The organism is Phenylobacterium sp. LH3H17, from assembly GCF_024298925.1.
Classification (GTDB): domain Bacteria; phylum Pseudomonadota; class Alphaproteobacteria; order Caulobacterales; family Caulobacteraceae; genus Phenylobacterium.
The window spans coordinates 891098-1550000 of record NZ_CP101283.1 but is presented as its reverse complement, the minus strand read 5'-3'; the positions used below and the strand labels follow the sequence as shown (position 1 = coordinate 1550000).

At 68.2% G+C, this 658903-nt stretch carries 620 protein-coding genes, 3 tRNA genes, 1 other RNA gene, 4 pseudogenes and 1 riboswitch (1 of these 629 only partly in view); of the genes and pseudogenes, 327 read left to right on the top strand and 301 right to left on the bottom strand.

The features are described from left to right. Positions 1 to 47, top strand: partial view of an Rrf2 family transcriptional regulator gene (locus tag M9M90_RS07485; protein WP_254836541.1) — the final stretch only. Its footprint begins 403 nt before the window's first position; 47 of the gene's 450 nt are visible here — the last part of the coding sequence; the start codon falls outside the window, past its left edge; it ends in the stop codon at positions 45 to 47. On the opposite strand, the gene M9M90_RS07480 is transcribed toward M9M90_RS07485, so the two are convergent. Together M9M90_RS07480 and M9M90_RS07475 are read right to left on the bottom strand one after the other, a co-directional pair. Next, positions 44 to 472 (bottom strand): CBS domain-containing protein, encoded by a 429-nt coding sequence (locus M9M90_RS07480; RefSeq protein WP_254836540.1) that lies wholly within the window; start codon positions 470 to 472, stop codon positions 44 to 46. The two genes, M9M90_RS07485 and M9M90_RS07480, sit on opposite strands and share 4 nt — an antisense overlap. 59 nt (positions 473 to 531) lie before the next feature. Then, positions 532 to 1179 carry a rhomboid family intramembrane serine protease gene (locus M9M90_RS07475; RefSeq protein WP_254836539.1) on the bottom strand — a complete coding sequence of 216 codons (648 nt, stop codon included), beginning with the start codon at positions 1177 to 1179 and terminating at the stop codon, positions 532 to 534. Positions 1180 to 1340: 161 nt separating this feature from the next. Here M9M90_RS07475 and hfaA point away from each other — a divergent pair, with 161 nt between their 5' ends. The 5 genes from hfaA to lysM all read left to right on the top strand — a co-directional run bounded on the left by hfaA (position 1341) and on the right by lysM (position 7526). Further along, the gene (gene hfaA / locus M9M90_RS07470; RefSeq protein ID WP_254836538.1) at positions 1341 to 1787 is read left to right on the top strand and encodes a holdfast anchoring protein HfaA; all 447 of its coding nucleotides are present in this window, start codon (positions 1341 to 1343) and stop codon (positions 1785 to 1787) included. Between the two features lie 10 nt (positions 1788 to 1797). After that, positions 1798 to 2784, top strand: a complete 987-nt coding sequence (gene hfaB, locus M9M90_RS07465) for a holdfast anchoring protein HfaB (RefSeq protein WP_371876907.1) — start codon at positions 1798 to 1800, stop codon at positions 2782 to 2784. Continuing rightward, the gene (gene hfaD / locus M9M90_RS07460) at positions 2714 to 3952 is read left to right on the top strand and encodes a holdfast anchor protein HfaD (RefSeq protein ID WP_254836536.1); all 1239 of its coding nucleotides are present in this window, start codon (positions 2714 to 2716) and stop codon (positions 3950 to 3952) included. Before hfaB ends, hfaD begins: the two co-directional genes overlap by 71 nt. A gap of 81 nt (positions 3953 to 4033) precedes the next feature. Next, entirely contained in the window at positions 4034 to 6916 is a 2883-nt protein-coding gene (locus M9M90_RS07455; protein ID WP_254836535.1) for a pitrilysin family protein, read from the top strand. 127 nt (positions 6917 to 7043) lie between these two features. Then, positions 7044 to 7526 (top strand): peptidoglycan-binding protein LysM, encoded by a 483-nt coding sequence (gene lysM / locus M9M90_RS07450; protein ID WP_254836534.1) that lies wholly within the window; start codon positions 7044 to 7046, stop codon positions 7524 to 7526. Positions 7527 to 7571: 45 nt separating this feature from the next. On the opposite strand, the gene M9M90_RS07445 is transcribed toward lysM, so the two are convergent. Continuing rightward, positions 7572 to 8438: a hypothetical protein gene (locus M9M90_RS07445; RefSeq protein ID WP_254836533.1), complete on the bottom strand. Its 867-nt coding sequence runs from the start codon at positions 8436 to 8438 to the stop codon at positions 7572 to 7574. A gap of 193 nt (positions 8439 to 8631) precedes the next feature. Here M9M90_RS07445 and M9M90_RS07440 point away from each other — a divergent pair, with 193 nt between their 5' ends. Next, the gene (locus M9M90_RS07440; protein WP_254836532.1) at positions 8632 to 9177 is read left to right on the top strand and encodes a PAS domain-containing protein; all 546 of its coding nucleotides are present in this window, start codon (positions 8632 to 8634) and stop codon (positions 9175 to 9177) included. On the opposite strand, the gene M9M90_RS07435 is transcribed toward M9M90_RS07440, so the two are convergent. From M9M90_RS07435 to M9M90_RS07425, 3 genes are all read right to left on the bottom strand, one after another. Then, complete coding sequence (locus M9M90_RS07435; protein WP_254836531.1) at positions 9174 to 10136, bottom strand: aldo/keto reductase; 963 nt, start codon at positions 10134 to 10136, stop codon at positions 9174 to 9176. The genes M9M90_RS07440 and M9M90_RS07435 overlap by 4 nt on opposite strands. Before the next feature lie 12 nt (positions 10137 to 10148). Further along, a complete protein-coding gene (locus M9M90_RS07430) occupies positions 10149 to 11801 on the bottom strand; it encodes a choline dehydrogenase (RefSeq protein WP_254836530.1) in 1653 nt (550 codons plus the stop codon). Between the two features lie 99 nt (positions 11802 to 11900). Beyond that, positions 11901 to 12473, bottom strand: a complete 573-nt coding sequence (locus M9M90_RS07425) for a DUF1579 domain-containing protein (RefSeq protein ID WP_254836529.1) — start codon at positions 12471 to 12473, stop codon at positions 11901 to 11903. A gap of 88 nt (positions 12474 to 12561) precedes the next feature. Here M9M90_RS07425 and M9M90_RS07420 point away from each other — a divergent pair, with 88 nt between their 5' ends. Further along, positions 12562 to 13521, top strand: coding sequence for a YafY family protein (locus M9M90_RS07420; RefSeq protein ID WP_254836528.1), 960 nt, complete (start codon positions 12562 to 12564; stop codon positions 13519 to 13521). Between the two features lie 4 nt (positions 13522 to 13525). Here M9M90_RS07420 and M9M90_RS07415 read toward each other — a convergent pair whose 3' ends face one another. From M9M90_RS07415 to M9M90_RS07405, 3 genes are read right to left on the bottom strand one after another with little or no spacing between them, the layout of a single operon-like run. After that, on the bottom strand, positions 13526 to 14308 hold the full coding sequence (locus M9M90_RS07415) for an enoyl-CoA hydratase-related protein (RefSeq protein WP_254836527.1): 783 nt from the start codon (positions 14306 to 14308) through the stop codon (positions 13526 to 13528). Positions 14309 to 14362: 54 nt separating this feature from the next. Then, a complete protein-coding gene (locus tag M9M90_RS07410) occupies positions 14363 to 14575 on the bottom strand; it encodes a hypothetical protein (protein ID WP_254836526.1) in 213 nt (70 codons plus the stop codon). A 2-nt stretch (positions 14576 to 14577) separates the two neighbouring features. Continuing rightward, entirely contained in the window at positions 14578 to 15108 is a 531-nt protein-coding gene (locus tag M9M90_RS07405) for a gamma carbonic anhydrase family protein (protein WP_254836525.1), read from the bottom strand. 306 nt (positions 15109 to 15414) lie between these two features. On the opposite strand from M9M90_RS07405, the gene M9M90_RS07400 reads away from it, so the two are divergent. Next, positions 15415 to 16203 carry a PhoH family protein gene (locus tag M9M90_RS07400; RefSeq protein WP_254836524.1) on the top strand — a complete coding sequence of 263 codons (789 nt, stop codon included), beginning with the start codon at positions 15415 to 15417 and terminating at the stop codon, positions 16201 to 16203. Between the two features lie 71 nt (positions 16204 to 16274). Here M9M90_RS07400 and M9M90_RS07395 read toward each other — a convergent pair whose 3' ends face one another. Beyond that, positions 16275 to 16481: a DUF3126 family protein gene (locus M9M90_RS07395; RefSeq protein ID WP_254837089.1), complete on the bottom strand. Its 207-nt coding sequence runs from the start codon at positions 16479 to 16481 to the stop codon at positions 16275 to 16277. A gap of 139 nt (positions 16482 to 16620) precedes the next feature. Between M9M90_RS07395 and M9M90_RS07390 the strand changes: the two genes are divergently transcribed. Then, a complete protein-coding gene (locus M9M90_RS07390; protein WP_254836523.1) occupies positions 16621 to 17691 on the top strand; it encodes a beta-N-acetylglucosaminidase domain-containing protein in 1071 nt (356 codons plus the stop codon). Positions 17692 to 17856: 165 nt separating this feature from the next. Next, positions 17857 to 19017, top strand: a complete 1161-nt coding sequence (locus M9M90_RS07385) for an MFS transporter (protein ID WP_254836522.1) — start codon at positions 17857 to 17859, stop codon at positions 19015 to 19017. On the opposite strand, the gene cysE is transcribed toward M9M90_RS07385, so the two are convergent. Then, complete coding sequence (cysE, locus tag M9M90_RS07380; protein ID WP_371876906.1) at positions 19005 to 19835, bottom strand: serine O-acetyltransferase; 831 nt, start codon at positions 19833 to 19835, stop codon at positions 19005 to 19007. The genes M9M90_RS07385 and cysE overlap by 13 nt on opposite strands. A gap of 27 nt (positions 19836 to 19862) precedes the next feature. Beyond that, positions 19863 to 20477 carry an NUDIX hydrolase gene (locus M9M90_RS07375; RefSeq protein ID WP_254836520.1) on the bottom strand — a complete coding sequence of 205 codons (615 nt, stop codon included), beginning with the start codon at positions 20475 to 20477 and terminating at the stop codon, positions 19863 to 19865. A gap of 83 nt (positions 20478 to 20560) precedes the next feature. Here M9M90_RS07375 and M9M90_RS07370 point away from each other — a divergent pair, with 83 nt between their 5' ends. After that, positions 20561 to 21172, top strand: coding sequence for a nitroreductase (locus tag M9M90_RS07370; protein ID WP_254836519.1), 612 nt, complete (start codon positions 20561 to 20563; stop codon positions 21170 to 21172). A gap of 289 nt (positions 21173 to 21461) precedes the next feature. Here the strand turns inward: M9M90_RS07370 and queF are convergent, their stop codons facing one another. Next, entirely contained in the window at positions 21462 to 21917 is a 456-nt protein-coding gene (gene queF / locus M9M90_RS07365; RefSeq protein ID WP_254837088.1) for a preQ(1) synthase, read from the bottom strand. Between the two features lie 95 nt (positions 21918 to 22012). On the opposite strand from queF, the gene M9M90_RS07360 reads away from it, so the two are divergent. From M9M90_RS07360 to M9M90_RS07345, 4 genes are all read left to right on the top strand, one after another. Then, positions 22013 to 22816 (top strand): SDR family NAD(P)-dependent oxidoreductase, encoded by an 804-nt coding sequence (locus M9M90_RS07360; RefSeq protein WP_254836518.1) that lies wholly within the window; start codon positions 22013 to 22015, stop codon positions 22814 to 22816. 207 nt (positions 22817 to 23023) lie between these two features. Next, positions 23024 to 23722: a TorF family putative porin gene (locus M9M90_RS07355; protein WP_254836517.1), complete on the top strand. Its 699-nt coding sequence runs from the start codon at positions 23024 to 23026 to the stop codon at positions 23720 to 23722. Positions 23723 to 24015: 293 nt separating this feature from the next. Next, positions 24016 to 25956 (top strand): nucleoside-diphosphate sugar epimerase/dehydratase, encoded by a 1941-nt coding sequence (locus M9M90_RS07350; RefSeq protein WP_254836516.1) that lies wholly within the window; start codon positions 24016 to 24018, stop codon positions 25954 to 25956. 31 nt (positions 25957 to 25987) lie between these two features. Next, positions 25988 to 27010 (top strand): NAD-dependent epimerase, encoded by a 1023-nt coding sequence (locus M9M90_RS07345; protein ID WP_254836515.1) that lies wholly within the window; start codon positions 25988 to 25990, stop codon positions 27008 to 27010. Here M9M90_RS07345 and M9M90_RS07340 read toward each other — a convergent pair. Beyond that, positions 27007 to 27708 (bottom strand): hypothetical protein, encoded by a 702-nt coding sequence (locus M9M90_RS07340; RefSeq protein WP_254836514.1) that lies wholly within the window; start codon positions 27706 to 27708, stop codon positions 27007 to 27009. The genes M9M90_RS07345 and M9M90_RS07340 overlap by 4 nt on opposite strands. Before the next feature lie 182 nt (positions 27709 to 27890). On the opposite strand from M9M90_RS07340, the gene M9M90_RS07335 reads away from it, so the two are divergent. Next, entirely contained in the window at positions 27891 to 28931 is a 1041-nt protein-coding gene (locus tag M9M90_RS07335) for an AraC family transcriptional regulator (protein WP_254836513.1), read from the top strand. A gap of 3 nt (positions 28932 to 28934) precedes the next feature. Here the strand turns inward: M9M90_RS07335 and M9M90_RS07330 are convergent, their stop codons facing one another. From M9M90_RS07330 to M9M90_RS07290, 9 genes are all read right to left on the bottom strand, one after another. Then, positions 28935 to 30224 (bottom strand): nucleotide sugar dehydrogenase, encoded by a 1290-nt coding sequence (locus M9M90_RS07330; protein WP_254836512.1) that lies wholly within the window; start codon positions 30222 to 30224, stop codon positions 28935 to 28937. Continuing rightward, positions 30225 to 31286, bottom strand: coding sequence for an AGE family epimerase/isomerase (locus M9M90_RS07325; RefSeq protein ID WP_254836511.1), 1062 nt, complete (start codon positions 31284 to 31286; stop codon positions 30225 to 30227). Between the two features lie 232 nt (positions 31287 to 31518). After that, positions 31519 to 32220 carry an exosortase-associated protein EpsI, V-type gene (epsI, locus tag M9M90_RS07320; protein ID WP_254836510.1) on the bottom strand — a complete coding sequence of 234 codons (702 nt, stop codon included), beginning with the start codon at positions 32218 to 32220 and terminating at the stop codon, positions 31519 to 31521. Further along, positions 32217 to 33032, bottom strand: a complete 816-nt coding sequence (gene xrtV / locus M9M90_RS07315; protein WP_254836509.1) for an exosortase V — start codon at positions 33030 to 33032, stop codon at positions 32217 to 32219. The genes epsI and xrtV overlap by 4 nt, the downstream gene beginning before the upstream one ends. A 63-nt stretch (positions 33033 to 33095) precedes the next feature. Beyond that, the gene (locus M9M90_RS07310; protein WP_254836508.1) at positions 33096 to 33824 is read right to left on the bottom strand and encodes a CpsD/CapB family tyrosine-protein kinase; all 729 of its coding nucleotides are present in this window, start codon (positions 33822 to 33824) and stop codon (positions 33096 to 33098) included. Next, positions 33821 to 35194: a hypothetical protein gene (locus tag M9M90_RS07305; protein ID WP_254836507.1), complete on the bottom strand. Its 1374-nt coding sequence runs from the start codon at positions 35192 to 35194 to the stop codon at positions 33821 to 33823. The genes M9M90_RS07310 and M9M90_RS07305 overlap by 4 nt, the downstream gene beginning before the upstream one ends. A 27-nt stretch (positions 35195 to 35221) precedes the next feature. Next, the gene (locus M9M90_RS07300) at positions 35222 to 36061 is read right to left on the bottom strand and encodes a polysaccharide biosynthesis/export family protein (protein WP_254836506.1); all 840 of its coding nucleotides are present in this window, start codon (positions 36059 to 36061) and stop codon (positions 35222 to 35224) included. 18 nt (positions 36062 to 36079) lie between these two features. Then, complete coding sequence (locus M9M90_RS07295) at positions 36080 to 37270, bottom strand: hypothetical protein (protein WP_254836505.1); 1191 nt, start codon at positions 37268 to 37270, stop codon at positions 36080 to 36082. Between the two features lie 281 nt (positions 37271 to 37551). Further along, entirely contained in the window at positions 37552 to 39567 is a 2016-nt protein-coding gene (locus M9M90_RS07290; RefSeq protein WP_254836504.1) for a right-handed parallel beta-helix repeat-containing protein, read from the bottom strand. A gap of 758 nt (positions 39568 to 40325) precedes the next feature. Here M9M90_RS07290 and M9M90_RS07285 point away from each other — a divergent pair. Then, positions 40326 to 41825 (top strand): O-antigen ligase, encoded by a 1500-nt coding sequence (locus M9M90_RS07285; protein ID WP_254836503.1) that lies wholly within the window; start codon positions 40326 to 40328, stop codon positions 41823 to 41825. Between the two features lie 77 nt (positions 41826 to 41902). Continuing rightward, a complete protein-coding gene (locus tag M9M90_RS07280) occupies positions 41903 to 42856 on the top strand; it encodes a glycosyltransferase family 2 protein (protein ID WP_254836502.1) in 954 nt (317 codons plus the stop codon). Positions 42857 to 42884: 28 nt separating this feature from the next. On the opposite strand, the gene M9M90_RS07275 is transcribed toward M9M90_RS07280, so the two are convergent. After that, entirely contained in the window at positions 42885 to 44003 is a 1119-nt protein-coding gene (locus tag M9M90_RS07275) for a glycosyltransferase family A protein (RefSeq protein WP_254836501.1), read from the bottom strand. Positions 44004 to 44153: 150 nt separating this feature from the next. Here M9M90_RS07275 and M9M90_RS07270 point away from each other — a divergent pair, with 150 nt between their 5' ends. Next, positions 44154 to 44993 (top strand): class I SAM-dependent methyltransferase, encoded by an 840-nt coding sequence (locus M9M90_RS07270; RefSeq protein WP_254836500.1) that lies wholly within the window; start codon positions 44154 to 44156, stop codon positions 44991 to 44993. Between the two features lie 188 nt (positions 44994 to 45181). Here the strand turns inward: M9M90_RS07270 and M9M90_RS07265 are convergent, their stop codons facing one another. Beyond that, positions 45182 to 46891, bottom strand: a complete 1710-nt coding sequence (locus tag M9M90_RS07265; protein WP_254836499.1) for an ABC transporter ATP-binding protein — start codon at positions 46889 to 46891, stop codon at positions 45182 to 45184. A gap of 424 nt (positions 46892 to 47315) precedes the next feature. Here M9M90_RS07265 and M9M90_RS07260 point away from each other — a divergent pair, with 424 nt between their 5' ends. Beyond that, positions 47316 to 48191: a glycosyltransferase family 2 protein gene (locus M9M90_RS07260; RefSeq protein WP_254836498.1), complete on the top strand. Its 876-nt coding sequence runs from the start codon at positions 47316 to 47318 to the stop codon at positions 48189 to 48191. A 2-nt stretch (positions 48192 to 48193) separates the two neighbouring features. Further along, a complete protein-coding gene (locus M9M90_RS07255) occupies positions 48194 to 49114 on the top strand; it encodes a glycosyltransferase family 2 protein (protein ID WP_254836497.1) in 921 nt (306 codons plus the stop codon). Here M9M90_RS07255 and welK read toward each other — a convergent pair. Then, positions 49109 to 50191, bottom strand: coding sequence for a beta-1,4-glucuronosyltransferase WelK (welK, locus tag M9M90_RS07250; RefSeq protein ID WP_254836496.1), 1083 nt, complete (start codon positions 50189 to 50191; stop codon positions 49109 to 49111). The two genes, M9M90_RS07255 and welK, sit on opposite strands and share 6 nt — an antisense overlap. A 198-nt stretch (positions 50192 to 50389) precedes the next feature. On the opposite strand from welK, the gene M9M90_RS07245 reads away from it, so the two are divergent. Beyond that, on the top strand, positions 50390 to 50740 hold the full coding sequence (locus M9M90_RS07245; protein ID WP_254836495.1) for a hypothetical protein: 351 nt from the start codon (positions 50390 to 50392) through the stop codon (positions 50738 to 50740). A gap of 49 nt (positions 50741 to 50789) precedes the next feature. Here the strand turns inward: M9M90_RS07245 and M9M90_RS07240 are convergent, their stop codons facing one another. The 3 genes from M9M90_RS07240 to M9M90_RS07230 all read right to left on the bottom strand — a co-directional run bounded on the left by M9M90_RS07240 (position 50790) and on the right by M9M90_RS07230 (position 53200). After that, a complete protein-coding gene (locus M9M90_RS07240; RefSeq protein WP_254836494.1) occupies positions 50790 to 51734 on the bottom strand; it encodes a glycosyltransferase family 2 protein in 945 nt (314 codons plus the stop codon). A 222-nt stretch (positions 51735 to 51956) separates the two neighbouring features. Next, the gene (locus M9M90_RS07235; RefSeq protein WP_254836493.1) at positions 51957 to 52460 is read right to left on the bottom strand and encodes a PEPxxWA-CTERM sorting domain-containing protein; all 504 of its coding nucleotides are present in this window, start codon (positions 52458 to 52460) and stop codon (positions 51957 to 51959) included. 344 nt (positions 52461 to 52804) lie between these two features. Beyond that, entirely contained in the window at positions 52805 to 53200 is a 396-nt protein-coding gene (locus tag M9M90_RS07230) for a GtrA family protein (RefSeq protein ID WP_254836492.1), read from the bottom strand. 341 nt (positions 53201 to 53541) lie between these two features. Here M9M90_RS07230 and M9M90_RS07225 point away from each other — a divergent pair, with 341 nt between their 5' ends. After that, positions 53542 to 55020 carry a hypothetical protein gene (locus M9M90_RS07225; RefSeq protein WP_254836491.1) on the top strand — a complete coding sequence of 493 codons (1479 nt, stop codon included), beginning with the start codon at positions 53542 to 53544 and terminating at the stop codon, positions 55018 to 55020. A gap of 132 nt (positions 55021 to 55152) precedes the next feature. Further along, positions 55153 to 56199, top strand: coding sequence for a glycosyltransferase family 2 protein (locus M9M90_RS07220; protein ID WP_254836490.1), 1047 nt, complete (start codon positions 55153 to 55155; stop codon positions 56197 to 56199). Here M9M90_RS07220 and M9M90_RS07215 read toward each other — a convergent pair. The 6 genes from M9M90_RS07215 to M9M90_RS21135 all read right to left on the bottom strand — a co-directional run bounded on the left by M9M90_RS07215 (position 56163) and on the right by M9M90_RS21135 (position 61504). Beyond that, positions 56163 to 56984, bottom strand: a complete 822-nt coding sequence (locus M9M90_RS07215) for a hypothetical protein (protein ID WP_254836489.1) — start codon at positions 56982 to 56984, stop codon at positions 56163 to 56165. The genes M9M90_RS07220 and M9M90_RS07215 overlap by 37 nt on opposite strands. A 92-nt stretch (positions 56985 to 57076) precedes the next feature. After that, a complete protein-coding gene (gene rfbA / locus M9M90_RS07210; protein ID WP_254836488.1) occupies positions 57077 to 57970 on the bottom strand; it encodes a glucose-1-phosphate thymidylyltransferase RfbA in 894 nt (297 codons plus the stop codon). A gap of 55 nt (positions 57971 to 58025) precedes the next feature. Next, positions 58026 to 59084 carry a dTDP-glucose 4,6-dehydratase gene (gene rfbB, locus M9M90_RS07205; RefSeq protein WP_254836487.1) on the bottom strand — a complete coding sequence of 353 codons (1059 nt, stop codon included), beginning with the start codon at positions 59082 to 59084 and terminating at the stop codon, positions 58026 to 58028. A gap of 43 nt (positions 59085 to 59127) precedes the next feature. Then, the gene (locus M9M90_RS07200; protein WP_254836486.1) at positions 59128 to 60639 is read right to left on the bottom strand and encodes an ATP-binding protein; all 1512 of its coding nucleotides are present in this window, start codon (positions 60637 to 60639) and stop codon (positions 59128 to 59130) included. A 214-nt stretch (positions 60640 to 60853) separates the two neighbouring features. After that, entirely contained in the window at positions 60854 to 61099 is a 246-nt protein-coding gene (locus M9M90_RS07195) for an XrtV sorting system accessory protein (protein ID WP_254836485.1), read from the bottom strand. A 279-nt stretch (positions 61100 to 61378) separates the two neighbouring features. Beyond that, a complete protein-coding gene (locus M9M90_RS21135; RefSeq protein ID WP_256549238.1) occupies positions 61379 to 61504 on the bottom strand; it encodes a hypothetical protein in 126 nt (41 codons plus the stop codon). Positions 61505 to 61695: 191 nt separating this feature from the next. Between M9M90_RS21135 and M9M90_RS07190 the strand changes: the two genes are divergently transcribed. The 3 genes from M9M90_RS07190 (at position 61696) to M9M90_RS07180 (ending at position 63843) form a co-directional block, all read left to right on the top strand. Beyond that, positions 61696 to 62427 (top strand): sugar transferase, encoded by a 732-nt coding sequence (locus tag M9M90_RS07190; RefSeq protein ID WP_305885140.1) that lies wholly within the window; start codon positions 61696 to 61698, stop codon positions 62425 to 62427. Between the two features lie 126 nt (positions 62428 to 62553). Next, positions 62554 to 63450, top strand: a complete 897-nt coding sequence (locus M9M90_RS07185; protein WP_254836484.1) for a WecB/TagA/CpsF family glycosyltransferase — start codon at positions 62554 to 62556, stop codon at positions 63448 to 63450. 42 nt (positions 63451 to 63492) lie between these two features. Further along, complete coding sequence (locus M9M90_RS07180; RefSeq protein WP_254836483.1) at positions 63493 to 63843, top strand: hypothetical protein; 351 nt, start codon at positions 63493 to 63495, stop codon at positions 63841 to 63843. On the opposite strand, the gene M9M90_RS07175 is transcribed toward M9M90_RS07180, so the two are convergent. Next, a complete protein-coding gene (locus tag M9M90_RS07175) occupies positions 63840 to 64613 on the bottom strand; it encodes a molybdopterin-binding protein (protein WP_254836482.1) in 774 nt (257 codons plus the stop codon). The genes M9M90_RS07180 and M9M90_RS07175 overlap by 4 nt on opposite strands. A gap of 165 nt (positions 64614 to 64778) precedes the next feature. On the opposite strand from M9M90_RS07175, the gene M9M90_RS07170 reads away from it, so the two are divergent. Together M9M90_RS07170 and M9M90_RS07165 are read left to right on the top strand one after the other, a co-directional pair. After that, entirely contained in the window at positions 64779 to 65249 is a 471-nt protein-coding gene (locus M9M90_RS07170) for a surface-adhesin E family protein (protein WP_254836481.1), read from the top strand. A 445-nt stretch (positions 65250 to 65694) separates the two neighbouring features. Beyond that, positions 65695 to 66915, top strand: a complete 1221-nt coding sequence (locus M9M90_RS07165; protein ID WP_254836480.1) for a right-handed parallel beta-helix repeat-containing protein — start codon at positions 65695 to 65697, stop codon at positions 66913 to 66915. On the opposite strand, the gene M9M90_RS07160 is transcribed toward M9M90_RS07165, so the two are convergent. Next, on the bottom strand, positions 66891 to 67073 hold the full coding sequence (locus tag M9M90_RS07160; protein WP_254836479.1) for a hypothetical protein: 183 nt from the start codon (positions 67071 to 67073) through the stop codon (positions 66891 to 66893). The two genes, M9M90_RS07165 and M9M90_RS07160, sit on opposite strands and share 25 nt — an antisense overlap. A gap of 225 nt (positions 67074 to 67298) precedes the next feature. On the opposite strand from M9M90_RS07160, the gene sfsA reads away from it, so the two are divergent. Then, on the top strand, positions 67299 to 68000 hold the full coding sequence (sfsA, locus tag M9M90_RS07155) for a DNA/RNA nuclease SfsA (protein WP_254836478.1): 702 nt from the start codon (positions 67299 to 67301) through the stop codon (positions 67998 to 68000). Between the two features lie 67 nt (positions 68001 to 68067). Here sfsA and M9M90_RS07150 read toward each other — a convergent pair whose 3' ends face one another. Continuing rightward, complete coding sequence (locus tag M9M90_RS07150) at positions 68068 to 69108, bottom strand: calcium-binding protein (RefSeq protein ID WP_254836477.1); 1041 nt, start codon at positions 69106 to 69108, stop codon at positions 68068 to 68070. A gap of 213 nt (positions 69109 to 69321) precedes the next feature. Here M9M90_RS07150 and map point away from each other — a divergent pair, with 213 nt between their 5' ends. The 3 genes from map (at position 69322) to M9M90_RS07135 (ending at position 72324) form a co-directional block, all read left to right on the top strand. Then, a complete protein-coding gene (map, locus tag M9M90_RS07145) occupies positions 69322 to 70137 on the top strand; it encodes a type I methionyl aminopeptidase (protein WP_254836476.1) in 816 nt (271 codons plus the stop codon). A gap of 70 nt (positions 70138 to 70207) precedes the next feature. Then, positions 70208 to 70963: a DNA repair protein RadC gene (gene radC, locus M9M90_RS07140; RefSeq protein ID WP_254836475.1), complete on the top strand. Its 756-nt coding sequence runs from the start codon at positions 70208 to 70210 to the stop codon at positions 70961 to 70963. 23 nt (positions 70964 to 70986) lie between these two features. Beyond that, complete coding sequence (locus M9M90_RS07135; RefSeq protein ID WP_254836474.1) at positions 70987 to 72324, top strand: tetratricopeptide repeat protein; 1338 nt, start codon at positions 70987 to 70989, stop codon at positions 72322 to 72324. Between the two features lie 31 nt (positions 72325 to 72355). On the opposite strand, the gene M9M90_RS07130 is transcribed toward M9M90_RS07135, so the two are convergent. Continuing rightward, on the bottom strand, positions 72356 to 72856 hold the full coding sequence (locus tag M9M90_RS07130; protein WP_254836473.1) for a DUF937 domain-containing protein: 501 nt from the start codon (positions 72854 to 72856) through the stop codon (positions 72356 to 72358). Positions 72857 to 73180: 324 nt separating this feature from the next. Here M9M90_RS07130 and M9M90_RS07125 point away from each other — a divergent pair, with 324 nt between their 5' ends. Next, positions 73181 to 74278 carry a DUF2853 family protein gene (locus M9M90_RS07125; RefSeq protein WP_254836472.1) on the top strand — a complete coding sequence of 366 codons (1098 nt, stop codon included), beginning with the start codon at positions 73181 to 73183 and terminating at the stop codon, positions 74276 to 74278. Here the strand turns inward: M9M90_RS07125 and M9M90_RS07120 are convergent. Then, positions 74275 to 74979 (bottom strand): lysoplasmalogenase, encoded by a 705-nt coding sequence (locus M9M90_RS07120; RefSeq protein ID WP_254836471.1) that lies wholly within the window; start codon positions 74977 to 74979, stop codon positions 74275 to 74277. The two genes, M9M90_RS07125 and M9M90_RS07120, sit on opposite strands and share 4 nt — an antisense overlap. A 504-nt stretch (positions 74980 to 75483) precedes the next feature. On the opposite strand from M9M90_RS07120, the gene M9M90_RS07115 reads away from it, so the two are divergent. Both M9M90_RS07115 and M9M90_RS07110 read left to right on the top strand, forming a co-directional pair. After that, complete coding sequence (locus M9M90_RS07115) at positions 75484 to 75708, top strand: hypothetical protein (protein WP_254836470.1); 225 nt, start codon at positions 75484 to 75486, stop codon at positions 75706 to 75708. 72 nt (positions 75709 to 75780) lie between these two features. Further along, the gene (locus tag M9M90_RS07110; protein WP_254836469.1) at positions 75781 to 76188 is read left to right on the top strand and encodes a ribonucleotide reductase subunit alpha; all 408 of its coding nucleotides are present in this window, start codon (positions 75781 to 75783) and stop codon (positions 76186 to 76188) included. A 343-nt stretch (positions 76189 to 76531) separates the two neighbouring features. Here the strand turns inward: M9M90_RS07110 and M9M90_RS07105 are convergent, their stop codons facing one another. Next, the gene (locus M9M90_RS07105; RefSeq protein ID WP_254836468.1) at positions 76532 to 78622 is read right to left on the bottom strand and encodes a PAS domain-containing hybrid sensor histidine kinase/response regulator; all 2091 of its coding nucleotides are present in this window, start codon (positions 78620 to 78622) and stop codon (positions 76532 to 76534) included. 528 nt (positions 78623 to 79150) lie between these two features. Continuing rightward, on the bottom strand, positions 79151 to 80047 hold the full coding sequence (locus tag M9M90_RS07100; RefSeq protein ID WP_254836467.1) for a LysR family transcriptional regulator: 897 nt from the start codon (positions 80045 to 80047) through the stop codon (positions 79151 to 79153). 122 nt (positions 80048 to 80169) lie between these two features. Between M9M90_RS07100 and M9M90_RS07095 the strand changes: the two genes are divergently transcribed. The 3 genes from M9M90_RS07095 to M9M90_RS07085 all read left to right on the top strand — a co-directional run bounded on the left by M9M90_RS07095 (position 80170) and on the right by M9M90_RS07085 (position 83381). After that, entirely contained in the window at positions 80170 to 80715 is a 546-nt protein-coding gene (locus M9M90_RS07095) for a hypothetical protein (protein ID WP_254836466.1), read from the top strand. Then, complete coding sequence (locus M9M90_RS07090) at positions 80712 to 82079, top strand: MFS transporter (RefSeq protein WP_254836465.1); 1368 nt, start codon at positions 80712 to 80714, stop codon at positions 82077 to 82079. The genes M9M90_RS07095 and M9M90_RS07090 overlap by 4 nt, the downstream gene beginning before the upstream one ends. A 591-nt stretch (positions 82080 to 82670) precedes the next feature. Next, positions 82671 to 83381, top strand: coding sequence for a dienelactone hydrolase (locus M9M90_RS07085; RefSeq protein ID WP_254836464.1), 711 nt, complete (start codon positions 82671 to 82673; stop codon positions 83379 to 83381). Here the strand turns inward: M9M90_RS07085 and M9M90_RS07080 are convergent. The 7 genes from M9M90_RS07080 to traA form a co-directional block, all read right to left on the bottom strand. Further along, positions 83357 to 84430: a CPBP family intramembrane glutamic endopeptidase gene (locus M9M90_RS07080; RefSeq protein WP_254836463.1), complete on the bottom strand. Its 1074-nt coding sequence runs from the start codon at positions 84428 to 84430 to the stop codon at positions 83357 to 83359. The two genes, M9M90_RS07085 and M9M90_RS07080, sit on opposite strands and share 25 nt — an antisense overlap. A gap of 341 nt (positions 84431 to 84771) precedes the next feature. After that, a complete protein-coding gene (locus M9M90_RS07075; protein WP_254836462.1) occupies positions 84772 to 86364 on the bottom strand; it encodes a tannase/feruloyl esterase family alpha/beta hydrolase in 1593 nt (530 codons plus the stop codon). 62 nt (positions 86365 to 86426) lie between these two features. Continuing rightward, positions 86427 to 88613: a TonB-dependent receptor gene (locus M9M90_RS07070; protein ID WP_254836461.1), complete on the bottom strand. Its 2187-nt coding sequence runs from the start codon at positions 88611 to 88613 to the stop codon at positions 86427 to 86429. A gap of 112 nt (positions 88614 to 88725) precedes the next feature. Further along, positions 88726 to 89784, bottom strand: a complete 1059-nt coding sequence (locus M9M90_RS07065) for an AraC family transcriptional regulator (protein ID WP_254836460.1) — start codon at positions 89782 to 89784, stop codon at positions 88726 to 88728. A 215-nt stretch (positions 89785 to 89999) separates the two neighbouring features. Further along, on the bottom strand, positions 90000 to 90284 hold the full coding sequence (locus M9M90_RS07060) for a hypothetical protein (protein WP_254836459.1): 285 nt from the start codon (positions 90282 to 90284) through the stop codon (positions 90000 to 90002). Between the two features lie 166 nt (positions 90285 to 90450). After that, a complete protein-coding gene (locus M9M90_RS07055; RefSeq protein ID WP_254836458.1) occupies positions 90451 to 91119 on the bottom strand; it encodes a DUF6118 family protein in 669 nt (222 codons plus the stop codon). Continuing rightward, positions 91116 to 93788: a Ti-type conjugative transfer relaxase TraA gene (gene traA, locus M9M90_RS07050; RefSeq protein WP_254836457.1), complete on the bottom strand. Its 2673-nt coding sequence runs from the start codon at positions 93786 to 93788 to the stop codon at positions 91116 to 91118. The genes M9M90_RS07055 and traA overlap by 4 nt, the downstream gene beginning before the upstream one ends. 166 nt (positions 93789 to 93954) lie before the next feature. Here traA and M9M90_RS07045 point away from each other — a divergent pair, with 166 nt between their 5' ends. The 8 genes from M9M90_RS07045 (at position 93955) to M9M90_RS07010 (ending at position 101881) form a co-directional block, all read left to right on the top strand. Next, a complete protein-coding gene (locus M9M90_RS07045) occupies positions 93955 to 94209 on the top strand; it encodes a conjugal transfer protein TraD (protein ID WP_254836456.1) in 255 nt (84 codons plus the stop codon). Between the two features lie 88 nt (positions 94210 to 94297). Then, entirely contained in the window at positions 94298 to 94549 is a 252-nt protein-coding gene (locus tag M9M90_RS07040) for a conjugal transfer protein TraD (RefSeq protein WP_254836455.1), read from the top strand. Beyond that, positions 94546 to 96108: a type IV secretory system conjugative DNA transfer family protein gene (locus M9M90_RS07035; protein ID WP_254836454.1), complete on the top strand. Its 1563-nt coding sequence runs from the start codon at positions 94546 to 94548 to the stop codon at positions 96106 to 96108. The genes M9M90_RS07040 and M9M90_RS07035 overlap by 4 nt, the downstream gene beginning before the upstream one ends. 66 nt (positions 96109 to 96174) lie before the next feature. Beyond that, positions 96175 to 97089, top strand: a complete 915-nt coding sequence (locus M9M90_RS07030; protein ID WP_371876905.1) for a HEPN domain-containing protein — start codon at positions 96175 to 96177, stop codon at positions 97087 to 97089. A gap of 778 nt (positions 97090 to 97867) precedes the next feature. Continuing rightward, positions 97868 to 99391 (top strand): adenylate/guanylate cyclase domain-containing protein, encoded by a 1524-nt coding sequence (locus M9M90_RS07025; protein WP_254836453.1) that lies wholly within the window; start codon positions 97868 to 97870, stop codon positions 99389 to 99391. Beyond that, positions 99375 to 100307 (top strand): E2 domain-containing protein, encoded by a 933-nt coding sequence (locus M9M90_RS07020; protein ID WP_254836452.1) that lies wholly within the window; start codon positions 99375 to 99377, stop codon positions 100305 to 100307. The genes M9M90_RS07025 and M9M90_RS07020 overlap by 17 nt, the downstream gene beginning before the upstream one ends. Before the next feature lie 27 nt (positions 100308 to 100334). Then, the gene (locus M9M90_RS07015) at positions 100335 to 101249 is read left to right on the top strand and encodes a TIR domain-containing protein (RefSeq protein ID WP_254836451.1); all 915 of its coding nucleotides are present in this window, start codon (positions 100335 to 100337) and stop codon (positions 101247 to 101249) included. A 470-nt stretch (positions 101250 to 101719) separates the two neighbouring features. Continuing rightward, positions 101720 to 101881, top strand: coding sequence for a hypothetical protein (locus M9M90_RS07010; RefSeq protein WP_254836450.1), 162 nt, complete (start codon positions 101720 to 101722; stop codon positions 101879 to 101881). Position 101882: 1 nt separating this feature from the next. Here M9M90_RS07010 and M9M90_RS07005 read toward each other — a convergent pair whose 3' ends face one another. Beyond that, positions 101883 to 103745 carry a hypothetical protein gene (locus tag M9M90_RS07005; protein WP_254836449.1) on the bottom strand — a complete coding sequence of 621 codons (1863 nt, stop codon included), beginning with the start codon at positions 103743 to 103745 and terminating at the stop codon, positions 101883 to 101885. Between the two features lie 1184 nt (positions 103746 to 104929). On the opposite strand from M9M90_RS07005, the gene M9M90_RS07000 reads away from it, so the two are divergent. Both M9M90_RS07000 and M9M90_RS06995 read left to right on the top strand, forming a co-directional pair. Further along, on the top strand, positions 104930 to 105517 hold the full coding sequence (locus M9M90_RS07000) for a Spy/CpxP family protein refolding chaperone (protein WP_254836448.1): 588 nt from the start codon (positions 104930 to 104932) through the stop codon (positions 105515 to 105517). 115 nt (positions 105518 to 105632) lie between these two features. After that, positions 105633 to 106307, top strand: a complete 675-nt coding sequence (locus M9M90_RS06995) for a DsbA family protein (RefSeq protein ID WP_254836447.1) — start codon at positions 105633 to 105635, stop codon at positions 106305 to 106307. A gap of 284 nt (positions 106308 to 106591) precedes the next feature. Here M9M90_RS06995 and M9M90_RS06990 read toward each other — a convergent pair whose 3' ends face one another. Both M9M90_RS06990 and M9M90_RS06985 read right to left on the bottom strand, forming a co-directional pair. Next, positions 106592 to 106990, bottom strand: a complete 399-nt coding sequence (locus M9M90_RS06990) for a response regulator (RefSeq protein ID WP_254836446.1) — start codon at positions 106988 to 106990, stop codon at positions 106592 to 106594. Between the two features lie 532 nt (positions 106991 to 107522). Further along, complete coding sequence (locus M9M90_RS06985) at positions 107523 to 108059, bottom strand: peroxiredoxin (protein WP_254836445.1); 537 nt, start codon at positions 108057 to 108059, stop codon at positions 107523 to 107525. Between the two features lie 239 nt (positions 108060 to 108298). Between M9M90_RS06985 and M9M90_RS06980 the strand changes: the two genes are divergently transcribed. The 4 genes from M9M90_RS06980 (at position 108299) to M9M90_RS06965 (ending at position 111575) form a co-directional block, all read left to right on the top strand. Beyond that, a complete protein-coding gene (locus tag M9M90_RS06980; protein WP_254836444.1) occupies positions 108299 to 108730 on the top strand; it encodes a hypothetical protein in 432 nt (143 codons plus the stop codon). Between the two features lie 217 nt (positions 108731 to 108947). After that, positions 108948 to 109133 (top strand): hypothetical protein, encoded by a 186-nt coding sequence (locus tag M9M90_RS06975; RefSeq protein ID WP_254836443.1) that lies wholly within the window; start codon positions 108948 to 108950, stop codon positions 109131 to 109133. Positions 109134 to 109405: 272 nt separating this feature from the next. Continuing rightward, the gene (locus M9M90_RS06970) at positions 109406 to 110476 is read left to right on the top strand and encodes a hypothetical protein (RefSeq protein WP_254836442.1); all 1071 of its coding nucleotides are present in this window, start codon (positions 109406 to 109408) and stop codon (positions 110474 to 110476) included. A gap of 712 nt (positions 110477 to 111188) precedes the next feature. Further along, a complete protein-coding gene (locus tag M9M90_RS06965) occupies positions 111189 to 111575 on the top strand; it encodes a response regulator (RefSeq protein WP_254836441.1) in 387 nt (128 codons plus the stop codon). A gap of 463 nt (positions 111576 to 112038) precedes the next feature. Here the strand turns inward: M9M90_RS06965 and M9M90_RS06960 are convergent, their stop codons facing one another. Continuing rightward, entirely contained in the window at positions 112039 to 112341 is a 303-nt protein-coding gene (locus M9M90_RS06960; protein ID WP_254836440.1) for a hypothetical protein, read from the bottom strand. A 99-nt stretch (positions 112342 to 112440) separates the two neighbouring features. Here M9M90_RS06960 and M9M90_RS06955 point away from each other — a divergent pair, with 99 nt between their 5' ends. After that, positions 112441 to 112830 (top strand): hypothetical protein, encoded by a 390-nt coding sequence (locus M9M90_RS06955; RefSeq protein WP_254836439.1) that lies wholly within the window; start codon positions 112441 to 112443, stop codon positions 112828 to 112830. Continuing rightward, complete coding sequence (locus M9M90_RS06950) at positions 112827 to 113063, top strand: hypothetical protein (protein WP_254836438.1); 237 nt, start codon at positions 112827 to 112829, stop codon at positions 113061 to 113063. Before M9M90_RS06955 ends, M9M90_RS06950 begins: the two co-directional genes overlap by 4 nt. A 168-nt stretch (positions 113064 to 113231) precedes the next feature. Here the strand turns inward: M9M90_RS06950 and M9M90_RS06945 are convergent, their stop codons facing one another. Together M9M90_RS06945 and M9M90_RS06940 are read right to left on the bottom strand one after the other, a co-directional pair. Further along, positions 113232 to 114131 (bottom strand): ArdC family protein, encoded by a 900-nt coding sequence (locus tag M9M90_RS06945; RefSeq protein WP_254836437.1) that lies wholly within the window; start codon positions 114129 to 114131, stop codon positions 113232 to 113234. Between the two features lie 68 nt (positions 114132 to 114199). Beyond that, positions 114200 to 114508 carry a DUF736 domain-containing protein gene (locus M9M90_RS06940; protein ID WP_254836436.1) on the bottom strand — a complete coding sequence of 103 codons (309 nt, stop codon included), beginning with the start codon at positions 114506 to 114508 and terminating at the stop codon, positions 114200 to 114202. 955 nt (positions 114509 to 115463) lie between these two features. On the opposite strand from M9M90_RS06940, the gene M9M90_RS21275 reads away from it, so the two are divergent. Then, entirely contained in the window at positions 115464 to 115871 is a 408-nt protein-coding gene (locus M9M90_RS21275; protein ID WP_371876924.1) for an excalibur calcium-binding domain-containing protein, read from the top strand. On the opposite strand, the gene M9M90_RS06935 is transcribed toward M9M90_RS21275, so the two are convergent. Then, positions 115868 to 116119, bottom strand: a complete 252-nt coding sequence (locus M9M90_RS06935) for a hypothetical protein (RefSeq protein WP_254836435.1) — start codon at positions 116117 to 116119, stop codon at positions 115868 to 115870. The two genes, M9M90_RS21275 and M9M90_RS06935, sit on opposite strands and share 4 nt — an antisense overlap. 166 nt (positions 116120 to 116285) lie before the next feature. Then, positions 116286 to 118319: a ParB/RepB/Spo0J family partition protein gene (locus tag M9M90_RS06930; RefSeq protein WP_254836434.1), complete on the bottom strand. Its 2034-nt coding sequence runs from the start codon at positions 118317 to 118319 to the stop codon at positions 116286 to 116288. A 471-nt stretch (positions 118320 to 118790) separates the two neighbouring features. On the opposite strand from M9M90_RS06930, the gene M9M90_RS06925 reads away from it, so the two are divergent. After that, complete coding sequence (locus M9M90_RS06925) at positions 118791 to 118973, top strand: hypothetical protein (protein ID WP_254836433.1); 183 nt, start codon at positions 118791 to 118793, stop codon at positions 118971 to 118973. A gap of 123 nt (positions 118974 to 119096) precedes the next feature. Here M9M90_RS06925 and M9M90_RS06920 read toward each other — a convergent pair whose 3' ends face one another. After that, positions 119097 to 119549, bottom strand: coding sequence for a MucR family transcriptional regulator (locus tag M9M90_RS06920; RefSeq protein ID WP_254836432.1), 453 nt, complete (start codon positions 119547 to 119549; stop codon positions 119097 to 119099). A 749-nt stretch (positions 119550 to 120298) separates the two neighbouring features. Here M9M90_RS06920 and M9M90_RS06915 point away from each other — a divergent pair. After that, a complete protein-coding gene (locus tag M9M90_RS06915; RefSeq protein ID WP_254836431.1) occupies positions 120299 to 120817 on the top strand; it encodes an RNA polymerase sigma factor in 519 nt (172 codons plus the stop codon). A gap of 83 nt (positions 120818 to 120900) precedes the next feature. Continuing rightward, on the top strand, positions 120901 to 121302 hold the full coding sequence (locus M9M90_RS06910) for a helix-turn-helix domain-containing protein (protein WP_254836430.1): 402 nt from the start codon (positions 120901 to 120903) through the stop codon (positions 121300 to 121302). A 518-nt stretch (positions 121303 to 121820) separates the two neighbouring features. On the opposite strand, the gene M9M90_RS06905 is transcribed toward M9M90_RS06910, so the two are convergent. Next, positions 121821 to 122435 carry a TetR/AcrR family transcriptional regulator gene (locus M9M90_RS06905; protein ID WP_254836429.1) on the bottom strand — a complete coding sequence of 205 codons (615 nt, stop codon included), beginning with the start codon at positions 122433 to 122435 and terminating at the stop codon, positions 121821 to 121823. Between the two features lie 72 nt (positions 122436 to 122507). On the opposite strand from M9M90_RS06905, the gene M9M90_RS06900 reads away from it, so the two are divergent. Continuing rightward, a complete protein-coding gene (locus M9M90_RS06900) occupies positions 122508 to 123374 on the top strand; it encodes an acyl-CoA thioester hydrolase/BAAT C-terminal domain-containing protein (protein ID WP_254836428.1) in 867 nt (288 codons plus the stop codon). Positions 123375 to 123787: 413 nt separating this feature from the next. Here the strand turns inward: M9M90_RS06900 and M9M90_RS06895 are convergent, their stop codons facing one another. Together M9M90_RS06895 and M9M90_RS06890 are read right to left on the bottom strand one after the other, a co-directional pair. Next, positions 123788 to 124816 (bottom strand): carboxynorspermidine decarboxylase, encoded by a 1029-nt coding sequence (locus M9M90_RS06895; protein WP_254836427.1) that lies wholly within the window; start codon positions 124814 to 124816, stop codon positions 123788 to 123790. A gap of 155 nt (positions 124817 to 124971) precedes the next feature. Next, positions 124972 to 126177, bottom strand: a complete 1206-nt coding sequence (locus M9M90_RS06890; RefSeq protein WP_254836426.1) for a saccharopine dehydrogenase family protein — start codon at positions 126175 to 126177, stop codon at positions 124972 to 124974. A gap of 312 nt (positions 126178 to 126489) precedes the next feature. Here M9M90_RS06890 and M9M90_RS06885 point away from each other — a divergent pair, with 312 nt between their 5' ends. Next, positions 126490 to 126747 carry a hypothetical protein gene (locus tag M9M90_RS06885; RefSeq protein ID WP_254836425.1) on the top strand — a complete coding sequence of 86 codons (258 nt, stop codon included), beginning with the start codon at positions 126490 to 126492 and terminating at the stop codon, positions 126745 to 126747. Between the two features lie 190 nt (positions 126748 to 126937). After that, positions 126938 to 127921, top strand: coding sequence for an NADP-dependent oxidoreductase (locus M9M90_RS06880; RefSeq protein ID WP_254836424.1), 984 nt, complete (start codon positions 126938 to 126940; stop codon positions 127919 to 127921). A 220-nt stretch (positions 127922 to 128141) separates the two neighbouring features. Here the strand turns inward: M9M90_RS06880 and M9M90_RS06875 are convergent, their stop codons facing one another. The 5 genes from M9M90_RS06875 to M9M90_RS06855 all read right to left on the bottom strand — a co-directional run bounded on the left by M9M90_RS06875 (position 128142) and on the right by M9M90_RS06855 (position 134575). Further along, a complete protein-coding gene (locus M9M90_RS06875) occupies positions 128142 to 128723 on the bottom strand; it encodes a chemotaxis protein CheB (protein WP_254836423.1) in 582 nt (193 codons plus the stop codon). Between the two features lie 122 nt (positions 128724 to 128845). Beyond that, a complete protein-coding gene (locus M9M90_RS06870) occupies positions 128846 to 129202 on the bottom strand; it encodes a response regulator (RefSeq protein ID WP_254836422.1) in 357 nt (118 codons plus the stop codon). Between the two features lie 11 nt (positions 129203 to 129213). After that, positions 129214 to 131046 carry a PAS domain S-box protein gene (locus tag M9M90_RS06865; protein WP_254836421.1) on the bottom strand — a complete coding sequence of 611 codons (1833 nt, stop codon included), beginning with the start codon at positions 131044 to 131046 and terminating at the stop codon, positions 129214 to 129216. Continuing rightward, positions 131047 to 132756, bottom strand: coding sequence for a CheR family methyltransferase (locus M9M90_RS06860; RefSeq protein WP_254836420.1), 1710 nt, complete (start codon positions 132754 to 132756; stop codon positions 131047 to 131049). Between the two features lie 550 nt (positions 132757 to 133306). Continuing rightward, entirely contained in the window at positions 133307 to 134575 is a 1269-nt protein-coding gene (locus M9M90_RS06855) for a site-specific integrase (RefSeq protein ID WP_254836419.1), read from the bottom strand. A 523-nt stretch (positions 134576 to 135098) separates the two neighbouring features. Here M9M90_RS06855 and M9M90_RS06850 point away from each other — a divergent pair. Continuing rightward, entirely contained in the window at positions 135099 to 135287 is a 189-nt protein-coding gene (locus M9M90_RS06850; protein WP_254836418.1) for a hypothetical protein, read from the top strand. On the opposite strand, the gene M9M90_RS06845 is transcribed toward M9M90_RS06850, so the two are convergent. The 4 genes from M9M90_RS06845 to M9M90_RS06830 all read right to left on the bottom strand — a co-directional run bounded on the left by M9M90_RS06845 (position 135284) and on the right by M9M90_RS06830 (position 138313). Continuing rightward, on the bottom strand, positions 135284 to 135982 hold the full coding sequence (locus M9M90_RS06845; RefSeq protein WP_254836417.1) for a glutathione S-transferase family protein: 699 nt from the start codon (positions 135980 to 135982) through the stop codon (positions 135284 to 135286). The genes M9M90_RS06850 and M9M90_RS06845 overlap by 4 nt on opposite strands. A 32-nt stretch (positions 135983 to 136014) precedes the next feature. Beyond that, a complete protein-coding gene (locus M9M90_RS06840; protein WP_254836416.1) occupies positions 136015 to 136809 on the bottom strand; it encodes an SDR family oxidoreductase in 795 nt (264 codons plus the stop codon). A 92-nt stretch (positions 136810 to 136901) separates the two neighbouring features. Continuing rightward, a complete protein-coding gene (locus M9M90_RS06835) occupies positions 136902 to 137681 on the bottom strand; it encodes a M48 family metallopeptidase (protein WP_254836415.1) in 780 nt (259 codons plus the stop codon). Continuing rightward, on the bottom strand, positions 137678 to 138313 hold the full coding sequence (locus M9M90_RS06830; RefSeq protein ID WP_254836414.1) for a glutathione S-transferase family protein: 636 nt from the start codon (positions 138311 to 138313) through the stop codon (positions 137678 to 137680). Before M9M90_RS06830 ends, M9M90_RS06835 begins: the two co-directional genes overlap by 4 nt. 109 nt (positions 138314 to 138422) lie before the next feature. Here M9M90_RS06830 and M9M90_RS06825 point away from each other — a divergent pair, with 109 nt between their 5' ends. Further along, the gene (locus tag M9M90_RS06825; RefSeq protein WP_254836413.1) at positions 138423 to 139790 is read left to right on the top strand and encodes an MFS transporter; all 1368 of its coding nucleotides are present in this window, start codon (positions 138423 to 138425) and stop codon (positions 139788 to 139790) included. A 33-nt stretch (positions 139791 to 139823) separates the two neighbouring features. Here M9M90_RS06825 and M9M90_RS06820 read toward each other — a convergent pair whose 3' ends face one another. Together M9M90_RS06820 and M9M90_RS06815 are read right to left on the bottom strand one after the other, a co-directional pair. Continuing rightward, positions 139824 to 140084: a hypothetical protein gene (locus M9M90_RS06820; protein WP_254836412.1), complete on the bottom strand. Its 261-nt coding sequence runs from the start codon at positions 140082 to 140084 to the stop codon at positions 139824 to 139826. Between the two features lie 118 nt (positions 140085 to 140202). Continuing rightward, positions 140203 to 141012: a PEPxxWA-CTERM sorting domain-containing protein gene (locus M9M90_RS06815; protein ID WP_254836411.1), complete on the bottom strand. Its 810-nt coding sequence runs from the start codon at positions 141010 to 141012 to the stop codon at positions 140203 to 140205. Positions 141013 to 141721: 709 nt separating this feature from the next. On the opposite strand from M9M90_RS06815, the gene M9M90_RS06810 reads away from it, so the two are divergent. The 12 genes and pseudogenes from M9M90_RS06810 to M9M90_RS06760 all read left to right on the top strand — a co-directional run bounded on the left by M9M90_RS06810 (position 141722) and on the right by M9M90_RS06760 (position 157007). Next, a complete protein-coding gene (locus tag M9M90_RS06810; protein WP_254836410.1) occupies positions 141722 to 143269 on the top strand; it encodes a DUF4153 domain-containing protein in 1548 nt (515 codons plus the stop codon). Between the two features lie 11 nt (positions 143270 to 143280). Continuing rightward, positions 143281 to 143985, top strand: a complete 705-nt coding sequence (locus M9M90_RS06805) for a response regulator transcription factor (protein ID WP_254836409.1) — start codon at positions 143281 to 143283, stop codon at positions 143983 to 143985. After that, complete coding sequence (locus M9M90_RS06800) at positions 143982 to 145556, top strand: HAMP domain-containing sensor histidine kinase (RefSeq protein ID WP_254836408.1); 1575 nt, start codon at positions 143982 to 143984, stop codon at positions 145554 to 145556. Before M9M90_RS06805 ends, M9M90_RS06800 begins: the two co-directional genes overlap by 4 nt. 65 nt (positions 145557 to 145621) lie before the next feature. Then, the gene (locus tag M9M90_RS06795) at positions 145622 to 145813 is read left to right on the top strand and encodes a hypothetical protein (protein ID WP_254836407.1); all 192 of its coding nucleotides are present in this window, start codon (positions 145622 to 145624) and stop codon (positions 145811 to 145813) included. A gap of 224 nt (positions 145814 to 146037) precedes the next feature. Beyond that, positions 146038 to 146676 (top strand): peptidylprolyl isomerase, encoded by a 639-nt coding sequence (locus M9M90_RS06790; RefSeq protein ID WP_254836406.1) that lies wholly within the window; start codon positions 146038 to 146040, stop codon positions 146674 to 146676. Between the two features lie 58 nt (positions 146677 to 146734). After that, positions 146735 to 148246 (top strand): S10 family peptidase, encoded by a 1512-nt coding sequence (locus M9M90_RS06785; protein WP_254836405.1) that lies wholly within the window; start codon positions 146735 to 146737, stop codon positions 148244 to 148246. A 36-nt stretch (positions 148247 to 148282) separates the two neighbouring features. Then, a pseudogene (locus M9M90_RS21270) lies at positions 148283 to 148387 on the top strand (putative RNA methyltransferase); the annotation flags it as partial. Positions 148388 to 148420: 33 nt separating this feature from the next. Then, positions 148421 to 149065: a methyltransferase domain-containing protein gene (locus M9M90_RS06780; protein WP_371876923.1), complete on the top strand. Its 645-nt coding sequence runs from the start codon at positions 148421 to 148423 to the stop codon at positions 149063 to 149065. 256 nt (positions 149066 to 149321) lie between these two features. Further along, complete coding sequence (locus tag M9M90_RS06775; RefSeq protein ID WP_254836403.1) at positions 149322 to 150107, top strand: pseudouridine synthase; 786 nt, start codon at positions 149322 to 149324, stop codon at positions 150105 to 150107. A gap of 121 nt (positions 150108 to 150228) precedes the next feature. Continuing rightward, positions 150229 to 153717, top strand: a complete 3489-nt coding sequence (locus tag M9M90_RS06770; RefSeq protein ID WP_254836402.1) for a PAS domain S-box protein — start codon at positions 150229 to 150231, stop codon at positions 153715 to 153717. Positions 153718 to 153829: 112 nt separating this feature from the next. Further along, positions 153830 to 156583 (top strand): PAS domain S-box protein, encoded by a 2754-nt coding sequence (locus M9M90_RS06765; RefSeq protein ID WP_254836401.1) that lies wholly within the window; start codon positions 153830 to 153832, stop codon positions 156581 to 156583. Next, a complete protein-coding gene (locus tag M9M90_RS06760; RefSeq protein WP_254836400.1) occupies positions 156567 to 157007 on the top strand; it encodes a response regulator transcription factor in 441 nt (146 codons plus the stop codon). The genes M9M90_RS06765 and M9M90_RS06760 overlap by 17 nt, the downstream gene beginning before the upstream one ends. 79 nt (positions 157008 to 157086) lie before the next feature. Here the strand turns inward: M9M90_RS06760 and M9M90_RS06755 are convergent, their stop codons facing one another. Together M9M90_RS06755 and M9M90_RS06750 are read right to left on the bottom strand one after the other, a co-directional pair. Continuing rightward, the gene (locus M9M90_RS06755) at positions 157087 to 157587 is read right to left on the bottom strand and encodes a RidA family protein (protein WP_254836399.1); all 501 of its coding nucleotides are present in this window, start codon (positions 157585 to 157587) and stop codon (positions 157087 to 157089) included. Between the two features lie 20 nt (positions 157588 to 157607). Beyond that, the gene (locus tag M9M90_RS06750; RefSeq protein ID WP_305885139.1) at positions 157608 to 159200 is read right to left on the bottom strand and encodes an FAD-dependent oxidoreductase; all 1593 of its coding nucleotides are present in this window, start codon (positions 159198 to 159200) and stop codon (positions 157608 to 157610) included. Positions 159201 to 159763: 563 nt separating this feature from the next. On the opposite strand from M9M90_RS06750, the gene M9M90_RS06745 reads away from it, so the two are divergent. Beyond that, on the top strand, positions 159764 to 162244 hold the full coding sequence (locus M9M90_RS06745; protein ID WP_254836398.1) for a TonB-dependent siderophore receptor: 2481 nt from the start codon (positions 159764 to 159766) through the stop codon (positions 162242 to 162244). A 220-nt stretch (positions 162245 to 162464) separates the two neighbouring features. Here the strand turns inward: M9M90_RS06745 and M9M90_RS06740 are convergent, their stop codons facing one another. Genes M9M90_RS06740 through M9M90_RS06730 form a run of 3 tightly spaced genes read right to left on the bottom strand, consistent with a single transcriptional unit; the run spans position 162465 to position 165123 of the window. Beyond that, positions 162465 to 163544 (bottom strand): ecdysteroid 22-kinase family protein, encoded by a 1080-nt coding sequence (locus M9M90_RS06740; protein ID WP_254836397.1) that lies wholly within the window; start codon positions 163542 to 163544, stop codon positions 162465 to 162467. Continuing rightward, positions 163541 to 163885 carry a nuclear transport factor 2 family protein gene (locus M9M90_RS06735; RefSeq protein ID WP_254836396.1) on the bottom strand — a complete coding sequence of 115 codons (345 nt, stop codon included), beginning with the start codon at positions 163883 to 163885 and terminating at the stop codon, positions 163541 to 163543. Before M9M90_RS06735 ends, M9M90_RS06740 begins: the two co-directional genes overlap by 4 nt. A 2-nt stretch (positions 163886 to 163887) precedes the next feature. Further along, complete coding sequence (locus M9M90_RS06730; protein ID WP_254836395.1) at positions 163888 to 165123, bottom strand: NAD(P)/FAD-dependent oxidoreductase; 1236 nt, start codon at positions 165121 to 165123, stop codon at positions 163888 to 163890. Between the two features lie 637 nt (positions 165124 to 165760). On the opposite strand from M9M90_RS06730, the gene M9M90_RS06725 reads away from it, so the two are divergent. Both M9M90_RS06725 and M9M90_RS06720 read left to right on the top strand, forming a co-directional pair. Then, positions 165761 to 166963, top strand: a complete 1203-nt coding sequence (locus tag M9M90_RS06725) for a hypothetical protein (protein ID WP_254836394.1) — start codon at positions 165761 to 165763, stop codon at positions 166961 to 166963. A 113-nt stretch (positions 166964 to 167076) separates the two neighbouring features. After that, complete coding sequence (locus M9M90_RS06720) at positions 167077 to 168420, top strand: PEPxxWA-CTERM sorting domain-containing protein (RefSeq protein WP_254836393.1); 1344 nt, start codon at positions 167077 to 167079, stop codon at positions 168418 to 168420. Between the two features lie 209 nt (positions 168421 to 168629). Here the strand turns inward: M9M90_RS06720 and M9M90_RS06715 are convergent, their stop codons facing one another. Together M9M90_RS06715 and M9M90_RS06710 are read right to left on the bottom strand one after the other, a co-directional pair. Continuing rightward, a complete protein-coding gene (locus M9M90_RS06715) occupies positions 168630 to 169196 on the bottom strand; it encodes a response regulator transcription factor (protein ID WP_254836392.1) in 567 nt (188 codons plus the stop codon). Then, positions 169184 to 170521, bottom strand: coding sequence for a sensor histidine kinase KdpD (locus M9M90_RS06710; protein WP_254836391.1), 1338 nt, complete (start codon positions 170519 to 170521; stop codon positions 169184 to 169186). The genes M9M90_RS06715 and M9M90_RS06710 overlap by 13 nt, the downstream gene beginning before the upstream one ends. Before the next feature lie 331 nt (positions 170522 to 170852). Between M9M90_RS06710 and M9M90_RS06705 the strand changes: the two genes are divergently transcribed. Further along, positions 170853 to 171512 carry a hypothetical protein gene (locus M9M90_RS06705; RefSeq protein ID WP_254836390.1) on the top strand — a complete coding sequence of 220 codons (660 nt, stop codon included), beginning with the start codon at positions 170853 to 170855 and terminating at the stop codon, positions 171510 to 171512. Between the two features lie 66 nt (positions 171513 to 171578). On the opposite strand, the gene M9M90_RS06700 is transcribed toward M9M90_RS06705, so the two are convergent. Both M9M90_RS06700 and M9M90_RS06695 read right to left on the bottom strand, forming a co-directional pair. Continuing rightward, positions 171579 to 172106: a hemerythrin domain-containing protein gene (locus M9M90_RS06700; protein ID WP_254836389.1), complete on the bottom strand. Its 528-nt coding sequence runs from the start codon at positions 172104 to 172106 to the stop codon at positions 171579 to 171581. 160 nt (positions 172107 to 172266) lie between these two features. Further along, on the bottom strand, positions 172267 to 172689 hold the full coding sequence (locus tag M9M90_RS06695) for a hypothetical protein (protein ID WP_254836388.1): 423 nt from the start codon (positions 172687 to 172689) through the stop codon (positions 172267 to 172269). A gap of 267 nt (positions 172690 to 172956) precedes the next feature. Between M9M90_RS06695 and M9M90_RS06690 the strand changes: the two genes are divergently transcribed. From M9M90_RS06690 to M9M90_RS06670, 5 genes are all read left to right on the top strand, one after another. Then, positions 172957 to 173622 (top strand): PEPxxWA-CTERM sorting domain-containing protein, encoded by a 666-nt coding sequence (locus M9M90_RS06690; protein ID WP_254836387.1) that lies wholly within the window; start codon positions 172957 to 172959, stop codon positions 173620 to 173622. Between the two features lie 429 nt (positions 173623 to 174051). Beyond that, positions 174052 to 175572, top strand: a complete 1521-nt coding sequence (locus tag M9M90_RS06685; protein ID WP_254836386.1) for an MFS transporter — start codon at positions 174052 to 174054, stop codon at positions 175570 to 175572. 64 nt (positions 175573 to 175636) lie between these two features. Continuing rightward, a complete protein-coding gene (gene purB / locus M9M90_RS06680; protein ID WP_254836385.1) occupies positions 175637 to 176959 on the top strand; it encodes an adenylosuccinate lyase in 1323 nt (440 codons plus the stop codon). Positions 176960 to 177017: 58 nt separating this feature from the next. Next, positions 177018 to 177383 (top strand): RcnB family protein, encoded by a 366-nt coding sequence (locus M9M90_RS06675; protein ID WP_254836384.1) that lies wholly within the window; start codon positions 177018 to 177020, stop codon positions 177381 to 177383. Positions 177384 to 177466: 83 nt separating this feature from the next. Beyond that, complete coding sequence (locus M9M90_RS06670; protein ID WP_254836383.1) at positions 177467 to 177934, top strand: nuclear transport factor 2 family protein; 468 nt, start codon at positions 177467 to 177469, stop codon at positions 177932 to 177934. A 20-nt stretch (positions 177935 to 177954) separates the two neighbouring features. Here the strand turns inward: M9M90_RS06670 and M9M90_RS06665 are convergent, their stop codons facing one another. Continuing rightward, a complete protein-coding gene (locus M9M90_RS06665) occupies positions 177955 to 178125 on the bottom strand; it encodes a hypothetical protein (RefSeq protein ID WP_254836382.1) in 171 nt (56 codons plus the stop codon). A gap of 76 nt (positions 178126 to 178201) precedes the next feature. Next, the gene (locus tag M9M90_RS06660) at positions 178202 to 178939 is read right to left on the bottom strand and encodes a PEPxxWA-CTERM sorting domain-containing protein (protein ID WP_254836381.1); all 738 of its coding nucleotides are present in this window, start codon (positions 178937 to 178939) and stop codon (positions 178202 to 178204) included. Positions 178940 to 179393: 454 nt separating this feature from the next. Between M9M90_RS06660 and M9M90_RS06655 the strand changes: the two genes are divergently transcribed. Then, the gene (locus tag M9M90_RS06655; RefSeq protein ID WP_254836380.1) at positions 179394 to 180818 is read left to right on the top strand and encodes a coniferyl aldehyde dehydrogenase; all 1425 of its coding nucleotides are present in this window, start codon (positions 179394 to 179396) and stop codon (positions 180816 to 180818) included. 98 nt (positions 180819 to 180916) lie between these two features. Here the strand turns inward: M9M90_RS06655 and M9M90_RS06650 are convergent, their stop codons facing one another. The 4 genes from M9M90_RS06650 to M9M90_RS06635 all read right to left on the bottom strand — a co-directional run bounded on the left by M9M90_RS06650 (position 180917) and on the right by M9M90_RS06635 (position 184437). Beyond that, positions 180917 to 181855, bottom strand: coding sequence for a DUF808 domain-containing protein (locus M9M90_RS06650; RefSeq protein WP_254836379.1), 939 nt, complete (start codon positions 181853 to 181855; stop codon positions 180917 to 180919). Beyond that, complete coding sequence (locus tag M9M90_RS06645; RefSeq protein ID WP_254836378.1) at positions 181855 to 183051, bottom strand: glutathionylspermidine synthase family protein; 1197 nt, start codon at positions 183049 to 183051, stop codon at positions 181855 to 181857. Before M9M90_RS06645 ends, M9M90_RS06650 begins: the two co-directional genes overlap by 1 nt. A 150-nt stretch (positions 183052 to 183201) precedes the next feature. Beyond that, positions 183202 to 183963, bottom strand: a complete 762-nt coding sequence (locus tag M9M90_RS06640) for a PspA/IM30 family protein (RefSeq protein ID WP_254836377.1) — start codon at positions 183961 to 183963, stop codon at positions 183202 to 183204. A 15-nt stretch (positions 183964 to 183978) separates the two neighbouring features. Then, the gene (locus M9M90_RS06635; RefSeq protein WP_254836376.1) at positions 183979 to 184437 is read right to left on the bottom strand and encodes a YjfI family protein; all 459 of its coding nucleotides are present in this window, start codon (positions 184435 to 184437) and stop codon (positions 183979 to 183981) included. Positions 184438 to 184732: 295 nt separating this feature from the next. On the opposite strand from M9M90_RS06635, the gene M9M90_RS06630 reads away from it, so the two are divergent. The 5 genes from M9M90_RS06630 to M9M90_RS06610 all read left to right on the top strand — a co-directional run bounded on the left by M9M90_RS06630 (position 184733) and on the right by M9M90_RS06610 (position 188353). Then, a complete protein-coding gene (locus M9M90_RS06630; RefSeq protein WP_254836375.1) occupies positions 184733 to 185377 on the top strand; it encodes a YjfK family protein in 645 nt (214 codons plus the stop codon). A 10-nt stretch (positions 185378 to 185387) separates the two neighbouring features. Next, positions 185388 to 185801 carry a DUF350 domain-containing protein gene (locus M9M90_RS06625; RefSeq protein ID WP_254836374.1) on the top strand — a complete coding sequence of 138 codons (414 nt, stop codon included), beginning with the start codon at positions 185388 to 185390 and terminating at the stop codon, positions 185799 to 185801. 8 nt (positions 185802 to 185809) lie between these two features. Beyond that, on the top strand, positions 185810 to 186409 hold the full coding sequence (locus M9M90_RS06620) for a DUF1190 domain-containing protein (protein WP_254836373.1): 600 nt from the start codon (positions 185810 to 185812) through the stop codon (positions 186407 to 186409). A gap of 201 nt (positions 186410 to 186610) precedes the next feature. Next, entirely contained in the window at positions 186611 to 187231 is a 621-nt protein-coding gene (locus M9M90_RS06615) for a PEPxxWA-CTERM sorting domain-containing protein (RefSeq protein ID WP_254836372.1), read from the top strand. 48 nt (positions 187232 to 187279) lie between these two features. After that, complete coding sequence (locus tag M9M90_RS06610; protein WP_254836371.1) at positions 187280 to 188353, top strand: class I SAM-dependent methyltransferase; 1074 nt, start codon at positions 187280 to 187282, stop codon at positions 188351 to 188353. A 2-nt stretch (positions 188354 to 188355) separates the two neighbouring features. Here the strand turns inward: M9M90_RS06610 and M9M90_RS06605 are convergent, their stop codons facing one another. Next, complete coding sequence (locus M9M90_RS06605) at positions 188356 to 189960, bottom strand: ATP-binding protein (RefSeq protein ID WP_254836370.1); 1605 nt, start codon at positions 189958 to 189960, stop codon at positions 188356 to 188358. A 188-nt stretch (positions 189961 to 190148) separates the two neighbouring features. Here M9M90_RS06605 and M9M90_RS06600 point away from each other — a divergent pair, with 188 nt between their 5' ends. Both M9M90_RS06600 and M9M90_RS06595 read left to right on the top strand, forming a co-directional pair. Further along, positions 190149 to 190871: a PEPxxWA-CTERM sorting domain-containing protein gene (locus M9M90_RS06600; RefSeq protein ID WP_254836369.1), complete on the top strand. Its 723-nt coding sequence runs from the start codon at positions 190149 to 190151 to the stop codon at positions 190869 to 190871. A gap of 52 nt (positions 190872 to 190923) precedes the next feature. Then, positions 190924 to 191580: an AAA family ATPase gene (locus M9M90_RS06595; protein WP_305885138.1), complete on the top strand. Its 657-nt coding sequence runs from the start codon at positions 190924 to 190926 to the stop codon at positions 191578 to 191580. Positions 191581 to 191597: 17 nt separating this feature from the next. On the opposite strand, the gene M9M90_RS06590 is transcribed toward M9M90_RS06595, so the two are convergent. Next, positions 191598 to 192275 carry a hypothetical protein gene (locus M9M90_RS06590; protein ID WP_254836368.1) on the bottom strand — a complete coding sequence of 226 codons (678 nt, stop codon included), beginning with the start codon at positions 192273 to 192275 and terminating at the stop codon, positions 191598 to 191600. 273 nt (positions 192276 to 192548) lie between these two features. Then, positions 192549 to 192839 (bottom strand): DUF1330 domain-containing protein, encoded by a 291-nt coding sequence (locus M9M90_RS06585; protein WP_254836367.1) that lies wholly within the window; start codon positions 192837 to 192839, stop codon positions 192549 to 192551. A gap of 151 nt (positions 192840 to 192990) precedes the next feature. Between M9M90_RS06585 and M9M90_RS06580 the strand changes: the two genes are divergently transcribed. Further along, the gene (locus M9M90_RS06580) at positions 192991 to 193740 is read left to right on the top strand and encodes a hypothetical protein (RefSeq protein WP_254836366.1); all 750 of its coding nucleotides are present in this window, start codon (positions 192991 to 192993) and stop codon (positions 193738 to 193740) included. 9 nt (positions 193741 to 193749) lie between these two features. On the opposite strand, the gene M9M90_RS06575 is transcribed toward M9M90_RS06580, so the two are convergent. Further along, positions 193750 to 194538, bottom strand: a complete 789-nt coding sequence (locus M9M90_RS06575; protein WP_254836365.1) for a methyltransferase domain-containing protein — start codon at positions 194536 to 194538, stop codon at positions 193750 to 193752. A 262-nt stretch (positions 194539 to 194800) separates the two neighbouring features. Beyond that, positions 194801 to 196327: a winged helix-turn-helix domain-containing protein gene (locus M9M90_RS06570; protein WP_254836364.1), complete on the bottom strand. Its 1527-nt coding sequence runs from the start codon at positions 196325 to 196327 to the stop codon at positions 194801 to 194803. 132 nt (positions 196328 to 196459) lie between these two features. Here M9M90_RS06570 and M9M90_RS06565 point away from each other — a divergent pair, with 132 nt between their 5' ends. The 3 genes from M9M90_RS06565 (at position 196460) to M9M90_RS06555 (ending at position 199136) form a co-directional block, all read left to right on the top strand. Continuing rightward, on the top strand, positions 196460 to 197149 hold the full coding sequence (locus M9M90_RS06565; protein ID WP_254836363.1) for a PEPxxWA-CTERM sorting domain-containing protein: 690 nt from the start codon (positions 196460 to 196462) through the stop codon (positions 197147 to 197149). Between the two features lie 535 nt (positions 197150 to 197684). Then, a complete protein-coding gene (locus M9M90_RS06560; protein ID WP_254836362.1) occupies positions 197685 to 198122 on the top strand; it encodes an RcnB family protein in 438 nt (145 codons plus the stop codon). Between the two features lie 249 nt (positions 198123 to 198371). After that, on the top strand, positions 198372 to 199136 hold the full coding sequence (locus M9M90_RS06555; RefSeq protein WP_254836361.1) for a DUF2189 domain-containing protein: 765 nt from the start codon (positions 198372 to 198374) through the stop codon (positions 199134 to 199136). A gap of 156 nt (positions 199137 to 199292) precedes the next feature. Here M9M90_RS06555 and M9M90_RS06550 read toward each other — a convergent pair whose 3' ends face one another. Next, positions 199293 to 199868 (bottom strand): metalloregulator ArsR/SmtB family transcription factor, encoded by a 576-nt coding sequence (locus tag M9M90_RS06550; RefSeq protein ID WP_254836360.1) that lies wholly within the window; start codon positions 199866 to 199868, stop codon positions 199293 to 199295. 128 nt (positions 199869 to 199996) lie between these two features. Next, complete coding sequence (locus tag M9M90_RS06545) at positions 199997 to 200317, bottom strand: DUF1476 domain-containing protein (RefSeq protein ID WP_254836359.1); 321 nt, start codon at positions 200315 to 200317, stop codon at positions 199997 to 199999. A 197-nt stretch (positions 200318 to 200514) separates the two neighbouring features. Here M9M90_RS06545 and purC point away from each other — a divergent pair, with 197 nt between their 5' ends. The 4 genes from purC to purQ all read left to right on the top strand — a co-directional run bounded on the left by purC (position 200515) and on the right by purQ (position 202633). After that, positions 200515 to 201273, top strand: coding sequence for a phosphoribosylaminoimidazolesuccinocarboxamide synthase (purC, locus tag M9M90_RS06540; RefSeq protein WP_254836358.1), 759 nt, complete (start codon positions 200515 to 200517; stop codon positions 201271 to 201273). After that, complete coding sequence (gene purS / locus M9M90_RS06535; RefSeq protein ID WP_254836357.1) at positions 201273 to 201512, top strand: phosphoribosylformylglycinamidine synthase subunit PurS; 240 nt, start codon at positions 201273 to 201275, stop codon at positions 201510 to 201512. The genes purC and purS overlap by 1 nt, the downstream gene beginning before the upstream one ends. Next, positions 201509 to 201889 (top strand): hypothetical protein, encoded by a 381-nt coding sequence (locus M9M90_RS06530; protein ID WP_254836356.1) that lies wholly within the window; start codon positions 201509 to 201511, stop codon positions 201887 to 201889. The genes purS and M9M90_RS06530 overlap by 4 nt, the downstream gene beginning before the upstream one ends. Before the next feature lie 81 nt (positions 201890 to 201970). Further along, a complete protein-coding gene (gene purQ / locus M9M90_RS06525) occupies positions 201971 to 202633 on the top strand; it encodes a phosphoribosylformylglycinamidine synthase subunit PurQ (protein WP_254836355.1) in 663 nt (220 codons plus the stop codon). A 2-nt stretch (positions 202634 to 202635) separates the two neighbouring features. On the opposite strand, the gene M9M90_RS06520 is transcribed toward purQ, so the two are convergent. The 3 genes from M9M90_RS06520 to M9M90_RS06510 are packed head-to-tail and all read right to left on the bottom strand — an operon-like array spanning position 202636 to position 204264. Further along, a complete protein-coding gene (locus M9M90_RS06520) occupies positions 202636 to 203028 on the bottom strand; it encodes an SRPBCC family protein (protein ID WP_254836354.1) in 393 nt (130 codons plus the stop codon). After that, a complete protein-coding gene (locus tag M9M90_RS06515) occupies positions 203028 to 203390 on the bottom strand; it encodes a VOC family protein (RefSeq protein WP_254836353.1) in 363 nt (120 codons plus the stop codon). Before M9M90_RS06515 ends, M9M90_RS06520 begins: the two co-directional genes overlap by 1 nt. Positions 203391 to 203415: 25 nt before the next feature. Further along, a complete protein-coding gene (locus M9M90_RS06510; RefSeq protein WP_254836352.1) occupies positions 203416 to 204264 on the bottom strand; it encodes an AraC family transcriptional regulator in 849 nt (282 codons plus the stop codon). Between the two features lie 91 nt (positions 204265 to 204355). Between M9M90_RS06510 and M9M90_RS06505 the strand changes: the two genes are divergently transcribed. Further along, on the top strand, positions 204356 to 204550 hold the full coding sequence (locus tag M9M90_RS06505; RefSeq protein WP_254836351.1) for a BlaI/MecI/CopY family transcriptional regulator: 195 nt from the start codon (positions 204356 to 204358) through the stop codon (positions 204548 to 204550). Positions 204551 to 204703: 153 nt separating this feature from the next. On the opposite strand, the gene M9M90_RS06500 is transcribed toward M9M90_RS06505, so the two are convergent. Further along, entirely contained in the window at positions 204704 to 204925 is a 222-nt protein-coding gene (locus M9M90_RS06500) for a hypothetical protein (protein ID WP_254836350.1), read from the bottom strand. A 369-nt stretch (positions 204926 to 205294) separates the two neighbouring features. On the opposite strand from M9M90_RS06500, the gene purL reads away from it, so the two are divergent. After that, positions 205295 to 207493 (top strand): phosphoribosylformylglycinamidine synthase subunit PurL, encoded by a 2199-nt coding sequence (gene purL / locus M9M90_RS06495; protein ID WP_254836349.1) that lies wholly within the window; start codon positions 205295 to 205297, stop codon positions 207491 to 207493. A 12-nt stretch (positions 207494 to 207505) separates the two neighbouring features. Here purL and M9M90_RS06490 read toward each other — a convergent pair whose 3' ends face one another. Both M9M90_RS06490 and M9M90_RS06485 read right to left on the bottom strand, forming a co-directional pair. After that, a complete protein-coding gene (locus M9M90_RS06490; protein ID WP_254836348.1) occupies positions 207506 to 207808 on the bottom strand; it encodes a hypothetical protein in 303 nt (100 codons plus the stop codon). 106 nt (positions 207809 to 207914) lie between these two features. After that, positions 207915 to 208397 (bottom strand): CinA family protein, encoded by a 483-nt coding sequence (locus tag M9M90_RS06485; protein ID WP_254836347.1) that lies wholly within the window; start codon positions 208395 to 208397, stop codon positions 207915 to 207917. A gap of 121 nt (positions 208398 to 208518) precedes the next feature. Between M9M90_RS06485 and M9M90_RS06480 the strand changes: the two genes are divergently transcribed. The 7 genes from M9M90_RS06480 (at position 208519) to M9M90_RS06450 (ending at position 214504) form a co-directional block, all read left to right on the top strand. Then, positions 208519 to 209751, top strand: a complete 1233-nt coding sequence (locus M9M90_RS06480; RefSeq protein WP_254836346.1) for a serine hydrolase — start codon at positions 208519 to 208521, stop codon at positions 209749 to 209751. 24 nt (positions 209752 to 209775) lie between these two features. Further along, positions 209776 to 210180 (top strand): VOC family protein, encoded by a 405-nt coding sequence (locus M9M90_RS06475; RefSeq protein ID WP_254836345.1) that lies wholly within the window; start codon positions 209776 to 209778, stop codon positions 210178 to 210180. Positions 210181 to 210284: 104 nt separating this feature from the next. Then, a complete protein-coding gene (locus tag M9M90_RS06470; RefSeq protein ID WP_254836344.1) occupies positions 210285 to 210518 on the top strand; it encodes a BolA family protein in 234 nt (77 codons plus the stop codon). Positions 210519 to 210527: 9 nt separating this feature from the next. Then, positions 210528 to 211418 carry an aldo/keto reductase gene (locus tag M9M90_RS06465; RefSeq protein ID WP_254836343.1) on the top strand — a complete coding sequence of 297 codons (891 nt, stop codon included), beginning with the start codon at positions 210528 to 210530 and terminating at the stop codon, positions 211416 to 211418. A gap of 80 nt (positions 211419 to 211498) precedes the next feature. Beyond that, entirely contained in the window at positions 211499 to 211843 is a 345-nt protein-coding gene (grxD, locus tag M9M90_RS06460; RefSeq protein WP_254836342.1) for a Grx4 family monothiol glutaredoxin, read from the top strand. Continuing rightward, on the top strand, positions 211840 to 212259 hold the full coding sequence (locus tag M9M90_RS06455) for a thioesterase family protein (protein ID WP_254836341.1): 420 nt from the start codon (positions 211840 to 211842) through the stop codon (positions 212257 to 212259). The genes grxD and M9M90_RS06455 overlap by 4 nt, the downstream gene beginning before the upstream one ends. Before the next feature lie 136 nt (positions 212260 to 212395). Continuing rightward, on the top strand, positions 212396 to 214504 hold the full coding sequence (locus M9M90_RS06450) for a catalase (RefSeq protein WP_254836340.1): 2109 nt from the start codon (positions 212396 to 212398) through the stop codon (positions 214502 to 214504). Positions 214505 to 214506: 2 nt separating this feature from the next. On the opposite strand, the gene M9M90_RS06445 is transcribed toward M9M90_RS06450, so the two are convergent. Together M9M90_RS06445 and rpsD are read right to left on the bottom strand one after the other, a co-directional pair. Further along, entirely contained in the window at positions 214507 to 214884 is a 378-nt protein-coding gene (locus tag M9M90_RS06445) for a hypothetical protein (protein WP_254836339.1), read from the bottom strand. 88 nt (positions 214885 to 214972) lie between these two features. Next, the gene (gene rpsD, locus M9M90_RS06440; RefSeq protein ID WP_254836338.1) at positions 214973 to 215590 is read right to left on the bottom strand and encodes a 30S ribosomal protein S4; all 618 of its coding nucleotides are present in this window, start codon (positions 215588 to 215590) and stop codon (positions 214973 to 214975) included. A gap of 256 nt (positions 215591 to 215846) precedes the next feature. On the opposite strand from rpsD, the gene M9M90_RS06435 reads away from it, so the two are divergent. Both M9M90_RS06435 and M9M90_RS06430 read left to right on the top strand, forming a co-directional pair. After that, the gene (locus M9M90_RS06435; RefSeq protein WP_254836337.1) at positions 215847 to 216308 is read left to right on the top strand and encodes a hypothetical protein; all 462 of its coding nucleotides are present in this window, start codon (positions 215847 to 215849) and stop codon (positions 216306 to 216308) included. A gap of 90 nt (positions 216309 to 216398) precedes the next feature. Beyond that, positions 216399 to 218132 carry a tetratricopeptide repeat protein gene (locus M9M90_RS06430; protein WP_254836336.1) on the top strand — a complete coding sequence of 578 codons (1734 nt, stop codon included), beginning with the start codon at positions 216399 to 216401 and terminating at the stop codon, positions 218130 to 218132. Here M9M90_RS06430 and M9M90_RS06425 read toward each other — a convergent pair. After that, on the bottom strand, positions 218129 to 218905 hold the full coding sequence (locus M9M90_RS06425) for an RNA methyltransferase (RefSeq protein ID WP_254836335.1): 777 nt from the start codon (positions 218903 to 218905) through the stop codon (positions 218129 to 218131). The two genes, M9M90_RS06430 and M9M90_RS06425, sit on opposite strands and share 4 nt — an antisense overlap. A 118-nt stretch (positions 218906 to 219023) precedes the next feature. Between M9M90_RS06425 and M9M90_RS06420 the strand changes: the two genes are divergently transcribed. The 3 genes from M9M90_RS06420 to M9M90_RS06410 all read left to right on the top strand — a co-directional run bounded on the left by M9M90_RS06420 (position 219024) and on the right by M9M90_RS06410 (position 221245). Then, positions 219024 to 220250: an NADP-dependent isocitrate dehydrogenase gene (locus M9M90_RS06420; protein WP_254836334.1), complete on the top strand. Its 1227-nt coding sequence runs from the start codon at positions 219024 to 219026 to the stop codon at positions 220248 to 220250. Between the two features lie 4 nt (positions 220251 to 220254). Beyond that, positions 220255 to 220800 carry a DUF2939 domain-containing protein gene (locus tag M9M90_RS06415; protein WP_254836333.1) on the top strand — a complete coding sequence of 182 codons (546 nt, stop codon included), beginning with the start codon at positions 220255 to 220257 and terminating at the stop codon, positions 220798 to 220800. Positions 220801 to 220867: 67 nt separating this feature from the next. After that, positions 220868 to 221245: a VOC family protein gene (locus tag M9M90_RS06410; protein WP_254836332.1), complete on the top strand. Its 378-nt coding sequence runs from the start codon at positions 220868 to 220870 to the stop codon at positions 221243 to 221245. Positions 221246 to 221324: 79 nt separating this feature from the next. On the opposite strand, the gene M9M90_RS06405 is transcribed toward M9M90_RS06410, so the two are convergent. The 4 genes from M9M90_RS06405 to M9M90_RS06390 all read right to left on the bottom strand — a co-directional run bounded on the left by M9M90_RS06405 (position 221325) and on the right by M9M90_RS06390 (position 229298). After that, on the bottom strand, positions 221325 to 221966 hold the full coding sequence (locus tag M9M90_RS06405) for a PEPxxWA-CTERM sorting domain-containing protein (RefSeq protein WP_254836331.1): 642 nt from the start codon (positions 221964 to 221966) through the stop codon (positions 221325 to 221327). Positions 221967 to 222234: 268 nt separating this feature from the next. After that, positions 222235 to 224877, bottom strand: a complete 2643-nt coding sequence (gene alaS, locus M9M90_RS06400) for an alanine--tRNA ligase (protein WP_254836330.1) — start codon at positions 224875 to 224877, stop codon at positions 222235 to 222237. A 229-nt stretch (positions 224878 to 225106) separates the two neighbouring features. Further along, on the bottom strand, positions 225107 to 226186 hold the full coding sequence (recA, locus tag M9M90_RS06395; RefSeq protein ID WP_254836329.1) for a recombinase RecA: 1080 nt from the start codon (positions 226184 to 226186) through the stop codon (positions 225107 to 225109). A 280-nt stretch (positions 226187 to 226466) separates the two neighbouring features. After that, positions 226467 to 229298, bottom strand: a complete 2832-nt coding sequence (locus M9M90_RS06390; protein WP_254836328.1) for a choice-of-anchor L domain-containing protein — start codon at positions 229296 to 229298, stop codon at positions 226467 to 226469. 187 nt (positions 229299 to 229485) lie between these two features. Between M9M90_RS06390 and M9M90_RS06385 the strand changes: the two genes are divergently transcribed. From M9M90_RS06385 to M9M90_RS06370, 4 genes are all read left to right on the top strand, one after another. Continuing rightward, positions 229486 to 230181, top strand: a complete 696-nt coding sequence (locus M9M90_RS06385; RefSeq protein ID WP_254836327.1) for a response regulator transcription factor — start codon at positions 229486 to 229488, stop codon at positions 230179 to 230181. Further along, positions 230174 to 231559 (top strand): cell wall metabolism sensor histidine kinase WalK, encoded by a 1386-nt coding sequence (locus M9M90_RS06380; protein ID WP_254836326.1) that lies wholly within the window; start codon positions 230174 to 230176, stop codon positions 231557 to 231559. Before M9M90_RS06385 ends, M9M90_RS06380 begins: the two co-directional genes overlap by 8 nt. Before the next feature lie 208 nt (positions 231560 to 231767). Then, entirely contained in the window at positions 231768 to 232295 is a 528-nt protein-coding gene (locus M9M90_RS06375; protein WP_254836325.1) for a VOC family protein, read from the top strand. A gap of 130 nt (positions 232296 to 232425) precedes the next feature. Further along, positions 232426 to 233598: a PHB depolymerase family esterase gene (locus M9M90_RS06370; protein ID WP_254836324.1), complete on the top strand. Its 1173-nt coding sequence runs from the start codon at positions 232426 to 232428 to the stop codon at positions 233596 to 233598. Between the two features lie 6 nt (positions 233599 to 233604). Here M9M90_RS06370 and M9M90_RS06365 read toward each other — a convergent pair whose 3' ends face one another. Then, a complete protein-coding gene (locus tag M9M90_RS06365) occupies positions 233605 to 234252 on the bottom strand; it encodes a ParA family protein (protein ID WP_254836323.1) in 648 nt (215 codons plus the stop codon). A gap of 721 nt (positions 234253 to 234973) precedes the next feature. On the opposite strand from M9M90_RS06365, the pseudogene M9M90_RS21265 reads away from it, so the two are divergent. Both M9M90_RS21265 and M9M90_RS06355 read left to right on the top strand, forming a co-directional pair. Beyond that, positions 234974 to 235087: pseudogene (locus tag M9M90_RS21265) on the top strand (PEPxxWA-CTERM sorting domain-containing protein); the annotation flags it as partial. A gap of 143 nt (positions 235088 to 235230) precedes the next feature. After that, the gene (locus tag M9M90_RS06355; RefSeq protein WP_254836321.1) at positions 235231 to 235632 is read left to right on the top strand and encodes a GFA family protein; all 402 of its coding nucleotides are present in this window, start codon (positions 235231 to 235233) and stop codon (positions 235630 to 235632) included. A 101-nt stretch (positions 235633 to 235733) separates the two neighbouring features. On the opposite strand, the gene M9M90_RS06350 is transcribed toward M9M90_RS06355, so the two are convergent. Together M9M90_RS06350 and M9M90_RS06345 are read right to left on the bottom strand one after the other, a co-directional pair. Beyond that, the gene (locus tag M9M90_RS06350; RefSeq protein ID WP_254836320.1) at positions 235734 to 236738 is read right to left on the bottom strand and encodes a phosphatidylinositol-specific phospholipase C1-like protein; all 1005 of its coding nucleotides are present in this window, start codon (positions 236736 to 236738) and stop codon (positions 235734 to 235736) included. Between the two features lie 46 nt (positions 236739 to 236784). Further along, positions 236785 to 237279 carry an NUDIX hydrolase gene (locus tag M9M90_RS06345; RefSeq protein ID WP_254836319.1) on the bottom strand — a complete coding sequence of 165 codons (495 nt, stop codon included), beginning with the start codon at positions 237277 to 237279 and terminating at the stop codon, positions 236785 to 236787. A 116-nt stretch (positions 237280 to 237395) separates the two neighbouring features. On the opposite strand from M9M90_RS06345, the gene M9M90_RS06340 reads away from it, so the two are divergent. Both M9M90_RS06340 and M9M90_RS06335 read left to right on the top strand, forming a co-directional pair. Next, entirely contained in the window at positions 237396 to 239030 is a 1635-nt protein-coding gene (locus M9M90_RS06340; protein ID WP_254836318.1) for an EAL domain-containing protein, read from the top strand. A 147-nt stretch (positions 239031 to 239177) separates the two neighbouring features. Next, the gene (locus tag M9M90_RS06335) at positions 239178 to 239516 is read left to right on the top strand and encodes an MmcQ/YjbR family DNA-binding protein (protein ID WP_254836317.1); all 339 of its coding nucleotides are present in this window, start codon (positions 239178 to 239180) and stop codon (positions 239514 to 239516) included. A 382-nt stretch (positions 239517 to 239898) separates the two neighbouring features. Here the strand turns inward: M9M90_RS06335 and M9M90_RS06330 are convergent, their stop codons facing one another. Continuing rightward, complete coding sequence (locus M9M90_RS06330; RefSeq protein WP_254836316.1) at positions 239899 to 241719, bottom strand: DUF885 family protein; 1821 nt, start codon at positions 241717 to 241719, stop codon at positions 239899 to 239901. A gap of 189 nt (positions 241720 to 241908) precedes the next feature. On the opposite strand from M9M90_RS06330, the gene M9M90_RS06325 reads away from it, so the two are divergent. From M9M90_RS06325 to M9M90_RS06315, 3 genes are all read left to right on the top strand, one after another. Beyond that, positions 241909 to 242922, top strand: coding sequence for a fatty acid desaturase (locus M9M90_RS06325; RefSeq protein WP_254836315.1), 1014 nt, complete (start codon positions 241909 to 241911; stop codon positions 242920 to 242922). 258 nt (positions 242923 to 243180) lie between these two features. Then, positions 243181 to 244803: an acyl-CoA synthetase gene (locus tag M9M90_RS06320; protein ID WP_254836314.1), complete on the top strand. Its 1623-nt coding sequence runs from the start codon at positions 243181 to 243183 to the stop codon at positions 244801 to 244803. 225 nt (positions 244804 to 245028) lie between these two features. Then, the gene (locus tag M9M90_RS06315; RefSeq protein ID WP_254836313.1) at positions 245029 to 245220 is read left to right on the top strand and encodes a hypothetical protein; all 192 of its coding nucleotides are present in this window, start codon (positions 245029 to 245031) and stop codon (positions 245218 to 245220) included. Positions 245221 to 245229: 9 nt separating this feature from the next. Here the strand turns inward: M9M90_RS06315 and M9M90_RS06310 are convergent, their stop codons facing one another. Beyond that, positions 245230 to 245943: a TVP38/TMEM64 family protein gene (locus M9M90_RS06310; protein WP_254836312.1), complete on the bottom strand. Its 714-nt coding sequence runs from the start codon at positions 245941 to 245943 to the stop codon at positions 245230 to 245232. Between the two features lie 121 nt (positions 245944 to 246064). Beyond that, on the bottom strand, positions 246065 to 247924 hold the full coding sequence (locus tag M9M90_RS06305; protein ID WP_371876904.1) for a DEAD/DEAH box helicase: 1860 nt from the start codon (positions 247922 to 247924) through the stop codon (positions 246065 to 246067). A 215-nt stretch (positions 247925 to 248139) separates the two neighbouring features. Between M9M90_RS06305 and M9M90_RS06300 the strand changes: the two genes are divergently transcribed. Next, on the top strand, positions 248140 to 248574 hold the full coding sequence (locus M9M90_RS06300) for a hypothetical protein (protein ID WP_254836311.1): 435 nt from the start codon (positions 248140 to 248142) through the stop codon (positions 248572 to 248574). A 92-nt stretch (positions 248575 to 248666) separates the two neighbouring features. Here the strand turns inward: M9M90_RS06300 and M9M90_RS06295 are convergent, their stop codons facing one another. Further along, positions 248667 to 250985 carry a TonB-dependent receptor gene (locus M9M90_RS06295; RefSeq protein ID WP_254836310.1) on the bottom strand — a complete coding sequence of 773 codons (2319 nt, stop codon included), beginning with the start codon at positions 250983 to 250985 and terminating at the stop codon, positions 248667 to 248669. Between the two features lie 169 nt (positions 250986 to 251154). On the opposite strand from M9M90_RS06295, the gene M9M90_RS06290 reads away from it, so the two are divergent. Further along, positions 251155 to 251322, top strand: coding sequence for a hypothetical protein (locus M9M90_RS06290; protein ID WP_254836309.1), 168 nt, complete (start codon positions 251155 to 251157; stop codon positions 251320 to 251322). 3 nt (positions 251323 to 251325) lie between these two features. Here M9M90_RS06290 and M9M90_RS06285 read toward each other — a convergent pair whose 3' ends face one another. The 9 genes from M9M90_RS06285 to fliQ form a co-directional block, all read right to left on the bottom strand. Then, complete coding sequence (locus M9M90_RS06285) at positions 251326 to 251691, bottom strand: VOC family protein (RefSeq protein ID WP_254836308.1); 366 nt, start codon at positions 251689 to 251691, stop codon at positions 251326 to 251328. Between the two features lie 46 nt (positions 251692 to 251737). Then, entirely contained in the window at positions 251738 to 252094 is a 357-nt protein-coding gene (locus M9M90_RS06280) for a hypothetical protein (protein ID WP_254836307.1), read from the bottom strand. Then, a complete protein-coding gene (locus tag M9M90_RS06275) occupies positions 252091 to 252591 on the bottom strand; it encodes an SRPBCC domain-containing protein (protein WP_254836306.1) in 501 nt (166 codons plus the stop codon). Before M9M90_RS06275 ends, M9M90_RS06280 begins: the two co-directional genes overlap by 4 nt. Further along, positions 252575 to 252928: a helix-turn-helix transcriptional regulator gene (locus M9M90_RS06270; protein WP_254836305.1), complete on the bottom strand. Its 354-nt coding sequence runs from the start codon at positions 252926 to 252928 to the stop codon at positions 252575 to 252577. The genes M9M90_RS06275 and M9M90_RS06270 overlap by 17 nt, the downstream gene beginning before the upstream one ends. A gap of 338 nt (positions 252929 to 253266) precedes the next feature. Next, positions 253267 to 254181, bottom strand: coding sequence for a mechanosensitive ion channel family protein (locus M9M90_RS06265; RefSeq protein WP_254836304.1), 915 nt, complete (start codon positions 254179 to 254181; stop codon positions 253267 to 253269). Positions 254182 to 254203: 22 nt separating this feature from the next. Next, on the bottom strand, positions 254204 to 256276 hold the full coding sequence (gene cckA / locus M9M90_RS06260; RefSeq protein WP_254836303.1) for a cell cycle histidine kinase CckA: 2073 nt from the start codon (positions 256274 to 256276) through the stop codon (positions 254204 to 254206). A gap of 88 nt (positions 256277 to 256364) precedes the next feature. Further along, positions 256365 to 257444, bottom strand: a complete 1080-nt coding sequence (gene flhB / locus M9M90_RS06255) for a flagellar biosynthesis protein FlhB (protein ID WP_254836302.1) — start codon at positions 257442 to 257444, stop codon at positions 256365 to 256367. A 1-nt stretch (position 257445) separates the two neighbouring features. Next, positions 257446 to 258204: a flagellar biosynthetic protein FliR gene (gene fliR, locus M9M90_RS06250; RefSeq protein ID WP_254836301.1), complete on the bottom strand. Its 759-nt coding sequence runs from the start codon at positions 258202 to 258204 to the stop codon at positions 257446 to 257448. A gap of 8 nt (positions 258205 to 258212) precedes the next feature. Beyond that, positions 258213 to 258476, bottom strand: coding sequence for a flagellar biosynthesis protein FliQ (gene fliQ, locus M9M90_RS06245; RefSeq protein ID WP_254836300.1), 264 nt, complete (start codon positions 258474 to 258476; stop codon positions 258213 to 258215). Between the two features lie 171 nt (positions 258477 to 258647). On the opposite strand from fliQ, the gene M9M90_RS06240 reads away from it, so the two are divergent. Further along, a complete protein-coding gene (locus tag M9M90_RS06240; protein ID WP_254836299.1) occupies positions 258648 to 259709 on the top strand; it encodes a S41 family peptidase in 1062 nt (353 codons plus the stop codon). Positions 259710 to 259715: 6 nt separating this feature from the next. On the opposite strand, the gene M9M90_RS06235 is transcribed toward M9M90_RS06240, so the two are convergent. From M9M90_RS06235 to M9M90_RS06215, 5 genes are read right to left on the bottom strand one after another with little or no spacing between them, the layout of a single operon-like run. After that, on the bottom strand, positions 259716 to 261287 hold the full coding sequence (locus M9M90_RS06235; RefSeq protein ID WP_254836298.1) for a glycine betaine ABC transporter substrate-binding protein: 1572 nt from the start codon (positions 261285 to 261287) through the stop codon (positions 259716 to 259718). Next, the gene (locus tag M9M90_RS06230) at positions 261284 to 262057 is read right to left on the bottom strand and encodes an ABC transporter ATP-binding protein (protein ID WP_254836297.1); all 774 of its coding nucleotides are present in this window, start codon (positions 262055 to 262057) and stop codon (positions 261284 to 261286) included. The genes M9M90_RS06235 and M9M90_RS06230 overlap by 4 nt, the downstream gene beginning before the upstream one ends. Positions 262058 to 262080: 23 nt before the next feature. Next, complete coding sequence (locus M9M90_RS06225; protein ID WP_254836296.1) at positions 262081 to 262386, bottom strand: flagellar hook-basal body complex protein FliE; 306 nt, start codon at positions 262384 to 262386, stop codon at positions 262081 to 262083. 11 nt (positions 262387 to 262397) lie between these two features. Further along, the gene (gene flgC / locus M9M90_RS06220) at positions 262398 to 262817 is read right to left on the bottom strand and encodes a flagellar basal body rod protein FlgC (RefSeq protein ID WP_254836295.1); all 420 of its coding nucleotides are present in this window, start codon (positions 262815 to 262817) and stop codon (positions 262398 to 262400) included. Between the two features lie 10 nt (positions 262818 to 262827). Further along, complete coding sequence (locus M9M90_RS06215; RefSeq protein ID WP_254836294.1) at positions 262828 to 263247, bottom strand: flagellar basal body protein; 420 nt, start codon at positions 263245 to 263247, stop codon at positions 262828 to 262830. 101 nt (positions 263248 to 263348) lie between these two features. Here M9M90_RS06215 and M9M90_RS06210 point away from each other — a divergent pair, with 101 nt between their 5' ends. Together M9M90_RS06210 and fliP are read left to right on the top strand one after the other, a co-directional pair. Further along, complete coding sequence (locus M9M90_RS06210; protein ID WP_254836293.1) at positions 263349 to 263633, top strand: flagellar biosynthetic protein FliO; 285 nt, start codon at positions 263349 to 263351, stop codon at positions 263631 to 263633. Then, complete coding sequence (gene fliP, locus M9M90_RS06205) at positions 263633 to 264430, top strand: flagellar type III secretion system pore protein FliP (protein ID WP_371876922.1); 798 nt, start codon at positions 263633 to 263635, stop codon at positions 264428 to 264430. Before M9M90_RS06210 ends, fliP begins: the two co-directional genes overlap by 1 nt. Positions 264431 to 264536: 106 nt before the next feature. Here the strand turns inward: fliP and M9M90_RS06200 are convergent, their stop codons facing one another. The 5 genes from M9M90_RS06200 to M9M90_RS06180 are packed head-to-tail and all read right to left on the bottom strand — an operon-like array spanning position 264537 to position 270598. Next, a complete protein-coding gene (locus tag M9M90_RS06200) occupies positions 264537 to 267476 on the bottom strand; it encodes a tetratricopeptide repeat protein (protein ID WP_254836291.1) in 2940 nt (979 codons plus the stop codon). 4 nt (positions 267477 to 267480) lie between these two features. After that, the gene (locus M9M90_RS06195; protein ID WP_254836290.1) at positions 267481 to 268377 is read right to left on the bottom strand and encodes a MotE family protein; all 897 of its coding nucleotides are present in this window, start codon (positions 268375 to 268377) and stop codon (positions 267481 to 267483) included. After that, positions 268374 to 268892: a DUF6468 domain-containing protein gene (locus tag M9M90_RS06190; RefSeq protein WP_254836289.1), complete on the bottom strand. Its 519-nt coding sequence runs from the start codon at positions 268890 to 268892 to the stop codon at positions 268374 to 268376. The genes M9M90_RS06195 and M9M90_RS06190 overlap by 4 nt, the downstream gene beginning before the upstream one ends. After that, positions 268889 to 269977: a flagellar motor switch protein FliM gene (gene fliM / locus M9M90_RS06185; RefSeq protein WP_371876903.1), complete on the bottom strand. Its 1089-nt coding sequence runs from the start codon at positions 269975 to 269977 to the stop codon at positions 268889 to 268891. The genes M9M90_RS06190 and fliM overlap by 4 nt, the downstream gene beginning before the upstream one ends. A 30-nt stretch (positions 269978 to 270007) precedes the next feature. After that, on the bottom strand, positions 270008 to 270598 hold the full coding sequence (locus M9M90_RS06180) for a flagellar basal body-associated FliL family protein (protein WP_254836288.1): 591 nt from the start codon (positions 270596 to 270598) through the stop codon (positions 270008 to 270010). 220 nt (positions 270599 to 270818) lie between these two features. Here M9M90_RS06180 and flgF point away from each other — a divergent pair, with 220 nt between their 5' ends. Genes flgF through M9M90_RS06150 form a run of 6 tightly spaced genes read left to right on the top strand, consistent with a single transcriptional unit; the run spans position 270819 to position 274872 of the window. Continuing rightward, positions 270819 to 271553: a flagellar basal-body rod protein FlgF gene (gene flgF / locus M9M90_RS06175; RefSeq protein ID WP_254836287.1), complete on the top strand. Its 735-nt coding sequence runs from the start codon at positions 270819 to 270821 to the stop codon at positions 271551 to 271553. A 14-nt stretch (positions 271554 to 271567) separates the two neighbouring features. Further along, positions 271568 to 272356, top strand: a complete 789-nt coding sequence (flgG, locus tag M9M90_RS06170) for a flagellar basal-body rod protein FlgG (protein WP_254836286.1) — start codon at positions 271568 to 271570, stop codon at positions 272354 to 272356. 2 nt (positions 272357 to 272358) lie between these two features. After that, complete coding sequence (flgA, locus tag M9M90_RS06165; RefSeq protein ID WP_254836285.1) at positions 272359 to 273102, top strand: flagellar basal body P-ring formation chaperone FlgA; 744 nt, start codon at positions 272359 to 272361, stop codon at positions 273100 to 273102. Between the two features lie 14 nt (positions 273103 to 273116). After that, a complete protein-coding gene (flgH, locus tag M9M90_RS06160; RefSeq protein ID WP_254836284.1) occupies positions 273117 to 273848 on the top strand; it encodes a flagellar basal body L-ring protein FlgH in 732 nt (243 codons plus the stop codon). Positions 273849 to 273906: 58 nt separating this feature from the next. Further along, complete coding sequence (locus tag M9M90_RS06155; protein WP_254836283.1) at positions 273907 to 274386, top strand: hypothetical protein; 480 nt, start codon at positions 273907 to 273909, stop codon at positions 274384 to 274386. 33 nt (positions 274387 to 274419) lie between these two features. Continuing rightward, positions 274420 to 274872, top strand: coding sequence for a hypothetical protein (locus M9M90_RS06150; protein ID WP_254836282.1), 453 nt, complete (start codon positions 274420 to 274422; stop codon positions 274870 to 274872). Here the strand turns inward: M9M90_RS06150 and dxs are convergent, their stop codons facing one another. The 5 genes from dxs to M9M90_RS06125 all read right to left on the bottom strand — a co-directional run bounded on the left by dxs (position 274873) and on the right by M9M90_RS06125 (position 279595). Next, positions 274873 to 276789 carry a 1-deoxy-D-xylulose-5-phosphate synthase gene (gene dxs / locus M9M90_RS06145; protein WP_254836281.1) on the bottom strand — a complete coding sequence of 639 codons (1917 nt, stop codon included), beginning with the start codon at positions 276787 to 276789 and terminating at the stop codon, positions 274873 to 274875. It lies immediately after the preceding gene. 26 nt (positions 276790 to 276815) lie between these two features. Continuing rightward, complete coding sequence (locus tag M9M90_RS06140; protein ID WP_254836280.1) at positions 276816 to 277694, bottom strand: polyprenyl synthetase family protein; 879 nt, start codon at positions 277692 to 277694, stop codon at positions 276816 to 276818. 1 nt (position 277695) lies between these two features. After that, complete coding sequence (locus tag M9M90_RS06135; RefSeq protein ID WP_254836279.1) at positions 277696 to 277938, bottom strand: exodeoxyribonuclease VII small subunit; 243 nt, start codon at positions 277936 to 277938, stop codon at positions 277696 to 277698. A gap of 64 nt (positions 277939 to 278002) precedes the next feature. Then, complete coding sequence (locus M9M90_RS06130) at positions 278003 to 278620, bottom strand: phosphoglycerate mutase family protein (RefSeq protein ID WP_254836278.1); 618 nt, start codon at positions 278618 to 278620, stop codon at positions 278003 to 278005. Positions 278621 to 278668: 48 nt separating this feature from the next. Further along, positions 278669 to 279595: a histone deacetylase family protein gene (locus M9M90_RS06125; protein ID WP_254836277.1), complete on the bottom strand. Its 927-nt coding sequence runs from the start codon at positions 279593 to 279595 to the stop codon at positions 278669 to 278671. Between the two features lie 38 nt (positions 279596 to 279633). Here M9M90_RS06125 and M9M90_RS06120 point away from each other — a divergent pair, with 38 nt between their 5' ends. From M9M90_RS06120 to M9M90_RS06100, 5 genes are all read left to right on the top strand, one after another. Further along, a complete protein-coding gene (locus tag M9M90_RS06120; protein ID WP_254836276.1) occupies positions 279634 to 280167 on the top strand; it encodes a GNAT family N-acetyltransferase in 534 nt (177 codons plus the stop codon). 155 nt (positions 280168 to 280322) lie between these two features. Continuing rightward, positions 280323 to 280817: a recombinase family protein gene (locus tag M9M90_RS06115; protein WP_254836275.1), complete on the top strand. Its 495-nt coding sequence runs from the start codon at positions 280323 to 280325 to the stop codon at positions 280815 to 280817. A gap of 181 nt (positions 280818 to 280998) precedes the next feature. Beyond that, entirely contained in the window at positions 280999 to 282189 is a 1191-nt protein-coding gene (locus tag M9M90_RS06110; RefSeq protein ID WP_254836274.1) for a VWA domain-containing protein, read from the top strand. A gap of 133 nt (positions 282190 to 282322) precedes the next feature. Then, complete coding sequence (locus tag M9M90_RS06105) at positions 282323 to 282991, top strand: TetR/AcrR family transcriptional regulator (protein WP_305885137.1); 669 nt, start codon at positions 282323 to 282325, stop codon at positions 282989 to 282991. Positions 282992 to 282995: 4 nt separating this feature from the next. Further along, positions 282996 to 284159, top strand: a complete 1164-nt coding sequence (locus M9M90_RS06100; protein ID WP_254836273.1) for an MFS transporter — start codon at positions 282996 to 282998, stop codon at positions 284157 to 284159. Here the strand turns inward: M9M90_RS06100 and M9M90_RS06095 are convergent. Further along, positions 284156 to 285586 (bottom strand): UdgX family uracil-DNA binding protein, encoded by a 1431-nt coding sequence (locus M9M90_RS06095; RefSeq protein WP_254836272.1) that lies wholly within the window; start codon positions 285584 to 285586, stop codon positions 284156 to 284158. The two genes, M9M90_RS06100 and M9M90_RS06095, sit on opposite strands and share 4 nt — an antisense overlap. After that, positions 285586 to 286809 carry a putative DNA modification/repair radical SAM protein gene (locus M9M90_RS06090; protein ID WP_254836271.1) on the bottom strand — a complete coding sequence of 408 codons (1224 nt, stop codon included), beginning with the start codon at positions 286807 to 286809 and terminating at the stop codon, positions 285586 to 285588. The genes M9M90_RS06095 and M9M90_RS06090 overlap by 1 nt, the downstream gene beginning before the upstream one ends. 94 nt (positions 286810 to 286903) lie before the next feature. Here M9M90_RS06090 and M9M90_RS06085 point away from each other — a divergent pair, with 94 nt between their 5' ends. Both M9M90_RS06085 and M9M90_RS06080 read left to right on the top strand, forming a co-directional pair. Beyond that, entirely contained in the window at positions 286904 to 287782 is an 879-nt protein-coding gene (locus M9M90_RS06085) for a transglutaminase family protein (protein ID WP_254836270.1), read from the top strand. A gap of 34 nt (positions 287783 to 287816) precedes the next feature. Continuing rightward, entirely contained in the window at positions 287817 to 287963 is a 147-nt protein-coding gene (locus M9M90_RS06080; RefSeq protein ID WP_254836269.1) for a hypothetical protein, read from the top strand. 159 nt (positions 287964 to 288122) lie between these two features. Here M9M90_RS06080 and M9M90_RS06075 read toward each other — a convergent pair whose 3' ends face one another. Next, positions 288123 to 289889 carry an alpha/beta hydrolase gene (locus M9M90_RS06075; protein ID WP_254836268.1) on the bottom strand — a complete coding sequence of 589 codons (1767 nt, stop codon included), beginning with the start codon at positions 289887 to 289889 and terminating at the stop codon, positions 288123 to 288125. A gap of 180 nt (positions 289890 to 290069) precedes the next feature. Here M9M90_RS06075 and M9M90_RS06070 point away from each other — a divergent pair, with 180 nt between their 5' ends. The 3 genes from M9M90_RS06070 to M9M90_RS06060 all read left to right on the top strand — a co-directional run bounded on the left by M9M90_RS06070 (position 290070) and on the right by M9M90_RS06060 (position 294307). Beyond that, a complete protein-coding gene (locus tag M9M90_RS06070; RefSeq protein ID WP_254836267.1) occupies positions 290070 to 290831 on the top strand; it encodes a hypothetical protein in 762 nt (253 codons plus the stop codon). Between the two features lie 189 nt (positions 290832 to 291020). Then, complete coding sequence (locus M9M90_RS06065) at positions 291021 to 292352, top strand: MFS transporter (RefSeq protein ID WP_254836266.1); 1332 nt, start codon at positions 291021 to 291023, stop codon at positions 292350 to 292352. A gap of 83 nt (positions 292353 to 292435) precedes the next feature. Then, positions 292436 to 294307: a sensor histidine kinase gene (locus M9M90_RS06060; RefSeq protein WP_254836265.1), complete on the top strand. Its 1872-nt coding sequence runs from the start codon at positions 292436 to 292438 to the stop codon at positions 294305 to 294307. Between the two features lie 131 nt (positions 294308 to 294438). On the opposite strand, the gene M9M90_RS06055 is transcribed toward M9M90_RS06060, so the two are convergent. From M9M90_RS06055 to pcaF, 8 genes are all read right to left on the bottom strand, one after another. After that, positions 294439 to 295515: a Glu/Leu/Phe/Val dehydrogenase dimerization domain-containing protein gene (locus M9M90_RS06055; protein WP_254836264.1), complete on the bottom strand. Its 1077-nt coding sequence runs from the start codon at positions 295513 to 295515 to the stop codon at positions 294439 to 294441. A gap of 61 nt (positions 295516 to 295576) precedes the next feature. Continuing rightward, positions 295577 to 296614 (bottom strand): alpha/beta hydrolase, encoded by a 1038-nt coding sequence (locus M9M90_RS06050; RefSeq protein WP_254836263.1) that lies wholly within the window; start codon positions 296612 to 296614, stop codon positions 295577 to 295579. Then, positions 296611 to 297195, bottom strand: a complete 585-nt coding sequence (locus M9M90_RS06045) for a uracil-DNA glycosylase family protein (protein ID WP_254836262.1) — start codon at positions 297193 to 297195, stop codon at positions 296611 to 296613. Before M9M90_RS06045 ends, M9M90_RS06050 begins: the two co-directional genes overlap by 4 nt. Before the next feature lie 48 nt (positions 297196 to 297243). Further along, positions 297244 to 297882 carry a glutathione S-transferase family protein gene (locus M9M90_RS06040; RefSeq protein ID WP_254836261.1) on the bottom strand — a complete coding sequence of 213 codons (639 nt, stop codon included), beginning with the start codon at positions 297880 to 297882 and terminating at the stop codon, positions 297244 to 297246. Continuing rightward, positions 297879 to 298157, bottom strand: a complete 279-nt coding sequence (locus M9M90_RS06035; protein ID WP_254836260.1) for a DUF3253 domain-containing protein — start codon at positions 298155 to 298157, stop codon at positions 297879 to 297881. The genes M9M90_RS06040 and M9M90_RS06035 overlap by 4 nt, the downstream gene beginning before the upstream one ends. A 2-nt stretch (positions 298158 to 298159) precedes the next feature. After that, entirely contained in the window at positions 298160 to 299308 is a 1149-nt protein-coding gene (locus M9M90_RS06030) for an acyl-CoA dehydrogenase family protein (RefSeq protein WP_254836259.1), read from the bottom strand. 12 nt (positions 299309 to 299320) lie between these two features. Beyond that, positions 299321 to 300010 (bottom strand): hypothetical protein, encoded by a 690-nt coding sequence (locus M9M90_RS06025; RefSeq protein WP_254836258.1) that lies wholly within the window; start codon positions 300008 to 300010, stop codon positions 299321 to 299323. A gap of 2 nt (positions 300011 to 300012) precedes the next feature. Continuing rightward, positions 300013 to 301221, bottom strand: coding sequence for a 3-oxoadipyl-CoA thiolase (pcaF, locus tag M9M90_RS06020; protein ID WP_254836257.1), 1209 nt, complete (start codon positions 301219 to 301221; stop codon positions 300013 to 300015). An 86-nt stretch (positions 301222 to 301307) separates the two neighbouring features. Here pcaF and M9M90_RS06015 point away from each other — a divergent pair, with 86 nt between their 5' ends. The 3 genes from M9M90_RS06015 (at position 301308) to M9M90_RS06005 (ending at position 303108) form a co-directional block, all read left to right on the top strand. Further along, positions 301308 to 301781: a PaaI family thioesterase gene (locus tag M9M90_RS06015; protein WP_371876902.1), complete on the top strand. Its 474-nt coding sequence runs from the start codon at positions 301308 to 301310 to the stop codon at positions 301779 to 301781. Between the two features lie 83 nt (positions 301782 to 301864). Beyond that, positions 301865 to 302113, top strand: a complete 249-nt coding sequence (locus tag M9M90_RS06010; protein WP_254836256.1) for a hypothetical protein — start codon at positions 301865 to 301867, stop codon at positions 302111 to 302113. Further along, positions 302110 to 303108, top strand: coding sequence for an MsnO8 family LLM class oxidoreductase (locus M9M90_RS06005; protein ID WP_254836255.1), 999 nt, complete (start codon positions 302110 to 302112; stop codon positions 303106 to 303108). Before M9M90_RS06010 ends, M9M90_RS06005 begins: the two co-directional genes overlap by 4 nt. Here M9M90_RS06005 and M9M90_RS06000 read toward each other — a convergent pair. Beyond that, complete coding sequence (locus M9M90_RS06000; RefSeq protein WP_254836254.1) at positions 303105 to 303620, bottom strand: molybdopterin-dependent oxidoreductase; 516 nt, start codon at positions 303618 to 303620, stop codon at positions 303105 to 303107. The two genes, M9M90_RS06005 and M9M90_RS06000, sit on opposite strands and share 4 nt — an antisense overlap. 1 nt (position 303621) lies before the next feature. After that, positions 303622 to 304899 carry a NupC/NupG family nucleoside CNT transporter gene (locus tag M9M90_RS05995; protein WP_254836253.1) on the bottom strand — a complete coding sequence of 426 codons (1278 nt, stop codon included), beginning with the start codon at positions 304897 to 304899 and terminating at the stop codon, positions 303622 to 303624. Positions 304900 to 305049: 150 nt separating this feature from the next. Here M9M90_RS05995 and M9M90_RS05990 point away from each other — a divergent pair, with 150 nt between their 5' ends. Together M9M90_RS05990 and M9M90_RS05985 are read left to right on the top strand one after the other, a co-directional pair. Next, positions 305050 to 305469 carry an organic hydroperoxide resistance protein gene (locus M9M90_RS05990; RefSeq protein ID WP_254836252.1) on the top strand — a complete coding sequence of 140 codons (420 nt, stop codon included), beginning with the start codon at positions 305050 to 305052 and terminating at the stop codon, positions 305467 to 305469. Next, positions 305466 to 305945, top strand: coding sequence for a MarR family winged helix-turn-helix transcriptional regulator (locus tag M9M90_RS05985; RefSeq protein ID WP_254836251.1), 480 nt, complete (start codon positions 305466 to 305468; stop codon positions 305943 to 305945). The genes M9M90_RS05990 and M9M90_RS05985 overlap by 4 nt, the downstream gene beginning before the upstream one ends. On the opposite strand, the gene M9M90_RS05980 is transcribed toward M9M90_RS05985, so the two are convergent. Next, positions 305942 to 306259 (bottom strand): DUF6665 family protein, encoded by a 318-nt coding sequence (locus tag M9M90_RS05980; RefSeq protein ID WP_254836250.1) that lies wholly within the window; start codon positions 306257 to 306259, stop codon positions 305942 to 305944. The genes M9M90_RS05985 and M9M90_RS05980 overlap by 4 nt on opposite strands. 74 nt (positions 306260 to 306333) lie before the next feature. Beyond that, the gene (locus tag M9M90_RS05975) at positions 306334 to 308433 is read right to left on the bottom strand and encodes a S46 family peptidase (RefSeq protein ID WP_254836249.1); all 2100 of its coding nucleotides are present in this window, start codon (positions 308431 to 308433) and stop codon (positions 306334 to 306336) included. A 165-nt stretch (positions 308434 to 308598) separates the two neighbouring features. Between M9M90_RS05975 and M9M90_RS05970 the strand changes: the two genes are divergently transcribed. The 6 genes from M9M90_RS05970 to M9M90_RS05945 all read left to right on the top strand — a co-directional run bounded on the left by M9M90_RS05970 (position 308599) and on the right by M9M90_RS05945 (position 315585). Then, the gene (locus tag M9M90_RS05970; protein ID WP_254836248.1) at positions 308599 to 309741 is read left to right on the top strand and encodes an ABC transporter permease; all 1143 of its coding nucleotides are present in this window, start codon (positions 308599 to 308601) and stop codon (positions 309739 to 309741) included. Further along, entirely contained in the window at positions 309738 to 310487 is a 750-nt protein-coding gene (locus M9M90_RS05965) for an ABC transporter ATP-binding protein (RefSeq protein ID WP_254836247.1), read from the top strand. The genes M9M90_RS05970 and M9M90_RS05965 overlap by 4 nt, the downstream gene beginning before the upstream one ends. Before the next feature lie 8 nt (positions 310488 to 310495). Further along, entirely contained in the window at positions 310496 to 311461 is a 966-nt protein-coding gene (locus M9M90_RS05960; RefSeq protein WP_254836246.1) for an HlyD family secretion protein, read from the top strand. A gap of 84 nt (positions 311462 to 311545) precedes the next feature. Beyond that, positions 311546 to 312451 carry an SDR family NAD(P)-dependent oxidoreductase gene (locus tag M9M90_RS05955; RefSeq protein WP_254836245.1) on the top strand — a complete coding sequence of 302 codons (906 nt, stop codon included), beginning with the start codon at positions 311546 to 311548 and terminating at the stop codon, positions 312449 to 312451. A 164-nt stretch (positions 312452 to 312615) separates the two neighbouring features. Continuing rightward, positions 312616 to 314040, top strand: a complete 1425-nt coding sequence (locus M9M90_RS05950; protein ID WP_254836244.1) for an MFS transporter — start codon at positions 312616 to 312618, stop codon at positions 314038 to 314040. 126 nt (positions 314041 to 314166) lie between these two features. After that, entirely contained in the window at positions 314167 to 315585 is a 1419-nt protein-coding gene (locus M9M90_RS05945; protein ID WP_254836243.1) for an MFS transporter, read from the top strand. Here the strand turns inward: M9M90_RS05945 and M9M90_RS05940 are convergent. Further along, positions 315582 to 315971, bottom strand: a complete 390-nt coding sequence (locus M9M90_RS05940) for a putative quinol monooxygenase (RefSeq protein ID WP_371876901.1) — start codon at positions 315969 to 315971, stop codon at positions 315582 to 315584. The genes M9M90_RS05945 and M9M90_RS05940 overlap by 4 nt on opposite strands. A 27-nt stretch (positions 315972 to 315998) precedes the next feature. Beyond that, the gene (locus M9M90_RS05935; protein WP_254836242.1) at positions 315999 to 317114 is read right to left on the bottom strand and encodes an Mrp/NBP35 family ATP-binding protein; all 1116 of its coding nucleotides are present in this window, start codon (positions 317112 to 317114) and stop codon (positions 315999 to 316001) included. A 123-nt stretch (positions 317115 to 317237) separates the two neighbouring features. On the opposite strand from M9M90_RS05935, the gene hflK reads away from it, so the two are divergent. From hflK to M9M90_RS05915, 4 genes are read left to right on the top strand one after another with little or no spacing between them, the layout of a single operon-like run. Continuing rightward, complete coding sequence (gene hflK, locus M9M90_RS05930) at positions 317238 to 318422, top strand: FtsH protease activity modulator HflK (protein WP_254836241.1); 1185 nt, start codon at positions 317238 to 317240, stop codon at positions 318420 to 318422. Next, positions 318419 to 319309 (top strand): protease modulator HflC, encoded by an 891-nt coding sequence (gene hflC / locus M9M90_RS05925; RefSeq protein ID WP_254836240.1) that lies wholly within the window; start codon positions 318419 to 318421, stop codon positions 319307 to 319309. The genes hflK and hflC overlap by 4 nt, the downstream gene beginning before the upstream one ends. Further along, the gene (locus tag M9M90_RS05920) at positions 319290 to 319868 is read left to right on the top strand and encodes a GNAT family N-acetyltransferase (protein ID WP_254836239.1); all 579 of its coding nucleotides are present in this window, start codon (positions 319290 to 319292) and stop codon (positions 319866 to 319868) included. The genes hflC and M9M90_RS05920 overlap by 20 nt, the downstream gene beginning before the upstream one ends. 38 nt (positions 319869 to 319906) lie before the next feature. Then, positions 319907 to 320707 carry a S1C family serine protease gene (locus M9M90_RS05915; RefSeq protein WP_254836238.1) on the top strand — a complete coding sequence of 267 codons (801 nt, stop codon included), beginning with the start codon at positions 319907 to 319909 and terminating at the stop codon, positions 320705 to 320707. A 2-nt stretch (positions 320708 to 320709) separates the two neighbouring features. Here the strand turns inward: M9M90_RS05915 and M9M90_RS05910 are convergent, their stop codons facing one another. Next, a complete protein-coding gene (locus tag M9M90_RS05910) occupies positions 320710 to 321372 on the bottom strand; it encodes an HAD family phosphatase (RefSeq protein WP_254836237.1) in 663 nt (220 codons plus the stop codon). A 50-nt stretch (positions 321373 to 321422) separates the two neighbouring features. Next, on the bottom strand, positions 321423 to 322316 hold the full coding sequence (gene serB / locus M9M90_RS05905; RefSeq protein WP_254836236.1) for a phosphoserine phosphatase SerB: 894 nt from the start codon (positions 322314 to 322316) through the stop codon (positions 321423 to 321425). On the opposite strand from serB, the gene miaA reads away from it, so the two are divergent. The 4 genes from miaA (at position 322315) to M9M90_RS05885 (ending at position 327403) form a co-directional block, all read left to right on the top strand. Further along, positions 322315 to 323244 carry a tRNA (adenosine(37)-N6)-dimethylallyltransferase MiaA gene (miaA, locus tag M9M90_RS05900; RefSeq protein ID WP_254836235.1) on the top strand — a complete coding sequence of 310 codons (930 nt, stop codon included), beginning with the start codon at positions 322315 to 322317 and terminating at the stop codon, positions 323242 to 323244. The genes serB and miaA overlap by 2 nt on opposite strands. Before the next feature lie 171 nt (positions 323245 to 323415). After that, positions 323416 to 325212 carry an acetolactate synthase 3 large subunit gene (locus tag M9M90_RS05895; RefSeq protein WP_254836234.1) on the top strand — a complete coding sequence of 599 codons (1797 nt, stop codon included), beginning with the start codon at positions 323416 to 323418 and terminating at the stop codon, positions 325210 to 325212. 73 nt (positions 325213 to 325285) lie between these two features. Further along, entirely contained in the window at positions 325286 to 325768 is a 483-nt protein-coding gene (locus M9M90_RS05890; RefSeq protein WP_254836233.1) for a DUF4262 domain-containing protein, read from the top strand. A 99-nt stretch (positions 325769 to 325867) separates the two neighbouring features. Continuing rightward, entirely contained in the window at positions 325868 to 327403 is a 1536-nt protein-coding gene (locus tag M9M90_RS05885; protein WP_254836232.1) for a M20/M25/M40 family metallo-hydrolase, read from the top strand. A gap of 7 nt (positions 327404 to 327410) precedes the next feature. Here the strand turns inward: M9M90_RS05885 and M9M90_RS05880 are convergent, their stop codons facing one another. Both M9M90_RS05880 and M9M90_RS05875 read right to left on the bottom strand, forming a co-directional pair. Continuing rightward, positions 327411 to 327932 carry a DUF1993 family protein gene (locus M9M90_RS05880; protein WP_254836231.1) on the bottom strand — a complete coding sequence of 174 codons (522 nt, stop codon included), beginning with the start codon at positions 327930 to 327932 and terminating at the stop codon, positions 327411 to 327413. A gap of 92 nt (positions 327933 to 328024) precedes the next feature. Further along, the gene (locus M9M90_RS05875; RefSeq protein WP_254836230.1) at positions 328025 to 328378 is read right to left on the bottom strand and encodes a nuclear transport factor 2 family protein; all 354 of its coding nucleotides are present in this window, start codon (positions 328376 to 328378) and stop codon (positions 328025 to 328027) included. Positions 328379 to 328612: 234 nt separating this feature from the next. On the opposite strand from M9M90_RS05875, the gene M9M90_RS05870 reads away from it, so the two are divergent. Continuing rightward, positions 328613 to 328957 (top strand): hypothetical protein, encoded by a 345-nt coding sequence (locus M9M90_RS05870; RefSeq protein WP_254836229.1) that lies wholly within the window; start codon positions 328613 to 328615, stop codon positions 328955 to 328957. Here M9M90_RS05870 and M9M90_RS05865 read toward each other — a convergent pair. Beyond that, positions 328938 to 330800 (bottom strand): hypothetical protein, encoded by a 1863-nt coding sequence (locus M9M90_RS05865; RefSeq protein ID WP_254836228.1) that lies wholly within the window; start codon positions 330798 to 330800, stop codon positions 328938 to 328940. The two genes, M9M90_RS05870 and M9M90_RS05865, sit on opposite strands and share 20 nt — an antisense overlap. Before the next feature lie 135 nt (positions 330801 to 330935). Between M9M90_RS05865 and ilvN the strand changes: the two genes are divergently transcribed. Together ilvN and M9M90_RS05855 are read left to right on the top strand one after the other, a co-directional pair. Continuing rightward, complete coding sequence (gene ilvN, locus M9M90_RS05860; RefSeq protein ID WP_254836227.1) at positions 330936 to 331487, top strand: acetolactate synthase small subunit; 552 nt, start codon at positions 330936 to 330938, stop codon at positions 331485 to 331487. Positions 331488 to 331497: 10 nt separating this feature from the next. Further along, on the top strand, positions 331498 to 332361 hold the full coding sequence (locus M9M90_RS05855) for a hypothetical protein (protein ID WP_254836226.1): 864 nt from the start codon (positions 331498 to 331500) through the stop codon (positions 332359 to 332361). Here M9M90_RS05855 and M9M90_RS05850 read toward each other — a convergent pair. After that, complete coding sequence (locus tag M9M90_RS05850; RefSeq protein ID WP_254836225.1) at positions 332351 to 332932, bottom strand: inner membrane-spanning protein YciB; 582 nt, start codon at positions 332930 to 332932, stop codon at positions 332351 to 332353. The two genes, M9M90_RS05855 and M9M90_RS05850, sit on opposite strands and share 11 nt — an antisense overlap. A gap of 144 nt (positions 332933 to 333076) precedes the next feature. On the opposite strand from M9M90_RS05850, the gene ssrA reads away from it, so the two are divergent. From ssrA to flhA, 11 genes are all read left to right on the top strand, one after another. Then, positions 333077 to 333441: a transfer-messenger RNA gene (ssrA, locus tag M9M90_RS05845) on the top strand. A gap of 100 nt (positions 333442 to 333541) precedes the next feature. Then, positions 333542 to 334042 carry an SspB family protein gene (locus tag M9M90_RS05840; RefSeq protein ID WP_254836224.1) on the top strand — a complete coding sequence of 167 codons (501 nt, stop codon included), beginning with the start codon at positions 333542 to 333544 and terminating at the stop codon, positions 334040 to 334042. A gap of 5 nt (positions 334043 to 334047) precedes the next feature. Further along, positions 334048 to 334515 carry a PaaI family thioesterase gene (locus M9M90_RS05835; protein WP_254836223.1) on the top strand — a complete coding sequence of 156 codons (468 nt, stop codon included), beginning with the start codon at positions 334048 to 334050 and terminating at the stop codon, positions 334513 to 334515. Between the two features lies 1 nt (position 334516). Further along, positions 334517 to 335287 carry a C13 family peptidase gene (locus tag M9M90_RS05830; protein WP_254836222.1) on the top strand — a complete coding sequence of 257 codons (771 nt, stop codon included), beginning with the start codon at positions 334517 to 334519 and terminating at the stop codon, positions 335285 to 335287. A gap of 65 nt (positions 335288 to 335352) precedes the next feature. After that, the gene (locus M9M90_RS05825) at positions 335353 to 337536 is read left to right on the top strand and encodes a serine hydrolase (RefSeq protein ID WP_254836221.1); all 2184 of its coding nucleotides are present in this window, start codon (positions 335353 to 335355) and stop codon (positions 337534 to 337536) included. Positions 337537 to 337737: 201 nt separating this feature from the next. Continuing rightward, complete coding sequence (gene fliF / locus M9M90_RS05820) at positions 337738 to 339399, top strand: flagellar basal-body MS-ring/collar protein FliF (protein WP_254836220.1); 1662 nt, start codon at positions 337738 to 337740, stop codon at positions 339397 to 339399. Next, a complete protein-coding gene (gene fliG / locus M9M90_RS05815) occupies positions 339396 to 340421 on the top strand; it encodes a flagellar motor switch protein FliG (protein ID WP_254836219.1) in 1026 nt (341 codons plus the stop codon). Before fliF ends, fliG begins: the two co-directional genes overlap by 4 nt. Continuing rightward, positions 340421 to 341071: a flagellar assembly protein FliH gene (locus tag M9M90_RS05810; RefSeq protein ID WP_254836218.1), complete on the top strand. Its 651-nt coding sequence runs from the start codon at positions 340421 to 340423 to the stop codon at positions 341069 to 341071. The genes fliG and M9M90_RS05810 overlap by 1 nt, the downstream gene beginning before the upstream one ends. 5 nt (positions 341072 to 341076) lie before the next feature. After that, complete coding sequence (fliN, locus tag M9M90_RS05805; protein WP_254836217.1) at positions 341077 to 341415, top strand: flagellar motor switch protein FliN; 339 nt, start codon at positions 341077 to 341079, stop codon at positions 341413 to 341415. Positions 341416 to 341443: 28 nt separating this feature from the next. Next, positions 341444 to 342811, top strand: coding sequence for a sigma-54 dependent transcriptional regulator (locus M9M90_RS05800; RefSeq protein WP_254836216.1), 1368 nt, complete (start codon positions 341444 to 341446; stop codon positions 342809 to 342811). 3 nt (positions 342812 to 342814) lie between these two features. Then, on the top strand, positions 342815 to 344914 hold the full coding sequence (gene flhA / locus M9M90_RS05795) for a flagellar biosynthesis protein FlhA (protein WP_254836215.1): 2100 nt from the start codon (positions 342815 to 342817) through the stop codon (positions 344912 to 344914). 13 nt (positions 344915 to 344927) lie between these two features. Here flhA and M9M90_RS05790 read toward each other — a convergent pair whose 3' ends face one another. Next, positions 344928 to 345467, bottom strand: a complete 540-nt coding sequence (locus M9M90_RS05790; RefSeq protein ID WP_256549236.1) for a GNAT family N-acetyltransferase — start codon at positions 345465 to 345467, stop codon at positions 344928 to 344930. A 115-nt stretch (positions 345468 to 345582) separates the two neighbouring features. Between M9M90_RS05790 and M9M90_RS05785 the strand changes: the two genes are divergently transcribed. Then, entirely contained in the window at positions 345583 to 345957 is a 375-nt protein-coding gene (locus tag M9M90_RS05785; RefSeq protein WP_254836213.1) for a DUF4282 domain-containing protein, read from the top strand. On the opposite strand, the gene M9M90_RS05780 is transcribed toward M9M90_RS05785, so the two are convergent. Genes M9M90_RS05780 through fliI form a run of 3 tightly spaced genes read right to left on the bottom strand, consistent with a single transcriptional unit; the run spans position 345947 to position 348758 of the window. Next, on the bottom strand, positions 345947 to 347011 hold the full coding sequence (locus tag M9M90_RS05780; RefSeq protein ID WP_254836212.1) for an endo-1,4-beta-xylanase: 1065 nt from the start codon (positions 347009 to 347011) through the stop codon (positions 345947 to 345949). The two genes, M9M90_RS05785 and M9M90_RS05780, sit on opposite strands and share 11 nt — an antisense overlap. Further along, on the bottom strand, positions 347008 to 347424 hold the full coding sequence (locus M9M90_RS05775) for a flagellar export protein FliJ (RefSeq protein WP_254836211.1): 417 nt from the start codon (positions 347422 to 347424) through the stop codon (positions 347008 to 347010). Before M9M90_RS05775 ends, M9M90_RS05780 begins: the two co-directional genes overlap by 4 nt. Further along, positions 347421 to 348758, bottom strand: coding sequence for a flagellar protein export ATPase FliI (fliI, locus tag M9M90_RS05770; RefSeq protein WP_254836210.1), 1338 nt, complete (start codon positions 348756 to 348758; stop codon positions 347421 to 347423). The genes M9M90_RS05775 and fliI overlap by 4 nt, the downstream gene beginning before the upstream one ends. 354 nt (positions 348759 to 349112) lie before the next feature. Here fliI and ctrA point away from each other — a divergent pair, with 354 nt between their 5' ends. The 5 genes from ctrA (at position 349113) to M9M90_RS05745 (ending at position 355946) form a co-directional block, all read left to right on the top strand. Next, positions 349113 to 349808, top strand: a complete 696-nt coding sequence (gene ctrA / locus M9M90_RS05765; RefSeq protein ID WP_254836209.1) for a response regulator transcription factor CtrA — start codon at positions 349113 to 349115, stop codon at positions 349806 to 349808. Positions 349809 to 350251: 443 nt separating this feature from the next. Continuing rightward, complete coding sequence (locus M9M90_RS05760; protein ID WP_254836208.1) at positions 350252 to 352648, top strand: M20/M25/M40 family metallo-hydrolase; 2397 nt, start codon at positions 350252 to 350254, stop codon at positions 352646 to 352648. A 23-nt stretch (positions 352649 to 352671) separates the two neighbouring features. Continuing rightward, positions 352672 to 353022, top strand: coding sequence for an arsenate reductase (glutaredoxin) (gene arsC, locus M9M90_RS05755; RefSeq protein ID WP_254836207.1), 351 nt, complete (start codon positions 352672 to 352674; stop codon positions 353020 to 353022). A 186-nt stretch (positions 353023 to 353208) separates the two neighbouring features. After that, entirely contained in the window at positions 353209 to 354564 is a 1356-nt protein-coding gene (locus M9M90_RS05750) for a M23 family metallopeptidase (protein WP_254836206.1), read from the top strand. A 149-nt stretch (positions 354565 to 354713) separates the two neighbouring features. Then, positions 354714 to 355946, top strand: a complete 1233-nt coding sequence (locus tag M9M90_RS05745; protein WP_254836205.1) for a TetR/AcrR family transcriptional regulator — start codon at positions 354714 to 354716, stop codon at positions 355944 to 355946. A 2-nt stretch (positions 355947 to 355948) separates the two neighbouring features. On the opposite strand, the gene M9M90_RS05740 is transcribed toward M9M90_RS05745, so the two are convergent. From M9M90_RS05740 to ubiG, 7 genes are all read right to left on the bottom strand, one after another. Continuing rightward, the gene (locus M9M90_RS05740; RefSeq protein WP_254836204.1) at positions 355949 to 356086 is read right to left on the bottom strand and encodes a hypothetical protein; all 138 of its coding nucleotides are present in this window, start codon (positions 356084 to 356086) and stop codon (positions 355949 to 355951) included. A gap of 196 nt (positions 356087 to 356282) precedes the next feature. Then, complete coding sequence (locus M9M90_RS05735; protein WP_254836203.1) at positions 356283 to 357365, bottom strand: Zn-dependent alcohol dehydrogenase; 1083 nt, start codon at positions 357363 to 357365, stop codon at positions 356283 to 356285. A 199-nt stretch (positions 357366 to 357564) separates the two neighbouring features. Then, the gene (locus M9M90_RS05730; protein ID WP_254836202.1) at positions 357565 to 358008 is read right to left on the bottom strand and encodes a hypothetical protein; all 444 of its coding nucleotides are present in this window, start codon (positions 358006 to 358008) and stop codon (positions 357565 to 357567) included. A 66-nt stretch (positions 358009 to 358074) separates the two neighbouring features. Next, entirely contained in the window at positions 358075 to 359013 is a 939-nt protein-coding gene (locus M9M90_RS05725; RefSeq protein ID WP_254836201.1) for an alpha/beta fold hydrolase, read from the bottom strand. An 85-nt stretch (positions 359014 to 359098) separates the two neighbouring features. Continuing rightward, positions 359099 to 360715, bottom strand: a complete 1617-nt coding sequence (locus M9M90_RS05720; RefSeq protein ID WP_254836200.1) for a long-chain fatty acid--CoA ligase — start codon at positions 360713 to 360715, stop codon at positions 359099 to 359101. 65 nt (positions 360716 to 360780) lie between these two features. Beyond that, positions 360781 to 361584, bottom strand: coding sequence for an FkbM family methyltransferase (locus tag M9M90_RS05715; RefSeq protein ID WP_254836199.1), 804 nt, complete (start codon positions 361582 to 361584; stop codon positions 360781 to 360783). Positions 361585 to 361609: 25 nt separating this feature from the next. After that, positions 361610 to 362359, bottom strand: a complete 750-nt coding sequence (gene ubiG / locus M9M90_RS05710; RefSeq protein ID WP_254836198.1) for a bifunctional 2-polyprenyl-6-hydroxyphenol methylase/3-demethylubiquinol 3-O-methyltransferase UbiG — start codon at positions 362357 to 362359, stop codon at positions 361610 to 361612. A 176-nt stretch (positions 362360 to 362535) separates the two neighbouring features. Here ubiG and M9M90_RS05705 point away from each other — a divergent pair, with 176 nt between their 5' ends. Next, positions 362536 to 363786: an aspartate kinase gene (locus M9M90_RS05705; RefSeq protein ID WP_254837081.1), complete on the top strand. Its 1251-nt coding sequence runs from the start codon at positions 362536 to 362538 to the stop codon at positions 363784 to 363786. Here the strand turns inward: M9M90_RS05705 and M9M90_RS05700 are convergent. Then, complete coding sequence (locus tag M9M90_RS05700; RefSeq protein ID WP_254836197.1) at positions 363783 to 365177, bottom strand: MFS transporter; 1395 nt, start codon at positions 365175 to 365177, stop codon at positions 363783 to 363785. The two genes, M9M90_RS05705 and M9M90_RS05700, sit on opposite strands and share 4 nt — an antisense overlap. A gap of 70 nt (positions 365178 to 365247) precedes the next feature. Between M9M90_RS05700 and M9M90_RS05695 the strand changes: the two genes are divergently transcribed. Further along, complete coding sequence (locus tag M9M90_RS05695; RefSeq protein ID WP_254836196.1) at positions 365248 to 365889, top strand: metalloregulator ArsR/SmtB family transcription factor; 642 nt, start codon at positions 365248 to 365250, stop codon at positions 365887 to 365889. Then, complete coding sequence (locus M9M90_RS05690; RefSeq protein WP_254836195.1) at positions 365862 to 366407, top strand: N-acetyltransferase; 546 nt, start codon at positions 365862 to 365864, stop codon at positions 366405 to 366407. The genes M9M90_RS05695 and M9M90_RS05690 overlap by 28 nt, the downstream gene beginning before the upstream one ends. On the opposite strand, the gene M9M90_RS05685 is transcribed toward M9M90_RS05690, so the two are convergent. Together M9M90_RS05685 and M9M90_RS05680 are read right to left on the bottom strand one after the other, a co-directional pair. Continuing rightward, positions 366404 to 368128, bottom strand: a complete 1725-nt coding sequence (locus M9M90_RS05685) for an alpha/beta hydrolase (RefSeq protein ID WP_254836194.1) — start codon at positions 368126 to 368128, stop codon at positions 366404 to 366406. The genes M9M90_RS05690 and M9M90_RS05685 overlap by 4 nt on opposite strands. A gap of 63 nt (positions 368129 to 368191) precedes the next feature. Then, on the bottom strand, positions 368192 to 370513 hold the full coding sequence (locus tag M9M90_RS05680) for a heavy metal translocating P-type ATPase (protein WP_256549235.1): 2322 nt from the start codon (positions 370511 to 370513) through the stop codon (positions 368192 to 368194). A gap of 108 nt (positions 370514 to 370621) precedes the next feature. Here M9M90_RS05680 and M9M90_RS05675 point away from each other — a divergent pair, with 108 nt between their 5' ends. The 3 genes from M9M90_RS05675 (at position 370622) to M9M90_RS05665 (ending at position 374481) form a co-directional block, all read left to right on the top strand. Continuing rightward, positions 370622 to 370897 carry a metal-sensitive transcriptional regulator gene (locus M9M90_RS05675; RefSeq protein WP_254836193.1) on the top strand — a complete coding sequence of 92 codons (276 nt, stop codon included), beginning with the start codon at positions 370622 to 370624 and terminating at the stop codon, positions 370895 to 370897. Positions 370898 to 370975: 78 nt separating this feature from the next. Further along, positions 370976 to 373243 carry a phosphoenolpyruvate--protein phosphotransferase gene (gene ptsP / locus M9M90_RS05670; RefSeq protein ID WP_254836192.1) on the top strand — a complete coding sequence of 756 codons (2268 nt, stop codon included), beginning with the start codon at positions 370976 to 370978 and terminating at the stop codon, positions 373241 to 373243. 317 nt (positions 373244 to 373560) lie between these two features. Then, a complete protein-coding gene (locus tag M9M90_RS05665) occupies positions 373561 to 374481 on the top strand; it encodes a helix-turn-helix domain-containing protein (RefSeq protein ID WP_254836191.1) in 921 nt (306 codons plus the stop codon). Positions 374482 to 374519: 38 nt separating this feature from the next. Here M9M90_RS05665 and M9M90_RS05660 read toward each other — a convergent pair whose 3' ends face one another. Then, complete coding sequence (locus M9M90_RS05660) at positions 374520 to 374951, bottom strand: nuclear transport factor 2 family protein (protein WP_254836190.1); 432 nt, start codon at positions 374949 to 374951, stop codon at positions 374520 to 374522. 164 nt (positions 374952 to 375115) lie between these two features. Here M9M90_RS05660 and ispG point away from each other — a divergent pair, with 164 nt between their 5' ends. The 3 genes from ispG (at position 375116) to prfA (ending at position 377859) form a co-directional block, all read left to right on the top strand. Continuing rightward, entirely contained in the window at positions 375116 to 376255 is a 1140-nt protein-coding gene (ispG, locus tag M9M90_RS05655) for a flavodoxin-dependent (E)-4-hydroxy-3-methylbut-2-enyl-diphosphate synthase (protein ID WP_254836189.1), read from the top strand. A 111-nt stretch (positions 376256 to 376366) separates the two neighbouring features. After that, positions 376367 to 376660 carry a hypothetical protein gene (locus M9M90_RS05650; protein ID WP_254836188.1) on the top strand — a complete coding sequence of 98 codons (294 nt, stop codon included), beginning with the start codon at positions 376367 to 376369 and terminating at the stop codon, positions 376658 to 376660. A gap of 122 nt (positions 376661 to 376782) precedes the next feature. Further along, positions 376783 to 377859 (top strand): peptide chain release factor 1, encoded by a 1077-nt coding sequence (prfA, locus tag M9M90_RS05645; RefSeq protein ID WP_254836187.1) that lies wholly within the window; start codon positions 376783 to 376785, stop codon positions 377857 to 377859. Here the strand turns inward: prfA and M9M90_RS05640 are convergent. Next, the gene (locus tag M9M90_RS05640) at positions 377817 to 379058 is read right to left on the bottom strand and encodes a YihY/virulence factor BrkB family protein (RefSeq protein WP_254836186.1); all 1242 of its coding nucleotides are present in this window, start codon (positions 379056 to 379058) and stop codon (positions 377817 to 377819) included. The genes prfA and M9M90_RS05640 overlap by 43 nt on opposite strands. Positions 379059 to 379200: 142 nt before the next feature. Between M9M90_RS05640 and M9M90_RS05635 the strand changes: the two genes are divergently transcribed. The 3 genes from M9M90_RS05635 (at position 379201) to M9M90_RS05625 (ending at position 382149) form a co-directional block, all read left to right on the top strand. Beyond that, complete coding sequence (locus M9M90_RS05635; protein ID WP_254837079.1) at positions 379201 to 379971, top strand: MOSC domain-containing protein; 771 nt, start codon at positions 379201 to 379203, stop codon at positions 379969 to 379971. Beyond that, positions 379968 to 380837 carry a peptide chain release factor N(5)-glutamine methyltransferase gene (gene prmC, locus M9M90_RS05630; protein WP_254836185.1) on the top strand — a complete coding sequence of 290 codons (870 nt, stop codon included), beginning with the start codon at positions 379968 to 379970 and terminating at the stop codon, positions 380835 to 380837. Before M9M90_RS05635 ends, prmC begins: the two co-directional genes overlap by 4 nt. 241 nt (positions 380838 to 381078) lie before the next feature. Then, a complete protein-coding gene (locus M9M90_RS05625) occupies positions 381079 to 382149 on the top strand; it encodes a DUF4167 domain-containing protein (RefSeq protein WP_254836184.1) in 1071 nt (356 codons plus the stop codon). Positions 382150 to 382221: 72 nt separating this feature from the next. Here M9M90_RS05625 and M9M90_RS05620 read toward each other — a convergent pair whose 3' ends face one another. Then, positions 382222 to 382758 (bottom strand): GNAT family N-acetyltransferase, encoded by a 537-nt coding sequence (locus M9M90_RS05620; RefSeq protein ID WP_254836183.1) that lies wholly within the window; start codon positions 382756 to 382758, stop codon positions 382222 to 382224. Between the two features lie 20 nt (positions 382759 to 382778). Beyond that, positions 382779 to 384794 carry a TonB-dependent receptor gene (locus tag M9M90_RS05615; RefSeq protein WP_254836182.1) on the bottom strand — a complete coding sequence of 672 codons (2016 nt, stop codon included), beginning with the start codon at positions 384792 to 384794 and terminating at the stop codon, positions 382779 to 382781. A 132-nt stretch (positions 384795 to 384926) separates the two neighbouring features. Between M9M90_RS05615 and M9M90_RS05610 the strand changes: the two genes are divergently transcribed. Further along, positions 384927 to 385409, top strand: coding sequence for a Fur family transcriptional regulator (locus M9M90_RS05610; RefSeq protein ID WP_254837078.1), 483 nt, complete (start codon positions 384927 to 384929; stop codon positions 385407 to 385409). Here the strand turns inward: M9M90_RS05610 and M9M90_RS05605 are convergent. Continuing rightward, positions 385406 to 385897 (bottom strand): GNAT family N-acetyltransferase, encoded by a 492-nt coding sequence (locus M9M90_RS05605; protein ID WP_254836181.1) that lies wholly within the window; start codon positions 385895 to 385897, stop codon positions 385406 to 385408. The genes M9M90_RS05610 and M9M90_RS05605 overlap by 4 nt on opposite strands. 201 nt (positions 385898 to 386098) lie before the next feature. On the opposite strand from M9M90_RS05605, the gene arfB reads away from it, so the two are divergent. The 3 genes from arfB (at position 386099) to M9M90_RS05590 (ending at position 387565) form a co-directional block, all read left to right on the top strand. Then, a complete protein-coding gene (arfB, locus tag M9M90_RS05600) occupies positions 386099 to 386524 on the top strand; it encodes an alternative ribosome rescue aminoacyl-tRNA hydrolase ArfB (protein ID WP_254836180.1) in 426 nt (141 codons plus the stop codon). Between the two features lie 51 nt (positions 386525 to 386575). After that, a complete protein-coding gene (locus M9M90_RS05595; RefSeq protein WP_254836179.1) occupies positions 386576 to 387115 on the top strand; it encodes a hypothetical protein in 540 nt (179 codons plus the stop codon). Positions 387116 to 387187: 72 nt separating this feature from the next. Then, on the top strand, positions 387188 to 387565 hold the full coding sequence (locus tag M9M90_RS05590; RefSeq protein ID WP_254836178.1) for a hypothetical protein: 378 nt from the start codon (positions 387188 to 387190) through the stop codon (positions 387563 to 387565). 59 nt (positions 387566 to 387624) lie between these two features. Here the strand turns inward: M9M90_RS05590 and clpB are convergent, their stop codons facing one another. From clpB to M9M90_RS05545, 9 genes are all read right to left on the bottom strand, one after another. Beyond that, entirely contained in the window at positions 387625 to 390207 is a 2583-nt protein-coding gene (gene clpB, locus M9M90_RS05585) for an ATP-dependent chaperone ClpB (RefSeq protein WP_254836177.1), read from the bottom strand. Positions 390208 to 390315: 108 nt separating this feature from the next. Next, positions 390316 to 392226, bottom strand: coding sequence for a S9 family peptidase (locus tag M9M90_RS05580; RefSeq protein ID WP_254836176.1), 1911 nt, complete (start codon positions 392224 to 392226; stop codon positions 390316 to 390318). A gap of 66 nt (positions 392227 to 392292) precedes the next feature. After that, positions 392293 to 394518 carry a sulfatase-like hydrolase/transferase gene (locus M9M90_RS05575; RefSeq protein ID WP_254836175.1) on the bottom strand — a complete coding sequence of 742 codons (2226 nt, stop codon included), beginning with the start codon at positions 394516 to 394518 and terminating at the stop codon, positions 392293 to 392295. A gap of 11 nt (positions 394519 to 394529) precedes the next feature. Then, positions 394530 to 395939, bottom strand: coding sequence for a M20/M25/M40 family metallo-hydrolase (locus M9M90_RS05570; RefSeq protein WP_254836174.1), 1410 nt, complete (start codon positions 395937 to 395939; stop codon positions 394530 to 394532). A gap of 107 nt (positions 395940 to 396046) precedes the next feature. Further along, entirely contained in the window at positions 396047 to 396499 is a 453-nt protein-coding gene (locus M9M90_RS05565; protein ID WP_254836173.1) for a CHRD domain-containing protein, read from the bottom strand. 96 nt (positions 396500 to 396595) lie between these two features. After that, entirely contained in the window at positions 396596 to 397024 is a 429-nt protein-coding gene (locus tag M9M90_RS05560; RefSeq protein WP_254836172.1) for a DUF1178 family protein, read from the bottom strand. After that, entirely contained in the window at positions 397021 to 397854 is an 834-nt protein-coding gene (locus M9M90_RS05555) for a carbon-nitrogen hydrolase family protein (protein WP_254836171.1), read from the bottom strand. Before M9M90_RS05555 ends, M9M90_RS05560 begins: the two co-directional genes overlap by 4 nt. A gap of 38 nt (positions 397855 to 397892) precedes the next feature. Beyond that, complete coding sequence (grxC, locus tag M9M90_RS05550; protein ID WP_254836170.1) at positions 397893 to 398150, bottom strand: glutaredoxin 3; 258 nt, start codon at positions 398148 to 398150, stop codon at positions 397893 to 397895. 32 nt (positions 398151 to 398182) lie between these two features. Beyond that, positions 398183 to 398962, bottom strand: a complete 780-nt coding sequence (locus M9M90_RS05545) for a ComF family protein (protein ID WP_254836169.1) — start codon at positions 398960 to 398962, stop codon at positions 398183 to 398185. Between M9M90_RS05545 and M9M90_RS05540 the strand changes: the two genes are divergently transcribed. Further along, positions 398962 to 399873 (top strand): methyltransferase domain-containing protein, encoded by a 912-nt coding sequence (locus M9M90_RS05540; protein ID WP_254836168.1) that lies wholly within the window; start codon positions 398962 to 398964, stop codon positions 399871 to 399873. The genes M9M90_RS05545 and M9M90_RS05540 overlap by 1 nt on opposite strands. Here the strand turns inward: M9M90_RS05540 and M9M90_RS05535 are convergent. Further along, a complete protein-coding gene (locus tag M9M90_RS05535) occupies positions 399870 to 400481 on the bottom strand; it encodes a TetR/AcrR family transcriptional regulator (RefSeq protein ID WP_254836167.1) in 612 nt (203 codons plus the stop codon). The two genes, M9M90_RS05540 and M9M90_RS05535, sit on opposite strands and share 4 nt — an antisense overlap. An 82-nt stretch (positions 400482 to 400563) precedes the next feature. On the opposite strand from M9M90_RS05535, the gene M9M90_RS05530 reads away from it, so the two are divergent. Both M9M90_RS05530 and M9M90_RS05525 read left to right on the top strand, forming a co-directional pair. Continuing rightward, positions 400564 to 401802: a serine hydrolase gene (locus M9M90_RS05530; protein ID WP_254836166.1), complete on the top strand. Its 1239-nt coding sequence runs from the start codon at positions 400564 to 400566 to the stop codon at positions 401800 to 401802. Positions 401803 to 401934: 132 nt separating this feature from the next. After that, on the top strand, positions 401935 to 402309 hold the full coding sequence (locus M9M90_RS05525) for a DUF4168 domain-containing protein (protein ID WP_254836165.1): 375 nt from the start codon (positions 401935 to 401937) through the stop codon (positions 402307 to 402309). On the opposite strand, the gene M9M90_RS05520 is transcribed toward M9M90_RS05525, so the two are convergent. Both M9M90_RS05520 and M9M90_RS05515 read right to left on the bottom strand, forming a co-directional pair. Continuing rightward, a complete protein-coding gene (locus M9M90_RS05520; RefSeq protein ID WP_254836164.1) occupies positions 402306 to 403181 on the bottom strand; it encodes a kinase in 876 nt (291 codons plus the stop codon). The genes M9M90_RS05525 and M9M90_RS05520 overlap by 4 nt on opposite strands. Further along, entirely contained in the window at positions 403178 to 404047 is an 870-nt protein-coding gene (locus M9M90_RS05515) for a hydrogen peroxide-inducible genes activator (protein WP_254836163.1), read from the bottom strand. The genes M9M90_RS05520 and M9M90_RS05515 overlap by 4 nt, the downstream gene beginning before the upstream one ends. Positions 404048 to 404140: 93 nt before the next feature. On the opposite strand from M9M90_RS05515, the gene M9M90_RS05510 reads away from it, so the two are divergent. Beyond that, positions 404141 to 405595: a catalase gene (locus M9M90_RS05510; RefSeq protein ID WP_254836162.1), complete on the top strand. Its 1455-nt coding sequence runs from the start codon at positions 404141 to 404143 to the stop codon at positions 405593 to 405595. Positions 405596 to 405699: 104 nt separating this feature from the next. Here M9M90_RS05510 and rsgA read toward each other — a convergent pair whose 3' ends face one another. From rsgA to mutT, 3 genes are all read right to left on the bottom strand, one after another. Next, positions 405700 to 406779, bottom strand: a complete 1080-nt coding sequence (gene rsgA / locus M9M90_RS05505) for a ribosome small subunit-dependent GTPase A (protein ID WP_254836161.1) — start codon at positions 406777 to 406779, stop codon at positions 405700 to 405702. Between the two features lie 193 nt (positions 406780 to 406972). Further along, on the bottom strand, positions 406973 to 407101 hold the full coding sequence (locus tag M9M90_RS21130) for a hypothetical protein (RefSeq protein ID WP_256549234.1): 129 nt from the start codon (positions 407099 to 407101) through the stop codon (positions 406973 to 406975). A 35-nt stretch (positions 407102 to 407136) separates the two neighbouring features. Then, complete coding sequence (mutT, locus tag M9M90_RS05500) at positions 407137 to 407541, bottom strand: 8-oxo-dGTP diphosphatase MutT (protein WP_254836160.1); 405 nt, start codon at positions 407539 to 407541, stop codon at positions 407137 to 407139. Between the two features lie 326 nt (positions 407542 to 407867). On the opposite strand from mutT, the gene M9M90_RS21185 reads away from it, so the two are divergent. The 3 genes from M9M90_RS21185 to M9M90_RS05480 all read left to right on the top strand — a co-directional run bounded on the left by M9M90_RS21185 (position 407868) and on the right by M9M90_RS05480 (position 412985). Next, the gene (locus M9M90_RS21185) at positions 407868 to 409400 is read left to right on the top strand and encodes a M10 family metallopeptidase C-terminal domain-containing protein (RefSeq protein WP_305885136.1); all 1533 of its coding nucleotides are present in this window, start codon (positions 407868 to 407870) and stop codon (positions 409398 to 409400) included. A gap of 295 nt (positions 409401 to 409695) precedes the next feature. Further along, on the top strand, positions 409696 to 411156 hold the full coding sequence (locus tag M9M90_RS05485) for a DEAD/DEAH box helicase (RefSeq protein WP_254836159.1): 1461 nt from the start codon (positions 409696 to 409698) through the stop codon (positions 411154 to 411156). Between the two features lie 227 nt (positions 411157 to 411383). Next, a complete protein-coding gene (locus tag M9M90_RS05480; RefSeq protein ID WP_254836158.1) occupies positions 411384 to 412985 on the top strand; it encodes a hypothetical protein in 1602 nt (533 codons plus the stop codon). 76 nt (positions 412986 to 413061) lie between these two features. Here M9M90_RS05480 and argJ read toward each other — a convergent pair whose 3' ends face one another. Both argJ and M9M90_RS05470 read right to left on the bottom strand, forming a co-directional pair. Continuing rightward, positions 413062 to 414528: a bifunctional glutamate N-acetyltransferase/amino-acid acetyltransferase ArgJ gene (gene argJ / locus M9M90_RS05475; RefSeq protein WP_254836157.1), complete on the bottom strand. Its 1467-nt coding sequence runs from the start codon at positions 414526 to 414528 to the stop codon at positions 413062 to 413064. Then, positions 414525 to 415508, bottom strand: a complete 984-nt coding sequence (locus tag M9M90_RS05470; RefSeq protein ID WP_254836156.1) for a peptidyl-prolyl cis-trans isomerase — start codon at positions 415506 to 415508, stop codon at positions 414525 to 414527. The genes argJ and M9M90_RS05470 overlap by 4 nt, the downstream gene beginning before the upstream one ends. Before the next feature lie 153 nt (positions 415509 to 415661). Here M9M90_RS05470 and M9M90_RS05465 point away from each other — a divergent pair, with 153 nt between their 5' ends. The 3 genes from M9M90_RS05465 (at position 415662) to M9M90_RS05455 (ending at position 420596) form a co-directional block, all read left to right on the top strand. Beyond that, entirely contained in the window at positions 415662 to 416837 is a 1176-nt protein-coding gene (locus M9M90_RS05465; RefSeq protein WP_254836155.1) for an acetyl-CoA C-acyltransferase, read from the top strand. Positions 416838 to 417038: 201 nt separating this feature from the next. Then, positions 417039 to 419798, top strand: a complete 2760-nt coding sequence (gene secA / locus M9M90_RS05460; RefSeq protein WP_256549233.1) for a preprotein translocase subunit SecA — start codon at positions 417039 to 417041, stop codon at positions 419796 to 419798. Beyond that, complete coding sequence (locus tag M9M90_RS05455; protein WP_254836154.1) at positions 419799 to 420596, top strand: class I SAM-dependent methyltransferase; 798 nt, start codon at positions 419799 to 419801, stop codon at positions 420594 to 420596. It abuts the gene before it with no gap. Between the two features lie 37 nt (positions 420597 to 420633). On the opposite strand, the gene M9M90_RS05450 is transcribed toward M9M90_RS05455, so the two are convergent. The 4 genes from M9M90_RS05450 to M9M90_RS05435 are packed head-to-tail and all read right to left on the bottom strand — an operon-like array spanning position 420634 to position 424485. After that, positions 420634 to 421008, bottom strand: a complete 375-nt coding sequence (locus M9M90_RS05450; RefSeq protein WP_254836153.1) for a DUF4440 domain-containing protein — start codon at positions 421006 to 421008, stop codon at positions 420634 to 420636. Next, positions 421005 to 421985 (bottom strand): NADPH:quinone reductase, encoded by a 981-nt coding sequence (locus tag M9M90_RS05445; RefSeq protein ID WP_254836152.1) that lies wholly within the window; start codon positions 421983 to 421985, stop codon positions 421005 to 421007. Before M9M90_RS05445 ends, M9M90_RS05450 begins: the two co-directional genes overlap by 4 nt. A gap of 36 nt (positions 421986 to 422021) precedes the next feature. Then, the gene (locus M9M90_RS05440; protein ID WP_254836151.1) at positions 422022 to 423410 is read right to left on the bottom strand and encodes a carotenoid oxygenase family protein; all 1389 of its coding nucleotides are present in this window, start codon (positions 423408 to 423410) and stop codon (positions 422022 to 422024) included. Between the two features lie 25 nt (positions 423411 to 423435). Beyond that, on the bottom strand, positions 423436 to 424485 hold the full coding sequence (locus M9M90_RS05435; RefSeq protein WP_254836150.1) for a DUF2855 family protein: 1050 nt from the start codon (positions 424483 to 424485) through the stop codon (positions 423436 to 423438). Between the two features lie 90 nt (positions 424486 to 424575). On the opposite strand from M9M90_RS05435, the gene M9M90_RS05430 reads away from it, so the two are divergent. Together M9M90_RS05430 and M9M90_RS05425 are read left to right on the top strand one after the other, a co-directional pair. After that, positions 424576 to 425175 carry a TetR/AcrR family transcriptional regulator gene (locus M9M90_RS05430; protein ID WP_254836149.1) on the top strand — a complete coding sequence of 200 codons (600 nt, stop codon included), beginning with the start codon at positions 424576 to 424578 and terminating at the stop codon, positions 425173 to 425175. Between the two features lie 49 nt (positions 425176 to 425224). Next, positions 425225 to 426373, top strand: coding sequence for an epoxide hydrolase family protein (locus M9M90_RS05425; RefSeq protein ID WP_254836148.1), 1149 nt, complete (start codon positions 425225 to 425227; stop codon positions 426371 to 426373). Positions 426374 to 426421: 48 nt separating this feature from the next. Here the strand turns inward: M9M90_RS05425 and M9M90_RS05420 are convergent, their stop codons facing one another. After that, positions 426422 to 428701, bottom strand: a complete 2280-nt coding sequence (locus M9M90_RS05420; protein ID WP_254836147.1) for an ATP-binding protein — start codon at positions 428699 to 428701, stop codon at positions 426422 to 426424. A 178-nt stretch (positions 428702 to 428879) separates the two neighbouring features. Between M9M90_RS05420 and M9M90_RS05415 the strand changes: the two genes are divergently transcribed. From M9M90_RS05415 to M9M90_RS05405, 3 genes are all read left to right on the top strand, one after another. Further along, positions 428880 to 429887 (top strand): beta-eliminating lyase-related protein, encoded by a 1008-nt coding sequence (locus M9M90_RS05415; protein ID WP_254836146.1) that lies wholly within the window; start codon positions 428880 to 428882, stop codon positions 429885 to 429887. A 382-nt stretch (positions 429888 to 430269) separates the two neighbouring features. Further along, positions 430270 to 433233, top strand: coding sequence for a TonB-dependent siderophore receptor (locus tag M9M90_RS05410; RefSeq protein WP_254836145.1), 2964 nt, complete (start codon positions 430270 to 430272; stop codon positions 433231 to 433233). Positions 433234 to 433645: 412 nt separating this feature from the next. Further along, positions 433646 to 436756: a TonB-dependent receptor domain-containing protein gene (locus M9M90_RS05405; protein ID WP_254836144.1), complete on the top strand. Its 3111-nt coding sequence runs from the start codon at positions 433646 to 433648 to the stop codon at positions 436754 to 436756. Between the two features lie 89 nt (positions 436757 to 436845). Here M9M90_RS05405 and M9M90_RS05400 read toward each other — a convergent pair whose 3' ends face one another. The 3 genes from M9M90_RS05400 to M9M90_RS05390 all read right to left on the bottom strand — a co-directional run bounded on the left by M9M90_RS05400 (position 436846) and on the right by M9M90_RS05390 (position 440590). After that, entirely contained in the window at positions 436846 to 438543 is a 1698-nt protein-coding gene (locus tag M9M90_RS05400; protein ID WP_254836143.1) for an alpha/beta fold hydrolase, read from the bottom strand. 8 nt (positions 438544 to 438551) lie between these two features. Beyond that, positions 438552 to 439547: a nitronate monooxygenase family protein gene (locus M9M90_RS05395; RefSeq protein ID WP_254836142.1), complete on the bottom strand. Its 996-nt coding sequence runs from the start codon at positions 439545 to 439547 to the stop codon at positions 438552 to 438554. Between the two features lie 80 nt (positions 439548 to 439627). Continuing rightward, positions 439628 to 440590 (bottom strand): acetyl-CoA carboxylase carboxyltransferase subunit alpha, encoded by a 963-nt coding sequence (locus tag M9M90_RS05390; RefSeq protein ID WP_254836141.1) that lies wholly within the window; start codon positions 440588 to 440590, stop codon positions 439628 to 439630. A 251-nt stretch (positions 440591 to 440841) separates the two neighbouring features. On the opposite strand from M9M90_RS05390, the gene M9M90_RS05385 reads away from it, so the two are divergent. Continuing rightward, positions 440842 to 441735 (top strand): glycine zipper 2TM domain-containing protein, encoded by an 894-nt coding sequence (locus tag M9M90_RS05385; protein WP_254836140.1) that lies wholly within the window; start codon positions 440842 to 440844, stop codon positions 441733 to 441735. Positions 441736 to 441791: 56 nt separating this feature from the next. On the opposite strand, the gene M9M90_RS05380 is transcribed toward M9M90_RS05385, so the two are convergent. Continuing rightward, the gene (locus tag M9M90_RS05380) at positions 441792 to 442703 is read right to left on the bottom strand and encodes a site-specific tyrosine recombinase XerD (protein ID WP_254836139.1); all 912 of its coding nucleotides are present in this window, start codon (positions 442701 to 442703) and stop codon (positions 441792 to 441794) included. Beyond that, positions 442700 to 443884: a hypothetical protein gene (locus tag M9M90_RS05375; protein WP_254836138.1), complete on the bottom strand. Its 1185-nt coding sequence runs from the start codon at positions 443882 to 443884 to the stop codon at positions 442700 to 442702. The genes M9M90_RS05380 and M9M90_RS05375 overlap by 4 nt, the downstream gene beginning before the upstream one ends. Positions 443885 to 443954: 70 nt before the next feature. Here M9M90_RS05375 and M9M90_RS05370 point away from each other — a divergent pair, with 70 nt between their 5' ends. The 7 genes from M9M90_RS05370 to M9M90_RS05340 all read left to right on the top strand — a co-directional run bounded on the left by M9M90_RS05370 (position 443955) and on the right by M9M90_RS05340 (position 449739). Then, on the top strand, positions 443955 to 444503 hold the full coding sequence (locus M9M90_RS05370; RefSeq protein WP_254836137.1) for a shikimate kinase: 549 nt from the start codon (positions 443955 to 443957) through the stop codon (positions 444501 to 444503). Beyond that, the gene (gene aroB, locus M9M90_RS05365) at positions 444500 to 445612 is read left to right on the top strand and encodes a 3-dehydroquinate synthase (RefSeq protein WP_254836136.1); all 1113 of its coding nucleotides are present in this window, start codon (positions 444500 to 444502) and stop codon (positions 445610 to 445612) included. The genes M9M90_RS05370 and aroB overlap by 4 nt, the downstream gene beginning before the upstream one ends. Then, positions 445609 to 446898: an HlyC/CorC family transporter gene (locus M9M90_RS05360; protein WP_256549232.1), complete on the top strand. Its 1290-nt coding sequence runs from the start codon at positions 445609 to 445611 to the stop codon at positions 446896 to 446898. The genes aroB and M9M90_RS05360 overlap by 4 nt, the downstream gene beginning before the upstream one ends. 200 nt (positions 446899 to 447098) lie before the next feature. After that, a complete protein-coding gene (locus M9M90_RS05355; RefSeq protein WP_371876900.1) occupies positions 447099 to 447476 on the top strand; it encodes a response regulator in 378 nt (125 codons plus the stop codon). A gap of 247 nt (positions 447477 to 447723) precedes the next feature. Next, on the top strand, positions 447724 to 448923 hold the full coding sequence (locus M9M90_RS05350) for a pilus assembly protein TadG-related protein (protein ID WP_254836135.1): 1200 nt from the start codon (positions 447724 to 447726) through the stop codon (positions 448921 to 448923). Next, positions 448920 to 449336, top strand: coding sequence for a TadE/TadG family type IV pilus assembly protein (locus tag M9M90_RS05345; protein WP_254836134.1), 417 nt, complete (start codon positions 448920 to 448922; stop codon positions 449334 to 449336). The genes M9M90_RS05350 and M9M90_RS05345 overlap by 4 nt, the downstream gene beginning before the upstream one ends. Continuing rightward, entirely contained in the window at positions 449326 to 449739 is a 414-nt protein-coding gene (locus tag M9M90_RS05340; protein ID WP_254836133.1) for a TadE/TadG family type IV pilus assembly protein, read from the top strand. The genes M9M90_RS05345 and M9M90_RS05340 overlap by 11 nt, the downstream gene beginning before the upstream one ends. Before the next feature lie 5 nt (positions 449740 to 449744). Here M9M90_RS05340 and M9M90_RS05335 read toward each other — a convergent pair whose 3' ends face one another. After that, positions 449745 to 450203 carry a nuclear transport factor 2 family protein gene (locus M9M90_RS05335; protein ID WP_254836132.1) on the bottom strand — a complete coding sequence of 153 codons (459 nt, stop codon included), beginning with the start codon at positions 450201 to 450203 and terminating at the stop codon, positions 449745 to 449747. A 130-nt stretch (positions 450204 to 450333) separates the two neighbouring features. On the opposite strand from M9M90_RS05335, the gene M9M90_RS05330 reads away from it, so the two are divergent. Continuing rightward, complete coding sequence (locus M9M90_RS05330; protein ID WP_254836131.1) at positions 450334 to 450900, top strand: hypothetical protein; 567 nt, start codon at positions 450334 to 450336, stop codon at positions 450898 to 450900. After that, complete coding sequence (locus M9M90_RS05325) at positions 450867 to 451169, top strand: helix-turn-helix domain-containing protein (protein WP_254836130.1); 303 nt, start codon at positions 450867 to 450869, stop codon at positions 451167 to 451169. The genes M9M90_RS05330 and M9M90_RS05325 overlap by 34 nt, the downstream gene beginning before the upstream one ends. Here M9M90_RS05325 and M9M90_RS05320 read toward each other — a convergent pair. The 4 genes from M9M90_RS05320 to M9M90_RS05305 are packed head-to-tail and all read right to left on the bottom strand — an operon-like array spanning position 451166 to position 455200. Then, complete coding sequence (locus M9M90_RS05320) at positions 451166 to 453430, bottom strand: xanthine dehydrogenase family protein molybdopterin-binding subunit (RefSeq protein ID WP_254836129.1); 2265 nt, start codon at positions 453428 to 453430, stop codon at positions 451166 to 451168. The two genes, M9M90_RS05325 and M9M90_RS05320, sit on opposite strands and share 4 nt — an antisense overlap. Continuing rightward, a complete protein-coding gene (locus tag M9M90_RS05315) occupies positions 453427 to 454371 on the bottom strand; it encodes a xanthine dehydrogenase family protein subunit M (RefSeq protein WP_254836128.1) in 945 nt (314 codons plus the stop codon). The genes M9M90_RS05320 and M9M90_RS05315 overlap by 4 nt, the downstream gene beginning before the upstream one ends. Beyond that, positions 454368 to 454874, bottom strand: coding sequence for a 2Fe-2S iron-sulfur cluster-binding protein (locus M9M90_RS05310; RefSeq protein WP_254836127.1), 507 nt, complete (start codon positions 454872 to 454874; stop codon positions 454368 to 454370). The genes M9M90_RS05315 and M9M90_RS05310 overlap by 4 nt, the downstream gene beginning before the upstream one ends. Positions 454875 to 454924: 50 nt before the next feature. Then, positions 454925 to 455200: a BolA family transcriptional regulator gene (locus M9M90_RS05305; protein ID WP_254837074.1), complete on the bottom strand. Its 276-nt coding sequence runs from the start codon at positions 455198 to 455200 to the stop codon at positions 454925 to 454927. A gap of 52 nt (positions 455201 to 455252) precedes the next feature. On the opposite strand from M9M90_RS05305, the gene M9M90_RS05300 reads away from it, so the two are divergent. Continuing rightward, a complete protein-coding gene (locus tag M9M90_RS05300; protein ID WP_254836126.1) occupies positions 455253 to 455906 on the top strand; it encodes a J domain-containing protein in 654 nt (217 codons plus the stop codon). On the opposite strand, the gene M9M90_RS05295 is transcribed toward M9M90_RS05300, so the two are convergent. Then, positions 455903 to 456541 carry a 1-acyl-sn-glycerol-3-phosphate acyltransferase gene (locus M9M90_RS05295; protein ID WP_254836125.1) on the bottom strand — a complete coding sequence of 213 codons (639 nt, stop codon included), beginning with the start codon at positions 456539 to 456541 and terminating at the stop codon, positions 455903 to 455905. The genes M9M90_RS05300 and M9M90_RS05295 overlap by 4 nt on opposite strands. Next, complete coding sequence (locus M9M90_RS05290; RefSeq protein WP_254836124.1) at positions 456541 to 457548, bottom strand: phosphatidate cytidylyltransferase; 1008 nt, start codon at positions 457546 to 457548, stop codon at positions 456541 to 456543. The genes M9M90_RS05295 and M9M90_RS05290 overlap by 1 nt, the downstream gene beginning before the upstream one ends. Before the next feature lie 77 nt (positions 457549 to 457625). Between M9M90_RS05290 and M9M90_RS05285 the strand changes: the two genes are divergently transcribed. The 3 genes from M9M90_RS05285 to M9M90_RS05275 all read left to right on the top strand — a co-directional run bounded on the left by M9M90_RS05285 (position 457626) and on the right by M9M90_RS05275 (position 460324). Further along, complete coding sequence (locus tag M9M90_RS05285; RefSeq protein WP_254836123.1) at positions 457626 to 458024, top strand: hypothetical protein; 399 nt, start codon at positions 457626 to 457628, stop codon at positions 458022 to 458024. Further along, positions 458021 to 458689 (top strand): CDP-alcohol phosphatidyltransferase family protein, encoded by a 669-nt coding sequence (locus M9M90_RS05280; RefSeq protein WP_254836122.1) that lies wholly within the window; start codon positions 458021 to 458023, stop codon positions 458687 to 458689. Before M9M90_RS05285 ends, M9M90_RS05280 begins: the two co-directional genes overlap by 4 nt. Positions 458690 to 458773: 84 nt before the next feature. Continuing rightward, positions 458774 to 460324, top strand: a complete 1551-nt coding sequence (locus M9M90_RS05275) for an AbgT family transporter (RefSeq protein WP_254836121.1) — start codon at positions 458774 to 458776, stop codon at positions 460322 to 460324. A gap of 22 nt (positions 460325 to 460346) precedes the next feature. Here M9M90_RS05275 and M9M90_RS05270 read toward each other — a convergent pair whose 3' ends face one another. Then, complete coding sequence (locus M9M90_RS05270) at positions 460347 to 461204, bottom strand: TauD/TfdA family dioxygenase (protein WP_254836120.1); 858 nt, start codon at positions 461202 to 461204, stop codon at positions 460347 to 460349. A 218-nt stretch (positions 461205 to 461422) separates the two neighbouring features. On the opposite strand from M9M90_RS05270, the gene cobS reads away from it, so the two are divergent. Both cobS and M9M90_RS05260 read left to right on the top strand, forming a co-directional pair. After that, entirely contained in the window at positions 461423 to 462427 is a 1005-nt protein-coding gene (gene cobS, locus M9M90_RS05265; RefSeq protein ID WP_254836119.1) for a cobaltochelatase subunit CobS, read from the top strand. Positions 462428 to 462502: 75 nt separating this feature from the next. Next, on the top strand, positions 462503 to 463669 hold the full coding sequence (locus tag M9M90_RS05260) for a DUF3089 domain-containing protein (RefSeq protein WP_254836118.1): 1167 nt from the start codon (positions 462503 to 462505) through the stop codon (positions 463667 to 463669). Positions 463670 to 463691: 22 nt separating this feature from the next. Here M9M90_RS05260 and M9M90_RS05255 read toward each other — a convergent pair whose 3' ends face one another. Continuing rightward, positions 463692 to 463871, bottom strand: coding sequence for a DUF1328 family protein (locus M9M90_RS05255; RefSeq protein WP_254836117.1), 180 nt, complete (start codon positions 463869 to 463871; stop codon positions 463692 to 463694). A 64-nt stretch (positions 463872 to 463935) separates the two neighbouring features. After that, positions 463936 to 465195 carry a hypothetical protein gene (locus M9M90_RS05250; RefSeq protein ID WP_254836116.1) on the bottom strand — a complete coding sequence of 420 codons (1260 nt, stop codon included), beginning with the start codon at positions 465193 to 465195 and terminating at the stop codon, positions 463936 to 463938. Between the two features lie 143 nt (positions 465196 to 465338). On the opposite strand from M9M90_RS05250, the gene cobT reads away from it, so the two are divergent. Continuing rightward, the gene (gene cobT, locus M9M90_RS05245; protein ID WP_254836115.1) at positions 465339 to 467288 is read left to right on the top strand and encodes a cobaltochelatase subunit CobT; all 1950 of its coding nucleotides are present in this window, start codon (positions 465339 to 465341) and stop codon (positions 467286 to 467288) included. Continuing rightward, positions 467285 to 468238 carry an esterase-like activity of phytase family protein gene (locus M9M90_RS05240; RefSeq protein WP_254836114.1) on the top strand — a complete coding sequence of 318 codons (954 nt, stop codon included), beginning with the start codon at positions 467285 to 467287 and terminating at the stop codon, positions 468236 to 468238. The genes cobT and M9M90_RS05240 overlap by 4 nt, the downstream gene beginning before the upstream one ends. Positions 468239 to 468247: 9 nt before the next feature. Here the strand turns inward: M9M90_RS05240 and M9M90_RS05235 are convergent, their stop codons facing one another. The 3 genes from M9M90_RS05235 to M9M90_RS05225 all read right to left on the bottom strand — a co-directional run bounded on the left by M9M90_RS05235 (position 468248) and on the right by M9M90_RS05225 (position 470501). After that, positions 468248 to 469168 carry an MBL fold metallo-hydrolase gene (locus M9M90_RS05235; RefSeq protein WP_254836113.1) on the bottom strand — a complete coding sequence of 307 codons (921 nt, stop codon included), beginning with the start codon at positions 469166 to 469168 and terminating at the stop codon, positions 468248 to 468250. Positions 469169 to 469292: 124 nt separating this feature from the next. Further along, a complete protein-coding gene (rpmB, locus tag M9M90_RS05230; RefSeq protein WP_254836112.1) occupies positions 469293 to 469592 on the bottom strand; it encodes a 50S ribosomal protein L28 in 300 nt (99 codons plus the stop codon). A gap of 339 nt (positions 469593 to 469931) precedes the next feature. Then, positions 469932 to 470501: an OmpA family protein gene (locus M9M90_RS05225; protein ID WP_254836111.1), complete on the bottom strand. Its 570-nt coding sequence runs from the start codon at positions 470499 to 470501 to the stop codon at positions 469932 to 469934. A 222-nt stretch (positions 470502 to 470723) separates the two neighbouring features. Between M9M90_RS05225 and M9M90_RS05220 the strand changes: the two genes are divergently transcribed. From M9M90_RS05220 to M9M90_RS05165, 12 genes are all read left to right on the top strand, one after another. Further along, positions 470724 to 471368 carry a TetR/AcrR family transcriptional regulator gene (locus M9M90_RS05220; protein WP_254836110.1) on the top strand — a complete coding sequence of 215 codons (645 nt, stop codon included), beginning with the start codon at positions 470724 to 470726 and terminating at the stop codon, positions 471366 to 471368. Continuing rightward, positions 471365 to 472339: an HlyD family secretion protein gene (locus M9M90_RS05215; protein ID WP_254836109.1), complete on the top strand. Its 975-nt coding sequence runs from the start codon at positions 471365 to 471367 to the stop codon at positions 472337 to 472339. Before M9M90_RS05220 ends, M9M90_RS05215 begins: the two co-directional genes overlap by 4 nt. Then, positions 472336 to 473253 carry an ABC transporter ATP-binding protein gene (locus M9M90_RS05210; RefSeq protein ID WP_254836108.1) on the top strand — a complete coding sequence of 306 codons (918 nt, stop codon included), beginning with the start codon at positions 472336 to 472338 and terminating at the stop codon, positions 473251 to 473253. The genes M9M90_RS05215 and M9M90_RS05210 overlap by 4 nt, the downstream gene beginning before the upstream one ends. Beyond that, a complete protein-coding gene (locus tag M9M90_RS05205) occupies positions 473250 to 474383 on the top strand; it encodes an ABC transporter permease (RefSeq protein ID WP_254836107.1) in 1134 nt (377 codons plus the stop codon). The genes M9M90_RS05210 and M9M90_RS05205 overlap by 4 nt, the downstream gene beginning before the upstream one ends. A 101-nt stretch (positions 474384 to 474484) precedes the next feature. After that, positions 474485 to 476314 carry a DUF885 family protein gene (locus tag M9M90_RS05200; protein WP_254836106.1) on the top strand — a complete coding sequence of 610 codons (1830 nt, stop codon included), beginning with the start codon at positions 474485 to 474487 and terminating at the stop codon, positions 476312 to 476314. Positions 476315 to 476545: 231 nt separating this feature from the next. Next, on the top strand, positions 476546 to 479083 hold the full coding sequence (locus M9M90_RS05195) for a helicase-related protein (RefSeq protein ID WP_254836105.1): 2538 nt from the start codon (positions 476546 to 476548) through the stop codon (positions 479081 to 479083). Continuing rightward, on the top strand, positions 479080 to 479358 hold the full coding sequence (locus tag M9M90_RS05190; RefSeq protein ID WP_254836104.1) for an RNA-binding S4 domain-containing protein: 279 nt from the start codon (positions 479080 to 479082) through the stop codon (positions 479356 to 479358). Before M9M90_RS05195 ends, M9M90_RS05190 begins: the two co-directional genes overlap by 4 nt. A gap of 46 nt (positions 479359 to 479404) precedes the next feature. Continuing rightward, positions 479405 to 480796 (top strand): amidase family protein, encoded by a 1392-nt coding sequence (locus tag M9M90_RS05185; protein WP_254836103.1) that lies wholly within the window; start codon positions 479405 to 479407, stop codon positions 480794 to 480796. 3 nt (positions 480797 to 480799) lie between these two features. Beyond that, entirely contained in the window at positions 480800 to 483148 is a 2349-nt protein-coding gene (locus M9M90_RS05180) for a penicillin acylase family protein (protein WP_254836102.1), read from the top strand. Positions 483149 to 483260: 112 nt separating this feature from the next. Beyond that, positions 483261 to 483602, top strand: a complete 342-nt coding sequence (gene fdxA, locus M9M90_RS05175) for a ferredoxin FdxA (protein ID WP_254836101.1) — start codon at positions 483261 to 483263, stop codon at positions 483600 to 483602. A gap of 288 nt (positions 483603 to 483890) precedes the next feature. Then, positions 483891 to 484400: a CarD family transcriptional regulator gene (locus M9M90_RS05170; protein ID WP_254836100.1), complete on the top strand. Its 510-nt coding sequence runs from the start codon at positions 483891 to 483893 to the stop codon at positions 484398 to 484400. A gap of 413 nt (positions 484401 to 484813) precedes the next feature. After that, positions 484814 to 485647 carry a S9 family peptidase gene (locus M9M90_RS05165; RefSeq protein WP_254836099.1) on the top strand — a complete coding sequence of 278 codons (834 nt, stop codon included), beginning with the start codon at positions 484814 to 484816 and terminating at the stop codon, positions 485645 to 485647. Position 485648: 1 nt separating this feature from the next. On the opposite strand, the gene M9M90_RS05160 is transcribed toward M9M90_RS05165, so the two are convergent. The 3 genes from M9M90_RS05160 to M9M90_RS05155 all read right to left on the bottom strand — a co-directional run bounded on the left by M9M90_RS05160 (position 485649) and on the right by M9M90_RS05155 (position 488122). Continuing rightward, a complete protein-coding gene (locus M9M90_RS05160; protein WP_254836098.1) occupies positions 485649 to 486428 on the bottom strand; it encodes a CAP domain-containing protein in 780 nt (259 codons plus the stop codon). 141 nt (positions 486429 to 486569) lie between these two features. Next, entirely contained in the window at positions 486570 to 486704 is a 135-nt protein-coding gene (locus M9M90_RS21125; RefSeq protein ID WP_256549231.1) for a hypothetical protein, read from the bottom strand. 110 nt (positions 486705 to 486814) lie between these two features. Then, positions 486815 to 488122, bottom strand: a complete 1308-nt coding sequence (locus M9M90_RS05155; RefSeq protein ID WP_254836097.1) for a dicarboxylate/amino acid:cation symporter — start codon at positions 488120 to 488122, stop codon at positions 486815 to 486817. A gap of 140 nt (positions 488123 to 488262) precedes the next feature. On the opposite strand from M9M90_RS05155, the gene M9M90_RS05150 reads away from it, so the two are divergent. Next, positions 488263 to 488610 (top strand): PilZ domain-containing protein, encoded by a 348-nt coding sequence (locus M9M90_RS05150; protein WP_254836096.1) that lies wholly within the window; start codon positions 488263 to 488265, stop codon positions 488608 to 488610. 3 nt (positions 488611 to 488613) lie between these two features. Here M9M90_RS05150 and M9M90_RS05145 read toward each other — a convergent pair whose 3' ends face one another. Next, positions 488614 to 488958, bottom strand: a complete 345-nt coding sequence (locus M9M90_RS05145) for a PilZ domain-containing protein (RefSeq protein ID WP_254836095.1) — start codon at positions 488956 to 488958, stop codon at positions 488614 to 488616. Positions 488959 to 489316: 358 nt separating this feature from the next. Here M9M90_RS05145 and M9M90_RS05140 point away from each other — a divergent pair. After that, positions 489317 to 489393: transfer RNA gene (locus M9M90_RS05140), tRNA-Arg, on the top strand. A 133-nt stretch (positions 489394 to 489526) separates the two neighbouring features. On the opposite strand, the gene M9M90_RS05135 is transcribed toward M9M90_RS05140, so the two are convergent. The 10 genes from M9M90_RS05135 to M9M90_RS05090 form a co-directional block, all read right to left on the bottom strand. Further along, on the bottom strand, positions 489527 to 490597 hold the full coding sequence (locus tag M9M90_RS05135; protein ID WP_254836094.1) for a DUF3363 domain-containing protein: 1071 nt from the start codon (positions 490595 to 490597) through the stop codon (positions 489527 to 489529). A 441-nt stretch (positions 490598 to 491038) separates the two neighbouring features. After that, positions 491039 to 492907 (bottom strand): hypothetical protein, encoded by a 1869-nt coding sequence (locus M9M90_RS05130; protein WP_254836093.1) that lies wholly within the window; start codon positions 492905 to 492907, stop codon positions 491039 to 491041. A gap of 662 nt (positions 492908 to 493569) precedes the next feature. Then, entirely contained in the window at positions 493570 to 494481 is a 912-nt protein-coding gene (locus tag M9M90_RS05125; protein WP_254836092.1) for a phytanoyl-CoA dioxygenase family protein, read from the bottom strand. Between the two features lie 98 nt (positions 494482 to 494579). Continuing rightward, complete coding sequence (locus tag M9M90_RS05120) at positions 494580 to 495248, bottom strand: hemolysin III family protein (RefSeq protein WP_254836091.1); 669 nt, start codon at positions 495246 to 495248, stop codon at positions 494580 to 494582. Between the two features lie 504 nt (positions 495249 to 495752). After that, entirely contained in the window at positions 495753 to 496061 is a 309-nt protein-coding gene (locus M9M90_RS05115; protein ID WP_254836090.1) for a DUF736 domain-containing protein, read from the bottom strand. Positions 496062 to 496493: 432 nt separating this feature from the next. Next, positions 496494 to 497291 (bottom strand): SDR family oxidoreductase, encoded by a 798-nt coding sequence (locus M9M90_RS05110; protein WP_254836089.1) that lies wholly within the window; start codon positions 497289 to 497291, stop codon positions 496494 to 496496. 25 nt (positions 497292 to 497316) lie between these two features. Then, positions 497317 to 498231 carry a hypothetical protein gene (locus tag M9M90_RS05105; protein WP_254836088.1) on the bottom strand — a complete coding sequence of 305 codons (915 nt, stop codon included), beginning with the start codon at positions 498229 to 498231 and terminating at the stop codon, positions 497317 to 497319. Positions 498232 to 498383: 152 nt separating this feature from the next. Beyond that, positions 498384 to 499493 carry a Fic family protein gene (locus tag M9M90_RS05100; RefSeq protein WP_254836087.1) on the bottom strand — a complete coding sequence of 370 codons (1110 nt, stop codon included), beginning with the start codon at positions 499491 to 499493 and terminating at the stop codon, positions 498384 to 498386. 423 nt (positions 499494 to 499916) lie between these two features. Continuing rightward, a complete protein-coding gene (locus M9M90_RS05095; protein ID WP_256549230.1) occupies positions 499917 to 500351 on the bottom strand; it encodes a very short patch repair endonuclease in 435 nt (144 codons plus the stop codon). Continuing rightward, complete coding sequence (locus M9M90_RS05090) at positions 500348 to 501769, bottom strand: DNA cytosine methyltransferase (RefSeq protein ID WP_254836086.1); 1422 nt, start codon at positions 501767 to 501769, stop codon at positions 500348 to 500350. Before M9M90_RS05090 ends, M9M90_RS05095 begins: the two co-directional genes overlap by 4 nt. Positions 501770 to 502087: 318 nt before the next feature. Here M9M90_RS05090 and M9M90_RS05085 point away from each other — a divergent pair, with 318 nt between their 5' ends. From M9M90_RS05085 to M9M90_RS05070, 4 genes are read left to right on the top strand one after another with little or no spacing between them, the layout of a single operon-like run. Beyond that, a complete protein-coding gene (locus M9M90_RS05085) occupies positions 502088 to 503926 on the top strand; it encodes a hypothetical protein (protein ID WP_254836085.1) in 1839 nt (612 codons plus the stop codon). A gap of 3 nt (positions 503927 to 503929) precedes the next feature. Beyond that, complete coding sequence (locus tag M9M90_RS05080; RefSeq protein ID WP_254836084.1) at positions 503930 to 505207, top strand: hypothetical protein; 1278 nt, start codon at positions 503930 to 503932, stop codon at positions 505205 to 505207. Continuing rightward, complete coding sequence (locus M9M90_RS05075) at positions 505204 to 510297, top strand: FtsK/SpoIIIE domain-containing protein (RefSeq protein ID WP_254836083.1); 5094 nt, start codon at positions 505204 to 505206, stop codon at positions 510295 to 510297. The genes M9M90_RS05080 and M9M90_RS05075 overlap by 4 nt, the downstream gene beginning before the upstream one ends. Before the next feature lie 31 nt (positions 510298 to 510328). Then, positions 510329 to 510502, top strand: a complete 174-nt coding sequence (locus M9M90_RS05070) for a hypothetical protein (protein WP_254836082.1) — start codon at positions 510329 to 510331, stop codon at positions 510500 to 510502. A gap of 114 nt (positions 510503 to 510616) precedes the next feature. Here the strand turns inward: M9M90_RS05070 and M9M90_RS05065 are convergent, their stop codons facing one another. Further along, on the bottom strand, positions 510617 to 511516 hold the full coding sequence (locus M9M90_RS05065; protein ID WP_254836081.1) for a BglII/BstYI family type II restriction endonuclease: 900 nt from the start codon (positions 511514 to 511516) through the stop codon (positions 510617 to 510619). Between the two features lie 19 nt (positions 511517 to 511535). Here M9M90_RS05065 and M9M90_RS05060 point away from each other — a divergent pair, with 19 nt between their 5' ends. Beyond that, positions 511536 to 512153: a BglII/BstYI family type II restriction endonuclease gene (locus M9M90_RS05060; protein WP_254836080.1), complete on the top strand. Its 618-nt coding sequence runs from the start codon at positions 511536 to 511538 to the stop codon at positions 512151 to 512153. Here the strand turns inward: M9M90_RS05060 and M9M90_RS05055 are convergent, their stop codons facing one another. Both M9M90_RS05055 and M9M90_RS05050 read right to left on the bottom strand, forming a co-directional pair. Further along, entirely contained in the window at positions 512154 to 513788 is a 1635-nt protein-coding gene (locus M9M90_RS05055) for a DNA cytosine methyltransferase (RefSeq protein ID WP_254836079.1), read from the bottom strand. An 86-nt stretch (positions 513789 to 513874) separates the two neighbouring features. After that, on the bottom strand, positions 513875 to 514312 hold the full coding sequence (locus tag M9M90_RS05050) for a very short patch repair endonuclease (protein WP_254836078.1): 438 nt from the start codon (positions 514310 to 514312) through the stop codon (positions 513875 to 513877). Positions 514313 to 514487: 175 nt separating this feature from the next. Between M9M90_RS05050 and M9M90_RS05045 the strand changes: the two genes are divergently transcribed. The 4 genes from M9M90_RS05045 (at position 514488) to M9M90_RS05030 (ending at position 523458) form a co-directional block, all read left to right on the top strand. Beyond that, on the top strand, positions 514488 to 515612 hold the full coding sequence (locus M9M90_RS05045) for a hypothetical protein (protein ID WP_254836077.1): 1125 nt from the start codon (positions 514488 to 514490) through the stop codon (positions 515610 to 515612). Next, the gene (locus M9M90_RS05040) at positions 515609 to 516793 is read left to right on the top strand and encodes a caspase family protein (RefSeq protein WP_254836076.1); all 1185 of its coding nucleotides are present in this window, start codon (positions 515609 to 515611) and stop codon (positions 516791 to 516793) included. The genes M9M90_RS05045 and M9M90_RS05040 overlap by 4 nt, the downstream gene beginning before the upstream one ends. Beyond that, positions 516790 to 518697: a pYEATS domain-containing protein gene (locus tag M9M90_RS05035; RefSeq protein WP_254836075.1), complete on the top strand. Its 1908-nt coding sequence runs from the start codon at positions 516790 to 516792 to the stop codon at positions 518695 to 518697. Before M9M90_RS05040 ends, M9M90_RS05035 begins: the two co-directional genes overlap by 4 nt. A 354-nt stretch (positions 518698 to 519051) precedes the next feature. After that, positions 519052 to 523458, top strand: a complete 4407-nt coding sequence (locus M9M90_RS05030) for an AAA family ATPase (protein WP_254836074.1) — start codon at positions 519052 to 519054, stop codon at positions 523456 to 523458. A 198-nt stretch (positions 523459 to 523656) separates the two neighbouring features. Here the strand turns inward: M9M90_RS05030 and M9M90_RS05025 are convergent. Both M9M90_RS05025 and M9M90_RS05020 read right to left on the bottom strand, forming a co-directional pair. Beyond that, positions 523657 to 524052 (bottom strand): annotated as a pseudogene (locus tag M9M90_RS05025) (transposase); the annotation flags it as partial. 124 nt (positions 524053 to 524176) lie between these two features. Continuing rightward, the gene (locus tag M9M90_RS05020) at positions 524177 to 524419 is read right to left on the bottom strand and encodes a helix-turn-helix domain-containing protein (RefSeq protein WP_254836073.1); all 243 of its coding nucleotides are present in this window, start codon (positions 524417 to 524419) and stop codon (positions 524177 to 524179) included. 244 nt (positions 524420 to 524663) lie between these two features. Here M9M90_RS05020 and M9M90_RS05015 point away from each other — a divergent pair, with 244 nt between their 5' ends. Further along, positions 524664 to 525158, top strand: coding sequence for an RNA polymerase sigma factor (locus M9M90_RS05015; protein WP_371876899.1), 495 nt, complete (start codon positions 524664 to 524666; stop codon positions 525156 to 525158). Between the two features lie 94 nt (positions 525159 to 525252). Further along, positions 525253 to 525633 carry a hypothetical protein gene (locus M9M90_RS05010; protein WP_254836072.1) on the top strand — a complete coding sequence of 127 codons (381 nt, stop codon included), beginning with the start codon at positions 525253 to 525255 and terminating at the stop codon, positions 525631 to 525633. A gap of 170 nt (positions 525634 to 525803) precedes the next feature. Here the strand turns inward: M9M90_RS05010 and M9M90_RS05005 are convergent, their stop codons facing one another. From M9M90_RS05005 to M9M90_RS04980, 6 genes are all read right to left on the bottom strand, one after another. Beyond that, positions 525804 to 526427, bottom strand: coding sequence for a 2-dehydro-3-deoxy-6-phosphogalactonate aldolase (locus tag M9M90_RS05005; protein ID WP_254836071.1), 624 nt, complete (start codon positions 526425 to 526427; stop codon positions 525804 to 525806). Beyond that, the gene (locus M9M90_RS05000; RefSeq protein WP_254836070.1) at positions 526424 to 527341 is read right to left on the bottom strand and encodes a 2-dehydro-3-deoxygalactonokinase; all 918 of its coding nucleotides are present in this window, start codon (positions 527339 to 527341) and stop codon (positions 526424 to 526426) included. The genes M9M90_RS05005 and M9M90_RS05000 overlap by 4 nt, the downstream gene beginning before the upstream one ends. Beyond that, complete coding sequence (locus tag M9M90_RS04995) at positions 527338 to 528087, bottom strand: SDR family NAD(P)-dependent oxidoreductase (RefSeq protein WP_254836069.1); 750 nt, start codon at positions 528085 to 528087, stop codon at positions 527338 to 527340. The genes M9M90_RS05000 and M9M90_RS04995 overlap by 4 nt, the downstream gene beginning before the upstream one ends. Beyond that, positions 528087 to 529811 (bottom strand): IlvD/Edd family dehydratase, encoded by a 1725-nt coding sequence (locus M9M90_RS04990; RefSeq protein ID WP_254836068.1) that lies wholly within the window; start codon positions 529809 to 529811, stop codon positions 528087 to 528089. The genes M9M90_RS04995 and M9M90_RS04990 overlap by 1 nt, the downstream gene beginning before the upstream one ends. After that, positions 529801 to 530670, bottom strand: coding sequence for an SMP-30/gluconolactonase/LRE family protein (locus tag M9M90_RS04985; protein WP_254836067.1), 870 nt, complete (start codon positions 530668 to 530670; stop codon positions 529801 to 529803). Before M9M90_RS04985 ends, M9M90_RS04990 begins: the two co-directional genes overlap by 11 nt. A gap of 133 nt (positions 530671 to 530803) precedes the next feature. Continuing rightward, entirely contained in the window at positions 530804 to 533143 is a 2340-nt protein-coding gene (locus M9M90_RS04980) for a TonB-dependent receptor (protein ID WP_254836066.1), read from the bottom strand. Positions 533144 to 533295: 152 nt separating this feature from the next. On the opposite strand from M9M90_RS04980, the gene M9M90_RS04975 reads away from it, so the two are divergent. The 4 genes from M9M90_RS04975 (at position 533296) to M9M90_RS04960 (ending at position 537639) form a co-directional block, all read left to right on the top strand. Further along, positions 533296 to 534780, top strand: coding sequence for an MFS transporter (locus tag M9M90_RS04975; RefSeq protein WP_254836065.1), 1485 nt, complete (start codon positions 533296 to 533298; stop codon positions 534778 to 534780). A gap of 77 nt (positions 534781 to 534857) precedes the next feature. Then, the gene (locus M9M90_RS04970; protein WP_254836064.1) at positions 534858 to 535811 is read left to right on the top strand and encodes a phytanoyl-CoA dioxygenase family protein; all 954 of its coding nucleotides are present in this window, start codon (positions 534858 to 534860) and stop codon (positions 535809 to 535811) included. A 22-nt stretch (positions 535812 to 535833) separates the two neighbouring features. Then, complete coding sequence (locus tag M9M90_RS04965; protein ID WP_254836063.1) at positions 535834 to 536799, top strand: aldo/keto reductase; 966 nt, start codon at positions 535834 to 535836, stop codon at positions 536797 to 536799. A gap of 24 nt (positions 536800 to 536823) precedes the next feature. Then, positions 536824 to 537639 (top strand): alpha/beta fold hydrolase, encoded by an 816-nt coding sequence (locus tag M9M90_RS04960; protein ID WP_254836062.1) that lies wholly within the window; start codon positions 536824 to 536826, stop codon positions 537637 to 537639. Here the strand turns inward: M9M90_RS04960 and M9M90_RS04955 are convergent. Genes M9M90_RS04955 through M9M90_RS04935 form a run of 5 tightly spaced genes read right to left on the bottom strand, consistent with a single transcriptional unit; the run spans position 537636 to position 543536 of the window. Next, on the bottom strand, positions 537636 to 538253 hold the full coding sequence (locus tag M9M90_RS04955) for a TetR/AcrR family transcriptional regulator (RefSeq protein ID WP_254836061.1): 618 nt from the start codon (positions 538251 to 538253) through the stop codon (positions 537636 to 537638). The two genes, M9M90_RS04960 and M9M90_RS04955, sit on opposite strands and share 4 nt — an antisense overlap. Further along, positions 538250 to 540199, bottom strand: a complete 1950-nt coding sequence (locus M9M90_RS04950; protein WP_254836060.1) for a beta-galactosidase — start codon at positions 540197 to 540199, stop codon at positions 538250 to 538252. Before M9M90_RS04950 ends, M9M90_RS04955 begins: the two co-directional genes overlap by 4 nt. After that, positions 540196 to 542316 (bottom strand): alpha-galactosidase, encoded by a 2121-nt coding sequence (locus tag M9M90_RS04945; protein WP_254836059.1) that lies wholly within the window; start codon positions 542314 to 542316, stop codon positions 540196 to 540198. The genes M9M90_RS04950 and M9M90_RS04945 overlap by 4 nt, the downstream gene beginning before the upstream one ends. Further along, positions 542317 to 542601 (bottom strand): hypothetical protein, encoded by a 285-nt coding sequence (locus M9M90_RS04940; RefSeq protein WP_254836058.1) that lies wholly within the window; start codon positions 542599 to 542601, stop codon positions 542317 to 542319. 59 nt (positions 542602 to 542660) lie between these two features. After that, on the bottom strand, positions 542661 to 543536 hold the full coding sequence (locus tag M9M90_RS04935; RefSeq protein ID WP_254836057.1) for a hypothetical protein: 876 nt from the start codon (positions 543534 to 543536) through the stop codon (positions 542661 to 542663). 75 nt (positions 543537 to 543611) lie between these two features. On the opposite strand from M9M90_RS04935, the gene M9M90_RS04930 reads away from it, so the two are divergent. After that, positions 543612 to 544790, top strand: coding sequence for an acyl-CoA dehydrogenase family protein (locus tag M9M90_RS04930; protein ID WP_254836056.1), 1179 nt, complete (start codon positions 543612 to 543614; stop codon positions 544788 to 544790). An 86-nt stretch (positions 544791 to 544876) separates the two neighbouring features. Here M9M90_RS04930 and M9M90_RS04925 read toward each other — a convergent pair whose 3' ends face one another. Beyond that, positions 544877 to 545068 carry a hypothetical protein gene (locus M9M90_RS04925; RefSeq protein ID WP_254836055.1) on the bottom strand — a complete coding sequence of 64 codons (192 nt, stop codon included), beginning with the start codon at positions 545066 to 545068 and terminating at the stop codon, positions 544877 to 544879. Positions 545069 to 545456: 388 nt separating this feature from the next. Between M9M90_RS04925 and M9M90_RS04920 the strand changes: the two genes are divergently transcribed. The 6 genes from M9M90_RS04920 to M9M90_RS21260 all read left to right on the top strand — a co-directional run bounded on the left by M9M90_RS04920 (position 545457) and on the right by M9M90_RS21260 (position 549797). Next, complete coding sequence (locus M9M90_RS04920; RefSeq protein ID WP_371876898.1) at positions 545457 to 546077, top strand: heme-binding protein; 621 nt, start codon at positions 545457 to 545459, stop codon at positions 546075 to 546077. Between the two features lie 125 nt (positions 546078 to 546202). Continuing rightward, complete coding sequence (locus M9M90_RS04915; protein ID WP_254836053.1) at positions 546203 to 547168, top strand: LysR substrate-binding domain-containing protein; 966 nt, start codon at positions 546203 to 546205, stop codon at positions 547166 to 547168. A gap of 282 nt (positions 547169 to 547450) precedes the next feature. Then, positions 547451 to 547672, top strand: a complete 222-nt coding sequence (locus M9M90_RS04910) for a hypothetical protein (protein ID WP_254836052.1) — start codon at positions 547451 to 547453, stop codon at positions 547670 to 547672. Positions 547673 to 547722: 50 nt separating this feature from the next. Next, on the top strand, positions 547723 to 548193 hold the full coding sequence (locus tag M9M90_RS04905; RefSeq protein ID WP_254836051.1) for a tellurite resistance TerB family protein: 471 nt from the start codon (positions 547723 to 547725) through the stop codon (positions 548191 to 548193). A 208-nt stretch (positions 548194 to 548401) separates the two neighbouring features. Beyond that, complete coding sequence (locus M9M90_RS04900; protein ID WP_254836050.1) at positions 548402 to 549406, top strand: TerC family protein; 1005 nt, start codon at positions 548402 to 548404, stop codon at positions 549404 to 549406. Between the two features lie 205 nt (positions 549407 to 549611). Further along, positions 549612 to 549797 (top strand): RNA polymerase sigma factor, encoded by a 186-nt coding sequence (locus M9M90_RS21260; protein WP_371876897.1) that lies wholly within the window; start codon positions 549612 to 549614, stop codon positions 549795 to 549797. Positions 549798 to 549828: 31 nt separating this feature from the next. On the opposite strand, the gene M9M90_RS04895 is transcribed toward M9M90_RS21260, so the two are convergent. From M9M90_RS04895 to M9M90_RS04880, 4 genes are all read right to left on the bottom strand, one after another. Further along, positions 549829 to 551460 (bottom strand): hypothetical protein, encoded by a 1632-nt coding sequence (locus M9M90_RS04895; protein ID WP_254836049.1) that lies wholly within the window; start codon positions 551458 to 551460, stop codon positions 549829 to 549831. Between the two features lie 114 nt (positions 551461 to 551574). Then, positions 551575 to 551645: transfer RNA gene (locus tag M9M90_RS04890), tRNA-OTHER, on the bottom strand. A 34-nt stretch (positions 551646 to 551679) separates the two neighbouring features. Then, positions 551680 to 553071, bottom strand: coding sequence for a site-specific integrase (locus M9M90_RS04885; protein WP_256549229.1), 1392 nt, complete (start codon positions 553069 to 553071; stop codon positions 551680 to 551682). 780 nt (positions 553072 to 553851) lie between these two features. Beyond that, positions 553852 to 555531, bottom strand: a complete 1680-nt coding sequence (locus M9M90_RS04880; protein ID WP_254836047.1) for a patatin-like phospholipase family protein — start codon at positions 555529 to 555531, stop codon at positions 553852 to 553854. A gap of 459 nt (positions 555532 to 555990) precedes the next feature. On the opposite strand from M9M90_RS04880, the gene M9M90_RS04875 reads away from it, so the two are divergent. The 3 genes from M9M90_RS04875 (at position 555991) to M9M90_RS04870 (ending at position 557538) form a co-directional block, all read left to right on the top strand. Further along, a complete protein-coding gene (locus M9M90_RS04875; protein ID WP_254836046.1) occupies positions 555991 to 556857 on the top strand; it encodes an SDR family oxidoreductase in 867 nt (288 codons plus the stop codon). A 54-nt stretch (positions 556858 to 556911) separates the two neighbouring features. Next, positions 556912 to 557169, top strand: a complete 258-nt coding sequence (locus tag M9M90_RS21255) for a DDE-type integrase/transposase/recombinase (protein WP_371876896.1) — start codon at positions 556912 to 556914, stop codon at positions 557167 to 557169. Positions 557170 to 557376: 207 nt separating this feature from the next. After that, complete coding sequence (locus M9M90_RS04870; RefSeq protein ID WP_254836045.1) at positions 557377 to 557538, top strand: hypothetical protein; 162 nt, start codon at positions 557377 to 557379, stop codon at positions 557536 to 557538. Between the two features lie 102 nt (positions 557539 to 557640). Here M9M90_RS04870 and M9M90_RS04865 read toward each other — a convergent pair whose 3' ends face one another. Further along, on the bottom strand, positions 557641 to 558261 hold the full coding sequence (locus tag M9M90_RS04865) for a TIGR02281 family clan AA aspartic protease (protein WP_254836044.1): 621 nt from the start codon (positions 558259 to 558261) through the stop codon (positions 557641 to 557643). A gap of 92 nt (positions 558262 to 558353) precedes the next feature. Beyond that, positions 558354 to 559349, bottom strand: a complete 996-nt coding sequence (locus tag M9M90_RS04860) for a sensor histidine kinase (protein WP_254836043.1) — start codon at positions 559347 to 559349, stop codon at positions 558354 to 558356. Between the two features lie 250 nt (positions 559350 to 559599). On the opposite strand from M9M90_RS04860, the gene M9M90_RS04855 reads away from it, so the two are divergent. The 4 genes from M9M90_RS04855 (at position 559600) to M9M90_RS04840 (ending at position 565017) form a co-directional block, all read left to right on the top strand. Next, positions 559600 to 561687: a PAS domain-containing sensor histidine kinase gene (locus tag M9M90_RS04855; protein WP_254836042.1), complete on the top strand. Its 2088-nt coding sequence runs from the start codon at positions 559600 to 559602 to the stop codon at positions 561685 to 561687. Between the two features lie 321 nt (positions 561688 to 562008). Next, positions 562009 to 563253 carry a serine hydrolase gene (locus tag M9M90_RS04850; RefSeq protein WP_254836041.1) on the top strand — a complete coding sequence of 415 codons (1245 nt, stop codon included), beginning with the start codon at positions 562009 to 562011 and terminating at the stop codon, positions 563251 to 563253. An 864-nt stretch (positions 563254 to 564117) separates the two neighbouring features. Beyond that, positions 564118 to 564432, top strand: coding sequence for a helix-turn-helix domain-containing protein (locus M9M90_RS04845; RefSeq protein ID WP_254836040.1), 315 nt, complete (start codon positions 564118 to 564120; stop codon positions 564430 to 564432). A 156-nt stretch (positions 564433 to 564588) separates the two neighbouring features. Beyond that, on the top strand, positions 564589 to 565017 hold the full coding sequence (locus tag M9M90_RS04840; protein WP_254836039.1) for a helix-turn-helix domain-containing protein: 429 nt from the start codon (positions 564589 to 564591) through the stop codon (positions 565015 to 565017). Here M9M90_RS04840 and M9M90_RS04835 read toward each other — a convergent pair. The 3 genes from M9M90_RS04835 to M9M90_RS04825 form a co-directional block, all read right to left on the bottom strand. After that, positions 565014 to 566891 (bottom strand): PAS domain-containing hybrid sensor histidine kinase/response regulator, encoded by a 1878-nt coding sequence (locus tag M9M90_RS04835; protein WP_254836038.1) that lies wholly within the window; start codon positions 566889 to 566891, stop codon positions 565014 to 565016. The genes M9M90_RS04840 and M9M90_RS04835 overlap by 4 nt on opposite strands. A gap of 204 nt (positions 566892 to 567095) precedes the next feature. Then, positions 567096 to 567299: a cold-shock protein gene (locus M9M90_RS04830; RefSeq protein WP_254836037.1), complete on the bottom strand. Its 204-nt coding sequence runs from the start codon at positions 567297 to 567299 to the stop codon at positions 567096 to 567098. 203 nt (positions 567300 to 567502) lie between these two features. Further along, positions 567503 to 568129 (bottom strand): TlpA disulfide reductase family protein, encoded by a 627-nt coding sequence (locus M9M90_RS04825; protein ID WP_254836036.1) that lies wholly within the window; start codon positions 568127 to 568129, stop codon positions 567503 to 567505. Between M9M90_RS04825 and argH the strand changes: the two genes are divergently transcribed. The 4 genes from argH to M9M90_RS04805 all read left to right on the top strand — a co-directional run bounded on the left by argH (position 568130) and on the right by M9M90_RS04805 (position 572452). Next, positions 568130 to 569563, top strand: coding sequence for an argininosuccinate lyase (argH, locus tag M9M90_RS04820; RefSeq protein ID WP_254836035.1), 1434 nt, complete (start codon positions 568130 to 568132; stop codon positions 569561 to 569563). Then, positions 569560 to 569838 (top strand): hypothetical protein, encoded by a 279-nt coding sequence (locus M9M90_RS04815; RefSeq protein WP_254836034.1) that lies wholly within the window; start codon positions 569560 to 569562, stop codon positions 569836 to 569838. Before argH ends, M9M90_RS04815 begins: the two co-directional genes overlap by 4 nt. Next, a complete protein-coding gene (gene lysA / locus M9M90_RS04810) occupies positions 569835 to 571118 on the top strand; it encodes a diaminopimelate decarboxylase (RefSeq protein ID WP_254836033.1) in 1284 nt (427 codons plus the stop codon). The genes M9M90_RS04815 and lysA overlap by 4 nt, the downstream gene beginning before the upstream one ends. Before the next feature lie 92 nt (positions 571119 to 571210). Beyond that, positions 571211 to 572452: an LLM class flavin-dependent oxidoreductase gene (locus M9M90_RS04805; RefSeq protein WP_254836032.1), complete on the top strand. Its 1242-nt coding sequence runs from the start codon at positions 571211 to 571213 to the stop codon at positions 572450 to 572452. An 8-nt stretch (positions 572453 to 572460) separates the two neighbouring features. Here the strand turns inward: M9M90_RS04805 and M9M90_RS04800 are convergent, their stop codons facing one another. Next, positions 572461 to 573006 carry a phosphoribosyltransferase gene (locus M9M90_RS04800; protein WP_254836031.1) on the bottom strand — a complete coding sequence of 182 codons (546 nt, stop codon included), beginning with the start codon at positions 573004 to 573006 and terminating at the stop codon, positions 572461 to 572463. Next, complete coding sequence (locus M9M90_RS04795) at positions 572999 to 573889, bottom strand: DUF3426 domain-containing protein (RefSeq protein WP_254836030.1); 891 nt, start codon at positions 573887 to 573889, stop codon at positions 572999 to 573001. The genes M9M90_RS04800 and M9M90_RS04795 overlap by 8 nt, the downstream gene beginning before the upstream one ends. A gap of 56 nt (positions 573890 to 573945) precedes the next feature. Here M9M90_RS04795 and ftsE point away from each other — a divergent pair, with 56 nt between their 5' ends. From ftsE to M9M90_RS04775, 4 genes are read left to right on the top strand one after another with little or no spacing between them, the layout of a single operon-like run. Further along, the gene (gene ftsE / locus M9M90_RS04790; RefSeq protein ID WP_254836029.1) at positions 573946 to 574668 is read left to right on the top strand and encodes a cell division ATP-binding protein FtsE; all 723 of its coding nucleotides are present in this window, start codon (positions 573946 to 573948) and stop codon (positions 574666 to 574668) included. After that, positions 574665 to 575555 carry an ABC transporter permease gene (locus M9M90_RS04785; protein ID WP_254836028.1) on the top strand — a complete coding sequence of 297 codons (891 nt, stop codon included), beginning with the start codon at positions 574665 to 574667 and terminating at the stop codon, positions 575553 to 575555. Before ftsE ends, M9M90_RS04785 begins: the two co-directional genes overlap by 4 nt. After that, complete coding sequence (locus M9M90_RS04780) at positions 575552 to 576166, top strand: YdcF family protein (RefSeq protein ID WP_254836027.1); 615 nt, start codon at positions 575552 to 575554, stop codon at positions 576164 to 576166. Before M9M90_RS04785 ends, M9M90_RS04780 begins: the two co-directional genes overlap by 4 nt. A gap of 6 nt (positions 576167 to 576172) precedes the next feature. Continuing rightward, positions 576173 to 576880: a 1-acyl-sn-glycerol-3-phosphate acyltransferase gene (locus M9M90_RS04775; RefSeq protein WP_254836026.1), complete on the top strand. Its 708-nt coding sequence runs from the start codon at positions 576173 to 576175 to the stop codon at positions 576878 to 576880. Here M9M90_RS04775 and M9M90_RS04770 read toward each other — a convergent pair. Continuing rightward, the gene (locus tag M9M90_RS04770) at positions 576877 to 577413 is read right to left on the bottom strand and encodes a gamma-glutamylcyclotransferase (protein WP_254836025.1); all 537 of its coding nucleotides are present in this window, start codon (positions 577411 to 577413) and stop codon (positions 576877 to 576879) included. The two genes, M9M90_RS04775 and M9M90_RS04770, sit on opposite strands and share 4 nt — an antisense overlap. Positions 577414 to 577486: 73 nt before the next feature. Here M9M90_RS04770 and M9M90_RS04765 point away from each other — a divergent pair, with 73 nt between their 5' ends. Beyond that, positions 577487 to 578479: a DUF2125 domain-containing protein gene (locus tag M9M90_RS04765; protein ID WP_254836024.1), complete on the top strand. Its 993-nt coding sequence runs from the start codon at positions 577487 to 577489 to the stop codon at positions 578477 to 578479. Positions 578480 to 578484: 5 nt separating this feature from the next. Here the strand turns inward: M9M90_RS04765 and M9M90_RS04760 are convergent, their stop codons facing one another. Then, positions 578485 to 579726 (bottom strand): Xaa-Pro peptidase family protein, encoded by a 1242-nt coding sequence (locus M9M90_RS04760; RefSeq protein WP_254836023.1) that lies wholly within the window; start codon positions 579724 to 579726, stop codon positions 578485 to 578487. Between the two features lie 194 nt (positions 579727 to 579920). On the opposite strand from M9M90_RS04760, the gene M9M90_RS04755 reads away from it, so the two are divergent. The 4 genes from M9M90_RS04755 (at position 579921) to M9M90_RS04740 (ending at position 584150) form a co-directional block, all read left to right on the top strand. Next, entirely contained in the window at positions 579921 to 580727 is an 807-nt protein-coding gene (locus M9M90_RS04755; protein WP_254836022.1) for a chorismate mutase, read from the top strand. Between the two features lie 36 nt (positions 580728 to 580763). Continuing rightward, the gene (gene hisC / locus M9M90_RS04750; RefSeq protein WP_254836021.1) at positions 580764 to 581885 is read left to right on the top strand and encodes a histidinol-phosphate transaminase; all 1122 of its coding nucleotides are present in this window, start codon (positions 580764 to 580766) and stop codon (positions 581883 to 581885) included. A gap of 5 nt (positions 581886 to 581890) precedes the next feature. Then, positions 581891 to 582823: a prephenate/arogenate dehydrogenase family protein gene (locus tag M9M90_RS04745; RefSeq protein ID WP_254836020.1), complete on the top strand. Its 933-nt coding sequence runs from the start codon at positions 581891 to 581893 to the stop codon at positions 582821 to 582823. 199 nt (positions 582824 to 583022) lie between these two features. Then, a complete protein-coding gene (locus M9M90_RS04740) occupies positions 583023 to 584150 on the top strand; it encodes a serine hydrolase (protein WP_254836019.1) in 1128 nt (375 codons plus the stop codon). Here M9M90_RS04740 and M9M90_RS04735 read toward each other — a convergent pair. Next, a complete protein-coding gene (locus tag M9M90_RS04735; RefSeq protein ID WP_254836018.1) occupies positions 584147 to 586171 on the bottom strand; it encodes an elongation factor G in 2025 nt (674 codons plus the stop codon). The two genes, M9M90_RS04740 and M9M90_RS04735, sit on opposite strands and share 4 nt — an antisense overlap. 170 nt (positions 586172 to 586341) lie before the next feature. Beyond that, on the bottom strand, positions 586342 to 587652 hold the full coding sequence (locus tag M9M90_RS04730; protein ID WP_254836017.1) for an NRAMP family divalent metal transporter: 1311 nt from the start codon (positions 587650 to 587652) through the stop codon (positions 586342 to 586344). A gap of 251 nt (positions 587653 to 587903) precedes the next feature. Between M9M90_RS04730 and M9M90_RS04725 the strand changes: the two genes are divergently transcribed. Beyond that, positions 587904 to 588860: a Coq4 family protein gene (locus tag M9M90_RS04725; protein WP_254836016.1), complete on the top strand. Its 957-nt coding sequence runs from the start codon at positions 587904 to 587906 to the stop codon at positions 588858 to 588860. A 159-nt stretch (positions 588861 to 589019) separates the two neighbouring features. On the opposite strand, the gene M9M90_RS04720 is transcribed toward M9M90_RS04725, so the two are convergent. The 4 genes from M9M90_RS04720 to M9M90_RS04705 form a co-directional block, all read right to left on the bottom strand. Further along, positions 589020 to 591728 (bottom strand): ATP-dependent DNA helicase, encoded by a 2709-nt coding sequence (locus M9M90_RS04720; RefSeq protein ID WP_371876921.1) that lies wholly within the window; start codon positions 591726 to 591728, stop codon positions 589020 to 589022. Positions 591729 to 591830: 102 nt separating this feature from the next. Next, positions 591831 to 592904, bottom strand: a complete 1074-nt coding sequence (locus M9M90_RS04715; protein WP_254836014.1) for a Cj0069 family protein — start codon at positions 592902 to 592904, stop codon at positions 591831 to 591833. A gap of 120 nt (positions 592905 to 593024) precedes the next feature. Next, positions 593025 to 593768 carry a DoxX family membrane protein gene (locus M9M90_RS04710; RefSeq protein ID WP_254836013.1) on the bottom strand — a complete coding sequence of 248 codons (744 nt, stop codon included), beginning with the start codon at positions 593766 to 593768 and terminating at the stop codon, positions 593025 to 593027. A 92-nt stretch (positions 593769 to 593860) separates the two neighbouring features. Then, positions 593861 to 594289 (bottom strand): CBS domain-containing protein, encoded by a 429-nt coding sequence (locus M9M90_RS04705; protein WP_254836012.1) that lies wholly within the window; start codon positions 594287 to 594289, stop codon positions 593861 to 593863. A gap of 261 nt (positions 594290 to 594550) precedes the next feature. Here M9M90_RS04705 and M9M90_RS04700 point away from each other — a divergent pair, with 261 nt between their 5' ends. Beyond that, positions 594551 to 594853 (top strand): DUF1971 domain-containing protein, encoded by a 303-nt coding sequence (locus M9M90_RS04700; RefSeq protein WP_254836011.1) that lies wholly within the window; start codon positions 594551 to 594553, stop codon positions 594851 to 594853. Here M9M90_RS04700 and M9M90_RS04695 read toward each other — a convergent pair. Beyond that, positions 594850 to 595293 (bottom strand): hypothetical protein, encoded by a 444-nt coding sequence (locus tag M9M90_RS04695; RefSeq protein WP_254836010.1) that lies wholly within the window; start codon positions 595291 to 595293, stop codon positions 594850 to 594852. The two genes, M9M90_RS04700 and M9M90_RS04695, sit on opposite strands and share 4 nt — an antisense overlap. Before the next feature lie 29 nt (positions 595294 to 595322). Continuing rightward, positions 595323 to 595745: a GFA family protein gene (locus M9M90_RS04690; protein WP_254836009.1), complete on the bottom strand. Its 423-nt coding sequence runs from the start codon at positions 595743 to 595745 to the stop codon at positions 595323 to 595325. A gap of 108 nt (positions 595746 to 595853) precedes the next feature. Here M9M90_RS04690 and M9M90_RS04685 point away from each other — a divergent pair, with 108 nt between their 5' ends. Together M9M90_RS04685 and pdeM are read left to right on the top strand one after the other, a co-directional pair. After that, positions 595854 to 598466 (top strand): ligase-associated DNA damage response DEXH box helicase, encoded by a 2613-nt coding sequence (locus M9M90_RS04685; RefSeq protein ID WP_254836008.1) that lies wholly within the window; start codon positions 595854 to 595856, stop codon positions 598464 to 598466. Continuing rightward, entirely contained in the window at positions 598463 to 599194 is a 732-nt protein-coding gene (pdeM, locus tag M9M90_RS04680) for a ligase-associated DNA damage response endonuclease PdeM (protein ID WP_254836007.1), read from the top strand. The genes M9M90_RS04685 and pdeM overlap by 4 nt, the downstream gene beginning before the upstream one ends. Here pdeM and M9M90_RS04675 read toward each other — a convergent pair. The 4 genes from M9M90_RS04675 to M9M90_RS04660 are packed head-to-tail and all read right to left on the bottom strand — an operon-like array spanning position 599191 to position 604568. Then, positions 599191 to 599661 carry a DUF3429 domain-containing protein gene (locus M9M90_RS04675; RefSeq protein WP_254836006.1) on the bottom strand — a complete coding sequence of 157 codons (471 nt, stop codon included), beginning with the start codon at positions 599659 to 599661 and terminating at the stop codon, positions 599191 to 599193. The genes pdeM and M9M90_RS04675 overlap by 4 nt on opposite strands. A gap of 4 nt (positions 599662 to 599665) precedes the next feature. Then, the gene (locus M9M90_RS04670; RefSeq protein ID WP_254836005.1) at positions 599666 to 600439 is read right to left on the bottom strand and encodes a TIGR02186 family protein; all 774 of its coding nucleotides are present in this window, start codon (positions 600437 to 600439) and stop codon (positions 599666 to 599668) included. After that, positions 600439 to 601359, bottom strand: a complete 921-nt coding sequence (locus M9M90_RS04665; protein ID WP_254836004.1) for a sulfite exporter TauE/SafE family protein — start codon at positions 601357 to 601359, stop codon at positions 600439 to 600441. Before M9M90_RS04665 ends, M9M90_RS04670 begins: the two co-directional genes overlap by 1 nt. Positions 601360 to 601415: 56 nt before the next feature. After that, positions 601416 to 604568 carry a peptidoglycan-binding protein gene (locus tag M9M90_RS04660; protein WP_254836003.1) on the bottom strand — a complete coding sequence of 1051 codons (3153 nt, stop codon included), beginning with the start codon at positions 604566 to 604568 and terminating at the stop codon, positions 601416 to 601418. Positions 604569 to 604787: 219 nt separating this feature from the next. Between M9M90_RS04660 and M9M90_RS04655 the strand changes: the two genes are divergently transcribed. Continuing rightward, positions 604788 to 604991, top strand: a complete 204-nt coding sequence (locus tag M9M90_RS04655; protein WP_254836002.1) for a hypothetical protein — start codon at positions 604788 to 604790, stop codon at positions 604989 to 604991. Here M9M90_RS04655 and M9M90_RS04650 read toward each other — a convergent pair. Then, positions 604988 to 606652, bottom strand: a complete 1665-nt coding sequence (locus tag M9M90_RS04650) for a bifunctional lysylphosphatidylglycerol flippase/synthetase MprF (protein WP_254836001.1) — start codon at positions 606650 to 606652, stop codon at positions 604988 to 604990. The genes M9M90_RS04655 and M9M90_RS04650 overlap by 4 nt on opposite strands. A gap of 147 nt (positions 606653 to 606799) precedes the next feature. On the opposite strand from M9M90_RS04650, the gene M9M90_RS04645 reads away from it, so the two are divergent. The 6 genes from M9M90_RS04645 to M9M90_RS04620 all read left to right on the top strand — a co-directional run bounded on the left by M9M90_RS04645 (position 606800) and on the right by M9M90_RS04620 (position 613638). Beyond that, positions 606800 to 608023, top strand: a complete 1224-nt coding sequence (locus M9M90_RS04645) for an acyl-CoA dehydrogenase family protein (RefSeq protein WP_254836000.1) — start codon at positions 606800 to 606802, stop codon at positions 608021 to 608023. Positions 608024 to 608094: 71 nt separating this feature from the next. Then, positions 608095 to 609306 (top strand): acyl-CoA dehydrogenase family protein, encoded by a 1212-nt coding sequence (locus tag M9M90_RS04640; protein ID WP_254835999.1) that lies wholly within the window; start codon positions 608095 to 608097, stop codon positions 609304 to 609306. A gap of 74 nt (positions 609307 to 609380) precedes the next feature. Continuing rightward, positions 609381 to 610592 carry an acyl-CoA dehydrogenase family protein gene (locus tag M9M90_RS04635; protein ID WP_254835998.1) on the top strand — a complete coding sequence of 404 codons (1212 nt, stop codon included), beginning with the start codon at positions 609381 to 609383 and terminating at the stop codon, positions 610590 to 610592. Positions 610593 to 610641: 49 nt separating this feature from the next. Then, positions 610642 to 611850 (top strand): acyl-CoA dehydrogenase family protein, encoded by a 1209-nt coding sequence (locus M9M90_RS04630; RefSeq protein ID WP_254835997.1) that lies wholly within the window; start codon positions 610642 to 610644, stop codon positions 611848 to 611850. 54 nt (positions 611851 to 611904) lie between these two features. Next, positions 611905 to 613032 (top strand): acyl-CoA dehydrogenase family protein, encoded by a 1128-nt coding sequence (locus M9M90_RS04625; protein WP_254835996.1) that lies wholly within the window; start codon positions 611905 to 611907, stop codon positions 613030 to 613032. A 201-nt stretch (positions 613033 to 613233) separates the two neighbouring features. Next, positions 613234 to 613638, top strand: coding sequence for a PEGA domain-containing protein (locus M9M90_RS04620; RefSeq protein WP_254835995.1), 405 nt, complete (start codon positions 613234 to 613236; stop codon positions 613636 to 613638). A gap of 61 nt (positions 613639 to 613699) precedes the next feature. On the opposite strand, the gene M9M90_RS04615 is transcribed toward M9M90_RS04620, so the two are convergent. After that, positions 613700 to 614239: a hypothetical protein gene (locus M9M90_RS04615; RefSeq protein ID WP_254835994.1), complete on the bottom strand. Its 540-nt coding sequence runs from the start codon at positions 614237 to 614239 to the stop codon at positions 613700 to 613702. 142 nt (positions 614240 to 614381) lie between these two features. Here M9M90_RS04615 and M9M90_RS04610 point away from each other — a divergent pair, with 142 nt between their 5' ends. Both M9M90_RS04610 and tcmP read left to right on the top strand, forming a co-directional pair. Beyond that, a complete protein-coding gene (locus tag M9M90_RS04610) occupies positions 614382 to 614813 on the top strand; it encodes an excalibur calcium-binding domain-containing protein (protein ID WP_254835993.1) in 432 nt (143 codons plus the stop codon). Between the two features lie 298 nt (positions 614814 to 615111). After that, positions 615112 to 616035 carry a three-Cys-motif partner protein TcmP gene (tcmP, locus tag M9M90_RS04605; protein WP_254835992.1) on the top strand — a complete coding sequence of 308 codons (924 nt, stop codon included), beginning with the start codon at positions 615112 to 615114 and terminating at the stop codon, positions 616033 to 616035. Here tcmP and M9M90_RS04600 read toward each other — a convergent pair. The 3 genes from M9M90_RS04600 to M9M90_RS04590 form a co-directional block, all read right to left on the bottom strand. Next, positions 615989 to 616738 (bottom strand): DUF5131 family protein, encoded by a 750-nt coding sequence (locus M9M90_RS04600; protein WP_254835991.1) that lies wholly within the window; start codon positions 616736 to 616738, stop codon positions 615989 to 615991. The genes tcmP and M9M90_RS04600 overlap by 47 nt on opposite strands. A gap of 93 nt (positions 616739 to 616831) precedes the next feature. Continuing rightward, on the bottom strand, positions 616832 to 617494 hold the full coding sequence (locus M9M90_RS04595) for a Type 1 glutamine amidotransferase-like domain-containing protein (RefSeq protein ID WP_254835990.1): 663 nt from the start codon (positions 617492 to 617494) through the stop codon (positions 616832 to 616834). An 11-nt stretch (positions 617495 to 617505) separates the two neighbouring features. After that, a complete protein-coding gene (locus M9M90_RS04590) occupies positions 617506 to 618063 on the bottom strand; it encodes a hypothetical protein (protein ID WP_254835989.1) in 558 nt (185 codons plus the stop codon). A 122-nt stretch (positions 618064 to 618185) separates the two neighbouring features. Between M9M90_RS04590 and M9M90_RS04585 the strand changes: the two genes are divergently transcribed. Beyond that, a complete protein-coding gene (locus M9M90_RS04585) occupies positions 618186 to 618863 on the top strand; it encodes a hypothetical protein (RefSeq protein WP_254835988.1) in 678 nt (225 codons plus the stop codon). Between the two features lie 33 nt (positions 618864 to 618896). On the opposite strand, the gene M9M90_RS04580 is transcribed toward M9M90_RS04585, so the two are convergent. Continuing rightward, positions 618897 to 620390, bottom strand: coding sequence for a globin-coupled sensor protein (locus M9M90_RS04580; protein WP_254835987.1), 1494 nt, complete (start codon positions 620388 to 620390; stop codon positions 618897 to 618899). Positions 620391 to 620757: 367 nt separating this feature from the next. Here M9M90_RS04580 and M9M90_RS04575 point away from each other — a divergent pair, with 367 nt between their 5' ends. From M9M90_RS04575 to M9M90_RS04555, 5 genes and pseudogenes are all read left to right on the top strand, one after another. Further along, positions 620758 to 621708, top strand: coding sequence for an amidohydrolase family protein (locus tag M9M90_RS04575; RefSeq protein WP_254835986.1), 951 nt, complete (start codon positions 620758 to 620760; stop codon positions 621706 to 621708). 81 nt (positions 621709 to 621789) lie between these two features. After that, a complete protein-coding gene (locus tag M9M90_RS04570) occupies positions 621790 to 622101 on the top strand; it encodes a hypothetical protein (protein WP_254835985.1) in 312 nt (103 codons plus the stop codon). Positions 622102 to 623012: 911 nt separating this feature from the next. Next, positions 623013 to 623120 (top strand): annotated as a pseudogene (locus M9M90_RS21250) (PEPxxWA-CTERM sorting domain-containing protein); the annotation flags it as partial. A gap of 166 nt (positions 623121 to 623286) precedes the next feature. Continuing rightward, positions 623287 to 623499, top strand: coding sequence for an alkylphosphonate utilization protein (locus tag M9M90_RS04560; RefSeq protein ID WP_254835983.1), 213 nt, complete (start codon positions 623287 to 623289; stop codon positions 623497 to 623499). Between the two features lie 83 nt (positions 623500 to 623582). Then, complete coding sequence (locus M9M90_RS04555; protein ID WP_254835982.1) at positions 623583 to 624002, top strand: PaaI family thioesterase; 420 nt, start codon at positions 623583 to 623585, stop codon at positions 624000 to 624002. Between the two features lie 61 nt (positions 624003 to 624063). On the opposite strand, the gene M9M90_RS04550 is transcribed toward M9M90_RS04555, so the two are convergent. Next, the gene (locus M9M90_RS04550) at positions 624064 to 624828 is read right to left on the bottom strand and encodes a hypothetical protein (RefSeq protein WP_254835981.1); all 765 of its coding nucleotides are present in this window, start codon (positions 624826 to 624828) and stop codon (positions 624064 to 624066) included. A gap of 92 nt (positions 624829 to 624920) precedes the next feature. Then, positions 624921 to 625781, bottom strand: a complete 861-nt coding sequence (bla, locus tag M9M90_RS04545) for a class A beta-lactamase (RefSeq protein WP_254835980.1) — start codon at positions 625779 to 625781, stop codon at positions 624921 to 624923. Between the two features lie 105 nt (positions 625782 to 625886). Here bla and M9M90_RS04540 point away from each other — a divergent pair, with 105 nt between their 5' ends. The 4 genes from M9M90_RS04540 (at position 625887) to M9M90_RS04525 (ending at position 629466) form a co-directional block, all read left to right on the top strand. Then, entirely contained in the window at positions 625887 to 626852 is a 966-nt protein-coding gene (locus M9M90_RS04540) for a LysR family transcriptional regulator (protein ID WP_254835979.1), read from the top strand. A 34-nt stretch (positions 626853 to 626886) separates the two neighbouring features. After that, positions 626887 to 627852: an SH3 domain-containing protein gene (locus tag M9M90_RS04535; protein WP_254835978.1), complete on the top strand. Its 966-nt coding sequence runs from the start codon at positions 626887 to 626889 to the stop codon at positions 627850 to 627852. A 73-nt stretch (positions 627853 to 627925) separates the two neighbouring features. Then, positions 627926 to 628423, top strand: a complete 498-nt coding sequence (locus M9M90_RS04530) for a pyridoxamine 5'-phosphate oxidase family protein (protein WP_254835977.1) — start codon at positions 627926 to 627928, stop codon at positions 628421 to 628423. A gap of 311 nt (positions 628424 to 628734) precedes the next feature. Then, positions 628735 to 629466, top strand: a complete 732-nt coding sequence (locus M9M90_RS04525; protein WP_254835976.1) for a Crp/Fnr family transcriptional regulator — start codon at positions 628735 to 628737, stop codon at positions 629464 to 629466. Here the strand turns inward: M9M90_RS04525 and M9M90_RS04520 are convergent. The 9 genes from M9M90_RS04520 to M9M90_RS04480 all read right to left on the bottom strand — a co-directional run bounded on the left by M9M90_RS04520 (position 629463) and on the right by M9M90_RS04480 (position 639745). Further along, entirely contained in the window at positions 629463 to 630059 is a 597-nt protein-coding gene (locus tag M9M90_RS04520) for a sensor histidine kinase (protein WP_254835975.1), read from the bottom strand. The two genes, M9M90_RS04525 and M9M90_RS04520, sit on opposite strands and share 4 nt — an antisense overlap. Before the next feature lie 204 nt (positions 630060 to 630263). After that, positions 630264 to 631730 (bottom strand): cobyric acid synthase, encoded by a 1467-nt coding sequence (locus M9M90_RS04515; RefSeq protein ID WP_254835974.1) that lies wholly within the window; start codon positions 631728 to 631730, stop codon positions 630264 to 630266. Then, positions 631730 to 632506 (bottom strand): ABC transporter ATP-binding protein, encoded by a 777-nt coding sequence (locus M9M90_RS04510; RefSeq protein WP_254835973.1) that lies wholly within the window; start codon positions 632504 to 632506, stop codon positions 631730 to 631732. Before M9M90_RS04510 ends, M9M90_RS04515 begins: the two co-directional genes overlap by 1 nt. After that, positions 632503 to 633480, bottom strand: coding sequence for an iron ABC transporter permease (locus M9M90_RS04505; protein WP_254835972.1), 978 nt, complete (start codon positions 633478 to 633480; stop codon positions 632503 to 632505). Before M9M90_RS04505 ends, M9M90_RS04510 begins: the two co-directional genes overlap by 4 nt. Further along, positions 633477 to 634334, bottom strand: coding sequence for an ABC transporter substrate-binding protein (locus tag M9M90_RS04500; protein ID WP_254837071.1), 858 nt, complete (start codon positions 634332 to 634334; stop codon positions 633477 to 633479). The genes M9M90_RS04505 and M9M90_RS04500 overlap by 4 nt, the downstream gene beginning before the upstream one ends. A gap of 84 nt (positions 634335 to 634418) precedes the next feature. Then, complete coding sequence (locus M9M90_RS04495; protein WP_254835971.1) at positions 634419 to 636353, bottom strand: TonB-dependent siderophore receptor; 1935 nt, start codon at positions 636351 to 636353, stop codon at positions 634419 to 634421. Between the two features lie 103 nt (positions 636354 to 636456). After that, a riboswitch (cobalamin riboswitch) is annotated at positions 636457 to 636645 on the bottom strand. A 106-nt stretch (positions 636646 to 636751) separates the two neighbouring features. Continuing rightward, entirely contained in the window at positions 636752 to 637690 is a 939-nt protein-coding gene (locus M9M90_RS04490) for a sensor histidine kinase (protein WP_254835970.1), read from the bottom strand. 108 nt (positions 637691 to 637798) lie between these two features. Next, a complete protein-coding gene (locus M9M90_RS04485) occupies positions 637799 to 638278 on the bottom strand; it encodes a hypothetical protein (RefSeq protein ID WP_254835969.1) in 480 nt (159 codons plus the stop codon). A 336-nt stretch (positions 638279 to 638614) separates the two neighbouring features. After that, entirely contained in the window at positions 638615 to 639745 is a 1131-nt protein-coding gene (locus tag M9M90_RS04480; RefSeq protein WP_254835968.1) for a zinc-binding dehydrogenase, read from the bottom strand. A 449-nt stretch (positions 639746 to 640194) separates the two neighbouring features. Between M9M90_RS04480 and M9M90_RS04475 the strand changes: the two genes are divergently transcribed. The 4 genes from M9M90_RS04475 to M9M90_RS04460 are packed head-to-tail and all read left to right on the top strand — an operon-like array spanning position 640195 to position 643613. Further along, positions 640195 to 641316: an efflux RND transporter periplasmic adaptor subunit gene (locus M9M90_RS04475; protein WP_254835967.1), complete on the top strand. Its 1122-nt coding sequence runs from the start codon at positions 640195 to 640197 to the stop codon at positions 641314 to 641316. Further along, positions 641313 to 642023 (top strand): ABC transporter ATP-binding protein, encoded by a 711-nt coding sequence (locus M9M90_RS04470; protein ID WP_254835966.1) that lies wholly within the window; start codon positions 641313 to 641315, stop codon positions 642021 to 642023. Before M9M90_RS04475 ends, M9M90_RS04470 begins: the two co-directional genes overlap by 4 nt. Then, positions 642023 to 643231: an ABC transporter permease gene (locus tag M9M90_RS04465; RefSeq protein WP_254835965.1), complete on the top strand. Its 1209-nt coding sequence runs from the start codon at positions 642023 to 642025 to the stop codon at positions 643229 to 643231. Before M9M90_RS04470 ends, M9M90_RS04465 begins: the two co-directional genes overlap by 1 nt. 31 nt (positions 643232 to 643262) lie before the next feature. Continuing rightward, on the top strand, positions 643263 to 643613 hold the full coding sequence (locus tag M9M90_RS04460; protein ID WP_254835964.1) for a DUF2200 domain-containing protein: 351 nt from the start codon (positions 643263 to 643265) through the stop codon (positions 643611 to 643613). Positions 643614 to 643635: 22 nt separating this feature from the next. On the opposite strand, the gene M9M90_RS04455 is transcribed toward M9M90_RS04460, so the two are convergent. Beyond that, a tRNA-Gly gene (locus tag M9M90_RS04455) sits at positions 643636 to 643710 on the bottom strand. A gap of 137 nt (positions 643711 to 643847) precedes the next feature. Here M9M90_RS04455 and M9M90_RS04450 point away from each other — a divergent pair. Further along, complete coding sequence (locus M9M90_RS04450) at positions 643848 to 644438, top strand: HD domain-containing protein (protein ID WP_254835963.1); 591 nt, start codon at positions 643848 to 643850, stop codon at positions 644436 to 644438. Between the two features lie 37 nt (positions 644439 to 644475). Here M9M90_RS04450 and M9M90_RS04445 read toward each other — a convergent pair whose 3' ends face one another. After that, positions 644476 to 645513: a 2'-deoxycytidine 5'-triphosphate deaminase gene (locus M9M90_RS04445; RefSeq protein WP_254835962.1), complete on the bottom strand. Its 1038-nt coding sequence runs from the start codon at positions 645511 to 645513 to the stop codon at positions 644476 to 644478. A gap of 139 nt (positions 645514 to 645652) precedes the next feature. Between M9M90_RS04445 and metZ the strand changes: the two genes are divergently transcribed. Next, positions 645653 to 646837, top strand: coding sequence for an O-succinylhomoserine sulfhydrylase (gene metZ / locus M9M90_RS04440; RefSeq protein WP_254835961.1), 1185 nt, complete (start codon positions 645653 to 645655; stop codon positions 646835 to 646837). On the opposite strand, the gene M9M90_RS04435 is transcribed toward metZ, so the two are convergent. Beyond that, positions 646812 to 647891, bottom strand: a complete 1080-nt coding sequence (locus tag M9M90_RS04435) for a hypothetical protein (protein WP_254835960.1) — start codon at positions 647889 to 647891, stop codon at positions 646812 to 646814. The two genes, metZ and M9M90_RS04435, sit on opposite strands and share 26 nt — an antisense overlap. Before the next feature lie 198 nt (positions 647892 to 648089). Here M9M90_RS04435 and M9M90_RS04430 point away from each other — a divergent pair, with 198 nt between their 5' ends. Beyond that, positions 648090 to 648512, top strand: a complete 423-nt coding sequence (locus tag M9M90_RS04430; RefSeq protein WP_254835959.1) for a YciI family protein — start codon at positions 648090 to 648092, stop codon at positions 648510 to 648512. A 12-nt stretch (positions 648513 to 648524) separates the two neighbouring features. On the opposite strand, the gene M9M90_RS04425 is transcribed toward M9M90_RS04430, so the two are convergent. From M9M90_RS04425 to M9M90_RS04410, 4 genes are all read right to left on the bottom strand, one after another. After that, on the bottom strand, positions 648525 to 649439 hold the full coding sequence (locus M9M90_RS04425; protein ID WP_254835958.1) for an Hsp33 family molecular chaperone: 915 nt from the start codon (positions 649437 to 649439) through the stop codon (positions 648525 to 648527). A gap of 71 nt (positions 649440 to 649510) precedes the next feature. Next, entirely contained in the window at positions 649511 to 650449 is a 939-nt protein-coding gene (argF, locus tag M9M90_RS04420; protein ID WP_254835957.1) for an ornithine carbamoyltransferase, read from the bottom strand. 156 nt (positions 650450 to 650605) lie between these two features. Further along, positions 650606 to 651784 carry an aspartate aminotransferase family protein gene (locus M9M90_RS04415; protein ID WP_254837217.1) on the bottom strand — a complete coding sequence of 393 codons (1179 nt, stop codon included), beginning with the start codon at positions 651782 to 651784 and terminating at the stop codon, positions 650606 to 650608. 177 nt (positions 651785 to 651961) lie between these two features. Further along, positions 651962 to 652657, bottom strand: a complete 696-nt coding sequence (locus M9M90_RS04410) for a hemerythrin domain-containing protein (RefSeq protein ID WP_254835956.1) — start codon at positions 652655 to 652657, stop codon at positions 651962 to 651964. Between the two features lie 178 nt (positions 652658 to 652835). Here M9M90_RS04410 and M9M90_RS04405 point away from each other — a divergent pair, with 178 nt between their 5' ends. Both M9M90_RS04405 and M9M90_RS04400 read left to right on the top strand, forming a co-directional pair. Next, a complete protein-coding gene (locus M9M90_RS04405; protein ID WP_254835955.1) occupies positions 652836 to 653309 on the top strand; it encodes a hypothetical protein in 474 nt (157 codons plus the stop codon). Beyond that, positions 653306 to 654661: a GAF domain-containing protein gene (locus M9M90_RS04400; RefSeq protein WP_254835954.1), complete on the top strand. Its 1356-nt coding sequence runs from the start codon at positions 653306 to 653308 to the stop codon at positions 654659 to 654661. Before M9M90_RS04405 ends, M9M90_RS04400 begins: the two co-directional genes overlap by 4 nt. 12 nt (positions 654662 to 654673) lie before the next feature. Here the strand turns inward: M9M90_RS04400 and M9M90_RS04395 are convergent, their stop codons facing one another. Further along, a complete protein-coding gene (locus M9M90_RS04395; RefSeq protein ID WP_254835953.1) occupies positions 654674 to 655495 on the bottom strand; it encodes an ABC transporter permease in 822 nt (273 codons plus the stop codon). A gap of 225 nt (positions 655496 to 655720) precedes the next feature. Between M9M90_RS04395 and M9M90_RS04390 the strand changes: the two genes are divergently transcribed. The 3 genes from M9M90_RS04390 to M9M90_RS04380 all read left to right on the top strand — a co-directional run bounded on the left by M9M90_RS04390 (position 655721) and on the right by M9M90_RS04380 (position 658766). Beyond that, the gene (locus M9M90_RS04390; RefSeq protein WP_254835952.1) at positions 655721 to 656224 is read left to right on the top strand and encodes a GcrA family cell cycle regulator; all 504 of its coding nucleotides are present in this window, start codon (positions 655721 to 655723) and stop codon (positions 656222 to 656224) included. Positions 656225 to 656372: 148 nt separating this feature from the next. After that, positions 656373 to 657947, top strand: coding sequence for an exodeoxyribonuclease VII large subunit (gene xseA / locus M9M90_RS04385; RefSeq protein WP_254835951.1), 1575 nt, complete (start codon positions 656373 to 656375; stop codon positions 657945 to 657947). 594 nt (positions 657948 to 658541) lie between these two features. Beyond that, positions 658542 to 658766 (top strand): DUF2093 domain-containing protein, encoded by a 225-nt coding sequence (locus M9M90_RS04380; protein WP_254835950.1) that lies wholly within the window; start codon positions 658542 to 658544, stop codon positions 658764 to 658766. The last annotated feature ends 137 nt before the right edge of the window (positions 658767 to 658903 follow it).

The following is a 658903-nucleotide window of genomic DNA, read 5'->3' as shown; positions in this document are numbered from 1 at the left end:
ACTGCGAGGGCGCCGAGGTGTTCGACCTCTCGGTCCGGCCGGCCTAGCCCGCCGCTATATAGGCCTTCAGACCGTCGGCCTCGGCCTCGACCTCGGTGATTTTCCATTTCACCAGGTCGCCGATGGAGACGATGCCCACCAGCCGCTCGCCCTCGCAGACGGGAAGATGGCGGATCCGCCGATCGGTCATACGGCCCAGCAGGGCGTTCACCGTTTCGCTCGGCTCGGCGAAATGCACGTCGCGGGTCATGCAGCTGGAAACCGGTTTGGTGAGCGCGCCCGCCCCCTCCTCGGCCAGGGCCCGGACCAGATCGCGCTCGGAGACGATGCCGACGACCCGGTCGCTGTCCATCACCACCATGGCCCCCACTTTGCGCGAGTGCAGGAGGGCGCAGATCGCCCCGACCGTCTCGCCAGGCGTGGCCGTGAAGACCAGATCACCCTTGGTCTTAAGGATCTGAGACACCAGCATCGGCGCGTACTCCCTATTCCCGAAGGTCAGGGTCGCTCAGGACGCAGGCGAAATCAATGTTATCCGAGAGCTTCCTGAGTTGCGCGAGGCCCGCGCGCCAGCCGGCCGAACAGATCGATGAGGAACAGGCCGGCGAAATAGCCGAAGATGTGCGCCTCCCAGCCGACCTGGGCCGACCCCATACCCGGGGCGAAGTCGATGAAGCCGAGGATCAGGTTCAGCGCCACCCAGCTAAGGGTCATGCTGACCACCGGAGAGCTGGTGAAGGGGCCCGGCGTCCCCCGCCCGCCCAACAGCCGGGTCGCCCCGCCCACCAGGCCGGCTACTCCGCCTGACGCGCCTATGAGAAAGGTGCCCGGGCTCAGCCAGGCGTAGCCCAGGCACCCGATGGCGCCCGTCAGCAGATAGAAGAGCAGGAAGACCAGCACCCCGCGCGGCCGCACGCCAAAGTAGCGCGCCACCGGTGTCCCGAAGGCCAGGGCGAAGCCGGCGTTCATCAGGGCGTGGGCCCAGTTGCCGTGCAACAGCATGGAGGTGAACATCGTCTCCCAGCGGCCGCCCGCGAGCGCCATGGACGAGAAGGCGAAATAGCGGACCCCCAGGTCGCTCAGCAGCACCGACTGCAGCCCGTAGCTCACCACGATCGACACCGTGACCAGCACGGCCGGCCAGGGTGCGTTGAGAATCGGCTGGCGCGGCTCGTTCAATACGGATGCTCCCAACTCAGAATGGTGGCCGACACCAGTTTCCCTCATTGTTCTTAACCAAATCGCGAGGGTCTTGGCTTCTAGATGGCGGGTGGCTGGATATGGCGCGCCCGCTTGCGCACCGTCCGGCGCAGGTCTGTCGGTGCGGAGTCACTAGGTCAATGATCGATGTTTTCCTCGCGGCTCGGCGTGGCGCATGGATCGCCGCGGGCCTCGCCCTCGGCCTGGCCGCGGCTCCGGCCTGCGCCCAATACATGTCCACCAATGCCGCGGACTTCAACGCCGGCTACGGCCGTGTCGCTGGATCGGAAAACCATCCGGTCGAATATGCGACCCGTGACGCCAACGGCAACCGGGTCATCGTCGACGGCATCATCATGACGGGCGAGGACCAGTCGAGCTTCGCCTTCGGTTCGGGCTCGGGCGCCGGCGGGTCCTTTTCGGGCGTCGGTTCGCTGGGGGGCGGCTCCACGGCCATCGGCAACAACCTGGTGGTCGTCACCCAGGGCAACAACAACACGGTCATCGTCAATTCGAGCCAGACCAACAACGGCAATGTGACCGCGGGAACGCGCGTCAGCGGGGGCGTCGGCGACGATGATCAGTAAGAGCAACCTCATGCGTACGGTGGCGCTGCTCAGCGCCGCGGCGCTCGGCCTATCGGCCTGCGCCACGCCGATCGCCGGCCCCAGCGGCAACTACGCCCGCACAATCGGCACGGCCCCGGTGACGGTCAACCCGACCCCCTACTCCGCCGCCCTGGTCTGCATGGCCGGTTACGCGCGCAACGCCCGCATCGTCGCCCCGCGGATCGCCATCGGCCGCATCGCCGACTACACGGGCAAGTCGGAGTCCGACGGCTCGGGCCGCAAGATCACCCAGGGCGCCTCTCTGATGGCCATGTCGGCCTTCGCCAAGGCGGGCATGCCGCTGGTCGAACGCTTCGACACCTCGGTCTCGGAGCTGGAGCTGAAGTACGCCAACAACAAGCTGATCTCCGACGCGCCCAACCCGGCGCCGAACCAGGCGGCCGAGTATCGCCGGATCGTCGCCGGCCAGGTGCCGGGCTCCGACTTCTATGTGGCCGGCGGCGTCACCGAGCTGAACTACAACATCCGCTCGTCCGGCTTCGACGTGGCCGGCGGCGATGTGGACGCCACCGACGCCAAGGGCTCGTTCCGCGGCCGCCTGTTCATCATGAACATCGGTCTCGACCTGCGGTTGATCAACACCCGCACGCTCGAGGTGGTCGACGTCATCTCCTATCAGAAGCAGGTCGTGGGCCGCGAGGTCGGCGTCGGCTTCTTCGACTTCCTCAACGGCAACGTCTTCGACATCTCGGCCGGCGCGGGCGCGCTGGAGCCGATGCAACTGGCCGTCCGCAGCCTGGTGGAACGCGCGGTGGTCGAGATGACCGCCAACCTCTACGGCATGCCCGGTCCGCAGGGCTGCCTGACCTCCGACCCGCTGGAAGGCTCCACCGTCGGCCTGACCGGCGGTTATGTGCCGGCGTACAACAACCTCGGGACCAACAATGGCCAGACTCGCGAAGACCCTTCTCGCTGGAGCTCTCGTCGCGATTCTGCCGTGCGGGGCCGCTACTAGTCAGACCCCGCCCAGCAGCGCCCTGAACAATCAGGTCCAGTTCGGCGACGTCTTCTCTCAGCAGACCATGAACGTCGTCGAGGTCACCGACTTCACGACGGCCGACACCAATGCGGTGGGTAACGCCTTCGAGGCGACCGCCGACGGCCAGGCCCTGGATGTCCGCTCCGACCAGGCCGCCAACGGTGACGTGGCCGCCGACACCCGGCTGAATGTCAGCGGCTATTCGGGCGACACGGTCGCCGTGACCAACACCGCGACAGGCAACAGCGGCTTCGTCGGCTCCTATTACGGGACCGTGACCGCGGTCACCAACCAGAACACCGCCACCACCGCGGCGATCTCCGGGAACAGCCGGATCAACGCCACGGGCGGCTCGGCCGACGACGTGGATTCCATGAACCAGGCCACCGGCAACAGCCAGTCCCTCGGCCTCGAATACGCCTCGGCCGGCATTCGCGCCAACCAGACCAACGGGGCGATCGTCTCCACCGACGGCGGCGGCGAATACGCCTATGTCTCGGGCACGGCAAACATCGCCGCCACAAGCACCGGCAACGACATCACCCTGGACGGCCAGGGCTCGGCCGCGGCCGTCATCGCCGGCCAGCTCAACGAGACCAACCGCGTCCAGGCCAGCGCCTTCACCGGCTATGGCAGCGTCCAGACCGCCGCCACCCGCGCCACCGCCGCCGGCAACAACATCAACGCCGTCAACGAGGGGCCGCTGCTCGAGGTCTATGCCGACCAGCGCAACCAGGCCTATGTCCGCGCCGAGGCCCGCAGCGCCGCCTCGGCCTACGGGACCGGCGGCGTCAACGCCTATGGCGTCGGCAACGCTCTAACCGCCGGCGACATCGGCGGCGAGATCATCCTCGACACTGTTCAGCTCAACGAGGGCGGCGGCATCGAGGCGGTGGCCAACTTCATCGGGACCGACGGCTACGACGCCACGGCCACCTCGACGGCCATGGGCAACTCGGTCACCGGCTACGCCTGTTCGGAATGCGAGGGCCGGATGAGCATCACCAACAGCCAGGTGAACCGCTCCGACGTGGGCGCCCAAAGCATCGTAAATGTAAGCGGCGGCGGTCGCTCGGCCAGCGGCGTCTCCACCGCCGTCGGCAACACCGCCACCTATTATGTGAGCCGCCCATCGGGCCAATGACGCCCTTATCGCGCCTTGCGAACGCCATACGGGGCGGCGCATGGTGAGCTTACCTTGCCCAAGCCGGATTCCCTGAACTTGATGATACGACCCACTGCGGTGACCGCGCTCGTCCTGGTTCTGGCCGCGCCCGGCTACGCTTCGAGCCTCCCCTTCCCCAAGTTCGGCCTCGGCAAGGACCGCCCGGCGGCCACCGCCTCGAGCGCCAGGCCCAAGGCCGGTGAATGGGCCCAGGCCCGCTCCGACGTCGCCCCCGATCCGGACATCGCCTTCGGCGCCCTGCCCAACGGCATGCGTTACGCGATCCGCAAGCAGCAGATCCCGCCCGGCCAGGCCGCCCTGCGTCTGCGCTTCGACGCCGGCTCCCTGATGGAAAGCGACAAGCAGCAGGGCTTGGCCCACTTCCTGGAACACATGGCCTTCAACGGCTCCAAGGCCGTGCCCGAAGGCGAGATGATCAAGATCCTGGAGCGCCTCGGTCTGGCTTTCGGCGCCGACACCAACGCCTCCACCGACTTCGACGAGACCACCTACAAGCTCGACCTGCCGCGCACCGACGACGAGACGGTCGACACCTCGCTGATGCTGTTGCGCGAAGCCGCCGGCAACCTGACCCTCGATCCCGCCGCCATCGACCGCGAGCGTGGCGTGGTGCTCTCGGAGGAGCGCGCCCGCGATACGCCGTCCTATCGGGTCTACAAGTCGCGCCTGGAATTCCTGTTGAAGGACCAACGCCCGCCGACCCGCTATCCGATCGGCAAGGTCGAGGTGCTGCAGACCGCCCCGGCCGCCGAGTTCTCGGACTTCTACAACCGCTACTACCGCCCCGAACGCGCGGTGCTGGTGGCGGTCGGCGACTTCGATGTCGCGGCCATGGAGGCCAAGATCAAGGCCAGGTTCGGCGACTGGGCCCCGGTGGGCCCGGCCGGCGCCGATCCCGACCTGGGCGCGCTCAAGTCGCGCAAGACCGAGGCGAAGCTGCTGGTCGAACCCGGCGCGCCGCTCCAACTGCAGATGGCGTGGATGCGCCCCGACGATCGCGAAACCGACACCACCGCCAAGCGCAAGCGCGACCTCGTGCAGCAACTTGGCTTCTCGGTGCTGAACCGCCGCCTGCAGCGCCTGGCGCGCGGCGCCCAGCCGCCGTTCCTCGGCGCCGGCGCCTTCGAGAGCGATGAATACGACGCCGCCGAGATTACCATGGTGACGGTCAACGCCGAACCGACCCGCTGGCGCGAGGCGCTCACCGCCATCGAACAGGAGCAGCGCCGCGCCGTGCAGTACGGCGTGCGCCAGGACGAGCTCGGCCGCGAGATCGACGAATACCGCGCGGCGCTGAAGGCTGACGCCGCCGGCGCCGCCACCCGCACCCCCGGCTCCCTGGCCGGCGAGATCGTGGGTTCCCTGTCCGACGACGAGGTGGTGACCAATCCCGCCCAGGACCTGGCCCTCTTCGAGGCCACGGTGAAGGAGTTGAAGGCCGACGAGGTCTCCGCCGCGCTGAAGCGCGCCTTCAAGGGCGACGGTCCGCTGCTGTTCATGTCCTCGCCCAAGCCCGTCCAGGGCGGCGACGGCGCCCTGGTGGCCGCGCTGGAGACCTCCCGCAAGGTGGCGGTGGCCGAGCCCTCGACACCGACCCAGGTCGCCTGGCCCTACGACAACTTCGGAACCCCGGGCAAGGTCGCCGAGACCCGCGAGGCCGCCGATCTGGACACGGTCTTCGTGCGATTCGAGAACGGCGTGCGCCTGACGATCAAGCCGACCCGTTTCAGGGACGACGAGGTGCTTGTCCGCGTCAATGTCGGCCGCGGCCGGATCGACCTGCCCAAGGACCGCCAGAACGTCGCCTGGGCCTCGGGAGCCTATGTGGAGGGCGGCCTCAAGCAGATCAGCGCCGAGGACATGGAGCGGGTGCTGGCCACCCGGGTCTATGGCGCCCAGTTCGGCATCGGCGACGACGCCTTCATCTTTTCCGGCGCTACCCGGCCCGACGACCTCGATGTCCAGCTCCAGGTCCTGGCGGCCTACGCCGCCGAGCCCGGCTGGCGCGAACAGGCCTTCCAGCGGTTGAAGAGCAGCGGCAAGACCATCCACGACCAGTACGAAGCCACCGTCTCCGGCGTCGTCTCCCGCGACCTGGCCGGCCTGCTGCATGGCGGCGACGAGCGCTGGGTGTTCCCATCCCGCCAGGAGATGGCCGACGCCAAGCTGGAGAGCTTCAAGGCCGAGGTCGCCCCGGCCCTGGCCAACGGCCAGATCGAGGTGGTGATCGTCGGCGACACCACCGTGGAGAAGGCGACGGAGGCCGTGGCCCGCACCTTCGGCGCCATGCCCGCGCGCCCGCAGGTCGCCCCGCCGCCGAAGGCCGAGATCGAGGTCGGCTTCCCGGCCGCCGTCGCCCAACCGGTGATCCGCACCCACAAGGGTCGCCCCGACCAGGCCGTCGGCTATATCGCTTGGCGGACCAACGACTTCTTCGCCAATCCCCAGCGCGCCCGCGACACCGCGGTGCTGGGCGAGGTGCTGGAGTTGCGGCTGATCGAAGAGCTGCGCGAGGCCCAGGGCGCCACCTATTCACCCAACGCCGCCTACAGCCACAGCTTCGTCTGGCCGGGCTGGGGCTATATCTCGGCCAGCGTCGAGGTGCCGCCCGACAAGCTGCCGGCCTTCTTCGCCGACGTGAAGAAGATCGCCACCGACCTTCGCACCAAGGAAATCAGCCCCGACGAACTGGCCCGGGCCAAGAAGCCGCGCCTGGAACAGATCGACAAGGCCCGCGAGACCAACGGCTACTGGCTGCAGGAACTCTCCGGCGCCCAGGCCGATCCCCGGCGCCTCGACGCCACGCGCGCCATGATCCCCGGCACCGAGCGGGTCACCTCCGCCGACGTCAAGCGCGCCGCCGAGGCCGTCCTCAAGGACGAGACGATGTGGATGTTCGAGGTTAAGCCGGCGGGCGCCTAACGCCCCGGACCGCCGATCTGCGCCCACTATCCGGCGGCCGCCAGATATTCGCAGGCCCACGCTGAAACCTCATGACTCCGGCCGCGTTCGGCTCTCAGGGGACCCATCTTCCCAGGAGCACAGCACCATGAGCCTTTTCGACTTTGCGCGTGAGGCGGGGGAAACCCTGCGCGAGAAGCTGTCCGGCAAGCCGGATGTCGACGCCCGGGAGCTGGCCAAGGCCCTCCAGGAACACGGCGTCACCCTCAAGGACGGCCGCATAACCGTGGCGGACGACACCGTCACCGTCACCGGCGAGGCCAGCAACCAGCAGGAACGCGAACTCGCCGTCCTGGTGCTGGGCAACACAAAGGGCGTCGCCCGCGTCGACGACCAGATCACACTGGCCGCTCAACCTGCCGCCGCAGCCACGGCCGGCGCCGCTCCGCCCGCCCAGGCGACCTTCTATACGGTGAAGTCGGGCGACACCCTGTCGAAGATCGCCAAGGAGCACTACGGCGACGCCAACCGCTATGGCGAGATCTTCGACGCCAACCGGCCGATGCTGAAGGATCCGGACAAGATCTATCCGGGCCAGGCCCTGCGCATCCCGGGGACGACGCGGCACTAAGCCGATGCGCGCCGGAGCGTTATCGCGCTCCGGCGGCAGGCTTGCCTAATAGACCGTCCCGCCGACCCCGCCGTCGAGGCTCATGGTGGTGGCGACGGAGGATTCGACGCGCTCTTCTTCCTCGCGATAGGCGGTGTAGCGCTCGATCTCGACGATGGTCAGGATTTTGATCCCGGCGCCGAAGCGGCGCAGCAGCGACCGCTCGTTGCAGTCGCGCGCGGGGGTCTGCCTGCGGCATTCCAGCTTGCCGTCGCGGCCGTGATAGAGGGCGTCGCCCTTGCGGCAGGCGAGGGTCTTGCCGCCCGAGAAATCGATCTTCTCGTTATAGTCGGCGATGGTGGCCTGCAGCCAGGTGCCGGCCATGCAGCGATAAAGCTCGCCCTCGAAGTTCTGGTCGATCTCACGATCGGCGCGGACCTGGGACGCGGCGTGCGGGATCTGGCGCGCGTCGATGCAGACGGCCTGGATCACGACGCGGCGGATGCGGGTGCGGCTGGCCTCGTAGGCCACGCGCTTCATTCGCTTGCCCTGCTCGACATTGAGCTGGACCATGCCCGTAGCCATAGGCGGCGCATAGCCGCCGCCTCCACCACCGCCGCCATAGTAGACGGCCGCGCCGGCCAGCGCCCCGGCGCCGGCGCCGGCGCGTGAGCTCGCATTGGCCACTGCCACGTTCACGCTGGAGACATGGACATTGATATTGGGCGTGCGGGGAGTGTCGCAGCATGGGGTTACGGGCGGCGGCGGCGGCGGCGGCACGCAGCAGGGCGGCTGAGGCGGCGGGGTGCAGCACACCGGCGGAGGCGGCGGCGGCGCGCAGCACTGCGCCAGGGCGGTTTCCGGGACGGCGCCGGTGAGCATGAGCAGGCCGAAACCGAGCAGGAAGCCGAGAAGGGTCGTACGCGTCTTCATGGACGGCCCCTCCAAAGGCCCGCCGGAATCCCATCGTTGCGACGATTAGATCAGGCGCGGCTTAAGAATCTCTGAGTCCGTCAACCATGCCGCAGTCACCGCGGCCAAGGTCTCGTTACGGCACAGGCGGCCATCTGGCGCCGGTCTTCCTGCAAACCCCATGCGGTCAATCCCGACCCCTTGGAGGCGCGTGATGTTCCATTCCAACACGCAGACCCTGATCGACTACTGGCGCGGCCAGGGCGGCTATCGCGGCCTGCCGACCCGCGCCCAGATCGATCCGGCCGCCTTCCCCAAGCTCCTGCCCCAGATATTCATCCTGGGCCGCGTCAACACGGGTTTCTATCCGATCCGCTTGGCCGGCGGATTCGTGGCCGACCTGCACAAGCGCAACCTCAAGGGATTGAACGGCCTGTCGCTGTTCTCCGAGCGCAACCGCCTGACCCTGCACACCGCGCTCGAGACCGCGCGCCGCCGCCCCGAGCCTGTGGTCGCCACGGTCGAGGCCTTCACCGACCAGGCCAGCCTGCCGATGGAGGTACTGTTCGCGCCCCTGGCGGGGGCCGATGGCTCGCCGGAGCGGTTCCTGGGCCTGTACCAGCCCCTGGCCCTGGTCACGCGCCTGGATGGCCGGCCCGTGCGCGAAATCGTCGCCCACAGCGTGCGCGGCGTTGGCCCTGCCAACGAGGAGACCCCGCGCCTGCGCCTGGCCACGCTCGACGGGCGGCGAGTGGCTTAGGCGGCCTGCGTCGCGGGCGCGGACGCCGCGTCCAGCGCCGCCAGGTCCGACGCGTCCAGTTTCAGCCGCGCCGATCCCATCAGTTCCTCGAGCTGCGTGACGCTGGTCGCAGAGGCGATCGGCCCGGTCAGACCCGGCTGGGCCATGACCCAGGCCAGCGCCACCTGGGCCGGGGTCGCTCCCTTGCCCGCGGCCACCTTGTCGAGGGCGGCCAGGATCCTCAGGCCGCGCTCGTCCAGATAGCGCTTCACGCCGCGGCCGCGAGGGCTCTTGGCCAGATCTTCCTCACTGCGGTACTTGCCGGTCAGGAAGCCAGAGGCCAGGCCATAATAGGGGATCACCCCCACCTCGTTATCGATGCAGACCTGCTGCAGCCCGCTCTCGAAGCCCGACCGGTCATAGAGGTTGTACAGCGGCTGCTCGCTTTGATAGCGGGCCACGCCCAGCTTCTCGCTGATCTCCAGGGCGGATTTCAGCCGCGCCGGCTCGAAGTTGGAAGAGCCGATGGCGCGGACCTTGCCGGCCTTGACCAGGCGCTCGAAGGCCTCGGCCGTTTCTTCCTGCGGGGTGTCGGGATCGTCGCGGTGGCTCTGGTAGAGGTCGATCACATCGGTCTGCAGCCGCTGCAGCGAGGCTTCGACGGCCTGCACCATGTACGCGGCCGACAGCCCCTTCATCCCCTCGCCCATTTCCGAGCCGAGCTTGGTGGCCAGCACCACCTTGTCGCGCTTGCCGCTGGCCTTGAACCAGGCGCCGATCACCTTTTCCGAAGCCCCGCCGCCGGCCGGCGCCCATCGGGAATAGACGTCGGCGGTGTCGACCATGTTGAAGCCGCCGTCGACGAAGGCGTCGAGGATGGCGAAGGAGGTCTTCTCGTCGGCCGTCCAGCCGAACACGTTGCCGCCCAGCACCAGCGGCGCGACCTTCAGCTCGGACTTGCCCAGTCTGCGCAGTTCCATGGCGGTTTCTCCCTAAGCGGCCTTCTGGCCGTCCTCGTAGACCGGCGCGTCGTCGGCCGGCAGGGCGGCCTTGCCCCGGATCATGTCGGCGGCCTTCTCGGCGATCATGATGGTGGGCGCATTGGTGTTGCCCCCCACCAGGCTCGGCATGACCGAGGCGTCGATCACCCGCAACCCCGCGATCCCACGCACCTTCAGCTCGGCGTCGACCACCGCCATCTCGTCGGTCCCCATCTTACAGGTCCCCACCGGGTGATAGATGGTCTCGGCGCTCTTGCGGATCCAGGCGTCGATCTCGTCGTCGGTCTGCACGTGCTTGCCGGGGAACAGTTCCTCGGTGCGGTAAGCATCGAGCGCCGACTGCTCGGCCACCTTGCGCATCATCTTGACCCCCTCGCGCAGGGCGCGGCGGTCCTCGTCGGCGGCCAGGTAGTTGGCGAAGATCGCCGGATCGGCGAACGGATCAGCCGAATTCAGCCCCACCCGTCCGCGGCTCTCGGGGCGAAGCTGGCAGACGTGGAAGGTGAAGCCGTCCTTCTCCACCACGGTGTTGCCGTGGTTCTGCATCACCGCCAGCACCGTGTGGATCTGCAGGTCAGGCCGGTCCAGGTCGGGCCGTGACTTCAGGAAGGCGCCGGACTCCAGGAACTGCTGGCGGCCCAGGCCCTTGCCGAAGAAGGCGTAGTTCATCCCGATCAGCAGGGTCTTCACCAGCCCCTTGCGCAGGGAAAAGGCGGTGATCGGCTGCGGGCATTCCCAGGACATGGTGACGTCCAGGTGGTCCTGCAGGTTGGCGCCGACGCCCTTCAGCGGGTGCACCACCGCAATACCGTGCTTGCTCAGTTCCTCCGGATCGCCGATCCCCGAAAGCTGCAGTATGTGCGGCGACTGGACCGCGCCGGCCGACAGCAGCACCTCCTTGTCGGCGTGGACCACGGTCTTCTGTTGGGTCTTGGCGTCCACATATTCGACGCCGACAGCGCGGCCGTTCTCGACCACGATCCGGGTGGTCCGCGCGCCGGTCAGGCAGGTGAGGTTCGGACGGCTCATCGCCGGGTGAAGGTATGCCCGGGCGGCGCTCCAGCGCTGGCCGTCATGGATTGTCATTTGATACGGCCCCCAACCTTCCTGTTGGAAGCCGTTGAAATCGTTGGTGACGGGGTGCCCGGCCTGGCGTCCAGCCTCGACCGTGGCCTTGTAGATCGGGTTGGGCGAGGAGGCCTTGGAGACCTTCAGCGGGCCCTCGCCACCATGCCAGGCGTCGCCGCCGCCCTCCAGGCTCTCCGAGCGTTTGAAGTAGGGCAACACGTCCCGATACGACCAGCCCGTCAGGCCCATCTGGCGCCAGTTGTCATAGTCCCGCGCGTGGCCGCGAATATAGATCATGCCGTTGATCGATGACGAGCCGCCCCAGCCCTTGCCGCGCGGCCACCACAGTTTGCGGTTCTCGAGCTGCGGCTCCTCTTCGGTCCAGAACCCCCAGTTATAGGTCCCGGCCTTGCCGATCAGGGCGCCCACCCCGGCCGGCATCTTGACCAGGAGGGAGTTGTCCTTGCCGCCGGCCTCCAGCAGCAGCACCCGCACGCTCGCGTCTTCGCTCAGCCGGTTGGCCAGGACGCACCCAGCCGAGCCGGCGCCGATGATCACGTAGTCGTAGCGGTCCATGGGCGGTCCGTCCCTAAACACTGTTAAGTTTGGCGCACACTTACCCAGACGCGCCGCCGAAACAAGGCCGGGAGGGACCGCATTTTGGGTGTCGCAACGTCAAGCCGGGCGGCGGAAATCCATGATCCAGTTGGTCTCCCAGGTCTTGCCGCCGTCATAGGAGAAGGCCTGGCTCCAGCGCGGCGCGTTCGGGTCGGTGATGGTCCAGTCGAACAGCACCTTGATTGGTTTGCCCTCGTCGATGTCGTCGCCGGCGAACACGCCCTTGCCGCCCTTGAAACGGCCGTAGACCGGCGGCTGCAGCAGGCCGTCCTTGGAATTGATCCAATAGATCGCCCATTGGTCCTTCGCCGGGTCGTAGAGCCGCAACGTCATCCCCTTGAAACCCTTGGTCGGGAAATCGGCTTCGTCGATCGACACCATTCCGCCCATCAGGACCTGGGCCTTCTCGTGCGAGGGGAAGACATCCCAGTCCTGGGAACCGACGCCGCGTTGCTTGAGCCGCCGGTTGGTCACGTCCCATTCGCCGTGATTGAAATCGAAGTCGTGCGCGGCCTTGCCGGTCATGGTCCCTGTCCTCTGCGGTTGAATCTGCGCGAGCGCCTGTCCGCCCGCGCCGAGCGTCAGGCCGAGCGCCAGCAGCACCCGGCGATCAAGGTCTTGGTTCTGCATGGAGGGCTCCCTCGTCCAAACGCGGGGACAGCTTTAGTCGTCATATCCTGACACGACGCGTCAGCTATTCCCGGCTAGGCTCGTTTTCATGCGTGCGAGCCGCCTTCTCTCCATCCTGCTGATCCTGCAGCTGCGCGGCCGCCAGACCGCACAGGCCCTGGCCGAGGAGTTCGAGGTCTCGGTCAGGACCATCTACCGCGACATCGACCACCTGAGCGCCGCGGGCGTGCCGGTCTATGCCGACCGCGGCCGCAATGGCGGCTTCGACCTGCTGGACGGCTACAGGACCAAGCTGACCGGCTTCACCTCCAGCGAGGCTGAGAGCCTGTTCCTGGCCGGGCTGCCAGGCGCAGCCCAGGACCTGGGCTTCAGCGAGGCCCTGATCGGGGCGAAGCTGAAACTTCTGGCCGCCCTGCCCCCGGAATCCCGCGAGAGCGCCGAGCGGGTGGCCGCCCGCTTCCACCTCGATCCCGTTGGGTGGTACCGCAGCTCGGAGGCCGCCGACCTGCTGCCGGCCGTGGCCGACGCCGTCTGGACCGCCCGGAAGATCGCCGTGCGCTATGAGCGCTGGGACGGCGAGGTCGAGCGGGTGCTGGAGCCGCTCGGCCTCGTGATGAAGGCGGGCGTCTGGTACCTGGTCGCCGCCGTGGCCGGGAAGCCCCGCATCTACCGGCTGTCCAACATCAAGTCGCTGGCCCCCGGCGAGCCCTTCGAACGCGACAAGGCTTTCGATCTCGCCGCCTATTGGGCGGAGCAGCGCGACCGCTTCGAGGAGGGCCTGATCCAGGGCGAGGCGACCCTGCGCGTCACGTCCCAGGGCTTGGATCAGCTGGCGACCCTGAGCGCCGCGGTCGGCGAGGCCGCCAGGGCCTCGGCCGAATCGACCGACGCCGACGGCCGGCGCCGCGTCGTCATCCCGATCGAAACCGTGGAGAACGCGGCGACGCAGCTCTTCAAGCTGGGCCCGGACGTGGAGGTGCTGGCGCCGCCGGAGCTACGCGAGGGCATGAAGGAAAGAGCGCGGAGGCTGGCCGCGCTCTACGCCTAAGCCTCTAACGACCCTTCCAGGCCGGCGCGCGCTTTTGCGCAAAGGCCATGGGCCCCTCGACGAAGTCCTCGGACTTGAACAGGGCCGCGGCGGCCGGATAGCGCATCTGGCCCTTGATCGCGGCTTCCAGGCTGGGTTCGTCCAGGCCCTTGAACACCGCCTCCTTCGAGGCGCGGATGGACATGGGCGACAGCTCGCAGATCTCCGCCGCCCATTTCCGCGCCGTAGCCATCAACTCCTGCGGCGGGGTCACCTCGTTGACGAAGCCCAGTTCGTAGCCGTGCGCCGCCGAGACCCGCCGGCCGGTGAGGATCATCCCCAGCGCCCGCTTGGTCCCGATGGCGCGCGGCAGGCGGTGCAGGCCGCCGGCCAGGGCCGCCAGGCCCACCCGCGGCTCCGGCAGGGCGAAGGTCGCGGTCTCCGAGGCGATGATCAGGTCGCAGGCCAGCGCGATCTCGAACCCGCCGCCCATGGCCACCCCGTTCACCGCCGCAATCAGCGGCTTGGTGAGGTCGAACCGCGAGGTCAGGCCCGCGAACCCCGACGGCGGGCTCTTCATGTCGCCGCCCATGGCCTGGTGCTTAAGGTCATTGCCCGCCGAGAAGGCCCGCGCCCCGGCGCCGGTGACGATGCCGACCCACTGGTCGGGATCGGCCGCGAAGGCGTCGAAGGCCTCGTGCAGCTCGAAATGGGCCGGCGAATGCAGGGCGTTCATGACGTCCGGCCGGTTCAGGGTGAAGACCGTCACCGGACCTTCGCGGTCCACGCGGATGAACTCATAGGCCATGGGGCGTCCTCCTCGATTGATTGGCGCGACCGTCGACAGGCGCCGCTACGTCCGTCAAGCGCGCCAGCCCTGTTGCGAGCCGGTGACGATGTCGGTCGCGGGCCCGCCGTCGCGGACGGTCTTGTTTCGGTAGATGACCGCCCCGATCAGGTTGGGCCGCTGACGGATGGCCGAGCAGAACTCGGGCCAGGCCTCGGACGGAACCCACAGGCAGGGCGCCCGCGGGTCCTCTTCGATGGCGATGTCCACCAGGGTGCGGATGTCCATGTTCAAGCCACGGGCGTGAGCCCGGCGTGATAGCGCTTCCAGTTGTGCACATAGTGCATTGCGCCGCCGGCGATCACGCGGGCCTGTTCGTCGCTGATCTCACGGACAACCTTACCCGGCGCGCCCATGACCAGCGAATTGTCGGGAATCTCCTTTCCCTCGGTGATCAGGCAATTGGCGCCGATGAGACAATTGCGCCCGATCCGCGCGCCGTTCAGCACGATGGAGCCGATGCCGACCAGTGAGTTGTCGCCGATCGTGCAGCCGTGAAGCATGACCATATGGCCAACCGTCACATTGCTTCCGATGGTCAGGGGCGAGCCGGTGTCGGTGTGCAGGACGCTGCCGTCCTGGACGTTGGAGTTCTCTCCAATGATGATCGGGTCGTTGTCGCCGCGAATTGTCGCACCAAACCACACGGAAGCGTTTTTCTTGAGAATCACCCGACCCATCACCGCGGCGGTCGGCGCAATCCAGTATTCGCCTTCGTTGGGCAACTCCGGACCAACGTCGCCCAAGTTGTAGACACTCATCCGCATACCCCATTTCTTGAAATCGAAGCCTGTTTAACCATTCGTAAACCAAGCTAGCATCATATTGGTCGTGCGATTCGAGAGGGTGAAACGCCTTCCCGCATCCCGCCGCGAGTCGGCCTTCGGCTCCCGGCCTTGCGTTTGGACGGAGTAAAGGGTGTCGCGTCTGCTTCGGCGGGTTCTCCCGCCCGGATCACAAATCGGAAGCGAGCCGCCAGGCCGCAGCGCACGACGCCGCCGTTCCAATTCCAATCTGCCGATGACCAAGGGCGAGCCATTCCGGCTTCGCCCTTTTTTCTTGCCCCAATGGAGGCCTTGATGACCAAGCGAGCTCTCAAGCGACAACTGCGCGAAGGCGCGTTCGACGCCGGCCAGTTCGAGGATGACGGCAAAATTCGCCGCCTTCCCGTGGATCGGGCCTGGTCTCCGCTGGCGCATCACAACGATGACCGCGATCAAGGCCGCGACCAGGGTTATGTGAAGACCATCAAGGCCAAGTCCGCCGGCCAGCAGGCGTTGATCGACGCCATCGACGCCAAGAACCTGGTCATGGCCCTTGGCCCGGCCGGCACCGGCAAGACCTATCTGGCCATAGCCAAGGCGGTCGAGGCCCTGGAGGCCGGCAAGGTCGGCCGTATCGTGCTCTCCAGACCCGCGGTGGAGGCTGGCGAATCCATCGGCTATCTGCCCGGGGACGCCGAGGACAAGCTCGCGCCCTACCTGCGCCCGCTCTACGACGCCTTGTCGGACCGACTCTCCATGAAGCGCGTCCGGGCCCTGATGGCCGAGGGCGCCATCGAGATCGCCCCGGTCGGCTTCATGCGCGGGCGCACCCTGAACAACGCTTTCGTGGTGATCGACGAAGCGCAGAACTGCACCTACGGCCAGCTCAAGATGCTGCTGACCCGGCTGGGCTGGCATTCGACCATGGTGGTCACCGGCGACCCGAACCAGTCCGACCTGCTGCCGGAGCTCTCCGGCCTGGGGCCGGTGGCCGACAAGTTCGACGCGCTCGCCAACATCGCCGTCGTGCGGCTGAAGGATGTCGACATCGTCCGCCACCCGCTGGTGGCCGAGATGCTGGGCGTGCTCTGAAGCTCTAGAGTCCTGTCGAAACTCAGCCGGTCCCGGAAACCGCCCCGGGGCCGGCATTTTCGTGGGCGGGGCTAGGGAAGGTCTTCCGCCAGGATCGCCATCTCGAACATGAACGAGCCATCGCCGTCTTCGTCCTCGAACACCACGCCGATGAATTCCTCGCCGACATAGACCTCGGCGGAGTCCTTCTGCTTGGGACGGGGCGTCAGGGTGATCCGCGCATTGGCGAAGGTGCCGCGCAGGTGGCCTTCGATCTTGCGGATAGTCTTTTCGTCCAGCACGCCGTGCTCCTGCGTCAATTTCGGCGGGAACCTAGCGCGCTTTGCTCCTGGCGTGAAAGCGTCTGGGCGGGAAAAAGCTGGGGACGCGGCGGCGGACGCGTCTAGTCTCCCTGCAAATCAAGGCGGGGAGACAGGCGTGGCGGGCGTCGAACTGGGGCTGATCGAAGGCTATTACGGCAAGCCCTGGTCCTGGGCGGCGCGGCGGGACGTGATCTCGAAGCTCTCGGCGCACGGCTATGGCTTCCACATCTACGCGCCCAAGGCCGATCCCTTCCTCCGGCGCCGCTGGCAGGAGCTCCACCCCCCCGAGGCGGCCGATCAGCTCGCCGCCTTCTCGGCCCACTGCCGCGACCTGGGCGTCCGGTTCGGGGTCGGCCTCAGCCCCTACGAGATCTACCGGGACTTCGGGACCGAGGCGCAGAGCGCCCTCGCCGCCAAGCTTGAGCATCTGGAGAGCCTGGGCCTCGACGACCTGGCCATCCTGTTCGACGACATGCGCGGCGACCTGCCCGACCTGGCGCAGAACCAGATCCGCATCGTCCATTGGATCGCCGAGCGGACCACCGCGACCCGGCTCATCGTCTGTCCGTCCTACTATACCGACGACCCGATCCTGGACCGGGTGTTCGGGCGGCGGCCGGAAAACTACCTGGAGGACCTGGGCGCGGGGCTCGATCCGGCGATCGAGGTGTTCTGGACGGGCGAGGAGGTCTGCTCCCGGGAGTACAGCGTGGGCCATCTGGAGCGCGTGGGCCGCCAGCTGCGCCGCAAGCCCTTCTTGTGGGACAACTATCCGGTCAATGATGGGCCGCTGATGTCGCCCTTCCTGCATGTCCGCGCCTTCACCGGCCGGCCGGCGGAGATCGGGGGCCGCCTCTCGGCCCATGCGGTCAACCCGGCCCTGCAGCCGGTGCTGTCGCAGGTGCCCGCGATCACCCTGGCCGAAAGCTATCTCGAGGGTCCCGCCTACGAATACGCCGCCGCCTTCCAGCGCGCCGCCGCCGAGGTGCTGGGCGAGGGCCTTGCCGCGGCCCTGCACCTCAACCTCACCCAGGTCCAGGGCTTCGGCCTCGATCGGCTGACCGAGGAGAACGTGCGGCGCATGCGGGCGCGCTACGAGGGCTTCGACCATCCGGGCGCGCGCGAGGTCCTGGCCTGGCTCGACGGCGCCTATCGTGTCACCCAGGCCGAGATGGACGCCTCTTGAGGTTTCGCCACCCCCGGGCCTAAGCTGCTCGTGGCGAAACACCTGAACCACGGAAGAACCCACTCAGTGGCCGGCTGATCAACAACATGGACTGGTCGTTCGCAGGCCGAGGCCCGCGACGGCGCCCTTCGTTGATCTTTTCCTGGATATTCGGGGCCGAGCCACATGGCGTTCTTCCGCAACACCACCGTCAATCTCCTGAACCTGCACTACGGCGTTCACGCCCTGGCGCTCAGCGGCGGCGGCGCGTTCTTCGCCGTCTTCCTGTTGCGCGCGGGCGTGCCCGCGCCGGGCGTGCTCACCGCCCTGGCCGCCATCCTGATCGGTCGGTTCTGCATCCGGCCCTTCGTCCTGCCGCTCGGCAAGCGGTTCGGCCTGAAGCCGCTGGTGATCGCCGGCACGATCCTGACGGCCCTGCAGTACCCTCTGCTGGCGGAGGTCGACGGTGTCGGCTGGGCGCTTGTCGCGCTCTGCGTGGTCTCGTCGGTGGGCGACACCTTCTACTGGACCTCCTACCACGCCTATTTCGCGTCCCTGGGCGACGCCGAGCATCGCGGTCACCAGATCGGGGCCCGGGAGGCGATCGCCGCCCTGGTGGGGATCGCCGCCCCGTTGCTGACCGGCTGGGCCCTGGTGACGCTCGGGCCTCGCATCGCCTTCGGCGCCACCGCAGTGGTGCTAATGCTGTCGGCCCTGCCCCTGCTGCGGACCCCGAACATCCTGGTCCCAGACCAGGCGCCCGGCGCCCTGCGCGCCGCCGTGCCCGGCGTGCTGGTGTTCATCGCCGATGGATGGATCGCCTCGGGCTATTTTTTCGTGTGGCAGATCGCGCTCTTCATCTCGCTGGGTGAGAGCTTCACGGCGTTCGGCGGGGCCATGGCGCTGGCCGCGGTCGCCGGCGCGGTGAGCGGACTGCTGCTGGGCCGGTTCATCGACGCCGGTCACGGCCGCTGGGCCGTCTGGCTGGGATCGGGCTCGATGGCCCTGACCCTGCTGGCGCGGGCGGCCGGCTATGGCGATCCGGCCCTGGCCGTGGCGGCGAACGCGGCCGGCGCCCTGGTGGTGGCCCTCTACGTCCCGACCGTGATGACGGCGGTCTACAACCAGGCCCAGGTCTCGCCCTGCGCCCTGCGCTTCCACATCGCCACGGAGGGGGGCTGGGACGCCGGCGGGGCCGGCGGCTGCCTGCTGGCGGCCGGCCTGCTCGCCACGGGCGCGTCCATGGCCGTGGCGATCCTGATATCTATGGCCGGGACCGTGGCGGCGTTCTTCCTGCTGCGGCGCTATTACCGGCCGAGCGCGGTCGCCGTGGCTCAGATCACGTAGTCGTAGACCGCCTCGGCGAGGGTATGGTCCATGCTGCGCGCCGGCTCCTCGCAGGTCGGGCAGTTGACCAGGCGCGCGGGCACGCCGGCGGCCGTGCAGCCGGGCGGCACGGGCTTTAGAACCACAGACCCCGAGGCGATCTTGGCGTAGTCGCCGATGACGATATTGCCCAGCACCTTTGCGCCGGCGCCCAGCAGGACGCCCTTGCCGATCTTGGGATGGCGGTCGCCCTGCTCGGCGCCGGTGCCGCCCAGGGTCACGCCCTGCAGCAGCGAAACATCGTCGCCGATCACTGCGGTTTCGCCGATGACGATGCCGGTGCCGTGGTCGATGAACACGCCGGAGCCGATCTTGGTCGCCGGGTGGATGTCCACCTGGAACACCTCCGACATTCGGCTCTGCAGATAGAGAGCGATGGTCTCGCGGCCCTGATGCCAGAGCCAATGGGCCACGCGCTGGGTCTGCAGCGCTTGGAAGCCCTTGAAGAAGAGGAACGGCTGGACGTAGCCCTTGCAGGCCGGATCGCGCTCGAACACGGCGCGGAGATCGGCCTCGGCCGTGTCCACCAGTTCCGGCTGGTTGCGGTAGGCCGCGTCGGCCAACTCGCGCAGGCTCATGGCTCGCAGCTCCTGGTCGCCCAGCTTGCGCGCGAGCTGATAGGACAGGGCAGCGCCCAGGTCCTCATGGCTCAGCACCACGGCGTTCAGCAGCGAGGCGAGCGCCGGCTCGGCCTTGGCGGCCCGCTCGGCCTCCATCCGCAGCGACGGCCAGACCGGCGGCGGCGCACCGAACTCGATGACTTCCAGACGTTGGCTCAAAGGCTCCTCCCGTCCCATGGCGGCTTCCTATCCTATCATGGCGCGCGCGAGCGCGTCCGGCAAAAGCCCTTCCCGGGCCATATGGTAACCCCGAAGCAGCATCGCCACCGTCAAGGCGTCCTGAATGTGTCCGGCGGTTGCGGCGTCGAGGACTTCGCGGAACGGCGCGCGGGTGCGGGCGATATCCTCGGTGGCGTCGCCCTGCGGCTCGGCCGCCAGCTGGGTCAGGCCGGTGGCCAGGTAGCCGATGGCCAGTTCGTCTGTGACCGAGTTGGAAAGCTGCATCCGAAGCACTTCGGTCCAATGGGCGGCGGCCAGACCCGTCTCCTCCAGCAGCTCGCGCTTGGCGCCTTCCAGCGGCGCCTCATCGAGCGGCCCGCCCCCTTCCGGGATCTCCCAGCTGTAGTCGGCGAATGGGAACCGGTTCTGGCCGACCAGGGTCACCGTCCCATCCTCGTGCACCGGCAGGATGGCCAAGGCGCGGTTCTTGAACGCGACCAGCCCATACAGCGCCGGCCGGCCGGTGGGCGCGATCGCCGTCTGCTCGGTGACGCTGATCCAGGGATTGTCGTAGACCCGCTTGGGCTCGCCCTTCTTCCAGGGCGTTCCGTGGGCGACCAGCCAGTCGGGTTTTTGCGACATATTCTCAACTAGCCTTGCGGGACGAGCGCCCAAAGCCCAATAAGGGATATCCCATCTCGGTTTTGCTAACGAGGCGCCCGGACGTGACCGTCGCTCTGCCCCCCACGCCCCTCTTCGGGACGCCCGTTGAACAGCCTCCCCATCCGCAGGTTCTGGACTTCCTGGCGCGCCGCAGATCGTCCTCGGCCGTGACTCTGGCCGAGCCCGGCCCGGGTCCCGATGAGATCGCCGCCCTGATCGGTTTGGCCTGCCGGGTGCCCGATCACGGGAAGTTGTCGCCCTGGCGGTTCATTATCCTCGATTCAGACGGCAAGGCGGCCTTTGCGGCCAAGCTGGAAGCCTTGGCCGAGGCCCGCGACGACCCGCGCGCCGCGGCCAAGCTGGCCAAGCTCAAGCTCCCGCCGTCAGGAATCGCGGTGGTCTCACGAGCCGTCGAACACGAGATTCCGATGTGGGAGCAGGAGCTCTCAGCCGGTGCGGCCTGCACCACCTTGCTCTATGCCGCCCAGGCGCTGGGCTACGGGGCCAACTGGATCACCGACTGGTATGCCTATGACCCCCAAGCCAAGGCTCTGCTTGGCCTTGCGGAGGGCGAGCGGGTGGCCGGCTTCATCCTGCTGGGCACGCCCAAGGAGCCGCCGCTGGAGCGCGAGCGCCCCGATCCTGCGGCCCTGACCACCGTCTGGCGGCCCTGATCGCGCCCAGATACACGACGGCCGGACGGCGATGGCGCGCCGCCCGGCCTGAAGTGTGACACGCCCGAGGAGAGATGGGCGATGTCCTAATAGCACACCGCACCCCTGTCGGCTAGTCGACGCCGACTCCGCCACAGCCAAGCTCGCCGCCTTCGCGAACGGCCCGCCTAGGTGGAAAGTGATCGAAGGTTGTATTGAGAAATACGAATACTTCCGAACACGCGAATTTCGGGGTCGAACTAACCGTTCGATCTCAAAACATTAACTCTTCCAAACGTCGAATTCTGACTCAGCCGCGTCCACGATAGGGCGCGACCCCTTGATCGGGGATCCACAACCCGTCCGGCGCCGGTCCGGTCTGCCAGAAGACATCGATGGGGATGCCGCCGCGCGGGAACCAGTAGCCGCCGATCCGCAGCCACCGCGGCGCCGCCACCTCCACGATCCGCCGTCCGATCGCCACGGTGCAGTCCTCGTGAAACGCCCCGTGATCACGGAAGGCGCCCAGATAGAGCTTCAGCGACTTCGATTCGATCAGCCAGTCGCCGGGCGCGTAGTCGATCACCAGGTGGGCGAAGTCGGGCTGCCCGGTCACTGGACACAGCGAGGTGAACTCCGGCGCGGTGAACCGCGCCAGGTACAGCACATCGGCCTGGGGGTTGGGCACGCGCTCCAGCACCGCGGCTTCGGGACTGTCGAAACCACGAACCTCGCGGCCCAGTTGGGTCAGGTGCGTCTCGTCCATGGCGGCGATGTAGCCCTTGGGCTTGCGCCCGGCAACCAAGGCGGCCGACAGTGGGATCAAGACAGATACCGATAGCTCAAGTTGGAGAAGCCGCGATGGCCGGCCAGGATTTCGAGAACTTCGTCGTGGTGGTGACCGGAGCCTCCACCGGGCTCGGCCGGGCCATCGCCGTGGAGACCGCCGGCCGCGGCGCCGCGGCCGTGGTCATCAACTACGCAAGCAGCCTCGAGGAGGCGCAGGAGACCGCCCGGCTGGTGGAGGCGCAGGGCGCCAAGGCGGTGCTGGTCCAGGGCGATGTGGCGCTTGACGCCGACTGCCGCAGGATCGCCGCGGCCGCCGAACCCTTCGGCCGGATCGATGCGCTGTTCAACAATGCCGGGGTGACGAAGTTCGCCCCCAACCACGCCGATCTCGAGGCGGTCTCGGCCGACGACTTCCTGCGCCTCTACGGGGTCAATGTGGTGGGCGCCTTCCAGATGGTGCGCGCATGCCGAAGCCTGCTGGAGGCCGGGCCGCAGCCAGGCGCGGTGGTCAACACCTCGTCCATCGCCGGCGTCGCCGGGATCGGGTCGTCGGTGCCCTACGCCGCGTCCAAGGGCGCCATGAACACCATGACCCTGTCTCTGGCCCGCGCCCTGGCGCCGAAGATCCGGGTCAACGCCATCTGCCCGGGGTTCATCGACACCCCGTGGTTCGGCAAGGGCGTCGGGGCCGAGCAGGCCGCCAAGGTGCGCGCCGGCGCCGCGGCCAACACGCCGCTGAAGGCCGCCTCCACGGCCGAGGACGTCGCCGCCGCCGCGGTGTTCCTGGCCTCGACCGCCTCGCGCCACGTCACCGGAGAGACCCTGCTGGTCGATGCCGGGACTCACCTGAACTACTCGCCGCTCTCCATGCGCTAAACGGTGATGCGTGAGCGACCTGTGTCGGGCAGGTCACACTATTTCGCCTAAAAGCGCGGCGCCACGCTCCATTAACGCTCAAAAATCGAACACGGCATAGGTAGAGCCATTCATCGGCTCCCCTCGCGTTGATCTGGAACTCGCTCGCATGGCGATCTCCCTCGACGATTGAGCGGAGCTCGATCGAAAAATAAGGGGATAAACGAAATGAAACTCTTCAAGACCACGCTTCTCGCCGCCGTGGCCTCCGTCGCCATGGGCGGCGCGGCCCTCGCGCAAGACGACGCGAGCCCGTTCGACTTCTCGTTCAACGTCGGCGCGAACACCGACTATGTGTTCCGCGGCGTTAGCCAGACCGACGAGAACTATTCCATCTTCGCGGGCGTCGACACCACCCTCTGGGGCATCGGCTACGCCGGCGCCTGGGTCACGAATGTCGACTTCGGCAACGGCACCGACGGTGAATTCGACCTCTATTCCGGCGTGAAGCCGGTGGTCGGCCCGGTCACCCTGGACGTCGGCGTCGTCTATTACGGCTACATGAACCAGCCCGACGGTTCGAACGAGGACTACGTCGAGTACAAGCTCGCCGGCTCCGGCGCCGTCGGCCCGGCCACCATCGGCGCGGCCTTCTACTATTCGGACGACTTCTTCGGCGGCACCGGCGAGGCGACCTATTATGAAGTGAACGGCTCGTTCCCGGTGGCCGAGAAGGTCACCATCTCCGGCGCCGTGGGTCATCAGAACGTCGAAGGTCCCTTTGACTACACGACCTGGAACCTGGGCGCCGGCTTCGCTCTGAACGACACGGTCGGCTTCGACCTGCGCTACCACGACACCGACGAGCACGGCTTCGGCGACATCTACGACAGCCGGGTCGTTCTCGGCGTCAAGGCCGTGTTCTAGGGCATGACCGTGGGTCGTGGTCGCCGCCGGCGGCCACGACGCTCCGGCCCCGGAGTGCTCCGACATGCTCGATTCGAAGATGTCGTGGGCTTTTCAGTTATTTAGGCCTATGAGAAGCCGCCCCGGCGCCGGGGCGGCTTTTTTGTCTCGGTGCGCACGCACCAGGCGAAGAATGGTTCCCCTGGTGCGCGAAAAATGCTCCCACTGTGGGAGCTAAACCTCAGTCCCCGAGTTTCATTGGACGGTCGCGTTCGCGCGTCTATGTTGCGGTTAAGGCGAGCGGAGCGCGACTCATGGAGCAGATGGCCAATCGGGCCCAGACCATTGTCGCGGACACACTTATCGCTGCCGGCGCTTTCTTCCTGGCCTACATCCTCTCCTCCGCGCGAATTCTCGAACTGGGCGTTGCTGGCCTTCCCACGCTGAAAGTTCTTCAGCTGGTCGGCATCTATGCGGCGCTGGCCGCGGTGTTCTCGACCATCTTCCGGCGTGAGCTGTCGCCGTGGCGCTATGTGTCGATTCCCGACGCCCTGGTGCTCACCCGCACGGCCTTCCTGACGGCCGGCGTCTTCCTGCTCACCGTATTCGTGATGGACCGCGCCGACGGCCTCCCCCGCTCGGCCCTGGCCATGGCGGTGATCTTCCAGATGGTCGGCTGCATGGGCGCGCGAATCGTTCGCCGCGCCCTGCACGAACACGCCCTGGACTCCTTCGCCCCGCTAAAGACCGTCAAGGACCGCGCGCCCCAGGCCCCGTCCTTGCTGCTGATCGGCCCGCCGTCCCTGGCCGACAGCTATCTGCGTGATGTGGCCCGCCGCCACGACCACGCCTGGACCCCGGTCGGCATCGTCGGCCCCGACGCCCGCGACGTTGGCCAGCAGGTCCGCGGCGTCTGCGTCATCGAGAGTCTGGACAATCTCGATGCGGCCATGACCGACCTGCGCCGCTGGAACCGCTATCCGCGCGCCATCCTGTTCCTGGACGAGCCCGGCCGCCTTCGCGGCCTGACCGCGGACCAGCTGGGACAGCTCAAGAACGACGGCATCCGCCTGCTGCGCCTGCCGTCCATCGTCGAGCTCGCCCACCAGGACGGCATGGCCCTGTTGCCCATGCGCGAGATCAGCGTCGAGGAGCTGCTGGCCCGCGACCCCATCGAGCTGGACCGCGCCGCGGTCGGAGCCCTGATCCAAGGTCGCCGCGTGCTGATCACCGGCGCCGGCGGCTCCATCGGCGCCGAACTGTGCCGCCAGGTGGCCGCCTTCCAGGCCGCCCATGTCACCATGATGGACTTCTCGGAAACCTCGCTGTTCGAGATCGATCGCGAGATGACCGAGACCTGGCCGGCCCTGTCGCACAGCGCCGTGCTCTGCGACGTGCGCAATGCGCGCCGCCTGGAGCAGGCCTTCAAGAAGGAAAAGCCGCACCTGGTCTTCCATGCCGCGGCGCTCAAGCACGTCTCCATGGTCGAGCGCCACCCCTGCGAAGGCGTGCTCACCAACGTGGTCGGCACCTGGAACGTGGCCGAGGCGGCCAAGTCCTGCGGCGCGGCCCAGATGGTGCTGATCTCCACCGACAAGGCCGTCGATCCGTCCAATGTCATGGGCGCCACTAAGCGCCTCGCCGAGGCGGTGATCCAGGCTCAGCAGGCCGGCCAGGGCACGCGGTTCTCCGCCGTGCGGTTCGGCAACGTCCTGGGCTCGGCGGGGTCTGTTGTGCCCATCTTCAAGTCGCAGATCGATCGCGGCGGGCCAGTGACGGTCACCCACGAGGAGATCGAACGCTTCTTCATGACCATTCCGGAGGCCGCCCAACTCGTCCTCCACGCCACGGCGACCTGCGCCGAGGACGAAGAGAGCGCCCACGCCCGCCTGTTCCTGCTGGAAATGGGCGAGCCGGTCCGGATCATGGACCTTGCCCGCCAGATGATCGCGCTCTCCGGCCGCATTCCCGGCAAGGACATCGAGATCGAGATCACCGGCCTGCGCCCGGGCGAGAAGCTCACCGAGGCCCTGCTGGACGAGACCGAACGCTCCCTGCCCTGCGCGCCCAAGGTGATGGAGGTGGTCTCCTCCTCGGCCCTGCGGATCACCAGCAGCCACCTCGTGGAGATCGAGAGCCTGGCCGAGATGGGCGATGTCGAGGACGTCCGTCGCGCCCTGTTCGACCTGGTCGGCCAGATCCGTGGCGAGAAGGCCGGCGCCGCCCCCACCCTGCGGGTCGTCGCCAACGCGTGACGCCCGCGCCAAGACGGTCTAAGCGGGCTGCATGGCGCTTATCCTGGTCACCGGCACGGCCGGCTTCATCGGCTCCCACGTCGCCCACCGGCTGCTCGATCGCGGCGATACCGTGGTCGGAATGGACAACCTCAACACCTATTACGATCCGGTCCTGAAGCAGGCGCGGCTGGCCCGCCTGGAGGCGCGCGAGGGCTATCGCCACGCCGCCGTCGATCTGGTGGACCGCGAGGCCGTCGCCGCCCTGTTCGCCGAGACCCGGCCGGAGGGCGTCATCAACCTCGCCGCCCAGGCCGGCGTCCGCTACAGTCTGGAAAAGCCCCAGGCCTATGTGGACTCAAACCTGGTGGGCTTCGGGAACATCCTGGAGGGCTGCCGCGCCGTGCAGCCCCGCCACCTGGTCTTCGCCTCCACCAGCTCGGTCTACGGCGCCAATGGCAAGCTACCGTTCTCGGTGCACGATCCGGTGCACCACCCGATCACCCTCTACGCGGCCACCAAGCTCGCCAACGAGTCCATGGCCCACTCCTACGCCCACCTGTTCGGCGTCCCCGCCACGGGCTTCCGGTTCTTCACCGTCTACGGTCCCTGGGGCCGGCCCGACATGGCGCTGTTCAAGTTCACCGAGGCGATCCTGGCCAACCGCCCCATAGAGGTGTTCGGCCAAGGCCAGATGCAGCGCGACTTCACCTATATCGACGACATCGTCTCGGGCGTCGTCGCCGCCCTGGACCGCCCGCCGGCCCCCGATCCCCACTGGGACCCGCAGAGCCCGGATCCCGCCACCAGCGGCGTCGCCCCCTGGCGGATCCTCAACCTCGGGAATAGCACTCGCGTGGAACTGATGCGCTATATCGAGGTCCTGGAGGAGAAGCTCGGCCGCAAGGCGCAGATCGACTTCCTGCCCATGCAGCCCGGCGACGTGGCCCGCACCGAGGCCGACGTCACTGAGACCAGGGCGGTTCTCGACTATGCGCCCAAGACCCCCATCGAAGTCGGGGTCTCCAACTTCGTGGACTGGTATCGCGACTACTACCGGGTGGGCGCGAACTAGCCGGCCGCCTCCAGGGTCTGAGGCCGCGCGGTGGGCGCGAACGCCTTGCTGAACCTCACGCGGAACAGCCAGAACACCATCAGCACGAGCACCGTCAGGGTCGGGATGAACAGAACCGGCGAGCCGTGCAGCGCCTCCGGCAGAACCTTCTGCTGGCCGAAGAAGAACGAAGTGGTGGCGATCAGCAGGGCCACGCACATCCGCCAGAGATGCCGCGCGATGCGCGGAGGGCCGGAAACGCCACCTCGCCGGATCACCCGGAGGTCCGTGATCGCGGCCAGGGTCGCGACGCCGGCGAAGACGAAGATCATCTGATACGGTATCTGGTCCATGGCCCCTCTGGGGCTTCGAAGCGCCACCCAGCCGGCGACGAAGTCCAGCGCCGCCACGACCGCGACGACGGTCAGGGCGGCGACCTCGAAACGGCCGACGCGGCCCTCCTCGCGCCGGACCGTCATCCATGCCGTGGCCACGAGGTAGAAGGTGAGCACGCCCACGAGGATGGTGGGCCGGTTCGGCAGGAACGCCGCCATGACCGCCCCGATGCCGGACATGAACAGCATGGCGACGAAGAAGGCCGTCCCCGCGATCCGGTGCAGGTGCTCGCCCTTGCGGAAGGCCAGGGCGGCGAAGCCGGAGGCGAGGCCGACGCCGCCCGCTGCGATATGGAGCATCATGGCCGGAGGCATGGCGGTCACCCTGGAAGCGCCAGCGGCGCAGCGGAAAGAATGCGAAGCGAGACGAGGTCGGCGACGGCGAACCTGTCTCGTTTGTCACTTGGTCTCGATTCCATTGGGCGTAGCCTCGTCCACGACGGACGTGATGGACATGGCGGCGCGCATCAAAAGCATGACCCGAGGTAACAGGGCCGGCGGCGGCCATGTCTGAACCCACGGTCTCGGCCGGTTTCGCGCGGGGTCTGATGGAGCTCGCCCTTAAGAAGGGTGCGCGCCGGGCCGCGCTCGCCGAGCGCGCCGGGATTCGTCTCGAGGACCTGGACGATCAGGACAGCCGCCTGCCCTTCGCGAGCTATGTGGCGCTCATGCGGGCGGCCAAGGATCTTACCGGCGATCCGGCCCTGGCGCTCCACTACGGCGAGATGGTCGACATCGCCAAGGTCTCGATCCTGGGCCTGATCGGCCAGGCCTCCGAGAACATGGCCGAGGCCTTCGCCCAGCTGAACCGCTACGTGCCCCTGGTGGTCGAAACCGACAACGCGGACGGCGGCGACCGCTTCCGCATGGTGGCCGACCGCGACGGGTTCTGGATGGTCGACGCCCGGCGGAACCCCAACGACTTTCCCGAACTCACGGAGTCCGCCTTCGCCCAACTGATCTGCGGGCCGCGCCGGTTCGACGCCATGCCTGTCGCCAAGGCGGTCCATGTCACGCACACCGACCCCGGCTATCGCGCCGAGTATGAACGGATCTTCCGCGCCCCTGTTGTATTCGGGAGCAACAAGAATGGGATCATGGTCCACGATTCCTTGCTGCAGCGCCGGGTCGCCAACCTGCCGCGGTACGCCTTCGGCATCCTCAGCGAGCGAGGCGACGCGCTCCTGCAGAGCCTGGAAGCCTCCAGATCCACCCGCGGCCGGGTGGAGAGCGTCCTGATGCCCATCCTGCACACCGGCGACGCGAGCATGGACCGCGTTGCGCGCCAGATGGCCGTCAGCCGCCAGACCCTGTTCCGCAGGCTGAAGGCCGAGGGCGTCACTTTCGCCGGCGTGCTGGACGAGCTCCGCCACCGCCTGGCGCTGCACTATCTGACCGGAAGGAAGGTCTCGGTGAACGAGACGGCCTATCTGGTCGGCTTTTCCGACCCGGCTGCCTTCTCCCGCGCCTTCAAGCGTTGGACCGGATGCAGCCCGCGCCAGATGCGCGCCTCGAAGCTCGTGGAAGACCGAGTCGCGGCGTCCTAGGCCCTAGAGCCGAAGATCGGCCGAGCCCTTCGGGAACATGCCCTTGACGTCGTAGAGGATCGCGTTCGGCTTGCCCAAGCTTCGGATCGCCGCCAACCCCATCTCGCGGAACTGGGAATGGGCAACGGCCAGGACGACGGCGTCATAGGCGCCGGCCTGCAGCTCCGCCACCGGCGCGACCCCGTACTCTTGCTCGGCCTCGGCCGGGTCGGCCCAGGGCTCGTACACGTCGACGGCCACCTCGTAGTCGGCCAGCTCGCGGACGATGTCGATCACCCGGGTGTTGCGCAGGTCCGGGCAGTTCTCCTTGAAAGTCAGGCCCATCACCAGAACCCGCGCGCCGCGCACCTGGATCTCGCGCCGGATCATGGTCTTGATCAACTCCTGGGCGATGTAGCCGCCCATGCCGTCATTGATCCGCCGCCCGGCCAGAATCACCTGGGGGTGGTAGCCCGCATCCTCGGCTCGGTGAGTCAGGTAGTAGGGATCGACCCCGATGCAGTGGCCGCCCACCAGGCCCGGCCGGAAAGGCAGGAAATTCCACTTGGTCCCGGCGGCGTCCAGCACCTCCTGGGTGTCGATGCCCAACCGATTGAAGATCAGGGCGAACTCGTTGATCAGCGCGATATTCAGGTCGCGCTGGGTGTTCTCGATCACCTTGGCGGCCTCCGCCACCTTGATGGAGCTGGCCCGGTGAGTGCCTGCGGGCACCACGGCGCTGTAGAGGGCGTCGACGAAGTCGGCGGCCTCCGCGGTCGAGCCGGCCGTGACCTTGATGATGCTGGAAAGGCGGTGTTCCCGGTCGCCCGGATTGGCCCGCTCGGGGCTGTAGCCGGCGAAGAAGTCACGGTTGAAGGTGAGGCCCGACAGCGCCTCGATCACCGGCACACAGTCTTCCTCGGTGGCGCCCGGATAGACGGTGGATTCGAATATCGCCACGCCGCCCTTGGCGATGTTGCGCCCGACCGTCGCGCTGGCCGCCAGCAGCGCCCGCAGGTCGGGCCGCTTGTGGCGGTCGATCGGCGTCGGCACGGTGACGATGAACACGTTGCAGCCGGTCAGACCGGCCTCGTCGTCGGTGAAGCCCAGGCCGTTCGCGGCGGCGAGCTCCTCGGCGGTCACCTCCAGGGTCCGGTCGATTCCCGCCCGCAGCTCGGCGATTCGCTCGGTCCCGATGTCGAAGCCCACGACCTCGAACTTGGCCGCCAGCGCCACGGCCAGCGGCAGGCCCACATAGCCCAGGCCGATCACGCAGATCCTGGCGGGCGTCCGGGTGAAGGGATTCTGCGGCATCTAGCGTCCCGTGACCTTGAACAGCTCAAGGCAGGCGCCGAGGATATGGTAGAACGAGGTGGCCGGCGCGGGCTCTTCGACGAAGGTCCCGTCAGCCCGCAACTTGTCGCGCCAGGCGCCGGGCGTCGGCGTGTCCAGGTAGCGCCGCAAGGCCTGGGCGGCCGCGAGGGATGCGGCCTCCCCGTCGAAAAGCAGGGTCGCCTTCAGGTGCTCGGTCTGCGGCCACAGGCGCGCGGTGGCGTCGCGGGGGCTGAAGTCGTCCCACAGCTCGTTGACAGCCACGCCGCGCGCGGGATCGACGCCCCGTCGGCCGGCCGCATAGAGCCCCAAGGCCGCCTTCGCGGCCCGCGGGTCGCCGCGCCGCTTTGCGTGACGGTCCATCAGCCAGGCCCACTCGAACTGGTGGCCGGGCTCGACCAGCCGGCCGTCATCGCCGTCGGCCAGCCGCCACTCGGCGTCGAAGAACTCCCGCAGGAAGCCGCCCTTTGGATCGATGAAGACGCTGAGCGCCATCTCGACGATCTCGTCGACCATGGCCTCCCAGTCGCCGCCTACCAGTTCGGCCCAGGCCATCGCGCCTTCCAACAGATGCATGTGGGCGTTGGCCTGGAAGGGATGGGCGATGTTCTCGCGATAGCCGCCAGCGGGATGGCGCATGGCCTCGAGACCCTCGCGAACGTCGCGCGCCACCTGCGCCAGTTCGCCGCCCCGGGGATCGGCCTGGTGCAGGGTGGCCGTGCCAAGCAGCGCGAAGGCCTGGTCGTACAGCATGGCCGTGTCGTCGAGCACCTCGCCGTCCGGCCCCACCAGGGTGCGGAACAGGCCGTCGGGCCGGGCGAACCGGTCGAGGAAGAAGTCCATCCCGTGCCAGGCGGCCTCACGCCACGGCCCGTCCCAACCCAGCAGGCCGGCGGTGGCGTATACGAAGGCCTGGCGGCCCTGGACCCGGGCGCGCCGCGGCGCCGGGCGTGGCTGGCCCTCGATGCTCAAGCCTTCGAAGAAGCCGCCCCGCTGGCGGTCCGCGCCGGCCTCCCACCACAGCGGAAAGGCCTGTGTCCGCAACCAGCGATCATACCAATCGGCCGCATGGACCAGGCTCGCGAACCCGTCGCCCCCCGCTCGCGAACCCGTCTCCGCGCGCCTGATCGCCGAATCGATAGCCAAAACGCCTAACCTCGCCACTAGAGCGTTCCTCGATAGCGCCCTCGAGACCGCGCGTCACACAACTTCCGCCACCCGCGCCGCGCGTTTTATCGCAGGCCGAGCCGTCGGTTTGGACTGTGGCGTCGAGCGCCTAGACCCCGGCCAGGCGCATCACCTTGGCGGGATTGGAGCCGATCAGGGCGCGGCGGCTGTCGGCCGCGACGGCGGACAGCATGGTGGGGATGAAGCGGTCGAGAACCGCGAAGGCCTCATCGGCGTCATCGTGCACGATCGAGCTGCGGACCAGCACGCCGTCGGGGATCAGCCCCTTGAACGACGTCTCCAGGATGATCTCTCTTTGGTCGGCGTTGTTGGTCGGCAGGGCCTCGCCGACCCGGGTCCAATACACCACGTTCTCCTGGCGATCGCCCGCGACCGCGACGAGGCGCACCACGGGCAGGGCCGTGCCGCCTGGCAGCCGGACAGTGGAGGCCTTCTTCGAACGGATGGCGAAGCCCAGAGCCGGGTAGCAGACCTCGGGCCTGTGGAGTTGCAGGAGGTCGCTCTGCATCCCGCCATAGGCGATGAGCAGCATGACGTCGGCGCCGTCCGTATCGCCCTTGTAGGTGCGCTGGACGACCTCGTCATAAAGCTCGGCGGCCAGGCCTTCGGTCTTCGGCTTGACCATGCCTTCCGAGAGCTCGGCCGACCATCCGGGGATGGTCACCGGCACGATAGCCTCCATCTTCGCCGAGCCCAGCAGCGAGAGTCGCTTGCGCGGCTTCAGCCCGTAAGAGAGCGCACCTGCCCCGAAACAGGCCCCGGCGATCAACAGATTCCTACGCGTGCTCATGCCGGCTGTCCCTTAGCGCGCGGCCAGAAGCGCGAAGCCAGGTTGTCGATGACGAACACCAGGCTGAGCGACGTGGCGAAGAGCACCAGGCCGGCCGCCTGGTGGAGGAAGCCCTGGGCCACCGCATCGCCGAAGAAATAGGTAAGCAGCACCAGGATCACGATCCGCACGATATTGGCCGCCACGGCTATCGGAATGACGAAGCAGGCCAGGAACAGCGAGTAGCGCCAGGAGGCGTTCCGAAGAAGATAGATATAGAACAGGCTGATGGCCACCAGGCCGGTGAGGGAGTTCATTCCCGAACACGCATCCTCGACCAGCAACTGATAGTGACCGACGATCAGGGTGACGCCCTCGCGGGAGATCGGCAGGCCGAAGAACTGCAGGCCGTCGGTGGCCACCCACGAGGCGAACAGCTTCAGCGGCGCGGTGAGGTCGTCCATCAGCCAGCCGGGCGGCGGGATGAGGAAGGCCAGGTAGAAGATCGGGAACCAGTTCTTGAACAGGGCCTTGAGGCCGAACTCGGCGTGCAGCATCGAGACGAAGACGCCGTATAGACCCGCCACCTCGAGGCTGATGAAGCCATAGGCCCGCCCGAACACGTACATGGGCAGCGCCAGCAGGAAGCCGAGCGTCGTCAGCCAGCGCGCGCCCTCAGTCGCAGCATCCCGGAACTCGCCCCGCGCGCGCCAGAAGAGCCAGGCGGCGGTGCCGAGCACCAGCGGGCCATGGGCGCCGGAATCACGCGACCACTCCTGGTTTCCCAAGGTGATGATCGTCGGAATGGCGAGCACCGCCAGTCCCAGGGCCAAGGCCCAGAACGTCCAATGAGGGAGTGCGCCTGGACCGGACGTACTGGAAACTGCCGTCACCGATCAGACCTCTCTTAGGACCGTTCCGACGACCTTTGCTCCGTCCTGTTGGAGCTGGGCGATCAAGGTGCCGATATCGGTGATCCGGCTCTGGTGCTGTCGGGCGACAACCACACTGTAGCCGACGACGCTGCTTACGCGGCGGGAGTCGGCGCAGCTCATGGCCGGCGGCGTATCGATGATGGTCATCTGGAAGTCGCGCAGGCACTGGTCCATCAGGGTCTTGAACCGGTCGCCGGCCAATAACTCCTGCGGATTGGGCGGGACGCCTCCCGAATACATGACCGAGAGGTCAGGCAGAACGTCCTGCTGGATGAACGCGCTGAAGTCGCCGTCCTCCGCACTCAGGCACTGCTGCAATCCAGCGACCGGGCGGCTCGGCCTGATGAGGCCCTCGATGCCCGGATTGCGCAGGTCGCCGTCGATCAGCAGCGTCTTCACGCCGATCTGCGACAACGCGACCGCTAGGTTGGCCGCCACCAGCGTGCAACCCGCGTCTGGGTTGACCGCGCAGATCGACAAGGCGCGTCGCCCCTGGTCGACGTGTTGGGCCATGACATGGGTGCGGAGGACGCGGATCGACTCCGCCTGCTCCTTGCTCGGCTCCGAAATCGTCGCCAATGCGCTCGATAGGGCAAAGGTCAGGGGCGCGGCGGCTTGCGGCTCGGCTTCGGCCATGGTGACCCCGGCGGACGCGATCGCGTTCTGCTGTTTGAGAACAGACTGGTTCACGCTCGTACCGCTCTCTTTCCGGTTAGCATTCTGGCGCTTTCAGCCAGAGAGCGTCGATCGGTGGTCGGCCGGCGCGGCGCCCCCGGCGCGGTGGCCTTCACGACTGCCAGCAAGGGCACGTCGAACGCGGCTCGCATGTCTTCAACGCTCCGAATCCGGCGGCCGAAGAGCTCCAGCAGCAGCGCCACCATCAGGCCCATGACAAATCCCAACGCGGTGGCGCCGCCCAGGATCAGAGGAATGTTCGGGAAGGTCGGCGTGCGCGGCGTCACCGCATTGCCCATGGGCGCCATGCCCGGATCGGTCACCGCCGCCTCTTGGCGGTACTCCGCTGCGCGTGCCGCGGCCCGGTTGTGCTGTTCGCGGCGCATGTTCACTTCCGTCTGAAGCTGCGTCAGCCGCTGGATCTTGTCGCGCTTTGCGATGACGCGAGAGGTCTGGGTCTGCACCGCTCGGTCGATCGCCGCGGCGGTCTGCGATGCGCCGCTGGAGGCGGCGGCGGCGGCCGACTGCTGGGCCGCCCGTTCCCGCGCCGCTAACTTCATAAGCGTGGAGCGCCGGTTGTTAAGCTCGGCCATCTGTGGATGGTTTGGGCCCAGGATCGCGGAGAGTTGGGACGCCTGCGCGTCAAGCTGCGTCAGGGCCATTTCGGAAGGGGTCGCCGTGACGGCGGCGACCGGCGCGGCCATGCTGATTCCCGCGCCTTGGCCAGCCAGGGCGCGAAGCCGCGCCGTGTCTACGTCGGTGTTGTCCGACTGCATGATGATGCCATTTGCGCGTTCGTACTCGGTCTTCGCCTGATCGGCGGCCAGCACCTGCTCCTGGAGCTTCGCCGCCTGTTGCGTGAACCATTCCGCGTTGCGGTTGGCGTCCTCCCGGCGCGATTCCAGGACCGATTCCAGGTAGGCGGCCCGCAGTGCGTCCGACGTCACCCGCGCCTGTTCCGGGCTCGCTGAGCGAAAGCCGATCTCCAGGAAGTTCGTCCCCGCGACCTGCTTGACGGTGGTCGCATCGATGATGCGTTGGGCGAGCCAGCGTCGCATGTCGAACGTCGTGCCGGAGGCCTGGTATTGCGCCATCAAGCCGGGATCGTTCATCCAGCCAAGCTTGTCGACGACCTTGCCGGCGACGCCGTAGTCCTTGATGAGCTCCATCTGGGTGCGGACGTAGATGTCAGCCGTGCGGTTTCCGATGACCTCGCCGGTCACGGGGTCAGGCTTCAGGAGATTGAGCATGACTCGGGAATTGGCTTCATAGCTGGGGGCGACGATCATCACGACGATCAGGGCGCCCAGGAGGGACGAACCGGTCGTAATGAAAGGCAGCCACCTGTGCGCCCAGAAGATCCGCAGGAATTGGGTAATCGACATGTTACACCTTTGGAGGAGCTGCCGCCGTTAGAACAGCCGTTCCTTAATAACGAGCACATCTTCCGCCTGCACCTTGGCGTTTTCATCCAATTTGATCTTCTTGCCGGCACGCATGACGTTGACTTTCTTCCCATTGCCGGACTCTGTCAGTCCGCCGCTCTTGGCGATCGCCTGGGCGACGGTCATGCCGGAGCTGATTGGATAAGAACCGGGCGCGCGCACCTGGCCTGAGATGTAGAAGACGTCGGCGATGGGCGCGAAGATCTTGTCACCGGCCTGAACAAAAGGATCCTTGGTGGCGTCCCCCGTGGCCAACTCCTTGACCGAGTAGCGGGCCTCAGGTCCATTTTCCGGCCGGACGACCAGATAGTCCGCTGCCGTGCCGGCCATGCCGCCAACCCGGGCCAGGATCTCCGAGAGGCGATAAGCCCGATTCATCGGAACAAGGCCCGGCGCCGAGACCGCGCCCAGCACGGTGACATACCGGCTGGCGAACGAGACTACCTCGACGTTGATGGTCGGATTGGCGTAGTAACCGCCGGCCTTCAGCAGATTGGCGAGTTGACCGCCGACCTGCCGGGGAGTCTGCCCGGCGACCTGGACCTTGCCCAGTAGGTTGAGTTGGATGGTGCCGTCCGTATAGACCTTCGTACGGGTGCGATCCGGCAGGCCGACCACCTCCACCTCGATGACGTCTTCCGGTCCGATGAGATATTCGTCGGTCGCCGACGGCGCTTGAGCCTCCTTGGCCCCAGTCAAGGGGAGCACCGCGGGGACGTTTGCCGACGGCTGTTGCGCCAGCGCGGGGGCCGCGATCAGCAGAGAGAGCGCGACCGCAAGCTTAATCAGTGTCGTACGAATATACATGGCCAGTTCTCGTCAATCTCAGAAGTTCAGGCTCGTCGTCAGCCCAACACGCGTGGCGGAATAGTCAAACATGGGATCGTTAGCGTCGTATTTAGTGTGGGAGGCGTCCAGCATGAAAGAGAGCCGTTCGCTTTGCTGGAACCGCAGCCCCGTCCGCAACTCGTCGGAGCGCGACTCCGTGAGCGTGGGTACCGCTGCGATCAACACCCCTTTCGCCTCATTGTCGCGACGGCTTACTGCCAGCGAGTAGGTCAGGCGTGTGCCGATCTGGTAGGAGCCGTTGGCCTCGATGGTCTGGTAGATGCCGTAGAGACCTCCCGCCTGGACCGAAGGATTGACTTCGCGGTTCAGCAGCAGATTGAGTTCCAGCCGCGATGACGCCCGGTATTGGAGTTCCACGGCGTAGCTCACGCCGGAATAGTCGCTAGAAAGTCCCGGGACAGCGCTCTTCGCCTCGACGTTGGACTGCGAGACCGCCACCGTACCGGTGATCCGCGAGCCCACCTTGCGAGTGTAGCGAAGTCCGACGCTATCTTGCTCGTAGCCGCTCGCAGCCGCGGGCAGGAGGGCGTTCGTATAGTCCGTCTCGCTGTGCGAGTAGAAGATCGACGCCTCGCCGAGGGTCGAACTACGGAAGACCATGCCCACATTGACCGTCTTGGTGTCGTAGTCGACATCGTCGATGGCGCCACTGGACTCGCCCCAGGTCTGCCCGACGCCCACCTGGACCCCGAAATTGCTCGTCAGGCCGCAGGACTCGTCGAGTTGAATCGCTCGGGTGTCCTGCTGAACTCTGGGATCGGGAATCCCGAGGTCTTGGATATCGCGCTGTCGCCGGCTGAACGACCCCAGCAGCGTGCCCTGGCACGGTCCGATCCGGGTGCCTACGCCACCCTGGAGGTCGACCACATCGTCGCTCAGCTCGGTGTTCTTCTCGTAGATCTGGTAGCCGACTTGGCCGCGCAGGAACACGGAGTTGCGCCCGACCGGCTGCGTCCAGTCGATAGTGGCGCTGGGGGTCAGAATGGTGTCCCGCTGTTCGATACCCCGCAGCGCCGCGACCGCGTCGCTGGTGCGCGCGACGTTGGAGTCAGTCACGACGCCAAGCCCGAGGCTTCCACTCAGATTTCTGGTGACCTGCGCGGCCGCCGGAAAGGCCAGCGTGCTGGAACCGATTAGTAAAGCGAAGGCAAGGGCCCTCTTCGCCATGTGAAACGCCCCCAATGAACCCGCATGCATGATGGCGGACCGAAGCTAACTGACAGATAACGCCAATCCAGGGAAGGCGCATTGGAGACGGACGATACTGGCCGCCGGGAGGCGGTTTGCATTTTACGTGCCAATGAACCGGATCGCCGGCGCACGATCCATGAATTGCGAATGCGGCGTGTTGAAGGCCCCACAACCGCCAAGAGCCCGCCGGTTGTAACCGGCGGGCTCTCAGGTGTTCGAATGGCTGGGTCTCGGCGATGGCGCCGATCTCGGCCCGATCAGCGGCTGGCGAAGTAGGTCCCGCCGTTGGTCAGGTCGGAGGCGTCCACGCCGGTGAGCGTGATGGAGTTCCCGGCGTCGAACTTGATCAGGAGGTCGTTGCCGAGATCGACGAGGGTCGGGGCGATGCCGGCCTTCGTATAGGCGGAGATGTCCAGGAAATCGCGACCGCCGGCGCCGAAGTCGGTCACAACGTCATTGCCGCTGCCGCGACCGAAGACGAAAATTTCCGATCCCTTGCCGCCGGTCAGCACGTCGTTCCCGGCGTCGCCGGCGATGGTGTCGTTGCCCGCGTCGCCGTTCATCGTGTCGTTTCCGGCGCCGCCCTTGAGCCAGTTGGTGCCGACGTTGCCCGTGATCTGATTGTTCAGCGCGTTGCCGGTGGCCGGCGCGCCCCCCTTGTTGATCAGGACCGCGTTCTCGACATTGTCCGACAGGGTGATGCCGTACATCGACTTGACCGTGTCGACGCCGCCGCCGGCCGCTTCGACCACCGTCCACTTGTCGCCGCCGACGATATACGTGTCGTCGCCAGCGCCGCCTTCCATGCGGTCCGCGCCCTGGCCGCCATCGAGGGTGTCGTTACCCGCGCCGCCGACCAGGTTGTTCGCCCCGCCATTACCCTTGAGGTAGTTGGCCAGGTCGTTGCCGAACCCGTTGATGTGGCCGGAGCCGGTCAGCTCCAGGTTCTCGACGTTCGCCGAAAGGGTGAAGGTCACCGAGGATTTCACGGTGTCGATGCCGCCGTCGGCGAGTTCGGACACGACCGTCGCCGAATTCGAGATCATGTAGACGTCGTTGCCTGTCCTGCCGGCCAGGGTGGTGGTGCCGCCGGAGTCTCCGATCATGGTGTCGGCGCCGCTGGTGCCGCTGACCACCGTCAGGGTCGGGGTCGGGGTCGGGGTCGGCGTCGGCGTCGGCGTCGGGGTCGGCGTCGGGGTGGGCTCCGGCGTCGGGGTCGGGGTCGGGGTCGGGGTAGGCTCCGGCGTCGGGGTCGGGGTTGGGGCTGGCGCGCTGGCGGAGTGCGTCTTCAGCCATTCGGCGAGGAGGGCGTCGCCGCCGGCCTTGGTGACGACGGCGATGGTCGTGTTGCCGGTGTCGATATCGAACTCCATGGCGCCCTGACGGACGTAGTCGGTGGCCTGGTTGTTGGTCAGGGTGACGTTGATGTCGTCGGCCAGGGTGATCCGGGCTTTGATGTCGGCGTAGCCGGCGACGATGTTGTTGGCGAGCAGGACGTTGTCGCCCTCGCCGACGGTGATGCCGTGCCAGCTGGAGCCGATCACCAGGTTGTCGGTGATCTTGACGTTCAGCCAGCGCAAGGCGAGGTCGCCGCCCAGGAAGATGCCCTGGTAGGTGCCGCCGTCGCCGCGCTCGATGACGTTGCCGCTGATGAGGATGTCATGCGCCGAGGTGGTGGTGTTGGCGGTCCAGAACTGGATCGCGTCGGGGTGGTCGAGCGCCGCCGGGAAGAAGTTGCTGAAGTGGTTGTTGCTGATGGTGATGTTCGAGGTGCCGCCCCCGCGCACGCCATCTTCCTTGATGTCATGGATGCGGTTGCCCGAGATCGTGACGTTGTTGCTGTCCAGGTGGGTGACACCGTTGGTGAACTGCTGGAACTCGGAGTTGGTGACGCTGACGTCCGAGCTATTGCGGATCAACATCGCCCCGCCGTCGTTCTGCGGGTTGCCGTCCAGCGAGCCGTGGACGTTCAGCCTGTCGAAATGGATGTCGCGGCTGTCGTAGACGTTTAAGCTTGGGCTGGCCTTGGCGACGTCCAGGGCGAACTCCAGATTGCTGAAGTTCAAACCGCTGCTGTTGCGGATCTCCAGGCCCGTCACCACCGCTGGCGCGCCGGGATCTTTCGACATGATGTACACGTCGCCGGCAATATTCACGTTCGCGATCTTCATGTTCGCGTACGTGCCCGACTCCAGCAGGATGGTGTCGCCAGCCTTGGCGACAGTCAGGGCCTGCAGAAGTTGGGTCGGGCTCGCAGCAGTAATGGTGGACATATGACCTCTCCGCAGGTCAAGCAATCCTGAAGGGATCGGCCCTTCAGACACGCTCGACACTAATCTGTTGAGAGATTGATAGATGGCCGCGTTTACATTGCCCTTAAGCGATCTGGTTAATTTTTGTTCAGTTAATAAAGAGTATACTCGCGTGATTGACATGCATTTACTAGATTCTCCACGCAAGTCACTGGCGACTTTCTGCCGCAGGCAGATCTCCCCGCCTCCCCCGACGCGGAATCCGGCCAGAATGAGCACCACAGCAGGGATTAGGACGGCCAGCGCCAGCCACGCGAACAGCTTGGAAGGGTGTCGAGGCGTCATGCTGGTCCCCTGGTTGTCGCCTGCATGCGGCGAGCCATCGCACCCCCCACACTTGGACGAATGCGCCCGCCGCTGGAAGACCCGCCGCGGGGCCGACGCGGCGCGACCCTATGCATAGGCCCCTGGACACGCCAGAACGATTTCACGCGCCAGGCGCGACGAACGCTGGGCGGCCCGTACCGGGGGCGGGAACAATCGGCCGCCCGACAAGCACGAGCCAGACTGGAGGTTTCGCCTCCCTCGCGCCGCCTTCAACCGCTAATAAGGGATTGAGCGCATAGTTAGGGTCGACACGACCTCTCGGCCCTGTGCGGGTGCGGGCGTATGAACAGGAGTCGCAAGGGATGACGGGCGCGCCGAGGCCAAGGACGACGAATCCACCCGTCGTGATAAAGCCCTACGCGGCGCCGGCCTGGGGATGGCGCCGGTGGATCATGCCGGCCGCCATGATCCCGCTGGCCTTATTCTTTTTGGTCTACGGCTTTTTCTACGCACTCACGACGCCCTACCTGATCATGCTCTTCCTAACGCCGGTGTTCATGCTGGCGCTCATCGTGATCTGGGCGTTGCCCGACCTGGAGCGAGCGCCGACCGCAACGATGCAACGGCTATATGGTGCGTTCTTCGTCTGCCTGATCCTCTGGCCCAACTACCTGGCCATCGCGCTTCCCGGACTGCCCTGGATCACCCTGCTCCGGCTGACCGGCATTCCGATGACCTTGCTGCTGATGATTTCGCTGTCGACGTCCAAGGCGTTCCGGCAGGACCTCGGCGACGTCCTCAATGTCGCGCCGGCAGTGTGGAAGATGCTCGCCGTCTTCGTAGCGATCCAGTTCCTCACGATCGCCCTATCGAAGGACGTGGCCGCGTCCATTCAGAAGTTCATCGTCGCGCAAACCAACTGGACCGCGATCTTCCTGGTGAGTTGCTACGTCTTCGTCCGGCCAGGCAGCGTCACGCGCTATATCGCCCTGCTCTGGGTCATGGCGATGATCATCTGCGGCATGGGCCTTTGGGAAGGCGCCATCCAGAAGGTGCTGTGGCAGGGCCACATTCCCAGCTTCCTCAAAATCGCCGACGCAGAGGGCATGCTCCAAGGCAGCTACCGCACCGCCTCGGGCATGTACCGCGTGAAGACGACGTTCACGACGTCCCTGGGCTTGGCCGAGTATCTGGCGCTCATGACGCCGTTCCTGCTTCATTATGTGTTCGGAAACTATCGACTGATCGTTCGCCTCGCCGCCATCGTGTCCTTGCCGATCTTCTTCCGGGTCATCGACTCGACGGACGCCAGGCTGGGCATGGTCGGGATGCTGATTTCGGTCCTCCTCTACGTCGGGATCTGGGGCATGCTGCGCTGGCGCCGGCTGAGGGCTGACCTGGTGGGGCCGGCCATCGTCCTCGCCTACCCTGCGTTCTTTGTGTTGCTGGTCAGCGCGACCTTCTTCGTCCGTCGCATCGAGATACTCGTCTGGGGCGATGGCTCACAGCAGAGCAGCAACGATGCGCGGGCCGATCAGATCTCGATGGGCATTCCCAAGATACTGGCCAACCCCATTGGCTATGGGCCGGGACAAGGGAGCGACACGCTAGGTTATTTCAGCGGCGCCTTCGGCACCATCGACAACTACTATCTCCTGATCGCCCTGGAGTATGGCGTTATCGGATTCATTCTCTACTACGGCTTGATCCTCTACATGGGCTGGCTGGCGGCGCAGAAGATTCTCTTGCAGGAGGAGGACGTGGATTCGGAGGCTCAATACCTCGTGCCGCTCAGCATCTCGCTGGGGGTCTTCTTCGTGATCAAGTCGGTGTTCAGCCAGCAGGATAACCATCCGCTCATCTACTTGATGATGGGGATGATCATGGCGCTGGTCTATCGGCTGACCAAGGCGTCCGCCTCGAAGGCCGCGGCCGCCAAGCCGACGGGCTAGGGCCAAACCCTGGATCGACCCCACTTCGACCCGGTCTGGCCGCTAACCGCGCCATGAGCCCGCCTAGGAAACCACCCATGGAACGCCCACCCGAAACCGAAGGCTTGGTCAGCGTCGTTCTGCCCACCTACAACCGCGCCCGTACACTGGTGCGCGCGGTCAACAGCGTCCTTCATCAGAGCTACAGCCGCATCGAACTCATCATCGTTGACGACGCCTCGACCGACGATACCGAGACCTTGGTCGCGACGATCGCCGATCCTCGCGTCCGCTATGTCCGTCTTGCCAAGAACGGCGGCGCCAGCCGGGCCCGCAATGAAGGCATGAGGATAGCGAAGGGCGACTACATCGCCTTCCAGGACAGCGACGACGAATGGCTCGCCGACAAACTGGAGCGCACTCTGGGGGCCGCAAGGGCGGTTGGCGACCCCGAGGATCCCGTGACCGTCTTCCACACCAAGGTGATGTACATCAGCGGCGGCGTCGGCGAGTTCAAGACGAACAGGATCGTCTGCATCCCCGAACTGCCGCATGCGGCGTCGCGTGAGATCCTGATCCACGAAATTCACCGCGGGAACCTGGTAAGCCCCCAGACCCTGCTCATCTCGCGAGGAGCCTTGAACGCCGTCGGGTTCTTTGATGAGAACCTCGTGAACTGCGAGGACTGGGACTACGGGATATCGCTGATCTACAAGACCAAGACTGTCTTCCTGGATGAGCCGCTGGTCATGACCTATCTGCAGTCTGACAGCATCTCCCTGCTGGGGCGGCGCGGCGCCCGCTCGCAGCTTCGGCTCGCTTTGAAATTGATGCGTAACTACGAGGTGGAGAGCCAGGTGATCGGGGCCCGCCTGAGCAAGGTCGGTTGGTGGATCAGCAAGCTGGGCAATCCCCGACTTGGGCGCCGGGTCCTGCGGCGATCAATACGAATGGCGCCCGGCGACTGGCGCACCTGGGCGCGGCTAGCGGCGTCTCAGGCTCTCGGCCTTCGCAACAGGTTTCGGCCGAGGCCGGCGAAGATCGCGATGTAGGGTCGAGCGCTTCAGGCCCTTCGGCACCCTATGACGCCGCGCGCCAGATCCTGCGCGCGACCTTCCACGGCCCGGGCGCCGCCATGCGAAGCCGGATCTTGAGATAATCCAACCGCCAGGCGCTCGCCTTCGGATACGCTTCGATCAGCCAGGCCGCCTTCGCGGCGTCTCCGCGCTCGAGTTGCGCGAAGGCCGCGCGGAGAGCGTGGCGCGCGAGCCAGAGTTCGAGCACGTTGCGGAACTCCGGCGGACAGGCGGCGCGTACCTTTTCGGGGTCGGTTAGAACCGGCTCCAGCGGCACCGACCCCTTGCGGGCGCTCAGGCCCAACTCCGAGTCCTCCATGTGGTAGTGCGCCAGCGGCTGCATGTGCCGGTAGAAGGCGTGGTTCAACAGGATCTGGATCCAGAAGTAGACATCTTCGCCGAAGGTGCAGCGATTTTCGTAGAAGCCGCCATGGGCGGCGACGACCTCGCTTCGATAGACCGCGCTGCAAGAGTGAAACGCAGCGAGACAGTGATCCAGCTCGTGCTGCGACATGGCCGAACTCGCCCGCCAAGCCCCCTCCGTGTAGCCGGCCGTCCGAAGTTCCACCCAGCGATCAACATGCGCCGGCTCCAGGTAGAACGCCGACGTGAACACCGCGCACTCGGGGTGGGCCTCCAGGGCGGCCACCGCACGTTCGAGCAACTCCGGGCGCCATTCATCGTCGCTGTCCAGGAACGTCATGAACTTTGCGCGGGCCAGCCTCCCGCCTTGGTTGCGCGCGGCGCCGGGTCCGGCGTTCGTCTGGCGATGCACCCGCACTCTCGGATCGCGGTATTTCGCCTCGACCAGCTCCGCGCCGCCGTCGGTCGACCCGTCATCGACAACAATCAACTCGAAGTCCGCATAGGTCTGCGCCAGTACGGAGTCGATCGTGCGCTCGACAGTCGAACGCTTGTTATAGAGCGGCACGACGACCGAGACGGTAGGAATTTCAGACACGTTGCTGAAGTGCTTTCCAGTGAGACAAAGGCAGATTGAAAGCGTTAGCATAACCGGCAATGGTAGCCGCATGCTTATGATCTGCGGCGCGGTCGCCTTGCATGTCCAGCCTCTGCCCAGGCCGGCTTGGTGGGCCGGAGCCTGATGGATCGCCTCGGACATGACGGCCGCTGCATTCCATTCCGCACTGCCGACCGCTGGCGACCGTGCCGATTTCACTCCAAATTCGTCAATTGGCGCTACCGAAGTCGCCAAATAACAGCCTGAACCCGGCGATCCACGCCACGCTCCTGTCATCTAGGGAACCGCTAAATGGAAGTTGATGCTTCGGCCAGTCGGGTGAACTGGTGGTCCAGCGACAAGTGCTTGGCGTATTATAACGTCGCGGTGTCGGGCGTTCCCGCGACGCTCAATTCCCAGGGCTGTCGCATCAGGCTGGCTAAGGAGTTCCCCGGAAGGATCTTCGACCGAGCGGTCTCTATCGGATGCGCAACGGGCAGCAAGGAAATGGCCCTCATCACCGACGGCCTAGTGAAGCACTTCGATCTCTGGGAAATCAACCAGGCTAGCATTGACAAGGGCGAGCAATGCGCCGCTGAACTCGGCCTCGCCGATCAGGTGACGTTCCGGAAGGGCGACGTGTTCGCCGACCGATCCCCGCGCTATGATCTGGTCTATTGGGATCACAGCCTGCACCACATGAGCGATGTGGACGACGCCCTGGCTTGGAGCGTATCTGTCCTGCGCCCCGGCGGCGTGATCCTGATGAACGACTATGTCGGCCCCAACCGCCTGCAGTGGCGGAAAGACGAGGTTCGCCGCGCCAACTCGTTCATCAGGCGCGCCATGCACGACCGGGGCATCGCATCGCGCGAGGTGCCCTACTCCACCCTCTTCAGCAAGCTCCGCCAGCGATACCGCGACCCCAGCGAAGCCCCGCAGAGCGAGAACATCCTGCAAGCCTGCGCCAAGAACCTGCCGAGCGTCAGCGTCGAGCCTCTCGGCGGGACGTTCATCAACATTCTGGGGCCGATCGTAATACCGGCGGTCGCGGACGACAGCCCGGTGATCGACGAACTGTTGTCGGAGGACGCCGCCCTGCGCGATGAGGGTTCCTCGCACTTCGTCTTCGCGCTGTGGTCTCGGCCCTGATGCCTGGGCGGCTAGGACAGGTACGTCCGAGGCAAAATATCAGTCGACCGTGAGGAAATGGTCGACAGCTTCCGGACCCTGCTGACCCACCCATCCGAATATGGAAAAGTGACCGAAGCCTTCACCGGGAAGGGCCTTCCAGACGGCGTCTGCGAAGGCGCGCTCGACGAACGACGCGGGCGCCAAGCCTAGGCCGTGCGCGACGCCTTGGCCCCGGCCGGCAGCTTCGCGTGCTGGCGGTCGATGAACGTGATCCGCCCGCCCTCCAGCTGTACCAGCGTGTCGCAGCTCTCGATGGTGGTCAGCCGGTGGGCGACGATGATGATCGTCAGGCTTTGGTCGAGCTGCTCCAACGATTCGATGATCGCCGCCTCGGTGGCGTTGTCGAGCGCGCTGGTGGCCTCGTCCAGGATCAGAACCGAGGCGTTCTTGTAGAGCGCCCGAGCGATGCCGATGCGTTGGCGTTGGCCGCCGGACAACCACACCCCGCGCTCGCCCACGCGGGTGTCGTAGCCGTCGGGCAAGCTCTCGACGAAGGCGCTGACCTGGGCCTGCCGGGCGGCGTCACGAACCCGTTCCTTGTCGATCTCATCGTCGGGGCAGCCGAACGCGATGTTCCGCTCGATGGAGGAGTCCGCCAGAAAGATCGATTGCGGCACATGGGCGATCTGTTCGTGCCAGGCCCTCATGTTGCCCGGCGTCAGGGCGACGCCATCGACCTTGATCGCGCCGCCCGAGGGGGCGAGCAGACCCATGATCAGGTCCGTGATCGTGCTCTTGCCGCTGCCTGTCGTGCCAACGATGCCGACGCGCGAGCCCTTGGGGATGCGCAGCGACACGCCGGCGAGGACCGGGGGCATGTCGGCCATGTAGCGGAAGGTCACGTCGTCGAGGAGCAGTTCACGTTCGAACGTAAACGCCGGGCTGGGCGCCGCCTGCAACTCGCGGCGCGGCGTGGCCATCTCCAGAAGATCGAGCAGGTTGCTGAGCCGGCGCCAATTTCCGGTGAGCTGAATCACGGCCGAATATCCCTGCTGCATGAGCGGCAGAAGTCGTAGGGCCCCGAGCGCCAGCGCCGCCAAGGTCGGCAATGCGCTCATCAGACCGCCGGGCTGAGAGTTGAAATACAGCGAGATGAGCGCGATCAGGACCATCCCCAGCGACTCGAGGATGTAGCGCGGGGCGGTGGACGAGAACGTCACCATGGACAGCGCATTGGCGGCCTTGCGATCGACGTTTCGGAAGGTCTCGAGGAAGAAAGGCTGGGTGTTGTCGAGGAGCACTTCGCGGATGCCGCCCAGGCTTTCCTGGACCGCGCGGATCTTCTCGGCATTCATCAAGGCAAGGACCGCGCCATTTTCCCGGAGCTTTTTGCGCAGCACCAGGCTGATGATCACGTAGCAGCCGCCAAACCCGAACAGCGCCACGCCGGCGACGACCGGATTGATGTAGATCAGCGCGCTGACGATGCACAGGCCGATGACCACCGAACTCGTCGCCTGGATCAGGGGGATCAGGACGCCGTTCGTGAGCTGCTGGAGCTCATGCACATTGGTAATAAGGGTGCTGCTGTTGTGCCGAATGTGGAAGGCGTAGTCCTGATAGATGAGCTTGCCGAACAATTCGCCCGACAGGTGGCGTGCGACGGCGAAGGCGAACCTGTTCATGATCCAGGCAAGCATCAGCCGCACCGCGCCGGCCGAGACGGCGATGATGATGAAGCCGAGCGCCATCAGGCCTCGGATGTCGTCTCCGCGCTGCATGCCGAAGGCGTGCTGCAGGTTGACCGCCGCAAGATACTCCCAGGCCCGGTCTGGATTGCTGAGCACGGACAGGAACGGCAGCACCGCGCCCAGCGTCGCAACGTCGAGAAGCGCGCCCAGCAACATGGCCGCCATGACGCCAAATAGGTACCTACGCAGACCAGGAGGGAGCTGAAGGTAGATTCGCCTAATGAGAGCTACCAAGCCCGCGCCCATACAACTTTACTCCGACCCTTGACCGGCGCCGTCGGGCGTCGAGTCCACACGCGAGGTTGCACGCTAATAACTATGAAAGGCCTAATCGAGACCCACGAAATCGTCGCCAGGAGGGGGGCGTCGCCCGACGACCTGCCTGGGACCCTGCAGAAACACAAGACGCCAAGCCAGTGATTCATGGCCCAATAGGTTCTCGTTCGCACGAGAACGGTGACGCCCTTAGCAGTCGCGCAACCGGAATCGGTGGATGACGATTGGACAGTGCGATTTTGTCGGGAGGTGACGCTTTGAACTGGTCGAAGACATATCGTCCCTCGAAGGGCGCATGCTCGGGAGCCCGCTGTTGAACGCCGCCCCCAAGGTCAGCGTCGTCATCCCACACTATCGGGACCTGGCCGGTCTCGACCTCTGCCTGCGCGCGCTGGCGGCACAGACCTATCCCGCGGCCGACTTCGAGATCATCGTCGCCGACAATAATTCGCCCGAGGGCGAGGCCGCGGTCGCCGAGGTCATCGCCGGCCGCGCGCGGCTGGTCGTGGTGACGGAAAAGGGCGCCGGACCCGCGCGCAACGGCGGCGTGGCCCTGGCGCGCGGCGAGATCCTGGCCTTCACCGATTCCGACTGCGTGCCGGAACCCGCCTGGCTCGCCGAGGGCCTGGCCGCCCTCCCCGCCTACGACTTCATCGGCGGCCGGGTCACCGTCCTGGTCGACGACCTCACCGCCATGTCCGGCGCCGAGGCCTTCGAGCGAGTCTTCGCCTTCGACTTCAAGACCTATATCGAGAAGAAGGGCTTCACCGGGGCCGGCAACCTGTTCTGCTCGCGCGCGGTCTTCGACGAGGTCGGCGGCTTTCGCGCCGCCGTCTCTGAGGATGTCGAGTGGTCCTTCCGCGCCCGGGGCCTGGGCCTGCGGCTCGGCTACGCCCCGCGCGCCGTGGTCGGCCATCCTGCGCGACGCACCTGGGACGAGCTGTGGGCCAAGTGGCGGCGCGTGAACGCCGAGACCTACCGCCTCTATCGCGAGCGGCCGGCCGGTCGGCTGATCTGGGTCGCGCGCAGCCTGGCCCTACCGCTGTCGGCCATGGCGCACACGCCGAAGGTGTTCGCCAGCGACCAGCTCACGACGTCCGGCCAGCGCCTGGCGGCCCTGCGCACCCTCTACAAGCTGCGTGCCTGGCGGTTGGGCCACGCCTTCCGGCTGCTGGGCGGGGCCGCCTGACCATGCACGTCACCGTCTGCATCGTCGGCTTCCGGAACGTCGGGGATATCCAGGGCTGCCTTGAGGCGCTCGCCGGCTCCACCCACACCGATTTCGATGTCGTCATCTGCGAGAACGGCGGCCCCGAGGCCTTCGAGACCCTCCGCGCCGGCATCCCGGCGACCCTGGGCGAGGGCCGGTCCGTCCGTGCGATCCTGGCGCCTGGCAATCTGGGCTATGCCGGTGGGGTCAACGCCTGCATCGCGCTCGCGCCGGACTCCGACGCCTGGTGGGTGCTCAATCCCGACACCCATCCCGAGCCGCAGGCCATGGCGCTGCAGGTCGCGCGGCTGGCCGTGGGCGACTGCGAGGCCGTGGGCTCGACGATCTATCTCGGCGACGGGCGAGTCCAGTCGCATGGCGGCCGCTGGCGGCCCTGGCTGGCGCGGGCGGAATCCATCGGCCACGGCAGCGCCCTGGACCTGGTCCCCGATCCCGCCGATATCGAGCGGACGCAGAACTACCTGAACGGCGCCTCGATGATGATGAGCCGCCGCTTCCTGCAGACCGTCGGCCCTATGCGCGAGGAGTATTTCCTCTATTGCGAGGAGGTCGAGTGGTGCCTGCGCGGCGGCAAGCTGGGCATGCGCCTGGGCTTCGCGCCGGGCGCGCGGGTGCTGCACTACGCGGGCACCACCACCGGGTCCTATGACGACATGCGCCGCCGGCCGCGCGGCCCGATCTATCTCAATGAGCGCAACAAGATGCTCACCACGCGGGACATCTTCCCGGCGCGCCTGCCCATTGCGGCCCTTGCCTCCCTCGTCCTGATCTTCCTGCGCTTCGGGCGGCGAGGCGCCTGGCGCCAGGTGGGCTATGGCCTGTCGGGGTGGTGGGCCGGAATCCTCAACCGCCGCGGGGCGCCGGCCTGGTTCGGCTCATAGGGCCAGGCGCGGCGCGGCCCGGGGCCGGCGACGGTCGTCCACTTGCGCCATGACGTCGTGGAGGTAGGCGATCAACTCGGCCGGGTCGGTGGTCGCCAGCACCGGCGGCCGGGCCCGTACGTCCTTCAGGGCTTGGGCCAGTTCGTCGGGGGTGTTGGCCACGGCGATCAACCCGCGGGCCGCGAATGCGCTGGTTATCTCGGCCTGATGATTGTCATAGTGCTCGCCCTTCTCCATCAGACGCGGCATGGCGATCACCCTGCAGCCTTGGCGCAAGGCGGTGATCAGCGAACCGGTGCCGCCATGGCAGATGACGATGGAGGCGTCGCGCAGCAACTCCTGGATCTTGTCGAACGGCAGGGTCTCGAACACCTCCAGGCCGGCGGGTGCGTGTCCCCGTAGACCGGTCTGGATGATCACCTCCTCGGGAATGTCGCCCCGGGCCTTCAGCTCGGCCACCGTGTCGACCAGGCGATCGAACGGCAGGGTCGCCCCCACCGTCGCAAAGAGCAGCGGCTTCTTCGGCGGCGGATCGCCTTCCAAAAGGCGCAGGGGATCGAACACCTTGGCCTTCGGATAGTAGGCGGCCAAAGCCTTCGACTGCACGATCACGTCGTGGGCCAGGGGGGCGGCGACCCGGGAGAAGATCGACGGGCGGTCGAACCGCGCGAAGGACTCGACCACGACCGTGCGCGCGCCGAACAGCCTGGCCCAGGCGACGGCGAAGAACACCGCGCCCGCGCCGGTCGAGATGACAACGTCGGGACGCTCTTTCAGGATGATTCCCGCCGAGATGAAGATGCTGCGCAGGGCGTTGACGACCATCTTGACCGGCGCGCCGAGTCGGGCCTGGCCCACCGCCACATGCGGGATGAAATAGGTCCGGTGCTCGCCGGCGAGGCTCGCGCCCAGCGCCGTCTCCTCCGTCAGGAAGAAGTAGTCGTAGGCCGACCAGACTGGGGCGAGGTCTAGCAGCTGCCGGACGTGCCCGCCGCCGGACGCCGCCAGGCAGACCTTCAGCGGCCGCGCCAACGCCAGTTCGGCCTCGTCCGACAGTTCTGGGGCCGACGTCGCCAAGGGTGCTCTCATCGATTTATCAAGCCACGATTGATCCGCGAATCTAGCGGCCCGGCCTCAAGAACTCGTTACATAGGCGCATGCTAGTAAGTTGTGGCCTGCGAATGAAGGTCCACCTAGGAGGCTTCAAACAATGCGCGGCTCGGCGCGGGTGACGATCCCTCGTCGCAAGCCGGGTCGGAGGAGTTCGAAATCGAGATGAACGTTCGTTGGACCATCATGGCGCTCGGTCTGGCGCTTGCCAGTTGCTCTAAGGCCGATCTTCAGAACCTCGCGACCGCGACGCGCGACCGAGCGGAGAGCATCGGGGCGGAGTCACGTCGACTGGCGAGCCTTGAGGGAGCGGATGGCAACAACGAATATCTGATCAGTCGCAAGCCCTCGCTCGACGCGCCGCCGGCGAAGGACGCTCCGCCGCCGGAACGGCCGGGGGATTCGCTGGCCTCCGACCCGACATCGCCCTTCGCGCCGCAGGTCGAGCCGTCGCCTGAGAGCGCGCCGAAATCGGCCTTCGGCTTGCTGTCCGAACCGGCGCCGCCCAAGCGATAACCCGACCTGTTCGCGCACCGCGCGTCCAGGCCGCCTGCGCCGAGGCTCGTCACCCGACGCTCCGCCACGCCCGCTGCATTCGGCGCACGCTGGCGGGACAATCGCCAAACCGGCGCATCATGTAGTCGGCAAGGCCGCGCAGCTGCGCGCGCAGCTGCGGGTCGGTCGTGGTTAGAAGGGTGATCGGCCACCAACGGCCCTTCGCCGCCTGCGCGTCCAGTCGTAGCCGACCCAGGATAACCCGCGCCAGGGCCAGGTGTTCGGCGAACGTCCTGTGCCGCTCCACGAACAACAGGCTGTTGCGAGTCAGGAAGTAGGTCACCAGCGGGGAATGCGATCCCCCGGTTGACGCGGCCCCGACGTGACGAAGCACCGCCCGCTCGGCGACGAAGTTCGGGTGACCGACCGCGGCGGCCCGCGCGCACCAGTCGGTCTCGTCGTAGTAGAGATAGAAATCGTCGTCGAACGCGCCGACCGCTTCGAAGACTTCGCGATGTGCGAACAGCGCACCGCCGATCACCGACGATGTGTGGAGCAGCCCGTTTCGGGAGGGTTCAAGCTCGGCCAGTGACAACCATTGCGGAACCCCCGTCCGAGGATGCGGCCGGCAACCGGCCTGGTCCAGGCAAAGACCGTCTTCCGTCATCAGCACGCCGCCGATGATGGCCCTGGGCTCATGGACGTGGGCGGCCAGGAACTCGGCGAGAGTGTCCGGCTCCACGAAGGCGTCGTTGTTGAGCAGCAGCAGATGTTCGTAGCCCGACCTCAGCGCGTAGGCGACGCCGAGATTATTGCCGCCAGTCCAGCCGCCGTTGGTCGTCGCCAGAATCGTCGTCACATCGTCGCCCAGGTCGGAGAGCCGCGACGGCGACTCGTCCGTTGAGCCATTGTCGACAATGATCAGATGCCAGGCGACGCCGCGAGTCCGCCGAAGCGCCGCAAGGCAATTCAGGGTGTGCTGCCAGCCGTTCCAATTGACGGTGACTACCGCCACGCCCTCTGCGGGGCCGTCGCGCCGGGGCGCCGTCGGGCTCAGATCGAAGGGCGCAGGCGGCCGCATCAGCCCCGACGCCCAGGTTGATAATGGAAAATGGCCATGTGGGGGCCCACCATCCGAATGGTCATCCATACCTGAAGCAAGTCTACAGTTGAATACTCAATGATGATGACTCGGGGCGCAGGGGCGCCTCGGGCGCCGAGTCCGGCCGGTAGTCGCCTAGACGTGAGCGAGGGCGCGGGACCGGGCGCGAGCCTGTGTCCGCAACGCGTGGCCCACAAACAGGAAGCCGCCGATCAACAGCATCCAGGTCGAGGGTTCCGGCACCGGCGAGAGGCCGCCGGTCAAGTGGGTTTGACCCTGGCTGGGCGGCGGGAACAGGGGAAACACGGTGCGGAAACTAGGCAGGCTCACGGGCGTTACCGGCGCGAGCAACTCGTCGGACGGCAGCGCCAGCGTCTCCGCCGAAATGATCGGCGCCGCTTCGGGCTCAACCCAGCCTAGCAGCGCCGGTTCGGGATGCACATTCCCCAGCAGGGTGGGCGCGCTGGAGGTCGGGTAGCGCCAGACACCGACCTGGAGCGGAAGCCTTGCCCCCTCGGCCACGGCGGCCATCAGGCCAAGCTTTCCGGAAAGCAAAGCCGGTGTCATCGCCGGCGCCGGCAAGGCGGCCGCCAGCAGCAGAAATGCAAAGAGAGCGCGGTTGGTCTTGTGCCCGAACATATCCAGCTGAGTCCCGTTTTGGGATCACCCCAAGGGTATACGCCTGTTTTTGGCGCACATGGGGGCTGATTCCCCCATTGCGGGACTAGCTGCAAGTTTCGGTCCAGCTTGGTGACGCCTGCGTCACAGGTCGCGAGGGCTCATCCACGCCCGCGGTCCACGATGTCGAGCAAATAGCAGCCAGAGGCGGTCTTGACGAACATCTCCCCGCACACTTCGGCGCGCCGGCCTTCGTGTTCCACGCCACGCAGTTCTGTTGTCAAAGTGTGGCGCCTGAAGCGCTGAAGAGGGATGTCTTCTCGATGCTCTGGAGAACGTGACCAGGTCCGGCCGACCGGACACGGTCAGTGACGAAACACCAGTCGCTTCGAGGCCAGGAAGTTGACGCACAGGCCGGAGATCGACCCCAGCGCGACGCCGAGATAGGGAATCACCCACGCCAGCGTGGGTTCCAGAGGGAGCATGGGGCCCAGGCGCCGGACCACCATGACGTAGGTCGTGAAGTTGATCGCGCCCCCCATGGTGTTCACCGCCAGGAACGTGAGCCATTGCCTGAACACCCCGCCGGAACCGGCCCTGACGAATGTGAACGTCCTGTTGCATGCCCAGGTGAAGGTGGCCGCCGTCAGATAGGAGACGACGCGGCCCCAGTACAGGTTCAGATCGAGAAGATTGACGGCGACCGCCAGGGCGGCCATGTCGACGAACAGCCCGAACGTTCCGATCACGGCGAACCGCATGAACTCACCGAGGGCCGGCCGCCAATGCGCCACGACTTCGAGGATCTTCCGAGCACTCATCTTCGAACTGTCACTTCTACCTGCTCCAGTGGCGTGCGGAGAAACACCACAACTAACCCGGCGTCGAGCCACACAGTCTCGGATCACTATGCGCAGTTGATGGAGATTGGGTGGAGATCGTCGTATCTGGACAGACGTGCGTCTCATGGTTTGGGGCAGGACGGCTCCGCAATGGACTTACCAATGTTTTACGAGTCACGCGCTAGACTTCGATTTCGCGCCCGTCCGCATTGAAACGCGCTCCCCCGGTCAATTGAATGTCGAACTCAGAGCAAGTACAGATGAGCGAATTGCCTGTTCAACTTGGATACAAAACCAAGACACAGGAGGCAATTGTTAGCGCCGCGGTACTAATCGCCATCGCTTTCATGTTCATCTGGCCAGCTCTCATCAACAAATTCCCGCTAGTCTTCTATGACACTAGCACGTATCTCGTTCGCGCGAAGGTCGCCCTCGATTCACTGGTCGCGCATGATGTCAGCGTCATTCAGAATGCTGCGGCCCATTCCACCGAGACCGGCGAACCCGGCTATGTCAGCTCGGACAATCCCTTTTTCCTGCGCCCGTTCACCTACAGTCTGTTTCTGATGCCGTTCGCGTCGGGGGCGACCTTCTATCTGGCGCCGATCGCCCAGGGCCTGCTTTGCGCCTACCTCCTCAAGCGCCTGTTCGCGCTCTTCGGCGTTAAGCGAAACGCGACGCTCCTCATGTTGGGCGCGACGATCGCGCTGTTCTCGAGCTTGCCGATCCACGCCTCGTATCTCATGCCGGACGTCTTCACCGGCGCGCTCGTCGTCGCCTCCTTCGTAACCGTTGCGTCGTGGGCGCATCGCTCGACCCTGGCTAGGCTGTTCGACATTGGCCTCATGTCATTCCTGGTCGCGGTCCACCTCAGCCACATCCCCATCGCGCTCGCCTTGATCGTAATGCACGCGGCGATCTGCCTGGTGTTCCGCGATCAGTTCAACCTCAAGGCTGTGGGCGCCGGCCTGGTCGCGCCGCTGGCGATCGCGATCGCCGCCCTCGTCGGCTCGAACTTCGTGGTGGCCAATAAGCCGGTCATTTCTGAAAGTTCGTCGCTGTTCCTGCTTGCCCGGCTAATCGGCGACGGTCCGGCCTTGGAACACCTCAAGGCCGCATGCCCCACCAAGCAGTACGTCCTGTGCACGCGTCTCGACGAGCTCAATGCGCGCGATCAGAACGGCTCCATCTCGGACTTCTTCCTATGGGCCCCTGAGGGCGCGGTGAAGCAGCTCGGTAGTGCGCGGATGGTCGCGGAAGCCGACGAGATCACCACCGACACGCTGCAGGCCTATCCCATGGAGATCGCTCAGCACGCCACATGGAACTTCATACGCCAGCTCGCGACGTTTCAGGTGGACGACGATGCAAACAATCCCCCAGCGGATTTCGTGACCAGCGTGCTGCGCCGAGTGGACGAACCGCTGGCCGCGCAATATCTCGCCTCCGAGCAATCGCAAGGACGTTTCCCCTTGCGCGCCGCACGTGTTCTGACCGTTCTCGGGATCATCGCGGGGGTGATCGCGATCGCCTATATGACCCTTGCCCGGCGACGAAACGTGACGCTGCCGGCTTGGCTCTTCCTCCTGATCGCCGCGACCGGCGCGGGCGCCAACGCCTTGGCCATCGGCGCTCTGTCCGAAGTGCACGATCGCTACCAGAATCGGGTCATCTGGCTCGTACCGGTGGCCGCCCTCATCCTGATCCTTTCAGCCCTACCGAAGCAGCGCGCGCCGTAGTGACTCGAAGGAAACAATCGGGTCGGCGCCAAACTTGGCCTGCTACGTTCGGTGCGAGCGTCAGCGGAATTCGGCGTCATTGTAGCGCTTGAGGATATGCGAATGTCAGCGAACGGCGACGGAGTCCGCCCCATGCTCAAGGTTGAGGCGCCCATCAACGCCCCGGTCGCGGAGCATTCCAATACCCTCAGCAGCGCCTTACGCGACGGTCACATCTGGATCGTCATCCCCTGTTACAAGGTGCGCAATCACATCTTGCGGGTCATCGAGAAGATACCGGCCTGGATCGAGGGGATTGTCTGCGTCGACGACGCCTGCCCCGAGAACACTGCGGACTTCCTCGAAGCCGAGAACCCGGACAGCCGCCTGGTTGTCGTGCGGCTGCCACAGAACCTGGGCGTCGGCGGGGCGGTTCTGGCAGGTTACGTAGAGGCCGAGCGCCGCGGCGGCCGGATCCTGGTCAAGGTCGACGGCGACGACCAGATGGACCTGACCTTCCTGGCCCAGCTCGTCGCTCCCATTCTGCTGGGCGAAGCCGATTACACCAAAGGCAACCGCTTCTCATCGATCAGCCACCTGACCGACATGCCACGCGTGCGGCTTTTCGGGAACGCGGCCTTGAGTTTCGCCGCCAAGGTCTCCACCGGGTACTGGAACGTTTTCGACCCGACCAACGGCTTCACCGCCATTGAAGCGAGCATGATCAAGCTGCTTAGCGGTCGTCGTATATCGCAACGCTTCTTCTTCGAGACCGATCTTCTGTACCACCTCGGCACGCTGCGCGCGGTCGTCCGCGACATTCCCATCCCGGCGCGCTACGGCGACGAAGTCAGCAACCTTCGGGTCGGCGCCATCATCGGCCCCTTCGCGCTGAAGCACCTGAAGAACTTCGTCCAGCGCATTATCGGCCAGTACTTCGTCCGTGACTTCAACGTGGCGACCATGGAGATGATGTTCGGCGTGGGCTTCCTGGGCTTTGGGAGCATCTACGCCCTGCGTTGGTTCGCGGTCCGCATGCCCGGCGAAGACGCCGACGCCGGTCTCGTCATGACCGCCGCCCTGCCCGTTATCGTCGGGGTTCAACTGTTGCTGCAGGTGATGAACTTTGACGTCGTCAACGTGCCGAACCGGCCGATCCACCCCTATCTGCGCACCTTGATGAAACTCGAAGGCGACTGATGGGAATTCTGCTCGGATCCCATCGCGGCGGGCCTCAAGGCGTCTGAGTGGCGCGCCTCGGCGGCACGCGCCTTCAGGGCGTCATATGGGACCTTGAAGACCCTCTCGTAGAATAGGGGCCCCGCGTGAGGACGCTGGTCCACGCGAGCCGGGTTCAGGTGCTGATAGCCGAAGCCCTGGCGCAGAAACGTCAGGAACATCATCGGCCAGAGACCCAGCCAGCTTCGCCACTGGGACGGATAGAACCGAACCGCCGCAAGGAAACTCAGCCATTCACTGACGGTCAGGCCGACCGTCTGCACGGCGCCGTTCTCCGGTAGCGGGCGGCCGGCGTGAAATAGGCGGCCCGGCAGGCCGCGACCGCTGTAGAGCGCAAACTGGTCGACGGGGAGCCCGCCGTGGACCTGCGATAATGCGATAGCCATGAGGGCGCAGGCATCGTGGTCGGGGTGACCGCCTTCCCATGCCGTGACGACCAGGCGGTCGATCGATCCGATCCGCGCGGCCTCGGCGCGCAACGCCTCCAGGGCGATATCCTGATGGACGTATATGGAGCCGTCGATCAGGCCCTTCCCTGCTCCCACATGCACGATGCTGCTGGCCGGAACCCCGAACTGCGCCAGAAATCGCTCCGATTCCAGCCGTCGGCGGACTGTCTCCCCTTCGCTGGGGTAGTCCGCAATATAGAAAAACCGTTGATCCGCGCCGGCTTTCACGCCTTGGGCGATGATCGGCCACGCGAAGTACTCGTCGTCAAAATGCGCGAGGATATAGAGGATGATCATCTCAGCAGAGGCCCTTGCTGGCGCAAGTGGAGGCTGAATTCCCCCATTGCGGGACGAGTTGCAAGTTCCGGTCCAGCCCGGCGGCCTGAGCCTCACAAATCGCGGGGGCTCATCACATGGCCGCGCTCGACGATATCGAGCAGGTATCGTCCATAGGCGGTCTTGGCGAACAACTCTCCGCGGACCTTCAGTTGGGCCAGGTCGATGAAGCCGTGGGCGAAGGCGATCTCCTCCAGGCAGGCCACCTGGACCCCCTGGCGCTTCTGCACGGCGCGGACGAACTCCGAGGCCTCCACCAGGCTCTCGTGGGTGCCGGTGTCCAGCCAGGCGTAGCCGCGCGACAGCTGTTCGACGTAAAGCTCGCCCATTTCCATGTACATGCGGTTGAGGTCGGTGATCTCCAACTCGCCGCGGGCGGACGGGCGCACCTGCTTGGCCAGTTCCACCACCCGGTTGTCGTAGAAATAGAGACCGGTCACCGCCTGGCGGGACTTCGGCTCGGCTGGCTTCTCCTCCAGGCTGATGGCGCGGCCGTCGTCGTCCAGTTCCACCACGCCATAAGCCTGGGGCTGGTCGACCTGGTAGGAGAACACCGTCGCCCCGTGCTCGCGCGCCGCGGCCTTCTGCAGTAGCTGGCTCATGCCGGCGCCGAAGAAGATGTTGTCGCCCAGCACCAGGGCGCAGCGGTCGTCGCCGATGAACTCCTCGCCGATCAGGAAAGCCTGGGCCAGGCCGTCCGGACTGGGCTGGATCGCGTACGAGAAGTTGAGCCCAAGCGCCGAGCCGTCCTCGAACAGCCGGCGATAGTTGTCGATATATTCGGGCGAGGAGATGATCAGGATGTCGCGGATCCCCGCCTGCATCAGCACCGACAGCGGATAATAGATCATCGGCTTGTCGTAGATCGGCAGCAGTTGCTTGTTCACCGCGAGGGTCGCCGGGTGCAGCCGCGTTCCCGAGCCCCCGGCCAGGATGATGCCCTTCATCGATCTCTCCAGTTGACGGTGCAGGGGACGGCGATAGTCCGCAAGCGAGGCCGGCTCAAGACGCCTTGAGGCCCAGCCGGCGCCCGGCGTCGCTGCGCGCCAGGATCGGTCCCCACCAGGCTTCGTTATCCAGATACCAGGCGATGGTCTTGCCGATGCCGCTCTCGAAGCTCTCCTGGGCGGTCCAGCCCAGCTCGCGCTGCAGCTTGCCGGGATCGATGGCGTAGCGGTGGTCGTGTCCCGGCCGGTCGGCGACGTAGGCGATCTGGTCGCGATAGGACCTGCCGTCCTGCCGCGGCCGCAGCCGGTCCAGGGCGTCGCAGATGGCGTGCACGACCTGCAGGTTGGTGCGCTCCGAGCGCCCGCCGATGATGTAGCTCTCGCCCGGCGCGCCCTTCTCGAACACCCGGGTGAGCGCGCGCGCGTGATCGTCCACATAGAGCCAGTCGCGGACGTTGGATCCCTGGCCGTAGACCGGCAGCGGATCGCCGGCCAGGCACTTGACGATCATCAGCGGGATCAGCTTCTCCGGGAAGTGATAGGGCCCGTAGTTGTTCGAGCAGTTGGTCACCATGACCGGCAGGCCGTAGGTGTGGTGCCAGGCGCGCACCAGATGGTCGGACGAGGCCTTGGACGCCGAATAGGGCGAGCGCGGATCATAGGCCGTGGTCTCGGTGAAATAGCCGTCGTCGCCCAGCGAGCCGAACACCTCGTCGGTGGAGATGTGGTGGAACCGGAAGTCGGCCTTGGCCTGGCCTTCCAGCCCGCGCCAGTACTCGAGGGTCTCCGACAGCAGGACGAAGGTGCCGACGATATTGGTCTGGATGAAGTCCGCCGGCCCGTCGATCGAGCGGTCCACGTGCGACTCGGCGGCCAGGTGGGTCACGACCTGGGGCTGGAACTCGCGCAGGGCCGCCCGGATCGCCGCGGCGTCGCCAATATCGGCTTGGCGGAAGCCATAGCGGTTGCTGTCGGCGACGCTCTCCAGGGAGCGCAGGTCGCCGGCATACGTCAGCTTATCGAGGTTCAGCACCTCATGGTCGGTATCGGCGATCAGGTGCCGGATCAGGGCCGAGCCGATGAAACCGGCGCCGCCGGTGACGAGTATGCGCAAGCGCCTTCCCCTTCAGTCGTGACAGTCGCGACGCGCCGTCGGTCTAGCCCTGCCGGGCGGCCGCGCGGGGCGCCGGAGCGGCGGGCTCGTCCTTGGCCGCGGCCTTGTCGGAGGTCTTCTCCGCAATCTTGTCGGCCGCCTTGTCGGCGACCTTCTCTGCGGCGGGTTTCTCGGCGGCGGCCGCGGGCGCGGGCTTGCGGCTCTCCAGGAACCGCTTCTGGGCGGCCAGGATCCACAGATAGGGCAGCACGCTCTCCTCGGAGAACCGGTAACCCTTGCCGAACTCGTCCTCGCTGAACTCAAGCAGGATGCGCTTGGTCGCCAGTTCCTCGACGGTGCTCTTGAAGTTCGCGGCGGTGGCGGCGCTGGGATAGAGGGCGTCCACGTCGCGGCCGTCGAAACGGCCGTTGTTGAACAGGGCCGCGCCGGCCATCACGCCCAGCACATGGCGTACGCCGCTCTTGGCGGCCTGGTCGATCTGGGCCTGCGAATGCTTGGAGATCCGGCCGCGGAACTCGGCCAGGGCTTGATCGACGGCCAGGGAGACGTCCTCGACCGAGACCTTGGTTCGCGCCTTGTCCAGGGCCGCGAGACCGGCATGGTGACTGAGCAGGCTGGCCAGGTAGGGCGAGCCGTTGGCGACGAAGACGATGAAGTCCAGCGCGGCGCGATCGAAGGCCACGCCGCTGATCTCCTCGCCGTTCTCGACCAGGTGGCTGATCTCCGCGGCCGTCATCTTCGGCACCTGCAGGGCGAAGATGTTGCGGCGGATCGAGGGGATGTGCTCGACCAACTGGGTCAGGTCGGCGGCCACGCCGGCGATGACCAGTTGGGTGCGGATCGAGCGGTCCGACAGGTTCTTGATCAGCTCGGCGATGTTGCGCCGGAACTCCGGCGACTCGCACACGTCGAACTCGTCCAGCACCACCAGCACCCGGGTGCCCGTCAGCTTGGCGAACAGGTCGGCCACCAGTCGCGGCGAAAGCGGTCCCGCGGGCAGCAGGTCGGCCAGCGAGCCGCCGCGCTCAGCCTGCTCGGCGGTGGGCGCGAAGCCCGAATGGAACAGCAGCGGAATGTCGGCGGCGACCGCGCGGAAGATCTCGTCGAAGTTCGAGCCCGCGCCGCATGAGCAGTAGACCACGATGTAGCGGGCGTCCTGGGCGGCCTGGGTCAGCACGTGGACCAGCGAGGTCTTACCGATTCCGCGCTCGCCATAGATGATCACGTGCACGCGCTGGTCTTCCAGCGAGCGGATCAGGGTGGTCAGGACATCGATGCGTCCAGCGAACATGCGCCGGTCGGTGATCGGCTGGGAGGGCGTGAAGGCGCTGCGCAGCTTGATACGCGTCGCCGCGAAGCGGTCGGTCAGGCGCGTGGAGAGCTGGTCGCCGGCCGTCGACTGGAAGCGCGGGAACTGCGACGCGGCGCCGGCCTTCTTGCCGCCGGTCTCGTCACGGCTGGGTGCGGCGAGCGGCGCCACGGAGAACACCGGGCCGGACTGCGCCCCTTGGGCAGCCCTCGGCCGGCGTCCCAACAACCTGTTGATCCAACTCACGGAGCCTCCAAGCACCCTATGCGGCGATGCGCTAGCAGCACCGCTCGGTCTAGATCAGAGAATTCTGACCGACCATCCTAAACACGGCGAATGTGGCGAAATCTTAAACCGCCCGCAGTTGAGTCAACGTTAATTGCCCAGTTTCGCCAGTTAAAGCGGACAAGCTCACTGACCGACGCCCGACCTCAAGCACGTCGCTCCGCTTCCGGGGAGCTCAGAATTTCAGGTTGAAGGGCTTCAGCACCCAGGCGACATAGGCCAGGACCACGAGGATGATCAGGAAGGCGAGACCGCCCTGCCCCTCGTTGCCGACATAGTTGGCCGCCGCGCAGCCGATGCAGGCCGGCAGGTACTGGAAGACGTTGTCCTTCGGCTCTTCCTGCGCCGTGGAGCGGTGCAGGAACAGCACGACCAGTCCCGCGAAGATGGCGACCGTCACCCAATCGTAGATCGTCTGCACGCCATCAACCCCCAAGCGCCGTACTGCGTGTCGGGCAAGCCCGAAGCCTGTCCCTTAGATCAGACCCGCCGGCCGTGCAAAGGTCAAACCTCTGTACGGCACGGATGGAACGCCCATTTGGACGCCCCCGGAACAGCCGGCCCGCGGACGCCTTGCGGCGTGCGGTCCGAGCCGTCAACCTAGAGTGAAATTCTTAAGGTAAACTTGGCGGCGATCACTGAAACGTGCGGCGGCGGCGGCTTTAAGCTCGACCTTACTCGCGAAAGCTGACCACCGGGATCAGGAGATCAGGCCGCGGACCCCGACGATGATGGCCGCCCAGAGGCCCAGCGACGCGAAGGCGCCGACCGCGAGCCCAACGCCCACAGGCAGACGCGCCGTTCGGGCCTGCGCGGTGCGCGGCATCGAAGCAATGACAGCTTTCGCGCCCATCGACCTCAAGTTCCCAAGACGACGGCCGCTTCTCGACCGTGCTCAATAAGAACGCAGCCGCGGTTAAAAATTCGTGCCCGACGTGCGGAAAGTTGATCGTGGCTAAAAAACCGTTACCAGTTTCCGCGATAGTCACGAGCGTGGACTGTCTAGCGGGCATTAGGATGTTTGACGCGGCGCATTCGGATCGGCAGGCGGCGGCGCAGCACGCGACGCTGCAGCATGCTGTCACGCCGCTTCGCCGGGGCCGGCCGCCCGAGGACCGCGATGTCCCCGACGAGCGCCTGCTGCCGCCGCTCCCGGTGGCCACCAGCATCGCCAAGCGGCTGTTCGATATCCTCGTGGCCTCGAGCGCCCTGCTCGTCTTCCTGCCGTTGCTGGTGATGCTCGCCATGCTGATCCGGCTGGACTCCCCCGGCGCGGCCCTGTTCCGCCAGCGCCGCACGGGCCTTCGCGGCCAAGTGTTCACCATCTACAAGCTGCGCACCATGACCGTGGTCGAGGACGCCGACAACGTACGGCAAGCCACCAAGAACGATGCGCGGGTCACTCAGATCGGCGCGGTCCTGCGCAAGCTGAGCCTCGACGAGCTGCCCCAGCTCTTCAATGTCCTGGTGGGCGACATGTCGATCGTCGGTCCGCGCCCGCACGCCATCGCCCACGACCAGTTCTATAGCGAGCGGATCCCCACCTATGGCGACCGCTTCCGCGCCCGTCCCGGCCTGACCGGCTTCGCACAGATCAGCGGCTACCGAGGCGAGATCCGCGAACTGAAGCAGATGGCCGACCGCATCGGCGCCGACAACGCCTATATCGACCGCTGGTCGCTCGGCCTCGACCTGATGATCGCGGTCAAGACCCTGCCGCTCATGCTGCGCGATCCCAACGCCTACTAGGCGACGACCGCCCGCCGAGCGCCGCGACAACCCCTGCGTGTCCGCGGAAGCCGAATTCCCGTTCGGAAAAGAATCTTAACCGGCCAAGCCTAGTCTCGCCTTCGACCTGTCGCAGGCAAGCCAAGGATGAGGACGGCTTTGATCGCGGTCTCTGAGCGCAGACGCAAGGGCCGGACCCCGTTCCGGCAGCGCCGGCGCTCGGCTGAACGGATCGCCGCCCTTGGTGTCGAGATGGACCTGGTGCGGCCCGAGGAGGTCATGCACCACGTCACCGAGGCCGTGCAGGACGGTCGCTCCTGGTGTATCGCCAACCACAACGCCCACAGCGTCTATTTGAGCCAGAAGGACCCCGAGTTCGCGGCGTTCTTCGACACCGCCGACGTGATCGAGCTCGACTCCACCCCGATCATTTTCTTCACGCAGCTCCTGGGCCTGCACTCGCGGCCCTTCCACCGTTGCACCTACCTGGACTGGCGCGAGCATTTCTGGAGCCTGGCCGAGCGCAACGGGTGGCGGGTCTTCTATCTGGGCGGTGAGCCCGGCGTGGCCGAGGCCGCCGCCGGCAAGCTGACCGAACGCTATCCGGGCGCCCAGATCTCCAGCCGCCACGGCTATTTCGACATGTCCCCGGGCTGCGCCGAGAACGAGGCCGTGCTGGCCGAGATCAGCGCCGCGCGGCCGCAGATCCTGTTCGTCGGCATGGGCATGCCGCGCCAGGAGGTCTGGCTGTTGCGCAATCGACACCTGCTGCCGCCCTGCGTGGTGTTCTCGGTGGGCGCGGCCTTCGACTATGAGGCTGGGGTCCAGGTGGCCGCCCCCCGCTGGGTCGGCCGCATCGGCTTCGAGTGGCTGTTCCGCCTGGCGATCGATCCGCGCCGGCTATTCCACCGCTATTGCGTTGAGTGCTGGTTCCTGCTGCTCCCGGCCGCCCGCGACATCGCCACCGCGGCCCGCGCAGGCCGCCTGTTCAAGGGGCGTCGGGTCGCGCCGCTCGCACCCCGCGAGGACGGGGCGACGGCCTGACGGCGCCTTCCCCTCCGGCGACAGAGACGGTATCGACCGCCCATGCCGAGCGTCATCCTCTGGTCGGCCAGGCTGGCCCTGGTCGCCCTCCTCGCCTTCGCCCTGCACGGGGCCTTCGATCCCCGCCACAACGCCCAGGCCTTTCCACTGGGACCCGACGAGATCGAGCACCTGGTCCTGGCCTACGGCCTGACGATCCTGCTCGCGGTCTCGTTTCCGAGGATCAGCCCCTTCGCCTTCGCCGCGGCGATCGTGGCCGCCGGCGTCGGCCTGGAAGTCTCCCAGGCCCTGAAATGGATCAGCGGCGGCTATGAACTGCGCGACGCCTTGGCCAATGCCGGCGGGGCGGCGGCGGCGGTGCTGCCGCTGATGCTCAGGCGAAAGCGCCGCTAGGCCGCCTCCACCTCCCGGACGCTGCCGATCCCGGCCTCTGTGAGGGCCGCGGTCAGCTCCGCCACCGCGGCGGCGAGTTCGTCGGCGTCGCGGCCGCGCAGCACCAGGTTCGAGCCATAGAGGCCCTGGTCGAAGAACGGATAGCTGCCCAGCGACATGGCCGGGTGGGCCTTGGCCACGGTCTCGAGCGGCGCCGCGATCGCGCCCTCCCCCGAGCCCTCGACACGGACCGTGCGGCTCAGCACCACCGCCCCGCCCCGCAGGCGGGGGCCGACATCCTCCAGCATGCCGCGCATGATCACGGGCACCCCGGCCAGGACGAAGACGTTGCCGATCGTAAAGCCGGGCGGCCCCTGCACCGGGTTTTTCACCAGGTCCCCGCCCACCGGCACCCGGGCCATGCGCCGCCGCGCGGCGTTCACCTCGCCCGACCAGCGGGCGGCCATCATGGCGATGATGTCGGGGTGCTCGTACAGCTCCACGCCGAAGGCCGCGGCCACCGCGTCGGCGGTGATGTCGTCATGGGTCGGCCCGATCCCGCCCGTGGTGATCACGTAGTCGTAGCGGGTGCGCAGGGCGTCCAGCGCCGCGATGATCTCTTCATGGACGTCCGGCACGGTGCGGGCCTCGGCCAAGTCCACACCATGGACGCCCAGATAGCGGGCGATATCACGCAGGTTCGTATCCTGGGTGCGGCCCGACAGAATCTCGTCGCCGATGATCAGCACCGCGGCCGTCACCCGATCGCTCGCTTCGCCCGCCGCAACCATCGCACCACCTCACCGTTTCCCGCGGACTGCACGGGCTCATCCTGACTACCTCCCTGACGCCAGGGGCGGCAATCGCTGGTTTCCGGCCCTAGCCGCGATCTTGCATTTGGGATTGCCAGGCGTCCCATCAAGGGATTTCGTATCCGGGCCAGAGAGGATCAAGAAATGATCAAGGCGACCATCTTGGGTCTGGCGATTACGGTTCTGGGCGCGAGCGCCGCGCAGGCCGGCCCCTTCGCCACCGTCGCCTTCCGCAAGGGCGACAGCGCGCTGATCTACGACGCCGGCAGCGTTAACGGCGACAACGCCCGCCCCAGCGCCTGGGTCTACCAGATCCTGTATCAGCCGATGGACGGCGCCACGCTCATCGCCACCTATCGCGAGTTCGACTGCATCTTCGGCCGCACCCGCGACATCGCCCGCCGGTTCGCCTCGCAGCAAGGCGAGACCCTGCGGGCCGTCGAACAGCCCGACCAGTGGCAGGTGGTCGAGGCCGGCAGCGACCGCGCCGAACTCCTGCGCCAGGTCTGCACCGGCAAACCCGGCCGAATCGCTGGCGATGGCCTGTCGGTCTTCGCGTTCCAGGACGTGGTGCTGGCGGCCCTGAGGAGTCCCGGCAAATCGGGCGCCAAATAGCCGTAATCAGGCCGCCGAATCGCCGCGAAAACTTCACTTGCGACAGTGGCTTGCGGGGATCCGACCCGCCTCACGAGCTTCGTGAGCGCGGCAGACGGTCGCAGTGTTGAGGCCCAGTTCGCGATCCCAGACTCCGGCGCCTTGACCAGGGCGCGCAGCCAGTGTGCGCACCCACGCCGAAAGTGACGCAACCCATTGCGGGACAACCAAGCCATGGTCCTGGCTGTTGCACGCTAGCGAGCGTTCGGATGCGTGCCTCGCCCTACCGAATCTAAGCAGCTTCGGGGAGGATTTCGCCCCCGGCGCGAGGTCGTGCGGTGGTCCGAAACCGGCGTCCGTTATTTTGTCGCCCTTTCAATCGCCGGCCGAATAGGGACCTCTTAACCATCCCAGCCCCTTATGGCGGTCGGCTCTGTCGCCCCGTCACTTACCTCGGAGAAGTCGCTTGGCGATTACAACTGTCTCGGATCGCGAGGCGCTGCTGCGTGAGATCAAGTTCGCCAAGGCTGGCGACACCATCCTGCTGGAGTCGGGCACGTACGCGAACATGAAGATCGCGAACGTGAATATTGCCGGCGACGTGTACATCATGTCGAAAGATCCCGGCGCGCCAGCGGTGGTGACGGGCCTGGAGATCCGCAACAGCAGCGGTTTGAACTTCAGCAATCTGGAGTTCGCCCTGGACGTCGCCAAGGCCAGCCCAAGCTTAAACGTCTACGACAGCCGCGACATCCATTTCGACAGGCTGAACGTCCACGGCTCGCTGGACGGCAACCCGCAGAACGACGGCGGGGCGATGTTGATCCGCAATAGCTCGGACGTCAGCGTCACCAACTCCGAGTTCCAGCAGTTCACCAACGGTGTCACCCACCTGGACAGCAACAACGTCACGATCTCGGGCAACCGCATCCATGACATCAAGGAAGATGGCGTGCGCGGGGGCGGCACCTCGAACATCACCATCAGCAACAACCACTTCAGCAACTTCTTCCCGGCGGCGCTCGACCACCCCGACGCGATCCAGTTCTGGACCGCCAACACCACCACCTCGGCGCATGACATCCTCATCAGCGGCAACGTCATCGAGCGCGGCGACGGCGGCACCTACCAGGGCATCTTCCTGGGCGGCGACCTCGCCTTGCGCTGGCTGAACGTCAAGATCACCGACAACCTGGTGATCGGCTCCAGCTGGCACGGCATCACCGTCGGCGAGGGCGACAACGTCCTGCTCGCCAACAACATCGTCGCCGGCTACGCCGACATCAAAGCCCGGATCACCCTGGCCGACGACATCAACGTCACCCTGACCAACAACCAGGCCACCGACTACGTCCGTCAGGGCGCCATGGAGTTCGATATCGACACCGGCAACACGACCATCGCCGTCGTCACCAAGGCCGGCGGCGACGCCCTCCTCGCCGAATGGCTGAAAACGCACTCCGCCAGCGCGCCGGCCCCAACCGACGGCGGTCTCAGCCTGCCGGAGCAGTGGTCCTTCGAGCCCGACGCCGTGCCGGGCGGGCTACCGGCGCTTATCGCGACCAGCCTCGACACCCTCAACCCCCCGTTCTCGCCGAACCCGCCGACGACCGAGCTTCCGGGCGGCCCGGAGGCGCCGATCAGCTTGTCATTCGATTTCGGTCAGTTTGGCTTCAGCTTCTTCTGAGCCAACGCCCCGCGCGCCATCGCCCCGCCCTGCAGGACCACATAGGCGCCGGCCGCCACCGGCAGGACCAGCAGCCAGACGACCCCGATCAGGGCGAGGGCGGCGGCGGCTCGCAGCTGATGGGGACATTCGGCGGAGGCGTCGGGAAGATCGGCCATGGGGCTCCAGGTCGCTGTCGCTCAGATCTCGCCCGTGTCGCCTGGACGACATTCCCCGCGGCAAGCCTCTCTCCCGGTCCCGGCCTTCATGCAAGCGTGGCCATTGGCATTCTCCACAGCCGCGCCCGGCCTGTGAAATGCGGCCCATTTTCAGGAACTTCTGGCCCTCGCGCCGCCACATTCCTAAGTGAGGCGACCTGCCCGCCTCCGCACCTGGAATCCGACATGGACTTCGCCCAACCGCTCGCCCGCGGCGCCCTGGTCAGCCGCTACAAGCGGTTCTTCGCCGACGTGGTGCTGGACGACGGGACCCCGGTCACCGCCCACTGCCCCAATCCCGGCGCCATGCTCGGCCTCAACATTCCGGGCCTGCCGGTCTGGGTCTCCAGGTCCGACGACCCCAAGCGCAAGCTCGCCCATACCCTGGAACTGGTGGACGTCGACGGCGGCCTGGTGGGCATCAACACCATGCACCCCAACCGGCTGGTCGCCGAGGCCCTGGCCCGCGACGCCATCCCGGAACTCACCGGCTACGCCAGCCATCGCCGGGAGGTGAAATATGGTCAAAACTCCCGGGTCGACTTCCTGCTGGAGCAGGTGGGCCGCCCGCCCTGCTGGCTCGAGATCAAGAACTGCCACCTGCGCCGCTCGGGAACCCTGGCCGAATTCCCCGACTGCGTCGCCGCCCGCTCGCTGAAGCACCTGCGCGAGCTCGAGGCCATGGTGGCGGCAGGCGAGCGCGCCGTGGTCCTGTTCGTCGTGCAGCGGACCGATTGCGAGGCGTTTTCCGCCTGCGCCGATCTCGATCCAGCCTTCGCGCACGGCCTTGAGCAGGCCGCGAAAGTCGGCGTCGAGGTGCTGATCTATGGTTGCGAGATCTCGGTGGACGCGATCACCGTCTCGCGCCGCCTTGCCTGGCGGCGCTGAAGGGGACCAGATTCAAATAGTCGGCCGGAAGCCCGTCCGGCCTACCGTGGACCCGATCTGGGGACCGTCAGCCTTCGAAGATCCAGCCATCCTGCAGGCTGGCCAGCGTCACGCCGACCAGAACCATCTGGGCGCCGCCGGCGAGCGAGATCACCGTGTCGGCTCCGGATTGCGCCACGCTGTAGGACGCGCCCGGCTCGAGTTGCACCCGGTCGCCCTGGGCCCGGTTGAAGTCGGTCACGCGATCGAGGCCGGCGTCTCCGAAGCTGTAGAAGGTGTCGGCCCCCGTCCCGCCCGTGAGCGTGTCGCTGCCCCGGTCGCCCGACAGCCAGTCGTCGCCCGATCCACCGTCGAGGATGTCGTCGTGCTGGCCACCGCGGATCACGTCATTCCCGCCGCCGCCGTCCAGTGTGTCGTTGCCGAGATTGCCGAAGACGATGTCGGAGCCTTCCGCGTCGTAGTCCCAGGGCGTGCTGTCTCCGTAGAGCTCGTCATTGTCCTTTCCACCCACGACCCAGTCGTCGCCGGAGCCGCCAAAGGCGATGTCGTCGCCGGCATTGCCGTTGATGTCGTCGAAACCGTCGCCGCCGCTGATGGTGTCGCGCCCCTCGTCGCCGCGCAGGTAGTCCTGCCCAGCGCCGCCGCCCACGGCGTCGTCGCCCTGACCTCCGAAGATGCTGTCGTCGCCGGCGACGCCGGACAGGCTGTCGGCGCCCGCTCCGCCCTCAAGCCGGTTCGCGACGGCGCTGCCGACCATATCGTCCGCATAGGCCGTGCCGACCACGTTCTCGATGTCGTACAGCACGTCGACACCGCCGACGGCGAACTCATCGGTAAGCCCGCCGCCGTCGCCGCGCGGGAACCAGGGGCGGCCGTCCACGTCGTCGCCGAGCAGGACTTCCACGCCCCACGGGTCCGGCCTGCTTAGGAAGATGACCGTGTCCAGGCCCGCGCCGCCGTGGAGGATGTCGCCGCCCGAACCGCCCTCCAGCGTGTCGTCGCCGTCGCCGCCGTTCAGCGTGTCGGCTCCAGGCCCGCCGAAGAGACTGTCGGCGCCGGGGGTTCCGGTCAGGACGTCCATCCCGGATGTGCCGAGAAGAGCACTCATGTCCCTGCTCCTTGGGACGCGTTGCGAGCAGACAGTATTTGTCTCTTTTGCTCAAAAAAGCACGCCTCAATCGCAATCAGGACCGGCGCGACCGAGGCCACGCCCTCTGCGGCGAAGGCGGGTGTTGAAGTCCTGTGCTATGATTGCGACATAACCCCTTCAGCAACCCGCATCGCGCGTCCCATCCCGTGGCGCGACGCGGGCGTGAGGTAGATGATGAACGACGTCCTGGAAGCCGAACACCGCACCGGCCAGATCCGCGTCCACGGCCCGCAGGGCTTCGAGGGCATGCGCGCCGCCGGCAAGCTGGCCGCCGAATGCCTGGACATGCTCGCCCCCCACGTCGTGCCCGGCGCGGTCACCGACGACCTGGACCGCATGGCCCGCGAGTTCGTCCTGGACCGCGGGGCGCTGCCCGCCTGCCTATTCTACCGCGGCTACGGCAAGACGGTCTGCATCTCGCCCAACCACGTGGTCTGCCACGGCATCCCCGGCGAGCGGGCCCTGCGCGAGGGCGACATCGTCAATATCGACGTCACCGTCATCCTCGACGGGTGGCACGGGGACACCAGCCGGATGTACGGGGTCGGCCCGGTCGCCCCGCGCGCCAAGCGGCTGATCGACGTGACCTATGAGGCCCTCCAGAAGGGCCTGGACGAGGTCAAGCCGGGCGCCAGGACCGGCGACATCGGCCACGCCATCCAGTCCTATGTGGAATCCATGCGCTGTTCGGTGGTCCGCGACTTCTGCGGCCACGGCCTGGGCAAGGTGTTCCATGACGCCCCCAACATCCTGCACTTCGGCCAGAAGGGAACGGGCGACATCCTGCGCCCTGGCATGTTCTTCACCATCGAGCCCATGGTGAACCTGGGCAAGCATCAGGTGAAGCTGCTCTCCGACGGCTGGACGGCGGTGACCCGCGATAAGTCCCTCTCGGCCCAGTGCGAACACTCCATCGGGGTCACCGAGACCGGCTATGAGATCTTCACCGGCTCGCCCCACTTCAAGCCGGCGGTCCAGAGCGCCTAGCCCCAGGTTCGCATCTCGGGGTTGAAAAACACTATTGCCAAGTCGGAACATATAAAGAACGATACGCGGCATGGTGGCGCCGCGCGAACTGGGTGAAGGACCTCAGCCCGACCTCTGGTCGGCCGCCACGCGCACGACGGGACCGGCCAAAGCCCCCAGACCCCACTATCACGGCCACCGCGACCGGCTGCGCGACCGCGCCGCCGCGACCCTGGACGCCCTGCCCGACTACGAGCTCCTGGAGCTGCACCTGTTCCGCGCCATCCCGCGCGGCGACGTCAAGCCGCTGGCCAAGGCCCTGATCGCCCGCTTTGGGTCGCTGGCGGCCGTGCTGGCCGCCTCACCGGCCGAACTGAAGACCGTCGCCGGCGTCGGCGAGGCCGTAGCCCGCGACCTCAAGCTGCTGCACCAGACCTCGCTGCGGGTGGGGCGCGAGGCGGTAGGCAGGCGCACGGTGATCACATCGTGGTCCCAGCTCCTGGCCTATGTGAAGCTCGCCCTGGCCCATGAGCCGCGCGAGCAGTTCCGCGTGCTGTTCCTGGACAAGAAAAACCAGCTGATCGCCGACGAGCTGATGAACCGCGGCACGGTAGATCATGCCCCGGTCTATCCGCGCGAGGTGGTGCGCCGGGCGCTGGAACTGTCGTCCAGCGCCGTCATCCTGGTCCACAACCACCCTTCGGGCGACCCCACACCCTCGGCCGCCGACATCCAGATGACCCGCGAGGTGGTCGACGCCGGCCGGCCTCTCCGCGTCGCCGTCCACGACCACCTGGTGGTGGGCCGCGACGGCGTGGCCAGCTTCCGCGCCCTCGGCCTCTTCTGATCCCCCAATCCGGAGCTCGAACCATGCGTTTCCTTCTCGCGGCCGTCCTGTGCGCCGCCGCCCTCGGGGGACCCGCCGCGGCCGCCGAGCCCAGCAAGGCCGACCTGGACGCCTGTCGGGTCGAGGACCAGCCCGACCACAAGGCGGCGGTCGCCGCCTGCACCAGGCTCATCAAGGCCGGCGCCGACACGCCGGACTTCCAGAGCATGGCCCTGGCGATCCGGGCCTCGAACAGGATGAGCCTGGGGGAGGACCGGCTGGCGGCCGCCGATTTCGCCGCGGCGATCGCCGCGGACCCCGCCAGCACCTATCCCCTGATCCTGCAGGGCGACTCGGCCACGGCGCGCGGCGACTTCCCCGCCGCCCTCGCCAGCTTTGGCGCCGCGATCAAGCTCGACCCCGACAGTCCGACGCTCTTGGGCCGCCGTGGTTTGATCCTCGTCATTTCGGGCAGCCCGGCGACGGGCGTCGCCGATCTGGACAGGGCGATCGCCGCCAGGCCCGACGACGCCGACCTGTTCCGTGATCGCGGCCGGGGGCGCACCCTGACCAAGGACTATGAGGGCGCGATCACTGACTTCGACAGGGCGGAAAAGCTGGCGGGGCCGAATCCCGACATCCTGGAGGGACGAGCCCACGCACTCTTTAGACTGGGGCGTCCTGAACCCGCCCTGGCTGACCTTGACCGGGCCATCGGCATCGATCCAGACGCATTTGACGCCTACGCGTTGCGCGCCGAGATCCACCAGCAGAATAGGGATCCGATCCGGGCGCTGGCCGACATCGATCGCGGATTGAACCTGAGACCCGATGATGTCGGCCTGCTGCAGCGTCGCGCCGACGTCCTCCTCGACCGAGGGGATTACCAGCGCGCCCTGGCCGACGCCGAGCGCGGCCTCAGGCTGGAGCCGGGAAACACCTGGCTGCTGCTCACCCGCGGCGCCGCGCAGCTCAATCTGGGCCGCACGGCCAAGGGGCTTGGCGACTTCGACCGGGCCGCGGTCCTCGCTCCGAACGAGCCCTACGTGTTCGTCCACACCTGCATCTATCGGTCGGTCTTCGATGCGAATTCGGCCCGGGCGGTGAACGACTGCGACCGCGCCCTCGCCTTGTCCGAGCCGGCCGCGGCCCTGCTGGCCAGCCGCAGCGTCGGCCACGCCAAGGGCGGCGCCTATGCAGCGGCTCTGGCTGACGCCGAGGCGGCCTATAGGCTCGACGCGACCTATGTCGACGCCCTCTATCTTCGCGGCGTCGCCAAGCGCGGCCTGGGCCGCCAGGCCGAGAGCGACGTGGACCTGGCGATCGCAAGAGGCATCGATCCCGATCTCGACCGGAGCTACGGCGCCCTGCTCCCGCGATGATCTGGTCCCTGGGACCAGGAACCCGGGGCCCTTAGCGGCGAAGTAGCTTACCGGCCATGCCCATGATGTCGTCCAAGGGGTCGCCGTCCCCGTCCTGGTCGAGCATGCCAACGAGACCGGCCAGGCCGCCCTGGCCCTGAAGGCCCCCAGACCTAGAGGCCAAGGCGCCGGCGCTAAGGGAGGCAAGAAGCGGCAACAGGGCCTTGAGTTGGTCGACCCCGATGCCGGTGCTGGCCGCGGCGTTCGCCGCGACCGTGCGGCTGACATCCTTTGAACCGAAAATCTGGCCGAGGATCAGGTTGCCCATCGAGGCGGTCTCGTTGGTGGGCGCCGCGCCTGGGGCGAGGCCCGACTGCTGCAACAAGCCGCCAAGATCGCTATTCCCGGATTGGCGTTTCAGGCCCCCGGCAAGGGCGGGAAGCAGCGCGGCCGCGGCGCTTTGCGTCTGCGCCGGGGTGAGGCCGACGCGAGCGCCGATCTGCTCGATGGCGGCGGAACCACCAAGCTGGGTGATGATGTCCAGAAGAGCCATGCCGTGCGTTCCCTAGGTGCCACTGAGAGCCAACAGGACGGCAAATCTACATCCTTACCGACAAGGATCATCACGATATTCGTGCTGGCGACGAAGCTATTCGCCCGAAACAAGCTTTGCTTTAGCGAGTTTGTCGAGACGCAAGATCCCGCCCGCAATCGAGAACTGGTCTGCCGTCTGGGAACACTTGATGCATGTCAGGTCCGCCCCCAGAAGAACACTGGTATGCTGCTCTAAGGACCGTTGCTGAGCAGAAACGCCTTCGCCGAGTCCTGAACGACCCCGAGGCTGAACCGGGGTGTGTGGCCATAGCTGGAGAATCCCATGGCTGAAGACTGGGCTGCCGACGTCAAGAAGTTCGCCCCGAACGCCGATGACACAGTCATCGCGGGGATCGTGCGCTATTGCGGGATCGCCCTGCAGAGTCGCGATTCCTCCCTGGTCTCCTTCGGCGACCCGGCGGAAACCGCGAGAGTGCGGGACAATTACCTCAAGAAGAAGCTCGGCCTCACCCAGGCCGACGACGTGCTCGAGCAAGCGATCACCGCGGTCGGAGACCGCATGAAGAGCGTCAACTTCAAGAACCGCGTCACGGTCTACTACCTGCTCGCGGAACACTTCGGCGCGCTCGACCTGTTCGGCAAGGCCGGAGCCGGCGCGTCGGCGGCCGCGGGCGCTGCGGCGCTCGGCGCGGCAGGCCCCGGAGCCGCGGGGCTCATGTCGGCCCAGGACAGCGCGAACGACAGGGCGGCTGTCGCCGTGGAGCCGACCGTGGCGCCGGCGCCTCGGCCCACTGCGCCGGTCGCTTCGCAAACCCTGACCGGCGGGTATGGCGCGGCTGCCAAGAGCGGGGGCAAGTCCGGCCTGGGCTGGTGGCCCTGGCTGCTACTGGGCCTTCTCTTGCTGGGACTTGTCTGGTGGCTGTTCCTACGCAACCCCAGCGCCCCGGAATCGACCGAGACCCCCGCTCCGGCGGAGGTGGTGTCGAGCGCTCCTGTGGCAGAGCCGCCCGTCGCCGCGGGTGTTGGCACGCTTGCCGCCGCTCCGCTCGAAGGGACCGTCGCCATTCCGACCGGCGCCGGAGTCACGGCCGAGACCCGCGACGGCAAGCCCGTGGTGAAGGTCTATTTCGACACCGGCAAGACCGACCTCGCGCCGGCGTTCACCGACGCCGCCACCGGGCTGAAGGACTATCTGGCCGGCCATGCCGGCAGTTCGCTCGTCGTGTCGGGCTTCAACGACAAGTCGGGCGACGTCGCCGCGAACGCAGAGCTGTCGAAGAACCGCGCGCAGGCGGTCAAGGCCGCCCTGGTCGCGGCCGGGGTTGCGGAGGCCTCGATCGAACTGGTCAAGCCGGTCGAGACCACCGACACATCCACCTCCAACGCCGCCGCGCGCCGGGTCGAAGTGGTCGTGCGCTAAGGTTTGGGCGTCTCTGGCGGAACACGGTCGTCGAGGCGATCGTGTTCCGCTGCGTCACGCGCCAATGTCCGGGTCACCCCCAGGCAGATCAGCACCTGGCCGGCGAAATAGAGCCCCCAGATCCCGAAGCCGACCCAGGCCTGGCCGGCCAGCGGCCCCTCGCGGGCGAAGATCAGCAGGTCGGAGACCACGAACATCACGGCCCCGATCCCGGTCATCCGCCGCGGGAAGCGGCTGATCCAGGCCGTGGCCGCCATCAGCGCCAGGCCGAGCGCGTAGAGCGCCACCCCCGGCGCCCCGGCCCGGTCGCTCGGCAACAGGAAGGCGAGAGCCACGGTCGCGGGAACCAGGACGGCGGCGAAAAGCCACCGGCTGGGCGCGACCTCGCTCGGCCGGTTGCGCATATAGAGCCAGATGGCGATCAGGTGCCCGACCAGGAAGGCCACCGCGCCGGTCACCAGGCCCGCCGCGCCCAGCAGCACGTCGCCGGCCGCGCCGAAGGCCATGACCGCGCAGATCAACCAGCCGTCCGGCCCGCGCGCCCGCAGGGCCGCATGGACCGCCAGCAAGGCGACCCCCGCACCCTTCCAGGTCAGGCTGGCGGTCTGGGACAGCGGCAGGTCCCAGGAAGCCATGTAGCTGACCCCGGCGACCACCGCGGCGATCAGCGCCACCCGCGCCGGCAAGCTTGTCTGCTGCATGGTTCCCCCGGCGCTCCGCCCTTGCGTGCAGCAGACACCGGTTCGCCCGACCGCGCAAAGCGCGGCTTAGCGTCCAGGCGCGGCCACAGCGCTTGCCTTGCATGGCCGGATCGGCGAGACGACCCCCATGGCCCTTCAGAAGCGAAGAATTGACCGAGCCCAGCGCGTGCGCTCGCAACGAGTCTGGTGGGAACGCCACGGCGCCTTCGTCCGCGGCCTGCTGACCGGCCTGGTGGTCTCGGGCCTCGGGACCTGGATCTGGAGCGCCTTCGCCGCCTGATCGACGAGGGGGCCCGCCGCCGGCCACGATCCGATCGACGCGCGTCATACAAGCAGCAATCCAATCCAGCCGCCCGGCGACCTGAGCGCATAGAAGCTGCCCCGAGCGAACTTTCCGACTCTTTGGAGACCAAGTGCGAAGCCGCGCCTGCTGCGGAACGCAATTCGTGTCCGGTGGTTGGAACAGCGGAGGCTGATCAGGCGCGCCTCTCGGGAGGCCACGACATGACCCACGATGCCCAGCGCGATCTCCCGGAGGCCCCCGCGGATATGCCGCCCGCTCGTCCCGCCCCCACAAATGCTGACGCGACGCCCGACGGCCCCCCCGTCCGCTCCGGCGAGCAGTTCGATGGCGGCACGGACGAGGACGAAAAGGCCGGCGCCGGCTTTGGTGAAGGCGACGACGCCAGGCGTGTGCGCCAGCAACACGGACTGCCCGAGCCCGATTGAGCGCGCCTCCGTCCGGACGGAACCCTGTTGCGGCGGGAGACTTGAGCCCGATTTTGCGCCACCCTGCGGACGATGACCCAGGCTTCGCACTTCCAGCAGCTGATTGACGCCGCGCTCGACCAGCCCGAACCTCAGCGCCTCCTCTTCGTCTTCGCCGCCGCCGAGCTCCCCAAAGACGCCTCGCCGGCGCAGCGCGAGCGATTCCTGCGCGGCCAGGGCGGCGCCCTCGCGCCTTTGATGTGCGTGGACAAGGCGCCTGAGGACTTGCGCGATTTCGCCGTCCTGACAGATGAATCCCGGCTCGTGGGACAGACGTGGAGCGTGGTGTTCGCCGCCGCGCTTTCTGGACGGAATGGACGTCCGCCCGACACGGCCGAAGTCGACCGGGCGCTCGAGATCATGGTCGAGGCGGTCCGAAACGGCGGCTTCGGACGCTTCGCGGCCTATGACGCCGCTGGGGATCCGGTCATTTTCCAGTGATGGAAAATGCGCGTTGTCCCTCGCGGCATCGTTTCCGTGGCCCGGACAACACGACCACTCTTGGGGTCTGCCTCTAGGCCGCGCCGCGTTTCCATCCCCGCGAGCCCGAAGCCACCGAAATTCTCCAGCGGCGGCTCTCGGCGATAAGCTGGTGCGGGCGGCCGGACTCGAACCGGCACGGGCCTTGCGGCCCTACGGATTTTAAGTCCGGTGCGTCTACCATAACTAATTGATTTTATACGTACTTTTACGACGTATTTTCAAAATGTTTAAGAGAGTGTGTAAGTGTGTAAGACATGTGTAAGTGCATGTCCGATGCGTCTAGGAGACCCGTCGCAAAAATTTAGCCTTCAGAGGCGTGCCGATGACCATCTTGCGCGAACGCCTCATGCGGCGGCCTGTCGACGTCCGAGGGTTGGGCGCCCAGGGCGCCGCTCAGCGCCGCGTAGAGGGCGGCGATTTCAATGGGCTTGGCGACGTGCCCATCCATGCCGACCGCGAGGTACTGTTCCACCTGGTGCGCCATGGCGTTGGCGGTGAGCGCGATGATCGGCGTGCGGGCGCGGCCGGTTTCGCGTTCCCGCTGGCGAATGCGCGCCGTGGCGGCGATGCCGTCCATAACCGGCATCTGCACGTCCATAAGGATCAGGTCCCAAGCGCCAGTTTCCCACGCGGCGACGGCGGCTTGGCCGTCCTCCACCACATGGGGACTCACGCCCAGCTGATGCAGCAAGGTCTTCAGCACGAGTTGATTGACCGCATTGTCTTCCGCCGCCAGCACGCGCAGATCGACTGCCGCGTGGTCTTCTGGCGATGGGGGCGCCGGCGAGGCGGCGCGCGCGTCGCCCAGCCGCTCGAGCGGGATTCGCAGTTCGAACCGTGAGCCACGCCCGGTCTCGCTTTCAACGCTCACCTGCCCGCCCATGAGCGCTGCCAGGTCTCGGCAAATTGCCAAGCCCAGGCCCGTGCCGCCAAAACGGCGCGTGGTCGAGGAGTCGAGCTGGTCGAACTTCTCGAACAGGCGGGCCAGCCCCTCGGGCGCGATCCCCGGGCCGGTATCGCGCACCGAGACGGAGAGCTCGCCGTCGGCGTGGCAGGCCGTAACGCGAACCTCGCCGGTTTCGGTGAACTTCAATGCGTTGGAGATCAGATTGTTGAGGATCTGCCGCAACCGGCTGGGGTCGCCTCGATACCGTCCCTGGGCGGCCTGGACGTCGAGCGCGAAGCTCAAACCCTTCTTGTTGGCGATGGCGGTGAAAGCCGAATAGGCGCCTCGCGCCACGTCGCCGAGGTCGAAGTCGACGATCTCCAGTTCGAGCTTGCCGGCCTCGATCTTCGAGAGGTCCAGGATGTCGTTGAGGATCGCCAGGAGGGCCTCTCCCGATTGCTGGATCACCCCCAGACGTTCCCGTTGCGACGGCGTCAAGGGATCGACGGCCATCGCTTGGGCCATGCCCAGCACGCCGTTCAACGGCGTGCGGATTTCGTGACTCATGGTGGCGAGGAAGGCGCTCTTGGCGCGGCTGCCGGCCTCGGCGTGGTCTCGGGCTTCGACGAGGGCCACTTCGTCGCGCTTCTGCGCTGTGAGGTCGCGCATCACGCCAACCAGCCGGGTCGCCCGGCCAACTTCGTCACGGAGCAGCTCTGCGCCGGCGAACGCCCAGATCTCGCGCCCGTCCTTACGCAGGAGCCGGTACTCGGTGCGATACGGAGCCCGGCCCTCCATATAGTCGGACCACGCAGCCTCGACCCTCGGCCGGTCTCGCGGGTCGACCAGGTAGAAGCCATCGGCGACCATGGCTGCGAAGCTCATTGGCTCCTCGAGGAAGGTGGCTGCGGCGCCGTCGCAGGACAGGGCGCCGCCGACGAGATCCATCTCATAGATGTGTAGGTCGGAGATCTCGGCCGCGAGGTGGAGACGGCGCTCCGCGGCTGCGGAGCGCGCCAGGACGTCCTGGGCGGTGTGAAGCGCGGCGCGCGTTTCGCGCTCAGCGGCGGCCGAACGTCCGGTCGCGATGATCAGATGGCCCACGAACACCAGGGCGGCGAGCGTGACGCAGATGGCGCCGATCGGGTCCGGGCGCGCCTCGAGGATGAGCCAAGGGAGGGCAAGCAGCGGCAAGAGGTGTCCGGCCCAGGCGATCAGGACGAGGCGCGGGGCGCGATGGCTGACCATGGCGAGGTTCAGCAGCGCCCCCGCGTTGACCAGGAGCGCGAAGACCGCGGCATGCGCATCCCCCCGCTGAAGGACCAGCAGGCCGACCGAACTGAACACGAAAGATGTCAGAAAGATGCTGGAAGCGTAGGTCGCTCGCCATGCGATCGATGGCGGCGCCTGGCTGTCGCGCGCGCAGACCTCGAGCACCTTCCCGTCGACAAACTGTGTCGTGACCACCGCGGCCAGCCAGACCCAGAGTTCGACGCCCCCGGTCAACGAGTACCCCAGGACTGCGGTGGCGATCGCCAGCAGAAGCCGGAGGCGCGTCTCGCGGCCCCGAAGCTCAGACCACGCCGCGTAGGGATTTGCGCCCGTCATCTGGTCAGACTGACCTTGAGACCTTGAAGAAGTCATTTCCAGGCCAACGCCGCCGCGCGCCAGTTGTGCGCCTGCGTCATCCCGCCACGGCATTGGTGCCGCGGCCTGCGGATCAAAGCCTGATCGAGAGCAGGCAGCTCAATGGTTTCGACCCCAAAGCGCCAGCAGCGGACGTTGGGTTCCTGACCTAGAGCTGACGTTGCAAGCGTGCTTGATTTGCCCGGTCCCTATGCCGGGCGCCAAGCAAGTCGGCTGCGCCGGAGGGGATCGCACACCCGGAATACATGGCCAGCCGTGTATAGTGCAGCCAGGCTAGCCGCCCGCGTCCGGCATGGCGTGAGTCTGGCGCCCCTTCCCCGCCACCGCCCCGTCCATGTTCAGGCGCGCGGACGCTGAGTCCGGACGGCAGTCCGACGTTCGCCAGGCCTAAAGTGCGCTGGCGCAGACCTCGCGGACGCAACCGCGAAGCCAGCGATGCGCGGGATCGCCATCTGATCGGGGATGCCAGAGCAGCGAAACGGTGAATTCGGGCAAGGGAACCGGCAGCCGAAAGCTCGCCATACCGGCCCTCAGGACCCGGGTGTGGCGCTCTGGGACAGTGGCGACCAGGTCCGAACCCCGCGCCAAGGCCAGCGCGGCCGCAAACCCGCTCACGTCGCTGACGATATTCCTACGGATTCCGGCCGGCGCGAACCAGTCGTCGATCGGCGCCTGCTCCGAACCCTGCAGCAAGACGCGGACATGAGTGCTCGCAGCATATGCCGCCATGCTCACCGGTGCTCCGGCAAGCGGATGCCCCGCCCGCACCACGCCCACATACCGATCATCGAACAGTCGCTGGGTGCGGATCTCGGGTCCGATGACGCTTTCGACGACGCCGGTCTCTAGATCTACGCTGCCGTACCGCAACGGCCCGCTGTCCTTGTCGGCCTTGGCGACGAAGCGCAGCCGCACCTTGGGCGCGACGGCCATTACTCGCGACACCAGTTCAGCGCCGAAGTTCTCCACGAAGCCTTCCCGAGCCCGCATTGTGAAGGTCCGCTCGAGACGCGAGAGGTCGAGCCCCTCCACGGGACGCAACATCGCCTCGGCCTCGCGCACCAGAACGCCCACCGTCTCCCCGAGCGCCAAGGCGCGCGGCGTAGGGACAAGTCCGCGGCCTGCCCGGACCAGCAGCGCATCGCCAGTGGCCTCCCGCAGCCTCGCCAGGGTCCGGCTCATTGCGGAGGGACTGAGCTGCAGGCGCTTAGCCGCCTTGGCGACGCTACCCTCGGCGAGCAGCACATCCAGAGCAGTGAGAAGGTTCAGATCAGCGGAGAACATGCCCCCCAGTACCACGCTTCCAGTCATATGTGGCGTCTGACGCACGAATTGAATGCAAATAGTGCGCGTTCCGCCGCATCGACCTTAGCGATATCTCCTGATCGAACCGAAGGAGATCCGCCATGGCCAAGAGCGCCCTGGACAAATTCGTCGAAGCCGTTCGCTCGGATTGGGGCCCGCTTAACAGAGGGGTCACGGCCGCCTGCAGCCGCCATCTAGCAAACCTGCTTGCGGCTGACGGCTCCGAACCCTGGCTGGCCGACCTCCACCATCAGCAGCCGCTGGCCCGAGAGCTATATCGGGATACCGACCACGGTTTCGTGCTCTTGGCCCATACCGAGCCGGCGGGCCTATACCGACCGCCGCATGATCACGGGCGCGCCTGGGTGATCTACGGCGTCCAGAGGGGCGAAAGCGAGATGGGGACCTACGACCGCCTTGAGGGCGCCGACGCGCAGCCCCGCCTGGTCAGGCGCAACGCCACCCGGGTCGCTCCCGGGCAAGTGCAGGTCTACCTGCCGGGCGATATCCACGACACACGCTGCACGGCCGGCCCAGCCCTGCTTTTCCGCTTCACCGAGCGGGACCTGAAGGTTGAGGACAAGGTCGAGCGACGGATCACCCGCTACGTCGAGCGCGAGGGCGTCTGGACGGTGGGCGTGGCATGAGCGGCCGTCCGTTACACGCCATCGCCGCGGTCCTGGCCGCCACCGTCCTGGTTGTTCTGGACGCCTCGATCGTCAATGTGGCGCTTCCGACGCTCGCGCGGGCGCTTGACGTAACACCGGGCGCTTCGGTCCTCGTCGTGACCGCCTACCAGCTCGCCCTTGTCACGGCCCTGCTGCCTTGCGCCGCCCTCGGCGAGAGCCTGGGGTTCCGCAAGGTCTTCATCGCCGGCGTGTCAGTGTTCACCGCGGCGTCCGCCCTCTGCGCCCTCTCCCCATCCCTGCCCTGGCTGGTCGCGGCCCGGTTCGTCCAGGGCCTCGGCGGCGCGGCGGTCATGTCGTTGGGGGTGGCGTTGCTGCGGCAGGTCGTACCCGACAAGTCTTTGGGCGCCGCCATCGGCTGGAATGCGACGGCGGTCGCGCTGGCCTCAGCGGCCGGCCCCTCGATCGGTGCCCTGATCCTGTCCGAATGGGGATGGCCCTGCTTGTTCGCGGTTAACCTACCCGTGGGCGCCGCGGTCCTGCTGGCTGGCCGGGGCCTGCCTCGCCGCCAGGGCACTCGTCGTCGCCTCGATCTCGTCAGCGCCGCCCTCAATGCGACCGTCTTCGCCGGCCTGGTGGCCGGGGCCGACCTGCTGCTAACCCAGGCGGGCGTCTCGATCGTCCTGTTCGCGGCCGCGGCCCTCGCCCTGCTGCTCCTCCTCCGCCGGGAAGGGCCGAAGGCCGCGCCCCTCGTCCCCCTGGATCTTCTGCGCGGCGCCTCCTTCAGGATCTCAGTGATCACCTCGGTCTGCTGCTTCGTCGGCCAGGCGGCCGCCCTCCTGGCGCTGCCCTTCCTCCTGCATCACGATCTCGGTCAGACCACGCTGATGACCGGCCTCTACATGACGCCTTGGCCGCTCACTGTCGCTGTGACGGCCCAGGCGGCAGGTTGGCTCTCCGATCGTGTTCCGACAGCCTGGCTCTGCGGCCTGGGCGGCGTTGTCATGGCGCTCGGCCTGGCCGGCGCCGCCGCCAGCCCAGCTACACTCGGCCCCGTGGCCCTGGCGCCATTCGTCGTCGTTTGCGGCCTGGGGTTTGGCCTCTTCCAGACGCCCAACAACCGAAGCATGTTCCTCATCGCTCCGCCCGAGCGCAGCGGCGCCGCCGGCGGACTGCAGGGCACGGCCCGCCTGACGGGCCAAATCGCAGGCGCGGTCCTGATGACCCTGATCTTCACGACTTTCCCGCTCGCCGCCGCGCCTCGAGTCGGCCTAGGCATCGCCGCAGCGTTCGCCCTGGCGGGCGGTCTCATCAGTTTGCTGCGCTCCACATCGCCTCCGAGACCGCTCGGACCTACGAGGAAGAACGGCTTTGCCTCGCGTTGAGGTCTTCCGCGTGGGATCCGGATGTCAGCTTACCAGCCTCAGCTGAATTCGGCCGGTCCGGTGGCTTCGGGTCCGCCTTGCGCCAGGAGCGGAGATCGGGCCCCAGCCCGGGAGCAGACACTCCCTGCCTTGCCAGCTGATGGCTGCGTCCCCTTTCGGAACCTCGGAGCGTTCGCTCCAAGGATGGGGATCCAGCTCCCAACCGCCAGGACCAAGGGCCGGGTTGCTTGTACGGACGCAAATACCGGTCAGATCCGCCATCTCTTTTGTGAGCGGCCCGCCTTGACACCACGCGGCGCCCGATAGATGTCTTAGATAGGTGGGAGCGAATTAATGAAGATTTTGGGGTGCTGGGTATTGGCCTGTTACTTGGCGCTGTCATGCGCCGCACAGGCTGGAACTGTAGGATTCCAGACGATATCGGTCCCAGTTCCTGGCGACACCTCGATGGTGGGGGCGATTTGGTACCCTGCGGACGCGCTTGAGAAGGATGTCCCACTCGGCCTCTTCCGGCAGTCTGTGTCGCCTGACGCGCCCGTGGCAGGCCGAGGCCACCCCTTGGTGGTGATCTCGCACGGGACCGGAGGATCGTTGATCGACCACTATGATACCGCGCGCGCCCTGGCCCAGGCAGGCTTCGTTGTGGCCTCCATCACCCACACTGGTGACACGCGCGGCGACCGCAGCCGCGCAATGCGGATCACGGAGCGGCCGGGCCAACTCATCCGCCTGATCGACTACATGACCACGGGCTGGTCAGGCCACGGGGCCGTCGATCCCAAGCGCATCGGTGCGTTCGGCTTCTCCTCCGGCGGCTTTACCGTTCTTGGCGCAATAGGTGGCGAGCCGGATCTCACCTTGTTCGCGCGCCACTGCGCTGAGCATCCGCACTTCTTCGACTGCGCGCAGCAGCGTGGTCCCGGAGCCAGCGCGGCCCCGGCCACCTTCGCTCCCGTCGCCCACGACGCGCGTATCCGCTCGGCTGTCGTGGTCGCGCCCGCGCTCGGCTTTGCGTTTGAGCCCTCCGGCCTGAAGTCGGTGTCCATTCCGGTTCAGCTTTGGCGCGCGGAATGGGACACGGTCTTGCCCCAGCCCTATTATGCGGAGGTCGTCCACCGCCTGCTGCCCAAGGCCGAATACCGCGTGGTTCCCGGCGCCGACCACTTCGACTTCATGGCTCCCTGCAGCGACGCCCTGGCGAAGGTGGCCCCGTCGATCTGCACAAAGACCATCGACAGAACGGCTCTCCACAGGCGTTTCAACGCCGCCATCGTGCGCTACTTCAAAAAGACGCTGCACTGAGGGAGATCGATCCTGAGGGGTTGAACAGCGACGTCCGCCTTCACCCATTTCGGACGGCAAGCGCAGCGGCGATCGGGATGGTCCGCGGTGCGCCATGAAGAGACATTGGGACCAGTGCGGGAAGTGGGCTTTCGCAGATCAGCGATGAAGGTCGGCTTTCTGCGCGGTGACCGATGCGGGATTTCGACCCTAACCGGAGGTTCCGAGAGGCCGCTTGGCGGGGGCCGCCCCTGGCGCTGCTGGTTGTACCTGCTGGCCTGGTCGGGTGGATCCGGGGTCCTGCCGGACAGCCGGTTCCGCACCCGGAACGCCACAAGGGCCGCGAGGGCCAGCACCGGAAACACCAGCCCGCCCGGGGCCGGAAACAGCATCCATCCCGCACCGAGCCCAAAACCGCCCAGGCCCGCCGCCATCAGCCCGGCCAGCAGAATGTTCGGCGCCGCATGGCCAGCGGCGGCGGCCAGCCAGGTCCCGGCCCGTTCCTGCAGGGTGGTGAGGAGTTCGCGGTAGATCAGGCAAGAGACGACGAAGGCTGCGATCATCGCCGGCGGCCCGGCTTCCAGGTCCGGGAACAGGCCGACCCGGAACCACACCGGGATGAGGTGCCACGCGGCCCAGACGAGACCCAGCAGCAAGACGCCCCACCGGCGGCCATGCGCGCGGGTCGCCAGGGCGACGCCAGCGGCCGCCCAGCCCAGTTCTTCCAGCAGGCTGGTCAGCGCCGAGATCACCGCAGCCAGCGCCACCGCCCCGGGGGTCGTTGCAGCCGCCTGGAACTGGGCGGCGCCGAAAACCAGGGCGACGGCCACTGCCCCGGTCGCCACCAGCACCGTCACCGCGGCCGCGACTCCGACGCGGCCCCAGTTCGCGGCACCCCGGCCCCGGTCGTCTACGCCCATGTTGAGCGCAAGGCCGAATGCCGCCGGTCCAAGTATCAGGGCCAGCTTTCCAAGGTCGGTCGCGTGCGGGTCTCCGGCGGCCATCAGCAGCGCGGGCGCGCCCAGCACCAAGACCACGAACACCCAGAACCTGATCCCCGCCCACCCCATGGCGCCAAGCTCCACCTTCCGCGCCGGCCGTCAAGCGGAAGGCCTTAGGCAGTGCGGCGGCGACGGGATCGGTATCGCCCGCCCGACCGCATGACGTCTCTACATGCGCGTCGGCGGCCGCCGCCTGGCGGAGCGGGTGGGCCTCGTCCGGACACCGCTCCACCCCGGGCCAAGGTCTTCTACCCACCCGACTCCGCGTTCCGACGTCTGCTAGTCGGCTCAGATGCTAGCTTGACCGTCGAACGGCTGCTCGGCGCCACTTCCGGACATCGCCGCAGCGCCGGCAAGCAGACCTTGCGTGTGACGGCGCCCCAGATCCTCAGACCCATGAGCGGGACGGCCTACATCCCCACGACACACCGGAAGCTGCTGGCCAGCATCGGATCACCCCGCCCATCGTAGCGCGGCCATGTTCCATATTCGCAGAGCGGCCGGCTTCGGGCCTTGGGGCCGACATCGGCGATGGTCTGGGGACCCGGCGAGACCCCCTCCTCGACCCACGCCTCAAGCACGCCTATCGCGTCCCAGGCGGGGTTGAACGCACTCAGGCCTGCCGGGCCGTGCCCATAACCAGGAATGACGTAGAACCTCGCGAACCCTCCGACAGCGTCGGTCCCCATGACCGTCTGAAGCCGGTTCCAATAGGCCGCCGTAGACCGGGGACTGACGATGGGATCGGCCAGGCCATGATAGAGGATCAGCCTCCCACCCCGGGCCTTGAACCGGGTGAGATCCACGGAATCGGCGTCCAGGAGATCGACCACCTGGTTGATCCGGCCAACGCGCCGTCCGGGATGCTCTGGATCGAGCGCCAAGGGATTGAAACCGGCATCCCGGGCGATGACGAAGCGTGCGAATTGATCCCAGAAATGGGCGATGACCGGCATGGTGGCGACGGCGGGGTGAGCGGGCAGCGTCGAGGCCATCTGCTGGTCACCGCGCAGATCCGCCCCGGCGAACACCGGAAACCCTGGATAGGACCTCTCCCGCCCCCGCGTCCGATACGGGTAGCTGATCTTCGCGTCGTACCTGCGCAGGGCCAAGATTTGTGGATCCGACAGGCAGGTGTCTTTCGCCGGTCCAGCACATCTGAGCACGGAAGGGTCGAAGTCGCAGGCGTCGACATTGGCGATCAGGCCGTCTTTGAGCCCATCGAGGCCGTCGCACCTGGCCATGACCGCGTCGAACAGGAGGGCCTGCCCGGCCGGCGGCAGATAGGCGCCGGGCGCGGCGAAGCCGTTCATCACGGCCCCGAACGTCAGGGCCGTCGTACCGGCGTTCCAGAAGGGAAAGGCGACGATGACGCCATCGAAGTCATCGGGCCAACGCTGGGCCACCAGCAACCCCTCACGACCACCGTTGGAGCCGCCCGCAAAATAGGTGCGGTCCGGGGTCTGGCCGTAGGCCCGCGCCATAAGCTTGATGGCGACATCGCGGGTCTTCTTCAGGGCCGCCCCGCCGAAATTGGCCAGGGCCTCGTCATTCACCGCAAAGGCGGCGTCGACGGCGGGAATAGGTGCGGCGCCGGGAACCGCCTGGTGTCCGGAGTCGCTGGCGAAGACCGCGTAGCCCCGCAGCAATGGCGGAACCACGTGGTCGAACGGCTCGCCCAGCATTGGACCGCCGGTGTCAGGGATCACCCCGTCGAAGCCGCCGCCGCCCATCATTAGGGCCTTGTGGTTCCAGGCCACGGGAAGGTCGAGCGCGAAGCGGATCTGCGGCGCGGCGTCATCCACCGGATCAATGGCGCCGCGCACCTCGCAGTACGCCGGCGTCGCCCGACCACGCGCGCCGCGGGCCCTGACCATCCTGGCCGAGATCACGCGGGCGCCCCTGGTGGGCAGGCCGATCTGGTCGGCCGCAACGGTTTGCCCCAGCAGAGCCTCGCAGATTGCCGGTGGCGAGGCCGCCGACGTACCCGCAGCTAGGAACATGCCCAGACCGAAGGCTGCAAATCCCAACCAAGCGCGGCCTGAAGGCCCTCTAGCGGGCGCCATCAGAATTGCGCCCGCAGCTCGACGCCCACCTGACGCGGGGTCCCGAACGACCCTGCGCGAGCTCCAAACCCATCAACGGCGAGCATCGAGGTCCAGTAGCCCTTGTCGAACAGATTATTGGCAAACACCCTCACCCGGTAGGCTTGGTCTGGGCTGTCCCAGATTAGGTTGGCGTTGACGATCGCATAGGCGGCTTGGGATTCTTCCGAACGATTGAACTCTCGGAAGTAGATCTTGGATCGCGCCGTGATGTCCGCGCGCGCTGTAAGGCGGCCAGACTCGGTTTCGTCGGTCCGATAGGCGACGCCGATGTTTCCGGAGACCTTCGGCGAGTTGGCGAGATAGCGACCCTTGAGGTTCTGAGGGCCCAAGGTCGCGTTCAGGGAATCGGTATTGCTGAAGGAGCCGAACGTCGCCTCGAGCAGCGCAAGGCTGCCGTTGAGCGACCAGTGATCGTCCGGGCTCCAGACAGTTTCCAGTTCAAGCCCCTTGACCCGGGCGGAGGCCGCGTTGGTGATCCTCCCGGAGATCCCCACCACCTGGGTGAGCTGGAAGTCGGAATAGTCGTACCAGAACGCCGAGGCGTTCAGGGTCAGCCGATTGTCGAGGAACCGTCCCTTGAAGCCGCCCTCGTAGGAGGTGATGTCCTCCGGATTGAAGGCGTTGTTGCAGCCCGAGAAGTTGACGCCGCCCGATTTGAAGCCCGTTGAGGTGGTCGCATAGATGTTCTTGTTGTCGGACAGCTCGTACTGGCCGCCCAGACGATAGGTCAGGGAGTCCCATTCCAGCTCGTCGCGCTGGATCGGACAGGTCTCCAAAAGCGCCGCCCCCGTGAGCATGTTGCCGACATAGTTGCGGTGGATGACCGTCGTCTTGTCACTCGAGTAGCGCAGTCCCCCGATCAGGCGGAGCCGATCGCTGAGCCGCCAGGTGACGTCGCCGAAACCGGCATAGGCCTCGGTATGATACCTGGGCATGTTCTGGACCAGGTAGAAGTTCGGGGGCAGGGGGGTGAAGCCCAGCTTGAAGGCGTAGTAGGTCGTCTGAGCATGCTTGTCGTTCATGTAGTAGAGCCCGCCCACCCAATCGAATGGGCCGGTCGTGCCGGAGATGTCGACCTCCTGGGAAAAGGTGCTGGAGTTCTCGTCGGCGTGGGCGTCGACCACCGCGAGATCCACACCATCCCGGTCCATGTCCCACTTGTTGTCCATCCGCTGGTAGGCGGTAATCGACTTCACATCGAAGCCGTCGAGCCGCCAGTTCAGGGTGGCGCTGAGGGAGGAGAAATCCCTCTCGCTGTCTGTGGGCCCCTTGGCGCTGGTCCGCCAGTACTGAAGCGGCACATTGGCGTTGACGATATAGGGATTGAGCGCCACGCCGGCCGCGCTCGGCGGGCTGGTAAGCACATAATAGTCGCCCGCCCCGCCTCCGCGGAAGGCGTTGAAGTTCAGGTCCAGATCGAGGTGGTCGGTCAAATCGACGCCCACCCGCAGACGCCCAGCCAGGGTGTCGACTGTGTCGAGATCGGCTCCGCCGGCGACATTCTTCACGAAGCCGGTTTCACGCCGATTGTAGTCGATAGCCAAGCGCGTGCGGACCCGATTGTTGATCGGTAGGTTGAGGGCGCTTTGGAGGCGATACTCGTCATAGGTGGCGTAGCTGGCTTGGACGTAACCGCCGAACTCGGCGGTGGGGGCCTGGGTGATGAAGTTCACCGCTCCGCCATTGGCATTGCGGCCATAGAGGGTTCCCTGCGGCCCTCGGAGCACCTCGACCCTGTCGAGGTCGGACTGGCCGACCACCATGGGGGTGTTCCGCGGCTGGTAGACCCCGTCGATGTTGATGGCGACACCCGGCTGGCCGACGCTGCGCCCCACGCCGCGGATGGCGATCTGAGTGACCCCGAGGCTTCTGCCCAGGGTTAGGCTCGGAACCGCGAACTGCAGCGTGCCGACATCGGTGATGCCGCGTTGCTGCATGATCGCCTGATTGACGGCGGTGATGGCGGCCGGAACCTGCTGCACGGACTCCGAGCGACGCTGCGCGGTGACGATCACCTCGTCGAGCGCAGAGGGCGCCTCCTGCGCGACGGCCACGCCGGCCAGGCAGCTCGAGGCCAGCAGCGCCGACAGGTGAAGATGCGGGCGCCAAGCGCCCTGCGGAATTAGTGTGGACTTGGTTTGCACGACGACGTTTCCCCCAGTTTTATCGTTGGGGGGACCTAACCGTCGCGACCGGCCGACTAGAAGGTCAGGACAAGACGCCCTGGGGGGACCAATTCGGACATCGGCGCCGGGCCTAGAGCTCCATCTTGCGGGTCAGGGCGTGAATGCGCGATCTCACCGCCTCATCCGAGGTGCGCGGAGCCCGGGCCCCGGCTCGGCGAATCTGAGCGGGCGTTCGACCCACACGATTGCGCAGGAAACGCCGGAAACTGCGTTCCTCCGCATAGCCAAGCTGGGCTCCGATCTCATCAATCGGCACGTCAGTCGTCTGCAGCAGCCGCGTGGCGACGTCGACCAGCGCATCGGCCCGAAGATCGCGAAAGGTCGCACCGTACTCGGCCTTGATGCGGCGGCTCATTTGGCGTTCGCCGACACCCTGATCGAAGGCGTCGTCCAACCTCAGTCCAGCGGGCGTCTCGAACCGGCTGAAGACGGAGCGAAGGCCCGTCTGAGCATGCGGCCGGACATCGTCGTCCATCCAGAAGCGAAGGGCCTCCCACACCGGCTCCTCGACGTCCTCCACCTGTCGCCGCCACTGGAGGCAGGCGCGGGGCAACAGGAGCGAGCTGACCTCTCCCCGGGTAAGCGGCGCGCCGGCGGCCCAGTGTACCCGGTGCGCCGAAGGATGGTCGAGCCGAGCCACGGTGGCCGCCACCACCGGCAGCCGCCGCCCCACGAACCAGCTCATGAAGGCGTAGAGCGCGTTGAACCAAATCTCCTCAAGCACCTCGCAGCGCGCCTCGTCGCGACCTTCCGCACGAAGGGAGACTTCCACGAAATCGCCGCGAGACTCGATGCGCATGCGGAGCACCGAAGAACAGGTCGTGAAGTAGCGGGTGAGCACCCCGAGAGCGGACCCCAGAGTCGAGGTGCTGAGCATGGTCCGAAGGCCCAGGGAGGCGAAACCGTGGTTCAGACGCCCGGCCCCAAGGGCGTGAGCCTCGTCCCCGGTCATATCGATGCTGTTGAGCATCAGCAGGGTGTGTTGGTCGGAGGTGACAAAGGTCGCGTCAGGCGCCACGAGCGACCGGCTGAGCAGGGTGTCCAGATCCAGCCCGCCGAGCACAAGCGCACCTGCGCCCCGGGCGCCCGCGAGCAGAGGTATCCTGGCCCTTGTCGGACTGGCGTCCACGTGTCTCCCCCAGAGGCGCAGCCTGTGCTCTCGCCCGCGGGAAAACATTTCAGGCTTGGCGATTGCCGTCAAACACGGGAACATGACCACCTTCCCTGCCCTCCAACGTCAGATGCCATCCAAACAGTTCCGACGCCGGCCGAGATAGCCGCTGTGCCCCATCAATGGACATGGGCCCGGAGCGTCAGCCTATCGAGCGCTCGGGAATGGCGCTGCTAGCGAAGCCCCAGACGATCGGCCAAGCCGATGCGCTGCAGCTTGCCCGTAGGACCCTTGGGAAGCTCATCTAAGAACATGATGCGGCCGGGAACCTTGAACGCCGCCAAGCGCCGCGCCACAAATGCAACGATTTCGCGCTCGGTGACCATGGCCCCGGTCTGGAGAACCACAAGGGCAGCGACCGTCTCGCCAAGCAAGTCATGCGGCAGAGCAAAGGTCAGCGCCTCCGCTACAGCTGGATGGTCAAGCAATGCCTCGTCCACCTCGCGGGGCGAGATCATGATGAGGTTGGCCCCGGCATCCTGAGCGCCCCTGCGTCAGGGCCACGCCCCTAATAGTTTGAGTTCCCGATCACTTCAAACAGCATGGTTCTTCAGGGGGTCGGAAGCGGACATTCTCAAGGGCTGCGAAGCGCCCTAAGCAGAAGTCGAGCGTTCAAACCCTTCACTAGCCGCCAATTCGAACTTCGCACGCGATGGGTCGCCCAAGCCGCTCGGCACGTTTCCAGCAAGCGTCCAGGACGCGGCGGTTCTGAACCACGATGTCCTCGCCCAGACGCAGGCGTCGCCAGCTGGCGTCATCGGCCCCGCGCATCAACCGGGCCCCCGCGGCCCATCGATCCTGCCCCAGCGCCGCGGCCGCGACGCGTTCCGGAACCTTCCACCTCGCTGGAAGCGCTCGCGAGATGGGCCCGGACAGGGCCACCCACGCGAGGAGCCCGACGGCGCTCCCCGCAAGGGCGGCTTGAACCAGCCGGCGCCGTTGAGCTTCACCAGTCCGCACCAGTCCGGCAGTCTTTGTCATCAAGCTTGTAGCCTGGATCAATCCGCTAAGGGCCTGGGCCAGCTCAAGGCGCACTTCGGCGCGCGCTTCGGCCGCGTGGCTTAGAAGCTGCGACGCGACAGTCTCCGGCGTGAGAGCAAGCGCCGGGCTCTCCGCCAACTGCCCGACGTGCTCCTCAAGGCCTCCCATGGCCCTCTGGAGTTTGGCCAGGGTTGGGCCATAATCCGGCGTCGGCTCGGGCTGTTGGGCCGACAGCCCCTCGATGGCCCGTCGCAGTAACGCCACCTCGGAGCGGAGATGCTCGAAGGCGACGGTGGCGGGGTCATCGTTCATCGCTCCCATCCCCGGCCGAGTCCGCGTCCCCTCGTCGGCGGTGGTAGCTCGTGACCCAGGGCCCGCTCCCGTTCAGGTCCCTGCTTGAGCCCTATCTGGCCTTGGATCGCGGCGCCCAAGCGGTCGTGCTCGGCGCTTCGCAGCAGCGCGTGCGTTTCACCGCGGCGAGCCTGGTCAACCATCTTGGGATCGCCCCGAAGGCTGCGATCCACCGCGTCAGCCAGCCCAGGTCGGACCTCCTCCAGCATCCGGCCCGCCTGCTCGAGCGCGACGCTCTGGTGTTCGAGGACCGAGAGGCCCAGCCCCCTCATTCGCTCGGCGTCGCTCCAGGCCCGGGCGTAAGCCTGGGCTGCGGTACCGAGGTCTGAGCCAGCCTCCGGACCCGGTGCGCGCGGGCTCGGTCGGAAAGCCGCGAACAAGCCTGACCGGGGCGCCGACACGCCGCCCTCGGCGCCCGCATCCGGTGGCGCTGGCGCCTGTGCCCCATAGTCCAGCGTCGTATCCTTCGCCCGATCCCGCGACAGCGCCCGGACCAGGTCGCGGTCCTGCGCGAAGGTCTCACGGTCGTAGTGCAGGTCCGCACGCGCCCGATGCCGCGATAGCGCTACATAGGCTGCATGCCGGTCCAAATGCCCGCTGGCCAGCACGTGGGCACGATCGACGGTGACGCCCTGCGACTTGTGGATGGTCGAGGCGTAGCCGTAGTCCAGATCGGCGTAGTCCTTCAGGTCGAACGCCACGGCGCGCCCATCGTCCAGCCGCACGCTCATGTCTGTCGCCGAAACGGCGACAATCTCGCCCAAGGTGCCGTTCTTGACGCCCAGGGAGCGCTCGTTGCGCAGGAACATGACGCGGTCGCCGGCGGCGAAGTCCCGCGCGCCGCGCATGGTCGTCACGGCCTGGTCCTCGCCGAGCTGGCCGGCCTCGCGCATGCGATCGCGCGCCATGCGATTGAGCTCGGCGACATCGGCGCGCAGGTAGGCCAGCATCACCTGTGAGCTACGAGGCTCAGCGCCGCGGGCGTCGGCCCAACGCGCAACAACCGCGGCGCGCGCGGCATCCAAGTCTTCGTGCACATGCACCATGCCGGCCTGCCGATAGGCGCCCAGCGCCTCGGCCGTGCGGCCCGTGGCCAGTTGCCGGGTGGCGTCGCGTTGCCACCCCTCGCCCTGCCGCCGCACTTCGGTGAGTTCCACCGCACCGTGGCGCTCGCTGAGCGCTCGGAACGCGGCCCCCGCCTCGATCGCCTGCAGCTGTTCCGGATCGCCCACGAGCACCACCTTGGCGCCGGCGGCCTCCGCCTTGCCAAGCACACGCTCGAGCTGTCGGGATCCAACCAATCCTGCCTCGTCGATCACCAGCACATCGCGCGATGTCAGCTGGTCGCGACCGCGCTCCCAGGCATGCTCGTAGCTGGCCAGGGTGCGCGACGGGATCGCCGAGCCGCCCTCAAGACTCTCCGCGGCAATGCCGGAGAGCGCCGCGCCCTGCACCCTGAAGCCCTGCCCTTCCCAGGCCTCCCGGGCGACACCCAGCAGGGCGCTCTTGCCGGTGCCGGCATAGCCGATGACCAGGGCCAGATCCGATCCGCCGGTGACGTGGCGGACAGCCCGGGTTTGTTCGTCCGAGAGGACGAGGCCACGCCTCGCGGCAGCGAAATGGGCGAGATTTTCGCCCAAGGCCGAGACGCGATGATCCGTGCGCCGCGATAGACGATCCGCGGCCGCCGCCAGGCGCTGTTCGGTCGACAGCATCTCGCGGCTGGTGAAGCGTTCCCGGCCCTTGCCGTCGCGTCCCAGGCTGATGATCTCGGGCGCGCTTCGCACAGCCGCCAGGGCTCGATCGAACTGTTCCTTCCCATCTGTGTGCCGATGGACGAAGCGCGCCAGGTCGTGGTCGGTGAAGGTCGCCTGCTGGCGGGTGATGGCGTTCAGCGCGACGGTCGGCTCGGCGATGATCCGTTCGCCGTTGCGCAGCGCGATCTGTCGATGTTGCTCGGCGCGGGCGGAATACTCCTGGCGCCCCTCCTTCGCCGCCGCGGCGGGCCCGATCTTGCCCTGCGGCTCCAGGTCGATGCCCTGGTCCTTGAAGGATCGATGATCGACCCGGACCTCGATGCCGAGTTGCGCCAGCCTGCGGTTGACGTCGCGGCTCCAGTCGCGGCGCCACTGGCCCAGCGCATTCACACGGTTCCAGTCGCGCACCTTGGCGCCGAAGCCGTTGGGCGTGGCTTCGCGCAAGGTGAGCATGACGTGGGCATGCGGCTTGGGCTCGCCGTCCTTGCCGATGTCCCAGTGCACATTGAGGTCTGCGACCATGCCCTTGGATACGAACTCGCGCTGCACGAAGGCGCGCGCCAGCGCCAGGCCGTCCTTCTGCGAGAGCTCCTTGGGGATCGCGAATTCCACCTCGCGGGCGAGTTGGGCGTCACGCCGGTTCTCCGCCGCCTCGACCTCGTTCCACAGCGTCTGCCGGTCGGCCCATCGCTCCGGCGCGCCCTCCGGAAGCAGCACCTCGGAATGCTCGACGCCGGCCTTGTTGGAGAAGTTGTGCGAGCGGGCGATCCGCTCGTCGAACAGCTTCGAAGCCGAGCGATAGGCCGCTGCGGCCACCGCGCTTGAGCCCCGGCCGCGGCCGATGACTTTGGCCGAGAAATGGTAGATCGCCACGGTCGCCCTCCAAGCGACGCGCAACGTCGACACGACGTATAAGCGCGCACTCCGACTTTTAGGTCGTCGTGACTGGTTCCACCCATCCGTAAGTTTACGGAGTGGCCCACACACCCATAGCGGGTCAGGCTGACCGCTCCATCCACCTAAAAAAGGAGGCGTCCCGATGCGACGTCCGCGCGATCTCGACGCCGAACTCCGCGGGCTCGCGGAGAAGGCCAAGGGCCTGAAAGACCGAAAGACCCGCCAGCTCGGCGAGCTGGTGGAAGCCACCGGCGCCGACCAGGTCCCGGTCGAGGTGCTGGCCGGGGCGCTGCTGGAGGCTGCCCGCAGCGACAACGCCCAGGCCAAGGCCGCCTGGCGCGCCAGGGGCGAGGCGTTTTTTCGCCAAGGCGGCAAGGGCGTGGCGCAGGGCTCATGACCAGACGCAGCAAGGCTTTCGCGCGGCGCGCGCGGCGCTCCACCGCGCCGAACGGGTCCGCGCGCGCCATGACCACCGGAGCTGGGTGATGGAGCGCCGGGAGCGGACCCGACAGCTGATCGGGCTTGGCGGGCTGGTGCAGAAGGCGGGGCTTGTCGAGCTCACCGGCGACGATCGCGCCGCGATCTACGGGGCGTTACTGAGCCTGACCGACGGGGTGGAGCCCTTTGAGTACGCCGCGGTCACCAATCTCTGGCGACGGCGGGGCAAGCGGGCGTTCGAAGCCGAGCAGGCCGATCGGACGGCGCAGGAGGCGGCGAGAACGTCGCCCGAACCATGAGCCGCACGCTGGACCTCATGAAGTCGCTGGCTGGCGGCTTCTTCGCCGGCGTCCTGCTCGGCACGGGCTGCGTCATCGCCGTCGACGTCAGCGACGCCGTGGTCGACGAGACCCTGCGCACCATCCTGCCCAACGCCACGGGTTGGCTGGGCGCGGTTGTCGGCTTCGGCGGCTGGTGGGCGCGGGGCGAGACGCGACCGTCCGACGTGCACGGCTCGGCCAGGTTCGGGCAGGAGGCCGCCAGCACATTGACCGACCCCAACGGCTTGATCGTGGCCCGCTCTAGCCAGGGCCGGCTCATGCGCTACGGGGGCCCGGCCCACCTGCTGACCATCGCGCCCACCCGCTCGGGCAAGGGCGTGGGCGCGATCATCCCCAACCTGCTGACCGCCAACCGCTCGGTGATCTGCATCGACCCCAAGGGCGAGAACACAAGGGCCGCCTTCCGCGCGCGGGCCGCCTTCGGACCCGTCCACGTGCTCGACCCGTTCGGGCTCACCGCGCGGCGGAGCGCGGCGTTCAATCCCCTGGCCCATCTCGACCCGTGGTCGCAGGACCTGGCGGAGGACGCCGCGCTGATCGCCGAGACCTTGGTCTATGACCCGCCTGGCCAGGTGGGTGAGGCGCACTGGAACGAGGAGGCCAAGGCGCTGATCGCCGGGCTGATCCTGCACGTGGTCGCCACCGAACCACCCGCCTCTCGCTCGCTCGCCAAGGTGCGCGAGATCCTGACCACCGCGCCGAAGGACTTCGAGGCGCGGCTGGAGGCCATGCAAACAAGCGGCGCGGCGGGCGGACTTGTCGCCCGCGCCGCCAACCGCCATCTGGGCAAGAGCGACCGCGAGGCGACCGGGGTGCTCTCCTCGGCCCAGCGCCACACCCACTTCCTGGACAGTCCGCGGATGGTCTCCGTGCTCGGCCGTTCGGACTTCGGCTTCGCCGACCTCAAGGCCCGCGCGACGACGATCTTTCTGGTGCTGCCGCCCGACCGGCTGGCCACCCATGCGCGCTGGCTGCGGCTGATGGTGGGCCAGGCGATCAACGCCCTGGCGCGCCAGCCCACGCCTCAGGCCGCGACGCCGGTGCTGTTCCTGCTGGACGAGTTCGCCGCGCTGGGACGGCTGGAAGCCATCGAGCGCGGCTTCGGACTGATGGCGGGCTACGGCCTGCAGCTCTGGGCGATCCTGCAGGACATCCACCAGCTCAGGAGTCTCTATGGGCAGAGCGCCGGCACCTTCCTCTCCAACGCCGGCCTGATCCAGATCTTCAACGTCGCCGACATCGACACCGCGAGCTGGGTCTCACGCACGCTCGGCACGGCGACTGAGAGCTATGAGACCACCTCGACCAGCGTCTCGACCTCGCCGACCCAGCCGGGCTCGACCCATGGGTCGTCGACCAGCCCGCACCATGTGGCGCGGCCGCTGATGACGCCCGACGAGGTGATGCGGGTCAACCATGACCGGCTGTTGCTGCTGCGGCCCGGCCAAGAGCCCCTGGCCCCCTGGAAGGTGCGCTATTACCGCGACCCGGAATTCCAGGGGCTGTTCGATGCCTGACCGCACCAGCCCGGCCGCCCTCACGGCGACGCTCTTGTCAGACACCCCGACGCGGGCGACACAAAGATGATGCGGACCGATCTCGATCACCTGCCCGACGCCAAGCGACGCGAGCTCGTGCGCGTGGTGCAGATCCTGTTCGAGGAATTCGAGGCGGCCACCGAGACCAAGAGCCACGCCCACCGCCGCAACGGCCAGATCCTCAAGATCATTCTCTACGGATCGCACGCCCGCGGCGACTGGGTGGCCGACCCGGTGGGCGGCTACTTCTCCGACTACGACCTGCTGGTGGTGGTCGACCACGAGGACCTCACCGACGTCCAGGACTACTGGGCCAAGGCCGACGAGCGCCTCACCCGCGAAGTCACCATCGCCAGGCGCGTCTCCGCCCCGGTCAACTTCATCGTCCACAGCCTGGCCGACGTGAACAAGAAGCTCCGACTCGGCCGCTACTTCTTCATCGACATCCTGCGCGACGGCATCGCCCTCTACGAGAGCCAGGGCCACCCCTTCGACACGCCCGAAAAGCTCTCACCGGAAGCCGCATTGGCTGAGGCGCAGGGGTACTTTGATGAGTGGTGTTCAAGCGCAGAGGCCTTCGCGCGTGGTGCTGATTTCTACATCTCGAACGGTCGTCCTAAAGAGGCCGCCTTTAGCCTCCACCAAGCGACTGAGCGGCTCTACGCGTGCCTACTATTGGTCCTCACGCTCTACAGTCCCAAATCCCACAAGCTCAATTTCCTGCGGTCGCAGGCTGAGCAGCTTGCGCCGACACTGGCTGCTGCTTGGCCGAGGGCTACAAAGTTCGAACAGCGGTGTTTTGAGCTTCTTCGGCGCGCCTATGTCGATGCGCGATACTCGCCTCACTACAAGATCACGGCCGAGGAATTGGCTTGGATAAGCGGGCGTGTGGCCGCTCTGCAGAGTTTGGTGCTAGCGGCCTCCCAGGAACGTCTGGCGGCGTTGCACGCGGCGGCTTGAGGTCCGCTCTAAGCGGTCGTGCGGAACGTCCGCTTCAAATGGGCAGGCGTGGCCGTGCAGGCCGGGCGGAACGGCCGGAGCGGGATCGCCCAACCTGCACAAGCTCAGGGGCCTTGCTTCCGCGTCACCATGGCGAGCGCGGAAGGCTGGGGAGACCAGTCGCCCAGCGCCGGAAGGCGGCACGCACCCAGACGGCCGCGAGGCGCGGCCCCCTTACGGACGGGACCTGGGCGGAACCGAGAGCGAAGCGATCACGTCAGAGCCTATCCTTGCAAAGACTTGGGCGAATGCGAGATGGTTGTGGACGACCTGCAAGTCAACGCACGCGGCCGGGATGGGCCGCACGGTGCTTTCCATCCGCATCTGGTGCGGCCGCCGGTCGGCGACCACCACATCTAGCAACTATGGTTACCCACAGAGGCGAATCGTGTAAGCTGGGTGATAGGTTAATTTTTGCTTTGCGGCGAGCTCCGACTCGGCCGATACCTGCCGTGTCGGGGTCGGCGGGCAAACCTAACCTGCTCCCTAGAAATCAAAATCGCGCGAGTCAAATGGCTGTGCGCGTCGACCAAGCATTCGCGGGCCGTAGTGCGCGTAACAGCCGAATGGCTGCTGATCGAAGAGGCGACCGCGCAGACTTGCCGGTACCGGCGGCCGCCTCCCCACTTCAACCGACTCGCTGAGCCGGTCGAACGATCCTTAGGCGGCGTGCGTCCGACGCACAACCGTCAGAACGGTCGATCGACCGCCGTTGGCGAGCCTGCCCAAGAGGCGAGCCATGAGCCACAACTGGAACCATGAGCGGGCGACCGCTCACATCTCGAAAAAGTTGAAGGAAGTGAGCGCGGTCGAGATCCTCGACTACAAGCGCGACACCTCGCTTGAGAACATCCCGGTCAATCGGGCCTATCGCGTGATGGCGGCGCATCTCTACGCCGACATCCTCAATCTAGACGAGATGCTGAACGTCACCGATGTGGAGGGGGTGACCTGCCATAGGCGGACCCTGCGCTTCCTCAACCTTCACTATCGCGCGGCGGCGCGCATCTTGGCGCAAAGCGATATTCGCCGCGTCGACTTCCATAACCAGCGCCTGCACGGCCTAGTCGCCAAGCCCTATGGGGATGAGCAGGAAGCCACTCGAGTTCACCGGGCCGTGGCCACGGCGCAGCTGCTCATCGACGTCCTGGCCGAAACCGGGGACGACGACGAGCAGATCCCGAACGCCCTCGTTCGGGTTGGCATCGACACGGGCGAGGCGCTCGCCGTCAACAATGGCCGGCGGGGCGGACGGGAGCCCCTCTTCCTCGGCGAACCGGCGAACATGGCGGCGAAGTTCGCGGCGGGCGGCACGAAGGGCATCTTCCTCACCGCGGCGGCGCGTGCAGCCATCGGCCTCAAGGCGGTGAGCGATCCGAAGTCCACGGCGCTGACGACCGCCGACGTGGCGGCTTCCCAGGAGGCTGCGCAGCTCAGCTGCGACAAGGATCAGATTGTCCGCCAGTGGCGCGACGACCTTGCGGCCAACCCGATCGGGGCCTTCGAATTTTCCGGCCACACCCCGCCGCTCAGCGGCCTCGACATCTCGGCGCTGACGCCGAAGAACTCGCGACGGCAGGACGCGCTGTCGCTCTATGCGGACCTGGACGGGTTCACTGCGTTCGTCAATCGCCATGTCGCCGACCGCCCCGGTGACGTGATCAAGACCCTGCACGTCATTCGCGCTGAGATGGACCGGGTGCTCACCACGGACTTCGGCGGCCGTAAGGTGCGGTTCATTGGCGACTGCGCCCATGGTCTGCTCTGCGAGGGCACAGCCCAGACCACCGACGCCGCGGAGACCGTCAGCACTGGCATCCTTTGCGCCGGCGCGCTGCGCTCCAGCTTCGAGCTTTCTCTTGAGGCGTTGGAGGAGGCTGACATCGACATCGAAGGCCTGGGACTGCAGATCGGCATGGACTACGGGCCGGTGACGATCACCCGGCTCGGCTTGCACGGGGATCGGGTGCGCTGTTCCGTGAGCCGTGCCGTCCGAAGCTCCGAGGCCGAGCAGCTCCGCTGCGGCGCAGAGGAGACGGCCCTCGGCCAGGAAGCATTCGACAACGGCCGGCAGGCGGTCCGCGACCTCTTCGGCGACACCCGAAAGGTCGCCAACCTCGACTACAACGAGGCCGTGGAGGGATTGGCCGAACGCGAGGACGCCACCGCCAGCGCGGCGAAGGCGGCGGCGTTCAGCGTGGCGGCGCCGGCCGTGGCGCGGTCTACGCGCGTTGAGGTCAAGCCCTATGCCCAGGCGAAATGATGCGCGCCTGGGCGCCGCAGAGCTGATCGCGGCCGAGGCCGAGGCGCACGAGGCCTCGGTGCTGGCCTGCGCTGACGGCCAGTTGCTGCTTGGCCTTCGGCTTCGGCGCGTCGATGGGTTCATTGCGCGGTACACGCTGAAGGTCGACGCCCGCGCGCCGCAGGTTTCCGCGCGCGAGGAGGCGCCAGATCGCCTCCCGGCGTTCTGCCCCGAGCGCCACATCAATGACGATGGCTCCTTCTGCATGACCTGGCAGGCGGCCGAACAGCTGCTGGTCACCGATACGGAGAGCGCCGTCCGCTGGTGGGGCACGTTGCTGCAGTATCTTCGCCTGCAGGAACGCGCCACGCGGCTCGGGCGATGGCCAAACCACTCCGCCTGGGCGCACGGCGACGCCGCCCGGCATCAATTGATCGCCGAGGCCTCCGCTCGCGGACTAACGGCGTCCTTTGAAGAGGCTCTCAAACGGCGCGCGCTCACCGCCATCACCTCGCGCAGAGGCTCCGGTCGCTTCCTGGAGCTGCGCCGCGAGGGTCGCCGAATTCTGTCGGTGTGGGTCGAGGGCCAACGCATCGCGACGCGGCGACAGGCCTGCCTCTGCGGCTCAGGGCGCCCGATGGGCTGGTGCGGCGCTCACGCGAGAGAGGCCGCGGCTCTAACGAAGGCCCTGTGGGATTGGCAGAAGGCCGAGGAGGCGTTCTGGCGAACCTTCAAGGACCGCACCTGCTGCGGCTCGGTAGCCGGCTGCCCCCTGGCGGGAAGGGCGGCCCCGGCTCTCGTCCGGCGAAGAAGCGCCCCTGCCCCACGGCTACGCGCTGACCCGCCGGAGCGGCGCCCCACGGCCGCGGCGAGACGTCGCCAGATGAACCGGACCACCCCATCCCTGCGGCCCTCGGCGGAGGCTGGCGGCCTCTAAGAGGCCGACGACTTATCGGAGAAGATCATGATCGAACGTTTTCAAGGCGGCCAAGGGAGCCGGCGCCTACTTGAGGTCCTCGCGGGCCAGAAGCTGCTGGGGGCGGAGAAGACCCTGGTGAGCGAAGTCGCCGAACGAGGCGAGCTGGTCGAGTATCCCGCAGGCTCGGTCATCATCGAACAGGGAGATGTGACGAACGACGTCTTCCTGCTTGTGGCGGGAACCTGCAACGTAGTCGTCAATGGCCGCCAGGTGGCTGTCCGCGGGCCTGGCGACCACGTCGGCGAGATGGCCGCCATCCAGTCGGCGCAACCCCGGGCGGCGACCGTGATCGCCAACGAAACGGTTGTCGTCGTCAAGCTCTCAGAGGAGGCCTTCGCCGATATCGGCGGTCGCCACCCCTTCGTCTACAAGGCGATCGCCCAGGAGCTCGCCCGACGCCTCCTCCATCGGAACACCACCATCGGGGCGTTCCGCGAGAAGGTGCGGGTGTTCATCATCAGCTCGGTGGAGGCGCTGCCAATCGCGCGAATCCTAGAAAACGCGTTCGAACATGACGCCTTCAGCGTCGAACTCTGGAACGAGGGCTGCTTCAAGGTCGCCAACTACACCCTCGACGACCTCGAGGCCGCGGTCGACAATTCCGACTTCGCGATCGCCATCGCCCATGCCGACGACGTGACCGAGAGTCGATCCGAGAACTGGCCAGCCCCGCGCGACAACGTCATCTTCGAACTCGGCCTGTTCATGGGCCGACTTGGCCGGACCCGCGCGATCCTCATGGAGCCGCGGGAAAAGGACCTGAAGTTGCCCAGCGACCTCGCTGGGGTCACGACAATCGCCTACCAGTTCGAGAAGGGCGGCGAGAACGCCCGACTGATGGGACCGGCCTGCAACAAGCTCCGGGAGCACATCAAGCGGCATGGCGCCAACAACGGTTAGCCGAGGGAGCCCACCTCGAGGCGCCTTGGCGCTGACCCCGACCGGAAACCTTAGTCGCCACGGGTTTCCACCCCGCCATGGCGCTCCGGCAGCGCCTCTACCCGGGCGCACGCCGTCTCCAAGAGCTGGCGGTCGTCCGCGAACGACGCCGCAGCGGTGACCGGCGCCCGGGTAAGCGTGGCTCCTGCTCAGTCCCTCGCCTCCCGCGCCTGGTTGGCAGGCGCCGAGCATCCGTTTCGCCGTACGGCGCGCCGGCTGTAGCGTTGGCAGCGTCTCGTGATTGGGTTGAACCTAGCCTTGCGTTGGTGGGTTTTGGCCGGGTTGCGGCACTCGTCAGCAGTTTGTTTAGCGACGAGCCCCATATGATGATGCTCAACGTGCCGTGGCTTCGAGGCTTGATGTGCCTGAGGCGAGGTCTTAGGTTTGCGCTATCAAGGGCGGGACTCTTAGACGCTCTGGAAGGACCGGGTATGCTGGAATACGGACGGAGCTATCTTGAGGAGAACAAGCGCTCCTACGACGCTCTGGCGCGCACGCTCGATCCAGAAGCTGTTCAGGTCGCGCTGACTATCTTCCCCATGCAGTCAGACGAGGACGAACGCCAGGCGGAACCGAACCTGGTCGCGGCCTGACTTAGTCGGACCATCCCTCGGCTGGCCATCGGCCGCCTAGAACCACGCTCGCTTCATAGCTGGACGTGTCGATGCTGACCGGACTTAGCCCCGTCAGCCGCCAAGACTGCGCTACGTTCCGGTCCGAGCGCCCGTCGAGGGTATGCTCGGTCAAAGGGGTGGGCTGTAAGGTCAGACACATGGCCTGTGCGTCCACCGGCATATCGATCTCGACGGTCCTTCCAGAGTCGTCCCGCCAAAGACCTACCTTTCGTGACTTCGGGAACTGACCCGTATCGTTGGCCCGCTCTATGAGCCCCAGCGACGTGAACGTCAGCACCGAGGATCCAGGATCATCCGCAAGAACCGTGGCGTACCGACCGGACCAGCGATCTTTGAGCTGCGCGCTGTCCATTAGAAGGGCAAACAGCAGGTTAGGGCCGATCCCGCGAACCAGTTCCTGGCAGGGGTCATGGCGCGCCAGGTCTTCACAAATGAGAGTTGTCACAGTGGCCTCGCCCCGGATGGTGAAGATGTCCAAACTGCGGCTCAGAATATCGATCTTTTCCCACCATCCCCGGTTAGCGTCTAAGGACGCGCCGAGGGCATAGGTCTCAATCTGACTGCGGTCTAGCCGCCAGCGGTGATGCTTCTCCCGGACTGAGGTTGTGTAGGTCTTGTCTTGTCCGCCATTGGGAGCGAACTGCGCCATCGCGGCGAAATTGCCTTCGCGCGGCGTCTCGCCATCAACTGCCGCATCGAATAGCCCCGAAACCAGGAGTTCAAACCCATCCCTGCGCGATAAGTGGCCTGCAATGCTCAGGAAAGCCCTATGGCTCAACGCGAGCTCGGGGAAGACGAGACAGTGAACCTCGCCCACATCGCGGGCCGCGCGGTCTAGGACCGCGTCCAGAAATCGCAAGAAGGCCGGCATTCCTTCATCGACAGATTTCTCGTCACTCCCCGGACACCAGTGAGGAGTGACACGAAACCAACCCCAGTTCGGTTGATCGGCTTCTGAGCCGCCGAACGCCGTAGCGCGGATCCGGAAAGGCAACGGAACCGTCACAACGTTGAAAGCGGCTGGCGACGCACTCTCGGCCGGCCCTTCCAGGGAAAGGGCCGCTGATGGCACCCAGTAGGCCTTTGCCAGGCCTCGCGGCGGCAAGAGCGAGAGGTGATGCGACAGGGATCGTAAGGTGCATCCAACGCGAGGTGTTCGGCTCTTGGGCAAAACGCAGACGTGATCCGGGTCCGCCGCAGAGAGTGTCTGCACCTTATGACCACGACTGATCAGACCGCGCATCGCGAGCTCGGCCGATGCGGCCTGGGCTGACTTCGCTGTGCCGATGTCGAAGCCAATGTTGAGGGCGGCCTCGTCGGCCATCGCCATCAGCGCGAGGGCCGGTCGCCACCAGGCGGGAGGCTCCCCTGACAGGGGGATCGACTTATATACGGGAGCGAGCGGATTGGCCCACAGCTCCTTCCATGCGTCCAGAAGCGGTTTTGGGTGCGGCAACAGCGTGCGCTCACCATCTCCGCGCCAGTCGCCACCAGCAATGATCCACCGGTCACGTTCGACCTCGCTTACAGTGATCGTTCGCGCGCCCGGTACGCCACCGATCTCTGGTGAAATGTGATGATAGGCTCCACTCCTCAGGAGCAATGACGCCGCAATAGCGAATAGGTCGGCAGCAAGTATGGGCGGTTGGCGAAGGTCAAGCCGTCTGGATGGCATTTGGGGCGAGCGCCCCTGTCGCGCCGCATCGATCGCGCGTCTGTACTGGGGATAGGTGATGTAGCCGCGAGGAAAGATCGTCCGGGCGAGCTGCGAAATGTCCATTGACGCACCTAAATCCGGTTTGTGAGCCAGCGCAACTTGCACGAGAAGGCCTCCGTGCTGGCATCAACTTCCACTCGCCGCAGGGCGGCTTGAACTCCTCACCCAAGGGGACCTTGCGCGTCCGGCGGGAGTCACCCGTAGTGCCGAGCCCCTCGGTTCCAGTCCCTCTCATCGACGGGACTCGAAAGCCGCCAATCGCTTGTGGGCCACGCTCCGCGCTCTGACGCAGAGCGGACCCTTTGAAGATCGCCTACCCGCCCAAGGCTAACCGTCCGACTCCCTCCGCCCCAAAGGATTGGAACATTCGACACCGACGTCTACGGGGCGTTGCGGGGTGTCCCCGCAGAAGGGGTCGGCCGGGACCCTGGCCCGGCCGCAGGGGAAGGCCTTCCCCTCACTGGCTGACGGCGTCAGCTGCCATGGCCTAAGCGGCGCGGGCTCCCACCAAATCGTCTTGACCTGCAAGGCTTGTGACGCGGATTCCACCACGGCTTTCCCATATTCCTGCGCTGCCATTGGAACGTCGCCCCTGCAAACTCATTGGATGGCGATGACTCATGCGGGATCACTCCAAGACCCTTGCCCCGAGCCGCTGGAAGTGACGGCGGTTCCCGGCGCCGTCGTTCTGACAGGTCCGGACGGAATCTGCATCGCCCTCACCGTGGAAGCCGCTGAGGCCTCGGTTGGCCTTCTTCAGGCGGCCGCCGATGCGGCAAGGAAAGGCTCCGCATTTGACGACGCGACGTCCGGTTCGTCGGAGTTTCTGTAACTCGCGTCCGAAACGGGGAGCGCCGCGCCTGAGTGTGTAGAGTCGCGACAGATCAGCCGCGGTCGGCCTGGAGCCGTCAGCGAGCCGCGGACGGAAGCCGCCGCCCCCTGCATCACCCCGACCTGAACGTGTAGCGCACCGCGAGCGCCGCTTGCGCGCCGCCAATCGCGATCGGCCTCGGACCTCGCATCTGCTCCCCGGGGCGTTGCGGGGTGTCCCTGCAGAAGGGGTCGGCCGGGACGTTGGCCCGGCCGTAGGGGAAGGCCTTGTATGGGGAATTCTCCGTCAAGCCCCTGCGAGCAGACATTCCGGAGTTCCGAGAAGGGTGGGGAGCGGACAATCGGACGGGACCGGAACCTAAGAAGGGGCGACGTGTTTGTGGCAGATCAAGGATGCCGGGGACAGGTCGGTGAATACTGCGCTGATCGGATCTGCCTGATCCAGAAAGCCAAACGCCATGCCCATGTCCTTCAAGTCCCTGCTGCTCGCCGCCGCCCTCGGGTTGGGCGCCCCGGCCTACGCCGCCGAACAGCCCGCGCCACCCCACGACCACAGCCACGCGCCTGACCAGGCCGCCGCGCCCGCCACGCCCGCCGCGAAGGGCGGCATGATGGCCAAAGGCGGGATGAAGGGGGGCATGATGGAGATGGCGCCTATGCATTGCATGGGCCTGTCCGAGGCGCGTCTGTCAGGTCTGAAGGCCGAGCTCAACATCACCGACCGGCAGCTCACAGCGTGGAACACCTTTGCGGAGGCCGCGAAGGCCGATCCCCGCCCAATGCCCGCCGGCATGACCATGCCGATGGCCAAGAAGCCCGGCGACATGCCGATGCCTATGAAGTCCGACGCCAAGCCGGGCGGCGACGGCATGATGGCGATGATGATGGCCAAGCCGCTCCCCGAACGCCTCGCACACCACGAAACGATGATGAAGGCGCACCTCGAGGCGCTCCACAACTCTCGGACGGCGGTCCTGGGCCTCTACGGCGTCCTGACTCCCGAGCAGCGCCTCATGGCCGACAAAAGCCTTTGCGGTATGCCGTGACCGGCGAAGCCTCGGCCTGATTCAGCCACAGCTCCGTCGGGCAGCTGTTCATGGGATATTCCACCGCGCAACCGTCTTGCGGATCATTGAGGAGTTGGCGGCTGGGAGATCGAGCGTGAAACGGGTGCCGATTGTCTATTTCTCCGATCTGCTGTGCCTTTGGGCGCATATTTCGGAGCTGCGCGTGGACGCGGCCAGGGCGACCTACGGCGAACAGGTCCGGTTCGAATACCGGTTCTGCTCGGTGTTCGGCGACACCGCCCGCAAGATCGCCGACGGCTGGGGCGACAGGGGCGGATACGCGGGCTTCAATGAACATCTGCGGCGCGCCGCCTCAGACTATCCCGAGGTTCAGGTGAACCCGGACATCTGGCTGACCGTGCGGCCCGCCTCCTCCACAGGCGCACATCTGCTCCTCAAGGCGGTTCATCTGGACGAGGCCGCCGGGGGCTGTGCGCCGCAAACCTATGAGAGAACCGTCCGCGGACTGCGTAGGGCATTTTTCGAGTCGGCGCAGGATATCGCGCGCTGGGAGGTCCAGTGCGCGGTCGGCCGGAGCTGCGGCGTCGACGTCGGCCGTATCGAGGCGTTGATTGACGATGGAGCCGCCTTCGCGGCCCTAGCCTCGGACTATAAGGACGCCGCCGCCATGGGCATCCAGGGCAGCCCAAGCTTCGTGCTCAACGAGGGTCGGCAGAAGCTGTTTGGCAACGTCGGCTTCAGGATCCTCGACGCCAACATCCAGGAACTTCTGCGCGCGCGCCAGACGGAACAGGCCAGCTGGTGCTGACCGCTACGACGGGCCGTATTGAAGGTCCGCATGGTCGGCATGGGTCGGACTCGATCATTGCTGCCCTGCTCAAAAGCAGCTGCTCTTCAGAGTCCGCTTGTGGGCGAGTGCCTAACTTCCGGAAATGGCGCCAACCGGACATTTCTGACCGTTAGGCATAAAGGTCGGAAATCGGACCCCATTCAGAGCCTCTGCGGCGTCAAACGCTTCGATTTGGTCGGCGTGGCGTGCATCGTACACGTGCGACCGAATGGTGAAGAGAGCCGACGGTTCGACGCCATCGCTCACCCAGAGAAATCGCTCCGATTCGCCAGGTTCGCGAGCGCCACCACGACCTGGGCCGCCGCGAACGGCTTGCTGATCATCACACTCCCGGGGACGCCGTGGGCCGGCCAATCCGCCGAGCTATCAGCGCTCACATAGACGATGGCGACGGCTGAGTTGAGTTCCCGTGCGCGGGTGGCTACAGCCCAACCGTCAGGGCCGACCCCGAGCCGTATGTCGGTCACCACGCCCGACAGCTGACCACTCAGAGGACCGTCGATCTGAGCGATCGCCTCAGCGCCGTCGTTGGCGATGATCGTCTGGAAGCCGCCCTCCTGAAGCGCATCGACGAGGAGGTCCTGGATCAACACCTCGTCCTCGACGACGAGAACCAGCGCGCTCTGTGGTTCCATGGTCATGACTTCCCCCTTACGCGTAACGGTCGACAGCCCGACATAAACCCGCGCCGCATAATCACCGTTCCGCGAGGGCGAGATTTGCATTGGCGCCGGCTCCGCGGCCGCCGCGGATCTGCTGACGACGCGCCTCTGGCGTCGGCAGACTGAGAGCGAGAATTTGATGCTCGCGCTCATGGTGACTGGAGCCGTTACATTTTGGCGTGACTGACGCCGAGCCAGCAAAACGTGACGTGAGCGATCCTAGCCGGGACTCTCCCCGGGCCGAAAGATTCTGCGATGATAGCGGCGACGTCTGCTTTCGGCGGGGTTCTCAATGTCTGCAGGTGGCGCTAGCCTGACGCGTCCAGCCTCTCCACAAGCTGGCAGGTAGATGTTGGCGGCTGGTCTTCTCGTGCTCGGTAGCACTAGCGCGGCCAGTTTCCCGGAATTGCGACCTCATTCGAACTCTCAATCCATGAGGGTGGCCAGCGGGAAGCGGGGAAGTCGGCCTTCCGGCTCGTAGAGCGGATGTCCGAGGCCTCGAGTACGTGGCTCAGGGTCGATTGTGCTTCAGATAGGCGATGGCGACCTCCGCGGTCGTTTCGAGGTAGGGGTCATCATCCGAGCCATCGTCGTTGATCCCGGGCTCCTGCCACCACTTCTCGATGACGCCGTCGTTCACAATCATCATGTACCGCCAACTGCGGTAGCCGAAGCCCAGGTGGTCCTTGTTGATGAGCATGCCCATGCGACGGGTGAAATGACCCGAGCCGTCTGGCAGAAGCCTGACCCTCGAGACGCCCAAGTGCTTGCCCCACTGGTACATGACAAAGGCGTCGTTCACGCCAATGCAGACCACCTCGTCGATCCCGTAGCGCAGAACCTCTTCGTAGGAACGCTCGAACGCCGGACACTGCTCGTTTGAGCAGGTCGGGGTGAACGCGCCGGGGAGGGAAAAGACCAGCACCCGTCGGCCCCCGAACAGCTCCTGGCTGGTCAGGTCCTGCCAGCGGAATGGATTGTCGCCGCCGATGCTTTGATCTCTGACGCGCGTCCTGAAGACGACGTCGGGCACATGGCGTCCTTCCATGTCGTGGGTCTCCCGTTGAGTGTCTGTGGCTCCCCAACGGGGCCAACAAGGGACGGTTCCTGAAACAGCACGACACAGGGCGGCCAGCCTGGCTGGCGGCGTAAGGCGGCTATGCATTCCGAGGTTCACTTCCCTCCGGCGCACACGGAATGAATATTCGAACTGCGCCATTGATCAGCCGGACAAGCCGCAGGGGACTCCCCGGACGGCCGTTCGCGACAACCGTGCTAAAGACGCCCATGGCTGCGGCTTACCTAACGGGACTAATCTATTTCGCGCTGGTCTTTAGCCTGGCCTTCGCGACCGGGGCTGCCCGCGTGCTTGTCGTCGCCCCGCGGGTTGGTCCGACCGCTGCGGTGCTGCTGGAAGTCCCGTTAATCATTCTGGCAAGCTGGGCCATCGCTCGCCGTCTGCTGCGCGACCGAGACTTCACCGCCCCCCAGCGTGTCGCGATTGGAGGGACGGCTTTCACCTTGACCATGGCCGCTGAAGCGGGGCTGGCGGGGATCATGCAAGGTCAAAGTCTAGAGGATTGGGCGATGACCGTCGCCACCCCGATCGGGCTGGTGGGACTGGCTGGACAGACCGCCTTCGCCGCGATGCCGCTCTTGGTCGGTCATGATCGAAGGCGGCCACGCGCTCAAGGTGATCGAGATCCTACCGCCGGCTGACGTTGGGTGTTAGATCGCCTAGTCACTCTGAAACCCGCCCTGGCGTCGCCGCAGCAATCCCGCCCGAAGCTCAGCCCTAACCGTTGAGGAACTCCCTACGCACGACCACAGAGTCTCTGCAGGGTGACCCTGCGGCATAGCGCCCGCCAGCCCGATAGTCCGACGCATTAGTACGAATAAGCGTATCTTCCTTTTCTGGCCTAGGAGGGCCGTCGCATTGACGCCCACCGAGCTGCGGAAATCCAACATCGAACTCTTTCGGGCGCTCCTTGAACGGACGTGCGACCCCAGTGAGCGCTTGCGGATCGAACGGCTGCGCGACGAGGAGCGGCTGAAACCGGACGACGCCTATCCGCTGTCGACAGATAAACGAAGTCCGCGCCCGCCCGTTGTCGGAAATTGATGCGGCCGAGCCTCGCGCGGTCCAGCCTGCGCGATGCATGGCCAGGCCGGGGACAATGGCGCCGACCTTTATCTGCTACCGTCATGACAGGCGTTCGGCCGGCTCGGCGCTGTCCCTCAAGCGCACCGGATACTCATCCCGCACCTCCCAGAACCTATTGATTTTGCGCCGCGCCCGTCAGGACGCTATCCCTGGCAACCTCTTTGGGCGTGCGCAGTTCTAAAGCCCAAGCAGTTGCCTGAAAGGCCCGATCTATGATCACGGTAAGAGCTATGGTCGCCTTGGCCTCGGTCGGCCTGGCGTGGTCAGTCACAGGTGCGGCCTCCGCACAAACGCCGCGCACCTATGGGCAAGCCCCGTCCTATGGCGGCGTGCCGGCCTCCTGCCGCAACGCGCAGACCCTGCCGGACGGGTCAATCTCAGCAGATTGCCAAGGCAGCGCTGGTTATCGCACAAGCACGATCCGCGCCGCCGATTGCCGTAGCACCCTGGTCAACCGCGATGGCGTCCTCAGCTGCGTCGGGGCGACGGCGACGGTTGGCGTCCCCAGCCGGGCGGACATCGTGGGAACGTTGCTCGGCGCTCTGTTCGGCGCGCCCACGACCGCGGCGCAGACACTGGAAAACGACTGGAGCGGCGGCCGCAGGCCGCTGAGCGAGCGCCGCGTCGCGCTCGACGCCCGGATCGACGCAGGTGTTCGCAACGGTTCCCTCACCCGGCGTGAGGCGGAACGGCTTCGCGACGAATATGACGAGTTGGTTGAAGCCGAGGCTCGGTACGCGGCGGACGGTCGCCTGACGAGCCAGGAACGCGCCGATCTTCGCACCCGATTTGACGACTTGTCGGAGCGTGTCCGCGAGGAGCGACGTGACGACGATCAGCGCTGGCGACCCTTGTCGGAACGCCGCGCAGAGTTCGAAGCCCAGGTCGAGGCCGCGCTACGAGACCGCACTCTGAACCGCATGCAATCGACTCGCCTGCGCTCCGACTTCCAAGTCCTGGTGCAGTTGGAGGCGGGCTATGCCCGCAACGGCATCGATGCGCGGGAAGAAGCCGACCTCACGGCTCGATACGACGACCTTCGCCAACGTCTGGGCGACGATGCGGACGATTACGATGACCGTCCGCAGGATCGCTGGCCCGGCATCGAACGTCGCATCGCCGCCGGCGAGCGGTCTGGCGCCATCGACACCCTTGAGGCGGCAAGGCTGAGGACCGAGCTCGGTGATCTCACGCGCCTGGATGCCGCCTACAACGCCAATGGCCTCAACGCCGAGGAACGCGACTATCTCACGCGTCGCTTCGGTGAACTGAGCGCGCGGGTGCGAACCACGCGCAGGTAGGACATGGGAGGCCCGAACAAGGCGGCAAGGAGCAGCGGCCCGCGCGCGGGATCGGCTATCGCGACTCGCCACTTGTCAGGCCTCAAAAGTCAAGCCGCTGGCCAAGTTGGAAATCTGCACACCCTGCAGGATCCTGCATCCGGCCCACAAACGCTGATGACCGTGTAGAGTCCGACCCGGGCCACGTTTTGGAGTTGGCGGATGGAGGCCGGTTCAGCCGAGGGCGAGATACCGGCCTCGCCATGGATGAGCTTGGTGAGTGTAGGGCCGCGCAGGTTGCCGAGCTGATCGATCAGAAGCAGACGCTCCCCTACCCAAAGAGCCCAGAGCCGCCGATTCGACTCCCCTCCACCAACAGGGTTCGGACGTCCGACGCCGACATCTCCCCGGGGCGTTGCGGGGCGTCCCCGCAGACGGGTCGGCCGCGACTTCCGGCGCGCCGCAGGGGAAACCCTTCCCCCACAAGCACTCCCAAGCCACACCCCTCACTCAAAGCTTTCGAACTCGAGTCCGAGCTCAACCCAGCCGCCGCGCGATCGATGTCAGGTCAGCATCAGCCCCCGGACCGCGCAATCCGGCTCTCTACGTAGCGCTACCTATGTAGCGCCCCTGAGTTGCTGCTGGCCCCGGCTCCCGCCTAAGGTGAAACTGCGGCGGGGGATCGGCTCACGCTGCGCGAGCGGACGGGTCGAGTATGCCAGAGCCTCTTCGAGTGCTGATCGCCGACGACCACCCGATCAACCGCCTGGTCTTCCAAGAGATGTTTCGACACCTCGGCTGCACGGTGGACGTCGTGGAGGACGGGGAGCAGGCGCTTCTGGTGGCGGCGACCGCCTGCTTCGACCTTATCTGCCTGGACCGGCACATGCCGGGCTTCTCGGGCGACGAGGTCGCGGCCCTGCTGCCCAGCGAGCAGTTTGTCGTCGCCTGGTCGACGGACCTCATGGACCTGCCCGCCCGGTTCAACAGTGTTCTTTCCAAGCCGCTCACGGCCGAGTCCGCAGTCAGAGTCATTTCAATGGCGCGCGCGTGGCGCGACGAGGCGCTTGGCCTCGTACCGCCGCCGGCTTACCCGCGGCTGCGCCGTCAGGCACGCTAGGCGCGGGCGGCCCTTCGCCAATGGCCAGAGTGGTTGCGAGGAGCGCCGCCCTCCACGCCGGGCTTATGCGCGCACCGTGAACATGTGGGTCCCCAGTCGGCGCACCTCGATGGAAATAAGTTTGCGTTCTTCAAGAATGAGACGGACGTGCGTGAACAGGTCGGCGTCAGGCGGGCACGTAAGGGCCTCAAACCGAGGCGGCTCCACGCCATCACTCAGGTACAGCTCGTAGGTCTCGTGCAGAGGTTTCGTCATCACGATTCAACAACGGGCGCGCCGGGGGCGGCGAGCGTAGCCGTAGTGGATAGCCAGCAGCGATGCGGTCCACACCTTGTGGAAGATACGTAGTCCGCTCGGAGCGTCCCGTCGGCTAGGCGCGCCCCACCCTTATCAGAAACGCCACTCTCCCCGCTGCGGCGCTTTTCAACGCAGCCGGAGGCGTATTCGGCCTGGGTTGAGCGCCTTAACCCGTCTCGACCACCACCCGAGCCTTGGAGTGATGCGCCACGAGGTCGTCATGCTCGGCTTCGCGGGTCGCCCGGGCCACATTGAGCCGGGTGTAGACGCGCTCGCCGCCTTTGGCGCCGGCCGCCGACCGGGCCTGGGAGAGGTCGCCTGTCACACCGATCACCAGGACATTCACCGGGAACCTGGTCTCCCCAATCACCACGAAGTTGCCGGCGACCGGCACATGGCTCCGGCTGTCCGGCCAGGCCCGGAAACGGTAGGTCGCGCCTGAAGCTCCAGAAACATCGATGAAATCCATGGGAGAGACTCATGCGTTAGGAGGCGAGGGCTGTCGCTTGATCGAGCGGGTCGAGGCGATAGCAATAACCACAGCGAAAAGCCAAGGAGACCGCGGTTCATGCCGCATATCGACCGGTTCCTGAACCACCGCCCGTCCATCCAGGTTCACCGGCCGCTCGGGCTGGGCTACAGTCTGGTGCGCGAGACCTGGGCCATCACCGCCGATCCCAAGAGCGTCCCGCCCCGCGTGGAGGTGATCGCCAGCCGCCGCAGCGCCTCCGACGCCGCCGACCTCGGGAGGACCTCGGCCAAGGCTTTTGAACGACACGGTTTCCACAAAGCCTCCGGGGCCTGGTGGGCCGCGGAGGAGGGTCTATTCCATCGTTTCGCCGTTCGGCCGCGACACCGGCCCCGCGCCGTGCTCGCGCTCGGTCTGGGCGTGGCTGGTCTAGCGGCTCTGGGCTTGGCGAAGGCGACCCGCCGGCCCGGAGCATCAAAATCCCCATGAACGCAGAACACACCGCCGCCATCGCGAAGGCCAAGGCCATGACCCGCACCTTAGCGAGCGCGCCTGATCCGCGCGGCCGGGCCCGCTCTGTCTATACGGACCTGGCCCGCCTTGGGGGCTGGTCGAAGGCGCATGAGGCCGCCATGACGGCCTTCGGAGCGTGGCTTGCGACACGGCCGCCGCCCGGCGAGCTCAAGGCTCGCTGCCAAGCGCTATTGAAGCAGCTGGACTGACGCGACCCCTGCGAGACGGACGCCTGCCGTTCGTGCGCGGGTTGTTATCGCTGGACCGCCGTCCTCGCGCCGGATTCTCTTGTAGAGCGGACGAGCCCACTCTCCGCTGCGCCGCGATTGGCGCTCGAGAGCCCTGGACGTCCTCGAAACCGCCCGGGGCTTGCTCGCCTAGCTGTGAGGCTGCAGCCCGACCAGATAATCCGCCGCCTTCTGCGCGTGCGACGCGGCGCTGAAGATCGCCCGCTTGTCGGCCTTCAGGACCTGTAGCCAGCCCGCCAGATAGGCCGCATGGTCCTCACGGGGGCTAAGCTCCAGCCCCAGGTCGGCGCAAACGAAGGCTGCGCCGAGTTCGGCCACCAGCTCCTCGCGGGCATAGCCCGCGTCGCTCCAGCGCTTGCGGCCGAGGTCACGGTCCAGCCGGGAGGGATGCCGCGTCCAATGGGTGCATTCATGGGCGAGCGTCGCATAGTAGCTCTGCGGATCCACGAAGCTCTCGAAGAGCGGCATCTGCACCCGGTCCTCGCCGATCATATAGTAGGCCTGACCGCCGCCATGGCGGATGTCGGCCTTGAGGCTTGAGAAGAAGGCTTCGGCCGCTTCGATGCGGCGGGCCGGCAGCAACGCCGACGCCACCGTGGCGTAGAAGGGCTCGGGCAGGCCCTCCACCTGGTCGACATTGAACACCGTATAGGCCTTGAGGAACGGGATCTGACGCTCGACATCCTGGCCGTTCTCATCGGCCTCCGACCGGACAATCTGGTTGGCGTAGACCACCGTCGATCCGTGCTCGCCCTTCCGGACATGGCCACCCAGCTCAAGGGCTTGGCGAAAGGTCATCCAGATCGGGGCGGAGTACCCGCTGGCGCAGGCCTGCGCCCAGAGCAGCAGGACATTGATCCCGCTGTAGGGCTGCAGGTTGTGACGCAGCGGCCGGCTGACGGCGCCGGCCAGGTGCTCGGCGGACCAGGGTTTGGTCCAAGGGCGGACCCCGCGTTCGAGGTCGGCGAGGATGGCGTCGGTGACGCGGGCGTAGAGATCGGGACGTGTTTCGGCGGTGGGGCGCGACATGGCCGCCTCCTGTGCTTTTGGATTTTCGGGAGAGAGGGGCCCCGCCGGCGGCGGGGCGCTTGGCGGGCTCAGTCGCCGTTGCGGCGCGACCAGATCAGGCTGTAGCCGTCCTCGGCCTCGACCAGGGAGGCGTAGATCGGGGCCGGGAAGCTCGGGTCGTCGAGCTTGACCGAGAGGTAGTCGCGCTCCTCGCGGCTCTTCTTGCTCCAGGCGGCCCCGAACTCGACGGCGGCGTAGAAGATGCGGAAGTCGGGAGCCTGGTCGTTGGACTTCTCGCTGGGACGGATCACCGCGGACTTGACGTTGAGGGTGAGGGTCTTGATCGACCCGGCGTAGGAGCCGTCGGCCTGCTTGTGAAAGGCGCCGATGGTGGCCATGGGGAAGTCTCCTGTTGCTGCTCGGCCGCGCCTGCCGCGGCCTCGATGGCGATCAGGACGCAGGGGCGGTCGGACCCGCAGCTTTCAGCCCGCAGCGTGAGCGGAGGACGCCGGACCAGGGGTCTTTGCCTCGCGATGGAATGGCCGAAGGCCAGGGGAAAGACGCCGCTGGCCGGCGTTGCGGAGGACGGGCGGGGCGCAAGCCCGCACCCCTGCGAGGGGTCAGGCCAGGAGAGGCCGCGCGGCGGCGGCGATCAGCTCAGGATCGAAGATCACCTCTGGCGACCGAGCCCGCCTCACAGCAGACCGATGTCGCCGGTCCAAGAGTTTCAGACTCCACAGACGTCAAATGTTCTGCCTATGTTCCGGTTCGCTTGAGGTCCCGACCAATGCCCGACATCTTCATCTCCGGCGTGCCGTTCATCGCGCTCGGGCACCGGGACGGAGGTTTCGCGCGCGCGCCCGGCCTCTTCGCGTTTAGCCGCCGCGATCTCAACGGCGTCCACACCGTCCTGCACTTCGAGATGGCTGCCCTGATCAGCCAGCGGGCCGCTCCAAGCCACCCGCGCTGGGCCTGGGCGCTCGGAGAGGGCATGGACAGTCTGCTCATCCATATGTTCGGCCGGCCGCCGCTCCCGAGCGCCAGGAAGCCTTCGACACCGTTCTCTGGAGCCCGGAGGCGGAGATCGTGTTCCTGGACGCCGACCTCGCAGATCCGGGCCCGGAGATCGATGTGGCGAGTTCGATCACCTGCGCCCTGGAAGCGCGGCGGGGACGCTAGTCCGTTGGCCTTGATCGTGAAGACACCGGGCGTGGCCAGCCACCCGAAGGTCTGGCGCGATCCCCTTTGAGCCAGCGTCAGGCGAGGTTCCAGAATACGAGGGCCGCATTGCGAGAGGCGAACACCCTTTCCTCGGCCACCCCAGGATGCAAGCCTGCGCCGGTGGGCTCGGATATGAACTCGGATTGTGGTCTTGTGGAGCTAGGCGCTAGGCCCTCATTTCGTCCTTGGGGGCGAGAGACGCTGCTACTCCTGGCGCTCGTCGCTGGCCTATCCGCGCCATCGCTCGCCACAGCTCACGGCGGCGGCCTCAACGCCGAGGGCTGCCACAACAATCGCAAGACCGGGGATTACCATTGCCACCGGGCGCGAGGCGCAGCATCCGGCGCGCAGGCGCCGTCCCGGCCGTCTTCGTCTCAGCCCCTCGGCTTCAGTTCTCGGCCTGTTGGCGGCGCCTACGCCAATTGCACAGCCGCGCGTGCAGCGGGGGCGGCGCCCATTCGTCGCGGCGAGCCCGGCTATGGCCCTCATCTCGACCGCGACAATGATGGCGTGGCTTGCGAGCCCTACCGGGGGCGCTAGGCCTCGGCGCCGAAGTATCTGAATGTCGCCACGAGGGTCTGTGCTCGGTCGTGGATCAGGACCTGGGCGTCCTGGCCGGCGTCGGCGAACCGTTTGCCGAGCGCCTTGGCTTCGGCCTCCGCCTTCGCGCCCGACAGGAACATCAGCGGCGCGCCCGAAAGCGCGGTGCGGATACTCCAGCCGCCTTCGACCGGAATAACGGCGATGCGATTGTCGGGAATTGCGTCCCAGGTCTGGTGAGCCGTCATCGTAGCCGAGCTCCTTGTCCGACCGATATATGGCGCTCCAATCTTGTCGCTCGCCACGCACAGTGAGTTGATGACGCAAGACGCAGGGCAGACAGCAATTCGCCCGCGCGGGCGGACGCGCGGGCGAAGGGACTTTGGGATGTAAAGGCGACCGCCTACGCGCCGTTTATTCCGTCGCCGGGGGCCACGACCCTTTATCACCAGCGCCGCTGGACGCGGGCTCTGTCCGCAGCAGAGGCGGCAGCCACCCCGTCCCGGCGAGCGCCTCTTCGGCGGCGGCGACCATCTCGGGCTTCTTCAAGCCCTCCAGGCGCTGGGCCGCTTCCACCGAAACGCCTTCAGCGACCGCCGCCACGATCCGCGCCTTGGTGACGCGGCTCAGATAGCTCGTGGCGTTGGCCCGCCAATAGGCGGTCATGTCGAGCCCCGCTGCATGGGCCAGGGCCTCGGCCTGGGCGAGCGCCATCGGCCTGCGGTCGAAGGGGCTGCGGACAGCGTTGAGGCTCAAGGCCGCGCAATGGGCCAGGAGCGCCAGCAGCTCATCCCCGTCCAGCGTCTCCACGAACGACCACAGGGCTGCGACGTCGCGCGGAATCCGCTGGCCCCAGGCGGTGTGGCGCGCGGCGAGCGCCAACCCCGCCGGGCTGTCCTCAACCCCCGGCGCATGCCCCGAAAGCGGGGCCGAGGTCGCCTTGATCTCCAGGCAGCTCGCCCGCTCATAGGGCGGGTAGAAGGCGCCGAGCGCCAGGGCATGAGTGACCGCGCTCAGCGCCAGGGTCGGATGCTCGCCCAGCACCACCCGCAGGGCGCAGGTCTTGTGCGCCGTCAGGTCCTGGACAAGGCGATCAGGGAGGGGAGCGCCCGCATCCTCGGCGGGTTCGTCGTCCTCCCGGTCCGAGTCCGCCGCACCGCCGCCGCCGTTGTCGGCTTCATCGCCTTCACCGTCCCGGCCGTGCTCCACCTCTGCGGCCTCGTCTTCCGGCTGCCGCGCCTGATCCTCGGGCCGGATGAGACCGCGCTCGATGCGGGGCGCTCCGTCATGTCCCAGGACCACGAACACCCCGCCGCGCGCCAGATCGTCAGGGTCGTAGGCGAAGCTGTCGCCCGCCGCCTTCAAGGCCGCGTCGATCTCGGCGAAGCGCGCCTCGATCTCGGGCGGAAGCTCCTCGACGCTGTCCAATTGGTCGACCAGGGCGTCGTACTCTTCGGAGAGCGCGGCGAGCCGCGCCTTGTCTTCGTCGGAGCGTGCGACGGCGTAGGCGTAGACGCGGGAGAAGCCGTGGGCGTGGGGATAGTCCAGGTGCCCTTCCGCCCATTTCCATCCCTCGTGGTTGCGGATGTCGATGGCGAGACCGGCGAGCTTCTCGGCGACCAGCCGGTCGAGCAGACCCACATCCTCCAGCCAGCCGCCGCCATCCTCGGTGAAGAGGTCGCGAAGGATCGTCCCGCCCGCCTGCGCATAGGCCTCGAGCCCCACGAACCGGGCGCGCCGGTCGCGAGCCTCCACCTTGGTCTCCGTCATCGCCGAGCGAATGAAGTGAGCCGAGCGGTTGTAGGAGAGGCATTCGAAGACCTGCTCCTGGCGCACGTGGTCCTCGCTGACCGCGAAGGCCATCAACTGGTCTAGGGTCAGGCCGTCTTCGCGGTAGATGGCCAGCAGCCTGGGGCTCACCGCCCCCAGCCGCAGGCGCTGGCGCACCACATGGGCGCTGACCCCGAACCGGGCGGCGATCTCCTCGGCGCCCAGGCCCCTCCGCTCGGCTTGATCGCGGAAGGCCTCGAACTGATCGGCGGGATGCATGGCCGAGCGGGTGATGTTCTCATCCAGGCTGATCTCCTGGGCATCGAGGTCGACCTCGATCATGCAGCTGACCGGATAGCTCTTCTTGATGACCTTGCGCTTGGCGAGCAGCTTGAGCGCCTGACGCCGCCCCTCGCCGATAGTGACCAGCCAATAGCCGGTCATAGCGCCCTCGGCGTCGCGCTCGGGCTCCACCACCGGCTTTTGCAGCATCCGCTTGGCGGCGATGCTGGCGGCGAGCGCCTCAATGGCCTCGGACGTGTGGGGGACCTTGCGCGCATTGCGCGGCGAGGCCTTGAGCCGGTCCAGCGGGATGTCGATCTCCGCGCCGCTGGCGATCTCGGTCGCGGTCTGCGCCGCCGCGCGCGCGGCCGCGTCGAACCTGGTGTGGGCGTTCATGTCTTGCCTCCTTTTGGGCCTGGCTGTCAGGCGCAATGCGCGCCTGCAGCCCTGCCCGTCGGCGAGACCGGGTGTGCAAGCGGAGGCGGCGCCTTCGCGGGGACCCGGCTGGCAGGGCCCCTTTGCGCGCCCTGCCGGTCCTGCTCCCATGACAAGGGGCCCGAAGCTGGGCGGAAGGCGCTCCGAAGCGCGCCGAGGGCGGGACGCCCTAAGCCACGCCGCCGCGTTCCGCGGCGGCCAAGAGACATGAAGGCTGCACAGGAGCCGCGCGATCCGCGCGGCGGGCGGCGCCGTCGAGCGGCCGGCGGCGGCCCAAGGCCGCCTCTTCGGGCGCGCCCGAGGGAGCCGCGGCACGCGGCGGGACCGAGCGCGACCGCCGGGCGCTTTCGAAACCTCTGGTTGGCGCCGTCTTGCCAATTTCCGGGATTGGCCGAAAGTCGAGGCGAGGGACGTCGAGACCGGACGGAGGTCATGAACACCGAGCAGGCGCCGACGCCACCGCCGGGCAGCGTCGTCATCCCCTTCCGCCATGGCGAGCCGGACGGGCCCACGGCCGTGGTGATCGGCGCCGGCCACGCGCCGTACTATCTGTTCCGGGATGGCCGGACCCAGTCGACCTCCTCAGCTGAGAGCGCGCCGGAGTCCACGAACTAGCCTGCCGGCATCCCTACTCCACTTGCGGGCGCGGCCAGGCTGGCGATCTGTCGGCGAAGGCTTGGCGGACGTTTCAGCGAAGGCCGCCGGTCTGCGTCAAAGGACGAGAGGCTACCGGGGCACTCAGCCCTTGGCGCGACCGCGCTTGGCGGCCGACGCGACTTTGCGGCCGAGACCGATCGACTTGGCCATCTGCGAGCGCGCCGCGCTGTAGCTCGGCGAGACCATCGGGTAGTCCCGGGGGAGGCCCCACTTCTCGCGGTACTGCTCCGGCGTCAGGCCCTTCACCGACAGATGGCGGCGCAGTGTCTTGTAACCGCGGCCGTCCTCGAAACTCAGCAGAGCCTCCGGGGTGATCGACTTGCGGATCTGGGCCGGCGTGAGCTTGGGCTGGGGCTCGGCCGGGGCCTCGGCCGGCTGGCGTGAGGGTTCAACGTCGGCGCGCACGGCCTGCAGGCTCGAGGCGATCTGCGAGATGACGTTGGGAATATCGGCGGCGACCACGTGTGTATTGGAGAAATAGGCCGCGGCGACATCAGCCACGAGTTCGCGAAGGTTATTGTTGTGGTCAGCCACAAGATCTCTCCGCGTGAATGTGCCGCATCGATAGAAATTTCAGACTGTGTTGGCAAGGCGACGTGACTGGACGCCGTGCGAAGTCTCGGGTGGGGCTGAATGGTCCAGGGAGCTGATCATCCGCAATGGGCGGCAATGATGCTCCGCCGATTGACCGAGTCACGGGGGGTGTGACTGTCGGAACTTGTCGCGCGCTGCGGAGTTAGTTCGATGAAACGGCCGTCAGAGGTTTTGGCGGCTGCAGCGGTCTGTAGAGATCGCTCTTCGGCGGGTAGGCTAGGTCCCCACGGGCTCACTCACCGATCCAAAGAGCCCGACCTTGCCACAGCAAGGCCGGGCTCTTGTCTATTGGGGGTTTGACGGATTCCCCCAGCCTTGTGGTCTCCAATGTCGCCGCCTATCAAGGCGGTGGCGGATGCCGCGTAATACAGCCCGGTCAAGAGCCAGGGGAGGCGCTTCGGCGGCTCGGCGGCGACCCGGTCGAATAGGCGGGCTCACACTGCTGAGATTCCAACATCCGCCCCCTTCATTTCTCAGCCGAGGGTTGCATTTTCCCGCCGGTTGATTCAGCCTCCGACTGCCGACGGCGCACCGTCGGCAGGGGCGTGGAATCCCCTCGGCAGTGATGAAGTCCGTTGGTGTCCCTGGAGACGCCGCGATCTCCTTCGATCACCCCGCGATCAACGGCGCGCCGGGCCGGTGCTTGCCGTCGCGTGAGGATTCCGCGTCTCCCGGAGAGGGAGAACGCGATGACCCGGGACCAACCAGCACGCGGCGCAGCAGCCGCGGGACGCATGGATATCGGCGCGCTCTACCGCCGGTACGCCGGATGGCTGAGGGCCACCCTGAGCAGGAGGTTCGGCCCGGACAAGGCCGACGACCTCGTCCAGGAGACCTATCTGCGCCTGCAGCGCTACGAGGGCCAGGTGATCGCCCATCCCACGGCCCTGCTGGGACGGGTGGCGCACAACCTCGCCGTCTCCGACCATCGCCGAGACCGGGCGCGCGGCGGCCTGCCGTTTCGACTGGAGGTGGTTGAGGACGGCCCGGAGATCGCGATCCCTCCCGACCAGGCCGAGCTCGTTCTCCTCAAGCAGATCATCCTCTCGATGCCGCAGACCTATCGCGACGTCTTCGTCCTCAACCGCTTCACCGGTCTCAGCTACCTTCAGATCGCCAAGGGCCTGGGGCTCTCGGTCAAGACGGTGGAGTGGCGGATGTCGAGGGCGCTCGCCCACTGCGCGGTGGAGTTGACCGGGGACGCCTAGGGCTCGGCTAGGATGCATCGGGTTGCGTCTTCGCAAGGAGGCGCCGCATTTGACGGAGCCGCTCCACGACAGAGGCGATTCACGTGGCTCCATCCAAGAAGACCGCGACCGGCCCCGACCCCATAGATATCCAGGTCGGGATGCAGATCCGCGCGCGGCGCAATTCCATCGGCTCCAGCCAGTCGGCCCTGGCCGAGGCGATCGGCGTCAGCTTCCAGCAGGTCCAGAAGTACGAGCGCGGCGCCAACCGGGTCTCGGCCTCGATGATGTCGCGGATCGCCGCGCACCTGGGCTGCAGGCCGGCAGATCTGCTGCCGTCCGGAGATGGGGGCGACGCCGTCCCGTTGGACTCGGAGTTCCTGAGCCAGGCCGGGGGCCCAGAACTCGCCAAGGCCTTCATGAGCCTCTCGCCCAGGCTCCGGCGCGCGATCGTAGACCTCGCCCTCTCGATGGCCGCCGCCCAGGCTCCTGAGGGCCATTCCTAGGCGACGATCTAAAGCGTTAGTGCGAGAGGGGGATGTCGGCTGAGACGCCGTCGCTACCAGACCTTGTTGCTGAACATCAGGGCGGGCCCCCGCCGGAGCTCTGGCCGACGCGCGCACCAGGGCTCACGCTTAGCTTTGAACCTGGGTTGCTTCAGCAAGCATCGAGCCAGAAAAGTCGGCGGGCCGACCTTGGCGAATAGCCGCATGCCGGACGCTCGCCGACGCTCCGTTCAGGCCTGGTGACCCGTTCCTGATCCGAGACCAGACGCTTCCTTCCACTCCATTGCCGCGTCCGGCTAGGTCGGCTTTGATGTAACCTTGCGCAGCTTGGCAGTCGAAGGAACGGTAGTGACGCCTCCCCCAAACCCTCTCGGCTTACCGCCTGTCGGTGTCTGGCGACTGTGGCGAGCGGAAATAGCCCTGGCGTGCCTCGCTTCGCTCACCTGGGTGTCGGCCGCCGCGATCGCGCACTGGCCCGCTCTTGATGGCTCAGCTCAGCGGCAGCGGCAGCGGCACAATCAGGAACGGCCGCTTTTCCGGATTGCAAAAGCCTCAAACGCCGCAACGAAAACGTCTTCTGGATATTCCTCGGGATCGGCAAAGTAGGCGGCCATGAGCCCTTCACCTAAGGCAGACAGCGCCTTGATCAGAGGCGTCGCTGGCATCGGCAATTCCTCCCCCGGATAGAGCCTCAACAACTCCTTGGCAGTATTCTCGACAATCTCCCGGCCTTGGATTGCAAGTCGCCGCCGGAGGGCCTCGTGACGGCGAACCTGCAGCTGGAATGACGCCGAATGCGCGGCCACCGGCGCGCGCGCTCGCGCGGCAGATGCGTAGGCACGCCCCAGTCGCCGCATGTGTTCGAGAAAGCTGGTCTCGGGCACATGCTCTGGCATCACTGGACTCCAACGGTCGAGCACTACCTCAGCAAACAGATCGTCGCGATTGGCGAAGTTGCCGTAGATCGCACCACGGGTCATTCCGGCTTTTGCGGCAATCGCCTCTAGCGTGGCCGCCTCGTACCCCTGATCTCGGATCAAATCGCCAGCAGCGGCAATGAGTGCTGCGCGCGTCCTCTCGCGCTTAGCGCCTCGCCGGCGGCGCACCGCCTTTTCGGAAACGATTCCGTCCATTGCTCAAAAGTACACATCATGCATTTTATGCACAGCGCATATTTTATTGGAACGAGAGCGGAGCTTCTGGGAATGACCTCCACCGAACACCTACCGAGCGGCGATGTACAAGGCGCGTTGATCCGTCCGGATACGTCCAATGGTCTGGGAGTGATGGTTCTCACAGGCTCAAGCGGCCGGGTGGATGCGGAGCGAGCCAAACGCTTCGCGAGTCTCGGCGCGACCTCTCTCGCTCTGCGTTGGTGGGGCGGCGAAGATCAGCCGCCAGGTATCAATCTCGTGCCGCTGGAAACCTTCGTGCGCGGCGTTGACCTCCTGCAAGCTGAAGGTTGCGACCGCATCGCTATCCTCGGCACATCGTTTGGAGCAACGGCGGCCCTGCTGGCGGCTGCGCGAGACCCCCGAGTCGACCACGTGATCGCGATCAGTCCCTCGGCCGTGGTCTGGCAGAATAATGGGCCGGGACAGGACGGCTCGGCCTGGCCGCCCCGCTCGTCCTTTACCTGGGGCGGCTCACCCCTTCCGTTCGTCGTCTGGGATCCTCGCGTCTGGCCGCCGTTCGGCACGCAGAATCCTGTCTTTCGGCCTATGTACGAACTCAGCCTGAGGACCTTTGAGGAAGATGTGCCAGCCGCATCGATTCCGGTGGAGCAAATCCAAGCCGAGATCATCCTGGTAGCGGGCAAGGCCGACGCTCTTTGGCCCTCCGACACCGCAGCGCGCAGGATCATAGAGCGCCTAGAACAGCATGGACGATCCGCCACGCTCGTTGAGCATCCCGACGCCGGTCATAGTCCCGCATTCCCTGGTGAAACCCAACTCGCAGCACCTGCCGAACGCGCCTGGGGCGGCGCTCCCGCCGCTGACCGCGAACTGGGTGCAGTCGCTTGGGATGTGATCGTCCGCCGCTTGCAGTCGGATGACAGACTCTCCGTCTAACGTGGAAGCACATTTCTCGTGCAGCTATCATGACGTGGGACGCAATGTCCGCTCGCCACCCGCATCGGCAGTTCGCCACGTCGGCTTTCGGGAGCTGAAGCCCTCAAGCCCTTCAATGGCCGCCTGGCGCCAACTGCAGAAGTTGGTGACCTGGCGGAGAGCGGACCTTCGTTGTCCGGTGGTGCATCGGCCGCGCTCTGCGGGTCGACAACCGAACCTCATCTTCGTGCCACGAGCTGAACTTGGGGACGGCGCCAGAAGCATCCTGTAGGGAACGCGCCTCGCCCAGGCCAAACGATCCGACTTGCCCTCCAAATCCGAGTTACCTGGCCTGCGCGACCGGCCCGCGGCTCGGTGGATTGGAACGTTGGCGAGTTTCTCAACTGGTCCAACGGCGACCGAGCTCGAGACCGTCAGGAGAGGCGATCGCGGAAGTCGCTGTAGTCGAATTGCTTCACCAACCTTAGGGCGTCGGTCTCGCTGTTCCAGAGCGCGATGGCCGGCAGTGGAACGCCGTTGAAGGTATTGGTCTTGACCATTGAGTAGTGCGCCTGATCCAGGAAGGCGATACGCGCGCCGATCTCGGGCGGCGCACGGAACACGTAGTCGCCGATGATGTCTCCGGCCAAGCAGGAGGGGCCGCCGAGCCTGACCGCGACGCCGCCTTCGCTCTCGTTCAGCATCGCGGGCCGATAGGGCGCCTCGATGACATCGGGCATATGGCAGGTCGCTGAGATATCCGTGATGGCCACGGTGAGCGAATTCTCGAAGGTGTCGAGAATCTCGCCGACCAGAATGCCGGCGTCGAGGGCGATGGCTTCCCCGGGTTCGAGATAGACTTGTAGTCCGTGGCGGCCCGAGATGTCCCGAAGCAGCGCGACCAGCTCGTCCGTGTGATAGTCGGCCCGCGTGATGTGGTGGCCGCCGCCGAGGTTCAGCCATTTCAGCCGCGGCAGGACATCGGCGATCTTCGGGCTAAGCGCGTCCCAGGTTCGGCGGAGCGGTTCGAAGCCCTGCTCGCACAGGACGTGGATGTGCAGACCGTCGACACCTTCCAGGTGTTCGGGCCGCAGCTGCGAAACCGGAAAGCCGAGCCGGGAACCGCCTTGGCATGGGTCGTACTTGGCCACCGCGCACTCGCTCTGCTCAGGGTTCAGACGCAGTCCGATCTGAAACCTCTCGCCCTGATCTCGCGCTCTTGAGATGACGTCGCTGAACCTGGCAAGTTGGGCGGGTGAGTTGAAGATCACCGTGTCGGACACCCGCAACAGTTCGGGCAGGTCGGCGGGCCGATACGCCGGAGAATAGGTCGTCAGCTCGCCCGTGTAGTGTTCTCGCGCCAGCCTCGCCTCCCAGAGGCCGGAGGCGCAGACGCCGTCGAGGTGCTCCCCGACGAGGCCGGCCAGCGACCACATGGAAAAGGCCTTGAGCGCGAGCAGCACCTTGGCCTCGCCCCTATCGCCCACATCCCTCAGGATGGCGAGGTTTCGCCGCACCATGACCTCATCGACCACAAAACAGGGCGACGGCACGCGGCGGAGGTCAAAATTCGCGAAGGCGCCTGGGCCGGCCGCGTGGGTTTCCATGTTCGGTTCCGTCAGAAGTCGAGCGGGGACGCCAGTTCCTGGACCTGCCAGGGGAGCCCGCGCTGGTTGAGCCTGTCCATGAACGGATCAGGATCGAGCTGTTCCATGTTGAACACGCCGGCCCCGTGCCATCGGCCGCTCAGCATCAGCGCCGCGCCGATCATGGCCGGGACGCCCGTCGTGTAGCTGACGGCCTGGGAACCGGTCTCCGCATAGGCGGCCTCGTGATCGCAGATGTTGCGCACATAGAAGGTCTTCGGCTCGCCGTTCTTCTCGCCGGACGCGATGACCCCGATATTGGTCTTGCCGCGCGTCACCGCGCCCAGGGACGATGGCTCGGGAAGCAAGGCCTTCAGGAACTGTAGCGGGACGATCTGGCGGCCCTCGAACATAATCGGCTCGATCCTGGTCAGGCCGACATTGCCGAGCACCTCCAGGTGCTTGAGGTAGGAGTCGCCGAACGTCATCCAGAAGCGGATGCGCTTGATTTCAGGATAGTACCTGACAAGGGATTCGAGCTCCTCATGGTACATGAGGTAGATATTGCGCGGCCCGACCTGCTCGAAGTCGAAGACCTGCTTGCGCCCCAGCGCCGGCCCCTCCACCCACGCGCCATCTTCCCAGTGTCGCGACGGCGCCGTCACCTCTCGGATGTTGATCTCGGGATTGAAATTGGTGGCGAACGGAAGACCGTTGTCGCCGCCGTTGCAATCCAGGATGTCCAGGCGATCAATGCGGTCGAGGAGGTGCTTGCGGATGTGGCCGGTGAACACCGACGTCACCCCCGGATCGAACCCGCAGCCGAGCAAGGCCATCAACCCGGCCGCTTCGAACCGTTCGTGGAACGCCCACTGCCACCCATATTCGAACTTGGCCTGATCGCGCGGCTCGTAGTTCGCCGTGTCGAGATAGCTCGCGCCGGCCTCGAGGCAGGCCTCCATGATGGACAGGTCCTGATAGGGCAGCGCGAGATTGACCACGACCCGGGGCTGCACCGCGGCGATGAGCGCCGTAGTAGCCCGGACGTCGTCGGCGTCGACCTCAGCGGTGGCGATGGTCACACCGGTTCGCTGCCTGACCGAAGCGGCGACGGCCTCGCACTTCTCGATCCTCCGGCTCGCCAGCGTGATGTGGGAGAACACCGCCGCATCCATCGCCATCTTGTGGACCGCGACCGAGCCCACGCCGCCGGCTCCGATGACCAGAACCCTACTCATTCGTGCCTCTCCTGACGCCTGACAAGCTCTGCAAGATGGCCGCCTGCACGTGGACGGGGGGTCCTATCACGCGCGCGACCGGCCCGCGAACCACCCCGTGGGAGCATCGGCGGACGACCTCGAGGAGGCATGACGTCGCGGCGACGACAGAGCCGATCGCGCTTCGCCTGAACACGACCAGGGCGCGTCGAAAGACTGGAACAGGTATGCAAGCTTGCCCTTGCAGGCTGGGGGTGACCGATCGTGGGCTTTTGCCCTGGGCGTCAGCGATTGAGAGATGTGAGTGCTCCCGCCTGACGTTGGAGCACCTCCATGGCGAAATACATTTTCGATATCACGGACGGCAAGATCGTCGTCGATATCAGCGGGCTCGACCTGCCGGATATCAATGCTGTCACCAGCCATGCCATCGGCCTCAGCAGCGCCCCTCCTCAGCTCCAACAGCCCGCCTTCTGGCGGGGTGAAGAGTGGCCGATCGAGGCGAAGGATATCGGCGTGGTGCTGTACACCCTGGCCTTCCGCGCCAGTGACAAACCCGTAGTCCGGCAGGAAGCCCGCGTGACGGTATAGGGGAAGCCCCCCTGGGCTCGACGCCCTCGGTCGCCTTGGACGGTGGCGGTGAGATTCGGGCGGGCGCCGAGCGCCGACACGGCCCTTCCGCGGGCGCGCCAAGACCCCAACCCATCGCGCGGGGCGGCGCATCCCTGGAACGATCCGGCGATGCTATAGCCGACCAGCTCAACACCAAAGAGGTCCGTCCATGCCTACAACCGAAGAAATCCACCTGGTCCGCCGTCCAAACGGCGTTCCCGCGCCGGCGGACTTCGCGCTCGTGGAGGCGCCGCTGGCCGACACCGAAGACGGGCAGGTCCTAGTTGAAGCCCTCTGGATGTCGGTTGATCCCTACATGCGCCCCCGGCTCGACGCCGATCAGCCCCTCAATGGGCCCCTGCTCGGCGGCGGCATCGGACGGGTGGTCCAATCGCGCAATACCAAGTTTCCGGAGGGCGCTCTCGTTCGTCACGGGGCGGGCTTTCGCAAACGCTTCGTCTCCAGCGGCAAGGGTCTTGCCGTCCTCACTCCTGACCCGGACCTGTCGCTCAGCGTCTATCTCCATGCCCTGGGCGGCACTGGCCTGACGGCCTACGGCGGCCTGCTCGAGACGGGCGCCCTGAAGGACGGCGAGCAGGTGTTCATCTCGACGGCCGCAGGCGCGGTCGGATCGGTGGCGGCGCAGATCGCCAAGATCAAGGGCTGCTATGTGGTCGGTTCCACCGGCTCGGCGGAGAAAGCGGCCTGGCTCCGGGACGAACTGAACCTGGACGCGGTGATAAACTACAAAACCGAGCCGCTCGCGGAGCGCCTGGCGCAGGTCACGCCCAACGGCATAGATCTCTATTTCGAGAATGTCGGCGGCGGCCATCTCGACGCGGCCCTGCCACGCATGAATGTCCGCGGCCGCATCCCAGTCTGCGGCATGATCTCCACCTACAACGGCGGCGGTGAAGGCGTGCGCAACCTCTTCGCCTTGATCTATGGCCGCATCCGCATGGAGGGGTTTGTCGCGAGCGACTTCGGCCATCTGAGCGCCGACTTCCTCCGCGAGATGACCGGCTGGGTGAAGTCGGGCCAGCTCAAGTACCAGGAGACCGTCCTGCAGGGTTTTGGGCGCGCGCCCGAGGGCCTGATCGGTCTCTTCAAAGGCGACAACCTCGGCAAGATGCTGATCCAGATCTCTGATTAGCGCCCTGGACGCGAGCCCGTATCGTCCCGCCGGGGGGCCGTTGACCGGGCTGCGGGTTTGCCGCACCACCGACCAATAACCGGGCTCTAAGCCCGCCCTATGAACTGCGCTAGAACCTGCCCTTCTTTCTGCCCGGTATGCGGACCTCGGGCTCCTTGAAAGGAGGACGACCGTGTGGAGGAACGGTCGTGACTTTCCCATGGTCGGGTGGAGCGAGGTCTTAAGGGATCGACGGGTCGCGGGCCGCTATCCGCCTTACTTCCTGTGCGATCTCTTCAGGCGAAAGAATGAAGTCGACGCAACCGGAGGCGATGGCGCTCTGCGGCATGTCAGGCTGAATAGCCGTCTCGAGCTTCTGGGCGATCGTGATGCCCCCAACGTCCCTTATACCGCACAACGCCGCCGCCCCGTCTCCATCATATCCAGAGACGATGACCGCGATCAGCTGGCCGGACCAGTTCTCAGTCAGTGAGCGCAGAAAGACTGTGATGACGTCAGGCCAACCCCTTGGCTTTGAGATCGGCTCAAGTCGAAACTCGCCGTCGAGGACATGGAGATCACGTTTTTCCGGAATGATGAAAACGCAATTCGGCCGGACGACCAGCCTGTCCGAAATCAACTCCACCGGCATGGGCGTGTAGTTCGGAAGAATATGGTGCAACCGCGTCGCGACGGTCCGGAGGTGATTTACGATGACGATCGCCACGCCTAGGTCGGCGGGCAAGTTTTTCAGGAGGCGTGTGTAAGCGTCGAGACCGCCAGCGGAGCCACCTACACAAACGATGGGGAAGTCTTTAGCCATGGCTGAGCCCATCTCTTAACCGGCAAGATAACCTTGCCGCGACCGCAATGGCTACGACAGATTATCTCGCTTCAAGGAACTGCCCGCGAGGCGTCCATCGATTTCGTAGCTCAATCAGCCTTCTACTGACTGCAGCTTATGGCCCGGGTGCATAAGTCCCGTATTTCCTTCTCGAGCTGTGCGGAGGTGAAGGGCTTGGGGAGGCGGGCTTCTTTGTGCAGTCGCTCTGGCAGGGAATGCTCGCCATAGCTACTCAATAGCAGCATCGGCAAGCCGCGTTTCCGGAGCATATCGGCCACCGGATAGGCATGGCCGCCACGGATGTTGATATCGAGGATCGCGCACTCCAGCGCCGCGTTCGACGCGATATCCAGAGCCTCATCGAGTTCGGCGATCGGGCCGACGACTTCATGACCCATCTCTTCGATTGCGTCCTCGATATCCATTCCAATCAGTGGCTCGTCTTCGACGACAAGCACTCTAAATTTCGTCACGTCGTTGCAAATCCTGAAGCGTCTCCGGATTTAGCGACAAGACGAATGCGACCAATGGTGTCGGTGAGCGGCACGGAAATCTCACATCGAACCCCTGTTTCCAGGAATTCACGGTTCACCTTAGCATTCAGTCCACGAACCAAGCTCAGCTCGATCAGCTTTGTCCCGAAGCCTCGGCGCGAGGGCGGCGCTACAGGCGGGCCGCCGGTTTCCAACCACATGACCTCAAGCTCCGATTCTGCGTCCGTTCCCCTAACGCACCAGGTGACTTCGAGATGCCCCTCCTCGGTCGAGAGGGAGCCATACTTGGCGGAATTGGTCGCTAACTCGTGGACGGCCAAAGCCATGCTCAAGTTGGCGTTTGATGAGAGAATGACATCGTCGCCCGACATCGTGACGTTCGCGCGATGCTCATAAGGGCGTAGCTCCGTCGCGACCAGTTCGCGCAAGGAACCTTCGACGCCGCCGAGTTCGGTCAAGAGCGCATGCGCGCGCGAAATTGCCTGAATCCGCCCCTCGATCTCGGCCCGAGCCGTCTCGACTGTCCCGCCCGCCTTGAGCGTTTGGGTCACCACTGACGAGACCACGGCCAGGATGTTTTTCACCCGGTGATCGAGTTCGGCCATCAGCATCTTGGCCCGCTCTTCCGCGAGTTTTCGCATGGCGATGTCGCGCGCGACGGCCGAGGCTCCAATGATGACGCCTTGCGCATCGCGCATCGGTGAAATGTTCAGGGAGACGTAGATCACCCGGTCGCCCTTAGTGACCCGGCTGATGTCGATGTCGGTGATCGGCTCCCCCTGCCGCAGGCGGGCCAGATTTTCCGGCCATTCGTCGATCTGCACGTCATCCAGCAGGGTCGACATCGGCTGCCCGATCATTTCGCTCGCCGTATAGCCGTAGATCTTCTCCGCGCCGGCGTTCCAGCTTGTGATCGTACCCTCAAGATCGTGGCTGACGATCGCGTCCTCGGACGAAGCGACAATGGCGGCAAGGTGGGCTTGGTCGCGCTCCAGCGTCTTGCGTTCCGAAATGTCGATCAGCGTGATGACGACGCCGTCGATCACATTGTTGAGGTCGCGGTATGGCTTCACACGGACCAGATAGGTCGCGGCGCCATCCTCGGACTCCGCTTCGCGTTCGATCGAACCCAAGTCACGCAGCACCGTGGCGATGTCCTGAGTCAGGGCCGAGCCGGCAAGGCGGGATGAGAAATCGCTGATGAGGCGACCTTCATCCCCTTCACGAACGTTGAAAATCTCGGTGATCGCCGGGGTAAATCTCCGAATATGTGATCCGTTGTCGAGAAATAGTGTCGCGATGGACGTACTGTCGAAGAGGTTGGTGAGGTCGCTATTGGACCGTACAAGACTATCCGCCCGATTATTCAGCTCAGCGTTGACGGTTTGGAGCTCTTCATTGATAGAAGACAGCTCTTCCTTCGAAGTCTCAAGCTCCTCAACCGTCGAGTGCAGTTCCTCGTTGACGGATTGAAACTCCTCGTTGGAGCTCTGCAATTCCTCGTTTGCCGTCTCGAGTTCCTCGGTGATGGTCTGAAGCTTCTCGCGCGCCGCGAGCAGTTCGCCGTGATCGGGATCTACAGAAGCGATGGTGTGATCAGGCTTTTCGAGAACGACTGATGAGGCGGTTGAGTGCAGCTCCTGAAACGCAAGCAGTAGACAGCGCTGCCCCCCAACCGGCTCCGCCATCGGTTCGGCGATGAGGTTTATGGTGTGCGCTTGGCCGGCGACCTGAAAGGTGACGAGCTCCCGGGCCGGCTGTCCCTGCTCAAGGGCTTTGCGAACGAGGTTACGTACGGGCGACCGCAACTAGGCGTGCAGCATCCGAAAGAGGTTCAGGCTGGCGCTACCGCTTACTGGCTGCATGAATTTCTCGACCGGTCCCGAGAACCTCTGAATCTCGTGCTGGCCGTCGAAAACGATATAGGCCGGCGCGTACTGCGCCATCATCCGTGTGGCTTGGGCATCGATGCTGTCGGCATCAGCGCTTCGCGGGGCGGCAGAGGCCGCGATCATTCGGCTGCTTGACCTGGGCCGCGGGATTCCTGCGGCGACGTCGAGCCGCCTGAAAATCCTGCTACTCTTGTCAAACGCTTTAAACAGGCGCCCACTTGCGGCGATTGTCTCAGATGGACCGAGCCAAAGTAGACCATTGGCTTTGAGCCCATAGTGGAAGGTTGACATAACCCGTTGTTGCAGTGGGGATTCAAAATAGATTAGCAAGTTTCGACACGACACCATGTCAAGTCTCGAGAAGGGCGGATCTTTGATGAGATCGTGGGCTGAGAAAACACACATGTCGCGAATGTGTTTAGCGACCCGATATCGTTGACCCTCTTTGCAGAAGTGCTGCTCTAGCCGGACGGCCGTGGTATCCGCCTCAATTGTATCGGTGTAGAGGCCGGCTCGGGCGAACGTGATTGCACGATCATCAATATCGGTGGCGAAGATCGTGACCTTCCGAGGGGATTCCGCTTGCGACAGCGCTTCTCGGAACAGGATGGCGAGGGAATAGGCCTCCTCGCCCGTCGCGCAGCCGGCAACCCACACGCGGATTGGTTCGTCGGCCCCGCCCTTGGCGATCAAATCCGGCAAGACGGTCGCGGCCAAGGCATCAAACATGGCGGGGTCGCGGAAAAAACGGGTCACGCCGATTAGGATTTCCCGGAACAGGAGGTCAGGTTCATTCGGTAGACTGCGTAGCTGGGCGATATATTCCGCGGGGTCCTCGATATGGAGCACCTGCATTCGCCGACGAACGCGACGCATCAGCGTGCTGGACTTGTATTGCGCAAAATCGCGGCCCAGGCGGCTATTCAGCACCGCGCAAATGTTCAACAGGTGATTGACCCGGCCTGGCTCGGCGGTTTCCGCCAAGCCTTGGATCGAATTTTTGGCTTTGAAGTCACGGTACTCCAACAGCCGTGCCGGCATCTCCCGGGGCTGGAGGACGTAGTCGACGAAGCCGCCGGCGGTGGCGCTCTGCGGCATGCCGAACTTTGCGCGGTGGTCGAACGTGGCTTCGCTGAGCGTTAGCCCTCCGCCTTCCTTAATTGCTTCGATCCCGAGCGTCCCGTCGTTCCCAAAGCCCGACAGGATGATCCCGACGGCGTTTTCACCCTGATCTTCGGCCAGCGACACAAGAAAGGTGTCGATGGATAATCGCCGTGCCGTCGGCGTCTCCGGGAGAGCGACACGCAACACGCCCCCCTCGATCTTCAGGATGGCGTTTTGAGGAATGACGGCGACGGTGTTCGGAGCGGCGATGGTTCCGTCGGTGGCCTTCACCACGGGCATCGCAGTGCATTCGCCAATGATTTCGGCCAGGGCGCTTTTGTAGTCCGGGTCCAGATGCTGGACCAACACGAAGGCCATACCGCTATCAGTCGGCATCTCAGAAAAGAACGACCGGAAGGCGTCGAGGCCGCCGGCCGAGGCGCCGATTCCTACGATCAGATGGCGAACACGTCCTGGGTCGCTATCGATCCGACCGCCGCCCGACGGGGCCTTTGCGGCCAACGGGCGAGCCCCCGCAGCTTGGCCGCGTGAAGTTGATCGTGGCTTGGCCATGGCTATCAATCGGCCCGTATTGTTCTCAGCGCAATGACCTCGTTCAGACTGCTCTGAAACGCCCGATCTTTAACAAGGGCTGTCGACTGGAAGCGGACGTCCGCAAGGTCCCACTTGAGCCGAAATCAGTCGTTGAACACATGGTGCGGGCGGCCGGGGTCGAACCGGCACGAGCCTCTCGGCCCTACGGATTTTCGTACCACTTCGGCTTTGGCCGCCGGCTCCGTCGTGAGAAGCCGTTCGTGGTCTGGACTATCCCTTCGCCATAGCCTGAGAAGCCTTAGGCGCCGCCCGTCTAGTCTCTACACCTTCCCCGGGATGGGGCTTGGCTCGGGATCGCCATCTGACAGGGTTCCCCGAATTTGAGCGGTTCTACATCCGGGATTTCCCCCGGCGCACTCAATCGTCGGCTTAAGTCCGTTGCGTCTACCAGTTCCGCCACGCCCGCATTGCCGTGCCGGCTGTATAGCCATCCCGGCTCCGATCTCCAAGGCGCGGGTCAGGCGGCGTGCGCCGCCCTGCCCTCGCGCGCCGGCCGTTTGGCCGGCTTGGGTTTGCGCACGTTGATCGCCGCCGCGTCGAGGCGGTTCTTGATATGCGCGGCGTAGAACCGCTCGATCATCTCGACGCTGGTCCGGCAGTTCTTGGCGATCTGGTAGATGTCGGCGCCTTCCATCAGTCGCATGCAGATGTAGGTGTGCCGAAGGCTGTAGGCGGTGCGCAGAGCGCCATCCCGATCGTGTTTGAGGCCAAGTTCGCCGAGCACGGCATTGAGCAATTCCCGCTGCACTCGGCCAAAGACCAGATCGGTGGGTTGTCCCGCGTTACGCTTCATCACGCGCTGGAACGGCAGCACCGCGCCGGTCATGCTCTTGCAATAGCCGACGCCCCGCTTCCCGCGGACCTCGATCTCCAGGATCCGTTGGCCAGTCGCCTCGTCGACCACGACGGAAACGTCGCGAAATTGAAGCCGCGAAGCTTCATCTGGTCGCAGACCGGTGTTGACCATGAAGAGCACATAGTCGTGGAAGGTCTCGCATTCGCCGCGCCAGCGCTCGCTCTTCGGCGACTTGGCGCGGGCGCGCGTGGCTTCGTAGAGTAGCTTGTACTCCTCCGGCGAGAACCAGGCCCGATGGGTGACTTTCCCGGATGTCATGTAGGGCGTCGACATGTCGGGAAGCGCTTCGATCCAGCCCTTGCGATTGGCCGTCTTCAACACCTGCCGCAGGACGACGATCTCCTTGTGCAGCGTACTTCTTGAGGGCCGCATCGGTTTGCCGTCCCGGTCCAGCCGGGAGGTCATCCGGTGGACGCGGTACTCTTGAATGAGCCCGGCCGTCACACGTTTGATCGGCTTGTCGCCAAAGAAGGGCAGCAGATGCACCCGAAGCTGCAGCGCCTTGCCATCCACATATTTCTCATTGCGTTCGCCAAGCGTCATCACCGGGAATTCTGCGAGGAACACTTCGGCGGCTTGCCGGAAGGTCGGCCCTGAAACCCGACTGGGCGGCGACACCTTCGCGCCGACCACCGCATCCTCGCCGCCGCCGGCCTCGGCCGCGGCACCCCGTCGTCTAAGTCGGTCCTCAGCGTAGAGATCCATGTACCAGTCGCGAGCGAAGGCTTGGGCGAGATGCAGATTTTCGTGCTTCGTCGAGACGCGGTGGTTGTACCCGCTCAGGTATGTGGCGCACTGCCAGAAGCGGCTGTTCGCTCGCCGATAGACGTGAACCTTGCCGTCCACGAGGGTGATTTTCTGGTCAGCCATGCTCTCAACGCCACCTGCGTCGGCCGGATTCTGACCGCGAAAATCTCAACCCTCACGTGAAATTTAACCAACCCACACGTTATGGTCGGCTAGGCGCTGGCTGAACGTTAATCGTCGCGAAAAAGCCTCGCTTTCAAGGCAGTGTGCATCAAAATGTGCAAGGACAATTTAGGTCTAACCTACTGATCTATCAAAAGAATAATCAGACATTTCGTCCGATTTTCCAGCGAAAAGTCCGATTTTGGAGGGCCTTTCCTTGCCTCGACGGCCTCCGCCGGGAATCCAGCCGAATTGTGCTAGCAGTGTGTAAAGGCCAGAATTCCATTACGTTATTGATTTTATTGGACTTTTTTGGCGGCTTTTCGCTTTTAAGTCCGGTGCGTCTACCAGTTCCGCCACGCCCGCTGACCGCCTTGGCTCTATAGCCGCCCGGCGCCGCCAAGGCGACCCGGCCCGGTGTTTGCTCGCTTCAGCCTTCGCGGTCCCGTTCTGATACGGGCCGACGGGGTGACCGGAGGGGAATATGGGCGACCCGATGCTGGCCTACGCCATCGACCAGGCCGACACCGACTGGCGCTGGCGGGTGTTCGACGCCGACGGCGAACTGGTGGCCGGCGGCTTCGCCCCCTCCCGTCCCGAGGCCGAGTCCGCCGCCATCCATGTTTTCGCGGTGGCCCCCCGCCAGCGGCGGGGAACCGCCGGCACGGCCTAGGCCGTCTCGGACGCCTTGGTCTCGGCGGCCTGGGCCTTGGCCGCCATCTTGGCGATCAGGGCGCGGCGCTCCTCCAGCCCGCGATGCAGCTCCACCAGGGTGCGGGCGGCGTGCTCGTTCTTCGAGATCGCGGCCCAGTAGGCCGCAACCTTGGGCGAGCCGGGGATCGGGTTCTCCACCCCCACCGTCGGGATCACGTTCTCCACCAGGAACAGGGCCGGGACCAGGGTGCAGTCGGCCAGGGTCAGCCGCCCCGAGACCGCGAAGCCGTCGGTCCCGATATAGTGCTCCAGCGCCTTGATCCCGCGGAGCACCTGGCCGCTCAGCAGGTCGACGACCCCCTGGTCGCGGGTGGACTTGCGGCCCTGCCCGGCCAGCATGAACATGTTGTTCATCAGGTAGATGTCGGCGATCCGCGAGACCGTGCGGATGGCCGCCGTCTCCCGCGGGGTGGCGCCCAGCAGCCGCGGCGTCGGGTGGGTCTCCTCGATATATTCGCTGATGACCTCCGATTCCGGGATCACGTCCCCGCCCAGGTCCAGCACCGGGATACGCGCCAGCGGCGAGACCTTGTGGAACTCCCCGGTCAGGAAACCTGGCGGCAGTTCGATCTCGATGTCGGAGATCCCCTTGGCGTAGATCTGCATCCGCACCTTGGCGGAATACGGGCTCAAGTCTCCGGAATAGAGCTTCATTTCAAATGCTTCCCTGAAAAACCTTCAGCGCCTCAGGCGTAATTCGCCAGCGCGTTGCCCGAAGCATCGCCCACCCCGCTGCCCCCGTCCACCGGCACGATGGCGCCGTTGACGTAGCGGGCCTGGTCCGACGACAGGAACAGCGCCATGTCGGCGATCTCGTCCTTGGTGCCGTAGCGGCGCATCGGGTTGCGCTCCTTCACCCGCGCCTCGGCCTCCGGCGTGGAGGCCAGCCGCGCCATGCCCTCGGTGTCGGCGATGGGCCCGGGCGAGATGGCGTTCACCCGCACCCCGGCCGGTCCCCACTCCAGGGCCAGGCACTTGGTCAGCATGTTGATCCCGGCCTTGGCGGCGCAGACATGGGCCTGGAACAGGCTGGCGCGCTCGGCCTGTCCCGCGGTGATCGAGATCAGCGAGGCGCCGGGCCGGCGCAGGAACTCGAACGAGGCGCGCAGCACGTTGAAGGTGCCGATCAGGTCGATGTCGACCACGGTCTTGAAGCCGTTGGCGCTCATGCCCAGCGCCGGGGCGACGAAATTCCCCGCCGCGCCCGACAGCACGATGTCGATGGGGCCGAACTCGTCGAAGGTGCGCTTCAGCGCGGCCTCGACGGCGGCGTAGTCGCGCACGTCGGCGGCGATGCCGATGGCGGGCTTGCCGAAGGTGGAGACCTCCTTGGCGGCGGCCTCGATTTTTTCCGGGCTGCGGCTGATCAGCACCACATTGGCCCCGGCCGCGGCGAACCGCTTGGCGATCCCCAGATTGATCCCGCTGGAGCCGCCGGCGACGAAGGCGGTCTTGCCCGCCAGTTGGGTGTCCTGAGCCATGGTGTTCCTCTCCCTTGTTGGAGAGGACCCTAGTCCCCGTGACCCCGGGAGAGGAAGGCTGACGCCACGTCGCCCGGCCTTTCGGCCAATTCCTATCCCTTGGGCAGGGCCGCCACGGCCTCGCGCAGGGCCTTCAGCCGCGCGGCGTCGGCCGGATGGGTCGACAGCACCTCGGGCGGCTGCGGCCGGCTGGCGCTGGTCTCCGCCATCCGCCCGAAGAACCGCAGCGCGCCACCGGGATCCATCCCCGCCTGCTGCATGAGGTCCAGCCCGACGCGGTCGGCCTCCAGCTCGTGCTTGCGCGAATAGGGCAGGATCACCCCGTACATGGCCCCCATGCCCAGGGCGCCGGCGATATCCCCCGCATGCTCGGCGTAGTCGCCGTTGGCCAGCACCGCCTGGACCAGCCCGACCCCCACCTCGACCGCCAATTGCTGGCTGACCCGCTCGGCGGGGTGTCGGGCGATGACATGGCCGATCTCGTGGCCGATCACCGCGCCCAGCTCGTCATCGTCCCTGGTGAACTCCATCAGGCCGCGGAAGGTCCCCACCTTGCCGTTGGGCAGGACGAAGGCGTTGACCTCCGGCCGGTCGAACACCGTGAATTCCCAGGCCAGGTCGGCGCGGCGGCTGGCCTTGGCGAGCTTGGTTCCCACCCGCGCCAGGCGCGCCTGGGACGCCGCGTCGGCCAGCACCGGCGCCTCGGCGCGCACCTGCGCCCAGGCCTGGTCGGCCATCAGGGAGAGCTGGTCGTCGGGCACCGGCGCGAACTGGCGGCGCCCGGTGGCCGCGTTCTCCGAACAGCCGGCGACCAGCACCCCGCAGGTCAGCCCCGCGAGCAGGCCGCGCCGGGTGGCGCAGGCGCAGGTCATTCGCCCGCCTTGGCCGCGGCTTCCCATTCCAGGAACTCCGGGGTGGCCAGCAGCCGGGTCATGTAGGTCCCGCAGCGCCCGTCGTCGCCATAGTCGCTCAGGTGCACGCCATAGGTCCGGAATCGGGTCGCCACCGGGGCGTAGAAGGCGTCGGCTATGCTCCACTCGCCGGCCAGGAACGGTCCGCCCGAGCGGGTCAGCAGCTCCGACCACAGGGCGACGATCCGCCGGATATTCTTCTGGGTGGCCTCCGACAGGGTCGCCACCTTCGGCGCCGTCTCCAGCGCCATCGGGCATTCGCCGCGCAGGGACTGGAATCCCGAATGCATCTCGCTCGCCGCCGCCCGCGCCAGCGCGCGCAAGGCCGGATCGGCCGGCCACAGCCGCGCCGCCGGGAATTTCTCGCCCAGGTATTCGCAGATCGCCAGCGAGTCCCAGACCAGCAGGTCGCCGTCCTTAAGCGCTGGCACCATGCCCGAAGGCGAGTGCGGCAGGATGGCCGCCTCGGTCTGGTGGTCGGCCTGGCGCAGGGCGATCAGGGTCTCGGTGAACGGCGCCCCGGTCCTCTTCAGCGCCAGCCACGGGCGCAGCGACCAGGTCGACCACCGCTTGGTTCCAATCACGAGTTCCATGGCCGCTCCATTTCCTAAGGGTCAGCCTATTGCCCAATGAGGGGGGCGATCGGCTACAGTGGCTTCAACAATAAGAATTCCAGTTCGTCATTTCCGAGGAAACGCTTTCATGACCGAGACCGCCGCACCGTCGGCCGAACCGATTGTTCCCCCCGCCACGTCCACGGTCACCTCCTCTCCGTTTTCGCCTGCCTATACGCGCTACGCGATGTTCCTGCTGCTGGGCATCTACACCATCAATTTCCTCGATCGCGCCGTGATCAATATTCTGGCCGAGCCGATCAAGAACGAACTTCACCTCGCCGATTGGCAGCTCGGCCTGATGAGCGGCCTGGCCTTCGCGATCTTCTACACCGTGCTGGGTATCCCCATCGCCCGCATGGCGGAGCGCAAGAACCGCCCGATGATCATCGGCACCGCGGTGGCGGTCTGGTCGGGCTTCACCGCCCTTTCGGGCGCCGCCAACAGCTTCGTGACCCTGGTCCTCTGCCGCATCGGCGTGGGCGTGGGCGAGGCCGGCTGCACGCCGCCCGCCCACTCGCTCATCGCCGACTACGTGCCCAAGGAAAAGCGCGCCTCGGCGCTGGCCTTCTATTCCATGGGCACGCCTCTGGGCGGCCTCTTGGGCCTTGTCATGGGCGGCCTCGTCGCCGACGCCTACGGCTGGCGCGCCGCCTTCCTGGTGGCGGGGGTCCCCGGCATCCTGTTCGCCTTCCTGTGCTGGTTCACGCTGAAAGAACCTCGCAAGATCATGGCCGCCCACAGCGCCTCGATCGTCGCATCCCAGGCCACCTTCGGTGAGACCCTGAAGTACCTCACCAAGAAGAAGACCTTCTGGCTGATCGCCTTCGGCGCCGCCATCAAGGCCTTCATCGGTTACGGCCATGCCCCCTTCACCGCTTCGTTCTTCATGCGTGTCCACGCCGAGGAAGTCGCCGGGCTGGCGTCGATGTTCAATCTGCAATCGCTGGGCTTCCTCGGCTTGGCGCTGGGCCTCATGGGCGGCACGGCCGGCGCGATCTCGTCGTGGATGGGCGGCCAGATCGCCGACAAGTACGCCAAGAGCGACCTGCGCGGCTATGTGGTGGTCCCCGCCTTCGCCTCGCTGCTCGCGGTTCCGATCTACATCATCGCCGTCAGCGTGCCGTCGGCCAGCGTCGCCCTCTGCATCCTGGTGATCAACGGCCTGCTCGGCTCGCTATGGTACGGCCCGGTCTACGCCATCGGCCAATCCATCGTGCCGCCCCACATGCGAGCCACCACCTCGGCCATCCTGCTCTTCACCATCAACCTGATCGGCCTGGGCCTCGGCCCGCTCGCCGTGGGCATCCTCTCCGACATCATGGCCAACGGCTTCGGCATGGGCTCCGCCCAGGGCGTGCGGTGGGCGCTGATGATCTCGACCTGCTTCGGCGTCCTGGCCTTCGCCCTCTTCTGGATCGCCCGCAAGACGATCCGCGAGGAGATGGTGTCCTAGGACCCTGTGACGGCGGGCCTTCGGGCCCGCCGGCTAGGCCCGCGTCCCGAGCCAGGCGGCCAGGGCGATGAACACGACCGCCCAGAACAGGTGCCGGCGGTTCGGTCGCTCGGTGACGGCGCGATAGAGGTAGATCGCGGCCAGCCACAGGCCGCCTCCCACCGCCAGCCAGCGGCCCGGGCCCTCGTCCACGAACACCGCGCCCAGGATCGCCGCCAGGCCGAGCGCGCGCAGCACAAGCTCCACGCTGGCCGGCATGCGGCGCTGTAGCGGGGTCGGTTGGTCGGGATTCATCGGGAACTCCGGCGGGGGCTGCTGTCGGGCGCAGCATCGCACAGGCGCGGCGTTCGGGCATAAAAACGCCGCCGGTGGGGGCCGGCGGCGCCTCAACGCTTACTGTTCATCGTGCGTGTCAGGCGGCCATCAAAGCCGCGGGACGACGACGACGGAGGGCGGAGCCCGCCAGGCCGAAGCCGGCGATCATCATGGCCCAGGTCGAGGGTTCCGGAATGCCGCCGCCGGTGGGCGGAGGCGTCACCGAGCCGAAGCCGTCGAGATAGACATAGCCCCAGTGGCCGGTCGGCTGACAGTCGGACCCGATCACGGAGAGCAGGAGATCGTGCCCGAGCGCCCCGCCGATCGCCAACTGTTCGATCTGCCAGTCCTTCGTGTAGTAGTTGCCACTGCCGTCGAGCGTGAACCGTGCGTCAACGCCACCGCCGCCAGAGGCCGCATTGTATTCGCGGCGGAGCAGCTCGGTGTTGGCCGTCAGGTCCTTCAGCACGATGATCATCGTCGCGGCGTCGTCGACACCGTGAGCGCCGAGCAGCACCGACTTCCAGGCGAAGAAGATGTTGGCGTCGGTGTAGTTGTTGACCTGTTGTTCGATCAACGAAGCGTAGCCGCCATAGGTGGTGTCTTCCACGCGGTAGCTGTAGTTGCCGCTGTAGACCGTGGAGCCGAGAGCGGCGCCGACGTTCGGGTCGATCGTGCCAGCGCTGATGATCGACGAATGCATACCGCTGCCGGTATTCGCCTTCACGAAGGCCGTCGTCAGGTTCGCGTTGTCGACGCTAGCGCGATAGGTGCTGGAGGATTCAGTCCATCCGGCGGCGGTGCCGGTCTCGAAAGCGCCGTTGACGAAGCCGGCGGCCGAAGCCGATCCAGCAATGCTGACGACGCCTAGCAGCGCCGCGGCGCCACATAGCAGTCTAGTCTTCATGTTAAGCCCCTTACCAAGTTCGCCCTCCACGCAGGTTTCCCCATCGTGGCAGGAATGCGGCAATTGGTCACTGGCCTTAACCTCTTGTCAACACTTTCAACGATTCGCGTTCTCTGATTCCCCGATTCCGAGACTAATTCCCCAGTTGTCCTGCGTCACAAACATGTCATCGCAACACGGGGTTGCCCCCAAGGCGACCGACGATTGACCGCTCATCTGACATTTATCAAGCATCCATAGTCCGTATGCACTACGGCAAGCTCCTACCAGCCACGCTTACTGGCAGATGTAGCTTGCCGGGGTGGTCGCGACTTGGGCGGCGGCGACGGTCTGGGTCGCAGAGCGCAATCCGTTAACCAGCAAGGGTTTCAAGCTTAACCATCTGGGGCGGTCCTTCACAGCAAAGCGCGCTCGCCGCCGCCGCATACTCAACGTGATCTGCTCGCGCCGGGAGACTTGGCTCGGCCGTTAACCATACCGTCGACGGGAACCCGAGTTGCTTCATTCGAGCCCAAGTCGACTCGATCGTTACTCTTGAAGCTCCACCAATTGGAATGGTGGAATTGGTCGCCTGCCGGCGCCGCCGCGCCGCTGGCGTGGACCTGCACCAGATCTGCACGGGGTCGGGTCGCCGCCTGCACGCAGAGCCCCCGCCCGCCTGGACCCGGCGCGGGCAGAACCGGGTCTCCATTCGCCGGGGACCCACCACATGCCGCGCCGCTTGAGCTTCCACATCAAGCTGATCCTCGCCGCCGCCTTGGTGGCGCTGGCCGACCTGCTGTTCCTGGACCGGGGAAAGAGCCTCGGGGGCGCCGTCGGGGCCTTCGCCCTGGCCTGGCTCGCCGCGGCCCTCGTCGCCCATCCCGCCCTGCGGCGCGACGCCCGCGCCCGCACCGCAGCCGCCGTGGCCGCCGCCTTCGGCCTGCTGCTCATCGAGACCTTCACCCTCCTCGGCTGGCTGCTCTACTGCACGGCGCTCGGGGTGGCGGTGCTCTCCCCCCGGGCGGGGCGCCTCGACGACGCCTGGCGCTGGTTCCAGCGGCTGGCCTTCCAAGGCCTGGCCGGCCTGGTAGGGCCTGCCGCCGATTGGCTGGCCCTGCGCAAGGTCCGCCGCCGCTCGCCGCCGCGGCGGCTCACCGCCGGCCTCGGCCTGGTCGCCATGCCCATCCTGGGCGGTCTCGTCTTCTTCGGGCTGTTCGCCTTCGCCAACCCGGTGATCTCCCAGGCTCTGGCGCGCCTCAGCATCCCGCCGCCAAACTTCGGCCGGGGCGTCTTCTGGCTGTTCGTCGCGGTCCCCGTCTGGGGCGCCCTGCGGCCTCGCTTCCTGCGCCGGCCCCTGGCCCTCCCTCGACTCGGGACGACCGAGGCGCCCGGCCTAAGCGCCGCCTCGACCATCCTCTCCCTGGCGGTGTTCAACCTGCTTTTCGCCGGCCAGAACGCCCTGGACCTCGCCTTCCTGTGGAGTGGCGCGCCCCTCCCCGAGGGCGTGACCCTGGCCGAATACGCCCACCGCGGCGCCTACCCGCTGATCGTCACCGCCCTGCTGGCCGGCCTCTTCGTCCTGGTCGCGCTGCGCCCGGGCAGCAGGACCGCCGAGCGTCCCCTGGTCCGCTGGCTGGTGATCGCCTGGATCGCCCAGAACCTGTTCCTGGTCGCCTCGACGATGCTGCGCACCCTGGACTATGTGGAGGCCTATTCCCTGACGCGCCTGCGGATCGCCGCCCTGGCCTGGATGGTGCTGGTGGCCGTCGGGCTGGTCCTGATCTGCTGGCGGATGCTGAAGAACCGGGGCGCGGCCTGGCTGATCAACGCCAATGTCCTCTGCGCCGGCCTGGTCCTGACTCTGGCCAGCATTGTCGACGAGGGCGCCTTGGCCGCTGCCTGGAACGTCCGCCACGCCCGGGAGGTCGGGGGCCGCGGCGCGGAACTCGACCTCTGCTACCTGCGCGGCCTGCAAGGCGCCTCGCTGATCCCGCTCACCGAACTCGCTCAGGCGAAAGCCCTCCCCCCGGCCTTCCGTGATCGCGTCGCCTTCGTGCGCGGCGAACTTGCCGGTGAACTGGACGACCGCCAGTCCCAATGGCGATCCTGGACCTGGCGCGGCCAGCGCCGCCTGGACCGCGCCGAGCGCCTGCTGGCCGCCCGGCCAATCCCCCCCGCCCTGCCCGGCGCGCGCGACGATTGCGGCGTCCTCCAGCCTCCGCCCAAGCCGGTCCAGACGGGGGCTACGCCATTGACCGCGCCTCCGGCAGACTGAACATGCGCCCCATGGACCGCACGATCCTGATCGTCGACGACGACCCGCACATCCGCCAGCTCCTGGCCTTCGCCTTCGCCAAGGCGGGCCTGGCGACCCGCGAGGCGCCGGACGGCGAGGCCGCGCTCGCCGCCGTCGCCGCCGATCCTCCCGACCTGGTGGTGCTCGACATCAACATGCCCCGCCTCAACGGCCTGGACGTCTGCCGCCGCCTGCGCGCCCAGGGCGACCTGCCGATCCTCTTCCTGTCCTCCCGCGACGACGAGATCGACCGGGTGCTGGGCATCGAGCTCGGCGCCGACGACTATGTGGTCAAGCCCTTCAGCCCCCGCGAGGTGGTGGCCCGGGTCCAGGCCATCCTGCGGCGCGCCGGCGCGCCGCGTCCGCCGGCCGAGCCCGACGCCGGCCTCTCCCGCGGCCGCCTGCGGCTTGATCCCGAGAGCTGGAGCGCGTGGTGGGGCGAGGCCGAGGCCCCGCTCACCGTCACCGAGTTCGGCATCCTGCGCGCCCTGGCCTCGGCGCCCACCAAGGTCTTCACCCGCGACGCCATCATCGACCGCCTGCACGGCCCCGGCTTCGCCATCACCGACCGCACCATCGACAGCCACATCCGCAACCTGCGCGCCAAGTTCGCGGGCCTGGGCGGCCATGACGTGATCGAGACCCGCCCCGGCGTCGGCTACCGCCTGGGACCTTGCCGCGGCCCGGCGGCGTGATCGGCGCGCTGAAGGATTTCGCCAAGCGCCATTGGCCCGCCCTGCGCCTGCGCACCATCCTGCTCTCGGTGCTGCTGTTCGCCGCCGCCCTGCCCGGGCTCGGGGCCATCGGCCTGCGGGTCTATGAGAACGCCCTGGTGCGCCAGACCGAGGCCGAGCTGGTGGCCCAGGGCGCGGCCCTGGCCGCGGTGGCCGGCGCCGGCTGGCCGGGCGCACGGCCGCCCACGGCCAACGCCCTTCCCGGCGACCATCACCGGCCCGAGCCCACCAGCATCGACCTCTACGCCTCGCCGATCCTGGCCGAGCGCCCCGCCCCGGCCCCTGGCGCCGCGCCCGACCTCCGCGCCGTGGCCATCGCCGCACGGCTCGCCCCGGTGATCGCCGAGACCACCCGCACGACCCTGGCCTCGGTCATCCTGCTGGACGGCCGGGGCGCCATCGCCGACGCCCGTCCCGGCGGCGGAAGCCTCGCGGCCCTGCCTGAGGTCCAGGCCGCCCTGGCCGGCGCCGCGCGCACCGTCATCCGCCGCAACGGCGACTACCACCCGGTCTATTCCTTCGAATGGCTGAGCCGCGCCTCCGCCGTGCGCCTGCACCACGCCCGCCCGGTGGTCGCGAACGGCCAGGTGGTGGGCGTCATGCTGCTCTCGCGCTCGCCTCGCGCCTTGTTCCGCGGCCTCTACGAGGACCGGGGCAAGATCGCCGTCGGGGTCGCCGGCATCTTCGGCATGCTGATCGTGCTGTCGGGCCTGGTCTCGCGCGGCGTCACCCGGCCGATCGAGGCGCTCAGCGCCGCCTCCCGCGAGGTCGCCGCCGGGCGCGGCGGCATGCCCGCCACGCCGACCACCGCCGCCATCGAGATCCGCGCCCTCTACGAGGACTTCCGCGCCATGAGCGAGGCCATCGACCGCCGGTCGGGCTATCTGCGCGACTTCGCCGCCGCCGTCAGCCATGAGTTCAAGACCCCCCTGGCCGGCATCGGCGGGGCCGTCGAGCTGCTGCAGGACCACGCCGAGACCATGAGCCCGGAGGAGCGTCGCGGCTTCCTGGACAATATCGCCGCCGACAACGCCCGGCTCTCGCGCCTGGTCACCCGCCTGCTGGACCTGGCCCGCGCCGACATGGCCCAGCCCCCGGCCGACGCCGCCCTCGACCTCGCCGCCCCGGTCCGCCGTGTCGCCGACGGCTTCGCGAACGAGGCCTTCGCCGTCCGGATCGACCTGCCGCCCGCCCTGCCCCGGGTGGCCGTCCCAGAGGCGACGCTGGAGACCGTGCTCGCCGCCCTGCTTCAGAACAGCCGCCAGGCCGGCGCCCGCCAGGCGACCCTCGCCGCCACGGTCACCGAGCACTTCGTCACGGTCACCCTCGCCGACGACGGACCCGGCGTCCCCGCCGCCGACCGCGAGCGCCTGTTCGAGCCCTTCTTCACCAGCCGCAGGGCCGAGGGCGGCACGGGCCTGGGCCTGCCCATCGCCCGCTCCCTGCTCGCCGCCAGCCACGGCCGCCTGGAACTCGTCCCCTCACCCGCCGGCGCCCGGTTCGAGATCGTCCTGCCCCGGGTCCAGGCCTGAGCACCTGCACCGCATCTCCACATCGCCGCCGTCACCGCTCCACGCGGCGGCCCCATGCTGTCCCCATGCAAGACGTCCCCGAAGGCTATGAGATCCTGCTGACCGTCCAGGGCCGAACCTGGACCTGGACCCTGCGCCGCCCGGCCGGGATCGCCGCCAGCGGTCAAGCCCCCGACCCCGAGGCCGCCCGCCGCAGCGGCCTCTTCGCCGCCTTCGCGCTCAGCGCCCTGGCCCGCGTCGGCGCGCGGCGGTTCTAGTCGGCCAGCGCGGACCAGATGCTCCCCCTCTGGGGGAGCTGTCGGCGAAGCCGACTGAGGGGGACGTTGACTCGCCTTCGCGCGCTTCAACCCCCTCCGTCTCGTCGCCAAGAGGCGACGATCCACCTCCCCCAAACCGCGCTGCGCGCTTGGGGAGGACCCTGTGTTCAACTCCCAGGGATCGCGGCCATTGCCACCCCGCCCCCCCGCTGTAATCTCCCGCCATGTCGCACCGATCCCTCCGCCGCCTGGCCCTGCGCGCCTTCGCCGCCGCGGCCCTGCTCGCCGCCACCCCGGCCCTCGCCCAGACCCCCCCCGCGCCGCCGCCGGCCGCCACCGTCAAGGTGACCCTCACCACCTCCGAGGGCCCCATCGTCCTGGAACTGCAGAAGGACAAGGCCCCGATCACCACGGCCAACTTCCTCCGCTACGTCGACCAGAAGCGCTATGACGGCGTGACCTTCTACCGGGCGTCCAAGACCCCCAACGCCCCGGAGTTCGGCCTCATCCAGGGCGGCGCACAGAACGATCCGGCCCGGGTGCTGAAGCCTATCGCCCACGAGCCCACCACCAAGACCGGCCTCTCCCACACCGACGGCGCCATCTCCATGGGCCGCTTCGATCCGGGCAGCGCCACCTCCGACTTCTTCATCGTGGTGGGCGACATGACCTATATGGACGCCAACCCCGCCCTGCCCGGCGACAACCTCGGCTTCGCGGTGTTCGGCAAGGTCGTCGACGGCATGGACACCGTCCGCAAGATCCTCGCCGCCCCCACCTCCCCCACCAAGGGCGAGGGCGTCATGAAGGGCGAGATCCTCGCCAAGCCCGTCAAGATCATCACGGCGCGCCGGGCGGGCTAGGCCCGCAATCCTGGAACGTGCCAGATACCGCTCAAGCTTGACCCGAGGGACGCTCGCCTTGAAATCCGTCTGCATCGCCGCCGCGCTCGCGGCCCTGTTCCTCGCGCCCGCCGCCCTGGCCCAGGACGCGCCCAAGCCGGAGACCAAGGCCGAGGCCCCGATCCCGCCGCCCAACGTCTCGGTCACCAGCCACTCAGGCCGGTTCGGCGGCGTCGCCATCGATTATGTGGCCACCACCGGCGAGACCTACCTCACCGACAAGGACGGCAAGCCCACCGCGGCGATCTTCTCGACCTCCTACGTCAAGGCCGGCAAGCCTGACCCAAACCGCCCCGTCACCTTCCTGTTCAACGGCGGCCCCGGCTCCGGCTCGGTGTGGCTGCACATGGGCGCCTTCGGGCCCAAGCGCGTGGTGGTGCCCTCCGACGCCAAGGACGACGCGGCCCCGCCCTATCCCATCGTCGACAATCCGATGAGCCTGCTCGACGTCACCGACATCGTCTTCATCGATCCGGTCGGCACCGGCTTCTCCAAGGCGCTCGGCAAGACCGACCCGAAGGAGTTCTGGGGCCTCACCGCCGACGCCCGCTCGGTGGCCCAGTTCATCCGCATCTGGCTGCGCGAGAACGGCCGCTGGAATTCGCCCAAATACCTGGGCGGAGAGAGCTACGGCACCACTCGGTCGGCCGCCGTGGTCGACCAGTTGGAGGGCGCCTACAACGACGTCTCGCTGAACGGAATCCTCCTGATCTCGACCATCCTCGACTTCGGCGCCCAGGCCGAGTCCCCCGGCAACGAGATGGCCTACGTGGTGACCCTGCCCTCGATGGCGGCCACCGCCTGGTATCACGGCAAGCTGGCCGACAAGCCCCCCGGCGTAGAGGCCTTCGTCGAGGAGGCCCGCGCCTTCGCCGTCGGCGAGTACGCCGGCGCCCTGCTCAAGGGCAATCGCCTGAAGGACCCGGAGCGCGCCGCCGTCAGAGCCAAGCTCTCGCGCTTCACCGGCCTGTCGGAGGCCTATCTCGACCGCGCCGAGCTGCGCGTGACGGCCGGGCGCTTCTACAAGGAGCTGCTGCGCGACCGCGGCCTGACCGTGGGTCGGCTCGATAGCCGCTACACCGGCGTCGACTACGACAGCGCCGGCGAGGAGCCCGACAACGATCCCAGCTTCTACGGCATCGACGGCGCCTATACCGCGGCCATCAACGACTATGTCCGCCGCGACCTGAAGCTGAAGATGGACCGGGAATACGTCACCATCGGCCCGGTCGGCCCCTGGGACTGGCGGATGGGCGGCGACCGAGACCTGGACGCCTATCTCAACGTCACGCCCTACATCGCCAAGGCCATGCGCGAGAACAGCAGCCTGCGCGTCTTCGTCGGCCAGGGGTGGTACGACTTTGCCACCCCCTTCTTCGGCGCGGAATACGCCCTGTCGCGCACCGGCGTTCCCGCCGACCGCGTCTCGTTCCGCTACTACGACGCCGGCCACATGATGTACGTGCGCGAGGCAGACCTGGCCAAGCTCTCCACCGACATCCGCGCCTTCATCCGCGCCGGCGCTAAGTAGGGGCCGCACACGGCGCCGCTCCTCGCCTGCCCCGTCTGCGCCCAGCCGCTCGCGCGGGAGGGGGCCGCCTTCCGCTGCGAGGCGGGCCACGCCTATGACGTCGCGCGCTCGGGCTATGTGAACCTGCTGCTGGCCAACCAGCGCCGCTCGAAGGACCCCGGCGACGACAAGGCCATGATGGCCGCGCGCGCCGCTTTCCTCGACGCCGGCTGGTACGCCCCGGTGGCCGACGCCCTGGCCGACGCCGTCCTCGCCGACCCGACCGCCCGGCGCATCGTCGATGTGGGCTGCGGCGAGGGCCACTACCTGCGCCGCCTGGCCGAGCGGGCCGACCGGCCCCTCGACCGCCACGGCCTCGACATCTCCCGCCACGCCGTCGAGGCGGCCGCCAGGCGCGATCCGGCCGGCCTCTACGCCGTGGCCGGCGCTCACCGCCTACCGCTCATCACCGGCGCCGTCGACGCGCTCGTCTCCCACTTCGCGCCGCTGGAGATCGCCGAGGCCCACCGGGCCCTGCGCCCCGCCGGCCGGCTGATCGTCGGCGCCGCCGGGCCGCGCCACCTCTTCGGCCTGCGGACCCTGATCTACGAGACCCCCACCGAGCATCCGGGCGTCCCGCCGCTCACCGAGGGCTTCGCGCTCATCGCCGAGGCCCGCGTCCGCTACGACCTCGAACTCCGCGACGCCGCGGCCATCGCCGCCCTGATCGGCATGACCCCCTACGCCTGGGCCGCCGACGCCCGCGAGCGCCTCGCCGGCCTCGACCACCTCGAAACCGAGGTCGACGTCATCATCCGCACCTATGAAAGACTCCCCTAGATGCTCCCCCACTGGGGGAGCTCCCGGCCGCATGGCCGGGTGAGGGGGACTTTGACCAATGACGGTGCGCTTCAACCCCCTCCGGCTCTCCGCTTCGCTCCGATCCACCTCCCCCAGACCGCGCTTCGCGCTGGGGGAGGATCTGGTCACCACCAACCTAGATGCCCACTGGGGGAGCTGGCGGCGAAGCCGACTGAGGGGGACTTTGACTCCTTGCTGCATTAGAAGGTCGGTCCGCCCACCGACCTGAGATCCCATGGCCTGGACCCGCCTCTATGACGAACCCGAGCCCCAGCGCGTAAACCGCTGGCTCGCGCAGAACGGCGTCTGCTCGCGCCGTGAGGCCGAGGGCCTGATCGCACAGGGCCTGGTCTCCATCGACGGCCAGCGGGTCGACGACGTCGGCCGCAAGATCGAGCCCGGCCAGACCCTCACCCTGGCCGACGTCGCCCAGGCGGCGCTGGAATCCTCGATGACGGTGATCGTCCACAAGCCTGTGGGGGTGGTCTCCTCCCAGCCCGACCCGGGCCAGGTCCCCGCCGTGCGCCTGCTGACCCGCGAGGCGCTCTACGGCCCGGCGGCGACCATCCCCGACTGGGATTCCCGCCTCGCCCCCGTGGGCCGCCTGGACATGGACTCGCGCGGCCTGCTGATCCTCTCCGAGGACGGGGTGGTGGCCAAGGCGGTCATCGGCCCCGACTCCAACCTGGAGAAGGAATACATGGTCCGGGTCACCGGCCAGATCACCGAGAAGAAGCTGACCATGCTGCGCCACGGCCTGCAGCTCGACGGCCGCCAGCTCCGCTACGCCAAGGTCAAGGTGGTGGAGGGCCAGCTCCTGCGCTTCGTGCTCAAGGAAGGCCGCAACCGCCAGATCCGCCGGATGTGCGAGATGGTCGAGCTCAATGTCGTCGACCTGTTCCGCGTCCGCATCGGGACCCTGCGCCTGGCCGACCTTCCCGAGGGCCGCTGGCGACACATCACCCCGGCCGAGCGCACCGCCTTGATCAGCCCGCCCCAGCGCGCGCCCGCCACAACCTGAGCTGGCCTGCAGCCTGTGGGTGCGGCAGCGGGCCGCAGGCCCGTTCATCATTTCAGAAGCCCCTGGAGTCACCCTCGACATCCGGCGCGCAGCGTCCCGGATTTGAGCGCAGGACAGTACCTTGACGACGACCTCGGAACCCGCGGATGGCCTGATCGCCTCGCCCGGGCTTTGCCAGACCCTGATCCAGTCCAGCCCCGACGCCATCACCACCCTCACCCTCTGCGGCGCGCTGGAGTCCATGAACGACAGCGGGCTGCGTCTGTTGGAGATCGCCGATCTGTCGCGCGTGGCGGGCTGCGAATGGGCCGCCCTCTGGCCCGCCGACATGCGGGCGCGGATCCGCGCCGCGGTCGCCCGGGCCCGCACTGGCCCCACCGCCCGTTTCCGGGCCAGCCGCCCGGCCGCCGACGGCGGGCTCCGCTGGTGGGACGTCATCATGTCCGCGGTTCACGACGCATCCGGCGCGCCCTGCCGCCTCGCCGCGGTCTGCCGCGACATCACCGAGTTCCAGGCCGCCTTCGAGGCTGTCGCCGCCGACGAGGCGCGCTTCCGGCTGATGGCGGAGAACACCACCGACATCATCGTCCGCACCGACACCACCGGCATCGTGCGGTACGTCTCGCCGTCCTGCCGGGCCTACGGCTACGAGCCTGGCGAGTTGATCGGCCATGCGCCCTTCGAGTATGTTCATCCCGAGGACCTCACACGCTTCACGGCCAACAGCGCGCCGCTGCTCGCCGGCGGCGTCATCGACCAGAACGCCGATCGGGTGCATCGTTTCCGCACCAAGGCCGGCGAGTGGGTCTGGCTGGAGGGCCGGCCGCGGATCATCCGCGACGCCGAGGGCGACGCCGTCGAGATCCTCAATGTGTTCCGTGACGTCACCGAGCGTAAGGCCCAGGAGGCGCTGTTCGAGAACGCCTTCCGCCACGCGGCGATCGGCATGGCCCTGGTCGGCCTCGACGGAAGCTTCCTGAAGATCAACAGCGCCTTCTGCGACATCGTCGGTTACGCCGAGCCGGCGATGCTGGGGCTCGACTTCCAGACCATCACCCATCCGGACGATCTCGAGGCCGACCTCGACCTGCTGGAACGCCTGCTGGCCGGCGAGATCCCCGGCTACCAGATGGACAAGCGCTACCTGCGGGCCGACGGCGGTATCGTCTGGGTGCGGCTCTCTGTGTCGCTGGTGCTGGAGACCGACGGCCGGCCGAAGTATTTCGTCGCCCAGGTCCAGGACCAGACCGCCTACCGCCAGGCCGAGGACCGCTACAGGTTGCTCGCCGAGGCGGCCACCGACGTGGTGGTGAAGATCGACCTCGCCAACGTCATCCAGTACGTCTCGCCCTCGGTCCGCCGCTACGGCCACGCGCCCGACAAGATGGTCGGCCAGTCGGGCGCGCTCTTCATCCACCCGGACGACGTCCCGAAGGTTGCGGCCAATATCGGCCTCATGGTGGCCGGCTCCCCGGTCGAGGCTGCGGCCGACCGCAGCTACCGCATCCGCACCGCCGATGGTGACTACGCATGGGTCGAGGGGAGTTCCAGCCTCATCCGGGATGACGCCGGGGCGCCCATGGCCGTGGTGTCCCAGCTGCGCGACATCTCCGAACGGCGGGCGGCGATGGCGACGCTCGAGCAGAAGACGCTGGACCTGGAGGCCGTCCAGTCCGTCGCCCTGACGGCCAACAAGCTGATGAGGGCGGCCGAGGCGATCGCCAAGCTGGGCTACTGGACCTGGGACCTCGCCACCGGGGAGACCGTCTGGTCCGACGAGATCTGGCGCGTTCTCGACATCGAGCCCGGCGACGAGGCGCTCAGCTTCGAGCGAATCCAGGAGCTGCGGCATCCGGACGACCGCGACCGCGCCACCGAGATATTCCACGCGGCCATGGTCAGCGGCGAGGAGTTCAACGACGACTACCGCATCGTCCTGCCGAGCGGCGAGATCCGCCACATCCTGTCGCGTGGACGCTTCACCCTGGAGAATGGCCGGACGCGGAGCGCCTTCGGCGTTCTGATGGACATCACCCATCTGAAGCGGGCGGAGGCGGCGGTCCACGAAAGCACCGCGCGCTATCGCCTGATCGCCGAAAACAGCACCGACATGATCGTCACCACCGACGTCACCGGCAGGATGACCTTCGTCACCCCTTCATGCCTCGAGGTCACCGGCCACCCGCCCGAGGAATTGCTCGGCAGACGGACGGTCGACTTCACCCACCCCGACGACATGGCGCAGGTGACCCAGACCTTCACCGATCTGGCCAATGGCGTCACCGGCCAGCGCGTGCGCTGGCGGGGCAAGCACAAGTCGGACGGCCGCTGGGTCTGGCTGGAGTCCAACCCCGCCCTGCTCGGCTCCGGGCTGGACTCCGAATACGGCTTCTTCGTCGACGTGATCCGCGACGTCACCGCCCAGGTCGCTCAGGAAGAGGCCCTGGCCCAGGCCACCGTCGCCGCCGAGGCGGCCACGGCGGTGAAGTCGGAATTCCTCGCCAATATGAGCCACGAGATCCGCACGCCGCTCACCGCGGTGATCGGCTTCACGGGCCTGCTCGCCGAGCGCCAGGACCTGGACGACGACGCGCGCACCCAGGTCCAGCGGGTGGTCTCGGCCAGCCGCGCCCTGCTCTCCATCGTCAACGACATCCTGGACTTCTCCAAGCTGGAGGCGGGCCAGTACGAGATCGTGCCCAGGCCGACCTCCCCGATCGAATGCGCCCGCGCCGCCCTGCTGATGTTCGAGCCCCAGGCCGACGCCAAGGGCCTGGTCCTGGAGTTCGTCGCCGAGGGCGAACCCCCGGCCGCCGTCGCCCTCGATCCCGACCGCTTCCGGCAGATCCTGCTCAACCTGGTGGGCAACGCCATCAAGTTCACCGAGCGCGGCTCGGTCCGCCTGCGCCTCCGCTACGAGGCCGCCCGTCTTCATGTCAGCGTCGAGGACACCGGCGCCGGCCTCACCGTCGGCCAGCGCCGCCACCTCTTCCAGCGCTTCTCCCAGGTCGACGCCTCGTCCACTCGCCGCCATGGGGGCACCGGCCTGGGCCTGGCCATCTGCAAGGGCCTCGTGGAGGCCATGGGCGGCGAGATCGGCGTCCGCTCGCGGCCCGGCCGCGGTTCGACCTTCTTCTTCAGCATCGACGCCCCCGAGGCCGTGGCCGCTATCGAGCCCGGCGAGGCCGATACCGAGGCCTTCTCGCTCGACGGCGTCCGCGTCCTGGTGGTCGATGACAACGCGCTCAACCGCGAACTGGCCCGCGCCATCCTGCAGCACCTGAACGCCGAGGTCTCCGACGCCGCCGACGGCCTGGCCGGCCTCCAGGCGGCCCAGGCCCTGCCCTACGACGTCATCCTGCTGGACATCCGCATGCCCGGGCTCGACGGCCCGGCGACGCTGGCCCGCATCCGCGCCGAGCCGGGGCCGAACCAGGATGTCCCCGTCCTCGCCTTCTCCGCCGACGCCGAACTGGAACGCTTCACGCGGCTCGGCTTCGACGGCGTCGTCGCCAAGCCGATCGACCCGATGACCCTGATCACCGCCATCGCCGCGGCGCTCCGGTGGGATGGCGAGGCCGGGCAAAACGACGATACGCGGGTCGCCTGAGGCGTCGCGCCGTCGCATCCCGCCGCGCTCCGGTTCACGTATTTTGAAGGTCTGCGGGCGAAACTGAGGCCTGGGCGCCCACCATCCATGGGCTCACGCGAGAGACCAGGCCTTGCCGAACGCCACCGACCGTGCCCATCCGGCGAACAGCGCAGAAGCGCTGTATTGGCTCCTGGCGGAACACACCACCGACATCATCGTACGCGCGGGCATGGACGGTGCGCTGCTCTATGTCTCGCCATCATGTCGCGCCCTGGGCTACAGCCCCGAGGACCTGATCGGCCGTCCCTTCGCTCCGCTGGTGCACCCCGACGATCAGGCCCGCTTCGCGGCGAACAACGCAGCGCTCTTCAGCGGTGAGCCCATCGACCGCGCCGGCGACAGGGTGATCCGCTATCGCGCCAAGGACGGCCAATGGATCTGGCTGGAGGGCAATCCGCAGCTCATCCGCGACGAGGTCGGCCGACCCATCGAGATCCTCAACGCCTTGCGCAATGTGACCGAGCGCAAGCGCGCCGAACTGGCCCTCGAACAGGCCCATGCCCGCGAGCGGCGCCAGGCCGATCGGATGGCCCTGGCCATCGACGCCGCCGAGGTCGGCATCTGGGAATGGGACATGGTCGCCGGCGCCCTGGTGTGGGACGCCCGGATGTACGAACTCTACGGTTGGCCCGCGGACGAAGCCCCTCCATCCTACGCCCTGTTCGAGGCCGCGCTGCACCCGGACGACCGCGAGCGCGTGCTGAGCGAGCGCCGCGCGGCGTTGGCCGGCGAGGCCGACTTCGACACCGATTTCCGCATCATCGCCCGTGGCGGCGCCATTCGCCACCTGCGCGCGCGCGCCAGAATGGTCCGCGGCCCCGACGGCGCGCCCGTCTCCGTGGTGGGCGTCAACTGGGACATCACCGCCACCCGCACACTGGAAGCCTCGCTGCGAGCCAGCAAGACGCGGATGCGCAATGTCATCGACAACGCCAACGAGGCGATCGTGTCGTTCGACCAGACCGGCCTGGTCATCGGCTGGAACCGTCACGCGGAGATCATCTTCGGCTGGACGGCCGCCGAGGCGCTCGGCAACTCCATCGCAGCCCTAATCATTCCGCCCCGCGACCATCCCGCGCTCCGGGAGCGGCTGGCGGGCTTTCTCGGCCGCAGCGACGGCACGATCCTCGATCAGCGTCTCGAACTGACCGCCCTGCGCAAGACCGGCGAGGAATTCTCCATCGAACTGGCGGCCAGCGCCATCGCCGGCCAGGCGGGGTGGGAGATCACCGCCCTGATGCACGACATCAGCGCCCGCCGGGCGGGCGAATCCGCCCTCGCCGAGGCCGAGGCCCGCTATCGCCTGCTCGCCGAAAACGCCAGCGACATGATCAGTTTGCAGGGCGCTGACGGACGCTGCCTCTACATGTCGCCGTCGTCGCTCCAGATGCTGGGTTATCCCGCCGACGAGCTGATCGGCACGACCATGCTCGACCTCACGCCGCCCGAGGAACATGCCGCCCTGCTGCATACGCGCGCGCGCTTGATCGCGGCGCCCGAGGGCGTTCCCGTCGAGCTGCTCACGCGGATGCGGCGCAAGGACGGGAGCTACGTCTGGGTCGAGGTTCACGCCCGGCTCGCCGAGATCGAGGGCGGGCGGGTCGTGGTGGCGGTGACCCGCGACGTCAGCGCCCGCGTGCTCCAGGACGCCGAACTGCGCGCCGCCCGCGACGCCGCCGAGGCCGGGGCCGCGGCGAAGTCCGACTTCATGGCCAATATGAGCCACGAGATCCGGACGCCGCTCACCGCCATCCTTGGCTTCACCAAGCTTCTTTCCAGCCGCGACGACCTCGAGGCCGCCGCCGCCACGCACGTTCAGCGGATCGCCGGCGCGAGCCAGGCCCTGCTCTCCATCGTCAACGACATCCTCGACTTCTCCAAGCTGGAGGCCGGGCAGGTCGAGATCGCTTCGCGTCCCGTGGATCCGGCCGAGGTGCTTCGCCAATCCCTGCTGCTGTTCTCGCCCCAGGCCGACGCCAAGGGCCTTGCGCTGCGGTTCGCGGAAGGCAACCTGCCCGACTGCGTTCAGATCGACCCCGACCGCTTGCGCCAGGTCCTGCTGAACCTGATCGGCAACGCCGTCAAATTCACCGAGACCGGCGGCGTGCGGCTGGCCGCCGCCTACGACGACGACGCCCAGCAGCTCTCGGTCCGCATCGAGGACACCGGGCCGGGCCTAGGCGACGCCGAGCAGCACAAGCTCTTCCAGCGCTTTTCCCAGGTCGACGCCTCCTCGACCCGCCGCCACGGCGGCACCGGCCTTGGCCTGGCGATCTGCAAGGGTCTGGTCGAGGCCATGGGCGGCGAAATCGGCGTCAGCTCCATCCCGGGAGAGGGATCGTGCTTCTTCTTCAGCCTCCACGCCCCGCGCGCGGCGGCCGTCGGACGGCCGGACCGTGACACCGCCGCCGCGACATCGCTCGACGGGGTGCGGGTCCTGGTCGTCGACGACAATCCGATGAACCGCGAACTCGCCCGCGCGATCCTCGGACAGATGGGCGCCGAGGTGTCTGAGGCGGCCGACGGCCTCGCCGCCGTCGAGGCGGCCCAGGCCCTGCCCTACGACGTCATCCTGCTGGATATCCGCATGCCCGGCCTCGACGGTCCGGCCACCCTGGCGCGCATCCGCGAGGAGCCGGGTCCCAATCAGGACGTGCCGATCCTCGCCTTCTCCGCCGACGCCGGCCTGGAGCATTTCGCGGCCCATGGCTTCGACGATGTGGTGTCCAAACCGCTGGAGGCCGGCGCCCTAGTGGCGGCCGTCGCCCGCGCCGTCCACTGGGACCACGAAGACCTGGAGGTCGCCGATGCAAGGGTCGCCTGACCCCTCGCGCCACCGCATCCTGGTGGTCGAGGACGAGCCCATGGTGCTGGAGCTGATCACCACCCGTCTGCAGCTCGCCGGTTACCAGACCTTCTACGCTCGGGACGGCTACGAGGGCTTGGCCCGGCTCAACGAGGTGCGGCCCAACGCCATGATCCTCGACATCAACATGCCCCGCCTCGATGGCTTCGACGTGCTGCGCAAGATGAGGGAAAACGGCCAGATTCTCCGCGTGCCGGTCATGGTTCTGACCGCCCGCAACCAGGCCGACGACGTGCAGACCGCCATCAGGCTGGGCGCCCGCGACTTCCTCTCCAAGCCGTTCAACGACGACCAGGTCCTGGCCCGCGTCGCCCGCCTGGTCCGCCGCGCCCCCGCCCGCCCGAAGCCCCCGGCCAAGCCCCCATCGGTGCTGGAGCTTTAGACAGGGTCGCTCGCCCTTCCGAATCGAAAGGGCGGCCCCGCCCCCCCGGACCGGACCGCCCCGCTCAGGCGCTCGCGGCCTACTTCTTCGCGCGCGCCGCCTGGACCTCGATCTCGGCCAGCATGCCCGGCGCCACCAGGCCGGAGATCTGCATGGTGATCCGCGCCGGCCTGTTCGGCTGGGTCGCCGTGCCGAAGGACTCCTTGTAGGATTCCATCATCCCCGCGAAATCCATCTTGCCGCCCTTGGCCGGGTCGCCGACCAGGAACACCCGCATCATCACCACGTCGCCGAACGAGTAGCCCTGGGCCTTCAGGATGCCGTCGATGCGCTTCAGGATGCCGGCCACCTGGGTCTTGGTGTCGCCGAACTCCGGCGGCGTGCCGGCGGGCGCGCCCTCGTTGAGCACCGGCGGGGTGATGCCGCTGACATAGAGGGTCTCGGAACCGGCCGGGACCAGCACGGCCGAGGAGATCGCCGAGGTCGGCGCCCCGATGTGGGTGTTCTGCGCCAGGGCCGGGGCGGCGAGGCCCGCCAGGGCGAGGCCGGCGATCAGGGCCGGGATGAAGGTCTTGCGCATGGATGTCTCCGGTCGATGGGTCAGGCCGCGGCCGCGGCGGGCGTCTTGGACTTGGGCGTCACGGCTATGCTTTGTCCCACCCGGTTGGCGATGAAGCCGATGGTCCGGTGGGCGGAAAGCACGGCGCCCTCCTGCCAGCCAGGCATCTGGCTGAGATGGGCGCCGGAAAAATAGACGCGGCCCTTGGGCTCCTTGTTGAGGAGGACATAGGCGGGGTCTTCGTTACGCCCCTCCTGCCCCCCGCGGCCGCCATATGCCGGCCACGGTCCCAGATTGAACGGTATCTTGCTCCAGTTGACCACCACCGGTTTCTCCAGCTCCGCCTCGTGGCCGGGATGCAGCCCGGCGATCACGCCCTTGGCCACGGCGATCTGGTCGCTCAGCGGCTTGGTGGCGAAGGCCTTGGCTCGGGGACCCGAGCCGTAGCAGGCCAGCAGCATGCCGCGCTCGGTATGCAGGCCGTTGGACGGATACCAGACCAGGTTGGTCTCCCCGCCAACGAAGGAGATGCCGCCGTAGATCTGCTCCTTCTCCCAGAACCGGGGGGCCTCGAAGCCGATCTTGTTGGAATAGTCGCCGGGCACGCTGGCGATCGCCGCCTTGATGTCGGGCGCGAAATTGGTGTCGATCCTGGCCAGCACGTTCAGCGGGATGGTGACGATGGCGAAGTCGGCCGACACCACCTGCCGCGTCCCGCTCAACCGGTCGCGATAGGCCACCGCCACCCCGCCACGCGTGTCGCGGATCTCCAGCACCTCGGCGTTCTTGATCACCGGGCTCTTGATCGCCCGCTCGAACCCGACGGCGATCTGGTCCATGCCCCCCACCGGCTGGAACATGGTGGCCTGCATGTAGATCTGGTCCTCGAACAGCGTCGAGCGGAGCTGCTCGTTGGACAGCAGGTCCGACAGCGGCAGGGGCGCGCCGTGCGTGCCGTACTGGGCGTCGGCGCCTGGGACCTGCACGAAGCCCGAGCGCTCGGTTCCCTTGAAGGTCATTCCCTCGTCCAGGTCGCCATAGGTCTTCAGGAACGGTAGCAGCTTTTCCTTGTCGGCGAGGCTCAGCTCCTGGTCCAGCGCGCCCTTGCTGACCGCCTTGGCCAGCAGTTCGGCGATGTGGCCGCGGGTGTCGTTCACCCCCTGACGCATGCGGATCGGCTTGGCGTCGGAGCCCTGGGGCCAGAAATAGGCGCTGCGGCTCGAATTGACCTCGACCTCCAGTTCGACGCCCAGCTTGCGGCAGTAGCCCAGCACCCCCTCGTGGTGGCTGGGCAGACGGGCGGGGCCGGCGTTCATGTAGACGCCCTCGGAGAAGCTCACCGTCTGGTCGGGCTCGCCCACCATCTCGATCTTCGAGCCGTTGCGCAGGGTCCAGTTGCGGCCGCCCAGGCGGTCGCGCGCCTCCAGCAGCGTCACCGCGAACCCCGCCCGCTCCAGCTCATAGGCGTTGACCAGGCCGGCGATGCCGCCGCCGAGGATCACCACGCTCTTGCCCGCTCCCAGGTCGGCCGCCATCACCGGGACCTGGCTGGCCGCGGCGGTGGGCAGCAGGCCCAGGGCCATCATCGCCGTATAGGCCGCGCCATAGCCTCCTGTGGCGCCGACCCGATGCAAGAAACTCCGGCGGCTGATCCCCATTTCACGCTCCGCTGACTGCCCGCGCCGCTGGACGTGCGGCGGGCTCAGAAGCGGGCGGCTCGCCCGCCCTTGGCAAGCGAGGCGCCGGGATTCCGCACAGGAACGCCGCCTCCAGTGCAAATAACGAGCGTACCTGATCAATTATCTGACAAACTGACACTGCTGTCAGTTTAGTATACACCTGCCAAATCGTGCAACTCCCGATTGTCGCAAGCTGTTTCCGAACATCTTTGCTTCTAAAATCTACACGATCTTCGTCGATTGTCCGATTTCCGCGCATGGCGGAGTCCTGACCACTAATACCGTTGACACCGATGGGCCGGGGCGTGGTCCTGTTACTCACATAGGGCGCGGCGGGCGCAGACGCCGAGATTCGATATCTCGGTGCGGCCGGTCACGCGGGGGCGTCGCACTTCGAAATACTGGAGAGCGAGAGCGTATGGCGACGCCTCGCAAAGAGAAGACGGGCCTGTGTGCCCGCGACTACGGGTGGAGGAAGCGTTCCGAAGGGCCTGACAACAGAACAAGAGGGGTCCTAAATGAAATCTGTATTTGCCGGGGTCAGCGCGCTTGCGCTCGCTTGTGGAATGGCCGGCGCCGCCGTGGCGCAGACGACCGACGAGGCGGCGGACGAACTCGACGTCCTCATCGTCACCGGCACGCGCATGACCGGCCTGCGGGCGGTCGATAGTCCGGCCCCGATCCAGGTGCTGGACGAGACGGCCCTGGCCCGCGTCGCCCAGAACGACCTCATCCAGGCCATCGCCCAGAACGTGCCGTCCTTCAACGCCCAGGCGTTCGGCGGCGACACGGCCAACCTGACGCTTTCGGCCAAGCTCCGCGGCCTCAGCCCCAACCACGCCCTGGTGCTGATCAACGGCAAGCGCCGGCACGGCACCTCCAACCTGGCGGTCCTGGGCGGTCCGTTCCAGGGCGGCGCCACCGCCGACCTCAACTTCATCCCCCTGGGCTCGGTCAGCCACATCGAGGTGCTGCAGGACGGGGCCGCGGCCCAGTACGGCACCGACGCCATCGCCGGGGTCATCAACATCATCCTGAAGGACCAGACCGAGGGCGGTTCGGTGGTGATCTCGGGCGGCAAGTATTTCGACGGCGGCGGCCTGACCGGCGACATCACCGCCAATATCGGCCTCTCGCCCATCGAGGGCGCCTATCTGAACATGACCCTCGAGAGCCGTTGGCACGATCACACCTTCCGCGGCGACGTCGACCCGCGGACCATCGACACCCCCTACAACACCGCCTCCAGCTCGCGCCTGTCGCGCTACCCGCAGATCGCGGGCCACCCGGACTACCCGTACATGAACCGCATCACCGGCGACGCGGAGTATCGACTGAACGTCTTTTCCTACAATTCCGGCTACGAGATCGGCCCCGACACCGAGGTCTACAGCTTCGGCACTTACGGCACGAAGTACGGCGCGGCCTATGAGAACTACCGCGTCCCCGGCCTGATCGTCGGCAAGGATGGGACCGTGGCCCGTCCATTCGGCTTCAGCCCCAAGGAAGCGATCCGCGAGACCGACTACGCCGCCAGCCTCGGGATCAAGGGCAAGGTCGCCGACTGGAACTGGGATCTGTCGACCACCTACGGCCGCGACGAGGCGGCCATCGACGTGCTCAACTCGCTGAACCGCTCGCTCTACATCGACACCTCGACGCTCACGACCAAGGGCTTCTCGCCCACCGACTTCCACGCCGGCGACTTCATGGCCAGCCAGTGGACCACCACCCTGGACGTGGCGCGTGGGTACGAGGTCGGGATGGCCACGCCGCTCAACGTCGCCCTCGGCGGCGAGTACCGGAAGGACAAGTACCAGATCAAGCCGGGCGACGAGGCCTCGCGCTACAAGGAAGGCTCCCAGTCCTATCCCGGCTTCGCGCTCACCGACGCCGGCTCGTACGAGCGCGAGAACTGGGCGGTCTACGCCAACCTCGCGGTCTCCCCGATCGAGGCGCTGAAGCTCGACGGCGCCGTCCGCTACGAGCATTTCAGCGACTTCGGCGACACCACCGTGGTCAAGGCCACCGCTCGCTACGACTTCAACGAGATGTTCGCCCTTCGCGGCACGGCCAGCACCGGCTTCCGCGCGCCCACCCTGGCGGAGTCCTTCTATTCGGCCACCAACGTCTCGCCGACCGCCGCCTTCGTCCAGCTCCCGCCCAATTCGCCGGCCGCCAAGCTGGTGGGGATCGACGGGCTGGACCCGGAGAAATCGACCAACTTCAGCATCGGCTTCGTCGCCCATCCCGGCGCCGGCGTCACCGCCACCTTCGACGCCTACCAGATCGAGGTGGAGGACCGCATCGTCGGCTCCGGCTCGCTGTTCGGCTCCGGCGGGGCCAAGAACATCCCGGCGGTCCTGGCCGCCATCCTGGCCAACGGCAATGTGCTGGATCCCACCGTCACCCAGACCGGGATCACCATCTTCACCAACGGCCTGGACACCCGCACCCGCGGCGCCGAACTGGTGGTCACCTACACCTCCGACCTGGCGGACTACGGGGCCATCAACTGGTCGCTGACCGCCAACTACAACGAGACCAAGGTCACCAAGATCGCCGCGCCGCCCGCCCAGCTCGCCGGCGCCTCGCTGTTCGACGCGGCCGCGCTCTCCGACCTGGAGGACTCCTCGCCCAAGTACCGCTTCGTGCTGGGCGGCCTGTGGACGTGGGACAAGCTCACCGTGAACCTGCGCGAGGCTCTCTACGGCCCCTCGTCCAACCTGCGTTCGCGGACCGGGGCGGTCTATTACAAGACCGAGATCGACGCGACCTTCATCACCGACCTGGAAGTCTCCTACAAGTTCACCGACTCGGTGAAGCTGGCGGTCGGCGCCAACAACCTGTTCAACACCTATCCGGACATGGTCAACGCCCAGCTGCGGGACGACTATTTCCGCAACAACAGCAACGCCTACGTCACCAAGTACCCGACCTTCTCGCCCTTCGGCATCAACGGCGGCTACTACTACTCGAAACTCAGCTTCACCTTCTGATCCGAAGCTGACAAACGGGCCGCGGCGGGACCTCTCACCGCCGCGGCCCAACTTGTTTGGGACCTCCAATCCTCCCCCAGCGCGCAGCGCGATTTGGGGGAGGTGGCTCGTCGCCTCTTCGCGACGAGACGGAGGGGGTTGAAGCCCACGAAAGCGAGTCAAAGTCCCCCTCAGTCACCTACGGTGACAGCTCCCCCAGAGGGGGAGCATCTAGGGTGCCTCACCCCAATCCCTCCAGCGCCCGGTGGTCGAGGATGTGGTCGGCCGCCCCGCCGAGCATGCGCATGAACATCTCGTCGCCGCGCGGGGTCTGCTCCACCACCATGGCCGCGAAGAAGGCGGTGAAGAAAAGCAGGAAGGCGCCGCTCCCATAGTGCCGCTTCAGGTCGGCGAAGGCGTAGTCCCGGACCCCCAGCGCGGCCAGCCGGGCGTGATAGAGCCGCAGCAGCTCGTCCTCGTGGTCGCGTCGCACGTCGGCCGGCAGGGCGCCGGCCAGGAAGTAGGCCACGTCCGTCGCACCCGCCCCATAGGCGAAGGACTGCCAGTCCAGCGTGGTCACCAGATAGCCGCCGGCCGCCGTACCGAACATCATGTTGTCTGGTCGGAAGTCGTTGTGGGTCAGGCAGCGCGGCCCATCGTGCAGCGCGCCCACCGCCCCGAAGCTGCCCGCCAGCATCTCGCCCACCTCCACCCAGTGCGGCTGGAGCCGCGCGTCATAGCGCGCCTTGAACCCCTGCCACATGGCCTGGACCAGTTCCGGCGTCGCCGCGCTGGGCGGCGCGGCCTTCGAGCCCGAGACCCAGGGCAACTCGTCCAGCCCGTCGTCGCCCCAGTGGCTGGCGTGCAGCTTGGCCGCCTCGCCGATCACCAGCCGCGCCTGGTCCAGGGTCACGCCCGCCAGCTGGTCGCCCTGCTCGGCCGGCGCCAAGTCCTCCATGATCAGCACGAACTCGCCGCCGTCGGCGTTGGTCTCCGCCATATAGGCCTTGGGCGTGTGGATCAGCGCCTTGGCCGCCAGGGTCCGGTAGAAGTTCACCTCGCGCAGGTAGTTGCCCAGCATGATCCCGGTCGCCCGGCTGGTGTCGTCGGCCGCCGGGAACTTGCCCACCACTGAGCGCGGGGCCTCCTCGCCGCCGCGCTCATAGTCCAGCACGAACCTCACGCTGTCGCCGATCTGCCCGGTGCCGACTCCCTTGGAGGTCAGGCCCCGCACCACCGCGTCGATCCCCGCCTGCTGCAGCATGGCGGTCATCCAGGCCGCGTCGATCTCGCCCGGCCGGCGGATGTCGGGCACGCTCACGCGCTCACCGTGTGCGTATAGACCTCGTTGAGCGCGATCAGCCCGTCCCTCAGGATCACCAGGTCGAAGCCGCGCAGCCGCGCTCCGCCTTCGATGTCGCAGTACCAGCGCCCGCAGAAGCCGCCGGGGATCGGCCACACCTCGTCGGGCGTGTAGGTCATGGCCGGGGTCGCCCCGAACAGCCCGGTCAGATAGCCGCCCAGGGCGTCGCGCCCGACCAGGCCGTCGGCCGTCTGCGGGTCCTTGTAGACGCAGTCGGCGGCGTAGAACTCCACCAGGCCCGGCACGTCCTTGGCGGTCCAGGCCGCCAGCCAGCGGGCGTTGAACAGTTCGATATCCAAGCTCACGCCTCCCCTAGGACCCGCGCCCGGTGCTCGGGCGTGAACATCTCGGCCGGAACCGCCTCCGGCCCGGCCATCACCGCCACCGCATGCAGCTTCAGGCTGGGATCGGCGGCCGCCCGCTCGAACAGGCTCAGCCGCCGCGCCGCCGCGGTCTCGCCGAACTCCATGTCGATCGTCGCCTGCAGGCTCGCGGTGAAGCGCAGCCGCCGCATCCGCTCGGCCCGCTCCTCGCCGTAGCTGGCGAAGGCCGCCGGGCTCCAGTCGTCGCCGGCCTTGAGGATGTCGCTGACGATCCGCACGTCGCGATAGGTGATCGACAGCCCCAGCCCGAGGATGGGGTCGTTCCAGCCCGCCGCGTCGCCCACCAGCACCACGCCCTCCGCATAGGGCGCGTCGGTCCAGGCGTCGGCGTTGAAATAGGAATAGAGCGGTCCCGCCGGCCGTCCGGCGACCAGATGCCGGTTCTCCGGGCTGCAGGTCATGGCGAAGGCGTCCAGGAAGCGCCGCGGCCCACCGGGACCCTTGAACCTCTGCGCCTGGTCCAGCGGATAGCCGCCATAGACCCGCACCTTGCCGCCCCCCTGCGGGAAGGCCAGGAAGCCGAATTCGCCCTCCGTGCCGATGGCCTGCATCTCCGGCCGCCAGCCGTCCGCCCCCTCGATCAGCAGCCCGGCGAACCAGTGGTGCGGCTTGTCCTGGTGCAGCACGATCCCGGCCGCCTCGCGCACCTGCGAGGTCCGGCCGTCGGCCCCGACGATCAGCCGCGCTGAGACATCCTCCCGCGTCCCGTCCTGCTCGAACGCCACCCGGGGCGCCTCCCCCGTCGTGACCTCGATCACCCGCACCCCGCGCCGGGTCTCCGCGCCCGCCGCGCCCGCCGCGTCGAACAGGGTCTGGCAGTGGTGAGGATGGCCCAGGCACAGCGGTCCCGGCACACCCTCGCGGAAGATCGACAGCGGCAGGGGCTCGGCCTCGGCCGCCACGGGGTCGCGCGTCTCGTCATAGGTGACGTGGTGGGTGATGTGGTGCCCGCCGGCCCCGACCAGCAGGTCGTAGATCCCCAGGCGCTTGACCTCGTCCACACCCCAGGGCGCGATCCACTCGCCGCGCACCTTGTCCTCATAGACCTCGGTCTGCTCCAGCAGCAGCACCGAGCGTCCGACCCGCGCCATGGTCAGCGCCAGGGCCGACCCGCCGATCCCGCCGCCCACGATCACCAGATCGAACGCCCGCATGGTCCCTCTCCTGCCGGCGGCGCTGTCCCCGCGCCGTCCGTCGACGGAAAGAAGTTCATCCCCGCCCTAGGGTCAGTCCAGGGGAAAAAGCGGTGGCGCGGCGCCCAGGGCTCGCGGACCCGGCGTCGTCGGCGCCGGCGACATTGCGCCGCCTAGGGCACGCCCATGGCGACCAGCGCAAGAGACATCAGAGTGAACCCGCTGGTCACCAGCAGCAGGCCCAAGGCCCAGACGGACGGTCGCCGCCGAGGCGTTGCAGTCGTCATGGCGCTTCCTCCTCTACGCCCTTGATCCGGGCCAGGCTGGAGTGCCGCCCTTGAACGACCGGTGAACGCCCCTGTCAGCTTGTTTGCCGAGCTCTTAACCGTGCCTGGAGCCCCGTCCGGGCGGTCCGTTGCCGCGCACTCCTCAAGAACCCTGGCCCGCCATCGCGCCGCCCGCCGAAAAATCGACGCCTCGTCCATGATGTTTCCGCAGTCGAACGCACTTATTACTGCAACGGTTCAGCAGATATCGTCGAACAAGCTCTAATGTTAAGATGTTTTCTTAACACCGCACGACGCCCTACCGAGAATGGTGCGATTGCCGATCTTCCTGTACTTTGGTGACGCCAAGCTAAACGCGGGTGGCGTCGATCATGACAGTTGCCGCCGAACGGTCCGAGGGGTCCGCCGCCCTCTCCCGGCTCCAATGCTGGGGCGCCTTCGCTCTCAGCGATGTGGCGAGCGGCGAGGATGTGCGGCCGAGCGGTCGCAAGGCGCGCGCCCTGCTGGCCTATATGGCGATGCACCCGGGCCGGTCGATCGGCCGCGAGCGCCTGACGGGGCTGCTCTGGGGCGACCGCGCCGAGGAACAGGCCCGCGCCAGCCTGCGCCAGGCGATCTTCGAGCTGAAAGCCTTCACCCATGGCGCGCGCGGGCTGCTGAGCGTCGAGCGCGACCACCTGGTGCTCAATCCTGCCGCCCTGGTCACCGACATCGATGAGCTGCACGATCGCGTGCGGAGCGGTGATCTGGCCGGATTCTTGGCCGCCCTGCCCGACCACGACGATCAGGTCTTCGCAGGCCTCGACGGCGTCGATCCCGACTTCGACGACTGGCTGAGGATTGAGCGCGCGCGCCAGCGGGAGGCCCTTATGGCCTTGATGGCGGAGGCTGCGGCCGCCGGCTTCGCCCGAGGCGACCATCGCCAGGCCCGCGCGCTCCTCGCGCGCCTGCATGAGTTCGATCCGCAGGACCTGACGCCGGACCTTTCCGTTCGCGACGCCCCGCCCGTCCGGCTGCCGGACGACGCCGCCGGGCCTGAGCAGAAGGCGCGGTGGCGTCCGCCGCGGCGCGCGCTGCTGGTGGGCCTGGCGGTCGGCGCCCTGGCGGCCACTGGCGCGACCCTGCGAGACCGGGGAGCCGACGCGCCCGTCTCCATCGCCGTCCTGCCGTTCGCCAATCTGTCGACCCACGGCGACGGCCACTTCGCCACGGGACTGTCGGAGGAGATCCTTGGGCGGCTGGCGCGCAACCCTCACTTCCGGGTCGTGGGCCCGCCCTCCACCGACCGCTACGCGACCCGCCAAGACGACGCCCAGACCATCGGCCGCAAGCTCGGCGTGGCCTATCTGCTGGACGGAAGCGTCCGCACCGCCGGCGACGAGCTCCGCGTCAATGTCGGCCTCATCCGCACCCGCGACGGCGTCCAGATCTGGGTCCAGAGGCATGATGGTCGCCTCGAGGATGTCCTGGTCGTCCAGGATCAGATCGCGCGCGCGGTCGAGGCCCGCCTCCGCGCCGACTTTGCCCCCAGAGCCAGCGCGGCGGGCTCCGCCACGCCAGATCAGACGATTTAACGATTCGTTGACCCTGTTTTCACGCTTCACCTAACGGCGTTCTCCCAAGGCTTGAGAGCACGCGGCGGGCTCGACGGCTCGCAGGCGGTTCAAGCGTTTCCAGGGAGGCTGAGTTGAGGTCCATTCTGCATGCGGCCGCTGCGGTCGCGGTCATCGGTTCCGGTCTTGGGTTTGGCGGCCCCGCCTCTGCGACGGTGCCGGTCACCGGCGATCCCGTCCTGTTCTGGAACGAGGTTCTGATCACCGGTCTCGCCGGCTCGCCCACGGTCACCTCGCGCGGCTACGCAATGGTCGACGTGGCCCTCCACGACGCCGTCAACGCCACGGTCGGCAAGCCGAACTTCAGCTACCTCGGCAATATCCCCACCTCAGGCGGTGACACCCGCGCGGCCGCCTCCGTCGCCGCGCGCGACGTCCTGGCCTATCTGAGCCCCGCCAAGGTCGCCGACTTCGACGCCGCCCTGGCCGCCAGCCTGGCCCTGATTCCCGACGGCCCGGCCAAGACCGCGGGCATGGCCACCGGCGCCGCGATCGCGCTCGCCACCATCGCCAACCGCGCCACCGACGGCTCCTCGGCCGTGGTGCCCTACACGCCCACCGGCCTGCCCGGCGACTACGCCCTGACCGGAGGCCCAGCCGCCGTGCCGCAATGGGCCTATGTCGACCCCTGGCACCTGACCTCCGTCGACCAGTACCGGCCCCCTGCTCCGCCCGCCCTGGACAGCGCGGAGTACGCCGCGGCTTTCAACCTGGTGAAGGACATCGGCGCCGCGGGCAGCCTCACGCGCACCGCCGACCAGACCGCCAGCGCTCAGTTCTGGGCCGGGGCGGCGGGCACCGGGACCTGGCTCCGCGCCGCCATCGACGCGGCCGAGGCCAAGGGCCTCTCGTCCCTGGAGAACGCCTCCATCATGGCGCTCCTCAGCACCAGCGTGGCCGACGCCGTGATCTCCGTCTGGGACGCGAAATACTATTACGACTTCTGGCGCCCGATCACCGGGATCCAGAACGGCGGCCTCGACGGCAATGGGGCCACCATAGCCGATCCGACCTGGACCTCGCTCATCGGCGCGCCGCCGCACCCGTCCTACATGTCGGGACACAGCGCCGTGGCCGGCGCCGCGGCGGGCATCCTCAAGGCGTCGTTCGGCGCGGGCGCGCCGTTCTGCCTCACGGCCAGCGGCGCCACCCGGTGCTGGAGCAACTATGACGACGCGGCCACCGACGCCGCCAACAGCCGCCTCTGGGGCGGCATCCACTGGGGCTTCGACAACGATGCGGGCCTGGCCGCGGGCTACGCCATCGCCCAGTACGCCACCAATGTGGACGCCTTCACCGCCGTCCCCGAGCCGGCGACCTGGACGATGATGATCACAGGCTTCGGCCTGGCCGGCGCCTTCCTGCGCCGCCGCCCGCGCCGTGCGTCCTGGGGTCAGGCCGGGGAAGGTCGCGCCTAGGCGCGCGGTCCCCGCGACCAGATGCTGACGGAGAACAGGACGAGCGCGAACAAACCGAAGGCGGCCACCACCATGGCCAAGTAGAGGTCTTCCCCAGACATTTCAGGCTCCCTTACGCTGGAGCTCCAAACATGCCGCGCGGCCCGGGGGCCAAAAAATTCCGGAATGTCCCCTAGGTATTTCTACCTAGGTCGCGGCCCGCAAGCCGCTCAGATCATGCGCGCCGTCTTGGCGCGAACCACGGCGTCCGTCCGATTGACGGCGCCCAGCCAGCGGGTCAGCCGGGCCATGTGGATCTTCACCGTCGCCGGAGAGATACCCAGGCGCAGCGCGATCTCCTTGTTGGTCAGGCCCTCGGCGAGCAGGGCCAGCACCTGGCCCTGGCGCGGCGGGAGACGCCTGGCCTCCAGCGCCTGCAGCCCGGGCGCCCCGGCGCGGATGGACTCCATCAGCAGCTCCGGATCGGCGTTCTTCGAGTGGATCCCCGCGACGCCGCAGGCCCGAACCGCTTCGAGCACGGCCGGGTCCTCGATCCCGGTGACGACGAAGATGACCGCGCCCGGAGCCCGGACCCTCACGCCCTCCAGACCGACGATCGGTTCGGCGCCGGGCATGGACAGATCGACCAGGCAGAAGTCCGGCTGCGACTCGGCCTCCGCCCAGGCGCTGGGATAATCGCCGCACACGGTGAGCGAGACGTCGGGCCACCGGTCGCGCATCGCCGCGGCCAGGGCCTCGCGCATCAGCGGATGGTCGTCGCAGATCAGGCCGCGCATTTCACCTCGTCGGCGACGGGTCGCGCCGGCAGCCGGATGTAGAAGGCCGCGCCCCGGGTCAGGCCGGGCCGAACGCCGCAGGTCCCCGAGATCAGCCCCACCAGCCCCAGGGTGGAGGCCAGGCCCATCCCGAAGCCGCCGGCGGCGCCCACGCGCCCGCCCTGCTCGAAGGGCCGGAAGATGCGCGCCTCGTCCCCGGGCGCGAGGCCATGGCCGTCGTCGACGACCCAGATGGTCACGTGATCGCCCCTCGCGCGGGCGCCGATCACCACCCGTCGGCCGCCGGAATGGCGGATGGCGTTGGCGACCAGGTTCTCCACCGCCCGGGCCAGCAGCCGGGGATCTGTGTGGAGCAGGACGCCGCGGCCGGCGAACGACAGGCGGATCTGTTCGGCCGCCGCCGCCGGGCCCTGGGTCAGCATGATCCGGTCGAACAGCTCCCCCGCCGGAAAGCGCAGCAGGTCGGGCTTCATCGCCCCGCTCTCCAGCTTCAGATGGTGCAGCATCGCGTCGACCAGGTTGCGCGCCACGCCGAGCGAGCGCCTCACTCCGCCCAGGGACGAGACCTGGTCGGCGGCCCGCCCCCCGGGCTTCAGCCGGTCCAGGAACAGGGCCGCGGCCTGCAGCGGCTGTTGCAGGTCGTGCGAGGCGGCGCGGATGAACTGGGTCTTGGCGTCGCGTTCGCGCTCCAGGCTGACCAGCGCCGCGGCCAGGTCGCGGCGCGAGGCGTCCGCCGCCGCCTGCGCCAGGGTCGCCTGAACCACCGCCTGGCGCACGAAGCGCCGGATGGCGATCAGGGTCGCCCCGAACAGCACCAGGAACAGGGCCAGGGTCAGGGCGTGCGGCGGCCGCGCCACCAGCAGCCAGCCGATCAGCGACCCCAGGACCATGACCACCGCCCGGCCCAGCACCTGGGTCGCCTCCGTGGCCGCGGCGAACTCGACGATCAGGAACCAGGCGTAGAGCACCACCAGCAGCGCCCGCATCTCGGGCTCGGCGGCCGGCATGAACACCCAGACGCTGCCGGCGGTCACCGCGTTGCACAGGGTCATGCCAACCTTGGCGCCCGGGATCCACCGCGTCAGGATCTGGCGGTCGTCGGGCGGCCGCAGGGTGAACCTCACCCAGGCCACGAGCCACCCCGCAAGAAACGCGCAAATCCCGCCCAACCACAGGTGATAGCCCAGCGGCTCGGCCCGCCCTGCGAACTCGAAGGCCAGGAACCCCGTCCCGATGGCTAGGGCGATCCAGGCGACGATACTGCCCTTCAGCTCGGTCCGCGTCTCGTTGATCAGCACCTGGTCCCGATACGCCGGATCCAACACGCAAGCGCCCCCGCCATTCCCACGACAGTCCGTGGGCTCTCCTTACTATCAAGGGTAGGCCATCTGGTCTAATGGCCCGCCGCCCGCGCGCGCCCTAGCTTCCCGAACGGGGGTCGGGCTTCGTCGCCCGCAAGACGCCGGGGGTGTTTCATGGAGTTCGCGGCAGGTCTCGTCGGCGCGGGGGCGCCGCCGCGTCCGCGACCGCGTACAGACGCCGGGGCCGACCCCCACGGTCGGCCCCCGGCCCTTCATCCAGACACGCCTCACCTTCCGCGGCCGCCCGCCGGGCGCGCCGCCGCCTTAGTTCAATGACAATCGGGGAAACCAGAACATGAAGACGTCCATCGCCACCCTCGCCGTCGCCTGCGCGATGGCCTCGACCAGCGCGGCAGCCCAGAACATGGCGCTCGGCGTCAACCTCGGCACGCCCGGCCTCGGGGTCCAGGCCACGGCCCAGATCAGCGACCTGGTGGTCCTGCGCGGCGCCCTGGACGGCATGAGCATCAGCCGCAACCAGGACTATTCCGACATCGCCTACGACGGTAAGGCCAAGCTGACCACCGGCGGCCTGTTCGCCGACCTGCATCCCGGCGGCGGCGCCTTCTTCGTCTCCGGCGGCGCCTATTTCGGCAAGCGCGAGATCGAGCTTTCGGCCCAGCCCAGCGCCAATGTCGAGATCGGCGGGGTGACCTACACCCCCGCCCAGGTCGGCCGCATCGACGGCGAGGCCAAGCTGTCCAAGTTCCAGCCCTTCCTGGGAGTCGGCTTCGACAACACCTATGTCGGCGATCGCGCCTGGGGCTTCCGCGCCCTGGCCGGCGTCTCGTTCAGCAAGGCGCCCAAGGTCAACCTGGCGGCCACCGGCGGCGCGCTCGCCAGCGACCCCACCTTCCTGGCGCAGCTGCGCATCGAGGAGGCCCAGGCCCGCGAGGACGCCAAGGACTTCAAGTACTTCCCCGTGGTCCAGGTCGGCCTGACCCGGCGCTTCTAGGACCTTCGTCCCGGCTCGCCCCGCCCGCGCGGACTCCAGGGTCCGTGCGGGCGGCGGCAGGAACCGCTAGTGGGCGGCGGGCTGCCCGATGGTGGTGGACTTCAGCGTCGAGGCCTGCGGCGTCGCCAGGCCGCCTGCCTTGTAGCGGGCCAACAGCTGCGCCTTCTCGGCGGCCATCTGCTCGCCCAGGGCGTCCATGTCGAGGCCGGCCTTCCGGGCCTGGGCGAACATCCCCTCGACCCGCTGCTCTTCTTCCTTCACGTGGTGTTCGATCTGCTCGGACAGCACCTTGACCTTGGCCTCGTAGAACTCGTCGTCCGGGCCACCGGCCTCGATCTCGGCGATCAGCACCTTGGCGCCGTCGTGCTCGACATAGGCCTCCTTCAGCAGGTCCTCCTCCACCTTGCCCTCGCAGGCCGGATAGAAGATGTCCTCCTCGATCTTGGCGTGGATGGTCAGCTCCATGCAGATCTGCTCGGCGATGGACTTCTTCTTCCCGTCGCCCTTGGCGGCTTCGAACTGGGCGAACAGGTCTTCGACCTTGCGGTGATCGGCTTTCAGCAGGGCGACGGCGTCGAGAGCGGGCGTGGGCATGGGTGCCTCCATTTGGGGTTTGGAGGGGCAATTCCCCGGCCGGGCCCCGGTTCCACCCGGCGCCCCTCTTGCGAATCGTTCGCGCCAACCGGCGGAAAATGAGCGGAAATTCGCGCACCCAACGTCGGGCGCCCGACACTTCGCGGCCCGCGAGCCGGGCTCACCAGGGCCCCGGCCCAAACTCCGCCGCCACCGCCGCCTGCGCCCGCTCGGACGCCAGGCTGTCGCAGCCGATCCGCCCCTCCGCCAGCAGCGCCGCCTTCTCCACCGCATAGCGTTCGCGGAACGCCGCGGCGCGGGCCTCCCGCTGCGCCCTCACCTCCGGCGTCAGCTCGGTATGCACCTCGCGCCCCTGGCGATCGAACGACTGCAGCAGCACGGTGAAGCTCTTGCCCCCGTCCTCCCGCGCGCCGACGAAGCGCTCGCGGAAGTCCGGCTCCAGCCGCAGCCAGCGCTGCACCACCGTCCAGGCCGCCATCTCGGGATCGCCGCAGATCGACCTGACGCTCCCGCCCGCCGCCAGCCGCTCCTGGAACGGGACCGCCGCCGTAGCTCGCTGGCACTGAATAGCGCCAGTCTTCAAGTCGGTCGCCCGCCCGTAATGTTCCCGACAAGTTGTTGCCTGAGGATGCGGTGACTTGGAGACGCCGAGTGCGGCCTTGTCCACAATTGTACTCGCCTACAACTCACGCTTGGGCCGCCCTCACGTTGCTCGATACGGTCCCACATCACGCGATGCCCATCGTCGCCCATCCGTGGTGCCTGAAGGAAGAGCGCTTGGACGCGGCTCGTACTCCCCCGTTGAGTGTGGTAGTTTGACGGGCCAAAAACCTCGTGGAAGGCGCACGTCATGTCGCTCGCCCGGTTCCTTGTCGCCGCCGCCGCAATGGCCTTTGCCGGCGCCGCCAGCGCAGCGACGCATACGTTCGACACAGATCCTTTCGCGGGAACGACCGCTTTGACCACGCCCGGCCGACAGATCGTGGGCGGCGAGCCGTTTCTGGTCTTCGATCCGGCCGTCGACAACATCGTGATCGATCCTGCGGTGTTCGACGTGACGCCGCCGATCCTGCCCTTCAACGGGCTGGCGGCCGACATCCCGAACGGCTTCAACTTGGTCGTCTTGCGCGACCTGGACGCAGACCCCGTGACGGCGGGCGACCAGATGGCCGCGGGTCTCGCGGCGAACCTGATTGCAGGCGCCGTGACCGAGGATGGGGCGGGGTTTTTCTTCTACTTCAACTCCGGGCTGGATCTGGTGCGGCTCGTCTACTCCACCAATCTCAGCGACAATACAGCCGACCTGAAGGTGCTCGCGCGGTTCACCAATCTCTCTGGCTCCGCCGGCGCCGCGGCGATGTCGCAAATCGGACCACAGGTCGGCGCGATTAGCGCGATCCCGGAGCCTGGAGTCTGGGCGCTCATGGTGGTGGGCTTCGGCCTTGCGGGAACAGCCCTGCGACGCCGCGCTGTCGCTTCGCCGAACAACGGCGGATCAGCGCGGGCGGATCTCTAGCGGCTACGTAGGACGCAGGGACACACACCGCCTTTCCACCTACAGCGACAAAACGGCCCTGCGTCAGCCGAAATAGTGTGCGCCCCTCCTTTGCGAGGAGAACTGGGATCTTCGTTGCACGGCCCCGCGTTCGAGAAGGTGGGTAGGGTGACTTATCTTCAGCGCGTCAGTGCGAGCGCAAAAACAAGCAGGACCACGAACGCGACGTTCACGCCAACGCGGCAAAGTCGACCCAGACGCGCAGCGCCCGCAGAAATTGCTCATCAGCGCTAGAGACCTTGCGCGACGGCTTCTAGGCCGAGGTCAAATGTCTGCTTCTGGCGCAGAACGGCTGTAACGAACCGGAACCTCGACACCCCCTTCCCCTCCCCCTTCCGCGCACGTAACCTCCCCGCAACAAGACCAAGAACCACCTCGGGGGAAACACACATGGCCGCCACCGACGCCACGGCGCCCGCCGCCAAGCCCGTCTTCTCCGAGAGCTACAAGACCACGGTCCTGGGCCTGCTGGTCGTCGCCTACACCTTCAACTTCATCGACCGCACGATCATCGCCACCATCGGGCAGGCGATCAAAGTCGACCTGAAGGTCTCCGACACCCAGTTGGGCCTCTTGGGCGGCATCTATTTCGCCCTGCTCTACACCCTGCTGGGCATCCCGATCGCGCGGCTGGCCGAGCGGTTCAACCGGGTCAACATCATCTCCGGCGCCATCCTGATCTGGTCGGCCTTCACCGCGCTCTGCGGCACGGCCACCAGCTTCGCCCAGCTGGCCGCCTACCGGTTCGGGGTCGGGTTCGGCGAGGCCGGCCTCTCCCCGCCGGCCCACTCGCTGATCAGCGACTATTACGAGCCCAAGAAGCGCGCCTCGGCCCTGGCGGTCTATTCCTTCGGCATCCCGCTCGGCACCATGTTCGGCGCCGTGGCCGGGGGCTGGCTGGCCCAGGAGTTCTCCTGGCGGGTGGCCTTCATGATGGTCGGCCTGCCCGGCGTGCTGATCGCCATCGCGCTGAAGGTCATGGTCAAGGAGCCGCCCCGCGGCCATTCCGAGCCCCATGCCCCCGTGGCCGAACAGGTCATCGACCCGGCCCCCGCCATTCCCGCCAAGCAGCCCTTCACCTGGGCCGGGGAGTTCAGGGAGCTGGGCGCCGTCATCGCCATCCTGTTCGGCAAGTGGCCGGTGCTGCACATGGTGCTGGGGGTGACCGTCGCCTCCTTCGCCGGCTACGGCGCGGGCCAGTTCGCCCCGCCCTATTTCTCCCGCGCCTTCGGCCTGGACTATGCGCAGGTGGGGCTGATCACCGGCCTGGTGGGCGGGTTCTCGGCCGGGCTCGGCACCCTGCTGGGCGGCTTCCTCACCGACCGTTTGGCCAAGCGCTCGCCGGCCTGGTACGCGCTCACCCCGGCCATCGGCCTGACCATCGCCGCGCCCATCTACATCGTCGCCTATATGGCGCCGACCTGGCAGACCGCGGCCCTGATCCTGCTGGTCCCCGGCATCTTCCACTACACCTACCTCGGCCCCACCTTCGGGGTGGTGCAGAACATGGTCGACACGCGGCGGCGCGCCACGGCCACGGCCCTGCTGTTCTTCTTCCTCAACCTGATCGCGCTCGGCGGCGGCCCGGTGTTCACCGGCTTCATCATCGACAAGTTCGCGGCCTTCCACTTCGCCGTGCCGGGGGCGAACAGCCTGCTGGCCAGCGTCGGCTCGCTGTTCGGCGGCGGCGCGGCGGACTTCCAGTCCGTCTGCCCCGGCGGCTCGGCGCCCGTGGGGTCCGGCGCCGAGGTGGTGGCCCAGTGCCAGGGCGCCCTGGTCTCCGGCACGCGGGAGGGGATCATCCTCACCCTGCTCTTCTATGTCTGGGCCGGGTTCCACTACCTGCTGGGCGCCATCGGCCTGACCAAGGCGCTGGCCAAGGCCCGGGCCGACCGGGGCGAGGCCGACTAAGCTCCCTCCTGGCGTTGCGATTCCGGGCGCGCGGGGCTAATCACCCCGCGTAAGGAGCGCCCGCATGATCCCCCGCTACGCCAGGCCCGAGGCCGCCAAGATCTGGGACGCCCAGACCCGCTTCAAGATCATGTTCGAGATCGAAGCCCACGCCGCCGACAAGATGGCCGAGCTGGGGGTGATCCCGAAGCTGGCCGCCCAGACCATCTGGGAAAAGGGCCGCGACGTGGTGTTCGACGTCGAGCGCATCGACGAGATCGAGCGCGAGGTGAAGCACGACGTCATCGCCTTCCTCACCCACGTGACCGAGCTGGTGGGCCCCGAGGCCCGCTTCCTGCACCAGGGGATGACCAGTTCCGACGTCAACGACACGGCGCTCGCCGTCCAGCTCTGCCGCGCCACCGACCTGCTGATCGAGGACGTCGACCTGGTGCTGGCGGCGCTGAAGAAGCGGGCCTTCGAGCACCGCCTGACCCCGACCGTCGGGCGCAGCCACGGCATCCACGCCGAGCCCACCACCTTCGGCCTCAAGCTCGCCGGCCACTATGCGGAGTTCCAGCGGGCGAAGGAGCGCCTGGCGATGGCCAGGTTCGAGATCGCCACCTGCGCCATCTCCGGCGCCGTCGGCACCTTCGCCAATGTCGCCCCCGAGGTCGAAGCCTACGTCGCCGAGAAGATGGGCCTGGCCGTCGAGCCGGTCTCCACCCAGGTCATCCCGCGCGACCGTCACGCCGCCTATTTCGCGACGCTGGGCGTCGTGGCCTCCTCGATCGAGCGCCTCGCCGTCGAGATCCGCCACCTGCAGCGCACCGAAGTCCTTGAAGCCGAAGAGTATTTCGACAAGGGCCAAAAGGGCAGCTCGGCGATGCCACACAAGAAGAATCCCATTCTCACCGAGAACCTGACCGGCCTGGCCCGTCTGATCCGCTCGGCCGTGACGCCCGCCATGGAGAACGTCGCCCTCTGGCACGAGCGCGACATCAGCCACTCCTCGGTGGAGCGCGCCATCGCCCCGGACACCACCATCCACCTGGACTTCGCCCTGCGCCGCCTGGCGGGCGTGGTCGACAAGCTGATGATCTATCCGGAAAACATGGCGAAGAACCTCGACCGGCTGGGCGGCCTGGTCCACTCGCAGCGCGTCCTGCTGGCCCTGACCCAGAAGGGCGTCGCCCGCGAGGTCGCCTATTCCGCGGTCCAGCGCAACGCCATGAAGGTCTGGCGCGGCGAGGGCAAATTTCTCGACCTGCTGCTGGCCGACGGCGACGTCACCCTGACCAAGGCCGAGCTCGAGGAGCTGTTCGACCTCGCCTATCACTTCAAGGCGGTCGACACCGTCTTCGCCCGGGTGTTCGGGGTCGAGGCCATGGCCAAGGCGGCGGAATAGTCGGGTCTGAACCGCGCCGGCCGCCAAGCGTTACGGTGGTCCAATTCGGAGACCGACCATGAAGCGCCTGATCCTGTTCGCCGCCGCCGCGGCCCTGCTGTCCGCCCCGGCCGCCTTGGCCGACCCCGGCCAGGGCAAGGGCCACGACAAGCATCACGGCTCGGGACCGCCCGGCCTCGCGAACAAGCCCCACGGCATGCCGCCGGGCCAGGCCAAGAAGATGTGGCGCCAAGGCGAACGCCTGCCGCGCGCCTATTATTCCGAGACCCGCTACGTGATCGTCCAGCCCCAGCGCTACCGCCTGGCGCCCCCGCCCGTCGGCTATCGCTGGGTGCTCATCGAGGATGACGCCTATCTGGTGCGCCGCGACAACGGCCTGGTCGCCGAGGTGATCGCCAACGCCATCGCCAACCTGATCCGGTAAGCCTCGGGGACAGTCAGCTCATCTTGGACTATCGTATTCCGGCTCGCCTCCAACCCTGGCGAGGCGAGCCGGGAAACCTTGCCATGCTCAAGCCAGCCGTCCTCGCCCTAGTCCTGGCCGTAGCCGGCCCCGTGGCGGCGCAGGTCCCCGCCGCGGCGCCGCGCACCGCCGACGAGACCGCCGTGCTCGAGGCCGACGCTCGCCAGCGCGACGCCGTGGCCAAGTCCGATCTCGCGGCGATCGCCCAGATCGCCCATCCGAACCTGCGGGTGAACGCGCCCAATAATCGGATACTCACCCGCCAGGACCTGATCCGCATGGTCGGCTCGGGCGACATCCGCAACGACGTGTTCGAGCGCACCCCCGAGACCGTGGTCATCACCGGCGATGTCGGCGTGGTCATGGGTCGCGAGGTGGTCTATCCGGGCGCGGCCAGCGAACAGGCCAGGATGTACGGCCAGAAGACCCTCAACCGCCGCTACACCAACATCTATCTGCGCGAAGGCGGCGCCTGGCGCCACCTGGCGCGCCACGCCAACGTCATCCCGTAGGGCCTACCCCGCGGGCGCGCCTAGCTCTTTGGCTTGAGGTCCGGCCTCGAGGCCAGGAACGCCGCCCGCTCGGCCGGCGTCAGCACCTTGGCGCGCTTCTGGCGCGAGACCTTCGGCGTCGGCGGCGCATAGGTGCCGGTCGCGGGCGAGCCGCCCCGCAGGTCGGAGAGCCGCTTGGCGGGGGGTTTCATCGGCGTCTCATGGCTGAACGACCGGCGCAGATCCGCCGGCCGCCGCCATTGTCGCAGATTTCGCCGCTCGCCGCCCCTAGGCTGTGACGAACGCCGAACGTTCGGCGCGCTGTTTGCGCCGGATCATCGCGCCGACACCGCCGAAGCCGATCACCATCATCGCCCAGGTGGTCGGCTCGGGTATGGCCCCGCCGGTGGTGAACCGAAGATCGTCGATGGCGAAGGCGTCATTGGAGCTGGCGCCTGGACCCACGCCGATCCCGAAAATGTTGTTCGTGGCGCTGGTGTAGCCCACGAAGATCCCAGGCAGGGGCGAGGTCCCCGGGGGCGGGAGCTGGCCGCCCGAATAGCCGGGAGGCAGCAACGAGGCCGTGGCCAGGTTGAACGACGCTAACACCGCGCCCCCCGCGCCATAGATGGTGATCGGATAGTTGATGCTAAGCGGCGCCGTATCGCTGAAGAACAATTCGACGCCGTTATGGCCCGACGAGAAGGTGGCGGTCATGCCGGCGATGGTCGGAAACTGGACACCGCCCTCTGTGCTGCCGGTCAACACGCCGCTGCCCGACGAGGCGCCGTAGCCGAAGAGCCACGGATAGTTATCGATCTGCGGCCGCCCGCTTGGCGCCTGGCTGAAGGTGACGCCCGCATACTGGGTGTCGATCAGCGTGCCTCCCGCCATGCCCTCGAAGTCGATCAGCGATCCACCGGACAGGACGGAGGTATAGGACGTATAGCTCGCCGCCGTGGCCGAGTGGGCGCACAGGACGATCGCCGCGACGGACGCGGTCGCGAGAAGCGATTTCAGCTTCATGGTCTTTCCTTACGGGTTGAGCGGCCCCCCAAAGGACCGGCTATGGATGCGACGGTCATCGGCCCCACGCCACTCGCGACGACCCAACTGGGTATCGTGGTTAACCCTAGGATCGAAACCCAACAACGCCAGCAGATTCTCGCGGCTGGAGAGACCGAAAGCGAACATCTCCGAATATGACGACAGCAGGATGACGCCGACCCACCAGTCATCCCATTCCCACAATCTCCAGATCCACGCCCGACACTGAAATCAGGCCGCATGATAACTCATTCAAAATCAGGAGATTGGTCGATGACGCATCCGTCAACATTAATACGGCCAAGCTTGAATGCGATCGTGCGGGCAAGCCGGGAACCGGGCCCGTTCACATTCGCGGGAGATCGCACGGGCGCTTCCGTTCCCCCACGTAACCATCCGAACATCGCCCGGATTCCAGCTTCCGGAGCCCGCCATGACCCCCGCCGCCATGAACGCCCTGCTCGCCAGGCAGAAGGCCGCCCATCTGCGCGACGGCGCGCCAACGGCCGCCCAGCGCATCGCCAGCCTCGACCGCTGCATCAAGCTGCTGATCGACAATCGCGCCGCCATCGAAGACGCGCTCAACACCGACTTCGGCTCGCGCTCGCGTGAGGCCACCGCCTTCACCGACATCGCCGGGTCCATCGGCCCGCTGAAGCACGCCCGCGATCACCTGGCCAAATGGATGCGGCCCGAGAAGCGCAAGCCCACCCCGGCCATCCTTGGCCTGTTCGGCGCCAAGGCCGAGGTCCGTTACCAGCCCAAGGGCGTGGTGGGCGTGATCAGCCCCTGGAACTTCCCGGTGAACCTCACCTTCGCCCCCCTGGCCGGCATACTGGCGGCCGGCAACCGGGCGATGATCAAGCCCTCGGAGTTCACCCCCGCCACCTCCGACCTGATGAAGACCATGTTCGCTTCCGCCTTCTCCGAGGAGGAGATCGCCGTGGTGGTCGGCGGGCCCGAGGTCGGCCAGGCCTTCGCGGGGCTGGCCTTCGACCACATGATCTTCACCGGCGCCACCAACATCGCCCGCCACGTCATGCGCGCGGCGGCCGAGAACCTGGTGCCCCTCACCCTCGAACTGGGCGGCAAGAGCCCGGTGATCCTCGGCAAGTCGGCCGACATCGCCACGGCGAGCACCCGGATCATGAACGGCAAGACGCTGAACGCCGGCCAGATCTGCCTGGCGCCCGACTATGTGCTCACCCCGCGCGACAGCCTCGAGCCCTTCATCGCCGGGGCCCAGGCCGCGGTGGCCAGGATGTTCCCGACGATCCGCGACAACCCCGACTACACCGCCATCGTCGCCCAGCGGCACTACGACCGCATCATGGGCTATGTGAAGGACGCCCGGGCCAAGGGCGCCCGCATCGTCGAACTGAAACCCGAGGGCGAAGACCTGTCGCAGCAGGAGCACCGCAAGATCGCCCCCACCCTGATCATCGACCCCACCGACGACATGACCGTAATGCAGGAGGAGATCTTCGGCCCGCTCCTGCCGGTGAAGACCTATGCCGGCATCGACGAGGCCATCGCCTATGTGAACAAGGGCGAGCGCCCGCTCGGCCTCTACTATTTCGGCTCCGACGACGCCGAGCGCGAGAAGGTGCTCGCCGCCACCACCGCCGGCGGGGTGACCGTCAACGACGTGATCTTCCACGTGGCCCAGGAGAACCTGCCCTTCGGCGGCGTCGGCCCCTCGGGCATGGGCAGCTACCACGGCCAGGACGGCTTCAAGGAGTTCAGCCACAAGAAGGCGATCTACACCCAGATCAAAATGGACGCCCCCCTGGCCCAGATGCGCCCGCCCTTCGGCCCGGCGATCCGCAAGTACCTGGACGGCCAGATGAAGGCGTGAGGCCAGCCCTCCAGACCCCTCTGAGGGAGCGGTCGGCGAAGGCGACTGAGGGGGACTTTGACTCTTCCTGCCCCACCCCACGCCGTTTGAAGAAGGACCTAGTGGGCGGCCTTCTTGCCAGGCCAGAAGTGCATCACCGCCACGATCGGGGCGCCGATCAGCAGGCCGACGACCGCCGAGCCCATCGCCATGGCCACCCAGCCGGTCACCGCGCCGATCCCCGGAACCGCCGAGGCCCAGTGCGACACGCCCTCGACCAGGTGCGGCACGGTCTCGAGGTGGAAGTGCTCCAGGCCATGAACGATGATCCCGCCGCCGACCCACAGCATGGCCGCGGTGCCCACCACCGTCAGCAGTTCCATGACCTTCGGCATTCCGTGGACCAGGCCCCGTCCCAGGCCCGCCATCAGCCGGCTCCTGCGCTCGGCGAGGTGCAGGCCGATATCGTCCATCTTCACGATCAGCCCGACCACGCCATAGACGCCGATGGTGATCGCCAGGCCCACCAGGGCCAGGGCGCCCGCCTGGACCGCCAGCGGCCGGTCAGCCACGTCGGCCAGGGCGATGGCCATGATCTCGCCGGACAGGATCAGGTCGGTGCGGATCGCCCCGGACACCTTCTCCTTCTCCAGGTCGGCGGAGCTCAGGGCCAGCTCCTCGGGCTCGTCCACCGGATCGTGGTGGGTGAAGGCCTCGATGATCTTCTCGGTGGCCTCGAAGCAGAGATAGGCCCCGCCCATCATCAGCAGCGGCGTCACCCCCCAGGGCGCGAAGGCGCTCAGCAGCAGGGCGCCGGGCAGCAGGAAGAAGAACTTGTTGCGCAGCGACCCCATGGCGATCTTGAAGACGATCGGCAGTTCGCGGTCGGGGGTGAAGCCCATGGCGTAGCCGGGCGTCACCGCCGCGTCGTCCACCACCACCCCCACGGCCTTCGACCCGGCCTTGCCGGCGGCGGCCGACATGTCGTCGATGGACGCCGCGGCGATCTTGGCGATGCCCGCCACATCGTCCAGCAGGGCTACGAGACCGGAAGCCATCAGGAACCTCTACGGATAGGGATGACCTCGGCGGTCTCCAGGATCACATGCGGCACGAACCGCGAGCGGTCGCGGGTGACCCGCCCCCGATCCTCGCGGATGCCCATGCCGGCCGGATCGTCGCCGATCATCCACGAACCCACCACCGGATAATTGGCTCCGAACCGCGGCGGCGGCTGCAGGGCCTGGCGGATCCAGCCCTCCGCGCCATAGCCCTGGTCCAGCACCTTGCCCCGCCGGCCCTTGTCGTAGAGCTCGACATTGGCCCCCTCGCGGGAGAACAGCGGCTTGCGCACGAATGAGCGGCCCAGGCCGTCGGCCCGCGGGTCGTCGTCGAAATAGGTCTCCAGCAGGTTCGGATGCCCGGCGTGCCGTTCCCACAGCAGGGGCAGCAGACCCTTGTTGGACAGCACCGCCTTCCAGGCCGGCTCGATGAACTGGGTCCGGCTGGCGGCGATCTTCTCCGCATAGGTGTCGCGGAACATCTCTTCCCACGGATAGAGCTTGAAGATCGCCCCGATCAGGAAATTCTCGGCGTCCACGAAACGCCCATCGGCGTCCAGGCCGATCTGGTCCAGGGCCACGAACTTCGGCTCGATCCCCGCCTGGCCGGCCACGTCCTCCAGGAACCGCACGGTCTGGCGGTCCTCGACGAAGTTGGCGTCGCTGGCGAAGTGGACGAAGCCGCCCTTGGGGAAGATCGCCGCGAACCGCTCGCGCAGCTTGTCGTAAAGGCTGTTGAATTGGTCGGCGCCCTTGGGCACGCCGCCGTCGGCGATCCGGTCCTCCAGCCACAGCCACTGGAACACCGCCGCCTCATAGATGCTGGTGGGCGTGTCGGCGTTGTACTCATAGAGCTTCGGCGGCCCGGCCCCATCATAGAAGAAGTCGAACCGGCCGTAGAGCGACGGGTCCCTGGCCTTCCACGAAGCGGCGACCACCGCCTGGGCGGCCGGCGGGATCGCCAGCCGGGTCATCAGGGCGGGGCTCTCGACCACCTCGGCGACCAGCTCCAGGCAGAGCCTGTGCAGCTCGGCGCTGGCCGCCTCGATGTGGTCCTCCACCTGGCTGAGCGTGAAGGCGTAATAGGCCCGCTCGTCCCAGTAGCGGCGGCCGTCGGCGTGGTGCCAGGTGAACCCGACCGCCTCGGCCCTGGCCTTCCAGTCGCGGCGGGGTTTCAGCGCTATGCGGCGCATGGGTGGGTGATCCTCAAACACCGCTCATCCCGGCGAAGGCCGGGACTCAGATCCGTCCGCCGAGATGGCGGGCCGATCTGCGGCTCACAGCTTTTCGACCTGGGCCCCGGCCTTCGCCGGGGTGAGCGGATGGGGCTGCCGATGCCGAGCCTAACTTTCGGACCCGTCCCGGCGCGCCGGAACCTTGTCCTCGATCTGCAGGCGCGGAGCCTCCAGTTGCAGCGAGGGCGCGGTGGCCTGCAGCCGCGCCAGCACGTCGTCGGCGCCCACATGGCCGGGCAGGATGCCGGCGGCCTGCAGCTTGGCGTCGAGGTCGGCGCCGGTGCGGCGGTCCTCGAGCTCGCCGTGCGCCCGGAACTGCTCCTCGCGCACCGCCTGGCGTTCCTTGATCCGCTTGAGGCTGTCGGCCGCCGAGCCCAGGGTCGAGCCCGTGGCGCCGGCCCGGGAGACCACCGCCGACTGGGCGCGCTGGACGCTCTCATTGACCTTCACCACCTCGATCTCGCGGCGCAGGGCCTCGATCTTGGTGTCGGTCTGGGCCACGATCTGGCGCAACCGGTCCTCGGCGGTGCGCAACTCGCCAGTCTGGGTCGCCTTCTGGGCGGAGTCGCGCTCCAGGTCGGCGATCCGAGTGGCCACCTCGCGGGCCAGGGCCTCGTCGCCCTTGGCCAGCGCCGCGCGGGCCGAGGATTCGTACTTCCGCGCCTGCTCGGCCAACTGCTTGGACTCGTTCTCCAGCATCCGGCGGCGGGCCACCAGGGCGGCCATCTCGTCGCGCGCCTTGCCCTGGGCGGTGTCGGCGTCACGAATCTCCTGGTCCAGGATCTTCAGGGCGTTGGCGTCCACCAGGGTCTGGGCGCCTTCGTGGGCGGTGCCGCGCAGCAGGGCGGAGATCTTGCTCCAGATCGACATGGGTCTCTCTCCGGTCTAGGCGGCGGCGCCGCTGAAGGACTCAAACGACTCGCGCAGGTCGCCGGCGGCGTCGATCGCATTGCCCGCCAGGGTCCGCAGCTCGATCAGCACCGTCTGCAGCGAGGTCTTGGCGGCGATCTCGCCGAACAGCTCGTAGTAGTCGCGCTCGTCGACCGTGCTGATCCCGAAGTTCGACAGAGGCACGATCTTCTGGGCCTTCAGCAGGAAGACGTTGAACTCGGCCTGGTCCTTCTGCTCGTCCACCGGCCACAGGATCACCGAGACCACCATCTGCACCGGCCCGATGCTGACATAGACCGGCAGGTCGCCGAATTCGTGCATGGTGACCAGCAGGACCGGCTCGGCCCCCTCGATCACCCGGGCCGTAAGTTCGCCCTCCCGGACCAGCGTGCTCTCCACGAGCGCGTCTCGAAGACCCGGAACGGTCCAGGAGGTGTCTATGACGGAGTCCATGTTTGTGACGCCTTGTGCGTGTGGGAATTTGGATAACAAAGCCGGCCCGCGCGTCGACTCTATGACGATGGCCTGTACTGCGGCCTGGATGTCGGCCTTGCACGCGGCCGGCGCCCAGACCTCTATCTTCACGAACCCCGCCGCCCGCCTGGCCAGACGCCAGGCGCGGGTGCGCTCGGCGGCCTGTTCGGAACGGGGGCGTCGCTCAGCCATGGATACATGTACGCATACCATGAACGCTTGACAAGCCGTCGCCGCGGTTCATTCTGCGGCCGGTTAGGAAGGCCGACCACCGATGTTCCGCAAGCTCTTCGGCAAGAACACCCCGAAGCTGGCCGCGCCGGTCCTGCCGATCGTGCGTAACGTCACCATTGGGCGGACCGTCATCCTCGATCCCCTCACCTGGCGGCGGTTCGGCGACCAGACCAGGTTCGAACTCGACCGCGACACCCTGGAGATCACCGCCCAGGGCGTGGTCTCCCTGGACGACGGCGCCTTCGTGCATCGGTTCTACACCGACGACCACGTGATGTTCCAGGCGGTCTCCGACGACCGCGAAGGGCAGAGCGCCAACGACTTCACCCTCTTCGTCCCCTGGCGCAGCGCCTATCCGGGCAGTTCGGCCCAGAGGCGCCTCTGGGCCGACAAGCTGCGCTCTCCGACCTTCATGGAGGACGACCTGCCGGTCTATCGCCGGTTCTGGTTCGACGAGGAGACCATCGACCAGGCCCCGGTGACCTTCTGGGAGAACGTCTTCACGGACCGGGCCGCCGATCAGCCCTATTCGCGGCTCTTCCAGACCTGCATGCTGTTCCACCGCGACCTTCCCGACGAGGGCCGCGAACTACTGCTGGCCATCACCCTCGAACCCGCCGAGGGCGACGTCACCCACGAGATCATGATCGGCCTGCCCCTGGCGGTCGGCGAGTTCAAAGCCTGAGAGGCAAGCCATGTTCGACGTCACCGCGTTCCAGACCGGCGCCCTGGCCTTCCTGCTGGCCTTCGTCACCGCCGGCGTCTTCACCCTGGCCTTCAAGGTCATCTACCAGTGGATCACCCCCTATAAGGAGCGTGACCTCATCCGGGCCGGCAACAGCGCCGCGGCCATCGCGCTCGCCGGTGCCCTGATCGGCTACGTCCTGCCCCTGGCCTCGGCGTTGAGCCACACGGTCAGCCTGCTGGAGTTCGCCGCCTGGGCGACGCTCGCCGGCGTCATCCAGATCGTCGCCTTCACCGCCGTGCGGATGATCGCCCTGCGCGACGTCAAGGCGCGCATCGAGGCCGGGGAGGTCTCCATCGGCATCTACATGGCCGGGATTTCGATCAGCGTCGGCCTGATCAACGCCGCCTGCATGACCGCCTGAGGTTCGTCATGAAACGCTCCAGTTCGCTCACCCTCACCACCATGCTGGCCGGCGCCAGCCTGAGCGTCGCCGCCTGCGACGACCCGCCCGCCGCCGCCCGCTGGGACCAGAACTCGGTCGCCCAGGGCGAGCAGGTCGAGACCTTCCAGTACGCCGACCTGGACTCCTGCAAGACCGCCAACCAGATCCCCGACGCCGAGTGCGACACGGCCTATGCCAAGGCGCTCGAGGACAACGACAAGTCTGCCCCTCGCTTCGAGGCCAAGGCCACCTGCGAGGAAACCTATGGCGAGGGCAACTGCGTGCCCCGCGGCTCGGGCGGCGGCAGCTTCTTCACCCCCCTGCTGGCGGGCTTCGTCATCGGCCAGATGTTCGACGGCGGCGGCAACCGCTACTACCGCGGCACCGGCCTCTATCGCGGACGGGACGGCTACACGACCGGCTGGGGCGGCAAGCTCGGCCGCGACTACGCCACCGGGCGCACCACCATCGGCAAGTACGGCATCGACCCGCCCGACTCCGTGCGCCAGGCCCCGCCCCGCATGCAGACCCGCACCTCGGTCGTCTCGCGCGGCGGCTTCGGCGGCGGCCGCGGCTACGGGGGGTGAGGCGCGGATCCGAACGATATTGAGTGTTATTCGCCAATATTGGAGATCTTGTTAACGTCACACAATCCCCCAAAGGGGAACCTTCGTATTGAAGTGGGTTCTTGGCGAATTTTTGCTTGATCTGTCCCTGAAAATTGATCGCAATACTGGTAGAAGACCAATCAAGGTCCCGGTGAGTTCGATCTCGTTTTGGGGGTTTCAATGTACACTCGTTTTGCGCGCCTCGCCGCTGGCCTCGCCGCGGGTCTTAGCGCCCTGAGCCTGTCGGTCGCGGCCCATGCGACGATCATCGATATCAGCGCCACCGGCGCGCCGACGATCACCACGTTCGACGCGGGGTCCTACCGCATAAGCTGGATCGGGATCGCCGACGGCGGCGCTTTCGACGCCTGGCATCCCAGTTGCCCCGACGATACCTGTGTGGGTGCTTGGCGCAGCGCCTTCGCTGCGACGACGGATGCCGGTATCAATCCCGACTTCACGGTCTTCGCCCTGCCGGGCCCGACCTTCGCATCGCCTGCGGCGTCTCTCGCCGCGTTCAAGGCGGCGCCGACCATCCTCAGCACCGATTTGAACTGGAACGGGGCCAGCTATGTCCCGGACTCGCCGGAGTTCATCGCCACGCCCTGGATCGTCAATTTCTCGTCCTCGACAACGGTGGGCTTCTTCATCCCGGAGGGGAGCAAGTCCGACAACTTCGGCGGCGTCTCCATTCGGTTCACCGCCGTTCCGGAACCGCAGACCTGGGCGCTCATGATCGTGGGCTTCGGCGCGGCCGGCGCCATGCTGCGTCGGCGCGGACAGGCGCTCGCTCGCACCTAGGCTCTCGGCCATCGCGCCAGCCTGGCCCATCCGGGCTAGGCTGCGCGCATGCCCGACTCCCAGCCCACCCAGGACCAGCAGCTCGCCATCGGCGTCTCCCGCCTGCGCGAGCACATGTTGAACCATGCCGAGCTGATCTTCCGCCGGATCCTCGCCGCGGCCCCCGACCATGCCCAGGCGCGGCGCTATCTGGGCGTCACCCTGTGCAAGCTCGGCCGGCGCGACGAGGGCCTGGCCCTGCTCCAGGCGCCTGACGCCCAGGCCGACCTCGAGGCCGCCCTGCACGGCGGCCCCTTCTCCACCGACCAGGCCGAGCATGGCTTCAAGGTGATCGACTATCCCTACCGCTCCAGCGTGCGCTACGGCTCGGGCCGCCCGTCCCATCCCGAGCTCGCCGGCCTGATCGGGGCCGGCGCGGCCCGCTACCGCGACCTGCTCGACGACCTCGCCGCGATCGCCGCCGACTTCGACGACATCCCGCTCGGCGGCGCCTACGACACGCCCACGCCCTTCTGGCTCAACGCCTGGTTCCCGCCGCTCGACGGCATGGTCCTGACCCAGATGCTGCGCGCCCACGATCCGGCCCGCTTCGTGGAGATCGGCTCGGGGACCTCCACCAAGTTCGCCCGCCGCGCGGTCGCCCGCTACGGGCTGCGAACCCGGCTGACCTCCATTGATCCCCAGCCCCGAAGCGAAATCGACGCCCTCTGCGACGAGGTGATCCGCCGCCCGCTGGAGGACTGCGGGACGGCGATGTTCGAGGCCCTGGCCCCTGGCGACATCCTGTTCCTCGATTCCTCGCACCGCTCGTTCCAGGGTTCGGACGTCACCGCCTTCTTCCTCGACATCCTGCCGCGCCTCAGGCCCGGGGTGATCGTCCAGGTCCACGACGTCTACCTGCCCGACGACTACATCTCGGGCCATGTGGGCCGCCTCTGGAACGAGCAGTACCTGCTGGCCACGGCCCTGCTGTTCGGCCGCGAGGCCTTCGAGATCCTGTTCCCCTGCTGGTACGTCCACCGGGACTCGGACCTCGCCGCCCACGCCAGGGCCCGGCTCGCCCAGGGCCCGCGGCGGACCCTCAACCTCTACGGCGCCTCGTTCTGGTTTCGAAAAACCTAGCCCTAGCCCAGCGCCGCCACCACCGCCTCGACCAGGGTCGTGGCGGTGACCGGCTTGGCCACGTGCAGGTCGGCGCCGGCCGCCTGCGCGTCCTGCCGGTGCTGGGCCATGGCGTTGGCGCTCAGCATCACGATCGGGGTGCGCCTGCGCTCGGGCGCCAGGCCTTCCTCGCCGCGGATGGCCCGGGTGGCGGCCAGGCCGTCCATCACCGGCATCTGCATGTCCATCAGCACCAGGTCGAAGCTCGCCGCGCCGAAGGCCTCCAGCGCCTGGGCCCCGTCCCCCACCGTGGTCAGCTCCACCCCGAACGGCCCCAGGATCAGTTCGACCACCCGCTGGTTGATGGGATGGTCCTCGGCCAGCAGCACCCGAAGTCCGGCCAGCCGCGCCAGCACGCCCTCGTCCTCGGCGACCGGGGCGGCCTGCGCGGCGTCGCGGTCGGCGTCATAGTCGGCCAGGGCCCGGCAGCGGGCCAGCGGCAGCACCACGCGGAACAGGCTTCCCCGCCCGGGCTCCGAGCGCGCCGAGATCCCGCCGCCCATCATCTCCACCAGCGCCCGCGTGATGGAGAGGCCAAGCCCCGTCCCGCCGAACCGCCGCGTTATCGTGCCGTCGGCCTGGTTGAAGCGCTGGAACAGGGCGCCGGCGAAGACGGCGTCGAACCCCACCCCGGTGTCCTCGATCTCCAGCACCAGGGTCGCAGGCTGGCCGGCAATCCCGCCGCCCTCCACGCCGATCGCCACCCGCACCTGCCCCTGGGCGGTGAACTTGACGGCGTTGGAGAGCAGGTTGGCCGCCACCTGACGGATCCGCAGGCTGTCGCCCAGGAACTCGCCCCGGGCCTCGGGGCTCCAGTCCACCGGAAAGCACAGACCCTTCTCCTGGGCGCGCAGCGCGAACATCTGCAGCACCCCGTCCAGCTCGGCGCGCAGGTCGAACACCGCCTCCTCGATCTCCAGCCGCCCGGCCTCGATCTTGGAGAAGTCCAGCACGTCGGAGACCAGCCTCTCCAGGGTCACGCCGGAACTCTCGATCAGCCCCACCATCTCCCGTTGCTCGGGGTCGAGGTCCGTCTTCGCCAGCGCCGCCACCACCCCGATCACCCCGTTCAGCGGCGTGCGGATCTCGTGGCTCATATTGGCCAGGAAGTCGCTCTTGGCGCGGTTGGCGGCCTCGGCGGCCTCCTTGGCCGCGGCCATCTCGGCCTCGATGGCCAGCCGCTCGGTGACGTCGCGCGCCACCCCATAGACCAGGTCGCCCACCCGCCGCGCCCGCCACTCCAGGTGGCGATAGGTTCCGTCGCGGCGGCGATAGCGGTTGATGAAGCCGCGGACCTCCTCCTCGACCACCAGCCGCTGCATGTGCCCATGGCTGGCGGCGGCGTCGTCGGGATGGATGAAGTCGAGCATGAGCGCGCCTTCCAGCTCCACCCTCGAATAGCCCAGCGCCGCCTCCCAGGCCGGGTTCACCTTCACGAACCGGAAGTCGCTGTCACGGATGCACAGCATGTCCAGGGACACTTCGAAGAAGGTCGCCAGCTCCGCGTCCACCGCGCTCCGGCGCCCGGCGTCGGGCGTCGAAGCATCGTGGGATGCAGGCATGAACATGGGGACGCAACGCTCCGGTGAACTGGGCTCACCCTGCGCCGCCGGGTGGTATCAGAGCGTTAACGCAAGGCGCTCCGCCGGGTGACCGATCGCCACGGCCGGGCCGGGTGGCCGGTAATTCCGCTCAATTGACTCCGCCGCCGTCCGGATCGACCCTCTCGGCCGTCGGGGCGACATGGGAGGGACTTATGAAGCGGTTCGCCGCCTGCCTGTTCGCCGCCGCCGGCCTGGCCCTCGCGCCGCTGGACGCAGCCTCCGCCATAACCGTCGGCCAGGTCGACGACTTCGAGGACGGCACGACCCAGGGCTGGACCGTCGCGCTGGGGCCGTTCGGCGCGGTCCACCCCGCCCCGCCCGCCAATGTCGCCAGCGGCGGCCCCGCCGGCGCGGGCGACAACTTCCTGATGCTGACCTCACTGGGCGGTGTCGGCCCGGGCTCGCGCATGACCGCCATGAACGGCGCCCAATGGTCGGGCGACTATCTGTCGGCCAATGTCGGCGCCATCGGCATGTGGGTGAACAATTTCGGCCAGAGCGACCTCAACCTGCAGCTCTTCGTCGAGGACCCCAGCGGCGGCCCGCCCGCCAACGGCGCCTACTCCACAGACTCGATCTTCGTCGCCGCCGGCGGCGGCTGGACCCCGATCAGGTTCTCCCTGGACCCCGACGACCTCACCGCGGCTTTCGGCAGCGTTCAGGCCGCGCTCAGCGGCGCCACCATCCTGCGCCTGTTCCACGGCCCGATCCCCGGCGGCCAGGGCCAGGGCGTGGCCGCCCAGCTCGGCGTCGACAATATCGAGGCCATTCCGGTCCCCGAGCCCGCGACCTGGGCCATGATGATCCTGGGCTTCGGCGCGGTCGGGCTGGCGATGCGGCGCGGCCGGCGCGGCCGGCGCCTCCGCCCCGCCTAAATTGGAGGCCAGAAACGCCCCGCTCCGCATGGCGCGGAATGGCGAGGCGAGCTTGAAGACATTGGCGGTCATCGCCCTCAAGGGGGGCTCGGGCAAGACCACTGTGGCCACCCACCTGGCCCTGGCCGCCCATCTGCGCGGCCTCGACACCCTGGTGGTCGACATCGACCCCCAGCTTTCGGCCCGCGACATCCTGGGCGCCCGCGAAGACCCAGGCCCCGCCTGCGTCACCTGTTCGGGCCGCAATGTCCTGGCCGCCCAGTTCGGCGCCCTCTCCCAGCGCCGGGACCTGCTGATCGTCGACACCGCCGCCGGCGCCGTCGAGGAGGTGGGCGAGGCCATCGTCGTCGCCGACTACGCCGTCCTGGTCGTGCGCCCCACCCTGATCGACCTCTCGGGCCTGGCCCGCTCGCTGACCATCGTGCGCAAGCTGGGCAAGCCCTACACCGTGGTGATCAACCAGGCCCCCGTCCCGCGCGGAGCCGTCGAGGCGCCCCTGGTCAAGCGCGCCATGAAGGGCCTCGACTACATGCAGGCCCCCGTCGCCCCGGTCATCCTGCGCGCCCGGTCGGTCTACCAGACGGCGCTTGAGCGGGGCCGCTCGGCCGAGGAGACCCCCGACCGCGCCGCCGCCCGGGAGATCGCCGCCCTCTGGGACCACGTCCACGCTGGCCTGGCGGCGGGCAAGGACAGCGCCGAGGTGGCCTGAACGCGACGGACCTGACCTCAGCGCGCCGCCTCCGCGGCCGCCGCCTTCTCGGCCGCCTCGATCGCCACGTCGTCGCTGAACCGCCGGATGATCACGTTGAGCTGCGGACGCCCGCCGTCCGCCTCCCCCTCGCCGCCCTTCGCCCGCTCCAGCCGCTCGCCGTACTTGGTCGGCGCCAGCCGCGCGGCCTGCCAGCGCGCCGCGTCGATCCGCACCTTGGCGAGAAAGGCGGTCTCCGCCGTGGCCGCCTCGGCGATCTCCCACACCTGGTCGAAGCGCCGGTGCGCCTGAACCATCCGCGCCAGGCCGTAGGCCTCGCGGAATTCCGGATAGCGCTTCACCCAGTTATAGACCGTGGCCTCGCAGGGCAGGCCCGGCAGGTCGCAGGCCTGGCCCACCGTCATCCCCGCCGCCACCCGCTCGCAGATCAGCCGCGCCATGTGCCGGCAATAGACCGCGCGGCGCCCGCCCTGGGGCCCATGCCGCCCCGCCGCCATCGCCTGCGCCAGCCGCGCCCGGAACGCGGGACGAGCCTTGGCCCAGCCCTTCACCCCCGCCCGGCTCGGCATGTCCGGCTCCCGGGACACGGCCATCAGCGGCTCCCCGCCCGCCAGCCGCGCGCAGATCACCGAGGCCAGCCCCTCGCAATAGGCCCGCCAAGGCCGCACGGCGCGGCCCGTATCGTCAGCACTCATGGGAATGTCTCGCCAGGCGATGGTGGTCAGATGCTCCCCCTCTGGGGGAGCTCCCGGCCGCATGGCCGGGTGAGGGGGACTAAGATGTCCTTCGACGGCAGTTCGACGGGCCTGAGCAAGGGTCAGAGTCCCCCTCAGGCCCTTCGGGCCAGCTCCCCGAGAGGGGGAGCATCTCCAGGCCCGGCGCCAAGTCCGCCAGACGAGCCAAATCCTCTCACATTTCCGCGGAAATGGCAAGAACATTTCAAGAACAAACAGCCCAGCCGACCAACCTCAGTCGCACCCGTCGACCAGCACCAGCTTGCTGAGCGTCGTCCCATGGCGCACGGCGTACAACGCCTGGGCCTCGGGATCCTCCAGGAACGCCGCGGCGTCGGCCCGCGATGGAAACTCGAGAATGACCATCCGTTCCGGCGCCCAGTCGCCTTCCATCACGGTCGGCTGCGTTCCCCGGACGATGTAGCGTCCCCCGTGCTTTTCGATGAACGCCGGGATCGCCTCCACATAGGGCAGGAAGCCCGCAAGGTCGCGGACCGAGAAGTCGAGCACCAGATAGGCCTTCATCTACTTCTCCGGACGGCGGTCAAATCGCGAACGCCCCAGCTCACGCCCGCTGCACAGGGACATGATACCTATTTCCCCAGCGCGAACTTGGCGACCAGCACGGCCGGGAAATAGGTATCGTGTCCCCCCATTTCCCCGTCTGATGAGCGTCATGATCACAACCCTCGCGATCGCCGTCGGCCTCGGCCTCCTCACCTCCGCCGCCCACGCCGAGCCGACCCGTGTGATGGTCCGCGCCCAGTCCCTCGACGCCAAGTTCATCGGCGACGCCATGGGCGGAGTCAGGATCACGCTGACCGACGCCAGGACCGGCCGGCGACTGGCTACGGGCCTGACCAAAGGCGGCACGGGCGACACGGCAAAGCTCATGAAGACGCCACGCGTCCGCGGCAGCCAGGTCTCCGACGCCGGAGCGGCGGGCTTCGACGCGGTCCTCGACCTCACCGAGCCCACCCTGGTGCGAGCCGACGCCGAGGGCCCGGTGGGCAAGCCGGCGTCCAGCATCCTCGTCTCTTCCACGCTCTGGGTCATACCCGGCCGGGACGTGACGGGCGACGGGTGGGTCCTGACCTTCCCGGGTCTGGTCATCGAACCGAAGGCGACATCGACAGGTCCGGGCGCGCTCCAGGTCGACGCCAAGGTGAGCCTGATGTGCGGCTGCCCGATCGACCCCGGCGGCCTGTGGGACGCCAACACCTATTCGATCCAGGCCTCGCTCCTGCGCGCGGGCCGGGTGGCGGCGCAGAAGTCGCTCACCTATGCGGGGCGGCCCAGCCAGTTCACCGGCGCATTTGTGGACGTGCCGGCGGGGCGCTACACGCTGCGCATCGTGGCGACAGACGCAAAAACCCCAAACGCCGGCGTCTGGGAACAGGCCGTAAGGATCGGGGCCAAACGCTAGGTTCGAACCTCAGCGCGTCGCCAGGAAGGCGTATCGGTTGACGCTGAAGAAGAAGGCGTCGGCGGCCATCAGGGATTCCTGGTCGGACCACCACGCCGCCTGTTCGGCAGGCTCCAGGCCGTGCTTCTCGCCGTTGGTCCTCACGAAGTTCCGGATCGATTTCACCATCCCGCCCGCATAGCTGAAGGGCTGCCAACGGGGTGAGAACATCGGCACGATCTCCGTCCGACGCACCTCGAAGCCGGCGCCCCGTAGCAATGGCCCTAGCTTCGCGGGCAGGTGGGGATCGGCGAGGTGGTCATCCCAGCACGCCAGCATCCGGTCCATCCGGGCCGTGTCTGAAGAATGCCAGACAAGGCTTCGCCAGTCCGTGTCCAGGATGACGGCGCGGCCCCCGGGCCGAAGCACGCGGTGGAGCTCGGCCAGGGCGCGCGGTATGTCGTCGACATATTCATAGACCTGCGTCGACACCGCCGCGTCGAAGGCCCCATCGGGCAGGTCCAGGTCTGCGGCGTCCCCGATCCTGACCTCCGCGTGGCTGACACCTGCCAGCCGGTCGGCGGCCGCGGCGACCATGGCCGGGGCCAGGTCCAGGCCCACCATCCGACCGGACTCCCCCACGAGCCGCGCCAGGTCCAGCGCCAGCAGGCCCGGTCCGACGCCCACGTCCAGGAGGCGCTCGCCGGGCGTCGGCGCCAGCAGATCGATGACGCGGGCGCGCTGCGCGACCACGTCCGGCGTCATGTAGATCGCCTCGACGGCCTTGGCCGAAGCCGCATCGAAGGTCAACTGGCTCAAGAAAGGTCTCCGTTAAACGCTACAGGCGCCATCGGCGCCGCGGGATCGGCGGCCCATTCCGTCATCGACCCATCGTAGACGGCGACCGACGGGTGGCCCAACCGCGTGAGGGCCCGCCCCGGGGACATGATGCCTATTTCCCGGCGTAAGCCTGCCGATCGCCCAATCGGGCAATAGGTGTCGTGTTCCCTATTCCCCCACCCCCCTGGGTCGCAGTCAAGAACCCGGTCGCAGGGCGCCAGTGTCGCAGGGCTCGCGGCCCTCAGCCGTTGCGATAGTCGGGCGCAATGCCCCTGCCCCGCCAATAGGCCGCCAGACCTATGCGTTCCGTGAGGTTCTCGAAGCGGGAGTCCGCGCGCAGGCCCGACGTCGCGGGGACGAACAGCATGTGGGTCTTGCGGCGGCGCTGGTCGCTTACCGAGAACTGACCTGGCCGCCAACGCACGCTGGCCATGAGCGGCCCTTCTTCCAGGAAGTAGGCTGTGGCGACCTTGAATGCCCGGTCGACCTCGCCCAACCCTCCGAGCAGAAGGATGGCGTTGACCGAGAGCGGAGGTCCGAGGGAGACCTGGGCCATCAGTTGCGCCGCGGCGGCCCGAATATCAGCCCGGCGTCCGGAGTCCAAGGCGCGGAGCGCGGTCCCGAGGCTGTCGATGATGAAGTCCGGCAGGTCAGGACGCAGGCTGGCGTCGGCGAGGTGGGCAAGCGCGCGGTCGGCCCGTCCGGTGAAGGCGAGCGTCCAGAGCCTGGCGAACCACGCGCCCGGGTGGCGTGGCCAGAGCTGCAGCGCCTTGTCGGCCACCCGGTCGGCCGCATCCACCTCGCCTGCGATCCAGTGAGCATAGATGAGACGATAGAGCAGATTGGCGCTGAGCGAATCTTCCTTCGCCATCGCGAGGCGTTCGGCGAGGTTCTCCCGGACGCGCCCGACAGACGTGAGCAGGAACGCCCGCGCGTCGCGGGTGGTCAGGTGGTCGGGCGCGACGCCGAGCACCCTGTGCATGCGCTGCTCGGCGGCGGCCCAGTCGCCGAAGTACGGCGGCAGGATCGCCAGGGCCGAGAGCGCATCCGGCTGGCGCGACGAAAGGGTCAAGGCGCGGCGCGCGGCGTCCTGGACGCCCGCCACGAGGGCGGTGGCCTGTTCCGGCGGGCTTTCTTCCGAGAGCGCGTAGCGCGCCAGCGCCAGCCGGCCCCAGGCGAGCGGATCGTCGGACGCCAGGTCTGCGGCGCGGTCCAGCGCACGAACGGCGCGGCCGTGGCCCTCCGGGGAGCCGGCGCGCATCTCCTGCTCGCTCTCCCCGATGAGCGCCCCGGCCTGGGCCCGAGCGCGGTCGCGCCGCACCCGCCACAGTCCTGCGCCGAAGGCGCCCGCCACGCCCAGACCGGCCAGGGCGAACATGGCGCGGCGGGCGATTGGCCGCACAGATTCCGGCGGGAAAGCGGCCTCAATGAGCAGGCGATAGCCCGCGCGAGGCACGGTCTGGATGCGGAAGCCCGCGTCGCCCACCGTGCGGGCGAGCCGGCGGACATCAGCCACGGCGCGGTTCAGGCTGTCGTCGCCGACGACCGCGGCGCCCCAGCAACGTCGGAAGAGCTCCTCGCGCGTGACCACGCGGCCGGCGGCGTCCGCCAGGACGACGAGGACCTGCATGGCCCGGGGCTCGAGCGAGCCTTCGCCGCCCGGGCCCGAGAGCTTGCGGGTCGACGGACTGACCTGGACGGCGCCCAGGGTGAAATCGTCACGTCGGACGAGCTCGGCCGTGGTCAGGAGATCGCTTGCCCCGTTCACAAAGCCACCTCCCCCCGGAGCCGTCGTTCCTCGGCAAATCCTCAGGTCTTCATCATGGCTTGAACCCTCATCCGCCGACAAGGTCTCGCCTCCGGGCGGCCGCGGCGCCGCCGACAACGCATGGAGGCTTGGATGCTCAAGGCTTGTTTCATCGGCTGCGCGGCGCTGTTGGCGCTGGCGGGGCCTTCGCTCGCGTCGCCCCTGGCCGACGCGCCCGGCGACTTCCTCGCCAGCTACACCGGACCGCAGAACGGCGACCTCGACATTCTGAGCGCCAGCGTTCGATTCGACGGAAGCCACTTCCACCTGAGCTCCACGGTCAATGGGGCCGTGGGGTCGACTCCCGGCGCGCTCTACGTGTGGGGTATCAATCGAGGCGCGGGCCTCCCCCGTCTGACCTTCGGCACGCCCAGCGTCGGCGGAACGGCGCCGTTCGACGCCGTGGCGGTGTTGTTTCCGGACGGCCTCGGCCGCGCGGTGACCTTCCCGCTCGCGGGACCGCCCTCCATCACCCCTCTGCCGGGCCTGGTCTCTGTCGACGGATCGACTATCAGCGCCTCGTTCCAGGCCAGCCTGTTTCCAACGAGCGGCCTCGCGCCCCAGGACTACACCTTCACCCTCTGGTCGCGGGCGCGCGTAAGCCCCCTGATGGACGGGACGAACGCCGAGATCGCCGACTTCGCGCCCGATGTGGGCGGGATGACCTCGACGGTGCCCGAGCCTGGCGCTTGGGCGCTGATGATCGTGGGCTTCGGTGCGATGGGCGCGATGCTGCGCCGCCGCGACCGCCTGGCGCCAGCCGCTCCCGGAGCGCAGGCCTGACCTTGGCTCAGCCCTTCACCCCCGCGCGGCTCGGCATGTCCGGCTCCCGGCAGACTGCCATCAGCGGCTCCCCGCCTGGGGGAGCTCCCGGCGGCATGGCCGGAGCGGCACGAGAGTCAGATGCTCCCCCAGAGGGCGAGCAACTTCAGGCCCGGAGCCAAGTCCGCCAGACGACCCAAATCCTCCCACAATTGCGCGGAAACGCCTAGAACATTCGGAGAACATCCACGCCTGCCGGGAAGTGCCCGTCACTCAGCCGGGGCGCAGATGGTCGCGGCGGGCACGACGGCTGTTTCGCGGCCTAGGCCTGCGGATCGCCCAATCGGGAAATAGGGTCGCGGCCCCTTCAATCGCGCCGGCGACCGGCCGCATGCGGCCGCCAGCATCTCGATTCAATAATGATTGATGAATTAACTTAGATAACTCTAGTAAACTATGTATCAATACACATCGTCAAAGTATTCATCCTGAGTTCATGCGCATCTTCTACGTTATGAGTGACAACCAAATCTCATAGGGATTCAGGAGCGCGACCATGAAGCTAATTTCCATCGCGACCGCTATCGCCGTCATCTGTTCAGCGCCGGCGGCCATGGCGAAGCCCGGCGAAGGTCATGGCAAGGGGCATCACCACGCCCACGCCATCGAGGGCCCGCACGCGGCCCAAACGACCGGCAAGTCCAAAGGCTGGAGCACGGCCAACGGGGTGGTGACCAATCGGGCCGGGCGGACGCACCCGCACGGCATGCCGCCCGGCCAGGCGAAGAAGTGGGTCGCGCAGAACGGCGGGCTCCGCGTCGGCGGGGTGCTTCCGGCCAGCTATCCGGGGTACCAGACCCTCTCCGCCACGCGCGCCCAAACCCTTCCCATCGCTCCGGTCGGGACAGAGTATGTACGGGTGGGCGACGACGTCTATCTACGCCAGACCAACACGGGGGTGATCGCCAGCGTCCTCCAGGGCCTGTTGCGCTAACACGGGCCCGGCGAGGAGGGGTGAGCCTTGGGAGGCCCCTTCTTCGCCGCGCTTGTTGTCCGACTTGCCGCCGTCCGGGCACGGGGGCGGGATATCGGGGAACACGACCCAAGGCCCGCCACTTCGTCGCCCCGCATCCTTCGGATGCTGGATCGCGCTCAGGAGCGTCCGCTACCAACCTCGACCTTGCCAGCCGTGCGGATCGGCGACAACATTCCCCAGTAATCGGCGCGTTATCGGGGAGGGCTTATGGACGCGACCCTAGGCCTTCCGGCCATCCGGACGGTCGCCCTCACGGAGCCCTTCGGCTGGCTGGCCGACGGCTGGCGGGATCTGATGAAGGCGCCGGGTCCTCTACTTTTCTACGGCCTCTGCATTGCGATCGCCAGTCTTGCGCTCTGCTACGGCGTCTATGTCACGAACGGAGCCTTCTGGGTGATGGCCCTGACCGCCGGGTTCGTCATCATTGCGCCTGTGCTTGCGATGGGCCCCTATGAGGCCGGCCGGAGATTGGACCAGGGAGAACGCCCCAGGCTTGGCCAGATCCTGTTCGTGCGTTCGGCCTTCCGGCAGGACGTGGCCTATCTCAGCCTGCTTCTTGTGCTCATCTACTTCTTCTGGGGTCGTGTGGCGCAGATCGTCTACGGCCTGTCGACGTATCAGATTCACCGCGACGTCGACTCACTCATCGCCTTCGCCATCGGATCGAGCGATGGGCGCTCCATGCTGCTGGCCGGAACGGTGACGGGCGGTATCCTCGCCTTCGCCGCCTATTCCCTGGTGGTGGTGTCTGCCCCCATGCTTCTCAACCCGAATTCCAATGTGTTCGCCGCGGTGGCGACCAGCGTCCGCGCCGTCAATGCGAACTTCTTTCCACTGCTCCTCTGGGCGGTGATCATTACGGCCCTGCTGCTGCTTTCGGCTGCGACCGGATTCCTCGCCCTCGTCGTCATATTCCCGTGGCTGGGTCTCGCCAGTTGGCGCGCCTACCGCAGTCTGACGGACGACTTCTGACGGCCTGCCGACGGCTTTTCTGAGTCAGGAGCGCCGGTTGGCGAGATCGATCCGCCGGTCGCCGCGAAGCCGACCTTCCGGCGGACTTTCGAGGTTGGTCGAGGGCGCTGCAAACTCCCCATGAATCGCGCGCCGACATTTCTTGAGCGGTCCGTCCTATCCCACCCGCCAGTCGGCCTGCGGCAGCCGCCAGTAGACATTGTCGTGCCGCGCCATCATCCCGGCGCCGATCAGCTCGCGGCGCAGGGTGGCGCTGTCCCAGTGATGGCGTTGGATCAGGGCGTTGACCTCCGCCTCGGGGTAGCGCCGGCCATCCTCGAACTTGGCTGTCAGCCATTTCAGGATCACCGTGCGTTTGCGGCGGCTGGCGGGGATGAGCTTGAGCGTCCCGTCCGGCTCGACGAAGGCGGCCAGCACCTTGTCCTCCCAACTTTCGGCGGCGGGGGGCGCCAGGGCCGCGGCGGGCTCCAGCAGGGTGCGGTTCATAGCCTCCAGGGCCTGCGCGTTGAGCGCGTGCCAGCGGGTGGTGCCGGCCGCGCGCACGCTGACCAGGCCCAGGTCCTTGAGCACCGCCAGGTGGTGGGAGACGGTGGGCTCCTTGAGGTCCAGCAGCTCGGCCAGCTCCTGGACGCTGCGCTCGCGCTCGCTCAGCAGGCCGACGATACGCAGCCGGCTCTCGTTGGACATGGCCTTGAAGAAGGCCAGCAGGACCTGGAGGTGGGATTCGGGCATGGCGCCGCTCCATCGACAGTGGTCTAATTAGACACTCATCGATGTAATTGGGCAAGCCCGGCCGGCCGCGCAAACAGAAACGCCGCCCTTGCGGACGGCGTTCTTAGGCTCGACAGGCGCCTGGGCGGTCAGCCGCCGCGGATCTGCTCGCGGGCCTGGGCCAGCAACTCGTCCATCTTCATGCGCACCTCACCCTCGGTGATGGCGACGCCGGACCCCTTCAGGTCCTCGAACACCTTGCGCAGCACGTCCTCGTCGCCGGGCAGCTCGAAGTCGGACTTCACCACCGCCTTGGCGTATTCGGCGATGCTGTCGTCTCCCAGGCCCATCAGGGCCGCGGCCCATTCGCCCAGCATGCGGTTGCGCCGCGCGCCGGCCTTGAATTCCTGCTCCTGGTCGAGCTCGTACTTCTTCTCGAAGCCGCGCTCTCGATCGTTGAAGGTGGTCATGTGTTCCCCAGTGGGTCGTCCGTCGCGCGTTGCATATCTCTTGAGCCGCGCGCTCGCAACGTAAACGCGCCGCATCGCGACATGGCGCCTGCGCCGTTTGCGCGCGCCCTGCCGTTCCGCTAATCCTCATCAGGCCTCATATGGGCGAGAGGTCGAGTCGACGGCTCGGCTAACCCTCGCCCTCGGAGAAGGCGTTTATGACCACCCGCCGCAAGAAGATTTACGAGGGCAAGGCCAAGATCCTCTATGAGGGTCCGGAGCCCGGCACCTTGATCCAGTACTTCAAAGATGACGCTACCGCCTTCAATTCGCAGAAGAAAGCGATCCTTGAGGGCAAGGGCGTCATCAACAACAGGATCAGCGAGTATGTGATGATCAAGCTGAACTCGATCGGGGTTCAGAACCACCTCATCAAGCGGCTGAACCTGCGCGAGCAGCTGATCCGCGAGGTGGAGATCATTCCGCTGGAGGTGGTCTGCCGAAACGTGGCGGCCGGCTCGCTGTCGCAGCGCTTCGGCCTGCCCGAGGGCCAGGCCCTGCCCCGCTCGATCATCGAGTTCTACCTGAAGGACGACAAGCTCAACGATCCCATGGTCGCCGAGGAGCACATCACCGCCTTCAACTGGGCGTCGACCCAGGAGATCGACGACATGATGGCCCTGACCCTGCGGGTGAACGACTTCCTGACCGGCCTGTTCGCCGGGGTCGGCATCACTCTGGTCGACTTCAAGGTGGAGTTCGGCCGGGTCTATGAAAACGACTTCTCCCGCGTCCTGCTGGCCGACGAGATCAGCCCCGATTCCTGCCGGCTCTGGGACACCCAGACCAACGAGAAGCTGGACAAGGACCGCTTCCGCCGCGACATGGGCGACGTCATCGAGGGCTACACCGAAGTCGCCCGCCGGCTGGGCATCATGAAAGAGATGCCCACCGTGATCCAAGGAGGTCTGCACTAGTGCGCGCGAAAGTTCATGTGTTCCTGAAACCCGGCGTCCTGGACGTCCAGGGCAAGGCGGTCGAGAACGCCCTGCACGGCCTGGGCTGGCCCGAGGTGGACGGGGTTCGCGTCGGCAAGACCATCGAGTTCGACCTGAAGGCCTCCGACGCCGCGGCGGCCGAGGCCGAGGTCAAGCAGATGTGCGAGAAGCTGCTCGCCAACACGGTCATCGAAAGCTACCGCGTCGAGGTGGCGTGAGGGCCCAAGCCCTCATCGCCATCCTTCTGACGGCCCAGGCCTGCGCGCCGGCCGCCACGCCCGCGCCGCCGCCATCGGCCTTCAGGCTCGACTGCAGTCGGACCTATGAAGCCCTGTCGGCCGACGTCCTGGCCCTGCCCGATATCAAGCCTGCCCCGCGAAGCCCGGGCGAGCCTTATCGCTACTATGCGACGCCGGATGGGACCCTGGCCTTCGTGTTCACCGAACCCGGCGCGCCGGGTCATCCAGCGATCATCCGGCAGGTGGCGGCCCGCAAGGGCGGGGCCACTGTCATGGAGAACACCGGCTGCCCGTATGGCGACCGGAAGGGCTTCGACCAGCTGATGTCCTATCTCGGGGGACTGGACACACGATGAGCGCCTGCCACCTCTTCCCCGCCCCGGATCCCGTGGAACCAGCCCTCCCAATCCTCGACGAATGCGCCTAGAGAACCGCCCATGAAAGCCGCCGTCATCGTCTTCCCCGGTTCCAACTGCGACCGCGACTGCAAGGTCGCCATCGAGCGCTCCACCGGCGCCTCGGTGGAGATGGTCTGGCACGCGGAGACCGCACTGCCCGCGGGCCTCGACCTGATCGTCCTGCCAGGCGGATTCTCCTACGGCGACTACCTGCGCTGCGCGGCCATCGCGGCCCTGTCGCCGGTGATGTCCGAGGTCAAGGCGGCGGCCGAGCGCGGCGTGGCGACGGTGGGGATCTGCAACGGCTTCCAGGTGCTGACGGAGGCCCGGATGCTGCCCGGCGCGCTGCTGCGCAACGAGGGCCTGAAATACGTGTGCAAGCCGGTCGGCCTGGAGGTCACCAACGCCCAGACCCGCTTCACCGCCGCCTATGGCGGCCGTCGGGAGGTGGAGATGACCGTCGGCAACGGGGAGGGTAACTTTTTCGCCGACGAGGAGACCCTCGACCGTCTCGAGGGCGAGGGCCAGGTGGTGTTCCGCTATCTCGACAACCCGAACGGCTCGTCGCGCGACATCGCCGGGATCGTCAACTCGAAGGGCAATGTCCTGGGCCTCATGCCCCATCCCGACCGGGCCTTCGAGGCCGAGCTCGGCTCGGCCGACGGCGCGCTGCTCTTCCAGAGCGCGCTCGCCAGCGCCTAGGCCTAAAGCGCCTCCAGGTTCCGCTTCAAGGCCGCGTTGCCGGCATCGGTCAGGGGACCTGCGACCTCCAAGAAGCTGTGCGGCAGGACGTCGGTGATCCAGACGATCCGGCAACGTCCGTCGCCCTCGGCGAAGACCTCGAAGGAGGCGTTGTGGTGGACGGGCGCGCCGTCCACCACCGCATAGACCACCCGCTTGGCTGCGTCGTCGATGTCGACGATCAACTCCTTGGCCACCATGCCGCTGGCGAAGGTGACGATGCGGGCGTCGCCCTCCATTCGGCAGTCGGTGAGCACGGGGGCGAAGGCCTTGTGGGCCTGGTCCATCTGGCGCAACATCGACCAGGCGAGGTCGGCTCCGACCTCGACGGTGATCTCCTTGCGGATCGAGGCCACTATTCGGTCCCCCAGACGGCTTCGATATTGTTGCCGTCGGGATCGATCAGGAAGGCGGCGTAGTAGGTCGGGCTGTAGTCCAGGCGCAGGCCCGCCTCGCCGTTGTCCTTGCCGCCGGCCGCCAGGCCCGCCGTATGGAAGACCGCGACCGCCTCGCGGCTCGGGGCGCGGAAGGCTAAATGGGCGCCCTGTGACCCGTCTCCGCCGGCATAGAGCCACAGGGCCGGACTGCCGGGCGGGCCGAAGCCGGCGCCCTCGGCGTCCTCATAGCTCTTGACGCAGCCCAGCGGGGCCAGCGCCGCGGCGTAGAACCGGGCGCTCGCCGCCACGTCTTTCACTCTCAAGCCGATATGGTCGTACATGGGGGAACCTCCGTTGGATCGGAGGTCACCCTAGGGTGGAGGTCGCCAGCCGTTCTTGGAGGATCTTGCGATCGCCTTTGGCCGCCTTGCGGAAGGCGCGCGGCGAGACGCCCGCCGCCCGGCTGAAGGTCCGCACGAAGTTCGACAGATCGCCGAACCCGACATCATAGGCCACGTCGGTGATCGAGCCCTGGTCCTGGGCCAGCATCCGCGCGGCGCGGCGCAGCCGGGAGCGGACCAGGTACTGGTGCGGCGTGACACCCAGGACCTTGGCGAACAGGCGCAGGAAGTGGAACGGGCTCAGCCCCGCCTCGCGAGCCGCCCCGTCGAGGTCCACGGCCTGATGGGCGTTAGCGTCGATCCAAAGGGCCGCATCGACCGCCCGGCGGCGGTCGCGGCCCACGGCCTGCGGCGGGGCGCGGCGCTGGCCGGTCACCGTCGAGACGAAGCGGGCGGCGTAGAGCATGCCGGCCTCGTCCATGCCGACATCGCTGCGGCCCTCGGCCGCCGATTGCGCCAGTTCGCCCAGGACCACCAACTCCGGCAGCGGCGCGACCCCGCCGGTGCGCCAGACTTCCGGATTGCCGCCCAGGGCCTCGAGCAGGGCCGGCGACAGCTGGAAGGCCAGGCACTCGTCACCGCACTGGTGGTCGTGGGTGCAGACATAGTCATCGCCAGCGCGGCCGATGACGGTCGAGCCCGCCACCATCTCAAAGGTCTTGCCGCCCAGCCGGTAGCCGAAACTGCCCCTTCGCACATAGGAGACGCAGGTGGCGTCATGGTGCTCGGCAAAAGGCGCCGCCGAGGGGCCCGCCTCGCACCGATAGTCGACCACCTCGATCGACCCAGACGACAAGACCGTGCGAACCGACATTCCGTCCCAAGCTGCTGTTTCAGCGCCCCATACTAGCATAGAGGGGGTTGCGGACTTGGCGATTCTTGCGGCCGCATGACAGCCCGAGCGGGTGGACGGCCGCCACCAGTACCGGCCGCTGGTCGCGCGAGAGAACTATGTCCAGGCCGAGAGCCAGGACCTGCTGGACCGGCTGTTCGACGGCCAGCTCGCGCCGATGGTGGTCCATTTCGCCAAGCGGCGAGCGCTGAAGCCCGCCGAGATCGCCCAGCTGAAGAAGCTTATCGAGGAGCTAAGCGATGACTGAGCTGTTGGCCTGTCTCCTCCGGGCCAATCTGGCGGCGAGCCTGGGGCAGCGGGGGTTCACCGTCTGAGGCCGATCAACGAAAGGGCCGGCGCCTGGTGGCGTCGGCCCTCTCTCTGCGTTTCGAGTGACGAGTCTCGCCGCTCAAGACGTCCGTCAGCGGTCCATGTCGTCCCTGCCGGCCTGATCGCCTTGCTGATCGGGACGGCCCGATTGACCGGCCTGGCCTTGCTGGCCCTGTCCGCCCTGTTGCCCGCCCTGTTGACCTTGCTGGCCTTGGCGATCGCGGTCCTCGCCCTGCTGTTGTTGCTGGCCGGGATTTTGCCGTTGCGGGTCGTTCTGCTGCTGTTGCGGATCGCGATTCTGTTCGTTGCCCATGTCGTTTCCCATCATCCTCATCTGTGCGCCGCTGCGGCGCGGTACGACGTAAGCAACTGTTCTTTTTGGAGAACGTTCCGTGGTCAAGCTTATCACCCTCGCGTGATTCCGGCTCAGCTTCTTGAACTACTCTTGTAAGTCAGCCAGCCATCTTTGAACGTAAGTGACGGGCGCGAGCGGGCGGCCGCAGAAGAGAACAGGCTGCGTCCGGTCACGGTCGGAACGCTGCCCGCGCCGCCACTGGCGGTGGCCGGCGCCGGCTGGGAGATCGGCGACACCGGCCCGACCGGGCGCCGTGCGACGGATCAACGCGCTGACCGACTGATCGCCCTATCGCGCGGGCGGGCGAGTCCGGGTAGAAGGCCCGGCATGAGCGCACAGCCTGCCAAGACCCTCCGCGAGACCGCCGCCGAGTACGGCCTGAAGTCGGAGGAATACGACGTCATCCTCCAGCGCCTGAACCGCGAGCCCAGCGCCGTGGAACTCGGCGTGTTCTCGGTTATGTGGAGCGAGCACTGCTCCTACAAGTCCAGCAAGATCCACCTGGGCAAGTTCCCGACCACGGGCCCTCGCGTGATCTGCGGGCCAGGCGAGAACGCCGGGGTGGTGGATATCGGCGACGGCCAGGCCTGCATCTTCAAGATGGAGAGCCACAACCACCCCTCCTATATCGAGCCTTACCAGGGCGCGGCCACGGGCGTCGGCGGCATCATGCGCGACGTCTTCACCATGGGCGCGCGCCCCATCGCCCTGCTGAACGCCCTTCGGTTCGGCGATCCCAGCCATCCCAAGACCAAGCGGCTGGTGGCCGGCGTGGTCAGCGGTATCGGCGGCTACGGCAACTGTGTCGGCGTGCCCACCGTGGCCGGTGAGACTAATTTCCATAAGGGCTATGACGGCAACATCCTGGTCAACGCCATGTGCGTGGGCCTGGCCGACGCCGACAAGATCTTCTATTCGGCCGCCCCCTCGCCCGGCCTGCCGGTGGTGTATTTCGGCTCCAAGACCGGCCGCGACGGCATCCACGGCGCGACCATGGCCTCGGCCGAGTTCGACGACGCCTCCGACGAGAAGCGCCCCACCGTCCAGGTCGGCGACCCCTTCGCCGAGAAGCTGCTGATCGAGGCGACCCTGGAGCTGATGGCCTCGGGCGCCGTCGCCGCCATCCAGGACATGGGCGCGGCGGGCCTCACCTCCTCCTCGGTGGAGATGGCCGGCAAGGGCGGGGTGGGCATCGAGCTCGACCTCGACATGGTGCCGCAGCGCGAGGAGGGCATGAGCGCCTACGAGATGATGCTGTCGGAGAGCCAGGAGCGGATGCTGGCGATCCTAAAGCCCGGCCGCGAGCACGACGGCGAGCGCATCTTCAAGAAGTGGGGCCTGGACGCCGCCACCATCGGCTGGACCACGGACACCGGCCACATGGTGCTGAAACACAAGGGCGAGGTGGTCTGCGACGTGCCGCTGGCGCCGCTGTTCGACGACGCGCCCCTCTATGACCGCCCCTGGATCGCGCCGGACCTGCAGCCCCGGCTGTCGCCCGCCGACGTGCCCCAGCCGGCCGACTACGCCCAGGCGGTGCTCAAGCTGCTCAGCGCGCCGGACATGGCCTCGAAGCGCTGGCTCTGGGAGCAGTACGATCGCCACGTCATGGCCGACACCCTGGAGGACAGCGCCACCGGCGCCGACGCGGGGATCGTGCGCGTGCACGGCACGAGGAAGGCGCTGGCCGTCACCTCCGACTGCACCCCGCGCTATGTGCAGAACGACCCCTATTGCGGCGGCAAGCAGGCGGTGGCGGAGGCCTGGCGCAACCTGACCGCCGTGGGCGCCGATCCCATCGCGATCACCGACAACCTGAACTTCGGCAATCCCGAGCGTCCCGAGATCATGGGCCAGATCGTCCGCGCCATCGACGGCATGGCCGAGGCCTGCCGCGTGCTCGATTTTCCGGTCGTGAGCGGCAATGTCAGTCTCTACAACGAGACCAACGGCGCAGCCATTCCGCCGACCCCGACGGTGGGCGCGGTGGGCCTGCTGAAAGACTCCAGCCTGCGCGCCGACTTCGCGGGCATGAAGGCCGGGGACGCGCTGGTGCTGATCGGCGAGACCCGCGGCGAGCTGGGCGCCAGCATGTACCTGCGCGAGATCCTCGGCCGCGAGGACGGCGCCCCGCCGCCGGTGGATCTGGCTCTCGAGCGCAAGACCGGTGACTTCATCCGGAATCTGATTCTATCGCGTCAAGCCATTGTCGTGCATGATCTTTCCGATGGCGGCCTAATCGCCGCAGCCGGCGAGATGGCCCTGGCCTCCAAGGTGGGCGCGCGCCTGACCATCTCCGCGGATCTGCCGGCCCACGCGGCCCTGTTCGGCGAGGACCAGGCCCGCTACCTGCTCGCCGTGCCCAATGGCTACGAGCTGCTCGCCGCGGCCAAGGCCGCAGGCCTTCCGGCCGCTATCGTCGGCCAGGCCGGCGGCGAGGACCTGGCGGTCGACGGCGTCTTCACCCTGCCCTTGGCCAAGCTGCGCGAGGCCCACGAGGGTTGGATGCCGGCCTATATGGGCTGAGGGCCCCGCGGATCAGTTGAATGGCTGGGGCTCCCCGTCGCCCCAGCGGTCGAGCCGTTCCAGGGCCTTGCGGATATCGGCCAAGGGGACCGGCTCGGGCGTGCCCAGCAACCACCTCAAGGTGGGTTGGTCCTGGACGGACGAGGCGTCCGAAGCCCAGGACGACAACACCGCGCGCTTCTCGGCGGGGTCCAGCAGTGGGTCCTTCAGCACGTCCCGCGGATGTCCGAACCCGACCGCCGGGCGCAGCCATCGTTCGAGGGCCGCCCCGAGACCTTGGTGTTGGATAAGCTGTTCCGATGTCGCCAGGCGCATGGCCGTATCTCCTGAATCCGATCCTTTCCCTGGTCCGCTCCGGCCCTGTCGACCGGGCGGTCGCGGAAAATTTGAGGTCGAAATCGGGATGTTTCAAGGGGCCAAATCAGTCCTGCGTCGCCGCCTCCAGCATACGCAGGCAGGCGGCGGCGAAGGCCTCCATGTTGGCGGCGCGGTCGTCGGATCCGGTCTCGATGGTGACCGCCATCTCCATCGGTCCGGAGATGGCCACGCAGGTATGGCCGGCGGCGTCGCCATAGGGATTGCCGGTCGGCCCCGCCGCCCCGGTCTCGGAGATGCCCCAGGTGGCGCCGTAGCGTTCGCGGGCGTTGCGCGCCAGGAGCAGGGCATAGGGCTCGCTGGACGAGCGGACGCCGGCGAGGGCCTCGCGCGGAATGTCGGTCAACAGAACGCGCGCCTTGGGGGTGTAGACCACCGCGCCGCCCATGAAATAGGCCGAGGCTCCCGGCACCGACAGCAGCGCCGCCGAGACTAGGCCGCCCGACGAGCTCTCATTGACCGCCACGGTCTCCTTGCGGTCTTTCAGGCGCTGTCCCAGCACCGCGGCCTGCGCCATCAAAGCCTGCATTCCGGTCGTTCTCCATCCACCCAAGGGTCGTAGCGGTCGCGTGTTTTTCTTGGCATCCGTATGCCGCCGCGCCCATGATGCCCGCCAATTAGAACGACCGCCATTCTAGGGAGGATATTTTATGGACGCCCAATCTCAGTGGACCGGGCTCGACGCCGGCCGCCTTGAACGCATTACCGAACACCTCGAGCGCAACTACATCGGTCCGAAGAAGATCATGGGCTGTCAGGTGGCGGTCGCCCGCCACGGCCATGTGGCCTATCAGAAGTCGTTCGGCTCCATGGACCTGGAGCGGGCCAAGCCGATGGCCGACGACGCCATCTTCCGCATCTATTCGATGACCAAGCCGATCACCTCGATCGCGCTGATGACCCTCTATGAGAAGGGCTATTTCCAGCTCAACGACCCGGTCAGCCGCTATGTCCCGTCCTGGAAGAACCACCGTGTGTGGATCTCGGGCGAGGGTGCGGACATGGTCACCGAGGCCCCGACGCGCCCCGTCACGTTCCGCGACGTGCTCGGCCACACCGGCGGCTTCACCTACGGCGGCGGCCTGCCGGGCGTCGGCATCCAGCACCCGGTGGACAAGATCTATCGCGAGCTGAAGATCCGCAGCGCCGGATCCACCGACACCATGGCGGAGTTCCTCGACAAGCTGGCCCAGGTCCCCCTGCTCTATCAGCCCGGCGAGCGCTGGATGTACTCGCTCGCCACCGACATCTGCGGCGCCCTGGTGGAGGTGATCTCGGGAAAGCCCTTCGCCCAGTACCTGCAGGATGAGATCTTCGGCCCTCTCGGGATGGTCGACACGGCGTTCTACGTAGCCCCCGACAAGGTCGACCGCTTCTGCGCCAACTACCAGCGCGGACCCGACAAGCAGCTGAAGCTGATCGACGACCCGGCGACCAGCGCCTTCATCAGCGAGCCGGGCTTCAAGTCCGGCGGCGGCGGCCTGACCGGCACCACGGCCGACTATCTGCGCTTCTGCGAGATGTTGCGCCGGGGCGGGGAGCTGGACGGCCATCGGGTCATCGGGCCGCGCACGCTGGAATTGATGCACATGAACCACCTGGCGGGCGGCAAGGACCTCTCGACCATGGCGCTCGGGACCTTCTCGGAGACCGCCAATGACGGGGTGGGCTTTGGCCTGGGCTTCGCCTCCACCATGGGACAGGTGGAGACCGGGTCGCTGGGGACCGGCGACTATTATTGGGGCGGCGCGGCCTCGACCATCTTCTGGGTCGATCCCAAGGAAGACCTCTCTGTGGTGTTCATGACCCAGCTCATGCCGTCGGGGACGTTCAATTTCCGCGGCCAGTTGAAGAGCCTGATCTACTCGGCCATCGTCGACTGACGGGAATCTGGCGCGGGGACGTCGATGGATCTGCTGGTCAATATCGACGTCCCCGACCTGCCGCGCGCCGTCGCCTTCTATACCGACGCCTTCGGCCTAAAGGTGACCCGCCGCTTCGGCGATGGGGGCGTGGAGCTCTCCGGCTGGCCCGCCAAGATCTATCTGCTTGAAAAACCGGAAGGCTCGGTCGGCGCTGGCCAGGACCTCCGCCGCTACGCGCGCCACTGGACCCCGGTCCATCTGGACGTGGTGGTCGCCGACATCGAGGCCGCCTTCGTCCAGGCCGTGGCCGCCGGCGCCCGCCCGGAGAGCGAAATCCGCACCGAGACCTGGGGCAAGATCGTGGTCATGGCCGATCCTTTCGGCCATGGAATCTGCCTCATCGAGTTCCTCAACCGGGGCTACGACGAGATCGCGCCCCATCTCTGAATTTGCGGCGCCCGGAAACGCCCGTGGAAGCCAGCGAACCGTCTGGGAATCCAAGGGTTGTTAAGCTTTATGGCACACAAAGTTTCTTCGATCGGAGCAATCCCATGCCCATGCCCATCGCCGAACTGGAGCGTAGCCTCCGCGAGGCGTTTCCAGACGCCCAGATCCAGGTGGACGACCTGGCCGGCGACGGGGACCACTACAAGGCGCGGATCGTGTCCAAGGCCTTCGCCGGCCTGAACAGGGTCAAGCAGCACCAACTGGTCTACAGCGCCCTGAAGGGCCGCATGGGCGGCGAACTGCACGCGCTGGCCCTCGAAACTTCATCCCCGACCTAGAGGAGCGCCATGCGCTATCGACCCTTCGGCGTGACAGGCAAGGCGGTCTCAGCCGTCAGCCTGTTGCTGCGCGAAGCGCCGAACATGAGTTCGCCCCAGGCCTGGCGGGCCTTGGTCTTCTCGGCGATGGAAAGCGGGATCAACTGTTTCGAGGTGGCCGCCGGCCTGGACGTCGCCGCGCTCGGGCTCGGTGAGGCGCTGAAGTCGGTGGAACGGCGGCTGCTGTTCCTGAGCTGGCGTCTGCGCGGCGATCCGCGCGGCGTCCTGACCGCCCAGGCGATCTCCCACAGCATTCGCGGCGGACTGCAGAAGACCGGCGCCGGCTATTTCGACCTCGTGATGATGGATGAGACCGCCTATGAGACCCTGGCGCCCGACGCCCTTGAGCATCTGGGCCAGCTGCGTTCCGCGGGACTGTGCCTGCAGGTGGGCGTGGCCGGCGACGGCGCGGCGGTCGATGAAGGCATCCGCAGCGCCGCCTTCGATGTGGCGACGACACCCTTCAGCATCACCTCGGACTGGCAGGCGCGCCGCCGGATCCGCGAGGCCTCCGACTCCAACATGACCCTGGTGGGTTGCGAGCCGTTTCCCGGCGCCCTCGGCCGCACCAGCCAGGCCGCGCCGGCGCGCAGCGGCCTGCTTGGGCGCGGCCGGGTGGAACCCCTGGCGGGCGCCGGCACCTACGCCTTCCTGAACGACACTCCCGGCTGGACCCCCGACGAGATCTGCCTGGCCTATTCCCTAACCGAGCCGTCCTTCGCCACGATCCAACTCGAGATTTTCCGCACCGAAGCCATCGCGCGGATGGCCGAAGTCACCGACAGGGACATGCCCACGGGGGTCGCCGCTCAGATCGAGATGGCCCGCTTTGGCGAGGTCGCCGATCGTCGCAGGGCCTAGGGTCAGGCCTCGCGCGTCTTGACCGGAGGGCCGGCCGTCCTTAGCTCTCTTGCGACCTATTCGCCTGAAGGCCCGACGCCATGACCGAAACCTCCACCGCCAACCCCGCCCACGATTTCATCGCCAAGACCGTGGCGGAAAACCCGGTGGTGCTGTTCATGAAGGGCGTGCCCGAACAGCCGCGCTGCGGTTTCTCGGCCCTGGTCGTCCAGATCCTCGACCACCTGGGCGCCGATTTCATCGGCGTCGACGTCCTGCAGGACGACAGCCTGCGCGACGGGATCAAGACCTTCACCGACTGGCCGACCATCCCGCAGCTCTACGTGAAGGGCGAGTTCGTCGGCGGCGCCGACATCGTCCGCGAGATGTTCCAATCGGGCGAACTGAAGCCCCTGATGATCGAACAGGGCGTCCTGGCTGCGTGAGCAGACTCCTCGAGCCGCCGCCCGGCCGACAGGTCTTCACCCGAACATTCACGCCGACCGCGTCGGACATCGACGAGAACGGCCACGTGAACAATGTGGTCTATGTCCGCTGGATTCAGGACATGGCCACCTCGCATTGGCGCGCCCTGCAGCCGGATGACCAGCAGACTCTCTGGGCCTGGATCGTCCTGCGCCATGAGATCGACTATCGCCGCGCCCTGATGCCCGGCGAGACCGCCACCGCCATCACCTGGGTCGCCGAGGCGCCGGAAGGCCCACGCTTCGACCGCTTCGTGCGTATCGACGGCCCGGACGGCGGCATGTGCGCCCAGGCCCGTACGGTCTGGTGCCTGGTCGACGCCCAGACCGGCCGTCCCAAGCGAGTCACGCCGGACATCGTGGCGCGGTTCACCTGAGAACGACGAAGCTCGGCTTGTCCCTGACCACCACGTCGGGGCTGCGCGCGATTCACCAAAAATTCGGCTCCAAGCTCGGCCTTTGCATCCCAATTGCCATTCGCACGCTCTCCCGCCTGCAATGGAGGGACACCCAATGGCCAAGGCCGCTTCGACCAGCACCAATAAGCTACCGGCGCCGGACCTCGGCGCCTCAAATGGAGGCGAAACCCATCAGACCGCCGCCAAGGGCGGCGCGGTCCTGACCACCAACCAGGGCATTCCGATCTCGGACAACCAGAATTCCCTCAAGGCCGGGGCGCGGGGTCCGACCTTGCTGGAGGACTTTGTCCTCCGCGAAAAGATCATGCACTTCGACCACGAGCGCATACCTGAGCGCATCGTGCATGCACGCGGGTCGGCCGCGCACGGCTTCTTCGAGGTCTACGAGGGGCTCGCGGACATCACCGCCGCCGATTTCCTGCAGCGGCCCGGAGAAAAGACCCCGGTCTTCGTGCGCTTCTCCACCGTGGCCGGGAACAAGGGCTCCTTCGACCTGGCCCGGGACGTCCGGGGCTTCGCGGTGAAGTTCTACACTCAGCAAGGCAATTTCGATCTCGTCGGCAACAACATGCCGGTGTTCTTCATCCAGGACGCCATCAAGTTCCCCGACCTGGTCCACGCGGCGAAGCCTGAGCCTGACCGGGAGTTCCCCCAGGCCGCGACCGCCCACGACACGTTCTGGGACTTCATCTCCCTGACCCCCGAGAGCACCCACATGATCATGTGGACCATGTCCGATCGCGCGATCCCGCGCAGCTATCGGATGATGGAGGGCTTTGGGGTTCACACCTTCCGGCTGGTGAACGCCGCCGGCGAGGCGACCTTCGCCAAGTTCCACTGGCGCCCCAAGCTCGGAATGCAATCGGTCGTCTGGGACGAGGCGGTGAAGATCAACGGCGCCGATCCCGACTTCCATCGTCGCGACCTGTGGGAGACCATCGACCAGGGCGATGTTGTCGAGTTCGAGCTCAGTCTACAGCTCTTCAGCGCCGAGGATGCGGCCAGCTTCGACTTCGACGTCCTCGACGCGACCAAGATCATCCCCGAAGAGGTGGTCCCGCTGCGGCCGGTCGGGCGGCTGGTCCTCGACCGCAACCCGGACAACTTCTTCGCTGAGACCGAGCAGGTCGCCTTCTGCATCGGCAACATCGTTCCCGGCGTCGACTTCACCGACGACCCGCTGTTGCAGGGCCGCCTGTTCTCCTACCTCGACACCCAGTTGAAGCGCCTGGGCGGACCCAATTTCCACCAGATCCCCATCAACCAGCCCAAGTGCCCGTTCGCCAACTACCAGCGCGACGGCCACATGCAGATGGCGGTGCCCACAGGCCGCGTGAACTACGAACCCAACAGCCTTGCCCCGAATGGCCCGCGTGAGACGCCGAACGGCTTCCGCACCTTCCCGCGCAACGAGGAGGGCGGCCCAGCCATCCGAATTCGGCCAGAGTCCTTCGCCGACCACTACACGCAGGCGCGGCTGTTCTTCCGCAGCCAAACCCCGGTCGAACAGGATCACATCGTCGCCGCCCTGGTCTTCGAACTGTCGCGCGTCGAGACGCCGGCCATCCGCGAGCGGATGGTCGCCAACCTGCTGAATGTCGACAACGACCTGGGCGCCCGCGTCGCAGACGGCCTGGGAATGAAGCCGCCCAAGGCCGCTCCGGCAGCCGTGGCGCCGCGCGACATGGAGCTGTCGCCCGCGCTCAGCATCCTGGAAAAGGCGATCCCGACCTTCAAGGGTCGCAAGCTCGGCCTGCTAGTCGGCGACGGAGGCGACGCCAAGCTGGTGAAGGCGCTGCAGACCGCCGTGGAGGCCGACGGTGGCGTGGTGCGCATCGTCGCGGAGAAGATCGGCGGAGTGACCCTGTCCGACGGTTCGGTGATGGCGGTCGACTTCAAGGTCGATGGCGGCCCTTCCTGCCTGTTCGACGCCGTGGCGATCGTGGTCGACGAGGCCGGCGGCGCCCGACTCGCAGGGATGGCTGCCGCCCAGGCCTTCGTGAAGGACGCCTATGGTCACCTGAAGGTTATCGCCGCGACCGAACCGGCCATGCCCCTGTTCGGCAAGGCTGGCCTCAGCGACGCCGACATGGATGAAGGCTGCCTGATGCTCGCTTCTCCCGATGACGCCAAGGTCTTCGTGGCCAAGGCGGCCGCGGGACGGATCTGGCCGCGGGAGCCGACATTGCGCCCGACGCCCTGATCTCAGCTCCCGGGCCCAGTCCAGGCGGCGAAGGGGTTCAGCAGGAACAGGGGCGGCCGCTGGGCCACCCCGAGTTCCTCATAGGTGAAGGTGAGGTCGGTGTGGCTCATGGCGAAGGAGCGGCAGGGGTCCAGGCGCTTGCGGCCGAAGGCCAGGGTCACCGCCTCGCCCTTCCGCTCCACGAAGAACGAGAAATCTTCCTTCTTGGTGCAGCCGTTTGAGGACACCCGGATGGTCAGGGCCTCGCGCCCGGCGCTGGCCGAGTAGAGCGGCTCCAGCTCTGAGAGCGACGAGCCCGCCGGCGCGATGATCGGCGGGGCGGCGGTTGCGCAGCCCGAGACCAGGGCCAGGCCCGCGACGAAGAACAGTCGGCGATTCATCACGCCACTCCGCCACAAACGCCGACAAAGCAAAAGGCCCCGGATCGCTCCGGGGCCTTCGCGAATATTGGTCGGGTTCGGCGGCCGGTTAGGACGCGTAGAACTCGATGACCAGGTTCGGCTCCATCTTCACCGGGTACGGGACCTCGGAGAATTCCGGCGCGCGGATGAACTTGGCGGTCATGGCCTTGGCGTCGACCTCGACATAGTCGGGGGTGTCGCGTTCGCCCGACTGCAGGGCTTCCAGCACCAGGGCCATGTTCTTCGACCGCTCCCGGACGGAGACGATGTCGCCGGCCTTCACGCGGTAGGAGGCGATGTTCACCCGGTTGCCGTTCACCAGGACGTGGCCGTGGTTCACGAACTGACGGGCGGCGAACACGGTCGGCACGAACTTGGCGCGGTAGACCACCGCGTCCAGACGGCTTTCCAGCAGGCCGATCAGGTTCTCGGAGGTGTTGCCCTTGCGGCGGGCGGCCTCGGTGTAGGTGCGCGAGAACTGCTTTTCGGTCAGGTTGCCGTAATAGCCCTTCAGCTTCTGCTTGGCGCGGAGCTGCAGGCCGAAATCGGAGACCTTTTGCTTACGGCGTTGACCATGCTGGCCAGGGCCGTAGGAGCGTTGATTGACGGGGGACTTCGGGCGACCCCAGATGTTCTCGCCCATCCGCCGGTCGATCTTGTACTTCGCCGAGTGGCGCTTCGACATACGTCGTCTCTCTTCATAGTCGACCCGGGCCGGCGCCCCCGATAGTGGAGGCGCGATCTCAACGGCGGCGATCAGGTCACCCGTCATAGGTTCGCGGACCCGCACGGTTTCCCGGCGGCGCGAAGGGGCGGTGTATGACGGCCGAGCGGGTGAAAGTCAATCTCGCGCCCGACGCAGGCCCTGAAGCACGCCAGACGGGAGCGCGCTTTACGGCCCAGCCGGTCGGCGGGATAGTCGGCGCGGTTTGGAGTTTCCCATGACCGGCGCCTTTCGTCTCGCAACCCTCTCCGCCCTGCTTCTGGCCCTGGCCGCACCCGCGGCCCGGGCCGCCAGTACACGCTCCGGCCTGGCGCCCGGCGTGGAGGTGGAAGACGCCTGCATGGCCGAGGCCTTGCTGGAGACCGGTTTCCAGGGCGCCATCCGGGTCTCCACGCCGGCGGCGCGCGACCATTCGCTGGAGGCCTGCGATCTGGAGTCCGAGGCCCTGCTTGTCGCCGAGTACCGCGCGGTGGCCGGCCCCTGCACGGCCGAGGCGCTGCGCGACCAGGGCTTCCTGGGGCGTTTCCGCGCCCCGCGCCAGGGGCCGGGTCGAGACGACCTCGCCTGCGTCATAGTCGAGGCGCCCTCCGTCCCGCTCCCAGCGGAGGATCTCGTGACCTTTCGTGGCGCGGACGGGCGCGAGATCACTACAATGCGTCCGATCCCCAACCCGGATTAAGCAGTATTCAGACCAAACTGCACCACGAGTGCGGTAGTCTGCCCCGGTTAGTCCGCGTAGCCCTGTGCGCCTTGCCAACTGGGGGTCTCCATGCGCGCGTTCCTGTTTTCAACCGTCTTCGCCATCGGCGTCATCGCCCTGCCCGCGGCGGCGCAGGACCATTCAGGTCACGCCACGGCCGAGGCTCCTCCTCCGGCCATGAACCACGGCGCCATGCCGATGCCCGGGGCTATGCCCGCCATCTATATGGGCCAGGCCGACAAGCCGGGCGCCCCGGTGTTCACCGGCCTGGGGGACCACCGCCACCCGATCACGACCCGCAACGCCCAGACCCAGAAGCTGTTCGATCAGGGGGTAAACCTGTTGTTCGGCTTCAACCACGCCGAGGCGATCCGCTCGTTCCGCGAGGCGGCGCGGCTCGATCCGGACTGCGCCATGTGCTGGTGGGGCGTGGCCATCGCGCTTGGCCCCAACATCAACCTGCCCATGCAGGCCGACGCCGTCGCCCCGGCCTGGGAGGCGCTGTCGCGCGCCAAGGCCCTGCGGTCCAAAGCCTCGCCGCGGGAACAGGCCTGGATCGACGCGCTCGCCACCCGCTACGCAGCAACGGCTCCAGCCGACCGCAAGCCCCTGGACCTGGCCTACGCCAAGGCCATGGGGGACCTTGCCCGCGCCGACCCCTCCGACCTGGACGCGGCGACCTTCTACGCCGAGGCCATGATGGACACCCAGCCGTGGGACTACTGGGAGGCCGACGCCGTCACCTCCAAGGGCCACGGCGCGGAGATCGTCGCCACCCTTGAGCGCGTGCTCGCCAAGGCGCCGAACCATCCGGGCGCCCTGCACCTCTATATCCACGCCGTGGAGGCCTCGACGACACCCGAACGGGCCGAGGCCGCGGCTGACCGCCTGCTGCCTCTGATGCCCAAGGCCGGGCACATCGTACACATGCCCAGCCACATCTATTACCGCGTGGGCCGCTACGCCGACGCGGCCAGGGCCAACGAACTCGCCGCCCTTACCGATGAGGAATACATCGCCGCCTGCCGCGCCCAGGGCTTCTATCCGGCCGGCTACTACGGCCACAACATCCACTTCCTGTGGACCTCGGCCGAGATGGAAGGGCGGTCCAAGACCTCACACGACGCCGCCCGGAGGCTGGTGAAGGCGGTCAAGGCGGAGGAGACGGCGGCGAACCTGCCCCTGGCCGAGCTGTTCGTCTATACGCCGGTGGTGAACCTGCTGCGGTTCGGCAAATGGGACGCCGTCCTGGCCGAACCGCCGCCTCCGCCCGGCCTGAAACTCGACACCGCCATCTGGCTCTACGCCCACGGGATCGCCGCGGCCAATACGGGCGACCGGACCACGGCGCTCGCCGACCGCGCCAGGCTGGATGCGCTGACCCGCGCCGACCTGTCGGCCTTCGACGCCTTCGCCATCCCCGCCAAGCCTATGACCGAACTGGCGCTTGCCCTGCTGGACGGGGAGATCGCCCGCAAGGACGGGGTGCTGGACGCCGCCATCGTGCGCTTCCGCGCGGCCTCGAACCTCGAGCGAGCCCTGCCCTATACCGAGCCCGCTTACTGGCACGCTCCGGTCAGTCACTATCTGGGCGCGGCCCTGCTGGACGCCGGGCGAGCCCCGGAGGCCGAGGCGGTCTATCGCGAAAGCCTGAAGCACTACCGCCGCGACGGCTGGGCGCTCTTCGGCCTGGCCCAGGCCCTCGACCGCCAGGGCAAGAACGATGAGGCGGCCAAGGTTCGTGTGGCCTTCGACGAGGCCTGGAAGATGGCGGACGTGAAGCTCTCCGCCTCGCGGTTCTAGTCCTTCCGCGCGGCCTTCTCGCGGGCCAGGCGATCCAACACCCGGCCCCGGCCCTGGGAGAGGGCGGTGACGACCCCGCGGAAGGTGCGCACCTCCTGGTCGGAGAACCGCGCCCGGGCCAGGGCCGAGCGCAGGTTCTGGACCATGGAGGGTCGCTTCTCCGGCGGGTGGAAGAAGCCCGCGTCCTCCAGCTCGCGCTCGAAATGCTCGTAGAGGCCGAGCATGGCCGCGGCGTCGGCGGCCGGCGGCCCCTCGCGGAAGGCCGGCGGCGCTCCGGCCTCAGTGGTCATCCGCCACTCATAGGCGTTGATCGCCACGGCCTGCGCGAGGTTCAGCGAGCGGAATCGCGGATCGATGGGCAGGGTCACCACCGCCGAGCAGAGCGCGATGTCGGCGGTCTCCAACCCGGCCCGCTCGCCGCCGAATAGCAGGCCGACCGCGTGACCCGCCGCTACCTCGCCAGCCAGGTTCGCCGCGGCGGCGCGCGGGGTGAGGATCGGAAGCTGCAGCTCGCGCGGTCGCGCGGTGGTCGCATAGACCAGGTGCAGGTCGGCGATGGCCGCCTCGACGCTCTCATAGATCCGCGCCGCGTTCAGCGGCCACTCCGCCCCGGAAGCCGCCGCCCAGGCGTGCTCCTGCGGCCAGCCGTCGCGCGGATTGACCAGCCGCAGGTCGGCCAGGCCGAAATTGGCCATCACGCGGGCCACCGCGCCGATGTTCTGGGCCATTTGCGGCTTGTCGAGGATGATGCAGGGCGGGGCCGATGAACTCATGTCGCGTTTTCATTCCGATGAGGCCGCCGATGCAAGCCCCCAAGCCCTTTGCGTCCTGGCGCGGGCCTAGTATACGGCCCCCAACCCTGCCGTTACGCCCTCGGAGCGCTTCGCCCTCATGGCCAAGAAGATCAAAGTCGCCAACCCTGTCGTCGACCTCGACGGGGACGAGATGACCCGCATCATCTGGAAGTGGATCAAGGACAAGCTGATCTTCCCCTATCTCGACATCGAGCTCGACTATTACGACCTCGGGATGGAGCATCGCGACGCCACCGACGACAAGGTGACGATCGAGGCGGCAGAGGCGATCAAGCGACACGGCGTCGGCGTCAAGTGCGCCACCATCACCCCGGACGAAGCCCGGGTGGAAGAGTTCAAGCTCAAGAAGATGTGGAAGTCGCCGAACGGCACTATCCGCAACATTCTGGGCGGCGTGGTCTTCCGTGAGCCGATCATCTGCAAGAACGTGCCGCGCCTGATCCCCGGCTGGACCCAGCCGATCATCATCGGCCGCCACGCCTTCGGCGATCAATACCGGGCCACCGACTTCCTGGTTCCCGGTCCCGGCACCATGACCATCAAGTGGGTGGGCGACGATGGCCAGACCATCGAACATGAGGTGTTCAAGTATCCCGGCTCCGGCGTCGCCATGGCCATGTACAACCTCGACGACTCGATCCGCGAGTTCGCCCACGCCAGCTTCGCCTACGCGGTGAAGCGCAAGTACCCGCTGTACCTGTCGACCAAGAACACCATCCTCAAGGCCTATGACGGGCGCTTCAAGGACATCTTCGCCGAGGTCTACAAAGAGTACGAAGCCCAGTTCAAGGAAGCGGGCATCGTCTACGAGCACCGCCTGATCGACGACATGGTGGCCTCGGCCCTGAAGTGGTCCGGCGGCTTCATCTGGGCCTGCAAGAACTACGACGGCGACGTGCAGTCCGACGAAGTGGCCCAGGGCTTCGGCTCGCTCGGCCTGATGACCTCGGTGCTGATCACCCCGGACGGCAAGACCATGGAGGCCGAGGCCGCCCATGGCACCGTCACCCGCCACTTCCGCCAGCACCAGCGCGGCGAGAGCACCTCCACCAACTCCATCGCCTCGATCTTCGCCTGGACCCAGGGGCTGAAGCATCGCGCCAAGCTGGATGGCAACCCCGAGCTCGACCACTTCGCCGACACCCTGGAGAAGGTCTGCGTCTCCACCGTCGAAAGCGGTTCGATGACCAAGGACCTGGCCCTGCTGGTCGGCGACACCCAGGGATGGCTGACCACCGAGGGCTTCATCGACAAGGTCGCGGCCAACCTGGAGAAGGCGCTGGCCGAGTCGCCCGCCGCCTAGGCCCATGGACCCGCGCGCACCCGATGGCTGGAGCCTGGGACGCGCGGTCTTCCGGCTGCTCCTCGCCCTGATCGTGGGAACGGCGCTGGTCTTCGCGGCCGCGCCGTTCTTCGCGTTCCGGGCCCTGAAGGCCGCCGCCCGCGATGGGGACGCCCAGGCCCTGGCCGAACTCGTCGACTATCGCGCCGTCCGTGAGGGCCTGCGTCCCCAGGTGGCCGCAAGGCCCGTCGCCGCCCCCGCCCCGCCCGACATCTGGTCAGACCCTATCGGGGCCATGCGCCGGGCCATAGAGCCCCTGACTCCAGCCCCGCCGGCGGTCGAGCCCTATCTGGACACCCGCGGCCTCTACGACCTGACGCGCGGCTATGCACCGGGCAAGGCGCCCGCCGGCGCCAAGGGCGCCTTGCCCAGACTGCGATACTGGGGTCCCAACCGCGCGCGCTTCGCCGTTGCGCATGCGGGCGCCGAGACCCCCGTCATATTCAGCTTCCAGCGACGCGACCTGTTCGCCTGGAAGCTGGTCCAGATCCGCGTGCCGCCGCCGGTCTAGGTATCTGTGTTCTTGCTTTGTTCCAGTCGTCGCGCTAGCTTGCGGCCACTGCGAGGGAGCAAGACCAATGATCGGATATGTCACTATCGGCGCCTTGGACGTGGAAGCGGCGACGCCGTTCTACGACGCCGTGTTGGGCGCCATCGGCTATGAGCGCAAGTTCCTCGACGGCGGCTGGGCGGGCTATGGCCCCAGGGAGGCCGACGCCAACACCTTCATCTGTCCGCCCTTCGACGGGAAGCCGGCGCGGAGCGGCAACGGTATCATGATCGCCTTCAAGGGCCCTGACATCGGCTCGGTGGACGCCGCCTACGCTGCGGCGCTGGCCAATGGTGGGGCGGACGAAGGCGGGCCCGGCCCCCGGCCGCCGGAGTCCACCAGCTTCTACGCGGCCTATATGCGCGACCCGACCGGCAACAAGTTCGCGGTTTTCGCCAAGTCCTGAAGCCTGGCGCGGCTGGACGGCGGACAACAAAAAGGCCGAGGCGAACCTCGGCCTTTTCGGTATCTGAAACCGCGATCGCCTAGGCGAACACGGCGGTCTCGCGGCGGCGGCGCAGGACCGAGCCGGCCAGGCCGAAGCCGGCGATCATCATCGCCCAGGTGGCGGGCTCGGGGACAGCGGAGGGCAGTTGCGTGAGGGTGAAGTCAGCCTTGATCTTGGCGGCCGACCCCTTGCCGGGATGCAGGTCGCCGTAAAGCTCCCAGAACGTCGCTTCGTTGAAGACCGCATCGTCCAGATCGACCAGCAGCTTACCGCCGTTGCCGAAGTTGAAGGTCTGGCTGCCACCGTTGGCCCAGCTCACGACACCCTTGTCCAGAACGCCGTAGAAGTAGTCGCCCACGGTCGTGCCGCCGATCGACCCGCCGAAGACTTCCGGCAGGGTGAAGGTGAAGCCTACGGTAATCGGCTTGGGCGCCAGATCGTCGGGGTTCACCGAGCCTTCGAGCGTGTAGAGTTTGAACAGGCTGATGGTCTCGGTCTCGCCGAGATCCAGCGCGAAATTGAGCGTGGCGGCCATTTCCTGCGTCTGCAGCACCAGTCCGGGCTCGGCCTGGTTCACCGTGACGCTGTGGTCGCCAGAGAAGATGATGGCCGCCTGGGCCGGAGCGCCGATGGTGGCGAGGGTCGCAGCGGCGGCTGCGACGGTCAGGAATTTACGCATTCGGACTACCCCCAAGAATCAAAAGGTCCGCGACGCCAGTGTCGCGGAGCAGCGAATCATCGAACGGGACAGAGCCTGGATTCGATTTCGATGCGGGTACCTGACCGCCATCTTGGGTTTAGTATACTAATTTCCCTTAACAGGCGAAAACCCCTTGTCGGATATGCGACATAGCTTGGCCGCAGGTCAGTGAGCACCCTCGCCACGTGTATTATTCCCGCTCCGTCACGCCCCAGCTGCGCAATGGCCGGGTGTTCTGCGAGACGCCCTAGCCGCCGAGCAGGGCCTTGATCGCCGCCAGGCCCTCGGCCGCCTTGCCACCGTCCGGGGCGCCGCCCTGGGCGAAATCGGGACGTCCGCCCGCGCCCTGGCCGCCCATGGCCAGCACCGCGGCCTTGGTCAGGTCCACGGCGTTGAACTTCGAGCCCGCCTCGCCGGTCACCGCCACGGCCACGGCGCCCTTGCCGTCGGCCGAGCCGATCAGGGCGATGACGCCGTTGGGGACCTGCTTGCGGAACTCCTCGACCATCGGCCGCAGATCCTTGCCGCCGACGCCGTCCATGACCCGGGCGATCACCTGAATCCCGCCGATCTCCTCGGGACCCGCGGGCGCGCCGCCGGAACCGCCGCCGCCCATGGCGAGCTGGCGCTTGGCCTCGGAGAGCTCTTTCTCCAGCTTGCGGCGCTGGGCGTCCAGGGCGTCGACGCGGGCCAGGACCTCGGAGACCGGGGTCTTGAACTGGTCGGCGAGCGCCTTGGCGACGCCGGCCTGCTCCACCAGCCAGCGGCGCGCCGCCTCGCCGGTCAGGGCCTCGATCCGCCGTACGCCGGCGGCCACGCCGCCCTCGCTGATGATCTTGAAGATCGCGATGTCGCCGGTGCGGGCCACATGGGTGCCGCCGCACAGTTCCACCGAATAGTCGCCGTCGCCCGCGAGCGCGTGGCCGAGCGCCAGGACGCGGACCTTGTCACCGTACTTCTCGCCGAACAGGGCCACGGCGCCGGCGGCGATCGCCTCGTCGGGCGCCATCTCCTTGGTGACGGCGGGCAGGTTCTGGCGGATCACCGCGTTCACCTCGGCCTCGATCTTCTCGATCTCGACAGCGGTCACCGGGCCGCCATGGCTGAAGTCGAAGCGCATGCGCTCGCCGTCGACCATCTGGCCCTTCTGCGAGACGTGCGGGCCCAGGACGTGATGCAGGGCGGCGTGCAGCAGGTGCGCGGCGGAGTGGTTCGAGCGGGTGGTGGTGCGGATATCCGGATCGACGGCCAGGCGCGCATCGGTCCCGGGCCTCAGCACGCCCTCGAGGATCTCGATCTCGTGGACGAAGAGGTCGCCGGCCTGCTTCTGGGTGTCGAGCACCCGGGCCTTGCCGCCGGACCACTCGACCTCGCCGACATCGCCGGCCTGACCGCCGCTCTCTGCGTAGAAGGGGGTACGGTCGAACACCGCCAGCACGGTCTGACCGGGTTCGCCTTCTGGGACTTCACTCCCGGACGCCACGAGGGCCAGCAGTTTGCCGGTGGCCTCGGTGGTTTCGTAGCCGAGGAACTCGGTGGCGCCGAGGCGCTCGCGGATGGCGAACCATTCGGCGCCCTGGCTGGACTGGCCCGAGCCGGTCCAGGCCTCGCGGGCCTGGTCCTTCTGGCGCTTCATGGCGGCGTCGAAGCCCTCCAGGTCGACGGTCAGGCCCTTGGCGCGCACGGCGTCCTGCGTCAGGTCGAGGGGGAAGCCGTAGGTGTCGTAGAGCTTGAAGGCGGTTTCGCCCGACAGCACGCCGCCCTCGGTCATCTTGGCGGTGGCCTCGTCCAGCAGCGTCATGCCGCGGCCGAGCGTGCGGCGGAAGCGCTCCTCCTCCTGGCGCAGGGTCTCGACGATCACCGGTTCGGCGCGGCGCAGCTCTGGATAGGCCTGGCCCATCTCGGCCACCAGGACCGGCGCCAGGCGGTGCATCAACGGCTCCTCGGCGCCCAGCAGGTGGGCGTGGCGCATGGCCCGGCGCATGATCCGGCGCAGGACGTAGCCGCGGCCCTCGTTGGACGGCGAGACCCCGTCGGCGATCAGGAAGCTCACCGAGCGCAGGTGGTCGGCGATCACCCGGTGCGAGGGTCCGTTGGAGCCCCCGGCCACCATCTCCTTCGACGCCGCGATCAGGGTGCGGAAGAGGTCGATATCGTAGTTGTCGTGCACGCCCTGCAGCACCGCGGCGATGCGCTCCAGGCCCATGCCGGTGTCGATCTGCGGCTTTGGCAGGTCGCGGCGGGTGCCGTCGGCGAACTGCTCGAACTGCATGAAAACCAGGTTCCAGATCTCCACGAACCGGTCGCCGTCCTCGTCCGGGCTGCCGGGCGGGCCGCCGGGGATGTGGGCGCCGTGGTCGTAGAAGATCTCCGAGCACGGGCCGCAGGGGCCGGTGTCGCCCATCGACCAGAAATTATCGCTGGTCGCGATGCGGATGATCTTGTGATCGGGCAGGCCCGCGATCTTCTTCCAAAGCTCGGCCGCCTCGTCGTCCGTATGGTAGACGGTGACGCAGAGCTTTTCGGCCGGGATGCCCATGTCGCGGGTCAGCAGGGTCCAGGCGTGCTCGATGGCGCCGGCCTTGAAGTAGTCGCCGAACGAGAAATTGCCCAGCATCTCGAAGAAGGTGTGGTGGCGGGCGGTGTAGCCGACATTGTCCAGGTCGTTGTGCTTACCCCCGGCGCGCACCGACTTCTGCGACGAGGCCGCGCGCGGGGCCGGCGGGGTCTCGGCGCCCGTGAAGTAGTTCTTGAACGGCACCATGCCGGCGTTGACGAACAACAGGGTCGGGTCGTTCTGCGGCACGAGCGGAGCCGACGGAATGATCAGGTGATCATTCTTCTCGAAATAGCCCAGGAACTGGCTGCGGATCTCGTTGAGGCTCGGCATGGCTTTAGACACTTGATCAAGTCGTAGGGGGACGGGGGTCGTTCCCCGCCCCTAGATGGAACCGGCGACCGTTTACGCAAACTTCGCTGCGCCGCAAAGGAAAAGGACGCCCAGGCGAAACTCGCCTGAACGTCCTCCCATGAACGGCCGCGCGGGGCCGGGCTCTCGGCGAGCTCGGGCGTCGGGTTGGCGGACCCAGGCTCACGGAGCCCAGGCGGCCGTCCGATCCCTATTCCTCGTCGGCGCCGTCTTCGTCGCCGGTCGGGCCGACCAGCAGCTCTTCCTCGATGACTTCCTTGGCGCCGCGGACCTGCTTCTCGATCTGGGCGGCGATGTCGGGGTTGTTCTTGAGGAACTCCCGGGCGTTATCGCGGCCCTGGCCGATGCGCTGGCTGTTCCAGGAGAACCAGGAGCCGGACTTCTCGATGACGTTGGCCTTGACGCCCAGGTCGATGATCTCGCCCAGCTTGGAGATGCCCTCGCCGTACATGATGTCGAACTCGACCTCGCGGAACGGCGGGGCCACCTTATTCTTCACCACCTTGACGCGGACATTGTTGCCGACGATCTCGTCGCGCACCTTGACCGAGCCGGTGCGGCGGATGTCCAGGCGCACCGAGGCGTAGAACTTCAGCGCGTTGCCGCCGGTGGTCGTCTCCGGCGAGCCGTACATGACGCCGATCTTCATGCGGATCTGGTTGATGAAGATCACCAGGGTGCCGGCCTTGGAGATCGAGGCGGTGAGCTTGCGCAGGGCCTGGCTCATCAGCCGGGCCTGCAGGCCGGGCAGGCTGTCGCCCATCTCGCCTTCGATTTCCGCCCGCGGCGTCAGGGCCGCGACCGAGTCGATGACGATGATGTCGACGGCGCCGGAGCGCACCAGGGTGTCGGTGATCTCGAGCGCCTGCTCGCCGGTGTCGGGCTGGGAGACCAGCAGGTCGTCCAGGTTGACGCCCAGCTTGCGGGCATAGGCGGGGTCGAGCGCATGCTCGGCGTCCACGAAGGCCGCGGTGCCGCCGTTCTTCTGGACCTCGGCCACCACGTGCAGGGCCAGAGTGGTCTTGCCGGAGCTTTCCGGGCCGTAGATCTCGACCACCCGGCCCTTGGGCAGGCCGCCGATGCCCAGCGCGATGTCGAGCCCGAGGGAGCCGGTGGACACCGCCTCGACCTCGATCTGGCTCTTGGAGCCAAGCTTCATCACCGAGCCCTTACCGAAGGCCCGGTCGATCTGCGCCAACGCCGCTTCCAGCGCGCGCGCCTTATCGCCTTCGTCTCTGCCCACGAGTTTCAACGCCGATTGCCCAGTCACCTTGGACGCTCCTTGTTTCATGATTCCGTCAACCCAACCCGACCGGCCCAACAATTCGCAACCCGTCGTCGCAACAAGGTGTGCCCCGTTTGTTCTCTGTTCGCAAGATGTTCTTTTTTGCGTGGCGGCGCGGGTGCGACCGGTTTTGACGCAGCGAGGTTAGGAGGGAATTTACATGTTGCGCCGCGCTCCCAGGACCCGCGTTCGGAAAGCCGACCCAAGCGCGCCGCCAAGGCTGAGCCGGGCAGGCCGACCCCTCTCGGGGCCGGCCCCGGCAGGCTCACAGCAGAAAGTCGCCGGAGACCAGCGGCGCGTCAGCGAAGACGTTGATCGCAAAGTCCGCGATCCCGTCGCCGTTCACGTCGCCCTGCACGACATAGTGGTCCACAGAGTAGAGGGAGACGAGTTCGCCGGCCTTGTGGGTGAAGCCGCTCACCAGGGTAAAGGCGTCGTTCTTCCCGTTCACGATCGCGTCGATGCCGGACAGGTCGATGCGGTCACCATCGGCATGGCTGAAGTCATAGACCGTATCGCGCGCACTCACCGCGGAGTCGGTCAGACCCTGGAACACAAACCGGTCACCGCCCGCCCCGCCCCAGAGGCCGTCGCCGCCGCCGCCGCCGGTCAGGACGTCACCGCCGCCACCGCCGCTGAGGCCGTTGGCGGCCGCATTGCCGGTCAGGGTGTCGCCATAGGACGAACCTTGCAGGTTCTCGAGGTTGACGAGCGTGTCCTTGCCCGCGCCGCCGGTGTCCTGAGCCTTGGAGAGCGCAAGGCCGACCTTCACCGCCGCCGTCGCGCTGGCATAGGAGGCCGTGTCGGAGCCGGCGCCACCGTCAAGGCGGTCCGCACCGGCGCCGCCGTCCAGGACGTCGTCCCCGGCCAAACCGGCGAGGGTGTCGGCGCCAGCGAGGCCGGAAAGCTGGTCGTCGCCAGCGCCGCCCGCGAGGGAGTCACCACCCGACGTCCCGGTGAGGATCAAGTTCGCCAGCGGCTCGGGGGCCACTGTCAGCGTGAAAACGTCCGAGACCGAGAGGCCGCCGGGGTCGTTCGCGCTCACCCGGATGTCCAGGGTTCTCGCGGTCGAGGGCGTGCCCGCGAAAGCGCCAGTCGCGGGATTGAACGCCAGCCAGGCCGGCAGCGCCGATCCGTCGGCCAGCGTCGCCTTCAGGGCCAGGACGTCGCCGTCCACGTCCGCGAAGGTCCCGGCGGCCACCTGGTACGACAGGGCGGAGCCCGCCGTCGCCGTCGTGTCGGCCAGGGGCGCGGCCAGGGTCGGCGCGTCATCGACGCCCGTGACCGTGAACACGGCCTGGGCCGGCGTCACGGCCAGACCGTCGGTGACGCCGTAGTCGATCGTCAGCGTCGTCTGCAGGCCTGCCGCCAGGGCCTGGAAGGCTGCGTTGGCGGGGTCGAGCACGAAGGCGGCGGTCTGGGCGTCGAAGCTGACGCCCGCAGGCAGCTGCGCCGGCAGGCCGGTCACGCTGAGCGTCGTCCCGACGTCCGCGTCGGTCGCCTGGGCGAGCGCCGAGAGGGTCACGCTCGCGCCGTCTTCGGCGGCCGAGGCGGTCACCGGGCCAGTGACCACGGGCGCGATGTTGGTCGTGCCGCTCGTGCCGGGCGCCACGGTCTTGTCGCTGAACGCCAGCATCTCGATGTTGGCGATCTGGGTCACGCCGTCGGGCGAGCCCGCGCGCAGGTCGGTCACCCGCCAGCCGTCGCCGCCGGCGATGACCGAATAGTCGGCGAAAGCCCCCGAGAGGACCACGGTGTCGACCCCGGCGCCGCCGTCGAGTTCGTCGCTGCCGCCTTCGACATGTATCGTGTCGTCACCCGCGCCGGCGAAGACCTTATCGTTGTCCGCGCCGTCGTGGATCTGGTCGTCGCCGTCACCGGCCGTGATCATGTCGTCGCCCGCGCCGCCCCAGATGGTGTCGGCCTCGTTGGTGGCGAGCGGCTGCAGGACGGGCGCCTGGGTCAGCGAGATCGCGTCGTCCCTGGCCGTACCGAAGATCGCGGTCCCGCCACTGACCAGCCCGCCTGGCGCGAAGGTCCCGTCGGCGAACTTGAGGGTCTCGACGTGGTGGACCGTGTCCGTCCCGTCGGGCGCGCCGTCGCGCAGGTCACGGACCTCGTAGCCCCCGTCGGCCAGCAGGCTGAGGTGATAGGCGCCCGCCGCGCCGGAGAAGACCGCCTCGTTCTGGCCTTCGCCGCCATCGAGGTAGTCGTCGCCGCCGCCGCCGATGATCGTGTCGTCGCCCGCGTCGCCGGCGATGACGTCGTTGCCGCCCGCGCCGTCGAGGCTGTCGGCGCCCGTCAGCCCGGCGAAGTTCTCGGCCGCGATGGTGCCCAGCTTGACGTCGTCGCCCGTGGTGCAGGGGACGTCCAGGCTGACGCCGGTGACCGGCGCGGTGGTCCCGGTCAGGCCCGAGATGAACAGGCCGCTGTCCAGGATGTGGTCGCCGGTGTCGGCGATGGCGATCTTCAGGGTGTTGAGCCCCAGGCTCACGGGGGCGAACGCCGACAGGACATTGCTGACCCCGTCGTACTCGATCGGCAGGTGGCCATCGCCGTTGTCGACGAAGTAGCCGGCCGCCAGGTTGGACCCGATGACGCTCAGCGGCGCGTTCGGATCGTTGCCGAAGTAGGCGACGTTCTGACCGTTGACCATCACCACGGCGATGTCGACGAACTGGTCGACCCACTCCGGATACTCGTCGGTGCCGAACAACAGCTTGAAGGTGATGCCCGTGATCGAGGGGTCGGTCACCGTGAAGCTGAACGAGATGCTCGTGGCGTCGTAGGAGACGGTCGAGAAGACGCGGTTGACCTCCGCGTCCAGGTTGATGTCGCCGGCCAGGTTGTTGTCGAACCCGAAGTCCATGACGGTGTTGGTCACGTTCGGGACGCCGCCCGAGGTGATCAGCAGCCCCGGTCCCATGCCGAGCGGCGTCAGGCCGCCGTCATAGGTGCTGATGGAGTCCGGGGCGTGGACGATGATCAGGCTCGCGGGGTCGACCGTTATCCCACCGCTGGTGGGGAAGAAGCTGCCGATGACCGAAGCCGGGTTGGCGTCGATCTCGGTCTGGCTGATGGGCGTGAACACAGGCATGCCAATTCCTCTGGGGGGAGTGCGTTGGCGAGACCCTGTCAGCGCGACCTGACAAGAACCTGACGGCAGCGTCATCTTTTGCGGACGCGGGCGCGTCAGGTCGCCGCAGCCCATCTGATCCTGATCAAGGCGGGCGGCGCCTGGCCGCGCTTGGATGGCGGCCTGATGCGTCGGGAGAGGCTTCACCATGCGACTGCTGCTCGTCGAAGATAATCGCCGCCTCGGCGCCCTCATCGTCGAGGGACTGGTCCGAGAGGGCTTCGCCGTGGACTGGCGCGCGAGCCTCGAGGCGGGCCTCGAGGCCCGGGCCCTGGCGGCCTACGACGTGATCCTGCTGGACCTCGGCCTGCCCGACGGCGATGGCCTGGACCTGCTGCGGCGCGTGCGGGAGGACGGCGACCCCACGCCGATCCTGGTCCTGACGGCCCGCGGCGAGCTCGGCGACCGGGTCGCGGGCCTCGACCTCGGCGCGGACGACTACCTGGTGAAGCCCTTCGAGGTGGCCGAGGTCGCGGCGCGTTGCCGGGCCCTGCTGCGGCGGCCCGGCGCGTGTCTGAGCGTGGTGTTGAGCTATGGCAACATCGCCCTCGACACCTCGACCCGCGCGGTGACTGTCGCCGGCGCGCCGGTCCAGGCCTCGCCGCGGGAAGCGGCCCTGCTTGAGCAACTGCTGAGGCACGCGGGACAGGTCGTCCGCCGCTCGAGGCTCGACGACCACCTCTATGCGATGGACGCCGAGGTCACGCCCAACGCCTTGGAGGTCGCGGTCTCACGGCTGCGCAAGCGCTTGGGCGCGGCCGGCGCGGACGTGGCGCTCCGCACGGTCCACGGCGTTGGCTACGCCCTGATCGCGCGCAATCCCGCGCAGGCCGCCTGTGCGTAAGCCCACCGCTCCCCGGCGGCCGACGCTGTTCGCGCAGATCGCGCGGCGGCTGGCGCTCATGACCCTCGTCTTCGCCCTCGTCGACGTCGGCATCGTCGTCGCGGACTATTTCGGCGACCGCCAGGTCATGGCGGAGGATTTCGTCGGCCAGCAGGCGGAACGGGTCGAGCGCGCCTGGCGGCGCGGCGAGGCCCTGTCGCGCCCAGCCGGGGTCTCCCGGTGGGCCTACGCCGTGCTGGATCCCGCCTCAGGCCCAGCGGTGGTCATCCAGGACCCAGGCCTCGGCTTCGCGCCGGCCCAGCCGGCTCCCGGCACGCTGGACTGGACACGGCGGGACGCGACCCCCTCCGGTCTGCGCATCACCGGGCTGCGCCGCTTCGAGGACGGCGGCGTCCACTGGGTCATGGTCGTGGCCGATCAGCGCGACTGGCGCATCTACGCGCCGGTCATGGCCGAGGAGCTGGTGGACCACGTGGTCATGCCCCTGGCGCCGCTGGTGGTTCTGCTGCTCGCCTTCAACATCATCGTCGTGCGCCGGATGCTGGCCCCGCTGGCGATGGCCGCCGCCGAGGTCGACGCCCTGGACCTCACGCGCCTCGACACCCGCCTGACCGAGCCGGCCGCGTCTCGCGAGGTCGCGGCCCTGGTGGCGACGCTGAACCGGGCGCTGGCCCGGGTCCAAAACGCCGTGGGCGTGCTGAAGGCGTTCACCGCCGACGCCGCGCACGAGCTGCGCACGCCGCTTTCGGTGCTGCAGTTGCGTATCGAGGCCCTGCCGGACGGAGAGCCGAAGCAGCGGCTCCACGAAGACGTGCAGGCGATGACGCGGCTGGTGAATCAGATGCTCGACATGTCGCGGGCCGACGCGCTCGGCATGGAGCAGAGCCGCGACGTCGATCTCCGCGCGGTCGCCCAGGACATCGTGGCCCAGACCGCGCCGCTGGCCTTCGCCGCGGGGCACGACCTGCGCCTCCTCGACCACGGGCCGGCGGCGGTGCGAGGCCACCCGGACGCCATTGGCCGCGCCCTCAGGAACCTGGTCGAGAATGCGATCGTCCACGGGGGAGGCGACGGTCCGATCGAGGTCGCCGTCGGCCCGGGCGCGCAGCTATGCGTGCGGGACCACGGCGCGGGTCTGGGCGGCGTCGACGCGGACATGATCTTCCGCCGTTTCTGGCGCAAGGACCGCAACGGCGCCGGAGCCGGGTTGGGCCTGGGGATCGCGCGGAGCATCGTCGAGGCTCACGGCGGCGTCCTCACGGCGCAGAACGCGCCGGGCGGCGGCGCGATCTTCGTCTGCAAATTCCCGAGCGGCGCGCCGTCTTCAACCACGCCGCCGTCGCCGGACGGGGCGCGGGACGGCAAGATCCCTGCGTAGGCGCCAGCCTACGCCGCTCGACTAATCCTGCCGCAAGGCTCAGCCGCCGCGGGTGACTTCGGGAAATGGAGGGACACGATTCCTATTCCCCATGAGGGGCTTGGCCCAGGCCGGGGTCGGGGAATAGGTATCATGTCCCCTGCCCCAGCCGCCGCTGATGCGAGGACCAGGGCCGATCGTTTAACCTCACCCGACCACAGGAGCCCGCATGAGCCGCATCTTCGGCGCCGTCTGCCAGAACGGGTATGTCGTGCGCGATATTCGCGCGGCGATGGACCACTGGATCAACGTCATGGGCGTAGGGCCGTGGTTCTTCATCGAGGAGGTGAAGACCGACTATTTCCGGCACCGCGGGGCGGCGTCCGACGTCAAGATGAGCATCGCGCTGGCCAATTCCGGGGACCTGCAGATTGAGCTGATCCAGCAGACCAACGACGCGCCCTCGATGTACAAGGAGTTCCTGGACGCCGGCCATGAGGGGCTGCAGCACATGTCGTATTGGACCCGCGACTATCAGGGGCTCTACGACCGGGCGCTGGGGCTGGGCTACCTCGTCGGGCACGAGGGCCAGATCGGCGGGGAGCTGGGGCGGTTCGCCTATTTCGACACCCAGGCCCATCCCGGCACGGTGGTCGAGATCTCCGACATCAGCGGCAACAAGGGCCGGTTCTTCGAGCACATCAAGCGCGCGGCGGCCGACTGGGACGGCGCCGAGCCGATCCGCGCGGTGCGGTAGGATCGGGCGGCGACACCCGGTTCCGACCCCGCCGCGAAAAAAGAAATCCCCGCCCGGCCGTCACCAATGCTGCACTGCAGCATTATCTCTGCCCGGGGGACGTCCCCGTGTGATGTGAGGTTGAGTTTCGATGCCGGGTCTTGGAGAGACGACCGCCATGCTGGCGCGGCTGCGGCGCAGCGCCAAGGCGCCTATGGGCGGCGTGGTGTCCGGGCGAATGGTCGAGACGGCCGCGTTCGGGGACAATCCCGGGGCTTTGCGGATGTTCAGCCATGCGCCGGAGGGCCTGGCGCGCGGCGCGCCGCTGGTGGTGGTGCTGCACGGCTGCACACAGGGCGCGCAGGCCTATGCGGCGGGAGCCGGCTGGCTGACCCTGGCCGATCGCCACGGTTTCGTGGTGGTGGCGGCCGAGCAGACGGCGGCGAACAACCCCAACCGCTGCTTCAACTGGTTCTCCCCTGGCGACACGCGCCGGGGCGAGGGCGAGGCGGCCTCCATCGCCGCCATGGCCGCCCATGCGATCGCCGAGCACGGCCTGGACCCCGAGCGGGTGTTCGTGACCGGGCTGTCGGCCGGCGGCGCCATGACCTCGGTGATGCTGGCGGCCTATCCCGACCTGTTCGCGGGCGGGGCGATCATCGCGGGCCTGCCCTATGGGGTGGCCGACAGCGTACCGGAGGCGCTGCGGGCGATGAACCGGGCAGATGGCCGGGCCGCGCCGGAACTGGGCGCCCTGGTGCGGGGCGCGGCGCCGATCGGTGGCCGGATCCCGCGGGTGGCGATCTGGCACGGAGGCGCCGACACGGTGGTGCACGCGTCGAACGCCGACGACATCGCCAGCCAGTGGGCCTGGGCGCACGGCCTGGCGGTCGAGCCGCACGAGACCGTGTCCCAGCCAGGACGCACGCACTCGACCTGGCGTTCGCCCGCGACCGGCGAGGTGCTGATCGAGAGCCACCGGCTGGCGCGGCTGGGCCATGGGACCCCGCTGGCGAGCCAGGGGCCCGAGGGGGTGGGCGCGGCCGCGCCCTTCATGCTGGAGGCCGGGGTGTCGTCCTCGGAGGAGATCCTGGCCTTCTGGGGCCTGGAACCGCGCCCGGCGAGCGAGTGGCCCAAGGCGCGGCCGGAGACCGCCACCCGCCCGGCCGCCGCGCGGCCGCCGGCGGCGCGGGGCAGGCGCGTCGCGCCGGAGACGCCGGACAGCCTGGGGTCCCAGGTCATGGCCAGCATCGCCCCGCATGTGCCCAGCGGCGTGCAGGAGGTGATCGCCAGGGCGCTGAAGAGCGCGGGCCTGATGCGATAGGCGCCCCTACCCCGCCGCGCGTTGCGGCAGGGCGAAGTGGCGGATGTAGGCCCAGAGCTCGGCGATCTCCAGGGCTGCGGCGGGGTCTCCCGCCTCCTCGGCCGAGCGGCCGGTCTCCAGCGCTCGCTGATAGACCATGCGCGAGCGGATGATGGTGGGGGCGATCGGCTGGGAGAGCAGCGCCAGGGCGCGCAGGGCGCGGCGGACGGCGGGGGACTCGACCCCTTCGCGGGGGGCGGGCGCCTGGTTGACCACCAACAGCAGAGGCTTCTTCAGGCGCCGGACGATGTCCACCGACTCGATGGCGGCGGCCAGGTCCAGGAAGGCGGGGCGGACCACCAGGAGGCAGAGGTCGGAGAGCACGATGGCGCTGACCTGCTCCTCGGCGACCCCGGCGGCGGTGTCGATGACCATGACATCGGTCCCGCGGCGCACGGCGCTCATCTGCAGATCGTAGAGCTTGCTCCCGGCGATGGCGACGCGGTCGGGACCCAGGCCGTGGCGCGCGCGCAGGGCCTCGATGGCGGAACGTTGCGGATCAACGTCGGCCAGCAGGGTGCGCGCGCCGCGCAACCAGGCCGCCAGGGCCAGGTGGACGGCGAGCGTGGTCTTGCCCGAGCCGCCCTTGCGGGCGACCAGCGCGATGGTGAACATCGGGCTCTCCCCTCCTTGGGAGAGACTTGGTTAACGGGCGGCGGCGGGCAAGCGTTGCATTGGGCTGACCGCTCCTGCCGCACGAGGACGGCCAAAAGAGCACGGTGCAAACAACTCACGGTCGGCGTGGAACCAATGTGGCAACTTCTTGTTCAGCATGCCGAGGGACATTTTTGGGAAGGCTTTCCACCACATGAGTAAGTTGCTTATCGCCGGCTTCGCGGCCGCCGCCTTGACGGTTGCGGCTCCGGCCAGCGCCGCCGTTATCTTCACCTTCACGCCGGGCGCGCCGTCGCCGGGTCCCGGTTACACGGTGATCAACGACTTCAGCGACGCGACCGGCATCGTCGGCGCGAACTTCGAGATCAAGACTCCGCCGGCCGACGCCAACGGGGCGCCTCCGGCCAATTCGGTTCCGTCGGGCACGTCCTATCTGTCCGTCCTGGGCGGGGGTTCGGCGACGATCACCTTCCTGTCGGCGGTCTCGGGCTTCCAGTTCGATTGGGGTTCGATCGACGACTACAACATCCTGACCATCAACTCGACCGGCGCCGATCCCGTCATCATCCCCGGCCTGAACTTCACCAATCCGGCGAACGGCAACCAGGTGTCGCCGGGCACCAACGGCCTGTTCAGCGTCTACGGGACCGCGGGTGAGAAGTTCAACAGCATCACCCTGACGTCGCAGACCAACTCGTTCGAGATCGACAACCTCGCGACGCCGAGCTCGGCGATCCCCGAGCCGGCGACCTGGGCCATGATGATCGTGGGCTTCGGTGCGGTGGGCGGTGTGCTGCGCTCAAGCCGCCGTCGTCAGACCCTGGCCTACGCGTAAAGACGAAAGGCGCCGTTTCGGCGCCATAGGTTAAGCCTTTCTGGCCCGGTTCCCGCCTGTCGGGAGCCGGGCCTTGGTTTGTCTGGCGGACGGTTTCGTGGCAGCAGGACGCTCCCCGTCCCGCTCAGCCGCGAGAGCCCGCCATGCACACCGGATCCTGCCTCTGCCGCGCCGTCCGTTTCGAGGTGACGGGGGACCTCGCGCCCGTCCAGGTCTGCCACTGCGGGGACTGCCGCAAGGCGCAGGGCTCGGCCTTCGGCGCCAATATTCCGGTGGCCACGGCGGACTTCACCCTGTTGAGCGGCGAGGGCGAGCTTCGCGCCTACGAATCCTCGCCGGGCAAGGAGCGGGTGTTCTGCAGCCGCTGCGGGAGCCCGGTCTTCAGCCGCCTGACGGGCAAGCCTGGGGTGGTGCGCCTGCGCGCCGGCAGCCTGGACGAGCCGGTGGCGACGGAGATCGGCTTCCATTTCTACGTGGCCTCGAAGGCCAGCTGGTGGCCGATCGCCGGCGAGGCGACCAGCTACGACGGCGAGCGCCCGGCCTAGAGCAGATCCCCCAGGGTCTATTTCGCCGCTGGATTGAGCCGCGCGGCGCCCCCGCCCGGCAGCTGGGCCTCATACGGGCCGAGGCGCGGATCGGCGCGCATTTAGTCGGTGGAGACGTACTGGGCGCCCGCGGCGAAGGCGGCGTCCTGGCGGCTGCGGTCATTGGTCCGGGCCTCGGCGGTGTCGGCGTCGGCGCGGGTGCGGACGATGAGGCCGGCCCTGACCGCCGCGGCGATGCGATCGGCCTGTTCCTTGGGCTCGTTGAGGGTGATGTAGGCCGCGGCCGGCGAGGTCTCGTCGATATTGACGAACATCACCCGGCCCTCCAGCGACCTGCGCGCGCCGCGATAGATCTCGACCTGCTCGATGGGCGCGTCGAGGGCGAACATCACCTTGCCACGGGCGGTCTTAAGCTTTGGCCAGGCGTGGGCGAAGGCGGCCTCGCGCAGGGTGGCGCGGCGGCCCTGGACTTTGTCCGGGGTGATCAGCTCGCCCGGCCGGAAGACGGAGCGGATCTCAGCGTCGACGGCGTCCATGGCCACGGCGTCGAAGGGCTGGGCGAGCACGGCGCCGGGCAGGTCCAGCTTGCCCTCCTTGAGGTTCAACAGGATCAGCAGCGGCACATGGTCGGGGTGGGCCTTCGACCAGGCGCGGATCTCCGCCAGGCAGCCGGTGAACAGCGGGCAGCTGGAGCGGTAGTCCAGATCCTGGACGTGCATCACCTTGAAGCCCGGGCCCTTCAGGGGCGTGAGGTCATAGGGCAGGTCGTCGGCGAACTTCTTGACCAGGGGGTCGGCGTAGCGGCCGCCCTGCGGGTCGTAGAGGATGTCCAGCTCCAGTTGCCGGGCGCCGGCGGCGAGCTGGTCGGTCAGGGGCGGATGGGCGTAGTCGAGGCCGGCGGCCTCCTTGGGATTGGACCCCCGCAGCAGCTTCATCTGGGCCGGCGAAATCGCCTGCTTGTAGGAATTGTGGGTGCCGATCGCCTGGATCTGGTTGATCCTGAGCGCATCGACCCGGGCGCGCGTGCAGCCGGCTGCTCCGGAGGGCGCCTCCACGTCGCAGTTGGCGGCGATGGCCAGGGCGGCGGCGAACAGCGATGCGATCATGGAGACTCCCTAGCGCCTCTGCGTGGCGCTTGAACGACAGTCTCGCCTAGGATGTCAGCCGCGTCACGGTGATCTCCAGCGGCGGATCGGGATAGACGCCCGCGGCGATGCCGGGGAACAGCTCGAGGAAGCGCTCGGGATAGATGCGCTCGGTCAGGCCCGCGAGCTCGAGCGGGGTCCACCAGCGGATGTCGTCGATCAGGTCGGTCTCGTAGTCGGCCCAGCCCGCGCGGGAGGGCTCGCCGCCGGGGCAGAGGCCGACGAAGTAGTGCTCCTTGAACAGCACCTGCTCGCCGGTGACCAGGACCCCCGCCCCGGACCGGGTCCAGACCACGGGGCCAAGGTCGACCTCGGTGAAGCCGCTCTCCTCGGCGACCTCGCGGCGCGCCGCCTCGATCAGGGTCTCGCCGGGATCGACGCCGCCGCCGACCGTATGCCAGGCCGAGCTGCTGGCCGGATGGCCCGGCATACGCCCGCGCAGCAGCAGGATGGCGCCGGCGGGATCGAACAGCAGCACTCGGGCGGTCAGGCGGTCGCGCATGGGACGGATATAGCGCCATTGGGTCGCGGCTGGCGACAGGGGGCCGCCCGGGCGTCTCAACGCCAAATTAAGCCCAGTCGTTACAAGATGTTGGTCGCATCCAAGGGAGAGCCGCCTTGCAGCTCAGTCCGCAACGTCTGCTCGGCTTCGCCTTCGCCAGCGCGGACCTTCTCCTCGAGATCACCGCCGAAGGCAGGATCGGTTTCGCCATCGGCGCCAGCGAGGCGCTGTCGGGCTCCGCCGAGACGGCTCTGGTCGGCCGCGCCTGGCGCGACTTCATCGATCCCCGCGACCGTCCGATGGTCGAGGCCCTGCTGGGCGGCCTGAACGAAGGCGGGCGCGGCGGGCCGGTGGTGGTGACCCTGGCGGGTTCGGCCGGCGCCAGCGAGCGCGCAGCCTCGTTCACCGCCTTCCGCATGCCGGGCAATGAGGGGGCGATCTCCTGCGCCTTCAGCCGCGCCGCGGCCAAGGTGATGCACGGCCTGCACGACAAGAGCTCCTTCGAGACCGCCACCGCGGCGCTCATCGAGACCGCCAAGGCCACCGGCCAGGAGCTGGAGATGGCCCTGATCGAGCTGGGCGGCCTGGGCGCCCTGCGCAAGCTGCTGGGACCCGAGGCCTCCAAGGACCTGGACGACCGCCTGGCAGGGGCCCTGCGCGCCCAGTCGCACGGCGGCGGCGCCGCGGCCGACCTGGGATCGGACCGCTTCGCCCTGGTGCGCCCGAAGGGCGACAGCGTTGACGCCCTGGTCCAGCGGCTGATCCAACTGGTGGCCATCGATCCCAAGCACGGCGTCAAGCCGGACGCGCGGTCCATGAGCCTGATGGGGGACGCCTCCCCCGGCCAGATTCTGCGCGCGCTGCGTTTCTCGCTCGACAACTTCATCAAGGACGGGATGGACGGCAAACCGTCCACGACCCTCAACGAGGCGGTCAGCCGCTCAGTGCAGCGCACCCTGGTCGAGGTCGGCGCCCTGGGAGAAGCGGTCAACGAGAAGCGCTTCCGGCTGGTCTACCAGCCGGTGGTGAACCTCAAGGCCAACGCCGCCCTGCACCACTACGAGGTCCTGGTCCGCTTCGGCGACAACGCCAGCCCCTTCCCGATGATCCGCATGGCCGAGGAGCTCGACCTGATCGAGGCCCTGGATATCGCCGTGGTCGAACAGACCATCGCCAAACTGGCCTCCGATCCGGGGCTGAAGCTGGCGGCCAACATCTCCGGCCGCACCATCGGCAGCCCGGCCTTCGTCCAGGCGGTCAAGACGATGCTGGCCGGGACTCCCGAGGCCTGCGGCCGGCTGCTGTTCGAGATCACCGAGAGCGCGGCCATCGACGACCTGGCCGTCGCCGACCGCCATCTGAAGGCCCTGCGCTCCGAGGGCTGCATGATCTGCCTCGACGACTTCGGCGCCGGCGCCGCCTCCCTGGCCTATCTGCAGCAACTGACCCTGGACATCGTCAAGATCGACGGCCGCTACATCCGCGAGCTGCAGCACGGCGGCCGCGAGAGCACCTTCATCCGCCACCTGGTGACCATGTGCTCGGAACTCGGGGTCAAGACCCTGGCCGAGATGGTGGAGAACGCCAACGCCGAGGAAGCCGTGCGCCGGGCCGGGGTCGACTTCGCCCAGGGCTGGCTCTACGGCGCGCCCGCCGACACCCCCGAGCAGCCGGCCGGCGCCCATGTCGACACCATGGCCCACGTGAAGCCCGCCGCGCGGCGGATGGGGTCTGTCGAGGGTTGGGGCTAGGGCCTAGGCGCCTCGAGCACGCCGCCGAGGCCGACAACGGACAGGCTGATCGTCCGCTGAGGGTGGGCAGCGGACCTTGACTCTAGTCGGCCACATTGCGTGCGTGACACGAGTTTGGGAGATTGCGGCACACCAACGAGGTTAGCCATGACGCCTGACTCTTTCCTTGCCGTCGCGCTCGCTCTTCCCGAAACCTCACTCGGTCATCACCAAAGCGGCGCGGACATTCGCGTCGTTGGAAAGATATTTGCGTCGCCAGCAGATCGGCCCGGGGGGACCGCGGTGATCAAGCTGACGCTTGATCAGCGAGAGTTGCTTTGCGCGGCTGAGCCGACAGTCTTCCATCCGGTGGAAGGGATGGGAGCCTCGCGCGGCTGGACGCGCATGGTCGTGGCGAACACTGATGAGGCGACCGCACTGAGCGCGCTTTGGATGGCTTGGCGCAACGTCGCGCCGCCACGGCTAGCCCGGGCGCATCCGACCTAGGAAAGGTCCGCTAAGGGTCGAAAGCGGTCGCCGACGCCGCACCCGGAAGCCGACGCTCGGCCTGGTTCCCGAGAGCTGACGTCGCGAACGTCTGCGATGGATCGAAAACCGCCGAGGCCGTCGGCGTAGCCGAGATCGTGTTCCTGAAATAGGCGCCGGGGACGGTGCAGGCGGCAGATGCTCCCCTATGGGGGAGCTCCCGGCCGAATGGCCGGGTGAGGGGGACTTTGACTCTTGCTTGTGGGCGGCAACCCCCTCCGTCACCTCGCCGAAGGGGGCGACGCGCCACCTCCCCCAGATCGCGCTTCGCGCTGGGGGAGGATCCGGGGTCTTGCATGCGATGCCTAATGCGCCGACGACGCACAGGCGGGGCGTTGGCCCCCTAGACCCGCGCCACCCACTCGCCCAGGTTCCGCTCCAGCACGGTAAGCGGCATGGAGCCCGAGAGCAGGGCCGCGTCGTGCCAGGCTTTCAGGTCGAACTTCGCACCCAGCTTGGCCTTGGCCTCCTCGCGCAGGCGGGCCCAGACGGTGTGGCCGACCTTGTAGCTGGTGGCCTGGCCGGGTGAGCAGCAGTAGCGATCAATCTCGCGCAGGGCGCGCGAGCGCGGATAGCCGGTGACGCTGACCATGTAATCGGTGGCCTGATCGCGGGTCCAACGCTTGTGGTGCAGGCCGGTGTCGACCACCAGGCGCGAGGCGCGGAACAGGAAGGACTGCAGGTAGCCGGCCTCTCCCCAGGGGTCGCCCTTGTAGACGCCCATCTCGTTGGCGAGCTGCTCGGCATAGAGCGCCCAGCCCTCGGTGAAGGCCGAGAAGCCGCCGCCGGTGCGCCGGATGATCGGGATCTTCGTGCTCTCCTGGCTGAGCGCGATCTGCAGGTGATGGCCCGGCGTGGCCTCGTGATAGACCAGGGTCGGCAAATTGTACTTCGGCCACTCGTGGGTGTTCTTCAGGTTGATGAAGAAGGCCGCCGGGCGCGAGCCGTCGAGCGCCGCGCTCTGGTAGTAGCCGTTGGAGGCGCCGTCCTGGATGAAGGCCGGCACGCGCTTGACCGTCACCTCGGCCTTGGGAAGCGTGGCGAAGGCCTGGGGCAGGCGCGCGGCGATGGCGGCCACCTGGACGTTGAGGTCGGCGATCAGGGCCGCGCGACCCTCGTCGGTGTTGGGGTAGAGTTGCTTGGGATCGGCGTTGAGGGCGGTCAGCCGCTCGGCCACCGTGCCCTTGGTCATGCCCTGGCCCTTGAGGATCACGTCCAGGCGCGCGGTGATGTCGGCCACCTGGTCGAGGCCCAGCTTGTGGATCTCTTCAGCCGAGAGGTCGGTGGTCGTGGAGGTTTTCAGGCCGCCCGCGTAATAGGCCGCCCCGTCCTTCAGCTTCCAGACCCCGGCGTCGGCGGTGGCGATTGCGCGCGCGGCGGTCATGGCCACGATCTGGCGGTCCAGGGCCGGGAAGATCTCGCCCGCCACGATCCTGGCAGCCGGACCGGCATAGTCGCCCGCCAGGTTGGCGGTCTTGGCCTTGCCGACGATGGAGGTGACCATGATGGTCGTCTCGGGCGGCTGGTCGCGCAGGGCCTTCATCTGGCCCAGGGCCAGGTCGCAGATAAAGTCCGGCGGCACGACGCCGGCGGCCACGTCGGTCTTCATCCGGTCGAGGTCCTGGTCCAGGGCCACGGCGAAGGCCTTGAGCCGGGCCATGTAGGCGTCGGCGTCGGCCGCGGTCTCCACCCGGTGCTGGTTGTCGAGGAAGTCGGGAATGTCTTGATAGACGCCGGTCTGCTGGCTGATCACATAGGGGCTGAAGCGGCCGCCCACCGAACCGAACCTGAACCGCTCGCCGGCCGCGAGCCCGTTCTCCTGGCCGTAGAGCACCGTGTCGAGGTCGACCTTGGAGGCGGGCGACAGGGCCGCCCGGTCGATGGCCTTCAGCTTGGCCACCCGGTCGCGGGTCTTGCCCAGGCGCTTGAGCCGGCCGGCCTCGGAATAGTCGTCGAGCTGGCTCTTGAGGGCGGCGCGGGGGCCCTTGTCGAGGCCCAGGCCCGTGGCGCGTTCGGGGCTGTCGTCGACCATCTCCTCGAACATGGCGTCGAGCAGGGTCTTCAGGCGGGCGTCTTCCGAGCCCTGGGCCAGGACGGGGGTGGCGGCGACGAGAGCGCCGGCGGCGGTGGTCGCGAGGAAGGCGCGACGGTCGAGCGTGGTCATGGACAGGCCCCGGAGTTACAATGTGACGGGACCCTATTGGGCCGCATGCAAGCGCGGCAAGACGAGGGCGTGGCGCGCCGGATTAATTCGCCGTAATGCAGCGAAGCCGCTTTTATGGCGTTGTCGTAGAAGCACCCTAATCTGCGCGTAACCAGCACCGCGACCTCATATCCTGGAAGTTACTCCGACGTGACCGAGACCAAACCCGCCGACTGGAATCGCAAACTCGCAGCCTACAAGCGCCCTGACTGGCGCCGCAGCCTGTTCGAGCTGGTGCTGACCGCCACCGCGCTCGGCGGCCTCTGGACCCTGGGCTGGGTGGCCATGCATTTCGGCCTGTGGTGGCTGGCCTTGCTGCTCACCGTGCCGGCCGCGGCCTTCCTGGTGCGGCTGTTCATGATCCAGCACGATTGCGGCCACGGATCGTTCTTCGAGGCCAAGGCGGCCAATGACTGGGTGGGCCGCGCCATCGGCCTGCTGACGCTCACGCCTTACGAATACTGGCGCCACACCCATGCCATCCATCACGCCACCTCAGGCAATCTCGACCGCCGGAGCCTCGGCGTGATCGAGATGCTGACCGTCGATGAATATCTGGCCCTGAGCCCGGGCCGCCGGCTGGCCTACCGGCTCTACCGCAATCCGGCGGTGATGTTCGGGCTGGGACCGAGCTTCGTGTTCTTCCTGCAACAGCGCCTGCCCTTCGGCCTTATGAAGGCCGGCTGGAAGCCTTGGCTTTCGACCCTGGGCAACACGGCCATCATCGCCGCCGGCGTCGGCGTGATGATATGGCTGCTGGGCCCGGCGCCGGTGCTGCTGGTCAACTTCACCACCATGGTGATCGCCGCCACCATCGGGGTCTGGCTGTTCTTCGTGCAGCACCAGTACGAGGGCGTGTCCTGGTCGCGGAACAAGGAGTGGAAGCGCGACGAGGCGGCGCTGATGGGCTCGTCGCACTACGACCTGCCCCAGCCCCTGCGTTGGCTGACCGCCAATATCGGCATCCACCACGTTCATCACCTGTCCAGCCGCATCCCCTTCTACCGCCTGCCCCAGGTGCTGAAGGACCATCCCGAGCTGAAGGACATGAGCCGGATCGGCCTGGTGGAGAGTTTCAAGAACGCCCGCCTGGCGCTCTGGGACGAGGCCGCCCAGCGGCTGGTCTCGTTCCGCGAGATCCGCGGCCGGGTGGCGGCGGCCTAGCACCACCTGAGATGCTCCCCCGCGGGGGAGCTGTCAGCGAAGCTGGCTGAGGGGGACCTCGACTCTGTCCGCCGTGGGTGGAGCCCCCTCCGTCTCGTCGCGAAGAGGCGACGATCCACCTCCCCCAAATCGCGCTGCGCGCTGGGGGAGGACCTATGACCTTACCTTTACGTCAACTGCCCTTGCGTCAGGGTTGACCGAGGCGCGGGCCTGACCGCCAACTGGCTCCCACAAAACAAGAAATGTGGGAGGAAGCCGGTGACCGCTTGGATCTTCGCCGACGTCTGGGAGGCGATCGCCGCCGCGCAGCCGGAGCGCCCGGCCCTGATCCAGGGCGAGCGCGTGGTGAGCTGGGGCCAGTTCGACGCCCGCGCCGACGCCCTGGCCGCACACCTGGTCGAGAGCGGGCTCAGCCCCAAGGCCAAGGTGGCGGCCTATCTCTACAACGGCCCGGAATACCTGGAGACCTACTACGCGGCCTTCAAGGCCGGGCTGGCGCCGTTCAACACCAACTACCGCTATGGCGGCGACGAGCTGACCTATCTGTTCGACAACGCCGACGCCGAGGCGGTGGTGTTCCACGCCAGCTTCGCGGGCATGATCGAAGCGATCCGCGACCACCTGCCGACGGTGAAGCGCTGGATCGCCGTGGCCGAGCCCGGCCATCCGGCTCCGGCCTGGGCCGACGACTATGAGGGCGTGGTCGCCAAGGTCCCCGGGAAGCGGCCGTTCAAGGCGCCATGGGGCCGCTCGCCCGACGACCTGATCCTGCTCTATACCGGCGGCACCACCGGGATGCCCAAGGGCGTCATGTGGCGGCAGGACGACCTGTTCAACGTCATCGGGGCCGGCGGCAACGCCCTGCAGGGCGTCCCGCCCCTGACGAGCCCGCAGGAGGCCGCCGAGCGCCTCACCGGCGAGCAGCGGCGGACTCTGGTCTGCTGCCCGCTGATGCACGGCACCGGCCAGTTCTCGGCCTTCATCACGCTGAATGTCGGCGGCACGGTCGCCACCCTGCCCTCGCGCCAGTTCAACGCCATGGAGCTGTGGGACGAGGCGGTGCGGCTGAAAGCCGACGGCATCGTCATCGTCGGCCTGGCCTTCTCCACCCCCATGCTGGAGGCGCTGGAGGCCAATCCCGGCCGCTGGAACCTCGACCACGTGAAGACCATGAGCTCCTCGGGCTCCATGTGGAGCCAGGAGAACAAGCGCGGCCTGCTGTCCTTCGCCAAGAACGCCATGATCATGGACAGCTTCGGGTCGTCGGAGGCGGTCGGCCTGGGGGCCTCGGCCTCCGCGCCGGGGGCGGAGGCGGCGACGGCGGCCTTCATGCTGGGCCCTAACTGCGCGGTGTTCGCCGAGGACGGCCGCCGGGTGGAGCCGGGCTCGGGCGAGCGCGGCCTGGTGGCGGTGACCGGCTTCCTGCCCGTGGGCTACTACAAGGACCCGGAGAAGAGCGCCAAGACCTTCCAGACCATGGAGGGCCAGCGCTGGAGCGTCCCGGGCGACTGGGCCGAGGTCAATGCCGACGGCACGTTGAAACTGCTGGGCCGCGGAAGCCAGTGCATCAACACCGGCGGCGAGAAGGTCTTCCCCGAGGAGGTCGAGGAAGCGCTGAAGACCCATCCCGGGGTCCGCGACGCGGTGGTGGTCGGCGTGCCCGACGCGCGCTTCGGCGAGCGCATCTGTGCGGTGGTCGAGGGCGATGCGGCCGCCCTGACGCTGGAGGCGATGGCGGCCCATGTGAAGTCGCGACTGGCCGCCTACAAGGCGCCGCGCGAGCTGGTGGTGGTCGACTCGATCGGCCGGGCCCCCAACGGCAAGGTCGACTACAAGTCCTCCCGGGACCTGGCCCTGGCGGCGTTGGGGGTCAGCGCCTAGGCAGCATCAGGCCGTCCCAATTGCTCCCCTACTGGGAGCTGTCGGCGAAGCCGACTGAGGGGGACTTTGACTCGCTTCGGCGCGCTTCAACCCCCTCCGTCTCTCCGCTTCGCTCCGAGCCACCTCCCCCAAATCGCGCTGCGCGCTGTGGGAGGATCTGGGAGGCCTCGACCAATTCCTTCATGCCGTTGGGCGCAGGTTCTTCGCCGAACGAGGAACCATCCCATGGCCGACACGCCCCAGACACCGGAAGCGGTGGCCTATCAGCTCATGCGCGACGTCATGGCGATCGAGGGCGCCTCGGCGGCCCTGCGCGAGAGCGGCGGACCCGATCGGGCCTGGCTGCTCAGCACCTATGCGGAATGCCTGAAGGTCGTGCGGCCGGACGCCAAGACGGCCCAGATGCGCAGCTTCTAGGCCGCCTGCTCAGGCGGTTCGGCGACGACGCGCGCCCAGCCCGCCGCTGATCAGCGAGACCGCGGCCAGGGCCAACAGCGGGATGGCAACTTCCGGACGCGCCAGGACCGTGAGTTCCGCGGCCCTCCCGGTCACGACCGCCTTGCCCAGGCCGGCGCCCAGATAGCTGTAGATCAGGGAATGAGGCACCGCCCCCACCGCCGTGGCCGCCACGTACTTCCGCACCGGGGCGCGGGCGAGGCCGGCGGCCACATTGACCAGGCCGAAGGGACTGAGCGGCAGCAGGCGCAGGGTCAGCAGATAGGAGAAGGGGCTCTGCTCGAACCCGGCCATGATCTTGCCCATCCGCCCCTTGGCCAGGCGGGCGCGGATGGTCTCCCCGGCGGCGAAGCGGGCGGCGAGATAGGCCATCACCGCACCCAGGGTGGAGCCGACGATGGTCGCCGCCGTGCCCACCAGCGGCCCGAACAGGAAGCCGCCGGCCAGCATCAGCACCAGGCCGACGGGCACGAAGGCGGCGGTGGCGATGGCGTAGAGTCCGGTGAAAGCCACCAGGGCGGCCAGCGGGGCGGCGAGGATCTCGGCGCGCAGGCTGATCTCGTTGGCCTGCAGATTGCCCACCGAGATGTCGGTCGCCAAGCCGCTGCCGTAGAGGGCCACGGTAGCGGCGACCAGCAGCGCGGCCGGCGCCGCCCGACCGAGCAGCTTCAGACTTTTCCGCAAGGACCCGTCGACTCCGCCAGTCATCGCTCCGACTTCCCACGACGCGTGCGACCTGGAACGCTCCAGCGGGCGTCGTGCCGGAGGCTAGCTCCGCAATCGCGACGTCGGCAAGGCCCGGCGGCTACTTGGCGCGCTGGTCGTTGGACTTTTTCTTCCAGGGGGGCTTGCCGGCCTTGGGGCCGGGCGCGCCTGGAGCCTTGGGCGCAAAGGGCTTGGTCGGCGGGCCCTTGCGGTGCGGCGGCTTGCCGTCGTTGGGCGCGCCCTTGCCGTAGGCCGGCTTGAACTTCGGCCGCGGCGGCGAGGTCGGGCCGCCGGGGGGCGAGGAGGGCTCGATCTTGATCTCCTCATCCGCCGTGGCCTTCACGGCCTGGGAGAACTTGCCGGCCGCGGCGTTGGAGATCTCGAACTTGGTCTCGCGGTCGAAAATCTTGATGGCCCCGATATCGGGCTTGGTGACGTGGCCCAGCCGGCAGATCAGCGGGATCAGCCACTTGGGGTCGGCGTTCTTCGAGCGGCCCACCGTCACCCGGAACCAGGTGACCTCGTTGGGGTCCAGCCGCTCGGGCTTGCCGAACGCGCCTTCGGCCCGTTCGGGACGGTCGCCGCGATCGGAGGGATCGTAGGTGCGCTTCGGCCGGCCCAGTTCGCGCGCCTGGCTGTCGCGCATGCGGGCGTCGTCATAAAGCTCTTCCGGCGAGGGCAGCCGGGCGCGGTGGATGCGGATCAGGGCCGCGGCCACTTCCTCGGCGGTGCGGTTCTCCAGCACCAGCTTGGCGAGCGCCAGGTCTTCCTCGGCCATGGGCTCGGTGAGGATGGGGTCCTCGAGCAGGCGGACCTGGTCCTTGGCGCGGATCTCGTCGGCGGTGGGCGGACCCTGCCAGATGGCCTCGATCCCGGCGGAGGCCAGGAGCTGCTCGGCCTTGCGGCGGCGGGTGTGGGAGACCAGCAGGACCGAGGTCCCCTTGCGGCCCGCCCGGCCGGTCCGGCCGGAGCGGTGCAGCAGGCCGGCCTTGTTCACCGGAATGTCCGCATGGATGACCAGGCCCAGCTCCGGCAGGTCCAGGCCGCGGGCGGCCACGTCGGTGGCGACGCAGACCCGGGCATGGCCGTCGCGCAGGGCCTGCAGGGCGTCGGTGCGCGCCTTCTGGTCCAGCTCGCCCGACAGGCCGACCACGGCGAAGCCGCGCTCGCGCAGGGCCGCGTGCATGTGGCGCACGCCCTCTCGGGTGTTGCAGAACACCAGGGCGCCGGGGGACTCGAAGAACCGCAGCACATTGACCACGGCCAGTTCGATCTCGTTGGGGGCCACGCGGATGGCGCGGTACTCGATGTCGCCGTGCGGCTCGTCGCGACGGCTGGTGTCGATGCGGAGCGCGTCGCGCTGGTAGCGCTTGGCGAGCGCCACGATCTCGCGGGCCAGGGTGGCCGAGAACAGCAGGGTGCGGCGGCCGACCGGGGCGGAGTCGAGGATCTCCTCCAGGTCTTCGCGGAAGCCCATGTCCAGCATCTCGTCGGCCTCGTCGAGGACGACAACCTGCAGGGCCGACAGGTCGAGATTGCCGCGCTCCAGGTGGTCCTTCAGGCGGCCGGGGGTGCCGACCACGATGTGGGCGCCGACATTGAGCGCCCGCTGCTCGCGGCGCGGGTCCATGCCGCCGACGCAGGTCTCCACCCGCGCGCCGGCGGGGGCGTAGAGCCAGGTGAGCTCCTTGGCCACCTGGATGGCCAGTTCGCGGGTCGGCGCGATGACCAGGGCCAGGGGCGAGCCCGGCTGGCCGAACTTCTCGGCCTCGCCCAGCAGGGTCGGCCCGGCCGCCAGGCCGAAGGCGACGGTCTTGCCCGAGCCGGTCTGGGCGGAGACCAGCAGGTCTCGTCCGGCGGCGTCGGGGGCCAGGACGGCGGCCTGGACGGGGGTGGGTTCGGCATAGCCTTGGCTCGCGAGCGCGCGCGCCAGGGCGGGGTGGATTTCGGGGAAGGCCATTTCAGTCCGTTTCGCAAGCCGCAACGAAAAGAAAACGCGCGGTTGCGCCTTAGAGGGCAAGCGGGCCGCCGCCGCAAGCCTTGCGACGTCGATTTTATCCACAGCGCACAAGCGCCGCAGTCGCTCAAGAGGCGAATGGGGCGAAATTCGTGGGTTCTTGAGCGCCAAATGCACGACGGCTGGCGAAATTGCGAGGGGCCCGCTAGCGTCCGCCCATGGATAAGTCCCTCACCCTTCGCCGCCTGCGCGACCTGCCGGGCATCGCCGAGCTGGAGCGCAAGGCGCTCATGAAGCCGCGCTACGCCGATGTCGACGCCGCCTACGAGTTTCCGGAGATCAACGAGACCTCGCGGGCGATATTCGGCCTGACCGCCGAGGAGGCCGACGACGTGGTCCGGCCGGACGGCTGGGACCATGTCGACCGCAAACCCGAGCGCGACCAGGTCATGGCCTTCGAGGCCGAGGGCTGGGACGTGACCGGCGAGAACCGCCGGCCGCTGCGGATGCTGGGCCATTTCAGCCAGCAGCTCTGGCTGGCCCTGCGCGGGGTGGCCGGCGAGCTGCCTTTCCTCCCCGAGGACGACGAGCCCGATCCGATGAAGTCGTCGCTGGCCAAGGAGGCCGCGGCGTTTCGGAGGGACCGGCGGTAGAGGGACTTTGACTGTTGCTTGTGGGCTGCAGCCCACTCCCCCAAAAAAAGAGAGCCGGGCGTCGCGGCCCGGCTCCCAAGGCGGGGGATAAACTAGAAGGTCTTGCGCAGGCTGACGAAGACCTGGCGGGGCGCGCCCGCCAGCAGGGTCTGGCTGTCGCCGCGCAGGGGGAAGCCGTTGGAATTGATCGTCGAGATGTAGTCCTCGTCGAACAGGTTGGTGACGTTAAGCTGCAGCTCCAGCCCCTCCAGCAGAGGCGTGCCTGAGAACCGATAGCCGACGGCGAGCTCGGCGAGGGTCTGGGACGGCACGCTCTTGTCGTTCTCGTAGGTGAAGAAGCGGCTGCTCAGATACGAGAGCGAGGCGCGGCCGAACAGGGCGCCGTTGTCGTAGGAGACCTCGGCCTTGAGCAGGTTCTCCGGCGTGTCGACCGTGGTCTTGCCCGCGGTCCGCGCCACGATCAGCCCGGCGCCGTCCAACGTGTCGTCGTCATAGGTGGAGTCGTTGTAGGCGTAGGAGGCGAACAGCGACCAGTCGGGGGCGAAGTCCCAGGATCCCGCGGCTTCGAAACCCTGGGCGGTCACGCCGCCCACATTGGACAGGGCCGAAGGGTTGCCGACGATCCCGGAGCCAACCGGCACGCCGAACAGCCGATCCTTGAACTTGACGTGGTAGACGGCGAGCACGCCCTGGAAGTCCGGGGTCTTATAGCGCCAGCCGGCCTCGAAGGTGTCGGAGATCTCCGGCTTCAGCTTGCCCTTGATGGCGTCGAAGCCGGCCTGCGAGGCCGAGAACGGCCCCGAGGTTCCGGAGCTCGGGAAGGCGCGCATGCTGCGGGCGAAGGATGCGAACAGCTGGCTGTCCTCGCTGAGGTCGAAGCGGACCCCGGCCTGGGGCAGGAACTCTTCCTTGGCCTCGATCTTGCCGGACTTGTTGGCGCCGATCAGGGTCGTGGCCTCGTTCTCCACCGACAGCGACTTGAAGCCGAAATTGACCGCCAGGACGTCGCTGACCGTCCAGGTGTCCTGGACGTGGAACTGCCAGGTGGTGGTTGTGAAGTCGTATTCCCACTGGGTGAAGAAGGCGCCCGACTGCATCTTCAGGCTGTCGCGCTGCGGGGCGGCGCGGTTCAGGCCATAGAAGCGGCGGGCCTGGTTGAAGCTGTTGTCCTCGTACCAGACCCCGGCATTGATCTTGTGGCCACCGAGGGTGAGCGTGCCGCCAGCCACCACGCCGTAGCGCTGCAGGTCATACTCCGTCGTGCGGATGGAGATCGGCGCGTCGTTGCTGGTCGCGCCGGCCACCCCGTAGTTCGGCGAGGGCACATAGGGCGTGTACCAAAGGCCCTGGCCCTTGTTGTCGTGGCCGTAGACCGTGGCCTTGATATCGAAAGCCTCGCCCACCGGCAGGGCCAGGGTGATCGCCCCGATCAGGTCGTCGCGCAGCCCCGAGGCGTTGAAATAGGTGTCGTCGACCGAGGTGATCGGCGCCGGATAGGTCGTGCCGAACGACGGGAAGCGCGGTGGGACCCCGGTGTCGCCGCGGTTGTTGCCGATCTCGGCGATCTGCACGGCCTGGGCCCAATTGCCGGAATTGTTGTCCCAGTCCGAGCCCAGGCGCTGGATCATCCCCAGCGACAGGTCCTGGTAGTCGTTCTCGCGACGCTTGGACCAGTTGGCCCAGCCAGTCAGCGAGCCCTCGCCGATCGGTTGGACGACCTTGAAATTGATCTGCTGCTGACGTTGCTCGCCCACGCCCTTCCACTTGTCGGCGGTGTTGTAGGAATAGCTGAGATAGCCCCGCGCCCCGCTGGGAAGGGCGCCGCTCTCGAGCCGCAGGAAGCCGCGATAGGTGCTGTCGGAACCGGCGGTGGCCGCCGCGAGGCCGCCGAACTCGGCCAGCGGTTCGCGTGAGATGAACTTCAGCGTGCCGCCCAGATTGTTGGCGGAGGCAGTCTCCAGGGCGCCCGCCCCTTGGGCCAGCTCCACCTGGCCGACATTCTCCCCGGCGATGGCGCGTGAGATGTGCAGGCCGTTGTGGTTCCCGTAGGTCATGTCGCCGAGCGGCACGTCGTCGAGGGTGAAGCCGAGCTGGTTCTGGTTGAAGCTGCGAATGGTGATCCGCGCGGACCACTCATAGGCGCCGAAAGGGTCGGCGGACTGCAGGTTCACATTAGGCAGTTTCTCAACCAGCTTCAGCGGGCTGGCGCCGGCCACCTCCAGTTGCAGCTCCTCGCCGCCCACGGTCTGGACCTGGCGGGTCTCGCCGCGCCCGAACACCACGAGCTCGTCGACCGACGAGGCGTCGGCCAGGGCCGCCGATCCGGCCGCAGCCGTCTGCGCTCCTGCCGAGCTCGCCGAAGCTAGGGCCAGCACGCCAAGCGCCACGCCGGTGAATAGATGGAATTTCATGATTTCGCCCCTGCGTCCGGCACCGCCCCTCGCGATCGCCCGACCGGGGCGTGGGGTAACAGCGCTACTTGAAGGGACGGCCAAGCTTTGATGACGACTTGCCGACATAGCGTGTGGACGAGGCGGCGATTTACCTGCGGCTCATAAAGGTCGGCTAGAAAACCTGGCCATGGACCGCCGCACAGAACTCCCGCCCGCCGAACAACTGGCCGAACTCGACCGCCAGATCGCCGAAGGCCGCGACACTACCGGCCTGCTGGCGCGGCTTCGGCGCGTCACCGAGGCGCAGGTGGAGACCATGAAGATCGTCGGCCGCCGCGCCGAGGATAAGGCCTGACCCCTATCTGGCCGGGGGCTCGAACAGCTCGATCGGATTGCCTGAGGGATCCTCGACGAGGATCTGCCTGCCGCCATTGCCCTGCACGATCTCGTTGCGGAAACGGCCGCCCGCGGCCCTGAGCCGTTCGACCTCGGCTCCGAGATCCCCGACTTGCAGTTGGATGCGGTTCCAGCCGCCCGGCGCCGGCGCCTCGCCGCTCGGCATGCTCTGGCCCGCGCCGCCGGCGCCGGGGCGGTTCAGCAACAGCCGCAGCGGCCCCCGGCGCAGCATCGCGAAGCCCGGCGCCGCACTGAAGTCGACCTCGAACCCCAGCAGGTCGCGATAGAAGGCGATCGCCGCGTCGACGTCGTTCACGATGTAACGCACGCTTACGGTATCCATCGGAATCTCCCATTGAACTGCGGATCCGGCCTTACTTCCCGGCGAGGGCGCTGGCGCCGGCCTTGGCGAGCGCCTTCTCATTGCAGTCGGCGAGCTTGGCGTCGTCCAGGGCCTTGCGGCCGCTGAAGGCGACGACCGCCCCGACCCTGTCGGCGATGGCCTTGCAGGTTGCGGTGGCGAAGGTCCGGGAGGTGGGCGTCAGGGCGACGCAGGTGTCGCCTTCGCAGTAAAACATGGCGCCGCCAGCGATGAACCTGGTCTTTTCCCCGACGGGCGCGGCCAGCTTGGCGGTGATCCCGTCGTCGGCGAAGGCCTGGCCCGCGGACAGGGTGGCGAGGGCGGCGCAGGCCGCGAGAATTCGGAGCTTCATCGAGGCGACGGCGATCATGGGGCTTCTCCCTGGGCGATGGACTGGACGTAGGCCTGCTGGCGGTCGAACAGCAGACTCAAGGTGACCACGTGGTCGTCGCGCCGCTCGACGGTGGCGAAGGGGGTCTGGTGGAAGGTCTGGATCGTCGCGCCCTTGCGCTCGGCGAGGGTGACGACCACCAGGGTCTCCGCCTCGCCGGCAGGGGCGGAATCCCAGGCGAAGGTGAAGACGATCCGCTTGTCGCGTTCGATCTCGCGATAGACGCCGCCCTGCCACTGTTCGCCATGCTGGGCCGACTTGATGCAGGCGCGCCAGGCGCCGCCCTCGCGGAATTCATGGGCGAAATGGGTGCAGGTGGACGCCCCCGGGCCCCACCACGGGGCGCGGTGGGCCGGGTCCTCCCAGAGACGGAAGACCAGGGCGACGGGGGCGGCGAAGGCGCGGACGATGTAGATCTCGTCGTCGGGCAGCGGGGCGGCGTGCGCCGGGCGGCCGATCTCAGTGCTTGCGGCCATCGGACTTTTCCTTGGTGAGCTTGGCCAGGTAGGCGTCCATCTTGTTGAAACTGCCTTCCCAGAAGCGGCGGTAGTGTTCGAGCCAGCTGGCGACGTCCTTCATGGGGCCTGCCTCCAGCCTGGCGGGCCGCCATTGGGCCTCGCGGCCGCGCGAGATCAGGCCCGCGGTCTGCAGGACCTTCAGGTGTTGCGACACCGCCGGCAGGCTGATGTCGAACGGCTCGGCGAGTTCGCCCACCGTGGCCTGGCCTTCCGCCAGCCGCGCCAGGATCGCCCGGCGGGTGGGATCCGCCAGCGCCGACAGCGTCGCGCTCAAGGGGTCCATCGCCGCCCGCATTTAATGATATCCTTAATTAAGTCATCGCTTAAATACGCCCGAGCGCGAGGCCCGTCAAGACTGGGCGCCGACTCTCGGCAGGGGGCTATCGCGCATGGCGGGGCTAGGCGGACTTTGGCTCTTGTGGGCTTCAGCCCCCTCCGTCACGTCGCCGAAGAAGGCGACGCGCCACCTCCCCCAAACCGCGCTTCGCGCTGGGGGAAGATCTTGGAGCTAGATGCTCCCCTCCTGGGGGAGCTGTCACCGCAGGTGACTGAGGGGGACTTTGACTCTTGTTCGGAGGCTTCAACCCCCTCGGTCACATCGCCGAATCCGCGCTGCGCGCTGGGGGCGGATCTCTAGCCCCGCAGGCGGCGAACCAGGTTCCGCCGCGGCTTGCGGGCCGGGGCGGCGGGCTTGAGCTTCGCCTTCGGGGTGGGCGGAAGCGGGGTGTCGGCGCCGTCGGCCAACAGGCGGGCGGCCAGCAACAGGTCGGCCTTGACCACCCCATAGTCCTCGCGCTCGACCCAGGCGCGGACCACGGCCTCGACGAAGGCCTCGGACATGCCCAGCACTTCGGCCATGGGGGCGGGGTCGGGCAGAACCAGGGGATTGGCCTCGGCGCGGGCCTTGAGGCCCGCCAACAGGGCCGGCACGTCGCGCTTGGTGTCGACGCGGAAGATCGCGTCCACGCGGCGCCTGGAATGGTGGCTGGTGTTGACGATCACGTCGCCGAACACCTTGGCGTTGGGCATCACCACCTTGATGTTGTCGGGGGTCGCGAGTTCCGTGACGAACAGATCCAGCGCCTTGACCGTGCCGGTGCGTCCGGCGATCTCCACGACGTCGCCGACCCGGTAGGGCCGGAACAGCAGCAGCATGACGCCCGCCGCCACGTTGCTGAGCGTGCCCTGCAGCGCCAGGCCCACGGCCAGAGAGGCCGCCCCCACCACCGCCAGGATCGAGGTGGTTTGGACCCCGACCTGCTGCAGCACCGCGATCAGCCCGACGATGACGATCACATAGCGGGCCGCCGAGCCGCCGAAGCTCTGCAGGGTGACATCGGGAGGGCCGTCGCGGTGGACCCTTCCGATCAGGCGGCGCACCAGGCGCGAGGCCCAGCCGGCCGCCCAGAAGGTGACCACCAGGATGAGGGCGGCCACCACCAGGTTCACGGCCAGGTCGCCGGCGGCGTCGATGAACTTGTGGATCACGTCCTCGTCGGCGGCGATGGTGTCGCTCAGCCGGCGTACCTCGCGTTCAAATCCCTGCATGCGCTCCATTGCAGGCAGACCCTCAGGCCGCCTTCTGCAATTCCTGCTTCACCCGTTCGGCGAGCATCTTGATATCGATGGGTTTGGGCAGGAATGAGATGTTCTCCTCGCCCTCGAGCAGGTTCGAGAACTCCGCCTCGGCATAGCCCGAGATGAACATGACCGGCGCGCCGCACAGGAAGACGCGGGCCTGTTTCAGGAGATCGGGGCCCTGCATGCCCGGCATGACGACGTCGGAGATCATCAGGTCGATGGAACCCGCGTGCTGCTCGGCCAGCTCCAGGGCTTCCTCGCCGGAGGCCGCCTCGATCACCTCATAGCCGCGGGCGCGCAGCAGCTTGGCGGCCACCCCGCGCACGGCGTCCTCGTCCTCGACGAACAGGATACGCCCGGCGCCCGAGAGGTCGCGGGCCTTGGGCGGGGCCTTGACCACCGGCGTCAGCGCCGGAGCGGCGGCCGAGGGCACGTGGACCGGCAGGAAGATGCGGAAGGCCGCGCCCTCCCCCGGCTTGGAGTCTACGCTGATCCAGCCGTCCGACTGCTTGACGATGCCGTAGACGGTGGCGAGGCCCAGCCCCGTCCCCTCGCCCACCGGCTTGGTGGTGAAGAAGGGGTCGAAGATCTTGTCCATCACGTCGGGCGGGATGCCGGGGCCGTCGTCAGAAACCTCGATCAGGGCCTGGTCGCCCTCGGCGGCGGGATAGCCGAGGCCGGCGGCCTCCTCCTGCGTCACCCGGGCCAGCCGGATGGTGACCACGCCGCCGCCATGGGCCCGCACGGCGTCGCGGGCATTGACGGCCAGGTTCATGACCGCGGTCTCGATCTGGCTGCGGTCGGCGCGGACGTGCGGCAGGTTGCGGCCGTACTCGGTCTCGAGCTTCACGTCCTCGTAGAGCACCCGGCGCAGCAGCACCTCGGACTCGCTGATCAGCTCGCCCAGGTCCAGGGTCTCGCGCTGGACGGTCTGCTTGCGCGAGAAGGCCAGCAGCTTGCGCACCAGGTCGGCGGCGCGCGCCGAGGTCGATTTGATCTCGTTCAGGCCTTCATAGGACGGGTCGCCCACCGGATGGCGGGCGGCCAGCACGTCGAGCTGCATGAAGATGGCGGTCAGCAGGTTGTTGAAGTCATGGGCCACGCCGCCGGCCAGCTGGCCGATGGCCTGCATCTTCTGGCTCTGGGAGAGCTGCAGCTCGATCTGCTTCTGCTCGGAGACGTCGACCAGATAGGCCACCCAGCGGCCGTCGCTCTTGGAGAGATAGAGATGGGCGATCTTGGCCGGGTCGCGGGCCAGCCGGACCTCCAGGGCGCCCACATGGCCGTCCTTCAGCTTCTGGGCCGCGTCGATCCGCGACGACGGCTCGATCAGCTCGCCGAACACTTCGCCGGCCCGTCCGTCGCCGGCCACGGCCGCCAGACTGTGATTGGCCTCGACGATGGTGGCGGCGAAGGGATCCTCGCCCTCAAGCAGGGCCGCGCCGAACGGCGAGGCGGCGGCGAAGGCGTCCAGCACCTTGGGCGGCGGCGGCTTGGCGGTGTTGAAGGCGGTCAGCACCTCCATGGCGCCGGCCGGCAGGGCCAGGGTCTCGGGCGGCCGGTCGTCCAGGCGCACCAGGAATCGGCGCTCGCCCAGAGGCGAGACGGTGGCGGCATGTTCCGAGCCGTTGGTGCGGATGGCCGCCCGGCCGGTCTCGCCCCGCCGCGCGGCGGTGAGCGCCGAGAACAGGCTGGCCGCGGAGGGCCCGCCCTTGGGCAGGCGCTGGGCCGCGCCCAGGGCCGCGCGCCAGGGGGCGTTCGCCGCGTGGATGCGGCCGTCGGCCGCGGCGATGGCGGCGGGTTCGGGCAAGGCGTCGATCAGGGTGTCGACGCCGGGTTCGCTCTCCGGGTTCGCCTCGACGGCGTTGCGCAGCGCGAACAGACCCAGGCACGCCACGCCGAAGAGGCCGACCAGCAGCATCACGCCGGCCCGGGTGGAAGCCCCGGCGTTGAAGGCCGGCACCGCGGCGAAGCCCACGGCCGCGAGGAAGCACACGGCCGCGAACCCCATCAAGGGGTCGAAGCGGCGCCGCGCACCTTCGCGGGTCGTTGACTTGGCCATGGGGCGGCCCCGGTTGACTGAGGAGGCCACGGCCCCCGACGAATCACTCACAGCGATACTCTCACGAATCCGTAGTGTTTTTTCGGGGTTAGGCCGCGCCGGCGGCGCGTCGTCCCGTCTGCATGATGAAGCCGATCAGCTTGGCCACGGCTTCGTAGTGGGTGGCGGGGATGAAGTCGTCGAGCTCGACGGCGGCGTAGAGGGCGCGCGCCAGGGGCGCGTCCTCGATGACCGGCACGCCGGCCTCCTCGGCCAGGGCGCGGATCTTGAGCGCCACGGCGTCCATGCCCTTGGCGACGCACTGGGGGGCGGCGGTCTCGCCGGGCTCGTACTTGAGGGCCACCGCGTAGTGGGTCGGGTTCATGATCACCATGGTGGCGGTCGGCACCGCGGCCATCATCCGGCGGCGCGAGCGCTGGATCTGAATCTGGCGTCGCTTGGCCTTGATGTGGGGATCGCCCTCGGTGTTCTTGAACTCCTCCTTCAACTCCTCCTTGGTCATCATCATCTTCTTCATGAAGCGCTGGCGCTGCCAGAACCAGTCGAAGCCCGCGATGACCAGCATCAGCCCGGCCACGGCGAAGACCAGCTTGCGGAGGATCTCGATGACGAGGGGCAGGATCGACGTCGGGTCCAAGGCCGACAGCTCCTGCATCGGGTGGACGTAGGGCTTGACCACCACATAGCCGACCCAGGCCACCATCAGGATCTTCACCAGCGACTTGAAGAACTGCATCAGCCCGTCGGGGCCCAGCATCCGCTTCAGTCCGCCCATCGGCGAGACCTTCTTCCAGTCGGGCTTGAGCTTTTCGGGGCTGTACATGAAGCCCGTCTGGACCAGGTTCCCGCCGGCCCCCAGCAGGGCCGCCACCACCAGCACGGCCAGCAGGATCGGGGCGGCGGCCATCATGCTATGGCGGGCGATCTCGACCCCGCCGCCGCCTTCAAGCCTCATGTCATGCGGATGGGCGATGAAGGGCAGCAGCTCGTTGGCCAGGTTGTTCGACATCCAGCCGCCGGCGACGGCCAGCACGCCGGCGGCCCCCGCGAACGAGGCCAGCATGGCGAGATCCGGCGTCTTGACGACATCGCCCTTCTCGCGGGCCTTCTGAAGCTTGCCGGGTGTCGGCTCTTCTGTTTTCGAGGCTGCGTCGTTCTCTTCGGCCATGTCAGCCCGCCGCGAACAGGCTGATCAGCTCGCGATAGCGGCTGACCCAGACCATGCCGATGGTGCCCAGGCTAAGGGCGAAGAGCGAGAGGCCGAACAGCACCATCAGGGGCGTGGCCACGAAGAACACCTGGAACTGCGGCATCACCCGGCCGACCAGGCCCGCGGCGATGTTGAAGATCAGCGAGAACACCACCACCGGGGCGGCAAGCTGCAGGCCGAGCTTGAAGGAGCCCGCCACCGTCTGGATGGCGAGCTGGGCGGCGTCGGCCACCGGCACGTCGCGGGAGAACGGGAACAGAGTGTAGGAGCGCACGATCCCGGCCAGGAACATGTGGTGCAGGTCGGTGGTCATGATCAGGGTGATCCCGATCAGGCCGAGGAAGGTGCCGAGCGTCGTCGACGGCGCGGCCTGGCCCGGCGCGGCGGTCTGGGCGAAGGCGAGCGTGGTCTGGATCGAGATGATCTCGCCGGCCGCCGCCAGGGACGACATGAAGAGCCGCAGGATGGCGCCGATCATCAGCCCGATCAGCACCTCCTTGATCACCGCCGTGCCGACCCCCGAGACCGTGCCCGGAACCGGCAGGCCCTTGGCGATCACCGGCATCAGCATGAGGGCCATCAGGAAGGCGAAGGCCAGCCGGATACGCGGCGGCACGGTGGCGTCGCCGAACCCGGGCAGCAGCATGATCATCGCGCCGATGCGGGCGAAGATCAGGCCTCCGGCATAGACCTGAGAGGCGGCCGCGTAGTGCTCCATGCGCCGCGCTACATCGCCGCGATGCGGGCGGCGATCTGGCGCATGAAGCCGCTCATCAGGGCTCCCATCAGCGGCAGGAAGACCAGCAGCGAGATGAAGATCGCCACGATCTTCGGCGCATAGACCAGGGTGGCTTCCTGGATCTGGGTGAGCGCCTGCATCAGGCCGATGCCGACGCCGACCACCAGGCCGACGATGAGCACGGGGGCGGACAGCTGGATGGTGAGCCAGATGGCGTCGCGGCCGACGTCCAGAACTTCGGCGCCGTTCATCGGGGGCCTCTTGGGTACGCGTGGAGCTAGGTTGGAAGCTAGGTCAATTTTGCCCAGCTATGGTTAACGAAGGGAGAATCCGGGACTCCGGACCCACCGTGGCCTTACCGCATCTTAATTTGCGCGGGGCCGCCCGAGGTCGCATCACTCGACGGCTCGAAGGGAGTTTCCATGCGACATTCGTTGTTGGCCGCCTGCTCGGCCCTGGCCCTGTTCGCCAGCCCGTCCATCGTCGCGGCCGCACCGCCTGCCCCCACGGCGACGCCTGCGCCGGTCATGCCCATGTCGGCCGCCGAGCGAGGTGTTGTCATCGAGGACCTGGCCAAGGCCCTCGAAGCCGACTTTCTGTTCCCGGATGTCGGCGCCCGGTACGCGGCCATGCTGCGGGCCAACCTCAAGAGCGGCGCCTATGATGGTCTGACCGACCCCGCCGCGTTCGGCGAACGGGTCACAGCCGACCTGCAGGCGGTGGCCAAGGATGGTCACCTGCGGCTCGCCACGCAAAAGGCGTTCGAACAGCCGCGTCCCCCCGCCGCCGACGTCCCCGCCAGCGCGCGCAGCAGCGGCCCGCCGGGCCTGGAGGCTGCGCAGATGATGGGCGACGTCGCCTATCTGCGATTCAACCAGTTTCTGGACGACCCGGCGGCGACCGAGGCGGCACGAAGCTTCCTGCTGGCCCACGCCGACGCCAAGGCGGTGATCATCGACGCGCGGCCCCACCGCGGCGGCGGCCTGGGCATCATGGACGCGATCCTGCCGCTGCTCTACGCGCGGACCACCCACCTGGTGCGGATGGACACCCGCGCCTCCGTCGCCGACTTCGGACCGATACGCGACGGCCAGACCCTGCTGCGCCAGCCGTCGCCGCCCACCATCGTCAGCCACGATCACGTCGTGAGCCCCGACGCCGAAACCCGCTTGCAGCGCGTGCCGGTCTACTACCTGACCTCGCGACGCACGGCCTCGGCCGGCGAGCACCTGGCCCTGGCTTTCAAGCGCACCCGCCGGGCGACGCTGATCGGCGAATCCACTCGCGGCGCGGGTCACTATGGCGGCCTGCAGACCATCGGCGAGCGGTTCGCGGCCTTCGTCCCGGTCGGACGCACCTACGATCCCGACACCGGTTGGGACTGGGAGGGCAAGGGCGTCGCCCCCGACGTCGCCGTCCATACCGACGAGGCGCTGAAGGAAGCCCTCAAACTGGCGGCCGCCGCAGGGGCCCACCCGAACTGAACTTGTTCAGGGCGCCGCGTTGGCCGACTGCGCCGCAAGCCCCCGCTCAAGCCCGCGCGCCGCCTCGGCGGGCGTGGCCTTCCCTGTGTCGCGGTCGACGCTGTAGTTGGCGGCGCGCATGGCCTCGACGCTGATCGAGCCGACCAGGGGCCGCAGGGCCTCGATCAGCTTGGCGTCCCCTGCCCGCTTGGGCGAGATCAGGATCACCGCGTCATAGGGCGGCAGGGCGCCCTTCGGATCGGTCAGCACGATCAGCTTGTCGGCGGCGATGCGGCCGTCGGACGAGAAGGCCGAGATCACGTCGGCCTCGCCGCCCGACAGGGCCCGGTACATGAAGGTGGGCTGGAAGGACCGCTCGGCCTTGAAATTGAAGCCATAGGCGGCGTCGACGCCCTTCCACTCCGGCCGCGACAGGAACTCCAGGTCCGAACCCAGGGTCAGGCGCGGCGCCTCGCGGGCAAGGTCGGCCAGGCTGGTGACGCCCAGCGTCCGGGCGCGGTCGGCGCGCATGGCGAAGGCGTAGGCGTTCTCGAAGCCCAGGGAACCGAGGACCACCACCCCGTCGCGGCGCTTCAGCTCGGTGGTCAGCTCGGCCAGGACCGCCGCGCGGCCGGGATTGTCCTGCCGCTTCAGGACGTTGGTCCAGAGGGTGCCGGAATAGTCGACATAGACATCGAGCTCGCCGGCGGCGAGCGCGCGGTAGGCCACCGCCGAGCCCAGGTCCTCCTTGCGCGAGACCTGACCGCCTGCGCCCTCCAGCCGCCCGGCCATCAGCTCGGCCAGGATGTACTGCTCGGAGAAGTTCTTGGCGCCGACCACGTAGCTGGCCGGCTTGCCGAAGCTGGCGAGCGGCAGCAGGGCCGCGGCCACGCCCACCGCCAGCAGCGCGGCGCCGGCCAAGATCAGGACGCGCCGACGCCGCGCAGCTCCCGTCTCGATCAGGCCCAGGAGCTGGTCGGCGACCAGGGCCAGCCCCGCCGAGGCCGCGCAGCCGAACAGGACGAAGACCCAGTTCTCGGTCTGCAGCCCCGCGAAGATGTAGTTGCCCAGGCTGGTCTGGCCGACCGGGGTGGAGAGGGTCGCGGCCCCGATGGTCCAGACCGCGGCCGTGCGCACCCCTGCCATGATCACCGGCATGGCCAGCGGCAGCTCGACCTGCAGCAGGCGCTGGCGGGCGGTCATGCCGACGCCGTCGGCGGCCTCGCGCACCGCGGGATCGACGCCGAGGATACCGGCCGTGGCGGTGCGCAGGATCGGCAGCATCGAATAGAGGGTGAGCGCCAGCAGCGAGGGGAGGAAGCCCAGCGCCGAGAAGCCCTGGCCGAAGGTCGCCAAGCTGAGGGCCGAGAGGGCGAGCAGCAGCGGGTAGAACAGGGCCAGCAGGGCCAGGCTCGGAATGGTCTGGATCAGGCCCGCCAGCGCCAGGACCGGCCAGCGTAGACGCTGGCTGCGGCTGGCGGCCACCGCCAGCGGCAGGCTGATCAGCAGGCCGAGCGCCAGCGCGCTGGCGCTGAGCAGCACGTGCCAGCCGAGATATTCCGGCAGCAGGGCGAAGGCGTCCGCCACCCGAGGGTTCACGAGGCGGCCTCCAGCCGGGCGCGCAGCCGCTCGGCCTGGCGGCGCGGGGCCTCCAGCAGGGACAGGACGTCAGGGTCGCGGCTGGTGGCGAGCAGGTGGCCCGGGGTCCCGTCGGCGACGATGCGCCCGGCTTTCAGCACCACGATCCGGTCGGCCAGCAGAACGGCCTCGGTCATGTCGTGGGTGACCATGACGGTGGTGAGCGAGAGCTTTTCATGCAGGGCGCGGTAGTCGGAGCCGAGCTCCTCGCGGGTGACCGGGTCCAGCGCGCCGAAGGGCTCGTCCATCAGCAGGATGGCCGGCTGGGCGGCGAGCGCCCGAGCCACGCCGACCCTCTGCCTCTGGCCGCCGGAGAGGGCGGACGGCAGCCGAGCGGCCACCTCGCGCGGCAGGGCGACGAGGTCCAGTAGCTCGTCGACGCGGGCGGCCATCCTGGCCTTGTCCCAGCCGAGCAATTTCGGGGTGATGGCGATGTTCTCGCCCACGGTCAGGTGCGGGAAGAGGCCGATCTCCTGGAACACATAGCCGATCCGCCGGCGCAGCTCATGCGGCGCGCGGCTGGCGGTCAGGTCCCCGGTGACGCGCACGGTCCCGGCGTCAGGCCAGGCCAGGCCGTTGATGGTCTTGAGCAGGGTGGTCTTGCCCGAGCCAGAGGCGCCCACCAGGGCAACGAACTCCCCCGGGGCGACCGACAGGCTGACCCCGTCCAGCGCCGCATGGGCGCCGTAGCGCTTTTCGATGTCGATGAGCTCGATCGCAGGTTGGGCCATGGACCAACCTTAGACAGGATCGGTCAGATCGGCATCCGCATGATTTCCTGGTAGGCGTTGATCACCTGGTCGCGGACCGCCATGACGGTCTCCAGGCTGGCCTCTGCGGCCGAGATGGCCGTGACCACGTCGATCAGCTCGGCCTTGCCGGCCACGTTGGCGGCGATCTGGGTCTCGGCGGTCTTGGTCGCCGTCATGGCGTCCTGGATGGCCGACTTGACCATGGCGCCGAAGTCGAGGCCGCCGTCTTCCTGGGCGCCGGTGGGCGCCTTGATCCCGCTGTTCTGGGTGGCGGCGTAGGCCTTGGCGGCGGCGAGGGCGGTCATCATCGGTCAGCGCCCTATTTCTTGAGCATGTCGAGGGTGCGCATTTCCATGGCGCGCGCCGTCTCGATCACGTTGAGGTTGGCTTCGTAGGCCCGCTGGGCCTCCTTCATGTCGAGCGCCTCGATCAGGGTGTCGACATTGGGCAGCTTCACATAGCCCTTGGTGTCCGCCGAGGGATGGCTGGGGTCGTAGACGTTGCGGAAGTCCTTCGGGTCGGGGGCGACCCTGGACATGCGCACGCCTTGGCCGGCTTCGGTCTTCACCGGTTCGAACACCGGCACCTGGCGGCGGTAAGGATCGCCGCCGGCCTGGCGCGCCACGGAGTTCGCATTGGCCATGTTCTCGGCGATGATCCGCATCCGCGCCTGCTGGGCGCGAAGGGCGGTGGTGGCGATGGCCTGCGGCGCGCCGGAGACCGGCTTGATGTTGGGCATCTAGGCCTCTCTAACCGCGGCCGGGCGCGCGGCTGGCCATGCGCAGCAGGCCCAGCGATTTCTGGTAGAAGCCGATGGCCGCGTCATAGCTCATGCGCGCGTCGGCCATTTTCATCATCTCTTCTTCCAGGACCACCGAATTGCCGTCGAGGGTGGTCTCGGAGTCGCGGGCCTTCACCGACTTGAACTGACTGCCCAGCCCCTTGCGGACCCCCGGCGCGGTCATGTGGCCGGGCTGGGTCGGGGTCTGCACCGGAGTCAGGACCACGCCCTTCACCTGGGCCTCGAAGCTGTAGGGTTTCACGTCCGAGGGCGTGTAGCCGGGCGTGTCGGAATTGGCCACGTTCTGAGAGACCACCCTTTGGCGCTCGCTCAGGTGGCCCAGCCGGCCGCGCAGCATGGAGAACAGCGGGATTTCGGCGAGATTCATGGCGGTTATGGTGAACAAACAGGGTTAACCGGCCCTTAAGGAGCCTTGGGGCAAACCCTTGAGCCGACACGCTCTCCTCGTCTTCGGACCCGCCCTCCCCGATGGAATTCGCCGACTTCGTCCGCGCGGTCTTCGCGCTCGCCCTGACCCTGGGGCTGGTGGGCATGGCCGCCGTGGCGCTGCGCCGCTTCGGACCCGACGCGCTCGCGCGGTTCTCGCCCACCCGCAAGGAACGGCGGCTGGCCATCGTGGAGAGCCTGGTGCTCGACCCCTCCCGGCGGCTGGTGGTGGTCTCCTTCGACGGCCAGGAGCGCCTGCTGCTGCTGGGCGAGGGCCAGGTGCTGACCCAGCCCCCCGCCCAGCGCAAACCCAAGACGGCGGCGTGATGCGCAAGCTCTTCTCCGCCCTGTTTCATCTCGAGGCCGCCGACTGGCGCCGCGCCGCGGGCCTGTCGGTCCTGGCCACCCTGGCTGCCCTGATCTTCCCGGTCGCGGCCGCCGCCCAGGCGGTGAACATCGACCTCGGCACCGGGGCCGGCCTCACCGAGCGGGTGGTCCAGCTCATGGGCCTGCTGACGGTGCTGTCGCTGGCGCCGTCGATCGTCATCATGACCACATCCTTCGTGCGGATCGTGGTGGTGCTGGGCCTGCTGCGCACGGCGCTCGGCCTGCAGCAGAGCCCGCCCAACGCCGTGCTGATCAGCCTGGCCCTGTTCCTGACGGCAATCGTCATGGGCCCGACCCTGCAGCGGTCCTATGACGAGGGGATCAAGCCGCTGATGGACCAGCAGATGGAGATCCCGGCGGCTTTCGACGCGGCCAGCGCGCCGGTGAAGACCTTCATGCTGAGCCAGGTGGACCGCGAGGACCTGGCCCTGTTCATCCGCCTGTCCAAGATCGAGCGCCCGGCCACCATCGCCGAGACCCCGCTGCAGGTGGTGACGCCGGCCTTCATGATCTCGGAGCTGAAGCGCGCCTTCGAGATCGGCTTCCTGCTGTTCATCCCCTTCCTGGTCATCGACCTGGTGGTGGCCAGTGTGCTGATGAGCATGGGCATGATGATGCTGCCCCCGGTGGTGGTGTCGCTGCCCTTCAAGCTGATCTTCTTCGTCCTGGTGGACGGCTGGCGGCTGGTGGCGGGCAGCCTGGTCGAGAGCTTCCAGCGCGGGGGCGGCGGGGGATAGGGCGTACCCCCGCTCATCCCGGCGAAGGCCGGGACCCAGGTGAAACTCACTAGGCGCCCTGGATGAATCTGGGTCCCGGCCTTCGCCGGGATGAGCGGCTATTGGGTCAGCCCTTGGCCGCCGGAGCCGCACCGGTCGCCGCCTGCTTGGCGGGAGCAGCGGCGGGCTTGGCGCCGCCCGTCGGTCCCGGCTTCTGCCGGAAGCGGACCTTCATCTTGTCGACCCAGCCGGAGAAGGCCTCGTTGTCGGCGGTCACCCGGCCGAAGTCGGCGACGTTCAGGCGGCCCGACTGCACGCCGGTCAGGGCCACGCGCAGGGCCTCGGGATTGCGGGCCTGGTCGTAGAAGCCGCCGTAGCGCTGGTTGAGGCGGTCGAGAGCGGGCTCGTCGCCGGCCAGGCTGAAGGCGACGCCGGCGCGCAGCAGCTTGCCCTCCTCCTCGCTGGTGAGGGCGCCGGGCTGCTTCCAGCGGTCGCCCAGGCTCTTCTCGAACTGGCCGCCGGCCGCGGGCCAGTCCTTCTGTTTCCAGATCACCTCGGCTCGCAGGTCGTTGGCCTCGCGGGAGGCGTCGCGGTCGATCACCTCCAGGGCGTGGTCGAGACGGCCCAGGCCCATCAGGGCGCGGGCCTCCACCAGGCGGCGTTCGTTGTTGAGCGAGGTCGGCAGGATGGTGGTGCGCGAGCCGTTGATGGCCTGCATGGCCTTCTCGGGCTTGCGGTCCATCAGGTAGATGAGGGCGAGGTCGGTGGCCACCTGGGCGCGGGGCACCCCGTCCAGGCGGTTTTCGGCCTGGTAGCTCAAGAGCTGGGCGGCCTGGTCCAGCAGGTCGACGTCGACCAGCCGGCGGACCAGCTTACGGACCATCAGGTCGCCGTCGGCGCCCAGCGGGGTCAGCTCCTTGAAGTCGAAGAACAGGGCCAGCGCCTGGATCGGCTCCAGGCCGTCGGCGGCGCCGTCCAGGAACAGGGCGCGGAAGGCCGCGGCCAGGTCCGTCTGGAGTTGCAGGGCGGCCGGCAGGTCGGGCAGCCGCTGGCCGGCCGAGCGCAGGGCCTCCAGGGCCTCGCGATAGCGGCCCTGGTTCAGATAGAGCTGGCCCAGCGCGCGGATAGTCTCCAGCTCGGTGGAGTCGCCGCGCCAACGGTAGCGCAGGCCGTCGAACACGTTGGCCGCCTGCAGCGGGGTGATCTTTCCGGTGTCGAGGCGGATCTGGGTGGCGTGCAGCAGGGCCGGCGCCGACAGGCTCTCGATCGGCGCGCCGGCGACGGCCGCATAGATCCGCAAGGCGCGGTCGGTATGGCCCAGCGCCTCGACCACCTGGGCCTGGACCAGCCGGGTGGCCAGCTCCTCCAGCGGCTCGGTCTTGTCCATCAGGGCCAGGCGGATGCGGCCCTCGGCGCCGTTGAGGTCGCCGAGTTGCAGCGCGGCCTGGGCGTCGGAGCGGGCGAAGCGCGCCTTCCACTTGGGCGAGAACTGGTTGAAGGCCTCGGCGCCGGAGGAGAACTGGGCGCGCGCCTCCGGCCACTGGGCGAGCTGGACGGCGATGTAGGAGCGCCAGAGCGCGCTGGAGGGATCGTCGGAGAGGATCGGGGCGGAGAAGTCGGCCTGGGCCTCCTTGTATCGCCGCGCCATCACTCGGGCGATGCCGCGCAGGCCGCGGAACTCGGGATCGTCGGCCAGGGCCGGATGGCGGCGCACGGCGTCGTTGAGCACCCCGATGGCCTCGAACGACAGCTCCGAACCGACCAGGAACCGGGCGAGCGCCATGCGCGCGGCCAACGGCGCGTCCGCGCCCTTGGCGGCCTCCTCGTTGGAGGCCGAGAGCAGGGCGTTGTAGCGGGCCAGGAAGCCGCCGGACCCGGTCTTGCTCCAGGTGGCGTCAATCAGGCCGGGCATGCTGGCCTGCTGCGGGGCGCCCATCACCGACTGGACCCGCTCGGCCCCGGCCGCGGCTGGCGAGAGGGCCAGGCCCTGGGGACGACCGATATGGATCAGGTCGCCCTCGCGGCTGACCGAGAGGTCCTCGACGTAGGACTCCACCGCCAGGCCCTGGGCCGAGGGCAGCAGTGCCATCTGCACGAACTCGCGGCGCGAGGGCAGGCCCTTGGCGGGGCCGAGCGCGGTCACGACCTGCAGGCTGTCGCCGACCACGGGATCGGCCACCACCAGCGTCCCGGTGATCCCGGCCACCGCGGCCTTCAGGCCTGCCGGGCCGCCGGCCTGGTCGCGAGCGATGCGCACCAGACTGGCCTGCTGGCCCTGGGCGCCGGGCCCGAGCGTGACGGTCCAGACCGCCCCCTGGCTGGCGGCGAAGAACGGGGTCGAGGCCGGGGTGGCGATGCGCACCGCCGAATAGCTGGTCCCGGTCATGGCCTGCATGCCGGTGAAATGGCGCAGGCCCCGCGGGGCGGTGGAGACGTCCAGCTTGGCCGGGGCGTCGAACACCACCCAGATGGCGTCGCCGCGACGGAACACCGCCGCCCCGTTGGGATTTGCCCAGGGGAAGCTGAAGCTCACCTGGCCGTTGGCGACCCTGGCCTCCATGCGGACCACGCCGCCGGCCGGGACCGGATTGGCGCGAGGGGGCTCGGGCGGCGCCTCCGCCTCGGCGACCTCCGCCGGCGCGGCCTCGGCCACCGGAGCGGGCGGCTTCTCGAACAGGTTCACATAGGTGGCGCCCCCGTCGACGCCGACCTTGGCGTCGGCGTCGTCGGCCAGGGTCAGCACCAGTTCCAGGCCGCCGCCGGCCGAGCGCCTGGCCTCCGCGGTCTTCAGCCAGCGCGGCGGGTCGACCCGCAGGCGAGCGATGTCCGGACTGGCGTCGCGGTTGAACTTGAGGATCAGCTTCTGGCCGTCACGGCGGCTGACCGCGCGAGCGCCGCCCGACCAATGGAACTCGATGCGCGAGAAGTCCCGCGCCTGGGCCACGCGCACGTCCAGCGGCCCGCGCGGGGCCACGGCCTTGGCCGGCGCCGCCAGGCCCGGAGGCGCGACGACGCCCGCGATGGCGATCGCCGCCACCGTCGAGCGAAGGGCGTGGCGCAGACCCACGGCCCTATCCGGCCTTGGGCGCCGGCGCGGCGGCCGGATCGGCGAGCGGGGCAGCCTTGGGCGGCGCGGCCGCGGCCTGGGCCGCAGGCTTGGGCTTGGCTTTGGGCGGGGCCTTCGCCGCGGCCTTGACCGGAGCCTTGGCCGGCGCGGCGGGCGCGCCGACCCCGGCCGCGGCCGCGTCGGCCGTGGCGTTGGCGGCCTCGGCCACCTTCTTCACGTCGCTGAAGCGGCGGGCCAGCAGTTCGGTCAGCTTGCGCGCCTCGGCCGGCGGCATGGCGGCCAGGATGGGCGCCAGCGAGCGCTCCTTCATCTTGGCGGCGATGGGCACGCGCACGGCGTCGTCCAGGCCCACCAGGCGCGGCGCGGCGTCCTTGGCCTTCATGGTCTCGAACACCTTCACCAGGCGGTCGATCTCGGCCTGCTCCTTGCCGTTGGCCTGGACCATCAGGCCCTGGATGTCGCCCTTCAGCCCGGTCAGGGCCTTCATCTTGGCGTCGAGCTTGGCCTCGGCGGCGGCCATCAGGGCCAGCTGCACGTCGAACTCCTGCTCGCGCTTGTCGAGCTGGCCGCGGCGGGCGCCCAGGCTTTGCAGCACCTGGAGTTCGGCGGGCGAGAGGCCTGCCTCCTTGGCCAACTCCGCGGCGGTGGGCGCGCAGACGGCCGGAGGCCTGGCGGCGGACGGCAGGGCCACCTTGGCCGCGGCGTCCTTGGCCAGGCCGGTCTCGGCCTTCATCTCGTCCTTGGACGGCTTTTCCTTGGGACCCTTGGCGGCTTCTTCCGCGAACGCACGCGCGCCGGACACCAGGTCCGGCAGCGACTGGGCGCCCGCCAGGGCGTTCAGGCCCATGACCCCGGCGATGGTGACGCCGATCAGGGGCAGGATGCGGGGCATGTTCCTCATCGACGGCCTCCGGCGCGCATCGGCTCGTCGTCGATGTCGAACAGGTCGTCGTCGAAGCGGGGACGCTCGCGCACCGGCGCCAGTTCGCGGCGGACGGTGCGGTCGGGGCGGGGATCGCGGGCGGCGGAGAGCAGCGAGCCCAGCCGGTGGGTGACGCGCTCCACGTCGCCCAGCTCCAGGTCCTCGCGTTCGCGCTCGCGGCCGCGCATGGGCTCGACCCGGGCCGAGACCTGCGGGGCGCCCTGCAGCTGGCGATCCAGCTTGGCGGTCAGCTCGCGGGCCTTGGCGATGCGGTCGGCCAGGGCGTCGTGCGCCTCGTCCGTAGCGGCGCGCAGGTCCGCCAGGCCCTGTTCGGCGCGGGCGGCGGCGGCGTCCAGTTCCCCGACGGCCTTGGCGAAGCCCTCATGGCTGTCGCGCAGGGCCTTCAGGCGGGCGTTCAGCCGGTAACCCATCAGCAGGGCCGCGGTCAGCAGACCGGCCAGCATCAGGTTCATGCCGATGGCGATGATGCTCATTTGACCCTCTGGATGGCTTTCTTGGCGTGGGGCGACAGCGGACTGTCGACGCGGACGGCGATGTGATGGTTGCGGCGGCCCATGCGGCCGCGGGTCAGCGGGATCGAACCCGCGCGCAGCTCGATCTGGCTGTCGGGGGTGGCGTTCAGCATGAGGGTGTCGCCAACCTTGAAATCGAGCACTTCCCGCAGGCTGAGCTGTTGTTCGTCGAGCACGGCGCGGACCTCCATCTGGGTGGTCCAGAGCTCGGTGGCCAAGTGGCCTTCCCAGATGTTGTCGCGGCCGAACTTCTCGCCCATGAACTGCTGCAGCAGCATCTTCCGGATCGGCTCGAGGGTGGCGTAGGGCAGCAGCAGCTCGATGCGCCCGCCGCGGTCTTCCATGTCGATCCGCAGCTTCACCAGGATCGCCGCATTGGCCGGCCGCGCGATGGCGGCGAAGCGGGGATTGGTCTCGAGCCGGTCGAGGGTGAAGGTCACCGGGGTCAGGGGCTCGAAGGCCTGCTTGGCGTCGGCCAGCACGACCTCGACCATCCGCTGGACCAGCACGCGTTCGATGGTGGTGTAGGGACGGCCCTCGATGCGCATGGCCGCGGTGCCGCGCCGGCCGCCCAGCAGCACGTCGACGATCGAGTAGATCAGGTTGGAGTCGACCGTCAGCAGGCCGTAGTTCTCCAGCTCCTCGGCCTTGAACACCGAGAGGATGGCCGGCAAGGGGATCGAGTTCAGGTAGTCGCCGAACCGGATCGACGAGATGTTGTCGAGGCTGACCTCGACGTTGTCGGACGTGAAGTTCCGCAAGGAGGTGGTCATCAACCGCACCAGGCGGTCGAAGACGATCTCCAGCATCGGCAGGCGCTCGTAGGAGACCAGGGCCGAATTGATGATCGCCCGGATGCCCGAACGCTCGGCCGCCTCCTCGTCCGAGAGGTCGAAGCCCAGGAGGCTGTCGATCTCGTCCTGGTTCAGGATCCGCTCGGCGCCGATCAGGCCTTCGACCTGGGCGTCGGGGTTCTCCCACGTCGAGGGATCGTCGGGGTTTATCCCGCCCTGCATGCCCCCGATGATCTGCGGTTCTTCGTCCATGGGTTACGCGTCGACCAGGCCCTGGCGGGCCTAGTTGATCAGCATCTCCTCGATCAGGACCGCATTCACCTTCGACGGCGCGATGACCAGGTTCACCCGGCGCTGGATCTCCATGCGCAGCTGGTAGGAACCCTGCGACCCCTGCAGGTCCTCGGGACGCAGCTCGCGCAGGAAGGTCTGGAACATGTCCTGCAGCCTGGGCATGTTCGGCTCGAGCAGGTCGACCGTCTCCTGGTCGGGCACTTCCAGGGTGAGCTTCAGCTTCAGGAAGGTGGCGCGGCCGTCGGCGGTCTGCATGTTCACCACCACATTGGGCATGGTGTAGAACAGGATGCCGTCGGGTCCTTCGCGGACCTCGCCCGCGAGCTTCTCGCCTTCCTTCTTCTCGCCCTTCTTTTCCTTCTTCTTGTCCTTCTCCTTGCCCGCGTGCGCCTCGTCCGGCTTGGGCTTGAGCAGCATGAAGCCGGCGGTCCCGCCGCCCCCCAGGACCAGCACAGCGGCCACGCCGCCGATGATCAGGAATTTGAGCGGGATTTTCTTCTTGGCAGGCGCGCCTTCGCCTTCTTCGCCTTCGGCGGCGTCCGCCTCCGGCGGGGCTTCCTTGACCTTGTCCTTGGCCACGCGTGCGCGCTCCTTAGAATCTTATCCCCGTCTCATCGCCCGACCATGGTTAAGGATCGGTTTTTAACCGGTGTTAACGCGCCACGAATCCTGCCCGGCAGAATCCGCCGATCGGCCGGCGTTAACTTTGTTTCTCATTGAAATTGCTGCGCTTTCGCTTTGGCCCGAAGTTTGCAGCGAGACGGCTGGGAAAAGTGACGCAGGTTAAGGCCCGCTTTCGATGGATAACGCCCTCTACGTCGGACTTTCGCGGCAGATGACGCTGCGCCGCGAAATGGACATCGTGGCCAACAACATCGCCAACGCCGACACCACCGGTTTCAAGGTCGAGAGCCTGCTGGTGGAGACCGAACCCATGTCGCCGGCGGTGACCGCCCAGGGGCCCCGCCCCGTGAAGTTCGTGTTGGATCGCGGCGTCGGCCGCGACTTCCGCCAGGGGACCCTGCGGATGACCGGCGGGACCTTCGACCTCGGCGTCGAGGGCGACGGGTTCTTCAAGGTCTCCACGGCCGAGGGCGAGCAGTACACCCGCGATGGCCGCTTCCGCCTGGACGACGCCGGCAAGCTGGTCACCCAGGACGGCCTGCCCGTACTGGGCGACGGCGGCGAGCTTGTCATCGATCCGAAGAAGGGCCCCGTCACCATCGCTCCGGACGGCACGGTCAGCCAGGGCGAGGAGATCGTCGGCAAGGTGGGCGTGGCCCGCTTCGACCAGCTCTCGGTGCTCGAGAAGGTCGGCGACAACCTCTACCGCAACACTTCCAACGACCAGCCCCAGGCCGCCCCCGACGCCCGCGTCAAACAGGGGATGCTGGAGGGCTCGAACGTCAAGCCGATCACCGAGATCACCCGGATGATCGAGGTCACCCGGGCCTATGAGTCGATGGCCAAGATGATGGACGCCAACGCTGAACTCTCCCGCCGCTCGATCGAGCGGATGGGCAAGCTGAACTAAAGAAAGTCTAGTCGATGCAAGCGCTTCGCACCGCCGCCACCGGCATGGCCGCCCAACAGCTGAATGTTGAGGTCATCTCCAACAACATCGCCAACATGAACACCGTGGGCTTCAAGAAGCAGCGCGCGGAGTTCCAGGACCTGCTCTACCAGACCCTGGAACGGGCCGGCGCCCAGTCCTCCGACCAGGGCAACGTCGTTCCGACCGGCGTGCAGGTCGGCGGCGGCGTGAAGGCCGGCTCCGTCTACCGGATCACCGAACAGGGCACGATGACCGCGACGGGCAACAAGCTGGACATCGCCATTTCCGGCCGCGGCTATTTCCAGGTGCTGATGCCGGCAGGCGAGACCGCCTACACCCGGGCCGGCAACCTCTCGACCAACGACCAGGGCCAGCTGGTGACCGAGGACGGCTACCTGATCCAGCCGGCCATCACCATTCCCGGCGACGCCACAGACATCTCGATCTCCAAGAGCGGCCAGGTCCAGGCGATCCGCGCCGGCCAGACCTCGCCCGAGGTGATCGGCAATATCGAGCTCGCCACCTTCGTCAACGAAGGCGGCCTGGACGCCATCGGCGACAACCTGCTGCTGGAGACCGCCGCCTCGGGCGCGGCCACCACCGGCACGCCGGGCAATGACGGCATCGGCACGCTCAGCCAGGGCTACACCGAGGCCTCGAATGTCGACGCGGTGAGCGAGATCACCGCCCTGATCGTCGCCCAGCGCGCCTATGAGATGAACTCCAAGGTCATCACCTCGGCCGACGAAATGCTGCGCACCGCCAGCAACATCCGGTCCTGATCATGACCCGCGCCCTGCTCGTCGCCGTCTCCGCCGCCTGGCTGATCGCCGGCCCGGCGCTGTCCGCCACCAACGTCACGCTGAAGGCCGAGGTCCTCGACGACGACGGCATGGTCACCCTGTCGGACCTGTTCGAAGGCGCCGGCGCGGCAGGCAGGGTCCAGGTCGCGGCCAAGCCCGGCGCCTCAACGGTGCTGGACGCCGGGGCCGTGCAAGGGCTCGCGCGGCGCAATGGCCTGGCCTGGGCGAACGCCGAGGGCATCCGCCGCATCGTGGTCCGCGGCGGCTCGCCCGGCGCGACCGCGGCGGCTGTTCGCGGCAATGTCGAGGTCCTGACCTATGCCCGCAGCCTCTCGGCCGGCGAGATCGTCCAGCCGCAGGATCTGGTCTGGGGCAAGGCCGCCGCCGCGCCTCATGACGCGCCCGGCGACGCCGAGGCGATCATCGGCCTGGCCGCCAAACGCCCCTTGAGGGCCGGCGCGAGCGTTTCCGCCCGGGACGTGTCCGCACCTCAGGTGATCAAGGCCGGCGAGCTGATCACGGTCCTCTACGAGAACGACGGCGTCTCGTTGGCCCTGCAGGGCAAGGCGATGACCGCCGCCAGCCAGGGCGAGGCCCTGAGCGTCCAGAACACCACCTCCAAGAAGATGATCCAGGCCGTGGCCAGCGGGCCCGGCCAGGCCCTCGTCGGGCCCGCCGCCGACCAGCTTCGCTCCGCCCGCCGCACCCAAATCGCGCTTCGCTAGTGAGCCTTCATCCCATGCGCCTTCCCGTCCTCGCCCTCATCGCCCTGGCCCCGCTGGCCGCCTGCTCCACCGTGACGGAGGCCGTGAAGGGTCCTGAGCTGGCCCCGGTCGGCTATCCGTCGCAACTGGTCGGGCGCGAACAGCCGACCTTCGCCTCGGCCACCCAGCCCATGCCCCAGGCGGCCTCGGCGAACTCCCTGTGGCGCACGGGCGCGCGGGCCTTCTTCATCGACCAGCGGGCCAACCGCGTGGGCGATATCCTCACCGTCCAGATCGACATTAACGACTCGGCCCAGACCTCCAACGCCAGCAACAGCTCGCGGACCTCGGGCATGAGCGCCGGGGTGGACAACTTCCTGGGCCTGGAATCCAGCCTGGGCAAGATCCTGCCGGGCGGCTTCGATCCGGCCAACGCCATCAACACCAACTCCAGCACCAACAACCAGGGAACCGGGGCGGTGACCCGCTCGGAGAAGATCTCCCTGACCATCGCCGCGGTGGTGACCAATGTCCTGCCCAACGGCAACATGGTGATCCAGGGCAACCAGGAGGTGCGCACCAACGCCGAGCTGCGCCAGCTCACCGTCGCCGGAATCGTGCGGCCCGAGGACATCACCTCGGCCAACACCATCCGCCATACGCAGATCGCCGAGGCCCGCATCAGCTACGGCGGCCGCGGCGACATCAGCCGGGTCCAGAAGACCCCGGCGGGGCAGTCCCTGATCGAGCGCTTCACCCCGTTCTGACCCTGAAACGGATCGTTTCCGTCCGGGGCGGCGTTCTCCATGCGAAGGGAGCGTCGTCATGCGTCGCCGTACGATCGCCGGACTGGGACTTTTCTGCCTACTGGCCGCCTGCGCTCAGCAGGCCAGGTCGCCGACAGCGCCCGGCATGGCCTGGTCGCTGAACCACGCCGAGGGCGAGGGCGCGAAGCTGGCCTTCGGCGAGCCCCATAGCGACAACCTGCTGCTGATGATGACCTGCCAGGCGCGCTCGGGCGAGGTCATGGTCACGGTGGCCGCGCCGGAGAACCGTCCGGCCCACGCCATCGAGCTCAGGTCGAACGAACGCACCACCCGCCTGCCCGGCCAGATCGTTCCGGCCATGGCCGAGGGCGAGGCGCTGATCGAGGCTCAGACCCCAGCCACCAACCCGACCCTGACCAATTTCGCCCGAACCGGCGACCTCTCGATCGGCGGCGATGGCTCCAGCGCCAAGCTGCCGGTCCGCGCGGGTGAACGCGAGGTGGTCCGCAGCTTCCTCGCCACCTGCCGCGCCGCCTAGATGCGCCCCCGGACGTGGTGCTAGCTTCGCTGCATGAAGCTCGCGACGATCCTGATCTACGCTGTCACGGCCACCGCCGCCCAGGCCCAGGACACCCGTGTCTGGATGGTGCAGACGCCCAAGGACAATGACGCCTGGCTGCGCTACGCCACGCCCGACACCGACGACCAGCCGGTGGCTTTCCGCTGCACGCCCAAGTCCGGGCAGGTCCAGGTGATGGCCGAGATGGGCAGGCCGCTAGGCACGCGCATTCCGACCAGCGTGACGGTGGCGTCGGCTCCGGCCTCGGTGACCCTGCGCGGTTTGGCCGATCCGGACCAGATCACCGAGGGCGCCCTGGTCACGGCGGAGTTCTCAACCCGGGCGCCCCTGGTCGCGGCTTTCAGGAAGACGGGCGTGGTAAGTGTCACCGCCCTGGGCGAGACGCTCGCCCTGCCCCCGGCCCCAAAGGGCGCGGTGCGGAAGTTCTTCGGCGCCTGTAAGTAGCTAGGCCCGCCGACCCGCGGCGTTGACGTTGTCGACGCCCAGGGCCGCCAGGGCTCCACGCACGATGCCCTCGGCGTCGAGGCCGGCCTCGACGTACATGGCGTCGGGCTTGTCATGCTCCTGGAAGGTGTCGGGCAGGTTCAGGGTGCGGACCTTGAGGCCGCGGTCCAGGGCGCCGTGCTCGGCCAGCGCCTGCAGCACGAAGGCGCCGAAGCCGCCCATGGCGCCTTCCTCGACCGTGATCAGGGCCTCGTGCTCGCGGGCCAGGCGCAGGATCAGCTCGATATCCAGGGGCTTGGCGAAGCGTGCGTCGCAGACCGTGGCCGACAGGCCGCGCGCGGCCAGCAGGTCGGCGGCCTTCAGGCTCTCGGACAGCCGCGTGCCGAAGGACAGGATGGCGACCGCCGTACCCTCGCGGACGATGCGGCCCTTGCCGATCTCCAGCGGCTCGGCGATGTCGGGCAGGGTCAGGCCCAGGCCCTCCCCGCGCGGATAGCGGAAGGCGCTCGGCCGATCGTCGATGACCGCGGCGGTGGCCACCATGCGGGCCAGCTCGACCTCGTCGGCGGCGGCCATGAGGATCATGCCCGGCAGGGCGCCCATGAAGCCGATGTCGAAGGAGCCGGCATGGGTCGCTCCGTCGGCGCCGACAAGGCCCGCGCGGTCCATGGCGAAGCGCACCGGCAGGCGCTGGATGGCCACGTCGTGCACCACCTGGTCGTAGCCGCGCTGCAGGAAGGTCGAGTAGATGGCGCAGAACGGCTTCATGCCGTCGGCGGCCAGGCCCGCGGCGAAGGTCACCGCATGCTGCTCGGCGATACCCACGTCGAAGGTGCGCTCGGGGAAGCGCTTGGCGAACAGGTCGAGCCCGGTGCCGGAATCCATGGCCGCGGTGATGGCCACGATCGTGTTGTCGCGCTCGGCCTGCTTGATCAGCTCCTGGGCGAAGACCTTGGTGTAGGTCGGCGCAACCGGGACGGCCTTGGCCTGCTGGCCGGTGACCACGTCGAACTTGACCACGGCGTGCAGCTTGTCGGCGGCGCTCTCGGCGGGGGCGTATCCCTTGCCCTTCTGGGTCACCACGTGGACCAGGACCGGCTTGTCCTTGATCTCCCGAACGTTCCTGAGGATCGGGACCAGGGCGTCCAGGTCGTGCCCGTCGATGGGGCCGACATAGTAGAAGCCGAGCTCCTCGAACAGGGTGCCGCCGGTGACCATGCCGCGGGCGTATTCCTCGGCCTTGCGGGCGGCCTCGCGCATCGGTCGCGGCAGCACCTTGGCCACCGACTTGCCGAGGTTGCGCAGCGACTGGTAGCCGCCGCCGGAGACCACGCGGGCCAGATAGGCGCTCATCCCGCCCACCGGCGGGGCGATGGACATGTCATTGTCGTTGAGGATGACGGTGAGCTGGCCCGTGGTCTCGCAGGCGTTGTTCATGGCCTCGTAGGCCATGCCCGCGCTCATCGAGCCGTCGCCGATCACGGCCACGACGCTGTGATGCTTGCCGTGCGCGTCCCGGGCGGCGGCGAAACCCAGCGCCGCGGAGATCGAGGTTGCGGCGTGGGCCGCGCCGAACGGGTCGTACTCGCTTTCGCTGCGCCGGGTGAAGCCCGACAGGCCGCCCCCCTGGCGCAGGGTGCGGATGCGGTCGCGGCGGCCGGTGAGGATCTTGTGCGGATAGGCCTGGTGGCCGACATCCCAGATCAGAATGTCTTGCGGGGTCTCATAAACGTGGTGCAGGGCGACGGTCAGCTCGACCACGCCCAGACCCGCGCCGAAGTGGCCGCCGGTTTGGGAAACGGCGTCGATCATCTCGGCGCGCACCTCGTCGGCGAGCTGCCGAAGCTCGGCCCCGTTGAACCCGCGGGTGTCCTTGGGGAACGAGACCTTGTCGAGCAGAGGCGTGACTGGCGGCATGTTTTACAGGAGACGCTGCAATGAAATCAGTTCCGGCGCTCTAGCACGAAATCGACGCTCGCCCGCAGGAATTCGGCCCGCGGACCGAAGGGGTCCAGGTGCGCCTTGGTCTGTTCCGCCAGCAGGGTCAGACGCTCGCGGGCGGCCTCGGCGCCCAGCAGGGTCACGTAGTTGGCCTTGCCCATGGCCGCGTCCTTGCCGGCCTTCTTGCCCAGGGTGGCGCTCTCGCCCTCGGCGTCCAGCAGGTCGTCGACGATCTGATAGGCCAGGCCCAGGTCCTGGGCGAAGGCCATCAGGGCGTGGCGTTCGCCGTCTCCGGAATGGGCCATGATCAGGGGCAGCTCGAAGGCCACGGCGATCAGGGCGCCGGTCTTCAGCCGCTGCATGCGGGCCACGGCGCCCAGGTCGTCGCGAACGCCCAGCATGTCGATCATCTGGCCGCCGCACATGCCGCGCGCACCGGCCGCCTGGGCGAGCTTCAGCACCATCTCGGCGCGGACATTGCCGTCCTTGTGGGTGTCGGGATGGGCCAGGATCTCGAAGGCCACGGTCTGGAGGGCGTCGCCGGCCAGGATGGCGGTGGCCTCGTCATAGGCCTTGTGCACGGTCGGACGGCCACGGCGCATGTCGTCGTCGTCCATGGCCGGCAGGTCGTCATGGATCAGGCTGTAGGCCTGGACGCATTCCAGGGCGCAGGCCGCGCGCAGCACCGGCCGATCGGCCAGGTCGAACATCTTGCCGGTCTCGATGGCGAAATAGGTGCGCAGCCGCTTGCCGGGCCCCAGAGCCGCATAGCGCATCGCCTCGGTCAGCCGCGACTCAGGCCCCTCGGCGCGGGGCAGCAGCTCGTCCAACGCCACGGTGACGAGATCCGCCGCCTCGGCCACGCGTTGGGCCAGGGACATCCTAGTTGAACTCGGCCGGTTCGACGCTCGCCTGTCCGCCCGCGCCCACCACGATCTTCTCGACCTGCAGCCGCGCCGCCTCCAGCCGCTTCTCGCAATGGGCCTTCAGCGCCGCGCCGCGCTCGTAGAGCTTCACCGACTCATCGAGCGGCGCCTGGCCGGACTCCAACTGGCCGACAATCCGTTCCAGCTCGGCCAGCGCCTGCTCGAACGATAGCCCATCGATGTCGGCGGCTTCGGCCATTCCAAATCCCCTGAGGAACTGTGCAACCTAGTAAGGGCGGAGGAACCCCGCAACGGCGATGATCTCAGGGGCGCTCGTATCGCCGGGTCGACCAGTACTTCCAGCCCTGGTTGGCGGTCATCTTCCAGCCCCGCCGGCGCAGGGCGCGGCCGATCATGAAATTGAAGAAGCCGTGGGCCAACACCACCACGTCACCGCCGTCGGCGGCCAGGGCCTCGATTCGCGAGGCGGCCTGATCGGCGCGGGCCTCGGCCTGGCGGCGGGTCTCGCCGCCCTCATGGTGATCGAAGAACCACCACCAGAAGCGCGCGAGGAAGCCCCAGGTCCGGGGGGCGAGCTTGACGAATCCCGGCCAGTTGGGCGGCGGCAGGGGAGCCTCGACGAACATTTCTTCGCGGGCGAACTCGCGCCCCCGGCAGAGGGCGACCGCGCTCTCGATCGAGCGGGGGCGCACCGAGGAGATCACCGCCCCGGCCGAGGCGATCTGGTCCATCAGCGCCGTCGGCGGCGTCTGACCCGGCCGCAGGCCCATTTCTTCGTACTTGGCCCAGAAGTCCCGGTAGCCGCCGGCCGTCAGGATGACGTCGCGCGACAGGGCGGGTTCGCCGTGGCGGGCCAGGATGATGGCGCCGGGACGTTTCGCGGACTGGGATCGGGGGTCGGCGGTCAAAGCGTCGGCCATGTCATCTGAAAGCCCTTGTCCGCGCAATGCGCGACCCGGCTCCGCCCTTCACCCCAAAGACAGGGCCCGAACATGCGCAAGCGCAGAGCGACCCAGAGCCTCAAGGTCGTAACCGCCCTCGAGCGAGGACACAACCCGACCTTTCGCGTGGGCGTTGGCGACCGAGACGATGGCCCTTGTGGCCCAATCGAAATCCTCGGCTTCCAGGTTCTGGGTCGAATCGCCGATCGGGTCGCGGGCGTGGGCGTCGAAGCCGGCGGAGACCAGAATCAGGTCCGGCGCGAAGGCGTCGACATGGCTCATCAGTCCCTCGAACTGCCGGCGCCAGGCCTCCCGCGCGGCGCCGGGCGGGACCACCGCGTTGCGGATATTGTCCGGAACGCTCTCCGCCGGGTGACCGGTGCCGGGCCACATGGGCCACTGCTGCACCGAGACGAAGAAGGTGTCCGCAACCCCGCCGAGCGCGGCCTGGGTGCCGTTGCCGTGATGGACGTCGAAATCGACCACCGCCACCCGCTGCAACCCCGCGGCCTGGGCCACGCGGGCGGCCACCGCGACGTTGGAGAAGATGCAGAACCCCATCGGCAAGTGCGGCTCGGCGTGGTGGCCCGGCGGGCGCACGGCGCAGAAGGCGCGCTGCAGGTCGCCGGCGGCCACGTCGCGCACGGCGCTCACCACCGCGCCCGCCGCCCGTCGCGCCGCCGCCAGGCTGCCGGGGGACATGAAGGTGTCGCCGTCCAGCATCAGCCGCCCGGTGGTCGGGGCCGAGGCGACGATGGCGTCCACATAGTCGGCCAGGTGCACCCGGGCGAGGTCGGCGACCTCCACCAGCGGCGCCTCGCGGCGGTCCAGGCGAAGGTCGCTGGCGTCGTCCAGGGCTTCGACCACCGCGCTCAGCCGTTCCGGCCGCTCGTAATGGCCTTCGCCCGGACGGTGGTCGAGCATGTCGAGATGGGTGTAGAGCCCGACGGTCATTGGCGACTCATCCTTCCCCGCAGATCGCAGCGAGCAGCATGCAGGAACCCATAATCCGCCGCGCCCGTCCCGACGAGGCCGAGATTGTCGCGGCCATCGGCGTCCGCACCTTCAGCGAAACCTTCGGCCACCTCTATCCCGCCCACGAACTGGCCGCCTTCCTGGCCGAGGCCTACGACGTGGATCAGGCCCGCGCCGATCTGGCCGATCCCGCCAAGGCCACCTGGCTGGTGGAGGCCGGCGGTGAGGTGGTGGGCCATGCCCTGGCCGGGCCCTGCGCCCTGCCCCACCCGGAGGTGACGCCCGCCTGCGGCGAACTGAAGCGCCTCTATCTGCTGAAGCCATGGCAGAACGGCGGGACCGGCCGCCGGCTGTTCGCCGAGGCCATCGACTGGCTGCTGGCCGCCGGACCGCGCGACCTGTGGATCGGGGTCTGGTCGGAAAACCACGGCGCGCAGCGATTCTATGAGCGGCACGGCTTCGTCCGGGCGGGCGAATACGGCTTCCAGGTGGGTTCGACCACGGATCGGGAATTCATCCTGCGCCGGCCCGCCCGCGGTTCGGCCTCCTAGGCACGCGGCGATGCTTCGGGCTTGCCAGAATTTCTAAGTAAACCTTGGCGGCCAAAGAAATATTGCTTCGATTTAACATAGCTGTCTTTGACGGCGGAGACCGGGTTTGCGACCTTCAGCTCAATCATCGCAGAGCTGACACGGGCGACGGTGGGATGTTGAAAATCGGGTATGTGCGGCTGCGCGACGCGCGGTCGTCGGACGACACGGCGATACTAAAGGAACTGGGGTGCCACGTGGTCCGGGCCGAGGAGCCCACGGGCCCGGCGGCCGACGACTCCGCGGTGCTGGCGTCGATCCTCGATTTCATCGGCGCGGGCGACCAGTTGGTGGTCACCCGCCTGAACCACCTGGCCCATTCCAGCCGCGCACTGCTGGACGCCCTGAGCCGGCTCGAGGCGCGCGGCGCCCACCTGTTCGTGGTCGAGTCCGGCATCTCCTCGGAGGGCGAGGGGGGCCGTGCCCTGCGCGCGGCGCTTCAGGCCGTGGCCTCGGTGGAGCCGCCCTGGATCGATCGCCGCCGCCGCGGCGCGCCGGCTGACGACATCCGCGCCCTGCAGGCCGCCGGGGTCGGACCGGTGGAGATCGCGCGGCGCCTGGGCGTCTCGCGCATGACCGTCTGGCGCAAGCTGCGCGAGATGCCGGCCTAGCCGCCGACTCATCGACGCCTTCAGCCAGCGATGTTGGCTGTCAAACCCGCGCGGGAGAGCTAAGCGTGCGCCGGTAGCGTCAGGCCGCCCTGCGCCGCACGGCGTGCTGGACATCGGCCTCCGGGGGCCCCATCTTCCGGAGTCAAACGATTGTTCGTCCCCCTATTCGGGAAGCCTGCCCATGTTCATGCGTTTCTTCACCGAGCTCCGCGAGGCCAAGGTGCCCGTGACGCTCAAAGAGTACCTCATGCTGATGGAAGCGCTCGACAAGGTGGTCATCGAACGCAATGTCGACGACTTCTACTACCTGTCACGCTCGGCCCTGGTGAAGGACGAGAAGAACCTCGACAAGTTCGACCAGGTGTTCAGCCACGTGTTCAAGGGCCTGGAGAAGGTCGACGGGATCGGCGTGGCCGACATCCCCGCCGAGTGGCTGAAGCGGATCTCCGACAAGTTCCTCACCGACGAGGAGAAGGCCCAGATCGAGGCCATGGGCGGCTTCGACAAGCTGATGGAAGCCCTGGCCGAGCAGATGCGCAAGCAGCGCGAAGAAGGCGACGGGGACGGCGAAGGCAAGGGTCAGAACGGCCAGAAGGGCGACGGCAGCTCGCCGTTCGGCGCCAACGGCTATCACCCCGAAGGCATCCGCATCGGCCAGGACAAGGGCCGCCACGGCAAGGCCGTCAAGGTCTGGGACAAGCGCGAATACAAGAACCTCGACGACTCCGTCGAGCTCGGCACCCGCAACATCAAGGTCGCCCTGCGCCGCCTGCGCAAATGGGTCCGCGAGGGCGCCGCCGAAGAGCTGGACATGAACGCCACGATCAAGGGGACGGCCGAGAAGGGCTACCTTGATATCAACATGCGTCCCGAGCGCCGCAACAAGATCAGCGTGCTGATCTTCTTTGACATCGGCGGCTCGATGGACAGCCACATCCGCATCTGTGAGGAGCTGTTCTCGGCGGCGCGGAGCGAGTTCAAGAACATGGAGTTCTACTACTTCCACAACTGCCTCTATGAGAGCGTGTGGAAGGACAACCGGCGGCGTCATGCCGAGAAGCTGAACACCTGGGACGTGCTCCACAAGTTCTCCAGCGATTACAAGGTGATCTTCGTCGGTGACGCCACGATGAGCCCCTATGAGATCACCTATCCGGGCGGCTCGGTGGAGCACTGGAACGAGGAGGCCGGGGCCATCTGGATGGACCGCGTGGCCAATATCTACGAGAGCATGATCTGGCTGAACCCGACCGCCGAGCGGCACTGGGATTACACCCCGTCGATCGAGGTGATGAAGCAGCTGGTCGGCGACCGGATGTTCCCGCTCACCATCGAGGGGCTGGACAAGGCCATGCGGGAGCTGGCGCGCTAATCACCAGGTCGCTTTTCGCGACCATTCCATCCAACCGGGCCAGTTCCTTGCCGAAGATCGCGTCGTTGCAGCCAAAAGCTGTCGAGAAGGTCGCATCGCCCTTCACGTCTCACCTGCTAAGGTGGAGTTGCACGTGAAGGATTCGCCCGTGGACGCCGCCCCGGCCAACGACATCGCCGAGCCCAACGAGGCCGCCACCAAGGCGGCGGTCTTCTGCGCCGCGGAGCGATTGTTCGCCCTGCACGGCTTCCAGAACGTCTCGGTGCGCGACATCACCGCCGACGCCGGCGTCAATCTCGCCTCGGTGAACTACCATTTCGGGTCCAAGGACGCCCTGCTGTTCGAGATCTTCCGCCGGCGCACGGCGGAGCTGAACCGCGAGCGGGCCCGGATGCTGCACGAGGCTACCGACCGCAACCAGGGCAAGCCGCCGGTCCGCGACATCCTCGAGGCCCTGTTCGCCCCGCCGCTGCGCTGGGCCTCGCCGGAGAACGACCGGCGCATCTCGGTGCAGTTCATCATCCGCTCGCGCAGCGAGGGCACCGAGGAGATGCGCGAGGCCCTGACCAAGGACGTCAGCCACCTAGCCCGCTTCGCCGACGCCCTGATCGCCGCCTGCCCAGACCTGCCGCGCGAGAGCGTCTACTGGCGGCTGCACTTCTGCCTGGGCATGGTCCACAACAACCGCTTCGCCGAGTTCGACCGCCTGCACGTCCTGTCGGACGGCGCCACGCGGGAGGGCGACATCGAGGGGCTGTTGAAGCGGATGCTCGACTTCGCCGAGGCCGGCTTCCTGGCCTAGGGCCGTGGCCCCGCTCCAGCGCCTCCTCGCCGCGGCCTGCACGTTCAAGTTCTTCGACGGCTTTCTGCTGATCTATCCGCTCTATGCGGTGATGTTCGTCGACCACGGCCTGACCCCCTGGCAGGTCTCCGTCACCCTGATCGCCTGGTCGACCACGGCCTTCGTCCTGCAGATGCCCTCGGGCCTGCTCGCCGACCGGTTCTCCCGCCGCTGGCTGCTCTGCGGCGCCCAGCTCGTCCGCGGCCTGGGCTTCCTCGTCTGGCTGCTGTTCCCGGGCTTCGCCGGCTTCCTGGTCGGCCTGATGCTTTGGGGGGCCAAGAGCGCCTTCACCAACGGCACCTTCGAGGCCCTGGTCTATGACGAACTGCGCGAGGTCGGGCGCGCCGAGGATTATGCCCGGGTGATAGGCAGCGCCCAGGGCTTCCTCTTCGCCGCCATCCTGCTGTCCTCCCTGGCTGCGGCCTATGCGGTGCGCTTCGGCTATTCCGCGGCCCTGATCGCCAGCATCGCCGCCTCTGCGGCCGCGGCCGGGGCCGCCTTGGCCCTGCCCCGGGCGACGCGGACCCTGGCGCTCGGCAAGGCGGACTATCTCGGCCACCTGAAGCGGGGATTCGCCTATGCCGCCGCCCACCCTGTGATACCCGGTGTCATCCTCCTGCTGGCGCTGAGCCAGGCGTTCGGCGGCGGGCTGGAGGGCTTCTGGCCCGTCTTCGGGCGCGGCGTCGGGCTTGACGCCGCCCAGGCGGCGCTGCTCGCCGCGGCGGTCGGGGCGGCCCAGGGCGCCGGGGCGGCGACCGCCCACCGATTCCGGCGCATGCCCGAGCCCGGCTTCCTCGCCCTGTTCGCCGGCATCGGGGCGCTGCTGGTCGTGGCCGCGGCCGTCTTCCAGGTCTGGACCGTCGCCCTGGTCGCGATCCTCGCGGGACTGTTCAAGGTGATCGACATCAATTTCGACGCCCGCCTGCACGACGCCATCCCGACCGAGATGCGGGCCACCCTGGCGGCGACCCGCAACTTCGCGGGCCTGACGGCGCTCACCGTCATGCTGCTTGGCTTCGGCCCGCTGGCCGACACGACCTCGTACCGCGTCGCGTTCCTGGGCGCGGGCGGGGCCATGGTCGTCATCGGCCTGGCGCTGCTGGCCTGGCGGGGCGCCCGGCGTGCCTAGCTCGCCAGCTTCCAGGCGAACCGCAGGTCGTCGACGAAGGCCGCATGGGCCGTGGCCTTCGCGGCCGCATCCGGCACGCGCAGCAGGTAGGACGGGTGGTAGGTGACCACGCCCTGGGCCTGATCGGTCAGCTGCAGGGCCTTGCCGCGGTTGGCGGCGATGGGAGTGGCCTTGCCGAACACCGCCTGGGCCGCCGTGCCGCCCAGGGCGACGATCACGCGGGGGCGCACGATCCGGCGCTCGGCGTCCAGCCACCAGCGGCAGGCTTCCACATGGCGCGTGGTGGGCGTCTGGTGGATGCGCCGCTTGCCGCGCTGTTCGTGCCGGAAGTGCTTCACCGCGTTGGTGACATAGGTCTCGGCGCGCGGCACGCCGGCTTCGGCGAGCGCCCGGTCCAGCATCTGGCCCGCGGGGCCGACGAAAGGCCGGCCCGCCAGATCCTCCAGGTCTCCCGGCTGCTCGCCCACGAACATCAGCCGCGCGGTGGCCAGTCCCTCCCCGGCCACGCCCTGGGTCGCATCGCGCCACAACTCACAGCGGCGGCAAACGTCGACGCCTGCGGCCACCGCGTCCAGGGTGCCCGGCGCGCCCTCTTCGAACGAACCGTCCCGAGACAGTCGCTGGGCCTGACGCACAATGCGGCGGGAGGGTTCTGACGGCGTTTGCGCGACCATGGCGGAGGTTCGTCCCTCGGCGGCTTCGATCAGTTCCGGAATGAGGCCGGCCTCGGGCAGGTTCCGCCAGTAGCGCTTGGGCATTTCCTTCTGCATGGCGGCGACCTTCAGCCGGGCCGGATTGAAGGTCGAGGCGTAGTAGGTCCGCCAATAGTCCTCCAGCGCGTCGCCGTCCGGTGCGTCCGCCTTGTCGGCGCCCGGCGTGAAGTGGAGCTTCCGGCGATCCCAATGGGCGCAGGCGTCCGGGGTCAGGATCGACCATGCCATGTTGGCGTAGCGCCGCGCGAAGAAGGGCGCGGTCGCCTCGGTCACCCGGTGGGCGGGCTCGAACCAGGCGACGTAGGTCTCCTCCGGCGCGTCCTCGATCTTCCGAAACCGCACGAAGGCCTTCATCTTGTGGGCCGCCTTCGAGACCGCACCCGCCATGTCCCGTGCCGCGGCCACATCAGGATCGGAGGCGATGTGCAGCAAGTTGGGCTCCGACTGCAGCCGCCACAGCAGCCGGTACAGCAGGGCGAACCGCTCCGGCGAACGGTGCAGGATCACCGGCTCGGCGAGTTCCATGAACCCCTTGGGCACCGTGAACCCGCCCTCCGTGGTCGCAGGAAGCGGAACCACCTCATCGAACAAGTCGCCCTCGCCGTCCACGGTCCAGACGGCCGCCTCCGGCGACACGCCCGCCCCGCGCAAGGACCGCGCCGCCGCGCGCCAGCCGGCGAAGTCGGTCTGCGAGGCAAGCCGCGCGACACGCATCAGAACAGGCTCGGCTGTTGCGGCGGCGTGAGGGTCGCGCGCAGATCGGCCTGGTCGGTAAGCGCGCCCGGCCGCCAATCCTGCGTGACGATGAAGGGCTTCACCTTGGCCAGGCCCCGGGCCAGGCGCTTTACGTCCTCCAGCACCAGCCGTTTGTAGCGGCGCACCTCGATCATCTTGTCGACGCTCTTCACGCCCAGACCCGGCACCCGCAGCATCCGCTCGCGGTCGGCGCGGTTGAGGTCCACGGGGAACTGGCCGCGGTTCTTCAGGGCCCAGGCCAACTTGGGGTCGATGGCCAGATCCAGGTCCTCGTTGTCGGCGGCGATCTCGATCCTCTCGAAGCCGTAGAACCGCATCAGCCAGTCGGCCTGGTATAGGCGATGCTCGCGCATCAGCGGCGGACGCATCGGCGGCAGGCGCGAGGTGGTGTCCGGGATCGGGCTGTAGGCGGAGTAATAGACCCGTCTCAGGCCATAGGCGCCGTAGAGCCGGTCGCTGCGGCCCAGGATCTCACCGTCGGTCGCGGCGTCGGCGCCGACGATCATCTGGGTGGACTGGCCGGCCGGGGCGAAGCTCGGCGGCCTGGCCTTGGCGGCCGTGTCGGCAGCCTGGTCGATGCCCAGCCGCACAGAGCCCATGGCCTTGCGGATGCCTTGGGCGCTCTTCTCCGGGGCCAGGGCCGTCAGGCTTTCGTCGCGGGGCAGCTCGATATTGATCGAGACCCGATCGGCGTAGAGCGCGGCCTTGTTGACCAGGTCCGGCGCCGCCTCCGGGATAACCTTGAGGTGGATATAGCCCCGGAAGTCGTGGTCCAGCCGCAGGGACTGCGCCACCCGGACCATCTCCTCCATGGTGTAGTCCGGGCTCCGGATGATGCCCGACGAGAGGAACAGACCCTCAATATAGTTGCGCTTGTAGAAGCCCAGGGTGAGGTCGACGACCTCCTGCACGGTGAACCGGGCGCGGGGGGTGTTGGAGGTCACCCGGTTCACGCAATAGGCGCAGTCGTAGACGCAGAAATTGGTCAGCAGGATCTTCAGCAGGCTGATGCAGCGCCCGTCCGGCGCATAGGCGTGGCAGATGCCCATCCCCTCGGTTGAACCCACGCCCCTGCCGTTCGAGGAGTCCCGTTTCGAGGTCCCCGAGGAGGCGCACGAGGCGTCGTACTTCGCCGCGTCCGAGAGGATGGCGAGCTTCTGCTTCAAGGTCAGGACGGTCATGCAGGCAAGTTATTGTTCTTGCTTTGTTCTGTCCAGCCGCCATATTCGGTTCCCCGGGGAACCGGCGGAACCGTGGGACTGTTCCGACCTTGCCATGACCCGCCTGACCATCCGCCACGAGACCCGGTACGACTACGAGAAGCCCGTGGGCTTCGGGCCGCACCGGCTGCTGGTCCGGCCGCGCGACAGTCACGCCACCCGCATCGTGCACGCCTCGCTCAGCTTCTCCCCCGCGGGCGAAACCCGCTGGCAGTACGACGCCCTGGGCAACTGCGTGTGCCTGCTGACCCCGCATGGGCAGGCGACCGCGCTGTCCATCGTCAGCGAGTTGGTGATCGAGCGATTCCCGGCCCCGCTCTCGCCGCTGCGGATCGACGATCCCCAGACCGCCATGCCCATCGTCTATGACCGTTGCGACCGCCTGGTCCTGGACCCGTTCATCGACCCGGCCACCGAGGATCCGGACGGTCTGCTGCTCAAGTGGGTGCGCCGTCACGTCCCGCGGCCCGACGAGACGGCGCTCGACCTGGTGCTGCGGATCAACGCCAGCATCCATGACGAGTTCGACTACGCCCAGCGGCTGGAGGGCGACGCCCGCAGCCCCGCCCACACCGTCGCCATGGGCTCGGGCGCCTGCCGCGACCTCGCCTGGCTGATGGTCGAGAGCCTGCGGCGGCTGGGCTACGCCGCCCGGTTCGTCACGGGATATCTCTGCTCGCCGGCCCGGTCGGGCATTCGCGGCGCCGGCGCGACCCACGCCTGGTGCGAGGTCTTCCTGCCCGAGTTCGGCTGGACGGAGTTCGATCCCACCAACGGCCTGGCGGAGTCCTCCGCCCTGATCCCCGTGGCGGTCAGCCGGATTCCCGAGGAAGCCTCACCGGTCAGCGGGTCCATCCTGGGCGATCCCGGCGCCTCGACCCTGACCGTCCGCGTGGATGTGCGCCCCACCGAGCCCGTCAAGGCCGCCGCATGAGCAGCCGGACAAGGAAATCGTCGGAGGAAAACCCATGCCCCTGAGGTTCCAGCAACAGGACACGATGGCGAACTTCAGCCCGCCCAAGTCGGCGGCCACGCCGCAGCACGGTCAGAAGGCCGACAAGCCGGAGGGCAAGGTCAAGCAGCCCCGCTCCTTCCAGCCGCGCCCAGGCCACTGACCCACTGTCGCCCTTGAGCCACACCCCCAAAAGGGGGCGGCGCGGCGCGCGGAACGGCGCCTAGACTTCCGGGGGTCCCCGTCGATGGGGCCTGTTGTCGTGACCGCGCTTCGACTGGCGCACTTGGCGACTGGGCCGCTGCTTGGGGGAGTGGCGGCCCTAGTCGTTCCGGGGCAGGCACGCCGCCAGCGCGTCGGCATGGGTGAACTGCACCAGCACGCCCGCCTCCGCAATGACATGGAAGCTGACGCCCGGCAGCTTCGACCAGGTGGCCCGCGGCGGCTCCTCGCCAAGTCCCTCACAGTGGGCGATCGCCCAGGGACCCGTCTCGGGCGGCAGGGTCGGCGGGCTCCAGCCGCGGGCGTAGAGGGCGTGCTCGGCGACGAAGCCGGCGCTGGAATGGGCGAACTGGGCCTGGACGTCGCGCACCAGCTGACGGCGGACCGCATCGTCCTCCACCGCCGCGCGATCCCCTGCCACCGCCGTCAGGCCGCGCCGCAGAATGGCCTCGACCGCCTCGGTGCGGGTCTGGCGGCGAAGCAGGTCGCCCAGCGCCCCGATCACCTGGGGCTTGTTCAGCAGGCCGCGGGTGAAGGTCGCGACCGGCGAGCGATAGCTCTTGGGCAGACCCCTCGGCTGGCGGGGATTCAGCAGCAGGCCGCCCCCGACCCGCGCCGGATGGCGCGCGGCGAAACCCAGGGCGACGGCCACGCCACCGTCCCGCGCCAGGATAAGGGTCTGGTCGATCCGCAGGGTCCTCAGCAGGGTCGCCAGGTCCTCGATCGCCTGGTCCAGATAGGTCTCGTCCGGCGCCGGCGTGGTCAGGCCGAAGCCCGGCCGCTGAAGCACCAGCGGGCGCAGGCCCCGCCGCTGCAGGGCGCGAACCTGAGCCGGCGGCAGGCTGCGGCCGGCCATGAAGCCATGGAAGACGCAGATCGGCGCGCCGCTTTGCGGCCCGTAGTCCAGGAAGGCCAGCCGCCGCCCGCGCTCCGTCGGGATCAGCCGCAGCCGGGCTGGCGAGGCGTCGGAGGTGAAGATCGGTTCGGCCACGGCGACCAGCCGCGACAGAGCCTGGATCTCGGTCACCAACCGCGCCAGGTCCTTGGCGCGGGCGACGCCCACCTTGGCGAGCGCGGCCTTGGCGTAGCCGCGGACGGTTTCCAGCTTCAGGCCCAGGTCGTCGGCCGCCTCCCGGTGCGAGCGGCCGGCGGCGATGCGCAGGGCGACCCCCGCCTCCGCCGGCGTCAGGCCCAGGGTCTCGACCAGCGCGTCGGAGGCGGCCGGCGTCTCGTCCGGCGCGGCGCACATAAGTTCGGTCAGGCGCCGCACGATGTCGGTCGAGCGCCGCACGCCGGTCTTGGCCATGATGCGGTCCAGGGCGTCGCGCGCCGTCTCACGCCCCACCCCAACCTGGGCGGCGGCGATCTCCAGGGTCGGCGCCGAGAGAAAGGCTTCGGCCAGCCGCGCCTCCAAGGGCGAGAGGCCGAAGGCGTCCGCGGCGCTGGCGGCCAGCTCGCTGGACCGGGTGGGGGCGAAGATCACCACCAGGACCCGGCCCGGGGCATCCAGCGCCTGCCTGGCCTGAGGCGTCAGGGGCCATCGCTCGGCGGCGGGCCCGGCGCCGGCCCAGGCGGCGACCACGACGCCGTCGGCGGTCTCGATCAGTCCCATCCGCGGCTCACCCCGCCGCGCCAGGGCCGCCAGCCGTCGCAGCTCGATCACCGAGGCGGGACGCGGGAACCAGCGTTCGAACACCTCGTCGGCGAAGGCGGCCTCGTCGCCGGCGGTCAGGACCGCCAGGGACACCGCCTGCTGCGGCGCCAGGGCCGCGGCGCCAGCCAGGGACGCGCCGGTAGCGAACAGAGTGTCCACGGCCGGGCCGCCGACGTCGGCGCCGGTCCCCGGCGTGGCCCAGACAGCGCGCAACAGGGCGCGCGGCCCTTCCCAGGCGCGGTCGTCAAGGATGGGGGGCGAGGGGGAACCCGTCAAAAGCTACTCAAACACGACTCGAAATGAATGCAGTTGGCTACATGCCGCAGAGACTATCGAAGGAATCTTGAAAGCGTCGTAATGGCTTGGCGACGTCTCGACCGTCGGGTCGCCGACATGGAAAACGCGATGGACCTGATGGACCCTTTCGCCTTGGCGACGCCGCGGTTCGCCACCCGTCTGAAATCGGGGGCGCCGCATCAGGTGTTTTCGGGCTTCCTCTACCATCTGGGCGGCGACCGCTACCTTGTCCTGACCGCACTTCACTGCCTGCTGAAACCCAACACCTTCTACTTCCAGAACCGGGGGACCGAGGCGACCTGGAGCGAGCTCTACGGCCACACCCTGACCTGCGAGGCGCTTGGGCTGGATATCCCGCTCTATGACGGGACCCGGCCCCTGTTCGCCTGGCACGGCGACCCGGACGACGCCGCCCTCGACATCGCCGCCGTGCCCGTCCGGCTGAAGCACGAACCCCAGGCGATCAACATGCTGGGTCGGTTCGGCGACTACCAGGTGACGCCCCAGGGGCTGGCGCTCACCGCCGGCTCGCAGGGCCTGATCTACGGCTATCCCGGCGGGGCCGCCATCCTGCGCGACGCGCCGATCGCCCGGGGCTTCACCCTGGCCTCGGACTACCGGATCAACCCCTACAGCTTCCACGTCGACGGGATCGGCGGGGCCGGCTGTTCGGGCGGTCCCGTGGCCCTGCGGGCCGAGGCCGGCGAGTCCACCCTGCTGCAATGGATCGGCATCTATGTCGCCACCCACGAGGCCGAGCGCCTGGGTCGCTGCATCCCCCTGGAGCGGGTGATGGAGGTGGTGGCCGAGTTCGAGGACGCCCTGGACGACGACGGGCGCTGGGACTCCGTGGCTTAGGGCGCGACGCGCCCGCGCCACATCGAGGCGGCCGGCTCCCCTAGTTCTTGCGCCGGGTATGACGCCCGCGGACCTTTGGGGCTTTCCCCTTTTGGGGAGTCTGCTAGACCGGGGTCATTGAATTAAGTCGATAAGCATTAGGGAGAGCCGGCGCGGCTTTCATTCCCTGCACGCGCGGGCGCGACGCTGTTGGAATCAAGATTTGAGGAAGAGGGCGAGGCCGCGGCCACGCCCGAGGTGACGACGACGGAACCCAGCCTGGCGGAGAAGGAAACCGCCTACGAGAAGTTCGTCTGGGACAATCTGAAGCGCAACTATGTCGCCCACTACCTGCACGGCATGCTGGGCATGACGGGCTTTCGGCTCATCAACGCGCCGACTTTCCTGCCAGCCTATCTGTACATGCTGTCGGGCTCCAACCTGGTGGTCGGCCTGGGCCTGGGCCTGCAACAGCTCGGCGGCGTGATCAGCCCGATCATCGGCGCCAACCAGATCGAGCACCGCACCAAGGTCATGCCCGCGGCCATCTGGATGGGCGGGCTGGCGCGGCTGCAGATCATCGGCATGGCTCTGGCCGGCTGGTTCCTGTCGGGCCAGTCGCAAGTCGTCGCCATCATCGGCTTCATGTTCCTGTTCGGCCTGTTCATGGGCACCCAGCGGGTGGTGTTTTCCATGCTGCTGGCCAAGGTGATCCCGATCAGCCGACGCGGCCGATTGCAGGCCTGGCGCAACGCCACCGGCGGGGTCATCGCCGCGGGCCTGGCCTATCTCGCCGGGCGCTACTTCATCGACGCCAACCTGTTCGGTAACGGCTACTCGACCACATTCCTGTTCGCGTTCGCCCTCACCAGCCTCGGTCTCACCGCCCTGCGACTGCTGATGATCGAGCCGGAGCCACCCACCGTGCGGGCCCAGTCGCGGCTGCGCGACCGGTTCAAGGACTTCCCGGCCCTGCTGGCCGAACGCGGCTTCATGTTCTTCATGGTCGTGCAGATGCTGACCATCTCCGCGCGCATGGCCGTGCCGTTCTACGTAATCTTCGCCTCATCGACGATCGAGATGAACGGCAAGAATCTCGGCCTGCTGTCCCTGGCCTTCCTCGGCGCCGACACGCTGTCGAACCTGGTCTGGGGCTATCTGGGCGATAAGACCGGCTTCCGGCTGATCATGCTGCTTTCGCTGGTTCTCTGGATCGGTTCGACCGTGGTGCTGATGACCGGCCACGACTTCCTCGCCATCTTCATCGCCTTCTTCGGCCTGGGCGCGGCGCAGTCCGGCTACATGATGAGCGCGGGCACCATGATCCTGGAGTTCGGCGAGCGCGACGAGATGCCCATGCGGATCGCCTTCTCGGCCACGGCGGAGGGGATCATGGGGTCGTTGGGCCCGCTGCTCGGCGGGTTGATCTCGTCGACCCTCGGCTACGGCCTGATGTTCTCGATCTCCATCGCCTTCCTGATCGCCGCCCTCATGGTGCTGGTCTTCCGGGTCAAGGAGCCGCGCACCTCCCGGCTCGCCTAGGTCCGTTCAACTCTTCCGAGTGTGTCTTGGCGGCCCGGCGGCGATCTCCTAAGCATGGGACCAGCGTCCGCGTAGAGATGGCCATGTCCAACCAGCGCCCAGATGGGGCGGCGAATTTTCTCGAGGGCGGCGGCGACATGGGCGCCCGGATCCGCGCTCACGACTGGTCGGCTACGCCGCTGGGGCCGCCGGCGACCTGGCCCCTGCCCCTGAAGTTCGCGGTGCGGACAATGCTGGCCGCCCGCCAGCCCATGCTGGTCCTCTGGGGCGGCGAGCTCATCCAGTTCTACAACGACCCCTGCAGCGCGGCCCTGGGTCCGGAACGACACCCCAGCTATCTGGGACAGCCCGCCCGGCTCTGCTGGAACGACAATTGGGAGGTCTTCCGGCCCCAACTTGAGCAGGTGATGGCCGGTGGCGCCGGGACATGGCGCCAGGACGAGCGCATGACCATCGTGCGCGAGGGCCAGCTCCAGGACGTCTACTGGACCTACAGCTTCACCCCGGTGCATGACGATGACCAGCCCAGCGGAATAGGCGGGGTGCTGGCCCTGTTCAACAAGGTCACCGCCCAGCACGTGGCCGCTCAGATCGACAACGCCCGGGCGGCGCGGATTCTGGGCGCCATGAGCGAGGGGTTCATGATCCTCGATCCGAAGTTCCGGGTCGTGGAGGTCAATGCCGAGGGCCTGAGGCTGGCGGCCCTGGCCAAGGAGGCGATGCTCGGATTCACCCCCTGGGAGATCTGGCCGCAAATGCTGGGCGGGCGGATCGAAGCGGCCTATCGCCAGGCGATGAGCGAGCGTGGCCCGCTCGCCCTGCAGCATCGATACAACGACCTTTGGCTGGACCTGCGGCTCTATCCGATGGAGGACGGCCTGGCCGCCTTCTATCGCGACATCACAGCCGCCAAGGAGGCTGAAGTGGCGCTGCGGGGGAACGAGTCGCGGCTACGGATCGCCCAGCAGGCCGGCGGCATCGGGACCTACGAGTGGGATCTGGCCACCGGCGAACTCTATGCGTCCGACGTCGCCCGCAGCCTGTGGGGCGTCGATCCGGAAACGGAGTTCACCATGGCCATGGCCGTGCAGATGATCCATCCCGAGGATCGCCCCTATGCCCTTCCAGTTTCCGACCAGCCGATGGAGGATCTGGTCGGCGGCAGCGAATACCGCATCCTCCGCGCGGACACCGGCGAGGTCCGCTGGATGGCCCGCCACGTGGAGATCGTCCGCGGCCCGACCGGCGCGCCCAGCCGGGTGATCGGCGCGTTCCGCGACATCACCCAGAGCAAGCGTTTCGAGGAGCACCAGCAGCTCCTGATCAACGAGCTGAACCACCGGGTGAAGAACACCCTGGCCACCGTCCAGTACATCTCGGCCCAGACCCTGCGGGTCTCCTCCTCCATCGAGGAGGCGGGCCTCGCCTTCGAGGATCGGCTGCTGTCGCTGTCGCGGGCCCACAATGTCCTGACCCGCGCCAACTGGGAGAGCGCGGGGCTGCGCGAGATCGTCGCCGAGGCCATGGCGCCCTATCGCTCGATCACCGGGCAGCGCCTGGGCATGGCCGGCCCCGACGTGCGCCTGGCGCCGCATACGGCGCTCGCCATCGCCATGGCCCTGCAGGAACTGGCCACCAACGCCACCAAGTACGGCAGCCTGTCCACCGAGGCCGGGCGCATCGATATCGACTGGACGATCGTCGCGGCCGCCGGCGGCGCCCTGCTTCGCCTGATCTGGGCGGAGTCCGGCGGACCGATAGTGGCGCCGCCGACCCGCCGCGGCTTTGGCAGCCGTCTTCTGGAACGGGGCCTGGCCCGCGAGATCGGCGGCGACGTGCGCCTGGCGTTCGCGCCGGGCGGCGTGGTCTGCACGATGGAAGGTCCCGTCGATTCCGCCCCGGAAGTCGGCGGCCGCATGTCACGCCACGAGGCGCCGACCCGTCCTACGCCTTAGAAGCCGCATTTCAGCGAGGCTGAGATGGTCAGGCTGACCCTGCTGATCGGCGCGATCAACGCCTGGAACCGCATGGCCGGGGGCTTCCGCTCCCAACACCCGAAGCCTTGGAAGCCCATGGCCGCGGCGGCCTAGGCGGCCAGGCGTTCGGCCGCCGCCTGGGCGATGCGGGCCTTGGCCATGTCGCCGGCGACTTCGTGGGTCGGGCGGCCTTCGGCCAGCGCTCGGTCGAGCACCTCCTCCAGGGTGACCATCAGCCGGTCGAGCTTGGCCGCGACCCAGGTCGGGTCGAAGGCCTCGCCGCGTTCCAGGCCGCGGATCTCGGCGGCTACGTTGATGATGCCGCCGCCGTTGATCACATAGTCGGGGGCGTAGAGCATGCCGCGCTCGAACAGCTCGCGACCGATCTCGGGATCGGCGAGCTGGTTGTTGGCGCCGCCGGCGATGATCTTGGCCTTCAGCCGCGGCAGGGTGGAGGCGTTGATCGCCCCGCCCAAGGCGCACGGCGCGAAGACGTCGGCCTCGGCGTCGAAGATGGCGCCCGGCGCCACGACCTTGGCGTTGGTACGGGCGGCGACCTCGGCCAGGGCCTGCTCGTTGACGTCGGTGAGGATCAGCTTCGCGCCCGCCGCGTGCAGCTTCTCGGCCAGGTAGGCGCCCACATGGCCCACGCCCTGGACAGCGACCGTGACCCCGTCGAGGTCGCGCTTCAGCGCCCGCCGCACCACCAGCCGCACCCCACGAAACACGCCCTCGGCGGTGACGGGCGAGGGATCGCCCGAGGCCGCGGCGTGGCCTTCCAGACCGGCCACATAGCGGGTGGCCTTGCGGGCGCTCATCAGGTCGGCCGGCGAGACGCCGACGTCCTCGGCGGTCCAGTACTTGCCGCCCAGGCTGTCGACGGCGCGGCCGAAGGCCTCGAACAGGGCCGGGGTCTTCTGGGTGCGGGAATCACCGATGATCACGGCCTTGCCGCCGCCCAGCTCCAGGTCGGCCATGGCATTCTTGTAGGACATGGCCCGCGACAGCCGCAGGGCGTCCTCCAGGGCTGCCTCGGCGCTGGCATAGGGCCACATGCGGCAGCCGCCGGCGGCGGGGCCCCGGGCCGTGGAGTGCACGGCGATGATGCTTTTAAGACCGGTTTTTTCGTCGAAGAACGAATGGACGCCTTCATGTCCCTCGAATGAAGGAGAATCGAACAAGGTCATGCCGGGCCGTCGCCTGTACGTGGAAGGTATTGCCGCAGCCCATACGCCGATGGCCAGGGGTTCACAACCCCGCCCGGGCCGTTGTCGCGGAGTCCGTCACCAACGATCGGTTCGGATGGGTCGGCGCCCCTGGAATCGGCGGCGCGCCCGAAGGCAACGGCGCCGCGGGATCCTTGATGAAGGCGAGCAGGTCGGCGATGACCGTCGGCCCCTGGCGGTCGCGGGTCATCAGGTGCCAGCCCTTGTCGTAGAACGCCGAGCGATCGGTGGGCTTGAGCTTCCGGGCCGCCTGCAGCGAGGGCTTGCGGGGAATGATCTCGTCATTGGCGCCGTAGACGTAGAGCACCGGCACCTTGACCATCGCCACCTGCCGCCAGGCCCGCTCCATCAGGGCCACCAGTCCGTAGATCGTGTCGGACCGCGCGCCCCAGACCATCAGCGGATCACGGCCCATGGCGATCAGCTCCGCGCGATTGTCGGTCGGCTGGACGCGCTCGGCGAGCCAGCGCGGCGGCGTGTAGATCTTGCCGGGCGTCACCCGCGCGGCGAGCCACAGGGTGGTCTTGTAGGGTAAGGGCTGGTTCGACCAGCCCCAGACCGCCGGCGCCATCAGGATCAGCCGGTCGGCCGGCGGCGGGCGATCCGAGGCGAAGGCCTGGATGGCCACCGCCCCGCCCATGCTCTCGCCGGCCACGATCACCGGGACGCCCGGACGCTCGGCCCGGACCAGGGCGACCATGGTCCGCAGGTCCTCGACCATCAGTTGGTCACCGCCCCAGACCCCGCGATTGGGCGACCGGCCGAAACCGCGCTGGTCGTAGGCGTAGGTGGTCACGCCGTCGGCCGCCCACTGGGGCGCCGCCAAATGGAAGGCGTTGGCGTAGTCGTTCATGCCGTGGACGGCGACCACCACCGCCTTGGGCTCGCCTACGGCCTCCCAGCGGGTCAGGCCCAGGCGCGAGCCGTCGAAGCTGACGAAGGCGGCGCCTTCCAGCCGCGGGCCCTGGAAGCCCACCGGCGGCTGAGCGGCCTGCTGCACGCTCATGGTGGCGCAGGCGCTGAGCAGCAGGGCGGCCAGGAGGACGGCGAACAGTCTCATGGCGTCAGAATGCCTTGCACCCTTTGGCGAAGATAGGGCGCCACCTCGGCCTCGAACCAGGGGTTACGCTTCAGCCAGCCGGTGTTGCGCCAGGACGGATGGGGCATGGGCAGATAGCGCGGCAGGTACTCGCGCCAGGCCCGCACGGTCTCGGTCATATTGGCCTTGGCCCGGTCGCCAAGCGCCCAGGCCTGGGCGTGGCCGCCGACCAGCAGGGTCAGCTCCATCTCCGGCAGGGCGGCCAGCAGGCGCGGGCGCCAGAGTTGGGCGCAGCGCTTGGGCGGCGGATAGTCCCCGCCCTTGGGATCGGTTCCGGGGAAGCAGAAGGCCATGGCCGCCACGCCGATCTCAGGCCGGCCGTAGAAGGTCTCCGCGTCGATCCCCATCCAGCCGCGCAGCCGCTCCCCGGACGGATCGGTGAAGGGCATGCCGCTCTCGTGCACGCGACGACCGGGCGCCTGACCGCAGATCAGCAGGCGAGTCTTGGGCGTCACCATGACCACCGGCCGTGGCTCGTGGGCAAGTTCCCCCGCGCACGCCCGGCAGGCGGCGATCTCGGCGAGGACGACGGGCAGGCTCATGGAGCGGATATAGCTTTTCCGCCCAACGAGTTGCAGGCCCGTGCGCGATTAGGCCGCGAACATCGCCTTTTCCGCCTCGACCCACTTGGCGTAGGACGGCCGGGCCAGGACCTTCTGGACATAGGCCGTGGCCCGGGGATGGCGTTCCTCGTTCGGCTTCCACTGCAGGTGGCTGAGGTTCACGAACACGCTGGCCACCGCGATGTCGGCCAGGGTGATGCGGTCCTCGACCAGCCAGCCGGACGCCGGCAACACCTGTTCCAGGTAGTCGAGGATCGGCGGCAGGGTCTCGGTCTCGGCCTTGGCGGCGGCGGCCTCGTCGCCCGGCTTGCCCAGGAACTTGGGCGAGACGATGCGGTTGAAGAACATCGTCCCCGCGGCGGCGATCAGGATGGTGTCGGCGAACTCCTCGAACCAGATCGTCCTGGCCCGGGCCTTGGGCTCGGTGGGGATCAGGTTCGGCTCGGGCTGGATCGCGTCCAGATAGGTGATGATCGCCGTGGAGTCGCACAGCAGGAAGTCGCCGTCCTTGAAGCCGGGCATCTTGCCGAACGGACTGGCCAGCTTGAACTCCGGCGGGCCGCCGCCCATGCCGGCGGGCTGCAATTCCAGCTCCATGCCCTTCTCGGCCGCGAAGGCCAGGGTCTTGCGCACGAAGGGCGAGAGAGACGAGCCATAGAGGATCATTGGTCAGCTCCTTGCGGTGTGGCGGTCTCGCCGGGCAGCGGCAGGCGCAGCCGGTAGACGCCCTTGAAGGTCTCGGGATCGGCGGGCTTGCCATGCCGGGTGACGACGATCCTACCCTGACGGGCCAGGCCCCGGGCGGTGTTTCGCACGTGGCCGGTCAGCTTGCGCCAGTTCTCGTTGTCGGCGGCGCGGGCTACCTCCTCCGAGGAAGCCGACTTGCCGGCCGGCAGCTTGCCGAGGATCTCGAGGATCACGGCCTCCATATCGACGCTCATGTTCAGCCGCCCCGCTTCAGGGTCTCGCGGGCGATGACCACCTGCTGCACCTGGCTGGTGCCCTCATAGATGCGGAAGATGCGCACGTCGCGATAGAACCGCTCGATCCCGTGGTCGGCGACATAGCCGGCCCCGCCGAAGATCTGCACCGCGCGGTCGGCCACCTTCCCGACCATCTCGGAGGCGAAGTACTTGGCCGCGGCGGCCTCCATGGTCACGCTCTGACCGGCGTCGCGCTTGCGGGCGGTCTCCATGGTGAGCGCCTTGGCCGCCAGGCTCTCGGTCTTGGAGTCGGCGATCATCCCCTGGATGAGCTGGAAGTTGGAGATCGCCTGGCCGAACTGCTTGCGCTCGGTGGCGTAGGCGACGCTGCCGGCGATCAGGCGCTCGGCCACGCCGATACAGACCGCCGAGATGTGCAGACGGCCGCGGTCCAGCACCTGCATGGCGACCTTGAACCCCTCGCCCTCCCGGCCCAGGCGGTTGGCCACCGGCACACGGACATTGTCGAAGTTCACGTCGCAGATATGGGCGCCCTGCTGACCCATCTTCTTCTCGGGCTTGCCCACCGACAGGCCCGGCAGGTCGCGCTCCACGAGGAAGGCCGAGACCCCGCCGCCGCCAGGCTTAGCGGGATCGGTGCGAGCCATCACCGTAAACAGGTGGGCCTTGTTGGCGTTGGTGATGTAACGCTTGGTCCCGTTGAGGACGTAGGCGTCCCCGTCCAGCACGGCCTTGGTCTGCACATTGGCGCTGTCGGACCCCGCCTCCGGCTCGGTGAGCGCGAAGGAGGTGATGATCTCCCCCGATGCGATGCCGGGAAGGTACTTGGCCTTCTGTTCGTCGGTGCCGAACATCACCAGGCCCTGGCTGCCGATGCCGACATTGGTGCCGAAGGCCGAGCGGAAGGCCGGGCTGGTGCGGCCGAGCTCCACGGCCACCAGGCACTCGTCCTCCATGGAGAGGTCCAGACCGCCGAACGCCTCGGGGATCGACAGGCCGTAGAGGCCCAGCTCGCGCATCTCGGCCAGCACCTCGTCAGGGATGGCGTCGTCTTCCGAGACCTTGGCCTCCAGCGGCCGCAGCCGCTCGGTGACGAACCGGCGCACCGTGTCGATGAGCTGTTCGCGGGTTTCGAGGTCGAGGGCCATGGGTGTTTCTCGTTAGCTGCAGGGTGTCGCGCCACGGGCCGCCAGGGCGACCTTGGACACGGTGACGGCGATGATCGGATCTGGCCAGGCCTGGCTGTGGACGCCGCCGGCCGTGACGGCGCAGCCCTCGACCTTGCGGCGCATGAGCTGGCCCTTGCGGATCGCCGCCAGTTCCAGTTCGAACGTAACCGGGGCGGCAAGCCCGTTCCAGACCTTCATGTAGGATTGCTTCTTCGCGGGCGAGGCGTCGAGCGCCAGGCCGATGCGGCCGGCGCCGGAGCCCCTGTAGGTCTCCGCCTGGCCCTCCGGAAGCGCGGCGCCCAGCTTGCCCGTCTCGATACCGTCAAGCACCGGACCGGCCTTGGCGTCCAGGTGGAACAGGGCCCGTTGGCCTTGCACGACCTGCACGCTTGCGCCCTCGACCTTGGTCTTGGGGTCGAAGCCCGCGGCGGTCAGGGCCTCGATCAGGGTCTTGGGCTTCGGCGACTCGGGCGGCGGCGTCTCGACGGCCGGCGCCTCGGCGGGCAAGGCCTCCACGGGCGGGAAATCCGCCGGCGCGGTCTCTGTCGGCACGGCCTCCTCGGGAGGCGCTTCGGCGGACGGCTCCGGCTTGAGGAAGTCGTCCAGGGTCATCGGCCGCGCCGGCTCCTGGGCCTGGGCGACGCCGGCCAGCAGCAGGCTCAACAACAGTCCGGCGCGCATGTTCAGGCCTTGGCGAGCGCCAGGGCCGAGCCCTGTCCGACGCCCACGCACATGGTGGCGAGCGCCCGCTCCCCGCCGCGTTCGTTCAGCGCCCGAGCCGCCGTGAGCGCCAGACGCGCTCCGGACGCGCCCAGCGGGTGGCCGATGGCGATGGCGCCGCCGTTCGGATTCACGTGCTCGGCGTCGTCCTCCAGCCCCCAGGCGCGGGTGCAGGCGAGCGCCTGGGCGGCGAAGGCCTCGTTCAGCTCGATGACGTCGAAGTCTCGCGCGGTGATCCCCAGGCGAGCGACCAGCTTGGCCACCGCCGGCACCGGGCCGACACCCATGACCCGGGGCGCGACGCCGCCCGAGGCGCCGCCCTCGATGCGGGCCAGGGGCTCCAGGCCCAGCTTCTGGACCATCTCGGCCGAGGCCAGCAGCAGGGCGCAGGCGCCGTCATTGACCCCCGAGGCGTTGCCCGCGGTCACCGTGCCGTCCTCGCGGACGATGGGCCGCAGCGCGCTCAGCGCCTCCAGCGTGGTGTCGGGCCGCGGGTGCTCGTCCTGGCTGACCACCATGTCGCCCTTGCGGTCCTTGATGGTCAGGGCCGCGATCTCGCCGTCGAAGAAGCCCCGCGCGCGGGCCGCGCCGACGCGGGCCTGGCTGCGCTGGGCGAAGGCGTCCTGGTCGGCGCGGTTGATCTGGTAGTCGGTCGCCACGTTCTCGGCCGTCTCGGGCATGGCGTCGACGCCGTACTGCTTCTTGAGCGCCGGATTGACGAACCGCCAGCCGATGGTGGTGTCGTACATCTCCGGGGTGCGCGAGAAGGCGGTGTCGGGCTTGGCCATGACGAACGGGGCGCGGCTCATGCTCTCCACCCCGCCGGCGATGATCAGGTCGGCCTCGCCCGCGGCGATGGTGCGGGCCCCGGCGATCACCGCGTCCAGGCCCGAGGCGCAGAGGCGATTGACCGTCAATCCCGGCGTGGTCTGCGGTAGGCCGGCCAGCAGCAGGGCCATGCGCGCCACATTGCGGTTGTCCTCGCCGGCCTGGTTGACGTTTCCGTAGATGACCTCGTCGACCAGTTCCCAGTCCAGGTTCGGATAGGCGGCCATCAGGGCCTTCAGCGGATGGGCCGCCAGGTCGTCGGCCCGCACCTTGGAAAGCGCGCCCGCATAGCGGCCGATGGGGCTGCGAAGTCCGCCGCAGAGATAGACAGTCCGGCCTTGCATGTGGGGTCCCCGCCGCCTAGGTCGCTTGTGATTGTTGGCGGCAAACTAGTGTTTGAACACGCGGCGGGCAAACCTCGCGTGGAGGCTTGGCGAGGAATTTCATGGACGGCGGCGAACAGCAGACCACGGCCTGGCGGCACGAACTCATCGAGACGGGCGAGTGGGCCGGCTGGTACGCCTATGGCAACGACCCGTTTGAGGACCTGGCCGGTCCCTTCTACTACCGCAAGGGCGAGGACGGCCGGCCGATCTGCGCCGTGCGGGCCGAGCCCCGGCACATGAACGGCGGCGGCTTCATGCACGGCGGGGCGCTGATGACCTTCGCCGACTACTGCCTGTTCGTGATCGCCCGCGAGGCGCTCGCCGAGAGCCGCAGCGTGACGGCCACCTTCAACAGCGAGTTCGTCGGCGCGGTGCCCCTGGGCTCGATGGTGGAATGCACCGGCGAGGTGGTGAAGGCCGGCCGCAGCATGATCTTCGTCCGCGGCCTGATGACCGCCGGCGGCGAGGCGGTGATGAGCTTCTCGGGGGTGCTCAAGAAGACCAGCGTCAGGACCTGATCCGTGCCGGCCGATCCGGAAGACGAGAATGCCGAGACCATGATCCTCACCCGCGAGCGGCGGGCGCAACGAAAGGCCGCCACATGAAGCGCTTGGACCCCGCGAAGCTGAAGAAGGCCGCGCCCGGCGCGGCCCTGGTGCTGCTGGCCGGACCGGTCTTCCTGTTCCTGGCCATGGACCTGCTGCTGTTCGTCGTCCTTTCCGGCGGCAAGGCCATGCGACCGGAGCAGGTCGGGACCCTGGCGAGCGAGTTGGTCTTCGGCCTGTTCGCCGGCCTCCTGGCGGCCTACGGCGTGCGCATGGTCCGCCGGGCCCTGAAGGACGAAGCGTGAGCGTCACGCTCTCCGTCCTCGACCTGTCGCCGGTCAGCGGAGATGGGAGCCAGGCCCAGGCGGTCCGCGACACCATAGAGGTGGCCAAGGCCGCCGAGCGGCTCGGCTATCACCGGTTCTGGGTGGCCGAGCACCACAATATCGGTACGCTCTCTTCCCCGGCGCCGGAGATCCTGATCGCGGCCCTGACCCAGGCCACCCGGACCATCCGCCTGGGGTCGGGCGGGGTGATGCTGGTGAACTACTCGCCGCTGAAGGTGGCCGAGGTGTTCATGGAGCTGGAGGCCCTGGCTCCCGGTCGCATCGACCTCGGGGTCGGGCGCGCCCTGGGTACGGACGGCCGCACCGGCGGGGCCCTGCGCACGGCGGGCTCGGAGGCCTTCCCGCAGTATTTCGCCCTGCTGAACGCCTGGCTGCTGGACGCCTCGGGCCGCGAGCCGATCACCGAAGCCCACCCCGCCCACGACATCCACGCCAACCCGTCGGGGCCGAGTCATCCCGATCTCTTCATGCTGACCTCCTCGCCCGAAAGCGCCGACTTCGCCGGCCGCGCCGGGGTGGGCATGGTGTTCGCCGAGTTCATCGCCCGGACCGACGGGACGCCCTCGGTGGAAGCCTACCGGGGCGCCTTCGAGCCCTCGGTGTTTCGCGAGGCGCCCTGGGCCGCGATCGCCACTGTCGCGCTCGCCGCCGAGACCGACGAGGAAGCCCAGCGCCTGGCGGCGCCCATGCGCGCGTCCAACCTCGCCACCCTGTTCAACCAGCGCCGCCGCTTTCGCTCCATTCCCGAGGCCCAAGCCTTCCTCGCCGAGCACGCGGGCGACCCGCGGCTGGCGGGCGTGATGGCGCGCGGGATCGTGGGTGACGCGGCGACCGTGCGCGCCGGGCTCGCGGCGAAGGCCGAGAGCACGGGCGCCGACGAACTCTTCGTCATGGCGGTCGGCCCGACCCTTGAGACCCGCATCCGGTCGCTGGAGCTGATCAAACCCGACTAGTGGGCGTGGTCCATGGCCGAGGCCGCCTTCGCGGCCGGCGCGTCTGAAAGCCGCGCCTCGATGCGGGTGACGCCATGGACGCTGCGCCAACGCTTCTTGTCCCCCGAGACCGCCAGCCGCCAGGGCCCCTCCTTGGCGGACAGAGTCTGGCCGTCGACCTTGTCGCCCAGCACCACCGTCCCGTCGTGATAGTCCTTGTCGAGCTCGGCCAGCGAGAACACCGCCTGGAAGCCGTCGGCGCCGCTGACGATCACGAAGGCCCGCAGGGGATCGCCGTGCAGCCTGGGGCCGACCGGCAGGCCGCCGGCGCGCAGCACATAGGCCAGGATCGGGCCTTCATAGGTCTTGAACCCCTTGTCCTGCGCGACGGCCACCTCGGCGCGCGGGAAGCCCGCGAGGTCGGCGGCCCGCAGCACCTTGGCCTTGCCGTCGAGACCTACGATGGTCAGTTCCTGCGCGGCGGCCGGAAGGGCCAGGGCCAAGGTCGCGATGAGGGCGAGGATCCTGATCATCCTAGTGTCCGAACAGTTCGTGCGGCATGGCGCCGACCAGGGCCGCGGTCATGCAGGTGGCCAGGAAGCCCGCGACCAGCGCCTTCCAGACCATGCCGATGATCTCGTTGCGCCGCTCGGGCATCAGGACGCCTATCCCCGAGACCGTGATCCCCACCGACCCCACATTGGCGAAGCCGCACAGCGCGTAGGTCATGATCATCCGCGTGCGCTCGCTCATCTCGCCGGCCGGGACGGCGCCTAGCTGGATGAAGGCGATGAACTCGGTGAGCATCAGCTTGACGCCCAGCAGGTAGCCGGCCTTGAGCGCCTCGTCCCAGTGGACCCCCATGGCCCAGGCCAGCGGCGCGAAGAACAGGCCCAGCACCCGCTCGATGGTGATCGGCTCGCCATAGACCGGTGGAAAGACCGAGAGCAGGCCGTTGCCGATGGCCACCAGGGCCACGAAGACGATCAGGATGGCCGAGATGTTCAGCACCACCGACAGCCCGTCCATGGTGCCCTTGCTGATGGCGTCGATGGCGGAGTCGTATTTCAGCAGCGAGGTGTAGTCGGCATAGGCGCCGCCCAGGCCCTGCTTCTCCGGCACCACGATCCGCGCCAGCAGCACCCCGGCCGGGGCGGAGATGATCGAGGCGACCAGCACATGGGCCGCCGCGTTGGGCAGGCTGGCCTTCAGGATGGTCGCATAGGCCACCATGGTCGAGCCGGCGACGGTGGCCAGGCCCACCACCATCATCAGGAACAGCTCCGAACGCGTCAGGCGGTCCAGATAGGCGCGGATGACGATGGGGCTTTCGATCATGCCCAGGAAGATGTTGGCCGCGACCGCCAGCGCCGAGGCGCCGCCCAGCCCCATGGTGCGCTGGAACAGGATGCCGAACACCCGGATCACCCACTTCAGCACGTGCCAGTGCCACAGCAGGGCCGAGAGCGCCGAGATGACGAGGATCAGCGGCAGGACCTGGAAGGCGAAGGTGAACAGGGCTCCGCTATTGGTCACCTGGTAGGGCTGGTCGCCGCCGCCCATGTAGCCGAACACGAACCGGGTGCCCTGGGCGGTGGCCGCGCTCAGGCCGTCGACCCCATTGTTGATCGTCTGGATCACCGCCTGCGAGCCCGGCAGGCCGAACAGCAGCAGGATCAGGACGATCTGGACGAAGATGGCGCCCGCCGCCAGCTTCCACGGGAAGGTCCTGCGGTTCTCGGAAATCGCCCAGCAGACGACCAGGATGAAGGCCAGGCCGGCGAGGCTCTGCGCGTTTTCAGGACGAAACATGGACGGCCCCCGGGTTCGCCAGACTCGCGCACCCCTCCCGCCCAATTGACTACGGAGGCCCTGGCCTAGCAAGCGCACGTCGCGCCGCGCCCTTGACGTTTGGCTGGATCGGTTTATTTGATTGTGTACAATTTAATTGGAGACTATCAAATGTCAGCCCTTTACGCCACCCAAGCCCGCGCCGTCGGCGGCCGCGCCGGTCATGTCGAAACCCCGGACGGCGTGCTCAGCGTCGATCTCGCCCTGCCGAAGGAAATGGGCGGCCGTGGCGGCGCGACCAATCCGGAGCAGTTGTTCGCGGCCGGCTACGCGGCCTGTTTCGAGAACGCGGTGCGCTTCATCGCCGGCCAGAAGAAGATCCCGCTGACGGGCGCGGCGGTCACCGCGCACGTGGAACTGCACCCCCGCGCCGAGGGCGGCTTCAAGCTGGCGGTGGCGCTGGACGCCGAGACCCAAGGCCTGGATCAGGCCGCCGCCGAAGCCCTGGTGGACGCGGCCCACCAGGTCTGTCCCTATTCCAACGCCATTCGCGGCAACGTCGATGTTGCGATAACCGTTCGGGCGGAATGACCAAGAGCGCGACCAAGGCGACGAGAACCGGACCGGCCGCCCGCGGGGCGGCCGGCGAGGCCCTGCGCCTCGACAACCAGCTCTGCTTCGCCCTCTACGCGGCGAGCGGCCTGGTCACCCGCGCCTATCGGCCCCTGCTGGAGCCGCTGGGCCTGACCTATCCGCAGTACCTGGTGATGATGGCGCTCTGGGAACGCGCGCCGCGCACGGTGAAGGAGATCGGCCAGGCGCTGGACCTCGATTCCGGCACCCTGACCCCGCTGCTCAAGCGCCTGGAGACCGCCGGTTTCGTCACGCGTCGGCGCGATTCAGAGGACGAACGCCGGGTGCAGATCGAACTCACCGGCAGGGGCGACGCGCTGCGCGAGCGCGCCGCCGAGGTGCCGGCGGCCCTGGCCTGTCAGCTCCACCTGCCGCTGGACGAGATCGTCGGCTTGCGCGCCACCCTGCATGACCTGGCCCGCAAACTGCGCTAGCGCGCGCCCAGCCGCATCAACACCTCGCGCGGGATGCCGTAGTGGGCGATGGCCGGCTTCTGGTCGCGTATGCCGCAGGCTTCGCGCTGTATGAAGTAGTACCAGACCGCCGTGGCCGCGGCCTTCACCAGGGCGGCGCGATCGCCCGCGCCGCCATTGGCGTCGAAGGCCTTCAGGTCGGCGAGCGTGGTCTCGACCTTGTGACCGGCGCGGCCGAGGGACGCGCCCTTCTCGGCCATGATCTCGGCTTCGATGGCGTCGGCGCCGGTCTCGAACGACAACCGATGGCCCAGCGGAAGGCGGATGTTCGACATGCCGCCCAATATGGCGCGGCGGGTCCGCAGGGCAAGCTTGGCTTCCCGCGCCGAACGCGGGAGGCCGCGGCCGGCTATCTTCCGGTCAGTTCCTTCACCAGGTTGGTCTGGCCGTAGACCTTGGACAGGGCCTCGGTAGCCGCCGAAGTGGCCACGACCACGGTGCGGTTGATGGCCCCGTCATAGCCATAGGCGCCCCCTAGGGAGTGGATGTTGCCGTCGAAGGCCGCGCCCAGCACCTCGCCCTTGGCGCTCACAACCGGCGAGCCGGAATTGCCGCCGATGACATCGTTGGTGGTGACGAAGTTGTAGACCGTGTCCGGATTGACCCTGTCCCTGGCCTCGATCCAGCGCGGCGCCAATTCATAGGGCTCGGCCCCCGAGGCCCGCTCATAGAGGCCGGCGAAGTTGGTCGTGGCCGGGAAGGTGACCCCGCGGCGCGTCCAGCCCGCGACCTTCCCGTAGGAGAGCCGCAGGGTGAAGGTGGCGTCGGGATAGACCGCGTCGCCATAGGCGGCGAACCTGGCCCGGGCGATGCGCTCGGCGGCGCGGTCGGTGGGCGCGGCGACCTCAGTCTCCCAGACCCTGCGCACGGCGCGCGCGGCTGGATCGTTGCGCAGGACCAGCTGGATGATCGGGTCCTCCGAGGCTTCGATCGCCGCCAGTCCGCCATCCCACAAGGCCTTGCGCACGGCCGGATCGGCCAGCATGGAGCCCTTCACGGCGCGGGCCGCCAGGCCCTCCGGGCTTTCCTTGCCGAGCAGGGCCGTCACCGCGTCGTCGTCGGCGGTCAGGTACTCCCGGGTCTTGGACAGCCAGAAGCCGAGATAGAGCTCCTCCAGCTCCGGATTGATCGGCTTGTGATCCAGAAGCTGCTTCTCGATCAGCGGCAGGCGGACGTCGGCGTACTCGGCCAGGCGCTCGGCCGTGGGCTTACCCCGGTCCTGGGCGGCGCGAACCAGGGTCTCGGCGTAGTCGTAGAGGTTGGAGTAGATCGGCCCGCCCTCGATCTGGCGATGGCGCAAATAGTTGTTCGCATAAGCCTCCTGGGCCTTGGCGATCTCGCTCCAGGGGTCGCCGATGTCGGCCGCCAGGGCCGGGTCGGCGGCGACCTTGGACTTCAACTCGGCCTCCTGGGCGCGCTTGGCGTCCATGAAGGCCCTGTCGTTCAGCACGAACTGCCGACCGAAGAACACCTTGAAGGCGTTCTCGACCTCGAACAGCGGGTCGGTGGCGATGCGCTTGTGCTCAGCCCCCTCCTCCGAGAAGCGGGCCAGCCGTCCGCGGATCTCGGAGCGCTGCAACTGGCCAACCGGGATGGCGAGGTCTCGCAGGGTTTCGAGCTGGGCCACGGTCAGCAGGCGTTCGGTGGAGCCGGGGTTGCCGGAGACGAAGGTCGGCTCGCCTTCCTTCGGCGCGCGCGTCGCCCAGGTCAGGTGCTGGGGCGTCACCACCGGCCTGTTGTCCTGGTAGAGCCGCAGGAAGCCGATATCGAGATTGTAGCGGGGGAAGTTGAAATTGTCGGGGTCGCCGCCGAAGAAGGCCGCGGCGAACTCGGGCGCGAAGACCAGGCGCACGTCGGCGTACTTGCGGAACTTGTAGAGCTTGAACTGGCCGCCGCGATAGAGGCTGACCACCTGGCAGCGGAACAGCGGGTCGGACCCGCAGCCTGCCTGCTCGGCGTCCGCCATGGCCGCGTCGCGGGCCCTGACGAAGTCCTGGCCGGTCTTGCCGGCGGTCGCGGCCTGGACGTCCTTGGTGAGGTCGGTGATCGTGGTCAGGATCTCGGCCTGCATGCCGGGGCACTTTCGCTCCTCGGCCTGGTTCACCGCGGCGAAGCCATCCTTCACATGGTCGGTCTTCTCCGAGGACAGGTCCTGCACGCACGCGACCACGCAGTGGTGGTTGGTGAGCACCAGGCCCGACTTCGAGACCAGCGATGCCGAGCAGCCGGAGGTCAGCCGCACCGAGGCCGCCTGCACCCGGTTCAGCCACTTCTGGTCGAGTTTCAGGCCGTAGGCGGCGTTGACCTTGGCGGTCGGGAACCTGTCGAACGTCCACATGCCCTCGTCGGCGAGCGCCGGCGACGTGGCGGCGAGGAGGCCGACACAGGCCAGCAGGCCGGTGGTTGCACGCAGGCCACCGGTGATTACACCGAATTTAGGTAGGGTCATTCGTATCGTACCCGGGGGAGGCGGGGCCTGATTGGGCCTGGGATTGGGCGGGCTCTGTAACAACGGCGACGGCATGTGACCAGCCTCCGGACGCCCGCCTTACCGTGATTTAACTTGGTTCGACCCCTACGCGACGTCACACCCTCAGGCCACTGGGAGGGACCCATGTCGCTGGCTCTGGCCACCTTGATATATGAATGGCGCCGTTACCTCGCCGCCGTGATCGCGCTCGCCTTTTCGGGCCTGCTGATCCTGGCCCAGGTGGGGATGTTCACCGGCATCGTGCAGGCCGCGACGGCCACCATCGACCGCTCGCGCGCCGACCTGATGATCATGCCGGCCAAGTCCGAGAGCCTCATCAATTCGGGACCCTCCAGCCTGCCACGCCGTATCGGTCCCCAGCTCTACCTCAACCCCCAGGTGGCGGAGGTCGCCAGCTTCGACGGCGGCGGCGGCCGCTGGATCAACCAGCCCTCCGGCCAGCAGAAGCAGATCACCACCTTCGTGCAGGTGAACATGGTCGACACCGAGGTGGGCGCGCTCACCCTGCCGGTCGACTATCCCGAAAGCGTGCGGGTCGCCCTGATGGAGCCCAACGCCATCGCCATAGACCGTTCGGCGCTCGGCCGCCTGGGCGTGAAGCTGGGCGACTCCGCCTCGCTGAACGGCAAGACGGTGCATGTCCGCGCCCTGCTCGATGGCTATCCCGACATCAACCAGGCCTCGGTGGTGGTCTCCCGCGACACCCTGCGGCGCCTCGGCATGATGGAGAAGGGCGAGAAGACTGGCCCGCTGATGGTCCGCATCAAGAACCCCGCCCAGGCCGAACTTGTCCGCGACCAGCTCAACGCCGACTCCAAGGGCGCCTATCGCGCCTGGACCCGCGCCGAACTCGCTCAGGCCAACGAGGGCGCGCTGATGAAGGAGCAGATCATCGGCATCTTCCTTGGCTTCTCGGTCTTCCTGGGCTTCCTGATCGGCGTCGGCATCACCTCCCAGACCCTGCGCGGGGCGATCCTGGCCAATATCAAGGAATTCGCGTCCCTGCGGGCGCTGGGCGTCTCCATGGGCTCGCTGCGGCTGATCGTGCTGGAGCTGTCGTTCTGGGTCGGCTGCGTCGGCCTGGCCGCCACCGGGCTCTTCACCTTCCTGGTCGCGCTGCTGGCCAAGAACGGCGGCCTGCCCATGGGCTTCCCCCTGCCCTGGGTGATCGGCGTCGGCGTCCTGTTGATGACCATCTCGCTCGCCTCCGGTCTGATGGCCCTGGGCATCCTGAAAAAGAGCCAACCCGCGGACCTGCTGCGATGAACGCCCCCCACTCCGTCGCCATCCAGGGGACCGGCCTGGTCAAGCGCTTCAAGACCGGCCGGTCCCATATCGAGGTGCTCAAGTCGGTCGACTTCGAGGCCCGCCACGGCGAGATGACCATGGTCATGGGCCCCTCGGGCTCGGGCAAGTCGACCCTGGTCGCCGCCCTCTCCGGCCTGCTGAAGCCCGACGCCGGCCAGGTGAGCGCCATGGGCGAGGACCTCTGGTCCCTGCGTCCCGGCAAGATCGACAAGTTCCGCCTCGACCACTGCGGCTTCATCTTCCAGGGCTTCAACCTGTTCGGGGCGCTCTCGGCCCTGCAGCAGGTGACGACCATCCTGAAGTACAAGGGCTTCTCCCCCGAGGAGGCCCGCGACCGCGCCGCCGTGGCGCTCACCGAGGTGGGCCTGGGCGCACGCCTCAACCAGCGGCCGGCCGAGCTTTCCGGCGGCGAGAAGCAGCGGGTGGCCATCGCCCGGGCGCTCGCCAAGGAGCCGCGCCTGTTGTTCGCCGACGAGCCCACCAGCGCGCTGGACGGCGAGAACGGCCAGATCGTCATCAAGCTTCTGCAGCGGGCGGCGAAAGAGCACGGCGCGGCCGTGATCTGCGTGACCCACGACCCGCGGCTGGAGGCCTATGCCGACCGCATCATCCATATCGAGGACGGCCTGATCCTGGACGACCGGCGTACCGACCACGCGCCCGCCCAAGCCATCGACCGCCAACCCGAGCTCATCGGAGCCTGAGACCCAAGATGTTCGCCTTCCTGAAATCCCACCGCATCAAGCTGACCTCCCTCCTCCTCCTGGTGGTGCTGGGCGGCGGCGGGTTCGTCTATTCCAGCCAGGCCAAGGCCAAGCAGGAGGCGGCCGCCAAGGTCGCCGCGGCCAAGGCGCCCAAGAGCCCCTATGTGGCCATCGCCAACGGCAAGGCCGACGTGGAAGGCGGCATCATCCAGGTCGCCGCCCGCCGCGCCGGCATCGTGCGCGAGGTGCTTGTCCAGGAGGGCGACCGCGTCGTGAAAGGCCAGATACTCGCCCGCCAGGAAGACGACGAACCGCGCCTGGCCGCCGCCCGAGCCGCCGCCGCGGTCCACCAGGCCCGCGCCCAGATCTCCATGCTCAACGTCCAGCTCACCTCCGCCCAGCGTGAGCACGCCCGCCTGCAGGGCCTGGTCTCCACCAACTTCGTGGCCGGCCAGCGCATGGACCAGGCCGCCGACAAGATCCGTGAGGCCCAGGCCAATCTCGAAGCCCAGCGCGCCGCCGTGCTGACCGCCCAGGCCGCGCTGGAAGAGGCGCGCTACAATCAGGAACTGACCATCATCCGCGCCCCGGCCGATGGCCGCATCGCGCGGCGCTACGCCAATCCCGGCGCCGGCGCCTCGACGCTGAACGTCTCCAACATGTTCGACCTGGAGCCCTCGGCCCCGCGCATCGTCCGCGCCGAGATCGCCGAGAGCTCGCTCGCCCACGTTTCCATCGGCCAGGCCGTGCAGATCTCGCCGGAATCCGACCCCAAGAAGGTCTTCTCCGGCCAGGTGATGCGCCGCGCCGCCGTCTTCGGCGCCCGCAAGCTGCAGTCCGACGACCCTAGCGAACGCACCGACGACCGCGTGGTCGAGGTGGTGGTCAGCGCCGATTCGGCGCCCTTCCTGATCGGCCAGCGCGTGCTGGTGAAGTTCATGCGACCGGGCGCGACGACGCTGGCCGCGCGGTAGTTCGAAGGGCGGCGCTTGACGTCCCCATCGCCGCGCCGCACAACCCGGCCGATTTTCAAACCCCTGTTCGGACGGGAGACTTCGATGGCGGACATCCGCTTTGACGGCAAGGTGGCGATCGTCACGGGCGCGGGCGGCGGTCTCGGCCGTCAGCACGCCCTGGAGCTGGCGCGGCGCGGCGCCAAGGTGGTGGTCAACGACCTGGGCGGTTCGATGGACGGCTCGGGCGGCTCCTCGGCCGCGGCCGACGCGGTCGTCGCCGAGATCAAGGCCTTCGGCGGCGAGGCCATCTCCAACGGCTCCTCGGTCACCGACGACGCCGGCGTCGCCCTGATGGTCAAGCAGGCCATGGACGCCTGGGGCCGCATCGACATCCTGATCGCCAACGCCGGCATCCTGCGCGACAAGTCGTTCGCCAAGATGGAGATCGCCGACTTCGAGCTGGTGCTGAACGTCCACCTGATGGGCACCGTGAAGCCGACCAAGGCCGTCTGGGAGATCATGCGCGAGCAGAACTACGGCCGCATCGTGGTGACCACCTCGTCCAGCGGCATGTACGGCAACTTCGGTCAGGCCAACTACGGCGCGGCCAAGCTCGGCATCATCGGCTTCATGAACACCATCAAGCTCGAGGGCCAGAAGAACAACATCCACATCAACGCCATCAGCCCCGTGGCCGCGACCCGGATGACCGAGAACCTGATGCCGCCCGCGGTGCTGGAAAAGCTGAAGCCGGAATATGTCACCCCCGGCGTGGTCTACCTGGCCTCCGAGGAGGCCCCCACGGGCGCCATCCTGACCGCCGGCGCCGGCGCCTTCGCCATGACCCGGCTCTACGAGACCGAGGGCGTCTATCTCGGCGAGGGCGGCCTGTCGGTGGAAGAGGTCCGCGACAACTGGGCCAAGATCTCCGATCCCGCCGGCCAGCAGGCCTATGTCAACGGCGGCGAGCAGAGCGGCAAGTTCTTCCGCAAGATGCAGGGCGGCTAAGCCCGGCTCCAGATTGCGCTTTCGGCGGGCGGCGGCTTCGAATGAGGGCGCCGCCCGTTTTGTTTCAACGAATTCACTTGCGACGTCCTAGGTTATCGCGCGTAACCTGACCCTCCGAACGCGCCCGCCAGAGGCGTGGCAGACCTCATGGGAGAAGCTCTACCTTGACCCAGGCCTCCAAGGCACGAACCGGCCTCCTACCGCTGTCCACCGCCCTGGCCTTCGCGGCCACGAGCCTGCCGATTTCGGCCGTGGCCATCGCGGTCTCGGTCTATCTCCCCCGTCACTACGCCAGCCATCTTGGCGTCGACCTGGCCCTGGTCGGGGCGGCCTTCTTCATCGTGCGGATGATCGACATTCCCATCGATGGCCTGCTGGGCTGGACGATGGACAAGACGCGCACGGCCTGGGGCCGCTACCGGGTCTGGACGATCCTGGGGGTCCCGGTCCTGATGGCCGGCATCTACTTCCTGTTCATGCCGCCCGAGGGGGTCGGCCGCGGCTATCTGATCTTCTGGCTCCTGGTCATGTACCTGGGCAACTCGATCCTGACCCTGTCCCACGTGGCCTGGGCCGCGACGCTCGCCCCGCACTACAACGACCGTTCCCGCCTGTTCGGGATCATGACCGCCATCGGCGTGCTGGGCGCCGCCTCGGTGCTGGCCATCCCGATCATCAACGAAGCCATCGGGGCGTCGGACGCCGGCAACATCTCGACCATGGGCTGGTTCATCTTCCTGCTGACCCCCATCGCCGCGGCCCTGGTGGTCTGGCGCACGCCCGAGAAGATCGCCCCTGAGATCGAGGGCCACTCGTTCCGGCTTCGGGACTACGGCGCCCTGATCGTGCGGCCGTCCTTCGCGCGGATCCTGCTGGCCGACCTCTGCCTGTCGCTCGGTCCCGGCTGGATGAGCGCGCTCTACCTGTTCTTCTTCACCGACAGCCGCGGCTTCACCACCGGCCAGGCCAGCATCCTGCTGGCAGTCTACATCCTGGCGGGCTTCGTCGGCGCGCCGCTGATGGGCCGGCTGGCCACTATGGTCTCCAAGCACTGCGCGACCATGGTCGCCACCACCGGCTACTCGCTGACCCTGGTCTCCCTGATGGCCATCCCGCAGGGCAACATGGCCATCGGCATGATCCCGATGTTCGTCGCGGGTTTCTTCGCCGCCGGCTTCAACGTCCTGACCCGCGCCATGACCGCCGACGTGGCGGACGAGGTTCGGCTGGAACAGGGCAAGGAGCGGGCGGGCCTGCTCTACGCCATGACCGTCATGACCACGAAGATCGCCGGCGCCTTCTCGATCGGCCTGACCTTCTTCGTGCTCGACAAGGTGGGCTACATCGCCAAGGAGGGCGCGGTGAACACGCCCGTGGCGATCCACAACCTGGAACTCGCCTACCTGATCGGTCCGGTGGTCTTCGTCATGCTCGGAGGCGCCTGCATGATCGGCTACAAGCTGGGCGCCGTGCGTCATGCCGACATCCGCCGCCAGCTCGACGAACGTGACGCCCTCTATGACGAGGCCCCGATCATCGAGAGCGTCACCGGCGAGGCCGCCACCGTGACTCCCGCTGGACGAACCTGACTATTTTCTTTTCCCCGGTCCCAGGGAAACCTGGGACCGATATTGACGACTCGGCGCGGTGTCGCCGCCCGAGAATTTGATCTCCGGCCCGGACCATTTTTCCCGGGCGAACCATTTGAGGCGCTTATGGCAATTTCCGCCGACAGCCGCCGGCTGTCCCTACCCGTGGTCATGGCATTCGCCTCGACCGCCCTCCCGATCGCCGCCATCGGCCTGGTGATGGGAGTCTACCTGCCCCGCTTCTTCGCCGGCCAGATCGGCCTGTCCCTGGCCGCGGTGGGCGGCGCGTTCACCATCGTGCGGCTGCTGGACATGGCCCTGGACCCCCTGCTCGGCATGGCCATGGACCGAACCCGCTCGCGACTTGGCCGCTACCGACCCTGGCTCATCCTGGGCGCGCCCATCGTCATGCTGGCCGTCTACATGCTGTTCATGGCCCAGCCGGGCATCACCGAGCTCTATCTGATCGGCTGGCTGCTGGTGCTCTATATCGGCATCTCGATCCTGACCCTGGCGCAGGCGGCCTGGGCCGCATCGCTGGCCACCGACTATCACGACCGCTCCCGGGTCTATGGGGTGATCCAGGCCGTGGGCGTCATCGGCGCCATTCTCATCCTGTTGCTGCCGCTGGCCATGGGCCCGAAGGCGGCGGGCGCGAGCGGCGTCCACGCCATGGGCTGGTTCTGCATCATCGCCCTGCCGCTCAGCCTGGCCCTCTGCACGCTGATCACGCCCGAGAGGGTCAATCCCGAGACCGCCAGGGACCGGGTGACGCTGGCCGACTACTGGGCGCTGGTGAAGCGCCCGGAGATGGCGCGGCTGATCTTCGCCGACCTGTTCATGGCCCTTGGGCCGGGCACCACCGCGGCGCTCTATCTGTTCTTCTTCCACGATGCGCGGGGTTACAGCGCCCAACAGACTGGCGTCCTGCTGGTGTTCTTCATCACCGCGGGCCTGCTCGGCGCAGCCTTCTGGGGTTGGCTGGCGCAAAAGATCGGCAAGCACAGGGCGCTGATCGCCTCCGCCTTGGCCTACGCCGTCACCCAGTCGGCCCTGATGCTGATCCCGCCGGCCACCATGGCGCTGGCCATACCCGGAATGATGTCGGTGGGCTTCGTCTCCTCGGCCTTCATCCTGATCGTGCGGGCCATGGTCGCCGACGTGGCCGACGAGGTCCGGCTGGAAACCGGCAAGGAGCGGGTCGGCCTGCTCTACGCGCTGGTCACCACCACCCAGAAGATCGGCACGGCGATCACGGTGGGCATCAGCTTCACGGTCCTCGATCTGGTCGGCTACAACGCCGCCGAGGGCGCGGTGAACACGCCCGAGGCCATTCGAGGCCTTGAGCTCTGCTACGTCTTTGCGCCGGTGATCTTCGTCTTCTTCGGCGGGGCCGCCTTCGTCGGCTGGAAGCTGGACGCCAAGCGCCACGCCGAGGTTCGCCGCCAGCTCGACGAACGCGACGCCCTCTATGACGAGGCGCCCATCATCGAGAGCCTGACGAACAACCCGGCGACGGTCGTTCCGGGTGGCCGCGGCGATTAGGGTCGGCTGACCCCGGCCACCGGCGTCGTCTCGAACCGGTGGCCGAAGCCGGCGATGATCGGCCGCGCCTTTCCGATGGCGGCCTGGACGGCAGGCAGCTTCAACGAGGCGGCGTGGCTCTCCTTGCCGTCCCAGACCTCGGTGATCCAGATCGCGTCGGGGTTCTCGCCATCGTTGGCGACGACGTAGCTTAGGCAGCCCGGCATGGCGTCCGTGCCTTCGGCAAGGATCGCGACCAGGGCGTCGCGGTTACCCGGCGTGGCCATCATCTGGCCGATCAGTCCGTACATGGGGGCGGTTTCCTTTGCCGCGAGAGGGAGCGGAACCGTCGCGAGCGCCAGAGCCGCGCCCGTCAGGTTCACGATGTCGCGGCGATTGGGGGTCATGGGTTTCATCACAACGATTGGAGTCGCCTAGGCTGACAATGCCTTGGCGGCCGCCAGGAAGGCCTGAGCCGCGGCGCTGCCGGGCGCCGTCGCCACCAGGGGTTTGCCCTCGTCGCAGGCCTGGCGCAGGGCGATCTCCAGGGGGATCTCCGCCAGCAGCGGCACGCCCAGCCGGCCTGCCTCCGCCCGCGCCCCGCCCGTCCCGAAGATCGGGATCGGCGCCCCGCCGGCCGGATCGGCGAACCAGGCCATGTTCTCGATCACGCCCAGGATCGGGGTGGCGGTCTTCTGGAACATCGCCGCGGCGCGGCGCGCGTCGATCAGCGCGATCTCCTGCGGGGTGGAAACGATCACCACGCCGTCGGTCTTCAGCTTCTGGATCATGGTCAGCTGGATGTCGCCGGTGCCGGGCGGCAGGTCGACCACCAGCACGTCCAGGGGCTCGGCCTCGGACCCCCAGGCCACGTCGTGCATCATCTGGCGCACCGCCGAGGAGGCCATCGGCCCGCGCCAGATCATCGGCGCCCCCTCGTCCACCAGGAAGCCGATCGACATGACCTTCATGCCCCAGGCCTCCAGGGGCTGCAGCTTGCCGTCCATGAAGGCCGGCTCGCCGTCGATCCCCAGCATGCGCGGCGCCGAGGGCCCGTAGACATCGGCGTCCAGAAGGCCGACGCGCAGGCCCTGGGCGACGAAGGCCGCGGCCAGGTTGACCGCGATGGTCGACTTGCCCACCCCGCCCTTGCCGCTGGCCACGGCGATCACTTTGCGGACATGGGCTGGGCGCACCGCGTCCGCCGGCGGCCCGGGGGCGGCCTGCGGGTCGTTGGAGAGCCGGGCGCCCTTGCGCACACGGGTGACCCCCGCGGCGGGCGGCGCCGACGCCTCGGCCTCGGCGGTCAGCACCACCTGGGCCTTCAGCACGCCGGGCACGGCCGATAGCGCGGCCTGGGCGGCGTCGCGCACCGGGGCGTAGAGCGCCGTGTCGGAAACCGGCACCTCGAGCATGAAGCCCGCGCGGTCGGGGCCGATGGACAGTCCCCGCACCAGGCCCGCGGCCGCCAAGCCCTTGCCGGACTTCGGATCGATGATCCGATCGAGTGCGGCCAGCACGGCGCCACGTTCCGGAGCTTGCGGCTTCATATCGCCCTTTGGCTTGCTTTAACCTGCGTTGGGCCACATATCCGGCTGACAGCGCCGGTTTACAAGCCCGAGCACGGGCGAGACGACGCGGCCGCGCCGAGACGAAAGCAAGACGACGCGACCATGCCTTGGAATGACAACGCCAACCCCGGTCCCTGGGGCGCTCCGCCGCCCAACGACGGCGACGGCAAGAAGCCACCAGGGCCGCGCAGACCGCTCGGCGGCGGCGGCGGCCCGCGCGGACCGCGGAGGCCCGACGGTCCCGAGCTGAACGCCGCCCTCGAGCGCATCCAGCGCCAGATCCGCGACTTCTTCAGCGGTCCCGGCGGCCAGGGCATTCGTCCCAGCGCCCTGGCGGCCGTGGCCGGCGTCGGCTTCGGCCTCTGGGCGCTTTCGGGCGTCTATATCGTCCAGCCCAACGAACAGGCGGTGGTCACCACCTTCGGCGCCTATTCCCGTTCGGAAGGCCCCGGCATCCGCTACCACCTGCCCGCGCCGATCGAACAGGCCGAGAAGGTCGCCGTGACCTCGCTCAACCGGCTCGACATCGGCGGTGTCGGCGAGAACGACATGCCCGAGGAGAGCCTGATGCTCACGGGCGACGAGAACATCGTCGATCTGGACTTCAGCGTCACCTGGCGGGTGGCCGACGCCAGCAAGTATGTCTTCACCCTGCGCGATCCCGAGGTGTCGGTGAAGGCCGCCGCCGAGAGCGCCATGCGGGAGGTCATCGGCAAGTCGCAACTGCAGCCGATCCTGACCACCGGCCGCGGCCGGGTGCAGGCCCAGACCGCCGAACTCATGCAGCGGACCCTGGACTCCTGGGGCGCCGGCATCAGCGTCGTCGAGGTCCAGATCCGATCCGCCAATCCCCCCAAGGAAGTGGCCGCCGCGTTCCGGGACGTGAACAGCGCCGGCCAGGACCAGGAATCGGCCCGCAACGAGGCCAACACCTACCGCAACCGGGTGATCAACGAGGCCAAGGGCGACGCCGCCCGGCTCATCCAGTCGGCCCAGGGCTATCGGGAGCAGTCCGTGCGCGAGGCCACCGGCGACGTGGCTCGCTTCGACCAGATCTATACCGAGTATCGCCGCGCCCCGGGCGTGACCAAGGAGCGCCTGTACATCGAGACCATGCAGCGCGTGCTCGCCAATTCGAACAAGGTGGTGATCGACGGCAAGGGCGCCAGCGCCCCCATCATCCTGCCGCCCGACGTCTTCCGTCCGCGCAGCAGCACGGCGCGGGCGGCTCCCGTGGAAGCCGCGGCCCCGCCCGTGGCCGCCCCCGTCCCGGGAGCGACCCGATGAACCGCAGCCTCACCGTCCTCGGCGCGATCGCCTTCGCCGCCTTGATCACCCTGTCCCAGACCTTCTTCATCGTCGATCAGCGCAAGCAGGCGGTGATCGTCCGCCTGGGGGAGCCGGTACGGGTCATCAACGCCCCCGGATCGCCCGCCCCCGGCCTGAAGATCAAGGTCCCGTTCGCCGAGAACGTGGTGCTGTTCGAGAAGCGCAACCTCGCCATCGAGGCCGCCCAGGAAGAGATCACCGCCTCCGACCAGAACCGCCTGGTGGTGGACGCCTTCGTCCGCTACCGGATCTCCAATCCGCTGCTCTACTACCGCACCCTTCGCGACGAGCAGACCGCCAGCGACCGCATCGAGCGGCTGGTGAACTCGTCCCTGCGCCAGGTTCTGGGTTCGGCGACCTCCAACGAGATCATCTCGGGCCGCCGCGGCGCCCTGATGGCCCAGACCAAGGCCGACGTGACCACCCGCGCGAAGTCGTCGGGCCTGGGCATCGAGATCATCGACGTGCGGATCAAGCGCGCCGACCTGCCGCCGCAGATCCAGGAGTCCGTCTACCGGCGGATGCAGACCAGCCGCCAGCAGGAAGCCGCCCGCATCCGCTCGCAAGGCGAGCAGGAGAAGCGCGAGATCATCGCCGGCGCCGACAAGGAAGTGGCCATCACGCTGGCCACCGCCCGCCAGGAGGCCGAGACCACCCGAGGCGAGGGCGACGCCCTGCGCACCCGGCTCTTCGCCCAGAGCTATGGCCGGGACCCCGCGTTCGCGGCCTTCTATCGCTCCATGCAGGCCTATGAGGCCTCGCTCGGCCAGGGCGACACCACGATGGTGCTCTCCCCCGGCAGCGCCTTCTTCAAGTACTTCGAGCGTGGCCCCAACGCTCGCTAAGGCGACCCTCGTCGCCCCCGCGCTCGCCTACATGCCCTCGTTCATCGATGCGATGCGCGAGGGCTTTTCCCGCGACACCTTGCGGCCTGAGACGCCGGAGACCATCGCCGCCGTGGCGGCGGACCCCGGCGCCTATGTGGCCAGCTTCGACAATCCGCCCAGCCACATCACCCTGCCCGACGGCAGTCAGGGCGAGATGGTTCCGGCCACCACCCTCTGGTGCGTCGAGGGCGAGACCTTCCTGGGCTCGGTCGGAATCCGGCACCGGCTGAACGCCAATCTCGAGCAGGTGGGCGGACATGTGGGCTACGCCGTGCGCCCCTCGGCCCGCGGACAGGGCCTGGCCAGCGCCATGCTCGCCGAAACCCTGGTCTGGATCGCCGCCAACCTGCCGTTGAAGCGCGTCCTGCTGACGGTCAGCGCTCAGAACCTCGCTTCCATCCGGGTGATCGAGAAGAACGGCGGCGTGCTGAGCGGCTCCGTCCCGCACCTCTGGCATGGCGGCGAGACCGCCCTGCACTACTGGATCGACATCCAGGGGAACCAAGCTGCAGCTTGAGGCGCTTTGGCGGGAGCCAAATCGTCCGGAGCAAGCCGATGCGCACCCAACAGCTTCTTCTCGCCGCCGCGGGGGCCATCGGCCTGATCATCCTCATCCTGCTGATCGTGGCGTTCTCGCGCGGCGGCGACGATGACGGCGGCGGCCGTGTGAAGCCTGGCGTCGGTTTCGTCAGCGCCGTCGAGAAGGCCCAGGCGGCCACCGTGATGCTGAGCGTCTCGAGTGACGGCGAAGCCATGCCCATGGGGTCGGGTTTCGTGGTCACCACCGATGGCCTGATCGTCACCGCCGCCCATGTCACCGGCGGCATGCCGGTGGTCAACGCCGTGTTCGCCGACGGCAGCGTCGCCCGCGCCGAACTGGTGGGAGTGGACGAAACCGTCGACGTGGCGGTGTTCCGCACCACCCCAGGGAAGCCGATGAAGGCGCTCTCGTTCGCCGACAGCAACCTGGTCCGCGCCGGCCAGCCGGTGGTGCTGATGGGCGCCCCCTTCGGCCTCGCGGGCACCGCCACGTCGGGGATCGTCTCGGCGGTCAACCGCCAGATCGGACGTCCGGCCAGTCCGATGGGCGAGGCTCGGTTCGCCGACGGCGCGCTGCGCGGACCCGTGGTGGCCTATATCCAGACGGACGCGGCCCTGACCACCGGCGGCTCGGGCGGCCCGCTGCTCAACGCCGGGGGCGAGGTGATCGGCCTGGCGTCCTCCCGCGAGAGCCGGGGCGACCCGGGCGCGGGCCTCTCCTTCGCCATTCCGTCGAACGTCGTGAAGGCGGTGGTCGAGCGCTTCAAGGCTGCGCCTGGACCCGGCGGCCAGGCCAGCTCCAATCCGGCGCCCTAGCCTTAGTGGCGCGCCAGCAGGTCGCGGACCTCATGCAGGTCGCGGGCGATGCGGATGCAGAGGCCCTCGATCTCCAAGGTGGGGTCGAGCAGGTCCGGGACCATGATGGTCATCATTCCCGCCGAGGACGCCGCGCGCACGCCGTTGTGGCTGTCCTCCAGGGCCAGGCAATGCTCGGGCGCGACGCCAAGCCGCCCGGCGGCGGTGAGGAACGGGTCGGGGTGCGGCTTGCCTCGCGCGTAGTCGCCACGGGCGACGATGGTGTCGAATCGCGGGATTACGCCGCTGTGGCCCAGATGGGCCTCGACCGACCGGTGGCTGGATGAGGTGGCGATGGCCCGGGGCAGGCCGATCTCATCGAGATGGTCCAGCAATTCGAGCGCCCCGGCCTTGAGCGCGATCCCGGTCGCGCAGGCGGCGTCGACCAATTCCGTCACGCGGCTATTGAACTTGAGGATCGGGAAGTCGGCGCCGAAGTGGTCGAGCACCTTCTGGTCGCCGGACGGCCCCGGCAGGCCGATCATGCTCTGGAACAGGCTGAGCGGCATGTCATGGCCGTGCTCCGCGGCCACCGCCATCATGGCGTCGCGATAGACCACTTCGGTGTCGCAGAGCAGGCCGTCCATGTCGAACACGACGGCCTTAGGTGTGCGGGGCAAGCTCATGGGCCCTCCCCTAACGGACTTCGAGCGTCGCGGTGAAATCAAACCCGGCTTCAGTCCGTAACGAACTCGGACGCCGCATAGCCCTGGAAGTGCAGTACGGCCGTCAGGTCGGCATGGTCGACCTTGGCGTCGGCCTGGGCCGCCACGATCGGCTTGGCGCGATAGGCCACGCCGAGGCCTGCGGCCTCGATCATCGCCAGGTCGTTGGCGCCGTCGCCGATGGCCAGGGTCGCGGCCATGTCGAGGCCCAGCGTCGAAGCCTCCTCCCGCAGCGCCGCCAGCTTGGCCTCGCGTCCCAGGATCGGCTCGCCCACCGTGCCCGCCAGGAGATCGCCGGCCTCGACCAGGGTGTTGGCGCGGTTGGCCTGGAAGCCCGCCGCCTGCGCCACCCGCGAGGTGAAGAAGTTGAACCCGCCCGAGACCAGGAAGGCCTTTGCCCCGTTCGCCGTCATGGTCCGCACCAGGGTCCGCGCCCCAGGATTGAGCCGCACGCGCTCGTCATAGGCCCGCTGCAGGTCGGCGAGGGGCAGGCCCTTCAGCATCGCGACCCGCTCGCGCAGGGCCGCCTCGAAGTCCAGCTCGCCGCGCATGGCCCGCTCGGTGATGGCCGAGACCTGATCCTTCACACCGGCGAAGTCGGCCAGTTCGTCGATGCACTCGCAGCCGATGATGGTCGAATCCATGTCGGCGATCAGCAGGCGCTTCTTCCGCCCGTTCCAGGGCTGGACGCAGATGTCGATGGGCCGGTCGGCGAGGGCGGCCTCGGCGGCGGCGCGCACCGAGGCGACAGCGTCGGCCTCCACCAGCAGGTCCACGGCGCCCGGGCCCAGGATCCTGGGCTCCTTGACGCGAGCGTGCGCGCCTGCGAGCGCTGGGGTCAATGTGGCGACGGCGAGCGAGGCCGCGTCTGGGTCGGGACTGACGAGGGTAAGGGCGATCTGCATGGAGCCCCGCATCTGGCTGATCGCCGGGCCCACGGCAAGCGGCAAGTCGGCGCTCGCCCTGCGCCTGGCGCGGACGATCGGGGCTGAGATCGTCAACGCCGACGCCCTGCAGCTCTACGCCGACCTGCGGGTCCTGAGCGCCCGCCCGTCGCCGGAGGAGGAGGCCCAGGCGCCCCACCACCTGTTCGGGATCGCCGACGCCGCCGACGGCTGGTCGGTCGGTCGCTGGGTCCGCGCGGCGACCGGGGTGCTGGACGAGATCGCCGCGCGCGGCCGCCCCGCCGTGGTTGTCGGCGGCACCGGGCTCTACTTCACGGCCCTGACCGATGGTCTTGCCGACATCCCCACGATCCCCGCCGCGGCTCGAGAACAGGCCCAGGCCGAGTTCGACACCCTGGGCGAGGACGCCTTCCGCGCCCGGCTGGGGGAAGCCGATCCGGCCGCCGCCGGTCGTATCGCTCTCGGCGACCGCCAGCGCCTGGTCCGCGCCTGGGAGGTGTTCGCCGCCACCGGGACGGCGCTGAGCGACTGGCAAGCTCGGACCTCGCCGATCCTGGCGGCCGACGCCTGGAATGCGGTCGCCCTGGAGCCGCCGCGCGAGGCCCTCTATGCCCGCTGCGACGCGCGGCTAGAGGCCATGATCGGCCAGGGCGCGCTTCCGGAGGTCGCCGCCCTCGCCGCCCGCGACCTCTCCCCCGACCTGCCCGCCATGAAGGCCGTGGGCTACCGCGAACTGGCCGCCCACCTGCGCGGCGAGACCAGCCTTGAGACGGCGATCGACGCCGCCCAGCGCGAAACCCGACGCTACGCCAAGCGCCAATCGACCTGGCTGCGGGGCCAGATGGCCGGCTGGCCGCGCATCGACTCCATGGCGGCTCAGGACCAATGGGGGCAGTTTCTTGCGCTCCACCCTGTCTTGACGGCCTGACGGGGGCATGTCATGACGCCGTCCAATCCTTTCGGAGAACGCGCGTGCGCGAGATTCTTGTACTCCCCGAGCGACCCGTAGCGGCCTGACCTCGTCGTCAGCCCGTAAAAGGTCGCTTGCACCAGGCCCCTCGCGGGCCTTTTTTAATGGCCCAACCAAGGTCCCGCCGAAATGACCGCCCACCAGACCATCGAAGCCGAAGCCACCGTCGAAACCCTGACCGGCGCGGAGATCGTCGTCCGCTCGCTCATCGATCAGGGCGTGGAGGTGCTGTTCGGCTATCCGGGCGGGGCGGTCCTGCCGATCTATGACGCCCTGTTCTCCGAGCCGCGCCTGCAGCACGTCCTGGTCCGCCATGAGCAGGGCGCGACCCATGCCGCCGAGGGCTATGCCCGCTCCACCGGCAAGCCCGGGGTGGTCCTGGTCACCTCCGGCCCCGGCGCGACAAACGCGGTCACCGGCATCGTCGACGCCCTGATGGACTCGATCCCGCTGATCGTCATCACCGGCCAGGTCGCCACCCACCTGATCGGCACCGACGCCTTCCAGGAATGCGACACCATCGGCATCACCCGGTCGATCACCAAGCACAACTACCTGGTCAAGGACGTGGCCGACCTGCCGCGGATCATGCACGAGGCCTTCCACATCGCCACCTCGGGCCGTCCGGGGCCGGTGGTCATCGACATTCCCAAGGACGTCCAGTTCTCGAGGGGCGTCTATCAGGGCCCCAAGGACGTGGTCCACGCCCACGACTATCGCCCGCGCACCAAGGGCGATCCGGCCAGGATCGCCGAGGCCGCGGCCATGATCGCCGGCGCCCGGCGGCCGATCCTCTACACCGGCGGCGGCGTCATCAACGCTGGCCCCCGCGCAGCCGAGCTGCTGGCCGAGTTCGCCAAGCTGACCGGCGCGCCGGTCACCTCCACCCTGATGGGCCTGGGCGCCTTCCCGGCGTCCGATCCGGCCTGGCTGGGCATGCTGGGCATGCACGGCTCGTTCGAGGCCAACAACGCCATGCACGACTGCGACGTCATGATCGCCGTCGGCGCGCGGTTCGACGACCGGGTGACCGGCCGCCTGGACGCCTTCGCGCCCACCTCGAAGAAGATCCACATCGACATCGACGCCTCGTCGATCTCCAAGAACGTTCGCGCCGATATCGGCATCGTCGGCGACGCCGGGAGCGTGCTGGAGGACCTGATCGCCGCCTGGAAGAGCCGCAACCTCTCCACCGACAAGAGCGCCATGGACGACTGGTGGCGGCAGATCGAGGCCTGGCGCGCGCGCCAGTCGTTCCGCTACAAGCCCGACGCAAACCTGATCAAGCCGCAGCACGCCGTCGAGCGACTGTACGAGCTGACCAAGCACCGCGAGACCTTCATCACCACCGAGGTCGGCCAGCACCAGATGTGGGCGGCCCAGTACTACCACTTCGACAAGCCCAACCACTGGATGACGTCCGGGGGCCTGGGAACCATGGGCTACGGCCTGCCGGCCGCGGTCGGCGTGCAGATGGCCCACCGCGACGCCCTGGTCATCGACATCGCCGGCGACGCCAGCGTCCAGATGACCATGCAGGAGATGTCGACGGCGGTTCAGTACGGCCTGCCGATCAAGATCTTCATCCTGAACAACGAGTGGATGGGCATGGTCCGCCAATGGCAGCAGCTGCTGCACGGCGAGCGCTACAGCCACTCCTATTCGTCCAGCCTGCCCGACTTCGTGAAGATGGCCGAGGCCTTCGGCTGCCTGGGCCTGCGCGCCGAGCACCCCGACGAGCTGGACGCCAAGATCGTCGAGATGGTCGAGTATGACGGCCCCGTCCTGTTCGACTGCCGGGTGACCAAGGAAGAGAACTGCTTCCCGATGATCCCCTCGGGCAAGGCCCACAACGAGATGATCATGGCCGAGGAAGCCCGCGACCTGGGCTCGATCATCGACGACGCGGGCAGGCGCCTGGTCTAAGCGGCCGCACTGCCTATGTTGACGTTTTGTTCTCTCAACAGCAAGTTGAAGCTATGCTGTTGGGAGAACTTGAATGTTCAAGTGGTTTGGCTTGTGGTCATACCGGCGGAGGCTTCTTAGCGCCGTAGCCAAGCGCGGTTGGGTCGTGATTCCGGTCGAGGGGCCCGAATCCTGGAGCTACTCCGTCGGCTTGATGCCTACGCTGGGCTCTCCCGAAATTGTCGTGTCGGGCGTTCCAGCGGATCTTGCCGATCGCTTGATGGCCGAGGCGTTTCGTCAGATTCAAAACGGAGAGCTCGCCCTTGCGGACAGGGAGACTTGGCGGGTGGACGACTGCAAGATGACATGGCGGGAAATCGATCCGTATTGGATTGGCCACGGACGTCTGCACTTCGCGCTTTGGCATCGCCGGAAGACCACCGGCCAGAACAGTGACGTGAGGGCCTTCCAACTGGTGTTTCGCGACGTGGAGACCGGCCTCTACCCCTGGGAAGCCGGCTTCCCGGAAAAGTGGTGGGACCAGCAGGTGAACTTCTACGGTCCCGCGCCCTCCTGATCAGGCCATCGTTCAGAGAACTTCGATCCGCCGGTCTTGCTTGCCGTGCGGCGAATCCGGACGTCCTAATCCTTGCGCTCAAATCGCCGAGGGACTGGGATGTCGAACGAACGCATGGCCGCTGGCCCGATCCACAACCGCCGCGCTCTGCTGGCCGGCGGAACCGCCGCGGCGCTGTTCGCACCCGGCCTGACCTTCGCCGCCAGCGGCGACCTCGCCGCGATCCGCAAGGCGGCCGAGGCCGGGTACGACGCCTCGGTCAAGCGCATCCAGGACTGGATCGCCCTGCCCTCCATCGCCGCGGAGAACCGCGACATGGACAAGGGCGCCGACTACATGATGGCCCTGGCCAAGGACGCCGGCTTCCAGCACATCGAGAAGGTCCCCACCGACGGCCACCCCGGCGTCTTCGCCACCCTGGACGCGGGCGCCAAGCGCACCATCGGCATCTACTTCATGTACGACGTGAAGCAGTTCGACCCGGCGGAGTGGAGCTCCCCGCCGCTTGAGGCGCGGGTCGTCGACAAGCCGGGCTTCGGCAAGGTGATCGTCGGCCGCGGGGCGGTGAACCAGAAGGGGCCGGAGGCCACCTTCCTGGCCGGGCTGCACGCCATCCGCGCCGCGGGCAAGAAGCCGCCGGTCAACATCGTCCTGGTCTGCGAAGGCGAGGAGGAGATCGGCAGCCCGAACTTCCGCCAGATCGTCACCAAGCCCAACGTCCTGGCCGCGCTGAAGACGTGCGAGGGCGTGGTCATCCCGGCCGGTTGGCAGAGCCCCAGCAATGGCGGGGTCAGCGTCAATCTGGGCGCCAAGGGCATAGCCGAGCTCGAACTGGTCGCCAGCGGGGCGAAGTGGGGCCGCGGGCCCAAGACCGACATCCACTCCAGCGAGAAGGCCCGGGTGGACAGCCCGGCCTGGCGGCTGGTCCAGGCCCTGCAGACCCTGGTCACGCCCGACGGGAATACTCCGGCGGTGGACGGCTATTTCGAGAGGGTCCGGCCGCTCACCGCGCGCGAGAAGGAGCTGCTGGCCATGGCGGCCCAGCAGCTCAACGAGGCCGACGCAAAGAAGGCGCTGGGGGTCGACCACTGGATCGACGACCTGGCCTGGGACAAGACCCTGGAGCGCCTGGCCTCCCAGCCGACCATCAATATCGAGGGGCTGGTCTCCGGCTATACGGGCCCCGGCGGCAAGACCATCCTGCCCGGCCGGGCGGTGGCCAAGATCGACACCCGCCTGGTGCCGAACCAGACCATGGCCGACTCCGTGGCCAAGATCCGCGCCCACCTGGACAAGCGCGGCTTCCAGGACATCGAGGTCAATGTCACGGGCGGCTACGACCCCACCGAGACCGACGAGAACAGCCGCCTGATCAAGGCCGAGATCGCCACCTACAAGCGCCTGGGCGCGGCGGTGACCGTCTATCCGCGGCTGGCGGGCTCCTGGCCGGGGGCGGTCTTCACCTCACCGCCCGTCAGCCTTCCCGCCGGCCAGTTCGGCCTGGGCCACGGCAGCGGCGCACACGCGCCCAACGAGTACTACGTGATCGAGTCCAGCAATCCCAAGGTCGAGGGCCTGGTCGGCGCGACCATGAGCTATGTGGACTTCCTCTACGAGATCGCGGCGATCAGGTAGCTGCGGCTCAGGCCTTGAGCCGCAGCTTGCCCATATAGTCGCGCTTGCCGATCGGCACGCCCTTCGTCCGCAGGATGTCGTAGGCCGTGGTGGCGTGGAAGTGCAGGTTGGGCATGGAGAACGACAGCAGGAAGCCCTCCACCGTGAACGGCATCCGTCGCTCGCCGAACTGGAAGGCCATGTCGCGGCCTTCCAGGGCGTCGACCTCCGCCGGCGTCAGCGCCGTAAGCGCGGCGATCGCGTCGGCGACCAGCTTTTGCAGATCGGCGTAGCTCAAGGGCGTGGTCGGCGCGGCCGGCGAGAACACACCGGCCTTCACGGCTTCCATGGCGCCTCGCGAATGGTGGGCGACGGAAAAGACCTGGAACGCAAACGGCGCCATGTCCGGGAACAGGCGAGCGTCGACGATCTCCTGCGGATCGATCCCGTTGTCCTGGCAGTGGGCCAGCCCGCGCTCGAGGAAGCCGGAAACCCCGCCCAGGGTCTGCAGGAATGAGACGACGGTCGCGTCGTAGAGTGAAATCGCCATGGGGTCCCCGGTCTTATGGTTCAGCTAGCCGGAAACGGACATAGGGCCCCGGCAGGCGAATACAAGCGACGTCGAGCCTCTGGCGCCCGCCCTCAGTAGAAGAACCGCTCCTCGACGATCTTGCCGTCGGCGACAGTGTAGACCCCGACCTCGTCCATGGTCATGCGTTCGCCGCTGGCCTTCTGGGTCAGGTCCATCCTGAAGCGGACCGCGAACTGGTCGCCGTTGACGTATGGCCCCTCGACCTCCGAGGAATGCACCTCGTGGTTGGCGGTCCACCACTCGCCCTTGCCGCGCACGCCGTCCTTGCCGCGGACCTCGGCCATGTCCCCGGGCATCGCCTCGTAGCTCACCACGTCGTCGGCCCAGTACTTCTCGCCGGCCGCGTCGAACTCGCCGTCCTTGCAGAGCGCGACCAGGTCGTTGGCGATGTCTTGGGTGCTCATCTCAGGCTCCTTTAGGTGGGTTGAAAGGGTCGGCGGTCAGGGCCAGCCGGAGACCAGTGTTCATCCCAACTTCCCGTCAAGGCAAGTTAAATGTTGCCTTTTTGTTCCTGCAAAGTGACGCCGAACTTACTATGGCGAAGCCCAACAACCGAGTTGCAGCTTGACTGTGCCCGTGGTGGGGGGCCAGCGTTAACCAGGGTCGATCGACTTCGGCTGCCGCCGGCAGGAGATTCCATGCGCCATCGTTTGATCTTCAGCACGCTCGCCGTGTCTCTTGTGTTGTTCACGGGCGAAACCTCGGCTCAGACTCGTGGGCCGCCGAGGACCATGGCTGGAACCGTGCAGACCACCACCACCGCCACGACCGATACGTCGGTCGCCGCGTCCGCTGAGGTCCTGCTGGACCTAAGCCGGCGCCTCGAAACCCTGGAAGGCGCCCTGAGCAACCAGACCGGCGAAGCCGCCGCCCGGAAGCTGATATGGGTCAACGCCCTGCAGACCGAGCTGTTCGCCGACCCGCCGCCCTCGGCGACCCGGGCCGCCGAAATCGAGCGCGAGATCATCTCCCTGGAGGGCTAGCCTCCGCGCACGCCCCCGTCGCCCGGGGTCTCGGCCTCCAATTCGGCGCCAGGGCGGTGGCGGTCGCGAAGTCACGGCGCGCGTCGGCACACCGGCCCAGCCTCTGGTGCGCCTCGGCCGACACGGCCGCCGCGTCCGCCCATCGCGGTGCGACTTCCCGGGCGCGCTTGGCCAGGGTCGTGGCCTGCCTGGGATCGCCGGACAGGAGGGCGAGCCGCGCACGCTCGACATAGGCGAACGGAAGCGACGGCGCACTGCTGATCGCCCGATCCAGCCAGACCTGCGCGGCGCGCCGGTCGCCGCCGGCGGCTTCTACCAGCCCTCGCGCCCTCAGGCAGGGATAGCAGTCGCCGGGGGTGGCCGCCGCCAGCGCCCTGGCCTCCGCCAGCCGACCGCTCCGCGCCAGGGCGTATGCGCGCCAGGGGTGGACCTGGGTCGCCCAGATGGACGGACTATAGGCGTCCGGCCCGCGCCCCTGGGCCGTGCGCTCGATGGCCTCGAGCGCCGTCACCGTGCCGGCCCAGTCGTCAGTCACCGTGGCGCGAGCGATTTCGGCCTTGGCCCTCAGGAGCGGGCCATAGGCGGTAGGATCAGCCAGATCCCATCTCTTCGCGTCGTCCAGTTCCGCCAGGTCGTGATTGAAGGCCAGGTCGATAGCCTCCCGCGCGCCGGCCTCGGCGCTGATCGCCCGGTTGCCCGCTTGCAGGGCCGCGTCCGACCAGGCGCGGCTGGCGCGTGCGAAGTCCCCGACGGCCTCGGCCTGAGCCGCCTCGACACGCAGCCGGCCCTGGGCCGCGGCGACGGGCGAGGTGCCGCCTGCGCCCCGGAGGGCGAGAAGGTCGCCAGCCTTTCGCAGGGCGGCGAGGGCGGCCTCGTCGTGACCGAGGTTGCCTTCCTCTTCGGCGAGCGCCGTCCATCCGGGCGCGAGACGCGGATTGAGCGCAAGTCCCCGCCGAAGCAGGGTCAGGCGTTCCTGTGGATCGGCCGCGAGGGAGCCCAGGCCGATATAGGCCCAGGCTCGCTCTGTCGGCGGACCTCGCCGCGAGAGCGTGTCCAGAACATCGCTGGCCTCGTCGGTTCGACCGTTGCGGGCCAGGTAGACCCCGTAGCGGTAGGGCTGGGCCTGGGCGTAGACGGCCGCGGCCGCTGTTCGGATGAGGTCGCCCAAGGCGGCCTCGTCGCCCGTGACGGTGACGGCCGGCGATCCGTTCACGCGGCTCGTAACGGTCAGCCCCGCCGGCCCCTTCACCACGTCTCCGGAAATCCGCGTCTCATGTCCGAGCCATTTTCGAAGGACCTGCAGCAGTTCGCCGAGCGAGACGCCGGTCTGGGGGATCTCCACCTTGATCTCGTCATCCAAGGCGCTGCGGAAGGTGTTGGCTGCGCGGGCGGAGTCGGTCTGCGACTGCAGCGCCGCCAGTTCGTCCAACAGGCGGTTGGCCAGCACCTCGCCGGACAGGCCGCGGGCGACCAAGTCCGGCGGGGCGGAGAATGGCGCGATCACCACGCCCCTGGCGTTGCTTGCCTGCCAGAGCAGGAGGCCGAAGGTCGCAACCAAGCCGACCCCGACCAGGACGGTCAGGCCACGAAGCCCCAGGCTGAACCAGGAGATCCAGCGGCGCAGGCGAAGGTGGGAGATCTGGAGCTGCCGCTGCTCATGCATGTCCTCCATCTGGAGGTCGAGCATCTGGCTCTGCTTGACCAGCAGTTCGGAGGCTCGCTTGGCGATTTCGCGATCGCCGGACCCGCGCAGGCCGAGTCCCAGCGCGATCTGGGCCGCAGCCAAGACGGGCGCGCCGGCCTCCTGCGCCGCGTCATCGCCGGACGAAGGTCCCTCGATCATGGGCTAGCTCCCCGGCAAAGCTTACGCCCGACGGGAGCGCCTGGCTATGGGCGAGCCGTGCGGCGCGCGCACGCCGACTTGCCCCGGCCGCGCGCATGTGAGACCTGCTCGGCGACCCGAACGAGACGCACAGCCATGACCACCGACACCCAGCCCGCCTCCGTCTACGATCTCGCCCACGAGGAAGAGGCCGAGAACCTCGCCACCTTCGCCATCCTGGTGGACAACGAACCGGGCGTCCTGCACCGGCTGGTCGGGCTGTTCGCCGCGCGCGGCTACAATATCGAGAGCCTGACGGTGGCCGAGACCGACCGCCGCGCCCACACCAGCCGCGTCACCATCGTCACCCGCGGCGCGCCGCATGTGCTGGCTCAGATCGAGGCCCAGCTCGAGAAGATGGTCGCCACCCGCCACGTCCAGGACGTGACCCGCGACCCCAACGGCCTGGAGCGCGAACTGGCCCTGGTGAAGGTCAAGGGCTCCGGCGCCGAGCGCGTGGAGGCCCTGCGGGTCTCCGACATCTTCCGGGCCAAGGTGATCGACACCACCCATGAGAGCTTCGTCTTCGAACTCACCGGGGCGCCCTCGAAGATCGACAGCTTCGTGGACCTGATGCGGCCGCTGGGCCTGGTGGAACTCTCGCGCACCGGCGTGCTTTCCATCACCAGGGGCGCGAAAGCCATGTGAGGAGGGCTGGATGGTCCGACCGGCCGCACTGCTCCCCTTCCTCCTGATGCTCCTGGCTTCACCCGCCCTTGCTCAGGAGGCGGCCCAGCCCGGCGCCGACTGGCCCTATCCTCCCCCCGACCCCAAGACCTGGTGGGACGACAAGCGGCCGAAGCTCTCCGAGGCCGCAGACCCCCTGGCTGGCCGCCGGCTCGGTCGCGGCGACCGCTTGGTCGCGATCGACAACGGCTATGACCCCCTGCTCTACCGCCTCTGGGGCCTGCAACCCCTGCAGAACCAGATTCTGTTCGGGGGCGAGATGATCCTGGAGGTGGCGGTGCGCCCCGCCTCCTCCACCCGCCAGACCCTGATCCGCGTCACCGTGCGCCGGACGGGCGACGTCTTCGTCCAGGGCCGGGCCGGACTGGGCTGCTGCGAGGCGGGGATCGCGCGGCGGGTCGGTTTCGACGCCCAGGCGCCGGGCGACTCGGCATCGCGGCTCCTGGCCCTGCGCGAACATCCTATCTGGAACGCGCCGCGCGAGGTGCGGGTCGACGACGGCTCGGGCGCGGCCGACGCCCTTTGCGTCGACGGCACCTCCTACGACCTGACCCTGATGGTCCCGGGACGCTCGCGCGCCGTCCGCCGGGCCTGTGACAGCGCGGAGGTGGGTGAGGCCGCCGACATCCTGGAGGCCGCGTTCAGCCTGGCCCTCGGCCATGAGCCGCGCTTCGACGTGATCTGGCCCGGCGGGGCGGACTTCTCCGCCGCGCGCCGGGCCTATCAGGGGCTGATCGCCGACGGGGGGCGCCTGAAGCCAGCGCCCAACGCCCGACCTCAGGCCCCGGCCTTCGAACCGCCGCCGGCCGAGGGGGAGACGCCGCCTACGCCGTGATCTCGGCAGGCTGGGCGCCGCCGCGGATGTGTCGCACGGCGATGTGGCGGAACAGCAGATACTGGCCGGCGAACAGCACGATCTTCGAGACCGGCGACCACGCCGCCATGACGCCGGCGGCGGTCTTGGCGTCGACGGTGAGGGCCAGGGCCAGGTTGAGCGCGGCGCTCAGGAACATCAGTCCGGCCCAGGCATAGCCGGCGCCCACGATCAGGCCGGCCGGGATCCGGCCGGCGGAGATCGGCGGCATGTAGCGGCTCATCCAGCCCCGCTGCAGCATGGCCGCGCCGATCACCGCATAGATGATGGTCGGCTTGATCAGGATGAAGCGCGCGTCCTTCGTCAGCAGGGTGGCTCCGCCCATCACCACGACCAGGCCCAGGCTCGCCCACTGCATGCCGCTGATGGGCATCCCGCGCAGCTTGAGGGCCGCCACCTGGGCGATCCCCAGGGCCACGCCCAGGGCGGTGGCCAGCGTGACGTTCCCGGTGGCGGCGAGCACGCCGTAGAAGAGGAAGGTGGCGGCCAGGTCGATCAGGATGGGACGGGCGGCGTGCAGAAGCGGGCTCATGTCAGGGTCCTCTTGGGGTGCGAAAACGTTGCCCAGAGGCTAGCGGAAGGCCTTGCCCAGCCCCGAATCCGTTGGCGAAGGCCGCGCGGCGACTGGCGAAATCGCCGCGTCCGTCCGCGCTTCGCGAACGGCGGATTTCCATATGGTCTTCAAAACCCGACCCATCGCCCCTATATTGGGGGTGTCGGGCTTCGGCCCGACTATGGAGATAAACGCGCACGTAATAAGCGGACTGGACCCGGGTGCGATTCCCGGCGGCTCCACCAATCTTCCCCCGGGGTTATCGCCGGAAAGTGCGGGGCCGATCAGCATCGACAGACGTGTAAAGGTGTTGCTTTCTCTCGGCGTGGCTCACCGTTTCGGGCCTTTAAACTAAATGCGAACGATAACTTCGCTGAAGAAGTCCGTTTGGCCGCGTAAGCGGTTCGATAGATTTCGACATAAACTCCTAGCGTCTTAGCAGCGTTAGGCGGGGCTCGGAGGGGGCCTTGCAACAGAACCCCTCCACTTCCTTTTCGGCGAATTCAATGCGCACCTCCGGCGCGAGCCGCCTTGCGCCCCAGCGCCGAAGCGCTACCCTCCGCGCCACAAGTGATTTCCGGAGATCCCATGGCTCAGGAGCCGCCGGCCCAAGACCAGATGCACTACGAGGCCATGGCCCAGGAGGCCCTGCGCGGCGTGGTGAAGACGGCGCTGCGCCGCGCCGCGGCGCCGGACGGCCTGCCGGGCGCGCACCATTTCTACATCACCTTCAAGACCGAGGCCCCGGGCGTCTCCGGCCCCAACGACCTGCTCGGCAAGTACCCCGATGAAATGACCATCGTCCTGCAGCACCAGTACTGGGACCTGGCGCCGGGCGAGACCTTCTTCTCCGTCACCCTGAAGTTCGGCGGCCAGCCCAAGCGGCTGTCGGTGCCCTATGCGGCGGTGACGCGTTTCTACGATCCCAGCGTCCAGTTCCTGCTGCAGTTCGAAGCGCCCGCGGGGGTCGCGTCGAGCGAGGCTCCGGCGGCCGCGCGCGGGGCCGAAAAGACTGCCGATGCATCCAATGTCGAAGTCGACCCCGACGCGCCCAATGTCGTCTCCCTCGACACCTTCCGGAAAAAGTAGGCCGCATGACCGACGTCGCCGCCGAGCCCGAAGCCCTAACCGACGAGGCCATCCTCGCGCGCTTCCAACGCACGAAGAACCAGCCCACCGGCTCCCAGACCCTGGGGTTCCGGCTAGTGGCGGTGAGCCAGGCCGAGCGCTCGGTTGAGGTGGAGTTCGACGCCAAGGCCGAGCTCCTGCTCAACCCCATGCGCCAGATCCAGGGCGGCTATATGTGCGCCATGCTGGACGAGGCCATGTCCGTGGCCTGCATGGTCGCCTCGGGCATGACCCACGTGGCGCCCACCGCCGAGATGAAGACGACCTTCTTCCGCCCCGGCGCGCCCGGAAAGCTGACAGGGATCGGCCGTGTCGCCAAGTGGGGCCGGACCATCGCCTTCACCGAGGGCGAGCTCTACGACGCCGAGGGCCGGCTGCTGGCCAAGGCCACGGGGACCGCGGTGCCCACCCCCTTCCAGCAGTACAAGAAATAGGATGGCGCCGCGCGCGGGCCTGGCCGGCGCGTTTGCAGCCCTGCTGCTGGGCTGGGCCGCGCCGGCGCTCGCCAATCCCTTCGCCGACTGGGCCGCCGTGGTGGTGGCCGGCGACTATCACGGCAGCGCCGGCGGCCCCACCGAGGCCTTCGACAACGCGCGCCGCGACGTCTCCCGGGAACTGCGGCGGATCGGGTTCGCCCAGGGCAACCTGCGCACCTTCTCGGTGCGGCCGGACCGCTACAAGGACAGCCCCCAGAAGTCCGATCCGCGGGCGATCTACAAGGCGCTGGAAGAGCTTTCGGGCAAGGCCAGGTCCGGCTGCCTGATCTACTTCACCTCGCACGGGGCGCCGCAGGGCGTGGTCATCGACAAGCAGATCCTCAGCCCCGGAATTCTCAACGCCATGCTGGACGCCACCTGCGCCCAGCGGCCGACCATCGTGGTGATGTCGGCCTGTTTCTCCGGGGTCTTCGTGCGGCCCTTGGCCGCGCCCAACCGCATGATCCTGACCGCCGCGCGACCCGACCGGACCTCGTTCGGCTGCGGCGAGGACAGCGTCTATCCGTTCTTCGACGACTGCGTGCTGAAGACCAGCCCCCTCTCCAAGGACTTCGCGGCCCTGGCCTCGTCGGTGAAGAGCTGCGTGGCCCTGCGCGAAATCCAGGAGGGCATGAAGCCGCCCTCCGAACCACAGCTGTCGATCGGGGCGGAACTGCGGCCGATGCTGCCGCTCTATTCCTTCCCCAGCGGACCGCCGGACGCCGACTAGCGCTGTCCCAAGAGGGCGCCTACAAGGGGACTTACCTGCATGAACCGGTGGGCGGAAATTCTTACATGCGTTTGACGATCAAGGCCGTTTTGGCGGCCGCCCTCACCCTGTGCGCTGGCTCCGCCGCCCTGGCGCAGGACCAGGCCGCGCCCGCGGCGCCCATCCCCGCCGCGCCCATCCCCGCGGCGCCCATCCCAGCAGCGCCGGCGCCCTATACCAGCCTGCAGCGCCCTGCCCGCCCTGCCGCGCCACGCCCGGCGGCGACCCGGCCGGCGCCCGCCGCCACGGCGGCGGCGGCGACGCCCACGGCCCCGATCGGCGTGGTCCCCGCCTTGCCGGTCACCCCCAGCGGCGCGCGCCTGGCCCCCGCCGAGACCCTGCCCCCGGCCGAACTCGAGGCCTTCGTCGACGGCGTGGTGCGCAGCGCCATGGCCCGCGACCACATCGCCGGCGTCACCGTTTCGGTGGTGCAGAACGGCCAGGTGGTCCTCAAGAAGGGCTACGGCTTCGCGAGCCTCAACCCCGCCCGCAAGGTCGATCCGGACGCCACCCTGTTCCGCGTGGGTTCGATCTCCAAGACCTTCACCTGGATCGCCCTGATGAAGGAGATCGAGGCCGGCCGCATCCGCAAGGACGCCCCGGTCAATCTCTACCTGCCCGAACGCCTGCAGATCCGCGACCAGGGCTTCCGCACACCCGTGCGGATCGTCAACCTCATGGACCATTCGCCGGGCTTCGAGGACCGTGCGCTGGGCCACCTGTTCGAGCGCAACTTCGCCCGCGAGCGGTCGATGGACGAGTATCTGCGCCAGGAACGGCCGCGGCGCGTCCGCGCTCCGGGCGAGGTCGCCAGCTATTCCAACTACGGCGCGGCCCTGGCCGGCGAGGCGGTGTCCTATGTCTCGGGCAAACCCTTCGAGCGGCTGATCGAGGAGTCGATCCTCATGCCCGCCGGCATGCGCAACACCAGTTTCCGCGAGCCGCACGAGCCGAAGTCGGGCATCGCGGGCGCCATCCCCCGCCGCCTGGCGGGCAATATCTCCGAGGGCTATCGCTGGACCCCGAGCGGCTTCGAGGCGCGGCCGTTCGAACATATCGGCCACATCGCCCCCGCCGGCTCGGCCTCGTCCACCGCGGCCGACATGGCCCGCTACATGCAGCTCCTGCTGAACGGCGGCGTGATCGACGGCGCGACCATCTACGGCCCCGGCGCGGCCCAGGCCTTCCGCACCCCGCTGCGCAAGACCCCGGCCGGGATCAGCGGCTGGCGCCACGGCTTCATCGAATACAGCCTGCCCGGCGGGCGCACCGGCTTCGGCCACGCCGGCGGCACCCTGTCCTTCCTGTCGAACATGGTGGTCGTGCCGAATCTCGGCCTGGGCGTCTTCGTCAGCACCAACACCGAGACCGGCGGCGATCTGGCCATGGGTCTGGCCGGCCAGGTGGTGGGCCAGTTCTACGCCCCACCGCAGGCCTATCCGCGTCCCGGTTCGGAGGCGTTGAAGGACCAGGCTCGCGCCTTTGAGGGTTACTATCTGGGCACCCGCCGCGCCTATCGCGGCCTGGAGTCGATCGTCGGCCTGGCCACGGGCGGGACCACCGTCAAGGTCGACGGCCGGGGCCGTCTGGTCACGACGAACTTCCTCGGCGCCAAGACCTGGGTCCCCGAGGGCGATCTCGCCGAGGGCCGCTTCATCTCCACCACCGGCTCCGAACACCTGGCCTTCAAGATGGGCGACGACCGCGCCAAGAGCTTCCAGGGCGCCTTCGGCGACCAGACCTTCGAGCGGGCCGGCTTCTGGAAAAATCCCTCCACGGCCATGACCTTGGCGATCCTGACCGGCGCCGCCGCCGCCGCGACCCTGGCCGGCATCTTCCTGCGCAACCGCCGGGAGTTCCGCGAGACACCGGTGCAGAGCCGCGCCAGCCTGATCCAGAACATCCAGGCCGCCCTGTGGCTGACCATGCTGGTCCTGTTCGGGCTGTGGGCCTCGCGCACCGGCGACATCGCCAATGTGATGTACGGCTGGCCGGGACCCTTCCTGTTCATCGCCTCCGCCTGCGCCCTGGTGGCCGCGGCGCTCACCCTGGCGACCCTGCTCCTGCTGCCGGCCATCTGGCGCGGCGGCCGGCGGGTGGATTCCTGGACGCCGCTGCGCAAGCTCGCCTTCTCGGTGACGGTGCTGCTCTATTCCGCCTTCGCCGTGGTGCTGTGGTTCTGGGGCGTCCTCAGCCCCTGGAGCGGCTGATTCGGCGCCTGGGCGGGAATTCATGAACACGGGCCCGCGCCGCCCGAGGCGGAAATAAAGGTTACTGAATAAATTCAGTACGATTTGCCGCCGCCTTCACCACGGCTTTAAACGCGTCGTTTACCAAGCACTGGGTAAATCCTGCCTAGCGGCGGGCGGCTTTCTGCGTTCGTCCCGCGTATCTCGGGAAGGACGCCCGCGTTGAATAGCTTCGTCGCCGCCCTGCAGAAGTTCGGAATCGGACGGCTGGCGGCCATCCTGGGGATCGGAGCGGGCGTCGCCGCGGCGCTGTTCGCCCTGACCATGGGATTGGGCGAACCCAAGGCGCTGCTCTATTCGAACCTCGACCTGAAGGAAGCCGGCTCGATCACCGCGGCCCTCGACCAGGGCGGCGTCAAGTACGAGGTCAAGGGCGACGGCTCCACCATCATGGTCCCGCGCGACGAGGTCGCCTCAACGCGCCTGATGCTGTCGGGCAAGGGCCTGCCGACCTCGGGCTCGGTGGGCTACGAGATCTTCGACGGCGGCAACACCATGGGCCAGACGGACTTCGTCCAGCAGCTCAACCGCCAGCGCGCCCTGGAAGGGGAACTGGCCCGCACCATCCAGAGCCTGGACGGCGTGGCCTCGGCCCGCGTCCACCTGGTCCTGCCCAAGCGCCAGCTCTTCGAGGAAGAGGCCGAGCAGCCCTCGGCCTCGGTGAGCATCGGGGTCGGCGGGCGCGAGCCCAGCCAGGACCAGGTCCAGGCCATCCAGAACCTGATCGCCAGCGCCGTGCCGAACCTGAAGCCCGGCCGCGTCACCGTGGTCGACCAGCACGCCAAACAGCTCTCGGCTGGCGAGGACGGCTTCGCCGGCCAGGCCGCCGACGGCCGCCGCAGCGAGGTCGAGCAGCGCATCGCCAAGACCGTCAAGGGTCTGGTCGAGGGCGTGGTCGGCGCCGGCAAGGCGCGGGTCAATGTCACCGCCGATCTCGACCTCGCCCGGGTCACCGTCCAGCAGGAGACCTTCGACCCGGACGGTCAGGTGATCCGCTCGGAATCGACCAACGAGGAGAGCGCCAAGGAGAACGCGGCCGACGCCAACGGCGGGGTCTCGGCCAGCGCCAACATCCCCACCGGCGCCGGCGCCAATGACGAGGGCCTGACGGGCTCCACCAGCGCCACCACCACCTCGACCACCAACTATGAGATCTCCAAGACCACGCGGACCGAAGTCAACGAGCCCGGCCAGGTGAAGCGCCTGTCGGTCGCCGTGGCCATCGACGGCGCCACCGCGCTCGGCGCCGACGGCAAGCCCGGCGCCTACACCCCGCGTTCGGCCCAGGAGATGGCCCGCATCGAGCAGCTGGTGCGCACCGCCGTCGGCTACAACGCCGACCGCGGCGACCAGGTGACCGTGGTCAATGTCCGTTTCCCTACCGTCGCCGACGCGGGCGGCACCGAGGCGGCCAATCCGCTGATGGGCTTCGACAAGAACGACATCATGCGCGCCGTGGAGCTGGCGATCCTGGCCCTGGTCGCCATCCTGATGATGCTGTTCGTGGTCCGCCCGCTGCTGCGCAACAGCGGTGGGGGCGGTGGCGGCGGCCGCTCCCTGTCCCACCTGACCGCGGCCGGCCCGGGCATGACCCGGGTGGTGACCACCAATGACGGCCAGCAGATGCAGGTCCAGGTCGATCCCGCCACCGGCCAGGCCCTGGCCCTTCCCGGCCCGGGCAACGAGCTGGAGCAGCGCATCGACATCGCGCGCATCGAGGGCCAGGTGAAGGCCTCCTCGGTCAAGCGGGTCGCCGAGTTCGTCGACAACCATCCCGAGGAGTCGGTCTCGCTCCTGCGCACCTGGCTGCATGAGACCACATGAACGCCAGGCTCAAGACCATCAGCGATCCAGCCCGATTGAGCGGCCCCGAAAAGGCCGCGGTGATCCTGCTCGCGCTCGGCGAGGATCACGGCACGATCTGGCAGCAGCTCGACGAGGAGGAGATCAAGGAGATTTCCCAGGCCATGGCGGGCCTCGGGAATGTCTCAGCCTCGGTGGTCGAGCAGCTCCTGGTGGACTTCATCTCCGGCATGTCCGGCGCCGGCGCGATCATGGGGTCGTTCGAACAGACCCAGCGCCTGCTGGCCGCCTTCCTGCCGGCCGACAAGGTCGACACCCTCATGGAGGAGATCCGCGGTCCGGCGGGCCGCACCATGTGGGACAAGCTCGGCAACGTGAACGAGGCCGTGCTCGCCAACTACCTGAAGAACGAATACCCCCAGACCGTCGCCGTCGTGCTGAGCAAGGTGAAGTCCGAGCACGCCGCCCGCGTCCTGGCCGCCCTGCCCGAGGATTTCGCGCTGGAATGCGTCACCCGCATGCTCCGCATGGAGCCGGTGCAGCGCGAGATCCTGGACAAGATCGAACAGACCCTGCGGACCGAGTTCATGTCGAACCTGGCGCGCACCTCCAAGCGCGACAGCCACGAGATGATGGCCGACATCTTCAACGCCTTCGACCGCCAGACCGAGGCGCGCTTCATCGCCGCCCTGGAGGAGCGCAACCGCGAGAGCGCCGAGCGCATCCGCGCCCTGATGTTCGTCTTCGAGGACCTCAGCAAGCTCGATCCCGGCGGCGTCCAGACGCTGCTGCGCGGCTGCGAGAAGGACCAGCTGGCCCTGGCGCTCAAGGGCGCCTCGGACGGCCTGCGCGAAATGTTCTTCTCCAACATGTCCGAACGGGCCGCCAAGATCATGCGCGAGGACATGGAGAGCATGGGCCCCGTGCGCCTGCGCGACGTCGACCAGGCCCAGATGGCCATGGTCCAGGTCGCCAAGGACCTCGCCGCCAAGGGTGAGATCATGCTGGCCGGCTCCGGCGGCGACGATGAGCTGATCTACTGATGGCCGACGCACCCCACCAGAGGTTCGGCTTCGACACCGTCTTCGACGGCGCCGGCGACGTCGCCTACGCCCCGCCGCGGCCCAAGCGCCTGTTCACGATCGAAGAGGTCGAGCAGGTCCGCGCCATGGCCTTCGGCGAGGGCGAGGCCCAGGCCCTGGCCTCCATGGCCGCGCTCCAGGCCCAGGCGCTCTCCAGCGTCGCCGCCTCGGTCGTCGCCGCCTTCCCCAAGCTGGCGGGCGTAGCCCACGACCACCGGGTGGCCTCGGCCGAGCTGGCGCTGGCCTGCGGCAAGGCCATCGCCGACGCGGCGCTCGCCAGGTTCCCCGAGGCCCCGATCCGGGCCGCCATGGAGAACCTCGCCCGCGAGATCGAGGCCGCGCCGCGCCTGATGGTCGCCGCCGCCCCCGACCTGGCCGAGAACCTCCAGGCCGTGCTCGAAGAGGCCGCCCAGGCCATCGGCTACGGCGGCGCGATCCAGGTGCGCTCGATGCCCGGCATGGCGCCCGCCGCCTTCACCCTCGATTTCGGCGACGGGGCGGCGGCGTTCGACCCCGCCGCGGCCGCCGTCCGCGTCGCCGCCGCCCTCGACGCAGCCCTCGCGGCCGAAGGCCTGCACGCCGAACCCCTCATTCCCGGAAGCGAGAGCTGACAGCCATGTCCGACACCGAACTCAAGCTCGACGAATTCGCGCCTTCCGAAAACCCGATGGCCGAGATGTCCATCGAGATGGAGGAGAAGACCGGCACCGATCTGCAGGCGGTATACGACGTCCCGGTCTCGATCTCCGCCGTGCTCGGCCGCGCCAGCATGTCGGTGGCCCAGCTCCTCCAGCTCCAGTCCGGCAGCGTGCTCGACCTGGACCGCAAGGTCGGCGAGGCCATCGACATCTACGTCAACAACCGCCTGGTCGCCCGGGGCGAGGTCGTCATCGTCGACGACCGCCTGGGCGTGACCATGACGGAAATCATCAAGGACGGCGACGCCCAGGTCTGAAGCCTAAGCGTCGAAGGGAGATACGAGTATGCGGCTTCTGGTCGTCGGTAAATTGAACGGACAGCTCTCCACCGCCGTGAAGATGGCGATGGCGGCGGGCGCCAAGGTGAGTCACGTCGAGACCATCGCCGCGGCCACCCACGCCCTGCGCGCCGGTCAAGGCGCCGACCTGCTGCTGGTCGACTACGAACTGGACATCGCCGCCCTGATCGAGGCCAACGAGGCCGAGCGCATCCGGGTGCCGGTGGTGGCCTGCGGCGTCGACGCCGACGCCAAGAAGGCCGGCGACGCGATCCGCGCCGGCGCCAAGGAGTTCATTCCCCTCCCGCCGGACGCCGAGATGATCGCCGCCGTCCTGGCCGCGGTCTCCGACGACGACAAGCCGATGATCGTGCGGGATCCGGCCATGACCGCCATCCTCGCCGTCGCCGACCAGGTCGCCCCGTCCGAGGCCTCCATCCTGATCACCGGCGAGAGCGGGTCGGGCAAGGAAGTCGTCGCCCGCTACGTCCACCAGAAGTCCCGGCGCGCCAGCCGGCCGTTCATCTCGGTCAACTGCGCCGCCATCCCCGAGAACCTCCTGGAGAGCGAACTCTTCGGCCACGAGAAAGGCGCCTTCACCGGCGCCGTGGCCCGCCGGATCGGCAAGTTCGAGGAGGCCTCGGGGGGGACCCTGCTGCTGGACGAAATCTCGGAGATGGACGCACGCCTGCAGGCCAAGCTGCTGCGCGCCATCCAGGAGCGCGAGATCGACCGCGTGGGCGGCTCACGGCCGGTCAAGGTCGACATCCGCATCCTGGCCACCTCCAACCGCGACCTGGCCCAGGCCGTGAAGGACGGGACGTTCCGGGAAGACCTGCTCTATCGCCTGAACGTCGTGAACCTGCGCCTGCCGCCCCTGCGCGAGCGCCCCGGCGACGTGGTCGCCCTGGCCGAGTTCTTCGTGAAGAAGTACGCCAAGGCCAACGCCGCCCCCGAGCGGCCGCTCTCGGCCGAAGCCAAGCGCCGCCTGGCCGGCCATCGCTGGCCCGGCAACGTCCGCGAGCTGGAGAACGCCATGCACCGCGCGGTGCTGATGGCCTCGGGTCCGGAGATCGAGGAAACCGCCATCCGCCTGCCCGACGGCCAGCCCCTGGCCCCGCCGGACATGGCCAGCCGCGCGGCGTCCCACGCCGCGGTCGCCGCCGAGGCTGTCACCCGCTCCTTCGTCGGCCAGACGGTGGCGCAGATGGAGCAGCAGCTGATCATCGACACCCTCAGCCACTGCCTTGGCAACCGCACGCACGCGGCCAACATCCTGGGGATCTCGATCCGCACCCTGCGCAACAAGCTGAAGGAATACACCGAGGCCGGGGTCTCCGTGCCCGCCCCGCAGATGGGCGCGAGCGCGGCCTAACCCATGGCCAACGCAGGATCATACGTCGCCGAGCGGCCCTCCCCGCGCCAGATGCTGGGTTGGCTGATGAAGGGCGAGGTGGCGATGGCCGTCGGCGTCATCGGCATCGTCATCCTGCTGATCCTGCCGATCCCGCCGTTCCTGCTCGACATGCTGCTGGCCATCTCGATCATCACCTCGGTGCTGATCCTGATGACCTCCCTGCTCATCAAGAAGCCCCTGGAGTTCACCGCCTTCCCGACGGTGCTGCTGGTCACCACCCTCTACCGGCTGGGGCTGAACATCGCCTCGACCCGGCTGATCCTCGGCCATGGCCACGAGGGCGCCCACGGGGCCGGCAAGATCATCGAGGGCTTCGGCAATCTGATGATGGGGGGCAACTTCGTCATCGGGGTGATCGTCTTCGCCATCCTGGTGATCGTGAACTTCGTGGTCATCACCAAGGGTTCGGGCCGGATCGCCGAAGTCGCCGCCCGCTTCACCCTCGACTCCATGCCCGGCAAGCAGATGGCCATCGACGCCGACCTGTCGGCGGGGCTGATCGAGGAAGACGAAGCCAAGACGCGCCGCAAGGAGTTGGAGCAGGAATCGACCTTCTTCGGCGCCATGGACGGCGCTTCGAAGTTCGTGCGCGGCGACGCCGTCGCCGGCCTGATCATCGTGGCCATCAACATCATCGGCGGCATCCTGATCGGGGTGGTGCAGCACAAGGTGCCGCTCGGCCAGGCCGCGGCCACCTACACCCTGATGACCATCGGCGACGGCCTGGTCAGCCAGATCCCGGCCCTGATCATCTCGATCGCCGCGGGCTTCCTGGTCTCCAAGGCCGGCGTCGACGGCTCGGCCGACAAGGCCCTGGTCACCCAGCTGGCCATGAACCCCATCGCGCTGGGCATGGTCGCCGCCTCGGCGGGGGTCATCGCCTTTATCCCGGGCATGCCGATCATCCCCTTCGCGGCGCTGGCCGCCGGCGCGGGCTACCTCTCCTGGCGCCGGTCGCAGGACGCCCAGGAGGCGGCCTACAACGCCGTCGAGCTGGTGCCGACCACCGCCCCGGTTGCGCCCGAGGACGAGCCGATCAGCTCGTCCCTGGCCATCGACGAGATCAAGATCGAGCTGGGCTACGGCCTGCTGCCGCTGATCAACGACATGGAGGGCCGCCGGCTCACCGACCAGATCAAGGCCCTGCGCCGCACCCTGGCCGCGGACTTCGGCTTCGTCATGCCCGCGGTGCGCATCCTCGACAACATGCGCCTGCCCTCCCAGGGCTACATGATCCGCATCAAGGAGATGGAGGGCGGCCAGGGTGAGGTGCGCCTGGGCGCGCTCATGGCCATGGACCCCTCGGGCGGCCAGGTGGAGCTGCCGGGCGAACACATGCGCGAGCCGGCCTTCGGCCTGCCCGCCACCTGGATCGACGACAACCTGCGCGAGGAGGCCACCTTCCGCGGCTACACCATCGTCGACCCGGCCACGGTGCTCACGACCCACCTGACCGAGATCCTCAAGGAGAACATGCCCGACCTGCTCTCCTACGCCGAGGTGCAGAAGCTGCTGAAGGAGCTGCCGGGCGAACAGAAGAAGCTGGTCGAGGACCTGATCCCCAGCGTGGTCACCGCCACCACCCTGCAGCGCGTCCTGCAGGCCCTGTTGCGCGAGCGGGTCTCCATCCGCGACCTCCCGGCCATCCTGGAAGGGGTCGGCGAAGCCGCCCCGCACACCCAGTCGATCGTGCTGCTTGTGGAGCAGGTCCGCTCGCGCCTGGCCCGCCAGATCTCCTTCGCCCACCGCGGCGACGACGGCGCCCTGCCGATCATCACCATGTCGGCCGAGTGGGAGAACGCCTTCGCCGACGCCCTGATCGGGACCGGCGACGAGAAGCAGCTGGCTCTCGCCCCCTCACGCCTGCAGGACTTCATCCGCGGCGTCCGCGAGAGCTTCGAGCGCGCGGCCCTGGCCGGCGAGAGCGCGGTGCTGCTGACCAGCCCGCAGATCCGGCCCTATGTCCGCTCGATCATCGAGCGCTTCCGCGGCCAGACCCCGGTGCTCAGCCAGAACGAGATCCATCCCAAGGCCCGGCTGAAGACCGTGGGTTCGATCTAGGCCCCAGTCCTTGTCAGGCCATCGGCTTGACGAAGACGAACTGGTCGCCGGCGCCCTCGTCATGGCGGCGGCCGGTGTCGACGAAGCCGATCTTCCGGTAGGCGGCGATGGCGGCGGTGTTGCGCTCGTTGACCGCCAGCATGAGCTGCGGCTGAATCGGCCGCTCGCGGGCGAACCAGTCCTCCAGCAGGGCGATGCAGCGGCGCCCGACGCCCTGGCCCTGCATGCCGGGCCGGACCCGGAAGTTGTGCAGGCTGACCGTGCCGGGCGGCGCCCAGGGCGGCCGGCGCAGGCCCTCGCGCAGGACGAAGAATCCCACCACGCCGCGGTCGTCGGGGGCGATCACCGCGAAGCCCTGCTCCAGGCCCACCGCGTCGGGCTCGTTCAGCCGGCCGAACACCTCGTCCAGGGTGCCAGCGAACTCTTCCTGTTCAGGCGGCAGGCTGATCTGCTCCACGAGCTCGCGATCCGCGCCGGAGATGGGCTCCAGACGCCATTCGGCGATGTCTTTGGTTGTTGTTTCCTCTCCCATGGGGCGGAGGCTAACACGCATTGGGCGACAAATGTCAGGCGCCCCGCGACGTCTGCCCCGTTGCAGGTCGGCTTGGCGGCTGGTAGCGGTTTGGCCCCAGGGTGACGATTGTCCGTCGCCGAGCGTTGGATGACGAATGCGGCCACCTGCTTTCAAGACCCGGAACGGCGTGGGCGGGACCATCTTCTGGGACCTGCTGACCTTCGAGAAGCTGATGACCAACCAGGTCATCCACCTGATCTATTGGGCGGGCCTGGGCGTCATCGCCCTGGTGGCCTTCGGCATGGTGGGCGCCGCGGTCGGCGTGGCCCTGCGCGAGGAAAGCTGGATCGGCGTGATCCTGGCCATCCCGGTCCTGGTGGCCGGCGTGCTGGTGGTGGCGGCCCTGGTGCTGCTGTGGCGCTCGTTCTGCGAGCTCTATGTGGCCCTGTTCCGTCTCAGCGACGATCTGCACGCCATCCGCCAGGCCACCGACGCCGATCAGGCGCGCGGCACGACGCCTAGGCCCTGAGCCCGCCGATCCAGGCGGCCGCGGCCGCCTTGGGCCGGCCCGCGTCGTCGAACAGCAGCGGCGCGTCGGCCGGGTTCTCCCGCTTCAGCCACGAATCCTTGTCGCGCAGCCCCCAGTGGGTGAAGGCGAAGCGCTGGGCCGCGGGCAGGCTGGAGAAGGCCTCCGCGGCCTCGGCATAGAGCCGCGACTGGCCGGCCGGCAGCTTGTTGCGATCCTTCAGCACGCCCCGCGAGCGGGTCAGCGAGACGTCCATCTCCGAGACGTGGACGGCCAGGCCCAGGCTCGCCAGGTCCTTCAGCGCCCTGGTGATCTCGCCGGGCGCCAGGTCGGCGGCCAGGTGGGTCTGGGTGCCCACCCCGCCGATCGGGGCGCCCGCCTTCAGCAGCGCCTCCACCAACTTCATGAAGGTGGCGCGCTTCTTCGGCAGATTTTCGAGATTGTAGTCGTTGAGGAACAGCACCGCGTCCGGGTCGGCCTCGCGGGCGTGCTGGAACGCCAGCACCATGTGCCGCAGCTTGCCGAGCTTCTTCGACCACAGGCTGTCGCGCCAGCCGTTCCCGTCCTCGGCCACCGCCTCGTTGACCACGTCCCAGCCCACCGCCTGGCCGCGATAGCGTCCGGCGACCGCCAGGATGTAGTTGCGATAGGCGTCGGCGAATTTCGCGCGCTTCTCGTCCAGCCGCTCGAAGGCGCCGGGAACCTGGGCGTACCAGATCAGCGTATGGCCGAAGAGCCGCATGCCGTTGGCCTTGGCGAAGGCCGCGATGCGGTCGGGCGCCTCGAAGCGGAAGGAGCCGTCGTCCTTGACGATGTACTCCATCTTCATCTCCCACTCGGGCGTCACCTGGGAGATCTGGGAGGCGATCAGCGGCACGAGGCTGGGATCACCCAGCTGCTCCTCCTGCACGCAGACCCCCACCGGGAAAGCCGCGGCGCTACGCAGGGGCGGAATGGCGACCGGGGTCTGCCCGCCTGGAATTTGGGCGTCGGCTCGGCGGTCGCAGGCGGCGAGCGCCAGCCCGCCGCCCAGCACGATCCGCCGATCGAGGGTCACCGCCCGCCTGCCGCGGCCCGGCGCAGGCCGAGCTCGTCCATGGCGGCGGTCTCCAGCCGGGCGCGTTCCTTGAGGTCGGCCAGGCGCATGCGCTCGGCCACCTGCTCGTATTTCTTCTGTTCCTCGAAGGCGAGCGCCAGCGCGTCGCGGGCCCCCTCCTCCTCGACGGCGATCCGGTCGATCTCCGCCTGGGCCAGCCCCTTGCGGGTGCGCAGCCCCTCCAGGAAGCCCAGCTGGTACCAGCCGTGTTCGGCGTCCTGGCGGCCCTTCTCGGCCTCAGCCTCGCCCTCGGCCTCCAGCAGGACAAGCTTCATCTCCGCCTGCATCCGCCGGTCGGCGATCTCCGCCAGGCGCTTCTGCAGCACCTCGACCTCATAGGTCGAAAGCTTGATCAGGGATTGGGCCCAGCTCATGTCGCTTCACTCATCAGGATCTGCGACAGGGCCTCGAAGCTCTCGTCGATGGTCGAGCTCTCGTCCTTGTCCTGGGCCAGGAAGGCTTCCAGCGCCGGATTGAGCTGGATGGCGCGGTCCACCTGCGGGTCGGCGCCGGCGCGATAGGCGCCGATGCGGATCAGTTCTTCCATGTTGGCGTAGGCCGATAGCGACTGGCGGGCCAGCTTCACGACCTCGCGCTCATGCGGCTCGTGGCAGCCCGGCATGGTCCGGCTGATGGACTTCAGGACATTGATGGCCGGGAAGCGGCCGCGCTCGGCGATGGCCCGCTCCATGACGATGTGGCCGTCGAGGATACCGCGCACGGCGTCGGCGATGGGCTCGTTGTGGTCGTCCCCGTCCACCAGCACGGTGAAGAGGCCGGTGATCGGCGCGGCCGTGGTGCCGTCGGGCCGCACCGGCCCCGGGCCGGCCCGCTCCAACAGCTTGGGCAGCTCGGTGAAGACGGTCGGCGTATAGCCCTTGGTGGTCGGCGGCTCGCCGGCGGCCAGGCCGATCTCGCGCTGGGCCATGGCGAAGCGGGTGACGGAGTCCATCAGGCAGAGGACCTCCAGGTCCTGGTCGCGCAGGAACTCGGCGATGGCGAGCGTCATATAGGCGGCCTGGCGGCGCTTCAGCGCGGGCTCGTCGGAGGTGGCGACCACCACGATGGCGCGCTTCAGGCCCTCCTCGCCCAGGGTCTCCTCGATGAACTCGCGGACCTCGCGGCCCCGCTCGCCGATCAGGCCCACCACGACGGCGTCGCAGTCGGCCTCCTTGGCCAGCATCGACAGCAGCACCGACTTGCCGACCCCGGAGCCGGCGAACACCCCTAGGCGCTGGCCGCGGCAGCAGGTGGTGAAGACGTTCATCGAGCGCACGCCCAGGTCCAGGCGCGCGCCCACCCGGCCGCGTGCGTGGGCGGCCGGCGGCGCGGCGCGCAGGGCGTAGGGGACGATGCCCTGCGGCAGGGGGCCCTTGCCGTCAATGGGCTCGCCGAAGGCGTCTATGATGCGGCCGAGCCATGCGGTGGTCGGACGCACGGCCGAACCCATGGGCTCGATGCGGATCTCGGCGCCCGGCGCCACGCCCTCCACCGGGCCGAAGGGCATCAGCAGGGCGCGGGTCTCGCGAAAGCCCACCACCTCGGCGGCCAGGGGCTTGTCGGCGCGGCGTTCGATCTCGGCGCGGGCGCCCACGGCCAGGCGGGTCAGTCCGCCGCGGGCCTCGATCAGCAGGCCGTTCACGGCCGCGACGCGGCCGGAGACGGTCAGGGGATCGATCCGCTCGACGGCGGCGACGAGGCTACGCAAAGGCTGGAATCCCAGGGCGGAGTTGAGCAGGCCGAGAATCCGCCCAACGCCGTTAACCCGTGATGAAGATTCAACCGCGACTGTGCCGCGCAACGTCTGGGACGCGTTAAAATCGCAAGCTTGGCCGGAAGAGCCATTCGTTAACGATGTCTAATCACAAAAGATTCAACGCCCCTGCGACTCCCTGTCCAACGCCCGCCCTTGCTGGCGATTCCCAAAACGCGTTAACGATTCTCGCAGAGGCCTTTCACTATTAACCGGTCTTAAATTAACTCGCTGGCAAGTTAACGGCGAGGGTCGAGGCGGATTCCCAGATTCCCGGGGAAACTAGCGCTACCGTTCGAGGAGGAACAGATGCGCGTACTATTGATTGAGGACGACAGCGCCACGGCGCAGAGCATCGAATTAATGCTCAAGTCCGAAGGCTTCAATGTTTACACAACGGACTTGGGTGAAGAGGGCGTGGATCTCGGAAAGATCTACGACTACGACCTGATCCTTCTAGACCTTAACCTGCCCGACATGAGCGGCATGGACGTGCTGCGCACCCTGCGGGTGGCGAAGATCAACACCCCCATCATGATCCTGTCAGGCACCGCCGAGATCGACACCAAGGTGAAGACCTTCGGCGCCGGCGGCGACGACTACATGACCAAGCCGTTCCACAAGGATGAGCTGGTCGCCCGGATCCATGCGGTGGTCCGTCGCTCCAAGGGCCACGCCCAATCGGTCATCAAGACCGGCGACATCACCGTCAACCTCGACGCCAAGACCGTCGAGGTGAACAACAGCCGCGTCCACCTGACCGGCAAGGAATACCAGATGCTGGAGCTGCTCTCGCTCCGCAAGGGCACGACGCTCACCAAGGAAATGTTCCTGAACCACCTCTATGGCGGCATGGACGAGCCCGAGCTGAAGATTATCGACGTGTTCATCTGCAAGCTGCGCAAGAAGCTGGCCGCGGCCGCCGACGGCAAGCACCACATCGAAACCGTCTGGGGCCGCGGCTACGTGCTGCGCGACCCGCAAGAGGGCCAGGTCGCGGCCTGAGAGCCCCGCCCACACCTCTGAAAGACCCGAACGCCCGCCGCTCCTTCCGGCGGGCGTTTTCTTTTTGGCTTCCCCGTCCCCGGGCGCCGCGATCACGTCCCCTCCCCGCTCGGGGCAGGGTGATCGCGTGTGAGGGACTTGAAGATGCTCCCCCTCTGGGGGAGCTGGCCCGAAGGGTCTGAGGGGGACTTTGACTCCTGCTGAGACCAGTCGAACCTCCGTAGAAGCGCATTCTAGTCCCCCTCACCCGGCCATTCGGCCGGGAGCTCCCCCAGAGGGGGAGCATCTGACCACCGTGCCGCTCCGACCCTCGGCCATAGGCCTGCAATTCGAGGAAGCAGACGAAGCCGAGCCGTATGAGGCTCTCTTCTCCGCCCTCGCTTCGCTTACGGGGAAGGAACCGCTAGGTTGCCGCCCAATGACATCGCTGGGGAGGCGAGGCCGTGGGAAGACTGATCGCGCTGGCCATCTGCCTGGCCGTCGCCCTGGGCCTGGCCTGGCGTTCCGAGCAGACGCCGTCGCCCGCCCCGGCCACCGCGCCCCAGGCCGAGTTCTCCGCCTCCCGCGCCCTGCCCGACGTGGTCGCCATCGCCGCGACGCCGCACCCCATCGGCTCGCCGGCGAACGCCAAGGTGCGCGACCACCTGCTCCGCCGCATGTCCGCGCTCGGCCTGGAGACTGAGGTCCAGGTCGCGGACGCCGCGGCCCGCCACCAGTTCGGCGAGGAGGTCTATGTCATCGGCGGCCGGGTGGAGAACCTGATCGGCGTCCTGCCAGGCGCCGACCGCACCGCCCCGGCCCTGGCGATCATGGCCCACTATGACAGCGTCCCGGGCTCTCCCGGCGCGGCCGACGACGCCACCGGCGTGGCCACGGCCCTGGAGGTCGTCCGGGCCCTGAAGACCATGGGCCGGCCCGCCCGCGACGTGGTCCTGCTGATCACCGACGGTGAGGAGGCGGGCCTGCTGGGCGCCGAGGCCTTCTTCGCCGACCACCCGCTGGCCAGGCGCATCGGCTTCGTCATCAACATGGAGGCGCGCGGCGGCGGCGGCCGGGCGCAGATGTTCCAGACCGGCGCTCAGAACGGCCAGGTGATCGACCTCTTCCGCAGGACGGCGGTCTCGCCCGCCTCCTCGTCGCTGACGGTGTTCCTGTATGAGCAGATGCCCAACGACACCGATTTCACGGTCTCCAAGGCCGCCGGCGTGTCCGGCCTGAACTACGCCTTCATCGGCCGCCAGTTCGACTACCACTCGCCGACCTCGACACCCGAGAACCTGGACAAGGGCTCGCTGCAGCACATGGGCGTCCAGGTGCTCTCGGCGGCCCGGGAGCTGGCCTTCGCCGAGGCCCTGCCCGGCAAGGCGGCCGACCTGGTCTACGCCAACACCTTCGGCGACCACATCCTGGCCTATCCCCAGCCCGTCGGCTGGGCGATCCTGGGCCTCGCCGCCCTCCTGCTCGGCCTGGGCGTTTGGCAGGCCCGGCGCGCCGGCGCGCTGCCCTGGCTGGACGTGGCCAAGGGCTTTGGCGCCGCCCTCTACCTGATCGCGGTGTCGGGCGCGCTGCTGCGCCTCGGACGCCGGGCGACCGGCGCCGATTTCGGCTTCATGGAACAACGGGTGCTGCTGGCCCAGGTCAGCCGCTGGGAGGTCGCCGTGCTGATCCTGGGCGCCGGCGCCCTGATCACCGCCGCCGCGGCGGCTGGACGCGGGCGCATGCGGCTGGCCGCCGCGGTCCTGGCCCTCGCCGCGGGCGTGGGATGCTCGATCTTCGCGGGCTGGGACCCGATCGGCGCGGGCCTGGGCGCCGCGGGCGCCGTGCTGGCCCTGGCGAGCTTCGGCCGACCGACCGGGGTGGCCGGCGCCTGGACCGGCCTGCTGGTCAGCGGCCTGCTCGTCGCCATCGGGCTGCAGGTGGTCGCCGCCCCGGCCGGCTTCCTGGTCGCCTGGCCCTTGACGGTCGGCGCCCTGGCCGGGGCCGTGAGCGCGCTCGGCGTGCGGCGGTCGGGGGCCAGCTTGACGCTCATGGCGGCGCTCGGGGCCTTCGCGCTGAGCTGGCTGCTGGGCTTCGGCCACGGCATTTTCCAAGGCCTGGACCTGCCCGAGCTACTGGCCTTGATCGTCTGGCTGGCGGCCATGGTGATCTGGCCCCTGGTCCAGCCGCTGGAGAATGAGAAGAACGCCCGCACCCTGGGCCTGGCCGTCCTGCTGCTGGGCTTCGTGGTGGTCGCCGTGGCGCGTCACGACCCACCGTGGAGCGCGCGCCATCCACGGGCGAGCCAGGTGCTCTACTATGTGGACCTCGACGCCAAACGCGCGCTGCGGGTCAGCCGTACGCCCGACATCACGCCCTGGGCGGCTCAGGTCCTGGCCGCCGACGGCGGCGAGATCAGCCGTGAGAAGCTGCCGCTCATCTATCGGCGCGAGCTGCGGGTCGCGCCGGCCAGGCTGGTCGAAGTGGCCAGCCCCACCCTGGCCTTCACGGGCGGGGCCGACGGCGGCAAGACGCTCAGCCTGACCCTGCCTCCCGGCGCGCGCGTTGCATCCCTGGACCTGAAACCCTCCACGGCGCTGACCGGGGTGAGCGTGAACGGCCGGCCGGTCAAGGCGATGGAGAAGGCCGGTCAGTGGACCCGGATTCGCTGGCAGAACGCGCCGCAGGGCGTGAGCATCGGCTTCCGCGCCGCCGGCCCGGGCGGGGTGGAGGTCCGCTACGCCACGATCACCGAGACCTGGCCGGCGGACGCTAAGCCGCCGCCGCCCAGGCCGGCGGACGTGATGGCCTTCGACATGGACGGCGCCACGGTCGCGGCGGCCTCTCGGCGGTTCACCTGGTAGGCCGGGCGGGCTAGAAGGGGCGGATGAGCGACATCGTCATCTATCACAACCCCGACTGCGGGACCTCGCTCAACACCTTGGCCCTGCTACGCGACAAGGGCCTGGAGCCCACTGTCGTCGAGTACCTGACCGCCGGCTGGAGCCGCCAGCAGTTGGAGGCCCTGACCCGGAGGATGGGGGTCAGCGCCCGCGAAATCCTGCGGGAACGCGGCACACGGGCCGTGGAGATGGGTCTGACCGACCCCTCGACCTCCGACGAGGCGATCATCGCGGCGATGATCATGGACCCGATCCTGGTGAACCGCCCGATCGTCACCACGCCCAAGGGTGCGGCGCTGTGCCGTCCTGCGGAACTGGTCCTGAGTCTGCTCTAAATGGTCCGCGCGAATCCGTCGCGCCGGTCACGAAAAAGACTTACCGGGAATTAACCAAACCCGTTGACGATGTGGAGGCCCGGGACACGCTACCCTGCCGCCGGACACATCGTTTTCGACACCCGTCTTGAAGGCCCCGCATTCGTATTCGGGCCTTGGGCGTCGTCAGTATTGTGGGGGCTTAGATTGCAAGAGTTCGATCCGCGACGTCCGACCCTTCGGGTCACGCCTCGCCTGATGATCGGCGTGGCCGGCCTGGCCGCGTTGGCCCTGGGCTGGCGCCTGACCGCCACGGAATCCCTGGCCCCCGCCAAGCCGCCGCTCGATCCCGCCGCGATCGTGGCCTTGCAGCACGCCGCCTTCACCCAGGCCGAGGCCCAGCCGGGCTTCACCCGGCCCGAGAGCATCCCGGTCAAGATCCAGAGTGGCGAGACCTTCGAGGACGCCGTCCAGCGCGCCGGGGTCGCCCCCGACGAAGCCCGTCAGGCTGTCGAGGCCCTCGGCGAGGCCATGGACACCGTCCACATCAAGGCCGGCATGGCCTTTGACGCCGCCGTCGCCCATCCGAGGGGCCAGCGCGGCCCCGCCCGTCTGGTCGGCCTTTCCCTGCGGACTGGTCCCGCCAACTCCATCACCCTTTCTCGCACCTTCGACGGCGCCATGCGCCTGCGCGAGATGGAGGAGAAAATCCGCGACGAGCAAACCGTGGCCCGCGGCGAGATCACCGGCTCGCTCTATGAGAGCGCCTCGCGGCTGGGCGCCAACCCCTCCATGGTCGGCAGCATGGTCAAGCTGTTCGCCCACAAGGTGGACTTCGACCGGGACCTGAAACCCGGCGATGACTTCACCCTGGTCTTCGACCGCACGGTCACCGAGAGCGGCCGCACCATCGGCACGGGCGACCTGGAATATGCCTCGATCAAGGGCATCGAATTCTACCGCTTCGAGCGGGCCGGCGGCGAGGCCCAGTACTTCGACGCGACCGGCAAGAACATCAAAGGCTTCCTCCTGCGCACCCCGGTCGACGGGGCGCGGATGACCAGCCGCTTCGGCATGCGCCGCCACCCGATCCTGGGCTTCAACCGCATGCACCAGGGCATCGACTTCGGGGCCGGCTCCGGCACGCCCATCGTCGCCTCCGGCGACGGGGTGGTGATCGAGGCGCGCCGCTGGGGCGGCTACGGCAACTGGCTGCGCATCCGTCACTCGGGCGGCTGGGAGACCGGCTACGCCCACCTCTCGCGCTACGGCAAGGGCGTGCGGCCCGGCACGCGGGTCCGTCAGGGCCAGGTCGTGGCCTATGTGGGATCCACGGGCGCCTCCACCGGCCCGCACCTGCACTATGAGATCTGGAAAGGCGGCAAGCGGGTGAACCCCGTCGGCGCCAAGGTGCCCCAGGGGACGGTCCTGGCCGGCTCCGAACTGGCCGCCTTCCGCGCCCAGAAGAACCGCATCGACCGCATGGTCCGCGGCGAGGAAGCCGAGGCCGAAAACCAGGAGCTCGCCCTGGCCGAGACCGACCGCGTGGGCCTGCGCCGCTAGCGCGCTCCGCCCACCCACGGTAGGGCCGCCACAACAGGCTGTTGCGAAGCCCGTAACCCGGGAGCCACATCCCCCTGCGGCAGCTTTCAACCCGGACCGCGCCGAACTAAGGTCGCGCTTCTGGTGCTGTTTCCGGCGGAGAATCGAACTTGACCGCAGCCGTCCAACCCAAGGCTCGCGCGCGCTACGCGGCCAAGCGGGACGCGATCATGGCCGCCGCCACCACGGTCTTCAACGACCACGGGGTCAGCGGCTTCACCCTGGCGGCCGTGGCCAAGCGGATGGACCTCCACCCGGTCAGCCTGACCTACTATTTCAAGCGCAAGGAAGACCTGGCCGCCGCGGTGCTGCACGAGACCATGGCGCGCTTCAACGCCATGCTGGAGCAGGCCGAGGTCCACGCCACGCCGGCCGCGCGCCTGCGGGCCTTCGTCGCCGCCTATTACGAGACCCGCCGCCGGGCGGCGCTCGGCCAGGAGATTCCCCTGGCGCCGTTCAGCGAGATATCCCTGATCGAGGGCGAGCAGCACCAGCCGCTGATCGACGCCTTCACCGGCCTCTATATCCGCATCGGCCGGCTGATGAAGAGCCCCGACATGCCGTGGATCACCCCGGCCCGGCGCCAGGCCCTCTCGCGGTTGGTGGTCTTCCAGCTCACCTGGTCCGACACCTGGCTCGAGAGCTATGAGCCCGAGGACTACGGCCGCGTCGCCGCCCGCATCGCCGATGTGATGATCGACGGCCTGGCGGGCGAGGGCCAGGTCTGGCCCGACCTGCCGCTGCTGCCCCTGGGCTCGCCCGTGGCGCAGAACGACGAGGTGACCCGCGACCGTTTCCTGGTGGCGGCGACCAAGCTGATCAACCGCGAGGGCTATCGGGGCGCCTCGGTGGACAAGATCTCCGCCGAGCTCAAGGTCACCAAGGGCTCGTTCTACCACCACAACGCCGACAAGGATGAGCTGGCCGCCGCCTGCTTCGCCCGCACCTTCGAACTGGTCGACGACGCCAAGCGCCGCGCCCTGGCCGCCGGGTCGACGGGCTGGGAGCGCCTGTGGCTGGCCACCGTGTCCCTCGCCATGCACCAGGCCTCGGCCGAGGGCGGGCGGATGCTCCGCCACCCCGCCCTGGCCGCCGTGCCCCACGCCATGCGCCGCAGGGTGCTGATCCGCTTCCAGCAGATCGGCCATTCCTTCGCGGGCATGATCTCCGACGGCGTGGCCGACGGCTCGGTGCGCCCCGTGGATCCGCTGCTGGCCGCCCAGCTGGTGCTGGTGGTGTTCAACGCCTCCCTGGCCCTGGACTGGCGCAACCAGCCCGGCGATGTCACCGGGCTGATGGAAGCCTATGTGCGACCGGCCCTGCTGGGCTTCTTCGTCGAGTAGTCCTAGGCCGCTTCGTTGTACGTCCCGTCCATCACCGAGCGCATCAGTTCCGGATCGGTGAGGATGGGCGGCGGTTCGCCGAACCGCTCCTCCCACAGGCGTGCGAGCGCCAGTATTTCTTCGTCGTGGTCCCGTGACATATTCTGGGAAGTCCCCTTCGAGCGCCGCCACCGCGCATGGGGAACCCTCGGCGGGCTCGAGGGTTTCACCCCCTCACAGGTTTTTCTAGGGTTAACAATGGCTTAACCCTGAGGACCGCGCCAATTCGACAGTAATCAAACAAAAAACCCCCCGCCGAAGCGGAGGGCTTTTCCATATTCTTTCTATCGAATTCGATCAGTCGAAGACGATGACCGACCGGGCCAGTTCGCCCTTCTTCATGTCGGCGAAGCCCTCATTGACCTGGTCCAGCCGAATGCGCTGCGAGACCATCTCGTCCAGCTTCAGCTTGCCCGACATGTAGAAGTCGACCAGCCGGGGCATGTCGACCGGGAAGCGGTTGGAGCCCATCAGCGATCCCTGGATGCGCTTCTCGCCCAGGAAGGCGGCGCCCATCAGGGTGATGGTCTGGCCGACCGGGATCATGCCGATCACGTTGGCGGTGCCGCCGCGGCGCAGCATGTTGAAGGCCTGCTCGGCGGTCTTGGAAAGTCCGATGGCCTCGAAGGAGTGGTGCACCCCGCCCTTGGTCATCTCGATCACTTCCTTGACCGCGTCGGTCTGGGAGGCGTCGATGAAGTCGGTGGCGCCGAACTCCCTGGCCAGGTTGCCCTTGGAGCCGACCATGTCGATGGCGATGACCCGGCCCGCGCCGGCGATGGCCGCGCCGTTGATGGCGGCCAGGCCGACCCCGCCGCAGCCGATGACCGCCACGGTCTCGCCGGGACGGACGTTGGAGGTGTGGATCGCGGCCCCTACCCCGGTCATCACCGAACAGCCGATCAGGGCCGCCCGGTCCAGCGGCATGTCCTTGCGGATCGCCACGCAGGCATGCTCGTGGATCAGCATCTGCTCGGCGAAGGACGACAGGTTCAGGTATTGGATCATCGGGCCGTTGGCCGTCGACAGCCGCGGCTCGTCGTCGGCGCCGCGCTTGGTCTCGGGCGAGACGCACAGCGAAAGGTGGCCCGTCAGGCAGGATTCGCAGTGGCCGCAATAGGCCGACAGGCAGGTGATGACGTGGTCGCCCACCTTCACCGTGCGGACTTCCGACCCGATCGCCTCGACCACCCCGGCGCTCTCATGGCCCAGCACCGCCGGCAGCGGGTGCGGATAGGAGCCCTCCATGAAGTGCAGGTCGGAATGGCACAGGCCGGCGGCCTTGGTGCGGATCAGCACCTCGTGCGGGCCGGGCTTGTTGATCTGGACGTCTTCGATCTGAAGCGGCTTACCCACTTCGCGCAGCACTGCGGCCTTCATGACGGCGTTTCCCCTTACCGGCGCCCCCAGGGGGCTGATTTCTCGAAGTCGCGGTATGGCCGCAGCTTTCGCGAGCCGACCTTATCGCCGTTCAGATGGCGGGGTCCAAGAGATTTTCCGTGGCGCGCGCAGGATTCGGCCAAAACCAAAAAGGCCCTGGCGCGAGCCAGGGCCTTGGATTTCGTTAGCCGGCTGGGATTTACTTCGGACCCCAAATTTCGGCCTTGGACGCGCTCGAGACCAGGGCGCCGCCCGAGACGGAGAGACTGGAGGCCGGGACCGAGATGGTCTTGCCGCTGGCGCTCAGGGTGACCTGGGCCGCGCCGTCGGCCTTCTTGGTGACCTTGGAGATCTTGCCGATTTCCGCGCCCGTCGAGTCGGTGACGGTGGCGCCGGTCTTCAGATCGGCCTCGGTGGCCGAAATGTTGGCGGCCGTGCCGGTCTCAGCCTGGGCGGACATGCTCGCCGAGTTCGAGGTGGCGCCGGCGGTCGGGTCCGGACTGACCAGCGGCGTGGCGGCCGGCGGCAGGGCGCTCGTGGCCGAGGTTGCTCCGGTGAGGGGCGCAACCGCCGGAGTTTGAGCCATGGCCGGGAAGGCGAGCACGGCGAAAGCCGCGCCGGCCAGAAGAAGCTTGGTCGTCATTGAGATATTCCCTCGGTTACCCCGCCAACCGGGGGCACAACGAGAGGGTGAGGCCGGATGTTCCTCTCAGGCGGGTGCGGCCGTCTGACGCTGGCGCGGCGCGCGGGGCTTGAACCAGCCGAACGACGGCAGTTTCGGCAGACCGATCTTGGGCAATTTCAGAACCGGCGGCGGGATGCAGGCCTCAATGCAGGCCAGGAGTTGCTCGGTCGGCCCGTCGTTCATGAAGTGGTTCGCGCCGGCCACCCGCTCGAAGCGCATGGGCCGCCGCGTACGGGTCTCCGAAACCAGGCGTTCGGCGATTTCGATGGGCGCGAAGTCATCCTTGTCCCCATGGATCACGTGGACCGGAACCCGCAGGCGCCCGAGGGCGGCGCGCATGCTGTCGAGCTGGGCCGACTGATTGCTGACCTCGATCACCGCGTGACGCAGGTCGCGGGGGATCACCTTGAGCAGGCGGGATCCAACATCGAGCAGCCAACGGGCGGTCGGCCCGGACTCGCCGAAATAGCCCGACAGCAGGACCAGACCCGCCACCTTGCGCGGGTTCTCGGCCGCCATCAGCGAGGCGATGGCCGCCCCGTAGGATTGGCCGACCAGCAGCACCTTCTGGCCGAACTTGGCGTCCAGCAGCGGGGCCAGGGCCCGGGCCTGGACACGGATGTCGCCGACATATTCCACCGGCTCGGAGCCGGCATAGCCCGGACGGTCCACCACGGTCATCTCGCGGTCCAGCGGCAGGGCGGCCAGGGCCGGCGCCCAGTACTCGGCCCAGGACGGCGCGCCGGTCACCACCACGATCTTCCAGGGCGCGGTCTTGGCGCGCGGAGTGGTGATGGCCGAGATCTTCCAGCCAAGACCCGCGCCGGCGTGGAAATGCAAACGCCGCACCACGGTTTCCGGATAGTCGGCGGAGGTCGGCACGTGTTCCGTCCGGCCGGCCGCGGCCGCTTCGATCACGGCCCAGCCCATGGAAAGCACGCCCTTGGGTCTCTTACGCGCCACGGTCCGTAACTCCCAGATCCTGCCCTCTAGACGTGGGAGTTGAACGCGGCATCGCAAGCCGGGTTCGCTCCCAGCCAAGATTGTTTCAGGACAGGGTGGCGATCTGGTTACGCAATTCCCGTTTCAGCACTTTTCCGGTGGGTCCGATGGGCAGTTCGTCGACGATCCGCACCTCATCGGGAGTCCACCACTTGGCCACGCGTTCGGCCACATGGGCCTTCAGCACCTCGGGATCGACGCTCTGGCCGGGACGCAAGGTGACCAGCAGCAGCGGTCGCTCGTCCCACTTGGGATCCGGCACCCCAATGGCGGCGGCCAGCGCCACGGCCGGGTGGGAGGAGACCGCATCCTCAAGGTCGAGCGTGGAAATCCACTCTCCGCCCGACTTGATCACATCCTTGGCCCGGTCGGTGAGCCGTAGATAGCCTTCGGGATCGATCGTGGCGATGTCGCCGGTGTCGAACCAGCCGTCCTCCAGGAACACCTCGGCGCCGTCGTTCTTGTAGTAGGCCGAGGAGACCCACGGACCGCGCACCTGCAAGGCCCCCACGCTGACCCCGTCGCGGGGCTGGATCGTCCCGTCGTCCCCCATGATCCTGAGCTCGACCCCGAACATGCCGCGGCCCTGCTTCAATTTGCGGGCGTAACCGGCGTCCGCATCCTCGGCGGCGTGCCGAGGCAGAGGAGTGTTGATCACCCCCATGGGACTGGTCTCGGTCATCCCCCAGATCTGACGCACCGTGGCGCCGAGCTGATCTTCCACCCGCCGCATCAGGGTGGCGGTGGGCGCCGACCCGCCGATGGCGACATTGCGAACGGTGGTGAGCTTCTGGCCGGTCTTATCCAGGTGATCCAGCACGCCCACCCAGATGGTCGGAACTCCCAGCAGGAAGCTCGCCTGCTCGGCCACCGCCAGCTCGCAGACCGACGGGCCGTCCAGGTGGCGGCCGGGAAGGATCAGCTTGGCCCCCACCAGCGGGGCCGCGTAGGGCGTGCACCAGGCGTTGGCATGATACATCTGGGCGCAGGGCAGGACCGCGTCGCGGGCCGAAAGGTCGAAGGCGTCGGGCGCCACCAGGGCCATGGCGTGCAGCACCGTAGAGCGATGGCCGTAGAGCACGCCTTTCGGGTTGCCCGTGGTTCCCGAGGTGTAGCAGAGGCCCGAGGCCTGCCGCTCGTCCAGCTCGGGCCAGTCGAAGTCCGGTGAATGCGCCTCGATCAGCTCCTCATAGACCAGGGTCCCGGCCGGGGATTCCGGCTGCAGGTGATCGCGATCGGTCATGGCCACGAAGGTCTTCACCGTTGCGAGCTTGGGGGCCAGCTCGCCCACCAGCTCGCCGAAGCCGATGTCGAACAGCAGGACGGAATCCTCGGCGTGGTTGGCCACCCAGGCCACTTGGTCGGGATGCAGCCGCGGATTGATGGTGTGCAGGATCGCCCCGATGCCCGAGACGGCGTAGTAGAGCTCGAAATGGCGATAGGTGCTCCAGGCCAGGGTCGCCACCCGGTCGCCGGGCTTCACCCCCAGCGCCGTGAGCGCATTGGCCATCCGCTTGGCGCGGACCAGGGCGCCTGAATAGGTGTAGCGGTGGATCGGCCCCTCAAGAGTGCGGGTCACCACCTCGCGGTCGCCATGATAGGTCGCGGCGTATTCCAGGATCGACGGCAGGCTCAGCGCCCGGTCCATCATCAGAGCCAGCATCGGCGACCTTCTCGCTTATCGTTGTTCAGGTGAGGGTAGGACGCAGGCCTCGGCGGCGCTAGGGTTCAGGCCGCCATCCGGGCCTTGAAGACGCCGTCCGGGAGGTTGGGCGCGCGCGAGGGGTGGACGAAGAAATAGTCCTTCCACGGCACGTCGGGGGCCACGGTCGTGCGCTCCTCCAGCCGGTCGCCGTTCAGCGCGAACATCCGATAGCCGCGCGATCGGAACAGATCGACCACCGCGTCGGCCGAACCGCCGAAACGGCTCTCCAGCATGATCGGGTGGATCTCCAGCAGCACGTGGGGAAGGTCCCGGTCGATGACCTGCTGGGCGCCCTTCAGCGCCTTCTGCTCGGCGCCCTCGATATCCATGCGGATGAAATCGACCCGGGTCACCCCATGGCGGCGGCAATATTCGTCAAGGGTCACCACCGGTGTTGGCTGGATCTCGACGCCGGTGTCCTCGAGGTCGGGACGCACCTTGCCCTCGGGCGGCGCCTCGGCGACGAAGGCGTAGGCTCGGCCCATTCGGCCTGAGGTCTTCTTCGGCGTCACCAGCAGCAGTTCGCCCGGCATGTCGGAGACCGCGGCATGGATCGGCGTCACCTGGTCGGCGATGCCATGCCATTTCAGGCAGAGCTTCAGCACTTCGAAGGTGAAGGCCGAAGGCTCGAAGGCGTAGATGCGCGCATCGGGCGCGACCTGGGTCATCACATAGGAATGGCGCCCGTCGCTGGCGCCCACGTGCAGACAAACCGGCGATCCGGACAGCAGGTCGGCGAGGTAAGGCGTTTCGGGCTCGTGCTTGGCCCATTTCATATTGCGCCGCCAGGCGCGGAATGCGTGGCTGAGCACGCGTATCGAAGGCATGGATACTTCCCCTTGAGGGCGCTCTTTACGCCACGTCGCGGGTGACCGTCATCATGTAGTTGATGTCGCAGTCGGACGACCGGGACCAACGCCCGCCCAGAGGATCATAGGCGACGCCGAACGGCCCCTGCACCGCCACCGGCTCGCCCTCCAGGAAGCCGCGCAGCTCTTCGGGCTTGAGGAACTTGTTCCAGTCATGGGTGCCGGCAGGAAGCCAGCGCAGCACATATTCGGCCCCCACCTTGGCGAGGGCGAAGGCCTTCAGCGTGCGGTTCAGCGTGGCCACGATCATCAGGCCGCCCGGCGCCAGCAGCCGCGCGCAGTCGCGCAGATACGCCCCCGGATCGGCCACGTGCTCGATCACCTCCATGTTGAGGATCACGTCGAAGGCCGGCTCACCGGCCGCCAGCAGGTCCTCGGCGGTCGAGGCGCGGTAGTCGATAGAGAGCCCCTGCTCGTCGGCGTGGGCGGCGGCGGTGCCGATATTGCGCGGCGAGGCGTCGACGCCGGTCACCGCGAAACCCAGCCGGGTCATGGGTTCGCTGAGCAGGCCGCCGCCGCAGCCGATATCCAGCAGGCGCAGGCCCTCGAAAGGTCGTCGGGCGGCGGCGTCGCGGCCGAAACGGACCAGGGCCTGCTCGCGGATGAATGTCAGGCGCACGGGATTGAACTTGTGCAGAGGTGCGAACTTGCCCCGCGGATCCCACCATTCGGCGGCGATGCGGGAGAAGCGCTCGACCTCGTCCGGGTCGATGGAGGTGGCGGCGGCGGTCATGACCGCCCTTTTCCACCCGCGCGGCGCCGCGCGCTAGTCCCCAAGCGACGAAGGCTCGCGGGCGGGCGCCATCTTGCCGGAAAGCTCGGTTATCACCTGGGTGAAAGGCAGACATTGCCCCCTGCGGCCCGCGCCGCTATGAGGCGCAGCCCTTTCCCTCACGCGGAGCTCTCGCCCTGTCCCGGCTGGTGATGAAATTCGGCGGCACGTCCGTGGCCGACCTGGAGCGCATCCGGCGCGTCGGCCGCCTGGTCGCCGCCGAGGTCGAGGCCGGGCACCAGGTCGCCGTGGTGGTCTCGGCGATGTCCGGCAAGACCAACGAACTGGTCGCCTGGACCGACGGCGCCGGCGCCGCGGCCCAGGGCCTGAAGCCCTCCGACGACGAATACGACACCGTGGTCGCCTCGGGCGAACAGGTGACGGCGGGCCTGCTGGCCATGACCCTGCGCAACATGGGCCTGCCGGCCCGTTCGTGGATGGGCTGGCAGATCCCGATCATCGCCGACGACGCCCACGGTCGCGCCCGCATCGACGACATTCCCTCGGAGAACCTCGACAAGGCGCTGGACGCCGGGGAGATCGCGGTGATCGCGGGCTTCCAGGGCGTGACCCGCGACGGCCGCATCGCCACACTCGGCCGCGGCGGCTCCGACACCAGCGCCGTGGCCATAGCCGCGGCCGTGAAGGCCATCCGCTGCGACATCTACACAGACGTCGACGGGGTCTACACCACCGACCCGCGCATCGAGAGCAAGGCCCGCAAGCTCAACAAGATCTCCTATGAGGAGATGCTGGAGATGGCGTCCCTGGGGGCCAAGGTGCTGCAGACCCGCTCCGTCGAACTCGCCATGGCCCAGAACGTGCCGGTGCGGGTGTTGTCCAGTTTTGTCGAGCCCGGCGAAGCGCCCGGCCAAGGCACCATCGTGTGCGACGAGGAAGAGATCATGGAAAAGCGGATCGTGAGCGGCGTCGCCTATAGCCGCGACGAGGCGAAGATCAGCCTCTTCGGCCTGCCCGACCATCCGGGCGTGTCGTCGGAGATCTTCGGCGCGCTGGCCGACGCCAATGTGAACGTGGACATGATCGTCCAGAGCCACGCGCGCACCGCCGACACCGCCAATATGGAATTCACCGTCGGCAAGCGCGACGCGCAGCGCGCGGTGGAAATCGTCCGCGCCGCCCAGCCGAAGATCGGCTTCGACGACGTGCAGGTGAACGAGGACGTGGCCAAGGTCTCGGTGATCGGGGTGGGCATGCGCAGCCACACCGGCGTCGCCAAGACCATGTTCAAGGCCTTGGCCGACAAGGGCGTGAACATCCAGGTGATCTCCACCAGCGAGATCAAGATCAGCGTGCTGATCGACGCGGCCTATACCGAGCTGGCCGTCCGCGCCCTGCACGCCGGGTTCGGCCTGGACCAGCTCTAGGGACGGTCCGCGCTGAGCCGCCAGGCGGCCCAGACGCCCAGGATCGAGACGGGCGCGACGGTCACGAACACCCAGTAGCCGGCCGCCTGCGCCGTGACGTCGCTCAGCCCCGCCGAGAACCCGACCAGGTTGGCCACCGCCGCGGAGGCCGCCGCCCCCACCGCCGAGCCGGTCAGGCGCACTGTGGTCATGGCCGCGGCGCCGATGGCACGCTCGTCGCCCTCGGGCAGGCTGGCCAGCAGCCGCTGGCTCATGAACGCCCAGGACAGGCCGAACCCGCCGCCCAGGAACACGCCGGCCAGCACGACCCCGGGAACCGAGGCCCCAGGAAAGACCAGGGCGCTGCCGATGACGCCCAGGGTCGCCATGACCGCGCCGGCCCGGATCATCCGCCGGGGCCAGGGTCCGGTCAGGTGGGCCACGGCGAGGCCCAGCACCGTCCAGGCCAGGGCCTCGATGGCGATGATGTAGCCGGCGCCCAGGGCCGATAGCCCCGCCAGGGTCTGCAGGATCGCGGGGCCGTAGATCGAGAACCCCATGGAGGCCGCCGTCAGCAGGAACATGGCGGCGAAACCCGACCCGGCGATGGTCCGCAAGTCACCCGATCCCTTGGGCAGCAGGCGCACGGCCGCCCGGCCGTCCAGGGCGACCATGGCGATCAGCAGGCCGACGCCCAGGGCCGTCAGGCCGATGGACCGGGCGAAGTCGTGGACGATGTCGGCCAGGCCGATGGCGACCACCCCGGCGGCGATCAGGCCAAGCTGCGGCCAGGCCACGCGGCTGTCGCCCGCCTTGCCGTCAACCGGCAGCAGGGCCCAGGCGGCCCAGGCCACGCCCAGGGCCTGGAGCGCGAACAGCCAGAACACCCAGCGCCAGGCGTCCAGGTCGGCGAATAGCCCCCCGATAAGCGGGCCGAGCAGGCTGGCGATCCCCCAGATGCCTGTGACGGCGGCGTAGACCCGCGGCAGCAGGCGGTCGGGGAACATCAGGCCGATGGCGACGGAACAGAAGCCCACCACCCAGCCGCCGCCCAGCCCTTGCAGCACCCGGCCGAACAGGAAGCTGGCGATGTCGGGTCCCGCCGCGCTCAGGGCGCAGCCCACCGCGTAGAGCAGGGCCGCGGCGGCCGTGGCCCTGCGCAGGCCGAAGCGCAGGGCCAGCAGGCCGGAACTGGCGCCGGCCAGCACCGAGCCCAGCAGGAAGCCCGCGGTCGCCCAGCCGAAATAGGCATAGCCGCCCAGGTCGGCGCCGACGCTGGGCATGATGGTGGCGGTGACCAGGGAGTCGGCGGCGCTGATCCAGACGCCCAGGCAGATCAGGACGAAGCGCGGCAGACGGCCGTCGCCCAGCACATCGGCCCAGCTTCCGTCCGTCCGCGCCCCTCCCGTCATTTGACAAGCTCCGAGTTTACAAATCCGAGGTAGACCCGACCCGCAAATTTTGCAATGTATTGATTGTCAAATGCACACGACATCCGACCAGATCCTGTTGCAGCTCAAGACCAAGGGGCCTGTCCAGACCAAGGACGTGGCGTCGGCCGTCGCCGTGACACGCCAGGCCGCGCGCCAGCAGCTGGAACGCCTGGCCGCCGAAGGCCTGGTGGAGCATGTCACCGAGCGCATGGGGGTGGGCCGGCCCCGCCGCTCCTGGTCATTGACGGCACTGGGAAACCAGCGCTTCCCGGACACCCACGCCCAGATGACCGTCGAGCTGATCGAGGCGGTACGCGGCGAATTCGGCGACGCGGGCCTGGACCGGCTTATCAAGCGCCGAGAGGCGGCCACCGAGGTGGACTATCGCAAGGCTCTGGGCGGCGCGGTCGCCCTCGAAGACCGCCTGGATCGCCTGGCAGAGATCCGCGCGGCGGAGGGCTACATGGCCGAATGGAGCCGGCGCGAGGACGGCGCCTACCTGCTGATCGAGAACCATTGTCCGATCTGCGCGGCGGCCAGCGCCTGCCAGGGTTTCTGCCGCTCGGAGCTGGCCCTGTTCCAGACGATGCTGGCTCCGGCCAAGGTCGAACGGGCCGAGCACATCCTGGCGGGGGCGCGGCGCTGCGCCTGTGTCGTGACCCCATGGACATCGTCGACTTCGCAACCCTGACCGACGACCAGCGCGCGCAGGCGGCGGGGGTGATGCGCGCGGGCTTCGCTCCGATCGGGGCCTACCAGGGCCAAGCCGCCGAGACGGAGGTGACCACCTTCTTCGAGGACCCCGACCGCTTCGCGCTTGCGGCTCTGGAGGACGGCGCAGTCGTCGGCTTCGTCGGCGGCGTGGACGGCTATCCGAAGGCCCTGGAACTGCACCCGCTGGTGGTTGATCCGGCGCATCAGGGCCGGGGCGTGGGATCTGCCCTGCTGACCGCGCTGGAGGCCCGCGCCGCCGCCATGGGCAAGCTCACGGTCTATCTGGGCTCGGACGACGAGATCGGGGGCACGAACCTGTTCGGCGCCGAGGTCTATCCCGATCCCCTGGCCGCCCTGGCGGCCATCGCGCCCACCTCCGGCCATCCGTTCTTTTTCTATCGCAGGCACGGCTATGTCGCCGTCGGGCTGATCCCCGACGCCAACGGCTACGGCAAGCCCGACCTCCTGCTGGCCAAGCGGGTCGCCGGGCCCTAGCCGCGCCCCGGGATCGGCAGCTGGAAGTCCGGCGACCAGTGGGTGGCCGTGCCCGAGACCACGTACCAGGTAATGAACAGGGCGCAGATCAGGGCGCCGGGCACGTAGGAATTGGTCCGCCGGTAGGTGAAGACCGCGATCACCCCGACTATGGCCAGCAGCGGCACGAACTGGATGCCGATGATGGTGTTCAGCGGTTCGGCCATGGCCAGGACGCCGGTGGCGAGCAGGCTGGCGTACTGGATGCTCAGCAGGACGACGAAGCCCAGGCACATGGCGAGCGCGGCGAACAGGTACTGGCCCCGCCCCTCGCCCTTCCGCCCCAGGTTGGCGTGCAAGGACCGCGTAGCGACCAGGAAGAAGGCGGTCCACAGCGGCAGATAGGCGAGCGCATAGCTGAGGTGCAGTCCGTCCAGCGGCTTCAGGCCCAGCACCCAGAACCGGAAGTCGACGTGCCAGAGCAGGTCGACCAGGGCCAAGGAGGCGTAGCCGACCGCCACCGTCGCCACGGCGATGGCGGCGCTCTTCAGCCAATGTGTGGTGAAGGAGGGCTTGGGGGCCTTGAACACCAGGCCGACCAGCAGGGTGATCGCGGCGTTGGCCAGGGCCCAGACCAGCAGCTGGTTGGTGATCCACTGCGGGAAGCCAGCCATCGGGAAGAACAGCTGGCCGAGCTTCATCAACGGGAAGAAGGTGATCGCCGGGATCGCCGCGGTCAGCACGAAGGCCAGCCACCAGCGGCGGTCGCGGCCTTCGCTGGCCGGCGCGGCCGGACGAGCGAGGCTCGAGAGCCACGGGGCGGCCAGCAGCACCTGGAACGTCCCCAGCATCAGGACCACGAGGCCCGCGAAGGCGACCAGGGTGCCGACCTCCTTCCAGATCCAGATCTGCTGGGTCGGCGGCAGGGGATTGGCCTCGCCGTCGAGGGTCTGCTGGAACCAGTCGACCGCCGGCGCCACGCCCGCGATGGAGAAATGCTCCCAGGGATGGGTGATGGCCGGATTGTGCAGCACCCTGGCCGTGCCCGCGCCGAGATCGCCATAGATCCTGCCCTCGACCACCGGAGCCGTGGCTCCGAACAAGGCCTGCAGGGCCTTGGAATTCTCAACGTCGGAGCCCTTCTCGACCTGCCACATCAGCTGGGCGAACTCGTCATAGCCGCCGAACACCAGGGCGAGGTTGCGCAGGTCGACCTTGGCCTGGCCGCCGAACACCGCCCCGATCGCCGGAGTCGAGCCCTCCAGGACGGCCGACCTATAGCCGTCGGGGTCCGAGGCCGCCGCGCCGACCACTGGGCCGCCGCCCAGGCTGTGGCCCTCCAGGCCGATATTAGCCTTGTCCACCTGGGGCAGGCTCTTGAGGTAGCGCAGGGCCGCGGGGCCGCCGAAGTCGTTGGTCCCCACGATGCCGGTGGAATAACCGTGGCCGGACTGGTCCATGGCCAGGACCACGAAGCCGCGCCGGGCCAGCTCGATGGCGAACGCCGACTGCATCTCGCGGGTGTTGATATAGCCGTGGCCGACCAGCACGGCCGGCGCCGGCCTGGCCGCGCTGGCGCCCGGCGGGGTGTAGACCAGGGCCGAGAGGGTCGTGCCCTTGTCGCCCGGGAAGCGGACGTCCTCCACGGTCACGCCGCCGGAGGTCTGGATCGTGTGGGCGAGCAGCGATCCGGCCAGGATCAGCAAAACGCCCACCGCGAACGGCAGCCAGGTCTTCCGCATCGTCGCCTCCCCAGACGCTTCCTGTCTTTGGGGCGCGACTATGGGTGGGCGCGGACCGCGGCGCTAGAGCTTCAGGGCGCGCAGCCGCAGGGCGTTGCCCACCACGCTCACCGAGGACAGCGACATGGCCAGGGCCGCGATGGCCGGCGAGAGCAGCAGGCCGAAGGTCGGGTAGAGCAGGCCCGCCGCCACGGGCACGCCCGCCAGGTTGTAGGCGAAGGCGAAGACCAGGTTCTGGCGGATATTGCCCATGGTCGCGCGCGACAACCGGATGGCGCGGTCCAGGCCGGCGAGGTCGCCGCTCAGCAGGGTGACCCCGGCGCTCTCCTTGGCCACGTCGGCCCCGGCGCCCATGGCCACTCCCACGTCGGCGACGGCGAGCGCCGGGGCGTCGTTCACCCCGTCGCCGGCCATGGCGACCACGCGGCCCTCGGCCTTCAGCTTCCGAACCGCTTCGGCCTTGTCCCCGGGCGAGACCTCGGCCTGTACGTCGTCGATGCCGAGCTTGGCGGCCACGGCGCGGGCGGTGACGGCGTTGTCACCCGTCAGCATGACAATCCGCACGCCCCGCGCGTGCAGGGCGGCGATAGCCGCCGCCGCCGAACTCTTGATCGGATCGGCGATCGCGATCAGCCCGGCGAAACGCCCATCGACGCCCACGAGAACCACGGTGGCGCCTTCGGCCCGCAGGGCGTCGGCGTGCGGCGCGGCGGCGACGATGCCCCGTTCGCCCAGGAAGGCCGCGCTGCCGATGAGCACCTCACGCCCGTCGACGCGCCCGAGCACGCCCTTGCCGACGGGCGAGTCGAACGCGCTTGCCTCCGACAATTGGACCCCCTCCGCCGCGGCGACGATGGCCCGGGCCAGCGGGTGTTCGCTGGAGCGCTCCAGGCTGGCGGCCAGCCGTAGCAGTTCGGCCTCTTCGAAGCCCGGCTCGGGCCGGATGGCGGTGACCTTGGGCCGCCCCTCGGTGAGGGTGCCGGTCTTGTCCACCACCAGGGTGTCGACCTTTTCCAGCCGTTCCAGGGCCTCGGCGTCCTTGATCAGCACGCCCGAGCGCGCGCCGCGCCCGACACCCACCATGATCGAGATCGGCGTCGCCAGGCCGAGCGCGCAGGGACAGGCGATGATCAGCACCGAGACGGCGGCGACCAGGGCGTAGGCGAGGCGCGGCTCCGGCCCGATCATGGCCCAGGCGGCGAAGGCAAGCGCCGCCACGGCGACGACGACGGGCACGAACCACCCGGAGACCCGGTCGGCCAGACGCTGGATCGGCGCGCGGCTACGCTGGGCGGCGGCCACCATCTGGACGATCTGGGCCAGCACGGTCTCGGCGCCGACCCGCTCGGCGCGCATGACGAAGCCGCCGGTGGTGTTGACGGCGCCGGCGGTGACGGGATCGCCTGACGCCTTGGTCACCGGCATGGATTCGCCCGTTATCAGGCTCTCGTCGACCGCCGCGCGGCCCTCGACCACCACGCCGTCCACCGGGATCTTTTCGCCCGGACGGACCCGCAGCAGGTCGCCGGGATGGATGTCGCCCACCTCGACCTCCTCGTCCCGTCCGTCGCGGACGCGGAGAGCGGTCCTGGGCGCCAGGTCCATCAGGGCGCGCAGGGCGTCCGATGTCCGCTCGCGGGCCCGCAGCTCCAGCAGCTGACCCATCAGCACCAGGACCACGATCACCGCGGCGGCCTCGAAATAGAGCGGCGGCGTCCCATGAGCGTCGCGGAAGGCGGCCGGGACCAGGCCCGGCGCAAGCAGGGCCAGGGTGCTGAACGACCAGGCGACCCCGGTTCCAAGCGCGATCAGGGTGAACATGTTGAGGTTGCGGCTGAGCACGGAGGCCCAGCCGCGGGCGAAGAACGGCGCCCCGGCCCACAACACGACGGGCGTACCGAGCAGGAACTGCAGCCATGGGCCCCAGTCATGCGGGATCGGCAGGGAAAGACCCAGGTGGCCTGCCATCTCCAGCGCGAACAGCGGCGCGGTCAGCGCCAGGCCCACCCAGAACCGGCGGCTGAAGTCGACGATCTCCGGATTGGGCCCGGCCTCGGCCGAGAACACCTCGGGCTCCAGGGCCATGCCGCAGATCGGGCAGGCGCCCGGCCCCTCCTGGCGGATCTCGGGATGCATGGGGCAGGTGTAGATGGTCCCGGGAGGCGCCGGCGGATCGGGCTCGCGCGGCGACAGGTAGCGATCAGGATCGGCGGTGAACTTGGTCCTGCACCCGGTGGAGCAGAAGTGGAAGGTGGCGCCGTCGTGCTCGGCGGACGGCTTGCCGGCCGTGGTGTCGACGCTCATGCCGCAGACCGGATCGATGGCCAGGTGCGCGGCATGACCGCCGGCATCGTGGTCGTGGCCGTGATGATGATGATGCGACATGGCGCAACCTCCGCTCAGTCTCGATTTCGATTAGACACATATACCCCCATGGGGCATATTGCAATTACCCCGTGAGGGTATAATTTCCCAGGGCGAGAGGACATTCGGATGAAGCGCGACGACAAGCCCAAACTGCTCAACCGGCTGAGCCGGGTCGAGGGCCAGGTGCGCGGGATCGCGCGCATGGTCGAGGAGGATCGCTACTGCATCGACATCCTCACCCAGCTGCAGGCGGTGCGGGCCGCCCTGTCGCGGGTGGAGGCCGAAATGCTGAAGGACCACCTCAATCACTGCATCGAAGGGGCCATCATCAGCGGCGATGTCCAGGAACAGCGCAAAAAGGCCGGTGAGCTGATCGAACTGCTCGGTCGCGTCTCACGTTGACGCCAGGACCGCTTTTCCATCTCCGTTCCGACATCCAAAGCTGCTAGGAGCGGACTGAACGAGGGAGAGAAACGGTCGATGGCCTTGCAGGGCGTCGCCATACGGGGGCAGCGGAGCCTGCTGCGTCAGATCCGCGAGGCTCTGGCGTCGGGCGGGCCCGCGCAGGTGCGCCTCGACATGGTCGTGCGGATCATCGCCCGCTCAATGGTGGCCGAGGTCTGCTCGCTCTACATGCGCCGCGCGGCCGGCGACATCGAGCTGTTCGCCACCGAAGGCCTGGATCCGGAGGCCGTCCACGTCACGCGCCTGAAGACCGGCGAGGGCCTGGTCGGCGAGATCATGCGCCTGGGCCGGCCACTCAACCTGTCTGACGCCCCGAACCATCCGGCCTTCTCATACCGTCCGGAGACCGGCGAGGACCCGTTCCACGCCTTCCTGGGCGTGCCGCTGCTGCGCGGCGGCCGAGCCATCGGCGTGCTGGTGGTCCAGAACCGCACCGAGCGGGTCTATGTCGACGACGAGGTCGAGGACCTGCAGATCGTCGCCATGGTCCTGGCCGAGATGGTGGCCGGCGGGGAGCTGATCTCCGAGGGCGAGCTGAAGGGCGTCGAACTCGCCCCGCACAAGCCCGAGCGGCTGAAAGGCGCCAAGTTCGCCGACGGCCTGGCGCTGGGCGTGGCGGTCCTGCACGAGCCGCCGGTGGCGCCTTCGCAATTGCTGGCCGACGACGTGGTCGCCGAGGAGGCGCGGCTCAACACCGCCATCGCCAGCCTGCAGGCCCAGATCGACGAGATGCTGGACGGCCAGCACGGCCTGCTGGCCGACGTCTCATATGAGGTGCTCGACACCTACCGGATGTTCGCCCACGACCGCGGCTGGAACCGCGGCCTGGAGGACGCAGTGCGCAACGGCCTAACCGCCGAGGCGGCGGTGGAGCGGGTGCGTTCCGAGCACCGCGCGCGCCTCGGCCAGGCCCGCGACCCTTATCTGCGCGAACGGCTGCACGATTTCGAGGATCTGGCCGACCGGCTGCTGCGCCACCTGTCAGGCGACGCCCACTCGGCCCGGGAGCTGCCTGAGAACGCCATCCTGATCGCCCGAAACCTCGGCCCTGCCGACCTGCTGGAATACGATCGCACCAAGCTGAAGGGCTTGCTGCTGGAGGAAGGTTCCTCCGCCAGCCACGCGGCCATCGTCGCCCGCGCCCTGGACATCCCCTGCGTCGGCCGGCTCTCGGGCCTGCGCGACCGGGTTTCGGAGGGCGACGCGGTGATCGTCGACGCCGAGACCGGCGAGGCCTATCTGCGTCCGCGCCTCGACGTGGTGAAGGCCTTCAAGGCCCGGCTCGAAGTGCGCCTCCAGCGGCGGGCCGAATTCGCCAAGCTGCGCGACACACCCGCCTTCACCCGGGACGGGGCCAAGATCACCCTGCTGATGAACGCCGGCCTCGACGTCGATCTCGACATCCTCGCCGAAACGGGGGCGGAAGGCATTGGCCTGTTCCGCACCGAATTCCAGTTCATGGTCGCCGAGGAGATGCCGCGCTTCAACGCCCAGACAGCGCTCTATGGCCGGGTGATGGACGCGGCCGGCGACATGCCGGTGACCTTCCGCACGCTCGACCTCGGCGGCGACAAGATCCTCCCCTACATGGAGGCCGAGCGTGAAGAGAACCCCGCCCTGGGATGGCGGGCCATCCGCATGGGGCTGGACCGGCCCGGCCTGCTGCGCCTGCAGCTCCGCGCCCTGATCGCCGCCTCGCGCGGCCGGCCGCTGCGGATCATGTTCCCCCTGGTGGCCAGCGTCGACGAGTTCCGCGCCGCCCGCGCCCTGGTGGACCACGAGGTGGCCTGGGCCCAGCGCCGCGGCCGCCCTGCCCCCTCGCGCCTGGATGTGGGCGCCATGATCGAGGCCCCCGCCCTGATCTGGCACCTGGACGCCCTGCTGCCGATGACCGACTTCGTCAGCGTCGGCACCAACGACCTGATGCAGTACCTGTTCGCCGCCGACCGGGGGAACCCACGGGTGGCCGACCGCTACGACTTCCTGTCGCCGCCGGCCCTGCGCGCCCTGGAGGCTATCCAGCGAGCCTGCGCCGAAACCGGCACACCAGTCTCGGTTTGCGGCGAGATGGCCGGCCGGCCGCTGGAGGCTTTCGTGCTCGTGGCGCTGGGCTTCGAGCGGCTTTCCATGCCGCCCGCGGGGATAGGGCCGGTGAAGCAGATGGTGCTCTCCTGCGACCGCGAGGCCGCCCGCCGGGGGGTCTCGACCCTCATCAAGGGCTCGGCCGGATCGATCCGCAACGAGATCGAGACCCTCGCGCGGAAATTGTACCTCGCCATCTGACCGGGCGGCCGGTCGAGCTTGGCCATTGGTCACATTTCAATCCCGATTCACCGCCAGTACTCGGATGCTGATGCGCTGGGGAAGGCCGCCTCGCGGCCATGCCGCGGCGCAATAGCACATTGAATTTTGGGGCCAAAACTGGTATTCGCAACAGACTGTTAAATACTGTGTGCCATCAGATCGGGCTGTCTTCGCGCGCCTCTGGCCGCGGATGAGAGAAGGGGCTTCGGGTAGCCATGGCGCTCGATACTGGCCGGGTTACAGATCTGCATTTTCGGAACGACGGGTCCGTCGATCCCGGTCCGGTTGAATCCTATATGCCCACCTTGACCAGCGGCCCGAATATCGGCGCTGCCCTGAAGGCGGTTCGCGACTCCCGCGGGCTGAGCCTGGAGGCGCTGGCCGATATCACCCGCATCCGGCGCGCCTATCTGGCCGCCATCGAGGAAATGCGGCTGGAGCAGCTTCCCTCGCGCCCCTTCACCATCGGCTATGTCCGCGCCTACGCAAATGCACTTGGGCTGGACGGCGAGGCCGCGGTCGACCGCTTCAAATTGGACGAACCCACGCCCGACACCGCCCTGCGCGAACCGGTGGGCGTCAGCAACGAGAAAGACCCGCGCCTGACCCTGGTCCTGGTGGTCGGGACCCTGATGATCGGCGCCATCGTCCTGTGGAACGTCGCCCAGCGGGCGATGAGCGACCAGCAGGCGCCCCCTGCCGCCGCCGCCCCGCAAACGGCCACGGTCAGCCCGGCCGCCGCCGCTCCGACCGGCCCCGTCTCTCTCGGCGCGCCTCTGCCGGCGCCTGTGGAATCCACCACGCCCGCGCCCTATGAAACCCCCGGCTTGGCCGACGCCACCGCCGCCGGCGGCTCCTCCGACGCCGTGATCGCGGCCAAGAAGGCGGCCAAGGCCAATCCAGACGCCCAGCCCATCGTCCCTGCCGAGCCCCTGCCGCCGACCTTCATCGCCAGCGGAACGGTCTACGGCGCCGAGCCCGGCCTCTCCGTGGTCACCCTCCAGGCCCGCAAATCGGCTTCCCTGATCGTGCGCGGCGCCGACGGCGCGGTGTATTTCGCCCGCCAGCTCGCGGCCGGCGAGGCCTATCGCGCACCAGCGCTCAAGGGGCTGACGGTGGAGGTCTCCGACCCGGCCGTGGTGCAGGTCTTCGTCGGCGGCCAGTCCAAGGGCCTGATGCCGGCGCCCACCGCGGCGCTGGAAAAGCTGGCGCTCTAGAGCAGCTATTTCGCCGGGCGGGGTCCGGAGTCTTTTCCCTAGGGTTTCAGGTCCGTCGCGGCCTTGTAGCTGCCGTCCATGTAGAACTGCGTCGAGTTGTGCTCATGCACGATCCGCCACGCGCCGCCGATGCGTCGCAGGCAGACGGTGGAGCGAAACCAAAGATCGATCTCCTCGCCATCGGTCTTGGTCCCGGCGAGGTGGATCAGGCCGAAAGCGAAGGCCAAGTCGCCTGAGACCGCGACCTGGAGATCGCACGCCTCGCTGCCGATTGGGGTTAGCCAGGTCGCGAACCATTGATCGAGGCTGGCGCGTGCCTGCACGGGGCCGCCGACGTGGGCCAGCGGCGGATTGAGGTCGTAGGTTATGATCTCGTCGGCGAGGAAGGCCGCCACGGCTGCTGCGTCACGGGCGTGGAGGGCGTCGGCGCGGGCCTGCAGCAGGGCGCGGATCTGCTCGGCGTCGGTCATGGATGGCTCCTGGTTCGATGGGCGGGGCGCCCAGGGGGATCGCCCCAAGGACGGCCGCTGCGAGCCCGGCCCCGACATTTCGCATCGGCGATTTCTTCTCAGCGGCCGGAGCATGGCGTCCCGGGCTTGGGGTTTCCCGCGAAAGGCCCTATTTTCCGCCCGCCATGACCACCCAAGATCACACCCACCTCCGCCCCTGGCGCGCCATTGCGCGCCGTCCCTCGCGCAAGATCCGGGTGGGCAATGTCGAGGTGGGCGGCGACGCCCCGATCACCGTCCAGTCGATGACCAACACACTGACGGCCGACGCCGCGGCGACCATCGACCAGATCCGTCAGCTGGAAGAGGCCGGGGCCGACATCGTCCGCGTCTCCTGCCCCGACGAGGCCTCCACCGCGGCCCTGAGCACCATCGTCAAGGCCTCCAAGGTCCCGATCGTCGCCGACATCCACTTCCACTACAAACGCGGCATCGAGGCGGCCAAGGCCGGCGCGGCCTGCCTGCGGATCAATCCGGGCAATATCGGTAATCCCGATCGGGTGCGGGAAGTCATCCAGGCGGCCCGCGACCAGGGCTGCTCCATGCGCATCGGGGTCAACGCCGGCAGCCTCGAGCCGCACCTGCTGGAGCGCTACGGCGAACCCTGCCCCGAGGCCATGGTGCAGAGCGCCCTCGACCACGCCAAGATCCTGCAGGACCACGACTTCCACGAGTTCAAGATCAGCGTGAAGGCGTCGGACGTCTTCATGACCGTGGCCGCCTACCAGCAGCTCTCCGAGGCCATCGACTGCCCGTTGCACGTCGGCGTCACCGAAGCCGGCGCGCTGCGCAACGGCACGGTCAAGTCGGCCATCGGCATGGGCAGCCTGCTGTGGGCCGGCATCGGCGACACCATCCGGGTCAGCCTCGCCGCCGACCCGGTGGAGGAGATCAAGGTCGGCTTCGACATCCTGAAGTCGCTGGGCCTCCGCCACCGCGGCGTCAACATCATCGCCTGCCCGTCCTGCGCGCGGCAGGGCTTCAACGTCATCAAGACGGTCGAGACCCTCGAAACGCGGCTGGCGCATATCTCCCAGCCCATGAGCCTGTCGATCATCGGCTGCGTCGTGAACGGTCCCGGTGAGGCCCTGATGACCGACATCGGCTTCACCGGCGGCGGCAAGGGGGCCGGCATGGTCTACATGGCCGGCAAGGCGCACCATAAGATGGACAACGAGGCGATGGTCGAACACATCGTCGAACTGGTCGAGGCCAAGGCCGCCGAACTCAAGGCGCAGGAACAGGCGCTCGAAGCCGCCGAATAGCCGCGTCAATCCGAACATTGCACGGATGACATGAAAATGACGCCCCCGTCACTCTTGCGCCCGACGCAAGGGCTTGATTAGGTGGCGTCCGCCAAATCAGGGAGAGACACCATGTCCGCGGACGGCAACTGGAAGATCACCATCAACTCGCCCATGGGCGCGCAGGAAGTCGAGGCGGCCATCACCACCAGCGGCGACACCTTCACCGGCACCACCAAGGGCCGCATGGGTGAGCAGACCATCGAAGGCAAGGTCGCCGGCGATACGCTGACCTGGTCCACCTCGATCACCCAACCCATGCCCATGACGCTGGAATTCTCGGCCACCGTGGCCGGCGACAGCATGACCGGCAACGTGAAGCTGGGCGCCTTCGGCAACGCCCCGCTGACCGGCGTCCGCGCCTAGCACTATCCGCGCAAGCGGCGTTGAGGGCCCCTGCCTCGCGGCGGGGGCCTTTTCGTTTGTTTGGCTTCTGGCCGCGAGGGCGCTAGAGGAAGCCTCCCATTTTCATCCGGTGAACCAAACCCGTGCGACTTCCCCAGGCCAGACTGGACCAGGTGCTCGATCGCTTCCGCGAGATCGAGGCGCGGATGGAAGCCGCCACCGACGGAACGGAGATCGTCAAGCTCTCCAAGGAACACGCGGAGCTGAAGCCGGTGGTCGAGGCGGTCAAGGCCGTGGCCCGCGCCCGCGACGAACTGCCTGAGCTTGAGGAGATGGCCAGGGCCGGCGACCCGGAGATGGCGGGCCTGGCCCAGGAAGAGCTCCAGAAGCTGAACGACAGCCTGCCCGAGCTGGAGCGCCAGGTGGCCCTGCTCCTGGCCCCCAAGGACAAGGACGAGAACGCCTCGGCCATCCTGGAAGTCCGCGCCGGCACCGGCGGCGACGAGGCGGCCCTGTTCGCCGGCGACCTGTTCCGCATGTATCAGCGCTACGCCCAGGCCCAGGGCTGGAAGGTGGAGATCGACTCGGTCTCCGAGGGCGAGGTCGGCGGCTACAAGGAGATCATCGCCTCGATCAACGGCGACGGCGTGTTCGGCAAGCTGAAGTTCGAGAGCGGCGTCCACCGGGTGCAGCGCGTGCCCGACACCGAGGCCGGCGGGCGGATCCACACCTCGGCCGCCACCGTGGCGGTCCTGCCCGAGGTCGAGGATGTGGAGATCGACATACGGGACGCCGACCTGCGCATCGACACCTACCGCTCGTCCGGCGCCGGCGGCCAGCACGTCAACAAGACCGACTCGGCCGTGCGCATCACCCACCTGCCCACCGGCATCGTGGTGACCTCGTCGGAGAAGTCACAGCACCAGAACCGGGCCCGGGCCATGAAGGTGCTGCAGGCGCGGCTCTACGATCAGCAGCGCGAGGCGCTCGACTCCGCCCGCGCCGACGCGCGCAAGAGCCAGGTGGGCTCGGGAGACCGCTCGGAGCGCATCCGCACCTACAATTTCCCGCAGGGCCGGGTCACCGACCACCGCATCAACCTGACCCTCTACAACCTGGCCAAGGTGATGGAGGGTGAGGGCCTCGCCGACGTGATCAATCCGCTGATCGCCGAGGATCAAGCCGCCCGGTTGGCCGCCTTGGAAGACGAGTTCGGCTGACGCCGAAGCGCCTTGCGCACCCGCTCGGCCTGGCGCTGGCCGTCGGTCCAGGCGCGGCTGGCGATCTTGCTGGCGTTGAAGTGGAAGGCCAGGCCCACCGTGTCGGCCATGGCCGCGCCCCGGGCCCCCATGGGCTGCTCGGGCCCGGTGGTGGAATCCCGCGCGGTCTGATGCTCGATCTCGGCGTTCAGCTCGGCCCCGATCAGCACGACCATCACCGAGAACCAGATCCACATCATGAATCCGATCGCCGCGCCCAGCGATCCGTAAGTGGCGTCGAAATGGGCGATATTGTTGACGTACCAGGAAAAGCCCAGCGACCCGCCCAGCCACAGGCAGGCCGCCAAAATCCCGCCAAGAGACACCCATCTCCAGCGCGCGCGCGCGCGACAAGGCGCGTACCGGTAGACGATGGAAAACGCGGCGCCCGCGATGGTCAACAGCGCGAGCCACCGCAAGGGGATCCAGACAGTGGCCACGCCGCCCAGTCCAAGTCGCTCGAACGCCAGCGGAACGGCCACGAGGATCGCGGTCATCACCACCAGGAAGACGAGGGCCGCGAAGGTGAAGCCGTAGGTGAGCAGCGTCAGCCGGATCACGTTGCGGTTCTCGACCTCGTCATAGGCGATGTTGAGACCATGGAAGAGCGCCTTCATGCCGGCGTTCGCCGTCCATACGGAGAACAGCAAGCTCACAACGAAGGCGACGGACAGTGAGGCAGGAGGGCGGAGAGCCAAGCGGACCATCTGGTCGCCGACGATACTCACCACCTCTCGGGGAAAAACCGTCGCCATCTCGTTCAGCTGCTGCTGCACCGCGCCGAGGTCTGCGAAAATGCCGTAGAGCGACACGAACACCCCTATGGCCGGGAACAGCGCGAGCAGGGTGTAGAAGGTCACCCCGCCCGCCACGGCCGGCAGGCGATCGCGGCCGATCTCCTGGTAGGTGCGCCAGGCGATGTCCTTCCAGCCGCGGGGCGGGATGTGGTGCGGACCGTGAGCGAGCCGGCCGCGACCGGGCTCCGCGGCGTCGAAAGCATGCGGCGCGGCGGTGGCTTCCACGCTCATGCCCGGCAAGCGCGGGGCCCCGCGCCGCCGCCAGAGCTCCGTCATGGCGGCCAGGGCGATCCAGGGCGCGACCTTGAAGGCCAGCGACCCGACGCGCTTTCCGACCCGACCCAAGGCGGTTCTGCTGTCCAAGCATGGGCTCCCATTGCGACGCCACAGCCTGAACACCCAAGGCCCCGCGCCGTTCCTGAAGCTCGACGATCAGGGTTTGCAGAACCTGCCCGCCACGCAGCTTGAACTTGTGGATCAGCCGTGGTTGCGGCTACCAGGGGCCATGACCGGTCATATCGCCGCCCTCTATCGCCATCCCGTGAAGGGGTTCACCCCGGAGCGGCTGGCCCACGCCGACCTGACCCTGGGCGGGCCGTTCCCCTGCGACCGGCTCTATGCGGTGGAGAACGGGCCGTCGGGCTTCGACCCGGCGGCGCCGGGCCATATCTCCAAGCAGAAGTTCACCGTCCTGGCGGCCATACCGGAGGTCGCCAAGGCGCGGACCGTCTATGATGAGGCCACCCACACCCTACGCGCCGCCGCCCCGGGGCAGCCGGATTTTGCCGGCGCCATGTCCGACGCGGCCGGTCAGGCCGCCTTCGCCGTCTGGTTGGGCGGCCTGCTGGGCGAGGAGGCCCAGGGGCCGCTTCGCGTCATCCAGGCGCCGGGCCACCGTTTCATGGACCACCCGCTGGGGCATGTCTCGATCATCAACCTGGCGACCGTGCGCGACCTGGAGGCCAGGATCGGCCGGCCGGTCGATCCGCTGCGTTTCCGCGGCAATGTCTATGTCGAGGGCTGGCCCGCCTGGGTGGAGAACGACTGGGCCGGCCGCGAGTTGATGGTCGGCTTCGCGCGCGTGAAGGTGTTCAAGCCCATCGTCCGCTGCGCGGCGACCCATGTGGACCCCACCACCGCCGAACGCGACATGGACGTGGTCAAGGCCCTGTTCGACAATTACGGCCACATGAACCTGGGCATCTATGTCCACGTGGCCGACGGCGGCCGCCTCACCGTGGGCGACGCCTGCACCGAACCGGAGCGCGCGGCATGAGCCTGACCCTCCTCCAGGCCTGGCAGAGCGCCAAGGCGCGGCTTGAGGCCGCCGGCCTGCCCGGTCCGGTGATCGACGCGCGCCTGATGGTCGAGGCCGCCGCCGACGCCACCCGGGCCGACATCGTCTCCGATCCCTATCGGCCGCTCACCGACGAGCAGGAGGCGACGCTTGCCGACTACCTGGCCCGCCGCGAACGGCGCGAGCCGGTCAGCCACATCCTGGGCCGTAAGGGATTCTGGAAGATCATGCTGGCGGTGACGCCGGACGTGCTCACCCCGCGCCCCGACACTGAGGTGATCGTCGACTATGTGCTGAAGGGTTGGCCCGAACAGATGGCCTTCAGCATCCTGGACCTGGGCGTGGGCTCGGGCGCCATCATCCTGTCGATCCTGGCCGAGCGGCCGGCCGCAAAGGGCCTGGGGGTCGATGTCTCGGCCGAGGCCCTGGCCGTGGCGCGGGAGAACGCCGCCAATCTGGGCATGGCCTCGCGCCTGGCGCTGCTGCGCGGCGACTGGACCTCGGGCCTGGGCGACGCCAGCTTCGACGTGGTGGTCTCCAACCCGCCCTATATCGCCACCGATGTCCTTGAGACGCTCGAGCCCGAGGTGAAGGACCATGAGCCGCGCGTCGCCCTGGACGGGGGGCCGGACGGCCTGGACCACTATCGCCGCCTCGCCCCAGAGATTCTGCGGGTGCTGAAGCCCGGTGGAATGTTCGCCGTGGAGATCGGCTACGACCAGAAAGACGCCGTCGAAGCCCTGTTCACCGAGGCCGGTGGACATGACGTCTGGACCATCAAAGACCTCTCCCTGCATGACCGCGTGGTGGTCGGCACGAAAAACCCCTTGGAAACTCGCGTTTGAATCGCTAAGTCTTTGTCCTGTCTCCACCCAATTCGCCGGGTTTCGGACGTTCTGAAAGCCAGGACGGACAAACGCTTCGGCAGGCGCGCGAATTGCGTGTCACGCGCCTAGATGACAGGGCGGACGACGGGGAACACACACGTCTTCAACACGGATTTCGGACGATGGCGTCCGACCCAAGGCGAGAGGATAGACCGCGCGCCGCCGGCATAGCCGGGGCGCAGCGGGATGATCACAAAGAATGAGAGATTTCAAGGGTATGAAGCGCCAGCGCGGCCGCAATCGCGGCGGCGGCGGTGGTGGTGGCGGTAAGCCACAGCAACAGAACGCCAACCGCGCCTTCGATTCGAACGGCCCGGAAGGTGCGAAGGTGCGCGGAAACGCCCAACACGTTTTCGAGAAGTACCAGCAGCTCGCGCGCGATGCGTCGTCAGCCGGCGACCGGGTGTTGGCGGAAAACTACCTGCAGCACGCCGAGCACTATTTCCGGGTGGTGCGGGCCATGCAGCCCACGCGTCCGGCCAGCGATATCCTGGGGCGCGACAGCATCACCTCCGGCTTCGACATCGATTTCGAGGATGAGAGCGGCGCCCAGGCCGCCGCCGCCGCGGACGCGGCGGCCGCCGAAGCCGAAGGCGACAACCCCGAAGGCGGCGAAGGCGAGAGCCAACAGCCCCGCGGCGAACGCTGGCGCGACGAGCGCCCGCGCGATGACCGGCAGCGCGACGACCGGCCCCGGGAAGACCGCCAGCGTGACGATCGGCCGCGCGCCGACCGTTTCGAAGGTCAGGGTCAGGGCCAAGGCCAGAACCGCGGCCGCGACCGTTGGCGCGACCGCGACGATCGTCCTCGCGGCGAAGGCCAACCGCAACAACGCGACGATCGCCCGGCCCGTGCCGACGACCGCCCCCGCGACGACCGGCCTCGGGATGATCGGCCTCGGGATGATCGCCCACGCGACGAGCGTCCCCGCGAGGATCGCGCCGCCCAGGATGACCGTCCGCCGCGCCGCGAGCGGTTCGACCGCGACCGCGACCGTGCGGACCGCGATCCCCTGGCGGTGGTCGAGCCCAAGGCTTCGCCCCTGGTCGCCCGCGAGGAACAGGCCTCTCCGGTCCTGCGCGACGACGATGGCGGCGAGAGCCACGCCCCCGCCTTCCTGAAGCCCCCAAAGACGTCGCGCGCCGCCGCGCCCAAGGCGCCGGTCGAGGAGGCCGCCGCCGAGGACAAGCCCAAGGCTCGCCGCCGCCGCGCTCCGCGCAGCTTCGAGGGCGGCGAAGGCGCCGCCTCCAGCGAGACCGAGGAAGCCTAAGCTTCCGCCAAGGCCCAGACGATCAGACCCCTTCCTCGCGGAAGGGGTTTTTTCGTTTCGTCGTTCCGGGTGTTACTCGGCGAGCGGCGGGGGCGAAGGCCGGCGCATGATCCTGTGCGGGATTGCGTGGGGAGTGGCCGCGTTTGGGTCGATCTCGAACCCGAACCTTCGGTAGAAGGCGATCGCGCGTTCGTTGTAGCTGATGACGTTGAGCCAGAGCGGCCTGTCGGCGCCGAGCCAGTCGATGCCCGACTGCATGAGGGCGGCTCCCACTCCGGCGCCATGATAGCGCGGCTCCACCATCAACCAGTCAAGTTCCAGGTCGTCGTCGTCGTGCCTTGTCGCGATGACGTACCCGGCCAGGCGCGCGCCGACGAAGGCGGCGGCGAGGTGCTGATGCTCGTTCTGGGCGGCGGCGACGCAGCTGGAGTGACTGATTTCGACGATCCTGCGGTTCGCCGCGAGCTGGGCTGGGGTCAGGTCCTCGCGATGGAAGGTCGTCGCCGTCGCCTTCTCGGTCAAATCCGTGACGGCCGCCGGATTCACCCGTTGCAAGGCGTCGGCGTCAACGCAGATGACGAGTCGCTCAGGCGTTGCGTCTCTGTGCATGAATGCTCCCGAGTGGCCGTCTAGAACGTGTAGCCGGCGCCGATCCGGAAGCTGCGGCCCGGAAGGGGCGCGAGGTCCTTGAGGAACGAGGCGTGTTCCCGCGCCTCGGCGTCATTGAGGTTGCGGACGTCAGCGAAGATCTTGAGGCCCTTGTCGTCGAAAGGCCGCATGATCAGCGAGGCGTTGAGAATCCGATAGCCGTCTGTGGCGGTCTCGGCCTCAGCGACCCGGTCCTGATCGCCCACTTGGCGGAGTTCCAGCTTGCCGGTCCACCAGCCGCCCTCGAACACCGCGCGTCCGGTGACAGACCAGGGCGGGATCCGCGCCGGGGCGCCGAGATCGGTGTCTCCGCGCACATAGTCGGCGGCGCCTTCCAGGCTGAAACTGCGATCACCGTCCTCCCAGAGGCGGTAGCCGAGCTCGACCTCAGCGCCGTAGAATTCCGCGTCGGTCTGGACATAGTCGAAGAGCGCCAGGCCGCTGTCGGGGTCGTCGAGGCCGGTCGGCCGCAGGTCGACGAAGCCATCGTAGCGAACGCCGAAGACATGCATGTCCATGTCCCAGGGTCCCCCGCCATAGTGCAGGGTGGCGTCGAGCGAGTACGAGATCTCGGAGCCCAGATCCAGGTCGCCCTGCTCGAACCCGCGGGTCGCAGCGTGCGGCCCGTTTGCGAACAGCTCGACCTCGGTCGGCGCCCGGGAGGTGCGCGCGCCCGACAGCCCGAGGAACCAGCCGGCGGCCGGACGCACGAAGGCGCCCAGGCTCGCGGAGACATTGGTGAAGTCGCGCGATCCGAACGCGCTCTTCAACTCGCGGCGATCCAGGCGCAGCCCGCCCTCAACACCCCAGCCGTCGCGGTCGAGGCGTTGCAGGGTGAAGGCCCCCACTTCCTTGATCTCGGTGGACGGGATGAAGGCCTCGTCGCCAATGGCCTCAATGGTTCGAGACAGGCCCTGGACGCCCACCGCGCCCTGCCAGCCATCGCGCTCGACCTGCACCAGTTCGGCCCTCGCTTCCCAGCCGTCGGACAGGAAGAGGGTGCCGACCGCGCCGCCTTCGATCTCGGCGTGCTCGTAGTCGGCATAGCCCGCCGACACCTTGAGCTGGTTGAAGAGGCCGAGGTCCAGGTTCAGCCCGCCGCGCAAGTCATAGCGGGTCTGCTCCAGGTCGATCAGGACGCCGCCTTCGTCCCCGGGCGCTCCGCCATCCTCGTGCGCGTGACCCGGGACGCCGTAGGTGGTTTCGGTGCGCTTCACCGCGAGCCCCAGGAAGCCGCCATCGCCGACATAGGAGGCGCCGCCCCCATAGGCGTAGAGGTCGACGGCGGTGTTCTCGACCGTGGAATTGACCGGACCGGGGAACGCCTCGCCGTCCGCAGCGAGCTGGCGACGCGATTCCGCCGGAACCGGAATCTTGTAGTCCGAACTCTCGCGGTGCGTGCCGTCGACTCCGAACACCCACTTGCCGACGCCCAGCTTGAAGGCCGCCGAGGCCGTCGTACCGTCATCGACGCTGGTCGTGGCCGCGGTCAGCCGACCATGGAAACCGTCCACGACCTTCTCGGAAATCCGGTCGTCGATGATGTTGACCACGCCGCCGATGGCCGAGCCGCCATAGGCCAGGGCCGAAGGTCCTCGCAGGACCTCGATACGTTCGGCCTCCTGTGGATCGGTGGCCACCTGGTGGTCGGGCGACAGGGCTGAGGCGTCGATCATGCCCACGCCGTTGGTCAGAACCAGGACACGGGGGCCGGACAGGCCGCGGATCACGGGCCGGCTGGCCCCGGGACCGAAGAAGGTCGACCGCACCCCCGGCAGGCCCGACAGGACATCGCCCAGGCCGCCGGACGCGGCGGTGTCCAGCTCATCGCGCCTGACCACGTTGACGGCGGTGGTCGTGGAATCCATCGAGACCACATAGGGCGCGCCTGTGACCACCACCTCGGAGACCTCGCGAGGCGGCGCGTCGTCCGCCAGGGCCGGGCCCGCGATGAGGGCGATGACGCTGGCGGCGGCGAACAGGGCGGTCTTGGTCATGCGGCGATCCTGCAACCCAGGGCGGCGCGCAGCGGCCCTGTTACGAAATAACATCGCCTGTTATGAGATAACATAACCTGCCGTCAAGCGGCCCTGGTTGCGAACCGGCCAAGAGGTGGTTAGCTGATGGACATGGGAGCAGAGTGTCACCATGCGGACGGGGCGCATCCAGGCCTGAAGGGCCATGCGCTGAGCCACGCCTTGGGTGCGGCCGAGAATCGCTGCGCCGCCACCCAGGAGCGCCTGACCGCCCCGCGTCGCCGGGTGCTGGAACTGCTGCTGGAATCCAACGCGCCGCAGAAGGCTTATGACCTGATCGCCGCCTTCGGGGCCCACGGCGAGCCTGCCAAGCCGCCCACGGTCTATCGGGCGCTGGAGTTCCTGGAGCGCCTGGGCTTCGCCCACCGGATCGAGAGCCTGAACGCCTATGTGCCCTGCCGCATCGATGGCGAAAGCCACCGCGCCGCCTTCCTGATCTGCGACTGCTGCGGGGCCGCCGAAGAGTTCGAGCCGGACTTCACCGCCCAGCTCGCCGCCGCCCGGACCGCCGGCTACGAGGTGGCCAGCATCACCCTGGAAGCCCGCGGCCGCTGCGCCGCCTGCCGGGTGGCCTAGCGCAGCCGCGCCATCCAAAGGGCGTCGATATACTCGCCGTCCCGCCAGGCGTAGCGCCGCAGCACCCCTTCCCGCTCGAAGCCGAACCGCTCGTAGAGAGCGATCGCGCGGGCGTTGTCGGTCCAGACCGACAGTTCGATCCGCTGGAGATTCAGCCACCTGTCGGCCTGATCGATCGCCGCGGCCATCAAGGCTGTCCCGACCCCTCGCCCGGCATAGGCGTCGTGAACGGCCATGCCGATCGTGCCCACATGCGCCCGCCGTCCCTCCAACCGGTTCATCCCCAGGGTTCCCACGACCTTGCCCTCGATCACACCTACGAAGTTGGTGTGGCCGGCCGGCAGGGCCGCCATCCGTCGTCGTCGCTCATCCACGCTGGTGAACGGGGTCTGGAGCCTGCCCCAGACCGCTTTCGGCTGGTTCAGCAGTTCGGCGACATCGGCGGCGTCCTCGGGCTCGCGGGCGCGGACCTCTATGTCCTGGTTCATCTGGTCTCTCCGTCGTGCCGGAGGACGGCCAAAGAAAAAGCCCCGTCCGTCGCCGGCGGGGCTGGTGTTCGAAGGCGACGCTGATCCTCAGCGCACGACGTCTCCCACCGGCCCGGCCTGGGCGGTGCAAAGCGTTACGTGCATGAAGATCGCGGCGCGCATGGGCTAAGCTTAGGTCGGAAAAGGGAATCGGAAAAGCCGGTGATCGAAGTCACCCCCACCATCAGCCTCTCGGACGACGAGGTCAGCGAGCGGTTCATCCGCGCGGCGGGTCCGGGCGGCCAGAACGTCAACAAGGTTTCCACCGCCGTGGAGCTGCGCTTCGACGTGCGCGGCTCGCCGTCCCTGCCCAACGACGTGGCCATCCGGCTGATGAAGCTGGGCGGGCGCAGGGTGACCCAGGACGGGGTGCTGGTCCTGGTCGCCATGACCCACCGCACCCAGGAGCGCAATCGCGCCGACGCCTTGGCCCGCCTGCTGGAGCTGATTCGCAAGGCGGCCGAACCCCCGCCGCCGCCCCGCAAGAAGACCAAGCCGACCAAGGCCTCCAAGATCCGCCGGGTGGACGCCAAGGTGCGGCGCGGCGGCATCAAGTCGAACCGCGGCCGGGTGACCGGCGAGGATTGATCGAGGAAGGCCTTGGCGCGCGCCCCTCCGCTTGCCTATGGTGCGCCCGCCATGCTCCGCCCCATCGCCTCCGCCTTCGCCGCCCTCATCCTGGTCGCCGCCTGCGCGCCCACCCTGGGTCCCCCGCCGCCCCCGCCTCCGCCGCGGGAAGGGCCGCCGTCCTCCACGGCCTTCAGGGCCGGCGACTTTTCCTGGTCCGCCGTTCCAGGCAGGGGCCGGGTCGACGGCCGGCTGCTCTACCGGGCCGGACCGGTGAGATATTCGTGCGCGGGCGCGGGCGTCGTGCTGACGCCGGAGACCCTCTGGACCCGCCGGCGCATGACCATTCTCTATCTGTCGCCGGAGCGCGCGGCCCTGCCGGCCGCCGACGTGCGGGCCCGCACACCTTCGGCGCCCAGCGGCGACTATTCGGCCTTCGTCAAGCGGACGGTCTGCGACGCTAACAGCCACTTCTCGTTTTCCGGCCTGGCCAACGGCGCCTGGTTCGTGATCACGGTCGCCAAGCCGGTGGCGCCCGGCAAAGGGCCCGACATCGCCGTCATGCGCCGCATCGAGATTCGCGGCGGAAAGCCTGTGAGCGTCGATCTGTAGTTTCGCGGAACCTCCACCGCGGGCTCGCGCGTTAACCTCTCGAGGGACGCGCAAATCCGCACGGAGGCGAAGATGCGCAAGACAATCGCCGCCGGCCTGGCGGCCCTGACTTTCGCCGGCGCCCTTGCAACGGGCGCGGACGCCGCCGACCGCCGCCGCTATCACCGGGACAATGACGACGGCGCGGCCATAGCCGCCGGCATCGCCGGCCTGGCCATCGGCGCGGCCCTGGCGTCCGGCAGCCGCGACCGCGGCTACTATCGCAACGACTACTATCGGGACGGCTATTACGACCGGGGCTACTACCCGCGCGGCTATCATGAGCGGCGCTACTACAGCCCGCCGGTCTACGGCTACTACGCTCCGCGCCACCGGCGCTCGAGCTGCCGCACCTACTCGCAGTGGGATCCCTACTATGGCGGCTACGTGCGGGTGAGGCGCTGCTGGTAGCCGACAGCAAAACGCCCCGGGAGTGATCCCGGGGCGTTCGGTATTTTAAGGGCGCGCGCCTAGTGCACCTTGGCCTTGCCGATATCGAGGCCCTCGGCGGACGCTCCGACCTGGATCACCGATCCGTCCTCCAGCTCGCCGGCCAGCAGTTTGCGGGCGATGGGGTCCACGAGGTCCTTCTGGATCACTCGCTTCAGCGGACGCGCGCCATAGACCGGGTCGTAACCCTTCTCGGCCAGCCAATGGGTGGCGGCGCTGTCCAGCGCGATGGACATCCGCCGGTCGGCCAGCAACTTTTCCACCCGCGTGAGCTGGATCTTGACGATGTCGTCCATGGCCCCGCGGCCCAGGCGCTTGAACAGGATGATCTCGTCGATCCGGTTCAGGAACTCCGGCCGGAAGTGCCGGCGGACCACGTCCATGACCATCGGCCGGGCCTCGTCGACATCCTCTCCCTCGGCCTGGTTGGCCAGGAATTCGGAGCCGAGGTTCGAGGTCATGATCAAGATGGTGTTGCGGAAGTCGACCGTACGGCCCTGGCCGTCGGTCAGGCGACCGTCGTCCAGCACCTGCAGCAGGATGTTGAACACGTCGGGGTGGGCCTTCTCCACCTCGTCGAACAGCACCACCTGGTAGGGCCGGCGGCGCACCGCCTCCGTCAGCGCCCCGCCCTCGTCGTAGCCGACATAGCCGGGGGGCGCGCCGATCATCCGGCTGACCGAGTGCTTCTCCATGTACTCGCTCATGTCCATGCGGGTGATGGCCGCCTCGTCGTCGAACATGAAGTCGGCCAGCGTCTTGGTGAGCTCGGTCTTGCCCACACCGGTCGGACCCAGGAACAGGAACGAGCCGATAGGTCGGTTGGGGTCCTGCAGGCCGGCGCGGGCGCGGCGCACGGCGTCGGAGACGGCGACCAGCGCCTCCTCCTGGCCGATGACCCGGCCGCGCAGAGCGTCCTCCATCTGCAGCAGCTTCTCGCGCTCGCCCTCCAGCATCTTCTCGACCGGGATGCCGGTCCAGCGTGAGACGACGGCGGCGATCTGCTCGGCGTCGACCACCTCGGGGCTGATCGGGTCCTCGGCGGCGGCGGCCTCCTCGGTCTCGAGACGGCGCTCCAGGGCGGGGATCTCGCCATAGGCGATCTCCGACGCGCGCTGCAGGTCGCCGCGGCGCTGGACGGTCACCAGTTCGGCGCGCAGCCGGTCGAGGGCCTCGCGGGCCTGGGCGGCGGAGGAGACCTTCTCTTTTTCCGAGCGCCAGCGGGCGGTCATCTCGGCCGATTGGCCTTCCAGGTCGTCGAGCTCTTCTTCCAGCTTCTCCAGCCGGGCCTTGGAGGCCGCGTCGGTCTCCCGCGCCAAGGCCTCGCGCTCGATCTTCAGCTGCACGATGCGCCGGTCGATCTCGTCCAGATCCTCGGGCTTGGAATCCACGGCCATGCGCACCCGGCTGCCGGCCTCGTCGATCAGGTCGATGGCCTTGTCGGGCAAGAAGCGGTCGGCGATGTAGCGGTGCGAGAGGGTCGCGGCGGCCACGATGGCGGCGTCGGAGATGCGCACCCCGTGGTGGACCTCGTACTTCTCCTTCAGGCCACGGAGGATCGAGACAGTGTCCTCCACCGTCGGCTCCGAGACGAACACCGGCTGGAACCGGCGCGCCAGGGCGGCGTCCTTCTCGACGTGCTTGCGGTACTCGTCCAGCGTGGTGGCGCCGACGCAGTGCAGCTCGCCCCGCGCCAGGGCGGGCTTCAGCAGGTTCGAGGCGTCCATCGCCCCGTCCGACTTGCCCGCGCCGACCAGGGTGTGCATCTCGTCGATGAACAGGATGATCGAGCCCTCGGCGGCGGTGACCTCGTTCAGCACCGCCTTCAACCGCTCCTCGAACTCGCCGCGGTACTTCGCGCCCGCGATCAGCGAGCCCATGTCCAGGGAGTGGAGTTGCTTTTCCTTCAGGCTCTCGGGCACGTCGCCATTGACGATACGCAGGGCCAGACCCTCGACGATGGCGGTCTTGCCGACCCCGGGTTCGCCGATGAGGACGGGATTGTTCTTGGTGCGGCGGCTCAGCACCTGGATGGTGCGGCGGATCTCCTCGTCGCGGCCGATGACCGGGTCCAGCTTGCCGTCGCGGGCGGCCTGGGTCAGGTCGCGCGCATAGCGCTTGAGCGCGTCATAGCCTTCCTCGGCCGAGGCGGAATCGGCGGTCTTGCCCTTGCGCATGGCCGTGGCGGCCTCTTCCAGGGCCTTGGCGTTGACGCCGGACTCGCTCAGCACCTTGGCGGCGTCGCCGCCTTCCTTGGCGATGGCGATCAGCAGCCGCTCAGTGGTGACGAAGGCGTCGCCGGCGGTCTTCGCCCCGGCCTCGGCGTCGGCGAAGATGCGCGCCACCTCGGGCGTCATGTAGAGCTGGCCCGAGCCGCCCTCGACCTTGGGCCGCTTGCCCAGCAGGGTGTCGGCGGCCGTGTCGGCGGCTTCGGGGCGGCCGCCGGCGCTCTGGATCAGGGCGCGGCTCAGCCCGTCCTTTTCCTCAAGCAGCACCTTCAGCAGATGCTCGGGCGCGAGTTGCTGGTGGCGCCGCGCAAGCGCGAGGCTTTGGGCCGACTGGATCGCCTGCTTGGCGCGATCGGAATAGAGATCGATGTTCATGACGTCCCCTGGATAGGCGGATTTGCAGGCGTCGCCTTGATCAAGCGCAACGCCGGCATGACCCGATGTAGTGTGGCTTCAACGCCACACAAGGGATCGCGATCCCGCCTAGTCCGGCGGATTATGCTTCTCCAGGAAGGCGACGACCGAGGTCAGCATCTGGAGCCGCGTCTCGCCGCGCGACAGCCAGTGATCCTCCCCCGCCAGGCTCACGAACTCGTGCGACTTTCCGGCCTTCTTCAGTCCATCGGCCATGATCACCGACTGTGCGTAAGGCACCACGGTGTCGTCGCGCCCATGGATCAGCAGGATCGGCGCCTTGATCTTGTCGAGGTGGTCGAGGGGTGAGATCTCCGACAGCTTCGGATCTGACGGCCCCTCCGCGCCCATGAAATTGTTCCAGTACCGCTGCGCGCTCACGCCTCGCTGGGTCCTTGACCAGGCTATGAACTTGCCCAGGTCCGACAATCCCGCGACCGAGGCGGCGCACCTGTAGACGTCAGAATCCAGGGTGGCCCCGGCCAGGGCTGCGTAGCCGCCATAGCTGGCGCCGACGATGCAGACACGCTTCGGATCGATGGTTCCCAGGCCCGCCAGATGCCTCACCCCGTCCGACAGATCGGTCTGCATCTTGCGGCCCCACTGGCCGAAGCCAGCGGACATGAAGTCATGTCCAAAACCGTCCGAACCGCGGAAGTTGACCTGAAGCACCGCATATCCGCGCGACGCCAGCGCCTGCGACCACCAGTCGAATCCCGCCATATCGCGCGCCGCCGGGCCGCCATGCGGTAGGACCACCAGGGGCAGGTCCTTGGCGGCCTTGCCCTTGGGCAGGGTCAGGTAGCCCGACATCCCCAGCCCATCGGCTGCCTTGTAGCTGACCGGACGCACCGGCGAGACCCCGTTCTCCCCCACGCCGGCGTGCTTCGGACCGATCCAGTTGGCCTTCTTGGTTCCCAGGTCGACAAGGGCATAGTCCTGGCCATGGGTCGGCGAGTCCACCAGGACCACCAGCTTGCGCCGGTCATCGGACCAGGAGACGAGACTCACACGTTCTCCCGGATAGGCCGCCTTCACCGCCTTCCAGGCGACCGTGTCCCGCGGCTCGTAAAAGACATAGTCGGTCGTGTCCCCGACCGTGCGCTGATACCCGATCAGCCGGTGGTCCGCGGGATCGCGGAGCGGCATGTCCCCGGACTCCAGGACCTCGTCGCCCAGGACGCCGTCCAGGCGCATCTCGCGCGTGGCATAGTCGCCGTCCTTGATCTCCGAGATCAGGATCGTGTCGGGCGTCCGGCCCAGGCCCATGATGGTCCCCGGGTACTGCAAGGCCGTGCCGCCACGGGCCTCCACCCAGCCCGTGGGCTGCTTGATCTTGACGACCCAACGACCGCTGACCGGATCCCATTCGCTCTCGGCCAGGGCCTCGCCGTCCTTGCCGACCAGCCAGTCGCGGGTGTGGGGATAGCCGGCGTGGATCAGGCGCGATGAGCCGCGTTCCAGCTCCAGCCTGTACAGGGCGATGCGCCCGCGACGCCCTTCGTCGAACTTGACGCCCTCGACGAAGACGAACCGCTCGCCGCCGATGGTCCGGACGGTTGGGTAGCCCACCACGACGTTCATCGCGTCCTTGGCGTCCCGCATGAGCTTGTGGAGCTTCATCTTCTCCAGATCGTAGGCGAACAACATCAGCCACTCGCCGCGCGGCGCCAGCAGGTCCATGACCCTGGCGGTGGTGGAGGTGGTGATCAGAAGGCGCTGGGAGTCCGCCCACCTGAGGTCGCGGACCTTGGCCTCGCCCACCACGACACGCGTGCTCTTGCCGGTCGCGATATCCCGGCTGACGATGACGCGGTTCTCGCCGTCGGTCGCGACCACAGCCAGGCTGGCGCCGTCGGGCGAGATGCTGACGTCCTCGATTGCGGGCAATTTTCCGTACGCTTCAAGGGGCGGCGGCGCCGCCAGCGACGGTCCAGCAAACAGGGCCACGCACAGGGCGGCCAGCAATCGCACGATCATGAACTTCCCCCGAAGGCCACCATCTTGGCCCGAAGCAGGCGCGGCGATCAACCACAAGTCGCGGGGCTATTGCCGGGCCATCTCCGCCTGGCCGACCGCCTCGCCGTCGAGATCCTGCTCTCCGTCCATGGTCACGCTCACCTTCCGCAGCTTGCCGGTGAAGCTGAAGGGCGCCGGATAGTCCCCGACCGCGCTGCCGCGGTCGCGGCCGATATCCAGGCCCGACCAGGAGATCAGGGTGGCGAAGCCCAGATAGGTATGGATCTGGCCGGCCGGCTCGTCGTCGACGGTCAGGGTGAAGGTTCGCCCATCGCCCTGCTTGCAGGTCACGCCCAGCCTGCGCCAGCCGGCCGCGAGGGGCGCCTCGGAACTGACCGTGGCCCGGCTCCCGCCGATATTGATCGTGTGGTGCAGCCGCCCGTCGCGGACGAACAGGCAATAGCCGCAGGTGGCGTCGCCGTGGGCGATCAGCACGCCCTCGCAGCCGGGCTCGATCCTGGCCTCGGCGATGATCCGGTAGTCGCGCGAGCGCACGTCGGGGGCGCAGTCGGTGGGCAGGTGGCCCATGCCCTGGTGGAAAACGAAGCGCTTGCGCGGACCAGAATAGCGCGCGGCGTTCTCGGCGAAGCGGGCGGCGAAACGATCGTCCAGGGGCAGGACTTTGCAGGCCTCCGCCTCCTTCCACCACAGGGCCTGCAGCTCGGCGAGCTTCTCCGGCCGCGCCTGGGCCAGGTCGTCGGTCTCGGAGAAGTCGGCGTCCAGATGGAACAGCTCCCACCGGTCGTCGTCGAACGACAGGCCGGGCGGGTGATAGGCCACCGCCTTCCAACCGTCCTTCCAGAGGCCGCGATGGCCGAACATCTCGAAGTACTGGGCCCGGCCGCGCGCCGGGGCGGCGGGATCGGCCAGGGACGGCGCGAAACTCACCCCCTCCATCGGCATCTGGGCTACGCCGGCGATGCTGTCCGGCGGGGTCAGGCCCAGCAGCTCGAGCAGGGTGGGCGTGAAGTCGCTGGCATGGGCGAACTGGCCCCGCAGCTCGCCGCGCGCCGCGATCCCCCTGGGCCAGGAGATCACCAGCGGATCGCGGATGCCGCCGCCGTGAGTGTTCTGCTTGTAGCGCCGCAGCGGGGTGTTGGACGCCATGGCCCAGCCGTGGGGAAAGTTCGAGTGGCTGTCGGGCCCGCCGATCAGGTCGATCCGCGCCAGCTTTTCCGCCACCGGCTCGGGCTTCATATTGTAGGGGCCCATGGCGTTGACGAAGCCGAACGGGCCGCCCTCCTGGCTCGCCCCATTGTCCGACAGCACCAGGATCAGGGTGTCGTCGCGCAGCTTTGCCTCATCGAGAAACGCGACCAGTCGCGCCAGATGGCGGTCGGCATGGTCGAGCATCCCGGCGAAGGCGCTTTGCAGCCGGGTGAAGATCCGCTGTTCGTCGGGGCTGTGATCGGCCCAGGCCTTCACCCCGTCGTTGCGGTCCGGAAGCCGCGTATCGGGTGGCACGATCCCCAGCGCCTTCTGCCGCGCCAGGCGGCGTTCGCGCTCCACATCCCAGCCGGCCCCGAAGACCGCATCGTAGCTCTCGATGATCTCCTTGGGCGCCTGGTGCGGGGCGTGACAGGCCCCGAAAGCCAGCCACAGCAGCCAGGGCTTGTCCGGCGCATCGGCCACGTGGTCGGCCACATAGCGGATCGACTGGTCCACCAGGTCGGCGGTCAGGTGGTAGCCCTCCGGGTAGGTCGCCGGCGGATCGATCGGCGTGTTGTCGCGCACCAGCTCGGGCGAATACTGGTCCGTCTCGGCGTCCATGAAGCCGTAATAGCGGTCGAAGCCCCGCCCCAGCGGCCAGCCGTCGAACGGGCCCGCCGACCCGGTCTCCGTCAGGGGCGTCGCATGCCACTTGCCGACCATGTAGGTGGAATAGCCGTTGGCGCGAAGCATCTCCGGCAGGGTCCCGGCCTCCCTGGCGATCTTGCCGCGATAGCCGGGGAAGCCGGAGTCGAAATTGGCCAGGCACCCCATCCCCACCGAGTGATGGTTGCGCCCGGTCAGCAGGGCCGCCCGCGTGGTGGAGCACATGGCCGTGGTGTGGAAGCCGGTATAGCGCAGCCCCTGCCCGGCGATGGCGTCGATGGTCGGGGTCCTGATCGGCGAGCCGTAGCAGCCGAAGTCGGAGAAGCCGACATCGTCGAACAGCACCACCAGGATGTTCGGCGCGCCCTTTGGCGGCGCGCGCCGCTCGGGCCAATGCGGAGTCGAGTCCGCCAGCGTCCGACCGATCTTCGCCGCCATCTCAGCGTCCCCTACTTCTGGTTGGCGTAGAGCTTGACGACCTCGTGCAGGAAGTCGCGGCCCTCGTAGAGGGAGCGAACCCGCATCTTCTCGTTCAGTCCGTGGGCGCCGTTGCCCTCCGGCTCGCCGAACAGGCCCGACAGGCCGTAGGTCGGGATGCCGACCGCGTTCAGGAACCGGCCGTCGGTGGCCCCGGTGGCCATGACCGGCACCAAGGGCACGCCGGGCCACATCTTCTTCGACACCTGCTCCACCGGGCCGGTGATGTTCTTGCCCAGCGAGGGCGGCGGCGAGACCGGGCTAGGGACGCCGACCGTGGTCACCTTGATGGCGTCGTCGGCGAGAACCTTGACCAGGGCCTGGCGCACCTCTTCCACGCCCTCGCCCGGGAGGATGCGGCAGTTCACATTGGCCCGCGCCCGCTGCGGCAGGGCGTTGGGCGCGTGGCCGGCGCTGGCCATGGTGGCCACGCAGGTGGTGCGCATCATCGAGTTGCGTCCCGGGTCCTGGGCCACCTTGGCCACCGCCTCGGCGTCGGCCGGGTTCTTGGCGACCGCGGCCATGGCCGCGCCGGACTCCCCGCCCTCGATCACCGCCATGCGCTCGAAATTGCCGCGCACGGCGTCGTTCAGCTTCACCGGGAAGTCGTGCACCCCCAGCCGCGCCAGACCGGAGGCCAAGTGGTAGATGGCGTTGTCGCGGACAGGAACGGACGAGTGGCCGCCCTTGTTGGTCACTTCCAGGGTGTAGTCCTGATAGACCTTCTCCCCAGCCTGAATGCCCAGCGAGACCCGCTTGCCGTCCTTGTCGAGCCGCCCGCCGGCGCCCTCGTTCAGCACGAACTCGGCGTCCATCAGGTCCTTGTGGTTGGCGATCAGGTACTGGACCCCGTTGAAGGTGTCGGGGGTCTCCTCACCGCAGGTGAGCGCCATCTTGAGCGTCCGGCGGGGCTTGAAGCCCTCCTTCTTGTAGCGTGCCAGACTGTCGGTCCAGATGGCGGCCTGGGCTTTGTCGTCGCTGGCGCCGCGGGCGTAGAAGAAGCCGTCCTCTTCCACCAGCTTGAACGGGTCGCGCTCCCAGTCGGCGCGGTTGGCCTCGACCACATCGATATGGGCCAGCAGCAGGATCGGCCTGGCCTTGGGGTTCGAACCCTTCAGCGTGGCGATCAGGGCGCCGTCCTTGGGCCGCTCGGGCGAGGCGATGATCTTCAGGTCCTCGTCGGCGAAGCCGGCGGCCTTCAGCCGGCCAGCCATGGCTTCGGCGGCGGCGGTGCAGCTCCCCGACGAGAGCGTCGTATTGATCTCGATCAGCTCCTTGTAGAGTTCGCGGAAGGCGAGTTGGTCGGGGCGGGGGGTTTGGGCCGCGGCAGGGCCGGCCAGCGCCAACGCCGCGAGCGCCGCGGCGGAAAACAGACGGATCATGGAACACTCCAAGCGAGGTGGAGCGACCCTATGGGGCGGCGATGCGCCAGGCAACGGCCATGCTTGGCGAGGCTCTCCGACCTGTTCCGCCGCCCTCCAGTCCGGGCTTACTTCGAGAGCTGACCCCGCACGGCGCCGCCAGGGAATGCGGCATTGTGAACGTTCACATAGTAGTCCGCCGGGGTCTTCAGGATCTCGAGCGCCAGTTGCCGGGTGACCTCGGCGCAGCCCTTCGACGAGCCCGGCGTCGGAGCCGTCAGTGCGACCACAACCGGTCCGGCCGCGCCAACCGGGGCTTTATGAATGTGGGCCGCCGTGGCCGCCGCGATCCCGGTGACGCTGAGCTCGTAGCAGACCTGCTGCTGGCCGGGATTGATCCGCAGGGTGGCCGTGCCCGAACCGTCCGGATCGCCGGGTGTCGGAGCTTCCGCCGCACCGGTCAGCGCGACGCTGATGGGACGGCCCCCCTCCTGTGCAAAGGCGGAGGGGCCTCCGACGATTGCAAGCGCGGCGCCGATGGTCAGGGCGGGCAGAACATTCGAGAGTCGTGAAGCACGCATAGTAAACCTCCCAGGCTGGACGCTCGTGGCGTCTGGATTGTCGTGCTGTCGACAACGTTCCGCGGCCCGCCTCGTTCATCGGGAGCAGCCGCGACCTCAGTTCATCTCGGATTTCTTCGGAGCTGCGGGCGGCAGGGGGGCGATCCTCACACCGTCCTCGGTGAGCGCCTTGACCTCGGCGGGCGTGGCCTCGCCGTAGATGCCGCGGTCCTCCGAGCGCCCCTCGTGGATGGCGCGGGCCTCCCCGGCGAAGGCGTCGCCCATATAGTCGAAGTTCTCCTCCACGTGGCGGCGCACCTGGCCCATGGCCTCCATCACCATGGAGCGCATCGGCGCCGGCAGGTCGGGCGTGTTGCGCTTCGTGCCGGCCAGGTTGGGGGCCATGATCTGCTTGACCACCGCCTTGGAGTCGCAGACCGGGCAGGCCACCAAGCCGCGGGCCAGCTGATCGTCGAAGGCCTCCGACGACCCGAACCAGCCCTCGAACTCATGGGCGGCCGCGCAGGCCAGGGCGTAGCGGATCATGGAATAGATATGGGGGCTTCGAAGGCCATCGCATTGGCGAGCGCCGGGATCGCCGCACGGGCCTTGCCCACGGCGGCCAGGTCCAGGTCGACCACCAGGACTCCGGGCTCGTCGTGATCCAGCTTGCCGTGCACCTCGCCCCACGGGCCGATGGCGATGGTCCGGCCGTAGGTGCCGCGGCCGTCCTCGTGGAAGCCGCCCTGAGCCGGGGCCAGGACGAAGCTGCCGGTCTCGATGGCCCGGGCGCGCAGCAGGATCTCCCAGTGGGCCTCGCCGGTCGGCCGGGTGAAGGCCGCCGGGGTGACGATCACCTCGGCGCCGGCCAGGGCCAGGGCCCGGTAGAGGGCCGGGAAGCGGACATCGTAGCAGATGGTCAGACCGAGCTTCATCTCGGCGGCCTGCACCGCCACCGCCCGGTCGCCGGGCTCGTAGACCGCGCTCTCCCGCGCCGTCTCGCCGGTGGGCAAATCAACATCAAACATATGGATTTTGTCATATGTCGCAGTGATTTCACCGCGCGGTGAAATCAGCGCCGATCGGTTGGCCGCCTTGCCGTCCTCGCGTTTGACCAGGGCCGAACCGATCAACACACCTATCGAAAGTTCGTTTGCAAGAGCCTGCAGGCCCCGCACCACGGGATCGTCTTCCAACGCGGTGAGCTGGGGCAGCAGGGCCGCCTTGTCCCGCTGGAGAATATTCGTCCCCTCGGGGGTGGCGACGAAGGTCGCGCCCTGGGCGGCGGCCTCGCGCACAAGAGGCGCCACATGGGCCAGCGCCGCGGCGTGGGTGGCGGGTGTGCGGGTCTGGATCAGTCCGACGCGAAGGCTCATGCCGTGAGCGTTAGGTCAGACGCGCGCCCGGCTCAAGCTCAGGCGGCGAGGAGCGCGTCCAGCTTACCGTCGTATTCGAGGGCCATCATGTCGTCGCAGCCGCCGATGTGACGCTCATTGATGAAGATCTGCGGGAAGGTCGCCCGACCACCCGAACGCTGGATCATCTCCTGGCGCTTGGCGGGATCGAAGGCGGCCTCGATCTCCGTGAAGGGCGCGCCCTTCTTCTCCAGCAGCGAAACCGCGCGGATGCAGTAGGGGCAGTAGGGCTTCGTGTAGATGGTGATCTGGGCCATGGCTCAATGAACGCAGCAGAATCCTAAGAGCTTCATATGGGGCGGTTCGCGGATTCTTTCACCCTCGCGATGACCGTCACATCGACGCAGGCGGCTCCCGCGGCCAGCAGGGCGCGCGAACAGCCTTCCAAAGTGGCGCCCGTGGTCATGACGTCATCAATGAGCAGGATGCGCTTGCCCGCCACCTGGGCCGCGCGGCGCGCCGGCACACCGAAGGCCGCGGCCACGTTGCGCCGCCGGCCGGAACCGGACTTGCCGCCCTGGGTCCCCGTGGCCCGCAGCCGCACCAGGGCGTCGGGGAGATAGGCCACGCCCGCAAGGCGGCTGAGCGGTCGGGCGACTTCGGCGGCCTGGTTGTAGCGCCGGCCCAGCAGGCGGCTTGGATGCAGCGGCACCGGGGCGATGGCGTCGGCCTCGGCGAGCAGGTCGCGGGCCGCCCGCGACAGCCAGCGGGCGAACAGCGGCGCGAGGTCCGTGCGGTCGGCGTGCTTCAGCTGCAGGATCGGGCCGCGTGAGGCGTCGTCATATAGGCAAGCGGCGCGGGCCCGACCGAAGGCCCTGGGCTTGGCCTGGCAGTCCGCGCAGCGCACACCCTCCCCCTGGTCGTACTCGAACGGCGTGCCGCAGCCGTCACACAGCGGCCCGTCGATGAAACTGATCCGGCTCCAGGCCTCGGCCGAAAAGCCCGGCGACTGCGGCAGAGGACCGGCGTCGAGGGATTGCGGTGGGAAAATGAGGTCCAGCGCGGTACGAACCGCGGCCTCCAGGCCCGGTTTCCATCGGCCCACCGCGTCATCATCTTTCGGAAACAATGTCCGTTCCGCCCCGCCTCTTCGACCGCGCCCTGCTGCGCACCCGCCTCGATCGCGCCGCTGCGGTTTATCGCGGCGCCGACTTCCTGAAGCGCCGGGCCGCCGAGGACGCCGTGGTCCGTCTCGAGGCGATCATGCGCGAGTTCCCGCGCGCCGTCGACCTAGGGTCGAGGACAGGCGCCTTCCGCGAGGCCCTAGCGCAGAGCGACGCCCAGGCGCGCGTGGGTCTGCTGATCGAGGCCGACCTGTCGGCGAAGATGCTGGCCGGCCGCCCAGGCCTCCGGCTGGTGGCGGACGAGGAGCGCCTGCCCTTCGCCTTCGGCAGTCTCGACCTGGTGGTCTCGACGCTCGCCCTGCACTGGACCAATGACGTGGTCGGCGCCCTGATCCAGATCCGCCGGGCGCTGAAGCCGGACGGCCTGTTCATCGGCTCGATGCTGGGCGGGGCGACGCTCACCGAGCTGCGGCGCTCGCTGCTCGACGCCGAGGCTGAGCTGACCGGCGGGGCCGGCCCCCGCGTCTCGCCCTTCGCCGACGCCTATGACGCCGCGGGTCTCCTGCAGCGCGCCGGCTTCGCCCTGCCGGTGGCCGATGTCGACCGGGTCATCGTCCGCTACGCCCATCCGCTGAAGCTGCTGGCCGATCTGCGGGCCATGGGCGAGACCAGCGTGCTGGCCGAACGCCATCCCAAGCCGCTGACCCGAGGGGTGCTGGCGCGGGCCTTCGAGCTCTATGTGGCGCGCTTCGCCGAGCCGGACGGCCGGATCCCGGCCACCTTCGAGATACTCACCCTGACAGGCTGGTCGCCCGATCCCAGCCAGCAGAAGCCGCTGAAGCCCGGCTCGGCCAAGATGCGCCTGGCCGACGCCCTGGGCGTGGTTGAGAACCCCCTGCCCCGCGACGACGACTAGGCGGTCCGCTCGCCCGCCAGCGCGGAGAAGGCGGCGTGGATCACCTCGTCAGGGACGAGCTCCGGGGTCAGGAACCGCTGGAACAGCAGGCCCTCGGTCATGGCGTTGATCACCCGGACCAGGGTGTCCGCCGGCATCGGCAGCTCGGTTTCGTCGAATACGGTCCTCAGCCAGCCGGCGCCGGAGTCGTAGCCCTTGGCCATGGCGTCGCGGAACTGGACCCGGACCTCCTCATGGTTCAGGGCGTAGGCCCGGAACCGCAGCGCCCCAGGCGCCGCCACTCGCCGCTCGGGAAGGGCCGCTATGACCGCCTCGGCCATGGCGGCCATCAGTTCGGCGAAACTGAAGCCGGGCCTGTAGGCCGGCCGGATGGGCGCCCACTGCCGCTCGGCCGTGGCCATGAACAGCTCATCGCGGTTCTTGAAGTTGCCGTAGATCGCCCCGGTGGTCATGCCGGCCCGCAGCGCCACATCCTCCAGGGTCGTGCGCTCGAAGCCTTTTTCCCGGGTCAGGTCGCGGGCGGCGTCGATGAGCTTGGCGCGGGTGCGGGCGCGCTTGTCGCCCTTGGGCCGTCCCCGGGCCGTCTCGCCTGTGGCGTCGGTGGTCATCGAATCGAAAACTAGGCCATTGCCAATTTTATAGGAAGGCTATTTTATAATTCACCTATCTTCTGGGATATGTGGGGCCGAGATGAGTGCGAAAGACCCGATCGCGGCCGCCCTCGAGGCCTATGTGGACGCCGACCAGCTGGCCGGGGCCGCGACGCTGGTGTGGCGCGGCGGCAAGGTGGTCCAGACCGCCGCGGTCGGCTGGCGGGACATGGAGGCGGCGGAGCTGCTCGAACGCGACGCGATCTTCCGCATCGCCTCGATGACCAAGCCGATCACCTCGACGGCGGCGATGATGCTGTTCGAGGAAGGCGCCTTCGACCTGGACGACCCCATCTCCCGCTGGGCGCCGGAGTTCGCCGCGATGCGCGTCCTGCGCGCGCCCGACGGACCGCTGGACGAGACCGATCCGGCGGAACGCGAGATCACCTTCGAAGACCTGCTGACCCATCGCTCGGGCGTGACCTATGGCGACTTCCACGCCGGCCCGATCGCCAAGGCCTACTTCGCCGCGCTCGGCAGCGACATCGACAGCCATCTGGCGCCCGACGACTGGATCGCCGCCCTGGCCGCCCTGCCTCTGATCGACCAGCCCGGCGCGGGCTTCCACTATGGCCACTCCACCCACCTGCTCGGCCTGCTGATCGCCCGCATCGAGGGCGCGCCGCTGAACGAGGTGCTCCAGCGCCGGATCTTCACGCCCCTGGGCATGAAGGACACTGGCTTCACCGTCCCGGCCGAGAAGCGCCAGCGGCGCGCACAGATGTACGGCTTCGACGCGGCCGGGCGCCTGTTCCCTCGCCCGCTGGGGACCAAGGACGCCGGCGCCTTGCTGGCCGAGCGCCCCGTCGACATGGCGAATGTCTCCGGCGGCGGGGGCCTTTGGTCGACCCTGGACGACTATCTCGCCTTCGCGCGGATGTTCGTCGGCCAGGGCGCGGTGGACGGGGTGCGGCTGGTGGCGCCGGAGACCCTGGCCCTGATGACCGCCAACCGCCTGACCGAGCAGCAGCGCGCCAGGGCCGAGAACTTCGGCCTGCCGCTCTTCACCGCCCACGGGTTCGGGCTGGGGGGCGTGGCCGTCGTTATGGACCCCGACAACGCAGCGGTGACCCGCTGCAAGGGCGGCGTCGGCACGGTGGGCTGGCCCGGCGCCTATGGCGGCTGGTGGCAGGCCGATCCCACCGACGGCTCGGTGATGATCTTCCTGGCGCACAACATCTTCGAACTGGAGCAGCTCGCCCAGGGGATCGGGCTCGGGGTCTATGGCGCGATCACGGAGTTCCACGCCCTGGCGTCGGGGATGTCCCTCGAAGCTTGAGGTTCGGCCCCGGCGCCCTGCCTAAGAGCTGGGCTATTCGCCGCACTGTCACGGATCGGGACCACATTCGGGTCGCATTTTGACCGCGGCCGGGTTTTATCCACGCCGACCCCAACCCAGGAGCATTGATCGATGCGGACTTCCATCATGGCCGCCGGCCTCTTCGCGGCGCTGGCCTGCGCTTCCGTCGCCCAGGCCCAGACGCCCGCCCCGGCGCCCGCCGCCGCCCCCGCCGCCGGCGGCTTCACGGACGACGAGCTGAAGGCGTTCGGCGGAGCCATGACCGAGGTCTCCAAGATCAATGCCGAGTTCAGCCCCAAGATGACGGGCGCCGACGGCCCCACCAAGATCTCCGTCCAGCGCGAAATGATCGCCAAGATGAGCGCCGCGGTGCAGGCCAGCGGCCTGACGCCGGCGAAGTACAATGAGATCTCCGCCGCGGTTCAGAAGGATCCGGCCCTGCGCCAGCACCTGACCGAAGTGCTGAACGCCCAGCCGGCGGCCTAGGACTTCGGGGCGGACGGACGCCGCGCGGCGTCCAGTTCGATGACGATGTCCGCCCGCCCCGGCATTTCTTCCAGGATCCAGCGGGTCAGCCGCTCATAGTGGGCGATGAAATCGGCGACCTGGTCGTCGCTCATCGTCCGGGCGGCGTCTCCGCCCTCGCGGGCCAGGCGCGCGCGTAGCCTGCGCTCCTGCTCGCGGCGCCACTCCAGCACCACCTCGAATCCTGGCGCTCGCAGCAGGACCTGCAGGCCGATGCGGCCGAAGAGGTTCTGGTAGGGACCCGCCAGGGCGGCGTTGGCGAAGCCCCGCCACGTCCCGTCCGGGTCACGCGTCCGCTCCAGGTCATTGACCGGCGTGGCCAGGGCCCCGACGTTCTGCGGCCGCGCGCCGACGCACCAGCCTTCGAACAGGATCACGTCGGCCGGGCCTTCGAAGCGCGGCCAGTCGGCACGGGGCCGCCGGTCGTCGCGGGCCTTGTCGAAGGCCGGCAGCGCGACCTCGCCGGGACGCCGCAGGGCCTCGATCAGGGCGAGGCCCAGGGCCATGTCGTGGGTGCCGGGAACGCCGCGCGTGGCGAGCAGCGGATGGACGTCGCGGGCCAGGGCCTGCCGCTCAGCATGGGTCAGGTAGAGGTCGTCCAGCGAAAACAGGGCGACCTTCAGGCCGCTATCCTCCAGCAGGCGCCGGGTCACCGCGGCCAGGGCCGACTTGCCGATGGCCTGGGCGCCGCAGATCCCGACGACCAAGCCTGGCTCCACCCGGGCTCGGGCGGCGATCGCCTCGGCCAGTGGGATGCAGATGGCCCGCGCTGTCGGGGCGAACTCCGAGGGCAGGGATTCCGCCGCGATGAAATCGGCCAGCCAGTCGCTCACCTGGCGGCCTGCTCGGCGATGCGGGCGGCCAGGTCCTTGAGCTGGCGCCTGCGCGGCGAGGCGGTGCGCCAGGCGAGCGCGATGGTGCGGCTGGGCTGCGGATCGGAGAACCGCGCCAGGACGATGCGCGGATCGGCCAGGGCGTCGGCCGCCATGGCCGGCAGCAGGGTCACCCCCTGGCCGTGGGCCACCAGCTGAACCAAGGTGGTGAGCGACGTGGCCCCGAAGGTCGACAGGTCGCTGATCTCGCAGGCGCCCAGGGCCTGGTCACGCAGGCAGTGGCCTTCCTCCAGCAGCAGCAGGCGATCGGGCGGCAGGTCGCGTGGCGATGCCGCCGCGACCGGATCGTCGGCGGGGCTGGCCAACAGGAAGGCGTCCTCGAACAGGGCCACGGCCTCGATCCCGTCGCCGGCCAGCGGCAGGGCGGCGATCACCGCGTCCAGTTCGCCGCCCGCCAGCTCGGCCATCAGCACAGCCGTCTGGGTCTCGCGGACCTTGAGGTCCAGGCCAGGCATGGCGGCCTGCAGGAGCGGCAGCAGGCGCGGCAGCAGATAGGGCGCCACGGAGGGGATGATCCCCAGCGCCAGGCGCTGGGCGCGGTCGCCGCGCCGTTCGCGGGCGAAGTCCTCCAAGTCCTTGACCCCGGCGTTGAGCGCCCGGGCCCGCTGCGCCAGTTCGACCCCTTCCTCCGTGAGGACGGCGCCGGTCCGACCCCGCTCGACCAGGGGCAGGTCGAGCTCGGCCTCCAATTCCTTGATCTGCATGGAAAGCGCCGGCTGGGTCACGTGGCAGGCGGCGGCGGCCCGCCCGAAGTGGCCGTGTTCGGCCAGGGCGGCGAGGTAGCGGAGCTGTCTCAAGGTCGGCATGGCGATAAGCTAACCTGATCACTGGCGTCTGTGAACTGATTGGACCTGATGACGCGCGAGGCAGACCCTGGCCTCCACTTCAGGAGGAAAACCATGACTGAGCGACTGACCACCACCGCGGGGGCCCCGGTTCCCGACAACCAGAACTCGCTCAGCGCCGGGCCGCGCGGCCCGCTCCTGATGCAGGACTACCAGCTGATGGAAAAGCTGGCGCACCAGAACCGCGAGCGCATTCCCGAACGGGTGGTCCACGCCAAGGGCTCGGCCGCCTACGGGACCTTCCGGGTCACGCAGGACATCAGCCACTTTTCCAAGGCCAGGCTGTTCGGCGCGGTCGGCAAGGAGACCGAGGTGCTGCTGCGCTTCTCCACCGTGGCCGGCGAGCGCGGCGCGGCCGACGCCGAGCGCGACGTGCGCGGCTTCGCGCTGAAGTTCTACTCCGAGGAGGGCAACTGGGACCTGGTGGGCAACAACACGCCGGTCTTCTTCATCCGCGACCCGATGAAGTTCCCCGACTTCATTCGCACCCAGAAGCGCCATCCGGTCTCGAACCTGCGCTCGCCGACCGCCATGTGGGACTTCTGGAGCCTGTCGCCGGAGAGCCTGCACCAGGTCACGATCCTGTTCTCCGATCGCGGACAGCCGGACGGCTACCGGTTCATGCACGGCTTCGGCAGCCACACCTATTCGTTCCTCAATGCCGCCGGTGAGCGCCACTGGGTGAAGTTCCACTTCAAGAACCTGGCCGGAATCCGCAACCTGGCCAACGACCAGGCCGCCGCCACCATCGCCGCCGACCGCGAGAGCGCCCAGCGCGACCTGTTCGAGGCCATCGAGGCCGGCGACTTCCCGCGCTGGCGGGTCTGCGTGCAGATCATGACCGAGGCGGAGGCCGAGCTCACCCCCTACGACCCGTTCGACCTGACCAAGGTCTGGCCGCACGCGGACTTCCCGCTGATCGAGGTCGGGGTCCTGGAGCTGAACCGCAATCCGGACAACTATTTCGCCGAGGTGGAGCAGGCCTCGTTCAGTCCGTCCAACATCGTGCCGGGCATCGGCTTCTCGCCGGACAAGGTGCTGCAGGGCCGTCTTTTCGCCTATGCCGACGCCCACCGCTACCGGATCGGCACCCACTACGAAGCCCTGCCGGTGAACCGCCCGAAGTCGCCGGTGGCCCACTACCACATGGACGGCGCCATGCGCTTCGACGCCCCGCCCCGCACCGACGCCTACTACGAGCCCAACTCGTTCGGCGGGCCGAAGGAGGACCCGAGCGTGGCCGAGCCGCCGCTGCGGATCGCGGGCGACGCCGACCGGTTCAACCATCGGACCGGCAATGACGACTACACCCAGCCCGGGAACCTGTTCCGCCTGATGAACCCGGAACAGCAGGCGCTGCTGATGGACAATATCGCCGGCGCCATGGCTCCGGTCCCCGAGGCGATCCAGCGCCGCCAGGTCGAGCACTTCCGCCGCGCCGATCCCGCATATGGGGCGGGCGTCGCCCAGCGGCTGGGGCTGTCGGAAGGCGCCATCGCCGCGGAATAGCCCGGCGGGAGGGGCCCGCGGCGTACTCCCAACGCCGCGGGCCTTCTGCTATTCGCCGATCAGGTGCAGCAGGGCCTGACGCATCGCACTAGGCCGCCGGGAGTCTATTCGTCCGTCTCCCGGTGTTTCGCCCGCTGGCGCATCGCCTTCTCGCGCTGGATCCAGACCTTGCGGGCCTGGGAGGCGGCGGCCGGGCTCTCCTTGCGGTCCAGGTGGGCGAGTTCGCGCTGCAGCTTGCCGTAGGCCTCCCAGCGCTCCGCGTCGAGTTCACCGCTTTCCAGGGCCGCGCGGACGGCGCAGCCCGGCTCGGCGCCGTGCCCGCAGTCGCGGAACCTGCAGTGCGCCGCGAGCGCCTCGACCTCCGTTTCAAGGTCTCCGAAGGTGGCCGCCAGTCCCGTGTCGGCGTTCCAGAGGCCCAGCTCGCGCATGCCGGGCGTGTCCAGCACCAGGGCCCCGCTGGGCAACAGGACCAGTTCGCGATGGGTGGTGGTGTGGCGGCCGCGCGCGTCGTCCTCCCGGATCTCCCTGGTGTGCATCAGCTCCCGGCCCGCCAGCGCATTGACCAGGGTCGACTTGCCGACCCCGGAAGAGCCCAGCAGCACGGCGGTCTCGCCCGGCTTCAGCAGCGCGGCCAGGTCGGCCATGCCCTCCCCGGTCACCGCCGAGACAACGTGGACCTCGACCCCGTGGGCGATGGCCTTGATTTCCTCGATCAGCGGCGCGGGATCCTCGCAGGTGTCGGCCTTGGTGAGAACCACCACCGGCCGGGCGCCGCTCTCCCAAGCGGTGGCGAGATAGCGCTCGATCCGCCGCGGATTGAGGTCGGCGTTGAGCGAGGCGACCAGCAGGGCCAGGTCGATATTGGCGGCCACCACCTGGGCCCGCCCGCCATTGGCTTCCCGGCGGACGAAGCTGGTGGAGCGCGGCAGCAGTGCCTGGATCATCACCGGGCCCTCGTCGGCTGGCGGGGTGACGGCCACCCAGTCGCCCGCCACGGGATAGCCCGTCGCCTCCGCCTCGAAGTGGAAGCGGCCGGACAGTTCGCCGACGACTTCGCCGGTTTCGATGACGAGACCGTAGTGGCCGCGCTGTTGGACGGTGACGCGGGCCGGGATCAGTCCCCGGGCGGCGTGTTCATGAAAGAGTCGCTGGAGGGCGTCGCTCCAGCCGTAAGTGTCGAGCAATGCTGGACATCCTTGGATCGGAAAGCCTGGTCAGGCGACCGCCGGCGGAGCCCGAAATGTCAGGCAGGCCTCTGGGCGGCGCGGCGAGGGGCGCGGACGAAGACACTCATGTCGAAACCCCTCCTTTCCGGTCATTTGGACGGATGGAGGCTAGGCGCGGTCGGCGCGGGCGTCAAGGAAACGCCCGGTCGGCCTAGCCGCCGAAGAAGGCGCGCGCCGCGTCCGAGACGGTGAGCGCCACGTCGGCGATCTCGCCCTCATAGGACCCGAAAGCGCTGAGCGCGCCCATGGAGACCAGGCCCGCCACCACCGCATAGATCACCAGGGTGGCGCCGCCGGTGTCGCTGAGCAGGGACTTCAGATCAGGTCGCGCAACCAGGCCACCAGGGGCGCGTCGGCCGGCGGCATCGGATAGTCGGCGAGTTTCGCGGGTTTCACCCATGCGACGGCCTCGTGTTCCTTGGCCGTCACAAAGCCTTCCCAGCGACGGACGAGGTAGAGTGGCATCATCAGGTGAAAGCTTTCGTAACCGTGGCTGGCGAATACGAAGGGCGCCAGGCAGGCGTGGGTGACCTTGATGCCCAGTTCCTCGTCCAGCTCGCGGATCAGGCATTCCTCGGGGGTCTCGCCGGGCTCGACCTTGCCGCCCGGAAACTCCCAAAGGCCGGCAAGCTGCTTGCCCTGCGGCCTCTGACAGATCAGCACCCGGCCCTCGGAGTCCACGAGGGCGGCGGCGGCGACGAACAGCATGGGTTTGGCCATGCCGTTTCCTCGCCGCCTCGCGCGCGAAATGCAACCGACGAGGCCGAATCCGGGCGGCCGAAGGGCTCCACGGTCGAGGTGAGCCTCCCCCGAAAACCCCCGGCCGACGCAATCTCGGATCACCTTCCGAAAAATTAGGCGAACGATCTTGCCGGAATTTAATAGCCGTGCGCTGATGAATCACCGACGGTCTGCAACCGCGAGCGGTTTAGCTTAACTATGGGGCGATGAACCTAACAGTTCGTAACAATACAACTTGCATGCACTGTAAGAACTTGCCCCTCGATTGCTGATCGGTCTCCAAGAGTTATAATGGGACAGTAAAAATGGCAAAACCAACGCCCGATGTTGCGCTTACCCTGGAACGGGGACACCCGGCCGAAACCGACCTGCGCTATGAAGCCTCCGCCGATCCGCTGGCTGGAGGCACTCTCCGCGACCTGCCGATCTTCACACCCCAACAGGTCGCCGACCAGATCACCCGTTCTGGGTTCGATTGGTCCGTCAAGGAGACCGCCGACGGCGTCCTGACCTATGGGTTCTACAAAGGCCCGACGACGATCGGCCAGTACAACAATCCCCACGGCGCGGCCGAGAAGTACGAATACTCGCCGATGACCGCGGCCCAGCAGGAAGGCACCCGCGAGGCGCTGAACTATTGGGACGACCTGATCCCGCTGCGGTTCGAAGAACAGGCCAAGGGTCAGGGCAACTGGGACATGGCCTTCGCCTCGACCACCAGCGGCCCGGGACAGGCCTGGGCCTATCTGCCCCACGGGACCAACTACGGCGCCCAGTACCAGCACCTCCAGGGCGACGTCTGGATCAATCCCGGTCCGGTCAGCGGCTTCCAGCTGCTGGATGGCTGGTACGGCATGCAGACCCTGACCCACGAGATCGGCCACGCGCTCGGCCTGTCCCATCCGGGCGATTACGACGCCGGCGACGGCGTGCCGCTGAGCTACGAGCTGGCCGACTATTACCAGGACAGCCGCCAGTACTCGGTCATGTCCTACTGGGACGCCTACGAGACCGGCGCCCAGCACATCGACTGGTCGCTGATGCGGTTCACCTATTCCGCCACGCCCGGCGTCCACGACATCCTGGCCATCCAGAAGCTCTACGGCGTCGACACCACCACGCGGACCGGCGACACGACCTACGGCTTCAACTGGAGCGACGACCTAGACAACCGCACGGCTTTCCAGATCAATCCGAACGAGATCGCTCCGGTGTTCACAATCTGGGACGCCGGCGGCAACGACACGCTCGACCTGTCGGGCTACGACACCCCGTCCTATATCGACCTGAATCCCGGCTCCTTCAGCAGCGCCGGCGGCTCGGATCGTTTCCTGACCTTGGACGAGATCAACGCCAACAACGAGGCTGCGGGCCTCCCCGCCCGCACCCAGCGGCTCTTCGACATCTACAACAACGGGGTCGAGGGCGTGAACGGCGGCGAGAGCTGGATCAAGATCTCCGGCATGGATCCCACCAAGCCCCCGCTAATGCACGACAACATCAGCATCGCCTATGGCGCCACCATCGAGAACGCCAAGGGCGGCGGCGGAACCGACACCATTGTCGGCAACTCGGCCGACAACGTCCTGACCGGCAATGGCGGGAACGACGTCTTCGTGCTTTCGTCGAACGGCGGCGATGACACGATCGCCGACTTCGAAGGCGGCCCAGGCGCGGGCGACCGCATCGACCTGAGCTCGGTGGCCGGCCTGACCTTCGCCACCCTGTCCATCAGCGAGGTGGGCGGCGAAGCCGTCATCGCGCTTGGGACCGGATCGGTGACCCTGACCGGGGTCTCGGCGGCCAGCCTGGACGCCGACGACTTCATCTTCGCCTAGACGAACCGGCTGGCGGGAGCGGCTTCGACGCCGCTCCCGCCAAAGCCCCAATTCGCGGTTTAGCTTGACTTTTCGGTCGCCAGCCGCCATCTCCCCGCTGCACCGCAACATTCGCGGCGCTATCGGCGCTCCAGTCGCGTGATGGGTTCTAAGTCGAACCTAGCCTGTCGAGCACCCTGAAGAGATCGCATAGATCGCCCCGCCACGCGGGGGCTTTCCCCAAACTGACCCGCGACCCCGCGACCCTTGGCAAAGCCGAGAGGCCGCGATTGGCGCATACGTGAAAGATATCGTTTTGACCAAGTTCACCGACCTCGGCCTGGACAAATCCCTCCTGAAGGCCCTGGCCGACGAAGGCTATACGGTTCCCACCCCGATCCAGGCGCAAGCCATCCCGGGCGTGATGAGCGGCCGTGACCTGCTGGGCATCGCCCAGACCGGCACCGGCAAGACCGCCGCCTTCGCCCTTCCCATCCTGCATCGCCTCGCCGCCGACCGTAAGCCCGCGCCCCGCCGCGGCTGCCGCGTGCTGGTGCTCTCCCCCACCCGCGAACTCGCCACCCAGATCGGCGAGAGCTTCAAGACCTACGGCAAGCACATGGGCGTCTCCGTCGCCGTGGTGTTCGGCGGCGTGAAGTACGGCGGCCAGATGCGCGCGCTGGCCGGCGGCGTCGACGTGCTGGTGGCTACCCCCGGCCGCCTGATCGACCACCTCGGCGAGAAGACCATCACGCTCGGCGGCGTGGAGATCTTCGTCCTCGACGAGGCCGACCAGATGCTGGACATGGGCTTCATCCTGCCCATCCGCCGCATCGTGAAGTACCTGCCGAAGGACCGGCAGAACCTGTTCTTCTCCGCCACCATGCCCACCGAGATCGGCAAGCTGGCCGGCGAACTGCTGAACCCCAACCCGCACAAGGTCGCCGTGGCGCCGGAATCGACCACGGTCGAGCGCGTGAAGCAGAAGGTGATCTTCGTGGAGACGGCGCGGAAGCGCGCCCTGCTCTGCGAACTGTTCGCCGAGCCCAAGTTCAAGCGCGTCATCGTCTTCACCCGCACCAAGCGCGGCGCCGACCGGGTGGCCAAGTCCCTGGAAGCCGCCGGCGTCGAGGCCGCGGCCATTCACGGCGACAAGAGCCAGGGCCAGCGCGAACGCTCGCTGGCCTCGTTCAAGGCCGGTGAGGTCCGCGCCCTGGTGGCCACCGACATCGCCGCCCGCGGCATCGACATCGACGCGGTCAGCCACGTGGTCCAGTACGAGCTGCCCAACGTGCCGGAGTCCTACGTCCACCGGATCGGGCGGACGGCCCGGGCCGGCGCCGACGGCACGGCCGTGGCCTTCTGCGCCGACGACGAACGCAACCTGCTGCGCGACATCCAGAAGGTCACGCGCCAGACCATCCCCGCCGAGGACCGCCGCAACGACCGCGGCCTGCACGTCATGACCCAGGCCATGCCGGAGGTCGCCGCCGAGCGCGCCGAGGCCGGCCGCAAGAACAACGGCGACCGCGGCCAGCGCAAGCCGCAGGGCCGCAGCGACCTGCCGGGCGGCCTGCGCGCCCAGCGCAATCGCCCCAGCAACGGCGGCGGCCAGCGCCAGGGTCAGGGCGGCGGCGGCAATGGCGACCGCCATCCGCACAATGTCCGCAAGACCGGCGAGCGGGCCTCCACCACGCCCATCAGCCAAGCCGCCTTCAAGGGCCCCAAGCGCGACGGCGGCTCCGCCCCGGCCAAGCGCTGGACCCCGCTGGACTAAGACGAGTCAGATCCTCCCCCAGCGCGCAGCGCGATCTGGGGGAGGTGGCGCGTCGCCCTCCTCGGCAACGTGACGGAGGGGGTGGAGGCCCGCAAGCGAGGGTCAATGTCCCCTTCAGTCAGCTTCGCTGACAGCTCCCCCAGGGGGGGAGCATCGGGCGGCCGTACTTGCTCCGCCCAGCGCTGAGGGCCAAGCTCGATCCCAACGATAAGGCGGGGGCGAGACGGATGGGCTTTCTCAAAGGCGTGGTGCTGCTGGCCGGCTTTGCCATGGCGACCGCCGCCTCGGCGCAGGACGCCAAGGTGACCCGGCTGGTTCCGGGCTCCGACTTCCACGGGGTGCATGGGCTGCGCTTCAGCCCCAAGGGCGAGCTCTATGCCGGCAGCGTCGCCGGCCAGAGCCTCTACAGCGTCGATCTCGCCACGGGTAAGGCCAAGGTCCTGGTGGGACCGCCGCAGGGCATGGCCGACGACATGGCCTTCGGGCCGGGCGACCAGGTTGTCTGGACCGCGATCTCCGACAATATCGTCTACAGCCGGCGCGGTTCGGGCCCGATCGAGGTCCTGGCCAAGGACCTGGTCAGCGTCAACTCCATCACCTTCAGCCGCGACGGCAAGCGGCTGTTCGCCGCCCAGGTGTTCGGCGGCGACGCCCTGTGGGAGCTCGATCCCGCCGGCAAGGCGCCGCGGCGGATGATCCGGGAAGGCATGGGCGGCTTCAACAGCTTCGCCGCCGGCTCCGACGGCTGGCTCTACGGGCCGCTATGGTTCAAGGGCCAGGTGGTGAAGATCAATCCCGACACCGGCGACATGGTCGTGGTGGCCGACGGTCTCGACACTCCGGCCGCGGCCAAGTTCGACTCCAAGGACAATCTCTACGCCATCGACACCCATCTGGGAGAGCTGATCCGGATCGACATCAAGACCGGGGCCAAGACCAAGGTCGCCCAGCTTTCCACCGCCCTCGACAACTTCGCCATCGACGCGAACGACCAGATCGTCGTCTCGAACATGGCCGACAACGGCCTGCAGATCGTCGACCCGACCACCGGCGCGGTGCGCCAGGTCATGAAGGGCGCCCTGGCCTTCCCCGCCGACATCGCCGTGGCGACCGACGGCGGCAGGGAGAGCCTGTTCGTCGCCGACGTCTTCTCCTACCGCGGAGTCGACGGCGTGAGCGGGGCGGTGCGCGACATCGCCCGGGTGCACACCAAGGGCAGCAAGCTGGAATATCCCACCGGGGTCAGTGTCGGCGTCGAGCGCGTGGTGCTGGCCAGCGCGCCCACGGGCGCGGTGCTGGTCTATGACCGCCGCACCGGCGAGGCGCTCTCGGTGCTGCACGGTTTCAAGTCGCCCTCCGACGCCCTGGAACTGGCCGACGGCTCGATCCTGGTGGCCGAACTGGCCAGCGGCGATCTGATCAAGGTCAGGGGCGACCAGCGCACGATCCTGGCGGGCGGTCTGGCAGCGCCGGCCAGCCTGGCCCTGGGGTCGGACGGCGGGGTCTATGTGGCCGAGGTCGCCGGCGGCCGCATCGCCCGCGTCGACCTGGCGACCGGCGCCAAGACCTTGGTGGCCAAGGACCTGAACCTGCCCAAGGCCGTGGCCCTGGGACCGGATGGGCGCCTGGCGGTGCTGGAGGTCGGCGCCCGCCGGGTGGTCTCGATCGATCCCAGGACCGGCGCCGTAAAGGTGGTCGCGAAGGACCTTCCGCTTGGCCTGGTCACCAAGCCCTTCCCCCTGGCGGGTGGGATCGCCGTCGGGCCATCCGGGGCGATCTATGTGACTTCCGACCTCGAGAACGCGATCTACAAGATCACCGAGAAATAGAGACGAGCCAACTCATCCTTCTCCGGCAGGGGGGGAGGCGGGTCAGGGCTCACTCCACACTGGCCAACGCGGCCGGTCAGGAGCGGTAATCACCGTTGATGGCCACGTACTGCTTGGTCAGGTCGCAGGTCCAGACGGTGGCCGAGCCCTTGCCGACGCCGACGTCGACGGCGACCTCCAGCTCCTGGTTCTTCATGTAGGCGCTCATCTTGGCCTCGTCATAGGTGGGCGAGATGAGCCCGTCCTGGGCGGCGACCATGGGTCCGAACTTCACGCTGACCCGGTCGCGGTCGATGGGCTCGTCGGCCCGGCCCACGGCCATGACGATGCGGCCCCAGTTGGCGTCCTCGCCGGCGAAGGCGGTCTTGACGAGCGGGCTCTCGGCGATGGTGCGGGCGATCTTGCGGGCCGAGGCCGGGCTCTCAGCGCCGGTCACGGTGATCTTGACGAACTTGGAGGCCCCTTCCCCGTCGCGGACCAGCTGCAGGGCCAGGTCAAGCAGAACGGCCTCCAGCTTGTCGCGGAAGTCGGCCAGGCGCTTGTCGCCCGCGCGGGCGATGTTCGGGGCGCCGGACTGGCCGGTGGCGAACAGCAGCAAGGTGTCGTTGGTCGAACGGTCGCCGTCCACGGTCACGCAGTTGAAGGTGGTCCGCGTGTAGAGGCTGGCAAGGTTCTGCAGCGCCGTGGGCGAGATGGCCGCGTCCGTGGCCACGAAGGCCAGCATGGTCGCCATGTCCGGCGCGATCATGCCTGATCCCTTACAGATCCCCGCGATGCGCACCTTCTCGCCGTCGATCGTCGCCTCGGCGTAGGCGCCCTTGGGGAAGGTGTCGGTGGTCATGATGGCGTTGGCCGCCCCGGCCCAGCCGTCGTCGATCAGCCGGCTTTCCACCTCGGGCAGGCGATGGGTGATCTTGCCGTCGTCCAGCAGCACGCCGATCACGCCGGTGGAGGCCACCATCACGTCGCGCTGGCGGCAGTCGAAGCGCTTGGCCACGGCCGAGGCCACCCGGCGCACGGCGTCGGCGCCCGGCTTGCCGGTGAAGGAGTTGGCGCAGCCGGCGTTGACCACCAGGGCGCGGACATCGGCGCCCTTGGTCATCTCCAGATGCTTCTTGCACCAGTCGACCGGCGCCGAGCCGATGCCGTGGCGGGTGAAGACCCCGGCCGCCGACGTGCCCTTCGCGAACCTCATGACCAGCAGGTCCTCGCGGTCGTGCTTGTAGAACCCCGCCCGGCCGGTGGCGAGCTGGACCCCCGGGATCGGCGGGATCTTGGGGAACGGCACGGCAAGCGGCGAGACCGGCAGGGCGCCTTTGGCGACCGGGGGCTCGACCGTCGGCTTCTTCTCGGTGAACTGGCTGGCCTGCCTGTCGGACCGCTTCAGCGCCGCGCGCTTCAGGGCGCTGGTCAGCGGATCCAGGGCGCGTTCGATGGACTCGACCACCTCGGCGGGGATGGACGCGCCGTCCCGCGCCTTGCCGGCGGGGGGCTTCTTGGCCGTCTTGGCGGCGGCGGGCTTGCTCACGGGCTTGCGGGTCATTTCGCGGCGGCCTTGGCGGGAGGAGCCTTGGGGGCGGGCGTCGCGGCAGCCGGGGCGGCGGGCGCGGCCTTGGGCGCGTCGGCGGGCTCCTTGGGCTGGCCGGGCACGTCCTGCGGCGCGCGGATCAGGGTCTGGATCTTGGCGCGGCTGCGCAGTTTCTCGAGCAGGTCACGCACCTGGTCATAGGTCAGGAAGCGGACGATCTGCGGCCGGGCGGACTCAAGCGTGATCGGCTGCTCCAACCGCCGGTCCTCGACCTTGACCACCGCGAAGCCGCCGTCGACCGCGAAGGGGCCGACCACCTCGCCGGTCTTGGCGGTCTTGAGATTGGCCTCATAGGCCTCGGGCATGACGTCGGTGGTGAAATAGCCGAGATCGCCGCCGTTGAAGCGGGTGGCCGCGTCGGTCGAGCGCTCCATGGCCAGAGCCTCGAAGGAGGCGCCGGTGGTCAGCAGCTTCTTGATCGCCTCGGCGTCCACCTGGGTCGCCACCACGATCTGGCGGGCGCGGATCTCCTCCGACTGCTTTGCCAGCTTCAGCTGCTCCTGGTAGAGCCCGCGGATGGCGTTGTCGTTGACGGCGTCGGAGACCACGCTCTCCACCAGCATGTCGCCCAGGATGCGCTCGCGCGCCGCGGCCAGCCGCTTCTGGGCGATCGGATCCTTGTCCAGCTTGCGCTTCAGCGCCTCGGTGGCCAGCAGCTTCTGGTCGACAACCTCGTCCAGCACGCGGCGGAACAGGTCGGAGGAGGCGTCCAGGGGCTCGCCCTCGCCGATCAGGCCCTGGGCGACCGCCTCGCGCTTGACGTCGGAGGTCCACACGGTCTTGCCGTCGACCTTTGCCACCGCCGCGTCGCCGGGCTCCGGCGGTCGCTCGGCCCCGGTCTGGCTGGTGCAGGCCGCCAGCATGATGCTGGCGACCAGCATGACCGCGACGGCGCCAAGGGCGTGCGGGACACGACGGAAGGCCGGGTGCGCCATGGGGACCATACCTCGAATGCAAAAACCGGACTGGAGGGCCCGCCCGTCCCTAGCCATTTCGCGCCCGGGATGCAAAGGTCGCCGCCGATCAAGATTGGCGCCAAACCCCATGACGAACGTCGGGGGCTCTATATTTTCAGGGAGGATATTTCCATGACGCGTGAAGCCGTAATCGTTTCTTATGCCCGTACGGGCTTGGCCAAGTCCGGCCGTGGCGGGTTCAACATGACGCCGACCATGTCGATGGGCGCGCATGCGGTGAAGCACGCGGTCGAGCGCTCCGGCCTCGACAAGGCGAGGGTCGAAGACGTGGTCATGGGCAACGTCTCGCACGGCGCGGGCAACCTGGGCCGTCAGGTGGGCCTGCTGGCCGGCCTGCCGATCACCACCTCCGGCGTCACCATCAATCGCTTCTGCTCGTCGGGCCTGAACACGATCTCGACTGCGGCCAACTACATCCGCAACGACGGCGCCGACGTGGTCGTGGCCGGCGGGGTTGAGTCGATCAGCATTCCCGGCGGCGGCGCCGGCAAGGACAATGTCGATCCCCGCCTGGTCTCGGAATATCCGGCCATCTTCATGCCGATGATCGATACCGCCGACATCGTGGCCGAACGCTACAAGGTCAGCCGCGAGGCCCAGGACGAGTACAGCCTGGAAAGCCAGCGCCGCATGGCCGCGGCCCAGCAGGGCGGCAAGTTCGCCAACGAAATCGTCCCGATGAAGTCCAAGATGAAGGTCGTCAACAAAGAGACGAAGGAAGAAAGCGTCGTCGACTACGTGGTCGATCGCGACGAGTGCAACCGCGTCGACACCACCCTGGAAGGCCTGCAGAAGCTCCAGCCCGTGCGCGGCGAAGGCAAGTTCATCACCGCGGGCAACGCCAGCCAGCTCTCCGACGGCGCCGCCGCCGTGGTGCTGATGGACTCCAAGGCCGCCGAGAAGGCCGGTCTCTCACCCCTCGGCGCCTTCAAGGGCTGGGCCGTCGCCGGTTGCGCGCCCGACGAAATGGGCATCGGCCCGGTCTTCGCCATTCCGCGCCTGTTGGAGCGCCACGGCCTGAAGATCTCCGACATCGACCTGTGGGAGCTGAACGAGGCCTTCGCCAGCCAGTGCGTCTACGCCCGCGACTTCCTGGGCATCGACCCGGAGAAGTACAACGTCAACGGCGGCTCCATCGCCATCGGCCACCCCTTCGGCATGACCGGCGCGCGTCTGGCGGGCCACGTCCTGCAGGAAGGCCAGCGCCGCAAGGCCAAGTGGGCCGTGGTCTCGATGTGCATCGGCGGCGGCATGGGCGGCGCGGGCCTGTTCGAGGTCTATAACTAAGCAACCGACATTGTCGGACCGGATCGGCCCTCCCCTCGCGGGGAGGGCCTTTTCGTATTCGCGTGTGAGCAGTCGCCGCGTTGACACTTGGGGGGCGCCTGCTTAAGTCTCGCGCGCCCTGAAAAGAGCGGAATCTCCGGGCAGGCGAAGGGCTTAAAGAGCCGCGCCGGGCCCCTCCCGCATTATCCGGAATATTTTCCCTTGAGCATCTTCCAACGGTTCTTCGGCTCCAGCAACGACCGCAAGGTCAAGGCGATGGCTGCGCGCGTCGCCAAGATCAACGCCCTGGAACCCGCGATCCACGCCCTTTCCGACGAGCAGCTGCGCGGCAAGACCCAGGAATTCCGCGACCGCCTGGGCAAGGGCGAGACCCTGGACCAACTGCTGGAAGAGTCCTTCGCCGTGGTGCGCGAGGCGGCCCAGCGGGTGCTGGGCCAGCGTCACTTCGACGTCCAGCTGGTCGGCGGCATCGTCCTGCACGAAGGCGGCATCTCGGAAATGCGCACCGGCGAGGGCAAGACCCTGGTCGCCACCGCGCCGGTCTATCTGAACGCCCTACCCGGCAAGGGCGTACACGTCATCACCGTCAACGACTACCTGGCCCAGCTGCACGGGGACTGGATGGGCCAGGTCTACCGGTTCCTGGGCCTCTCGGTGGGCACCATCGTCCACGGCCTGAGCCAGGGGCAGCGCAAGGCCGCCTACGAATCCGACATCACCTACGGCACCAACAACGAGTTCGGCTTCGACTACCTGCGCGACAACCTGGTCTACGAGGCCGACGAGATGGTCCAGCGCGGCCATAACTTCGTGATCGTCGACGAGGTGGACTCCATCCTGATCGACGAGGCGCGCACGCCCCTGATCATCTCGGGTCCCACCGAGGACCGCTCGGAATTCTACAAGACCATCGACGTCCTGGTGAAGGAGCTCATCAAGGACCCGACCACCTTCGACTTCGACGAGAAGCAGCGCCAGGTCATCCTCACCGAGGACGGCGCCGAGAAGATCGAGGAGATCCTCCTGGCCGGCGGCCATCTGGAGGAAGAGACCACGGGCCTCTACGACGCCGCCAACGTCTCGGTGGTGCACCACGTCAACCAGGCCCTGCGCGCCAACGTGATCTACAGCCGCGAGAAGGACTACATCGTCCGCGACGGCGAGGTGATCCTGATCGACGAGTTCACCGGCCGCATGATGCAGGGCCGCCGCCTGTCCGAAGGCCTGCACCAGGCCATCGAGGCCAAGGAAGGCGCCCACATCCAGCCCGAGAACCAGACCCTGGCCTCGGTCACCATCCAGAACTACTTCCGCCTCTACGCCAAGCTGTCGGGCATGACCGGCACGGCGTCGACCGAGGCGCAGGAATTCGGCGACATCTACAAGATGGACGTCATGGAAATTCCGACCAACCGCCCCGTGGCGCGGAAGGACGACGACGACGAGGTCTATCGCACCGCGCGCGAGAAGAACGACGCCATCCTCAAGCAGATCGAGGATTGCCACACCCGCGGTCAGCCGATCCTGGTCGGCACCGTCTCCATCGAGAAGTCGGAACAGCTCTCCGAACTGCTGAAGGCCCACAAGTTCGAGCACAACGGCAAGACCATCAAGGGCATCCCGCACAACGTGCTGAACGCCCGCTATCACGAACAGGAAGCCCTGATCGTGGCCGACGCCGGCATCCCGGGCGCGGTGACCATCGCCACCAACATGGCCGGGCGCGGCACCGACATCCAGCTCGGCGGCAATATCGATATGCGCGTCCTGAAGTGGCAGGAGGAGCAGCGCGGCCTCGGCATCGAGGTGAGCCCCGAAGCCGCCATCGCCCGCAAGGCTGAGATCGAGGCCGAGATCGCGGGCCTGAAGGAACAGGCGCTGGCGGCCGGCGGGCTGTTCGTGCTGGGCACCGAGCGCCACGAAAGCCGGCGGATCGACAACCAGCTCCGCGGCCGGACCGGCCGTCAGGGCGACCCGGGCCACTCCAAGTTCTTCCTCTCCTGCGAGGACGACCTGCTGCGTATCTTCGCCGGCGACCGGCTGGACTCGATTATGCGCACCTTCGGCGTCCAGGAAGGCGAGGCGATCACCCACAAGTGGCTGAACGGCGCCATCGCCACGGCCCAGAAGCGTGTCGAGCAGCGCAACTATGAGATCCGGAAGAACCTGCTGAAGTACGACGACGTCGTGAATGACCAGCGCAAGGCGGTGTTCGAGCAGCGCGCCGAGTTCATGACCGCGGTCGACCTCTCCGAGATCATCGGCGAAATGCGGCAGGACACCATCGAGGACCTGGTCGAACGCCACCTGCCGCCCAAGGCCTATGCCGAACAGTGGGACGTGGTGGGCCTGGAGGAGCGAGCCCGCGAACTGCTGGGCCTGGACCTGCCGATCGCCGCCTGGGCGGCCGAGGACGGCATCGCCAACGAGGAGATCCAGGAGCGCCTGACCAAGGCGGCCGACGCCCGCGCCGCCGAGCGCGAACAGATGCTCGGCCCTGACCAGATGCGCACCATCGAGAAGAGCTTCCTGCTGCAGATGATCGACATGCAGTGGCGCGAGCACCTCATGCACCTGGACCACCTGCGCAACGTCATCGGCCTGCGCGGCTACGGCCAGCGCGATCCGCTGAACGAGTACAAGACCGAGGCCTTCTCGCTGTTCGAGAAGCTGCTGGTCGACCTGCGCCAGAACGTCACCCGCTGGCTGATGACCGTGGAGTTCCAGTTCGCCGAGCCGGAGCCCATGCCGCTAACCGGCCTGACCGAGGTGCACCTGGACCCGCTGACCGGCGAGAACGCGGCCATGATGGGCGCCCTGCCCGACGGGCTGTCGACCGACCAGCGCCAGGCCCTGCCCGTCTCGGCCCTGCCGGACGGCTGGGAGCAGACCGGCCGCAACCAGCCCTGTCCCTGCGGCTCGGGCAAGAAGTTCAAGCACTGCCACGGCGCGCTGATCTAGATGCCGGACAGGGACGGCTACGTCCTGAAGGTCGAGGGTTTCTGCCCGGTCTGCGAGCAGGCCTCGACCTTCGCCTCGAAGGACGAATGGCTGCGCGACCACTATCTCTGCCTGACCTGCAACGCCCAGCCGCGTGAGCGGGCGCTGTTCTCCGTCCTGAGCCAGCTGCGGCCGAACTGGCGGGGGCTGAAGATCCACGAGAGCTCGCCCGGCACCGCGGCCAGCCGCCGCCTGGCCGACCAGGCGCCTGGCTACCTGTCCAGCCAGTACGATCCGTCGATCCCCTGGGGCTCGACGCACAAGACAGGCGGCTGGCGTTCCGAGGACCTGGAGGCGCAGACCTTCGCCGACGAGAGCTTCGACCTGGTGGTCACCCAGGACGTGATGGAGCACGTCTTCGCCCCCGACCGCGCCCTGGCCGAGATCGCCCGCACCTTGAAGCCGGGCGGCCTGCACATCTGCACCGTGCCGATCGTGAACAAGGAAAAGCCCTCGGTCCGCCGCGCGCGGCGCAGGGCCGACGGCAGCGTCGAGCACCTGCTGGAGCCCGTGTTCCACGGCAATCCCATGGATCCCAACGGATCGCTGGTCACCGTCGACTGGGGCTACGACATCGCCGCGTACTGGGACCGCCACAGCGGGCTCTCGACCACCATCTGGACCATCGACGACCCGGGTCGCGGCATCCAGGCGGAGTACATTGAGGTGCTGGTCTCACGGAAGCTCGGCGTTCCCGACCTGTCGGGCGATGTCCCGCCCGCGCGGCGCGGCGGCCTGCTGGCCAAGCTCTTCGGCTAGGGCTCAAGGCCATGCGATGCGTGCGTGACAGGCCACTCTAGGCGAGCGTAACGAAGGTCTCGCTCTCGATCACCCACTGGCCGACGGTCTTCTTCCATACGGCCAGGTAGGTCCCCGACGACATGGCGTCCTTCCAGGTGGCGGTCCAGTCGCCGGCCTCGGCGGCGCGCGCACCGTCTGCATCCAGCATGATGTCGCGGGGCGTCCGCACATAGGTGACGAAGCTGGCATCCTTGAACTGGGCGGCGAAGGCCTGCAGCACCGCCTCGGCGCCGACCAGCAGGCCGCCCTCGCCGGAAATCAGGTTCATGTCGGGCGCCAGGAATGGGCGCAGGCGCGCCGCGTCGTGCGCTGCGATCAGCTTGTTGGTCAACCTGCGGCGGGCGCGGATCGCGTCCTGGGGCGTGGTCACGGCTCGACCACGCAGGTGCCGACCTTGCCACCAGCCTCGACCAGTTCGTGCGCCGCGGCGCACTCGGCCAGGGGGAAACGTCCTGCCACCGACAGGATGCGCTCGCCGGTTCCGATCCAGCGGGTGATGTCGGCCTGGGCGCGGCGCCTGGCCTCGTGCGGCGAGGTTGGCAACAACACGCCGTGGACGCCGAGGTTCAGCCGCATCAGGACGCCCGCCGGGACCTGCGGCGTCGCCTCGCCGCGGGTGGCGTAGTAGGCGATGGCGCCGTTCACCTGCACGCAGGCCAGGGTGGCCGCTAGGTTGCCGCCGAAATCGACGTCGACCACATGGTGCACGCCTTCCCCGGCGGTGAGGTCGCGCACGCGTTCGGCCACGTCCTCGGTGCGGTAGTCGATCACGTGGTCCGCGCCGCCGGCCTTGGCCCGCTGGGCCTTCTCCGCCGAGCTGACCGTGGCGATCACGCTCGCCCCGGCCCATTTGGCGAGTTGGACGGCGTAGTGGCCGACGGCGCCGGCGCCGCCCGTGACCAGCACAGTCCGCCCCTGGATCGGGCCGGCCACGAACAGGCTGCGGTGCGCGGTCATGCAGGGGATGCCCAGGGTCGCGCCCTCGGCAAACGACACTTGATCTGGCAGCACGCTCAGCAGGTCGGTGTCGAGTTCGATGTATTCGGCCGCCGAGCCGAAGGCCCGGCCGTTGCGCTGGCCGTTGTAGAACCAGACCCGCTTGCCGATCCAGTCTTGCGAGACGCCCGGCCCCACCGCCTCGACGACGCCCGCGCCATCGCTGTTTGGTGTTATGCGGCGGTAGGCCATGGGCCCGGCGCCGCCCCGCATGCCGACGTCCGAAGGATTGACGCCAGACGCCCTGACGCGGATCAGCGCCTGCCCCTGTCCCGCGACGGGCGTGGGCAGGTCGCCATATTGCAGCACCTCGCGGGCTGGACCCGTGCGGTCGTACCAGACAGCCTTCATCGTGCTCTGCTCACCCCGTGGGATTGAGCGGCAGTCCTACCCCGCGACCCAGTTGCCATGGAAGCCGAACGGTACGCGGCGCGGCAGCTTCGCGATCGCTATGGGGCCCTTGGCGATGTCCTGGGCCTCGAACACCAGGAAGTCGCTGCGGTTCTCGGCCGCTCTCCAGACCACCGCGGTCACCCACCCGTCGCCCTCGGCGGCGTCGGCCGACCGGGGCGTGAACACGGGCTCGGAGGTCATGTCGCCGCCGTTCAGCTCATAGACCTGGCGCTTGCCGGTCTTGAGGTCCAGATGGGCGATGGCGGTCTGCTTGATCGTCTTGGCGCCGCCGGGATCGGCCGCATACCAGCCGTGGCGGTAGCCCAGCCCCGACTGCCGCTCGTCGAAACGCGGGAACTCCCCGTCGAGGTCATCCAGGGGCTCCTCCTTGATGGCGTCGCTGCCGCCGTCGAGGTCCAGGGTCCAGCGCACCAGTCGGGCGGCGGTCTTCTGGCCTGGCGAGCCGTCGGCGTTGGGAAACAGCGGCGCGGCGTCGTAGCGCATCACGTCGGCGATGATCTTGCCGTCCTGCTCGAAGGCGTTCATCGGGTGGAAGACGTAGCAGGCCTCGACATTGAACCAGCGGATCGAGGCGACGTCGCCGTCGCGGCGCATGACGCCCATCCGGCCGCCTTTTTCCGGCTCCCAGGCGAAGGCCGGCTTGCCGCTCATGGCCCGCTCCAGGCTGGCGGTAAGCGGCAGGATCGGGAACAGGACGTGGTTCTCCGTCACCATGAAGTCGTGGACCATGGCGGCGAAGGGCGCCTGGAAGTCGTCACGTCGGACCACCTTGCCCGCGGCGTCGGTGACGCCGTAGCTCATCCCGGCCGACAGCGGCATCTCGCCGACGCCATAGCCGAACCAGAACATTTCGCCGGTCTTGGGATCGACCTTCGGGTGGGCGGTGACCTTGCCACGGTAGTCGGCGACATAGCCCCTGGACTCGAGGGTGCGCTCGGCCACCTCAAAGGGCATGTGCCCCTCCTCCAGGGCGAGCAGCCGGCCGGCGTGATGGACGATATTGGTGTTGGCCACGCCGCTGTCCTTGCCCATGGCGATGGGATCGGTGGTCATCGGGTTGCCGAACGAGCCGAACAGCGACCGGCCCTGGCTCTTCTCCAATTCCCACTTGGGCGTGCGGACATAGCGGTTGCGATAGGTCACCTTGCCGTCCTCGACGTGGAAGGCATGGATCATCCCGTCGCCGCTGAACCAGTGATAGTCGCCCCGCGGGTCGAACTGCGGATTGGGCCCGGTGCGGTAAAGAGTGCCCTTGAGGCCGGCGGGGATCTCGCCCACCACCTCCAGGTCGAAGTCGTCCTCGCTGCGGACCGGGGCGAAATTTCCCGACAGATAGGGATTTATGCGAACGTCGCCGTCCATGGTGCGTCTCCCGTGGTTGGCCGGCTTAGACCGGTCGAATGATGTGGCCCTCGTCGGGCCGCGCGCGGCCCTCGAGGACGTCGGCATAGGTCGCCATCAAGGCGTCCGGGCCGGTGTGATGGTTGAGTTTCAGCCAGTCGGCCTCGGCCACGAAGCCGCGCAGGGCGGTGTCGAACCGGGCGTCAAGTTCGCCGGCGCCCCACTCGGCGGCACGCTTGCGGATCTGGTCGGGCGCGAAGAACAGGGTGGGCGTCGGGCCCGGCAGGTCGCCCGCCGCACCGCCGTCCTGCCAGTGGGTGACCCCGACGATCAGGCTGCGGGTCAGGCTATCGCCCAACGCGGTGTGCACGGCGCGGGTCACCTGCGGATTTCCGGCGAAGTCGACATAGGCGGCCGGGGCCTTGGCCGACAGGCTGCCGAGCTGGTCATAGGTCACCACCCGGTCGTAGAGACCGAATTGCGCGAGCTTGTCGGCATTGCCCGGCGAGGTCAGGCCGATGACCTCCACCCCGCGCTTCCGCGCCAGGCTGGCTAGGCCCAGGGCGGTCTTGCTGGAGGCGCTGGAGAGCACCAGCGAGGCCATGGACGTGTCCTCCGACAGCAGGTCGTCCAGCAGCCATGACGTCATGAACAGCGGCCGCAGCAGAGCCCGATGGTCGTCCAGCGCGTCTGCGGGCGCCTCGGAATAAGCGTTGTAGGTGGGCGGCAGCTCGGCGCGGTGGCCCGCGGCGTCGACATAGCCGTGGCGTCCCTTGGTCAGCCGGGCCGTGAAGTGGGTCGACATGGGCAGATAGCCGAACAGGCGCAGCCCGACGGGCGCCTCGGCGGCCTTGGACTCCACGACCTTGGCGAAGCCCCAGACCGGGATGCGGCCCAGGCCGTCCGCCGCCGGGAAGAACTTCCAGTAGCCGAAGCTGTCGCCGATGACGGCGTATGTGATGTTGTTGGCGGTGAGGGCGAACCGCTCGATCTCCAGCCGCGCCTCGCCATCGGCAAGCGGCGAGGGATCGGGCGCTGGGCGCTTTTCGATGCGGCGAAGGTCCTTGCGATCGACCAGGATGTCCCAGGCAGCCATCGTGTCGCGCTCCATGTCGCCTTTTTACGTTGTAAATTTATTACGTAAGAGCTAGGCCTGGGCAAGCGATTTCTTTGCCTGAGTCCATGAATGCCCCGCGTCCTGTCCGAGTCCGATGTCGCCGACTTCCGCGAACGCCTTTGCGAGGTGGCCGAGAAGCTGTTCGCGGAGAAGGGTCCGGACGCCGTGACCATGCGCCAGCTGGCCGCCGAGCTGGGGGTCAGCCCCATGACCCCGTACCGGTATTTCGCGGACAAGGAAGATATCCTGGCCGCCGTGCGGACCAATGGGTTCAACCGTTTCGCCGACGCCCTGGAGGGCGCCTACGCCTCGGCCAGGGGCGTCCGGGCCAAGGGCGCGGCGGTGGGCGAGGCCTATGTGACCTTCGCCTTCGAGCATCCCCAGACCTACAAGGCCATGTTCGATCTGAACCAGCCGCACGAGGAGAACTATCCCGACCTGGTGGCCGCCGCCCTGCGCGCGCGGGCGACCCAGACATCCTACGTCAAGGACCTGATCGCCGAGGGCATCCTGGCCGGCGACCCGGAGGAGATCGGCCGCATGTTCTGGGCCGCCGCCCATGGCGCGGTCGGGCTGGAGCTGGCCGGAAAGTTGCCGGCGGGGACCGCGCGCGGCCTGCATCGCCACATGAACGGCGCGCTCGCCAAGGGTCTGCGCCCCGGCGCTTGACGACCCCGACGGCAAGTCGCCCAACTGCCCCGCAAATTCGGGGAACGCCATGAGCAAGATCACGCCCTTCGAAGTCCGTTGGGGCGAGCCCGAGGTCCAGACCGTGCTGGACCAGGTTCGCGCCTATCCCTGGCCGCCGATTCCGCAGGTCGCGGACGGCTGGGCCTATGGCTGCGACGGGGCCTATCTGAAGGACCTCTGCGCCCACTGGACCGACCGCTACGACTGGCGCGCGGCGGTAGCCGATCTCAACCGCTATCCGCAGTTCACCGCCCGGGTCGAGGATTACGACCTGCACTTCCTGCACGTGGTCGGCGAGGCCGGCGGCAAACGGCCGCTGCTCCTGACCCACGGCTGGCCGGGCTCGCACTACGAGTTCTGGGGCGCGATCGAGAAGCTGGCCTTCCCGTCGCGCCACGGCGGCCGGGCGGAAGACGCGTTCGATCTGGTGATCCCGTCCCTGCCGGGCTTCGGCTTCTCCTCGAAGCCCAACCGCCCGATCGGACAGAAGACCACGGCGCGGTTGTTCAACACCCTGATGACGGAGGTGCTGGGCTATCAGCGCTACCGCGCGCAGGGGGGCGACTGGGGCGCCATGGTCACCTCCTGGCTCGGCCGCGAACACGGCGACCACGTGACCGCCATCCACCTGAACATGATGGCCTTCCGCCCCTTCGGCGGGCCGAAGGACGAGGCCGAGATCGCCTGGATCACCCGCCAGGGCGCGATGATGGACCTGATGGGCGCCTATTTCCGCCTGCAGGCCTCCAAGCCCCAGTCCCTGGCCTGGATGGGCGCGGGCAACCCGGTGGGCCAGGCCGCCTGGATCGCCGAGCGCTTCCACGACTGGTCCGACCTGCGCGAGAAGTCCTTCGACCAGGTCCATCCCAAGGACCGGCTACTGACCAACATCATGACCTATGTGATGACCGACAGCTTCGCGACCGGCGCCTGGTACTACCGTGGCTTCCTGGAAGAGGGCGGCGTGGCGCTGGCGGAAGGCGAGCGCTGCGAGACCCCGACCGCCTTCGCCAACTTCCCTGGCGAGCCGCTCTACACCGCCCCGCCGCGGGCCTGGGCCGAGCGGGCGTACAATATCGTGCGCTGGACCGACCAGCCGCGCGGCGGCCACTTCGCGGCCATGGAGGAGCCCGACCTCTTCGTCACCGACGTGCGCGAGTGGGGACGCGAGGCCTGATCGAACCGATCATCCCGGCCAAGGCCGGGAAGATCGGATCATCGGCGTTTAGGCCCCATCCTCCAGCACCCTCTGGATCGCGGCGAGCAGGCGCTCGAGTTCGAGGGGCTTGGGCACCAGAACGTCCATGCCGGCGGCCAGGTATTCGGCCTGGTGGTGGGCCATGGCGTTGGCGGTCAGCGCGATGATCGGCATGCGCTTCAGCCCCTGTTCCAGCTCCCGCTGACGGATCAGCCGCGTGGCGGTGGGTCCGTCCATCACCGGCATCTGGACGTCCATCAGGATCACGTCCCAGGCCTCGGCGGCGCTGGCGGCGACGGCGGCCTGGCCGTCGTCCACGCAGCTGACCTCGACGCCGAGCTGCGCCATCAGGGTCTTCAGCACCAGCTGGTTCATCGGATTGTCCTCGGCGGCGAGGATTCTCAGCTCGCCCATCTCGGCGGCGGGCTCGGCCTCGTAGGGCGGGAGCGTCAGCGCCTGACCCTCGGCGCGGGCCAGCGGCAGGCGCGCGGTGAACACCGAGCCTTCGCCCACGGTGGAGCGCACGGAGATGTCGCCGCCCATCAGTCCGGCCAACTCTCGGCAGATGGCCAGGCCCAGGCCCGACCCGCCGAAGCGCCGGGTGGTCGAGGCGTCTTCCTGGACGAACTTCTGGAACAGAGCTCCCAGACGGTCGGCGGCGATGCCGGGCCCGGTGTCGGCGACCTCGACCACCACGTTCGCCCCGTCGTGGGCGACCGAGACGGCCACCTCGCCGCGGGCGGTGAATTTCACGGCGTTGGAGACCAGGTTGTAGACGATCTGGCGGACCCGGGTGGGATCGCCGCGCCAGACGCCGGCCGCGTCGGGCGCGACGTTCAGGGCGAAGGAGACGTCCTTCTCGGTGGCCAGGGTGGTGAAGGTGGCCCGGGCGCCCTGCATCAGGCTCCCCACGTCGATCAGGCCGTCCTCCAGCTCCAGGCGCCCGGCCTCGATGCGCGACAGGTCCAGCAGGTCGTTGAGCAGCGCCAGCAGGGTTTCGCCGGCCTGGCGGATCACGGACAGCCGGTCGCGCTGGCGCTCGGGCAGCTCATCGCGGGCCATGGCCTGGGCCATGCCCAGCACCCCGTTCAGCGGCGTGCGGATCTCGTGGCTCATGGTGGCCAGGAAGGCCGACTTGGCGGCGTTGGCGGCGTTGGCCTCGTCGCGGGCGCGCTTGAGCCGGGCGTTCACCACCTTCAGCCGCCGTTCCGAGCGTTTGATGTCCTCGATCGACTGGGTGATCACCACGCAGCGCACCGGCCCCGCGCCCGCGAAGCGCGCCGCGGTCATCCGGAACCATTCGCCCGCCTGGGTGGAATAGACGCGCGAGAAGCTTTCCTTGCGGCCGTCCAGCACGGCGCGAACCCCGCGCTCCAGCGCCCGGCCGTGGCCGCCCGGCAGGCGCGCCAGGACCGCGAACAGGTTGCGGCCCATGGGGTAGACGTCGTTCTGGACGATTTCGGAGCCCAGCTTCCTGAAGGCGGAATTGGCCGCGATGATCGCACCGGACTCGTCGATCACCGTCAGCAGGGCCGCCAGGCCGTCGATCACGCCACGCCCGAAGCGCTCTGCCTCGGCGAGTTCCGCCATCGCCGCGCGCTGGGCGGTGACGTCCTGGCTGGCGCCGTGCAGGGCCACGCACTTGCCGTCGACCATCTCGGGTTCGCCGATGACCCGCAGCCAGATCTGCTCGCCCGCCCCGGTGGTGGCCCGAGATTCGAAATCGACGCGCTGGCCGGTACGGACGGCCTCCAGAAGATGCTCGCGCACCCGGTCGCGGTCCGTGGCGTCATAGAGATCCAGGGAGTCGAGGTGGGATTCCACCAGGCTTGGCCGGCCGAGCAGTCGGGCCAGCTCCGGGCTCCAGCGCACCACGCGCGCCTTCAGGTCGACTTCCCAGCCGCCCAGGCGAGCCAGGGCGCCGGCCTGGCGCAGCGCCTCGGTCGTGGCGTGCAATCGGGCCTGCAGCTCGTAGGCCGCGGTGATCTCGGTCTGCACCGAGGCCGTGCCGATCCGCACCCCATGGGTGTCGAAGCTCGGCTGGACATGGAGGTCGATCCAGTAGGTGCGGCCGTTCTTGGCGCGATTCAGGATCTCGACCCGGAAACCCTCCCCCGCCGCCAGAGCCGCGGACATCTGGGCGATGGTCTGGGGGTCTGTCTCCTGGCACTGCAGGAAGTCCGCCGGCCGGCGGCCCACCACCTCGTCCAGGCAGTATCCGCTGAGCGCGACGAAGCCGTCATTCACCCATTCGATCCGCCCGTCGCGGTCGCAGAGAATGATCCCGCGCGAATTCGCGCGCGCCATGTCCGCAAGCCGTGAACTGAGATCCGGTACTCGTGCGACGTCCATCCAGCGCTCCCCCGCGAACGATGCCGCGAGTCCCGTGAAGAAAGCAGAAATTCACCGCTGTTTGGTGAACGCCGCCCGGGCCGCGCGAAACCGGTTCCCTCCTTGCGGCCAAGCCCGTTAGAACCCTGGTCCAATGGCCCGCTACGATTTCGCCTCCGACAACACCGCGCCCGCCGCCCCCGAGGCCCTGGCGGCGCTGGTCGCCGCCAATTCCGGCTTCACCCCCGGCTACGGCTCCGATCCGATCAGCGCACGCGGGGCCGATGCGGTGCGCAGGCTGCTCGACGCCGACGCCGAGGTGCGGTTCGTCGCCTCCGGCACGGCGGCCAATTCCCTGGCGCTCGCGGCCCTGTGCCGGCCGTTCGAGGCGGTGCTGGCCCATGAACACGCCCATGTCTGCACTGACGAGACCGGCGCGCCCGGCTTCTTCGGCCAGGGCCTGGGCCTGGTCGGCGTCGCCGGCGCCTCCGGGCGCATCGACCCCGCGGCCCTGGCCGCGCCGCTCGGCGAGCGCGACGTCGCCCACCGACAGTCGCCGGCCGCGCTGTCGCTGACCAACGCCACCGAGTACGGCACGGTCTACTCGCATGACGCCCTGGCCGCCCTGATCGCCCCGGCCAAGGCCAAGGGCCTGGGCGTCCATCTGGACGGCGCGCGGCTGGCGAACGCCGCGGCGGCGGGCTTCGACCTGACCCGGATCAAGGATCTTCCCGTCGACATCCTGGTGGTCGGCGGGACCAAGGCGGGGATGACCCCCACCGAGGCGGTGGTGATCTTCGACCGCGGACTCGCCCACCGGTTCGACGCGCGCCTGAAGCAGGCGGGCCAGCTTCCCTCGAAGGGCCGGTTCTACGCCGCGCCGTTCATCGGCATGCTGGAGGGCGGCGCCTTCGTCGAGCGGGCGGCCCACGCCAACGCCATGGCGAGGCGCCTGGCCGGCCTCATGCCCTTCCCCCTGCGCCATCCCGTCGAGGCCAACGCGGTCTTCGTCGAGATGGACGAAGCCACCCTGCGGCGCCTGCACGCGGGCGGCTGGTTCGTCTACCGGTTCCTGGACGGCTCCGTCCGCTTCATGTGCTCCTGGGCCACCACCCCCGAGGCCGTCGACGAGCTCGGCGCGGCGCTCACAGCCCTAGCCTGACCCATCCACCGATCGACCCCCTCGATCGCAGCGCCGCACGGCGCGGCGCTGCGCGGCGCGGCATGCCCGCGCCACGGTCACGAACGCGAGTCGCGGGGGTAAATTATGTCACTCCTGAGTTACTTCAGTGATTAAATTGCCGCATATTGCCGACGAAAAGCAATCCACGTGCACACATCTTCTAATTTCCGTGAATTTATATTTGTTTGCCCTTTTGCCTCGTGACAGGGGATCGGGGTCGCCTGAACGGCAGCGCAGTCGCTTCGACCCGGAACCGGCGAAGGCGCGCCGGCGCCGCGGCGTCACAGCAACTGGGCGCCGGCGAACCCGGCCAGCGCCACGTCTCGATCACACAGGGGCCGGGGGGCCCGGATTGTAGAGAATGATGAGAAACGCTTTCCGCGCCTTGCTGCTCGGTTCAGGCGCCGCGGCCGCCATGGCCCTGCCGAATTTCGCCTTCGCTCAGGCCACCGACGATGAAACCATCGAGGAAGTCGTCGTCACCGGCTCGCGCATCCGGCGCGACACCTTCAACGCCCCGGTGCCGGTCTCGGTGATCAGCGCCGAACAGATCGTGGAATCCGGCGCCCTGTCGATCGGCGACATGTTGATGGAAACCCCGATCATCAACGCCGCCGCCAACGCCCAGAACACCTCGGGCACTCTGTTCCTGGCCGGTCAGGCCCGGGCCGACATCCGCGGCCTCGGCGCGACCCGCACCCTGGTGCTGGCCGACGGCCGACGGATCGTGTTCTCCGACGCCTCCTCGCCCGCCGTCGACCTGAACCTGATCCCATCCATGATGGTTGAGCGCATCGAGACGGTCGCCGGCGGCGCCTCGGCGGTCTATGGCTCGGAGGCCATCTCCGGCGTCGTCAACCTGATCATGAAGAAGCAATTCGACGGCTTCCAGATCGAGGGCCAGATCGGCGCTTCGCAGGAGGGCGACGGCGAGCAATTCCGGATCTCGGCGCTCTACGGCCGCAAGCTGATGGACGACCGCCTGAACATCCTGATCGGCGGCGAGGTCTCTCGCGAAGAGCCGGTCATGCAGCGCGACCGCGACTGGGCCTATCCCGGCATTCGCCGCAATCTGCTGGCGAACCCCCAGACCGTCATTCCGCAGAGCCGGTCGAACGTCGCACCCACCGCGACGTTTCAATTGCTTGGCGGCGCCGTGGGGACCGCGCGCGCGGTGACCCTCGACTATCGCGACCCCACCAAGGTGGTACGGCTCAGCGGACCCTGCTCGACGCCGACCGTGCAGCCGACCTGCCAGGACGAGGCCCTGTACTATAACAGCGTCTTCAGCGCCCTGCAGGCCAAGTCCCAACGGGGCACCATTCGCGGCTATGCCGATTATGACCTGACCGACAACATCAAGGCGTTCCTCGACGTCACGTATTCAAGGGTCGATGGCTACGGCATCTTCGGTCCGGCGTTTTCCAACGCGGTGGGCGGCGGCACCATGCCGACGGTCCTGAAGGGCAACAACGCCTACCTGAACGGAGCAGGCGCCACCGCCGCCGCCCTGCGCGCGGAATGGCTCGCCGCGGGCAAGACCCTGACCTCGACCTCGACCGCCCAGATCGGCAAGACCTGGGTCGAGTTCGGCGGCCGGGACGTGAAGACCGAGCGAGAGACCATTCGCGTCGTGTTCGGAATGGAGGGCGACTTCGAGTTCATCGACCGCAACGTCAACTGGGACTGGTACGCCCAGCTCGGCAAGACCAGCGGTTCGACCACGTCGTTCAACGTCCCCTATGTCGAACGCGTCCAGTTCGCCACCGACGCGATCCTCTCCGGCGGTCAAATCATCTGCGCCGCCACGATCGACCCCGATCCAGCCAAGCGCGCCCGTGCCGCCGGTTGCGTGCCATGGGACCTGATCAACGGACCGAGCCAGGAGGCCGTGGCCTGGGCCAACGGCCAGTCGAGCTCCGAACAGGAGGTCAAACAGACCGTGATCTCCGGCAATATCGCCACGGATCTGTTTGATCTTCCGGCCGGCCCGGTCGGCTTCGCCATGGGCGCCGAGTACCGGAAGGAGCAGAGCGCCTTCTCGCAGGACGCGGCTGGGGCCTCGGGTCTGTTGTTCTTCAACGCCATCGGTGCGCGGGGCGGCGAGTACGACACCTGGGAAGGCTATGCCGAGATCCGGGTTCCGCTGCTTCGCGACCTGCCCTTCGCCCAGGAACTGAACTTCGAAATGGCCGGCCGCGCCGCCGAGTACTCGACCATTGGCAAGACCGACCAGTGGCAGGCTCGCCTGGAGTGGGCCCCGATCCAGGACATCCGCTTCCGCGCCTCCGAGGGCACGGCTGTCCGGGCGCCGAACATCGTCGAACTCTACGCACCGCAGTCGCAGAACTTCACGACCGCGGCGGTGGACCCCTGCGACAAGGCCAGCTACGCCGCGGCGAGCGCCAGCCAGAAGGCGCTGCGCCTGACCAACTGCTCGGCGGCCATCGCAGGCTACAACCCCCTGACCTTCGTCTCGAACTTCGGGCCCGGCCGATCCTCGCTGCAGCTACGCCAGGGCGGCAATCCCGACCTCGGCCCGGAAATGGCCCACACCTATAACCTCGGCGTCGTCATCCAGCCCCGTCTTGTTCCCGACCTGAAGGTCTCCCTCGACTACTTCAAGTACAACCTCACCGGCATGGTCGGGACCATTCCGATCAATACGCTGCTGCAGGGCCTCTGTTACGAGTCGGCCACGCCCTACGCCTCCAATCCCCTGTGCAGCCTCATCGTGCGCGACGCGAGCGGCGCCCAGGCCGGGGTTCCGGGCGGCGTGAGCGTGGTCAACCTCGTCAATCGGAACGTGGCCAGCATGAAGATCGAGGGGTACGACGCCTCGCTGCAGTACGGCTTCGATCTTGAGAGGCTGTTCAAGCAGGACTTCGGCCAGCTGGCCTTCCGCCTCGACGCCACCTGGATGTACCGGTTCGCCCTGCAGGGCCTCCCGGGTCAGCCCTATACGCAGCTGGCCAACACCATCACCAGCAACACCGCTCCGGAGTGGCGGGGGTCCGGCACGGTGCAGTGGACCCACGGCGACTACGGGGTGACCTGGACCACGCGCTACATCGGTTCGTTGTCCTCCACGACCGCCTCCACCCCGTCAGGCCTGTCGCCCTACTACACCGGCGACTTCTACACCCACGACCTGAAGGTCCGCGCCAGGATCAACGACGACCTGGACGTCCGGGCAGGCGTCCTGAATCTCTCCAATGAACATCCGCCGGAGCTGCCTGAGGTCTTCACCGGCACCGGAGCGGGGTCCTCGATGTACGACAACCGCGGCCGGTTCTTCTTCGTGGGCGCCACGCTGCGTTACTAGGATCGCCGCCGCTTCCAGCGGCCTGCACCCGCAGAATCAAGGAGCCCGCCGGCGCCCTGCGCCGGCGGGTTTTCCTTGCTCCAGGCGAGGACACAATCGCCTGGAGTCACAATGTGACGGGGCATGGATGGCCCGACCACGTCATGTTTGTGTGACAGGAACGACGCACTCGCCACAATTTGTGTAAATTGCGTGCAGAATCGACTACGGCTCCACCACCTGCCGTTGCCGACGTAACACCTGCGTGACAGGGTTCGGCACTCCCGTAACGACGCGATCCACGACCGCCCTCGCCTCATGGCGTTGAGGAAACCGGCTGGACGCGCCACCGGCGAAATCAAACGCGGCGCCGGGTCACCCGTCCGGCGACCTCTCGTTCATCCCAAGGCCGGGGGGCCAGATGAAAAGCCAAATGAACAACCTCCTTCGCACAGTGCTGCTCGGATCGGCAGCCGTCACCTGCCTGGTCCTGCCGGGCTCGGCCTTCGCGCAGAGCCAGACGACCGACCGCGCCACAGAGGTGGACGTCGATGAAGTCGTCGTCACCGGTTCGCGCATCCGCCGTCCCGACCTGACCTCGGTTCAACCGATCCAGATCATTTCCAGCGTGGCGATGGACGAGCGCGGTTACACCAACGTCGCCGACGCGCTCAACGACCTGCCTTCCACCGGCATCCCGGTCAGCCCGATCGGCGACCAAGGCTCGTTTGGCGTCGGCCGTAACTTCATCAACATCTTCAACCTCGGCTCGAACCGCACCCTGACCCTGGTGAACGGCCGCCGCTTCGTGGGCGGCAACCCGGCCTCCATCTTCACTGGCGCCAACGCCGGCGGCCAAGTCGACCTGAACGTCATCCCGACCGGTCTGGTCGACCGGATCGAAACCATTCAAGCCGGCGGCAGCGCCGTGTACGGCTCGGACGCCATCGCCGGCGTCATCAACATCATCACCAAGCAAGAGTTCGAAGGCCTCGAGTTCGACGGTCAGTACGGTGTTTCTGAGCAGGGCGACGCCGAGTCGTGGCGCGCCCGGATCACCGCCGGCGCGAACCTGTTGGACGGTCGACTGAACCTGGCTGGCAGCTACGAGTACAACGAGACCTCGCCGCTGGCCTTCACCGATCGCCCCGTCACGGCGCGTCAGCTCACCTTCGCCGCCAACCCGCAGAACACCAGCGGGACCGACGCGATCCCCGGCGCAATCATCATCCTCAATCGCCGCATCCCGGAAACCACCACGGGCGGCCTGCCCTTCCGCACCGGCGGCTCGGCCCTCTCGGGTCTGCTCACGATCGCCGATCCGACCAATCCGGGCCAGCGCGTAACGGCGCAGTTCGGCCCCGGCGGCGCCTTGATCCCCTACAGCGCCGGCACGTTCTACTCGGGCTCGGTAGCCTCTGGCGGCAACGGGCTGAACCTGGCTGAGCTCAGCTCGCTGCAGTCGCCCGTCGACCGCCACGTTGCGACGGGCTTCGCCCGCTTCGACATCACCGATCGCGTTCGGGTGAAGGGTGAGCTGTTCTACAGCTCATTTAAGTCGGAAGAGCCGTTCAACCAGCCGATCTACAACGCCCCGCTCTTCGGCGGTAACTCGGCCTCGCTGCGGTTCTCGACCGCCAACCCGTTCCTGCCGGCGGCGACTCGCGCGGCCCTGCTTTCCCAACCGACGGCCCTGCCCGCGGACACGGCTTCGCCCGGCGACGCGATCTTCTTCCTGTCGCGAGCCTCGGTCGATATCGGAAACAACAAGACCGAAGCCGAGGGTGACACCCTGCGCACGGTGGCCGGACTCGAAGGCGACTTCGATCTGCTCGACCGCTCCTTTTACTGGAACGTGTCGGCCAACTTCGGCCGTTCAGAAGGCAGCTTCACCAGTCCGAACGTCATCCAGAGCCGCTTCTTGCAGGCGATCGACGCCGTTCGCGACGCCAGCGGCGCCGTCGTCTGCCGCGACCCCGTGGCGCGCGCGGCGGGTTGCGCCCCGCTGAACATGTTCGGTCTTGGTTCGCCCAGCCAGGCGGCGCTCGAATACATCGGCGTGCGGTTCCAGAGCGACTTCGCCCTGCTGCAGACGGTCTATGAAGGCAACTTCGGCGGCGAGCTCATCGACCTGCCGGCTGGCCCGCTGAGCTTCAATGTGGGCTATGAGTATCGCCGCGAGAAGTCGGACTTCAATCCGAACGCTCCGCAGGAACTGGGCGTCGGCCGTTCGGCCGCGATCTCGAATCTGCAGGGCAAGTTCGACACCAAGGAAATGTACGTCGAAGGCTTGGCGCCGATCTTCGGCGGCGACTTCACCCTGCCGGGCCTCCATCGGTTGGAGATCGAGGGCTCCTACCGCAAGATCGATCACAGCCAGGCCGGCGAGGACAAGGCCTGGAGCTACGGTCTGCGGTGGTACCCCACTCAGGACCTGCTGCTCCGCGCCCAGAAGAGCCGGTCGTTCCGGGCCCCGGCCATCACCGAAGTCAACCTGCCGAACGCGACGAGCTTCATTACGGCCACCGACCCTTGCGACTTCCGCAACATCGGCACCGGCCCCAACCCGGCCACCCGCCGGGCGAACTGCGAGGCGGCGTTCCAGGCCCTGGGCCTGCCTGCCAACTTCTCGCTCACCTCGCAGATCCAGGCGTCGACCGCCCAAGGCAACACCTCGGGCAACCCGAACCTGGAAAACGAAATCGCCGAGCAATGGTCGGCGGGCTTCGTCTATCAGCCATCGTTCGTTCCCGGCCTGGCGGTCTCGTTCGACTGGGTCAATATCGACCTGACCAACGCCATCTCGAACTTCAACCTGACGTCGATCCTGCAGGTCTGCTACGACTCGCCCAACCCGCCCGCCGACGCCTGCAACCGCTTCCTGCGCGGGAACGCCACCCTGGCCGCCGCGCGGCAGGGGCAGATCCTGACCAACGGCGAAAGCAATGGCGGGGGCGTCACCTCGATCGGCCCGCAGACCGGCTTCATCAACGCCGGCTACACCAACTTCCAGGGCTTCACCCTTGGGATCGACTACAACGTCAATCTCGCCGACCTGTCGGACATGCAGGACTGGCTGGGCGGCAACCCGGGCAGCCTGAACTTCAACTTCGACCTGTTCCACGTGAACAAGCAGGAGACGTCGGTCACCGGCCTCGGCTTCGATCTGAACGACGACAAGAACGAGATCGGCAACGCCGACTTCCGCTGGAAGCTGGAAAGCGCCTATCTGCGTGATCCGTTCTCGGTGATCTGGACGATGAACTACATCGGGGAATCGGAGTTCAACAACGACTTCACCCCGGAGACGCGCCTCCCGCTGACCGTGAAGCGCTACATCCTCCACGATCTGGCCTTCACCTATAAGCTCGACAATCTCGCCGAGCGGATGGGCGTCGGCATGGACAACCTCAAGCTCCGCTTCATCGTGCGCAATGTCGCCGACAAGGAGCCGCCGTGGGGCGCGACGAACTCGGCCAACGCATACGGCACCTACGACTTCCTCGGCCGCTACTATCAGTTGGGCCTGACCGCTCGCTTCTAGGGTTTAGAGGGTCGTCCGCCTCACGCGGGGGGCCTCGCTGGAGAGCAACGGAACCGCCGGCGTTCGCGCCGGCGGTTTTGTTTTGGATCCTAGTCCTGGGCCAGCCAGCCCAGGACCTCGGGCCAGTGCTTGTGGGGCAGGAAGTGGCCGGTCCCCGGGAAGACCCGTGTCTCGGCGGCGCGGCCGCCTAGCCAGGCGGTGACCTGATCGACGCTGGACATGGCGTCGTCGGCGCCGTGCCAGACGCTGATCGGCGCCGACAGGCCCACGAGATCAAGGCTGGGGCTCCTGGCCGCGCAGCGGACCTCGTCGGCGATGCCACGGTGGGTGACCGCCAGGGACTCGCCGATATAGTCGACGATGAAATCCATGACGCCGGGGTGCGCGGCCAGATAGGCCGCATCGCTGGGCGCCGAGGCCGCAGCCCGAACGTAGCGCTCGATTCCCCGACGGTTGAGCTGCATCCGCATCAGGGCGAACAGGGTGTCGGCCAGCCAGGCGTTGCGCAGGATCCGTCGCCGAAACAGCACCCCTGGGTGGCCCGCGTCCTGCTCGGTCTCGACCATCTGGCCCGAGGGCCGCGCGGAGGCCAGCAGGAGGCGATCGACTCCCCCGCCGAGTTCGGCGGCGGCCGCCAGGGCGAAGGGCGCCCCGGCCATGAAGGCGGCGATCCGCACCGGCCCAAGGTCCAGACCTGTCGCCATTTCGGCCATGTCGCGGCCAACCCCCTGGAAGGTGAAGTTGGGTCGCGGGTCGGAGCGTCCTGCTCCGGGCCGTTCCGGCGCGATCAGGCGCAGGCCGAGGTCGCGGGCCAGCACGTCGGAGCCTCGCGGCAGGACACTGCAGCCCAGGCCCTGATGGAACACCAACACCGGCCGGCCCTCGGGGTCTCCATAGTGGCGCCAGGCCAGCCGGCGTCCGTCGGCGAGCTTGAAGACACGGATCGGTGGAGCAGCCGCCAGGGCCCCGCGCTCGGTGGCCGCGACCGCGGCGGCGGGGGCCTCCTGGCCGAAAGCGCCCGAGAGCGAGCCGAGCTGGGTCAGCGCTCTCACCAGCTCGCTCTGGCGGTTCAGGCCCATCTTGTCGAACACCGCGCGGAGCTGGTTGCGCGCGGTGTTGACGCTGATCGCCAGGTCGTCGGCGGCCTCCTTCAGGGTCAGGCCGTCCTTCAACCGGGCGGCCACCCGCGTCTCGGCCGGTGTCAGCCCGAAGCTGTCGCGCATGGTGGCCCACAGCCGGTCGGTGGTCTCCACGGCCGGGAACACCACCGCCACGGCGCCCTCCCCCAGTTCACCGACCGGCGGCAGGTCGGCGGCCAGCGCCGCCGGCAGGGCCCGGGCCGGGATCACATAGGCAAAGTGCGGGGCCTCATCGTCGGCCTGGGTGAACTTGACGATTACCTGGCGGCCGGCGGTCTCGCGCAGCCGCCGCCGCGCGGCGTCCAGCGCCTCGTGGTTGGCCGGATTGAAGAACCTCAGGCCGTGGGCCTCGACCAGGCCCAGCCGCTGCTTGAAGGCCGCCGCGCCCCCGGCGTTCCAGGCGACGGCGCCGCCGCCGGGGCCGATCAGCACCACGCCCGCCTGGCTGGCGGCGGCCGGATTGGCGCGTACGGGGACAAGGCCCCCAGCGGCGGCCTCAGCCTGGATCTGATCCTGCTCGGCGCTGTCGGCCGAGGCCCCGCCCAGGGCCTCGACCAACTGGTCCCAGCGGTCGGGCTCGGCCGCGACGGCGTACAACGCCTCCACCATCAGGGAGACATTGGCCTTGCCTGGGGGCGCCGCCGTCACTCGTGGCGTCAGGCCGGAACGGCTTGACGGTGGCCGACCATCCGCGCCAGGCGGCCGGTGATGATCTCCTCGGCCTCCGCGACGATCCGGTGGATCAGCTCTTCGCACGACGGGATGTCGTGGATCAGGCCCTGGATCTGGCCGGCCGACCAGATGCCGGCGTCATTGTCGCCGACCTCGTAGACGCTGCGGCCCCGCGTGCCGGCGACCAGCTCGCGCACGTCCTCGAACTTGGCGCCTTGTCTCTCCAGCGCCACCACCTGCTGGCTGATGGCGTTCTTCGCCACCCGGCTGGTGTTGTGCATGGTGCGGAAGATCAGGTCGGTGGCGCGCTCGTCGTTGGCGACGATCTGCTCCTTGATCGCCTGGTGGATCGGGCTTTCCTTGGTCGCCATGAAGCGGGTGCCCATGTTGATGCCCTCGGCGCCTAGCGCCAGGGCCGCGACCAGGCCGCGCGCGTCGCCGAAGCCGCCCGAGGCGATCATCGGGATCTTGATCTTGTCGGCGGCGGCCGGGATCAGGATCAGGCCGGGCACGTCGTCCTCGCCGGGGTGGCCGGCGCATTCGAAGCCGTCGATGGAAATGGCGTCCACGCCCATCCGCTCGGCCGACAGCCCGTGGCGCACCGAGGTGCACTTATGGACGACGAGGATGCCGTGCTTCTTGAACTCGTCGACGTGTTCCTGCGGCTTGTTGCCGGCGGTCTCGACGATCTTCACGCCTGAGTCGATGATCGCCTGCCGGTACTCGGCGTAGGGCGGCGGTGTGATCGCCGGAAGGATGGTCAGGTTCACCCCGAACGGCTTCTTGGTCAGACTGCGGCAGCGCTCGATCTCCTCGCGCAGCTTGTCGGGCGTGGGCTGGGTCAGGGCGGTGATGAAGCCCAGGCCGCCGGCATTGGCCACCGCGGCGACCAGCTCGGCGCGGCCGACCCACTGCATGCCGCCCTGGACGATCGGATGCTCGACGCCCACGAGCTCGGTGAAACGGGTCTTAAGGGCCATGACGTTCTCCCAAACAGCTGTTTGGAAGACAATGAACCCGGCGCCGGGGCGTCAGGCAAGCCGTTTGAGCAATGTTCTTGCTATTGCAGTCCGGAGCGTCCGATGGCGTAGAAGCGGTCGGAGCGCTGCTTGCGCAGGGCCTCGACACTCATGGGCGCCAGGAACTCCAACTCCTCGGCCACCGCGTCGCCCACCGCCTTCATGGCCGCTTCCTTGTCGGAATGGGCGCCGCCGGGCGGTTCGGGGATGATCCGGTCGACGATCTTCATGCCGATCAGGTCCTGGGCGGTGATTTTCATCGCCTTGGCGGCTTCCTCGGCGGTGCGCGAGCCGCGCCACAGGATCGAGTTCGCGCCCTCGGGGGGGATCACCGAATAAATGGCGTGCTCCAGGATCAGCACGCGGTTGCCGCAGGCGATGCCCAGGGCGCCGCCCGATCCGCCCTCGCCGGTGACCACGGCCACCATGGGAACGTTGAGCATCAGGCACTTCTCCGTCGAGCGCGCGATAGCCTCGGCCACGCCGCGCTCCTCCGATCCCACGCCCGGATAGGCGGCCGGGGTGTCGACGAAGCTGATCACCGGCAGGTTGAACCGCTCGGCCATCTCCATCAGCCGGATCGCCTTGCGGTAGCCCTCGGGCCGCGCATAGCCGAAGTTGTGCTTCACCCGGGTGACGGTGTCGCGGCCCTTCTCGTGGCCCATGACCACCACCGGCTGGCCGCGGAAGCGACCGAGTCCGCCCATCAGCGCCTGGTCGTCGGCGAACTTGCGGTCGCCGCGCAGCTCCACGAACTCCTCGATCAGCCCGCCGACATAGTCGACGAAGTGCGGCCGCTCGGGGTGGCGCGCCACCTGGGTCTTCTGCCAGGCGTCCAGCTTGGAATAGGCTTGCTTGCGCATGTCGCGCGCGCGGGCGCGCAAGGCCTCGATCTCGCCGTCCAGGGAGCCGGAGCCCGTGGTATCGGACAGTTTCGAGAGCTCCTCGATCTTGGCTTCGAGGTCGGCGATAGGGCGCTCGAACTCGAGGTAGTGCGCGGCCATTCGAGGATTCTTCTGTTTCGCTTCCGTCTGCGGAAGGGGCGGAAATTAGGCGGGAACCTTCAGCCTAACAAGTCCGGCGAGCAGCTTGTGGTTTCATCGCCTTGGACTGGCCCTCGGCGGCCCGTGCAACCTCTACCCTAGAGGAGCGTTTTGGATGCCGAGGTTGAACCGAACCCACGTCCGGCGGGAGGCTGGCGGGAGGCTCCCCTTCAGAAATTGGCGTGTTCAGCGCCTGACGTCAGGAGTCTACTATGAGAGCCATCAAGATCGCCCTTGTCGCGACCGCCGCCTTGGCCACGGCCGCGCCGGCGTTCGCCCAGTACCAACCGAGCCAGCAGTACCAACCGACCGAGCAGTACCAGCGCGACCTGCGCACATACGAAAACGACCGCGCCGACTACGCCGACCGGCGCGAACAGTATGAACAAGCCCGCGCCAGCTATGAAGAGCGCCGCGAAACCTATGAGCGCGAACGCGCCCGCTATGACGCCCGTTATGGCTCAGGCTCCTATGTCCGCGTCTATGGCCCAGCGCCCGCCTGGGACGATTCCTATTGGACCGACCGTTATCGCACCGTGCGGTGGTCGGACCGCAACGCCTACGAGCGCCAGCTCCAGCAGTATGAAGCCGATCGCCGCAGCTATGATCGCACCAACGGCGCCGGCGCCTATGAGCGGCGCTACGGTCCGCCGCCGGTCTGGACCGCGGGCGACTACGGCCGCGATGGGTCGCAGTCGGGAGCCTATGCCGATCCCTGCCGCGATCGCCGCAGCAACAACAGCACGATTGCGGGCGGCCTGATCGGCGCCCTGGCCGGCGCGGCGCTCGGCTCCAACGTGGCGGCGCGCAACGCCCGCACCGAAGGCGCGGTGCTCGGCGCCGTGGTCGGCGGCGCCATCGGCGCCGGCGTCGGCCGGGCCCATGAGAACGCCAAGTGCGACGACGCCGGCTACTACTACAGCTACGACCAGACCGTCCCGTACCGCGAGAGCCGCTACGAGCGCGGCCGCCGCTCGGGCCAGTACGACTACAGCTACTACAGCCGTCAGCGCTGCCGCCTGGCGCCGGCGCCGATCAGTGGCGATGAATACCGTTACGTCCGGGTCTGCCCGGACCGTGAGGGCCGTTACCGCATCACCGGCTAGCCGCCCGCTACAAGACGAGAGGCCGTCCGCTCCCGCGGGCGGCCTTTTCGTTGGGCTCAGCTCTTCCTGGACAGCGGATGTTTGGTGGCGACCACCTCGGCGAGACGCTCGCCGGCCACATGGGTGTAGATCTGGGTGGTCGCGATGTCGGCATGGCCCAAGAGCTTCTGGACCACGCGCAGATCGGCTCCGCCCTCCAGCAAGTGGGTGGCGAAGGCGTGGCGCAGGACGTGGGGGCTGACCCGGGCCGGGTCGATGCCGGCGTCGGCGGCAGCCTCGTCCAGGAGTTGGGCGAACCGGCGCGGCGTCAACCGCCCGCCCTTGCCGCGAGAGGGGAACAGCCACGGATTGGCGGCGTCGCCCTTGGGCAGGAAGCTCTTTCGGACCTCCAGATAGGCCCTCACCGCCGTGCGCGCCGCGACGTTCAGCGGGGCCAGGCGTTCCTTGCCGCCCTTGCCCTTGACGATCAGATAGGCCGGGTCGCGGGCCAGCACAGCCAGCGGCAGGGCGGTCAGTTCTGAGATCCGCAGGCCCGAGGCGTAGGCCAGCTCCACCATGCAGCCGAGCCTCAGGCCCTGGGTCCCGTCCCGGGCGCTGGCCGAGGCGATGATGGCGTCCACCTCCGCGCGGCTCAACACCTTGGGCAGGGGCCGGCCCTTCTTGGGGGACTCCACTCGCCGGGAGGGGTCGTCATAGCGCCAGCCCTCGCCCAGCACGAAGCGGTAGAACTGGCGCACCGCCGCGCGGCGCCGCGCGGCGGTGGCGGGCGACAGGCCCCGGTCGCTGAGCGCGGCGAAATAGCTCTCGATGTCCTCTGCCGAGGCGGCGGCCAGGTCGCCGCCCCGGGCGTTCAGGAAGGCCTGCGCGTCGACAAGGTCCTTACCGTAGGCGGTGAGTGTGTTGCGGGCCGAGGCCCGCTCGACCGCCATCATCTCCAGGAAGGCCTCGACCCAGCCCGCGCCGCTCATCGCTGCGCCGCCAGGCCTTCGGCCGCATAGGCTCGCGCATCCTGATCCAGCCCGACGATCCTCAGCGCCCGGATGATGCGGACCCGGTCGCCCGTGGGCGGCCCGGCCGCCCCGGCGTCGGCCGCGACCCAAAGGGCCAGCAGGGCGGTCTCGCCAACCAGCTTGCGGTCGGCCGCCAGGTCCAGGGCCAGCATCCGCGAGGGCGAGGCCTTGGCCTCCGCGCCGGTATAGGTCGCCAGCTCTCCGCGCGCTTTCGGATCGGAGGGCGCGCCGAGGGCGGCGAAGATCAGGGCGGCGTTCTGGGCTTTGGGACGTGCTTTAGCGTCCGCCACGGCGGCGCGGTCCATCAGTCGGGCCAGGGTCGCGGCGTCCGGCTGGCCAGTCTTGGTCAGGCTGAAAGCGTCGGCCAGGACGGGATCGTCCGGCGTAGGGGTCGCCTGGCCACGCTCCAGCGCCGCGGCCACGGCCGGCGAGGCCTTGGCCTGGCTTAGATTCAGCGAGAGGTCGCGTGACAGGGCGTAGTCGAGGCCGTTGCGCAGGGAGGCCGGGCCGGGATCGCCGCCCCCCGCCAGCTTCACCCCCATCAGCCGGCCATAGGCCGCGTCGCGGGCCTGGCTCTGGGCGAGGTCGAAGGTGAGCTGAGCCGCGCCCGCCTCCCCCGCCCGCTCCTGGCAATAGGCCCGCAGGCGCAGCCAGTAGATATCGTCGCGGCCGGTGGCCAGCTGCGCGGCGATCGTGCAGGCCCGGTCCGGGGCGTCGGCCAGCAAGGCCGCCTCGGCCGCCGCGCGGGCAAGTTCCGGCGAGCGATCCAGGCCGGAGGAGCGGTCGAGGATGGCGCCGGCCTCGGCCACGGCGCCCTGGGCCAGCAGGGCCGAGACCCGCGCGCCAGCCAGTCCCGAGTCCTGGCCGAGCCCCTCGGGACCGATTGCGCCGGTGGCCAGCACCCGGCTAGCCAGGCCTCGGCCGGCCGGCGACAGCGGCTTGGTCGCCAACAGGACGATCACCGTGCGCGCGATGCTGGGCGAGGTTCCGCGCCAAAGGTCCGCGCCCAGGCCGGTATCGCGGCCGGCCGTCGAAAAATGGTCCGGCGCGGCCAAGGGCGTGACCGCCACCTCCTGCGCGCTCGCCGCGCTGGAGACCAGGAAGGCGCCGAGCGCCATGCCGATGAACCTTCGATCCATGACCACCTCAACCTAACTCAACGCCTGAAGTTGGCGCGAGGGGCCCTGCTCGTGTAGACCTTCGCCGTTCATGGACCGTTACACACAGCTACGCGCCCGGACCATCACCCTCGTGGGCCTCATGGGCGTTGGGAAATCGAGCGTGGGCCGCCGGCTCGCCAGCGCGCTCGACCTGCCCTTCCGCGACGCCGACGCGGAGGTCGAGGCCGCGGCCGGCCGCTCCATCCCCGACATCTTCGCCGACCTGGGCGAGGCCGCCTTCCGGGAGGGTGAGCGCCGGGTGATCGCGCGCCTGCTGGAGGATCCGCCGCATGTCCTGGCGACCGGCGGCGGCGCCTTCATGAACCCCGAGACCCGCGCCCTGATCAAGTCCCGCTCCATCTCGGTCTGGCTGAAGGCCGACCTTGAGGTGCTGGCGCGGCGGGTGTCGCGCAAGGAGAACCGCCCGCTCCTGTCCGGCAAGGATCCGCTGGAGGTGCTGCAGGCCCAGGCGGCCGCACGCTATCCGTTCTATGCCGAGGCCGATGTGGTGGTGGAGACCGGCGACGCCGCCCACCATGTGACCGTCGACCAGGTGATCCAGGCCATGACAGCCCATCTGCAGGACCACCCTCGATGAACCGCACCGTCCGCGTCGGCCTGGAAGACCGCGCCTATGACGTGGTCATCGGCGCAGGCCTGCTGGACCAGGCCGGGACCTGCCTGCGCCCCCTGTTCAAGCGCCCGCGCACCGCGGTGATCACCGACGAGACCGTCTGGGCCCTGCACGGCGCCCGTCTCACCGCCGCCCTGGAGGCGGCCGGCATAGCCTGCCATCCCATCGTCATGCCGCCTGGCGAACCGACAAAGAGCTGGGAGGGCCTCGCCGAGGTCAGTGATCGCCTGCTGGCCCTGGAGCTGGACCGCGGCGACGTGATCACCGCCTTCGGCGGCGGCGTGGTGGGCGACCTCGCGGGCTTCGCCGCGGCGATCTACAAGCGCGGGATCGATTTCGTGCAGATCCCCACCACCCTGCTGGCGCAGGTGGACTCCTCGGTGGGCGGCAAGACCGCCATCGACACGCCCCGCGGCAAGAACCTGATCGGCGCCTTCCACCAGCCATTGGCGGTCCTGGCCGACCTCGACGTGCTCGCCAGCCTCTCCGACCGCGAGATGCGTGCCGGCTACGCCGAGGTGATCAAGTACGGCCTGCTGGGCGACTTCGCCTTCTTCGAGTGGCTGGAGACGCACGGGCCGCAGGTCCTGGCGCGGGACCCCGAGGCCCTGGGCCACGCTGTCGCCCGCTCGGTGGAGATGAAGGCCGAGATCGTCGCCGAGGACGAGAAGGAAGCGGGCCGCCGTGCCCTGCTGAACCTCGGTCACACCTTCGGCCACGCCCTGGAGGCCGAGACCGGCTTCGGCGAGTCCCTGCTGCACGGCGAGGCCGTGGCGGCGGGCTCGGCCATCGCCTTCCGGTTTTCCGCCGCCCAGGGGCTCTGCCCGAGCCAGGACGCCCAGCGGGCCGAGGCGGCCATCGCCGCCGCCGGCCTGCCCACCCGCCTGGCCGGCGTCGCCGCCGCGCCCTTCGCCGCCGATCGGCTGGTCCGCCACATGGGCCAGGACAAGAAGGCCGAGGACGGCAAGCTGACCTTCATCCTGGCGCGCGCCCTGGGCGACGCGTTCGTCGCCAAGGATGTCTCCGCCCAGGCCGTCCGCGACTTCCTGATCTCTGAAGGAGCCTCCCCGTGATCTTCGCGATCCTCGCCGGCCTGGCGCCGGTCCTGGTCGTCCTGCTGGGCCTCTCGGGACTGATCTCGGCCGCCGAGACTTCGATGACCGCCGCCAGCCGCGGCCGGATGCACCAGTTGGAGCGCGAGGGCGACCGCGCCGCCCGGCGGGTCAATCTGCTCATCGCCGATCAGGAGCGGATGATCGGAGCGATCCTGCTCTCCAACAACGTCATCAATATCGGCGCCTCGGCGCTGACCACCCTGGCCCTCTCCACGGCCTTCCCCGGTCCGGTCGGCGCCCTGATCGCCACCGTAGTGATGACCGTTCTGATCGTCATTTTCAGCGAGATCCTGCCGAAGTCCCTGGCCATCGCCCGCGCCGACGACGTGGCTCGGGCGCTGTCCATCCCGACCTACTGGGTGGTGCGGATCTTCGGGCCGCTGGCCAACGGCGCCCAGTGGATCGTGCGCCAGACGCTCAAGCCCTTCGGCATCAACCTGTCCATGGAGACTGACGTGCTGGCGGCCCACGAGGAGATCCGCGGCGCGGTGGAGTATCATCACTCCGAGGGCCTGGTGGAGAGTCGTGACCGCCACATGCTGGGCGGGGTGCTGGACCTGTCGGAAATGGACGTCACCCAGGTGATGGTCCACCGAAAGTCGATCTCGATGATCGACGCCGACCTGCCGTCGCGCGAGCTCGTGGCGGCCATGCTGGAGAGCGGCCACAGTCGCGTCCCGCTCTATCGCAACGACACCGAGAACATCATCGGCATCCTGCACGCCAAGGACCTGCTGGTGGCAATGGCCGATTCCAACGCCGCATTCGAGAAGCTGGACATCCCCGCCATCGTGCGCGAGGCCTGGTTCATTCCCGAGACCACCAGCCTGAAGGACCAGCTCAACGCCTTTCTCAAGCGCCAGAGCCATTTCGCCCTGGTGGTGGACGAGTATGGCTCTCTGCAGGGCCTGATCACCCTGGAGGACATCCTCGAGGAGATCGTCGGCGAGATCGAGGACGAGCACGACAGCGCGCTCGAGGGCGTACGCGCTCAACCGGACGGCTCGGTGATGGTCGACGGCTGGGTGGCGATCCGCGATTTGAACCGCGCGCTGGACTGGAACCTGCCGGACGACGACGCCGTCACCGTGGCCGGCCTGGTGATCCACGAGGCCCAGACCATCCCCAAGGTCGGCCAGACCTGGACCTTCCACGGCCATCGCTTCCAGGTGGTCAAGCGCGAGCGAAATCAGATCACCTGCCTGCGCATTTCGCCGCCTCAAGACGCCGTTGAATCCCAATAGTCGGGAATGCGACAGACACCCGCCAATGGAACGCTTTCAATCGTCACAGTGGACCGCGAGGAATCGCGATTCTGGTCCGACGGGCGATGCTGGGGGTGTCGTCCGTCGGACAGCCTCGCCCTGGCGCGCGGACTTGACTATGATCCGTTCGGCGTTGCTCTTGTGGCGACGTCGGAGAGTCCCGGGGCTTGGGAGCGAGAATGAGCGAGATTCCTGATCTGGCGGGCCTTCGAGTCCTCGTGGTCGAGGACGAGATGATGGTCTCGATGCTGATCGAGGACATGCTGGAAGACCTGGGCTGCAAGGTCGTGGGTCCCGCCTCGCGGCTCGATGAGGCCATCGAACTGGCCAACACCGCCGAACTCGACTGCGCGGTCCTCGACGTGAATCTCGGCGGGCAGCCGATCTTCCCGCTCGCCGACCTGCTGCGGGCGAAGGGCGCGCCCTTCGCCTTCGCTACCGGCTACGGCGACGCCGGCCTGCGCGACGTCGACAAGGGTTCGATGGTCCTGCAGAAGCCGTTCCGCGAAGGCGACTTGGCCCGGATCCTCGGCGAGCTCCGCGCAAAGGTCCCCTGACCTCGACGCCGGAGCGCAACGCCAGCGACACACGGCGCGCTTGAGCCCTGATTCAGCAGCGAAAGTAATTCGACCGCTGTTACTCAGGGCATGCTGAATCCATTTTTCCTAATTATCTTTAATACGGACTACGCGTCGGTCTGTTCTCAACGGATTGTTGGATTTTTTCCGAATTAACTTATTCGATTAGGCCAGGATTTAGCACGCTCCGGCATGCTGTGCTCACGATCTGAAATCGGGGGCGAGGATGTCGACACGCAAGGTGTTCGCTCAGGATACGCGCGGCAACGTCGCCGTCCTGTTCGCATTGGGCTTGCCGCTGGTGATCGGCGGATCGGCCCTCGGGATCGAGACCACCTCCTGGTATTTCAAGTACCAGGCGATGCAGTCAGCGGCGGACGCCGCGGCCTACGCGGCGGCCATCGAGGACCGCTCGGGCTCTTCGGAGGCCGATATCCTGACAGTTGCCAACCTCACTGTCGCCGACAACGGCTTCGACATCGGGCCCGGCACGATTCAGGTCACCCGGACGGCTCAGAACGGCGGGGGCCAGGTCGAGGTGATCCTGCGCGATGAGGCGCCCCGATATTTCAGCGCCTTCTTCCTGAAGAACGAGGTGAAGCTGTCGAGCCGCGCGGTGGCGACCTACAACTCCGCCGCCAGCGCCTGCCTGCTGGCCTTGGATCCGACCGCGGGCGCCGCGGCGCAATTCTCCGGCAGTTCGACCCTGACCCTCGACGGCTGCAGCGTCATGGCCAACTCCGTCGCCGCGAACGCGGTCAATGTGCAGGGCTCGGCCAAGCTGTCCACGGACTGCGTCATCGCCGCGGGCGGGGTCACGGCCACCACCGGCCTGACCATGAGCGAGTGCGACGTCCCGATGACCGGGCAGACGCCGGTCGCCGACCCCTACAAGAACGTGGCGGCGCCGACGCCCAGCGGGGCCTGCAAGCCGGTTCCGAACAATGGAACGCTCAACCCCGGCCGCTACTGCAGCGGACTGACCGCCAAGGGAAACCTGACCCTTAATCCCGGCGTCTACTACGTCGAGGGCGACTTCACCGTGAACGCCACGGCCAGCGTCACGGGCTCGGGAGTGACCATCTACACCACGAGCGGCGGCCACGTGAAGATGAATGGCTCGGCCCATGTGGACCTCACCGCACCGGCGAGCGGCGTCTATTCGGGCATCCTCTTCTTCGGTGATCGGAACACCGTGGGCGGGAGCAACAAGTTCCTCGGCGACGCCAGCTCGCAGATGACCGGGGCGATCTACTACGCCTCCCAGGAGGTCGACTACCAAGGCAACTTCTCCGGGCAGAACGGCTGCACCCAGGTCGTGGCGCGCATCATCCAATGGACCGGAAACGCCACTGTCGGCGTCGACTGCAGCGCCTACGGCATGACCGCGATCCCCCTGCTCAATCTCGTGAGGCTGACGGCATGAGGACCCTCCTTCGCGCCTTCCATCGTGACCGCAGCGGCGTGGCGGCCACCGAGTTCGCGCTCATAACGCCGGCGATCGCCCTTCTGGCGGCGGCATCCTTCGCCATCTGGCAATTCGGCGAGAGCCGCCAGGAGATGCGCAGCGCGCTGGAGGTCGGGGCCCACTACTACATGAACGGCGGATCCGACGACGCGGTCGCCACCGCCCTGGCCCAGTCCAGCTGGCGCAACAAGCCCCAGGCAGGCGTCGTCATGACGACGCGGGCCTGCCGCTGCGGCGAAGTCGTGGCGCCCTGCGCCAACCTCTGCCCGGCCAGCCGCCCGCCGGCGGTCTATGTGACCCTGACGGCCACGGCGCCCCTGCATCGCGATGGTCGCGAAGTCACCGACCGGACGGTCGTCCGTGTCCGCTAGGCTTCGCAAAGCGCTTCGGGCCGCGGCGAGCGAGGGCGGAACCTCGGCCGTGGAGTTCGCCCTGGTCGCGCCGGTCATGATCATGCTGCTGCTTGCCATCATGCAGTTCGGCTGGACCCAGCACAGGCTCTCCAGCGTCCGCAGCGCCATGGAGCGGGCCAACCGCGCCTTGCTGATCGATCCGAAGCTCACCCAGGCCGCGGCCCAGGCCATCGTGACGAGCCACCTGGACGTCACCGCCAACACCGATGTGACGGTCACGCTCACGACGGAGACCATCGCCGCGGGGAAGGTCGCCCGGCTGACCGCCTACTATGTCGCCGAATTCGGTATCCCCGGCCTCGCTTCTTTCAGCATCCCCTACCGGATCAACAAGACCACCGTGCTCAAGGCGGCGACCTAGGCCGGCTATTGCGGCAGGGCCAGCGACGCCTGCGCGAAAGCGTAGCGCCAGCCCTTGGGCGTGCGCACATAGGTGTCGCTGAACCACAGGCGGCGATCGAAGGCGCCCTTGGCGTCGACGCCCTTCACCCATAGTCGGGCGGTCACCACCGCGGTGTCACCCCAGACCCGAACGGTCTGAGTGCCGGGGTCCTCGTCCTGCTGCTCGTAGGTGATCGAACCGGCCCGCGCCTCCTTCAGCAGATCGTCGCGCGAGATCGCGCGGCCGTCGCCCAGCACCAGGGTGAAGTCATCGTGCAGGATCGCGTCCATGGCCGCGGCGTCATTGCGCTTCACCGCGGCCTGGTAGGCGAGGTCGAGGGCCGAGACCGCCCCGCAGTCGTCTTCCGGCCCTGCCCGCGCCAGGCTGGGCACGACGAAGGTCGCCGCCGTCGCAAGGAACAGGCTCATCAGTTTCGGGTCCACGGGCGATACTCCTGGCGTCTCGGGTGCGGACCCTAGCGGCGTCGACTCGGCCGGGCTTTCAGGATCTTCAGGTCGCCCGACCTGAATTTTCCGATAGCGCCGCAACCGCGCCGGGGGTCATGCTCGACCGGTGAACCAGCGCCCCGGCCCCGACGCCTTCCATGAGACGCGGCGGCGTCTCGCCGACGGCGGGCCCCTGCGCGTCGAGATCGCCACGGCCCACGGCCTGACCCCCGATTGGACCGGGGAGGTGCTTTCGGACGAGCGCCAGATCCTGATCCCCATCGCCAGCACCTTCCACTTCAAGGCCGGCCGGCGCGAGGCGATCTGCGATCCGAACCAGGTGCTGATGATCACGCCGGGGCTGGTCTCCCGCGACCGCCGTCTGGCCGACGATGACGTGCGCGCCCTCATCCTCACGCTGTCCGAGGAACATCTGGAGGAGCTGGTCGGCGAAGGCCTCGTCCGGTTCGACGAGCTGACCATCCCGGCGTCGCACACCGCCCAGCGGCTGGCCGCGGCCCTGATGCGCGGCGAAGGCGAGGACGGTCTCAGCATCGAGGACGCCGCCCTGCGCCTGCTGCGTTCGGCGCTCGGGCGCAGCCGCCCCGCGCCGACCCCGTGGGACCGCGGCCGCTGCGGCTGGTCGCCGCCGTCAAGGAGATGCTGGCCCAGGCGAGCGAGCCCCTGTCGCTGACCCGGATCGGCCGGGCCCTGGGGGTCTCTCCGGTCTATCTGGCCGAAATCTTCCACCGCGCCGAGGGCACGCCTATCGGCCGATATCAGCGCAGGCTGCGCCTGACCCGCGCGCTCGCCCTGCTGCCCGAGACAGAGGAAATCGCCGGCCTGGCCCTAGACCTGGGCTTCTCCAGCCACAGCCACTTCACCGCCGCCTTCCGCGCCGCCCACGGGGTGACGCCTTCGGCCTATCGCGGGACGCCCGTTCGGCCCGCCCGGCGGCGCTAGAGCCCCTTGGCCATCATGCCGGCCAGCACCTTGTCCGGGGTCATCGGATAGTCGCGCAGCCGCACGCCAACAGCGTTGTAGATGGCGTTGGCCACCGCCGCCCCGGCCCCGCAGATGCCCAGCTCACCGACCCCCTTGATGCCCATGGGATTGGCCTTGTCGTCGGCCTCGTCGAGGAAGATGGCGTTCAGGTCGACGATGTCGGCGTGGCTGGGCACCAGGTATCCGGCCATGTCCTGGTTGATGAACGAGCCGTAGCGCGGATCGACGGCGTTTCCCTCGGTCAGCGCCGTGCCCACGCCCCAGATCATGCCGCCGGTGATCTGGCTCTTGGCGGTCTTGGCGTTGAGAATGCGGCCGGCCGCGAACACGCCGAACATCCTGCGCATGCGAACCTCGCCGGTGACCGTGTCCACCCCGACCTCGGCGAAATGGGCGCCGTAGGTGTGCTGTGAATAGTCGCGGGCGTCGGCGGCGGGGCTGATCGAGCCCTCCACATAGACCCCCTCCGGCGCGGCGCGGGCCACCAGGGCCGCGAGGCCCTCGGTACGGTTCTCGATGCCGATCAGGCCGTTCTCGAAGGTGACGTACTCGGCCGGTCCGCCATAGAGCGGCGAGTTCGGGTCATTGACCGCCAGTTCCGTCAGCGCCCGGCGCAGGTTCATGCCGGCCTCGTAGGCCGCCGAGCCCGCCGTGGCGGCCCCGAACTGGCCGCCGGAGCCCGGGGCCGGCGGGAACTCGGAATCGCCGATCTCCACCTTCACCTTGTCCATGGAGACCCCCAGGGTCTCGGCGGTGATCTGGGCCAGGATCGTATAGGTGCCCGTACCGATGTCGGTCATGCCCTGGCGCAGGGTGATGGTGCCGTCGGCGTCGATCCGCACCCCGGCCTTGGCCGGCAGCAGGAAATTGCCGCGGATGGCGCAGGCCATGCCCATGCCCACCAGCCAGCGCCCGTCGCGGACCTGACCCGGCTTGGGGTTGCGGCGATCCCAGCCGAACCGCTGGGCGCCTTCCGTCAGGCACTGGATCAACTGGCGGATCGAGAAGGGCTTGCCCGTCTCCGGATCCACGTCGGGTTCGTTGCGCAGGCGCAGCTCGATGGGGTCCATGCCCAGCTTCTCGGCCAGCTCATCCATGGCGCATTCCAGGCTGAGCATGCCCGGCGCCTCGCCCGGCGCACGCATGGGCCCCGCGCCCGGCAGGTCCATCTTCACCAGGCGGTGGCCGGTCAGACGGTTGGGCGCGGCGTAGAGGTTGCGCGAGAAATTGGCCGCGTGCTCGGTGAAGATCGCGTTGCGGGCGCAGTGGGTGGTCGCCTCCACCGCGAAGGCGGTCAGCCGTCCGTCGGGCTGGGCTCCCAGCCGCACGCGCATAATCACCGCGGGCCGGTGGATGGTGCCGTGGAACATCTGCTGGCGGGTGTAGGCGAGCTTCACCGGTCGCCCGAGCGCGCGCGCGCCCAGGGCGGCGAGGATCAGGTCGTCATAGGCCTGGCCCTTGCCGCCGAAGCCGCCGCCGATATAGCGGGTGAGCAGGTGGACCCGGTCGCTGGGGATGGCCAGGGTCTCGGCCAGGGCATGCTGGCCGCCCTTCACCATCTGGATCGAGGTGTGGACCGTGACCTTGTCGCCGTCCCACCAGGCCAAGGTCGCCACCGGCTCCATCTGCACGTGGTTCTGGACCGGGCTGACATAGGTCTCGTCGACGCTCACCGGCGCCGAGCCGTAGGCGCTCGGGAAGTCGCCGATGTGAACGTCCTCCTCGCCGGGAGGCTGTTCGGCCGCATCGAGGTTGGCCTCGAAGCTCACCAGGGCGTCCTCGGCGGCGTACTCGACCTCGACCAGGTTCGCGGCGGCTCGCGCGTTCTCGAAGGTGTCGGCGACGACGAAAGCCACCGACTGGCCGAAATATTCGATCCGGTCGCCCACCAGGGCGGGATTGGAGGGCCGCTGGCTGCGGGGATTGGCGCGGCTGCCACGCGCGGCCTGAGTCGGCACGTTGTGGTGCGTCCAGACGAATTGAACGCCCGGCGAAGCCTCGGCCGCGGCGGTGTCGATTCGGACAATCCGCCCGCGCGCGATGGCGGCCGTCACCAGGTAGCCAAAGGCCGGCGGCGAAGGCGGCTCGACTTCATAGGCATAGGGAGCCGTCCCTGTGACCTTCAGCTTGCCCTCGTAGCGATCGACGCCCTTGCCGATCAGCCCGCCGCGGTTCTCGGTGATGGGGTTGGGCGCGGCCCAATCCTTGACGGAGCTCATGCGCCCCTCCCTTGCTCGGCGAGCGTCGCCGCCGTCAGACGGCGGATGACATCGATCTTGAAGGCGTTGCGGCCGTTGGCCCGGGCGTCCGCCAGTTCGGCCTCGACGGCTTCGGCGGGTGAGGCGCCGGCCGATAGGGCGGCCTCGGTCTTCTCGGCGCGCCAGGGCTTGTGGGCCACGGCGCCGAAGGCCACCTGGCCGCCGGCCACCGCCACGCTGGCCAGTCCTCCGGCATAGGAGGCCCGGTCGCGGACCTTGGCATAAGCCTGTCCGCCCCTGGGCGGCGGCGGCAGGACCACGGCGGTGATCAGCTCGCCGGGAACCAGGTCGGTCTCGATCTGCGGTGTATCGCCGGGCAGGCGGTGCAGGTCGGCCACCGCGAGGGTCCGCGACGATCCGTCGGGGGACAGGGTCTCGACCTTGGCGCCCAGCGCGGTCAGGGCCACGGCCATGTCCGAGGGGTGGGTGGCGATGCAGTGATTGCTGGCGCCGAAGATGGCGCTGTTGCGATTGAGGCCCTCCAATGCGCCGCAGCCCGAACCGGGCTGGCGCTTATTGCAGGGCTTTGTGGTGTCGTAGAAATAGGCGCAGCGGGTCCGCTGAAGCAGGTTGCCGCCCACCGTGGCCTTGTTGCGCAGCTGGCCCGACCCGCCCGAGACGATGGCCTGGACGAGGACGGGATAGAGCGCCCGCACCGTGGCGTCGGCCGCGACCTGGCTGTTGGTCGCCGCGCCACCCAGCCGGACGCCGCCGTCGGCGCCTTCGATCCCCGCCAGGGGCAGGCGACCCACGTCCACCAGATGGGTCGGCCGCTCGATGTCGAGCTTCATCAGGTCCAGCAGGTTGGTGCCGCCGGCCAGGAACTTGGCCCCCGGGGTCGAGGCCACGGCCTTCACGGCCGAAAGGGCGTCGGCGGCGCGTTCGTAGGTGAAGGGCCTCATGCGGCGTCTCCCGCCACGTCGCGGATCGCCGCCAGGATCTGGGGATAGGCCGAGCAGCGGCAGATGTTGCCGCTCATCCGCTCGCGGATCTCGGCGTCGGTGAGCGAGACTGCGCCGGTCAGGTCTTCCGTCGCCTGGCTAGGCCAGTTGTCTGCGGCCTCCTTCAGCATCCCCACCGCCGAGCAGATCTGGCCCGGGGTGCAGTAGCCGCACTGGAAGGCGTCCTGGTCCAGGAAGGCCACCTGCATCGGGTGCAAGGCGGCTTCGGTTCCGATCCCCTCGATGGTGGTGATCTCGTCGCCGTCATGCATGACCGCCAGGCTGAGGCACGAATTGATCCGCACCCCGCCCACCAGCACCGTGCAGGCGCCGCACTGCCCGTGGTCGCAGCCCTTCTTCGAGCCGGTCAGCCGCAGGTGCTCGCGCAGGGCGTCCAGCAGCGTCGTGCGCGGATCGAGGTCGAGCGTTCTCGCCTCGCCATTGACGGTCATCGTCGTCTTCATGTCGCCTCCCCAGGCGGGGCCGCCGTGAACCGGCGAACCAGGAAATTATTCTAGCTCGGCTCTCCAGGAGCCAGCGCCTTGACCGAAAGGGCATGGATGGGCCCGTTCAATTCTTCAGCCAGGGCCTTGTAGACCATCCGCTGTCGCGCCACCTTGGGCGCTCCCGCGAAGGCTTCTGCCTCGATCAATACGTTAAAATGACTCTCTCCCCCTGGTGTCGCGCCCGCGTGGCCGGCATGCCGGTCGGAATCGTCCTGGATTTCCAGGCGGGTGGGCGAGAACGCCGCGGTGAGCTTGTCGTGGATGGTCTCAAATATGGCGCCCATCGGCATCAAGTTCAATTCTTGAAAGGGACTCTAGGAGCCTCATACTTGGGTCATGGCCGGCGCGTTTCAATACAAGCCTAAGTTTGTCGACATCCGGGTGCGTCCACCGACCCCCGAAGAGGCCGCACAGGCCGATGACGACGTCTATGCGCTGAAGCCCGGGGAACGGGCTTGCGACCACGCGGGATGCCGCCTGGCCGGAAGCGCGCGCGCGCCGAAATCCCGTGACATGCTCAACGAGCACTACTGGTTCTGCCAGGGTCATGCGGCCGAATATAACCGCCAGTGGAACTTCTTCGCCGGCATGAGCGAGGGCGAGGTGCGTCAGCGCCAGGCCCAGAGCGCGGCCGGCGACCGCCCGACCTGGGAGTTCAAGGCCAGCCGGTTCTCGCGGGAATCGGCGGCGGCCAGCCACAACTTCGGCAAGGGCCAGGGCTATCGCGACCCGTTCAACCTGTTCGGTGGCGGCGGACCCAACGCCCGCGTGGCGACTCCGGAGGCCCGGCGAATCGGCAAGCTGGAGCGCAATGCGCTCGCCGACCTCGACCTCGAGGACTCCGCAGACGCGCCGAAGATCCGTGCCCGCTACATCGAACTGGTGAAGCGCTGCCACCCCGACAGCAACGGCGGCGACCGCTCGGCCGAGCACAAGCTGCAGCGGGTGATCAAGGCCTACCAGGTCCTTCGCAAGGCCAAGATGGCCTAAGCCCAGCGCTGGGGCGGGGCCTTGGCGTGGAGGTCTTCCAACGCCACGCGAAGCGCCTCCATGAACGCCTTGCGGTCGCCTTGCCAATAGATGGGCTCGCCCACCAGGACCGTGCAGTTCATCGGCACCGGCACCACCTCGCCCTTGGGCAGGACCCGGCCGGCGCCCTGCAGCCAGATCGGATAGACCGGCGCCTCGGGCACGTCGGCGGCCAGGCGGGCGACGCCGCTCTTCAGGTCGGACATCTCCTCCCCGTCCCCGCGTGTGCCTTCCGGGAAGATCAGCACGATGTCGCCGGCCTTCAGCGCCTCGCGCACGGGGGCCAGGACGTCGACCCCGGTCCCAGCCTTGTCGCGGTGGACGGGGACGATGCCGATGATGGTGTTGGAGAGCCAGCTGATCAGGCCGCCCTTCAGGAAGTAGTCCGCCGCCGCCGCGGGCCGCACCCGGTCCAGCGCCTTGGACGGATAGAGGGTCAGCATCAGGATGGTGTCGACATGGCTGGCGTGGTTGGCCGCCAGGATGGCCGGGCCCTTCAGCGGCAGGCGCTCACGCCCGATGATATCGGCGCCGGTGAAGATGCGGGCGATGGGACGGGCGATGCCCACCAGGACGAGACGACGGAGCCAGCGCATCAGAAGTGGCTCAGGGCGAAGTAGGCGTGGATGTGGAAGAACAGCGGGGCCGTGAAGGTCAGGCTGTCGGCGCGATCCAGCAGGCCGCCATGGCCGGGTATCAGGGCGCTGGTGTCCTTCACCCCGATGTCGCGCTTGATGGCGCTCATGGTCACGTCGCCGGCGAAGCCCGCTATGGGCAGGAAGATCGCCAGGCAAGCCAGGCCGAGGCCGCTGAGCGGCGAGAAGACGGGCCCCAGGAACCAGATCAGGGCCGCGGTGGTCGCCCAGCCGCCCAGGAAGCCCTCCCAGGTCTTGTTGGGGCTGACCTTGGGGACGATCTTCCGCTTCCCGAACAGCTTGCCCCAGACGTACTGGGCCACGTCATTGGCCTCGGTGGCCACCAGCAGGAAGAAGACCAGGCCCGCGGCTCCGGCCGGCAGCGGCTCGCTGGCCGGAGTACGCATCAGGAAGGCGATGTAGCCGAGGTTGTAGACGCAGGTGACGATGGCCCAGTGGAAGGTCGCCGTGGTCGCCAGGAAGGCCCGCGTCTGGCCGATACAGGCCATCAGGAAGGGCACGATCAGGAAGACATAGGTCGGTATGAAGACCCGGTAGAGGCCGTAGTCGTCGGCGACGATGAAGCCGTAGTTGATCAGCATGGCCGCGAAGGCGGCCAGCACGATGGGCCGGTCCTCGCGGCGCACCGGCGCCAGGGACAGGAACTCCCGCAGGGCGATAAAAGAGACCACCACGAACAGGGCCGTCACCGCCTGCCAGCCGGCGAGCAGGGCGGCGGCCAGCAGGGCGATCATCACCCACCAGGACGAGATGCGCTGGCGCAGGTTGGTGAAGTCGCCGCCCGGCTTCAGCCTGGGCAGCAGCAGGGTAATCCCCACCGCCAGGGTCAGGACGGCCAGCACCCCGCCCAGGCCCCACAGCAGGGCCGGCGGCTGCCCGCCGAAAAAGGCCGTGATCGCGTCCATGCCAGATATTCCCCGCTCGCCCTCCACGAGCATGACCCGCATGGCCCTACGGTCAAGCACGCCTTGACCGTGGCTCGCATGACGGCGAGGCTCGCGTCCCAGCGGCAGGGGAGCCGAACTTGGGCCCGGGCTTTCGGACATTCGCCGGATCGAGCGCGACCCATGTGGGCTTCGCCTTCCTGGCCATGGGCGGGTGGGCGCTCTATGCAAACAGCGGCCATGGCCTGGCCGCGGCCTGGTTTCCCGCCTTCTCGCAGGGCGTGCTCTCCGGCCTGATCACCCTGGTGCTGAAACGGGTGCTGGAGGCCATGCGCGGCAAGTTTCCCGGCGTCCTCGCCTACGTCCTGCCGCCCGCGATCACCGCCGGGACGGTGCTGGTCCTGCTGGTGGCGGTCCACAAGCTGATCGGCACGCCGGAGATCGTGCGGACCATCGCCGTGCCCTGGTCAGTCTCCACCCTTTACGCCGTCCTCTACGCCGCCACCCTCGCGCGCGGCCAAGCCAAGGCCGTCCCATGACCGACGCCACGCCTGAGAACCGCCGCCCCCTGAAGACCCGCGGCGCGGCCTGGGCCCGGGGCCTGGCGGCGGCCATGGCCCGCGCCGGGATCAGCCCCGACGCCATCTCGGCCGGCAGCGTGGTCTTCGCGGTGCTGGGCCTGGTGCTGTTCATCGCCGCCGGCTTCGCCGAGGGTCTGTCGCGCGGGGCGCACCTGATCGGAGCCGGGCTCTGCATCCAGCTACGGTTGGTCTGCAACCTGCTGGACGGCATGGTGGCCGTCGAGCACGGCAAGGGCGGCACGTCCGGCCCGATCTGGAACGAGCTGCCGGACCGCATCGCCGACGCCCTGTTCCTGGTGGGGGCCGGCTACTGCGCCGCGGCCTCCGGCATGGTGTTCGCGGCCGCCCTTGGCTGGGCCGCGGCGGTGCTGGCGGTGCTGACCGCCTATGTCCGCGAGTTGGGACGCGGCCTGGGCTTGCCCGCCGACTTCTCGGGCCCGATGGCCAAGCCGCACCGGATGGCCGCGCTCACCGGCGCCTGCGTCGTGGCCGCGTTCGAGCCCCTGTGGGGCTGGCGTGGCGAGGCCCTGATGGTCGGGCTGTTCGCCATCGTGCTGGGCGCGATCTGGACGGTGGCCCGGCGCACCCGGACCCTGGCGGGGCGGCTCGCGGCCAAGGGCTGAACGGCGGAGTGGCGGCGCGGCGGACTGAATAACTTCGTTATCCGGACGAATAGACACGCCGCCTGGCCTGTGTTCGGCTGGATCATGGCCGAGCTTCAGATCGACACGCCTGCCCGCGGACGATTCCTTAACGTCGTCGAGAAGATCGGCGACGCCCTGCCCGACCCCGTTTTCATCTTCCTGGGCCTGATCGGCGTTCTGGTCGCCGTGTCTGTCGCCGGCTCAAGCCTGGGCTGGGCGGCGGTCAATCCGGTCACCGGCGAGACCCTGGCGGCCAAGAGCCTGCTGTCGGAGGAGAACGTCCGAAAGCTGTTCACCGAGATGGCCCGTACCTATGCGAGCTTTACGCCGCTCGGCATCGCGCTGACCGTGGTGCTGGGCGCGGGTGTCGCCGACCGCAGCGGACTGTTCGCGACCCTGCTACGAGCCAGCCTGGGCGGCGTTCCGCAGCAGATCCTGACTCCCGCAGTCTTCGTCATCGGCATGCTGACAACCCACGCCTTCGACGCCGGCTATCTCGTCTATGTGCCCCTCGCCGGCGTGGTGTTCGCCGCCGCGGGACGTCACCCGGTCCTCGGGGTCATCATCGGCTTCGCGGGCGCGGCGGTCGGCCTGTCGGGCAACCTGTTCCCCGGCCAGTACGACATGCTGATCTTCGGCATCACCGAGCCCGCCGCACGCCTGATCGCGCCGGACTGGTCGATGAATCCCCTAGGCAACTGGTGGTTCGAGATCGGCATTGCGGTCGTGTTCACCTCTTTGGGCTGGTACATCGCCGAGCGCATCGTCGCGCCGCGCTTGGGCCCTTGGCACGCGACGGCGCCGATGGGCGCCGAGGCGGCGACCGCCGTCTCGCCGCTCGAACGTCGCGGACTTCGCGCGGCCGGCCTGGCGGCGCTGGGCGTCGCGGCCCTGTTCGCGGCCCTCATCTTCTGGCCCGGCTACAGCCCCCTGCACGACGATACCGCCGTCGGAACCCAGCGCATCGTGCCGATCTTCCAGAGCCTGATCGGCATCATTTTCCTGCTGTTCCTGTCGACGGGCTGGGCCTACGGCGCGACCGTTGGCTCCATCCGCTCACACCGCGACGTGGTCGCCATGATGGCCGAGGGCCTGGCGGCAATGCTGCCCTACCTCGTGCTGATCTTTTTCGCCGCGCACTTCGTGGCGATGTTCGGCTGGTCGAACCTCGGCCCCATCACCGCGATCGCCGGAGCCGAGCAGCTTCGCGCCCTGCAGGCGCCGCCTGCCCTGCTGCTGCCGCTGCTGGCGACCATGTCGGCCTGGCTTGACTTCCTCATCGCCTCGGGCTCGGCCAAGTGGACGGCCATGGCGCCGGTCGCCGTGCCGATGATGATGTTGCTGGGCGTCTCGCCCGAAATGACCACGGCGGCCTATCGCGTGGGCGACACGGTCACCAACCTGATCTCGCCGCTCAACCCCTACTTCGTCCTGACCCTGCTCTATTGCCGGCGCTGGGTCCCGGAGTTCGGACTGGGCGCGCTGCTGGCCGTCATGCTGCCCTTCGCCATCGCATTCTATGTGGGAGGCGCGGCCCTGACGGCGGCCTGGGTGGCGCTGGACCTGCCGGTGGGGCCGGGCGCCCAGGTCGGCTACGTGCTGCCCAAGTCCTAGATCGCGCTCCGTCGTAGGTTGTCTAGACGGGCGGCTCGCCCGCGACCGTGGTTCGGTGCATCACCCGCAGGTGCCCATCATAGCCGCCCTCGGCGAAGTGGACGGTGCAGCGGTTGTCCCACATGAGCAGCATGTCCTTCTCCCACCTGTGGCGGTAGACGAACTGCTCCTGGACGATGTGGGCGAACAGGAAGCCGAGAATCGCCTGGCTCTCGGCCACCGCCATGCCCTCGATCCCCACGGTGTAGACCGGACTGACGAACAGCGCCTTGCGGCCAGTGACCGGATGCGTGCGCACCAGGGGATGGGTGAGCGTCTTGTCGGCCTCGGGAGAGACGATGATCTCCATGGTCCGCTTGGCGCTCTCCTTGGCGAAGACTCCCTGGGTCCCGTAGGCGCGGCTGGCCGAATGGATCGCCCGAACGCCCTCCAGCATCTTCTTCATCACAGGTGACAGGGCCTCGTAAGCCCGCGAGCAATCGGCGAACAGGGTGTCGCCGCCCACCGGGGGGATCACCTGGGAGCGCAGCAGGGTGGCGGCCGGCGGCGTCTTCTGGAAGCTCCAGTCGGAGTGCCAGCCCGCGCCGAAATTGGTCGCCGTCTCGTCAGGCTCGCGACGCAGCTCCAGCACGTTCGGGTGGCCGGGCATGGGGGCGATGAACGGATCGACCCCGAACGGGCCGATCGTCTGGGTGAAGGCCTCCAGCGCCTCCAGCGACAGGGGCTGGCCGGGAAAGGCCACCACCGAATGCCTGGCCCAGGCGGCCTTCACCTCGGCGAGGACGGCCGGCGGCAGTGGCCGCGACAGGTCCACGCCCTCGATCCGGGCGCCGAAGCCTGACTCCTGCGGCGTGACGATGATCTCGGCGACCTGGACCATGACGTTTCCTCCGGTTCCCAGCTTCGTATTCTCGAGGCTTGGGCGCTACCTTAAACCGCGATCTTCGATCCGGCGCGGCCAAATCCCCGGGGCGACTGACCCAACGGAAGCCGCGGCAGGATGCGGAAAGCGCCTGAGCCACACCCGGGCGCGAAGTCGCCCAAAGCCCGCAAACTGCCGTTTGCATTGACCGCGTAACCCTGTAATCGAAGCCCGCCATGACTTCTTTCGCCGATACCCAAGACGACAAGCTGATCGCGTTGGTCCCGGACAGGAAGGTCTCCGTTCGCGAGACCTTCGGCGTGGACAGCGACATGACCGTGCCCGCGTTCTCGACGCGTGACGCGCACGTGCCCGATCTGGACACCGCCTATAAGTTCGATCCGGAGACGACCAAGGCCATCTGCGCCGGGTTCGCCTTCGACCGCAGGGTGATGGTCCAGGGCTATCACGGCACGGGCAAGTCGACCCACATCGAGCAGGTTGCCGCGCGCCTCAACTGGCCGCTGATCCGGGTGAACCTGGACAGCCATGTGTCCCGCATCGATCTGGTCGGAAAGGACGCCATCGTCCTCAAGGACGGCAAGCAGGTCACCGAGTTCCGCGAAGGCATCCTGCCCTGGACCATCCAGCGGCCGGTGGCCCTGGTGTTCGACGAATACGACGCCGGCCGCCCGGACGTGATGTTCGTGATCCAGCGCATTCTGGAGGCCCAGGGCAAGCTGACCCTGCTGGACCAGAACCGCGTGATCCGGCCCAACCCGTTCTTCCGCCTGTTCTCGACGACCAACACCATCGGTCTGGGCGACACCACGGGCCTCTATCACGGCACCCAGCAGATCAACCAAGGTCAGATGGACCGTTGGTCGATCGTCACCACGCTGAACTACCTGGCCCACGACGTCGAAGCCGAGATCGTGCTGTCGAAGTCGCCGCACTACGACACGCCCGAGGGCAAGCGCACGATCGCCGCCATGGTCCGCGTCGCCGACATGACCCGCAACGCCTTCATGAACGGGGACATCTCCACGGTCATGAGCCCGCGGACGGTGATCACCTGGGCCCAGAACGCCGAGATCTTCGGCGGCGACCTGGCGCTATCCTTCCGGATGACCTTCCTGAACAAGTGCGACGAGTTGGAGCGCGGCACCGTGGCCGAGTTCTACCAGCGGGCGTTTGGCCAGGACCTGCCGGAAAGCACGGCGCGGGTGCGGGTGGCCTGATAATGCGACTGGACCGCGCCGTCCCACGGCGCGATGTTCGCCCCATTGCGAACAATAGATTTTCAATGGGGATACATGTCCAGGATTTCGCTGACGGCCGTGGCCGCAGGCATACTCACACTCGCCGCCTTGGCCTCGCCGGCCTCCGCCCAGGTACCGGCCGCCGAGCATAACGACTACTCGAAAACCGAGAACTGGCTTTGCTGGCCGGGACGTGCCGACGCCTGTTCTGGCGACAATACCTCAACCGTGATCACGGCCGACGGCAAGGCGACCAAGGAGGCCTGGAAGGCCGACCCCAAGGCGCCGATCGATTGCTTCTACGTCTATCCCACCGTGTCGATGGACAAGTCGGTGCTGTCGGACATGACCCCGAACGCCGAGGAGCAGCGCGTGGTCGAGCAGCAGCTCTCGCGGTTCGCTTCCAAATGCCGGGTCTATGCGCCCATGTACCGGCAGTTCACCCTGACGGCCCTGCGCGCGATGATCACCGGCCAGCCCATGCCCGACGGATCGGCGTCCAACGCCCCGCGGCCGCAGACTGGCTACCAGGACGTCGTCGACGCCTGGAACCAGTATCTCGCGACGGAGAACAAGGGCCGCGGCGTGGTCCTGATCGGCCACAGCCAGGGCTCGGGCGTGCTGACCCAGCTCATCGCCAGCGAGATCGACGGCAAGCCGGTCCAGGCCAAGATCGTCTCCGCCCTGCTGCTGGGGACCAACCTGCCGGTGACCAAGGGGCAGGACACCGGGACGTTTAAGTCGATGCCGCTTTGCAAGTCTGCCACCCAGACCGGCTGCGCGGTGGCCTATGCGAGTTTCCTTGAATCCGCCCCGCCCCCAGCGATCAGTCGCTTCGGCAAGCCGCGCGAACCCAATTCCGCGATGGAGGCGGCCTGCGTGAACCCCGCCAATCTGTCGGGCGGCAAGGGCGAGTTGCACGCCTACATGGCGACCGGCGGCAACGGCCACGACAAGGCGGGCTGGGCCAAGGGCGTGACGGTGGACACGCCGTTCGCCTCTGTTCCCGGCCTATTGAGCGCGACCTGCATCAACAAGGACGGCTTTAACTACCTGGCCGTCGGTGTGAACGCCGATCCCGCCGACCCGCGGATCGACGCCATCAAGCCGGGCGCGGTGACCCCGGACTGGGGCCTGCACCTGGTCGACGTCAATGTCGCCATGGGCAACCTGATTGCTCTGGTGGAGACCCAGGGCAAGGCCTGGCGCGCCAAGCAATAGCCTGAGGAGTTCGCGGGCGGCGTCAGCCGCCCGTGATCTTCTTTCCGGCCATGAAGCCCAGGACCAGGAAGATCACGAAGCCGATCAGGAAGATGAAGAACAGGAACTTGGCGACGCCGGCGGCCGCGCCGGCGATTCCGCCAAACCCGAGAGCGCCGGCGATCAGCGCGACGACGGCGAAGATGAGAGCCCACTTGAGCACGGCGTGCCTCCTTGAACAGCGTGGTATCGCAACGCGGATCGCCGTTCGCCGTTCCGTCTGGCCGTCAGGCGGCTAGGACCGGCAGCGCGCGGACGTCCTGCATCCGTCCGCCAACCGGTTCGGTCTGCAGGCGGCAGACGGCGGGACCGGTGACGAACGGGATGGAGAAGGCGATGCAGGCGTCCAGCTCGGTCCTGTTGCGGACGTTGGTGACGGCCGGCCAGATCCGCTTCTGCTTGAACAGCGACAGCCGTTCGGCGAATCGGCGCAGGGCGACCAGCCTCGTCCGGGTGTCGCCCTCGGGCAGGACCAGGGTGACGCTGGTCACCGCCTCGTGCGGCAGCTTCTCGACCTCGAAGCCGGGATCCGGGGTGCGCAGGTCGATCTTGGTGAAATAGCGCTCCAAGGTGGCGCGAAGCTGGCGAAGCGCGGTGAAGGCGGGGTCGCGCGGCACGTCATAGACCGCCGCGGCGAGCTGGGGCCGCAGTGCCGAAGGCAGCGACTGCAGCATGGTCTCGTAATCCGCCCGCGAATTGGAGCGGATGATGTTGGAATAGCAGATCGGCAGGTACAGCATGCCGGTGACGCCGGGCGGTTCCAGATAGCGCTTGGCCGCCTCGACGCAGTCGCGGTCGAAGGCCTGCGGCTCCCGGGGCATGTGGTCGGCGCCCTCCACCAGGGTCAGGTGGGTGCGGGCGGTTCCCGGTGTCGAGCTCACCACGTCCCCGACGAATAGGCCCCGCGGCGCGAAGTAGATTCCCTGCAGGCCCACGAGCTGAGGCAGGGCCTGCTTCAGCAGGGCCGCGGCGTCGGCCATCGTGTCCTGGCCGATCATCACGTGCTGCTCGACCCAGCCCGGACCGCTCGGCCGGGAGACCTTCGGCTCCGGCCGGGCCTCCCTGGCGGCGCGCGCGGCGGCCTGTTCGGGGGTTTCGATCCGGCTGAGCCGGCCGCCAGGCGGCAGCAGGCTGGGATCGGTCATCGCGCGCGCGACGGTGGCGGCGTCCAGGGCGGCGAAGGCGGTCACCGCCTCGGGCGGTCCTTCGAACAGCAGCAGGCCGATCTCGCCATCCTCGGCCTCGCCGAACAGCTTGATCTGTAATTCGTCCGACAGCCGGGCGAGCTCGGCGACGTTCATCTCGTCGGAACCGGGATCGTTCAGCAGGAAGGAATAGTGGGTGAGCGGCGCGAACTTGCGTGGCCACAGCCAGCGGCTCTCGAGGTAGGCGGAAGCGAACTTGGCCACCAGTGGGCCCAGCGTGGCCGCGGGGATGCCGGTGCGGTCGGCTTCGACGGCCACTCTCAGACAGGCCACCGCGGTCAAGCTTCTCTCCCATTCACTGTGTACGAACGCTCCGCAACCCTTGCGTGAATGCGTAAACGGAGAGTGACCTTCCATCGGGGTGCGACACTGACGCCACGGCCCCCTTCCCTCCCCCATCGCCCGCGCGCTATGACGTTGGGACCATGGCGAAGAATCCGGAAAGCCCAATCGAGCCCTTCAAGCGCGCGCTGGCCAACGCCGCGCGCTCGCTCGCAGAGATGCCCGACCTGGAGATTGTCTTCTCCGGCGAGGGGCCGCAACTCACCGGCAAGCGCGCCGTCTTGCCGCATCCCCCGCGCGACCTCACCCCGGCCGACGCCTCGCGCATTCGCGGCCTGGCCGACCAGATGGCCCTGCGCATCGCCCACCACGATGTCACCGCCCACAACAAGGCGCGGCCGGCCTCGGCCCTGGGCGCGCCGGTCTATGACGCGCTGGAGCAGGCCCGCATCGAGGCCGTCGGCGCGAACGCCCTTGGCGGGGTGAAGGAGAACCTGCGCGCGGTGCATGAGCATGCCTGGGCCAAGAAGCCGCTGAACCAGCTGGAGGCCCTGGCCAATCCGCCGATGGCCGACGTGATCGGCCTCCTGGCCCGCGAGCGGATGACCGGCGAGCCGCCGCCCGCCATGGCCAAGGCCCTGGTCGACCTGTTCCGCGCCGAGGTGGAGAGTAAGGCCGGCCCCGATCTCGACAAGCTGGCGGACGCCTTCCACGACCAGAAGGCCTATGCCCGCATCGCCCGGACCATCCTGCGCGACCTCTCCATGGGCGACGACCTCTCCGACGCGCCCGACCAGGCCGACGAGGACGAGGAAGGCGACGAGGGCGAGAGCGAAGCCAGCGACGACGGCGACGAGGGCGACGGCGAGGGCCAGTCGCCGCAACAGGCCTCCATGGACGACAGCGAAGCGACCCATCGCGAGAGCGAGGACGCCGACAGCCAGGCCATGCAGGCCGACGACGATTCCGACGCTGAGGACAGCGACGAGCCGCCCGAGATGGGCGACGGCGAGCAGCCGGCCCGTCCCGACCTGAAGGGCGAGGGCAAGCAGGCCACCTACAAGATCTTCACCACCGCCCATGACGAGGTGGTGGCCGCCGAGGAGCTGTGCGACGCCGAGGAGCTGACCCGGCTGCGGGCCTATCTCGACCAGCAACTGGCCAGTCTATCCACCGTGGTCTCGCGCCTGGCCAACAAGCTGCAGCGCAAGCTGATGGCCCAGCAGAACCGCTCCTGGACCTTCGACCTGGAGGAAGGGATCCTGGACGTGGCGCGCCTGACGCGGGTGATCACCGATCCCACCGCCTCACTGGCCTTCAAGGAAGAGGAAGACACCGAGTTCCGCGACACGGTGGTCACTATTCTGATCGACAATTCCGGGTCCATGCGCGGTCGGCCGATCATGGTGGCGGCGGTCTGCGCCGACATCCTGGCGCGCACCCTGGAGCGCTGCGGCGTGAAGACCGAGATCCTCGGCTTCACCACCCGGGCCTGGAAAGGCGGGACCAGCCGCGAGGACTGGCTGAAAGCCGGCAAGCCCGCCCAGCCGGGCCGGCTGAACGACCTGCGCCACATCATCTACAAGGCCGCTGACGCTCCCTGGCGCCGGGCGCGGCGCAATCTCGGCCTGATGATGCGCGAGGGGTTGCTCAAGGAGAACATCGACGGCGAGGCGCTTATGTGGGCGCACCAGCGGCTGATGGGCCGCTCCGAGCAGCGCCGCATCCTGATGGTGATTTCCGACGGCGCGCCGGTGGACGACTCCACCCTGTCGGTGAACTCCGGCCACTATCTGGAACGCCACCTGCGCGAGGTGATCGGCGAGATCGAGTCCAAGAGCCCGGTTCAGCTCATCGCCATCGGCATCGGCCACGATGTGACCCGCTACTATCGCCGCGCCGTGACCATCGTCGACGTGGAGCAGCTGGCCGGCGCCATCGTCGACCAGCTGGCCGAACTGTTCGACGAGGAGGTGCGCCGGCTGACCCGAAAGAACGCCAACCTGCTGCAGCCGCCGCCAAACACCCAGGGGCCGCAGGGCCCCGCGGCCCGGCGCTCGACATTCAAGGAAGTGCGGAGAGCCGTCGCGTGAGATCAGGACTGGTTCTGGCCGCGGCGCTGGCCCTGACGGCCTGCGCCCAGCCCGTGACCCTGCCTGCCTCCCCTGTCCCGGCCGGCCCAGGGATCACCATCGTCGCCAAGGCGGTCGCCCTGAACCCGCAGGATCCGAGCCAGGACCGCGTCGGCGCCTTCCGCTACGCCGGTGGCCTGGTGCTGTCCTCGCCTGACACCGCGCGCTTCCACGGCCTGTCCGACCTGGCGATCGGCGCCGGCGGTGCGGTGACCACGGTCAGCGACGAGGGCGACCTGATCAAGGCTCGGCTGGTGCTGGACAAGACCGGGCGGCTGGTCGGCCTGACCGACGGGCGGGTGTCGGCTCTGACAAATCCCGACGGCAAGCCGCTGCAGGGCAAGCAGGAGGGCGATTCCGAGGGTCTGGCCTTGCTGCGGAACGGCGACCTGCTGGTCAGCTTCGAGCAACGCCATCGCATCTGGCTCTATCCGGCCGCCGGCGGCCCGCCGCGGCCGGCCCCCATGCCGCAGGCGACCTTCCCCGACAACGCCGGGCTGGAGGCCCTCGGCCCCGACGCCGCTGCGGGCGCCGACGCCTATGTCGCCGGCGCCGAGGAAAGTGGTCAGACCTGGACCTGCCGGATCTCGACCACGTGCGCGCCGGGTCCGGTCATCGCCAAGCCGCCGGAGTTCGGCCTGGTGGCGGTCGCGCGCCTGCCGCAGGGCCGCACCGCCTGGGTGCTCCGCGCCTGGGACCCGGTGCGCGGCAACCGGGTCAGCCTGGTTGTGCGCGACGACAAGACCGAGGTCGCCCGCATGGACCTGGCACGGCCGCTCACCATCGACAATTTCGAGGCCGTGGCGGCGGTGCCGGCCAAGGACGGGACCATCCGGTTCTACCTGCTCTCCGACGACAATTTTCAGAGCTCCCAGCGAACCCTGCTGCTGGCGTTCGACTGGAAGCCATAAGGCGCCCGGCTATTCCGGAACCCAGACGAAGCCGTCGGCCTCGGCGCGGACACGTCCGACGCCGGGGAACGGGAAGTGCGGCGCGTAGAGCCGGAGATTCCCACCGGCGGCGCGCTTGAGCAGGTCGCGGCGGCTGGCCTGGGCGGTGGGGGCGTCGCCGTCATAGTCGATGGTCCAGTCGGGCTTCCGCACTGAGACGACGAAATGGTGGGCCGCGTCGCCGATATAGAGCAGCCGTTCCGCGCCCGAGGCGATCTCGTAGGCGCTATGCCCCGGCGTGTGGCCGTTCACGGCGACAGCTGTCACCAGACCCGGCAGGATGACGGCCCCGGGCTGGAAGGCTAAAACCTTCGGGGCCATGGCGGCGACGGTCGGCGCGAGGCTGGCCTCAGCCTGCATCGCCTGCCACTCGGGAGCCGAGATGTGAATCACGGCGTTGGGGAAGCTCAACAGGCCATTTCCCCGCACTAGTCCGCCGATGTGGTCGCCGTGACTGTGAGAGATGAAGATGTCGGTGACCTGCGCCGGATCGACGCCGGCGGCGCGGAGCGGCGCGGCGAGCTTGCCGGCCTGCGGCGCCCACGAGACGCCGGCCGCCCCGGCGTCGAACAGTAGGACCTTGCCCTCGCCCCGCACAAGAAGCGGCTGGATGCTGAGGCTTAGGACATCGCTTGGCGCGCCGGCGGCCTTCAACACGGCGGCGACATCGCTGGCGGGCCGCCCGATTCCAAAGGTCTTGCCGTCGTTGGGAACCAGAAGATCGCCATCCTTCAGGGCTGTCGCTTCCAGGGCGCCGATCTTGAAGCTGAAAACGTCGGCGGACAGGGCGGTCCTCGGCGGGGGCGCCGGGACGGCGGATTCGCTCATCTGCGAACATCCGGCCAGGGCGATGAGCGCGGCCAGGGCTACGACGGTCTTGTTTGGGATCATTGCGACGCCTCTCCAGGTCTGCTCGGCGCAGACATGGGGCCAAGCTCTCCACGCGCCAGGGCGTTCGTCAAAGCAAAAGGGCCGCCCCGAGGGACGGCCCTTTCGAAATCCGATGTGGTCGGGCTCAGGCGGCCGCGGTCTGCGCGGCGAGCTTGGCCTTCACCTGCTTCTTGATCTTCAGCGCGCGCGGCGAGAGGTTCTCGTCACGAGCCTTGATCAGGAAAACGTCCAGGCCGCCCCGGAAGTCCAGGGTGCGCAGGGCCGCGTTGGTGATGCGCAGACGGAAGGTCTGGCCGAGCGCATCCGACTGCAGCGAGGCTGGCGCAAGAGCAGGCAAGAACCGGCGCTTGGTCTTGATATTCGAGTGGCTCACATTGTGGCCGACCATGGGGCCGATACCGGTGAGTTCGCAACGACGCGACATGGCTTCTGACCTACGCGAGAAATAAGGATGCGGCGGGCGGACCCGCGCGAGAGCCGGCGATATAGGCGAAGGCTGCGTCCGGCGTCAAGGCGGAGCGGCCACGTATCCGGTCATCCTGGGCCCGGAAGGCCAAAAAACCGCAGGCGGGGGCCGTACGCATTTGTGCCTCTGCGCCTTTGGGATACAATACCTTGTAGGGAACAAAGACTGAATCGGGCGGAGTCGCTGATTCGGTCATGGTTCGTTTCGGCCGTGTTCCGCGGGTTCCTCGATTCGCGTTAACCGCGAATCTTCAAGCCGCGGAATCGGGGAGGCCCCACGCCGGGCCTCCCGACCTCGCTAGCTCAGCACCACCAGAACCACGCGGCGATTGGCCGAGCGGCCGGCGCGGTCGTTGTTGGGCGCCACCGGAACTTCCTCGCCGTATGAGATGGAGGACATGCGGTTGAGCGCGACGCCCTGCCTGTTCAAGGCGCGTCGCACGGCCTCGGCGCGGTCGGCGCCCAGCTGCTCGTTATAGGCCTTGTCACCGGTGGAATCGGTGTGGCCCTGGACCTCGACATAGACGTTGCGGTTCTCGGCCTTCAGGCGCTCGGCCAGGGCGGCGATCCGCGCCTCGGCTTCGGGCGACAGGCTGGCCTTGTCGAGGGGAAACTTCACCGCGTCGTCTGACAGGACCACGGTGTACATGAACTTGCCTTCGGCCAGCTTGCCGGCGGCGACAGCGCGCTCGAGCGCCTCACGGGAGGTCCGGTCCAGCTCGCCGATCCGGGTTTCATGAGCCGCGACCTTGGTGTCGACAACGCCGACCTGCTCATTGACGTACTTCTTGGTGGCGCAGCCGCCGAGGCTCAGCGCGCCCAACAGCAACGCGCCCATCACCACCACGTTCGTCTTCCTGGTCTTCATCTTATTCTCCCTAAGGGGTCTCAGCACGCCAATCCGGCCTTCGGATCTCTCCGGCGTCCGGGCGTGCTGACGCCTTAAAACGGCCGTTTGGTGACATGGTTGCGGCGGGGACTTGGCCCAGCTTGACTGTATTCGGCGGCGATCGAACCTCGACGGACCCCTTGCGAAGGAGTGGGCTTCGGCATATTGATAACTGACTGGTCAGTTATTACGGATTGCGACATGCTCCCCGCGGGCGGACCCAAGTTCAAGCGGCGCAAGGCGGAACGGCCCGACGAGATCGTCGCGGCGGCCTTCGAAATCTTCTCGGAAAAAGGCTTCGCCGCGGCTCGCCTGGACGATATCGCCGCCCGCGCGGGGGTCTCGAAGGGGGCGATCTATCTCTACTTCGCCACCAAGGAAGACATATTCCGAGCGGTGGTCGAAATGGGCGTGGCGCCTAACCTGGGTCTGATCCAGGACAATATCGCAGCACATCAGGACTCATTTCCCGACCTCGTCCGGGGCGCGGTCGGCGTGCTGGGCCAGATGCTCGCCACCACCCCCATCGGCGGCATCGTCAAGATGGTGATCGGCGAGTCGCGCAACTTCCCGGAACTGGCCCGGGCATGGCACGACACCCTGATCCGCCCGGCGCTCGGCGCCATGACCCTGGCGATCACCGCGGCCCAGGCGCGGGGCGAACTGCGCCCCGGCGATCCCCGACAGTACGCCCTTTCCCTGATCTCGCCCATGCTGGTGGGCGTCATCTGGCGCGAGACCTTCGAGCCGGTCGGCGCCGAGCCCTTCGACATCCCGGCGCTCGCCAGGCAGCACGCCGAGCTGTGGCTGCGCGGCATGCTCGTCCAGCCGGAGCCCCAGCCATGAACCCGCAACGCCTGCTGGTCGGAGGCCTGCTCCTCGCCGCCGCGATCATCGTCGCCGTCATCTGGCTCGCGCCCCGGCTCGCCCAGTCCAAGACCCTGACCGGCTATGTCGAGGGCGAGCCACTCTATCTGGCCGCCCCGGTGGCCGGCAGCGTCGACCAGGTCTTCGTCCAGCGCGGCGACCGGGTCGCCGCCGGCCAACGCCTGTTCCTGGTCGACCCGGCCCAGCTCAAGGCCCAGCGCGACCAGGCCCAGGCCGAGGTCGAGGCCGCCCAGGCCCAGGCTCAGGACGCCCGCAAGGGCCAACGCGCCGCCGAGCTGGCCGTGTTCGACGCCAATGTCGCAGCGGCCGACGCCCGGCTGCGCGACGCCGCCGCCGACCTGCGCCGTATCCGACCCCTGGTACGGCAAGGCGTCTACGCCCCCGCCCGGCTGGACGACTCGCAGTCGGCCTACGACGCGGCGGCCGCCCAGCTCGCCGCCGCGCGCCGCCAGCGGCAGGCCGCAGCCCTGGGCGCCCGCGAAGATCAGATCCGCGCCGCCGACTCCAAGGTCGAACAGGCCGGCGCGGTCCTGGGCGCCGCCGACGCGCGCCTGATCGATATCGCCCCCCTGGCCCCGGGCGCGGCCCGGGTCGAGGAGGTGTTCTTCCAGCAGGGCGAGTGGGCGCCCGCCAACCAGCCCATCGTCGCCCTGCTGCCTGACGACCGGATCAAGCTGCGGTTCTTCGTCCCCGAGCGCGAGATCGCCGCCTATCGCCCCGGCGGCGTGGTGGCTTTCACCTGCGACGGCTGCAAGGCCGGAATGACGGCGAAGATCACCTTCATCAGCCCGCGGCCTGAGTTCACCCCGCCGATCATCTACAGCCGCGACGCCCGCGACCGGCTCGTCTACCTGGTGGAGGCTAGGCCCTCGGCGCGGCTCAATCCCGGCCAGCCGGTGGACGTCGAACCGATCGGCGCCGGCAAATGACCCTCGCCATCGACGTCCGGGGCCTGAACAAGAGCTTCGGCGACAAGCATGTGGTGCAGGACGTGTCCCTGCAGGTGGAGGAAGGCCGGATCTGCGGCTTCCTCGGCCCCAACGGCTCGGGCAAGACCACCACCCTGCGCATGCTGTGCGGCCTCCTGACCCCCGACAGCGGCGAGGGCACGGCGCTCGGCCTCGACATCATCACCCAGGCCAGCCTGATCAAACGACGGGCCGGCTACATGACCCAGAAATTCTCGCTCTACGAGGATCTGAGCCTGGAAGAGAACCTGCAGTTCTCCGCCCGCGTCCACGGCCTCGACCACCGCAAGGAGCGGGTCGACCAAGCCCTGGAGCGCCTGGGCCTGATCGAGCGGCGCGGTCAGCTGGCGGGCTCGCTCTCCGGCGGCTGGAAGCAGCGGCTGGCGCTCGCCACCGCCACCCTGCACGAGCCGAAGCTCCTGCTGCTGGACGAGCCTACCGCCGGGGTCGACCCAAAGGCGCGGCGCACCTTCTGGGACGAGATCCACGCGCTCTCGGCCGAGGGCCTCACCGTGCTGGTCTCCACCCACTACATGGACGAGGCCGAGCGCTGCCATGAGATCGCCTACATCGCCTACGGCAAGCTGATCGCGCGGGGCACGGCCGACCAGGTGATCGCCGACACCCAGCTCGTCACCTTCAACGGCGAGGGACCCGGCATCGACCGGCTCGCCGCCGAGATCGCCGGGCGCGACGGGGTCGAGATGGCCGCGCCCTTCGGCCAATCCCTGCACGTTTCGGGGACCGAGCGCGCGGCCCTGGAGGCCGCCATCGCCCCCTATCGCCGCGAGCCGTTCCGCTGGACCGAAGTCGAGCCCAGCCTGGAAGACGTCTTCATCCGGCTGATGGACCAGTCGGAGGACAATTTCCGATGAACGGCTTCTCCCCGACCCGCGTCTTCGCGGTGATGATCAAGGAGTTCAAGCAGCTCACCCGCGACCGGGTCACCTACGCCATGATGCTGGGGCTGCCGGTGATCCAGCTCCTGCTGTTCGGCTACGCGATCAATTCCGAACCACGCCATCTGCCCACCGCCCTGCTGGTGCAGGAAGACAGCGTCTTCGCCCGCTCGCTCACCTCGGCCCTGCACAACAGCGCCTATTTCGACCTGGTCGCCCAGGCTCGCTCGCCCGCCGAGCTGGACGAGATGGTCCGGCGCGGCGACGTGCAGTTCGCCATCACCATTCCCGGCGACTTCACCCGGCGCGTGGCGCGGGCCGACAAGGCCCAGATCCTGATCGAGGTCGACGCAGCCGACCCCTCGGCCACCGGCGCCGCCGTGGCGGCCCTGGCCGCCCTCCCCAACCAGGCCCTGGTCAACGACCTGAAAGGCGCGCTCAGGAACCGCGCCGGGAGCCCGGCCCCCTTCGAAGTCGTCGTCCACCGCCGCTACAATCCCGAGGCCATCACCTCCTACAACATCGTTCCGGGCCTGCTGGGGGTCATCCTCTCCATGACCCTGGTGATGATGACCGCGCTGTCGGTCACCCGCGAGGCCGAGCGGGGTACGATGGAGAGCCTGCTGGCCACGCCCGTGGAGCCCATCGAGGTGATGGTCGGCAAGCTCGCCCCCTATGTGGTGGTGGGCATCGTCCAGACCGTGATCATCCTGCTGCTCGCGCGTTTCCTGTTCGATGTTCCCATGCTGGGCGGCTGGGTCGGACTGACCATGGGGATCAGCCTGTTCATCGTCGGCTCCCTGGCCCTGGGCTTCCTGATGTCGACCCTGGCGCGCTCGCAGCTCCAGGCCATGCAGATGAGCGTGTTCTACATCCTGCCCTCGATCCTGCTCTCGGGCTTCATGTTCCCCTTCCGCGGCATGCCCGGCTGGGCCCAGGCGATCGGCGAGGTGCTGCCGGTCACCCACTTCCTGCGCGTGGTGCGCGGGGCCTTGCTGAAGGGCCAGGGTATCGAGGACATGTGGCGTGAACTGCTGGCCCTGGTCGCCTTCGTGTGCGTGGTCACGGCGCTCGCCATGGCGCGCTATCGGCGGACCCTGGACTAGGGTGGGACGCGCATTACGGCGAATTAACCCGCCGCCGCGTTGCCCCGCGGGCAGCCTCCACCATAGCTTGCGCCCCAAACTCCTTTGGGAACCCCTCTCCTATGCACAGCCGTCGTGAACTTCTTTCGGGCGCCGCCGCCCTCGGCCTGGCCGCCGCCGCGCCGAAGCTCGCCCTCGCCGCCGCCCCCACGGGCGAGGCCGCCAAGATGTATGCCTTCTTCGACCGGGCCATGGCCGAGACCTTCCGCCGCCAGCCGGAGGTTCCGACCTTTCTGGGCATCGACAAGGGCGTCCTGGCCTGGACCAAGTCGGAGCTGTCGGACTTCTCCCTGACGGCGCTCGCCGAGAACAAGGCCAACAACACCCGCCAGCTCAAGGAGCTTCGCGCCATCGACCGCGGCCAGCTCACCGGCATGGACGCGGTCAATTACGACACCGTCGAGTTCACCTTCGCGACTACGGAGGAAGGCAACCGACAGTTCGCCTATGGCGGCCAGGGCGCCGGCGCGCCCTATGTGCTGTCCCAGCTCACCGGCTCCTACCAGCAGATGCCGGACTTCCTCGACAACCAGCACGTCATCTCGACCAAGTCCGACGCCGACGCATACATGTCGCGGATGGAGGCCTTCGGCCGGCTGCTCGACCAGGAGGCCGAGGTCGCGCGCCACGACGCCGGCCTGGGTGTGTTCGCCCCGGACTTCGCGCTCGACAAGGCGCTCACCCAGCTGAACGCCTTCCTGGCCAACGCCCCGGCCGACGCCCCGGTGGTCAAGAGCCTGGTCCGCCGCACGGCCGAGAAGAAGATCGAGGGCGACTGGGCCGCCCAGGCCGAGGGCCTCTACGCCGAGAAGGTCCGCCCCGCCCTGGCCCGCCAGGCCGCGCTGCTGGCAGAGCTTCGCGCCAAGGCCGTCCACGATGCCGGCTGCTGGCGTCTGCCGGAGGGCGAGGCCTATTACGCCGTCTCGCTCAAGCAATACACCACCTCCAACATCACCCCCGATGAGGTGCACAGGACCGGCCTGGAGCTGGTGAAGAGCCTGAGCGCCGAGGCCGATGTGCTGATGAAGAAGGCCGGCTATTCCAAGGGAACCGTCGGCGAGCGCTACCGCATCATGGGGACCGATCCGAAGCAGCTCTATCCCAACACCGACGCCGGCAAGGCCGAACTGCTGGAAAAGCTCAACGAGCAGATGGCGATCGTCAGCAAGAAGCTGCCCGCCTGGTTCGGCCAGCTTCCCAAGGCGCCGCTGGAAATCCGCCGCGTGCCGGCGGCGATCGAGGCGGGCGCGCCGGGTGGCTACTACAATTCGCCGTCCCTGGATGGTTCGCGGCCGGGCATCTACTGGATCAACCTGCGTGACACCGCCGAGGTCCCGGCCTGGACCCTGCCAACCCTGACCTATCATGAGGGAAGCCCCGGCCACCATCTGCAGCTCGCCCTCAACAACGAGGCCGGCGACCTGCCGCTGATCCGCAAGGTGATCGGTTTCTCGGGCTACAGCGAGGGCTGGGCGCTCTATGCCGAGCAGCTGGCCGTCGAGATGGGCATGTACGACAACGACGTGCTGGGTCACATCGGCATGCTGCACGACGCCATCTTCCGCGCCGTGCGCCTGGTGGTCGACTCAGGCATGCACTCCAAGCGCTGGAGCCGCGAGCAGGCGCTGAAGTTCTACCTGGACAGCATCGGCGATCATGAGGCCGCCGCCATCACCGAGATCGAGCGCTACGCCGTCTGGCCGGGCCAGGCCTCCAGCTACATGGTCGGCAAGATGACCTGGCTGAAGGCCCGTGAACGGGCCAAGAAGGCGCTCGGCCACAAGTTCGACATCCGCAAGTTCCACGACGCGGGCCTGCTGGCCGGGGGCACGCCGCTCACCGTGCTGGACCGGGTGATCGACAACTACGTGGCCGCGACCAAGAAGGGCTGAGGCGTATCCACCCTGGGGGAGCGTCTGAACTTCAGATGCTCCCCTCCTGGGGGAGCTGTCAGCGAGGCTGACTGAGGGGGACTTTGACTCGCTTTCGGCGGGCTCCAACCCCCTCCGTCTCTCCGCTTCGCTCCGAGCCACCTCCCCCTCTACGCGCTGCGCGCTGGGGGAGGATCGGCATGCGGCGTGGCGCCGCTTGCCGAGCGGCGATTCCCATCCCACCTTCGAAATATGAGTGATCGCCCTTCGGGCGCGGCGCCGCCAAGAGTCGTGGCGGTGCTGGGGCCGACCAATACCGGTAAGACCCACCTGGCCGTGGAACGGATGCTGGGTCACGCCTCGGGCATGATCGGCCTGCCGCTGCGCCTGCTGGCGCGTGAGATCTATGACCGCGTGGTCAAGCTGCGCGGCGCGCGTTCGGTTGCTCTCATTACCGGTGAGGAGAAGATCGTCCCGCCGCGGGCCCAGTATTTCGTCTGCACCGTCGAGGCCATGCCGCTGTCGCGCGAGGTCGAGTTCCTGGCGGTGGACGAGATCCAGCTCTGCGCCGACCCGGAGCGCGGCCACGTTTTCACCCACCGGCTGCTGCATGCGCGGGGTCGGTCGGAGACCATGCTGATGGGGGCGGCCACCATGGCGCCCCTGGTCCGACGGCTGCTGCCGAACGCCGAGATCGTCACCCGCGAGCGGTTCTCGGCCCTGACCTATGCCGGCCCCAAGAAGCTGACACGCCTGCCCCGGCGCTCCGCCATCGTCGCCTTCTCGGCAGACCAGGTCTACGCCATCGCCGAGCTGATCCGTCGCCAGCGCGGCGGGGCGGCCGTGGTCATGGGCTCGCTCAGTCCCCGCACCCGCAACGCCCAGGTGGCCCTCTACCAGTCCGGCGAGGTCGACTTCCTGGTCGCCACCGACGCCATCGGCATGGGCCTGAACATGGACGTCGACCACGTGGCCTTCGCGGGCCTTCGCAAGTTCGACGGCCGCCGCACCCGCTACCTGCATCCCCAGGAGGTCGGCCAGATCGCCGGCCGCGCCGGGCGCTATCTGAAGGACGGAACCTTCGGCGTCACCGGCGAGTGCGAGGACATGGACGCCGAGCTGGTCGAAGCGGTGCAGGAACACCGGTTCGAGGCCACCGCGGGTGCGGAGTGGCGCAACGCCAAGCTGGACTTCTCGACCCTGCCCCGACTGCTGGACTCGCTGGCGAGGCCGCCTGAGCGCGAGGGCCTGAAACTCGCCGCCGAGGCCCTGGACGAGAAGACCCTGCGCATCCTGGCCGGCGAACCCGAGGTAGCCGACCGCTGCGTTCGCGACCGCCAGGCGCTCACCCGGCTCTGGGACGTCTGCCAGACGCCGGACTTCCGCAAGACCTCGGGCGAGGAGCACGTGCGGCTGGTGCGCGAGTTCTTCGGCTGGCTGACCACTCGCGACCGCAAGATCCCGCAGGACTGGATCGCCGCCCAGCACCACCACCTGGACCGCACCGACGGGGAGATCGACACCCTGGCCGCGCGGCTGGCCAGCGTCCGGACGCTCGCCTATGTCGCCAACCGCCCCGACTGGCTCGCCGACGCCGGCCACTGGCAGGACCGCATGCGGCGCCTGGAGGACCGGCTCTCCGACACCCTCCACGAGAAGCTGATGGCCCGGTTCGTCGACCGGCGGACCAGCGCCCTGATGCGGGCGCTCAATGTCCGCGGCGAGATGCTGGCCGGGGTCAGCGCCGACGGCGATGTGGTGGTCGAGGGCCAGTACGTGGGCCGCCTCACGGGCGTCGCCTTCGAGCCGGCCCAGGGCTCCTCGGTGCTGGAGGAGAAGGCCCTGCGCGCCGCCGCCGTGGCCGCGGTCGGCCCCGAGATCGCCAAGCGTCTCGGTAAGCTCGCCACCGAGGCCGACGGGGCCTTTGCGGTCACCCCCGACGGGGTGGTGCTGTGGCGCGGCGAGGCCGCCGGCGCGATCTCCGGCGGAACGCGGTTCGCGCCGCGCGTCCGGCTCTATGGCGAGCTGGGTCCGGCGGCGGCCCGTGAGCGCGCCGCGCGCCGGCTGGAGGCCTTCCTGGCCTCGGGGGCGGGGCGCAGGCTGGCGCCGCTGCGCCGCCTGGAGACCGCCGTGGAGACCGGCAAGGTCAAGGGCCTGGCCCGCGGTCTCGCCTATCGCCTGATCGAGTCGGGTGGGGTGCTGGATCGCGCCGTGGTGCGCGCCGAGGCCAAGGGGCTCTCCCAGGTCGAGCGGCGCGCCTTGAAGGGCCTGGGTGTGAAGCTCGGCGCCTTCAGCCTCTATCTGCCGGCCCTGCTCAACGCGCCGGCACGGGCCTTCGCCCAGGCCCTGGCCCGCTCCGACTGGCGCCCGCCCGCGGACAAGGTCAGCGCCCTGCCAGATCCGCCGCCCCCGCCCCCTACCCTGGCCGCCTTCGGCCTGCGCGCCGTGGGCGGCCACGCGGTTCCCGTCGAGGCGCTGGAACAGTTGGACGCCCTGCTGCGCGCCGCCCCGCGCCAGGGCCAGGGCGCCCTGCTCACCGATGAGGCCCATGCGGCCCTCGGCTGGAGCGCGGCCGAGACGGCGGCGATCCTGCGGGGGCTCAACTTCACCCCCGCCGCCAAGGTCCAGCCGGGCGAGCCCATCGCCTGGCGCCGGCGCGGCGACAAGCCCGCCGCCAGGACTGAGGCCCCCACCGGCTCGCCGTTCGCAGCCCTGGCGGCGCTCAAGGACCAGCCGGTCCCGGCCCGGCGTCCGCGCCGCCGCCGCAAGACCAAGGCCGCGCGCCCGTGAGCGAGGGCTGCCGCGCCGATGTCTGGCTCTGGCGTGCCCGGTTCTTCAAGACCCGGTCGCTGGCCGCCAAGTTCGTCGACGAAGGCAAGGTGCGCCTCACGCGCGCCGGCGCCGAGAGCCGCATCGACAAGTGCGCGCGGCCCGTCAGGGTCGGCGACCAGTTGGTTTTCGCTGTCGGCGGCAAGCTGACCGCGGTGGCCGTGGAGGCGCTGGGCGAACGCCGGGGCCCGCCCGCCGAGGCGCGCACGCTCTATTCGGCCCTGCCGAGCAGCTAGACTCCGACGACCACGGATGGTCTCGTCGCCGAAACGGGAGGCCAGTATGTCCGAGACCTTGATCCGAGATACCTCGCACGCCTCGGCGGGCGAGCTCGTCGAGGCCCTGGTCCGGCGCGACGTCAGCGCCCTGGAACTGTTCGACGCCGCCGTGGAGCGCATCGAGGATCGCGACGGGCCGATCAATGCCGTGGTGATCCATGACTTCGACCGGGCCCGCGAGGCGGCCCTGGCCGCCGACGTCGCCCTGGCGCGAGGTGAACGCCGCCCGCTGCTGGGACTGCCCATGACAGTCAAGGAATCCCACAATGTCGCCGGGCTGGCGACCACCTGGGGCTTTGAGGAGGCCAAGGGTTTCAAGGCCGCCGTGGACTCCGTCGGTGTCCAGCGCCTGAAGACCGCCGGCGCGGTGATCCTCGGCAAGACCAACATCCCGGTGAGCCTGGCCGACTGGCAGAGCGTCAACCCGGTCTACGGCCGCACCAGCAACCCGTGGGACCTGACCCGCTCGCCCGGCGGCTCGTCCGGCGGCGCGGCCGCGGCCCTGGCCTCCGGCATGGTCTCGCTGGAGTTCGGTTCCGACATCGGCGGCTCGATCCGCGTGCCGGCCGCCTTCTGCGGCGTCTATGGGCACAAGCCCAGCTACAACCTGATTCCTCAGCGCGGCCACGCCCCACCTGGCTTCGACGGCGGCGACACGCCCATCGCGGTGCTGGGCCCCCTCGCCACCACGGCCGAGGATCTGCAATTGGCCCTGGACGTCCTGGCCGGCCCAGTGGGCGATGAGGCCACGGGCTACCTGCTCGACCTGCCGGTTCCTCGCCACACCGAACTCGCTGACTACCGCGTGCTGATCCTCGACAGCCATCCGATGGCCGGTCTCGACAAGGAGATCAAACAGGCGCTGGCCGACCTGGCCGACCATCTGGACCGCCAGGGCGCGAAGGTGGCGCCGGGCAGCGACCTGCTCCCGGACCTCGCCAAGTCGCACGAGGTCTATCTGGGCATCCTCGGCGCCACCATGTCGCGCGGCGGCCCGCCGCGACCGGACGTGGTCTCCGCTCACGCCTGGATGGACCTGCTCGACGCCCAGACCTTCGTCCGCCGCCAGTGGGCCGAGCTCTTCAGGACCTTTGATGTCGTGCTGGCCCCGGTGTTCGGCACGACGGCCTTTCCCCATGTGGAGGAGGCCGATCCCGCCAAGCGCACCCTGACCATCAACGGCAAGCCCACGCCCTATTTCGACCAGCTCGCCTGGGCCGGGATGGCGACGCTCGGCCACCTGCCGGCCACAGCCGCGCCCTTGGGGCGCGGCGCCTCGGGCCTGCCGATCGGGGTGCAGATCATCGGCCCCTACCTCGAGGACCGCATGACCATCGACTTCGCACGGCTGCTGGAACGCGAGTTCGGCCGGCCTCCGCGGGCCGGAGACGCCTGACCGATGAAATCGATCCTCGCCGCCACCTTCGCCGCCCTCGTCGCCACCACCGCCGCGGCCGCGCCCCCGACGGAGACGCACGCCCTGGCCGGCCTCGCCCAGCCGGCGGAGATCCGCATCGACAGGTGGGGCGTCAGCCACATCTATGCGGGCAGCGTCCGCGACGCCTTCTTCCTGCAGGGCTACAATGTCGCCCGCGACCGGCTGTGGCAGGTGGACCTGTGGCGCAAGCGCGGCCTGGGGCTGCTGGCGAAGGATTTCGGACCGTCCTACGTGGCCCAGGATCGGGCCGCACGGCTGTTCCTCTATCGCGGCGACATGGCTCCGGAGTGGGCGGCCTATGGACCCGGCGCCCGGGACAACACCGAGGCCTTCACGGCGGGGCTCAACGCCTATGTCGCGGAGATCCGGGCCGGCAAGCGGCCCCTGCCCATGGAGTTCGCCATGGCCGGCTCCACCCCCGACCTCTGGAAGCCCGAGGACGTGGTTCGCATCCGCAGCCACGGCCTGACCCGCAACCTGCCCAACGAGGTCGGCCGGGCCCGCATCGCCTGCGCCGCCGGCCTGGAAGCGGCCCGGCTCTACAAGCTCCTGGAGCCGAAATGGGAGACCAAGGTCCCCGACGGCCTCGATCCCTGCGACATCCCCGCCGACGTGCTGGACGACTACCAGCTCGGGACCAGCGGCGTGAAGTTCTCCGGCCCCGCGGCCAAGACCGCCATGCTGGAGATCCCGCCCGAGGCGGTCGGCTCCAACAACTGGACGATCTCCGGCTCTCGCACCGCCACCGGCCGGCCGATCCTGGCCAATGATCCGCACCGAGAGCACGGCGCGCCATCTCTGCGCTACATCGTCCACCTGGAGGCGCCCGGCTTTTCGGTGATCGGGGCAGGAGAGCCCGCCCTGCCCGGTGTCTCCATCGGCCACAACGGGACCATCGCCTTCGGCCTGACCATCTTCCCGGCCGACCAGGAAGACCTCTATGTCTACGAGACCCGCGGCGACACCTATCGCTACGGGAACGGTTGGGAGCCGATGCGCACCGTGGTCGAGGAGATCGCGGTCAAGGGCGAGGCCCAGCCGCGCAAGGTCACGCTGAAGTTCACCCGCCATGGACCCGTGCTGAAGGAGGACCCCGCCAAGGGCCGCGCCTTCGCCCTGCGCAGCGTCTGGAGCGAGACCGGGACCTCGGCCTATTTCGGCTCGATGGGCTACATGACCGCCAAGACCTGGGACGGGTTCAAGGCCTCGCTGGCCAACTGGGGGGCGCCCTCCGAGAACCAGGTCTACGCCGACACCAAGGGCGAAATCGGCTGGGTGGCTGCGGGCAAGGTCCCGCAGCGGCCGGGTTGGGACGGCCTGCTGCCGGTCCCGGGCGATGGGCGCTACGAGTGGAAGGGCTTCCTCTCGATCGAAGAGCTGCCCAGCGCCCACAATCCGCCATCGGGCTGGTTCGCCTCGGCCAACCAGCTGAACCTGCCCGACGGCTATCCCTACGCCGAACGCAAGGTCGGGTTCGAATGGACCAACGGGGCGCGCATGGCGCGGATCGCCGAGGTGCTGGCCGCCAAGCCGAAGCTCACCCTGGCTGACGCCATGGCCCTGCAGACCGATCCCTACGACATCACCTCGCGGCGGATGCTGGCCGTCCTGGCGCCGTTGAAGTCCGACGACCCGAAGCTGACCGCCGCGCTCGACCTGCTGCGCGGCTGGGACCATCGCACCGCCGCCGACAGCGCGGGCGCCGCCCTCTACGAGGTCTGGATCGCCAAGCACCTCGGCAAGGCTGTGGTGGCCCGCGCAACGCCGCAGGCCGCCCGCGCAATCGTGGGTAACGGCGACATCGCCGCGGTGATGGATCTGCTGGAGCATCCCGACGCCAGCCTGGACGCCGGCGCCCGCGACTCCGCCCTGCGCGAGAGCCTGCTCGCGGCCTATGACGAGGTGGCCGGTAAGCTGGGTCCGGATCCGAAGGCCTGGGCCTGGGGCAGGCTGCACCACGCCCGCTTCGAACACGCTCTGACGCCGCTCGCGACCCCCGCCCAGCGCGCGGACCTGACCGTCGGGCCCTCGCCCATGGCCGGGACCAGCCTGTCACCCCTGGCCGCCTCCTGGCGCGCGGACGACTACCGGGTCGTCTCCGGAGCCTCGTTCCGGATGGTGCTGGACGTCGGCGCCTGGGACAACAGCATGGCGATCAATACGCCCGGCCAGTCCGGCGATCCCCGGAGCCCGCATTTCGACGATCTCTTCCCGCGCTGGGTCACGGGGCAGTACGTGCCGCTAAGCTATTCGCGCCCGGAGGTGGAGGCCGCGACGGAGCGGGTTCTGCGCCTCACGCCGGCAAGCTGAGCGGCCGCTATCGGGCCTTGCAGATATCCTGTGAGCGCTCGCCATTGACAATGTGGGGCCGGAGCCGGAAAAACCGCCGCCCAAGTGAGCGGCCGGAGCTTCAATTTCCGCGATGACCTACATCGTCACCGACGCCTGTATCAAATGTAAGTTCATGGACTGCGTCGAGGTCTGTCCGGTGGACTGCTTCTACGAGGGCGAGAACTTCCTGGCGATCAATCCGGACGAATGCATCGACTGCGGAGTCTGCGAGCCGGAGTGCCCCGTGGACGCCATCAAGCCCGACACCGAAGACGAGCCGGACTCCAAATGGCTGCGGATCAACACCGAATACGCCAAGGTCTGGCCGAACATCACGGTGAAGGGAACGCCCCCGGCGGACGCGGAGGCTTTCGAGCGCGAAACCGGCAAATTCGAGAAGTATTTTAGCGAAAAGCCGGGCCGCGGTTCCTGATCTCGCCTGATCCAGCCTGGAATCAGGGCGCCAAGCCTTTCAATCGGCTGAATTTTATGCTAACGTCACAGATGACGTGGCGAGAGCGCTTACGCGCGCTGCGTCGTTTCTGCAGAAGAGCCGTCCCGGCCGACGTACGCCTTGCACAGGCGAAGGGTGTCTTAGAGGTCGAATCCGTTTCCACAGGGGTAAGGCGCCGCGCGGTTTTCGCGGAGGGTGTCCTTTGTCCTGTGGCGTAATGGTTAAGATCTCTTAACGGGTTCGGCCAAGTCGAAAGGACTTGAGCGAATGAGCAAGAGCGGTCTGGAATTCTCCATCGGCGATCATGTCGTCTATCCGGCTCACGGGGTGGGTCAGGTACAGGGGATCGAAACCCAGGAAGTCGCCGGCTATTCGCTCGAAGTCTACGTCATCACCTTCGACCATGAGAAGATGACCCTCCGAGTTCCCACGGCCAAGGCCCGCACCGCCGGCCTGCGCTCGCTGGCCGAGGGCAATGTGGTCAACCAGGCGCTGACCACCCTGAAGGGCCGCGCCCGCGTGAAGCGCACCATGTGGTCGCGCCGCGCCCAGGAATACGAAGCCAAGATCAATTCCGGCGACCTGATCTCCATCGCCGAGGTGGTCCGCGACCTGCACCGCGCGGAAAACCAGCCGGAACAATCCTACTCCGAACGCCAGCTCTATGAGTCGGCCCTGGACCGCATGGCCCGTGAAGTCGCCGCCATCGAGCGCATCGACCGCGACGCGGCTATCGGCATCCTGAACAAGAGCCTGATCAAGGCCGTCGCCGCCTAAGCGCGACAGCCCCTATCTCAGCTTCCGACCACGCCCGGCGCCTGCGCCGGGCGTTTTCGTTCAAGCTTGAACGAAATGATTTTCGATTTGGATCGGCAAGCTCCGGATCCGCACGCGGATGGCGTGGAAGACGGCGTTGGCGATGGCCCCCGCGGTCCCCGCCGCGCCCTGCTACCTGCAGGCCCTGCACATGGTCTCGCTTTCCGACTTGATCGCGGTCGTGCCGCGCCGCCAGATCGTCATGCTGGCGTAGGCGCTGGGCCTGGAGGTCCTCGCCCCGCCAACCGATGGGGAAGCTTCGAGGAATATATGTCCCACCCTCTCACCGCCCACACCGACCCCGCCTCGATCTGGCTATGGCCCATGGTCGCCAAGGTGGCCGCCGGGCTGGCGGGCAATCCATGAGCGGAGGCGTGACCGCTCCGATCGGCTATCTGGACCTGCTTGCCCGCGCACGTGCACAGGCCGACCTGCGATTCACCTACGGGCGCGATCCGCTGCAGTTCGGCGAGCTGTGGCTGCCCCAGGGCGAGGGTCCGCATCCGGTGGTCGTACTGATCCACGGCGGCTGCTGGCGCGCCGACCTGCCGGGGCTGGAATTGATGGACTATGCCGCAGCCGACCTGCGCGCCGCGGGCAAGGCGGTCTGGAACATCGAGTACCGGCGGATCGGCCACGCCGGCGGCGGCTATCCCGGCACCTTCCAGGACGTGGCGCAGGGGCTCGACCACCTGAAGACCCTGGCCGTGCCGCATCACCTCGACCTCGATCGGGTGGTGGTGTCCGGCCACTCGGCAGGCGGCCACCTGGCGGTCTGGGCGCTCGCACGGCCGCGCCTGGCCAGGACCAGCCCGCTACATGCCGCCGAACCCCTCAAGCTGCGCGGCGTCGTGTCTCTGGCCGGGATCATCGACCTGGAGGCCTATCACGCCGACGGCCCCGACGCCTGCGGCGGCCCTGGCACCATCGACGCCCTGGTCGGCGCCCCGACGCGCGCCGGCGACGTCTATGCCGACACCTCGCCGCCCCGCCTGCTGCCTATCGGTGCGCGCCAGGTGATCGTCTCCGGCGACCTGGATCCCATCGTGCCCAGCCGTTTCGGCCAGGCCTACGGCGCGGCGGCGGCGAAGGGCGGCGACCCAACGACGGTGATCGACCTTCCGGCCTCGGGCCATTTCGAGCTGATCGATCCCACGGCGGCGGCCTGGCCGCCCATCCGCGCGCAGTTCGACGCCTTGCTCGACTGACTCAGACCCGGACGAAGATCGGGCCCCACAGCACCTGGTAGCGGCGGGCGTCGACGCGGCGCTGCGGCCGTAACTGGTAGACGCCGGGCGCCAGAACCGGCGCGGCGCCCTCGGCCATCTTCGGAACGGTGACCGTGTCCACCGGATTGCTGACCGCGAAGCCGTCGATGTGGGGACTGGCTTGCGAGACCGCGCCTGCCAGGTCGTCCTCGCGGCCCAGGCGGAAGGGCACCGGCGCGCCCAGCTCCCCATCCGGGCGGGAATACAGCCCCACGGCATAGGTGCGGTCGCCGCGAACCGCCACCCCGATCCCGACGCGGGCTTGGGTCGGCCGCAGCAGGTTGCCCCAGTGGGGCGGGCTCGTGCGCCAGATGGCCATCAGCTCGGCGGCGGTGGTCGGGTCGCCCGCGCGGCGGTAGGCGATGTTCTCGCTGGCCGAGCCGATCATCCGGCGCGCCAGGATGCTGACCCGGTGGCTGGGATCGAAGCCCTCCGGGGTCACGTGTTCCACATAGGCTCGGGCGGCGAGGTCGCCGGCATGGGCGCGGGCGGCCAGGGCCAGTTCGTCGCTCCAGGCGCAGGGCGGGGCCCCGCGCTCGGCGCGGGCGGCGTTGGTCAGGCGCAGAATCTCGCGCTCGACGACGGGATCGAAGGCGGCGGCATCGGCCAGTCGAGCGCGCAGACGGGCCTCATAGTCCAGCCAGGATTGGCCGGGGATCGCGGCGAAGGCGGGCGTCGCCGCCAGGCCGGCCAGGCCCGCCAGCAGGGTCCGGCGCGCCACGAGGACGCCCCCTGCCGACGACGCGTAGATTGGCGCTCGACGCTGCACTGGAAACCACTCCGCCCGTCGCTGGAGCCTCAGGCGGCGGCGCCGAAGGCCTCATCACGGGGATCAGCTTACGGTGGTCGACTGGCTTAAGGATTAACGGCGCCTCGTCGAAGCCTTCACCTGGTCGACGGTTCTCGCCGAGGACAGGTCCTCGATGGTCTCGACCGGGGTCAGCAGCGGGTCGGGTGTCGCATCGCCGCGTTCCCGAAGAACCGCCGCCCGCACCATGACCGACCCTCCTTGCTTACGCGTGGGTTGAGTCGACCTTGCCTCAGTCAATTCCCGCGACGCAAGTCAATCTGAGGTTGATCGGCTTTCCCAATGGTTGACGCGCGGACCTAGTCGGCCGCGGCCGTGACCACCGGCGGCGGCGCGTGCGCGGCGCCGGGCCCCCGCGCCAGTTCCCGGGTCAGGGTCTCGCGGTCCAGGTCGCCCTCCCAGCGCGCGATCACCAGGGTGGCGATCCCGTTGCCGACCAGGTTGGTCAAGGCCCGGCACTCGCTCATGAACCGGTCGACCCCAACCAGCAGGGCCAGGGCCGCGATTGGAATGTCGGGCACCACCGCCAGGGTGGCGGCCAGGGTGATGAAGCCCGCCCCGGTGACGCCGCTGGCGCCCTTCGAGGTCAGCATCGCCACGCCCAGCAGGCTCAGCTCCTGGGTCAGCGACAGATCGATATTGGTCGCCTGGGCCAGGAACAGGGTGGCCAGGGTCATGTAGATGTTGGTGCCGTCGAGATTGAACGAATAGCCCGTGGGGATGACCAGGCCGACCGTGGTCTTGCCCGCGCCAAGGCGCTGCATCTTGTCGATCATCTGCGGCAGGACCGATTCCGACGACGAGGTGCCGAGCACGATCAGCAGTTCCTCGCGGATATAGGCCAGGAACTTCAGGATCGAGAACCCGCTGGCGAGCGCCACCAGACCCAGGATGACCAGCACGAACAGCAGGGAGGTGCCGTAGAAGGTCGCCACCAGCGCCCCCAGCTTCACCAGCGCCGCCAGGCCGTACTTGCCGATGGTGAAGCCCATGGCCCCGAAGGCGCCGATGGGGGCCAGCCGAACCACCACCTGGATCAGCGAGAAGAACACCTTGGAGACGTCTTCCAGGACGCCGGCCACCTTGTCGCCGAACGCCCCCAGCCGCGAACAGGCGAAGCCGGTCAGGACCGCGATCACCAGCACCTGCAACAGGTTCCCGCTGGCGAAGGCGGCGAAGAAGGCGTCGGGGATCAGCGACAGCACGTAGTCGGGAAGGCCCTGGCCATGGGCCGCTTTCTCGACATAGCCGGCGGCCACCGACGGATCGAGGGTCGCGGGATCGATGTTGAAGCCCGCGCCCGGCTTGACGAGGTTGCCCACCACCAGCCCTAGGACCAGGGCGAAGGTCGAGACCACCTCGAAATAGATCAGGGTCTTGGCCCCCAGCCGGCCGAAGGCCTTCATGTCGCCCATGCGGGCAATACCGGAGACGATGGTGCAGAAGATCACCGGCGCCACGGCCATCTTGATCAGCTTGATGAAGCTGTCGCCCAGCGGCTTCAGCGCCACACCCACATCGGGCCAAAGGGCTCCCACGGCGACGCCGAGCGCAATGCCGACCAGCACCTGGACATAGAGCAGCCGGAAAAATCGCAAGATCGCCATGCGCCCCCCTCCGCCGGTCGACCCCGGCCACGCGGAGCGGAAGATAGGCCGATCCCCCGCCGATTGGCGAGGTTCGGCCTGCGGCAATACGCGCACGCCGACTTAAGGGGGCCTAAACCGTTCCGGTGTAGTCAAGCTTCGTGACCCACGCCCCCGACTACAGTGAACGCAGAGCCCACCCGCGCGTCGCCGCCAACTTCCGCGCGCGCGCCTTCTATGGGACGAACAACGGCCTGTGGGCCGACTGCCACATCGTCGATGTGAGCCAGGGCGGGGCGCGTTTGAAGATCGCCCAGATCTATCCCCTGCCCGGCCGCTTCATGCTGCTGCAGCTCGACGGCGGGATCGTCTACGAGGCCCGGCTGCGCTGGCGCCGCGGCGACCTCAGCGGCGTGGCCTTCGACGGCCGCCACGACGTCGCCACCTCCAGCTTGGATAGTCTGGCCCAAATACGCCAGACCTGGGACGCCTTGCAGACCGCCAAATAGGGCTCAGGCCGAGGCCAGAGCCGCCCAGATCGCACGCAGGGCCCGGAACTCCCCGTCCACCGGCCCGCGCAGGTCGTGGCTGCCCTCGAACCGCACACCCAGCATCTCGCCGCGCCGCCAGGTCAGGCGCGCGTCGAAGGCGACGGCGTCGCTCACGTGCAGCAGGGCGAAGTTCGGCGGCAGCGGCTGGTCGGCGGGCACGCGGAGCATGGCGCCCCGGGTGGTCAGGTTCCGGATGCCGCAATCGACCGACATGACATGGCTCAGGCCGTAGCAGATCCGGCCACGCAGGAGGGTTCGCTGCCTGACCAGCGATCGTCGCTCGGTGCGGACGATGGGATCGGTCATGGCGACAGCCTAACCGCCAATGTTTTCCGCCGCGTAAAGGACCGCGGCCGGCCGGGCGCCTAGCCCTTGGTGGCTCTCACGCTCAGGAGCCAGACCGCCAGAGCGCTGACTCCGCCGGACATGAGCGCGATCACGATCGCGATCACCCATCCCGGCACCACTGGCTTCTCACCCTGCACTGTGTAGCTCCCTACCGGTTCGACCGACCTCTATCCATCGCCTAGGTCGTGCCGGCGCGCAATCCGGAGTTTCATCCCGCCCGAGATGGCTGGCTTGGCGCCGGGCGGCGAACGTGGCATCGGTCTGCCAGATCGTCGCGGCCCCGCGGAAATCACCAATCCGCCGGTACGATCGGCAAGGCCCGGTAGCTCAGCCGGATAGAGCAGCGCTTTCCTAAAGCGAAGGTCAGGGGTTCGAGTCCCTTCCGGGCCGCCATCGAAGCCATTGATTTTCCAGGATATTTTCGTGTTCTTATTGTGTGTAGTGGCTCGAAAATCCGAAATAGGGAGCAAATAGGTCACAGAGGGGGTCGGAAGGGTCCCCGCGATGCAGCGTTTTTCCATGGTTTTCAAAGTGCTTGGTCGAGCCCTGTCGACCGCGTCGTGATCGACAGAATGCCGTTTTGACCGCCAATCAGCGTCAGCGATGAGCCGAGCTCCGGCGATATTTCCCCCGGTTTCAGGCGCGCATAGTGATCGACGCCAGCGGAGTCGCGCACCACCACAAAGGGTGATGCGCCGATCTCGTCGTGCGCACCGCGCTGCACGACCTTTCCCCGCAGACGTTCCCCGGCGAAGACCCGAACATCCCTCGCCCCCTCGAGCCGACGCTGGTTGAGGGTGCGGATGATATCCTTGCGGACCTGGAGCTGGCGCAAGGTCGGCTCAAGATCCGGGTCGAGCCGGTAGGCCCGGCCGACGCGGTGGGCCAGGCCGAGCCGCTCAAGGTGTCGGAGCCGACCGCGGGACAGGGCGTGCCAGGCGTCGCTGCGCCCAACGCCGTCCGGCACGAGGCCGTCGGCCCGGACGCCCTCCAGAAGCCTCCGGTCCAGCGGCGTGAAACGGCCGGCCTCCGTATCGCGCCAGACCCGTCGCTCCGCCTCCAGGCGCGAAAGGTCACCCAGTCGAGCCTGGGCCGCCTCCTGGGCGCGTCCCCGGAAGCCATAGCCGATGTAGTGGCGCGGGATGACCAGGTCTCGCCCGTCCTCGCGCTTGCCCCGGACCAGGACGTGGGCGTGGGGCTGGTCGGTGTCGAAGTGGCAGGTCGCCACCCAGGTCAGGTTGGATTCGCCAAGGTCGGCCGACACCTGTCCCATGACCTCGCGCACATAGCCCCGCAAATCGGTGATCCGGTCGCCATGTTCGGGGGAGACGATGAACCGGAAGTGGTGGCGATCGCTCGCCCACGCCCGCGCGATCTCGCCGGCCTCCACGCCCTCCCCTGACCGGTCGAAGAACTCCGCCTTCGCGCCCTCCGCCCCGGCTCCGCTCCGTCCGAGATAGGACACGTGCCGCGCCAGTGCCGCGCCTCGCGCCGCGCCCGTTCCGACATGCCGCGACACCATCGCCTTGACCACCACCCGCTGGCGGACATCCAGGCGGAAGGCGCGGCCCGACCGTCGCTGGGCCGCGGAGAGCACCCCTGCCCGATCTCCGAAGGCGAAGGCGCGTGACGCCGCCAACCTGCGGAACAGGGCCGTGCGCACCACCGTCGGATCGGACTTCAAACCGCGCGGGAGAGAGCCTGCCGCCCTGCCCGGCTCGCCTGCCTCAAGGCGGGCTTCGATGCTGTCTCGAACCATCATGACACCAACCTCCGTTGCCGGTCGGGGCGTCAAATCAGGCTCAACTCACTGCAAGTCGGCGGAAGCGAGCCTCGACACCGTAAGTGATGGATAGAGTACAACAAATGAGGACCGGAAAAACCTCCTTTTATCTTGCCCTTACCGATCTACGTTTGTTTTCCCTATTCTCAGTTCATATCGATCAACATCGAACATGATCGAACAAACCTGAATACAGACCTGGCCGGTTCTCGTCCTATGCACCGATCGCGACACGGCCCGCCGGACCGGCGACGGCTACACCCAGGCCTTGTTGAGGATCTGGGCGGCGAGCTGGGCCTTGTCCTGCGGCAGGAAGCGGCCGTAGTGCTTGGCCACCATGTCCGGCGTGTCCTGGATGGCGTAGCTGGCCTGCTCATAGGACCCGGTCTGCTTGAGGATATGGGTCGCCAGCACATCGCGCACATTGTGAGGTCCGTGCGGCAGCAGCCCCGCGACAGCGCCCCGCCCGGTATAGGGATTGAAGATCCCGTATCTCTGGATGGCCAGCCGCCACGCCTCGTAGAAGCTCGTCTGGTCGTAGGCGGCGCTGCGGCTGTTCACCTTGGCGGACTTCACGAAGAACGTGCCGGGATCCTGAAATCCACCGAGCAGTATCCGCCGATGCCGGGCGACATAGGCTTCGATGTGGAGGTTCAGGTCGGCCAGGTCCGGCAACAGCAGGCGGAACGGCCGCGCACCGAAGAAGGACGATGTCGCGTTCTTGAACGCTAGCGACGGTATGTAGACCTCCCAGCCGCCGGCGCGTTCGCTCCACCGCAGCTCGCCCCGGCGATGAACTTCAAGCCATCGCTCGTTCCTCGGGATCGCACCTCGGCCGCACAGCATGAGTTCGCGAAGATTGCGCTGACGCAGGCCTGTGTGCAGCCCGAGCCGGAGCATCAGGAAGGCCCGGACCGCTTCGGCGGCGGCCTTGGGATAGCGCCGCTCGTCGGGCATGCGCCGGGCGATCTCGTCGGTGATCTTGCGATACTCCGCAAGCGGGTTGTCGGCCTCCAGGATCGGCAGGATGGGCTCGAAGGGATCGCGATGCACACGCGCCACCCGCGCGATCTCCTTGGTGCGCGCGAGGGCGTGCAGCCGCATCCCCTCGCAGGCCGCGGGCCAGTCCCGCCGCGCCGCGGCGATGTCGCCTGGCGAGATCAAGCCTTCGATCGGCTGGAGTCGGTCGGCGAGCGCCGGGTTTTGCCGGATCCAGCCCGTGCCTTCGCGCGTGAAGGCCGAGCCCAGGATGAGCAGGTCGACCTCCCACTGGGTGTAGAAGCCTCGCCGGCTTTCGCGCCAGCGCACATACCAGTCCCAGACCGCGGGAAAGACCAGCATGGCGAAGCTGAGGCTTTCGAGCGGCGCGCCGCGGCCCGCGACAGGCCCTTCCGGATCGGCCGCCAGGGCGCCGAACAGCAGGCTGAGATGCTCGGTCCGCTGATCGGCCGTCACCTCGCTCCAGACCCCGTTGCGCTGGAGCCCCGGCGCGGTGAGCACGTCCGTCTTGAACGACACCAAGGCCGCCATCTCGCGGCGCAGCGCGAGCGGCGCCGACAGGCCGTGGGTGGCGATGTCCGCGCTGGACGCCGGCGCCACGCCCCCACGGCTCTTCCTTGACCTCGACCCGGAGGCCGCGAACTGGAGCCCATAGCGCCGCTGGACCGCTGCAGCCTGGAACCGCCTGTAATCGGTCGAACCCCTGACGATCACCTCCCGCACCCAGGCCAGGATCTCCTGCTGCTGCGCCAGCGGTCGCGCCTCGAAGTCGTCCGGCAGGTGCCAGGTCAGCCGGCGCATCTCGGGCGGCGTCACCCCCTTGATCGCGCGACGCCGGACGGCCTTGGGACGGCGCTGCTGCTTGGACAGGAAGTAGCCTTCCGGAAGGGCGTAGCGCGCCTCGATCAGCGTGAAGATCTTCAGGCTTTCGACGCTCTGGGGGGCCTTTCCGCCGCGGCGCCAGACGGCGAGGGTCGAGGAGGAGATCCTGCCGCCTCGCGCCAGCAACGCTCGATGCAGCCGGTAGACGCTGTCGCCATGCCGGCGCATGTGCAGGTCCAGCGCCGCTTTGAAGCCAGGAGGGTCCTCCCACGGTTCGGGGCTCGCTTCGGGGTAGGGTGTCACGGGCTCCGGTCGCCGGCCCGGTCGTCCACGTGGCCGGCCTGTTCGCGTCGCGCCCCGAGGCCGGGCGGGCGGCGCGCAGGCCCGGAGCACCGGAAGCAGATGTAGCCGCGCCGGCCCAAGGGAGGCGGCCTCCACGCCTGCCTCCCGCGCGATCCGGCTCCAGTCGAAGCCTCGGCCCCGCTTCGGAACCTCATTCTCTCCGCGGGCCAGCGACTGCAGGTAGCGGTCCAGGGCGTCGCGCTCAACGCCGCCCAGGCACGTCGACATACCGGCGCGAGCGGCCGCCAAGAGACTCGGGCGGTCAGGACGGATTGATGGCATGGACCCCTCGAACACGGGCGCAGCCGGCATGCTTTCCCCGGCTCTCGTGACGAGCTCAGTCCGACATGGATAGAGACGCGCGCGAGGCGGGCAGACCCTAGGGCGCGGCGAACTTAATCTTACGGGCCGCCGCGTCGGCCCTGTCAGACCCACGTCTTCTGCATGGTCGTGGTCGTCACCGCCTGAAGCTCGACCGACCCGTCTTCCGGCTCCGACGCAAGACGACCGCAGACCCTGCGGTGTTCAACGGCAGCCTCGGCTTCCTCGGTGGTCTTCAGGGCCGGGCACGGACCCGACGGGGATCGTCGAGAACGGATGTTCGGATGTGATAGGCGACCATGTCAGGGTGTCTTGCGCCCGGCGCCGCGCGCCTGGGCGATGCTCGCCTCGTAGAGGTCGTGACCACCAAGGCTGGACCCGGCATGGACGCCGTCGCGCAGCGCCAGTTCAGGGGGCGCGACCTCGGGTCCTTCGCCGGGGGGAAGCGGCGGGGTGAAATAGCCGAGGGCGTAGCTGCCCATGGCGTAGCCCAGCAGAGCCTGCAGGTCGGGATCGAGCGAGCGCGCGATCTCGGGTGGACAGGAGAGGTACTGGTTCTCCTCCTGCCGCAACCAACCCAGGGCATAGGTGATGTTGAGGCCCCATCGGTCCTGGGCGCTTAGATTGGCGCCGCCGCCGTGGAAGACCGAGCCCGTGTAGACGAGGACCGAGCCGGCCTTCATCTCGGCGCGCGTCAGCTCCGCCTCGGTCGGCCGTCGGTCGTCGGGCCATCCGATGGACCCGGGCGCCACCTGGGTCGCGCCGTTCTCGGCGGTGAAATCGGTCAGGGCCCAGATGGTGTTGAGCTGCGGCTCGAGCCTGTCGAGGCTGCGGCCCCAGGCCCAGCGGTCACGATGGATGGGCTGGGCCGCCTGGCCCGGCATGATCCGGATGACCTGGGTCAGGTGAAGCTGGAAGCGAAGGCAATTGGGACCCAGGACCGTCTCGCACAGGGCCAGGATCCGCGGGTCCATGACCAGGGGGCGGGTCAGCGGGGAGCGGGCCACAAGTGCGCCCGTCCGCGTCGTGTGCTCGCCGGAGAACACATCGCGCCCGGGCTCCGTCGCCTCGACATAGGGGCGCAGCTCGGCGACCAGCGCGTCGACCGTCTCGTGCGCCAGAGCCTCGTCGAGGACGAGCGCCCCGTCGGCCTCCAGCGCGGCGACGATTTCCGACGCCGGTGCGTCCGCGGAGAGATGGATCAGCTGACGCATGGTCCCGCCTTTCTCGCTCACCTTCCTCCAATGGAAATGACCGTCAACCCTGCCTGGGCCCCGACTGCCGGCTGCGGTCGTCGTCAGCGGGTTGAGGGCTAGCCGTTCGACGCCAGCACGACGCCAAACAGCACGGCGCACCAGTGGGCCGCCGCGCCGGCGACGACGTGGCCGTGCCAGATCGCCCGCGCGAACTTCAGCTTCTTGTTCAGGTAGAAGATGACCCCCGTCGAATAGAGCAGGCCGCCCGTGACCAGGAGCGCCAGGGCATACCAGGCGATGGTCTCGATCAGCGGCGCCAACGCCACCACCACCAGCCAGCCCAGCGCCAGATAGACCCCGACCCAGAGCCTTCGATCGATGCCGATGAGCATGAGCTTGCAGAACGCGCCGAGCCCGGCGACGCTCCAGACCGCCATGGTCATGCCAGGCCCCCAGGCCCCCGGCAGATGCAGGGTGAAGGGCGTGTAGGAACCGGCGATCATGAGGAAGATTCCCGCATGGTCGAGACGACGCAGCGCCGGCCTATAGCGGGGATGGGCGAAGTTGTAGGCCGTCGAGAAGGCCAGCATGGCGACGACGCCGGCGGCATAGATCGAGACGCCGACCACCTGGCTGATCGCACCGTTCAGGACCGCCAGCACCAACAGGACGATCCCGCCCACCAGCGCCAACGTCAGGCCCATGACGTGCACGACGAGGTCGGCGCACTTGGCGGCGGCCGTGGGATAGTGGCGGGGCGGAACGGCGGCTTCGGGTGCGACCATGACGTACATCTACCGCACCAGGACGACGACATTAAGCCGTTCCCGGGACCGCGGTGGTGAATTCGCCCGATCTCCTCGGGTGGGGCCATCGAGCCGGCCGGGGGGCCATTGGGTGGCAAGGTGGTCGTGTCCGTCGATTCTCCTCGGGGGGCGGGCGCCTGGGCGCGACGGCCGACGGCTGTTGCACGGCTCCAGCCGACGAGCCCACTCGACGCAAGCGCGGGTCGATGCGTGCCCGCGCGCGCGAGCCCTGGGCGTCCTTGGGGAGTCCGGGGCTCGAAGCCCCGGCTCCAATCTAGTCGGGCGCGGCCTGAAGACCCGTCAGGTAGTCGGCCGCCTTCTGAGCGTGGGACGCGGCGCTGAAGACCGCCCGACTGTCCGCCTTGAGCACCTGAAGCCAACTCGCCAGATCGGCCGCGTCATTCTCACGGGGCGCGGCCTCCTCAGGTTCGATTGTGATCGGGAGGGAGCGGCGCCCCGCCCTGCGGGGCGCCGGCCAAGGGCCTAGTCGCCGGTGCGTCGCGACCAGATCAGGCTGTAGCCCACCTCGGCCTCGACCAGGGAGGCGTAGATCGGGGCCGGGAAGCTCGGGTCGTCGAGCTTGACCGAAAGGTAGTCGCGATCCTCGCGGCTCTTCTTGCGCCAGGCCGCCCCGAACTCGACGGCGGCGTGGAAGATGCGGAAGTCCGGGGCCTTGTCGCTCTCCCGCTCGGCGGGACGGATCACCGCGGCCTTGACGTTGAGGGTGAGGGTCTTGATGGCGCCCGTATAGGAGCCGTCGTCCTGCTTGTGGAACGAGCCGATGGTGGCCATGGGGAAGTCTCCTGTTGCTTCTCGACCGCGCCAGCCGCGGCCTCGACGGCGATCCAGGACGCAGGGGCGTTCGGCCCCGCAGCGTTCAGCCCGAAGCGCAGCGAAGGACGCCGGACCAGGTGTCTTTGCCTCGCGAGGAAGGGCCCAAGGCCCGGGGAAAGACGCCGCCGGCCGGCGTTGCGGAGGACGCACGGGGCGCAAGCCCGCAACCCTGCGAGGGGGTCAAGCCGGGAGAGGCCGCAAGGCGAGCTCGAGCAATCGCGGGCCTGTACCGCCCCTGGCCATCGAGCCCGCCCCACGGCGGACCGCTCTCGTCGCTGAGCCGGAGCCTACAGGCCCCGCACCCCGGACCCGTCCTCGGCGCGTCGGCCTGCGCCGGTCGTGACGCGGTCCCTTAAGGGTGTCTTCAGGGACGGCGCCGCGGCGCCGGCCTCAGCCGGTGGCCGCGTCCATCATCTTCCCGCGCAGCCGCCGCATCCCGCCCAGCCAGCGGTCGTAGTCGCCGGCCTTGCGCTGCATGTAGGTCAGTACGATCGGGTGGGGCAGGATCAGGAAGGTCTCCGCCGCCAGCCCCTCGACCACGCTTTCGGCCACTTCGTCGGGGGTCATGACGCCGTCCAGGTTCTGCGGCTGCGACGCGGCGTCGCCCTGCCGCAGCATGGCGGTGTCGACGCCCTGCGGGCAGAGGACGGAGACCCTGACGCCCTGGTCACCGTGGGTGATCGCAAGCGACTCGGCGAAGCCCACCGCGGCGTGCTTGGTCGTCGAGTAGACCGCCCCGCCGATCTGCGAGAGCAGCCCGGCCGCCGATATGGTGTTCAGCAGATAGCCGCCGCCTCGCGCCTGCATTCCGGGAATGACCGCGCGCGCCGCATGCACATGCGCCATGACATTGACCTCCCAGGCCCGCTGCCAGACCGCATCGGGCGACGACGCCGCGTTTCGCCGGTCGGGGTCGCCGTCGCCGACACCTGCGTTCGAACAGAACAGGTCGATGCCGCCGTGCCGCGCCTCGACACCGGCCACCATCGTCGCCATGGCCTGGCCGTCGCTGACGTCCAGGGTGACGGCCTCGCCGCCGATCTCCGCGGCGACGGCGGCGGCCCCCTCGCCGTTGCGATCGGCCACGATCACAGCTCGCGCGCCCTCCCGGGCGAAGCGGCGGCAGAGCGCCGCCCCGATCCCGTCGGCCCCGCCGGTCACCACGACGACCTTGTCCTTCACCTGCATCGGCGACGCCCTTCTTGATCCTGGTTCAGTTCGCTTCGGCGTAGCCGGCGAACGAGTTTTTCAGCGTGGCGTGGTTCAGCAGCATCTCGGCCACCTGCTTCCCGCCGCTTGAGTCGAAGACCCGGGTTCGCACCCAGTAGGACTCCGTGCGCTTGCTCTCAGCCAAGGCGACGACCTCGCGGCGCAGGACATAGTCCTCGCCCACGAACAGCGGCCCCTCGATCAGGCGGATCTCCTGGTCGGCGAAGAGGCCCACCGCTGGCCCCTTCACCGGGAAGGCCGCCTCACGGCTGGAGTATTCGAAGAGCACGCTCAGCATTTCGAACGGGATGATCGCCCGGCCCCAGGGCGAGGCCGCCGCTTCAGAATACCAAGGCGATGCCTCGGTGATCACCTTCAGCTTTTGGTTGAGGCTGAAGGGATAGAGGGCGCCCATGCTCTGGTCGGCGTCCATGCGCACCCGTTCCTCGCGCGCGCCGGTCATTCCGACCTTCAGGTCTTCCAGGATCAGCAGGCGGCCCGGTGGACGCAGGGCCGCCATCCGGGTGTCGAGGAGGGTCGGGCCGCCGGTGGCGCCGAGGCTGGCGCTCGCCTCCAGGACGGGCGTGCCGTCCGCCTTCTCGGCCCATACCCGGGTGGAGGTGGCCCCATCGGGCGGGATCTCGGCGAAGGCGCGGACCTCTTCGCCCTCGACCACCATGTTGAGGAAGTGGGCCGACAGGCAGCCGCGCTCGAACCAGGCCTGCCCCCAGATCCTGGCGAGCAGCGGCTGGAACTGGCTGAAATGCGTGGGCCCCTCGATGGGCCCGGCGCGGAACCCCAGCTTCTCGGCCATGGCGTCGTCATGGATCGAGCTATGCCCGCCGTAGGTCTGGTCGCCGAGCATCTGGCGTGGTCGCCGAAGGGGACCAGCGAGGCTCAGTTCCGTCGAAAAGCTCATGGGCCTCTCCCTGCAGCACGGCAGTTGCGCTGCCCGGTCACTCCGCAGGCTGAACGCGCGCTTCCCGGCCTACATAACGCGTCGGACGTGGAGGCCAAACATCTGTTTGAATGGAGGAGCGGAACGACTGCGCCAGGGGGCCGGCCTGAGGTTCACCGCTTCCACGGCGCCAGCGCGTAGCTCGTACTTCTGCCGCCGGCGGATTCCTTTGTGAGCACCCCCGCCCGCACAAGACCGTCAATGTCTCGCAAGGCGGTATCCTGAGAACACTTGGCCAGGACCGCCCACTTCGACGTGGTCAGCTTCCCTTCGAACCCTCCCAGCAGGCGTTCGACCATGCGTCTCTGCCGTTCGTTGAAATTCACGTCGGTGTAGGTCAGCCAGAACGCCGCCTTGTCGAGGACGGCGCCAAGCACGCCCCCGGCGCCGTCGATCGCCTTGCCAAGGCACGACAGGAACCACTGCAGCCACCCGGTTATGTCCAGGCCGCCTTTTTGAGTGGTCTCGAGCACGTCATAGTAGGCGGTCCGCTCGACCCGGATTTGTGCGGACATGCTGTAGAAGCGTTGCGGGCTGTCATCGGCGCGCGCCAGGGCGAGGTCAGCTATGGCCCGCGCGATCCGTCCATTGCCATCCTCGAACGGGTGAATGGTGATGAACCAGAAGTGAGCGACCGCGGCCTTAAGGACCGGATCGATGGCGGCCTCCTCGTTGAACCAGGTCAGGAACCTCGCCATTTCCCCCGGCAAGTGTTCCGCCCGCGGCGCCTGGAAGTGAACGTGCTCGCGGCCCGGCCCGCCGGAGACGACCTGCATGGGTCCGTCACGATCTTCGCGCCATGCCCCGACAGTGATCTTCTGCAATCCGCTCCACCCCGTCGGAAAGAGCGCCGCATGCCAGGCGAACAGCCGCGTCTCAGTGAGCGGCTGGTCGAACCTCTGGGTCGCATCGAGCATCATCTCCACGACCCCCTCGACCTGACGGTCGACGGGGGTCAGGGCGCCGATGTCCATGCCCAGCCGTCGAGCAACGGATGAGCGGACCAAATCCTTGTCGAGGATCTCCCCCTCGATCTCGCTCGATTTCAGGACGTCCTGCGTCAGAGTCTGGAGGACGGCGTCCGCCCGGAGCGGAAAGCCCATGGCTTCCATGCGGCCCAAGAGCCGGCCCTGACGGTGCCGCACCTCGCTCAAGGCCGCCTGCAGGCCGCTCTCGTCCCAGACAAGGTCCGGCCAGCCCGTGTCTTCGTAGATATAGGCCATAATCACCGCACCATTTGCGGCGAATATGATCGGCAATCACCGCAAATGCAATCGTATTCTCCGCAAAATTGCGGAGAATACGCCCCCTAATCTCCGCATCAGGTTTGTCCCAGGACAAACCTGCCGACGCCACGCGCACTAAAACGCCTGACTTTCAGATAGTTATCGCTTGAGAGGTCGGCGCGCAGCAGACGCTCGAAGCGCCATGCGCAAACACTTGCCTTGCCCGTGTCGGAAATCCGCAGAATGACCAATGCCGCATTCCCCATAGCGAGCCGTGTCATGGCGGCGGCTGTCGCTGCCGCTGACGGCATTATGAGCGCCATACGTCACGCCCCCTGGGAGTCAGCCAGTTGGAACTCAGGACGCACAAGTTCGATCCTGAAGCTCGGCACGCCGATCGCTAGGACCGACGGGGCTCGCTCATGGAGCGATTGTCGGGCCCAGGAATTCGACCAGCCGTGCCTCGAGGCCAGCCTTCGCCTTTGTCTCGCATTCCCAGACGACAAGGACGGTCCATCCTCCCGCCTCGGCCCGCACAAGGTCTCGCATATCTCGTTCACGGTTTCTCGCGAACTTTTCCTGCCAGAATTCGGTTCGCGTCCGGGGCATCGTAGCGTTCCTGCAGCCGGCGTGTTGATGCCAGAAGCAACCGTGCACGAATATTATCTTCCGGCGGCCCGGAAATGCCACATCCGGTCGGCCTGGTGCTGCCGCCCACTGAAGTCGGAATCGATACCCCAGGGCATGGAGCATCCTCCTGACGATCCATTCCGGCTTCGTGTCCGCACGACGGATACGACCCATATGCGCACTGCGTTGTGCAGGCGTGAGATGATCCACTAAGGCCTGCCTCATCGTGATGCCGCGGCCGTCGGGATGGTTGTACCGAGGGCGGCAAGATTTCGCGACATCTCATCCGCCACCGCCTTAGCCAACAGGGGTGGGACTGCGTTGCCGATCTGTCGGAACGCCGCGTTCATCGCGCCCGAGAAGGTGAAGGAGTCTGGGAAGGACTGCAGGCGCGCCGCTTCGCGGACCGAGATCGTCCTCGCCTGCGTGCTGTCATAGTGGATATGGCTGTAGCTGTCCTTACCGAGGTGGGCCATCAGCGTCCTTGCAGGCAGGTCAGGCTCCATCTTGCGCCACTTGTTAGGAAACTTGCCGACGTCGTACGGCGGCACGAACGCCGCACGAAGCGCGTCGTGGGCCTCGCTCCCGGACTCGGGTGCCGCGTTTACGGCCGCAAGCCGCTCGAGCTCCTCGCCAAATAGCACGCATGCCGCGGCGTGCGCCTCAGGATACTCATCTCCTGGTGCAAGCCGGGCGAAGATGCGCCAGTCCCTGGGAAGGTGGCGGATCACATGCCCGGTCACACCTTCGGCGGTCGCCGGTCCCGACCAGTGCCGCATGAAATCCGCATAGCTACCTTCGGGCACCATTGGCGTCCCGTAGCCAATCGCCGTCTCGAGCGCCCGACGCCCCCGTCTCGATCCTCCATCGAGGTGGGCAGTCAGCACAGGGAGGTCGCTCAATGCCTCACGCGCGGTGACGGCCGGGGGCAGTTCCGGAGAGGGCATCGCGGGAGGGTGGTAGGAGTTCACGTCGCCTCCCGGCAACCCTTTCAACAGCTTGAGCGCAACCCTGCGGCTTGAGGCGTAACCTCTTGGCAATTGCAGGAAACGGGTCGGGCGCGGGAAACTCGGTTCTATGCCGAGCTCACGGCGATAGGCCACCAGGATCATGCGCTCCCGCATCTGAGGGACGCCGTAGAAGGCCGAATTGAGAAGGGTGTATCCGGCCACGTATCCACGGTCCCGCAGGACCTCGCACGTCTCCTCGGCGATGTTCTGACCGCCATGGTTCAGGACGTCGGGAACGTTCTCCATGAGCAGGGCCAACGGTTGGAATGCCTCTACATAGGCAAGGTACTCGAGATACAAGCGAGCCCGCGGATCGCGGATGAAGGCCTCGGGATGGGACTCGATCTCCCGGAGTTTGGGACGACCCACCCGCGCGAATGCTTGGCATGGCGGACCGCCGACGATCACGTCGATGCAGCTCGTGACCGGCCCCAGGTCGAGCGTGTCAGCGAGCTCCACCGGCGACAGGGAGGTGATATCGCGTGGCAGCGCGTAGATGGGCTGTCCTGGGTGGAAGTTCGCTCCGTGGGATTCGGCGGCGCGCGGATCGAACTCTACCCCAGCTGAGATCTCGAAGCCGGCCGCGTTGAACCCCAGTGAGAGCCCGCCGCATCCCGAAAAGAGGTCGAGCACCCGCGGTCGTCCTCCCTCAATGAGTCGACGAACCTTCGCCCATACAGCTCCTTCGCCACAGACAGCTCCTGAGAGGCTTGCTCCCGTCAGGCGGCTAGACGTTGGGCCGGAACTACCATCGTGCACGTCAGTACTCTCCGCCCCGCGGCCACCCGGCGTCAATGCGCGGCACCCGGGTCAAGGCGACGACATCCATGGGTCGTCGCCGGTATAGGAAACTGCCGGGCTGAGGGCCAGGCTTTCGGGCCATGGCCCGGCAAGTACGAGGGTTGATGTGGGCGGGCTTTCACGGAACAAGGGGGTGCCTCGGGGGATCGCATGGCGTACCAGATCAACACGCACGTCCAGCGCCTGCATCGATATCTGCCTTTCGACGCATCGTTCGACCAGATCTATGAGGAGAACCGCAACGTAGGCGACTCCCTCGAGATCGAAACCCGCGCGCTGCACTATCTCAAGACTGTTCTCGCGGACACGGCCCGCTTGGTGATCCTCACGGGCGACGCGGGTCACGGGAAGACGCACCTTTGCAACCGCGTGCTCCGCGAAGTACTCGGGTATTCGGCGGACGCGGCTAGGACGGCCATCAAGCACGCTTGCGATGGGCGCCTCCTCATGTCGGACCGTCCCGGTGGAAGGCCGTTGCGGGTGTTCAAGGACTTCTCCGAGGTGACGCCCGCCAAAGCGCGCGATCTGCTGAAGTCGGCCGCCGCGGATCCCGATTCCGCCACGGTCGTCTGCGTCAACGAGGGGCGGCTCCGGACGATCCTCGCAGGCGACGGAGACCTCGCGGATGTAGCGCTTGCCTTTCTCCAATCGTTCGCGTCTGGCAGGGCGTCTACCGAGGGCCGACTCCATATCGTGAACCTCAACTATCAGTCGGTCGCGGCCGGCGATGCCGCCCTCGTCGAACGGGTGCTGTCCGGCGAAGGCCGCATGCTCGGCTGGCTGGCGCCGCGACGGTGGGCGGTTTGCGATAGCTGCGACGCCAAGCCCGGCTGCCCGATGGCCAGGAACGCGGTGTTGCTGGAAGGCGCCACGGGGGTCGGCCGGCGGGCCCGAATCCGAGACGTCATGGCCCTGATGGAGCGACTGGGGGTCGTCATAACGATCCGCGAGATCCTCATGACGGTGGCCTATGTGCTGACGGGCGGCCTCAAATGCGAAGACGTCCATCAACGCTTCGGTAGGCAGGCGGATGGCTGGCAGGCAGAATACATGTTCTACAGCCTCCTATTCGCCGGCCCGCGAACGTTGAGTCGGGACCGCTTGGCGCGGATCCCCGTCCTAGCGGAGATCGCGGCCCTGGATCCCGGTTTGGTCGCTGATCGCCGCGTCGACGAGCGCCTGATCAATGACGCCGATGTCTTCGTCGACCCGGGCTTCGAGTTGAGGTTCCGCCGACGGATCGGAGGCCGGGAAGCGCTGATCGATGCCACACATGGGATCGACGAGATCATCGCCGACGCAAGAAGCGGCGACGAGAGGCACACGGAAGCGGAATTCACCAGGGAGGTGATCCGCAATCTGCGTCGCCGCGACTTCTTCGAGGGCGCGGTGAATGGCCTGGAGGCGGCACGGCTGGGATTCAGCCACTACGACGATTTCCGATTCTTGCTCTCGGGCGAATCCGACAACAGCCGCCGCGTAACAATCAAGAATCGACTCATCACGGGACTGCATACCATCCAGGGGCTGCGGCTGCCGGCCAGCGGCTCCACGCTCCACCTCGTCGACCCAGCATTCGGTCGATCGACGAGCAGCGCAGCGATCATCGCCCGGAAGATCGGTTCAAGTCAGATCAGGCTGCTGCCGCAATCCGAGGGCTGGGAAGTCAGGCCGGACGACCCCTACGCGCTTCGCGGAGCAGTGGACTGGATCGAACGCGCCGTACTACTGACCGTTGACCTCGGCGGGGGCGAGCGGCGGCAGCATCCGCTGGACCTTCTCAGCTTCGACTGCATCATGAGGGCGGCTTCGGGCTACCTGCCCGAGGCATTCTACGCGCACGATATCCGGCGCATCCTGAACTTCCTGGGCCTGCTCGCCGAACGCAGCGCGCACGATTCCAACGACAGCATCAGCGTGATGGTGGGCGGCGCACTGCACACAGTCACACTGGAAGAGGGCGGCGTCATTGGCGTGAGCAAAGGCTGATCCATGAAGACACCGGACATATCCCAGGCTCTCGTCGGCGGAATCCTTGTCGCCGATGCCGCCGGCCATTATCCCGGCCTTGAGCTGCTCAATTACGTATACGGCTCCGAAGATGGTGTGCTGGCCAATGGGGAAAATCCGAAATTCGTTCGGACCGCCCAGGACTTCGCGCGCCGGCTCGTCTGGGATCCCGAGCGGTTCGCGGACACGGCCGCCGGGCGTGAGGTCTTCGTGGGTGACGGCGCCGAGGAGGTGCTGCGGCAGCTCCTGAAATGCCTACAACTTCCTGTACCGGATCGGAAGACGCCGAACTGGGAGGCAGCGCACTTCTTCCCGTACACTCGATCGTTGATTCATTGGGATGCGCGCAATGCGAGGTCGCAATCTCGCGGGGTCGTCCAGATCGAACGACGGTACCTCCGCGGCGGCGGGGCGCTCGCCTACAAGGTCCTGCGCCAAGACCCGGACTCAAGGCGACTGGACGCTATCAGGGACGGCTTCGCGGCAATGATGCCGGACGAGGGCGCCACGCCGTTGGAACGCCTGGCGCAGGTCCTAGCAACTCACTCTCGGCCAACCGCGGCGACCGCCTGCTCGGTCGAAGCCGCGGCCAACCCTCCGGAGGACGAACTCGACAGGCAGTACAGGGACGGCATCGCCTCCATCTTGTCCCATACGGACCTCTCCTCCACTGCGCGCGTGAAGGCGGTCGTCAACTGGACCGGCTTCTGGCTCGCCCTCTGCCAACGCGACCGCGCCGCCGAGCGGCTGGAGGCGCGACGCCCGCCAGCCGTGGTGGACTGCGGCTCAGGACCGAGCCAGCTCCGACGCGAGTCCGCTCGAGGGCTGAAGGAGATCGTCGCGGTCATCGGCGAGGCGGCTGAGGCCTGCCTGCCGGAGGGGGATGAGCTCAAAGCCAAGGCCCGCCGCGACCTCGCGGGATTCTTCACCCGTACCTGTGCCTGGACGGGGCTGATCAACGCCTTCTCCGGGAAGCGCCACTTCGCCATCGGCCTGGACCTCCTGGAGGCTCTTGTGCTGGCGCTCGTGCCGCTCGATCAGGAGAGGCCGTTCGAAGTCTTCGCGGGCGAGGACCTGCACGCACGCTTCGGCCTCGTGATCGGTCGGTCCGCGGCGGCGGCGGAGGGGCTCCTCGGGCGACTTGACGCAAGCCTTTTCGAGGACAACGAGCAGGCCTTCGCTCGCCAGCTCGAGGCCGCGGGTCTCTTGAAATCCTACTCCGACACCACACGGATGGTCGGCACGAAGGCGCTGCGATGATCGACAACCTCATCGCGCGCCTGGCCTATGAGACCGCGCGTCATTTCATCCGCGCCGGCGCAGCTGCGGACGAGGGCGACCAACCGGCCCTGCGAGTGAAGAACCTGCTCGATGCCGAGGCGGAGGAGCTCCTGCGCATCTGGCTCATCAGCGCTGGCGCAGACGGCCTGGGCGACGTCCGGGTCGTGGTGGCCCAGGACAGCAATCTCGAATGCGACGATTGCTTTCGCGCCGATCCGGAAAAGTCCATCACCTGGTATCGCAACAACAATCCCACGGGCCTCCTCTACCTGCAGACCAAGGTCGAATCCGACGAGCAGGGCCTCGAGTCTATGTTCACGGTCCAGGACCGTAACTACCTCGACGGGTCCCTCCAGACCGTAGGCTTCGCGCCGGAGCGTAGGATCGTCGAGCTTGCCTGGGCTGCTGTGAATGGATCAGACGCACCGCCTCCTAGGCGCCTCGCGGAGAGGGTGTCGGAGGTGCGGCTGCGTCTCGACGAAAACGGGGTCGGTTCCGGTGTGCGCGCCTTCGCCGCCTTCGCGCTTGGCGTCTCCGCGGAGATACGGACCCTTACGACCGGCGCCGTCGACCACGCCACGCTCGACCGAGGTGTGGGCCTCGCGCTGCCCCTCCTCAACCTTCTCCCGGACGAGGATTGGGCTTCCGATAGGGACGTCTCGAGGCGCCTGCTGCTCAACCACCGCCTCGCCGACCACATGAATCCTTCGGGCGTCGATCAGGACCCGGAGGTCCTCAAGGCGCTCATCCGCGCCGCGGTTTTCAACGATCCTGCCGGCACCCCCCTCCCAGAGGACGACAACCGCGCTTGGCGAGCGGTCTGCGAGAGGTATGTGGACCAGCCGCTCGAAGAGCATCGTCGCTCGACGCCATTCTGGGTGTATCGACAGGTGTTCGCTAAGGCGGCCGTGATGGGCGTGCCGCTGGGGGACAGGGCCCGCGAGGAGCTGGCGGCCACCGCGCCGGACCGTGTCGGGGAATTCGACGAGCTGAATGTCCGCGATGGTCTGAACCTGAGAGACGCCGAGTCTGCGAGACGACTGGTCGAGGCCGCGCCAAGCCCGGATGCCCCTGAGGCGGGTCCCCTGGTCGACCGCCTCCTGGCAGCGACGCAGAAGCTCCTCAGGCGCCTCGCGTACCCGCGCGCTCGTGAGTTCCGCGACCCTTTCACTCGGATCATCGAAATGGTCCGCAACGCGGGAGCGCCGGAAGAGCTGGAAGGCGCTGAACTCGAGGTCATGTGCGGGCGATTGGTCGAGGCCGATGGTCCGTCCGTCGACCTCTTCGCCTTTCTATACGGGTCGACGCTCACTGAGATCGGTGCGATGGCCGCGACCGGATCCACGGGTCTAGTCCTGCGGATCGAAGAGCGCCTTCTCACGCCAGGCCGGCCGCCGCCACTCAGGACGGTCCTGGGGGAAGATGAACTGTCCGACGACCACCCGGGCGTCTCGGGGCCGGACGCGCCCGTGGAGTGGCCCGGGGTACCCATCGAGCTGCGGTTGTGGAAGGGCGACGGTCCGGGCCGCGTCCTGATCGACGAGGCTACGAACCTGCGGTGGAGGCCGGAGGACATAGAATGGCTGGCCTTCGGCTGGCTGATGATAGCGGCCGAGGACGCCCCGGCCAACGAGCCGTTCCTGTCGAGCTCGACGTCGGATTTCGCGCAGATTGTCGCCCACGCGATCGAGCGTACGACGCCTCTAGCCGAACTCATCGTAGCCCGACCTTTGCAGGCCTCGGTCTCCTGTGACCCCACGCTGCTCGCGCTCCGAACCGCTCGAGCCTCCTTCATAGCGGAGGCGGCATCGGGCGGTCTCGCGTCCAGCGGCATCGAGGCGTACGCCGAGACCTGGGAGCTGCTGCTCCACGAAGTGCGCCAGTCCTTCGTGCCCAACGGCGTGCTGGACGAACGCCTCCACGCGGCGGCGGCACAGGACGTCGTCCACTGCGAACCTCAGTCTCGCGCCCTGATGCTTATGTCGCATCCGCTACGCCTGAGGTGGCTGGCGCGCCACTTGCGGGAGCTGGCCCGCGTGTGCAGCGAGGCGCTCGCGCTCAGCCTGCGCTTGAACAGCGTGAATGAGGGCCACTATCTGGAGAATCTCGAGCTGCTGTCTGCCCACGGGCAGCCTCCGCTCCTGGCCAACAGCGCGCGGACCCTGCTCGTCCCGGTTTCAGAGCACGGGCTCGCGGAAGTCTATGCGGCGATCAAGCAAGAGGGGCAGACCACCACCGCTTGGCGGGCGGAAGTCGACGAAGTGGCTCTGCGCGACGTCGCGCGCCAGTTGACGGAGTACCTGCGCGCCCATCCCCACAAGTCGGACGGAGTGAGTCTGCTCCTCGTCCTACCTGCAGGCGGCTCGGTGCCCGGCGAGCTGGTGCGTCGGGTGCGGCGTGGCGAATTCCGGGACGTGCCCATCCGCTGCCACGTGCTCGCACCGCGATCCTCCTGGGAGCGGATCGTCGCCGGCTTCCAGGACCTCGAGACCGGGAACCGCATGGCCGGATCGGCCCGCCTCAACCCCCCGCTCCAGCTCGAGCTCATCGACTGGCAAGGCGAGGTGCATGCGGCCGGCCAGCTGGAAGGCAAACAGTTCGACCTCGCGATCGTGCCGAACTTCTTCGGGGACAAAGTGGACGTGAACGAGTACGCGGACGCGCCTCGCACCGCGGCCGGTCGGTTCGACCCGCTCTACGATCGATCGACTTATGTGGACCTCGAGGCTGCAGCCGGCGCCGTGTCAATCGTGCTCCGACCAGAGGTCTCCGACCCGGTTCTCGAAGACTGGTCGACGATCAACGTAAGGCTCCTACGATCGGAAGCCATCGCGCCCCTGTCGCCGGACTGGACCGACTACGTCAAGCTTCGGATCCGGTTCGAGGAGGCCGCACAACTGTTCAGCGCCCTCCACGAGTGCAGCCATTGGGTGATCACCCTGGACCGGTATGTCGGCCGCAACCAGATCGAGAACCTGCCACAACGTCCTGACGTGCTGACCGTCCGCGAAGGCGTTGGCCAGAGCGGTCTCTCCACGCTCGTGGTCTCATCGAACACCGGCCGCGATTTCGTGGTTCAGCGGTTGCGGCGCAAGCTGGAGAGGCTGTCGCGAACCGTCGTGGGCCTCGACGTAGAGGCGCTGGCCATCGGCGTATATGACGAGATCCGGGAAGTGGCCCCCGGCCTTATCCTGCGCTCCATGGGCATCTCGCGGGTCACCGAAGAGGTGCTGGGCCTGATGGTCGCGAAGCGGATCGCCGAGTGGGAGGTCCCAATCCCGGCCGACGCGACCTCGGTCTGGATCTCGCTCGACGAACACTCCGAATGGTTCGGTGGCGACAGCGGCATCCGCGCGGACCTCTGCCGGATCGACCTGGTTCGCCGAGAGGGTCGCCTGCAGGTCGGCGTGCTCGTCGTCGAAGGCAAGTTGCGCCAAGCATACGATGCGCATGGCGAGGCCCAGGCTAGCCGTTCGCTGCGCCTCATCGGTGAAGCGCTCGACCCCGATAGCGAGGATCGCGCCGACGCCCCGTTCTGGCGGCGTGCTGTGCTGAACGCGTTGCGGGCAGTGAGCGACAAGGCCTCGCTGCGCCGTGTTCGCGAGGGGGTCGCCATCCCGGCCGAGCTCCACGACGAGGATCGGGCCGCCTTGCTAGCGGGCGACTACCAGCTCGCCGTCCTACGAGCCGTCTATTCCATCTGTCTCTATGACCGACCCGGCCGACTGGAGCGCAGCGATGCGGGCGAAGTCGCCGTCTTCAGGGCTGGCGCGGAACAGGTGCTCGACCTGATCGAGGGCCGCATGGAGAGCGCTCGGCCCAGTTCGGCCGGGAGTGCCTTGAAGAGCCCGCCCGACCAGTTCGAGCCCGGACAGCCCCCTGCCCTCACGCCTGCATCATTTCCGCCCTTAGATGACCGCCCAATCGGCGCACCTGTGGCGGTGCTCGTCCCAGGCGACATTGCCGCGCCCGCCGTTGTGGAAATCTCACCGGAGCGCCGGGGGATGGACCCCCAGCGCATGCAGAGGTTCTACCAAGTCATCCTGGACACCTTCGAGGAATTCAAGGTGGACGTTCGGCAGCCGCGGGACGGAGGCCCGAACTTCATCGAAGGGCCGGCGTTCGTGAAGTACCGCCTCCTCCCCGGCCGCGGCGTCGATCCGAGACGGCTTGGTGAACGCGAGGAGGCCCTCAGGCTCGCTCTTGGGCTCGAAGAGGGGAAACGACTGAGGTTCGTGATCGGTGGCGGCACCGTGAACATCGACGTTCCGAAGGTCGACGAGGACCGCTATTTCGTCCGGGCTGAAGACATGTGGGCACGTTGGGACGAGACGCGCTCGTCTGGCCGGCTTGCGGTTCCGCTGGGCGAGAACCAGCTCGGCGAGGTGGTCGAGCTTGACTTCTCGTCGGCAAATTCGCCGCACCTGTTAATCGGCGGCATGACCGGCAGTGGGAAGTCGGAGGCTTTGAACACGATCCTACGGGGTCTTACCCGCCTCTACGGCCCCGATCAGCTGCGTCTTGTACTCGTGGACCCGAAGCAGACGGAACTCGCGCCCTTCGAGGACAGCCCCCACCTACTCGGTTCGATCGGCTACTTCGCCGAGGATGCGGTGATCTGCCTCGAGGCCGCCGTGGCCGAGATGGAAGATCGGTATTCCAGGTTCAGGGCAGCCGGACAGGGGGTCCGGGACCTCCCCACCTACAACGCGAAGGTCACCGAGTCGGAGCGCCTGCCTTGGCATCTGATCGTGCTCGACGAATACGCCGACCTCATCACCGAACCCGATGTTCGACGCAAGGTCGAGGGGGCAGTCAAGCGGATTTCCCAGAAGGCCCGCGCCTGTGGCATCCACCTGATCATCGCGACACAGAAGCCGAGCTCCGAGAACATCAGCACCACCATACGGTCCAACCTTCCCGCCCAACTCGCGTTGCGATGCCGCGGCGTGGTCGAGAGCCGCGTCGTAATGGATGAGGCCGGCGCCGAGACCCTGAACGGAAAGGGCGACGCCTTCCTCAAGCTAGCGAGCGGTATCGAGCGCATCCAATGCGCGCGCGCGGGGTGACAAAAGTGTGGAAAGATCGAGCGCCCTACGAATGCGCGACGCGCTCGACCTGGCCACCGATGCGATCCGCGGATTCCCGCAGGACATCGATGGAAAGGACCTCGAGCGTCGGCGGGGCCTTGTGGCTTCCGTCGAACTCGACATCGAGCCCTTCGTCGCCAAGCTGTATTTCACCAAGCTCCATGCCGACGCATGGCGAAGTTGACGGCTGTACTAGCCCGACAATGCGATCTGGAACGGCTATGGCGCGCTGGCCAGCGTCTAGCACGCCGCTTCTGCGGGGGTTCGTCAGCTCCGCAGCCTCGGCCCTCCCTAGCGCCTAGCCCGCGGCCTGCTCCTCCGCCTCGGCCGCGGCCTCCGCAGCCTCGACCTCGCGGAGCGCGGCCTTCCCCTCGCCAAAACTGACGATGCTGTCAGGCAGCCCGATCAGGAGCAGCGGACAAGGATTGCCGACGCCACGGTGCACCCGGTCATCGAGCTTGCGCCAATGGGTGGTCGCCTCCCCGAACTTGTCGGAAACGAACTTGTCGACGAACACGTCGCGGAACCGCAGCGCCCCTTTGGATCGTGCGATCCGCTGCTCGATCGCCGCCTTCTGGCGGGGGGTGGGCTGGTATCCCCACTCCACAAGCGCGGCGAGGTCGTCGATCCCCCGCTCGTCGAGGAACCGTCGGACCAGGGCGCGCATGTTGCCGTGCAGGCTAGCGCCGCGGGTTACGATCACCCCCACCGAGATCGCTCCGTCGGCATGCAGGCGCTTATAGTTCTCCAGGTCGCGATCGTAGAACGGGTCCTTGTTGTTCCACTCGATCTCGAGCGCGATGCGCTGCCCCCCCTCGAAGTCGCGGACATGGTCGACCTCGTGGGACTGGCTCTCCCGCGGCACTCCGTTGATGCGCTTCTCGACTGTAAAGGTGGTCTTCAGCCAACCCAAAGCCGCGAGCGCGCGGCGGAATCGCTGGGTCCCCCGGGACTCCCCACCCCCGCCTGCGATGATTTCCTCGATCGGGATCGTCGCGGAAAGCAGCGCCGACTCGAGCTCGTCGGCCGCGGCCGGGAAGTCCACGCTGAGGATCGCCCGCGCGTGGCTGTGGAACTCCACCTGGAATCCCTGCTCGACGAGCCGTTCAAACACCAATCCACCCCCCAAGGTCGCAATCTGCAGACCCTCTCCTGAGTCGATGCCACCGCCGAATCGAAGGACGGTCAGCGGGCGCATTGGACGGAGGGCGAGCGGCTTGAGGATCGTCCAGCACTACTCCCATCTGAACGGCCTGGAATTCCTGGAGGCGCGCAAGCCCGCGCTCTGGAAGGAAATCTGCCGCGTCATCGAGGAGGTCGACGCCGACAGCTGCCGCACCAAGGTCTCGAAGGAGGCCCGCATGCTCGGCAAGCTCCTCTATTCGCCTGGCGACATGAACGCCGCGCTCAAGGAGGGCTTCCGCCAGTGCAGCCCGGCCTGGAGGAGCGTGCAGACGAACTACTGGGTCTGCGAGGACCCACGGACCAACCGGAAGATCATCGACCTGCCGTTCAAGGAGCAGGAGCGCGAGATCATCGAGGCCGGCTTCGAGCCGTTCCAGACCTTCAACCAGACGGATTTCGTGAAGGACCGGGTGGCCGTGGAGGTCCAGTTCGGCAAGTACGCCTTCGTCGCCTACGACCTCTTCGTGAAGCACCTGGCGTTCTACGTCGCTGACACCATCGATGTGGGCGTGGAAATTCTGCCGATGAAGTCGCTGCAGGCCGAGATGTCGTCAGGCCCTTCGTACTACGAGAAGGAGCTCCACAACCTGATCCGGGAAGGCCGCGGAGTGCCGGGCGTACCGCTGGTCGTGCTGGGCGTCGCGCCCTGATCAGGCCGCCGCGCGCGCCTCGTCGTGCCAGGACAGGCCGTTGAACCAGTCGGCCACCAGGAACCCACTGAGGATCCTGAGCGCATAGCGTTCCAGCTTGCCCTTGTTGGGTAGCTTGCCACCTCCGGCTGCCTCCTCGGCGACCACCACCACATAGCGCTCGGCGTCAGCCTCGATCAACGCGCCGCAGTCGGCCAGCAGGCGCGCATGCACCTTCTCGGCCAGATCACCCAGGAGATCGACGACTTCGAAGGGGGCTAGGCCTTCAGCCCGGTGCGTCCAGACCCGTTGCAGGCGCTCAGCATCGGTCCGTCCAAGCTCGGCAGCCGCCGCACGGAAGGCGCCTGAGAGCGTCCCCAGGGTCGCCCCGACGGGAGTGTCCTTGAACTCGTCCCAGATCGCGCCGTCGAACACGACCTCGCGCACGTCCTTGGACGACCCGAAGAAGAATCGCATCCGCCACCCTGGAAGCTGATCCTCGAAGGCATTCGAGAGCTCGAAGCGCATGCCGCTCTTGAAGCGGAGCCCCGGCACGGCGGCGCGGAAGCTGCGCTTCTCCGGATAGGTGCGCCCTTCCCTGTCCGGCAAGGTGACCGGCGCGGGGTTGGCCGGCAATCCGAGCCGACGACCGGCGTGGTCGAGGCCCTTGAACGCATTGGGCGGCACGCCCTGCGCCGCCAGCGCCAGCAGATGGGTGAATGTGGGCGGGATGGCGTTGCCGATCATCTTGGCCTTCTCGGCGAACGATCGGCCATAGAACTGGTAGGTGATCGGGAAGCCCTGCAGGCAGCCGCGCTCCCGGATCGTCAGGCGCCGGAAGGAGCCTGCGACCCGCGGATCGGCGATCACGATGCTCTCGCGGGACACCCGAGTGCAGGTCGCCGTCACTGTGCGTGCCGGCTCGTCCATCGGGTCGGGGAAGGCCATGTTGTTGTAGACCGGATGGTAGGCCTTGGCCTCCCGGTTCATGCGGAGCTCCTCGCCGTTGAGGGGCGCCTCCGCCTCCATCTCGGTCAGCTGGTTGGCCGAGATCGCCACACCCCAGACCGGATCGGTGACGACACCCTTCGACGCCAGCGCAGAGACCACGCCGCCAAGGGTGGGCTTGCCCAGTTTAGGCTGGAACGCCCGGATGAGGTCCAGGGGGATGTTGCCGGCGATGCAGCGCCGGCGGGCCTGCGGCGCCCCGAACTCGGAGAAGTCCACGACCTCGATGTGCGGCGCCAGATGCCGGAAGCGGTACAGCACGTGCTTGGGATCACGAAGGCCACGCTCCAGGACATCGGCCACGCGCGGCACGTTCTCCAGCGCCCACCATCGGGGCTTCAGGTGGTCGACCACCTCCAGGAACTTCACCAGGTCCTTGAGGCCCTCGACGATGTCGCCGCTGCCGCCCCGGTTGGCGTAGGAGAACTCCGTGCAGGGTGGACTGCCCACCACCAGGTCGATGTCGAGGGGAAGGTCGGCCAGGGCGAGCTTGCGGATGTCGACCGGCGCCAGGGTCCCGCCGTGGTTGCCGTTGTGCGTGTCGATCGCCGGCTGCCACCACTCATAGGACGCGACCACCTCCACGCCCGCCAGGCGCAGGCCGAGGCTCCATCCCCCGATACCCGAATAGAGGTCGATCGCGCGCAAGTGACACCTACCAGGGGCGCGACTCGCACCCGATCAATTCGTGAACATCCAATCTAGCGATCCTGCCCAGGAGCACAAGATCCAAGTCAGGCCGATTTGCCGCGGCCCACGCTGACCGGCCCGACGAACTCGACCAACCGCCGACTGACCTCGACAGGGTTCTTCGTCTCGCATTCCCAGACCACCAGGACCTCCCAACCTGCCTCCTCCGCCCTCGCCAGGTCCCGTGCATCGCGGGGCCGGTTGCGGTCGAACTTCGCCTTCCAGAAGTCGGTGCGCGTCTTCGGCATGGTCGCGATCCGACACCCCTCGTGATGGTGCCAGAAGCAGCCGTGGACGAGGATCGCCTTCCTACGCCCGGGGAACGCCACATCCGGTCGTCCCGGTGCGGCCTTCCATTGCAGCCGGTAGCGATAGCCCGCTGCGTGGAGCAGCCGACGCACGATCCATTCTGGCTTGGTGTCCGCCCGGCGGATGCGCGCCACATGTGCGCTGCGTGCGGCGGGCGTGAGCAGGTCGGGCATAGGTCGAACCTAGGTGCTCGCGGCGCGCGCTCAAGACGAGACGCTTCGCCAATCTAGTCATTGCACCCCCTACGCAGCCGGGAGCAGGTGATCCTGACTTCTCCCATCCTACAAGGCCTAGGATCGCGCCCTGATTGTTGTAGGGTGAATATATCGCCAAGGTGGGGGCAGGATCATGGTGCAACTGGTCTTCGTTCATGGCGTCGCGACACGAACGACGCCGAAGTACAAGGTCGAGGTCGAGAACAGGAACCAGCTGTTCACCCAGGTCGCCTTCAAGGACCGGCCCCTCGACATCAGGTGCCCTATGTGGGGCGACGAGGTGCCGGCCCCCGCCTGGGGCGGGGCCGCATTCCCGAAGCTCGGGAGGGACAATGTCGCGAGCTTCTCCCTGCAGGGTCTCACCCCCGGCGCAAAGACTGGAGGCGCCGCCGGCATGTCCGTGGCGTCGATCGCGGCCACGAATCCGGCAGCTGCAATCGACACCGTGTTCGCCGAGCTGGTGGACGCGGCCGATCGCGAAGGCCGCGCCCTCACGCAGGACGATATCGCCCAGTTCCAAGCCGTCTCGATGAAGCTCAAGGGTGGCGGCTTCAGTCCAGCCCTGAAGGCTTCCGGGACCGATTCTGCATTCGTGAAGGCATTGCGCACTGAAGCCGGCGTGGCGAAGTCCTATGGCCTGCTCGATCCCCTGAAGGCCGCGGCCGTGGCCGTCGCCGACCGTGGTCGTAACCTACTCGCCGACGGGGTCGTCGCACTCGCTCGCGATGGCATCAATCCGCTGGTGGGACGCTTCCTGGGCGACATCTTCGTCTACCTGAAGGATGGAGACCTTAGGCAACGGATTCGCGCCGCCATCAGGCCGGCCCTGCTCGACGCCCACGCCAAGCGCGGCCAGGGTGAAGGTCTCGTGCTGATCGGCCACAGCCTCGGCGGCGTGATCCTCTATGACATGCTGACGTCCGATCGCGAACTTGATCTCCCCAAGGACGCCGTGGACCTCCTCGTCACGGTCGGTTCGCAGCCGGGCTTCTTCGAGGAGCTGAAGCTCTTCGAGGACGATGACCTGAAGCTCGTCGCGCCGACCAAGGTCGGTGGGCCAGAGGCGGTCAAGTCCTGGCTGAATGTCTATGACCCCGTGGACTTCTTCGGGTTCAGGGCCCAGCCGATCTTCGAGAAGGCGACGGACCTGACGTTCAACTCGGTGACCGGGCTGCTGGACGCCCACACCACCTATTTCAAGCGCCCCCAATTCCATGCTCGGCTGCAGGCGCACCTCGACGAGTTGAAGATCGCGTGACCCTTATCCTCGACGACAAGGTCGCGGCGACGGCCGCGGCGACCCACGCCCTGGTCATCGGCGTGGGCGCCTATCCTTTCGCGAAGGCGGGGTGCGGCGGCCCGCCGCTCCTGGAGGGGGTCGAGGATATCCAAAGCGCCGCCAATGGCGCGATGCTGATGGTGGACTGGCTTCTCGCGAACGCCGGCCTCTTCTCGCCTCCCCTCGCGACGTTGGATGTGCTGATCGGGAGTCCGGGCGACGCACCCGTCTTCCCCTGGGCCGCCGCTCCGGGCGCAGTCGGCGAGCCCACGACCAAGAACGTACGTGATGCGGGTGACGCCTGGCTTGCACGGGCGAGCGCCCAGCCCGGGAACGTCGCACTGCTGTACATCACCGGCCACGGGGCGGTGCGCGGCAACGACCCCGTGGTGTTCCTCGCCGACCTGAACCAGGACCCGAAGAGCCGTTGGGCCTTCCTCAATGTGCGGGAGACCGCGATCGCCTTGAAGAAGATCGAGAACCTTGCGGGAGCTTTCCTGCTCTCCGATGCCTGCCAGGAATTCATCCCCACCTTCGAGCTCTCGAACCCAGGGATCGGCGCGAGGTTCACAGATGAGCCGGACCCCATGGCCCCGCCGGGCGTCGAGAAGGTCGCGCTGCTCACAGCCTCCGCGCAGAAGACCGTGACCTATGAGGGCGAGATCCCTTCGCATCCGGGCGTGAACGCGGGCCGGTTCACCCAGACCGTCCTGCACGCGTTCGAGGGCGCGGCGGCACGCGATGTCGATGGCTCCGGAACCTGGGTCGGGTACCCAGGAGCGATCTACGAGGACCTCAAGCAACTCTATCTCCTGCGCCCGGATTGGCGCGATAGGCCGCTATCCCCATCCTTCCCCGACCCGCCCAACACCGTCCTGCCGATGATACGCTACCCCAACCCACCGGAGGTGCCCCTTCGGTTCGTCACGGAGCCGGAGGAAGCGATGAAGAACCTGGGATTGAGCATCCTGGGCCAGACCAAGGCTCCGCCCATCCTGCGCTCCTGCCTCCCCAATGGCCAGATTGAGTGGATGACCTCCCTACCGGCCAGCTTCGACAAACATTGGCTGCTCGCCCACGCGGCGGGCCAGGCACCAATCGAGAAGCCCTTCTTCCCGGCGCGCTCCATCTTCGGCCAGGTCCTCAAGGTGCCGGCATGACCTTCACCCTTCGAGGCCCTGCGGACACCGGCGCGGTCAACCTTCGCCTGATCCATCCTGACGGCCGCGTAGAGGACCTCTTCGCGACGCCATCCCGGAACACGTTCCGCGTCCAAGGCGGTGGAGGCACCTACCACGCGATCGTCGAGCCGCTTGGCCAGGGCCAGCTCAACTTCTCCTTCGAACTGCCAAACGGGCCGGAGCCGATCATCGAGGTGCCCCGCGTCGCCGAGCTGCGCGCCCAGGCCCGCGCCCCGGTGATGATCAACCTGCAGGCCGAGTCGCTGACCCTGCGACCACCGGACTTCTCGCAACCGACGGCAGGGACGGCGATCTCCTCACAGAGTTCCTGGCTCACCACAGCCCAATCGGAGCGACTGCCAGGAGTCCTCCGCGAGGCGGCTACGCCCAAGCCGATCACGATCGGGCTATCCGAGGATACCCAGCCGGGGCGGATGGGCGGATGGCGCCCTTATCAAGGATCGCCGCCCTCTGTGACCCTGGCCGCTGGCTCCCTCGATGTGGTCCTGGATCGGAAGGACCAACGGCTGTCTCCGCCAGGTGGCGGCGCCCGGCTGCGGATGTCCGTCGCGATCCAGGGCACCCGGGTTGAGCGCTTCCTGCTGCCACTTTTCCGTGACGGCGTCAGGGTGCGCTTCGCAGCCTCCCCGCTGACCACGGCTGACCTTTCGATCCTCGTCATCCCCCTTGATCCTGGCCGCCGCTCACTCTGCCAGGCGCTGGGGATCGGTTATCTGGAAGAGGCCCGGAAGATCGTCGACGACTTCCTTGAGGACGATCCGGCACCCGGTGGCTTCGACGAGGAGGACCCTTGGACGGCCGTTGTCCTACGTCTTCTTGCGATCCGCTTCCCCGAGCTGTCGATTCCCGCCCTGGACTGGCGCGAACTCGCCGCTGGCCCAGCGAAATGGCTTTCGGACGCCCACGTGCTGGCGGCGAGGCAGTGTCTGGACCAGGGTCGTATGCTGAAGGGCGCCGCGCGGGAGGCCGCTGCGCGCGACGCGATCAAGGCCCTAGCGCGGGCACGGCAAGTTGGCGCGCCCTATTTCGCCCAGTGCAATCTCCTGATGGGAGACATGCTGACCTCATTGGCGTCCGGGGCGCCCGGGGATGTCAATCGCCACCTCGCTGAGATCGAGGCTCGTCGCTGGCGGCGCGACATCACCTTCCGTGCAAACGCCGGCGTATCGTTCTCCTGGATCATGGCGCGCAAGGCCTCCGACGGCGGGACGCAACGCGCGCGATACACGCCGCCGCGAGGCGGTCTCCGAGCCGGATACTCGCGCATCCTATTCCGCGGCGAAGTCGACCTCCAGCAGATACGCCCCAGGGCGCCGACGCGAAGGCGCAAGCTGGACGCCCTGCCTGCCGCCGCCCAGAGCGTGCCGACGGGCGCCCCGGACGTCTTCCCAGCTCGGCTGGTCACCCGGCTAACCCGACCCTTGAGCACGCAGCGCCCGCCAAGGGACCCCTTGATGGGCATCCATCTCTCTCCCGCTCGCAAGGCCCCCAGCGCACTGGGCCGGGCCATTCGGCATGAGGTTGATCTCCACAAGGGTCGCTTCGGTGGCAGACCGGAACGGAAGGGGTTCCGCCTTGGCGTCACCTTCGAGAAGGTCCGCGGCCGCTGGGTCTACATGGTGCTGTTCATCACGGCTCCCCCTGGGCGGACCCGGCCCTTCGTCGACAAGGCGGAGTTCTTCCTCCACGACACCTTCGAGGCCGACCACCTCGAGGCCGTATTCCAGGAGGATCGGGCGGAAGTGTCTGTGGCAGCTGTAGGCGGGTTCACGGTGGGGGCGTGGATTCCCGGTGAGGACCTCGAACTCGAGCTGGACCTCGCCGAGGTGCAGGACGCTCCCAAGGCGATCAAGATCTATTGAAATGCGAAGGATCGCAGGGTGATGGCGACGGGCTCCGCACGGGATTCCAAAGCCAAGTCGACAAGATGTTCGATCTCGACGGGGTGTACCGACCGGATCGCTGTTCGACGTGCGGCCGAGTCCGCCATCGCGGTGTAAGCCTTCGCGAGTGAGCGGCATGCCTGCGAGGTCATCGGCGCTCGCCAGCAGCCTATACCCCGATGCACAGGGAATCCCTTGACGGGACTTGGCCGTGGGGGCCGAGGCACGATGCCCTTGGCAGGGGCATCGGCGTACGCTGGGATTGCAGAAGAGATTCCTGGTAACCAAGGGGTGCAACTGCCCGCACCTCCCAGACCGCCCGTTGGACCATCCATGCCGCTGCCAGACATCGATTTCAGGAAGATCCGCCTCCATGAGGGTAGCCAGGATCGAGCTTTCGAAGAGCTCTGTTGCCAGATGGCGGCGTCACAACCCAGACCGGCCGACACGATCTTCTCGCGGAAGGGGCGTGGGCGAGACGGCGGCGTGGAATGCTTCACGACCTTCGCCGGCGGAGAAGAGACCGGCTGGCAGGTGAAGTACAGCTGGGCGGTCGACAACAACCTCGAAAGGCATCTTGATGCATCCCTAGACGCGGCGCTCAAGAACCACCCGCGCTTGGACCGCTACATCGTCTGCATTCCCTTCGACCCGCCAGACCCCCGTGCAGTAGGGGTCACGACCCAGCTGGCGCGCTGGAACACCTGGGTCGAGACACGCGAGGCGAGGGCCCTGGCCTCGAAGCGCACCTTGAAGATCGAGCGTTGGGACGCGTCGGCCTTGAAAGGGCTGATGACGGCAGACGATCGGCTCTCCGGACGTATCCTGTTCTGGTTCGACGACCAGATCCTCGGCCCCGCCTGGTTCAAGGCGAAGCTGGAGAAGTCGATCGTCGACCTCGGTCGCCGCTATTCGCCCCAGACCAATATCCATCTTCCTATCCGTCGCGCCATCACCGCTGTGGGCGGCAACCCCTCCATGCGCGAGGTCCTTGCCGAATGGGCGGCGGAGATAGACCGGGCCCAGGTGGCCGCGAGGGACGATATCAGCGCCAAGGCAAAGGATGCCTGCTCGACGCTTGCCAAGACCCTGCGCGACGCGGGGTGGGGCGCCGATGATATCCCGGTGGATACCCTCGCCGTGCAGGCAGCCGCCGCGGTTTCGGCCGTGCTGTCCGACCTTGGCGCCTTCGGTCCCTACGACGAGCCGCGTCGTCGGGTATCGAACCTGTCCGACGTCCTCACCCACATCGTGCGCGTGTTACGAAAGCCGGAGTGGACCCATGTCAACGATCGCCGCCTGCTCCTCACCGGGGAGGCCGGTCGCGGAAAATCGCACCTGCTCGCAGATGCCTGCACCGAACAGGTCTCCGCAGGCAGACCCGCAGTATTGCTCCTAGGCGGGCATTTCGTGGATGGTGAGGTCTGGAGCCAGGTCCGCAGCGGGCTCGACCTTCCCGTGCACGTTAGCACGAAGGACCTGCTTGGGGCGCTGGACTCCGCGGGCTTTGCAGCCGGGTGTCGAACCCTCCTCGTCATCGACGCACTCAATGAACGACATGGGCAGGACATCTGGCCAACGCGCTTGGCTGGAATGCTGCTCGATGCCGAAGCCTTCCCATGGGTGAGCGTGGTGGTCTCGTGCCGCGACACCTACCTGGACCTCGTCATCCCCTCGTCCCTCGACACGTCAAGGCTACCCCGTCTGGAGCACGATGGCTTTGGCACGCTCGAAGCGGAGGCCTATCTCGAGGCGCGCGGGATCGAGATGCCGGCGGGGCCCTACCCCATCGAGGAATTCCGCAATCCCCTCTTCCTGAAGACCTGCTGCGACGGCCTGGAGGCGGACGGGAAGACAGCATTTCCACGTGGCTCTGCTGGCGTCTCGGCGCTGTTCGACATGTATGCAGCCGCGGTGGATGGCGCGCTGGTGAGGCGTATGCGCCTGAACCCGCGGCTAACGCTGGTCGGTGAAGCCATCAAGGCCATCGCCGGCGCAATGGCCGCGACGGGTGTCACCGAGCTGCCCTATACCCAGGCCGACGCCCTATTGGAGACGATCCACGCCTCGGGCGGCGCAAGCGACCGCAGCTTGACCTTCCAACTGGAGAACGAGGGGGTGGTCGTCGTCGAGCCGGTCAGGCTCGGGAGCGGAGGCGCCCAGCTGGAGCTGCGCTTCACGTTCGAGCGTTTCGCCGATCACGTCGTAGCCCGGGGAATCCTTGACCGCAGCGTGGTCGGCGACGATGTCGTCGACGCCAGCCGAAAGCCCACGGAGCTCGCCGCCCTGCTCGACCCAGCGACCAGGACGAACAGCCGTCCAGGGGTGCTAGAGGCGGTGGCCGTCCAGGCGCCGGAACGCTACGGCGTCGAGTTGCTAGACCTGCACGGCGTGGACGACCTCGACTTCGAAGCCCGAAACGCCTTCGAGCTCAGCCTCCGGACACGCGAGGGCCCCGCGTTCACGCCTAGGACAATGAATCTCGTCGACCGTATCGGCGGAAAGCAGCTCGTGTGGGAGACCATGCTCCAGATATCCAGCGAGCCAGACAATCCCTTCAACGCGCTCGATCTCGACACCCGCTTGCGGGCAATGAGGATGCCTGAGCGTGACGGAAGCTGGTCTGTGTTCCTTGGTGGCCATAGCGACGCGGTGCAGACCCTGACGGATTGGGCTTGGCGCGCGGGTCTGCGGTCGTTGGAACCGCTTCGCGCCGAACTCGCTGCGAGGACGCTTGCCTGGGTGCTGACGGCCACGGACCGCCGGGTTCGCGACCGTGCTACAAAGGCGCTGGTGAGCCTTCTGACCATTCGGCCCGGACTTGCGAAGTCGCTGATGGGGCGCTTCCTCGGCGTCGACGATCCCTATGTAAGCGAGAGGGTGATGTGCGCGGTCTATGGCGCCGCGATGCAGGGGCGGTGGACGCAGGCGGAGCTCGGCGAGGCCGCCCGGACCGCCTTCGACCTGGTTCTCTCGCCGACCCCAACCTTGGCTCCGAACATCCTGACCCGCGACCATGCCCTGGGATTGGTCCGCTATGTCGAGCATCACGGCGCCCTGCCCGCTGGGATGAGCCTCGCGCAAGCGATGCCCCCCTACACGAGCGCCTGGCCCCTTGAGTCCGTGCCCGACGAGATGATCGAGCGCTACACGCGTACCTATCGGACCGGCCATGTCGGTCGTGATGAGATCGTGGGCTCCTGCGTGGCGGATGGGGACTTCGCGCGCTACGTCCTCGACCCAGCTGTCCGCGTGTTCAGCCCGGCGGCCCGCGGCACATCATCCCTTCCGACCCACGCGGACCTGCGGGCACAATGGCTCAAGCGTTTCCAGGCGATTGCGACGCCAAAGATGCTGGACGCCCTTAGTCGGTTCGAGCTCGAGATGAGCGCAATCGAGTCGCCGCGCTCAAGCTCTGGAAATGAAGCGGAAGTCGAGGCGCGAACGCGGTTCGTATCCGTGGTCGGCATGGCCATCTACGAGACCTGGCGCGAAGAGTGCGGAAACTGGCGCGCCAAGGGGATGTATCAGGCGCCTCCGCGGAGCAAGGGGCCAGCTGGGTTCAACCTCGCCTGGGCCCGGCGTTGGGTCGCCATGCGAGCGCATCAGCTCGGCTGGTCGGAGGCGTTACACGGTGATTTCGACCTCAGTGTCCGAAGCGATCGCCAAGACCATCGGGTCGAGCGGGTCGGGAAGAAATACCAGTGGATCGCGCTCTACGAGCTGAAGGCCAGGATGGCCGACAACCTCGCGCTCGTCCGACCGGAGGAGACCGAGGGGGAAGCAGAGAGGCTCCGCAATCTCGACCCCTCGTTGCTGCTGGAACAGACCGAGGAACTCCGCTGGTCACAGCTGGACCGATCGACCTTCTGGGTGCCTGCGCCCGACCTTACGCCGACGACACTTCGTGGGGCCATGGCGTGGCTCGACTCCGACCGCGATTTCCTGGACGACGTCAGCACGATCGCCGTCACCGAACCGGAGAGCCGCCGGGAAATGCTGGTCTTGAGCGGCTTTGCCGTGTGGGACGCGCCGTGCGACCGAGGAAGGCGCGACATGTGGCGACGAGTGGCCAGCATTGTCGTGAAGCGCGAGGATCTCGACACTGCCGTGGCCTGGATGAAGGGCAAGCTCCTCATCAGCGATCGCGACCTGCCGTCCGGGCGTGTCGAGGGACTGCACGGGCATCTGGGAGAACACCCGTGGGTGCTGTCTGTCGATCCGGGCGACGACTGGGTCACCGATTGGGCCGATCACTTCGATGAGGATCGACAGGAGTGGACAGGCGCAGGCGTGCCTGCACGGCCCACGACCGGCGACTATCTCGCCGAGTCATCGGGGTTCGACATGTCGATCACGGACACGATCTCAGCTAGGCTGCCAGCGCCTTGGCTCTTGGAAGCCATGGGTCTCCACTTGGCGGATGGACGAGATTTCGCCTACGCCGACCCAAGGGGCGATGTCCAGATCTACGATCCGACGGCAAGACTGCGCGGGCACTCGGCCGCGCTCGTCGATCGCTCCGCGTTTGAAACCGTCTTGGAGGCAGAAGGCCTCGCCTGCATCTGGGCCATCGGAGGCGAAAAGAACATCTATGCGGACCATGGCGGTGACGGCTTTGGCGGTCGGGTCACATACACGCGCCTCCATGTGCTTGCTGACCGCACCCTGAGGGCCGAGGAACGTCTTCGCCAGCTCGAGCGGCCGTCATTCAGCCAGTTGCGGGACCTCTTCCGGTAGATGGGTGTACTTCTGCCCGGTCGTCCTTCAACGGACCCGCTTCCAGGCCCTTCTCGCCGGTTCCGCCGCCGCGGCACCGCTGGCTCCAGAAACGCCCTGGCTGCGCCCGATTGCCGCCAAAGTAGCGATGCACTTGAACGACCGGTGCATCATGCCCGACCTGTCCCATATCGATCCCAACAGCGACGATGCCACGGTCAGGCACCGCTCGATCACGGTCTCGAACAGCCGCCGCAGGATGTCGCTCTGGCGGAAGCGGCCATGGCGGTTACGCGAGAACGTCGAATGATCCGGGACATTGCCGTCCAGGCCGAGCCTGCAGAACCAGCGGTAGGCGAGGTTTAGATGCACCTCCTCGCACAGCCGCCGCTCCGAGCGGATGCCCATGGCGTAGCCGACGATTAGCATCCGCATCATCAGCTCGGGATCGATCAAGCGATCACCGATGGAGCAGTAGAACGGTCGGAGCTGCTCGCGCACCGGCTCCAGGTCCAGGAACCGATCGATCCGCCGCAGCAAATGGTCCTGCGGCACGTGATCATCAAGGCGGAAATCGTAGAACAGCGGCGGCGGAGCGCTTTGCGTCCCCATCATCGCCATGGCCTCCCAAAGCCAACAACGACAAGGGAATCACGACCTCAGGTGCCGATCAACAGCCGACCAAATCAACAATATCAGCCCAATGCCGACATTTCTCGCACGCGTTGGAAGTATCTACTTAGCTGAGCTTGGAAGAGATCAACGCAAAAAGCTCCACGGGATCACGGCCGAGCGCCTTCGCCAGCTCGCGAAACTCGAGAAGGTCCAAGCGCCGCTGGGATCCTTCAATCAGCGAGATGTGACTTTGGTCACGGCCGATACGGGCACCAAGTTCACCTTGGGTCAGTCCCGCAGAGACCCGTGCGTCCCGGATCGCTTCGACTACGACCTTGTTGTCGCCAGTGAAAATGGTCTTCGGCACACACCCGCTCCAACGAAGCGGGCAAAGAACTAAATGCCACTATTCCATATGCCGATTTTCCATATATGCTCTGGGTTGTGTTTTCTCGATGGTGGGAGAGGCCCCGGTGACCCATTGCGCGCCATTTCGTCGTACCGAACAGCCTCAACGAGACGCTCAAGTTCGATTCCCTCAACGCCATGGGATTCGAACGACTGTGGCCGACCCTCTCCACCGGTAGGGCATTCGCGATAAGAGCCTCGTCATGACCCCGTCAGATTCCATGCGAGAGCGCCTTGGCAGGATATTCGCTGCCCAAGCCAAGTGGATCAGGCGACGGTTGGCGGCATCCGTCGGGCGCGAGGCTAGCGAAGACCTCGCCCAGGAAGCCTTCTTGAGGGTTGTAGCGTCTGAGACCCTTGGGGAGGCGCGCCACCCTCGGGCGCTCCTCATGACCGTGGCCAACAACCTGGCTCGGGACGAATATCGACATCAGGCCCGGCGCGGCGGCGCCCAGCTCGCCTACCAGCCAGACATCGAGGAGGGCGAGCCGTGGTCCCACCCCGAGCAGGAAACGATGCTTCTGCTGAAGCAGGTCATCCTGGGTTTGCCGCCAATCTATCGAGAAACCTTCATTCTGAATCGCTTTGTCGGCATGAGCTATCAGCAGATCGCCGTGCACTTCGGCATCACGGCCAAGGCGGTCGAATACCGGATGTCTCGAGCGCTGGCCCTTTGCCAGGAAGCCCTTCGGGACTAAGGTCGCCGCAGTCTAACTGGCGATATTTGGACAACTAGACTGATTTATTGGCTGTAATTGGCCACATGTGGCCATGCTTCAGACGCCATCCGAGATGCTGCTCGAGCTTGCGCAGCACATCAAAGCGCGCCGGGTCGCCTTAGGCTGGGCTCAGGTGGAAGCCGCACAGCGCGCCGGCGTGGCCTGCCGAACCTGGCGGCGGCTGCAGACCGAGGGTCAGGCGTCGCTGCAGGATCTGGTCAAGGCGGCTGTCGCCCTGCGCTGCGAAGATGGCCTGAAGGCGCTGCTTCCGCCGCCCGCCGCCAGCAGCCTCCACGCCCTTCTTGCCGAGCAGGCCGCCGGGGCCGCGTCGGGCGCGGGTGCGGGTGCAGGCTCCCCGGTAAAGCGCGCCCAGGTCGCCGCGGCCATGAAGCTCGCCCCCGGGACCCCGCTGGCAGCGAGCCTGACCTTCGAGGGCCTGCATGGCTTCCTCTAGTCGATCGCCTGGCGGTTTCCAGAAACGTCAGGGGGTTAATCCGCAAAGCACAGGTCCCATGGCCTACCGGCGCCCAGCCGGGTCTCGCACCGAAGCCCGGCGGGTCAAGATCAGCGACGGGGGGAACAGCCGTGCTGATCCAGTGAGCGCAGAAGCCCATGGCCGCGCCTCTAGCTCAACGCCGATGCCGCGCTGACAGCCCTCGCCGCTCTCGCCGCGGTTTCGAGAACAGATTGTCCGGCGCGATAAAGTTCGCCGCCAAGACCGAACGCAAGGGCGCCGGCCGCCGACCATTCGGAGAGGTTCTGCGCCGAGACACCGCCCACGGCCCAGACAAGGCTCTCCGCCGGCAACACCGCCCGCAGTTGCGTCAGATGTCCCGGACCGTAGGTGACGGCCGGAAAAAGCTTGAGATGGCGAGCCCCCGCATCGATGGCGGAGAAGGCCTCCGTGGCCGAGGCGAAGCCCGGGATCGGATCCAGACGCAGGGCCAGCGCGCGCGCTATGACGTTCGCCGAGCTGTTGGGCGACACGATGAGGCGCCCCCCCGCCGCGGCGACGGCGTCGACCTGATCCTGGTTCAGCACCGTGCCGGCGCCCACGATCATGGCCTCGCCGAACCGCCGGGCGATCTGGCCGATACTCGCAAGCGGTTCGGGGGAATTCAGCGGAACCTCGACGACCCGGACGCCCGCCTCGAAAAGCGCGGCCACATGGTCGCACGCCTCCGAAGAACCTATCCCGCGAAGGATCGCCACGACCGGGCATTGGGCGAGCGCCTCGTCCAGGGTCATCGGCCAAGGCTCCCGTGATGAAGGGCGTGAAGACCGGCGATCGCGGCCGCCTCGCCATCGAAGATCTCATACCCGCGGCCCCGGGAGGCCAGGGCGCGGCCATAGTGGGCGCACAGCTCCAGATCGCCCAGCAGGGCCACCGGCTCTGCGAGTCCGATGCCGATGAGCGCGGGCGTGGTGGCGACGTCGGCCCCGATGAGCAGGCCTGACAGGTAGCTCGAGGCGCTTTCAGGCGCTCGCCCCCCCGCGACCAGGCGACCCCGCGCCGTGAACAGCCGGGCCGCCAGCGCATCGCCGGCGCCAGCGGCGTTGAGCCCTTCCTCGAACGCCGTGACATCGCCGGCCGGGGCCTCGCTCTTCAGCACGCTGTATTTCGTCAGGACGGCGAAAAGCTCGCCGGTCATGGCGGTGCAGAAGGCGGTCAACCGCCCCTCCTCGACCACCATCCATTTGGTGTGTGTTCCCGGATGACAGACGACCTGGCGCCCCGTCCGGCGTTCCGGGTGGGCGGCCAGCCACCCGAAAAGCTGGGTCTCCTCCCCGCGCATCACGTCGCCCGCGCCATTGAATCCGGGGGTCCGCAATCCCGGCACGATCCGCACGCGGCCCGCGGGATCGCCGACCTCCACCAGGCCCGCGGCGAGGTCGGCGGCGTCAGCGGGCAGGTCGGCATAGGGCGTCGCGACCCATCCCAGATTGGAGCCCACCATGCCGCAGAGGATCGCCGGAAGTCCCTGCGCCCCCAGGGCGGTCCGCACCTCGGCCAGCCGCTGCGGCGCCTCGCCCGCGCTCAGCCGCCCCACCCCGAACGGGAAGCCCCGGTCCTTCAGCACCGTTCCGTCGTCGCCGAGCGTCCAGGCCCTGAGATGGGTGGTGCCCCAGTCGCAGGCCAGCAGGGTGGCTGCGCGGCTCATGTCCGCCCCGCGTCGATGACGAGGTTCTGGCCGGTCATCATCCGGCTGTCATCGGAGGCCAGGAACAGCGCGGCCCGGGCGATGTCATCGGGGGTAATCCGGCCTGGCAGGGCGACCTGGCGGGCCCATTCGGCCTCGGCCTGCGGCGTCAGCCAAAGCTCGAGCTGGCGCTCCGTCACGACCCAGCCCGGCGACAGGGCGTTGACCCTGACGCCATCGCCTCCCCATTCGCGCGCCAGCGCCTTGGTCAGGCTGTTGATCGCGCCCTTGGCCGCGACATAGGCCGCCATGCCGGCCGGGCCCCAGAGGGCGTTGATCGAGCTGACATTGATGATCGCCCCCGCCCCCGCGCTCCGCATCATCGGGTGGACCGCGGTCGATGCGACGAAGACCGGGTCCAGGTTGACCGCCAGGGCCGCGCGCCACGCCTCGGGGGACGTCTCCTGCGCCGGGCGGCGGGTGTCGTCGGCCACATTGTTCACCAGCACCGTCACCGGGCCCAGGTCGGCGCCTGCCGCGGCGATCGCCTGCGTCAAGGCGGTCGTGTCAGTGACGTCGAGCGCCCGGAACCAGGCGCCGGGCAGCCCTTCGGTAAGGGCCCGCCCCGCCTCTGCCTGACGATCGATAAAGGCGACCCGCGCGCCCTGGGCGTGGAACTGGGCCACAAGGCTGGCGCCGATCCCGCTGGCGCCGCCGGTGATGAAGGTGACGCGGCCCTCGAGGCTTGGATACCGAGCGCCCGCCATCAGTGGGATTCCCGAGTGACGTCGGCGCTCGACCGTCCCACCAGGAAGTCGAGGTCGACGCCCCGGTCGGCCTGCAGCACCGTGTCCACATAGAGCTTGGCCCAGCCGCGGCTGTAGGCGGGCGGCGGGCGCAAGGCCTCCCAGGCCGTGCGCCGGCGCGCCAGTTCGGCCGCGTCGACGATCAGGTCGAGGGTGCGGCCAGGTCCATCCAGGACGATCTCGTCGCCGTCGCGCACCAGGGCGAGCGGCCCGCCCACATGGGCCTCGGGCGCCACGTGCAGGATCACCGTGCCGTAGGCGGTGCCGCTCATCCGCGCGTCGGAAATCCGGACCATGTCGCGAACGCCCTGGGCGAGCAGCTTCGGCGGCAGGGCCATGTTGCCGACCTCCGGCATGCCGGGATAGCCGGCCGGCCCGCAACCCTTCAGGACCAGCACCGAGGTCGCGTCGACCTGCAGGTCCGGATCGTCGATCCGGGCGTGGTAGTCCTCGATGGTCTCGAACACCACGGCCCGGCCGCGATGCGACAGGAGGTCCGGCGAAGCGGCGCTGGGCTTCAGGATCGCACCGTCGGGACAGAGGTTTCCCCGCAGCACCCAGACGCCGGACGACGGTCCGAAGGGGCTCTCCCGCGTGGCGATCACCTCGCGGTTCCAGACCTCGGCGGCCTCGGCGATGGCGCCCTGGGTGAAACCGGAAACCGTCAACGCCTCACGGCCGAACACCGCGCCCAGCTCCTTCATCACCGCCGGGCAGCCGCCGGCGTAGCAGAAGTCCTCCATCAGGAACTGGCCCGAGGGCATCAGGTTGACCAGCAGCGGAACGTCGCGCCCGATCCGGTCGAAATCCTCAAGGCTCAAGGGGACGCCGACCCGCCCGGCCAGGGCCAGGAGGTGCACCACCGCGTTGGTCGATCCGCCGATGGCGGCGTGCATGAGGATGGCGTTCTCGAAGGCTTCGCGCGTGAGGATCTGCGACAGGCGGACGTCCTGTTTCACCAGCTCGACGATGCGATTGCCCGTCAGGTGGGCCAGGGTCTTGCGGCGCGCGTCCACGCCGGGCAGGGCGGCGTTGTTGGGCAGGCTGACGCCCAGAGCTTCGACCAGACTGGCCATGGTCGAGGCCGTGCCCATGGTGTTGCAGGTCCCGTGGCTGCGGCTCATGCCGGCCTCGGCGCCCAGGAAATCGGCCAGGGACATCTCGCCGGCCCTCACCGACTCCGAGAACCGCCAGACATCGGTTCCCGATCCGATGTCGCGGCCCCTGAACTTGCCGTTCAGCATCGGACCCGACGACACGACCATGGTCGGCAGGTCGACGCTGGCCGCGCCCATCAACTGGCCTGGCGTTGTCTTGTCGCAGCCGCCGAGCAGGACGACGCCGTCGATGGGGTTGGCGCGGATGCTCTCCTCGACCTCCATGGCCAGGAGGTTGCGGAACAGCATCGCCGTGGGACGCATCTGGGTTTCGGGCAGCGACATGGCCGGAAACTCGATCGGCACGCCGCCGGCTTCCCAGACGCCGCGCTTCACATATTCGGCGAGGTCGCGGAGGTGGAACTGGCAGGTGACCAGCTCAGACCAGGTGTTGCAGATGCCGATCACCGGACGGCCGTCGAAGACATGCTCCGGCAGACCCGTCCCCTTGATCCAGCTGCGATGGATGAAGCCGTCCCGGTCGAGCTTCCCGAAGTTCTTCTGACTGCGCGACGGCTTATCGGCCATGAACGGTCTCCGACCCGGGAAATGAGCGCTCAAAGAGGGGAAGCGGCAGGCCGCCGACATCCGGCTGGAAGGCGAACAGGGCCCCGGCCAGGGGTTGGGCCTGCCGCTGGGCCGGGGTGAGCCCGTCCCAGGCGCTGGTGACGAACAGGGTCCTAAGCCCGGGCCCGCCGAAGGCGCAGCTGGTCGGCTGGTCGACGGGGAGCGGGACGGTGAGGTCGACGCGCCCATCGGGCGCGTAGCGGACCAGCCGCCCTCCCCCCCACTGCGCGTTCCAGAGAAATCCCTGGGCGTCGACGGCGCCGCCGTCGGGCGTGGCGGCCTCGCCCCGGGTATGGACGAACTCGGTCCGCTGGCTGAGATCGGACATGTCATAGGCGTAGATGGCCTGCGCCCTGGAGTCCGCCAGATAGAGCCGCCGCCCGTCCGGGCTGAAGCTCATCGTATTGGCGATATGGATGGCCCTGATCACGGCCTCGGTCTGGCCTGACGCGCGCGTGCGATAGACCGTCCCGGGCCGCCGCCCCTCATCGTCGTCCATCGTGCTCCACCAGAAGTCGCCGTGCGGATCGACCTTGCCGTCGTTGGTGCGGAAGCCCGGCTCCAACGCCATCGGCTGCACCAGGGTCAGGCTCTCGCGGTCGCAATCCCAAAGAGCCAGTCCCTGCTCGGTGGCCAGCAGCAGGCCCCCGCCGGCGCAGACCGCCGCGGCGCTGGCCCGCAGCCCGAGATCGCGGCGTTCCGACCGCCCGCTCGCCGGCTCATGCCAGTTGAGCGCGCGCCCCTTGATATCGAACCAGTAGAGACGCCCTTCGGCCTGCGACCAGCAGGGCCCCTCGCCCAGCTGATCGGGGGCGTTCACCCGACACTCCAGGTCCGTCATGTCGCCGCGCGCCTGTCCATCAGATCACTTCGCCGACCTTGCCCCGCCGGCGTCAATGGCGACCCCCGGGATCGTCACTGACGCGGCGTGATTTCCGGCCGGGTGCGGCCGACTAGAAGCGCTTCTGGACGATGACCCCATAGGTTCGGGGCTCCAGGAGCCGGGCGTTGCGATAGCGTCCGATCAGGGCGTCCTCGATGATGATGTTGGTGATGTTGTCGTCATCGGTGAGGTTCTTGACGAAGAAGCGCACCCCCAGGCCCGCGGGATCATTGTCCAGGCGCACCTGCAGGTCGACCACCCCCCAGGAGTCGATCCGATCCGTCGGGCTGTTGTACTCGCGCGCGAAGTAGGAATCCTGCCAGGTCGCGTCGATCCGGAACGTCGCCGACCAGTCCCCACGGAAGGGATCGGTCTGGTACTGCGCCCCGGCCTTGACCTTGAATCCGGGGGAGTGGGGAAGTTCGTTGCCCTCGAGATTGATCCGCACCGGCGGCGCCGTCGCCGTGAGGCTCTGGGCGGGATTGGCGGCGTCCTCGCTGAGGAAGGTTCCGATCCGGGTGTGGAGATAGGACAGATTGGCGTCGAACAGCCAGTGGTCGCCCGCGGCGTAGGCGAACTCGCCTTCTAGTCCATAGATCGTCGCATCGGCGTTGCGGGTCACCACCCCGCCGTTGATCCGCTGGCCGAGCTGCAGACCGGTATAGTCATAGTAGAAGGCCGTCACATTGGCCTGCAGGGCGCCGTCGGCGAGGCTGTTCTTGGCGCCCACCTCGTAGGCCGTCACCGTCTCGGGCCCAAACCCCGCGGCCGTCCCGGAGTTCAGGCCGCCGCCCTTGTAGCCCGTCGCGACCGAGCCGTAGATCAGGGTCTTGTCGGTGAACGTCAGGTCCGGTGTCCAGTCGAGGGCGGCCTTGTAGGTCGCCTTCTGGCCGTCGAACTTGGAATAGAGCCACGGGCCCTGGGGGCCGAGCACGATGGAGCGGGATTCGCCCGAGCGTTCCTCTTCGGTGTAGCGAGCGCCGAGCGTCAGGCGCAGGCTGTCGGCGAGGTCCACATAGGTCTCGCCGAACATCGCCCAGGTGGCGTTCTTCCCATTGCGCGACAGGGTCGACACCCGCCAGGTCTCCTGGGGACGACCCAGCGCCTTCTGGAACGCCTCGATCGCGGGATGCCAGGTCTCGAACCCGCCAGACCCCGTCCCCTCGAGGTAGAAGGCGCCCAGCAGGAAGTCGAAGCGCCCCTCGAACTGCGAGGCGAGCCGCAGTTCGCCGGTCTTGGTGGTTCCCCGCGAGGTGAAGCTGTCGGTGGTCAGGAGACGGTCGGTGGTGACCTGGGTGTCGCGATCCTTGAAGTAGGTGATCGGCTGGGTGAAGCGGAACGGCAGGTCGGCGTTGTCCCAGTCGGTGTTCTGCTCGGTGGAGAACTTCGAATAGGCCGCGACCCCGGAGAGGGTCAGGGATCCGAAGTCGTGCTGGAACTCGAACGACGCCGTGCTCTGGTCGAAGAGATAGGTCGGATCGGTATCGGCCGCGATCTTGCGCAGGTCGGTGGGATTGGGGGCCCCGGCATAGATGTTGCCGCCGGCCGGGAACGGCGTGAACACCCGCGACAGGGTTTGCAGGATGGTGGTGTTGGCGTTGGGTGAGTCAAAGCCCAGGACGTTGGGATCGCATCCGAGCACAGGGTGGGCCCGGCACAGCCGCTTGCCCTCGCGGGCCCGGGAGCTGTCTTCCTCAAAGCGGCTCAACACAAGGGTGGCGCTTGTATCGGGTCCGATGTCGAAGGTCGCGGTGCCCCGGACGCCCCACTGGTCGCGCCCGTCGACGTCGCGGCCCGTGGAGACATTCTTCGTATAGCCATCCCGGTCCAGGCTGTAGCCGGCCAGGCGCACCGCCACCTTTTCGCCAAGCGGCAGGTCGACGGCCGCGCCGAGGCGGACGCTGGAGAAGTTGCCGAGTTGCACGCTCGCCTCGCCGCCGAAGGCGTCGCCTGGCTTGCGGGTGATGAAGTTGATCGCCCCGCCGGTGGTGTTGCGCCCATAGAGCGTTCCCTGAGGGCCTCGCAGCACCTCGATCCGCGCCATGTCGAAGAACTCGTTCTGCGGCGGGTAGCCGATGGCCGCGCCGTTCACGAACGAAGGTACGCCAAGATCCACCGCGCCCAGCGCGTTGTTGCCGACGCCCCGAAGCGTGAAGCGGTCGTTCCCGGTCAGGACGGCGTTGGGGATGGAGAGCTGGATGTCGGTGGCGTCCTCGATCTGCACGCGGTCGAGCGCGGCTTCGGAGAAGGCGCTGACGGCGATCGGCACGTCCTGCAGGTTCTGCTCCCGCTTCTGGGCGGTGACCACGAGCTCCTCGAGCTCGTTGGCGGCCTGGGCCGAGGCCGGCGACGCCATCAGCAGGGCGATCGTGGACGCCGCGGCCATGGCTGCGAAACGGTAGGTGATCATCTTCGCGCTCCCCTCCGGCGCAGGGGCGCGCCCCCTTGTTCGCCAGCATGATTATTGTAACTATCGTCAATAGGTAGGTTGAGCCTGACGCCGCCGTCAAGGACAATTACACTTACCGTCAATAGTGGGGGTGCGGCATGGGACGATCCGGTTTGAGGCTCCGTCCGTCGGCTCGCGGGGCGGACCAGCAGCTCGCCCTGTCCGGCGGTCGCGGACCCACCGTCACGCAGAAGGTCTTCTACAGCCTGGGGCAGGCGGCCCAGTCCGGCGGCTTCGACACCGCGGTCGGGTTCGTGTTCTTCTACTATTCGGTTGTGCTCGGCCTGCCGGGCGCCCTGGTGGGCGCAGCCCTCGCGGTGGGGCTGGCCTCCGACGCGCTCGTCGACCCCCTGATCGGGTCGTGGTCGGACAATATCAAGTCGCGCTTGGGACGACGCCTGCCTCCGATGATCGCGGCGATCCCCTTGACCACGCTCTCGGTCGGACTGCTGTTCTCCCCGCCCCCGGGGCTGAGCGACCCGCTCCTCTTCGCTTGGCTGGCGACCCTGTCGGTGGCGGGCCGCAGCGCGATCTCGATGTTCCACGTCCCCTATGTCGCCCTGGGCGCGGAGCTGAGCGGCGACTACGCCGAGAGGACCAGCATCGTAGTCTATCGGTCCGTAGCGGGGGTGCTCTCCGGGCTTGCGATCACCGCCCTGGGATTCTCGGTTTTCTTCGCCGACGGCGGCCTTCAGCGCGCGGAGGGTTATCCCGGTTTCGGCTGGTCGGCCGCCGCCATCCTCTGCGTCTGCATGAGCGCCTGCTGTCTTGGCCTGCGGCGCTATGCCGGCGCCCTGCCCCAGCCGGAGCAGATCGCCCAGTCCCTGGGCCGCCGCCTCCCGGCCGAGCTGAAGGAGATCTTCGCCAACCCCTCCTTCCGGCTGCTCTTCGTATCCGCCGTGGTGACCTATGTGGCGCAGGGCCTCAACGCGACCCTCAACAGCCACGCCTTCGTCTTCGTCTGGCGCCTGAAGAGCGAGGACATCCAGTTCATAACCTACGCCTTCGTGGCAGGCCTGCTGCTGGGGGTGGGCGGCGCGCCTCGCATCCAGGCGCGGCTTGAGAAGAAGACCGTGGTCCTGATCGGTCTGTCCCTGCTCATCGCCAACTGGCTGGTGGTGCAGGGCTCCTGGCTGCTCGGGCTCTACAGCCCCACCGGGGCTGCCGCCCTGGCGCCGATGCAGCTCAATTCATTCGTGGCCGGGATCGGTCTCGGGTTCGTGAGCGTCGCCTATCCCTCGATGATGGCCGACGCCACCGACGAGCACGAGCACCTGTTCGGCCGGCGCCGGGAGGGTCTCTATTTCGCCGGACTGGCCTTCGCCAACAAGGCCGCCATCGGCGTGGGCGTTCTGCTGGCCGGGATCGCGCTCGATCTCATCGGCTTCCCCGATGACCTTGGGCAGACGCTGGGAGCCCTGCCGCCGCACGATGTCCAGGTCGGCCTTGTCTGGATCTGGGGGCCGCTTCCGGCCATCGTGGCGGTGGCCTCGATGCTGATCTTCGCCTCCTATGGCATCACGCGGGCACGCCACGCCGTCATCGCCGCGGCGCTGCGGAACCGGTCCACGCCGGAGAAGGACGCGCCGACGCTCTAAGCCTTGCGCGTCTCTCGCGAACCGTACTATTGACGTTTATTACAATAATACCGGCGACGGTGGAAAAGGGTGTGATCATGGAAGGATCTCGCGATGGCGCCGCCCCGGCCGGGCTGAACGATCCCGAAACCGCCGCCCTGCGAGCCTATCTGGAGGCCAATACGGGCATCCGCGGCCTGGAGATTCTCGCCCCGGCTGACGCGCGCCACGCCGTCGAGCTTTTCCGTCGCGACGGCTTTGTCGTCATCGCCGACGCGCTGGACACCGCCCAGGTGGAGATCCTCGCCCGAGGCTGCGCGGAGGCGGCTAGCGAGATCCTGGCGCTCGACGAGGGCCGGAAGGGCAATCGGGGATCGCACCGGTATTCGTTCGGGGGCTCAAGCCTCACGCGGAGCCAGCTGCATCGCCCGGAGTGGCAGATGCTGCTCGACATCCCCATCGTCACCGACGTCGTCAGTGCGATCTTCGGGTCGGAGGACTATGTGCTGCGGGCCGCCAGCGGGGACTTCTGCCTGCCGGGCGCCGTCGAGTACCAGCCCCTGCATTCCGATGTCCGCGACTGGACCGGTCCGGCGACACCCTTCAACGCCTTCCACGACCCCTTGGGCCGCTTGAGCATCCGGGACCTGCCGACGCCCTATGTGTGCGTCAACTTCCTGCCCCAGGACGTCACGCGCCTCAACGGTCCCACCCGTCAGATCCCCGGCACCCAGATGTCTCGCACGCCGATCCCCGGGCTCGCCGAGGAGCCGGAATGGATGCGCCTCAGCACGGTCTGCCCCGCCCCGGCCGGCGCGATCATGATCCGCGACGTCCGGGCCTGGCACGGCGGCACGCCGAACGTGTCCGACGCCATCCGGTCCATCCCCAATCTTGAGTTCTACGCGCCGTGGTTCCGGGAGCCGATCGTCCCCGGCATCAGCTATGCCGACGCCCGCAAGCTCTCGGCCCGCGCCCAGCGCATGGTTCGCCACTGCGTCGCAGACTCGAGCGAAACCCTGGTCACCGGCCCCACCCTGCGCGCGCCGTGACCCTTCCGCCCCGGAGCGTCTCATGAAGTACCGTCGGCTCGGCCGTTCCGCGCTCCAGGTAAGCGAGCTTGGCCTTGGCACCATGAACTTCGGCCCGGCCACGTCGGAGAGCGATAGTTTCGCGATCCTGAACGCGGCGATCGAGGCGGGTATCAACCTGATCGACACCGCCGACCAGTATGGCGGCCATCTCGGCGTCGGCGCCACGGAGTCCCTGCTTGGGCGCTGGCTCGCCGAGGACGCCAGCCGCCGTCGACGGATCGTGCTGGCCACGAAGGTCCACGAACCGATGTCGCAGGACGTGAACGACCGCGGCCTGTCGGCCCGCCATATCCAGCGGGCCTGCGACGCCAGCCTGCGGCGGCTGGGCGTCGACCATATCGATCTCTACCAGATGCATCACATCGACCGCAGCGCGCCGATGGAGGAGATCTGGCAGGCGATGGACCGGCTGATCGCCCAGGGCAAGATCACCTATGTGGGGTCCAGCAACTTCCCAGGGTGGGCCATCGCCCGCGCCAACGAGACGGCCGCCGCGCGGCGCGGCCTGGGGCTTGTCTCGGAGCAGAGCCTCTACAACCTTCTCGAGCGCCGCGCCGAGCTCGAGGTGATCCCCGCCTGCGAGGCCTATGGCGTGGGCCTGGTGATCTGGAGTCCCCTTGCGGGGGGCCTGCTCGCGGGCGGCGGCTCCGACCCGGACGGTCGGCGGCGATCGGAGCGTTCGGTCCAGGCCGCGGCTGCCCACGCCGAACAGCTCGCCGCGTTCGGGCGGCTCTGCGACGACCTGGGCCAGACCCGCGGCGCGGTCGCCCTGGCCTGGCTGCTGCAGCGCCCGGGTGTCTCCTCGGCGATCATCGGGCCGCGGCGGCGCGATCAGCTGGACTCGGTGCTCCACGCGCCGGAGCTTCGCCTCGAGGCCGAAACGCTCGCGAGACTCGAGCATATCTTCCCGGGGCCCGGCCCGGCTCCGGAAGCCTATGCCTGGTAGATCAGCGCTTCGGGAGGTCAGGCCATGACAACCTGGCGAAGCGGGACCGTCCGGGTGTCCGACGGCGTCCTGGCCTACTACCGCACCGGAGGCCGCGGCCCGCCGCTGGTCCTGTCGCATGGGCTGACGGACAATGGCCTCTGCTGGCGCCGTCTGGCCTCGGCCCTGGAACGCCAGTTCGACATCGTCATGCTCGACGCGCGCGGGCACGGCGCGAGCACGCGCCTGACCGGGGAAGGGTCATTTGATCCCAGCCGGGACCTTGGCGAGGCGATCGACGCGCTGGGGCTGCAGACACCCGTCGTCATGGGACACTCCGTGGGCGCCTGGGCGACCGCGGCCCACGCGAACAGAAACCCCGGCCGCGTCGCCAAGGTCGTTCTCGAGGACCCGCCGTTCCTGGCTTCGGCCGACGCTCCGACCTCGGAGGCCCGACGCCAGAGATTTCTCGACATGGTGGAGAGATTTCGATCCATGTCGGACGCCGAACTCGAAGCCCTGGGGCAAACGGCCCACCCGGGCTGGGACGCCGAGGATCGCCCCGACTGGGCGGCCGCCAAGCGGCAGGTCGATCCCGCCGCTTTGCCGGAGCTCACGATCTCCTGGCGAGAGCTTGTCGACCGCATCGCGGTTCCGACCCTGCTGGTCTACGGGGAGGCGGAGTTGGGGAGCCTGGTCACGCCGGCCACAGCCAAGGAGGCGATGTCTCTGAACGCCAACATCGAGGCGGTCCAGATCAAGGGCGCGGGCCACAATGTCCGCCGTGAGAACTTTCCGCACTATCTGGAGGCTGTTCGGACATTTCTGGGCCGGCCAACCCAGGGCCTTCGCCGCGGCTAGGCCTTCAGGACGCGGTCGCGGTCGAGGCCGGCCAAACCTCCGGTGATCAGTTCGACGCACAGCTCGGTGGCCGCCTCCACGTCGAGCTGCTTCTCCGCCACCAGCTTTCCGGCCCGATCGGTGACCGCCCACAACATCTCGACGACCACGATCGCGAGCGGCAATGGGAGGTCATAGGCCCGGCGGGTGGCGCGGACAAAAAAGCGCGCGGTGCGGTCACGGTCGGCTCGGTTTTCAGCCTCCATGAGCTTGGCGACCGAGGGATCCGACAGAAGGGCGGCGATCAAGGCCCCGCGGTCGCGGGTCTGCTCGAGATAGAGCCCCGTCGTCTGGCGGATCAGGTCGGCATAGCTCTCCGCCTGAAGGGCGCGGGCCATGCCGCGGTCGCGCAGCTCGGCCTGCTCGCGGGACAACAGGGCGGTCAGCAGCGCATCGCGGGTGGGAAAGTAGTTGTAGACCAACCCCTTGCTGATCCCGACATCGCGCGCCAGGCGCTCCATGTTGACCGCGTAGAGCCCCTCGTCGAGCAATAGGCGCGCCGCCTCGTCCAGGATCTGGTCGCGGCGGGCGCCGGGGGTCAGGCGCGTTCGTTTGCGCGGCGCAGCGGTCGTCATGGCGCTCCGATCTTCCAGGCCGCGAGACCTGCGGGCGGCAGCTCGGGGCCGCCCAGGACGTAGCGGGCGTCGGCCGGCGCCGGCGTCCTGCGGCCTTCCGGCGCGAAGTTGAAGGCGAAAAGCAGATCGCCGCGCCGGCGCAGGCGCACGCCCTCCTCAAGCGCCAGGACGGGCAGATCCGCCTCCAGGGCGACACGGGCGATCACAAGGTCGAGCAGCGCAGCCTCCGGCCAGGTGGCCAGATAATGCCAGGACGAATGCGCCGTCCAGGCCGTCCCGCCGTCCGAGAACGTGGCAAGGGGCGCCAGATCGCTCTCCAGGACTTCGCGCCACAGCCGTCCGGCGAAGGACCGCCCGTAATGCTCAACAACCGGCCCCGCTCCGGGACGAAGACTTTCCACGCGCGTCACCCGCACCGGCAGCCGCGCCTGGAGAGGGCCGGGCGGGAGGTTGGCGGGGATATGGCCCTCCGGAGTCCGCGACCCCGTCCTAGGCCCGAACAGCACGACGGCGCCCGACGCCTCGAGCGCGGCGAGGGTCGCCTCGGACAGCATCGGCAGCGACGGCGCGATCACCAGGGCATAGCCTGAGAGGTCGGCGTCGGGGGGCAGGATGTCGACATCGAGGCCCAGGCGGCGCAGGGCCGAATACATTTCGAAGGCCAGCCGCAGCCAGCGAAAGCCCTGGGCGTGCGGCTGAATGGCGAACTGCCAATCGGCCTCATAGCTGAACAGGAGGGCCACGGCGGCCGGCCCGCAGGGCGCGAGACCGCCCAGCCCGGCCACTTCGCCGGCCACCTCGGCAGCCTCCGCGCCACCCTGGTCCAGCACATTGTCCGGACGGTTCAGGCCGGCATGCATCTGCTCCTGGGCGAAGGGCGCCTGTCGCCAACGGAAATAGGAAACCACCTCGGCCCCGTGGGCGAAGGCTTCCCAGGTCCAGGATCGCACCATGCCTGGCAGGGGCGCGGGATTGTACCGCGCCCAGTTCACCGGCCCCGGCTGCTGCTCCATCACCCACCAGCGGCCGCGACCGACCCCGCGATAGAGGTCGTGATGGAAGGCCGAGATGTCCGGGTGCCCCTGGCGCAGGTAGCCGAGCTTCTCCTCCTCGGAAAACCAGAACTGTTCGAGGAAGCCCAGGGGATAGGAATCCCAGCTCGCGAAGTCCAGGTCCCGGCCCACGGCAAAGTGGTCGAACTCGGTGTAGAAGCCCATGAAATTGTGAGTGATGTCGCGCCCCGGGGACAGCCGGCGCAGGATTTCGGACTGAGCTCGGTTAAATCGCACCACCTCGCTGGAGGCGAACCGGTTGTAGTCCAGCCTGTGGCTGGGATTGGCTTCGGTGACCGTGAGGTTAGGGGGATCCACCTCGCTGAAGTCGCCGTATTCCTGGGACCAGAACACGGTCCCCCAGGCGCGGTTGAGGGCGTCGACCGACTGGTAGCGGCCCGCGAGCCAGTCCCGAAACCCTTGAGCCGCGGCGGCTGAATAGCTGATCGTGGTGTCGTGACAGCCGAACTCGTTGTCGGTCTGCCAGGCGCCCACCCCCGGATGGCGCCCATATCGGGCCCCGACCGCCTCGGTGATGCGAACGCATTCGGCGAGGTACGTCTGGCTCGAGAAGCAGTAGTGGCGTCGGGAGCCGAAGCCCCGCGGCCGGCCCTGGGCGTCCAGCGCCAAAATCTCGGGCTTGGCGTCGACCAGCCATTTGGGCGGCGTCGCCGTGGGCGTGCACATGACGATCCTGAGGCCCGCGGCGGCCAGGGTCTCCACGGCGCGATCCAGCCAGGCCCAGTCGAAACGGCCCGGCTCCGGCTCGATGCGGCTCCAGGCGAACTCCCCGATGCGGACCCAGCTGATGCCGAGCTCGGCCATCCGCCGCGCATCGTCCGCCCACAGATCTTCCGGCCAATGTTCGGGATAGTAGCAGACGCCCAGTTTCATCGTGTGATCCGGTTGAGCTGGAAGACGGCGATTTCGCCGGCGCGCAGGATGGGAGTGGGCAGGCCCGCGTGGGCGATCCACCGGCCGGTGGCCCCAAGGATCTCCCCGCGGACCAGGGCGGGGATCTGCTTCATGGCCGCCTGGGGCCGGAACGGCGGATTGACCAGCCTGACCTCGTAGAGCGCCTCCGGATCCAGGCCCGTCAGCCGCAGCGGCGCAGCGGCGTTGTAGCGTGGCGTTTCGATCTGGGCGAGGCTGGCCAGGGCGCGGCCGTCGCCCGCCACCATGAAGGCGATCGCGCCGGGGTCCGGCGGCGCCTGGCGGATCAGGCGTCCCCCATGGAGGAGCGGGCGTAGCGACTTGTGCAGCGAGATGGCCGCCTTCAAGGCGTCGAGCTCCCGAGCCGGCAGGGCCCGAAGGTCAGCCTCCACCCCCATGTGGCCGAACAGAGCGGTCATCGCGCGCAGGTCCAGACTCGTCGTCCGGGCGGTGGTGTGGCTCGCGGCCGGGCCCACATGCGCCCCCATGACCTCTGGCGGGAAGAAGATCGAGAACGCCCGCTGGATCGCCTGGCGTTCGATGGGATCGTTGCAGTCCGAGGTCCAGATGCGGTCGGTCCGCCGCAGGATCTCATAGTCCGCCCGCCCCCCGCCGGAGGCGCAGGCTTCGATCTCGACGGCGGGATGAGCCGCCCTGAGCCGGTCGATGAGCCGATAGACCCCAAGGGTCTGGGCATGGCTCGCCGGACGGCCGCGGCTGGCCGGATGGGTCAGGTCGCGGTTCATGTCCCACTTGAGGTAGTCGATGGCGTGGCCGGCCAGCAGGTCGTTTATCTGCCCAAAGATCGCTTCGGAGACCTCGGGACGCGTCAGGTCCAGGACATACTGGCCCCGACCCAGGGGCTGGACGCGATCAGGCTCTCCCAGGATCCAGTCTGGATGGTCGCGCAGAAGATCGGAATCGGCGTTGGCCATCTCCGGCTCGACCCAGAGGCCGAAGGTCATCCCCAGACCCCTTACATAGGCGATCAGAGGTCCCAGGCCGTCGGGATACTTGATCGGGTCCGGCGTCCAGTCACCCAGGGCGGCGGTGTCGTCCTCGCGGCCCCGGAACCAGCCGTCGTCAAGCACGAAGCGTTCGGCGCCGGCGCCGGCGGCCGTTTCGGCCAGGGCTTTCAGCTCGGAGAGGTCATGGCGAAAATAGACCGCCTCCCAGGTGTTGAAATGGACAGGCCGAGGCTTGCCGCGCAGCCGCCCGCCCAGGATGCGGTCCCGGACGAAGGGGTGCAGGCGGTCGCTCAACCCGTTCAGGCCGTCGCTCGACCGCGCCGCATAGAGGCTCGGGGTCTCGTAGGAGGCGCCTGGCTCAAGAACCATCTCTCCGGGCCAGAACAGCTCGCCGGCCTGCGCCTGCAGGCGGCCGTCGCGCAGACGTTCCACGAACAGACGGTGATCTCCGCTCCAGGCCAGGTGGAGCCCAAGGACCTCGCCGTGGCTGTCGCCGAACCCGGCCTCCCCCGCGATCAGGAAGGGCGGGGCGTGGTGCGAGGTCCGGCCGGTCCGCGCCTCGGAGGACCAGAGCCCTGGGCCAGGGCGAAACCGATGGGCGTCGAACTCCCGCGCCCACCGCCCGCCGAAGGCCATGACCTCCCCGTCCATCAGCTCCAGCGCCGCGCAACTCACCCAGTCCAGGTGCAGCGGCTCGACGCCCAGATTGCGGATCCGGCTTCGGAACCCGGCCACGCCCGTGGCCGGATCGAGTTCTATGGACAGGACCGCCTCCACACCGGCCCGCGCGTCGGCCAGCACGAGCTCCACCCCCTCGGGCGTTGTCCGGGTCCCGCTGTGAGCGAGCTGGGTGACGAAGCTGCCTGACGCTCGCCAGGCCCGCAGCGCGGGCGCGCCTGTGAACCCCACTCCGGACTCCGGAAAGAGGTCGAAGGCCTCGCCGGCGTCGAGCATCCCATGGGCTCCGGCCCGCTCCAGCAGCCGAGGATCCAGGAGCGTCGATCTCCCGCCCGCCAGCGCCGGGCCCCAGTAGTCCAGATGGGGCCGCCCCGCCCGGACACCGATCACCAGGGTGTCTCCGCCGCCGCCCAGCGTTTCCTGCGCGCCCATCTACGCCGCCTGGGCCGGCTTGGCCTGCAAGCCCAGCGCCCGCGACGCATGGCGGCCGAACAGCCAATAATTCACGGCCAGGCCCGGCGCGAGGCAGGCGATGAGGTTGACCAACATCAGGTGGATGTCGGGGATCGGGGTCCAGAGGAAGGTGAAGCCGCCGTACAGCGTCACCCCGAAAACCACAGCCGCCATCGCCGCGCGCGCGTCCACATTGCGGAAGGCCAGGCCCATCAGCAGGGTCAGCAGCGCCAAGACGCCCCACGGCCTGGTGTTCGACGTCATCCCCGCCTCGCCCCCTATGTCGCGACGCTCCAGGGCGTCTTGCATAGCAACCGGCCTGCCTAGGTCCAGATGACCGATGACGCTTTCAGCAGCCGGCTCATCATGATCAGTCGCGCCACCGGACGCCCGTCGGAAGCTTCGCGCAAGGTGCTCTCATACCAGGCCACCTCGGTCTTCGGGGATTCCCCCAGGGCCAGGATCCGCCCGTCGGCCAGGTAATCTCGATCGAGAAAGATCGGGCCATCCAGGAATTCGAGCTCGATCGCCCCGAACAGGCCCACAAAGCCGCTGGCCCGGAAGAGCGGCGCCTCGACGACCCGCAGCGCGTCGATCGCCACTGCCGGGGCTGCGACCAGGCCTCCGAACAGGCTGGCGTCGCGATACTCCGGAAGGCTTTCGGTGACGCCCTCCAGGCGTCGGAGCGAAGTGGGTCCGTCCAGGCGGCTTGGAACATCGTTGACGCTGTCGCCCACACTTGCCGTCTTGAGGATCCGCAGGTCCGCGGCTGGGCGTTGCTGCGCCAGGCGCCGCCGCAGGGCCGAGTCTCCATCCTCGCCTCCCGCCCAACAGGTGCCCTCGCTGACGCGAACGCCTTCCGGGGTGGTCATCCAGGCGGCGGCCCGCAACACGCCGGGCGCGGCGGGTTCAGCAGGCCCGACGAAGGCCTGCACGGGGTCGCCGTCGGTCGTCGCGTTCAGAAAGTGAAGCGATAGGCCGCCCCGTGTCCGCCAGCCTTCGCCAAAGCGCGCCAGCATCAGCGGGGGAAACTGTTCGAAGTGAATGTTGCCGGCCACCGTGCCGCCCTGGAAGCCCAACGCCCTGGCCGTCTCGTCGTCATGGATCGATCCCACGGCATCGCGGGAGAAATTGACCGGGCGGCGGACAGGTCCCGCCAGAACGCCATCCTGCTCGACGGCGATGAAAGCCTCGCTCACCCGACGATCCTCCTTGACCCAGACGCCGGAGCGCCCTTATTGACGGATCGTATAATAGAACGCAGCGGGCTGTCCATGGACCTTAGCCTTTCGGACTCCGAGATCGATTTTCGAACCGAGGTGCGCGAGCTGATCACCGCCGCCTTCCCCCCGCCCGAGCGCTACGACGGCGGAGCCGACCACGAGCGTCGCTGGCATGGCGCGCTGATCGACAAGGGCTGGGCCGCCAACAAATGGCCCGAGGCCTTCGGAGGGCCCGGCTGGACAGCGACGCAGAACTTCATCTGGGAACGGGAGGTCAGCGCCGCAGGGCTGCCGGCGCAGGTGGGCGGCATGGGAATCGGGATGCTGGCCCCGATCCTGTTCGCCTACGGATCGCCCTGGCAGCAGGACCGCTTCCTGCCCGACATCCTTCATGACCGCGTACGCTGGTGCCAGGGCTACTCCGAACCCGGCGCGGGCTCCGATCTCGCCGCGCTGCGCACCCGGGCGGTCCTCGACGGCGATGACTATGTCGTCGACGGCGAGAAGGTCTGGACGAGCGGCGCGCACCGCGCAGACTGGATGTTCTGCCTCACCCGCACCTCCGATGAGCCGAAAAAGCAGGCTGGCATAACCTTCCTGCTCCTCGACATGCATGCGCCTGGCGTCACGGTGCGGCCCATCATTTCGATCGACGGGCGACACATGTTTAACAGCGTGACCTTCGAGGGCGTTCGCGTGCCCGTGGCGCATCGCGTGGGCCGCGAGGGCGAGGGTTGGACTGTGGCGAAAGGTCTCCTGTCGCACGAGCGGACCGGTCAGGCCTTCGTGTCCCTGTCCACGGACCTGGTTCGCCGCATTGGCGAGGTCGCCGCTGGCCTGCCCGGTTCCGAGGGCGACACGCTGCTGAAGGATGGGGGTTTCGCCCGCCGCCTCTCGATGGCCGAGATCGAGCTGCAGGCCCTCGCGGTCACCGAGCTCCGGACCCTGTCGGAGGTCGCCGCCGGGGGCGCGCCGGGGGCGCAGTCCTCACTGCTGAAGCTTGTGGGAACCGACATTGTCCAGCGCATGACGGAGTTCTTCGTCGAGTGCGCCGGGCCCTATGCCGCGCCGTGGTTTCCGGAGACCGAGGGCCCTCCGTTCCCTGTGGTCGGACCGCCGTGGGCGCGCCCTGAAGTGGTCCGTTACCTGGAAGGGCGAGCCGCCAGCATCGCCGGCGGATCGGACGAAGTTCAACGGAACATCATCGCAAAGCACGTTCTGAAACTGTGAGGTCGCCTCTGCGGCGTTTCGCGCCCATTGGCGCGACCTGTGCTCAAGGCCGTCCACGGGCCAACGGCATCGGCGTCTTGAGAGCATTACGAAGTGTCAGGCCCCGAGGCTTGGTCGCCGACCAGGATTCGCCGCTGGATCTCCGGCGCCATCAGCGCCAGCCGGGAGACCTGACGATCATGTTGAGTGGTCGGCGCTGACGCCGCCGCCAGATCCCCGGGGCTCGAGAAAGGCGAGGCCTTCAGCTCGAACAAGTCATCGGTCAGAAGCTTCGGCACATCATCCTCCGTCGATCACTGCAGCTAGGCACATGATACTTCAGATATTGGGATGGATGTGGGCCGCATCGTTTTCAATAAACATTGGCATCTATACGTTATTTGCTGTAAGTATAGTCGGGCATTTGGCTTTGATACCTGCTGCGGCAATAACAGTCGGAACATACACGGCAGCGGAATATAAACCTGCGTTGTTTGCATTTGCATCGGCGCGTAGGTCCGACGGGGAGGATGAATAGAATTCGTCGGGTACGGGCTTTGGCGGCTTGAATTGCGCCGGCGAGAACCTGTCACAAGGTCTTCGCCTCATTCGCCATCGGCCGGCGCATACCGCACCAGAATACGCCACAAGAGCCAGCGGCGTGCGGACGGCTTTCAAGGCAGAAGGATGATCATGAGACGAAGGATATTGGGCGCAGTACTGAGCGTCACCCTCATTGGAACGGATGCGATGGCCGTCGAAGAACCAGCCTTTAAGGCCGTCCTCCGCGAGGGCGCCTTCGAAGTCCGAGACTATCCGGCCCTGGTGGTTGCGGAGGTGACCGTCAGCGGAGACCAGAAAGAGGCGGCCGGCAAAGGCTTCCGCCTACTTGCCGGCTACATATTTGGTGGCAACAAACGTCGTCAGAGCATCGCTATGACGGCGCCGGTGGCCCAGGCTCCCACCAGCGAGAAGATCGCCATGACCGCTCCTGTCACCCAGACCCAGAGCTCTGGCGAATGGGTCGTGCGGTTTACCATGCCACGAGCTTATTCAATCGAAACGCTGCCAGAGCCAAACGATCCCAAGGTGCATCTGCGCATGGTCCCGCCAGTCCGCTTTGCGGTGCTGAAATTCTCTGGCCTGGCGCGCAAGGACGATGTCGCGGCAAAAACCGCCGAGCTCGAAAAACTCGCCGGAACGCACCATCTGCGCGCGCTCGGTCCGGCGTCGCTGGCTCAGTACGACCCCCCGTGGACCCTCTGGTTCATGCGGCGCAATGAAGTGATGATCCCCGTCGCGCCTTGATTGCAGCCGCATCGGGGCAGAGCATTTGGCTCAGGGATTGCAGCCCTCACAGTGCTCGGCATCTGAGGTCGTGGCGTCTGTTGCGAAACCGCCCAGTTCCCGCCCCTGCGCTGGCCACCGGCCACATGGTGTTGAATACCGTGCTGCCAGAGCGCTACTCGACCGGGACCTTGCTCCAGTTTATTCCGGTGACGCATCACATAATGATTGGTTATGGAATGCCAAACCGGCTGGTGAACCTCGACCTTGAGTTGCTGCGCGCCTTCGTCGCCGTGGTGGAGACCGGCAGCTTCACCAGGGCTGCAGGGCTGCTGGGGCGGACGCAACCGGCGATTAGCCTGCAGATCCGGCGTCTGGAAGACCAACTCCGTGCGCCCTTGATCGACCGGGCTGGCAAGGCCGTCAGCTTGACCATAGAAGGCGCGGGGCTGCTGCCCCAGGCTCGGCGACTGCTCAGAGTGAATGATGAGATCGTCGCCAGCCTCGGCGAGGGCGACCTCGAGGGCGAGGTGAGGTTCGGCGCGCCCGAGGACATCGCGACGCTGCATCTGCCCGCCATCCTGGGCGGCTTCGCACGCAGTCATCCGCGCATCACCCTCGCGGTCACGGCCGACTACACGGCGAACCTTTTGGATCAACTTTCTCGAGGCCTGCTCGATCTCGCGCTCATCAAACGCGAGCCGATCGGTCCAGAGCTGGGGGTTCGCGTCTGGCGTGAACCCCTGGTGTGGGTGGCCAGGGACGTCGCAGTCCTTGAGGCGCCTCCCGTGCCGCTGATCATCGCGCCGGCGCCAGACATTTATCGCAAGCGGGCTCTGGCGGCCTTGCAGCACGCGGACATTCCCTTCCGCGCCGCATTCACGTCGCCCAGCCTGGCCGGACAGATGGCGGCGCTGCGGGCCGGCCTTGGCGTCGGCGTGTTGCCGCTCGCCATGGCGCCGCGCGACTTGGTCATCATGGGCGACCCGCTGCCGAAGCTTGCCGACAGCGAGATCGCCCTTGTCACCGCGCGGGGCGCGGCCGACGGCCCGGCCAAGCTGTTGGCGCAGGAAGTGCTGCGCGCCCTTGAGCGCGGCGCGACGAGCGCCTAGCAGCGCTTGGGCCAAGGCCGCGGATTCGGATGCTGCCCCGCGCCGTCTCAATATGATTGTCGGCGTTCCATAACCGACCCTTATGAGCTTGATAGTGATTTCTCATTGGCGATCAGGGGTCGGTTTCGCCACCCTCCTCATGCGGCCCGGGCCCCTCTGACGATCATCGTGATCGTGATGTCGGATCGCATCGGGTGCGCTCGATGATGGGGTCCGGTTCTATTCCCCTCGAACACCGACGCCTCAGCGTCGAGCGCGCCCTCCTCGACATGGAGTGGCCTCATGATGCCCATCATATTCTCGCGCCTGCGTCGCCTGATCCTGCTGCTGGCCGCGGCGCTCACACCCGGGAAGGTCAGGCGCAAGCGCCGCGCGATCCGTCGCGCACGGCCAGGCGCGCCTTCCGCCATGTGGCCGTCGGCCACCAAGGCGCGCCCGAGTCTCCAACGGGCGAGCTGGGTCGGCGCCCTCGCCCTTCAACCCATCAAGTCGCGCAAGCGATAGCCGACATTCCGTCCCGACCCGTGGCTCGCCACGGGCCCAAGGAGACTTCAATGAACCGTGTCACGCATAAGCGCCGCAATCCTCCGACAGTCGCACCGGCCGACGTCTGGACTCCTGGCGATCTGGTCGAGATGGACGCGCTCATCGCGGCCTGCGCTCTCGTGGCCCAGGCCGACGGCTGGGTCACGCCGGATGAACGCCAGAGCATGGTGGAACGTCTGCGCACGACGCCGGCGGTCGCCCTGTTCGGGATTCCAGAGGTGCTGGCAGGCTTCGAGACCTTGAACGGACGCTTCGATCGCGACCTCGACGATGGCGTGGCGGCCGCCGAGGCGGCTGTTCGGCGCCTGGCCGGACGGGCCGGCCCCGCCCGGCTGCTGGTGCAGACTGCTTGCGCCATCGCCGAAGCCGACGGTGGCTTCGACGCTGAAGAACGCGATGTCATCCTGCGACTCTGCGACCTGCTGGATCTCGCGCCCGCCAGGTTCGAAATCGTGGCGGAACAGGGTCGCGGCCGATGAGATTTTCTCCCGCGCTCGTCGCACCCTGGACGACTGCGCTCTCCGCCAGGCTTCCCCAGACCGTCGGCCAAGCCGGAGGTCATCGGAGCGGCTCGACCGACCGTCCGGTCGCGGCCGCCACCGCCGTTCAAGGCCACGTGACGCTGCGACGCGTCAGCCCCCACACCTTTGACATCCGCGTCTAATCCTGACGCACCCCGGAGCCTCCATGGACTTTCTGACGCAAGACTTCTTATCGAAACCGATCTGGATGTGGGCGAGCTTCCTTGCCCTCGTCGTCGTCCTGCTGGTGCTCGACCTGGGGGTCCTGCATCGCAAGCACCGAGACATCGGCGTGCGTGAAAGCCTGCTCCTGTCCCTGGGCTACCTGAGCCTGGGCGTCGGCTTCGGGGGATGGGTGTGGTTCACGCTCGGCGCTCAGTCTGGGATTGAGTACCTCACCGGGTTCGTGGTCGAGAAGAGCTTGGCGATGGACAACGTTTTCGTCATCGCCATGATCTTCGGATACTTCGCCATCCCTCAGAAGTATCAGCATCGGGTGCTGTTCTGGGGCATCCTGGGCGTCATTGTTTTGCGCGCCATCATGATCGCCGGCGGCGCGGCGCTCGTCGCGGAGTTCTCCTGGATCCTCTACGTCTTCGCGGCCTTCCTGATCCTGACGGGCGTCAAGATGCTCGCCATGGCCGACAAGTCCCATAGCCTGGCCGATAATCCTCTTCTGCGCCTCCTGAGGCGCAGGCTGCGGGTGACCGACGAACTGCACGGGGAACGCTTCTTCGTGAGACTCCCCGATGAAAAGACCGGCCGTTTGGCGACTTATGTGACGCCCGTGTTCATGGCCCTGCTGCTTATTGAGGTCGCAGACGTCATATTCGCGGTGGACTCGGTGCCGGCGATCTTCGCCATCACCACGGACCCCTACATCATCTACACCTCCAATATCTTCGCGATCCTCGGCCTGCGCGCACTCTACTTCGCCCTCGCCGCCATCATTCACCGCTTCGCCTACCTGAAGCAGGCGTTGGCCGTGCTGCTGATCTTCATCGGATCGAAGATCTTCGTCGCCGACCTCGTGGGATGGGAGAAGTTTCCGGCCGCGGTGTCGCTCGCCGTCACGTTCGCCATCCTCGCCGGTGGGATCGCCTGGTCACTCTGGCGAACCCGCCCGGAGCTCCCCGAGACAGTCCCCCCCACAGCTCAATCCCAGCCTTGAAGTGAGCTTCCATGGAGAAGTTGAATCCGACCCTGGACCACGCCCTGCCCAACATGGCGATCGACGCCGGGCTGCGTGAGTTCATGCTCGCGGCCTCAGTCGGACGCGACGCAAGCGAAGACCTCACCCAGGAGGCCTTCTTGCGGGTTGTGGCGTCCCAGACACCCTTGGGGAGGCGCGACACCCCAAAATCCTCCTGCTTACGGTGGCCAACAATCTCGTCCGGGACGAGTATCGCCATCGAGACACACTCATTTTGAATCGCTTCGGCGGCCTGAGCTATCAGCAGATCGCCGTTCACTTCGGCATCACAGCAAAGACTGTCGAATACCGGATGTCTCGCGCCCTCGCCCTTTTGCCAGGCAGCGCTCCGAGACTAGCTGACAACTGACGATGACCGTGCCGCAGGCAGATTCCGTCGTTCACCAGAGCGAACTTGGGAGGGCGTCCTCGCAGGGAGAGCGGTTGGGATCCACGAGGATGGTCTTCAGCATCTCGGCGACCTTTCCGCCGTAGGCGTCGGCCTCCGCCCGCGTCGCGACGCTGCGCTTCATCGCAGCCGCGGCGCAGGCGGTCCAGGTCTGGGCGTCGTCCGGGTCGGTCTTGGATAGCGCGGCATACTTCTCCGCGATGGCGCGATCCGGACCAACAGCGGGTGGTCCGGGGCCGCCCACGCGGCTGAGGCTCGTCGGCGCTCTGTCCGGGCGCAGCGGTTGGAACGCCTCGATCATCGTGGCGCTCACCACCCTCAGGCCAAAGGTGGTCCCAGTGTTCGGGTTGAAGAAATGGTAGGTCCCGTCCGGCTGGCGGACGTATTGCGAGCGCTTGTTGGGCTCTACCACCACCAAGCTGTCGCCCTCGCCCGCGACGCTGATCGAATAGCCGCCGCCATCGATCGCGTAGACGCCGTCGTTGAAGCCGCGCGGCGCCGGCGAGGCCGCCATGTCCACCGCCTGGGTGAGTTCGGCGAGCCTCGCCCGCGCCGCCGCGACCATCTGGGTCCGCGGCGCGGCGTCCTCCGATGGCGGATCGGCCGACGCGCCACCCAGGGCGGCAATGCTCTGGGCCAGGCGGTCCAGGCCATCGTCGTCCTTCGTGACCGGCGCCTGCGCTGCCGGTGGCGCAGGCCGTCCCGCACGATCCGCCGCGAGCAGCGCCACGCGCTCGGCGAGCCGCCGGGCCTCGTCACGGGAGACCTCCGCATCGCGCCCGGCATAGTTCTGAGGCCACGGAGCCGGGAAGGTGACGTAGCTGAGCGTCTCCATCAGATGCTGCCACATATCGACGGCCGACCAGACCTCGTCGCCGTTCGGGAAGGTGTGCTGCAGGAGGTGTTTCTCGAACTCGGCCTTCGACCCCACCTTGACCGTCTGGCCCCGGCAGCTCAACGGCTCGGCCTGCCGCCGCGCCATAGCCTTGAACGTGGTGATGGCGCCCCGCGTGAGGGTGAACTCGCCGGCGAACTGGACCTCGTCCTCGGGGTAGCCGTCTCTCAGACGGAAGCCCAGCCGCAGCTCCTCGCCACAGAGGAAATAGCGGGTGTCCAGTTGCACGAAGGTGTTCGGCGCCGGCAGCAGCACCGTGGCCAGCCGCGGCAGCACGGCGGCAACTTCCGCCGGAAGGGTCGGGTCGCTCTTGCGCGGGACATAGGCGGCCGCTGTGGCGACCGGTGTGGCGTCGACAACCTTCGGAACATAGGTCCGGGAGCCAAGGGGCGCGGCGGCGCCCCTGACCTGGGCTTCCCACGCCGCCCGCCGGGCCTCGTAGACCGCCTTCTCGCGGCGATAGGCCTCGTCGGCCGCCCGTGACCTCGCGACGTCCGCCAGGTAGGCCGCCTGCTTGTCCTGGAACGCCTTGAGCTCGGCCTCGTTGGCCGTCCGGGCCGTCGCGTTTCGCTCGTCCACCGCCCTGGACCGCGCGAGGGTGTCGGAATTCAGGAGCGCGGCGTCGGCCTCCGACGCCGGCTCGCCCGCCGGAGCGATCTGGGCCGCGGCAGGAATGGACAGCGCGAGCAGGACAAACCCCATCGCGCTGAAAAGCCACTTACGATGCATCCACGCCCCCACGCCCTGTCGAACGGATGATGGCGGCGGCGGGTGGAATATCAAGGAGGCTCGACGGCGGCGCCGGCAGACGAGCTCAGTTGCCGTGGCGGAAGCGCTTATGTTTGATTCGATGGGATTCGAACCCACGACATTCAGCTTGGGAAGCTGAAGAGGCCTCTCGTGCTACGCGAACCTTGGCGAGGCCCAGGGCCCTGCTCTGCTCCGAGCTTAACCCGCTCTTCGCCAATCAAGCATGCGCACCAACTGGCGCTCCTCAAGCAGCTCAAGCGCGCTGACGGGCGACGCCTTCCCGCTGATGATCTGCACCAGCAGCTCCTGCCATGCCGCGAGCGCCAGCCGCTTCGCCCGGGCGTAGGAGTTCGCGTCATAGTGCAGGCTGGTCACCGCAGCGCCGCCTCCCGTGTCGAAGGCGTGCCCCAGCACCTTGCTACGGATCAGCGGGGAGATTTCGAGCCGCTCGCTGGTCATGGCGGTCGATCCCGTCCGCCGAAGATCGTGCGGCGTGGCGTCCTTGATCCCGATCACCTGGTTCAGCAGACGCATGGCGTGGGAGACGCTGTCGGACCGCATCGACATCGATGGGTCGCGCGGATTGGGAAACACGCAGTCGGTCTCCAGATCGCCATTGAGCGCGATCGCTTCCTTGATGAGGGCGATCGCACGCTCCGACAGCGGCACCAGATGGAGCCGGCCGCCCTTCATTCGTTCAGGCGGAACAATCCAGACGCCCTGGTCGAGGTCGAGCTCCGAGCGCCGCATCCCGATGATCTCCCCCTTGCGCTGGAGAAGAAAGCTGCAGAGCTTGAGGACGATCGCCATGTGCGGGCCCATGCAGACCCGCAGACCCGCGGAAGACACGATCTCGCCGCCGCCCTGCATTTCGTCGAGCGCGCGCCAGAAGGTGCGCCACTCTTCGTCCTTGAGCGTGCGCATCCGCGGATTGATCGGCGCGACCCGGCCAAATCCCATCCCCGGATTGTAGAGAATGATGTCCGGCTCGATCTCCTCGGCGATGGCGAAGGAGAAGGTCGCGCGGATCATCTGGTGCGCCTTGTTCGTCTGCGCGCCGATGCCGTCGAGGTACATCTCCCTGAGCCGCCGCTTCACCAACGAGCGCGTCACCTCCCTCAGGGGCAGTCTGCCCAGATGAGATTTGACGTGCAGGCGATAGACGTTGCGTTCGTCGTCAAGACTCCGCTTCCGCTTCACCTTGCCCTTGGGCGTCCAGAGACCCTGCTCGCAGGCCGCGAAGTAGGCCATGGCGAGATCCTCGAAGGTCGCGATCTCCCGGTCGCGCTCGCGGGACTTCGCGATGCGCCGCTCCGAAGCCGGATCAACCCCGTCGTCCACCAGGGTCTGCAACCTGCGAGCGCGCATCCGCGCCTCGGCCAGGCCGAGGCTGTCGCTGAAGACCCCTATGTTGATGCGGCACTGCTTAGCCGCGCTGTTCCTATACCTGAAAGTCCAGACCTTCCGGCCTCGCGCCGAAACCCTGAGCGCCAGGCCGGGGACGTCGGCGTCGAGGTGGTCGATCTGCCTGCCAGGCGTTGGCTTCACGCTGTCACAGAAGCGAGCCGTCAACGAACTTGCCACCGACATCTCCGTTTTTGGGGGTCGCGCCAGGTCACAAATAGGTCCCGCCGCGACGACGCTACCTGAATATAGATGGAGATTAGTGAAACTCCAAACCGCTGTCTAACCTCGAATTTAGAACAAACTGAACACGCCTGAAAAGGTTTGAAACAGTAATTATTGAGTTCCTAAAGCGAAGGTCAGGGGTTCGAGTCCCTTCCGGGCCGCCAGCCAGTCCCCGCAACCGGGCTCTTCTCCGAGTGTGCGCCACGAAGCCCCCGTCGTGCGGGGCTTCCGAGGGCCCCATCCGTCATTCGCCTTGGTCTCTGGGGGCCCAAATGCGGCCCAAACGGCCCCCTTTCCGCGCCCTGTCTCCTCGCATCAGAAACGGTGACGGTTTCCCTGTTATCCGGCGCAACAGGGAAATTCCTTCGTTGTCCGGGCGTGTTTGCACCCAGACTTCGAGGTGATTGAGCGTAACAAACGGATCTATTGAGTGTTTTTCGCTGATTGGTCAGCGAATCCGCCGAATGAGTAACAGGGAAACCATGCACAAGGATCAGGGATAGAGCGCGCGCAAAACAGGGATCCCGCAACTGCCGAATATGGCCAGCTGCTCAGCAGTTCATCCGCGCGAGATGCGCTCCAGCCAGACCATTTGGTCGGCCCAGGCCAACGGCATCGGCGTCTTGAGAGCGTTACGAAGGGTCAGGCCCGAAGGCTGTTCGCCGACCAGGATTCGCTACTGGATTCCCGGCGCCATCAGCGCGCTATCGAAGTTTCGGAATTCAAACTACTCGTATTAAATCAACGCCTCAATGCCGACAGTTGATCGGCAACAGCCATTGCAGCCTCATAGCCGGCCGATACGGCCGTGTCGTAGGTCTTCCAGTCCTGAAGCCCGATATCTTCGACCTCTGGGGCGATCACAAACAGGTCGTCACGCGTGAGGGCCATGCTCGCGACGCTCGGCAGGGTGGCCGAGCGGATCAGCACGGAGACGATCGGGGGGCCCCTGAGCCAGGCCCCTGAAGCGAACCAGCGCCAGCCGGGAGGCTGGAGTCTCAGGTCGCCCGCCTTCAGCCCATCGGCGCTGGCTACGTCGACCCCGATCGTCACCCCGTCGTGCTGTTCGCGGACGAGATCCACTGGCAGGTTGCGCACCAGCGAGCCGTCCACCAGCACATGACCCTTCTCCACCACCGGCGGCAGTATGCCGGGCAGGGACAGGGACGCTCGCAGGGCGCGGCGAAGCGATCCCCGGCGGTGAATGCGTGCGCCGCCGACGGTCAGATCGGTGGACACGCAGGTGAAGGGCCGCCACAGGTCGCTGATCTGGACGTCGGCGAAGTGGGTCTTCAGGCGGTGATCCACCATGCGCCCGCGGGTCAGGGCCAGGATGGGGAAGGCGATATCCGACAGGGGACTGGAGTCCACGAACGCCTCACGGATGCGCCGGTCCATCTCGGCGTCGTCCCAGCCCATGGCCACGCCCGCGGCGACAATGGCTCCCATGGAGGTGCCGCCGACGAAATCGATGGGCACGCGCAGCTCCGCCAGCGCCCGGGCGACGCCGACATGGGCGTAAGCCCTCGCGCCGCCTCCTGACAGCGCCAGTCCGATCGAGTTGCCGGTGTAGATGCGCGCCAGACGCGCCACGTCTGCCTCGTCGCCGGCCCGGATTTGGAACAACCGGGAGGCAGGCGCCGCGTCGAGCCAACGGTCTGAATTGCGAGGGCGCCGCGCGCCAGCTGGCTGGACGAGGATGACATCGAGCAGGCGCTGGTTGCGGATCGCCGCCGTCACAAACGGGATAGGCCCCTCGGGCAGGGGCGTCTCGGCGCCCGCCACGAGGATCAGTCGGTCGATCTGACGGCTGCAGTAGGACGTGAAATCGGCGTTCCGGTGCTCGGCGGCCATCAGGATAAAATCGTTTTCCATCTCCAGGGCCTGGAGATAGGACGCCTCGCTGTCTTCCGCCTCGGCGCCCAGAACCGCGACTTCGGCGCCCAGGGCGCGCATCGCCACGGCCAGGCGTTCGGCGAGATCGCGCATGTCGACACTGTCGCAGACCGCCACGAACCCCAGGATGGAGCTCTTGCGCCGGTCGCCAGGTTCGGACGTCCTCATGCGCGTCAGCGCGGCTCGGGCCACCTCCTCAAGGAAGGCGGGTCGGTCCCGCAGCAGGGCTTGGGCGCGTTCGGCCGGGATCGCCTGTAGCTCGGAGTCGCGCAGGGCGGTCACCGTTGTCGCGTGGCGGCCATCCCCCAGAAGCTGGGCCCCGCCGATGAGGGCGCCGGGCCGATGCACCGCCAAGAGACGCCCGCCGCCGCCGCCGGCCGTCGGTTCGACCTCGGCGAGGCGTCCGACCGTAAGCCTGTAAAGCGCCTGAGCTGTTTCGCCCGCGGCCACGAGCTGCGTCCCACCCGCCAGCGACATCAGCGAGGCCTCAGCGGCGAAGACATCTTCGAGGGCTTCGGGCGGCATCGGCCGGGAGATCCAAGATTTGACGTACGGACCCACCGATCATTTCATCAATGGGTCAGCGGCACCATGGCGCCGCAAACTTTCGACGGAACTTCAGCGTCCAGCACCGGACCGTCTCGAAGCTGACCTCGATGCTACGCTGCGCCAGTAGGCGAAGTGTTAGAATCCTACGTCGCCAAGACGCGGGAAGCGGACGGTGGAGCGATTTCGGAGGATGAAGACAGTCCAGAAATTCGCTGCCGTCCACGCGACAAGTCCCTGGTGGAAGAGTTCACGGTCCAGGCTGGGGATGAGATCCGCGAGCGGATGCGTAGGGAAAGCAGTTGGTGATCGGGTCCGGGATGCTCCAGGAGCTTACATTCCCTCCGCTCCAGCAACGCGACATTCCCAATCGGATCGCGAGGGTCTGAGCACCCATTTGAGGGAGGCGGCCCCTGCAGATGGCGCTATGGTCCCGTCATGAGCCAAACGTTCCAGAACCTCCTCCCGATCGCAGACGGCGGAGCCGTGGTGATCACCGGCGCCGCGAGCGGCATCGGCCTAGCGGCCGCACGGCGCTTTGCGGCCCTCGGACTTCCCGTCGTCCTGGCCGATCAGTCCGGCGAGAAATTGCGGGCTGCGGAGACTTCTATTCGCGAGGCAGGGGGGCGCGTCGCCGCCGTGCCAACTGATGTGTCAAAGCCTTCCGACCTCGAGCGACTGAGGGACCTGACACACAGCCACTTCGGCGATGTCGGGGTGCTGATGCTGAATGCCGGAACCGGCGCCAACCCAGGCGTCACCTGGCAGAACCAAGACGCTTGGCGCGCTTTGATGGAGGTCAACTTCTGGGGCGTGCTGAACGGGGCGCAAGCCTTCCTGCCCGCCATGATAGAAAGTGGTCGCGCTGGATACGTGATCGCCACCGGCTCAAAGCAAGGCATCACCACCCCGCCAGGCAACCCGGCCTATAACGTCTCGAAAGCCGCCGTGAAGGCGTACACTGAAGCGATGCAGCATGAATTACGCAACACAGCCGGATGCCGCATCAGCGCCCACCTCTTGATCCCCGGCTTCACCTTCACCGGCATGACCGGCGGAGGCCTCGTCACTCAGAAGCCGGCCGCCGCCTGGACGGCCGACCAGGTGATCGAGTTCATGCTGGAGAGCCTCGGGCGAGGCGATTTCTATATCCTCTGCCCCGACAACGATGTGTCGCGTGAGACCGACGAGAAGCGGATGGCGTGGGCCATTGGCGACCCGATCGAAAACCGTCCTCCGCTCTCTCGCTGGCATCCGGATTGGCAGGACCGCTTCGCCGCGTTCATGGCGAGCCAATCTAACTGACGCCGGATCTCATCGCCGCAGCCGCGTCTCAAGAGGAGCAGCTTTACGGCTTGAGTGCGCCAGGGGGCAGAGATCGGCAGCACCGACAGTCAGGAGGTGGGCCGCTGGCTCAACAACCGGGCGGAGAACTCAAACCAGCCGTTCCGACGACGAGAGCGGGCCATGGAGCGATTTCGGAGGATGAAGACGCTCCAGAAATTCGCTGCCGTGCACGGCACGGTCCATAACCACTTCAACCAGGAGCGCACCTCATCAGCCGAGACCTCTACCGCAAACGACGCTCAGCCGCCCTGGCTGAGTGGCGCGCGGTGATGGGCTAAAACCTGGCCTCCCCTGCCCTCACTGCGTCAACTGGAGACAAGTTGCCGTTGGACTGACAGCACCGCCAGCCAGTCCCCGCAACCCGGCTCTTCTCCGAGCCCGCCTCGCAAAACGCCCGCCGCGCGGGGCTTCCGGCCCCAGCGCCAATCGTTCGCAAACCAACGTAATCTTAGCACTTTCGATGGCATGGTTAGCGCCATGTCCGCCGCCGAATGCTGCCTCAAGGCCGAAGAACTGGAACTGATGATCAAGATCGTCAGCTACCGACCCGACCGCGACCGGCTTACGGAGCAAGCCCGCTACTGGCGGGCGGAGGAAGCCAAGGCGCTGAAGTTGGAGCAGGCGCGCCGCGCGGCCTAGGCCCGCGACCAGGGCCTCAGGCCTTCAGAACACCATCATCCGGGCCGTCGGACAGTCTCGCCTTCGCGCCCAAACCGACAGCAGACGGCCCACCCGCCGGGTTCAGGGTTCCGGCGACGCGGCGGGCGGGGTCAGGATGAGGGTGCGCCCCTCCACCCGCCACGATCCGAGCTCGGAGAGGAAATTCATGCCCAGGACGTCCACCCCCTGCAGGCCGGGTGAGACGACCACCTTCAGGTCCCGGGCCTCAAGCGGGCCCAGGGAGAGGGTTTCAAGCGTCGCGATCCTGGCCTCGACGAGGCCGCTGGCCGTTCGCACCCTGACCGGAACCAGGGCGTCGTCCGGCTTGACGCCCGCCTCGGTCGCGGTTGCCGACGAGAGCGCGGAAACCGTCGCGCCGCTGTCGATGAGCATGCGCCGCGTGACGCCGTTCAAGGTCGCGTTCGCCCAGAAGTGGCCATCACCCGACATGGAGATCCGCAGCTCGTCGCCTGAGACCTGCTGCCGGTCGAGGCCCAAGGACGATCGCAGCCAGGCGAGCCTCGGATCGTAAGGCGCCTGCTGCAGCAACAGGAAGACGGCGAACGCCAGGACCGCGAACGACACGGCGGCCCGAATGAAACGGCCGACGTGAGGAAGGTTGAAGGCCAGGGTCAGGAGCGCTGCGGCGCCGAGCGCGTATAGGGCAAGCTGCTGCCATTCCGGGAGGCTCGTGACCGACATGCTCGTCCAACGGCAGGGGTGGGGTTTTCGATCCCCCTTTTAGCGCCCCGTGATCACATAAGCCGCGTCCGTCTCTTTGTCAGGTCGAAGAGTCATGACCTCAGCCGGTCAGCAGACATATGAAGTGTGACGACGACCCCAGTCCTTAGCCAAGCCACCTCCGCCTTGCCGCCAAGATCATCCATGCCGCGCTGCAAGAGTTTGCCGCCAAAGCCACCCGGGGCTTTGGCGGCGACAACTTCCGGGCCCCCTTGCTCCGTCCAGACGACAGCGACGCTCTCACCCGACGAGTCGCAGGAGACATCCAGGGTTCCCTCCGCGCACGATAGCGCGCCGTATTTGAGGGAGTTCGTGGCGAGTTCATGCAGGACCATGGCCAGCGTCGTAGCTGCGCTCTCTCCTACCGCCATGCGTGGGACGGACACCCGGATGCGTCCGCTAAAGGCTCCCATGTCGTCGTAGGGCGCCAGGAGGACCGAAAGCAGGTCGCCCAGCAGCGCGCCGCGTTCGGGCTTGCCGGGAAGAGGCCGCACGAGATCATGTGCCCGACCCAAGGCGGTAAGCCTGTGCGTAAGGTCCTTCGCCATCTCCGGCGCGGTGGTCGCAGAGCGCGATGTGATCGCGGTGAGCGCGGTGGCGATGGTGAGCAGGTTCTTCACCCGATGGCTCATCTCGCCGGCGAGCAACTCATTGCCCTCCTCGGCCTGCTTGCGGCCGGTGACGTCCAGGAAGACCCCGAACATGACGCGCCCCTCGATGTCGGCGTCGTCGCCCTGGCCGCGGGCTGACACCCAGCGGGCGTCGCGTCCGACCATGATCCGAAAGTCGATCTCATAGGGTCCGGAAATCGCTCGCGTGGCGGCGAAGGCGGCGCGAACCCGGTCGCGATCAGCCGGATGAATGTGAGCAGACAGGTCCTCAAATGTTACGTCGGGACTCTGCGACACGCCCCAAAGCTCAAAGGCGTGATCATCCATCGTGATCATGTCGGTGTCGACGTTCCACGACCACATCGCGACGCCGGCGGCGTCGATGGCAAGACGCAACTGCCGGGCGCCCCACTTCGGCTTCTTTGGGCCTTGCGGCATCAGTGATGTCCTTGGACTGGGCAGGGCGGGGGGCGACGCCGACCTGACCCTAATACGCTTTGGCGTCGTCTCGTTGCTGAATGGGGCGCCGTGGCGACGAAAGGTCTCGGCGGGCTCCCCGGCATCTCCGGAACCAACCGGAACCCTATGCCCCCGCCCGCACTGAGTGACGGGGGTTGTCTCGCCCGTCTCTCCTCCACGGGCGCTGGCCGCGTCCAGCGAGACATACAGTTCAATTGGGTGGCCGTACGTGGGTGAGGCTTTGATTCACATTCCCGCCGGCGGCGGCCATACGGGCGGTTTGCTTCGAGCACTCGACTGGTCGGCCTCACCGCTTGGTGACCCGTCCACCTGGCCACAGCCCCTGAAGACCCTTCTGAACATTGTGATGGGCTCGAACCAGCCGATGTTCGTCGCGTGGGGCGAGGCAGGCGCCCTGCTCTACAATGACGCCTACGCTGAAATTCTCGCCGAAAAGCATCCTTCGGCCGTCGGCCAACCGTTTCTGAAGGTCTGGGCGGAGATCGAAGGCGACCTGATCCCGATCGTCGCCCAGGCCTATCGCGGCGAGCCGGTGCATATGAGCGACATCGAGCTTCATATGGAACGGAGGGGCTACCGCGAGGAGACGCATTTTGCGTTCTCCTACACACCCGTGCGCGACGAAAACGGCGCCGTCGCGGGCTTCTTCTGCGCGTGCACGGAAACAACCGCGCAAGTCCTGGCCGATCGACGCGCCTTGGAGCAGCACGAGCGCTATCGGCGACTCTTCCAGCAGGCGCCCGGGTTCATCACTATCCTCAAGCAGCCGGAGCACATCTTCGAGTTCGTCAACGACGCCTATATCCGGCTGTTCGGCAAACGCGACCATGTCGGCAGGACGGTTCGCGAGGTCTTTCCGGAGCTAGAGGGACAAGGGTTCTTCGAGTGGCTGGACGAGGTCTACGCGACAGGCGAGCGACACGTGGCCCACCAGGTCTCAGTCCGTCTGCGCTTGGCCGCCGAGGGTCCAGAGGTCGAGCGCATCCTCGACTTCATCTACGAGCCGGTCTTGGACGACGCCGGAAAGGTCACGGGAATCTTCTGCGAGGGTCACGACACCACAGAGACCCATCTGGCCCAGCAGGCGCTGCGTGAGAACCAGGCGCGGCTGGAGGAGTTGAACGCGACTCTCGAGCAGCGGGTCGCGATCGCGCTGGCTGAGCGCGCCCTGGTGCAGGACGCCCTTCACCAGAGCCAGAAGATGGACGCCATGGGCCAGCTGACCGGCGGCGTCGCGCACGATTTCAACAACCTCCTTATGCCCATCATCGGTAGCCTCGACATGCTGCAGAGGCGGGGCCTGGGCGACCCCCGCACCCAGCGGCTTATCGACGGCGCACTGGAATCCGCCGAGCGGGCCAAGACCCTCGTCCAACGCCTGCTCGCTTTCGCCCGCCGCCAACCCCTCCAGGCCGCGTCAGTCGATGTCGCCGCGCTGATCCTTGGCTTGGAAGACCTGCTGTCCAGCACTGTGGGGCCGCGGATCAGGATCGCGTTTGACCTCGCGCCAGATCTTCCAGCGGGCATCGCCGACCCCAATCAGCTCGAAATGGCGCTCCTGAACCTTGCCGTGAACAGCCGTGACGCCATGCCCGACGGAGGGACCCTGACCATCGCGGTGGGGATTGAGAACCTGCAGCCCGGCCACATGGCCGGCCTCGAGGCAGGAGCCTATCTTCGCCTGTGCGTGCATGACACTGGCCTCGGGATGGACGAGGAGACACGCCAGCAGGCGGCTGAACCCTTCTTCTCGACCAAGGGGGTCGGTCGCGGTACGGGCTTGGGCCTATCGATGGTGCACGGCCTCGCCGCGCAGCTGGGCGGCGCCCTGGAGGTGGAGAGCGAGCCTGGGGCCGGCACGACGATCAAGATCTGGCTGCCGACGACCGACCAGGAAGCGCCAAGCCCCATGCCTCGCACCGATCCGGTGCTCGGACCACGGTCGGGCACCGTCCTGCTTGTCGATGACGAGGACCTCGTGCGGGCCAGCACCGCCGACATGCTGACAGATCTTGGCTACCGCGTCGTCGAGACGCCGACCGCTGAAGACGCCCTGCGTCTGATGGACGGGGACCTCCGCCTCGACCTTGTCATCACCGACCACCTGATGCCGGGCATGACCGGGGCTGATCTGGCCAGGAGGATCGCACGAGATCGGCCTGGATTGCCCGTTCTCCTGATTTCAGGCTACGCCGAGGCTGAAGGCGTTGGTCTGGAGCTCAGTCGTCTGACAAAGCCATTTCGACAGGGAGAGCTGGCGGCGGCCCTCGTGGAACTCACCGGCCGTGATTCCTGAGCCTCTCACCTTCACTGCCAATCCACGCCGGCCCCGCAGCTCAGCGCCACGAGCCGACCTTGAACTCGGCCGCGAGGACGCCGGCGGCATGCGGGCTGGTCGAGAGCTACATGGCGCCCTCGCAGCGGCGGTCCGGCCCACCCTACAGGAGGGCGAGCTCCGCGTTTTCCTCCCGTAGCTCAACCTGCGGCCTGCTGAGCATGATGACGTCCTAGAGGACGGACCGCTCGCGCGGGACTAGGCTGACGACGGATGAGGCGCCGCCGGCGCGGCGGCTGGCGGGAGGAGAGTTCGGACGTGAGGGCGGGGTCAGTAGGAGGTTTGCTCGGGGGACTGTTCGCGTTGAGTGTCCTCGGGCTGAGTCTCTCGCTCTGCACGAACGGCAACCCGTTCGCAGGCCCCTCCGTCGCCGCGAAACCGATCCCGACGTTGCCGACCGATCCAGCCGAATGGCGCGGGAAGATCGACTACCTGGCGCTGGATGCGCGCCTCGGTTCCATGATGACGGATCGCTCGATGCGCGGGCTAGCGGTCGCTGTCGTGGAAGGCGGACGCCTGTCCTTTGTGAGGGGCTACGGGGTGGAGTCCGCCGAAAGCAGCCAACCGGTCACCGCCGAAAGCGTTTTCCGCTGGGCGTCCCTCTCCAAGACCGTGTCCGGCACGTTGAGCGCCCAGTTGGCGGCCGACGGGGTCATTTCCCTATCCGACCGGCTGGAGACGTTTGACACTTCGCTGCGGTTGCCGGGGGACGCCCAGCTGGCCCTGACCGTGGAGGAGCTGCTGTCGCAGCGAACCGGGCTTCCAAAAAATGCGTTCGACGGCCGGCTTGAGGACGGCGAGGACCCTCGCACAATCCGTCTGTCCCTCGCCGATGCGCCGACAGTCTGCGCGCCGGCGACCTGCCACAGCTATCAGAACATCGCATATGACACGATCACCGAGATCATCGCTGCGCGGACCGGCGAGGCCTATGTTGAGACTGTTCAGCAGCGTCTTTTCCGCCCGCTGGGCATGACCAGCGCCACCCTTGGCGCCGCGGGTCTGACGTCGGCCGAGCGCTGGGCCCGGCCTCACCACGACCAAGACCAGCTGGCTGTGTCGGAGGTCTATTACCGCGTGCCGGCGGCGGCGGGGGTCAACTCCAACATTGTCGACCTGGCCGTCTGGATGCAGGCCCTCATGGGTCTGCGACCCGACGTCCTGCCCCACGCGGTCCTTGAGACGGCGCAGCGGTCGCGGGTCGCCACCGCGAGCCCCTACGGGAGGACGCCGATGGGCCGGGAGCTCAAGGAGGCGGGATATGGCCTGGGCATCCGAAATTTCACCTACAAGGGCCACAAAGTCATCGGCCACAGTGGGGGGCTTTCGGGCTACCGAGCGACGATGATGTTTGATCCCACCACCCGCACGGGCATCGTCATGCTCTGGAACAGCGACGCCAACCTCCCTTTCCGATTTCAGGCCGAGTTCATGGACCGCGCCTATGGACTACCCTTCACTGACTGGTTGTCCGTCGCGCGCGGGCCACACTTGGCGACCGCGGAGGCGCCGAGGCCTCCACCCTAGTCTTCGGCTCGCTCGCGCCTCTCACCCAGACTGTGCCTCAGCACATACGGCGCGGGTCTGTTCGTGCGCGGCGAGCATTCCGGCAGACCTCGAGGCTCATGAAGACAAACCCCCTCGGGCTTCCAGGAAGGTCGGCTCACTTCTGGTCGCTCGCTCTCTTGGGGCAGAGTTGCGGTGTGCGTTAGGCGCGACGGTCAAAAGTCTAATTCTGCATAACATTCAGCTGGCTCTTCCTCGTTCACGGAACCCTGAGGTGACACGAGTCATTGAGGCCGCAGCGCTTCATCCCCACTGGCGCCGCCCTCGGCCAGGTCAACTCCCGTCCCTTTTTGATCTGGCCGAGGGGACTCCCAGCCGGCTACGCACTTCATCCATCCTGGGGGCCCCAGTGCGAGGGCCCGCACCGAACCCGATGCGGGCCGCGAGGCCGCTGCGACCTCCAGGGGATTGCGAGGGCGGTGGTCACCGGACCGGAAACGTCGTCGGCGACTTGCTGCAGACTGAAAACTGAGCCCTCAGGGGCGAGTTGCGGCGGTGCGGCCCTGTTAAGATGAATTGGGGCGAATTCAAGCGAGGTTCGAGACGAGGCCCCCTACTGGCGGTTCAGCCAGTGCTCAACCAAGCTCACACGATAAGTTTCGTCTGCCCAGGAGTCGGGACCAGGCGAAAAGCGGCGTCCAAAGCCCCCAGGCTTGCGTATTCGTCCAGGGCAGCGCGGCGCCGGCAAGGATTGGATGCTCCGGAGGGCGTCGTCAACGTGAGTCGGATGGTTCGCATCTTGCCTGTCCTTGTGTGGAAAACGGCAGGCGTCCCATTCTGACCTGTCTTGATCGAAACCCTTGAACCCAACACCGCAGCAAACCCATGCGCGACAGCATCGATCTTCACCTGGCCAAGCGACTTTTCAACCGGCGACGGGAATTAAACCTTACCCAACGTCAGCTAGGACAACTTTGTGGCGTGACCTTTCAGCAGGTCCAGAAGTACGAGTGCGGCGCCAACCGGATCTCCGCGTCGATGATCTGGCGGTTGGCCGATGCGCTCGAGGTTCCGGTGCACTATTTCTATGATGGCCTTGAGAAACCCCATCAAAACGGGGCAGATCTCGCCGACCGGGCATCCCCCGAGGCGAAGACTTCGTCGCTCTCGCTCAGGGGCAAGACGGCCACATCCGGCTAACCCAAGAACACGTTCGCTGAACATGCTCGTCAATGGTCAAGTCCGAGATGATGAGCGCGCTTTTCAAAGCTGAAAGATGAGCCTTAACTTCATCGAATCCTAAGCGATCCCCGGGCGCTTGCTCTGCCCGGCGACGTTTCGGGTGAGGAGACGACGATGAACGCGGAGCTCTCGAACAAGACACCAGACCCGATGGATGTAGCCCTCGGGGCCGCGGTTCGGATACGCCGTCGCACGATCGGGATGTCTCAGGAAGCCTTGGCCGAACAATGCGGCGTCAGCTTCCAGCAGATCCAGAAGTACGAGAACGGCGCCAACCGCATCTCTTTCTCCCGCCTGGTCCAGATCGCGCGCGCCTTGCGTTGCCGCGTGGTCGACCTGATGGACGTGCTCGACACGTCGGGTTCGGAGGTCGGCGGCGATATCGACATGCTCAGCCGGATCCGAACGCCAGGCGCGCTGGAGCTGCTGACGGCCTTTGAGCGCCTGCCGCCGGAGGCCCGCGCCTCGCTGGTCAACCTGTTGCGCACCCTGACGGAGACCGAAGGCGGCGGTATTCGCGCCCGCCAGCGCGAACTGGCCTAGGCGGCCTGTTCCGGGGCGAGATCCGCCGCCAGCCGGGAGATCTCGGCCAATAGGGCGGACGGCGAGATCGGCTTGGCTACATGGCCGTCCATCCCCGCGCGCCGATAGGTCTCGATCTGATCGGGCAGGACATTGGCCGTGGTGGCGACGATCGGCGTCTGTCCCGCCTGGCCGGGAAGCGAACGGATTCGAAGTGCGGCCTCCACTCCGTCCATGACCGGCATCTGGATATCCATGAAGATCAGGTCGTAGGAACTGGCGGCGGCCAGCTCGACGCCCTCCGCGCCATCTCGGGCGATCTCCACCTCCGCGCCCAGTTCGGTCAGCATGCGTAGCGCCACCATGCGGTTGGTGGCGTTGTCCTCGACGACCAGGATGCGCAGGCCCGCCAGCCAGCGGTCGGCGATCATCGGCGTTGGGCGCGAACAGGCCGGCGCCGCGATCTCGATCCAGAAGGTGGAGCCGAAGCCCTCGACGCTGGTGAAACCGATGCCGCCGCCCATGCGCTCGGCCAGCGCCTTGGTCACCGCCAAGCCCAGGCCCGAGCCGCCGAACCGGCGGGTGCTGGAGCCGTCGGCTTGCTGGAAGCGGTCCAGCAGGTTGGCCTGAGCCTCCAGGGGAATGCCGACGCCGGTGTCGGAAACGTCGATCCGCAAACGCTGGGCCGCGCCCTCTCCGCAGGTCGCCAGCTTGATCCGCACGCCGCCTGTCAGGGTGAACTTCACCGCGTTGCCGGCAAGGTTGAACAGTATCTGGCGCAGGCGCACGGGGTCGAGCGACGCCCAGCCCAGGGTCTCGGGCGCCTCGATGACGAGCGAAAGTCCACGGGCGTCGGCATCGGCTCGCAACATGCCGATCACCACGTCGCCTTCCCGCGACAGGTCGAGCGGCTCGGGCGCCAGTTCCAGGGCGCCGCTCTCGAGCTTCGAGAAGTCGATGATGTCGCTGAGCATCTGGGCGAGGGTTGAGCCGCAGGCCAGGGCCTCGTCCACCAGCACCTGGCCGGCGGCCGACAGGGTCTCGTTCTTCAGGATGTGCAACACGCCCATCACGCCATTCATCGGCGTGCGGATCTCGTGGCTGATATTGGCCAGGAACTCGGTCTTGGCCTGAACGGCTCCAAGCGCCGCGTCGCGGGCGTCGGCCAGCTCGGTCACGTCCTGGGTGATGCCGAGCACGTCCCAGGCGCCGGACGGCAGTGGCCGCACCCCGCGCCAGGCGGTGCGGAACCGCCGCCAATCGCCGCTCTCGGCCTGGTGGCGATAGGTGACAATGCCGGTCTCGCCCGTGAGCAGGACCTGGTTCCAGAGTTCGTCGACCTGGCCCCGATCCTCGGCGTGGATCTGGTCCTTGAACGCCGCCTCGCCCACGCGCAGCAGGCTGGAACCGTCGGACGGCGCGGCGCCCAGGGGATTGAGATCGTATTCGCGGGTGTCGGCCTCGAAGCGCCAGATATAGACTCCGGCCGTCTCGCCGAGCAGTTCGGCCACGCGACCCAGCTTCTCTTTGTCTTCGGCGGCCCGGCGCTCGGCTGAAATGTCCTGGATCACCAGCAGGGCGCGGCCGTCGGCGGCGCGCTTGGCTCGCGTGCGCACCCACAGCCAGTCGCCACTGGGCGCCGGGATGCGGTGATCGAATGTCGCCGCGCCGTCGCGCCGCAAGCGGGCGACGATCTCGGCGACCAGTTCGGCCTCATCGGGATGGTGGAGTTCGGCATAGGGGCGACCGAGCGTTTCGGCCCGCGACCGGCCGGACAGGGCGAGCCAGGCGGGATTGGCCAACGCGACCTTGCCATGGCTGACGACGACGAAAGCGTCGAGCGCGTTTTCGAAGAACCAACCGGCGGCTTCGCCGTCCGCGGCCTCAGCTTCCATGGGCGCCCCGTTCCCTTTGCGGGGTCGTTTCTCGACTCCACGCGGCCATCACGCCGGAAAGCCGTAAACAGAGCCTTGCCGTAGAAGGCTTGGACGCCCCAAGAGGCGCGCCACAATGTCGCACACCCGACACCCAGACGCGGAACGGACGCCGGTCTCTCGCAAGTCCGGCGTCCGCTTGAATGCTTGAATGGTGGAGGCCGGCTAGACCGGCTTCAGGTCGACCGCGGCGGTCTTGCCGCGCTCTTCCTTCTCCTCGTAGCTGACCTTGTCGCCCTCATTCAGGCTGCGCAGACCCGCGCGTTCGACGGCGGATATGTGGACGAAGACGTCCTTGCCGCCATCGTCAGGCTGGATGAAGCCGAAGCCCTTGGTGGCGTTGAACCACTTGACCGTACCGGTGGCCATGTCCTTCTCGTCTCCCTGACTCAATGTTCCACGCGGACTCGCGACGAGGATCGCCGGTCGCCCGGTCCATCTCAGTCGTCTGGGGAGCGGGCTGTTCGGTTCCGCGCGAAATGCGTGGGGAGAAAGAACGTCAGCAGGCCCAAAGCGCCGATTGGGCCGAAGTCTGGCCACGGGCCAGGACGACGGTCAACCGCAGCGCCTGTTCAACTTTCCGCCAACACCTTGTCGATCAGGGCCTTGGCCTCCTTGCCCGACCAGTCGGCTTCGCCGGCCAGCCGGCCCCGTTCCACCCCGTCGGCCCCGTAGATCACCGTGGTCGGCATGCCTACCGCGGCGGGCTTGAAGGCGAACGGAATGGCCATCTTGGGATCGTGATAGAAGGCGAGCGGCGCGTGCTTGGCGATGAAGGCGCGAGCCTTGGCCTCGTCGTCCGGACGGTCGACGCTGATCGCCACCACCTCGACGTTCTTGCCCTCGTAGCTCTTGGCCAGCTTGGCCAAGGTCGGCATCTCGATGACGCAGGGGGCGCACCAGGTGGCCCACATATTGACCACCACCACCTTGCCCCGGAAGTCGGCGATGCGCCTCGTCTGGCCCTTGGCGTCGAGGAAGCCGGCGGCCGGCGGCGGGGCCGCCTCGACCGGCAGGGCGAACTTGGCCATCTCTCCCTTGGCGAAGCCTTTCAGGCTCGTTTCCTGCTGGGGGTTTATGGAAGCCTGACCGATGATGTAGAGAACCGCGGCGACGCCGAGCACGGCGACGCCCCCCAGCACCCACCGCAGCGGGATCTTGGGGCCGCCGGCCGCACCTTCATCCGAACGCTCGCTCATATGACCGACAACTCCTCGCCTGCCTCGAAAAAGACCCAAGATGGCCAAGCCCAACCGGGTCAGGCCATGTGGGGCGGACGGTTTACGTCCAAACCGGCCGAACTGATGCAGGCGATCAACGTCTCCATCGGCTTCGACAAGCGCCTAGCCTCCCAGGACCTGGCGGGGTCGCGGGCGCACGCGGCGATGTTGCGCAAGCAAGGCGTGATTTCAAGCGAGGACGAGGCGGCGATCCAGGGCGGCCTGCAGGCCATCGAGGCGGAGATCGCCGCAGGGACCTTCCCGTTCCGCGACGAGTACGAAGATATCCACATGAACGTGGAGGCGCGGCTTCGCGAGCTGATCGGCCCCGCGGCCGGCCGGCTGCACACCGCCCGCTCGCGCAACGACCAGGTGGCGCTCGACTTCCGCCTGTGGGTCCGCGAGGCCTGCGACCGGACCGGCGGCCAGATCCGCGACCTGCAGAGCGCCCTGCTGGCCAAGGCCGAGCCGCACGCGGCGACCCTGATGCCCGGCTTCACCCACCTGCAGCCGGCCCAGCCCGTGACCTTTGGCCACCACCTGATGGCCTATGTGGAGATGTTCGGCCGTGACGCCTCGCGGTTCGCCGACGCGCGGGCGCGGATGAACGAGTGCCCCCTGGGCGCCGCCGCGCTCGCCGGCTCCCCCTTCCCCATCGACCGCCACGCGACGGCGCAGGCCCTGGGCTTCGCGGGCCCCACCGCCAACTCCCTGGACAGCGTCGCCGACCGCGACTTCGCCCTGGAGGCCCTGGCGGCGGCCACCATCTGCGCCGTGCACCTGTCGCGCCTGGCCGAAGAGATCGTGATCTGGATGACGCCGCAATTCGGCTTCGTGAAGCTCTCCGACGCCTTCACCACCGGCTCGTCGATCATGCCACAGAAGAAAAATCCCGACGCCGCGGAGCTGATCCGCGCCAAGGTCGGGCGGCTTCTGGGATCCTTCACCCAGCTCACCGTTGTGATGAAGGGCCTGCCGATGACCTATTCGAAGGACATGCAGGAGGACAAGGTCCCTACCTTCGAAGCCTTCGATGCGCTCGAACTCTCGCTGGCCGCCATGGCCGGCATGGTCGCCGACCTGGAGCCGGTGGCCGAGAAGATGGCCGCCGCCGCCGGCGCCGGTTATTCGACGGCGACGGATCTGGCCGACTGGCTGGTGCGCGAACTGGACATGCCGTTCCGCGACGCCCACCACGTGACGGGCGCGGCGGTGAAAAAGGCCGAGTCGCTCGGCTGCGATCTGTCGTCCCTGCCCCTATCTGAACTCCAGGCCCTGGAGACTCGGATCACGGCCGGGGTTTTCGACGTGCTGACGCCCGCCGCTTCGGTCGCCAGCCGCAAGAGCTACGGCGGCGCCTCGCCGGAACAGGTTCGCGCCCAGATCGCGCGTTGGAAGGAGAAGCTGTCATGACCCTTCGATTGGCGGCGATCGCCGTCCTGACGGGCGCCCTGGCCCTGGCCGGGTGCGGCAAGATGGGCGCCCTTGAGCGTCCCGGTCCGCTGGCGGGCAAGGGCTCGGGGGCGGACGCCGGGTCCGATCCCGGCCGCGCGATCCGCACGGTCGACCCGCGCAACCGCGACGACGCGCCCGTGCCGCCGCGCACCCAGCCGATCGACTCCGCGCCGAGCGCCACGTCCAGCGCCCCGCAAGGCGCCCTGCCCGACCCATACGCCCGGCCCAGATGAACCATTTCGAGCTCCACGGGGGCGAGCTCTTCTGCGAGGACGTATCCCTGAGCGCCCTGGCCGAGGCGGTCGGCACGCCGGTCTATGTCTATTCGACGGCCACCCTGGAACGGCACTACGCCGTGCTGCGCGACGCCCTGGTCGCCGAAGGGATCCGCGGCGAGCATGGCGGCGATCCGCTGCTGGCCTTCGCCGTGAAGGCCAATTCCAACGTCGCCGTCCTCAAGACCCTGGCGAAGCTGGGCGCGGGCGCCGACACAGTCTCGGAGGGCGAGATCCGCCGGGCTCTGGCCGCCGGAGTCCCGCCTGAGAAGATCGTGTTCTCCGGCGTCGGCAAGACCGCGGACGAGATCGCCTTCGCGCTCAAGGTCGGCGTCTCCGAAATCAATGTCGAGTCAGAGCCCGAGATGGAGCTGGCCAGCCGGGTCGCCCGGTCGCTGGGCGCCCGCGCGCTGGTCGCCATCCGGGTCAATCCCGACGTCTCGGCCGGCGGCCACGCAAAGATCTCCACCGGCAAGGCCGACAACAAGTTCGGCGTCTCGCTCTCCGAGGCCGAGCGGCTCTACGCCAAGGCCGCCAACGACGCCGGCCTGAAGCCGGTGGGCGTCACCTGCCATATCGGCAGCCAGATCACCGATCTGGCGCCCATGGCCGAAGCCTTCGCCAAGATGCGCGGTCTGGTCGAACGCCTGCGCGGCGAGGGGCTCGCGGTCGAGCGCCTGGACCTGGGGGGCGGCCTGGGCGTGCCCTATTTCAACCAGCCGACCCCGCCCACACCCGCCGATTATGCGCGAATGATCGCGAGAACCATGGGCGGACTGGACGTGGCCTACTCTTTCGAACCCGGTCGGATGATCGCCGCCAATGCCGGCGTGCTGCTGGCCCGGGTGCTGCACGTCCACGAGCGGCCCGAGGGCCGGAAGTTCGCGGTGCTGGACGCGGCGATGAACGACTTGATCCGGCCGGCCATGTACGACGCCTATCACGAGATCGTCGCGGTCAAGCCGCGTCCGGGCGCACCTGTGGTCTACGACGTGGTCGGGCCGATCTGCGAGACCGGCGACACCTTCACCCGCGAGCGCGCCCTGTCCCCGCTTGAAGCCGGCGACCTGGTGGCCTTCCTCAGCGCCGGCGCCTATGGGGCGGTGATGTCGAGCGAGTATAACAGCCGCCTGCTGGCGCCCGAGGTGCTGGTCAAGGGCGCCGACTACGCCGTGATCCGGCCACGCCCGACCTATGAGGACATGCTGGCCAAGGAGGCCACCGCGCCCTGGCTCTAGCCGCCGCCCCTTGCCAAACCGTGCAAGGACGCAGGAAGTAGACCTCAACCAACCCGGCGCGATGGCGCCGAGGGCGGACGGGAGGGTCGACGATGCGCTTCGGGATCTTTTACGAGCACCAGCTTCCCAAGCCCTGGAACGAGGGCGACGAGGCGCGGCTGTTCCACCAGGCCCTGGAGCAGGTCGTGCTCGCCGACCGGCTGGGCTTCGACTACGCCTGGGAGGTCGAGCACCACTTCCTCGAGGAATATTCCCATTCCTCCGCCCCGGAGGTGTTCCTCGCCGCCTGCGCGGCGCTCACCAAGACCATCCGCGTCGGCCACGGCATCCGCCAGGTAATCCCCAACTACAACCACCCGGCCCGCACGGCCGAGGGCCTGGCGACCCTGGATATCATCTCGCACGGACGGCTCGACTTCGGGATCGGCGAGGGCGCCACGCGGCTGGAGCTGGGAGGCTTCGGCATCCCCGCCAAGGAAAAGCGCGCGCTGGCCCTGGAGGCCGCCGAGCAGATCGCCAACATGATGGTGATGGACCCATACCCGGGCTTCGAGGGCCGGGGCTTCTCCTTCCCCTGCCGCAATGTCGTGCCCAAGCCGATGCAGAAGCCGCATCCGCCCATGTGGATGGCCTGCACCAACCGCGACACCATCAAGGTGGCCGCCTCGAAAGGTCTCGGCGCGCTCGCCTTCTCCTTCGTCGATCCGGAGGAGGCGCGGAACTGGGCCGACATCTACTATGGGATCATCAAGTCAGACGAATGCGTCCCCATCGGCCACAGCGTGAACGCCAATATCGCCATGGTCTCGAACTTCTCGGTGCATCACGATCGCGCGGAGGCGATCCGGCGCGGCCAGGAGGGCTTTGAGTTCTTCGGCTATGCAGTCAACGCCCTGGTGGCGCACGACGCCCTGCCCGGCCGCTCGACCCTGTTCGCCGACTTCCAGAAGTCGCGCGCCAACAGCGACGAGGAGATCATCGCCGCCCGAAGCATGGCCGAGCGCAACGCCAACGGCATCGGCACGCCAGACGACATCCGTGAGCACATCACCGCCTTCCAGGACGCCGGCGTCGACCAGGTGATCTTCCTGCAGCAGGCCGGCCGTAATCGCCACGACCACATCTGCGAATCCCTGGAGCTGTTCGCCGCCGAGGTGATGGGGGGCTTCAAGGCCGAGGTCGCCGAGCGCGAGGCCCGCAAGGCGCAGGAACTCGCCCCCTATGTGGCCGCGGCCATGGCCCGAAAGGCCTGGATGAAGCCGCTGGACGACCATGAAATCCCGGTGGTGCCGGCCTCGGTGGTCCGGGCGCAGATCAACGCCAGCACCGGCTAGGCAGGCGTCTAATCCAGCGCCCCGATGAACGGCAGCCCGCGATAGGCTCCGGCGGCATCCATGCCGTAGCCGACCAGGAAGCGTGCCGGAGCGTGCCAGGCCACGAAGTCGGGGACGATGGCGCGTGGGGTGGGCCACGGCTTGCTTGCGAAGACGGCGGTGAGCGCACGACTGGCCCCTGCGTCCGTGACCAGGCGCTGGGCTTCCGATAGGGACAGGCCGGTATCTATGACGTCGTCGATGATCAGGGCGGTGCGGCCCGAGAGCGGACGCTGCAGGTCGGCGCGGACCTCGCACCGTCCGAGGCTGGCGCGCTCATCGCCGTAGGAGGCCAGCCACAGGGCGTCGAACCGCACATTGCGCCCGGCCCGCGACAGGGCCCGGGTGAGGTCCGAGGCGAACCAGAGCCCGCCGGTCAGCAGGCAGACCGCCACGGTGTTGTCGTCGATGTGCGGCGCGATCTCGGCGGCCAGGGCTTCCACCCGGGTCGCGACCTCGGCCTGGTTGAGCAAGACCACCGGCTCGGCCAGGAGCTCGGGCAGCGGTTCACTCATGGGCTTGCAAGGCGTCCGGAGTGCCGGGCGGCAGGGGCTGGGCCTCCACCGGAGCGGGCGTCAGGCTCCGGGTCACCGCCGGCGGGTTGGCGGCGTGACGCAGGGCAGGCGCACCCTGAGCGGCCGACGCCTTCGGGGGATCGCCCTGGTTGACCTTCACCTTCTTGAGCGGTTCGGGCGGCGCGAAGGCGACCTCCAGGACACGAGCCGTGACCGGCGGGTCCAGCAGGGCGATGGCGAAATGACGGGTCTCGCCGGGCGGGATCTTGGCGTCTGCGGGACGGGCGATCTTGGTGACCACCGCCTTGCCGTGCTCATCCAGCAGGCTGATGCGCATGGGGGGCGAAATCACCGGCTCTTCCTGGATGTTGCGGATCATGCCCGAGACCGACAGCGCCGCATGGCCCTCCTGCAGGGAGGGCTCGAACCGCACGCCCTCGATCACCAGGCCGAGACTGTTCACCGGCTGGCCGACGAACGCGTAGGCGCTGGCCGTCCGCGGCCAGATGCGCACCACGTCGACCCGGAACACGAAGGCGACGGCTAACAGCACCAGCAGCGCCGCGGCCAGGCCCGCCCAGATGATCCCCGTGGCGGCGGCCTCGCGAATCCGGCGCTCGGTGTCGGCCTTGGCGCGGAACACCTTGGGCAGGACCTCGCCCGGCAGCTCGCTGATCGGGATCTCGTCCGAGATCGCCTGCTCGGCCGGTTCGCGGGCGATCGCGCCCTCGTCGCCGGTGACTTCCAGGTCGAGCGCCGCCGGCTCCGGGCGCGCGGTCCAGCGCGCGCCGCAGCTGGCGCACTTCACGATGCGACCGGCTTCGGGGATCTTGGAATCATCCACGAAATAGCTGGTGGCGCACTCTGGACAGGTCAGTATCATGACGGCCGAATCGGACGCTCCAGCAACCTCAACCGAGGTCGCCGATTTCGGTCTTCATGTCCAGAAACACGCATGCCGCCGGCGCGTTCGACGCCGATCCCGCCGTGGTCCGCTTCGATGACGTTTCGATGCGATATGGCCGTGCCCCCGAGACGCTGAAGGACCTTACCTTCTCATTGGCGCCCGGGTCTTTCCATTTCGTCACTGGCGCCTCCGGGGCGGGCAAGACCTCGCTGCTCAAGCTTATCTTCCTGGCGGCCCGGCCCTCGAAGGGACTGCTGCACCTGTTCGGCCAGGACGTATCGGCCATCGCGCCCCGCGAGCAGCCGTTCCTGCGCCGGCGGATCGGGGTGGTCTACCAGGAGTTCAAGCTGCTGGAGCACCTGTCGGCCTTCGACAACACCGCCCTGCCGCTGCGCATCGCCGGCCGTAAGCCCGAAAGCTATCGCCAGGACGTGGCCGAACTGCTGACCTGGGTAGGCCTGCGCTCGCGCATGCACGCCATGCCCGCGACCCTGGCCGGGGGCGAGAAGCAGCGGCTCGCTATCGCCCGCGCGGTGGTCAACCGCCCCGACATCCTGCTGGCCGACGAACCCACCGGCAATGTCGATCATGAGATGGGCCTGCGCATCCTGCGGCTGTTCGTCGAGCTGAACCGCCTGGGGACCACCATCCTCATCGCCACCCACGACCAGGACCTGGTGGCCGCGTCCGGCATGCCGGTGCTTCACCTGGACGAAGGACGCCTGACCCGGCTCGCGGGCGGGAGTGCGGCGTGAGCGAGTTTGACGCCGAACGCTGGCGCCCGGCGCCCTTCCTGCCCGAGGCCGACGCCAAGGACGGCTCGCTGATCTTCGTGGTCGCGACCCTGTGCTTCCTGGCCTGCCTGACCCTGCTGGCGGTGCTGGCCGCCGACCGCGCCGCCCGCGGCTGGACCGGCCACCTGACCAACGAGGCCACGATCATCGTCCGGCCCAAGACCAACGAGACCCCCGACGGGGCCGCGGCCCGCGCCGCCGAGACCCTTGCCGGCGTGCCCGGCGTGGTCGAGGCCCGCGCCCTGGAGAAGGAAAAGGCCGAGGCGCTCATCGCGCCCTGGCTGGGCGACGCCGCCGATTTGGAGGACCTGCCCATTCCGCGCCTGGTCTCGGTGCTGCTCGATCCCGAAGCGCCGGCCACCGGAGAGACCCTGGACCGCGCGCTGAAGGCCCAGGGGCTGGACGCCATCGTCGACGACCATTCGGTCTGGATGAAGGACATCGAACGCGCGGCCGGAACGGCGCGGATCATCGGCGGGGCGGTGTTCGCCCTGATCGCCGTGGCGGCCGGGGCCGTGGTGGCCTTCGCGACCCGGGCGGGACTGGCCGCGCGCCGCGAGGTGGTGGAGGTGCTGCACCTCTCAGGGGCCGAGGACGGGTTCATCGCCGGCCTGTTCCAGGTCCGCTTCGCGCGCATGGCCGCGACGGCGGGCTTGTTCGGAGCGGGCGCGGCGGCGATCATGGGGGCCGTGCTGCGTTTCGCGGGGGGAGGCGACGGCTTGACGCCAGTATTGCCCATCGCATGGATCGACCTGCTGGCCGTCGCGCCCGCGCCCCTGGCCGCGGCCGCCGTGGCCGCCGTCTCGGCGCGCCTGACCTCGCTCGCCCTGATCCGGGAGATGATGTGAAGCCGCTGGCCGCCCTCCTGGTGCTGGCGCTCATCTGGGCGGTGGGCCTGTTCGCCTTCACCGAGCGGGTGGCGCGCTCGACGCCGGCCCGCGAGCCCGCGCGCGCCGACGGGGTGGTGGCCCTGACCGGCGCCGGATCCAACGAGCGGATCGGGGCGGCCATGGAGCTGCTTCAGGACGGCAAGGCCAAGCGCATGCTGGTGTCCGGCGTCAGCCGCCAGGCCAGCCGCGAGGACATCCGCACCGTCAGCCGCGCCGTGCGGCGGCTGTACGATTGCTGCGTCGACCTGGGCTTCAACGCCGCCGACACGGTTGGCAACGCGCGGGAAACCCAGGAATGGGCCCGCTCGCTGCGCTATGACAGCCTGATCGTGGTCACCGCCGACTACCACATGCCGCGCGCCATGCTGGAGCTGCGCGGCGCCATGCCCGACACCCAGCTCACCGCCTACCCGGTCGCCACCTCGGTCGTCGACGCCCATCGCTGGCGGCGAACCTCAGGCGGCGTGCGCCTGATGGTGGGGGAATATACCAAGTACCTGGCGATCCTGGGCCGCGAGGCGATCCTGGGACTGGGCGACAAGCCCGCCGCCGGGCCGAACAAAGGCTGACCCATTTTGATCGCTCTGCGCTCCTTCGTCTTCGTGGCCCTGTTCTATCTGTGGTCCGTCTTCGTGGCGGTGGGCCTGTCGCCGGCCCTGCTGGGCCCACGTTCCTGGACCATGGCGCTGATCGGCATGTGGGGCAGGGGCGTCGTCTGGCTGCTGGAAGTCTGCTGCGACATCAAGGTCGAGGTGCGCGGCAAGCAGCACATGCCGACCGGCGCGGCCCTGGTGGCGCCCAAGCACCAATGCATGTTCGACGTCTTCGCCCAGTTCGCCTGGCTGCCCCACGCCTGCTTCGTGATGAAGAAGGAGCTGACCTGGATACCGTTCTTCTCCTGGTTCGCCGCCCGGGCGCGGATGATCGTCGTGGACCGCGAAGGCCATTCCACGGCGCTGCGCAAGCTGATCCGCGACGCCAACGACCGCTTCGCCGACAAGCGCCAGCTGATCATCTTCCCCGAAGGGACCCGCGTCGATCCGGGCCAGAAGGCCGACTACAAGCCGGGCATCGCCGCCCTCTATCGAGAGATCAATGTGCCGGTGGTGCCGGTGGCGACCAATTCCGGCGTCCACTGGCCCAGGCACGGCTTCACGCGCAAGCCGGGGACCATCGTCTTCGAATATCTCGAACCCATCGCGCCCGGCCTGAAGCGCGCGGAGTTCATGCGCCTGCTGGAAGAGCGGATCGAGACGGCCTCGGCCAAGCTGCTGGACCTCTAGGCCGCCAGCTCGCGCGCCTCGACCATGCCCAGCAGGGTCTCCATGGCGTGGTCTCGCACGCCGTCCTCGCGCAGGTGTTCGATCAGGTCGCGCAGGTAGTCGACATTGCGCCCCGACAGCCCCCTCGCGCCGGCGATCAGGTCGGCCTGACGCTCCAGGCTGAGCGCGCCGGCCCATTGCGGATGGTGGACGTCGGAGAAGAAAACCAGGGTCGCCACCCGCCGCCCGTCGGCCAGGCGGATATTGGCGCTCCCCTCCACATAGGTCTCGGTAGGCTGCTCGCGCTCGCGCAGATAGGCGTAGACCTCCGGCCAGTCGGCCTCGGCGATCCGATAGGCCGCGCCGCGCACCGCGCCACCCGGCGCGAGACCCAGGACCAGGCCCGGACGTTCATAGGTGCCCCGGTGATGCACCGAATAGATGCAGAAGGCGCGGCGTCGCCCGTGTAGGGTCGCAGGCTGGCGCTCCTGGAACGCAAAACCCGGCCGCCACATCAGTGATCCGTAACCGAAGACCCAACGCTCGATCGACATGGCCCGCCGCGCAAAACCCATCCCACCTCCCGCTCCTCTGCCCGATCTGGAACCGCCCCGCAAACGCGGACGCATGGGCCTCTATCTCCCGTTCATCGTGGCCGTGGTGGCCGCGGTGGTCTGGAGCGGCTTCTGGCTCTACCTGCATCGCGAGACGCGGTTGCGGATGGACGCCGGCGCCGAGAGCCTGCGCAGCGCGGGCTATCAGGTCGCCTGGAAAGAACGGCGAATCACCGGCTATCCGTTCCGGCTCAACGTCAGCCTGCTGGACGCCAGCATCCGTGAGCCGTCCGGCTGGGCGCTCGCCGCGCCGCGCCTGGAGACTCAGGCCTATATCCACGGTCTTGGAACCTGGGTGCTGGCCACGCCGGAGGGCTTCACCTTCGTCCGCCCGATCGGCGGGCCGGTGGCGGTGAAGGGCGAGGTGCTGCACGCCAGCCTATCCCAGCTCGACAACACCCCGCCCAACTTCTCCTTCGAGGGCCGCAAGCTCACCTTCTCGCCGGGTCCGGGCGCCCAGCCCTTCGCCCTGAGCGCCGCCGAGAAGGTCGAGACCCACTTGCGCGCCGGCCCCGACGACCAGGCCGCGGTGCTGTTTCGGGTCGACAATGGCGCCGCCCGGCTCTCGGGCCTGTTCGCGCGGATCGCCGGCGACAAGCCGGTCTCCATGGTCTGGGACTCCACCCTCTCAAAGATCAGCGCCTTCAAGGGCTCGGATTGGCCCGCGGCGGTGAAATCCTGGGGCGCGGCCGGCGGGAGCATGACGGTGCGCCAGGCGGGCCTAACGGCGGGATCGGCGGTGGTCGGCTCCCAATCCGGAACCCTTGGGGTCGGCTATGACGGGCGGCTGTCCGGTTCCCTTCAGGTCACCCTGCGCGAGGCGCCCCAGGCCCTGTCGGCCATGGCCCAGACCGGCGTGATCCGCCCCGAGGCGGCGCTCGCGGCGGCCGCCGTCACCGCGGCGCGCCAGGGCTCGGGCGACGTCGCCCAGGCGACGATCACCTTCCAGGCCGGCCAGACCACCCTGGGCCCGGTGGCGATCGGCCCGGCGCCGCGCGTCTACTGACCCGCTTAGCCGAACGGCTTGTCCAGCGACGGCGGCGGGACGGAGAACCACTCCGGCCCGCCGGGCGTCATGTGCAGGCAATCCTCCAGCCGCACCCCGAACTCACCGGGGATATAGAGGCCGGGTTCGTCGGAGAGGCACATGCCCGGGGCCAGCCTGGTCGCCTCGCCATGCACGAAGTTCACCGGCTCGTGGCCGTCGAGGCCGATGCCGTGGCCCGTGCGATGCGACAGGCCCGGGAGCCGGTAGCGCGGCCCGTAGCCCAGCGGCTCGTAATAGGCGCGCACCGCGTCGTCGACAGCGCCGGCGGCCACCCCCACCTGGGCGGTCTCGAAGGCGATCTGCTGGCCGCGGTGGACCTGGTCCCAGACCAGCCGCTGCTTCCTCGTCGGCTCGCCGAACACGAAGGTCCGCGAGATGTCTGACTGGTACCCCTCCACCGTGCAGCCGCAGTCCATCAGCACCACCTGGCCGCCGCGCACCATCTGCGGCTTGTCCGACCCGTGGGGATAGGCGCTGGCCTCGCCCAGCAAGATCAGGGCGAACTCCGGCCGGCCGCCAAGCGCGGCGGTCGCACGGTTCATGATTCCGCCGATGTCGCCGGGCGTCATGCCCCTCTCGATCTTGGGCCATGTGTGGCGGTAGGCGGCGATGGTGATGTCGCTGGCCATCTGCATCAGGGCGATCTCGGCGGGCGACTTGATCATCCGGCAGCCGCGCACGATGGGCGCGCCCGAGACGATCGTCGCGTCGGGCAGCAGGCGCGCCAGGCCGTCACTGACGAAGAACCGCACCGTCTCCTCGACCCCGATCCTGCCGGCGGCGAGCTTGCGTTCCTTCAGCCAGGCGGCGGCCACGGCGGCGGGGTTCTCGTCCTCCTGCCAGACGCGGACCTCTCCGGGCACGGCCAGGGTCTCGCGCACCGAGGGCTCCTCGAAGTGCGGCGTGACGATCAGGGTCTCGCCCTCGACCGGGATGATCGCGGCGGTGACCCGCTCGCTGCGGTTCCAGCGCACGCCGGTGAAGTAGGTCAGGGCGGCGCCGGGCTCGACGACCAGGGCTGACAACCCCTGGGCCCTCATAAGGTCCTGCGCCTTGGCCATCCGCGACAGGCGCTCGGCCTTCGAGATGGGCATGACCCCACCGGTCATCTGCGTTAGATCCTGGGCCAAGCTCGGGAGACCCGTGGCAAGGGCCAGTCCGGCGCCGCCGGCCAGGCTCAGCAACTGTCTGCGATCTGCGCGCACCTGGGCCTCCCCCGTTGTCCGAGGCGAAGTGCTGGCATGGGCAGCGAACCTCGTCCAGGCGGCCGGCAAAGGCCGTCGCCGGGGGGGCTGGCCGCGGCAACCGGTTTCTGGTGCAACTTTTTTGCGGCGTTCGGGCCTATTGCACCCTTCCCCGCAATGACCTAAGCGCCGAAACTTCGTTTTCGGGGGACAAAATGGCCGACGCCGATCCCAAGCCCGCTGCGCCGTCGCTGGACGTTGTCCGCGCGCGCATCGACGCGATCGACGCCGCCCTGCTGGCCCTAGTCGACGAGCGCGCCTCCCTGGCCGTCCAGGTAGCCGCCGCCAAGGCCGCCGCCGGCGATGGTGACAAGTTCGGACTGCGCCCCGGCCGCGAGACCCAATTGCTGCGCAAGTTGCTGGCCACTCCGCGCGACGCCGCCCGGCCCAGCCTGGTGGTGCGCATCTGGCGCGAACTGATCGGCGACAGCCTCTCACGCCAGGGACCGTTCCACCTCGCGGTGTGGGGCGGGCGCGATCCCTCCCGCATCGTCGAGGCCGCCCGCCTTCGGTTCGGCGCGGCGCCGCTGCTCAAGGTGGCGGGCAAGGCCGAGGACGCCCTGGCCGCGGCCCGCTCCCAGGGCGGCGTGGCCATCCTGGCCCTGGCCGGGGACGCGCCCTGGTGGGGTCGCCTGCTGGCCGAACCGAAACTGAAGGTGTTCGCGGCCCTCCCCTGCCTGATGGCCTGGGGCCCGCAATCGAGCCTGGCGGTCGCCGAGGTGGAGGTCGAGCCCACCGGCGACGACCGCACCTTCTGGGTCACCGACGCGCCCGGAAGCAGCGCCGCGATCGAGGACGCCCTGGGCCGCGACGGGGTGGCCGGCGACCTGATCGCCGAGGTCGGCGGCCTAAAGCTCTTCGCCCTGATGGGCTTCTATCAGGCGGACGACGAACGCCTGGCCCGGGCGCCGGGCCGACTTTCCGGAGTCATCGGGGCTGCGCCTGCGCCCTTCGACGTGTAAGAGCGGGCCAAGCTTCGTCCGCCACCGTTGAGCCCCATGTCCGACATCGTCATCGACCGCGCCGCCGCGCCCCGGCCCACGCCCAAGCCCGGCATCCTCGACATCGCCCCCTATGTGCCGGGCAAGTCGAAGGTCGACGGCGTCGAGCATCCCCTCAAACTGTCGGCCAACGAGAACATCCTGGGCTCCAGCCCCAAGGCCCGAGAAGCCTTCACCTCGGTGTTCGACCAGCTGCACATGTATCCGGACGGACGCGCGCCGGTCCTGCGTGACGCCCTCTGCGAGACCTACGGCCTGGAGCCGGAGCGGCTGCTGTTCGGCTGCGGCTCGGACGAGATCTTCCAGCTCCTGAACCAGACCTTCCTCGAGCCCGGCGACAACATCGTCCAGGGCGAGTTCGGCTTCGGCGCCTACGGCATCGGCGCCCGGGCCTGCCAGGCAGAAGTGCGCACCGCCCGCGAGCCCAATTACACCATCGATGTCGACGAACTGCTGAAGCAGGTCGACAGCCGCACCCGGCTGGTGTTCGTGGCCAATCCGGCCAATCCCACCGGCACCTGGATCCCCGGCTCGGAGGTCCGCCGCTTGCACGCGGGCCTGCCGCCCAGTGTGGTGTTGGTGCTGGACGGCGCCTATGCCGAGTTCGCCACCGACCCGGCCTTCGAGGACGGGATGAACATGGTGCGCGAGTTCGACAATGTCGTGGTCACGCGCACCTTCTCCAAGCTGCACGGCCTGGCCGCCCTGCGCGTGGGCTGGGCCTACATGCCGCCGGAGATGGCGGCGGCCGTCGACCGCATCCGCCTGCCGTTCAACGTCAACATCCCGGCCCAGCTCGCGGCCGTGGCGGCCCTGGGCGACGTCGAGTTCCAGGAACGCTCGCTGGCGCTGGTCGAGCGCTGGCGGCCCTACCTCATGCAGCAGCTTGGCGGCCTTGGCCTCGAGCCCGTGCCCTCGGCGGCGAACTTCGTGCTGGTGGGCTTCCCCAAGACCCCGGGCAAGACCGCCAAGGAGGCCGAGGGCTTCCTCGCCTCGCGCGGACTGATCGTCCGGGGTGTCGGCGGCTACGGCCTGCCCGACCATTTGCGGATCACCATCGGCCTGGAAGAGCACAACCGCGCCGTGGTCGAGGCGCTGTCCGACTTCATGAAGGGTTGAGCGGCGTGGCGGACGTGATCTATCCGAAGATTGCGGTGATCGGCTGCGGCCTGATCGGCTCGTCGGTGATCCGAGCCGCCCGGGAGCGCGGGGTGGTCGACCACGTCGCCGTCGCCGACGCCAGCGCCGCCCACCGCGAGCGCATCGTCGAACTGGGCTTCGCCGACATGGTGACGGGGGACATCGCGCAGGCGGTTACCGACGCTGACCTGGTGATCTTCGCCGTCCCGGTCCTGGCGATGGGGCAGGCCGCCCAGGCCGCCGCCGCCGCGATGAAGCCCGGCGCCACGGCCACCGACGTCGGCTCGGTAAAGGGCTCGGTCGCCGAGGCCCTGGCCGCCGCCCTGCCCGCCAACGTCTTCATCATCCCCGGCCACCCCATCGCCGGCACCGAGCATTCGGGCCCCGACGCGGGCCTGGCCGAGCTGTTCGAGAACCGATGGGTGATCCTGACCCCGCAGCCAAGACAGGACGACGCGTATCTGGAGGCCACCGCCAAGCTCGCCGAGTTCTGGCGGAGCCTGGGCGCCAATGTCGATCAGATGGACGACCGCCACCACGACCTGGTCCTGGCCGTCACCAGCCACCTGCCCCACCTGATCGCCTACAACATCGTCGGCACCGCCGCCGACATGGAGGAGGTCACCCAGGCCGAAGTGATGAAGTACTCCGCCGGCGGCTTCCGCGACTTCACCCGTATCGCGGCCTCCGACCCGACCATGTGGCGCGACGTGTTCGTGGCCAACAAGGACGCGGTGTTGGAGATCCTGGGCCGGTTCACCGAGGACCTGCAGGCCCTGTCGCGCGCCATCCGCTGGGGGGAGGCCGACAAGTTGCATGAGCTCTTTACGCGCACCCGCGAGATCCGCCGCGGCATCATCGCCGCCGGCCAGGAAAGCCCCGAGCCCAACTTCGGTCGCGACCGCGGCAAACACTAACCGACCGACGGTCGGGTGCTTGACGGTCTTCCGCGTTTCCAATACTTAAGCGATCGCTTACGTGAACGCGGGGCGAAGCATGGTCGATTTGAGACCTGACAGGCGGACTGCAATCGTCGGCGTAGCGGCGCTTGGCGGGCTGTGGGGCGGTAAGGCCTTTGCCCGGAGTGACCGTCAACCAAGGGAAGGACGCTCTCGAATGCGCGAAGACCTGGCCAAACACATTTCCAGCGGCGAGGTCACCGGACTGGTCGCGCTGGTCAACCGTCGCGGCGAGACCCAGGTCGAGGCGCTTGGTGCAATGGCGACCGACGGCGCCCCGCCCATGGCCCGCGACACGCTCTTCCGCATCGCCTCGATCACCAAGCCGGTGACCGCCGCGGCGGCCATGGCCCTGGTCGACGACGGCAAGCTGGCCCTCGACGAACCGGTCGACAAATGGTTGCCCGAACTCGCCGGACGCAGGGTGCTGAGGCGCCTGGACGGTCCGCTGGACGACACGGTTCCCGCCCACAGGCCGATCTCGGTCCGCGACCTGTTGACCCTGCGTTTCGGGCTGGGTTTCATCATGGCCCAGGACGCCCCTATCCAGCGGGCCTTCGCCGAACGCGGACTCGCGCCCGGCCCCGATCAGCCGGGCTTCCCCGACGCTGACGCCTATATGGCCGCCTTCGCGGACCTGCCTCTGGCGTATCAGCCGGGCGAGGCCTGGCTCTACCACACCGGCCTGGACGTCCTAGGCGTGCTGGTCGCGCGCGTCTCGGGCCAGTCCCTGGAGGCCCACATGCGCCGGCGCATCTTCGAGCCGCTGGGCATGAAGGACACCGGCTTCAGCGTGCCGGCCGACAAGCTCGACCGCCTGCCGCCCTGCTACACGAACGACGAGAGCGGGCGCACGCTCTACGACGCCGGCGGCGCCAGCAGCCGGTTCAGCCGCCCGCGAGGGTTCCAGGCTGGCGGCAGCGGCTTGGTCTCGACAGCCGACGATGTCGCCGCCTTCGGCCAGATGATGCTGGCCGGGGGCGCGGGGGTGCTCTCGCCAGCCTCGGTCGAGGCCATGACCACCGACCAGCTCACGCCCGTCCAGCGTCAAGCCTCGGAAATGTTCCTGGACGGCGCCGGCTGGGGGTTAGGCATGGCCGTAGCCGCCGCCGACAGCCAAACCGTCCCGGGCGGCTTCGGTTGGGACGGCGGCTACGGGACCTCTTGGCGCTCCGACCCGAAGGCCGGGCTGGTCGGCGTGCTGCTGACTCAACAGCTCTGGACCTCTCCCGAGCCGCCGCGCGTCCTGCGCGACTTCTGGGCCGCGGCCTATAGGGGCGCCTAGGCCGCGGCGCTGCGGCTGACCTCCTCTGCGAGACGGCCCGTGAGCTCGGCCATGTGGTCGAACTCGGCGGTGAAGTCGCCCAGGCCCTGGGTCAGGCCGCGCAGTTCGGCGATCAGTTCCTGGCGCTCATGGCGCGGCAGGCAGACCTCGATCTCGTCCCAGCCGGACCAGCCTTCGCGCGGCGCGAATCCCAGGATCTGGCCACGCCGGGCGGAGATCGCCTGGGTGATCTTCGAGGTGCTGGCGGACGGCGCGTTGATGTGCAGCTTTTCCACCGGCTCCAGCAGGTAGGCCCCGCAAGCGGCCAGGCCCTCGCTCATGGCCAGACGGCCGGCCTGGCGGAAGGCCATCTCGGAGGAGTCGACGCTGTGATAGGAACCGTCGGTCAGCACCACCTCCACGTCGGTCACGGGGAAGCCCAGCGGCCCCTTCTGCATGGCGTCGCGGACCCCTTGCTCGACAGCCGGGATCCACTGCTTGGGCACCACCCCGCCGGTGATCCTCTGGGAGAAGGCGAAGCCGGAGCCGCGCGGCAGCGGCTTGATCTCGATGACCACGTCGCCGAACTGGCCGTGGCCGCCGGTCTGCTTCTTGTGCCGGCCGCGCTGGGTGACGCCTTTGCGGATGGACTCCCGGTAGGAGATCTTGGGCGGGCTGGTGGCCGCCTCGACATTGAACCGCCGGCGCAGGCGATCCAGGGTCACCTGCACATGGGCCTCGCCCTGGCCGAAGATCAGGGTCTCCTGGGTCTCCGGATCGAGCACCACGCGGAGGGTCGGGTCCTCTTCGGCGAGCTTGGTGAGCGCGGCCGACATCCGCACGTCGTCCTTGCGGTCCTTGGCCGCCACCGCCATCGCATAAAGGTGGAGCGGCTCACGGAAGTTGAGCTGCGGCGTGCGCGCCTTACCGTCGAAGGACAGCACCTGGCCGGCCCGGGCGGCCTCGATCTTGGCGATGGCGACGACGTCGCCGGCCCCCGCGTGATCGACCTTCCTGGTCGCGCCGCCGCTGACGATGAACAGGCCCCCCGCCCGGCTGCGTTCGCCGTTCGAGGCGGTCAGCTCGTCGCCGTCCTTCAAAGCCCCGCCGAGGATGCGAGCGTAGGAGAGCTTGCCCGCCTGACCGGCGTAGGAGGTCTTGAAGACATAGGCGCAGGGACCGTCCAGCCCCAGCCGCGCGGCGGCCTGGGAGACCTCGGGGGTCTCGTGGCGCAGGGCCTTCAGCAGCCGGCGCACCCCGAATCCGTTGGACGCCGAGCCGAAGAACACCGGCACGATCTGGCCCTGGTTCATCTCGGCCACCAGGTCGGCGAAGACCAGGTCGCGGCTGGGGGTCAGGTCGGAGAGAAGCTGCTCCATCAGGGCGTCGTCATAGTCGGCCATCTGTTCCAGCATGTGGAACCGGGCATCGGCCTCCAGTTCGGCCACGTCCTGCGGCAGGTCGACGATCTGCGAGGGCTGGCCGGGCCGGTAGATGTAGGCGCGCTCCAGCGCCAGATCGACGAAGCCTGTCACATGCTCCTTGTCGATCAGGGGAATCTGGCGGGCCACCACGGGCGCGGCGCTCGCCGGCGCCAGGGCGGCCATGAATTCGTCGAGGGGGCCTCGGGCCTGGTCGATCTTGTTGACGAACACGGCGCGGGGGACGCCCAGGCGCTCAAGTTCCTTGAAGATCGGCTGCAGTAGGGCCGCGCGGCCCGGATGCGGGTCGGCCACCACCACCACCAGATCGACGGCGGGGAGGACTAGGTCTTCTGCGGCGGCGAACTCCGTCGAGCCGGGACAATCGACCACCGCGTAGCGGTCGCCCATGAACTCGAAGCCCGCCAGGTTCAGCTCCACCGACTGGCCGCGCGCTCGCGCCTCGGGGGTCGCATCGCCGACGCTCGAAGCGCCGACTTCGCCCTGACGGGCGATGGCGCCGCTCGCAAACAGCATGGCTTCGAGAAGAGTTGTCTTGCCGGCTCCGGCCGCTCCCACAAGAGCGATGGTGCGTACCGAGCCAGGATCACGCTTACCCATGATCTGTCCTCCGTGAACGGGGCGTCCGCACGGAAGCCGACGCCTCCAGGGCCGATGCAACGCCCGCTTCGGAGCCGATGCAAGGCGCCTAAACGTGAAGGCGAGTTGGCGGAACGGTTAGAAGCGCTCCTCCACGGCCCTCCCGTCCGCGGGAGCGCGCCTCGGGTCGGCTACCACAACACGAACATCGCCACCGCGGCGGCCGCCATGATAGCCGTCGCCAGCCAGCCGAAGATGCGCTGCCCCAGTGTGGCTATGAACGGCCCCATCTCGTGGCGGCGAGACGCCACCACCATCATTGCCGCCATGATCGGCACGGCGATGACACCGTTCAGCACCGCGCTCCAGAACAAGGCCTTGATCGGATCCAGGGGCGAATAGTCCACGGCGAGGCCGAGGACCGTGGCGAGCCCGATCACGCTGTAGAAACCCACGGCCTCGCGCGCCGGATGCTCAAGTCCAATCTTCCACCCCTGAGATTCGCTGATCGCGTAGGCCGCCGACCCGGCCAGGATGGGCACCGCCAGCAGGCCCGTGCCGATGATGCCCAGGCTGAACAGCAGGAAGGCGAGCGTCCCCGCGATGGGCTTCAGGGCCTCGGCGGCCTGGGCGGAAGTCTCGATGTCGGTCACGCCGGCCGCGTTTAGCGTGACCGCTGTTGTCAGCATGATGAAGAAGGCGATCAGGTGCGCGAAGCCCATGCCGACATAGGTGTCCCAGCGGATGCGGCTGAGCTGCTCTGGGGCCTGTTCTGGATGCGACAACAGCGGACCAGTGGTTGGGTCTGCCTCCTCATCCTCCACCTCTTCGGAGGCCTGCCAGAAGAACAGGTAGGGGCTGATGGTCGTGCCGAAGATGGCCACAACCATTGTGACGGTCGCTCCTGTAAACGCCAATTGCGGAAGCACAGTGCGAAGAGCGACCTCGCTCCAGTCGATCTGCACGGTGAAGACCACGCCGACATATGCGAACAGCGCGAGCGTCAGCCATTTCAAATAGCGGACATAGCGGTGATAGGGGACGAGGATCTGCAACAGCAGAGAGAGCGCCGCGAAGAGCACCGTGAACGTGTGCTGGCCCCAGCCCAGCACGAGCTCCGCCGCCGCGCCCATCGCCGCAAGGTCGGCGCCGATGTTCACGACGTTGGCGATGAACAGCAAGCCGACAAGGACCGTGACGATTGGACGGGGGAACACGCGGCCCAGATTCGCGGCGAGCCCACGGCCGGTCACCCGGCCGATCCGGGCGCTGATCATCTGGATTGCCGATAGCAGCGGATAGCTGAAGGGCACGGTCCAGAGCATCTGCAGACCCATCTGGGCGCCGGCCTGGGAGTAGGTGGCGATGCCGCCTGGATCGTCGTCCGCCGCGCCTGTGATCAGGCCCGGCCCAAGCCGGTGGAAGAGCGCGGCCCGCCGAATACGGTGCACGTTGGGATGTAGCGAAGGAGGTCGAACGAAGTGATCGGTGGCCGGTGGCATGTCGACCTCTGGACGCTCGTTCATCTTGGACGCCTCCGCCGCAGCTCCACTTCATACACATGACGCGCGAGACGCCTCAACGCCTTGGCGATGAATCCTCAGGGTGGATAGCCCGACGAAAATGCCTCCAGGCCGACTATCAGCGCCGCGGGCGAACCCCAGCCGCTCACGTCCAGTTGGACGAGCAACTTGATTTACTCCCGGGAATTATGGGCTCTCTCCTCGAGAGAGAGTTCGTCAGGGAGGCGGCCATGATCGACCCGCAGGCGCGAGAGCGCTTCGAGGAGCAGGCCGTAAAGGGCGGCGACGGCGCCGAGGCGCAGCGCCTTGCGATCACGCTGAAGGCCGGCGAAGGCCCGGCCGGCCTGCAACTCGCCGCCCTGTGGACGCATGTCGCCGCCGTGGCGCCGGAACGCCTGGCCGCGGTCTATGACGGCGCGGCCGAGGGCTGGCTGGGCTGGCAGCCCCGCGCCCTCATTGTCGAGGCGCCGGCCGGGACCGATGCGCCGCCCCCGGCGTTCTGGGACGAGTTCTGGGGCCTGGCCCTGGAACCTCCAACGGGCCAGGACGCGCTCGAGGTCACCGCGCGGACGGCCGCCCTGGCGGGCCAGCTGGCGCCGGCGTTCAAGCTGCGGGTCGCCGCCATGGCGAGCGCCTATCCGGGCGTGACCCAGGCCGCGTCGGCGGGCTATCCCAGCAAGTTCAGCCTGGAGCGCCTGGCGCTATGCCCGAAGGAGTCGCTCGGCGGAGCGTTCCACTCGCTGATCGTCGACAACGGCTTCGACCTGGAGGTGCTGGACCGTGAGGCGCTGAACCTCGCCGACCTGCCGGCCCCGCTCGACTATCTGAATGCCCGGATCCTGCAGTGCCATGACCTCTGGCACCTGCTGGCCGGTTACCGCACCACCGCCCTGCATGAGGTGGCCATCTCGGCCTTCCAGATGGCCCAGTTCGGGCACCACTATTCCTCGATGTTCCTGGCCATGGTCCTGACCAAGACCGCCACGACCCAGCCGGCGGCCCTGCCCCTGTTTCTCGACACCATCCTCACCGCCTGGGTCCACGGCCGCGAGACACCGCCGCTGATCGGGCTGGATTGGGAGGCCATCTGGAACCGGCCGCTGGACGTGCTGCGCAGGGAGCTCGGCGTCACAGCCTATAGCTCGCCCTACCCCGCCGACCTGTTCGAGCAGCTCCGCGCGGCCTAGGCGCGGAGCCAGGTCCTCCCCTCTTGGGGGAGGTGGCGCGTCGCCCTCTTCGGCGACGTGACGGAGGGGGTTGAAGCCCAATGAAGAGAGTCAAAGTCCCCCTCAGTCGGCTTCGCCGACAGCTCCCCCAAAAGGGGAGCAACTAGGTGGCGATCGATCCTAGCTCTCCGGCGTCCCCAGGAACTCGGTGATCGCCTCGATGGTCTCGACCAGGCCGAGCCGGTCCACGCGGACCCCCTCCGGCAGGCCGGTGAACAGCCGGCTTGGCGACGAGGCGTCCAGCATCACGAACACCCCCTTGTCGTCGGCGCGGCGGATCAGGCGGCCGAAGGCCTGGCTGATGCGGTTGCGGGCGACGCTGTCGTCATAGGTCTTGCCGCCGAACCGCACCCTACGGGCCTTGTGCAGGATGTCGGGCCTGGGCCAGGGCACCCGGTCGAAGACCAGCAGGCGCAGGGAGCGGCCCGGTACGTCGACGCCGTCCCGCACGGCGTCAGTGCCCAGCAGGCACGAGTCCTGCTCGGCGCGGAAGATGTCGACCAGGGCGCCGACTTCCAACGGATCCACGTGCTGGGCGTAGAGGGCCAGGCCCTTGTCGGCCAGCGGCGCGGCGATACGCTCATGCACCGCGCGCAGGCGGCGGATGGCGGTGAACAGGCCCACGCCCCCTCCACCGGCGGCCAGGAAAAGTTCGCGCATGGCCGCGGCCACCTGGCGAGGGTCATCGCGGCCGACATCGGTGACCACATAGGCCCGGCTGTTGGCGGCATAGTCGAAGGGCGAGGCGAGCTTGAGCGTCTTGGGCCGGTCAGGCAGGCGCGCGGCGCCGGTGCGCATCTCAGCGAGCGCGAAGGGGTCGTCCAGGGCCGAGTCCGACAGGGTGGCGCTGGTCACCAAGACCCCGTGGGCCGGGGCGATGACAGCATTTGTCAGCGGTTCGGTTGGGTCGACCCAGTGGCGGCGGCTGGCGGCGTCCACCACCCGGCCATAGAGGAAGGTGGCGTCGAACCAGTCGACGAAGTCGGGGTCGTCGTCGCTGTTCTCATCGATGGCCTGCAGCATGGAGCGCCAGGCCGGCAGGGTCATTCGGCAGCGGCGGTCCAGGCCGCGCAGGGCGCCCTCGATGCGGCCCCGATCGCTGGTGACGATCTGGGCCGCCTCCTCATCCAGAAGGTCCTCCAGGTGGCGGGCCAGCGCCAGCAGAGGCGCCTCAATCTTGGCCAGGGCCACGGCGGCGTCGCGAGCGGTGACGCGCACCAGGTCCAGCGCCGGGCGCGCCGCGCACTCCATGCCGATCTCCGAGGCCGCTGAGCGGGCGCGAAGCTGCTCGATCATCGCCACCAGGAAGGACTCGATCGGCCCGATGGGATTGACCTCGCCATTGGGCGGGGCGATGCGGCCCGACCAGCCCTCGCCCGGCAGGGCGGCGGCGGCGTTCAGAGCGTCGGTAAGCGCCCGGCGCGCGTCCTCCCGGTCGCCCAGCATGTCCATCAACCGCGCCTCGAGCCCCCGGCCACGGCGGCCGCGCCCCTCCGGCCCGCGGATCCAGCGGCGCATCTCGGCGGACTCTGCGCCGGAGAGCGCCGCCGAAAAGGCCGCGTCGGCGGCGTCGAAGAGGTGGTGGCCCTCGTCGAAGACGATGCGCTTGAGTTGGGTGGTCTCGCCGTCGGCCTTGGAGCCCCGCGCCGCGCGGGCCCCGTCGAAGGCCGCCTGGGTCAGGACCAGGGCGTGGTTGGCGATCACCAGGTCGGCCTTGCGTGAGCCACGGATCGCCTTCTCGACGAAGCAGGTGCGGTAGTGGGAGCAGCCGGCGTGGATGCACTCGCCGCGACGGTCCACCAGGTTTGCGGCGCTGGCTTGGGCGGCCGGGGGCACGGCGAACAGGGTCGGCAGCCAGGCTGGGAAGTCGCCGCCGGTCATGTCGCCGTCGCGGGTGGCGCGCGCCCAGCGGGCGGCCAGGCCCATGCCGATCAGGTCGGCCCCGCCCATCTGGGCGGTATTGGCCACGTCCTGGAAGTTCAGCAGGCAGAGATAGTTCTCGCGGCCCTTGCGGACCACGGCCTTCTTGGCTCGGATCTTGGGGTCCGGGTAGATGGCGTGGCTCTCGCGTTCGATCTGCCGCTGCAGGGCGCGGGTATAGGTCGAGACCCAGACCGCGGGCCCGTTGGCCTCGGCCCAGAGCGAGGCCGGCGCCAGGTAGCCGAGGGTCTTGCCGATGCCGGTGCCCGCCTCGGCGAGCATCATGCGCGGCTCGCCCTCCCGCTCGCGAGGCTGGAAGGCGAAGGCGGCCTCGGCGGCGAACTCCGACTGGGCCGGCCGCGCCTCGTCCAGGCCCGCGCGCTGCAGCAGCTCGGCCAGACGGGCGGAGGACTGCTCCGGGGTGAAGGGTTTGGAGGTGGCCTCGCCGGGCGGGGCGGAATCCTCCCACTCGGTGATCCGGCTCCAGACGTCGAGGCCGGAGGTGCGGAACTGGTTGCCCACTGGGGCGGAACGCAGGGCCGCGACCACAGCCGGACCCCAGGCCCAGCCGGCCCGCGCCAGGGTCTCGGCGACGGCCAGGGCCTCCTCGCGGCTGGGCTCCGGCGAGGCGGCGAGTTCGGCCAGCAGCAGGCGGCAGGCCTCCAGAAGGGCGCCGGCCTGGGCCGCCGCCCCCTTGGGCTCCGGCAGGCCCAGCGCCAGGGCCAGCCCGGCCGCCGAAGGCGCGCAGAACCTTGCAGGTCGGGTGAAGGCGAATAGCTCCAGGGCGTCGAACAGGCCGGGCGAGCGGCCCGGCGCGTGCAGGCCCAGCCGCTTGGCGGTCATGGAGGCGTGGGCCACCAGCACCGGTCCGTGTTCGAAGAGGTCGCGGGCCTCCGGCGCCCGGATCATCTCGGCCCGCGTGGCGTCGGCCGCCGCGGCGCGCGGGCCGGGCAGCACCACAAGAGCGGGGGCCAGGTCGAGACTCGGGGAGAGAGCGTTCACCCGGCAGGATTAGCCGGTTTGGGCGGAGGTGTCAGCGGCCCGTTCTGGTTTTGATCCCACATGTCGCTCCAGCCTTCGCGCCATGGTCCTGGCCAGTTCTTCCGGCGCCTCGTCGGGGATGGGGAACACCGAGCTGACATTTATCTCGCACAGCACATAGGTGTCCTCGCCGCTCGGGTCCTTCGGCCCGTAGAGGAAATCGGCGTCCCAGATCACCGGCAGGGCGTCGATCTCCAGCAACCGGGCCATGGCGGGCGTCCAGTCGCCCTCCATCTTGGCGCGCAAGGCCTGGAACGGCGGATGGTCGGGGCCCGACATGATGCGCGGCCCCGGGGGACCGGCGTCGGCGGACATCAGGCCGCGGATGATCTGGCGTCCGAAGCCGACCACCCGGTCCTCTGACATGTAGCAGCGGATCATCCCTTCCGGCAGGCGAGGCTGGAAGGCCTGGTCGATCAGCTTCCCGCCCCCTTCGAAATAGGCCCGACATTCGTGAAGGAAGGCGCGGAGCGGCAAAACGCGAGGCTCGGCCTCGCCCCGCGCCTCCTGCACCCGGACCATCCCGGCGTCGAGGGCGTCGACCCTCCAAACCCCGATGCCGCCGTTGCCGCGGTTCTGCTTCAGAACCCGTGGACCGCAGGCCTCCAACCGGCCGGGAAACTCGGCCTCGAAGGCGGTGCGGGTCGCGTAGAGGTGGGTGTCGGCGCCCCAACCCAGCTCACGGGTCGCGTACAGCACCTCCTTGACCCCCATCTTGAGGATGACGTCGGGATGGGTGCTGACGACGACGCCTGCGGCGGCGACCGCGCGGAGGATCTCGTCCAGCACCTCGCGCCGTTTGCCGGCCGAGATCGGATCGACCCAGACCAGGACGCCGTCCATCCTCTGAAGTTGCGCCTGGACCTCCCCGGCCAGTTCCTCGGAAAAGACGCAGGGTTCCGCGGCCACGCCTTGGCGGGCAAGGGCCTCGAATACCGCCTTCTGGCGGCTGGTCTCGGGCGAGGCGTCGCGCCGGGCCTGGGCGTCGCCGCGCCAGACGATCGCCACCTTGGGGATCACATTGGGGGAATGGGCATTCGCCATCTCACACGCTCCCGCCCGGCGCGGAGCCGGGCTTTCAGGAGCGGGTCTTGGACGGCGAGCCGTCTGCCCGGGCGCCCGCATCGGCCCGGAACTTTCAGGATAGTCGCTCTGTGGCCCTGTTCAAGCTCTCCCGCGGTTGGCGATGGTGTCCGCCACGGTCCAGGCCGCCCCGGTCAGGCCGAGGGCGATGGCGACCATGGTCCATTCCAGACGACTGGCTGGATCGGCCAAGACCCGGGGCGCATGCAGCAGGACCACGAAGCCTGCGAACATCACGCTGAGCAGCCGCGCGGCGAGCTTGGCGTGGACGCCGGAGAGGATCGCGAGGCCCGCCGCCAGGTGACACGCCCCCGTGACATAGGCCCAGAACAGCTGGTTCGGCGGAATCCAGGCCGGCGCCATCGAGGCCGTGAAGTCGGCATAGGCGAAGTGGGCCAGGCCGAACACCAGGGGACACAGGCCGAAGATCAGTTGTCCGGCGCGAGAAAGACCCGCCGCGCGCGGGTGAGTTGAGAGCGAGGCGAAGCCGGCCACGCCCGCCGCGGCAAGCGCCGAGATCTCGGCCACGCCGTTCCATGCGCCGATATTGCTGGGATGACCGGCCACGCGCGGGGCGTGCAGCAGGAGCACCCAGGCCAGGTACATGATCGCCAGGGCCGCTGCGCCGAACGCCGCCGAACGGCGTGCCTGAACCGCCGCCCCGGCCAGAAGCAGGGCGGCGGCGCTGAGATAGGCCAGCGGCAGGCGCAGGGGGATGTCCTTGGGAACGGGCTGCCACTGCATAGCGAAGTCGGCCCATACGAGCCCGACGATCCCGAGGAGAATGGCTCCCAGGCCATAGACGCGAACGCCGAATTTTCCCATGGCCTGCCCCAAGACGCCGCGCATGACGCGAGGGGGCAAGCTTCAGGACGATTGCGGTGCGATCGTGGCCGTTACTCAATCATTACCAAGACTTAGTGGGTGGCCTCCGGGGCCGGCTCGCTGATCTCCTCGAGGGTCTTGCCGACCTGCTTGGCGCCGTAGTCCAGGGCAATGTCGCCCAGGGACAGGATGCCGACCAGCTTGCCCTTGTCGCCGGTGACCACCAGGCGGCGGATCTGGTGGCTGGCCATCTGGGCCGCGGCGTCGGCGACATTGTCGTCTTCGCTGCACGACTGGACGTCGGGGGTCATCACCTCGGAAACCGGCGTGTCGAGGTCGCCCCCGGCGGCGATCACCCGCAGGACGATGTCCCGGTCGGTGACCAGGCCGACCACCCGGTCTTCCTCGACCACCGGCACTGCGCCGGAATCGACATTGGCCATCACGCCGGCGACCTTGCGCACCGTGTCGGTGGGGCGGGCGGTGGCGACCTGAGCGGTCATGACATCGGCGACTTTCATGGGGCGTCCTCTACGGTTGGAGAGCCCCTTAAACCCCCCGCCGCGGGTCTCGTTCCGGCGACCGCCGCCCGGCGTCGCGGCGATGTGGTCGGGAACAGGCGCATCCGCGGCGAATTGCTCTATGAGTCGTTACCCGCCGATGCCGCCGTCCCGAGACGGTCTGCATCGCCGAGACCTTCAAGTTCGACTTGCATCTCCACCGCGCGCCGACGTCCGGGGTCCACCGGATCGACGGGCGGCGTCCCGAAAGGATTGCGTAGAATGAAAGCCAGCTCCGCCCCCGAGCCCTATCGCTCCACCCCGGTGTTCGACGAGGCCACCCTGCCGGCCGCCCTGCGTCGCGCCCATCGCACCAAGCCCGGCGTCTGGGGGGTCATCCGTGTGCTGCAAGGTGAATTGAAGCTCTGCTTCACCGAGCCGCCGGAGACAAGGCTGCTGTCGCCAGGTTCGGACGGCGTGCTGGAGCCGGATCAGTCCCACTTCGTGGAGACCGAGGGGCCCATGCGGATGCAGATCGACTTCTACACCCAGGCGCCGCAGCTCGCTGCGTCGGAAGAGGCTTAGTACCGCGGGATCGGCTTGCAGATGGTGACGTCACGGTCGTCGACGCAGGCCATGCCGCGGTCCCGACGGCCGCGGCTGTCCCGAAACAGCAGCACGCGTGGCGGGCTGGTCTTGGCCGTTTGGGCGGCCGGACGCTCCGGCGCCGCATAGGGCGCCTTGGGCGCGGCGGCGATGACCGCGGCCTCGGGACGGCAGCGCGCGCCATCGTACATCTTGCCCGCCGGGCATTCGCCGACCGGGGTCGGTCGCGAACTCTGCTGCAGGGTTCGGCCCGTGGCTCGCGCCCGGCCGTCGTCGCCACGGCACCACAGTTCCAGGGTGGCCGGCGCATCTGGCATTGAGACCCAGTGACAGTTGGGCGGGGTGTCGACCTGCGCCGCCGCGCCGCCTCCAATCGAAGCCACCAGGGTCAGGGCCGCTAGTCCCAGCGCGTACCGCATCGCCGCCTCCATTCCGTCGCTCCGAAATCCTACTCCGGAATCGCCTCGCCGGAACCACCGAACTCGGCTGGGAAGTCCTTCAGCTTCGGAAGGCCGTCCTTCATCGGCAACACCGTCTCGGCGTAGTTCACATGCACGCCGGGCTTGAAATCCAGACCCGGCAGGGTGGCGGCGAAGACGTCGATCAGGCTGAGCGGCGGATGGTTGGTCATCAAATGCCCGCCGCACTTGGAACAGTACTGGCGCTGGCTGAGATCGGTCTTCGAATAGGTCGCCACATATTCAGCGCCTGAGGTCACCCGCACCGCCTCTGGCTTCCACAGGCTGAAGGCGTTCACTGGCCCGCCGGACCAGGAGCGGCACGATCGGCAATGGCAGTAGCCCATCGCTTCGGGCTCGCCCGTCGCCTCGATCTTCACCGCGCCGCAAAAGCACTCGCCCGTCTGGGTCATGGCCCGTCTCTCCATGTCATCTGTTGATGTACTCTACCTCTGGGCGGCTCGGACGCCATTGGGTAGTGTTGAGGTGAAACGTAACGGGAACATGCTATAGGCGACGGGATGGCTGACGCAGCGGCGCCCCCGCCGGACCTCCTGCCCGAACGTTTCGCCGCCTGGTTCGAGAACCGGGGCTGGAGCCCGCGCGCCCATCAGCTCGACATGGTGGCCAAGGCGCGGGAGGGCCGCGACGCCCTGCTGATCGCCCCAACCGGGGGCGGCAAGACCCTGGCCGGCTTCCTGCCCAGCCTGATCGAGCTTTCCGAACGCCCGCCGCCCAACACGCCCCAGGGCATCCACACCCTCTATATCTCGCCGCTGAAAGCCCTGGCCGTCGACGTCGAGCGCAATCTGATGGCGCCGATCCTCCAGATGGGCCTGCCCATCATCGCCGAGAGCCGTACCGGCGACACGGGCCAGGCGCGCAAGCAGCGCCAGCGGGTCAAGGCGCCCGACATCCTGCTGACCACCCCCGAACAGCTCGCCCTGTTCTGCGCCTGGGAGGGGGCCCGGCTCTATTTCGAGAACCTGAAATGCGTGATCGTCGACGAGATCCACGCCATCCACGCCAGCAAACGCGGCGACCTGCTGGCGCTGGACCTGGCGCGGCTGCAGGTGTTCGCACCAGGCCTGCGCCGCGTGGGCCTGTCGGCCACGGTGGACGATCCCGACGTCATCCGCAGATGGCTGGCCTGCGCGCCGCCCGAGGGGCAGCAAGATCCTCCCCCTCTGGGGGAGGGGGACCGCGAAGCGGTGGAGGGGGTTGAAGCCCCCAAAAGGAAGTCAAAGTCCCCCTCAGTCAGCTTCGCTGACAGCTCCCCCGGAGGGGGAGCATCTGGGAGCCGTCCCGAAGACACCATCGACCTGGTACGCGGCCCGCCTGGCGCAGCGCCCATCGTAGACATGCTGCTGTCGGAGGGTCGGGTGCCCTGGGCGGGCCACACCGCCCAGCACGCCATGGAGGAGGTCTACGAAACCATCAAGGGCGCCAGGACCGCCCTGGTCTTCGTCAACACCCGCTTCCAGGCCGAGTTCGCCTTCCAGGAGCTGTGGCGGCTGAACGACGACAATCTTCCCATCGCCCTGCACCACGGCTCGCTGGCCGCCGAGCAGCGGCGCAAGGTCGAGGCGGCTATGGCGCGCGGCGAGCTGAAGGCGGTGGTCTGCACCTCCACCCTCGACCTCGGCATTGACTGGGGCGACGTCGACCTGGTGATCCAGCTCGCCTCGCCGAAGGGCGCCAGCCGCATGGTGCAACGGATCGGCCGGGCCAACCACCGGCTGGACGAGCCGTCGCGCGCCCTGTTCGTACCGGCCAACCGCTTCGAGATGCTGGAATGCCAGGCCGCCCGCGAGGCCATCGCCGAAAACCGCTTCGACGGCGACCCCGCCCGGGTCGGCGCCCTCGACGTCCTGGCCCAGCACGTCATGGGCTGCGCCTGCTCCGAGCCCTTCGACCTGCTCGCCCTCTATGACGAGGTCTGTCGCGCTGGCCCCTACCGCGACCTGCAGTGGGAGGACTTCGAGCAGGTCGTCGACTTCGTCTCCACCGGCGGCTATGCGCTGAAGACCTATGATCGGTTCCGACGGATCGTGAAGGGTCAGGACGGTCTTTGGCGCGTCCGCAATCCCCAGACCGCCCAGCGCCATCGCCTGAATGTCGGGGCCATCCTCTCGCCGGCCATGCTCGCCGTGCGGATCGCCATGGGCGGCAAGGCTCTGCGCGGCGGCCGCAAGATCGGCGAGGTCGAGGAGGGCATGCTGGAGATGCTGGATCCCGGCGACACCTTCGTCTTCGCCGGCCAGGTCTGGTCGCTGGTGGCGGTGACCGGCCTGGACGTGCTGGTGCGGCCTGCCACGCACAAGGACCCGAAGATGCCCTCCTGGGGCGGCTCTAAGTTCGCGCTCTCGACCTTCCTGGCTAAGCGGGTGCGGGAGCTGATGTTCGACCAGGAGCACTGGAAGGTGCTGCCGGCCGACGTCCGCGAGTGGCTGGAGATTCAGCGAGACCGCTCCCTGATCCCCAAGGATGAGGAGATGCTGCTGGAGACCTTCCCGCGCGGGAAGCGCCAATTCCTGGTGGTCTATCCGTTCGAGGGCCGCCTGGCCCACACAACCCTGGCCATGCTGCTGACCCGGCGGCTGGAGCGGCTGGGCGCCGAGCCGCTGGGCTTCGTCTGCAACGACTATGCGATGGCCGTCTGGGCGCAGCAGCCGCTGGACGGACTCGATTTCGACGAACTCTTCGACCAGGACATGCTGGGTGACGACCTGGAATCCTGGCTCGCCGAGAGCTTCATGATGAAGCGCGCCTTCAAGGGGTGTGCGATCATCTCCGGGCTCATCGAGCGGCGATTCCCGGGCGAGGAGAAAACCGGACGCCAGATTACCTTCTCAACGGACCTGATCTACGACGTGCTCCGCCGCCACCAGCCCGACCACCTGCTGCTCCGCTGCGCGCGGGACGACGCCGCCACCGGCCTGATCGACGTGGCGCGCCTGGGCCTGATGCTGGCGCGGATCAAGGGCAAGATCCGCCACGCCGCCCTCGACCATTTGTCACCCTTCTCGGTGCCGATCCTGCTGGAGATCGGCAAGGAACGTTCCCCCGGCCAGATCGGCGAACGCATCCTGGCCGAGGCCGAGGGCGACCTGATCGCCGAGGCCCTGGCATGAGCGCGCTCGCCCAACCCCGCCAGCCCTACGCCTTCGGGGCCAGCCCCTGCGGCGGCCTGCGCACCACCCTGCTCGGCGTCGACGTGATCCTGCGCGCCAGCGGGGCGCTGTGGATCGAGCAGACCCGCATGCTGGTGGTGGCCGACCTGCACCTGGAGAAGGGCTCCTCCTTCGCCATGCGCGGCCAGATGCTGCCGCCTTACGACACCCGCGACACCCTGACCCGCCTGGCCGCCGAAGTCGGCGCCGCGGCGCCGCAGGTGGTCGTCTTGCTGGGCGACACCTTCCATGACCGCACCTCCGAGGCGCGACTGGCGGAAGACGACGCCCAGCGCCTGCGCGACCTGGCCGGACTGACCCGCCTCATCTGGGTGATCGGCAACCACGACGCCGACGGCCCCCAGGCCCTGCCCGGCGAGGTGGCCGATGAGCTGACGGTGGCGGGTCTCACTCTGAGGCACGAACCCCAGGGCGGCTTGCAGCCCGGCGAGGTCGCGGGCCATCTGCATCCCTGCGCCCGGGTGGTGGCCTCCCGCGGCAGCGTGCGGCGGCGGTGTTTCGTCACCGATGGGGAGCGGATGGTGGTCCCGGCCTTCGGCGCCTATGCCGGCGGTCTCAGCGTCCGCGACCAGGCCTTCACGGGCTTCTTCTCGCGCGACCCGCTCTGCGGCGCCTTGGGCGCGGACCGGGTCCACGCGGTCGGCTGGCGCTCCGTGGCCGGGGACTAGAGCGTCAGCGCCTGTTCCAGGGCCACGGCCAGGGAGAGGCCCGCGCCCAGGGTCAGCACCGTCATCAGCTTCGGATAGCGGGCCGGCACGTCCGGGGCGGTGTGGTCGAACAGCCATTGCAGGATGAAGGCGACCAGGAAGCCGCACAGCAGCCAGGGCGTGTCGATCGCCCCGCGCGTGAACAGCAACGCCCAGCCGGCGATGGGCGAGATCAGCGAATGGACCAGCCGCGTCCAGCGTGGCTCGGTCCGCGCGCTCTCCAGGCCCCAGCGGATGCCGCCCAGGAAGCCCATGACCACCGCCGACCAGGTCAGGATCACGGTCAGGGCGGGCCCCGCGACGTCCGCCGGGCCGTAGGCGTAGGCCAGGGCCGAGACCGGGAACGGGACCATGCAGAGCAGGGCGATGATCCAGAGCGGAAGCGGCGCGGCGGCCGGTTCGAGCTCGACGTCGGCGCGAATGTCCAAGCGGTCAGTTCCTCCGGAAAGCGACCGAGGCGGCCCAGCCGGCCGCCAAGGCGATGACGACCGAAACCAGGCCGTACGACCATGGCCTCTCGTGCGCGAAAAGGTAAAGGGCCCGCTCGAGGCCGACCTTCTCCACCGTCAGGCCGCGCAGGCGCCGCGAGACGGGCTGGCCGTTCTGGAAGAGGATGATCTCGGCGGTGTAGACCCCGATCGGGGCGGCGGTCGGCAGGTCGATCTCGGCCTTGAACAGACCCCGGTCGACGAAGGTGACGCCCCGGTCGTCGGCGGCGTAGAGGCCAGCGTTCTGCTTGAGCCGCACCACGGCCCGACGCCAGTCGAGATAGTCGGCGCCCAGGCGGCTGACCACCACGTCGCGGACCCCGTAGCGGGTCTCCACCCGCTGTTCGAAGGGGGCGTTGATGGCCAGGTGGTCGATCCCCGCCCCCAGCCGACGAAGGGGCCCGAAGCCGGCGATCTGGTCCAGCGGCCGGGTCGACGCGGTCATGTAGAAGCCCGGCGCGCCCTCGAACACCACCGGGCGGGAATTGACCCAGATCCCGGCCACCTTGGTCTTGCGCGCGATCCGCAGAGGCGCGTCGGGGCCGCGGACGATCACCACCACGTCGCTGGGCCGGGCGGCCGGATCGAACACCGCCCCATAGAGAACGATGCGCGCGCCGCGGAAGCTGGATGTGACCTTGACGCTGGTGGTGGTCAAGGCCGCCGAGACGGCGGCCGGCGCGAGAGACGGAGATGGCGGTGGAAGGGCGTCGATCATCAGCCGCTCCCCGCCATGAGGACGAAGGGCTCATCGGGGGTGAAGAATAGGCCGAGCCCCATGCGCAGGCCCACCGCCAGGACGATGATGGCCAGCAGGGCGCGCAGCTCTTCGGCCCGGAAGCGCGACGAGGCCCGCGCGCCCACCTGGGCGCCCAGCACGCCGCCGATCAGCAGGAGGGTCGCCAGCACCACGTCCACCGTCTGGTTGCGGCCGGCCTGCAGCACGCTGGTCAGCGAGGTGGTGATGATGATCTGGAACAGGCTGGTGCCGACCACCACACCGGCCGGCATGCGCAGCACATAGACCATGGCCGGGATCAGGATGAAGCCGCCGCCCACCCCCATGATCGCCGACAACACACCCACGAAGACCCCCAGAAGGACCGGGGGGATGACGCTGATATAGAGCCGCGAGCGCGGGAAGCGCATCTTCAGGGGCAGGCCGTAGAGCCAGGGCGGGCGGCGGTCCCGGCGGGGGCCGGCGCCTCCGCCGCGGCGGCGGCGCAGGATCGAACCCAGCGACTCCCACAGCATCAGGGCGCCGATGACGCCCAGGAAGACCAGGTAGGACAGCGACACCACCAGGTCGGCCTGGCCCAGCAGCCGCAGCCAGCGGAACACTTCGACGCCCAGGAAGGAGCCCACGGCCCCGCCTGCGGCCAGCACCCCGCCCATGCGGAAGTCGACCGCCTTTCGGCGGGTGTAGGAGATGACGCTGGAGGTCGAGGAGGCGGCCACGTGGTTGGCCTCGCTGGCCACCGCCACGGCGGGCGGGATGCCCAGGAAGACCAGCACCGGGGTCATCAGGAAGCCGCCGCCGATGCCGAAAAGGCCCGAGATGAACCCCACCGACGCGCCGAGCGCCACCAGCAGGGGGGCGTTCACCGAAACTTCGGCTATGGGCAGGTAAAGGTCCAAACAGTCACGCCTTCGCGCGGAGTTGGTTGCGGCCCGTCCGCCTTACGCGGCCAGGATCACCGCGTGAAGACCTGCAGACGCGAGACAGTGGCCGGGTCGAGGGCGCCGGTAGGCGGAAGGGTCTCGTAGCGCTGGTAGGCCACGATCGCCATCTTGAGCGCCGGCGAGGGGACGCCGTCGACCGGGCCTTCGTAATAGCCGAGCTTAGACAGGGCGCGCTGGGCGGTGGCCACGGTCGGCGCCGGGGCCATGATCGAGGCCGTCCCCAGCGACGGGTTCGGCGTGGTCGGGCGATAGCTGCGCGCGGCAGTCTCGGCGATGCTGCGCGCCTCGCCCGACAGGCCGGAGCGGACCCGGGCCGCGCTCTTCAGCGCGCCCTCGTCGCCGGCCTTGGCGGCGATCAGGTACCACTTGTAGGCCTCGGCGGCGTTCTGGCTGACGCCCAGGCCCTGCTCGTAGAGGGCGCCCAGATTGAACTGGCTGTCGACCAGACCGAGGTCGGCCGCGCGGCGGAACCACTGGGCCGCGGTGGTGGAGTTCTTCGGCCCACCGTCCCCGTTGATGAAGGCGATGCCCAGATTGTGCATGGCGTGGCGGTTGCCGCCCTGGGCCGCGCGTTCGGTCCAGCGGCGCGCCTCGGCCGGATCGGCCTTCAGGCCCGCCTCACCCTTCTCATAGAGCTTGGCGAGATAGAACTGGGCCGGCGAATGGCCAAGATTGGCCGCCTTGCGCAGGCTTTCGAGCCCGCCAGCCTGCTTGGTCTCGATGGCGCTGACCGCATCGGCGTAGAGCGTGGCCAGTTCGGCGCTGACCTCGGGCGTGGCCGGCAGGGCGGTGATCGACGTCGGCGCCAGGGCGACCGCGGCCCGGCTGTCCGGGAACGGAGTGGTGTCGGCCTCGGCGCCGGCGATCTCGCCGCCTTGGCTCTTCATGGTCGCCAGGGCGTCGGCCACGCGCTGGGGCGGCTCGCCGCCCGGCTGGCCGTCCATCACGATGATGCCGGCCGCACCCAGGCTGAGGAAGGCCGCGCCGCCGGCCACCAGCAGAGCGCTATGCAGGGCCGAGCCGGCTGCCCGCTTGGGCGGGCGGGCGCCAAAGCCGGAGAACAGCGACTTGCCCGCTGGCTTCGCGGCCTTGTCCGGCTTGGTGAGCTTGTCGGACGGCTTGAGGAACTTCTCGAGCCGGCCCTTGGCTTTCTTGGCGTCGCCGGTGCTCGCCGCCGCGCGGGCCGCGGCGCGGGCCTGTTCGATGACTTCGCGGGTGGACAGCGGCCGGGACGGTTCCTCTTCCGGGGCGGCATCCGGCTCCTGGTCGAGAGCCTGGAGGGGCGGTTCGTCGAGGGCTTCGTCCTCCAGCTCCGGAAAGTCGTGCTGGGTGGCGTCGAGGTCGATCTCCTCGGCGGCCGAAGCGGCTGGCGCGGTGTCGAACACGAGTTGCTCGGGCTCGGCCTCGATCGCCGGCGCCTCAGGCTGTCGGGCCTCGACCTCCTCGAAGGGGGACGCGACCTCCTCGGAGACCGTCTCGATGGGGGCGAAGCCGTCGGCGGCCTCGAAGTCGGCGGCGTCGAAGGCCGGCCGTTCGGGCTCGCTGGGGAACGGGGCGGCGGGCTCGATACGAGCCTCGGGCGGCGCGCCCGGCGCGGCGAAGGCCTGCAGGGCCAGGGGGTCGGCGGCCGGCTCGGCCGGACCGAAGTCCGCGAAGGGATCGGCGTCGAACGGCGAAGGCGGCTCGGCGGCGCGCGGCGGCGTGGCGGCGGCCACCTGTTCGGCCAGTCGGCGTTGGGACTCGGCCAGGCTGCGGTCGATCTTCTCGCGGGCCTCATCCAGCAGGCGCGCCGTGCGCTCCTCGCTGAGGCGGATGCGCTCGGACAGGTCCTCGGAGCTTCGCTCGTGGCGCTGCTGGATCCGCTCGCTCACGCGGGCGACCTGCTCGCCGACATCGTCGATGGCCTGGGCCGCGCGGCGCTCGGAGCTGCCGATCCGCTCGGCCAGCCGTTCGGTGATCTTGCCGATCTCCAAGCCGAGCCGCTCCAGGGCCTCGGCGTGGACGCCCTCGCTGCGGCCCAGCCGGGTCTCCATGGCCTGGGCGATGCGGGCGACCTCGCCCCCGACCTGGTCGATGGCGTCGGCGCTGCGTTGTTCCGTGGCCTGGACCCGCCGGTTCAGCGTGTCGGCCATGGTCAGGACTTCGCGGCCCATCTTCTCGATGGCCTGGCCAGAGGTCGCCTCGGCCTTGCGGACGGTCTCGGCCATCTCGCCGAGCTTGGTCTCCATGCGGTCGAAGCGGCCGTCGGCGGCGGCCTGCAGTTTCTGGGCGATCTCGCCGCGAACCTGCTCCACGCGCTGTGACAGGGTGGTCGAGAGGGCGGTCAGCCGTTCCTCGATCGCCGGGCTCGCGCCGTTCTCAACGGTCTCGACCCGGGTGTCCAGGTTGGCGAAGGCCTTGCCGAGGTCGATCAGGGCCTCGGCCGTGCGCGTCTCGGCGTCGCTCAGCCGAGCGTCGACCCGGGAGGCGACCTCCTCGATCAGGCTGGCCGGGTCGCCCCAGCCGCTGCTCGAGAGCTCCTCGATCCGCTGTTCCATGACCTCGAGGGTCTCGCGGGTGCGGCCCTCGCCTTCATAGAGGTGGGTCGCGACCTTGCCCAAGGCGGCTTCCAGGGAGCGCAGGGCCTCGGCCGAGCGGGGCCCCGAGGCCTCCAGCTCGATCCGCCGCAGGCGTTCGGCCAGGCGCGCCTGCTCGCCGCGGGCTTCCTGCACGGCGCCCTCGAAGCGGGCGGCGACGGCGATGTTCTCACGTTCGGCGACTTCCAGGCGCACCAGGGCTTCGCGAACCGCGAGCTCGGTGGCGGTCGGCGCCGGGTCGATCCGGGGGTGGCCCCCGCCCTGGTCGAGCTTGCCCGACAGGCGGTCCAGCGCCATACCGATGCGGCCGATCTCGTCGGCGGGATGCTGAGGGGCTTCGAAGCGGCTGGGCGGCGTCCGCGGCGCGGGCTCGGCCGCTCTCGGTGTCTCTATATAGCCCCGCTCGGGGCGCTGGCTGAAATAGGCCTGGGAGGTGATTTCCTCGGGGCCCTCGTCCTCGACATCCTCGAGGATCATGCGATTGAGCCACTCACCGAGCGTCATTCCGGAGCGACGGGCCAGGTCCTTTGCGACCTCCCGTGCCTTGGGATCGATCCCCTTGACGCTCCAAGGCGTCGCCGACGTCATCGAATCGTTCTCCCCGCCTAACCCTGACGCTAACTACCGATCCTTGGGGTGTAAACGCGTCGCGGCCACTATATGTAGCGTACGGTGCGATTGCCTGTGGACGACGGCAGAAGGTCGCGGGCCTGGGGGAATCCAAGCCGCCTTGGGTTAAGATGTCATTAAGGGTTTAGGCTTGGTTCATCTTTGCCGGAACTTCGCGGCTGCGCTACGCGGTCGCAGATGACCTTGACCCTCTCAGTGGCGCTCGGCGCCGCCCTCTTGGCCTTGGCCGCCTTCGCCGGGTGGCGCGGCGCCCGGCCGCCGAACTTCGCCAAGGGCCCCCGCCTGGCGCCCTGGCGTTTCATCATGGTCACCGCCGCGGCGCTCGCCCTGTTCCTGCTGGTTCACATCGTCAACCTGCTCGGGGTGACGACGGGCCGCTAGGCCGCCGCGGCCTGGACCTCTTCCCGCCTCGGGCGTTTGGCGAGGCTGGCCATGCCGCCGGAGGTGAGCAGCCCCATGTCGGCCAGGATCAGCGGGATCGCCCACTTGTTGGGGGCGGCGATGTAGCGAGGCCGCCAGACCGGGTCGTACTTGCCCTTGTATGAACGAACGCCCTGGAAGTTGTAGATGTCCTCGCCCCGCTCGAAGATCAGCGCGCCAACCCGCGACAGCACCGGGGCCAGCGGCCGATCGTCCAGGCCCGACAGGGGCGCCATGCCGAAATCGACGGCCTGGTAGCCCTGCTCGCGGCCCCACTCGATCAGCTCGACGAACAGATAGTCCATGATCCGCTTAGGGCCGTCATCGACGTAGCGCATCAGGTCCATGGAGAACGAGGTCTTGCCGGCGGTCACCCACAGGGTGGCGAAAGCGACGATCCGCCCCTCGAAGCGCACGATCCCCACCGGGAACTCCGCAACGTAGTTCGGATAGAAGCCGCCCATGGAGAAGCACTTGTCGCCGCCGGCATGGTGGACCAGCCAGGCGTCGGAGATCGCCTGCAGCTGCGGCATGATCTCCCAGACGCCCTGAGGCGGCACGACCTCGAAACTGGCCCCCGCCTCGCAGGCCTGACGCCAGGCGCGCCGCAGGTTGCCGCGCTTGGTGCCCTCGATGGTGAAGCTGTCCAGGGCGACGGCCGCGGACTCGCCGACCTTGGAGATCGAGAAGCCTAGTTCGACGATGTCGGGCAGGTCCTCGGCGTCCAGGCCGTAGAAGCCCGGGCGGGCGGCATGAGCGTCGGCCAGTTCGCGGAAACGCCAGAACAGCTCCATGCGCTCGTCGGAGCGTCCGACCGGCGCGCCCAGCGCGATCCAGGAACGGCCGCGCGCGCCGAACATGAGGAAGCTCTCGCCCGTGGCGGAGAAGATGAAGCGCTTGTCCCCCAGCAGGGCCAGATTCGCGCCGGGTTCGGCCTCCTCCGCCTTGGCCAGGATAGCGCGCACCCGGGCGAGCTCGGGGTCGGATTCTCCCACCACCTTGGGCGTGGCCGCCGAGGCGATCAGCCGCCAGATCCCGAAGGCGAACAGCAACACTGCCGCCCCCGCCCAGGCCCGCGCCGCGCGTGCAGCGTCCGCGTCGGCCATCACCTTCCAGAACGGCATGTCGCCATAGTCGGCGTGTTGGAACGACCAGAGGCCCAGCAGGCCGGCGCCCGCCACCACGGCGAAGGCCGAGAACAGCCAGCCCGGCGTCACCTCCATGCTGGAGAGCCGCGCCTTGCGTGGGAAAGCGCCATGCAGGGGTATCAGGATTACCGCCATCACCGCCAAGGTCGCGGCTTCCTCCCAGGCGAAGGCCTTGAGCAGGGCCAGCGGGGCGGCGATCAGCAGGGCGGCCACCGCCGCGGCCCAGGCCGCGTCCAGCCGCGCCTTCAGGCCGAAGGCCAGCAGGACGAGCATCAGGCCGACGATGCTGGAGAGGAAGTGGCTGACCTCGATCAGGACCACCGGGGTGACCTTGTAGAGCGCCACAAAGCGGTCAGGGATCGAGGGCGTGGCCCCGGAGGCCAGGAGCATGACCCCGGCGGTCAGGCTGAGCGCCGCCGCCGTGATCGGGGCCGCGGCGTAGGCCGTCGGCTTCAGTTCCTGCCAAAATCGCATACGCCCGCCACAGATCGCCTCGGTCGCGCGAACCTATAGCGCGATTTGTCCAAGGCGCAGCCCGAAGCAATGTCAAACAACTGTTTCGTCTCCCTTGCTCCCGCCGGTCCCGACGCTAATGTGGCCGGGAAAATCCAGGAGGGTCCCATGGCCGATTTCGGCGCCGGCGAACTTGACGCATTCCGCGCCGAAGTCCGCGAATGGCTGGAAGCCAACTATCCGGCCGAGCTGCGCGACCCCAACGCCAACACGGACCCGGAGGCCGTCTGGGGCGGTCGCGCCTTCGCCGGCTCTTCCGATCCCCAACGCCTGTGGATGACCCGCATGGCGCAGAAGGGCTGGACGGCGCCGGCCTGGCCGGCGGCCTATGGCGGCGGCGGCCTCGATCCTGCCCGGGCCCGCGTGCTGGACCAGGAGATGTCCGCCGGACGCTACCGGCCCCCGCTGGCCTCCTTCGGCGTCTGGATGCTGGGGCCCGTCTTGCTGGAATACGCGACCGAAGAACAGAAAAACGAGCACCTTCCGAAGATCATCAACGGCGATGTCCGCTGGTGCCAGGGCTACTCCGAGCCAGGCGCGGGTTCCGATCTCGCCTCACTGGCAACCCGCTGCGAGGACAAGGGTGACCACTGGCTAATCAATGGCCAGAAGATTTGGACGTCGTACGCCAACAAGGCGGACTGGTGTTTCTGCCTGGTTCGGACCGATACGACCAAGAAGCACGAAGGCATTTCCTTCGTGCTGATCGACATGGCCACGCCCGGCGTCGAGACGCGGCCGATCCAGCTGATCTCCGGCGAGAGCCCATTCTGCGAGACCTTCTTCACCGACGTTAAGATCCCCAAGAACCACCTGGTAGGGAAGGTCAACGGCGGCTGGGAGATCGCCAAGCGCCTCCTTCAATATGAACGCCAGAACATCTCGGGCGGCTTCGGCAGCGGCGGCGGGGCCGGCGGCTCGGCGGGGGACCTCGGCCAGATCGCCAAGACCTATCTTGGCCAGGACGCCGGCGGCGCGGTGGCCGACCGCGACCTGCGGATGCGGATCACCAGGAACAAGATGGATTTCGACTGCCTCTACAAGACGATCGCGCGCACGGCGGCCGAGGCGCGGGCCTCCAACGGTCCGTCGGCCGCGACCTCCATCATCAAATACGCGGCGGCCACCTTCGCCCAGGAACGCTCGGAGCTCATGGTGGAGACCCTGGGCCACCAGGGCCTGGGCTGGGAGGGCGAGAGCTTCAGCCCCGCCGAGCTCGTCGCCACCCACGGCTGGCTGCGCTCGAAGGGCAATTCCATCGAGGGCGGCACCTCCGAGGTGAACATCAACGTGGTGTCCAAGCGGGTTCTGGGCCTGCCCGATCCGAAGTAGGTTTCCCGGCGACGTCCTATTTCGGGCGGCGGCGGACTTTTCGAGCGACCATTTTTTGAAGGCGAATTTCCATGGCTGACTTTGGCGGCGACGACACGCAGGCCTTCCGCGCGGACGCGAAGGCGTGGCTCGAGGCGAACTTCCCGGCCGAGCTGAAGGCCGATCCGGCCGCCCAGCTGGCCGCCGCCCAGGGCGGCAAGGAGAGCGAGCCCGCCCGACTATGGCGCGAGGCCATGGGCTCCCGGGGCTGGGGCACGCCGACCTGGCCGGCCCAGTACGGCGGCGGCGGCCTCTCCCGCGCCGAGGCCCGGGTCCTGGCCGAGGAGATGGCCCAGATCGGAGCTCGCAACCCGATCGGCGGCATGGGCGTGATGATGTTCGGCCCGACGCTCATCGAGTACGGGACCGAGGAACTGAAGCGCCAGCATCTGCCCGGGATCATCAGCGGCTCGGTCCGCTGGTGTCAGGGCTACTCAGAGCCTGGCGCGGGCTCGGACCTGGCGGGCCTGCAGACCCGCGCCGAAGACAAGGGTGACCACTATCTGGTCACGGGATCAAAAATCTGGACAAGCGGCGCCAACCTCGCCGACTGGTGCTTCTGCCTGGTGCGCACCGACACCTCGAAGAAGCACGAGGGCATTTCGTTCCTGCTGATCGACATGAGGTCGCCGGGGGTCGAGGCGCGGCCGATCCGGCTGATCAACGGGACCTCGCCGTTCTGCGAGACTTTCTTCACCGAGGTGAAGGTGCCGAAGGACCAGCTGTTCGGTCCGCTGAACGGCGGCTGGACGGTGGCCAAGCGGCTGCTGCAGTTCGAGCGCGACAATATCTCGGCGGGCCTGGGCGGCGGCTCGATCGGGGCGCCGGTCGCCGCGCTGACCGTGCTGCATGCGGCCAAGGACTATGTGGGGGTCGACGAGGCCGGGCGGCTGGCCGATCCCGACCTGCGCCGACGGGTGACCGAACACCTGATGGAGGTGCGGGCCTTCCAGCTCACCGTGCGGCGCGCCGCCGATGAGGCCAAGGCCGGCAACGGCCCCTCGGCCGCCACTTCGATCATGAAGTATGCCGGCGCCAAGGTGGCCATGGACCGCAACGAGCTGATCGTGGAGGCCCTGGGGTCCAACGGCCTGGGCTGGGAAGGTGGGGGTTTCGACGGACCGGAGCTGGCCGCGGTGCGGACCTGGCTGCGCTCCAAGGGCAACTCCATCGAAGGCGGCACCTCGGAGATCAACCTGAACGTGGTCGCCAAGCGGGTGCTCGGCCTGCCCGATGCGAAGTAGACGGAGGCTCTCCCGGCGGTCTAGGCTTCATGCTATACTAATTGCTAAGATAATGAATATTAGGGAGAATTTTCATGGCTGACTTTGGCGGCTCCGATTTGGAAGCCTTCCGCGCCGATGCGCGCGCCTGGCTCGAGGCCAATTTTCCGAAATCCTTGCGTGGCGACGCCGAGGCGCTGCAGGCCCTGGCGATGAGCCCGGCCGAGCCCACCGGCGACTGGGCGGTCTGGAAGGAGCGCATGGGCGCGCGGGGCTGGGGCACCCCCGCCTGGCCCGCGGCCTATGGCGGCGGCGGCCTCTCGCCCGCCGAGGCTCGGGTATTGCAGCAGGAGATGGCCGCCATCGGCGCCGTCAACCCGATCGGCGGCATGGGCGTGGGGATGTTCGGCCCGACCCTGCTGGAATACGGCACCGAAGAGCAGAAAAAGAAGTGGGTCCCGGACATCGTCACCGGCAAGGTCCGCTGGTGTCAGGGCTTCTCCGAACCGGGCGCCGGATCGGACCTGGCAAGTCTTCAGACCCGCGCCGAGGACAAGGGCGACCACTTCCTCGTTAACGGATCCAAGATCTGGACAAGCGGCGCCCAGTACGCCGACATGATCTTCTGCCTGGTCCGCACCGACACCACAAAGAAGCACGAAGGTATTTCTTTCGTGGTCTTCGAGATGCACCAGCCTGGTGTGGAAGTCCGCCCCATTCTGCTGATCGCCGGCAACTCGCCCTTCTGCGAAACCTTCATCACCGACGTGAAGGTGCCCAAGGAAAACCTGATCGGCCCGCTGAACGGCGGCTGGAGCGTGGCCAAGCGGCTGCTGCAGCACGAGCGTTCGGGGATGAACGGATCGCGCGGCGCGGCGGGCGGCAAGCCGGTGGCGCTGGGCGTGGTCGCCAAGAAGTATGTGGGCGAGGACGAGCAGGGCCGGCTGGCCGACAGCGACCTGCGGACCCGCATCGTCATGAACGAGATCGACCAGAAGGCCCTGCAGCAGACGGTTCGCCGCGCGGCCCTGGAGGCCAAGGGCAATTCGGGCCCCAGCGCCGCCACCTCGATCATGAAGAACGCCAATATGAAGGTCGCCCAGGACCGGGCGGAGCTGACGCTGGAGTTCATGGGCCACCAGGGCCTCGGCTGGGCCGGCGAGGACTTCACCGAGGAGGAGCGGACCGCGGTGCGCTCCTGGCTCTCGGGCAAGGCCGGCTCGATCTATGGCGGCTCCAACGAAGTGCAGAACAACATCATCTCCAAGCGGATCCTGGGACTCCCGGACCTGACCCAGAGCCACTAGGATGATGAACCGAGTTTCGAACGACCCTATTTTCAAGGAGACTTTTTAGATGGCTGATTTTGGCGGCGATCTCGACACCTTCCGGGCGGACGCCCGGGCATGGATCGAGGCGAACTTCCCGGCGTCCCTGAAGGGACGACCCAATCCGATGATGCGCGAGGAGCGCTCGAAGCCCAGCGAGGACCAGGAAGCCTGGCGCAAGGCGATGGGCGCCAAGGGGTGGGGCGTGCCCACCTGGCCGGCGGCCTATGGCGGCGGCGGGCTCAGCCCGGCCGAGGGCCGGGTCATCCAGCAGGAGCTGGGCCGGGCCGGGGCCTATAACCCGATCGGCGGCATGGGCGTGATGATGTTCGGCCCGACGCTGCTGGAGTACGGCACCGAGGATCAGAAGAAAGAGCACATCCCGCCGATCGTCCGGGGCGACCTGCAATGGTGCCAGGGCTTCAGCGAGCCGGGCGCCGGGTCCGACCTGGCAAGTCTTCAGTGCAAGGCTGAAGACAAGGGCGACCACTTCGTCATCAACGGACAAAAGATCTGGACCTCCGGCGCTCAATTCGCCGACTGGTGCTTCTGTCTCGTGCGGACGGATACTTCGAAGAAACATGAAGGCATCTCGTTCGTCCTGTTCACGATGCATCAGCCGGGCGTCGAAGTCCGTCCGATTCCTCTTATCGCCGGCAACTCTCCTTTCTGCGAGACCTTCTTCACCGACGCGATCGCCGACAAGAAGAACCTGGTCGGCCCGCTGAACGGCGGCTGGACCATCGCCAAGCGGCTGCTGCAGCATGAGCGCTCCGGCCTCAGCGGCGCGGGCGGCGGCGGCGGGTTCGGCATGGCGGTCAAGCCGCTGCCGAAGCTGGCCAAGGACTATGTGGGCGCCGACGAAAAGGGCCGCATCGCCGACAGCGACCTGCGCACCCGCATCATCATGAACGAGATCGACGGCCGCGCCTTCCAGCAAACCGCCGTGCGCGCGATGATGGAATCCAAGGGCAATTCCGGCCCCTCGGCCGCCACCTCGATCATGAAGAACGCCGGCACCCGCTGGATGCAGGACAAGGCCGAACTGACCCTGGAGATCATGGGTCACCAGGGCCTCGGCTGGGAAGGCGACGACTTCAAACCCGAAGAGCTAGGCGCCGTGCGCGGCTGGCTCGGCGGCAAGGCCACCACGATCTATGGCGGCTCGCAGGAGGTGCAGAACAACATCATCTCCAAGCGGATCCTCGGCCTGCCGGACCTCACCCAGAACAACTAGGGCGCCCAGGCGTCCCCTCATCATTCAAACGACACCTATAAGGACTGAACACAAATGGCCGTTCTGAACGAAGAACAGAGCATGCTCCGCGACGCGGCGAAAAGCTGGGTGCAGGAGAAGAGCCCGGTCACCGCCTTCCGCAAGATGCGCGATAGCGGGGTCGAGGTCGGCTACGACGCCAACGCCTGGAACGAACAGGCCGAGATGGGCTGGGCCGGGGTCATCATCCCCGAAGAATACGGCGGGTCGGACTTCGGCTATCTCAGCCTGGGCCTGATCCTCGAGGAGATGGGCCGCACGCTCACCGCCTCGCCCCTGCTGGCCTCGGGCCTGGCCGGCGCCTCGGCGCTGATCCTGGGCGGCTCCGACGCCCAGAAGAGCGAATGGCTGCCCAAGATCGCCGACGGCTCGGTGGTCGCCACCCTGGCGGTCGACGAAGGCGCCCACCATGCGCCGGAGAAGGTCTCGATGAAGGCCGAGAAGTCGGGCGGCGGCTACAAGCTGACCGGCAAGAAGACCTTCGTGCTGGAAGGCCCCTCGGCCGGCCTGCTGATCGTCTCGGCCCGCACCTCGGGCCAGCCGGGCGACACAGACGGCGTCAGCCTGTTCCTGGTGAAGGCCGACGACGCCGGCGTGAAGAAGCAGAACCTCAAGCTGGCCGACAGCCGCGGCGCCTCGAACATCGAGTTCAACGGCGCGGCCGCCGAGCTGCTGGGCGAGGAAGGCAAGGGCTGGCCGGTTCTGGAATCCACCCTCGACCGCGCCCGCGCGGGCGTCTCGGCCGAGATGCTGGGCGCCGCGGTCCAGGCCTTCGAGGTCACCCTCGACTACCTCAAGGTCCGCGTGCAGTTCGGCCAGGTGATCGGCTCCTTCCAGGCCCTGCAGCACCGCGCGGCCAAGATGTTCACCGACCTGGAACTGGCCCGCTCGGCCGTCGAAGCCGCCCTCCAGGCGATCGACGCCGGCAGCCCCGACGTGCCGGAGCTGGTCTCCCTGGCCAAGGCCAAGATGGGCGACACCTTCCACCTGGTGAGCAACGAAATGGTCCAGATGCACGGCGGCATCGGCATGACCGACGCCCACGACGCGGGCTTCTACCTCAAGCGCGCCCGCGCCTGCGAAGCCGCCTTCGGCAGCCAGAGCTACCACCGGGATCGCTACGCGAAGATTCAGGGCTACTAGGCGCTACGCTTCGACCCCCGGCTTGCCGGGGGGTCGGGGTACTAGTGGTGAGATTGGGGAGCCCCGTCGGCGTGAGCCGGCGGGGTTTCTTATTGCGCGGCTCACTATTTCTGAGAGAACATTGGTACCTAATACGACTTCTAGTTGCCGCAATCCCTTGCCCGTGTAACAAGCTAGACGTTTGTTAGTGGGGGCTATTCAATGACTTATCAACACGAGCGCGTCTCGCGCCTGGCCGCGGTGCTGTGCGCCGCGTCTTCGCTCGCTGCCTGCGCGACGGTGACCCGGGGCAGCGAGGACGCCTGGGTGGTCAACAGCGAACCGTCGGGCGCTAAGGTGGAGACCACCAACGGCCACCAGTGCCCGGCCACGCCCTGCGCCATCAAGATGAAGCGCAAGTCGGAGTTCACGGCCACGATCACCAAGCCGGGCTTCAAGCCAGCCACGGTGCAGGTGACCCACAAGACCGCCGGCGCGGGCGCGGCAGGGGTCGCCGGCAATGTGCTGGTCGGCGGAGTGATCGGCCTGGGCGTCGACATGTACACCGGCGCCTCGCAGGACCTGGTGCCGAACCCGGTGACCGTGACTCTGGAGCCGGAGAGTTAGGCGCTTCGGCGCTGAGCCGTTGAGATTGGAGAGCCCCGTTGGCGTGAGCCGGCGGGGTTTTTCATTCGCACTGTTGCTGGGTTGGAAGGCCCATCTGTTTCACCAGGTCCCTCACCTTCCCGACATGGACCGATAACCATTGGCGATGACCGTCCTCGTAGGCCATCGCGGGCTGCGCCTGCGCCTGCAGGCAGCAGAAACAGACGAGGATCTCGCCCACCTGTTTACCGGCGGCGTCGTAGTACTTGAAGAAATGGTGTGGAACGAAGCAGGCCGGGCCAAGCGGCGCGTTATAGCCGGGCGGCGCCAAGCCTACGACACGCACCCGTTGCAGGGCCCTTTCGAATTGCGCGCGCTCGGCCACCGAGAGCACGCGTACGGTTTCCGGGCGCTCGATGCGATTGGAGTCCTTGTCGTAGGAGTCGTTGTCGACGTGGAGCCGGACCTCAGTCGCCTCGGGATAAGGGCGTTCCGCAGCGTACCAGGCCAGGAACTTCAGATGAACCGGCTCTGGCGTGTTGTAGTTCTCGTCGATGACCAGCCGCCCGCAGCCCGCGAGCGCGAGACAGAGCGCTAGGGCCTGGAACTGTCGAATGAGCATGGCGGTCCCCGGGGGCGAAGGACCACCATGCGATCCGCCACTTAAAGGCGAATGAAGCTTGAGCTGCTGGTCGTCACGTCGGCGCGGGTTTCTTAATTGGCGGCGGCTGGAAGTTGTGCCGAAGTGGGGCGAAAGCTCTGCCGTGCAGGGACGGAGGTCCGACATTCGCGCCAGCCTGCCCAACCCCCGCGACGCCAAGCCCTTCGCCCGGCAAGGCCGCCGGGCCCGGGCGCAGACGCGCGCGCAGCGCCGGTTGCAGGCCTGGCTGACCGGCTTCTGCATCGTCTGCGCGGGCGTGATCCTGGTGCTGCTGGACCAGCTCAATCCCCAGGTCCGCCCGGCCATGATCGCCGCCCTGCGCGACCCGGCGATCGACCTAGCGGGGCCTTACAGGAACTGTGACGCGGCGAACGCGGCGGGGTTCTACTCCATCCCGGCCTCGTCGCCCGCTTACTCGCCGCATCAGGATCGGGATGGGGATGGGTTCGCGTGCGAGCCGATCAATGGCGGTGGACCGGGAGCGGGCGTGGGAAGGATTGCTCGGCAGGTAGTGGAGCGGGCTTGGGCGTTTTAGGGGTCGCATGACCGACGCCCACGACTCGGGCTTCTACCTCAAGGGCGCCCGGACCTGCGAAGCGGGCTTCGGCAGCCGAGCTACCATTGGGATCGCTACGCGAAGATCCCAGGATATCGACGCCTCGCTTCGACCCCCGGCTTGCCGGGGTCGGGGGTTTTAGTAGTGAGATTGGGTAGCCCCGCTGGCTTGAGCCAGCGGGGTTTCTTGTTGGTCAACGCATACGGGGGCACACGCATAGAAGTTTGATTCTAGACATTTCTCGCTTAGGCTGCGCTCGAGTTTGGGTGGGGCCTAAATGTCGAGCCTTAGTGGACATCGTTTTGGCGGGAATTGGACCGAGCGAAAGCTCGAGGCGGTCCGCTATTATCTTGAATTTTACGCGACAGCTCTCAGTAAACAGCAGTTTGACCTCTGGTACATCGACGCATTCGCTGGATCGGGAGAACGGACAGAGACTCGAACCTCGGGCGGGTTACTAGAGGAAAAATCCATCGGAATTGAGGATGTCGTACTTGATGGGTCTGCTAAGCGGGCAATGGCAGTTACACCGCCATTCAAGCACCTAATATTTATGGAGCCGGACACCGCGAGATATCAAGTTCTATGCAAGCTAAGAGACATCGACGCCCGCGTCGAATGTCAACAGGGCGATGCAAATACTCTTCTACCAGACATCTTCGCCAGGAGTGCCTGGCGCAGAGCAGGTAAGGCAAAGGGTACGCAGCGTGGCGTTGTCTTCCTCGATCCTTACGGAATGCAAGTTTCCTGGGAGACGCTTGAGCTCCTGGCTGCGACTCAGCGCGTAGATGTTTGGTATCTCTTCCCGCTTGGAGCGGTAAATCGGCAGCTTGCCCATGACGCCGGCGCGATTGACGAGCATAAGCAGGCTTCTCTGAATCGCCTATTTGGCGGATCGGCATGGCGCTCGGATCTATATGAGCCAGACCCACGAACGCCGTTGTTTGGTCCGCCGGCGGACGACCAGCGCGCGGCCACACTTGAACAAATCGAAACTTATTTTCACAGGAAGCTCGAAGGTCTGTTCAGTTGGGCGTCGCCACCGCTACCGTTGTTCTTGGACGGCGGACAACAGGTGTTTTCGCTATTCCTCCTGATCGCAAACGACTCGCCCGCTGCGATCCAACTCGCCAAGAACGGAATGCGAGACCTGCTTAGGAAGCATGAGCGGCAGGCATTTCGTCGTAGGTCCGTCCCCTAAGAAGACGTCCGGCCGCTTTCTTATTTCGTCCGCCCCACTGCTTGAAGAAGAACGCTGTGGAGGCTTCTTCGCAGCGATCGTAGATTTCACCCACCCACTCTTCGAGCATGGGTCGTGCACGCGGGCCTGACTCGCCGCCGACAATTGCCCAGTGGATGTCACGTAGATCTGCGCCGGCGACGGAGCCGATCAGCGGCTCGAAGGAAACGAACCTTACCGCTGCGGATGTCTCCCTCAGATGTTCAAGACGATGGAGAACTTCAGAATTTTCAACGCTTGTCCCAAGCCAGACATTGCTCAGGATCGGTAGACCCTGGGTAACTTCAGCCATCCTATCGGGCCGCTTCGTCAGAATTTGGTACGTGTGATGAGGCGTGGCCTCCATGGTCTCCCAGACTCGAGCGATGAACTCCTCCGGCACAGCGTCTTGGAATAGATCGGACATTGAATTCACGAAGATGAGTCGCGGCTTCCGCCATCTCACCGGGATCGCCAATGCCCCTTCATCTAGGGAGACTCTGCCGGTCCAGACGTACCGTTCACCGCTCTTCCGCGTGAGGCCTTGGTACTTTTGCGTTCCCATAGCCTCCAGTCGGGCGGCCATGCGCATGGCATAGCAATTGGTGCAGCCCGCGCTTAGCACGGTGCATCCGGCGACGGGATTCCATGTCGCGTCCGTCCACTCGATAGATGTGTCAGCCATTGCGGTCTCCCCGTAGGACGTTGGGGTGGGTTTGGTTAAGCTCACCCTACTCGCGGAAAGCGTCATTTTCGGACGCCACCTAGAGATGAACCCTCATATTGGGTCGTTCCTGCCCACCACCTCCACCACATCCCCCCGCCCCACCACGGCCTCGCCGTCCCTGAGCGTGCGGTGGGCTATCCCCTGCTCCGTCATCCAGGCCGCGGCGCGGGCGGCGGCTTCGGACTCTGCGTGGTCCGAGGCGAAGTGGGGCACGATGGCGAAGTCGACGAGGGCGAGGCCTTCCCAGATCGGCGCGGGGTCGTAGCCGGGGGCGACGGGGTCGGGATCGTCCATCAGGTGGAGGCCGCGCAGGGTCGCGCCGGCCACGCAGGCGCCGGCGCTCCAGCCGCCATAGACGAGGCTGTCTTCCGCCAGGCGCCGGACGAGGATCTGGTCGAGGCCGCTCTGGGCCATGGCGCGGCGGAGCAGGAAGGCGTTGCCGCCCACCGCCCAGATCAGGCCGACACCCGCCAGGGTGCGGTCGAGCTGGTCCGGCTTTCCGAAATAGTGGCGCAGGTCCAGCGGTTCGGCGGCCAGCCCCGCGTCGCGCAGGTCGGCGATGGGGTCGTGGACCTGGGCGGCGTAGGCGCGGCGGTCGGCCTCGGGGATCAGGTCCAGGGCGTTGGAGACCACCACCGCCCGCGCGCCGGGGCCGGCGAGGTCGAGCAGGGGCTGGACCGTGTCCATCCGGTAGGAGGCCAGGTAGAGGCGCATGGCGGGCGCGCTCAGGGCTTGGCCGCCTCCCGCGTCACCGTCGCGTGGAGCTTGCTGAAGCGGAACAGGTGGCCGGGGGCGCCGGGCTCGTTTCCCTTGAGGTCGAGGCTGAGCCTGGCGGCCGGCGTCGCCTGCTGCAGGCGGTAGACGATGGGCTCGTAGCCGGGCTCGACCTTGACGGGATCGAGATCCGGCGCGCGCTTGCGGGCGTCCTTCAGGATGGCCTTGAAGGTCCGGTCGACCGGGGCGCCATAGGCCATGACCTTGCAGGTGTTGGGCGTGGGCTCCCACAGGACAACGATGCCCTTGGCGGTGAGCACGTCCCAGAGCGGTCCCTGGAAGTCGTCGACCATCTCGCGCGCGCCGTCCGACGACGGGGCGAGCCCGGCGCGCTCTGCGGGCGGAAGATCGGCGACGGACAGGCCGCGCAGGCCCGCCTCCAGGCAGTAGCCGGCGCCCTCGCGGAAGCCGGCGCCCACCTGGGCGGGGGACAGGCCCTGGGCCAGGGCCGGCTGGGCGGCGAACGCCGCGGCGACCATCAGGGCCAGGAATTGAAGGCGTCGTAGCATGCGGGACTCCGGTAGCGGTCGCGGCCACGATAGCGGTTCGCGCGCCGGGGGCCAGGCTCCCACGCGTCGATGTTCTTCTTTTGTTCTTGCGCTTTTGCGATCTTCCGACTAAACTTCAGGGCGTGAGCTACAACTTCGCCGACCGCTGGAGACCGCCGCGCGAGCGGCCCGTGCCGGAGATGGATCACATCGGCGGGCCGCCGGTTTCGCAGTACCGGCGGAAGTTCGCCGAGGTGATCTGCGCGCGGCTGGAGGTGGGCGAGACGCTGAACTCGATCGCCGCCGATCCCTACATGCCGTGCCGGGCGACCATCCGGCGCTGGCTGAAGGTGCATCCCGAGTTCGCGGCGATGTACGACCGCGTGCGCGCGCACCTGGCCGAGGGCAAGGTGCAGAACCGGCGGCTGAAACATGTGAGCGACGCCTGGCGTATCCCGCACGAGGTGCGGCTGGGCCTGCGGCGCAAGCCCGGCGGCGGGCGGCGCAGCACCTATGACCGGGCCTGGGCCAAACGGTTCTGCAAGCGGGTGGCCCTGGGCGAACCGGTGAGCGCCATCGTCAAGGACCCCCGGATGCCCTCGTCCAAGCAGGTCTATTCCTGGCTGAAGCGGCAGGAGGAGTTCCTCGACATGTACATCGCCGCCAAGGCCGAACACCGGAGCTGGACCGAGTTCGAGATCGAGAACCTGGTGATGAGCGTGGAGGGCCACACCCTGAAGGAGACCAAGGAAGAAGTGGCCAAGCTGGAGGCGTGGATCGGGCGGCTGACGCCGAAGACCTATCGCGCGCCCGGGCGCTAGGGTCTGGACCCTAGGGGCCGCCTCGATCCTCGGTCAGGCCACCGAGCGCAGGTTTCGGCCGGTCGGTGAGGCCGCCGAGACGGTGAAGTCGGCCATCCGGCGCGACAGGTCCGCGCTCTGGCCGGCCAGGGCGTAGGTGGCGGCTGTGGTCTGCTCCACCATGGCGGCGTTCTGCTGGGTCAGCTGATCGAGCTGGTTCACCGCGGCGTTGACCTCGCCGAGGGCGCGGGTCTGCTCCGAGGCCGATACCGCCATCTCGCCCACCAGACCGTCGATCCCGGTGACGTGATCGGCGATCGCGGCGAGCATCTTGCCGGTCTCCCCGACCAGGTCGACGCCGGACTTCACCTGGGCGCCCGACTGGGTGATCAGGGCCTTGATCTCCTTGGCGGCCTCGGCCGAACGCTGGGCGAGCGCCCGAACCTCGGCGGCGACCACCGCGAAGCCCCGGCCGGCCTCGCCGGCCCGGGCGGCCTCCACCCCGGCGTTGAGCGCCAGCAGGTTGGTCTGGAAGGCGATCTCGTCGATCACCCCGATGATCCGGCCGATCTCCACCGAGGAGCCGTCGATCTGGTCCATCGCCTTGACCGCCTGCTCGACCACCAGGCCGGAACGCTCGGCCTCGGCGCGCGCCTGGGTGACCATGCGGGGGGCGCGCTGCGCGCCTTCGGCGCTCCGCCCCACGGTCGCGGTGATCTGGTCCAGGGCCGCGGCGGTCTCTTCCAGATTGGCGGCCTGCTGCTCGGTCCGCCGGGAGAGGTCGTCGGCCGCCGCGCCGATCTGATCCACGCCCTCCCCCACCACCCGGGCCGCGGACGAGGCGGCGCCGATGGCGGCCTCCAGAGCCGAGATCGCGGCGTTGAAGTCGGTCTTCAGCTCCTCGAAGCCCGGCCCGAGATCGGCGTCCACGCGGGCGCGGAGATCGCCGCCGGAGAGGCGCGCCAGGGCTTCGGCCAGGGCCCGGTTGGCCGTCTCCTGATGACGCGCGGCGGCGTCGCGCTCGGCCTGCAGCCGGCGACGCTCTTCCTCGATGGTCTCCAGGTAGATCGACAGCGCGAAGTCCATGTCGAGCATCATCGCCTTGACCAGGGCGCTGATGGCGTCGGCGGCCTGATCCGCGCCGCGGCCGCGCCCGCCGAGGCCCTTGGGCCAGCGGCTCTCGACCAGGCGGCGCAGCAGGGATTCGGTGATGCGGGCATAGCCGGCGATGTACCACCGGGGCTCCAGCCCGATCCGGGCGTGGGTCTGGCCCACGGTGCGAACACCGGCGACATAGTCGTCGTCGAACCGCGCCTCGGCGATGACGCCCCAGTGCCGCATCTGACCGGACTGGGCGCCGGCGATGTGCGCCTCGTCGCGGAAGTAGCCGCTCGCTTGGGTGTTGTTGCGCACGTCGGCGTAGAAGCTGTCCAGCGCCGGCTCCAGCGCCTCGGCCAGGAACTCGCGCAGGCCCCGCAGCGTCGCTCGGGCCTTGTCGTCGAGGCCGATGAATTCCAGACGTTCCCGGATTTGGTATGGGTCGGTCATTTGGCCTGCGTCCCCGCAAATACGCACCGGCGGTGAGCCTTCGATGACCTCGCCGCAAGGCGGAAGCGCTAAACCCCAGCGGCCAGCTTCCACTTTGATTTCGATCAATTGTGAATATAGTTTGAGGTTACGGTTCACGGTATTCTGACAGATACACGTTTTCCGGGTAGTCATCGCGGTTCCAGGACGGTGTTTGGAAGACCGGTGTTCGGTTATATTCCACAGAATCATCCCGATCCGTCTCTTGAAGCGACTGTTACTGGCGCCGGCGGTGACGCCCAGAACGGCTGACGGGCGCGCGGTGGGCGGCTAGGGTCGGGGGCATTGGGGCCCTGGCCCGCCGATTCATTTTCCCTGAGAGCGCCTGATGCAGATCATCGATTTCGAATGCGACACCCCCACCAAGGAAGCCGTCGAGGACACCGTGCGGCTGATCCAGTCGGGGCGCGGCTTCGACAAGGAGGGCTACGCCCAGCAGATGGCGCCCGGCTGGGCCGCCCAGATCGGCATGAGCCTGGACGAGTTCAACGAGGCCAAGGCGACCCAGGGGCTGACGGCCCTGGCGCTGAAGCTGTGCGAGGTCGACATGGGCCGGGCCATGAGCCACGCCCAGGTGATCGCCATGCTGGACGAGGCCGGCGTGGCGCGGGCCTGTATCGGAAACGCCGGGCGCCGGGCTAGCAACGCCGACGTCGCGACGTTCGCCGCGGAATATCCCGACCGGCTGATCCCCTGGTTCCGCATCTGGGGCGAGGAGGGCGCGGCCGGGGTGGCGGCCCTGGAGCACGGGGTGCGTGAGCTGGGGGTCAAGGGCTTCGAGGTCTCGTCCTATCGCGAGGGGCGCTACATCAACGACCCGGCCTATTGGCCCTTCCTGGCCAAGTGCGTGGAGCTGGGGATCCCGGCGCGGATCACCGCGGGGCTGCACCTGCTGTCGGACCGGCCCTACGACTACGCCCACCCACGATACCTGGACGAGGTGGCGGTGCGCTTCCCCGAGCTGAAGATCGTGGCGGGGCTGTCGGGCTGGCCCTGGGTGGCGGAGACCTGCGCCATCGCCTCGCGCCACCAGCACCTCTACATCGACTTCGCCTGCCGCCGGGTGAAGCACATGCTGGCGCCGGGCGCCGGCTACGAGGCGCTCATCTACTACGGAGCCCGGAACCTGCAGGACAAGGTGATCTTTGGCTCCGGCTGGGGGACGCACATGATCCCCCTGGCCCAGCTGGTGGCCGAGACCGGGGAGCTGCCGCTGAAGGACAGCGTGCGCGCCAAGTGGATGGGCAGCAACGCCGCGCGGGTGCTGGGGCTGGACTAGGGCCGGTCGGCCCCGCCCTCGACAACAACGGTCCGGAAACCCTCTTGCGAATACTGTCCCCCGACAGACGGGGAGACGGACGTGGACCACTACCATTTCTGGCTGCTGAACGAGGCCGACGAGCGGACCGAGGGGCTGGACCTGCCCTGCGAGGCCGACCGGGAGGCGTGGCTGGTGGCCGATCGGCTGCTGGCCGAGTGCCGCTCGGTGGAGATCTGGAACGAGCACGAGCTGATCGGCCGGGTCGGCGCCGCCCCGGTGGCGGTGGTCGACGGCCTGGCCTTCGTCTGGCCGGCCAAGCCGGTCAAGCGCCGGGCCCGCGGCGGATCGAAGCCCGCGGCCAAAGCCCAGCGGCGGCCTCCGGCGGCCCGCAAGCGCCGCACGGGCGCCTGAGCGGCCGGCCGGCGGCGGAATTCCGCGACTGTTGAATTCGGACGCCTTCGCATCTGCGAATAGTGGCCGCACGGCGCCGAAACACCACCGGTAGCCCCCTCCCCTACGTATCCGCGCGACGATAACTCTGCGATGGAGCTCTCCGGCACGCTCCCGGGCGGATGGACATTTCTAGTATCGGGAGAATCGGGGACGACGACTCACGAAAATGTTCCACCAATTGATGCTCTACACAGCGAAAACATGGTTGTGCCCCACTCTTAACGGTTTACTAACCATTGGCGTGGGGCTAACGATACTACCTGAAGGCGCCCGAGCGTTGGGTGTCTACGGCTGATAGGGGCTTTGAAATGACGAGTAAGTTCAAATTGGCGGCCCTCGCCGCCACAGCTTTTGTCTCCTTCGGCGCCTCGGCGCAGGCCGCCGTGACGATCCACTCCTATGTGAGCTACCAAGCGGCCGTGAACGGCGACGAATACTTGGTCACCGACTTCGGCCTGCCGTTCACCCTGGCGCCCGGCTGGGGGATGGGCGGTACGGCGACCTTGCTGACCGGCACCTCGGGCCTGGGCGCGGCGCCGGCCTTCGGTCCGTCCGATCCGGCCGACGACGACCCGACGCAGTTCCTCAGCGTGCAAGGCTCTCAGGTCGCGACCTTCACGGCGCCGAACGTCTCGCGGGTGAGCATGTATATCGGCTCGCTCGACGACTATAACTCGATCACCTTCTATCTGAAGGGCGGCGGCAGCCAGGTCATCACCGGCTTCCAGCTTGGCGCGGTCTCCGGCGCCAATGATGGGGATCGTCAGCAGGCCGACACCAACGGGCGGTTCACCTTCTACTCGACCGACAACATCGTCGGCTTCGACCTGGCCTCAAGCAGCAACTCGTTCGAGCTCAGCAATATCGGCGCGGCGGTTCCGGAACCGGCGACCTGGGCGATGATGATCATCGGCTTCGGCGCGGTCGGCTCCATGGTCCGCAGCCAACGGCGTAAGCAAGCGCTCGCGCTCGCCTAGCACCAGCCTCGCGGCCGGGCGCTCGCGCCCGGTCGTTCCTCCACCACATGTCCGCCGCGGCCTCCCCTCCGAGGCCGCGGCTTTTTTGCGGGACAGGCCGCGCCACCGCCGGCTTGTGGCCCGGCGCCCCAGCCCCTAAAGCAGGCGCCGACATGGAGCGCTCGGCATGGACGTCAGGGACAGCAACGGAACGATCCTGGTCGACGGCGACTCCGTCACCCTGATCAAGGACCTCAAGGTGAAGGGGACCTCGGTGACCCTGAAGCGCGGGACCCTGGTCAGGAACATCCGCCTGACCGGCGACGAGGGCGAGATCGAGGCCCGGGTCGAGAAGATCCGCGACCTGGTCCTGAAGACCGAGTTCGTGAAGAAGGCCTAGGGTCTCACCTCATGGCGGAGATGGGTGGCCAGCCGGGCGGCTTGGCCGCTAGCATCGCCGCACACAGCCGGAGAGCCTCGCCCATGACCACTTCCGCCCCCGCCGACCTCCACGCCGCGCTCGGCCAGCAGAGAGTGGTCTCGCTGGAGCCCGGACGGGCGGCGATCGAATATTTGGTCGGGCCGCACATGTGCCATTCCGGCGGCGTGGCGCAGGGCGGCTTCGTCTGCGGCTGGATCGACGCGGCCATGGCGCACGCCACCATGGCCCAGGACGGCGACATGACGCCGATGTCCCTAGAACTGAAGGTCAGTTTCTTCGCGCCCGTGCGGCCCGGCCTGGTGATCGCCGAGGGCTGGGTGGAGCGGCGTGGCCGCTCCACGGCCTTCCTCGAGGGCCGGCTGCTGAACGCCGCCGGCGAGGTGCTGGCCAAGGGTAGCTCCACCGCCCGGCTGATGCCCCGCGCCCAGGTCGAGGCCAGCGCTCGGCGGGCGGTGGAATAGGCCGCGACGCTCGACTCGGTCAGGCAGCTCCCCCTCCGAAGACAGGAGGATCTGGAAAGGTTCAGGCCCCGGCGGACGTTTCCAGCGGCCGGGGCGCCGGGGCGCCGGGGGGACGGCCGATCCAGATCTGGCCGGAGCGGGCCATGGTCTCGCCCGCGGCGTCGAACAGGGCGACGCCGGCGAAATGCTTGCGGCCCTCGACCTCGCGGGTCCAGGCGACCACCACATAGGTCTCGCCGGCCCGGGGCTTGCGCAACACCTCGCCGGCCATGGTGCCCAGCAGGCCGACCGGCGCGCCGGTCTTGATCCACCAGGCCATGGAGCCCGAGCAGTCGAGCGCGCCCCAGGTGATCTCGTCCGGAATGGTCCCGTCAGGGTTGGCGAAGTTGGCGTGCGGGGTCCAGAGGCCGGCGCAATGGCCCGCGGGCGCGCCCTCGAGCTGGCCCACATGGACGCCCAGACCCTCGCCGTCTTCGCGTTCGATGCAGCAGGAGAAGCAGCCGCGATGCAGGGACCGCGTCGCGAAGGGCGAGGCGGCCTGGGCCGCGCGCGCCTCCTCGATGCCGGGCGGCGCCGGGGGTGTCGGCGGGATGGCGTCGTCCGTGGCCGGACGCGCCGTGCCCAGCAGGGCGCCATCGGCGTTGGAGAGCACCACGCCGCCGTCCTCGCCGGGCGACAGGGTGACGGTCACATCCAGGGGCACGCCGGCGCGCAGCATGGCCGCGCCGCGGCCGCCGACGGCGTTCGACAGCACGCCGCAGATGTATCCGCCATTGGCAGTGAAGGGAGGCCCGCGGAATTGGCGGGGCACCACGATCTCGGTCATTGAAATTCTGGTCTCTGGAAAAGGAGTGGAATCGAAGTCGGCGTCTATGAATGGCTCCATCATGACCAACCGGGACCCTTGGTGGAAGCCCCCTAGACCATCCGCGTGACGATACGCCCGACCTCCGCCAGCACGGCGTTGCGCGCGTCGGCGCCGCCCTTCGATCCCGTGAGGTAGGCCGCGACCAGGATCGGGCGGCGGTTCGGGGGCCAGAGGATGGCGATGTCATTGGTCGTGCCGTGGCCCCCCGAGCCGGTCTTGTCGCCCACCTTCCAGGTCTTGGGGAGGCCGGCGCGCAGGCGCGCGTCGCCGGTCTGGTTGGCCACGAGCCAGCCGGTGAGGCGCGCGCGGGAGGCCGGCGTCAGGACGTCGCCGAGGGTCAGCTTGCGCAGGGTCTCGACCATGGCCGACGGGGTGGTGGTGTCGCGAGGGTCGCCGGGGGCGGATTCGCTCATCGCCGTCTCCCAGCGGTCGAGGCGGGTGACCGGATCCCCGATCGACCGGCACCAGGCGGTGAAACCCCTGGGGCCGCCAAGCCCCTTCAGCATCAGGTTGGCCGCGGCGTTGTCGCTGACGGTGACGGCCGCCTCGCAGAGCGCCGCCAGCGTCATGCCCGGGGCGCCGACCTGGCCCGTGGTCACCGGCGAATATTCCACCAGGTCGGCGGCGGAGAAGACGATACGTCGCCCTAGGTGATCTTTGCCTTGATCGACCCGCGCCAGCACCTGGGCGGCCGCCAGGGCCTTGAAGGTGCTGCACATCGGGAACCGCTGGTCGCCGCGCCAGGCCAAGCGGGCGCCGGTCTGGGTGTCCAGGACCGCGACGCCGAGCCGGCCCGTGCTGTGGGCCTCCAGCGCCTCGAATTCCTTTGTGATCCTGGCCTGGGCGTGTGCGAGCGCGGGCCACGCGGCGGCCGCGCCCGCCAGGGCGAAGGTGAAGTCCCGACGTCTCATGCCCGTTCTCTCTCCTGTTGATCTGGAGAGATTGAAAGCTGGCGCGGGCCGGCGCAAACGATGATAGATCGGCGCTCACCCTAGAAAATTTTGGGGATTCGACCCGTGTCGCGCAGCCAACTGCCGCTCAACGCGCTCCGCGCCTTCGAGGCCTCGGCCCGACATCTCAGCTTCACGCGGGCCGGCCTGGAGCTGGCGGTGACCCAGGCGGCGGTGAGCCACCAGGTGAAGGGGCTGGAGGCGCGGCTGGGCGTGGCCCTGTTCCGACGCCTGCCGCGCGGCCTTGCGCTCACCGACGAGGGCCAGTTCCTGCTGCCGGTGCTGCGCGACAGCTTCGACCGGGTCGGCGAGGCGATGGACCGCTTCGAGGCCGGGCGCGTGCGCCAGGTGCTGACCCTGGGCGTGGTAGGCACCTTCGCCGTGGGCTGGCTGCTGCCGCGGTTGCCGAAGTTCCATGAGGCTCATCCGTTCGTCGACCTGCGGATCTCCGCCAACAACAACCGGGTCGACCTGGCGGGCGAGGGGCTGGACTGCGCGATCCGGTTCGGAGACGGCGCCTGGCACGGGACCGAGGCCGTTCGGCTCATGCCGGCGCCGCTGACCCCGCTGTGCGCGCCGGCGACGGCTCAACGGCTGGAAGGCCCCGCCTCGCTGGCGGCGGAGATCCTGCTCCGCTCCTACCGGGCCGAAGACTGGCCGGGCTGGTTCGCCGCCGCCGGCCTCCCCTGCCCGCCGATACGCGGGCCGGTGTTCGACTCCTCCTTCGTGATGGCCGAGGCCGCCGCCCAGGGGCTGGGGGTGGCGCTCGCGCCGGCCTCGATGTTCGAGCGCGACCTGGCCTCGGGGCGCCTAGTCCGACCGTTCATCCAGGAGTCGGGGTCCGGCCACTACTGGCTTAGCTGGTTGAAGTCGAAAGAGCCGACGGGCGCCATGCGGGCGCTGCAGGGGTGGCTCGCGGTCAGCATTCCGCCGACCGTAGGTCGTGAGGGCCGCGATATACCTAAACGGGTCTCAACAATACGTGAGGCGGCGCAAGCTCAACCGATTGATCGGCGTATCCCGGGGGACTAGGCTCGCGCCAACGCAAGAATCCAGGAGGGGCACGATGCGCAAGACCTTAACGACGACCCTGGCCATGAGCCTCGCCGCCACGCTCGCCATTTCGACCCCCGCGAGCGCCCAGTACGGCATGGACAAGAAGCAGCCGAAGAACGCAGCGACCCCCGAGCTGCCGCGCTGCGACCGTCCGCTGGGCACCGCGGCGGTGCAGGAACCGGCAAACCGCTGGTGGACCGAACTGGGGCTCTCCAATCCGGAAGCCCTGCTGAAGCTGTTCGCCGCCCGCTCCAACTGCCTGCGTATCGTCGACCGCGCCGGCGGCCTGGCCATGCGCAACCAGGAGGCCGCGCTCGGCGGCTCGGGCGACCTGCGTCGCGGATCGAACATCGGCAAGGGCCAGGTGGCCTCCGCCGACTACTTCATCATCCCCGACATCGCCAATTCGGACGCCAACACCGGCGGGGCGGCGATCGGAGCCATCGCGGGCTCCCTGCTGCCGGGCGGCTTCGGCGCCCTGGCCGGCGGGCTGCGCACCAAGAAGGCCCAGGCCCAGGCGCTGATCACCCTGGTCGACGCGCGCACCACCGAGCAGATCTATGTGGCCGAGGGCGTGGCCCAGAAGACCGACATCAGCTTCGGCGGCGGCGGCGGCCTGGGCGGGACCACCGGCTTCGGCGCGGCGGCCGGCGGCGGCTACGCCAACACCGACATCGGCAAGGTGATCACCGCGGCCTATTTCAACGCCTTCATCGACCTGGTCCGCTACATGCAGCAGGGCCAGGTGGCCACCGGCGCCGAGGCCTCGGCCAATGCCGGGGTCCAGGCCTACACCGCCAAGTCGGCGGTGGTGCTGCGCAAGGCGCCCTCGCCGCAGGCCGGCGCGGTCCGCTCGTTCGCGGTCGGCGAACTGGTCTATCCCACCGGCCAGAAGAACGGCATCTGGTGGGAAGTCGACGACGAGAACGGGAATCGCGGCTGGGTCTCCTCGGCCTTCATCACCCCGCGCAACTAGGCCTACGGCCCAGCTCGGAACTCCATGGCGGCTCAAGGGTTGAGGTTGTAGCGCACCTAACCCAGGAGCCGTCATGAGCATCGATATGAACGACCGCGTCGCCGTTGAGCGCCGGTTGTGGGAAGAAATCGAACGCCATCAGGTCGGGATGCTGGGCGTGGTCGGCCGATTGGCCCATCACACCCAGCCGATGACCGCCTTCGTCGAGCGCGAGGCCGAGGAGATCTGGTTCTTCACCAGGTCCGACAGCGATCTCGCCCAGCATGTCGGCGCGGGCCACAAGGGGATGTTCGTCTTCCAGCAGCGCGAGCTGCAGGCCTGCATCTGCGGCCAACTCACCGTGCAGCACGACCAGGCCCGGATCGACAAGTACTGGAACGCCGTGGTCGCCGCCTGGTACCCGCAAGGCAAGTCCGATCCGAAGCTCACCCTGCTGAAGATGACCTGCGAGGATGCCGACGTCTGGATCTCGCAGGGCGGGCCGGTGAAGTTCGCCTGGGAGATCGCGCTGGCCAACGCGACCCGCCACGAACCCCACGTGGCCGGACGCGCCAACCTGCACTTCCACTGAGGACGTAAGCTCCCGTCCGCGCTGGATCGAGGCGACTGTGCGACGCATCGTCGCGCTTAAAGTCGTAAGATCACCGCTTCAAGATCAGCAGCGGATTCTCAGGCCGGGAATTTGCGCGCCGCAGCTATACTTGCGTCGACTTGTCGACACATCTGAGCGCCGTCATCACGGGACATATCTTCGCTGCTCTTGAGGGGCTAATTCTGCTTTTGCCGAACTCGCATCGCATTTGTGTCGAGTTCTCGACAGTCTTTGCGGGGCGCCGTCGATAACTTGCAACCTAAGCCATATGGCTGCGTTCCGATTCCCCGATGCAAAGGCCCCTGATCTCGGTGCAAAATCGCTTGCTCTCGGCCCTGCCCCCTGAAGACTACAGGCTGGTGGCGTCGCATCTTACCAATGTGGATCTGGAACGGGGACGTCTGCTGTACGAGCCGGGAGACCGGGTCGATACGGTCTATTTCCCGCATGACGGCGTCATCTCGCTGATGACCCTGATGGAGAACGGCGCGGCCATCGAGAGCGCAACCATCGGGCGCGAAGGCGCCCTGGGGCTGATGGGCGCCGTGTCGCCCCGCCAGTCGCTGTCGCGGGCCATCGTCCAGACTCCGACCCGGGCCGCCCGCATAGGGGCGAACCTGCTGCACGAGGCCTGGGAGAAGAGCGCCAAGATCCGCGAGATGGTGGACATGCACACCGAGGCCCTGTTCGGCCACGCCGTGCAGTCGGTGGCCTGCAACGCCCTGCACTCGGTCGAGGCGCGGTTCTGCCGGTGGCTGCTGACCTGCCACGACCGTATCACTAGCGACACGGTGGCCCTGACCCAGGAGTTTCTGGCCGACATGCTGGGGGTGCAGAGGACCACGGTCACCGCCGTCGCCCGCGCCTTGCAGGAAAAGGGCTACATCCGTTATCGCCGTGGCGTTGTCGACATCATCAGCCGCGAGGGCCTCGAGGCCGTATCATGCGAGTGTTACGACGTGGTGCGGCGAAACTACGAGCGCCTGCTGCCGCAGCCGGCCATCGACCGGGTCCGCGGCTAGAGCGAGAAGACCATGCGGGCGGAGACGCCGGCCTGGCTATCCAGCACGAACTCGCCGCGCACCTGGGCCGCCAGGCTGCGCACGAACCACAGGCCGAACCGCTCGCGGGCCCCCGGCGCGGCCGGATCGAAACCCTGGCCGTCGTCCACCACGGTGAGCTCGCAACGTTCGTCTTCCAGCCGCTTGAGGCCGATCTTGACGACCCCGACGCGGTCGTCCGGATAGCCGTGGGCCAGGGCGTTGGCGACCAGCTCCTGAGCGATGAGCGCGAGCGTCGAAGCCGCCTGGTCGGAGACGTGAAGCTGGGCGCAGGACAGCTGGATCTCGGCGGGCCGTGTCCCCTGCCGCCGCTGCCAGACCGGGATCATGTCGGAGAGATAGGCCGCGAAGTCGACGCCCGCCTCCTGCCGGTGGCGCTCCAAGGCGCCGAGCGAGCCGATGGCGTCGGCCATCCAGACAAGTTGGCGCCGCGCCTCGGGTTCGCTGGTCCTCTGGGCGCGCATTCGCGCCAGGGCGGACATCAACTGGAACGTGTTGGCCATGCGGTGGCGTAATTCCGCCGCGGTGCGCGGATCGCCCTGCTGGTCGCTCATTCCGGACAACGCCCCCCAGCGTTTGAAAGCAGGTCTAGTAATACGGCCTCCACGGCGCGCGTCCGTCGCCGAGGTGACAGTTATCGCAGGAATTGGCGCCCATCACCCGTCTTTTATGTGGTGAAGGTTGAATAACTCGCGTCTAGCGCGAGTTTCGCCGGGCTCCGAGGCGCGATCGGGCGGGCCGATCCCGCGGCGGCAGGGTCAGGGACGGGGCTCCAGGCGGGCGATGGCCGCAAGCGCGTCGACATCGAAGGCCTGCTCCAGCGCCAAGGCGATCTCGTCGAGGGCGGCGTCCACCCGGGCGGCCTCATCGACGCCGTCCGAGGTCGCGCCCAGGGGCGCCAGCAGGGCGGCCCTGGCCTCGCCCAGGCCGAACAGGCCGTGGACATAGGCGCCCATGACCCGGCCGTCTGCGGAGATCGCGCCATCGAAGGTTCCATCGTCGCGGACCAGCAGGGGGCGGGCGAGATCGGGGCCCGCCGTGCGGCCCACATGGATCTCATAACCCTCGAAACGACCGCCGGCGAGGAGGCGCCCGGCGGTGGGGGTCAGCACCTTTTCGTCGGTCAGGGTGGTGGCGACGTCCAGCAGCCCCAGGCCCGCGGCCTCGCCCGGCGGACCCTCGACGCCCATCGGATCGGCGATGGACCGGCCGAGCATCTGGAAGCCGCCGCAGATCCCCAGCACCCGGCCGCCGCGCCGGACATGGGCGGCGAGGTCGATGTCCCACCCCTGGGCGCGCAGGAAGGCCAGATCGGCGAGCGTCGCCTTGCTGCCCGGCAGGATCACCAGGTCGGCGTCGCCCGGCAGGGGCGTGCCCGGCGGCACGAAAGCGAAGTCCACCTCCGGCTCGGCGCGGAGGGGGTCGAATTCGTCGAAATTGGCGATGCGCGAGAACATGGGGGCGACGATCTTCACCCGCCGCTTCACGCCCGGAGCGCGGCGATCCAGCACCACGGCGTCCTCGGCGGGCAGGCGCCGGGCGGCGGCCAGCCAGGGGGCCATGCCGCAGTCGGCCCAGCCGGTGCGCCGCACGATCTCGGCCCGGCCATCGGCGAACAGGCTGGGATCCCCGCGGAACTTGTTGATCAGGAAGCCGGCGATCATGGCGCGGTCGGCCGCGTCGAGGACGGCATGGGCTCCGACCAGGGCGGCGATGACGTGCCCCCGGTCGATATCGCCGACCAGGACCACGGGGACCTGGGCGGCGCGGGCGAAGCCCATATTGGCGATGTCGCCGGCCCGCAGGTTGGTCTCCGCCGGGCTGCCGGCGCCCTCGACGATCACCAGGTCGCACTCGGCCTGGAGGCTGCGGAAGCTTTCCAGCACCACGTCCAGCAGCTCGCCCTTGCGGTCCTGATAGGCGCGCGCCTGCCAGGTCCCCGCCATCCTGCCCCGCACCACCAGCTGGGCGCCGACATCGCTCTGGGGCTTCAGCAGCACGGGGTTCATGTGGACGGTGGCCGGTGTGCGGCAGGCGACGGCCTGCAAGGCCTGAGCGCGGCCGATCTCGCCGCCGTCGACGGTGACCGCGGCGTTGTTGGACATGTTCTGCGGCTTGAAGGGCCGCACGGTCAGACCACGGTTGGCGAACAGGCGGCAGAGCCCGGCCACCAGCACCGACTTGCCAACGTCGGAGCCGCAGCCCTGGATCATCAGCGCGGCCATCAGCGGCCCCGCCCGACGATCTCGATCAGCGGGCCGGCCGCGCCCGTGGTGAACCGCGCCTCGATGCCGTAGGCGGCGGCCAGGACCTCGGGCGACAAGGCTTGGCTGGGCGGGCCGTCGGCCAGGATCCTGCCCTGCGCCATGACCACGATGCGGTCGGCGATGCGGGCGGCCAGCGACAGGTCGTGCAGGGTCAGGACCACGCCGCGACCCTGGTCGTGGGCCATGGCGCGGAACAGGGCGCCGGTGTCGAGCTGGTGGCCGGGATCGAGGCCGGTGAGCGGCTCGTCGGCCAGCAGCCATTCCGGATCGCCGGCCAGGGCGCGGGCGATCAGCACCCGGCCCCGCTCACCGCCGGAGAGCGTGGTGACATCGCGGTCGGCCAGGGCCTCCACCCCGGCGGCGGCCATGGCCCGGTCGATGGCCTCGGAATCCTCCAGCGACAGGCCGCTGGCGCCGATGAAGGGGGTGCGGCCGAGGCCGACCAGGATCCGCGCCTCCACCGCCCAGGCGATCTCCGGGGTCTGGGGGATGAAGCCGATGCGGCGGGCGCGGGCGCGGGGGGCCACGGAGAGCAGTTGGGCGTCGTCGAGGCGCACATGACCCGTCAACGGCTTGCGCAGGCCGGCCAGGCAGGCGAGCAGGGTCGACTTGCCCGCGCCATTCGGGCCGAGGATGGCGGTGACGGTCCCGGCCTCGAAGGTCGCGACGACCCCGTCGACCGCCAGCTTATCGCCGAGCCGGACGCTGACCGCGTGGGCGCTGAGCGCGCTCATGCGATCCTCTTCCGCAGGGAGAGCAGCAGGGCGAAGAAGAACGGCCCACCCAGGACCGCCATCGCCACGCCGAGCTTCACCTCGCCGGCCGCGGGCGCCAGGCGCACGGCGATATCGGCGGCCAGGACCAGGACGGCCCCGCCGATGGCGCTGGGGATCAAGAGGCCGCCGGGCCTGGCGCCCACCAGAGGGCGTAGCAGGTGGGGCACGATCAGGCCGACGAAGCCGATGACCCCGGTCACCGCCACGCTGGCTCCGGCGGTGAGTGCGACGCCGATGGCCAGTAGCCAGCGGGTGGCCGTCATGTTGATCCCCAGCGAGCGGGCGCCTGTCTCGCCGAGCGTGAGCGCGTCCAGGCCCCGTCCGATCAGCAGCAGCAGGAGACAGCCGACGGCGATCAGCGGCAGGACCATCTGGACCTCGGCCATGCCGCGGTCGGCCAGCGAGCCCATCAGCCAGTTGACGATCTCGTTCACCGCCCAGGGGTTGGGCGCGAGGCTGAGGGCGAGCGCCACGCCGGCGCCGGCCACGGTCTGCAGGATCACGCCCGCCAGCAGGAAGGTGACGATGCTCGAGGCCTGCCCCGAGAGGGCCAACAGCAGGAAGACGGCGATCAGGGCGCCGGTCATGGCGGCCGCGGCGATCACCCAGGGCTGGGAGGCGCCGGCGCCGAGATAGAGGGTCAGCACCGCCCCCAGGGCCGCCATCGACGAGACGCCCAGGGCGCCGGGATCGGCCAGGGGGTTGCGCGTGTAGCCCTGCATGGCCGCGCCCGACATGCCCAAGGCCGCGCCGACCGCGACGCAGAGCAGGGTGCGCGGCAGGCGCAGCTCCAGGATGATCACCGAGCGGGGGTCGGCGGTGTCGGCCCAGTCGGCGAACGGGACCCAGAGTCGCCCCGCGGCCATGCTGACCAGGGCCAGCAGGACCGCGAGGGAGACGAGAACCGCGAGGGTGAGGGCGCGGCGGTTCATGCGCGGCCCCTCGCGGCGCGGGCCGCCAAGGCCTCCCTGCGCGCCTTGGCCAGGAAGGCGGCGGTGCGGATCAGGGTCGGTCCGCCGCAGAAGGTGAGCTGCGGGGGGAAGTCGGCCCGGTGCATGCGGTGGGCGACGCGCGCCAGCGCCGGATGGCCGATCACCCGGTCGGACCAGGTGGGCACGCCTGGCCTGACGAGTCCCGCCAGCAGGACGTCCGGCGGGTCGGCGACCAGGTATTCCAGCGGCACGGCGCCGGTGCGCTCCAGACCGTATCGAGTGGCGGCGTTCTCGAAGCCCGTGCGGCGCATCATCTCGTCGATCAGGGTGCCCCGCGCCGAGGCCAAGCCGCCGGCCTGGAAGACCAGGGCGGTCAGCACCGGGACGCCCGGCGGCGGCGCGGCGGCGGCCAGGGCCTCCTCGATCCGGGCGACCAGGGCCTCACCGCGTTCCGGACGGCCGACGAGGCCCGCCACATGACGCACCTGGGCCAGGCTGGAGGCCACCGTCTCGCTGAGGTCGAAGAACTCGGCGGGGACGCCTAGGCGCCGGAACGCATCGCGGGTCGCCGGCGGCGTGAACCGGGAGGCCAGCACCAGGTCAGGCGCCAAGGCGAGCACCTCCTCGGCCGTCCCGTAGGTGACGGGAAAGGCCGCGCCCAGCGCGCCGATGCTGGAGCTGCTGGGCTCGCGGGAGTAGTGGCTCAGGGCCACGATCTGGCCGCGGTCGGCGACGTGGACCAGGATGGCGTCCAGGCACGGATTGAGCGAGACGATGCGGCGCGGTCCGGTCCTGGCGGCGCGGCCAAGCGGGACGGCGACCCCGGCGGCCAGCGCCGACCTGCGGGTGATCATCCAGCTCAAAAGTCGATCCCGCGGTGGTCGGCGTTCCTGTCGTCTTCGGCGGTCATGGGGCCTCCACGATTGGAAAGACGCGGGTCAGAACTTCGCCCGCACACCGACATAGGCGCCTCGACCGGGGGAGCTGTAGTTTCGGGTGGTCTCATAGTCGTCGTCGAAGACGTTCTCGACCCGGCCATAGACCTCAAGCGCCCCGGTCAGGGGATAGGAAGCCCGCAGGTCCAGCAAGGTGTGACCCTGCAGGACATAGGTATTGCCGGCATTGTCGAAGCTGGCGCCCACATGGCGGATGGCGCCGGAGATCGAGGCGTCGTTAGCCCAGCGATAGGTCGCCAGGATATTGGCCAGATGCTCCGGCCGGCGGGTGAGACGCTTGCCGTGGTTCACGCCTTGGGGCGAGACGTTCTCGGTGTCGGTCCAGGTGTAGTTGGCCGAGACCGTCAGAGGCCCGAGATCGGCCGAACCCTCCAGCTCCACCCCGTGGGCCTTGGTGCGCGCGGTGTTGGCGTAGAAGCCGAAGCGGGGGACGCCGTTGCGCTGGCACAGCCGATTGGTATTGCCCACCGTGCAGGAGAAGAAGTCGATCTGGTTCTCGGTCTCCCGCTGGAACCAGGTGGCGGCGACCCTGAAGCGGCCGGCGAAGCGGTGCTCGATCCCGGCGTCCCAGCCGTCGGCTTCCTCGGGGGCCAGGGCCAGGTTGCCGAAGTCGCTATAGAGCTGGAACAGGGTCGGGGCCTTGAAGCCCTGGCCAAAGCTGGCGCGCAGGACGGTGTCGCCGTCATTGAGCGACCAGGCCGCGGCGAGCTGGCCCAGCATCTGGTCGCCGAAGGTGTCGTGGCTGTCGCGGCGCAGGCCCGCGGTGAGGGTGAGGCCGTCGATCACCTCCCCCTGGACCTGGGCGTAGATGCCGTCGATCCCCGCCTTGCCGCGCACGGGCGGCGGGTTGGGCGAAAACGCGCTGGGCGAGACCGTGCGCATCTCGGCCTCCTCGCTCTCTGCGCCGAAGGTGGCGGTCCAGGCCTCGCTGACCGTCCAGACGCCCTGGTACTCCCAGCGCCGGTTCTCGCCGCGGGCGTCGAAGGTGACCGGCGTGACCGCCTGGTCGGGATCGAGGTTCCGGCGGTCGGTGCGGGTGTAGCCATAGGCGACCCGGTTCTTCAGGGCGCCCAGGTCGAAATTGACCACCGCGTAGCCGACGAAGTCCTCGGTTGTCCCGTATTCCCGGGTGTCGTCGAAGGCGAAGGCCGGCGCCGGGAAGCCGTCAAAATCGTTCTTTCCTTTGGAGTAGACGGCGCGAAGGTCGAACGACACGGCGTCGGCGGCCTGGATTTCGGCGCGGCCGCTGAAGCCGGTGTTCTCGTAGCCGTCGGTCTCGGATCCCAGGCGATAGGCGGAGTCCCCATCGGTGTCGAAGCGGCCCGCCGCCAGGCGCCAGGCGAGGCGCTCCCCCTTGCCGCCCAGGGCGGCGCGGGCATAGGCCGTGCCCCGGGCGCCGGCCTCGAGCTGCAGGGAGCCTTCGAACGGTTCGACCGCCTGGGCGGTGACGATATTGACCACCCCGCCGATGGCCTGGCTGCCCCACAGGGTCGACTGGGCGCCGCGCAGGATCTCGATGCGCGCGATGTCGCCGGCCAGCAGGTTGGCGAAGTTGTAGCCGCCGCCGGCCTGGGACGGGTCGTTCAGCTTCACGCCATCGACCACCACCACGGTCTGGTCTGTCTCGGCCCCACGGATGCGCAGCGAGGTCGCGCCGCCGATCCCGCCGTTGCGCGAGACGGTGACGCCCGGGGTCTGGGCCAGCAGGGTGGAGACCTCGGCCACCTGGCTGGCGGCGATGTCCCTGGCGTCAAGGACCGTGACGCTCTGGCCGACCCGGTCGGCCTGCTGGGGCGAGCGATTGGCGGTGACGATCAGTTCGCTGACGCTGGCCGCGGCGATGGGGCCGACCTGGGCGAGCGCGCCGGTGGAGACGCCGCACAGCAGCGCGGTGGTGGATAGCAATAGGGTCTTCATTCGGGTTTCCCCCTGACACGCGACGACGAAGCCCGCGCAAGCGCGGACCAACGGACGTCGTCTCTCGGGAGTACTCCCCGTTCGTGCGGCTCCACCGGCCGGACGAAGGACGACCGCGTCAGGCAGGTCTCCTGGCTCGCGGGTCGCAGCCGATGCGCGCCGCCTTCCCAGACAGATGTCCAGTGGCTCGTGACGCGCGGGCTCGCCGCTTACAGTTGCGGGGACAGCCCAGGTATCTCACCTGAGTTCCCTATTAATCCCCTCGCGGGGAACCTGTCGCAGGGTCGCCATTAGGCTTTGCCATGCAGAGCGTCAATCGTCATGCGGCTGACCCTGTCACCCTCCGAGGCGTCGACCACGACGACGAAACCCGGCCGCTTCGCGGCGGCCGGGTACGCTCAGAGCGGCAGGCTCAGTTCGAACCTCAGGCCGTCGCGGGCCCAGTCGAAGCTGGCCGCGCCGCCGAGCTGGCGGGCGAGGTCGGAGATAAGCTTGGAGCCGAACCCCTTTCGGGTCGGCGCGCGCACCGGCGGTCCGCCGGTCTCGCGCCAGACCACCCGCAGGACCTTGTCGTCTTCCAGGGTCCAGTCCACGTGGACCTCCCCGGCTTCGGCGCCGAACGCCCCGTACTTGCTGGCGTTGGTGGCCAGCTCATGGACCACCATGCTGAACGGCTGGACCTGCCGGGGCGAAAGCAGCACCGCCGGGCCCTCCAGATGATAGGCGTCGGCCTTGCCCACCGTGGCGAGTTCCTCGGCCAACACCTCGGCCACCAGGGCGCCCTCCCATCGACGGCTGGCCAGGGCGCCCTGGGCGCGGGCGAGCGCATTGACCCGGCCGATGACGATCTGCTTGTAGCGCGCGACGTCGCCGGCGCGGGTCAGTTGAATGATCGACTGGACCACCGCCAGCATGTTGCGCGCCCGGTGATCAACTTCGCGCATTAGCAGCTCGCGGGCGGCTTCGTTGCGCTTGCGGTCGGTGATGTCGGTCAGGGTGACGGCGATGCCGCCGCCATGCATGGGCGCGATCCGCAGCTCCACCACACGGTCGGGGCGCAGGCGCGACGGGGTCTCGAAGACGGAGGTCTCAGCCTTGTCCATGGCCGCCCGGCAGGCGCGTTCGAACGGCGTCCCGCGACCTTGGGGAAAGACGTCCCACATGACCTTGCCCAGCAAGGCCGTGCTGGAAACGTTGAAATAGCGCTCGGCGGCGCGGTTGAAGAGCACGTAGCGCCAGTCGCGATCCAGGGCGTAGAAGCCGTCGCTGACGCTTTCAAGCACGGCGGCCAGGCGCGCCTCGGTCTCCGACGGCTCCGGCGACTCCATGGCGCCCATCTCAACCCCCCTCGCCCCCTGGAGAACATGGGAATCGGCGGCCCGCGCCGATGCGTACCCCCTGGTCAAAAGCGCCGAGCGGCGGTTCGAGTTCCGCGTGTGACGGCTTCAGCCCCGGGCGGCCTTGGACTGGCGCGCGGCCTGGGCCTGGGGCATGGCCTGGGGCTGGGGCGGGTCGAACGAGCGGCTGTTCTCCAGGGTCTTCAGGCGGGCCGCGAACTCGACCGACAGCCGCCATCCGAAGCCGCGAACCGTCTCGATCACCTCGGCTCCCAGCTTCCGGCGAATACCGTGGATGACCACGTGCACGCCCGACAGGGTGCGGTCGGCGACGTCGTCCAGACGCGGCAGGGCCTCGTCGAGCGAATAGACGTCCAACAGACGGGGAAAGGCGCCCTTGAGCGCGGCGATGATCGCGATCTCCTGCGGGCGCAAGCCCACCATCCAGGGGGCCACCTCGATCGCCTCGATATGCACGGCGCGCAGCTGGGTCAGCAGGACGTCGATCTGCGCCCGCGCCTTGCCGAGCTCGTCCTCGAGCTCGCGAAGCCGCGGCCGGCGCGGCTCGAGGTGGGGAGGCAGACTCAAATGCCCGCTCCAGCGGGGCGCGCGTCGGTGTGGGTGCGGGAGGGCAAGGCCTCGCCTTGCGTCAAGTTGTTCGGCATCGGAACCTTGAAGCTAGGTGGGGGTGGCTGAAGGTCGCCGAACCCTAACTCCCGATTCCAACCGCCGCCTTGGGGCGGTTCGTCGCACTGCCGCGCCACGATCTTGACATATTGTCAAACCCGTTACAGCCAAGCCTTTGCGAGCTTGGGTTTGCGGTCAGGACGCGGCCGAGTCGGGCGACCGCCGCCGCGCCGAACTGCGTCAATATGTCGGGAGGCCGACACCGGAATTGCGCCCCGAAAGCCGGCCCCCGACGTGCTAGCGCTTGCTAGGGTTGATCAGGTACTTCTCTCCGGTTGCACGCCGATTGTAGGCGGCGATGATGTCCGGGTTGAGGGCCTCGGCCAGGGACACCTCATGCGAGTAGTGGCTGGCGAAGGTGGTCTTCAGTTCGGCGGCGACTCGCTCGCGCAGCTTCTGGGCCGCCTCGGGACCGATCTTCATCAGGAACGGGGTCAGCAGCCACCCGCCAAGCCCCCAGGCCATGCCGAAGCCGCGATTGAGCTCGGTGGGCCGGGTGTCGAGGCCGCCATAGATATAGACCTGCTTGTGGACCGATGAGCCGTAGCGGCTGTAGGTCGTGGCGGTCTGGTTGGCGGCCGCCTCCATGCCGCTGAGGATCTGGCCGGCCAGCTTGCCGCCGCCGATGGCGTCGAAGGCCAGGGTCGCGCCCGTGGCGACCAGGGCCTTGATCAGGTCCTCCATGAAGCCGGGCGCGCTGGAGTCGACCACGTACTTGGCGCCGATGGCCTGGAGGATCGCCGCCTGTGCCGGGCTGCGCACGACATTGACCAGGCCCACCCCCTCGGCGAGGCATATCTTGTTCAGCATCTGGCCGAGGTTGGAGGCGGCGGCCGTGTGAACCAGCGCGGTGTGGCCCTCGCGGCGCATGGTCTCGACCATGCCGAGCGCGGTGAGCGGGTTGACGAAGCACGAGGCGCCGTCGGCGGCCGTGGCGCCCGGCGGCAGGACCAGGACGTCGGCGGCCTTCAGGCAGCGGTATTCCGCGTACATGGCGCCGCCCAGCATGGCGACGGTCTTGCCCAGCAGGTGTTGGGCGTCTGCCCCGGCCTTGATGACCACTCCGGCGCCCTCATTGCCGACCGGCATCGACTCGTCGAGGCGTCCGGCCATGGCGCGCATGTAGGCCTCCGGGATCTTGGCGGTGAGCACCGGCTGCTCGGCCGTCCCGCTCGCGACGGCGGTGGACATGTCGGCGGCGCCCAGCAGCAGGCCGAGGTCGGAAGGGTTGATGGGCGCGCCCTCGACCCGGACCAGGACCTCGTCGGCGGCGGGTTCGGGGATCGCCACCCGCGCCAGCGATAGCTCCAGCTCGCCGCTCGCCTTGACCAGTGAACGCAGCTGCAGGCCCGTGTTTTCGTTCGCCATGTGACGTCTCCCATCCCGTGTTTCGTTGCGCGCTAAAGAGCGCGTCGCGCCGCCCGCCGCAATCAGCGGTTTTCTGTTGGACGGATGAGAAAGCTTGCGGTGGCCGGGACGGAAAGGCGCCTGGGCGCTTGCCGATTTCCTTTGATGCCCGGTACGCAACGCCCAACCGCCCCGCCGTTATTGATGGCGATCAAGGTGAGAGCGGCCGTGTCGGCCATACAGAAGCGATGTCGGTCACGTCTACTGCCAGCACGCCTTCGGGGCCGCAAATCGAAGCGCCCGCCACGCCAGGAGCGGCGCCCTCCACGGGCAAGGGGCGGGCCTCGGACCGGAGCCTGGAGGAAATTCTCGGTGGCCCGCGGCGGCGAGGGCCGAAGATTAGGCGCATCGTCGCCGTAGCAATGCTTGTCGCCGTTGCAGCCGCGGCCGCCGTCGTCCTGTGGAGCAGGATGACCCCGGCAAGCGCACCCCGCTTCCAGACCGAGCCCCTGGCGCGGGGCGACCTGGTGGCCAGCGTCTCGGCGACCGGGACCTTGGCCCCGCTCAACCAGGTCGAGATAGGCAGCGAACTATCGGGGACGATCGAGCGCGTCCTGGTCGACGATAACGACGTGGTGGGCGCGGGACAGGTGCTGGCGCGGCTGGATCCCTCCCGTCTGCAGGATCAGATCGTAGGGAGCGAAGCCGCGGTGTCGGCCGCACAGGCGCGCCTGCGGGAGGCGCAGGCGACCGTCCGCGAGACCGGACTCAGAAACGACCGCATACGGCGCCTCTGGAAGGGCTCCGCCGGCGGCTATCCGGCGCGCGCGGATGTGGACGCCGCCGAGGCCACGGCGGAGCGTGCGCTCGCTAGCGCCGCCTCGGCCGCGGCATTGCTCCGCCAGTCAGAGGCGACGCTCCGGACCAACCGCACCAATCTCGCCAAGTCCGCCATACGCTCACCGATCGGTGGCGTGATCCTGGACCGGCGGGTAGAACCCGGCCAGACGGTCGCAGCGTCGCTCCAGGCTCCTGTGCTGTTCGTGCTGGCCGAAGACCTCCGCCGGATGAATCTCGAGGTGGACATCGACGAGGCCGAGGTGGCGGGCGTCCAAGAGGGGCAGTCGGCGACCTTCACCGTCGACGCCTACCCAGGCCGAACCTTCAAGGGACGGGTGACGCGCGTCGGGCTGGGCTCCCAGACCAAGGAGGGCGTCGTGACCTACACGGCCCTGCTGGCGGTGGACAACACCGATCTCCGCCTCCGCCCCGGCATGACCGCCACCGCGGAGATCATCACCGAGCGCCGTGAGGACGTCTTCCTCGTTCCCGAACAGGCGCTGAGGTTCAGCCCGCCTCGCGCCAGCACGCGGCCCACCGGCCTGGCCAGCGCCCTCGCGCCGCGGATGCCGCGCGGCGGCGGCGCCCAGCGCCAGTCGAACGGCAGCCAGATCTGGGAGCTGCAGGACGGAAGCCCCGTGCGGATTCCCGTCTCGGTGGGGGCCTCGAATGGGCGGATGTCCGAGGTGCGCGGCGCCAACCTGCGAGCCGGGATGCCGGTCATCGTCGGGGGCGGCGGAGACGCGCCGTGACAGGCTCCGCGCCCCCCCTCGTCGAACTGGTGGGCGTCACCAGGACTTTCGGCTCGGGGGCGGCCGCTTTCCAGGCCCTGCGGGGCGTCGACCTCACCGTCCAGGACGGCGAGTTCCTGGCCATCATGGGGCCGAGCGGCTCCGGCAAGTCGACGGCGATGAACATCATGGGCTGCCTCGATACGCCCACCAGCGGATCCTACCGGTTCCAGGGCGTGGCCGTGGAGCAGCTCACCCGCCGCCAGAGGGCCCTCCTGCGACGCTGGCGGCTCGGCTTCGTATTCCAGGGCTACAATCTGCTCCCCCGCACCAGCGCCCTCGAGAACGTCGAGCTTCCCCTGATGTACCGGCGCGTGGCGACCGCGGAGCGCCGGCGCCTGGCGCGCGAGACCCTGGCCCTGGTCGGGCTCTCCGGGTGGGAAAAGCACACGCCCGCCCAGCTCTCCGGGGGCCAGCAGCAGCGCGTTGCGATCGCTCGCGCGATCGTCACCAATCCCACCGTCCTGCTCGCCGACGAACCGACGGGCAATCTCGACAGCGAGAAGGGCAATGAGATCATGGCCCTGCTCCGGTCCCTGAACGAGGACCGGGGCATCACCATCCTGATGGTCACCCACGAGCCCGACATGGCGGCCTATGCGCATCGCATCGTCCGGTTTGTCGATGGCCGCATTCAGTCGGACGCACCGCGGGCGGCGGCGGCCTGATGTTCTGGAGCGCGCTCAGGTTGGCCCTCTCGGCGATCCGCCGGAACATCGCGCGCTCGATGCTCACCGTCCTGGGCGTTGTCATCGGCGTGGCGGCGGTGATCACCATGGTCAATGTGGGCGCCGGCGCCACCCAGGCTGTCTCGGACCAGATCGCCAGCCTTGGCAGCAACCTGCTGATGGTCCGGCCCGGTCAGAGGTTGGGGCCAGGCGGCGGGGGCGGGACCCGGGCGCCGCCGTTCCGCGCGGCCGACGTGGAGGCGGTGAGCCGGCTGCCCGGCCTGAGCGCGGTCTCCGGGTTCGAGACCACGGGCGTGGTCGCGGTCTTCGGCGCCGAAAACTGGTCCACCAGCGCTGTGGGCGCCAACCGGCCATACTTCGCCGCCCGAAAGCTCGAGCTGGCCTCCGGGCGCATCTTCAACGAGGCGGAGGAGGAGGCCGGCCGCGCCGTGTGCGTCCTGGGCCAGACCGTGCGGAAAGAGCTCTACCGCGAGCGCAATCCCGTCGGGACCCGCCTGCGCGTGCGGCAGTTCAGTTGCGAGGTGATCGGACTGCTCAAGGCCAAGGGCCAGGCCGCCATGGGTCAGGACCAGGACGACGTCATCCTGCTTCCGCTGCGAACCGTGCAGCGGCGGCTCACGGGCTCCCAGGACATCGGCAGCATCGCCATCGCGGTCGCCGACGAGGCCTCGGGGGATCGGGTGAAGTCGCAGCTCGCGGAGTTGCTCCGCGAGCGCCGGCGCATCGGCCGCAACGAGGACGACGATTTCAACGTCCTCGACACCCGCCAGATCGCGGAGGCGGCCACAGGGACCACCAAGGTGATGACCGCCCTGCTGGCGGCGGTGGCCGCGGTCAGCCTGGTCGTCGGCGGCATCGGCATCATGAACGTGATGCTGGTGTCGGTCACCGAGCGCACCCGCGAAATCGGGGTGCGGCTCGCGATCGGGGCGCTGGAAGGCGATGTCTTGCTGCAGTTCCTCATCGAGGCGGTGACGCTCTCGGTGATCGGCGGCCTGCTCGGCCTGGTCGTCGCGGTGATCGCCACGGCGATCCTGGCTCAGGTGATGCACGTCCCGCTCATATTCGACCCCCTGACGAACCTCATGGCCTTCAGCATCTCGGCCACGGTCGGCGTCATCTTCGGCTACTTCCCGGCCCGGCGCGCCGCCCGACTGGATCCCATAGACGCGCTGAGGCACGAATGAGCGCATCCAGAACCAGGCGGATCAGATCGTGATGACCAAGCATCGAATCTACGGGACCAGCTTCGCCAGCGTCTATCCGCTCTATGTCGCCAAGGCGGAAAGGAAGGGGCGCACCAAGGCCGAGGTCGATGAGATCATTCTCTGGCTGACCGGCTTGAGCCAGGCGCAGCTCGACGCCCACCTTGCGCAGAAGTCGGACTTCGAGACCTTTTTCGCCCAGGCGCCCCGCCTGCACCCCGCCCGGGCCGACATAAGGGGCGTGGTCTGCGGCGTTCGCGTCGAGGACATCGTCGAGCCGCTGATGCGGGAGATACGTTACCTGGACAAGCTCATCGACGAACTCGCCAAGGGAAAGGCGATGGAGAAAATCCTGAGGGGATGACGAACCCAAGTCATTGAAAACATGGAGCGGGCGATGGGATTCGAACCCACGACATTCAGCTTGGGAAGCTGACGCTCTACCCCTGAGCTACGCCCGCGCGCCCCTTGCGGGGTGGGGGTTGTCTAGCGGCTCCTTGCGGGGGGCTCAAGGTCGATCTGGGCCGGCCGCGGTCGTTGACCTTCGCGCGCCCTCGCCGCACCATGGCCTGAACAACGATAATCCAGGGAGACAGCCATGGCCGACGACGCCGGCAGCGCCAAGTTCCACGCCATGACCGAGGGCACCCTCGAGGACTGGATGGCCATCGGCCGGGCCGGCGCGCCCTATCGCAACGAACTGCCCGACCGGATGCTGGCGCATCTGAAGATGCTGGAGGCCGACAGCGGCGGTTTCGCCGTAACCCGGCTGGAGCACTCCCTGCAGACCGCCACCCGCGCCTTCAAGGACGGCCGTGACGAGGAATACGTCGTCTGCGCCCTCATGCACGACATCGGCGATATCCTGGGCCCGTCCAACCACGCCGAGATCGGGGCCATCATCATGAAGCCCTACGTCTCGGAGCGGAACTTCTGGATGATGGACAAGCACGGCATCTTCCAGGGCTACTACTTCTTCCACTATCTCGGCCTGGACCGGGACATGCGCGACCAATACCGCGGACACCCGGACTTCGAATACACCGCCCAGTTCTGCCACCAGTACGACCAGAACAGCTTCGACCCGGCCTACGAGTCGATGCCGCTGGAGGCCTTCGAGCCGATGCTGCGGCGGGTGCTGGCGGCGCCGAAGCGTTCGATCTACCGACGGGAAGAAGCGGCGGCCTAGGCGTCGACGCCCCACAGCCCCTCCCTGGGACTGAAAGCTACGACCAGGCCTTGAAGTGCTTTGAAAGCTTCAAACCCTGGCGCTGGTAGTGCGACCCCTGGTCGCCGTAGAGCCGGGTGGGCTTCTCGGTCAGCGGTTCGTAGACCAGGCGCGCGACCGTCTGGCCGTCCTCCAGCAGGAAGGGGGTCTCGTGGCTGCGGACCTCCAGCACCCCCTTGGAGCCGACGGCCTTGGCCTCCTCGGTGCCGAAGCCCGGATCGAAGAAGCCGGCGTAGTGGACGCGGAACTCGCCGACCGAGGGGTCGATGGGGGTCATCTCGGCGGCCTGCAGCACCGGGATCTCGACGGCCTCCTTGGAGGCCAGGATGTAGAACTCGCCGGGATCCAGCAGCAGCTCGCCGCGGCGAGGGTACAGCGGCTCCCAGAAGTCCTTCGGGTCGTGGCCGTCCACATGGTCCATGTCGACCACGCCGGCGTGACGGCGGGCGCGGAAACCGGCGATGCCATCGGTCAGGTCGGAGAGCTCGACGCCCACGCTGCGGATCGAGAGCTTGGGCGGCGCGCCCCGCTTCAGGCGCAACTGGTTCAGCCGGGTGTTGGTGCGCACCAGGATGGAGAAGGTCTGGGGCGCGACCTCGATATAGGTCGGGCCGGCATAGCCCTCGGCCACATCGTCGAAGGCGACCGAATTGTTGGTCAGCAGCCGCACGAACACGTCGACCCGGCCGGTGGAGCTCTTGGGATTGGCCCGCGCGGAGACGCCCGGCGGCAGGGCCAGGCTCTCCTGCAGCTCGGCGATATAGACGCAGCCGCGCTCGAGCACCGCGCCCCGGGTCAGATCCAGCTCATGCATGGCGACGTCGGCGATGCGTTGGGGCACCGTGCGGCCGAGGCCGGGCAGGAAGGAAGCCCGCACCCGCCAGGCGCGCGCGCCGAGCCGCAGGTCCAGGCTCGCCGGCTGGACCTGATCATGGTCGAAGGGGTGGACGGACGTGATCGCCCCGCGGGCGATCAGGTCGTCGATGGATTGGCAGGGCAGGATGCCGGCGGCGTCCTTGGATGGGGTGTCGGTCATCGGGGCGACACTCGCCGCCCGGTACGAGTCTGGCAAGGCGCAGACCACGTTCGCCTGGGGGTCGCGACAGTTTTTCCGCTGTGGCGGGCGCCGTTTTCGCCGGGTAGAAGGCCCTGCCCCATCTGAACTGGAGACCTCCATGGCCGAAGATCCGCGCGACTGGCAGCAGGAAACCAAGCTGGTGCGTGGCGGCATGGCCCGCTCGCCCTATGGGGAGATCTCCGAGGCGATCTTCCTCACCCAGAGCTTCGCCTACGAGAGCGCCAGCGCGGCCGACAAGCGCTTCTCGGGCGAGGACCCAGGCTTCATCTACCAGCGGTTCGGCAACCCCACGACCCAGATGTTCGAGGACCGGCTGGCCCTGCTGGAGGGCGCCGAGACCTGCCGCGCCACGGCGTCGGGCATGGCCGCGGTGCACGTGGCCCTGCAGGGTCTGGTCCGGGCCGGCGACCACGTGGTGGCTGCGCGCGCCATGTTCGGATCCTGCCGCTGGATCGTCTCGGAGTGGCTGCCGCGCTTCGGGGTCGAGGTGACCTTCGTCGACGCCACGGACATCGAGGCCTGGAAGAACGCCGTGCGGCCCAACACCAGGGCCTTCCTGGTGGAGAGCCCGGCCAACCCGCTGCTGGAGGTGACCGCCATCGGCGCGGTGGCCGACGTGGCCCACGCCGCCGGGGCCAAGCTGGTGGTGGACAATGTCTTCGCCACTCCGATCTTCCAGAAGCCCCTGGCGCTGGGCGCCGACATCGTCGTCTATTCGGCCACCAAGCACATCGACGGCCAGGGCCGGGTGCTGGGCGGGGCGATCCTGGGCGCCGAGCCGCTGATGACCGAGGCCTACAAGGACATCCTGCGCCATACCGGCCCCGCGCTCTCTCCGTTCAATTCCTGGGTCCTGCTGAAAGGCCTGGAGACCCTGGAACTGCGGGTCCGCCGCCAGACCGAGAACGCCGGCAAGGTGGCCGACGCCATCGCCGCCCATTCCAAGGCCAAGCGGGTGATCTATCCGGGCCGGCCCGACCACCCCCAGGCGGCGATCATCGCCAACCAGATGAGCGGCGGCGGCAATGTGGTGGCCTTCGATCTCGGTTCGCGTGAAGCGGCCTGGCGGTTCCTGGACACCCTCGCCATCATCGACATCTCCAACAATCTCGGCGACGCCAAGTCGATGGCGACCCATCCCTCGACCACCACCCACCGATCAATGCCGGAGGAACAGCGCCTGGAGATCGGCCTGACCGAGGGCTGGGTGCGGATGAGTGTCGGGCTGGAAGGCTCGGGCGACCTGGTCCGGGACGTCAGCCGGGCGCTGGACGCGGCGTAGCCCTCAGCCAGTCCAGGATTTCCGGGTTCAGCTCCCGGGGGTAGGTGTGGCTGAGATCGGCGATCTCGCGATAGGTCACCGCCGCGCCGGCCGCCGACAGGGCCTCGTACGCCTGCCGGGCGACGTCGATGGGGAACATCCAGTCGAGCTCTCCATGCGCCAGATGGATCGGCAGGCCCGCGATCCGGCCGGGGTCGGCCATCTGGGCGATCATCGGATGGAACGAGGCGGCGATCGGAGCCAGGTGGGTGAAGGGCGAGTGCGGCTCAAGGCCGGTCACGTAGCTGAAGGTGCCCCCGTCGCTCAGGCCGGTCAGCAGCAGGCGGGCTGGATCGATGTTCCACTGGCCGCGCACGCCATCGACGATCCGATTAAGGTTCGGGGTGTCGAGGTCGGCACCCGCCAGGGCCCAGGTCCCCCCGACGGCGGTCGGGGCGACCAGGATGGCGCCGTGGCTGCGGGCGTCGCGCAGCCAGCTCCACAGGAAGGCGCGGCCATTGCCGCTGCCGCCGTGCAGGGCGACCACCAGCGGCCAGGCGACATCCGGCGTGTAGGTTTCGGGCACGTACATGGAGAAACCGCCGCGCGAGCCGGGCGCGTTGTCCACATGCATGACGCCGGTGTCGGCACGCGGCGGCGCCTGGGCGAAGCGCGCCTGAAGCCCGGCGTCGGCCCGCATCGCCGGCTCCAGGAAGAAGCGGCTGACCGGAGGCAGGACGGCGGCCAGGGGATAGAGCGCCTCCTGGGCGCGCGGCGGGTGGCGCAGGGCGCGAAAGATCGCCCGCAGGTCACCCGCTTCGCCGAACTCGTCGAAGGCGGCCAGGGCCTCGGCCCCGGCGGTTTGCAGCGGACCACGAAGCTGGGCCAGGCTCTCGGGCCAGGAGGCCAGGCGGCCAAGAGAGGCGCGCAGATCGGCGTCCCGCCCCTCCACGGCCTGCATGACCTGCGGCAAGTCCGGCGGGTTCAGATAGCGGGCGACGAAGCCCAGCGCCTCCAGGGCCTGGAGCAGGGCCGGCGCCACGACGGCCAAGTCTTCGAGCTCACGATCTTCCACAGCCGCCTCCCGCGCCGGGTCACCCTGGCGCCGGTCGCGGCCCCAGGCCAGAGCGGATGGCGCCGCGAGGGCCTTGAGGGGCTGTGGCGCATCTGGCCCCTCCGCCCGCCTTCATTCCGTCAAATGAGGAACCAACTCTAAAGCGCAGCTTCCCCCATAGCGCCGACCACCTCGACGCCTGAAACCCTGGAGCCCGCCATGAGGCTCGCGCTCGCCGCCATGATCCTTGCCGTCGCCGCCGGCCCCGCCCTGGCCCAGGACGCCCAAGCGCCCGCCAAGTCGACCGCCGCGATCCCGACCGTCTATGTGATCCACTACAGGACCGGCCCCGCCTGGCTGGTCGGCAAACCCCTGCGCGAGCAGCCCATGGGCCCGCACGGCATCTATATGCGGAAGCTGTTCGCCGAGGGCCGGATGCTGGCCGCCGGGCCCACCGTCAACACCGAGGGCGACGCCCCGCTGGTCGACGGGGGGGTCATCCTGCTGCGCGCCGCCGGCCTGGACGAGGCCAAGGCCGTCATGGCCGCCGACCCGGCCATAACCGCCGGCCTGTTCGTCGGCGAAGTCCGCACCTGGCGGGTGGCGTTCTCGAAGGGCGAACCCCTCGCGCCGCCTTCCTAGGGCAGAAACGGGCTAGGCCGCGGCGATCGCCTCGGGCTCCACCACATAGACGGTGGAGCAGTATTCGCAGGTCACCCGGATCTTGCCGTCGGGCTCGACCATATCGGCCTGTTCCTCGGCGCCGAAGGATCGCAGCACGCCCTCGATGCGCGTCTGCGAGCAGCGGCAGAAGGCCTGGAGAGCCTTGGGCTCGAACACCCGCACGCCGTCTTCATGGAACAGGCGGAACAGCAGGGTCTCGGCCGAGATGGTCGGGTCCAGCAGCTCGTCCTCGCCGATGGTCTCGAAGAATGCCTGGGTGCGGCGCCACGCTTCGCCGTGGGAGCCGCGCGCCTCGTCCTCGGCGATGTTCTGGATCAGCATGCCGCCGGCCCGCCAGTGAGGCCCCTCCCCCGCGTCGGCCTGGCCCACCGCCAGGCGCACACGGGTGGGCGTCTGCTCGGACTGGGCGAAGTACTGCTCGGCGCAGAGCGCCAGGGTCTCGCCCTCGATGGGGGTCACGCCCTGGTAGCGGTCCATGTCCGCGCCCTGGTCCACGGTCATGATGAACACCCCGCCGCCCAGCAGAGTCTTGGCGCCTGGACGGATGAAGCCCGTGGCCGCCTCGGCGACCGCCTCGGGGTCGAAGCGGCAATAGCCGCGCAGGGCGCCGGAGGTGTCGTAGTCGGCCACCACGTAGCGCACGGGGCCGTCGCCCTGGGCCTGGATGATCAGCCGGCCCTCGAACTTCAGGCTCGACCCGACCAGGCCCGCCAGCGCGCAGGCCTCGCCCAACAGGTTGGCCACGGCCTCCGGATAGGCGTGGGCCCTGAGGATCGTGTCGACCGCGGGACCCAGACGGACCAGGCGGCCGCGCACGGTCTCGCCCTCGATCTGGAACGGGGCGACGAGGTCATCGGGGGCGATGGGCAGCGGCGAGTTCGGCATGGTGCGGGGATATAGGGCGACGAGCCCTCGTTTGCGAGCGCGGCGTTCCGCCTCGCCAACCGACGAGAGGGCTACCCGATCTTCCCGAAGCACCAGGCCAGGATCGACTTCTGCGCGTGGATGCGGTTCTCGGCCTCGTCCCAGATCAGGCTGCGCGGACCGTCGATGACCGCGTCGGTCACCTCCTCGCCGCGGTGGGCCGGCAGGCAGTGCAGGAACACGCTCTCCGGCGCGGCCAGGGACATCAGCTTCTCGTCGACCTGGTAGGGCTCGAGAGCCTCGAGGCGCTCGTCGTGGTCGGTGTCGCCCATGGAGACCCAGGTGTCGGTCATGACGCAGTCGGCGCCCTCGACGGCGGCGCGCGGGTCGTCGGTGGCCTCTACCTGGCCCTGCTCGGACTGGGCGCGGGCCAGGTCCATCAGGTCGGGATGGTAGATGGCGGGGCTGGCGATCTTCAGCCGGAAGCCCAGCTTGGGCGCGGCGTGGATGAAGCTGGCGCAGACATTGTTGCCATCGCCCACCCAGGCCAGGGTCTTGCCGGCCACCGGCCCGCGATGCTCCTCGAAGGTCATCAGGTCGGCCAGGATCTGGCAGGGATGGCCCTTGTCGCTGAGGCCGTTGATCACCGGGACGGTCGAGGCGAAGGCCAGCCGCTCCACGTCTTCGTGGCTGTTGGCGCGGATCATGATGGCGTCCACCATCCGCGAGAGCACCTTGGCGGTGTCCTCGATGCTTTCCCCACGACCGAGCTGCATGTCGGCGGACGTCGAGATGATCGTGTCGCCGCCCAGCTGGCGCATGGCCGCGTCGAAGGAGAAGCGGGTGCGGGTCGAGTTCTTCTGGAAGATCATCGCCAGGGTGCGTTCCGAGGCCGGGGCGTCGGGATCCACGCGGCCCTGTGTCCAGCCGCGGCGGGCGGCCTTACGGGCGGCGGCGTCATCCAGGATGGCGCGCAGGTCGGCGCCGGAGAGCCGCCAGAGGTCGACGAAGTGTCTCACGGGTTGGGTCATCGGTGGAATTCCAAAAAACTCCGCTCATCCCGGCGAAGGCCGGGACCCAGATTCATCTGGCGAGAGCGGAGGGTTTCACCTGGGTCCCGGCCCTTGGTCTACCCTTGGGTCGGCCTTTCGGCCGAGCCAAGGGGGCCGGGATGAGCGGATTGGTTCCTAAGCCGCGGCCTTGGCCTTGGCGCGGGCGGCGTCGCAGGCGCGCTCCAGACGCTCGACCGCCTCGCGGGCCTCGTCGAGGGTCAGGTTCAGCGGCGGCAGAAGGCGCACGCAGTTGTCGCCGCCGCCGGCGATCAGCAGGTGCTGGTCGCGGGCATGCTGCATCATCTCGCGGTTCGGCGTGGCCAGCTTCAGACCGATCAGCAGGCCCTTGCCGCGGATGTCGAGGATGACGTCCGGATAGCGGTCCTTCAGGCCGGTGAACTGCTGATTGAAATAGCCCGCGACCTCTCGGACATTGGCCAGCAGCTCAGGGCTGGTCAGCTCTTCCATGGCGGCCAGCGCCACGGCCATGGCCAGCGGGTTGCCGCCATAGGTGGAGCCGTGGGAACCGACGCCCATGCCCGAGGCGGCCTCGGCCGTGGCCAGGCAGGCGCCGACCGGGAAGCCTCCGCCCAGGGCCTTGGCCACCGCCATGATGTCCGGGGTCGCGCCCTGCGCCCACTCATGGGCGAAGAGCTTGCCGGTGCGTCCCAGGCCGCACTGGATCTCATCAAGGATCAGCAGGGTCCCGGTCTCGTCGCAGAGCCGGCGCAGGTCCTTGAGGCTCTGTTCCGACAGCGAACGCGCGCCGCCCTCGCCCTGGACGGGCTCGATGATGATCGCCGCGGTGGTCGGGCCGACCGCCGCCTTCAGGGCGTCGAAGTCGTCGAAGGGCAGCTGGATGAAGCCCGGCATGCGCGGGCCGAAGCCCTCGAGGTAGCTGGCGTTGCCCGAGGCGTTCACCGCCGCCAGCGTGCGCCCGTGGAACGAACCGTCGAAGCCTATGATGTCGATGCGTTCCGGATGGCCCTTGGACCAATGGTACTTGCGCGCGGTCTTGATCGCGCACTCGATCGCCTCGGCGCCGGAGTTGGTGAAGAAGGCCACGTCGAGGCCGGTGGCCTGCGTCAGCACCTTGGCGAGCTTCTCCTGGCCCGGGATCGTGAAGACGTTGGAGACGTGCCAGAGCTTCTCGGCCTGGTCCTTCAGCGCCTGGACCAGCTTGGGATTGGCGTGGCCCAGGCCCGTGGTGGCGATGCCGGCCATGCAGTCGAGGTATTCCTCCCCGTCCGTGGTGTAGAGGCGCGCGCCCACGCCTCGTTCGAACGCCAGCGGGGCGCGGTTGTAGACGCCCATGATGTGGTCGTTGGGAACGGTCGCGGCTTGAGGCGCGGTCTTTTCGGACACGGGATAACCCTCCAAAACGGAAGCATCCCCGCCGCTTGAGCGACGGGGACCGGAAGGCCTGGCGTTTTCGGCTTCGAACGGCGGTCTGTCAATCTTCGGTTCGCCCCCAGGCCGATGCGAGCGGCCTCAAGCGACGAGCCCCTGCCGCTCGAGCTCCGTGAAATCGTTGGCCGGCAGGGTCGGCCGGGCCGCCAGTTCGATCACCGCCGTGTAGGCCTCGGGCGGGGCGTCCGCCTTCATGCCGGTGAGCAGGCCTGTCCGCTCGGTGGGGTTCATCGCCGGAAGCATCAGGCGCATGAACGCGATGACCTCTTCCGGCGCCAGCGATCCGATGATCGCCATCTCAATCCCGGCCAGTTCCTGGTCGGTGAACAGGGCGCACAGCTTCGGCCAGATGATCGTCTCCTCCTGCCGCATGTGCTCCAGGTCCTCGGCGACGAAGCCGCTGAAGGCCAGGTAGAGCACGCGGCCCAGCATCGGCCGGTCGGCGGGGGCGGCGTGCTGCACGGCGCGGATGGAGATGGCCAGGCTGTCGAACTGCGCCCGGTGATGGTCGTGCTGGGCGTCGAGATCGGCGGTGGCGCCCGGCGCGCGGGCCTCCAGGGCGGCGTGGATATGGGCCTCTTCGTGGGCCAGATGCTTGGCTCCCAACGCGAGGTGGCCGGCGAGGTCGGCCAGCAGCTTGCCCTGGTCGCGGGTGAAGTCGGCGCGACCCAGCCTGGCGGCCATGTCGCCGTGGGCGAGTCGCAGTCCCTTATGGACCGGACCATAGATGTCCCAGCGGCCCGCGACGGCCTGGGTCAGGAATTCGGATTCGGACATTGGGCGTCTCATCATCTAGCCGCTTCGACGAGGCGTCGCGGCGGCGGGGTTTCGATGGACGCTCTGTAGGCGCGGCTCCCCGGCCCCTCATCCTAAATGGTTCCTATCGGGCGAACGGCGTTCCTAAGATTACGCTATGCAGCTAGTGTCGCGGCGGACCGCGATGGGGTGGCGGCGCGTGATCGGACAGGACTTGGCGGCCTTCATTGAAGGCCCGGTGATGATGGTTTTGGGGACGCGAAGCCTCGCGGGCCTGCCGGCCGTCGGCCGCGCCATCGGAGCCCGCGTGACGCCTGAGCGCGACGCCATCGACATCTTCGCTTCGCCCAGCCAATGGGCCGACGCCCTCGGGGGCGTCGCGGCCGGCTCGCAGATCGCCTTCACCGCCTGCCGGCCTTCCGACTACAAGACCTTCCAGCTCAAGGGCGAGGTTGTGGACGTCGCGCCCGTGGACCCCGCCGATCAGGTGGTGGCCGAACGCTATGCGGACGACATGACCAGGGTGCTGCTGGATCTGGGAGTGCAGCAGCGCCAGATCGACCAGTGGCTCACCCGGGTCGGGCTGGTGCGGCTGCGATTGAGCCCCAGCTCGACCTTCGCCCAGACCCCCGGTCCCGGGGCCGGCGCGCAGCTCGGCAAGGTCGCGCCATGACCGTGCCCCTCAGCGCCATCCGCGACTGCTTCGAAGGGGTGATCCCGTCGATCGTCGCGACGCTCGACGCGGCCGGCACGCCCAATGTCTCATATCTCTCCCAGGTCTATCTGGTGGACGAGACCCACGTGGCCCTCTCCAACCAGTTCTTCTCCAAGACCGTCGCCAACGTGAAGGCCACCGGACGCGCCGCGCTGGTGGTCGTCGACGGGCGGACCGGACAGCAATACGCACTCGACCTGGCCTACGAACGCTCCCTCGGCGAGGGCGAGACCTTCGAGCGCATGGCCGCCCAGCTCAAGGCCATCAGTTCCCAGCACGCCATGGGCGAGGTCATGGCCCTGCGCAGCGCCGACCTCTATCGCGTGATAGATTGCCGCCCCGCGCCGGGCGGCGCCGCGGTGACCGCCGTACGGCCGCCGGAACCGGTCAATGACGGAGAGCGCCTGGCCCTGGCCGCGCGGCTGGCGGCGACGGTGGCCGCCCAGTCCGACGCCGACGCCATGATCGACCGCACGCTGGACGGACTGACCCGCGACCTCGGCTTCGCCAACGTGATGGTCCTTTCACTGGACGAAGGCGCCGCGCGCCTGACCACCCTTGCCAGCCGCGGCTATGCGGTCGGCGGGGTCGGCTCCGAGGTGGCGCTGGGGGATGGCTCCATCGGCATCGCCGCGGCGACCCTGCAACCGGTCCGCCTCAGCGACATGAGCCGGGGGCGACGTTTCGCCGAGGCCGTTCGGAACTCGGCCGAGATCGATGCGGCGCGCCACATACCGTTGCCCGGCCTCGTCGAGCCCCAGAGCCAGCTGGCCGCGCCGATGGTCAGCCGCGGGCGGGCGACGGGCGTTCTGTTCGCCGAGTCCCCCGAGCGGTTCAGCTTCACCGGCGAGGACGAGGACGCCTTGACCCTGATCGGCGCCCAGTTGGCCGCCAGCCTTCGCCTGGCCGAACTTGAGGCCCGCGAATCCGCCGCGCCCCTCGCCCCACCGTTGGCCGGCGCAGCGGGAGGCGTCGCCGCCGGGAGCTTTCGGGTGAAGTCCTTCAGCTTCGACGACAGCGTGTTCATCGACGACGCCTACCTGATCAAGGGGGTGCCCGGCCGGCTGCTGTTTCACCTGCTGCAGGTGTTCGTGGAGACGGGACGGCGCGACTTCACCAACCGCGAAATCCGCCTTGAACCCAGCCTCAGGCTGCCCGACCTGAAGGATAACCTCGAGACCCGGTTGATCCTGCTGCGCCGGCGGCTGGACGAGAAGGCCGCCCCTGTCCGGTTGACGCGGCCGGGGCGCGGCCAGATCCGGCTGGACGTCCAGGGGACCCCGCGCCTGGAGATAGCGCCGGCAGGCTAGGCCGGCGCGACCTCAGGTCTTCAGCTTGTAGCCGGTCTCGAACATCCACAGGCAGGTGAAGGCGAAGGCCGCGACCAGGCCGGCTGTCATGCCCATGCCCGCGACCAGCGAGCCCTCCGCATGGCCGATGAAGCCGTAGCGGAAGCCGTCGATCAGATAGAAGAACGGGTTGAAATGGCTGGCCGTTCGGAACGGCTCTGGCAGCTTGTCGACCAGGTAGAAGGTGCCCGACAAGAAGGTCAGCGGCATGATGATGAAATTGGTCACCACCGCCATGTGATCGAACTTCTCCGCCCACAGACCGGCCATGATGCCGAGGAAGCCCAGGATCAGGGCCGCGCCGATCCCGTAGTAGAGGATCGCCCACAGGTGGACGATCGGCAGGCTGGCGAAAGGCAACACCGCCAGCCAGGTGACCGTGCCGACCACGACGCCGCGGGTCGCCGCGCCAAGCGCGAAGGCGCCGACCTGTTCCAGCGGGGTGAGCGGCGGGGTCATGAAGTCGCCGATCAGGCCGTTGAACTTGGCCTGCAGCAGCGACGAGGACGAGTTGGCGAAAGCGTTGTTGAGGATCTGCATCATGATCAGACCCGGCGCCACGAAGGTCGCGAAGGGCGTGCCGTGGATCGGCGGCGCCGCGCCGCGCACGGCCACCACGAAGACCATCATATAGAGCAGGGCCGTGACCACCGGCGCGGCGAGGGTCTGCATCCCCACCTTCCAGAAGCGGCGGATTTCGCGCAGGTAGAGGGTCGAAAAGCCGGCCCAGTTGAAGCCGTGATAGTCGCGCGGCAGGGGCGGAATGACCGCCGGGGCGTCGGGAACATCCTTCATGCCGCCGATGTGCGCCCGCCGCGCGCAGATCGCAAGGGTGCGGCGTGGCGACGCTACATCTTGTTCCTGTGGACTAAGCGTGTGGCGCCTATTGTGGCCGTTAGGGATTTAGTTACGATATCTAGTAGTTGATGGAGCCCGCAAAAGCGTGCTGCCACAAGATGTTGATCCCGGACACCACCGCGGGGGCGGCGCCGGGACGTTACCAAACGGTGGAGGCCAGACATGGGTTGGACCGACGAACGCGTCGAGAATCTTAAGAAGCTCTGGCAGGACGGCCTATCGGCCAGCCAGATCGCGAAACAATTGGGCGGGGTGACCCGCAACGCCGTCATCGGAAAGGTCCACCGCCTGGGGCTCTCGGGCCGCGCCACGCCGTCCAAGCCGGCCCGTCCGGTGTTCAAGGCTCCGCGTCCCGCCCGTCCGGCGGTCCAGCCCGCCGCGCCGCGCCGCTTGGCCGAGCCGGTCAGCGCGCAGAACCTGCCTGTCCCCTCGCCCGTCCGCTACGTCGAGGAAGCCCCGGGCACCGCCACGGTGCTGACGCTCGGCGCCCACATGTGCAAGTGGCCGATCGGCGATCCGTCCAGCGACGGTTTCACCTTCTGCGGCCGCCGCCAGGACGACGGTCCCTACTGCCTGGAGCACGCCCGGGTGGCCTATCAGCCGGCCCAGACCAAGAAGCGCTCGGGCGCCAACGAACTGGCTCGTTCGCTGCGCCGCTACATCTAGTTCCGAGATCTCAGTTCCGGGGGGATGGGTCGCGGGCGCGTTCACACTGAAGGGCGATGCGTATCGTCGCCGAACGCGCCCCGCCTATTTTCGCGATCTGTAGTCTAGGGGGTTGGGTTTACGCCCACCCCCGCTACCTTCCTCCCCGATGACCGACGTCGACACCGACTCCAACGCCAAGGCCTATTCCGTCTCGGAACTGGCCTTCGCGCTCAAGCGCACCCTGGAGGACGCCTACGGCTTCGTGCGTCTGCGCGCCGAGCTCAGCAAGGTGACCCACCACTCCAACGGCCACGTCTATCTGACGCTCAAGGACGATCGCGCCGCCATCGACGGGGTGGTGTGGAAGGGCTCGGTCCGCAACCTCTCCGTCCGGCCCGAGCAGGGGCTGGAGGTGATCGTCACCGGCAAGATCACCACCTATCCGGCCGGCTCCCGCTACCAGATCGTCATCGAGACCATGGAGGCGGCCGGGGTCGGCGCCCTGCTGGCCCAACTGGAGCGGCTGAAGGTCAAGCTGCAGGCCGAGGGCCTTTTCGAAGCCTCCGCCAAGCGCGCCCTCCCCGCCCTGCCCGCCGTGGTGGGGGTGATCACCAGCCCGACCGGCGCCGTCATCCGCGACATCCTGCACCGCATCCGCGATCGCTGGCCCTGCCGGGTGATCGTCTGGCCCGTGGTGGTCCAGGGCGAGACCGCCGCCGCCCAGGTCGCGAACGCCATCGCCCGGTTCAACGCCCTGGAGCCCGGCGGGCCGGTCCCGCGCCCCGACATCATCATCGTCGCCCGCGGCGGAGGCTCGGTGGAGGATCTCTGGGCGTTCAACGACGAGGCCCTGGCGCGGACCGTGTTCGCCGGGACCATTCCGCTGATCTCGGCCGTGGGTCACGAGACCGACACCACCCTGATCGACTTTGTTTCCGACCGGCGCGCGCCCACGCCGACGGCGGCGGCCGAGATGGCCACCCCGGTCCTGAGCGAGTTGCGCGCCGGGATCGCCGACCTGTCGGCCCGCCTGCACCGCGGCGGCGGCCGAATGGTGGAAGACCGCCGAGGCCGGGTGCAGAACGCCGGCCGCGCCCTGGCCCGCGTGCCCGACCTCGTGGAGATGGCCGGCCAGCGCTTCGACTTGGTCGCCAGCCGGCTAGGCGCGGGGTTGGCGCGAAACGTGGCGGCCCACGAAACCGCGCTGGTGCGCGCCGGCGCGCGTCTGACGCCGATGCTGCTTCAGCAGCCGCAGCGGATTCGGGCCGAGCGGCTGAAGGGCGTTGGCGAGCGCCTGACGGCGAGCCTCGAGCGCAGCGTCACCCTGCGCCGCAACGAACTGAACCGGGTCTGCGCGCGGCTCATTCCAAGTCTCCTGCAGCGCCCACAGCAGCTTCAGGCCGATGCCCTGTCGCGGATCGCCGTCCGACTCCGCCCCGCCGTCGACCGCGGGCTGGAGCGGGCCGGCGAGCGGCTGACAAGCCTGGGCAAGCTCTATGCCTCGGTGAACCCCGACGCCCCGCTAAAGCGCGGCTTCGCCCGGGTCGAACGGCCGGACCGCTCGCTGGTGCGCGAAGGCGGATCCTTGGTCAGCGGGGAGAGCGTTCGCCTGATCTTCGCAGACCAGGCCCGCGAGGCGACCATCGACGGGACGCCGACCTCGGCGGCGGCGGCGGCGCCCAAGCCCGCAAGGCCGGCCAAGCCCGCCGCCACGCCATCCGCCCAGGGCGATCTATTCTAAGCGCGCAGATCGCGGCCAAGTGCGATTCAAGCCACGGGTGAAGCTTGTGGCCAGTTCTCCTAATTATCCCCAATGATGACCCCAATATCAGTATTGGGCTTGAGCAAGCGAAAACTTGGCGATTAGAATTGTGTTTGGGGACACGCCGATGAAATTGCGCGATCGCTGCTTTCTTCGTGATGACAATGGATCGTCAGCGGCCGAATACGCGCTGCTTCTGGCCTGTGTTTCCGCGGCCCTTGGCTTGTCCGCCTTGGGCCTGAGCACTTCGATCTCCACCAGCTTCAACTCGACCTCGATCGTGATGGCGAGCGCGTCCAGTGGACAGTCGAGCGGAGGATCCGGGGGTTCCGGGGCGCCGGGCCAATCCGGCGGGGCGCCAGGGCAGAGCGGCGCAACACCCGGCCAAAGTGGCGGAACGCCAGGACAAGGCGGCGGAGGTCCCCCTGGTCAGAGCGGCGGCACACCCGGCCAAGGCGGCGGCGCGCCAGGCAAGTCCAAGCCCTGACCCACGCAGGCTTGCCGATCGTCGGTTCGGCGCTTGAACCCAGGCTGGCCTGTTCGAACCGGCCTTCCACGGTTAGAATGGCGCCCATGAACGCTCATGATCGTGACCTCGCCGGCCAGCCGGCCGACCTCGCTGTCCTGCACTACGGCGACGGCGAATTCGTCGTCCTCAAGCCTGGCCGCTATGTGCTCTGCGCCGTGACCAAGGCCAAGATCCCGGTGGAAGCGCTGCGCTATTGGAACCCCGCGCTGCAGGAAGCCTACGCCACCCCGGCGGAGGCCACGGCGCGCTGGAAGGAACTGAACCCCTGAACCGTCGGGCGGCGCTCAGCGGGCCAGCTACATTCGCGCTGTTCGGACCGGCCTATAGCGCCCCGCCCGCGCCTCGGCCACCGGCGCCTTCGTGGTCGGCTTCGACCGCGCCACCGGTCGCCAACTGGTGCGTGCTG

Bases quoted from the DNA above. Each gene is read 5' to 3' on its own strand.
- M9M90_RS07480 (WP_254836540.1), bottom strand. From the start codon at position 472: ATGCTGGTGTCTCAGATCCTTAAGACCAAGGGTGATCTGGTCTTCACG.
- hfaA (WP_254836538.1), top strand. From the start codon at position 1,341: ATGATCGATGTTTTCCTCGCGGCTCGGCGTGGCGCATGGATCGCCGCG.
- hfaB (WP_371876907.1), top strand. From the start codon at position 1,798: ATGCGTACGGTGGCGCTGCTCAGCGCCGCGGCGCTCGGCCTATCGGCC.
- hfaD (WP_254836536.1), top strand. From the start codon at position 2,714: ATGGCCAGACTCGCGAAGACCCTTCTCGCTGGAGCTCTCGTCGCGATT.
- M9M90_RS07455 (WP_254836535.1), top strand. From the start codon at position 4,034: ATGATACGACCCACTGCGGTGACCGCGCTCGTCCTGGTTCTGGCCGCG.
- lysM (WP_254836534.1), top strand. From the start codon at position 7,044: ATGAGCCTTTTCGACTTTGCGCGTGAGGCGGGGGAAACCCTGCGCGAG.
- M9M90_RS07445 (WP_254836533.1), bottom strand. From the start codon at position 8,438: ATGAAGACGCGTACGACCCTTCTCGGCTTCCTGCTCGGTTTCGGCCTG.
- M9M90_RS07440 (WP_254836532.1), top strand. From the start codon at position 8,632: ATGTTCCATTCCAACACGCAGACCCTGATCGACTACTGGCGCGGCCAG.
- M9M90_RS07435 (WP_254836531.1), bottom strand. From the start codon at position 10,136: ATGGAACTGCGCAGACTGGGCAAGTCCGAGCTGAAGGTCGCGCCGCTG.
- M9M90_RS07430 (WP_254836530.1), bottom strand. From the start codon at position 11,801: ATGGACCGCTACGACTACGTGATCATCGGCGCCGGCTCGGCTGGGTGC.
- M9M90_RS07425 (WP_254836529.1), bottom strand. From the start codon at position 12,473: ATGCAGAACCAAGACCTTGATCGCCGGGTGCTGCTGGCGCTCGGCCTG.
- M9M90_RS07420 (WP_254836528.1), top strand. From the start codon at position 12,562: ATGCGTGCGAGCCGCCTTCTCTCCATCCTGCTGATCCTGCAGCTGCGC.
- M9M90_RS07415 (WP_254836527.1), bottom strand. From the start codon at position 14,308: ATGGCCTATGAGTTCATCCGCGTGGACCGCGAAGGTCCGGTGACGGTC.
- M9M90_RS07410 (WP_254836526.1), bottom strand. From the start codon at position 14,575: ATGGACATCCGCACCCTGGTGGACATCGCCATCGAAGAGGACCCGCGG.
- M9M90_RS07405 (WP_254836525.1), bottom strand. From the start codon at position 15,108: ATGAGTGTCTACAACTTGGGCGACGTTGGTCCGGAGTTGCCCAACGAA.
- M9M90_RS07400 (WP_254836524.1), top strand. From the start codon at position 15,415: ATGGAGGCCTTGATGACCAAGCGAGCTCTCAAGCGACAACTGCGCGAA.
- M9M90_RS07385 (WP_254836522.1), top strand. From the start codon at position 17,857: ATGGCGTTCTTCCGCAACACCACCGTCAATCTCCTGAACCTGCACTAC.
- M9M90_RS07375 (WP_254836520.1), bottom strand. From the start codon at position 20,477: ATGTCGCAAAAACCCGACTGGCTGGTCGCCCACGGAACGCCCTGGAAG.
- queF (WP_254837088.1), bottom strand. From the start codon at position 21,917: ATGGACGAGACGCACCTGACCCAACTGGGCCGCGAGGTTCGTGGTTTC.
- M9M90_RS07360 (WP_254836518.1), top strand. From the start codon at position 22,013: ATGGCCGGCCAGGATTTCGAGAACTTCGTCGTGGTGGTGACCGGAGCC.
- M9M90_RS07355 (WP_254836517.1), top strand. From the start codon at position 23,024: ATGAAACTCTTCAAGACCACGCTTCTCGCCGCCGTGGCCTCCGTCGCC.
- M9M90_RS07350 (WP_254836516.1), top strand. From the start codon at position 24,016: ATGGAGCAGATGGCCAATCGGGCCCAGACCATTGTCGCGGACACACTT.
- M9M90_RS07345 (WP_254836515.1), top strand. From the start codon at position 25,988: ATGGCGCTTATCCTGGTCACCGGCACGGCCGGCTTCATCGGCTCCCAC.
- M9M90_RS07335 (WP_254836513.1), top strand. From the start codon at position 27,891: ATGTCTGAACCCACGGTCTCGGCCGGTTTCGCGCGGGGTCTGATGGAG.
- M9M90_RS07330 (WP_254836512.1), bottom strand. From the start codon at position 30,224: ATGCCGCAGAATCCCTTCACCCGGACGCCCGCCAGGATCTGCGTGATC.
- epsI (WP_254836510.1), bottom strand. From the start codon at position 32,220: ATGAGCACGCGTAGGAATCTGTTGATCGCCGGGGCCTGTTTCGGGGCA.
- M9M90_RS07305 (WP_254836507.1), bottom strand. From the start codon at position 35,194: ATGTCGATTACCCAATTCCTGCGGATCTTCTGGGCGCACAGGTGGCTG.
- M9M90_RS07300 (WP_254836506.1), bottom strand. From the start codon at position 36,061: ATGTATATTCGTACGACACTGATTAAGCTTGCGGTCGCGCTCTCTCTG.
- M9M90_RS07295 (WP_254836505.1), bottom strand. From the start codon at position 37,270: ATGGCGAAGAGGGCCCTTGCCTTCGCTTTACTAATCGGTTCCAGCACG.
- M9M90_RS07290 (WP_254836504.1), bottom strand. From the start codon at position 39,567: ATGTCCACCATTACTGCTGCGAGCCCGACCCAACTTCTGCAGGCCCTG.
- M9M90_RS07285 (WP_254836503.1), top strand. From the start codon at position 40,326: ATGCCGGCCGCCATGATCCCGCTGGCCTTATTCTTTTTGGTCTACGGC.
- M9M90_RS07280 (WP_254836502.1), top strand. From the start codon at position 41,903: ATGGAACGCCCACCCGAAACCGAAGGCTTGGTCAGCGTCGTTCTGCCC.
- M9M90_RS07275 (WP_254836501.1), bottom strand. From the start codon at position 44,003: ATGTCCGAGGCGATCCATCAGGCTCCGGCCCACCAAGCCGGCCTGGGC.
- M9M90_RS07270 (WP_254836500.1), top strand. From the start codon at position 44,154: ATGGAAGTTGATGCTTCGGCCAGTCGGGTGAACTGGTGGTCCAGCGAC.
- M9M90_RS07265 (WP_254836499.1), bottom strand. From the start codon at position 46,891: ATGGCGGCCATGTTGCTGGGCGCGCTTCTCGACGTTGCGACGCTGGGC.
- M9M90_RS07255 (WP_254836497.1), top strand. From the start codon at position 48,194: ATGCACGTCACCGTCTGCATCGTCGGCTTCCGGAACGTCGGGGATATC.
- M9M90_RS07245 (WP_254836495.1), top strand. From the start codon at position 50,390: ATGAACGTTCGTTGGACCATCATGGCGCTCGGTCTGGCGCTTGCCAGT.
- M9M90_RS07235 (WP_254836493.1), bottom strand. From the start codon at position 52,460: ATGTTCGGGCACAAGACCAACCGCGCTCTCTTTGCATTTCTGCTGCTG.
- M9M90_RS07230 (WP_254836492.1), bottom strand. From the start codon at position 53,200: ATGCGGTTCGCCGTGATCGGAACGTTCGGGCTGTTCGTCGACATGGCC.
- M9M90_RS07225 (WP_254836491.1), top strand. From the start codon at position 53,542: ATGAGCGAATTGCCTGTTCAACTTGGATACAAAACCAAGACACAGGAG.
- M9M90_RS07220 (WP_254836490.1), top strand. From the start codon at position 55,153: ATGCTCAAGGTTGAGGCGCCCATCAACGCCCCGGTCGCGGAGCATTCC.
- M9M90_RS07215 (WP_254836489.1), bottom strand. From the start codon at position 56,984: ATGATCATCCTCTATATCCTCGCGCATTTTGACGACGAGTACTTCGCG.
- rfbA (WP_254836488.1), bottom strand. From the start codon at position 57,970: ATGAAGGGCATCATCCTGGCCGGGGGCTCGGGAACGCGGCTGCACCCG.
- M9M90_RS21135 (WP_256549238.1), bottom strand. From the start codon at position 61,504: ATGCCGCGCACCGCGCAGGCCCGAACGGCGCGTCTGCCTGTGGGCGTT.
- M9M90_RS07190 (WP_305885140.1), top strand. From the start codon at position 61,696: ATGTTTGACGCGGCGCATTCGGATCGGCAGGCGGCGGCGCAGCACGCG.
- M9M90_RS07185 (WP_254836484.1), top strand. From the start codon at position 62,554: ATGAGGACGGCTTTGATCGCGGTCTCTGAGCGCAGACGCAAGGGCCGG.
- M9M90_RS07180 (WP_254836483.1), top strand. From the start codon at position 63,493: ATGCCGAGCGTCATCCTCTGGTCGGCCAGGCTGGCCCTGGTCGCCCTC.
- M9M90_RS07175 (WP_254836482.1), bottom strand. From the start codon at position 64,613: ATGGTTGCGGCGGGCGAAGCGAGCGATCGGGTGACGGCCGCGGTGCTG.
- M9M90_RS07170 (WP_254836481.1), top strand. From the start codon at position 64,779: ATGATCAAGGCGACCATCTTGGGTCTGGCGATTACGGTTCTGGGCGCG.
- M9M90_RS07160 (WP_254836479.1), bottom strand. From the start codon at position 67,073: ATGGCCGATCTTCCCGACGCCTCCGCCGAATGTCCCCATCAGCTGCGA.
- sfsA (WP_254836478.1), top strand. From the start codon at position 67,299: ATGGACTTCGCCCAACCGCTCGCCCGCGGCGCCCTGGTCAGCCGCTAC.
- M9M90_RS07150 (WP_254836477.1), bottom strand. From the start codon at position 69,108: ATGAGTGCTCTTCTCGGCACATCCGGGATGGACGTCCTGACCGGAACC.
- map (WP_254836476.1), top strand. From the start codon at position 69,322: ATGATGAACGACGTCCTGGAAGCCGAACACCGCACCGGCCAGATCCGC.
- radC (WP_254836475.1), top strand. From the start codon at position 70,208: ATGGTGGCGCCGCGCGAACTGGGTGAAGGACCTCAGCCCGACCTCTGG.
- M9M90_RS07135 (WP_254836474.1), top strand. From the start codon at position 70,987: ATGCGTTTCCTTCTCGCGGCCGTCCTGTGCGCCGCCGCCCTCGGGGGA.
- M9M90_RS07130 (WP_254836473.1), bottom strand. From the start codon at position 72,856: ATGGCTCTTCTGGACATCATCACCCAGCTTGGTGGTTCCGCCGCCATC.
- M9M90_RS07125 (WP_254836472.1), top strand. From the start codon at position 73,181: ATGGCTGAAGACTGGGCTGCCGACGTCAAGAAGTTCGCCCCGAACGCC.
- M9M90_RS07120 (WP_254836471.1), bottom strand. From the start codon at position 74,979: ATGCAGCAGACAAGCTTGCCGGCGCGGGTGGCGCTGATCGCCGCGGTG.
- M9M90_RS07115 (WP_254836470.1), top strand. From the start codon at position 75,484: ATGACCCACGATGCCCAGCGCGATCTCCCGGAGGCCCCCGCGGATATG.
- M9M90_RS07110 (WP_254836469.1), top strand. From the start codon at position 75,781: ATGACCCAGGCTTCGCACTTCCAGCAGCTGATTGACGCCGCGCTCGAC.
- M9M90_RS07100 (WP_254836467.1), bottom strand. From the start codon at position 80,047: ATGTTCTCCGCTGATCTGAACCTTCTCACTGCTCTGGATGTGCTGCTC.
- M9M90_RS07095 (WP_254836466.1), top strand. From the start codon at position 80,170: ATGGCCAAGAGCGCCCTGGACAAATTCGTCGAAGCCGTTCGCTCGGAT.
- M9M90_RS07090 (WP_254836465.1), top strand. From the start codon at position 80,712: ATGAGCGGCCGTCCGTTACACGCCATCGCCGCGGTCCTGGCCGCCACC.
- M9M90_RS07080 (WP_254836463.1), bottom strand. From the start codon at position 84,430: ATGGGGTGGGCGGGGATCAGGTTCTGGGTGTTCGTGGTCTTGGTGCTG.
- M9M90_RS07075 (WP_254836462.1), bottom strand. From the start codon at position 86,364: ATGTTCCTAGCTGCGGGTACGTCGGCGGCCTCGCCACCGGCAATCTGC.
- M9M90_RS07060 (WP_254836459.1), bottom strand. From the start codon at position 90,284: ATGATCTCGCCCCGCGAGGTGGACGAGGCATTGCTTGACCATCCAGCT.
- M9M90_RS07055 (WP_254836458.1), bottom strand. From the start codon at position 91,119: ATGAACGATGACCCCGCCACCGTCGCCTTCGAGCATCTCCGCTCCGAG.
- M9M90_RS07045 (WP_254836456.1), top strand. From the start codon at position 93,955: ATGCGACGTCCGCGCGATCTCGACGCCGAACTCCGCGGGCTCGCGGAG.
- M9M90_RS07040 (WP_254836455.1), top strand. From the start codon at position 94,298: ATGGAGCGCCGGGAGCGGACCCGACAGCTGATCGGGCTTGGCGGGCTG.
- M9M90_RS07035 (WP_254836454.1), top strand. From the start codon at position 94,546: ATGAGCCGCACGCTGGACCTCATGAAGTCGCTGGCTGGCGGCTTCTTC.
- M9M90_RS07030 (WP_371876905.1), top strand. From the start codon at position 96,175: ATGATGCGGACCGATCTCGATCACCTGCCCGACGCCAAGCGACGCGAG.
- M9M90_RS07025 (WP_254836453.1), top strand. From the start codon at position 97,868: ATGAGCCACAACTGGAACCATGAGCGGGCGACCGCTCACATCTCGAAA.
- M9M90_RS07020 (WP_254836452.1), top strand. From the start codon at position 99,375: ATGCCCAGGCGAAATGATGCGCGCCTGGGCGCCGCAGAGCTGATCGCG.
- M9M90_RS07015 (WP_254836451.1), top strand. From the start codon at position 100,335: ATGATCGAACGTTTTCAAGGCGGCCAAGGGAGCCGGCGCCTACTTGAG.
- M9M90_RS07010 (WP_254836450.1), top strand. From the start codon at position 101,720: ATGCTGGAATACGGACGGAGCTATCTTGAGGAGAACAAGCGCTCCTAC.
- M9M90_RS07000 (WP_254836448.1), top strand. From the start codon at position 104,930: ATGCCCATGTCCTTCAAGTCCCTGCTGCTCGCCGCCGCCCTCGGGTTG.
- M9M90_RS06990 (WP_254836446.1), bottom strand. From the start codon at position 106,990: ATGACCATGGAACCACAGAGCGCGCTGGTTCTCGTCGTCGAGGACGAG.
- M9M90_RS06985 (WP_254836445.1), bottom strand. From the start codon at position 108,059: ATGGAAGGACGCCATGTGCCCGACGTCGTCTTCAGGACGCGCGTCAGA.
- M9M90_RS06980 (WP_254836444.1), top strand. From the start codon at position 108,299: ATGGCTGCGGCTTACCTAACGGGACTAATCTATTTCGCGCTGGTCTTT.
- M9M90_RS06970 (WP_254836442.1), top strand. From the start codon at position 109,406: ATGGTCGCCTTGGCCTCGGTCGGCCTGGCGTGGTCAGTCACAGGTGCG.
- M9M90_RS06960 (WP_254836440.1), bottom strand. From the start codon at position 112,341: ATGGATTTCATCGATGTTTCTGGAGCTTCAGGCGCGACCTACCGTTTC.
- M9M90_RS06955 (WP_254836439.1), top strand. From the start codon at position 112,441: ATGCCGCATATCGACCGGTTCCTGAACCACCGCCCGTCCATCCAGGTT.
- M9M90_RS06950 (WP_254836438.1), top strand. From the start codon at position 112,827: ATGAACGCAGAACACACCGCCGCCATCGCGAAGGCCAAGGCCATGACC.
- M9M90_RS06945 (WP_254836437.1), bottom strand. From the start codon at position 114,131: ATGTCGCGCCCCACCGCCGAAACACGTCCCGATCTCTACGCCCGCGTC.
- M9M90_RS06940 (WP_254836436.1), bottom strand. From the start codon at position 114,508: ATGGCCACCATCGGCGCCTTTCACAAGCAGGCCGACGGCTCCTACGCC.
- M9M90_RS21275 (WP_371876924.1), top strand. From the start codon at position 115,464: ATGAACTCGGATTGTGGTCTTGTGGAGCTAGGCGCTAGGCCCTCATTT.
- M9M90_RS06935 (WP_254836435.1), bottom strand. From the start codon at position 116,119: ATGACGGCTCACCAGACCTGGGACGCAATTCCCGACAATCGCATCGCC.
- M9M90_RS06930 (WP_254836434.1), bottom strand. From the start codon at position 118,319: ATGAACGCCCACACCAGGTTCGACGCGGCCGCGCGCGCGGCGGCGCAG.
- M9M90_RS06925 (WP_254836433.1), top strand. From the start codon at position 118,791: ATGAACACCGAGCAGGCGCCGACGCCACCGCCGGGCAGCGTCGTCATC.
- M9M90_RS06915 (WP_254836431.1), top strand. From the start codon at position 120,299: ATGACCCGGGACCAACCAGCACGCGGCGCAGCAGCCGCGGGACGCATG.
- M9M90_RS06905 (WP_254836429.1), bottom strand. From the start codon at position 122,435: ATGGACGGAATCGTTTCCGAAAAGGCGGTGCGCCGCCGGCGAGGCGCT.
- M9M90_RS06900 (WP_254836428.1), top strand. From the start codon at position 122,508: ATGACCTCCACCGAACACCTACCGAGCGGCGATGTACAAGGCGCGTTG.
- M9M90_RS06890 (WP_254836426.1), bottom strand. From the start codon at position 126,177: ATGAGTAGGGTTCTGGTCATCGGAGCCGGCGGCGTGGGCTCGGTCGCG.
- M9M90_RS06885 (WP_254836425.1), top strand. From the start codon at position 126,490: ATGGCGAAATACATTTTCGATATCACGGACGGCAAGATCGTCGTCGAT.
- M9M90_RS06880 (WP_254836424.1), top strand. From the start codon at position 126,938: ATGCCTACAACCGAAGAAATCCACCTGGTCCGCCGTCCAAACGGCGTT.
- M9M90_RS06875 (WP_254836423.1), bottom strand. From the start codon at position 128,723: ATGGCTAAAGACTTCCCCATCGTTTGTGTAGGTGGCTCCGCTGGCGGT.
- M9M90_RS06855 (WP_254836419.1), bottom strand. From the start codon at position 134,575: ATGGCTGACCAGAAAATCACCCTCGTGGACGGCAAGGTTCACGTCTAT.
- M9M90_RS06850 (WP_254836418.1), top strand. From the start codon at position 135,099: ATGGGCGACCCGATGCTGGCCTACGCCATCGACCAGGCCGACACCGAC.
- M9M90_RS06845 (WP_254836417.1), bottom strand. From the start codon at position 135,982: ATGAAGCTCTATTCCGGAGACTTGAGCCCGTATTCCGCCAAGGTGCGG.
- M9M90_RS06840 (WP_254836416.1), bottom strand. From the start codon at position 136,809: ATGGCTCAGGACACCCAACTGGCGGGCAAGACCGCCTTCGTCGCCGGC.
- M9M90_RS06835 (WP_254836415.1), bottom strand. From the start codon at position 137,681: ATGACCTGCGCCTGCGCCACCCGGCGCGGCCTGCTCGCGGGGCTGACC.
- M9M90_RS06830 (WP_254836414.1), bottom strand. From the start codon at position 138,313: ATGGAACTCGTGATTGGAACCAAGCGGTGGTCGACCTGGTCGCTGCGC.
- M9M90_RS06825 (WP_254836413.1), top strand. From the start codon at position 138,423: ATGACCGAGACCGCCGCACCGTCGGCCGAACCGATTGTTCCCCCCGCC.
- M9M90_RS06820 (WP_254836412.1), bottom strand. From the start codon at position 140,084: ATGAATCCCGACCAACCGACCCCGCTACAGCGCCGCATGCCGGCCAGC.
- M9M90_RS06815 (WP_254836411.1), bottom strand. From the start codon at position 141,012: ATGAAGACTAGACTGCTATGTGGCGCCGCGGCGCTGCTAGGCGTCGTC.
- M9M90_RS06810 (WP_254836410.1), top strand. From the start codon at position 141,722: ATGCCGCGCCGCTTGAGCTTCCACATCAAGCTGATCCTCGCCGCCGCC.
- M9M90_RS06805 (WP_254836409.1), top strand. From the start codon at position 143,281: ATGGACCGCACGATCCTGATCGTCGACGACGACCCGCACATCCGCCAG.
- M9M90_RS06795 (WP_254836407.1), top strand. From the start codon at position 145,622: ATGCAAGACGTCCCCGAAGGCTATGAGATCCTGCTGACCGTCCAGGGC.
- M9M90_RS06790 (WP_254836406.1), top strand. From the start codon at position 146,038: ATGTCGCACCGATCCCTCCGCCGCCTGGCCCTGCGCGCCTTCGCCGCC.
- M9M90_RS06780 (WP_371876923.1), top strand. From the start codon at position 148,421: ATGATGGCCGCGCGCGCCGCTTTCCTCGACGCCGGCTGGTACGCCCCG.
- M9M90_RS06775 (WP_254836403.1), top strand. From the start codon at position 149,322: ATGGCCTGGACCCGCCTCTATGACGAACCCGAGCCCCAGCGCGTAAAC.
- M9M90_RS06760 (WP_254836400.1), top strand. From the start codon at position 156,567: ATGCAAGGGTCGCCTGACCCCTCGCGCCACCGCATCCTGGTGGTCGAG.
- M9M90_RS06755 (WP_254836399.1), bottom strand. From the start codon at position 157,587: ATGCGCAAGACCTTCATCCCGGCCCTGATCGCCGGCCTCGCCCTGGCG.
- M9M90_RS06745 (WP_254836398.1), top strand. From the start codon at position 159,764: ATGAAATCTGTATTTGCCGGGGTCAGCGCGCTTGCGCTCGCTTGTGGA.
- M9M90_RS06730 (WP_254836395.1), bottom strand. From the start codon at position 165,123: ATGCGGGCGTTCGATCTGGTGATCGTGGGCGGCGGGATCGGCGGGTCG.
- M9M90_RS06725 (WP_254836394.1), top strand. From the start codon at position 165,761: ATGACAGTTGCCGCCGAACGGTCCGAGGGGTCCGCCGCCCTCTCCCGG.
- M9M90_RS06715 (WP_254836392.1), bottom strand. From the start codon at position 169,196: ATGCGCGGCCTGATCTGCGACGACCATCCGCTGATGCGCGAGGCCCTG.
- M9M90_RS06705 (WP_254836390.1), top strand. From the start codon at position 170,853: ATGAAGACGTCCATCGCCACCCTCGCCGTCGCCTGCGCGATGGCCTCG.
- M9M90_RS06700 (WP_254836389.1), bottom strand. From the start codon at position 172,106: ATGCCCACGCCCGCTCTCGACGCCGTCGCCCTGCTGAAAGCCGATCAC.
- M9M90_RS06690 (WP_254836387.1), top strand. From the start codon at position 172,957: ATGTCGCTCGCCCGGTTCCTTGTCGCCGCCGCCGCAATGGCCTTTGCC.
- M9M90_RS06685 (WP_254836386.1), top strand. From the start codon at position 174,052: ATGGCCGCCACCGACGCCACGGCGCCCGCCGCCAAGCCCGTCTTCTCC.
- purB (WP_254836385.1), top strand. From the start codon at position 175,637: ATGATCCCCCGCTACGCCAGGCCCGAGGCCGCCAAGATCTGGGACGCC.
- M9M90_RS06675 (WP_254836384.1), top strand. From the start codon at position 177,018: ATGAAGCGCCTGATCCTGTTCGCCGCCGCCGCGGCCCTGCTGTCCGCC.
- M9M90_RS06670 (WP_254836383.1), top strand. From the start codon at position 177,467: ATGCTCAAGCCAGCCGTCCTCGCCCTAGTCCTGGCCGTAGCCGGCCCC.
- M9M90_RS06665 (WP_254836382.1), bottom strand. From the start codon at position 178,125: ATGAAACCCCCCGCCAAGCGGCTCTCCGACCTGCGGGGCGGCTCGCCC.
- M9M90_RS06660 (WP_254836381.1), bottom strand. From the start codon at position 178,939: ATGAAGCTGAAATCGCTTCTCGCGACCGCGTCCGTCGCGGCGATCGTC.
- M9M90_RS06655 (WP_254836380.1), top strand. From the start codon at position 179,394: ATGACCCCCGCCGCCATGAACGCCCTGCTCGCCAGGCAGAAGGCCGCC.
- M9M90_RS06650 (WP_254836379.1), bottom strand. From the start codon at position 181,855: ATGGCTTCCGGTCTCGTAGCCCTGCTGGACGATGTGGCGGGCATCGCC.
- M9M90_RS06645 (WP_254836378.1), bottom strand. From the start codon at position 183,051: ATGCGCCGCATAGCGCTGAAACCCCGCCGCGACTGGAAGGCCAGGGCC.
- M9M90_RS06640 (WP_254836377.1), bottom strand. From the start codon at position 183,963: ATGTCGATCTGGAGCAAGATCTCCGCCCTGCTGCGCGGCACCGCCCAC.
- M9M90_RS06635 (WP_254836376.1), bottom strand. From the start codon at position 184,437: ATGGACTCCGTCATAGACACCTCCTGGACCGTTCCGGGTCTTCGAGAC.
- M9M90_RS06630 (WP_254836375.1), top strand. From the start codon at position 184,733: ATGTTCCGCAAGCTCTTCGGCAAGAACACCCCGAAGCTGGCCGCGCCG.
- M9M90_RS06625 (WP_254836374.1), top strand. From the start codon at position 185,388: ATGTTCGACGTCACCGCGTTCCAGACCGGCGCCCTGGCCTTCCTGCTG.
- M9M90_RS06620 (WP_254836373.1), top strand. From the start codon at position 185,810: ATGAAACGCTCCAGTTCGCTCACCCTCACCACCATGCTGGCCGGCGCC.
- M9M90_RS06615 (WP_254836372.1), top strand. From the start codon at position 186,611: ATGTACACTCGTTTTGCGCGCCTCGCCGCTGGCCTCGCCGCGGGTCTT.
- M9M90_RS06610 (WP_254836371.1), top strand. From the start codon at position 187,280: ATGCCCGACTCCCAGCCCACCCAGGACCAGCAGCTCGCCATCGGCGTC.
- M9M90_RS06605 (WP_254836370.1), bottom strand. From the start codon at position 189,960: ATGTTCATGCCTGCATCCCACGATGCTTCGACGCCCGACGCCGGGCGC.
- M9M90_RS06600 (WP_254836369.1), top strand. From the start codon at position 190,149: ATGAAGCGGTTCGCCGCCTGCCTGTTCGCCGCCGCCGGCCTGGCCCTC.
- M9M90_RS06590 (WP_254836368.1), bottom strand. From the start codon at position 192,275: ATGAGTGCTGACGATACGGGCCGCGCCGTGCGGCCTTGGCGGGCCTAT.
- M9M90_RS06585 (WP_254836367.1), bottom strand. From the start codon at position 192,839: ATGAAGGCCTATCTGGTGCTCGACTTCTCGGTCCGCGACCTTGCGGGC.
- M9M90_RS06580 (WP_254836366.1), top strand. From the start codon at position 192,991: ATGATCACAACCCTCGCGATCGCCGTCGGCCTCGGCCTCCTCACCTCC.
- M9M90_RS06565 (WP_254836363.1), top strand. From the start codon at position 196,460: ATGCTCAAGGCTTGTTTCATCGGCTGCGCGGCGCTGTTGGCGCTGGCG.
- M9M90_RS06560 (WP_254836362.1), top strand. From the start codon at position 197,685: ATGAAGCTAATTTCCATCGCGACCGCTATCGCCGTCATCTGTTCAGCG.
- M9M90_RS06555 (WP_254836361.1), top strand. From the start codon at position 198,372: ATGGACGCGACCCTAGGCCTTCCGGCCATCCGGACGGTCGCCCTCACG.
- M9M90_RS06550 (WP_254836360.1), bottom strand. From the start codon at position 199,868: ATGCCCGAATCCCACCTCCAGGTCCTGCTGGCCTTCTTCAAGGCCATG.
- M9M90_RS06545 (WP_254836359.1), bottom strand. From the start codon at position 200,317: ATGACCACCTTCAACGATCGAGAGCGCGGCTTCGAGAAGAAGTACGAG.
- purC (WP_254836358.1), top strand. From the start codon at position 200,515: ATGACCACCCGCCGCAAGAAGATTTACGAGGGCAAGGCCAAGATCCTC.
- purQ (WP_254836355.1), top strand. From the start codon at position 201,971: ATGAAAGCCGCCGTCATCGTCTTCCCCGGTTCCAACTGCGACCGCGAC.
- M9M90_RS06515 (WP_254836353.1), bottom strand. From the start codon at position 203,390: ATGTACGACCATATCGGCTTGAGAGTGAAAGACGTGGCGGCGAGCGCC.
- M9M90_RS06510 (WP_254836352.1), bottom strand. From the start codon at position 204,264: ATGTCGGTTCGCACGGTCTTGTCGTCTGGGTCGATCGAGGTGGTCGAC.
- M9M90_RS06500 (WP_254836350.1), bottom strand. From the start codon at position 204,925: ATGGGCAACGAACAGAATCGCGATCCGCAACAGCAGCAGAACGACCCG.
- purL (WP_254836349.1), top strand. From the start codon at position 205,295: ATGAGCGCACAGCCTGCCAAGACCCTCCGCGAGACCGCCGCCGAGTAC.
- M9M90_RS06490 (WP_254836348.1), bottom strand. From the start codon at position 207,808: ATGCGCCTGGCGACATCGGAACAGCTTATCCAACACCAAGGTCTCGGG.
- M9M90_RS06485 (WP_254836347.1), bottom strand. From the start codon at position 208,397: ATGCAGGCTTTGATGGCGCAGGCCGCGGTGCTGGGACAGCGCCTGAAA.
- M9M90_RS06480 (WP_254836346.1), top strand. From the start codon at position 208,519: ATGGACGCCCAATCTCAGTGGACCGGGCTCGACGCCGGCCGCCTTGAA.
- M9M90_RS06475 (WP_254836345.1), top strand. From the start codon at position 209,776: ATGGATCTGCTGGTCAATATCGACGTCCCCGACCTGCCGCGCGCCGTC.
- M9M90_RS06470 (WP_254836344.1), top strand. From the start codon at position 210,285: ATGCCCATGCCCATCGCCGAACTGGAGCGTAGCCTCCGCGAGGCGTTT.
- M9M90_RS06465 (WP_254836343.1), top strand. From the start codon at position 210,528: ATGCGCTATCGACCCTTCGGCGTGACAGGCAAGGCGGTCTCAGCCGTC.
- grxD (WP_254836342.1), top strand. From the start codon at position 211,499: ATGACCGAAACCTCCACCGCCAACCCCGCCCACGATTTCATCGCCAAG.
- M9M90_RS06450 (WP_254836340.1), top strand. From the start codon at position 212,396: ATGGCCAAGGCCGCTTCGACCAGCACCAATAAGCTACCGGCGCCGGAC.
- M9M90_RS06445 (WP_254836339.1), bottom strand. From the start codon at position 214,884: ATGAATCGCCGACTGTTCTTCGTCGCGGGCCTGGCCCTGGTCTCGGGC.
- rpsD (WP_254836338.1), bottom strand. From the start codon at position 215,590: ATGTCGAAGCGCCACTCGGCGAAGTACAAGATCGACCGGCGGATGGGC.
- M9M90_RS06435 (WP_254836337.1), top strand. From the start codon at position 215,847: ATGACCGGCGCCTTTCGTCTCGCAACCCTCTCCGCCCTGCTTCTGGCC.
- M9M90_RS06430 (WP_254836336.1), top strand. From the start codon at position 216,399: ATGCGCGCGTTCCTGTTTTCAACCGTCTTCGCCATCGGCGTCATCGCC.
- M9M90_RS06425 (WP_254836335.1), bottom strand. From the start codon at position 218,905: ATGAGTTCATCGGCCCCGCCCTGCATCATCCTCGACAAGCCGCAAATG.
- M9M90_RS06420 (WP_254836334.1), top strand. From the start codon at position 219,024: ATGGCCAAGAAGATCAAAGTCGCCAACCCTGTCGTCGACCTCGACGGG.
- M9M90_RS06415 (WP_254836333.1), top strand. From the start codon at position 220,255: ATGGACCCGCGCGCACCCGATGGCTGGAGCCTGGGACGCGCGGTCTTC.
- M9M90_RS06410 (WP_254836332.1), top strand. From the start codon at position 220,868: ATGATCGGATATGTCACTATCGGCGCCTTGGACGTGGAAGCGGCGACG.
- M9M90_RS06405 (WP_254836331.1), bottom strand. From the start codon at position 221,966: ATGCGTAAATTCCTGACCGTCGCAGCCGCCGCTGCGACCCTCGCCACC.
- alaS (WP_254836330.1), bottom strand. From the start codon at position 224,877: ATGCCGAGCCTCAACGAGATCCGCAGCCAGTTCCTGGGCTATTTCGAG.
- M9M90_RS06390 (WP_254836328.1), bottom strand. From the start codon at position 229,298: ATGCCTGTGTTCACGCCCATCAGCCAGACCGAGATCGACGCCAACCCG.
- M9M90_RS06385 (WP_254836327.1), top strand. From the start codon at position 229,486: ATGCGACTGCTGCTCGTCGAAGATAATCGCCGCCTCGGCGCCCTCATC.
- M9M90_RS06375 (WP_254836325.1), top strand. From the start codon at position 231,768: ATGAGCCGCATCTTCGGCGCCGTCTGCCAGAACGGGTATGTCGTGCGC.
- M9M90_RS06370 (WP_254836324.1), top strand. From the start codon at position 232,426: ATGCCGGGTCTTGGAGAGACGACCGCCATGCTGGCGCGGCTGCGGCGC.
- M9M90_RS06365 (WP_254836323.1), bottom strand. From the start codon at position 234,252: ATGTTCACCATCGCGCTGGTCGCCCGCAAGGGCGGCTCGGGCAAGACC.
- M9M90_RS06355 (WP_254836321.1), top strand. From the start codon at position 235,231: ATGCACACCGGATCCTGCCTCTGCCGCGCCGTCCGTTTCGAGGTGACG.
- M9M90_RS06350 (WP_254836320.1), bottom strand. From the start codon at position 236,738: ATGATCGCATCGCTGTTCGCCGCCGCCCTGGCCATCGCCGCCAACTGC.
- M9M90_RS06345 (WP_254836319.1), bottom strand. From the start codon at position 237,279: ATGCGCGACCGCCTGACCGCCCGAGTGCTGCTGTTCGATCCCGCCGGC.
- M9M90_RS06335 (WP_254836317.1), top strand. From the start codon at position 239,178: ATGACGCCTGACTCTTTCCTTGCCGTCGCGCTCGCTCTTCCCGAAACC.
- M9M90_RS06330 (WP_254836316.1), bottom strand. From the start codon at position 241,719: ATGACCACGCTCGACCGTCGCGCCTTCCTCGCGACCACCGCCGCCGGC.
- M9M90_RS06315 (WP_254836313.1), top strand. From the start codon at position 245,029: ATGGCCGACACGCCCCAGACACCGGAAGCGGTGGCCTATCAGCTCATG.
- M9M90_RS06305 (WP_371876904.1), bottom strand. From the start codon at position 247,924: ATGGCCTTCCCCGAAATCCACCCCGCCCTGGCGCGCGCGCTCGCGAGC.
- M9M90_RS06300 (WP_254836311.1), top strand. From the start codon at position 248,140: ATGGATAAGTCCCTCACCCTTCGCCGCCTGCGCGACCTGCCGGGCATC.
- M9M90_RS06295 (WP_254836310.1), bottom strand. From the start codon at position 250,985: ATGAAATTCCATCTATTCACCGGCGTGGCGCTTGGCGTGCTGGCCCTA.
- M9M90_RS06290 (WP_254836309.1), top strand. From the start codon at position 251,155: ATGGACCGCCGCACAGAACTCCCGCCCGCCGAACAACTGGCCGAACTC.
- M9M90_RS06280 (WP_254836307.1), bottom strand. From the start codon at position 252,094: ATGATCGCCGTCGCCTCGATGAAGCTCCGAATTCTCGCGGCCTGCGCC.
- M9M90_RS06275 (WP_254836306.1), bottom strand. From the start codon at position 252,591: ATGGCCGCAAGCACTGAGATCGGCCGCCCGGCGCACGCCGCCCCGCTG.
- M9M90_RS06270 (WP_254836305.1), bottom strand. From the start codon at position 252,928: ATGCGGGCGGCGATGGACCCCTTGAGCGCGACGCTGTCGGCGCTGGCG.
- M9M90_RS06265 (WP_254836304.1), bottom strand. From the start codon at position 254,181: ATGCAGGGATTTGAACGCGAGGTACGCCGGCTGAGCGACACCATCGCC.
- cckA (WP_254836303.1), bottom strand. From the start codon at position 256,276: ATGGCCAAGTCAACGACCCGCGAAGGTGCGCGGCGCCGCTTCGACCCC.
- flhB (WP_254836302.1), bottom strand. From the start codon at position 257,444: ATGGCCGAAGAGAACGACGCAGCCTCGAAAACAGAAGAGCCGACACCC.
- fliR (WP_254836301.1), bottom strand. From the start codon at position 258,204: ATGGAGCACTACGCGGCCGCCTCTCAGGTCTATGCCGGAGGCCTGATC.
- fliQ (WP_254836300.1), bottom strand. From the start codon at position 258,476: ATGAACGGCGCCGAAGTTCTGGACGTCGGCCGCGACGCCATCTGGCTC.
- M9M90_RS06240 (WP_254836299.1), top strand. From the start codon at position 258,648: ATGCGACATTCGTTGTTGGCCGCCTGCTCGGCCCTGGCCCTGTTCGCC.
- M9M90_RS06230 (WP_254836297.1), bottom strand. From the start codon at position 262,057: ATGGCCCAACCTGCGATCGAGCTCATCGACATCGAAAAGCGCTACGGC.
- M9M90_RS06225 (WP_254836296.1), bottom strand. From the start codon at position 262,386: ATGATGACCGCCCTCGCCGCCGCCAAGGCCTACGCCGCCACCCAGAAC.
- flgC (WP_254836295.1), bottom strand. From the start codon at position 262,817: ATGCCCAACATCAAGCCGGTCTCCGGCGCGCCGCAGGCCATCGCCACC.
- M9M90_RS06215 (WP_254836294.1), bottom strand. From the start codon at position 263,247: ATGAATCTCGCCGAAATCCCGCTGTTCTCCATGCTGCGCGGCCGGCTG.
- M9M90_RS06210 (WP_254836293.1), top strand. From the start codon at position 263,349: ATGGAATTCGCCGACTTCGTCCGCGCGGTCTTCGCGCTCGCCCTGACC.
- fliP (WP_371876922.1), top strand. From the start codon at position 263,633: ATGCGCAAGCTCTTCTCCGCCCTGTTTCATCTCGAGGCCGCCGACTGG.
- M9M90_RS06195 (WP_254836290.1), bottom strand. From the start codon at position 268,377: ATGAGGAACATGCCCCGCATCCTGCCCCTGATCGGCGTCACCATCGCC.
- M9M90_RS06190 (WP_254836289.1), bottom strand. From the start codon at position 268,892: ATGAGCATCATCGCCATCGGCATGAACCTGATGCTGGCCGGTCTGCTG.
- fliM (WP_371876903.1), bottom strand. From the start codon at position 269,977: ATGGACGAAGAACCGCAGATCATCGGGGGCATGCAGGGCGGGATAAAC.
- flgF (WP_254836287.1), top strand. From the start codon at position 270,819: ATGGATAACGCCCTCTACGTCGGACTTTCGCGGCAGATGACGCTGCGC.
- flgG (WP_254836286.1), top strand. From the start codon at position 271,568: ATGCAAGCGCTTCGCACCGCCGCCACCGGCATGGCCGCCCAACAGCTG.
- flgA (WP_254836285.1), top strand. From the start codon at position 272,359: ATGACCCGCGCCCTGCTCGTCGCCGTCTCCGCCGCCTGGCTGATCGCC.
- flgH (WP_254836284.1), top strand. From the start codon at position 273,117: ATGCGCCTTCCCGTCCTCGCCCTCATCGCCCTGGCCCCGCTGGCCGCC.
- M9M90_RS06155 (WP_254836283.1), top strand. From the start codon at position 273,907: ATGCGTCGCCGTACGATCGCCGGACTGGGACTTTTCTGCCTACTGGCC.
- M9M90_RS06150 (WP_254836282.1), top strand. From the start codon at position 274,420: ATGAAGCTCGCGACGATCCTGATCTACGCTGTCACGGCCACCGCCGCC.
- dxs (WP_254836281.1), bottom strand. From the start codon at position 276,789: ATGCCGCCAGTCACGCCTCTGCTCGACAAGGTCTCGTTCCCCAAGGAC.
- M9M90_RS06140 (WP_254836280.1), bottom strand. From the start codon at position 277,694: ATGTCCCTGGCCCAACGCGTGGCCGAGGCGGCGGATCTCGTCACCGTG.
- M9M90_RS06135 (WP_254836279.1), bottom strand. From the start codon at position 277,938: ATGGCCGAAGCCGCCGACATCGATGGGCTATCGTTCGAGCAGGCGCTG.
- M9M90_RS06130 (WP_254836278.1), bottom strand. From the start codon at position 278,620: ATGGCCGACGCTTTGACCGCCGACCCCCGATCCCAGTCCGCGAAACGT.
- M9M90_RS06125 (WP_254836277.1), bottom strand. From the start codon at position 279,595: ATGACCGTCGGGCTCTACACCCATCTCGACATGCTCGACCACCGTCCG.
- M9M90_RS06120 (WP_254836276.1), top strand. From the start codon at position 279,634: ATGCAGGAACCCATAATCCGCCGCGCCCGTCCCGACGAGGCCGAGATT.
- M9M90_RS06115 (WP_254836275.1), top strand. From the start codon at position 280,323: ATGTTGAAAATCGGGTATGTGCGGCTGCGCGACGCGCGGTCGTCGGAC.
- M9M90_RS06110 (WP_254836274.1), top strand. From the start codon at position 280,999: ATGTTCATGCGTTTCTTCACCGAGCTCCGCGAGGCCAAGGTGCCCGTG.
- M9M90_RS06095 (WP_254836272.1), bottom strand. From the start codon at position 285,586: ATGCGTGTCGCGCGGCTTGCCTCGCAGACCGACTTCGCCGGCTGGCGC.
- M9M90_RS06090 (WP_254836271.1), bottom strand. From the start codon at position 286,809: ATGACCGTCCTGACCTTGAAGCAGAAGCTCGCCATCCTCTCGGACGCG.
- M9M90_RS06085 (WP_254836270.1), top strand. From the start codon at position 286,904: ATGACCCGCCTGACCATCCGCCACGAGACCCGGTACGACTACGAGAAG.
- M9M90_RS06080 (WP_254836269.1), top strand. From the start codon at position 287,817: ATGCCCCTGAGGTTCCAGCAACAGGACACGATGGCGAACTTCAGCCCG.
- M9M90_RS06070 (WP_254836267.1), top strand. From the start codon at position 290,070: ATGGAAAACGCGATGGACCTGATGGACCCTTTCGCCTTGGCGACGCCG.
- M9M90_RS06060 (WP_254836265.1), top strand. From the start codon at position 292,436: ATGTCCAACCAGCGCCCAGATGGGGCGGCGAATTTTCTCGAGGGCGGC.
- M9M90_RS06055 (WP_254836264.1), bottom strand. From the start codon at position 295,515: ATGACCTTGTTCGATTCTCCTTCATTCGAGGGACATGAAGGCGTCCAT.
- M9M90_RS06050 (WP_254836263.1), bottom strand. From the start codon at position 296,614: ATGAGACTGTTCGCCGTCCTCCTGGCCGCCCTGCTGCTCAGCGCCTGC.
- M9M90_RS06045 (WP_254836262.1), bottom strand. From the start codon at position 297,195: ATGAGCCTGCCCGTCGTCCTCGCCGAGATCGCCGCCTGCCGGGCGTGC.
- M9M90_RS06040 (WP_254836261.1), bottom strand. From the start codon at position 297,882: ATGATCCTCTATGGCTCGTCTCTCTCGCCCTTCGTGCGCAAGACCCTG.
- M9M90_RS06035 (WP_254836260.1), bottom strand. From the start codon at position 298,157: ATGAGCGTCGATATGGAGGCCGTGATCCTCGAGATCCTCGGCAAGCTG.
- M9M90_RS06030 (WP_254836259.1), bottom strand. From the start codon at position 299,308: ATGGCCCTCGACCTCGAAACCCGCGAACAGCTCATCGACACGGTGCGC.
- M9M90_RS06025 (WP_254836258.1), bottom strand. From the start codon at position 300,010: ATGCGCGCCGGACTGTTGTTGAGCCTGCTGCTGGCCGGCGTCGCCCAG.
- pcaF (WP_254836257.1), bottom strand. From the start codon at position 301,221: ATGCAAGGCCGGACTGTCTATCTCTGCGGCGGACTTCGCAGCCCCATC.
- M9M90_RS06010 (WP_254836256.1), top strand. From the start codon at position 301,865: ATGAAGCGCTTGGACCCCGCGAAGCTGAAGAAGGCCGCGCCCGGCGCG.
- M9M90_RS06000 (WP_254836254.1), bottom strand. From the start codon at position 303,620: ATGATCAGGATCCTCGCCCTCATCGCGACCTTGGCCCTGGCCCTTCCG.
- M9M90_RS05995 (WP_254836253.1), bottom strand. From the start codon at position 304,899: ATGTTTCGTCCTGAAAACGCGCAGAGCCTCGCCGGCCTGGCCTTCATC.
- M9M90_RS05990 (WP_254836252.1), top strand. From the start codon at position 305,050: ATGTCAGCCCTTTACGCCACCCAAGCCCGCGCCGTCGGCGGCCGCGCC.
- M9M90_RS05985 (WP_254836251.1), top strand. From the start codon at position 305,466: ATGACCAAGAGCGCGACCAAGGCGACGAGAACCGGACCGGCCGCCCGC.
- M9M90_RS05980 (WP_254836250.1), bottom strand. From the start codon at position 306,259: ATGTCGAACATCCGCCTTCCGCTGGGCCATCGGTTGTCGTTCGAGACC.
- M9M90_RS05975 (WP_254836249.1), bottom strand. From the start codon at position 308,433: ATGACCCTACCTAAATTCGGTGTAATCACCGGTGGCCTGCGTGCAACC.
- M9M90_RS05970 (WP_254836248.1), top strand. From the start codon at position 308,599: ATGTCGCTGGCTCTGGCCACCTTGATATATGAATGGCGCCGTTACCTC.
- M9M90_RS05965 (WP_254836247.1), top strand. From the start codon at position 309,738: ATGAACGCCCCCCACTCCGTCGCCATCCAGGGGACCGGCCTGGTCAAG.
- M9M90_RS05960 (WP_254836246.1), top strand. From the start codon at position 310,496: ATGTTCGCCTTCCTGAAATCCCACCGCATCAAGCTGACCTCCCTCCTC.
- M9M90_RS05955 (WP_254836245.1), top strand. From the start codon at position 311,546: ATGGCGGACATCCGCTTTGACGGCAAGGTGGCGATCGTCACGGGCGCG.
- M9M90_RS05945 (WP_254836243.1), top strand. From the start codon at position 314,167: ATGGCAATTTCCGCCGACAGCCGCCGGCTGTCCCTACCCGTGGTCATG.
- M9M90_RS05940 (WP_371876901.1), bottom strand. From the start codon at position 315,971: ATGACCCCCAATCGCCGCGACATCGTGAACCTGACGGGCGCGGCTCTG.
- M9M90_RS05935 (WP_254836242.1), bottom strand. From the start codon at position 317,114: ATGAAGCCGCAAGCTCCGGAACGTGGCGCCGTGCTGGCCGCACTCGAT.
- hflK (WP_254836241.1), top strand. From the start codon at position 317,238: ATGCCTTGGAATGACAACGCCAACCCCGGTCCCTGGGGCGCTCCGCCG.
- hflC (WP_254836240.1), top strand. From the start codon at position 318,419: ATGAACCGCAGCCTCACCGTCCTCGGCGCGATCGCCTTCGCCGCCTTG.
- M9M90_RS05915 (WP_254836238.1), top strand. From the start codon at position 319,907: ATGCGCACCCAACAGCTTCTTCTCGCCGCCGCGGGGGCCATCGGCCTG.
- M9M90_RS05910 (WP_254836237.1), bottom strand. From the start codon at position 321,372: ATGAGCTTGCCCCGCACACCTAAGGCCGTCGTGTTCGACATGGACGGC.
- miaA (WP_254836235.1), top strand. From the start codon at position 322,315: ATGGAGCCCCGCATCTGGCTGATCGCCGGGCCCACGGCAAGCGGCAAG.
- serB (WP_254836236.1), bottom strand. From the start codon at position 322,316: ATGCAGATCGCCCTTACCCTCGTCAGTCCCGACCCAGACGCGGCCTCG.
- M9M90_RS05895 (WP_254836234.1), top strand. From the start codon at position 323,416: ATGACCGCCCACCAGACCATCGAAGCCGAAGCCACCGTCGAAACCCTG.
- M9M90_RS05890 (WP_254836233.1), top strand. From the start codon at position 325,286: ATGTTCAAGTGGTTTGGCTTGTGGTCATACCGGCGGAGGCTTCTTAGC.
- M9M90_RS05885 (WP_254836232.1), top strand. From the start codon at position 325,868: ATGTCGAACGAACGCATGGCCGCTGGCCCGATCCACAACCGCCGCGCT.
- M9M90_RS05880 (WP_254836231.1), bottom strand. From the start codon at position 327,932: ATGGCGATTTCACTCTACGACGCGACCGTCGTCTCATTCCTGCAGACC.
- M9M90_RS05875 (WP_254836230.1), bottom strand. From the start codon at position 328,378: ATGAGCACCCAAGACATCGCCAACGACCTGGTCGCGCTCTGCAAGGAC.
- M9M90_RS05870 (WP_254836229.1), top strand. From the start codon at position 328,613: ATGCGCCATCGTTTGATCTTCAGCACGCTCGCCGTGTCTCTTGTGTTG.
- M9M90_RS05865 (WP_254836228.1), bottom strand. From the start codon at position 330,800: ATGATCGAGGGACCTTCGTCCGGCGATGACGCGGCGCAGGAGGCCGGC.
- ilvN (WP_254836227.1), top strand. From the start codon at position 330,936: ATGACCACCGACACCCAGCCCGCCTCCGTCTACGATCTCGCCCACGAG.
- M9M90_RS05855 (WP_254836226.1), top strand. From the start codon at position 331,498: ATGGTCCGACCGGCCGCACTGCTCCCCTTCCTCCTGATGCTCCTGGCT.
- M9M90_RS05850 (WP_254836225.1), bottom strand. From the start codon at position 332,932: ATGAGCCCGCTTCTGCACGCCGCCCGTCCCATCCTGATCGACCTGGCC.
- M9M90_RS05840 (WP_254836224.1), top strand. From the start codon at position 333,542: ATGGCTCAGGAGCCGCCGGCCCAAGACCAGATGCACTACGAGGCCATG.
- M9M90_RS05835 (WP_254836223.1), top strand. From the start codon at position 334,048: ATGACCGACGTCGCCGCCGAGCCCGAAGCCCTAACCGACGAGGCCATC.
- M9M90_RS05830 (WP_254836222.1), top strand. From the start codon at position 334,517: ATGGCGCCGCGCGCGGGCCTGGCCGGCGCGTTTGCAGCCCTGCTGCTG.
- M9M90_RS05825 (WP_254836221.1), top strand. From the start codon at position 335,353: ATGCGTTTGACGATCAAGGCCGTTTTGGCGGCCGCCCTCACCCTGTGC.
- fliG (WP_254836219.1), top strand. From the start codon at position 339,396: ATGAACGCCAGGCTCAAGACCATCAGCGATCCAGCCCGATTGAGCGGC.
- M9M90_RS05810 (WP_254836218.1), top strand. From the start codon at position 340,421: ATGGCCGACGCACCCCACCAGAGGTTCGGCTTCGACACCGTCTTCGAC.
- fliN (WP_254836217.1), top strand. From the start codon at position 341,077: ATGTCCGACACCGAACTCAAGCTCGACGAATTCGCGCCTTCCGAAAAC.
- M9M90_RS05800 (WP_254836216.1), top strand. From the start codon at position 341,444: ATGCGGCTTCTGGTCGTCGGTAAATTGAACGGACAGCTCTCCACCGCC.
- flhA (WP_254836215.1), top strand. From the start codon at position 342,815: ATGGCCAACGCAGGATCATACGTCGCCGAGCGGCCCTCCCCGCGCCAG.
- M9M90_RS05790 (WP_256549236.1), bottom strand. From the start codon at position 345,467: ATGCGTGTTAGCCTCCGCCCCATGGGAGAGGAAACAACAACCAAAGAC.
- M9M90_RS05785 (WP_254836213.1), top strand. From the start codon at position 345,583: ATGCGGCCACCTGCTTTCAAGACCCGGAACGGCGTGGGCGGGACCATC.
- M9M90_RS05775 (WP_254836211.1), bottom strand. From the start codon at position 347,424: ATGAGCTGGGCCCAATCCCTGATCAAGCTTTCGACCTATGAGGTCGAG.
- ctrA (WP_254836209.1), top strand. From the start codon at position 349,113: ATGCGCGTACTATTGATTGAGGACGACAGCGCCACGGCGCAGAGCATC.
- arsC (WP_254836207.1), top strand. From the start codon at position 352,672: ATGAGCGACATCGTCATCTATCACAACCCCGACTGCGGGACCTCGCTC.
- M9M90_RS05740 (WP_254836204.1), bottom strand. From the start codon at position 356,086: ATGTCACGGGACCACGACGAAGAAATACTGGCGCTCGCACGCCTGTGG.
- M9M90_RS05735 (WP_254836203.1), bottom strand. From the start codon at position 357,365: ATGAAGGCCGCAGTGCTGCGCGAAGTGGGTAAGCCGCTTCAGATCGAA.
- M9M90_RS05730 (WP_254836202.1), bottom strand. From the start codon at position 358,008: ATGACGACCAAGCTTCTTCTGGCCGGCGCGGCTTTCGCCGTGCTCGCC.
- M9M90_RS05720 (WP_254836200.1), bottom strand. From the start codon at position 360,715: ATGCTGGCTCTGATGATGGACCGGGCGCTGAGCCTGCCGTCGATCCTG.
- M9M90_RS05715 (WP_254836199.1), bottom strand. From the start codon at position 361,584: ATGCCTTCGATACGCGTGCTCAGCCACGCATTCCGCGCCTGGCGGCGC.
- ubiG (WP_254836198.1), bottom strand. From the start codon at position 362,359: ATGACCGCCGCCGCCACCTCCATCGACCCGGACGAGGTCGAGCGCTTC.
- M9M90_RS05700 (WP_254836197.1), bottom strand. From the start codon at position 365,177: ATGACGGGAGGGGCGCGGACGGACGGAAGCTGGGCCGATGTGCTGGGC.
- M9M90_RS05695 (WP_254836196.1), top strand. From the start codon at position 365,248: ATGCACACGACATCCGACCAGATCCTGTTGCAGCTCAAGACCAAGGGG.
- M9M90_RS05690 (WP_254836195.1), top strand. From the start codon at position 365,862: ATGGACATCGTCGACTTCGCAACCCTGACCGACGACCAGCGCGCGCAG.
- M9M90_RS05685 (WP_254836194.1), bottom strand. From the start codon at position 368,128: ATGCGGAAGACCTGGCTGCCGTTCGCGGTGGGCGTTTTGCTGATCCTG.
- M9M90_RS05680 (WP_256549235.1), bottom strand. From the start codon at position 370,513: ATGTCGCATCATCATCATCACGGCCACGACCACGATGCCGGCGGTCAT.
- M9M90_RS05675 (WP_254836193.1), top strand. From the start codon at position 370,622: ATGAAGCGCGACGACAAGCCCAAACTGCTCAACCGGCTGAGCCGGGTC.
- ptsP (WP_254836192.1), top strand. From the start codon at position 370,976: ATGGCCTTGCAGGGCGTCGCCATACGGGGGCAGCGGAGCCTGCTGCGT.
- M9M90_RS05665 (WP_254836191.1), top strand. From the start codon at position 373,561: ATGCCCACCTTGACCAGCGGCCCGAATATCGGCGCTGCCCTGAAGGCG.
- M9M90_RS05660 (WP_254836190.1), bottom strand. From the start codon at position 374,951: ATGACCGACGCCGAGCAGATCCGCGCCCTGCTGCAGGCCCGCGCCGAC.
- ispG (WP_254836189.1), top strand. From the start codon at position 375,116: ATGACCACCCAAGATCACACCCACCTCCGCCCCTGGCGCGCCATTGCG.
- M9M90_RS05650 (WP_254836188.1), top strand. From the start codon at position 376,367: ATGTCCGCGGACGGCAACTGGAAGATCACCATCAACTCGCCCATGGGC.
- M9M90_RS05635 (WP_254837079.1), top strand. From the start codon at position 379,201: ATGACCGGTCATATCGCCGCCCTCTATCGCCATCCCGTGAAGGGGTTC.
- prmC (WP_254836185.1), top strand. From the start codon at position 379,968: ATGAGCCTGACCCTCCTCCAGGCCTGGCAGAGCGCCAAGGCGCGGCTT.
- M9M90_RS05625 (WP_254836184.1), top strand. From the start codon at position 381,079: ATGAGAGATTTCAAGGGTATGAAGCGCCAGCGCGGCCGCAATCGCGGC.
- M9M90_RS05620 (WP_254836183.1), bottom strand. From the start codon at position 382,758: ATGCACAGAGACGCAACGCCTGAGCGACTCGTCATCTGCGTTGACGCC.
- M9M90_RS05615 (WP_254836182.1), bottom strand. From the start codon at position 384,794: ATGACCAAGACCGCCCTGTTCGCCGCCGCCAGCGTCATCGCCCTCATC.
- M9M90_RS05610 (WP_254837078.1), top strand. From the start codon at position 384,927: ATGGGAGCAGAGTGTCACCATGCGGACGGGGCGCATCCAGGCCTGAAG.
- M9M90_RS05605 (WP_254836181.1), bottom strand. From the start codon at position 385,897: ATGAACCAGGACATAGAGGTCCGCGCCCGCGAGCCCGAGGACGCCGCC.
- M9M90_RS05595 (WP_254836179.1), top strand. From the start codon at position 386,576: ATGCTCCGCCCCATCGCCTCCGCCTTCGCCGCCCTCATCCTGGTCGCC.
- M9M90_RS05590 (WP_254836178.1), top strand. From the start codon at position 387,188: ATGCGCAAGACAATCGCCGCCGGCCTGGCGGCCCTGACTTTCGCCGGC.
- clpB (WP_254836177.1), bottom strand. From the start codon at position 390,207: ATGAACATCGATCTCTATTCCGATCGCGCCAAGCAGGCGATCCAGTCG.
- M9M90_RS05580 (WP_254836176.1), bottom strand. From the start codon at position 392,226: ATGATCGTGCGATTGCTGGCCGCCCTGTGCGTGGCCCTGTTTGCTGGA.
- M9M90_RS05575 (WP_254836175.1), bottom strand. From the start codon at position 394,518: ATGGCGGCGAAGATCGGTCGGACGCTGGCGGACTCGACTCCGCATTGG.
- M9M90_RS05570 (WP_254836174.1), bottom strand. From the start codon at position 395,939: ATGATCCGTCTGTTTTCCGCCGCGGCGCTCGCGGCGTTGGCGCTGGCC.
- M9M90_RS05565 (WP_254836173.1), bottom strand. From the start codon at position 396,499: ATGCGTGCTTCACGACTCTCGAATGTTCTGCCCGCCCTGACCATCGGC.
- M9M90_RS05560 (WP_254836172.1), bottom strand. From the start codon at position 397,024: ATGATCCGCTACGCCCTGGCCTGCGCGGCCGCCCATGAGTTCGAGGGC.
- M9M90_RS05555 (WP_254836171.1), bottom strand. From the start codon at position 397,854: ATGAGCCTTCGCGTCGGACTGATCCAGACCCGCACACCCGCCACCCAC.
- grxC (WP_254836170.1), bottom strand. From the start codon at position 398,150: ATGGCCCAGATCACCATCTACACGAAGCCCTACTGCCCCTACTGCATC.
- M9M90_RS05540 (WP_254836168.1), top strand. From the start codon at position 398,962: ATGTCCGTTCCGCCCCGCCTCTTCGACCGCGCCCTGCTGCGCACCCGC.
- M9M90_RS05535 (WP_254836167.1), bottom strand. From the start codon at position 400,481: ATGACCACCGACGCCACAGGCGAGACGGCCCGGGGACGGCCCAAGGGC.
- M9M90_RS05530 (WP_254836166.1), top strand. From the start codon at position 400,564: ATGAGTGCGAAAGACCCGATCGCGGCCGCCCTCGAGGCCTATGTGGAC.
- M9M90_RS05525 (WP_254836165.1), top strand. From the start codon at position 401,935: ATGCGGACTTCCATCATGGCCGCCGGCCTCTTCGCGGCGCTGGCCTGC.
- M9M90_RS05515 (WP_254836163.1), bottom strand. From the start codon at position 404,047: ATGCCGACCTTGAGACAGCTCCGCTACCTCGCCGCCCTGGCCGAACAC.
- M9M90_RS05510 (WP_254836162.1), top strand. From the start codon at position 404,141: ATGACTGAGCGACTGACCACCACCGCGGGGGCCCCGGTTCCCGACAAC.
- mutT (WP_254836160.1), bottom strand. From the start codon at position 407,541: ATGGCCAAACCCATGCTGTTCGTCGCCGCCGCCGCCCTCGTGGACTCC.
- M9M90_RS21185 (WP_305885136.1), top strand. From the start codon at position 407,868: ATGGCAAAACCAACGCCCGATGTTGCGCTTACCCTGGAACGGGGACAC.
- M9M90_RS05480 (WP_254836158.1), top strand. From the start codon at position 411,384: ATGGGCTTTCTCAAAGGCGTGGTGCTGCTGGCCGGCTTTGCCATGGCG.
- argJ (WP_254836157.1), bottom strand. From the start codon at position 414,528: ATGACCCGCAAGCCCGTGAGCAAGCCCGCCGCCGCCAAGACGGCCAAG.
- M9M90_RS05470 (WP_254836156.1), bottom strand. From the start codon at position 415,508: ATGGCGCACCCGGCCTTCCGTCGTGTCCCGCACGCCCTTGGCGCCGTC.
- M9M90_RS05465 (WP_254836155.1), top strand. From the start codon at position 415,662: ATGACGCGTGAAGCCGTAATCGTTTCTTATGCCCGTACGGGCTTGGCC.
- M9M90_RS05455 (WP_254836154.1), top strand. From the start codon at position 419,799: ATGCCGGACAGGGACGGCTACGTCCTGAAGGTCGAGGGTTTCTGCCCG.
- M9M90_RS05445 (WP_254836152.1), bottom strand. From the start codon at position 421,985: ATGAAGGCTGTCTGGTACGACCGCACGGGTCCAGCCCGCGAGGTGCTG.
- M9M90_RS05440 (WP_254836151.1), bottom strand. From the start codon at position 423,410: ATGGACGGCGACGTTCGCATAAATCCCTATCTGTCGGGAAATTTCGCC.
- M9M90_RS05435 (WP_254836150.1), bottom strand. From the start codon at position 424,485: ATGGCTGCCTGGGACATCCTGGTCGATCGCAAGGACCTTCGCCGCATC.
- M9M90_RS05430 (WP_254836149.1), top strand. From the start codon at position 424,576: ATGCCCCGCGTCCTGTCCGAGTCCGATGTCGCCGACTTCCGCGAACGC.
- M9M90_RS05425 (WP_254836148.1), top strand. From the start codon at position 425,225: ATGAGCAAGATCACGCCCTTCGAAGTCCGTTGGGGCGAGCCCGAGGTC.
- M9M90_RS05420 (WP_254836147.1), bottom strand. From the start codon at position 428,701: ATGGCGCGCGCGAATTCGCGCGGGATCATTCTCTGCGACCGCGACGGG.
- M9M90_RS05415 (WP_254836146.1), top strand. From the start codon at position 428,880: ATGGCCCGCTACGATTTCGCCTCCGACAACACCGCGCCCGCCGCCCCC.
- M9M90_RS05410 (WP_254836145.1), top strand. From the start codon at position 430,270: ATGATGAGAAACGCTTTCCGCGCCTTGCTGCTCGGTTCAGGCGCCGCG.
- M9M90_RS05405 (WP_254836144.1), top strand. From the start codon at position 433,646: ATGAACAACCTCCTTCGCACAGTGCTGCTCGGATCGGCAGCCGTCACC.
- M9M90_RS05395 (WP_254836142.1), bottom strand. From the start codon at position 439,547: ATGGCCCTTAAGACCCGTTTCACCGAGCTCGTGGGCGTCGAGCATCCG.
- M9M90_RS05390 (WP_254836141.1), bottom strand. From the start codon at position 440,590: ATGGCCGCGCACTACCTCGAGTTCGAGCGCCCTATCGCCGACCTCGAA.
- M9M90_RS05385 (WP_254836140.1), top strand. From the start codon at position 440,842: ATGAGAGCCATCAAGATCGCCCTTGTCGCGACCGCCGCCTTGGCCACG.
- M9M90_RS05380 (WP_254836139.1), bottom strand. From the start codon at position 442,703: ATGAGCGGCGCGGGCTGGGTCGAGGCCTTCCTGGAGATGATGGCGGTC.
- M9M90_RS05375 (WP_254836138.1), bottom strand. From the start codon at position 443,884: ATGGATCGAAGGTTCATCGGCATGGCGCTCGGCGCCTTCCTGGTCTCC.
- M9M90_RS05370 (WP_254836137.1), top strand. From the start codon at position 443,955: ATGGACCGTTACACACAGCTACGCGCCCGGACCATCACCCTCGTGGGC.
- aroB (WP_254836136.1), top strand. From the start codon at position 444,500: ATGAACCGCACCGTCCGCGTCGGCCTGGAAGACCGCGCCTATGACGTG.
- M9M90_RS05355 (WP_371876900.1), top strand. From the start codon at position 447,099: ATGAGCGAGATTCCTGATCTGGCGGGCCTTCGAGTCCTCGTGGTCGAG.
- M9M90_RS05350 (WP_254836135.1), top strand. From the start codon at position 447,724: ATGTCGACACGCAAGGTGTTCGCTCAGGATACGCGCGGCAACGTCGCC.
- M9M90_RS05345 (WP_254836134.1), top strand. From the start codon at position 448,920: ATGAGGACCCTCCTTCGCGCCTTCCATCGTGACCGCAGCGGCGTGGCG.
- M9M90_RS05325 (WP_254836130.1), top strand. From the start codon at position 450,867: ATGCTGGCCCAGGCGAGCGAGCCCCTGTCGCTGACCCGGATCGGCCGG.
- M9M90_RS05320 (WP_254836129.1), bottom strand. From the start codon at position 453,430: ATGAGCTCCGTCAAGGATTGGGCCGCGCCCAACCCCATCACCGAGAAC.
- M9M90_RS05315 (WP_254836128.1), bottom strand. From the start codon at position 454,371: ATGAGGCCCTTCACCTACGAACGCGCCGCCGACGCCCTTTCGGCCGTG.
- M9M90_RS05310 (WP_254836127.1), bottom strand. From the start codon at position 454,874: ATGAAGACGACGATGACCGTCAATGGCGAGGCGAGAACGCTCGACCTC.
- M9M90_RS05305 (WP_254837074.1), bottom strand. From the start codon at position 455,200: ATGGGCGCCATATTTGAGACCATCCACGACAAGCTCACCGCGGCGTTC.
- M9M90_RS05300 (WP_254836126.1), top strand. From the start codon at position 455,253: ATGGCCGGCGCGTTTCAATACAAGCCTAAGTTTGTCGACATCCGGGTG.
- M9M90_RS05295 (WP_254836125.1), bottom strand. From the start codon at position 456,541: ATGCGCTGGCTCCGTCGTCTCGTCCTGGTGGGCATCGCCCGTCCCATC.
- M9M90_RS05290 (WP_254836124.1), bottom strand. From the start codon at position 457,548: ATGCGGGTCATGCTCGTGGAGGGCGAGCGGGGAATATCTGGCATGGAC.
- M9M90_RS05280 (WP_254836122.1), top strand. From the start codon at position 458,021: ATGACCGACGCCACGCCTGAGAACCGCCGCCCCCTGAAGACCCGCGGC.
- M9M90_RS05275 (WP_254836121.1), top strand. From the start codon at position 458,774: ATGGCCGAGCTTCAGATCGACACGCCTGCCCGCGGACGATTCCTTAAC.
- M9M90_RS05270 (WP_254836120.1), bottom strand. From the start codon at position 461,204: ATGGTCCAGGTCGCCGAGATCATCGTCACGCCGCAGGAGTCAGGCTTC.
- cobS (WP_254836119.1), top strand. From the start codon at position 461,423: ATGACTTCTTTCGCCGATACCCAAGACGACAAGCTGATCGCGTTGGTC.
- M9M90_RS05260 (WP_254836118.1), top strand. From the start codon at position 462,503: ATGTCCAGGATTTCGCTGACGGCCGTGGCCGCAGGCATACTCACACTC.
- cobT (WP_254836115.1), top strand. From the start codon at position 465,339: ATGGCGAAGAATCCGGAAAGCCCAATCGAGCCCTTCAAGCGCGCGCTG.
- M9M90_RS05235 (WP_254836113.1), bottom strand. From the start codon at position 469,168: ATGATCCCAAACAAGACCGTCGTAGCCCTGGCCGCGCTCATCGCCCTG.
- rpmB (WP_254836112.1), bottom strand. From the start codon at position 469,592: ATGTCGCGTCGTTGCGAACTCACCGGTATCGGCCCCATGGTCGGCCAC.
- M9M90_RS05225 (WP_254836111.1), bottom strand. From the start codon at position 470,501: ATGAAGACCAGGAAGACGAACGTGGTGGTGATGGGCGCGTTGCTGTTG.
- M9M90_RS05220 (WP_254836110.1), top strand. From the start codon at position 470,724: ATGCTCCCCGCGGGCGGACCCAAGTTCAAGCGGCGCAAGGCGGAACGG.
- M9M90_RS05215 (WP_254836109.1), top strand. From the start codon at position 471,365: ATGAACCCGCAACGCCTGCTGGTCGGAGGCCTGCTCCTCGCCGCCGCG.
- M9M90_RS05210 (WP_254836108.1), top strand. From the start codon at position 472,336: ATGACCCTCGCCATCGACGTCCGGGGCCTGAACAAGAGCTTCGGCGAC.
- M9M90_RS05205 (WP_254836107.1), top strand. From the start codon at position 473,250: ATGAACGGCTTCTCCCCGACCCGCGTCTTCGCGGTGATGATCAAGGAG.
- M9M90_RS05200 (WP_254836106.1), top strand. From the start codon at position 474,485: ATGCACAGCCGTCGTGAACTTCTTTCGGGCGCCGCCGCCCTCGGCCTG.
- M9M90_RS05195 (WP_254836105.1), top strand. From the start codon at position 476,546: ATGAGTGATCGCCCTTCGGGCGCGGCGCCGCCAAGAGTCGTGGCGGTG.
- M9M90_RS05185 (WP_254836103.1), top strand. From the start codon at position 479,405: ATGTCCGAGACCTTGATCCGAGATACCTCGCACGCCTCGGCGGGCGAG.
- M9M90_RS05180 (WP_254836102.1), top strand. From the start codon at position 480,800: ATGAAATCGATCCTCGCCGCCACCTTCGCCGCCCTCGTCGCCACCACC.
- fdxA (WP_254836101.1), top strand. From the start codon at position 483,261: ATGACCTACATCGTCACCGACGCCTGTATCAAATGTAAGTTCATGGAC.
- M9M90_RS05170 (WP_254836100.1), top strand. From the start codon at position 483,891: ATGAGCAAGAGCGGTCTGGAATTCTCCATCGGCGATCATGTCGTCTAT.
- M9M90_RS21125 (WP_256549231.1), bottom strand. From the start codon at position 486,704: ATGGTGCGGGCGGCGGTTCTTCGGGAACGCGGCGATGCGACACCCGAC.
- M9M90_RS05155 (WP_254836097.1), bottom strand. From the start codon at position 488,122: ATGGCGATCTTGCGATTTTTCCGGCTGCTCTATGTCCAGGTGCTGGTC.
- M9M90_RS05145 (WP_254836095.1), bottom strand. From the start codon at position 488,958: ATGACCGATCCCATCGTCCGCACCGAGCGACGATCGCTGGTCAGGCAG.
- M9M90_RS05125 (WP_254836092.1), bottom strand. From the start codon at position 494,481: ATGCGTCAGCTGATCCATCTCTCCGCGGACGCACCGGCGTCGGAAATC.
- M9M90_RS05120 (WP_254836091.1), bottom strand. From the start codon at position 495,248: ATGGTCGCACCCGAAGCCGCCGTTCCGCCCCGCCACTATCCCACGGCC.
- M9M90_RS05115 (WP_254836090.1), bottom strand. From the start codon at position 496,061: ATGGCCACCATCGGCTCGTTCCACAAGCAGGACGACGGCTCCTATACG.
- M9M90_RS05110 (WP_254836089.1), bottom strand. From the start codon at position 497,291: ATGCAGGTGAAGGACAAGGTCGTCGTGGTGACCGGCGGGGCCGACGGG.
- M9M90_RS05105 (WP_254836088.1), bottom strand. From the start codon at position 498,231: ATGAGCTTTTCGACGGAACTGAGCCTCGCTGGTCCCCTTCGGCGACCA.
- M9M90_RS05100 (WP_254836087.1), bottom strand. From the start codon at position 499,493: ATGGCCTATATCTACGAAGACACGGGCTGGCCGGACCTTGTCTGGGAC.
- M9M90_RS05095 (WP_256549230.1), bottom strand. From the start codon at position 500,351: ATGAGGCAGGCCTTAGTGGATCATCTCACGCCTGCACAACGCAGTGCG.
- M9M90_RS05085 (WP_254836085.1), top strand. From the start codon at position 502,088: ATGGCGTACCAGATCAACACGCACGTCCAGCGCCTGCATCGATATCTG.
- M9M90_RS05080 (WP_254836084.1), top strand. From the start codon at position 503,930: ATGAAGACACCGGACATATCCCAGGCTCTCGTCGGCGGAATCCTTGTC.
- M9M90_RS05075 (WP_254836083.1), top strand. From the start codon at position 505,204: ATGATCGACAACCTCATCGCGCGCCTGGCCTATGAGACCGCGCGTCAT.
- M9M90_RS05070 (WP_254836082.1), top strand. From the start codon at position 510,329: ATGCGCGACGCGCTCGACCTGGCCACCGATGCGATCCGCGGATTCCCG.
- M9M90_RS05065 (WP_254836081.1), bottom strand. From the start codon at position 511,516: ATGCGCCCGCTGACCGTCCTTCGATTCGGCGGTGGCATCGACTCAGGA.
- M9M90_RS05050 (WP_254836078.1), bottom strand. From the start codon at position 514,312: ATGCCCGACCTGCTCACGCCCGCCGCACGCAGCGCACATGTGGCGCGC.
- M9M90_RS05045 (WP_254836077.1), top strand. From the start codon at position 514,488: ATGGTGCAACTGGTCTTCGTTCATGGCGTCGCGACACGAACGACGCCG.
- M9M90_RS05035 (WP_254836075.1), top strand. From the start codon at position 516,790: ATGACCTTCACCCTTCGAGGCCCTGCGGACACCGGCGCGGTCAACCTT.
- M9M90_RS05030 (WP_254836074.1), top strand. From the start codon at position 519,052: ATGCCGCTGCCAGACATCGATTTCAGGAAGATCCGCCTCCATGAGGGT.
- M9M90_RS05015 (WP_371876899.1), top strand. From the start codon at position 524,664: ATGACCCCGTCAGATTCCATGCGAGAGCGCCTTGGCAGGATATTCGCT.
- M9M90_RS05010 (WP_254836072.1), top strand. From the start codon at position 525,253: ATGCTGCTCGAGCTTGCGCAGCACATCAAAGCGCGCCGGGTCGCCTTA.
- M9M90_RS05005 (WP_254836071.1), bottom strand. From the start codon at position 526,427: ATGACCCTGGACGAGGCGCTCGCCCAATGCCCGGTCGTGGCGATCCTT.
- M9M90_RS05000 (WP_254836070.1), bottom strand. From the start codon at position 527,341: ATGAGCCGCGCAGCCACCCTGCTGGCCTGCGACTGGGGCACCACCCAT.
- M9M90_RS04995 (WP_254836069.1), bottom strand. From the start codon at position 528,087: ATGGCGGGCGCTCGGTATCCAAGCCTCGAGGGCCGCGTCACCTTCATC.
- M9M90_RS04990 (WP_254836068.1), bottom strand. From the start codon at position 529,811: ATGGCCGATAAGCCGTCGCGCAGTCAGAAGAACTTCGGGAAGCTCGAC.
- M9M90_RS04980 (WP_254836066.1), bottom strand. From the start codon at position 533,143: ATGATCACCTACCGTTTCGCAGCCATGGCCGCGGCGTCCACGATCGCC.
- M9M90_RS04970 (WP_254836064.1), top strand. From the start codon at position 534,858: ATGGAAGGATCTCGCGATGGCGCCGCCCCGGCCGGGCTGAACGATCCC.
- M9M90_RS04965 (WP_254836063.1), top strand. From the start codon at position 535,834: ATGAAGTACCGTCGGCTCGGCCGTTCCGCGCTCCAGGTAAGCGAGCTT.
- M9M90_RS04960 (WP_254836062.1), top strand. From the start codon at position 536,824: ATGACAACCTGGCGAAGCGGGACCGTCCGGGTGTCCGACGGCGTCCTG.
- M9M90_RS04955 (WP_254836061.1), bottom strand. From the start codon at position 538,253: ATGACGACCGCTGCGCCGCGCAAACGAACGCGCCTGACCCCCGGCGCC.
- M9M90_RS04950 (WP_254836060.1), bottom strand. From the start codon at position 540,199: ATGAAACTGGGCGTCTGCTACTATCCCGAACATTGGCCGGAAGATCTG.
- M9M90_RS04945 (WP_254836059.1), bottom strand. From the start codon at position 542,316: ATGGGCGCGCAGGAAACGCTGGGCGGCGGCGGAGACACCCTGGTGATC.
- M9M90_RS04940 (WP_254836058.1), bottom strand. From the start codon at position 542,601: ATGACGTCGAACACCAGGCCGTGGGGCGTCTTGGCGCTGCTGACCCTG.
- M9M90_RS04930 (WP_254836056.1), top strand. From the start codon at position 543,612: ATGGACCTTAGCCTTTCGGACTCCGAGATCGATTTTCGAACCGAGGTG.
- M9M90_RS04920 (WP_371876898.1), top strand. From the start codon at position 545,457: ATGATCATGAGACGAAGGATATTGGGCGCAGTACTGAGCGTCACCCTC.
- M9M90_RS04915 (WP_254836053.1), top strand. From the start codon at position 546,203: ATGGTGTTGAATACCGTGCTGCCAGAGCGCTACTCGACCGGGACCTTG.
- M9M90_RS04910 (WP_254836052.1), top strand. From the start codon at position 547,451: ATGATGCCCATCATATTCTCGCGCCTGCGTCGCCTGATCCTGCTGCTG.
- M9M90_RS04905 (WP_254836051.1), top strand. From the start codon at position 547,723: ATGAACCGTGTCACGCATAAGCGCCGCAATCCTCCGACAGTCGCACCG.
- M9M90_RS04900 (WP_254836050.1), top strand. From the start codon at position 548,402: ATGGACTTTCTGACGCAAGACTTCTTATCGAAACCGATCTGGATGTGG.
- M9M90_RS04895 (WP_254836049.1), bottom strand. From the start codon at position 551,460: ATGCATCGTAAGTGGCTTTTCAGCGCGATGGGGTTTGTCCTGCTCGCG.
- M9M90_RS04885 (WP_256549229.1), bottom strand. From the start codon at position 553,071: ATGTCGGTGGCAAGTTCGTTGACGGCTCGCTTCTGTGACAGCGTGAAG.
- M9M90_RS04880 (WP_254836047.1), bottom strand. From the start codon at position 555,531: ATGCCGCCCGAAGCCCTCGAAGATGTCTTCGCCGCTGAGGCCTCGCTG.
- M9M90_RS04875 (WP_254836046.1), top strand. From the start codon at position 555,991: ATGAGCCAAACGTTCCAGAACCTCCTCCCGATCGCAGACGGCGGAGCC.
- M9M90_RS04870 (WP_254836045.1), top strand. From the start codon at position 557,377: ATGTCCGCCGCCGAATGCTGCCTCAAGGCCGAAGAACTGGAACTGATG.
- M9M90_RS04865 (WP_254836044.1), bottom strand. From the start codon at position 558,261: ATGTCGGTCACGAGCCTCCCGGAATGGCAGCAGCTTGCCCTATACGCG.
- M9M90_RS04860 (WP_254836043.1), bottom strand. From the start codon at position 559,349: ATGCCGCAAGGCCCAAAGAAGCCGAAGTGGGGCGCCCGGCAGTTGCGT.
- M9M90_RS04845 (WP_254836040.1), top strand. From the start codon at position 564,118: ATGCGCGACAGCATCGATCTTCACCTGGCCAAGCGACTTTTCAACCGG.
- M9M90_RS04840 (WP_254836039.1), top strand. From the start codon at position 564,589: ATGAACGCGGAGCTCTCGAACAAGACACCAGACCCGATGGATGTAGCC.
- M9M90_RS04835 (WP_254836038.1), bottom strand. From the start codon at position 566,891: ATGGAAGCTGAGGCCGCGGACGGCGAAGCCGCCGGTTGGTTCTTCGAA.
- M9M90_RS04830 (WP_254836037.1), bottom strand. From the start codon at position 567,299: ATGGCCACCGGTACGGTCAAGTGGTTCAACGCCACCAAGGGCTTCGGC.
- M9M90_RS04825 (WP_254836036.1), bottom strand. From the start codon at position 568,129: ATGAGCGAGCGTTCGGATGAAGGTGCGGCCGGCGGCCCCAAGATCCCG.
- argH (WP_254836035.1), top strand. From the start codon at position 568,130: ATGACCGACAACTCCTCGCCTGCCTCGAAAAAGACCCAAGATGGCCAA.
- M9M90_RS04815 (WP_254836034.1), top strand. From the start codon at position 569,560: ATGACCCTTCGATTGGCGGCGATCGCCGTCCTGACGGGCGCCCTGGCC.
- lysA (WP_254836033.1), top strand. From the start codon at position 569,835: ATGAACCATTTCGAGCTCCACGGGGGCGAGCTCTTCTGCGAGGACGTA.
- M9M90_RS04805 (WP_254836032.1), top strand. From the start codon at position 571,211: ATGCGCTTCGGGATCTTTTACGAGCACCAGCTTCCCAAGCCCTGGAAC.
- M9M90_RS04800 (WP_254836031.1), bottom strand. From the start codon at position 573,006: ATGAGTGAACCGCTGCCCGAGCTCCTGGCCGAGCCGGTGGTCTTGCTC.
- M9M90_RS04795 (WP_254836030.1), bottom strand. From the start codon at position 573,889: ATGATACTGACCTGTCCAGAGTGCGCCACCAGCTATTTCGTGGATGAT.
- ftsE (WP_254836029.1), top strand. From the start codon at position 573,946: ATGTCCAGAAACACGCATGCCGCCGGCGCGTTCGACGCCGATCCCGCC.
- M9M90_RS04770 (WP_254836025.1), bottom strand. From the start codon at position 577,413: ATGTCGATCGAGCGTTGGGTCTTCGGTTACGGATCACTGATGTGGCGG.
- M9M90_RS04765 (WP_254836024.1), top strand. From the start codon at position 577,487: ATGGGCCTCTATCTCCCGTTCATCGTGGCCGTGGTGGCCGCGGTGGTC.
- M9M90_RS04755 (WP_254836022.1), top strand. From the start codon at position 579,921: ATGGCCGACGCCGATCCCAAGCCCGCTGCGCCGTCGCTGGACGTTGTC.
- hisC (WP_254836021.1), top strand. From the start codon at position 580,764: ATGTCCGACATCGTCATCGACCGCGCCGCCGCGCCCCGGCCCACGCCC.
- M9M90_RS04740 (WP_254836019.1), top strand. From the start codon at position 583,023: ATGCGCGAAGACCTGGCCAAACACATTTCCAGCGGCGAGGTCACCGGA.
- M9M90_RS04735 (WP_254836018.1), bottom strand. From the start codon at position 586,171: ATGGGTAAGCGTGATCCTGGCTCGGTACGCACCATCGCTCTTGTGGGA.
- M9M90_RS04730 (WP_254836017.1), bottom strand. From the start codon at position 587,652: ATGCCACCGGCCACCGATCACTTCGTTCGACCTCCTTCGCTACATCCC.
- M9M90_RS04725 (WP_254836016.1), top strand. From the start codon at position 587,904: ATGATCGACCCGCAGGCGCGAGAGCGCTTCGAGGAGCAGGCCGTAAAG.
- M9M90_RS04720 (WP_371876921.1), bottom strand. From the start codon at position 591,728: ATGATCCGGGCGCCGGAGGCCCGCGACCTCTTCGAACACGGACCGGTG.
- M9M90_RS04715 (WP_254836014.1), bottom strand. From the start codon at position 592,904: ATGGCGAATGCCCATTCCCCCAATGTGATCCCCAAGGTGGCGATCGTC.
- M9M90_RS04710 (WP_254836013.1), bottom strand. From the start codon at position 593,768: ATGGGAAAATTCGGCGTTCGCGTCTATGGCCTGGGAGCCATTCTCCTC.
- M9M90_RS04705 (WP_254836012.1), bottom strand. From the start codon at position 594,289: ATGAAAGTCGCCGATGTCATGACCGCTCAGGTCGCCACCGCCCGCCCC.
- M9M90_RS04700 (WP_254836011.1), top strand. From the start codon at position 594,551: ATGAAAGCCAGCTCCGCCCCCGAGCCCTATCGCTCCACCCCGGTGTTC.
- M9M90_RS04695 (WP_254836010.1), bottom strand. From the start codon at position 595,293: ATGCGGTACGCGCTGGGACTAGCGGCCCTGACCCTGGTGGCTTCGATT.
- M9M90_RS04690 (WP_254836009.1), bottom strand. From the start codon at position 595,745: ATGACCCAGACGGGCGAGTGCTTTTGCGGCGCGGTGAAGATCGAGGCG.
- M9M90_RS04685 (WP_254836008.1), top strand. From the start codon at position 595,854: ATGGCTGACGCAGCGGCGCCCCCGCCGGACCTCCTGCCCGAACGTTTC.
- pdeM (WP_254836007.1), top strand. From the start codon at position 598,463: ATGAGCGCGCTCGCCCAACCCCGCCAGCCCTACGCCTTCGGGGCCAGC.
- M9M90_RS04670 (WP_254836005.1), bottom strand. From the start codon at position 600,439: ATGATCGACGCCCTTCCACCGCCATCTCCGTCTCTCGCGCCGGCCGCC.
- M9M90_RS04660 (WP_254836003.1), bottom strand. From the start codon at position 604,568: ATGACGTCGGCGACGCCTTGGAGCGTCAAGGGGATCGATCCCAAGGCA.
- M9M90_RS04655 (WP_254836002.1), top strand. From the start codon at position 604,788: ATGACCTTGACCCTCTCAGTGGCGCTCGGCGCCGCCCTCTTGGCCTTG.
- M9M90_RS04650 (WP_254836001.1), bottom strand. From the start codon at position 606,652: ATGCGATTTTGGCAGGAACTGAAGCCGACGGCCTACGCCGCGGCCCCG.
- M9M90_RS04645 (WP_254836000.1), top strand. From the start codon at position 606,800: ATGGCCGATTTCGGCGCCGGCGAACTTGACGCATTCCGCGCCGAAGTC.
- M9M90_RS04640 (WP_254835999.1), top strand. From the start codon at position 608,095: ATGGCTGACTTTGGCGGCGACGACACGCAGGCCTTCCGCGCGGACGCG.
- M9M90_RS04635 (WP_254835998.1), top strand. From the start codon at position 609,381: ATGGCTGACTTTGGCGGCTCCGATTTGGAAGCCTTCCGCGCCGATGCG.
- M9M90_RS04630 (WP_254835997.1), top strand. From the start codon at position 610,642: ATGGCTGATTTTGGCGGCGATCTCGACACCTTCCGGGCGGACGCCCGG.
- M9M90_RS04625 (WP_254835996.1), top strand. From the start codon at position 611,905: ATGGCCGTTCTGAACGAAGAACAGAGCATGCTCCGCGACGCGGCGAAA.
- M9M90_RS04620 (WP_254835995.1), top strand. From the start codon at position 613,234: ATGACTTATCAACACGAGCGCGTCTCGCGCCTGGCCGCGGTGCTGTGC.
- M9M90_RS04615 (WP_254835994.1), bottom strand. From the start codon at position 614,239: ATGCTCATTCGACAGTTCCAGGCCCTAGCGCTCTGTCTCGCGCTCGCG.
- tcmP (WP_254835992.1), top strand. From the start codon at position 615,112: ATGTCGAGCCTTAGTGGACATCGTTTTGGCGGGAATTGGACCGAGCGA.
- M9M90_RS04600 (WP_254835991.1), bottom strand. From the start codon at position 616,738: ATGGCTGACACATCTATCGAGTGGACGGACGCGACATGGAATCCCGTC.
- M9M90_RS04595 (WP_254835990.1), bottom strand. From the start codon at position 617,494: ATGCGCCTCTACCTGGCCTCCTACCGGATGGACACGGTCCAGCCCCTG.
- M9M90_RS04590 (WP_254835989.1), bottom strand. From the start codon at position 618,063: ATGCTACGACGCCTTCAATTCCTGGCCCTGATGGTCGCCGCGGCGTTC.
- M9M90_RS04580 (WP_254835987.1), bottom strand. From the start codon at position 620,390: ATGACCGACCCATACCAAATCCGGGAACGTCTGGAATTCATCGGCCTC.
- M9M90_RS04575 (WP_254835986.1), top strand. From the start codon at position 620,758: ATGCAGATCATCGATTTCGAATGCGACACCCCCACCAAGGAAGCCGTC.
- M9M90_RS04560 (WP_254835983.1), top strand. From the start codon at position 623,287: ATGGACGTCAGGGACAGCAACGGAACGATCCTGGTCGACGGCGACTCC.
- M9M90_RS04555 (WP_254835982.1), top strand. From the start codon at position 623,583: ATGACCACTTCCGCCCCCGCCGACCTCCACGCCGCGCTCGGCCAGCAG.
- M9M90_RS04550 (WP_254835981.1), bottom strand. From the start codon at position 624,828: ATGACCGAGATCGTGGTGCCCCGCCAATTCCGCGGGCCTCCCTTCACT.
- bla (WP_254835980.1), bottom strand. From the start codon at position 625,781: ATGAGACGTCGGGACTTCACCTTCGCCCTGGCGGGCGCGGCCGCCGCG.
- M9M90_RS04535 (WP_254835978.1), top strand. From the start codon at position 626,887: ATGCGCAAGACCTTAACGACGACCCTGGCCATGAGCCTCGCCGCCACG.
- M9M90_RS04530 (WP_254835977.1), top strand. From the start codon at position 627,926: ATGAGCATCGATATGAACGACCGCGTCGCCGTTGAGCGCCGGTTGTGG.
- M9M90_RS04525 (WP_254835976.1), top strand. From the start codon at position 628,735: ATGCAAAGGCCCCTGATCTCGGTGCAAAATCGCTTGCTCTCGGCCCTG.
- M9M90_RS04520 (WP_254835975.1), bottom strand. From the start codon at position 630,059: ATGAGCGACCAGCAGGGCGATCCGCGCACCGCGGCGGAATTACGCCAC.
- M9M90_RS04515 (WP_254835974.1), bottom strand. From the start codon at position 631,730: ATGGCCGCGCTGATGATCCAGGGCTGCGGCTCCGACGTTGGCAAGTCG.
- M9M90_RS04510 (WP_254835973.1), bottom strand. From the start codon at position 632,506: ATGAGCGCGCTCAGCGCCCACGCGGTCAGCGTCCGGCTCGGCGATAAG.
- M9M90_RS04505 (WP_254835972.1), bottom strand. From the start codon at position 633,480: ATGAACCGCCGCGCCCTCACCCTCGCGGTTCTCGTCTCCCTCGCGGTC.
- M9M90_RS04500 (WP_254837071.1), bottom strand. From the start codon at position 634,334: ATGATCACCCGCAGGTCGGCGCTGGCCGCCGGGGTCGCCGTCCCGCTT.
- M9M90_RS04495 (WP_254835971.1), bottom strand. From the start codon at position 636,353: ATGAAGACCCTATTGCTATCCACCACCGCGCTGCTGTGCGGCGTCTCC.
- M9M90_RS04490 (WP_254835970.1), bottom strand. From the start codon at position 637,690: ATGGGCGCCATGGAGTCGCCGGAGCCGTCGGAGACCGAGGCGCGCCTG.
- M9M90_RS04480 (WP_254835968.1), bottom strand. From the start codon at position 639,745: ATGGCGAACGAAAACACGGGCCTGCAGCTGCGTTCACTGGTCAAGGCG.
- M9M90_RS04475 (WP_254835967.1), top strand. From the start codon at position 640,195: ATGACCCCGGCAAGCGCACCCCGCTTCCAGACCGAGCCCCTGGCGCGG.
- M9M90_RS04465 (WP_254835965.1), top strand. From the start codon at position 642,023: ATGTTCTGGAGCGCGCTCAGGTTGGCCCTCTCGGCGATCCGCCGGAAC.
- M9M90_RS04460 (WP_254835964.1), top strand. From the start codon at position 643,263: ATGACCAAGCATCGAATCTACGGGACCAGCTTCGCCAGCGTCTATCCG.
- M9M90_RS04450 (WP_254835963.1), top strand. From the start codon at position 643,848: ATGGCCGACGACGCCGGCAGCGCCAAGTTCCACGCCATGACCGAGGGC.
- M9M90_RS04445 (WP_254835962.1), bottom strand. From the start codon at position 645,513: ATGACCGACACCCCATCCAAGGACGCCGCCGGCATCCTGCCCTGCCAA.
- metZ (WP_254835961.1), top strand. From the start codon at position 645,653: ATGGCCGAAGATCCGCGCGACTGGCAGCAGGAAACCAAGCTGGTGCGT.
- M9M90_RS04430 (WP_254835959.1), top strand. From the start codon at position 648,090: ATGAGGCTCGCGCTCGCCGCCATGATCCTTGCCGTCGCCGCCGGCCCC.
- M9M90_RS04425 (WP_254835958.1), bottom strand. From the start codon at position 649,439: ATGCCGAACTCGCCGCTGCCCATCGCCCCCGATGACCTCGTCGCCCCG.
- argF (WP_254835957.1), bottom strand. From the start codon at position 650,449: ATGACCCAACCCGTGAGACACTTCGTCGACCTCTGGCGGCTCTCCGGC.
- M9M90_RS04415 (WP_254837217.1), bottom strand. From the start codon at position 651,784: ATGGGCGTCTACAACCGCGCCCCGCTGGCGTTCGAACGAGGCGTGGGC.
- M9M90_RS04410 (WP_254835956.1), bottom strand. From the start codon at position 652,657: ATGTCCGAATCCGAATTCCTGACCCAGGCCGTCGCGGGCCGCTGGGAC.
- M9M90_RS04400 (WP_254835954.1), top strand. From the start codon at position 653,306: ATGACCGTGCCCCTCAGCGCCATCCGCGACTGCTTCGAAGGGGTGATC.
- M9M90_RS04395 (WP_254835953.1), bottom strand. From the start codon at position 655,495: ATGAAGGATGTTCCCGACGCCCCGGCGGTCATTCCGCCCCTGCCGCGC.
- M9M90_RS04390 (WP_254835952.1), top strand. From the start codon at position 655,721: ATGGGTTGGACCGACGAACGCGTCGAGAATCTTAAGAAGCTCTGGCAG.
- xseA (WP_254835951.1), top strand. From the start codon at position 656,373: ATGACCGACGTCGACACCGACTCCAACGCCAAGGCCTATTCCGTCTCG.
- M9M90_RS04380 (WP_254835950.1), top strand. From the start codon at position 658,542: ATGAACGCTCATGATCGTGACCTCGCCGGCCAGCCGGCCGACCTCGCT.